This is a genomic window from Plantibacter sp. RU18, assembly GCF_050613355.1.
Taxonomy (GTDB): domain Bacteria; phylum Actinomycetota; class Actinomycetes; order Actinomycetales; family Microbacteriaceae; genus Plantibacter.
Window position 1 is genome coordinate 287,883 of sequence record NZ_CP159618.1, and the last position, 902,124, is coordinate 1,190,006.

876 protein-coding genes, 7 tRNA genes, 27 pseudogenes, 1 riboswitch and 9 other annotated features (2 of these 920 running past the window's edge) are annotated in these 902,124 nt (G+C 67.5%); of the genes and pseudogenes, 500 read left to right on the forward strand and 410 right to left on the reverse strand.

The features are described 5' to 3' along the window. Both ABMA10_RS01320 and ABMA10_RS01325 read right to left on the reverse strand, forming a co-directional pair. Positions 1-647 carry the 5' portion of a FadR/GntR family transcriptional regulator gene (locus ABMA10_RS01320; RefSeq protein ID WP_347869982.1) on the reverse strand. 46 nt of this gene lie to the left of the window's left edge, so the window shows 647 of its 693 coding nt (coding positions 1-647); its start codon is at positions 645-647; its stop codon lies off the left edge, out of view. Further along, complete coding sequence (locus ABMA10_RS01325; RefSeq protein WP_347869983.1) at positions 644-1,384, reverse strand: SDR family oxidoreductase; 741 nt, start codon at positions 1,382-1,384, stop codon at positions 644-646. The genes ABMA10_RS01320 and ABMA10_RS01325 overlap by 4 nt, the downstream gene beginning before the upstream one ends. Before the next feature lie 106 nt (positions 1,385-1,490). Here ABMA10_RS01325 and ABMA10_RS01330 point away from each other — a divergent pair, with 106 nt between their 5' ends. Next, on the forward strand, positions 1,491-2,261 hold the full coding sequence (locus ABMA10_RS01330) for an SDR family NAD(P)-dependent oxidoreductase (protein ID WP_347869984.1): 771 nt from the start codon (positions 1,491-1,493) through the stop codon (positions 2,259-2,261). 101 nt (positions 2,262-2,362) lie between these two features. On the opposite strand, the gene ABMA10_RS01335 is transcribed toward ABMA10_RS01330, so the two are convergent. Further along, the gene (locus ABMA10_RS01335; protein WP_347869985.1) at positions 2,363-3,604 is read right to left on the reverse strand and encodes an ice-binding family protein; all 1,242 of its coding nucleotides are present in this window, start codon (positions 3,602-3,604) and stop codon (positions 2,363-2,365) included. Positions 3,605-3,985: 381 nt separating this feature from the next. Here ABMA10_RS01335 and ABMA10_RS01340 point away from each other — a divergent pair, with 381 nt between their 5' ends. Next, positions 3,986-4,891 (forward strand): serine hydrolase, encoded by a 906-nt coding sequence (locus ABMA10_RS01340; RefSeq protein WP_347869986.1) that lies wholly within the window; start codon positions 3,986-3,988, stop codon positions 4,889-4,891. Positions 4,892-5,118: 227 nt separating this feature from the next. On the opposite strand, the gene ABMA10_RS01345 is transcribed toward ABMA10_RS01340, so the two are convergent. Together ABMA10_RS01345 and ABMA10_RS01350 are read right to left on the reverse strand one after the other, a co-directional pair. After that, a complete protein-coding gene (locus tag ABMA10_RS01345; RefSeq protein WP_347869987.1) occupies positions 5,119-5,529 on the reverse strand; it encodes an NUDIX hydrolase in 411 nt (136 codons plus the stop codon). Then, positions 5,526-6,359, reverse strand: coding sequence for an esterase/lipase family protein (locus tag ABMA10_RS01350; protein ID WP_347869988.1), 834 nt, complete (start codon positions 6,357-6,359; stop codon positions 5,526-5,528). The genes ABMA10_RS01345 and ABMA10_RS01350 overlap by 4 nt, the downstream gene beginning before the upstream one ends. Before the next feature lie 122 nt (positions 6,360-6,481). On the opposite strand from ABMA10_RS01350, the gene ABMA10_RS01355 reads away from it, so the two are divergent. Further along, the gene (locus ABMA10_RS01355; protein WP_347869989.1) at positions 6,482-7,087 is read left to right on the forward strand and encodes a DUF4190 domain-containing protein; all 606 of its coding nucleotides are present in this window, start codon (positions 6,482-6,484) and stop codon (positions 7,085-7,087) included. Positions 7,088-7,279: 192 nt separating this feature from the next. Here the strand turns inward: ABMA10_RS01355 and ABMA10_RS01360 are convergent, their stop codons facing one another. Further along, positions 7,280-8,713: a glutamyl-tRNA reductase gene (locus tag ABMA10_RS01360; protein WP_414693711.1), complete on the reverse strand. Its 1,434-nt coding sequence runs from the start codon at positions 8,711-8,713 to the stop codon at positions 7,280-7,282. 59 nt (positions 8,714-8,772) lie between these two features. Between ABMA10_RS01360 and hemE the strand changes: the two genes are divergently transcribed. The 6 genes from hemE to ABMA10_RS01390 all read left to right on the forward strand — a co-directional run bounded on the left by hemE (position 8,773) and on the right by ABMA10_RS01390 (position 14,890). Then, entirely contained in the window at positions 8,773-9,903 is a 1,131-nt protein-coding gene (gene hemE / locus ABMA10_RS01365; RefSeq protein ID WP_414693708.1) for a uroporphyrinogen decarboxylase, read from the forward strand. Beyond that, the gene (locus tag ABMA10_RS01370; RefSeq protein ID WP_431031112.1) at positions 9,900-11,465 is read left to right on the forward strand and encodes a protoporphyrinogen/coproporphyrinogen oxidase; all 1,566 of its coding nucleotides are present in this window, start codon (positions 9,900-9,902) and stop codon (positions 11,463-11,465) included. The genes hemE and ABMA10_RS01370 overlap by 4 nt, the downstream gene beginning before the upstream one ends. 139 nt (positions 11,466-11,604) lie before the next feature. Next, complete coding sequence (locus tag ABMA10_RS01375) at positions 11,605-12,018, forward strand: hypothetical protein (RefSeq protein ID WP_347869993.1); 414 nt, start codon at positions 11,605-11,607, stop codon at positions 12,016-12,018. A 17-nt stretch (positions 12,019-12,035) separates the two neighbouring features. Further along, positions 12,036-12,458, forward strand: a complete 423-nt coding sequence (locus ABMA10_RS01380; protein WP_347869994.1) for a phage holin family protein — start codon at positions 12,036-12,038, stop codon at positions 12,456-12,458. After that, positions 12,448-12,699, forward strand: a complete 252-nt coding sequence (locus tag ABMA10_RS01385) for a DUF3618 domain-containing protein (protein ID WP_347869995.1) — start codon at positions 12,448-12,450, stop codon at positions 12,697-12,699. Before ABMA10_RS01380 ends, ABMA10_RS01385 begins: the two co-directional genes overlap by 11 nt. Positions 12,700-12,808: 109 nt before the next feature. Next, positions 12,809-14,890, forward strand: a complete 2,082-nt coding sequence (locus ABMA10_RS01390) for a bifunctional lysylphosphatidylglycerol flippase/synthetase MprF (RefSeq protein ID WP_431031113.1) — start codon at positions 12,809-12,811, stop codon at positions 14,888-14,890. A gap of 9 nt (positions 14,891-14,899) precedes the next feature. Here the strand turns inward: ABMA10_RS01390 and ABMA10_RS01395 are convergent, their stop codons facing one another. Further along, on the reverse strand, positions 14,900-16,576 hold the full coding sequence (locus ABMA10_RS01395; protein WP_347869997.1) for a bifunctional aspartate transaminase/aspartate 4-decarboxylase: 1,677 nt from the start codon (positions 16,574-16,576) through the stop codon (positions 14,900-14,902). 62 nt (positions 16,577-16,638) lie between these two features. Further along, positions 16,639-18,429 (reverse strand): alkaline phosphatase family protein, encoded by a 1,791-nt coding sequence (locus tag ABMA10_RS01400; protein ID WP_347869998.1) that lies wholly within the window; start codon positions 18,427-18,429, stop codon positions 16,639-16,641. A 98-nt stretch (positions 18,430-18,527) separates the two neighbouring features. On the opposite strand from ABMA10_RS01400, the gene ABMA10_RS01405 reads away from it, so the two are divergent. Continuing rightward, on the forward strand, positions 18,528-19,166 hold the full coding sequence (locus ABMA10_RS01405) for a hypothetical protein (RefSeq protein WP_347869999.1): 639 nt from the start codon (positions 18,528-18,530) through the stop codon (positions 19,164-19,166). On the opposite strand, the gene ABMA10_RS01410 is transcribed toward ABMA10_RS01405, so the two are convergent. The 4 genes from ABMA10_RS01410 to ABMA10_RS01425 all read right to left on the reverse strand — a co-directional run bounded on the left by ABMA10_RS01410 (position 19,096) and on the right by ABMA10_RS01425 (position 22,620). Further along, positions 19,096-19,464 carry a hypothetical protein gene (locus ABMA10_RS01410; protein WP_347870000.1) on the reverse strand — a complete coding sequence of 123 codons (369 nt, stop codon included), beginning with the start codon at positions 19,462-19,464 and terminating at the stop codon, positions 19,096-19,098. The genes ABMA10_RS01405 and ABMA10_RS01410 overlap by 71 nt on opposite strands. A 32-nt stretch (positions 19,465-19,496) precedes the next feature. After that, entirely contained in the window at positions 19,497-20,924 is a 1,428-nt protein-coding gene (locus ABMA10_RS01415; protein ID WP_347870001.1) for an alanine--tRNA ligase-related protein, read from the reverse strand. A gap of 44 nt (positions 20,925-20,968) precedes the next feature. Next, positions 20,969-22,273, reverse strand: a complete 1,305-nt coding sequence (locus tag ABMA10_RS01420) for an alpha/beta hydrolase-fold protein (RefSeq protein WP_347870002.1) — start codon at positions 22,271-22,273, stop codon at positions 20,969-20,971. Between the two features lie 221 nt (positions 22,274-22,494). Then, positions 22,495-22,620, reverse strand: coding sequence for a hypothetical protein (locus tag ABMA10_RS01425; protein ID WP_347870003.1), 126 nt, complete (start codon positions 22,618-22,620; stop codon positions 22,495-22,497). An 81-nt stretch (positions 22,621-22,701) separates the two neighbouring features. On the opposite strand from ABMA10_RS01425, the gene hemQ reads away from it, so the two are divergent. The 9 genes from hemQ to ABMA10_RS01470 all read left to right on the forward strand — a co-directional run bounded on the left by hemQ (position 22,702) and on the right by ABMA10_RS01470 (position 30,371). Next, positions 22,702-23,424 (forward strand): hydrogen peroxide-dependent heme synthase, encoded by a 723-nt coding sequence (gene hemQ, locus ABMA10_RS01430; protein ID WP_347870004.1) that lies wholly within the window; start codon positions 22,702-22,704, stop codon positions 23,422-23,424. Further along, positions 23,424-24,692, forward strand: coding sequence for a ferrochelatase (locus ABMA10_RS01435; RefSeq protein ID WP_347870005.1), 1,269 nt, complete (start codon positions 23,424-23,426; stop codon positions 24,690-24,692). Before hemQ ends, ABMA10_RS01435 begins: the two co-directional genes overlap by 1 nt. Then, positions 24,689-25,636, forward strand: coding sequence for a hydroxymethylbilane synthase (hemC, locus tag ABMA10_RS01440; protein ID WP_347870006.1), 948 nt, complete (start codon positions 24,689-24,691; stop codon positions 25,634-25,636). The genes ABMA10_RS01435 and hemC overlap by 4 nt, the downstream gene beginning before the upstream one ends. After that, positions 25,633-26,430, forward strand: a complete 798-nt coding sequence (locus tag ABMA10_RS01445; protein ID WP_347870007.1) for a uroporphyrinogen-III synthase — start codon at positions 25,633-25,635, stop codon at positions 26,428-26,430. The genes hemC and ABMA10_RS01445 overlap by 4 nt, the downstream gene beginning before the upstream one ends. 91 nt (positions 26,431-26,521) lie before the next feature. Beyond that, positions 26,522-27,529, forward strand: coding sequence for a porphobilinogen synthase (hemB, locus tag ABMA10_RS01450; RefSeq protein ID WP_347870008.1), 1,008 nt, complete (start codon positions 26,522-26,524; stop codon positions 27,527-27,529). Next, positions 27,526-28,941 (forward strand): glutamate-1-semialdehyde 2,1-aminomutase, encoded by a 1,416-nt coding sequence (gene hemL / locus ABMA10_RS01455; RefSeq protein WP_347870009.1) that lies wholly within the window; start codon positions 27,526-27,528, stop codon positions 28,939-28,941. The genes hemB and hemL overlap by 4 nt, the downstream gene beginning before the upstream one ends. Before the next feature lie 131 nt (positions 28,942-29,072). After that, a complete protein-coding gene (locus ABMA10_RS01460) occupies positions 29,073-29,420 on the forward strand; it encodes a hypothetical protein (RefSeq protein ID WP_347870010.1) in 348 nt (115 codons plus the stop codon). A 151-nt stretch (positions 29,421-29,571) separates the two neighbouring features. Next, positions 29,572-29,973: a DUF4190 domain-containing protein gene (locus ABMA10_RS01465; RefSeq protein ID WP_347870011.1), complete on the forward strand. Its 402-nt coding sequence runs from the start codon at positions 29,572-29,574 to the stop codon at positions 29,971-29,973. Between the two features lie 110 nt (positions 29,974-30,083). Further along, entirely contained in the window at positions 30,084-30,371 is a 288-nt protein-coding gene (locus ABMA10_RS01470) for a hypothetical protein (RefSeq protein WP_347870012.1), read from the forward strand. A 186-nt stretch (positions 30,372-30,557) separates the two neighbouring features. Here the strand turns inward: ABMA10_RS01470 and ABMA10_RS01475 are convergent, their stop codons facing one another. The 6 genes from ABMA10_RS01475 to ABMA10_RS01500 all read right to left on the reverse strand — a co-directional run bounded on the left by ABMA10_RS01475 (position 30,558) and on the right by ABMA10_RS01500 (position 36,124). After that, the gene (locus tag ABMA10_RS01475; RefSeq protein ID WP_347870013.1) at positions 30,558-31,574 is read right to left on the reverse strand and encodes an MDR family oxidoreductase; all 1,017 of its coding nucleotides are present in this window, start codon (positions 31,572-31,574) and stop codon (positions 30,558-30,560) included. A gap of 198 nt (positions 31,575-31,772) precedes the next feature. After that, entirely contained in the window at positions 31,773-32,600 is an 828-nt protein-coding gene (locus tag ABMA10_RS01480) for an ABC transporter permease (RefSeq protein WP_347870014.1), read from the reverse strand. After that, positions 32,597-33,502: an ABC transporter ATP-binding protein gene (locus ABMA10_RS01485; protein WP_347870015.1), complete on the reverse strand. Its 906-nt coding sequence runs from the start codon at positions 33,500-33,502 to the stop codon at positions 32,597-32,599. Before ABMA10_RS01485 ends, ABMA10_RS01480 begins: the two co-directional genes overlap by 4 nt. Before the next feature lie 104 nt (positions 33,503-33,606). Next, the gene (locus tag ABMA10_RS01490; RefSeq protein WP_347870016.1) at positions 33,607-34,560 is read right to left on the reverse strand and encodes an L-lactate dehydrogenase; all 954 of its coding nucleotides are present in this window, start codon (positions 34,558-34,560) and stop codon (positions 33,607-33,609) included. 134 nt (positions 34,561-34,694) lie between these two features. Further along, positions 34,695-35,168: an SRPBCC family protein gene (locus ABMA10_RS01495; protein WP_347870017.1), complete on the reverse strand. Its 474-nt coding sequence runs from the start codon at positions 35,166-35,168 to the stop codon at positions 34,695-34,697. Beyond that, positions 35,165-36,124 carry a rhodanese-related sulfurtransferase gene (locus ABMA10_RS01500; protein ID WP_347870018.1) on the reverse strand — a complete coding sequence of 320 codons (960 nt, stop codon included), beginning with the start codon at positions 36,122-36,124 and terminating at the stop codon, positions 35,165-35,167. Before ABMA10_RS01500 ends, ABMA10_RS01495 begins: the two co-directional genes overlap by 4 nt. Positions 36,125-36,413: 289 nt before the next feature. Between ABMA10_RS01500 and ABMA10_RS01505 the strand changes: the two genes are divergently transcribed. From ABMA10_RS01505 to ABMA10_RS01570, 14 genes are all read left to right on the forward strand, one after another. Next, positions 36,414-37,595, forward strand: a complete 1,182-nt coding sequence (locus ABMA10_RS01505; RefSeq protein ID WP_347870019.1) for a thiolase family protein — start codon at positions 36,414-36,416, stop codon at positions 37,593-37,595. 46 nt (positions 37,596-37,641) lie between these two features. Beyond that, positions 37,642-38,478, forward strand: a complete 837-nt coding sequence (locus ABMA10_RS01510) for an SDR family NAD(P)-dependent oxidoreductase (protein WP_347870020.1) — start codon at positions 37,642-37,644, stop codon at positions 38,476-38,478. Between the two features lie 139 nt (positions 38,479-38,617). Next, positions 38,618-39,448 (forward strand): enoyl-CoA hydratase/isomerase family protein, encoded by an 831-nt coding sequence (locus ABMA10_RS01515; protein ID WP_347870021.1) that lies wholly within the window; start codon positions 38,618-38,620, stop codon positions 39,446-39,448. Beyond that, positions 39,445-40,269, forward strand: coding sequence for an SDR family oxidoreductase (locus tag ABMA10_RS01520; RefSeq protein ID WP_347870022.1), 825 nt, complete (start codon positions 39,445-39,447; stop codon positions 40,267-40,269). The genes ABMA10_RS01515 and ABMA10_RS01520 overlap by 4 nt, the downstream gene beginning before the upstream one ends. A gap of 53 nt (positions 40,270-40,322) precedes the next feature. Then, complete coding sequence (locus ABMA10_RS01525) at positions 40,323-40,874, forward strand: NUDIX hydrolase (RefSeq protein ID WP_347870023.1); 552 nt, start codon at positions 40,323-40,325, stop codon at positions 40,872-40,874. Between the two features lie 109 nt (positions 40,875-40,983). Next, positions 40,984-41,310, forward strand: a complete 327-nt coding sequence (locus ABMA10_RS01530; protein WP_347870024.1) for a helix-turn-helix domain-containing protein — start codon at positions 40,984-40,986, stop codon at positions 41,308-41,310. A 165-nt stretch (positions 41,311-41,475) separates the two neighbouring features. Beyond that, complete coding sequence (locus ABMA10_RS01535) at positions 41,476-43,056, forward strand: MmgE/PrpD family protein (protein ID WP_347870025.1); 1,581 nt, start codon at positions 41,476-41,478, stop codon at positions 43,054-43,056. 268 nt (positions 43,057-43,324) lie between these two features. Then, entirely contained in the window at positions 43,325-44,224 is a 900-nt protein-coding gene (prpB, locus tag ABMA10_RS01540; RefSeq protein WP_347870026.1) for a methylisocitrate lyase, read from the forward strand. Positions 44,225-44,361: 137 nt separating this feature from the next. Further along, complete coding sequence (locus tag ABMA10_RS01545) at positions 44,362-45,486, forward strand: bifunctional 2-methylcitrate synthase/citrate synthase (RefSeq protein WP_347870027.1); 1,125 nt, start codon at positions 44,362-44,364, stop codon at positions 45,484-45,486. A 250-nt stretch (positions 45,487-45,736) separates the two neighbouring features. Beyond that, the gene (locus ABMA10_RS01550; protein ID WP_347870028.1) at positions 45,737-47,983 is read left to right on the forward strand and encodes an Ig-like domain-containing protein; all 2,247 of its coding nucleotides are present in this window, start codon (positions 45,737-45,739) and stop codon (positions 47,981-47,983) included. 216 nt (positions 47,984-48,199) lie between these two features. After that, the gene (locus ABMA10_RS01555; protein ID WP_431031114.1) at positions 48,200-50,425 is read left to right on the forward strand and encodes an Ig-like domain-containing protein; all 2,226 of its coding nucleotides are present in this window, start codon (positions 48,200-48,202) and stop codon (positions 50,423-50,425) included. 179 nt (positions 50,426-50,604) lie between these two features. Next, a complete protein-coding gene (locus ABMA10_RS01560; protein ID WP_347870030.1) occupies positions 50,605-51,033 on the forward strand; it encodes a hypothetical protein in 429 nt (142 codons plus the stop codon). A 178-nt stretch (positions 51,034-51,211) separates the two neighbouring features. Beyond that, positions 51,212-51,772 (forward strand): thioesterase family protein, encoded by a 561-nt coding sequence (locus ABMA10_RS01565; RefSeq protein WP_347870031.1) that lies wholly within the window; start codon positions 51,212-51,214, stop codon positions 51,770-51,772. A gap of 84 nt (positions 51,773-51,856) precedes the next feature. Continuing rightward, the gene (locus ABMA10_RS01570; RefSeq protein ID WP_347870032.1) at positions 51,857-52,885 is read left to right on the forward strand and encodes a DNA-3-methyladenine glycosylase family protein; all 1,029 of its coding nucleotides are present in this window, start codon (positions 51,857-51,859) and stop codon (positions 52,883-52,885) included. 173 nt (positions 52,886-53,058) lie between these two features. Here the strand turns inward: ABMA10_RS01570 and ABMA10_RS01575 are convergent, their stop codons facing one another. Then, complete coding sequence (locus ABMA10_RS01575) at positions 53,059-54,753, reverse strand: phytoene desaturase family protein (protein ID WP_347870033.1); 1,695 nt, start codon at positions 54,751-54,753, stop codon at positions 53,059-53,061. 151 nt (positions 54,754-54,904) lie between these two features. Here ABMA10_RS01575 and ABMA10_RS01580 point away from each other — a divergent pair, with 151 nt between their 5' ends. Next, on the forward strand, positions 54,905-58,711 hold the full coding sequence (locus ABMA10_RS01580) for a bifunctional proline dehydrogenase/L-glutamate gamma-semialdehyde dehydrogenase (protein ID WP_431031115.1): 3,807 nt from the start codon (positions 54,905-54,907) through the stop codon (positions 58,709-58,711). A gap of 93 nt (positions 58,712-58,804) precedes the next feature. On the opposite strand, the gene ABMA10_RS01585 is transcribed toward ABMA10_RS01580, so the two are convergent. Next, positions 58,805-59,155, reverse strand: coding sequence for a GntR family transcriptional regulator (locus tag ABMA10_RS01585; protein ID WP_347870035.1), 351 nt, complete (start codon positions 59,153-59,155; stop codon positions 58,805-58,807). 68 nt (positions 59,156-59,223) lie between these two features. Further along, positions 59,224-59,661: an Lrp/AsnC family transcriptional regulator gene (locus ABMA10_RS01590; protein ID WP_347870036.1), complete on the reverse strand. Its 438-nt coding sequence runs from the start codon at positions 59,659-59,661 to the stop codon at positions 59,224-59,226. 162 nt (positions 59,662-59,823) lie between these two features. On the opposite strand from ABMA10_RS01590, the gene ddaH reads away from it, so the two are divergent. The 3 genes from ddaH to ABMA10_RS01605 all read left to right on the forward strand — a co-directional run bounded on the left by ddaH (position 59,824) and on the right by ABMA10_RS01605 (position 61,966). Beyond that, entirely contained in the window at positions 59,824-60,693 is an 870-nt protein-coding gene (gene ddaH / locus ABMA10_RS01595; RefSeq protein ID WP_347870037.1) for a dimethylargininase, read from the forward strand. Between the two features lie 162 nt (positions 60,694-60,855). Next, positions 60,856-61,089, forward strand: coding sequence for a hypothetical protein (locus ABMA10_RS01600; protein WP_347870038.1), 234 nt, complete (start codon positions 60,856-60,858; stop codon positions 61,087-61,089). A 115-nt stretch (positions 61,090-61,204) separates the two neighbouring features. After that, positions 61,205-61,966, forward strand: coding sequence for a polyprenol monophosphomannose synthase (locus ABMA10_RS01605; RefSeq protein ID WP_347870039.1), 762 nt, complete (start codon positions 61,205-61,207; stop codon positions 61,964-61,966). A gap of 113 nt (positions 61,967-62,079) precedes the next feature. On the opposite strand, the gene ABMA10_RS01610 is transcribed toward ABMA10_RS01605, so the two are convergent. The 8 genes from ABMA10_RS01610 to ABMA10_RS01645 form a co-directional block, all read right to left on the reverse strand. Next, positions 62,080-62,748, reverse strand: a complete 669-nt coding sequence (locus tag ABMA10_RS01610; protein WP_347870040.1) for an NAD(P)-dependent oxidoreductase — start codon at positions 62,746-62,748, stop codon at positions 62,080-62,082. Positions 62,749-63,022: 274 nt separating this feature from the next. Beyond that, positions 63,023-64,357: an alpha-hydroxy acid oxidase gene (locus ABMA10_RS01615; RefSeq protein WP_347870041.1), complete on the reverse strand. Its 1,335-nt coding sequence runs from the start codon at positions 64,355-64,357 to the stop codon at positions 63,023-63,025. Positions 64,358-64,371: 14 nt separating this feature from the next. Further along, the gene (locus ABMA10_RS01620) at positions 64,372-65,145 is read right to left on the reverse strand and encodes a FadR/GntR family transcriptional regulator (protein ID WP_347870042.1); all 774 of its coding nucleotides are present in this window, start codon (positions 65,143-65,145) and stop codon (positions 64,372-64,374) included. Positions 65,146-65,255: 110 nt separating this feature from the next. Further along, positions 65,256-66,188, reverse strand: a complete 933-nt coding sequence (locus tag ABMA10_RS01625) for a 2-hydroxyacid dehydrogenase (RefSeq protein ID WP_347870043.1) — start codon at positions 66,186-66,188, stop codon at positions 65,256-65,258. Positions 66,189-66,197: 9 nt separating this feature from the next. After that, positions 66,198-67,661: a rhamnulokinase gene (locus ABMA10_RS01630; RefSeq protein ID WP_347870044.1), complete on the reverse strand. Its 1,464-nt coding sequence runs from the start codon at positions 67,659-67,661 to the stop codon at positions 66,198-66,200. Positions 67,662-67,672: 11 nt separating this feature from the next. Then, the gene (locus ABMA10_RS01635; protein WP_347870045.1) at positions 67,673-69,730 is read right to left on the reverse strand and encodes a bifunctional aldolase/short-chain dehydrogenase; all 2,058 of its coding nucleotides are present in this window, start codon (positions 69,728-69,730) and stop codon (positions 67,673-67,675) included. Between the two features lie 242 nt (positions 69,731-69,972). After that, positions 69,973-70,731, reverse strand: a complete 759-nt coding sequence (locus tag ABMA10_RS01640; protein WP_347870046.1) for a DeoR/GlpR family DNA-binding transcription regulator — start codon at positions 70,729-70,731, stop codon at positions 69,973-69,975. A 370-nt stretch (positions 70,732-71,101) separates the two neighbouring features. Further along, the gene (locus tag ABMA10_RS01645) at positions 71,102-71,713 is read right to left on the reverse strand and encodes a TetR/AcrR family transcriptional regulator (protein WP_347870047.1); all 612 of its coding nucleotides are present in this window, start codon (positions 71,711-71,713) and stop codon (positions 71,102-71,104) included. Positions 71,714-71,842: 129 nt separating this feature from the next. Between ABMA10_RS01645 and ABMA10_RS01650 the strand changes: the two genes are divergently transcribed. Next, complete coding sequence (locus ABMA10_RS01650; protein WP_347870048.1) at positions 71,843-72,676, forward strand: alpha/beta fold hydrolase; 834 nt, start codon at positions 71,843-71,845, stop codon at positions 72,674-72,676. A gap of 124 nt (positions 72,677-72,800) precedes the next feature. Here the strand turns inward: ABMA10_RS01650 and rhaI are convergent, their stop codons facing one another. Both rhaI and ABMA10_RS01660 read right to left on the reverse strand, forming a co-directional pair. Then, positions 72,801-73,967, reverse strand: coding sequence for an L-rhamnose isomerase (gene rhaI, locus ABMA10_RS01655; RefSeq protein WP_347870049.1), 1,167 nt, complete (start codon positions 73,965-73,967; stop codon positions 72,801-72,803). Positions 73,968-74,178: 211 nt separating this feature from the next. Continuing rightward, on the reverse strand, positions 74,179-74,553 hold the full coding sequence (locus tag ABMA10_RS01660) for an L-rhamnose mutarotase (protein ID WP_347870050.1): 375 nt from the start codon (positions 74,551-74,553) through the stop codon (positions 74,179-74,181). Positions 74,554-74,914: 361 nt separating this feature from the next. On the opposite strand from ABMA10_RS01660, the gene ABMA10_RS01665 reads away from it, so the two are divergent. Both ABMA10_RS01665 and ABMA10_RS01670 read left to right on the forward strand, forming a co-directional pair. After that, positions 74,915-75,706: an alpha/beta fold hydrolase gene (locus tag ABMA10_RS01665; RefSeq protein ID WP_347870154.1), complete on the forward strand. Its 792-nt coding sequence runs from the start codon at positions 74,915-74,917 to the stop codon at positions 75,704-75,706. A 91-nt stretch (positions 75,707-75,797) separates the two neighbouring features. Beyond that, positions 75,798-77,087, forward strand: coding sequence for an MFS transporter (locus ABMA10_RS01670; protein ID WP_347870051.1), 1,290 nt, complete (start codon positions 75,798-75,800; stop codon positions 77,085-77,087). A gap of 99 nt (positions 77,088-77,186) precedes the next feature. On the opposite strand, the gene ABMA10_RS01675 is transcribed toward ABMA10_RS01670, so the two are convergent. Next, a complete protein-coding gene (locus ABMA10_RS01675; protein WP_347870052.1) occupies positions 77,187-78,158 on the reverse strand; it encodes an NAD-dependent epimerase/dehydratase family protein in 972 nt (323 codons plus the stop codon). Between the two features lie 41 nt (positions 78,159-78,199). Here ABMA10_RS01675 and ABMA10_RS01680 point away from each other — a divergent pair, with 41 nt between their 5' ends. The 12 genes from ABMA10_RS01680 (at position 78,200) to ABMA10_RS01735 (ending at position 87,792) form a co-directional block, all read left to right on the forward strand. Continuing rightward, entirely contained in the window at positions 78,200-78,865 is a 666-nt protein-coding gene (locus tag ABMA10_RS01680) for a GntR family transcriptional regulator (RefSeq protein WP_347870053.1), read from the forward strand. Between the two features lie 119 nt (positions 78,866-78,984). Continuing rightward, a complete protein-coding gene (locus ABMA10_RS01685) occupies positions 78,985-79,380 on the forward strand; it encodes an MBL fold metallo-hydrolase (RefSeq protein WP_347870054.1) in 396 nt (131 codons plus the stop codon). Positions 79,381-79,444: 64 nt separating this feature from the next. Then, positions 79,445-79,729 carry a hypothetical protein gene (locus tag ABMA10_RS01690; protein ID WP_347870155.1) on the forward strand — a complete coding sequence of 95 codons (285 nt, stop codon included), beginning with the start codon at positions 79,445-79,447 and terminating at the stop codon, positions 79,727-79,729. Positions 79,730-79,754: 25 nt separating this feature from the next. Further along, complete coding sequence (locus ABMA10_RS01695; RefSeq protein ID WP_347870055.1) at positions 79,755-80,540, forward strand: NAD-dependent epimerase/dehydratase family protein; 786 nt, start codon at positions 79,755-79,757, stop codon at positions 80,538-80,540. Next, the gene (locus ABMA10_RS01700; protein ID WP_347870056.1) at positions 80,537-81,529 is read left to right on the forward strand and encodes a phosphoglycerate dehydrogenase; all 993 of its coding nucleotides are present in this window, start codon (positions 80,537-80,539) and stop codon (positions 81,527-81,529) included. Before ABMA10_RS01695 ends, ABMA10_RS01700 begins: the two co-directional genes overlap by 4 nt. Beyond that, complete coding sequence (locus ABMA10_RS01705; protein WP_431031116.1) at positions 81,526-82,332, forward strand: hydroxypyruvate isomerase family protein; 807 nt, start codon at positions 81,526-81,528, stop codon at positions 82,330-82,332. The genes ABMA10_RS01700 and ABMA10_RS01705 overlap by 4 nt, the downstream gene beginning before the upstream one ends. Beyond that, positions 82,329-82,991, forward strand: a complete 663-nt coding sequence (locus ABMA10_RS01710) for a hypothetical protein (RefSeq protein ID WP_347870058.1) — start codon at positions 82,329-82,331, stop codon at positions 82,989-82,991. Before ABMA10_RS01705 ends, ABMA10_RS01710 begins: the two co-directional genes overlap by 4 nt. Then, a complete protein-coding gene (gene otnK, locus ABMA10_RS01715) occupies positions 82,988-84,214 on the forward strand; it encodes a 3-oxo-tetronate kinase (RefSeq protein ID WP_347870059.1) in 1,227 nt (408 codons plus the stop codon). The genes ABMA10_RS01710 and otnK overlap by 4 nt, the downstream gene beginning before the upstream one ends. Then, positions 84,211-84,864 (forward strand): class II aldolase/adducin family protein, encoded by a 654-nt coding sequence (locus ABMA10_RS01720; protein ID WP_414693709.1) that lies wholly within the window; start codon positions 84,211-84,213, stop codon positions 84,862-84,864. The genes otnK and ABMA10_RS01720 overlap by 4 nt, the downstream gene beginning before the upstream one ends. Next, a complete protein-coding gene (locus ABMA10_RS01725) occupies positions 84,861-85,538 on the forward strand; it encodes a substrate-binding domain-containing protein (RefSeq protein WP_347870061.1) in 678 nt (225 codons plus the stop codon). The genes ABMA10_RS01720 and ABMA10_RS01725 overlap by 4 nt, the downstream gene beginning before the upstream one ends. Before the next feature lie 73 nt (positions 85,539-85,611). Next, entirely contained in the window at positions 85,612-86,538 is a 927-nt protein-coding gene (locus ABMA10_RS01730) for a nucleoside hydrolase (RefSeq protein WP_431031117.1), read from the forward strand. A gap of 34 nt (positions 86,539-86,572) precedes the next feature. Next, positions 86,573-87,792, forward strand: a protein-coding gene (locus tag ABMA10_RS01735; RefSeq protein WP_431031001.1) for an IS3 family transposase whose coding sequence is annotated in 2 segments (ribosomal slippage) — positions 86,573-86,852 and positions 86,852-87,792 — 1,221 coding nt in all. Because the reading frame shifts where the segments join, the coding sequence is not laid out codon by codon here. After that, positions 86,851-86,964, forward strand: a sequence feature (AL1L pseudoknot). (Overlaps the previous gene by 114 nt.) A gap of 265 nt (positions 87,793-88,057) precedes the next feature. Here the strand turns inward: ABMA10_RS01735 and ABMA10_RS01740 are convergent. Further along, positions 88,058-88,468 carry a cytidine deaminase family protein gene (locus ABMA10_RS01740; RefSeq protein WP_347870063.1) on the reverse strand — a complete coding sequence of 137 codons (411 nt, stop codon included), beginning with the start codon at positions 88,466-88,468 and terminating at the stop codon, positions 88,058-88,060. Positions 88,469-88,604: 136 nt separating this feature from the next. On the opposite strand from ABMA10_RS01740, the gene ABMA10_RS01745 reads away from it, so the two are divergent. Continuing rightward, positions 88,605-89,942, forward strand: coding sequence for an MFS transporter (locus ABMA10_RS01745; RefSeq protein WP_347870064.1), 1,338 nt, complete (start codon positions 88,605-88,607; stop codon positions 89,940-89,942). Here the strand turns inward: ABMA10_RS01745 and ABMA10_RS01750 are convergent. Continuing rightward, positions 89,897-91,105, reverse strand: a complete 1,209-nt coding sequence (locus tag ABMA10_RS01750; protein ID WP_431031118.1) for a nucleoside hydrolase — start codon at positions 91,103-91,105, stop codon at positions 89,897-89,899. The genes ABMA10_RS01745 and ABMA10_RS01750 overlap by 46 nt on opposite strands. Before the next feature lie 175 nt (positions 91,106-91,280). On the opposite strand from ABMA10_RS01750, the gene ABMA10_RS01755 reads away from it, so the two are divergent. Then, on the forward strand, positions 91,281-91,574 hold the full coding sequence (locus ABMA10_RS01755; RefSeq protein WP_347870066.1) for a Dabb family protein: 294 nt from the start codon (positions 91,281-91,283) through the stop codon (positions 91,572-91,574). Positions 91,575-91,601: 27 nt separating this feature from the next. Further along, on the forward strand, positions 91,602-92,210 hold the full coding sequence (locus tag ABMA10_RS01760; protein WP_347870067.1) for a DNA alkylation repair protein: 609 nt from the start codon (positions 91,602-91,604) through the stop codon (positions 92,208-92,210). A 108-nt stretch (positions 92,211-92,318) separates the two neighbouring features. On the opposite strand, the gene ABMA10_RS01765 is transcribed toward ABMA10_RS01760, so the two are convergent. The 3 genes from ABMA10_RS01765 to ABMA10_RS01775 all read right to left on the reverse strand — a co-directional run bounded on the left by ABMA10_RS01765 (position 92,319) and on the right by ABMA10_RS01775 (position 95,920). After that, positions 92,319-93,707 carry an arabinose isomerase gene (locus tag ABMA10_RS01765; protein ID WP_431031119.1) on the reverse strand — a complete coding sequence of 463 codons (1,389 nt, stop codon included), beginning with the start codon at positions 93,705-93,707 and terminating at the stop codon, positions 92,319-92,321. Positions 93,708-93,832: 125 nt separating this feature from the next. After that, on the reverse strand, positions 93,833-94,876 hold the full coding sequence (locus tag ABMA10_RS01770; RefSeq protein WP_347870069.1) for a LacI family DNA-binding transcriptional regulator: 1,044 nt from the start codon (positions 94,874-94,876) through the stop codon (positions 93,833-93,835). A 114-nt stretch (positions 94,877-94,990) separates the two neighbouring features. Continuing rightward, on the reverse strand, positions 94,991-95,920 hold the full coding sequence (locus tag ABMA10_RS01775) for an aldo/keto reductase (protein WP_347870070.1): 930 nt from the start codon (positions 95,918-95,920) through the stop codon (positions 94,991-94,993). Between the two features lie 62 nt (positions 95,921-95,982). Here ABMA10_RS01775 and ABMA10_RS01780 point away from each other — a divergent pair, with 62 nt between their 5' ends. Beyond that, positions 95,983-96,381 carry a PLDc N-terminal domain-containing protein gene (locus ABMA10_RS01780; RefSeq protein WP_347870071.1) on the forward strand — a complete coding sequence of 133 codons (399 nt, stop codon included), beginning with the start codon at positions 95,983-95,985 and terminating at the stop codon, positions 96,379-96,381. Between the two features lie 239 nt (positions 96,382-96,620). Here ABMA10_RS01780 and rhaS read toward each other — a convergent pair whose 3' ends face one another. From rhaS to ABMA10_RS01800, 4 genes are all read right to left on the reverse strand, one after another. Continuing rightward, positions 96,621-97,685 carry a rhamnose ABC transporter substrate-binding protein gene (rhaS, locus tag ABMA10_RS01785; protein WP_347870072.1) on the reverse strand — a complete coding sequence of 355 codons (1,065 nt, stop codon included), beginning with the start codon at positions 97,683-97,685 and terminating at the stop codon, positions 96,621-96,623. Between the two features lie 66 nt (positions 97,686-97,751). Next, positions 97,752-98,849 carry an ABC transporter permease gene (locus ABMA10_RS01790; protein WP_347870073.1) on the reverse strand — a complete coding sequence of 366 codons (1,098 nt, stop codon included), beginning with the start codon at positions 98,847-98,849 and terminating at the stop codon, positions 97,752-97,754. After that, entirely contained in the window at positions 98,842-99,909 is a 1,068-nt protein-coding gene (locus tag ABMA10_RS01795; RefSeq protein WP_431031120.1) for an ABC transporter permease, read from the reverse strand. Before ABMA10_RS01795 ends, ABMA10_RS01790 begins: the two co-directional genes overlap by 8 nt. Next, positions 99,906-101,495: a sugar ABC transporter ATP-binding protein gene (locus tag ABMA10_RS01800; RefSeq protein ID WP_431031121.1), complete on the reverse strand. Its 1,590-nt coding sequence runs from the start codon at positions 101,493-101,495 to the stop codon at positions 99,906-99,908. Before ABMA10_RS01800 ends, ABMA10_RS01795 begins: the two co-directional genes overlap by 4 nt. Before the next feature lie 206 nt (positions 101,496-101,701). Between ABMA10_RS01800 and ABMA10_RS01805 the strand changes: the two genes are divergently transcribed. The 7 genes from ABMA10_RS01805 to ABMA10_RS01835 all read left to right on the forward strand — a co-directional run bounded on the left by ABMA10_RS01805 (position 101,702) and on the right by ABMA10_RS01835 (position 108,576). Continuing rightward, positions 101,702-102,421: a response regulator transcription factor gene (locus ABMA10_RS01805; protein WP_347870076.1), complete on the forward strand. Its 720-nt coding sequence runs from the start codon at positions 101,702-101,704 to the stop codon at positions 102,419-102,421. Positions 102,422-102,429: 8 nt separating this feature from the next. After that, the gene (locus ABMA10_RS01810; RefSeq protein ID WP_347870077.1) at positions 102,430-103,920 is read left to right on the forward strand and encodes a sensor histidine kinase; all 1,491 of its coding nucleotides are present in this window, start codon (positions 102,430-102,432) and stop codon (positions 103,918-103,920) included. A gap of 247 nt (positions 103,921-104,167) precedes the next feature. Continuing rightward, positions 104,168-105,199 (forward strand): LacI family DNA-binding transcriptional regulator, encoded by a 1,032-nt coding sequence (locus tag ABMA10_RS01815; protein ID WP_431031122.1) that lies wholly within the window; start codon positions 104,168-104,170, stop codon positions 105,197-105,199. Positions 105,200-105,729: 530 nt separating this feature from the next. Then, complete coding sequence (locus tag ABMA10_RS01820) at positions 105,730-106,386, forward strand: C40 family peptidase (protein WP_431031123.1); 657 nt, start codon at positions 105,730-105,732, stop codon at positions 106,384-106,386. Positions 106,387-106,575: 189 nt separating this feature from the next. Further along, complete coding sequence (locus ABMA10_RS01825; RefSeq protein ID WP_347870080.1) at positions 106,576-107,985, forward strand: carboxylesterase family protein; 1,410 nt, start codon at positions 106,576-106,578, stop codon at positions 107,983-107,985. 88 nt (positions 107,986-108,073) lie between these two features. After that, on the forward strand, positions 108,074-108,316 hold the full coding sequence (locus ABMA10_RS01830) for a type II toxin-antitoxin system prevent-host-death family antitoxin (protein WP_347870081.1): 243 nt from the start codon (positions 108,074-108,076) through the stop codon (positions 108,314-108,316). After that, positions 108,313-108,576 (forward strand): type II toxin-antitoxin system RelE family toxin, encoded by a 264-nt coding sequence (locus ABMA10_RS01835; RefSeq protein WP_347870082.1) that lies wholly within the window; start codon positions 108,313-108,315, stop codon positions 108,574-108,576. The genes ABMA10_RS01830 and ABMA10_RS01835 overlap by 4 nt, the downstream gene beginning before the upstream one ends. A gap of 13 nt (positions 108,577-108,589) precedes the next feature. Here the strand turns inward: ABMA10_RS01835 and ABMA10_RS01840 are convergent, their stop codons facing one another. After that, complete coding sequence (locus ABMA10_RS01840; protein ID WP_347870083.1) at positions 108,590-109,156, reverse strand: TetR/AcrR family transcriptional regulator; 567 nt, start codon at positions 109,154-109,156, stop codon at positions 108,590-108,592. A 50-nt stretch (positions 109,157-109,206) separates the two neighbouring features. Between ABMA10_RS01840 and ABMA10_RS01845 the strand changes: the two genes are divergently transcribed. After that, complete coding sequence (locus ABMA10_RS01845) at positions 109,207-109,572, forward strand: hypothetical protein (RefSeq protein WP_347870084.1); 366 nt, start codon at positions 109,207-109,209, stop codon at positions 109,570-109,572. Here the strand turns inward: ABMA10_RS01845 and ABMA10_RS01850 are convergent, their stop codons facing one another. From ABMA10_RS01850 to ABMA10_RS01860, 3 genes are read right to left on the reverse strand one after another with little or no spacing between them, the layout of a single operon-like run. Next, on the reverse strand, positions 109,573-109,908 hold the full coding sequence (locus ABMA10_RS01850) for a hypothetical protein (RefSeq protein ID WP_347870085.1): 336 nt from the start codon (positions 109,906-109,908) through the stop codon (positions 109,573-109,575). It abuts the gene before it with no gap. A gap of 28 nt (positions 109,909-109,936) precedes the next feature. Then, positions 109,937-110,992: an LLM class flavin-dependent oxidoreductase gene (locus ABMA10_RS01855; RefSeq protein ID WP_347870086.1), complete on the reverse strand. Its 1,056-nt coding sequence runs from the start codon at positions 110,990-110,992 to the stop codon at positions 109,937-109,939. Beyond that, a complete protein-coding gene (locus ABMA10_RS01860) occupies positions 110,947-113,613 on the reverse strand; it encodes a glycoside hydrolase family 78 protein (RefSeq protein ID WP_347870087.1) in 2,667 nt (888 codons plus the stop codon). The genes ABMA10_RS01855 and ABMA10_RS01860 overlap by 46 nt, the downstream gene beginning before the upstream one ends. Positions 113,614-113,861: 248 nt before the next feature. Between ABMA10_RS01860 and ABMA10_RS01865 the strand changes: the two genes are divergently transcribed. From ABMA10_RS01865 to ABMA10_RS01895, 7 genes and pseudogenes are all read left to right on the forward strand, one after another. Then, positions 113,862-115,220, forward strand: a complete 1,359-nt coding sequence (locus tag ABMA10_RS01865; RefSeq protein WP_347870088.1) for a Tm-1-like ATP-binding domain-containing protein — start codon at positions 113,862-113,864, stop codon at positions 115,218-115,220. A gap of 2 nt (positions 115,221-115,222) precedes the next feature. Further along, the gene (locus ABMA10_RS01870) at positions 115,223-116,047 is read left to right on the forward strand and encodes a phosphoenolpyruvate hydrolase family protein (protein ID WP_347870089.1); all 825 of its coding nucleotides are present in this window, start codon (positions 115,223-115,225) and stop codon (positions 116,045-116,047) included. A gap of 71 nt (positions 116,048-116,118) precedes the next feature. After that, the gene (locus tag ABMA10_RS01875) at positions 116,119-116,559 is read left to right on the forward strand and encodes a cupin domain-containing protein (protein WP_347870090.1); all 441 of its coding nucleotides are present in this window, start codon (positions 116,119-116,121) and stop codon (positions 116,557-116,559) included. Beyond that, the gene (locus ABMA10_RS01880) at positions 116,559-116,954 is read left to right on the forward strand and encodes an AraC family ligand binding domain-containing protein (RefSeq protein WP_347870091.1); all 396 of its coding nucleotides are present in this window, start codon (positions 116,559-116,561) and stop codon (positions 116,952-116,954) included. Before ABMA10_RS01875 ends, ABMA10_RS01880 begins: the two co-directional genes overlap by 1 nt. Before the next feature lie 10 nt (positions 116,955-116,964). Then, on the forward strand, positions 116,965-117,819 hold the full coding sequence (locus ABMA10_RS01885) for an NAD-dependent epimerase/dehydratase family protein (protein WP_431031124.1): 855 nt from the start codon (positions 116,965-116,967) through the stop codon (positions 117,817-117,819). Positions 117,820-117,977: 158 nt separating this feature from the next. Next, positions 117,978-118,208, forward strand: a complete 231-nt coding sequence (locus ABMA10_RS01890; protein WP_347870156.1) for a DUF3072 domain-containing protein — start codon at positions 117,978-117,980, stop codon at positions 118,206-118,208. Further along, a pseudogene (locus ABMA10_RS01895) lies at positions 118,205-119,481 on the forward strand (NAD(P)/FAD-dependent oxidoreductase). The gene ABMA10_RS01890 and the pseudogene ABMA10_RS01895 overlap by 4 nt, the downstream one beginning before the upstream one ends. Before the next feature lie 53 nt (positions 119,482-119,534). On the opposite strand, the gene ABMA10_RS01900 reads toward ABMA10_RS01895, so the two are convergent. Next, on the reverse strand, positions 119,535-120,908 hold the full coding sequence (locus ABMA10_RS01900; RefSeq protein ID WP_347870093.1) for an HNH endonuclease signature motif containing protein: 1,374 nt from the start codon (positions 120,906-120,908) through the stop codon (positions 119,535-119,537). A gap of 348 nt (positions 120,909-121,256) precedes the next feature. On the opposite strand from ABMA10_RS01900, the gene ABMA10_RS01905 reads away from it, so the two are divergent. After that, the gene (locus tag ABMA10_RS01905) at positions 121,257-122,255 is read left to right on the forward strand and encodes a hypothetical protein (protein WP_347870094.1); all 999 of its coding nucleotides are present in this window, start codon (positions 121,257-121,259) and stop codon (positions 122,253-122,255) included. Positions 122,256-122,282: 27 nt separating this feature from the next. After that, complete coding sequence (locus ABMA10_RS01910) at positions 122,283-122,882, forward strand: hypothetical protein (protein ID WP_347870095.1); 600 nt, start codon at positions 122,283-122,285, stop codon at positions 122,880-122,882. Positions 122,883-122,894: 12 nt separating this feature from the next. Here ABMA10_RS01910 and ABMA10_RS01915 read toward each other — a convergent pair whose 3' ends face one another. The 7 genes from ABMA10_RS01915 to ABMA10_RS01945 all read right to left on the reverse strand — a co-directional run bounded on the left by ABMA10_RS01915 (position 122,895) and on the right by ABMA10_RS01945 (position 134,327). Next, entirely contained in the window at positions 122,895-126,059 is a 3,165-nt protein-coding gene (locus tag ABMA10_RS01915; protein ID WP_431031125.1) for a glycoside hydrolase family 2 TIM barrel-domain containing protein, read from the reverse strand. A gap of 175 nt (positions 126,060-126,234) precedes the next feature. Further along, complete coding sequence (locus ABMA10_RS01920) at positions 126,235-127,209, reverse strand: aldo/keto reductase (RefSeq protein ID WP_347870097.1); 975 nt, start codon at positions 127,207-127,209, stop codon at positions 126,235-126,237. 8 nt (positions 127,210-127,217) lie between these two features. Next, a complete protein-coding gene (locus ABMA10_RS01925) occupies positions 127,218-128,756 on the reverse strand; it encodes an alpha-L-fucosidase (RefSeq protein ID WP_347870098.1) in 1,539 nt (512 codons plus the stop codon). A 79-nt stretch (positions 128,757-128,835) separates the two neighbouring features. Further along, on the reverse strand, positions 128,836-131,019 hold the full coding sequence (locus ABMA10_RS01930; protein WP_347870099.1) for a beta-galactosidase: 2,184 nt from the start codon (positions 131,017-131,019) through the stop codon (positions 128,836-128,838). Positions 131,020-131,037: 18 nt separating this feature from the next. Further along, positions 131,038-131,982: a carbohydrate ABC transporter permease gene (locus ABMA10_RS01935; protein WP_347870100.1), complete on the reverse strand. Its 945-nt coding sequence runs from the start codon at positions 131,980-131,982 to the stop codon at positions 131,038-131,040. A 4-nt stretch (positions 131,983-131,986) separates the two neighbouring features. After that, entirely contained in the window at positions 131,987-132,868 is an 882-nt protein-coding gene (locus ABMA10_RS01940) for a carbohydrate ABC transporter permease (protein ID WP_064295739.1), read from the reverse strand. A gap of 145 nt (positions 132,869-133,013) precedes the next feature. After that, positions 133,014-134,327, reverse strand: coding sequence for an ABC transporter substrate-binding protein (locus ABMA10_RS01945; RefSeq protein WP_347870101.1), 1,314 nt, complete (start codon positions 134,325-134,327; stop codon positions 133,014-133,016). 310 nt (positions 134,328-134,637) lie between these two features. On the opposite strand from ABMA10_RS01945, the gene ABMA10_RS01950 reads away from it, so the two are divergent. From ABMA10_RS01950 to ABMA10_RS01960, 3 genes are all read left to right on the forward strand, one after another. Continuing rightward, the gene (locus ABMA10_RS01950; protein WP_431031507.1) at positions 134,638-135,360 is read left to right on the forward strand and encodes an SDR family NAD(P)-dependent oxidoreductase; all 723 of its coding nucleotides are present in this window, start codon (positions 134,638-134,640) and stop codon (positions 135,358-135,360) included. Positions 135,361-135,405: 45 nt separating this feature from the next. Beyond that, positions 135,406-135,855, forward strand: coding sequence for a carboxymuconolactone decarboxylase family protein (locus tag ABMA10_RS01955; RefSeq protein ID WP_347870103.1), 450 nt, complete (start codon positions 135,406-135,408; stop codon positions 135,853-135,855). 78 nt (positions 135,856-135,933) lie between these two features. Beyond that, positions 135,934-136,986 (forward strand): LacI family DNA-binding transcriptional regulator, encoded by a 1,053-nt coding sequence (locus tag ABMA10_RS01960; RefSeq protein WP_347870104.1) that lies wholly within the window; start codon positions 135,934-135,936, stop codon positions 136,984-136,986. A 64-nt stretch (positions 136,987-137,050) separates the two neighbouring features. On the opposite strand, the gene ABMA10_RS01965 is transcribed toward ABMA10_RS01960, so the two are convergent. From ABMA10_RS01965 to ABMA10_RS01975, 3 genes are all read right to left on the reverse strand, one after another. Then, positions 137,051-137,977, reverse strand: coding sequence for an SMP-30/gluconolactonase/LRE family protein (locus ABMA10_RS01965; protein WP_431031126.1), 927 nt, complete (start codon positions 137,975-137,977; stop codon positions 137,051-137,053). A 49-nt stretch (positions 137,978-138,026) separates the two neighbouring features. Further along, the gene (locus ABMA10_RS01970; protein ID WP_347870106.1) at positions 138,027-138,458 is read right to left on the reverse strand and encodes a hypothetical protein; all 432 of its coding nucleotides are present in this window, start codon (positions 138,456-138,458) and stop codon (positions 138,027-138,029) included. Positions 138,459-138,532: 74 nt separating this feature from the next. Further along, a complete protein-coding gene (locus ABMA10_RS01975; RefSeq protein ID WP_347870107.1) occupies positions 138,533-138,976 on the reverse strand; it encodes a GNAT family N-acetyltransferase in 444 nt (147 codons plus the stop codon). A 193-nt stretch (positions 138,977-139,169) separates the two neighbouring features. Between ABMA10_RS01975 and ABMA10_RS01980 the strand changes: the two genes are divergently transcribed. From ABMA10_RS01980 to ABMA10_RS02000, 5 genes are read left to right on the forward strand one after another with little or no spacing between them, the layout of a single operon-like run. Further along, positions 139,170-140,108, forward strand: a complete 939-nt coding sequence (locus ABMA10_RS01980; RefSeq protein ID WP_431031127.1) for an aldo/keto reductase — start codon at positions 139,170-139,172, stop codon at positions 140,106-140,108. 9 nt (positions 140,109-140,117) lie between these two features. Then, positions 140,118-141,872, forward strand: a complete 1,755-nt coding sequence (locus ABMA10_RS01985) for a circularly permuted type 2 ATP-grasp protein (RefSeq protein ID WP_431031128.1) — start codon at positions 140,118-140,120, stop codon at positions 141,870-141,872. Beyond that, positions 141,866-142,795, forward strand: coding sequence for an alpha-E domain-containing protein (locus ABMA10_RS01990; RefSeq protein ID WP_064295753.1), 930 nt, complete (start codon positions 141,866-141,868; stop codon positions 142,793-142,795). The genes ABMA10_RS01985 and ABMA10_RS01990 overlap by 7 nt, the downstream gene beginning before the upstream one ends. Then, positions 142,792-143,637, forward strand: coding sequence for a transglutaminase family protein (locus ABMA10_RS01995; protein ID WP_347870110.1), 846 nt, complete (start codon positions 142,792-142,794; stop codon positions 143,635-143,637). Before ABMA10_RS01990 ends, ABMA10_RS01995 begins: the two co-directional genes overlap by 4 nt. A gap of 46 nt (positions 143,638-143,683) precedes the next feature. Further along, entirely contained in the window at positions 143,684-144,496 is an 813-nt protein-coding gene (locus ABMA10_RS02000; RefSeq protein ID WP_347870111.1) for a CPBP family intramembrane glutamic endopeptidase, read from the forward strand. Between the two features lie 97 nt (positions 144,497-144,593). On the opposite strand, the gene ABMA10_RS02005 is transcribed toward ABMA10_RS02000, so the two are convergent. Next, a complete protein-coding gene (locus ABMA10_RS02005) occupies positions 144,594-144,890 on the reverse strand; it encodes a DUF4287 domain-containing protein (protein WP_347870112.1) in 297 nt (98 codons plus the stop codon). A gap of 142 nt (positions 144,891-145,032) precedes the next feature. Here ABMA10_RS02005 and ABMA10_RS02010 point away from each other — a divergent pair, with 142 nt between their 5' ends. Beyond that, positions 145,033-145,425, forward strand: a complete 393-nt coding sequence (locus tag ABMA10_RS02010; protein WP_347870113.1) for a DUF3054 domain-containing protein — start codon at positions 145,033-145,035, stop codon at positions 145,423-145,425. A 348-nt stretch (positions 145,426-145,773) separates the two neighbouring features. After that, positions 145,774-146,694 carry a methyltransferase family protein gene (locus ABMA10_RS02015; protein WP_347870114.1) on the forward strand — a complete coding sequence of 307 codons (921 nt, stop codon included), beginning with the start codon at positions 145,774-145,776 and terminating at the stop codon, positions 146,692-146,694. On the opposite strand, the gene ABMA10_RS02020 is transcribed toward ABMA10_RS02015, so the two are convergent. From ABMA10_RS02020 to ABMA10_RS02030, 3 genes are all read right to left on the reverse strand, one after another. Then, the gene (locus tag ABMA10_RS02020; RefSeq protein ID WP_347870115.1) at positions 146,691-148,088 is read right to left on the reverse strand and encodes an MFS transporter; all 1,398 of its coding nucleotides are present in this window, start codon (positions 148,086-148,088) and stop codon (positions 146,691-146,693) included. The two genes, ABMA10_RS02015 and ABMA10_RS02020, sit on opposite strands and share 4 nt — an antisense overlap. A gap of 5 nt (positions 148,089-148,093) precedes the next feature. Then, on the reverse strand, positions 148,094-148,540 hold the full coding sequence (locus tag ABMA10_RS02025) for a MarR family winged helix-turn-helix transcriptional regulator (protein ID WP_347870116.1): 447 nt from the start codon (positions 148,538-148,540) through the stop codon (positions 148,094-148,096). A gap of 117 nt (positions 148,541-148,657) precedes the next feature. Then, the gene (locus tag ABMA10_RS02030) at positions 148,658-149,716 is read right to left on the reverse strand and encodes a magnesium and cobalt transport protein CorA (protein WP_347870117.1); all 1,059 of its coding nucleotides are present in this window, start codon (positions 149,714-149,716) and stop codon (positions 148,658-148,660) included. Between the two features lie 367 nt (positions 149,717-150,083). Here ABMA10_RS02030 and ABMA10_RS02035 point away from each other — a divergent pair, with 367 nt between their 5' ends. After that, the gene (locus ABMA10_RS02035; RefSeq protein ID WP_347870118.1) at positions 150,084-150,971 is read left to right on the forward strand and encodes an alpha/beta hydrolase; all 888 of its coding nucleotides are present in this window, start codon (positions 150,084-150,086) and stop codon (positions 150,969-150,971) included. A 69-nt stretch (positions 150,972-151,040) separates the two neighbouring features. On the opposite strand, the gene ABMA10_RS02040 is transcribed toward ABMA10_RS02035, so the two are convergent. Next, positions 151,041-152,705 (reverse strand): PucR family transcriptional regulator, encoded by a 1,665-nt coding sequence (locus tag ABMA10_RS02040; RefSeq protein ID WP_347870119.1) that lies wholly within the window; start codon positions 152,703-152,705, stop codon positions 151,041-151,043. A 119-nt stretch (positions 152,706-152,824) separates the two neighbouring features. On the opposite strand from ABMA10_RS02040, the gene ABMA10_RS02045 reads away from it, so the two are divergent. From ABMA10_RS02045 to ABMA10_RS02060, 4 genes are all read left to right on the forward strand, one after another. Beyond that, entirely contained in the window at positions 152,825-154,309 is a 1,485-nt protein-coding gene (locus tag ABMA10_RS02045; protein WP_347870120.1) for a CoA-acylating methylmalonate-semialdehyde dehydrogenase, read from the forward strand. A gap of 16 nt (positions 154,310-154,325) precedes the next feature. Beyond that, complete coding sequence (locus ABMA10_RS02050; RefSeq protein ID WP_347870121.1) at positions 154,326-155,780, forward strand: aspartate aminotransferase family protein; 1,455 nt, start codon at positions 154,326-154,328, stop codon at positions 155,778-155,780. Beyond that, complete coding sequence (locus tag ABMA10_RS02055; RefSeq protein ID WP_431031129.1) at positions 155,777-156,151, forward strand: cupin domain-containing protein; 375 nt, start codon at positions 155,777-155,779, stop codon at positions 156,149-156,151. The genes ABMA10_RS02050 and ABMA10_RS02055 overlap by 4 nt, the downstream gene beginning before the upstream one ends. A 68-nt stretch (positions 156,152-156,219) precedes the next feature. Next, positions 156,220-157,638 carry an NAD(P)/FAD-dependent oxidoreductase gene (locus tag ABMA10_RS02060; protein WP_431031130.1) on the forward strand — a complete coding sequence of 473 codons (1,419 nt, stop codon included), beginning with the start codon at positions 156,220-156,222 and terminating at the stop codon, positions 157,636-157,638. Positions 157,639-157,836: 198 nt separating this feature from the next. Here ABMA10_RS02060 and ABMA10_RS02065 read toward each other — a convergent pair whose 3' ends face one another. Further along, positions 157,837-159,264, reverse strand: a complete 1,428-nt coding sequence (locus tag ABMA10_RS02065; protein WP_347870124.1) for a gamma-aminobutyraldehyde dehydrogenase — start codon at positions 159,262-159,264, stop codon at positions 157,837-157,839. A gap of 228 nt (positions 159,265-159,492) precedes the next feature. On the opposite strand from ABMA10_RS02065, the gene ABMA10_RS02070 reads away from it, so the two are divergent. Continuing rightward, on the forward strand, positions 159,493-160,542 hold the full coding sequence (locus tag ABMA10_RS02070; RefSeq protein ID WP_347870125.1) for a lipoate--protein ligase family protein: 1,050 nt from the start codon (positions 159,493-159,495) through the stop codon (positions 160,540-160,542). 100 nt (positions 160,543-160,642) lie between these two features. Then, positions 160,643-161,173: a HEAT repeat domain-containing protein gene (locus tag ABMA10_RS02075; protein WP_347870126.1), complete on the forward strand. Its 531-nt coding sequence runs from the start codon at positions 160,643-160,645 to the stop codon at positions 161,171-161,173. Positions 161,174-161,235: 62 nt separating this feature from the next. Here ABMA10_RS02075 and ABMA10_RS02080 read toward each other — a convergent pair whose 3' ends face one another. From ABMA10_RS02080 to ABMA10_RS02095, 4 genes are all read right to left on the reverse strand, one after another. Then, a complete protein-coding gene (locus tag ABMA10_RS02080; protein WP_347870127.1) occupies positions 161,236-161,736 on the reverse strand; it encodes a hypothetical protein in 501 nt (166 codons plus the stop codon). 77 nt (positions 161,737-161,813) lie between these two features. Further along, positions 161,814-162,734 carry a polyphosphate kinase 2 gene (gene ppk2, locus ABMA10_RS02085; RefSeq protein WP_347870128.1) on the reverse strand — a complete coding sequence of 307 codons (921 nt, stop codon included), beginning with the start codon at positions 162,732-162,734 and terminating at the stop codon, positions 161,814-161,816. 78 nt (positions 162,735-162,812) lie between these two features. After that, positions 162,813-164,032 (reverse strand): IS3 family transposase gene (locus tag ABMA10_RS02090; protein WP_431030710.1). Its coding sequence is split into 2 segments (ribosomal slippage): positions 162,813-163,753 and positions 163,753-164,032, totalling 1,221 coding nucleotides; the frame shifts between segments, so codons are not numbered across the junction. Next, positions 163,641-163,754 (reverse strand) — a sequence feature (AL1L pseudoknot). It overlaps the preceding gene by 114 nt. A gap of 194 nt (positions 164,033-164,226) precedes the next feature. Next, positions 164,227-164,538, reverse strand: a complete 312-nt coding sequence (locus ABMA10_RS02095; protein WP_347870129.1) for a GNAT family N-acetyltransferase — start codon at positions 164,536-164,538, stop codon at positions 164,227-164,229. 137 nt (positions 164,539-164,675) lie between these two features. Between ABMA10_RS02095 and ABMA10_RS02100 the strand changes: the two genes are divergently transcribed. Further along, positions 164,676-165,554 carry a DNA-methyltransferase gene (locus ABMA10_RS02100; protein WP_347870130.1) on the forward strand — a complete coding sequence of 293 codons (879 nt, stop codon included), beginning with the start codon at positions 164,676-164,678 and terminating at the stop codon, positions 165,552-165,554. 74 nt (positions 165,555-165,628) lie between these two features. Here ABMA10_RS02100 and ABMA10_RS02105 read toward each other — a convergent pair whose 3' ends face one another. From ABMA10_RS02105 to ABMA10_RS02115, 3 genes are all read right to left on the reverse strand, one after another. Beyond that, positions 165,629-166,642 carry a LacI family DNA-binding transcriptional regulator gene (locus tag ABMA10_RS02105; RefSeq protein ID WP_347870131.1) on the reverse strand — a complete coding sequence of 338 codons (1,014 nt, stop codon included), beginning with the start codon at positions 166,640-166,642 and terminating at the stop codon, positions 165,629-165,631. A gap of 100 nt (positions 166,643-166,742) precedes the next feature. Continuing rightward, entirely contained in the window at positions 166,743-168,188 is a 1,446-nt protein-coding gene (locus ABMA10_RS02110; RefSeq protein WP_347870132.1) for a GH1 family beta-glucosidase, read from the reverse strand. Positions 168,189-168,441: 253 nt separating this feature from the next. After that, positions 168,442-170,046, reverse strand: coding sequence for an ABC1 kinase family protein (locus ABMA10_RS02115; protein ID WP_431031131.1), 1,605 nt, complete (start codon positions 170,044-170,046; stop codon positions 168,442-168,444). A 431-nt stretch (positions 170,047-170,477) separates the two neighbouring features. On the opposite strand from ABMA10_RS02115, the gene ABMA10_RS02120 reads away from it, so the two are divergent. Beyond that, a complete protein-coding gene (locus ABMA10_RS02120) occupies positions 170,478-171,497 on the forward strand; it encodes a TerC family protein (RefSeq protein ID WP_347870134.1) in 1,020 nt (339 codons plus the stop codon). 221 nt (positions 171,498-171,718) lie between these two features. On the opposite strand, the gene ABMA10_RS02125 is transcribed toward ABMA10_RS02120, so the two are convergent. Then, positions 171,719-173,509, reverse strand: a complete 1,791-nt coding sequence (locus ABMA10_RS02125; protein WP_347870135.1) for an MDR family MFS transporter — start codon at positions 173,507-173,509, stop codon at positions 171,719-171,721. A gap of 168 nt (positions 173,510-173,677) precedes the next feature. Beyond that, positions 173,678-174,757, reverse strand: a complete 1,080-nt coding sequence (locus tag ABMA10_RS02130) for an alpha/beta hydrolase (protein ID WP_347870136.1) — start codon at positions 174,755-174,757, stop codon at positions 173,678-173,680. 82 nt (positions 174,758-174,839) lie between these two features. Here ABMA10_RS02130 and ABMA10_RS02135 point away from each other — a divergent pair, with 82 nt between their 5' ends. Next, entirely contained in the window at positions 174,840-175,691 is an 852-nt protein-coding gene (locus ABMA10_RS02135) for a M15 family metallopeptidase (protein ID WP_347870137.1), read from the forward strand. Between the two features lie 19 nt (positions 175,692-175,710). Here the strand turns inward: ABMA10_RS02135 and pgm are convergent, their stop codons facing one another. Then, positions 175,711-177,330, reverse strand: coding sequence for a phosphoglucomutase (alpha-D-glucose-1,6-bisphosphate-dependent) (pgm, locus tag ABMA10_RS02140; RefSeq protein WP_347870138.1), 1,620 nt, complete (start codon positions 177,328-177,330; stop codon positions 175,711-175,713). A gap of 113 nt (positions 177,331-177,443) precedes the next feature. Then, on the reverse strand, positions 177,444-178,976 hold the full coding sequence (locus ABMA10_RS02145) for an alpha/beta hydrolase (protein WP_347870139.1): 1,533 nt from the start codon (positions 178,974-178,976) through the stop codon (positions 177,444-177,446). Between the two features lie 291 nt (positions 178,977-179,267). Between ABMA10_RS02145 and pheA the strand changes: the two genes are divergently transcribed. Beyond that, positions 179,268-180,230: a prephenate dehydratase gene (gene pheA, locus ABMA10_RS02150; protein WP_347870140.1), complete on the forward strand. Its 963-nt coding sequence runs from the start codon at positions 179,268-179,270 to the stop codon at positions 180,228-180,230. 157 nt (positions 180,231-180,387) lie between these two features. Here the strand turns inward: pheA and ABMA10_RS02155 are convergent, their stop codons facing one another. Then, positions 180,388-181,056, reverse strand: coding sequence for a GntR family transcriptional regulator (locus ABMA10_RS02155; protein ID WP_347870141.1), 669 nt, complete (start codon positions 181,054-181,056; stop codon positions 180,388-180,390). A gap of 89 nt (positions 181,057-181,145) precedes the next feature. On the opposite strand from ABMA10_RS02155, the gene ABMA10_RS02160 reads away from it, so the two are divergent. The 5 genes from ABMA10_RS02160 (at position 181,146) to ABMA10_RS02180 (ending at position 188,319) form a co-directional block, all read left to right on the forward strand. After that, positions 181,146-182,444: an MFS transporter gene (locus ABMA10_RS02160; protein ID WP_347870142.1), complete on the forward strand. Its 1,299-nt coding sequence runs from the start codon at positions 181,146-181,148 to the stop codon at positions 182,442-182,444. Positions 182,445-182,657: 213 nt separating this feature from the next. After that, positions 182,658-183,983, forward strand: a complete 1,326-nt coding sequence (gdhA, locus tag ABMA10_RS02165) for an NADP-specific glutamate dehydrogenase (RefSeq protein ID WP_414693712.1) — start codon at positions 182,658-182,660, stop codon at positions 183,981-183,983. 217 nt (positions 183,984-184,200) lie between these two features. Continuing rightward, a complete protein-coding gene (locus ABMA10_RS02170) occupies positions 184,201-185,475 on the forward strand; it encodes an NAD(P)/FAD-dependent oxidoreductase (protein ID WP_347870144.1) in 1,275 nt (424 codons plus the stop codon). Beyond that, a complete protein-coding gene (locus ABMA10_RS02175) occupies positions 185,472-186,665 on the forward strand; it encodes an FAD-dependent oxidoreductase (protein WP_347870145.1) in 1,194 nt (397 codons plus the stop codon). The genes ABMA10_RS02170 and ABMA10_RS02175 overlap by 4 nt, the downstream gene beginning before the upstream one ends. A gap of 76 nt (positions 186,666-186,741) precedes the next feature. Further along, the gene (locus ABMA10_RS02180; protein ID WP_347870146.1) at positions 186,742-188,319 is read left to right on the forward strand and encodes an ABC transporter substrate-binding protein; all 1,578 of its coding nucleotides are present in this window, start codon (positions 186,742-186,744) and stop codon (positions 188,317-188,319) included. Between the two features lie 89 nt (positions 188,320-188,408). Here the strand turns inward: ABMA10_RS02180 and hutI are convergent, their stop codons facing one another. The 4 genes from hutI to hutU are packed head-to-tail and all read right to left on the reverse strand — an operon-like array spanning position 188,409 to position 193,934. Then, a complete protein-coding gene (gene hutI / locus ABMA10_RS02185) occupies positions 188,409-189,602 on the reverse strand; it encodes an imidazolonepropionase (RefSeq protein ID WP_347870147.1) in 1,194 nt (397 codons plus the stop codon). Further along, positions 189,599-191,050 (reverse strand): formimidoylglutamate deiminase, encoded by a 1,452-nt coding sequence (locus tag ABMA10_RS02190; protein ID WP_347870148.1) that lies wholly within the window; start codon positions 191,048-191,050, stop codon positions 189,599-189,601. The genes hutI and ABMA10_RS02190 overlap by 4 nt, the downstream gene beginning before the upstream one ends. After that, positions 191,047-192,267, reverse strand: a complete 1,221-nt coding sequence (locus ABMA10_RS02195; RefSeq protein ID WP_347870149.1) for an allantoate amidohydrolase — start codon at positions 192,265-192,267, stop codon at positions 191,047-191,049. The genes ABMA10_RS02190 and ABMA10_RS02195 overlap by 4 nt, the downstream gene beginning before the upstream one ends. Next, positions 192,264-193,934 (reverse strand): urocanate hydratase, encoded by a 1,671-nt coding sequence (hutU, locus tag ABMA10_RS02200; RefSeq protein ID WP_347870150.1) that lies wholly within the window; start codon positions 193,932-193,934, stop codon positions 192,264-192,266. The genes ABMA10_RS02195 and hutU overlap by 4 nt, the downstream gene beginning before the upstream one ends. A gap of 327 nt (positions 193,935-194,261) precedes the next feature. On the opposite strand from hutU, the gene ABMA10_RS02205 reads away from it, so the two are divergent. Beyond that, positions 194,262-195,512: a DDE-type integrase/transposase/recombinase gene (locus tag ABMA10_RS02205; RefSeq protein WP_431030692.1), complete on the forward strand. Its 1,251-nt coding sequence runs from the start codon at positions 194,262-194,264 to the stop codon at positions 195,510-195,512. Between the two features lie 150 nt (positions 195,513-195,662). Here ABMA10_RS02205 and ABMA10_RS02210 read toward each other — a convergent pair whose 3' ends face one another. Continuing rightward, positions 195,663-196,631, reverse strand: a complete 969-nt coding sequence (locus tag ABMA10_RS02210) for a diacylglycerol/lipid kinase family protein (protein ID WP_347868060.1) — start codon at positions 196,629-196,631, stop codon at positions 195,663-195,665. Positions 196,632-196,688: 57 nt separating this feature from the next. On the opposite strand from ABMA10_RS02210, the gene serS reads away from it, so the two are divergent. The 6 genes from serS (at position 196,689) to ABMA10_RS02240 (ending at position 202,062) form a co-directional block, all read left to right on the forward strand. Continuing rightward, the gene (gene serS / locus ABMA10_RS02215; protein WP_347868061.1) at positions 196,689-197,954 is read left to right on the forward strand and encodes a serine--tRNA ligase; all 1,266 of its coding nucleotides are present in this window, start codon (positions 196,689-196,691) and stop codon (positions 197,952-197,954) included. Then, on the forward strand, positions 197,951-198,790 hold the full coding sequence (locus ABMA10_RS02220; protein ID WP_347868062.1) for an HAD family hydrolase: 840 nt from the start codon (positions 197,951-197,953) through the stop codon (positions 198,788-198,790). Before serS ends, ABMA10_RS02220 begins: the two co-directional genes overlap by 4 nt. Before the next feature lie 145 nt (positions 198,791-198,935). Next, positions 198,936-200,165, forward strand: coding sequence for an LCP family protein (locus ABMA10_RS02225; protein WP_347868063.1), 1,230 nt, complete (start codon positions 198,936-198,938; stop codon positions 200,163-200,165). Between the two features lie 96 nt (positions 200,166-200,261). Then, positions 200,262-200,346: transfer RNA gene (locus ABMA10_RS02230), tRNA-Ser, on the forward strand. Positions 200,347-200,453: 107 nt separating this feature from the next. After that, the gene (locus ABMA10_RS02235; protein ID WP_347868064.1) at positions 200,454-201,794 is read left to right on the forward strand and encodes an LCP family protein; all 1,341 of its coding nucleotides are present in this window, start codon (positions 200,454-200,456) and stop codon (positions 201,792-201,794) included. A gap of 179 nt (positions 201,795-201,973) precedes the next feature. After that, positions 201,974-202,062 (forward strand) — tRNA-Ser (locus ABMA10_RS02240). A 134-nt stretch (positions 202,063-202,196) separates the two neighbouring features. On the opposite strand, the gene ABMA10_RS02245 is transcribed toward ABMA10_RS02240, so the two are convergent. Together ABMA10_RS02245 and ABMA10_RS02250 are read right to left on the reverse strand one after the other, a co-directional pair. Continuing rightward, the gene (locus tag ABMA10_RS02245; protein WP_347868065.1) at positions 202,197-202,697 is read right to left on the reverse strand and encodes a hypothetical protein; all 501 of its coding nucleotides are present in this window, start codon (positions 202,695-202,697) and stop codon (positions 202,197-202,199) included. A 57-nt stretch (positions 202,698-202,754) separates the two neighbouring features. Then, complete coding sequence (locus ABMA10_RS02250) at positions 202,755-203,003, reverse strand: DUF2795 domain-containing protein (protein WP_347868066.1); 249 nt, start codon at positions 203,001-203,003, stop codon at positions 202,755-202,757. Between the two features lie 99 nt (positions 203,004-203,102). Here ABMA10_RS02250 and ABMA10_RS02255 point away from each other — a divergent pair, with 99 nt between their 5' ends. Then, complete coding sequence (locus ABMA10_RS02255) at positions 203,103-203,999, forward strand: hypothetical protein (RefSeq protein ID WP_347868067.1); 897 nt, start codon at positions 203,103-203,105, stop codon at positions 203,997-203,999. Positions 204,000-204,144: 145 nt separating this feature from the next. Here ABMA10_RS02255 and ABMA10_RS02260 read toward each other — a convergent pair whose 3' ends face one another. Continuing rightward, positions 204,145-204,711 carry a GNAT family N-acetyltransferase gene (locus tag ABMA10_RS02260; RefSeq protein WP_431031132.1) on the reverse strand — a complete coding sequence of 189 codons (567 nt, stop codon included), beginning with the start codon at positions 204,709-204,711 and terminating at the stop codon, positions 204,145-204,147. A gap of 81 nt (positions 204,712-204,792) precedes the next feature. Between ABMA10_RS02260 and ABMA10_RS02265 the strand changes: the two genes are divergently transcribed. Beyond that, complete coding sequence (locus tag ABMA10_RS02265; protein WP_347868069.1) at positions 204,793-205,776, forward strand: putative RNA methyltransferase; 984 nt, start codon at positions 204,793-204,795, stop codon at positions 205,774-205,776. Between the two features lie 132 nt (positions 205,777-205,908). Beyond that, positions 205,909-206,640 (forward strand): RNase H family protein, encoded by a 732-nt coding sequence (locus ABMA10_RS02270; RefSeq protein ID WP_347868070.1) that lies wholly within the window; start codon positions 205,909-205,911, stop codon positions 206,638-206,640. A gap of 82 nt (positions 206,641-206,722) precedes the next feature. Here ABMA10_RS02270 and ABMA10_RS02275 read toward each other — a convergent pair whose 3' ends face one another. Both ABMA10_RS02275 and ABMA10_RS02280 read right to left on the reverse strand, forming a co-directional pair. Next, on the reverse strand, positions 206,723-207,433 hold the full coding sequence (locus tag ABMA10_RS02275; protein WP_347868071.1) for an endonuclease/exonuclease/phosphatase family protein: 711 nt from the start codon (positions 207,431-207,433) through the stop codon (positions 206,723-206,725). Positions 207,434-207,534: 101 nt separating this feature from the next. Continuing rightward, positions 207,535-209,754 carry a HelD family protein gene (locus ABMA10_RS02280; RefSeq protein WP_347868072.1) on the reverse strand — a complete coding sequence of 740 codons (2,220 nt, stop codon included), beginning with the start codon at positions 209,752-209,754 and terminating at the stop codon, positions 207,535-207,537. A 168-nt stretch (positions 209,755-209,922) separates the two neighbouring features. On the opposite strand from ABMA10_RS02280, the gene ABMA10_RS02285 reads away from it, so the two are divergent. After that, positions 209,923-210,537, forward strand: a complete 615-nt coding sequence (locus tag ABMA10_RS02285; RefSeq protein WP_347868073.1) for a DUF4190 domain-containing protein — start codon at positions 209,923-209,925, stop codon at positions 210,535-210,537. 20 nt (positions 210,538-210,557) lie between these two features. On the opposite strand, the gene ABMA10_RS02290 is transcribed toward ABMA10_RS02285, so the two are convergent. Then, the gene (locus ABMA10_RS02290) at positions 210,558-211,451 is read right to left on the reverse strand and encodes a metal-dependent hydrolase (protein WP_347868074.1); all 894 of its coding nucleotides are present in this window, start codon (positions 211,449-211,451) and stop codon (positions 210,558-210,560) included. Between the two features lie 126 nt (positions 211,452-211,577). Between ABMA10_RS02290 and ABMA10_RS02295 the strand changes: the two genes are divergently transcribed. Then, the gene (locus tag ABMA10_RS02295) at positions 211,578-211,967 is read left to right on the forward strand and encodes a hypothetical protein (RefSeq protein WP_431031133.1); all 390 of its coding nucleotides are present in this window, start codon (positions 211,578-211,580) and stop codon (positions 211,965-211,967) included. 126 nt (positions 211,968-212,093) lie between these two features. Here ABMA10_RS02295 and ABMA10_RS02300 read toward each other — a convergent pair whose 3' ends face one another. The 6 genes from ABMA10_RS02300 to ABMA10_RS02325 form a co-directional block, all read right to left on the reverse strand. Then, positions 212,094-213,674, reverse strand: a complete 1,581-nt coding sequence (locus ABMA10_RS02300) for a cation:proton antiporter (protein WP_347868076.1) — start codon at positions 213,672-213,674, stop codon at positions 212,094-212,096. 228 nt (positions 213,675-213,902) lie between these two features. Then, on the reverse strand, positions 213,903-214,073 hold the full coding sequence (locus ABMA10_RS02305) for a hypothetical protein (protein ID WP_347868077.1): 171 nt from the start codon (positions 214,071-214,073) through the stop codon (positions 213,903-213,905). A 611-nt stretch (positions 214,074-214,684) separates the two neighbouring features. After that, positions 214,685-215,524 (reverse strand): class II fructose-bisphosphate aldolase, encoded by an 840-nt coding sequence (locus ABMA10_RS02310; RefSeq protein WP_347868078.1) that lies wholly within the window; start codon positions 215,522-215,524, stop codon positions 214,685-214,687. Then, positions 215,521-216,510 carry a 1-phosphofructokinase family hexose kinase gene (locus tag ABMA10_RS02315; protein WP_347868079.1) on the reverse strand — a complete coding sequence of 330 codons (990 nt, stop codon included), beginning with the start codon at positions 216,508-216,510 and terminating at the stop codon, positions 215,521-215,523. The genes ABMA10_RS02310 and ABMA10_RS02315 overlap by 4 nt, the downstream gene beginning before the upstream one ends. After that, positions 216,507-217,382: an ROK family protein gene (locus tag ABMA10_RS02320; RefSeq protein ID WP_347868080.1), complete on the reverse strand. Its 876-nt coding sequence runs from the start codon at positions 217,380-217,382 to the stop codon at positions 216,507-216,509. Before ABMA10_RS02320 ends, ABMA10_RS02315 begins: the two co-directional genes overlap by 4 nt. Beyond that, positions 217,379-218,263, reverse strand: coding sequence for an SIS domain-containing protein (locus tag ABMA10_RS02325; protein WP_347868081.1), 885 nt, complete (start codon positions 218,261-218,263; stop codon positions 217,379-217,381). Before ABMA10_RS02325 ends, ABMA10_RS02320 begins: the two co-directional genes overlap by 4 nt. Before the next feature lie 177 nt (positions 218,264-218,440). On the opposite strand from ABMA10_RS02325, the gene ABMA10_RS02330 reads away from it, so the two are divergent. The 5 genes from ABMA10_RS02330 (at position 218,441) to ABMA10_RS02350 (ending at position 223,943) form a co-directional block, all read left to right on the forward strand. Then, entirely contained in the window at positions 218,441-219,229 is a 789-nt protein-coding gene (locus ABMA10_RS02330; RefSeq protein ID WP_347868082.1) for a DeoR/GlpR family DNA-binding transcription regulator, read from the forward strand. Between the two features lie 260 nt (positions 219,230-219,489). Further along, positions 219,490-220,722: a Gfo/Idh/MocA family protein gene (locus ABMA10_RS02335; RefSeq protein WP_347868083.1), complete on the forward strand. Its 1,233-nt coding sequence runs from the start codon at positions 219,490-219,492 to the stop codon at positions 220,720-220,722. A 23-nt stretch (positions 220,723-220,745) separates the two neighbouring features. Further along, a complete protein-coding gene (locus ABMA10_RS02340; protein ID WP_431031134.1) occupies positions 220,746-222,080 on the forward strand; it encodes an ABC transporter substrate-binding protein in 1,335 nt (444 codons plus the stop codon). Next, on the forward strand, positions 222,077-223,021 hold the full coding sequence (locus tag ABMA10_RS02345) for a carbohydrate ABC transporter permease (RefSeq protein ID WP_347868085.1): 945 nt from the start codon (positions 222,077-222,079) through the stop codon (positions 223,019-223,021). Before ABMA10_RS02340 ends, ABMA10_RS02345 begins: the two co-directional genes overlap by 4 nt. Further along, a complete protein-coding gene (locus tag ABMA10_RS02350) occupies positions 223,014-223,943 on the forward strand; it encodes a carbohydrate ABC transporter permease (protein ID WP_431031135.1) in 930 nt (309 codons plus the stop codon). Before ABMA10_RS02345 ends, ABMA10_RS02350 begins: the two co-directional genes overlap by 8 nt. A 496-nt stretch (positions 223,944-224,439) precedes the next feature. Here the strand turns inward: ABMA10_RS02350 and ABMA10_RS02355 are convergent, their stop codons facing one another. Then, positions 224,440-225,711: a hypothetical protein gene (locus ABMA10_RS02355; protein WP_347868087.1), complete on the reverse strand. Its 1,272-nt coding sequence runs from the start codon at positions 225,709-225,711 to the stop codon at positions 224,440-224,442. Positions 225,712-225,854: 143 nt separating this feature from the next. Here ABMA10_RS02355 and ABMA10_RS02360 point away from each other — a divergent pair, with 143 nt between their 5' ends. Further along, positions 225,855-227,219 (forward strand): MFS transporter, encoded by a 1,365-nt coding sequence (locus tag ABMA10_RS02360; protein WP_347868088.1) that lies wholly within the window; start codon positions 225,855-225,857, stop codon positions 227,217-227,219. A gap of 39 nt (positions 227,220-227,258) precedes the next feature. Here the strand turns inward: ABMA10_RS02360 and ABMA10_RS02365 are convergent, their stop codons facing one another. Continuing rightward, entirely contained in the window at positions 227,259-227,744 is a 486-nt protein-coding gene (locus tag ABMA10_RS02365; RefSeq protein WP_347868089.1) for a MarR family winged helix-turn-helix transcriptional regulator, read from the reverse strand. Between the two features lie 38 nt (positions 227,745-227,782). On the opposite strand from ABMA10_RS02365, the gene ABMA10_RS02370 reads away from it, so the two are divergent. The 5 genes from ABMA10_RS02370 (at position 227,783) to ABMA10_RS02390 (ending at position 231,979) form a co-directional block, all read left to right on the forward strand. Beyond that, a complete protein-coding gene (locus ABMA10_RS02370) occupies positions 227,783-228,031 on the forward strand; it encodes a hypothetical protein (protein ID WP_347868090.1) in 249 nt (82 codons plus the stop codon). An 80-nt stretch (positions 228,032-228,111) separates the two neighbouring features. Then, positions 228,112-229,503: a hypothetical protein gene (locus ABMA10_RS02375; RefSeq protein ID WP_431031136.1), complete on the forward strand. Its 1,392-nt coding sequence runs from the start codon at positions 228,112-228,114 to the stop codon at positions 229,501-229,503. 98 nt (positions 229,504-229,601) lie between these two features. Further along, the gene (locus tag ABMA10_RS02380; RefSeq protein WP_431031137.1) at positions 229,602-229,982 is read left to right on the forward strand and encodes an MmcQ/YjbR family DNA-binding protein; all 381 of its coding nucleotides are present in this window, start codon (positions 229,602-229,604) and stop codon (positions 229,980-229,982) included. 74 nt (positions 229,983-230,056) lie between these two features. Further along, a complete protein-coding gene (locus ABMA10_RS02385) occupies positions 230,057-231,439 on the forward strand; it encodes an LLM class flavin-dependent oxidoreductase (RefSeq protein ID WP_347868093.1) in 1,383 nt (460 codons plus the stop codon). A 96-nt stretch (positions 231,440-231,535) separates the two neighbouring features. Beyond that, positions 231,536-231,979, forward strand: a complete 444-nt coding sequence (locus tag ABMA10_RS02390) for a hypothetical protein (protein ID WP_347868094.1) — start codon at positions 231,536-231,538, stop codon at positions 231,977-231,979. 108 nt (positions 231,980-232,087) lie between these two features. Here ABMA10_RS02390 and ABMA10_RS02395 read toward each other — a convergent pair whose 3' ends face one another. From ABMA10_RS02395 to ABMA10_RS02430, 8 genes are all read right to left on the reverse strand, one after another. Then, positions 232,088-233,335, reverse strand: a complete 1,248-nt coding sequence (locus ABMA10_RS02395; protein ID WP_347868095.1) for an acyl-CoA dehydrogenase family protein — start codon at positions 233,333-233,335, stop codon at positions 232,088-232,090. A gap of 165 nt (positions 233,336-233,500) precedes the next feature. After that, a complete protein-coding gene (locus ABMA10_RS02400; protein ID WP_431031138.1) occupies positions 233,501-234,820 on the reverse strand; it encodes an acyl-CoA dehydrogenase family protein in 1,320 nt (439 codons plus the stop codon). Continuing rightward, complete coding sequence (locus ABMA10_RS02405; protein WP_347868097.1) at positions 234,817-236,271, reverse strand: LLM class flavin-dependent oxidoreductase; 1,455 nt, start codon at positions 236,269-236,271, stop codon at positions 234,817-234,819. The genes ABMA10_RS02400 and ABMA10_RS02405 overlap by 4 nt, the downstream gene beginning before the upstream one ends. 197 nt (positions 236,272-236,468) lie before the next feature. Continuing rightward, positions 236,469-237,257: an ABC transporter permease gene (locus ABMA10_RS02410; protein ID WP_347868098.1), complete on the reverse strand. Its 789-nt coding sequence runs from the start codon at positions 237,255-237,257 to the stop codon at positions 236,469-236,471. A 9-nt stretch (positions 237,258-237,266) separates the two neighbouring features. Continuing rightward, the gene (locus ABMA10_RS02415) at positions 237,267-238,112 is read right to left on the reverse strand and encodes an ABC transporter ATP-binding protein (RefSeq protein WP_431031139.1); all 846 of its coding nucleotides are present in this window, start codon (positions 238,110-238,112) and stop codon (positions 237,267-237,269) included. A 220-nt stretch (positions 238,113-238,332) separates the two neighbouring features. After that, on the reverse strand, positions 238,333-238,695 hold the full coding sequence (locus tag ABMA10_RS02420; RefSeq protein WP_347868100.1) for a DUF1048 domain-containing protein: 363 nt from the start codon (positions 238,693-238,695) through the stop codon (positions 238,333-238,335). 2 nt (positions 238,696-238,697) lie between these two features. Continuing rightward, on the reverse strand, positions 238,698-239,027 hold the full coding sequence (locus tag ABMA10_RS02425; protein WP_347868101.1) for a PadR family transcriptional regulator: 330 nt from the start codon (positions 239,025-239,027) through the stop codon (positions 238,698-238,700). Positions 239,028-239,137: 110 nt separating this feature from the next. Then, positions 239,138-240,883 carry a hypothetical protein gene (locus tag ABMA10_RS02430; RefSeq protein ID WP_431031140.1) on the reverse strand — a complete coding sequence of 582 codons (1,746 nt, stop codon included), beginning with the start codon at positions 240,881-240,883 and terminating at the stop codon, positions 239,138-239,140. A 163-nt stretch (positions 240,884-241,046) separates the two neighbouring features. Here ABMA10_RS02430 and ABMA10_RS02435 point away from each other — a divergent pair. After that, positions 241,047-241,119, forward strand: a tRNA-Arg gene (locus tag ABMA10_RS02435). Between the two features lie 110 nt (positions 241,120-241,229). On the opposite strand, the gene ABMA10_RS02440 is transcribed toward ABMA10_RS02435, so the two are convergent. Together ABMA10_RS02440 and ABMA10_RS02445 are read right to left on the reverse strand one after the other, a co-directional pair. After that, a complete protein-coding gene (locus ABMA10_RS02440) occupies positions 241,230-242,453 on the reverse strand; it encodes an IS30 family transposase (RefSeq protein WP_431030660.1) in 1,224 nt (407 codons plus the stop codon). Positions 242,454-242,552: 99 nt separating this feature from the next. Next, the gene (locus tag ABMA10_RS02445; RefSeq protein ID WP_347869714.1) at positions 242,553-243,332 is read right to left on the reverse strand and encodes an HNH endonuclease family protein; all 780 of its coding nucleotides are present in this window, start codon (positions 243,330-243,332) and stop codon (positions 242,553-242,555) included. Positions 243,333-243,570: 238 nt separating this feature from the next. On the opposite strand from ABMA10_RS02445, the gene ABMA10_RS02450 reads away from it, so the two are divergent. Together ABMA10_RS02450 and ABMA10_RS02455 are read left to right on the forward strand one after the other, a co-directional pair. Next, positions 243,571-244,278, forward strand: coding sequence for a CPBP family intramembrane glutamic endopeptidase (locus ABMA10_RS02450; protein WP_347869713.1), 708 nt, complete (start codon positions 243,571-243,573; stop codon positions 244,276-244,278). 38 nt (positions 244,279-244,316) lie between these two features. Next, on the forward strand, positions 244,317-245,450 hold the full coding sequence (locus ABMA10_RS02455) for an SGNH/GDSL hydrolase family protein (protein ID WP_347869712.1): 1,134 nt from the start codon (positions 244,317-244,319) through the stop codon (positions 245,448-245,450). A 148-nt stretch (positions 245,451-245,598) separates the two neighbouring features. Here ABMA10_RS02455 and ABMA10_RS02460 read toward each other — a convergent pair whose 3' ends face one another. Together ABMA10_RS02460 and ABMA10_RS02465 are read right to left on the reverse strand one after the other, a co-directional pair. Then, complete coding sequence (locus ABMA10_RS02460; protein ID WP_431031141.1) at positions 245,599-246,186, reverse strand: hypothetical protein; 588 nt, start codon at positions 246,184-246,186, stop codon at positions 245,599-245,601. Positions 246,187-246,413: 227 nt separating this feature from the next. After that, entirely contained in the window at positions 246,414-247,520 is a 1,107-nt protein-coding gene (locus ABMA10_RS02465; RefSeq protein WP_347869710.1) for a DNA alkylation repair protein, read from the reverse strand. Positions 247,521-247,609: 89 nt separating this feature from the next. Between ABMA10_RS02465 and ABMA10_RS02470 the strand changes: the two genes are divergently transcribed. The 3 genes from ABMA10_RS02470 (at position 247,610) to ABMA10_RS02480 (ending at position 250,611) form a co-directional block, all read left to right on the forward strand. Next, positions 247,610-248,869: a GNAT family N-acetyltransferase gene (locus ABMA10_RS02470; RefSeq protein WP_347869709.1), complete on the forward strand. Its 1,260-nt coding sequence runs from the start codon at positions 247,610-247,612 to the stop codon at positions 248,867-248,869. A gap of 126 nt (positions 248,870-248,995) precedes the next feature. Then, the gene (locus tag ABMA10_RS02475) at positions 248,996-249,637 is read left to right on the forward strand and encodes a bifunctional 4-hydroxy-2-oxoglutarate aldolase/2-dehydro-3-deoxy-phosphogluconate aldolase (RefSeq protein WP_431031142.1); all 642 of its coding nucleotides are present in this window, start codon (positions 248,996-248,998) and stop codon (positions 249,635-249,637) included. Next, a complete protein-coding gene (locus tag ABMA10_RS02480; RefSeq protein WP_431031143.1) occupies positions 249,634-250,611 on the forward strand; it encodes a sugar kinase in 978 nt (325 codons plus the stop codon). Before ABMA10_RS02475 ends, ABMA10_RS02480 begins: the two co-directional genes overlap by 4 nt. A 35-nt stretch (positions 250,612-250,646) precedes the next feature. Here ABMA10_RS02480 and ABMA10_RS02485 read toward each other — a convergent pair whose 3' ends face one another. From ABMA10_RS02485 to ABMA10_RS02500, 4 genes are all read right to left on the reverse strand, one after another. After that, the gene (locus tag ABMA10_RS02485; RefSeq protein ID WP_431031144.1) at positions 250,647-251,747 is read right to left on the reverse strand and encodes a sialidase family protein; all 1,101 of its coding nucleotides are present in this window, start codon (positions 251,745-251,747) and stop codon (positions 250,647-250,649) included. Between the two features lie 148 nt (positions 251,748-251,895). Continuing rightward, positions 251,896-253,341, reverse strand: coding sequence for an ABC transporter substrate-binding protein (locus tag ABMA10_RS02490; protein ID WP_347869705.1), 1,446 nt, complete (start codon positions 253,339-253,341; stop codon positions 251,896-251,898). 77 nt (positions 253,342-253,418) lie between these two features. Then, complete coding sequence (locus tag ABMA10_RS02495; RefSeq protein WP_431031145.1) at positions 253,419-254,330, reverse strand: carbohydrate ABC transporter permease; 912 nt, start codon at positions 254,328-254,330, stop codon at positions 253,419-253,421. Continuing rightward, positions 254,327-255,265 (reverse strand): carbohydrate ABC transporter permease, encoded by a 939-nt coding sequence (locus tag ABMA10_RS02500; protein WP_347869703.1) that lies wholly within the window; start codon positions 255,263-255,265, stop codon positions 254,327-254,329. The genes ABMA10_RS02495 and ABMA10_RS02500 overlap by 4 nt, the downstream gene beginning before the upstream one ends. 292 nt (positions 255,266-255,557) lie before the next feature. On the opposite strand from ABMA10_RS02500, the gene ABMA10_RS02505 reads away from it, so the two are divergent. Then, complete coding sequence (locus tag ABMA10_RS02505) at positions 255,558-258,362, forward strand: FixG Ig-like domain-containing protein (RefSeq protein WP_431031146.1); 2,805 nt, start codon at positions 255,558-255,560, stop codon at positions 258,360-258,362. A gap of 94 nt (positions 258,363-258,456) precedes the next feature. On the opposite strand, the gene ABMA10_RS02510 is transcribed toward ABMA10_RS02505, so the two are convergent. Both ABMA10_RS02510 and ABMA10_RS02515 read right to left on the reverse strand, forming a co-directional pair. Continuing rightward, entirely contained in the window at positions 258,457-259,551 is a 1,095-nt protein-coding gene (locus ABMA10_RS02510) for a GntR family transcriptional regulator (RefSeq protein ID WP_347869701.1), read from the reverse strand. Between the two features lie 44 nt (positions 259,552-259,595). After that, complete coding sequence (locus tag ABMA10_RS02515; RefSeq protein WP_431031147.1) at positions 259,596-262,703, reverse strand: alpha-mannosidase; 3,108 nt, start codon at positions 262,701-262,703, stop codon at positions 259,596-259,598. Positions 262,704-262,820: 117 nt separating this feature from the next. On the opposite strand from ABMA10_RS02515, the gene ABMA10_RS02520 reads away from it, so the two are divergent. The 3 genes from ABMA10_RS02520 (at position 262,821) to ABMA10_RS02530 (ending at position 266,084) form a co-directional block, all read left to right on the forward strand. Continuing rightward, the gene (locus ABMA10_RS02520) at positions 262,821-264,011 is read left to right on the forward strand and encodes a sensor histidine kinase (RefSeq protein ID WP_431031148.1); all 1,191 of its coding nucleotides are present in this window, start codon (positions 262,821-262,823) and stop codon (positions 264,009-264,011) included. Continuing rightward, the gene (locus tag ABMA10_RS02525) at positions 264,004-264,666 is read left to right on the forward strand and encodes a response regulator transcription factor (RefSeq protein WP_347869697.1); all 663 of its coding nucleotides are present in this window, start codon (positions 264,004-264,006) and stop codon (positions 264,664-264,666) included. Before ABMA10_RS02520 ends, ABMA10_RS02525 begins: the two co-directional genes overlap by 8 nt. Before the next feature lie 230 nt (positions 264,667-264,896). After that, positions 264,897-266,084 carry a serine hydrolase domain-containing protein gene (locus ABMA10_RS02530; protein WP_347869696.1) on the forward strand — a complete coding sequence of 396 codons (1,188 nt, stop codon included), beginning with the start codon at positions 264,897-264,899 and terminating at the stop codon, positions 266,082-266,084. A gap of 73 nt (positions 266,085-266,157) precedes the next feature. Here ABMA10_RS02530 and ABMA10_RS02535 read toward each other — a convergent pair whose 3' ends face one another. From ABMA10_RS02535 to map, 4 genes are all read right to left on the reverse strand, one after another. After that, positions 266,158-266,448 (reverse strand): DUF1905 domain-containing protein, encoded by a 291-nt coding sequence (locus ABMA10_RS02535; protein ID WP_347869695.1) that lies wholly within the window; start codon positions 266,446-266,448, stop codon positions 266,158-266,160. Positions 266,449-266,638: 190 nt separating this feature from the next. Then, on the reverse strand, positions 266,639-267,160 hold the full coding sequence (locus tag ABMA10_RS02540; RefSeq protein WP_347869694.1) for a helix-turn-helix domain-containing protein: 522 nt from the start codon (positions 267,158-267,160) through the stop codon (positions 266,639-266,641). A gap of 104 nt (positions 267,161-267,264) precedes the next feature. Beyond that, positions 267,265-267,759, reverse strand: a complete 495-nt coding sequence (locus tag ABMA10_RS02545) for a hypothetical protein (protein WP_347869693.1) — start codon at positions 267,757-267,759, stop codon at positions 267,265-267,267. Between the two features lie 56 nt (positions 267,760-267,815). Beyond that, a complete protein-coding gene (gene map, locus ABMA10_RS02550) occupies positions 267,816-268,586 on the reverse strand; it encodes a type I methionyl aminopeptidase (protein ID WP_347869692.1) in 771 nt (256 codons plus the stop codon). A 98-nt stretch (positions 268,587-268,684) separates the two neighbouring features. On the opposite strand from map, the gene ABMA10_RS02555 reads away from it, so the two are divergent. Then, positions 268,685-268,993 carry a helix-turn-helix transcriptional regulator gene (locus tag ABMA10_RS02555; protein ID WP_347869691.1) on the forward strand — a complete coding sequence of 103 codons (309 nt, stop codon included), beginning with the start codon at positions 268,685-268,687 and terminating at the stop codon, positions 268,991-268,993. A 6-nt stretch (positions 268,994-268,999) separates the two neighbouring features. Here the strand turns inward: ABMA10_RS02555 and ABMA10_RS02560 are convergent, their stop codons facing one another. Further along, positions 269,000-269,461: a hypothetical protein gene (locus ABMA10_RS02560; protein WP_347869690.1), complete on the reverse strand. Its 462-nt coding sequence runs from the start codon at positions 269,459-269,461 to the stop codon at positions 269,000-269,002. A gap of 88 nt (positions 269,462-269,549) precedes the next feature. Here ABMA10_RS02560 and ABMA10_RS02565 point away from each other — a divergent pair, with 88 nt between their 5' ends. Beyond that, positions 269,550-270,026 (forward strand): GNAT family N-acetyltransferase, encoded by a 477-nt coding sequence (locus tag ABMA10_RS02565; RefSeq protein ID WP_347869689.1) that lies wholly within the window; start codon positions 269,550-269,552, stop codon positions 270,024-270,026. An 81-nt stretch (positions 270,027-270,107) separates the two neighbouring features. Here the strand turns inward: ABMA10_RS02565 and ABMA10_RS02570 are convergent, their stop codons facing one another. Both ABMA10_RS02570 and ABMA10_RS02575 read right to left on the reverse strand, forming a co-directional pair. Beyond that, the gene (locus ABMA10_RS02570; RefSeq protein ID WP_347869688.1) at positions 270,108-270,926 is read right to left on the reverse strand and encodes an MmpS family transport accessory protein; all 819 of its coding nucleotides are present in this window, start codon (positions 270,924-270,926) and stop codon (positions 270,108-270,110) included. Between the two features lie 123 nt (positions 270,927-271,049). Then, a complete protein-coding gene (locus tag ABMA10_RS02575) occupies positions 271,050-271,637 on the reverse strand; it encodes a TM2 domain-containing protein (RefSeq protein WP_347869687.1) in 588 nt (195 codons plus the stop codon). 417 nt (positions 271,638-272,054) lie between these two features. Here ABMA10_RS02575 and ABMA10_RS02580 point away from each other — a divergent pair, with 417 nt between their 5' ends. Then, positions 272,055-272,672 carry a hypothetical protein gene (locus ABMA10_RS02580; protein ID WP_431031149.1) on the forward strand — a complete coding sequence of 206 codons (618 nt, stop codon included), beginning with the start codon at positions 272,055-272,057 and terminating at the stop codon, positions 272,670-272,672. Between the two features lie 3 nt (positions 272,673-272,675). Here the strand turns inward: ABMA10_RS02580 and ABMA10_RS02585 are convergent, their stop codons facing one another. The 3 genes and pseudogenes from ABMA10_RS02585 to ABMA10_RS02595 form a co-directional block, all read right to left on the reverse strand. Continuing rightward, a complete protein-coding gene (locus ABMA10_RS02585) occupies positions 272,676-272,897 on the reverse strand; it encodes a hypothetical protein (RefSeq protein ID WP_347869685.1) in 222 nt (73 codons plus the stop codon). Positions 272,898-272,927: 30 nt separating this feature from the next. Beyond that, on the reverse strand, positions 272,928-273,209 hold the full coding sequence (locus tag ABMA10_RS02590; protein ID WP_347869684.1) for a hypothetical protein: 282 nt from the start codon (positions 273,207-273,209) through the stop codon (positions 272,928-272,930). 67 nt (positions 273,210-273,276) lie between these two features. Continuing rightward, positions 273,277-274,044, reverse strand: a pseudogene (locus ABMA10_RS02595) (NADPH-dependent F420 reductase); the annotation flags it as partial. On the opposite strand from ABMA10_RS02595, the gene ABMA10_RS02600 reads away from it, so the two are divergent. The 9 genes from ABMA10_RS02600 to ABMA10_RS02640 all read left to right on the forward strand — a co-directional run bounded on the left by ABMA10_RS02600 (position 274,029) and on the right by ABMA10_RS02640 (position 283,274). Further along, positions 274,029-274,550: a cytochrome C5 gene (locus tag ABMA10_RS02600; RefSeq protein WP_347869683.1), complete on the forward strand. Its 522-nt coding sequence runs from the start codon at positions 274,029-274,031 to the stop codon at positions 274,548-274,550. The pseudogene ABMA10_RS02595 and the gene ABMA10_RS02600 overlap by 16 nt on opposite strands. A 192-nt stretch (positions 274,551-274,742) precedes the next feature. Further along, the gene (locus tag ABMA10_RS02605; protein WP_431031150.1) at positions 274,743-275,735 is read left to right on the forward strand and encodes a MetQ/NlpA family ABC transporter substrate-binding protein; all 993 of its coding nucleotides are present in this window, start codon (positions 274,743-274,745) and stop codon (positions 275,733-275,735) included. 155 nt (positions 275,736-275,890) lie between these two features. After that, positions 275,891-277,063 carry a methionine ABC transporter ATP-binding protein gene (locus tag ABMA10_RS02610; protein WP_347869681.1) on the forward strand — a complete coding sequence of 391 codons (1,173 nt, stop codon included), beginning with the start codon at positions 275,891-275,893 and terminating at the stop codon, positions 277,061-277,063. Next, positions 277,056-277,721 (forward strand): methionine ABC transporter permease, encoded by a 666-nt coding sequence (locus tag ABMA10_RS02615; RefSeq protein WP_347869680.1) that lies wholly within the window; start codon positions 277,056-277,058, stop codon positions 277,719-277,721. The genes ABMA10_RS02610 and ABMA10_RS02615 overlap by 8 nt, the downstream gene beginning before the upstream one ends. After that, on the forward strand, positions 277,718-279,037 hold the full coding sequence (locus tag ABMA10_RS02620; RefSeq protein WP_347869679.1) for an acyl-CoA dehydrogenase family protein: 1,320 nt from the start codon (positions 277,718-277,720) through the stop codon (positions 279,035-279,037). The genes ABMA10_RS02615 and ABMA10_RS02620 overlap by 4 nt, the downstream gene beginning before the upstream one ends. Before the next feature lie 65 nt (positions 279,038-279,102). Then, entirely contained in the window at positions 279,103-280,311 is a 1,209-nt protein-coding gene (locus ABMA10_RS02625; protein ID WP_347869678.1) for a hypothetical protein, read from the forward strand. A gap of 286 nt (positions 280,312-280,597) precedes the next feature. Next, the gene (locus ABMA10_RS02630; RefSeq protein WP_347869677.1) at positions 280,598-281,758 is read left to right on the forward strand and encodes an AAA family ATPase; all 1,161 of its coding nucleotides are present in this window, start codon (positions 280,598-280,600) and stop codon (positions 281,756-281,758) included. Continuing rightward, on the forward strand, positions 281,755-282,339 hold the full coding sequence (locus ABMA10_RS02635) for a hypothetical protein (protein ID WP_347869676.1): 585 nt from the start codon (positions 281,755-281,757) through the stop codon (positions 282,337-282,339). Before ABMA10_RS02630 ends, ABMA10_RS02635 begins: the two co-directional genes overlap by 4 nt. Positions 282,340-282,422: 83 nt before the next feature. Beyond that, positions 282,423-283,274 (forward strand): SDR family oxidoreductase, encoded by an 852-nt coding sequence (locus ABMA10_RS02640; protein ID WP_347869675.1) that lies wholly within the window; start codon positions 282,423-282,425, stop codon positions 283,272-283,274. Positions 283,275-283,601: 327 nt separating this feature from the next. Here ABMA10_RS02640 and ABMA10_RS02645 read toward each other — a convergent pair whose 3' ends face one another. Continuing rightward, a complete protein-coding gene (locus ABMA10_RS02645) occupies positions 283,602-284,513 on the reverse strand; it encodes a nucleotidyl transferase AbiEii/AbiGii toxin family protein (RefSeq protein ID WP_347869674.1) in 912 nt (303 codons plus the stop codon). Beyond that, positions 284,510-285,460 (reverse strand): type IV toxin-antitoxin system AbiEi family antitoxin domain-containing protein, encoded by a 951-nt coding sequence (locus tag ABMA10_RS02650; RefSeq protein WP_431031151.1) that lies wholly within the window; start codon positions 285,458-285,460, stop codon positions 284,510-284,512. Before ABMA10_RS02650 ends, ABMA10_RS02645 begins: the two co-directional genes overlap by 4 nt. Positions 285,461-285,560: 100 nt before the next feature. On the opposite strand from ABMA10_RS02650, the gene pip reads away from it, so the two are divergent. Both pip and ABMA10_RS02660 read left to right on the forward strand, forming a co-directional pair. Further along, positions 285,561-286,508, forward strand: a complete 948-nt coding sequence (gene pip / locus ABMA10_RS02655) for a prolyl aminopeptidase (RefSeq protein WP_347869672.1) — start codon at positions 285,561-285,563, stop codon at positions 286,506-286,508. 193 nt (positions 286,509-286,701) lie between these two features. After that, positions 286,702-287,259: an OsmC family protein gene (locus ABMA10_RS02660; RefSeq protein ID WP_347869671.1), complete on the forward strand. Its 558-nt coding sequence runs from the start codon at positions 286,702-286,704 to the stop codon at positions 287,257-287,259. Here ABMA10_RS02660 and ABMA10_RS02665 read toward each other — a convergent pair. From ABMA10_RS02665 to ABMA10_RS02675, 3 genes are all read right to left on the reverse strand, one after another. Further along, complete coding sequence (locus ABMA10_RS02665; RefSeq protein WP_347869670.1) at positions 287,246-287,875, reverse strand: TetR/AcrR family transcriptional regulator; 630 nt, start codon at positions 287,873-287,875, stop codon at positions 287,246-287,248. The two genes, ABMA10_RS02660 and ABMA10_RS02665, sit on opposite strands and share 14 nt — an antisense overlap. Positions 287,876-287,879: 4 nt before the next feature. Further along, positions 287,880-288,590, reverse strand: coding sequence for a lysostaphin resistance A-like protein (locus tag ABMA10_RS02670; protein WP_431031152.1), 711 nt, complete (start codon positions 288,588-288,590; stop codon positions 287,880-287,882). Positions 288,591-288,806: 216 nt separating this feature from the next. Continuing rightward, complete coding sequence (locus ABMA10_RS02675) at positions 288,807-289,430, reverse strand: hypothetical protein (protein ID WP_347869668.1); 624 nt, start codon at positions 289,428-289,430, stop codon at positions 288,807-288,809. Between the two features lie 35 nt (positions 289,431-289,465). On the opposite strand from ABMA10_RS02675, the gene ABMA10_RS02680 reads away from it, so the two are divergent. The 6 genes from ABMA10_RS02680 to ABMA10_RS02705 all read left to right on the forward strand — a co-directional run bounded on the left by ABMA10_RS02680 (position 289,466) and on the right by ABMA10_RS02705 (position 294,592). Beyond that, the gene (locus ABMA10_RS02680) at positions 289,466-289,897 is read left to right on the forward strand and encodes a MepB family protein (protein WP_347869667.1); all 432 of its coding nucleotides are present in this window, start codon (positions 289,466-289,468) and stop codon (positions 289,895-289,897) included. Between the two features lie 174 nt (positions 289,898-290,071). Beyond that, a complete protein-coding gene (locus ABMA10_RS02685; protein WP_347869666.1) occupies positions 290,072-290,629 on the forward strand; it encodes a suppressor of fused domain protein in 558 nt (185 codons plus the stop codon). Positions 290,630-290,952: 323 nt separating this feature from the next. After that, positions 290,953-292,362: a hypothetical protein gene (locus ABMA10_RS02690; protein ID WP_347869665.1), complete on the forward strand. Its 1,410-nt coding sequence runs from the start codon at positions 290,953-290,955 to the stop codon at positions 292,360-292,362. 137 nt (positions 292,363-292,499) lie between these two features. Continuing rightward, positions 292,500-292,820: a nucleotide pyrophosphohydrolase gene (locus ABMA10_RS02695; protein ID WP_347869664.1), complete on the forward strand. Its 321-nt coding sequence runs from the start codon at positions 292,500-292,502 to the stop codon at positions 292,818-292,820. Then, entirely contained in the window at positions 292,807-293,694 is an 888-nt protein-coding gene (locus tag ABMA10_RS02700) for a hypothetical protein (protein WP_431031153.1), read from the forward strand. Before ABMA10_RS02695 ends, ABMA10_RS02700 begins: the two co-directional genes overlap by 14 nt. Then, positions 293,657-294,592 carry a DNA/RNA helicase domain-containing protein gene (locus tag ABMA10_RS02705; RefSeq protein ID WP_431031154.1) on the forward strand — a complete coding sequence of 312 codons (936 nt, stop codon included), beginning with the start codon at positions 293,657-293,659 and terminating at the stop codon, positions 294,590-294,592. The genes ABMA10_RS02700 and ABMA10_RS02705 overlap by 38 nt, the downstream gene beginning before the upstream one ends. On the opposite strand, the gene ABMA10_RS02710 is transcribed toward ABMA10_RS02705, so the two are convergent. Further along, positions 294,589-295,734, reverse strand: a complete 1,146-nt coding sequence (locus ABMA10_RS02710) for a hypothetical protein (protein ID WP_431031155.1) — start codon at positions 295,732-295,734, stop codon at positions 294,589-294,591. The genes ABMA10_RS02705 and ABMA10_RS02710 overlap by 4 nt on opposite strands. Positions 295,735-295,993: 259 nt before the next feature. On the opposite strand from ABMA10_RS02710, the pseudogene ABMA10_RS02715 reads away from it, so the two are divergent. After that, positions 295,994-296,374 (forward strand): annotated as a pseudogene (locus tag ABMA10_RS02715) (Swt1 family HEPN domain-containing protein); the annotation flags it as partial. Positions 296,375-296,677: 303 nt separating this feature from the next. Continuing rightward, positions 296,678-302,599 (forward strand): DUF4011 domain-containing protein, encoded by a 5,922-nt coding sequence (locus ABMA10_RS02720; protein ID WP_431031508.1) that lies wholly within the window; start codon positions 296,678-296,680, stop codon positions 302,597-302,599. A 147-nt stretch (positions 302,600-302,746) separates the two neighbouring features. Here ABMA10_RS02720 and ABMA10_RS02725 read toward each other — a convergent pair whose 3' ends face one another. The 3 genes and pseudogenes from ABMA10_RS02725 to ABMA10_RS02735 all read right to left on the reverse strand — a co-directional run. Beyond that, entirely contained in the window at positions 302,747-303,742 is a 996-nt protein-coding gene (locus ABMA10_RS02725; protein WP_347869660.1) for an Abi family protein, read from the reverse strand. A gap of 77 nt (positions 303,743-303,819) precedes the next feature. Then, positions 303,820-304,296, reverse strand: a complete 477-nt coding sequence (locus tag ABMA10_RS02730; protein WP_347869717.1) for a VOC family protein — start codon at positions 304,294-304,296, stop codon at positions 303,820-303,822. A 21-nt stretch (positions 304,297-304,317) separates the two neighbouring features. Continuing rightward, positions 304,318-305,205: pseudogene (locus tag ABMA10_RS02735) on the reverse strand (LysR family transcriptional regulator); the annotation flags it as partial. Between the two features lie 136 nt (positions 305,206-305,341). Between ABMA10_RS02735 and tdh the strand changes: the two are divergent. Together tdh and ABMA10_RS02745 are read left to right on the forward strand one after the other, a co-directional pair. Then, the gene (gene tdh / locus ABMA10_RS02740; protein ID WP_347869716.1) at positions 305,342-306,451 is read left to right on the forward strand and encodes an L-threonine 3-dehydrogenase; all 1,110 of its coding nucleotides are present in this window, start codon (positions 305,342-305,344) and stop codon (positions 306,449-306,451) included. Between the two features lie 55 nt (positions 306,452-306,506). Next, positions 306,507-307,676: a glycine C-acetyltransferase gene (locus ABMA10_RS02745; protein ID WP_347869659.1), complete on the forward strand. Its 1,170-nt coding sequence runs from the start codon at positions 306,507-306,509 to the stop codon at positions 307,674-307,676. 1 nt (position 307,677) lies between these two features. Here ABMA10_RS02745 and ABMA10_RS02750 read toward each other — a convergent pair whose 3' ends face one another. Both ABMA10_RS02750 and ABMA10_RS02755 read right to left on the reverse strand, forming a co-directional pair. Continuing rightward, positions 307,678-308,058 (reverse strand): bleomycin resistance protein, encoded by a 381-nt coding sequence (locus tag ABMA10_RS02750; protein WP_347869658.1) that lies wholly within the window; start codon positions 308,056-308,058, stop codon positions 307,678-307,680. Positions 308,059-308,116: 58 nt separating this feature from the next. Then, the gene (locus tag ABMA10_RS02755; RefSeq protein WP_347869657.1) at positions 308,117-309,397 is read right to left on the reverse strand and encodes a CynX/NimT family MFS transporter; all 1,281 of its coding nucleotides are present in this window, start codon (positions 309,395-309,397) and stop codon (positions 308,117-308,119) included. A gap of 53 nt (positions 309,398-309,450) precedes the next feature. Between ABMA10_RS02755 and ABMA10_RS02760 the strand changes: the two genes are divergently transcribed. Further along, the gene (locus ABMA10_RS02760; protein ID WP_431031156.1) at positions 309,451-310,251 is read left to right on the forward strand and encodes a helix-turn-helix domain-containing protein; all 801 of its coding nucleotides are present in this window, start codon (positions 309,451-309,453) and stop codon (positions 310,249-310,251) included. Positions 310,252-310,291: 40 nt separating this feature from the next. On the opposite strand, the gene ABMA10_RS02765 is transcribed toward ABMA10_RS02760, so the two are convergent. Then, positions 310,292-310,798, reverse strand: coding sequence for a GNAT family N-acetyltransferase (locus ABMA10_RS02765; protein ID WP_347869655.1), 507 nt, complete (start codon positions 310,796-310,798; stop codon positions 310,292-310,294). A gap of 153 nt (positions 310,799-310,951) precedes the next feature. Here ABMA10_RS02765 and ABMA10_RS02770 point away from each other — a divergent pair, with 153 nt between their 5' ends. The 5 genes from ABMA10_RS02770 (at position 310,952) to ABMA10_RS02790 (ending at position 314,403) form a co-directional block, all read left to right on the forward strand. After that, positions 310,952-311,707, forward strand: coding sequence for an SDR family oxidoreductase (locus tag ABMA10_RS02770; RefSeq protein WP_431031157.1), 756 nt, complete (start codon positions 310,952-310,954; stop codon positions 311,705-311,707). Between the two features lie 116 nt (positions 311,708-311,823). Then, positions 311,824-313,140, forward strand: a complete 1,317-nt coding sequence (locus ABMA10_RS02775; protein ID WP_347869653.1) for a GNAT family N-acetyltransferase — start codon at positions 311,824-311,826, stop codon at positions 313,138-313,140. A 50-nt stretch (positions 313,141-313,190) separates the two neighbouring features. Next, positions 313,191-313,604: a hypothetical protein gene (locus ABMA10_RS02780; protein WP_347869652.1), complete on the forward strand. Its 414-nt coding sequence runs from the start codon at positions 313,191-313,193 to the stop codon at positions 313,602-313,604. Next, positions 313,601-313,819, forward strand: coding sequence for a helix-turn-helix transcriptional regulator (locus tag ABMA10_RS02785; RefSeq protein WP_347869651.1), 219 nt, complete (start codon positions 313,601-313,603; stop codon positions 313,817-313,819). The genes ABMA10_RS02780 and ABMA10_RS02785 overlap by 4 nt, the downstream gene beginning before the upstream one ends. Positions 313,820-313,950: 131 nt before the next feature. Beyond that, complete coding sequence (locus ABMA10_RS02790) at positions 313,951-314,403, forward strand: hypothetical protein (RefSeq protein WP_347869650.1); 453 nt, start codon at positions 313,951-313,953, stop codon at positions 314,401-314,403. Between the two features lie 42 nt (positions 314,404-314,445). On the opposite strand, the gene ABMA10_RS02795 is transcribed toward ABMA10_RS02790, so the two are convergent. From ABMA10_RS02795 to ABMA10_RS02805, 3 genes are all read right to left on the reverse strand, one after another. Next, the gene (locus ABMA10_RS02795) at positions 314,446-315,273 is read right to left on the reverse strand and encodes a dienelactone hydrolase family protein (protein WP_347869649.1); all 828 of its coding nucleotides are present in this window, start codon (positions 315,271-315,273) and stop codon (positions 314,446-314,448) included. Between the two features lie 82 nt (positions 315,274-315,355). Next, positions 315,356-317,011 carry a hypothetical protein gene (locus ABMA10_RS02800; protein WP_431031158.1) on the reverse strand — a complete coding sequence of 552 codons (1,656 nt, stop codon included), beginning with the start codon at positions 317,009-317,011 and terminating at the stop codon, positions 315,356-315,358. A 396-nt stretch (positions 317,012-317,407) separates the two neighbouring features. Then, on the reverse strand, positions 317,408-318,355 hold the full coding sequence (locus ABMA10_RS02805) for a patatin-like phospholipase family protein (RefSeq protein WP_347869647.1): 948 nt from the start codon (positions 318,353-318,355) through the stop codon (positions 317,408-317,410). A 344-nt stretch (positions 318,356-318,699) separates the two neighbouring features. Here ABMA10_RS02805 and ABMA10_RS02810 point away from each other — a divergent pair, with 344 nt between their 5' ends. Continuing rightward, positions 318,700-321,801, forward strand: a complete 3,102-nt coding sequence (locus ABMA10_RS02810) for a lamin tail domain-containing protein (RefSeq protein ID WP_347869646.1) — start codon at positions 318,700-318,702, stop codon at positions 321,799-321,801. A gap of 289 nt (positions 321,802-322,090) precedes the next feature. Here ABMA10_RS02810 and ABMA10_RS02815 read toward each other — a convergent pair whose 3' ends face one another. Next, entirely contained in the window at positions 322,091-322,297 is a 207-nt protein-coding gene (locus ABMA10_RS02815) for a hypothetical protein (RefSeq protein WP_347869645.1), read from the reverse strand. Between the two features lie 72 nt (positions 322,298-322,369). On the opposite strand from ABMA10_RS02815, the gene ABMA10_RS02820 reads away from it, so the two are divergent. The 3 genes from ABMA10_RS02820 (at position 322,370) to ABMA10_RS02830 (ending at position 324,900) form a co-directional block, all read left to right on the forward strand. Further along, positions 322,370-322,732, forward strand: coding sequence for a GntR family transcriptional regulator (locus ABMA10_RS02820; protein WP_347869644.1), 363 nt, complete (start codon positions 322,370-322,372; stop codon positions 322,730-322,732). A 56-nt stretch (positions 322,733-322,788) separates the two neighbouring features. Then, positions 322,789-323,772, forward strand: a complete 984-nt coding sequence (locus ABMA10_RS02825) for a hypothetical protein (RefSeq protein WP_347869643.1) — start codon at positions 322,789-322,791, stop codon at positions 323,770-323,772. A gap of 93 nt (positions 323,773-323,865) precedes the next feature. Further along, a complete protein-coding gene (locus tag ABMA10_RS02830) occupies positions 323,866-324,900 on the forward strand; it encodes an aldo/keto reductase (protein WP_347869642.1) in 1,035 nt (344 codons plus the stop codon). 107 nt (positions 324,901-325,007) lie between these two features. Here the strand turns inward: ABMA10_RS02830 and ABMA10_RS02835 are convergent, their stop codons facing one another. Further along, entirely contained in the window at positions 325,008-325,493 is a 486-nt protein-coding gene (locus ABMA10_RS02835) for a GNAT family N-acetyltransferase (protein ID WP_347869641.1), read from the reverse strand. A gap of 130 nt (positions 325,494-325,623) precedes the next feature. Here ABMA10_RS02835 and ABMA10_RS02840 point away from each other — a divergent pair, with 130 nt between their 5' ends. Next, positions 325,624-326,208 (forward strand): dihydrofolate reductase family protein, encoded by a 585-nt coding sequence (locus ABMA10_RS02840; protein ID WP_347869640.1) that lies wholly within the window; start codon positions 325,624-325,626, stop codon positions 326,206-326,208. A gap of 132 nt (positions 326,209-326,340) precedes the next feature. On the opposite strand, the gene ABMA10_RS02845 is transcribed toward ABMA10_RS02840, so the two are convergent. The 3 genes from ABMA10_RS02845 to ABMA10_RS02855 all read right to left on the reverse strand — a co-directional run bounded on the left by ABMA10_RS02845 (position 326,341) and on the right by ABMA10_RS02855 (position 328,576). Further along, the gene (locus ABMA10_RS02845; RefSeq protein WP_431031159.1) at positions 326,341-326,832 is read right to left on the reverse strand and encodes a PKD domain-containing protein; all 492 of its coding nucleotides are present in this window, start codon (positions 326,830-326,832) and stop codon (positions 326,341-326,343) included. Positions 326,833-327,200: 368 nt separating this feature from the next. After that, positions 327,201-327,758: a hypothetical protein gene (locus tag ABMA10_RS02850; RefSeq protein WP_347869638.1), complete on the reverse strand. Its 558-nt coding sequence runs from the start codon at positions 327,756-327,758 to the stop codon at positions 327,201-327,203. 224 nt (positions 327,759-327,982) lie between these two features. Beyond that, entirely contained in the window at positions 327,983-328,576 is a 594-nt protein-coding gene (locus ABMA10_RS02855; protein WP_347869637.1) for a TetR/AcrR family transcriptional regulator, read from the reverse strand. Positions 328,577-328,656: 80 nt separating this feature from the next. On the opposite strand from ABMA10_RS02855, the gene ABMA10_RS02860 reads away from it, so the two are divergent. Together ABMA10_RS02860 and ABMA10_RS02865 are read left to right on the forward strand one after the other, a co-directional pair. Beyond that, a complete protein-coding gene (locus ABMA10_RS02860) occupies positions 328,657-329,358 on the forward strand; it encodes a TetR/AcrR family transcriptional regulator (RefSeq protein ID WP_347869636.1) in 702 nt (233 codons plus the stop codon). Positions 329,359-329,390: 32 nt separating this feature from the next. Further along, a complete protein-coding gene (locus tag ABMA10_RS02865; RefSeq protein ID WP_347869715.1) occupies positions 329,391-331,055 on the forward strand; it encodes an MDR family MFS transporter in 1,665 nt (554 codons plus the stop codon). 114 nt (positions 331,056-331,169) lie between these two features. Here the strand turns inward: ABMA10_RS02865 and ABMA10_RS02870 are convergent, their stop codons facing one another. Continuing rightward, positions 331,170-331,757 carry a hypothetical protein gene (locus tag ABMA10_RS02870; protein ID WP_347869635.1) on the reverse strand — a complete coding sequence of 196 codons (588 nt, stop codon included), beginning with the start codon at positions 331,755-331,757 and terminating at the stop codon, positions 331,170-331,172. Positions 331,758-331,825: 68 nt separating this feature from the next. Here ABMA10_RS02870 and ABMA10_RS02875 point away from each other — a divergent pair, with 68 nt between their 5' ends. Continuing rightward, positions 331,826-332,824, forward strand: coding sequence for a diacylglycerol/lipid kinase family protein (locus ABMA10_RS02875; protein ID WP_431031160.1), 999 nt, complete (start codon positions 331,826-331,828; stop codon positions 332,822-332,824). A gap of 33 nt (positions 332,825-332,857) precedes the next feature. Here ABMA10_RS02875 and ABMA10_RS02880 read toward each other — a convergent pair whose 3' ends face one another. Then, a complete protein-coding gene (locus ABMA10_RS02880) occupies positions 332,858-333,856 on the reverse strand; it encodes a LacI family DNA-binding transcriptional regulator (protein ID WP_347869633.1) in 999 nt (332 codons plus the stop codon). 209 nt (positions 333,857-334,065) lie between these two features. On the opposite strand from ABMA10_RS02880, the gene ABMA10_RS02885 reads away from it, so the two are divergent. From ABMA10_RS02885 to ABMA10_RS02910, 6 genes are all read left to right on the forward strand, one after another. Next, the gene (locus ABMA10_RS02885) at positions 334,066-334,884 is read left to right on the forward strand and encodes an ABC transporter permease (RefSeq protein ID WP_347869632.1); all 819 of its coding nucleotides are present in this window, start codon (positions 334,066-334,068) and stop codon (positions 334,882-334,884) included. Further along, entirely contained in the window at positions 334,881-335,675 is a 795-nt protein-coding gene (locus ABMA10_RS02890) for an ABC transporter permease (protein WP_347869631.1), read from the forward strand. The genes ABMA10_RS02885 and ABMA10_RS02890 overlap by 4 nt, the downstream gene beginning before the upstream one ends. A gap of 13 nt (positions 335,676-335,688) precedes the next feature. Continuing rightward, positions 335,689-336,729 (forward strand): ABC transporter ATP-binding protein, encoded by a 1,041-nt coding sequence (locus ABMA10_RS02895; protein WP_347869630.1) that lies wholly within the window; start codon positions 335,689-335,691, stop codon positions 336,727-336,729. Positions 336,730-336,829: 100 nt separating this feature from the next. Further along, the gene (locus ABMA10_RS02900) at positions 336,830-337,918 is read left to right on the forward strand and encodes an ABC transporter substrate-binding protein (RefSeq protein ID WP_347869629.1); all 1,089 of its coding nucleotides are present in this window, start codon (positions 336,830-336,832) and stop codon (positions 337,916-337,918) included. 104 nt (positions 337,919-338,022) lie between these two features. After that, positions 338,023-339,159 (forward strand): adenosine deaminase family protein, encoded by a 1,137-nt coding sequence (locus ABMA10_RS02905; protein ID WP_347869628.1) that lies wholly within the window; start codon positions 338,023-338,025, stop codon positions 339,157-339,159. 196 nt (positions 339,160-339,355) lie between these two features. Further along, on the forward strand, positions 339,356-340,606 hold the full coding sequence (locus tag ABMA10_RS02910; protein WP_431030692.1) for a DDE-type integrase/transposase/recombinase: 1,251 nt from the start codon (positions 339,356-339,358) through the stop codon (positions 340,604-340,606). A gap of 141 nt (positions 340,607-340,747) precedes the next feature. On the opposite strand, the gene ABMA10_RS02915 is transcribed toward ABMA10_RS02910, so the two are convergent. After that, positions 340,748-342,100 (reverse strand): alpha-L-fucosidase, encoded by a 1,353-nt coding sequence (locus ABMA10_RS02915; RefSeq protein ID WP_431031161.1) that lies wholly within the window; start codon positions 342,098-342,100, stop codon positions 340,748-340,750. A 235-nt stretch (positions 342,101-342,335) separates the two neighbouring features. Between ABMA10_RS02915 and ABMA10_RS02920 the strand changes: the two genes are divergently transcribed. The 3 genes from ABMA10_RS02920 (at position 342,336) to ABMA10_RS02930 (ending at position 345,499) form a co-directional block, all read left to right on the forward strand. Continuing rightward, positions 342,336-343,556, forward strand: coding sequence for an ABC transporter substrate-binding protein (locus ABMA10_RS02920; RefSeq protein ID WP_347866774.1), 1,221 nt, complete (start codon positions 342,336-342,338; stop codon positions 343,554-343,556). A 76-nt stretch (positions 343,557-343,632) separates the two neighbouring features. Further along, the gene (locus tag ABMA10_RS02925) at positions 343,633-344,577 is read left to right on the forward strand and encodes a carbohydrate ABC transporter permease (protein ID WP_347866775.1); all 945 of its coding nucleotides are present in this window, start codon (positions 343,633-343,635) and stop codon (positions 344,575-344,577) included. Continuing rightward, positions 344,570-345,499 carry a carbohydrate ABC transporter permease gene (locus ABMA10_RS02930; protein WP_347866776.1) on the forward strand — a complete coding sequence of 310 codons (930 nt, stop codon included), beginning with the start codon at positions 344,570-344,572 and terminating at the stop codon, positions 345,497-345,499. Before ABMA10_RS02925 ends, ABMA10_RS02930 begins: the two co-directional genes overlap by 8 nt. Before the next feature lie 22 nt (positions 345,500-345,521). Here the strand turns inward: ABMA10_RS02930 and ABMA10_RS02935 are convergent, their stop codons facing one another. After that, a complete protein-coding gene (locus ABMA10_RS02935) occupies positions 345,522-346,193 on the reverse strand; it encodes a FadR/GntR family transcriptional regulator (RefSeq protein ID WP_347866777.1) in 672 nt (223 codons plus the stop codon). Positions 346,194-346,466: 273 nt separating this feature from the next. On the opposite strand from ABMA10_RS02935, the gene ABMA10_RS02940 reads away from it, so the two are divergent. The 4 genes from ABMA10_RS02940 to ABMA10_RS02955 are packed head-to-tail and all read left to right on the forward strand — an operon-like array spanning position 346,467 to position 351,305. Beyond that, a complete protein-coding gene (locus tag ABMA10_RS02940; protein WP_347866778.1) occupies positions 346,467-347,504 on the forward strand; it encodes a sugar ABC transporter substrate-binding protein in 1,038 nt (345 codons plus the stop codon). Further along, complete coding sequence (locus ABMA10_RS02945) at positions 347,501-349,180, forward strand: sugar ABC transporter ATP-binding protein (RefSeq protein ID WP_431031162.1); 1,680 nt, start codon at positions 347,501-347,503, stop codon at positions 349,178-349,180. The genes ABMA10_RS02940 and ABMA10_RS02945 overlap by 4 nt, the downstream gene beginning before the upstream one ends. After that, the gene (locus tag ABMA10_RS02950) at positions 349,177-350,205 is read left to right on the forward strand and encodes an ABC transporter permease (protein ID WP_347866780.1); all 1,029 of its coding nucleotides are present in this window, start codon (positions 349,177-349,179) and stop codon (positions 350,203-350,205) included. Before ABMA10_RS02945 ends, ABMA10_RS02950 begins: the two co-directional genes overlap by 4 nt. Next, positions 350,202-351,305, forward strand: a complete 1,104-nt coding sequence (locus ABMA10_RS02955) for an ABC transporter permease (RefSeq protein ID WP_431031163.1) — start codon at positions 350,202-350,204, stop codon at positions 351,303-351,305. Before ABMA10_RS02950 ends, ABMA10_RS02955 begins: the two co-directional genes overlap by 4 nt. A 55-nt stretch (positions 351,306-351,360) precedes the next feature. Here ABMA10_RS02955 and ABMA10_RS02960 read toward each other — a convergent pair whose 3' ends face one another. Beyond that, the gene (locus ABMA10_RS02960) at positions 351,361-353,352 is read right to left on the reverse strand and encodes an aldo/keto reductase (protein ID WP_347866782.1); all 1,992 of its coding nucleotides are present in this window, start codon (positions 353,350-353,352) and stop codon (positions 351,361-351,363) included. A gap of 107 nt (positions 353,353-353,459) precedes the next feature. On the opposite strand from ABMA10_RS02960, the gene ABMA10_RS02965 reads away from it, so the two are divergent. From ABMA10_RS02965 to msrA, 3 genes are all read left to right on the forward strand, one after another. After that, positions 353,460-354,572, forward strand: a complete 1,113-nt coding sequence (locus ABMA10_RS02965; RefSeq protein WP_347866783.1) for a LacI family DNA-binding transcriptional regulator — start codon at positions 353,460-353,462, stop codon at positions 354,570-354,572. A 100-nt stretch (positions 354,573-354,672) separates the two neighbouring features. Then, on the forward strand, positions 354,673-355,320 hold the full coding sequence (locus ABMA10_RS02970; RefSeq protein ID WP_347866784.1) for an MOSC domain-containing protein: 648 nt from the start codon (positions 354,673-354,675) through the stop codon (positions 355,318-355,320). A 162-nt stretch (positions 355,321-355,482) separates the two neighbouring features. Continuing rightward, positions 355,483-356,031 carry a peptide-methionine (S)-S-oxide reductase MsrA gene (msrA, locus tag ABMA10_RS02975; protein WP_347866785.1) on the forward strand — a complete coding sequence of 183 codons (549 nt, stop codon included), beginning with the start codon at positions 355,483-355,485 and terminating at the stop codon, positions 356,029-356,031. Positions 356,032-356,047: 16 nt separating this feature from the next. Here msrA and ABMA10_RS02980 read toward each other — a convergent pair whose 3' ends face one another. After that, a complete protein-coding gene (locus ABMA10_RS02980) occupies positions 356,048-356,266 on the reverse strand; it encodes a hypothetical protein (protein ID WP_431031164.1) in 219 nt (72 codons plus the stop codon). Positions 356,267-356,391: 125 nt separating this feature from the next. Here ABMA10_RS02980 and ABMA10_RS02985 point away from each other — a divergent pair, with 125 nt between their 5' ends. The 8 genes from ABMA10_RS02985 (at position 356,392) to ABMA10_RS03020 (ending at position 363,500) form a co-directional block, all read left to right on the forward strand. Next, on the forward strand, positions 356,392-356,928 hold the full coding sequence (locus tag ABMA10_RS02985) for a cysteine hydrolase family protein (protein WP_347866787.1): 537 nt from the start codon (positions 356,392-356,394) through the stop codon (positions 356,926-356,928). Positions 356,929-357,190: 262 nt separating this feature from the next. After that, positions 357,191-357,382 (forward strand): hypothetical protein, encoded by a 192-nt coding sequence (locus ABMA10_RS02990; protein WP_347866788.1) that lies wholly within the window; start codon positions 357,191-357,193, stop codon positions 357,380-357,382. A 58-nt stretch (positions 357,383-357,440) separates the two neighbouring features. Next, positions 357,441-358,043, forward strand: coding sequence for a MarR family winged helix-turn-helix transcriptional regulator (locus ABMA10_RS02995; protein ID WP_431031165.1), 603 nt, complete (start codon positions 357,441-357,443; stop codon positions 358,041-358,043). Position 358,044: 1 nt separating this feature from the next. Continuing rightward, on the forward strand, positions 358,045-358,740 hold the full coding sequence (locus ABMA10_RS03000; protein WP_347866790.1) for an LON peptidase substrate-binding domain-containing protein: 696 nt from the start codon (positions 358,045-358,047) through the stop codon (positions 358,738-358,740). Positions 358,741-358,931: 191 nt separating this feature from the next. Beyond that, complete coding sequence (locus ABMA10_RS03005; protein ID WP_347866791.1) at positions 358,932-359,894, forward strand: sugar phosphate isomerase/epimerase family protein; 963 nt, start codon at positions 358,932-358,934, stop codon at positions 359,892-359,894. A gap of 90 nt (positions 359,895-359,984) precedes the next feature. After that, entirely contained in the window at positions 359,985-360,938 is a 954-nt protein-coding gene (locus ABMA10_RS03010; protein WP_347866792.1) for a 3-hydroxyacyl-CoA dehydrogenase family protein, read from the forward strand. A gap of 65 nt (positions 360,939-361,003) precedes the next feature. After that, positions 361,004-361,774: an SDR family NAD(P)-dependent oxidoreductase gene (locus ABMA10_RS03015; RefSeq protein ID WP_347866793.1), complete on the forward strand. Its 771-nt coding sequence runs from the start codon at positions 361,004-361,006 to the stop codon at positions 361,772-361,774. A gap of 352 nt (positions 361,775-362,126) precedes the next feature. After that, entirely contained in the window at positions 362,127-363,500 is a 1,374-nt protein-coding gene (locus ABMA10_RS03020; protein ID WP_347866794.1) for an MFS transporter, read from the forward strand. A 196-nt stretch (positions 363,501-363,696) separates the two neighbouring features. On the opposite strand, the gene ABMA10_RS03025 is transcribed toward ABMA10_RS03020, so the two are convergent. The 5 genes from ABMA10_RS03025 to ABMA10_RS03045 all read right to left on the reverse strand — a co-directional run bounded on the left by ABMA10_RS03025 (position 363,697) and on the right by ABMA10_RS03045 (position 368,669). Then, positions 363,697-364,413, reverse strand: a complete 717-nt coding sequence (locus ABMA10_RS03025) for a GntR family transcriptional regulator (RefSeq protein ID WP_347866795.1) — start codon at positions 364,411-364,413, stop codon at positions 363,697-363,699. Positions 364,414-364,518: 105 nt separating this feature from the next. Next, a complete protein-coding gene (locus ABMA10_RS03030; RefSeq protein WP_347866796.1) occupies positions 364,519-365,325 on the reverse strand; it encodes a triose-phosphate isomerase family protein in 807 nt (268 codons plus the stop codon). After that, complete coding sequence (locus ABMA10_RS03035) at positions 365,325-365,786, reverse strand: ribose-5-phosphate isomerase (RefSeq protein WP_347866797.1); 462 nt, start codon at positions 365,784-365,786, stop codon at positions 365,325-365,327. Before ABMA10_RS03035 ends, ABMA10_RS03030 begins: the two co-directional genes overlap by 1 nt. A 100-nt stretch (positions 365,787-365,886) precedes the next feature. Further along, entirely contained in the window at positions 365,887-367,617 is a 1,731-nt protein-coding gene (locus ABMA10_RS03040; RefSeq protein ID WP_347866798.1) for a dihydroxyacetone kinase family protein, read from the reverse strand. A gap of 314 nt (positions 367,618-367,931) precedes the next feature. Next, positions 367,932-368,669 (reverse strand): GNAT family N-acetyltransferase, encoded by a 738-nt coding sequence (locus ABMA10_RS03045; RefSeq protein ID WP_347866799.1) that lies wholly within the window; start codon positions 368,667-368,669, stop codon positions 367,932-367,934. Between the two features lie 183 nt (positions 368,670-368,852). On the opposite strand from ABMA10_RS03045, the gene ABMA10_RS03050 reads away from it, so the two are divergent. The 3 genes from ABMA10_RS03050 to ABMA10_RS03060 all read left to right on the forward strand — a co-directional run bounded on the left by ABMA10_RS03050 (position 368,853) and on the right by ABMA10_RS03060 (position 371,713). Beyond that, positions 368,853-369,572, forward strand: a complete 720-nt coding sequence (locus ABMA10_RS03050) for a response regulator transcription factor (RefSeq protein WP_347866898.1) — start codon at positions 368,853-368,855, stop codon at positions 369,570-369,572. A 65-nt stretch (positions 369,573-369,637) separates the two neighbouring features. Next, complete coding sequence (locus ABMA10_RS03055) at positions 369,638-371,185, forward strand: sensor histidine kinase (protein WP_431031166.1); 1,548 nt, start codon at positions 369,638-369,640, stop codon at positions 371,183-371,185. A gap of 72 nt (positions 371,186-371,257) precedes the next feature. Continuing rightward, the gene (locus ABMA10_RS03060; RefSeq protein WP_347866801.1) at positions 371,258-371,713 is read left to right on the forward strand and encodes an SRPBCC family protein; all 456 of its coding nucleotides are present in this window, start codon (positions 371,258-371,260) and stop codon (positions 371,711-371,713) included. A gap of 46 nt (positions 371,714-371,759) precedes the next feature. On the opposite strand, the gene ABMA10_RS03065 is transcribed toward ABMA10_RS03060, so the two are convergent. Then, on the reverse strand, positions 371,760-372,011 hold the full coding sequence (locus ABMA10_RS03065; protein WP_414693596.1) for a hypothetical protein: 252 nt from the start codon (positions 372,009-372,011) through the stop codon (positions 371,760-371,762). Positions 372,012-372,020: 9 nt separating this feature from the next. Between ABMA10_RS03065 and ABMA10_RS03070 the strand changes: the two genes are divergently transcribed. Further along, positions 372,021-372,209, forward strand: a complete 189-nt coding sequence (locus ABMA10_RS03070; protein WP_414693597.1) for a hypothetical protein — start codon at positions 372,021-372,023, stop codon at positions 372,207-372,209. 41 nt (positions 372,210-372,250) lie between these two features. On the opposite strand, the pseudogene ABMA10_RS03075 reads toward ABMA10_RS03070, so the two are convergent. The 3 genes and pseudogenes from ABMA10_RS03075 to ABMA10_RS03085 all read right to left on the reverse strand — a co-directional run. After that, positions 372,251-372,385: pseudogene (locus ABMA10_RS03075) on the reverse strand (GntR family transcriptional regulator); the annotation flags it as partial. After that, positions 372,382-373,365, reverse strand: coding sequence for a DMT family transporter (locus ABMA10_RS03080; RefSeq protein ID WP_347866803.1), 984 nt, complete (start codon positions 373,363-373,365; stop codon positions 372,382-372,384). The pseudogene ABMA10_RS03075 and the gene ABMA10_RS03080, both read right to left, overlap by 4 nt. Before the next feature lie 222 nt (positions 373,366-373,587). Beyond that, positions 373,588-374,058, reverse strand: coding sequence for a hypothetical protein (locus ABMA10_RS03085; RefSeq protein WP_347866804.1), 471 nt, complete (start codon positions 374,056-374,058; stop codon positions 373,588-373,590). Between the two features lie 162 nt (positions 374,059-374,220). On the opposite strand from ABMA10_RS03085, the gene ABMA10_RS03090 reads away from it, so the two are divergent. The 5 genes from ABMA10_RS03090 to ABMA10_RS03110 all read left to right on the forward strand — a co-directional run bounded on the left by ABMA10_RS03090 (position 374,221) and on the right by ABMA10_RS03110 (position 379,941). Next, on the forward strand, positions 374,221-375,435 hold the full coding sequence (locus ABMA10_RS03090; protein ID WP_347866805.1) for an alpha/beta fold hydrolase: 1,215 nt from the start codon (positions 374,221-374,223) through the stop codon (positions 375,433-375,435). A 93-nt stretch (positions 375,436-375,528) separates the two neighbouring features. Then, positions 375,529-377,799: a carboxypeptidase regulatory-like domain-containing protein gene (locus ABMA10_RS03095; RefSeq protein ID WP_347866806.1), complete on the forward strand. Its 2,271-nt coding sequence runs from the start codon at positions 375,529-375,531 to the stop codon at positions 377,797-377,799. 102 nt (positions 377,800-377,901) lie between these two features. After that, positions 377,902-378,534, forward strand: coding sequence for a DedA family protein (locus tag ABMA10_RS03100; protein ID WP_431031167.1), 633 nt, complete (start codon positions 377,902-377,904; stop codon positions 378,532-378,534). Further along, on the forward strand, positions 378,425-379,189 hold the full coding sequence (locus ABMA10_RS03105; RefSeq protein ID WP_347866808.1) for a CDP-alcohol phosphatidyltransferase family protein: 765 nt from the start codon (positions 378,425-378,427) through the stop codon (positions 379,187-379,189). The genes ABMA10_RS03100 and ABMA10_RS03105 overlap by 110 nt, the downstream gene beginning before the upstream one ends. A 68-nt stretch (positions 379,190-379,257) precedes the next feature. Next, positions 379,258-379,941, forward strand: coding sequence for an HAD family hydrolase (locus tag ABMA10_RS03110; RefSeq protein WP_347866809.1), 684 nt, complete (start codon positions 379,258-379,260; stop codon positions 379,939-379,941). Positions 379,942-380,400: 459 nt separating this feature from the next. Here ABMA10_RS03110 and ABMA10_RS03115 read toward each other — a convergent pair whose 3' ends face one another. The 5 genes and pseudogenes from ABMA10_RS03115 to ABMA10_RS03135 form a co-directional block, all read right to left on the reverse strand. Continuing rightward, positions 380,401-381,366 (reverse strand): DUF2599 domain-containing protein, encoded by a 966-nt coding sequence (locus ABMA10_RS03115; protein ID WP_347866810.1) that lies wholly within the window; start codon positions 381,364-381,366, stop codon positions 380,401-380,403. A 527-nt stretch (positions 381,367-381,893) separates the two neighbouring features. Beyond that, positions 381,894-382,841: an ABC transporter permease gene (locus ABMA10_RS03120; RefSeq protein ID WP_347866811.1), complete on the reverse strand. Its 948-nt coding sequence runs from the start codon at positions 382,839-382,841 to the stop codon at positions 381,894-381,896. Then, complete coding sequence (locus tag ABMA10_RS03125; RefSeq protein ID WP_347866812.1) at positions 382,778-383,206, reverse strand: ABC transporter permease; 429 nt, start codon at positions 383,204-383,206, stop codon at positions 382,778-382,780. The genes ABMA10_RS03120 and ABMA10_RS03125 overlap by 64 nt, the downstream gene beginning before the upstream one ends. After that, positions 383,203-383,613 (reverse strand): annotated as a pseudogene (locus tag ABMA10_RS03130) (ABC transporter ATP-binding protein); the annotation flags it as partial. The pseudogene ABMA10_RS03130 and the gene ABMA10_RS03125, both read right to left, overlap by 4 nt. A gap of 15 nt (positions 383,614-383,628) precedes the next feature. After that, complete coding sequence (locus ABMA10_RS03135; protein WP_431031544.1) at positions 383,629-383,889, reverse strand: hypothetical protein; 261 nt, start codon at positions 383,887-383,889, stop codon at positions 383,629-383,631. Between the two features lie 251 nt (positions 383,890-384,140). Here ABMA10_RS03135 and ABMA10_RS03140 point away from each other — a divergent pair, with 251 nt between their 5' ends. After that, entirely contained in the window at positions 384,141-384,809 is a 669-nt protein-coding gene (locus tag ABMA10_RS03140; protein WP_347866899.1) for a response regulator transcription factor, read from the forward strand. A gap of 103 nt (positions 384,810-384,912) precedes the next feature. Here ABMA10_RS03140 and ABMA10_RS03145 read toward each other — a convergent pair whose 3' ends face one another. After that, positions 384,913-385,512: a DUF1622 domain-containing protein gene (locus tag ABMA10_RS03145; protein ID WP_347866813.1), complete on the reverse strand. Its 600-nt coding sequence runs from the start codon at positions 385,510-385,512 to the stop codon at positions 384,913-384,915. A 60-nt stretch (positions 385,513-385,572) separates the two neighbouring features. Then, positions 385,573-385,675: riboswitch (TPP riboswitch) on the forward strand. Here ABMA10_RS03145 and thiM point away from each other — a divergent pair. The 4 genes from thiM to ABMA10_RS03165 all read left to right on the forward strand — a co-directional run bounded on the left by thiM (position 385,667) and on the right by ABMA10_RS03165 (position 389,169). Further along, a complete protein-coding gene (thiM, locus tag ABMA10_RS03150; RefSeq protein WP_347866814.1) occupies positions 385,667-386,515 on the forward strand; it encodes a hydroxyethylthiazole kinase in 849 nt (282 codons plus the stop codon). Its footprint overlaps the riboswitch before it by 9 nt. Next, the gene (gene thiE / locus ABMA10_RS03155) at positions 386,512-387,219 is read left to right on the forward strand and encodes a thiamine phosphate synthase (RefSeq protein ID WP_347866815.1); all 708 of its coding nucleotides are present in this window, start codon (positions 386,512-386,514) and stop codon (positions 387,217-387,219) included. Before thiM ends, thiE begins: the two co-directional genes overlap by 4 nt. Further along, positions 387,216-388,826, forward strand: a complete 1,611-nt coding sequence (locus tag ABMA10_RS03160; RefSeq protein ID WP_347866816.1) for a bifunctional hydroxymethylpyrimidine kinase/phosphomethylpyrimidine kinase — start codon at positions 387,216-387,218, stop codon at positions 388,824-388,826. The genes thiE and ABMA10_RS03160 overlap by 4 nt, the downstream gene beginning before the upstream one ends. A gap of 46 nt (positions 388,827-388,872) precedes the next feature. Next, complete coding sequence (locus ABMA10_RS03165) at positions 388,873-389,169, forward strand: pyrimidine/purine nucleoside phosphorylase (RefSeq protein ID WP_347866817.1); 297 nt, start codon at positions 388,873-388,875, stop codon at positions 389,167-389,169. An 11-nt stretch (positions 389,170-389,180) separates the two neighbouring features. On the opposite strand, the gene ABMA10_RS03170 is transcribed toward ABMA10_RS03165, so the two are convergent. The 3 genes from ABMA10_RS03170 to ABMA10_RS03180 form a co-directional block, all read right to left on the reverse strand. Continuing rightward, on the reverse strand, positions 389,181-389,570 hold the full coding sequence (locus ABMA10_RS03170; RefSeq protein WP_431031168.1) for a hypothetical protein: 390 nt from the start codon (positions 389,568-389,570) through the stop codon (positions 389,181-389,183). A gap of 50 nt (positions 389,571-389,620) precedes the next feature. Beyond that, complete coding sequence (locus ABMA10_RS03175) at positions 389,621-390,340, reverse strand: ABC transporter ATP-binding protein (RefSeq protein ID WP_347866820.1); 720 nt, start codon at positions 390,338-390,340, stop codon at positions 389,621-389,623. 70 nt (positions 390,341-390,410) lie between these two features. Beyond that, complete coding sequence (locus ABMA10_RS03180) at positions 390,411-391,505, reverse strand: FtsX-like permease family protein (RefSeq protein WP_431031169.1); 1,095 nt, start codon at positions 391,503-391,505, stop codon at positions 390,411-390,413. A 176-nt stretch (positions 391,506-391,681) separates the two neighbouring features. On the opposite strand from ABMA10_RS03180, the gene ABMA10_RS03185 reads away from it, so the two are divergent. Together ABMA10_RS03185 and ABMA10_RS03190 are read left to right on the forward strand one after the other, a co-directional pair. Beyond that, positions 391,682-392,938 (forward strand): sensor histidine kinase, encoded by a 1,257-nt coding sequence (locus ABMA10_RS03185; RefSeq protein ID WP_347866822.1) that lies wholly within the window; start codon positions 391,682-391,684, stop codon positions 392,936-392,938. A gap of 34 nt (positions 392,939-392,972) precedes the next feature. Beyond that, complete coding sequence (locus tag ABMA10_RS03190) at positions 392,973-393,629, forward strand: response regulator transcription factor (RefSeq protein ID WP_347866823.1); 657 nt, start codon at positions 392,973-392,975, stop codon at positions 393,627-393,629. Between the two features lie 107 nt (positions 393,630-393,736). Here the strand turns inward: ABMA10_RS03190 and ABMA10_RS03195 are convergent, their stop codons facing one another. The 6 genes from ABMA10_RS03195 to ABMA10_RS03220 form a co-directional block, all read right to left on the reverse strand. Continuing rightward, on the reverse strand, positions 393,737-395,104 hold the full coding sequence (locus ABMA10_RS03195; RefSeq protein ID WP_347866824.1) for a cryptochrome/photolyase family protein: 1,368 nt from the start codon (positions 395,102-395,104) through the stop codon (positions 393,737-393,739). A 122-nt stretch (positions 395,105-395,226) separates the two neighbouring features. After that, the gene (locus ABMA10_RS03200; RefSeq protein ID WP_347866825.1) at positions 395,227-395,775 is read right to left on the reverse strand and encodes a methylated-DNA--[protein]-cysteine S-methyltransferase; all 549 of its coding nucleotides are present in this window, start codon (positions 395,773-395,775) and stop codon (positions 395,227-395,229) included. Continuing rightward, positions 395,772-397,274, reverse strand: a complete 1,503-nt coding sequence (locus tag ABMA10_RS03205) for an AlkA N-terminal domain-containing protein (protein WP_347866826.1) — start codon at positions 397,272-397,274, stop codon at positions 395,772-395,774. Before ABMA10_RS03205 ends, ABMA10_RS03200 begins: the two co-directional genes overlap by 4 nt. A 76-nt stretch (positions 397,275-397,350) precedes the next feature. After that, the gene (locus ABMA10_RS03210; protein WP_347866827.1) at positions 397,351-397,782 is read right to left on the reverse strand and encodes a MarR family winged helix-turn-helix transcriptional regulator; all 432 of its coding nucleotides are present in this window, start codon (positions 397,780-397,782) and stop codon (positions 397,351-397,353) included. A gap of 316 nt (positions 397,783-398,098) precedes the next feature. Beyond that, the gene (locus ABMA10_RS03215) at positions 398,099-398,470 is read right to left on the reverse strand and encodes a hypothetical protein (RefSeq protein ID WP_347866828.1); all 372 of its coding nucleotides are present in this window, start codon (positions 398,468-398,470) and stop codon (positions 398,099-398,101) included. Continuing rightward, the gene (locus ABMA10_RS03220; protein ID WP_431031170.1) at positions 398,463-399,665 is read right to left on the reverse strand and encodes an RNA polymerase sigma factor; all 1,203 of its coding nucleotides are present in this window, start codon (positions 399,663-399,665) and stop codon (positions 398,463-398,465) included. Before ABMA10_RS03220 ends, ABMA10_RS03215 begins: the two co-directional genes overlap by 8 nt. A 145-nt stretch (positions 399,666-399,810) precedes the next feature. Between ABMA10_RS03220 and ABMA10_RS03225 the strand changes: the two genes are divergently transcribed. The 3 genes from ABMA10_RS03225 to ABMA10_RS03235 are packed head-to-tail and all read left to right on the forward strand — an operon-like array spanning position 399,811 to position 402,565. Beyond that, positions 399,811-400,278 carry an Asp23/Gls24 family envelope stress response protein gene (locus ABMA10_RS03225; RefSeq protein WP_347866831.1) on the forward strand — a complete coding sequence of 156 codons (468 nt, stop codon included), beginning with the start codon at positions 399,811-399,813 and terminating at the stop codon, positions 400,276-400,278. Further along, on the forward strand, positions 400,275-401,555 hold the full coding sequence (locus ABMA10_RS03230) for an AI-2E family transporter (RefSeq protein ID WP_347866832.1): 1,281 nt from the start codon (positions 400,275-400,277) through the stop codon (positions 401,553-401,555). The genes ABMA10_RS03225 and ABMA10_RS03230 overlap by 4 nt, the downstream gene beginning before the upstream one ends. Continuing rightward, positions 401,555-402,565, forward strand: coding sequence for a DMT family transporter (locus tag ABMA10_RS03235; RefSeq protein WP_347866833.1), 1,011 nt, complete (start codon positions 401,555-401,557; stop codon positions 402,563-402,565). The genes ABMA10_RS03230 and ABMA10_RS03235 overlap by 1 nt, the downstream gene beginning before the upstream one ends. An 83-nt stretch (positions 402,566-402,648) precedes the next feature. Here ABMA10_RS03235 and ABMA10_RS03240 read toward each other — a convergent pair whose 3' ends face one another. Together ABMA10_RS03240 and upp are read right to left on the reverse strand one after the other, a co-directional pair. Then, entirely contained in the window at positions 402,649-403,356 is a 708-nt protein-coding gene (locus ABMA10_RS03240; protein WP_347866834.1) for a winged helix-turn-helix domain-containing protein, read from the reverse strand. Positions 403,357-403,880: 524 nt separating this feature from the next. Next, complete coding sequence (gene upp / locus ABMA10_RS03245; RefSeq protein ID WP_347866835.1) at positions 403,881-404,513, reverse strand: uracil phosphoribosyltransferase; 633 nt, start codon at positions 404,511-404,513, stop codon at positions 403,881-403,883. A 51-nt stretch (positions 404,514-404,564) separates the two neighbouring features. Between upp and tadA the strand changes: the two genes are divergently transcribed. Genes tadA through proC form a run of 3 tightly spaced genes read left to right on the forward strand, consistent with a single transcriptional unit; the run spans position 404,565 to position 407,167 of the window. Further along, the gene (tadA, locus tag ABMA10_RS03250) at positions 404,565-405,050 is read left to right on the forward strand and encodes a tRNA adenosine(34) deaminase TadA (RefSeq protein WP_347866836.1); all 486 of its coding nucleotides are present in this window, start codon (positions 404,565-404,567) and stop codon (positions 405,048-405,050) included. Between the two features lie 34 nt (positions 405,051-405,084). Further along, positions 405,085-406,272 carry a MarP family serine protease gene (locus ABMA10_RS03255; RefSeq protein WP_347866837.1) on the forward strand — a complete coding sequence of 396 codons (1,188 nt, stop codon included), beginning with the start codon at positions 405,085-405,087 and terminating at the stop codon, positions 406,270-406,272. 52 nt (positions 406,273-406,324) lie between these two features. Then, entirely contained in the window at positions 406,325-407,167 is an 843-nt protein-coding gene (gene proC, locus ABMA10_RS03260; RefSeq protein ID WP_347866838.1) for a pyrroline-5-carboxylate reductase, read from the forward strand. A gap of 11 nt (positions 407,168-407,178) precedes the next feature. Here the strand turns inward: proC and ABMA10_RS03265 are convergent, their stop codons facing one another. Together ABMA10_RS03265 and ABMA10_RS03270 are read right to left on the reverse strand one after the other, a co-directional pair. Then, entirely contained in the window at positions 407,179-407,682 is a 504-nt protein-coding gene (locus ABMA10_RS03265) for a GNAT family N-acetyltransferase (protein ID WP_347866839.1), read from the reverse strand. After that, positions 407,679-408,278, reverse strand: coding sequence for a TetR/AcrR family transcriptional regulator (locus ABMA10_RS03270; protein ID WP_347866840.1), 600 nt, complete (start codon positions 408,276-408,278; stop codon positions 407,679-407,681). Before ABMA10_RS03270 ends, ABMA10_RS03265 begins: the two co-directional genes overlap by 4 nt. Before the next feature lie 65 nt (positions 408,279-408,343). On the opposite strand from ABMA10_RS03270, the gene ABMA10_RS03275 reads away from it, so the two are divergent. Next, positions 408,344-408,802 carry a GNAT family N-acetyltransferase gene (locus ABMA10_RS03275; protein ID WP_347866841.1) on the forward strand — a complete coding sequence of 153 codons (459 nt, stop codon included), beginning with the start codon at positions 408,344-408,346 and terminating at the stop codon, positions 408,800-408,802. Between the two features lie 160 nt (positions 408,803-408,962). On the opposite strand, the gene ABMA10_RS03280 is transcribed toward ABMA10_RS03275, so the two are convergent. Both ABMA10_RS03280 and ABMA10_RS03285 read right to left on the reverse strand, forming a co-directional pair. After that, positions 408,963-409,634 carry a potassium channel family protein gene (locus ABMA10_RS03280; RefSeq protein WP_347866842.1) on the reverse strand — a complete coding sequence of 224 codons (672 nt, stop codon included), beginning with the start codon at positions 409,632-409,634 and terminating at the stop codon, positions 408,963-408,965. Then, positions 409,627-411,069 (reverse strand): TrkH family potassium uptake protein, encoded by a 1,443-nt coding sequence (locus ABMA10_RS03285; protein ID WP_347866843.1) that lies wholly within the window; start codon positions 411,067-411,069, stop codon positions 409,627-409,629. The genes ABMA10_RS03280 and ABMA10_RS03285 overlap by 8 nt, the downstream gene beginning before the upstream one ends. A gap of 71 nt (positions 411,070-411,140) precedes the next feature. Here ABMA10_RS03285 and ABMA10_RS03290 point away from each other — a divergent pair, with 71 nt between their 5' ends. The 4 genes from ABMA10_RS03290 (at position 411,141) to ABMA10_RS03305 (ending at position 412,647) form a co-directional block, all read left to right on the forward strand. Further along, on the forward strand, positions 411,141-411,545 hold the full coding sequence (locus ABMA10_RS03290; RefSeq protein WP_347866844.1) for an ArsR/SmtB family transcription factor: 405 nt from the start codon (positions 411,141-411,143) through the stop codon (positions 411,543-411,545). A gap of 129 nt (positions 411,546-411,674) precedes the next feature. After that, positions 411,675-411,869, forward strand: a complete 195-nt coding sequence (locus ABMA10_RS03295) for a helix-turn-helix domain-containing protein (RefSeq protein ID WP_347866845.1) — start codon at positions 411,675-411,677, stop codon at positions 411,867-411,869. A gap of 138 nt (positions 411,870-412,007) precedes the next feature. Further along, on the forward strand, positions 412,008-412,106 hold the full coding sequence (locus tag ABMA10_RS03300) for a 30S ribosomal protein bS22 (protein WP_003792170.1): 99 nt from the start codon (positions 412,008-412,010) through the stop codon (positions 412,104-412,106). A gap of 232 nt (positions 412,107-412,338) precedes the next feature. Beyond that, a complete protein-coding gene (locus tag ABMA10_RS03305; protein WP_347866846.1) occupies positions 412,339-412,647 on the forward strand; it encodes a hypothetical protein in 309 nt (102 codons plus the stop codon). 22 nt (positions 412,648-412,669) lie between these two features. Here ABMA10_RS03305 and ABMA10_RS03310 read toward each other — a convergent pair whose 3' ends face one another. Continuing rightward, positions 412,670-412,969 (reverse strand): helix-turn-helix domain-containing protein, encoded by a 300-nt coding sequence (locus tag ABMA10_RS03310; RefSeq protein ID WP_347866847.1) that lies wholly within the window; start codon positions 412,967-412,969, stop codon positions 412,670-412,672. Between the two features lie 190 nt (positions 412,970-413,159). Here ABMA10_RS03310 and ABMA10_RS03315 point away from each other — a divergent pair, with 190 nt between their 5' ends. Continuing rightward, complete coding sequence (locus ABMA10_RS03315) at positions 413,160-413,420, forward strand: glutaredoxin family protein (RefSeq protein WP_347866848.1); 261 nt, start codon at positions 413,160-413,162, stop codon at positions 413,418-413,420. Between the two features lie 49 nt (positions 413,421-413,469). Next, positions 413,470-413,778, forward strand: coding sequence for a Dabb family protein (locus tag ABMA10_RS03320; protein ID WP_347866849.1), 309 nt, complete (start codon positions 413,470-413,472; stop codon positions 413,776-413,778). A 17-nt stretch (positions 413,779-413,795) separates the two neighbouring features. Here ABMA10_RS03320 and ABMA10_RS03325 read toward each other — a convergent pair whose 3' ends face one another. The 4 genes from ABMA10_RS03325 to aspS form a co-directional block, all read right to left on the reverse strand. Continuing rightward, positions 413,796-414,539 (reverse strand): putative protein N(5)-glutamine methyltransferase, encoded by a 744-nt coding sequence (locus tag ABMA10_RS03325; RefSeq protein WP_347866850.1) that lies wholly within the window; start codon positions 414,537-414,539, stop codon positions 413,796-413,798. Positions 414,540-414,586: 47 nt separating this feature from the next. Next, positions 414,587-414,769: a YegP family protein gene (locus ABMA10_RS03330; RefSeq protein WP_347866851.1), complete on the reverse strand. Its 183-nt coding sequence runs from the start codon at positions 414,767-414,769 to the stop codon at positions 414,587-414,589. A gap of 91 nt (positions 414,770-414,860) precedes the next feature. Continuing rightward, positions 414,861-415,313: a flavodoxin domain-containing protein gene (locus ABMA10_RS03335; protein WP_347866852.1), complete on the reverse strand. Its 453-nt coding sequence runs from the start codon at positions 415,311-415,313 to the stop codon at positions 414,861-414,863. A gap of 47 nt (positions 415,314-415,360) precedes the next feature. Beyond that, the gene (aspS, locus tag ABMA10_RS03340; protein ID WP_347866853.1) at positions 415,361-416,701 is read right to left on the reverse strand and encodes an aspartate--tRNA(Asn) ligase; all 1,341 of its coding nucleotides are present in this window, start codon (positions 416,699-416,701) and stop codon (positions 415,361-415,363) included. Between the two features lie 86 nt (positions 416,702-416,787). On the opposite strand from aspS, the gene ABMA10_RS03345 reads away from it, so the two are divergent. The 5 genes from ABMA10_RS03345 to ccsB are packed head-to-tail and all read left to right on the forward strand — an operon-like array spanning position 416,788 to position 421,498. Beyond that, positions 416,788-417,423: a histidine phosphatase family protein gene (locus ABMA10_RS03345; protein WP_431031171.1), complete on the forward strand. Its 636-nt coding sequence runs from the start codon at positions 416,788-416,790 to the stop codon at positions 417,421-417,423. Beyond that, positions 417,423-418,055 (forward strand): TlpA family protein disulfide reductase, encoded by a 633-nt coding sequence (locus ABMA10_RS03350; RefSeq protein ID WP_347866855.1) that lies wholly within the window; start codon positions 417,423-417,425, stop codon positions 418,053-418,055. Before ABMA10_RS03345 ends, ABMA10_RS03350 begins: the two co-directional genes overlap by 1 nt. After that, entirely contained in the window at positions 418,052-418,798 is a 747-nt protein-coding gene (locus tag ABMA10_RS03355; RefSeq protein ID WP_347866856.1) for a cytochrome c biogenesis CcdA family protein, read from the forward strand. The genes ABMA10_RS03350 and ABMA10_RS03355 overlap by 4 nt, the downstream gene beginning before the upstream one ends. After that, the gene (gene resB, locus ABMA10_RS03360; RefSeq protein WP_347866857.1) at positions 418,782-420,446 is read left to right on the forward strand and encodes a cytochrome c biogenesis protein ResB; all 1,665 of its coding nucleotides are present in this window, start codon (positions 418,782-418,784) and stop codon (positions 420,444-420,446) included. Before ABMA10_RS03355 ends, resB begins: the two co-directional genes overlap by 17 nt. Next, positions 420,443-421,498 (forward strand): c-type cytochrome biogenesis protein CcsB, encoded by a 1,056-nt coding sequence (gene ccsB / locus ABMA10_RS03365; protein ID WP_347866858.1) that lies wholly within the window; start codon positions 420,443-420,445, stop codon positions 421,496-421,498. The genes resB and ccsB overlap by 4 nt, the downstream gene beginning before the upstream one ends. A gap of 131 nt (positions 421,499-421,629) precedes the next feature. Here ccsB and ABMA10_RS03370 read toward each other — a convergent pair whose 3' ends face one another. After that, the gene (locus tag ABMA10_RS03370; protein ID WP_347866859.1) at positions 421,630-422,607 is read right to left on the reverse strand and encodes an o-succinylbenzoate synthase; all 978 of its coding nucleotides are present in this window, start codon (positions 422,605-422,607) and stop codon (positions 421,630-421,632) included. A 157-nt stretch (positions 422,608-422,764) separates the two neighbouring features. Here ABMA10_RS03370 and ABMA10_RS03375 point away from each other — a divergent pair, with 157 nt between their 5' ends. The 5 genes from ABMA10_RS03375 (at position 422,765) to ABMA10_RS03395 (ending at position 429,642) form a co-directional block, all read left to right on the forward strand. After that, entirely contained in the window at positions 422,765-424,231 is a 1,467-nt protein-coding gene (locus ABMA10_RS03375; protein WP_347866860.1) for a hypothetical protein, read from the forward strand. A gap of 16 nt (positions 424,232-424,247) precedes the next feature. Beyond that, entirely contained in the window at positions 424,248-425,174 is a 927-nt protein-coding gene (locus ABMA10_RS03380; RefSeq protein ID WP_347866861.1) for a 1,4-dihydroxy-2-naphthoyl-CoA synthase, read from the forward strand. After that, positions 425,174-426,325: an AMP-binding protein gene (locus ABMA10_RS03385; RefSeq protein WP_347866862.1), complete on the forward strand. Its 1,152-nt coding sequence runs from the start codon at positions 425,174-425,176 to the stop codon at positions 426,323-426,325. Before ABMA10_RS03380 ends, ABMA10_RS03385 begins: the two co-directional genes overlap by 1 nt. Positions 426,326-426,427: 102 nt before the next feature. Continuing rightward, the gene (locus tag ABMA10_RS03390) at positions 426,428-428,569 is read left to right on the forward strand and encodes an acyltransferase family protein (protein ID WP_431031172.1); all 2,142 of its coding nucleotides are present in this window, start codon (positions 426,428-426,430) and stop codon (positions 428,567-428,569) included. A 38-nt stretch (positions 428,570-428,607) separates the two neighbouring features. Continuing rightward, a complete protein-coding gene (locus ABMA10_RS03395) occupies positions 428,608-429,642 on the forward strand; it encodes a 1,4-dihydroxy-2-naphthoate polyprenyltransferase (RefSeq protein ID WP_347866864.1) in 1,035 nt (344 codons plus the stop codon). On the opposite strand, the gene ABMA10_RS03400 is transcribed toward ABMA10_RS03395, so the two are convergent. Further along, positions 429,583-429,951 (reverse strand): DUF4229 domain-containing protein, encoded by a 369-nt coding sequence (locus ABMA10_RS03400; protein ID WP_347866865.1) that lies wholly within the window; start codon positions 429,949-429,951, stop codon positions 429,583-429,585. The two genes, ABMA10_RS03395 and ABMA10_RS03400, sit on opposite strands and share 60 nt — an antisense overlap. Before the next feature lie 71 nt (positions 429,952-430,022). On the opposite strand from ABMA10_RS03400, the gene ABMA10_RS03405 reads away from it, so the two are divergent. From ABMA10_RS03405 to ABMA10_RS03415, 3 genes are read left to right on the forward strand one after another with little or no spacing between them, the layout of a single operon-like run. Beyond that, positions 430,023-430,445: a PLD nuclease N-terminal domain-containing protein gene (locus ABMA10_RS03405; RefSeq protein WP_347866866.1), complete on the forward strand. Its 423-nt coding sequence runs from the start codon at positions 430,023-430,025 to the stop codon at positions 430,443-430,445. Further along, on the forward strand, positions 430,442-432,187 hold the full coding sequence (menD, locus tag ABMA10_RS03410; protein ID WP_347866867.1) for a 2-succinyl-5-enolpyruvyl-6-hydroxy-3-cyclohexene-1-carboxylic-acid synthase: 1,746 nt from the start codon (positions 430,442-430,444) through the stop codon (positions 432,185-432,187). Before ABMA10_RS03405 ends, menD begins: the two co-directional genes overlap by 4 nt. 58 nt (positions 432,188-432,245) lie before the next feature. Continuing rightward, complete coding sequence (locus ABMA10_RS03415; RefSeq protein ID WP_431031173.1) at positions 432,246-433,109, forward strand: polyphosphate kinase 2 family protein; 864 nt, start codon at positions 432,246-432,248, stop codon at positions 433,107-433,109. 157 nt (positions 433,110-433,266) lie between these two features. Here ABMA10_RS03415 and ABMA10_RS03420 read toward each other — a convergent pair whose 3' ends face one another. After that, positions 433,267-434,505: an isochorismate synthase gene (locus ABMA10_RS03420; RefSeq protein WP_347866869.1), complete on the reverse strand. Its 1,239-nt coding sequence runs from the start codon at positions 434,503-434,505 to the stop codon at positions 433,267-433,269. Positions 434,506-434,590: 85 nt separating this feature from the next. On the opposite strand from ABMA10_RS03420, the gene ABMA10_RS03425 reads away from it, so the two are divergent. From ABMA10_RS03425 to ABMA10_RS03455, 7 genes are all read left to right on the forward strand, one after another. Further along, complete coding sequence (locus ABMA10_RS03425) at positions 434,591-435,295, forward strand: demethylmenaquinone methyltransferase (protein ID WP_431031174.1); 705 nt, start codon at positions 434,591-434,593, stop codon at positions 435,293-435,295. A gap of 150 nt (positions 435,296-435,445) precedes the next feature. Further along, positions 435,446-437,005, forward strand: coding sequence for an APC family permease (locus ABMA10_RS03430; protein WP_347866871.1), 1,560 nt, complete (start codon positions 435,446-435,448; stop codon positions 437,003-437,005). Between the two features lie 48 nt (positions 437,006-437,053). Further along, positions 437,054-437,491, forward strand: coding sequence for a hypothetical protein (locus tag ABMA10_RS03435; protein WP_347866872.1), 438 nt, complete (start codon positions 437,054-437,056; stop codon positions 437,489-437,491). 103 nt (positions 437,492-437,594) lie between these two features. After that, positions 437,595-438,656 (forward strand): polyprenyl synthetase family protein, encoded by a 1,062-nt coding sequence (locus tag ABMA10_RS03440; RefSeq protein WP_347866873.1) that lies wholly within the window; start codon positions 437,595-437,597, stop codon positions 438,654-438,656. A 119-nt stretch (positions 438,657-438,775) separates the two neighbouring features. Next, on the forward strand, positions 438,776-440,161 hold the full coding sequence (locus ABMA10_RS03445; RefSeq protein ID WP_431031175.1) for an FAD-dependent oxidoreductase: 1,386 nt from the start codon (positions 438,776-438,778) through the stop codon (positions 440,159-440,161). A 96-nt stretch (positions 440,162-440,257) separates the two neighbouring features. Further along, positions 440,258-441,277, forward strand: coding sequence for a hypothetical protein (locus ABMA10_RS03450; protein ID WP_347866875.1), 1,020 nt, complete (start codon positions 440,258-440,260; stop codon positions 441,275-441,277). Positions 441,278-441,357: 80 nt separating this feature from the next. Then, on the forward strand, positions 441,358-442,389 hold the full coding sequence (locus ABMA10_RS03455; protein ID WP_347866876.1) for an alpha/beta hydrolase: 1,032 nt from the start codon (positions 441,358-441,360) through the stop codon (positions 442,387-442,389). Positions 442,390-442,757: 368 nt separating this feature from the next. On the opposite strand, the gene ABMA10_RS03460 is transcribed toward ABMA10_RS03455, so the two are convergent. Continuing rightward, positions 442,758-443,246 carry a YajQ family cyclic di-GMP-binding protein gene (locus ABMA10_RS03460; protein WP_347866877.1) on the reverse strand — a complete coding sequence of 163 codons (489 nt, stop codon included), beginning with the start codon at positions 443,244-443,246 and terminating at the stop codon, positions 442,758-442,760. A 51-nt stretch (positions 443,247-443,297) separates the two neighbouring features. Here ABMA10_RS03460 and ABMA10_RS03465 point away from each other — a divergent pair, with 51 nt between their 5' ends. The 5 genes from ABMA10_RS03465 to ABMA10_RS03485 all read left to right on the forward strand — a co-directional run bounded on the left by ABMA10_RS03465 (position 443,298) and on the right by ABMA10_RS03485 (position 447,783). Next, positions 443,298-444,059, forward strand: a complete 762-nt coding sequence (locus ABMA10_RS03465; RefSeq protein ID WP_347866878.1) for a lytic transglycosylase domain-containing protein — start codon at positions 443,298-443,300, stop codon at positions 444,057-444,059. An 82-nt stretch (positions 444,060-444,141) separates the two neighbouring features. Further along, positions 444,142-445,041 (forward strand): carbohydrate kinase family protein, encoded by a 900-nt coding sequence (locus tag ABMA10_RS03470; protein ID WP_347866879.1) that lies wholly within the window; start codon positions 444,142-444,144, stop codon positions 445,039-445,041. A gap of 77 nt (positions 445,042-445,118) precedes the next feature. Then, positions 445,119-445,200: transfer RNA gene (locus ABMA10_RS03475), tRNA-Tyr, on the forward strand. 231 nt (positions 445,201-445,431) lie between these two features. After that, positions 445,432-446,259, forward strand: coding sequence for an inositol monophosphatase family protein (locus ABMA10_RS03480; protein WP_347866880.1), 828 nt, complete (start codon positions 445,432-445,434; stop codon positions 446,257-446,259). A gap of 261 nt (positions 446,260-446,520) precedes the next feature. Beyond that, entirely contained in the window at positions 446,521-447,783 is a 1,263-nt protein-coding gene (locus ABMA10_RS03485; RefSeq protein ID WP_347866881.1) for a M23 family metallopeptidase, read from the forward strand. Positions 447,784-448,125: 342 nt separating this feature from the next. On the opposite strand, the gene rfbB is transcribed toward ABMA10_RS03485, so the two are convergent. Together rfbB and poxB are read right to left on the reverse strand one after the other, a co-directional pair. Next, on the reverse strand, positions 448,126-449,124 hold the full coding sequence (gene rfbB / locus ABMA10_RS03490; protein WP_347866882.1) for a dTDP-glucose 4,6-dehydratase: 999 nt from the start codon (positions 449,122-449,124) through the stop codon (positions 448,126-448,128). Between the two features lie 89 nt (positions 449,125-449,213). Then, the gene (poxB, locus tag ABMA10_RS03495) at positions 449,214-450,950 is read right to left on the reverse strand and encodes a ubiquinone-dependent pyruvate dehydrogenase (RefSeq protein ID WP_347866883.1); all 1,737 of its coding nucleotides are present in this window, start codon (positions 450,948-450,950) and stop codon (positions 449,214-449,216) included. Between the two features lie 241 nt (positions 450,951-451,191). Here poxB and ABMA10_RS03500 point away from each other — a divergent pair, with 241 nt between their 5' ends. From ABMA10_RS03500 to treZ, 4 genes are all read left to right on the forward strand, one after another. Continuing rightward, on the forward strand, positions 451,192-452,253 hold the full coding sequence (locus ABMA10_RS03500; RefSeq protein ID WP_347866884.1) for a serine/threonine-protein kinase: 1,062 nt from the start codon (positions 451,192-451,194) through the stop codon (positions 452,251-452,253). Positions 452,254-452,356: 103 nt separating this feature from the next. After that, positions 452,357-454,405, forward strand: a complete 2,049-nt coding sequence (glgX, locus tag ABMA10_RS03505) for a glycogen debranching protein GlgX (protein WP_347866885.1) — start codon at positions 452,357-452,359, stop codon at positions 454,403-454,405. Further along, a complete protein-coding gene (gene treY / locus ABMA10_RS03510) occupies positions 454,402-456,771 on the forward strand; it encodes a malto-oligosyltrehalose synthase (RefSeq protein WP_431031176.1) in 2,370 nt (789 codons plus the stop codon). Before glgX ends, treY begins: the two co-directional genes overlap by 4 nt. Then, entirely contained in the window at positions 456,768-458,543 is a 1,776-nt protein-coding gene (treZ, locus tag ABMA10_RS03515; RefSeq protein ID WP_347866887.1) for a malto-oligosyltrehalose trehalohydrolase, read from the forward strand. The genes treY and treZ overlap by 4 nt, the downstream gene beginning before the upstream one ends. Positions 458,544-458,800: 257 nt before the next feature. On the opposite strand, the gene ABMA10_RS03520 is transcribed toward treZ, so the two are convergent. Next, positions 458,801-460,567: a glycoside hydrolase family 13 protein gene (locus ABMA10_RS03520; protein ID WP_347866888.1), complete on the reverse strand. Its 1,767-nt coding sequence runs from the start codon at positions 460,565-460,567 to the stop codon at positions 458,801-458,803. Positions 460,568-460,797: 230 nt separating this feature from the next. Between ABMA10_RS03520 and ABMA10_RS03525 the strand changes: the two genes are divergently transcribed. The 5 genes from ABMA10_RS03525 to ABMA10_RS03545 all read left to right on the forward strand — a co-directional run bounded on the left by ABMA10_RS03525 (position 460,798) and on the right by ABMA10_RS03545 (position 462,920). After that, the gene (locus tag ABMA10_RS03525) at positions 460,798-461,106 is read left to right on the forward strand and encodes a PGPGW domain-containing protein (protein ID WP_431031177.1); all 309 of its coding nucleotides are present in this window, start codon (positions 460,798-460,800) and stop codon (positions 461,104-461,106) included. A gap of 229 nt (positions 461,107-461,335) precedes the next feature. Then, positions 461,336-462,271 carry a lytic transglycosylase domain-containing protein gene (locus ABMA10_RS03530; protein WP_347866890.1) on the forward strand — a complete coding sequence of 312 codons (936 nt, stop codon included), beginning with the start codon at positions 461,336-461,338 and terminating at the stop codon, positions 462,269-462,271. A 79-nt stretch (positions 462,272-462,350) separates the two neighbouring features. Next, positions 462,351-462,422: transfer RNA gene (locus tag ABMA10_RS03535), tRNA-Thr, on the forward strand. A gap of 42 nt (positions 462,423-462,464) precedes the next feature. Next, a tRNA-Met gene (locus ABMA10_RS03540) sits at positions 462,465-462,541 on the forward strand. 133 nt (positions 462,542-462,674) lie between these two features. After that, complete coding sequence (locus ABMA10_RS03545) at positions 462,675-462,920, forward strand: hypothetical protein (protein ID WP_347866891.1); 246 nt, start codon at positions 462,675-462,677, stop codon at positions 462,918-462,920. A gap of 207 nt (positions 462,921-463,127) precedes the next feature. Here ABMA10_RS03545 and ABMA10_RS03550 read toward each other — a convergent pair. Continuing rightward, positions 463,128-464,174: pseudogene (locus ABMA10_RS03550) on the reverse strand (recombinase family protein); the annotation flags it as partial. Between ABMA10_RS03550 and ABMA10_RS03555 the strand changes: the two are divergent. Beyond that, positions 464,151-464,612 (forward strand): GNAT family N-acetyltransferase, encoded by a 462-nt coding sequence (locus ABMA10_RS03555; RefSeq protein WP_414693601.1) that lies wholly within the window; start codon positions 464,151-464,153, stop codon positions 464,610-464,612. The pseudogene ABMA10_RS03550 and the gene ABMA10_RS03555 sit on opposite strands and share 24 nt — an antisense overlap. A gap of 52 nt (positions 464,613-464,664) precedes the next feature. On the opposite strand, the gene ABMA10_RS03560 is transcribed toward ABMA10_RS03555, so the two are convergent. Both ABMA10_RS03560 and ABMA10_RS03565 read right to left on the reverse strand, forming a co-directional pair. After that, on the reverse strand, positions 464,665-465,153 hold the full coding sequence (locus ABMA10_RS03560; RefSeq protein WP_347866893.1) for a GIY-YIG nuclease family protein: 489 nt from the start codon (positions 465,151-465,153) through the stop codon (positions 464,665-464,667). Positions 465,154-465,494: 341 nt separating this feature from the next. After that, entirely contained in the window at positions 465,495-465,836 is a 342-nt protein-coding gene (locus tag ABMA10_RS03565; RefSeq protein WP_347866894.1) for a histone-like nucleoid-structuring protein Lsr2, read from the reverse strand. 282 nt (positions 465,837-466,118) lie between these two features. On the opposite strand from ABMA10_RS03565, the gene ABMA10_RS03570 reads away from it, so the two are divergent. After that, the gene (locus tag ABMA10_RS03570; protein ID WP_431031178.1) at positions 466,119-467,858 is read left to right on the forward strand and encodes an ABC-F family ATP-binding cassette domain-containing protein; all 1,740 of its coding nucleotides are present in this window, start codon (positions 466,119-466,121) and stop codon (positions 467,856-467,858) included. Between the two features lie 210 nt (positions 467,859-468,068). After that, on the forward strand, positions 468,069-468,800 hold the full coding sequence (locus tag ABMA10_RS03575; protein WP_414693602.1) for a condensation domain-containing protein: 732 nt from the start codon (positions 468,069-468,071) through the stop codon (positions 468,798-468,800). A gap of 425 nt (positions 468,801-469,225) precedes the next feature. Here ABMA10_RS03575 and ABMA10_RS03580 read toward each other — a convergent pair whose 3' ends face one another. Together ABMA10_RS03580 and ABMA10_RS03585 are read right to left on the reverse strand one after the other, a co-directional pair. Beyond that, positions 469,226-470,203 (reverse strand): NAD-dependent epimerase/dehydratase family protein, encoded by a 978-nt coding sequence (locus ABMA10_RS03580; RefSeq protein ID WP_347866896.1) that lies wholly within the window; start codon positions 470,201-470,203, stop codon positions 469,226-469,228. Further along, on the reverse strand, positions 470,200-470,766 hold the full coding sequence (locus ABMA10_RS03585; RefSeq protein ID WP_347866897.1) for a hypothetical protein: 567 nt from the start codon (positions 470,764-470,766) through the stop codon (positions 470,200-470,202). The genes ABMA10_RS03580 and ABMA10_RS03585 overlap by 4 nt, the downstream gene beginning before the upstream one ends. 119 nt (positions 470,767-470,885) lie before the next feature. Between ABMA10_RS03585 and istA (ABMA10_RS03590) the strand changes: the two genes are divergently transcribed. From istA (ABMA10_RS03590) to ABMA10_RS03600, 3 genes and pseudogenes are all read left to right on the forward strand, one after another. Further along, entirely contained in the window at positions 470,886-472,142 is a 1,257-nt protein-coding gene (gene istA, locus ABMA10_RS03590; RefSeq protein ID WP_347868913.1) for an IS21 family transposase, read from the forward strand. Further along, a complete protein-coding gene (gene istB, locus ABMA10_RS03595) occupies positions 472,139-472,948 on the forward strand; it encodes an IS21-like element helper ATPase IstB (protein ID WP_347868871.1) in 810 nt (269 codons plus the stop codon). The genes istA (ABMA10_RS03590) and istB (ABMA10_RS03595) overlap by 4 nt, the downstream gene beginning before the upstream one ends. Before the next feature lie 71 nt (positions 472,949-473,019). Continuing rightward, positions 473,020-473,154: pseudogene (locus ABMA10_RS03600) on the forward strand (IS5/IS1182 family transposase); the annotation flags it as partial. A gap of 392 nt (positions 473,155-473,546) precedes the next feature. Here the strand turns inward: ABMA10_RS03600 and ABMA10_RS03605 are convergent. The 5 genes from ABMA10_RS03605 to ABMA10_RS03625 all read right to left on the reverse strand — a co-directional run bounded on the left by ABMA10_RS03605 (position 473,547) and on the right by ABMA10_RS03625 (position 475,918). Next, a complete protein-coding gene (locus ABMA10_RS03605; protein WP_431031179.1) occupies positions 473,547-473,927 on the reverse strand; it encodes a hypothetical protein in 381 nt (126 codons plus the stop codon). After that, positions 473,924-474,181, reverse strand: coding sequence for a hypothetical protein (locus tag ABMA10_RS03610; protein WP_431031180.1), 258 nt, complete (start codon positions 474,179-474,181; stop codon positions 473,924-473,926). The genes ABMA10_RS03605 and ABMA10_RS03610 overlap by 4 nt, the downstream gene beginning before the upstream one ends. Positions 474,182-474,206: 25 nt before the next feature. Then, on the reverse strand, positions 474,207-474,446 hold the full coding sequence (locus ABMA10_RS03615; RefSeq protein WP_431031181.1) for a hypothetical protein: 240 nt from the start codon (positions 474,444-474,446) through the stop codon (positions 474,207-474,209). A 26-nt stretch (positions 474,447-474,472) separates the two neighbouring features. Beyond that, positions 474,473-474,697 (reverse strand): glutaredoxin-like protein NrdH, encoded by a 225-nt coding sequence (gene nrdH / locus ABMA10_RS03620; protein ID WP_431031182.1) that lies wholly within the window; start codon positions 474,695-474,697, stop codon positions 474,473-474,475. A 363-nt stretch (positions 474,698-475,060) separates the two neighbouring features. Beyond that, the gene (locus ABMA10_RS03625) at positions 475,061-475,918 is read right to left on the reverse strand and encodes a hypothetical protein (RefSeq protein ID WP_431031183.1); all 858 of its coding nucleotides are present in this window, start codon (positions 475,916-475,918) and stop codon (positions 475,061-475,063) included. An 838-nt stretch (positions 475,919-476,756) separates the two neighbouring features. On the opposite strand from ABMA10_RS03625, the gene ABMA10_RS03630 reads away from it, so the two are divergent. From ABMA10_RS03630 to ABMA10_RS03640, 3 genes are all read left to right on the forward strand, one after another. Further along, a complete protein-coding gene (locus ABMA10_RS03630) occupies positions 476,757-477,818 on the forward strand; it encodes an ETX/MTX2 family pore-forming toxin (RefSeq protein ID WP_431031184.1) in 1,062 nt (353 codons plus the stop codon). 341 nt (positions 477,819-478,159) lie between these two features. Continuing rightward, a complete protein-coding gene (locus tag ABMA10_RS03635; RefSeq protein ID WP_431031185.1) occupies positions 478,160-478,855 on the forward strand; it encodes a DUF6314 family protein in 696 nt (231 codons plus the stop codon). Next, positions 478,827-480,140, forward strand: a complete 1,314-nt coding sequence (locus tag ABMA10_RS03640) for a lysine N(6)-hydroxylase/L-ornithine N(5)-oxygenase family protein (protein ID WP_431031186.1) — start codon at positions 478,827-478,829, stop codon at positions 480,138-480,140. The genes ABMA10_RS03635 and ABMA10_RS03640 overlap by 29 nt, the downstream gene beginning before the upstream one ends. A 138-nt stretch (positions 480,141-480,278) precedes the next feature. Here ABMA10_RS03640 and ABMA10_RS03645 read toward each other — a convergent pair whose 3' ends face one another. Next, positions 480,279-481,520, reverse strand: coding sequence for an IS256 family transposase (locus ABMA10_RS03645; protein ID WP_431030684.1), 1,242 nt, complete (start codon positions 481,518-481,520; stop codon positions 480,279-480,281). A gap of 178 nt (positions 481,521-481,698) precedes the next feature. Between ABMA10_RS03645 and ABMA10_RS03650 the strand changes: the two are divergent. After that, positions 481,699-482,010: pseudogene (locus ABMA10_RS03650) on the forward strand (GNAT family N-acetyltransferase); the annotation flags it as partial. On the opposite strand, the gene ABMA10_RS03655 reads toward ABMA10_RS03650, so the two are convergent. After that, positions 481,945-482,217 (reverse strand): hypothetical protein, encoded by a 273-nt coding sequence (locus ABMA10_RS03655; RefSeq protein ID WP_431031545.1) that lies wholly within the window; start codon positions 482,215-482,217, stop codon positions 481,945-481,947. The pseudogene ABMA10_RS03650 and the gene ABMA10_RS03655 sit on opposite strands and share 66 nt — an antisense overlap. Positions 482,218-482,235: 18 nt before the next feature. Here ABMA10_RS03655 and ABMA10_RS03660 point away from each other — a divergent pair, with 18 nt between their 5' ends. Both ABMA10_RS03660 and ABMA10_RS03665 read left to right on the forward strand, forming a co-directional pair. Further along, a complete protein-coding gene (locus ABMA10_RS03660; protein ID WP_431031509.1) occupies positions 482,236-483,951 on the forward strand; it encodes an IucA/IucC family protein in 1,716 nt (571 codons plus the stop codon). A gap of 100 nt (positions 483,952-484,051) precedes the next feature. Beyond that, complete coding sequence (locus ABMA10_RS03665; protein ID WP_431031187.1) at positions 484,052-484,906, forward strand: M57 family metalloprotease; 855 nt, start codon at positions 484,052-484,054, stop codon at positions 484,904-484,906. Between the two features lie 886 nt (positions 484,907-485,792). Here the strand turns inward: ABMA10_RS03665 and ABMA10_RS03670 are convergent. Beyond that, positions 485,793-486,356 (reverse strand): sortase, encoded by a 564-nt coding sequence (locus ABMA10_RS03670; RefSeq protein WP_431031188.1) that lies wholly within the window; start codon positions 486,354-486,356, stop codon positions 485,793-485,795. Between the two features lie 431 nt (positions 486,357-486,787). On the opposite strand from ABMA10_RS03670, the gene ABMA10_RS03675 reads away from it, so the two are divergent. After that, the gene (locus ABMA10_RS03675; protein WP_431031189.1) at positions 486,788-487,426 is read left to right on the forward strand and encodes a GntR family transcriptional regulator; all 639 of its coding nucleotides are present in this window, start codon (positions 486,788-486,790) and stop codon (positions 487,424-487,426) included. A 418-nt stretch (positions 487,427-487,844) separates the two neighbouring features. Here the strand turns inward: ABMA10_RS03675 and ABMA10_RS03680 are convergent. Beyond that, positions 487,845-488,742 (reverse strand): IS5 family transposase gene (locus ABMA10_RS03680; protein WP_431031190.1). Its coding sequence is split into 2 segments (ribosomal slippage): positions 487,845-488,390 and positions 488,392-488,742, totalling 897 coding nucleotides; the frame shifts between segments, so codons are not numbered across the junction. Between the two features lie 258 nt (positions 488,743-489,000). Here ABMA10_RS03680 and ABMA10_RS03685 point away from each other — a divergent pair. Continuing rightward, positions 489,001-490,152, forward strand: coding sequence for an ice-binding family protein (locus tag ABMA10_RS03685; protein ID WP_431031191.1), 1,152 nt, complete (start codon positions 489,001-489,003; stop codon positions 490,150-490,152). A 224-nt stretch (positions 490,153-490,376) separates the two neighbouring features. Here the strand turns inward: ABMA10_RS03685 and ABMA10_RS03690 are convergent. Next, a pseudogene (locus tag ABMA10_RS03690) lies at positions 490,377-491,368 on the reverse strand (IS481 family transposase). Positions 491,369-492,073: 705 nt separating this feature from the next. On the opposite strand from ABMA10_RS03690, the gene ABMA10_RS03695 reads away from it, so the two are divergent. Together ABMA10_RS03695 and ABMA10_RS03700 are read left to right on the forward strand one after the other, a co-directional pair. Continuing rightward, positions 492,074-492,274: an LPXTG cell wall anchor domain-containing protein gene (locus ABMA10_RS03695; RefSeq protein ID WP_431031192.1), complete on the forward strand. Its 201-nt coding sequence runs from the start codon at positions 492,074-492,076 to the stop codon at positions 492,272-492,274. A gap of 164 nt (positions 492,275-492,438) precedes the next feature. Continuing rightward, positions 492,439-492,870, forward strand: coding sequence for a MepB family protein (locus ABMA10_RS03700; protein WP_431031193.1), 432 nt, complete (start codon positions 492,439-492,441; stop codon positions 492,868-492,870). Here the strand turns inward: ABMA10_RS03700 and ABMA10_RS03705 are convergent. After that, positions 492,858-493,752 (reverse strand): annotated as a pseudogene (locus ABMA10_RS03705) (IS5 family transposase). The gene ABMA10_RS03700 and the pseudogene ABMA10_RS03705 overlap by 13 nt on opposite strands. A 137-nt stretch (positions 493,753-493,889) precedes the next feature. Here ABMA10_RS03705 and ABMA10_RS03710 point away from each other — a divergent pair. Continuing rightward, the gene (locus tag ABMA10_RS03710; protein ID WP_431031194.1) at positions 493,890-494,483 is read left to right on the forward strand and encodes a DUF937 domain-containing protein; all 594 of its coding nucleotides are present in this window, start codon (positions 493,890-493,892) and stop codon (positions 494,481-494,483) included. A 547-nt stretch (positions 494,484-495,030) separates the two neighbouring features. Here the strand turns inward: ABMA10_RS03710 and ABMA10_RS03715 are convergent. After that, a pseudogene (locus tag ABMA10_RS03715) lies at positions 495,031-495,615 on the reverse strand (recombinase family protein); the annotation flags it as partial. A gap of 236 nt (positions 495,616-495,851) precedes the next feature. Here ABMA10_RS03715 and ABMA10_RS03720 point away from each other — a divergent pair. After that, entirely contained in the window at positions 495,852-496,130 is a 279-nt protein-coding gene (locus ABMA10_RS03720; RefSeq protein WP_431031195.1) for a hypothetical protein, read from the forward strand. Further along, positions 496,127-496,483: a hypothetical protein gene (locus ABMA10_RS03725; protein ID WP_431031196.1), complete on the forward strand. Its 357-nt coding sequence runs from the start codon at positions 496,127-496,129 to the stop codon at positions 496,481-496,483. Before ABMA10_RS03720 ends, ABMA10_RS03725 begins: the two co-directional genes overlap by 4 nt. A 249-nt stretch (positions 496,484-496,732) precedes the next feature. On the opposite strand, the gene ABMA10_RS03730 is transcribed toward ABMA10_RS03725, so the two are convergent. Continuing rightward, positions 496,733-496,861 carry a hypothetical protein gene (locus ABMA10_RS03730; RefSeq protein ID WP_431031197.1) on the reverse strand — a complete coding sequence of 43 codons (129 nt, stop codon included), beginning with the start codon at positions 496,859-496,861 and terminating at the stop codon, positions 496,733-496,735. Positions 496,862-497,665: 804 nt separating this feature from the next. On the opposite strand from ABMA10_RS03730, the gene ABMA10_RS03735 reads away from it, so the two are divergent. From ABMA10_RS03735 to ABMA10_RS03745, 3 genes are all read left to right on the forward strand, one after another. After that, positions 497,666-498,049, forward strand: a complete 384-nt coding sequence (locus ABMA10_RS03735; RefSeq protein ID WP_431031198.1) for a DUF3846 domain-containing protein — start codon at positions 497,666-497,668, stop codon at positions 498,047-498,049. 103 nt (positions 498,050-498,152) lie between these two features. Next, a complete protein-coding gene (locus tag ABMA10_RS03740) occupies positions 498,153-498,416 on the forward strand; it encodes a hypothetical protein (protein WP_431031199.1) in 264 nt (87 codons plus the stop codon). A 5-nt stretch (positions 498,417-498,421) separates the two neighbouring features. Then, positions 498,422-499,641 (forward strand): IS3 family transposase gene (locus ABMA10_RS03745; protein ID WP_431030710.1). Its coding sequence is split into 2 segments (ribosomal slippage): positions 498,422-498,701 and positions 498,701-499,641, totalling 1,221 coding nucleotides; the frame shifts between segments, so codons are not numbered across the junction. After that, positions 498,700-498,813 (forward strand) — a sequence feature (AL1L pseudoknot). Its footprint overlaps the gene before it by 114 nt. Here the strand turns inward: ABMA10_RS03745 and ABMA10_RS03750 are convergent. Beyond that, positions 499,619-499,999, reverse strand: coding sequence for a hypothetical protein (locus tag ABMA10_RS03750; RefSeq protein ID WP_431031200.1), 381 nt, complete (start codon positions 499,997-499,999; stop codon positions 499,619-499,621). The genes ABMA10_RS03745 and ABMA10_RS03750 overlap by 23 nt on opposite strands. Before the next feature lie 11 nt (positions 500,000-500,010). Next, complete coding sequence (locus ABMA10_RS03755; RefSeq protein ID WP_431031201.1) at positions 500,011-500,385, reverse strand: hypothetical protein; 375 nt, start codon at positions 500,383-500,385, stop codon at positions 500,011-500,013. 482 nt (positions 500,386-500,867) lie between these two features. On the opposite strand from ABMA10_RS03755, the gene mobF reads away from it, so the two are divergent. Next, complete coding sequence (mobF, locus tag ABMA10_RS03760; protein ID WP_431031202.1) at positions 500,868-504,851, forward strand: MobF family relaxase; 3,984 nt, start codon at positions 500,868-500,870, stop codon at positions 504,849-504,851. Between the two features lie 33 nt (positions 504,852-504,884). After that, positions 504,885-505,199 carry a hypothetical protein gene (locus ABMA10_RS03765; protein ID WP_431031203.1) on the forward strand — a complete coding sequence of 105 codons (315 nt, stop codon included), beginning with the start codon at positions 504,885-504,887 and terminating at the stop codon, positions 505,197-505,199. A 91-nt stretch (positions 505,200-505,290) separates the two neighbouring features. Here the strand turns inward: ABMA10_RS03765 and ABMA10_RS03770 are convergent, their stop codons facing one another. Both ABMA10_RS03770 and ABMA10_RS03775 read right to left on the reverse strand, forming a co-directional pair. Beyond that, the gene (locus tag ABMA10_RS03770) at positions 505,291-506,022 is read right to left on the reverse strand and encodes a hypothetical protein (RefSeq protein WP_431031204.1); all 732 of its coding nucleotides are present in this window, start codon (positions 506,020-506,022) and stop codon (positions 505,291-505,293) included. Continuing rightward, positions 506,019-507,707 carry a type IV secretory system conjugative DNA transfer family protein gene (locus ABMA10_RS03775; RefSeq protein ID WP_431031205.1) on the reverse strand — a complete coding sequence of 563 codons (1,689 nt, stop codon included), beginning with the start codon at positions 507,705-507,707 and terminating at the stop codon, positions 506,019-506,021. Before ABMA10_RS03775 ends, ABMA10_RS03770 begins: the two co-directional genes overlap by 4 nt. A gap of 716 nt (positions 507,708-508,423) precedes the next feature. Here ABMA10_RS03775 and ABMA10_RS03780 point away from each other — a divergent pair. Then, a protein-coding gene (locus tag ABMA10_RS03780) for an IS3 family transposase (RefSeq protein WP_431030839.1) occupies positions 508,424-509,691 on the forward strand; the annotation gives its coding sequence in 2 pieces (ribosomal slippage) (positions 508,424-508,730 and positions 508,730-509,691; 1,269 coding nt in all). Positions 509,692-509,719: 28 nt separating this feature from the next. Here ABMA10_RS03780 and ABMA10_RS03785 read toward each other — a convergent pair. The 4 genes and pseudogenes from ABMA10_RS03785 to ABMA10_RS03800 form a co-directional block, all read right to left on the reverse strand. Continuing rightward, the gene (locus ABMA10_RS03785) at positions 509,720-511,036 is read right to left on the reverse strand and encodes a Tn3 family transposase (RefSeq protein WP_431031510.1); all 1,317 of its coding nucleotides are present in this window, start codon (positions 511,034-511,036) and stop codon (positions 509,720-509,722) included. A 183-nt stretch (positions 511,037-511,219) separates the two neighbouring features. Beyond that, positions 511,220-511,717 (reverse strand): annotated as a pseudogene (locus ABMA10_RS03790) (DUF4158 domain-containing protein); the annotation flags it as partial. A 224-nt stretch (positions 511,718-511,941) separates the two neighbouring features. Further along, positions 511,942-513,123 carry an ATP-binding protein gene (locus ABMA10_RS03795; RefSeq protein WP_431030947.1) on the reverse strand — a complete coding sequence of 394 codons (1,182 nt, stop codon included), beginning with the start codon at positions 513,121-513,123 and terminating at the stop codon, positions 511,942-511,944. A 191-nt stretch (positions 513,124-513,314) separates the two neighbouring features. Beyond that, on the reverse strand, positions 513,315-513,578 hold the full coding sequence (locus ABMA10_RS03800; protein WP_431030946.1) for a hypothetical protein: 264 nt from the start codon (positions 513,576-513,578) through the stop codon (positions 513,315-513,317). A 78-nt stretch (positions 513,579-513,656) separates the two neighbouring features. Between ABMA10_RS03800 and ABMA10_RS03805 the strand changes: the two genes are divergently transcribed. Together ABMA10_RS03805 and ABMA10_RS03810 are read left to right on the forward strand one after the other, a co-directional pair. Further along, positions 513,657-514,067 carry a hypothetical protein gene (locus ABMA10_RS03805; RefSeq protein ID WP_431030945.1) on the forward strand — a complete coding sequence of 137 codons (411 nt, stop codon included), beginning with the start codon at positions 513,657-513,659 and terminating at the stop codon, positions 514,065-514,067. Between the two features lie 337 nt (positions 514,068-514,404). Continuing rightward, a complete protein-coding gene (locus ABMA10_RS03810; protein ID WP_431030944.1) occupies positions 514,405-515,169 on the forward strand; it encodes a hypothetical protein in 765 nt (254 codons plus the stop codon). A gap of 7 nt (positions 515,170-515,176) precedes the next feature. Here the strand turns inward: ABMA10_RS03810 and ABMA10_RS03815 are convergent, their stop codons facing one another. Beyond that, entirely contained in the window at positions 515,177-515,731 is a 555-nt protein-coding gene (locus tag ABMA10_RS03815) for a recombinase family protein (protein ID WP_431030943.1), read from the reverse strand. Positions 515,732-516,125: 394 nt separating this feature from the next. Here ABMA10_RS03815 and ABMA10_RS03820 point away from each other — a divergent pair, with 394 nt between their 5' ends. Continuing rightward, on the forward strand, positions 516,126-517,934 hold the full coding sequence (locus ABMA10_RS03820; protein WP_431030942.1) for a putative Ig domain-containing protein: 1,809 nt from the start codon (positions 516,126-516,128) through the stop codon (positions 517,932-517,934). A gap of 356 nt (positions 517,935-518,290) precedes the next feature. On the opposite strand, the pseudogene ABMA10_RS03825 reads toward ABMA10_RS03820, so the two are convergent. Beyond that, positions 518,291-518,560 (reverse strand): annotated as a pseudogene (locus ABMA10_RS03825) (Tn3 family transposase); the annotation flags it as partial. A 52-nt stretch (positions 518,561-518,612) separates the two neighbouring features. Here ABMA10_RS03825 and ABMA10_RS03830 point away from each other — a divergent pair. Beyond that, positions 518,613-519,832 (forward strand): IS3 family transposase gene (locus ABMA10_RS03830; RefSeq protein WP_431030710.1). Its coding sequence is split into 2 segments (ribosomal slippage): positions 518,613-518,892 and positions 518,892-519,832, totalling 1,221 coding nucleotides; the frame shifts between segments, so codons are not numbered across the junction. Next, positions 518,891-519,004: a sequence feature (AL1L pseudoknot), on the forward strand. Its footprint overlaps the gene before it by 114 nt. A gap of 8 nt (positions 519,833-519,840) precedes the next feature. On the opposite strand, the gene ABMA10_RS03835 is transcribed toward ABMA10_RS03830, so the two are convergent. Then, positions 519,841-520,881 carry a DUF4158 domain-containing protein gene (locus ABMA10_RS03835; RefSeq protein ID WP_431031511.1) on the reverse strand — a complete coding sequence of 347 codons (1,041 nt, stop codon included), beginning with the start codon at positions 520,879-520,881 and terminating at the stop codon, positions 519,841-519,843. Positions 520,882-521,057: 176 nt separating this feature from the next. Between ABMA10_RS03835 and ABMA10_RS03840 the strand changes: the two genes are divergently transcribed. The 7 genes from ABMA10_RS03840 to ABMA10_RS03870 all read left to right on the forward strand — a co-directional run bounded on the left by ABMA10_RS03840 (position 521,058) and on the right by ABMA10_RS03870 (position 525,445). Next, positions 521,058-521,498, forward strand: coding sequence for a recombinase family protein (locus ABMA10_RS03840; RefSeq protein WP_431030916.1), 441 nt, complete (start codon positions 521,058-521,060; stop codon positions 521,496-521,498). A 154-nt stretch (positions 521,499-521,652) separates the two neighbouring features. Continuing rightward, positions 521,653-523,206 (forward strand): hypothetical protein, encoded by a 1,554-nt coding sequence (locus tag ABMA10_RS03845; RefSeq protein WP_431030915.1) that lies wholly within the window; start codon positions 521,653-521,655, stop codon positions 523,204-523,206. A 164-nt stretch (positions 523,207-523,370) separates the two neighbouring features. Beyond that, positions 523,371-523,829, forward strand: coding sequence for a ParA family protein (locus tag ABMA10_RS03850; protein ID WP_431031206.1), 459 nt, complete (start codon positions 523,371-523,373; stop codon positions 523,827-523,829). Beyond that, on the forward strand, positions 523,804-523,989 hold the full coding sequence (locus tag ABMA10_RS03855; RefSeq protein ID WP_431031207.1) for a hypothetical protein: 186 nt from the start codon (positions 523,804-523,806) through the stop codon (positions 523,987-523,989). The genes ABMA10_RS03850 and ABMA10_RS03855 overlap by 26 nt, the downstream gene beginning before the upstream one ends. A 226-nt stretch (positions 523,990-524,215) precedes the next feature. Continuing rightward, entirely contained in the window at positions 524,216-524,446 is a 231-nt protein-coding gene (locus tag ABMA10_RS03860; RefSeq protein WP_431031208.1) for a hypothetical protein, read from the forward strand. A 409-nt stretch (positions 524,447-524,855) separates the two neighbouring features. Next, positions 524,856-525,161 carry a hypothetical protein gene (locus tag ABMA10_RS03865; protein WP_431031209.1) on the forward strand — a complete coding sequence of 102 codons (306 nt, stop codon included), beginning with the start codon at positions 524,856-524,858 and terminating at the stop codon, positions 525,159-525,161. Then, positions 525,158-525,445 (forward strand): hypothetical protein, encoded by a 288-nt coding sequence (locus ABMA10_RS03870; RefSeq protein WP_431031210.1) that lies wholly within the window; start codon positions 525,158-525,160, stop codon positions 525,443-525,445. Before ABMA10_RS03865 ends, ABMA10_RS03870 begins: the two co-directional genes overlap by 4 nt. A 277-nt stretch (positions 525,446-525,722) precedes the next feature. On the opposite strand, the gene ABMA10_RS03875 is transcribed toward ABMA10_RS03870, so the two are convergent. Further along, the gene (locus ABMA10_RS03875) at positions 525,723-526,322 is read right to left on the reverse strand and encodes a hypothetical protein (protein WP_431031211.1); all 600 of its coding nucleotides are present in this window, start codon (positions 526,320-526,322) and stop codon (positions 525,723-525,725) included. 498 nt (positions 526,323-526,820) lie between these two features. On the opposite strand from ABMA10_RS03875, the gene ABMA10_RS03880 reads away from it, so the two are divergent. Genes ABMA10_RS03880 through ABMA10_RS03895 form a run of 4 tightly spaced genes read left to right on the forward strand, consistent with a single transcriptional unit; the run spans position 526,821 to position 530,556 of the window. After that, entirely contained in the window at positions 526,821-527,204 is a 384-nt protein-coding gene (locus ABMA10_RS03880) for a plasmid mobilization protein (protein ID WP_431030909.1), read from the forward strand. A 35-nt stretch (positions 527,205-527,239) separates the two neighbouring features. Next, positions 527,240-528,892 carry a relaxase/mobilization nuclease domain-containing protein gene (locus ABMA10_RS03885; protein ID WP_431031212.1) on the forward strand — a complete coding sequence of 551 codons (1,653 nt, stop codon included), beginning with the start codon at positions 527,240-527,242 and terminating at the stop codon, positions 528,890-528,892. A gap of 48 nt (positions 528,893-528,940) precedes the next feature. Further along, complete coding sequence (locus ABMA10_RS03890) at positions 528,941-529,405, forward strand: hypothetical protein (protein WP_431030907.1); 465 nt, start codon at positions 528,941-528,943, stop codon at positions 529,403-529,405. Further along, positions 529,405-530,556: a zeta toxin family protein gene (locus tag ABMA10_RS03895; RefSeq protein ID WP_431030906.1), complete on the forward strand. Its 1,152-nt coding sequence runs from the start codon at positions 529,405-529,407 to the stop codon at positions 530,554-530,556. Before ABMA10_RS03890 ends, ABMA10_RS03895 begins: the two co-directional genes overlap by 1 nt. Here the strand turns inward: ABMA10_RS03895 and ABMA10_RS03900 are convergent. From ABMA10_RS03900 to ABMA10_RS03910, 3 genes are read right to left on the reverse strand one after another with little or no spacing between them, the layout of a single operon-like run. Further along, positions 530,553-531,683: a hypothetical protein gene (locus ABMA10_RS03900; RefSeq protein ID WP_431030905.1), complete on the reverse strand. Its 1,131-nt coding sequence runs from the start codon at positions 531,681-531,683 to the stop codon at positions 530,553-530,555. The genes ABMA10_RS03895 and ABMA10_RS03900 overlap by 4 nt on opposite strands. Beyond that, on the reverse strand, positions 531,676-532,356 hold the full coding sequence (locus tag ABMA10_RS03905) for a DUF4913 domain-containing protein (protein WP_431030904.1): 681 nt from the start codon (positions 532,354-532,356) through the stop codon (positions 531,676-531,678). The genes ABMA10_RS03900 and ABMA10_RS03905 overlap by 8 nt, the downstream gene beginning before the upstream one ends. Then, positions 532,353-534,437: a type IV secretory system conjugative DNA transfer family protein gene (locus tag ABMA10_RS03910; RefSeq protein WP_431031213.1), complete on the reverse strand. Its 2,085-nt coding sequence runs from the start codon at positions 534,435-534,437 to the stop codon at positions 532,353-532,355. The genes ABMA10_RS03905 and ABMA10_RS03910 overlap by 4 nt, the downstream gene beginning before the upstream one ends. On the opposite strand from ABMA10_RS03910, the pseudogene ABMA10_RS03915 reads away from it, so the two are divergent. Next, positions 534,428-535,195, forward strand: a pseudogene (locus tag ABMA10_RS03915) (IS256 family transposase); the annotation flags it as partial. The gene ABMA10_RS03910 and the pseudogene ABMA10_RS03915 overlap by 10 nt on opposite strands. Positions 535,196-535,223: 28 nt before the next feature. Here the strand turns inward: ABMA10_RS03915 and ABMA10_RS03920 are convergent. Continuing rightward, a protein-coding gene (locus ABMA10_RS03920; protein ID WP_431031001.1) for an IS3 family transposase occupies positions 535,224-536,443 on the reverse strand; the annotation gives its coding sequence in 2 pieces (ribosomal slippage) (positions 535,224-536,164 and positions 536,164-536,443; 1,221 coding nt in all). Next, positions 536,052-536,165: a sequence feature (AL1L pseudoknot), on the reverse strand. It overlaps the preceding gene by 114 nt. Before the next feature lie 58 nt (positions 536,444-536,501). Here ABMA10_RS03920 and ABMA10_RS03925 point away from each other — a divergent pair. The 3 genes from ABMA10_RS03925 to ABMA10_RS03935 all read left to right on the forward strand — a co-directional run bounded on the left by ABMA10_RS03925 (position 536,502) and on the right by ABMA10_RS03935 (position 538,187). Continuing rightward, positions 536,502-536,951: a transposase gene (locus ABMA10_RS03925; protein WP_431031214.1), complete on the forward strand. Its 450-nt coding sequence runs from the start codon at positions 536,502-536,504 to the stop codon at positions 536,949-536,951. 160 nt (positions 536,952-537,111) lie between these two features. Then, positions 537,112-537,321: an antitoxin gene (locus ABMA10_RS03930; RefSeq protein ID WP_431030901.1), complete on the forward strand. Its 210-nt coding sequence runs from the start codon at positions 537,112-537,114 to the stop codon at positions 537,319-537,321. A 584-nt stretch (positions 537,322-537,905) separates the two neighbouring features. Next, complete coding sequence (locus ABMA10_RS03935) at positions 537,906-538,187, forward strand: hypothetical protein (RefSeq protein ID WP_431030900.1); 282 nt, start codon at positions 537,906-537,908, stop codon at positions 538,185-538,187. Positions 538,188-538,268: 81 nt separating this feature from the next. Here the strand turns inward: ABMA10_RS03935 and ABMA10_RS03940 are convergent, their stop codons facing one another. Next, positions 538,269-540,200 carry an ABC transporter ATP-binding protein gene (locus tag ABMA10_RS03940; protein ID WP_431030899.1) on the reverse strand — a complete coding sequence of 644 codons (1,932 nt, stop codon included), beginning with the start codon at positions 540,198-540,200 and terminating at the stop codon, positions 538,269-538,271. Between the two features lie 352 nt (positions 540,201-540,552). On the opposite strand from ABMA10_RS03940, the gene ABMA10_RS03945 reads away from it, so the two are divergent. From ABMA10_RS03945 to ABMA10_RS03955, 3 genes and pseudogenes are all read left to right on the forward strand, one after another. Beyond that, positions 540,553-541,146 (forward strand): DUF937 domain-containing protein, encoded by a 594-nt coding sequence (locus tag ABMA10_RS03945; RefSeq protein WP_431031215.1) that lies wholly within the window; start codon positions 540,553-540,555, stop codon positions 541,144-541,146. A gap of 427 nt (positions 541,147-541,573) precedes the next feature. Continuing rightward, positions 541,574-541,795 carry a type II toxin-antitoxin system RelB family antitoxin gene (relB, locus tag ABMA10_RS03950; protein ID WP_431031216.1) on the forward strand — a complete coding sequence of 74 codons (222 nt, stop codon included), beginning with the start codon at positions 541,574-541,576 and terminating at the stop codon, positions 541,793-541,795. A gap of 49 nt (positions 541,796-541,844) precedes the next feature. Beyond that, positions 541,845-542,051, forward strand: a pseudogene (locus tag ABMA10_RS03955) (type II toxin-antitoxin system RelE family toxin); the annotation flags it as partial. A 21-nt stretch (positions 542,052-542,072) separates the two neighbouring features. Here the strand turns inward: ABMA10_RS03955 and ABMA10_RS03960 are convergent. Together ABMA10_RS03960 and ABMA10_RS03965 are read right to left on the reverse strand one after the other, a co-directional pair. Beyond that, complete coding sequence (locus ABMA10_RS03960) at positions 542,073-542,702, reverse strand: recombinase family protein (RefSeq protein WP_431031512.1); 630 nt, start codon at positions 542,700-542,702, stop codon at positions 542,073-542,075. Between the two features lie 141 nt (positions 542,703-542,843). Beyond that, positions 542,844-543,206: an ArsR/SmtB family transcription factor gene (locus ABMA10_RS03965; protein WP_431031023.1), complete on the reverse strand. Its 363-nt coding sequence runs from the start codon at positions 543,204-543,206 to the stop codon at positions 542,844-542,846. Positions 543,207-543,363: 157 nt separating this feature from the next. On the opposite strand from ABMA10_RS03965, the gene ABMA10_RS03970 reads away from it, so the two are divergent. Next, positions 543,364-544,590: an MFS transporter gene (locus tag ABMA10_RS03970; protein ID WP_431031513.1), complete on the forward strand. Its 1,227-nt coding sequence runs from the start codon at positions 543,364-543,366 to the stop codon at positions 544,588-544,590. Between the two features lie 281 nt (positions 544,591-544,871). Further along, the gene (locus ABMA10_RS03975) at positions 544,872-545,795 is read left to right on the forward strand and encodes a lysostaphin resistance A-like protein (protein ID WP_431031217.1); all 924 of its coding nucleotides are present in this window, start codon (positions 544,872-544,874) and stop codon (positions 545,793-545,795) included. A gap of 362 nt (positions 545,796-546,157) precedes the next feature. Here ABMA10_RS03975 and ABMA10_RS03980 read toward each other — a convergent pair. After that, a pseudogene (locus ABMA10_RS03980) lies at positions 546,158-546,586 on the reverse strand (IS21 family transposase); the annotation flags it as partial. Between the two features lie 266 nt (positions 546,587-546,852). Here ABMA10_RS03980 and ABMA10_RS03985 point away from each other — a divergent pair. From ABMA10_RS03985 to ABMA10_RS04000, 4 genes and pseudogenes are all read left to right on the forward strand, one after another. Further along, positions 546,853-547,416: an NAD(P)H-dependent oxidoreductase gene (locus ABMA10_RS03985; protein ID WP_431031218.1), complete on the forward strand. Its 564-nt coding sequence runs from the start codon at positions 546,853-546,855 to the stop codon at positions 547,414-547,416. Between the two features lie 288 nt (positions 547,417-547,704). After that, positions 547,705-549,393, forward strand: coding sequence for a putative Ig domain-containing protein (locus ABMA10_RS03990; protein WP_431031219.1), 1,689 nt, complete (start codon positions 547,705-547,707; stop codon positions 549,391-549,393). A 624-nt stretch (positions 549,394-550,017) separates the two neighbouring features. Beyond that, positions 550,018-550,155, forward strand: a complete 138-nt coding sequence (locus ABMA10_RS03995; RefSeq protein WP_431031220.1) for a hypothetical protein — start codon at positions 550,018-550,020, stop codon at positions 550,153-550,155. 452 nt (positions 550,156-550,607) lie between these two features. Further along, positions 550,608-550,655 (forward strand): annotated as a pseudogene (locus ABMA10_RS04000) (hypothetical protein); the annotation flags it as partial. A gap of 329 nt (positions 550,656-550,984) precedes the next feature. Here the strand turns inward: ABMA10_RS04000 and ABMA10_RS04005 are convergent. The 5 genes from ABMA10_RS04005 to ABMA10_RS04025 all read right to left on the reverse strand — a co-directional run bounded on the left by ABMA10_RS04005 (position 550,985) and on the right by ABMA10_RS04025 (position 554,932). Next, positions 550,985-551,416, reverse strand: a complete 432-nt coding sequence (locus tag ABMA10_RS04005; protein ID WP_431031221.1) for a MepB family protein — start codon at positions 551,414-551,416, stop codon at positions 550,985-550,987. Positions 551,417-551,605: 189 nt separating this feature from the next. Further along, the gene (locus tag ABMA10_RS04010; RefSeq protein ID WP_431031222.1) at positions 551,606-552,850 is read right to left on the reverse strand and encodes an IS256 family transposase; all 1,245 of its coding nucleotides are present in this window, start codon (positions 552,848-552,850) and stop codon (positions 551,606-551,608) included. Between the two features lie 512 nt (positions 552,851-553,362). Beyond that, positions 553,363-553,941 (reverse strand): recombinase family protein, encoded by a 579-nt coding sequence (locus ABMA10_RS04015; protein WP_431031223.1) that lies wholly within the window; start codon positions 553,939-553,941, stop codon positions 553,363-553,365. Further along, positions 553,938-554,723, reverse strand: coding sequence for a Fic/DOC family protein (locus ABMA10_RS04020; RefSeq protein ID WP_431031224.1), 786 nt, complete (start codon positions 554,721-554,723; stop codon positions 553,938-553,940). Before ABMA10_RS04020 ends, ABMA10_RS04015 begins: the two co-directional genes overlap by 4 nt. Before the next feature lie 2 nt (positions 554,724-554,725). Next, complete coding sequence (locus tag ABMA10_RS04025) at positions 554,726-554,932, reverse strand: hypothetical protein (protein ID WP_431031225.1); 207 nt, start codon at positions 554,930-554,932, stop codon at positions 554,726-554,728. A gap of 374 nt (positions 554,933-555,306) precedes the next feature. Here ABMA10_RS04025 and ABMA10_RS04030 point away from each other — a divergent pair, with 374 nt between their 5' ends. The 4 genes from ABMA10_RS04030 to ABMA10_RS04045 all read left to right on the forward strand — a co-directional run bounded on the left by ABMA10_RS04030 (position 555,307) and on the right by ABMA10_RS04045 (position 556,857). Continuing rightward, positions 555,307-556,035, forward strand: coding sequence for a hypothetical protein (locus tag ABMA10_RS04030; RefSeq protein ID WP_431031226.1), 729 nt, complete (start codon positions 555,307-555,309; stop codon positions 556,033-556,035). 86 nt (positions 556,036-556,121) lie between these two features. Then, complete coding sequence (locus ABMA10_RS04035) at positions 556,122-556,271, forward strand: hypothetical protein (protein WP_431031227.1); 150 nt, start codon at positions 556,122-556,124, stop codon at positions 556,269-556,271. A gap of 85 nt (positions 556,272-556,356) precedes the next feature. Further along, complete coding sequence (locus tag ABMA10_RS04040; protein WP_431031228.1) at positions 556,357-556,587, forward strand: hypothetical protein; 231 nt, start codon at positions 556,357-556,359, stop codon at positions 556,585-556,587. Positions 556,588-556,626: 39 nt separating this feature from the next. After that, positions 556,627-556,857 carry a hypothetical protein gene (locus tag ABMA10_RS04045; protein WP_431031229.1) on the forward strand — a complete coding sequence of 77 codons (231 nt, stop codon included), beginning with the start codon at positions 556,627-556,629 and terminating at the stop codon, positions 556,855-556,857. A gap of 103 nt (positions 556,858-556,960) precedes the next feature. Here the strand turns inward: ABMA10_RS04045 and ABMA10_RS04050 are convergent. Further along, positions 556,961-557,209: pseudogene (locus tag ABMA10_RS04050) on the reverse strand (integrase core domain-containing protein); the annotation flags it as partial. Positions 557,210-557,380: 171 nt separating this feature from the next. Here ABMA10_RS04050 and ABMA10_RS04055 point away from each other — a divergent pair. Beyond that, the gene (locus tag ABMA10_RS04055) at positions 557,381-558,625 is read left to right on the forward strand and encodes an IS256 family transposase (protein ID WP_431030682.1); all 1,245 of its coding nucleotides are present in this window, start codon (positions 557,381-557,383) and stop codon (positions 558,623-558,625) included. Positions 558,626-558,649: 24 nt separating this feature from the next. Here the strand turns inward: ABMA10_RS04055 and ABMA10_RS04060 are convergent. After that, positions 558,650-558,997: pseudogene (locus tag ABMA10_RS04060) on the reverse strand (IS30 family transposase); the annotation flags it as partial. 140 nt (positions 558,998-559,137) lie between these two features. On the opposite strand from ABMA10_RS04060, the gene ABMA10_RS04065 reads away from it, so the two are divergent. After that, a complete protein-coding gene (locus tag ABMA10_RS04065; protein ID WP_431031230.1) occupies positions 559,138-559,641 on the forward strand; it encodes a GNAT family N-acetyltransferase in 504 nt (167 codons plus the stop codon). Between the two features lie 71 nt (positions 559,642-559,712). On the opposite strand, the gene istB (ABMA10_RS04070) is transcribed toward ABMA10_RS04065, so the two are convergent. Both istB (ABMA10_RS04070) and istA (ABMA10_RS04075) read right to left on the reverse strand, forming a co-directional pair. Then, complete coding sequence (istB, locus tag ABMA10_RS04070; protein WP_431031231.1) at positions 559,713-560,543, reverse strand: IS21-like element helper ATPase IstB; 831 nt, start codon at positions 560,541-560,543, stop codon at positions 559,713-559,715. Further along, the gene (istA, locus tag ABMA10_RS04075; protein WP_431031232.1) at positions 560,540-562,213 is read right to left on the reverse strand and encodes an IS21 family transposase; all 1,674 of its coding nucleotides are present in this window, start codon (positions 562,211-562,213) and stop codon (positions 560,540-560,542) included. The genes istB (ABMA10_RS04070) and istA (ABMA10_RS04075) overlap by 4 nt, the downstream gene beginning before the upstream one ends. Before the next feature lie 388 nt (positions 562,214-562,601). Between istA (ABMA10_RS04075) and ABMA10_RS04080 the strand changes: the two genes are divergently transcribed. Both ABMA10_RS04080 and ABMA10_RS04085 read left to right on the forward strand, forming a co-directional pair. Then, positions 562,602-563,099, forward strand: a complete 498-nt coding sequence (locus ABMA10_RS04080) for a hypothetical protein (protein WP_431031233.1) — start codon at positions 562,602-562,604, stop codon at positions 563,097-563,099. Next, positions 563,092-563,607 (forward strand): hypothetical protein, encoded by a 516-nt coding sequence (locus tag ABMA10_RS04085; RefSeq protein WP_431031234.1) that lies wholly within the window; start codon positions 563,092-563,094, stop codon positions 563,605-563,607. The genes ABMA10_RS04080 and ABMA10_RS04085 overlap by 8 nt, the downstream gene beginning before the upstream one ends. A 222-nt stretch (positions 563,608-563,829) precedes the next feature. Here ABMA10_RS04085 and ABMA10_RS04090 read toward each other — a convergent pair. Then, positions 563,830-565,049, reverse strand: a protein-coding gene (locus ABMA10_RS04090; RefSeq protein WP_431030710.1) for an IS3 family transposase whose coding sequence is annotated in 2 segments (ribosomal slippage) — positions 563,830-564,770 and positions 564,770-565,049 — 1,221 coding nt in all. Because the reading frame shifts where the segments join, the coding sequence is not laid out codon by codon here. After that, positions 564,658-564,771 (reverse strand) — a sequence feature (AL1L pseudoknot). It overlaps the preceding gene by 114 nt. A gap of 303 nt (positions 565,050-565,352) precedes the next feature. On the opposite strand from ABMA10_RS04090, the gene ABMA10_RS04095 reads away from it, so the two are divergent. Both ABMA10_RS04095 and ABMA10_RS04100 read left to right on the forward strand, forming a co-directional pair. Beyond that, positions 565,353-566,261: a DUF2599 domain-containing protein gene (locus ABMA10_RS04095; protein WP_431031235.1), complete on the forward strand. Its 909-nt coding sequence runs from the start codon at positions 565,353-565,355 to the stop codon at positions 566,259-566,261. 32 nt (positions 566,262-566,293) lie between these two features. Further along, positions 566,294-566,554, forward strand: coding sequence for a hypothetical protein (locus ABMA10_RS04100; protein WP_431031236.1), 261 nt, complete (start codon positions 566,294-566,296; stop codon positions 566,552-566,554). Positions 566,555-566,695: 141 nt separating this feature from the next. Here the strand turns inward: ABMA10_RS04100 and ABMA10_RS04105 are convergent, their stop codons facing one another. Together ABMA10_RS04105 and ABMA10_RS04110 are read right to left on the reverse strand one after the other, a co-directional pair. Next, the gene (locus tag ABMA10_RS04105; protein ID WP_431031237.1) at positions 566,696-566,920 is read right to left on the reverse strand and encodes an integrase core domain-containing protein; all 225 of its coding nucleotides are present in this window, start codon (positions 566,918-566,920) and stop codon (positions 566,696-566,698) included. Next, on the reverse strand, positions 566,880-567,530 hold the full coding sequence (locus tag ABMA10_RS04110) for an IS3 family transposase (protein ID WP_431031238.1): 651 nt from the start codon (positions 567,528-567,530) through the stop codon (positions 566,880-566,882). The genes ABMA10_RS04105 and ABMA10_RS04110 overlap by 41 nt, the downstream gene beginning before the upstream one ends. 63 nt (positions 567,531-567,593) lie before the next feature. Between ABMA10_RS04110 and ABMA10_RS04115 the strand changes: the two genes are divergently transcribed. Continuing rightward, positions 567,594-568,813, forward strand: a protein-coding gene (locus ABMA10_RS04115; RefSeq protein ID WP_431031001.1) for an IS3 family transposase whose coding sequence is annotated in 2 segments (ribosomal slippage) — positions 567,594-567,873 and positions 567,873-568,813 — 1,221 coding nt in all. Because the reading frame shifts where the segments join, the coding sequence is not laid out codon by codon here. Beyond that, positions 567,872-567,985: a sequence feature (AL1L pseudoknot), on the forward strand. It overlaps the preceding gene by 114 nt. 238 nt (positions 568,814-569,051) lie before the next feature. On the opposite strand, the gene ABMA10_RS04120 is transcribed toward ABMA10_RS04115, so the two are convergent. From ABMA10_RS04120 to ABMA10_RS04130, 3 genes are all read right to left on the reverse strand, one after another. Then, positions 569,052-569,408 (reverse strand): ribbon-helix-helix protein, CopG family, encoded by a 357-nt coding sequence (locus ABMA10_RS04120; RefSeq protein WP_431031239.1) that lies wholly within the window; start codon positions 569,406-569,408, stop codon positions 569,052-569,054. A gap of 420 nt (positions 569,409-569,828) precedes the next feature. Next, a complete protein-coding gene (locus ABMA10_RS04125) occupies positions 569,829-570,446 on the reverse strand; it encodes an IS5 family transposase (RefSeq protein ID WP_431031514.1) in 618 nt (205 codons plus the stop codon). Then, positions 570,331-570,765 (reverse strand): IS5 family transposase, encoded by a 435-nt coding sequence (locus tag ABMA10_RS04130; protein ID WP_431031240.1) that lies wholly within the window; start codon positions 570,763-570,765, stop codon positions 570,331-570,333. The genes ABMA10_RS04125 and ABMA10_RS04130 overlap by 116 nt, the downstream gene beginning before the upstream one ends. Positions 570,766-570,872: 107 nt before the next feature. On the opposite strand from ABMA10_RS04130, the gene ABMA10_RS04135 reads away from it, so the two are divergent. Beyond that, complete coding sequence (locus tag ABMA10_RS04135) at positions 570,873-571,535, forward strand: hypothetical protein (RefSeq protein WP_431031026.1); 663 nt, start codon at positions 570,873-570,875, stop codon at positions 571,533-571,535. A 318-nt stretch (positions 571,536-571,853) separates the two neighbouring features. Here the strand turns inward: ABMA10_RS04135 and ABMA10_RS04140 are convergent, their stop codons facing one another. The 8 genes and pseudogenes from ABMA10_RS04140 to ABMA10_RS04175 all read right to left on the reverse strand — a co-directional run bounded on the left by ABMA10_RS04140 (position 571,854) and on the right by ABMA10_RS04175 (position 579,265). Beyond that, on the reverse strand, positions 571,854-572,432 hold the full coding sequence (locus ABMA10_RS04140; protein WP_431031515.1) for an IS5 family transposase: 579 nt from the start codon (positions 572,430-572,432) through the stop codon (positions 571,854-571,856). Continuing rightward, a complete protein-coding gene (locus tag ABMA10_RS04145; RefSeq protein WP_431031241.1) occupies positions 572,356-572,733 on the reverse strand; it encodes an IS5 family transposase in 378 nt (125 codons plus the stop codon). The genes ABMA10_RS04140 and ABMA10_RS04145 overlap by 77 nt, the downstream gene beginning before the upstream one ends. Positions 572,734-572,791: 58 nt before the next feature. Continuing rightward, a pseudogene (locus ABMA10_RS04150) lies at positions 572,792-573,847 on the reverse strand (IS30 family transposase); the annotation flags it as partial. Next, on the reverse strand, positions 573,777-574,337 hold the full coding sequence (locus ABMA10_RS04155; protein WP_431031242.1) for an IS3 family transposase: 561 nt from the start codon (positions 574,335-574,337) through the stop codon (positions 573,777-573,779). The pseudogene ABMA10_RS04150 and the gene ABMA10_RS04155, both read right to left, overlap by 71 nt. After that, positions 574,263-574,376: a sequence feature (AL1L pseudoknot), on the reverse strand. It overlaps the preceding gene by 75 nt. Beyond that, complete coding sequence (locus tag ABMA10_RS04160) at positions 574,334-574,663, reverse strand: transposase (RefSeq protein ID WP_431031243.1); 330 nt, start codon at positions 574,661-574,663, stop codon at positions 574,334-574,336. (Overlaps the previous feature by 43 nt.) Before ABMA10_RS04160 ends, ABMA10_RS04155 begins: the two co-directional genes overlap by 4 nt. A gap of 886 nt (positions 574,664-575,549) precedes the next feature. Then, the gene (locus ABMA10_RS04165) at positions 575,550-576,026 is read right to left on the reverse strand and encodes a lysostaphin resistance A-like protein (RefSeq protein WP_431030711.1); all 477 of its coding nucleotides are present in this window, start codon (positions 576,024-576,026) and stop codon (positions 575,550-575,552) included. 1,245 nt (positions 576,027-577,271) lie between these two features. Next, entirely contained in the window at positions 577,272-578,672 is a 1,401-nt protein-coding gene (locus ABMA10_RS04170) for a glycosyltransferase (RefSeq protein ID WP_431030712.1), read from the reverse strand. Between the two features lie 266 nt (positions 578,673-578,938). Beyond that, positions 578,939-579,265: a PASTA domain-containing protein gene (locus tag ABMA10_RS04175; protein ID WP_431030713.1), complete on the reverse strand. Its 327-nt coding sequence runs from the start codon at positions 579,263-579,265 to the stop codon at positions 578,939-578,941. Positions 579,266-579,889: 624 nt separating this feature from the next. On the opposite strand from ABMA10_RS04175, the gene ABMA10_RS04180 reads away from it, so the two are divergent. Then, complete coding sequence (locus ABMA10_RS04180; protein WP_431030714.1) at positions 579,890-580,501, forward strand: DUF3885 domain-containing protein; 612 nt, start codon at positions 579,890-579,892, stop codon at positions 580,499-580,501. Between the two features lie 508 nt (positions 580,502-581,009). On the opposite strand, the gene ABMA10_RS04185 is transcribed toward ABMA10_RS04180, so the two are convergent. Next, the gene (locus ABMA10_RS04185) at positions 581,010-588,098 is read right to left on the reverse strand and encodes a DUF5979 domain-containing protein (RefSeq protein ID WP_431030715.1); all 7,089 of its coding nucleotides are present in this window, start codon (positions 588,096-588,098) and stop codon (positions 581,010-581,012) included. Between the two features lie 1,006 nt (positions 588,099-589,104). Between ABMA10_RS04185 and ABMA10_RS04190 the strand changes: the two genes are divergently transcribed. After that, a complete protein-coding gene (locus ABMA10_RS04190; protein WP_431030716.1) occupies positions 589,105-589,578 on the forward strand; it encodes a hypothetical protein in 474 nt (157 codons plus the stop codon). Positions 589,579-590,083: 505 nt separating this feature from the next. Here the strand turns inward: ABMA10_RS04190 and ABMA10_RS04195 are convergent. Further along, the gene (locus ABMA10_RS04195; RefSeq protein WP_431030682.1) at positions 590,084-591,328 is read right to left on the reverse strand and encodes an IS256 family transposase; all 1,245 of its coding nucleotides are present in this window, start codon (positions 591,326-591,328) and stop codon (positions 590,084-590,086) included. Between the two features lie 792 nt (positions 591,329-592,120). Here ABMA10_RS04195 and ABMA10_RS04200 point away from each other — a divergent pair. From ABMA10_RS04200 to ABMA10_RS04220, 5 genes and pseudogenes are all read left to right on the forward strand, one after another. Then, entirely contained in the window at positions 592,121-593,272 is a 1,152-nt protein-coding gene (locus tag ABMA10_RS04200) for an ice-binding family protein (RefSeq protein WP_431031244.1), read from the forward strand. 1,183 nt (positions 593,273-594,455) lie between these two features. Next, positions 594,456-595,820, forward strand: a complete 1,365-nt coding sequence (locus tag ABMA10_RS04205; protein WP_431030718.1) for a serine hydrolase — start codon at positions 594,456-594,458, stop codon at positions 595,818-595,820. A 267-nt stretch (positions 595,821-596,087) separates the two neighbouring features. Next, positions 596,088-596,156, forward strand: a pseudogene (locus ABMA10_RS04210) (hypothetical protein); the annotation flags it as partial. A 39-nt stretch (positions 596,157-596,195) separates the two neighbouring features. Next, positions 596,196-597,230, forward strand: coding sequence for a putative Ig domain-containing protein (locus ABMA10_RS04215; protein WP_431031245.1), 1,035 nt, complete (start codon positions 596,196-596,198; stop codon positions 597,228-597,230). Positions 597,231-597,396: 166 nt separating this feature from the next. Next, positions 597,397-598,232, forward strand: a pseudogene (locus tag ABMA10_RS04220) (IS3 family transposase); the annotation flags it as partial. A gap of 68 nt (positions 598,233-598,300) precedes the next feature. On the opposite strand, the gene istB (ABMA10_RS04225) reads toward ABMA10_RS04220, so the two are convergent. The 8 genes and pseudogenes from istB (ABMA10_RS04225) to ABMA10_RS04260 all read right to left on the reverse strand — a co-directional run bounded on the left by istB (ABMA10_RS04225) (position 598,301) and on the right by ABMA10_RS04260 (position 605,163). After that, positions 598,301-599,110 carry an IS21-like element helper ATPase IstB gene (gene istB, locus ABMA10_RS04225; RefSeq protein ID WP_347868871.1) on the reverse strand — a complete coding sequence of 270 codons (810 nt, stop codon included), beginning with the start codon at positions 599,108-599,110 and terminating at the stop codon, positions 598,301-598,303. Further along, positions 599,107-600,363 (reverse strand): IS21 family transposase, encoded by a 1,257-nt coding sequence (istA, locus tag ABMA10_RS04230; protein WP_347868913.1) that lies wholly within the window; start codon positions 600,361-600,363, stop codon positions 599,107-599,109. The genes istB (ABMA10_RS04225) and istA (ABMA10_RS04230) overlap by 4 nt, the downstream gene beginning before the upstream one ends. Positions 600,364-600,551: 188 nt before the next feature. Next, positions 600,552-601,771, reverse strand: a protein-coding gene (locus ABMA10_RS04235; RefSeq protein WP_431030710.1) for an IS3 family transposase whose coding sequence is annotated in 2 segments (ribosomal slippage) — positions 600,552-601,492 and positions 601,492-601,771 — 1,221 coding nt in all. Because the reading frame shifts where the segments join, the coding sequence is not laid out codon by codon here. Continuing rightward, positions 601,380-601,493, reverse strand: a sequence feature (AL1L pseudoknot). Its footprint overlaps the gene before it by 114 nt. Before the next feature lie 78 nt (positions 601,772-601,849). Next, positions 601,850-602,149, reverse strand: a pseudogene (locus ABMA10_RS04240) (ATP-binding cassette domain-containing protein); the annotation flags it as partial. Between the two features lie 15 nt (positions 602,150-602,164). Beyond that, a complete protein-coding gene (locus tag ABMA10_RS04245) occupies positions 602,165-602,302 on the reverse strand; it encodes a hypothetical protein (RefSeq protein ID WP_347867326.1) in 138 nt (45 codons plus the stop codon). 21 nt (positions 602,303-602,323) lie between these two features. Then, positions 602,324-602,443, reverse strand: coding sequence for a SapB/AmfS family lanthipeptide (locus ABMA10_RS04250; protein ID WP_414693624.1), 120 nt, complete (start codon positions 602,441-602,443; stop codon positions 602,324-602,326). Positions 602,444-602,917: 474 nt separating this feature from the next. Further along, the gene (locus ABMA10_RS04255) at positions 602,918-604,807 is read right to left on the reverse strand and encodes a protein kinase domain-containing protein (protein WP_431031516.1); all 1,890 of its coding nucleotides are present in this window, start codon (positions 604,805-604,807) and stop codon (positions 602,918-602,920) included. Then, a complete protein-coding gene (locus ABMA10_RS04260) occupies positions 604,693-605,163 on the reverse strand; it encodes a hypothetical protein (protein WP_347867325.1) in 471 nt (156 codons plus the stop codon). The genes ABMA10_RS04255 and ABMA10_RS04260 overlap by 115 nt, the downstream gene beginning before the upstream one ends. Positions 605,164-605,739: 576 nt before the next feature. On the opposite strand from ABMA10_RS04260, the gene ABMA10_RS04265 reads away from it, so the two are divergent. Beyond that, positions 605,740-606,000 (forward strand): hypothetical protein, encoded by a 261-nt coding sequence (locus tag ABMA10_RS04265; RefSeq protein ID WP_347867324.1) that lies wholly within the window; start codon positions 605,740-605,742, stop codon positions 605,998-606,000. 18 nt (positions 606,001-606,018) lie between these two features. Here the strand turns inward: ABMA10_RS04265 and ABMA10_RS04270 are convergent, their stop codons facing one another. Together ABMA10_RS04270 and fdhD are read right to left on the reverse strand one after the other, a co-directional pair. Next, positions 606,019-608,328 carry an FdhF/YdeP family oxidoreductase gene (locus ABMA10_RS04270; RefSeq protein WP_347867323.1) on the reverse strand — a complete coding sequence of 770 codons (2,310 nt, stop codon included), beginning with the start codon at positions 608,326-608,328 and terminating at the stop codon, positions 606,019-606,021. Then, positions 608,325-609,227: a formate dehydrogenase accessory sulfurtransferase FdhD gene (gene fdhD, locus ABMA10_RS04275; RefSeq protein WP_347867322.1), complete on the reverse strand. Its 903-nt coding sequence runs from the start codon at positions 609,225-609,227 to the stop codon at positions 608,325-608,327. Before fdhD ends, ABMA10_RS04270 begins: the two co-directional genes overlap by 4 nt. A 90-nt stretch (positions 609,228-609,317) precedes the next feature. Between fdhD and mobA the strand changes: the two genes are divergently transcribed. From mobA to ABMA10_RS04290, 3 genes are read left to right on the forward strand one after another with little or no spacing between them, the layout of a single operon-like run. Then, positions 609,318-610,031 (forward strand): molybdenum cofactor guanylyltransferase, encoded by a 714-nt coding sequence (gene mobA / locus ABMA10_RS04280; protein WP_347867321.1) that lies wholly within the window; start codon positions 609,318-609,320, stop codon positions 610,029-610,031. Further along, the gene (locus ABMA10_RS04285; RefSeq protein ID WP_347867320.1) at positions 610,028-610,309 is read left to right on the forward strand and encodes a DUF6457 domain-containing protein; all 282 of its coding nucleotides are present in this window, start codon (positions 610,028-610,030) and stop codon (positions 610,307-610,309) included. The genes mobA and ABMA10_RS04285 overlap by 4 nt, the downstream gene beginning before the upstream one ends. Beyond that, the gene (locus ABMA10_RS04290; RefSeq protein WP_347867319.1) at positions 610,306-611,541 is read left to right on the forward strand and encodes a molybdopterin molybdotransferase MoeA; all 1,236 of its coding nucleotides are present in this window, start codon (positions 610,306-610,308) and stop codon (positions 611,539-611,541) included. Before ABMA10_RS04285 ends, ABMA10_RS04290 begins: the two co-directional genes overlap by 4 nt. A gap of 59 nt (positions 611,542-611,600) precedes the next feature. On the opposite strand, the gene ABMA10_RS04295 is transcribed toward ABMA10_RS04290, so the two are convergent. After that, entirely contained in the window at positions 611,601-612,713 is a 1,113-nt protein-coding gene (locus ABMA10_RS04295) for a hypothetical protein (protein ID WP_347867318.1), read from the reverse strand. A gap of 174 nt (positions 612,714-612,887) precedes the next feature. Here ABMA10_RS04295 and ABMA10_RS04300 point away from each other — a divergent pair, with 174 nt between their 5' ends. The 3 genes from ABMA10_RS04300 (at position 612,888) to ABMA10_RS04310 (ending at position 615,002) form a co-directional block, all read left to right on the forward strand. Then, positions 612,888-613,313 carry a YciI family protein gene (locus tag ABMA10_RS04300; protein ID WP_347867317.1) on the forward strand — a complete coding sequence of 142 codons (426 nt, stop codon included), beginning with the start codon at positions 612,888-612,890 and terminating at the stop codon, positions 613,311-613,313. A gap of 28 nt (positions 613,314-613,341) precedes the next feature. Then, positions 613,342-614,586, forward strand: coding sequence for an RNA polymerase sigma factor (locus ABMA10_RS04305; RefSeq protein ID WP_347867316.1), 1,245 nt, complete (start codon positions 613,342-613,344; stop codon positions 614,584-614,586). Between the two features lie 71 nt (positions 614,587-614,657). Continuing rightward, entirely contained in the window at positions 614,658-615,002 is a 345-nt protein-coding gene (locus ABMA10_RS04310) for a cupin domain-containing protein (protein WP_347867315.1), read from the forward strand. Positions 615,003-615,035: 33 nt separating this feature from the next. On the opposite strand, the gene ABMA10_RS04315 is transcribed toward ABMA10_RS04310, so the two are convergent. Genes ABMA10_RS04315 through ABMA10_RS04340 form a run of 6 tightly spaced genes read right to left on the reverse strand, consistent with a single transcriptional unit; the run spans position 615,036 to position 619,609 of the window. Beyond that, positions 615,036-615,365, reverse strand: coding sequence for a CHY zinc finger protein (locus tag ABMA10_RS04315; protein WP_347867314.1), 330 nt, complete (start codon positions 615,363-615,365; stop codon positions 615,036-615,038). Then, a complete protein-coding gene (locus ABMA10_RS04320; RefSeq protein WP_347867313.1) occupies positions 615,362-615,958 on the reverse strand; it encodes an energy-coupling factor transporter transmembrane component T family protein in 597 nt (198 codons plus the stop codon). Before ABMA10_RS04320 ends, ABMA10_RS04315 begins: the two co-directional genes overlap by 4 nt. 10 nt (positions 615,959-615,968) lie before the next feature. Continuing rightward, positions 615,969-616,694 (reverse strand): energy-coupling factor ABC transporter ATP-binding protein, encoded by a 726-nt coding sequence (locus ABMA10_RS04325; RefSeq protein WP_347867312.1) that lies wholly within the window; start codon positions 616,692-616,694, stop codon positions 615,969-615,971. After that, positions 616,691-617,845, reverse strand: coding sequence for a thiolase family protein (locus ABMA10_RS04330; RefSeq protein WP_347867311.1), 1,155 nt, complete (start codon positions 617,843-617,845; stop codon positions 616,691-616,693). Before ABMA10_RS04330 ends, ABMA10_RS04325 begins: the two co-directional genes overlap by 4 nt. Further along, entirely contained in the window at positions 617,835-619,001 is a 1,167-nt protein-coding gene (locus ABMA10_RS04335) for a class I adenylate-forming enzyme family protein (RefSeq protein WP_347867310.1), read from the reverse strand. Before ABMA10_RS04335 ends, ABMA10_RS04330 begins: the two co-directional genes overlap by 11 nt. Next, a complete protein-coding gene (locus ABMA10_RS04340) occupies positions 618,998-619,609 on the reverse strand; it encodes a biotin transporter BioY (protein WP_347867309.1) in 612 nt (203 codons plus the stop codon). The genes ABMA10_RS04335 and ABMA10_RS04340 overlap by 4 nt, the downstream gene beginning before the upstream one ends. A 69-nt stretch (positions 619,610-619,678) precedes the next feature. Between ABMA10_RS04340 and ABMA10_RS04345 the strand changes: the two genes are divergently transcribed. Together ABMA10_RS04345 and ABMA10_RS04350 are read left to right on the forward strand one after the other, a co-directional pair. After that, a complete protein-coding gene (locus ABMA10_RS04345; RefSeq protein WP_347867308.1) occupies positions 619,679-620,296 on the forward strand; it encodes a TetR family transcriptional regulator in 618 nt (205 codons plus the stop codon). 64 nt (positions 620,297-620,360) lie between these two features. Then, entirely contained in the window at positions 620,361-620,882 is a 522-nt protein-coding gene (locus ABMA10_RS04350; RefSeq protein WP_347867307.1) for a MarR family winged helix-turn-helix transcriptional regulator, read from the forward strand. Positions 620,883-620,982: 100 nt separating this feature from the next. On the opposite strand, the gene ABMA10_RS04355 is transcribed toward ABMA10_RS04350, so the two are convergent. Then, the gene (locus tag ABMA10_RS04355; protein WP_431031246.1) at positions 620,983-622,686 is read right to left on the reverse strand and encodes an FAD-binding protein; all 1,704 of its coding nucleotides are present in this window, start codon (positions 622,684-622,686) and stop codon (positions 620,983-620,985) included. Between the two features lie 231 nt (positions 622,687-622,917). Here ABMA10_RS04355 and ABMA10_RS04360 point away from each other — a divergent pair, with 231 nt between their 5' ends. The 3 genes from ABMA10_RS04360 to ABMA10_RS04370 all read left to right on the forward strand — a co-directional run bounded on the left by ABMA10_RS04360 (position 622,918) and on the right by ABMA10_RS04370 (position 625,895). Beyond that, positions 622,918-623,994 (forward strand): D-2-hydroxyacid dehydrogenase, encoded by a 1,077-nt coding sequence (locus ABMA10_RS04360; protein WP_347867305.1) that lies wholly within the window; start codon positions 622,918-622,920, stop codon positions 623,992-623,994. A 67-nt stretch (positions 623,995-624,061) separates the two neighbouring features. Continuing rightward, positions 624,062-624,832: an SDR family oxidoreductase gene (locus ABMA10_RS04365; RefSeq protein ID WP_431031247.1), complete on the forward strand. Its 771-nt coding sequence runs from the start codon at positions 624,062-624,064 to the stop codon at positions 624,830-624,832. Then, positions 624,822-625,895: an L-idonate 5-dehydrogenase gene (locus ABMA10_RS04370; protein ID WP_347867303.1), complete on the forward strand. Its 1,074-nt coding sequence runs from the start codon at positions 624,822-624,824 to the stop codon at positions 625,893-625,895. The genes ABMA10_RS04365 and ABMA10_RS04370 overlap by 11 nt, the downstream gene beginning before the upstream one ends. A 24-nt stretch (positions 625,896-625,919) precedes the next feature. Here the strand turns inward: ABMA10_RS04370 and ABMA10_RS04375 are convergent, their stop codons facing one another. Continuing rightward, entirely contained in the window at positions 625,920-626,756 is an 837-nt protein-coding gene (locus ABMA10_RS04375) for a DNA/RNA non-specific endonuclease (RefSeq protein WP_347867302.1), read from the reverse strand. 94 nt (positions 626,757-626,850) lie between these two features. Beyond that, on the reverse strand, positions 626,851-627,330 hold the full coding sequence (locus ABMA10_RS04380) for a MarR family winged helix-turn-helix transcriptional regulator (protein ID WP_347867301.1): 480 nt from the start codon (positions 627,328-627,330) through the stop codon (positions 626,851-626,853). 73 nt (positions 627,331-627,403) lie between these two features. Between ABMA10_RS04380 and ABMA10_RS04385 the strand changes: the two are divergent. Continuing rightward, positions 627,404-628,254 (forward strand): annotated as a pseudogene (locus ABMA10_RS04385) (LLM class flavin-dependent oxidoreductase). Positions 628,255-628,284: 30 nt separating this feature from the next. Next, positions 628,285-628,953 carry an NADPH-dependent F420 reductase gene (locus tag ABMA10_RS04390; RefSeq protein WP_347867300.1) on the forward strand — a complete coding sequence of 223 codons (669 nt, stop codon included), beginning with the start codon at positions 628,285-628,287 and terminating at the stop codon, positions 628,951-628,953. 32 nt (positions 628,954-628,985) lie between these two features. Here ABMA10_RS04390 and ABMA10_RS04395 read toward each other — a convergent pair whose 3' ends face one another. Continuing rightward, positions 628,986-629,513 (reverse strand): hypothetical protein, encoded by a 528-nt coding sequence (locus tag ABMA10_RS04395; protein WP_347867299.1) that lies wholly within the window; start codon positions 629,511-629,513, stop codon positions 628,986-628,988. Positions 629,514-629,638: 125 nt separating this feature from the next. Here ABMA10_RS04395 and ABMA10_RS04400 point away from each other — a divergent pair, with 125 nt between their 5' ends. Next, positions 629,639-630,019 carry a DUF6804 family protein gene (locus ABMA10_RS04400; RefSeq protein ID WP_347867298.1) on the forward strand — a complete coding sequence of 127 codons (381 nt, stop codon included), beginning with the start codon at positions 629,639-629,641 and terminating at the stop codon, positions 630,017-630,019. A 138-nt stretch (positions 630,020-630,157) separates the two neighbouring features. Beyond that, a complete protein-coding gene (gene fdhA, locus ABMA10_RS04405; RefSeq protein ID WP_431031248.1) occupies positions 630,158-631,378 on the forward strand; it encodes a formaldehyde dehydrogenase, glutathione-independent in 1,221 nt (406 codons plus the stop codon). Between the two features lie 80 nt (positions 631,379-631,458). On the opposite strand, the gene ABMA10_RS04410 is transcribed toward fdhA, so the two are convergent. Together ABMA10_RS04410 and ABMA10_RS04415 are read right to left on the reverse strand one after the other, a co-directional pair. Continuing rightward, positions 631,459-632,304: a hypothetical protein gene (locus ABMA10_RS04410; RefSeq protein WP_347867296.1), complete on the reverse strand. Its 846-nt coding sequence runs from the start codon at positions 632,302-632,304 to the stop codon at positions 631,459-631,461. Positions 632,305-632,390: 86 nt separating this feature from the next. Continuing rightward, positions 632,391-633,182, reverse strand: a complete 792-nt coding sequence (locus tag ABMA10_RS04415; protein ID WP_347867295.1) for an NAD(P)H-dependent oxidoreductase — start codon at positions 633,180-633,182, stop codon at positions 632,391-632,393. Between the two features lie 101 nt (positions 633,183-633,283). On the opposite strand from ABMA10_RS04415, the gene ABMA10_RS04420 reads away from it, so the two are divergent. Both ABMA10_RS04420 and ABMA10_RS04425 read left to right on the forward strand, forming a co-directional pair. After that, positions 633,284-633,535 (forward strand): TetR family transcriptional regulator, encoded by a 252-nt coding sequence (locus ABMA10_RS04420; protein WP_414693623.1) that lies wholly within the window; start codon positions 633,284-633,286, stop codon positions 633,533-633,535. Next, positions 633,439-633,870, forward strand: coding sequence for a hypothetical protein (locus ABMA10_RS04425; protein WP_347867294.1), 432 nt, complete (start codon positions 633,439-633,441; stop codon positions 633,868-633,870). The genes ABMA10_RS04420 and ABMA10_RS04425 overlap by 97 nt, the downstream gene beginning before the upstream one ends. Before the next feature lie 92 nt (positions 633,871-633,962). Here ABMA10_RS04425 and ABMA10_RS04430 read toward each other — a convergent pair whose 3' ends face one another. After that, positions 633,963-634,973: a hypothetical protein gene (locus ABMA10_RS04430; RefSeq protein ID WP_347867293.1), complete on the reverse strand. Its 1,011-nt coding sequence runs from the start codon at positions 634,971-634,973 to the stop codon at positions 633,963-633,965. Positions 634,974-635,124: 151 nt separating this feature from the next. Here ABMA10_RS04430 and ABMA10_RS04435 point away from each other — a divergent pair, with 151 nt between their 5' ends. Continuing rightward, complete coding sequence (locus ABMA10_RS04435; protein WP_347867292.1) at positions 635,125-635,565, forward strand: hypothetical protein; 441 nt, start codon at positions 635,125-635,127, stop codon at positions 635,563-635,565. Positions 635,566-635,620: 55 nt separating this feature from the next. Here the strand turns inward: ABMA10_RS04435 and ABMA10_RS04440 are convergent, their stop codons facing one another. Next, the gene (locus ABMA10_RS04440; protein ID WP_347867291.1) at positions 635,621-636,772 is read right to left on the reverse strand and encodes a sensor histidine kinase; all 1,152 of its coding nucleotides are present in this window, start codon (positions 636,770-636,772) and stop codon (positions 635,621-635,623) included. Continuing rightward, complete coding sequence (locus tag ABMA10_RS04445) at positions 636,769-637,455, reverse strand: response regulator transcription factor (RefSeq protein WP_347867290.1); 687 nt, start codon at positions 637,453-637,455, stop codon at positions 636,769-636,771. Before ABMA10_RS04445 ends, ABMA10_RS04440 begins: the two co-directional genes overlap by 4 nt. 198 nt (positions 637,456-637,653) lie before the next feature. Here ABMA10_RS04445 and ABMA10_RS04450 point away from each other — a divergent pair, with 198 nt between their 5' ends. Then, positions 637,654-638,286 carry a M15 family metallopeptidase gene (locus tag ABMA10_RS04450; protein ID WP_347867289.1) on the forward strand — a complete coding sequence of 211 codons (633 nt, stop codon included), beginning with the start codon at positions 637,654-637,656 and terminating at the stop codon, positions 638,284-638,286. A gap of 117 nt (positions 638,287-638,403) precedes the next feature. Here the strand turns inward: ABMA10_RS04450 and ABMA10_RS04455 are convergent, their stop codons facing one another. Beyond that, positions 638,404-639,282 carry a hypothetical protein gene (locus tag ABMA10_RS04455; protein ID WP_347867288.1) on the reverse strand — a complete coding sequence of 293 codons (879 nt, stop codon included), beginning with the start codon at positions 639,280-639,282 and terminating at the stop codon, positions 638,404-638,406. Positions 639,283-639,463: 181 nt separating this feature from the next. Then, positions 639,464-640,732: an ammonium transporter gene (locus ABMA10_RS04460; protein ID WP_347867287.1), complete on the reverse strand. Its 1,269-nt coding sequence runs from the start codon at positions 640,730-640,732 to the stop codon at positions 639,464-639,466. A 194-nt stretch (positions 640,733-640,926) separates the two neighbouring features. Here ABMA10_RS04460 and ABMA10_RS04465 point away from each other — a divergent pair, with 194 nt between their 5' ends. After that, the gene (locus tag ABMA10_RS04465) at positions 640,927-642,138 is read left to right on the forward strand and encodes an MFS transporter (RefSeq protein WP_347867286.1); all 1,212 of its coding nucleotides are present in this window, start codon (positions 640,927-640,929) and stop codon (positions 642,136-642,138) included. A gap of 16 nt (positions 642,139-642,154) precedes the next feature. After that, positions 642,155-642,601: a 6,7-dimethyl-8-ribityllumazine synthase gene (locus ABMA10_RS04470; protein ID WP_347867285.1), complete on the forward strand. Its 447-nt coding sequence runs from the start codon at positions 642,155-642,157 to the stop codon at positions 642,599-642,601. On the opposite strand, the gene ABMA10_RS04475 is transcribed toward ABMA10_RS04470, so the two are convergent. The 4 genes from ABMA10_RS04475 to ABMA10_RS04490 are packed head-to-tail and all read right to left on the reverse strand — an operon-like array spanning position 642,598 to position 645,061. Further along, positions 642,598-642,972, reverse strand: a complete 375-nt coding sequence (locus ABMA10_RS04475) for a DUF202 domain-containing protein (RefSeq protein ID WP_347867284.1) — start codon at positions 642,970-642,972, stop codon at positions 642,598-642,600. The genes ABMA10_RS04470 and ABMA10_RS04475 overlap by 4 nt on opposite strands. A gap of 13 nt (positions 642,973-642,985) precedes the next feature. After that, a complete protein-coding gene (locus ABMA10_RS04480) occupies positions 642,986-643,354 on the reverse strand; it encodes a YidH family protein (protein WP_347867283.1) in 369 nt (122 codons plus the stop codon). Beyond that, positions 643,351-644,472, reverse strand: coding sequence for a formylglycine-generating enzyme family protein (locus tag ABMA10_RS04485; RefSeq protein ID WP_414693621.1), 1,122 nt, complete (start codon positions 644,470-644,472; stop codon positions 643,351-643,353). Before ABMA10_RS04485 ends, ABMA10_RS04480 begins: the two co-directional genes overlap by 4 nt. Then, positions 644,465-645,061, reverse strand: coding sequence for a PadR family transcriptional regulator (locus ABMA10_RS04490; RefSeq protein WP_347867282.1), 597 nt, complete (start codon positions 645,059-645,061; stop codon positions 644,465-644,467). The genes ABMA10_RS04485 and ABMA10_RS04490 overlap by 8 nt, the downstream gene beginning before the upstream one ends. Before the next feature lie 200 nt (positions 645,062-645,261). Between ABMA10_RS04490 and ABMA10_RS04495 the strand changes: the two genes are divergently transcribed. The 10 genes from ABMA10_RS04495 (at position 645,262) to ABMA10_RS04540 (ending at position 657,326) form a co-directional block, all read left to right on the forward strand. Next, positions 645,262-646,815, forward strand: a complete 1,554-nt coding sequence (locus tag ABMA10_RS04495) for an ABC transporter substrate-binding protein (protein WP_431031249.1) — start codon at positions 645,262-645,264, stop codon at positions 646,813-646,815. 63 nt (positions 646,816-646,878) lie between these two features. After that, positions 646,879-647,820, forward strand: a complete 942-nt coding sequence (locus tag ABMA10_RS04500; RefSeq protein ID WP_431031250.1) for an ABC transporter permease — start codon at positions 646,879-646,881, stop codon at positions 647,818-647,820. Beyond that, positions 647,817-649,646 carry a dipeptide/oligopeptide/nickel ABC transporter permease/ATP-binding protein gene (locus ABMA10_RS04505; RefSeq protein ID WP_347867279.1) on the forward strand — a complete coding sequence of 610 codons (1,830 nt, stop codon included), beginning with the start codon at positions 647,817-647,819 and terminating at the stop codon, positions 649,644-649,646. Before ABMA10_RS04500 ends, ABMA10_RS04505 begins: the two co-directional genes overlap by 4 nt. Next, a complete protein-coding gene (locus ABMA10_RS04510; RefSeq protein WP_347867278.1) occupies positions 649,643-650,509 on the forward strand; it encodes an ATP-binding cassette domain-containing protein in 867 nt (288 codons plus the stop codon). Before ABMA10_RS04505 ends, ABMA10_RS04510 begins: the two co-directional genes overlap by 4 nt. Before the next feature lie 25 nt (positions 650,510-650,534). Beyond that, a complete protein-coding gene (locus tag ABMA10_RS04515) occupies positions 650,535-652,295 on the forward strand; it encodes a sulfatase (protein ID WP_347867277.1) in 1,761 nt (586 codons plus the stop codon). Then, positions 652,292-653,944 (forward strand): sulfatase family protein, encoded by a 1,653-nt coding sequence (locus ABMA10_RS04520; protein WP_347867276.1) that lies wholly within the window; start codon positions 652,292-652,294, stop codon positions 653,942-653,944. The genes ABMA10_RS04515 and ABMA10_RS04520 overlap by 4 nt, the downstream gene beginning before the upstream one ends. A gap of 68 nt (positions 653,945-654,012) precedes the next feature. Next, a complete protein-coding gene (locus ABMA10_RS04525) occupies positions 654,013-654,729 on the forward strand; it encodes a sulfatase-like hydrolase/transferase (RefSeq protein ID WP_431031251.1) in 717 nt (238 codons plus the stop codon). Next, positions 654,659-655,525 carry a sulfatase/phosphatase domain-containing protein gene (locus ABMA10_RS04530; RefSeq protein ID WP_431031252.1) on the forward strand — a complete coding sequence of 289 codons (867 nt, stop codon included), beginning with the start codon at positions 654,659-654,661 and terminating at the stop codon, positions 655,523-655,525. Before ABMA10_RS04525 ends, ABMA10_RS04530 begins: the two co-directional genes overlap by 71 nt. Before the next feature lie 81 nt (positions 655,526-655,606). Next, entirely contained in the window at positions 655,607-655,945 is a 339-nt protein-coding gene (locus tag ABMA10_RS04535) for a hypothetical protein (RefSeq protein ID WP_347867274.1), read from the forward strand. A 52-nt stretch (positions 655,946-655,997) separates the two neighbouring features. Beyond that, positions 655,998-657,326, forward strand: coding sequence for an APC family permease (locus ABMA10_RS04540; RefSeq protein WP_347867273.1), 1,329 nt, complete (start codon positions 655,998-656,000; stop codon positions 657,324-657,326). 15 nt (positions 657,327-657,341) lie between these two features. Here ABMA10_RS04540 and ABMA10_RS04545 read toward each other — a convergent pair whose 3' ends face one another. Then, positions 657,342-658,292 (reverse strand): manganese catalase family protein, encoded by a 951-nt coding sequence (locus tag ABMA10_RS04545; RefSeq protein WP_347867272.1) that lies wholly within the window; start codon positions 658,290-658,292, stop codon positions 657,342-657,344. A 145-nt stretch (positions 658,293-658,437) separates the two neighbouring features. Then, on the reverse strand, positions 658,438-658,761 hold the full coding sequence (locus ABMA10_RS04550; RefSeq protein WP_347867271.1) for a hypothetical protein: 324 nt from the start codon (positions 658,759-658,761) through the stop codon (positions 658,438-658,440). A gap of 186 nt (positions 658,762-658,947) precedes the next feature. On the opposite strand from ABMA10_RS04550, the gene ABMA10_RS04555 reads away from it, so the two are divergent. Both ABMA10_RS04555 and ABMA10_RS04560 read left to right on the forward strand, forming a co-directional pair. Next, the gene (locus ABMA10_RS04555; protein WP_347867270.1) at positions 658,948-659,262 is read left to right on the forward strand and encodes a hypothetical protein; all 315 of its coding nucleotides are present in this window, start codon (positions 658,948-658,950) and stop codon (positions 659,260-659,262) included. Between the two features lie 375 nt (positions 659,263-659,637). Further along, a complete protein-coding gene (locus ABMA10_RS04560; RefSeq protein ID WP_347867269.1) occupies positions 659,638-659,811 on the forward strand; it encodes a CsbD family protein in 174 nt (57 codons plus the stop codon). Positions 659,812-659,927: 116 nt separating this feature from the next. Here ABMA10_RS04560 and ABMA10_RS04565 read toward each other — a convergent pair whose 3' ends face one another. Genes ABMA10_RS04565 through ABMA10_RS04575 form a run of 3 tightly spaced genes read right to left on the reverse strand, consistent with a single transcriptional unit; the run spans position 659,928 to position 663,114 of the window. Continuing rightward, complete coding sequence (locus ABMA10_RS04565) at positions 659,928-660,632, reverse strand: hypothetical protein (RefSeq protein ID WP_347867268.1); 705 nt, start codon at positions 660,630-660,632, stop codon at positions 659,928-659,930. Further along, positions 660,629-661,954 (reverse strand): tetratricopeptide repeat protein, encoded by a 1,326-nt coding sequence (locus ABMA10_RS04570; RefSeq protein ID WP_431031253.1) that lies wholly within the window; start codon positions 661,952-661,954, stop codon positions 660,629-660,631. Before ABMA10_RS04570 ends, ABMA10_RS04565 begins: the two co-directional genes overlap by 4 nt. Then, positions 661,951-663,114: an ATP-binding protein gene (locus ABMA10_RS04575; protein WP_347867266.1), complete on the reverse strand. Its 1,164-nt coding sequence runs from the start codon at positions 663,112-663,114 to the stop codon at positions 661,951-661,953. Before ABMA10_RS04575 ends, ABMA10_RS04570 begins: the two co-directional genes overlap by 4 nt. 156 nt (positions 663,115-663,270) lie before the next feature. Here ABMA10_RS04575 and ABMA10_RS04580 point away from each other — a divergent pair, with 156 nt between their 5' ends. The 3 genes from ABMA10_RS04580 (at position 663,271) to ABMA10_RS04590 (ending at position 666,145) form a co-directional block, all read left to right on the forward strand. Beyond that, positions 663,271-663,840 (forward strand): hypothetical protein, encoded by a 570-nt coding sequence (locus ABMA10_RS04580; RefSeq protein ID WP_347867265.1) that lies wholly within the window; start codon positions 663,271-663,273, stop codon positions 663,838-663,840. Between the two features lie 198 nt (positions 663,841-664,038). Continuing rightward, entirely contained in the window at positions 664,039-665,547 is a 1,509-nt protein-coding gene (locus ABMA10_RS04585; RefSeq protein ID WP_347867264.1) for a phytoene desaturase family protein, read from the forward strand. A gap of 13 nt (positions 665,548-665,560) precedes the next feature. Beyond that, a complete protein-coding gene (locus tag ABMA10_RS04590; RefSeq protein ID WP_347867263.1) occupies positions 665,561-666,145 on the forward strand; it encodes an SRPBCC family protein in 585 nt (194 codons plus the stop codon). Positions 666,146-666,168: 23 nt separating this feature from the next. Here ABMA10_RS04590 and ABMA10_RS04595 read toward each other — a convergent pair whose 3' ends face one another. The 6 genes from ABMA10_RS04595 to ABMA10_RS04620 all read right to left on the reverse strand — a co-directional run bounded on the left by ABMA10_RS04595 (position 666,169) and on the right by ABMA10_RS04620 (position 672,431). Next, positions 666,169-668,646, reverse strand: a complete 2,478-nt coding sequence (locus tag ABMA10_RS04595; protein ID WP_431031254.1) for a phosphoketolase family protein — start codon at positions 668,644-668,646, stop codon at positions 666,169-666,171. Next, positions 668,643-669,833 (reverse strand): alcohol dehydrogenase catalytic domain-containing protein, encoded by a 1,191-nt coding sequence (locus ABMA10_RS04600; protein WP_347867261.1) that lies wholly within the window; start codon positions 669,831-669,833, stop codon positions 668,643-668,645. Before ABMA10_RS04600 ends, ABMA10_RS04595 begins: the two co-directional genes overlap by 4 nt. A 130-nt stretch (positions 669,834-669,963) precedes the next feature. Then, positions 669,964-670,308 (reverse strand): PRC-barrel domain containing protein, encoded by a 345-nt coding sequence (locus ABMA10_RS04605; protein ID WP_347867260.1) that lies wholly within the window; start codon positions 670,306-670,308, stop codon positions 669,964-669,966. Continuing rightward, positions 670,295-670,726 carry a hypothetical protein gene (locus ABMA10_RS04610; protein ID WP_347867259.1) on the reverse strand — a complete coding sequence of 144 codons (432 nt, stop codon included), beginning with the start codon at positions 670,724-670,726 and terminating at the stop codon, positions 670,295-670,297. The genes ABMA10_RS04605 and ABMA10_RS04610 overlap by 14 nt, the downstream gene beginning before the upstream one ends. Then, positions 670,723-671,952, reverse strand: a complete 1,230-nt coding sequence (locus ABMA10_RS04615) for an Nramp family divalent metal transporter (protein WP_347867329.1) — start codon at positions 671,950-671,952, stop codon at positions 670,723-670,725. Before ABMA10_RS04615 ends, ABMA10_RS04610 begins: the two co-directional genes overlap by 4 nt. 8 nt (positions 671,953-671,960) lie before the next feature. Continuing rightward, entirely contained in the window at positions 671,961-672,431 is a 471-nt protein-coding gene (locus ABMA10_RS04620) for a hypothetical protein (protein WP_431031255.1), read from the reverse strand. Positions 672,432-672,537: 106 nt separating this feature from the next. On the opposite strand from ABMA10_RS04620, the gene ABMA10_RS04625 reads away from it, so the two are divergent. Beyond that, a complete protein-coding gene (locus ABMA10_RS04625) occupies positions 672,538-673,032 on the forward strand; it encodes a hypothetical protein (protein WP_347867257.1) in 495 nt (164 codons plus the stop codon). Positions 673,033-673,059: 27 nt separating this feature from the next. On the opposite strand, the gene ABMA10_RS04630 is transcribed toward ABMA10_RS04625, so the two are convergent. The 6 genes from ABMA10_RS04630 to ABMA10_RS04655 form a co-directional block, all read right to left on the reverse strand. After that, the gene (locus ABMA10_RS04630) at positions 673,060-674,076 is read right to left on the reverse strand and encodes an N-acetylglucosamine kinase (protein ID WP_347867256.1); all 1,017 of its coding nucleotides are present in this window, start codon (positions 674,074-674,076) and stop codon (positions 673,060-673,062) included. A gap of 5 nt (positions 674,077-674,081) precedes the next feature. Beyond that, the gene (locus ABMA10_RS04635; protein ID WP_347867255.1) at positions 674,082-675,347 is read right to left on the reverse strand and encodes a 6-phospho-beta-glucosidase; all 1,266 of its coding nucleotides are present in this window, start codon (positions 675,345-675,347) and stop codon (positions 674,082-674,084) included. An 87-nt stretch (positions 675,348-675,434) separates the two neighbouring features. Continuing rightward, positions 675,435-676,268 (reverse strand): carbohydrate ABC transporter permease, encoded by an 834-nt coding sequence (locus tag ABMA10_RS04640; protein WP_347867254.1) that lies wholly within the window; start codon positions 676,266-676,268, stop codon positions 675,435-675,437. Further along, positions 676,265-677,251 carry a carbohydrate ABC transporter permease gene (locus ABMA10_RS04645; protein WP_431031256.1) on the reverse strand — a complete coding sequence of 329 codons (987 nt, stop codon included), beginning with the start codon at positions 677,249-677,251 and terminating at the stop codon, positions 676,265-676,267. Before ABMA10_RS04645 ends, ABMA10_RS04640 begins: the two co-directional genes overlap by 4 nt. 5 nt (positions 677,252-677,256) lie before the next feature. Beyond that, positions 677,257-678,597 (reverse strand): extracellular solute-binding protein, encoded by a 1,341-nt coding sequence (locus tag ABMA10_RS04650; protein WP_347867252.1) that lies wholly within the window; start codon positions 678,595-678,597, stop codon positions 677,257-677,259. A 176-nt stretch (positions 678,598-678,773) separates the two neighbouring features. Next, positions 678,774-679,985 carry an ROK family transcriptional regulator gene (locus ABMA10_RS04655; RefSeq protein ID WP_347867251.1) on the reverse strand — a complete coding sequence of 404 codons (1,212 nt, stop codon included), beginning with the start codon at positions 679,983-679,985 and terminating at the stop codon, positions 678,774-678,776. A gap of 316 nt (positions 679,986-680,301) precedes the next feature. On the opposite strand from ABMA10_RS04655, the gene ABMA10_RS04660 reads away from it, so the two are divergent. The 6 genes from ABMA10_RS04660 to ABMA10_RS04685 all read left to right on the forward strand — a co-directional run bounded on the left by ABMA10_RS04660 (position 680,302) and on the right by ABMA10_RS04685 (position 684,551). Next, on the forward strand, positions 680,302-681,279 hold the full coding sequence (locus ABMA10_RS04660; protein ID WP_347867250.1) for a 3,4-dioxygenase subunit beta: 978 nt from the start codon (positions 680,302-680,304) through the stop codon (positions 681,277-681,279). Between the two features lie 59 nt (positions 681,280-681,338). Continuing rightward, positions 681,339-681,590 carry a twin-arginine translocase TatA/TatE family subunit gene (locus tag ABMA10_RS04665; protein ID WP_347867328.1) on the forward strand — a complete coding sequence of 84 codons (252 nt, stop codon included), beginning with the start codon at positions 681,339-681,341 and terminating at the stop codon, positions 681,588-681,590. A 12-nt stretch (positions 681,591-681,602) separates the two neighbouring features. Beyond that, complete coding sequence (locus ABMA10_RS04670; RefSeq protein ID WP_347867249.1) at positions 681,603-681,911, forward strand: Sec-independent protein translocase TatB; 309 nt, start codon at positions 681,603-681,605, stop codon at positions 681,909-681,911. A gap of 177 nt (positions 681,912-682,088) precedes the next feature. Next, positions 682,089-682,652: a manganese efflux pump MntP gene (locus ABMA10_RS04675; protein ID WP_347867248.1), complete on the forward strand. Its 564-nt coding sequence runs from the start codon at positions 682,089-682,091 to the stop codon at positions 682,650-682,652. Between the two features lie 152 nt (positions 682,653-682,804). After that, on the forward strand, positions 682,805-684,073 hold the full coding sequence (locus ABMA10_RS04680; protein ID WP_431031257.1) for a DUF222 domain-containing protein: 1,269 nt from the start codon (positions 682,805-682,807) through the stop codon (positions 684,071-684,073). A gap of 43 nt (positions 684,074-684,116) precedes the next feature. Beyond that, complete coding sequence (locus tag ABMA10_RS04685) at positions 684,117-684,551, forward strand: BLUF domain-containing protein (protein WP_347867665.1); 435 nt, start codon at positions 684,117-684,119, stop codon at positions 684,549-684,551. A gap of 52 nt (positions 684,552-684,603) precedes the next feature. Here the strand turns inward: ABMA10_RS04685 and ABMA10_RS04690 are convergent, their stop codons facing one another. The 9 genes from ABMA10_RS04690 to ABMA10_RS04730 all read right to left on the reverse strand — a co-directional run bounded on the left by ABMA10_RS04690 (position 684,604) and on the right by ABMA10_RS04730 (position 694,504). Next, on the reverse strand, positions 684,604-686,325 hold the full coding sequence (locus ABMA10_RS04690; RefSeq protein ID WP_347867664.1) for an ABC transporter ATP-binding protein: 1,722 nt from the start codon (positions 686,323-686,325) through the stop codon (positions 684,604-684,606). Next, on the reverse strand, positions 686,318-687,988 hold the full coding sequence (locus tag ABMA10_RS04695) for an ABC transporter transmembrane domain-containing protein (RefSeq protein WP_431031258.1): 1,671 nt from the start codon (positions 687,986-687,988) through the stop codon (positions 686,318-686,320). Before ABMA10_RS04695 ends, ABMA10_RS04690 begins: the two co-directional genes overlap by 8 nt. Continuing rightward, positions 687,985-688,773, reverse strand: a complete 789-nt coding sequence (locus ABMA10_RS04700; RefSeq protein WP_347867662.1) for an ABC transporter ATP-binding protein — start codon at positions 688,771-688,773, stop codon at positions 687,985-687,987. The genes ABMA10_RS04695 and ABMA10_RS04700 overlap by 4 nt, the downstream gene beginning before the upstream one ends. A gap of 43 nt (positions 688,774-688,816) precedes the next feature. Then, positions 688,817-689,923, reverse strand: coding sequence for a FecCD family ABC transporter permease (locus tag ABMA10_RS04705; RefSeq protein ID WP_347867661.1), 1,107 nt, complete (start codon positions 689,921-689,923; stop codon positions 688,817-688,819). Next, a complete protein-coding gene (locus ABMA10_RS04710) occupies positions 689,920-691,050 on the reverse strand; it encodes a FecCD family ABC transporter permease (RefSeq protein WP_347867660.1) in 1,131 nt (376 codons plus the stop codon). The genes ABMA10_RS04705 and ABMA10_RS04710 overlap by 4 nt, the downstream gene beginning before the upstream one ends. Further along, a complete protein-coding gene (locus ABMA10_RS04715; RefSeq protein WP_347867659.1) occupies positions 691,047-692,108 on the reverse strand; it encodes an ABC transporter substrate-binding protein in 1,062 nt (353 codons plus the stop codon). The genes ABMA10_RS04710 and ABMA10_RS04715 overlap by 4 nt, the downstream gene beginning before the upstream one ends. Before the next feature lie 186 nt (positions 692,109-692,294). Further along, a complete protein-coding gene (locus ABMA10_RS04720) occupies positions 692,295-693,137 on the reverse strand; it encodes a helix-turn-helix transcriptional regulator (protein WP_347867658.1) in 843 nt (280 codons plus the stop codon). 97 nt (positions 693,138-693,234) lie between these two features. Then, the gene (locus ABMA10_RS04725; protein ID WP_347867657.1) at positions 693,235-693,561 is read right to left on the reverse strand and encodes a hypothetical protein; all 327 of its coding nucleotides are present in this window, start codon (positions 693,559-693,561) and stop codon (positions 693,235-693,237) included. Beyond that, a complete protein-coding gene (locus ABMA10_RS04730) occupies positions 693,548-694,504 on the reverse strand; it encodes a LysR family transcriptional regulator (RefSeq protein WP_431031259.1) in 957 nt (318 codons plus the stop codon). The genes ABMA10_RS04725 and ABMA10_RS04730 overlap by 14 nt, the downstream gene beginning before the upstream one ends. 50 nt (positions 694,505-694,554) lie before the next feature. Here ABMA10_RS04730 and ABMA10_RS04735 point away from each other — a divergent pair, with 50 nt between their 5' ends. Further along, complete coding sequence (locus tag ABMA10_RS04735) at positions 694,555-695,535, forward strand: DMT family transporter (RefSeq protein ID WP_431031260.1); 981 nt, start codon at positions 694,555-694,557, stop codon at positions 695,533-695,535. Here the strand turns inward: ABMA10_RS04735 and ABMA10_RS04740 are convergent. Next, a complete protein-coding gene (locus ABMA10_RS04740) occupies positions 695,423-696,367 on the reverse strand; it encodes a hypothetical protein (RefSeq protein WP_347867654.1) in 945 nt (314 codons plus the stop codon). The genes ABMA10_RS04735 and ABMA10_RS04740 overlap by 113 nt on opposite strands. 257 nt (positions 696,368-696,624) lie before the next feature. Between ABMA10_RS04740 and ABMA10_RS04745 the strand changes: the two genes are divergently transcribed. Together ABMA10_RS04745 and dacB are read left to right on the forward strand one after the other, a co-directional pair. Then, positions 696,625-697,824, forward strand: coding sequence for a serine hydrolase domain-containing protein (locus ABMA10_RS04745; protein ID WP_347867653.1), 1,200 nt, complete (start codon positions 696,625-696,627; stop codon positions 697,822-697,824). After that, complete coding sequence (dacB, locus tag ABMA10_RS04750) at positions 697,821-699,401, forward strand: D-alanyl-D-alanine carboxypeptidase/D-alanyl-D-alanine endopeptidase (protein ID WP_347867652.1); 1,581 nt, start codon at positions 697,821-697,823, stop codon at positions 699,399-699,401. Before ABMA10_RS04745 ends, dacB begins: the two co-directional genes overlap by 4 nt. Before the next feature lie 36 nt (positions 699,402-699,437). On the opposite strand, the gene ABMA10_RS04755 is transcribed toward dacB, so the two are convergent. The 6 genes from ABMA10_RS04755 to ABMA10_RS04780 form a co-directional block, all read right to left on the reverse strand. Beyond that, positions 699,438-700,151, reverse strand: a complete 714-nt coding sequence (locus tag ABMA10_RS04755; RefSeq protein WP_347867651.1) for an HAD family hydrolase — start codon at positions 700,149-700,151, stop codon at positions 699,438-699,440. A gap of 107 nt (positions 700,152-700,258) precedes the next feature. Next, positions 700,259-700,951, reverse strand: a complete 693-nt coding sequence (locus tag ABMA10_RS04760; RefSeq protein ID WP_347867650.1) for a HEAT repeat domain-containing protein — start codon at positions 700,949-700,951, stop codon at positions 700,259-700,261. A gap of 166 nt (positions 700,952-701,117) precedes the next feature. Beyond that, entirely contained in the window at positions 701,118-701,648 is a 531-nt protein-coding gene (locus ABMA10_RS04765; protein WP_431031261.1) for an SRPBCC family protein, read from the reverse strand. Beyond that, the gene (locus ABMA10_RS04770; RefSeq protein WP_347867648.1) at positions 701,645-702,106 is read right to left on the reverse strand and encodes a hypothetical protein; all 462 of its coding nucleotides are present in this window, start codon (positions 702,104-702,106) and stop codon (positions 701,645-701,647) included. The genes ABMA10_RS04765 and ABMA10_RS04770 overlap by 4 nt, the downstream gene beginning before the upstream one ends. After that, positions 702,103-703,260, reverse strand: a complete 1,158-nt coding sequence (locus ABMA10_RS04775) for a serine/threonine-protein kinase (protein WP_431031262.1) — start codon at positions 703,258-703,260, stop codon at positions 702,103-702,105. The genes ABMA10_RS04770 and ABMA10_RS04775 overlap by 4 nt, the downstream gene beginning before the upstream one ends. Positions 703,261-703,295: 35 nt before the next feature. Then, entirely contained in the window at positions 703,296-703,556 is a 261-nt protein-coding gene (locus ABMA10_RS04780; RefSeq protein WP_347867646.1) for a DUF6458 family protein, read from the reverse strand. A 92-nt stretch (positions 703,557-703,648) separates the two neighbouring features. On the opposite strand from ABMA10_RS04780, the gene ABMA10_RS04785 reads away from it, so the two are divergent. Beyond that, a complete protein-coding gene (locus ABMA10_RS04785; protein ID WP_431031263.1) occupies positions 703,649-704,347 on the forward strand; it encodes a metalloregulator ArsR/SmtB family transcription factor in 699 nt (232 codons plus the stop codon). A gap of 55 nt (positions 704,348-704,402) precedes the next feature. On the opposite strand, the gene ABMA10_RS04790 is transcribed toward ABMA10_RS04785, so the two are convergent. Further along, positions 704,403-705,152, reverse strand: a complete 750-nt coding sequence (locus ABMA10_RS04790) for an SDR family NAD(P)-dependent oxidoreductase (RefSeq protein ID WP_347867644.1) — start codon at positions 705,150-705,152, stop codon at positions 704,403-704,405. Between the two features lie 135 nt (positions 705,153-705,287). Here ABMA10_RS04790 and ABMA10_RS04795 point away from each other — a divergent pair, with 135 nt between their 5' ends. From ABMA10_RS04795 to ABMA10_RS04805, 3 genes are all read left to right on the forward strand, one after another. Then, a complete protein-coding gene (locus ABMA10_RS04795) occupies positions 705,288-705,866 on the forward strand; it encodes a hypothetical protein (RefSeq protein WP_347867643.1) in 579 nt (192 codons plus the stop codon). Between the two features lie 122 nt (positions 705,867-705,988). Then, positions 705,989-706,135 carry a hypothetical protein gene (locus tag ABMA10_RS04800; protein WP_347867642.1) on the forward strand — a complete coding sequence of 49 codons (147 nt, stop codon included), beginning with the start codon at positions 705,989-705,991 and terminating at the stop codon, positions 706,133-706,135. Between the two features lie 305 nt (positions 706,136-706,440). Continuing rightward, positions 706,441-706,827 (forward strand): hypothetical protein, encoded by a 387-nt coding sequence (locus ABMA10_RS04805; protein ID WP_431031264.1) that lies wholly within the window; start codon positions 706,441-706,443, stop codon positions 706,825-706,827. 112 nt (positions 706,828-706,939) lie between these two features. Here the strand turns inward: ABMA10_RS04805 and ABMA10_RS04810 are convergent, their stop codons facing one another. Together ABMA10_RS04810 and ABMA10_RS04815 are read right to left on the reverse strand one after the other, a co-directional pair. Further along, positions 706,940-708,802 (reverse strand): siderophore-interacting protein, encoded by a 1,863-nt coding sequence (locus ABMA10_RS04810; protein ID WP_347867640.1) that lies wholly within the window; start codon positions 708,800-708,802, stop codon positions 706,940-706,942. 10 nt (positions 708,803-708,812) lie between these two features. Further along, the gene (locus ABMA10_RS04815) at positions 708,813-709,748 is read right to left on the reverse strand and encodes an ABC transporter substrate-binding protein (protein WP_347867639.1); all 936 of its coding nucleotides are present in this window, start codon (positions 709,746-709,748) and stop codon (positions 708,813-708,815) included. Positions 709,749-709,925: 177 nt separating this feature from the next. On the opposite strand from ABMA10_RS04815, the gene ABMA10_RS04820 reads away from it, so the two are divergent. The 4 genes from ABMA10_RS04820 to ABMA10_RS04835 all read left to right on the forward strand — a co-directional run bounded on the left by ABMA10_RS04820 (position 709,926) and on the right by ABMA10_RS04835 (position 713,963). Beyond that, a complete protein-coding gene (locus tag ABMA10_RS04820) occupies positions 709,926-710,657 on the forward strand; it encodes a helix-turn-helix domain-containing protein (protein ID WP_347867638.1) in 732 nt (243 codons plus the stop codon). Positions 710,658-710,739: 82 nt separating this feature from the next. Beyond that, the gene (locus ABMA10_RS04825; protein ID WP_347867637.1) at positions 710,740-711,792 is read left to right on the forward strand and encodes an iron chelate uptake ABC transporter family permease subunit; all 1,053 of its coding nucleotides are present in this window, start codon (positions 710,740-710,742) and stop codon (positions 711,790-711,792) included. Next, on the forward strand, positions 711,789-712,898 hold the full coding sequence (locus ABMA10_RS04830) for a FecCD family ABC transporter permease (protein WP_431031265.1): 1,110 nt from the start codon (positions 711,789-711,791) through the stop codon (positions 712,896-712,898). Before ABMA10_RS04825 ends, ABMA10_RS04830 begins: the two co-directional genes overlap by 4 nt. Positions 712,899-713,063: 165 nt before the next feature. After that, complete coding sequence (locus ABMA10_RS04835) at positions 713,064-713,963, forward strand: TolB family protein (protein ID WP_347867635.1); 900 nt, start codon at positions 713,064-713,066, stop codon at positions 713,961-713,963. Between the two features lie 89 nt (positions 713,964-714,052). On the opposite strand, the gene ABMA10_RS04840 is transcribed toward ABMA10_RS04835, so the two are convergent. Continuing rightward, entirely contained in the window at positions 714,053-714,787 is a 735-nt protein-coding gene (locus ABMA10_RS04840) for a VIT1/CCC1 transporter family protein (protein ID WP_347867634.1), read from the reverse strand. Between the two features lie 105 nt (positions 714,788-714,892). Here ABMA10_RS04840 and ABMA10_RS04845 point away from each other — a divergent pair, with 105 nt between their 5' ends. Both ABMA10_RS04845 and ABMA10_RS04850 read left to right on the forward strand, forming a co-directional pair. After that, positions 714,893-716,425, forward strand: coding sequence for a glycoside hydrolase family 31 protein (locus tag ABMA10_RS04845; RefSeq protein ID WP_347867633.1), 1,533 nt, complete (start codon positions 714,893-714,895; stop codon positions 716,423-716,425). Positions 716,426-716,550: 125 nt separating this feature from the next. Continuing rightward, positions 716,551-717,219, forward strand: coding sequence for an HAD family hydrolase (locus tag ABMA10_RS04850; RefSeq protein ID WP_347867632.1), 669 nt, complete (start codon positions 716,551-716,553; stop codon positions 717,217-717,219). Positions 717,220-717,237: 18 nt separating this feature from the next. Here ABMA10_RS04850 and ABMA10_RS04855 read toward each other — a convergent pair whose 3' ends face one another. Further along, positions 717,238-718,434 carry an ROK family protein gene (locus ABMA10_RS04855; RefSeq protein WP_347867631.1) on the reverse strand — a complete coding sequence of 399 codons (1,197 nt, stop codon included), beginning with the start codon at positions 718,432-718,434 and terminating at the stop codon, positions 717,238-717,240. 135 nt (positions 718,435-718,569) lie between these two features. On the opposite strand from ABMA10_RS04855, the gene ABMA10_RS04860 reads away from it, so the two are divergent. The 9 genes from ABMA10_RS04860 to ABMA10_RS04900 all read left to right on the forward strand — a co-directional run bounded on the left by ABMA10_RS04860 (position 718,570) and on the right by ABMA10_RS04900 (position 729,099). Then, entirely contained in the window at positions 718,570-719,868 is a 1,299-nt protein-coding gene (locus tag ABMA10_RS04860) for an extracellular solute-binding protein (protein WP_347867630.1), read from the forward strand. Beyond that, the gene (locus ABMA10_RS04865; protein ID WP_347867629.1) at positions 719,865-720,776 is read left to right on the forward strand and encodes a carbohydrate ABC transporter permease; all 912 of its coding nucleotides are present in this window, start codon (positions 719,865-719,867) and stop codon (positions 720,774-720,776) included. Before ABMA10_RS04860 ends, ABMA10_RS04865 begins: the two co-directional genes overlap by 4 nt. Next, complete coding sequence (locus ABMA10_RS04870; protein WP_347867628.1) at positions 720,776-721,669, forward strand: carbohydrate ABC transporter permease; 894 nt, start codon at positions 720,776-720,778, stop codon at positions 721,667-721,669. The genes ABMA10_RS04865 and ABMA10_RS04870 overlap by 1 nt, the downstream gene beginning before the upstream one ends. A gap of 69 nt (positions 721,670-721,738) precedes the next feature. Continuing rightward, a complete protein-coding gene (locus ABMA10_RS04875) occupies positions 721,739-723,430 on the forward strand; it encodes a glycoside hydrolase family 13 protein (RefSeq protein ID WP_347867627.1) in 1,692 nt (563 codons plus the stop codon). A gap of 101 nt (positions 723,431-723,531) precedes the next feature. Beyond that, on the forward strand, positions 723,532-724,185 hold the full coding sequence (locus ABMA10_RS04880) for a hypothetical protein (protein ID WP_347867626.1): 654 nt from the start codon (positions 723,532-723,534) through the stop codon (positions 724,183-724,185). Between the two features lie 65 nt (positions 724,186-724,250). Continuing rightward, positions 724,251-724,766, forward strand: coding sequence for an HAD family hydrolase (locus ABMA10_RS04885; protein ID WP_347867625.1), 516 nt, complete (start codon positions 724,251-724,253; stop codon positions 724,764-724,766). Between the two features lie 179 nt (positions 724,767-724,945). Continuing rightward, complete coding sequence (locus ABMA10_RS04890; RefSeq protein WP_347867624.1) at positions 724,946-726,871, forward strand: glycoside hydrolase; 1,926 nt, start codon at positions 724,946-724,948, stop codon at positions 726,869-726,871. A gap of 108 nt (positions 726,872-726,979) precedes the next feature. Further along, on the forward strand, positions 726,980-727,657 hold the full coding sequence (locus tag ABMA10_RS04895) for a response regulator transcription factor (RefSeq protein ID WP_347867623.1): 678 nt from the start codon (positions 726,980-726,982) through the stop codon (positions 727,655-727,657). Then, entirely contained in the window at positions 727,654-729,099 is a 1,446-nt protein-coding gene (locus ABMA10_RS04900) for a sensor histidine kinase (protein WP_347867622.1), read from the forward strand. The genes ABMA10_RS04895 and ABMA10_RS04900 overlap by 4 nt, the downstream gene beginning before the upstream one ends. A gap of 29 nt (positions 729,100-729,128) precedes the next feature. Here the strand turns inward: ABMA10_RS04900 and ABMA10_RS04905 are convergent, their stop codons facing one another. Continuing rightward, entirely contained in the window at positions 729,129-729,341 is a 213-nt protein-coding gene (locus ABMA10_RS04905; protein ID WP_347867621.1) for a hypothetical protein, read from the reverse strand. Positions 729,342-729,501: 160 nt separating this feature from the next. Here ABMA10_RS04905 and ABMA10_RS04910 point away from each other — a divergent pair, with 160 nt between their 5' ends. Next, on the forward strand, positions 729,502-729,717 hold the full coding sequence (locus ABMA10_RS04910) for a histone-like nucleoid-structuring protein Lsr2 (protein WP_347867620.1): 216 nt from the start codon (positions 729,502-729,504) through the stop codon (positions 729,715-729,717). A 109-nt stretch (positions 729,718-729,826) separates the two neighbouring features. Here the strand turns inward: ABMA10_RS04910 and ABMA10_RS04915 are convergent, their stop codons facing one another. From ABMA10_RS04915 to ABMA10_RS04945, 7 genes are all read right to left on the reverse strand, one after another. Beyond that, a complete protein-coding gene (locus tag ABMA10_RS04915) occupies positions 729,827-730,516 on the reverse strand; it encodes an SOS response-associated peptidase (protein ID WP_347867619.1) in 690 nt (229 codons plus the stop codon). 161 nt (positions 730,517-730,677) lie between these two features. After that, positions 730,678-730,935 (reverse strand): hypothetical protein, encoded by a 258-nt coding sequence (locus tag ABMA10_RS04920; RefSeq protein WP_347867618.1) that lies wholly within the window; start codon positions 730,933-730,935, stop codon positions 730,678-730,680. Positions 730,936-731,009: 74 nt separating this feature from the next. After that, positions 731,010-731,258: a hypothetical protein gene (locus tag ABMA10_RS04925; protein WP_347867617.1), complete on the reverse strand. Its 249-nt coding sequence runs from the start codon at positions 731,256-731,258 to the stop codon at positions 731,010-731,012. Positions 731,259-731,364: 106 nt separating this feature from the next. After that, positions 731,365-731,862, reverse strand: coding sequence for a hypothetical protein (locus ABMA10_RS04930; RefSeq protein ID WP_347867616.1), 498 nt, complete (start codon positions 731,860-731,862; stop codon positions 731,365-731,367). 14 nt (positions 731,863-731,876) lie between these two features. Next, complete coding sequence (locus tag ABMA10_RS04935) at positions 731,877-732,203, reverse strand: TraR/DksA family transcriptional regulator (RefSeq protein ID WP_347867615.1); 327 nt, start codon at positions 732,201-732,203, stop codon at positions 731,877-731,879. A gap of 844 nt (positions 732,204-733,047) precedes the next feature. Further along, positions 733,048-733,665, reverse strand: coding sequence for a hypothetical protein (locus ABMA10_RS04940; protein WP_347867614.1), 618 nt, complete (start codon positions 733,663-733,665; stop codon positions 733,048-733,050). Positions 733,666-734,053: 388 nt separating this feature from the next. Then, the gene (locus ABMA10_RS04945) at positions 734,054-734,674 is read right to left on the reverse strand and encodes a TetR/AcrR family transcriptional regulator C-terminal domain-containing protein (protein WP_347867613.1); all 621 of its coding nucleotides are present in this window, start codon (positions 734,672-734,674) and stop codon (positions 734,054-734,056) included. Positions 734,675-734,863: 189 nt separating this feature from the next. On the opposite strand from ABMA10_RS04945, the gene ABMA10_RS04950 reads away from it, so the two are divergent. Beyond that, entirely contained in the window at positions 734,864-736,108 is a 1,245-nt protein-coding gene (locus tag ABMA10_RS04950) for an MFS transporter (RefSeq protein ID WP_347867612.1), read from the forward strand. Beyond that, on the forward strand, positions 736,105-737,694 hold the full coding sequence (locus ABMA10_RS04955) for an amidohydrolase (RefSeq protein WP_431031266.1): 1,590 nt from the start codon (positions 736,105-736,107) through the stop codon (positions 737,692-737,694). Before ABMA10_RS04950 ends, ABMA10_RS04955 begins: the two co-directional genes overlap by 4 nt. Positions 737,695-737,957: 263 nt before the next feature. On the opposite strand, the pseudogene ABMA10_RS04960 reads toward ABMA10_RS04955, so the two are convergent. Together ABMA10_RS04960 and ABMA10_RS04965 are read right to left on the reverse strand one after the other, a co-directional pair. Continuing rightward, positions 737,958-738,137 (reverse strand): annotated as a pseudogene (locus ABMA10_RS04960) (hypothetical protein); the annotation flags it as partial. A 324-nt stretch (positions 738,138-738,461) separates the two neighbouring features. Further along, positions 738,462-739,247 carry an SDR family NAD(P)-dependent oxidoreductase gene (locus ABMA10_RS04965; RefSeq protein WP_347867610.1) on the reverse strand — a complete coding sequence of 262 codons (786 nt, stop codon included), beginning with the start codon at positions 739,245-739,247 and terminating at the stop codon, positions 738,462-738,464. 86 nt (positions 739,248-739,333) lie between these two features. On the opposite strand from ABMA10_RS04965, the gene ABMA10_RS04970 reads away from it, so the two are divergent. Further along, the gene (locus tag ABMA10_RS04970) at positions 739,334-740,218 is read left to right on the forward strand and encodes a helix-turn-helix transcriptional regulator (protein ID WP_347867609.1); all 885 of its coding nucleotides are present in this window, start codon (positions 739,334-739,336) and stop codon (positions 740,216-740,218) included. Between the two features lie 752 nt (positions 740,219-740,970). Here the strand turns inward: ABMA10_RS04970 and ABMA10_RS04975 are convergent. The 5 genes from ABMA10_RS04975 to ABMA10_RS04995 form a co-directional block, all read right to left on the reverse strand. Then, positions 740,971-741,162 carry a hypothetical protein gene (locus ABMA10_RS04975; RefSeq protein ID WP_431031267.1) on the reverse strand — a complete coding sequence of 64 codons (192 nt, stop codon included), beginning with the start codon at positions 741,160-741,162 and terminating at the stop codon, positions 740,971-740,973. A gap of 41 nt (positions 741,163-741,203) precedes the next feature. Next, complete coding sequence (locus ABMA10_RS04980; protein WP_431031268.1) at positions 741,204-741,935, reverse strand: hypothetical protein; 732 nt, start codon at positions 741,933-741,935, stop codon at positions 741,204-741,206. A 144-nt stretch (positions 741,936-742,079) separates the two neighbouring features. Then, positions 742,080-742,403: a hypothetical protein gene (locus ABMA10_RS04985; protein ID WP_347867607.1), complete on the reverse strand. Its 324-nt coding sequence runs from the start codon at positions 742,401-742,403 to the stop codon at positions 742,080-742,082. 5 nt (positions 742,404-742,408) lie between these two features. After that, the gene (locus ABMA10_RS04990; protein WP_347867606.1) at positions 742,409-742,531 is read right to left on the reverse strand and encodes a hypothetical protein; all 123 of its coding nucleotides are present in this window, start codon (positions 742,529-742,531) and stop codon (positions 742,409-742,411) included. A gap of 51 nt (positions 742,532-742,582) precedes the next feature. Beyond that, positions 742,583-742,813, reverse strand: a complete 231-nt coding sequence (locus ABMA10_RS04995; RefSeq protein WP_347867605.1) for a hypothetical protein — start codon at positions 742,811-742,813, stop codon at positions 742,583-742,585. Positions 742,814-743,822: 1,009 nt separating this feature from the next. Here ABMA10_RS04995 and ABMA10_RS05000 point away from each other — a divergent pair. Together ABMA10_RS05000 and ABMA10_RS05005 are read left to right on the forward strand one after the other, a co-directional pair. Further along, positions 743,823-744,422 (forward strand): hypothetical protein, encoded by a 600-nt coding sequence (locus ABMA10_RS05000; RefSeq protein WP_347867604.1) that lies wholly within the window; start codon positions 743,823-743,825, stop codon positions 744,420-744,422. A gap of 447 nt (positions 744,423-744,869) precedes the next feature. After that, the gene (locus ABMA10_RS05005) at positions 744,870-745,400 is read left to right on the forward strand and encodes a hypothetical protein (RefSeq protein WP_347867603.1); all 531 of its coding nucleotides are present in this window, start codon (positions 744,870-744,872) and stop codon (positions 745,398-745,400) included. Between the two features lie 245 nt (positions 745,401-745,645). Here ABMA10_RS05005 and ABMA10_RS05010 read toward each other — a convergent pair whose 3' ends face one another. Next, positions 745,646-745,963, reverse strand: coding sequence for a hypothetical protein (locus tag ABMA10_RS05010; protein ID WP_347867602.1), 318 nt, complete (start codon positions 745,961-745,963; stop codon positions 745,646-745,648). A gap of 154 nt (positions 745,964-746,117) precedes the next feature. On the opposite strand from ABMA10_RS05010, the gene ABMA10_RS05015 reads away from it, so the two are divergent. The 4 genes from ABMA10_RS05015 (at position 746,118) to ABMA10_RS05030 (ending at position 748,299) form a co-directional block, all read left to right on the forward strand. Continuing rightward, complete coding sequence (locus ABMA10_RS05015) at positions 746,118-746,687, forward strand: site-specific integrase (RefSeq protein ID WP_431031269.1); 570 nt, start codon at positions 746,118-746,120, stop codon at positions 746,685-746,687. 220 nt (positions 746,688-746,907) lie between these two features. Beyond that, positions 746,908-747,249, forward strand: a complete 342-nt coding sequence (locus ABMA10_RS05020) for a histone-like nucleoid-structuring protein Lsr2 (protein WP_431031270.1) — start codon at positions 746,908-746,910, stop codon at positions 747,247-747,249. Between the two features lie 183 nt (positions 747,250-747,432). Beyond that, positions 747,433-748,008 carry a deaminase gene (locus ABMA10_RS05025; RefSeq protein WP_347867599.1) on the forward strand — a complete coding sequence of 192 codons (576 nt, stop codon included), beginning with the start codon at positions 747,433-747,435 and terminating at the stop codon, positions 748,006-748,008. 18 nt (positions 748,009-748,026) lie between these two features. Further along, complete coding sequence (locus ABMA10_RS05030; protein WP_347867598.1) at positions 748,027-748,299, forward strand: hypothetical protein; 273 nt, start codon at positions 748,027-748,029, stop codon at positions 748,297-748,299. A 181-nt stretch (positions 748,300-748,480) separates the two neighbouring features. Here ABMA10_RS05030 and ABMA10_RS05035 read toward each other — a convergent pair. After that, positions 748,481-748,554 (reverse strand) — tRNA-Gly (locus tag ABMA10_RS05035). Between the two features lie 291 nt (positions 748,555-748,845). Between ABMA10_RS05035 and ABMA10_RS05040 the strand changes: the two genes are divergently transcribed. Beyond that, positions 748,846-749,250, forward strand: a complete 405-nt coding sequence (locus tag ABMA10_RS05040; protein WP_347867597.1) for a cupin domain-containing protein — start codon at positions 748,846-748,848, stop codon at positions 749,248-749,250. Between the two features lie 106 nt (positions 749,251-749,356). Here the strand turns inward: ABMA10_RS05040 and ABMA10_RS05045 are convergent, their stop codons facing one another. The 4 genes from ABMA10_RS05045 to ABMA10_RS05060 form a co-directional block, all read right to left on the reverse strand. Continuing rightward, a complete protein-coding gene (locus ABMA10_RS05045; RefSeq protein WP_347867596.1) occupies positions 749,357-750,730 on the reverse strand; it encodes an LLM class flavin-dependent oxidoreductase in 1,374 nt (457 codons plus the stop codon). Between the two features lie 131 nt (positions 750,731-750,861). Further along, on the reverse strand, positions 750,862-752,100 hold the full coding sequence (locus tag ABMA10_RS05050; RefSeq protein WP_347867595.1) for an MFS transporter: 1,239 nt from the start codon (positions 752,098-752,100) through the stop codon (positions 750,862-750,864). 34 nt (positions 752,101-752,134) lie between these two features. Then, positions 752,135-753,325 carry a zinc-dependent alcohol dehydrogenase gene (locus tag ABMA10_RS05055; protein WP_347867594.1) on the reverse strand — a complete coding sequence of 397 codons (1,191 nt, stop codon included), beginning with the start codon at positions 753,323-753,325 and terminating at the stop codon, positions 752,135-752,137. A gap of 35 nt (positions 753,326-753,360) precedes the next feature. After that, positions 753,361-754,722 carry an HNH endonuclease signature motif containing protein gene (locus ABMA10_RS05060; protein WP_347867593.1) on the reverse strand — a complete coding sequence of 454 codons (1,362 nt, stop codon included), beginning with the start codon at positions 754,720-754,722 and terminating at the stop codon, positions 753,361-753,363. Positions 754,723-754,880: 158 nt separating this feature from the next. Here ABMA10_RS05060 and ABMA10_RS05065 point away from each other — a divergent pair, with 158 nt between their 5' ends. Further along, positions 754,881-756,362 carry a threonine/serine ThrE exporter family protein gene (locus tag ABMA10_RS05065; RefSeq protein WP_431031271.1) on the forward strand — a complete coding sequence of 494 codons (1,482 nt, stop codon included), beginning with the start codon at positions 754,881-754,883 and terminating at the stop codon, positions 756,360-756,362. 44 nt (positions 756,363-756,406) lie between these two features. On the opposite strand, the gene ABMA10_RS05070 is transcribed toward ABMA10_RS05065, so the two are convergent. The 5 genes from ABMA10_RS05070 to ABMA10_RS05090 all read right to left on the reverse strand — a co-directional run bounded on the left by ABMA10_RS05070 (position 756,407) and on the right by ABMA10_RS05090 (position 761,113). Beyond that, positions 756,407-756,553 (reverse strand): hypothetical protein, encoded by a 147-nt coding sequence (locus tag ABMA10_RS05070; RefSeq protein WP_431031272.1) that lies wholly within the window; start codon positions 756,551-756,553, stop codon positions 756,407-756,409. Next, positions 756,543-756,995, reverse strand: coding sequence for an SRPBCC family protein (locus tag ABMA10_RS05075; RefSeq protein ID WP_347867591.1), 453 nt, complete (start codon positions 756,993-756,995; stop codon positions 756,543-756,545). Before ABMA10_RS05075 ends, ABMA10_RS05070 begins: the two co-directional genes overlap by 11 nt. A 153-nt stretch (positions 756,996-757,148) precedes the next feature. Then, positions 757,149-757,841, reverse strand: a complete 693-nt coding sequence (locus tag ABMA10_RS05080; protein WP_347867590.1) for a response regulator transcription factor — start codon at positions 757,839-757,841, stop codon at positions 757,149-757,151. Further along, a complete protein-coding gene (locus ABMA10_RS05085) occupies positions 757,838-760,342 on the reverse strand; it encodes a DUF4118 domain-containing protein (protein ID WP_431031273.1) in 2,505 nt (834 codons plus the stop codon). Before ABMA10_RS05085 ends, ABMA10_RS05080 begins: the two co-directional genes overlap by 4 nt. A 348-nt stretch (positions 760,343-760,690) precedes the next feature. Further along, a complete protein-coding gene (locus ABMA10_RS05090; RefSeq protein ID WP_347867588.1) occupies positions 760,691-761,113 on the reverse strand; it encodes an Hsp20/alpha crystallin family protein in 423 nt (140 codons plus the stop codon). A gap of 158 nt (positions 761,114-761,271) precedes the next feature. Between ABMA10_RS05090 and ABMA10_RS05095 the strand changes: the two genes are divergently transcribed. Continuing rightward, positions 761,272-761,571 carry a MerR family transcriptional regulator gene (locus ABMA10_RS05095; protein ID WP_347867587.1) on the forward strand — a complete coding sequence of 100 codons (300 nt, stop codon included), beginning with the start codon at positions 761,272-761,274 and terminating at the stop codon, positions 761,569-761,571. 76 nt (positions 761,572-761,647) lie between these two features. Continuing rightward, positions 761,648-762,526, forward strand: a complete 879-nt coding sequence (locus ABMA10_RS05100) for a helix-turn-helix transcriptional regulator (protein ID WP_347867586.1) — start codon at positions 761,648-761,650, stop codon at positions 762,524-762,526. A gap of 21 nt (positions 762,527-762,547) precedes the next feature. On the opposite strand, the gene ABMA10_RS05105 is transcribed toward ABMA10_RS05100, so the two are convergent. Continuing rightward, positions 762,548-763,774 carry an MFS transporter gene (locus tag ABMA10_RS05105; RefSeq protein WP_347867585.1) on the reverse strand — a complete coding sequence of 409 codons (1,227 nt, stop codon included), beginning with the start codon at positions 763,772-763,774 and terminating at the stop codon, positions 762,548-762,550. 223 nt (positions 763,775-763,997) lie between these two features. Here ABMA10_RS05105 and ABMA10_RS05110 point away from each other — a divergent pair, with 223 nt between their 5' ends. Both ABMA10_RS05110 and ABMA10_RS05115 read left to right on the forward strand, forming a co-directional pair. Further along, on the forward strand, positions 763,998-764,645 hold the full coding sequence (locus ABMA10_RS05110) for a TetR/AcrR family transcriptional regulator (RefSeq protein ID WP_431031274.1): 648 nt from the start codon (positions 763,998-764,000) through the stop codon (positions 764,643-764,645). 55 nt (positions 764,646-764,700) lie between these two features. Further along, on the forward strand, positions 764,701-767,607 hold the full coding sequence (locus tag ABMA10_RS05115) for an MMPL family transporter (protein ID WP_347867583.1): 2,907 nt from the start codon (positions 764,701-764,703) through the stop codon (positions 767,605-767,607). 59 nt (positions 767,608-767,666) lie between these two features. On the opposite strand, the gene ABMA10_RS05120 is transcribed toward ABMA10_RS05115, so the two are convergent. Further along, the gene (locus ABMA10_RS05120) at positions 767,667-768,314 is read right to left on the reverse strand and encodes a pyridoxal 5'-phosphate synthase (RefSeq protein WP_347867582.1); all 648 of its coding nucleotides are present in this window, start codon (positions 768,312-768,314) and stop codon (positions 767,667-767,669) included. A gap of 146 nt (positions 768,315-768,460) precedes the next feature. On the opposite strand from ABMA10_RS05120, the gene ABMA10_RS05125 reads away from it, so the two are divergent. Continuing rightward, positions 768,461-769,309 carry an alpha/beta fold hydrolase gene (locus tag ABMA10_RS05125; RefSeq protein WP_347867581.1) on the forward strand — a complete coding sequence of 283 codons (849 nt, stop codon included), beginning with the start codon at positions 768,461-768,463 and terminating at the stop codon, positions 769,307-769,309. Between the two features lie 41 nt (positions 769,310-769,350). On the opposite strand, the gene ABMA10_RS05130 is transcribed toward ABMA10_RS05125, so the two are convergent. Beyond that, positions 769,351-770,847 carry a PucR family transcriptional regulator gene (locus ABMA10_RS05130; protein ID WP_347867580.1) on the reverse strand — a complete coding sequence of 499 codons (1,497 nt, stop codon included), beginning with the start codon at positions 770,845-770,847 and terminating at the stop codon, positions 769,351-769,353. Between the two features lie 178 nt (positions 770,848-771,025). Here ABMA10_RS05130 and ABMA10_RS05135 point away from each other — a divergent pair, with 178 nt between their 5' ends. The 8 genes from ABMA10_RS05135 (at position 771,026) to ABMA10_RS05170 (ending at position 781,347) form a co-directional block, all read left to right on the forward strand. Next, on the forward strand, positions 771,026-772,183 hold the full coding sequence (locus ABMA10_RS05135) for a DUF917 domain-containing protein (protein WP_347867579.1): 1,158 nt from the start codon (positions 771,026-771,028) through the stop codon (positions 772,181-772,183). Beyond that, the gene (locus ABMA10_RS05140; protein ID WP_347867578.1) at positions 772,180-773,796 is read left to right on the forward strand and encodes a hydantoinase/oxoprolinase family protein; all 1,617 of its coding nucleotides are present in this window, start codon (positions 772,180-772,182) and stop codon (positions 773,794-773,796) included. The genes ABMA10_RS05135 and ABMA10_RS05140 overlap by 4 nt, the downstream gene beginning before the upstream one ends. Before the next feature lie 70 nt (positions 773,797-773,866). Continuing rightward, entirely contained in the window at positions 773,867-775,456 is a 1,590-nt protein-coding gene (locus ABMA10_RS05145; protein WP_347867577.1) for an ABC transporter substrate-binding protein, read from the forward strand. Positions 775,457-775,458: 2 nt separating this feature from the next. Beyond that, positions 775,459-776,499 (forward strand): ABC transporter permease, encoded by a 1,041-nt coding sequence (locus tag ABMA10_RS05150; RefSeq protein WP_347867576.1) that lies wholly within the window; start codon positions 775,459-775,461, stop codon positions 776,497-776,499. A gap of 3 nt (positions 776,500-776,502) precedes the next feature. Continuing rightward, positions 776,503-778,317: a dipeptide/oligopeptide/nickel ABC transporter permease/ATP-binding protein gene (locus ABMA10_RS05155; RefSeq protein WP_347867575.1), complete on the forward strand. Its 1,815-nt coding sequence runs from the start codon at positions 776,503-776,505 to the stop codon at positions 778,315-778,317. Beyond that, positions 778,314-779,114 (forward strand): ABC transporter ATP-binding protein, encoded by an 801-nt coding sequence (locus tag ABMA10_RS05160; protein WP_347867574.1) that lies wholly within the window; start codon positions 778,314-778,316, stop codon positions 779,112-779,114. The genes ABMA10_RS05155 and ABMA10_RS05160 overlap by 4 nt, the downstream gene beginning before the upstream one ends. A gap of 109 nt (positions 779,115-779,223) precedes the next feature. Further along, positions 779,224-780,507 carry a CaiB/BaiF CoA transferase family protein gene (locus tag ABMA10_RS05165; RefSeq protein WP_347867573.1) on the forward strand — a complete coding sequence of 428 codons (1,284 nt, stop codon included), beginning with the start codon at positions 779,224-779,226 and terminating at the stop codon, positions 780,505-780,507. Then, positions 780,508-781,347: an FAS1-like dehydratase domain-containing protein gene (locus ABMA10_RS05170; RefSeq protein ID WP_347867572.1), complete on the forward strand. Its 840-nt coding sequence runs from the start codon at positions 780,508-780,510 to the stop codon at positions 781,345-781,347. 41 nt (positions 781,348-781,388) lie between these two features. On the opposite strand, the gene ABMA10_RS05175 is transcribed toward ABMA10_RS05170, so the two are convergent. Continuing rightward, positions 781,389-782,333 (reverse strand): PDR/VanB family oxidoreductase, encoded by a 945-nt coding sequence (locus ABMA10_RS05175; protein ID WP_347867571.1) that lies wholly within the window; start codon positions 782,331-782,333, stop codon positions 781,389-781,391. Further along, positions 782,333-782,959, reverse strand: coding sequence for an MSMEG_1061 family FMN-dependent PPOX-type flavoprotein (locus ABMA10_RS05180; protein WP_347867570.1), 627 nt, complete (start codon positions 782,957-782,959; stop codon positions 782,333-782,335). The genes ABMA10_RS05175 and ABMA10_RS05180 overlap by 1 nt, the downstream gene beginning before the upstream one ends. Positions 782,960-783,193: 234 nt before the next feature. On the opposite strand from ABMA10_RS05180, the gene ABMA10_RS05185 reads away from it, so the two are divergent. Continuing rightward, positions 783,194-784,462 (forward strand): DUF222 domain-containing protein, encoded by a 1,269-nt coding sequence (locus ABMA10_RS05185; RefSeq protein WP_431031275.1) that lies wholly within the window; start codon positions 783,194-783,196, stop codon positions 784,460-784,462. 80 nt (positions 784,463-784,542) lie between these two features. Here ABMA10_RS05185 and ABMA10_RS05190 read toward each other — a convergent pair whose 3' ends face one another. Together ABMA10_RS05190 and ABMA10_RS05195 are read right to left on the reverse strand one after the other, a co-directional pair. Beyond that, the gene (locus ABMA10_RS05190; protein ID WP_347867384.1) at positions 784,543-786,012 is read right to left on the reverse strand and encodes a serine hydrolase domain-containing protein; all 1,470 of its coding nucleotides are present in this window, start codon (positions 786,010-786,012) and stop codon (positions 784,543-784,545) included. An 88-nt stretch (positions 786,013-786,100) separates the two neighbouring features. Then, a complete protein-coding gene (locus ABMA10_RS05195; RefSeq protein WP_347867385.1) occupies positions 786,101-786,658 on the reverse strand; it encodes a helix-turn-helix domain-containing protein in 558 nt (185 codons plus the stop codon). A gap of 160 nt (positions 786,659-786,818) precedes the next feature. On the opposite strand from ABMA10_RS05195, the gene ABMA10_RS05200 reads away from it, so the two are divergent. Both ABMA10_RS05200 and ABMA10_RS05205 read left to right on the forward strand, forming a co-directional pair. After that, entirely contained in the window at positions 786,819-787,823 is a 1,005-nt protein-coding gene (locus ABMA10_RS05200; RefSeq protein WP_347867386.1) for an SDR family NAD(P)-dependent oxidoreductase, read from the forward strand. Between the two features lie 230 nt (positions 787,824-788,053). Continuing rightward, positions 788,054-789,547 carry a glyceraldehyde-3-phosphate dehydrogenase gene (locus tag ABMA10_RS05205; protein WP_347867387.1) on the forward strand — a complete coding sequence of 498 codons (1,494 nt, stop codon included), beginning with the start codon at positions 788,054-788,056 and terminating at the stop codon, positions 789,545-789,547. Between the two features lie 212 nt (positions 789,548-789,759). On the opposite strand, the gene ABMA10_RS05210 is transcribed toward ABMA10_RS05205, so the two are convergent. Next, positions 789,760-790,971: an ROK family protein gene (locus ABMA10_RS05210; protein WP_431031276.1), complete on the reverse strand. Its 1,212-nt coding sequence runs from the start codon at positions 790,969-790,971 to the stop codon at positions 789,760-789,762. 121 nt (positions 790,972-791,092) lie between these two features. Between ABMA10_RS05210 and ABMA10_RS05215 the strand changes: the two genes are divergently transcribed. The 5 genes from ABMA10_RS05215 (at position 791,093) to ABMA10_RS05235 (ending at position 796,190) form a co-directional block, all read left to right on the forward strand. Continuing rightward, the gene (locus ABMA10_RS05215; RefSeq protein WP_347867389.1) at positions 791,093-792,238 is read left to right on the forward strand and encodes a Gfo/Idh/MocA family protein; all 1,146 of its coding nucleotides are present in this window, start codon (positions 791,093-791,095) and stop codon (positions 792,236-792,238) included. Next, positions 792,235-793,014 (forward strand): ThuA domain-containing protein, encoded by a 780-nt coding sequence (locus tag ABMA10_RS05220; protein WP_347867390.1) that lies wholly within the window; start codon positions 792,235-792,237, stop codon positions 793,012-793,014. The genes ABMA10_RS05215 and ABMA10_RS05220 overlap by 4 nt, the downstream gene beginning before the upstream one ends. 168 nt (positions 793,015-793,182) lie before the next feature. Beyond that, the gene (gene glsA, locus ABMA10_RS05225; RefSeq protein WP_431031277.1) at positions 793,183-794,202 is read left to right on the forward strand and encodes a glutaminase A; all 1,020 of its coding nucleotides are present in this window, start codon (positions 793,183-793,185) and stop codon (positions 794,200-794,202) included. Continuing rightward, positions 794,199-795,848 (forward strand): MFS transporter, encoded by a 1,650-nt coding sequence (locus ABMA10_RS05230; RefSeq protein ID WP_347867392.1) that lies wholly within the window; start codon positions 794,199-794,201, stop codon positions 795,846-795,848. Before glsA ends, ABMA10_RS05230 begins: the two co-directional genes overlap by 4 nt. Before the next feature lie 75 nt (positions 795,849-795,923). Continuing rightward, positions 795,924-796,190: a DUF7218 family protein gene (locus ABMA10_RS05235; RefSeq protein ID WP_347867393.1), complete on the forward strand. Its 267-nt coding sequence runs from the start codon at positions 795,924-795,926 to the stop codon at positions 796,188-796,190. Between the two features lie 35 nt (positions 796,191-796,225). On the opposite strand, the gene ABMA10_RS05240 is transcribed toward ABMA10_RS05235, so the two are convergent. Both ABMA10_RS05240 and ABMA10_RS05245 read right to left on the reverse strand, forming a co-directional pair. Further along, entirely contained in the window at positions 796,226-796,663 is a 438-nt protein-coding gene (locus ABMA10_RS05240) for a hypothetical protein (protein WP_431031278.1), read from the reverse strand. 52 nt (positions 796,664-796,715) lie between these two features. Then, positions 796,716-797,027: an ATP-dependent DNA ligase gene (locus ABMA10_RS05245; protein WP_347867395.1), complete on the reverse strand. Its 312-nt coding sequence runs from the start codon at positions 797,025-797,027 to the stop codon at positions 796,716-796,718. Between the two features lie 219 nt (positions 797,028-797,246). Here ABMA10_RS05245 and ABMA10_RS05250 point away from each other — a divergent pair, with 219 nt between their 5' ends. The 3 genes from ABMA10_RS05250 to ABMA10_RS05260 all read left to right on the forward strand — a co-directional run bounded on the left by ABMA10_RS05250 (position 797,247) and on the right by ABMA10_RS05260 (position 798,339). Further along, positions 797,247-797,528 (forward strand): hypothetical protein, encoded by a 282-nt coding sequence (locus tag ABMA10_RS05250; protein ID WP_347867396.1) that lies wholly within the window; start codon positions 797,247-797,249, stop codon positions 797,526-797,528. Positions 797,529-797,605: 77 nt separating this feature from the next. Then, entirely contained in the window at positions 797,606-797,764 is a 159-nt protein-coding gene (locus tag ABMA10_RS05255) for a hypothetical protein (protein WP_347867397.1), read from the forward strand. A gap of 23 nt (positions 797,765-797,787) precedes the next feature. Beyond that, a complete protein-coding gene (locus ABMA10_RS05260) occupies positions 797,788-798,339 on the forward strand; it encodes a DUF6328 family protein (RefSeq protein ID WP_347867398.1) in 552 nt (183 codons plus the stop codon). Positions 798,340-798,350: 11 nt separating this feature from the next. On the opposite strand, the gene ABMA10_RS05265 is transcribed toward ABMA10_RS05260, so the two are convergent. Beyond that, a complete protein-coding gene (locus ABMA10_RS05265) occupies positions 798,351-798,689 on the reverse strand; it encodes a hypothetical protein (RefSeq protein WP_347867399.1) in 339 nt (112 codons plus the stop codon). A 109-nt stretch (positions 798,690-798,798) separates the two neighbouring features. On the opposite strand from ABMA10_RS05265, the gene ABMA10_RS05270 reads away from it, so the two are divergent. Both ABMA10_RS05270 and ABMA10_RS05275 read left to right on the forward strand, forming a co-directional pair. After that, a complete protein-coding gene (locus ABMA10_RS05270; RefSeq protein ID WP_347867400.1) occupies positions 798,799-799,221 on the forward strand; it encodes an HIT family protein in 423 nt (140 codons plus the stop codon). Positions 799,222-799,288: 67 nt separating this feature from the next. Continuing rightward, the gene (locus ABMA10_RS05275; protein ID WP_347867401.1) at positions 799,289-799,825 is read left to right on the forward strand and encodes a flavin reductase family protein; all 537 of its coding nucleotides are present in this window, start codon (positions 799,289-799,291) and stop codon (positions 799,823-799,825) included. A 33-nt stretch (positions 799,826-799,858) separates the two neighbouring features. Here ABMA10_RS05275 and ABMA10_RS05280 read toward each other — a convergent pair whose 3' ends face one another. Beyond that, positions 799,859-800,173 carry an ArsR/SmtB family transcription factor gene (locus tag ABMA10_RS05280; protein WP_347867402.1) on the reverse strand — a complete coding sequence of 105 codons (315 nt, stop codon included), beginning with the start codon at positions 800,171-800,173 and terminating at the stop codon, positions 799,859-799,861. An 81-nt stretch (positions 800,174-800,254) separates the two neighbouring features. Here ABMA10_RS05280 and ABMA10_RS05285 point away from each other — a divergent pair, with 81 nt between their 5' ends. Next, on the forward strand, positions 800,255-801,514 hold the full coding sequence (locus tag ABMA10_RS05285) for an MFS transporter (protein ID WP_347867403.1): 1,260 nt from the start codon (positions 800,255-800,257) through the stop codon (positions 801,512-801,514). On the opposite strand, the gene ABMA10_RS05290 is transcribed toward ABMA10_RS05285, so the two are convergent. After that, positions 801,495-801,839, reverse strand: a complete 345-nt coding sequence (locus ABMA10_RS05290; protein ID WP_347867404.1) for a hypothetical protein — start codon at positions 801,837-801,839, stop codon at positions 801,495-801,497. The genes ABMA10_RS05285 and ABMA10_RS05290 overlap by 20 nt on opposite strands. Between ABMA10_RS05290 and ABMA10_RS05295 the strand changes: the two genes are divergently transcribed. Beyond that, positions 801,820-802,392: a YdeI/OmpD-associated family protein gene (locus tag ABMA10_RS05295; protein ID WP_347867405.1), complete on the forward strand. Its 573-nt coding sequence runs from the start codon at positions 801,820-801,822 to the stop codon at positions 802,390-802,392. The two genes, ABMA10_RS05290 and ABMA10_RS05295, sit on opposite strands and share 20 nt — an antisense overlap. Before the next feature lie 3 nt (positions 802,393-802,395). After that, positions 802,396-803,883, forward strand: coding sequence for an amino acid permease (locus ABMA10_RS05300; RefSeq protein ID WP_347867406.1), 1,488 nt, complete (start codon positions 802,396-802,398; stop codon positions 803,881-803,883). A 15-nt stretch (positions 803,884-803,898) separates the two neighbouring features. Here ABMA10_RS05300 and ABMA10_RS05305 read toward each other — a convergent pair whose 3' ends face one another. Together ABMA10_RS05305 and ABMA10_RS05310 are read right to left on the reverse strand one after the other, a co-directional pair. Further along, entirely contained in the window at positions 803,899-804,333 is a 435-nt protein-coding gene (locus tag ABMA10_RS05305) for a hypothetical protein (protein ID WP_347867407.1), read from the reverse strand. A 141-nt stretch (positions 804,334-804,474) separates the two neighbouring features. Further along, the gene (locus ABMA10_RS05310) at positions 804,475-805,101 is read right to left on the reverse strand and encodes a TetR/AcrR family transcriptional regulator (protein WP_347867408.1); all 627 of its coding nucleotides are present in this window, start codon (positions 805,099-805,101) and stop codon (positions 804,475-804,477) included. 196 nt (positions 805,102-805,297) lie between these two features. On the opposite strand from ABMA10_RS05310, the gene ABMA10_RS05315 reads away from it, so the two are divergent. The 9 genes from ABMA10_RS05315 (at position 805,298) to ABMA10_RS05355 (ending at position 816,496) form a co-directional block, all read left to right on the forward strand. Continuing rightward, on the forward strand, positions 805,298-806,956 hold the full coding sequence (locus tag ABMA10_RS05315) for an ABC transporter substrate-binding protein (protein ID WP_347867409.1): 1,659 nt from the start codon (positions 805,298-805,300) through the stop codon (positions 806,954-806,956). A 98-nt stretch (positions 806,957-807,054) separates the two neighbouring features. Next, entirely contained in the window at positions 807,055-807,924 is an 870-nt protein-coding gene (locus ABMA10_RS05320; RefSeq protein ID WP_347867410.1) for an ABC transporter ATP-binding protein, read from the forward strand. Continuing rightward, the gene (locus ABMA10_RS05325) at positions 807,921-808,751 is read left to right on the forward strand and encodes an ABC transporter ATP-binding protein (protein ID WP_347867411.1); all 831 of its coding nucleotides are present in this window, start codon (positions 807,921-807,923) and stop codon (positions 808,749-808,751) included. Before ABMA10_RS05320 ends, ABMA10_RS05325 begins: the two co-directional genes overlap by 4 nt. After that, positions 808,748-809,731 carry an ABC transporter permease gene (locus tag ABMA10_RS05330; protein WP_347867412.1) on the forward strand — a complete coding sequence of 328 codons (984 nt, stop codon included), beginning with the start codon at positions 808,748-808,750 and terminating at the stop codon, positions 809,729-809,731. Before ABMA10_RS05325 ends, ABMA10_RS05330 begins: the two co-directional genes overlap by 4 nt. Position 809,732: 1 nt before the next feature. Next, a complete protein-coding gene (locus tag ABMA10_RS05335; protein WP_414693632.1) occupies positions 809,733-810,749 on the forward strand; it encodes an ABC transporter permease in 1,017 nt (338 codons plus the stop codon). Beyond that, positions 810,746-813,076 carry a glycoside hydrolase family 3 N-terminal domain-containing protein gene (locus ABMA10_RS05340; protein ID WP_347867413.1) on the forward strand — a complete coding sequence of 777 codons (2,331 nt, stop codon included), beginning with the start codon at positions 810,746-810,748 and terminating at the stop codon, positions 813,074-813,076. Before ABMA10_RS05335 ends, ABMA10_RS05340 begins: the two co-directional genes overlap by 4 nt. A 620-nt stretch (positions 813,077-813,696) precedes the next feature. Then, positions 813,697-814,734: a peptidoglycan-binding domain-containing protein gene (locus ABMA10_RS05345; protein ID WP_347867414.1), complete on the forward strand. Its 1,038-nt coding sequence runs from the start codon at positions 813,697-813,699 to the stop codon at positions 814,732-814,734. Positions 814,735-814,817: 83 nt separating this feature from the next. Beyond that, positions 814,818-815,402 (forward strand): ABC transporter ATP-binding protein, encoded by a 585-nt coding sequence (locus ABMA10_RS05350; protein ID WP_347867415.1) that lies wholly within the window; start codon positions 814,818-814,820, stop codon positions 815,400-815,402. Further along, on the forward strand, positions 815,402-816,496 hold the full coding sequence (locus ABMA10_RS05355) for an ABC transporter permease (RefSeq protein WP_431031279.1): 1,095 nt from the start codon (positions 815,402-815,404) through the stop codon (positions 816,494-816,496). Before ABMA10_RS05350 ends, ABMA10_RS05355 begins: the two co-directional genes overlap by 1 nt. Before the next feature lie 10 nt (positions 816,497-816,506). Here ABMA10_RS05355 and ABMA10_RS05360 read toward each other — a convergent pair whose 3' ends face one another. Beyond that, positions 816,507-817,064, reverse strand: coding sequence for a hypothetical protein (locus ABMA10_RS05360; protein ID WP_347867418.1), 558 nt, complete (start codon positions 817,062-817,064; stop codon positions 816,507-816,509). Positions 817,065-817,278: 214 nt separating this feature from the next. On the opposite strand from ABMA10_RS05360, the gene ABMA10_RS05365 reads away from it, so the two are divergent. After that, positions 817,279-817,584: a hypothetical protein gene (locus ABMA10_RS05365; RefSeq protein WP_347867419.1), complete on the forward strand. Its 306-nt coding sequence runs from the start codon at positions 817,279-817,281 to the stop codon at positions 817,582-817,584. A 216-nt stretch (positions 817,585-817,800) separates the two neighbouring features. Further along, the gene (locus tag ABMA10_RS05370; RefSeq protein WP_431031280.1) at positions 817,801-818,604 is read left to right on the forward strand and encodes a hypothetical protein; all 804 of its coding nucleotides are present in this window, start codon (positions 817,801-817,803) and stop codon (positions 818,602-818,604) included. A gap of 273 nt (positions 818,605-818,877) precedes the next feature. Here the strand turns inward: ABMA10_RS05370 and ABMA10_RS05375 are convergent, their stop codons facing one another. The 3 genes from ABMA10_RS05375 to ABMA10_RS05385 form a co-directional block, all read right to left on the reverse strand. After that, positions 818,878-819,159, reverse strand: coding sequence for a hypothetical protein (locus tag ABMA10_RS05375; protein WP_347867421.1), 282 nt, complete (start codon positions 819,157-819,159; stop codon positions 818,878-818,880). Between the two features lie 196 nt (positions 819,160-819,355). Further along, entirely contained in the window at positions 819,356-819,652 is a 297-nt protein-coding gene (locus tag ABMA10_RS05380; RefSeq protein ID WP_347867422.1) for a hypothetical protein, read from the reverse strand. Continuing rightward, positions 819,649-819,984, reverse strand: a complete 336-nt coding sequence (locus tag ABMA10_RS05385; protein ID WP_347867423.1) for an ATP-dependent DNA ligase — start codon at positions 819,982-819,984, stop codon at positions 819,649-819,651. The genes ABMA10_RS05380 and ABMA10_RS05385 overlap by 4 nt, the downstream gene beginning before the upstream one ends. 180 nt (positions 819,985-820,164) lie before the next feature. Between ABMA10_RS05385 and ABMA10_RS05390 the strand changes: the two genes are divergently transcribed. Then, positions 820,165-820,731, forward strand: coding sequence for a Dps family protein (locus tag ABMA10_RS05390; protein ID WP_347867424.1), 567 nt, complete (start codon positions 820,165-820,167; stop codon positions 820,729-820,731). A 54-nt stretch (positions 820,732-820,785) separates the two neighbouring features. On the opposite strand, the gene ABMA10_RS05395 is transcribed toward ABMA10_RS05390, so the two are convergent. Then, positions 820,786-820,914 (reverse strand): hypothetical protein, encoded by a 129-nt coding sequence (locus tag ABMA10_RS05395; RefSeq protein WP_347867425.1) that lies wholly within the window; start codon positions 820,912-820,914, stop codon positions 820,786-820,788. A 117-nt stretch (positions 820,915-821,031) separates the two neighbouring features. Here ABMA10_RS05395 and ABMA10_RS05400 point away from each other — a divergent pair, with 117 nt between their 5' ends. After that, complete coding sequence (locus tag ABMA10_RS05400) at positions 821,032-822,162, forward strand: FUSC family protein (protein ID WP_347867426.1); 1,131 nt, start codon at positions 821,032-821,034, stop codon at positions 822,160-822,162. 75 nt (positions 822,163-822,237) lie between these two features. Here the strand turns inward: ABMA10_RS05400 and ABMA10_RS05405 are convergent, their stop codons facing one another. Continuing rightward, positions 822,238-823,077, reverse strand: a complete 840-nt coding sequence (locus ABMA10_RS05405; protein WP_347867427.1) for an SDR family oxidoreductase — start codon at positions 823,075-823,077, stop codon at positions 822,238-822,240. A 179-nt stretch (positions 823,078-823,256) separates the two neighbouring features. Here ABMA10_RS05405 and ABMA10_RS05410 point away from each other — a divergent pair, with 179 nt between their 5' ends. From ABMA10_RS05410 to ABMA10_RS05425, 4 genes are all read left to right on the forward strand, one after another. Continuing rightward, the gene (locus tag ABMA10_RS05410) at positions 823,257-825,038 is read left to right on the forward strand and encodes a glycoside hydrolase family 15 protein (RefSeq protein WP_347867428.1); all 1,782 of its coding nucleotides are present in this window, start codon (positions 823,257-823,259) and stop codon (positions 825,036-825,038) included. Between the two features lie 86 nt (positions 825,039-825,124). After that, positions 825,125-826,012 (forward strand): SMP-30/gluconolactonase/LRE family protein, encoded by an 888-nt coding sequence (locus ABMA10_RS05415; RefSeq protein ID WP_347867429.1) that lies wholly within the window; start codon positions 825,125-825,127, stop codon positions 826,010-826,012. A 1-nt stretch (position 826,013) separates the two neighbouring features. After that, on the forward strand, positions 826,014-826,814 hold the full coding sequence (locus ABMA10_RS05420) for an SDR family NAD(P)-dependent oxidoreductase (protein WP_347867430.1): 801 nt from the start codon (positions 826,014-826,016) through the stop codon (positions 826,812-826,814). A gap of 61 nt (positions 826,815-826,875) precedes the next feature. Then, positions 826,876-827,772 carry an SDR family oxidoreductase gene (locus tag ABMA10_RS05425; protein ID WP_347867431.1) on the forward strand — a complete coding sequence of 299 codons (897 nt, stop codon included), beginning with the start codon at positions 826,876-826,878 and terminating at the stop codon, positions 827,770-827,772. A gap of 85 nt (positions 827,773-827,857) precedes the next feature. On the opposite strand, the gene ABMA10_RS05430 is transcribed toward ABMA10_RS05425, so the two are convergent. From ABMA10_RS05430 to ABMA10_RS05440, 3 genes are read right to left on the reverse strand one after another with little or no spacing between them, the layout of a single operon-like run. Then, the gene (locus ABMA10_RS05430; RefSeq protein ID WP_347867432.1) at positions 827,858-828,922 is read right to left on the reverse strand and encodes a YihY/virulence factor BrkB family protein; all 1,065 of its coding nucleotides are present in this window, start codon (positions 828,920-828,922) and stop codon (positions 827,858-827,860) included. Beyond that, positions 828,915-829,157 (reverse strand): hypothetical protein, encoded by a 243-nt coding sequence (locus ABMA10_RS05435; protein WP_347867433.1) that lies wholly within the window; start codon positions 829,155-829,157, stop codon positions 828,915-828,917. The genes ABMA10_RS05430 and ABMA10_RS05435 overlap by 8 nt, the downstream gene beginning before the upstream one ends. Continuing rightward, entirely contained in the window at positions 829,154-829,621 is a 468-nt protein-coding gene (locus tag ABMA10_RS05440) for a phage holin family protein (RefSeq protein WP_347867434.1), read from the reverse strand. The genes ABMA10_RS05435 and ABMA10_RS05440 overlap by 4 nt, the downstream gene beginning before the upstream one ends. Positions 829,622-829,791: 170 nt before the next feature. Here ABMA10_RS05440 and ABMA10_RS05445 point away from each other — a divergent pair, with 170 nt between their 5' ends. From ABMA10_RS05445 to ABMA10_RS05460, 4 genes and pseudogenes are all read left to right on the forward strand, one after another. Then, positions 829,792-830,706, forward strand: coding sequence for a VOC family protein (locus tag ABMA10_RS05445; RefSeq protein WP_347867435.1), 915 nt, complete (start codon positions 829,792-829,794; stop codon positions 830,704-830,706). Further along, positions 830,703-831,101, forward strand: a pseudogene (locus tag ABMA10_RS05450) (alpha/beta hydrolase); the annotation flags it as partial. The gene ABMA10_RS05445 and the pseudogene ABMA10_RS05450, both read left to right, overlap by 4 nt. A gap of 53 nt (positions 831,102-831,154) precedes the next feature. Then, positions 831,155-831,337, forward strand: a complete 183-nt coding sequence (locus ABMA10_RS05455; protein ID WP_431031546.1) for a hypothetical protein — start codon at positions 831,155-831,157, stop codon at positions 831,335-831,337. Between the two features lie 45 nt (positions 831,338-831,382). Further along, complete coding sequence (locus ABMA10_RS05460) at positions 831,383-832,051, forward strand: Pr6Pr family membrane protein (RefSeq protein WP_347867437.1); 669 nt, start codon at positions 831,383-831,385, stop codon at positions 832,049-832,051. An 82-nt stretch (positions 832,052-832,133) separates the two neighbouring features. Here ABMA10_RS05460 and ABMA10_RS05465 read toward each other — a convergent pair whose 3' ends face one another. The 5 genes from ABMA10_RS05465 to ABMA10_RS05485 all read right to left on the reverse strand — a co-directional run bounded on the left by ABMA10_RS05465 (position 832,134) and on the right by ABMA10_RS05485 (position 835,415). Continuing rightward, the gene (locus tag ABMA10_RS05465) at positions 832,134-832,475 is read right to left on the reverse strand and encodes a cupin domain-containing protein (protein ID WP_347867438.1); all 342 of its coding nucleotides are present in this window, start codon (positions 832,473-832,475) and stop codon (positions 832,134-832,136) included. Between the two features lie 124 nt (positions 832,476-832,599). After that, positions 832,600-833,217 (reverse strand): GyrI-like domain-containing protein, encoded by a 618-nt coding sequence (locus ABMA10_RS05470; protein WP_347867439.1) that lies wholly within the window; start codon positions 833,215-833,217, stop codon positions 832,600-832,602. Continuing rightward, on the reverse strand, positions 833,214-833,588 hold the full coding sequence (locus ABMA10_RS05475; RefSeq protein ID WP_347867440.1) for a VOC family protein: 375 nt from the start codon (positions 833,586-833,588) through the stop codon (positions 833,214-833,216). Before ABMA10_RS05475 ends, ABMA10_RS05470 begins: the two co-directional genes overlap by 4 nt. Before the next feature lie 151 nt (positions 833,589-833,739). Then, positions 833,740-834,792, reverse strand: a complete 1,053-nt coding sequence (locus ABMA10_RS05480) for a medium chain dehydrogenase/reductase family protein (protein WP_347867441.1) — start codon at positions 834,790-834,792, stop codon at positions 833,740-833,742. Between the two features lie 80 nt (positions 834,793-834,872). Next, a complete protein-coding gene (locus tag ABMA10_RS05485) occupies positions 834,873-835,415 on the reverse strand; it encodes a TetR/AcrR family transcriptional regulator (protein WP_347867442.1) in 543 nt (180 codons plus the stop codon). Between the two features lie 120 nt (positions 835,416-835,535). On the opposite strand from ABMA10_RS05485, the gene ABMA10_RS05490 reads away from it, so the two are divergent. Beyond that, complete coding sequence (locus ABMA10_RS05490; RefSeq protein ID WP_347867443.1) at positions 835,536-836,024, forward strand: SRPBCC family protein; 489 nt, start codon at positions 835,536-835,538, stop codon at positions 836,022-836,024. Positions 836,025-836,067: 43 nt separating this feature from the next. Here the strand turns inward: ABMA10_RS05490 and ABMA10_RS05495 are convergent, their stop codons facing one another. Both ABMA10_RS05495 and ABMA10_RS05500 read right to left on the reverse strand, forming a co-directional pair. Next, positions 836,068-836,835 (reverse strand): YqjF family protein, encoded by a 768-nt coding sequence (locus ABMA10_RS05495; protein ID WP_347867444.1) that lies wholly within the window; start codon positions 836,833-836,835, stop codon positions 836,068-836,070. Next, complete coding sequence (locus ABMA10_RS05500) at positions 836,832-838,079, reverse strand: FAD-dependent monooxygenase (RefSeq protein WP_347867445.1); 1,248 nt, start codon at positions 838,077-838,079, stop codon at positions 836,832-836,834. The genes ABMA10_RS05495 and ABMA10_RS05500 overlap by 4 nt, the downstream gene beginning before the upstream one ends. Before the next feature lie 128 nt (positions 838,080-838,207). On the opposite strand from ABMA10_RS05500, the gene ABMA10_RS05505 reads away from it, so the two are divergent. Then, complete coding sequence (locus tag ABMA10_RS05505; protein WP_347867446.1) at positions 838,208-839,212, forward strand: alpha/beta fold hydrolase; 1,005 nt, start codon at positions 838,208-838,210, stop codon at positions 839,210-839,212. Between the two features lie 60 nt (positions 839,213-839,272). Here the strand turns inward: ABMA10_RS05505 and ABMA10_RS05510 are convergent, their stop codons facing one another. From ABMA10_RS05510 to ABMA10_RS05525, 4 genes are all read right to left on the reverse strand, one after another. Next, positions 839,273-840,754, reverse strand: a complete 1,482-nt coding sequence (locus tag ABMA10_RS05510; RefSeq protein WP_347867557.1) for an FAD-dependent monooxygenase — start codon at positions 840,752-840,754, stop codon at positions 839,273-839,275. A gap of 141 nt (positions 840,755-840,895) precedes the next feature. Beyond that, positions 840,896-841,552: a class I SAM-dependent methyltransferase gene (locus ABMA10_RS05515; RefSeq protein WP_347867447.1), complete on the reverse strand. Its 657-nt coding sequence runs from the start codon at positions 841,550-841,552 to the stop codon at positions 840,896-840,898. Between the two features lie 125 nt (positions 841,553-841,677). Then, entirely contained in the window at positions 841,678-841,971 is a 294-nt protein-coding gene (locus ABMA10_RS05520) for a hypothetical protein (protein ID WP_347867448.1), read from the reverse strand. 130 nt (positions 841,972-842,101) lie between these two features. Next, positions 842,102-843,196: a type I restriction endonuclease gene (locus ABMA10_RS05525; protein WP_347867449.1), complete on the reverse strand. Its 1,095-nt coding sequence runs from the start codon at positions 843,194-843,196 to the stop codon at positions 842,102-842,104. A 212-nt stretch (positions 843,197-843,408) separates the two neighbouring features. Between ABMA10_RS05525 and ABMA10_RS05530 the strand changes: the two genes are divergently transcribed. Beyond that, entirely contained in the window at positions 843,409-843,630 is a 222-nt protein-coding gene (locus ABMA10_RS05530) for a hypothetical protein (protein WP_347867450.1), read from the forward strand. Continuing rightward, the gene (locus tag ABMA10_RS05535; RefSeq protein WP_347867451.1) at positions 843,627-843,959 is read left to right on the forward strand and encodes a hypothetical protein; all 333 of its coding nucleotides are present in this window, start codon (positions 843,627-843,629) and stop codon (positions 843,957-843,959) included. Before ABMA10_RS05530 ends, ABMA10_RS05535 begins: the two co-directional genes overlap by 4 nt. Positions 843,960-844,267: 308 nt before the next feature. Here the strand turns inward: ABMA10_RS05535 and ABMA10_RS05540 are convergent, their stop codons facing one another. From ABMA10_RS05540 to ABMA10_RS05585, 10 genes are all read right to left on the reverse strand, one after another. After that, positions 844,268-844,705, reverse strand: a complete 438-nt coding sequence (locus tag ABMA10_RS05540) for a VOC family protein (protein WP_431031281.1) — start codon at positions 844,703-844,705, stop codon at positions 844,268-844,270. A 21-nt stretch (positions 844,706-844,726) separates the two neighbouring features. After that, entirely contained in the window at positions 844,727-845,017 is a 291-nt protein-coding gene (locus tag ABMA10_RS05545; protein ID WP_347867453.1) for a putative quinol monooxygenase, read from the reverse strand. A 100-nt stretch (positions 845,018-845,117) separates the two neighbouring features. Continuing rightward, a complete protein-coding gene (locus ABMA10_RS05550; RefSeq protein ID WP_347867454.1) occupies positions 845,118-846,239 on the reverse strand; it encodes an epoxide hydrolase family protein in 1,122 nt (373 codons plus the stop codon). A 148-nt stretch (positions 846,240-846,387) separates the two neighbouring features. Then, entirely contained in the window at positions 846,388-846,996 is a 609-nt protein-coding gene (locus ABMA10_RS05555; protein WP_347867455.1) for a GNAT family N-acetyltransferase, read from the reverse strand. Positions 846,997-847,048: 52 nt separating this feature from the next. After that, on the reverse strand, positions 847,049-848,206 hold the full coding sequence (hpaD, locus tag ABMA10_RS05560) for a 3,4-dihydroxyphenylacetate 2,3-dioxygenase (RefSeq protein ID WP_431031282.1): 1,158 nt from the start codon (positions 848,204-848,206) through the stop codon (positions 847,049-847,051). Positions 848,207-848,253: 47 nt separating this feature from the next. Continuing rightward, a complete protein-coding gene (hpaE, locus tag ABMA10_RS05565) occupies positions 848,254-849,768 on the reverse strand; it encodes a 5-carboxymethyl-2-hydroxymuconate semialdehyde dehydrogenase (protein WP_347867457.1) in 1,515 nt (504 codons plus the stop codon). Continuing rightward, on the reverse strand, positions 849,765-850,487 hold the full coding sequence (locus tag ABMA10_RS05570; RefSeq protein ID WP_347867458.1) for a GntR family transcriptional regulator: 723 nt from the start codon (positions 850,485-850,487) through the stop codon (positions 849,765-849,767). Before ABMA10_RS05570 ends, hpaE begins: the two co-directional genes overlap by 4 nt. Beyond that, positions 850,484-852,010, reverse strand: coding sequence for a fumarylacetoacetate hydrolase family protein (locus ABMA10_RS05575; protein ID WP_347867459.1), 1,527 nt, complete (start codon positions 852,008-852,010; stop codon positions 850,484-850,486). Before ABMA10_RS05575 ends, ABMA10_RS05570 begins: the two co-directional genes overlap by 4 nt. Positions 852,011-852,069: 59 nt before the next feature. Then, positions 852,070-852,882 carry an HpcH/HpaI aldolase family protein gene (locus ABMA10_RS05580; RefSeq protein WP_347867460.1) on the reverse strand — a complete coding sequence of 271 codons (813 nt, stop codon included), beginning with the start codon at positions 852,880-852,882 and terminating at the stop codon, positions 852,070-852,072. Then, complete coding sequence (locus ABMA10_RS05585; RefSeq protein ID WP_414693633.1) at positions 852,867-853,670, reverse strand: 2-keto-4-pentenoate hydratase; 804 nt, start codon at positions 853,668-853,670, stop codon at positions 852,867-852,869. The genes ABMA10_RS05580 and ABMA10_RS05585 overlap by 16 nt, the downstream gene beginning before the upstream one ends. A gap of 96 nt (positions 853,671-853,766) precedes the next feature. Here ABMA10_RS05585 and ABMA10_RS05590 point away from each other — a divergent pair, with 96 nt between their 5' ends. After that, positions 853,767-855,140: an MFS transporter gene (locus ABMA10_RS05590; RefSeq protein ID WP_347867461.1), complete on the forward strand. Its 1,374-nt coding sequence runs from the start codon at positions 853,767-853,769 to the stop codon at positions 855,138-855,140. Positions 855,141-855,174: 34 nt separating this feature from the next. Here the strand turns inward: ABMA10_RS05590 and ABMA10_RS05595 are convergent, their stop codons facing one another. After that, positions 855,175-855,873 (reverse strand): IclR family transcriptional regulator, encoded by a 699-nt coding sequence (locus ABMA10_RS05595; RefSeq protein ID WP_347867462.1) that lies wholly within the window; start codon positions 855,871-855,873, stop codon positions 855,175-855,177. Between the two features lie 142 nt (positions 855,874-856,015). Continuing rightward, complete coding sequence (locus tag ABMA10_RS05600) at positions 856,016-856,588, reverse strand: NADPH-dependent F420 reductase (RefSeq protein WP_347867463.1); 573 nt, start codon at positions 856,586-856,588, stop codon at positions 856,016-856,018. Positions 856,589-856,693: 105 nt separating this feature from the next. Here ABMA10_RS05600 and ABMA10_RS05605 point away from each other — a divergent pair, with 105 nt between their 5' ends. Next, a complete protein-coding gene (locus tag ABMA10_RS05605) occupies positions 856,694-857,176 on the forward strand; it encodes a MarR family winged helix-turn-helix transcriptional regulator (RefSeq protein WP_347867464.1) in 483 nt (160 codons plus the stop codon). 11 nt (positions 857,177-857,187) lie between these two features. Here the strand turns inward: ABMA10_RS05605 and ABMA10_RS05610 are convergent, their stop codons facing one another. Both ABMA10_RS05610 and ABMA10_RS05615 read right to left on the reverse strand, forming a co-directional pair. After that, positions 857,188-858,396, reverse strand: coding sequence for a cysteine desulfurase-like protein (locus tag ABMA10_RS05610; RefSeq protein ID WP_431031283.1), 1,209 nt, complete (start codon positions 858,394-858,396; stop codon positions 857,188-857,190). 504 nt (positions 858,397-858,900) lie between these two features. After that, positions 858,901-859,761, reverse strand: a complete 861-nt coding sequence (locus ABMA10_RS05615) for a helix-turn-helix transcriptional regulator (protein WP_347867466.1) — start codon at positions 859,759-859,761, stop codon at positions 858,901-858,903. A 125-nt stretch (positions 859,762-859,886) separates the two neighbouring features. On the opposite strand from ABMA10_RS05615, the gene ABMA10_RS05620 reads away from it, so the two are divergent. From ABMA10_RS05620 to ABMA10_RS05645, 6 genes are all read left to right on the forward strand, one after another. Then, entirely contained in the window at positions 859,887-860,996 is a 1,110-nt protein-coding gene (locus ABMA10_RS05620; RefSeq protein ID WP_347867467.1) for a DNA alkylation repair protein, read from the forward strand. 111 nt (positions 860,997-861,107) lie between these two features. Beyond that, the gene (locus tag ABMA10_RS05625; protein WP_347867468.1) at positions 861,108-861,416 is read left to right on the forward strand and encodes a hypothetical protein; all 309 of its coding nucleotides are present in this window, start codon (positions 861,108-861,110) and stop codon (positions 861,414-861,416) included. Further along, positions 861,406-862,443: a low temperature requirement protein A gene (locus ABMA10_RS05630; protein WP_431031284.1), complete on the forward strand. Its 1,038-nt coding sequence runs from the start codon at positions 861,406-861,408 to the stop codon at positions 862,441-862,443. The genes ABMA10_RS05625 and ABMA10_RS05630 overlap by 11 nt, the downstream gene beginning before the upstream one ends. Then, the gene (locus tag ABMA10_RS05635; protein WP_347867470.1) at positions 862,440-863,183 is read left to right on the forward strand and encodes an SDR family oxidoreductase; all 744 of its coding nucleotides are present in this window, start codon (positions 862,440-862,442) and stop codon (positions 863,181-863,183) included. The genes ABMA10_RS05630 and ABMA10_RS05635 overlap by 4 nt, the downstream gene beginning before the upstream one ends. 134 nt (positions 863,184-863,317) lie before the next feature. Further along, positions 863,318-863,659 (forward strand): nuclear transport factor 2 family protein, encoded by a 342-nt coding sequence (locus ABMA10_RS05640; protein ID WP_347867471.1) that lies wholly within the window; start codon positions 863,318-863,320, stop codon positions 863,657-863,659. A gap of 112 nt (positions 863,660-863,771) precedes the next feature. Then, positions 863,772-864,113, forward strand: a complete 342-nt coding sequence (locus ABMA10_RS05645) for a hypothetical protein (protein WP_347867472.1) — start codon at positions 863,772-863,774, stop codon at positions 864,111-864,113. Between the two features lie 344 nt (positions 864,114-864,457). On the opposite strand, the gene ABMA10_RS05650 is transcribed toward ABMA10_RS05645, so the two are convergent. Both ABMA10_RS05650 and ABMA10_RS05655 read right to left on the reverse strand, forming a co-directional pair. Continuing rightward, positions 864,458-864,850, reverse strand: a complete 393-nt coding sequence (locus tag ABMA10_RS05650; protein WP_347867473.1) for a hypothetical protein — start codon at positions 864,848-864,850, stop codon at positions 864,458-864,460. A 59-nt stretch (positions 864,851-864,909) separates the two neighbouring features. Beyond that, positions 864,910-865,311, reverse strand: a complete 402-nt coding sequence (locus ABMA10_RS05655; RefSeq protein ID WP_347867474.1) for a hypothetical protein — start codon at positions 865,309-865,311, stop codon at positions 864,910-864,912. Between the two features lie 505 nt (positions 865,312-865,816). Here ABMA10_RS05655 and ABMA10_RS05660 point away from each other — a divergent pair. Beyond that, positions 865,817-866,296 (forward strand): GNAT family N-acetyltransferase, encoded by a 480-nt coding sequence (locus ABMA10_RS05660; protein WP_347867475.1) that lies wholly within the window; start codon positions 865,817-865,819, stop codon positions 866,294-866,296. Between the two features lie 463 nt (positions 866,297-866,759). Continuing rightward, positions 866,760-867,254, forward strand: a complete 495-nt coding sequence (locus ABMA10_RS05665; RefSeq protein WP_347867476.1) for an FBP domain-containing protein — start codon at positions 866,760-866,762, stop codon at positions 867,252-867,254. Between the two features lie 87 nt (positions 867,255-867,341). Here ABMA10_RS05665 and ABMA10_RS05670 read toward each other — a convergent pair whose 3' ends face one another. Continuing rightward, positions 867,342-867,941 carry a TetR/AcrR family transcriptional regulator gene (locus ABMA10_RS05670; RefSeq protein ID WP_347867477.1) on the reverse strand — a complete coding sequence of 200 codons (600 nt, stop codon included), beginning with the start codon at positions 867,939-867,941 and terminating at the stop codon, positions 867,342-867,344. Between the two features lie 97 nt (positions 867,942-868,038). On the opposite strand from ABMA10_RS05670, the gene ABMA10_RS05675 reads away from it, so the two are divergent. Beyond that, the gene (locus ABMA10_RS05675; protein WP_431031285.1) at positions 868,039-868,839 is read left to right on the forward strand and encodes an SDR family NAD(P)-dependent oxidoreductase; all 801 of its coding nucleotides are present in this window, start codon (positions 868,039-868,041) and stop codon (positions 868,837-868,839) included. Positions 868,840-868,841: 2 nt separating this feature from the next. Here the strand turns inward: ABMA10_RS05675 and ABMA10_RS05680 are convergent, their stop codons facing one another. Together ABMA10_RS05680 and ABMA10_RS05685 are read right to left on the reverse strand one after the other, a co-directional pair. After that, a complete protein-coding gene (locus tag ABMA10_RS05680) occupies positions 868,842-869,945 on the reverse strand; it encodes a substrate-binding domain-containing protein (RefSeq protein ID WP_347867479.1) in 1,104 nt (367 codons plus the stop codon). Beyond that, the gene (locus ABMA10_RS05685) at positions 869,942-871,852 is read right to left on the reverse strand and encodes a heparinase II/III family protein (RefSeq protein WP_347867480.1); all 1,911 of its coding nucleotides are present in this window, start codon (positions 871,850-871,852) and stop codon (positions 869,942-869,944) included. The genes ABMA10_RS05680 and ABMA10_RS05685 overlap by 4 nt, the downstream gene beginning before the upstream one ends. 128 nt (positions 871,853-871,980) lie before the next feature. On the opposite strand from ABMA10_RS05685, the gene ABMA10_RS05690 reads away from it, so the two are divergent. The 6 genes from ABMA10_RS05690 (at position 871,981) to ABMA10_RS05715 (ending at position 879,098) form a co-directional block, all read left to right on the forward strand. After that, the gene (locus ABMA10_RS05690; protein WP_347867481.1) at positions 871,981-873,000 is read left to right on the forward strand and encodes a hydroxyacid dehydrogenase; all 1,020 of its coding nucleotides are present in this window, start codon (positions 871,981-871,983) and stop codon (positions 872,998-873,000) included. Next, on the forward strand, positions 873,000-875,012 hold the full coding sequence (locus ABMA10_RS05695; RefSeq protein WP_347867482.1) for a DUF2264 domain-containing protein: 2,013 nt from the start codon (positions 873,000-873,002) through the stop codon (positions 875,010-875,012). Before ABMA10_RS05690 ends, ABMA10_RS05695 begins: the two co-directional genes overlap by 1 nt. 131 nt (positions 875,013-875,143) lie before the next feature. Next, positions 875,144-876,412 carry an ABC transporter substrate-binding protein gene (locus ABMA10_RS05700; RefSeq protein ID WP_347867483.1) on the forward strand — a complete coding sequence of 423 codons (1,269 nt, stop codon included), beginning with the start codon at positions 875,144-875,146 and terminating at the stop codon, positions 876,410-876,412. A gap of 129 nt (positions 876,413-876,541) precedes the next feature. Next, positions 876,542-877,450: a carbohydrate ABC transporter permease gene (locus tag ABMA10_RS05705; RefSeq protein ID WP_347867484.1), complete on the forward strand. Its 909-nt coding sequence runs from the start codon at positions 876,542-876,544 to the stop codon at positions 877,448-877,450. Beyond that, a complete protein-coding gene (locus ABMA10_RS05710) occupies positions 877,450-878,409 on the forward strand; it encodes a carbohydrate ABC transporter permease (protein ID WP_431031286.1) in 960 nt (319 codons plus the stop codon). Before ABMA10_RS05705 ends, ABMA10_RS05710 begins: the two co-directional genes overlap by 1 nt. A gap of 5 nt (positions 878,410-878,414) precedes the next feature. Further along, positions 878,415-879,098, forward strand: a complete 684-nt coding sequence (locus ABMA10_RS05715; protein ID WP_347867485.1) for a hypothetical protein — start codon at positions 878,415-878,417, stop codon at positions 879,096-879,098. Between the two features lie 116 nt (positions 879,099-879,214). On the opposite strand, the gene ABMA10_RS05720 is transcribed toward ABMA10_RS05715, so the two are convergent. From ABMA10_RS05720 to putP, 3 genes are all read right to left on the reverse strand, one after another. After that, on the reverse strand, positions 879,215-879,703 hold the full coding sequence (locus ABMA10_RS05720) for an SRPBCC family protein (protein ID WP_431031287.1): 489 nt from the start codon (positions 879,701-879,703) through the stop codon (positions 879,215-879,217). Next, the gene (locus ABMA10_RS05725; RefSeq protein WP_431031288.1) at positions 879,700-880,086 is read right to left on the reverse strand and encodes an ArsR/SmtB family transcription factor; all 387 of its coding nucleotides are present in this window, start codon (positions 880,084-880,086) and stop codon (positions 879,700-879,702) included. The genes ABMA10_RS05720 and ABMA10_RS05725 overlap by 4 nt, the downstream gene beginning before the upstream one ends. A 159-nt stretch (positions 880,087-880,245) precedes the next feature. Beyond that, positions 880,246-881,763 (reverse strand): sodium/proline symporter PutP, encoded by a 1,518-nt coding sequence (gene putP, locus ABMA10_RS05730; RefSeq protein ID WP_347867488.1) that lies wholly within the window; start codon positions 881,761-881,763, stop codon positions 880,246-880,248. A 228-nt stretch (positions 881,764-881,991) separates the two neighbouring features. On the opposite strand from putP, the gene ABMA10_RS05735 reads away from it, so the two are divergent. Further along, complete coding sequence (locus ABMA10_RS05735) at positions 881,992-882,849, forward strand: CPBP family intramembrane glutamic endopeptidase (RefSeq protein ID WP_347867489.1); 858 nt, start codon at positions 881,992-881,994, stop codon at positions 882,847-882,849. Between the two features lie 9 nt (positions 882,850-882,858). Here ABMA10_RS05735 and ABMA10_RS05740 read toward each other — a convergent pair whose 3' ends face one another. After that, entirely contained in the window at positions 882,859-884,091 is a 1,233-nt protein-coding gene (locus ABMA10_RS05740) for an exonuclease domain-containing protein (protein WP_431031289.1), read from the reverse strand. A gap of 162 nt (positions 884,092-884,253) precedes the next feature. On the opposite strand from ABMA10_RS05740, the gene ABMA10_RS05745 reads away from it, so the two are divergent. From ABMA10_RS05745 to ABMA10_RS05775, 7 genes are all read left to right on the forward strand, one after another. After that, positions 884,254-884,910 carry an IMPACT family protein gene (locus ABMA10_RS05745; protein WP_347867491.1) on the forward strand — a complete coding sequence of 219 codons (657 nt, stop codon included), beginning with the start codon at positions 884,254-884,256 and terminating at the stop codon, positions 884,908-884,910. A gap of 66 nt (positions 884,911-884,976) precedes the next feature. Then, positions 884,977-885,588, forward strand: a complete 612-nt coding sequence (locus ABMA10_RS05750; protein WP_347867492.1) for a DUF1349 domain-containing protein — start codon at positions 884,977-884,979, stop codon at positions 885,586-885,588. 125 nt (positions 885,589-885,713) lie between these two features. After that, a complete protein-coding gene (locus tag ABMA10_RS05755) occupies positions 885,714-886,130 on the forward strand; it encodes a PadR family transcriptional regulator (protein WP_347867493.1) in 417 nt (138 codons plus the stop codon). Next, complete coding sequence (locus ABMA10_RS05760) at positions 886,127-886,891, forward strand: hypothetical protein (protein ID WP_347867494.1); 765 nt, start codon at positions 886,127-886,129, stop codon at positions 886,889-886,891. Before ABMA10_RS05755 ends, ABMA10_RS05760 begins: the two co-directional genes overlap by 4 nt. Before the next feature lie 95 nt (positions 886,892-886,986). After that, entirely contained in the window at positions 886,987-887,541 is a 555-nt protein-coding gene (locus ABMA10_RS05765) for a hypothetical protein (protein ID WP_347867495.1), read from the forward strand. Between the two features lie 67 nt (positions 887,542-887,608). Further along, a complete protein-coding gene (locus ABMA10_RS05770) occupies positions 887,609-888,202 on the forward strand; it encodes a short chain dehydrogenase (RefSeq protein ID WP_347867496.1) in 594 nt (197 codons plus the stop codon). Between the two features lie 154 nt (positions 888,203-888,356). After that, positions 888,357-888,746 (forward strand): phage holin family protein, encoded by a 390-nt coding sequence (locus ABMA10_RS05775; protein WP_347867497.1) that lies wholly within the window; start codon positions 888,357-888,359, stop codon positions 888,744-888,746. Positions 888,747-888,853: 107 nt separating this feature from the next. Here the strand turns inward: ABMA10_RS05775 and ABMA10_RS05780 are convergent, their stop codons facing one another. Beyond that, complete coding sequence (locus ABMA10_RS05780; RefSeq protein ID WP_431031290.1) at positions 888,854-890,143, reverse strand: helix-turn-helix transcriptional regulator; 1,290 nt, start codon at positions 890,141-890,143, stop codon at positions 888,854-888,856. 101 nt (positions 890,144-890,244) lie between these two features. Here ABMA10_RS05780 and hxlB point away from each other — a divergent pair, with 101 nt between their 5' ends. From hxlB to ABMA10_RS05800, 4 genes are all read left to right on the forward strand, one after another. Then, positions 890,245-890,865 carry a 6-phospho-3-hexuloisomerase gene (gene hxlB, locus ABMA10_RS05785; protein WP_347867499.1) on the forward strand — a complete coding sequence of 207 codons (621 nt, stop codon included), beginning with the start codon at positions 890,245-890,247 and terminating at the stop codon, positions 890,863-890,865. Between the two features lie 69 nt (positions 890,866-890,934). After that, positions 890,935-891,561: a 3-hexulose-6-phosphate synthase gene (gene hxlA, locus ABMA10_RS05790; RefSeq protein ID WP_347867500.1), complete on the forward strand. Its 627-nt coding sequence runs from the start codon at positions 890,935-890,937 to the stop codon at positions 891,559-891,561. 300 nt (positions 891,562-891,861) lie between these two features. Beyond that, complete coding sequence (locus tag ABMA10_RS05795) at positions 891,862-892,038, forward strand: hypothetical protein (protein ID WP_347867501.1); 177 nt, start codon at positions 891,862-891,864, stop codon at positions 892,036-892,038. A 304-nt stretch (positions 892,039-892,342) separates the two neighbouring features. Next, on the forward strand, positions 892,343-892,507 hold the full coding sequence (locus tag ABMA10_RS05800) for a hypothetical protein (protein ID WP_347867502.1): 165 nt from the start codon (positions 892,343-892,345) through the stop codon (positions 892,505-892,507). A 78-nt stretch (positions 892,508-892,585) separates the two neighbouring features. Here ABMA10_RS05800 and ABMA10_RS05805 read toward each other — a convergent pair whose 3' ends face one another. Then, the gene (locus ABMA10_RS05805) at positions 892,586-893,335 is read right to left on the reverse strand and encodes a type 1 glutamine amidotransferase (protein ID WP_347867503.1); all 750 of its coding nucleotides are present in this window, start codon (positions 893,333-893,335) and stop codon (positions 892,586-892,588) included. Between the two features lie 146 nt (positions 893,336-893,481). Here ABMA10_RS05805 and dcd point away from each other — a divergent pair, with 146 nt between their 5' ends. Together dcd and ABMA10_RS05815 are read left to right on the forward strand one after the other, a co-directional pair. Further along, on the forward strand, positions 893,482-894,072 hold the full coding sequence (gene dcd / locus ABMA10_RS05810; protein ID WP_347867504.1) for a dCTP deaminase: 591 nt from the start codon (positions 893,482-893,484) through the stop codon (positions 894,070-894,072). Positions 894,073-894,135: 63 nt separating this feature from the next. Next, complete coding sequence (locus tag ABMA10_RS05815; protein ID WP_347867505.1) at positions 894,136-894,663, forward strand: hypothetical protein; 528 nt, start codon at positions 894,136-894,138, stop codon at positions 894,661-894,663. Positions 894,664-894,740: 77 nt separating this feature from the next. Here the strand turns inward: ABMA10_RS05815 and ABMA10_RS05820 are convergent, their stop codons facing one another. Continuing rightward, a complete protein-coding gene (locus ABMA10_RS05820; RefSeq protein ID WP_347867506.1) occupies positions 894,741-895,223 on the reverse strand; it encodes a MarR family winged helix-turn-helix transcriptional regulator in 483 nt (160 codons plus the stop codon). 45 nt (positions 895,224-895,268) lie between these two features. On the opposite strand from ABMA10_RS05820, the gene ABMA10_RS05825 reads away from it, so the two are divergent. Both ABMA10_RS05825 and ABMA10_RS05830 read left to right on the forward strand, forming a co-directional pair. After that, a complete protein-coding gene (locus ABMA10_RS05825; RefSeq protein ID WP_347867507.1) occupies positions 895,269-896,246 on the forward strand; it encodes an EamA family transporter in 978 nt (325 codons plus the stop codon). Positions 896,247-896,360: 114 nt separating this feature from the next. Next, a complete protein-coding gene (locus tag ABMA10_RS05830) occupies positions 896,361-896,798 on the forward strand; it encodes a YdeI/OmpD-associated family protein (protein WP_347867508.1) in 438 nt (145 codons plus the stop codon). Between the two features lie 102 nt (positions 896,799-896,900). Here the strand turns inward: ABMA10_RS05830 and idi are convergent, their stop codons facing one another. Beyond that, positions 896,901-897,440: an isopentenyl-diphosphate Delta-isomerase gene (gene idi / locus ABMA10_RS05835; RefSeq protein ID WP_347867509.1), complete on the reverse strand. Its 540-nt coding sequence runs from the start codon at positions 897,438-897,440 to the stop codon at positions 896,901-896,903. Between the two features lie 86 nt (positions 897,441-897,526). On the opposite strand from idi, the gene ABMA10_RS05840 reads away from it, so the two are divergent. The 6 genes in view from ABMA10_RS05840 to ABMA10_RS05865 are tightly spaced (at most 13 nt apart) and all read left to right on the forward strand, a layout consistent with a single transcriptional unit that may run on beyond the window. Then, positions 897,527-898,600: a polyprenyl synthetase family protein gene (locus ABMA10_RS05840; protein ID WP_347867510.1), complete on the forward strand. Its 1,074-nt coding sequence runs from the start codon at positions 897,527-897,529 to the stop codon at positions 898,598-898,600. Continuing rightward, positions 898,597-899,550, forward strand: a complete 954-nt coding sequence (locus tag ABMA10_RS05845; RefSeq protein WP_431031291.1) for a phytoene/squalene synthase family protein — start codon at positions 898,597-898,599, stop codon at positions 899,548-899,550. The genes ABMA10_RS05840 and ABMA10_RS05845 overlap by 4 nt, the downstream gene beginning before the upstream one ends. 13 nt (positions 899,551-899,563) lie before the next feature. Then, on the forward strand, positions 899,564-901,165 hold the full coding sequence (crtI, locus tag ABMA10_RS05850; RefSeq protein ID WP_347867512.1) for a phytoene desaturase family protein: 1,602 nt from the start codon (positions 899,564-899,566) through the stop codon (positions 901,163-901,165). Continuing rightward, positions 901,165-901,512, forward strand: a complete 348-nt coding sequence (locus ABMA10_RS05855) for a lycopene cyclase domain-containing protein (RefSeq protein ID WP_347867513.1) — start codon at positions 901,165-901,167, stop codon at positions 901,510-901,512. Before crtI ends, ABMA10_RS05855 begins: the two co-directional genes overlap by 1 nt. Continuing rightward, positions 901,509-901,883 carry a lycopene cyclase gene (locus ABMA10_RS05860; protein ID WP_347867514.1) on the forward strand — a complete coding sequence of 125 codons (375 nt, stop codon included), beginning with the start codon at positions 901,509-901,511 and terminating at the stop codon, positions 901,881-901,883. Before ABMA10_RS05855 ends, ABMA10_RS05860 begins: the two co-directional genes overlap by 4 nt. After that, positions 901,880-902,124: the 5' portion of a prenyltransferase gene (locus ABMA10_RS05865; protein ID WP_347867515.1), read on the forward strand. Its footprint extends 622 nt past the window's final position; 245 of the gene's 867 nt are visible here — the first part of the coding sequence; it begins with the start codon at positions 901,880-901,882; its stop codon lies off the right edge, out of view. Before ABMA10_RS05860 ends, ABMA10_RS05865 begins: the two co-directional genes overlap by 4 nt.

The window sequence follows — 902,124 nt, forward strand, 5'->3', positions numbered from 1 at the left end:
TCGCCATCGCGGGCGATGATCGCCCGGACGAGGTCGTGGTGCAGGCGGGCGTCACGTGCATCGATCGCGCCCGTCGGAAGTCGGTCTGCGCGGTCGCGGAGGGCTTCATCGATCGCTCCGCCGACGCGGTCGAGGACCGGGTTCCCCGCCGCCCGGCGGATGAGCCGATGCAGACGCAGGTCCGCTTCGAGGAAGGCCGAGGCGTCCTGTGCCCCTGCCGACGCCTGCAGGGCGTCGCTCGCGGCGAGCAGTTCCGCCGTCTGCTCCGCCGTGCGGCGGTGGGCGGCCAGTCTGGCGGATTCGGGTTCGGTCGCGACACGGAGCTCGCGGATCGCGATCATGGTCGCCGCCCGGCGCTGTCCGACGAGCGCCCAGCGGAGGACCGTGGGCTGCAGCCAGTCCCAGTCCTCCTCCGGTCGCACCGTGTGGCCGACGTGCGCCCTGCTGGCGAGCAGCCCGAGGCCAGCGAGCACGCGCGTGGCCTCACGCACGACGGAGCGGGAGTGCCCGGCGAGCCTCATGAGATCGTCCACGGTGTGGACGGAGCCTGCGGGGAGCCGGCCGTCGACGATGTCCGTGCCGATGCGGTCGAGCGACCGGTCGAATGCGGATCGGCGGGCGAGGGGCGGCGTCGACTCCACGCTCACGCAGGCGTCGTGACGGCCGGGGAGGGGCGGGTCGGGGAGATCACCAGTTCATCGATTCGGACGTGGGGCGGCCCGTCGAGGACGAACTGCACCGAGCGGGCGATGTCCGCCGGCGTCAGCATCGTCCGTCGGGCATCGGCATCGGGGACCTGCGGACGCATCGCCAGGAAGGGGGTGTCGACGTCGCCCGGGCAGAGGTGGGTGGCGCCGACGCCGTTCACGCCCTCCTCGTCGTTCACCGTCGCGCAGATCGATGCGAGCGCCGTCTTGCTGGCGCTGTAGGCCACGCCGCCCTTGGTCGAGAAGCGCCAGCCGGCAAAGGAGGAGATGACGACGATGCGGCCCTGCGCGGCCCTGATGCCGGGCAGCGCCAGATGGATGGCGTGCGCGACCGAGGTGAGGTTCGTGTCGACGATCGCGGCGAACTCGGTCATCGACTGGTCGCCCCACCGCCGATTCGGGGCGTTGAGGCCTGCCGCGGCCACGAGGTCGTGAACCTGCCCGAATTCGGCGGCGATGCGTTCGTGTGCGGCGGCGAGCGACTCGGGTCGCGTCGCGTCGGCCTCGGCGGCGAAGGCGTCCCCGCCCGCCGAGCCGATCAGATCGACGGTCTCGAGCAGTGCGTCGCGTCGACGACCGGTGACGGCGACCCGCCAGCCTGCTCGGGCTGCGCGCTGCGCGATGGCGCGTCCCATGCCGCTGCCGCCGCCGGTCACCCAGAGCACTCGATTCGTCATGATGGGAGTCTATCGCCGTCGTCCTATAAGTATGTTTTAATCGCCGGGCGTGCGTTTCACCGTCGGCACACGGTCGGTCACGACGCATCGAGGACTGGAGAGAACGATGCTGCTCGACCTGACGGACCGACGGGTGATCGTGACCGGGGGAGCGCGCGGGATCGGCCGGGCGCTGGTGGAGTCGTTCCTCGCGGAGGGTGCGACGGTCGCCGTACTCGACCTCGATGTCACGGCGCTCGAACAGGCGCGAAGCGAGAACGCCGCTCGGCTCTTCCCCGTCGTGTGCAACGTCCGCTCCGAGGAGTCCGTCGTCGCAGCAGTCACGGAGGCCGCTGAGCGGATGAACGGGATCGACGTGCTCGTCAACAACGCGGGGATCAACGTCGAGGGACTCCTCGAGGACACGAGCGACGCCGCATGGACGGCCTGTTTCGATGTCAACGTCGGCGGGGTCTACCGGATGTCGAAGGCCGTCATCCCCTACCTGAAGGCGCAGGGCTCCGGCCGGATCATCAATGCGGCGAGCTTCGCCGCGATCATCCCGAGCGTGGGCAGCGCCGCCTACGCCGCGTCCAAGTCAGCGGTCGTCCAGCTCACCAAGGTGCTCGCCAGCGAGCTGGGGCCGTGGGACATCACCGTGAACGCGTACGCGCCAGGCATGGTCCCCACGGCCATGAACGGTTTCGCCGACCTGCCGGCGGATCGCCAGGACGAGCTGCTCGACACCCTGTCGCTTCGTCGCTGGGAGACACCGGCCGATGTCGCGAACGTGGTGCGCTTCCTCGCGAGCGACGAGGCAGGCTACGTGACCGGGGCCCTCATCGACGTGAGCGGCGGCAAGTTCGCGACCCAGTTCCCGGCCCGCGCCCGCCCCTGACCGTGACGAGCGCGGATCGTGGCGAGCGCGGATCGTGGCGAGCGCGGATCGTGGCGAGCGCGGATCGGGTCGGGCGCCAATCGGGTCAGGCGCGGGTGGGGTCAGCTGGTGCGCGTGCGGCGTCGCGCGGTGACCAGCAGGAGCGCCAGGCCTGCGAGCAGACCTGCTCCGCCGAAGGCCGCGAGCGGCACGGCGTCCGAGCCGGTGCTCGCGAGCTCGGACGGGGCGTTCGGCGTGCCGGACAGGTTCGGCGTCGCGGGACCGTTCGGGACGGCCGGTGCTCCGGGCACCTCAGGCAGGACCGGACCGGGGACGACCGCTGCCGGCGACGTCGTCACCGTGTAGGTGCCGGTGGCAGCCGGGGTGTCTCCGTTGCTCGCCGTGATGGTGAACGTGCTCGTGCCTGGAGTGGTCGGTGTCCCGGAGATGAAGCCCGTGTCCGTGTCGAGGGTCAGGCCGGCCGGGAGGGCACCGTCGGTGACGGTGTAGCTCGGTGCTGGAGTGCCCTCCGCGGTCACGGTGAACTCGTACGGTGTTCCGACCGTCGCGTCATCCGGGGTTCCGGAGGTGATCGTGGGTGACACGGTCTCGGACGGGGTGCCGACCGTCGGGCAGGCGGCAGGCACGGTGATCAGGTTCGTGTCGAGGGTCACCGCACCCGTCCTGGCGAGCAGGCGTCCGGTGATGGTGGCGCTCGTCGTCGCCGTGATGGACTCCTCGGCCAGGACGGTCCCGAAGAACTGCGCCGAGCTGCCGATCGTGGCGGAACTGCCGACCTGCCAGAAGACGTTGCAGGCGCTCGCGCCGCCGGAGAAGGTCATGACCGTCCCGGAGCCGATGGTCAACGAGCTCGCGGCCTGGATCACCCAGACGGACGCTGCGGAACCGGCGAACGCGATCGCTCCCGTGTCCGCGAGGTCGACGGCGTCGCCGGAGTAGACGCCCGGGGTGAGCGACCGACCGTTCAGCTGTTCGATGCCGCTCTCGATGGGGGTGAGTGACGCCGCGACGTTGTACGCGGTCGTGAGATCGGCCTGCGCGAGCGCGGCCGGTTCGTCGTTCGTGTGGAGGACGCCGCCCACGATCACGCCTGGCCCCTCGGTGAAGCCGGTGACCGAGGTGCCTGGGCTCAGCCCGACATCCCCGTTCACGACGGTCGGACCGGTGTTGGTCACCGTCGAGGCGCCGAGCACGCCGTAGCTGGATGCAGACCGGAGGTTGACCGGGCCGTCGATGACGGTGTCGGCATTCGCTGCCCACGACGAGGTGAGGGCGATGGCGATGCCGGCGCCGAGCGCTGCCGCTGCGCGGAGGAGGGAGGATGAACGGGTCGAGCGGGCCATGTCGGCACCTGACTACGAAGAGGAAGCACCAGATGTGGACGAATAGAAGCGTCTGCGTGATCCCCGTTGAGCGACGTTGGCACGAATACAGCCCCGAATGGGTGACATATCCGTTAAACGTCGTTTCGGTCCCGGAGTCGCATCTGGAAGCCGCTTCAGCGGTGCGAAAGACGTCAGATGTCGGACCGACGCGCCCGGAATGACATCGGGCGGGCGCCGGATTCGCAGCTCGCGCAAAGGGCGCTTACGATACCTTGGACGACACATCCTCCGACCTGCTGAGCGGGTCTCTGGAAGACCGTCGAGTGGGCTGACCGGGGCAGGTCCACACCCCGTACCACCGTCGGAATCACCATCGGGAGCAGAGGAGTTCGGTCAGCCGTGGCTTCACGAGTGCAAGAGTCCGAGCGTCGCAGATCGCGCGACGCCCGCCGAGGCCGCCATCGCGCGTCCGGACAGGTCGAACCGTTCACCCGCGGGTTCAGCGCCCTGGGCGAACTGGCCGCATCCGGTGCGCAGGTCACCCTGCGCATCAACGACATCACCACGGGCGAGACCCTAATGTCGGTCGACGACCACGTCGTCGTCCCCACGGCGTCCATCGGCAAGGTGCTGTTGCTCATCGAGGTCGCTGCTCGCCTGGGCGATGCCGACTTCAGTGGCCTCACCATCCTCGACCGTGAACCGCTCGACGCCGTGGCGGGCTCCGGCATCTGGCAGCACCTGCAGGCACCGTCGTTGCCCGTCGCCGATCTCGCGGCACTCGTCGGAGCGACGAGCGACAACCTCGCGACGAACGTCCTGCTGCGCCACATCGGCCTCGCTGCTGTTCGGCACCGGACCGAGGAGATCGGCCTGAAGCGCACCGCCCTCCTCGACATCGTCCGCGATCACCGTGGCCCTGACAACGCACCGCAGCTGTCCGTCGGGTCGGCCCGCGAACTCGCGTGGCTGTTCCAGGCGCTCGCGACCGGAGAGATCGTCGACGCCACCACCAGCCGGCGCGTGCTCGGTTGGCTGTCGCTCAACACCGACCTCTCGCTCGTCGCATCCGGCTTCGGGCTCGACCCGCTCGCCCATCGCGAACCCGATCACGGCATCCAGCTCTTCAACAAGACCGGTTCCGATGTCGGCGTCCGATCCGAGGCAGGCATCCTCCGCGGTCCGAACGGTGCTGTCAGCTATGCAGTGTGCACGAGCTACGACGATGCCGAGCTCGGCATCCGTCTCGGTGTGGTCGACGCCGTGCGTATCCTCGGCCAGGACCTCCTCGAGTACGTGCACTGATCCCGTCCCGTTCCCGTCGTCGTCTTCTTCTTCTTATACTTCTTCTTCTTCCCTAACTCAGGAAGTCCCCGGCGTGTCGGAACCCGTCATCGTGGCTCAGCCGCGCCACGCCGAGCCGCTCCTGAGTTAGGGAGGTTCTCGCGTTGGGGAAGCTCCTGAGTTAGGGAGGTTCTCGCGTTGGGGAAGCTCTCGCGTTGGGGAGGTTCCTGGGTGAGGGACGGGAGAGGTCAGTCGATGAGGTCTGCTGCGGCGAGGCGCTCGAGCACCTCACGGCCGGCGGGCGGACAACGCTCGAGTGATTCCGTGCCCACCCAGTGCACGGCGCTGACCTCCGCTGACGGCCGCGGCTCCTGGTCGGTCTCCGCCGCGAACACGTGCATGCGCACGAGTCTGCCGTCCGGTTCCCCGTGGGCCTGCGTGACGACGGTGAAGAGGAGTTCGACCTCCGCGACGTCGATCTCGACGGCGGTCTCCTCGCGCGCCTCGCGGACGGCGGCTTCCGACGGCGTCTCGTCCGCATCGATCTTCCCGCCCGGCATGTAGAGGACGTCGCGACCGCGAGCCGTCACCATGAGCACGCGGCGTTCGCGGATGATCGCGACGGCCGACACGAGGATGTCGGCGAGTGCAGTGCTCATGCGTGTGCCCGCTCGGCCATGTCGTCGACCGCGAGTTCCACTGCGTCGGCGAGTTCCGCCGTGCCGAGGATCACGAAGTGACCGGGCACCGGCAGGAGCACGTTGGTCGCGCCAGGCAGCACGCTGCCGTCGGGGACGTGTGGATCGAACGCACTGTAGATCGACACCACGTCGGCGTTCACGCTCCGCTCGTCGCCGAGGGCCACGATCGTCTCGTCGGTGGGGAGGAACTCGCGGATGCTCGGGGCCGCGATGTACCTGGCCATCTTCGATCCGGAGAACGGTGTGCAGACCGCGACGACGCCGAGCAGCCCGAGTCGCTCTCGGTGGGTGATGAGGAGGTCCTTGCCGATGAGACCACCCTTGCTGTGTGCGACGATCACGCACCCGGCGTCGGGCTTCGGCAGTCGCCCGAGTGCGCGCGCGAACCGCGCGGACGTGTCGCGGATGGGCCGACGGTTGTAGCCGAGGCCTCGGGCGATACGGATCCGGTAGCCGTCTGCGTTGAGGCGGTCGGCGACCGGCTTGAGGAACGCCCACGTCTCGTAGACGCCGGGGATCAGGACGACGACGGGGCGGCCGGCGTCTCCGCGCCAGTACTCGCGAGGGATGCGCCCGCTGAAGAACGCCCGGAGATGCCAGAGGCTCGCGTACACGTAGTCGGCGGCGATGATCGCGGCGACTTTGAGGGGTCCTGGGCGTTCGGCGACCGGCGGGGTCGCGGCGATCGTGACGTCCTCGGCTTCCGCCAGCGTCTCTTCGTCCATGCCCACCCCCACTTCCATCTTGCCACCGGCGGCGATCACCCACGGCGTTCCAAGCGCATTCACGGCACTCCACGAACTGCCAGACGCCGCGCCGAATCGGGGGGTTACGCTGTGTTGACAAGGTGACTGCACGCTGCAAGCATGAGTCCCGTTCATCGAACCCCTATGCGCGAGGTGCAACTTCCATGACTGATCCGACTTCCGGCCAGCAGAACGACCAGTACGGTCAGGCTCAGCCTCCCCAGCAGCCGCCCTACGGCGAGTCCCAGGTGCCGCCGGCTCCGCAGTACGGCGAGCAGGCTCCGCAGTTCGGTGAGCAGCCGCAGCAGTACGGTCAGCCGCAGGCACCGCAGTTCGGTGAGCAGCCCCAGCAGTACGGTCAGCCGCAGGCGCCGTACGGTGAGCAGCCCCAGCAGTACGGCCAGCCGCAGGCGCCCTACGGCGAACAGCCGCAGAACCCCTACGGTCAGCCTGCAGCGCCGTACGGTCAGCCCCAGCCCTACGGTCAGCAGCCCTACGGCTACGCCCAGCCGACCGGCCCGAAGACGAACGTCATGGCGATCATCTCGCTTATCGCGCCGTTCGTCGGCTTCTCCCTCGTCGGCCTGGTGCTCGGCATCATCGCCATGAACCAGATCAAGAAGACGGGTGAGCAGGGCCGAGGCCTGGCGCTTGCCGGAACGATCGTGAGCGGCGCGTTCGTCGTCCTCTCCGTCGTCTTCCTCATCCTGTACGTGCTGTTCTTCGCGAGCATGATGGGCGCGGCGTCGTCGTACAACTACGACTACTGATCCGCGGGCCTGCTCGGCAGGCGAGGTACGAAGGGCATCGGCATCGCGCCGGTGCCCTTCGTCGTTCGTGGGAGCTCGCTCACTGAGCTTGTCGAAGTGACTACGGGCGCATCTCGACAGGCTCGATGAACGGAGGACGAGTTCCTTCGTCTGTCGCGGGGACGCCGCTCGACGAGCGGCCGGCGATAGCGCCTAGGAGGCGGAGGCGGCGGAACCGGCGTCGCGCGTGACGGTCGAGGCCGCCTGGACGTCGAGGCCGAAGAGCGTCTGAAGCGCTGCGGTGTAGGCGAGCTGCTCGCCGTTCCGCGCGAACTCCCGTGCGCGGACGGTCGGCTCGTGCAGGAGGACGCCCGCGAGGTGACGGAGCGCCTGGGCGGTGCTGCCGTCGTCGCCTCGGGCCGCGGCGCGGGTCACCTCGGCTTCGACGAGGGCGTGCACGTGGCTGCGGAGGGCGACGACCGCGGGCTCGAGGCTGCGCTCCTCGCCGACCGCGGCGAACTTCTGGGCGGCGCGGCTCACGATGGAGCGTGCGACCTCGGTGGCCTGCAGCTCTTCGAGTGGCGCGTGGATGCGGATGGTCTCGAGGTCGAGCAGTTCGACGCCCGAGAAGGTCGCGACGTCGGGGTCGACGTTGCGAGGGAGTCCGAGGTCGATGACGAGCTGCGCCGCGGTGTGCTGCACCGGGCACTCTGTGGCTGCGTCGGTGATGACGTCATGGGCGAGTGCTGCGACGCCGGTGTTCTCCGTCGTGGCCTCTGGCATCGAGGAGACGAGTGAGAGCGTGGGTGTCCCAGCCGCAGCGCGCTCGCGGTGCAGTGCTCCGAGCCGGGCGCGGCCGTCGTGGAGGAGGGCTGCGTCGACGACGTGGCCCTCTGCCGTGGTGCAGGTGACGATGAGGCCGACTTCTGCGGTCGTCGTCGCGAGCTCGTCGTCGGTGATCCAGCCGATCTCGTGGGAGCGCGCGAACTTCTCGGCACGGCCGGACGGTGAGTAGACGAGGACATCGGTGACGCCGCGGTCGCGGAGCGCTGCGAGGCTGGCCCCGGCGTAGGCGCCGGTGCCGACGAGGAGGACCCGCTGGGCGGCCCAGTCGTCGATACGGCTCTCGGCGAGGTCGAGCGAGAGACGGACGATCGAGCGTCCTGCACGGCCGAGCGGTGTGCGGTTCTTGATGCCGCGGGAGGTCTGCGATGCGCGCTGGAACAGGCGCTCGAGTTCGGAACTCGTGGTGCCGCCGGCGCGGGCCGACTCGAGCGAGCGGCGCACCTGACCGGCGATCTCGCCTTCGCCGACGACGACGGACTCGAGACCGGCTGAGACGGCGAAGAGGTGCTCGGCTGCTGCGGTACCGACACTGAGGTCGAACACCTCTCGCAGCTGTTCGGCGGGGATGCCCGTGGTGTCGCTGACCGCCTCGGCGGCGGCTTCGAAGGCGACCGAGGCCGCTGCGGTGACCGGCTCGTCGAGGTCGATGTACGCCTCGAAGCGGTTGCAGGTCGCGACGACGACGGCGCCGGACACGCACTCGTTGTGGGCGATCAGGCGCGCGGCAACGCCCTCCGCGCCGACAGAGAGTCGTTCGAGGAGGTCGAAACTGGCGTTCTTATGGCTCGCCGTCACACACATGAGCACCTGTCGAGTGTACCCGAGGAGCACGGACGGCTTCCCGCGGAAGCAACCCAGGCATGCCTCACCTGCTCCGGAGGAGGTGGGAGGATGGAGGGGTGAGTCTTCCTCCCGAACATCCGCTCGTCACCGGCGCGACCCAGGCCTCGCCGCTCATCACCGCGTATCGAGGCGTGCGCCCCGAGCGCACGCCCGTCTGGTTCATGCGGCAGGCCGGTCGTTCGCTGCCCGAGTACCGCGAGTTGCGCATCGGCACCGCGATGCTCGACGCGTGCCTGGATCCCGCGATGGCGAGCGAGATCACGCTGCAGCCGATCCGACGCCACGGGACGGACGCCGCCATCTTCTTCAGCGACATCGTGGTGCCGCTCAAGCAGGCGGGCGTCGCGGTCGAGATCGTTCCGGGTCGCGGCCCGGTGATGGGTTCAGCGGTGCGCACGGCCGCCGAGGTCGACGCGCTCGTCTCCCTGGATCCGGCGGTCCTTGACGACACCCTCGCCCCGATCCGCGAGGGCGTGTCGCTCACGGTCGCGGGCCTCTCCGGCATCGGCGACGGCAGCACCCCGCTCATCGGTTTCGCCGGGGCGCCGTTCACGCTCGCGGCCTACCTGGTCGAGGGCGGACCCTCGAAGGACCACCTCGCCGCTCGAACGCTCATGCACGCGGATCCTGCATCGTGGGCGAAGCTCATGACCTGGTGCGCCGACGTCACGGGCCGCTTCCTCCGCGCCCAGGTGCTCGCAGGAGCCTCAGCAGCGCAGCTGTTCGACTCCTGGGCGGGTGCGCTCTCCCTGGACGACTACGAGCGTCACGTCGCGCCGGCCTCTGCGGCAGCGCTCTCGCACGTCGCCGACCTCCCCGTGCAGAAGGTGCACTTCGGTGTCGGCACCGGTGAGCTGCTCGGGGCGATGCACCGGGTGGGGGCCGACGTCGTCGGCATCGACTACCGCCTCGCGCTCGACGAGGGCATCCGTCGGCTCGGCGGGGACGTCCCGGTGCAGGGCAACATCGATCCTGCGCTGCTGGCCGCTCCATGGCCCGTCCTCGAGGCGCATGTCCTCGACGTCCTCCGCCGCGGCACGGCGGCTCCGGCTCACGTCCTCAACCTCGGACACGGTGTGCCGCCCGAGACCGACCCGGACGTGCTGACCCGCATCGTCACCCTCGCCCACGATTGGCAGCCGGCATGAGTCTCACCCCCAAGCGCGTCGTCGTCATCGGCGGCGGCATCGCCGGACTGGTCGGTGCGATCGACTGCGCCAAGGTCGGCATCGACGTGACCGTCGTCGAGTCCGCGCAGTCCTTCGGCGGCGCGGTCGCTGCTGCTGAGGTCGCAGGCCTCCTGGTCGATGTCGGCGCCGAGAGCTTCGCGACCCGCGGCGGATCGGTCGCGGAGCTCATCGAACAGCTGGGGATCACCGACTGCGTCGTCCGACCGAACCGCGCCGGCGCCTGGTTGCACATCGCGAAACCGGGTCAGGCGGCCCGCACCGTACCGCTGCCGAAGGCCGGGCTGCTCGGGATCCCGACGAACCCCCTGGCAGACGACGTCCGTCGGGTCATCGGGTGGACCGGCTCGCTCCGTGCGTACCTCGACCGCATCCGACCTCCGCTCACGATCGGGGCCGAGCACAACCTCGGCACGCTCGTCCGGAAGCGCATGGGCTCGGCCGTCCACGACCTCCTCGTCGCTCCGGTCACCTCGGGTGTGTACTCGGCGATGCCCGAGGACCTCGACGTCGACCGGGCCGCCCCCGGTCTGAACGCCGCCCTCACTCGCACCGGCGCGTTGTCGCTCGCCGTCTCGGCCCTGCGCGAGTCCGCTCCTGCCGGGGCGGCTGTCGGCGGCCTCGACGGTGGCATGACGGTCCTGGTCGACGCCCTCGTCGCGGAACTCGAGCACCGGGCCTCGACGCTCATCACCGGTGTCGCCGTCAGTGCCATCTCCCGCGAGCCGTTCGACATCGACATCGACACGGACGCGGAGGGTGTCGGCCTCGGCGATGCCGGCCTGCCGCGCATGAGCGAGCGACGCGCAGACCCGGACTCCCGACGTGCCACCGGGCCGCAGCCTGCGTGGTACATCGCCCTGACCGACGGCCGCGTGCTCGAAGCCGACCTGGTGCTCGTGGCGACGCCCGAACGACAGGCACGCAACCTCCTCGCCGATGTCGGCCCGGCGCTCCGGGACCTCCCGGCGGCCGGAGACGACGCCGGAGACCCCGTGCTCCCGGCGCCCATCGAACTCGCCACCATCGTGCTCGACGAGCCCGCTCTGGACGCTGCGCCCCGCGGCTCCGGTCTCCTCGTCGCGCCAGGCTCCACACTGCATGCGAAGGCCCTCACCCACGCGACCGCGAAGTGGGGCTGGCTCGCCGCACGCGCGAAGGAGCAGGGTGAGCACCGTCACGTCATCCGACTGTCCTTCGGGCGTCAGGGCGAGGCGGATGCCACGAGTGGGCTGTCCGACGAGGAGCTGTTGGCCGTCGCGCTCACTGACGCCTCCGTCATGCTGGGTGTCGAGCTCGACCCCGCGAGCGTGCGCGGGTTCCACCGTGTGTCGTGGACGGGCACGCAGCCGACCGCGGCGCGCGGGCACCGTGAACGGTCCGCGATCATCCGCGAGGCCGTCGCAGAGGTCCCTGACCTCGCCGTCACCGGGGCGTGGTTGTCCGGCACCGGCCTCGCCTCGGTCGTCCCGGACGCGCACGAAGCCGCCGCTCGCCTCCGGCACCAGGCGCTGCAGCTGTAGTCGCAGACCACACGACATATGCCCGACCGGGCATCTTTTCCTGTCAACCCCCGACATGATGGTGGCGCCCGGACGCGTCGCGACTACGCTGGAACAGTTGGATGCAGCACCCAGTACGACTCGAACAGACGGAGGCGCCATGAAGGGCAAGGTCATGTTCGTCGTCGGTGGGCTCACGGGCTACGTGCTCGGAACCCGCGCCGGACGCGAACGATACGAGCAGATCAAGACGCAGTGGTTGAAGCTGTGGAACGCGAAGCCCGTGCGCGCGCAGCGCACGAAGGTCGAAGACTTCGCGAAGGCTCGCGTGAGCGAGGTTCCGGCGGCTCTGTGGAGCGGTGTCACGAGCGTCGCGAAGGTCGTCACCCAGCAGGGCTCGACACCCGGTCAGAAGCTCGACAAGTCGATCGCCAAGGCTGAGACCGCCGTCGAAGACGTCCAGGACGCCATCGACGATGCCCTGGAGGCCAAGAGCACGAAGCCTGCGGCCAAGACGCCCGCGAAGCCTGCGGCACGGAAGCCTGCGGCTGCCAAGCCGAAGACGGCCGAGTAGCGCAAGCGATGCCGTTCATGAGTGACCGCAACCGATCCGAGCCGCGCTTCGACAAGCGCGACGAATCCCTCCTGACCCTCGTCGGTCAGCTACCGGGTATCGTCTCGAACCTCGTCAAGGCCGAGATCGCGAACGCGAAGACGCAGCTCGCCCACAAGGGCAAGTACGCGGGGATCGGCGCGGCGTTCGTCGCCGGCGCCGCCGTGTTCCTGTTCTTCGCGGTGGGCGTCCTCGTCGCCGTCCTCATCCTCGCGCTCGCGCTCGTCATGCCGTCCTGGCTGGCCGCGCTCTGCGTGTTCGTGCTCTTCGTCCTCGTCGCAGCGGTCCTCGTGCTCATCGCCCTCAGGTACTTCAAGAAGATCAACGAGGACCCGAGCCCGATCGACAACGTGAAGGAAGACATCAAAGCAGTGAAGGGGCTCGGCGAATATGACCGTTGACCAGTACCCGGGAGCAACGCCCACGCCCGAGCAGGCTCGTGCGGAGCTCGTCGCCACGCTGAACGCGATCGAGGACAAGCTCAACGTCCCGAAGCAGGTGCACCGTGCCAAGCGGCGCGCCGTCGTCCGCATCGCCACGGTCAAGGTCGAGCGTCCTGCGGTCTTCTACGCGGGTGTCGCGGGAGTTGCCGCTGCCGCTGGACTGGCCGTGTGGGGTATCGTCAGGGCCATCGCCCGCTAGCAGGCTGTTCACTCGGCAGCACTGCCCGTCGAGTTCGGAGACCCACATGGTCCTGTATCCCGCTGGAAGCAGTTCGCTGCGTCACCTGAGGCACGGGTCGTAGCGCGCCATGACGGATCCTGGGGTCGTGGTCCGTGACCGACGCGGTCAGGTGTCGGGCGTCGCGCGCCGCATTCCTGCGACGCTCGTCTTCATCGGTGTGCTGCTGGTGCTCGGCCTCGTCTCGGAGGCGTTGTGGCGACCGCTCGCCGACGGACCGTGGCGCGAATGGGTCGCCTATGGGGTCCCGGCGTTTGAGCAGGGGCGGTTCTGGACACCGATCACGGGCACGTTCTTCTTCTCGCAGCCCTGGTTCTATGCGTTGATCCCCGTCGGTTTCGCCGGCTTCGCGTACCTGGAGTTCCGGCGAGGCACGCGGGTCGTGCTGACCTATTTCTGGATCGGGCAGCTCGTCGCGATCGTCGTCGCCGCCCTGTTCTTCTGGCTGTTCGCGATGACGGGTTGGCCGTGGGCGCAGATGCAGGCCGGTGCGCTCGACGCCGGCCCCGGCAGCGGACTCATGGCGTGCATGGTCGCGGCCATCGCCCTGGTCCCGACGCCCTGGCGTGTGCGCGGCCTCTTCATCCTGCTCGCCGGCCTGCTCGTCGCCACGCTCTTCGGTGGTCGCCTGGCCGATGCGGAGCATCTGCTCGCAGCGGTGGCCGTGCTCGTCGTCGACCGCCCGCTGCGACTGCGGAAGGCGACCATCCGGGAGAAACGGCTGATCGCGTTCGTCGGCATACTCGCGCTCGGGGCGATCACGGTGCTCGTCGCGCTCGTGCCGACGAACGGACCGTTCGGGAAGACACAGCCGCTGTCGGGGTCGATCGGGGACGTGCTCTTCGACGTCGTGGTGATCCTCCTCATCGCGAACGGGCTGCGTCGGGCGCGGCGGCTCGCCTGGCTGGTGGCGATCCTGCTCGGCCTCGTCAACCTGCTCGCCGCCGCCATCGTCCTGCTCCTGGTCGGTGCGGGGGAGCAGGACGACGTGACCCTCGTCCTCGGAGGAGACCCGTCGACGGAGATCGCGACGGCGATCCTCTGGTTGCTGATGATCGCGTACCTCATCGTCTACCGAGGCGCCTTCCGGTGGCGCAGGACTGCCAAGCTCGGCGCCTCGCCCCGACCGGACGCCGACGAGGTGCGGCAGCAGCTGCAGGCCCACGGCGGCGGGACCCTGTCATGGATGACCACGTGGGACGGCATGCGCTACGCCCGCACACCGACCGGCATCGTCGCCTATCAGGTGCACGCAGGTGTGGCGGTGGCGCTCGCCGATCCGATCGGCCCGGAGGACGGACGAGCGCAGGCGGCCGCGGACTTCGCGACGATGGCTGAGGAAGCGGGCCTCGTGCCGTGCTTCTTCAGCTCTCAGGAGAGCACTCGAGCCGCGGTACCGGACAGTTGGCGGAACCTCATCGTGGCCGACGACACGATCGTCGACCTGCCGGGACTCGAATTCGTCGGCAAACGCTGGAATTCTGCGCGAACGGCCATGAACCGGGCGACGCGCGAGGAGATGACCTTCCGGATGTCGCGGCTGGTCGACGAGTCCTGGGGCATCAAAGCGCAGCTGCGCGGCATCTCCGAGATGTGGGTGGGTGACAAGAGCCTGCCGGAGATGGGGTTCACGCTCGGCACCCTCGACCAGGCGCTCGACCCGGAGGTGCGCGTCGCGTTGGCGATCTCCCCGAACGGAGACGTCGACGGCTTCCTCTCGTGGCTGCCGGTCTATGGCGCCGACGGCGTCGTCCGCGGCTGGACGCTCGACCTCATGCGTCGTCGTGATGGCGGCTTCCCGCCCGTGATGGAGTATCTGCTCGGCTCATCCGCACTGCACTTCCGTGATGAGGGCGCACAGTTCATGTCGCTCTCCGGCGCGCCGCTCGCTCACGAGTACCCGCCGGATGCCGGACCGATCGCGGTGCTCAGCGACAAGCTCGCCGAAGGCCTCGAACCGGTGTATGGCTTCCAGTCGTTGCACCGGTTCAAGGAGAAGTTCCACCCGCGCTACGAGACGCTCTACCTGCTGTTCCGCGACGAGTCGGACCTCACGAGGATCGCCGCGGCGTTGACCCGCGCGTTCCTGCCAGGGGCCACCGTCCGCCAGTTCGCCGGTGCCGGCCTGGAGCTCGTCCGCGGCAAGAGCTGAGCGAGGCGGTCAGAGTCCGTGGACTGCTCCGCTGTCGTGCGTCCGTGCTGGAGCGTCGTCGGATTCACCCTCCCACTCGGCGAGGTACTGCAGTGAGACAGCCCGGAGACTCCTGCCGATCTGCGCGTAGTCCTCGTCGCGCAGGTTCGCGAGGGAGACACGGATCGACCACGCCGGCCCCTGGAAGCCGCCGCCGTTCAGGAGGATGATGCCCGTCTGCTCGGCCAGTCGGAAGAGGATGTCCGTCGGTTCGTAGTTCGCCTCGAGGTAGCTCGCGAACCCCGGAGCCCAGTGGCGGCGGGCATAGGCGAGGAGGTCGAGTTCGACGTAGTAGCCGACGCGGTTCGGGTCGTCCGGGAAGGTGACTCCCATCCCCTCGGCCAGCATCCCCAGTCGGCGTGCGATGAGCCGCTGGACGGTCTGCCGGTAGTGCTGCCCGGTGTCGAGCAGGGCGTAGGTCGAGAAGAGCAGCAGCATGCACTGCTGGGGGAGCGATAGGCCCGCAGTGTGGTTGAGCGCGACGGACCGGCTGTCCGCGACGAGACGGTCGATGAACCGGATCTCCCGCGGGTGCAGCGTGAGCGTGCCGTAGCGTCGATCGAGCCGCACCTGATCCGCCTCGTCGAGGGCGCTGATCGCCTCGTCGAAGATGTTGTCCCGGTTCACGGCGATGAGCCCGAGCCGCCAGCCGGTGGCGCCGAAGTACTTCGAGTAGGAGTACACGCCGATCGTGTTCCGGGGCAGCTCTGCCATGAGGGAGCGGAAGCCGTCGATGAAGGTCGCATAGACGTCGTCGGTGATGATCGCGAGGCGCGGGTTGTGCTCGCGGACGACCTCGGAGAGCAGCTGCATGGTGTCCTCGGCCATCCGCACCGACGGCGGGTTCGACGGGTTCACGACGAAGAGTGCCTTGATCGAGGTGTCGCGGAGCCGCTCGATCTGCTCCGGCGGGTACTGCCAGGTGTTGACGCCGCGCTCGTCGACGGTGCTCGCCGTGATGTGCACGACGTCGAAGTCGTAGTCGGGGAGCTCAGGGATCTCGAGGTAGGGGCTGAAGATGGGCGTCATGATCGCGATGCGGTCGCCGGGGCTGAGGATCCGGTTGGTGACGAGCGAGTCGAACAGGTAGCACATCGCGGCCGTGCCGCCCTCGACGGCGAAGAGGTCGAACGGTGTCTCCGGGGCGACGCCGGCGCACAGCTCCTGCACCAGGTACTCGCGGGCGACCACCTCGGTGTGCCGGAGTATGCGGTCGGGGGAGGGGTAGTGGTCGCCGATGACGGAGTCCGCGAGTTCCCAGACGAACGAGTCCGGCGAGAACCCGAGCTGCTCCACACCATGGTCGAGGGTACCGCGCAGCAGGGCGATGCCGGGCTCGCCCACATGCTCGTCCAGCCAGCGTTCGAACCGCGAGGCGATGCCGTCCTTCTCCGGCACACCGATGAGCTCGGGGTCCCACTCGGCGTTCTCCCGCGACACGGCGAGCGCGAACTGGCCGAGCGCGAAGAACGCCTCGCGGGGCGTCGACGCGATGAAGTTCGGGTTGCCCCGACCGGCGTTGAGCATCTGGAACGCCGTGCGTGACTCGTGCTCGCCCGCCATCCGTTGCAGTTCGGCCTTCAGCTCGAACGGCGACAGGGTCTGCAGCCTGACGATCTGCTCGCGGGTCACGCTGGCGATGGGCATGGAGCGTCCTTCCGGTGGATGGTCGGGCGCTGCCGAGGATCCGGCGCGGCCGTCGGTCGTGACTACGTGTCGAAACTCCCGAAGAGGCCGTTGCCGTAGGTGTAGATCGCGTCGTAGGCCTCGCCGTAGGTCGTCGGAGCCTTACTGCCCGGGTTGAATCGCGCGAGCAGGAGACCGGTGAGACCCTCGCCGGGAGCCGAGAGCCGCCGCGAGTGGTGCTGCTTCGCGGCCTTCTGCGCGCCCCCGGCCTCGGGGTTCTTCGGGAGGTAGAGCGGTTGCGGCGTCGGCCAGGTGTACGGCTGGCGGGGCTCGGTGAGGTTCACTGCGTTGAAGATCGGGTTCGCTTCGTCGTCACGCCGGGTGAGCGGCTTGAGCCCGTGCAGCCGGCCCAGCGTGTTGATGATCGATCCGTGGTGCATCTCGTCGTGGATGACGGTGTTCCTCGCCGTGTACGCGCTCACGACGATCGTCGGGACCCGGAGGCCGAGGCGGTCGAAGAGGAACCCCATCTCCCCTGGTCCCGAATCGTCGGGCGGGACGGCCGCCGGCGGCGCGACGTGGTCGAAGGTGCCGCCGTGCTCGTCGAAGGTGAACACGAGCGCCGTGTTCATCGCATTCGAGCCCTTCGGTGCGTTCGACGTGCGGATCGCCTCGTACACGCGGTGGACGAACGCATCGCCCGCTCGGACGTCGGACAGGGCGCTGTTGTAGATGTGCACCTTCTCGCCGTCGCTCAGGCGCAGGGTCGCCTCATCGACGGTCGATCCCCACGGCGGATGCATGTCGTTGTGGTTGAACACCATGCGCGGTTCCACGAAGGAGTACGCCGGGAGATCGCCGTTCGCAGCATCGGCCTCGAACTGCTCGATGTCGCGGAAGTTGCTCTTCCAGTACGGCTGCAGCGACGGCGCGTGGAGCATACCCGTCAGTGAGACGAGCTGGGAGCCGTCGTAGTAGACGCGCCAGGACACGCCGGCCGCCTCCAGACGGTTGAAGACGGTCGCCGCCGCCGGGCCGTTGATCCACTTGTAGTAACTGTCGCCGCCGTGGTTCGTGACGAAGCCGTGCGAGGTGGAGGCATGGAAGAACAGGCGGTTGCAGAAGGTCTGCGACGGGACGGCCGCGTGCCAGTGGTCGTAGACGCCGAACTCCCGGGCGAGTGTCGACAGCACGGGCATCATCTCCGGGCTGAAGCCGCCCATCGCCACCCGGTAGTCGTCGGCCTTCGGTTCCGTGCCCCGCGCGTGCCGGAAGTTGATGATGAAGTCGTTGACGAAACCCTGGTTGTTCGGCTTCGTGCCCGCCGCCGGTGCGTTGTACGGCGGGAGCTGGCCGTTCCTCCGGATGTCGGCGTTGCCGGGCGGGTCGACCGTGTCGAACAACTGCGTGTTCACGTGGACGAAGTGCTCACCCGGGTCGGGTTGCGGTTGCTGCATGATGACGTCGGTGGTGCCCTCGTACACGTGCGCGGGGATCGGCGTACCGTCCGGCGCGGGGTTCGAATAGTCCCCCTGCGCGAGACCGTCGAAGTCGGCCGAGGTCGGCTTCTCGTCCTTGGTGTACAGCCAGCCGAGCATGTTGTCGAAGCTGCGGTTCTCGAACATCACGACGACGACGTGGTCGAAGCCCGGCGCGCTGCGCTTCGGGAGCGGGGCGAACTCCGGCGGGTGGATGGTCAGGGCGGCGGTCGCCGCGGCACCGGCCGAACCGCCGATCGCGAGGCCGGCAGCGCCGAGGCCGGCGCGGCGGAGGAAATCGCGTCGTGAGGCACCCGTCGACATCTCGACGGCTTCGGGATCGTCGGCACGCTCGAGACCGGCACCGGCCGCTGTGCCGTCGTGTCGTTCGCCCATGCAGACCCCCGGATGTGCAAGAAATTGCTTCAGTGTATCCCCGGTCCGAAGGCCTGCGCGGGGCTGACTTCGTGCGCCGGGTGCGTTAGGTTCTGCTCATGGCAGACCGGATCCGGTTCGACCGGGGCGCCCGCTACGGCGCCGCCCTCGTCGGTGTGCTCTTCGCCGCGTACCTCAACATCGCGACGGACTTCTCCGCCTTCATCCAGGCGTCCAACTACGCCGGATCGCTTGGAACCGACGTGCCGCTCGTGAACGTCGTGCAGTTCCTCACGATCATGGGGCTCTATGTCGCCGCCTTCGTGATCATGCCGGTCGACGGCGCTCGCCGGGTCGCGGCCGTGACCCTGGCCTGCACGGTGCTCTTCACCTGGGCGACGCTCGGCATCGAGCGCGGGACAGGCAGTATCGTGCACCCGATCGCCTTCTGGCAGTTCGTCCTGAACCAGGGCTTCATCACGCTCGTCGTGGCACTCGGCGGCTGGTTCATCGTCAGAGGGCGCCGGTTCGGATGGATCGCGTTCCTCGTGGTGCTGCTGCCGCCGATCGCGGGGAGCGCGCTCGACATCGGGGCGGTCACCTCAGGCACGTACACGCTCCTGATCGAGGGCACGGTGATCGCCTCCGGTGTGGGTGCCGCGTGGCTCGGGGGCCTCATCGACCGTGTCACCGACCGTCTGCTGGCTCAGGCCTCCGGAAGTGCCTCCTCGCCGGCCCCGCCCACAGCAGCACGATGACGACAGCGCAGAGCGCAGTCGGTACCCAACCGAGCGGCAGCCCGAGCAGCGCCGCGATCACGGTGTGCGCGATCATGATCCCGGAGACGACGGTGACGACGATCCGCGCCGCGCGATGCCGGCCGGGCAGCCCGGACGCCGCGAGCACGAGCGTCAGACCGAGGCCGATCTCGAACACGCCGAGCCCCAGGATGTCGTCCCGCAGCAGTTCATCGGTGGGCAGTGCCGCCACCCAGAGCACGAAGAGCCCGCCGAGGATGCTCAGCATGCCGCCGATCCACGCGGTGATCGTCACCACGCGGACGCTCCTGGGTGCCTGACGCATCGGACTCAGACGTGCAGCGTCGTCGTCGCCTGCGACCTCGCCCGCTGCGCCGCCATGTGCTCGTCGAACTCCGCCCGCCATGCCTCGCTCAGCTCGATGCCCTGACGGTTCGCCTCCTCGACGGACAACTCGATCGGGAAGCCGAAGGTGTCGTACAGCAGGAACAGTTCCGCACCGGTGACGCCGGAGTCCCGGAAGCCTTCGAGTTCGGCGATGCCCTTGCGGAGCGTCCGCCGGAACGACTTCTCCTCCTTCGCGAGGACGGCCTCCACGTACTCGGCGTGATCGGCGACCTCGGGGAAGTGCGCTTCGTAGATGCCCGCGATCGTCGGCACCACGTCCGGCAGGAAGTTCTCCTGCAGCCCGAGGTCGAACGCGAAGCGGACCGCGCGACGGATGAGGCGTCGCATCACGTACCCCTGCGCCTTGTTGCTCGGCTGCACGCCGTCGACGGCCAGGAACACCGCTCCGCGGAGGTGATCGGCGATGACGCGCATGGCTCGCGTCTCTTCCTCGTAGGAGTGGCCGGAGAGTTCCTCCAGCCGCTCGATGATCGGCCACAGCAGCCCCGTGCGGAACACGTCGGAGGTACCCATCGCGGCCGCAGCGATGCGCGACAGACCGCCGCCGTAGTCGACGTTGCGTCGGGGCAGCGGGCTGAAGCCGGAATCCGTGCGCTGATACTCCATGAACACCGAGTTGCCGAGCTCGATGAAGCGGCCGCAGTCGCAGTTCTGGTGGCAGTGTGCTCCGTACGCCGGATCGTGCTCCACGTCGGGGAAGAGGTAGAAGATCTCGGTGTCCGGGCCGCCCGGCTCGCCGACCGGCATGTCTGCCGCGCTGCCGCCGCGACACCACCAGTTCTTCTTGCTGTAGAACACGATGCGCGCGCCGTCGGTGCCGACCTCGGCCGCACGCTCCTCCGTGCCGGCGTCGAAATGGTCGGCTTCGGCTCCGGCGGCGGTGAAGAGTCGGCTCCAGATCGTCGCGGACTCCTCGTCCTTCGGGATCCCGTGCTCCTCGTCGCCGCTGAAGCAGGACACGTAGATGCGGTGCGGATCGAGTCCCACGCGCTCCGTCAGGAACGTCCATACCTGGGGGATCTGCTCCTCCTTGAAGTAGTCGCCGAGGCTCCAGTTGCCGAGCATCTCGAAGAACGTCGTGTGACGGTTGTCGCCGACCTCCTCGATGTCCTGCGCCCGCAGACACGTCTGGCTGTCGGTCAGTCGGGTGCCAGCCGGGTGCTCCTCGCCGAGGAGGTACGGGAGCAGCGGCTGCATGCCGCTGCCCGTGAAGAGGGTGGTCGGGTCGTCGCGGGGGATGAGCGGCGAACGCACGATCCGGACGTGCCCGTTCTCCACCATGAGGTCGAGGAACGCCTGGCGGATCTGATCGGTGGTCAGGGCATGCGTGTGCACTGGTTCGGTGGTCATGGGCTCTGCAATCTGCTCGATGGGCGGCGTGGATCGGTGTTCGGTCATGGTGCTTGGAGTCCGAGCCTCGGATAGAGGGCGCGCAGGGTCTGATCGAGTCCGCCGGTCAGCGAGCTCACGCCGTGGTCGCCACCCTGCACCTCGAAGGTGCGCGTCACCATCCCGGCGGCCTCGGTCGCCTTGGCGTTGCGCTGCATGGCGTCGAGGTAGACCGGATCCGCGGTACCCGCGGAGAAGAATGCACAGGTGTCGGCGTAGCGTTGCGACGCCATGATCGTCGTCGGCTTGACGGCGTCGTAGGCGGCCTGGTCGCCGTCGAACATCGAGGCGAGGTTCGCGGCGGCGACGTCGGACCCCTGGTACTCCTCGCCCGAGACACTGATGATGTTGCCGAAGGTCTGCGGGTACTTCGCGCCGTAGTAGAGTGCACAACCTCCGCCCGAGGAGTACCCGGCGACCGTCCAGAAGTCACGCCCCTGGAGCACGTGCAGGTTCTTCGTCACCCACGGCACGACGTCCTGCGTGATGTAGGTCTCCACCTTGCCGAGCTTGCCGTCGATGCAGAGCGGGTCCTTCGTGGGGTCGGCGAGCTGGTCCACGACGAGGACGATGGGCGCGAGTCCGTCGTGCTCGGCGGCGATGGCGTCGAGGGCTCCGCCGATCCACTTCGCCTCGGGGTCACCGGGCTGGCCCATCATCATCAGGACGAAGGGCAGCGGCGGCGGGTCCTGCACGAGCGCTGCAGGCGGATAGTAGATCTGCGCGGGGCGGGCAGGGAAGCCGGAGGCGGTGTTCGGGACCTGCTGGTCTGCGGGGAGCGGCCCGCTCCGGCCCGTCTTCGGCATGTCGGCCGGTGGTTTCCAGGTCTCGTACAGAGGCCGGCTCGGATCCGGCGTCGGAGTGCTGGGCGGGTGCACGAGGTCGACGGGCTTGCCGGTACCGACGTGGAACATCGCACCGAGCGTCGTCTGCAGTCCGAACGCCCCGTTGACACCGATCGCGCCCGTCGCAGCGAAGACCAGGATGCACACGATGGCGAGCACGCGGCGCTTCCACGTGACCCGCCAGCAGATCGTCAGGATCGCGAGGGCGATCGCGGCGAACGTCCCGAGGAGCCACGGCATCGCGGCGACCAGCAACGGGCCGCCGAAGAGGTCGAGGACGTCGAACAGCAACCACACGGTCGCCACCGCGATCAGTGCGCCGAGGAGGATCGCGATGACCGCGCTCAGATACCAGAGCGGGCCCCGGCGACGGATGAACAGGTACAGGACACCGGCGGCACTCAGGGCGTACAGCACCCACACCAATGGACCGTCGATGACGTCCAGATCCCACAACCAGTCCATGCACCCAGCCCCGTACTGCAGTCGCCCCTGAGGAGTCCTCGGACTGTACCGGCGGCGGGTGTCCTCGCACCAGTGCCTTGTCGTTATGCATCCGCGACCGGCGTATCGTCGTCGAGCTTGCCGAGGACGACCCGCTGCGCCCGACGTCCTGAGCCCTCCGCCCACCCGTCGCCGAGCGGCACCCGGTCACCGAGCTTGTCGAGGTGCGCCCGTCGGCAGGCTCAGGGACCGGGACGCGTGCCAGCCCGGCGCGTCACGGGCATCTTGAGCGCCTGGGAGAGGATCACCGGGTCCATGTCGGCCGCCCGCGCGACGTGGTATTCGACGGGTGGCTGTGCGGTGCTCATGCTTCGACTGTAGCGACGGGTCGGTGTCAATCGTGACCTGCCCCTTTTGCCCAATCGGGAGAACTGGGTGAGGATAGGACTATGACTCACCCGGCCTCTGCCGAGGCATCGCACCACCCGACCGACTCAGCCACCCCGACTGGCCCCTCAGGATTCACCCTCTGGGCTGTCCTGCGCCGCGAGCCGGCGACTGCGCTGCCGCTCGGCGAAGAGCATGTCTCCGAACTCGAAGCATCCATCGCCATCATCGAGGCGCAAGGTGTGACCCTGCGCGGCATCTACGACGTCTCGGGCCTCCGCGCCGACGCCGATCTGATGCTGTGGCTGCACGGCGACACCGCCGAGGGGCTGCAGGCAGCGCTCCGCGAGCTCCGCCGCACCGCGATCCTGGGTTCGCTCGCGCCGACGTGGAACGCCATGGGCGTCCACCGCGACGCCGAGTTCAACCGTCAGCACGTCCCCGGCTTCCTCCGTGGCATCGAGCCGAAGGGTTGGCTCTGCCTGTACCCGTTCGTGCGCAGCTACGAGTGGTACCTGCTGCCGGAAGAGGAGCGTCGCAAGATGCTCGCCGAGCATGGCCGGCAGGGCGCGGCATTCACCGGCGTGCTGGCGAACACCGTCGCTTCGTTCGCCCTCGGCGACTACGAGTGGCTCCTGCCCCTCGAAGCCGATGACGTCGTCGACCTCGTCGACCTCATGCGCGATCTCCGGAACACCGAGGCGCGCCGTCACGTGCGCGAAGAGGTCCCGTTCTTCACTGGCCGTCGCATCACGCCCGTCGAGGCGCTCGAGGTGGTCCGCTGATGGCCGCGATGAACCTCGGCAGCAGCGGCTCGGACAGTGCTGAACGCATCGTCCCCGGCGCGACCGACGCAGCAGCCTCAGGACCGGAGCACGTCACCGAGCCGACCGCGTACGACGCGATCCTCCTCGCAGGTTTCGGCGGTCCAGAGGGCCAGGACGACGTCATCCCCTTCCTCCGCAACGTCACGCGTGGTCGCGGCATCCCCGAGGAACGCCTCGAGGAGGTGGCCCACCACTACCGTCACTTCGGCGGTGTGAGCCCCATCAACGACCAGAACCGTGCACTCAAGGCGGCCTTGGAGCTCGAACTCGCGTCGCGCGGCATCGACCTCCCGGTGCTCTGGGGCAACCGCAACTGGGATCCCTACCTGCGGGATGCACTCACCGAGGCGCACGAGCGCGGCTTCACGAAGCTCATCGCGGTCGCCACGAGCGCATACTCCTCGTACTCGAGCTGTCGTCAGTACCGCGAGGACTTCGCGATCGCCGTCGACGAGACGAACCTCGAGGGCGAGATCCAGATCGACAAGGTGCGTCAGTTCTTCGATCACCCAGGATTCGTGAACCCCTTCATCGACGGCGTCCGCGACGCGATCTCGGAGTACCTGCGCGAGCAGCCCGAGCTCGACCCGACGACGCAGATCGAGGTGCTGTTCGCGACGCACTCGATCCCCACCGGCGACGCCGCAAGGTCGGGGCCGGACTTCCGCAACTTCGGCGACCACGGCGCGTACGAGGCCCAGCACCTCGCGGTGGCCGAGGTCGTCATGGCGAACGCCATCGACCAGCTGCGCGAGGCGGGTGTCCTCGGCGGCGCCGCCGACGACGGCACGGTCGATGACGTGAAGATCAGCGTGCCGTGGCAGCTCGTCTACCAGTCCCGTTCCGGACCGCCGAGCATGCCGTGGCTGGAGCCCGACATCAACGACGCCATCGCAGAGCTGCCCGCAGCGGGCCGCAAGGCGGTCATCATCGTGCCGCTCGGCTTCGTGAGCGACCACATGGAGGTCATGTGGGACCTCGACAACGAGGCCATCGAGACGGCGGGTGAGCACGGTCTGTCCGCGGTCCGCGTCCCGACGCCCGGAACCTCGGCTGCCTACGTCAGGGGCCTCATCGACCTCGTCCTGGAGCGACGCGACGGTATCCCGGTGGAGGATCGTCCCGCGATGACCGAACTCGGTCCCTGGTACGACGTCTGCCGACCCGGGTGCTGCGAGAACGCCCGGCTGGGATTCAAACCGGCGTTCTCCGGGATCGCCCCATGACCCTGCGCATCGGAACCCGCGGCAGTGCCCTCGCGCTGGCGCAGACCGGCCACATGGCCGACGCCCTCACGGCCGCGACGGGCGAGGACATCGAGATCGTGACCGTCACCACCCAGGGCGACACGAGTCGTGAGTCGTTGTCGACGATCGGCGGCACCGGTGTGTTCGTCAACGCGCTCCGCGACGCCCTCCTCGACGGCGCCTGCGACCTGGTCGTGCACTCGCTGAAAGACCTCCCGACCGCTCGGACCGACGGCTTCACGATCGCCGCGATCCCCATGCGCGAAGACCCGCGAGACGCCCTGTGCGCCTCCGACGGCCGTTCGCTCGACGAGCTTCCGGCCGGTGCCCGCATCGGCACCGGTTCGCCACGCCGCATCGCGCAGCTGAAGCGCGTCCGCCCCGACCTCGAGGTCGTCGACATCCGTGGCAACATCGACACCCGTCTTCGCCGCATCGACGACGACCTCGACGCCGTCGTCCTCGCCGCGGCGGGCCTCACCCGCCTCGGCCGACTCGACGCCGTGACCGGCCTGTTCGATCTCGACACCTGGCCCACGGCTCCCGGTCAGGGTGCACTCGCCGTCGAATGCCTGGACGACGACGACTCCTCCGTCGCCGGTTCGATCGCGCTGCTCGACCACGCGCAGAGCCGCTGGCAGGCCACCGCGGAGCGGGCGGTGCTGCGCCGCCTCGAGGCAGGCTGCTCGGCGCCCGTCGGTGCCGCTGCCTGGCTCGACGACGAGGTGCTCGTGCTGCAGGCTGCCGTGTACTCGCTCGACGGCACCAAGACCATCCACCTGGAGAGCCACGCAGAGGGCTTCTCCGGCGACGGACACGGGCGCGAGCTGCTGCAGGCGGCCGACGCCCTCGGTGTCGCGCTCGCCGACGAGCTCATCGAGGCCGGCGCCGCCGACTTCGCACCGCTGGGAGGCGCTGCGTGAACGACTGGACCACCCCCATCACCGTGCCGACCGCGACGAAACCCCTCGGCGGTTGGCGTGTGCTCGTGCCACGTGGCGGCCCGTGGGGCGACTCCGTGGCCGGCACCGTCCGCGGCAAGGGTGGAGCGCCCGTCGTCGCCCCGATGATCAACTTCGCGAGCACCGACGATCCAGACACCCTCGCAGCAGCGCTCGCCGCGCTCGAAGCCGGTGAGTTCGACTGGTTGACGGTCACGAGCGCCACCACCGTCGACGTCCTGTCCTCGCAGCGCATCCGCATCCCCGACACCACCAGGGTCGCCGCCGTCGGCGAGACGACCGCTGCAGCCCTCACCGCCGTCGGCTATGGCGTCGACCTCGTGCCGGCGAAGGACAACTCGGCCAAAGGCATGGTGCAGGAGCTCACCGCCCTCGAACCGCACCCGAAGCGCATCCTCACGCTGCGCTCGGCGATCGCGAAGCCGCTGCTCACCGAGGGCCTGATCGCCGCCGGGCACGACGTCCAGTCGGTCGTCGCGTACCGCACGGTCGGCGTGCCGGTGACGGAGAAGATCGTCGGCGACGTCGCCAGTGGCAAGGTCCGCGCGATCCTCATCACCTCGGGCAGCGTCGCGGAGCAGGTGCGCACACAGTTCCGGGAGATCCCGGAGACGACGGTCATCGCCGCGATCGGTCCACGGACCGCGCGCGACGCCCGCGGGTACGGTCTCCGCGTCGACATCGTCGCCGAGCAGCAGACGGTCGACTCGCTCATCGAGGCGATCGTCGCCGTCGCGCTCGCGCAGGGCGAGTAGTCCCGAACCATCGGGTTGCACAGGATCCCCTGACGACCCACCTGTTCCGGGCAGGTCAGCACGGGGCGCGGTGCCCGCGTAGGGTTGAGGGGTGAGCATTCCCGAGACCCGCCCCCGTCGTCTCCGGCAGCAGCCGGCCATCCGTCGTCTCGTCAGCGAGACGCGACTCGAGCCGGCGGAGCTCGTGCTCCCGATGTTCGTCCGCGAGGGTATCTCCGAGCCCGTCGAGATCACCTCGATGCCGGGGGTCATGCAGCACACACTGGACAGCGCTCGCCGGGCGGCGGCCGACGCGGCTGCAGCTGGTATCGGCGGTGTCATGCTGTTCGGCGTGCCCGAGGAGCGCGACGCCGTGGGCTCCGGCGCGACCGACCCCGATGGCATCCTGAACGTCGCGACCCGCGAGCTGGTCGCGGAGGTCGGTGACGCCCTCGTCGTCCAGACCGACCTGTGCCTCGACGAGTTCACCGACCACGGCCACTGCGGCGTCCTGGACGCCCGCGGTCGCGTCGACAACGACCGCACGCTCGAGCGCTACCGCGACATGGCTGTCGCGCAGGCGGAGGCGGGGTCGGCGCTCCTCGGCCTCTCCGGCATGATGGACGGCCAGGTCGCCGCGGTCCGCGAGACGCTCGACCTCGCCGGCTTCGAGGACACCATCGTCCTCGCCTACTCGGCGAAGTTCGCCTCGGCGCTGTACGGCCCCTTCCGCGAGGCTGTGGATTCGCAGCTGCAGGGCGACCGCCGCACCTATCAGCTCGACCCGGCCAACCGGCGCGAAGGCCTGCGCGAAGCACTCATCGACGAGGCGGAGGGGGCCGACATCGTCATGGTGAAGCCCGCCGGCAGCTTCCTCGACGTCTTGGCCGACGTTGCCGCCACCGTGTCGATCCCGGTCTGGGCGTACCAGGTGTCGGGGGAGTACGCGATGATCGAAGCGGCTGCGCAACAGGGATGGATCGACCGTCGTCGGGCCATCGAGGAGTCGGTGCTGTCGATCAAACGGGCAGGCGCCGAGGCCGTACTGAGCTACTGGGCCGTGGAGCTCGCTGCCTGGCTGGATGAGTCACGCGGTCTGCGTGCAGGAGGAAGACGATGAACGACGCACAGTTCGCGAGAGCACAGCGCTCCATCCCGGGTGGCGTGAACTCGCCCGTCCGAGCCTTCCGATCCGTCGGCGGCACACCCCGCTTCATGGTGTCGGCGAAGGGCGCGTACATCACCGACTCCGAGGGCTTCGAGTACGTCGACCTCGTGAGCGCGTGGGGGCCCGCGCTCCTCGGCCACGCCCACCCGCAGGTCGTCGAGGCCGTGCAGGCGGCCGCCGCCCGCGGTCTGTCGTTCGGTGCGTCCACGCCGGCCGAGACGGAATTGGCGGAGCTCGTCAAGGAACGCGTGCAGGCGTCCGGTGTCGCCCCCATCGAGAAGCTGCGCATGGTGTCCACAGGGACCGAAGCCACGATGACGGCCATCCGTCTGGCTCGCGGTGCCACCGGTCGCAGCCTGATCGTGAAGTTCGCCGGGCATTACCACGGGCACTCCGACGGTCTCCTCGCCGAGGCCGGTTCCGGCGTCGCGACGCTCGCGCTGCCGGGTTCGGCCGGTGTCACGCCCGAGACCGCCGCCCAGACGATCGTCGTCCCGTACAACGACCGGCAAGCGCTCCGAGAGGTCTTCGCCGAGCGCGGCGCGGACATCGCCGCGATCATCATGGAGGCGGCCTCCGCCAACATGGGTGTCGTCCCGCCGGCACCCGGCTTCAACGCGGCCGTCATCCGGCTCGCGCACGAGCACGGCGCGCTCGTCATCATGGACGAGGTCCTCACCGGGTTCCGTGTGTCCTCCGCCGGTTGGTGGGGGCTCGAGAACCGCGGCCTCGCGGCGGTCGCGCCCGGGACGGTGCCCGAGCCGGGCGCAGAGGACTGGGAGGCCGGCAACCACGCCGTCGCGAACCCGACGGGCGCGATCAGCATCCCGATCGGCGTGTATCAGCCCGACCTCTTCACCTTCGGCAAGGTCATCGGTGGCGGCATGCCACTCGCAGCGCTCGGCGGTCGGGCCGAACTCATGGACCTCCTGGCGCCGCTCGGCCCGGTATACCAGGCAGGAACGCTGTCGGGGAACCCCGTCGCGCTCGCCGCCGGCATCGAGACCCTCCGCCTCGCCGACCAGGACGTCTATCGGAAGGTCGACGCCGCAGCCGCCATCGTCTCGGAGGCGACGTCCGGTGCGCTCACGGAGGCGGGTGTCGCGCACACCGTGCAGCGCGCAGGCAACCTGTTCTCCTTCGCGTTCACCGAGACCGCACCGACCGACTACGCGAGCGTGCTCCGTCAGGACGCCTTCCGGTACCCGGCGTTCTTCCACCGCATGCTCGACGCCGGGGTGTCCTTGCCGCCGAGCGTGTACGAGGCGTGGTTCGTCTCGGCAGCACACGACGACGAGGCGATCTCCCGCATCGTCGACGCGTTGCCGGGTGCAGCGCGTGCCGCTGCTGCGGCTGTCCGCTAGGAGTTCGCCAGACGTTCCAGCAATCGTCAGCGCGCGAGCACGGCTCGCATCAGCCTGTGAACAATCGATGCGTTACCGCTTTGTGAACTTCCGGCAACGCGAACGTCGGTGCACCTTGGCAGACTAGAGACATGGCCTCCTTGCGTCTGCACCCCGACCGACTGGAGATCGAGCTGTCCGCCTCCGAGAAGGCGCTGTCTCTCCGGAAGAGCAACGTCGTCGTCCCGCGGTCGAGCATCCGTTCTGCCACCATCACCGACGACCCGTGGATCTGGGTCCGGGGCATCCGCGCCCCTGGCACGGCGATCCCGTTGACGCTGGCGATCGGCCAGTGGAAGTTCCACGGCGGCAAGGACTTCCTCGTCGTGAAGGGCACGAAGCCGTCCGTCGTGATCGACCTCGAAGACACGGACTACTCGCGGCTCATCATCACGACCCGCCGCGGCCCGGAACTCATCGAAGCGCTCAAGCTGTCCTGAGCTGCGGTGGTTGTCGGGGGCGAGCGCGAAGTCGTAGCTGGTCAAGGCGATTTGCATTTGTTTGACTCGAATAGGGTACAAAACGGCATGTGACGGGTATTCTGGGGCCGCTCGACTGGAGCGCTTCCGTCTGCTCGAAAGGACCACCGTCATGACGACTCCTCCTCCCGGTGACTACCCCGGCCAGCCGCCGCAGGCACCACAGCCGCCGCAGCAGCCGTACAGCGCGGCTCCGGCGTACTCGGGTGGTGCTGCTGCGTCCGGCGACGCGACCGTCGGCAAGACCCTCGGGATCGTCGGCCTGATCCTCGCATTCGTCGCGACGCCGATCGGTCTCATCCTGAGCATCGTCGCGCTCGTGCAGTCGAAGGGCGCGGGCGTGAAGAACACCCCCGCGAAGGTCGGTCTCATCCTGTCGATCATCTTCATCGTGCTCGCGATCATCATCACGATCGTTGCGATCTCGATCGGTGCGGCCGCCTTCAACGAGGCTTGCGCATCGCTCGGCAGCGGTGTGCACACCGACGGCGCGACCACCATCACCTGCCCGTAGTCTCCTGGCCCGGCTGGGATTGGGGAGTTCTCCCCATCCCATTTCAGTCGGATAACCCACTACTGTTGGCTCGCGTCCCTGACGCAACCACCATCCCGAGAGGAACCATCATGACCAACGCTCCCCAGTACCAGTCCGGCCAGCAGCCTGCCGCCCTTCCCGCCGACTACCCGGGCAAGACGCTCGGCCTCGTCGGCCTCATCCTCGCGATCGTCGTGCCGCTCGTCGGCCTGATCCTGAGCATCGTCGCCCAGAACCAGTCGAAGGCTGCCGGTTACCCGAACCAGCTCGCGAAGATCGGTGTCATCATCGGCGCGATCCTCCTCGTGCTGGGCATCATCGGCTCGATCCTGTACTTCGTCACCGTCGGCTCGATGATGTCGACCGCCGGTTACTAGGACTCAGGAGTCCGCTCGACAGCGGCCGGTCGCCTTCGGGCACCGGCCGCTGTCGCGTTCCCGCCTGTCCGAGACCTCTCTTTCCCTTCCCTAACTCAGGAGTCTTGCGGCGTGTCGGGCCGGCTGCTCGTGGGGCAGCGGCGACGCGCCGGGGCGTTCCTGAGAAAGGTCGGCGGGTGATCGGGATCAGGCGCGGACGTCGACGACGATCCGACCGTGGACGGAGCCCGCGATGACGCGCTCGGCTGCCGATGCAGCGTCGGCGAGCGACACGATCTCGGTCAGCGAGTCGAGTACGTCGAGGTCCAGCGCGGTCGTGACGCGCTCCCATGCCGACTGACGCAGCAGCAGCGGCGCGTCGACGGAGTTGACGCCGGCGAGGGTGATGCCGCGCAGGATGAACGGCATGACCGTCGCCGGGAGGTCAGGGCCACCGGCGAGGCCGCACGCAGCGACCGTTCCGCCGTATTCGACCTGCGACAGTACCGTCGCGAGCGTCTGTCCGCCGACGGAGTCGACTGCTCCCGCCCAGCGCTGCGAGGCGAGCGGGCGCCCGGCCTCGGACAACTCGGCGCGGTCGACGATGGACGTCGCGCCGAGGCGACGGAGGGCGTCACCGAGCTCATCGACTCTGCCGGTGGACGCTGCGACATCGAAGCCGGCCGCGGCGAGCAGCGCGATGGCGACACTCCCGACCCCGCCGCCTGCACCGGTCACGAGCACCGGCAGACCCCCTGGTTTCACACCGCCGGTCGCGAGACCGCCGTGCTCGAGCGCCAGGACGCAGAGCGCCGCCGTGTAACCGGCGGTGCCGATCGCTGCCGCCTGTGCACTCGACACGTGGTCGGGCACGCGCACGAGGGCGTCGGGCCGGACCTTCGCGCGTTCGGACAGTCCGCCGAAGCGGGTCTCGCTCAGTCCGTCGCCGAAGAGTGCGACCCGGTCGCCGGGACTCCAGGACGGATCGCTCGATGCGGCGACGACACCGACGAGGTCGATGCCGGCGACCATCGGGAACTCCCGGACCACGCCGGCCCTACTGGTGAGCACGAGGGCGTCCTTGTAGTTGATGCTGGAGAACTCGACGTCGACTGTGACGGCTGCGTCCGGCAGGGCGGTGTCTGCGAGTTCCCGCAGCTCCACGGACCTGGTGGGCTTCGCGCCCTCGTGCTCGATCTGCTCGACGACGTACGCGCGGCCCATGGTGCTCCCGTCTCCGACGTGACCGCCGGCTGTTGGCTCTCCGACGAGCCTACGCCCGGGCGTTCCCCTCTCGGAGGTGTACCCGTCCCGGCCTGCGCAGTCGTCCGGTCGCCGAGCGTGTCGAAGCGCGGGGGTGAGGCCGGGCCCCTCGGCAGACCCGGGGAGCGGGGCAGCCGGGAGGCTCCGCCGCACGGAGCGTCAGGTGACGTCGCGGCGCCAGGTGGTCGCGTAGCCGATGAGCGAGATCACGGCCGCGATCCCGACCAGGACGAGGCCGCCCTGCCACCAGGTGAGTGGATCCTGCTGCGCGGACATCATCGTGTAGAAGCTCGGCCCGACCAGCGCATCCGTCGCGGCACCCGGGAGGAAGCGGCCGATGGAAGCCGTCACCTCGGAGAACGACGCGGCCAATCGCAGCAGTGGCTCGACGAACTGCGTGAACGCCAGTACGACGATGATGGCACCCACCTGGCTCGGCAACACGGCCCCCAGCCCCACACCGATCGCGCCCCACAACGCCATCGCGAGCACGGCCCGGCCGATGAGCGCCCACGTGTCGGAGTCGGTGAGCAGCGGGTCGACACCGCTGATCGCGAGCGCCCCGCCGCCGAGGCCCACGGACGCGACGAGTGCGATGACACCGTAGAGCGCTCCGACGCCGGTCAGGGCGAGGATCTTCCCGACGAGCACGTGGCCGCGATTGGGATTGGCGAGGAACGTCGGCGTGAGGCTCTGGTGTCGGAACTCACCCGTCGTCGCGAGGGCGCCGAGCAGCACCGGGAACACGTAACCGATACTCGTTGCAAAGCCGTAGATGAGACCGGGTTGGGTGAGCATCTCGCTGGTGGCCTGAGCACCACCGGCCCCGCTCGAGCCCGCTGCGCCCGGGATGTTCGCGAACAGGAGTGCCGCACCTGCTGCGACGAGCCCGACGTAGGCGAAGAGGATGATCGCGAGCCCCCACCACACGCGGGTGGTGAACACCTTGAGGAATTCGGAGCGGATGGCCGCCATGAGTGAGTTCATGCGTGGTCCTCCCCGCCGCTGACGAGCGCAAGGAACGAGTCTTCGAGCCCCGATCGATGTCTGGACAGTGCGCTGAGCGGGATCCCGGCAGCCAGAGCCGTGCGTCCGATGTCGATCGCCTCGACGTCGTGGACGATCAGGCCGGAGCGCGCCTCGTCGTAGAGGTAGCCGGCGGCGTCGAGGGCCGCGGCGAGGCGTTCATGCTCGGGCGAGTTCACGACGACCCGCAGGGTGTCTGCGGCGTCGAGGCTCGCGAGGGTGCCGACGTGCGCGAGGCGGCCCTTCGCGATGATGACGACCTCGTCGACCGACTGCTGCACCTCACTGAGCAGGTGCGAGCTGATGAGGACGGTGCGTCCCTCGTTCGCGAGGGCGGTGAGGAATCCGCGAATCCACTTGATGCCTTCTGGATCGAGCCCGTTGATCGGTTCGTCGAGGACGAGGACACCGGGGTCGCCGAGGAGTGCCGTGGCGAGCCCGAGGCGCTGACGCATACCCAGCGAGTAGCCGCCGACGCGCCGATCGGCGGCCTCGAGGAGTCCGACCTGGGCGAGCACGATGTCGACGCGGCTGGCCGGGAGCCGGGCGGCCGATGCGTGCACACGCAGGTGGTTGCGGGCCGTGCGACCGGGGATGAAGCTCGCTGCTTCGAGGGCGGCCCCGACGGTCGCCGCTGGGACCGGCAGTCTCTCGTACGGCACGCCGCCGAAGGTCGCGGTGCCCGAGGTCGGCTTGACGAGGCCCAGCAGCATCCGCAGCGTCGTGGTCTTGCCGGCGCCGTTCGGGCCGAGGAAACCGGTGACCTTGCCCGGTTCCACGTGGAACGTCAGCTGGTCGACGGCTTGCACCGCACCAAAGGTCTTCGAGAGTCCGTCGAACTCGATCGTCACGCCTGCAGTCATCCGGTGCCTCCCCACGGGCGTGGCCGGATCCGCGCCTCGTATCCCCACGCTAGTGGGCGGTGCCCGTCCTGCGCCTCACCCGCGCGGGGGAGATCCGGGGAAGCCTACAGGCCGAGCGAGGCCAGGGAGTCGCGCACTGCGGTGGCGGAGTCGGCGAACTGCTGCTCTTCGCGAGGCGACATCGCGACGTCGAGCACGCTCCGGATGCCTGTGCGGTCGACGATGCTCGGGACCGACAGTGCGACACCGCTCACGCCGTGGTACCCGTCGAGGACCGTACTGACGGGGAGGATCGCGTGCTCGTCACCGAGGATGGCCTCGACGATGCGGGCGCCCGAGAGGCCGATCGCGTAGTTGGTCGCGCCCTTGCCCTCGATGACGCGATACGCGGCGGTGCGCACGTCCTGCGCGATCTCGTCCAGCTGCAGCTCGGTGAAGTGCGAACCGTCGGGCAGTTCCCAATCGAGGATCGGTACCGGGCCGATGGTCGCCTGGGACCACAGCGGGAGTTCACTGTCGCCGTGCTCGCCGACGATGAGCGCGTGCACCGCCGAGGTCGCGACACCGGCACGTTCGGCCAGCAACCACCGCAGACGCGAGGTGTCGAGGACGGTGCCCGAGGAGAACACGCGCTCACTCGGCAGGCCGGTGATGCGCTGCGCGGCGACGGTGAGGACGTCGCAGGGGTTCGTGACGAGCATGTAGACGGCGTCGGGTGCCTGCTCGACGAGCTTCGGGAGGAGTTTCTCGAGGATGGCGATGTTCGTGCCCGCGAGCTCGAGTCGGGTCTGCCCGGGTTCCTGCTTCGCGCCAGCAGTGATGACGACGACGTCCGCGTCGGCGACCACGGAGATGTCGTCTCCGCCCGTGATGCTGCTGGAACCGGTGAACTGCGTGCCGTGCGCAAGGTCGAGCACCTCGGCCGATGCCCGCTTGCCGTCGATGTCGTAGAGCGCCACCCGGCGGGCGCTACCGCGGATGAGGGAGGCGTAGGCGAGGGACGAACCGACGCTTCCCGCCCCGATGATGGCCAGTTTCGACTTCGTGCGAGCACCCATGCGTCCATCTTGGCAGGGGCGGCTGCGCGTCAGCGGATGGATCGAAGGACCGCGAGGGGTTGTCTCGACATCGAGCTACTTCGGTGCCCCGCGACAAGCTCGGGGAAAGGTGAGGGGACGGCGTTCCGTCCCGCTCACTGAGCGTGTCGAAGTGTGCTCGCCAACCACGCGTTCCGCGACTCGATCAGCCGCCGCAGGTGCCTGGTGAGCGCGACGCGTTCGACGATGAGACCGAGCGGGCCGAGGGGTGCCGCGAACGCGATGTGGTCGAGCATCAGCGTCCCGTCCCGGCCTCCGGGACCCTCGAGCGGCTCGAACACGTGCACGTGCCGGAAGTCCGCGAACGGCCCCCGCACCTGCTCATCGGTGAAGGTCCGCGGTGCGTCGAGCGCGGTGATGCGGCTCGTCATCGTCCACACGACGCCGAAGTGGCGTGCCCGCCACGTGACCGTCTCGCCGAGCCCGATCAGGCCGCTCGTCACGCCGTCGACCGCTCGCTCGTCGGTGTTCGCCATCGAACCGAGGTGGGCGTCGATGGAGCGCGACAGTTCGAACGCGCGCTCCGGTGCTGCGTCCAGCTCGGTGCGGCAGGTGAAGGCCGCCGTCATGCGGTCGTGGCCGCCAGGTCGTGGGCGGCGCAGCGCGGACCGCCGTCAGGACCGTCTACGTGCGCCTCGCAGACGACGAGCTGCGTCTTGCACGACGGGTCGGCACAGTTCTGCAGCTGCTTCGTCGACGCATCACAGACGACGCAGTGACCGATGACGGCGGCGTGATCGCTGAACTCGAGCGAACCGCGCTTGTCGAACACGTACAACGAACCCTCCCAGAGGCCGTCGTCGCCGAACTGCTCGCCGTAGCGGACGATGCCGCCGTCGAGCTGGTACACCTCACCGAAGCCGCGCGAACGCATCAGACCCGACAGGACCTCGCAGCGGATCCCACCCGTGCAGTACGTGACGACGGGCTTGTCCTTGAGATGGTCGTACTTGCCGCTGTCGAGTTCGGCCACGAAGTCGCGGGTTGTCGCGACGTCGGGGACGACGGCGCCGGCGAAACGACCGATCTCCGCCTCGAACGCGTTGCGGCCGTCGAAGAAGACGACGTCGTCGCCGCGCTCCGCGACGAGGTCGTGCAGCTCGGTCGGTTGCAGGTGCACTCCGCCGCCGGTGACACCGTGTTCGTCCACGGTGAGTTCGCCTGGCGCACCGAACGAGACGATCTCGTTGCGCACCTTCACGCTGAGCTTCGGGAAGTCCGAGCTGCGGCGCCACGGTGCCGGACGGTGCCTCGCGGTGCGGACGGTGTCGTCCTCGTCGAAACCGGAGCCGTCGCTCCACTTCACGTCCAGGTCGCGGAACGCGGGGTGCTCCTTCGTCTTGCGGACATAGAGCTTGCAGGCGTCCAGTTCGCCGCCGACCGTGCCGTTGATGCCGTCCTTCGAGATGAGGATGCGACCGCGGAGCCCGAGCGACTCGCAGAGGTCGCGTTGCCAGAGCCGGATCGCCTCGGGGTCCGCCAGGGGCGCGAACGCGTAGTACAGGAGGATCTTCGGGTCGGCCACCGTCCAATGGTACGTGGGCTGCAGCGGTGGCACCTCGACAGGCTCGGTGAGCGGGAGGTTGCTCGGTGAGTGCGAGAGCTCGCCCCCTGAGCTTGTCGAGGGGCCGGCGCGCGGGGTGGTTCGCCCCCTGATCTTGTCGAGGGGTCGGTGTGGGTGTGGGTTCGCCCCCTGAGCTTGTCGAAGGGCCGGTGCGCAGATCGCGGGGCGAAGTTGTCCGGTGTCCACAACCGCGGCCGCGCCCGACCGACCACGGGCATAGTGTGGGGCGCAGACCTCGAGGGAGATGGCCATGCGTACTGCGGTGATCGTCGACGCGATCCGGACCCCGTCCGGGCGCGGCAAGCCGGGCGGCGCGCTGAGCGCCGTGCACCCCGTCGACCTGCTCGCCGGCACGATCCGAGCGCTCGTCGAACGCACCGGCGTCGACCCGACCGTCGTCGAGGACGTCTACGCAGGCTGCGTCACCCAGGCCGGTCAGCAGGGCCAGAACATCGCGCGGAACGCGGCGCTCGCCGCAGGGTTGCCCCAGCAGGTGCCCGGCACGACGATCGACCGGCAGTGCGGCTCCAGCCAGCAGGCGACGACCTTCGCCGCGCAGAGCATCATGGCCGCCGGGAACGACGTCGTCATCGCGTGCGGCGTCGAGTCGATGAGCCGCGCGCCGATGGGCTCCAATGTCGTCGGGGCCGACCCGTTCGGCGCCGAGCTCCGCGCCCGTTTTCCGGAGGGACTCGTCGGGCAGGGCATCTCGGCCGAGCTCATCGCGGCGCGCTGGAACCTCGGTCGGGACGAGCTCGACGCCTTCGCAGCCCGATCGCACGAGCGAGCCGCGGCCACCTGGGCGTCGGGTGGATTCGACCGCGAGGTGGTCGCCGTGACCCTGCCGGACGGCTCGGTGGTCACTACTGACGAGACCGTGCGGGCCGGGACGACCCCCGAAGGACTCGCGAGCCTGCCCGCCGTCTTCCACGACGAGCGTCTCGCCGCCCGTTTCCCGGAGATCGCATGGCGCATCACACCCGGCAATGCGTCACCGCTCACGGATGGTGCGTCGGCCGCGCTCATCATGAGCGAGGTCCGCGCGCTCGAACTCGGTCTCACGCCCCGCGCCCGGTTCGTGTCGTTCGCCGCAGTCGGGAGTGATCCGATCGAGATGCTCACCGGCATCCTTCCTGCGACGCGCCGCATCCTCGACCGCAGCGGACTGGCCATCGACGACATCGACGCGTTCGAGGTGAACGAGGCGTTCGCGTCCGTGCCGCTCGCGTGGCAGCGGGAGTTCGGCGTGGACGACGCTCGTCTCAACCCGCGAGGCGGTGCCATCGCGCTCGGTCACCCGCTCGGTGCATCCGGCACGAAGCTCCTGGCAACGCTGCTCGGACAACTCGAGGCGAGCGGCGGCCGGTACGGGCTGCAGACCATGTGCGAGGGCGGCGGCATGGCCAACGCGACGATCATCGAGCGCTGGTGAGCAGGAACGTGCCCGCGAGAGCGAACGCCCAGGGAGGGGCCACGACATGGATGTGACAGGAAGCTCCGCGATCGTCACCGGCGGCGCATCGGGTCTGGGCTTTGCGACGGCGACCCGGTTGGCAGGCGCAGGCGCACGGGTCGTGCTCGTCGACCTGCCGGGGTCGGCGGGCGAGCAGCGGGCCGAAGAGCTGGGTGGATTCGCGACGTTCGTCGCGGCAGATGTGAGCGACGGTGAACAGGTGCAGGCGGCGGTCGAGGCGGCCGTGTCTCGCGGGCCGTTGCGCGTGGTCGTGAACTGTGCGGGCATCGCGCCGCCGGCGAAGGTGCTCGGTCGCGACGGCCCGGCCGACCTCGCCGCCTTCGAGCGCGTGCTCCGCGTCAACGTCCTCGGAACGTTCAACGTCATCCGATTGACGGCCGACGCGATGCAGCACAACGATCCCGACGGCGCTGCCCACGACGGTGCGGCGCACGACGGGACGACCGATGGGACGACCGATAGCGTCGACCGACTCAGCGCTGACGGCGACCGGGGCGTCATCATCAACACCGCTTCTGTCGCAGCGTTCGACGGCCAGATCGGTCAGCCGGCGTATGCGGCGTCGAAGGGCGCGGTGCATTCGATGACGCTGCCGATCGCGCGTGAACTCGCCAGGTACGGGATCCGCGTCGTCACGATCGCGCCCGGCATCATGGAGACGCCCATGCTCGCCGGCTTGCCGGAGGCCGCGCAGGCGTCGCTGGGGGAGCAGGTACCGTACCCGGCGAGGCTCGGGCGTCCGGAGGAGTACGCGGCGCTCGCGCTGCACATCATCGAGAACGGGTACCTCAACGGCGAGACGATCCGCCTCGACGGCGCGATCCGGATGGCCCCGAAGTGACCCCGGCCCCCTCGCAGCACGTGCTGTCCCGCGGGCGACGACCGCCTGCACGTGCAGGCCTGCACCGAGCAGCCCGGGCTCCGATCCCCGTCCGGACCGGAAGCGCACCCCAGACCCCGAACCGACCAGGAGCCACACGATGAGCGACGACGACACCATCCTCTTCGAGGTGAGCGACGGCCTCGCGCACCTCACGTTGAACCGTCCGGCGAGCCTCAACGCGATCGACCCCGCAGCGGCCCGCCGGTGGCGCGACCTCGCGCGGGAGGTCGCCGATCGTGACGACATCCAGGCGGTCCTCTTCGACGCGAACGGCCCGGCATTCTGCGCCGGCGGTGACGTCCTCAGGATGGCGAGCATGGGCGACGGCACAGCCGGATCGACCGGCGCCTTCGTCACCGAGCTGGCCGACATCATCCACGAGGGGCACCGTGCGCTGCAGACGGCAACGAAGCCGATCGTCGCCGCCGTGCAGGGCGCGGTCGCGGGTGGGGGACTCGGGTTCATGCTCGTCGCCGACGTCATCATCGCGTCCGACCGGGCGAAGTTCGTGAGCAAGTACGCCGACATCGGGCTCACCCCCGATTGCGGCGTGAGCACCCTCCTGCCCGAGGCTGTCGGTATGCGCCGCGCACTGGAACTCACGCTGAGCCCTCGGATGCTGAGCGCGGCCGAGGCGCTGGACTGGGGACTCGTCACCGAGGTCGTCGTGCCCGAGCAGCTCGACGCCAGGGCTCGCGAGGTCGCCGCGTTCTGGCTCGCCGGCGCAACCGGAGCCTTCGGGCAGGCGCGACGACTGCTCCGCGAAAGCGTCGGCCGGAGCTACCAGGACGCCCTCGACGACGAGGCGCGCACGATCGGCGCCGCCATCGAGACACCGGACTCCGTCGCCCGCGTGGCCGCCTTCGCCGCGGCCTCGTCGAAGCGGGCCGCGTCCGCACCCACCACCACGAAGGAGCAGCACGCATGACCGGACTCGCCGGCAAGACCGTCCTCATGTCGGGCGGAAGTCGTGGCATCGGCCTCGCGATCGCCCTCCGCGCCGCGAGGGACGGAGCGAACGTCGCCATCCTCGCGAAGACCGACACCCCGGACCCGCGGCTGGAGGGGACGATCCACACCGCGGCCGAGGCGATCCGCGCGGCCGGTGGGCAGGCCCTCGCGATCGTGGGCGACGTGCGCAGCGACGACGACATCGCCCGCGCCTTGTTCGAGACGGCCGGTGAGTTCGGCGGGATCGACATCGTCGTGAACAACGCGAGCGTCATCAGCCTCGCGCGCACGCTCGATCTCGACGCCAAGCGCTACGACCTCATGCAGGACGTCAACGTGCGCGGTACCTTCATGCTGTCGCGCGCGGCGATCCCGATGCTGCAGGACGCCGAGAACCCGCACATCCTGTCGCTGTCGCCGCCGCTCAACCTCGACCCGAAGTGGCTCGGCGCCCACACCGGCTACACGCTCGCGAAGTACGGCATGTCGATGGTGACGCTCGGATTGGCTGCGGAGTTCGGCCGTGACGGCATCGCGGCGAACACGCTGTGGCCGAAGACGACGATCAAGACGGCAGCGGTCGGCAACATCCTCGGCGGCGAGGCGTTGCTGGCGAAGAGCCGGACGCCCGAGATCTACGCCGATGCAGCGTACGAGGTGCTGACGGCACCGTCGCGTGCACTCACTGGTCGATCGCTCATCGTGGAGGACGTCCTCGCCGAGGCGGGTGTCACCGATCTCGCGAAGTACTCGCCCGGTGTCGACGAGTCGGAGCTCTTCCCGGACATCTTCCTCTGATCGGCCAGCACGTCCCCGTCAGGCACTGCGGCGGGGTGTGGGAGGGTGGCCCGATGGAGACGCACTGGACCACGCTCGGCAGGCAGCCCGTGTACCGCGGACGCACGACGATCGTCGACCACACGGTCGAGCTCCCGGACGGCAGCCGGAGCACGTACGAGGTGGACGAGAGTGTGCCCTTCGCCGTCGCCGTCCTGGTGATCGATGACGACCGGGTGTTGCTCACCCGCCAGTACCGGTATCCGCTCGACGCCTGGATCCTCGATCTGCCGGCAGGTGGCGGCGAGCCGGGCGAGGAGCCGGAGCAGGCTGCACGTCGAGAGCTCGAGGAGGAGCTCGGACTCGTCGCGGTCGATCTCGTGCCGCTGCACACCTTCTTCGTGAACCCTGGCCGGTCGGCGTGGCCGGTGCACGTGTTCTCCTGCCTCGCGACGACGACGGGCACCGCCTCGCTCGACGACGCGTCGGAGCAGGTCCGACTCGTCACCTTGCGCGTCGTCGAGCTGGACGCTGCGATCCGTGCGGGCGACATCGTCGACCCGACGCTCCTCGTCGCCCGCACGATGGCGGCCGCCACCGGTCTGCTCCCTCCCCTCGGCCGGTGACCGGCCGCCACGGTCAGCGGGAGGGCTGTCCGCTGACGGCAGAACCAGCCTCCGCAGACGAGGCGCGCCACGGACGTACAGTGAGACCACGCAGCCGGAAGGAGACGCCATGTTGTACCGCGAAGCCCTCGGAGCCGTGCTGCGCAAGCGTCGCCTCGAGCAGGGGCGGACGCTGCAGGAGGTCGCCGGCGTCGCAGCCGTCTCGACCCCGTACCTGTCCGAGATCGAGCGTGGACGCAAGGACGCTTCGTCCGAGGTCGTCGCGACGATCGCCGACGCCCTCCGCACCCGCATCGACCTCCTCATGTTCGACATCGCCGACCGGTTCGAGCGCGCTGCCGAAACACAACCGGAGGTGTCGTCGGCCTCGGCGACGATCACCGAACTGCACCCCGACCCGACGCCTGTCGCCCAGCCCCGCCTGCTCGCCGCCTGACCGCGTCCACCCACCGAGCCTGCTCGCTGCTCTGGTGCCTGTCGCTGCGCGTCGGCGGCAGCTGCGTCACGCAACGAGTGCGGGCGTAGGCTGGACGGACAGCGCCGTCGCAGGCCGCGCCCCGCACGGGCGGCATCCGAGCGGGCAGCATCCGAAGGGAACCCCGTGATCCAGCACCACCTCCGCGTCCACCGCAGCGACGAGAACCTCGCTCGTGACGGACAGCTCGCCTGGCAGCTCGCCCGAGTGGCGACCGATCCGGTGGAGGTGGCCCCCGAGGTCGTCGACATGATCATCAACCGGGTCATCGACAACGCCGCCGTCGCGGCCGCCTCCCTCACGCGGCGCCCCGTCTCCTCGGCTCGTGCGCAGGCCCTCAGCCACCCGGTCAGCACCGGGGGCGAGGGCGCCACGGTGTTCGGCCCGGACCTCGCCCGCCGCGTCTCACCCGAGTGGGCCGCCTGGGCCAACGGGGTCGCCGTGCGCGAGCTGGACTACCACGACACCTTCCTCGCCGCGGAGTATTCGCACCCGGGCGACAACATCCCGCCGATCGTCGCCGTCGCCCAGCACGCCGGCTGCACCGGCGCCGCCCTCGTGCGTGGTATCGCAACCGGCTACGAGATCCAGATCGACCTGGTGAAGGCGATCAGCCTGCACAAGCACAAGATCGACCACGTCGCGCACCTCGGCCCGTCCGCTGCCGCCGGGATCGGCACGATGCTCGGACTCGACCAGGCCACGATCTACCAGGCCATCGGTCAGGCGCTGCACACCACGACGGCGACCCGTCAGTCGCGCAAGGGCGAGATCTCCACGTGGAAGGCGCACGCCCCGGCCTTCGCGGGCAAAATGGCGGTTGAGGCCGTCGATCGGGCGATGCGCGGCGAGACCAGCCCGTCACCGATCTACGAGGGTGAGGACGGTGTCGTCGCCTGGCTGCTCGACGGCCCGGATGCGTCCTACGACGTCCCGCTGCCCGGCGCGGGAGAGCCGAAGCTCGCGATCCTCGACAGCTACACGAAGGAGCACTCGGCCGAGTACCAGGCGCAGGCGTGGATCGACCTCGCTCGGAAGCTGCACCACGAGCACCCTGGGCTGTTCGGACCGACGAGCGCCTCGACATCCTCGGTGACCGGCGATCCGCTCCCTGATCGAATCGACGCGCCGACCGTGGAGCGGATCGTCCTGCACACCTCGCACCACACGCACTACGTGATCGGCTCTGGCGCGAACGACCCCCAGAAGTACGACCCGACGGCGTCCCGTGAGACGCTCGACCACTCCATTCCGTACATCGTCGCGGTCTCCCTGCAGGACGGCAGCTGGCACCACGTCGACTCCTATACTCCCGAGCGCGCCGGCCGCGCCGACACCGTCGACCTGTGGCAGCGGATCACGACGGCGGAGGACGCCGAGTGGACGCGCCGCTACCACTCGGTCGACCCGGCCGAGAAGGCGTTCGGCGGCCGCATCGAGATCACGCTCAGCAACGGCGAGTCGATCGTGGACGAGATCGCCGTCGCCGACGCCCACCCGCTCGGTGCCAGGCCGTTCGCCCGTGCGGACTACGTCGCCAAGTTCCGGGCCCTCGCGGCCGACGTGCTCGAAGCTGCGGAGATCGACCGCTTCCTCGCGCTCGCGGAGCGACTGCCCGAGCTGAGCGTCGACGAGGTCCGCGAGCTCACGCTGCAGGCCGCTCCCGGCGTCCTCGCCTCCGCCCCGCACCCGACCGGCCTCTTCTGATGCGCCGTCGTCCGCTCGTCGTGACCCCGCGCCGTCCGCAACTCCTGCAGCTCGGGCCGCCGACGGCCCGATTCGGGCTGGTTGTGCCGGTCCTGAGCCCGATTGCAGGAGTTGTGCGCAAGCGAGGCGCTGCAGGACGGTGGAGCACTCGGCGGGCTCCCCGGTCCGCAACTCCTGCAGCTCCTGCCTGTTCGGGGACCTGGAACAGGATTCGGTCCGGATTGCCGGCCGATAGCAGGAGTTGTGGACGAGAGAAAGGACCCCGTTGATGCTGTACAGCGAGACGACACCGGCCGAGAAGCGCCGCCTGTTCCGCGAGCGACTCGCCACCGGTGAGCTGCTCCGCTTCCCGGGCGCGTTCAACCCACTGTCAGCGCGCCTCATCGAACAGAAGGGCTTCGACGGCGTCTACATCTCCGGCGCGGTGCTCTCCGCCGACCTCGGCCTGCCGGACATCGGCCTGACGACACTCACCGAGGTCGCCGGCCGTGCCAAGCAGATCGCCCGGATGACGGAGCTGCCGGCCATCGTCGACGCCGACACCGGTTTCGGCGAGCCGATGAACGTGGCGCGCACGGTGCAGGAGATCGAGGACGCCGGGCTCGCCGGCCTCCACATCGAGGACCAGGTCAACCCGAAGCGGTGCGGGCACCTCGACGGCAAGCAGGTGGTCGACACCTCCACCGCCCTCGGTCGCATCCGTGCTGCGGTCGACGCCCGTCGCGACCCCAACCTGCTCATCATGGCGCGCACCGACATCGCCGCGGTCGACGGCCTCCATGCCGCGATCGATCGGGCGAAGCAGCTCGTGGACGCCGGCGCGGATGCGATCTTCCCGGAGGCTATGCGCTCGCTCGAGGAGTTCGCTGCCGTTCGCGAGGCCGTGGACGTCCCGATCCTCGCGAACATGACGGAGTTCGGGAAGAGCGAGCTGTTCACCACGCAGCAGCTCGCCGATGTCGGCATCAACATCGTCATCTGGCCGGTGTCCTTGCTGCGCATCGCCATGGGGGCGGCGGGCCGCGCACTCGACACCCTGAACGAGGAGGGTGCGCTCACGTCGAAGCTCGGCGAGATGCAGCACCGCGCCGACCTCTACGAACTCATCGACTACGAGGGCTACAACCGGTTCGACACCTCGGTGTTCAATTTCACCGTGGACCGGTAGACACCTCGGCGACCTGCTCCCCGAGCTTGTCGAGGGGCTGCAGGGGTGACAGGCTCGACCCGAGCACTCCGACCCGTTCCCCGACCTCGTCGAGGGGCGCACGCACGACCGCCGCACCACCCGCAAAGGAGCAACGTATGACCGAAGCGACCAGCGACATCAAGAAGGGTCTCGCCGGCGTCGTCGTCGACGTGACGAGCGTCTCGAAGGTGAACCCGGAGACCAACTCCCTGCTCTATCGCGGTTACCCGGTGCAAGAGCTCGCTGAGCACTGCACCTTCGAGCAGGTCGCATACCTGCTGTGGAACGGTGAGCTGCCGAGCGACGCCGAGCTGCGGGCGTTCGAGCAACTGGAGCGCGGCCAGCGGGTGCTCGATGACAACGTGAAGGCGGCGATCGATCTCCTGCCGACGACCTCGCACCCGATGGACGCCCTGCGCACCGCCGTGAGCGTCATCGGTGCGAACGATCCGACCGCCGAGGACAACACACCTGAGGTCAACGCGGTGAAGGCGGCGAGCCTCTACGCGAAGCTGCCGGCGATCGTCGCCTACGACCAGCGGCGTCGGCACGGCCTCGAGCTCGTCCCGCCGCGCGACGACCTCGGCTACAGTGCGAACTTCCTGTACATGACCTTCGCCGAGGAGGCCGATCCGGTCGTCGTCGACGCCTTCGACGTGTCGATGATCCTGTACGCGGAGCACTCGTTCAACGCCTCGACCTTCACGGCTCGGGTCATCACCTCGACGCTGAGCGATCTGTATTCGGCCGTTGTCGGCGGCATCGGCGCGCTCAAGGGTGCGCTGCACGGCGGGGCGAACGAGGCGGTCATGCACGTCTTCGATGAGATCGGCACGGCGGACAAGGCGAACGCATGGCTCGATGCTGCGCTCGCCGAGAAGCGAAAGATCATGGGCTTCGGCCACCGGGTGTACAAGAACGGCGACTCCCGCGTGCCGACGATGTTCGCGTCGCTCGAGAAGCTTGCGGAGCACTACGACAAGCCGGAGATCCTCGAGTTGTACACCACGCTCGAGGCCGACATGGTGGCGCGGAAGAACATCAAACCGAACCTCGACTACCCGTCGGGCCCCGCGTACAACCTGATCGGTTTCGACACGGCGACCTTCACGCCGTTGTTCGTTGCGTCCAGGGTCGTCGGCTGGACGGCGCACATCGCTGAGCAGCTCGCGTCCAACGCGCTCATCCGTCCGCTGTCCGAGTACGTCGGTCCTGATGAGCGGCACGTGCCCATCAGCTGACCGACGCGCCTCCACGCTACCCTCTCGGCGGCCGTCCACCACGCGGTGGGCGGCCGCCGTGGTGTTTTCCGGGGCCACAGCCGTGCGCCGAGATGTCAACTGGTATTTATGATGATGATTTGATATGTTAGATTCCGGCGCGATCACGACGTCGGCTCGAGCAGTTCCGGCCGATCGGCCAACTCCCCTCCCTATGGCGACTCACCCGACACCCGAGTGCGCCCTCCCACTGAGAAAGGCAGCTTCCCCTATGAAGCTCAGAAAAACCCTGTCGGCGTTCGGCTTGATCGCCGTCGCCGCGTCCACCCTCGCGACCGGCCCGTCCGCGTTCGCCTCGGTCGACGATTCCGCGGCGCAGTCCGCGGCTCAGGCCACCGCAGCGAACGCCCCCGGATCCGCGGTGTTCACCGTTGCCGGCAAATTCTGGTCGTTGGACAACTCCAACGCCGGCTCCCCGCAAGCGTCGGCATATGACACGCCCGAGCAGGCCGAAGCTGCATCGGCTCAGCTGACGTTGCCGCCCATCGGACAGCCCGGCCCGATCGTCAGCGGGAGCAATACGGGGGTCTGCCTCACGCCGAGCCCTGTCGGTGACAAGAACCGTCGCTGGTTCTCCTTCGCCGCTTGCTCGGGTGCTGGATCCCAGGACTTCGAGCTCGTTGAGCACGGCGGCGGGGTCGTTGTGAAAAACGTCGGTGCGTACCTCACTGTCCTGAAGTCAAACTGGTCAATCAACTACCTTGCAGGCGGAAACCTGGCTGAGGCCGCACAGGTCTCGGGCACGGCTGTCACTCCGGCGTTCGGCCTGACGACGCCCGCTGTGGGGGCGGTCATTCGTGATGCTCAGCCGACCTTCTCCGGTGTGGGTGCGCCCGGGGCCACGATCGAGATCGAGGATGCTGACGGGCGCCTCGTCGCTACGACCACGGTCGGCGACGACAAGGCATGGTCTGTCCAGGCTGACGAGGCGTTCGCTGAGGGCACGCACACGGGCACGATCCGTCAGATCACCGCCGCTAATGTGGTGTCCACCACGCCGTACGAGTTCGAGTACGCGATGGTGAAGGACGTCGCTGTGACATCGCCGGAGATCGGCGGGTCGGTCGACGTACCTCGTCCGGTGGTTTCCGGTACCGGTCAGGCTGGAGGCGAGATCGAGCTGGTGTTCGCTGAGCCGAACGAACGCACCTACAAGACGACGGTCGGCGAGGACGGCACGTGGTCGATCGCGCCGACGGTGTCGCTGAAGAAGGGGCCGGTCGAAGGCCAGGTCACCCAGACCTTCGAGGGCGGTGTGAAGCAGTCCGCATTCAACTTCACCTATGGGACCGTCAAGCCCGTCACGAACGTGTCGCTCGAGACCCCGGCCGCTGGCGCAACACTGAAGGATGCCCGCCCGGTGTTCTCCGGTGCTGGTGAGAACGGTGCGACGATCGAGGTCGTCGAGGGTGGCAACATCATCGCGACGGCTACGGTCTCCGGCGGAACCTGGACCACGACGGCTGCCGCCGACGTGGCTCTGGGCGCGCACGCTGGTTCGGTGAACCAGAAGATCAACGGTGCGCAGCAGTCATCCGTGCCGTTCTCCTTCACTCGTGAGGCTGACGTCGAGCAGCAGCCGCTCGTCGTCGCGAGCCCTGCCGTTGGTGGGTCGATTGTGACTGACGCGTCCGGCACGGTTGCTCCCGTGTTCTCCGGAACCGCGACGCCTGGTGCCGATGTCAAAGTCGTCACTGCTTGGGGCCACACGGTCGGCACGGTGAAGGCCGATGATGCCGGCGCATGGACGCTGACCTGGAACAAGACGCTGCTGCCGAACACCTACGCCGGCGGCGCGACCATCCAGTCGATCGACGGCAAGGTCATCGACCGCGTCGGCTACAACTTCACCGTGACGAACTCGCTCTCGCAGGAGCCGCTCGTGGTGACTTCGCCTGCTGTCGGCGGCACGATCGTGACCGACGCGTCCGGCACGGTTGCGCCGGTGTTCTCCGGAACAGCGACGCCTGGTGCCGACGTCAAGGTCGTCACCGCTTGGGGCGACACGGTCGGCACGGTCAAGGCTGACGCCACGACCGGCGCCTGGTCCCTCACCTGGAACAAGTCGCTGAAGCCTGCCACCTACGCCGGCGGAAACACCATCCAGAGCGTGAACAACGTCGAGATCGACCGCACAGGCTACCGCTTCACCGTTCAGGCTGCAGCCTCCAAGGTGGTGCTCACGAGCCCCGCGATCGGCGGAGTCATCTCCACCGGCGGCGCGACCAGCATCTCCCCGGTCTTCACCGGCACCGGTGACGAGGGTGCTCGGATCGAGATCGTCGGCGCTTGGGGCACGGACCTCGGCAAGGGCGTCGTCAAGAACGGTGTCTGGGAGATCACCTGGGCGAACCAGTACTCGCCCGGGACCTACTCCGGTGGCCTCGTGAAGCAGTACCTGGCCGATGGGACCGCGCTCCACTCCACGGTCCCGTACAACTTCACCATCACGAAGTAGTCACCACCGCAGTCGACAACTGAACATGCATCGGCCCGGCCTCCCCTCGGAGGCCGGGCCGATCGTCATGACCAGCACGCTCACACACACGTGATATTTTTGTCGGTCGTACGATCCATTTCAGATTGACATGTCGGGCCATGGGTCAGGCATTCTCCGGTGGTGTCTCGGGGGATCGATGAGGCACCGTCACCCCAGGAAAGGAAGCTTCGAACGATGAAGCTCACACACCCTCTGGCGATGCTCGGTGTCATCGTCATCGCCGCGGCTTCACTCGTGACGTCGGCTGAGGCGTCGGCGTTACCGGATGCTCAACGCGCACCTGGATCGCTGGTCTTCCAGCTCGATGGCAAGTTCTACTCCACCGCGAACATCATGCCCACCAACACCGACTACGCCGAGTACCGCGAGTACGCGACGCTGGCAGAAGCGTCCACCAACTCCGTCGACTGGGTGCTTCCGGCGCTCGGAGCAACGGAAAGCATCCCCTCGCCGTTCGACGCCACGAAGTGCCTCACGGTCACGAACGGCGTGTCCCTGAGCTTCCAGCGTTGCGGAGGCGGCCGAAGCCAACAGTTCACGCTCGAGCCGACCGATGCCGGTGTCGTCCTCATCGGACCAGACGACGTCGCGTTCGGACCGACGCACTGGATCCGCGACAGCTTCCAGCTCCGTGCCGCAGTCGATCAGGCGGCGGCGGGGACCGTCACCGGAACGGCCCTCGAGTCGCCGTTCGAGCTCGGGAGCCCGGCGATCGGCGCGACGGTTCGCGAGGGGCGGCCCGTGTTCTCGGGCGTCGGCCTGCCGGGCTCGGTCGTCGAGGTGGAGGACGAGGCCGGGCACCTGGTCGCTTCGACTGTCGTCGTCGCCGACGCCACCTGGGCGGTCCGAGCCGAACGAGCCTTCGTCGAGGGCTCCCATGCCGGCGCGGTCCGGCAGGTCTCGTCCGACGACACGGTCACCACCGTGCCGTACGCCTTCACCTACGCGTTGGTGCGGGGCGTCGACGTGACATCGCCGGCAGCCGGGAGCTCCGTCAACATCCCGCGCCCGGTGATCTCGGGCACCGGAGAGCCGGGGGCATCGATCGAGCTCCTCTTCGCCGGTGTGAACGAGCGGAGCTATACGACCACGGTCACACCCGCCGGCGCCTGGCGGGTCTCCCCGACCGTCTCGTTGCAGCGAGGGCTCGTCGAGGGGCAGGTCACGCAGTCGTTCGAAGGCGAGATCGCCCAGGTCGGCTTCTCCTTCACCTATGGCGTGGTCGCGCCCGTCGCACCGGTCACGCTCGTCGCCCCTGGCATCGGTTCGACCGTCACCGATGCCCGTCCGTCATTCTCCGGGACGGGCGAGGATGGCGCGACGATCGAGGTCGTCGAAGACGGGTCGCTCATCGCTCGCGGAACCGTCGCCGACGGGCGGTGGACCGCGAAGCCGAGTGCCGACCTCGCGGCCGGCAAGCACGAGGGTCGCGTCGTGCAGCTGATCGCGGGCGTCGAGCAATCCTCGACGCCGTTCTCCTTCACAAGGCGGCTCCCCGACGAGACCAGGCAGCTCGTCGTCGAGCGGCCTGCCCAGGGTGGCGAGTATGTGGTCGACGGCAAGGGAACGGCCACGCCGCTCTTCTCCGGAACGGCCACTCCGGGAGCGGACATCCAGGTTCGGACGGCCTGGGGAGTCAACGCCGGGTCGGCGCGGGCCGATGTGGACGGGCGCTGGAGCATCACGTGGAACAAGGTGCTCGCGCCCGGTCGGTATGTGGGCGGATCGACGATCCAGTCCATCGGCGGGCGGCGCATCGACCAGGTGAGCTACAGCTTCTCGGTCGTGCACGGGACGCAGATCCGCCGGCTCTCCGTGACCGCTCCGGCGATCGGTGGTGAGATCGGCGCCGACGACTCCGGTCTCGCACGACCGGTCTTCACCGGCATGGGCACTCCGAACGCCGACATCAGGATCGTCACGGCTTGGGGCAACCTGGTCGGCTCGACGCAGGCTGATGCGACGGGTGCCTGGTCCATCACGTGGAGCAAGGCGCTGCAGCCGGGCGCCTATCGCGGCGGGAACACGATCCAGACGGTCAACAGCGTCGAGATCGATCGTGTCGGCTATTCGTTCGCCGTCCGCGCCGAATTGCTCGGTGTCCGGCTGGTCAGCCCGGCGCTCGGGGGTGTCGTGTACACGGGGGCTGCTGAAACGATCTCTCCGACGTTCACCGGCACGGGCACCGAGGGTGCCCGCATCGAGATCGTCGGAGCATGGGGCACTCAACTCGGTCGCGGCGTCGTTCGCAACGGCGCCTGGCAGATCACCTGGGCCAACAGGTACCGCCCGGGAACGTATTCCGGGGGTCTCGTGAAGCAGTACCTCGAGGGCGAGACGGTGCTCGATTCCACCGCGCCTTACCGGTTCACCATCCTCGCCGGCCTGCCCGCCGAGTAGGTGGACCTCGGTAGCGGGTGGTGCCGTCGGGGACGGGTCCGCCCGGATCCCTGGGAGTCGACTGACAACCGTCGGCCACAACAACAGCCCATACTAGATCTGATATGCTAGATGTATTGAGTCACTCTGACCATATCGGCTCACTCCCGACCCACTCCGACCCGAGAAACGGAACCATCATGAAGAAGCTCTCTGTCATCGCAGCTGGCGGCATCCTGCTGCTCACCCTCGCTGGTTGCTCCGCCCCGGTGTCCAACAGCACCTCCACCCCAGACCCCGAAGCGACGTCGTCGCAGGGCGCCACCGACCCCGACTACACCTTCCCCGAAGTCGACGGTGAGTGCGTCGACGGCACCGCTCTCGTCTCGGCAGACGCGTCGAGCTCGATCATCACCATCGGCGACTGCGAGAACGTCGTCATCGAGGCGTCCAACAGCAAGGTCATCGTGGGCGCCGTCACCAACCTCACGGTCAACTCGTCGATCTCCCTCGTCGTGGCCGCGTCCGTCGAGCACATCACGTTCGGTGGCGAGGGCAACCGGGTCGTCACTTCGGGTGAACCCGTCGTCGAGGGTGACCTCGAGAGCAACACCGTCAACGCCGAGTAGCCGCAGGCGCACCGCAAGCCTGCTCGTCCCCACAACACCGGGTCGGTCGTCCCCACGACCGGCCCGGTGTCGCACTGTCGGTGCATGTCGACAAGCATCGAGGAGTAGGTGTTCCCAGGGGTTGTCGCGGTCGGACAACGTGTGAGCTCGGGTGGCGCCGCAGCGCTAGCATCCGAGGATGCACCTGATCTTCCGCACGTTCCTCGTCATGATCCGTGCGCGGCGTCGACGCCGTCGTGGTGACACGCTCGGCTTCTGGGACGTCGGCCGGATCCGTCTGCGCGTGCTCCCCACCGATCTCGATGTCCTCCGCCACATGAACAACGGCGTGTACCTGTCGATCTTCGACCTCGGTCGCTTCGACCTGCTCGTGCGGAACGGGCTCTGGGCTGAGTTCGGCAGACGCGGCTGGTACCCGGTGGTGTCGAGCGAGACGATCACCTTCCGAAAGTCGCTCAACCCGTGGCAACGGTTCTCCGTCGAGACCCGGGTGATCGGCTACGACGAGAAGGGGGTGTTCATCGAGCACCGAGCCGTCGTCGGAGGCGAGATCTACACCCAGGCCATCGTGCGGGGTCGCTTCCTGAAGCGCGCCGGCGGGACTGTCTCGATGACCGAACTGCTCGAGGTCACGGGGCTCCCGCCCCAGGGTGTGAGCCTCGCCGACTGGCATGTCCAGTGGGCTCGCGACGTGGCTCTTCCGCCCACGAAAGCCCCCGCGCCGAGTGAGTGGAACTGAGGCGAAAAGCTACCCTGATCAGACACGCTGCATGACCGGGGATTTCCCCGTCAGTGTCGGTGGTGCTCACGTATGGTGACTGTCATGTCAGCGATCGAGAGCCTCCCCGTGCGCCGCCGAACACCGGCGCTCGCGCCGTCCGGCACTCGCCCGACCGCGGCCGGGCCGGTCGCCGTGCGTGAACCGGTCGCCGAGCTTGTCGAGGCGCCCACCCACACCGTCTACCGCCCGGCCGGTCCGCTCGACGTGCACGCCACGCTCGCTCTCCTGTCCCGTGGTGGGGACGGTCCGTGCTTCCGCCGCACGCCCGGTGGTGTGTGGCTCACCATGCGGACCCCGCAGGGCGGCGCGTCGCTCTTCGTCTCCACGATGCGGGGCGGTGAGGTCGAGGCCACTGCCTGGGGCAGCGGCGCGGAGTGGGCGATCAGCGGCATCCCCGAACTGCTGGGCGCGGGCGACGACTGGTCGCAGCTCGAGGTGTCAGGCAGTCCGCTACTCACGGAGGTGCTCCGTCGCAACCCCGGCGTGAGGCTCAGTCGCAACCGACTCGTCTTCGAGATGCTCGTGCCCTCGGTTCTCGAGCAGAAGGTCACGGCGCTCGAAGCCTGGCGGGCATGGCGCCTGCTGGTGCGTCACCACGGCGATCCAGCGCCCGGCCTCGCGCCGGAGGGCATGGTCGTTGCACCTGCACCCGATACGTGGCGCATGGTGCCGAGTTGGGAATGGCACGAAGCCGGCGTGGGGCCGCAGCGTTCCGAGACGGTCGTGCGGTCGTCACGGCTCGCGAGCGCGATCGAACGCACGATCGACGACGCCCCGGACGATGCATCGCGGCGCCTCCAGAGCCTTCCGGGAATCGGCGTCTGGACGGCCGCCGAGATCACGCTTCGTGCGCACGGCGATGCCGACGCGGTGAGCGTGGGCGACTACCATCTCGCGGCCACAGTCGGGCAGGCGCTCACCGGTTCACCCGTCGACGACGACGGCATGCTCGAACTCCTCTCCCCGTGGGCCGGCCAGCGGCAGCGGGTGCTGCGCTTGATCGGGCTGAGCGGCATCCGCAAACCGCGGCGCGGTCCGAAGATCACCATCCAGGATCACCGCCGTCACTGAGGGCGGGGCGGTCCCTGAGCTTGTCGAACGGCGGTTCTGGGGTGTGTCGGGAGACAGTCCCTGAGCTTGTCGAAGGGTGGTTCTGGGGTGTGGTGGCGGGCTGGATGGTGCACTTCGACAAGCTCAGTGACCGGGGTGCGCTCAGTGACCGGTGCTCGGTGTGCGGGACGGCCTCAGAGGGTTTCGAGGACGGCCTTGGCGGCGTTGTGGCCGCCGAGCCCACTGACGGCGCCACCGCGGCGGGCTCCGGCACCACAGAGCAGGACGCGCGGATGCGTCGTCGCCACGCCCCAGCGTTCCGCCGGGGTGACGCGCGTGGCGTCGTCTTCGAGGAACGGCCACGACAGTGCTCCGTGGAAGATGTTGCCGCCGGGCATGGCCAGGGAGTGCTCGAGGTCGAGGGTCGTCCGCGTCTCGATGCAGGCGCGCCCATCGGTATCGAGCAGCAAGAGGTCCTCGATGGGTTCGGCGAGCACGGCGTCCAGCGATCGCAGGACGGCCGCGGTGAGCTCCTCGCGGAACGCGTCGTGCCCGCCGGGAGTCGCATCAGCCGCCACCGCGAGGCGATGCGGCACATGCAGTCCGAACACCGTCAGCGTCTGCGCCCCGGCCGCCTGCAGCTCAGGCGAAAGGATGGTCGGGTCACTGAGGGTGTGGCAGTAGATCTCGAGCGGGAGCGGGTCGGGGATGCGGCCGGCCTCGGCTTCGAGGTACGCGGCGTCGAGGCGCGCCCAGCCCTCGTTCACGTGGAAGGTGCCGCCGAACGCCGCCGCCGGGTCGACCGACGGATCGAGCAGGCGGGGCAGCCGTCGGACGAGGAGGTTGACCTTCACCTGGGCGCCCTCCGGGGCAGGCGGGGAGGTGGCGATGGGCCCCTCGACAGACTTGGGGAGCGAGTCGAGCAAGCGGTCGAGCACCGCGGGTGCCGCGCCCGAGAGGATCCAATCGCCCTGGACCACGACGGACGGCTGCGGGACGTACGGCGAATCGACGTCGACGACACGGTCGGTCTCGGCGGCACGATCCACGTAGGCGACCAGGCCGTGCTCCGGGGTGATGGAGGTGACCTCGGCCATCGTCCTGATCTCCGCACCGGCTTCGACCGCCGCACGAGCGAGTTCATCGGTCACGGCGCCCATCCCGCCGATCGGGACGTCCCAGTCACCCGTCCCGCCGCCGATCAGGTGATAGAGGAAGCAGATGTTCTGCTGGAGACGCTCGTCGGAAGCACGGGCGAAGGTGCCGATGAGTGCGTCCGTGAGCACGACGCCTCGGACGAGGTCGGAGGTGGCCTCGTGTTCGATCATCGCGCTGATCGGCTGCTCGAACATCGCGGTCCAGATGTACTCGGCATCCGCATCGCTCATGCCGATGCCCACAGCGGCGGCACGCACGGCGGCCTGGGCCTCGGAGCGGGTGAGGAGCGGTTCGGTGACGGTCGGCCAGAGGGTGCGCGCGACGAGGTCCACCAGGCGGTGCAGCTCGGTAAGCCCACCTGAATCCGCCTCGGCGCCGATGCTGCGGAGCGACGCGGTCGTCGCCGCGTCGTCACCGTTGTCGACGAGGAGGCCCGTGCCCGGTCGCGCGGGATCGGGCGTGTAGGAGGAGTAGCGGCGCCGCACGAGCCGGACGTCGAGGCCGAGATCGTCGATGATCTGCTGGGGGAGGAGGCTCACGAGGTAGGAGTAGCGCGACAGCCGGGCGTCGACCCCGGCGAACGGACGCTCGGAGACGGCCGCGCCTCCCGTGTGGTCCAGGCGTTCGAGGACGAGCACGCGCTTGCCGGCCCGAGCGAGATAGGCGGCCGCAGTGAGTCCGTTGTGGCCGCCGCCCACGATGACGGCGTCGAAACGTTCGGCGAGGTGCATGCGGTGAGCCTATCGTCGGGCGTGGGCACCTCGACAGGCTCGGTGGGCGGGAGGGGCAGCACCTCGACAGGCTCGGTGGGTCCAAAGTCTGGGGCGAGCGAGCAGGGTGCGCCTCAGCGGCACTCGCAGGGTGAGCGAATAGTCTGAGGGTATGGCGAACCCTCTGGACGAGACGTCCACCGCGTCGGCCGCTCTCGCCGACCGTGCGATCGCGCTCGCCGCTGCCTGGGTGGAGGCCGGAGCGAAGGCCCCTGCCGACCCTGCCGCGGAGCGCCTCGCCAGTATCCTCCGGGACCCGAACGGCCTGAGTTTCGCGCTGGGGTTCGTGGACGGTGTCATGCGCCCGGGCGACCGACTCGTCGCGGGCAACACACTTCACGGCATCGCGCAGCTCGCCCCCGCCCAGTTGCCCTGGTACCAGCGCGCTGCCATCCACGCGGGCGGAGCCATCGGGCCGGTCATGCCCTGGGTGGTCATCCCCATCGCCCGCCGTGTGCTCCACGACATGGTCGGCCACCTCGTCGTGGACGGTCGCCCGAAGCAGCTCACCGAGCGCATCGCGGCACTCCACGAAGACGGTGCCGCCCTCAACCTCAACCTCCTCGGTGAGGCCGTGCTCGGTGAGGCGGAGGCGGCGAAGCGCCTCGAGGCCATCCGTGAGCTCCTGGAACGCCCCGACGTCAACCACCTGTCGATCAAGGTGTCGTCGATCGTCAGCCAGGTGTCGCTCTGGTCGTTCGAGCAGACCGTCGCCCGAGTGGTCCGCCGCCTGACCCCGCTGTTCGAGGCGGGGCTGGCGAACGGCACCTTCATCAATCTCGACCTCGAGGAGTACCGCGACCTCGACCTCACGATCGCCGTGTTCACGAGCCTCCTCGACCAGCCGCAGCTCCAGCGGTCCTCCGGGGGCATCGCCATCCAGGCCTACCTGCCCGATGCGCTCACCGCGGTCATGCAGCTCACCGCCTGGTCGAAGCAGCGGGTGTCCGCAGGCGGCGCGCCAGTCGCGATCCGTCTGGTCAAGGGCGCAAACCTGGCCATGGAACGGGTCGACGCAGCGATCCACGGCTGGCCGCTCGCCCCGTACGCGAGCAAACGCGACACCGACGCGAACCTCAAACGGATCCTCGGCTGGTCGCTCACTCCGGAGCACACGGCGTTCGTGCGGGTCGGCATCGCCAGCCACAACCTCTTCGACATCGCCTACGCCTGGCTGCTCGCCGGAGATCGCGGCGTGCAGGATGCGATCACCGTCGAGATGCTGTTCGGCATGGCGACCGGGCAGGCGGCCGCCATCCGGCAGGACGTCGGTCAGGTACTGCTGTACGCGCCGGTCGTGCACCCGAAGGAGTTCGACGTCGCGATCTCATACCTCGCGAGGCGACTCGAGGAGAATGCGAGCCAGGAGAACTTCCTCTCCGCCGCGTACGAGCTCGACGCGAAACCGACGCTCTTCGCCCGTGAACGCCGCCGCTTCGTCGCATCCGTCCAGGCGCTCGAGGAATCCGCCGGCCTGGTCCCCGAACCGAACCGCATGCAGGATCGTCTCGCCGAGGCGCAGGAACCGGTGCGCCTCGAACCGGACACCCGCTTCCGCGACCCCGCCGACACGGAGACGGAGGGACTGACGCACCAGGTGCTCGGCCTCGACCGCGGCTCCAGTGGCGACGGGTTCATCGCCCAGAGCTCCTCCGGATACGTCGAGACGGCCGTGTTCGCCCGCTCGGAACGCGGCGGCGTCATCGACGGTGCTCCCGGCTTCGCGAACACCCCGGACACCGACCCGTCACTCGCCGCGAACCGCCTCTGGACCCGGCAGATCCTCGAGCGGATCCCCGGCTCCACCGTGGGGCACGCCGGGGTCGCCGCTGCCGCGATCGGTGACGTGCGCGTCCTCGAACGCGCGATCGCGATGGTCGTCGCCTCGGGATCCCGCTGGGGCGCGAGGTCCGTCGCCGAACGCGCCGCGGTGCTGCACGCCGCCGGGCGGGTGCTCTCCTCCCGTCGCGGCAAGCTCATCGAGGTGCTCGCATCGGAGGTCGGCACGACGATCGCCGACGCCGACACCGAGGTCAGCGAGGCCGTCGACCTCGCCCACTACGCCGCGGTGAGTGCTCACGAACTCGACCGCGTGCAGGGTGCCAGGTTCGTCCCGTCCAGGCTCGTGGTCGTCACGCCGCCGGCGCAATCCCCACTCTCGACCGCTGCCGCCGGTGTGTTGAACGCCCTGGCGACAGGCAGCGGCGTCATCCTCGCACCGAGCAGTCTCGGACGACGTTCAGCGGCCGTGCTCGCCGAGGCGCTGTGGGATGCCGGTGTCCCGCGCGACCTGCTCGTGCTCGCCGACCTGGCCGATGTCGAGCTCATGAAGCACCTCGTCTCGCACCCCGATGTCGACCGCGTCGTGCTGACCGGTTCGTTCGAGACCGCCGGGCTGTACCGCGAGTGGCGTGCGGATGTGCCGCTGCTCGCCGCGACGGCCGGGACGAACTCGATCATCGTCATGCCGAGTGCCGACATCGACCTCGCCGTCGCCGACATCGTGCGCAGTGCGTTCGGGAACGCCGGGCAACAGCGTTCCGGTGCCTCCCTCGTCATCCTCGTCGGCTCGATGGGGCGGTCCGAGCGTTTCCGCCGGCAGCTCGCGGACGCCGTGCGGTCGCTCCGCGTCGGATGGCCGGCCGATGCGCGCACACAGCTCGGCCCGCTGCTCGAACCGGCCGCAGCCGGTCTGCTCGCCGGGCTCACCGAACTGCGCCTCGGGGAACACTGGCTCGTCGAGCCGAAGCTCCTCGACGACTCCTCGGTGAACTTCGGAGAACCCAGCAGACGGCTGTGGTCGCCGGGTGTCCGTGCCGGTGTGCAGCCGGGCTCCCCGTTCCACCTCGCGGAGATCGCCGGCCCCGTCCTCGGCGTGATGCACGCGCAGACGCTCGGGGAGGCGATCGGCTTCCAGAACGCTCCGGCGGGCATCGTCACGGCGGGCATCCACAGCCTCGATGCGGTGGACGTCGGCGAGTGGCTCGATGTCGTCCAGGCCGGCAACCTGTACGTGAACCGCTCGATCACCGGGGAGATCGTCCAGCGACAGCCGTTCGGCGGTTGGAAGCGCGCTGCGCTCGGCGGGGTGACGAAGACCGGCGGTCCGAACGCACTCGCCGTGCTCGGCGACTGGCTGCCCGAGGAGGGATCGGCCAGCCGCACACTCCACCTGCGCGGCCTCGACACCCGCATCGTGAAGCTCATCGAAGCGGCCCAGCCGTCGCTCACCTACGAGGCGTTCGACGTCCTGCGGCGCGCCGCTCTCAGTGACGCGGTCGCGTGGGGCAACGAGTTCGGTGAGGTGAAGGACGTCTCGCAGCTCGGTGTCGAGCGGAACCTGCAGCGCTACCGGCCTGTCGGCGTCGCCGTGCGTATCGCCGCCGGCGCGGACCTCGGAGACGCGCTGCGCGTGCTCATCGCGGCCGTGCGATCGCGCTCCCGGTTCACGGTGAGTCTCGGGGGTCGTCTGCCCCGCGAGGTGCGCGACTGGCTGACGTCGCTGCAGGTGGCCGTCTCGCTCGAGACCGACGACCAATGGCTCGCACGGATGGCTGCGCGCGGAGCGATCGACGGCGCAGAGGGGTTCAGCGCCGGTGCCGCTTCCCTGACGCTCGAGGACATCGGTGCGTCACGCGGCGGAGCCGACGTCGTGTCCCGGGTGCGCATCGTCGGCCCGCGTCGTGAGCCGGAACTCGTCACTGTGCCCGGCGGCGTCGAGGCGCTGCGTCCGGTCCGCGAGCCCCTTGCCGCGCGTCTGGCGGAGGCCCTCGACGGTGACCCGGAGGTCGCGATCTTCGCGGGCCCGGTGACGCAGGCTGGTCGCGTGGAACTCCTCCCGTTCCTCCGCGAGCAGTCGATCTCGATCACCGCCCACCGGTTCGGCCAACCCGACACCTGGTCGCAGTCGATCATCTAGCTGCAGGCGTCCGGCGCCTCGACAGGCTCGGTGAGCGGGTCGGGGCCGGTTCGCGTGCGGGAAGGCCCGGTCCCCGAGCCTGTCGAGGGGGAGCTACACGCTGAGGGCGGCGGCAGCCAGAGCGAGCGCGTCCTCTGCGGGGATGCCGAGCTCGCGGATACGGGCGGCATAGGCGCTGGCGGCGAGCTGTGCCTGCCGAGTCGTCGGATCGCCGTGGGCCGCGATGAAGGTGCCGGCCCGACCCCGGGTCTCGATGACCTCGTCGGCCTCGAGTAGCTTGTACGCCTTCGCGACGGTGTTCGGGGCGATCCCGAGTTCGTCGGCCAGCCCGCGGACCGTCGGCAGCTTGGCGCCCGGCGAGAGGCGCCCGTCGCGCACCTGCTCCATGACCTGCGTCCGGAGCTGTTCGAACACGGGTGCGGTGCCGCCGATGCTGATGTCCATGGGTCAATCCTGCCTTGTCGGCCCCTCGACAGGCTCGGGGAGCGGGCAGTCACGTCGGGGCAGGAGCCTCAGTCGACGTGGCGGTGGATGAGACGGGTGAGGACGATCGCGCTTCTCGTGTGGTCGACGTTGGGGGCGATGCGGACCTTCTCGAGGGCATCCTCCAGCGCGGGGATGTTGCGGGCGCGCATGTGCACGATGGCGTCGGCGCTGCCGGTGACGGTGCCGGCGTCGACGACCTCCGGGACGCCCGACAGGATGCGCAGCAGCTCATTCGGCGACACGGTCCCGCGGCAGAAGAGTTCGACGTAGGCTTCAGTCTGCATGCCGTCGACAGTGGGGTCGACCTGGATGGTGAACGACTGGATGACCCCGTCGGCCACGAGGCGGTCGACACGACGTTTCACGGCCGACGCGGACAGCCCGACAACCGCTCCGATATCGCCGTACCCGGCCCGGGAGTTCTGCCGGAGCAGGTCGATGATGCCGCGATCAAGGTTGTCCATAGCGACCAGTGTAAGCGCAATCATTGCGCGAAAAGCTGCCAATTCGCAGATATCATGCGCCAGATTTCGAGAAAACGCCGTGAATCGCATGCGATGATGATCGTGGCGTGCCGTCAGGCCCCTGGACATCGTCCGCCGTACCTCGCTCGTTTGGAGGCCGACGTGTCGTCGACGCTCAACCACCCCACCCCCACCGCCCAGCCGGGTCCTCAGGCCACCCGCCGCCGGTACCTCATGTGCCGCCCGGACCGCTTCACGGTCAGCTACCGCATCAACCCATGGATGAACCCGGACGACCCCACAGACACGTCGCTCGCGGTGTCGCAGTGGGAGGTCCTGCACCAGCGCTACCTCGACCTCGGTCACACCGTGGACCTCATCGACCCGATCGACGGCCTGCCCGACATGGTGTTCGCGGCCAACGGCGGATTCACGCTCGACGGCGTCGCCTACGGCGCCAAGTTCACCTATGACGAGCGGATTCCTGAAGGCCCGGCGTACATGGACTGGTTCGAGGCGAACGGCTTCCGGGTCGTGCGCCCCGAGTTCGTCAACGAGGGCGAGGGCGACATCATGCTCGTCGGCGACTCGATCCTCGCCGGCACGGGCTTCCGGACCGACCCGAGGAGCCACGACGAGGTGCGCCGCATCTTCGACCGCGAGGTCGTGACGCTCAACCTCGTGAATCCGAGCTTCTACCACCTCGACACGGCCATCGCCGTCATCGACCCCATCGTGCCCGGTGACGGCTCGTCGGCGAACATCGCCTACCTGCCGGACGCGTTCGACGAGGCGAGCAACCGCATCCTCGCGGAGCGGTACCCCGACGCCATCCACGTGAGCACCGAGGATGCGGCGGTGCTCGGACTCAACTCGATCTCCGACGGCCGCAATGTCGTCATCGCCGCTCGTGCCACCGGTTTCGAGGCGCAGCTGCGCGAGCGCGGCTACACGCCGATCGGTGTCGACCTGTCGGAGCTGCTGCTCGGCGGCGGCGGCGTGAAGTGCTGCACGCTGGAGTTGCGCGGCTGAGGGCTGGGCGCGCCTCGACAGACTCGGCGACCGAGGCGGCTCGGTGACCGGGGTGGTTCGAGGAGCTCGACGCGCTGATCGCCGACGGCAAGGGCTTGCGGCTCGCTCGGGGCGCGGCGTATACCTGCACCAGGCGCTCGTGCGCCGACGGAAGGCAGGGACATGGACGCCGCAGAACGACGTGACCGCGAACGGGACAACTCAGGGCGCACCAGCACGATGGGCGATGCAACCGGATTCTGGGTGGTCATCGCCCTGGCACTGTTCGCGGGAGGTATCTGGGCGTTCGGCGAAGCGTTCCGGACGGACCTCCTGCAAGCGTTCTGGTTCCTCGGAGGCATCCTGATGATCGCGCTCGCGCTCTTCATCCCCGCACACCTCGCCAGTCGGAACTGATCCATCGCTGCAGGTTCGCCGGGCGTTCACTGAACGTCGAGACAACCGGTGGTGACCGCCGATACCGTCCTGTTCAGCGCGCTACGCTGGCTGAGCAGACACGAGGACGGCAACGATGGATTCCACGGTGGTCATCATTCCCACCTACAACGAACGCGAGAACCTGGAACGGATCGTCGCGCGCGTCCGCGTGGCCACCCCCGAGGTGCAGGTACTCGTCGTCGACGACAACTCACCGGACGGGACAGGCGAGATCGCCACGGCGCTCGCCGCGGCAGACGTGTCCGTCCACGTGCTCCACCGTGCCGGCAAGGAAGGCCTCGGCGTCGCCTACAAGGCTGGCTTCGCCTGGGCGCTCGAGCACGGGTTCTCGCGCATTGTCGAGATGGACGCGGACGGTTCTCACTCGCCAGAGCAGCTGTCGGCACTCCTGGCGGCGTCCGCTGGAGCCGACGTCGTGCTCGGATCGCGCTGGGTGCCAGGGGGGTCCGTCGTGAACTGGCCGAAGCATCGCGAGCTCATCTCCCGCGGTGGCAGTGCCTACGCGCGCGCCGTGCTCCGACTTCCGGCGCGGGACGTCACGGGTGGCTACCGGGTGTTCACCAGTGACGCCCTCAAACGCCTCCAGCTCGATGAGGTCCACAGCCACGGGTACGGGTTCCAGGTCGACATGCTGTGGCACGCGCACCGCGCGGGGCTGCGCATCGTCGAGGTTCCCATCACCTTCACCGAACGCACCGAGGGCGCGTCGAAGATGACCAGCGGGATCGTCGTCGAGGCGATGCTGCGCGTCACCTGGTGGGGTGTCTGCGAGCTCACCGACCGGATCACGGGCCGACGACCGGTTCCTGCCGGTACCGTGGCCGGCCGCTCGTAGCCCTTCGGTCCACAACTCTTGCTCGCTGTCTGCCCGGGCCGGTGGGTCTCGCGGCTTCCGGGACCAGCGCGGAGCGCAGCCGACGGACCGCAGGAGTTGTGCGCAGGGCGGCGTCAGTCGATGACGGAGCCGGAGGAGATGACGGGGGCCGCGCCGATGAGCTGTTCGTTGTCGATCGCGTCGACGAGGTAGCCGGCGACGTCGGCGCGGCTGATGCGCACCGAGTTCGGCCAGCTGCCGGGGCCGGCGATCACGACCGGTCGACGGTGCGCACTGCCGGACAGGACCGTCGGGCGGACGATCGTCCAGTCGAGTCCCGAGCGCCGGAGCTCGTCGTCGGCGTGCTCATGATCCGCGTAGACGGTGCCGAGGCGGAGGAAACCGGTGGTCCAGCGCAACAGCCGTGGAACACTCGAGACCGAGTCACCTGAGCCGAGGGCAGAGAGCAGGACGATCCTCCTGAGGCCGCGCGAGCGCATGGCGTCGGTGACCGTGCGCACCGCTTCCGAGACGAGGTCCGGCGGGCTGACCTGTCGAGCCCACGGCCAGTCCGAGGAGCCGACGTTGCTCAGCGCGACGACCACAGCCTGTGTACCGCGCATGGCGAGGTCGACGTCGTCCGGCGAGAGTGGTGAGCCCTCCACAACGGTGAGCCGTTCGCCCGGAACCACGGCCGAGGGGTCGCGGACGAGCGCCGTGACCGAATGACCACGGCGCAGGGCTTCTTCGATGACGAGGCGGCCGGTGCGGCCACTGCCACCGAGCACGAGGAGATGTGCCACAGCGCTCCTTCCGCGGATGTGTGAGCACAGGCACATGTGGTGCTGGGACGACTCGGAAACTGATGCCCTCCCATGCTCGCCGAGGACGTCCAGATCGGCATCGGGGACAACCCGAGGAACCGGCTCGGGGATGCCCGTGATACGCCTTGACGGGCTCGGCGGGGAGCGTGTGTGCGCGGAGAGCCCGGCCCCCGAGCGCGTCGAACGGCCGGTGGACAACGCCGGAGGGGCCACGGACGTCGGTCCGTGGCCCCTCCGGGTGCAGTGGCGCCGGCTACGCCTTCGCTGCTTCGGGCTTGCGCGCCGGTGCCTTGCGCGGTGCGGCAGGCTTCGATGCCGTGCGGCTCGGAGCTGCTGATGCAGGCGTCTCGGGCATCGGCTGCAGCGTCGTGAAGCGCGAGAGCTGCGTGACGTGGTGCGGCTGCAGCTCCTCGAGCGACGCGACACCCAGGAGCTTCATCGTGCGGGTGATCTCGCTCGAGAGGATCTGGATCGTGCGGTCCACGCCTTCGCGCCCACCGGCCATGAGGCCGTACAGGTATGCGCGGCCGATGAACGTGAAGCGGGCGCCGAGCGCGACGGACGCGACGATGTCCGCACCGTTCATGATGCCCGTGTCGAGGTGCACCTCAGCGTCCTTGCCGACCTCGCGGACGACGCTCGGCAACAGGTGGAACGGGATCGGTGCGCGGTCGAGCTGGCGGCCGCCGTGGTTCGACAGTTGCACGGCGTCAGCGCCGAGGTCGACGGCCAGCTTCGCGTCGGCGACGGACTGGACGCCCTTGACGATGAGCTTCCCCTTCCACTGCTCGCGGATGTACTTGACCTCGTCGGGGCCGACGGTCGGGTCGAACATCGTGTCGATGAGGGCGGCGACGGTGCCCGACCAGCGGTCGAGGCTGGCGAATGCCAGCGGCTCGGTCGTCAGGAAGTTGATCCACCAGGCCGGACGCGGGAGGGCGTCGACGATGGTCTTCGGGGTGAGCGACGGCGGGATCGTCATGCCGTTACGGACATCGCGGAGGCGAGCGCCACCGACCGGCGTGTCGACGGTCACGACGAGCGTGTCGTAGCCGGCCGCAGCTGCGCGGTCGACGAGCGCCATCGAGCGCTCCCGCTCGCTCCACATGTAGAGCTGGAACCAGTTCCGGCCGCCGGGCGCAGCCGCCTTGACGTCCTCGATGGACGTCGTGCCCATCGTCGACAGCGTGAAGGGGATGCCGGCCGCGGCAGCAGCTGCAGCACCGGCGCGTTCGCCCTCCGTCTGCATCATCCGCGTGAAGCCGGTCGGTGCGATGCCGAACGGGAACGCGACGCGCTCGCCGAGGACGTCCCAGCCGGTGTCGACGTTCGCGACGTTCTTCAACACGCTCGGGTGGAACTCGATGTCCTCGAACGCCTGACGGGCGCGTGCCAGCGAGATCTCGCCCTCTGCCGCACCGTCGGTGTAGTCGAACGGTGCGGTCGGCGTGACCTTCTTCGCGATCGTCCGCAGATCGGCGATGGTCGTGGCGGCGGCGAGACGACGCTTGCGCGCATTGAACTCGGGTTTCTTGAACTGCATCAGGGGGAGCAGATCGTGGGGCTTCGGGATACGGCGTTCGACCATGGCGTGTCTTCCTTCTAACTGGCCCGCGAGGGGTCCGACGTGGCGGGTGTACGGGGGCTCGGTGAGAGTGCGTCGTAGTAACCGGTGATGTGGGAACGGATGGAGTCCCGGGCGAGGGCGGGATCGGCGTCGCGGATGGCCGCGACAACTCCGCGGTGCTCGGCTCGGAGGCGCTCGGCGGTGGCGGACCACGAGGGCAACTGCGGGACACCGGCGAGGACGTAGCGCTCGATGGAGTCGCGAAGGCCTGCCATCGTCGCGACGAGGACCTGGTTGCCGGCGGCTTCGGCGAGCGACAGGTGGAACTGGGCATCGAGCGCGAGGAACTCCGCCTCGGTGAGCGTCGGTTGGTCCATCGCATCGAGGAGCGAGACGGGGTGCGCGAGGTCGGGGGCCTCGTCTTGTGCTCCGGTCGCCAGGCTGTGGACGACGGCTGTCTCGATGACGAGTCGGGTGTCGACGACGTCCTGCACGGCGAAGCCCTGGGCGGCGACCTGGAGACGCATGAGCGTCGCCATGCCGCCGGACGGGGTCGCGACGATGATCGCGCCCGCGGTCGGTCCTGAACCTGTGTGCGTCCGGATGAGCCCGAGGACTTCGAGCACACGGATCGCCTCACGGACACTCGAGCGGCCGACGCCGAGGTCGATCGCGAGCTGACGCTCTCCTGGGAGCCTGTCGCCCGGTTTCAGGACGCCGCTCAGGAGGTCTGCTTCGATGCGTGCCAGGACGACCTCCCACGCGCGCGGCTCGGGGAGCGTCGGCGCGGCCTGCGCTTGGGTGCTCATCGATCCTCCTTCGACACTCCGGTGTGGTCAGACCACAAACTGTACCCCTTGAACCGATTCAATGCGAGCCGTTCCTGAATTTCTTCTCATCGCGAGCCTGCTGAGACGGTTCAGCCGCCCAGGACGACGTTCTCCGGAGCATCACCGGCGAGGAGATGGTCGATCTGCCGCCGCAGCAGGCGCGCCATCCTCGGCAGCATCGCGGTCGTCGCGCCACCGATGTGCGGCGAGACGAGCACGTTCGGGAGCGACCACAGTGGATGGTCTGCAGGCAACGGTTCAGGATCCGTGACGTCCAAGGCGAGGCGGATCCGCCCGGTCGACGCATGCCGCACCAGGGCATCCGTGTCGGCGACCGGGCCTCGAGCGACGTTCACCACGAGTGCACCGTCCGGCAGCGCCGTCAGGAACGCGTCATCGATCAATCCTCGGGTGTCGGGCGTGAGGGGCACGACGACGATGACGATCTCGGCGTGCGGCAGGAGCCCCGGCAGTTCGTCGATGCCGTGGATGTGACCGCTCCGATCATCTCTGGCGCGCGATGCGACCCGCGTGACGTCGACCTCGAACGGCGCGAGCCGCGCCTCGATCGCCGCACCGACGCCGCCGTAGCCGATCAGCAGCACCCGGCGGTCGGCAAGACTCGGCCGGGACGACTGCAACCATTCCCCTGACGTCTCCGCGCGGATGAAGTCGGGGATGCCGCGTTGGGACGCGAGGATGAGCCCGACCGTCAGCTCCGCCGTCGACGCCTCGTGCACCGTCGCCGCGTTGGCGACCGGGATGCCGGCCGGCACGATGTCCGCGAGGCCGTCGTAGCCGATCGACTGCACCTGGATGAGCTTCGGCGTGACGCTGCCGACCTCGGAGAGGCGCTTGGTGGAGCGGAGGTACGACGGCACGACGATGTCGATGTGCTCAGCGGGCGGATCGCTCTTCAGATCCCAGAGCAGGAGCTCCACGCCATCCGGGAGCGGTCCCTGCGCGAGCACCTCCTCGCGGAGCTCGGACTGCAGACTGACGACGAGACGGGAGGCGTTCATGCTGCGACGCTACCGGTTCGCAGCGCTGGAGCCGTGCGACGTGCGCGGCTCGTAGCGGGTCGGCTCGAAGCTGGCCGCGACGAGCGCGCGCATGGTGTCGAGGTCGCCGTCGATGAGCCCGACCGCCCTCGCCTGGACGAGGATGTTGCCGAGCGCCGTGGCCTCGACGGGTCCCGCGATGACCGGGATGCCGGCGCGATCGGCCGTCAGCCGGCACAGCAGCGCGTTCTGCGAGCCGCCGCCGACGAGGTGGATCGCGCGGACATCGACGCCGGACAGCGCGGACGCGGTGTGCACCGCGTCCGCGAACGCCTGCGCGAGACTCTCCATGATGCTGCGCACGAACTCCGCGCGCGACTGCGGAGCCGGGCGACCGTGCTCGACGAGGTACTCGGCGATACGCGCCGGCATGTCGCCAGGGGAGAGGAAGCGCGGATCGTTCGCGTCGAACACCGAGACGGGCGCATCGACCGCTGCCGCCTGCGCGATGAGGTCGGGCAAGTCGATCGTCTCCCCGCCCCGCTCCCACCTGCGGACGGACTCGCTCAGCAACCAGAGGCCCATCACGTTGTGCAGGAAACGGGTGCGACCGTCGACCCCGCCCTCGTTCGTGAAGTTGGCCGCGCGGCTCGCCTCGGTCAGGACCGGATGCTCCAGTTCCACACCGACGAGGCCCCACGTCCCGCAGGAGATGTATGCGGCATCGGGCGAGGTCATCGGGACGGCGACGACCGCCGACGCGGTGTCGTGCGAACCGATCGCGGTGACGGGCGTCGCCGTGGGCAGGCCGACCTCGGCGGCGACGCTCTCGAGGAGCGTGCCGATCCGGTCGCCGGGCTGCACGATGGGAGGCAGGATCGCAGCGGGAATGCCGAGTCGGGCGAGCAGTTCTGCGTCCCACGTCGTCGGCTCGCCCGCCCGGACCAGACCGGTCGTCGACGCGTTCGTAGCCTCGGCGACGCGTGCGCCGGTCAGCCAGTGCGCAATGAGGTCCGGCACGAGCAGCACTGTGTCGGCGATGTCGAGCATGCCGACATCACGTTCGCTCGCCAATTGGTACACCGTGTTGAACGGCAGGAACTGCAGGCCGTTCACCCGATGCAGCTCGGCGAAGGGGACCGCACCGTGGACCGCTTCGACGCCCGCAGCCGTGCGCTCGTCGCGGTAGTGGAACGGCGCCCCGAGGAGCCGCCCCTGGCGCAGGAGGCCGTAGTCGACCGCCCAGGAGTCGATGCCGATGCTCGCCAGGGTCGGCGCCTGCTTCGCAGCCCCGGAGAGTCCGGCCAGGATGGATCGGTGCAGTTCCAGGATGTTCCAGTGCAGCCCGTCCGGCGTGCGGACGGGCGTGTTCGGGAAACGGGCCACCGGCACGAGACGGAGCTCCCCTGGGCCGACGTGACCGAGCATGACCCGGCCGCTCGTCGCCCCGAGATCGACGGCCGCGACGATGCCGCTCGACCCGGCGGTGCTCATCGGAGGCGCATTCATCGCAAGAATGCCGCGGCGACGCCCGCGTCGACGGGGATGTGGAGTCCGGTGGTGTGGCTGAAGTCGCTCGTGCAGATCGCGAACACGGCGCTCGCGACGTTCTCGGGGACGACCTCGCGCTTGAGGATGGTGCGCTGCGCGTAGAACTTGCCGAGGTCCTGCTCGTCGATGCCGTACGTCTTCGCGCGGTTCGCACCCCAACCGGAGGCGAAGATGCCGGAGCCGCGGACGACGCCGTCTGGGTTGATGCCGTTCACCCTCACACCGTACTCGCCGAGCTCCGCTGCCAGCAGGCGTACCTGGTGGGCCTGGTCGGCCTTCGTCGCCGAATAGGCGATGTTGTTCGGCCCCGCGAAGACGGAGTTCTTCGACGAGATGTACACGATGTCGCCACCGAGCTTCTGATCGATGAGGACACGGGCCGCTGCCTTCGAGACGAGGAACGAACCTTTCGCCATGACGTTGTGCTGGAGATCCCAATCCGCCTCCGTGGTCTCGAGGAGCGACTTCGACAGCGACAGACCCGCGTTGTTGACGACGAGGTCGAGGCCGCCGAACGCCAGGACGGTCGCGTCGATCGCCGCCTGGACCGCCGCCTCATCCGAGACGTCGGCCGCGATGCCGATCGCGACGTCCGTGCTGCCGAGCTCTGCTGCCGCAGCCTGCGCCTTCTCGAGCGAGAGGTCGGCGATCGCGACGACCGCGCCCTCCGCGACGAGACGGGTCGCGATGGCCTTGCCGATACCGGAGGCGGCGCCGGTGACGAGGGCGATGCGCGTCGCGAGGGGTTTCGGTTTCGGCATCCGCTGCAGCTTCGCCTCCTCCAGGGCCCAGTACTCGATCGCGAACTTCTCGGCCTCGTCGATGGGCGCGTACGTGGAGAGACCCTCGGCGCCGCGCATGACGTTGATGGCGTTCACGTAGAACTCGCCGGCGACGCGGGCGGTCTGCTTGTCCTTGCCGAAGCTGAACATGCCGACGCCGGGGACGAGGACGATGAGCGGGTCGGCGCCGCGGATGGCCGGGGTGTCGGCCGTCGCGTACCGGTCGTAGTAGGCCTGGTAGTCCGCGCGGTACGCCTCATGCAGGGTGTCGAGACGCTCGACGATCTCCTCGACGCTCGCCGTGGCAGGCAGGTCGACGGTGAGCGGCTTCACCTTGGTGCGGAGGAAGTGGTCGGGGCAGCTCGTTCCGAGGGCGGTGAGGCGCGGGTGCTCGCTGCTCGCCAGGAAGTCGAGGACCTCCGCGCTGTCGGTGAAGTGACCGACGACGGGGCGGTCGGCGGAGGCGATGCCACGGATGGTCGGTGCGAGGGCGGCTGCCTTCGCGCGTCGCTCGTCCTCGGGCAGCGCCCCGTAGCCGTCGAGTGCAGGACCGAAGGGCTCGGGGCGGGAGTTCGCCTCGATGTACGCGCTCGCGGTCTCGATGATCCACAGCGAATTGGCCTCGGCCTCGTCGGAGGTGTCGCCCCACGCGGTGATGCCGTGGCCGCCCAGGATCGTGCCGATCGCCTGCGGGTGCTCCGCCTTGACGGCAGCGATGTCGAGACCCAGCTGGAAGCCGGGGCGACGCCACGGGACCCAGACGACCTTGTCGCCGAAGATCTTCGTCGTGAGGTCCGGGCCGTCGGCGGCTGTCGCGATGGCGATGCCGGAGTCGGGGTGCAGGTGGTCGACGTGGGCTGCGTCGACGAGGCCGTGCATCGCGGTGTCGATCGACGGTGCCGCGCCGCCCTTGCCGTGGAGCGTGTAGTCGAAGGCCGCGACCATCTCATCCTCGCGGTCGAGGCCGGGGTAGACCTGCTGGAGCGCGAGGAGGCGGTCGAGGCGGAGGACCGCGAGGCCCTCGGGTGCCAGGGTGCCGAGGTCGCCGCCGGAGCCCTTGACCCAGAGGAGCTCCACCGGCTCGCCCGTGACCGGGTCGATCTCGGAGCCCTTGGCGGAGGTGTTGCCGCCAGCGTAGTTGGTGTTCTTCGGGTCGCTGCCGAGGCGGTTGCTGCGGGCGATGAGCTCGGCAGCCGTGGGGTTGATCGGCGCGGTGGGGTTCACGGACATTCGTACTCCTTCGTCGGGGCACGTCCGTGCCCGGTGTTCGATCGTGTTAAGTATGACAAGAAGTCACAACCCGCGCAAGCCGCAATCGTGCTGTGTTGAACCTCCCCAACTCAGGAGCCGAATTGCCCTCACGCAGGAATCTCTCGGCGCGTCGGGCCGCAGCGGTGGCGGCACGGGGTCGACATGCCGCGACGTTCCTGAGTGAGGTCGAGGGATGCCCGCCGGGCACGTGTCGCGGGCGGTCAGAGGAGGTCGACGGCGCCGCGGTAGGCGTCGAGTGCGGGGTCGGCGGGGTCGAGTTCCGTCACGAGGAGGTCGATGTCGGCGAGGGCGAAGCCGACCGCCATGGCCCGCTGCCCGAGCTTCGACGAAGCAGCGACGAGGATCGTCTCGTCGGAGGCGCGCGCGAACGCCTGCTTCACCTGCGCCTCTTCGAGTGTCACCTCGGAGCTGCCGATCACCGGGTCGACCGCGGCGGCCGAGAGGAAGAAGCGACGGTAGAGCAGGGATCCGGCGGCCTGACAGGCGATCGGACCGATGAAGCTGTCGGTGCGCGACTCCGCCTGCCCGCCGACGAGGATCGCGGAGATCTCGCGGTTCGCGCCCGCGAGGAGGAAGTTCGGGTACGAGTTCGTCGCGACCGTGAGCGCGGAGCCGCCGAGGAGCCGACTGATGCCGCCGGCGGTGCTCGACGCGTCGATCGCGATGGCGCCGTCGTTCGGGATGAGTGAGCGCAGCTTCTCGACGATGACGCCCTTCTCGCGGATACCTGTCGCTGAGCGCTCGGTGAAGGTGCGCGGGCGCAGGGTCGGGATCGCGCCACCGCGCACGCGCCGCACGACGCCGGCCTGCTCGAGGTCGGCGAGGTCGCGGCGGACCGTCATCGAGGAGACGTCGAGCTCGGCGGCTGCGTCCTCGAGGCGGATGCTGCCGTCGCGCTCGAGGATCGCGGTGAGGCGGGCGCGTCGCTCCTCGGCGCCGAGTGTCCCCGTCGTCGCCATGCTGCCTCCCGTTCGGCCGGTTCGGACCTGTCCGTTCGTGTCCGTCTCAACAGGATGTCACAGGCGTGCGCGACTCGGCCCTGGTCTGTCCGAACCGGCCGGCCCACAGGACGTGTCGAGGCCAGTGCCCCGGGGTGTGCGCAACTCCTGCTAATGACCGCCTCGCTTTGCCTGAGGTCCGCGTGTCGGGCCGGATGTGGCTCGGGTTGCAGGAGTTGTGGAGGTTGCAGGAGTTGTGGATTCAGGAGCGGCACGTGTGCGCAACTCCTGCTGGATGTGACTGACGGACCTGTCTGGTGGCACGCCAGGCGGTGCGGGCCTCAAATCGCAGGAGTTGTGGACGAGGGCGGGTGGCGCTGGTTCCGAGAGCTCAGCGCGCGGCGTCGATGAGTGTCCCTGCGGCGGCGCGGGCGTCGAGGGCGGCGGCAGAGGAGCCGGTGATGGCGGCAGTGGTCTGCGCGCCTTCCGCGAGGATCGCGAGTTGGGGGGCGAGGGACGCGGGCGCTCCGGCGTCGGCGACGAGGTCGGCGACATAGTCCTGGAACGACGCCTTGTGCTCGCGTGTGATCGCCGCGATCGCGGGGGAGACGCCACCGAGTTCGCCGAACGCGTTGATGAAGCCGCACCCGCGGAACGAGTCCTCGCTGAACCAGCCGGCGAGGTAGTCGTAGACGGCGAGCAGCCGATCGCGCGGCGTCTCGGCATCGTCCACGAGTGCGCTGACGCCGGTGGTCCACAGCTCGTGACGGTGCTGCATCACGGCGAGGACGATGTCCTCCTTGCTTGGGAACTCGGAGTACAGGCGCTTGAGTGAGACCCCGGCCGCGCTGCGCAATTCGTCCATACCGACGGACTGGATCCCCTTCGCGTAGTACAGCCGATCCGCTGCGTCCACGATGATGTCGCGGAGGTTCGACGTGGCGGCACGCGCCGGTGATTCGTTCGTCCCGAGGACGGTCGTCACTGGATGTTCGCTGGTCATTCCTCCAGTGTACTTGCATTGAGAACGATCGTTCCCTAGAGTGGACGAAGCAACTGAGAACGAGCGTTCTCGGAGTGCGGCGCTGGATCGGGCCATCGGCTCGAGCGCCCGGATGAAAGGAAACGGACCATGTCGTTCATCACCGCCGGAACCGAGAACAGCGCCGCTGTGGAGCTCTACGTCGAAGACCACGGCAGCGGCCAGCCCGTCGTCCTCATCCACGGCTATCCGCTCGACGGCTCCTCGTGGGAGAAGCAGACCGCCGCGCTCCTCGACGCCGGCTACCGCGTCATCACCTACGACCGCCGTGGATTCGGCAAGTCGTCGAAGCCCACCGTCGGCTACGACTACGACACCTTCGCCGCAGACCTCAAGGCCGTCGTCGACGGCCTCGACCTCCACGACGCCGTGCTCGTCGGCTTCTCGATGGGGACTGGCGAGGTCGGTCGATACCTCGGCACCTACGGCTCGGATCGCATCGCGAAGGCCGTCTTCCTCGGGTCACTCGAACCGTACCTCCTGCAGACGGACGACAACCCCACCGGCGTCCCCCAGGACGTGTTCGACGGACTCCTCGAGGCCGTCACCGAGGACCGCTACGCGTTCTTCACCGAGTTCTTCAAGAACTTCTTCAACACCGATGAGAACCTCGGATCGCGCCTGAGTGATGAGGCGCTACGGGCCAACACACAGCTCGCCTACAACGCGTCGCCGTACGCGTCTGTCGCCGCTCAGCCCACGTGGCTCGAGGACTTCCGTGCCGACGTCGCGAAGATCGACGTCCCCTCGCTCATCGTGCACGGCACGGGCGACCGCGTGCTGCCGATCGACTCGACCGGACGGGTGTTCGCGAAGGCGCTGCCGTCCGCCGAGTACGTCGAGATCGAGGGCGCCCCGCACGGCATGCTCTGGACCCACCACCACGAGGTGAACGAGCAGTTGCTCGCGTTCCTCGCCAAGTAAGTCACATTCATTCGCCCATCTTCGGGCGAGTGAGCGGTGATTCGCCCATGAGTGGGCGAGCGAACGCGTCGACGACGAAGCCCCGCGACCGGAATGGTCGCGGGGCTTCGTCATGCGCTGACGACTACGCGCCCCAGCTGGCCTGCGTCCCGCCGACGCGCTCCTCGGCGATCTGCTGCTGGTAACCGGACGCCAGGTAGGCGGCGAACGGGTCTGCCGGGAGGCCGCGACTCTCGCGCCACTCGGCGAGCGGCGTGCGGACGTCGGTGTAGAACGCGTCCATCATGATGCCGTTCGCGCCGAGGACGTCGCCCGCCTCCTGCGCGAGGGTGAGTGCGTCGCGGTCGACGAGCAGCGCACGTGCGGTCATCTCCTGCACGTTCAGTACCGAACGGATCTGGCCGGGGATCTTGTCCTCCACGTTGTGGCACTGGTCGAGCATGAACGCGACCGGTGAATCGTCGTCGAGGCCGCCACCGCGGACGACCTCGTAGAGGATCCTGAAGAGTTGGAACGGGTCGGCCGCACCGACGATGAGGTCGTCGTCCGCGTAGAAGCGCGAGTTGAAGTCGAACGAGCCGAGCTTCCCGAGGCGCAGGAGCTGCGCGACGATGAACTCGATGTTCGTACCGGGTGCGTGGTGGCCGGTGTCGAGGCAGACGAGCGCCTGGTCGCCGAGCTGCGCCACCTGGGCGTAGGACGTCCCCCAGTCCGGAACATCGGTGTGGTAGAAAGCGGGCTCGAAGAACTTGTACTCGAGCACGAGGCGCTGCTCATCGCCGAGGCGCGCGTAGATCTGCTGGAGCGAGTCGGCCAGGCGGTCCTGGCGACCGCGGATGTCCTGCTGGCCCGGGTAGTTGCTGCCGTCGGCGAGCCAGATCTTGAGGTCCTGCGAGCCGGTCGCGTGCATCACGTCGATGCAGGCGAAGTGGTGGTCGATCGCCTTCTGGCGGATGACCGGGTTGCTGTGCGTCAGGCTGCCGAACTTGTAGTCGTCGTCCTGGAAGGTGTTCGAGTTGATCGTGCCGAGCGCGACGCCGTGATCCTCGGCGAACGTGCGGAGGGCGCTGAAGTCGTCGACGAGGTCCCACGGGATGTGTAGCGCGACCTTCGGCGCGAGCGAGGTGAACTCGTGCACCTTGGCGGCATCGGCGATCTTCTCCTCCGGTGTGCGCGGGGTGCCCGGCGTGGAGAACACCTTGAAGCGGGTGCCGGAGTTGCCGAACGCCCAGGAGGGGAGCTCGATGGCCTGCTTCTCGAGCAGCGGGGTGATGGTGTCGAAACTGGTCATGATCACTTCTCTGTGCGTCGCGGATGGTCTGGGGTGAGTCTACGTGAATCGTTTCAACGGCGCCACTCCCGCTGATTGCTCTCGCCCTGACTCAGGAGTGCTCCGGCGTGTCGTGGTGGCCCATCGGCGCTGAGCCGAGACCCGCCGACCGCTTCCTGAGTTAGGGAGGGAAAAAAAAAGAAAAAAGAAAAAAGGAGGGGGTGGGGCTGGGTTAGGGGGCGGGTGTCGGGGCGGGGAGGGCGGCGAGTTGGGTCTCGAGGTGGAAGACCTCGGTGAGTCGGAGGAAGCCCTGGTCGGGCGGGAGATCCAGGTCGACGAAGAACTCGCCCATCTCGGCCTGCCAGCGCGCGTTGACCTCGGTCTCGGCCATGCCGGCCTGTGCAGCCTCGAGCGACTCGGTCTCGAAGTACCCGATCAGGAGGCCGTCGTCGCGCACGAACAGCGAGTAGTTCCGCCACCCCGTCGCGGCAAGGGCCTCAAGCATGTCGGGCCAGACGGCGGCGTGGCGCTCGCGGTATTCCGCCAGGCGCTCCGGTCTGACCTGCAGTTGGAAGCACACACGGTGCAGTGGTGTGGCACTCGTCATCGAGGCTGACCTTTCGATTCGGTGCGATCACGGCCATGAATCGATTCAGGTGCCGCTGGGCCAGCGTAACTTCGCGACGCACGGAGCGTCAATGCGAGGAGGTCGGCCCGGCCTGAAGATCCCGTCAGGATCGCTCGCCGCCTGACCGTTCGGCCCTCGGGGCTGCACCGTGGCTGTGGTGGCCATCGTGCGGGGGCGTTTGCGAAGCCTGGACACGACGGACTGAGATGTCTACGGTATGGGCATGCCTGCGCAGGAGACATCCCCGTCTCAGCCTGAGTCGTCAGCGGTGTCGATCGTCGAACTGAACGGCGCGGCGTTGGCGTACCAGTAGTTCGGAGACCGCTCAGCTCCGGCGATCCTGCTCGTCGCCGGGGCGTCGAGTTCGATGGACTGGTGGGACGAGGAGTTCTGCCGAGCGCTGGCCGCGGGCGATGCGACGAGCGGACCGCGGCGTGTGCTCCGGTACGACCTCCGGGACACGGGTCAGTCGGAGACGGTCCCGCCGGGGGCCGCCGAATACACCGGCAACGAGCTCCTGGGTGACCTCGCCGCACTGATCGAGCACGCAGACGCTGCACCGGCGCACGTCGTCGGCCTCTCACTCGGTGGCGGGCTCGTGCAGCAGCTCGCGCTGAGACGCCCTGAACTGCTCGCCACCATCACCCTCATGTCCACGACGCCTGGCGGACCGGGGAGCGCGCTCGCCGCCTCGCTCCCGCCGCCGACCCCTGAGCTCATGCAGAGCTTCGCGTCGGAGCCGAAGCCTGTCGACGAGACGGACCCGGATGCCGTCGGCGATTCCTTCGTGGAGATGGAACGGCTCTTCTCCGGCAGTATCCCCGTCGACGAGGTGCGCATTCGGCGCATCGCGGCCGCCGCGGCGGCCAGAACGCGTTCTCTCCGCTCGGCGGAGAGCCACTGGTCGCTCGCCGACGGCCCTGGTGCCCGGAGCGACCTCGACTCGATCACCCTCCCGACGCTCGTGATCCACGGTGCCCAGGATCCACTGTTCCCGCTCGCTCACGGCGAGCGGCTGGCCGGAGTGATCCCGGGCGCACGCCTCGTCGTCGTCCCGGGGATGGGGCACCAGAACCCACCCCCGCCGAGCTGGCCGCAGATCGTCGGCGAACTCCTCCGCCACACCGCGTAGCGGCTCGGTCCGTTCGTGTGGAGGCGTTCGGCCACCTCGCTTCTCGACGATCAGGCTGGACAGTTCAGAGCGATATGTGTACGGTGTCCACATGGCTGTCGAGGACGTGCACCCTGACACACCGCCGATCGAGGGCGCCACGTCGGACGGCCCACTCGACGTGCCGACGGACCCGCGCTGGCGGCGGAACGTCGGCATCTTCCTCTCCGGCCAGACGGTGTCGCTGTTCGGCTCGATGCTCGTGCAGTACGCGATCATGTGGCACCTCACCCTCGAGACGAAATCGGGAGTCGTGCTCGCCTTCGCTGCGGTGGCCGGGTTCCTGCCGCAGGCGGTCGTCTCGATCTTCGGGGGCGTCTGGGCGGACCGGCTGAACCGGAAGCTGCTCATCATCCTCGCCGACGGATCGATCGCCATCACGACGCTCGCGCTTGCGATCTTCCTGCTGAACGGCGTGACCGAGCTCTGGCTCATCTTCCTGACGCTCGCGATCCGCTCGGTGGGTGCCGGGATCCAGATGCCGGCGGTGTCCGCGCTCATCCCGCAGATCACCCCGACCGACAAGCTCATGCGGGTGAACGGCATCAACGGGTCGATCCAGTCGGCGATGATGCTCCTCGCGCCAGCCGCCGCCGGCGCCCTGTACGCGAGCGCCTCGCTCATCGCGATCTTCTTCGTCGACGTCGTGACCGCCGTGATCGGTATCGGCCTGCTGCTGCTCGTGCCGGTGCGCACCCTCGTGCGTGCTGGAGCGCGACCGGGCTACTTCGCCGACCTCACCGACGGCGTCCGGTATGTCTGGCACCACGGCTTCGTCCGATGGTTGCTCCTCCTGTTCGCCATCGTGTTCCTGCTGATCGTCGCACCGTCGTACCTGACGCCGCTCATGATCGCGCGTACCTTCGGCGACGAGGTCTGGATGCTCACCGTCAACGAGCTCGCGTTCAGCATCGGGATGGTCGGGGGTGGCGCGATCATCGCCATCTGGGGTGGGACGAAGAACCGGGTGCTGCTCATCGTGGGCTCGTCGGTGGTCTTCGGTGCGCTGTCGATCGGGCTCGGGTTGTCGACGAACCTGTGGGTGTTCTTCGGCTTCATGTTCCTGCTCGGTCTCGCTGTGCCGTTCTTCTCGACGACGTCGATGACGCTGCTGCAGGAGCGGGTCGAGCCCGAACGGCAGGGGCGCGTGTTCGGCTTCGTCGGCATCGTGATGGCGGTGTCGATGCCACTCGGCATGATCGTGTTCGGTCCGCTCGCCGACGTGGTGTCCGTCGAGCTGCTGCTCGTCGTCGCCGGGGTGCTGACCTTCGTGGTGGTCGCCGTGGCCGTGCTCGTCCCCTCCGGGCGGCGCGCGATGGCGGCCGTGCGCGAGCAGCCCTAGCGCTTGACTCCGGCTGGCAGCAGGAGATTCGCGCGGGGGCAGGATGGAATCGCGCCCTGGGGCCTGCTGCCGGCTGTTGTCCTGCTCTCGGACCGCGGCCTACGCGTGGAACATGGCGCCGTAGCCCTCGCGGTAGGTGGGGTAGCGGTAGATGAAGCCGGAGCTGCGGAGGAAGGTCGCTGCGATGCGCTTGCCGCGACGGCGTTCCTCGGGAGTGCGGCCGACCTCGTCGAGCTTTGGGGGAGCGACGCCGAGCTGCTCGGCGAGGTGGTCGACGACCTCGGACAGCAGCGCAGGCTCCTCGTCGATGCCGGCGACGACCGGGGGCAGTGACCCGGCCGGGAGGTCGAGCAGACGCAAGACGACCGCCGCCGCGTCGTCGCGGTGGATGCGATTGGTCCAACCCGACGGGCGCGTGACGTGGCCAGCACGCACCTGGTCGAGGAGCATCGTCGACGACGGACCGTACAGCCCGCCGAAGCGGACGCAGCAGGCCTCGTCGACGGCGGCGTGGACGGAGTCCTCGGCGGCCAGGAGCGCCCGGGCGGTGCCGGTGGCCGGCCGCGCGGGACTGGTGTCGTCGAGCTGCTCGCCCGAATCCTCGCTCCACACGCCGGTCGACGAGACGAACACGATACGCGGAGCTGGACCGGCCAGGGCGGCGACCGCGGCGAGGACGTTCGCGATGCCATTGCGGTAGAGCGCGTCGTACGCCTCGACGGAGCGTGCCCGTGGGGCGAGGCTGATGATGACGGCCGTCGTGTCGGCCGGGAGGGACGGGATGTCCGTGACGATGTCGAGGAGGTGCAGGGCGACGTGCCCCTCGACGGGCTCGGGGAGCGGGGTGGGTTCGGTGAGCGAGGCGGGCTCGGGGACCGCAGCGGGCGCTGGGAGGGGAGCGGTTTCGGGCGGCGGTGTCCGCCGGATGCCCACGACGTCCTCGCCGCGCGCCAGGAGGCGAGCGGCGACATCTGAGCCGAGTTGTCCGAGTCCCACGATCACGACGGTCACGGCCTCACCGTAGTCGCTCACGGTCCCACGGTGCCCGCCTTCCGGGCCGATCGGCGTCACCACGATAGTCTTCGACGGATGCGGAGCAAGAGGAGTCAGACATGATCGAACCATCGACGGCCAAGCAACCGATCGCCGATCAGATGTACGGGATCCTGCTGCAGCAGTTCATGTCGGGCGAGCGCACGCCCGGGCAGAGCCTGAACATCGGCGCCCTGACGCGGGAGCTGAACGTCAGTCAGACGCCACTGCGCGAGGCGCTCGCGAGGCTCGAGCACACCGGTCTCGTCCAGCGCGAGGCCCTGCGCGGGTATCGGGTCGCGCCGATGATGACCCGCGACGAGGTCGAGCAGCTCATGGAGGCGCGTCTCCTCCTCGAACCGCGTCTGGCGGAAGCTGCGGCCGGACGCCTCACCGACGAGTTCGTCTCCGCGCTCCGTTCGTCGGTCGAGGAGTTCGAGGCGTCCGCCGCCGCGGCGGACATCGAGACCGAGGGGTTCAACTCCTACTGGAGCTCGGACGACCGGTTCCACATGCTCATCGCCGCGCAATCGGGCAATCGGTTCCTCGAGATGGCGTATGTCGCGCTGGGCGGGCAGATCCAGCGGTTCCGGCTGTTCTCGAAGTTCGGGCAGACCGGTGCGAAGGGCGCGGCCCCCGAACACCGCCAGATCTTCGAGGCGATCGTCGCGGGCGACGGAGCGCGAGCCGCGGACATGATGCGGACGCACATCACTGGCGCGACGGAGCGGCTCCGCCAAGGCTGATCGACCGGTCTGCCGGCTCGCGACTGCATCAGCGATATCTGCTATAGTATAGTGATCCGAGTGAGATTGAGGAGAGCAATGATGCTTCGCACAGCACGGTCCGCGGTGGTGTCGACGCGATGAGCGGCTACACCGCTCATCCGCTCGTCGACGGCTTTCCCGGAAAGTCGAGCTCGCACGGTGCCTTCGGCTGGAGCAGTCTGTGGCTGCTCGACGACGGGGAGCGCAAGGTCCTGATCGATGCGGGTCAGCCCGCCTACATCCCGCTCATCCGTGCCGGTCTGGAGCACTTGGGGCTCACCACCGACGATGTGACCGACGTCCTGATCACGCACCTGCACTGGGACCACGTCTCGAACTTCACGATGTTCCAGAAGGCGACGACATGGGTGGGGGAGCGGGAGCTCGCCTGGGCTGCGCAGCTCCCCTCAGGTACCCCGTTCATCCCCGACCTGCACGTGCAGGAGCTGCTGCACGTGCACCGACGGCGTCGAACGCACCGCACCCGGCCGTGAGATCCTCCCCGGCATCCACACGATCGCCAGCCCCGGTCATACACCCCACCACCTCGCCTTCCATATCGAGCACTCCGATGAGCACCTGCTCTTCGCAGGCGACGCTGTCAAGAACGTCCACGAACTGACCACCATGCAGGCCGATTCCAGCCTGGACGACGACGCGAGCACCGCCACGATCGACCGGTTGCGCTCCCTGCTCACCGACACCGGCGGCATGCTCGTGCCGGGGCACGACGTCGCCCTGCGGCTCGTGGACGGCAGGGCGGAACGCGTCCGACTGCAGGAGGCGCAGATCGCCTTCTTCGCGGACTCGTCCGGTCGAGCGCAAGACCGGAGCATCCGATGAACATCCGAACGACGAGGGCACCACGATGACGACAGTGCTGTACACCGGCGGCACCGGGCGGATGGGGCGGGTGATCCGCGAGGGTCTGGCGGGCCGGTACGACCGCGTCATCCTGTTCGCTCGAACCGCCCCGCAGGAGCCGCTGTATCCGGGCGAGGAGATCGTGCTCGGTGACCTCGGGGATCTGGACGGTCTCGTCGCGGCATCGGCCGGCGTCGACGTCATCGTGCATCTCGGAGGTGTCGCCGACGAGGCGCCGTTCGACGAGATCCGCCGCGCGAACATCGACGGCACCTACAACGTCTACGAGGCCGCGCGTCGGGCCGGCGTGCGACGCGTCGTCTACGCGAGCTCGAACCACGTCGTCGGCTTCCACCCGGCCACGGAGGTCCTGGACGAGCGGGCGACGCTGCGTCCCGACACCTTCTACGGCGTCTCCAAAGCGTTCGGCGAGGGGCTCGCGAGCCTCTATCAGGACAAGTGGGGCATCGAGTCCGTGCTGCTGCGCATCGGGACCTTCCGCCCGGAGCCCGAGGACCGCCGTCAGCTCGCGTTGTGGCTGAGCTGGCCGGACGGCATCGAACTCACCCGATGCGCGATCGAGTCGGGGCCGGTGGGCTGCCAGGTCGTCTACGGCTGCTCCGCCAACCGCGAGTCGTGGTGGAACGGAGCGGCCGGCTGGGCGGCGATCGGGTACGTCCCGAGAGACGACGCGGCCGACTTCGAAGACCGCATCGACCCGGCCGGCGCCCAGCCGGCGTTCCACGGCGGGGCGTTCACCGCCCCCGACTACGAAGGAGGGATCTGGTGATCCGCTCAGCAGCATCCATCGACGTCCTCATCACCACCGCCTTCCTCCACCCGGGCGACGAGGTGGACCAGGCCCTGCGCGCCGCCGGCCTCAGGACGCACCACGTGGACGATCTGCGCGACCTTGCGGAGGCGGAACGCATCGGACTGCTGTCCGAAGTGCGCGCGATCATCGCGGGCACCCGGCCGATCGGAGCCGAGGACCTCGCCCTGGCCGAGCACCTGCAGGTGGTCGTCCGCACCGGTGTCGGCTACGACGGCGTCGACGTCGTCGCAGCCAGTGAGCTCGGGGTCCCGGTCTGCATCACCGCCGGCGCGAACCGGCGCGCGGTCGCCGAGCACGTCTTCGCGCTGATGCTCGCCTCCGCTCGGCGGGTGCCCGAGAACATCCGGAACCTCGCAGACGGTTCATGGCAGCAGCTGACCGGGCGCGAGCTCGGCGGAGCGACCCTCGGCATCCTCGGGTTCGGAGCCATCGGCAAGGCCGTCGCCGGTCTGGCGAGGGGGTTCGGCATGGAGGTCATCGCCTATGACCCGTACTTCGACGACGCGTACGCGAGCGCGAACGGGGTCCGGCGGGCTGAGCTCGACGAGGTGCTCTCGCAGTCGGACTTCATCACCCTGCACCTGTTCCTCGACGATTCGACGCGCAATCTCATCGACGCAACGCGCCTGGCGACGATGAAGCACGACGCCCACCTCATCAACACGGCCCGCGGTGGGATCGTCGACGAGGATGCGTTGATCGACGCGGTCAGAGACGGCGTCATCGGTGGTGCCGCCCTCGACGTCTTCGAGGTCGAGCCGTTGCCCCAGGACAGCCCGATGCTGCACACCCCGGGGATCCTGGCCACGACGCACGTCGCCGGGGCGACCCGCGAGGCGCGTGGTGAATCGGGCAGGATGGCTGCCGCCAACGTCATCGAGGTGCTCGGCGGTGGTGCTCCGCAGTTCGTCGTGAACCCGGACTACCAGGCGGTGCGGGCGTGATCGTCGAGACGTCGGGCGGTCAGATCCGTCTCGCGGCCAACCTGAAGTGGCTCTTCACCGAGCTCCCGTTCGAGCAGCGCTTCAATGCCGCTGCTGAGAGTGGATTCACGGGAGTCGAATTCGCTTCGCCCTACGCGCTGCCGGCGAACCGGGTCCGGGAGCTGCTGGACGCCGCGGGCCTGGAACAGGTGATCATCAACACCCCGGCTGGGCTGCCCGGCTCGCCCACCATCATGGGGGCCGCGTCCGTCCCCGGTGCGCAGGAGGAGTTCCGCGCCGGTGTGCTCATCGCGTTGGAGTACGCCTCGATCCTCGGGGCGCCGGTCGTGCACACCATGGCAGGCCTCCGTCCCGACGACGTCGACCCTGATGTGGCGTTCGCGACCTATGTCGCCAACATCGGCTGGGCTGCGGAGCAGGCGCGCAGTGCCGGCGTGCGCCTCGCGCTCGAGGCGATCAACAAGCGGGACCAGCCACGATTCGCCCTGGCCTCGATGGAAACGGCAGCGGCGGTCGCCGAGGCGGTCGACCCGACGACGGTCGGCGTGCTCTTCGACTTCTATCACGCGCAGGTGGACCGAGGGAACGTCCTTGAACGGTACGAGCGCCTCCTTCCGAACATCGTGCACGTGCAGGTCGCGGACAACCCGGGACGAGGCGAGCCGGGGACGGGTGAGATCGCATACGACCGGGTGCTCGCCCGGATCGCCGTCAGCGACTACGACGGCTGGATCGGCTGCGAGTACGGACCCGTCACCGACACTCGCGCAGGACTGTCGTGGGTCGAGAGGATCACCAGGTGACCGTCAAGATCGCGCTCATCAGCGCCACCGCTCTGGCGATCCCGCCGGCCGCAGCGGCCGTCGCGGAGGCGCTCCCGGGAAGCGTCGTCTGGAACCTCCTGGACGACCGCCTCCTCCAGGACGCGAAACCGGACGGCATCACGGCTCCGCTCGCCGCCCGAATGGACCAGCTCATCGAACTCGCGATCGCGGGCGGCGCCGAAGGCGTCCTCCTCACCTGCTCGCAGTACGGCATCCGTGCCGAGGCACGAGCCGGATCGCCGGGTGAACCCGTGGTCCTCTCGGCCGACGGCGCGCTCTTCGCCGACACCGTGGCCCGGCGGCCCGGACGGGTCCTGCTGGTCGCGTCCCTCGAATCTGCTGCCGCCGACAGTTCGACGCGTCTCGCAGCGGCGTTCTCCGCGGCGGGCGCGCAGACCCACATCGTGCCGCTCGTGGTCGCCGCCGCAGCCGGGCCGACGACCGAGCCGGAACTCGTCGACATGCTCGCAGACGCGATCGGCGCAGTCACCGAGGCCGACGACGTGATCGTGCTGGCGCAGTACTCCTTGGCTCCCGCGAGCGCAGGCCTCGCGGAGCGGTTCGACGCGCCCGTGCTCGACGGCCCCGGCTCGGCCGCGCGACGCCTCTCCCAGGCGATCGCGGAGCGTCCGCAGTGATCGGCGTGATCGCCGACGACGTGACCGGTGCCACCGACGTCGCCGCGGCGCTGAGCCGCGCCGGTCTGCGGACGATGCTCGTGCTGACGACGGACATCGACGACACACCGGTCGACGCGGACGCCATCGTGATCGGGTTGAAGACCCGCTCGATGCCGATCGCGGCCGCCGTCGAGCTCAGCACCACCGCGCTGTCCCTCCTGCAACGCCTGGGCGCTGACCGCTTCTACGTGAAGTACTGCTCGACGTTCGATTCGACCGATGAGGGCAACATCGGCCCGATCACCGAGGCGCTCGCCGCGCGGCTCGGCGTCACCACCGTCGTGACCACGCCGGCCGCGCCACTGCACGGCCGGACGGTCTATCAGGGGCATCTGTTCGTCGGTGACGCCCTCCTCCACGAGACGCACATGCGCGATCATCCCGTCACACCGATGCGCGACTCGTCCGTCCTGCGGCTGCTCGTGCCGCAGACGACCGGATCGGTCGGTCTGCTGCCGCTCGACGCGGTGCGCGCGGGCGCCGATCGTGTGCGCGATCGGATCACGGCAGCCGAGGCGGAGGGTCATCGGCACCTCGTGGTGGACGCGGTCGAGGAAGACGACCTCGCGACCGTCGCCGCGGCCGTCGACGGCGCAGTGCTGCTCGCGGGATCGGCCGGCCTGATCGGCGCGATCGCGCGCCGATCGCCGCGCACGGCCGGGCGGATCCCGCGGACTCCGGCCGGACGGACGGCGATCATCGCCGGAAGCTGCTCCCGACGCACGCTCGAGCAGATCGCACGGTTCCGTGACGCGGGAGGACCCTCCTACCGGTTGCTCGCCGCGGCGGGAGAATCTGCCGACGACCTCGCCGCCCGTGCTCTGTCGTGGTGGGACCAGCAGCGCGACGGTGATTCGGCCCTGATCTACTCCTCCAGCGCCGCGGAGGAGCGGGCCGCGCTCGACGCCGGGTACGGCGAGCTGTACGAGGCCGCCGCGGGCTTGATCGCGCAGCAGCTCGTCGCGCGTGGCATCAGCCGGATGGTGATCGCGGGCGGCGAGACGTCCGGTGAGGTCATCAGGTCGCTCGGCACCCGCATCGCGGTCGTCGGAGAGGAAGCCGCATTGGGAGCCCCGTGGGTGCACGACCTGACCCGTGACCTCCAGCTGGTCCTGAAGTCCGGCAATTTCGGCAGCCCAGAATTCTTCGTCGACATCGCGCTGCGCGGGGTCCTCGCATGATCGCGGCGGCGGCGGCCGGTCGATCGATCGAGCGGGTGGCCCATTCGGTCCATCGCCGCGGACTCACCCACGGGCGAACGGGCAATCTGGCCGTGCGGGACGGAGACCGCATCCTCGTGACACCGACCGGGGTGAGCCTCGCAGACGTCGATGCCAGGGAGCTGTCCGTCCTCGACGCGACCGGCCGCCACGTGGACGGGCCGAAGCCCACGAAGGAGGCGTTCCTCCACGTCGCGATGCTGCGTGTCCGCCCGGAGACGAACGCCATCGTCCACACGCACTCGGTCCACTCCGCCGCGCTCTCCGTGCTCGACGGCCTCGATCCGGATCAGCCGATCCCTCCGCTCACCGCCTACTTCGGCATGCGCGTCGGTGCTCTGCAGCTGCTGCCGTACTTCGCTCCGGGAGATCCGGCGGCGACCGAGGCGATCGAGGCGGCGGCACTCCGCGGGCACACGCTCCTGCTCCGCAACCACGGCCCGGTCGTCGCCGGCGTCGACCTCGACGCGGCGCTCGATGCACTCGAGGAACTGGAGCACACGGCGCAATTGTTCTTCCTCACCTCAGGTCATCGCACCTCCGCGCTGACCGATGACCAGCTCTCGGCGCTCGCCGTACGGGACGACGCCGGAAAGGCGGGCAACGCATGATCACCCTCTTCAGCGGACTCGTGGTGCAACAGCCACTCGTGGAGTCCCTCATCCCGGAGTTCGAGACGGCGACCGGCGTCCAGGTCCGGACGACGTTCGAACCGACCACGGTGCTCCTGCAGCGGATCGCGGGCGGAGAACGCCCCGACCTCCTGCTGGGCGTCGCATCCCCGCTCCACGCCGTGGCCGCCGACGGGATCCTCGATCCAGCCTCGATCGCGGAGATCGCGGTCTCATCGATCGGATTCGGTCGGCGCCCCGGCACCCCGACGCCGTCGGACGACTCTACGCAGACGTTCCTCGACTACCTCCTCGACGCACGTGCGGTCGCCTACTCGCTCTCCGGGGCGAGTGGCGTGCACTTCGCCGGTCTGCTGGAGCAGCGCGGGCTGCGAGAGCCATTGGACGAACGCGCGGTCCGCTTCGAGGCCGGGCTGACCGCGACGGCACTGCACGACGGGAGGGCGGACGTCGCGATCCAGCAGGTCAGTGAGCTGCGCTCGGTCGACGGCGACCATGTCGTCGAGGCGATCCCGCACGAGCTCCAGTCGTATGCCCGCTTCGCCATCGGCGCACGCCCCGATGCTCCGGCAGCAGCGGCCGATCTCATCGCGTGGCTCACGGGCGAACGGGCGCGACGGGCGTTCGGCGCGGTCGGTCTGAGCGCGCCATGATCGGCTCGACGCAGGACCAGCGCGATCGAGGACACCACCAGGGATGGCACCACCAGGGACAAGGAATGCAACGATGAGAAAAGTCGTGGTCGACACGGACACCGGCGTGGACGACGCGCTGGCACTGATGCTGCTCGCGGCGGATCCCGAAGTCGAGATCCTCGCCGTGCTGAGCGTATTCGGCAACTGCCAGAGCGACCGCGCGGCCGACAACGCCCGGTACGTGCTGGACACCTGCGGGCGCGAGGACGTGCCCGTCTACCGCGGAAGCGAGGCGCCGCTGCGTCAGGAGCTCCGACTGAACCCCGGCATCCACGGGGAGGACGGATTCGGCAACACCGGGTTGCGGCCTGCCGTCCCGGTCCCGGCAGGGCCGAACGCCATCTCCGTCCTGTTGGACCTCGTCGATCAGCACGACGGCGAGATCGACTTCCTCGCAATCGGACCGCAGACGAATCTGGCGAGGGCTCTGCAGACCGAGCCGAACCTGTTGGAGCGCCTGGCGAGCACCACCATCGTCGGCACGCTCGGCCCGGCGCTGTATCACGACACCGAGCCCTGGGCGGATCGTCGTTTCAGGGTCTCGCGCGACCCGAACGTCTCCTTCGACATCGACGCCGCACAGGAGGTCGCGAGCCATGTGGGCGATGTGACCTGGTGCGGGCCATACGTGACCAGGCAGGCGATGGTGCCGGAGGACTTCTTCCTGTCGATCGTCTCCGACACCGGCTACGCGCCGGCAGAACTGATCACGAGGATCAGCGCCGACTACGCAGGCTTCTACACCCGCTCCTATCCGCAGCTGGACGGCGGGCGGGTGATGGGGATCAACGACAGTCTTGCGGTCGCCAGCCTGCTCCGCCCGGAGCTCGTGACCGGTTCCGTCCAGCGTCCCCTGCAGACCTTCGAGGACCCGGCCACCGGCGAGCGGTATCTCGCGGGCGTCCATCCGGTCGCGGGGGAGACCCGTCCGCTGCACCGTGTCTTGCCCTTGGTTTGATGGAGACTCTGATCGTCCTGAAAGGATGAGGAGTATGCCAGCTTTGAGGAAGTACCCGGCGGAATTGAGAGAGCGTGCAGTGCGCCTTGTGTTCGAGGCGCGTGATGCGGATGGGGGCCGCCGTGGTGTGTGTACCAGGATCGGCCGGCAGCTTGGTGTCCCGTCGGACACGTTGCGTGGCTGGGTCCAGCGCGCCGAGGTCGATGGGGGTCTGCGTTCGGGGACGTCCACTGATACTGCGGTTCGCCTGGTCGAGGTGGAGCGTGAGGTGAGGGAGTTGCGGCGGGCGAACGCGATTTTGCGGAGCGCGTCGGCTTTCTTCGCGGCGGAGCTCGACCGCCCACACAGCAGATGATCGCCTACATCGATGAACACAAGGAAGAGTTCGGGGTCGAGCCGATCTGCAGGGAACTGCCGATTGCCCCGCAGACGTACTATGCCGCGCGGTCTCGGCCGCCCTCGCAGCGGTCCGTCAGTGACGAGGACACCGTGGTGAAGGTCCGTGCCGTGCACCAAGCGAACTATGGCGTCTATGGCGTCCGGAAGGTCCATGCGCAGCTGCGTCGCGACGGCCACCGGGTGGCCAGGTGCACGATCGAGCGGCTCATGCGTCGGGAGGGTCTCCGCGGGATCTCGCGGGCCAAGGGGCCACGCACGACGATCCCTGGGCCATTCACGGATCGTCCGGGGGACCTCGTTGACCGACGGTTCACCGCACCGGCACCGGACTGCCTCTGGGTTGCGGACATCACCTACATTCGGACGTTCTCCGGCTGGGTGTATGCCGCGTTCGTATTGGACGTGTTCTCCCGCCGGATCGTGGGCTGGCAGCTCTCCACAACCATGCACACCGAGCTTGCCCTCGATGCTCTCGAGATGGGCGTCTGGACGCGGCAGCGTGCCGGCCGGGACCTGTCACAACTTGTCCACCACTCGGATCGCGGAGTCCAATATCGTGCCGTGCGCTACACCGACCGCCTCGCTGAGGCAGAAGCAGTCGCCTCGGTTGGGTCCAAGGGCGACAGCTACGACAACGCGATGGCCGAGGCGCTGAACTCTCTATTCAAGGCCGAACTGATCCGCAACCTCGGCCCGTGGAAGGGGATCGACGAGCTCGAGATCGCGGTCGCGGAATACATCGACTGGTACAACCACCGCCGGCTCCACGGCGAGATCGGACACATCCCACCCGTCGAAGCCGAGAACAACTTCTACACGCAACTACCCACCATCACCGTGATGGAACGGGTCTAACCGAGCCTCTACCAAACCCGGGGCTTGACACCGTGTGGTGTTCGACATGGACTTCGACGGCGTGTTGGCGCTGATCGGTGAGACGCTGCGCCGCCCCCTGCCATGGCGCTGACCGACTCCGTGAGGGTGGCCGGCTGCTGCCCCGCCGGTGACTGACCGCGCTGGTGGCTGACAGCGCAGACGGTTCATGACCGTGGCCCCCGCACCGATCTCGGTGTGGGGGCCTGTCGTCGTCTGGAGGCGTCCGTCGCGTCGGTTGTCGCCCTCAGTCGTACGAGCGTGCGCGGACCCAGGGCATCGGGAGTAGCTCCTCGGGGGAGGCGGCGATGATGTGGCCGCCGGCGTCGACGAGGACGCGGAGGTCGCGGCCGAAGCGGGGGACGACTTCACGGCACACCCCGCACGGGTTGATGACGCGCGGAACGCCTGCCGGGTCGAGGCCGACGGAGACGATGGTGCCGACCGCCTCCTCGCCGGCCATCTTGGCATTCGCCACTGCACTGCTCTCCGCGCAGATGCTCACCCGTGGTGTCGCGAGGCTGAGGCCGAGGAAGACCTCCCCGGACAATCCTCTGGCAGCTGCTGCGACCCGGTGCTGTGTGTCGTCGTACGCTCGGAGCAGCAGAGCCGATGCGGCCTCGATGAGGTCGTCGTCGGCCAGGGTCGTCGTGCTCATCATGGCTCCTTCTGTCGGTTGTCGATCTGTTTCCCGGAGGCGCTGTACGTGAGTGCAATTACTATACTATAGTGATTGCACCCCCACTCGTCAGCCGAGCGATGCGCTCGATGGCCCCTGAGCAAAGGAGCTCCCAGTGAACCCAGAGTCAGACACGGTGACCGCGTCACGCGTGACCACCACCCGGCCCGATGCGGTTCAACGCCGCCACCTCCTCGCCCTCAGCTGGGGTCACGCGCTCGAGTGGTACGACTGGGCGCTGTTCGGGCTCCTCTCGGTCTACATCGGTGCGGCGTTCTTCCCAGCCGACGACCCGCTGGCCTCGACGCTGAGTGCACTGGCGGTCTTCGCGGTCGGCTTCGCGGTCGGCTTCGCGGCCCGGCCCATCGGGGGAGTGATCCTCGGGGCGGTGGCCGACAAGCACGGCCGGAAGACAATCATGATGTTCGCGGTGGGCGCGGTGGCGTTCGGAAGCTTCGTCATCGGGGTCCTGCCGGGTTATGCCACGATCGGTGTCGCGGCTCCGATCATCGTCGTCCTCATGCGCCTGTTGCAGGGTGTGTCCACTGGAATCGAAGCGCCACTGGGCACGGCCTATGCCGTGGAACTCGTCCCCGATCGCCCGGGATACGTCGCGGGCTTCTTCGCCTTCTTCAACAACCTCGGGAACCTGCTCGCACCCCTGTCGGGGTTCGTCATCAGCCTGCTCATCGGGCCGACCGCTCTGGGTGAATACGGTTGGCGGATCCCCTTCATCATCGGCGGCGTCCTCGGCCTGATCGTCCTCTGGCTGCGCCGCACCCTCCCGGAGACGCTCGACACGCGAGCGATCCGCACCATCGGAGGGATCCCTGCTGCGACTGGTGGTGAGCCGTCGGCGTGGAGCGGTGTGCGGAAGTACTGGCTGAGCGTGCTCGCGATCATCTTCGTCGTCGGTGCGATCCAGGCCTACAACTACGCGTGGATCGCGGGGCTTCCGAACCTCGCGAACGGAACCTTCAAGGAGGACCCCACCGGTGTCTTCGCGATCACGACCGGCATGGGCGTGTTCCTCACGCTCGGTGCCATCGTCCTCAGTCGCATCCTGGACCGGTTCGCCATCTCCCGGTGGTTCATCGTCGCCCGAATCGTCGCAATTCCCGTGATCTTCCTGATCATGCTCTACTCCCAGCCCGGCTTGGGTGGACTCGCGGGAGTGATGTTCGGTGGCGCACTGGTCCTGCTGGTCAACATGACCATCTACAACGTCGTCGCGAACTCCCTGTTGCCGCAGTTCTGCCGGGGGACCGGCGTGGGTCTGGGGTACGGGATCGGCGTCGCGCTTTTCGGTGGCACGGCCTCCTACCTGCTGGTCTGGCTCCAGAGCCAGGGGATGTTCTGGGTCTTCCCCGTCTACATCGCCGTCCTCTGCACGATCAGCGTGGTGCTCTACGTCCTCGCCAAGCGACGCAACGGACTCTTCGTCGGCAACTGACCCGGCCTTGCAGGACGACGCGTCCGGCTGCGTGAGGAGACTCGCGCAGCCGGACGCGTCGTCGCCCGTCCGCTGTGGTGGCCCGTGAAGACGGGCTGGATCGTGAAACACGTCCGGCCACGCACCGACTCCCGCCTGGTGCTGCGGCGGGCTGGTGCGTGGCCGGAGGGCCCACTCATGAGTGGGTGCGGGCGAACTGGGTTATCGCGTGGTGCGAACTGAACTGAACTGACCGCGGCCGTCAGGGCGTCGGCGACAGCCTGTCCGTCGATGTCCAGCAGGACGTCGACGTTCGGCTCCTGCTGCCAGCGATCGGTCATGTGCACGACGGTCTGGCCACGGGTGTGCTCGCCGTGCAGCTCCACGTCGACGTGCAGGCGACGGACCGTGAACCACTCGGGGTTGAGGGCATACGCGACGCAGGGGACGTCGTTGAGGTGCATACCCTCGCTCTTCCATTCCGGCATCTCGTCGCGAGAGTCCTGGCGATCCGGGTAGCCGATCATCTCGCAGAGCGCGCGGGCCGTCGGCGACGGTGACTCCCACAGCTCCGCGAGGTGATCCAGGGACAGCGCGAAGTTCCGCGACACGTCGAGACCGACCTGGGTGACCGGGGCACCCGAATCGATGACGATCTGAGCGGCTTCGGGATCGTTGTAGATGTTCGCGCTCGCGACCGGGGTGACATTGCCCCAGGTGAGTGCAGCGCCGCCCATGTAGATGATGCGTCTGACCGATCGGGCGAAGGCTGGCTCGAGCTTGATGGCGAGGGCGACGTTCGTCAGGGGCGCGAGGGCGAGGATGCTCACCTCACCCGGAGCCGACATGACGGTGTCGATCATCCGACGGACCGCGACCGACTCCTCGTCGCTTTGAGGGTCCGGGTCGGGGTGCTCCCAATAGCCCAGGCCACCAGGTCGGTGGATGTGCTCGGCGTAGTGGGGCCGCCCGACCAACGGACGAGCAGAACCCCGCCAGACGGGCACGTCGGTGCGGCCCGTAACGGCCACGATCCGTCGTGCGTTCGCAGTGGCCGTTTCTACGTCGACATTGCCGAACACCGTGGTCAGTGCTGCAACCTGCAGTGCGTCCGAGGCGAGCGCCCAGAACAGTGCGCCGGCGTCGTCGATTCCGGGGTCGGTGTCGATGATGATTCGTTCCATGGGTCGATTGCTTTCTCTGCGTACGTGGCCGCGTTGCACACGTCTTCCTATACTATAGCGGCGAATTCGGACGTGATCTGGGCATCGGGGCACCGAGGGTCCCGCCTCCCTTGCCCCGGTCGACGGACGTGTGCTGAGCGTCCTGGCGTGCCGCGACGCTCATAGGATTGAGCGCATGATCAGCCACACCGTGACCTTCTCGCTCGTGCACGACGCCGACTCCGACGCCGAGAGCGACTTCCTCGACACCGCTGCGCGGGTGCTCGCGTCGATCCCCGGCGTCACCGATTTCACGATCTCGCGACAGGTCAGCGCGAAGAGCCCGCTACGCTTCCACTTCGCCATGGGTTTCGCCGATCAGGCCGCGTACGACGCCTACAACATCCACCCGACGCACATCGGCTTCGTCGAGGGCCGGTGGGTGCCCGAGGTGTCGGACTTCCAGGAACTCGACTTCCTCCCGCGCTGACCCTGCACGAGCACGAGAATGGATGGCGTGAGTGACGCGGGCGGGTTCATCGATGCCGCGCTCCAGTATGAGGGCGATGGATACCGGGCGGCGGATCTCGCCGAGCGGCTGGGTCCCGGTCTCGCCTCCTACGGTTCGTCCGTCGGCGCGGTGCGCGGTACGGTCCGCGATGCGCTCCGCAAGTTCCGCGGTCTCGGGCATGACGACCTGACCGCGCTCGCCTCCGAGCTCTGGCAGGTGCCCGTCTTCGAGCGGCGGCTCGCGGCGATCGTGCTCCTCCAATCAAGCGTGCCCGTCCTGCTCCACACCGACCTCACGCGCATCGAAGGCTTCGTGCGCAGCGGTCGGATCACCGAGCTCGCCGATCCGCTCGCGACCGACGTGATCGGCCCGCTGCTCGAGCGCCTCGACGGCACCGCCCGCGCGAAGGCCGAGACCGTGCTCGACCGGTGGATGCAGGACGAACCCTGGCTGCGGCGCACGGCACTGCTCGCACCCATCCGCGAGCTCGGCGCAGGCGGGGGAGACGTCGACCGCATCGCCCGCCGTCTCACGACCGCGCTCGAAGGATTGCAGCGTGCAGCGCCGATCGCGATCGTCGAGCCGGCAGTCGACCGACTTCGCGCCGCCCTCTGACCTCTGCCTGCACCTGCAGCTCCGTCACCGCACCTCGGACAGGTGGCGCCCCGGTCTGCACGCGTGCGGTGCGCCCGTTCGAGGGCGTCGAGCGACTCCGTGTCCCGCTCAGACCTGGCGGAAGTCGATCCCGAGGAGACTCGCCGCCGCACGGTAGTCGGCCGCGCGGTGCCCGAGCGACAACGACCAGTGGTGTCCGATACCCGTCGCACTCCACTCGTCGACCCAGACGCCCGGGTCACGTCCGAAGTCGACCCGGCTCGTCGTATTGCCGATCGCGAGCAGTGGTCCCGGAACGACCGTGCCCTCGGATGCGACGAACGCGAGGGAGCCGTCGCGGTCCTGTCCGAGCCCGAGCAGTGTGACCGGGCCCTGCCGGACGTCGAACTCGACGCTCACACCCCACCCGCGCTTGCCGTGGTAGACGCCGAGACCTCGGAGCAGTGGGTCGCGTGAGCTCACCGCGAGATGCGCCGGGCCGTCGTGACCCATCTCGACGACGTCGTCCTCGAAGTTCAGGGCCTGGATCTCGCAGAACGACCCGCCGGCCCCCACGACCTGTGTCGCGAGCTGCGCGACCGTCGTCCGCAACTCGTACTCGCCCGTCGTCGGGATGCCCCGTGCGGTGAGCAGCGATGCACCGAGGATCATCCCCGCGCCGAGTCGCTCGTGCTGCTCGCCGTCGCGACCGCGGTGGTAGTAGGCGAGGCTGTCGAGCGCGAACTCGTCGACCAGGCGGTCGAGCCCGACCGACACCTTCGCACCCCACGCGAAGTCGTCGTCGACCTCGGCGTCGGTCACCTCGTCGACGAGGACGCGCAGGTCGTCGAACTCCAGCACCTCGACGTGGGACCCGAAGGTGGTCGGCAGGAGCGTGAGGTCTGTCGACACGTCGAGCATCCCCGGGTAGACGTGGCCCATGAGGCCGTGGCGGGCGTGCCGCAGTGCCGCACGGACGTGGGCTGCGCGGATCCACTGGGAGATGCGCTCCCATGCCGATTCCTGACGGAGCCAGCCCGACACCGAGCGGAACGGGATGCCCGCGCGCCGGAACACGTTGCCGACCTCGGGAACGGGGCACTGCCCGCAGTAGGCGAGCCAGGCGCCGGTGTCGAAGCTCGTATGGTCCATCTTCTCGGTGGGCTGCAGGTCGATCACGAGCACCGGCGTGTTCGCCCGCTGCGCGATCGGCAGCACCATCGACGAGGTGAGGTAGGTGGTGAGGAACAGGACGATGAGGTCGCAGTCGCCCTGGCGGAGGCGTTCCGCTGCGGCGTCGCCCTCCTGGGCGTCGGAGATGAAGCCGACGTCGACGACCTCCGCGTCCATCTGCTGGAAGCGCTCGGAGACGTAGCGCGCGGACTCCTGCAGCTGGGGCAGGAGCTCGGGGAACTGGGGCCAGTAGGTGCCGAGTCCTCCGGCGACGAGGCCGATCCGCGGCTTGCGGCGCTCGTGCGGGGTGAGGAGCGGGTGCACGGCTGGGCTGGTGTGGGTCATCGTCGATCCTGTTCAGTGCGGGTACGGGTGATTTAATCGATTAAATTCTGGGTCGAAAGTACCCCAACGGGCCTCCGATGTCGAGTCGACCCCGGGTGCTCGTGTGCTCCTGCCGGGAATCGGCGTTACGGCGCCGACTCGCGGACGACGAGATGCGGCTGGAGGGTCCGCGAGACGTGCTTGTGCGACGAGCGGTCGGCGCCCAGCTCGGCGAGCAGGATCTCGACGGCGACCCGACCGAGTTCGTCCTTGGGCTGCTCGACCGTCGTGAGCGGCACCCGACCGTCGGCCGCGAGCGCGAGGTCGCCGTAGCCGACGACGGACACATCGTCAGGAACCGCGAGCCCACCGTCGTTCAACCCGCGGATCACGCCGAGCGCGAGCTGATCGTTGGTGCAGAAGACCCCGGCCGGGCGTGTTGTCTGCGCCGCGATCGCGCGGCCCGCGGTGCGGCCGGCGTCCACGGTCATCTCGTCCACGGTGTATTCGCGGAGGTCGTCGGGGTCGAGTCCTGCCGTCGTGAACGCGTCCCGGGCACCCGCGCGCCGATCGGCGCACTGCGGGATGGCGAGGTCGCCGTTCACCAGCGCGATGGTGCTGGAGGCATCGTGCACGGCGGCTCGTGCCGCATCACCGCGCCCGAGCAGGTGTGCGACGGCGAGCGCTCCACCGTGCACGTCGTCGATGGAGACCGAGCAGCCGGTTCCGGCCGGTGCAGTGCGGTCCATGAGGACGAGTCGGCTGCCCACTCGACGGAGCTGCGCGAGCCGGGAGGCGTCAGCGCTGAGCGGAGCGACGAGCGCTCCGGCCGCACGGTGCTCCGCGAGCATCTCGAAGTGCCGCAGCTCCAGATCGGGGTCGTCGTGGCTGACGCACAGGGCGACGGTGTAGCCGCGTTCGGCGGCAGCCTCGGTCACGCCACGGGTGATCGCCGAGTAGAAGGGGTTCGCGATGTCCGGGATGACGAGTCCGATGAGCCGGTTCGTCCCTTGGCGGAGCGTCGCCGCAGCGCGGTTCGGGACGAAGTCGAGCTCCTCGATCGCCGCCAGGACGCGTTCACGGGTTGCGGGGGCGACGATCTCGGGGCGGTTCAGCGTGTTCGACACGGTCGCGTTCGACACGCCGGCGAGTCTGGCGACGGCGGCGAATCCGATGTCGTGTTTCGCCATGCTGCCTCCCGTGTCGACTTCGAGCGTACCGGCTGCCTCATCTCCCACCGCACTGCAGGTGCACGGTCGCAAGCTGCCCGCGCAGCGCAGTGGGAGACCGACGCGATGACCGCCTTACGGCAGCGTGTGCCCCGCAGCGGTGAACAGGCGATACCACTCCTGCCGCGACAGTGCGATGTCGGACCCCGCGGCGGCGTCCTGGACGCGCGACGGCGTCGTCGTGCCGAGCACGACCTGGATGTTCGCGGGGTGACGCGTGATCCACGCCGTCGCGATGCCCGTCGGCGTCACACCGTGGGTGTCCGCCAGCTCGTCAAGTACGTCGTTCAGCTCGGCGTAGTGCTCGCGGTCGCCGAGGAACACGCCGTCGAAGAAGCCCTTCTGGAACGGCGACCAGGCCTGCAGCGTCATGCCGGTGAGTCGGCTGTAGTCGAGGATGCCGTTGTCGCGGTCGATCGACTGGTCGAGGCCGACCATGTTGGCCGCGATCCCCGAGGCGATGATCGGGGCGTGCGTGATGCTCAGCTGCACCTGGTTCACGACGAGCGGCTGCTCGACCGAACCCCGGAGGAGCTCGACCTGCGCCGGTGTGTGGTTCGAGACGCCGAAGTTCCGGACCTTGCCCGAAGCTTGCAGGGTGTCGAACGCCGAAGCGACCTCCTCGGGTTCCACGAGGGTGTCCGGGCGGTGCAGCAGGAGGAAGTCGAGATAGTCGGTCTTGAGGGCCGCGAGCGACTCGTCGACCGTGCGGAGGATGTGCTCCTCCGAGAAGTCGAAGAAGCCCGGGCGGATCCCGACCTTCGACTGGATGAGCACCTGCTCGCGTTCGGCGGCGGTGAGGGTGATCGCGTCGCCGAAGCGGCGTTCGCAGCCGTGGCGTTCGTCGCCGTAGATGTCGGCGTGGTCGAACACCGTCACGCCGGCGTCGCGTGCCGTGTGGAAGAGCGTGCGGATGGCCTCGTCGTCGAGGGGTTCGATGCGCATGAGTCCGAGGATGATGCTCGAGGCGGTGAGCTCGGTCTGTGGCAGGGGGATGGTCTTCATCGCTCCATCCTGTCGGTCACCGCCGACAGGCGCCACCGCAGCCTCTGCCTAGGATTGACGGCATGTTCGTGTTGTCGTTGCTGCTCATCGTCGCCACCATCGTGGCGCTCATCGACGTCGTGGGGCAGCCGGACCCGGTGGTGCGGAACCTGCCGAAGATCGTGTGGGTGCTGCTCATCGTGTTCATCCCGCTCATCGGCGTGGTGCTGTGGTTCACCCTCGGCAAGGACTGGTCGAACAGCCGGATCAAACTGCCCGAGTGGCGCGGACGCAGGCAGCCGCGCAAGCCGTCCCGCAGCGCCGGCTCGTGGGCGCCGCCGAGTCCGTCGCAGCCGGACCGCGCCGTGAACGACACGGAGCAGCAGCTCGCCGCCCTCGAACGCGAGATCCAGGCGGCGGAGGACGCCGAGCGCATCCGTCGGTTGGAGGCCGATTTCAAGCGTCGCGACGAAGAGGACTGACCCTCTCGCAACACACACCCATTCGCATCAACCTTTCTCAGGACGGCCTCGGCGTGTCGGGCCCCAGGTTCCTGCATTGGGGAGGACAGGCCGCGAGGGTCCTGAGAAAGGTCGGGGCCCCTCGACAAGCTCGGGGAGCGGATTTGGCTCGGGGAACGACCGTCGGCGCCACGAACGGGCCGGGTGCATGTGCACCCGGCCCGTCGTCACTGCTGTGTCACTCGTGACGCTCGCGACTCCTAGAAGTCGTAGTCGTCGATGTTGTCCGCGTTGAAGGTGGTCGGCGGGCCGACGATGACGGTGCCGTCCGCGCCCACCTCACGGTCGCCGAGGTCGCCGGCCTTGAAGGTGTCGCCCTCCTTGCCCGTGATCGTGCCCTCAGCGAGTGCCTTGCCGGCGAACGCGGCGACGTAGCCGAGCTGAGCCGGGTCCCACAGCGCGAACGCGGTGACGGTGCCGTCCTTCACGAACGGACGCATCTCGTTCGGAAGGCCGAGTCCGGTCAGTGCGACCTTCCCCTTGTACTCCGAGGTGGAGAGGTAGCGAGCCGTCGCAGCGATGCCGACCGTGGTGGGCGAGATGATGCCCTTCAGGTTCGGGTGCGCCTGCAGCAGCCCCTGCGCCTCCTGGAAGGACTTGGTGTCGTCGTCGTCGCCGTAGACCTTGGCGACGAGCGTGATGTCCTTGTAGTCGGGGTTCGACTTCAGCTCCTCCTCCATGTACTTGATCCACTCGTTCTGGTTCGTCGCGTTGGCCGTGGCCGAGAGGATCGCGATCTCGCCGGATCCGCCGATCTGCTCCGCGATGAGCTTCGTCTGGATCAGGGCGACGTCCTTGGCGACCACCTGGGAGATGAAGACGTCGCGGCAGTCCTTGCTGGTGTCGGAGTCGAACGCGACGATCTTCGCGCCGCCGTCGCGGGCTTCCTTGAGGGCAGGACAGACGGCGTCGGGGTCGTTCGCCGCGATGACGATGACGTTGGTGCCGGCCTGGGTCTCCGCGTTGATGAAGGACACCTGGCTGGACGCGCTCGCCTCGAGCGGGCCGACGACCTCGGTCGCGGTGAAGCCGGCAGCCTTGGCGCCGTCCTTGCCGCCGCCGAGGACGACGTCCGTGTACGGGTTGTTGAGCTGCTTGGGGATGAAGGTGATGCTCTCAGCAGCACCGGCGCCGCCCGAAGCGGAATCACCGGACCCTCCGGTTGAGCAACCCGTCGCGATGAGCGCGAGGGAGGCTGCTGCGGCGATGAGGGCCGCTGCGCGACGGGCTGAACGGCCCTGTGCGCGGTTTCGAATCGACTGCATTGTCTGTTCCTTTCTGGATACGCCTGGTGCTGTGGCGTGGGTTCGCCCCTGGTGCTGATCGGGAGATCAGTGCTGGGGCAGGCTGCGTCGGATCCGTCGGTGGTGGTTCCACTGCTTGATGGATTCGAAGATACTGGGGCCGACCACCGAGGCGATCAGCAGGGTGCCGGTCACGATGATGAGCACGACGTCGGACACACGCCCGAGGCGGAGGCCGTAATTGATGGTGCCGATGAGGAGGACGCCCGCGACCACGCCCGGGATGGACCCCTTGCCGCCGAAGATCGAGACACCGCCGAGGAGCACGGCCGCGATGACCGCGAGTTCGAGGCCGGAGGCGTTGTCGCTGCGGGCGCTGGAGTACCGGAGTGTCCAGAAGATGCCGGCGAGGGCGGAGACCCCGCCGGTCGCGACGTAGAGCCAGAACTTCGAGCGGGCGACCTTGATGCCGACGAAGCTCGCCGCCTCGGTGCTGAAGCCGAGCGCGTACAGGCCCCGACCGAACGGAGTCACGTGCAGGATGACGCCGAACGCGAGCACGACGACGAGGACGCCGACCATGATGACGGGGATGCCCGTCGAGCCGATCTTCGAGGTGAAGAAGGCGGTGAGGTCGGGCGGGAAGTTCGCGACGGCGTTGTCGCCGATGACGACGAGCGCGAGGCCGCGGAACAGTGCGAGCGTGCCGATCGTCACGGCGAGCGACGGCAGCCCGACCACCGCGATGAGGAAACCGTTGAAGGCCCCGGCGACGACACCGACGAGCAGACCGATGAACAGGACGAGCCAGATGTCCATCCCGCCGCCGGCCCACAGCACGCCGATGACCGCGCTCGTGAGACCCGCGGTGCTCGCGACGGACAGATCGATCTCTCCCGTGATGATCACGAGCGTCATCGGCATGGCGATGAGGAGGATCGGGATGACATCGAGGAGCAGGAAGCCCACTGTGACGGGTGAGGCGAAACGTGGGATGAGCAGGCAGGCGCCGATGACCACGACGAGCAGCGCGTAGATCATGATCGCGTCGCGGCCGAGCATGATCCGCGAGAGGCCGGTGCGGCCCTTCGGCTCGGACACGAGGACACCCGTGGTGTCGGTGCCGAGCGGGCCGGAGCCCTTCGTGAAGGGCGCCTTGGGCGCCGGGGTCAACAGGTCAGACATCGCGTGCCTCGCTCATTCGCAGTTTCTTGGCCGTACGGAGGCTGGCGACACGATCGATGATGATCGCGGCCAGGATGAGGATGCCCACGATCGCCTGCTGCCAGAACTTATCGACGCGCAGAGCGGTGAGGGCGCTGATGATGGTGGTGAGGAGGATGGCGCCGACCGCAGCACCGGCCACCGAGCCGCTGCCGCCGAAGATCGCGACGCCACCGACGACGGCCGCTGCGACCACGTCGAGCTCCATGCCCGTACCGGTCGTGGCGCCGACGGAGTTGAAGCGCGAGGCGTAGAGGACACCGGCGAGCCCTGCGAGCAGTCCGTTCGCGAGGAAGGCGAGGAACACGCGGCGGCCGACCGGGATGCCGAAGAGCTTCGCGGCGTCGGGGTCGGAACCGATCGCGTAGAGGTCACGGCCGGAGCGGGCGCCGGCCATGTAGACGGCGACGATCACGACGACCACGATCGCGATCAGCGTGATGACAGGGAAGCCGAGGACGGTGTCGACGGACAGGTTGCCGAACGCGTCGGGCCGGTCGTCGGCGAAGTACTGCGTGCCACCGGCCCACGCGTTGTTGAGCCCGCGGTAGATGTACAGCGTGCCGAGCGTGATGACGAGGGCTGGGACCTTCGCGATGGTGACGAGGGCGCCGTTGATCGCGCCGAGCACCGCACCGAGCAGCATCGCGATGAGGAACACGGCGATGATCGGCAGGTCGGTCGTCGCGAACATGGTGCCGGTGGCGAAGGCGACGAGTCCGAGGATCGAGCCCACGGACAGGTCGACGTTGCGGGTGATGATCACGAGCGCCTGGCCGACGGCGAGGATGATCATGATCGTCGCGTTGAGCAGGAGGTCCTTGAGCCCCTGCGCCGACAGGAACAGTGGGTTCGCGAGGTAGGTGACGAGCACGAGCACGACGAGCGCGATCGTCACGGGCAGTTCGCGCGGTCGGAGGATGGAAGCAATCGGGCCTGTCGTCCGCTCGGTCGACACGGTGACGGGACCGCCGCCGGGCGTGCCTCCACCCGTGGGCTTCGTTGCAGTGGTGTTCGTCATCGTGCGCCTTCCAGGGAGCCGGTCGCCGCGTGCATCACGGTCTCCGGTGTCGCTTCTTCGCGGGTGAGCTCTGCGGTGATGCGGCCCTCGTGCATGACGAGGACACGGTCGGCCATGCCGAGGACCTCGGGCAGCTCGGAGGAGATCATGAGGATCGCGATGCCACGACCGGCGAGCTCGGAGATGAGTCGATGGACCTCACTCTTCGTGCCGACGTCGATGCCGCGGGTGGGCTCGTCGACGATGAGGAACTTCGGCTCGGTGGCGAGCCACTTCGCGAGCACGACCTTCTGCTGGTTGCCACCGGAGAGCGTCGAGACCGCGTACTCCTGGGATCCGGTCTTCACCTGCAGGCGGGACGTCCACCCCTCCGCGGCCTCTCGCTCGCGCTTCCCGGAGATGATCCCGAAGCGGGCGAGCTGATGGCGGAGGGTGAGGGTGGCGTTCCGGGCGACGGACAGGTCCATGACGAGGCCCTGCTTGCGGCGGTCCTCGGGGACGAACCCCATGCCGGCGGTGATCGCCGCCTGCGGATCGCCCGCCTTGACCGGCTTCCCGCCGAGGCTCACCCGACCGGTGTCGTAGGGGTCGATGCCGAAGACGGCGCGGGCCACCTCGGTGCGGCCGGCGCCCACGAGCCCGGCAAGGGCGACGATCTCGCCGGCGCGCACCATGAAGGAGATATCGGTGAAGACGCCGGCGCGGGACAGTGCGTCGACCTGGAGGACGGCGTCGCCGACCTCCGTCTCCTGCTTCGGGAACAGCGCGGCGATGTCGCGGCCGACCATCTGACGGACGATCGCGTCCACCGTGGTCTCGGCTGTGGCGTGCGTGGCGATGTAGCGGCCGTCGCGCATGACCGTGATCCGGTCGCACAGCGCGAAGACCTCTTCGAAGCGGTGCGAGATGAACAGGATCCCGGCACCCTGTTCGCGAAGGCCGCGCGCGACCTGGAACAGGCGATCGACTTCGACACCCGACAGGGCGGCGGTCGGCTCGTCCATGATGAGGACCTTGGCGTCGAGGGAGATGGCCTTCGCGATCTCGATGATCTGCTGATCGGCGATCGACAGGCCTTCTGCGACGCGGTCGGGGTCGATCTGCACGCCGAGGCGGTCGAACAGTGCGCGGGCCGCCTTGCGCATCGCACCGGTGCTGATGAGGCCGAGTGCGTTCTTCGGCTGGCGTCCGATGAAGATGTTCTCGGCGACCGTGAGGTCGGGGAACAGTGTCGGCTCCTGGTAGATGACGGAGATGCCGGCGGCCTTGCTGTCGGCGACGTTGCGGAAGGCGACCGTCTTCCCGGCGAGCGAGAAGTCACCGGCGTCCGGCGTGTAGAGCCCGGCGAGGATCTTCACGAGCGTCGACTTGCCTGCGCCGTTCTCGCCGACGAGGGCGTGGATCTCGCCCGCCTCGATCTGGATGGTGCCGTCGGCGAGCGCGACGACGGGGCCGAAGGTCTTGGCCGCTCCGACGAGGGAGAGGGCTGGTGGTGCTGAGCGCGCCGGTTGCGCCGGTTGCGCTGACTGCGCTGGTTGCGCTGACTGCGCTGGTTGCGCTGACTGCGCTGGTTGGTCGATCGTCATTGAGGGTCCGTTCCTCCACGGTGAGGTGCTGCTCCCGGCGGTGGCGGTGATGCGGTCCAGGCGGCACGGGTCGTGCTGCGCTGAATCGATTCAGGGTCAGGAGCAACTGCACTGTATGGCGGTGCGGGAGCCGACGGCAAGGCGCATCGGCCCTTCCTGACAGGACCTTCAGAATCGCCGCCGGTGCCGTTTCGCCTAGGCTGTGGATGCTCGATGGCGACAGGAGGACGACCGTGCGGATCCTCGTCGTCGATGACGAACGCGAGATGGCCGGCCTCCTCTCCAGGGGCCTCGGCTCCGACGGGCACGACGTCACCACCACGTTCGACGGCGCGAGCGCGATCGATGCCGCGACGCAGGCGGCAGCAGGCGACGCCGGGTTCCAGGTCGCCGTCGTCGACGTGATGCTGCCGGGACTGTCGGGTTTCGACGTCTGCCGACAGCTGAAGGCCCTCGATCCGACGCTCGCCGTCATCCTCCTGACCGCGCGGGACGCCGTCGACGACCGAGTGCGTGGACTCGACGCGGGCGCCGACGACTACATGATCAAGCCGTTCGCATTCGCAGAGCTCGCCGCCCGCATCCGCGCCGTCCGCCGTCGCGACGCGCTCACCGTCCAACCGCGGTTCGACGTCGGTGGGCTGAGTCTCGACCTGCACCGGCACCGCGCGCGCGTCGGCGACCGGGACGTCCCCCTGAGCGGCACCGAGTTCGACGTGCTGCGGGTCCTCGCAGCGGAGCCCGGCGTCGTCGTCGCGCGAACGGCGATGTTGCAGGAGGTCTGGGAGACCTTCGACAACATCGACCCGAACGTCGTCGACCAGTACATCAGCCGGCTGCGACGCAAGCTCGACCTCGCCGGGGCAGGCGTGCGCATCATCACGAGCCGCGGCGTCGGGTTCTCGCTCGTCGCGGCGGAGAGCTGAGCGGGTCCGTGCTGAGCGGGTCCGAGGGGGATGATCGCGGGCAGCGCCGGGGTGGTCGCCGCTCCCGTGGCGGGCAACGGCACCACGGCATCCGCACCCGGATCGCCGGTGGCAGTCTGCTCATCGCCGTCGTCGTGTCGCTGTTCGCAGGACTCGCGATCAACGCGCAGCTCGAACGCATCGTCCGCGACGGCACCGTGCAGGCGCTCCGCAGCGACGGCGCCCAGTACGTGTTCGCACTGCAGGCGAGGCCCGACGACCCGCTGCAGGGCCCGGGTCTCGGCACGCGCATCGCCGTCGTCGCACCGGACGGATCGATCCCCGTGTTCAGCCTGCCGACCACCCTCGCGGCGCGACTGCCGGCGCTCGCCGCGACCAAGGAGGTCACGACCGTCGACGCAGGACGCGGTGCGAGCTACGTCCTGCTGTCGCAGGCGGTCACCGTCGGCGGCGACACCTGGTACGTCATCGCCGGTCGCGACGAGGCGGAGGAGACCACCGTGCTCGTGCAGATGCGGCTGCTGCTCGTCGGTTCGTTCGCGCTGCTCATCCTCGGCATCGCCGCCGGCGGTTGGGTACTGACGACCGTGTCGCTCCGGCCGGTGACGCGTCTGCGGGTGAGCGCGCAGCAGCTCAGCGAGCGATCGACGGCCGAGCTGCTGCCCGTCGGGCGCGCCGACGACGAGATCGCCCAGCTCGCGATCACCCTGAACGACCTCATCGAACGGTTGCGTGCGTCCGCCGATCGAGAGCGGCAGCTGGTGTCCGACGCCAGCCACGAGCTGCGCACACCGCTCGCGATCCTGCGCACCCAGCTGGAACTCGCGCGCCTCGAGGACGCATCGCGTGAGCAGTTGCTGGCCGACATCGAAGGGGCTGAACGGAGCGCGACGAGGCTGTCGGCCCTCGTGACCTCGCTCCTGGAGCTGTCGCGCATCGAGGCCGCGACGCCACCCGAGCGGACGACGGCCGCGGCGCTCGAGGCCGAGGCGCTGGAAGCGGTCGAGCGGGCGAGGTTCCGGATCGCGTCGGACCCGTCCCTGCGGGCTGTCGAGATCGAGTATCTCGGAGTGTTGGCGCCGGGCGGGGAGCGTTCGGGTTTCGCCGTCCGGGCGGACGACTTCGGGAGGCTCGTGGACAACCTCACGGGCAACGCGCTCCAAGCGCTGGGCGCTCGGGCTGTCGAGGAGGATTCGGTGCGGCAGGTGTCGGTGATGCTCGACGACTCCGGCGGTGTCCTCGTGTTGCGCGTCGCCGACACCGCCGGCGGGCTCGATCCCGCGTTCGAACCGCGCGCCTTCGAACGGTTCAGCAGACCGGACACGACACGTGCGGCGGGCCACGCGGTGGGGCACGGCTCGGGCCTCGGGCTCGCGATCGTCGCAGCGATCGTGCGGAACGCCGACGGCACGATCGAGCTCCGCAACCGCCCGGGCCACGGACTGGAGGTTGTCGTCTCCGTTCCCGCGGCTCCGTCTTCCACGGTCACCCCGTCCTGACCCCTCGCGTTTTCCCCCTTTCTTCCATTTCTCTTTTTCTCTTTCCCTAACTCAGGATCCCACCGGCGTGTCGGGAGGTGCCGCTCGCGGCTACGGGGCGACACGCCCTGCGCTTCCTGAGTTGGGGAAGGTGGATGGGTGATGGGTGATGGGCGGGGAGGGGTGACGGGTGAAACGACTCAGTGCGTGCGAGAATGAGCCAGCCCGCGCGCCGTCAGGTCTCGGGCCGGCTGGACGAAGGGGATCCGTGAGTGCGAGCGTGAAGGACGTCGCGGCGAAAGCCGGCGTCTCCGTCGGCACCGTCTCGAACGTGCTCAATCGTCCGGAGAAGGTCTCACCCGACACCGTCGAACGGGTGCACGCAGCGATCGACGAACTCGGCTTCGTGCGGAACGACGCCGCGCGCCAGCTCCGCGCGGGTCGCAGTCGCAGCATCGGGCTCATCGTGCTCGACGTCGGCAACCCGTTCTTCACCGATGTGGCCCGTGGCGCCGAGGATCGCGCGGACGGCGAGGGCCTGTCGGTCCTGCTCGGCAACAGCGACGAGAGCATCGATCGCGAGCGCGCCTACCTCGACCTCTTCGAGGAGCAGCGCGTGGGCGGCGTCCTCATCACCCCGCTCGGCGACGACCTCTCCCGGCTCGCACGACTCCGAGACCGCGGCACCCCGACAGTACTCGTCGACCGCCAGACCGACGACGCCAGTTTCTCGTCCGTCGCCGTGGACGACGTGGCAGGAGGGCGTCTGGCGGTCGAGCACCTGCTCGCGCTCGGACGTCGCCGGATCGCCTTCGTCGGAGGGCCGTCCTCGCTCCGTCAGGTCGTCGACCGCTTGGCCGGCGCGACCGAAGCGGTCGAAGCCGCGGTTGCGAACGGAACCGAGGCGACCATCGAGGTCGTCGCCACCGATTCGCTCACCGTGCTCCAGGGGCGGTCAGCCGGAGAAGCGCTGCGGGGGCGCTCTCGGGGCGACTGGCCGGACGCAGTGTTCGCGGCGAACGACCTCCTCGCGATGGGACTCCTGCAGGCGTTCAGCATGCTCGGCACCGTACGGGTCCCGGAGGACATCGCGCTCATCGGCTACGACGACATCGATTTCGCGTCGGCGGCCGTCGTGCCGCTGTCCTCGATCCGTCAGCCGAGCGCCCTCATCGGGCACACCGCTGTCGAGCTGCTGCTCCGCGAGGCCGCCGGAGACTCGGGCAGCGGGCCGCAGCAGGTCGTGTTCCAGCCAGAGTTGGTGGTCCGTCAGTCGACCGTTGGGCTCGATCTGTCCTGATCGGATCCACGCCGCCACCCGCGACGGGTGCGATGGCCGCTCTTCGGCGAGCAGCATTCAGCGCGTCCACAGGAGGCGCCAAGCGGAGGTTCCTCTCAGCATCGGCGACATAGGGTAGCCGTTTCGCCTTCCTCGGACCGGACAACCGGTCGACCATGGTCATCGAGGACCGGCCAGTGCCGGGGCGGATCTGCAGCCCCCACCGAGCATGAACCGAGCGCGCACCCCGACGCGACCGAGACCCAGGACGGTACCCCACCATGACCAGCCACACCCCTGCGCGCGCCCTCGAGCGCTTGCACCCGACCGCGGCGTCGCCCGCTCCCGCCCGATCCTCAGCCGGCGGCCGCCACGTCGCCCTCAGCCCGCGCGCCGCCCGTCGCGCCGCCTGAGCCGAGGACGCCCGATGGACCGACTCGGCAGCCGACGAACGTCGTCACGTCGACCTCGTCCCCGTCGTCAGTCCCTCTGCGACGCGTGCAAGACGCTCGTTCGCGAGGCGCGCCAAACCGTTCGCGACCCTCGGCGTCATGACCCTCGCGACCGGGCTCTTCGTCTCGGTCTCGATGCCGGCTGCAGCGGCCGGACTCGACGTCGATGCGGCGACCGGCGGAGCGATCCCCTCGGCCGCCACCATGCAGTCGGTCTCCTACGAGGCGCCGTCCACAGCAGCCGCAGTCCCGTTCGTCCGCGACGGCTATGGCGCGACCAGCCAGGAGGAGGTCGACGCCTCGTCTGCCGCAGCAGCTGCCGCTGCCGCTGAAGCGGAGGCTGCAGCGACGGCTTCGTCCGGTTCCTCAGGATCCACGGCGTCGGCGCAGACCTTCGCCGCCCCGGCGGTCGCCCGCTCAGGCGAGGCGATCCTCGCCTATGCCGCACAATTCGTCGGCGTCGTGCCCTACGGCAACGGCAACGACCCGTCCGACAGCTTCGCCTGCGACGGATACGTGCAGTACGTGTTCGCGGCGTTCGGTGTCTCCCTTCCTCGCGGTGCGGGCGCGCAGGCTGCGTCCGGTGTGCAGATCTCGGCATCCGAGGCCGTCGCAGGTGACCTCCTCTACTGGGGCGAAGGCCACATCGCGATCTATGACGGTGCCGGAGGCATGTACGACTCGCCCGACTGGGGGCGCTACGTCCAGCACCGCCTGAGCATCTGGGGCGACCCGGTCTACATCCGTATCCCGTAGGCCCCCTCCGGGCCGGGCCGTTCGGACGGTCAGCCGGTCAGCCGGTCAGCCGGTCAGCCGGTCAGCCGGTTCACAACTCCTGCTCCCTCGCCGCCGGGGGGAGAGCCCTGCCGCCGTTCCGGCCCGTGGCTTCGCTGTGAGTGCGATCAGCAGGAGTTGTGAACAGGTCGCGGGGGATAGCGTGGTGCGATGGACCAGCGTGTCGACGAAACGCCCGCGCCCGACGACAGCCGTGGGTTCGACAGCCGTGGTTTCGATACTCGCGGCTTCGAGACTGACCTCGGCGCGATCGTCGGCCGGGTCGACGGCGACGTGGTGCGGGTGCTCGGCATCCCCTACGCGCGGGCCGGTCGGTTCGAGGTGCCCGTGTCGACGGGGTTGCCACTGGCCGCGGGCGGTTCCGCCGCGCCGTACCTCGCGTTCGAGCGCTCGCCCGCCTCACCGCAGCGCACGTCGAAGGTTCTCGCCGCAGTCCTCGAGGGCGCCGGCGACGGCATGGTCGACTCCGAGGACTGCCAGGCACTGTCGATCACGCTCCCGGCCGACGTCCGGCCGGATGAACGCCTCCCGGTCATGGTGTGGATCCACGGCGGCGCGTACGTCACAGGTGCTGGTGACCTCGACCTCTACGACCCGCGCAGTCTCGTGGTGGAACAGCGGGTCATCGTCGTCTCGGTGACGTACCGACTCGGCATCCTGGGCTTCCTCGGCGACGGCGAGACGCTCCCCGCGAACCTCGGCCTGCTCGATCTCCTGCTCGCATTGCACTGGGTCCATGAGCACATCGTGTCGTTCGGCGGCGACCCGGCATCGGTCACGCTCTTCGGGCAGTCGGCCGGTGGCGATGCCATCGCGCACCTCATGATCAGCGACGGCGCAGCAGGGCTGTTCCAGCGTGCCATCCTGCAGAGCGCTCCGCTCGGCATCAGCAGCGGTCGTGCGCGCATGGCCCGCGCGATGATGCGGGCAGCCGGGACGCCGACCAGGGACACCCCGATCATCGAGCTGCTCGCCCTCCAGGAGGACGTCGAGCGGGCGGCGCGCAGGTTCGGTCTGCGGGGCGGTATGGCGTTCGGCACGCAGTACGGCCACGCGCCTCTTCCCGCTGAGGCGGACCGCGACCTGGCGTGGCGCGGTGCGGCATCACGCGTCGACGTCCTCATCGGCTCCACCACCGAGGAGACCCGCCTGTACGTGCCACTCATCCCGGCCTTCGCGAGGCTCACGGCTGCTCCACTCGTGGGTGGGGCGATCCGGCACACGCTCGTCGGTGCGACGACCCATCTGACCTACACGCGTGAGGCCCGGTCATTCGTCAAACGACATCGCGCTTCTGGTGGCCGGGCGACCCGATACGAGCTGCGCTGGGCGCCGACCGGCAGCCTGTTCGGCGCGGCCCACGTCACCGACCTCCCGTTGCTCCTCGGCTCGGAACAGTCCTGGGGTCGCACTGCACTCATCGGCTCCGCGACCTGGGCGGAGGTCGACCGTCGCGGCCGTCTCCTGCGCCAGATGTGGGCGGATTTCGCACGCGACGGAACGCTTGCGGCCGACGCGACCGCGGGCCTCGACGACACGATCACCCTCGATCGCGGCTGACTGAGTGCACATAAGCAACACATGGGGTCTTATGTAATTTGTGTACACAAGTGAGATCATCCGATTTGTGAATACCTTGAGCCGAAACGTGACGACACGAGACCTTCGCGAGGGATTGTCGGAGGTGTTCGGTCGTGTCGGGTACGGGCACGAGCGGGTCGGCGTAACCCGTCACGGCAAGCTGGCGGCGGTCGTCATCAGCGTCGAAGACCTTGAACTCCTGGAATCGTTGGAGGCTGCCCGCGACGCTCGGGAGTTGCGAGCTGCGAAGCGGGCAGATGACGGAGGGCGGGTGTCGCTCGAGCAGCTGCGGGGCGAGCTCGACGCGTGACGCCGTACGTCGTCGAGTTCACGACGGCTGCTGCTCGCGAGATCAGGAAGTTGGACCCGCAGCTGCGACGCCGCATCCTCGCCGGTATCGAGGACCTGGGTGTCGACCCGCGGCCGAATGGCGTCCGCAAACTGGCCGGGTTGGACAATGCCTGGCGAATCCGGATCGGTGACTACCGGGTGCTCTCTGAGATCGTCGACGAAGTCGTTCTCGTGACGGTGTTCCGCATCGCGTATCGGCGCGAGGTCTCTGACCGCTGAAGGCTCACTTCGTTCAGTGCCCGCCGGCGCCGACGAGTTCGAGGCACGCGCGGGCGTGGGCTCGCGCCGCTTCCGGCGTCGGGGCCGGCGTGAGCCCGAGGAGCCGTCGGCGGTGGGGTTCGCCGAGGAGGAGGGTGTACAGCTGCTCGGCCGGTGCGCCGACGTGGCGCGCGAGGAACCCGATCGAGCGGGCGGGTCCCGCGTCGTAGAACGCGGCAGCGACCTCGGGGAAGCGGGGTGACTCCGCGATCACGAGACGGTGGAGCGACACGGACACGTCGGAGTGGAGCGCGAGGACGAGCCGGGTCGCGGCGTCCTCGATCGGTACTCCTTCGGCGTCGATGTCGTCGTCCGCCAGGAGGTACCCGTGCTGTCGTGCCACGGTCGCGGTCAGGACGCCGGCGAGGTCACCGAACCAGGTGTAGATCGTCCGCTTGGTCGCGCCGGCGTCCGCGGCGATCGCTTCGATGGTCGTCCCGCCGAAGCCGAGGCGGGTGAACCGGTCTCTGGCTGCGTCGAGGATGGCGTCGCGACGACGGTCCCGTTCCGCCGCCGTCGGTCGACCACGCTTACTGTCCATGCTCTAATGATACGGTGTCGTTTCATTGTGTTCCGACTGGAGGAGTGAAGATGACGAGGATCCTGCACGTGGCGATCGTCGACGACTGGGAGGCAAGTCGCCCGTTCGGTGAATACGAGGTGTCGACGCGCGCGGTGCCGTTCGTCGACGCCGGCTTCGTCCGGGCGACGACGGACGACGGTCTGCCGTCCGTCCTGGCAGACGTGTACGGCACCCTGCATCTTCCGTTGCTGCTCATCGTGCTCGATGTCGACGAGTTGCGGGCTGCCGGTGCCGACGTCGTGCTCGAGCCGACTCCGCGAGTCCTCGCGCCGCTCCCGACCGACGGCCCAGCTGTCCTCGCGGTCCTCCCGCTCGAGCGGGACGCCTCCGGTGCATGGAAGGTTCCCGCGGAGTTGTCCGAGCAGCCGGCCTGATCAGCCGAGGAGGGTCTTCGGTTCGGTGAGGGTGGCGTCGAGGAGGGCGCCGAAGGAGCGGCTCTCGTCCTCGGTGATCCAGGCGGTGAAGGCGATGTGGAACGCGGCGGATTCGGGAGCACGCCATGCGTGTATCCGTTCATCACGCTGCTGCTCGTCGTGCTCGGTCCGCTCATCCTCGTTGAACTGCTGGATCAGCCGGACAGGTTCTTCCGCGCGTCGGACGCAGTGGTCGTGGGCATGACGCGCCCTCCTGAAGTGATGTGAGAATGCGTACCGCTCCGAGTCGCCGCCGCTGAGGTTGGTCGTTGCGACCGGGAGTTCACGGCCGAGCACGGGCTCGCGACATGATGTCCGGAACCCGCTATCCGAGCGCCGGCTTGATGTCGCGGACGATCGCCTCGAGGATCCGGGCGTTGAAATCCACGCCGAGCTGGTTCGGTACGGTCACGAGCACGGTGTCGGCGGCCTGGACGGCCGCATCAGCGGCCAGTTCCGAAGCGATCTGGTCGGGTTCGCCGATGAAGCTGCGACCGAAGCGTGCCAGCCCGCCGTCGAGGTGTCCGACCTGGTCCTTCGAGTCTGCCTGCGCGCGCAGCCCGAAGTAGTGGCGGGTCTCGTCGTCGATGAGCGGCAGCACGCTGCGACTCACGGAGACACGCGGCTCCCAGTCGTGACCGACTTCCGCCCAGGCGGCGCGGAACATCGCGATCTGCTCGGCCTGCAGCTGATCGAACGGCACGCCGGTGTCCTCGGTGAGGAGGGTCGACGACATCAGGTTCATGCCCTGCTCCGCCGTCCACACAGCGGTCTGTCGGCTGCCCGCACCCCACCAGATGCGCTGGCCGAGTCCGGGGGACTGCGGCTGGATCGCGAGCGCGCCACGGGAACCGGTCATCTGCGGGTTGGCCTGCGCGCCGCCGGCTCCGGCGAGAGCTGCCCGGAACACCTCGGTGTGAGCGCGTGCGACATCGGCATCGGTCTCGCCGTCTGCAGGCACGTAGCCGAACGACTCCGAGCCCCGAAGCGCCGTCTCGGGTGATCCCCGGCTGACGCCCAGCTGCAGTCGGCCGTCGCTGATGAGGTCGGTGGCGGCAGCCTCCTCGGCCATGTAGAGCGGGTTCTCGTAGCGCATGTCGATGACGCCGGTGCCCAGTTCGATCCGCGACGTCTTCGCGGCCATCGCCGCGAGCAGCGGGAACGGCGACGCGAGCTGCCGGGCGAAATGGTGCACGCGGACGTACGCGCCGTCCACGCCGACCTCTTCCGCCGCAACCGCGAGGTCGATGCTCTGCACCAGGGCGTCGCGCCCCGTGCGTACCTGCGACCCCGGTACGTCTTGCCAATGCCCGAAGGACAGGAACCCGATCTTCTTCACATGAGGTGCAGCGCTGATGTCGCCGGTTCTATTCCTCTGCATGGATACCCGACGGTGAACGAGTGCGACCCGCTCCGGACCGAGACGGGCTCGGCGCCCGGCAGGTCGACGACCGCGGACGTCCCGGTCGGGACCTCGATGTCGACGATGAGGTCGCCCTCCACCGTCCGCCAGGCGATCGACGCTCGACCGTAGGGCGTCAGGTGCGTCGCGGACGCAGACGTCAGGCCACCGCCGGGCCGCGGGCGGAACAGGATCGAGCGGTAGCCGGGGGCGGCCGGTGCGATACCGGCGACGACGCGATGGAGCCAGTCGGCGACGGCCCCGAGCGCGTAGTGGTTGAACGACGTCATCTGCCCGGGGTTCACGGTGCCGTCCGGCAGCAGGCTGTCCCAGCGCTCCCAGATCGTCGTGGCCCCCTGCTCCACCGCGTAGAGCCAGGACGGGCACTCGTCCTCGAGCAGCAGGTCGTACGCGCGATCGAGGTGGCCGGAGGTCGTCAACGCGTCGCTCACGATCGGCGTTCCGACGAAGCCCGTCGCGATGCGGTTGCCCGCGCCCGCGACGAGCGCGCTCAAGCGCTCGCCTGCCCGGTCGACCGCGGCTGGATCAGGCAGCAGTTCGAAGGCGATCGCGAGCGAGTAGGCGGTCTGCGCATCGCTCGACATCCGGCCGTCCTCGCCGACGTACTCGGCGAGGAACGCGGTGCGCGTCGCCTCGGCCAGTTCCGCGTAGTGCTGCGCCTCCTCGACCCGACCGAGTACGGCTGCGGTCTTCGCCAGGTGCGCCGTCGACCAGGCGGAGTACGCCGTCGCGACGAGGTACCGGTCGGTCAGCGAGTCGGCCGGGTTGCTCGGTGGTGCGGCCGGGTCGAGCCAATCGCCGAGCTGGAACCCGTCGTTCCACAGGTGGTCCGGGCCGGAGAGTCGGTGGACGAGATCGACCCACCGCCTCGCGCTGTCGTATTGGGCGGCGAGGATGCCGATGTCGCCGAAGCGCTCGTAGAGCACCCACGGGGTGAGTACGGCGACGTCGCCCCAGACTGCGCCGGGTCGGTTCGGCGTCCACTGGCCGTCGTCGGGGATGAAGGGCACGTACCAGGGCACGGTGCCGTCCTCGTGCTGTTCGACCGCGACGTCCTGCAGCCACGAACCGAGCATGCCCGACACGTCGTAGAGGAACGAGGCCGTGCGGGCGAACACCTGCAGGTCGCCCGTCCAACCGACGCGCTCGTCGCGCTGCGGGCAGTCGGTCGGGAGGTCGACGAAGTTGCCACGCATGCTCCACAGCACGTTCTCGTGGAGTCGGTCGACGCGTGAGTCGGAGCTCTCGAACCAGCCGGTGCGCTCGAGATCGGAGTGGTAGACGCGTGCGACGACGTCGCCGTTCGCGACCGCCGCATCGAGATCGCCGGGCCAACCGGTGATCTCGGCGTAGCGGAAACCGTGGATCGTGAAGCGGGGCTCCCATTCCTCGGCGGGTTCGCCGTTCGGGCCAGGTGCCCGCCCGGCGAGGGTGTAACTGTCGGTGGCCTTCGCCTCGCGGAGGGGGCGCGTGTAGATCTCGCCCTCCTGCATGACCTCGGCCGTGCGGATGGTGACGACGTCGCCGGCTGCGCCGGTGACGCGGATGCGCAACCGGCCGACGAGGTTCTGGCCGAGGTCGAGGATACGTGAGCCGGTCGGGCCGGTGAGCACGGCGATCGGTGCGAGCTCCTGCGTCGCGCGCACCGGCGCCTGGGGTGCGACGAAGGTGGCCGGGTCGCGGGTGCCGATCCGGACGCCCGACCATGCACTGTCGTCGAAGCCGGGGCTCGACCAGCCGTCCGGTTCCGCGCGGGCGTCGTAGTGTTCGCCGTCGTAGTTTCCGGAGCTGATGACGGGGCCGAACGCCGCGCGCCAGTGCTCGTCCGTGGCGATCGTTTCGGTGCGACCGTCGGCATAGTGGAGCTCCAACTGGGCGATGAGCGAGAGGTCGGAGCCGAACAGGTTCCGGAAGCCGCCGCGCCAGCCGAGCCGGCCCCGGTACCAGCCGTCGCCCAGCCATGAGCCGATGGCGTTCTCACCCGGCTGGAGCAGGGCCGTCACGTCGTGGGTGGCGGTGCGGAGTCGGTGCGCGTAGCTCGTCCAGCCGGGCGCGAGTGCTTCGTCGCCGACACGGCGGCCGTTGATCTCCGCTTCATAGACGCCGTGCGCCGTGATGTACAGGCGGGCGGATTCGAGTCCGTCGCCGACGGTGAAGTCGCGTCGCAGCAGCGGCGGCCGACGGGTGTCGCTCTCGAGTTCCTCGTCCCAGTCGGCCGCGACCGGCACTGCGACCCAGTCGGCGGGAGTGAGGAGGCCTGCCTCGACGGTCGCCGTCGGGCTCCAGTCGCCGGGTTGTCCGATATCGCCCGGCGACTGCACGGCTCCCCAGACGCGCACCCGGACGGCTGCGCGCTCCCGCGATCCGAGCGGCTCGCCCGGCCACGCGACGAGCACGGATTCGCCCGTCGCAACGCGGCCGGTGGTCGTCACGCGACCGCCGCGGGTGATCTCGACCTCGACGGCGTGCTGCTCCCAGCCGGCCGGACCGTCGTTGATCCAGCTGAGTCGTGGGCAGGCCTCGCCGATGCCGCGGGCGTCGCGGAGGTGCTCGAATCTGGGGGCGCTCGTGGTCACCATCGTGGCTGCTGGTCCTTTCGTCAGGCAGGGCGCGTCGCAACTCGCAAGGCGATCAGCTCTGACACGTTTCAAAATGTGATGCTACAGGCAAGACAAGCTCAAAGGCGAGAGTGCGCAACGCATTCTTGACACGTTTCAAAACCTACAGCAGGATGGAGTAGCCGAGGACGTCGCCGACGTTCCGCCGGACGGGGCGCGCTGCATGAGCGGGTGGCCCGAGCTCACGACGACGACGATGGAGAGCGACCATGACAACAACCCAGGCAGCCGAGCCCCGCCCGACGCCCGGAACGCCGACCTCGCGCACCGGCCGGCCCGTCGTCGTCCTCGTCGGCACGCTCGACACGAAAGGCGTCGAATACCAGTGGGTCGCGGATCGGCTCGACGCCTCGGGCGCCGAGGTCATCGTCGTCGATGCCGGCACGAGGCCGCCCGAGGGCTTCACCAGCCGAATCGATCACCCGTCCGCGGAACTGGCAGCGGCTGCAGGCACAGACCTGCAGACGCTCCTGGCGGCGTCGGACCGCGGTGCTGCGGTGACTGCGATGGCAGAGGGCGCGGCCGTGGTCGTCGGTCGCCTCCACGCCGCGGGGCGGCTCGACGCCGTCCTCGCCCTCGGTGGCAGCGGCGGTTCCGCGATCGCCGCTCGAGCCGTGCGCGACCTCCCCGTCGGAACGCCCAAGCTCATCGTGTCGACGATGGCCTCGGGCGACGTCTCGCCCTACGTCGGCGCGAGCGACGTGACGCTCATGTACAGCGTCGTGGACATCGCCGGCGTCAATCAGGTGTCGCGCGCGGTGCTCGGGAATGCGGCGGCGGCCGTCGTCGGAATGGCTGCTGCGGCCAAGGCGCGAGCCGACGAGACCGCGCACGACGACCGACCGCTCATCGGCGCTTCGATGTTCGGCGTCACGACCCCGGCGGTCGATGCCGCGCGCGGACGCCTCGACGAGCTGGGCTACGAAGTGCTCGTGTTCCATGCCACCGGCTCGGGCGGTCAGGCGCTCGAGTCACTCGCCCGGAGCGGGATGCTCGCTGGTGTGCTCGATCTCACGACGACGGAACTCGCCGACGACCTCGTCGGGGGTGTGCTCACTGCAGGACCCGACCGGCTCACTGCCGCAGGCGCCTCCGGGGTGCCGCAACTCGTGAGTCTCGGGGCGCTCGACATGGTGAACTTCGGCCCGCGCGACACCGTGCCGGACCGCTTCACCGATCGGGAGTTCTTCGTCCACAACGCGACCGTCACGCTCATGCGCACCACCGAGGACGAGAACCGCGAGCTTGGCACTCGGATCGGTTCGAAGCTCGCCGCCGCGACCGCCCCGACGATCCTGCTCGTCCCGCGCGGCGGCGTCTCAGCGCTCGACGCCGACGGACTCCCGTTCCACGATCCCATCGCCGACTCTGCGCTCATCGATGCCGTCCTCGCGGAGGTCGAGGGCAGTGCTGTCACCGTCATCGACCGGCCGGAGCACATCAACGACCCGGCGTTCGCGATCCTCGCGGCCGACACCCTCCACGCCCTCGTCGGTGCGAACACGGGAACCATCGGCACCGGCACCACGGGCCACAGCACCACCGACCTCGGAACGGACAAGGACTGATCATGGACAGGACCATCGCACTCCAACGACTGCGCGCCACCGTCGCTCGCGGCGAGGCCGTCATCGGAGCCGGAGCCGGAACGGGCATCTCGGCGAAGTCGGCAGAAGCCGGGGGCGTCGACCTCATCATCATCTACAACTCCGGTCGCTACCGGATGGCCGGACGTGGATCGCTGTCGGGCCTGCTCGCATACGGCGATGCGAACCAGGTCGTCGTCGAGATGAGCCGGGAAGTGCTGCCGATCGTCCGCGACACCCCGGTGCTCGCCGGCGTGAACGGCACCGATCCCTTCCGGATCATGGAGCGCTTCCTCGACGAGCTGAAGACGATGGGGTTCACCGGCGTCCAGAACTTCCCGACCGTCGGGTTGTTCGACGGCGTCTTCCGGCAGAACCTCGAGGAGACGGGCATGGGTTACGACCTCGAGGTCGACATGATCCGGCTCGCCGCCGAGCGCGAGCTCCTCACCGCACCGTACGTCTTCGACGTGGAGTCGACGATCGCGATGACCGAAGCCGGCGCCGACGTGATCGTCCCGCACATGGGCCTCACGACGGCAGGCACCATCGGGGCGACGACGGCACTGAGCCTCGCGGAGTCCGCGCGCCGCGTCCAGGAGATGCACGATGCGGCCGTCGCGATCAACCCCGACGTCATCGTGCTCTGCCACGGCGGCCCGATCGCGGAGCCCGAGGATGCGGCGTACATCCTCGCCAATACGACGGGTGTCGCCGGCTTCTTCGGCGCGTCATCGGTGGAGCGGCTGCCGACGGAACGCGCGATCAAGCGCCAGATCGAGGACTTCAAAGCCATCCAGACCACGTGAACCACCCGGACAGCACCCGGTAGCCACACTCCACAGCCATACCCCACAGCCACCACTCGATGAGGAGCATCATGACTGAAACCACCATCACCTCCGCCACGGCAGGACGCCGTCCCGACGAGGTCCCCACCCGCGTCTTCGACTGGGGCACCATCAAGTGGCTCGTGACCCCGCACCTCGACGAGGGCGCAGGCCTCACGGTCGGTGAGGTCATCGTCTACCCGGGCCAGGGGCACGCACCGCACCAGCATCCGGGCGAGGAGAAGGTCATCTCGGTGATCTCCGGTGAGGGAGTGCAGACGGTCGGCGACGGACCTGCGTTCCCGATCCGCGAGGGCGACGCCGTGTACATCCCGAAGGACACCGTGCACTCGACGTACAACACGACGTGGCGTCCGCTCCGCCTCTCCGTCGTCTACACGCCGGGCGGCGCCGAGACGGGACTCGACGGACTGCCCGATGCACGCATCCTCGACGCCGGTGCGGCTCCGAGCTGGAAGCAGGACCGCTGATGCCGGTGATCGAACCAGGTTCCTGGGTCCACCCCGGGTCGAAGCCGGACTGGAGTGAGATCGGCACGATCGGTCGCTTCGCGGTGTCGGTGGACGGTGGCCGGTTCGATCGCCACCACCATGACGACCACGAGATCTGGTTCATCACCGAGGGCAAGGGCAAAGTGCTGGTCGACGGTGCTGAACACTACGTGCAGTCGGGAGACATCGTGCTCACGCAGGCGGGCGACACCCACGACATCGTGGAGGTCTACGAGACGATCCGCGGCTTCTTCACCGAGACGGGTCTGCCGGTCGGCGGTCGGGTGGGCCACCTCCACGCCGACGAAGCGGACGCTGCCGGGCACGTCGTGGCGGCGCTCCCGCTCCCCGTCGACTTCCCGGCCCGACCCTAGGATCGTCAGCATGCGCATCGCCGTCACCGGGAGCTCGGGCAAGCTCGGCTCCGCCACCGTCGCCCGCCTGCTCGCCGATGGGCACGAGGTGCACGGCCTCGATGTCGCCGGGGCCGCCGGACCGGGGTTCACCCGGGTGGACCTGACCGACTACGGCCAGACGATCGACAGCCTCCTCGGTGTCACCGCCCGGTTCTCCGGCCTCGACGCGGTCGTGCATCTCGCGGCGATCCCGGTGAACGGCCTCGTCCCGGACGCGGCGACGTTCCACAACAATTCGACGGTGTCGTTCAACGTGCTGCATGCGGCGATCCGGGCGGGCATCCGGACGATCGTCACGGCGTCGAGCATCACGGCGATGGGCTTCCCGTTCGAGGAGGCTCCGGAGTTCCTACCGATCGACGAGACGGTGAGTCGCGCGAACAACACCTACGCTCTCGGCAAGATCGCGGAGGAGGCGATGGCCGCGCAACTCGTGCGGTGGGCGGAGAGTCTGTCGATCACGGCTCTGCGGTTCACGAACGTGGTCGCGCCGGGGGAGTACGGCACGTTCGCGCGTGCCGCCGAGCCCGGCTATCGACGCGATCTGCTGTTCAGCTACGTCGACTCGCGTGATGGCGCACAAGCCGTGGCGCTCGCGCTCCAGCACGCTGAGCCGGGTTTCGAGGTCTACGACGTCGCGGCCGCGGACAACGGTACGGCCCACAGCTCTGCCGAACTCGCCGCGACCCATTTCCCGGGCGTGCCGATCCGTGAGGGCTTGAGCGAGTACGAGACCCTGATGTCAATCGATAAGGCGCGCGACCGCCTCGGCTACACGCCTGCGCACGGCTGGCGCACGGAGTTCGCCCGGGAGTCGGTGTAGTCGGCGCTGCCGATCCGGTCGCGACCGCGGCGCTTGGAACCGCTTCAGGGTTCCGGGCAGGGCGCAACCCCTCGGGGCCTCGATCCTGGGCGACGTACCGTTGCCGCATGAGCACTGATGCAGAGCACACGAACGCAGACGACACCACCACCGGGGACATGCTCGGCGCCCGAGGCGACGACTCGTCGACGAGCGCGAGCAAAGACCCTGAGGACTGGGTCACCGGCGACGAGCCCATGACGGGACCGCAGCGCAGCTACCTCGACACCCTCGCACGCGAGGCCGGGGAGGAGATCCCGGCAGACCTGTCCAAGGCCCAGGCCTCCGAGCACATCGACCGTCTCCAGAACGCCACGGGCCGCGGTCAGTCGGATCCCAGCAGCGAATGAACGAGCACGCCGGCGGTGACGACCACCACGAGGTCGTCGTCATCGGGGGCGGCAATGCGGGCCTGTCGGTCGCCGGACGACTCCGCCGGTACGGTGTGCGGGACATCGCGGTCATCGAACCGCGTGAGCACCACCTGTATCAGCCGATGTTCTCCCACGTCGCCGGGGGCACTGCGTCTGCCGCTGTCGCCACCCGGCCGCAGCGGTCGGTGACGCCGAAGGGCGTCCGTTGGATCCAGGACCGCGTCCAGTCGATCGACCCGGTCGCGAAGACGGTCACCCTCGCCTCCGGGCGGAGTGTCGGGTACGGCCAGCTCATCGTGTGTCCGGGGATCCAGAAGGACTGGAACGCCGTTCCCGGGCTGGTCGATGCGATGGACTCGCCGGTGGGCGTCTCCAACTACGAGTTGGAGTACGCCCGGAAGGCGTCGAGGGTGCTCCGAGGAATCCGCTCCGGCACCGTCGTCTTCACGCAACCCGCAGGCCCCGCCAGCTGTGCGGGAGCTGCTCAGAAGCCGATGTACCTCGCCTGCGACTACTGGCGGGAGACCGGCGTTCTGCGCGACATCCGGGTGGTCCTGATCGTGCCGACCCCGACCATGTTCGGCATTCCCATGATCGATGCGGAACTCGAGCGCGTGGTCGCCGAGTACGGCATCGAGGTTCGTTTCGATCGTGAACTGGTCGGCGTCGACGCGGAGCACCGGACCATCAGCATCGCGGCGACCGCCCGGCAGGATGGTCCCGACCGCGGCCCGGCCGGAGCGGGACGTGCGCAGGGCGGTTCGGCGGTGGCCGATCGTGAGGAGCTCTCCTACGACGTCCTGCATGTGAGTCCGCCGCAGTCCGCGCCGGACTGGTTGGCGGCGACGGATCTCGCCGACCCCCGGAGTCCCGGCGGCTTCGTCGAGGTCGACTCGCTGACGCTTCGACACCCGCGGTACCCGGACGTGTGGACGCTCGGAGATGCCGCCGCGACGACGAACTCGAAGTCCGGCGGCGCGCTCCGCCAGCAGACGTTCACTCTGGCGAAGAACCTGTCGGCAGCCCTCAGGGGAAACCGCTGACGCACGTGTACAACGGGTACTCCGTGTGTCCGTTCACCGTGTCCCGGTCGACGGTGGTGTTCTCCGAGTTCGACGACCGGTACCGCCCGATGCCGACGATCCCGTTCTGGGCGGGCCTCGCGAAGGAGCGGCGCTTCACCTTCATCGCCGATCGCTACGTGCTCCCCTGGGTCTACTGGAACCTGATCCTTCAAGGCCGCGATTAGCTCCGCGAGTCGCGCCTAGCTCCGCGAGTATGGGCGGGTCGGCATGCCGGAGTTCATCCGGTCTCGGCGAATTCGGGTCTCGTCCGGTAGGAGCGGCCGTCGGGCACGCGCCAGTCGAGCACCCCACCGGGGGTGTGGGTGAGGTTCCAACCGGGAAGATGCTTGAGCCGGTGATGATGTCGACACAGGCACGCCAGGTTGTCGACGGCCGTCGTGCCGCCGTCGGTCCATGCCGTGCTGTGATCGAGATCACAGCCTCGCGCCGACCGTCCGCACCCCGGCGCCCGGCAGATGGTGTCTCTCAGGCGGACTGCTCGTTGGAGATCGGCTGGAACGCGGTAGTGGTCCCGCCCGACGGAGAGGATTGCGCCGGTCTCGGGGTGGGTGAGGACGCGTACCATCGAGGGTGCCGTGATGGTGAGGCGAGCTGCGGTGGCGGGATCGATGGGGCCGTAGCCGTCGAGCGTGCCGGGTTCATCGGTGACGCCGAGGAGGGAGAGCACGGGGACGGTGACGTGGACCGTGGCGCGGATGTGCGCCTGGACGTCGACCGGCTGCTCGATGAGCGTCGGCGTCGTGTCCGTCGGCGCGGACCAGCGGTCGGGCGCCGCTGAGCCGGGAAGCCAGCGGACCTCGGTGATGCGCTCCGGGTCGCCGGGGATCGGTGCGCCGTCAGTGCTGACAGCGCCGGCGATCGCGAGTGACGCGAGTGCGTCGGCGCGCAACTGTGCGAGTGTGCGGGCATCTCCCGACGTCTTCGCGGGAATCGCGAGAGCATCGAGCCGCTCCGTGATCGCCTGGGCAAGGGGCGCTGTCGTGAACAGGTGGACCCAGGCCATGCCGTCCGCGGCGGGCTCGACCTCCACTCTGCGGTCGGCGGTGGATCGCACCGCACGAGTGGTGATCGATTCCGGATGCAGTCGCTCACGCAGGATGCGGGCGCGCTGTCTGAATCGGGCCGGCGTGGACCGTTCGGCGACCGGCAGCACCTCCGCCAGGAACCGCCGGCGCCCCTCTGCAGGGATGTCGCGGAGCTGATCGATGAGGATCCGGGTGTGTCCGGAGCTGATCGCGCCGTGCGCGAGAGCCTCCAACGCCTCCGGTGCGTCGTGGACCAGGACTTCGGCGTCGCCGATGCGACGCTGCAGGGTCTGTTCGGAGGTGCGGGTCGCCATGGCGAGGGACGCGCACATCGATCGTCGGGCGAGCCCTTGTGCTTCCGCCGTCGGGGTTCCGGCCGACACGAGCGCGCTGGCGGTGGCATGGGCGTACGCTGCCGCCTCGGCGAGCAACTGCGCCTCGGCGGCGTCGAGTGCGGCGCGTTCCCGGGCGAGCGCCATGAACCGGTCGGTGAACGACGCGCTCCGCGCCGCGAACGCCTCGCTCGGGTGCTCGCGGTGTTCGCGGATCGCGGTGCTCTCGGACATGACTCCAGTCCACCATGGACCACTGACATTCGAGATGACCAGTGAGGATCGGCGGCGTCCTTGCCGAAGAAGCTGCGCAGTGGGGGCACTGGGTGCGTTCACTCTAGGCGATGACGCTGCACGAGCCGTCTGATTTAGAGCTCATCAAGAGCGCTCCCATCGCCAATGTCATTGCTGGGCACGAGTGTGCCTGCATACCAGCGCTACTCATATGAAATGTCATAACCGAACGCGCGGCGATACGTGCTCGTGGGCATGGAGTGGATCGATTTGTAGATAATCTAAGTTTATCGACCGACTAATGCACTGAGTCGCACCCCACTACACATCCCGACGAAGGAACTGAACATGGCGACCATCGAAAAGACTGTGCGATTTTACGACACGATTCTCATCGACGAGCACGACAACCGGTTGAGCGTTGAGGCCGATTTCTGGACCAAACTCCTCTCATCCTTCGCTTCGTGGGATCTCGCGTCCCGCAGCGGGAAAATCTCGGATGTGGACTACCTTGGGCTGGCGGTCTCTCCAAAGCGTCCGGCGCTGCCGCACATGCAGGTTGAACGAATTCGAGACCTGACCGAGCAGCTGAATCGCTCAAATGTGTCCAATGGAGACGTCGAACCACTCGACTTCGATGATCCAAACGACCGGGTGTCGGAACCGACGTTCATAGTGCCATTTGGAGCGTATGGCCGCGTCGCTGTCATGAGTCCAGCGGTTCAAGGCACCAGGCCCGAGACGCTGGCGCGTTGGCTCACCAGTGTGCTGGACCTTGTACCGAAGGGGTATTCTCTCGAGCTGGTCCCTGTCGTGGACCCAGAGATTCTTGAAAAGATTCAGAATGCTGACGGCGCTGTGATGCTGGAGGTACATGTCGATGCCGGTGCGCAAGTCCCGGCATCGGGAGGAGGCGCGGTAGGTGATGCGTTCCGAAACGCTCAGCATCAGGCTCTGCAGGACGCACGTCTCGTCTTCCGCTGGTCGCTCGACCGTTCTGGCGGCAACAGATCCGTCCGTGAGACCCTGCGCACGGGCGCAGAGTGGGTTGTCACGAACGCGTTCAGTTCAAACGCGAAAGTCAAGCTGGCGGACGAAGTTGCAGGCGGCCAGCTCAAGCGTGACGATGAGCGGAATCTCTTCGAAGATCGAATCACGAAGAATGTGACCTTCCATACGACTGCAGGCGAGCGAACCTCAGACGAGGTTATTCTCAACGCGGTTGGGGAGGCTATCAGGGAGTTTATGAAGGGCGGAACGGCCATCGGGCTTCAGATCGCAGGAACCAGCGGATCGGCCACCATCGCGTTCGACGGCGATGTGACCGGTGTCACTGGCGGGGCGTAGCGTAGGTCTTCCGGGAAGGATCAGAACATGAAGGCAATGAAGAAGGTCGGGGGAGCCTTCGCGAACTATCCGTTTTTCGTTAGTGTCTTCGTTGTCGCGCTCGTACTCGGTCATTTTCTGCTTTCACAGAAGTACCCGATTCTGAACGTTGCGTTTGCGCTTACAAAGACAACTGCTAGCGATGCGCAGGGCACACTCACTTCGCTCTCGCTCGGCGTCGCTGGCGTGAGCGCGATGGTGGGCGGCTTCGCCGGTGTGGTCGTCGTCTTCGGTCTCGGTAGCGAGAACGATCGATTCCGCTTGCTACGCCGGAGGGGAAACCGTCGGCTGCGGGCTAACTGGATTTCGGTCGTCTTGAGTTCATTCTCCGGTGCTTTCGGGGCGCTAGTTGCTGCTGTCATGGTCGTGGGCTTCGGCATCGAGCCCGGCATGTGGGTGCTGGAGGCTTGTTTGTTATTCACCGCGCACGCCGCAATCCGGTTGACGGCACTGTTGGCAGGACTTGCGAGCATCGTTGACAGTCAGGATGAAGATACTGAACGTGCCGAACGCGTGGTTCCAACTCACGAGATCTTCCCGGATCCGCCGACGACCGAGGGGGCTCCGCGACCGGTCGCCGGCGAATGATCCTCGCTCTCATCACAGCACGCGGAGCCGGATGCCGAAGGTGGTGGTCGTGACGGGAACACGATAGCGGTCCGGGAGCGCCGGCCCGCAGGATGAGCTGCCGAGGCCCTGCTGGCCGTGGTCGAGGTTGAGCCAGACCCGGCCGGTGTCGCGGAGGTCCTGCGGGTGCCGCGCCTCCTCCAAGGCCTCGCTCGTCCAGCGGCGTGCGGTGAAGTCGAAGCCGGCGGGTGACACCTGCTCGGCGCGCAGCATCGGGACGCCTGTGCCGTGGAGTTCCAACCAACGGGTGCCGACATGGTTGCCGTTCTCCTCCGGCACTGGATAGTTCGTCTGCAGGGCGTCGATATCGCTGGAGAACCGCCCGATGCGCGCGGCGGCCAGGCTGTCGACGTACGACTCGCCGGGGCCGCGACCGAACCAGTCCGCCTCCCGGTAGGCACCGGGCAGCCCGAGTCGCAGGCCGAGCCGCGGCAGGGTGAGGACGTGGTCACCGATCGGTGTGTGCTCCCAGACGCCCTCGGGTACGACGGTCACCGAGAGTTCGAGCGTGCCGCCCAGGTCGGTCCAATCGAATCTCCAGCGCAGCCCGAGCCCGTGCGCAGCAGGAGCGCTCCGCCCGCTGACGCGCAGACGATCGTCGAACCGTTCCACGCGGTCGGTGCGGTGCAGGAACCTGTCCAGCCCGGTGAGCTTCCAGCTCGCCGCCGCCGTGTTGCGGGGGCCCTGCCCGCGGTCGTTCTCGGTGGGGGCACGCATGATGTCGAGGATCGGGCCATCGAGGGAGATGCCCCCGAGCGCGATGAGTCGCCCGGTGCGCGCATCGAAGGAGGCATCGCCGAACGAAACCGACGACCCCGTGTGCTCTGCGTCGGCGATGGTCTGCCGGATCGGTGAGACCGACGGTTCCGTCGTCGGCGTGCGGGGCTCCGGATCGCTCGGGACGCGCACTTGGCCGAGCGCGATCTCGTGTCCCGTCGCCGCCCACGGCTCGTCCGCGGCGAGCACCGCCCGGACGCTCAGCCAGCGCTCGAGCGGCACTCCGGAGACGGGGTCGACACCGGTGGGCGGTACGAGCGCTTCCGCCGGGAGCGCGATCGTCACCTCGCTGCGCGCGGCGACCGCGGGCATCGGCAAGTCACCCGACGCGACCATTCGGCCGTCGTCCTCCGTCTGCCATCGCAGCGTCAGGTGCGCGAGCGACCGCATGTCGTGCTTGTTACGGATCGTCAGGGTGCCGTCCCATGGTTCACAACTCCTGCTCCCGGCGCCGGGCCCGGCCGCGGGTGCAGCCGGATCCGGAGCTTCAGCTGCCTTCGAGCCCGGATCGCAGGAGTTCTGGACGTCGACCAGCAGCTCGACCGGACTGATCGCGGCGCGCAGCTCGGCGAGGCCTGGCGACGGTGTGCGGTCGGCGAACATCAGGCCGTCCAGGCAGTATCGTCCGCCGTTCGGTCGGAAGGCGACGTCGCCGCCGTGCATGACGTACTCGGTTCCGGCGGCATCGGTGCTCCGGAACCCGTGATCGATCCACTCCCACACAAAGCCCCCGCAGAAGCGGTCGGAGCCCTCCAGGATGCGCTGGTAGTCGACGAGCGATCCCGGGCCGTTCCCCATCGCATGCGCGTACTCGCAGAGCAGGAACGGCAACCGACGTCGGCGAACGTCGTCGGGTGAGCCGGAGACGACCCCTGCGGGTGTCGGCTCTTCGCGACGCCCGATGGCCGCGAGCAACTCCTCATCCGGGTACATGAGACTGAAGAAGTCCGAGTTCCGGTACGACGGATCGCGCTCGTACATGACGGGCCGCGAGGCGTCGCGGTCGCGGATCCACTGCTCGAGGACGTCGAAGTTCTCGCCCACCCAGCTCTCGTTCGCCATCGACCATACGACGACCGACGGGTGGTTCTTGTCGCGCTCCACCATCCGTTCGACGCGATCGAGCATGGCGTCACGCCACAGGGGCTCAGCCGACGGGTTGCCCGCCCAGTCGGTGTAGATGAACCCGTGGGTCTCGAGGTCGCACTCCTCGACCACCCACAGCCCGAGCTCGTCGCAGAGGCGGAGGAACTCGGGATGCGGCGGGTAGTGGCTCGTGCGCACGGCGTTGATGTTGTGCTGCTTCATGAGCAGGATGTCCTGGCGCATGGTCGCGACGTCGAGCGAGCGGCCGCGGTCCTGGTCGTGCTCATGGCGGTTGACCCCGCGGAACAACACCGGCACGCCGTTCACGAGGAAGCGGCCGTCCTCGATCGACACAGTACGGAAGCCGATCCGCAGCTCGATCGTCTCTCCGGGATCAGGCGACTCGTCGGATGGTCGTCGCCGCAGTCGTGCGCTGTAGAGACGCGGTTCCTCCGCACTCCACGGCTCGACCGGTAGCGCCGTCGCCGTGCCGGTGGGCAGCCCGTGGATCCCGAGTTCCGGCACGTCGACGAGTCCAGGCGTGTCGGTGTCGATGCGCAGCACGCCGATGCCGTCCCGGTGGTCGTACCGGGCGTGGACGAAGACGTCGTCGATCGCGCCGATCGGTCGCTCCAGCAGCTCGACGTTGCGGAAGATGCCCGGGAGCCACCACATGTCCTGGTCTTCGAGGTAGGTGCCGCTCGACCACCGGTGCACCCGCACGGCGAGGAGGTTCTCGCCGGGGAGCAGGTGTGCACCGACCTCGTACTCGACCGGGAGTCGGCTGCCCTTGCTGTGCCCGAGGAGCACACCGTTCAGCCACACCGTGCCGCACGAGTCGACACCCTGGAAGCGGAGGACAGTGTCGGTTTGGCGCCAACCTTCGGGCAGCGTGAAGGAGCGGCGGTAGTCGCCCGTCGGATTCTCCTCGGGCACGCGCGGCGGGTCGATCGGGATCGGCAACGCCGTGTTCGTGTAGAGCGGCGTGCCGTGGCCTTCCAGCACCCAGTGCGCCGGGACGCGGATGCGGTCCCAGGCCGTATCGTCGAGCGCCGGGTCGCTGAACGACGGCCCCGTCCCGTCGGCCGTCGGCGACAGGGTGAACGCCCATTCGCCGTTGAGTGACAGCTTCGCCGCGTCGCTCCGTTCGTCCGCTCGCGGTCTCCGCCGTCCACTGCCCGGCATCGGGTCCTCGACCCATGACGCCGCACGCTGGTGGTCGCCGCGCACCTCCGCTGTCAGCTCCAAGCCGCTGTGAAGGGAAGAGTCGCTCATAGTTCAGATGCCTTATCTGTTCTGCCCACATCCAACTTCCAACCTCCCTAACTCAGGAGTTCGTCGGCGCGTCGCGGGTGCTCGTCGTGGGTGGGAGGCGGCGCGCCGACGCGTTCCTGAGTTAGGGAAAGAAAAAAGGAGGAGGAGGAGGAGGAGAGGGGGAGGAAGAGGGATGTCAGTCGGTGACGGTGGAGGGCGGAGAGCCGAGGGCTTCGAGGTCGGTCCAGAAGGACTCGGGGATCGGTGTCGTACGGAGGGCCTCCACCTGGGTCAGGCGCTCTGCACGACCCATACCGACGACGGTGGAGTCGACCAGTGGAGAACGCGTCGAGAACGCCAGCGCCGCGGCCGCGAGGGGGATGCCGTGCGCGTCGGCGAGATCACCGGCGCTCGCCACCCAGGCCAGCAGCTCCGGCGTACCCTCCTGATACGCGTACGTCGCGGGCTTCCCGTCACGACCCCCGCGCGCCGCGAGCACCCCTCCACCGAACGGCGCAGCGTTGAACACGCCCATGCCGCGCGAGCGTGCCTCCTCGAACAGCGCCGTCGCACTGCGGTCCACGAGCGTGAACCGGTTGTGGTTCAGCAGGACGTCGAAGACGCCGGTCCCGACGTAGTCCCGCATCACACTCAATCGGCCGGCGGCGACACCGATCGCATCCACGAGACCCTGCTCGCGGAGTTCGAGCATGCCCTCGATCGCGCCATCCGGAGCCGCAGCCTCGGCGAACGGCACCGAGTACGGGTCATGCAGATGGAAGATCGGGATGCGCTCGACACCCAGCCGGGAGATGCTCTCCTCGAAGGAACGCAGCACGCGGTCGCGATCGAGCACACCGGTCGACGGGTCGCGGTCCGCCTTGGAGACCACACCATGTCCGCCGGGTAGACCGCCCAGCCGGATGGCCTCGCCCAACGCCGTCTCACTGCGACCCCCTGCATACGCGTTGGAGGTGTCCACGAGGGCGTACGGACCGTCGAGCATGGCACGGGCGAGCCCTCCGGCGCCCGGGGCGGGGGAGCCGTCGGCGCTCGCCGGATCCCCGAGGAACGAGGTGCCGACCGTGACGGGACTCGTGAGCAGGCCGGTGTTACCGAGCGGGCGGAGGTCGACGGGCTCGGGGGCCTGCGACGGTTCGATGGGGGACATACGACTCCTCAGACGATGCGGATCATGTGGGCGTGCCGAGTGGGGGACTGCTCGGGCAACTCGACGACGAGGGCTGCTGCTGTGCGCGTCCAGGGCACTGGACCATGACCGAGCAGTTCTACCGTGCCGGGTTCGTGCTCGAGCAGGCCAGAGGCGCGCCCGGCCGATCCGATCGTCGCGATCCCGTCCGCAGGCCACCCGAGCAGCGTCGCATAGAGCGCACCGTCACGTCGGGTGAACCGGATGTCGGCGGCAGTGAAGTCGCGCTCGCCTTCGTCGTAGCTTGCGGCGAGGTCGCCCAGCGCCAGTTCACCGTGGGCCGAGGCGACAGGCCCCTCGCCGTACCGTACCCATGGGGTGGTCTCGTAGATCCCCTCCCCGCAGATGCGCAACCAGTCCCCGATCTCGCTGAGCAGTGCGCGGGCACGATCATCGACAGTGCCGTCTGCACGCTGGGGGATGTTGAGGAGCAGTGTGCCGTTCTTGCTCACCACGTCGATGAGCAGGTGGAGCACCTGGCGCGGCGTCTTGCGCTGGTGGAACATGGGATCGTCGCTGGCACAGTCGAACCATTCGCCGTCGCTCGTGTCGAACTGCCACGGCTCGCTCTGCAGCGTGTCCAGTTGACGGCGTTCGGAGTCGAGCAGCACGGCGGTCCGGTCCTCGTCCGGTACGTCCTTGATCGAGACGATGCCGGTCGGCGAACCGGGCGTCCAGTCGTCGGCCGCGCGGTAGTAGTCGGCGAGGTAGCGCATTCCGGCGTCGCTCGGCGGAGACGCCGGAAGCTCTCCACCGGCATCGAAGGGCATGCGGCGGTCGTCGAAGTACACGGAGTCCGGTTGGTACCGCATGGTCGCCTCGGTCGCCATCCGGTAGAACCGGTCGACCCAGGCGGCCGGTGGCGCGGCTCCCGGTCGATGGGGTTCCAGGTAGAGCTCGCGAGGGTCGAGGCCGTCCCACCAGAGGTCGGCACCGTCGGCTGCGGTGAGGCGGCCGTCGTGCGGTCGCCCGGTGATCGGATCGGTTCCGTGGGCGGCGTCGAGCCACCGCCAGGTCCAGTTGTTGTGGAAGCTCAGCCCGAACGGCAAGCCTGCTGCGCGGGTCGCGCGCTCCCATTCGGCGACGATGTCGCGCTTGGGACCGTACGCTGCGGTGTTCCAGGGCTGTTCCGTCGACTCCCAGAGTGCGATGTTGTCGCAGTGGACCGCCATCGACACGATGAAGCGCGCACCGGCTTCGACGAACAGGGCGACGAGCGCCTCCGCATCGAACCGCTCGGCCGTCCAGCGAGGGAGTAGGTCCTTCGCGCCCTCTGTGTCCGGGGAGCCGAACCGCTCGAGGTGGTCGGCGTGCTGCCGATCCGCGCGCTTGCGTTCCCAATCGGCGCTGCCGGGCTGCATGCCGTAGAGGTGCCGTGCGTACCAGTCGCCGGATTCAGCAACCGACTGCGCTCCCCAGTGCGCCCAGATCCCGAACTTCGCGTTGGAGAACCATGCTGGGACGCCGTGCGTCCGCAGTGATGCCCAGGTGGGTTCGTAGTCGGTCATGCTGTCGGGCCTTCCGGGAGGACTGGGGCGTCGTGGCTGCTGTGCGTCGGGAACGATGCCGGGGTGGGTTCGTCGTCGGTCATGCTGCGGGTCCTTCCGAGAGGACTCGGACGTCCCAGCTGCCGAGCGTCAGTGTCGTTCCGGTGCGCAGCGGGAGCGCACGGGCGTCGAGGACGTCGAAGAGGGTGCGATCGACCGCGAGCTCGACGGCATCCCACGACCAGTTGTGCAGGAACCAGATCACCTCACCGGCAGCGTTCACGGCCGAGTGCGCGGTCACCTGCAGGGGCAGTGCGCCGGAACCGTCGAGACTGCACGGGGACGGCGTGGGTGCGGTCGCGGCGACGTGGGCGAGGAGGGCGGCTGCGAGGGGACGATCCGGGAGCGTTCCGATCCAGGTGACGGAGCCGTCACCGACGCGGTGCTCGGTCACCGCGGGCCCGGCACCGTGGTGCGGGTGCACGTAGTCGAGCAGCGGCGTCGCGCCTTCCGACTCGATGCGGTCCGCCCAGCCCTCTGCCTGCGCGTCGCCAGGTGGAACGAACGCGCTCTCGCCTCCGAGCTCACTGGCGGTGACCCCGATCGGCTGCGGCAGGTTGGACACCTCGGTGATCCGGATGCCGGCGGCGGCGCGCAACGGCCCTGGGGCGACTTCGGCTCGCGCCCGCCCCAGCTCGTCGCCGTGGCCGCTGCGGAACGTGAGGACGAGCCGACCGCCGGCGCCCGCATAGGCGGTCAGGCGTCCCGCCGTGCGATCGTCGAGGGCGTACAGTGCGGGCGCGACGAGGACGGGGAAGCGTCGGACGAGCGCTGCGGCGTCGTCGTCGAGCTGGTTGGCGTGGATGAAGCCCACCTGGAGGTGCTCGTCGATCGCTGCCTGGTAGAACCTCGCCAGGACGCGGTCGTAGCTGGACGGATCGGGCGCCTCGGTACCAGGGCGGCTGAGTGGCGGGTGGAACTGGAGCGCCCAGCGGCTGTCCGCCGCGAAGAGGAAGCCGATCGTCGTCGTCGGGTCGAGATCGCGGAGTCGTTCGCCGGCCGCGGTGATCGCCCTGCCGATACCGGCGATCTCCTCATACACCCGGCCCGGCTCGAGGTCGTGGCCGAGGACGCCACCCCAGTGCGTCTCGGCTCCGGAGTGCAGGGTGTGCCAGTGCCAGTAACTCACCAGTGTCGCGCCGCGGGCGATGAGGGCGAACGCGGCCTGGGTGAGCTGTCCGCGATACCCGGGCAGATTGAGGTTCGATCCGGCGATGGAGGTCGCGTCGGTCTCGGTGACGAGGAACGGCGCCTGACGGGAGGCTCGCATTCGGTCCGCCTGTTGGAACAACCCCGCGGGTGACGTCGAGACCCACCGACCCGGTTCGGCTCGGCTGTCGGCCTCGGCGGAGAGCCCGTCCTGCTGGAGGTAGTACGCGTTCCCGCTCGTGATCGAGAGTCCACGGCTCAGCGCGACGTCCTCGACACCGGGGCGGTTGTACGCGATGCAGGTGGTGAGGAAGCGATCGTCGGGGACGAGCTCGCGGGCGATGTCGGCTTGCCAGCCGATGAACTCCGCGACCAGCTCCGCCTGGTACCGGCGCCATGCGAGGTCGTAGGCGGGTGTCGAGTTGCCGGGCGGCGTCCAGAGCTCGTCCCAGTCGGAGAGTCGATGGGACCAGTAGCTCAAGCCCCAGGCCTCGTTGAGTGCCTCGACGTCGCCGTACTCGCCACGCAATCGATCGACGAACCCGGCGAAGACACCCGCGTTGTGGAGGAGGTGCAGCCCCGGCTCGTTGTCGAGTTGGACACCGATGACCGCCGGATGAGCGCCGTGGCGCGCGAGGATCTTCCGGATGGCCCGCTCGGCATGGAATCGGAACGCTGGCGCGGTGAGGTCGATCTCCTGTCGGCCGCCCCAGGGGACGACCCGCTCGCCGCCAGGCGGAGCCGCGATGCGTGCCGCGATCTCCGGATGCTTGCGTTGCAGCCACGGCGGCACCGCGTAGGTGGGCGTGCCGAGGATGACGCCGATACCGCGAGACTGCGCACCCTCGAGGATGGGCGTCATCCATTCCAGCTCGAACTCCCCGTCCCGCGGCTCCCAGGTGGACCACACCGATTCCCCGACCCGGATGGCGGTGAAACCGGCTGCCGCCATCAGGTCGAGGTCGCGATCGAGTCGTTCCTGACTCCGCTCCGGCTGGTACTCGCGGTAGTACGCCGCGCCGAATCGGACCGCCGGGGCCGGGCGGGCGTGTGGTGAGTGGTGTGCGTCGTCCATGGTGTCGCGGGCGGGGCGTCAGCCCTTCAAAGCGCCCGAGGCCAGTCCCTTCATGATCCGCTGGTTGAGGAAGACGAACACCACGAGCAGCGAGAACACGTTGATGCAGATACCGGCGAAGAGCGGTCCGTAGTCCACCTGTCCGTACTCGCCGCTGAAGTTGAGGAGGCCGGCCTGGATCGTTCGGAGGTCGGCGTTCGTCGTGAAGGTCAGCGAGATGAGCAGGTCGTTCCAGATCGACAGGAACTGCACGAGGCCGATCGTGAAGAGCGCGTTGCGCACCATCGGGAGGCCGATGGACCAGAACGAGCGGATGATGCTCGCCCCGTCGATCGTCGATGCCTCGAACACCTCGCGGGGCACCGCTCGGAAGTAGGCCGTCATCATGAACACGGTGAGCGGCATGCCGAGCGCCGTGTAGGTGATGATCATCGGCCAGTACGTGTTCGTCAGGCCGAGGTTGAAGTACGCGATGAACAGCGGCACGAGGATCATCTGGCCGGGGATCATGATGCCGGAGATGAACAGGAGCAGGGTCAGGTTTCGACGCTTCCACACCATCACTTCGAGCGCGAAGGCCGCGGCGACGCCGAAGATCAGGATGAGGACGAGCGACGGAACCGTCACGATGACGCTGTTGAGGAGGTTCTGCGAGATGTTGCCGGTGGTCCACGCGGTGACGTAGTTGTCGAAGCTCCACGTCCCGGGCAGCGAGAACGTCGATTCCTGCAGGAACTCGCGCTGGTTCTTGAACGACGACAGGAACAGCCAGATGATCGGGTAGATCTCGATCACGAGCAGGATGCCGATGAGGATGACCGACGGCAGTTTGCGGAGGTAGTAGGCGCGAGAGCGTGGAGCGCGGCGCATCTTCGGGCGACGGATCGCGGTGCCTGCGCCGTCTCCGCTGCCGGAGGAGGACGGGGTGGCGGCGCCGCGCGCTGGGGTGGTGACGGTCGTCATGGCGTCAGTCCTTCGTCAGGTCTTTGCGGGAGGTCTTGAAGATCAGGAGCGTCACCAGGAAGCACATGATCGTGAGCACGAACGCGAGGGTCGAGCCGTAGCCGTAGTTCTGATAGGTGAACGTCGTGTTGTACATGTAGAGCGTCAGCGGGGTCGTGGCCGTTCCCGGCCCACCGCCCGTCAAGGCGAGCACCGAGTCGAAGACCTTGAGCGTGGCGTTGAAACTGAAGATCACCGCCGACAGCAGGACCGGCAGGGACAGCGGGACGATGATGTAGCGGACGAGCTTCAAGCCGCGGGCTCCGTCGATGCGGGCGGACTCGATGACCTCCTCCGGGATGTCGAGGAGGCCCGCGTAGAGCAGGACGGCGTAGAAGCCCATCGACCGCCAGAGGTCCATGATGATGATCACGACGAAGGCGCTGTCCGGCGAGCTGAACCAGTCGACCGAGTCGATGCCGAAGCCGTTGAGGATCGCGTTGACGGGGCCGGTCTGTGGAGCGACCTCGAAGAGGCGCTTGAACAGCAGGCCGACGGCGACGGTCGGGAGCACGACGGGGAAGAACACGAGCGTGCGTACGAGGGTCGACGCCTTCTTCAGGACGAAGACGTAGAACAGGGAGAGTGCGTAGCCGAGGGCGATCTGTGCGACCGTCGCGATCAGCGAGTACTTGATGCTGAAGAAGATCGCTTCAGGGGCGGTCGGGTCGGCGAACAGTTGCGCGAAGTTGTCGAGACCGACGAACTCGAAGCCGCGGAGGTCGCCCTGGAAGAAGGTGAGGCCGAAGGACCACATCACCGGGACGAGCTTGACGAGGGTGAAGATGAGCAGGGCTGGGCCCAGCAGGATGGCGATGGCCTTCCTGTCTCCGAGGACGTCTTTCATACTGTTCTCCTGGGTCGGTCGAGGACCGCGGGCGGGCGCTGGGCGCAGTGGCTCTGCGGCGTCTCGCCGATGGCTGGGTGGGAGTCCGCGGACGGCGGACGGACTGCTCCGGTCGCTCGACGGCTGCCGAGCGACCGGAGGTCGGTTACTTCTTGAGCGATTCGTCGATACCGGCCTGGACGAGCGCCGCGTAGTCCCCGGGAGAGATGCCGCCGGTCAGCAGCGGTGCGGCGTTGCTGCCCGCATCGACGCCGGCCTTCTCCGGGAAGAAGGTCTCGAACCAGGTGACGGTCTCATCGGTGTCGGCCATGATGCCCTGCACCTCGGCGGTGAGGGCGGGGACGTCCGTGACCTCTTCGTTGAGCTTGAATCCGGAGATGACGCCCTGGTTCTTCAGCACGCTGGAACCGTAGTTCTCCGAGATGCAGCTCAGCCAGCCGCCGACCTTGTCGTCGTAGCCCTTGGCCGAGAACGAGGTCGCTGCACCGGTGTTCGCCGGATGCTGGTCGATCGAGCCCTTGCCGCCTTCGACGGTCGGGAACGGCATGAACCCGACGGCGTCCTCGCCGATCTGGTTCAGCTCGTCGTTGTACACGTCGGCGAGCATCCAGGTGCCGTTGTACATCATCGCCGCGTTGCCGGTGAAGAACTCGCTCGTCGCGGTCTGCATGTCCATCGTGGTGATGCCCGGCCCGAAGTACTTGCCGAGGTCGGCGATGGCGGTGATGCCCTCGAGGTACTCGGGGTCGGTGAGCTTCGCGTCGCCGTCGGTGATCTTCTTCATGGCGTCCGGGCCGAGGAGGCGGAACAGGTAGGTGCCGATGTAGCGCGTGATCGTCCACCCCTGTGCACCAGAGACGGTGAAGGCCGACTTGCCCGAGGCCTGTACGGTGTCAGCGGCGTCGAGCAGCTCGTCCCAGGTCTGCGGGATGTCGATGCCCAGCTCGGCGAACATGGCCTTGTTGTAGAAGAAGCCCTCGACGTTGTACTGGTACGGCATCGAGACGAAGCGGTCGCCGTAGATGTTCTTCACGGTGGCGACGGCCGACGGGAGGATGTCGTCCATGACGCCCAGCTCGGTGAGGGTGTCCTCGAGGTCGAGCACGGTGTCGTCGTCGCCGAGCACGCCGCCGGGACGCAGCGGAGCGGTGGGTGCGGTGAACGTGGTGGGCAGGGCGTTCTGGCTGGCGAGCAGGGTGACGCGCTGGAGCACGTCGGCCTGCGGGAGCGTCTCGACCTTGAGGGGCAGCGCCTTCTCGTCGGCGGCGCAGGCGCCTTCGCCGAGAGTGGTGAGCTCGTCGCGGACGATCGAGTTCTCGACGGCCGCGAGGTAGTCGAACGACGTGGCGCTCGATGCGCCGCCGTTGCCTGCGCAGGCGGTCAGGGCGAGTGCGGTGACGCCGAGGGCGGCGATGGCGGTGGCCGACCGGCGTTTCGGGGCCCGGTGCGCTGTGGACACATTTCCTCCTTGAAGATGTGGCAGTACGTATGGAGTGGTGCAAAGTTGAAGCGTTTCAATGGCCGAGGCTAACCGCGCTCGGCGCGCATGTCAAGCATCGGACGGATTCCGCTCGAAGCGCGGGTTCTGGGGATGTTGCTCGCATGGCGGACGAGTATTGACACGTTTCAAGACCGAGAGGAGAATGGGGGATCGTCGTCCCATGATCGTATTCATGAGCGCACGACCACAGTCAACGACGATGCACGGCGGCCACGCGCGCCGGAGGAAGAACGGAACACACATGAGGTTGCAGGGCAAATGAGCCGTCATCACCGGAGCCGCAGGAGCGCTCGGCCGGGTGATCGCCCAGAAGCTCGCGGCTGAGGGAGCCGACGTCGCCGGCCTCGACCTCAACGCGGCAGGACTCGAGGAGACCGCCGCGCTCGTCCGCGCGCACGGCGTGCGCGCAGCTTCCGCCACCGCGGACCTCACCGACTTCGACGCCGTGCAGGCTGCCGTGGCGGGGATCGTCGACGAGTGGGGTGGCGTCGACATCCTCCTCAACGGGGCCGGCGGCGGAGCGGTCAGCTTCTTCCACGAGATGACCCACGAGACGTGGATGACGCAGATGGACCGGAACCTCAACTCGGTCTTCAACGTCACCCGCGCCGTCCTGCCCGCCATGCTCGAACAGCGCTCAGGTCGCATCATCAGCATCGCGTCGATCGCCGCCGTCAGCGGAGGCCGCCTCGTCCGGGGCGCGACGGCCTACGCCGCCGCGAAGGCCGGCGTCGTCGGGCTGACCAAGGCACTCGCGATCGAGGTCGCGGAGCAGGGCGTCACCGTCAACGCGCTGGCGCCAGGGGCCCAAGCGACTCCGGGCCGGGACAACGACACCCCGGAGCGTCGAGAAGCACTGCTCGACCAGATCCCCACCCGCCTCCTCGGCGACCCCGAGCATCTCGCGGAGACGGTCGTCTTCCTCGCCTCGCCCGCCGCGGTGAACATCACCGGCCTCATCCTGCCGCTCGACGGCGGACACTCGATCTGAATGGACGACCAGGCGACAGTGACCGAGCACGGAGTAGGAGACGGTATGACGAGACTCGACCGCGGTAAGGCGAAGTTCGACGAGGTGTACGGAGCAGGTAAGTCGGAGGGGCTCATCGCGATGCAGACGGGCCTCGCCCAGGATCTCGCCCGTTTCGGCATCGAGTTCAACTTCGGCGACATCTATTCGCGACCGGGGCTCACGCTCGCGCAGCGCGAGCTCATCACCCTCGCGGCGCTCGTCGCGCTCGGCGGTCTCGAACCGCAGCTGCGCGGTCACACGCGCGGCGCGATCAACGTCAGCTGCACCGCGACCGAGATCCTCGAGACCGTCATCCACACCGTCCAGTACGCGGGGTTCCCTCGGGCACTCAACGCGATCCGTGTCGTGACCGACGCGCTCATCGAGTACGGAGTCGCCATTCCGGATGCGCTCGGTCCTGATGCGCTCGGTCCTGATGCCACCGAACCCGATGCGCTGGCGCCTCAGGGCTGAATTCGAACCGGCGATCTAGACTGAGCCGGGCCGCCTGGTGTGCACCTGGCGGCTCTGCACGAGCGCAGAGGGGGAATCGTGGCACGAGTCGGAATCCGTGAGGTCGCGACGCTCGCCGACGTCTCCATGGGCACGGTGTCCCACTACATCAACCACCCCGATCGGGTCTCGCCGGAGAAGCAGGAGCGCATCCAGCGGGCGATCGACCAGCTGGGCTTCGTGCGCAACAACGCCGCCTGGCAGCTCCGCCTCGGGCGCAGCGGCACCATCGCGTACATCGCACCGGACGTCAGCAACCCGTTCTTCGCGACCATCGCAGAGGGGGTCGAGCAGCGCGCGGCCGAGGGCGGGCTGTCGGTGTTCATCGCGAACTCGAACCGCAGTCGCGAGCGCGAGGACGCCTATCTCGCGATGTTCGAGCAGCAGCGGGTGCAGGGCATGCTCGTCGCCTCCCACGAGTCCGTCGAGGAGCGACTGACGAGCATCCGCCAGCGCGGTATCCCGTCGGTACTCGTCGGTCAGCTGGCGTCGTCACCGGACCAGCCGTCGGTGTCGGTGGACGACGTGCGCGGGGGGTTCCTGGCCGCCGAGCACCTCCTGCAGACCGGACGCCGCCGCGTCGCCTTCGTCGGTGGTCCGCTCGGGATCCGCCAGGTGGCCGACCGGTTCGAGGGGGCGAGCGCCGCCGTCACAGCCGTGCCGGGGGCCACGCTCGAGGTCATCGCGGGGACGGAGCGCACGATCGCGGAGGGTCGTGAGCTCGGCCGAGCGATCGCAGCCCGCCCGGTGGACGCCCGGCCGGAGGCCGTCTTCGCCGTGAACGACCTGCTCGCGCTCGGCATCATGCAGGCGCTCGTCGTGGAGCACGGTGTGCGCGTGCCGGAGGACATCGCGATCGTCGGGTACGACGACATCGAGTTCGCCGAGTCGTCGATCATCCCGCTCACCTCGGTGCGCGCGCCGCACGAGGGCTTCGGCGTGACCGCCGTCGAGCTGTTGCTCGCGGAGTTCGGTGTCGCGGAAGGGGCCACCGCTCCGTCGGCCGATGCGCGCCACATCGTCTTCGCCCCCGACCTCGTCATCCGGGCCAGCTCAAGAGCAGTCAGGAACGACTCGTCTCCGCCCCACTGATCGTGCGGAGGCGTGATCCTCAGGACGCGTGATCCTCAGGACGCGTGATTCGCAGGTCGCGTGATCATGCGGACGCGACGGGTCGCGGCGCTTCCCGGGTAGCGGTGCGGATGCGGTAGAGGGAACTGCTCGCGGTGATGTACAGGGTTCCGCCGTCGACGCCGCCGAAGCAGACGTTCGCCGTGCGCTCCGGGACGGTGATGCGGAGCAGCGACGCGCCGTCGGCGTCGAAGACCTCGACGCCGTCGCCCGCGGAGGACCAGACCCGGCCGAGTACGTCGACACGGAAGCCGTCGGAGGCGGGCACCGCTGGGCGGGCGAAGGTGCGGCCGAGCGTGTCGCCGCCGCGCACCGCGTCGCCGTCGACGTCGTACACGGCGATGCGCAAGGCGTCCTCGCCGGCTTCGCCGCCGGTGTCGGACACGTAGAGGAGCGACTCGTCGGGCGAGAACGCCAGGCCGTTGGGATGCACGAGGCCGTTGATGACCGGGCTGATGTCGCCCGTCGCCGGATCGAACCGGAACACGAAACACCCGTCGTACTCGGGCTCGCCGGGATGCCCTTCGCGGCCGCTGGCATCGATGCCGTAGGGCGGATCGGTGAACCAGATGCTGCCGTCGGAGCGGACGACGACATCGTTGGGCGAGTTGAATCGGCCGCCGGCCCAGCGGTCGACGAGCGTGACCGGGCCGTCGGCGCCTTCGATCTCGACCGCTCGGCGCCCGTGGCTGCACTGCACGACACGTCCCTCGCGGTCGATCGTGCGGCCGTTCGTGTACTCGGCGCCGTCGCGGAACGCGGTCGTCTCACCGCTGGCCTCGTCGAACTCCAGGATGCGGTCGTTCGGGATGTCGCTCCAGCGCACCCGACCGGTCTCGGCGATCCACGCGGGCCCCTCGGCCCAGGCGGTACCGGTGAAGAGATGCTCGAGCACGGCACCCTCGGCGAGCAGCGGCGATCGTTCGGTCCGGGTGACAGCGGCGTCGGTCATGCGCCAAGTCTGCCAGGCGGAGCTACCGCTGCAGCTCGGGTTCCCTCAGCTACTCCGGGCTGATGGGGGACGAGCCGAGGTTGCGGGCACTCGGGCGGGTGACCGGTGGCTCGACGACGGCCTCGAGGAAGGCCCAGGCGTCGAGTCGCCAGCGGTCGCCGACGACGTCGATCGCCTCGATGCGGAACGGCGGGCTCAGGATGGCGTCCCAGTCGACGGAGTCGAGGACCCGGCGGGGGATCATCTCGTCGACGTACGGCGCCTCGCGCTCGGGATCGGGTGCCACTTCCGGCGAGTCCTCGTCGACGAGGACCTCGATGCGGTCGATCATCGCGTCGTCGTACTCCTGCATCCGCGTGACGAGGGTGTGCAGCTCGTCCGGTTCGAGAGCGGTGACGAGTTCGAGGAGGTACGCGCGCCCTGGATAGGCGTCCGCGGGCACGTCAACGATGTTGTACCGGCCGTCATCGGAGATCCACATGGGTCAACGGTAGCCCGTCACGCCTGGAGGTCGGGCGAGAGTGCGTCGGGTGAGCGCGAGGCGTCGGTCGTGCGTCAGCGCGCCGTCGGCTGCTGCGACGGGTGGACGGGCAGTGCTGCTGCGGGTCGGACGAGCGCGGTCCGGTCGGGCTCGGCGAAGCCGAACTGCTCGTACAGGCCGTGCGCATCGCTCGTGAACAGCGTCCATCGGAAGTGCGCGCCGGGACCGTCCTCGATCATCGCCTGCACGATCCGTTTGCCGAGGCCGTGGCCGCGGTGCGCCTCGACCACGATGACGTCCGCGAGGTACGCGAAGCCGAGGCCGTCCGACACTGCACGCGCGAAACCGACCTGCTCCCCGGTCTCCTCGTCATAGACGCCGATCACCCGCCAGGCGCCGCGGATCTGGGTCTCGACGTCCTCGCGGCTCCGCCACTTCGCCCAATAGGCGCCTCGGAGGGCGCCCCAGACGGCGTCTGCGTCGATGCGGTCGCGGGAGTCGTCAACGGTGTAGCTCACACGATCACCCTACGGTCGTGTGCACATGTCCGTCATCCGCGGACACGATGGAATAGCCGGGCGGCGTGCCGCCTTAGCCTGAACGAGGGCTGCGCCCGAACGAGGCCTGCACCTGAACGACCGCTGCACCTGAACGACGGCTGCACCGGAACGACGCACAATTCGACGCACCGAACCACTGGAGGATCATCAGATGACTCACGCACACACCACCCTCGGCACATCCGAGCTGTCCGTCTTCCCGCTGAACCTCGGCGGCAACGTCTTCGGCTGGACCGCAGACCGGCAGACCTCCTTCGACCTCCTCGACGCCTTCACGGCGGGCGGCGGCAACTTCATCGACACGGCGGACGGCTACTCCGCCTGGGTCCCCGGCAACACCGGTGGGGATTCGGAGCGTCTCATCGGCGAATGGCAGGAGCTGCGCGGCAACCGCGACGAACTCGTCATCGCCACGAAGGTCAGCCAGCACCCGGAGTTCCAGGGTCTCGCCGGCGACAACATCCTGAAGGCCGCCGACGCCTCGCTCGAGCGCCTGCGCACCGACCACATCGACCTCTACTACGCACACTTCGACGACGAGACCGTGCCGCTCGAGGAGACCGTGACGGCGCTGTCGTCGCTCGTCGACGCCGGCAAGGTCCGCTACATCGGCATCTCCAACTACTCGGCCGCCCGCATCGCGGAGTGGTTCGAGATCGTCGACGCGAAGGGCCTGCACCGCCCCGTCGCCCTCCAGCCGCACTACAACCTCGTCGAGCGCGAGTTCGAGGGCGCGCTCCGCACGATCGCCGAGCGCGAGCAGCTCGCCGTCCTGCCCTACTTCTCCCTCGCGAAGGGCTTCCTGACCGGCAAGTACCGCGAGGGCCTCGAGGTCGACAGCGTCCGGGCCGAGGGCGCGCAGGCGTACCTCGCCGAGCATGCTGCGCTGCTCCCCGTCCTCGATGAGGTCGCGGCCGCACACGGTGTCTCGGTCGCGACGGTGTCGCTCGCCTGGCTGCGCTCGCAGCCGACGGTCGTCGCCCCCATCGCGAGCGCCCGCACGGTCGAGCAGCTGCCCGACCTCCTCGCCGCAGCGACACTCGAGCTCGCTGCTGACGAGCTGACCGCCCTCACTGACGCCTCTGTGTAGAGTCAGGCCATGGGCGATCTGTTCAACGGCTACGGCGGCACGCTGGCCCCGCGCAAGACTGCAGGCGGCGTTCCCGCCTTCGACGAGATGTTCGGCGAGGCGGCGGAACACGCCGGCGGTTCGAACGCCAGACGTGCGTACCAGGAGATCTACTCCTCCCTCGCGCGCATGACGCAGGAGGAGCTCCGCGGGCGCACCGACGCCCTCGCCAGCTCGTACCTCGCGCAGGGCGTCACCTTCGACTTCGCGGGCGAGGAGCGGCCCTTCCCGCTCGATGCGGTCCCGCGCGTCATCGAGCAACAGGAGTGGACGCAGGTCGAGGCTGGCATCAAGCAGCGGGTGAAGGCGCTCGAAGCCTTCCTCGCGGACGTCTACGGCCCGCAGCTCGCGGTGCGCGACGGCGTGATCCCCGCGAAGCTCATCTCCTCGTCCTCGCACTTCCATCGCCAGGCCTACGGCATCCAGAGCTCCAACGGGGTGCGAATCCAGGTGTCCGGCATCGACCTCATCCGCGATGAGTATGGTCAGATGCGCGTGCTCGAGGACAACGTGCGGGTCCCGTCCGGCGTCTCGTACGTCATCTCCAACCGTCGGGTGATGGCGCAGACGCTCCCGGAACTCTTCGTGTCGATGCGTGTGCGGCCCGTCGGCGACTACCCGAACAAACTCCTGCAGGCGCTCCGCGCGTCGGCCCCGCCCGGCGTCGAGGACCCGAACGTCGTGGTGCTGACCCCAGGGGTCTACAACTCCGCGTACTTCGAGCACACCCTGCTCGCCCGGCTCATGGGCGTCGAACTCGTCGAAGGCCGCGACCTCTTCTGCTCCGGCGGCAAGGTCTTCATGCGAACGACGGCAGGCCCGACGCGCGTCGACGTCATCTACCGTCGTGTCGATGACGAGTTCCTCGACCCGCTGGCCTTCCGAGCCGACTCCATGCTGGGGTCGCCCGGCCTCATGCTCGCAGCGCGCCTCGGCAACGTGACGATCGCGAACGCGGTCGGCAACGGGGTCGCCGACGACAAGCTCGTCTACACCTACCTGCCCGACCTCATCAAGTACTACCTCGCCGAGGACGCGATCCTCCCGAACGTCGACACCTGGCGCCTCGAGGACCCGCTGGCTCTGGAGGAAGTGCTCGACCGCCTCGACGAACTCGTCGTGAAGCCCGTCGACGGCTCTGGCGGCAAGGGGCTCGTGGTCGGTCCGGACGCCTCCAAGGAGGAGCTCGCGGCGCTGAAGACGAAGCTGCAGGAGGACCCGCGCGGCTGGATCGCACAGCCTGTCGTGATGCTGTCCACCATCCCCACCCTCGTCGAAGACGGCATGCGCCCCCGCCATGCCGACCTGCGGCCGTTCGCGGTCAACGACGGCAACGACGTCTGGGTGCTGCCCGGCGGCCTCACCCGTGTCGCTCTCCCCGAGGGACAGCTCGTCGTGAACTCCAGCCAGGGTGGCGGATCGAAGGACACGTGGGTCGTCGGCCGTCCCTTCGACCCGAATGCCGCTCCCGAGGCGTCGTCGCACGACATCCAGGGCCTCGTCGCGGAACAGGCGACGACCGAGACCACGTCGATCCCGATCATCTACGACCACGGGACGACACCCGAGCACTCGCCGCAGGACCGCCCAGCCGGCAACCAGGACCAGCAGGAGCAGCAGCAGCAGCAGCTGCAGCAGCTGCTCGCGCCGCCCCTCGACACGCTCGGGGACCGGGGCACGCCCATCCGTGTCGACGAGCCGCACGAAGAGGACGCATCATGCTGAGTCGCATCGCCGAGAGCCTGTTCTGGATCGGCCGGTACATCGAGCGCAGCGACGGCACGGCGCGCATCCTCGACGTCCACCTGCAGCTGCTGCTCGAAGACCCGTGGATCGACGAGGACACCGCCTGCCGATCCCTGCTGTCCGTGATGGGCAGCGATGCGCCGGCTGACCAGGAGCTCACCCGCCAGGACGTGCTCGCGCAGCTGGCCGTCGATCGCACCCACCCGGCGTCCATCGCCTACTCGCTCGGGGCCGCCCGCGAGAACGCCCGCCGTGCCCGCGAGATCGTGTCGACGGAGCTGTGGGAGTGCCTCAACACGACGCGCGCCCGCATGCCGAGACGTGTCGCGAGCGACAAGGTGCACGAGTTCTTCGGCTGGGTGCGCGAGCGCTCGGCCCTCGCTGTCGGCATCGTCGACTCCGCGACGAGTCGAGACGACGCCTGGCGCTTCTTCACCCTCGGGCGCAGCCTGGAACGCGCCGACATGACGGCACGCCTCCTCGCGACCCGCTCGCTCACCGAGGCGAGCGGCCCGTCGTGGACGACGATCCTCCGCTCGTGCGGCGCCTACGAGGCGTACCTGCGGACGTACCGCGGCATGCCGAGTGCGAAGAACGCCGCCGAGTTCCTGCTGCTCGACCAGCTCTTCCCACGCTCGGTCATGTTCTCCATCAGCCGCGCCGAGGAGTGCATGCGCGACCTCGAGCCGCGTCGTGGCCGGGTCGGCACGGTCGATTCCGCACAGCGTCTGCTCGGGCAGATCCGCAGCGACCTCGAATACCGACCCATCCAGGACACGCTCGTCGATCTCCCCGGCAGGATGGACGCCGTGCAGAACGTCACGAGCCAGGTGTCCGAGGCCATCCGCGAACGCTACTTCCCCACCCATGCCGTACCCGCGTGGATCGGAGAGAACTCATGACCCGTCTCCACATCAAGCACAGCACCGGTTTCTCCTACGGCGGCAAGGTGAACGCCTCCTACAACGAGGCCCGCATGCTTCCCGTGACGACCGAGGACCAGTACGTCCTGTACTCGCACATCGACATCCACCCGGGTGCGTCGCAGTCCACCTACACCGACTACTGGGGCATGAAGGTGTCGGCGTTCGAGGTGTTGACACCCCACGACGAGCTGTCGCTCACGGCGACGAGCCTCGTCGAGGTGCGGCCGCGCCAGCACGAGCCGCACCCCACCGGCTGGGAACAACTCGACATCGCGACCCAGGCCGCGGTGACGCGCGTGGAGCACCTGGGGCAGACGCGTCGTACGACGCCGCCGGAGGACCTCGTGGAACTCGCGCGGTCGATCGCCGACCAGCATGAGAGCCCGTGTGAGGCCGCGATGGCGATCAGCCGTGAGATCGGCGAGCAGATGGATTACGTGCAGGGCGTCACGAGCGTGTATTCCACGGCTGCCGAAGCGTGGGCGAACCGCAAGGGCGTCTGCCAGGACATCACCCACATCGTGCTCGGTGCGCTGCGATCGGTCGGGATCCCTGCGCGCTACGTGTCCGGCTATCTGCACCCGAAGCCGCATGCCGCGATCGGTGAGACGGTGACCGGTGAGTCGCACGCGTGGGTGGAGTGGTTCTGCGGCGACTGGCGCGGTTTCGACCCCACCAACATGGTCGACATCGGCGAGCGGCACGTGCTCATCGGCCGAGGCCGTGACTACGGAGACGTCTCGCCGCTGCGTGGCGTGTACGCGGGTCCGTACCGTTCAAAGCTCTTCGTCACCGTGGAGATCACCCGAGAAGCCTGATCCCTTGCCTCGGCCAGCGCACCGCGCTGACCGTAGGATCGACGGCATGCAGACTGAGCTGATCGCCCCGGCCCGCAAGCCGATGAAGCTGATTCCGGCGGTGCTGCTCGTCGCGTCCGCGTTCTGCCTGTTCGGGCTGATGCAGTCACTCGCGGGGTATCCGCTGCTCATCGCGAGCCTCGTCACCGCGGTCCTCATCGACCGCGAGCTGGCGAAGGACCTGCTCCTCATCGGGATCGGCATCGGGATCGTGTCGACGACCTCCGTGGAGGCGGACGTCTCCTGGCCGAGCTTCGTCCGAATCGGCACCGTCCTCCTGCTCGCCGTCGGAGTGCCGTTCCTCATCGACCGGTTCGTCTACCGGCGGAAGGCCATCACCTTCCCGTGGCGCAGTCGGCAGAAGAAGACGAAGGGCGAGATCGCATACCTGTTCGCGGTACCGCTGCTCGGCTGGGCGATCCTCCCGTTCTACTTCATCCGCTCTGGCGCCTACCAGAACTGGCCGACGATCTCGGATGCCGGGGAGCTCGGTCGCTTCTTCGTGGGAGTGAACGCCGTCGGCACCTGGGACGAGCTGTTCTTCATCTGCACCTGCTTCGCCGTGCTGCGCCGCCACTTCCCGGTGTGGCAGGCGAACCTGCTGCAGGCGGTCATCTTCGTCTCGTTCCTCTGGGAGCTCGGCTACCGCTCCTGGGGGCCTCTCCTGACCTTCCCGTTCGCGCTGCTCCAGGGCTACCTGTTCTCGAAGACCCGCTCGCTCGGCTACATCCTCGCCGTGCACCTGCTCTTCGACGCGATCGTGTTCCTCGCGATCGTGCACGCGCACCATCGCGATTGGATCCCGATCTTCTGGTACTGACTTCACGACGCGCGCCTGGGTTCGTCGTCCTCGCACCTGTCGGAGTGCGTGCGAGCATCGGTCGGGCGTGCGGTGGGCCCTGCGATGCGAGCCAGCGTCAGCCCGCGGTGCCCGGCTTCGTCGCCGCGCCGTCGAGCCACAGCTCGGTCGATTCGTCGCGGTGGACGCCGTCGGTACCGACGTGCTTCTCGCTGATCGTCGGGCCGTTCTTGATGACGTGCACGAGCGCCATGCCGTGGCCGCGGCCGAGCTCGTAGTCCGCCTGCAACCACTCGAGGATCTCGCCGGCCTTCGTCGATGCGTCGAACCCTCGAGCGTGCGCGAGGTCGACGAGGGCTCGGGGCGTCTGCCCGGTCTTCTGCTCGATCGTGTCGAGGTAGGCCTGGAATGACATCGGTGCTCCTGTCCTGGGCGGTCGACCGCGAGCGGTCATCGGCTCCATCGTAGTCACGCGTCCGCCCGCCCGGAACGGTCGTCCGCCGCGCAGTCCGGCGACCGTTCAGGGCGAACGAGAGCCAGCGCCCTAGGCTGGTGCGATGGATCGCCCCGTCAGGACCCCGGCCGCCTTCACGCTCTCCGTGGTGGGCGACCTCGTCGCCGTCATCGTGTTCGTGATCATCGGCAGAGCGAGCCACGGCGAGGGGATCCTCGGCCTCCTCATCACGCTGTGGCCGTTCGCCGTCGGGCTCCTCGTCGGACACCTGCTCGCGCTCGTCCTCGGGCAGCGCGACACGAGCTCGAACCGCTGGGCGGGTGTCGTCGTCTGGGTGTCGACCGTGGTCGTCGGCATGCTGCTGCGCATCGTCTCCGGTCAGGGGGTCCAACTGAGCTTCGTCATCGTGACGGTGCTGGTGCTCGGTGCGTTCCTCCTCGGATGGCGGTTCGTCGTCTGGCTCGTCGCCCGATCCCAGGCGCGCACCCGCGGCTGAAGCCGACGCCACCCGACCAGCGGAGGACCGTTCCGTCGTCGAGCGTCGCGGTCCACTCGCCCCGCGCGTCATCGAACCGAGCCGCGTCGCGGGCGAGGGGAGGACGGTACGCGACGATCCATTCCCTCACGCTCGTCGCCCCTCGTTCGTCCAGAACTCCTGCGCCGCGGACCGCGTGCGCCCGAGGCGCCGCCCCAGGGCCGAGTGGATTCCTCCGGGAACGCATGCCGCAGGAGTTGTGCGCGGGCCGCGGGGAACGGGATCGAGTCACAGTGCCGGAATCGTCGTCGCAAGGCAACTCAGCGAGCAGGTTCGGCACGCTCGCGCGGACGCTGGTACATTGCGTCAATGGTCTGGGGTCGGTGGTACTTCGCCGTGCAGAGCCTCGCCGGCGCAGCATGGTGGGTGTCGGTGTTCCTGATACCGCCCGTGCGCCAGGCCACACTCGGGACGATCGACCCGACGATCGCCGCGTTGCTGGACGTGCCGCTGTTCGTCGTCGCCTCGGCCATCGCAGCGTTCGGGCTGCGATGCGCGGCGTTCCTCGCGACGGGGTGGACGATCCTCGTCACGATCGCCCTCGGGGCCTTCGCTGCAGTGACCGGTCAGGCCGGCGCCGGCGCGGTCCTCATGATCGTCGCGGCGGTCGGTTCGGTCGTCGCGCTCGCCCTGGTGTCGACCGGTGGCATCCCGCGCGGCTGGGTGGCTGTCGGTCCGTTCGCCTTCCGCTCGGCAGACGCCGGCGCGTCGGTAGCCGCGCAGCTCGGCCGTACCGGCGCGGAGATCGTCGTGTTCTGGGGCGTTTTCCTCGGTGTCATCCCGGCGATCCTGGTGTTCCTGGAGCGCCGCTGGCAGGTGGCGATCGACGTGCCCGCAGCCTGGAGTCCACCGCTCGTCGGTGTCGGTGTCGGCATCCTGCTCCTCGGGAGCGCGCTCGGGTTGTGGTCGGCCGCGACCATGGCGACGCGAGGCAACGGGACCCCACTCCCGTCAGCGATGCCGAACCGCCTCGTCGTCGCGGGGCCGTATCGCTTCGTGCGGAATCCCATGGCACTCGGGAGCATCGCCCAGGGTGTGGGGCTCGGCCTCGCGCTGTCGTCGTGGATGGTCGTCGTCTACGCGCTCTGCGGGGCAGTGCTGTGGAACGTCGTCGTACGTCCCGTGGAGGAGCGTGACCTCGAGACGCGCTTCGGCCAGTCGTATGGGCGGTACCGCGATGAACTCCGCTGCTGGCTGCCTACCTTGCGGCCGCTCCCTGCGACGCGCTAGCGAGCGAGCGTGCGCGAATCGTCCTCGCGGGACGGCTCGGGGAGCGTTTCGGGCACCCTCGTCCGGTCGGGTACGCGCCTCGGCAGTGGGATCGGCGAGGTGAGCGCGATCTGCTCGGAGAAGTCCTCCGGGGTCACTGGGGAGACGACGCCGTCGTGCGTGAACTGCAGACGCCACCGGGAGTCGGGCGCCACCTGCAGGCGCAAGTGGTGCCGCACGATCCCGTACGCGAGCCCGATGCCGCACGCGGCGAACCCGGCCAACGCACCGAGCCCGAGGGCCCAACGCGCACCGAAGGTGTTCGCGACCCACCCCACGATGGGAGCGCCGATCGGGGTGCCGCCCATGAGGATCGCCATGTACAGCGCCATCACACGACCGCGCACCGCGGCATGGGTGGTCGTCTGCACGAGTCCGTTCGCCGTGGTCAGCAGCGTGACCGTCGAGAAGCCCACGAGGATCAGTACCGCCGCGAACGACCAGTAGCTCGGCATGAAGGCGGCCGTGAGCGCGGCGACGCCGAACAGCCCTGCAGCCCCGACGATCATCCGCATCCGCGCCTGCGCTCGCTGCGCCGCCAGCAGTGCACCCGTCAGCGAACCGATCGCGAGCACCGAGGACAGGATGCCGTACTCGCCGGCGCCCTTGCCGAACTCCACGGCCATCGTCGACGCGAAGATCGGGAAGTTCATGCCGAACGCACCCATGATGAACACGATCACGAAGATGACGAGCAGGTCAGGGCGTCCGCGCACGTAGCGGAAACCCTCGACGAACTGCCCTCGTGACCGGGGAGGCTTCGGCGCTCGCCGGAGCTTGCCGGTCCGGAGCGCGAGGAGGGCGCCGATGACGGCGAGGAAGGTGAAGCCGTTGACGACGAAGACCCAACCGGAGCCGATCGCGACGATGAGGAGGCCGGCGATCGCAGGCCCGATCATGCGTGCGGCGTTGAACGACGCCGAGTTGAGCGCCACCGCATTGGACATGTTGTGCTCGTCGACGAGCTCGGAGACGAAGGTCTGGCGGGCTGGGCCGTCGATGGCGTTGATGATGCCGAGGGCGAGCGCGAAGAGGTACATGTGCCACAGTTCGGCATGCCCGAAGATGAGGAGCGCGCCGAGGGCGAGGGCCAGGAGCATGAGGCTCGACTGGGTGAAGAGTAGGATCTTGCGCTTGTCGAAGCGGTCGGCGATGAGGCCGGTGATGGGGACGAGCACGAGCTGCGGACCGAACTGCAGCGCCATCGTCGCACCCACGGCGACCGCGTCGTTGTCGGTCAGGTCGGTGAGCACGACCCAGTTCTGCGTGGTCGCCTGCATCCACGCGCCCACGTTGGAGACGAGGGCGCCGATGAACCAGATGCGGTAGTTGGTGCTGGACAGGGAACGGAACATGGCACTCACTGGGTGGCGAGCCTCCTCATGATGTCGGCTGCGCGGGCGAGGGTCTCTCGTTCGTCCGGGGTGAGCGCGCGCAGCTGCTGGGTGATCCACGCGTCGCGTTTCCGGACGGTCTCGGTGACGGTGGTGTGGCCCGCTTCGGTGAGGGCGATGGTGACCTTCCGGCGGTCGGCCGCGTCGGTCTCGCGGGTGACGTACCCGGCCTCTTCGAGGCAGTTGACGGTTCGGTTCATGGATGGGGAGGACACGCGGTCGCGTTCGGCGAGCGCGCTGAGGGTGGCGGACCCCTCTTTGTAGAGGCCACCGAGGACGGAGAACTGGGGGTCGCTCAGGTCGTCGACCGACTTCTCACCACGGAGGCGCCGGGCGAGCCGGAACGTTCCCATGCGGAGTTCGGAGGCCTGCTCCGAGATGGTCCGTGCTGATGCTGCTGCGCGTTCTGCCACGAATCCTTAGCCTAGCAAATTAGCGCCGCTAAGTAAATGGTGTGGCCCTCCTCCAAGCTCAGGGGCAGAACCTGCTTCGCTCCCTGAGCTTGTCGAAGGGCTCTCGCGTGCGACCCCTCAGAGCCAGCGCCGGTGGCGGAAGACGGCGAACAGGGTGGTGGAGAGAGCCAGCATCCCGCCGATCGCCAACGGGTAGCCGAACTGCCAGGACAGCTCCGGCATGTCCTCGAAGTTCATGCCGTAGACGGTGCCGATGAGCGTCGGCGCGAACAGGATCGCAGCCCACGAGGAGATCCGCTTGATCTCCTCGTTCTGCGAGAGCGCCATCTCGCTCATCCGCCGCGATTCCTCGTTCTGCGCGAGGCTCGCCTCCGACAGTCGTCGCATCTCCTCGTTCTGCTGTTGCGTCATGAGGGTCGCGTGCACGGTCAGCGCGTTCCGGAGCAGCAGGCGGAAGGAGTCCACGCGCTCGGCGATCCGGAGCACGTGGTCGAGGACGTCACGGAAACCGTTCCGCAGCTCCTCGTCGAGGCCGTACTTGTCGGCGCCCTGGAGGAAGTTCTGCAGCATCGAGCGCAGTGGAGTCGTCGCGCGCTGGAACGCGATCACCTGACGCAGCAGTTCGTAGATGCGCCGGGACACGTCCGCAGCCTCGCCGAACAGCTCGTCCTCGATCTCGTCGATGTCGTTCTCGAGCCCGGCGACCACGGGGCCGTAGCCGTCGACGACCTGGTCCAGCACGGCGTGCAGCACGGCGTCAGGTCCGAGGGACAGGATGTCGGGGCGGGACTCGAGTCGTCGCCGGACCGCGCCGAGGTCCGGCTTCTCCGCGTGACGGACGGTGACGACGAAGCCGGGACCGACGAACAGGTGCACCTCGCCGAACTCGACCTCCTCCTCCGTCTCCAGGTAGCGCGCCGGGCGGAGTACGACGAAGAGGGTGTCTCCGTAGCGTTCGAGCTTCGCGCGCTGATGGCCCTTCAGTGCGTCCTCGACGGCGAGTGGGTGCAGGTCGAACTCCTGCGCGACCGACCGGATCTCTTCAGGCGACGGGCGGTAGAGCCCGATCCATGCCATACCGCGCTGTTCGTTCAGGAGTTCGTACGTCGCGTCGAGCGTGCGCGGGCTCGCCGAGCGTCGTCCGGTCACATAGATGCCGTTGTCGATGAGTGCCATGAGGTCTCCGTCCATCGATCGACGCAGAACGTGTGGCGGCCGCACGGGACCGGGCGACCGCGGACGATCGCACCCCGAGGGAGGTGTGAGCAAGGGCGCCAGGCGCCGAGCTGCAGGAGCGCCTACCGGGAGCGGGAGGCGAGGCGGCTGATCGGTGCGATGGCGCGGGTACTGTCACCAGCCATGGCCGCTCACCTCGCTTTCCGTCGAAACCTGTGGGCCCGCCGTTCGGGCCTCGTTCACCGTACGCCTGCTCCCTGGGAACCGCAAACACGCATCCCCGGACCGTGATCCGAGAGTTGATCGGGGTTGATGTCTCCCGGATGGGGCCGGGCGGCTCAGGGACCCGAGGCCCTACGCTAGCGAGATGAGCGAGCAGACCCCGCCACCCGTCGACGACGACACCTCACACCCCACCGAGCCACGGCCATACACGACCGAGACGATCGTCGATGACGACGGCGTCACGGTCTACATCTACGTCTGGGAGGTGCCGAACGCTCGCGCGGTCGTGCACATCGCCCACGGTGCGGGGGAGCACGCGCTCCGCTACCAGCGTCTGGCCGCCGCCCTGAACGACGCCGGATACTCGGTCGCAGCGGACGACCACCGCGGTCACGGTCGGACCGGGAAGGAACACCTCGGGCTCAGCAAGCTCGGCCCACGCACCACCTGGGGTGCGATCGCCTCGGTCGCAGCCGTCGGACGGTACCTCCGCACCCGCTTCCCAGAACCACCGCTCGCCCTCCTCGGCCACAGCTGGGGGTCGCTCATGGCGCAGAAGGTCGTCGCCCAGCACGACCTCTACGACCTCCTCATCCTCTCCGGCACCTCGCTCGCGGTCCCCGGCGTCATCAACTCCGGCGACCTCAACAAGCGCTGGCGCAAGACCGGGAAGACCGGCCTCGAATGGCTGAACCGCGACCCCGCAGCATGGGAGGCGTTCGCCGCCGACGAACTCAACTTCGACATCGGCGTGCAACCCGTCTGGAATCCGATCCAGGCGTTCGCGTTCCTCGGACGACCACCTCGTCACCTCCCGCGACAGCTGCCCGTCCTCATCCTCGGTGGCTCCGACGACTCGCTCGGCGGTGAACGAGGGCTCACCCTCCTGCGCGACGCGTACGTGAAGCGCTCGAAGCTGCCCGATGTGACCCTGATCGTCTACCCGGAGGCCAGGCACGAGATCTTCAATGAACTCAATCGCGACGAGGTCGAGCGCGACGTCATCGAGTGGTTGAACGCGCGGACCTGATCCGGAGCGGGGCACCTGGACAGGCTCGGTGAGCGGAGCGGCTCGATGAGTGTGTCGAGGGACCTCGGATCAGCGGCGGGGCTGGCGCGCGAGGTGGGCCGAGACCGCCGCATGCAGGCCGGCGACCGTGCCGCCGTCCGACAGGTCAACGGTGAGCAGCTCCTCGATCTGCGCGATGCGCTGGTAGAAGACCGACCGCGACATCGATGCCGCATGCGCCGCCCGGCTGCGGTTCCCCGGATGGCTGAGGTATGCCCACAGCACGTCGAGGAGGTCGCCGTCGGTGCGCTGGTCGTGCTCGATCACGGGGCCGATCGTCTCCTGCACGAACGACTGCACCCGCGGGTCGGCCTGCAATCGGTCCCACAGATGCTCGAAGGGTCTGCGCGTCGGCTGCGACACCTGCACCCTCCCGGCGCGTCTGCCCGGAAGGGAGGGCGTGCTCGACCGGACCCCTGAGAGGGACTCCAGGAGCCCGTCGACCGTCGTCGCCGGTTGCCCGATCACGAGGTGGACACCACGGTGCTCGGCACGCAGCTCCGCGTCGAGGGCGCTCGCGAGCCGCTCGATCCACTCGTCCGTGACGCCCGGGTGCCGCGTGACCGAGACGAGCGCGGTCACGGCCGCGACCGATGCGCCACGGCCGGAGTCCGCCACGGTGTCGTCGGCCGCGAGCACCGCGCCGCCGGTCCGACGAACCGCGTCGACGACGGCGGACACGACGTCGTGCAGGCCGTCGTGCTCGTCGACCCGCACGACGATGCCGAACAGTGTGCGATCGCGCACCGGGAAGCCTGATGCCTCGAGCTGCTGAGCGAAGGTCCAGGTGGAGCGGAACCGCCCGGTGAGGAACGCGTCGAGGATCCGGCGATGACTCTGCAGCGTCCACCGTTCGTCGTCCGACCCCGAGAGTCGGTGCAGGGCGAGCGCCACGGCGGCCTGCTCGACCACCGTGGACCGTCCTGCCGGATGCGCAGGGCCCGGGAGCGCGATCAGCCGGCCGAAGCGGCGTCCGCGCGCTTCGACCGGCGTGATCAACCACTGCCCGCCCTCGTCCTGCACGACACCGGTGGGGCCGCCTCGCCAGTCGGCATCGCGCTCGAGGAGGAGCGAACGAGCCTGCCAGTCGGCGAGGACCGACCCGTCGTCGCCCGCGAACTCGATCACCCGGTGTTCGCGGTCCTCCAGGACGACGACCGTCCTCAGCTCCCTCGCGATCTCCTCCACGATGTACTGCAGGGGGCTGCCTCGGAGGCTGAGACCCGTGAACAGCGAGTGGACCTCCGCCCTGGCTCGCAGTGCGTCGTGCTGGTCGGCGATGATCCGCTGGTGCACGATGGCCGTCACACGGACGAACGGGGTCTGTCGACGCAGCGCGATGAGCGGCACCCCGGCCACCTCGAACAGCGTGGTGACGGATTCCGGCACGCGCGGGAGCCGGTCGCCGAGTTCGACGATCATGCCGACGATGCCGGCGTCCAGCAGTTGTGCAAGGTATCCGAGGAGCGCCTCGTCCTCGTCCGGCCAGGCGGTGCCGGTCGTCAGGAGCAGCTCCCCACCGTCGAGTCCGGTCCGCACGCTGAGGCTGTCCGCGACATGTACCCAGCGCAGTTCGCGGTCGAGGAAGGATGCTCCCGCCACGACGACCGGATCACCCTGGACGACGATGGGCAAGCCCAGGACGTCCCTGACGGTCGGGAGGACCGGCTGGCCGGTCGACGGGCTCTCGGACACTCTGTCTCCTGATGCCGAAGTTCGGGACGATCTGCTGTCGAATCCGAAGGGATCCCACTGATTCACTGGCGGGACGAGCCTACTGCAGTCGGACAGAATGACCTTCAAGGAGACATCACGTGTCAGTCATCCCCCACATCATCGGCGGCGCCGAGGTCGTCGACTCGCCTCGCACCCTCCCGGTCTTCGATCCGGCGAGCGGCGTCCAGCTGCGTGAGGTGGGGCTCGCATCGGCCGAGCTGACCGAGTGTGCGATCGATGCTGCCGCTGCAGCCGCCCCCCTCTGGCGAGCGACGAGCCTCACCAAGCGGGCCGACGTCTTCTTCCGACTGAGGCACCTCCTCACCGAGCGTCGCGACGAGCTCGCGGCCATCGTGACGAGCGAGCATGGCAAGGCGCTCTCCGACGCCGCGGGTGAGATCGCTCGGGGCATGGAGAACGTCGAGTTCGCGGCAGGGCTCCTCCACCTGCTGAAGGGCGAGTTCAGCGAACAGGTCTCCACCGGTGTCGACGTGCACAGCGTGAAGCAGCCGGTCGGTGTGGTGGCCGCCATCACCCCGTTCAACTTCCCGGTCATGGTGCCGCTCTGGATGGTCGCGAGTGCGATCGCCTGCGGCAACACGGTGGTGCTGAAGCCGAGCGAGAAGGACCCCTCGGCCGCTGTGTTCATCGCGAGACTGTTCGCCGAAGCCGGACTGCCGGACGGTGTCCTGAACGTCGTGCACGGCGACCGCGAGGCTGTCGACACCCTGCTCGCGAGCAAGCGGGTCAAGGCAGTCAGTTTCGTCGGTTCCACGCCCATCGCCAAGCACATCTATTCGACCGCGAGCGCAGCGGGCAAGCGTGTGCAGGCCCTCGGCGGCGCGAAGAACCACATGGTGGTGCTGCCGGACGCCGACCTGGAGAGCGCGGCGGATGCAGCCGTCTCCGCTGCGTACGGTTCCGCGGGCGAGCGCTGCATGGCCGTGAGCGTCCTCGTCGCGGTCGGTGGTGTCGCCGATGACCTGATCGCCGCGATCGCCTCGCGGATCGCCTCGCTCCGCATCGGCGCCGGGACCGACCCCTCCTCCGAGATGGGCCCGCTCATCACCGGTGAGCAGCGCGAGCGCGTGGCCGGGTACATCGCCGGAGCCGCCGACGAGGGCGCGACGGTGGTGGTCGACGGACGCGAGCGGCAGTTCAGCGGTGGCGGCTACTTCATCGGCGTCTCGCTCATCGACCATGTGCGTCCCGGCATGCGCGTGTACGACGACGAGATCTTCGGCCCGGTGTTGAGCGTCGTGCGGGTGGACACCTACGAGGAGGCCGTGCAGCTGGCGAACGACAACGCCTACGGCAACGGCACGGCGATCTTCACGCGTGACGGCGGCGCCGCGAGGCAGTTCGAGTTCGACGTCGAGGCCGGCATGGTCGGCGTGAACGTGCCGATCCCCGTGCCGGTCGGGGCGTTCTCCTTCGGCGGCTGGAAGGACTCGCTGTTCGGCGACAGCCACATCTACGGACCGGAGAGCTTCCACTTCTACACGCGCAGCAAGGTCGTCACCACCCGTTGGCCGGATCCGTCGAGCTCCGTCGTCGACCTCGGCTTCCCGAGCAATGCCTGACCAGGAGGATTCGATCATGACCGACACCCTGCAGCGCCCGCCGAGCGGCCAGGCCGCGCAGACCAGCGCGTCCGCGCCGTCGGGCGCGCCCGGCTTCACCGACCGTTTCGGCGAACAGGTCGACTTCGGCAGGACGTCGGCGCAGTCGACCGTCCGCGCCGACGATCGCGCTCACGTCTTCCACTCCTGGTCGGTGCAGGGCGCGATCGACCCGCTGCCCATCGCCACCGCAGCGGGCTCCACGTTCACCGACTACGACGGCAACCGGTACCTCGACTTCAGCTCGCAACTCGTCAACCTCAACCTCGGGCATCAGCACCCCGACCTCGTCGCTGCGATCCAGCAGCAGGCGGGACGGCTCTCCACCATCCAGCCGGCGTTCGCGAACGACGTCCGCGGCGAGTTGGCGCGGTTGATCGTCGAACGGGCGCCGGCCGACGCGGCCAAGGTGTTCTTCACGAACGGCGGAGCGGAAGCGAACGAGAACGCCGTCCGTCTGGCCCGGCTGTTCACCGGTCGTCGGAAGATCCTCTCCCAGTACCGCTCGTACCATGGTGCGACCGCGACGGCCATGGCGCTGACCGGCGACCCACGGCGCTGGCCCAACGAGCCGAGCGAGCAGGGTGTCGTGCACTTCTTCGGCCCCTACGAGTACCGGTCGCCGTTCCACTCGGAGAGCCCGGAGCAGGAGACGCAGCGTGCGCTGCAGCACCTCGAGGAACTCATCGTCCTGGAGGGCGCAGCGACGATCGCCGGCATCATCATCGAGACGATCGTGGGCACGAACGGAGTGCTCGTCCCGCCGCCCGGCTACCTGCAGGGTGTCCGGGAGCTCGCCGACCGCTACGGCATCGTGTACATCGCCGACGAGGTGATGGTGGGCTTCGGACGCACCGGCGAATGGTTCGCGATCGACGCCTTCGATGTGTCCCCTGACCTCATCACCTTCGCGAAGGGCGTCAACTCGGGGTACGTGCCGATGGGCGGCGTGGTCATCTCCGAGCGGATCGCCGCGCACTTCGACGACCGCTACTTCCCCGGTGGACTCACCTACTCCGGCCATCCGCTCGCTGCGGCTGCCGGGGTGGCGAGCATCGAGGTGTTCGAACGGGACGGCATCCTCGAGCGGGTCCGCGACCTCGGCAGCCGGATCGTGGAACCCACGCTCCGCAGCTGGTTCGACACCCATCCCTCGCTCGGAGACGTCCGTGGTGCCGGCCTGTTCTGGGCACTGGAACTCGTGCGCGACCGTGAGACGCGCGAACCGCTCGTGCCGTACAACGCGAACGGTGCCGAGGCTGCACCGATGACGGCGTTCGCGGTTGCCGCGAAGCAGGCCGGCCTGTGGCCGTTCACGCACTTCAACCGGGTGCACGTCGCGCCGCCGCTGATCATCACCGAGGACGAGCTGGTTCGCGGGCTCGGCATCATCGACGACGCGTTGTCGGTCGCTGACGGGTACCTCCGATGAACGACACGACCGTGGACGAACTGCCACTCGGACCGGAGTCGGCGCTGATCGCGACGCGCACCATGATCCCGCTGGAGCCTGTCGCCCCCGCGGACGTGGTGAGTGGGGCGCCGCAGGCCGGCGCACAGTCCATCACCGAACTGGGCGGCACCGAGATCGGCATCTGGGAGATCACGCCGGGCGTCGTCACCGACACCGAGGTGGAGGAGGTCTTCGTCGTGCTGAGCGGGACTGCGACGGTCGAATTCCTCGACACCGGGGCAGTGCTCGCTCTCGTGCCGGGCTCACTCGCCCGACTCCCCGAGGGCGCGAGGACGCGATGGACCGTCACCAGCACGCTCCGCAAGGTCTACCTCAGTCGGAGCGAGTAGGGTCGCCGCACGGAGACCTGCACACCACGAACCCCGCACGACGCAGCGCACGACCGACAGGAGACACCGTGACCTCGTCCGGCCCCACGTACAGCCATCGCAGACGCAACTCCGCCGAGCGCATCACGCGCTCGCTGGAGGGCGCGAGCAGCACGCCGTTCTGGCTCGACACGCCCGATCGACCGGGTGCAGAGCCGGCCCTCGTCGGGAAGACGACAGCGGATCTGCTCGTCGTCGGCGGAGGCTACTCCGGGCTCTGGACGGCGCTCATCGCGAAGGAGGCCGACCACTCGCGCGACGTCGTGCTGATCGAGGGTCAGGAAGTCGGCTGGGCGGCCAGCGGACGCAACGGCGGGTTCTTCGAGGCGAGCCTGACCCATGGTGAGGACAACGGCGAGCGACACTTCGCCGACGAGCTCCCGGAGCTGCGCCGGCTGGCCGATGAGAACTTCGACGAGTTCGTGGCGACGCTCGATCGGCTGGGCATCGACGCCGAGTTCGAGTACACGGGGTCGCTCACGGTCGCCACCGAACTGCATCAGGTCGACGCGCTGCGTGAGGTGTCCGGCGATGCCGTGTTCCTCGATCGCGAAGCCGTCCAAGCGCTCGTGCACTCGCCGGTCTTCCTGGCGGGGCAGCGGGAGACCCATGGCACGGCACTCGTGCATCCGGCGAAGCTCGCCTGGGGGCTGAAGCGGGCGTGCATCGAGCTCGGTGTCCGTGTCTTCGAGCACACGCCGGCGACCTCCGTGAAGCGCAGCGCGGACGGTGTCGCGGTGACCACGAGGGCCGGCCGCATCGAGGCCGGCGCGGTCGCGCTCGCGACGAACGGGTTCCCGTCACTCCTCAAGCGCACCGAGTTGCTGACCATTCCCGTGTACGACTACGTGCTCATGACCGAACCGCTGAGTGCGGAGCAGCTGGAGAGCATCGGCTGGGCCGACCGCTTCGGCATCGCCGACTCCAGCCGCGAGTTCCACTACTCAAGGCGCACCGCCGACGATCGCATCCTGTACGGCGGCTTCGACGCCGTCTACCACCGGGGCGGGAGGATCCGACGCGAGTACGACCAGCGCCGAGAGACGTTCGAGACGCTCGCGGACCACTTCTTCACGACCTACCCGCAGCTCGACGTCCGGTTCACGCACGCGTGGGGCGGCATGATCGACATGTGTTCACGCCTGTCCGCGTTCCAGGGCACGGCCCTCGGCGGACGCGTCGCCTACAGCGCCGGATTCACCGGCCTCGGCGTCGGCGCGACCCGGTTCGGTGCGAAGGTCATGCTCGACCTCCTCAGCGGTCGGTCCACCGAGCTGACCCGTCTGAAGATGGTGCGGTCGAAGCCGATCCCCATCCCTCCGGAGCCCATCGCGAACCCGGCCATCCAGATCGTCCGGAAGGCCGTGGCGAAGTCGGATGCGAACGAGGGTCGGGACGGCCTCCTGCTCAAGGTCATGGACAGGTTCGGCGTCGGCTTCGACTCGTAGGGCGCGGGAGACCGGAGTAGCTACCAGTCGGATCGCCGACGCGCTCGGGCGCCGAAGTCGTCGAGAGCCTGCAGCACCTCGGGCGCCTGCCAGTGGTGGTTCCGTCGACCGGCGCTCGGCTGTGTGAGGAGTCCATATTGTGGGCTCAGGGCCCAGCCCACAATCAGGACGCCATGAATGGCGGCAGGCGGCAGGCGGCTAGCCGAGGTAGGACATCACGTGCTTGATGCGCGTGTAGTCCTCGAAGCCGTACGCCGAGAGGTCCTTGCCGTAGCCGGAGTGCTTGAAGCCGCCGTGCGGCATCTCGGCGGTGATCGGCAGATGCGTGTTGATCCAGACGACGCCGAAGTCGAGGCGAGACGCCAGGCGCATCGCCCGCGAGTGGTCGGCCGTCCACACGGACGATGCGAGGCCGTACTGGACGTCGTTCGACCAGCGCAGCGCCTCCGCCTCGTCGGTGAACCGCTGCACGGTGACGACGGGGCCGAAGACCTCGTTCTGCACGATCTCGTCGTCCTGCAGCAGCCCGGCGACGATCGTCGCTTCGTGGAAGTACCCGGCATCGCCCTGGCGCTTGCCGCCGAGCACGATCTCCGCGTGATCGGGCAGACGCTCCAGGAACCCCTGCACCTGCGCGAGCTGGTTCGCGTTGTTCACGGGACCGAAGAGGATGCCGTCCTCGTGCGGTGAGCCGGTCTTCGCATTGGTCCTCGCGTACTCGACGAGGGCGGCGACGAACTCGTCGTGAACGCCCTCCTGCACGAGCACCCGGGTCGCGGCGGTGCAGTCCTGGCCGGCGTTGAAGAAGGCGGCGTTCGTGATCGTCTCGACGGCGTGCGGGATGTCGACATCGTCGAAGACCACGACGGGAGCCTTGCCGCCGAGCTCCAGGTGCACACGCTTCAGGTCCTTCGCAGCATCACCGGCGACCTGCATTCCGGCGCGGACGGAGCCGGTGATGGAGATCATCTGCGGCGTCGGGTGCTCGACCATCGCGCGCCCGGTGGTGCGGTCGCCGAGGATGACGTTGACGACCCCGTCGGGAAGGAACTCCGCACAGATCTCGGCGAGCAGCAGCGTGGACAACGGGGTCGTGTCGCTCGGCTTCAACACGGTCGTATTGCCGGCGGCGACAGCGGGCGCGAACTTCCAGACCGCCATGTTGAGCGGGTAGTTCCACGGCGTGACCTGGCCGATGACACCGATCGGCTCCCGCCGGACGAACGAGGTGTGCCCGGCGAGGTACTCGCCGCCCGAGCGCCCCTCCAGGTTCCTGGCGGCTCCCGCGAAGAAGCGGATCTGGTCGACCGAGGCGACGATCTCGTCGGCGACGAGCGTCCGTCGGGGCTTCCCCGTGTCCTGCGCCTCGGCGTCGGCGAACTCCTCGGCGCGCAGCTCCATCTCGTCGGCGATGCGGAACAGCGCGAGCTGCCGTTCCGAGGGTGTGCTGCGGCCCCACTGCTCGAACGCCCGGTCGGCCGCAGCGAACGCGAGGTCGACATCGTGGGCGGTGGAGACCGGTGAGGTGCCGTAGACCTCCTCCGTCGCGGGATCGATCAGGTCGAACCGCTCGGTCGCGTCACTCTGCACCGAGCGGCCGTCGATGAAGTTCTTGAGGTGGAGCATCGCAGGGGATCCCTTCGGACGGACGTGGACTGGCTCAGGTACACCCTCGCAGCTCGGGCGCTCGCCGGGAAGACGCAGGACGTCCGATCAGTCGAGTCGCGCGGACAGGGTGTCCACCTGATCGACCGTCCCGGCCGCTGAGGTCCGGCGGCGGCGGCGAGCACTGTTCGATGCAGGAACACCGGCCCTTCGGGGAATCCGGACGCCGTCCAGGAATAGGCTGGGGGCATGCATGGTGAGTACAAGGTCCCGGGTGGCAAGCTCGTCGTCGTCGATCTCGACGTCGTCGAGGATCGCATCACCGATTTCCGCCTGGCCGGCGACTTCTTCCTCGAGCCCGACGACGCACTCGGACTGATCGACCAGGCGGTGAACGGCCTCCCCGCGACGACCGACGCCGCAGGTCTCGCGGCCGCCATCCGAGGCGCGCTGCCTGAAGGTGCCGTGCTGCTCGGGTTCACCCCCGAAGCGGTCGCCACCGCGATCCGCCGCTCGCTCGCGAAGGCGACGGGCTGGGGCGACTACGACTGGCAGCTCATCCACGACGGTTCGGTCTCGCCGCAGCTCCACCTCGCGCTCGACGAGGTGCTCACGAACGAGGTCGGTGAGGGGCGCCGCGGCCCGACGCTCCGCATCTGGGAGTGGGACCAGTCGGCCGTCGTCATCGGCAGCTTCCAGTCGCTCAAGAACGAGGTCGACCTCGACAACGCCAAGGCCAACGGCTTCGAGGTCGTGCGGCGGGTGTCGGGTGGCGGCGCGATGATGATGCAGCGAGGCGGCATCATCACGTACTCGCTCTACGTCCCTGCAGAGCTCGTGAACGGTTTGACCTTCGCAGACTCCTACGCCTACCTCGACGACTGGGTGCTCGTCGCCCTCCGATCGCTCGGGATCGAGGCCACGTACCAGCCGCTCAACGACATCACGAGCCCGTCGGGCAAGATCGGCGGCGCAGCACAGAAGCGTCTCGGCAACGGTGCGGTCCTGCACCACGTCACGATGAGCTACGACATGGACGGCGAGCTCATGACGCAGGTGCTGCGCATCGGCCGCGAGAAGCTGAGCGACAAGGGCACGACGTCCGCCGCGAAGCGCGTCGACCCGCTCCGCAGCCAGACCGGCCTGTCACGCGCCGAGATCATCGAGCGGATGAAGGACACCTTCGTCGAGATCACCGGCGCCACCCCCGGGCACGTCACCGCCGAGGAGCTGGCCGCCGCCGAGCAGCTGGTCACGTCGAAATTCGCCACCGACGCCTGGCTCACCAGAGTCCCCTGAACCGACACCACTCCACAGCCTGCGAACGCGCGTGGGTTGTGGATCGGCCCCAGCTTCCGTTGACCACACGTGACAGCTCGCGGGCTAGGGTGGTGGGACGATGACAGCGCAGAACGAGACACCCGGCACGCAGGCTTCCCTCGAACAACGACTCGCCGACGCGGTGAGCAGCTCGAGCGAGCAGCGCGTCGTGGAACGCTGCCTGTCCCTCCTCTCGGGTGGCTATGAGGGCGAGGACTTCCTCCGTGTCGTCGGTGGCCACCATGCGGAGGGGATCCTCGGCGGAGCGCCGGCGCTGTACTGGCCGGAACTCTGGGGAACCCGCGCACTCCTGCACGTCTGGGACGACTCGGCGACCCCCGCCGTCGTCGCAGCCCTCGGCAACCAGGCCTGGCGCGTCCGGGAGATGGCCGAGCGCGTGTGCGCCGAACGTGGCGTCGGTGACACCGCATCCCTCGCCCCGCTGCTCAACGACGATCACGCCCGTGTGCGCGCCGGTGCCGCCCGGGCGCTCGCCGCCGTCGGCGACGACACGACCAAGCCGCTCCTCGAACGCCTCCTGCAGGATCCCGACCGCGAGGTCCGCCGCGCCGCCCAGCAATCCGCGAAGGCGCTCGCCGCCCGCCTCTGAACGCGCCGGTCCGTTCGCGACTGTCGGCCGGTCCGCCCGGGTCGGCTCGTTCGCGAGCCCCGTCAGTGGGTGCCGGCCTCCAGGAGGACGATCACGACGCCGAAGAGCGCGGTCGCCAGGCCTCCGAGGAGACACCACCACCAGCGCGACCCGCGGACGACGAAGGCAGCACAGCCGAGGACGAACAGCATCAGCGTCGACACCTGGAGCGCCAGGATCACCGCCTGCTCGTGGCTGAGCACGCCGGCGATGCCGAAGATGAGCGGAACGGTCGGCAGCACAGCGGACAGGAGCATGCCGGACGACTCCTGGAACCCGTGCCTGATGGAGGCGCCGAGCGTGATGATGCTCTCGTGTCGGTCGTCACCGTGGTGGGCGAGCGCGGCCGAGTAGGCGTGCGCGAGCCAGAAGACGATCAGCGTGAGTGCGCTCGTGAGCAGCACCTGCTCGACATCGTCGTCTTCGTAGACGCTCGACGCGCCGATGAGGCCGGCGTACACGACGGTGCCGTAGATGGCGCTCGACGAGGTGAGGCGCCGCAACGGCGAGGAGTTCGACTGCATGATGCAGAGGATAGCGGGCAGGAGCCGGTCGTGATCGGCAGCACGCGACGACCGTGACCGTGAGGGGTCGACCCGCCTCAGGCCTGCTCGCTGCGTTCGCCGCGCTCGTAGACCGAGGCCGCGGGTCCGACGATGTTCGTGTCCGGTCTCCCCACCACCTCATGGTCCTTGTTGTCGTAGTCGAAGCGGTGCAACACGTGCCGCATCGCCTCGACCCGCGCACGCTTCTTGTCATTGCTCTTCACGATGGTCCACGGGGCGTCCGGCGTGTCGGTGGCTTCGAGCATCGTCTCCTTCGCACGCGTGTAGTCGCCCCACTTGTCGAGCGAGGCGAGGTCCATCGGCGACAGCTTCCACTGCCGGACGGGGTCGACCTGCCGGATCGCGAAACGGGTGCGCTGCTCGTCGGCCGAGACGGAGAACCAGAACTTCACGAGGTCGATGCCGTCGCCCACGAGCATCTGCTCGAAGGCCGGCGCCTGCCGCATGAACTCGTCGTACTGTGCGGGTGTGCAGAATCCCATGACCCGCTCGACGCCGGCGCGGTTGTACCAGGAGCGGTCGAACAGGACGATCTCGCCTGCTGCCGGCAGATGCTGGACGTAGCGCTGGAAGTACCACTGCGTCGATTCGCGGGCGGTGGGCTTCTCGAGCGCGACGACGCGGGCGCCGCGCGGGTTCAGGTGCTCGGTGAAGCGTTTGATGGTGCCGCCCTTGCCGGCGGCGTCGCGTCCCTCGAAGACGACGACCAGGCGGCGGTCGTTCGCCTTGAACCAGTTCTGCAGCTTCAGCAGCTCGATCTGGAGCAGCCGCTTGTCGCTCTCATACTGTTCGCGCGTCATGCGCTCGGCGTACGGGTAACCCTCTCGCCAGGTGTCGACGTGCGCGCCTGCGGCATTGAGCAGGATGGGGTCGTCGTCATCGACGTCGACCACCTGGTAGCCGTCGACCCGGTCGAGTGCGGGCGGCGGGGCGTAGTGCGACACGAGCTGCTGCATGCACGCGACGCTAGCCCGCACGTGTAACCACCACCTGAACGACAGATGTGTCAAGCCCCGGGTTTGGTAGAGGCTCGGTTAGACCCGTTCCATCACGGTGATGGTGGGCAGTTGCGTGTAGAAGTTGTTCTCGGCTTCGACGGGTGGGATGTGTCCGATCTCGCCGTGGAGTCGGCGGTGGTTGTACCAGTCGATGTATTCCGCGACCGCGATCTCGAGCTCGTCGATCCCCTTCCACGGGCCGAGGTTGCGGATCAGTTCGGCCTTGAATAGAGAGTTCAGCGCCTCGGCCATCGCGTTGTCGTAGCTGTCGCCCTTGGACCCAACCGAGGCGACTGCTTCTGCCTCAGCGAGGCGGTCGGTGTAGCGCACGGCACGATATTGGACTCCGCGATCCGAGTGGTGGACAAGTTGTGACAGGTCCCGGCCGGCACGCTGCCGCGTCCAGATGCCCATCTCGAGAGCATCGAGGGCAAGCTCGGTGTGCATGGTTGTGGAGAGCTGCCAGCCCACGATCCGGCGGGAGAACACGTCCAATACGAACGCGGCATACACCCAGCCGGAGAACGTCCGAATGTAGGTGATGTCCGCAACCCAGAGGCAGTCCGGTGCCGGTGCGGTGAACCGTCGGTCAACGAGGTCCCCCGGACGATCCGTGAATGGCCCAGGGATCGTCGTGCGTGGCCCCTTGGCCCGCGAGATCCCGCGGAGACCCTCCCGACGCATGAGCCGCTCGATCGTGCACCTGGCCACCCGGTGGCCGTCGCGACGCAGCTGCGCATGGACCTTCCGGACGCCATAGACGCCATAGTTCGCTTGGTGCACGGCACGGACCTTCACCACGGTGTCCTCGTCACTGACGGACCGCTGCGAGGGCGGCCGAGACCGCGCGGCATAGTACGTCTGCGGGGCAATCGGCAGTTCCCTGCAGATCGGCTCGACCCCGAACTCTTCCTTGTGTTCATCGATGTAGGCGATCATCTGCTGTGTGGGCGGTCGAGCTCCGCCGCGAAGAAAGCCGACGCGCTCCGCAAAATCGCGTTCGCCCGCCGCAACTCCCTCACCTCACGCTCCACCTCGACCAGGCGAACCGCAGTATCAGTGGACGTCCCCGAACGCAGACCCCCATCGACCTCGGCGCGCTGGACCCAGCCACGCAACGTGTCCGACGGGACACCAAGCTGCCGGCCGATCCTGGTACACACACCACGGCGGCCCCCATCCGCATCACGCGCCTCGAACACAAGGCGCACTGCACGCTCTCTCAATTCCGCCGGGTACTTCCTCAAAGCTGGCATACTCCTCATCCTTTCAGGACGATCAGAGTCTCCATCAAACCAAGGGCAAGACAGATGACCGCACGGTGCGGCTCCGCACGTCCCTTCGACTTCCCCCCCACCACCCGATTGAAATCTCCCTAACTCAGGAAGGTTCCGGCGTGTCGGGGTTCTCCACCGATGGGGGCGCCCCGACACGCCGCCGACTTCCTGAGTTAGGGAAGAGGGGTTTGCTCCTTCGGAGCCCGGGTGAGGAGGTCCTGGCGGTCGGGGTGGGTGTCGAACCACTCTCCGACGTACCAGCACATCGGTACGATGCGACGGTCGCTGTGCCGCTCGACGTCGTCGACCGCGAACTCGACGAGCTCACCCGCGTAGCCCTTGCCTCGGAACGGCGGCGTCGTGAAGGTCCGCGGGAACGAGATCGAGTCGCCTGAGATGCGGTAGTCGACGACGCTCACCAGCTGGCCGTCGACGTGCATGGTGTAGCGCTGGGCGTCGGTCTCGTTCGCGAACTCGGTGGTCATGTGAGGTGCAACGCATCCCGGCTGATGTTCCTTCCCGGCCTTCGTTCGCCCCGAATGGTCGCAGGAACCGGCAGCGAACGGCGTTTCGGGGCGATTCGGCACCTGCCTCGCAGCGGTCACCCTGTCACAATGAGGGAATGCCCCCCTCATCCGCCGCTGCGGCCGAAGACGTGCCGCTGCTCTGGACGCCGGACGGTCCCGACCTCGTGCTCGAAGACGACAATCTCAACGTCCTGGCGCAGCTGCCGGACGAAGCGTTCACGCTTATCTACCTCGACCCGCCGTTCAACACCGGCCGTGTCCAGCGGCGTCATTCGACCACCTCGGTGCGGGCCGACGAGACGGGTTCCGGTCGCTTCGCCGGATTCAAGGGGCAGGCCTACGAGCGCATCCGCGGCGACCTCCGACGCTTCGACGACGCGTTCGACGACTACTGGGGCTTCCTGGAGCCTCGACTCGTCGAAGCCTGGCGTGTGCTCGCCGCCGACGGCACGCTCTACCTGCACCTCGACTACCGAGAGGCGCACTACGCGAAGGTGCTGCTCGATGCACTCTTCGGTCGCGAGTCCTTCTTGAACGAGATCATCTGGGCCTACGACTACGGCGCGAAGGCCCAGAGCCGCTGGCCGACGAAACACGACACGATCCTCGTCTACGTGAAGGACCCCAAGGGGTATCACTTCGACAATGCGACGGTCGACCGCGAGCCCTACATGGCGCCCGGTCTCGTCACGGCGGAGAAGGCGGCGCGCGGCAAGCTCCCGACGGACGTCTGGTGGCACACGATCGTCTCACCGACCGGCCGTGAGAAGACCGGCTACCCGACCCAGAAGCCCGAGGGGATCCTGCGTCGCATCGTCCAGGCGTCCACGCGGGAGGGCGACTGGGTGCTCGACTTCTTCGCCGGAAGCGGCACGACCGGTGCGGTGGCGCGGGCGCTCGGCCGTCGGTACGTGCTCGTGGATGAGAATCCGCAGGCGATCGCCGTCATGCGCGACCGGCTCGCGCTGCCATAGCGCCGTCCCAGGCCCCTCGGTGTGCATCGAGCCGGCTTGCGCCGGTCACCGAGCCTGTCGAGGCGTAGCCATGCTCAGACGGAGGCGCGCGGCACGAGGCGCGTGGGCATGATCGTCACACGCTCGGACGGCAGGCCGGACAGCCGACGGACGAGGACCCGGGCCATCTCAGCGCCGAGGTCGACGGGCGACTGTGCGACGGTCGTCAACGGGGGAGCCGCGGTCTCGCCGTAGAGGTCGTCGTCGTAGCCGACCACCGCGATGTCGCCGGGGATCGACAGGCCGGCCTCGCGGATGACGGTGTATGCGCCGGCGGCCATCTGATCGTTCGCAGCGAACAGGCCGTCGATCGGCACACCGCGTGCGAGGAGTCGACGCATTGCGGCCGCGCCGTCGGCGGGCGAGAAGTCGCCGACCTCGACCAGGTCGGCGGACAAGCCGGCCTCGGTGAGTTCGGCGCGCCAGCCGGCGAGGCGGTCGACGCCGCCCGGCATGTCCTGTCGGCCGGCGATCGTCGCGATGCGCGTGCGTCCGGCGTCGATGAGGCAGCGGGTGGCGGTCCTCGCGCCATCGACGTTGTCGACATCCACGTAGGTGCTGTCGACGATGTCCGCGCCCATCGGTCGACCGCCGAACACGATCGGCAGCTCCTGGCCGAGCCGCGTGTACGAGTGGTCGCCGCTGTGATGCGAGACCACGAGCGCGCCGTCGACGTTGCCGCCGAGGAGATACCGCCGGGTCTTCTCCGGGTTCGTCTCCGATGCGATGAGGAGGTTCAGCGTGTAGTCGGTCTGCGCGAGTTCGAGGGCGACGCCCTGGACGACGGCGGCGAAGAACGGGTCGGAGAACACCCGCGCCGTCGACTCGGGGACGACGAGCGCGATCACCTGGGTGCGGCGTGACGCGAGCGAGCGGGCTGCGCGGTTGGGCACGTAGTCGAGCGCTGCGATTGCGGCGTTGACGGCCGCGACCACCTCCGCAGTCACCTTGGGCGAACCGTTGACCACCCGTGAGACCGTGGCTCGTGAGACGCCGGCACGTGCTGCGACCATCTCGAGGGTGGGGGCTCCCTGGCCGGACTGCATCATGACTGGAGTGTATCGCCGCACTTCGACAAGCCCAGTGACCGGGCTGGGCGCTCGGGGCCGCTCCGGTCGCCGATCCGCCCCGTCACCGATCCGCTCCCGGTCACCGAGCCTGTCGAGGTGCCAGCCCCTTGGACGCGGCGATCCGACGGGCGTACGCGAGCCCGCTGTCCTTGATCGTGCGTTCCTGGGTCTCGTAGTCCACGCGGACGATGCCGAAACGTTTGTCGTAGCCGTACGCCCACTCGAAGTTGTCGAGCAGTGACCAGACGAAGTATCCGCGCACATCGGCGCCGTCCGCGATGGCGAGCTCGACCTGGTCGATGTGGTCCTGGATGAAGGCGTCGCGGTCGACGTCGTGGATGCGGCCGTCCTCGGCGACGACGTCGTCGTAGGCCGCACCGTTCTCCGTCACGTACAGGGGCGGCAGCGTCGGGTACTCGCGTCCGAGCCGGACCAGCAGGGCGCGGAGTCCGGCGGGGTGCACCTCCCAGTCCATCGCGGTGCGCGGCAGTCCACGGCTCGGGAATGAGATGTCGGGCGAGCCGAGCCAGGGTGAGCCGGCTTCGCGCTCGGTCGCGCCCGAGTGACCGCCGTCGGCGCCGCTCTCGTCGGGATGACCTGACACGAGGTCGTCGTGGTAGTGGTTCACACCGAGGAAGTCGATCGGTGCGGAGATGATCTGCAGGTCGCCGTCGTGCACGAGGGAGTCGAGGCCGAGGCCGGCGAGATCCTCCGAGACGTCCTCCGGGTAGGTGCCGAGGACGATGGGCTCGAGGAACAGGCGGTTCATGATGCCGTCGACGCGGCGGGCTGCGTCACGGTCGGCAGGGTCGTCTGGATCCGCGGCGATGGCGTTCGTCAGGTTGAGCGTGATGCCGATCTGTCCTGCGCCGAGCTCTCGGAGCCTCGTGGTGGCGAGTCCGTGCGCGAGGTGCTGGTGGTGGACGGCGGCAAGCGCGGCGGCCTCATCGCGGCGCCCCGGTGCGTGGACGCCGACCGCATAGCCGAGGAGGGCGGAGCAGAACGGTTCGTTGAAGGTGGTCCAGTGCTGGACGCGGTCGCCGAGGGCTTCGTAGGTCGCATCCGCGTAATCGACGAACCGGAGTGCGGTGTCGCGGTTGGCCCATCCGCCCGTCTCCTCGAGTGCCTGCGGGAGATCCCAGTGGTAGAGGGTCAGCCACGGGAGGATGCCCGCTTCCAGGAGCTCGTCGACGAGGCGGCTGTAGAAGTCGAGGCCGGCGGGGTTCGCTTCGCGGTCGCCAGGCTTGATGCGTGCCCAACTCGTGGAGAAGCGGTAGGCGTCGAGGCCGAGTTCGTTCATGATCGCGATGTCGCTCGCGGTGCGGTGGTAGTGGTCGACGGCGATCTCGGGGTCGTCGCCGTTCGCGATGGCGCCTGGCACCCGGGCGAAGGCGTCCCAGATGGAGTCCTCCTTGCCATCCTCGTGTGCGGCACCCTCGACTTGTGCGGCAGCTGTCGCCGATCCCCAAAGGAATGGCGGCAGGACGAGGCCTGGGCGAGTGGTGGGTTGGGGCGCAAACGTCATCGGAGCTCCTCGTGGCTGGCTACCGCTCATGCTACCCGTTCATGAGAGCGCTCTCACGTGACACTCCTGCTGTGGCCAGCGCGGTGCGGCCGACGGAGCGCGCCCCTGTGGCGCGAGCGCGCCCCTCCGGAGGCCCGCGCTCGCGCCACAGGGTCGGGGCCGCGGCCGGCCGGCGTCGCTCGGTCGGGCGCACCGCGCTGGCGGGCAGGAGGGCGCGCTCGGTCCAGCGCACCGCGCTGGCAGGGGTATCGGGTCAGCGGCGGCGACCGAGGAGGATGTCGATCGCGACGCCGGCGAGGGACACGAGGGAGACCCCGCCGAGCACGATGCCGGCCGTGGCGGGTTCGATCGCCCCGGCCACCTCGGGCGGCGACGCCGTGAGGAACACGAGCGCCGAGACACCCGTCACGAGCCCGGCCAACGACAGCAGCACCTGGCGCACGAGCCCCGAGAGCATTCGCCGGTCGCGCCGATCGGCGAGCACCCGGATGTTGATGCTCAGCTCGCCGTTCTCCAGCGCCGACCCGATGCGATCCACCCGACGGGGGAGGCGACGCATCCCCGGCAGCATCGCCAGCAACTCGGTCGTCAGATTCGACATCATGGCCTTCGGCGCCATCTGATCTCGGATCTGCTCCGAGGCCAACGCCCGCGACTCGGCGAGCAGGTCGAAGGACGGGACGGTCGAACGGAGGGCGCCGTCGAGGATCGCGAAACCGCGGAACGCTGCCACGAACTCAGCAGGCACGAGCAGACCGTACCGGGTGAGGACCGCGACGAGGGCATCGACCGTCGCGACGTCCACCCGAGCTCCCGGGCCCAGCTCGTAGGCGATGAACGTGCTGATGTCGCGTCGGAACGCCGGCTCGTCGTCCGGGTCGCGCAGCGCGCCGAGGGACAGGAGTCCATCACCGATGAGCTCCGTGTCCGATTGCAGGTAGGCGATGAGGAGCTCCTGCGTCGTCTCGCGGAGCCGAAGGTCGAGCCGTCCGACCGATCCGAAATCGACGAGGGCGGGACGACCATCGGGGAGCAGCATGATGTTGCCTGGGTGGAGGTCGGAGTGATAGACCCCGTCGAACACGATCTGACGGATGAAGGCATGGAGCACCGTGCGCATCGCGGGTTCCAGCTCGGCCGGCACCGGATCGCGACGGCTGTTGATGGCCGTGATCGTATCGCCCTCGAGATATTCCGTGACGAGAATATCTTGCGTGGAGAGCGCTTCGACGAGCTCAGGCAGATGCAGCTCCGAGGCGCGGGCGCTCCGCTCCTGCATTGCGCGGAGGGCGAGCAGGTTGCGGGCTTCGAGACGGAAGTCGAGCTGGCGCAGCAGGTCGTCGGCGTACTGCTCTGCGACTGCCCGCGAGCCCATCATGCGGGCCTTCGGTGAGGTTCGGTCGACGAAGCGCATGAACCGCAGGGCGATGTCGACGTCGCGGTGAACCTCTGCGACGATGCCGGGTCGGAGCACCTTGACGGCGACCGCGCGACCGCCCGGGAGGATCGCCCGATGCACCTGACCGATCGAGGCGGCAGCGACCGGTGTCTCGTGGAAGACGGTGAACACGCGCTCCAACGGCCCGTCGAAGGCGTCTTCGAGCATCGTCCGGACTTCGCCCCAGGGTGCTGGCTCGACGTCGCGCTGCAGTTTGGAGAGGGCCTCGACCCACTCGACGGGAAGGAGGTCCGATCGGGTCGAGAGGAGCTGGCCGAGCTTCACGAACGCGCCGCCCGCCTCTTCGAGTGCCCGCCGGAGTCCCTCCGCCTGCGTGGTGCGGAGCGCCGACCGCTCGGGGTCGGTCGTGAAATCGAGACGACGCCAGGGGAGCACGCCGTTGCGGCGGGCGATGCGCATCAGCTGGGTGAACCGGCGACCGTGGCTCAATACCGAGTGCGTCTGGCGGGCCCGTGTGCCGCCCCCGAGGGTGCGCTGGTCGCGTTCCCCTCCGAGTGTGGTCCGGCCGCCCGTCATACCGACCCGTCACTCATGCACTCGTCCCACCCATGCCGCCGTCCGTCCGTCGCCCTGGTGGCCGACGATCCCGCGGCGCACCCCGTCCAGCATGCCCGTTCCGTGTGGGCAGCGCGTGCAAAAACGGTGGATGCAGAGGAACGCCAGGATTCTGCCCTATGCTGATCCGAGCAAGGGGAGTACTCCCACGCGACATGCTCGTCAATACGGACCCACCGTCGGGTCCCGGGGTGTCGGCTCTCATCGAGAGTGGAGGAGACTTTGGTCCGATCATCGAATCGGTACCTCGTGTTCGCCGACCCCTTGGAGCCATCATGGCCGTAACCCCCCTCGTCTGGATCATCACCATCGGTGTGACGATCCTCTTCTTCGTCTACGAGTTCTTCGCGCACGTCCGGAAGCCGCACGAGCCGACGATCGCGGAGTCCGCGCGTTGGTCGATCTTCTACATCAGCCTCGCACTGCTGTTCGGCGTCGGTATCGGCCTCGTCTCCGGCTGGACATACGGCGGTGAGTACTTCGCCGGCTATCTCACGGAGAAGGCGTTGTCGATCGACAACCTGTTCGTCTTCCTCATCGTGATGACGGGCTTCGCCGTTCCGAAGGCATACCAGCAGAAGGTGCTGATGATCGGCATCGTCATCGCGCTCATCATGCGTGGTGCGTTCATCGCCGCCGGTGCCGCCCTCATCGAGAACTACTCGTGGATCTTCTACCTGATGGGCGCGCTCCTGCTGTTCCTCGCGTACCGACAGGCGTTCAGCAACCACGAGAGCGACCCCGCGAACGGGAAGGTCGTGAAGTTCGCGCGGCGCATCCTTCCGATCACCGACGACTACCACGGCGACCGCATCTCGGTGAAGATCGACGGCAAGCGCTGGTTCACGCCGATGCTGCTCACGATCGTCGCCATCGGGTTCATCGACCTCGTGTTCGCGGTCGACTCGATCCCCGCGATCTTCGGTCTCACCGAACAGGCGTACATCGTGTTCACGGCGAACGCGTTCGCGCTCATGGGCCTGCGCCAGCTGTTCTTCCTGATCGGCGGGCTGCTCGAGCGTCTGGTGTACCTGGCGCAGGGCCTCGCGGTCATCCTCGCGTTCATCGGCGTGAAGCTCGTGTTCCACGCGCTGCACGTCAACGAGCTGCCGTTCATCAACGGTGGCCAGCACATCGATTGGATCCCCGAGATCCCGATCTGGTTCTCGCTGCTCTTCATCGGTGCGACCATCGCGGTGGCGACGATCGCGAGCCTCGCGAAGACGCGCGGCGACGAGGCCAAGGCCCGACGTGACGAGATCAACGGCGAGCAGACCCCGATCTCGAAGCCGTAGCGCCTCCACCCTCGGGTGCCAGCGCGGTGCGACCGACCGAGCGCGGGTCTCCCGGTGCCGGCGCGGTGCGCTGGACCCGGCGCGGGTCTGTAGCCGACGGCGCCCCCGATTGGCGCGAGCGCGGGTCTCCGGAGACCCGCGCTCGCGCCAATCGGGGGCGCCCGGTCGAGCGCACCGCGCTGGCCCAGGCACCAGGTGTCAGGTGTGTGGGCTCGCGCAGCTCAGGGGCGTTGAGGCGGGATGACGCGGTTGGACGCCGTGTCCGGGGACACCTGCGAGCCGGCCATCTCGGCGGCACGCTGCGCGGCGATCGACAGTTCGTCCGCCGCGTCCTCCTCGGCCTGGGCGTCGGAGCGCTCCTGCAGAGCCGACTTCGCCCGCAACGGCGGCGCCTTGAGGAACCAGCTGAGCGCGAAGGCCACGGCGACGACCGCGAAGCTCACCCAGAAGACGGTCACCGTCGCGTCGGCGAAGCCCGTGAGGAACGGCGCCGCGAGATCGTGGTTCGCACCGACGAGGAACGAGGTGTCGCCGTCGAGCGCGCCACCCGCGGAACCGCCTGACTGCACCTTCGAGAGGACGTCGAGGATTCCCTTGTTGGCGGGATCGGCGAGGACGGCTGGATCCTGGGCCGCCGCCTGTGCGTTGGCGAGCAGCGTCGGGTTCGTGAAAGCCGCGCCGATCGTGTCGGGAAGACGCGAGTAGAGCACCGAGAAGATGACGGCCGTGCCCAGCGTTCCACCGATCTGACGGAAGAACGTCGAAGAGCTCGTGGCCACACCGATGTCGCGCGCCTCGACCGCGTTCTGGCTCGCGATCGTGAGCGTCTGCATCAGCTGGCCGAGTCCGAGGCCGACGAGCAGCATGCCGCCCATCATCCACCACACGGGTTTGTCGGCGGTGGCGAAACTGAAGTAGAAGAATCCGCTCAGTAGCAGGAAGGTGCCGACGATCGGGAACGCCTTGTACTTGCCGGTGCGCGCGATGATCTGGCCGCTCGCGATCGACGAGATCATGAGGCCGAGGATCATCGGGAGCATCAGCAGGCCGGACTCGGTCGGTGTCGCACCCTCGACGAGCTGCAGGAACAACGGCACCGTCATCATGGCGCCGAACATTCCGAAACCGACGAGCACGCCGAGGATGGTGGCGACCCGGAAGGTGGAGTTCTTGAACAGCTTGAGCGGGATGAGTGCGTCGTCGCCCATGGCGCGCTCGACGAGGATGAAGCCGACGATGCCGGCGACACCGATCACGTAGCAGGCGATGGAACCGGCGGATGCCCAGCCCCAGATACGACCCTGCTCGGCGACGAGCAGCAATGGTACGACGGCGAGCACCACGGTCGCGGCGCCCCACCAGTCGATGCGGACGCTGTGACGCGTGTGCGGGATGTGCAGGAAACGCAGCACGATCGCGAGCGCGATGACACCGATCGGCAGGTTGATGAGGAACACCCAGCGCCATCCGGTGATGAACAGGAGCTCCGGAGCGCCGGCGAACAGACCGCCGATCAGCGGGCCGATGACGCTCGAGACGCCGAAGACCGCGAGGAAGTACCCCTGGTACTTTGCGCGCTCGCGGGGTGCGAGCATGTCGCCCATGATCGTGAGCGGGAGCGCCATGAGACCACCGGCGCCGAGGCCCTGGATCGCGCGGAAGATCGCCAGCTCGTACATCGAGCCGGACATGCCTGCCAGAAGCGAACCGATGAGGAAGATCGTGATCGCGATGATGAAGAGCGGGCGTCGGCCGAAGATGTCGGACAGTTTGCCGTAGATGGGCGTGGAGACCGTCGAGGTGATCAGGTAGGCGGTGGTGACCCACGCCTGGAGTGACATGCCGTCGAGGTCGTCGGCGATGGTGCGCATCGACGTGCCCACGATCGTCTGGTCGAGGGCCGACAGGAACATGCCTGCCATGAGGCCGAAGATGATGAAGAGGATCTGCCGGTGGCTGAGGATGGGCGCGGGTCCCTCGGGTTTCGCCGAGGAGGGGGTGCTGGATGACATACGGTCTCGTTCGACTCGGGGTGCGCCGGTGACATGGCGCGGCAGCGATGGGGATTTTGCGTAGTGTGCAAACTTACACCCGACGCAAGATCACCGGCAACCACGCGCGACCCGGACCGCAGAAGTTCACCGAGTGTTGGACAACGTCGGTGAACGCGGGAATGGTCCTCAACCCGCGTCGAGCTGCGCGTCCAGAGCCGACAGGTAGTCGAGCGTGTCGGCGAGCGCGACGTGCGCGTCCTCGAGGTCGAGGTGGAACTGGTACTCGTGCGGCAGCGACGGCTCGTGGTTCGCCGACCAGAACAGCTTCGTCACGGGGACGTCGGCGGCCTCCAACGCCTGGCTCATCGGGATGGACTGCAACCAGGTGAGCGCGTCTCCGTTGCCGCCGCTGATGAAGGTCGGCGGGAAGTCCGCGGTGACGAAGTCGATCGTCGACATCGTCGCGCCGGTCGAGGTCGACGACCAGTCCTTCGTCCCGGCGTAGGCCCAGAGCGCGATCTTCAGTCCCCACGCCTCGATACCGTTCAGCTCGGCCATCGCGGGGAGGTCGTAGACGCCGCAGTTGAGGATCGCTCCGACGAGCTGGTCGGCGTCGATGCCCGGCGTGATGCCCAGGAGATGGGCGTAGTCGGGGTTCGTCGTGAGCACCGCCATCTGGCTCGCGAGCTGGGCGCCGGCGGAGTCGCCGGCGAGGACCAGCCGGTCCGCATCGCCGTTCCACTCCGACGCGTGTTCGGAGATGTAGGCGAGGGCGTCGTTCAGTTGGTTCACCGCGGTCGGATAGACGGCTTCCGGAGCGATCGAGTAGGCGACGGCGATCGTGGTGTACCCCTCGGCCGCGAGGATGCGCAGATAGGGCTCGACGTTCTCCTTCTCGCCGGAGATCCACGCGCCGCCGTGGATCCACACGATCGTCGTGAGCGGGGTCGTGCCGTCGGCCGGAGTGAAGACGTCGAGGGTCGTGTCCGACTGTGGCCGCCCGTCCGCGGGCGGTGCGTACGCGATGTCCCGGAACTCGGTGAGCTTCGTGTCCGTGACGTAGGGCTCCATCTCGGCGACTGTCGCGGCGCCGCCCTTCTCGAACACGGAGCGGATGAGCATCGCAGACGGCCACGGCGTGAGGGCGCCGATGATCGCGACGATGAGACCGATGGCGAGGAGGATCCCGGCGACGATCACGAACCGCCTGACCCGAGGCCGACGGTGACGATTCCCCGCGTGGTCCGCTGTCGGTGCTGTCGTCATGAGTCGGGCCCCTCGTCCGGTGTGCATGCCTGCCGTCAGTGTGGCAGAAGTGGACCGGCCGTGTCGCGGTTAGGCTCTTCGTGTGACCGAAGCCCACCAGCCCTCCCATCGCCGCCCGGTGTCGCCGCGCGTGCGACGGAACCGCACCATCGCGCTCAGCGTCCTCGCCGGTGCGCTCGCGATCCTGCTCGTGGTGCTCGTCGTGAACATCTCGCGAGGTGCAACCCCGACGCCGGTCGCCGCGACGAAGACGCCGACCGATTCGGTCACCCCGACGAAGACGCCGACCCCGACGCCGACCCCCACCGAGACGACGCCACCCGCGCCCCCGGCGCCTCCCGTGTTCGACAAGGCCGCTTTCTCGATCGACGATCCGCTGAGCCCCTGGGTGGTCGTCAACAAGACGCGGCCGCTGAACCCCGTCGACTACACGCCGCCGGATCTCGTCTCTGTGCCCGTCGCGCACACCTGGGATCCGCTGCTCCGTGCGGAGGCCGCCGCCGCGATCGCGCAGATGTTCGACACCGCGTCCGCGGAAGCCGGGCTCTCACTCGCCTCGAACAGCGCCTACCGCAGCTATTCGAGCCAGGTCTCGGTGTACGACAGCGAGCCCGACGACGCGACGACCGCGCGTCCCGGTTACAGCGAGCACCAGACCGGCTGGACGATGGACATCGGCGCGGAGAGCGGCAACTGTTCGCTCGACACCTGCTTCGGCGACACCACGGAGGGCCAGTGGCTCGCCGCCAACGCGTACCGCTTCGGCTTCCTGCTCCGATACCCGGCCGACAAGGTCGAGGTCACCGGCTTCTCCTTCGAGCCGTGGCACTACCGCTACATCGGCGTGCCGCTTGCGACCGAGATGCACAACACGGGCGTCACGACGCTCGAGGAGTTCTTCGGACTTCCCGCAGCGCCCGGGTATCTGAGCTAGGCGGCGTGACGAGGGGACGCTACGCGCCGAGGGCGGCGTCGACGATCTGCTTCGCCTCGGACTGCACGAGCTTCAAGTGCTCTGCCCCCTTGAACGACTCGGCGTAGATCTTGTAGACGTCCTCGGTGCCGGACGGGCGCGCCGCGAACCACGCGTGCTCCGTGACGACCTTGACGCCGCCGATGGCCGCATCGTTGCCAGGGGCATGGCTGAGCTTCGCGATGATCGGGTCGCCGGCGAGTTCGGTCGCGGTGATCGCGTCGCCATCGAGCTTGCCGAGGCGGGCCTTCTGCTCCTTCGACGCAGCAGCGTCGACGCGCTCGTACACCGGATCGCCGAAGCGCTCGGTGAGTTCGCGGTAGAGCACCGAGGGCGTCTTCCCGGTGACGGCGAGGATCTCGGCCGCGAGCAGGCAGAGGAGGATGCCGTCCTTGTCGGTCGTCCAGACGGTGCCGTCGAAGCGGAGGAAGCTCGCGCCGGCGCTCTCTTCTCCGCCGAATCCGACGGAGCCGTCCACGAGACCGGGGACGAACCACTTGAAGCCGACCGGGACCTCCCAGAGGCGACGTCCGAGCGACTCCGCGACGCGGTCGATGACCGTGGACGACACCAGCGTCTTGCCGATCGCGGCGTCCTCGCGCCAGCCCGGACGGTTCGCGTACAGGTAGTCGATGGCGACGGCGAGGTAGTGGTTCGGGTTCATGAGGCCGGCGTCCGGTGTGACGATGCCGTGGCGGTCGGCGTCGGCGTCGTTCCCGGTGAGGAGGTCGAACTCGGAGCGACGCGCCACGAGCGCTGCCATGGCCGACGGTGACGACGGGTCCATGCGGATCTTGCCGTCCCAGTCGAGCGTCATGAAGCCCCACGCGGGGTCGACGTGCGGGTTCACGACGGTGAGGTCGATCTCGTAGCGGTCGGCGATGGCTTGCCAGTAGTGGACACTCGCACCACCCAGCGGGTCGGCGCCGATGCGGATCCCGCTGCGCTTGATCGCGTCCAGGTTGATGATGTGCTTGAGGTCCTCGACGTAGTTGCCGCGGAAGTCGTACGTCTCGACAGCGGAGGGCTCTGCCATCTTGACGTCGTTGAGACCGCCCTCGATGAGCTCGTTGGCGCGGTTCGCGATCCACGACGTGGCATCGGAGTCGGCGGGGCCACCGTGCGGCGGGTTGTACTTGAAGCCGCCGTCGGCAGGCGGGTTGTGGCTCGGGGTGACGACGATGCCGTCGGCCTGGTCGCCGTTGCCCTCGGCGTTGTACTTCAGGATGGCGTGGCTGAGGGCCGGCGTCGGGACGAAGTCGTCGAACTCGTCGACGAGGACGCGGACACCGTTCGCAACGAGCGCCTCGAGGGCGGTGGTCTGCGCCGGGCCGCTGAGCGCGTGGGTGTCGGAACCGATGAACAGCGGCCCGGTGATGCCCTGGCCGGCGCGATACTCGACGATCGCCTGCGTCGTGGCGGCGATGTGGTCCTGGTTGAAGGCGGTGTTCAGGGAGGAACCTCGGTGACCGGATGTGCCGAACACCACCCGCTGCTCGGGGACCGAGACGTCCGGCTTCAGCGTGTAGTACGCGTCGATGAGCGACGGGACGTCGATCAGATCTGCTTCGGTGGCGGGGGTACCTGCGCGATCGTTCATCGTCCCAGTCTGGCAGCAACCGCCGATGTCAGGAAGGAGCTTGACCCGCACCGATCGGCGATTCCACCGGTGCCGGGATCCGGCGGGCGTCGATGTCGAGGGTGGTGAAGACGCTAGCGGGAGGCGAGCAGCGCCACGGCCGTCGCAGAGGGGGAGGAGGCTGTGGTGGTGGAGACGCCCGAGGCGTTCGGCTTGGTGGACGTCGGCGAGGTCACGTCGGGCAGGGCGTAGGCCTTGCCCGTCACGATGCGCTGGATCGCGTACAGGCTCTCGGTGGCCGGACCGAGGTACTTGCCCTTGTCGTCGGCGTTGCTCGCTCCGACGGCGTTGTGACCGCCGACCGCGCCGAGGTGGTCGCCATCGCTCAGCGTGAGGCCGTCGGAGCCGAAGACGGTTGCGCCCCACGAGCTGACGGTCGGGCTCGCGCGCCCGGAGAGCACCTGGCCGATGCCCGCGAGCATGTCGGCGCCCGCCTGCGATGCGAAGACCCGGCTCGCGGGGACATGGAGGTCGCCGATCGAGACCGTCGTCGGGATACCGGCCGAACCCAGCATCACGAAGTTGTCGACGTGGTAGTCGCCCGAAGCGAGTGCGAGCGAGGCGGTAGCGGTGCCGTAGGAGTGGGCGACGACGCTGAGCTGCGATGCGAGCCCGTGCGCTTCGCGGAACGCGTCGTAGCCGGCGAGCACGGCGGCGAGCAGTGGAGCGCCCTCGATCGCGCGGTCGTTCGACGGCACTTCGAGGGCGCTTGGACTGTGCGCACCGATCCAGAGGATCACGGCGCTGTCCGGGGACGCGGTCTGGATGCGTTTCGCGCCGCGCAGGTAGTCGTCGAGCTCGAGGGCGCTGCTGTTCATGCCGGGTACGAGCACCGTGACGTATGTCGCGACGTCGACGTCGCCGACCGCGACGGCCACGCGCGGCGGACCGGAACCGGCCGCTTGCAAGGTTACGAGGTACTCGGGCTGGAGCCGTGCGGCGATGGCCTGCGGGGAGTAGCGGGCCACGAGGAGCTTGATCGCGTCCAGGCGGGAGACCGTCGTCGCGAGCGCAGCCGAACCGGATTCGCTGTCGACCTGGTCGGCGCCCGTGGTCATCGACCGGTAACTCGCCTCGGTCTCCGTGAGCAGCCCCGCGAGCCGTGACACGTTCGCGGTGGCGCGGTCGGTGTACGCGACGCCTTCGAGGTTGCCGATGACCTGCGGGTAACCGGTGACGAGCAGCCCGCGGTAGCCTTCGGCGAGTCCGGTCCAGAGCGTCGCGACCTGGGTGGAGGACATCGCGGTGAGCGCCGTCGCGGCGGCGGCGAGGTTGCCGGCGTACTCGGTCGTGAACTGGGCTGCCGTGAGCGTCGGGACGGTGGACGCCGCGGGTGCGTATGCCGCGGCGCTGGAGGCCGTCGTCGCCGCACTCGGCACCTGCACGACGGTCACCACACCGGCCAGGATCGCGGTGATCGTGACGGCCATGACGACGGACTTCAGGAGGGTCACGCGCGCAGCGGACAGCGGTCGCTTCGTCCACGCCGGAGCCGTCCAGGACGGGAGGCTCCAGGACGAGCCGATGGTGAACGACGCCTCGCCGGTACCAGCGAGGTTCATGCGCGACGCGGACCGCGGGGCGGCGTCTGTGAAGACACTCGTCACGTCGCTCCTGTTCCTGTCGCAGCTCGTCGGTGGAGCTTCGCGCGACACGGGATCACGCTTCGGGTTCGGGTTCCAAGGACGCTTCTCGCCCGTGTCCCCCGAACGAGCGGCAGCGCCCAATACACCCTTGTATCCATTGTGCCGGGTATTGGCGTGTTTTGAATAGCTCACAACGGGGGGTATCCGGCCCAAAAACACCCGTTTTTCCTGTGGATCGGCCGAATGTGACCTGCATGGGAGCCAAACGGCGACCGAGGGGCGTGTCGCGATGTACACGGTACGCTCGGAGGCATGCCAGCGACACCATCGACCGACGCCCTCCGGAGCTACAGTTTCCTGGGTCCGAGCGGGACATTCACCGAGATCGCACTCGGTCAGGTCGAGGAGGCGAAGGGCCAGATCTGGAAGGCCGTCAGCAACGTCGGCGAGGCTCTGAACGACGTCCTCGACGGGCGAAGCACCGCGGCCGTGATCGCCATCGAGAACTCGGTCGACGGCGGCGTGTCGGTGGCGCAGGATGCACTGGCCACGATGCCGGGCCTGCGCATCGTGGGCGAGGTGCTCGTGCCGGTGAACTTCTTCCTCGTCGCCCGCCCGGGCACCCGCATGGAGGACGTCCAGGTCATCAACGCACACCCCGTGGCGTACGGCCAGTGCCACCTCTGGCTCGATGCGAAGCTGCCCTCGCACGGGCACATCCCCGCGTCCAGCAATGTGGCCGCCGCAGCGACACTGCTCGATGGCACGTCGTCCGCTGATGCGGCCGTGGCGCCGCCAGGAATCGTCAACCACTACGAGCTGGACGTGCTCGCGGAGAACATCGGCGACAACCCGAACGCCGTCACCCGCTTCGTCGTCGTCAGCCGTTCGCGCGAGATCCCCGCTCGCACGGGAGCCGACAAGACGAGCCTCATCGTCGAACTCCCGAACGACGAGTCGGGTTCACTGCTCGACATGCTCGAGCAGTTCTCGACCCGCGGCGTGAACCTGAGCCTCATCGAGTCGCGGCCCATCGGAGACGCCCTCGGGCGCTACCGGTTCGTCATCGACGCCCTCGGGCACATCGAGGACGAGCGCATGGCGGACGCCCTGCTCGGCCTGCGTCGCTTCAGCCCGAACGTGATCTTCCTCGGCTCGTACCCGAGTGCCGATCGCACCGCCGTCGACTACCACTCGCGCTACAACGACGAGGTCTTCACCGAGGCTCGTGACTGGTTGCGAGGCCTGCTCTCCGCGGAGCCACAGGAGGACTGAACCGACCGCTCGCAGACCTCCGCTGCGCTGCCTGCGCACAACTCCTGCTGGCACTTCGCCCCCCGGAGGCATCGGAGGCTGCTCGCGTTCCTCGGCAGGGCGCAGCAGGAGTTGTGCGCAGTCGGACGTCGACCCGGACCCGCTGCGAGCCGCGCCCTCAGTCGAGGATGTCGACACCGTGGCCGCGGAGTCGGAGCCGTTCCGCGGTCAGCGACTCCAGGAGACGTGCATTGGTGCCGCGGATGTGTGTCGCGACAAGCGACGCCGCGCGGTCGGCATCCCGCGTCCTGACGGCCTCGAGGATGGCGCGATGCTCGGCGGCAGCCTGTTCGCGTGCGGCCCGGGAGCGCACCTCCAGCCAGCGTGTGCGGGCGAGTCGGACCATCGCGCCCTGCACGGCGTCGGCGAGGAGCCGGTTCCCCGACAGCGCGGCGAGCTCCTCGTGGAAGTCGCCGCCGACCCGCAGCATCGACTGCTGGTCGTCTGCCGTCTCTCCCTCGAGCAGGGCGTGGACCGATTCGAGCTGCTCGGTCGAAGCGCGCTCGACGGCGAGACGCACCGCGGCCGTCTCGATCGCCTCACGGTACTCGGCGAGGAGTCCGATCTCCGCCAGGTCGATCGGGGCCACGATCCAGCCACGCCCCTCGCGTCGTGCCAAGCCCTCGGCTTCGAGGCGGTTGAGTGCCGCGCGCACGGGTGTCCGAGACGCTGCGAAGCGCTGCTCGAGTCCGCGTTCCGTCAGTGATCGACCGGGCGCGAGGTCCAGTGTGAGGATCGCGGATCGCAGCTGTTCGTAGAGGTGTGCGGTCTGGGACGGGGTGCTCATGCCGCGCTCCGATCTGGAATCATTGGTATACCAAGATGGTGTACCGTCATCGTAGCAGCCGTGACCGCCGAGCTGCGGGAAGCAGCATGATGACTGATCCGACATTGTCGAGAGCCGACTCGAGCAGCCCGACGAGCGCGTACCCGGGCCGCCGACCCATGCCGAACGCGGGCCGCGCGTGGACCGTGCTCGGGCTCGGCGTCGCCGCGCAGACCGCCGGAACGCTCTTCGTCAGCACCCCCGCATTCCTCATCCCGCTGTTACATGCCGAGCGCGGCATGTCCCTGGCGGAGGCTGGAGTCCTCGCCGCGGCTCCGACGCTCGGCATGGTGCTCACCCTCATCGCCTGGGGGTGGCTCGCCGACAGGATCGGCGAGCGGATCGTCATCGCCGGGGGCCTCGCACTCACCGCTCTCGCCGCCGGCGGCGCGATCGCAGCCGACGCACTGATCCCCACGCTGGGCTATGGGCCTCTCGGCCTGTTCCTGCTGCTCGGCGGTGCAGCATCGGCGAGCACGAACTCCGCGAGCGGGCGCATCGTGGTCGGTTGGTTCCCGAAGGACCGCCGCGGCCTCGCGATGGGGATCCGCCAGATGTCGCAACCGCTCGGCGTGACCGTCGCGGCGATCACCGTACCGACGGTCGCCGCGTCGGCTGGCATCTCGGCAGCCCTGCTCATCTCGTTCATCGCGACCGTGGTGCTCGCGATCGCCTGTGCGGTCGGCCTGCGCAACCCGCCGCGCGTCGTCGCGCCGAAGCCGACGCCGACGGAGACGACGCCGAACCCGACGGTCGCGGCACCGCGGAACCCCTATCGCGGGGACGGCTTCCTGTGGCGCATCCACGCCGTGTCGATCCTGCTCGTCGTGCCGCAGTTCACACTGACCACCTTCGCCCTCGTGTGGCTCGTCAGCGATCTGCGCTGGGAGGCGCTCGCGGCAGGCGTCCTCGTGGGTGTCTCACAGTTCGTCGGCGCGGTCGGCAGGATCGGGGTCGGCGTGCTGAGTGACCGCGTCGGCAGTCGAGTGAAGCCGTTGCGCTGGGTGGCGGTGTCCGCTGTCGTGGTCATGGTGCTGCTCGCGGGCGTCGGCTTCGTGCAGTGGCCGTTCGCGGTCGCCATCGCACTCGTGGTCGCGAGCTCGGTGACCGTGGCGGACAACGGACTTGCATTCACCTCGGTCGCCGAGATGGCAGGCCCCACATGGGCGGGCCGCGCGCTCGGCGCCCAGAACACCGGGCAGTTCATCGCCGCGTCGATCGTCCCTCCGGCCGTCGGTGCGCTCATCGGCCTTGTCGGCTATCCGTTCGCGTTCCTGGCGGTGGCCGTCCTGCCTGCCCTCGCGATTCCGATCATCCCGAGTGAAGCGACGGAGCACGACCACCTCTGACGCCGATTGTCGGCAATCGGCCAGATCCTCCCCGTCGTTTGACGGACATCGTGCGTGGGTGCCAGGCTTGCCCAGGCCCCACGACGGCTGCGTACCTCCCCGCCGGTGCGACGCGATCCCTGCTCCCGACCACCGTCGAGCGGCACCAGGACGCGCCCACCCGGCCGACCAGAAAGCACCACTGTGACCGGCACCACCACGCTCCAAGACCCGATCCACGCCGTCGCCGAAGCCGCCATGCGGCGGAACGCGGGCGAACCGGAGTTCCACCAGGCTCTGCTCGAAGTCCTCGACTCCATCCGTCCGGCCCTCGACGAGCACCCCGAGTATGTGGAAGCGGGCATCCTCGAACGCCTGGTCGAACCCGAACGCCAGGTCATCTTCCGGGTGCCGTGGACCGATGATCACAACCGTGTGCAGGTGAACCGCGGGTTCCGCGTCCAGTTCAACTCCGCGCTCGGTCCGTACAAGGGAGGCCTGCGCTTCCACCCGAGCGTCAACCTCTCCATCGTGAAGTTCCTCGGTTTCGAGCAGATCTTCAAGAACGCCCTCACCGCGCAGGGCATCGGTGGCGCGAAGGGCGGCAGCGACTTCGATCCGCACGGCCGATCCGACGCTGAGATCATGCGCTTCTGCCAGAGCTTCATGAACGAGCTGTACCGGCACCTGGGTGAGCACACGGACGTCCCGGCCGGCGACATCGGAGTCGGCGCGCGTGAGATCGGCTTCCTGTTCGGGCAGTACCGCAAGGTCACCAACCGCCACGAGTCGGGCATGTTCACGGGCAAGGGTGTCGGTTGGGGCGGGGCCGAAGTGCGGACCGAAGCGACCGGCTACGGCACGGTGTTCTTCGCCGACGAGATGCTCGCCGTGGACGGTCGCGGGATCGACGGCAAGCGTGTCGTCGTCTCGGGTTCCGGCAACGTCGCGACTTACGCGATCGAGAAGGTGCACCAGCTCGGCGGCACGGCTGTCACGGCATCCGACTCCTCCGGGTACGTCGTCGACGACGCCGGCATCGACCTCGACCTGCTCAAGCAGATCAAGGAGGTGGAGCGCGGCCGGATCTCCGAGTACGCGTCTCGCCGTCCTGGTGCGCACTTCGTCGCCGGCGGCAGCGTGTGGGACGTCCCCGGGGAGATCGCGCTGCCGAGTGCGACGCAGAACGAGTTGCACGAACGGGATGCCATCGCACTCGTCAAGAACGGTGTCATCGCCGTTGCGGAGGGTGCCAACATGCCTTCGACGCCCGAGGCTGTCCGCGTGTTCCAGGAGGCCGGTGTGCTGTTCGGTCCCGGTAAGGCGGCGAATGCCGGCGGTGTGGCGACGTCCGCGCTCGAGATGAGCCAGAACGCGGCACGCCAGCGGTGGTCGTTCGACGACAGTGAGGCCAAGCTGCGGAGCATCATGCACGGGGTGCACCAGGCCGCGTTCGAGGCCGCTGAACGGTACGGCCGTCCCGGCGACTACGTCGTCGGCGCGAACACGGCCGCCTTCGTGAAGGTCGCCGACGCGATGCTCGCTCAGGGCGTCATCTAGCCCTCCTCGTCTTCCCGTCCTCCTCTTTCTTTTCTCCCTAACTCAGGAACGCCTCGGCGTGTCGCCGCTGCCCGCCAGTGGGCCCACTCCGACACGCCGGGAGATTCCTGAGTTAGGGAGAAGAGGAATGTGAAAGGGGTGGCCGGCAGGGATCCGACATGAGTCCGATTACGACGGAGTGGTCGGCGGGTTCTGCGGCAGTGAGTAGCCTCGAAGGGTGACTGCTCCCGCCTCGGAATCCACCTCGACCGTCATCGTCGGTGCAGGACTGTTCGGTCTGGCGACCGCGGTGCACCTCGCTCAGGCGGGCCGGCGCGTGACCGTCGTCGAGTCGGGTACAGCGGCCGGTGCGACGACCGCTGCCGGCGCCGGCTTCGTCGGGCTGTGGGCCGCGGGATACGCGTGGTACTGGAACGAGTCCGAGCTCGCACTCGAGCAGGCGGGCCTCGACTTCTACCGAGGACTCGACGCAGCAGGATACGACATCGGTCTCCGCGACACGGGCAACATCTGGCTCGCACTCACCGAGCAGGCCGTGCTCGACCACCTCCTGCCGTTCGCCGAGCACCCGCTGCGACCCGAGGACTCCCGTCTCCTCACCGCCGTCGAGACCGCCGAACTCGTTCCGGGCCTCGACCCCGAGGCCATCGTCGGGGCGTTCATCCACCCCGACGGCATTCAGATCAGTGCACCCGACGCCGGTCTCGCCCTCGCCGCCGTCGCCCGCGCCGAGGACGTCGAGATCATCGAGCAGACACCGGTGACCGAGATCCTCGCCGAGGGCGGGCGCGCGATCGGAGTGCTGACCGCGGCAGGGGAGCGGATCCTCGCCGACGAGGTCGTCCTCGCGGCCGGCTCCTGGACGAACGAGCTCCTCGCAGCGACCGGCCGGGAGTTGCCGTTCGCGCGGGTGATCGCGAGTCGCCTGACGACAGCGCCGTTCGGCCTCGGCGAGATCCCGACGCTCATGATCCCAGAGCTCGACGGCCTCTGGGTGCGCGAGCACCTCGGAGGACTCACCTACGGCAACGGGGTCGGTTACGAGGCGCTCTCGGCGCGAGGCGGTCAAGCGGATCGCCGCCCCGAGCGTCCGGACCTCGTCGAGGCCATGCGCGAGCACCTCGCACCGATCATCACCGGGCTCATCCCGGCCGCAGCTCCCGTGGTCGAGGCCGCCGAGGCAGTGCAGGGCATCGTGTCGTACACCGCCGACCGCCGCTTCCTCGCCGGTGCGGTCCCCGAGCTCGCCGGCCTCTACGTCGTCGCCGGCGACAACGAGTCGGGCGTCACGCACGGCCCCGGGCTCGGCCGGATGCTCGCCGACCTCATCGTGACCGGGCAGACCGACATCGCAGACGCCTCGCTCTACGCGCCGGAGCGGTTCCTGCAGCGACCGTTCGCGGACGAGGCAGCCGTCGCGGCGGCGATGCCGGCCCGTCGGGCGGTCGACGCACGACGCCACGCAGACACCGCTGAGGAGACGAACCGGTGACGGTCATCACGAAGGCACCGCTTCCGGAGCGCGTCGACGTCGTCGTGATCGGCGCAGGCATCGTCGGTGCGGCCGCCGCGCGCAGCCTGGCCGAGAGCGGGGCGTCGGTGCTCGTCCTGGAACGTTTCGAACGCGCCCACGACCGCGGCTCCTCGCACGGCGCGACCCGGATCTTCCGGCAGGGCTACGACGCAGACGACTACGTCACGCTCACATCCGAGGCGCTGCTCGGCTGGCGGCAGCTCGAAGCGCAGACGGGTCGTACGCTCCTCGAGACCACCGGAGCGATCGACCACGGCGACCCCGCGATGCTCGCGCGCATCGAAGCCGCGATGGCCCGTGGCGGGGTCGCCTCCGAACGCCTGACCGCGGCTGCGGCCGCCGAGCGGTGGCCGGGCCTCCGTTTCGAGGGCGAGGTCCTGCACCACCCGAGCGGCGGTCGCATCCTGTCTGCCGCGGCGATCGAGGCGCTGCTCGACGTCGCCGAGGCTGCTGGCGCGACCCTGCGGTTCGGCGTGCGCGTGACCGGTGTGGAGCCCGTCCCTGCGACTGGCGGCGACGCCGCGACCGACGACAGTGCGGTACTCGAAGCCGCGGCACTGGCCGGCGTCGTCGTCCGCACCGAGTTGGGTGAGGTGGTCGCGAGGCACGTCGTCGTCGCGGCCGGGTCCTGGACACCGGACCTCGTCGGTGCCCTCGCCGAGCGCGTGGGCCGCCCGCTACCTGCGATCGCGGTCACCCAAGTGCAACCGGTGCACTTCCCGACCGAGCTGCCCGACGACGCCTGGCCGAGTTTCGTGCACTACCCGGCCGAAGGGACGAGCGTCTACGGGTTGCTCACGGCCGGAGAGGGCGTGAAGGTCGGCCTGCACGGCGGCCCCGTCCGTGTGCACCCCGACGAACGCGATGGTCTCGCCGACCCTGAGGAACTGGCCCGTCTCACCGCCTACGTCGCATCGTGGGTCCCTGGCGTCGACGCGACGGCACCGCACACCATCAGCTGCCTCTACGACCTGAGCCCCAGCGAGGATTTCGTGATCGACCGCATCGACCGCATCATCGTCACGACGGGATTCTCCGGACACGGCTTCAAGTTCGGCCCCGTCCTCGGACGCCTCGTCTCCGACCTCGTCGACGGAGACGCACCGCATCCGCGCTTCGCGCTCGCCGCTCACGCCGCGATCTCCTAGCAGCACCTCACCCGCGCCACAGCACCCGGCGTCACCCGAACCCGGCACCATGTCACAGCAGAAGGAACCAGCACCCATGACCCGATCCAAGAGACTCGTGGTGGCCGCCGTCGGCCTCGGCGTCGTCGCAGCGCTGAGCGGATGCACCGCGCAGGGCGGCACCACCACGACGACCGCCCTCGTCATCGGCACCACCGACAAGATCGTCTCGCTCGACCCGGCCGGCGCCTGGGACCGCGGGAGCTTCACCCCGCAGAACCAGATCTACCAGCACCTGCTGAGCTACGACGAGGGTGACGTCGTGCCGGTCCCGGATGCCGCCGAATCGTGCGACTTCACCGATGAGACCACCTACGTGTGCACCGTCAAGGACGGACTCACCTTCTCCAACGGGCACGCGCTCACGGCAGAGGACGTCGTGTTCTCGTTCACGCGCATCTCCACGATCGCGGCCGACAACGGTCCGGCACCGCTGCTCGCGAACCTCGACAGCGTCGAGGAGGGCGAGGACAACCAGGTGATCTTCCACCTCGCCGTCGCGAACGACCAGACCTGGCCCTACGTGCTCACGAGCATGGCCGGGCCGATCGTCGACAACGAGACGTTCCCAGCGGACGCGCTGCTCGACGACGCCGACGTGATCGGTTCCGGCCCGTACAAGATCGACAGCTACCAGCCGGGCGGGCTCCTCTCCCTGGAGGTGAACTCGAGCTACTCGGGCGCCGCCGCGAAGTCCTCGCACGTCGTCCTCAAGCCGTACACGACGGCATCGAACCTGCGTCTCGATGTGGAGAAGGGCGATGTCGACATCGCGTACCGGTCGCTGACGGCAACGGACGTCGCCGACCTCAGTGACGACTCGGATCTCCAGGTCGTGCAGGGGCCGGGCGGCTCGGTGCGTTTCCTGACCTTCAACCTGAACACGCAGCCTGGCGCGAACGATGCGCAGAAGCTCGCGATCCGGCAGGCGGTCGCGACGCTCGTCGATCGTCAGGAGATCGCAGACCAGGTCTACAAGGGCACCTACACGCCGGCGTACTCCGTCGTCCTGGACGGTCAGACGGGTGCGATTCCCGCGTTCCAGACCGCCTACGGGGATGCTCCCGATGCGACGAAGGCCGCTGCGATCCTCGCCGCAACCGGTGTCAGCACGCCGGTCGCGTTGCCGATCCAGTACACGAGTGACCACTACGGGCCGGACTCCGACCAGGAGTACGCGCTCATCAAGTCGCAGCTGGAGGCCGACGGTCTCTTCGCCGTCGATCTGCAGTCGACCGAGTGGACGAGCTACGTGAAGGAGCTGAACCCGGACTCCGGTTATCCCGCGTACCAGCTGGGGTTCTTCCCCGATTACCCGGACCCGGACAACTTCATCCGCTCGGCGTACTCGACCACGGGAGCCTCGGTCGCGAACGGTTACTCGGATCCGGCCGTCGACGCGTTGATCGACACCGAGGCGACGGCGACGGATCCTGCTGCACGCATCGCGGCGATCGAGCAGATCCAGACGGTCACCGCTGCGGCGGCCCCGATCATCCCGCTGCTGCAGGGAACTGAGACGGTCATCGCGCAGAAGAACGTGACCGGTCTCGCACGGACGCTCGATGCCACCTACAAGTTCCGCTTCGACATCCTCGACCGAACCAACAAGTAACCGCCGCCTGTTGCCCGCCTGTTGCCTGCGGCCAGCGCGGTGCGGTCGACCGCGCTCAGGCCACCGCACCGCGCTGGCGCGACCCCAGGTCAGAGGGGCGGGGTGGGAGCGACGCGTCGACCGCGCTGCCAGACCGCGGTGGTCAGCGGGACGCCCGGCCGATAGGCGAGATGCGAGACGGACGGGGCGTCGAGGACCTGGAAGTCCGCGAGACCACCGACCCGGAGCGATCCGACCGCATCCGTGCCGTGCTCCCGGCCGACCGCGACCGCCGCTCCGCGCGTCGCTGCCCATACCGCTTCGGCGACCGTGAGCCGCATCTGCAGCACCGCGGTCGCGACGCAGAATCCCATGGATGTCGTATACGAGGTTCCGGGGTTGCAGTTGGTGGCCAGAGCGATGGCCGCACCGGCGTCGATGAGCGCCCGCGCCGGCGGGAACGGCTCTCGCGTCGACAGATCGCACGCGGGCAGCAGGGTGGCGACGGTCGACGATCCGGCGAGCAGTTCGATGTCGACGGTCGACAGGTGGTTGCAGTGGTCGACACTCGCGGCATCGAGTTCGACCGCGAGTCGGACGCCGCCGCTCTCGCCCAGTTGGTTGCCGTGCACGCGCACGCCGAGCCCCGCGGCGCGTCCGGCGAGCAGCACCTCCCGCGACTCCTCGACGTCGAACGCGCCGATCTCGCAGAAGGCGTCGACGTAGGAGGCGAACGGTGCGACGGCGTCGAGCATCGGGCCGGTCACGAGGTCGAGGTAGTCCCGTCGGTCGATGCCCTGCGGGACGAGGTGCGCACCCAGGAAGGTGACGACGTCGGCGACCGAAGCCGCCGCGCGTGCCGATCGAGTCTCTCCGTCGACGTCGAGTGCGTAGCCCGTCTTTGCTTCGAGGAACGTCGTGCCCTGGGCGAGCGCTTCAGCACGGAGCCGCTGCGCTCCTGCGACGAGCTCCTCCTCGGTCGCCGCGCGCGTCGCTGCGACGGTCGTCGCGATGCCGCCGGCCGCATACCGCCCGCCGGCCATCCGCATCTCGAACTCCGCCGAGCGGTCGCCGGCGAACACGAGGTGCGTGTGCGTGTCGACCCAGCCCGGCAGCACCGCCCGGCCGCCGACGTCGGTGCGGGTGTCGGCTGCTGGAGCGTCGGTGGCCGCGCCCGACCAGACGATCCGGCCATCCTCGATGATCAGAGCCGCGTCAGCGAGCCGGTTGCCCTCGGTGTCGTCCGGCCCGGTGCCGGCGTTCGTGGTCAGTTCGGCGATACCGGTGATGAGCTCGGTGGTCATGCGGTCGCTCCTGTCGGGTGCGCGGTGTCGGGTGCCGGCACAGGTGACGGCGACCCGGACGCCTCCAGCTCGGCGATCGCCTCGGCGAGCAGTCGTGCCGGGGTGTTGGAGCCACGGACCGTCGTCAGCCGCCCTCGTTCGGCGACGAGTCTGCCGCCGACGATCACCCGGCGCACGTCTGATGCGGTGGCGGTGAGTGCGAGCTGCTCCGGGTTGCCACCGGTGGTGCGGACGCTCGTGGTGTCGACCTCGACGAGATCGAGCGGGTCGCCGACCGCGAGCGCGTGCCGACCGAGACCGATCGACGCGTAGCCCCCGAAGCTGCCCGCGGCGAGGAGCTCGGCGGGGGTGAACCGCCCGCGCCTTCCCGAGGCGAGTCGTTCACCGGCCTCGAGCCCACGCAGTTCGAGGAACGGGTCGATCACGGCGTTCTGGTCGGAACCCACGGCGATCCGTGCACCGGCGTCGGCCAGGCGGCGCGCGGGTCCGATGCCGTCGCCGAGGTCGGCTTCCGTCGTCGGACACATGACGACCGTGGCACCCGACGCGCCGATGAGTGCGATGTCGGCATCACTCAGGTGGGTTGCGTGGACGAGACTGATGCGGTCGGTGAGCGCGCCGAGTTCCGCGAGCACACCGGTCGGGGTGAGGCCGGTCGCGGCGATGGTGTCGGTGTTCTCCTGCGGCTGTTCGGACACGTGCACGTGCAGCGGCACGTCGGTCGGCAACCCGGCGAGGATCGTCCGGATGGCGTCGACGGGGACGGCGCGCACCGAGTGCAGCGCGGCGCCGAGCGTCACGAGGCCGGACGAGGACGAGGAGCCGGCCAAAGCCTCGCGAAGCGCGGACCAGCGTGCGATCCAGCCCTCGGCATGCCCGTCACCGAAGGCGAGCTGCTCCGGACGCAGCGGTGCACCTGGTGCCCCGGAGGGCCCCAGTCCGCTCGTGAGGTACACCGTGTCGAGCAGGGTGAGCCGGATGCCGACGTCCTGCGCTGCGGCGGCGACCGCGAGTTCCATCGCGTGGGCGGTCGGGTAGGGGGTGCCGTCCGTCTGGTGGTGGACGTAGTGGAACTCGCCGACGGCGGTCCAACCGCAGACGAGCATCTCGCCGAAGACGGCACGCGCGACGCGTCGATAGTGTCCGGGATCGAGGCTGGTAGCCGCCGCGTACATGGCCTCGCGCCACACCCAGAAGTCGCCGCCGTCTGCATGGGTCCGTCCTCGCAGCAGACGATGGAAGGCGTGCGAGTGCGCGTTCCCCATGCCGGGGACGACGGTGCCGAACTGACGGTCGCCGTCCTGGGGCTCGACGCCGTGTGCTGCCGACACGATTCGTCCGCCATCATCGGCGATGAAGCGCACGCCGTCGACGACGGCGCCGTCGATGATCGCGGTCGCCGCCCAGACCGGCGCGAGGTCTGCGGACATCGCGCCCGCGCCCGTCACAGCACACTCCGCAGCAACGATTCGAGCGCTTCGACCCCGGCGATACAGTCCGCCGCCTCGGCGAACTCCTCGGGGGAGTGCGAGATACCGGTCGGGTTCCGCACGAAGACCATGGCCGTCGGGACACTCCCGGACAGGACCCCGGCGTCGTGTCCGGCTCCGGTCGGCAGCAGCGGGATGCCGCCGAGGGTGCGGGCCGATCGTGCCGCGAGTTCGGCGTCGAACTCCACGAGCCCTGACCACGACTCCTCGATCAACACGACTGAGCACCCGGACTCCGCGACGGACTCCCGGACGCGCGCTTCGATGTCGGCGACGAGTGCGCGTGTGGCGTGGTCGCTCGCGGCCCTGGCGTCCACCCAGGCGTCGACCGCCGAGGCGATCACGTTCGTCCCGCCGGGTGTGAGGCGGAGCCGGCCGACCGTTGCCCGCGCGTCGGAGGTCGCGAGGGCGGCGCTCTCGACGGCGAGGACGGCGCGCGCGGCGGCGACGACCGGGTCGCGGCGCTCCCGCATCCCGGTCGCACCGGCGTGATTCCCCTGTCCTTCGATGCGCAGTCGCCATCGGCCGTGAGCCAGGATCGACGACGCGACCGCGACGGGCGAGTGCAGGTCGATCAAGCCGCGCCCCTGTTCCACGTGCAACTCGATGAACAACCCGATGCGCCCGAGCGCCTCATCGTCGCGCCCGAGGTGCGCCGGATCGAGCCCGGCCGCTGCTGCGGCCTCCGCGAAGGTGACACCGTCGGCGTCGGTGAGGGAACGGGCGGTGTCGGGGTCGGTGACACCGGAGAGCAGCCGCGAGCCGAGGCAGGCGACACCGAAGCGTGAGCCTTCCTCCTCGGCGAAGACCACGACCGCGACTGGGCGCGACGGCCGGAACCCGCTCGCCTGCAGCCGAGCGACGGCGTCGAGCGCCGACACGACGCCGAGCGGCCCGTCGTAGGCGCCGCCGCCTGGCACTGAGTCGAGATGGCTGCCGGTGACGACGGCGTCAGGTCCGGGTGCGCCCCACCAGCCCCACAGGTTGCCGTTTCGGTCCGTCTCGAGGTCGAGTCCGAGCCCGGTGGCTCGCGCGACGAACCACTCGCGCAGTTCGAACTCCGCCGGCGTCCAGACATGACGCGAGTAGCCGCCGCGCGCAGCGTCGACACCGACCGTCGCGATCTCGTCGAGCCCCGCGAGTCGGCCATGGGCGAGCAGCGGAGGGACGCTCACTCGCCCTCCCACATCGGGACGCGCAGACCACGCTCGCGGGCGACCTCGGCCGCGCGCTCGTAGCCGGCGTCGACATGGCGCATGACGCCGGAGCCCGGGTCGTTGACGAGGACACGGGCGATCTTCTCGGCGGCGAGCGGGGTCCCGTCGGCGACGATCACCTGTCCGGCGTGGATGGAGCGGCCGATGCCGACACCGCCACCGTGGTGGATCGACACCCAGGTCGCGCCTGAGGCGGTGTTGAGCAGGGCGTTGAGCAGCGGCCAGTCGGCGATCGCGTCCGAACCGTCGGCCATCGCCTCGGTCTCGCGGTAGGGCGATGCGACAGAGCCGGAGTCGAGGTGGTCGCGGCCGATGACGACGGGGGCGCTGAGCTCCCCGGACGCGACCATCTCGTTGAACTTCAGGCCGGCGAGATGACGTTCCTGGTAGCCGAGCCAGCAGATGCGGGCCGGCAGCCCTTCGAAGGCGATCTTCTCGCCGGCCGAGGTGATCCAGCGGCGCAGCTTCTCATCGTCCGGGAACAGTTCGAGGATCGCGCGGTCGGTCGCGGAGATGTCGGCCGGGTCGCCGGAGAGCGCGGCCCAGCGGAACGGCCCCTTGCCCTCTGCGAACAGCGGCCGGATGTAGGCGGGGACGAACCCGGGGAAGTCGAATGCGCGCTCGTAGCCGCCGAGCTTCGCCTCCGCGCGGATCGAGTTGCCGTAGTCGAACACCTCGGAGCCGGCGTCCTGGAAGCCGACCATCGCCTCGACCTGGGCGGCCATCGCGAGACGGGAGCGACGAGTGAAGTCCACCGGGTCCGCTTCGGCTTCGGCCTGCCAATCGGCGAGCACGGTGTCCACCGGCAGGTAGGCGAGAGGGTCGTGGGCGCTCGTCTGGTCGGTGACGATGTCGATCGCGATGCCGCGACGCAGCAGCTCCGGGAACACGGTCGCGGCGTTGCCGACGAGGCCGACGGACAGCGGGCGACGCTCCGCCTTCGCCGCGAGCACCCGGGCGACGGCGTCGTCGATGTCGTCGGTCATCTCATCGAGATAGCGGTGGTCGACCCGGCGCTGCAGTCGGGTGGGGTCGACGTCGACGATGAGGACGACGCCCTCGTTGAGTGTCACGGCGAGCGGCTGCGCACCGCCCATACCGCCAGCACCGCCGGTGAGCGTGAGGGTACCGGCGAGGGTCCCACCGAACCGCTTGTCGGCGATGGCGGCGAACGTCTCATAGGTGCCCTGGAGGATGCCCTGCGTACCGATGTAGATCCACGAGCCGGCCGTCATCTGGCCGTACATCGTGAGTCCCTCGGCTTCGAGTCTCCGGAACTCGGGCCAGGTCGCCCAGTCGCCGACGAGGTTCGAGTTCGCGATGAGGACCCGAGGAGCCCATTCGTGCGTGCGGAACACCCCGACGGGCTTGCCGGACTGCACGAGCAGGGTCTCGTCGCTCTCAAGGCCTTCGAGGGTCCGGACGATCGCGTCGTAGGCCTCCCAGTTGCGGGCCGCCTTCCCGGTGCCGCCGTAGACGACGAGGTCCTCCGGGTGCTCGGCGACCTCGGGATCGAGGTTGTTCATGAGCATCCGGAGCGGCCCCTCCGTCTGCCAGCTCTTCGCGGTGAGGGTCGTCCCGCGGGCGGCGCGGGTGGTCCTGGGTGCAGGTGCCGAGTCGGTCATGCGCTCAGTCCACTCCGATGCGGCTTCCGGGGCGAGGGCGACCGCATCCTTCGTGTCTGGCCCCCCAGACATGCGGGCCGACAGCAACACGTCATCGGCGTTTGGGGATCTGGCCAGCGCGGTGCGCCAGCCCCAGCGCTGGCCTGCGGCGCGAGCGCGGGACACTGGCCGTGAACGTGGGTCTGTGACCGCCGCCGCGCCCCTGTGGCGCGAGCGCTACCCTCCGGAGGCCTGTGAAGTCTCAGGACATCGTGGACACTTCTGTCTCAGGACTTCGTGGACAGTGTGTCTCAGGAGTTCGTGGACACTTCCGCGGTTCGGTGGAGCATGTCGATACCGAAGCGTCCATCTCCGAAGGTTCGTTTGCTCGTGGCATCGTGGCCTGATGATGCGGGCCGGGGTGCGGTCTCGGCGTTCTGCGAGGAGCATGGTGTTTCGCGGTCTTGGTTCTACAAGATCCGCGCCCGGGCTGCGGCAGATGGTGTGTTCGAGGTCGTCGCTCCGACATCCACGAGGCCTCGGTCGAGTCCGGCTCGGACGAGCGACGAGATCGTCGATCTCGCCATCAGTGTTCGGGCGCGATTGCGTGCAGAGGGGTGGGATTTCGGCCCGTTGAGTGTGATCGCGAGGTTGCGGCGGATGGGCTTCCAGGAGTTGCCCTCACGGGCCACCTTGGCGCGGATCTTCGTTCGTGCGGGCGTGGTCGAGGCGGAGCCTCGGAAGCGGCCCCGGAGCGCGTTTCGTCGGTTCGTCTATCCAGCCCCGAACTGTTTGTGGCAAATCGATGCAACCGAGTGGACGCTTACTGACGGTTCGCTCTGCACGATCTTCCAGATCATCGACGATCATTCCCGTCTCGCGCTCGCGTCGTTGGTCGCCCGGGCAGAGACCGGAGAGGCTGCATTGCGTGTCGTGACCCAGGCGATCAACCATCACGGAGCACCACAGAAGTTCCTGTCAGACAATGGTGTCGCGTTCAATCCCACGCGTCGGGGGCATTCCAACCAGCTCATCGATTACCTCGCCTCGCTCGGCGTCGAGACGATCACGGGGAAGCCCTACAAACCCACCACGCAAGGCAAGAACGAACGCTTCCACCGCACACTGCACCGCTTCCTCAACGCCAAACCGCCAGCCGCGACGATCGAGGAACTGCAAACCCTCGTGAACGTCTTCGACGTGTCCTACAACACGCTCCGCGAACACCAATCGCTCACCGACCGGCAAACCCCGAAAGAGGCCTGGGATCGCACCCCGGCTGCCCCGTCACCGACCCCGCAACCCACCGCGATCGAGATCCACGCCGCCCGCAACGCCCTCACAGCCCTACCACCCGGCGAAGCTGAATGTGTTGTCACGTCAGGCGGCAGAACCTACCTCCTCGGTCGCACGTTCCGCCCCGGGACAGCATTCATCGGTCACACCGTCCACGCGATCTGGGACGCTCAGCAGATCACGTTCTACGACCACCACGGCACCATGATCCGCACCCAACCCATGCCATCACGCAACGAAGGCCGCCCCGCCCACGGCCGAACACGAACGACCAAGAACAGCGTTGTGTCCACGAAGTCCTGAGACAGAGAAGTGTCCACGAAGTCCTGAGACAGAAGTGTCCACGAAGTCCTGAGACATCACAGGCCTCCGGACGGTAGCGCTCGCGCCAATGAGCCGCGCCCGGTCCAGCGCACCACGCCGGCAGCAACCCCGAGAGGCAGCGGGTGTCGGCTAGGGGAGCTTCACGAGGAGGCCACCGCGGTGGGCGTCGAACGCGACCATGGTCGCCGTGCCGAACTCGTCGCCGTCCAGCTCCAGGTCCTGGGCGGAGTCCACCCGGACGGTGAGCGCCTGGGAGCGGAGGTTCGTGATCGTGTTCGCGCCACGGCCCTCGGTGAAGGTGATCATGCGGCGCCCGACCGCCGTGCGACGCAGCACCCGGTTCTCCCAGGTGACCTTCCGCCAGACCATCAACCAGCCCCAGGCGCCCTTCGGCTGCAGCACGGCGACGTCGAGGTAGCCGTCGTCCACCTCGGCATCCGGCATGAGTTCGATGCCGCCCTGGAGGGTGCCGCAGTTGCCGACCAACACCGAGCTGACCTTCACCGAATGCTCCCGGTGCCCGCGCAGCTGATAGTGGATGCGGAAGGGTTCCGCGGTGATGATCGAGCGGAGGCCGGATTCGACGTAGGCCAGCCAGCCGACCGACTTCTTGAGGTCGGCGTTCGTGTTCGAGATCATCATCGCGTCGATGCCCATGCCGGCCATGACGGCGAAGGCGTGCTCCTCCTCCGTGCCGTCCGCGCGGGTGATCATCGCGACGCCGATGTCGATGGGGCGGGTCTCGCCGGAGAATGCGAGGTCGATGGCCGATGCCTGATCGTTCAGCGGCAGTTTGAGGTTCCTGGCGAGGAGGTTGCCGGTGCCGGAGGGGATGAGCGCCAGCGCCACCCCGCTGCCGCGGAGCCCTTGCGCGACGGCTCGGACCGTTCCGTCGCCGCCTGCTGCGAGGACGACCGCCGCTCCGTCGATGACGGCTCGGCGAGCCTGCCCGATCCCCGGGTCCTCGACACTCGTCTCGTAGAAGTGCGGTGCGGCCCAGCCAGCCTCCTGCGACCGTGCCTCCAACGCGCTGCGCAGCCTCGTCGCATCGACCTTCACGGGGTTGTACACGAGCGCAGCGTGCAGGGATGTCGGCATGGCCTAACGGTACTGGCACGGGGCCCGCCTGCGGAGCCTCATCGGTAGACTGGCGGGGTGATCGATCCAGTGCTCCTCCGCGAACAGCCCGAAGTCCTCCGAGCCTCGCAGGAGAAGCGAGGATCCTCCGTCGACCTCGTCGACCAGGCCATCGACGCCGACACCGCCCGTCGTGCCGCCATCACGGGTTTCGAAGAGCTCCGGGCCGAGCAGAACGCGTTCGGCAAGCAGGTCGCGAAGGCCCCGAAGGACGAGAAGCAGGCGCTCGTCGCCCAGGCCCAGCAGCTCGCCGCTCGAGTGAAGGAGGCGCAGCAGGTCGCCACCGAGGCCGAAGCGTACTTCGCCGATGTCGCCGGGCGCATCCAGAACCCCGTCATCGAGGGCGTCCCCGCCGGTGGGGAGAAGGACTTCGTCACCCTGCGCGAGGTCGGCGAGCGCCCGACGTTCGACTTCACGCCACGCGACCACCTCGAGATCGGCGAGATCCTCGGCGCCATCGACATGCAGCGCGGCACGAAGGTCAGCGGCTCGCGCTTCTACTTCCTCCGCGGTATCGGCGCCCGACTCGAGATCGCCCTCATGAACCTCGCCCTGGACCGCGCGCTCGAGGCCGGGTTCGTCCCGCTCATCACGCCGACACTCGTGCGCCCGGAGATCATGAAGGGCACCGGCTTCCTCGGCGAGCACGCCGACGAGGTGTACCAGATCGTCGGCGAAGACCTCTTCCTCACGGGCACGAGTGAGGTGGCGCTCGCCGGGTACCACTCCGACGAGATCCTCGACCTCGAACCCGGCGCTCTGCGGTACGCCGGCTGGTCCACCTGTTACCGCAAGGAGGCCGGCTCCTACGGCCGTGACACCCGCGGCATCATCCGTGTGCACCAGTTCAACAAGCTGGAGATGTTCGTCTACACGAAGCCGGAGGACGCCGCAGCGGAGCACGAGCGCCTGCTGTCCTACCAGGAGGCGATGCTGCAGTCGCTCGGCCTCAGCTACCGCGTCATCGACACGGCGGCCGGCGACCTCGGTTCGAGTGCCGCGCGCAAGTTCGACGTCGAGGCCTGGGTTCCCACGCAGGACGCGTTCCGCGAGCTGACGAGCACCTCGAACTGCACCACCTACCAGGCTCGTCGCCTCGACACCCGCTACCGCACGGAGACCGGCAAGACCGCGCCCGTCGCGACGCTCAACGGCACCCTCGCGACCACGCGCTGGATCGTCGCGATCCTCGAGACCCACCAGCAGGAGGACGGCAGCGTCGTCATCCCCGAGGTCCTCCGCCCGTACCTCGGCGGCCTCGACGTGGCACGGCCGATCCGATGACCGAGGCGCCGACGACGGACACGACGAAGACCGGTACGACCCAGTTCCTCGTCGCCCTCGACATCGACGGGACGGTGCTGCACGAGGACGGTTCGCTGAGCCTGTCCGTGTCGGACGAGGTCCGTCGTGTGGTCTCGCTCGGCCACATCGTCACGCTCGCGACGGGACGCAGCTGGGAGAGCACGAGGCCCGTCCTCGAAGACCTCGAACTCACGCCGCAGTACGTCGTGTGCGCGAACGGCGCACTCATCATGAAGCGGGACGAGTCCGCCGACGGCGGCTACGAGCGCTACTTCATGGAGACCTTCGACCCGAGTGAGGTGCTGAACCTCATCCAGCCGCACCTCTCGGAGGGCAGCTACATGGTCGAGTACCCGGACGGCTTCCGCAAGTACACGGTGGGCATGCAGGACTGGAACCTCGAGAACGCTGTCGAGGTGCCGTTCGAGGAACTCGTGACGAGCCCCGTCACGCGGGTCGTCGTCGTGTCGCCGAGCCACGACGAGGAGGAGTTCCTCCGCATCGTCGACCGCATCGGCCTGAACCAGGTCAGTTACGCGATCGGCTGGACTGCTTGGCTCGACATCGCGCCGAAGGGTGTCAACAAGGCGACTGCGCTCGAGCGGGTCCGCGACTGGCTCGGCCTCGAGCGGTCGCAGATGATCGCCGTCGGCGACGGTCGGAACGACGTCGACATGCTTGGCTGGGCCGCCGTCGAAGGACGCGGCGTCGCCATGGGTCAGGCACCTGAGGAGTTGCTGGCCGTGGCCTCCGAGGTCACCGGGACGGTCACCGAGGACGGACTCTCCCAGCTCCTGAGGAGCATTTCGGGTTAGCATCGTCCAAAGCTCTGCGTTCGCACGCCGTTTCCGGTGCACGCAGGGCCTCGGGTCGTGCCTGCGTCAGCTGATGCCACCCGAACCGCATCGACCGTCTCATGAGGGTCCGTGCCGCCCTGTTCCTGACCTGAGAGTGAGACCGATGACCCGCAACGCCGACGCGCCGAAGCCTCGCGCCGCCGTCCGTCACGGCCGACTCCGGAAGTCGAACCCGTTCGCCACGGTCGCCAAGGTGCTCGCTGCAACGGCTGCCGTCATCGGCGTCAGCGGGATCGCGGTCGCCGGAGTGGCGGCACTCGACCTCGCGAACAGTGTGAAGCCTGTCGCGCACCTCGACAACGAGACGCCGGGTGCCCCGCCGCCCAACATCGGAGCGATCGAGGGTGGCGTCAACCTGCTCCTCGTCGGCAGCGACTCCGGCGATGGCAACGAGGCCTATGGCGAACGCGATGAGAACCTCAACGACGTCACGATCCTCATGCACATCTCCGCCGACCACTCGAGCGCCACGGTCGTCAGCTTCCCCCGCGACATGTACGTCCAGATCGGCGACTGCGCCGACGGCGGCAACGGTCGCGACAAGATGAACACGGCCCTCATGTACGGCGGCGCCGACAGCGGCCTCGCGTGCGCCGTGTCCACGGTCGAGGGCATCACCGGGCTCTCCATCCCCTTCGCGGCGCAGATCGGCTTCGACGGCGTCATCTCGATGTCGAACGCTGTCGGCGGCGTGCCCGTGTGCATCACGGAGCCCCTGAACGACGCCTGGAGCGGCATCGACCTCGATGTGGGAACCCATGACCTCTCCGGCGCTTCGGCGCTCGCGTTCCTGCGTTCACGTCATGGCGTCGGCGACGGTAGTGACCTGTCGCGCATCTCGAACCAGCAGATCTTCCTGTCCTCGCTCGTGCGCACGATGAAGAGCAGTGAGACGCTCGCCGACCCGATCAAGCTGTACTCGATCGCCCGGGCTGCGCTGAAGAACGTCACGCTGTCCAGCAGCCTGAACAACATCGACACGATGGTGTCGATCGCCTCAGCGCTGAAGGACATCCCGCTGGACCGCGTCGCGTTCGTGCAGACGCCGACGGCCACGGTCGACGGCGGTGTCGAGGCCACGTCCGATGCCGATCTGCTGTGGTCCGCCCTGCAGAGCGACCAAGCGGTCAACCTCACCGCGACGGGCAAGTACGTCGTCACGGATCCGAACGCGCCCGTCACCGACCCGGCGACGGATCCCGCGGCGCCGGCCGATCCTGCTGTGCCGGCGGATCCGACCGCTGGTGGAGCCGTGGACCTCCCCGACACCATCACCGGTCAGAACGCTGCGCAGAACACCTGCACGGCGGGCCGCCCGGAGGGGGACCAGTAGTCGCCGGGTGATCAGGTGGGGCGGTCTCCGGGAGCGCCTCATCCGATACACTCGATGCTGGTCGGATGCCGCGCTCACGCGGAGGTACACGACCATGGAGGGCTGTCCGAGCGGCCGATGGAGCCAGTCTTGAAAACTGGTGGGCAGAAATGTCTCGTGGGTTCGAATCCCACGCCCTCCGCACAACGCGTCTGAGGATGCCGGTGGCGCATCGTCTCCGAGGCCCCGATCGGTCGCCCGACGCCCTGGAAATGCGCCATTCACAGCGACCCGTGGTTGAATCGTCGGATGCCCCCGCATACGCCCGACACCGACGAGCCCGCAGGCGACTCAGCAGCCCGCAGCGCGGCAGCGAGTCGGCCACGTGCGAAGAAGCTCGCGACCATCGCCAGACACGGTCGTCTGAAGCGCTCGAACCCGGTCTTGACCGGCTTGAAGATCGTCGCGTCGACGGTCTCGGTCGCCCTCGTCAGCGGCGGTATCGTCGCGGGGATCGCCCTTTGGGATGTCGCAGCGAGCGTGAAGCCCGGCGTCGCCCTCGTCGACTCGCAGGGTGAGACCGTCACCGACCTTCCCGCTATCGGTGCGTACCCGGGCGGCGTGAACCTCCTCGTCGTCGGCAGCGACTCGCGTGCAGGCCAGGACCCCGTCTTCGGTGACGAGGAGGAGGAGACCGGCAACCTCAACGACGTCACGATGCTCCTCCACATCTCCGAGGACCACTCGAACGCCACGGTCGTGAGCTTCCCGCGCGACATGTTCGTCTCCATCCCGTCCTGCCCCGATCCTGCGGGTGGTTCGTTCTCGTCGATGACGCGTCAGAAGATCAACACGTCGCTCGGCTACGGCGGTCTCGCGTGCACGGCGCTCACGGTTTCGCAGCTGACTGGTCTTGAGATCCCCTTCGCCGCCGAGGTGCAGTTCAGCGGTGTCATGGCCATGTCGACCGCGCTCGGTGGCGTGACGGTGTGCGTCGCCGATCCCATCGAGGACGAGTACACGAACACCTTCCTGTCGGCCGGTGAACACACGCTGGAGGGCTACGAGGCGCTGCAGTTCCTCCGCACGAGGCATGGTGTGGGCGACGGCAGCGACCTCAGCCGCATCAGCAACCAGCAGGTGTTCCTCTCGGCGATGATGCAGCAGGTGAAGAGTGCGGAGACCCTCACGAACCCCGCCATCCTGTATTCGCTCGCGAAGGCGGCGGCGCAGAACATGCAGCTGTCGGACAGCCTGACGAGCCTCGACACGATGACGGCGATCGCGATGACGCTGCGCGACGTGGACCTCGGGAACATCGCGTTCGTGCAGTACCCGAACGTGGCCGTCGAGGACGGTGTCGAGCCGATCGAGGATGCGGCGACCGCGCTGTTCGACGCGCTGCGAGCCGATCAGCCGATCCAGCTCACGGGTGCGACCGGGAGTGGCTCTGTGGCGAACCCTGCCGACCCGGTGCCGACGGACCCGGTCGAGGGCGCCGACCCGGCGACGGACCCGGCAGCGGCCGATCCTGCGGCGACCGCGCCCCCTGCCGACGCGACTGCCCCGGTCGCGCTGCCCTCCACCGTGCAGGGCCAGACTGCCGACCAGCGCACCTGCTCCCGCGGTCGCACCCTCGACGACCAGTAGCGGCGCTTCGGCCTTCCGGCAGCTGCCGCGGGCCCGCGCACGTGCGCGTCCTCCGGCTCTCGCACTGCGCGTCCTCCGCTCACCGAGCTTGTCGAGGTGCCCGCCGTTGCTGCCGCGATTCGTGCCTTCGGCGATCTCCGGTTATGCTTGTCGTCGTGCGTCCGTTCGCGAGCGCACTTGGAGACGTCGCATAGTTCGGCCTAGTGCACCACCCTGCTAAGGTGGAGTCCCCGTAAGGGGACCGCGGGTTCAAATCCCGCCGTCTCCGCACTGGATCTCCTCACGAAGCCCCCTGTTCTGCAGGGGGTTTCGTCGTTACGGAACATCCATCGAACTCCCCGGTAACGCGAGCCCCCGGTTCAGGCATGAGTGGGCTATGGATCACTCACACGACGAAGACCGTCAACGTGACGAGCCCCGAATGTCCAACTCCTTTCGAGCGTCTTTGATCACGATTTCCCGCAAGCTCTTCACACGCAGAAGGTTCGTCATGAAGTCAGCTGAGTCCGCTTCAGCGACACTGGTGAGATCGGAATCTTCGAGAAACAGGTCGGGCGACGGAAAAGCATCAGCGTGCTGGTGGTAGACGAGCGCGCCGACCGCGTCGCGCAGCATCCGGGTGTGACCGGCTAGCGTGTCCGGCCCGAGGAGCTCGACAGTCGCCGTCGCTCGGTAGAGGTCTGTGACCTCTTCGTTCAGGCCTTCCCGTACCGGTGAAGACTCCAGGGAGATTCGCTGCACCAGATCCAGCACCGCGGTGTATGCGTGCATCTTCTGTTCACGCAGCCAGCGCCGGTGCTCGCGGCGTGATTGCACCCACGCTCCGATCGCACCGCCGACCAGTCCGAGGGTGGCGGCTCCCAGAGCGCCAACGAGAAGGGAGACGAGCGGGTCGATCGACACGGGCAGACACTAGCGGCTCACGCGGCTACTTCGGAGAAATGATCGCAGCTCATCGCCTCAGGCGGAGCGACGGAGGTCGCCGTGGTGCCGGAGTTCGCGGAGGACCTGGAACGAACCCGTGTATTCAGGCTCGTCGAGCGTCGCAAGTGCCGCGACCGTGGACCGGTCGAGTCCGTTCCGCACCGCGAGTCGATACAGCTCGGCGCGCGAAACGGGGAACGGCACGGTTCGCAGCAGGGTCTTGAGGTCGGATCGGTCCTCTCCAGCGAGGGGAGGAGCCGTCTCCGGTTTCGGTCTGGCTTCCATGTCCACATTGTCAGCGGTACCCCCTGAAAAGGCGACAGACGGGCCCGATTCTGGCGCGAGAGCGCGCTACCCTGACGGGAAATGGACCGGAGGACGTGCATGAGCGGAGAACGCAGCGAGGACGATGAGCGTCCGCTCGACCTCGATGAGAGCACCCGCCTGCTCCTGCGCACCTCGCCCGCAGGGTTCGTCGCCGAGCGGAAGCGACTCGCGGCGGCGGCAGTCGAGCGCGGTGGGCACGACGTCGCTGCGACCATCCTGGCCCTCCGCAAACCGTCGATGGCGGCCTGGGCGCTCAATGTGCTCTCCGCTCGTCACCCGGAGCTCCTCGACGAACTCATGCGGCTCGGCTCGACACTCGGCGAGGCACAGCACGCGGGTGATGCCGCGTTGCTCCGGACGCTGGGGACCGAGCGGCGTTCGCTCGTCGCGCGGGCAGTCACAGCGACGATCGACGCGGCGGCCGAACAGGAGGCCACCCTCTCCAGCGGCGTCGTCGAGGCCGTTCGCCAGAGCATCCAGGCGGCGAGTGCCGACGCCGATGTCGCGGCCAGGCTCGCCTCCGGACGCCTCGCTGAGGCCCTCACCTCGAGCGGCGCGGCGTGGGGCGGTGCGGCCGCAGAGTCCGCGGATCGACAGGCTGCTGACACATCGACCCCAGCCGGCGTCGGCGACGATGCAGCAACAGGCGCCGAACCGGACGACGACCGGCGGCGCCGTCTCCGCGCCCGGCTGGATGCCGCCGAACACGAGGCCGAGGTCACTTCAGCCGCGAAGGAGGCCGCGGACGGGCTGCTGGCCGAGACGATATCGCGGGAGGCTGAACTCCTGCGCGATCGCGAGGACCTCGCTCGTCGGCTCGACGAACTCGATGCCGACCTCGCCGATACCGCTCGAGAACGTGCACGCAGACAGCGCGATTCCGACCGCACCGGACGAGAGTTCGACGCGGCTGAAGACGCGGTCGAGCGGCTTCGTGTCGCCCTCGACGGCTGAGCATCGGCCTCCGCCAGCGCGGTGCGCTGGACCGAGCGCGGGGGAGTAGCCGCGGGCGCCGGTTACTGGCGCGAGCGCGAGTCTCTGGAGGGGCGCGCTCGCGCTGATGGGGTGCGATCGGTCCAGCGCACCGCGCTGGCAGCACTCAGCCGCGGGCGCCGAGGTCGTAGCGCCAGGCGTTGGACACGATGGGGTTGCCCTTCGGATATTCGAACGCCTCCTCGCCCAGAAGCTCGAAGCCGCACGACCGGCACAGGGCGTTCGAGCCGACGTTGTCGGTGCGGGGGAAGGCGAGGAGCCATCGGTGGGATCCGTTCACCCGGGCGTCCTCGAGCACCAGCTGGAGTGCTGCGCGCGCGATTCCGTGGCCCTGGTACCCCGATTCCACCGACCACCCCGTCTCGTGGACGGCCTCGCCGCCGTGCGTCGTGGACCAGAACCCGATCAGTCCGACGCCGACACCGCTAGCGGCTCCGATGGTCTCGTCGAGTACGATCCGGAACATCCGTGCCTCGCCCGTCCGCCAGTAACGCTGATACCGCTCATGGCGGTCCAGAAGCTTCGCGCGGCTCTCCGGGCCGCCGAGGAACCGGGTCATCTCGGGGGTGTTCTGGCGTTCAAGTGTCGGCAGGTCCGCTGGTCCGTAAGGCTCCAGCCTGATCGTCGGGCCGGTGGATCGCGTGGCATCCGCGTCTGTCGTCCGATCGTCCATCCGTCAAGCTCCCCTCGTGCGGACTGCGGCGCTTCGGCGGCAGTCAAGCACGGACCCCCGACTCGCGCCTAGAATCACCGTGTGGGTGAAGTGCGACAACCGGATGCAGTCCAGCAACGGCAGGAAATACAGCAGGTCGAGCCAGAGCAGGTCGAACCGCGGTTCGGCGCGGAGCCGGTGCTCTCTGATGTCGCCCAGCACGACCGCCTCACGCTCGTCGCCCGGGATCTCGCCTGCACCATCTGCTCGGCGGCGCTCACGCTCGGTGATCGTGTGCTGCGCTGCCCCGCCGGCCACAGCTTCGACATCGCACGTCAGGGGTACGCCTCTCTCGTCGTCGGTGGGCGCACGCCGAAGACGGGAGACACGCAGGAGATGGTCGCCGCTCGCGCCGCGTTCCTCGAGGCCGAGCACTACGAACGCATCGCCGACCACGTCGCACTGACGATGCCCGATGCCCGTCGACTGCAGGACGGCTCGACGGACGGCGTCCGTGCTCCGCTCGTCGTCGACATCGCGGGCGGGACCGGCTACTACCTCGGCCGCATCCTCGATGCCCGCCCCGGTTGGCGGGGCTTCGGCTTCGACCTGTCGCCGCTCGCAGCGCGTCGCGCCGCGCGGGCGCACGGGCGGGCCGCCGCAGCGACAGCTGACGCCTGGGCGCCGTTCCCGCTGCAGGCGGCGTCCGTCGACCACCTGCTGAGCATCTTCGGTCCCCGCAACGGGCCCGAGATGCACCGGGTGCTGCGGCCGGACGGTCTCCTCACCGTGGTGACGCCGCAGCCCGGCCATCTCGCCGAGCTCCGCGACCGCCTCGGCATGATCGGCATCGCCGAGCGCAAGGACGCGCGTCTCGACGCGCAACTGGAGGGCTTCGAGCTGCGCTCTCGCGACACCCTCGACTACGCGGTCGAGTTGATGCCCGAGGAGGTGCGCGACGAGGTGCGCATGGGTCCGAGCGCACACCACCTCGACGAGGACGTCTTCGAGCAGGCGATCGCCGATCTCCCCGGGTACACGACGGTCACCGTCGCTGTCACGCTGAGCGTGTTCTCCCCGGTCTGACCAGGTGTCCAGTTCAGAATTCAGGGAATCTGCGCCGGCATGAGCCCGATCACGCGGATTCCTCGCGGAAATCGGACATCACCCGGACAGCGGGCGATCATTCCCTGAATTCTGAACCGGGATAATGGAGGGATGACGATCACCGCTGCCGCAGACGGCTCCGCCCTCGGCAACCCGGGACCCGCAGGCTGGGCCTGGTACGTCGACGACGACTGCTGGGCGGCCGGCGGTTGGCCACACGGCACGAACAACATGGGCGAGCTGCGTGCCGTCCTCGAACTGTTCCGTGCCACCGAGCACGTCGACGACGACCTGCACATCCTCTGCGACAGCAAGTACGTCATCGACTCGATCACGAAGTGGATGCCCGGCTGGAAGAAGAAGGGTTGGAAGAAGGGCGACGGCAAGCCCGTCATGAACCTCGACCTCATGCAGGAGATCGACGAAGCCATCGCCGGACGGAAGTACCGCTTCGAGTGGGTGAAGGGGCACGTCGGGCACCGCCTCAACGAGGCCGCCGACATCCGTGCGCGCACCGCCGCAGAGGCGTACCAGCGGAAGTCGCCCGTGCCCGAGGGCCCGGGTTGGACCGGCGCCGGAGCAACCGCTGTCACGCAAGCCGTGGAGGCGGCAGGCTCCCATGAGGCGACGGAACCAGAACTCTTCGCCGACCTCGAAGCCGAAGAGACGCGCTCCGCCCCGGTCTTCGACGCCGAAGACGACGGCGCGCTGTTCTCGCTGGAGCCGGAGCCGGTGTGGCACTCGCTCTCGTTGGAGATCACCGCTGACGAGCAGGAGCGACTCGCACGCCGAGCCCGCGAGCAGGGCACGAGCGTCCAGGAGTTCCTGCGCGGCCTCATCTGAGGCCGCCAGCGCGCACTCCGTTCGCCCATGCTTGGGCGAACGGACGCTTGTTCGCCCGAAGATGGGCGAACGGACGGGCGGCTCAGCGCGTGGCGGACTCCGGTGCGCCATCGTCGATGGGGACTGCGGCACCGTAACTCGCGTCCACCAGGATCGGCAGGTGGTCGGAGATGCCGCGGCGCAGCGTCTGCACGCGGTCGATCTTGAGGCCGACGGATGTCGCGAAGTCGAAGTGCCCTCGGAACATCTTGTAGCGGGTGTACGTGCTGAGGTCACTCAGGCTGAGGTCGTAGCCGCTCTCGAGCATCTTCGTACCGAGGCCCTTCTGGAAGAGCGGGTAGTTGTAGTCGCCGACCATGAGCGTCGGGACGTCGCCCATCGCATGCAGCTGCTCGTGCGCAGCCTTGATCTGGTGGCGGCGCAGCGAGTTGAGCGCGGTGAGCGGAGCAGCGTGGAACGACGCGACGATGAGCTCACGGTCGGCCTCGAGATCGGTCAGTCGGGTACCGATGAGCCGCTCGTGCGCGGGTGCGAGCACCATGTCGTGCAGCGACTTCTTCAGCGCGAACGTCTGCGTCGACTCGGCGGAGAACCGGTCGCGACGGTAGTAGAGGGCCAAGCCGAGCCGGTTGCGGTGGGTGCTGTCCGCGAGGTGGAGCGCGCCGAGTTCGGCGGGGAGCTGCAGGGTGTCGGCCTCCTGGAGCGCGAGGACGTCGGGCTCGAACTCTTCGGTGAGTGCGACGAGTTCGCCGCTGGCCTTGTTCTTGCGGAGGTTGTAGCTGATGACCTTCATCCCAGCCTCACATTCTGTTGGCAGAGCCCAAGCCTACGGTCGTTCGGTTCGCGAGGTGCTCTGTTCGTCCCGAACGGCGGTGCGTCGTCGGGTGGTGCACTTCAGTCGTTCGGAGCGATGACGGTGAGTCGTTGGGTCGCCCGGGTGAGCGCGACATAGCGGAGCGAGAGTGCCGAACGACCTGATCCACCGAGTTCGTCGGGCTGCACGAGCACCACACTGTCGAACTCCAGGCCCTTGCTCTCGCGGGCGGTGCCGCTCCACACCCTGGCGCGATCCGCTCCCAGCGAAGCCAGCCGCGCATCGATCCCGGCGAGGAGTGCGCGTGGAGCGATGACGCCCGCGATGCCCGGGTGGGCTGCGGTCGCCGACATGGCGGATTCGGCTGCGGTCGTCGCGAGTTCGGACCGTGCCACGGCGAGCTGCACCGGCTCCTCGTCGCCGCGTCGGATGGACACGGGCGCCGGGGACTCGGGGTCGAGCGCGAGGCGGACCGGGTCGGCGAGCTGCATGATCTGCTCGGGCGTGCGGTAGTTGACGGTGAGGAGTTCCTCGGTCCAGCGCGGCATCTGCGGCCCGAGGAGCTCCTGCCAGCTCGACCGGGTCGCGGAGGTGCTCTGCTGGTTGATGTCGCCGACGAGGGTCATCGACCGGTTCGGTCCACGGCGGAGGATCGCGCGGAGCAGCATGGGGGTGAGCTCCTGCGCCTCGTCGATGATGACGTGCCCGTACACCCAGGTGCGATCGCTGGCGGCGCGTTCCGCGGGGCTGCGGTCGTCCTCCACGGTCTGGCGATCGGCGAGGTCCTGAGCGGACCGCAGGTAGTCGTCGTCCTGCACCTCGTCGTCGATGCTGATGTCACCGATCATCTCGAGCACACTGCGGGCGTACTCGACGTCGTGGCGGCGCTCGTAGGCCGCGCGGCGTTGGCGTTCCAGCTCGGGTCGCTGGTCCTCGCCGATGAGTTCGGCGGCTTCGTCGACGAGTGCGATGTCGCCGGGCGTCAGACGCTCGGCAATGGGTGTCTCCGGGTCGGCCGTGCGGAGGAGTAGTTCCTGCTCGGCGTCGGTGTGCTCCGTCGCGAGACGAGCGAGCAGCTCCGAGTCGGTGAAGAGTCGGTCGATGATCTCGGCGGGGTCGAGGATCGGCCACAGGGCGTCGAGCAGCTCCTCGATCTCCGGCTCCTCGCTGAGCTCCTGCCGGCGTTCGTCGGCATCCTCGCCCGTCCGAGGCTCGAAGCCGTCGCGCTTGGCCTCGAGACCGATGAGGTGCGTGAGGACGGCGCGGTCGAAGCGGAGCTTGGCCTCGTTGTGCGGCGTGCCGGAGCGTTCGATGCCGGACTTGATGCGGCGGAGCACACCTGGGGTGACGCGGAGCGGCCCGTCGCCCGCGATGCGCAGGGTCACGGGCTCGTCGAGCGGCACCTGGCGTTCGCGGATGGCGCGCGCGACCACGTCGGCCATGCGCAGCTGCCCCTTCAGTTCGGCGGTCTCCAGAGAGTCCTCCCCGTGGGCGTCGAGGCCCGGCACGAGGGTGCCCGGGGTCACGAGGACGACAGCCGTCTCACCGAGCGACGGGAGTACCCGGCTGATGTAGTCGAGGAAGGTGGAGTTCGGCCCCACGATGAGCACGACGCTGCGCATGAGGCGTTCGCGGTGCTCGTACAGCAGATAGGCGGCGCGGTGCAGGGCGACCGCCGTCTTACCCGTGCCCGGGCCGCCTTGGACGAGGAGCGTCCCCGGCAGCGGTGCGCGGATGATGGCGTCCTGCTCGGCTTGGATGGTGTCGACGATGTCGGCCATGTGCTTCGTGCGCGCCCGACCGAGGGCGGCGAGCAGTGCTCCGGACTCACCGATGCCTGTCGGCTCGTCGTCGCTCAGGAGCGTCGTGTCGAGGACCTCGTCGTGCACCTCGGTGACCCGACGACCCGCGGTGCCGATGCGACGCCGCAGCCGCAGGCCCTCGGGGCGGAGCGGGGTAGCCGTGTAGAACGGGCGGGACGCGGGCGCACGCCAGTCGAGGAGCAGCTGGTCCCCGGTCTCCGGATCGCGCAGGCCGATGCGACCGATGTGGTGACGCTCATCCGAGTCGCGCTCCAGGAGGCCGAAGAGCAGACCGTAGCTGGACGAGCGCAGCTCCACCATCCGTTGGCGATGGTGCGCGACGAGGGCGTCGCGTTCCGAGAAACTGGAGTCGTCGTCGCCGTCGAATGCACGCAGCGCGAGTTCCGATCGGCGCTCCTCGAGGTCCGACTGCGTCCGGATCACTTCATGCAGTCGGTCGAGGTGGTCCTGCTCCTCGGCGATCGCGTCGTTCTGCACGGTGCTCCTTCTGTGGTTCAGCGCGATCCAGTCGGGTTCACTGCGAGGACCGCACGAATACGGTAGTCGCTTTCCGAGACCGTCACAGACCCCGGTGCCAGGTTCTCAGAGAGCTGTAGGCTGAATTCCCTCTCGGGGCCGAGCCTTCGCCTCGCTAGGGTTGAGAGCATGACGACAGCCGACGAATCGACGCCGCGACACCCGGATCCGTTGGTCGTGCAGGAGACCCAGCCGCCGGCGCCCGCGGTCCCGCAGCCGCCGGCTCCGTCCGTCCAGCCGGGCCAGTCCGGGCAGGCACCACAGGGCGCGCCGCATCCGGCGCAGGGTCCGCAGTACGGGCAGTACCCGCAGCAGCCCTACGGCCACCCCGCGCAGTACCCCGTCCAGCCGTACGGCCAACCCGCGCAGTACCCCGTGCAGCAGTACGGCCAGCTCCAGCCGGGTCAGCCGCAGTACGTGCAGCCCGGGTACGGACAGCCGGTCTACGTCGCGCCGTACGTCTACACGCCGTCGCCGCCGCGCGGTCTGAGCATCTCCAGCATGGTCATCGGGCTGGTGTCCCTGTTCTTCGGCTTCACCTTCGTGCTGCCCATCATCGGTTTCGTCCTCGGCATCATGGGAGCCCGCAAGGAGCCCGCGGGCCGCGCCATGGCCATCACCGGCATCGTGCTGAACGGGTTCTTCCTCCTGGCGTGGGTGGCGCTCGTCCTGCTCTGGGTGTTCATCATCGGCGGCCTCTTCGTCGGCATCGGGGGCGCCGCCTCGACGGGCATCAGCGCCTGAGCCTCCGCAGCGCTCGGGTCTCAGCCGGCGGGCACCACCGTCGTGACCATCGAGACCACCAGCGCGCCCTCGACCTCTTCGCGCTCCAGCCAGACGGCGATCGTCGAGAACTCGGTGAGTGACCGGGCGTGCGTCCCGCCGCAGGGGAGGACGGCAGGTCCGCCCGGGAGTGCGCAGTGCCAGCTGCGGCGGTCGGTGAGGAAGTCGCCTTCGCGGTCGATGCGCACGTCGGCACCCGAGTCGACCCAGCCGGTGAGGATCTCATCGATGCGCGCTGTGAGGCCGTCGAGATCGTCGAACACCGCCGGGTCGAAACCCTTCTTCCGAAGTGACTTGCCGATGCGGTAGCGGTCGGTCGAGGCGTGCGGCGCGATCCGGGACGACTCGCACGCGAGCCCGTCGAAGTTCGGCGCTCCCAGGGCATCCGGTGCGACCTCCTTGCGCCACGCGCTCGTGAGGGCCGCATTGAGCGCCAGTGACGCGAGGTGGCATCCGGTGTGTCCGGCCGAGAGGGCGTGGCGCGTCGGAGCGTCGATGTCGACCTGCGCGGTCGCGCCGGGGACGGCCGCTGATCCGACCGCGGCCGCGTCGACGAGGTGGACGGCGAGGAACGCCCAGCCCTCCGAGCCCTTCTTGACCGGAACCGCATCGCCGATGAACAGCGCTGAGCCGTCCGTCGCGCCGACGATGCAGTCGGCGATGTCGACCACGACGGCCCGCTCGCCGTCCCCGAAACGGATGGTCCCGCGGTCCGCCGGTTGGTCGGGCCACACGGCATCGACCGGGTGGCACGCGGTCTCGTCGAGGACCACGGCGAGGTGCTGGCCGAACGGCTCGGAGTTCACGACCGTCCCGGTCGAGCGAAGCGCTCCGGTCGGGTAGGTGACGCGCGTGTGCGTGGTGGGAAGACTCATCCCACCACGCTAGCGCGGCTGGATCACGCAGGGGTCGTTCGCTGTCAACCCCCGGGACCCGCTCGCCGTGCCAACGTAGAGTCTCCGGACACGGAGCGCGACGTGCTCCGCGGAGAGGAGTGCATCATGACGGATCAGAACGGACAGAACACCTCCAGCGACCTCGCGAGTGGTGAGGCCGGTGCCGACCAGGAAGCCTGGGAGGGCGCCGACAACGACACCTCGAAGCTCGTGAGTTCCGACCAGACGAGCTCCGGTACCCAGTCGCAGACCGTTGACGGCTCGGGCACCGAGGACGCGGACGACGACGAGGTCGAAGCGACCGAGGAGGCCGTCGAGGAGCCCGCACCCTCCACCGAGCTGGACGAGCCGTTGACCGGTGACGCCTCCGAAGGCGACGCGTCGGCGGCGTCCGGCGATGATGCCGACGGTTCCTCGGACCACCAGCCCGAATCGGGCCCTGCGTCCGAGGCGACCGACGACGCCCGCACGATCTACGACACCGCGCCGGACTGAATTCGGCCCCACGCACCGTCCACAACTCCTGCCGGCTTCGGAGGATCCGTCCCGGATCGGCTCGCTGTCCGGGTCCGGGGGCTGCGCCGACGCGGGCAGCAGGAGTTGTGGACCGTGCGGGGACGCCTAGGTGCGTGGCGGCTTCGGGGTCATCGCCTTCAGTGTGGCCTCCTCCGCGTCGATCGCCGCCAGAACGGCCGCGACCGCGGGCTCCTGGTAGCGGCCCTCCGCACGCGCGGCCAGCAGCGCTTCGCGTTCGGCGGCGATCATCTGCCGACGAAGTCGTGCGAACGCGACCGTTCGGAGCTCGGACTCGCCGCCGGTGTACTGCTCGAGGGCGTTGCTGACGAAACTCGCGTTCGTGCGGAGCCGCGTGAGCACCTGCTCCTCATCGGTCTCCGTCGCCAACTCGTCGAGTCGGGAGAGCCCGGCCGTCTGCACCTCCGCCATGAGCATGAGCTGCTCGACCCGTTCCTGATCGTGGTTCGGAGCCGGCAGTTTCAGGGCGCGGATGATCGTCGGCAGCAGCAGACCCGAGAGCAGCGTGCCCACGACGACGACGAATGCGAGGAACTGCAGGAACTCCCGCGCGGGCGTCTCCTCCGGGAGCAGGAAGACCGCCGCCAACGTCACCACGCCACGCACACCCGCCGCTGAGACCGCGATGCCGTTGCCCCACGACCAGCCGCGCTCCCTGAGGCGTTTCGGGCCGATGCGGTAGATCGCGGTGACGGTCATCTCCCAGACGAAGCGCGATGCGATGAGCGCTGCCAGGACGCCGATGCTGATGAACACCGTCGGCCACAGCCCCGGACCGGTGCGGATCGCTCCCTCGAGGATGCCCGACAGGTTGAGACCGATGAAGAGGAACACGGCGTTCTCGAGCAGGAACTGGATGGTGCGCCAGTTGAGTGACTCGGCGATCCGGGCCTCTGCCGATTGCACGATGGGGGAACGGTAGCCGAGGAGGAGCCCCGCGGTCACGACGGCCAGGACGCCGGAACCGTGCAGCGCCTGCGCGATGAGGAACGCCATGAACGGCGTGATGAGCGACAGACAGGTGTCGAGCACTGGGGCGCGAAGGCGGCGACGCACTTCGGACAGCACCCATCCGACGACGAGCCCCACGCCGACACCTGCGACCACTTCGATGACGAACTCCCCAGCGATCACGACAGGGTTCACGACACTCGTGATCGCGATGATCGAGGCGTTGAGCGCGACGAGGGCCGTCGCGTCGTTCAGCAGACTTTCGCCCTCGAGGATCGTCACCACCCGCCGTGGGAGCCTCAGCCTGCCCGCGATGGCGCTGACTGCGACGGCGTCGGTGGGGGCGATCACCGCGGCGAATGCGAACGCCGCCGCGAGCGTGATCGAGGGGATCAGCAACCAGCTCGCGAATCCGACGGTGACGACGGTGAACGCGACAGCACCCACGGACAGCAGGATGATGCCGTCGTTACGGGCGCGGATGTCGATGAGCGAGATCCGGATGGCTGAAGCGAAGAGCAGCGGCGGTAGGAGCCCGTAGAGGATGAGGTCGGGTTCGATCTCCACGGTCGGGACGGCGGGGATGAACGACGCGATGCCGCCGACGATCACGAGGACCACGGGTGCCGACCAGCCTGCGCGGCCGGAGAGACCCGTCACCGTGACGGTCACGACGACGAACACGACGATCCACGAGATGAGCGCGACGGGATCCATGGGGCGATTCTCGCACCTCACAGGCGCCTCGACGCGGTTCTGCAGCCGGAACTCCGCTCAGGGCCGCGACGGATGTCGATCTGAACATCGTGATCGAGGTCCCTACCTGTTTGCCACCGCGTCTGGCGGTCTCCGGTCGTCGTGCGTCCCGGTGAGACCTTCTGGCGGACGACGACGCCCCCGCGCAGTCGGACTGTGCGGGGGCGTCGGTGAAGCGGTGTTGCGGGATCAGCCGCGGCGGTTGCCCGTCGTGGTGGAGCTGCGCTGCTCGGCGCCGGTCTCGCGGGTGCGAAGGCCGAAGCGGTAGGTGAGCTTGTCGGTGGAGTGACCGCGGCCGTGGACGGCAGTGCCCGTGGCGCGGTTCTTGGACGCTGGGGTCCGAGTCTGAATGGTGGACATGGTGTATCTCGTTTCTGATGATGCGAATGATGGATGAGCCGGTCCAGACGGGGAATGCGACGACGGTCAGGTCCTGGTCGCATGGATGAAGCGACGAGGCCCTCCGGTACGCAGCTGGACTGGGATGCAGTGCAGCGGCTCGGCTGGGGCCGTCCGGATGGAACGTTGTTCGCCGGTCTGGGAGGCGGCTGGTGGTGTGATGTCGGGAGCATCGGCGTATCCGTGGAGGTGTGGACTCTGCACACGGAAGCCGGTTGTGACATCGGCACTCAAGGAATGAAGATACCTGGCCAAGCTGGGATACCGCTGTGAACCGAGAATCGCAGCAGTCGTGCAGCGTCGATGCCCGAGCCTGCGCCCGGGCATCGACGGCGACCGACATGGTCGCGTAGCTTCGGGCCACCGAATCTAGGGGATGGGGTGGCCGTATCTCCCGCGCGCTCGAAGGGGTATCGAGCTCGGGAGGCCGGAGGGCGGTCGCGGGGGACGACCTGTTACCGGTGGGGGCGTCGGAAGAACTCCGACAATATATATATTAACATTTCAGCATAATGAGTTGCTGTGAACGGCCTGGCAGTTGCCTCCACGGTTGGCATCGGCGTGAAGCCTGACTACCGATCCGCCAGCAGACGCAGGATCCGAGCCGTTTCGGCAGCGATCGCCGTTCGACCAGCACGGACGTACCGGCGCGGATCGACGAGGGCGGGATCAGCAGCGAGCACCGCGCGGACCTCGCCGGTGAACAGGCCGTTCAGGTGCGTGGACAGGTTGATCTTCGTCATGCCCGATCGGACCGCCGCACGGAGCTCGTCGTCGGGGAGGCCGGAAGAGCCGTGCAGGACCAGCGGGACTGAGACCGCCTCCCTGAGCTGCGCGATGAGCGAGTGGTCGACGGCTGCTTCGCGGCTGGTCATCGCGTGGGACGTGCCGACGGCGACGGCGAGCGCGTCGACGCCCGTCGCCGCGACGAACGCGGCGGCCTCGCTCGGGACCGTCCGGGCTCCCGGTGCGTGGACCCCGTCCTTGCCGCCGACCTCGCCGAGCTCCGCCTCGACTGCCACGCCGTTGGCGTGGCAGAACTCGACGATCTCCTTCGTTGCCCTCACGTTCTCGTCGTACGGCAGGGTCGAAGCGTCGAACATGACACTGTCGACACCGAGCTCGACGCCCTCCCTCACGAGCTGAGCAGACTCGACGTGGTCGAGGTGCACGAGGACCGGCACGCTCGCGGCACGGGCGATGGTGAGCGACGCGAGGGTGATCGGTGCGAGCGAGCCGTGGTAGCGCACGCAGTTCTCGCTGATCTGCAGGATGACCGGCAGCCCCGCCTCCTCGGCACCTGCGACGATCGCCTCGGCGTGCTCGAGCAGGACCACGTTGCAGGCGGCGACGCCGGCACCGTTCGCGGAGACGTCGGCAAGGAGGGTGGGGAGGTCGAGCTTCGTCGTCATGCTGGGGCTCCGGTGGTGTCGAGGGCTGGATCGGGCCGAGGGGCCGCGACCGGCGTCGGGCTCTGGTCGAGGAAACGAGTGAAGGCGGCCAGATCGATCGCGCCGGCGACCGGTTCGAGGACGGCGGCAGCGCCTGCGGCTGCCGCAGTGGTGAGTGCTTCGGGAAGCGGTAGGCCCGCTCGGAGGGCTGCGACGAGCCCGGCGGTCGTGGCGTCACCCGCTCCCGTCGGGTTACCGCTGATCCCCGGTACGGCAGGGACCTCGTGGTGCCTGATGCCGTCGCCGGCCGTGAGGCCTTGGGCACCCCGGGAGATGATGACCGTGCGGGCGCCGAGTGCGAGCAGGGCGGTTCGGGCAGCGTCGAGGTCTGGCATGCCGGTGGCTTCCAGCGCCTCGTCGAGGTTGGGCTTCAGGAACGTCGCTCCGGCGCGAGCTGCAGCGAGGAGGGCCGGGCCGCTGACATCGACGATGACGGGGACGCCTGCATCGATGCCCGCGCGCACGAGGGTCTCGATCACGGCATCAGGTGTGCCTGGCGGCAACGAACCGGAGATGACGAGGTGACCGGCACCCCGTAAGGCGTCGCGCAGCTCTGCCGTCAGCACAGCCCACTCGCGGGCGGAGACGGCCGGGCCTGCTTCCGCGAACAGCGTCGGGTGGTGGATCTCGTCCACGACGGCGATGGTCGAGCGGGTGTCGTCGGCGAGCGACGCCACGCGGACGTCGAGTCCCGCAGCGTTGAGCGCCTCGCGCATCCAGGAGCCCGACGCGCCGCCGAGTGGCAACACCTGCACGGTCGGGACGCCGAGTGCGTCGAGGACGCGGGCGACGTTGACGCCCTTGCCGCCGGCTCGTCGCACGATCGACTGGACGCGCTGGGTGGTGCCGAGCTGCTGCTCGGCGACGGAGTAGGTGATGTCGACTGCCGGATTCGGCGTGACGACGACCACCGGACGGGATGTTCGAGACGAGGCCGCGTCGTTCATGCGCTCACCAGTCGTTCGGCGAGGATGCAGGCTCCGACGGTCGCTGCTCCGTCGCCGTGCTGTGCGGCCAGGAGTCGCGGCACGCGGACGACGTCGAGCCGCTCGCGCAGCCCACGCTCGAGTGGCGTGAAGAGGAGCGGCCCGGCCAGCGCCAGTCCGCCGCCGATGACGATGGCTGTCGGCGCTGCGACGACGGTGATCCCGGCGAGTGCCTCGGCGAGGACGTCGACCGCCTCGTTCCAGACCAGGGTCGCTGCCTCGTCGCCGCGCGCCACAGCGTCGGCGACCGTCCGTGCGTCCGGCGCGCCCGCGCGCTTCGCGATCCCGCCGGCCGAGGCGAGCTGCTCCACGCGAAGCCCGCTGTGGGGCCCGTCGCGCAGGACGCGCTGGCCGATCTCGCCTGCCCAACCGCCTCCGGCGAACGGTACGCCGTCGATGACCAGCGCTGACGCGAGGCCGGTACCGACCGGCACGAACGCGATCGTTCCGTCGATGCCGGCAGCAGCACCCGAGACGGCCTCTGCGAGCGCACCTGCCCGGACGTCCTGTCCGAAGGCGAGCGGGACGTCGAGTGAGGGCCGAAGGAGGTCCGGGAACGCCAAGTCGCGCCAGCCGAGGTTGACCGCGTGCACGCAGACTCCGAGATCCTCGTCGACCACGCCGGGCACGACGACGCCGACCGACTGAGGGCGTGCCACTGCGTTCGCTGCCGCGACGAGCCCGAGCACGATGTCGCGGGTGCGCTCACCAGTGGTGTCGGCGCTCGGGGTCGCCTCGCGCCACCTGCCGAGGATCGTGCCGTCGGCGTCCATCAGAGCGGCTTTGATGCCAGTGCCGCCGACGTCGATGCCGAGGACCGCAGCGACGGTCACGGCGTCAGGATGACGGAGCGCGTGAGGGAGCGCGGGTGATCGGCGTCGAGTCCGCGCGCCTCGGCGAGGGCGATCGCGAAGCGCTGGGCGACGACCAGACCTGCGAGGGGGTCGAGGTCGTGCTGGACGAAGGACGCTCCGGTAGCCGCGACGTCGTCAGGCAGGCCGTCGGGGGTCGCGCCGAGCGACCAGACGAGGCGCCCGGGCTGCGCGATCGCGATCGGACCGTGACGGTAGTCCATCGCGGGGTACGACTCCGCCCAGAACTGCGCAGCCTCCCGGGTCTTCAGTGCTGCCTCGAAGGTGAGGCCGACCGCATGTCCGAGGCCGATGAAGGACACCTGGTCTGCACCGAGGTACTCGTCGATGGGGATGAGCAGCGCCTGCTCGGCCTCGACGGCCAGTGCCTCGATGTCATGGCCGAGCGAACCTCGCAGCAAGGCGAGCGTCGTCGTGGCGAAGCGGGTCTGGACGACCGACTGCTCGTCGGCGAAGGGGAGCCCGATCACGTGGGCGGCAGGGACCGCTGCGGGGGAGTCCTCGACGGCGGTGATGAGGACGGTCGTGACGCTCTCGCCGACGGCCTCCAGCAGGTGGACGATCTCGGTCGTCGTGCCGGACCGGGAGATGGCGACGATGCGGTCGTAGTCGCGGACGCCGGGGAACTCCGAACCAGCGAAGGCGTCGGTGATGCCGAGGCCTGCCTGCTCGCGGATGACGGCGTAGCTCATGGCGATGAACCAGCTCGTACCGCAGCCGACGACGGCGACGCGCTCGCCCGGCTGGGGCAGGACTGCAGACGCCTCAGCCACGAGCGTGGCGGCGGTGCGCCAGGATGCGGGCTGCGACACCAGTTCGGCGGCGACGAAGGTCTCGGGCATAACGTGCCTTTCGCGTGAGGAGGAGCGCGATCGTGACGTGACGACGCGTTGGAGCCACCATAGCGGATTGAAACTGATCGATACCAGTACATATCGTCATTTTCAATCACACAAGCGTCGGCTGAGCGCCCATATGATGGTCACAGTACGCCAGCCATGACCGGAATTGCAGGAGAAATGACGCAGCAACAGCGACTCAACGCCCTGCTCGAACTCGTGAGCGAACGCGGCAACGTGACGATCGCCGAGATCGGAGAGGCGCTCGGGATCTCCGCAGCCACCGCTCGACGCGACCTCACGGCTCTGGCCGAGCAGCGACTCGTCACCCGCACGCACGGTGGCGCAGCGGCCCTCGGGACCGGCTACGAGCTGCCGCTGCAGTACAAGATCGCCCGCCAGGCGGAGGCCAAGGTGGCCATTGCCAAGGCCGCCGCGGCGCTCATCAGCGTCGGCGACGCCGTCGGATTGAACGGCGGAACCACGACGAGCGAGGTCGCGCGCGTGCTCGGTCGGAGCGAGCATCTGCTCCGGGCGGACGGCGAGGCCTCAGTCACGATCGTCACCAACGCCCTGAACATCGCCTACGAGCTGTCCGTCCGCTCGCACGTGAAGATCGTCGTCACGGGGGGTGTAGCCCGCCGGCAGTCCTACGAACTCGTCGGATCCCTGGTCGCCGGAGCCCTCGCCGAGATCGCCCTCGACGTCGCGATCCTCGGCGTCGACGGATTGAGCGCGCAGTTCGGTGCCACGACCCTGCACGAAGGCGAGGCCGCCGTGAGTCAGGAGTTCGTCAAGGTCGCGAAGCGCGTCATCGTCGTCGCGGACAGCACCAAGATGACGAAGGCGACCTTCGCGCGCATCTGCCCGCTGGACCGGATCGACGTGCTCGTCACCGATGCGGCGGTCGACGGGGCGCTCGCCGAGGCGCTCGCGGTCGCGGGTGTCGAGGTCGTCATCGCGGCATAGGCGCTCCGGCGCCTCGACGGACTCGGAGACCGGCGCACCTGGCCGCCGTTCGGTCGCACCCGGTCGCCGTTCGGCCGTACCCGGTCACCGAGCCTGTCGAGGCGTGCCCGCCGACCCTCCTCCACATGTTTCGGCCCAGTAAACACTTTCGACGTCTCCGGAATCCGGACTTGAGTGATCGCGTTGATCGCCTATTGTCATTTCATGATCGTTTTGGCATCATATAAATCAACTTCACGCAAGGAAGCGGATGTGATCGAGTGAGCAACCCACCAGCACCCACCCAATCAGGGCTCCGGGTCGCCGTCATCGGCACCGGCCAGCGCGCGCAGATCGCCGAGCACGTCGCGACGAGCCCCACCGAGGCGGTGGTGGTGGCAGCGGTCGACACCACCGAGGTCGGCCGAGGCCGGGCACGAGAGATGTTCGGTGAGGGCGTCGACGTCTTCGACTCTCACCAGGAGCTCATCGCCCGCGGTGGCATCGATGCGGCGATCGTCACGACCCCCGACTGGACGCACGCCGAGATCGCGGTCGACCTGCTCCGGGCGGGCGTCGCGGTGTACCTCGAGAAGCCGCTCGCGATCACCGTCGAGGATGCGGACGCCGTCCTCCACGCCGCCTACGAGACCAAGACCCCGCTGTACGTCGGCCACAACTTCCGGCACGCCCCCGTCGTCCGCCTGATGCACGAGATCATCGAGCGCGGCGAGATCGGCGAGGTCAAGACGGTCTGGGTGCGGCACTTCGTCGGCAATGGTGGCGACTACTACTTCAAGGACTGGCACGCCGACCGCTCGCGGGTGAACACGCTCCTGCTCCAGAAGGCCAGCCACGACATCGACGTCATCCACCTGCTCGCAGGTGCCTACACCCGTCGGGTCGTCGCCATGGGCGAGCTCGCGGTCTACGGCGACATCGACGACCGCGAGGATCGGAGCGGCCAGACGATGGCCGACTGGTTCTCCTACGACAACTGGCCGCCGGAGGAACAGCGGGGCCTCAACCCCGTCGTCGACGTCGAAGACGTCTCGATGATGCTCATGACGCTCGAGCGCGGCATCACAGCGAGCTACGAGCAGTGCCACTTCACGCCCGACTACTGGCGCAATTACACCGTCATCGGTACTCGCGGCCGGCTCGAAAACGTCGGTGACACCGCCGGCGGAACCGTCAAGGTCTGGAACCGTCGTCGCACCTGGAGCACCGAGGGCGATGTCGAGTACCCGATCTCGGGCGTCGAGGAGGGCCACGCAGACGCCGACCTCGACACCATGAGCGAGTTCCTCGCACACGTCGCCGACGGCGCCCCGACGACCCTCTCGCCCGTCGCCGCCCGAGAGGCTGTCGCAGCGGGGGCACTCGCCGCCCGCTCGCTCCGCAACGGCTCGATCCCGATCGACATCCCGCCACTCGACCCGGCACTCGTCGCCTACTTCTCCTCCCTCACCACCAGCACCGCATCGAACTCCCTCGACGCTGCCGCCCGGTAGCGCACCTCGAAAGGACTCCAGCCATGCCAACGCCGTTCACGAACCGCAGCTCATCACCCGGCCAACGTGCCGTCCGCCGTGCCGTCTTCAGCGGTATCGGCCTCCTCGCCGCCGCAGCCCTCACGGCCGGATGCAGTACCGGAGGCGGAGGTTCCACCGGTGGCGAGTACGCCGCAGCACCGAAGGATCTGAAGGCCGAGATCACCTACGGCGTCTGGGACCAGGCCCAGGTCGAAGCCATCGATGCCAACATCGAGGCGTTCAATGAGATCTACCCCGACATCACCGTCAACGTGAACGTCACCCCCTGGGCCTCGTACTGGTCGAAGCTGCAGACGCAGGCCTCGAGCGACACCCTCCCCGACCTCTTCTGGCTCAATGGGCCGAACTTCCAGGTGTACGCGGCCAACGGCAAGATCGAGCCGATCACGGGCGAGGTCGACGCCGGCGACATCGATCCCGCGAACTACCCCGAGGCCCTCAACGAGCTGTACTCGCTCGACGACACCCAATACGGCGTTCCGAAGGACTTCGACACGGTCGGTGTCTGGGTGAACACGGCGCTGTTCGAGCAGGCCGGCGTCGCACTCCCCGCCGAGGACTGGACCTGGGACGACTTCGACACCGCGGCGCAGGCCATCTCCACGAACCTCAAGGACCAGGGTGTCTACGGCGCCGCGGGCGGTATGGACGGCCAGACGACGTACTACAACACGATCCTCCAGGCGGGCGGCGAGGCCATCAACGCCGACCAGTCGAAGTCCGGCTACGACAGCCCGGAAGCCCAGGCGGGTCTGCAGTTCTGGACCGACCTCATCGCCGACGGCTCCTCGCCGAGCATGCAACAGCTGACCGACACCCCCGCGGACCAGTGGTTCACCTCCGGCAAGCTCGCCATGTACTGGGGCGGCAGCTGGGTGCGCCCGCTGGTCGGCGAGTCGGACGTCGCCGCGACCACGACGGCGTTCCCGCTCCCGATCGGCAAGGAACAGGCGACGGTCATCCACGGTGTCTCGAACGTCGTCGCCGCTGCCGGGAAGAACAAGCAGGCGGCGCAGGCGCTCCAGGTGTTCCTCGCGAGCAAGGACGCCCAGCAGCAGCAGGGCGACCTCGGCGCGGTCATCCCCGCCTTCACCGGCACCCAGCAGTCCTTCGTCGACTCCTACCCGACGATGAACCTGCAGATCTTCCTCGACGCACTCGACTACGCCAAGCCACTGCCGGTGTCGGAGAACACTGCGGCTTGGAACGCCCTCGAGACCGAGCTCCTGCCCGACGCCTTCAGCGGTGACAAGCCCGTTGCCGACGTCGCGAAGGACCTCGCCGAGCAGATGAACGCCGCTCTGGCCAAGAAATGACCAGTCAGACCCTGAGCAGCACCCCGACCGGCTCGGCTTCCTCGCGGAAGCCGGCCCGGCGGGGTGCCGCCCGCGGCGACGGCGCATGGCCGTGGCTGTTCGTCCTCCCCCTCCTCACGGGTATCGGCGTCTTCTTCATCTGGCCCATGATCCAGACCGCCTACTACTCCTTCACGGAGTGGGGCGTCTTCGGCGGGACCACGTTCATCGGCATCGAGAACTACGTGCGTCTGTTCGCCGACCCGCGCCTGTACGCCTCGCTCGGCAACACGCTCATCTACACCGCGGTCGTCCTGCTGGGCATCCCGATCGCCGTCTATCTCGCGAGCCTCCTCAACCTGCCCGGGCTCCGCTTCGCGAGCTTCTACCGCGTCCTGTTCTTCCTCCCGTACGTCGCGATGCCCACCGCCGTCGCCATCGTCTGGCGCATCATCTTCAACGGTGACTTCGGCATCCTCAACTACACGCTCTCGCTCGTCGGCATCGACGGTCCGTATTGGATCAGCACGCCGGGCACTGCGATGTTCGCCGTCGCGCTCGTCGGGTTGTGGTCGTCGCTCGGGTTCTCGATGATCATCCTGGCCTCAGGTCTCAAGAACATCCCGCCGGAGCTGTACGAAGCCGCCGAACTCGACGGCGCGACGCGGTGGCGGCAGTTCCGCTCCATCACCGTTCCGCTGCTCACCCCCAGCATCTTCTTCGTGACGATCATCACCGTCATCTCGAGCTTCCAGCTCTTCGACCTGTTGTACGCGATCCTCGGCAGCACCAATCCGGTGCTCCCGAAGAGCATGTCGCTCGTCTACTTCTTCTACAACCAGGGCTTCGTCCAGAACGACAAGGGCTACGCCGCGGCCATCGCGATCGTCATCTTCGTGATCATCGGCCTCGTCACGCTCATGCAGTTCCGGCTCCAGAAACGATGGGTGAACAATGACTGAGCAGCTCACCGCGACGCGCCCGCTCACGACGCGTGCCGTCACCGTGCCGGGCTCGGGACGGCCCACTGCGGCTGCCGCCCGTCGGCGGGACGCCGGACGACCAGGCAAGCGCGGCGGCTCCCACGTCGTCGCCCACATCGTGCTCGGCGTCGGAGGCTTCATCATGGCCTTCCCGTTCATCTGGCAGATCATCATGTCGCTGTCGACGAACGCCGAGGTGCAGAGCGTGGTCCCGACCTTCTGGCCGGCCGAACTCCAATGGCAGAACTATGCGGCCGTCTTCGAGCGGCTGCCGTTCCTCGACCAGTTGCGCACCTCGATCGTCATCACGGTCATCCGGGCCGTCGCGCAGATCATCCTCTGCACGCTGGCGGGCTATGCGTTCGCGCGGATGCGCTTCCGTGGCCGCGCCGTGCTCCTGGCCGTGACGCTCTCGATCCTCATGGTGCCGTCACAGGCGTACCTGATCTCGCAGTACCAGATCGTGCAGGGGTTCGGGTGGCTGAACACGACGCTCGGTATCGTCGCCCCAGGGCTCTTCAGCGCCTTCGGTACCTTCCTCATGCGGACGGCGTTCCTCAACCTGCCCACGGAGCTCGAGGAGGCTGCGCGCATCGACGGTGCGAGTCCCTTCCAGATCTTCTGGAAGATCATGCTCCCGCTCGCCAAGCCGAGCATCAGCGTGCTCGCGATCACGACCGTGCTCTGGTCGTGGAACGAGTTGCTGTGGCCGTTGGTCGTCTCGACCTACGCGAACTCGATGCCGCTCGCAGCAGGCCTCGCGACGCTGTCGAGTGACAAGACGACCGACTACCCGGTCATGATGGCGGCGTCGATCCTGGCCATGGCGCCGGTGCTCATCATGTTCATCGTGCTGCAGCGCCGCGTCATCGACGGCCTGGCCTTCTCCGGCCTGAAGTAAGGGCGCCCCTCGACAAGCTCGGGGATCCGGGCTGGCTCGGGGACCGGGTGTGCTCGGGAGGGGGAAGGCGGCCGCGGGCCCGGCGGGTCGCCGTCCGGCGCGGGAAGCCTGGTCCCGGAGCTTGTCGAAGGGTGGCTCAGTCGCAGGGCTCAGTCGAACCTGCGGGTGGCCAGTAGGTCGAAGATGGGTGAACTCGAGCGAGTATCACCTGATGTCGTGCGACGTCGTGAAAGAGAAGCGACCGTGTCTCGCAGCCGCTCCTCGGTCACCCGGACGGACGCGAGGTTCGCATAGATCGGTGGGCCGACGATCGCCGATGCATTACTGCCGGGAGGTGTGTTCGTCGTGTGCGGCACGGAAGTCCTATCGGTATCGGATGAGTGGTGTGGGAGGGACCCGGCCGTGCTGACTCAGTTGCAGGCCTCTCATATTTTAGAATGTGAGCGAGGAATAGATCCTGACAAACTGCCCCGAGTGCGGACAGGCGACAGTGGGCCTAGCCGGCGTCGTATCGGGCGAGCGCGTCGGCATCCTGCGCGATACGGGACGCGCGCCTGGCGGAGTCGAGGGCCTCGACCGGATCGTCCCCGGCTGCCGCCTCAGCGAGCGAGAACTGCCGGATCGCCTCGGCGAGCCGCGTCCGCGCATCGGCACCGACTCGACCGCGGTGGGCGGAGATGAAGTCGACGGCGAGCTGGATGTTGCTGTCCGCGGTGAACAGCGCGCCGCGCATCGCCTCTCGTGCGTTGTCGATGCGCTGCTGTGCGCTGCGCGCTGTGGCGAGGGCTGCATCGAGTTCGATGTCTGCGGCCCGCACGATCGCCAATCGGCGCGCGGGGTCGGGGAGCGCACGCTCGGCACCGACGGAGCGCGGGCCGTCGAGCTGGAGGAGGGCACGGTTCGCATGGTCGATCGCAGCGGAGATGACCTCGGCGGTCTCCGGGCGTTCCACTCGCGAGCGCAGGGCATCGGCTTCGGCCAGCACGGTTCGGAGTTCGCTCGACGCCGACGCGAGCTCGGTCTCGGCGGCACCGATGCCGGTCAACGATCGTTCGACCGCATCGAGCCGATCTTCCGCCTGCTGCAGATCGCGCGCCAGGGTGTGCAGCGGGCCGGCCGTCGTGAGTCCTGCGGTGATGCGCTCCTCGGCCTGCCGAGCGTCGGCGACGGCCTGGTCGACTGCCTCCTGAGCCGCTCGGCGGAGGGCCCGGGCATCGTCGAGGGCGCTCGCCGCGTATCGCTCGGCGGCTGACGCAGCAGTGAGGCCGGTCGTCGTCAGTCGTTCCCTGGCGGCGTCGATCCGGATCTGGAGCTGCGCGAGGAGGTCCGGGGCGGACCGCTCCTCGACCCGGCGCTCGGAGAACCCGCGGAGCTGGGCCGCGAGCGTCCGTTCGACGTCCTCGCAGATCCGCACGATCCGCTCGTTCCACGACCGACGCTGTGCCTCCGTGTCCGGGATCTCGTCCTCGAGTGCTTGACGCAGTCGGAACGCCTCACCGAGCGCCGACCTGGCCGAAGCGACGTCTGCCGCGTAGCCACGCGCTGCTTCGCGGCCGAACTCGGCTTCGGCGAACCCGACCTCGTCCTCGGCCTCGCGCACGGCGTCATCGGTGCGGACGAGTGCGATGCCCGCTCGTCGATGCAGGTCGTCGATGGATGCGATCGGTGTCCTCGGGTTGCGGCGCCGCAGCAGCGAGACGAGCAGCCAGACGACGATGCCCACGCCGGCGAACACGATCAGTGAGGGCAGCCACCACAGGTCATCCATGCCGATCAGTCTACGAACGCAGGCTGGTGGATCGGCTGGGAACCGGCCCGCCTCCGCGCCCGATCGCGACCCGTCTCCCGCGTCCGTCGAGCAGCTTCGGCTCCAGCTCCCGAGCGTCGGCAGCCGGGTCTACGCTGAATCCCATGACGCGCCAGCAGCGACTCGTTCTCACGATCGCGATCCTCTCGTCCTTCGTGGCGTTCCTCGACGGCTCGGTCGTGAACGTGGCGCTTCCGGCGATGACCCGCGAGCTCGGTGGTGGTCTGGTCGTGCAGCAGTGGGTGGTGGACGCCTACCTCATCACGCTCGGCTCGTTGATCCTGCTCGCCGGTTCGCTGTCGGACGCGTTCGGGCGCATCCGCATCCTGCGCATCGGGCTCATCTGGTTCGGCATCACGTCCATCCTGTGCGCGGTGGCGCCGAGCGCGGAGTTCCTGATCATCGCCCGCCTCCTGCAGGGAGGCGCGGCCGCGTTGCTCGTGCCGAGTTCGCTGGCGATCATCATCTCCACCTTCAGTGGCGTCGCGCAGGGCAAAGCGATCGGCACATGGACGGCCTGGACGGGGGCGGCCGGGATCACAGGCCCGCTGCTCGGCGGCGTGCTGGTCGACACCTTGTCGTGGCGGCTCATCTTCGCGATCAACATCATCCCGATCCTCGTCACGCTCTGGCTGATGATGCGGACGGACAGGGTGCCCGAGCCTGAACGGCGCCCACGTATCGACGTGGTCGGTGCCATCCTCGGCGCGATCGGGCTCGGGGGCCCTGTCTTCGCACTCATCGAGCAGGGGCGCTACGAGTGGAACAGTCCCATGCTGCTCGTGCCGCTCATCGGTGGCGTCATCTCGTTCGTCGCGTTCATCTGGTGGGAGCGACGCCACCCGGACCCGATGCTGCCGCTCTCACTGTTCCGGGTGCGCAACTTCGGATACGGCAACATCGCGACGGTCTTCATCTACGGAGCACTGTCGCTCGGGTTCTTCTCCATCGCGGTCTTCATCCAGCAGACGGCGGGCTTCAGCGCGACGCTCGCCGGCATCGCGACGCTGCCGCCGACGCTCGTCATGCTCGCGCTGTCGTCGTGGTTCGGCAAGCTCGCGGGTGTGCACGGGCCCCGGCTCTTCATGACGATCGGCCCGATCGTGGCTGGGGTCGGGTTCCTCCTCATGATGACGGCGCAGCAGGACCTGAACTACTGGCTGCAGCTGTTCCCGGGCATCCTGCTCGTCGGGCTCGGTCTCGCGATCACCGTGGCACCGCTCACGGCGGGCATCCTCGGCTCGATCGATCCGGCCCACGCCGGCATCGGTTCGGCGGTGAACAACGCCGTGTCCCGCGTGGCCGGTCTCGTGACGATCGCGCTCGTCGGCATCATCGCCGGCGGGGCGCTCGGCGTCGGAGGGTTCTCACGGGTGGTGTTCGCCACGGCGATGTTCATGTTCATCGGTGGCGTCGTGTCGTTCGTCGGCATCCGGAACCCGGCCAAGGCTCCCGCGCCGATCGGCTGAGTCCACACCCGATCCGCCCCGTCGGCGTGACACATGTGGTCAGGCTGCGCCGGTGACGGCCGGGGCCGTGGTCGCCGCCCCGATCACGGCGTGCAGCATGTCGCGCATGCGGGTGAGCTCCTCGACGTCCATGCGGAGCTCGCTCATGACACGGGGCGGGATCTCCTCGGCCTGGGCGCGGAGATCCCGACCGGCACCGGTGAGGGTGACGTCGAGCACACGCTCGTCGAGCGGGCTGCGGTCGCGACGGATCAGACCAGCCACATCGAGCCGTTTCAGGAGCGGAGAGAGTGTCGCCGGCTCGAGCTGGAGCGCCGCGCCGAGGTCCTTCACTGACCGGGGGCTGTGCTGCCAGAGTGCGAGCATGACGAGGTACTGCGGATGGGTGAGCCCGAGCGGTTCGAGAATCGGTCGATAGAGCGAGATGACGCTGCGCGAGGCGACGGCGAGCGCGAAGCAGACCTGGTTCTCGAGCTTGAGGAGGTCGTCGGGGGTGGCTGCGGCGAGGGGAACGGTGCTGGTCACGGAACCATCGTACCCAAATGATTAGTACACTCATCATTATGAGTGAGAAGCGATCGTTCCGAGAGTCGGTCCGCGAGGCCGGTGGCCTGTACGGCTGGGTCAACGGGCGCATGTGGAAGGTGCTCGGTCCGCCGCCCCTGGGTCCGTACAACGAAGAGCCGCTGCCGCCCGCCGCTCAGTCGGGCTGCCCGCTCTGCGGCCACGCGATGAGCGAGCACATCATCGACCGCACGAGCGGGCCTCGCACGCAGCTGCACTGCCCGGACTCCGAGGTCCCGGCGGCCTGATCGCCGCTGCGCCCGCTCCTGCGCCGACGGACGACCTTCGATGTCGCGACAGCGCGTGGCAGACTGGCGGCGGGGGACACATGGGCGACGACGGACGGCGCGGGGTGCGAGGGTACCTCGTGCGCACGCTCTCGCTCGCAGCGGCGACAGTCCTCCTCCTGGGCGTCTGCGGCGTAGTGGCAGCGCTGTTCGAGGTCGTCGGAACCGGGATCCGTGTGGACCGCGACACCGGCGTGTACGGATCGACCGCTCCGCTCGCCGCTGGCACGCCGTCGGAAGCGGAGATCTGGTATCAGATGCTCGGCTCACTGGGTGGGTGGCTGCCCCTCGCGCTCGCGGTGATGCTGCTCCTCGTCCAACCGCTCATGGAACTCGTGCGTCGCTGGACGCCGTCGCGTGGTCTGGCATACCTCGCGGGGCTCGGGGCCGTCGCGATCGCAGGCATCTGTTTCGGCCTGTACCTCGTGTTCAGCGCACCGCTCGCGACGTGGATCGGCGGGGGCACCGGCTCCGCACCGGTCGCGGAGATCGGCAGCGCACTCTCCCTCCTCGTGTTCGGTCTCGTCGCGTACGGTACCCCGGTCCTCATCATCGCGGCGCTCATCATCGGCCTGTCGCTGGCGATCGATCGGCGTCGCGTGCGTTCGATCACCGCCGGGCTCGCCGGGCTCCTCGTCGTCGCAGTGGTCGTAGCGGGTACCGGGGCATTCCGACCACCGCCAGCGCAGGACGTCGCAGCTGCCCAACGGTCAGAGACGGTCGACGGTTTCACCCGGGCGCTCGAGGGCATCGGCGGCATCGCGGACATCGAGGTCGTCGGTGCCGGGGCGACCGTCACCATGGCGCTCGATGCCGGAGTCGGTCAGGTGCTCGCCGCTGCCGACGCAGCCAGGCAGACCGGTGAGCAGCTGCAGGGAATCGCGATCGTGGTCATCCAGCGCGAGCCCGATCCGGAGTCTCCGGCGCAGCGCCAGGACCCGCCCCGCGGACCCTGGCGGGTGCAACTCGTTCCGAGCGATCGCAGTGTCGAGGAGACCACCGACCAGCTGCAACGGCTGATGTTGACGGAGCGCCTCCAGGTGGAGATCGCGCTGACCGACGGATTCCCCTTGGTGACCGTGTACTCGATGGAGGCGCTTCCTGCTGCAGTGCGTGAACTCCGCGAGATCTATCCAGACGGAGCGCACTACCGCGTCGAGGACCGATTCTCGATGACGGACGATCCGAGCGGACTGAGCACACCCATGATCGAGGCGATCCTCGACATCGCCGCCGCCTATCCGGCGGTCGAGATCGAGGTCGTCGCGCAGCCCAAACTGTTCATCGCCGACGTGACGCCCGAGCAGGCCGCCGCCATCGTCGCAATACTCGCGGACCCGGCGCTCGCCGGGACGAGCCCCTCCGGGTACCCGGCCGACTACTCGATCGACACGTCGGGTCCGGACGAGGACCTGGAGGGCACCTTCGGTTGAGCCGGTCGCCTGCGTCCGAGAGCTCCTGGGTGGGTGCGCAGTCCCGGCGCGGAGAACGGACCCTCTCGGTTCGTCCCGCGGAGGGGTACGGTCGGGACATGGAGCATCCTGTCGTCCACGCACCCGACGACCCGTTCGTCGAACGTGTCCGTCGTCTGTGCCTCGCGTACCCGGAGACCGTCGAGTCGTTCGGGCACGGTCGCCCGAGCTTCAAGGCGGGCAAGCGGGTGTTCGTGACGGTCGGCTCGGAGATGCGTGTCCCGCACAGCATCACGTTCACCCCGGCCGAGGAGGAGCGCGGCGCCTGGATGGAGGACGAACGCTTCTGGTCACCGAAGTACGACGGTCCGGCAGGCAAGCTCGCCTTCGACGCGAGTCATGACCCGGATTGGCAGCTCATTGCAGAACTCATCGACATGTCATACCGGCAGGTCGCGTTGCAGCGCCAGCTCCGAGCGCTCGATACCGCCGGCCGCTGAGCCGCTGAAGCGGGCACGTCCCCGCGGGGACGTCGTCGAGGCTGCCCGCCGGTGAGCTGGACTACCTTGGAAGGGTGACCAACCAGCAGCCCTCTCGCCTCCAGTTCGGTGCCTTCGTGATGGACACGGGCTCCCACATGCAGCACGGATTGTGGCGGCATCCGGATGCGAAGCAGCACACCTTCGACGATGTGAAGCTCTGGGTTGACCTCGCGAAGACGCTTGAGCGAGGACGCTTCGACACGATCTTCTTCGCCGATGTCGTCGGGGTCTACGGCGGTGCGGGTGCCTCGTTCGACGTGAACGCTCGCGAGGGCATGCAGCTGCCCAGCAACGATCCGTCGATGCTCCTGTCGGCGCTCGCGATCAGCACCGAACACCTGGGTCTCGCGTTCACCTCCTCCATCCTGCAGGAGCACCCGTTCACTTTCGCGCGCAAGATCTCGACGATCGATCACGCGTCCGGCGGCCGGGTCGGCTGGAACCTCGTCACGAGCTTCCTCGAGAACGCGGCGCGCAACTACGGACTGGACCGCCTGGTCGAACATGACGAGCGGTATGCGTGGGCCGAGGAGTACGTGGAGGTCGTCGGCAAGCTGTGGGAGGGCTCGTGGGACGACGGAGCGCTCCTCGCTGACAAGTCCACCGGGGTGTTCGCCGACCCGACGAAGGTGCACCGGATCGACCACGTGGGCGAGCGGTATCGCGTCGAGGGGCCACACCTATCCTCTCCGTCACCACAACGTTCGCCGCTGCTGTTCCAGGCAGGGTCCTCGGGGGCCGGGAAGGCGTTCGCCGCTCGGAACGCCGAAGTGCAGTTCATGATGGCTCCGAGCATCGAGGCGGCGCGCGCCTCCGCGGAATCCACCCGCGCGCTCGTCGCCGAGACCGGTCGAGACCCGCGCGACGTGAAGTTCTGGCAGGCGATGTCCTTCATCATCGGGAGTACCGAGGAGGAGGCGAAGCGCATCGAGGCCGAGTACGACGACTACTTGTCGGCCGACGCATTCCTCGCGCACTCGAACCTCGGCACCGACCAGGCGACCGGCAAGCCGATCGACCCCGAGACGCCGTTGAAGGACGTCGAGACGCAGGGTGGCCACAGCATGCTCGAGGCCCTCCAAGCGCTGTCGCCCGATCGCGAGCCGACCGTGCGCGACCTCGCGAAGCTGACCGCGAAACTCCGTGGCCGGGTCGTCGGTACACCGGAGCAGATCGCCGACCACCTCGCCGAGTGGCGGGCCGCGGGGATCGACGGGATCAACGTCGCCAACTGGATGATCCCGTCGAGCTACGAACTGTTCGTCGACGAGGTCATGCCGGTGCTGCAGGACCGCGGCCTCGCCCAGCGCGAGTATGCGCCGGGCACACTCCGCGAGAAGCTGTTCGGCGCTGAGCCGACCCTCCCGGAGACGCACCCGCTGCGTGCCTACCGCGGAGCGTTCGCGGGGCGCTGAGTCGGGCGCCCGCTGCGCGTGACCGGCGTGCGCGCCCGGGTCGCGCCCTGGCGGCTCGGCGGGTATCGTCGCTCGGACGCGATCGAGGGGATGCGGATGAGTTCGAGCACGATGACCGGTGACACGACGAGCCACGGCAGGGGACCGCTGCCGCAGGGGGACGCCGCGAGATTGCTGGCGGCCGGTGCGATACCGGTCTTCGCCTCGCTGCCGTCTCTCGTGACAGCGTTCGACGAGTTGAACGCCGCGCCGCTGTTCCTGATCGGGCCCGCCGGGATCCTCATCGCCGCAGCGGTGATCTGGGTGAGTGCGCGCAACGCCCGCGTGCCGGCGGAGTGGCTGGATAGCGGCAACACGACCCTGCGGGTGCTCGGAGCGATCCTGACGGTGCTCGGGCTCCTCGTCTTCCTCGTCAGTCTGTGGACGGTCCCGCAGTGGTCCATCATGCTCTGGCTGCTCGTACCGGCGACCTCCGCGATCGGCACGTGGCTGTCGTTCCTCGGCGCGAAGCGGATCCGTCCCGACGCCCTCGCGAGCTGAGCGGCAGCTCTCGCAGAGGCACCTCGACAAGCTCGGTGACCGGGCAGACGTTCCGGGTCCCCGAGCGCGCACACCGCCTCGCTCCCCGAGCTTGTCGAGGGGCAGACGTCAGGCGGTCGGCGGCGTGACAGCGGTGCCGATGGACCAGACGAATGGGGGCGGTGTGCCGTTGATCGACCAATCGCCGACGATGCGGGTCTTGTAGATCACCGGGTTGTGCGAGGCGACTGTGCGGGCGTTGCGCCAGTGGCGGTCGAGCGCGTTCTTGCGGCTGACCGCCGAAGCACCGAGGGTGTTGAAGAGCAGGGTCGCCGACCGCGGGACGAGTTCCGACAGCACGACCTGGGCCTGCGCTGAGCGGATCTCCGCTTCGATGTTCGCGTCGACGTCGTCGGCCGAGTCGCGATCGGCCGCCGTGACGGACGCGCGCTCGATCGCCTCGGCCACACCGAGCACCGTCTGGCGCGCGACGAACGAGATGGAGGAGATCTCACCCACGACCGCTTGGATCTGCCCATCGTCCTTCACGAGCGGAGCGAGACCGTGGCTGTAGACGCGTGTGCGTGCGCGGATCTGCTCGCCCGCATCACGCTCGACGGCCGCCGCGATGCCGGCGTGAACCGCGATGAGCACGTGCTGGTACAGGGCCGTCTGGTAGCGGAAGCGGTCGGTGAACGCGTGCAGCTGGTCGGCGTCGACCTGGGCGTCCTCGAACACGATCGTGCCCGTGCCGGTGAGCTGCTGACCGAAGCCGTCCCAATCGTCGGCGATCGTCACGCCGAGCTGGTTCGTGCGGACGAGGACCGTGACCTCGGTGTCGGGCTGGCCCTCGACGACGAGGCGCGCGGTCGCGTCGGTCCAGTCGGCGTAGATGCTGCCCGTCGTGTAGAACTTGCGGCCGTTGACGACATACCCGCCATCGCGTTCGGTGACGACGGTGCCGGAGACGCCCAACGCACCCGAACCGACCTCGCTCCAGGCGTTGCCGACGAGCTCGCCGGCGACGAAGCGCTCCAGCCAGGCGGTGCGCCGCTCGCTCGGCGCCGCGACGAGTTGGTCCTCCACGAGGGCGATGTGCCCGCGGAAGATCTGCGGGAGGTTGGAATCGGCGGCGGCCAGCTCGATGAGCAGTTCCGTGAACTCGGGGAAGGTGAGACCCGAGCCGCCGAACTCGGTGGGGACCCGGAGCGCTCCGAACCCGGCCTCGGCGAGCTGACGCACCTCTTCGCGAGGCAGGCGGTGCTGCAGCTCGCGCTCGACGGCACCCTCCTGGATCTCGGCGAAGAGGGGCAGGAGCTGCTCGCGAGCGGCCCGGAGCCCCGCGGGGCGGGCGGTCGTGCTGGGTGCGGTGGTCATGGGTCCTCCGATGCGTGGGCCCCGGGCAAGCTCGGGGAGCGGTTGAAGCGCGGAACGCGGTTGCCGAGCCGGGGTCTCGGTCACCGAGCCTGGGACCCGGTCACCGAGCCTGGGACCCGGTCGCCGAGGCTGGGACCCGGTCACCGAGCCTGTCGAGGTGCGTGCCTATGTGTAGAGCGAGATCGGCTGCAGCTCACCGTTCAGGTGGTTCGCGCCGACCTCGAGCTTCTTGTAGTCGACCGGGTCGTGGAGTGAGTGCGTGCGCACGTTCCGCCAGAACAGATCGAGGCCGACCGACGCCTTCGCCGAGCTGGAACCGGTGACCTCGAAGATGCGGTTCGAGACCTCGATGCCCAACTCGGTCGAGACCACTTTCAGCTTGGCGATCTCGATCGCGATGGCGCCGCGGTCGGCCGCCGTGACATCCGCGCCGCGCTCGATGACGCGGTCGAAGCGTGCGTTCGTGCGGTCGGCGAGCGCTTCGACGGCGGCGATCGAGGACACGAACTCGCCGATGACGCGCTGGACGAACGGGTCGTCGCGGTAGCTCTCGGCGTGGCTCAGGAACCAGGCGTTCTTGCGGGCACGGACCAGCTCGGTGCCCTGCGCCAGCGCGCCCTCGGCGATGCCGAGGTACAGGTTGCCGAAGGCGAGCTGGATGCCCGGCGTGACGAGCGATGAGAACGGTTCGTCGCCGACGGTACCGAGGATGTCCGCCTGCTCCACGAGCACACCGCCGAACTTCACCGACCCGGAAGCCGAGAGTCGCTGACCGAGAGCGTCCCAGTCGCCGAGGTACTCGATGCCGTCGCGGTCGTGATCGAGGACGAACTGGTAGATGGTGCCGTCGTGGTCGCCCCCGCGGACGACCGCGTTCACGAGGATGACGTCGCCCGCCGATGCTCCGGTGGAGAACCGCTTCAGGCCGTTCAGACGGAAGGCGTCGCCCTCGGGAGTGAGCGCGAGGTCGGGGTCCGTGGGGTTGACGGAGTCACCCCAGATCCAGCGGCCCTCGACGGTCTTGCGGTGCCATTCGGCCTGCGCGGACGGCTCGGCCGTGAAGCCGATGTTGCCGGCGTTGATGTAGTGGTAGGTGAGCAGCTGACCGATCGACGCGTCGACGCGCGAGAGGATGCGGATGACCCGGAAGGCGCTCTCCCAGTGGCCTCCGCCGCCGCCGAACTCCGCCGGGTCGAGGAGGTTCACGAGGCCGGAGTCGCGCAGGAGGTCGAGCTCCGTGGTGGGGTCGAGGTTCGCGCGGTCACGGTCGAGGACGTCGACGGCGAGCTTGGTTGCGACCTCGGCGGCGACGGCGTCCCAGTGGGCGAGTTCGGCGTCGTCCGCCTGCCCGGCCCAGTGGGTGCGCCCCTCGACAGGCTCGGGGACCGGGGCGCGCTCGGGGACCGCGGTCCTGCTCGCCGAGCTGGTCGAGGCGCGGTCCTGTTCGCCGAGCCTGGTCGAGGTGCTGGTCGTGTCGATGCTCATGCTGGGCTTCCTTCGGTGGCGTACACGTTCTCAGGGTCGAACAGCGATGGTGCGGTGTCGTCGGCAGCGCTCGGCTGTCCGACGTACGCGCCGCGGTACTGGTGGGCCGGGTGCCATTCGGGGACGACGGGCGAGCCGGTGCCGTTGAGGCGCCCGCGGAGCGTGCCCTCCGGGTACTCGTCCCACACGCGTCCGCGTCGGCGCAGCTCCGGGACGAGCAGGTCAACGACCGCCTCGAAGGTGCCTGGCGTGATGACGTAGGCGAGGTTGAAGCCGTCGGTGCCAGCGACGTCGATCCAGCGCTCGATCTCGTCCGCCACCGTCGCAGCGCTGCCGACGAACACGGGACCGATGCCGCCGATGCCGATGTAGTGCGCGATGTCGCGGGGTGTCCATTCGCGCTCGGGATCGGCGAGCGTGAAGATCGACAGGGCGGAGCGGGCAGCATCGGTGTCGACGTACTTCAGCGGCTTGTCCGGGTCGAAGGACGACAGGTCGAGGCCGGACCAGCCGCCGTAGAGCGTGAGGGCGCCGTCCAGCGAGATGTACTGCTGGTACTCCTCGTACTTCGCCTGCGCTGCTTCGTCGGTCTCGGCGACGATCGCCGTGGCCAGGGTGAGGATCTTGACGCTGTCGCGCGGGCGACCGAGGGCTTCCGCACGGTCGCGGATGTCGTCGGTCGTCTTCCTGGTCAGCTCGGGGACGAGGCCGTTGATGAAGATCGCCTCGCCATGGGCTGCCGCGAACTGGCGACCGCGCGGGGACGCGCCCGCCTGGAAGATCACCGGCGTGCGCTGCGGCGACGGCTCCGAGAGGTGGATGCCGGGCACCTGGAAGTGCTCACCCTGATGATTGATCGGGTGCACCTTCGTCGGGTCGGTGTAGACACCGTTCTCTCGGTCGATGACGACCGCATCGTCCTCCCAGGACCCCTCCCACAGCTTGTAGGTGACGTCGAGGAACTCCTCGCCGATCCCGTACCGGTCGTCGTGCTTGATCTGCTTCGTGAGGCCGAGGTTGCGGGCTGCGGAGTCGAGGTAGGAGGTGACGACGTTCCAGCCGACACGACCGTTCGTGAAGTGGTCGAGCGTCGAGAAGCGTCGAGCGAGCGCGTACGGCAGCTCGTAGGTGGACGCGACGGTGACGCCGAAACCGATGTGGTCTGTCGCCTTCGCCATGGCCGACACCTGGATGATCGGGTCGCCGACCGGCAGCTGCGCGGAGTCGATGAGCGCCGGCGCCGACGAGTGGCGGTAGACGTCGTAGATGCCGACGACGTCGGCGATGAAGAGGGCGTCGAAGGTGCCACGCTCGAGCAGTTTCGCGAGATCGATCCAGTAGTCGATGTCGTTGTAGCGGTGCGCCTCGTTGTCCGGGTGCTTCCACAGACCCGGTGCCTGATGGGTCACACAGCTCATGTCGAAGGCGTTCAGGATGATGCGCTTGCTCACAGGGATACCACCGGGTCGTCTCGTCGAAGCTGGGCTGGGCGACGGTTCGGGGCCGTCCTGGTCGACGGTACTCGCGGGCGTTGGTGGCCGCGAGCGGCGCGAAACAGAGCGTCACATGCATGACGTTCCATGACGCCGCACGCATGGGCCGGCCGGCTCGGTGACCGGGCGTCTTCGCGCCCGAGCCTGTCGAGGGGCTAGGCGACCCGTCGTCGGTACACGACCATCGCGACACCGTAGGCGACCACGAGGATCCCGACGCACCAGGCGAGCGCGACCCAGATGTCGGCGCCGCCGGGCTGCGCAGCAAGCAGGTTCCGGATGGTGTCGACGATCGACGTCACGGGTTGGTGCTCGGCGAACCACCGCACCGGACCCGGCATTGTGGCGGTCGGGACGAACGCCGAACTGATGAACGGGAGGAAGATCAGCGGGTAGGCGAACGCTCCGGCACCGTCCGGGCTCTTCGCCGCGAGACCCGCGATCACCGCGACCCAGGTCAACGCGAGCGTGAACAGCGCGAGGATGCCGATGACGGCGAGCCAGGCGAGCGGCCCCGCGGGCGAGCGGAACCCCATCACGAGCGCGACACCCACGATGATCACGAGTGACAGGAAGTTGGACACGAGCGAGGTCAGCACGTGCGCCCAGAGCACCGACGAGCGTGAGATCGGCATCGAGTGGAACCGCTGGAAGATGCCGCTCTGCAGGTCGGTGTAGAGCCGCATCGACGTGTAGGCGATGCCCGACGCGATCGTGATGAGCAGGATGCCCGGCAGGAGGTAGGCGACGTAGGTGTCGGTCCGGCTTGCGAGGGCACCGCCGAAGACGTAGGTGAACAGCAGCATCAGCGCGATCGGCGTGATCGTCACGGTGATGATGGTGTCGAGGCTGCGCGTGATGTGGCGCATCGAACGCCCCGTGAGGATACGCGTGTCGGTGAGGAAATGCGTGCGGCGGGTTGCCGGAGCGGTGATGGTGGTCATGATGGCTCCTTACTTCGTGTCGAGAACGGTTGGGGCTGTGGGGGCGGCGGTGGCGGTGGGGCTCGGGGTGCGGTTGTGCGCGGTGCCCGTGTCGCTCCCGATGATCGCGAGGAAGACCTCCTCGAGGCTCGGCTGCTTCTCGACGTATTCGACCGCGGCCGGCGGGAACAGCTGCTTGAGTTCGGCGAGTGTGCCGTTCGCGATGATGCGGCCCTCGTGGAGAATCGCGATGCGGTCGGCGAGGTGTTCGGCCTCGTCGAGGTACTGGGTGGTGAGGAGCACGGTCGTCCCCTGACCGGCGAGCTCGGTGACGACCTTCCAGACCTCGATCCGCGCCTCGGGGTCGAGTCCCGTCGTCGGCTCGTCGAGGAAGATGACCGACGGATTCCCGACGAGGCTCATCGCGATGTCGAGACGCCTGCGGAGCCCGCCAGAGTAGGTGGCGGCTCGGCGCCCGGCGACCTCGGTGAGTGAGAAGCGGGTGAGGAGGTCGTCGGCCACCTGAGTGGGTTTCAGCAGGTGTCTGAGCCGCGCGACGAGCACGAGGTTCTCGCGCCCGGTGAGTGTGTCGTCGACGGCGGCGAACTGGCCGGTGAGACTGATCGCCTCGCGGACCTGTCCAGCCTGCGAGCCGACGTCGAAGCCGCCGACGCTCGCCGTGCCTGCGTCCTGCCGGAGCAGCGTCGAGAGGATGTTGACGACGGTGGTCTTGCCGGCGCCGTTCGAGCCGAGGAGGGCGAAGATGCTGCCGCGTTCGACGTCGAAGTCGACACCGCGCAGCACGTGGACGTCCTTGTAGGACTTCTCGAGTCCGAGCACGTGGATCGCCGGTGCAGGAGCGGAGGTGGTGGTCATGATGGGCCTTTCGGGGTCGCTGATGGACGCCCTCGGTGGGGCGGTTGCGAATGTGTGTGCGAGGTGCAGGTGCTGCCGGACGTCCGTCCCGCCGCATCGATGCTTCGCGGGCACGACGGACAGCGCCGCTCGGGCGTGAGGAGTCAGCCGGTGATCGTCGCGGCGCCGATCGTGCGCCGCGAGCGATGTGACGTGTTCCGGGTCGGAACGGGGGTGGTGGTCAGCGGTGGTCGCTGCCGGGGCCGGTGCCGTCGGTTGCGGCGTCGATCGCCCGGGTGAGGCGCGTGCGTTCCTTCATGATCCACTCGCCTGGCGCATAGTTGCGGATGAGTTCCTCGATGAAGTCCACCGGGTCGTCACCGACGATGCTGCGGATGGGCATGTCGTCCGCAGCTGCCTCCTCGAAGAGTTCGACGAGGTTGTCGAGCAATGGCAGGAGGTTCGTGCTGCGGGCGGAGGCGAAGTAGTAGAGGTAGTGCTCGAGGGCCTCGACCGTCGTCCGGTAGTTGGAGGGCAGCGCCTGTGCTCTCGCGCGGAATCGCTTGTACTGGCGCTTCTCGTCGATCATGCGGGTGATGAACATCGTCAGGCCTTTCCGTCTCGGAGCTGTTCGAGTCGTTCGGACAGGAAGCTCCAGGTGGTCCAGAATTCGGCGAGGTAGGCCTCGCCTGCGGTGTTGAGGGCGTACACCTTGCGCGGCGGACCCTTCTCGGATGGGCGTTTTTCGATACTCACGAGGCCCTTCTGCTCGATCCGGACGAGGATCGCGTAGATGGTGCCCTCGGCGATGTCGGCGAAGCCGGTGTCGCGCAGGCGGGCGGTGATCTCGTAGCCGTAGGCGGGTGAGCCGTTGAGCACCGCGAGCACGATGCCCTCGAGGGTGCCCTTGAGCATCTCGGTCATCTGTTTCGCCATGGCACTCCCCGTCGACTAATCAGTGTTACTAGGTACTGGTAGATAGTAACACTGAGTACCGGTTGCGCAAGAGGTGTTTTCCGTCCCGCCCACCGAGCCCGTCGAGGTGCCTACAGATTGCCGAGGAACGCCAGGCGTTCGCCGCCGAGTTCGACGGCCAGTTCCCGTTGGCGTCGTGTGGTCCGCCACCGCAGCAGGAAGAGCGCCACGCCGGCGGCGGTGAGCACCACGCCGATCCCGAGCACGACCAGCCCGGTCGCTGCGCCGAGGTCCTCGGGGTCGACGGTCAGCACGATGCCGCCGATGAGCCCGATGCCGCCGGCGACGCTGCAGCTGTAGGCGCCGACGGTGAGGAGGCGTCCGCCGGGAATCGGACCCAGGAAGTGCTGCAGGAGGACGGGCGGGAGGCCGCGTCGGCGCTGCTCGGGCCCGCGCGCATCGAGCCAGTCGAGCGACACCTGTTGTGCGATCCGGATCTCGGCCGCTCGGGCGACGCCACCCACGATCCAGGTGATGCAGGCGAGGAGTGCGGTGCCGACGACCGCCAGCGCGACCAGTCCGTTCGCGTCGGAGGGCAGCAGGCTGTCGATCACCTTCTCGGCGACGGCGGCGACGATGATGGCCAGGAACCCGAGCCCGATGAGTCCGGCGAGGATCCAGTCGCACGCTCTGCGGAGTGAGCGTGCGCCCGAGGTCTCGGGGATCGGCTGCAGGTGGACGACGTCCTCGTCGTCGGCGAGCCAGGCCAGCATCCGCGGGCGGTCCTGAGGTTGCACCCAGGAGGGCAGCTCTGGTTCGGTGTGCGCTGCGTCCCGCCCGCCGAGCTCTCCACCCCGTTCGCCGATCTCCGCATTCCGTTCGCCGACGTGCCCACTCCGCTCACCGACCTCCCCATTCCGGTCACCGAGCTTGTCGAGGTGCCCACGCTCGACCATCCCATCCGCAGCCGCCCTGGCCGGGTCGTCCGGTCGCCGGAACCGATCGTCATCGCGGCCGGAGGCGTCTTGCCCGCCCACCCCGTGAGCAGCATCCACCACGGCCCCGAACTGTGGCGCCGGGGGCAGGATCGGTTCGACGATCGCGCCTCCCGACGCAGCCGTCTCCGTAGTGGCTGGTTGTGCCGCCGGCTCCTGCCGACCCTGCGCCTGCGCCTGTCCGATGCGTGCGGCCTCGTCGACGATGCTCTGCCCGATCGGTCCGGCGGCGGCGATCACTGCGCTGAGGAGTTCGGGATCCCCGCTCTGTTCGGTGGCGGCGATGCAGTCGATGAGGAAGGCGCGTCGGGTGATCTCGCGGTCGGTGCTCTTGCCTGCGAGTGCGCGCGAGATCCGCTCTCGTCCGACAGTGATCGGGTCGTCGCCGGTCTCGTCCGGGATGCTGCTGCCGGCGATGAGGGCCGCGAGCGGGATGAAGTCGTGAGGCCGCATCGGTCGGAGCCATCCGCCGTTGACGATGATGCGGACGTTCGTCCCTGTGTCGGTCGTGAGTCGGAGGCTCAGGGTGGGGACGGTCGCTGCGGGGGTGTGGGTGAGGAGGACGCCGCCGGCGATCGCCCTCAGGGGCACGATCTCCCCGTCGATACGCGCCGTGCCGCGGGTGGTATCGACACCGATGCGGCGATACGCGACCCCGAGGTAGATGAGGCAGGCACCGGCGATGGCGAGGAACCAGATCGGGATGGTGATCGCCGGGCCGAAGTCGATGTCGAGGATGCCGCCGAGCAGCGCTCCGGTGAGCGTCCCGAACATGGCGGCAGCGATGCCCGACAGCACGGCGATGAGGGGCGCGTTCGCGAGGACGGGGTGGCGTCCGATGAGGGGGAAGCCGTCGATCGGCTGCGATGGAGCTGTCGTCACGTGATCCCCTTGATGATGGTCTGATCGACTTTTCCACGTCACCTGTCGTCGTGTCGAGGGGGAGCGCTGCCCGGAGTGAGGGCTCGATTGGCGCATCCGTGATCCGTGCGATAAGCTCTACCTCGGCCTGCGGAGGCGAAGTTCTCTTCTCTCAGCAAGCAATGCGCCCGTAGCTCAACGGATAGAGCATCTGACTACGGATCAGAAGGTTGGGGGTTCGAATCCCTTCGGGCGCACAGCACGGAAAGCGGTCCACTTCGGTGGGCCGCTTTTGTTTTGCCTCGCGGTGAGCCACCGCGCCCGAGCCGGAGATCCGCCTGAGAGCAGGACGAAGCGGGCGGCGGATTCAGGCGGTCAGTGCAACACCATTGGCTGGTGGGTTCGAGAGTAGTTGGTCGAGGGCTTCTTTTGGAGTTGCCCAGTGCAGGGTTTTCCGCGGCCGTTCGTTGAGTTCGTTGGCGACGAAGTCGAGGTAGTCGCGGTGGTAGCCGGAGAGGTCGGTGCCTTTCGGGAAGTACTGCCGCAGGAGCCCGTTCGTGTTCTCGTTGCTCCCTCGCTGCCAAGGCGAGTGTGGGTCGCAGAAATAGACGCCCATCTCTAGCGCTGCGGTGATGTTCCGGTGGCCGGCGAGCTCGGATCCTTGGTCCCAGGTGAGGGTTTTGCGGAGGAAATGCGGGAGTTTGCGCATCTGCTCGATCATCGCTCCCTGAACCTCGATCGCGCCGTGTCGATCTGGCAGATGCAGCAGCATCACGAACCGTGTGCTCCGCTCGACAAGGGTCCCGATCGCGGAACCGTTGTCCTTACCGACGATCAGATCACCCTCCCAATGACCCGGGACTGCCCGGTCCTCGACCTCCGCGGGGCGCTCGCTGATCATGACCATGTCCGGGATGCGTTTGCCACGGCTCGTCGCGCGTCGGGCTGGTTTGCGCAGCGCCCGACCGGTTCGCAAGCAGTCCGTGAGCTCGCGTCTGAGCGCTCCGCGGCCCTGGACATACAACGATTGGTAGATCGTCTCGTGGGACACGCGCATCTCCGCCTCGTCAGGGAAGTCCAACGGCAATCGTCGCATGATCTGTTCCGGGCTGAGCTTGCGCAACAGTCCCGCCTGGACCGCATCACGCAGCCGATCGTTCAGAGCGAGTTTCGAGGGCTTCGGACGAGCCAACCGCTGATCAGCTCGACGCTGGGCAAGCGATGGCGAATACCGCCACGGGACGGTCACCGGGCGTCCGAGCTTGGACCGGGACCGGTACTGCTGACGATCAAGATTGCGACGGAGCTCTCGCAACACGGTCGACGGGCTGCGCCCGATCGACGCCGCGATCGCGCGGATCGATCGCCCTTGACTGATCCCGGCATGGATCTGCTCACGCTCGCTGATACTCAAGAAACGACCTGACGGCGGAAACAACGACAATGGCACCATCCCGCCAGCATTCCGGAACCACACGTCACCCTGCTGAGACGAAATCCCAGCAGCCTTCGCCGCATCCACAGACGTCGCTCCGTCACGAATCCTCGACCAGAACACTCGCTGCACCACACGGGCCATCAGAACCGTCATCAACACTCCAAAACATCAGGATGTTGCACTGATCCCTAGAACCCAAGCCGCGAATGCTCCTGCTGTCGAGCGGATCTCCTGCTGCGGCGCCGCGCCAGACTAGGCCCCGCAGCCGCCCAGCGTGTCCGTGAGTTCCCGGCGGTCCACGTCGTCGAGCGTCAGGTCGTACGCCACGAGCACCAGCACGTAGCGGGCGGCGTACTCGCAGTGGGAACCCTCCGCGGGCGGCATCCAGTCGCCGGGGCCGGAGTCCGACTTCGACGAGTTGGTGCCGCCGTCGACCGCCTGCAGATTGATCGGATCGTTGGCGAACTGCTCGCGCTGCTGCTCGGTCCAGGTGTTCCCGCCGTGTCGCCAGCCCCAGGCCAACGGCACGACATGATCGATCTGTACGAGCCGGCTCGACTGCTCGCCGCGCACGAACGTGATGGTCGTCGACGTGTAGAGGTCGTGCAGAGTGCCAGTGAGCACCACGCAGTCCCGAGTACCGGGCTTGAACGTCACATCGACGAGGTCGCGGGCCAGCACGTCGTTCCGGGTATCGCAGCCGTTCCGGTCGATGTCGGCCCAGCGCTGTCCGAACCGGTCACGGTCGTAACCGGTGGCGACCCGGGTGGCAGTGTCGAGACCGTCGAGAGCCGCAACGACGGCCGACCCGGAGACGACGAACCGGCCGGTCTCATCAGTGACCGCGAAGCCGGCCGCCTCGAGTGATGCACGTGCGCTCAGACTGACCTCGGCGGCGATCGGCGGAGCGGAGGGGGCTGGCGACGGTGAGCTGATTCCGTCAGGCCACGTTCCGCTCCCGAGCTGTGTCGCGACGATGACTCCGACGGCCAGGACCAGCGCGATGAGCAGCGCCACGGGAGACTTCTTCATGCTGATGCTCTCCTCGGTCGCGCCTCACCAGCCTAGCCGCGCGACAGCAGGAGCGTGTCTGCCTCGATGCACCCCGATCCCACCCCGATCCCTCCATTCGCTTGACCATGTTCCAAGAACACGGTGTGGACTGACGTCCGTCCATGCGCGGCAACGAACGGGGAACGAGACGATGCGTCGGACAAGCGATGCTGGCTGAAATCCCCACGGCACATCTGATGAGGACGAGGATGACATCATGACCACGAACACGGACGACACGCTTGTCGCACAACGCCCGACCACCCCAGGATGGCCCGAACTCCTCGTCGGTGCGGCGGCGTTCGCGGCGTCCTACGCACTCGTCGCGGTGTTCCTGCCCCGCATCGAGGACCAAGCGGTCAACGGAGTCGTGGGGCTGGTCGTGTCGGGGCTGATGGGACTGGTCGCTCTCGCAGCCGCGTCGGTCATCCGCATCAGAGGCTTGGCCGCGTTCGGCTTCCGCCGGGCGAGGAGACGCCAACTGGCCGTCGGCGCGGCGCTGGGTCTCGCCGCCCACGTCGTCGGGTCAGTCGCCGCGGTCATCTACACACTGCTCAGCGGCGACGCCGAGAACGTGCAGACGAGCTATCAGGCCGGCGCGGCAGGCGGGGTGCTCTCGCTTCTGCTCACCTTCATCGCCGGATCGATCATCACGCCGATCGGTGAAGAGGCGTTCTTCCGTGGTGTCGTCGCCAACGTGCTGCTCGCCCGATACGGTGCATGGGTCGGCGTCATCGTCAGTGCGGCGATCTTCGCGGTCGCACACGGCATCAATCCGATCATGGTCGTCGCGTTCATCGTCGGCATCCTCACTGCTCTCCTGTTCCGTTGGTCCGGGTCGATCTGGCCAGGTGTGCTGCTGCACGGAGTCAACAACGCGACCGCGCTCCTGCTCCCCGTCGTCGTCGCCGCGGTGGCCGGCTGACCGCTCGCGCTACGTCACCCGAAAGAAGGATCACCCGCATGTCACTGACGACCAGTCCCATCACCGAGGCCCTGGTCTCCGGCGCCGCATGGCTCGAGCCGACCGCGCGGGGCCTCCTGCCCCACCGCCTCCCGGCGTGGGTCACGCGCCAGTTCCCGGACCCGCAGCTCACGGCCATGGAGGTGCAACCATCGGGCGTGATCATCGGGTTCCGCTCGAGCGCGACGAGGATCGAACTCGTCTCCCTCCCGCGCCGAGTCACCTACGCGGGAGCAGACCGCCCGCGAGGCCGGATCGACCTCGTCGTCGATGGCGTGCCCGTCGGCACGGACCTGCTCACCGGCGGCGACAGCATCCACACGGACCTGCAGGCCGGCACCAGCGAGCTCATCCCGGGCCCGCCGCACGTGACCCGGTTCGCGGATCTCGGCGGCGACGACAAACTCATCGAGATCTGGCTCCCGCACAACGAAGCTCTGGAGCTGATCTCGCTCGCCACGGACATGCCGGTGACCGCACTGGAGCAGACGACGCCGGTCTGGGTGCACCATGGGAGCTCGATCAGTCATGGCTCGAACGCCGCCGGACCGTCTGACATCTGGCCTGCGGTCGCGGCTCGTGGTGCGTGCATGCGGCTCCGCAATCTGGGTTTCGGGGGCAGCGCTCTCCTCGACCCGTTCATGGCCCGGGTGATCCGGGACGCGCCGGCCGACATCATCAGCCTCAAGATCGGCATCAACATTGTGAACCTCGACTCGATGCGACTGCGGACGTTCGTCCCCGCCGTGCACGGGTTCCTCGACACGATCAGGGACGGGCATCCGAGTACACCGATCATGCTCATCACCCCGATCTTCTGCGGCATCCACGAGGACACCCCGGGGCCTGGTTCCATCGATCTCGCGAGTCTCGGAACGGACCAGGTGCGCTTCATCGCGACCGGAGAACACGGTGACACCGCTCAGGGGCGATTGACGCTCCGAGTGATCCGAGAGGCCCTCGCGGGCATCGTCGCCACCCGCCAGGACGCGCAGCTCCAGCTCGTCGACGGACTCGAGCTCTACGGCCCCGACGACGCCACCGCACTGCCGCTCCCCGACGCGCTCCACCCCGACACCGAGACGCACAAGCTCATCGGTGGACGGTTCATCCGGCACCTCGCGCGGGCGTAGGCCTCGTCGCGCGACAGCAGGAGAACCGCGCGGCAGCAGGGTCGAGTGTGCCGGAATCTCCTGCGGTCGCGCGGATGTCCTGCTGGCCGGGAGGCGCCGGTGAGCGGTGTGGCATTCATGAGTGCGTCAGCGCCGGATGGAGCCGCGACTACTGCTGCGCCATCATCGACAGCACGGTGTAGAGCGAGAAGGCCTCCCAGATCGCGCCGACGATCAACAAGGCGAGAGCAGGCAGCGCGAGCAGGCCGAGCTGCTGCAGTCCTCGCACGTAGCCCTGGCGACGGTTCACTGCACCGATGGTCCGCGGACGGACCCAGGACCGACCGAGGATGAACGCTCCGAGCAGCAGGAGGATGTACGCCTGGAACTCGATGACGAGGGTCAAGGAGTGCGGGATCAACGGGATCCAGCTCGCCGATCCCGCCGGCGCCAGGACGATGCCCGTGGTCAGGGCCCAGTACGCGGTGATCGGGATCCCCGCGAACGGGACGATCAGTGACGGGAGCACGATGTGCAGCAGGCTCAGCTTGACGATGTTGACGCCGAGGATGGTCGCCGCGAACAGCCAGGGCTTCGTGAGGAGGCCGGTCACGAGTTCCGCGGTGCCGTCATCCTGGAGGGACTCGACCTGAGTGGCGTTCAGATTGGGGAACAGCAGTCCCAACCCGAACCCGAGCAGCGCCAAACCGTACATGATCGCGTTGAGGGCCAGATAGATGCGGAGGTTCGCACGCACGATCTGGAGGGGACGACGGAGGAGACGCACGGTGTGTTGCTCACGATCTACGAGTGGGTGAACCGCATCTGATGTGCGGATGCGCCTACTCCACTCTGTGTTCCCGCCACACGGTCAAGTCGTGTGTGCAACACGGGTGCGGCGAGTTCTCCGGAGGTCTGAGTCGATGCCGAGCCTGTCGCCCTGGCTCTCGTTCTGGAAGCGACGTGACAACACGCGCGCGGAGGTCACTCGGGCGGAAGGAGCTCGAAGTCCAGCGGCTCGGACAGGATGCCGTTCACCTGCAGGGCCACCGCGTGGGCACCCGGGTAGTACCGACGGGTGGTGATCGCGCGGAACGAGTGCTCGCGTGCAACGTCGAGGTGTTCTCCTGGGGCTAGCGCCTGCGTCGTGAGCTTGAAGGTCTTCGAAGTCTGGGTGCCGTTCGCCTTCTGGTGGCTGACCACGTAGTCGATCGCCAGGCGTGCCGGCACGATGTCGGTGTTGCGGACCGTCGCCGAGAACCGGACGGAACCGCCGAAGGGGACGCTCGTCGTGTCGACGGTGAACGCCTCGACCTCGGTCGACGTCGGAGTGAATCCCAGCACCGCGAGCGCGCCCGGATGCCCGCGCTTCACGAGTGTGCGGAGCGCGTGTCGGACGAGCGCCGGCGTCTCGGGTGCGGGGTCGACGAGCCACCGGGTCGCCGTCTCGACGACGAGGTCGGCGTGGTCGCGGCTCAGGTCGTTCAGGTGGTTGGCGACCGAGCGACGCACATACTCGCTCGGGTCGCGGTGCAATGCCTCGAGGATCGGCACGGTGACGCCCGGATTCGCGGTGATGCTGCGGACGCGGATCGCCCACGGGAGGTACGGCCTGGTGCCCTCGGAGGCCAGGCGTCGGACATGTTCGTCGTCGGACGCGGTCCATTCGAGCACGATCGGCAGCGCACGGTCGAGGTCGTGCTGCAGCAGGGTGCGGATCGAGAACTCCGCGGTGAGACGCCCCGTGAGCTCCGCCTGAAGCTGCATCGCGTCATCGAACGACTCCGCGGTGTCCTCTGCGACGGCGCGAGCGGCGACCGCACTCGCGACCGGCCAGATCAACCACCCGCTGAACGACCCGTCGGCGGCAGCGGCTGCTCGGACGATCGTCGCGAGCGAGGCGAAGTCGCCGGGGAGGTCGACGAGGATCGCGTCCCGCAGGAGGTCCGCTCGTTCGCGGAGCGCGAGTTCGCCGAGGTTGTCCGCTGCTCCCGCGACTGCGACGAACGGGTTGCCGGGCGCCGCCTGCTGCAGGCCGCGAGTGAGGGTCTGTGCGGCGGGCGCGCCGAGGAGTTCGTCTGCGAAGGGCATGCGTCGATCTTGCCCCGACCCGCCGACAGTGCGGTCCGGCGGGGCGACGCCGTCCGCCTGAGGCGCAGGCCCGCCCATAGGCTTGGGGGATGAACCTGCGCACTGTCGAGCTCGACCACACGGACACCGCCGCTCTCGACCGCTGGTGGGCTGCCGCCTCGCGCGGCTTCCTGACGAAGCACGACCCCGACGAGACCGAACGGCTCGAGCGACGCGAGGTACTCACGGGCACCTCCGTCCTCGGCGTCTACGACGACACCGCCGCCGAACCGCTCATGCCGGTCGCGACGCTCGGGTCGTTCCCGACGTCCCTCGACGTCCCCGGAGGAACCGTGCGGGCGATCGGCATCACCGAGGTGACGGTGTCGACAGCGCACGAGCGTCGGGGCATCGCCCGGTCACTGCTCGAGGGGCGGCTGCACCACGCGGTGGAGACCGGCGCGTCGATCGTCGCGCTGACCGCGAGCGAGGCGACGATCTACGGTCGTTTCGGCTTCGCGCCTGCGAGCTGGGAGTACACGCACGAGGTGAAGGCGAAGCGCGTTTCCTGGCGGAGCGACAAGCCGGCAGGCCGTGTGCACACGCTCGACCCGCGCTCGCTGACGGAGGTGGCACCCGACCTGTTCGAACGGACGCGTTCCGCCGGTGACATCGATCGCGGCACCGCCTGGTGGAAGCAGGCGCTGCGCGTCTCGACGATCCGCCACTTCAGCCATGGCGAGGGTCAGACGCTCGCCCTCCGCTACGACGACGCCGACGGCGTTCCGCAGGGGTACGCCCTCTACCGGGTCGCGCCCGGCGACGAGTACGGCAAGCTCATCGTCGACGACGTCGTGAGCGCCACGCCCGAGGCCCGCTACGCGTTGTGGCGTCACCTGACGGGCATCAGCCTCACGACGAAGGTGACGTTCCACCAGGCCTCCGCCGAGGAGGCGATCCTGTGGCGCCTCGTCGACCGTCGTGCCGTCTCGACCAGTTCGCACGGTGACGCGCTGTGGTTGCGCATCGTCGATGTGCCGGCGGTGCTCGGTACGCGCCGCTACGCTGCGCCGGGTGAGCACGTCCTCGACATCGTCGACGCGCTGGGCATCACCGGTGGGCGTTTCGTGCTGCGCATCGCGGAGGACGGTTCTGCGGTCGTCGAGCGGCTCGGCGATGCGCACGAGCCCGAAGCCGACGGTGCCGCGGTCCGGCTGACGATCAACGAGCTGTCGGCGATCCTCCTCGGGGGTTCCCGGGTATGGGCGCTCGCCGACGCGGGGCTCATCGCCGGTGCGCCGGCTGCGGTCCGTGCCCTCGACCTCGCGTTCGCGACCGAGCGCGCGCCGTTCCTGAGGACGCACTTCTAGGGGCACCCTGCAGCGGACCGCGGTGAGCCACACGAGTGACCGAACCACGGGGGGCAGACTTCTGCGGGCACGACGATCCTTATAGTATGTTAACTAGGTAAGACTCATTGCCGAGGAGACGCCACTATGAACGACATCGAACGCCCGAGCATCGGTTCCGCCCTCTTGGAAGACGGACTGCTCGCGATCATCCGTGCGACGAGCGTCGCCGAGGCCGTTCGGAGAGGCATCGCACTGGCAACGGGCGGGGTCCGCGTGCTGGAGGTCTCATACACGCTCGCCGATGCAGACGAGGCGATCCGCGCGCTGACACGTGAGCTGCCGCCGTCCGTACAGATCGGCGCAGGCACGGTGACGACGGCGGCGAGGGTCGAGTCGGCCACCGGTGCCGGCGCCGAGTTCTTCGTCTCACCGAACCGCGCGAGGCGGGCGATCCGGTCGACGCGCGGTTCCGGCCGCCCGTTCTATCCCGGCGCGGTCACGCCCACGGAGATCGTGCGTTCCTGGGAGGACGGGGCGAGCGCCGTGAAGGTGTTCCCCGCCGGGCCAGCCGGACCCGACTACCTCTCGCTCGTCCGGGACCCGTTGCCGCACATCCCACTCATCGCCGTCGGCGGCGTCACCGTCGACACCGCAGAGCGGTATCTCCAGGCCGGCGCGATCGCGGTCGGTATCGGTGGCGGCCTCGCGATCGAGGCGAACCGACTCGAAGACCTCGTGGCCCAGCTGCGGGCGATCCGTGCTGAACGCATCGGCTCAGCAGCATGACGGGCGGCGCCACCACGGGCGACGTCGCATCCGTGCCCGTGGTCGTGACGGCAGGGGAGACGATGGGGGCGTTCGCGGCAGTGGCTCCCGGCGCGGTGATGCGCGGTCAGCAGTTCAGGGTCGGTGTCGCCGGGTCCGAATCGAATGTCGCGATCGTGCTCGCCCGCCTCGGCGTCGCGACCAGATGGGTCGGGTGCGTGGGTGACGACGGCGTCGGCGCGATGATCCTCCGCGAACTCCGTACCGAGCGCGTCGACGTCCGAGCGCGCACCCTGTCATCGCACCAGACGGGCGTGATGGTGAAGAGTCGCCCGTCCTCGTCGCACTGGAGCGTCTCATACCACCGCCGTGAGTCCGCGGGCGCACAGTTGTCCGCCGCGGATCTGTCCAGCGACGCGCTGGCGGGCGCGACCGTCCTGCACCTCACGGGGATCACGCTCGCGCTCGGCCCCATCGCACGGAGCGCCGTCTTCGATGCGGTCCGGCGCGCGAAGGCTGCCGGCATCCTCGTCTCGTTCGACGTCAACCATCGGCGCGCCCTGTGGTCGGACGAGGAGGCGTCGCGGGTCCTGGCGGACCTCGTCCCGTCCGTCGACGTGCTGTTCGCCGGGCTCGACGAGGCGCGGCTCCTCGCTTCGTCGGGAGGACCTCGGGAAATCGCGCAGGCGATCGGAGAGCTCGGTCCGCGGGAGGTCGTCTTGAAGATGGGTGCGGCGGGCTCGGGCACGTGGACGGCCTCCGGCGGGTACATCGAGCAGGGTGCTCATCCGGTGTCGGTCGTCGACCCGGTCGGTGCCGGCGACGCGTTCGTCGCGGGATACCTCGCCGAGCTCGTCGCCGGCGGCTCGGTCGTCGAGCGGCTCGCGCTCGGCGCGCGTCTCGGCGAACGGGCGGTGTCGACCATCGGCGACTGGGAGGGAGCGCCCACTCGGGCGGAACTCCAGGTGAAGCGCGTCGATGAGGTCGCCCGCTGACGGCTGCAGCAGGAGCAGCCGTCAGCGGGTGTGGCTCAGCGGCTGGGCAGAGCGCTCACGACCAGGGCGGGGCCGTCGACGACCGTCTCGCGGCCGTCGAGGTGCACACGCTGCAGGAGGATCTCGCCGAGCGCTCCGCGTTCGCGGTCGTAGACGATGGCGAGCGATCCGTCGGCGAGCTCCATCGCGTCGGGATAGGTGAGCGTCTCGCGCGAGTCGATGACCCCGATCACCGACCAGGTCTCTCCCGCATCGTCCGAGGCCTCGACGCGGATACCGTGCCGCAGGCTGGGGTGGTCGTTTCGGACGAGCACGATGCGGCCGTCGCCGAGTCGGGCGAAGAACACGCGGCTCGAGGTGTGCGGGTTGAATCCGCTCGGTCGCACGAGGGTCCAGTGCGTCCCGCCGTCCTGTGAGAACGACTCGGCAAGGCCGTCGAGGGTGCGGATGAGCATCCAGAGCTCTCCGGGGCGCCGTTCGACGATCATGTGCTCGTCGAAGGTCCGAATCCCGACCGGCACATGGGCGCCGCCGCGGAACGACCAGGTCGACCCCGCGTCGGTCGACACGTACACGTTCGCGTCGGACGGCTCGTCGAGCCCGCGATCCGGTCCCTGCCCCCACACCGACGCTGGGAGCAACCACTCGCCCTCGGTCGTGACGATCGGCTTGTTCATCGACACACCGTTCGACAGCCGTGACGGGGTCGACCAGTGCGGGGCGCCGGCCGCATCGACGACCGCCTGCCGCGCCCAGACTCCGCCCGCTCCGTCGAAGAGCTCGTTGATCGACTCGTCGGTCTGGTTCCACAGATGCCAGAGGCGGCCGGAGGGATCGACCCAGAGGTTCGGGTCGAACACGCGGACGCCGTCGGGGGCGGCGATCCGGCAGACATGCGACCACGTCGTACCGTCGTCATCGCTTCGAGCGAGCATCGCGACGTTCTCCGCCGATGGTTCCTTCGGCCCGCCGGTGTACCAGGTGACCCACAGTGTGCCGTTGCGCGTCTGCGCGACACCGGGGACGCCCTGCCACACCTGTTCAGTCGGCGATCCGTCTTCCGAGATGACCGGCGCGGGAAATGACAGCTGCGGAGTCGGAGTCGGCGTGGTGCCGGTGGAGAGGGTGTTGGTCATGGTCGGCCTTTCGAAGCGAGGGATGTGAGGATCGAGGATGCGATCAGGAGGCCGGCGCGGGTGGTGTCGCCCGCGACAGCGGGTGCACGGCCGGCCCGTCGATCGTTGAGGATCGACGGGCCGACGGTGCCGAGGTGATGGTGCGGGATCAGCCCTTCGCCCAGTCCTCGGTCCATCCACCGTCGGCGGCGAGTTCCTTGGCGGTGTCGATCCACTGCTGGTTCATCTCGGCGAGCTGCTCATCGAGCGACTTCGTCCCCGTGAGGTATCCCGTGTAGACACCCTGGCCGGACTGCGCCTTCGGGATGAACTGCGGGTCGGGGACTGTGGGGTTGAGGGCCCAGTCTCCGGACGTCAGGGCCTCGAGGCCCGGTGCCGGCGAGGCGTCGGCGAGCGACGGGATTCCGCCGGTCTCGTCGAGCCACGGCTGTGCGCCCTCGGGCGAGCTCACGAACTGGAGGAATTTGATGGTCGCCTCGAGCTGGGCGCCCTTGATGTACGAAGGGATCATGTAGCTCGTGCCACCGATGGTCGTGCCCAGGCGCGCCTTCTCCCCGGTCGACAGCGGGCTGTCGTCCTTCGTGATGGTCGGGAACGGCATCGTGCTCCACTTCCAGTCGACGTCCGCGAGGTTCGTCGCCGAGAAGTTCGCCCCGAACGACATCGCTGCGTCCCCGGCGAGGAACTCCTGTCCGCCCGTGAAGGAGGCGCCGGTCGACGAGACACCCGACCAGTTCTCAGTCGCGCAGGAGTCGACGACCTGCTTCGCCAGCTCCAGGCCGGCTCCGATCTCCGGGGTGTTCTCCGTGGTGAACTCGCCGGTGAGGATGGCCCTCGAGAAGTCCTTCTTCGAGACCTGCGTTGATGATCCGGGTGTTCCGTCGGCCGCGAACTGATTGAGCTCGTCGAAGTACTTCGTCAGCAGCATCGACATGATCGGCTTCACCGTGCTGTTCTGGGAGATCCAGCTGTTGTCGAACGCGAGGGGCGTGAACCCGGCCTTCTTGAGCTTGCCGCACGCGTCGAGGAGGTCGCCGAGTGTTTCCGGGGCGGCGTCCACGCCCGCCTTCGCGAACGCATCCTGGTTGTAGTAGATGCCGAAGGTGTACAGGTTGAACGGGATGAACTCGTAGTTGTTCGCCGCGTTCCGCGCTGCGGTGGCATCCGGCCCGAAGTAGTCCTGGTTGAAGACGTCGATCCATTTCGTGTTGCCTTCGACGTAGGGGTTCGGCTGTTGGAGGTCCTCGTCGAGCGCGTGGACCTGTTCCGGCTTGTGCGACGTCTGGGCGAAGATGAGCTCCGGGGCGGTCCCAGCCGCGAGCTGCGTGGCGAGTGTCTGCTTGAACTCCGCGAGTGGCAGGACGGTCGTCTTCACCGTGATGTCCGGCTCCCGCTCCTCGAACCTGGCGACGAGGTCCTCCCACGCCGGGCCGAACGACGCAGGGTCGTTGTTCCACTGGTTCGGGCCGGAGAGGGTGATGGTCACATCGTCGCCGGATGCGGAGGATTGGCCGGTGCAGCCGGCGGCGGTGACGGCGAGCGTCGCTGCCATGGCTCCGGCGGCGGTCAGGCGGAGGAAACGTCGATGTCTCATGGTGTGCCTTTCTGGGCTGGTGCTGTGTGGTGTGCGGGTGACGGGTTGATCGGATGCGTGGACCGGAGTCGAGGGGATCAGTGCGAGCCGGGGGGGCCGCCCTGCACCCCCGCGAGGAAGTACTTGGAGAGGAAGGTGAAGAGCAGCAGGAGCGGCAGGCTCGCGAGGAGGTAGCCGGCGAACATCGGCCCGAAGTCGGTGCCCGATTGCCCCTGGAAGAAGATCAGCCCGACGCTCACCGTCTTCAACTCGTTCTGCGTCACCGTGAGGAGCGGCCAGAAGAAGTCGTTCCAGACGCCGATGATCGTGATGAGTGAGACGGTGCCGATCACGGGCAGCGAGAGCGGCAGCATGATCGAGCGGAAGAGGCGAGCCGGTCCTGCGCCGTCGATCCGCGCTGCGTCGAAGATCTCCTGGGGGATGCCCTCGATGAAGGTCTTCATGAGGATCGTGCCGAGCACCGACCCTGCGGCGATGTGGGGGATGATGAGCACCCAGATCGTGTTGAGCAGCCCCATGTCCCGCATCATCACGAACAACGGGATGAGGCTCGCGATGCCGGGGACCATCATGAGCGCGATGACGAGCGTGAAGAAGAAGGCGCGGCCGGGGAAGTCGAAGCGGGCGAGCACGAACCCGGCGAGCAGGCTCAACGCGATGATGCCGACGATCGCCGCAGCTGCGACGAGCAGCGATGTGACCATGTACGGCTGGATCTGCCCCCAGGCCTTCGCGTAGTTCTCGAGGTGCAGCGGCCACGACGGCAACCAGTAGTCGGTGGCGAACTGTTGGGTCGACTTGAGCGAGGTGCTGAAGACGAAGAGGTAGGGCAGCAGTCCGAGGGTTGCGAGCACCGTGAGTGCTGTGTAGATCCAGAACTGCCCGGAGTGCCGGCGACGGGCGCGCGGCACGCGGGTGGCGCCGGCGGTCTGGGGTGGGACCGGCGCGGAGCCGGTGCGTTCGATGGTGGTCGAGGTCACGATGCTCACAGTCCCTTGATGTTGGTCGTGGAATCCTTGCGGCGGAAGATCGCGACGACGGCGCTCAGGACCACGGTCAGGACGAAGAGGGTGGTGGAGAGCGCTGCGGCGTAGCCCCACGCCTGACCGTCGTAGGCCTCGTTGATCATGCGGAGGACCGGCACCATGGTCGCGTTGTCCGGCCCGCCGTGGGTCAGGATGTACGCGACGAAGCCGTACTGCAGGGTTTCGATGATCACGAGGATGACGAGGAGCTGGACCTGTCGTGCCATGAGCGGGACGTCGATGGTGAAGAAGCGGCGGATCCGTCCGACCCCGTCGAGCGAGCAGGCCTCGAAGATCTCCTTCGGGATGTTCTGCAGCGTCGAGTAGAAGATGAGGAACGGGAGCCCTGCGACGAATGGGAAGCCGATGAACAGGAGGGCGAGGAGGGCGGTCCGGGGGTCGCCGAGCCAGTTCTGTGCGAGGTCTCCGAGGCCGAGGCCGCGGAGGATCTCGTTGAAGACACCCGAGTTCGGTTGGTAGAGGAACGACCAGACGAGCGCGGTGACGACGCCGGGAAAGGCCATCGGCACGATGAGCAGTGTGCGGAATACGAACTGCGCGCGCTGGCTCTTGAGCGAGACGAGGAGCTCCGCGGCCATGAGCGGGAAGATCCACGACACGATGCTGAAGATGAAGATGATGCCGAGGTTGGCGAACGACTGCCACCAGAGGGAGTCGCCGAACATCCGGATGTAGTTGTCGAAGCCGGTGAACGTGGAGGTGAACCCCGGGTTCCAGTCCCAGAAGGAATGCCAGATGCCGCTGAGGGCTGGGAAGTACTGGAACGCGATGAGTGTCAGTGCGAGTGGCGCGAGGGCGATGTACACGCCCCATGGGACTCGACGCTTGCGCGCGGCGGCTGGTGGGGCGCTGTCCTCTCCGGACGTGATGCGTTCCATGACGGAGGCGACTTCCTCCGTGGGCGGCAGAACAACCACTGTTTCTCCTCTTCGAGTGCAGCGCGTACCGGGTTCCGACGAGCGGAAGCGGGTCCCGCCCGCGTCGGGCGGTCCTGCGATTCGGTGGATCGCTTGCTTGTCGATCACCACTATAAGGTTTAGCATCTTAACTTGTCAAAGCCTCTGGTGAAGTCGGAGGCGGCTCGCACCGACGCGGGCACGGCCTCTCGACGACGAGCGGCCGTGGACTGGCGGGCATGCTGCCGCCACAACACGACACGGAGACCAGACGATGACGTTGTTCCGAAGATTCCCCTCGCTCGCCCCGCCCCTCGCGATCGGACTGATCGCAGTCCTGGCGGTCACGACGGCCACCACGAGTGCTGCAGTCGCAGCGTCGACGGGCCTGCAACCCGCCGCAGGCATCGCTCCCGCAGCGGCCCACCCGGGAGCCGTCGATGACAACTACTTCATCGGCGCCAACTACTTCAGCGGCTGGCGCAGTGGTGACAACTTCCACTTCGACTACCTCGACGGCACCGACTGGCGCCCGGACCACCCGGAGCTCGAGCCGAAGTACGGCTGGTACGACGACACCCAGGCCGTCATCGATCAGCAGATCGTCGACGCGAGCGCCAACGGCCTCGACTACTTCGTCTTCGACTGGTACCCCGAGCGGCCGACGATCGGTGACGGCGGCGACCTCGGCGGGCTGCACACCGGCATGGACCTCTTCCGGACCTCGGCCCAGAAGCAACGGATGCAGTTCATGGTCAACTACATCGACGGCGGCCCGTTCAACATCGGGGCGCTGCGCACCCAGGGCATGACGCAGGCGCAGTACGAGACCGTTCGGGCGGCCGAGTGGGACACGATCACGACGAAGTGGGTGGAGCTGTTCTCCGACCCCTCGTACGTGACGATCGACGGCAAACCGGTGATCGAGATCTACGACGTCCAACGCTTCACGACCGACTTCAGCACCGGAACCCGTCCGGACCTCGACCCCCACCAGCTCGCACAGGTGCCGGAGGAGCGCGCGGTGATGACCGCCGCCATCGACCTGCTGAAGTCGAAGGCGGCGACCGCAGGCTTCCCGGACGTCCTCATCGGCGGCGGGCTCCAGCAGCCCGGCTTCTCCGGTGAGTACGTGAGCGCTCACGACTACGACGGGTTGTACGACTTCTTCACCGCGTACGCGTGGCACGACATGAAGCGTGTCCCCGACGCCGACAACAGTTACGACAACCTCATCCGCGACAACCACGACTACGTGTGGGACTACTACGCGAAGTACAAGGACGCAGCCGTCGACTACGTACCGATGATCACCCACGGCTGGGACAACATCGTGCACCTCGACTACCAGAAGTGGTCGATCGACAAGACCCCAGAGGCGTTCGGCAACTCTCTGCGGGAGGCGAAGGCGTATCTCGATGAGCATCCGCAGACGAACCTGTCCTCCGGGAGCAACCTCAAGATGTCGATCATCGGCAGCTGGAACGAACTGTTCGAAGGGCACTACTTCCTCCCGACGAAGGCGGACGGCGATGCATACACGAGCCAGGTCGGTCGGGTCTTCGGTACCAACGACGCAGCTTCGACGACCGCTGCCCGAGCTGCGAACCTCGTCGCCGAGGCGCATGCCGTGATCGAGGCGATCACCGCCGCGCTTGCCGACCCTGCCGTGTCATCGTCCGACCAGGTGGCGCTCACAGCCGTGGAGGGGGATCTCGAGGAGGTCATCGGCCTCGTGGAGTCGGCCGAATCGTCGGCGAGCGACAGCGACGCCGTCGTGCAGGACGCGACACCGGACGTCGCATCGCTCGTCGCCGGTCTTCCAGCCCTTCTGGCGGCGACGCCGGCGAGCGGCGTCGACCTGTCGGGTGTGCAGCGGGCGTGGGCGAGCCTCGTCCAAGCCGCGTTCGGCCTGGCCGTGACCGCTGGATCGTCCGACTACTCGCTGACCGCCGGAGAAGCCGCCGAGCTCTCCTTCGATGTCGAGGGCAGCACCGCCGTCACCGACGTGGCCTGGACCGTGCAATATCCGGACACCTGGGATGCGGCCGACGTGACACTCACCGGGAGCCACCCGGAGACGTCGATCGTCGTCCCTCAAGCCGTCGGTGATGGCCGCCTCTACAACGTCTCGGACATGTTCCCCGGCCCGAGCGACATGATCGGCAACCGACAGGAGCTGACCGCCGCGTACTCGTTCGAGGTTGCAGGCGTGAGCGTGTCGGGCACGGTGCCGCTGCCGCTGACGGTCATCCGTGACCTGTCGTCGCGGGTGCTCCGCAACGGGTTCGACGGCATCGTCAACCACCACTCGGTGTGGATCCACAACCAGACGGACCATGCCGTCTCGGGGTCGCTCGCCATCGCGACGCTGCCAGGCGTCGAGGTGTCGGCCTATACGGCGACTGTGGCACTCGCACCCGATGAGCGGCGCGAGATCCCGGTGACGATCGCGAATGACACCGGGTACGACGTCGAGCTTCCGGTGACGTTCACCGTCGGTGGCACGATCCTGTCGCTCGGCACGGCGTTCGTGAGCCCTGATCAGATCGCGATCCCGAGCGTGCCGGCACAGGACGCGACGACGCGGTCCGACGGCCCCGCCGAGGTGAACAACACCAACGGTCGGCTGCAGGTGGGCAACACGGCGCGGGCCGGTGGAACCAACACCGAGTATCGACCGGTCGTCTCCTTCGACCTGACGGCGGCGCGAGCCGGAGACGTGACGCGCGTGGTGCTCGACCTCACCGAATTCGAGTCGGGCAACGCCGCACCGATCGTGCTCGAGCACCTCGGTCCGGTCACGGCTCCGAGCGCCGCCGATTTCGGGAGCCCGCCGGCTGCAACGCTCGCCTTCCCCATCGCCGGGACGCCGTCATCCACCGGAACGCACCGGCAGATCGACGTCACTGCATGGGTGCAGGCCGACCTCGCAGCAGGGAGGGACGTCAGTTCCTTCCGGCTGAGGCTGGAGACACTCGTCCCGACCTCGACGACGTACCGTGCGTTCCGTCCTGCGGAGTTCACGCCGACCGTCGCGACGGATGCGCCGCAGCTGCTCGTGGTCTTCGCACCCTAGCCCTGCAGTGACGGACGGCCGCATCGCCGAGCGGTGGTGCGGCCGTCCGTCGCGATGGTCGGCTGCAGCGCGGGCGCGTTCAGAGGGCGTCCGGTCAGGAGCCGGTGGCAGCGACCGCGGCGGCGTGCAGGTGGATCTCGACCGGGAGCACGATGTGCTCGGTCTCGCCGTCGGGATCGGCACCCGTGATGCGCTCGAGGAGGATCTCGGCGGCGCGACGGCCCATCTCGTAGGACGGGAGCGCCGCGGAGGCCACGGTGAGCGGCAGTGTGTCGTAGGGGCCCGCCTCATCCATTCCGGCCAGCTCGATGTCCTCCGGCACGCGGAGGCCCGACTCGTTCAGCTCGTTCATCGCGGTCGCCAGGACGAAGCCGTTCGCGCAGAGGAGGGCGGTGGGTTTCGCCTTCATCATCTGTTTGAGCACGGACGAACCGCCGCGTGCGTCCGTCGGATAGTACGAGCGCAGTGCCGTGAGTTCGCCGATGACGGGCAGCCCGTGTTCACGCAGCGCCTGCAAGTGTCCGGAGAGGCGGTCACGGACCGAGGACGCGACGATCTCGCCCCAGAGGGTGCCGATCCGGGTGTGACCGCGCGCGATCAGCGCTCGGGTCAGTTCGTAGCCGATCGCGAAGTCGTCGAGGAGCACGGCGTCGAGTGAGATCTCCGGCCAGTAGCGGTCGGCGAAGACGATCGGCACCCCGTTGCGCCGCAGTTGCGAGACGGCTTCGTGGTCGGCCTGGCCTTCGACAGGGTAGATGATCACGCCGTCGACCCCGCCGGTGCTCGCACGGACCAGGGCGCGCGACTGCCGTTCCTCGAGCCCGTGGGAGTCGGAGAGCATGAGGTGATAGCCGCGATCGGTGCAGAGCGATTCCACGCCGCGGACGAAGTTCGAGACGTGGCCGCTGGTGAGGCTGGGGACGACGCACTGGATCGTGTGCCCCGTGGGCGTCCGCGACTGCGTCTTTGCCTCGGCCACGAAGGTGCCCTTGCCTCGGAGTCGGGTGACGAGACCCTCGACCTCGAGCTCGTTGAGCGCGCGGGCGGCGGTCAGCATGCTCACCGAGTAGGAGTCGCAGATCTGCTGCTGGGTGACGAACGGCTGGCCGGGCGTGTAGTCGCCGCGGATGATCTGGAGACGGAGATCGGCTTTGATCTGCTCGTACTTCGGAGGCGAACTGGGCGACATTGGAGGATCCCTCGGTTACGGTCGGCTTCGTCGGGTAATTAACATCATAAATTACCGTACTCGGCCGGTCGGACTGGGAACCGCAGCGTGATCAGCTGGAACGGGCGGAGCGTGAGCCTGGTCCGTGGCCCCTCGTCCGTGCTCGTCGTGCGGTGCTCCAAGAGCCCCGCGGCGGCGTCCACCGGTCCCTCGAGCACGTCCACGAGGGCCGGCCTGCCAAGCCGCCCGTCGGTGATGACGTCGCCGCTTCCGCGCTCGCCGAGGGCTTCATAGAGTCGCACGACGACGTCACCGGAACCGTCCTCTGCGAGCTTGACCGACTCGATCACGAGCCCGGGACCGGAAGTGCTCACGAGCGGTTCGACGACGTCCGCGCCGGTCACGCTTCGGAGTGGCACGTTGAGCGCGTAGCCGTCCGACACGGCGTCGGCGATCGTCGCGTCCGGTCGGATGGTGAAGGCGAACGAGTGGACGCCCTGGTCGGATTCCGGATCGGGATAGAGCGGGGCGCGAAGGAGCGAGGCCCGCACGACGGTGCTGGAGACGGCCGACGGCAGTGTCTCCCGGTGGATGTCGTAGCCGTAGGTCGCGTCGTTCGCGAGGGCCACCCCGAAGCTCGGTTCCCCGACGTGCACCCAACGATGGGCGGGGGTCTCGAACTGGGCGAACTGCCACGAGGTGTTCTGGTGCGTCGGGCGGAACACATGCCCGAACTGGACTTCCGATGCCGCACGATCCGCCTTCACCGCGAACGGGAAGGTGAGCTTCAGGAGCTTCTGCCGTTCGTGCCAGTCGACCTCGGCTGTCACGTCCACGACGGCCGACCCGCGGCGGAGACCGATCGCCTGGACCGCCGTCGAGGTCCCGAACGATCGGGTGACGACGATTCGACAAACATCAGCGGTCTCCTCGACGTTGATCGCGTCGACAGCGATGATCTCCTCGCAGCTCGCGAGGTAGTGCCGGTCGATGTCCCAGGCGTCCCACTCGTTGGGCGTGTCGACGTGGAGCTGGAGGAGTCCACCTGCTGCCCCGTCTGCGATCGTCTCGCGTCCGGCGTCGGAGTGAGCGCCGCCCGTGGCCCGGAGCGAGCGGATGAGCCCGTTCTCGTCGACCGCGACGCGGAGGAGACCGTTGTCGAGGATCGTCATCGGACCGTCGACGCGCACGGCGACGGGTGCAGCCGCTGAACCCACGTCGTCGACCGGCCCCACGGCCGATGCCATCTGCGCACCGACCGCTCTCGGACCGGCGTTCGCCAGCATCGGCACGTCGCCATCGCCGACGAGGATCCGGAGCGACCGCTCGATGATGACCGTCAGCCGTTCGGTGATCGAGGCGTAACTGCGTTCGGCGTCGCGATGCACCCAGGCGATGGAGCTGCCGGGGAGGATGTCGTGGAACTGCAGCAGGAGCACCGTCTTCCAGAGCTCCGACAGCTCCGCAGCCGGATAGGGCACGCCGCGTCGCACGGTCGCGACAGTCGCCCACAGCTCCGCCTCGCGCAACAGGTGCTCGCTGCGGCGGTTGCCGCGCTTCGTGGGGGCTTGGCTCGTGTAGGTGCCGCGATGGGACTCCAGATACATCTCGCCCACCCAGATGGGCGGCGTCGGGTACTCGGCCTCCGCACGACGGAAGAACTCAGCCGGGGAGGCGATCTCCACCGTCGACGAGCCCTCCAAGGAGCGCAAGCGGTTCGCGGTCTGCACCATCTCCCGAGTCGGCCCGCCGCCCCCGTCGCCGTACCCGAACGGGACGAGCGACATCGTGGCGCGGCCCTTCTCGCGGAAGTTCGCCTCGGCGTGCGCGAGCTCGGCGGCCGTCAGCTCGGCCACATAGGTGTCGACCGGTGGCAGATGCGTGAAGATCTGCGAGCCGTCGATACCCTCCCAGGTGAACGTGTGGTGCGGGAGGTCGTTGGTGCGGCTCCACGACATCTTCTGCGTGAGCATCCACCGAGCGCCGGCGGAGGTCGCGATCTGCGGGAGCGACCCGGAGTAGCCGAAGGAGTCAGGCAGCCACACCTCCTCACACGGCCGACCGAACTCGTCGGTGAAGAACCGCTGACCGAAGAGGAACTGGCGGACGAGTGCCTCGCCGCCTGGGAGGTTCGTGTCCGACTCCACCCACATGCCGCCGACCGGGATGAACTGCCCGTTCGCCACCTTCGCACGGATGCGTTCGTAGACGTGCGGATGGAACTGCTTCATCCATTCGAACTGCTGGGCGGAGGATGCCGCGAACCGGAACTCGGGGGAGCGGTCCATCAGGTCGAGCACGTTCGAGAAGGTGCGCGCGCACTTGCGGATGGTCTCGCGGATGGGCCACAACCAGGCCGAGTCGATATGCGCGTGGCCGATCGCGATGATCGAGTGGGCACTCTCGTTGGCGCGCTTCGCGAGGACCGGCGCCAGGCGGGCTCGGCCGGCGCTCGCCGTGTTGTGGAGTGCCAACGGATCGACGGTGTTGAGCATGTCCTCGAGCGCGCGGAGGATCGACGCGCGGCGACTGGAACTCGCCGGCAGTTCTCCCAGCAGCCCCGTGAGCACACGGATGTCGGCCTGCAGTTCCCAGACCTCGCGGTCGAGCAGGCCGATCGCGGCCGATCGGAACCGGTACAGCAGGGTGTCGCCCGCCGTCGACGGGTCGCCCATCGGCGTGGGCTGGAAGAGGAACTCCTCCACGTCGAAGTCCGGGTTCGACGCGGCTTCCAGGTAGAGGTCGATCCGGCCGTCGCTCAGATGATCGACGCCGTAGTGATGGTTGAGCGGGTTGATGGCCTTCACCGGGATGCCGTCGACGGTGTAGAGGAGGCCCTCGGCCTGGTAGCCGGCGCGGTGCCAGTTGAAGCCGAGGTCGATGACGAGCTCGCTGCTGGTAGCGCTGTCGGTGTCGCCCTCCGCTGAACGCCAGGTCGCGGGGATCATTCCGGTGATGTGGAACCACGTGGTGCCCCACGGCTTGCCCCAGTCGCTCCCGACCGTGAACGGCGCGAAGTCGGCGGCGATCGCAGTGTCGAACGGAACGGGCTCTCCTGGTGCCTCCCACGACAGGATCTCGACGGGCGCCGTCTCGCGATACAGTGCGGCTCCGAGCCGGTCTCTGACGAATCGGGTCAGACGGCCTTCGACTTCGGAATCGTCGTTATGCATCAGCGCACACCTTGCTGTTCGTTCATCGTGTGACGGAGATCCGTCGGTCTAAATAACATGTTAACTATATAAGGCGGTGACGCGCGCGCAAGTCGGGTCGATGACAGGATGATGCCGATGAGAACGGTCGAGGGCAGCGACGACACGGATGCGCTTCTGGCGCAGAGCGGTGTCCGCCGTGTCGCGGTCGCCGTCGGCTTCGTGCTCTTCGGCGTCGCCTGGGTCCTCGTCGACCGTTTCGAGGCGGCCCAGCGAGCGGAGCCGCTGTCCGTCCTCGAGCTGCTGGTGGCCCTCGCCGCCTGTGTCCTGCTGCTCTGGCGTCGGCGTGCTCCCGTCCGGATCGCTGTGGTGGTGATCCTCGTCGCCGCGTTCATCCCCGGTGCGGCCGGTGCTGCGCTCCTCGCCCTGTTCTCGCTCGCCGTGCGTCGATCGCCGCGCTGGACGGTGCCGCTCGGAGCCGCCTACGTCGTGGCGGTCATCGTGGGTATGCCGGGACCGATCGTCTGGAACACGGACGCCCTCGGCCAGGTGGGCGTCGCAGTCGTGCTGGCTGCGTTGGCGATCGTCGGCGGCACGACGGTTCGCAACCGGCGTCGGCTCATCGCTTCGCTGGTGGCGTTGGCGAGCAGTGCGGAATCCGTCGAACGGGAGCGCGTCGAACGGGTGCGAGCCGAGGAGCGCTCGCTGCTCGCCGGTGAGATGCACGACGTCCTCGCGCATCGGATGAGCCTCGTCGCGATCCACGCCGGCGCCCTCGAATACGCCGCCGGCCTTCCCGCGGCCGAGACGCAGCGCGCGGCCGGCGTGATCCGTGCAGGCGTGCACCAGATGCTCGTCGACCTCCGCGACGTCATCGGCATGCTGCGTGACGAGTCGACGGAGCGGGACGCCCTCGGGCCGACGCCGACGCTGTCCGACGTCGACGTCCTCTTCCGCGACAGTGCGAGCGCGGGGTACCCCGTCGACGCCGTCATCGACATCGACGAGGTACGGGATGCGTTGCCGGTGCAGGTCGATCGCGCGGCCTACCGGGTCGTCCAGGAAGGCCTGACCAACGCACGGAAACACGGTGGTGGACCGTCGGTCTCCGTGCTGATCAGCGGGTCGTTCGACACCGGTCTCGCGGTACGGATCAGTCAGCCGATGCCACCGGGAGCCCTGCGTGCCGTGGCCTCCGTGCCCGGGTCGGGGACCGGTCTGATCGGGCTCGTCGAGCGCGCGACCCTCGTCGGAGGCACGGTCGAGTTCGGCCGGCACGACGCAGCCTTCATCCTGTCCGCCTGCTTCCCCCTGGAGACGCATGCCTGAGCTGGACGACGAGATCCGGCTGCTGCTGATCGATGACGAATGGCTGGTGCGCTCCGGACTGCGGACCATGCTCACGGGCCAGCCGGGGATCACGATCGTGGGCGAGGCGGGCGACGGGTCGAACGCCGTCGAGTTGGTGCGGTCGAGCGGCGCCACCGTGGTGCTGATGGACATCCGCATGCCGAGGGTGAACGGAGTCGAGGCGACCGAAGCGCTCCGCGTGTTGCCCGATCCACCGCACGTCATCGTGCTGACGACCTTCGATCAGGACAACCTCATCCTCCGGGCGCTGCGGGCTGGCGCGAGCGGGTTCCTCCTGAAGGACACGCCGCCACCCGAACTGGTCGCGGCGATCCGCCGGGTCGCGGCCGGCGAGCAGATCCTCTCGCCGACGGTGCTGCGCAAGCTGATCCTCCGATTCACCGAGCCGGGCCCGGCGCCAGCCCGCACACAGCACCTCGCCCGGCTGACACCGGCCGAGCAGCGCGTCGCCCTCGGCGTCGCGCGAGGGCGTTCGAATGCCGAGATCGGCGCTGAACTCTCCGTGTCGTTGGCGACCGTGAAGAGTCACGTGTCGAGCATCCTGGGCAAGCTCGGCGTCGACAACCGAGTCCAGATCGCGCTGCTGCTGCACCAGGAGGCTGTGGGCGGATAAGCGTCTCCGGGTCGTCGAGTGGACGCCCGTCGCTCAGGATCGCCTCATCCCAAAGGAGGGCGCCTTCGGGAGGAATCTCGTGGGTCTCGGCCCGCGGTTCGTTGATTTCCCGCGGTGGTCGACGACGAGGCCGAAGTCGAAATGGGGTCGCCCCAGGGAGCGCCGAGGACGCGGCTGTTCAACTGTGTGGACGCCGCTGCGAACCTGCAGCCCAACGAAAGGCTCGCCTCATGATCCACAACCGGACGCTCCGACGCGTCGTCGTCACCACCGTCTGCGCCGCCTTCCTGGCGGTCGGCGCGACCGCATGCGCGAGTGCCGGTCCCGCCGGTGAGAGCCCCGTCCCCGCGTCCAGTGAGGCGACGTCGAACGGCCCGATGGACCCGGCGACGGCGGCCAAGCTCGACGCCATCATCGATGAGGCTCTCACGACCACCGGCGTACCTGGCGTGATCATCGGCGTCTGGGGCCCGGCGGGCGACTACACGCGGGCGGCCGGGGTGGCGGACACGGCGACGAAGGCTCCGATGACGACCGACGTCGCCATGCGGATCGGCAGCGCAACGAAGCCCTTCACCGTGACCGCCCTGCTGCAACTCGTCGACGACGGGAAAGTGGCTCTCGACGATCCGATCTCGAAGTATGTCGACGGCGTCACGGACGGCGGCTCGATCACCCTCCGCCAGCTGGCCGGGATGCGGAGCGGGATCCCCGACTACAGCTCGACCGAAGCGTTCGTGACCGACTACCTCGCCGATCCTGAAGCCGGGTTCACGCCGCAGCGACTCCTCGGGTACGTCGCAGACCAGCCGCTCGGCTTCACGCCCGGATCGCAGTTCGAATACTCCAACACCAACACCATCCTGCTGGGGCTCGTTGTCGAGCACGTCACCGGGTCGTCGTTGTCCGACGTGATCACCGAGCGCATCCTCGATCCGCTGAAGCTCGATCACACACGGTTCCCGGAGGGCAACGAGTTGCCGAAGCCGCACGCGCAGGGGTACACGAACCAGACGGCGGACGGCGCCGTCGCGGATGCCACCGACTACAACCCGTCCTGGGGTTGGGCGGCGGGGGCGATGAACTCCACACTCGACGACCTGCGCCGCTGGGTGCCTGCGCTCGTGAACGGCGAACTGCTGTCGGACGAGACGCAGCGCGAGCGACTGCACGCCGAGCCGCTTGCGGAGGGCGACGACAGCGTCGGGTACGGCCTCGGGCTGTTCAACGTGAACGGCTGGATCGGTCACAACGGCAGCCTCCCGGGCTACAAGACCGTCACCGTGTACCTGCCGGAGGAGGACACGACCCTCGTCATGCTTGTCAACACCGACATCGAGGGCGAGACGGATCTCGCCTCCGCCCTGATGCAGCCGATCACGGAGCTCATCTCCCCAGAACACGTGTACGCGGGCTGAACCAGCGCAGGCGGGGCGGAGCGCCCGGTGTGGGGCATGCTGATCGGCGGATCGGTATGCTCCGCTCCGCGCTTCAGCTCAGGCGGCGTGACAGATGCACGTCGACGCTGTCGCCGATGTCCTTGCCGAGGCGCTTGCGGAGCTTGGCGCTGATCGACAGCATGTGCCCGCCGACGCCGGTGGGCATGAGGCCCATGTTGAGCACTTCGACGCCGTCGACCGTCGCATCGACCCGGACGGACTTCCCCGTGCCGAAGAGCTCGACTGATCCTGGCACCTCGACGTACGACCAGATGTCGCCCTTCACCTCGACCCCGATGGGCGCGCTGAAGCGGTGGTCGAGTGCGATCGGTTCGATGGCCATCGTTGGACTCCTCGTCAGTGGCGGTCCGCGATGTCACCGCGGCTGGACTCATTGTCCGCTGGACGCACCGGACCCGGCAATGGTGTCGGCTGCGACGCGGCGCCCGACAGCAGGTGATCCGCCCCAGGGGAGGAGATACTGCGCGATTCCGTCCTGCTATCGCGCGGGTGTCCTGCTCTGGCGCGGAGGCTCAGCTCCGTTCGGTGCCCGGCTGGCCCCAGTTGATCGGTGATCGGACCGACAGCGGATACTTCGCGTCCAGGCGGGGATCGACGACTGCACTGAAGACGCCGTTGACGAGAGCGCCACCCGCGCCCCAGTACGCGGGGATGATCAGCCATCCGAGCCATCCGAGTGCGCTGAGCGCGCCGGTCGGAACCAACACGACCGTGCCGAGCGTGACGAGGATGCCGATGCCACCGAAGGCGTACCCGATGCCTTGTGCGATGCCGTCGCGCTTGGCCTGCTGTGCTCGCTTCCGTGCATCGAGTCCGTCCACCGAGTCTTCGAACGTCTTCGTCTCGACGTGGATGAAGAGCTCGCCGACGGGGACACCGAGCGCATCCGCGATGAGACCGATCGTCTCCAGGCTCGCGTCACTGCCTGCCTCGAGCCGCTGAATGGTGCGGGTGGTGATGCCGCTCTCTGCGGCGAGGCGCTCCTGCGTCCAGCCCTTGGCCCTGCGCAGTTCGCCGATTCGTGTCTCGTTCATGATGCAACCCTAGGAACAGACCGGGCGACATGGCCACGACATCGACCCGACGATCACCCGACACCGACCCGACTCATGCCGGTCGTCCGTCCGCGCGGGGGGATTCACGCTGCGGAACGGACATCCTGCATGAGGCGCGGTGTCCGCCACTGACCGATCAACCGCGCCCACTGTGACACCGGGTAGGCGAGCCGGACAGTGAAGTAGTTGACGTACTCGATCATCCCGAAAAGCCACACCAGCACCACCAGGATCGCCAGGCCGGGCTGCGCCGGAAGCCACAGGAGCACGCCGACGAGCCCTGCAACGAGGAGGGCGGCGTCGAGGACGCGGAGCACTCGGAACAGGCGCGCCACCCGAAGCGGCATCGGCCGCAGCTCGACCCAGCTCCGCGCGAGCAACCAGTAGGCGCCGGCCTGCAGCAGGATGGCGAGCAAGGGGACGAGGGCCGCCCAGAGCGCGAGCGCTCCCTGCTCGTCGTTGAACATCGGAACCACGGTGACCAGGGCGACCGCGGCGAAGACGGCGGCAGCGGTCAGCTCACCCAGTCCGAGGCTCAGGTAGCGGCGTTGCCGTGTCGTTCGTCGCTCGTCTGACATCAGGCCACCCTAGCCGTCGGCCCTCGTGCGTCCGTCAGAGGCGAGTCCTGCCGTGGTCAGAGCGTCGGCAGTGTCATGATCTCCGCGCCATCGGCGGTGATCGCGATGGTGTGCTCGCTGTGAGCGGTGCGGCTGCCCGTGACGCTCCGGAGTGTCCATCCGTCGGCATCGGTGACGAGTTCGTTGGTGTCGGCCATGATCCACGGCTCGATCGCGAGGAGGAGCCCCGGACGGAGCTTGTAGCCACGGCCGGCGCGGCCGTCGTTCGAGACGTGCGGGTCCTGGTGCATGGTCGTGCCGATGCCGTGACCACCGAACTCCATGTTGATCGGGTAGCCGGCGGCGCTCAGGACGTTGCCGATCGCGAACGAGATGTCGCCGATCTTCGCGCCGGGGCGGGCAGCGGCGATGCCGGCGGCGAGCGCCCGTTCGGTGGTCTCGATCATCGCGAGGTCTTCGGGGCTCGCGGTGCCGACGACGAAGCTGATGGCGGAGTCGGCTGCGATGCCGTCGAGGAGGACCGCGAGGTCGAGGGTGAGGAGGTCGCCGTCCGCGAGCGCGTAGTCGCGGGGGAGACCGTGCAGCACGGCGTCGTTCACGGCGGTGCAGATGTAGTGGCCGAAGGGGCCGCGGCCGAAGGAGGGCGCGTAGTCGACGTAGCAGGAGACGGCGCCGGCCTCGAGGATCATGGCCTTCGCCCAGCGGTCGATCTCGAGGAGGTTCGTGCCGACCGTTGCGCGCGCCTTGAGCGTGTGGAGGATGTTCGCGACGAGGGCGCCGGTGCGTCGGGCCTTGTCGACCTCGGCGGGGGTGAAGATCTCGATCATGCGGGTGCCCTTCGTCTGTCGGGTGTGCGGCGGTGCCGCGCGAACTCGTCCAGCCAATAACTATACCGGTCAAAGTATCCCGTACTACACTCGGAGCCATGGTCAGGCTCCCGCTCACTCCCGCCGACGTCGAACGCGGTCAACGCCTCGGCGCACTGCTGCGGCAGGCGAGGGGTGCGCGCCCGATGCTCGACACCGCCCTCGACGCGGGGCTCTCGCCGGAGACGCTGCGGAAGATCGAGTCGGGCCGTGTCGCGACGCCGTCGTTCTCGACCATCGCCGCCATCGCCGATGTCCTCGGGTTGTCGCTCGACGAGGTCTGGGTGACGATCAACCCCGCGTCGCTCTCGACGGATGCCGATGCTGGTGGTCCGGGTGGGCGACTGCACGAGCGGTTGGTGTCGTAGCGCGGGTTACTGCGTATCGCGAGTGTCCTCGGCGACGGGGCGCGTGAACACGTTGTCGCTGAGGCGGGTCCAACCCTCGTCCGGGTCGAGTTCGGTGCCGGCGACCGCGTCGGGCAGCACTCGGTACTCGTTGACACTGTCGCTCATCGCGAAGCTCTCGCCACCGCATGACCGGAGCGGGCCGTCTGCAGCGAAGACGAACAGGCAGACCCGGTCGTGCCCCTGTTCGGTCGCCGATGCGAGGAAGACCTCCGTGTCACCCTGGACGGCGACGAGTCGGGCGGTGTCGGCGTCGATGGTGAACCCGTCGCTGCCGTCGCCGATGCTGCTGGCGGGCAGCTGATCTTGCGCGGTCGGCTCGCGGTCGAGGTCGGCGTACGTGGGCGGCGTCTGGCCGATGCCGGTGCAGCCGCCGAGCCCGATCATGAGCGAGATCGCCCCGAGTGTGCTGATGATGCGTCGTTGCATGTGACGTCCCCCGATGCCAGTTCCCGACAGCATACGGGCCGCGCGCAAGGGGCTGACCGGCGCGGAGGGCGGATGCGACACTCGTCCCATGGAACCCGACGTCGCGATCCGCGCGGCAACCGCCGAGGATGCCGCCCAGCTGGCCGAGCTGAAGCTGCTGTGGTCGCCGCCGGACGTGGAACCGAAGGACTGCGAGCGGGCGATGTTCGCGCACGACCTCAGGTCGTGGATCGAGGCCGCCCCGGACGCGCGCATCTGCATGGTCGCGGCGATCGGCGAGCAGCTCGTCGGCATGGCCTGGCTGGTGGTCTTCGAGCGGGCGCCGGATTACGACGCGCGGCGACGCCTGACCGGTGACGTCCAGAGCGTGTTCGTCCGTCCCGAGCACCGCGGGCGCGGCATCGCAGGAGAGCTTGTCCGTGCACTGCTGGGTGCCGCGGATGATCGGGGGGTGCTGCGAGTCACGGTCAGTGCGAATGTCGAGGCCGCCCCGGTGTACCTGCGAGCGGGTTTCCGGGACGCGCCGATGTTGTTGGAGCGCCGGCGCGAACGTCCGATCGGCTGAGCTGGCCCGCCGCACGAAGCCCCACCAGTCGGTGCGGACTGATGGGGCTTCGGTGAGGCGTGTGGAGCTGGGGGAGTCGAACTACTCGGAGTCGTCGAGGTCCAAGCTCGACGCCGAGCAGGATGCGGATGCGTACTCGCCGGTCGACGTCTGCTCGGCGACGACCTCGCCGTCGACGGTGATCTTGCAGCTGATGTCGCCGGTGTCGTCCATGCCGTTCATCGCCATCAGGTAGAACGAGGTGTAGTCGAACGTACCGCCGGCCTTGATCGTGAACTCCTTGGTGAAGGGGAGCGCCTGATCGTTGGCCTGCTCGGTGCCGCTGTTGCCGTCGGTGAAGGTCGCGTAGGTGATCGACGAGGCAGCCGAGGTGCCCGTGACCTCGTACACGACGGTGACATCGCGGTCGGCCTCGGCCGACGATTCGGCGACCGCCGTCTTGATGCCCTCGCTGACGACGCCGGCGAAGCCAGCGGTGTACGTGATGGCGAGGACGATGCTGAGGATCATCGCGACGAGTGACACGGCAGTGCCGGCGATCGCGAGTCCCTTCTTCTTGTTCTTGAGGAAGAGGGCGATGATGCCGAGCACGAGGCCGACGAACGCGACGAAGCCGGTCACGAAGTTGACGAACGGGATGAACGCGCCGATGAACGCGACGCCACCGATGATGAGGGCGGCGAGGCCGAGGCCGTTGCCCGTCGTGCCGGTCGGCTGCTGCGGTCCGCCGAACTGCTGGCCATAGGGCTGCTGAGCGTACGGCGGCTGGCCGGGCTGCTGCGGAGGCTGCTGTCCGTAGGGCTGCTGCTGCGGCTGCTGTCCGTATGGCTGCGGAGGCTGCTGCCCATAGGGCTGGCCGTTCGGCTGCGGCGGGACGGGAGGCTGGTTCTGGTCGGACATGCGGTGGTGCCTTTCTGCTGTGTGCTCGACGCCGTTGTGGCGGCTTGAGGGATGATGCTCGATGTGCGGAGGTGTGGCGAGTCCCGGTCGCGGTGTGCTGCGCGTCGGGTGACTGGCTCTGAGTCAGTACGGGTAGGAGACCATGCGGCGGTTGGCGGTGTCCACCTGTGACTGCATGGTGCAGAGGTCGACGATCCACCAGACGAACGCCGCGAGGATCGCGATCAAGCCGATGCCGATGAAGCTCAGCGCCCAGCCGCCCCACCACAGGGCGATGAAGCCGATCCCGGCACCCACGTTGCCGAGGTAGAACTGGTGCGCGCCGAAGCCGCTGAGCAGGATCGCGAACAGGTAGGCGGTGCCTGTCTGTTTCAGCGGCCGCACGTACGCGACCGGGTATGGCTGGCCTGGGTACGGCTGGGCGGCGTAGGCAGGCTGCTGACCGTATGCCGCCTGTTGGCCGTAGGGCTGGGTCGGCTGCACCTGGTTCGGGTACTGGGTCGGCTGCGTGTAGAGCACGGGCGGCTGCGCGGGGGCGTACGGTGCAGGCCCCGTCGGCTGCGGCAGCGCGGGCGCATGCGGGAGTGGCGCGGCGGGTGCTACTGCGGACGTCCAGGCGGAACCGTCCCAGTACTGCTGCTGCGCAGGGTTCTGCGGGTGCGGGTACCAGCCGGCGGGGATGTGCGCAGGCGGCTGCGGGACAAGCGTCATCGGAGTTCTTTCAGAGAGGAGCGTGCGCCGGCAGAGCGCTGCGGCAATGCGATGCGGCGGAACGTTGCGACGGAGTTGACGATCACGGCGCGGGGCCCGCGGGTTCAGTCTGCTGTCCGCGCTGTGGGGGACAACAGTCCCAATATAGGTCACGCGCCCGACTTATGGAGGGGTGCTGTCCCTGAGGTTCAGGCGAGCACGGGGGGTATGCGCGACGCTGCTCCCCAGGTAGCACGCGCCGCCCGGGTTTCGATGCTGGCGCGTCGACGGTTCATGTGGCTGTCGTCGGCCGAATACCGTGTCGACGTCGACGTTATTCCCCGACCCGACAAGGTCTTTGTGCCTCATGGCTCAAGCCTTTGGTGATCGCCAAGCGATCGGCGAGGATGAACAGCCCCATGACCAAGAGGAGACACCATGTCCCAACTGACCCGATCGAACATCCAGCGGAAGGCGCCCGGTAAGAAAACGCGTTTGGGGGTCCGCGCCGTCAGCGCGATCGTGCTTGCCTCGGTCGTGCAACTGGCTTCCATCGGCGCAGGCCTCTCGATGCTGCTGGCGACGGCGCTCGGCGCCGCGACCGTGCCCTCCAGTCGGACATCAGCTCAGAGTCACGAGGGATCGTCGTCGCGGAGTGAAGCCGTCGCTGCGTCGACGGCGACGCTTCTGAGGGTCATCGACTCCCTTGCGGACGACGGTGGGCGCTTGGTCGACAGCTCGACGTCGGACCGACCCTGCACGCTGCTGTCGGAGCACGGCGAGTCGATGCTGCTCGCCCGCGTGGAGGGGACCGTCGAGGTGGCACCCGGACATGGCGCCGCGGCGACCGAGCGCATCGTCGAGATGGCGTCGCGAGGGAATTCAGCAGTCTGGTCGGCTGACGGGTCGTCGGTGCGTGTGAGCTTCGATCGATCGGTGAGCCAGGAGGAGGGCGATCCGCAGACGTTCGACGACGCGCTCACCGTCGCGTGGACGGCCGGTGCAGATGCCGACACCTTGTTGGTCACAGCAGACGAAGGGTGTTTCCCACGCTGACAGCTACCCGAGGTGACGGCGTCCGGCACGCTCGGCGAACCGGTCCAGTGCACCCAGGATGTCGTCGGCGCGCCAGACCTGCCCGATGCGATGCTCGGAATGCTGTCGGAGGACGCCATGATCGACCGGCCGGCGCAGATGCGGGTAGATGTTCGTGACGCCGATGCCGAGTTGTTCGGCAGCCGAGGTCGCGGTGAACACGGGCTGCCGAGACGTCAGCTCCATGATCCGAGCCAGCTCGACCGGGTGTCGACGTCAGCTGCGCTGCGGACGTTCTGCCGCCGCGAGTAACCGGTCGACGGCGCTCGGTGCGCCATCGAGCCCGCCAGGGTTCTCGGCGAGAGCGACGACGCCCTCGGAGACCGTGAACAACTGCGGGTACCGACGGGCGCGGGCGCCGATCTGCGTGGCCGGGACGAGATGTCCGTCGCCTCGCGAATAGAGTTCAGCCTCGTTGATCGCGTCCGCGAGGTCGGTGGCGCGCATCGGCGCATCGCGCTCGGTGAGTACGGCGTTCATTGCTTCGTGGAGTGTCATCAGCACCAGTCTGTCGGGTGCGCGCCGTCGGCGGGCGGCTCGCGTGGTCTCGCCGCCCGCCCGATCGCTACGAGGCGTCCCGGTAGCGCTTCGCGGAGCCGACCGCCTCGCGCAGCTGGTCGGCGTCGAAGTCGGGGCCGTATCCGGGGGTGTCGCGCTGGATGCGCCATCCTTCGGCCAGCGGGCCGATGTCGACGGGCTCGAAACCGAAGGAGTCGATGAGTGCTGCGACGGTGGCCTTCGCGTCTGCGTCGTCTCCGGCGACGATGAGCGCACGACGGTTCGGGGTGCCGGAGGGCTTCCCCTTCGTGGTGAGGTCTGCGGCGTAGATGTGGTTGAACGCCTTCACCACGTGCGACTCGGGCAGGCGTGCCTGGAGCAGCTCGGAGACGGTGGTCGTCTCCTCGTCGAGGGCGGCGATGTGCCCGTCGCGCTGGGGGTAGTAGTTGTTCGTGTCGATGACGACCTTGCCCGCGAGCGGCTCGACGGGAACCGTGTCGATCGCGTGGAGCGGGATGGTGACGACGACGAGCTCGCCGCGCTCGGCTGCGTCGAGGGCGGTGCCGGCTGTGGCGTGCTCGCCCAGCTCGGCGACGAGGTCCCCGAGCGTTTCAGGGCCGCGGGAGTTGGAGACGATGACGTCGTGTCCCTGGGCGACCGCGAGGCGCGCGAGCTGTGAGCCGATGTGTCCTGAACCGATGATTCCGATGGTTGTCATGGTGACGGTAACGGGCGCCCAAGCACAGCCATTCCCATCTTCAGCGCTCTCCCTGCGAGTGGTCCGGCGTCGCTCAGCGCACCCGCGATACCCTGGCGCACATGACTGCTTCGCTGAACGCCCTTGCCCAGGAACTCACTCGCCGGGGTGTCGTAGCCTCGCCGGAGGTCGAGGACACCTTCGTCTACGGGCTTGCGCGCTTCAACGCGATCGACGCCGAGGTGATGCTCAACGTCGACCCCGAGCCCGAGGAGCAGGAGGAGCCGGAGCCCGCTGCGCTCGCCGATCAGGCAGAGCGCGTCCTGGCGATCTCGGCGCCCGAGTGGGCGGTGCTGCTCGATCGCGTCGCCTCCGAGATCGAGGAGTCCGTCGAGGCCGACGAGGTGTTCGAGCAGGCCGACCTGCGCGCCGACCTCATCCTCCGGTCGATCATCGTCTTCATCGACGTGGTGCTGCTCTCCTTCGATGCACCGAAGCAGTTCCCCGACAGCTCCGTCCTCGTCCAGCTCGATGCCGATCTGGCGTTCGAAGCCGTCGAGGTGGAGCCCGACGAGGACGACGAGGACGGCGAGACGATCACCTTCGGCACCGTCGAGGAGCTTGTGCGCCACCTCTCGATCTGATGCGGTCGCCGTTCCCGAGCGCGGCCGCAGTGTAGACACCTGCGCGTCCTCGCCGCGGGACTTTACGAGATGTCTCGTTCTGTGACCGCCCTCCGGTAACACGATGTGGCCTTCGCCGACGCCGTGCCCAAACTGTCATCCAGGCGCGGATCGGCGCCGCACCACATCACAGTGACCCAGAGGATGACGACCATGAGCGACAGCACCGGACCAGGACCGAACCCCGAGCAGAGCGAGCTGCGCAACGCGCTCGCCTCGGGCAAGAAGAAGCGCAGGAACATCCTGATCGGTGCGATCGCGGTCGTCGCCGTCGTCGCGATCGCCGTGGTCGTGTCGGTGGTCGTCGGCAACCAGGGCAGCTCCGCCGAGGCAGCCGGCGGATCCGCTTCACCTGCGGAGCGCCTCAGCGTGAAGATCGCCGTCTCCGAGGACACGCAGCTCCAGGACGCCGTGAAGGAGGTCGCGGCCGAGAAGGGCCTCGACGTCGAGTGGGTCAACGTGAAGGACTGGGTCCTCCCCAACACGGAGCTCGTCGCAGGCACCGTCGATGCCAACGCGTTCCAGCACATCCTCTATCTGTCGGCCTTCAACGCTGAGAACGACGCTGACCTCACCCCGGTGTTCTCGACCGTCATCACGCAGTGGGGCATCTTCTCGAAGACGCTCACCGACGTGAAGGACCTCGCCGACGGCGCCCGCATCGCGATCCCGGACGACCCGTCCAACGGTGGTCGTGCCCTGAACATCCTCGCTGCCGCCGGTCTCATCGAGATCGCTGACGACGCCGGCAACTTCCCGACCGTCGAAGACGTCACGTCCAACGACAAGAACATCCAGTTCGTCCCGCTGCCTGCCACGAGCATCGTGCAGCAGTTCGACGACCCGTCGCTCGCGGCCGTCGTTGTCGGTACCTCCTACTTCGACCCGAGCCAGGGCATCACGAAGGACGACGCACTCTTCCTCGACGACTCGCTCGACGCGAAGAACCTCCCGTATGTGAACGTCATCGCCACCCGCGAGGACAACAAGGACAACCCGGCCTGGAAGATCCTCGAAGAGGCCTACGCCGACAAGCGCGTCAAGGCAGCCCTCGACGACGAGTACGCGGGCAACTCGATCTTCGTGAACGTCCCGGTGAAGGACCTCCGCGACAAGCTCGCGGAGCTGCAGGACGAAGCGAAGTAGCTCCGTCGCAGGGAAGGGTGTCTGCGGTGTGGGGCCGCCGACCCGAGGGGCGTCACGGATGATCTCCGGGCGCCCCTGTCCCACGACAGCAGGCACCACCCACGAACCACCCGGCACCGTCCGGATGACTCCGACTCAGTGATGAGGACAGATCGATGACCACAGCAATCGCCTTCGAGCACGTCAGCAAGACGTTCACGGTGAAGGGCCGCAGTTTCGAAGCGCTGCACGACGTGAACCTCACCGTGGAGCGCGGGGAGATCTTCGGCATCGTCGGGTTCTCCGGGGCAGGCAAGTCGACGCTCTTGCGCACGGTCAACGCGCTCGAGCGGCCGACGACCGGCCGGGTCGTCGTGGAGGGGCGCGAGATCTCGGCACTCGCCGGCAAGGAGCTGTACTCCGCCCGCCAGCGCATCGGGATGATCTTCCAGCAGTTCAACCTGCTGGAGTCCCGCAATGTCTACAAGAACATCGCCTACCCGTTGAAGCTCGCGAAGCTGCCGGACGCCGAGGTCGTCGATCGGGTGGAGGAACTGCTCGCGTTCGTCGGGTTGAGCGACAAGGCGCTGTCGTATCCGTCGCAGTTGTCGGGCGGGCAGAAGCAGCGGGTGGGGATCGCGCGGGCGCTCGCGACCAGGCCCGAGATCCTCATCTCCGACGAGGCGACGAGCGCACTCGACCCGCAGACGACCGGCGAGGTGCTGGAGCTGCTGAAGCGGGTGAACGAGGAGTACGGGATCACGATCCTGCTCGTCACCCACGAGATCGACGTGATCCGGGAGATCGCCGACCGGGTGGCGGTGATGGAGAACGGCGAGGTCGTGGAGTCCGGGAGCGTGTACGAGGTGTTCTCCGCCCCGCGCACCGCTGTCGCGCGTCGGTTCGTGTCGAGTGTGCTGCATCACATCCCGTCGGCGGACGCTCTCGCGAAGATCCGTTCCATCCATCACGGTCGTCTCGTGCAGCTGCATGTGGAGGACCGCGACACGAACCACCCGTTCCTCTCGCGGGTGGCACGGGAGCATGACATCGACTTCAACGTCGTCTTCGGTGGTGTGGACGAGCTGCAGGGACGCCTGTTCGGCAGCCTCACCGTCGAGCTCCTTGGCGCCGACGACCGAGTCGACGGCGCCATCGACGCCCTCCGCACCACAGCCACCGTCACCGCGATCGATCCCGCCCCGTCGTCGCTCCCTGAGCTTGTCGAGGGGTTATCCGCAGAAACACCTCGACAGGCTCGGCGACCGGAGGAATCCTCGCTCCCCGAGCTTGTCGAGGGGCCCACCCCACCCACCGCAACCTCCCTGAAGGAGACCTCCCGTGCGTGACTTCGATCCCGAAGCGTTCTTCCCGCGCCTGCTGAAGGCGATCGCGGAGACGGGCCTCATGGTGTCGGTGTCGTTCGCGGTCGCCACCGTGATCGGCATCCTGCTGGGACTCCTCCTCTATGCGAGCCGTCGGGGCAATCTCCTCGAGAACCGCTACATCTTCGGTGTCCTGAACTTCATCATCAACGTGATCCGTCCAGTGCCGTTCCTCATCGTCGCGATCGCCCTGATCCCGTTGACACGTCTCGTGTTCGGTACCGGCCTCGGCCCGCTGCCGGCGACGATCCCGTTGATCCTCGTGGCGAGTGTCGCGATCGGGCGGGTCTCCGAGTCGAACCTCGTGGCAGTCTCTCCCGGGGCGATCGAGGCCGGTGCCGCCATGGGCGCGAGCCCGGCGCGGGTCCTCTTCACGATCGTCGTCCCCGAGGCGCTCGGCCCGCTCATCCTCGGGCTGACCTACATCCTCGTGGCGCTTGTCGATGCGACTGCGGTGGCTGGCGTGATCGGCGGCGGTGGCCTCGGTGACCTCGCCATGACCTACGGCTACCAGCGGTTCGACTGGATCGTCGTCGGGCTCGTCGTCGTGACGCTGATCCTGCTCGTGCAGATGGCGCAGTGGTTCGGCAACCTCCTCGCGAAGTCGGTGCTCCACCGATGAGTGCAGAACAGAACGGAGTGACCGTGGACGAGTCGGCACGGAGCCAGGCGGCAGCGGACGACGCCGTGTCGCCGTCGAGCCCATTCGACGAGCAGGCCTTCGTCGACTTCCTCCAGCGTGTGCGCGGCGGGGCGATCGAGCGGGAGACCGACCGGCGACTCCTGTTCGACGAGCTCGCCGAGTTGCGTGCCCTCGGCTTCGGGGCGCTGCGCATCCCGGTGTCGGCCGGCGGCGCGGGACTGACGGTGGAGCACCTGTTCGAACACCTCATCGACCTGTCGGCGGCGGATTCGAGCCTCGGGCATGTGTGGCGTGGGCACATCCTGTTCGTCGAGTCGCTGTTGGCGGAGCCGGAGGAGGCGTATCGGCAGCTGTGGTTCGGACGGTTGCTGACGGGGGACTTCGTCGGGAACGCGCAGTCGGAGCGGAATGCGACGGCGCACCTGGAGACGGAGCTCGAGCGGTCGGACGACGGCCTGTTCGTCACCGGCACCAAGTACTACACGACGGGTTCGATCTATGCCGACTGGATCCACCTGTCGGCGCTCGACGGTGAGGCGCGCATCGGGTTGACGGTGTCGGCGCACGATGCCGGGACGCGGTCGACCGACGATTGGGACGGCTTCGGTCAGCTGCTCACAGGCAGCGGGACGACGACGTTCGATCGGGTGGCGGTGGATCCGCGCGACATCGTGGAGCTGCGTGGCGGGGCGGCCGGGTGGCATCGGACCGGGGCGTTGCAGCAGTTGATCCTGGTCGGGGTCGTCGCGGGGATCGCGCAGCGGGCGGTGGAGGACACGGTCGCGTATGTGCGGGCGCGTCGGCGCACAGTCGGGTTCGCGGGGGAGCATCTGCCGCGGGAGGATCCGCTGGTGCAGTCGGTGGTCGGTCAGCTGAGCAGTGCGGCGCACGTGGCGCGGGCGTTGGTGTTGTCGAGTGCGCGGACGCTGGAGGCGTCGGTGCACGGCGGTGAGGAGGGCGCGAGGGACGTGCTGCTGGAGGTGTTCAAGCTGCAGCAGACGGTGTTCCCGCTGGTGCTCGATGCGTTGAGCCGGCTGTTCGAGGTGGGTGGGGCGTCGGCAGTGAGTCGCACGCATGCGCTCGACCGCCACTGGCGGAACGTGCGGACGATCGCCTCCCACAACCCCGCCGCCCAGCGTGCTGCGGCCCTCGGCCAGTGGGAGCTCAACGGCACCCTCCCCGAGTGGCAGGCCCCGGGCCGCGTGGCGGACCCCGCGGTCGCCGCCGAGACGGAACCTCCGGTCGCCCAGGGTCCGTCACCCGATCTCGAAGGCCCGGCCATCTCCGTTCCCTGAGCTTGTCGAAGGGCCCACGAGCCCCTCCCTCGCCGAACGACCCCAACCCCGAGGATCCCTCCCGTATGACCTCTCTCCCCACCTCACCGCGCGACCTCGTCGCCCGCTTCACCGCGGTCTTCACCGAGGTCGGCCGCACCACGATCGCCCGTGAGCAGTCCCGCACCCTTCCGTTCGCGGAGGTCGAGCTTCTTCGCGAGGCAGGCTTCACCCGCGTGACCCTCCCGCCCCGCCACGGCGGCGACGGTGCCACGCACGCGGAGTTCTTCGAGCTCCTCGCAGAGCTCGCGCGACGGGACCCGAACATCGCCCAGCTCTTCCGCTCCCACTTCTCCTACATCGACCGCGCGCTGCACTCGCCGGACTCCCCGCAGCGCGAGGCGCGTCTGGCCCGTTTGGCGGATGGTGCGATCGTCGGCAACGCGAGCCACGAGCGTTCCTCGGCGAAGGTCGGCTCGCTGGAGACCCAGCTCACGTCATCGGAGGCGGACGCTACCCTCCGCCTCAACGGCACCAAGTTCTACAGCACGGGCACGCTCTTCGCGGACCTCGTGGGCGTCGCGGCGGAGCAGGACGGCGAGTTCGTGTCGGTGTTGGTGCCGACGGATGCGGCCGGGGTCGAGCGGATCGACGACTGGAAGGGTTTCGGCCAGCGGCTCACCGGCAGCGGGACGACGGTGTTCACTGAGGTCGAGGTGGATCCGGACGCAGTGACGCGTCGCGAGCTTGACCGTCCGTCGCACGCCGGCGCCTTCGTCCAGTTGGTCCTGCTGGCGGCGGTGACGGGGATCGGGCGGGCGATCGTGGACGATGCGGGGGAGTTCGTGCGCTCCCGCACCCGTGCGTACAGTCACGGTTCGGCGCCGACGGCGGCTGCTGACCCGATCGTGCAGGAGGTCGTGGGTGATCTCTCGGCGAAGTCCTTCGCGGCGGACGCGGCGCTCGCCGCAGCTGTGGCGGGCCTGGGCCGTTCGAGTGCGGCGGTGCTCCGTGACGCATTGTCCGACGAGGTCGAGCAGCGGGTCGCCGAGGTCGAGCTCGCGACGACGCGGGCCCAGCTGGTCATCCTGCCGTCGGTCCTCGATGCGGCGACCGCCCTCTTCGAGGTCGGTGGTGCCAGCGCGGTCGAGACGGCTCGCGGCCTCGACCGTCACTGGCGCAACGCCCGCACCCTCGCCTCCCACAACCCGGCCCGCTTCAAAGCCCGGGCCGTCGGAGACCACGTGATCAACGGGACGAAGATCGCCTCCTGGTGGAGTACGGGAGAGGCGTAGGCCTCTCGCTCATGTCGTATTTCAGATTTACAAGTATCATATGATCTTGCTGTGGCCGGTGCCGCGTCGCGTCGAGGCGAGCGAACCATGCGTCACGTCAGGAGAGCTCAATGAATCGTCGTGACTGCTTGCGTGGTCGACCGGTGGACGCAGATCTCGAACGGCGGTTGGTTCGGGGATGACCACCGCGGTCGTCCGGGGGAAGCGCACTCGCGCAGTCGTGCCAGAAGCTCAGTCCGTAGGATGGGGCTACTCGGTGCGAGGGCGATCATTGGATGGAGGCGGCATGCGGATTACGCATCTGACCGCGAGCAACTGGCGAAACTTCAAAACACTCGACGTTCCGATCGAGAGCCGCCTCTTCGTTGTCGGGCCGAATGCGTCGGGTAAGTCCAATCTGCTCGATCTGTTCCGATTCCTCGGTGATATCGCTTCTTCCGGCGGCGGTCTCGCTTCAGCCATCGAGAATCGCGGGGGCCTGAGCAAGGTGCGGAGTCTCTTTGCGCGAAACCATCAGAAGGGTCGGCTGATCATCGATCTGCAGCTCGCCGACGGCAGCGATACCTGGCGGTACCGCATCGCCATTCGCGGCGAAAAGGGCGGCCTGAACCGGCCGATCGTCGACGAAGAGCGTGTTGAGCACAATGGCGTCGTCATTCTCAACCGTCCGGACGAGACCGACGAGGGTGACTCGGTCAGACTGACGCAGACTCACCTTGAACAGATCGCGGCGAATCAAGAGTTCCGCGCTTTGGCCGACTACTTCGCGAAGGTCCAATACTTCCACCTCGTCCCACAGATCATTCGAGATCCATCGCGAGTGGGTTCTGGCGTGAACGATCCGTTCGGTTCCAACTTCATTGCACAGATGAACGCCGTGCAGGCGCGAACGCGAGATGCATGGTTCCGTCGGATGGAGACCGCTCTTCGATCGGCTGTCCCGGAATTCCAGTCTCTCCGTCTGGAGGTCGACAAGTCCGGAATGCCGCACTTGATCGCCGGGTATCAAAACTGGCGGGAAACCCCCGCTCGTCAGAGTGAGGTGGACTTCTCCGACGGGACGCTGCGGCTGGTCGGGCTACTGTGGACGCTTGTAAGCGCGCCTGCCAACGGGGGCGTGCTCTTGTTGGAAGAGCCGGAGCTATCACTGAACTCGGCGATTGTGCGCACGCTGCCGACCGTGCTAGCCACAGCACAACGAGACCGCACATTGCAAGTGATCTTGTCCACGCATGCTCCAGAACTGCTCAACGACGAAGGTGTGCGTCCCGCTGAAGTGCTCGTATTGAGAGTGACCGATGATGGGACTGTCGCGCACATCCTGTCCGATATCGAGGAAGTGGCGGGCGAGCTGGCGGCCGAGCTACCTGCGTCGGATATCGTCGATGGTCTGATCGCGCCTCGAGATTTGTCGGGACTGATCGCTGTCGGACGCAAACGCAAGTGATCAACGTCGTCGTCGAGGGGGACTCAGACCGCGAAATGGCGCGCGCTATCGTGCTGGTGGCCGGGCGGCAAGTCAACAGGATCATCGTGGCGGGTGGCAAGAGCAAACTCGATCCGAAGATCCATAAGTACAACCAGGCGTCAGTCCAATTTCCATGGGTGGTATTCCGAGACTCGGACGCGGCCTGTCCGGTCGCGCTCCGGTCGAAGCTGTCAGCCGACATCACGGTGTGGCAGCCGGGTTTCAGCCTCCGAATCGCTCACTCGATGTCGGAGGCCTGGCTGCTCGCGGATCGCGAGGCATTTTCGAATTTCTTCAGCGTGCCCATGAACCGGCTGCCGCCGCAACCCGAATCACTGCCGCACGCGAAACGAGCGCTCCTCGCACTGTGTGCTCAATCGCGGTCGCGGGGCGTCCAGCGGGATATGACCGCAGGAACTGGCGAAGCGGGTGCGCTGTATGTCTCACAGCTGAACGAGTTCGCCTCGACCGTTTGGCGCCCGCTTGTGGCTGCAGAGAACAGTCCGAGCCTCATTCGTGCGATCAGGCGGATCCAGGAGCTCCCGGAAACCTCTGCGTGAGACGTGACGCCGCCCTGGCGGTAGCCTGCATGAACCGCAGCAGCACTGCTGCATAGTCCTCGCCGCCTCGAAAGGATGCCGACATGGCCGCCTCCTCCACCCTCGCTGTCACGGGAGCGACCGGTGTCGTCGGTGGCCTCGTCGCCCGGGATCTCGCCGCGCGAGGTCTCAAGCAACGCCTCCTCGTCCGGACGCCGGTGAAGGCGCCGCAGCTCGACGGGTCGGCCGTCCACCAGCTCGCCTACGGCGACCGTGCCGCAGCGCTCGCCGCCCTTGAAGGTGTGGAGACGCTGTTCATGGTGTCCGCGGCGGAGAGCGCGGATCGCCTGGACCAACACCGCACGTTCATCGACGCCGCAGCGGAGGCCGGTGTGCAGCACGTCGTGTACACCTCGTTCGTCGCTGCTGCGCCCGACGCCGTCTTCACGCTCGCCCGCGACCACTTCGCGACGGAGGAGCACATCCGCGCTTCCGGCATGCGGTGGACGTTCCTGCGTGACAGCTTCTACATCGACTTCATGGAGGCGCTCGTGGGGGACGACGGTGTGATCCGTGGTCCTGCCGGCGAGGGGAGAGTCGCGGTTGTTGCGCGCGCCGATGTCGCCAGGACAGCCGCGACCATCCTCGCCGCACCGGCCGAGCACGACGGTCGCACCTACGAGCTCACCGGCCCGGAGGAGCTCAGCCTCACGGAGGTCGCGGCGATCATCTCCTCCGTCCGCGGCACAGATGTGACCTACCTTGACGAGACCCTCGACGAGGCGTACGCCTCACGGGCCGGCTACGGCGCACCCGACTGGCAGGTCGACGCCTGGGTGAGTACCTACACGGCGATCGCGAGCGGCGACATGGCCACCGTCAGTCGCGACATCGAAACGATCACGGCTGTGGCACCCCGCTCCCTCGGGACCTACCTCCGAGACACTCCGCGCTGACGGGCAGCGCCCGGCCCTCGCCACCCACCGCTCGCCGCCACCCACCGCTCGCCGCTCACCGACTCAGCCCCGCTCACCGAGCCTGTCGAGGTGCCCATGCCGCGAACGTCTGGTTCGTCTTCCACACTTCCTCCGCTCACCTTCGAACCCCCCCCCTCCACTCACCGAACGAAGCTCGTGCAGCGACGCGGAGCTGGCGTTCAAGGCCGTCGAGGTCGAGTCCGACGAGGATGACGAAGAGGGCGTCGAGTCGATCAAGTTCTCGACCGTCGAAGCGCTGGTGCAGCGGCTGTCCTGCTAGCCGGGTCGCACGCGCGATGAGTAGGCTCAGACCCAATCGAGCGCGGTGTGATCCCAGGTTCGTCCTGCGGCTCGGCCGTCAAGTACCGCGTCGATGAGCGATCCTGTCAGCCGGGCCGCTTCGCTGATGGTTTGGAAGCGTCCACACGCGGGCACATTCATCGCGAGCTTCGCATAGATGGAACCCCATTGTCGCGGGAGCTCGAAGACCGCGGGCAGGTTCAGCGATCGCACTCGGGCCTCGACCTGCAGAGCACCGATGAGCTTCAACCCGTCGATGTCCTGCGTGACCGCAAGCACGACGAGGTCGACCAGATCCTTCTGTCTGCTCGACGGTCGGCCGTTGTAGAGCGCGATCGTGGCGCACACTTTGTCTGCGATCTGGTCGACGACCGGATACAGGCGGTACGGGTTGCTCCGGAGCTTCGGTAAATCGAGCGCGTTCACCGGCGCTGTCATTTCCGGCTCGTCTGTCGTTACGACATTCACAGCGAGATCGACGTGAAGAGTGCCCTTCTTCTTCGCCCCGATCGAGATGTCGAAGGTCACCCGGTACCCCTCGACGTATGCCTGCTGATTCCCGTCGATCACTGTCGAGTGCGTCGTGTAGTCGAAGCGAAAGAAGTCGCCCAGATCGATGGCCGCGAGGCGGCGGAGCTCGTCGAGAGCGACATCCAGGGAAGCGCCACCTCGAGTGAGGTCGACGTCAGTGGTGGATCGCGCCGATGCGACGCGCGCCAGCACTCCGGTGCCGCCCTTGAGGATCCATACCGACTCGCCCTCGTCGGAAAAGATCCGACTGAGAAAGCGATTGAAGTGCTCGATGCGGATGCGTTCATGCGTCGACAGTGATGGGTCTGCGTCGAACGCGTTCCGTGCTGCTGCGGCGATCGCCGACTCGACGGCGGCCGGGCTCGCGTATCGCTCCTCCCCGTTCATTTCTCGGAAGTCCTCTTCTGCAGCGACGTGGCTTCGGCGATGGCGGCCCAGTCGTATCCCGCGAGGGCGGCTTGGCGGCTCGCGCGAATGTTGGCCACCGCTGGTTCCGTGGCTGCCGCCGCAAGGTCGCTGATGCGTGAAACGTTCGGCTGCATCGATTCGCTGAACATTGCGTTGATTCCGCTCGTGTCCGAGAGCAGCTTGGCGAGGTCGACGGTCGCCAGGTGCCGCAGGTAGTTCGCCGTGATGAGCGCGCCGAGGTCAGGGATCGCGGCCATGTGCCTCGCGATCGAAGCGAGATCGATTCCCGCGATCTGCAGCAGCTCCTCGAGGACCGCGTCGCCGTCGCCTTTGCGGTGGCCGTTACGTTCTGCGAGCGGGCTGAGAAGCTCGCTGAGGCGGTCGAGGTCGAGATACGACTCGCGTGCTGCGTCGCGGAGCGCGCCGCCGACCAGGCTGAGATCCTGGCGGTCCTCGACCAGATCGGCAATGGTGCGTTCGCGCGTGGTCACCGGAAGGCCGTCTCGCACAGTGACGTCTTGCTCAGGAAGAGAGCGGGTCCGATATCGCACGTCCGTTCGCTGGGTCTGTTTGCGGGTGGCGGTGGTGAACTCGCTCGTCATGCCTCGCAGGTCGCCGATAGCGTGCAGTCTGCTTGCCGACTCGCCAGAGACGACCGCAGCTCTCGGCTGTCCGTTGAGACGCTCGTAGGCGAGCTTCTTCGGCTCGATCGCCAGCCAGGCTGCGCGCAGATCCTCGTGATCACTGCTCGGAGCCCCGCTATCCCGGTAGACACCCTGGGCTAGGCGCGTCAGCGATCCGGATTCTGTCAGGCGGGTGAGGTTCATGTGACTGATCCCGCGCGCGCCGGCCTGCGCGGAGGTGACCATTCCCCACTGGGACTGGGTCACTTCCGCGAGGGCTCGCAGCGACTCTCGGGACTTCATGCTTGAATTCTAACGCCAGAACAGTTAGTTTCCAAGCGTCACACTATGCACAGCAGTGCCGATGAGTCATCCATACCGACCTCCTCTGTACCGTGGACAGATGTCCTCTTCTCTTCCAGCCCCGCACGCCACCGGTCACATTGAGGTCTCCGGCGGCGCATCGATCTTCTGGGAGGAGTCCGGGACGCCCGATGGCGTGCCCGCGCTCTGGCTCCACGGTGGGCCGGGGAGCTCGCTTGGTAGCGGTTGGTACCGGTCGCACTTCGACCTTGACCGTTACCGGCTGATCGGCATCGACCAGCGCGGGAGCGGGCACAGCACTCCCAACGTGTTGGATGCGCTCGACCAACTCGATGGACACACGACCCAGCAGCTCATCGCCGACATCGAGGCGGTGCGTATCGCGCTTGGCGTCGAGCGATGGGTTGTCGCCGGGGTCTCGTGGGGCACGACGCTCGCCCTCGCCTACGCGCAGGAGCACCCTGAGCGAGTGCAGGCGCTCGCGCTCATGGCAGTGACGACGACGAGTCGAGAGGAGGTCGACTGGATTACCGAGGGTGTCGGGCGGGTCTTCCCTGAGGAGTGGGATGCGTTCGAGCGGGCGAGTGGCCGACGTGAGGGGGAGCGGGTCGTGGAAGCCTATGCGCGGCGGCTGCGGGCGGCGGATGCATCCGAGCGCACGGCGGCCGCTGCTGACTGGGACCGGTGGGAGAGCGTGCATGTGTCTCTCGACCGCCCGGACCTGCGCGGGCACGGCCATGCTGATCCGGTTGTCCGCGAGACCTTCGCGACGCTCGTCACCCACTACTGGAGCAACGACGGCTTCCTCGCAGGCGATCGTGCGGTGTTCGCGCGCATGGATCGCATCGCGCGCATCCCTGCCGTGCTCGTGCACGGTCGGCGCGACATCAGTGGTCCGGCGTCGACCGCCTGGCGTCTGCATCAACTGTGGCCGGCGAGCACCCTGTCGATCGTCGAGGACGAGGGTCACGGAGGCGAGCAGGAGAGCCGTCTCCTCCGCGAGGCTCTGGACCGCTTCGCGGGCTGAGATTCTGACCCGCTCGGCACGTCGTCCTCGGTGGCCGTCTCGTAGGTCGGTCACCGAGCTTGTCGAGGTGCCCGCCCGGTCGCCGAGTCGCCCGCCCGCGAAGTGCCCTCGTCCTTCCAGTCCTCCATCCCTCTATGACGTGTTGTGACGCACCCCGCTGGCGCCGTCCGCCCGGCCGGTCTTAGCTGTCGGCATGACTCTCCTCACCAACGATGTCCCCGCCGTCCCCACCACCTCGGCCGCCGAGCGAGCCGACCGACTGAACGCCGCCGGCGCATCCTGGTCCGAGCGCATCGCGTCCGCGCCGTCGAGTGCCGCGCTCACCTATCGGGTGTCCGGATCCGGTGAGGGCTCGGTCGCCAGTGCGATCACCGCAGGAAAGCACCGCTTCATCGTGGACGAGCCGGCGGCGCTCGCCGGAGACGACGTCGCTGCGAGTCCGGTGGAGTTCGCGCTCGGTGCTCTCATCTCCTGCCAGATCGTGGTGTACCGGTTGTATGCGAACGCGCTCGGCATCCAGCTCGACGACATCAGCATCGACGCCGAGGGCGACCTCGACGTCCGGAACCTCTTCGGCATCACCGACGAGGTCCGTCCGGGCTTCTCGACGATCCGCCTGAACACCAGCCTGACCGGCCCCGAGACCGACGAGCGTTACCAGGAACTGCGTGCCGCGGTCGACGCCCACTGCCCGGTCCTCGACCTCTTCCAGAACCCGACGCCAGTGGAGGTCGTCGTCAGGAAGGCGTGATTGTTGTCGAGGTGCCCCGCCGCGGGGTCCAGGCGGTGTCCACCGCGCCGAGCAGGGCGCCGACCGCCGTTTCGAGCTTCCCGCGGATCTCGTCTTCCGTCTTGGGGTCGTATGTGAGTTGGGCCGCAACGCCTCCGGCCAACGCCAGGATCGCCCACGATGCGGTGTCGGGTTCCACCCACGCAGGGATCTCGCCCTCTTGTCGGCCGCGCGCAACGAGCGATGCCATCAGGCCGCGTAATCGTCTGTCGCTCTCGGTGATGGCGGAGGCGATCTCTGGGTCGACGAGCGCCTGTTGGGCGAAGACGTCGCCCTGACGCTGTGCAGCACGCCTGGCGTCGTCGAGGGGGAGCACGCCGATGAGGAGGTCGACGAACCATCCGCGCACGGTCGGGCGGCCGGGCTCGCCGGGCGGCAGCGGGGCTGCGGTGTCGCGGAGTCGGGCGAACGCGGCTGAGAGCATGCGCTGCTTGCTGGGGAAGGCCTTCTGGACGGAGCCGAGCGAGCAGCCGTCCTCGGTCGCGACGGCGCGGAACGAGAGTGCACCCATACCGGAGCTGGCGATGATCCGAAGGGCCGCGTCGGCGAGTTCGGTCTGTCGCTCGGTCAGTTCCACGACATCAGCGTACGGCTACGTGCTCGTCCGACGTTTCGACGCGCGTCAGTGCGAGTAGGTGGCGCCGGAGGAGCAGGGCGTAGGCGAGCATGGCGGCGATGGCGATCCCAATGCCGACCGTCGCTCCCGGGCCGGTGGTGTTCCCGCCGGCGAAGCTCACGAAGTTCCAGGCGGCGTGCCAGACGATCACCGGCCAGAGGCTACCGGTGAGCACCACGAGTTGTGCCGCGACGAGGCCGAACAGCGCGGCGAACACCACCTGCAGGATGGCGGCGCCCGCGTCTTCGCCACCCGCGAGGTTCGCGAGATGCAGCACGCCGAAGAGCACCGAGCTGCCGACGACCGCGCTCCGGACGCTGCGCGCGCGGAGCACGGCGAGGACGATGCCGCGGAACCAGGTCTCTTCATTGAGCGCGACGGCGACCACGAGGACCCCGTAGGCGGCGAGCGTCGGGCCGCCCACGTGGATGCCCTGGCTGACGAGCATGATCAGGACGGTGAGGGCTGCGGGCGCTAACCAGAGTGCGGCGCGGAGTCGTGCGGGTTGGCGGAGCCCGTAGCTGCTGAGCGTGGCCGGCGAGCGGCGCATGACGGCCAGGCCGAGCGCAGCGGAAGCTGCGGCGCCGCCGGCGAGTATAAGAGCCCCGCCGGCCTCGGTCGCGCCGGAGAGCTGTGCTGCTGCAGAAGTTCCGGCAGTGAAGACCGACGGGCGCAAGGGCGAGTGCGATCGCGGCGAGCCAGGGGTGACGCAGGGGCCAGGTGGCACCGTGGGACCCGCCGGGGGTGACCGTCGGGGTCGCGGCGGTCATCGTCGTTCGATCTGAGGAAGCGATGTGATTCACACATCAAAGAATACAGGCGTATTCCATCTCGTCAACCGTGCGGCGCGCCTGTGACGTTGCGGCTTCCGCAGTTGTGTTTCCAGCTCTGGCTACGTCGTCGCCGCTGCACGCGCAGCGGTTGCCCGGCTCGCGAGGGCGATGGCGACGATCCCGAGGAGCACCGGCCCGGCGACGCGGACGAGCGAGTCGATGATGACGAGGAACGGAAGGAACAGGGTGACGTTCGAGCCTGCGGCGACGGTGACGACCTGCTGGATGATCCACGAGGTAGTGGTCGCAGCCACCACCCAGAGCGGCACGAGGTTTGCGGGCCGGTGAACGGTGCCCGCGCGGGCGATCTGCGTGGCCGCGATGAGGGCCAGGACGAACTGCACGATGAGGTCGATGTAGCCGAAGGTCAGGAATGTCTCGATCGCTGGCGGGACGGTGGCAGCGCCGCGCACGAGCGTGGCAATGAACGTCCAGACCCCGAGGGTGATGAGGGCGATCGTGCCGAGTGGGCGGCGTGCGGTGACGCTGGTCGAACGGTCCGTGCCGACAGCGAAGAGGATGAGCGCTCCCGTGAACATCAGCGCAGGGAGGATGCCGGCGTTCAGACCGATCAGCGATTCGAACCGCACGGAGGAGCCGAGTAGCACCGAGGCGACGAGGAGCCCGCCCGCGACGTACCAGACGTGCATCGGCTCGGTCCGCGGTGTGCTTCGTTGCTCCATGCTGATCAAGTCTACGGAGGGGATAGCGTTGCTTCGTGCAGTTCAGTGCGTTTGAGTCGTATGCGGCCGAGGTGGGCATGGCCGTTCTGGTGACTCCCGAGATGGAGAGCAGCGACTACGAGTCGGGCGTTGCGCAGATCAGCGGCGACGCATGGCATATCCGGACGGCGCGGAACACCCCGACGAAACCTGGCGCCTTCGTCGCGTTCTGGCAGCGAGATGCGGACGGGACGACGACACCGTTCAGCGACGATGATCCTGCAGCAGGGCTGCTGGTCTTCGTCGAGCAGGAGGGCCGGCGGGGCGTGTTCCGGTTCACCCGCGCTCATCTCGCCGAACTCGGCATCACCGCAGGTAGGCGGCCGGGCAAGCGGGGGTTCCGGGTGTATCCGAGCTGGTGTGTGAGCCTGAACGCTCAGGCAGCGGCTACGCAACGCGCACAGGCGTCTGCGTTTCAGGAGTATTGAGTGCAGTCGGTGATCGCGGCGAACCGGACGCACATCGATGCAGTCGGCGGCCCACGTTGTGTCGAGCTCGGGCACTGAGCCGACGGCTGCGGCGATCTCACGTTTTCAGTTGTGCGCTCTCATGGGGAGAACGACCCATGGCCTGACGCGAGACCGCGTCGTTATGCTCTCGGCATGACTGACGACATTCGCCTCGCCCGTGCCGACGACGTTTTCCCAGGTCACATCTTCGATGCGCTCGGTGTTCCGCCGCTGCCGTTCGATCGGATCGGCGGCTCGGTGATGGTGGTCGAGAAGCGTCCGCTGGATGGTCCGATCACGATCATAACCTCAGGGGTGTCGCGCATCGCGACCGATTCCGGTGAGCGGGTGGAGCTGGCGGTCGAGGTCGTCGACGGTCAGCAGGGTGCGGCGTTCGTCGCCTTGCGCTTCGTCTGCGACGAGATCGCCAAGAATCGCCGGGTGCCGCCCGTGCTCGCCCCGTGGCGCAACGGGACGCCCTTCCTCAAGGGGACGGCGATCTCGGCGCTGGTGGTGACGCCGTCGCGGTGGGGAGCGTCGTTCGACGAGATCCGCGATGAGAGCGGGCAGGTCGTCGGGCATGTGCGGACCTTGCGGATGCTGACCGATGGCGAGGCTGCGGTAGTGAGCGAGCGCGGGTGGGATGCGCTGGTTGCGGCGGTGGGGACGGTTGACGAATTGCTCGACGTTGAGCGGCCCGAAATTGCCTAAGTCGAGTGCGAGGTTGCTCGGCGCCGTCGATCGTGTGCGGCAAGAGGTGGCTTCGAACGGTTAGCAAGACGGGGACGCAGATCGGTGACATTGCCGTGCGCGGGGCGAGCGGTCGTCGCCAAAGGTCGGCTCTTTGGAGATCCAGCTCACATCGATCGACGGGGATGCCGAGCTTGGGACGACGAGGCCGAGGCGGGGACCCTTCAGAGGGTGACCGCACTCTGCTACGTCAGAGGCGAGCGCACCGCGTCAACACCCCCTCGCATGGCGCTTCCGCCAAATCGGGTGTCAGGCCACAGCGGGAGTGAACTCGCTCTCGTAGAGTGTTCGACGATGTGCTGCTGTATGGCGGCGCCGAATCGGCCGGGGGGCTGGGCATGGGGTGGAAAGCGTGGATTCTGCGACATCGAGCGGGAAACTCTTTGGTTTCCCGTGGAGCGGATCCGGTCGATTTCGAGCTTCGCCGTCAGCTCGCTGCGGTGGATTCAGCCTATGACGATTACACGACGCGCATGCAGGGGATGCTCGGCGGCGGCACAATAGCGTCTGTTGGTTTCCTCGCTCTCGTGGGTTTCATGCTGTGGGTAGTCGGTTCATCTCCCAATGCTCCGACGCTCTCGCTAAGCCGGGTTGACGACGGGACCGGCGCGGGCGTCTTCGCGATTCTCGCCACGGTGGTCGTCGCGATTCAATTGTCGGCGCGCGCACCCGTGCCATTGCTTTCGGAGTCTGCTGATGCTGCGCGTCGGCGCTTCCTCAGCGCTGTCGCCGCAATGTTGGTCCCCGTCGCGATCGGAATGGGTATCTACATGGCGTTGCCAGCGCTCGCCGGAGCACCCGAGACCATGGATCTGGTACGTGTTGTCGTGTGCCCCGCCGGCGGATTCTTAGTGGCATTGTTCGCCGCGGACGCGGCTATGGCTCACGACGACCGCGATGAGGCCGTCAAGTCCCTGCGGAGCGAACGTTGGAGGGCCGAGTTGCGAGCACGAGTGCTCAATTTGTCGAGAGGCACCAGGAGGGCTCGACCCGCAGCGTCGGTAGTCTCATGGGCCGTCGTTTGTATGGTGCCGCTAGCGACAGGCATCGCGTTTGGCGCTGCTCTCGGCAGGACCGTTCCAGCTGTTCTAGCCGGGATTGCGCTGGCGGTCGTTTGCGGACTGGGTGCTTACTCTGTGGTGTACGACGTATACGTCAATGCTGCCCGAAACACCTGGTCGTACCTGTCGCCGACCACGATGCTTACGGTCCCTGTCGTTGTGCTCGTTTGCGCTACTGCGGTCCTGGCTGGCCTTGAGGCCGAGGGGGCAACGCTGCGGTCGGTAGCGGCGCTGGGCTTGGCGAGCATCTTGATGCTCGCGGCGCCTGCAGCTCTTGCGGTGTTCTTCCTTGGACCCGCATGCGGCCCAAGGCGAATCTTTCGCCACATAGCGTTGCGAAGCAGCGTACGTGCACTGCTGCGAGCAATCAGAGTCGAAGAGCGACGGCCAGCGCGTGCACGAATGAACAAGCTCGCGCGCGCAGCCCTTTGGTTGTCTCTGATCTTCCCATTTGGGATCGTGCTGGGAGGCCGGGCGAAGGCACAAATCGCCGCAGCGGGTGCGGATAACCTTGGACGTCCCCTTGCGCGAGGGCGTGGCCTGGCTACCACCGCGCAGGTCGTGTCGTGGAGCGCGCTCGGCGTACCCCTCGCTCTGCTCGTCGCGGTCATTGTCTCTGACCCCGGCGTATGAGCTGGAGCGAGCCTATCCGGTGTACTCTCACGCAGAGCCCGCCGGGCCATTGGCAAAGTTGGACGCGCCACCATCGAGCGTGAGTCGCCCCGTCGCTGACCTCTGCTGAGCTGCAGGTCGCCTGCTAGATTTGCGAAATGGGGACGTCTTCGATTCACGATGAACTGCAGCGGTTCGTGGCCGAGCGAGACTGGGGGCAGTTCCACACTCCTGAAAACCTTGCGAAAAGCATCTCGATCGAAGCGGCGGAGCTCCTCGAGTGCTTCCAGTGGGGCCCGGATGCTGACGGTGATCGCATACGCGATGAGGTGGCCGACGTGCTCACCTATTGCTTTCTCCTGACGGATCGGCTCGGGCTCGACGCTGAAACGATCGTTCGAGAGAAGCTTGCGCGAACGCGCGAGAAGTATCCGGTCGACAAGGCGCGCGGGCGATCTGTGAAGTATGACGAGCTCTGAGATCACCCGCCTCAGCTTCACTCCGAACGAGGTGAAACGGTGGGGCGAGAGCGACAAGCGGTACAGCGATTGGCCTGTCGTCTATCTGCTCGATGGCGGCATCGCAGAGCATACGTCGGCCGGACGACTGCGGGTAGGCACGGCACGAGTCGAACGCGACGTCTACGTTGGAGAGTCCCTCAACGTCGCGGCACGAATGCGACAGCACTTCGACTCCATCGAGAAGAAACATCTCACGGGCTTGCGCGTCATCGTGGACCAGACGTTCAACAAGTCAGTCTGCCTTGATCTCGAATCTTTTCTGATCCGATTGCTCGCCGGAGACGGCTCCTACCAGGTACTCAATCGCAACGACGGCATCGTCGACGCGAACTACTATGAGCGAGATCGCTACCGAGAGTCCTTCCTTGAGGTCTTCGAGCGGCTGCGCGCAGACGGAGTTTTCACCCGCTCCATCCCGGAGATCGAGAACAGTGATCTGTTCAAGTTGTCGCCGTTTAAGGCGCTCACTCAGGACCAGGCGATCGCCGTTGACGGCGTCCTCGCGGGGCTTTTCGAAGACATCGAGCGTGGGGTACGGAGCACGACGGTGTTGCAAGGCGATCCTGGTACCGGCAAAACCGTTGTCGCGATCTACCTGCTGAAGCTGATCGCCGATATCCGAGGCTCGGCGGTCATAGATGAACCCGACAGCGACACGTTGTTCTCCTCGTTCTTCACCGAGGAGCATCGTGCGATGCTCCAGACTTTCCGGGGTCGGTCTCGTCGTCCCGCAGCAGTCGCTGCGCAGTTCGATCAAGAAGGTCTTTCGGAAGACTCCGGGGCTGCATCCGGACATGGTGCTGACTGCTTTCGACGTTGGAGGGTCCGATGAAGACTTCGACCTGCTCGTCGTTGATGAAGCCCACCGGTTGAACCAACGAGCGAACCAGCCTTCGGGTCCGCTCAACAAGAAGTTCCGTGACATCACCGTCAAGCTGTTCGGCGAGGACGACACGTCGAAGACACAGCTCGACTGGATCGCGGCGAAGAGCAATCATCAGATCTTCCTGCTCGACGCGGGGCAGAGCGTGCGCCCGGCGGACGTGCCGGCCGAACACCTGCATCAACTCGTGGCGACCGCGAAGTCCACCGATCGCTACTCTGGGCTCGCGTCGCAGATGCGGGTGCGTGCGGGCGCTGACTACGTCGACTACATCCGGAACATGCTCGGTGGCCCGGTAGAGATCGAACTCGCACCGGACTTTGGAGAGTACGACCTCAGGATGTTCGATGACATCGCGGAGATGCGAGAGGAGATCCGCAAACGCGACGCCGAGGTGGGTCTTGCCCGCCTGGTGGCCGGCTTCGCGTGGGAGTGGAAGACCAAGTACGACAAGGATGCCTACGACATCGTCATCGACGATGTGCACCTCCGCTGGAATGGCACACAGACGGACTGGATCGCATCGCCGCTGTCGCTCGAAGAGGTCGGCTCCATCCACACAGTTCAGGGGTACGACCTGAACTACGCGGGAGTGATCATCGGGCCGGACCTGCGGTTCGACGTCGACACGAACCGAATCGTCTTCCACCGAAGCTCCTACTTTGACAAGAAGGGTAAGGAGAATAACCCGGCGCGAGGGTTGACCTACTCTGATGATGACCTGCTGCGTTACGTCACGAACATCTACACGGTATTGCTGACGCGTGGCATTCGGGGGACCTACGTCTACGTAAGCGACCCTGCCCTGCGGACGCACCTGAGCGGTCTAATGCTGGCATCAAGCTAAGCGACAGGCTCGTTTAATGGGAGCTTGCGCTCCTGCCGAAGCGGGGGATCAGTGAGTATGTGGTAGAACCTCAAACTCGTCGTCAGCCCGCACGATGACGGTGATTCCGAGTTTCCCATGAGCTCGAGAAGATCTCGTTCCGGGCGACCCGGCAGAAGCACGACAGGCGCAACCTCGATGCCGCCGCGCCGCGCCGTATGGGCGTAGTCGAGCACCTGCCCGATGGCGGTTCTTACGTAGGCGCGCCCGGATGACTTCTTCGCCTCGACGATCCAGCCCTTTGACTCAACGTAGAGATCAGGCTCGATCGTGGAGGAATCCGTGGGGAGGGTGAGCCGCCTGGTCACATGACCTTGTTTCCTGAGCCAATTGCCGAAGGCTGCCTGCAGTTCGAACTCGACTCTCGAAACCACTCGTTCACCCGTGGTGATCAGCTCATCCTGCGCGACGACGATGTCGGAGTACTTGGGGGCCGTCCACTCAGTGATCGTGGCACTCGTTGGGCGCTCACCGCCGTACGCCGGGAGGAGCGTGGTGTCTGCATCAATGGGCACCAGGTTGAAGATGATCCCGGAACGAAGGGCGCCGCTTGCATCAGGGATGGTCTCCATTCGATACGCGGGGTCACCCGTTGTGAACGCGCCGACATAGCTTGCCAGCGTTCCGCTGGTTCGGAACAGACGGATGGTCTTGCCATCAGCAGCTGCATCACGCAGGGCCTTGTTACCACGAAGGAACCCGTGATGCCCCTCCTGCCCCTCACCGGTATAAGAATAGGAGCCGTCTTCGCGCAGTCCTTCGAACCGGTCGTAACCGAATTTCGCGCCTTCCTTGGGATCGGTGAAAATCAGGATGTCGGGGATGCTCTTCGGCGTGGAGATCCCGCCCTGTTGCTGACCGCGAAAGGCGGCGTGGATCTCGCGACGGCGGACAGTGTCGCCGACTTCGAGTGTCCAGTGCCGTTCTGTGGTGGCACCGGTCGAGGGGAACCGAGTTCGCACAGCGCCCGCTTGCTCATCGGTGAGCTCCCAACGCGTGATCCCGGTCGGCAGAATGCCGTAGAGCTCCTGGAGGACTTCTCGAATCTGCTTTTGTCCCACCTGAAGCTCGAGCGAAAGGCTTGCAGATGTCTGGAGCGGCATGAGCCGACACTATCGGCCACCTGTCGCTTATCAGGTGAATGGCCAACTGCTGTTGGGAATCCGGACCTTTGTGTTCGTCGCGCCGGGACGCTCTCGAACGTGGGTGTCGCCAGCCTTCGTTAGGGTTCGTACGGGCGTGCCGGGCACACTGCTTAGGGGACTGCGGCACCGAGTCCTCAGAGTCGACGGGGTCGATAGCCGCGTACCGTTGTGACCTCCCGACGGAGGAATCGACGCCCGAATCGCTCGCACCACCCCAATGAAAGGCCACACCGTGGAAGCTTCTGAACTCAACTCCGCTATTGGCCAAGGCCTCGAGCAGCTTGGGTTGGGGCTGCTGCCCGTCGTCGAACGGGCGTTCGCGGAGGCGCTGCCGGGCGTTGAGTGGACGCAGATCATCGAGGAAAATGATCGCGCGGCGGGGATTGGGCACGGGCGGTACTCGGCGACCGACGTGTCGCTCATGCTTCGGGCGATGACCGAGCGGATCGGGGAGCTGGGGTACCCGTTCGACCGCGTGTTGTCGCGGAGTGCTCGAGGGTACGCGAGTGAGTTGCGGGATGTTCGGAATGCCTGGGCTCACGGCGAGGGGTTCACGGAGCAGGCGGCGTATCGAGGTTTGGATTCGATGCAGTTGCTGCTGGGGATTGTTGGGGCCGACGGGGAAGCGAGCGCTGTGGGGGAGTTGAAGGGACGGGTGCTGTCTGTGGGTGGGCCTTCGACAAGCTCAGGGAGCGGGGCGGTTACCTCGGTTGGGAACGCTGGCGACGTGGGCCCTTCGACAGGCTCAGGGAACGAAGCGGGCGCGTCGAGCGGAACGGCTAACAACGGCGAAGCGAGCAATCAGCAGAGCGTCGCAGGCTCCCTTTCTGCCGAAGGCTCCGCATCCAGCGCAGACTCAATCTCCATCCGCGTCAGCGCGACGCCGACGCTCAGCTACGCGATGGCACATTGCAGCATCGCGGTGATCGACGAGATCGTCGTCGAGAACCACGGGGCGGAACGCCGCGCGGCGTCTGTCGAGATCGACGTCGTCACTGCCGACGGGCCCGTCGCGGACACCAAGATCCTCCTCGTCGACCTCGGCGAGGATCGCACTACCCTCCTCCGCAGCCCGGAGGTGCTCCTCGATCCGCGGCGCATGCTGCTCGTCGACGAACAGCGGCCCGGCGTCATCCGCATCACCGTCCGCGATGCCGCAGGCAAGGCGCTCGGCGCCGCCGACAGCCCGGTCACCGTGCTCGCGTCGACGCAGTGGATCGCCGCACCCGTCCAGCTCGGCCTCGAGCTCCTCGCGGCCCACGTTCAGCCGAACGCCCTCGTCGTCAGCGAGCTCATGCTCGAGGTGTCCGACATCCTCCAGGCCAAGACCGGCAACAGCTCCCTCGCCACCTACCAACTCGACGACCCCACCCGCATCGACGCCATCGTCGAAGCCGTCTGGGACGCCGCCAAGGCCCGCGACATCCGCTACGCTGAGCCGCCGGCCAGCTGGGGCAGCAGCGGCCAGAAGGTCCGCACACCCGAGGAGGTCCTCGTTGGCCGCCTCGGCACCTGCCTCGACCTCACGATTATGCTCGCGTCGGTCCTCGAAGCCATCGGCATCCACCCGCTCCTCTGGCTCCTCGACGACCACATCTTCCTCGGCTACTGGAAGGTCCAGACCACCCTCGACGTCGTTGCCAGCACCGACGTCTCCGAAGCCGTGAACTCCCTCGAACTCGGCCGTGTCGGCGTCGTCGAGACCACCCTGCTCACCAACCCGACCAGCACCTTTGCGGACGCCGCCCGCCGGCCCCACACCGAGCACCTCGCCGGTTCGCTCGAGAAGTTCATCGGCATCACCGACGTCGTCCAGGCCCGCCTCCGCAAGATTTACCCACTGCCCAGCCGCCGTCTGAACAGCGAGGGTGAATCCGTCGTCACCCTCTACCAAGCGCCCGAAGCACGCGCCTTCACGCAGGACGCCCCGGCCACTGCCGAGTCGACCGCCGCCGGCCACGGCCCCGACGTCCCGAAGCGCGTCTCCACCTGGAAGAACGCCCTCCTCGACCTCAGCCTCCGCAACAAGCTCATCAACTACACCGAGCGCTCAGGCCACGAGCTCGCCGTCCCCGGCCCTGCGCTCGGCCGCCTCGAGGACAGCATCAACCACGGCACCCCGCTCACCCTCGTCGCCTCCGACAGCGTCGCGACGATCGACCAGCAGCGCGGCATCCGCTTCGGCCGCGACCTCGCCGAGAGCGACCGCATCACCTTCCTCGACGACAAGAAGAGCGCCTTTATCGACGTCACCGAGGCCGCCTATCCGGCGAAGCTCCGCGCCCTCGCCTACAAGGCCAAGACGATCGTCGAGGAGACCGGCGCCAACAACCTCTACCTCGCGTTCGGCATGCTCAGCTGGCGGTTCGGCGACCGCGACCTCCGCTCACCCCTCGTGCTCGTGCCCGTCACGCTCACGACGACGAGCCGCGGCTCCACCTACCGCCTCTCCCTCGACGAAGCCGGCTCCTCCACGCCCAACTACTGCCTGCTTGAGAAGCTGCGTCTGAGCTTCGGCCTCGAGATCCCGGGGCTCGCGAACCCTGGCGACGACGGCGCGGGCATCGACCTTCCCGCCGCGTTCAACGCCGTCCGCCAGGCGGCGCTCGACGCCGGCCTGCCGTTCCGCGTGGAGGAGACGGCGTCGCTGTCGATCCTCCAGTTCGCGAAGTACCGTCTGTGGAAGGACCTCGACGAGAACTGGGAGACCCTCGCGGGTAACAGCCTCGTCTCCCACCTCATCAACACGCCCCTCGACGCCTACGCGGACCCCGAGCCCGCAGAGACCAACACAGACCTCGACCGCCTCGGACTCGATTGCCCCGTCGCCGCCGACTCCTCACAGCTCGACGCCGTGGCGGAAGCCGTCGCTGGCCGCACCTTCGTGCTCGAAGGCCCTCCCGGCACGGGCAAGTCCCAGACCATCACCAACCTCCTCGCCCGCTCACTGGCCGAGGGTAAGAAGGTCCTGTTCGTCGCCGAGAAGCGCGCGGCGCTCAACGTCGTGAAGCAGCGACTCAAAGACGTCGGACTCGGCGCGTTCTCGCTCGACCTCCATGACAAGGGTGCGCGTCCCAACCTCGTCCGTGCGCAGGTCAAGGCCGGACTCGACCTCCGCACCAGGGCCGACGTCGACGCCCTGAGTACCAACCGCGAGATCTCCGAGTCGGGCCTCCGCACCCTCACCCGCTACGCCGATCGTCTCCATGAGGTCAACGCGGCAGGCTTCTCCCTCTACTCCGCGCGCAGCCGCCTGCTCGCGATGGATCACGACCTCGTCGCGATGACCATCCCCGAGCAGCTCGTCGCGGCCGGCACGCCCGAGGCCTTCGAGCAGCTGCGTACGGCGTTCCGCGCCCTGCCCGAGCGCGCCGACCTCGCCCGCCCGTCCACGACGCACCCGTGGGCGTTCCTCGACGGACCGTCCGCGCCCGGGCTCGACGCCGGCACGGTTCAGGGCGCTGCGCGGACGCTCGACGCAGCCCTCGCCACGGCGCTTGATGCGGGCCTCCCGATGGACACACTCCGCCTCGCCGCCCGACCCGAGCTCCTCGGCCTCTGGTCGACCGCGGTCGCCGCACCACGCCTCCCGATCGGCGCGCTCATGGCCGGCACGCGATCCGAGGACTTCAGCCGCCTCGACGACGCCCTCGGCGCCGCAGAGCAGCTCCGCGACGCACCCGCCGAGTGGCGCTCGACCTTCACACCCGCCATCCTCGATCGCGACATCGCCGGACCCCTCCACGCCGCCGAGCAGGCTGCGGCGTCGAGCTTCTTCGGCCGCAAGAAGCGACTGCGGGCGGTGCTCGCCCAGCTGAGCGACGTGCTGGCAGTGGACGCGGCGTCGTTCAAGGTGAAGCAGCTCGTGCCGCAGCTCACGGAGGCGAAGGCAGCCCAGGACCGCCTCGTGCAGGTGCGTGGCACGCTGCGGTCGACGGCGCTGCCGCTCGTCGGTGAGCGCTGGAACCCGCTCGTCGAACCGACGCAGCCCGTCCGCGAACTGCTCGGTTGGTATCGCTGGCTGTCCGACGGCTTCCGCCTCCCGGGCACACCCGACGACGCGTTCATCACCGCCGTCCGCGACCACTACGCCACCACGCAGCCCTCGCAGGCTGCTGCTCAGGCGCTCATGGCCCTCGCGAGCGGGTGGACCGAGTTCCTGCGGGTCGCGTCGGTCGACACCGCGAGGCTCGCGTCGTGGTCGGGTGGCGAGGGCTTCCTGCAGGCCTGGTGGGCGACGCGCGAGCCACGCCGACTCGACGCTGCGGAGCCCGTCGTCCTCGAACGCTGGCTCGACCTCGTGCGCGTCGTCGAACCGCTCCGCACCCACGGGCTCGACGATGTCCGCACGTCGATCCTCGCCGGCCGCATCGACACCGAGGATGCGACGCTCGCGTTCGAGAAGGGACTCGCGCAGGCGTCGATCGATGAGCGCGAGCGCACCACCACGCTCGATGCCTTCGACGCCACCGCCCACAACCGCAGCGTCATGCGGTTCACCGCGAGCGTGAAGGCCGTGCGTGAGGAGCTGCCGCGGGCGATCCCGGCGTCAGTGTTGGGTCTTCGGACCTTCAGTTCGCAGTCGGAGAGCGGTCAGGTGGGTGGCTTGCGTCGGCAGATCGATCGCCAGCGCGGTGGCATGAGTGTTCGCGCGTTGCTCGAGAACTTCGGCGAACTCGTCACGCAGATCATGCCGTGCACGCTCGCGAGCCCCGAGTCCGTCGCTCGGTTCTTCCCGGCCGCTGCGGAACTGTTCGACATCGTCGTGTTCGACGAGGCGTCGCAGATCCGGGTCGCGGATGCGATCGGTGCGATGGGGCGTTCGCGGTCGGTCGTCGTGGTGGGCGACAGCAAGCAGATGCCGCCGACGACGTTCGCCGAGGCCGGTGCGTCGATCGACGACGACGCCGACTACACGAGCGAGGTCCTGCAGGACGAGGAGTCGATCCTCTCCGAGTGCGTGCAGGCGCGAGTGCCGAGCAAATGGCTGTCGTGGCACTACCGCAGCCAGGACGAGTCGCTCATCGCGTTCTCGAACCACCACTACTACGACAGCCAGTTGTCGTCCTTCCCGGCACCGTTCGGGGGCGCGGGCGATGCCAGTGTCGAGGGTCACGGGTTGGCGTTCGTGCGGTTGGACGGGCAGTTCGAGCGTGGCGGCAAGGGCAAGTCGTTGCGGACGAACTCGGTGGAGGCGCGGGCGATCGTCGAGGAGATCTCGCGTCGCTTCGATGCTTCGCCGGAGGAGACGCCGTCGCTGGGCGTCATCACGTTCAACGCGCAGCAGCGGACGCTCATCGAGGACCTCTTGCGCGACAGCGCCGACCCGCGGATCGCGCTGGCGCTCGACGAGCAGGACGGGCTGTTCGTGAAGAACCTCGAGAACGTACAGGGTGATGAGCGCGACACGATCCTGTTCTCGATCGCGTTCAGTGCGAACGACAAGGGCGTGATCCCGTTGAACTTCGGTCCGCTGACGCGGGCCGGGGGCGAACGGCGTCTCAACGTCGCCGTGACCCGCGCTCGGCGTCAGGTGGTGCTGTTCGCGAGCTTCGACCCGTCAGAGCTGCGGGCCGAACAGACGTCGTCGACCGGCATCAAGCATCTGAAGGCATACCTGGAACTCGCACAGCGGGGGAGCGAGGCGGCTGGGGAGGACGGTCGTCGTCAGGCGATCATCGACCGTCACCGTGATGAGATCGCCGACGAGCTGCGGTTCGCCGGGCACGCCGTGAAGACGGATGTGGGGCTGTCGGACTTCCGAGTGGACATCAGCATCGCGACGGAAGCGGAGCCGGAAAAGCCGCTGGTCGCCGTGCTGCTCGACGGTGCGTCGTGGCGCGAGCGTCGGACGGTCGCTGATCGCGACGGGCTGCCGGTGGAGGTGCTCAGCGGCCTCATGCGTTGGCCGGGTGTCGAGCGCGTGTGGTTGCCGGAGTGGTTGCACCACCGCGAGGAGGTGCTGGAGCGGTTGGTGACGGCTGTGGAGGCTGCGGCGGAGCGCTCTCTGGCCGGGCCTACCCGTGAGGCGGAGCTGGCTGAAGCGGACGCGGTCGCGATCGAAGAGGACTCGGCGGAGAAAGCAGCCCCGCCGCGCATCTTGCGTGTGCGCGAGTGGTCGGAACGGCTGTCGTCGCCAGATCCGCTGTCGGAGTTCCGCGAGCGGAAGGTTGGCTCGGCACCGGCACCGGCACCGGCGTCGGTGCCGGCGTCCGCCGAATCCGAGGTGGCGGCCGTGGTGGAGACATCATCGCGGCATCCCGAGCTGTCGGAGTATCAGCCGTGGGTTGCGCCGGCGCTGGGCTCGATCGAGGTTCTGGACCGTCTGCCGAAGCGCGATTCCGTCGTCGCCGTCCAGGGTGCGATCCGCGCTGCTGTGGAGGCCGAGGGCCCGATCCATGTCATGCGTCTCGCGAAGCTCGTCGCGAGCTCCTTCGGCCTTGACCGGGTGGCGGGCTCACGGGCGAAGTCGATCCTCGACAAAGTCCCGGCGGAGTACCTCGGTCGCTCGGAGGAGCCGTTCGCCTGGCCTGCAGATGTCGACCCGGCGACTTGGCGTGGCGCACGCCAGTCTTCGGCGGACGCAGCTCGTGCCATCGAGCACATCTCCCTGGTCGAGATCGCCAATGCGATGGCGATCGCGGCCGAGGAGTCCGCCGGCCTCTCGCCCGACGAACTCCGCCGCGAGACCCTTGCGATTTTCGGCGGCAAGCGTGTCACCGCGGCGATCGGTGCCCGCCTTGACGAGGCGTTGGAGTTGGGGCTGATGTCTGGGCGGGTGGTGCGAAGCGGGGAGGACCGCTTCATCGCCCTCAAACCCTGAGCAGCCCGGCCGACGTCAGCTGTATCCGCAGCATTCTCGGCTTGGTCACTTCGATCTCGCGGCAATCACTCCGGCGCCTGCCGCTGGAGCGATATGTCCGCGACCGTGTTCGGCAGGAAGTTCCGAGTGTGACTCTGAGGGGAGCCCTCAGGCGAGATGGCGTCGCCAAAATTCATCATCCGCCCAACCCACTGGAACTCCCATCCCCGCAAGATTCATCCGCGGGCGTGATTCGAGGAGCGCGTGAAGTCGACGTGGCCACGTGCTGTGAGGAGAGATCGTATTCAGCACGGACTGCAGTGAAACGAGAACAGGGTAGAGACGTTTCTCTGAGCGCTGAGGCAGGCCGCTTGGCTCTGCAAGCCACGAGACGGAAGGCGAGTTCGGGATAGCCGGGTACACACCGAGACCGAGGTTCCACAAGCGCCCGTGGTGCGCGCACACGTTTCGAACGCGAACGTAAGTCCGCATCCACGACGACAGCACCGGCTCTGTGAGACCGATGCTCGCTGCCACGGCGGTGCGGTCCGCACGTCGCTTCAGATTGCTGACGACGCTTGTCAGCTGCCCGATGGTGAGCGCCTCCACCATCAACCACGACGGTGGCAGGACGGGCTCCCCGTAAGTCGTCAGATAGTGCTCCAATGCCGATCGGTGGACCAGCGCGTCCTGGCCGGCGTCCGGCGAACCCCGCAACCGTTCCTCGCAAGTGTTCTGAACCATCTGCAACAGTCCGGCGTGCTTTCCGGCGTCCCGGAAATGAGCCCGGTCGGTGTACCAGTGTGGGTCTGCATATGTCGTCGACATGTGATCTGTGACTGCCGCACGGACCGCCACCTCGATGCGCTCCAGAGCGTCGATGACCAACGAGCGGAGCGCGCGATCGAAGACGTAAAGGTTGAGAACGTCGTCGAATGCGGTTCCTTCACGGAAGAGATGGTCAGAATCGGTGTGCTGGTACGGAATTGCGTAGGGGGACAAGCGGAAATAACCGATGTGCTTGAGATACCGGCAGGTCCGCTCGCGATCGGTGATGTTGAGACCTCGTTTGGCGAGCCGTTCGATCAACTCCGGGAGGTCGAGCGCAGGCTTGCCATAGTCAAGTGCGCCCCGGGGCCGGGGCGCACGAGGTGGATGAGGCATCAACACTCCTGTCGGTCGACAAAAAAATCCCCCAAGTGCGCTTCGACGAGAGGCGTGGGGGATGTGGTGAGTTAAGCCTAGCATTCCGGCGCTGGCGGTGGGGCGGCTCCGTAGACGCTTCGCGCAGCGCCGACCACGGGATCCGCGACCACCTCCACCTTGAAGCCGGCCGCATTCTCGAGCCAGCCCGCGTAGTGCTCTTCGCCACCAGCGTGCGGGTAGCGCTCCTGGTACAGCGGCCGCCAGCCGTTCTCGGGAGCCGCCGACATGATCGCGTCGACCTCCTCTCGCGAGCCACCTCGGAACGCGAGGTGGTTCACTCCGGGGCGGCGCCGATCGTGCGTCACCGCGCTCAGATTCGGCGACGCCGTCAGCGTGAGATAGATGTCGCCGGCTCCCCACGACTCGCCTCCGGACCACTCGCTCGACAGTGCGAAACCGACGAGGGGAAGCAACCAGGCCCAGCTCGCACGCTCGGCCTCCACATCCGCGAGCCACACCTCGACGTGATGCACCCCGGGAGCAACCGATGACTGTGGACGTGACCGCTGCAACGCGTCCGCAGCACCTCGCAACCGCTCCAACGTCTCAGCGACCGCAGCCCGCGCGAGCGCGTGCGGCCGGGCGAGCGCATCGATGTTGCGGGCGATGCGCACGTCTTCCAGGGGGACGAGGACGAGCCGCGGGTCCGCTCGTGGCGCCGTGTAGCGCGGGAAGAGCGCCAGCAGCTCACCACCGAGGATGAGCGACGCGGCCAGATGGTAGTCGTTCACACGATGCGCGCGGTGGAACTTCACGCCGGCCGTCGCCTCGACCACCCCGAGGGCCACGTCCGGCGCGAAGCCCGCATGCGCCGCGATCCACGACTCGTCCGCGAGCTCTGCCGCCGACACCGACGCCCGCCCCGCGAGCGGGTGGTCGGCCGACATCGCCACGTCGAACGGCTCACTCAGCAGTGTCGTCACCGACAGCTGCTCCGACGGCCATGGCTCGTCGTGGTCCATTCGGTGCGCGATGACGAGGTCGTACTGGTCGACGAGTGCCGCGAACTCCGGCTGGGCGACGTCGTGCTCGCCGAAGACCAAGGACGGCGACGGAGACGGAGACCGAGACGGAGAAGAATCAGAACCACCCAGCAGCGCCGGCAGCAACGCCTGCCCCGCACTCTGGAACGCCGCGACCCGCACGCGCGCACCGGCGTCGTCGCCGTACTCGCGCACCGTCTCCGCCGCGCGATCGATCAGCGTGTGCACCGTTCCCGCCATCTCGGCCAACGCCATGCCGGCCTCGGTCAGCCGGATCTCCCGCCCCACCCGATACGTCAGTGGCACGCCCAGCTCACGGTGCAGCGCGGCGAGCTGCTGCGAGATCGCCGGGGCCGTCACGTGCAGGTGCCTCGCGACCGCCGCGATCGTCCCGCGCTCGGCAAGCTCGCGCATGATCCGCATCTGAGAGAGATTCATCAGCTCAAGCTAACTGGTCGCGTGGAAACCCTCAATATACGTGACTGATCATGACCGTTACCGTGAGTTCCAAGACGACGCGACGACGCCCGTCCGCTTGGGTCCGCCCTCGCCGCCGCACCTGGAAGGAACGCCGATGCTCGCCCTCTGGAAACGCCCCGACACCGCCAGTTTCGAACTCGTCGAGCGTGCGATGCCGGCCATGGGCCCAGACGACGTCCTCATCCGTGTGCACCGCACCGGCATCTGCGGCACCGACCTCCACATCGAGTCCTGGGATCCCTGGGCGGCCGGCGCAGTCGACGCGCCACTCGTCCCCGGCCACGAGTTCTACGGGGAGGTCGTCGAGGTCGGCAGCCGGGTCGAGGGCATCGCGATCGGCGCACCGGTCTCCGGTGAGGGCCACCTCGTTTGCGGCACGTGCCGCAACTGCCGCTCCGGTCGTCGCCACCTCTGCCGCCACACCCGCAGCCTCGGCGTGAACCTCGACGGAGCCTTCGCCGAATACGTCGCGCTTCCCGCCAGCAACGTCTGGGTGCACGGCGAGCAGGTCACCCCCGACGTCGGCGCCCTCTTCGACCCCCTCGGCAATGCCGTCCACACCGCCCTCAGCTTCCCGATCCTCGGCGAAGACGTCCTCATCACCGGCTGCGGCCCCATCGGCCTCATGGCGATCGCCGTCTGTCGGGTCGCCGGCGCGCGCAACATCGTCGCCACCGACGTCCTCGCCGACCGCCTGGAGAAGGCCCTCGCCGTGGGCGCTGACCGTGTCGTCGACGTCTCCAAGGAACGCGTCGCGGACGCCCAAGCCGCCCTCGGTATGCTCGAAGGCTTCGACATCGGCCTCGAGATGTCCGGACAGGCGGCAGCCGCCAGCGAACTCATCGACAACCTCAACACCGGCGGCAAGGTCGCCCTGCTCGGACTGCCGTCGACGAACATCGAGATCGACTGGACCAAGGTCATCACCCGCATGATCACCATCAAGGGCATCTACGGCCGCGAGATGTTCGACACCTGGCACCATGCCAGCGCCATGGTCGACCACAGCCCCGAGCTCCGGCAGGCACTCGAATCGCTCGTCACCGCCCGCTTCCCGCTGGCGCGCTGGCAGGACGCGTTCGACACCGCGCGCGCGGGAGCAGCCGGCAAGGTGCTCATCGACTGGACGGACATCCGCGACGCCGTCGTCACCGGCGTCATCGACGAGGACGCCGACCCGACCCTCAGCGCCACCGCTGCATAACGACCGACGGGTCACCACGACCCACCATCCGCCCACTCGACCCCGAGGAGACGACATGTACGGCACCATCAAGAACCAGCTCCGCGAGCAGCTCGACCGCATCGAGGCCGACGACCTCACGAAGCGCGAGTTCGCGATCACGTCCCGCCAGGGCAGTCACGTCACGATCGACGGCCGCGAGGTCCGGAACTTCTGCGCCAACAACTACCTCGGCCTCGCCAACGAGCCCTCCATCGTCGACGCCGCGAAGCAGGCCCTCGACGACTGGGGCTACGGCCTCGCGAGCGTGCGGTTCATCTGCGGCACCCAGCAGATCCACCGCGATCTCGAACAGGAGCTCAGCACCTTCCTCGGCACGGAGGACACCATCCTGTTCTCCTCCTGTTTCGACGCGAACGGCGCGGTGTTCGGAGCACTGTTCGACGAGCCGGACGCGATCATCTCCGACGCGCTCAACCACGCATCGCTCATCGACGGCATCCGCCTGAGCAAGGCCCGCCGCCTGCGCTACCGCAACCGCAACATGGCGGACCTCGAGCAGCAGTTGCTGAACACGGCCGACGCTCGTCGCCGCATCATCGTCACCGACGGCGTCTTCTCGATGGACGGCTTCTATGCGCCGCTCGACGAGATCTGCGACCTGGCAGACAAGTACCGGGCGTTGGTCCTCGTCGACGACTCGCACGCTGTCGGTTTCGTCGGCCCCGGAGGTCGCGGAACGCCTGAGCTGTTCGGCGTGCAGGACCGCGTCGACATCCTCACCGGCACCCTCGGCAAGGCACTCGGCGGTGCGTCGGGCGGATATGTGAGTGCGAAGCAGGAGATCGTCGACGTGCTGCGGCAGTCGGGTCGGCCGTACCTGTTCTCGAACAGTCTCGCGCCGTCGTTGGTCGCCGGGGCGCGTCGAGCGGTGGAGCTCGCAGCCGATGGGGACGAGCTGCGCGCCGGGCTGTTCCGCAAGGCGGACCTGTTCCGCGAGCGCATGACCGCTGCGGGTTTCCGACTGCTGGAGGGCTCGCACCCGATCATCCCGGTGATGTTCGACGACGAGCAACAGGCCGTTCAGGTCGCTGCGCGGATGCTGGAGCAGGGCATCTACGTGATCCCGTTCAGCTTCCCCGTCGTGCCGCGAGGCGAGGCCCGCATCCGCGTGCAGATCAGTGCTGCCCACAGCGAGCAGGACATCCTCGACTGTGTCGCGGCCTTCGAGGCGGCGCGGGCGTAGGTCACTCGCGCTGTTCGATCAGTGTGAGTTGCGTCCCGTCGAGGTCGATGAGAAAGCCTGCTCGCAGGCCCCAATCCTGCATGCGCACCGGGTGGAGCCGCGGCGCTCCGGTGTCGGCGACGGGGATGCCGGATCGACTGGCGGCGTCGTAGAGCTCGTCGACGTCGGCGACCCGGAGGCAGCACATGAAGTTGCTCGTGCGCGGGTCGAGATCGGGCGTGGGGAAGAACTCCAGCTGCACGGAGCCGCGCATGAGGATCAGCCAGCCGTCGTCGCGGAAGACACGGGAGAACCCGAACGCTCCATAGAACGCCTCGGTGGCGTCGAAGCTGCGCGACGGAAGGTTCGGGACAGCACGGTCGGTCGCAGGGGTCGGGGTCATGCCCGTCATGATCGCACGAAGGTGTGCTCGTCGAGAAGCGAGTTCCGACGCATCCCACTCACCCCACGCGACGCAACACATGACGCTCGCGGCTCGCGGCCGAACCCGCCAGGAACTGCCCGACGAGCAGCGCCACGAGCACGACGATCGGCACCACCCAGCCGTTGGTGACCGAGTGCAGGAGACCGATGCCGAGCGGACCGAAGCCGGCGAGGAGGTACCCGGTGCCCTGCGCCATCGTCGACACGTGCGCTGTGTGCCGGGCGTCGGGCGAACGCAGCACGATGTAGCTCAACGACAGCGCGATCGAGGCACCCTGACCCAGGCCGAGCATCGTCATCCAGAGCCACGGTGCCGCACCCGTCGGCGCGACCAGGAGCCCGACGAGACCGACGGCGCTGAGCGCGGCGGAGACCCCGACGAGCAACCAGCCTGCGCGAACCCGCTGCATCAGGACTGGCACGACCAGTGCCGCGACGATGCCAGGCGCGCTCGAGTAGGACAGCAGCAGGCCGGCATCGTGAGCGGAGACCCCGGCGTCCTGCAGCAGTGTCGGCACCCAGGTCAGCGCCGCGTAGTAGCTGAGGCTCTGCAGGCCCATGAACGCAGTCACGGCCCAGGCGACCGGGTCGCGGAACAAGCGGCCGAGGCTCGGCTCGTCGCGCTGCTCCACCGGTGCGTCGAGGACACGGTGTGTTCCAGGGACGTGGCCCGGATTCTTCAGCGCTCGCGGGAGCCAGACGACGAGTGCGACCACTGCCGGGATCGCCCAGAAGCCGAGAGCGCCTCGCCACGAACCGTCGAATGCGGAGAGGAGGGGCACGGTGAAGGCAGCCGCGACGGCCGCGCCGATGAACAGCGCGGTCGAGTACAGGCCCATCATCAGGCCCACCCGGTGCCCGAAGTCCTGCTTGATCGCCGCGGGCATGCACACGTTCGCGACGGCGATCGCGGCGCCCACCAGGACGGTCCCACCGAACAGGGCGATCGGCGAGTCGATGAGCCGCACCCCGATACCGATCGCGACCGCGGCCATCGTGATCCCGAGGAGCCGGTGCAGACCGATCCGACGGGTCAGCATCGGCGTCAGGAAGGCGAACGCACCGAACGCGAACACAGGGATCGTCGTGAGCAGGCTCGCGGTCGAGGCCGACACCTTGAGGTCGTCCTCGATCGCCGCAAGCACCGGGCCGACCGACGCGACACCGATGCGGAGGTTGAACGCGATCAGCAGCAGACCGGCACCGACGTACACACCGAAGAGCGCAGCTCCGCGACGTGGATTCGTGCGGGGTGTCGGGGTCGAAGCGGTGTGCGGCGGTTGGTGGAACGTTGTCATACCCCTAGTAGATCGAATCCGCCGCACCGGGGAAACACGTACAATACCGTACTGTGTTGAAAACTCGCCAAGCGTCGTCAAGCCGGGCCGACGTGGAATGGGCGGTCGGGCTGGCTTCGACCACCGACGAGTCCACGACCGAAGGCGCATACCGATTCGATCACGCTGAGACCTCCCCGCGGCACTCGCACGCGCAGGGGCACCTCGTCCACGCGGCGTCCGGCGTGCTGTCGCTCGTCACCGACCAGGGCGCGTGGATCGCCCCGGCGAACCGTTTCGCATGGGTGCCCGCCGGATTCGAGCACCACCATCGTGCGCACGGCCGCACCGGCATGCGGATCATCTACGTCGACCACGCGCTCGCCGAGGGCCTACCGCACGAGCCAGCCGTGCTCGTCGCCACCATGCTCGCGCGTGAGGGGGTGCTCTCGCTTACCTCCGGCGAGCCGCGATCAGCAGCGGCTCGCGAGCGTCTGCGGCACGTGATCGTGGACGAGGTCACGACGTCGCCGGAGCAGCCGCTGCACCTGCCGGAGCCGGGCGATCCGCGCCTGCGCGCCGCGATCCGGCACGTCGATCGGGATCTCGCCACACCGCTGTCGCTGGAGGTGCTCGCCCGTCGATCAGGCACCGGCGCGCGCACCCTCAGCAGACTCTTCAGCGAGGAGACCGGCATGGGTTACCGGCAATGGCGTCTCCAGCTTCGTGTGCACCGGGCGCTCGTGCTCCTCGCGAACGGGATGAGCGTCACCGAGACGGCGTCAGCCTGCGGATGGGCGACGACCAGTCAGTTCATCCAGCAGTTCACGCCGCTCGTCGGTATGACCCCTGGCCGATACCAGCACGGGCGGTAGTCGCCGCCTTCACCGTCCTGCGGTGGGTGGATCGATGTCGTCACGCGTGCAGCTGCATCGCCAACACGTGCCGCGTGTCCCCGTCCGCACCATGGTCGTCCTCGACGCGGTGCATCCCGATCTTCTCCGCAACCCGCTTCGACGCCTCATTGTCAGGGTGGACGATCGCGACGAGCTCGGCCGAGGCGGTGCGCGCGCGCGCGAACTCGACGCAGGCCGCGGCGGCCTCCGTCGCGTAGCCCCGACCCTGCTGCGCGACGCTCACGTGATAGCCGACCTCGAGCATCCTCACCCCGTTCACGTCCTGCCAGGTCAGGCCGCAGTCTCCGACGAAGTCGCCCGCGTGCGTCTCGATGATCCAGAGGCCGAATCCGTGCGTCGCGTAGTTGTCCTTGTTCCAGGTGATCCAGGCCGCAGCCTGCTCGCGGGGCTTCGGTGCCGGATAGAACTGCATGACGGCCGGGTCACCGAGGAGTGCGGCCATGCCGTCGAGGTCGGTCTGGCCCATCTGCCGGAAGCGGAGTCGTTCGGTGTCGTGCGGAGGCATCCACCCACGCTACTCGCGGAGACGACATCGCGCCGGTCGGCTGTGAATCGCTCCACCCGCTATGTTCGACACGAGGCCAGGCCGGTCGTTCCCGCGCCCGTGCGAGCTGCTTCCAGGCCCGCGGGTCGGTATGCGCAGGAGAGGAGCCACCCGATGAAGATCGCCGTCGCAGGAGGAACCGGGGCCGTCGGGCGCCTGGTCGTCGAGGTCGCGCAGAGCCGCGGACATGCGACGGTCGTGCTGGCACGATCTGCCGGCCTCGACCTCGTTGTCGGACACGAGCTCGCCACGGTGCTCGACGGGGTGGACGCCGTCGTCGACGTCACCTCGACCTCGACGCAGTCGGGGAAGGCGTCCGAGGCGTTCTTCGGCGGCGTGACCAGGAACCTCCTCGGCGCCGAACGCGCGGCGGGCGTCGGACACCACCTCGCGCTGTCGATCGTCGGCAGCGACCGCGCGCCGTTCGGCTACTACGCGGGCAAGGCGCTGCAGGAGCAGCTCGTGTCCAGCGGCCCGGTCCCATGGACGATCCTGCGGGCGACGCAGTTCCACGAGTTCGCGCAGCGGATGTTCGCCCAGTTCACGGTCGGTCCGCTCAGCCTCGTGCCGACGATGCGGTCGCAGCCCGTCGCGGCACGCGAGGTCGCGGAACGGTTGGTCGCCCTCGCGGAAGGCGCACCGGCCGGCCGACCCGCTGACCTCGCCGGACCCGAGGTGTTGCAGATGGCCGACATGGTGCGCGCCTACGCGACCGCCGTCGGTCGGAAGTCTCGGATCCTGCAGCTTCCGCTGCCGGGTGGCTTCGGCAAGGCCATGCGCGACGGCACGATCCTCGCCGGCCCCGACGCCGACCACGGGACGCAGACCTTCCACGAGTGGGTCGCGGAGGTCGCGCGCGCCTCGGCCTGAGTCAGTAGCGGGGCGGCTGAGTCGCACCCGTCCTCCACAGCCTCGACATCGCTGCCGCCTGCTCGCCCGTGGTGCGGGAGCCCCCGCGTCGCAGATGACTCACCTAGGGTGGAGATGTGGCTACAGACAACGACTTCGACACCCGGTATGAGCTCCGCGAGTTCCCCGTCGGCATCGCCGCCGACGGTGAACCGACTCCGGAGACCCGCGCAGCACTCGACCAGATCGGCTTCGGCTTCCACGAGCCGAACCCGAAGCCCGGTGCCCACAAGCGCAAGGCGGAGGGCCTCGTCGCCGACGGCGTGACCATGCTCGGTGTCTACCGCCGCCAGCCTGTCGCGGGGTCCGTGGACGAGACGTGGCCCGCCGGCACCTTCTCCTGGTTCCCGAAGGCACTCAGCTGGGGCGACGGCACCACCATCAACACGCAGGCCATCTCCGACGTCACCGTCCGGCCGACCGAGCGCCGCCGCGGAATCCTCCGCCGCATGATGACCCACGCGCTCGAACGAGGCGTTGCCGAGGGCTTCCCGGTCGCAGCCCTCACCGCGAGCGAGGGCACGATCTACCGCCGCTTCGGCTTCGGCACCGCCATCCGCGAGCGCGATGTCACCGTGAAGCGTGCGCGGGCTCTGCCGTTCCTGACGCCGACCAGCGGTGTCGTGTCGGTCGTCACCCCCGAGTTCCTCAACGAGAGCGGCGTCGGCCGTCGCGTGTTCGACCGCTTCACCGAACGCTCGATGGGTTCCATGGTGCGCAACACCGCCACCTGGCCGTTCGTGCTCGGGCTGCGGGGCAGTGATGGTGAACTGGTGCAGAACGTCCGTGCCGCCGTACACCGATCGTCGGACGCTGACGAGGTCGACGGCTACGTCACCTGGCGGGTCGCTGAGCGCCCGGGCGGCCAGACGGCGATCGAGGTCATCGACCTCGTCTACGCGACCGATGCCGCCTACCTGTCGCTGTGGGAGTTCCTGCTCTCCATCGACCTCAACGACCTCGTCAAGTACCGCGGCGCACGACTCGACGACCCGATCGTCACCGTCCTCGCCGACTCCCGTGCGTTCGACATCGACCACGAGGAGGACCACGTCTGGCTGCGCATCCTCGACGTGGTGGCCACGCTCCAATCACGCCCCTACGCCGCCGATGGATCGATCACGATCGCTGTGACGGACACCCTCGGGTTTGCCAGCGGCACCTACCGTCTTGATGTGAGCAACGGTCGCGGCACGGTGGAACGGATCGCCGAGGGCTCGGACGCGGACATCGCCCTCGACGTCGCCGACCTCGGCGCCCTGCTGCTCGGTTCGGTCTCGCCCGTGACGCTCGCCGCATCGGGCCTGCTGCGGTCGGACGACCCGGCGTCGGCGATCCTGTTCCGGTCGATGCTGACGCCCGCTCGCGCCCCGCACGGGATCACGTACTTCTGAGGCTGACAAGGTCGCTTGACAGATGCGCGCCTGTCAAGCATCATTGACACATGACAAGCACACTTGACACATCACCTGGTCCGAGCGAACGCGCGCGGGTGCGGCGCTTCGCCCTCACCTTCGTCCTCACGATCGTCGCGTTCGGTCTCGTGTTGGCCGCATCGCTCATCTGGGGCGACCTCGACGGCGACAGTCCCTGGCGTCTCGCCTGGGCCGTCGCGCCCGCCGTGCCGATCGCCGTGACCGCCGGCGTCCTCATCCGCTACGTCGCGAGCTCGGACGAGTTCGAGATCCTGCAGCTCTGCAAGAGCCTCGCCGTCGGCTTCGTCGCCGCGATGATGGCCTCGATCGTCGCCGGACTCCTCGGCGCCGCCGGCCTGGAGATGCCCGGACTCGGATTCATCATCTACGGCGTCGGTATGTTCACCTGGCTCGTCGCCTCGATCGTCCTCCGCATCCGATGAACAACATGCTGCGCGACCGGCGCCAGGAGCGCGGCTGGTCGCAAGGGGCGCTCGCCGAAGCGCTCGGTGTCTCGCGCCAGACCGTCAATGCCCTGGAGACCGGTCGGTACGACCCGTCGCTGCCGCTTGCATTCCGGCTCGCCGCGCTGTTCGCCTGCCGGATCGAGGAACTGTTCGAGCCGTCGGCCGAAGATCTCGGGGGTGCCAGGGGCTAGGGGCGTCTGACCACCTTTCGCGTCTGCAGTTGCGCGGGTGCCCGGCCCACGGGAACCGCCGGCGTCATACACTCGCGGTGAGGGCGAAGTGCCAGGCCGGGACGCCGGCACCGGGCGATGGAGGGAACACGATGTTCGGTTCGAAGAAGACGAAGCTCAGCCTCAGCGACCTGATGGCGGAGCTCAGACCCGACCTGAGCCGGGAATCGCTAGGGGTCGGTCCGGACTTCCCGGGCGTCGCCCCGAACCCGATCCTCAGCAGTGACGCACGGAGACGCAACGCGGAACTGCGTGCGGGCGTGCTTGCGCTCGGCGTTCTCGTCGACTGGCGCGAGGTCAGCAGCGACGGCGGAGTGCGCGTCGTCCTGATGCTCGATGTGGAGACCGCCCAGGGCGTCTCGTTCCGCGGCATCGCGGACGAAGACCTGACCGTCACCCAGCTCACCCGACTCGCCCCCGGACAGACCCTGCCCGTGCGCTACCGGCCGGCCGTCATGGACCACTACGTCGCCGTCGCTCGAGACGCGGACCCCGCCGATGTGCAGCGGCTCTCTGACGAGATCGCGCGCCGCAAGCGCAGCTGACCCTTGGCCGACGGCCGGTGCGGATGATGGGGCTTCGAGCCGCTATGCGGTCGGCGCTGGTCCCGCAGCCACGAGCCGGTCGCGCAGGAAAGCGACCATCCGGCGCCTGGCCTCGAACGCCGGGTGACCGTCGCGTTCGCGCACTTCGCCCGTGAGGACCGAGTGAGCCGTCTTCGAGAACCCACCCGCGTTGCCTGGTGAGGAATCGAGCTCGATCACCTTGAAGGCGTCGCCGAGTCGTGCCGCGATCGTCGCGAACCGTTCGCGGGGGACGGCCCGGTCCTCGCTGAACCGGAGACCGAGCGCACACACTGAGCCCGCTGCAGCTCGGGTGGCGACCGCGTCGAACTCGTCCGGGGACATGCCCGGGTCGATGCGCCTGGCGCGACTGATCGGGAACGGCGTCGCCGGCTGGCTCATCACCGACGCGAGCACGCTGTCGTCCACCGCAGCAGCCAGGGCGAAGCCGCCCGAGAAGCACATGCCGATGACGCCGACCCCAGCGCCCGGGGTTCGAGCGTTGAGGTCGGCGGCGAGCGCGCGCACGTGGTCGGCGATGGGCCGGTGGGCTCCGGTCGCGAACGCCTTGAACTCCGCCGACACGCACACCTTCGACGCACTGCCGATCGTGTAGCCGACGCTCATCTCGCGGCCAGGGGTGCCGAACGGGGACGGGATCGAGACGGTGAACCCCTCATCGACCAGGTGTTCGGCGAGCCCGAGCACCTCGGGCGTGAGCCCCGGAAGCTCGGGGATGAGCACCACGCCCGGCCCGGCCCCCTGCTCGAAACGGTCGTGTGTCACACCGCCACCGGTGAACGGCGTCCGGATCCAGCCGGTGAGATCTGCGCGCGGCGCGATGTCGGTCATGTGGGGAGCGTAGTCCTGCGGCGGTCGATCTGTGGTAGCCACAGACGGCATGGCATTGCGCGCGGAACTCGAACGCCCCGCATCACTCCCGATTCAGGGTGAGGATCCCGCTGGGCACGTCCTGGGCGTCGCTCACGAGCACTCCTGCCTCAAGATCGTTCTCACGCAGATATTTGAGCGCGCGCTCGACGGATTCGATCTTCCGCTTCAGTTCCTTGAGTGACGGTGACCCAGGGTCGGAGAATTCGTCGAGTCGCTCGTGCTCACGCCGAACCTCGATCTCGATGTCCGTCAGCACCTGCCACACCGTCGGGTCCGAATCCAAGTGTTGGTATTGCCGAATGATCTCCGCCGCCAGTTTGCGTTCGACGATTGCTTCGAGGGTTTCGGCCGACGTACCGGAACCGGCGAGACCGTAGGCAATCCCACCGCCTCCTGCTGTGACGAGCGCCCCTGCGGTGAGGAGTCCGCCGATCATCCCACCGGGACCGAACGCGGCGAGAGCGCTCGTGATGGCGGCGGCTCCAGCAAGGCCTGCGCCAGCCGCTAGCGCCAGGCCGCCGGTCGCGACGACGATCGCCGCAGCCCCGGCGCCGAGCGCGCCCCACTTCACCCAGCTCATGTTGAGGCCACTTTTCAGGGCGTCCTCCGCGCGTCTTGTCGCAGCGAAGACGTCTGTGCCGTACTTCGTCCCCAAGCCCATCTCGGCGGTCAGCTCTTCCATCGCAGCCTGCCAGGTGTCTCGTGGGATGGAAATCTCGAACGGGCGGATCACGTTCTCCGCGACGAGGATTGAGAGCAGGAGGACGGCGTCGTCCTTCGTGATGTGGCGACTCGGAGCCGGTTCCGGGAGCGGCGCTTCGGCATCAGACAGGTCGAATGCGAGTCGTGCCACAGTTGTCGGGACAGCGCGCCCATCGTTGCGGTTGCGCATGGTGATGTCGTCCACGGCCGTTGCCTGCACGTGGCGCAGTGCACCGAGGAATCTGTCTCGTTGGTCCCCAGCGAGCCTCGATTTCACGAGATGCGCGTATCGAAGAGCGAGGAGTGCCAGATGCTCGGAGAAGTCCAACGGGATGTCGTCCGTCGCGTCGATGATCGCGAGCTCCTTCGAGCGCGAACCGTACAGGGCGTATCCCACCGCCTCAGCAACGGCTTTGTCGCTGAGGTACTCGGCAGCGGCATGCGCAGGCAGCGGCAGCGCTCGGGTGTCGATGCGGAAATCGACCATCCAGGGGAAGGCCGAGGAGACTCCGCGGTGGGCGGAGACCGGGTCGGGGGCATTCCAGAAGTTCACCCACCATGAGAGGTTTGTCGGTGGCTCTTTCATCGCATCGCGAAGCTTGACGACCTCAAAGCTTCCGTTCGCAAGCGGACTGCCGATCGTCACCATGCCGGCGATGTCGAGGCCGACCGGAAGGCGACGGACGACGTCGGCTGCAATGACCGAGCCGAGACTGTGTCCTACGATGACGATGCGTCCGCTGTCGGGGAGTTGCCCGAGGATCTGCCGCAGTACCTGGGCGCGCACCTGAGGATCGCTGAGATAGTTGCGCACCTGGATGAACAGCGGCAGGCCGAGGGCCGCGTCGACAACGACATTGAGGATCGCGTTCCCCAGGGCGGGGTTGTCGCCACCATGGTGGCGCCCGAGTCGATACTCGACTGCGCCCATTCTGCGTTCGAAGTTCCGGCGGTTCTGCTTTGCTGCGTCGCGGGCAGGGGATGGGATCGTCACCGGAGGAAGCTTTGCCGGCTCGTCCCACCCTTTCAGAGCATGGGCGTACCGCGGTGCGATGACTCGAACCCCCTCCAGGCTCGGGTAGCCCACCTCCGTGAGAGCCGTTGTCAGGCTGACACGCCACGCTTCGTCCTGATCGCCGTCGCCCATGCCGTGAAGGAACAGAAGGACGGGCTGGTCGGTCTCGGCAGGCTTCATCACGCTGGGTCTCTCAGATCTCGACCATCAGGTCGGTTGCGGCGAATATCGGCGGAAGCGCGGCGGATTGGCACAGGTTGTGAGCGGACTGCCACGAGCGCCCAGGACAGTATCTCGGGGGCCAGCCAGGGGTCATCAGTCCCAAAATAGGTCACGTGTCCGGTTTCTTGAGCGATCCGGCAGACGTGGGGTGCCTCACCCCCAGAACACGGCGAGCGGTTCCGCGAGTGCGCGACCCTGCGCGAACCCGGCTCGCGCGGCGGGCGGGCGGGTCGACGGGCGCATCATGTTGTCACCGAAGGCTTCCAGTGAGGCCGCATCAGGAAGGACGGACTCGACGCGACTCCCACCCGCGCGCAGCTCCTCGACCTGCACGGCGAGCTGCATACCCCAGCCCAGTGGAGCGCGCGTTCGTCCACCGAGTGGTGACAGGACGACGACACGATCGGAGCCTGCGGCGAGGTCGGCGTTCTCGCTCGAACGCCGGTAGCCGCCGTCGATGTAGAGGGCGTCCCCGATCAGGTACGGTGCACCACCCGAGGTGCTGGCCGCGACGGCGTCCACGAGTTCGACCCCGCTGTGGCGGTCGAACTCGACCGGTTCGGCAGTACGGGCATCGACCGCGGTGAGGAGCAGGCGCTGCTCTGCCGGCCAGTCCCGGTTCGGGAAGCGGGCCGCGACGATCTCGCGCCACCGAGCACTGGCCTCCGGCGTCGTGCCGAGAGCGAGCGCCGACGCTGCCAGGCGGCGTCGCATGTCGTCGGGGCCGGTCGATGAAGCGATGACGTCGTTCGTGCGCTGCAGATGGTCGACCATCGGGCTGGCAGCACTCCCGCCGGGGCGGGCGCCTGGTGATCGAGGCCCGCCGGTCGGGTGCGCCGTGACCGAAGGGGGCGTCGCGTCGAGGATGTCGGCCAGGAGTCGGTCGGGGCGTGAGCCGGCGAATTGCGCGGCAGCCGTCGCACCGGCCGAGGTACCGATGACGAGATCGGCGTCGGTGACGTCGAGCCCGCCGTCGAGGAGCCCGGCGACGACGCCGATCAACCACGCGTTGCCGGCCGAACCGCCACCACCGAGGACGAGCGCGCGGCCGTGCGGAACAGCCGGTGTACCGGAGGAGAGTGGGGAGGGAGAAGTGTTCATGGGAGTCGCCTTTCGCGATGAGCTGGCGAGCGCTCCCGACTACGACGAGATGCGTCGCGCGATCGTGTGCTGCGGGGGAGCGCCCAGTGCGGGTACTGCGTTCATGGGGCTCACCTCCAACGGTCGGATCACGATCGGCACGACGGTAGCACGACGGGCTGTCGAGCGCACCACTCTCGGCGTGCCTTCGAGGCCCGCAACGGGGCGGGTCCACATGCCACTCACACGATTCGTGCGTCCGCTCACCTGCCGTTCACCTGCGCGTCACGTGCGATCCTCCGTCCGGCAACCCGGCGCCGATGGAATCGAGGGGACCCCCTGCACCCCTTTTCCTCAGGAGATCCATGCCCACGCTCAGACGCGTGTTGACGATGACGGCAGCGTGCGCCATCGGCGCCACGGCCCTCATCGCCACACCAGCCACCGCCTTCGCCGAACCGGCCGGCACCGCCGCACCAGGCATCCACATCAACGAGGTCGAGTCGTCCGGGGGAGTCCCCGGCGACTGGGTCGAGTTCACCAACACCGCATCCACCGCCGTCACCCTCGACGGTTGGATCGTCCGCGACAACAAGGACGACAGCGCATACACCTTCCCCGTCGGCACGACGGTGGAGCCCGGCGCATTCCTCGTCGTCGAGGAGGACGCGCTCGGCTTCGGTCTCGGCAAAGAGGACTCCGTCCGCCTGTTCGACCAGGCACTGAACCTCACCGACGAGTACTCGTGGACGGCGCATGCCGACATCACGTACGGCGTCCTCGCCGACCGGTCGGGCTGGGGGCAGACGACCGAGTCCACCAAGGGTGCCGCGAACGCATTCAGTACTCCCGAGGTCCCGGACGCGCCCGGCGAGATCCGCATCAACGAGATCGACTCGCAGCCCTTCGACTGGGTCGAGTTCTTCAACCCGGGTACCGCGGCTCTCGACATCTCGGGGTACGAGATCCGAGACAACTCAGACGACCACCGGTGGCAGTTCCTACCCGGCACGTCGATCGCTCCCGGTGAGTTCCTCGTCGTCGAGGAGTCGACCATCGGACTGTCCGGCGGTTCAGAGGTCGCCTTCCGCGACCCGATCGGCATCGGCAGCGCCGACGAGATCCGTCTCTTCGACGCGAGCGGCACGCTCCTCGACCGCTCCGGCACCTGGTCGGGCCACGCGGCGATCGACGGCGACTTCATCTCGGCGACCCTCGCCCGCTGCCCCGACGGTGAGGGCGCGTTCACCCTGGCCCGCATCACGAAGGGCGCGGCGAATGACTGCGTGCTCCCGAACGTCGCGATCAACGAGGTCGAATCGGACGGCGACGCGACCGACTGGGTCGAGATTGTGAACCTCGAGCCGACGGCTGTCGACCTCTCCGGCTGGACGCTCATGGACAACGACCCCGTGGGCCACGCCGACCAGACGACGCCTCTCCCCGCCGGAACGATCCTCGAGCCCGGCGCCTACTTCGTGTTCGACCAGAACGTGAACTTCGTCTTCGGTCTCGGCAACGGCGACACCACCACGGTTCGGAACGCCTCCGGCGCGACCGTCGCCGAGTACACCTACGCCGCCCACGCGGAGGGTGTCCTCGCCCGGTGCCCCGACGGCACGGGCGAGTTCGTCGACACCGCCGTCTCCACCAAGGGTCTGCGCAACGCGTGCGGCAACCCGGTGCGCATCAACGAGGTCGAGTCGGACGGCGGCTCGCCCGACGACTGGGTGGAGCTCGTGAACCCGACGGCGTCCACGCTCGACGTCTCCGGCATCGTCGTGAAGGACGACGACGACACCCACGCCTACACGATCCCCGCCGGCACGACCATCCCGTCCGCCGGCTACCTCGTCATCGAGCGCGACCAGCTCGGCTTCGGTCTCGGCGGCGGCGACACCGTCCGTCTCTTCGAGGGTGACTCGCTCCTCGACTCGACCACCTGGGGCGAGGGTCACGCGGCCACCACCTGGGGTCGCTGCCCGGACATCACCGGCACCTTCGCAGTGACCGCCGAGTCGACCAAGGGTGCTGCGAACCTCTGTGCCGGCGAGATCCCCGTGGGTGCCTGGCCCGGCTCACCCGACGTGACCGTCATCGACGATGCCCCGATGTTCCTCGAGGACAGCTCCGGCCTCGACACGCAGGTCACCGACGAGGGCGCGTTCCTCTGGGCGGTCGACAACGGCACCGGTTCGTTCTGGAAGCTCGCCATCGCTGCCGACGGTTCGATCTCCTTCGCCGACGGCTGGGAGGACGGCAAGCGTGCACGCTTCCAGAAGGACGCGTCCAACCCGTCCGCTGCGGGCCCCGACACCGAGGGCATCACGGTCGACGGTGACGGCGCCGTGTACCTGGGCGTCGAGCGCGACAACAGCGTCAAGGGCGAGACGTTCAATGCGGTGCTGAAGATGGACCCGAACGCCGCGGGTCCCGACGTCGTCGCCTCGCAGGAGTGGGACCTCACGGCCCTGCTGCCGACGGTCGGTGCGAACCTGGGCGTCGAAGCGGTCGAGTGGGTGGCCGACGGTGACCTCGCCGGGAAGCTGTTCGACGACAGCACGAAGACGACGTACGACCCTGCCGACTACGCCGGCCACGGTGACGGCCTGTTCTTCGTGGGCGTCGAGGACACCGGCGGTGTGTACGCGTTCGCGCTGAACGCCGACGGTTCCGCTCAGCTCGTCTCCACGATCGACCCGGGTCTCCCGGCGGTCATGGCGCTCGACTACGACACCACCCTCGGTGTCCTGTGGGCGATGTGCGACGACGGGTGCGCCGGGACGGGTGCGCAGATCACGTTGAACGGGACCTCGCAGCCGGGCGCCGCGCACGTCGCGCGCCCCGCTGGTCTGCCCGACATCAACAACGAGGGCTTCGCGACCCTCCCCGCCTCGCAGTCGATCGACGGCCAGCGTGCCGCGTTCTGGTTCGCCGACGGGTTCGCCTCGCAGGCGCTGCGTCAGGGGTCGCTGCCGGGTGCGTCGGTCACGCCGCCGACGGGTGGGGTCACGCCGCTGCCTGAATCGGCACTGAACGACGAGAACCGCGGCACGATCACCGTTCCGAAGTCGGCGAAGCCGGGTGAGACGATCACGGTCGGGCTCGGCGTCTCGGGCGCCGGAGCCGATGTCGAGGTGTGGTTGTACTCAACGCCGGTTCGGATCGCTGCGGGAACGACCGACGCGTCGGGGAACACTGCGGCGACGATCCCCGCCGATGCGACGCTCGGTGCGCACCGCATCGTGGTCTACGCAGCTGACGGGACGCTCCTCGGGTGGGCCGAGCTGGACATCGTCGCGGCCGCGGGCGCGGGCGACGGCGGTGCGGGCGCTGGTTCGTCAGCCGGTGGTGCGCTGGCGACGACGGGTACTGAGTCGCCGACCGGCACGATCGCTGCCGGCGTGCTGCTGCTCATGCTCGGAGCGGCGCTGCTCGTGGCGCGTGCGCGCCGACGCGCGGTCTGATGAGCTGACCGTCTGAACGACCCGACGGCCCCGGTTGCGCTTCGTGCGCGGCCGGGGCCGTCGGCGTGCGTGGCTCCGGGCGCTGGGTGTGTGTGGTGTGCTGCCGCCAGCGCGGTGCGCTCGACCGGGCGCGGGGTATTGGCGCGGGCGCGGGTCTCTGGCGGGGTGCGCTCGCGCCAATGGGGTGCGGCTGCGGCGATCGGCGCGGTCCATCGCACAGCGACTCGCGCTCGGTCCAGCGCATCGCGCTGACCACGAGTCCCGGATGACGGGTTCTGCGGGTCGTGCGCTACTGCAGCGGCGTCGCGCTGGTGTTCGTGGTCATGCTCGCACGAGTGGCACGACGGCCTGCCTCGGTGACCTCGGCGTGGTGCTTCCGCAGCGCGGAAAGGACTGCGGTGCGGATGATGAAGATCCACAGCAGCACGAACAGGACGAAGCCGAGTGCGTAGGCGGCGATGAGGGCGATGAGCGTGGCGGCGGGGTCAGTGTTCACCCGCGCAGCATATCGATCACAGCCCGACACCCGCTTTCATACAATGCGCAGTGTTCTAGTAGCATTGTAAACATGTTGTTCCGCATCGATCCCGACTCGGGCGCCTCCCTCGCCGATCAGCTGGCCGTGCAGGTCCGTGCGGGAATCGCCGGTGGCGCCCTCGCGCCAGGGGAGCGGCTGCCGCCCGCTCGCGACCTCGCCACTGCGCTGCAGGTCAACATGCACACCATCCTCCGGGCCTATGGGCAGCTGCGCGATGACGGACTGGTCGGCATGCGCCAGGGTCGCGGCGCCTGGGTGCGTGAGGATGCGGTCCCCGGGCTCGTCCGAGTGAACGAACTCGTCGAGCAACTGGTCGGCGAAGCGCGCAAGGTCGGACTCTCTCCACAGGAGCTCGGCCGCATCCTCGAGCGCGCGCTCGACGTGAAACAATGAAATACCAGACATCCAGACCATCCGAAGCGCCGAATCGCCACGCTCAGGGGGAGCACATGCACGACACCATCGCACCGAAGCCGAGCCGCCTGCGGCAGGTGATCGCAGCGCTCACAATGCTCGTCCCGCCGCTCGCGATCGGCGTGAGCTACCTCGCATGGGCGTCCGATCTCCCGGCCGATGTCGCGTCGCACTGGTCGGGCACCGGCGTTCCTGACGACAGTCTGCCGACGATTCCCGTGTTCATCGCGACGTTCGCCGTCTCCGTCGTCGCGGCGGTCGGTGCCATTGTGCTCCTCGCCCTGCCGAAACCGCACATGCGCACCAAGCGCATGATCATGCTGTTCATCGGCTTGGTCGCAGGCATGGCCGCAGGCGTCTGGATCATCCCGACTTGGCTCACCGTGCAGGCAGGGTCCGTCGAGGGGGCAGTCCTTGGGCTCTGGGTCATCCCGATGGCGGTGAGTTCGCTCTGGGGCATCATCCCCGCGGCGATCCTGCCGCCGCAGCCGATGCACTTCCCGGGCGCGACGCCGGTGGCGATGGAGCTCGGCGAGACAGAGATCGGCGCGTGGAGCCGCACCATCACGGCCAAGATGTTCCTCTGGGTGACGCTCGGCGTTGTCGCTCTGACGGCGGTGATCTACGTCCCGCTCCTGATCGAGGGGGGTTTCGAGGTTGCGGCCTTCGGGCTCATCACCATGTTGGTCGCGGCCCTCGTGTGTGCCTCGTTCATCCGTCTGCGGGTGAGTGTCGACTGGAGGGGCCTTCGCGTCGTCTCGCTCTTCGGGATCCCGCTGAAGCGCATCGCGCTCGACCAGGTGGCGGTCGTCGAGGCGACCGAGGTCCGTCCAATGGACTGGGGTGGCTGGGGATATCGCGTGATGCCGGGCCGGTCGGCAGTCGTGCTGCGTTCGGGCCCCGGCCTCGTCGTGACCACTGCGGCCGACAAGCAGTTCGCGATCACGATCGACGACCCCGAGCAGCCTGCCGCACTGCTGCAGGCGCTTGCGGGACGCGCAAGGGTGGGCGACACCTGACCGTTCGTCGGTCGGCGCGCCGCGCCGGCACCATCGTTGCGGCGGATGACGACCGAGCTGTCCAGGACGCCCCGCACCGCATACGGTGAAGGCATGAGTGAAGTGCGCACCCCGACTGCCCTCCCCACGACGACCATCGGTACCGCCGACGACAGAGCAGAGGTCGGCGCCATCGGGTACGGCGCCATGTCCATCGCAGGCACCTACGGAGCGATCGACGACGCGGACGTCACCGCCGTCCTCAACGCGACGCTGGCGGGCGGAGCGAACCTCATCGACACGGCGAACGTCTACGGCAACGGTCGGAGCGAGGAACTCCTCGGCCGATACCTCACCGGACGTCGTGACGAGGTGTTCCTCGCCTCGAAGGTCGGCATCGTGAACGGCGGCGGCATCGGCAAGCGTGGCATCCGCGGTGACCGCGACTACATCCACGAACAGATCGACCTGTCACTCGGTCGCCTCGGCACCGACCACCTCGACCTCTACTACCAGCACCGCGTCGACCCGAACGTCCCCATCGAGGACACCGTCGGGGCGCTCGCCGAACTCGTCACCGCCGGCAAGATCCGCCGCATCGGCCTGTCGGAAGCGACCGGAGACGAGCTCCGTCGCGCGCATGCCGTGCACCCGATCGCCGCCATCCAGTCCGAGTGGAGCATCGTCAGCCGGGACATCGAGACCTACGTCGTCCCGACCGCTGCCGAACTCGGGGTCACTGTCGTCGCGTTCTCGCCACTTTCCCGCGGGCTGTTCACCGACTCCTTCGGCGCAGACGACGTCGACCTCGGCGGCACCAGAGCCAACTTCCCGCGCTTCCAGCCCGAGCATCTGCAGGCCAACCTCGCCCTCGCAGACGACTTCCGGACGCTCGCGCGCAGTCTCGACGTCACGGCAGAGGCGCTTGCGATCGCCTGGGTCCACGACCGGGCGTCCCAGCTCGGCGCGAACGTCGTCTCCATCCCAGGAACGCGGAGCGTCGCGCACCTGCAGGCGAACTTCGCCGCTCTGGACATCGAGCTCTCTGACGAGACCCGCGCTGCGATCGACACCTTCGCGGTGCGCGTCAGCGGCCCGCGCGCGTCGGACCCGAATTGGGTGTCCGGAGGTCGCGAGGGACTCATCTGAGCCTCGGGCATTCCGAGACGCACCGGACGCATCACGACGGGTGAGACCGGTGAACGGGCGCGCGCTGAGCCCGCGCGACCACGTGGTCGCTGGCCCGCGAACAGCCGTCAGTCGTTCGGAGCGCTGGTTGCGAGGTCCTTCACGAAGAACACCCGCCGATAGCCGTGTTCCTCAGCGCGCCGAACCTCGGAGAAGCCGCGACGCCGGTAGAACTCGACGTTCTCGACCATTGCTTCGTTCGTATACAGACGGAGTTGCGGTCGGCCAGCGTCGCGTGCGATCTGCTCAGCGTGAGCCAGCAATCGTGACCCGAGCCCGGTGCCCTGCGTCTGTGGTGCCACGGCGACGTTCTGGATGAGCACACCACCGGGTTCCACCACGACCGTGATCATCCCGACGACCTCGGCGTCGCGCCAGGCCAGGATGGTGTCGCCGTCGGCGACGACCTGGCTGTAGTCGAGCAGCATGGGTGCCGGTGGCCGAGGCATGCGTTCGACGTACACGTCGTAGGCGGCGAGCGCGAGTGCGGCCATCGCGGGTGCGTCCTGCTCGCGCGCTGCAGCGAACTTGAACGGTCCGGTCTCAGTGGGCATCCGACAATGCTGGCATGAGGACGGTCGGGTGCGGGGTGCGTTGGCGGAGGGGCCCCTGGACGTCGAAGGCACTCCGCAGGAGACTGGACGCGCGACGCCGCAGCGTGCGGCCGGTGCGAGGAGGAACAGCATGGGACGCATCACCGCGACGGAGAGCATCACGCTCGACGGGGTCATGCAAGGACTGGGCCGATTGGACGAGGACACTCGCGACGGCTTCACCGAGGGTGGCTGGGCCGACGGCTATCAGGATGACGTCTCGATGCGGTTCATGGGCGAGGGGATGAGTGCGAGCGGGGCGATGCTGTTCGGGCGCCGAACCTATGAGGACGTCGTCGGGCATTGGGCAGGCGTGTCCGAGCCGAATCCGTTCACCGAGCATCTCCTCGGCGCGCGGAAGTTCGTCGTGTCGCGTTCCGCTGCGACTGCCCTGGCGTACCCGAACTCCAGTCTGCTGGCCGGCGAGGCGACCGAGACCGTGGAGCGGCTCCGTGATGAGACCGACGGCGTGCTGTCGATCATCGGTAGTGGTGAGCTGGTGCGCTCGCTCCATGCAGCGGGACTCATCGACGGGTACGTGCTGCAGATCCACCCGATCGTGCTCGGGTCCGGAACAAAGCTCTTCGCCGACGGTGACCGCAGCGACCTGACGCTCGAGCGCAGCGTTGCGACGACCACCGGGGTGATCATCGCGCAGTATCTCGTCAAACGGTGAACGGGCCCGTTGCGCGGCGCTTTGGCGTGCTCTGCCGGCGCGGGGCTGCGGTCTGAGCGCGGCCTTGTGGCGCGAGCGCGGCTCTCTGGAGCGGGGCGCTCGTGCCACAGGGGCGCGCTCGAACGGGTCGGGCTAGCAGCCGACGGCGGTGCGACCCGGGGTGCACGGCTTGTCGACGCCGACCGTCGAGTTCCGGACGATCTGGATCGTGTGCGGGGTGTCGGTCGGGATGCTCAGCGTCCCGACGACGGGAAGCCAGGCGCCGCCTCCGACGCGGTACTCGGCGGCGTAGGTGACCTCTGCGGTGATCGTCTTCGTGCCGGGCTTCGTGTACCGGTGACTCGTTGCCGTCTTCGAGAACTCCGCCAGACCGAGGGCTGCCCAGGTGTCGCCGCCGGTTGCGGTCGTCGTCGCCTGGCCATCGCCGTAGTCGATGGTGAAACCGATGGGAATGAAGTTGACCTCAGCTGGCCCGCCCAGGAGTGTTCCGGAGCGGACGTGCTGGGCTGCGTTCGCGACGACGTTGGTGTGGAGTTTGAGGATGCCCCACGCGCCTGGTTCCGTCGTGACGGTTGGGGCGTCGGGCGCGAAACTCGCGATGTCACGAATTGTGACGGGTTGCACGGCAGCGTCCAGAGCATCGGCCGCTTCAGCGGGTGGTGGGAGGAAGGTCCAACATTCGTCGGGCCGCATGGTGCTGCACACGACCGTCTCGCCCCCGGGACCGATGTTCGAACCGGGTGTCCCATCGCCGCCCGTCTGCCAATCTGGGTGCGGCGTCCAGCCTGCGCCGCCCGGCTCACTCCCTGAACCGCCGGAGCCGGGGCGCTCGATGCTGCCCCCAATGTCAACGGAGCCGTTGCCGACGCAGGCGCCGATCGAATGCTCGAAACCTGAACAGTCCGCAGCGAACGCTGGGTATGCGCCCACCGTGGAGAAAACCATGGCGAATGCGACGATGCCCGCCGCGACAATTGAGCGCGTGATCCCGTTCATCGGCATTCCCCGTCCAGAAGGTCCTTTGCGCTGACTATCAGTGCCTCGTCGTTGCCTTCTGAAAAGTCCACCGACCATCGTGACAAGTTCCGTCGCTCGACATTGACCGCTGAAGCGCCAGTGCTGTCAGTAACTTGGACATCCGTGATGTCGATGCAGATCTCCGCACGGGCAAGTACTGAAAGCGGGTCGGGGTTCGCTAGCCAAAATACAAGGGTGATCGAGGCAATTGAAGGAGTTCCGGTGAAGCTGTAACCGCCTTCAGCGGCCATTCGGTAGCCCGCGTACTCGACCTCCGTGACGTCCGGCGTGGCGATCGCAGCAAGCCGCTCTGGGTTCGAGCCGCCCTCCGCCAGGATCGTGTATGAGAGGGCCTGGTACGTCTCGAACGTCGCCGTCACCGCCGCCAACGCTTCCTCTTCGCTCGCGAAGATGACCTCGGGTGTGGAGCTGGGGATCGGCGTCGGCTGGGGGCTCGTGCAGGCGGTCAAGGCGAACAGCGACAGCGTGAGCGAAGTGGCTGGTCTCATCCATCGGTGGGGAGTGATCGGCATGCCTTCGACGCTAGATGTCACCGGGCTTCTGAAATGAGTTATCCACAGAGCAGATATACCTACTCCATCGCCCGTCGGTTACCCCAGCGCGGTGCGCTGGCCCGAACGCAACCTCATGACCGCAGCCGCGCCCTATTGGCGCGAGCGCGGGGCTCCGGAGGGTGGCGCTCGCGCCAATGGGGCGCGCTCGGTCCAGCGCACCGCGCTGGCAGCACCAGCCAGGGCTAGGGGCGGCGGCCTAGCCACCAGGCGGGGGAGGCGGCGATGATCGTGCGGGCGGCCGCGTCGATGTCGTCGAGGTCTCCGGTGGCCAGCCACTCCTCGATCGCACCGACGGTCCCGGTGCCGGCGTAGCCGACGAGCATGCGCACATGGCGCTCGGGTGGGATGCCGTCCTCGCGCGCTGGAGCGATGTGCGGATGGCGAGAGAGGTGGTGGGTGAGCGCCGCCTCGATGCGGTTGATGAGGGCATCCCGCAGTGGCCCGACAAGACGAGGGCTCATCGCATTGCGGTAGATCGTCGCATGCCCTGCCACGTGGCGAAGCAGCTGACGCTCCGACTCGTCGAACACGCTGAGCGGCGAACCGCTCTGGTCCGGCAGGTCGGCGTGCGCCTCGAGGAACCCGCCGAGCTCCTCGCCGAGGAAGTCGGCCAGCAGATGGACGGGCGTCGCAGCATGTCGGTAGAACGTGTCGCGCGTGATCGATGCGGCTCGAGCCACCTCCGCGACGGTCACCTGCTCGATGGGTTTCTCGGCCGCCAGGGTGTAGATGGCATCGCGCAGCGCACGCCGCGTGCGTGCCTGACGAGGGTCCATTCGCTCACTCTACTGACCCGAGTACACCGCTGACGGTCAGGGATTTGCACCATCATGCAGAGAGTGCAATACTGCACTTCATGCCTCAAAGTGCAACTGCGAGTACTCGCCTGTCCGACCGGATGGCGGCGACCGCAACACGTCTCACGACGGTCTCCCGCCGCATGACGGCCGCGCACGGGCTCAACGGTTTCACCATCGAGGAGGTCTGCGACGAGGTCGGCGTCTCCCGCCGCACCTTCTTCAACTACTTCCCGAGTAAAGAGGACGCTGTCCTCGGCGTCGACGAGACGGAAGAGGCCGAACGTGTCGTCGCCGAGTTCCTCGCCCTCGGCTCTCGAGGCTGGCGTGCGGTGCTCGACGACCTCATCGACATCGTCGCCACCCATGCCGAGCAGTCCGGTCTCGGCCTCGCCGAGCACGTCGACTTCCACGCGGCACTCGAACGCGAACCCAAGCTCCTCGTCCGCTTCATGGGCGTCACCCGCGAACGCGAACAGCAGTTCGTCGCACTGATCGCTCAGCGCGAGGGGGTCGCGGCCGACGATCAGCGTGCCAGGGCCTGCGCCGAGCTGTTCGGCGTGGCCATCAAGACCACGATGGGGCGCCTGCTCGCACGCGGCGGCGACCTGGAGCACGGCTCGGACTTCGACATCGTCGGCTCGATCAACGAGTCGCTCACGGCGTTCCGCACGGTCCTCGGGCCGATCGACCATGCACCTGCACCATCCCCCATGGATTCCCCCACGACTTCCCCCACTCACCGAAAGGACCTCCCGTGACCGCCGCCACCGCCGCCCCCACCGAGGGGCCGATGCTGCTCACCAAGCGCCGCATCTGGATCATCTTCGCCGCGCTCATCGCCGGCATGCTGCTCTCGAGCCTCGACCAGACCATCGTCTCCACCGCGATGCCCACCATCGTCGGGCAACTCGGCGGTGTCGACCACCAGGTCTGGCTGACCACGGCCTACCTGCTGGCCACCACGATCGTCATGCCCGTCTACGGCAAGTTCGGCGACGTCCTCGGGCGCCGTCGACTCTTCCTCGTCGCGATCGCGCTGTTCACGATCGCCTCGATCGGCTGTGCGATCGCCGGCGACTTCACCCAGCTCATCGTCTGGCGCGCTGTCCAGGGCCTCGGTGGTGGTGGCCTCATGATCCTCTCGCAGGCGATCATCGCCGACATCGTCCCCGCCTCCGAGCGTGGCAAGTACCTCGGCCCGCTCGGTGCGGTCTTCGGCCTCTCGGCCGTCGGCGGCCCGCTCCTCGGTGGCTTCTTCGTCGACCACCTCACCTGGCAGTGGGCGTTCTACATCAACATCCCCGTCGGGATCGCGGCCTTCGCCGTCGCCTGGTTCACGCTGAAGCTGCCGAACAAGAAGGCCACGGCGCCCATCGACATCCTCGGTGTCGTGTTCCTGTCGGCGTTCACCACGTGCCTCATCTTCTTCACCGACTTCGGCGGCGACGCCTCACACGGCTGGGCTGCCATCGAGACGTGGATGTTCGGTATCGGCATGCTCCTCGCGGCACTGCTGTTCGTGATCACCGAGGCGCGCGCCAAGGACCCGATCATCCCGCTGTCGCTCTTCAAGAACCCGACGTTCATCAACGCGACCGCGATCGGACTGACCCTCGGCCTCGGCATGTTCTCGGCGATCGGCTTCGTTCCGACGTTCCTGCAGATGTCGTCCGGCACCTCGGCTGCGGCATCGGGTCTGCTCATGATCCCGATGATGGTCGGCCTCATCGGGGCGTCGATCCTCTCCGGAAACCTCATCACGAAGACGGGGCGCTACCGCATCTTCCCGGTGCTCGGAACGCTCATCACGGCCGCGGCGATGGTGGCGTTCACGACGCTCACCGCCGACACCCCGATCTGGCTCATCTGCGTGTTCCTGTTCGTCTTCGGCGTCGGGCTCGGCCTCATCATGCAGGTCGTCGTCCTCGTCGCCCAGAACTCCGTCGACGCGTCGATGGTCGGAACCGCGACCAGCACGAACAACTACTTCCGCGAGGTCGGTGCGTCGCTCGGTGTGGCCGTGTTCGGCACCATCTTCACCACTCGACTCACGTCGAACCTCACCGAGGTGTTCGCGAGCTCCGGCGCCAGTGCCGGAGACGCGTCCAGTGCTGCGGCGACGATCGATCCGCAGACGCTCAACCAGCTGCCCGACAGCATCCGCGACGGTGTCGTGGCCGCGTACGCCGACGCGCTGGCTCCCGTGTTCTGGTACCTGCTGCCGTTCATCGGCGCCGCGTTCCTGCTGTCGCTCTTCCTCAAGCAGATCCCACTGTCGGACGTCGCCGGGCTCGTCGCCCGTGGTGAGGCCCTCGGCGGCGAGGAGGCGGAGACCCTCGAGGCCGCCGCTCGCGGCAAGGTGCTGACGTCTGCGAACGGGGCGGCAGACGCCGACGGTGCCCCGGTCGATGCGGAAGCGACGGTCGAGACGACGACGGAGCGCAACGAGCGCTAGCCCGACCCGAGCGCGGACGACGCCGGCCCGAGACGCACTGTCTCCGGGTCGGCGTCGTCCATGTCACCGGCGCTGTCTGGTCGAGCGAGCGCGAGAGGGGCGGACGACCGCGCGTCAGCGGACGACGAGTCGACCGCCCGAGAAGGCGCGAGTGGCGTCGAGGATCGTCTCCGGCGGGGTCGAGACGCCGGCGGAACCGATCTGGAAGCCGCGCTTGACGAGGACGCCGAAGACCTGGGGCGAGAGCGACGTCTGCACACCTGGGCTCGTCGGGGTGAGGCCGGCGGGCAGGTGGAACGTGATGACGCGGTGGCGGCCGCGCGACCTGATCGACACCGCTTCGACGGCGGCCCACGGGAGGTCGAGCTCGCCCTGCGGGATCGACGTGTGCAGGCCGAAGCCGTCGACCAGGAGTGCCGTGCGGGCGATCGACTGCACGCCACGCATGGTCGCCAACCGGAGCGAGAGGGACAGCGCGAACGCGAAGGCGATGCCGAACGGCAGCACTGAGAGGATGCCGGGTCCGATGCCGAAGACGGACCCGCCCAGCGCGGCGAGGACGATCGCGAGGGCGACGCAGCCGATCGTCAATCCGACGGCCAGTCCGTACGCCCGCCGGGTGGCGCGATTGCTCGCCACCGGATCGGTCGACACCACGAGAGGCGGGAAGGACGGCTGCTGCTGCGGTTGCACAGTGGTCATCGCACCAGTATCGCGGGTCGCGGAGGAAGCGCGAGCCGACGTCGCGGGGCTCGCCTATCCTTGATGGAGTGAACGGGGATCCTGTGGCGGCAGCACCAGCGCAACGTGCCGCGGTGGTGTTCAACCCCGCGAAGGTGTCGGTGCAGGCGCTGCGCTCGGCCGTCGCGGCTGAAGAGCGTGCCGCGGGCTGGGCTTCGTCGGCCTGGTTCGAGACCAGCAGGTCCGACGACGGGCTCGCAGCCGCGGTGGACGCCGCCCGCTCCGCACCGGACCTCATCCTCGTGGCCGGTGGTGACGGAACCCTCCGGGCGGTCGCGCAGGCGCTTGCCGGCAGCGGGATCTCGCTGGGTCTGATTCCCACCGGGACCGGCAACCTCTTCGCGCGCGAGCTGCACCTGCCGCTGAACGATCTCGCCGCCTCGGTCACGAGTGCCTTCGACGGCTCAGACCGTCCGGTCGACGTGGGGCTTGCGGTACTGGAGCGCGAAGACGGGACGACGAGCGATCACGCGTTCCTCGTCATGGCGGGCATCGGACTCGACGCACACATGGCCGGGCACACGAACGAACGCCTGAAGCGGCGCATCGGATGGCTCGCGTACTCAGACCCGATCGCGCGCAGCGTCGTCGGGAACAAGCAGTTCGACCTCTCCTACCGACTCGACGATCGTCCCGAGGTGACGTCTCGGGCGCACACCGTCATCGTCGGCAATTCGGGCACGCTCACCGGTGGGATGCTCCTGCTCCCGGACGCGGTCATCGACGACGGCCGACTCGACGCGGTCGTCTTCCGCCCGGGCCGCGGATCAGGCTGGACGAACATCGGCTACCGTCTCGCATTCAACCGGATGCTGCACCGCACCCGGTTCGGCCGGTTGCTTGCGAGCGTGACGCCGAAGTCTCGCGCGATCCGTTGGGCGCAGGGGACCCGGATGAGCGTGCGGTTCCCCGAGCCGCAGGAGATCCAGCTCGATGGTGATACGCAGGGCCCCGTGACGGCCGCGTCGCTGAGCGTGCACCACCACGGCCTGACGATCAGGGTCCCACGCGCCGCGCTCGAAGCCTGAGTCGGCAGGTGCGCCCGATGCCGCGCGAGCGCGTCAGGACCAGTGCAGCGGGACCGCGATGCGCGTCTGCACCAGTGGCGCGTGCGATGCTGCGGAGGCGTCGCGTCGGCCACGGGCGGCGAGCGCTCCGAGCAGGAGGGTCATCGCGGTACGACCGAGTTCTGCGCCGTCGACGTCGATCGACGGGATGCCGGGCGTCCCGATGCTCTTCGCCATCCGCGCGTCTCCGGAGACGACCATGTCCTGCGGAGTCCGAACGCCGCGGGCCTCGAGTGCCAGCATGAGGCCGAGTGAGACGGCCGAGGCGTAGACGATCGTCGCCGTCGCACCGCAGGCGATGACCTCAGGCGCCGCTGTGAAACCGGACTCGGCGACGGGGGGATAGGGGCCGACCACTGTGAGGGTGGCACGGTCGCCGATCGCCGCGCGGATCGCCTCGGTGCGGCGCCGATCGGGCCAGGAGCCGTCCGGTCCGCCCACGTAGGCGATGTTGCGGTGCCCGGCGTCGACGAGTTCCGTAGCGAGTCGGCCGAACGTGGTCGCTGCATCGGCGATCACCGACGGGATGCCGTCGATCTCGCGCTCCACGAGGACCGTCGGGGCGAGCGCGCTCACCGAGCGCAGCACGGGCTCCTCGGCGTGCGGCGCGGTCATGAGGAAACCGTCGACCTGGTGCGACAGGCGTTCGATCGCGGCAGCGTCGGCGTCGGCGTCGAGTGTGCGCACCGCGATGGTGAGCTGGTAGCCGGCCTGCTCGGCTGCCTCCTGCGCACCCTCGATGATGGGCGCGAAGAAGGAGTTCGTGAGGTTCGGGACGACGATCGCGATGAGCCCGGTCTTGCCGTTCGCGAGTGCCTGGGCGACTCGGCTGGGCGCGAAGTCGAGGGTCGCCGCGGCCTGTACGACACGCTCGCGGGTATCGACTGCGACGAGCTCAGGCCGCGACAGCGCACGAGAGGCGGTGGCCTTCGAGACGCCGGCGAGGTCCGCGACATCGCTGAGCGTCGACATGCCGTTCCCCGTGCGGTCCATCGCTCTCCCCAAGGCTGTGGGCCGTCGGATGCGGCACCGGTAACGCGTTCGAAACACGTGACCCCTAGACTAGCTGCAACCGGTTCCGCAACCGGTTACATTCAACCGGATCCACACCGTCACGAGCAGTGCCGGATCCGCCCCCACAGCCCACCGTCGTCGGACGCATCGCGCCCGCGTCAGCAGAATCGGGACCGAAGGCCGCCCAGATGATCCGTAGACCGCAGCTCCTGCTCGTGCCGGGCGCCATCGTGCTCGGCCTGGGCTTCCTCGTGCCGTCGCTCCTGATGCTGTTCAGCCCGCCCGGCACCTCGCCCGTCGAGGTGTTCGAACGGCTCGGCGCGATGCTCACCGATCCGTACGACCTCTCGATCATCGGGCGGACGCTCCTCTACAGTGTCATCGTCACCCTCGCGTGCATCGTCCTCGGCTTCCCGATCGCGTTCCTCCTCGCCCGCAGTCGCTCGCGCTTCACCGGGCTGTGGCTGGCACTCGCGATCTTCCCGCTGCTGCTCTCCACCGTGGTGCGCACCTTCGGCTGGCTCGTGATCCTCGGCAGCAACGGCGCGATCGGGCAGCTGATCGTCGCGCTCGGGTTCGCCGACCGCGGCCCGCAGCTCCTCTACACACCGCTCGCCGTCGTGCTCGGCATGACGCAGCTGTTCCTCCCGCTCGCGATCATCACCTGCTACTCGGCCATCGCCCAGGTCGATCAGAACCTCGACGATGCGGCGCGCGGACTCGGCGCGAGCCGCACCCGCACGCTCTGGACCGTCGTCATCCCGCTCTCCCTCCCCGGCATCGTCGTCGCAGCGACGCTCGTCTTCGCCGGGGCGACCACCGCGTACACGACCCCATACCTCCTCGGAGGGACCGGCCAGCGTGTGCTCGCCACACAGCTCTTCACCTATGCGAGCGTCACCGTCAACTGGGCCGCGGCCTCGGCCACGGCACTCATCATGACCGTCCTCGTGTTCATCGTCTCGGGACTCTCGAGTCTCGTCGCCCGGAAGGGCGCCGTCGAATGAGGTCGCGCCCCGTCCTGCTGGGTCTCGCGGTCGTCGGCTACGCCGTCATGATCGTGCCGATCCTCTTCGTCGTCGTCAGCTCCTTCACGGCGGGCAAGACGCTGTCCTTCCCGCCGCAGGGCTTCTCGCTGCAGTGGTTCGAGAAGGCGCTGTCCTACACGCCGTTCATCGACGCGCTCGGCAGCTCGGTGCTGCTCGCGATCGTGAGCACGATCCTGGCGCTCGGCTTCGGCGTCCCAGTGGCGCTCGGCATTGCGCGCGGCCGGATGCGCAGCGCCCCGATCATCCAGTCCTTCTTCGTCTCACCGCTCATCGTCCCGGAACTGGTCATCGGCCTCGCGCTCTACCAGCAGGTGATGATCACGTTGCGGCTCGACTCCTTCGTCGCCCTGCTCATCGGCCACATCGTCATCCTGCTGCCGTACACGGTGCGCGTGACGGGGGCGACCCTCGCACTGAGCGACACGAGCATCGAGGACGCCGCGCGCGGCCTCGGCGCCGGCCCGTGGCACACCTTCCGCACGGTGACCCTGCCGCTCATGCGCCCTGGCCTCATCTCGGCCGCGCTCCTCAGCTTCATCACCTCGTTCAACAACGTTCCGCTGTCGCTGCTGCTCCAGAGCCGCGAGTTCCGGACCTTCCCCGTCACGATGCTCGACTACGTGCAGCAGTCGTACGACCCGATGATCGCCGCCATGTCGACGCTCATCATGGCCGGCACCGTCGTCATCGCCATCATCGCGGAGCGCACCGTCGGCTTCGCCAGGATCTTCGGAGGCATCAACCAGTGAGAGGCACCTTCCAGTGAGTACGGTCAGCACGCTCGCCGCGGCGGAGTTCCGCGGTATCAGCCAGGTCTACGGCAGCTCGGTCGCCGTCGACGACATCGACCTCCAGATCCAGCGCGGCGCGCTCACGACGCTGCTCGGCCCGAGTGGCTGCGGGAAGACGACGAGCCTCCGCATGCTCGCGGGGTACCTCAAGCCCACCGCAGGCTCGATCCTCATCGACGGCGTCGACGCGACGAGACTGCCCCCGGAGAAGCGCGACCTCGGCATGGTATTCCAGTCCTACGCCCTGTTCCCGCACCTGACCATCGCCGAGAACGTCGCCTACGGCCTGCGCATCCGCAAGCTTCCGGCACAGGACCGGGCCGCTCGCGTCGCCGAGTGCCTCGAACTCGTCGGCCTCGGCCACCTCGCAGACCGCAAGCCGAAGGCGCTGTCCGGAGGCCAGCAGCAGCGCGTCGCCCTCGCCCGCGCGATCGCCATCCGCCCGAAGCTCCTGCTGCTCGACGAACCGCTGTCGAACCTCGACGCCCGCCTGCGCATCCAGATGCGCGCGGAGATCCGCCGTATCCAGGCGGAGACCGGCCTCACGGTCGTCCTCGTGACACACGACCAGGACGAGGCCCTCGAGATGTCCGACGCCATGGTCGTCATGCGCGCAGGTCGCATCATGCAGACCGGGTCGCCGAGCGAGGTCTTCACGAGGCCCGCGAACCGCTTCGTCGCCGACTTCCTCGGCTACGAGAACTTCCTCAGCGGCCCGGACGGTGGCCTCATCACCGTGCGTCCCGAACATCTGCAGGTGCGAGCACTCGACGGCGCCGGGGCGATCGACTCGAGCGTCGGCGCCGACGGGCTGCTCGTGCCGGGCACCGTCACGAGTGTCGCCTACCGCGGCACCGACGAGGTCGTCACCGTCTCGGCCGCAGCAGACGTGACCCTGACCGTCGCCCTGCACCGCGGCTCACAGAGCGCCCACCTCCCGCCGCTCGGCCCGGGCGACCGCGTCGAAGTCTCAGCGCACGCCGGCGACGTCATCCCGCTCACCGAGGCCTGAGCGGCCGCGCGCAGCTCGGCCCGTTCGACCCCAGCAGCAGCTCACCGCATCACCCGCCCACGCATCCAGCCCCTGCACCGCCGTTCCGAAAGGCATCTCCATGTCAGCAGCACGTCCCGGCCGCCTCGGCCTCCGCCGCACCCTCGCGATCGTCACCGCGACCGGCGCCGTCCTCGCCCTCGCCTCCTGCTCCGCCGGTGGTTCGGGCAGCGACGCCGACAGCGACACCCTCGTCGTCAGCGGGTTCCCGTTCGGTGTCGAGCAGTTCCAGGAAGCGGTCATCGACCCGTTCGAGAAGAAGACCGGCATCACGGTCGAGGTCGAGACCGGCAGTAACGCCGACCGACTCTCGAGCCTCGAGCTCGCCGGGGACGGCTCGGGCATCGACGTGATGCTCATCTCCGACTTCTACGCCGCGATGGGCGAGGAGAAGGAGCTGTTCCAGCAGGTCGACGCCTCGAAGATCCCGAACCTCGAGCAGATCGCCGACTTCGCCGTCTCCGACGAGTTCTCCGGCCCGTCCTACAGCTACCAGCTGAACGGCGTCATGTACGACACTGACGAGCTGACTGCCGAGCAGGCCGCGAGCTGGGACCTCTACGGCGACAAGACCTACGCCGGCCGTCTCGCCTTCCCCGACATCTCGACCACGGGTGGACAGCTCTCCGTCACCGCCGTCGGCGCGACCTACGGCTCCGGCCCGTACGACATCGACAGCTCGCTCAAGACGATCGGCGGGTGGGCTCCGAACATCCTCCAGCTCGTGTCCTCGTCCACCGAGATCACCAACCTGCTCACCCAGGGCGAGATCGTCGCGTCGCCGACGCTCAACGGTTTCGCGACGTCACTCATCGCCTCTGGTGAGCCCGTGGCGTGGACCGCGACCGACACCGGTCGTTTCATGGCGACGAACCGCGCGATGATCCCCGTCGGCGCCCCGAACGCGGACGGCGCACACCAGTTCATCGACTACCTGCTGTCCACCGAGGCGCAGACGGCGTCCGCCCAGATCGTCGGCGACCTGCCCGTGAACCCCTCGGCGACCATCCCGGACAGCCTTACCGCCGTCGTCGGCGACATCGCACTCGACCCGATCGCGGCAGGGTTCGAGACGCTCGACTTCGCCACCATCGTCAAGAACTCCGACGCATGGGTGGAACGCTTCGCCCGCGAGGTCACCAGCAAGTAGTCGGGCGCCGGCTCGATCAGCTGCATCCGTTCCATCCGTTCCATCCGTTCCATCGCCGGGCGGGCGCGACACGCGCCCGCCCGGCAGCACAGTCAGGACCACGCGTGACCTCCAGCATCACCAGCCCCAGCACGTTCATCACCCCGCTCCATGAGTACGCGGCGCGCATCCCGAAGACGGATCTGCACTGCCACCTCATCGGCACCGTCCGCCCCGACACCTTCGCGGAGTTGGCGCGGCGCGAGGGGCTCGACCTGCCGGAGGCCCCCGAGGCGGTGTTCCCGAACATCAACTCCGTGATGCGCGACTTCACCCCCTACGAGAACGCACGCATCCCGATCGTCGAAGATCACAGCCTCGACACCACCGGCACGCGCTACTCGCTGTTCCAGGCGTCCGACTGGGTCATGCAGGTGCTCACGAGCGCAGACGACCTCACCCGCATCACCTACGAGGCGTTCGAGGCGGCGTTCCGCACGAGCAACACGCGTCACCTCGAGCTGTTCATCGACGACGTGCCGCCGGCGCTGACCTCGCTCGGATACGCGGGCGCGGTCGACGCGTATGTGGAGGGCATCAAGCTCGCGGAGCGCGACTTCGGGATGACCGGTCGGCTCGCCGTCGGCATCGACCGCAGCAAGGACGGCGACTACGCGGTCGGTCGCGTGCGTCAGATCCTCGACAACCCGAACGAGTACGTGGTCGGGATCGGCCTCGACAACCTCGAGACGGCCGGACCGCCCGAGCGGTTCGCCGAGGCGTACCAACTGGCCGGCGCCAACGGGCTGAAGCGCACAGCGCACTCCTCGGAGCACGCGCCCGTCGCGGTGAACACCATCACCTGCCTCGACGTCCTCGGTTGCGATCGCATCGACCACGGCTACTTCGTGATGGAGGACGACGCCGTCATCGAGCGCTGCCGTGAGGAGCAGGTCGCGTTCACGACCATCTTCACGACCTCACGTCGCTCGTGGCGCCCGTGGCGTCGCGATTCGATCGCCGCGATGGCCGACGCCGGACTCAACGTCATCCTCGCCTCGGACGACCCAGGGATGTTCCCGACCGACCTCGCGAACGAGTACACGATCGCCCTCGAACAGCTCGGGTGGGATCGCGCGGGTCTCCGTCGTTCTGCGCTCGCGGGTGTCGATGCGAGCTGGCTGCCCGACGCCGAGCGCGTCGCACTGCACGCGTCGATGACCGCTGAGATCGACGCGCTCGAGGCCGAACTCGCTCTCTGAGCCGAGCTGTCCGATCAGGTCGAGCGCGGTGCGGCGGTGGTCAGCGCGGTGCGCTGACCACCGCCGCGGGTCACTGGCGCAAGCGCGCACCTCCGGAGGCCTGTGAAGTCTCAGGACATCGTGGACACTTCTGTCTCAGGACTTCGTGGACAGTGTGTCTCAGGAGTTCGTGGACACTTCCGCGGTTCGGTGGAGCATGTCGATACCGAAGCGTCCATCTCCGAAGGTTCGTTTGCTCGTGGCATCGTGGCCTGATGATGCGGGCCGGGGTGCGGTCTCGGCGTTCTGCGAGGAGCATGGTGTTTCGCGGTCTTGGTTCTACAAGATCCGCGCCCGGGCTGCGGCAGATGGTGTGTTCGAGGTCGTCGCTCCGACATCCACGAGGCCTCGGTCGAGTCCGGCTCGGACGAGCGACGAGATCGTCGATCTCGCCATCAGTGTTCGGGCGCGATTGCGTGCAGAGGGGTGGGATTTCGGCCCGTTGAGTGTGATCGCGAGGTTGCGGCGGATGGGCTTCCAGGAGTTGCCCTCACGGGCCACCTTGGCGCGGATCTTCGTTCGTGCGGGCGTGGTCGAGGCGGAGCCTCGGAAGCGGCCCCGGAGCGCGTTTCGTCGGTTCGTCTATCCAGCCCCGAACTGTTTGTGGCAAATCGATGCAACCGAGTGGACGCTTACTGACGGTTCGCTCTGCACGATCTTCCAGATCATCGACGATCATTCCCGTCTCGCGCTCGCGTCGTTGGTCGCCCGGGCAGAGACCGGAGAGGCTGCATTGCGTGTCGTGACCCAGGCGATCAACCATCACGGAGCACCACAGAAGTTCCTGTCAGACAATGGTGTCGCGTTCAATCCCACGCGTCGGGGGCATTCCAACCAGCTCATCGATTACCTCGCCTCGCTCGGCGTCGAGACGATCACGGGGAAGCCCTACAAACCCACCACGCAAGGCAAGAACGAACGCTTCCACCGCACACTGCACCGCTTCCTCAACGCCAAACCGCCAGCCGCGACGATCGAGGAACTGCAAACCCTCGTGAACGTCTTCGACGTGTCCTACAACACGCTCCGCGAACACCAATCGCTCACCGACCGGCAAACCCCGAAAGAGGCCTGGGATCGCACCCCGGCTGCCCCGTCACCGACCCCGCAACCCACCGCGATCGAGATCCACGCCGCCCGCAACGCCCTCACAGCCCTACCACCCGGCGAAGCTGAATGTGTTGTCACGTCAGGCGGCAGAACCTACCTCCTCGGTCGCACGTTCCGCCCCGGGACAGCATTCATCGGTCACACCGTCCACGCGATCTGGGACGCTCAGCAGATCACGTTCTACGACCACCACGGCACCATGATCCGCACCCAACCCATGCCATCACGCAACGAAGGCCGCCCCGCCCACGGCCGAACACGAACGACCAAGAACAGCGTTGTGTCCACGAAGTCCTGAGACAGAGAAGTGTCCACGAAGTCCTGAGACAGAAGTGTCCACGAAGTCCTGAGACATCACAGGCCTCCGGACGGTAGCGCTCGCGCCAATGGGGCGCGGCCGGTCCAGCGCACCGCGCTGGCAGCAGCGGCAGGGACGCAGCTACACGAGGTCGAAGACGACCACCTGCGGGCCGGGTGCGCTGCGCTTCGGCAGCTCGACCGTGACGCCGCCGTCACCCACGGTCGCCGTGACGGGCGTCCCGTCGAGGAGCCGTGCCGAGTCGGTCGCGACGGCGTCGATCGAGACGGAGAGCGTCACCGGACCGTCGGCGTCGATGATCGCGTTGGCCGTGTCGCCAGTGCGCGTCCACCGCGTCCACGGCGACTCCGAACCGCTCGCGATGGAGGCGTCCAGCTGTCGTGAACCGAAGATCGCAGCACCGTTCACAGCATTCCAATCACCGAGGGTCTCGAGGGTCGCGCGCTGGTCGACCGGCACGGTGCCGTCGGCCTGCAGTCCGATGTTCAACAACAGGTTGCCGCCGCGAGCGACGATGTCCGCGAAGTAGCGGATCGCCGCCTCGCCGCTCAACAGGTGCGTCTCGTCCTCGAGCGTGTTGTGGCCGAAGGAGTAACCGATCCCACGGCAGTTCTCCCACGGCTCGTCGTTGATGTCCTCGCCCATCTGGTATTCGGTCGTGCGGTAGTCCCAGTGGGTGTCGCCCCAACGGTCGTTGATGAGCCCGTCGGGCGCCACCGTGTAGAACCGGTCGAAGAGTGACACGAGGCCGTGCTCGCCCCCGTCCTTGCCGGGGTCGGGCCATTCGATGTCGTTCCACAGCACCTCGGGACGGTACCGCTCGATGAGGTCGGCGACGTGCTTGTGCGCGTACTCGGCGTACGGTTCGTCGTTCGCGCGGTTCGTCCAGCCGTCGGGGCCGTCTGTCTCGACGACGGGTGCCGAGGGGGAGTGGTGCCAGTCGAGCCCACCGGAGTAGTACACGCCGAACTTCAGGCCGGCCCGCTCGGTGGCCTCTGCGAACTCGCCGATGAGGTCGCGCTTCGGTCCGCGCGCGACGGTGTTGCGGCCGTCGGTCTCCGGGGCGTCCCAGAGGGTGATCCCGTCATGGTGCTTGGTCGTGGGCACGAAGTAGCGCGCTCCCGTGTGCTTCACGAGGGCGAGGACCTCGTCGGCGTCGAAGTTCTCCGCGCGCCACAGGTCGAGCAGGTGGTCGTAGTCCACATCGCCGAAGGTCTCCTGGTGGTGCTGCTGCGCCGGGCTGCCCTCGATGCGGATGGTGTTGAAGTACCACTCGGCGTAGGGGTTCCGCGCGAAGTCGTGGGCGTGGTCGTCTGCGCCGAGCTCCCCGATCGGTTCCGCCCACGCCGCAACGGAGTAGGCACCCCAGTGGACGAAGATTCCGAGCTTCGCGTCGGAGAACCAGCTCGGCGTCTCGTGGACGAACCGCTCGAACTCGGGGAGGCGGACGGAGTCGTCCTTGAACATGGCCATGAGTGATCCTTCGTCGTTGATGGTCAGGCGGTGAGCGGCCCCGAGGTCCCGAGGTGGGTAATCATCGGTACTCTGCGGGGTGAATGACTCCAAACTGTCGCATTTTGGCCATGAATTCAAGAGTTGACAGAAAAGACATCGGATGTTTAGATCGCTTCACGTCCAGCCCCCACTGATCTCGTGCGGTCCCGGACACCCTGAGCACTGCACACACGACGAAGTGGAGAAGCAACCGATGAAACGACAGCTCATGGCCGGCGCGGCGATGGCCGGAGTCCTCGCACTCACCGCCTGTTCCGGAGGCAGCGCCACCGGATCCCAGAGCGAGGAATCGCTCGTCTGGTCCATGTGGATCGCCGGCAAGGAGGATCAGGCGGCCTGGCAGACTGTGGCCGACGAGGTGAAGTCGGCGGACAAGATCGACGTCACCATCCAGGGCGCCCCGTTCACCGACTACTGGACGAAGCTCCGCACGCAGCTGAGCGCCGGTACTGCACCGTGCATCGTCACGGTCCAGAGCCTCCGCGCAGCCAACTTCACCGACGTGCTCCTGCCCCTCGACGACCTCGCGAAGAGCAGCGGGACGGCCCTCGACGAGTTCGACTCGACCGCGCTCGACGCGATGAAGGTCGACGGCGACCTCTACGCGCTGCCCTACGACACGGGCCCGCTGATCATGTACTACAACAAGGATCTGTTCAAGGAAGCGGGCGTCCCCGAGCCCAAGGCCGGCTGGTCGGTCGACGACTTCGAGGCCGCTGGTGCCGCGCTCAAGGCGGCGGGCAAGCAGCTCTACGCGACGAGTGTCGAGGACCTCTACCTCGAGTCGATGATCCTGTCGTACAACGGGGGCCGCGTCATCTCCGAGGACGGCTCGCTCGACGTCGCCAATGCGAAGTTCGCAGATGGCCTCGACTGGCTCGCTGGCCTCGTCGAGGAGGGCTACGCCACGCAGGCGAGCGCCGACGGTTCGGCAGACGACAACGCCTTCGTGAACGGTCAGGCCGCGACCTTCATCGACGGCCCATGGTCGCTCCTCAGCACGAAGAGCAAGGCGACCTTCGATCTCGGCGTCGTGACCATCCCGGCAGGCAGCACGCCGACGACGTTCTCCGCCGGCTCCGGGTTCGGCATCTCGAAGGAGTGCAAGTACCCCGAGCAGGCGTACCAGGCCATCACGACGATGACGACCGAGGAGGTCCTGTCCAAGCTCGGCACCGAGGGGCGCGCGTTCCCGGCACGCACCGCAGCGCAGTCAGCCTGGTTCGACAACGCCGGCATCGAGGGCGTCGAGGACACGTTCGCGGCCGCCCAGGACGGTTCGGTCCCGCTCCCCGGGAACAAGAGCAGCGACCAGCTCGCTCAGCTGTTCTCGCAGTACGCCATCCAGGCGATCAACGGTCAGCAGACCGGCGCAGAGGTGCTCGACCAGATCTCGAGCCAGCTGCCCAAGTAGCACTGGGCGGGTGGACGGCATCCGTCGTCCACCCGCCGCCCGGTCCGAACGGCGTCGAAGCGAAGGAAGAACACGCATGGTCACCCTCCCCGCGGCACAGGCGCGTGCCGCCAGGCCCTCCAAGCGCAGCGCGCGCGTCGACCCGAACGCGGTCCACGCCAGGCGATCATGGTGGGGGCTCGGCTTCGCCAGTCCGCACGCGATCGGTCTCGCGCTGTTCACGATCGTCCCGATCGTCGCTTCGCTCGTCATCAGTCTGAACAACTGGCCCATGCTCGGCAGCCCGACCTTCGTCGGGTTCGACAACTATTCGCAGCTGCTCGCGGACCCGATCTTCCGCACCGTCATCCTCAACACGACGCTCTTCGTCATCCTCTACGTGCCCCTGAACCTCATCGTGTCGATGGGGCTCGCAGCGTGGCTCAGCCCGAAGATCAAACACCGCCAGATCTTCCGCGTGCTGTTCTTCATCCCCACCGTCACCCCGATCGTCGCGAACGCCGTCATCTGGCGGATGATCTACCAGCCGGACGGTCTGATCGACGCCACCATGCAGTCGACGATCGGCGTCTCTGCACCGAACTTCCTCGCCGACGAGAACTGGGCGATGCTCGCGATCGTCGCGATGAGCGTCTGGCAGGGCTTCGGCTACAACATGCTCATCTTCTCCGCCGCGCTCGACTCGGTCCCGGAGAGCCAACTCGAAGCAGCGGAGCTCGACGGTGCAGGGGCGTGGACGTCGTTCTGGAAGATCAAGTTCCCGATGATCTCGCCGTCGATCTTCTTCGCCGCGATGATGACGCTCATCACCGCTTTCCAGGTCTTCGCCCAACCGTTCATCCTCACCAAGGGCGGCCCGGGTTCCTCGACGACCACCCTCGTCCAGTTCATCTACAACCAGGGCTTCGTCTTCCAGCAGCTCGGCGTCGCGTCCGCGGCCGCCTGGGTGCTGTTCATCATCATCCTGGCCATCACCGCCGTGCAGTTCCTCGGCCAGAAGAAGTGGGTCCACTATGAGTAGCCAGACCATCAACAGCCGGGCTGCTCGTCAGCACCCGCCGACGTCCTCTCTCGTGACGGTGAACCCGCGGGGTCTCAAGCGCCGGCCGTCGAAGTCGGGCAGCCGCGTGCGTTCGGTCATCTCCTACGTCGTGCTCTGTCTCGTGGCGCTCGCGTTCATCTCGCCCCTCGTCTACATGGTGGCGACCTCGCTCAAGCCGGCCGCGGAGACCTTCACGACGCCGCCGACGCTCGTCGGGTCGGCGATCCGGTGGGAGAACTACTCGGAGGCCTTCAGCTATCTGCCGTTCGGCCGCTTCCTGCTGAACGGGCTGTTCGTCGCCGTGATCGGCACGATGATCAACATGGCCGTCTCGGTCCTCAGCGGGTACGCGTTCTCGCGACTGCGCTGGAAGGGACGCAACGTCGTCTTCGTGCTCTTCCTCGCGACGATGATGATCCCGCAGGACGTGCTCCTCATCCCGCTCTACGTGATGATGCAGGGTTTCGGCTGGGTCGACTCGTTCCAGGCGCTCATCATCCCGTTCGCGTTCACCGCCCTCGGTGCGTTCCTCTGCCGGCAGTTCTTCCTGACGGTGCCGCAGGAGCTGGACGACGCGGCGCGCGTCGACGGCGCCGGTGTCGTCAAGACGTTCTTCCACGTGATGCTGCCGCTCGCCCGGCCGACGCTCGCGGTGCTCGCGGTGTTCTCGTTCATCGCCTACTGGAACTCGTTCCTGTGGCCGCTCATCATCATCAACGACGTGAACACCTACGGCACGATCCCGCTCGGTCTGCAACAGTTCTTCGGGCAGCAGGGGAGCCAGTGGAACCTCGTGATGGCTGCGTCGGTGATCTCGATGCTGCCGACCGTGCTCATGCTCATCCTGTTGCAGAAGCACCTCATCCGCGGCATCGTGACGAGCGGTCTCGGCGGCCGCTGATCGGGCGGAGGCCGGGCGGCGCTCAGAGGGAGCGGCGCAACCAGCTCTCGACGCCACTCACGTGCACCGTCACGAGCGCGCGGGTGAGTTCGGTGTCGCGCTTCTCGAGGGCGTCGACGATGGCGTGGTGCTCCTGCAGCGTCCGGTCGACGGCCTTGTCCTCGGTGAGTCCGCGCCAGATGCGCGCGCGGACGGTCTTGCTGCCGAGTGCTGCAAGCAGACTCGCGAGGTAGGCGTTGCCGCTCAGCTCGATGATGCGCGCATGGAATTGGAGGTCATGGGCGACGAGGTCCTCGACGGTCGTCGACTCGTCCACCTGATCGACCATCGTGCGCAGCTCCGCGATCGTCTCGGGGTCGAGGTGCTGGATCGCCATGACCGACGCGGACGGTTCGAGGATGCGGCGCACCTCGAACATCTCGATGAGCGAGCCGTCGGCGTGCATGTCGATGACGAACGACATCGCCTCGTGGAGGAGGCTCGGTTCGAGCGTCGTCACGTACGTGCCGTCGCCGCGGCGGACGTCGAGCACCTTGATGAGTTCGAGAGCCTTGACGGCTTCGCGCAACGAGCTGCGGGAGAGCCCGAGCGACTCGCTCAGTTCCTTCTCCGGCGGGAGACGTTGTCCGGGCTTCAGGTCGCCGGCGACGATCATCGCCTGGATCTTCGCGATCGCTTCGTCCGTGACGGCCATGGGAACCCCTCTTCGCATGCGGCAGGCCCGCAGTCGAGGCCGTTGGCGCCATGATACATCCGATGTTTCGTCGGCCCGTCACGACGGCTCCGAAGCGCGCACGGCACCTTGTGTTACGTCCTGTTGAGCGTCCCCTCGCCTCGCGCACGATCCGTCCCTACTGTTGCTGCAACCCGACGTCGCGGTGGCGCCCCGATCGCCCCGACAGCCGACACCCGGGTCCGCACCACATCCCCTGCACCGTCCCGCACGCCCCACATCTCTGGAGTCCCCATGCGTCGTCGATCGCGCCTCGCGCTGTCCATCCTCTCGTTGGCGGTCGTCGCTGGCCTCGCCACCGGCTGTTCCGGCCTCAAGCAGTCGTCCTCGAGCGAGGAGACGAGCGGCGCCGCTGCCAGCTCTGCCGCCTCCGACGTCGACGTCCCCTCCCTCGAGGGCAAGACGGTCGGCGTCGCCGCGAAGGACGTCGTCCGTGACTTCGGTCGGCTCACCTACCAGGGCGTCCAGGACCGTCTGGAGGAGCTCGGCGCCAAGGTCGTCGCCACGCAGGCCGACGCTCAGGACGACAAGCACCTCGCGAACGTCGAGAACCTCGTCTCGCAGAAGGTCGACGCCATCGTCGTCATCCTCGGCGACGCCACGACGCTCGCCCCGGCGCTGCAGCAGGCGAAGGACGCCGACATCCCGGTCTTCACGATCGACCACGCGAGCGAGAACTCGGTCAACAACATCGGCTCCGACAACTGGCAGATCGGTTCGACCCTCGCCCGCACGCTCGCCGAGGACATCGGCGGGAAGGGCAAGGTGCTGGTCTTCAACGGCTTCTACGACGTCACCCCGTGCCAGATCCGCTACGACGAGTTCAAGCTCGTGCTGAAGAACTACCCGGGCATCGAGATCATCGAGCCCGAACTGCAGGACGTCTACGAGGGCACCATCGAGGACGCCAAGCAGAAGACGAACGACGCGCTCACCCGATACCCGAAGGGCGAGATCTCGGCCGTGTGGTCCTGCTGGGACCTTCCGGCCATCGGCGCCTCGCAGGCCATCGATGCAGCGGGCCGCGACGAGATCAAGGTCTACGGCGTGGACGCAGAGCCCGGAGCACTCGACCTCATCGCCGACCCCGACTCGGTCTACCAGTTCACGGTGGCGCAGCAGCCGACCCTGTTCGGCACGACCAGCGCGAACAACGTCGCCCTGTACCTCGGCGGCAAGCAGGACGAGGTTCCGCTGAGCACCTACCTCGACGCCGTGTTCATCGACAAGGCGAACGTCGCCGACGAGCGCAAGCGCCTCGGCCTGGAATGACGGACCGCACTTCGATCGTCGGGTCGGCCGCCCAGCAGCTGGGCGGCCGGCTCGACGGCGGCGACGCTCCGACCGGACGACTCCTCGCTGGGCCGGTGGTCTCCATGCGCGGTGTCGCCAAGGACTTCGGCGGCGTCCGGGTCCTGAACGACGTCGACCTCGAGGTGCACCCGGGTGAGGTCGTCGCCCTCGTCGGCGAGAACGGTGCAGGCAAGTCCACGCTCATCAAGATCCTCACCGGCCTCTACACGGCGAGCGAGGGCACGATCGACATCGACGGCCAGCCGGTCGTCATCCGGAACCCTGCGGACGCCGAGCGTCTCGGGATCCGCGTCATCCACCAGGACCGCCACCTCGCCGGGCGGCTCACGGTGGCCGAACAACTGTTCCTCGGATCGCGCAGCGCGTTCGTCACCGGGCGGCAGCTGGATCGGCGTACCGAGCGCGAACTGCTCGACCTCGTCGGACTCGACGTCCCGGGCAGCACGCTCGTGGATGAACTGAGTGTCGCGGAGCAGCAGCTCCTGCAGCTGGCGATCGCGACCATCACCCGCCCGCGGATCCTCGTGCTCGACGAGCCGACAGCGCCCCTCGCCGCCGGCGACGTCGACCGGCTGTTCCGCACGGTGCGCGCGCTGCAGTCGCAGGGCGTCGCCGTCATCTACATCTCGCACTACCTGCAGGAGGTCCGTGACATCGCCTCCCGCGTCATCGTGCTCCGGAACGGTGAACGTGTCGGCGCGCTCGACCTCGCAGACCCCGATTCGACCCTCGACGCGATCGTGCAACTCATGGTCGGTCGCAGCGTGGAGGAGTTCGGCGACCGCGACCGTGTCGCGGCCGATGCAGCGGCGGAAGCCGTGCTCGGGATCGACGGTCTCACGGTCGCCGACCGGCTGCACGGTGTCTCGATCGCCGTCCGCCCCGGTGAGATCGTCGGCGTGACGGGCCTCGTCGGCTCCGGCATCGAAGAGCTCGCCGACGCCGTGACCGGTCTGCGCGCGCACGGCGGGACGGTGCGTCTTCGAGGGACGACGATCCGCTCACCGCGGGCGTTCGTCCGATCAGGTGGTGCATACGTGCCCGCGAACCGACACCGCGACGGCATCCTGAACCGGCAGTCGGTCCGCGAGAACCTCACGATCGCGGCGCTCGACCGCATCACCGGACTCGGCGGCATGCTGCGCGGACGACGAGAACGGTCGATCGCCGCCGACCTCGTGCAACGGCTCGACGTCCGCCCCGCGAACGACTCCGCTGTCGCAGGCAGCCTCTCGGGCGGCAACCAGCAGAAAGTCGTGCTCGGCCGATGGCTGGCTGCCGGTTCCACCGTCTTCGTGCTCGACCAGCCGACCTCGGGCGTCGACATCGGGTCCCGGCAGCAGATCTACGCCGAGATCGACGCGCTCGTCGCGCAGGGTGCCGGTGTGCTGCTCGTGAGCGTCGACCTCGAGGAGCTCATCGGGCTCTCCGACCGCGTCCTCGTGCTCTACCGGGGCACGATCCGCGCCGAACTCCCGCGCTCGCGAGCCACCGCGGACAGCATCCTCGCCTGGTCCACCGGCGCTGCGGAGGCGGGCCCCCCGACAAGCTCGGGGAGCGGGGACGTCCCACGGGCCGCGTCGAGCCTGCTCGCCGAGCCTGTGCAGGCGCCCACCAGAGGAGACTCAGCATGACCGCCCTCTCCGCCCCGCCTGCACCCGCCGGCCAGGCACCGTCGGCCGCAACCGAGTCCGCGACCAAGCGACGCCGACCGGTCTCCCGCCTCGGCCTCATCGGCTACGCGATCGTCGTCATCGAGATCGTCGTGTTCGCCGTGGCCTCGCCCGGCTTCCTCGATCCCGCGAACCTCGCGACCATCCTCACGCAGTCGGCCGTCTATGCGATCGCGGCCTTCGGGCTCTCCATCGTCGTCGTGGCCGGCGGCGAGGATGTCGTGCGCGGCGGCATCGACCTCTCGATCGGCGCGGTCCTGGGGTTCTCCGGCGCGCTCGTCGCCGTCCTGTTGCAGTCCGAGCTCGGCCTGCCGCTTGCGCTGCTCATCGGCCTCGGAGCCACAGCGCTGATCGGTCTCGTCAACGGCCTCGTCGTCGTCGCAGGCATCCGTCCCCTCCTCGTGACGCTCGCGATGATGAGCATCGTGACGAGCCTCACGATCGTCATCACGAACAACGTCAAGGTGCCCGTCTCCGACGGCGGGCTCGTCTGGCTGCGGAGCGGAGACGTCGCGGGGATCCCGGCAGCAGTCGTCGTGCTGCTGCTCGTCTTCGCAGTCGTCGCGTTCGCCACCGGCCGGACGAGCTGGGGTGTGAAGAACGCGGCCGTCGGACAGAACCCGACCGCCGCTCGAGTCGCCGGTGTGAACGTCAACCGTCACATCATCGGCAGTTACGTCCTCGCAGCGGTCCTCGCCGGTATCGCAGGCGTCCTCATGACGAGCCGGTTGTCGGCGGCGCTCCCGGGCATCGGCGATGAGTCGCTCATCGACATCCTGCTCGCGACGTTCCTCTCCATCGCGTTCTCCCGTCGCCTCGTCGTCACGATCACCGGCACGTTGTTCAGCGCCGTGTTCGTCGCGATCCTGACGAGCGGGTTCAGTCAGCTCGGCGTGCCGAGCCAGTGGATCGGCATCACCAAGGGTGTCCTGATCCTGCTGGTCCTCGCGGTCGCCGCGATCCGAGAGCGGAGCGTCCGACGATGAGCCTCGACACCACGGCGGGCGCGAAGCCTGCCTCCTCACCCGCTGCAGGAGCGTCCGGTGCGAGGTCCGGTGGCACGGGTACCGGTGGCGGCCAGGGAACGGGTCCTGGCGGCCCGCTGTCCACGTTGACCGTCCGCGGGCTCGGGGCGGCCGTGCCCCAGGCGCTTGCCCCGGCCGTGCTGGCCGTGCTGCTCATCGTCTTCGCCGTGCTCTCCCCGTCGTTCCTGACGGCGGGCAACCTGCTCGGTGTGCTCAACCAGAACGCGCTGCTGCTCCTCGCGGCGGTCGCGATGACAGTCGTGGTGCGGGCAGGCGGGATCGATCTGTCGATCGGTGTCGCCATCGACCTCGCGGCGCTCACCGCCTCGGCTCTGCTCGCGGACGACTACGTGGCGTGGGTCGCGATCGTCGGAGCGCTGCTCGTCGGCCTGCTGGTCGGTGCCGTGAACGCGTTCCTCATCGTCGTGCTACGGATCCGACCGTTCCTCGCGACGTTGAGCGTGTGGTTCATCGGTGGGGGTGTGCAGCAGGTGGCGACGGACGGCGGCTCGCCCATCTACCTGTCACGGGGCAGCGTGCCTGACGAGTTCGCATGGCTCGGTGCCGGCTCGGTGCTCGGGGTCGCTACGCCGATCGTCATCGCGGTGCTCGTGCTGCTCATCGTGTGGGCGGCTCTGGAGCGCAGCCGGTGGGGGCGGGTGCTGACGGCGGCGGGGGAGCAGCCGACGGCGACGCGGATCGCGGGCCGGATGGCGGGGACGTCGATGGCGACGGCGTTCGTGTTCGCCGCAGGGATCGCGGCCATCGCGGGCATCATCCTCGCGGCGCGGAGCAACGGCTTCGTCGCGAACAGTGGTCAGCTCTACGTGCTCGATTCGATCGGCGCGGTGTTCATCGGGACGACGCTGAGTCGGACCGGTCGACCGAACCTGTTCGGGACGCTCGTCGGTGTGCTCATCTTCGCGCTGCTCACGAACGGTATGAACCTCGTCGGCCTGTCGTTCTACTGGCAGGGCCTCGCGCGAGGAGTCGTCCTGATCCTGATCCTGCTCCTCGGTGTCATCCTCGCCCGAGACCGTTCCCGCAAACCCCTCACCTGACCCCTCCGCCCCTGCTGCCAGCGCGGTGCGCTGGCAGCAGGGCAGGCAGGGAGGGTCAGGAGCGGAGGTCGAGCCAGGCGACCTGCTCTGGCGTGAGATGCAGGGAGAGTGCATCGGTCGAGGAACGGGTCTCCTCGATGGAGCGCGGGCCGATGAGCGCGAACGTCGGGAAGTCCTGCGCCAGCACGTAGGCGAGCGCGATCGCCGTCGGTGCGACCCCCAGCTCGGCGCCGAGCGAACGGGCACGGGCCAACCGCTCGAAGTTGTCGTCGCTGTAGTAGCAGCGCACGAGCTCCGGGTCGGACAGGTCATCGGGTTCGGCACGACCGGTGAAGAAACCACGCGCCTGCGACGACCACGGCAACAACGGCGTCTTCGTCTCCTCGAGCCACGCGCGGCTCTCGGGCGCCGTCACCTGTACGCAACCCTCCCACGGCACATCGAGCGCGCGGGCCAGACCGAAGTGGTTGCTCAGAGCGGCGAAGCCTTGCTTGCCGTTCGCGGCCGCGTAGGCGTTCGCCTCCTCGAAGCGCTCGATCGACCAGTTCGACCCACCGAAGGCGCGGATGCGACCGGCGTCCGCGTGCTCGTTCAGCACGTCGACGAACTCCCCGACGGGGATCTCGGCGTTGTCGCGGTGCATGAGGTAGAGATCGAGGTGATCGGTGCCGAGGCGGTCCAGGCTCTCGAACAACTGACGCGTGATCGACTCCGGGTCGCAGTACGGCGTGTGTGCGCCCTTGCCGATGACGACGACGTCTTCCCGCACGCCACGGTTCGCGATCCACCGGCCGAGCAGCCGCTCCTGGAGCCCGCCCCCGTACAGCCAGGCCGTGTCGAAGGCATTGCCGCCGCGCTCGAAGAAGTCGTCGAACATCGCCGAAGCGTGGGGGAGCGTCTGCTGGTTGTCGACGCCGAGCACGAGACGGGAGATGTCGTGGTCGATGCCGGCGATGCGACCCGTCGGCATCGCGAACTCGGCGCGGACGCCGAGCGGGCGGCCGGTACTGGTCGGCACGTTCGCCTCGATGGCCTCGAACGGGTACTCGAGGCCGATGGCTGCACGCCAGCGGTCCAGTGTCGCCGCGTTGCCGAGGGAATCAGCCCAACGCATCTGGGGCGCTTGGCCCGCTGCGGCGAACTCAGCCACCGCGTCGGCCTGGATCGCGTATTGCGAGGCGCCGGGGATGTGGATCGACTCGGTGCCCGCAACCGTCTGCACCTCGATCGTCGAGCCGTCCTCCACGGACGGCAACCAGGGCTCGTTGACGACGATGCGGCCTGTCGAGCCCGAGACGACGACGCGGTTGTCGTCTTCGATGCGGACACCGCTCGTCACGTGCGCGGTGATACCGGAGGGGAAGACGAGCGATGCGGTCGCCCATTCGTCGACGCCCGTGGTGCCGATGGAGCCGGCAGCGGCGAGCTCGATCGGATCGGCGAACGGTGCGCCGACAGCCGCACCCGCGATGAGGCGAGCGATGGACACGGGGTATCCGCCGACGTCGAGGATGCCGCCACCCGCGAGATCCGCGTTCATCAGGCGGTGCTCGGCCGGGAGGTCTGCAGCGAAGGCGAAGGTCGCCTCGATGTGCTGGACGTCGCCGATGGCGCCGGACGAGACCAGCTCGACGAGCTTCGCGGTCTGCGGGTGGAAGCGGTACATGTAGGCCTCGGCGAGGTAGACGCCGGCACGACGGGCGGCCTCGATCGCGAGCATGGCGCCGGCGCGGTTGACCGAGAGCGGCTTCTCGCTGATGACGTGCTTGCCGGCCTCGGCGGCCTCGATGACGAGGCGGACGTGCTCCGTGTGCGGGGTCGCGATGTAGACGGCGTCGATCTCCGGGTCGGCGAGCAGTTCGGCGACCGAGCCGTAGCCGCGGACCGGTGCGGTGCCGTCGCCGAAGCGCTCACCGAACTCGGTGGCGCGGGCGGCGTCGCGGCTGGCGACGGCGGCGAGACGGCCGGTGCTGCTCGCGTGCAGCTGGGTCGCGAAGCGTTCCGCGATCGATCCGGGCCCGATGATTCCCCAGGCGACGTGTTCCATATGGTGTTGCTCCTCAACGTTGATCGGCGGTGCCGTGGTCTGTGGTGGTGAGCGTCACGGCGGTACCGTGAACGTTCACGGTGTGATGCTATCAGTACGATGTGACCATGACCAGGCCACGCGATGAACAGGTTCCCTCTCGGGCGACCATCATCGACGTCGCCCGGGAAGCCGGTGTCTCGCGTCAGACGGTGACCCGTTCGCTGAACGGCATGCGCGACGTCAGCGAGGCCACGAGGCAGCGGGTCATCCAGGTTGCCGCGTCTCTCAACTACCGTCCGAACCGGGCGGCCCAGAACCTCGTGAGCGGCCGGACGACGACACTCGGACTCGTCGTCGACGACCTCCGGAACCCCTACTACCCCGAGCTCGCGGCAGCCCTCGTGCAGCAGGCGGCCGAGCGCGGCTGGACCGTGCTCGTCGCCGAGGTCGGCGGGACGACCGCAGCTGCAGACGACACGACGGCGGCCATCGACCGGGGCTCTGCGCTTCCGGACGTCGAACGTGCGCAGCTCGCGGATCTCGCACGTCAGGTCGATGCCGTGGTGGGTCGGAACGGCGCCGACCGCGGGGCGTTGCAGGGGGCGTTCGCCGCGATCCCGTTCGTCTCGCTCGGCGATCACCGGAACGACGAGCGTCCGGGATCGCCCGACCGCGCCTCGACGCACGACATCGATGCGGCCGCGATCGCGGGCGTCGACATCGACTTCGACGACGGCATCAGACAGGCGCTCGCGCACCTCGTCGCGACGGGCCGTCGGAACATCGCGATGATCGACGCCTCGGTCGAGCCGTCGAGTCGTCGCCTCGCCTACCGCGCGTTCCTGCAGGAGCACGGACTCCCGTGGTCCGACGCATCGGAGACCTGGGCCGAGGACACGCATCAGGGCGGGGTCGCGGCCGCCGTCCGGTGTCGCGCCGCCCTCCCGCAGGTCGACGCTGTGCTCGCCTTCAACGACGTCATGGCGGTCGGCGTCCTGAAGGGGTTCGCGCGCGCCGGCGTCCGGGTGCCCGCGGACGTCGCCGTGGTGGGTATCGACGGCCTCGACCTCGGCCGCTTCGTCACGCCTGAGTTGACGAGCGTTTCCGTCGACAAGGGGGACATCGCCCGCCTCAGCCTCGAGCTCCTCGACGGCATGATCTCCGGGGCGCTCCCGCTGACGGGCCCCTCGGTGCGACGCTCGGTCGGCGTCTCCCTCGTCCTGCGCGAATCCGCCTGACCCTCCCGTCGCGCCGACCTCTGGTTCGGGTCCGCCGGCACGTCCGCCCGTCCCACTGTGGCATCTCGCGTCGGACGGTCATGCACGCGAGACTGGTTGCATGGCTGAACTTCTCGCAGTGTGCCGTGTCGACACACTCCTGACCGACGACGGCTCGATCGGCGTCACCGCCATCGACAAGCGCCCTGTCCACGAACCGTTGCATGTACGACCACTCGGGCTCTATGGCGATGTGCAGGCGGACCGCAAGCACCACGGCGGGCTCACGAAAGCGCTCTACGCCTATGCGGAAGAGGACGCCGCGTTCTGGGCCGGTGAGCTGGGACGCGAGGTGACGCCCGGTCTCTTCGGCGAGAACCTCCGCACCTCGGGTATCGACGTCAACGGAGCCGAGATCGGGGAGCGGTGGCGCATCGGCGACGAGCTGGTGGTCGAAGTGACCTGCCCGCGCACGCCCTGCGGCACGTTCCAGCGACGGCTCCGTGAACCCCGGTGGGTGAAGCGGTTCACCGACGCGGCGCGTCCCGGCGCGTATCTCAGGGTGGTGAAGAGCGGTACGGTGCAGGCCGGCGACGCCATCGAGCTCGTGCGGAAGCCCGGGCACGGTGTGACCGTCACGTCCTGGTTCGCAGCCGCAGACGCCGCGCAGGCGGATGCGCTCGAGCAGGCGGAGCGCGATGGCGCCGTCACGCTCGCGGCCGAGATCCATGAGTCGATCGCTCGCGTCCGCAAGCGCCGTCCCGCCTGAGTCGACGCCGCCTCGTCCTGCGCGATGCCACAAGCTGAGCGCAAGCTGGGCGCGCGTCGACCGGCGGAACACCCCGGAAGACCAGGCTGTTGCATAGCATGGAGCCGAAGACCGGAGCACGCGGGGAACCCGCACGGTGCTCGGCACGAAGGAGGAGTCACGATGAGTGCAGCAGATCAGCAGAGCACGACGACCGAACGCGCGGTCCTGGCCGGCGGTTGTTTCTGGGGCATGGAAGACCTCGTCCGCAAGATGCCCGGCGTGAAGTCGACACGGGTCGGCTACAGCGGTGGCGACATCGCCAACGCCACCTACCGGAACCACGGCACGCACGCCGAGGCCCTCGAGGTCGTCTTCGACCCGAGCAGGCTCTCGTTCCGTGAGCTGCTGGAGTTCTTCTTCCAGATCCATGACCCGTCGACCAAGAACCGTCAGGGCAACGACGTCGGGTTGAGCTACCGCTCGGCGATCTTCTTCACCTCGCCCGAACAGGAGCGCGTCGCCCGCGACACCATCGCCGACGTCGACGCCTCAGGTCTCTGGCCGGCGAAGGTCGTCACCGAGGTCGAGCCCGTGTCGGAGTTCTGGGAGGCGGAGCCCGAGCACCAGGACTACCTCGAGCGCATGCCGTGGGGCTACACCTGCCACTTCGTGCGCCCGGGCTGGAAGCTCCCGCGTCGCGCCGAGTCGGCGGAGCAGGCCACCGCGTAACGAGGGGATCCGTGCGTCAGACGCCGTCGGCTCGTGAGGAGTTGACGGCGTCGGATGCGAGTCGTGGCGCGTATCGCGGGTCGATCTGCAGCGGAGGATCGTCGGGTGAGGCCAGTGACGGCCTGCCGTTGGCGACCCATTCCAGATACTGGAGGTAGGGGTCGGACCCGGCATCGACCGGCGCATGCTCGATGCGCTTGCGTCCCCACGGCCACTTCCACCCCACGATCAGCATCCTACGTTTGCTTCCTGAAGATCGTCGGATTGTTGCGGCACGATCTCACAACGATGTCGGCTCAGGGTGCGAAACTGGGGCTGACCCGGTGGTGCTCGGCCGTCGTGGCGGTGAGGGAGAATCCGATGGCCCGTGGCACGCTCGTGATCGACATCCAGAACGACTACTTCCCCGGCGGCGCGTATCCGCTCGTGGGCCCGGAGGCTGCGGCCGAGGTGGCGCTCGGGGTCGTCGGAGACACCCGTGCGGCAGGAGAGTGGGTCGGTTTCGTCCAGCATCTCGCCGAGCCGGGTGAGGGGGCGTTCCTCGTCGCCGGGACGACCGGTGCCGACCTGTACCCGTCGTTGACGCCTGTCGGTGAGGAGCCGATCATCCAGAAGACGCGCCCGAACAGCTTCATCGCGACGGGCCTCGAGGAGATCCTCGCCGAGCACGACATCGACGAGTTGACCGTCGTCGGCATGATGAGCAGCATGTGCGTGGATGCGACCGTGCGCGCGGCCCTCGATCTCGGGCTGGCGGTGACGGTCGTCGAAGACGGGTGTGCTGCTCCGGATCTGGTGTTCGGAGGCGTCGACGTGCCCGGTGCCGTCGTACACGCGGCCTTCATGGCGGCCCTGCGTGATGCGGGAGCGACGGTCCGCTCGCGCCGCGGCGTCTGAGTCGGCGCTCGGCCGCGTGCCTCGGAGTTGTCGAAGCCGCACCGGACTGGCATGATGAAGCTCGGTGAAGATAGCTAGTCTGTCGAGATACTTTCTCGGCGCTCCGGCGTCTCGCAACGTGCACGCCGTCGAGAGAGGTCGTCTCATGGGCTCCAGTGACGGTGTGATGCGCGATCTGTCCAGGCCTCACGATCACGCGAGGTCGGGGCGGGGGTCGGAACCCGGACTCGAACCGGTTTCGGATTCAGGGGCCCGCGTCGGCATGAGCCGCGCCTGGGTGGAGCAGCTCGCAGCGAATCGGTACGGGGTGTTCATCGGTGCGCGACGGGTCGGGTTCATCGACGTCGACGGTCCGCTGCACGTCGCGCTTCGCGGTGACGACTACGAGACCGCGGTCGAGGTCGACCGGGCGATCCGATTCGATCAGGCACTGCGTGCGTTGCTTGCTGCCTGAAGATCCCCCGGGATCCGGCGACTATGATCGCAGCACGAAACGATCGACGGAGGCCCCCATGCCGGAGTCGCAGGAGCGTGCCGGGTACTGGTACGGCGCTGACGCCGCCACGACGTCGACCGGCGTGCTCGAGGCACTGCGTCGCTATCGTGAGGCCGAGCAGGCCATGCGCCGGCGCACCCGTGCGTCGATGGGCATGGGGGAGACGGACATGATCGTCGTGCGCCATCTGCTCCTCGCCAGGCGCCAGCACCGCGACCTCACGGCCGGAGACCTCGCCGGATTGCTGCAGATCTCGACTGCCTCGACCACCGCCCTGATCGACCGCCTCGAGCGGAGCGGGCATGTCCGGCGCGAACGCCACCCGCAGGATCGCCGCTCGACCCGCGTCGTCGCGACGATCGCCACCGACGACGAGGTGCGTGCCACGCTCGGGGCGATGCATCGCAACATGATGGCCGTCGCCGAGGCGCTCAGCCCCGCTGAGGCCGAGGTCGTCGCGCGATTCCTCACCGGGATGGTCGATGCTGTCGCGGCGGTCGATGTCGGGCCGATCGCCGACTCCAGCGACTCCGCCGACTCCAGCGGCCCTCCGGCTTCCGTGGACCCCGACCACTCGCAGGTCACGACCGTCACCCATCCTGCATCGGCGACCGCCTGAGATGACGGACTCCTTCGGTATCGACCCCGAGCGGCCAGGGCTGCCGGTGCTGGAGATGCCGATGTTCCCGCTCGGGACCGTCCTGTTCCCGCACATGCCGCTCGCGCTGCGGTTGTTCGAGGAGCGGTACCTGACGATGCTCGCGCGCCTGCTCGAGGCAGAGGAGCCGGAGTTCGGTGTCGTCCTCATCGAGCGAGGACAGGAGATGGGCGGGGGTGAGCATCGGTTCCGAACGGGCACGATCGCCGAGATCGTCGAGGTCGACGGAGGCGAGGGCTTCGTCGCGGTCATCGCCGAGGGCGGACGTCGGTTCGAGGTCACCGACTGGTTGCCGGACGACCCTTACCCCCGCGCAGAGATCCGGACGCTCGAGGAGCTCGAGTGGAGCGACGACGTCGAGCCGCTGCGCGCAGAGACGGAGGCGGCTGTCCGGCGTTCGCTCGCTGTCGCCAGCGAGTTCACCGAGCAGCAGTGGGCGTCCGTGGTGGAGTTGTCCGACGATCCGCTCGAATCGTCGTGGCAGCTCGCGGGCATCGCCCCGGTGAGCGACCTCGACCAGATGCGATTCCTCACAGCCGGTTCCCTGGAGGAGTTGCTCGTCGACGTACGGGATCGTGCAGTCGATGCCGGCGAGGCCTTCATCGCAGGCGGTATCGCCGATGCCGACGACGAGGACTGGGGCCTGCTCGACGGCTGACGCCTGCGGCGATGCACCTCGACAAGCTCGATGGGCCCGCGCAGCCTCGGTGACCGGTGCGCCAGGGGCCCGTTCGCCGAGCCCGGCGAGGTGCCCCTTGCGAAATCTCGACAACCCTTTACTATTTCCTATAGGATCTTTTTCACCGGAGGCGACAGCCCCGAGCATCACCTTGAGCGCAATGGAGCATCATGACGGATACGACCGTGACCGCACCGCAGCAGGCCTCATCGGCCTGGACGGCGGAGACCTGGCCAATCGCCACCTGCCTCCACGGCATCCCGCCGGTGGACCGCAACGGCGTCTCGCTTCACGACGCCGAGCCCGAGGCCTGGGACGACCTCTTCGCCCAGGTCGCCGGTGTCGGCTTCACCCTCGCCGAGCTGCCCGACAGCCATGTGCGTCCGGCCGACCTCGAACCCTCCCGTCGTGACGAGTTCCTCGCCATCGCGAAATCGCACGGCGTCGGCGTCCCGTCCGTTCACCTCCAGCGTCAGAGCGTGATCATGCCGGGCCACGAGGAACGCAACCTCGAGTACGCGCACCGGACGATCGACGCAGCCGCCGAGTGGGGCATGCAGGTCTTCTCCACCGGCCTGCACCAGCCGTTCAGCGAGGCCCAGCGACAGGCGCTCTGGTTCTGGACCGCGCAGGGCCCGAAGGATCCGGACGACCCGGAGATCTGGAACGCCGCCGTCAGCCGCATCCGGGAGCTCGGCAAGCACGCCGCGGACGTCGGGCTGCCGCTCGCGCTCGAACTCTACGAGGACACCTACCTCGGGACAGCGGACAGCGCGGTGCGGTTCGTCGAGGAGGTCGGACTCGACAACGTCGGCCTGAACCCCGATGTCGCCAACCTGATCCGCCTGCACCGTCCGGTGGAGGACTGGCGCGAGCTCTTCGCGAAGACCCTTCCGTACGCGAACTACATGCACGTGAAGAACTACACGCGCGACGAGTCGGCCGATGGCAGCTGGGCGACGTCCGTCCCCTCCACCATGGAGGCCGGGCTGATCAACTACCGCCAGGTCTTCCGCGACGCCGTCGAACTCGGCTTCAACGGCATCATCCTCGCGGAGCACTACGGCGGCGACAGCCTCGGCATGTGCTCCACCAATCAGAAGTACATCCGGACCCTGCTTCCGCAGGCCTGACTCCAACGACCACAGGAACACCTCGACGTGCCCGACGACCGGGAACCGTCGCCGCGCACGTCGAGGAACATCGACGCAAGGAGCATCACCATGACATCCCACACCATCGCCGTCGTCGGCTCGGGCTACATGGGCGGCGGCATCGCCCAGGTCCTGGCCCTCGCCGGGCACTCCGTGCGGATCGCCGACATCTCCGAAGAGATCGCACGGAACAACTTCGACCGTCTCATCGCCGAGGCCGAGCAGTTCGTCGTCGACGGGCTGTTCCCCGCCGACGCCGTCGAGCGCATCCGCACCAATCTGTCGCCGGCAGCCTCGATCGAGGCGGCGGTGGCCGGGGCCGACTTCATCGAGGAGGCCGTCCCGGAGAAGATCGAGATCAAGCATGAGACGCTGCGTCGCATCAGCGCTGCAGCGTCGCCTGAGGCGATCATCGGCTCCAACACGTCAACCATCCTCATCGGCTCGCTCGCCGAGGCCGTCACGAACCCAGAGCGTTTCCTCGGCGTGCACTTCTCGAATCCAGCACCGTTCATCCCCGGCGTCGAACTCATCCCGCACGAGACCACCGATGACGCGGCCATCGCAGCTGTCGAGGCGATCGTCGCCGAGACCGGCAAGGAGACGGCGCGCGTCAAGGACTCCACCGGCTTCGTCTTGAACCGCCTGCAGTACGCGTTGTTCCATGAAGCGACGCAGCTTGTGGAGGAGGGTGTGGCGACTCCGGAGGACATCGACACGATCGTCCGCACCACGTTCGGCTTCCGCCTGCCCGTCTTCGGACCCTTCGCGATCGCCGACATGGCAGGGCTCGACGTCTACTCCTTCTGCTACGCCTCGTTGCAGACCCGCTGGCCCGAGCGCTTCGCGACGCCGGACTCGCTCAAGGAACTCGTGGACGCTGGCAAGTTCGGTACGAAGTCCGGCGCCGGCTACCTCGACGTCCCCGCCGATCGCACGGCCGAACTGGTCGCGTATCGCAACAAGGCGTACGTCGCGATCAAGCAGCTCATGGATGAGCTGGGCCCGGCACCCATCAACTGATCCAGCGCGCCCGAACCAGGGCCACGCGTCGCACCCTCCGACCACCTCATGCAGAAAGGCCTGCCATGACCACCTCCTTCCCTGAATCCAAGACCGTCGTCCTCACCGGCGCCGCCTCCCCGCGCGGCATCGGCCGCGCCTCGGCCCACTATCTCGCCGAGCACGGCTGGAACATCGGCATCATCGACCTCGATGAGGCCGCGGCGAAGGCCGTCGCCGCCGAGATCGCCGAGCAGCACGGTGTTCAGGCTGCGGGCGCAGGCGCGAACGTCGCCGACGAGGCTCAGGTGCGTGCGGCGTTCGACTCGCTCGAGGCGGCCCTCCCGCAGCTCGTGGCGCTGGTGAACCTCGCCGGCGTGGCATCACCGGTCCCGTACCTGGACGTCACCGCGGACGAGTGGAAGCGCGTCATCGACATCAACCTCAACGGCGTCCACTACACGACGCGTCGCGCGGTGGAGTCGATGGTGGCAAGCGGCGTCGGCCGTGTCGTCAGCCTTTCCTCCGTCTCCGCGCAGCGCGGCGGCGGCACGTTCAGCAAGACCGCGTACTCGGCGGCGAAGGCCGGCGTCATCGGCTTCACCCGCAGCGTGGCGCGTGAGCTCGGCCACGACGGCATCACCGTCAACGCGATCTCCCCTGGCCCGATCGACACCGACATCATGGGTGGCACCCTCACCGAGGAGCGCAAGACGGCCATGGCCGCCGACGGCGTGCTTCCCCGCATCGGTACTCCGCGCGACATCGCCGCGGCGATCGGCTACCTCATCAGCGAGGACGCCGGTTTCGTCACCGGCCAGACACTGAACGTCGACGGCGGTCTGTACATGCATTGATCGGGTTCGCCTGCACACACGGGCGCCCCGACCGCGACACCAACCCATCAGCACCACGAGTGAACGGAGCAGCACATGCAGCACCTCACCGGTCAGTGGACGAAGTCCCGACTCATCTTCCTCGGGCTCGGCATCGTCTTCGTCGGCATCGGCCTGTGGATGATCATCCCCTCGATGGTCTCCTAGCGCCGACCCGCCAGCTCCGGTCACCGAGCACAGCTCCGGTCACTGAGTACAGTTCCGGTCACTGAGTACAGCTCCGGTCACTGAGCTTGTCGAAGTGCGACAGGGTCGGCGATCGGAGCGCCCAGAACGCACCACCCCACCAGCAGTCATCTCAAAGGAGAGTGTCTTGTCCACACCCAACCCGGCAGCGATCGGCTCCACGCACGATCCAGCCCTGAAGTCGGCGATCCGCAAGGCGTCCAAGCACCTGATGCCCATGCTCGTCATCCTCTACTTCGTCGCATTCCTCGACCGCACGAACGTCGGTTTCGCCGAGGAGGCGCTCAGCGTCGACCGCGGCATCTCCAACGGCGCCTTCGCCCTCGGCGCGGGCATCTTCTTCATCGGCTACGCGATCTTCGAGATCCCGAGCAACCTGCTGCTGAAGAAGTTCGGAGCCCGCTTCTGGCTCGCCCGCATCGCCGTCACCTGGGGCATCGTCGCGGCGGCATTCGCGTTCACCACCGGCGACACGATGTTCATCGTCCTGCGTTTCCTGCTGGGTGTGACCGAGGCGGGACTCTTCCCCGGTGTTATCATGTTCCTGTCGGAGTGGTTCCCGAACAAGGTCCGTGTCCAGATGTTCTCGATCTTCTACCTGGCGCAGCCGTTCTCGCAGATGCTCGGCGCCCCGCTCAGCGGCGGCCTGATCAGCTTCGGTGACGCCCTGACCCCGTGGCACGGTTGGCAGGTGATGTTCTTCGGGGAGGGTGTCCTCGCGATCATCGCCGGATTCGCTGCCCTGTACTTCCTCACGAATTCGCCACAACAGGCGAAATGGCTGAACCAACAGGAGAAGGACTCATTGACGGCCGCGATGGAGCGGGAGGACACCGTCCGGCAGTCTGACGGCCCAACCGGCATCGGAAAGGCGATGACGAGCTGGAAGGTGTGGTACTTCACTATCATCTACTTCTGCCTCCAGATCGCGGTGTACGGCACCACGTTCTACCTCCCGCAGCAGGTCGCGAACCTCATCGGCCAGGAGGTCGGCTGGCAGGTCGGTCTCGTCGCAGCCATTCCGTGGCTCGTGGGTCTGTTCGCCTGCTTCTACGTCGGTCGGAACGCGAACACGGTGCTCCGCCGACGCAACTGGGGCACGATGTTCTACATCTCGACGGGTGTGTTCATCCTGGCCTCAGCCTGGGCGGGCGCGAACAACCAGCCGATCCTCGGCATCCTGTTCATCACCATCGCGGTGGCGAGCTTCCTGTCGGTCGGCCCGATCACGTGGGCGTACCCGACGGCGTTCCTCACGGGAACGGCTGCAGCTGCCGGCATCGGTCTCATCAACTCGCTCGGCAACCTGGGTGGTTTCGTCGCCCCGATCATGCGGACGGGCATCAACGAGAGCGTCCCGACGGACAGCGGCGTGTGGGGCGTGGTGTCGCTCGGCGTGTTCGCGTTCCTCGCGGCGGCGATGCTCTACGGCACGAAGTTCTTCCGCGGAGCGAAGGCGGACGAGCTGCTCGAGACGACGGCGAACCGCACGGCGCACTAGTCGCACCTCCAACACCCGGACGGGGTCGGTCACGCATGTGGCCGGCCCCGTCCCTGCCTCCAGTCGCTGGTTCAGAATTCAGGGAATCTGCGTACCGAACTGCCCGGATGTCCGATACCCGCCAGGATTCGGCTCCACTGTGAATCCGGCCGCTGCGATTCCCTGAATTCTGAGCAGCGATCGCGGGAGGAGCAGATCAGTGTTCGGCGTCGCTCCGGGCGCGAGTGCGGACGAGTTCGATGTGCGATCGCATCGCGGCTGCTGCAGCCTCGGGCCCGTCGGCGAAGGCGTCGAGGATGGCGCGGTGCTCCACGACGGCCTGGTCTGCGTCGGTGACGCCCGTCTCGACTGTCTGGCGCATGCGGTGCACCCGGGTGGAGATGCCCTCCGACATGTCGAGCAGGAACGGGTTGTGTGTCCCCTCGAAGATGAGGTGGTGGAAGGCCCAGTCGACGGCGAAGTACTCGCGGAGCAACCCCACGGGGATCACGCCCGACCCGGCGGCTGCCCGGACACGTGCCGTCATCGCCACGTGCTGCGCGAGGGCGGCCTCGAGTGCAGGGATCAGATCGTCGTCGGCGTTGGCCGCGGCAAGGGCGGTCGCGCCGCTCTCGAGCACGATGCGGGCGTCGAACAGCGCCTCCAGCTGGTCGTCGGCGAGCGGCGGTGCCACCCGGTAGCCCTTGTGCGTGACGCGGGTGACCAGACCGGTGCGCTCGAGCTGCACGAGTGCTTCGCGAACGGGGGTAGGGGAGACGTCGAGGTCGCGAGCGATCGCGTCGATCGACAGACGCGCGCCCGGCTCGATGCCCGAGCTCAGCAGCATGTCGAGCACCAGGTCGTACACGCGATCGCGGAGCCCACGGCGTTCCAGTGACGATGAGGCGCCGAGCGGGAAGACGGCATCAGCCACGGGAGCCTCCGGAGTCTGTGCTCGTGGCGTCGCCTCGGAAGGGAACTTCCGGTCGATCGGCCGCGATGGTCGTCGTCGACCAGTTTACGGGGCACCCGACCGACATCACGGCAGACGGGCCCCCGGCGACCCGAGGGCGAGCGCTTCGTCGAGGACCAGCGCCAGCGCGGCGGGATCGTGGGCGAAGCGGCCCAGGAAGACGCCGTCGGCCGCATCACCGATGGTGGTGAGGAGACCGGGGCCGGCACTCCCGCCGTAGATCACGGCAGACGACGACGAGACGGTTCCGAGCGCGACGAGTCCGTCCAGGTGCGACCGCAGCGCGGCGCACACCGTCGTGATGTGGGCAGCGCTCGCGGGCTCGGGAGCGCCGATGGCCCAGTGCGGTTCGTAGGCGACGATGACTCGGCCGACGAGTCCGCTCGCCCGAGCGTCCGCGATGGCGTCGTCGAGCTGAGCGATGCACTCGGCGGCGGCATCGCGGGCGTCGCCGCGTTCAGCCTCGCCGATGCACAGGACCGGGGCGAGGTGATTTCGCAGGGCCGCCGTCGTCTTCGCGCGGACGATCTCGGGCGTCTCACCGAACAGGCGTCGGCGTTCCGCGTGGCCGACCTCGACGACGTCACAGCCGACCTCGCGCAGTTCGGTGCCGCTCACCTCGCCGGTGAACGCACCGACGTCCTCCGCCGCGAGATCCTGCCCGCCGACCGCCGCCACACCGCGGAGTCGCTCGACGGCTCCGGTCACTGACAGATAGCCGGGGATGACGAACAGCTCGGCAGCGCCCGTTCGGACGGCATCGTGTCCGGACGCCATGGCAGCGACGGCTGTGCACCAGTCGAGCGTCTGCGCATGCCCGAAGTACATCTTCAGGCTCACACCGACGAGCACCGGACCACTGCGGTCGGGCATCAGACGCCTTCGTACGCGCAGATCTCCTGCACCTTGTCGTTCGACGCGCTCGTGGCGTCGAACTCATAGGTGAGCCACTCGCGGACGTTCCGGCGGGCGAGTTCGATGCCGACCACTCGCTGCCCCATACAGAGCACCTGTGCGTCGTTCGACAGCACGCTGCGCTCGACCGAGAAACCGTCGTGCGCGGTGACGGCGCGGATGCCCTGCACCTTGTTGGCGGCGATCGCGACGCCGAGGCCCGTTCCGCAGATGAGCACTGCGCGGTCGGCCTCACCGCGTGCGACGATCTCGGCGGCGGTCACGGCGACCTTCGGGTAGTTGGTGTGTCCGTCGGCGTCGACACCGACGTCGACCACGGAGACGACGAGGTCGCTCGCCTCCAGATCGCGCTTGATGATCTCCTTGTAGTCGAAACCGGCGTCATCCGAGCCGATGACGACGCGCCAGGTGCGAGTCATGATCTGTCCTTTCGTTGGTGCCCCTCGACAGGCTCGGGGAGCGATGGGTGCTGTTCGGGAGCGTTCGGTGTCGCTCGGTGAGCGTGGAGCGGCGGGTGTGTCAGCGCTCCGCGAGCAGCACGCCGACGCGTTCGACGATGAGCGCGAGGGAGATCGCGCCAGGGTCCTCGACGCCGAGCGCCTTCGAACCGTGCGAGCGTGCTCGCCCCATGCCCGGCACCAGTGCCGCCGTCGCGGCTGCGGCGGTCGTGGCTGCGGCTGCGGCCGTCGTCCACGCCGCTCGGAGATCGTCGCCGCCGCTGACACGTTCAGCGAGGGTCTCCGCGAACGGCACGAGTGCGTCGACGAGCGTCTTGTCGCCGACCGAGGCCTTGCCGTAGGACATGACCGCGTCCTTTGCGGCAGTGACGCCGGTGCTCACGGTTGACGCGGTCGGCTCGTCGGTGTCGCCGAGAGCTTCGGCGAGGGTCCGGAGCATGACGCCCCAGAGCGCGCCGGATGTACCACCAGCGCGGTCCGACCAGGCGTCGCCCGCACGGTCGAGGACGGTGCCGGTACCAGCGCCGGCATCGCGCATCCGGACGGCCTCCTGTGCGGCGGCGGTCGCACCTCGGTCCATGCCGATGCCGTGGTCGCCGTCGCCGACGATCGCGTCGAGTCGTCCGAGTTCGTCAGCGTGCGCCGCGATGAGCTCCTGGATTGCGGTGAGCGCCGCGGCTGCGACGACCGCCGACTCCTGTGACCGGCTCGATGCCTCGGGGACGACGAACGTTTCGTCGGAGACGGCCTCCGCCGTGACTGTCTCCAGCGAGCCGGTGTCGAACGCCCCGGTCCGGAAGGCCGGAGTGTCTGCGGCCGCTGCCCACAGGCGCTCCAGCTCCTCGTCCACCCAGAGCAGGGTGAGCGAGACGCCTGCCATGTCGAAGCTCGTGCAGAACTCGCCTACCTGCGGGTCGACAAGCGTGACGCCGGCCTCCTCGAGCAGGGTGGCGATGCGGTCGTAGACGACGAACAGCTCCTCGGACTTCACCGAACCGAGTCCGTTGAGGATGGGGACCACGCGCGCGCCGTCGGGTGCGACGTCCTCGGGGATCTCGACATCGGCGAGCAGGTGCTCGACGAACAGTTCGGCGAGACCGTCGGCTGTGGGGATGTCGGTCTCGTCGATCCCGGGCTCGCCGTGGATGCCGAGTCCGACCGCCATCCGGCCCTCGGGTACGGAGAACAGCGGCTCGTCTGCGCCCGGCAGCGTGCAGCCGGTGAAGGCGACGCCCATCGAGCGGGTGCGGGCATTGGCGAGGACGGCGACCCGTTCGACGTCGTCGATGGTGTAGCCGCCGGACGCTGCACCGCCGGCGATCTTGAAGACCGTGAGGTCTCCCGCGATGCCGCGGCGCTTGGCGGCCTCGGTCGGTGGCGCGCTGAAGATGTCGTCCGTGACGGTCACCGTCCGGCAGTCGATGCCGTCCGCTCGCACGGCTTCCTGGGCGGCGGTGAAGTGGAGCACGTCGCCCGCGTAGTTGCCGTAACTGAGGAGGACGCCCTCGCCCTGCTCGCTCGCCCGGATCACGCCCTCCACCTGATGGGCGGAGGGCGAGGCGAAGAGGTTCCCCATCGCGGCGCCGTGAGCGAGGCCCGGCCCGACGAGGCCGGCGAACGCGGGGTAGTGGCCCGAGCCTCCGCCGATAACGAGGGCGACCTCCGGCTGCGCCGACCTCGTGGAGCGGGAGACGCCGCCGGCCACCTTGCGCACCCAGCGACCGTTGGCCCGGACGAAACCGTCGACCATTTCATCTGCGAAGTCGGCCGGTCGGTTCCAGAGCCTGGTCATCTGCTTCTCCTCGTCGTCGAGTCATCGATCCGGCATCCGCCGGCACATCGCGATAATCCTATAGGATATTGGAACCGAGCGGTACCCGTCACTCGACCGTTTGTCTCTCTTCCCTAACTCAGGAAGACGGCGGCGTGTCGGGAAGCCCCCACTGGGCTGGAGCCGCGGCGCGCCGAGACGTTCCTGAGTTAGGGAGGTTGGAAGAAGGGTTGGAGGGGGGTAGGCGGAGAACCGTCCCGCTTGCCGAGCCTGTCGAGGTACGCGCGGGGGAGACGCGACCCCGGCAGACCCGGCGAACGGGACGGGTCTCCTCCTCAGCGTTCGAGTTCGGCGCGTTCGGCGCGGCGGGCGGAGCGGAGCGGCGGCGTGATCGCGAAGGTGATGCTCGACGACCGGCGGGGTGCGCTCGTGCGCAGGAAGCCGAGTCGCTCGGCCAGCGCGATCGAGCGGAGGTTGCCGGGCTCGATCACGGCGGTGACCGTGGTGGCGCCGACCTCGTCGAACGCGAGGTCGAGTATCGCCTCCGCCGCCTCAGTGGCGTAGCCGTGCCCACCCGCCGCCGGGTCGAGCACCCAACCGATCTCCACCGTCCGGTCGGGAGCGCGCACCTGACGCAGGTGCAGCGAGACGTCGCCGATGAGCCGACCGTCGTGCTCGATGGCCAGCGCGAGGAAGTCGCCGGACTGCCAGAGGCGGCTGTGTCCGGTGCGGTGTCGCAGGTGCTCTCGCGAGGCGGCCCGATCACGGACCGGCCATGGCAGATGCTCGATGACCTCGGGCGTCGACTGGATGCGGAACCAGGCGTCGGCGTCGGAGAGCCGGTGTCGACGCAGGACGAGTCGCTTCGTGAGCACCGGATGCGCGTCGATCGGCGTCTCGATGCGCGGTCCGCGGACGAGTCGCGGGCGGGAGACGCCTTCCGGGAGCAGTGCGCGCAGGGCGGTCGCGGCGAGGGAAACCACGTCGTCCGGCCGTGAGCGCGCACCCGTCGTCCCGACCGTTCGCTGACGGCGGCTGGGGAACAAGGTCCCCACGGGTTCTGCTCGACTCATGCCCGTAACGGTAGACACGTCGCCCATGGCCACGGCCTGAAAAGATATGAGGCCGCTATGAATAGCCCGTCGCACCGCGTCTCCCGGGTCACCGCAACGGATACTGGGTGCATGCCTTCCGATCAGCCGGCGCCGATCGTCGAGTCCGGGCGCCGCCGGGCGGTCCTCGCCAAGCTTCCGCGGATGTACCGGGCCGACGGTTCGCCCATCCGTGTGCTCCTCGTCGACGACGAAGCGGTGCTCACCGACCTCGTGAGCCTTGCGCTCGGGTACGAGGGCTGGATCGTCGACGTCGCGACCAACGGTCGGGAGGCCGTGCAGCAGTACCGCGCAGAACGTCCCGACGTCGTCGTCCTCGACATCATGCTCCCCGACATCGACGGTCTGAGTGTCCTCCGGCAGCTGCGCGGATTCTCGCAGGGTGAGCTCGAACCCGGGACGCCGACGCTCTTCCTCACCGCGCGCGACTCGGTCGACGACCGCATCATGGGTCTCACCGCCGGCGGCGACGACTACATGACGAAGCCCTTCTCCCTGGAAGAACTCGTCGCGCGCCTCCGTGGCCTCCTGCGCCGCACCGCACACGTCGTGTCCGACGACGACTCGCGCATCACCATCGGCGGCCTCTTCCTCGACGAGCGCAGCTACGAGGTGAGCCGCGACGGCGAGTCGGTGGCCCTCACCACGACCGAGTTCGAACTGCTCCGGTACTTCATGCGCAATCCCAAGCGGGTGCTGAGCCGCGCGCAGATCCTCGACCGCGTCTGGAACTACGACTTCGCGGGCAAAGCGAGCATCGTCGACCTGTACGTCTCCTACCTCCGCAAGAAGATCGACGCCGATCGTGTGCCGATGATCCACACCGTCCGCGGCGTCGGCTACGTGTTGCGGCCCGTCGAATGAGCACCGGTTCGGTGGCGACGCCGCGCACGACCAGACGGCACCCATGGTCACTGCAGAGGCGCCTCGTGACCGGCATCGCAGCCGTCATCGCAGCCGTGCTCGCCGTGTCCGGCATCCTCACGGTCGTGACGGTGAGCGCATCGGTGACGACGGTCGTGGACACCCAGCTCACCGGCTCCATGGAGGCGTTCGAGCACTCGGTCGTGAAGTTCCACGACCAGCAGGCCGCCGCGGCCGGAACCGTGAACCCGGATGCCACACGAGGCGAGGCCGGGTACATCAAGCCCTTCGTCGACTACGTCGGCCACGGACCCGGAACGCTCATCGCCCTCGTCTCGGGCGGGGAGGTCGTGGATTCCGCCCGCTTCACGAAGTCCGACGCCACCGCCCTCAACGTGCGCACGCAGGCCTTGGTCGAGGAGGCCGTCGCGACCGGCGGCACCGCACGCGAGAACGTCGAGCTCGGCGCCCTCGGCGGCTACCGCCTCGAGTTCCTCACGCACGACAACGGTGACGTCCTCGTGGCCGGTGTCTCCCTGGCGACCGCGCGCTCCGCCGTCCTGCAGGAGACGATCGTGATCGCCGGCCTCGCGGTGCTCGCGCTCGCCGTCACCATCATCGGCACGATCATCGTCGTCCGCCTCACACTGCGGCCGTTGTCCCGGGTCGCTGCAGCGGCCGAAGAGGTCTCGACCCTGCAGCTCGAGCACGGCGACACCGGCATCGCGGTCCGGGTCGACGACGCGGACACCGATCCGCGCACCGAGATCGGCAAGGTCGGCGAGGCGCTGAACGGGCTCATCGACCACGTCGACCGGGCGCTCGCTGTCCGGGCCGCGACGGACAAGCGCATGCGTCGGTTCGTCACCGATGCCAGCCACGAACTCCGCACACCACTCGCGGCGATCCAGGGGTACGCCGAGCTCACACGGCAGGACAGCGAGGACCTGCCGCCGATGACCGAGCACGCGCTCGCGCGCATCGAGTCCGAGGCCACCCGCATGAGCTCCCTCGTCAGCGAGCTCCTGCTGCTCGCGCGCCTCGACGAGGGCCAGGACCTCCACCTCGACGACGTCGACCTGAGCGACCTCGTCGTCGCCGCCGTGAGCGATGCGGCGGTCTCCGCGCCCGGCCATCAGTGGTCGGTCGACGTTCCCGAGCGCGCGATCGTCGTGCGCGGCGACCGGGAGCGCTTGCACCAGCTCGTCGTGAACCTGTTGTCGAACGCCGCAGTGCACACGCCTGCCGGCACCTGCGTCGTGACCCGGATCGCCGCGCCGAAGAGCGACGACGAACCGCAGCGCGCCTCGCTCACGATCGCCGACGACGGCCCGGGCATCGCCGAGTCGTTCGTGCCGGAGCTGTTCAACCGCTTCGCGCGCGCAGACTCCTCCCGCTCGAGGGCTGCCGGGAGCACGGGACTCGGCCTCGCGATCGCACTGTCGATCGCCGAGGGGCACGAGGGGGCGATCGAAGTCGACTCATCACCCGCCGGGACGACCTTCACCGTGACGCTTCCCTGGTCCGGCCCGTCGGACGAACATCCCGCTGTCCGCCGCCGCACGGACTTCCCCGACACGCAGCCGCAACCGGTCTCCTCCGCCCGCGACTGAACGGCGCCGACGCCTGCTGGGCGGCGGTTTTGCCACTGGTCCCCGGCCGGGAGCAGAGGTACCATCACGCGCATGGAGAAACTGCAGTTCGTCGTCGACATCGCAGCGCCGGTACACACGGTGTGGTCCACCATGCTCGACCTCGAGACCTATGAGATCTGGACCGGCACGTTCCACGAGGGCTCCACCTACCGGGGTGGTTGGGCGCAGGGCGCCGAGATCTCGTTCATCGGGCCGAACGACGATGGCACTGAAGGCGGGATGTTCGGGACGATCAGCGCGAGCCGGCCCGACGAGTTCGTCGAGATCGAGTACTCGGGGGAGATCGTGCGGGGTGAGGTCGTCACGACGAGCGAGTTCGCGAAGCAGATCGCCGGCCTGCACGAGGCGTACACCTTCACGCCGACGGAGACCGGCACACGATTGACCGTCGATGTGGAGAGCGTGGACGAGTTCGCCGACATGTTCGCCGCGCAGTGGCCGAGGTCGCTCGACATCTTGCAGCAGCTTGCGGAGGAGCGCGCCTGACGACCTCGTGTGGTGCCCCTCGACGAGCTCGGGGACCGGAGACCGCTCACTGAGCGTGTCGATGCGCCCCATGATCCGGCGCGGCGCGCAGGGCGATGAGCTGCTCGGCGGAGTGTGCGAGGTGGGTGCGCAGCTCGGTCTCGACATCCTCGCCGTCGAGTGCGGCGACCAGTCTGTCGTGCTGCGCCACCATCTCGTCCGCGGGCAGCACATTGCGCAGCTGCACCATGAACAGGCCGAGTTCGGCGAGCAGGCCAGCATGGGCTTCGAGCAGCCTCGGACTCTCGGCCGCCGCCACGATCGCATGATGCAGGTCCGCGTGCGCCTCCTCGATCGCGCGTCGATCGCTGCGGCGACCCTCGCCGGGACGCCGGTACCCGCCCGCCGCATCCGATCGCGGAGCAGGCGCGCTGCCTCCACCTCGATCGCGGTGCGGTACTCCATGAGTGCCCGGACGTCGGCGTCGCTGAACGCCCGCACCCGCGCGCCGCGGTAGGGCTCGAAGGACACGAGTCGTTCCGCGGCCAGCGCCTGCAGGGCTGCACGGATCGTGTGCCGGTTGACGCCGAAGCGTTCGGCGAGGCTCATCTCCCGCAACGGTGCGTCAGCGGTGAGCGCACCGTCGAGGATGTCGTCGCGGAGCGTCGCCGCAACCGACTCGACCGCGGTCATGCGGTGACCGGAGCGAGGGGTCGGCGTGCCGGGATCACGAGGATCGCGAGCCCCACGATGAGGAGGGCGGCGCCGACGACCGTCGCCTGGCCGAACGACTCGCCGAGCAGCAGGATCCCGAGCAGTGTGGCGGTCAGCGGCTCGAACAGGGTCAGTGTGGCGACCCGTGAGGCCGGGAGACCACCGAGTGCGTGCCCGAACAGGAGGTACCCGGCGGCGGTGTTCACGAGCGCCAACCAGGCGACGGCGAGCGCGCCGGGAACGGTCGCGATCCACGCGGTCTCGGTCGCCAGCAGGATGGGCAGCGATGCGACGGCCGCGGCGCCGAACAGCACAGCCATGGTGGCGAGGGGCGACCATCCGTGCTCGATGAGCGCCTTGCTGCAGAGCGTGTAGACGGCGTACGACGCACCGGCCCCGATGGAGGCGAGCAGCCCGTCGACGGACACCGTTCCGAGCGCGCCACCGGCGAGTCCGGACAGCACGGCGACGCCGGTTGCGGCGATCAGGGTTGCGAGGAACCAACGTCCGCTCGGGCGTCGCCTGCGCACTGCCCACTCGAGCAGGCCGGTGATCGCCGGGGCCGAACCGAGGGCGACGAGTGTGCCGACCGCCACGCCGTTGCGTTCCGTCCCGATGAAGAAGCACGGCTGGTAGGCCGTGACGCCGACGGTTCCGAGGGTGACGATGGCGGCGAGTGACCAACGACCGAGCGGGACGGCCCCCGGGACGGTGGCGGGGGGAGCAGCCAGGCGGGCGACCCGGCGGCGCTGGACGATCGCCCAGATGATGGCGAGCGTCGCGCCGCCGAACACGATGCGCGCCGCGCCGAACGCGACCGATCCGACCTCGATCGGCAGCAGGGCGTGCGCGGTGCCCGTCGTACCGAAGCACACGGCAGCGAGGATCGCCGCTGCGGCCGACAGTCGTGCACCACGGGCGGTCGGTGCGGTGATGGTCGCTCCCTCGGGGATCGTCATCCCGGAAGCATGCCGCAGGATTGTGTAACAATCAAGCGCGAAACCCGCTCGGTGGCGTCGCCGTGCGATCCCTGCGGGGGTGTGCACCTCGACAGGCTCGGTGAGCGGCGGTGCTCGGTGAGCGGCGGTGCTCGGTGGGCTGTGGTGCTGGGTGGGCGGCGGCCGGTGTCACGCATGACGCCCACCTGCTCGATGAGCAGATAGGCGCCGTCGCTGCTGCGATCAGCCCGCGTAGGAACCGAGGATCGACAGACCGAAGAGCAGGCCTGCACCGACGGCGACGAGCAGCGCGAACGCAAGCATGGTGCCCGAGATGATGACGGACGTCAGTGCGAAGCCCTTCGCGCGGGGCTTGCGTGCCAGGGCGATGATGCCGAGCACCAGGGAGGCGATCGGGAGGAGTACGAATGACGGTGACACGACGGCGGCGATCGACAGCGCGAACGCGATGATCGACAGCGTCTGAGTGGAGGTGTCGCGGTCGGTGCTCGCTGAGACCGCTGCAGGAACGGTCTGCGCGGGAGCGGTGTAGACCGGCTGCGCTGGTTCGATCACGGCGGTCTGCCCGGTCTGCGGGGCCTGCGCGGTGTCAACGAGTGGCCCGGAACCGAGCTGCTCGGTGGGGGCGTTTGCTGCCGTCGCGTCCTCGGCGGGCGAGGTCGTGACTGACTCGGTGGTGGCTGAGGCGGACATGATGTGGTTTCCTTCCTCCGCAGTGTGCGGAGCTTCGTGGTCGATGTCTCCAGCCTCGCCGTCCGTCGCGGATTCCGGATCGCCCGCGAGCCTGATCCGCCCTCGTCCTGAAGGAGGATGTTCCCCCGCGCATCGATGAGTCGCTGGTGCTACTGTCCAGCCATGCGTGTGAGATTCGCCGTGCTGAACGTCGCGTTGGTCGCGGTCGCGGTCCTCGCATGCACGTCGTCGTTGGACCGACGCGTCGCGGAGGACATCGCGGAGCAGTCGACCGATCAGTCCTTCTACGTGCTCGACGAACCGCGAGCGGCCGGCGCTCCGGGAGACGTCGTCCGGGTCGAGCCGGTCGACAGCATCGGCGACGGACAACGTGCGTGGCGCATGCTGTACCACTCCACTGATCTGAACGGTGAGGACATCGTGGTCTCGGGCGTCGTCGTGGCCCCCGATGCGCCGACGCTCGTCGACCGGCCGGTCGTCGCATGGGCGCACCCCACCACCGGAGCGGCGGCGAACTGTGCACCTTCGCTGAGCGTCGATCCGTTCATCCTCATCGAAGGGCTCGACGACCTCGTGTCGGCAGGCTACGTCGTCGCAGCGACCGACTATCCGGGGATGGGTCTGCCCGGCACCTCGTCGTATCTCATCGGTCGGTCCGAGGGCAACAGCGTGCTCGACGCCGCGCGCGCGGCCAGGAACATCGCTGGTACCAGTGCGGGGGACCGCCTGCTGCTCTGGGGCCATTCGCAGGGTGGCCAAGCCGCACTGTTCGCGGCACAGGACGCGGCCGAGTACGCCCCGGAGCTGCAGTTGGAGGCGGTCGCCGTCGCTGCGCCCGCGGCGGACCTCGGCGCGCTCCTCGAGGACAACCTCATGGCCACCGCCGGGGTCACGATCGGTTCCTTCGCGTTCGAGGCGTACCAGCGGGTGTACGCGGATCGTTTCCCCGGCCTGTCGCTCGACTCGATCCTGACGCCTGCCGGTGTCGCTGCGACGCCCCGGCTCGCGAAGCTCTGCCTGTTGAGCGGGCGACAGGAACTGCAGCGCGTCGCCCACGAACTCGCGGGTCGCTACGTCAGTTCGGATCCCGCGACGACCGAGCCGTGGGCGACACTGCTGCGGGAGAACACCCCTGGCAGCACGCGGATCCCGGTGCCGCTGCTCGTCGCGCAGGGCGACATCGACACGCTCGTCCATCCCGAAGCAACCGCGGGGTTCGTCGCAACCGAGTGCGCGCTCGGCACCGAGACGCAGTACCGGACGATCCCGAAGACCGGCCACGGCGAGGTGGCGCTCCGTGCGTTGCCGGCGGTGCTCGAGGTGTTCGCGGCGGCGCTGGCCGGGCAGCCGATGCCGGACGTCGGCACGCCCTGCTGATCCCGGCGACGGCCGATACCAGGTGCCCGGTGGCCCCCGAAATCGGGGTGAAGGGCTATCGCGCGCGCCGCGTGTCCAACTATCCTGACGCGCATGACTCGTCGAACCGGAGCATCCCTCCTGGCCCTGCTGGGAGCCGCTGCCCTCGTGCTGACGGGCGCCGTCCCTGCCGCGTCCGCTGCCACGACCACGAGTTGGGCGAGCTGGCCCACGTTCTCCGGCGGCACCGGCTCCTATCAGGGGACGATGACCCTCGCCGGGCAGCCCGCTCTGACGGCGACGCTCACGAGTGATTCGTCGGGCGGTGCGACGCTCGTCTCCGGGGCGACCACCTGGCTTGCCGCGAGCACCGCTGTCGGCGCGAAGTACGGTAGCAGCCGCGACCAGCAGTACCTGAACCTGCGTCCGAAGGCGAACAATGCGACGTCGCCCTCCACGACCACATACTCGTTCGCCGCGCCGACGCCGCCGTCGGGCTGGACGTTCGTCCTCGGCGACATCGACGCCGACCAGGTGAAGGTGACCGCTCTCGGGCCGGACGGCGTCGCGCTGACGGCCGACGAGCTCGGCTTCAACGGCGGTTTCAATTACTGCGCGCCGGAGCTGGCGGGCAAGCCGAGTTGCTCAGGAGCTGTCGATGACGTGCCGAGCTGGGATCCTGCGACACAGATTTTGCGTGGCAATGCTGCCGCCGCCGACACCTTTGGGTCGGCGGGTTGGTTCGAGCCGTCCGTACCGATCGCCGCGCTGACGATCTCGTTCCAACAGCGTTTGGGTGCTCCCATTTACCAGACCTGGTTCGCATCGATCGCGCGGGACGTCACCGGGACGGTCACCGACCAGGCCGCGGGCCCGCTCGACGGTGTCGGCGTGCGTCTCATCGACTGGAACGGCCGTGTCGTCGCGAGCACGACGACGGCGGGCGGCGGCGCCTACGCCTTCCCCGGCTACTTCGCCACAGCGGGGTACACGGTGCAGGTCGTGCCGCCCGCTGGCAAGATCGCGGTCGGTCCGCAGCGCGAGGCAGCCGACTTGACGGACGCCGACGCGACCGCGGACTTCGTTGTCCGGGACATCGTCCCGGTCGCGGTCTCCGGAACGGCCCTCGACGATGGCGGACTGCCCATCGCCGGCGCGACCGTCACGATCGACGGCGTCGGGACCGTCGTCACCGACATCGATGGTTTCTACCTGTTCGACACCGTGCCGGTCGGCGCACACACCGCGGTCATCACCCCACCGGCCGGGTACACCGTGCAGACGACGCCGGCTGAGTTCACCGTGCCGGTCGACAGCGAGGATCCCATCACCGATCAGGACTTCGTCCTCGTCGCCGATCCGAGCCTCGGCGGCATCGTCACGGCAGGCGGTACGGGTGTCGCCGGTGTCACGGTGACGCTCGACGGACCGGACGGCCCGCTGTCCGCGGTCACCGGCGCGGACGGCCGCTACACGTTCCCGCTGTTGCCAGCCGGTCCGTACGTCGTGAGCATCACGGCGCCTGACGGCTACGTGGTCAGCGGAGCGGCGAGCCGTGACGAGACGCTGCCCGCCACCGGGCTCGACGCCGTCGACTTCGCCCTCGCGCCCCTCGGCGCGCTCGTCGGCGATGTGCTCACCGACACCGGCGCTCCGGTTCCCGGTGCGACGATCACGGTCCAGACGCCGGACGGCCCCGTCGTCTTGACCACCGAGGCCGACGGTTCCTACGGCCTCGGCGACCTCCCGCCGGGCGAGTACCCGGTGACGTTGACGGTCCCCGACGGCTACTCGGTTCCTGACAGCGGCGTGACGACAGGTACCGCGACCATCGGAGACTCCGGAGCAGTGGAGACCGTGCCCAGCTTCGTGCTCGTCGCCGACGCTGTGCTCGGCAGCCTCGACGGCGCCGTGACCACGGACTCTGGCGACCCGGTCCCCGGTGTCACCGTCACCGTCGACACCCCGGATGGACCGGTCGGACTCGTCACGGACGCCGACGGCGGATACACCCTCGAGGACCTGCCGCCCGGCGAGTACGACGTGACCGTGACCGTCCCGGGCGGCTACACCCTTCCCGGTGGAACCGACGGCGGCGATCCGACGGTGACCGTCGAGATCGGCGAGGATGGGGCTCCGGTCACCGTGCCGACGTTCATCCTCATCCCCGACGCGGCCGTGCCGAGCCCGAGCCCGTCGGTGACGCCGACCGGTGACCCTGCGGTCCCCGGGAGCTCGGGTCGCCTGCCGTCCACCGGCGCGAACACGATGCCCTGGCTGATCGTCGCCGGTGCACTCTTCGTCATCGGAGCCGGATCGGTGACCACAGCGGCGATCCTGCGTCGCCGCCGCCGGAACAGTGAAGCCGACAGCTCGGTGGAATAGTCGATCCGATCCACGCAGGGGAGGAGGAGCGCGCGTCGTCCGTAGACTTGGGCGGAGCGCGCTCCGGCCAGGGGCGCGCGTTGCACTGTTGAACGGGGATCCGTGGACATCATCGGCTGGGTGAACGACGCTGCCGCAGCGCTGCCCGACCCGCTCGTGTGGCTGCTCGGGTTCCTCTTCGCCTTCGTGGAGTCCGGACTCGGACTCGGGTTCTTCGTGCCGGGCGAGACGATCGTGCTGCTGCTGTCCGCGATGCTCGACACCGTCCCGGCGGCGATCGTCATGCTCCTCGTCGTCGCGATCGGTGGGTCGATGGGCGATCATGTCGGCTACCTCATCGGTCGTCGGTACGGCGCGCGGCTTCGCGACACGACGCTCATCAAGCGGCTCGGCGTCGACAACTGGGACCGCGCGGTCCAGGCCCTCGAGCGCCGCGGCGCCATGGCCGTCTTCCTGACCCGCCTCGTGCCCGTCATCCGCACGCTCACCCCGGCGTCGGCCGGCGTCGGCCGGCGTCGCCCGGGTGCCGTACCGTTCCTTGCTCGCGGCGTCGCTGCTCGGCGCCCTCACCTGGTCGGCGGTCTACGTCGGTGTCGGCCTCCTCGTCCGCTCCTCCCTCGACGCCGTGCAGCAGTACCTGGGCGCAGCCGGCTGGTTCCTGCTGTTCGCCCTCGCCGTCGTGGTCGTGATCGTCGCCGTCGTGCGCGCTCGTCGAGGGAAGGCGATCCCGGGTGATGAGGCGATCATCCCGGTGACCCTGCACGACAAGACCCCGCTCGCCCGTCTGCGGACCCAGCTGTTCGCCGACGACGACTGGAAGAACCTCCCGAACGCGATCACCGCCGCGCGCATCGTGCTGCTGCCCGTCTTCGCGGTCCTGGTCATCACCCGGTCGTACTGGGCGGCACTCATCGTCGGGGCCGTCGTGTTCCTCAGCGACGTGGCGGACGGCGCGATCGCGCGTCGGATGGGCACGGTCTCGGCGCTCGGTACCTGGCTCGACGGTGTCGCCGACCGCCTCACGGTCGTCGTGGTCGCGGCATCCTTCGCCGTCGGCCAGATCATCCCGTGGCAGATCTTCGTCGTCATGATCGTGCCCGACCTGCTCCTCGCGTTCATCGCGATCGTCGCCTTCAAGGGCACTCCCGAGGTGCCGGTGAGCATCGCCGGCAAGATCCGTACCGTGCTGCTGTTCGGCGGCTTCTTCCTCCTCCTGGCGGGCCTCGCGGTCGGCGGTGGCGACTCGACCTCCGCCCTGTACAAGGTGTTCGGAGGCATCGGCTTCGCCGCGATCCTGCTCGGGCTCGTGGGCCACTACGTCGCGGCGACGCAGTATGCGCGACGCATGCTCGTCACCTGGCAGCGACAGGGCGTGGCCGTCGAGCGCTGAGTGCGCTGGAGCGCGCCGGCGCCGATGCGCACGGTGACGCCCCAGCCGGAGTCGTTTAGGCTCGGACCATGCCTGCCGACTATCCCGATCTCGTCATCTTCGACTGCGACGGAACGCTCGTCGACACGGAACGCATCTCCGTCCGGGTGAACCTGCAACTCCTCAACGAGGTCGGCGGCGACTACACCGAGGCCGAGGTGCGCGAGCTGTTCGTCGGTGCGTCGCTCGAGACCTACGCGACGCTCGTCGAGGCACGGCTCGGGAAGCCGCTCGAGGCCGACTGGATCGAACGGTGGAGCACGATGTTCCGCAACATCTGCGAGCGCGAGCTGGAACCGGTGGACGGCGTCTTCGACGCGCTCGACGGCATCGGTGCCACGGGCGTGCCCCTGTGCGTCGCCTCGAACGGCATGCGACACGACGTCGTGCGCAACCTCGGGCAGATCGGGATCCACGACCGCTTCGACGGGCGGATCTTCAGCGCGACGGATGTCGCCGTCGGCAAGCCCGCTCCGGACCTCTTCCTCCATGCGGCCGCCGACTTCGGCATCGCACCCGACCGCTGCGCCGTGGTCGAGGACAGCGTGACCGGGGTGTTGGCCGCTCGCGCCGCAGGCATGGTCGTCTACGCCTACGCGGGGGGAATGACACCGGCGGAACGGCTCGTGGGGACGGACACCCACGTCTTCCACGACATGCGCGATCTGCCTGCGCTCATCAGCGACACCTGGGCGGCTGCTGCCGTCCGCTAGGGCGTGTTACTCAAGCGGATCTGGGTGCCTGTGCGCGACCCTTCCGCGGGTCACGGGGGCTCAGCAGAATCACAAGAAGTTCGGGGCGGAGCCGCCTGATCATGCGATCGGCCAGCACCCGGCAGCAGCGCTCTGGCAGGGCGAAGCGCCGATCGAGAAGCCCGCGCACAGAAGTGCCGCCTCCCCGCGGGGAAGGCGGCACTCGTGGGCGGTTCGTTCGGTCAGGGCCTCGAGCCGCGGATCGCGGATCGCAACAGTACGGCAGCGCTCACGGCCGAAACGAGTAGAGCAGCAATCAGAAAAAGCCAGGGTGCTTGGGATTGCTGCGCACCCGGATTGGCGTCTGCCTGCACGCCGCTGAGGTACAGCCACACGCAGGATGCCACCACACCCACGGCGCCAACACAGAGAGTAACTATCAGTACGAGTGTGCTGCGATTCACGCCGATCTTCTCACTTTCAGTTGCATCCATTCGCGACGCTGTCCGCGTAGCTGTTCCGTGTCACCCAGGTGTCGAGGTTGTAGGTCTCTTTGAGGAACGCGAACTGGTGGTGGCAAATGTACTGCCACTCCATCTGCACACTCTGATTGCCCACGCGACCTTCGACTTCGGGCCAACCTCCGACGCCGGCGAGGTAGGCCCCGCCGAACGCCCGTCCGCCGGCGGTCGGGATGACGGAGAGCGTCAACCCGCGGGGGTCTCGCTTCTCCCAGTAGACGCCCTGAACCATCTGAACGCCGAGGTAGGGATCGGCAATCACGGGGTAGGGGGTGGAGGCGTCATGCTCCACGACCTGGATGAGGCTGCTTCCTTCGACCTCAAAGTGCGTGGCAACCTCGCCGCCGTTCGCATCCTTGGCCCAGGCCGGTGCAACGCCGCCAAGGAATGCGTCATTGGCATCTAGCAAGATCGCTGCACCATTTTCAAGCGGCTCAATCCGCCCACCTTCGGGCAGGACGAAATCATAGTTGTATGCGACGGGCGCGGACTTGTTCTCGATGACTGCGGTGATCTGAACGGCACCATCCGATTTGACGATAGGTACGGTGTGCGATCCGTTCCCGTTGTCGTATGCGGAGAGCCCGTCACCGATTTCCGTTGCTGCGCTGGCTTCGTCGGGGAATGGCAACTGCACGGAGATCTCGCCCCCGATGGATGCGTCCAGACGAAGCAGATCGGCCGATCTGGCGGGCACCTCGATCTCAACCCCATTCACAACCGAGCTGTCAGCGACCTTGTTCTGGGGCGCTCTGTCGGCGAGAGGTTTCTCGAGTGAAGCCGTCGAATCTGAAGTCGCGTCACTGATGGCCTGAAGGATGTTGGTGGTCTCTTGGGGCTCCGCGGCGCTTGCGGCTGCAGGGGCGGAGCAGGCGATCAACGCAAGGATTCCCCCGGTGGCGACCGATCGTGTCATCAGATTCATTTTGACCTCATTCAGCTAATGATGACATAATGTTTTAGTGCAACATATACAGTATCTTTATTGTGAGAGGATGCGATAGTCGTCACAATGGGGGACATGCCATGTGCTCGAAGGCTTGGTCTGAGGACGCGATGGACTGCTTTAAGTAGGCGTCGGCTGGGTCTATGTCTCGGCAACTCTCCGCTGCGCTCGGGTCCTGCTCATGCGCTGGCGGTTCATCTGCAGGTTTCAGCTCGGCGCGTACGAACGTGGCGAAGCGGTTGTCGTCGCGTCGGGTGGGTCGTGGTTCGGGGCCGTCCCAGTTCGCTGCCGCGATCCCATTCGAGCAGCCGGGGATGCTGAGGCACGGAACCTAAGCAGCTCCACTCCAACGCGGGAGGTCCTCTTCACGTCTCAACGACTACAGCGAGTCGTCACAACTCAACCAACGTCCCTGGGCAGTACAGCTAGCGGTCCCTCAGGGACGAACGGTGGGCCCGGTGTCCGAGGACGCCGGGCCCGCTGCCACGCTCCAGCCGTGGCCCGTGCTACTCGTAACGCAGTGACTCCACCGGGTCGGCCTTCGCGGCACGTGCCGCGGGGAGGGTTCCGGCCAGGAAAGCGATCACCATCACCACCAGGATGATCACGGCGATCGACGCCGGGTCGAAGGCGATGAGGTTCAGCCCGGGCAGGTCGGCCAGGAGCGAACCGGACAGCGCGGCGCTGATCGCCGTCCCTGCGAGGATCGCGATGCCCGCACCGATCGCGCTCCCGAGGAAGCCGATGAACGTGGCCTCGAAGCTGAACAGGGTGAACACCCGGCCGCTGCTCATGCCGATGGCCTTCATGAGCCCGATCTCCCGGGTGCGTTCCTGGACGCTCATGAGCAGGGTGTTGACGATCCCGAGGCCCGCCGCGAGCAGGGCGATGATGGCGAAGGCGTTCAGCACGAGCACGATGCCGTCGATCACGGTCGTGAAGGTGCCGAGCGTGTCGGCGACGGTGGTGCCGGTGTAGCCAGCGGCAGTGAGATGGTCCTTCAGGGCGGTGATGTCCGCGTCGGTCGCGTCCGGACTGAACCAGACCGTGGCCTGGGCGTAGCGGTCCGCCTGATCGGTCGGTACCCCGATGTTCTGCGTCGTGAACAGCTCGTCGGTCAGCGCGCTGTTCGGCAGCACGCTCGCGCTGGCGCCGCCCACGAGCGTCTCCTCGGCGACCCCCGTCACCGTCGCCTCGATGGTGTGCTGGGTGCGGGTGGCGTCGGTGATGGCGAGGTCGACGGTCGAACCGACTGCGTCGTCGTCACTGAACCCGAGCGGCTCCACGAGCGATTGCGGGAGGACGAGCTGCAGGGCGTCCGAACCGTCGTCGGTCTCAGTGCCAGCCGTGAGCTTCACGGTCTGGTCAGCGATGAGGCTGCCGACGCTCGTTACGTACTTCGTGCCTGAGCCGGCCTCGATGTAGTCGGCTGAGATCGTCTTCGCGGCCTGCACGTCGAGGACGCCGTCGACCCCGCGGAGCGTGCCGAGGTCGTTCGGGGAGAGCGCGACGACCGTCGATCCGGGAGGGGCCCCGGGCTGAGACCGGCGGAGATGCTGTCGGGGTTGTACTCGGCGGGGCCGGAACCCGGAGTGCCGAACGCCGTCTGGCCACCATCGGCCTTCGTCACCGTCATCGTGTCGGAGCCGCCGACCGCGCCGACGGTGTCGTCGATGTACGCGTTGATGCCGGTGCCGAGACCGTTCGTCAGGGTGAGGGTGAATGCACCGACGAAGATCGCGAGGATGGTGAGGACCGTCCGCGTCTTGGATCGGAAGGTGTTGGAGAGCGCCGTTGTGACGAGGTCCATGGTCTTCATGCGGCTGCCCTCGTGGTGTCCTCGACCAGCAGGCCGTCTCGGATGATGATGCGTCGGTCGCAGCGGGCTGCGAGTTCCTCGTCGTGGGTGACGACGATCAGTGTGATGCCGTTCTCGCGGTTCAAGGCGAAGAGGATGTCCTCGACGACCGCCCCGGTTGCGGTGTCGAGGTTGCCGGTGGGCTCGTCGGCGAAGATCACCCGGGGGTTGTTCACGAGCGCGCGGGCGATCACCGAGCGCTGCTTCTGGCCGCCCGACAGGTTCACAGCCTTGTTCCTGGCCTTGTCTGCCAGTTCGAGCTGTTCGAGCACGGCCATGCCGCGGCGCTTACGCTCGGACCGCCCGACACCCGCGATCTTCAGCGGAAGGATCACGTTGTCGAGCACCGAGGTGTTCGCGGTGAGGAAGAGAGGCGCTCAGCGTCATCCGGAGCGCGGCCCGTTCGGTGTTGGGGGGAGATCGGCTCGCTCCTCGAGGTCCTGCGGACCGCGGAGCAGGGCGAGGGCGCCGTCCGTGCCCCGCAGTCGGGACTCGACGGATTGGACGCGCTGATCGAGCAGTTCTCGACGACCGGCCTCAGTGTGCAGCTCCGCACCGAGGGCGAGCTGGCGTCGCTGCCGGGCGCGGTCGACCTTGTCGCCTACCGCGTGATCCAGGAGGCTTTCACCAACGCGCACAAGCACGGGGTCGAGGGCCGAGCCCACGTCCTCATCACGGCCGACGACGCCCGGTTGTCGATCATCGTGTCCAATCCGGTCGCGGAGCCCCTGCGCGGGTCGTCCACTGCTCCGAGCGGCGGGTACGGACTGCTCGGGCTACGGGAGCGCGTCGCCTCCGTCCGCGGGAGCGTGACGGCCGGTCGCACCCCCGGCGGCTACCGCCTCGCCGCGGACATCCCACTCGGACCGGAGACCTCCTCAAGACCTCAGTACTCATCGTCGATGACCAACGACTCATCCGACAGGCCGTCGGTGGGATCCTCTCCGGCGCCCCGGACGTCGAGGTCGTCGGCGAGGCGGTGGACGGCCGCGAGGCGGTCGCACTGGCGGCCCGGCTCCGCCCGGATGTCGTCGTCATGGACACCCGCATGCCCGAGCTCGACGGCATTGCGGCAACGGCGGAGATCTGCCAGGACCCGGCACTCGCCGAGACGCGGGTGCTCATCCTCACCGCCTTCGAGGAGGACGAGTACCTGGTCGGGGCGCTGCGGGCGGGCGCGAGCGGCTTCATCGTCAAGGGTGCAGAGCCCGAGGAGATCGTCGCGGCCGTGCGGGCCGTGCACGCAGGCGATGCCCTGCTCTCGCCCGCCGCCATCCGCCGCCTCATCGTGAAGTACGTGCTGCCGCCGACGGCTCCGGCCACGGCCACGGTGTGGTCGGCCGAGGAGTTCGCGCAGCTGACCGAACGCGAACGCCAGGTGCTGCTGCTCATCGTCCGTGGGCGTTCCACTGGCGAGATCGCGAGCGACCTGACGATCTCCCCGCACACCGCGAAGACCCACGTGAATCGGGTCATGACGAAGCTGCATGCGCACGACCGCGTCCAACTCGTCATCCGCGCCTACGAAAGCGGCCTCCTCACGCCGGGGGTGCACGAGGCGTAGGGCGGGCCCGGTCTTCGGTGTCCGGGCTCAGTCGCCGAAGTCGTCCGTGTAGCCGAGGCGGGGCGCCGGCCGGCAGCGGCGGCCGTCGTCGCCTGACTGCCGATCAGCTTCGGCTGCGGAGCTCGGGGAAGCCGGCCTCGTCGTCGGGGATCGGCGGGGCGATCGCCGGCCCGGCATTGGCGCCCGCAGCGGGTTGCGGCGTCTGACCGGCATACGTGCCGTCCGCCTGCTGAGCCGGTGCCTGTTGCGTGGGGAACTGCGTGCCGGACGCTGGTGTGGACGGTGGGGCCGCATCCTGCTCCTCGGCGAGGCGCTGCGTGCGCTCGCCGCCGCGCTTGACCGCGCGGCCGAACTGCTGCGGACCGGTCGTCGCGAGGCGCCTCCACGGGAGCGTGCCCTCGATCTCGATCTGCAGCGAGAAGCTCAGCAGGGTGCGGATGACCACGATGATCGCGAGCACGGCCGCGTCGGTCAGTGACGGGGTGGACGTCACCGTCTTGACGAGGTCGGCGGCGACGAGGATCTCCAGGCCGAGCAGGATCACCGAACCGATCGTCTCGCGCAGCATGCGGAACGCGCGCTCTCCGTCGCGCGTGCGCCACAGCAGCTGGGCCGACAGCACGATGGCGATGATGAAGCCGACGACCATCGCGCCGACGCCGGCGACCTCGAAGACGGTGGTGACGAGCTCGAAGAAATCCATCCCTCCATCATCCTCGCCTGCGCGCTGGACGGGAAGCCGGGCCGAACCGCTATGGTGGTGGCGAGTGACACGGGGTGCCTGATCGCGAGACGATCCGGCTGAGAACACACCCGTCGAACCTGATCTAGTTCGTACTAGCGAAGGGATGTCGCGAATGAGCATTCGCACACCGCAGCAGTCTGCCCACCCGTCCACCGGCGCCTGTGTCGACGACCTCGTCGAGCTGTCGGCCGAGCTCCTCGACCAGCTCCGTGCACGCACGCCGCTCGTGCAGTCGATCACCAACGCGGTGGTGACGAACTTCACCGCGAACGTCCTGCTCGCGGTCGGCGGTGCCCCGGCGATGACCGACATCCCGACCGAGGCTGGGCCGTTCGCGCGCATCGCCTCCGGGCTCCTGGTGAACCTCGGGACGCCGCAGACCGAACAACGGATCGCCATGCTGGAAGCGGCAGCGGCTGCGAACGAGGCCGGGACACCGTGGGTACTCGACCCCGTCGCGGTGGGCTTCCTGCCGGTCCGCACCGCGCTCGCAGCCGAGCTCCTCGCCCTGCGACCGACGATCGTGCGTGGGAACGCGAGCGAGATCATCGCGCTGGCGGGCCTCGGAGCAGGGGGCCGCGGCGTCGACAGCACTGACTCGGTGGACAGCGCGATCGATGCCGCCACCACCATCGCCCGGTCCTCCGGCGCGATCGTGGCGGTGTCGGGCCCGACCGACGTCATCACCGACGGAGAGCGCACCGTCCGATGCTCCAACGGGCACGCGTGGCTCACGCTCGTCACCGGTGGCGGATGCGCACTCGGCGCAGTGTTCGCCGCGTTCGCCTCGCTCGACGAGGATCGGCTGCTGACGACCGTCGCTGCGACGACCGTCTACACGATCGCCGCGCAGCAGGCCGCCGCGGCGACGCAGGGCCCCGGTACGTTCGCTCCGGCGTTCCTCGACCGCCTCCACCTCATCGCGGCGAGCGACGTACGCGAGCTGGCGGTGATCGCGTGAGCGCCACCGTCGACTCGCCCGTCGACGCAGCGCGCTCGCATGCCGCCCTCGTCCGACGCGGGCTCGCGACGTACCTCGTCACCGACGCGGCGCTGAGCGGCGACCGCGGGGTCCTCGACGTCGTGCGTCGTGCGGTCGACGGCGGTGTCACCGCGGTGCAACTCCGCGAGAAGACCGCGACCGCTCGTGAGCTGTTCGAGCTGACCATGCGCGTGGCGGACGTCGTCGCCGGCCGGGCGCTGCTGCTCGTCGACGACCGCGTCGACGTGTTCCTCGCAGCGCGCACCGCTGGCGCGGTCGTCCATGGTGTCCACGTCGGTCAGAGCGATCTCCCGGTCGACGCCGTCCGTCGGATCGTCGGGTCGGCGGCCGTCATCGGTTTGACCGCGAACACCCGCGCGCACCTCGGGGCCGTCGCGCAGCTTCCGGTCGGGACGGTCGACTACCTCGGTGTCGGCGTCATCCGGCCGACGAGCACGAAGCCCGATCACCCGGAGCCACTCGGCTTCGACGGGTTCGCGGACATCGTCGCGGCCACCCCGCTGCCGTGCGTCGCGATCGGCGGTGTGTCCCTCGCCGACACCGCCGCGCTTCGAACTGCCGGTGCAGCGGGACTCGCCGTCGTCTCGGCCATCTGCTCGGCGGACGATCCGGCTGCGGCTTCGAGGGCGTTCAGAGCCGCGTGGACGGAGGCATCGGCATGAGCACGACGACACCGATCCTGGCACCGATCACCGCTGCCGACACGCAGCGTCCGATCACGCCGCGCACGGTTCCTCGCGTGCTCAGCATCGCCGGAACGGACCCGACGGGCGGTGCCGGGATCCAGGCCGACCTCAAGAGCATCGCGGCCAACGGCGGGTACGGCATGGCCGTGGTGACCGCGCTCGTCGCGCAGAACACCCATGGCGTCCGCAGCGTGCACGTCCCACCGATCGCCTTCCTCCGCGAGCAGCTCGACGCGGTGTCCGATGACGTCGTGATCGACGCGGTCAAGATCGGCATGCTGGGCGATGCGACGATCATCGAGGCCGTGCGCTCGTGGCTGGAGGAGACGCCCACCGGGCCGGTCGTCCTCGACCCGGTGATGGTCGCGACGAGTGGCGACCGGCTGCTGCAGAGCGACGCGGAGGCCGCCATGCGCGCCCTGCTCCCGTTCGTGGACCTCGTCACCCCGAACCTCCCCGAACTCGCCGTCCTCGCCGGTGAACCGGTCGCCGCCTCCTGGGCCCAAGCCCTCGTCCAGGCGCAGGCGGTGTCGGCGAGGTGCGGCACGACCGTGCTCGTGAAGGGTGGTCACCTCACCGATTCGACGTTCCGGAACGAGCACGAACCCCGGTCCGTGAGCCCGTCGAAGGGTGTCCCGGATGCGCTCGTCGACGCCGCGGGGCGGCTCGGCGACGGCAGGACCGTCGTCGAGTTCACCGGCCCTCGCATCGCCACACTGAACACGCACGGCACCGGGTGCTCCCTCTCGAGCGCGATGGCGACACTCGTCGCACAGTCGGGTTCCTGGGCCGAAGCGCTGGAGACGGCGAAGGCGTGGCTGACGTCGAGCCTTGAACACGCCGATGCGCTCGAGGTCGGCTCCGGGAACGGGCCGATCAACCACTTCGCAGCGCTGTGGACGGCGGCGGGGATCGGCACATCGGAGTCGACCGTCGCTGCGCGGGGGAGCGCGATCACCGCATCGTGGTGGGACGACATCGTCGAGGTCCGTGAGCGGATCGATCGCCTGCCGTTCGTGCAGTCGCTTGCTGACGAGTCACTGGACCCCGCGCGGTTCGCCTGGTACCTGCGGCAGGACGCGATCTATCTGCGCGCCTACGCGAGGGTGCTCGCGCGTGCCAGCGCCCTCGCGCCCGAACCCGAGGAGCAGGTGTTCTGGGCGAAGGGCGCCGTCGGCTCGATCGAGGCGGAGATGGAGCTGCACCGCAGCTGGTCGAGTGCGTATGCCGTCGACGGAATGGACGATGACGCCTCGTCCACCACCACGGCGTACCTCGACCACCTGCACGCGTCGACCGTCGACGGCGACTACGGCACCGTCGTCGCTGCTCTGCTCCCGTGCTACTGGATCTACCAGGATCTCGGCGAGCGTCTGGTCGGCTCGTCGCACGAGGGCCATCCGTACGCGGCGTGGCTCGACACCTATGCCGACCCGTCCTTCGCGGTCGCGTGCGACCGGGCCGTCGAGATCGTCGGCCGTGCGGCTGCGCGGGCGGACGCGGGCGGGGTACAGCGCATGCGGCGGGCCTTCCTCGCCTCCGCGGCGCACGAGGAGGCCTTCTTCGCCGAGCCGCTACGATGATGGCTGGTTCGGCCACAGCGGTCGAGCATCACGACGAGAGGCCCCCATGCTGACGAGCAACGAGTACTTCGACGGCAACGTGAAGTCGATCGGCTTCGCCACGAACGAGCCGGGTGCCGAGTCCGCGAGCGTCGGCGTGATGGCACCGGGGGAGTACACGTTCGGCACGGGCAAGGCCGAGGAGATGACGGTCGTATCGGGCAAGCTGCGCGTCCTGCTCCCGGGCACGACTGCGTGGCAGGACTTCGGCCCGGGCGCGCAGTTCAGCGTCCCCGGCAGCAGCAGTTTCCAGCTCGAGGTCGAAGTCGCCACCGCGTACCTCTGCCGCTACCTCGACGCGTAGGCCGCTTGCGCCTACTCCGTCACCTCGAGGGTGAACACGACCGTCGTGTCGTCGGAGTCGTTCGTCAGCGTCACCTCGGTGGTGCCGACCGCGAGCGGCTGCACGCCTGGGTTGAACGTCGCGCCACCGCGGGTGCCTCCGGCGACGAACTCCGCGATCGACGGATCGGTGATCTTCGCCGTCCAGGCCTTCGGGTCGACGGCGACGAGGTCGACGACGTTCCCGAGGCCGACGCTCACCGTCCGTCCGTCCTGGTCGGCGAGTTGCACGATCACGGGAGCGATCACGCCTGCGTCGCTCGCTGAGCTCCGCCCGGAGGGAGTGCCGCTGGTGCAGGCGCTTGTGCCGAGGACCGCTCCGAGGATCGCGATGACGGTCAGTGCTCGGGTGACGGTGCGCATGGCGGTCCTCTCTCGACGTGGCATCACCCTATCGCCGAGGGCTCCCGTCGTCAGGCCTGGCGCGCCAGCGCTGGGGTACTGGCGACCTGAGCGTCGACGGACAGCCTGCCGTCCTGCATGACGAGCACCTGGTCCATGCGGTCGAGGTGGGCGCGGTCGTGGGTGACGAGCAGGGTCGCCGCGCCGGACGTCTCCGTCAGCTCGAGGATGAGGTCGATGATCGCGGAGCCGCGTTCGTGGTCGAGCGCGCTCGTCGGTTCGTCCACGACAAGTGCCTGCGGCTCGTTCATGAGCGCGCGGGCGATGTTGACGCGCTGCCGTTGACCTCCGGACAGCTGGTGCGGTCGCTTGTCGCCCTGGTCTGCGAGCCCGACCGCTGCCAGCAGCATCCGCGCCCGGTCCTTCGTCGTAGCGCGACTCCCGCGCGAGACACGTCCGCCGAGCTCGTGCAGCGCGCACAGCTGCTCGACGGCCGTCAGCGAGGGGAGGAGGTTCGCCTGCTGGAAGACGATGCCGAGCCTCGTGCGCCGGAAGTCCGTCGACGCTCGGCGATCGAGCAAGGCCACGTCGACGCCGGCCACCTCCACCCAGCCGCTGTCGGGCCGGATGAGCCCGGCGGCCACCGCGAGGACGCTGGACTTGCCGGAACCCGATGGACCGGTGAGAGCGGCGACCGTGCCCGCCGGAACCGCGAGACTCGCATGGTCGACTGCGGTGACGCGGCTGTCGCCGTCGGGGAAGGTGAGGGTGACGTCGGTGAGGGTGATCATGCGGTGCCTCCGGTGGTGTGGGCGGGTTGTGCGACGGTGGTGCGGTGGGGTCCGGCAGAGCATGCGGCGCTCACCGGTTGCCACCGAGCGCAGTGAGCGGGTCGGCCGACAGGATGGAACGGAGTGCGAACGCCGCCCCGACGAGTCCGAGCAGGATCATGACGATGCCAGGCAGGACCGTCGTCAGCGGACTCAATACGAATGGAAGAGCGGTCCCGGCCGCAGCGCCGAGTGCGGCAGTGAGCCCGATACCGAGCCCGACGCCGAGGACGAGCAGTACGAGGGCCTGGCCCAACGCATCGAGGGTGAGCCGGCCCGTCGTCGCGCCGAGGGCCTTGAGGATCGCGACGTCGCCCGCGCGCTGGATGGTCCAGACGGTGAAGAATGCGCCGATGACGAGGGCGGAGATACCGAACAGCATCGCGACCATGAGCAGCAGCGAGCCGATCTCCGAGCGGAACGAACCGATCGCGAGCAGCGACGACAGCACGTCCTTCGACACGGTGCCCGTGCTGCCTTCGGCCGCCGCGACGTCGCTCGCATCGGGGCTGCCGGTGATCGCGAGGGCGGTCGAACCGCTGCTCGGTGCACCCATCGAGGTCTGCATCGACCGCCAGTCGGCGAGCGACGTCCAGACCACGGGGGTGTGGCTGTACCACTGGTCGTCCACGACGCCGGCGACGTCGAGGTCCGTGCCGGCGATCGTCACCGTGTCGCCGTCGACGACGGACAGCGCATCAGCGGCGGTCCGGCTGAGGCGGACGGTGCCGGGACGAGGGGTCTCCATTGTCGATGCAGTGGAGACATCGGTGCCCAGTTGCTCGACTCCGAACACGGACACCGAGGTCCGAGCATCGTCGGCGGTCACCCGCGTCTGACTGATGCCGAGTTCCTGCACCCGCTCGACGCCCGGAAGCGCAGCCCAGTCGGCGGCCGCGTCCGCGTCGAGCGTCGAATCGGCGAAGCTCACCTGTTCACCGTCGGCCGGCTCGGCGAGGACGACGCTCGACGCTCCCAGCCCGGTGATCGCGGAGATGTTCTGGTTCGCGAGTCCGGCGGTGAGGCCGCTCAGGAAACCGACGAGCAGGGTGATGAGGGTGACGACCGCCCCGATCAGCACGAAGCGACCGGTGGCGAAGCGCATGTCGCGCCAGGCGACGAACATGGGATCTCCTTGCGTGCCGCCCGTCGGAGTCTCCGCGGTGCAGCACCCTTCCATGCTCGCGAGCGGAAGCCGGAAGGGCATCGTCGGCCGGGACGGTCCTGCGCGGCCGTCGGGTGGACGCCGCCCTCCACCTTTCTGATGATTCGCCGACTGGACCGTCCGCGTACGCTGGGCGGATGACGCACTCGGCCCTCAGCCCCGTGTTCACCGCTCTCAAACTCGGTCTGCACGCGCTCGTCGCCGCGCTCATCGCACTCGTGATCGTGCGCTCGCTCACCGTCGGCGGCGCGACGGCCATACCCGCCATCGTGCTGGCGGTCGTCATGGTCGTGAGCTACGCCGCGGGGGCTGCGCTCGGGACTCGTGCGCGTCGCACCGCCGCGGACGCAGCGTCGTCGCGAGCCTCCGCGGATGTCGCTCCGCGCCACGGGCCGATCGTCGTCGCCTGGCTGGTCCTGCTCACGCTGGAATGGCTCGTCCTCGTCCTGCTCAGCCCGGACGCCGCATACCTCGTGTTCCCGCTGTTCTTCCTCTACCTGCACCTCCTGCCGCGGGCGGTCGCGGTGCCGGCCGTCGTGGTGGCGACCCTCGCCGCCATCGTCGCGATCGGTGTGCACTCGGGTTTCAGCGTCGGCGGAGTCGTGGGCCCGCTCGTCGGCGCCGCCGTCGCCGTCGCGATCGGCCTCGGGTACGAGGCGCTCGCCCGTGAGGCGGCCGAACGCGAGCAGCTGATCGCCGAACTCGTCGCGGCACGCGAGGAGCTCGCCGCGCGAGGACGAGAGACCGGCAAGCTCGCCGAGCGGGAACGCCTCGCCGCCGGGCTCCACGACACCGTCGCCCAGGCGCTCTCGAGCATCCAGCTCCTCCTGCACGCAGCCGAGCGGGCGGCCGGCGATTCGGCAGGAGCCGCGACGATCGACACGGAGCAGCTCCGATCGCACATCGGCCTGGCGAGGGAGGCCGCGGCCACGGCGCTCGCGGAGACGCGCAGCCTCATCGACGAACTCAGCCCGCCGGCACTCGTCGGTTCGACCATCGCCGACGCCCTCGAACGTCTCGCCGCCACGACGAGCGCGCAGAGCGGCCTTCCGATCTCGATGACGGTCACCGGGGAGCCGATCCTCGTGAGCACTCCCGTGACGACGGCGCTCCTGCGGGTTGCGCAGAGCAGCCTCGCAAACGTCGTGCAGCACGCCGGCGCGGGCCGTGCCGACGTGACGCTCAGCTACCTCGACGAAGAGGTCATCCTCGACATCGACGACGACGGGATCGGGTTCGATCCCGAGCGGTTCGTCGACCGCGCCGCCGGCGGGTCGTTCGGGCTCGTGTCGATGCGGCGCAGGATCGCCCAGCTCGGTGGTGACGTCGAGGTGCGGAGCTCGTCAGGGGCCGGGACGACGGTCACCGTGCGGTTCGCGGAGCCTGGACGATGAGTCGACCGACAGGGCCGATGGGATGGGAGCGCTGATGACCGAGCCCACCGAGGAGACCACGGACGCCTCTGCCATCCGAGTGGTGATCGCGGACGACCACCCGATCGTGCGTGCCGGCCTCGTCGCCGTGTTGGCACCGGTCGCCGACGTCGTCGTCGTGGGCACGGCTGCGACCGCGGCCGAGGCGGTCGCCGCGGCACCATCCGCCGACCTCGTCCTCATGGACCTCAGCTTCGGTGACGGTCCGACCGGTATCGACGCGACGCGGGAGATCACCGCGCTGCCCGGGGGACCGTCGGTCCTCGTCCTCACGAACTACGACTCGGATGCCGACATCCTCGGAGCGATCGAGGCGGGGGCTGCCGGGTACCTGCTGAAGGACGCCGCGCCCGAGGACCTCATCGCCGGGATCCGATCCGCGGCTGCCGGGAATTCTGTGCTCGGGCCGGCCGTCGCGACCCGACTCGTCGCACGGGTGAGCGCGCCGCAGCAGGCGCTGAGCGCCCGGGAGATCGAGGTGCTCGCGAATGCGGCTGAAGGACTCACGAACCTCGAGATCGCCGGGCGCCTGCACGTCGGCGAGACGACGGTGAAGTCGCACCTTGCGCACATCTACACGAAGCTCGACGTCTCCAACCGTTCCGCAGCGATCGCCGCCGCCCAGCGCGCAGGCCTCTTCCGCCCGCGCTGAGCGCGACCGCGCCGCGGACGCTCTGTGTCTCCCGAGCTTGCTTCGTTCCCCCGAGCTCCTCGTGGGGCTGTCCGTCCCGGCACTTCGACAGGCTCAGTGGGCGGGGCTCAGGCGCCCTTGGTCTGCTCGTAGGCGGCGAGCGCGGCGTGCCGTGTCTCGCCGAGGTCGACGATGGGCTGCGGGTACTCGTCCGTCCCGTACTCGGGCACCCAGCGCCGGATGTACGTGTCGTCGGCGTCGAACCGTTCGCGTTGGCGCTCCGGGTTGAAGATCCGGAAGTAGGGCGCGGCGTCGAAGCCGCTACCGGCGACCCATTGCCAGTTGAACGGGTTGGACGCTGGGTCGGCGTCGACGAGCGTGTCCCAGAACCATTCCTCTCCCAGCCGCCAGTGGATGAGCAGGTTCTTCGTCAGGAACGACGCCACGACCATGCGGACGCGGTTGTGCATCGTGCCCGTCGCCCAGAGCTCGCGCATCCCGGCATCGACGAGCGGCACCCCGGTGTGGCCGGTCGTCCACGCGGTGAACGCGTCCTGGTCGACCTCCGGCCAGGGGAAGCGGTCGAACGACTCGCGCCAGTTGCGCGTCGCGAGTTCGGGGAAGGCGAAGAGGCAGTGGTACGCGAACTCACGCCAGCCGACCTCCTTGAGGAATGTCGCGCCGTCGTCGCCGAGGTGTCGGCGACCGTCGCGGGTGGCGTACCAGATCTGCTGCGGGCTGATCTCGCCGAAGCGCAGGTGCGGGGAGAGGCCGGACGTCGAGGGGCGCGCGGGGAAGTCGCGCTCTTCGGCGTACCCGTCGACACCGCCGTCGAGGAAGTCGGCGAGACGCTCGTCGGCGCCGGCTTCGCCGGGCGTCCAGTGCTCGCGGAGACCCCCGGCCCAATCGGGACGGGTGGGCAGCAGTTCCCACTCGGTGAGCTCGTCGCCGTGCGGGGGAGAGGACAGGGCGGTGAGCCCGGTCGGAGGAGCCAACGGGTGTCTCGGCGGGCTCGCCGCGTGCCGCTGCAGGCTCGCTTTCCAGAACGGGGTGAACACCGAGTACGGGCTGCCCTGCCCCGTCACGATCTCCCATGGTTCGACGAGCAGGTTCGCCCCGAAGCTGCGCGCATCGAGGCCCGACTCCTTGAGCTGCGACTTGATCCCGGCGTCGATGTCGCGCTCAGCGGCACCGTAGCGGCGGTTCCAGAGGACGGCGCCGGCGCCGATCGACGCAGCGAGTTCCGGCACGATCGTCGCGGCGCTGCCCGATCGCAGGAGGAGCGTCCCGCCGAGGCTCTCGATGTCGTGACCGAGGGCCTCGAGGCTGTGGTGCAGCCACCAGCGGGAGGCTCCACCGAGCGGGCGCAGCTGGGTGCTGTCGTCGAGGATGTACAGGCAGAGGATGGGCGAGTCGAGCTCGACCGCAGCGCTCAACGCCGGGTTGTCCGCCAGGCGGAGGTCGTCGCGGAACCAGACGATCGTCGGAGCAGCCATCCCGTCAGCCTACGTCGTCACACGGACCATCTCCGGGGGTTGATGTTCCGGCGGCGGCACCTCGACAGGCTCGGTGGGCGGGTTCGGTTCGTTCCGGTCCCCGAGCTCGTCGAGGGCAGACCTCAGCTCAGAGCGGCCTCGCGGTCGAGCAGGGAACGCTTCACGTCGAGACCCCAGGCGAAGCCGCCGAGCGAGCCGTCGGTGCGGAGCACCCGGTGACACGGCACGAACAGCGCGGGGGCGTTCGTCGCGCAGGCGCTCGCCGCAGCCCGCACCGCGGAGGGGCGTCCGCTGGCCGCGGCGAACTCCGTGTACGTCACCGGGTGCCCCGCCGTGACCGTCCGGAGGACAGTCCACGCGTGCGTGCGGAACGGGCCGCCGAACTGGGCCACAGGAACCTCGTCGATGGCGGTGAGGTCACCGTCGTAGTAGGCACGCACGGCGTCCATGGCGACGACCGTGCCTGCACTGGTCCCGGCCGGACGATCGGCCGGGCGGATGCGTCCGAGCATCGTCTCGAGGTCGTCCGACCAGCCGGAGGCGAGCACGGCACCGTCCTCACGGGCGAGCACCGTGAACGGCCCGTCGATCGTGTCGATGGTCTGGCTGATGGCGGTGAGCCGTGACACCTGGGGTGTGGCGGCTCGGGTTGCTGCGCTGATGACGGTCATGCTGCTGGACCTTTCTCGAGGGCTGATGGGGTGGAGGTCGAGGCCTGGGTCGACGACGCCTTCCAGAGATGCAGACAGAGGTAGGAGCGCCACGGGGCGAACGCCTCGGCCGCGGCGGTGAGCGACTTCGGGTCGCTCGGCAGGCCGAGGCGTCCGGCGCCGCTGCGGACGGCGACGTCGCCCGGGAGGAAGGCGTCCGGATTGCCGAGGACGCGCATGCTGACGTAGTCCGCGGTCCACGGGCCGATGCCCTTCATCGCGAGCAGGCGGGTGCGGAGTTCGTCGCGGTCGTCACCGAAGCCGATCGCCAGCTCGCCGCTCGTGAGAGCCTCGGCAACGCCGAGCACGCTCTCGATCCGCGCTCTGGGGCCGACGAGCGCCGCGCGCCCGCCTGCGACGATCTGCGCTGCTGTCGGGAACAGACGGTGCAGGCCGTGACGTTCCGGCACCGTCGTGCTGACCTCATCGGCCAGGCGTCGCAGCTGGGTCCTGGCGGCGGCGACGGTGATCTGCTGGCCGACCATCGCGCGGAACAGCATCTCCTCCGGGTCGACGGCGCCTGGGAGCCGGATGCCCGGCGTGGCCGCGACGGATGCCGCGAGGTGCGGGTCGGTTGCGAGGAGGGCATCGGCCGCAGACGGGTCGGCGTCGAGGTCGAAGAGGCGACGGACGCGCGAGACGAGCACCGGCAGGTCGGCGAGGTCGGTGACCTCCGCCGTGAGCAGCAGTTCGTCGCCCACCTGCCGCACGTCGAACCAGGCGGTCCCGCCCGGCAGTGCGAGCAGTCGCGAGTAGTGGTCGGGTCCGGCGAGCTCGACACCATCGACGGCTCGCGGCGCGAGCCAGGCGAAGATCCCGCTCGCGTCGAACGGTCGCCGGAACGGCAGCGAGAGGGTGATGGAGCCTGCGGCCTGCTCGCCCACGGACCGGTGCTTCGCGCGGAGTTGGCAGGGCGTCAGCTCGAACACCTCCTGGATGGTGTCGTTGAACTGTCGGATGCTTGAGAACCCTGCTGCGAAGGCGATGTCGCTGAAGGACAGCTCCGTGCCGGTGAGGAGCTGTCTCGCGCCCTGGGCGCGGTGCGCGCGAGCGAGTGCCAGCGGGCCCGCACCGAGCTCTGCGGAGAGGATGCGGGTGAGGTGGCGGCCGGAGTAGCCGAGGCGTGTCGCGAGCCCCGGCACCCCCTCGCGCTCGACGACGCCGTCGGCGATGAGACGCATGCTGCGGGCGGCGACGTCGTTCCGGAGGTTCCACGCAGGCGTGCCTGGCACCGCTTCCGGGAGGCAGCGCTTACACGCTCGGAAGCCGGCCTCATGAGCCGCGGCACTCGTGGCGTAGAAGGTGACGTTCTCGGGCTTCGGGGTGCGCGCCGGGCAGGAGGGGCGGCAGTAGATGCCGGTGGAGCTCACGGCCGTGATGAACTGGCCGTCGAAGCGCTGATCGCGAGCTTGGATGGCGCGGTACCGTTCGGCGAAGTTTATGCCCGGCGTGCTGTTCATGCGTCGAGTCTGACACGCGGTGGACGGTGGGACTAGCGGAAATCGGACACGACAGTGACGGGGTGCGAGCGGGGTCTCAGCTGCCGCGCAACTTGTCGCTGAGGGCGGTGAGTGTCGCCATCTCCTCGGCGCTGAGCGAGGTGGTCACCCGCTCGGCGATCGTGGTGCCGTGTTTGACGGCGACCTTCCTGAACACCTCGTAGCCCTCGTCGGTCATCCGGACGTAGGTGCCGCGACCATCGTCGGGGTCTGGGCACTTGCCCACCAGGCCACGTGCGGCGAGACGGTCGATGAGGCGGCTGATGCTCGGTTGGGAGAGGAGCACGCGCGAGTTCAGCTCGCGCAGCCGGATGCGCCGGTCCGGTTCGCGGGACATCGTGTGCAGGACGTCGTACTCGTTGAGCGAGATGCCGTGACTCGGGAAGTCGTGGGAGAGGTGGCGCATGACGTCGACCTGGGCGCGGAAGAGGGCCTCCCACGCGGTGACCGCGAGTCGTCTCTCGTCCATGCTGCCTCCTGGTGTTGGGCACTCCTCCACCTGAATCTATCCTGGACGGCGCTTCACCGGTGCGTCAGTGCGCGGGCAGGCGGGTCCGGACATGACGAGAGCCGGTCGCAGAGGCTACGACCGGCTCTCTTTCCCTTGCACCAAGAGTGTCCTGCAATCACATTCCGTCAGTTGCCACAGCAAAACAACTAACGTTCCAAAACCATATAACAGATCGGTAACGAGCGGTAGTTATCGAACTGTTATTTTTGCTGGGAGTTGTCCGATGACGCTCCGAGCGCGAAGCGCGAAGCGGGAACTGAGCGCGGCTCGGTTGTCAGTGGGCTGCGCTCGGGACGACGTCGACGACGCGCACCGTGATGGCGCGCCCCTCGGCGTCCTCGGCGTCGGGGCGGGGGAGCGCGTCGACGATGGCGCGGTGGACCGCCTGAGCGACTGCCGGCGCCGCCTGATCAGAATCGACAGCGATGTTCGCCTCGACGACGACGGAGCCTCGAGGGCGCCTGACGCTCACGCGGGCGCTCTGGACGGGAGTTCCGAGCAGGACGCCGACGGTCTCCTTCGCAGCGCGCAGGACGGTCGGCTGTGCTGCAATGAGCCCGACCACGCCGGGCACGCCCAGGACGACGCCGTCGAGTGTGGCCGCGAGCTGCTGGAGGTCCTCACCCGTGTCGGTCGTGTCACTCATGATCGCTGGCCTCCCTGGACCCCTCGGTCTCCGCAACCTCGAAGTGCAGATCGTCGACGATGATGTCGAGCGCGGCGATGACCAGGTCGGTGTGCTGGCGCAGGCCGGTAGCCACCTCGTCGCGGAACTGTGCGATCGCCTCGGTGACCGGGCGCCCCCACCCGATGCTCACTCGGACGTGCAGCGTCACGGGTTCGCCGACGACGCTGACATCGCCGTCCAGGATGCACCGGCCGACGAGGATGCCGGGAGTGCGATCGCCGGCCCCGCGAATGAGCCCACGGACAGTGCCCTCGGTGATGACCAGCGTGGCGGCCTCGTCGGCCATGGCGAACGGGATGTCGCGTCCGGCCTTCGCCTCGCGCTCGATGTTCTCCATGATCCCGCGGATCCAGCCCTGGTCGAGCGTCGTGACCGCGGCCTCGTCGGCCTCGATCAACGGTGTGGCCAGTGCACGCACGCGGCGGAGCGAGCGCAGTACCCGTTGGCATTCCGGCGATTCGTCGATCGTCGGATCGGCGGGGAGCATGTCACGATCCAGGTAGTCGCTCAGGGCGTCGATGCCGTGTGCGCAACCACCCGCCGCGAGCTGCTCGGAGCTTCGGTCGTCGTCGTTCATCGCCACCCCCTCCATCTCTCGTACCAGTGTCGCCCGTGCACGTGCGAGGCTTCCTCGGACGCTCGCGACGCTCTGCCCCAGCTGTTCGGCGATCTCCTCGTACGAGTATCCGCCGATCTCCCTGAGGACCCAAGCCTGCTGTTGTCCGGCAGGCAACCGATCGAGTGCCTCGGACAGTGCGCCGAGCTGTGACGAGGCCTCCGCCTTGCGCTCAGGGCCGTCCTGCTCGGGCGCTTCGATGATCGCGTCGTCCGTCGACTCGGTGTCCTTGCGCTGTCGCATCAGGTCGATGGCCCGACGGCTCACGATCCGCATGAGCCAGCTCTTCACCATCGCGCCGTCCTCGAGCGTGTCGATGCGTTTCCAGGCCGAGATCAGCGCCTCCTGCACGACGTCGTCGCCGTCGGCGGACGAGCGCGTGAGCCTGACCGCGTAGGCTTTCATCATCCGGCCGTAGCGCGTGATGATGACCTCGAACGCCCGCATGTCGCCGTCGACGCAGCGTTCGACCAGTGTCCGGTCCGTCGCTTGATCGAGGAGGCGACCAGAGGTCCGCGACGGATCAGTCACCACCATGCAGCCCCCATCGTCGTCGTCAGGTGCGAAAAAAGTTCTCGGCGGTTGTCCGGATCGGACCGTGACATCTCCGAGCTTCGCTCCGTCTCACTACTGTAGGCACAGAGCGACGGTCCACGCGACCGCCGTACGAAGGAGACGCAGGATGTACAGATTCCAACCCGACCCCGAGGCGACGGCGGGTGATTCGCACATTCCAGGGACGACCACCGTCCAAGACGCCGTGGTGGGCAAGGTCATCGGGGTGGCGGCTTCGCGCGTGCCGGGCGTCCACGCTCTCGGCGACGGGACCGCCCGCGCGATCGGTGTCCTGCGCGACGTCCTCGGCCAGACCGACCTCTCGCAGGGGATCTCGGTGACGAGCGAGGACGGCGTCGTCTCGGTGAAGGCCGTCATCGTCGTCGAATTCCCGCACCCGGTCCAGGACGTCGCGGCCGGTGTCCGCGCTGAGATCGCCAACGCCATCGGCGTCACGCTCGGGATGACCGTCGGCGAGATCGACGTGGCCGTCAACGACGTGCACGTCGCCGAGCTCGATTCCGTCGTCGGAGACGACGCCTCCGAACCAACCACCGAACGCACCACCACAACCACCGAGGAGATGTCACGATGAAGAAGCTGAACCTGCGGCTGCCGGGATTCTCCTCCAGCCCGGAGGAGCGCCAGGCGAAGCGCGAGAGGCATGAGCAGGCCAAGCGCGAGAAGGCCGCGAAGGCCATCGCGGCAGGCTCACCGCCGTCTGCCGCAGTGGTCGCGGCGCTCCAGCCGTCCTCGCCGAGCGTGCGAATCAACGCGTTCCGCATCGGCCTCGTCGGCGGAATCGGCGTGCTCGTCGCACTGGTCCTCGGCAGCATCGTCACGCAGCTGAGCACGACCCTGATCTACGTCGGGGTGGCCCTCTTCATCGCACTCGGGCTCGACCCCCTGGTGTCATGGCTCGAGCAGAAGCTGCCGCGTGGACTCGCGATCGCCGTCGTGTTCCTCGTGGTGATCGGCGCCTTCGTCGGCATCATCTTCGCGATCGTGCCGCTGCTCGTGACGCAGATCTCGAACCTGGTGAACGACTACCCGAAGATCTCGCAGCAGTTCCTGAACAGCGATTTCGTCGCCTGGGTGCAGAACACCGTCGGCAACACCTTCGACATCGATTCCGCTCTCGGCGACGTGTTCTCCTTCTTCAAGGACCCGAACAACCTGCTGAACATCGGCGGCGGAATCGTGGCCGTGGGCGCCGGTGTCGCCTCCGGCATCACCGGTTCCATCATTGTGCTGATCCTGACGCTCTACTTCCTCGCATCGCTCCGCTCCATGAAGGCGGTCACGTACCGCTTCCTCCCGGCCTACCGCCGCGAGGGCTTCGCCCAGGTGCTCGAGGAGATCACGCAGGCGGTCGGTCGCTACGTCGTCGGCCAGGTGGGGCTCGCGCTCGTCAACGGCGTGTTGAGCTTCATCTTCCTGAGCATCATCGGCGCTCCGTTCCCGCCGCTGCTCGCGCTGATCGCGTTCATCGGCTCGATGATCCCGCTCGTCGGAACCCTGAGCGCCTCGATCATCAACAGTGCGCTCTGCCTCTTCGTCTCGCCGGTGACCGCGCTCATCGCGATCATCTACTACCTGATCTACATGCAGGTCGAGGCGTACATCCTCAGCCCGCGCATCATGAACAAGGCTGTCGCCGTGCCGGGTGCCCTCGTCGTCATCGCGGCGTTCGGCGGCGGTGCGCTCGGCGGAATCCTCGGTGCGCTCGTCGCGATCCCGGTCGCGGCGTCGATCATCATCATCGTGCAGAAGGTCGTGTTCCCGAGCCAGGACGCGAAGGTGGTGCCCGAGAACAAACTCGGTGACGCGGAGACCAAGGCGGCGGTCGGCACGAGCGCGGCGGCCAAGTGATGGCGGACGCGACGTTCCCCGTCCTCGCGGCCGGCGCCCTGCTCGTCTCGAGCACGGCCGGCGTCGCGGCGCAGGCGGTCGGGCTCATCGGCGAGGTCGACATCCCGACCATCTCGGTGACGCCCTACCAGGCGATCGGCATCCCCATCGCGCTCGTCGGCGCGTTCTTCCTCGCGGTCGGGACGCAGCTGCAGTCCCGAGGCGTCGGGAAGGTCGAGGCGGCGTCGACCTCGGGCTTCGGGGTCAAACAGCTTCCGAAGCTGCTGGGCCGACCATCGTGGCTGATCGGCACGCTGCTCCTCGGGCTGGCGATCGCATTCCAGTTGGTCGCGCTCGCCTTCGCGCCCCTCATCGTGGTGCAGCCGCTCGGAGCCATCGCGCTCGTCATCACGGCCCTGCTGAACGCGAGGGTCACGAAGATGCGCATCACGAAGGAGCAGACGCGAGCCATGGTGCTCTGCGTCGCCGGCATCGGCCTGTTCGTGATCGTCGCTGCGCTGTACGCGGTCGAGGAACCGATCCGCCAGCCGCAGCTCATCATCATCCTGGTGATGCTCGGCGTCGTGACCGTCGCCCTCGGCGCCGCGTACGCGTTATGGCGGCAGAAACTGCACACCGTCTTCTACGTCGTCGCTGCGGGAGTGCTCTACGGGTTCGTCGTGACACTGGCGAAGGTCGTCATCAACCGTGTGATCACGCAGAACTTCGAAGGCCTCACGGTCGTCGGCATCATTGCGCTGCTCGTCGCAGCCGGTCTCGGCGGATTCTTCGTCCAGAAGGCCCATCAGAGCGGCCAGCCGGACCTCGTGGTCGCCGGCCTCACGGTTGTCGACCCGCTCGTCGCGGTCGGCATCGGCATCATCGTGCTCGGTGAGGCGTCGAACGCGCCGTGGTACGCATTGGTGCTCTTCGTGGTCGCCGGAGCGATCGCCGTCTTCGGCGTCTGGAAGCTGGCGATGCGTCCCGTCGTGGCTTCTGGCGACAAGCCGAAGGCCCCGCGCGTTCGATAGGTCAATCCTCGATCACACCTCGACGGGCTCGGGGAACGGACATCCGTTCCCCGAGCCCGTCGAGGTGTGGACAGCGGGACGGCCTAGAAGAGGTCGGGCGACGGGGTGCTCGCGTAGCGGATCGAGACGTCGGCGTGACGGTCGAACCGGTAACCGACGCCGCGCACGGTGCGCACGATGTCCTCGTAGCGGCCGAGCTTCGCGCGGAGGCGACGGACGTGGACGTCGATCGTGCGCTCGTTCGGAACCTCTTCCTCGTCTCCGGCCTTCCACAGTGAGGAGATGAGCTCAGCCCGCTCGATGGTGCGGCCCTCGCGCAGCACGAGGTACTGCAGCAGCTCGAACTCCTTGTAGGTGAGCGGTGCGGCCTCGTTGTCGAGCACGAGGCGCTTGCGGGAGATGTCGACGACGACGCCGGCGAGAGCGCGGTCCTGCTCCTCTTCCTCCACCTCGTCGCGGTGTGCTGCGAGGGCGGACGGGTCCTGGAGGGCGAGGCGGACGACGTCGAGGTCGCGACCACCGGCCCCACGGGGAGCGAGGGCGACGGCTGCATGGGTCTCGGCGTCCGGAGCGAATTGAGCGGTCAGTGCCTTGATGGCCTCGACGATCTCACCGAGGCTCGTACCGGCGGCCTGCGCCTTGGCCTCGTCGAGTCCGACGTAGAGGACGAAGCCACGGGCCTCGGGGCCCGCAGGAACGGCGCGGACATGTGGGGTGGCGGTGCGCGGTGCGTCCTCGACGGCGGCGAGCTGGCGGACGGGGCGAGGGGTCTGAACGGCTGCAAGAGACATGAGCGGAAATCCTTGGGGATGATGATGCTGGGCGAATCGTGCGCGAAGCGCTTCGGTGATCCCGCCTGCCTGTGGGCAGTTGCGGTCCCGCGATTCGGGAGGTGGCGCGTGGCCTGAGAACGGACGGGGTGCGTCCGGGAGTCGGCTCACCGGGTGGGAGAGCGGCGGACTCGGCGCTGCTATCGAGCGGTGGCAGCTGATCCGCTGGGATCAGGACCGGTGCTCCTGGAGTCGGGTCAGCGACACATTCGACAGCACATGACAGCGCGGCCGGGCATCATCATGCCGGCATACCCTGGGGCCTCGAAGGAGGTCGGGGTGGGCGCGTTGGTCGTCATAGTTCGCAATACAACAGGATTTCCGGTGATCCTGTCAAGCGGATGCGCGAGATGACGTTTTATTGCGTGGTACTTGCCAGGTGGGAGCGCAGCTGACCTGGACGCGATTCGCCCCGAACGGTCGCGGCATCGCCGTTCAGGCGACCATTCTGGGCGAACCGGCCGGGGCGGAGGAAGCGGGGAGGGTCAGACGACGCCGTAGAGGCGGTCGCCTGCGTCGCCGAGGCCGGGCACGATGTAGCCGTTCTCGTCGAGCTTCTCGTCCAGGGCGCCGAGGACGATGGTGACGTCCTTGCCGGCGGTGTCCGCTTCGAGACGTTCGAGGCCTTCGGGGGCTGCGAGCAGGCAGATGGCCGTGACGTGCATCGCGCCGCGCTCGAAGAGGAAGTCGATCGCCGCGGCGAGCGAGCCACCGGTCGCGAGCATCGGATCGAGGACGAAGCACTGGCGGTCCGACAGGTCGTCCGGCAGACGCTCGGCGTACGTCGTGGGTTCGAGGGTCTCCTCGTTCCGCACCATGCCGAGGAAGCCGACCTCGGCCGTCGGCAGCAGCTTCACCATGCCCTCGAGCATGCCGAGGCCCGCGCGGAGGATGGGGACGACGAGCGGACGTGGTTCGCTGATGCGGACGCCGATGGTCTCGGTGACGGGCGTCTGGATCTTGACCTCTTCGACCGTGACACCGCGGGTGGCCTCGTACGCGAGGAGTGTGACGAGCTCCTCGGTGAGGGCGCGGAACACCGGCGACGGGGTGGTCTTGTCACGCAGCACCGTGAGCTTGTGGGTGATGAGGGGGTGGTCGGCAACGTGCACTCGCATACGATCAATCTAGTCGCTCGCGCGGCGACGAGGATTTCGGGGAGATGACGGATGCACGCACCTGCGGAGTTCGCCGCCTGGATGGAACTCGCGCTCGCCGAGGCGGAGGCCGCTCTGGCGACCGACGACGTCCCGGTGGGTGCCGTGCTCCTCGGCCCCGACGGCTCGGTCGTCTCCGTCGGACGCAACGAACGGGAGCTGCACACCGACCCGACGGCGCATGCCGAGGTCGTCGCGATCCGAGCTGCAGCTGCCGCGCTCGAGGATTGGCACCTCACCGAACTGACGCTCGTGGTCACGCTCGAACCGTGTGTCATGTGCGCTGGAGCGATCCTCGCGGCCCGCATCCCCCGCGTGGTCTTCGGAGCCTGGGATGAGAAGGCCGGTGCCGTCGGTTCCGTCTACGACGTCCTCCGCGACCGACGCCTGCAGCATCGCGTCGAGGTGTACGCGGGAGTCGAGGCGGAGCGCTGCTCGCGACTCCTCACTGACTTCTTCCGCGGTCCGGGCGGCGAGGCCGCTCCCAGCGTTCCCTGAGCCCGCTGTCGGCGGGTGATGGCAGGATCGCAGGATGCAACCCGGCGTGATCCTCGACATCGTCCTCGTCGTCATCCTCCTCGTCTTCACGATCCGCGGATGGCGTGCGGGGCTGCTCGGCAGCCTCGGCGGGATCATCGGGCTCGCGGTCGGCGGCGTCGGTGCATTCTTCGCGATCCCACTCGTCGCCTCCTGGGTGCCCGACGCCCAGTGGCGCGGTTGGGCGGCGGTCGGAGCAGCGATCGTCATCCTCGCGATCGGGTACTCGCTCGGATCGCTGGTCGGCGGAGCCGTCGGTTCGGTGGTCCGACAGACGCCGCTCCGGGGGCTCGAACGCCTGCTCGGCGCGGCGCTCAACCTCGTGGTGACGGCGCTCGTGCTCGTCACCGCGGCACTCGGCGTGGGTTCGCTCGGTATCCCACTGCTCGCCCAGGCGGTCGGGTCGTCCGCCGTGATCGGCACCATCGACCGCGTCACGCCCGTGCCGATGAAGAGCGCCCTGGCACAGCTGCGATCGACAGTGGTCGACGGCGGGGCTCAGCGGGTCATCGAGGCCTTCGGCGGCACGACCGACGTCCCGGCCGCACCGCAGCTCGACACCTCGACCGCAGCACTCCAGCGTGCTGCGCAGTCGGTCGTGCGCATCAGCGGAACGGCGGAGTCCTGCTCGCGCAGCCTCACGGGAAGCGGCTTCGTCGTCGCTGACGACCTCGTCATGACGAACGCCCACGTGGTCGCCGGCGTCACGAACCCCGTCGTCGAGGTCCCTGGCGAGATGCCGCGGGCCGGCCGCATCGTTTACTTCGATCCGGTCGACGACCTCGCCGTCATCCGCGTCGACGACCTGGGGGCCCGCACCCTGCCGCTCGTCGCCAATCCGGCGCCCGGGTCCAATGCCGTCGTCGCCGGCTATCCCTACGGTGGGCCGTACACCGCCGGAGGGGCGCAGGTCATCGTCGTCGGCCCAAGCCTGGTGGCCGACATCACCGGCGCGAACCCCACCAGCCGTCAGGTCATCACACTCTCAGGTACGGTCCAACCGGGCAACTCCGGCGGCCCGCTCCTCACCGAGGCCGGCGAGGTGACGGGCGTCATCTTCGCCCGCGATGCGAACTCTGCCCCCATCGGCTACGCGCTCGCCATGGACGAGATCCTGCCGGTCGTCGCGCTGGCCGACACGCTGCAGGCGGCCATACCGTCGGGAGCCTGCGTCGCCGAGTGACCCGTCCGTTCGGGGAGGTGCCGTGGCGCGCGCTCGTGCCTAGACTCGCAGGGTGAGTGAAACGATCAGCCTGCCCAGCATCGCCATCCTCGGAGCCGGTTCGATGGGAGGGGCCGTCTTGCGCGGTCTCGTCCAGCCAGGTGTCGAGGTCGACGGTGGCATCAGCGTCACCAACCGCACGATCGCGAAGGCCGAACCCCTCGCCGAGCTGCCGGGTGTCACGTCCATCGCCCTCGAGCAGGACCCAGACGGCAACCGTCGTGCGGCTGCCGCAGCGAGGATCGTCCTCATCGGTGTGAAACCGTACATGGTCGCAGACCTCCTGGCGGAGATCGCGGACGAGCTGCAGCCAGGCACGATCGTCGTCAGTCTCGCCGCAGGTATCCGTGCGGCGGCGTTCGAAGCCGCCCTGCCGGAGACGGTCTCGGTCCTCCGCTCGATGCCGAACACGCCGTCGTACGTCGGTCTCGGGGTCACAGGACTCGCGCCTGGCTGCCGCTCGAGCGAAGCCGAGCTCGCAGTCGTCACGTCCCTCTTCGAGACGGTCGGCCAGGTGGTCGTGATCCCTGAGTCCAAGATCGACGCGCTGAGTGCCATCTCGGGTTCCGGACCCGCATACGTGTACTACCTCGTCGAAGAGCTGACGCGTACGGCGATCGGCCTCGGTTTCACGCCAGAGCAGGCGACGTTGATGGTGAACGGCACCTTCCGTGGCGCGACCGAGCTCCTGGCGACGACGGGGGAGAGTGCCGAGCAGCTCCGCATCAACGTCACGAGCCCGAAGGGCACCACGGAGCGTGCACTCGCGGTGTTGGCTGAGGCCGGCTTCAGCGAGACGTTCGACCGTGCAGCAGCAGCCGCGATCGCGCGTGCGGAGGAGATGTCCGCCTCCTGAGCCGCGGCCGGTCAGCCGAGGGGGTGGGCGAAGCAGCTGAGCCCCGGGCGTTCGTCCCATGAGGGCACGGAAACGAAGCCGGCGCGCTCGTAGAGTGCGATCGCTGCGGCGCGCCAGTACCAGACGGAGAGGCGGAGTTCACGATCTCCGCGCGCGGCGGCGGCGGAGGCCGCGGCATCGAGCAGCTGGGTGGCCACACCGCGCCGCCTGGCCGCGAGCGTGACCCAGAGACGCTTCACCTCGGGAGACGGGCCGGCTGTCAGCACGACGCAGCCGAGGGCTGAGGAGTCATCGACGGCGATGAGGACGGTCGCTCCGGCGAATGCCTCGTCCGGATGATCGATCTCCTTCCGATGGCGGGCAGGGAGATCGACAGCGTCGGACTGCTCCTCCGGCTCCGGTTGGCGACCGAGTGATTTCTCCAGTTCCGTGCGGCGGTGGTAGTCGAGCAGCATCGCCGACAGTTGGGCGCGAACCGGCTCCGTCGTCTCCGACAAGCGTTCGATCGTGATCACGCGACCATCGTCCCGTCGAGTCCGAGTACACCGAGCAGTCGGTCGAGCGCTGCTCGCTGAGCAGACGCGTCGTAGCGTTCGGCGTCTGCAGTGCTCAGGGTGTTCAATCCTTCGACGAGGCTGACGACGATCGTGCTGGTCGCGACGACCTCGTCAGGGCCGAGTTCCGGCCGGATGGTGCCGACCAACCGCCGAGTACGCTCGACGAAGACCCGGTGGCCCGTGCGATGTCGCTCGGCGAGGACGTCGTCGTCGAGGGCTGCGGCGAGGTAGCCGAGCCAGACGCGGGATTCCTGACGCGCGATGGCCGACATCGAGAGTGCCTGTTCGAGGACAGCACGCAGCGCGGAGGTTGGAGTCGCTGCCGCAGCCTCGAGCTCGTTCGTGCGTTCGGCGGTCCTGCCGTGGAGCAGGTCGCGGGCGTGAAGGAGCAGCGCGCGCTTGTCGGGGAAGCGATGCAGCACCAGGCCGGTCGTGCACCCGGCCCGGTCTGCGACTGCGCGCAGGGTCAGGCCCTGCGGCCCGTGCTCGCCGAGCACCTCCCACACCGCCTGGGAGATCCGGTCCTGGGCCCCGGGGTCCTTCGTCCTCGCCATGTCACCCTCACTTCATGACAGATGTTACCGTAATCAACGTTACGCAATGTACGGGAGGAAGACGGATGGCGATCACCATCACACGGGTGGACTGGCACCACGCCACCGGAGCATCGCTGCGTGCCGCCCAGCGGGCCGAGCTCGACGCCCGCTACGGCAGTGATGATCACGAGCCGGGGACGGCACCGTCGGCTGGTGACATCGCGCTGTTCCTGGTCGCGTCGGATGCCTCAGGCGCGGCGCTCGGCTGCGGTGGACTTCGACTCCTCGCCGAGAACCGTGCGGAGATCAAGCGCATGTACGTGGTTCCGGATGCACGGGGGACCGGTGTGTCGACAGCGGTGCTGCGGGCGCTCGAGGCCGAAGCCGCGACGCTCGGCCTCACCGAGCTGCTGCTCGAGACCGGTACGGCCCAGCCCGACGCCATGCGGTTCTACGAACGCGAGGGGTACCGACCCATCCCGGCCTTCGGCCCGTACGTCGACGAGCCGCTCTCCCGCTGCTACGCCCGCAACCTCCCCTGATCTCCGCTGTTCGGAATTCAGGGAATCGTGCCCGGTCCTGGAGCGGATGTCCGATTCCCGCTGGAAATCCGGGCGACTCAGGGATCCCGCGGCAGGATGCCCTGAATTCTGAGTATGTTCGGGGGCGATGGGGGGATGGGGGAGTGGGCAGGTGGGAGGGTCAGCCTTCGAGTGAGGCGAAGCGCTCGATGTCGGAGGACGTGCCCGAGACGATGATGAGGTCGTGGTTCGAGACCACGGTGTCAGCCGTCGCGTAGGTGAAAGGCTTGCCGGGCGACTTCACGCCCACGACGGTGATGCGGTACTTCGTACGCACCCCGGACTCGGTGAGGTTCAGCCCACGGATCGGCTTCGGCGGGTACATCTTCACGAGCGCGAAGTCGTCGTCGAACTGGATGAAGTCGAGCATGCGGCCCGACACCAGGTGCGCGACGCGCTCGCCGGCCTCGCGCTCCGGGTAGATGACGTGGCTGGCGCCGACTCGGGCGAGGATCTTGCCGTGCGACTGCGAGACCGCCTTCGCCCAGATCTGGGGGATCTTGAGGTCGACGAGGTTCGCGGTGATGAGCACGCTCGCCTCGATCGACGACCCGACCGCGACGACGGCGACCGAGAAGTCCTGCGCGCCGATCTGACGGAGGGCCTCGATGTTCTTCGCATCGGCCTGCACGGTGTGGGTGACGCGGTCCGACCATTTCTGGACGAGCTCGGAGTTGTCGTCGATCGCCAGGACCTCGCGGTCGAGACGGTCCAGCTCTCCCGCGCAGGCGGCGCCGAAGCGGCCGAGGCCGATCACGAGGACCGGTGCGTCGTGTTTGATGCGATCAACCAACGATCGGCCTTTCCTCGGGTCTCTTGAACAATTGGCCGCTCTGGCTGGCGGCCACCGCTGCTGCGAGTGTCACTGTACCAACGCGACCGAGGAACATCGTGACCGCGAGGACGTACACACCAGGGTCCGGGAGGTCGGCGACGAGTCCGGTGCTCAGGCCGACGGTCGCGAACGCCGAGATCACGTCGAAGAGCACGTGGTCGAGTGGGGCCTTCGTCATCTGCAGGATGATGATCGTCGACAGGGCGACGATCGTCGATCCCCACAGCACGACGCTGACCGCGACACGGAGGACGTCCTGCGGGATACGGCGACGGAAGACCTCGACACCCTCGCGACCACGAGCCTCGGCGAAGGCTGCGAGGAACAGGACGGCGAGGGTCGTGACCTTGATGCCGCCCGCGGTGGACGCCGAACCGCCACCGATGAACATCAGCATGTCGGCGACGAGCAGTGTGGAGCCGTTGAGGTCACCGATGTCGACCGTCGAGAAACCGCCCGACCTCGTCATCGCGGAGAGGAAGAAGCCCTGGAAGATCGTGTCCCAGAGGTTCCACTTGTTCCACGTCTCCGGGTTGTTGAACTCGAGCAGGATGAACGCGAGTGCCCCGGCGAAGAACAGGATGATCGTGGTGACGAGCGTGAGCTTGACGTGCAGCGACCACCGGCTCGGGCGTCGGAAGTTGCGGCTCAGTGCGTAGATGACGGGGAAGCCGATGCTGCCGAGGAAGACGCCGAGCATGAGGATGCTGAGGAACCAGTAGTCGTTCTCGAAGGTGGCGAGCCCCGCGGCGTTCGGGGTGAACCCGGTGTTCGTGAATGCCATCGCAGCGTAGTAGACGCTGTTCCAGGCGGCATCCCAGGGGTTGATGCCGTCGAGCAGCATCCGTGGGAAGAGGAGGAGCGCGAGCACGGCCTCGATGACGAGCGCGCTGACCGCGACGGTGACGAGCAGGTTGCCGATCTCACCGAGCCGGACGGCCTGCCCTTCTGCAACAGGACCGTGGTGCGACCGCAGCGGGTTCGTGTCGCTGGCGGCCATGAGCTTCTGTCGGAGACCGAGGCGCCTGGCGATGACGAACCCGAGGATCGAGGCCAGCGTGAGGACCCCGAGTGCGCCGATCTGCACACCGATGAACACGAGGACGTGGCCGAACAGCGACCAGTGGGTCGCCATGTCGACGGTGGAGAGACCGGTGACGCAGATGACGGAGACGGCGGTGAACAGTGCGTCGGCAAGGGGAGTGACCTTGCCGTCGGCTGCGGCGAGCGGCGTCGAGAACAGCATCGTGAAGATGAAGATCAGGAAGCTGAAGACGAGGATCGCGAAACGCGAGGTCGACTTCGCTGCGAAGTCGCTGATCGCCTCGCGGACCCTCGCGAGCCCGTGGCGCACGATGATCTCGGGACGACGCCCCATGGCATTGCCGCTCATCTGACCCCTCAACACTCCATGACTGCGCCGTGGCAATGGTACTCCGTGCGCTCGATCACTATCGTTGGACCATGGCCGACATTTTCGACGTGATCGCTGACACGACCAGGCGAGACATCCTCGCACTGCTGCTCGAACGACACGGCGGAGCGGGGACGAGCGTCTCCGAGATCGTCGCGCAGCTCGGGCTCAGCCAGCCGACCGTGTCCAAGCACCTCAAGGTCCTGCGCGAAGCGGACCTCGTCGAGGTGCGCGAAGAGGGGCAGCATCGCTACTACAGCCTCGATTACGCACCGCTCGAGGACGTCGAGGACTGGTTGATCCCCTTCCTCAGCGTCGACTACGCGGACGACGGCGTCGACTTCGGGGCGCTGTCGCTGCCCGATCAGGCGAAGGCTGTCGCGGGCACCGTCGGCAAGGTCGCAGCGGACATGTCGCACGCCGTCCAAGCCGTTACGAAGAAGCTGCGCCCGTAGCTCCGGAGCCTTCCATACCGTTCACACAGGGTATGTACAGGCGGGCGTCGGCCCTCTAGAGTTGCCATGCGGTGCTCCGGTCTTCGGGGTACCGTTCGAGAGTCACGCCACAGGTGAAGGAGGGGTTCGATGACGCAGGATGCTGCTGAGGTCCGCTTTCTCACGGTGGCAGAAGTCGCCGAGATGATGCGCGTGTCCAAGATGACCGTGTACCGCCTCGTGCACTCGGGGGAGCTCCCGGCAATCCGGTTCGGCAAGTCGTTCCGGGTGCCGGAGACGGCCGTCGACGCGGTCAGGCAGCGCCCGGTCGCCGACGTCGGCTGAGGCTCGCGCTCCTCTTACCAGCCGTTCGGCGAACGTCGTGTGAACGACGCGCGTTCGAATCGGCTAGACTGTCGACAAGACTTGTTCTCTTCGGTCGCGATCCCTGCGGCCAAGCCCCCCAATTCTGTGAGGTAATCCGTGGGTTCTGTTATCAAGAAGCGCCGCAAGCGTATGGCGAAGAAGAAGCACCGCAAGCTGCTTCGCAAGACTCGTCACCAGCGTCGCAACAAGAAGTAGTCTGCCGCTCCGACAGGAGCGATAGGCAGCTTCGCCATCGAAAGCGCCGGCCCACTCGGGCACGGCGCTTTCTGGCGTTGGGCTGGGTTCGACGGCGTCGGAGCTGATCGGGTGCCGAGTAGGCAGTCGACGCTCCTACACAGGCGCTGGGGTCGAGCGGTTCTCCACAGGCGGAGTCGGCACGCGTCTCGACGGATGAAGGTCGTCGGCGGTCCTCCGTACCGTCGAAGCCATGACCCGCGATCTCCCGCACCCTGTCCACCGCAATCGGCGCGAGCTCGCGTACCGGGTGCCGTTCATCGTCGAACGTGATGGGGCTCCGCGCTATCGGCTCCGCAACGCCGGGGACGAGCCCGTGCACTGGGTCACGGTCCGATTGCTCGGTCCCGGGTTGCTCATGCCGGTCCGGCCCTGTCGATTGCCGGTGGGTGCGGCACTCGAACTCGAGGTCCTCGGTGGGGAGCTGTCGCGTGCGAGCAGTCTGCAGGTGTCCTGGTTCCGCCCCGGAGGGCCGCAGTACCTCTGGCGCGTCACGTTCTGATGCGCCGCCTCGGAGCAGCGGGTCAGCTCTCCTGTTCGCGTCGAGCGGCGAGCAGGTCCCGCGCCGTCAGCTTGTGCGTCCGACCCGGATACATGTCCGCGTGCAGACCCGCGACGAAGGGCCCCGGGTCCAGATCGAGTGCCGTGCTCAGGCGGACGAGGGTTTCGACGCTCGGGTGCACTTGGCCCCGCTCGATCTTCCCGATGTTCGTCCAATGCATCTCGGCGAGCACGCCGAGGTCTTCGAGCGTGAGTTGGCGTTCGTTCCTGGCGGCGCGGAGGCGTTCACCGAGGATGGTCGCGGCTTCAGAATGTGCAGACATCACTCAATGACAACGCGCCTCACCTCACGCGAGCCAGAGGGTCTGCGCCTTGTGCATCTCTGCACAAGGTGACAGAACACTGGGTGTGTAGGTTGCATGATCTCTGCATGATGGCACGGACTCGACGAAAGGCGACAATCGTCGGCTGATCCGGAGAGGAGAGCCAGTGCGCAACCCGTACAGTTGAACCGTGTCCACTGTGCAGCTCACCCTGATCGGCAAGCCCGGCTGTCACCTCTGCGACGACGCACGAACGGTCATCGACGAGGTCGTCGCCGAACTCCCCGACGGCGCCCCGGGTATCACGCGCGAGGAGCTCTCGATCCTCGACGATCAAGAACTCCACGACCGGCACTGGGAGGAGATCCCCGTCCTGCTGATCGATGGACGGGTGCACAACTACTGGCGCATCGATCGCGATCGTCTTCGTGCAGCCCTGCTCGCTCGCTGACCAGTCCGCGCACGACCACTCCCACCCTCTCCCGACCCCTGGAGCAACCGTGACCATCCGTCACATCGTCAGCTGGAAGCTGGCCGCCACCGACGCCGCCGAGCGCGACGCCGCCTTCACCACGATGCAGACCGAGCTCGAAGCGCTCGCCGGCTTCATGCCGGAGGACGTCCTCGCGCTGCAGGTCGGTCGCAACATCGCCTATCCGGAGAGCAACTGGGACGTCGTGCTCGTCGGCGACTACCCGAGCCTCGAGGCGCTCGACCGCTATCAGGTGCACCCCGAGCACCAGCGGGTGGTGCAGATCGTGCGCCAGCTCGTGTCCGCGCGTTCCGCGGTCGACTTCCAGCTCGACTGACGTTCGCCGGGCGGCCGCTAGCCGGCGATGCCGAGCACAGCCGTCCCGTCGAGTTCCTCGTCGCGGAGCAACGTCGGCGAGAGCCCGCCCGCTCGCATGAGATCCATGGTCGCCGTCGCTTGACGCTCGCTGGTCTCGATCACCAGGGCGCCCTGCGGCGCGAGCCACCGTCCGGCGGCGGAGACGATCCGGCGTTGGACGTCGAGTCCGTCCGTGCCGCCGTCGAGCGCGACGGCCGGCTCGTGGGCACGGGCTTCAAACGGCATCAGCTCGATGGACGCGGTGGGCACGTAGGGCGCGTTCGCGACGACGATGTCGACGCCGTGCTGAAGGGAGTCGGGGAGGCCGTCGAACAGGTCGCCGAGCACGACGCGCCCACCGAGCGGTTCCAGGTTGCGGCGCGCGCTGACGATGGCCGCGGGGTCGATGTCAGACGCCCAGAGCTCGATGGCCTCCGGTGACTCCGTGAGCAGTGCTGTGCCGACCGCCGCAGCACCGCAACACAGCTCGACCACCGCTCCGCCACTGCGGACGCGCGCAAGAGCTGCGTCCACCAGCAGGCCGGTCCGACGCCGGGGGACGAACACTCCGTCGTCGACGGAGATGCGCAGGTGGCGGAACTCCGCCCAGCCGAGGACATGCTCCAGCGGGCGACCAGAGATCCGGTCGCGGAGCATCAGCTGGACGTGGTCGGCGTCATGCGCTTCAGCCAGGAGGAGCGCCGCTTCCTCCTCAGCGAAGACGCAGCCGGCTGCGCGCAACCGGGCGACGAGACGGCCAGGGTCCGCGTGATCGGGATGAGCCGGGATCAGGAGTCCCGCTCGACGATCTCTGCGTCCGCCGCGTTCGCCCGGACCGAGGCGATGCCCTTGTGCGCCGCCGCCTTGGTCGTGTAACTCTCGGAACTGGCGATGACCTCGCCGTTCCCAGCCTTCAGGTTGAAGCGGAAACCGCCACTCTTGTCTTGGAACACCTCGAACGTGCCAGCCATCCTGAACTCCTCGATTGCACCGCGCGGGCACACGACAGGTGTCCGTCAGGAGTCAATATAGGGGCGGCGTGGGTGGAGCGCCAGGGGGAGGCTAGAGCTGTTCCGCGTCGGCGAGCACGCCGGGAAGCCAAGCGAGCGCGATGTCCTTCTTGCGCTCGAACCCGCTGTCGTCATGCAGCCCGAACTCGCCGAAGCGCGTCGCGCCATGCTCGCTGAGCAAGGCGTCGAGCAGGGAGCTGCCCTGGTTGTAGGTGTCCTCGTAGCTGCTGTCGCCGAGCCCGAAGATGGCGTACTTCAGGCCGTCGAGCTCGGTGCCGGCCTCCTCCAACGCCTCGTAGAAGATCTGGCCCGTCTCACCGAGCAACCCGTCGCCGTAGGTGGAGGTGATGAAGATGTGGATCTCGTCGACCGACAACTCGTCGGGCGAGATGTCGCCGAGGTCGACGACGCGCCACTCGTGCTTGGTTCCGATGGCCTTGCCGAGGTCTCCAGCGAGACGCTCGGCGTTGCCGGACTCGGTGCCGTAGAGGATGACGATCTTCATGGGGTCCTTCCAGGTTCCGTCAGGCTGCTGCGGTCGCCTGCGCGTGCTTACGGGGCGAGGCGGGTCGGGCCGCGGAACAGGTAGGTGACCTCGCGGATGGACGTCTCGTGCAGCATGAGCATCAGGACGCGGGCGAGGCCCATGCCGAAGCCGCCGTGTGCCGGGACGCCGTAGCGGAAGAAGTCGAGGTAGAACTCGAGCTCCTCGGGGTCGAGGCCCTTCTCCTTGGCCTGCTCGACGAGGACGTCGACGCGGTGTTCGCGCTGGGCGCCCGTCGAGATCTCGACGCCGTTGTAGATGAGGTCGTAGCTGTTCGTGAGCGAGCCGTCCTCGGCGTTGCGCATGTGGTAGAACGGCCGGATGCTCGATGCGTAGTCGGTGAGGAACACGAATTCGTGGCCGAACGTCTCCTTGACGTAGGCCGCGATCTGTCGCTCGCCCTCAGGGTCCATGTCGTCGTCGGCGCGAGGCACCTCATAGCCGCGCTCCGCGACGATGCGCTTGGCCTCGGCGAGCGGGATACGCGGGAACGGACGCGACGGGACCTCGAGCTCGATGCCGAACAGTTCGGAGATCTGCTCGCCGTACTTCTCCTTGACGGCGGTGAAGCCCGCGACGAGGAGCTCTTCGTGGAGCGTCATGACGTCTTCGTGGGAGTCGATCCAGCTGATCTCGGCGTCGATGCTCGTGAACTCGGTCGCGTGGCGGCTCGTGAACGACGGGTCGGCGCGGAATGCGGGTCCGACCTCGAAGACCTTGCCGAAGCCGGCGGGCTGAGCCATCTGCTTGAAGAACTGCGGTGACTGCGCGAGGTACGCCTTGCCCTCGAAGTAGTCGACCTCGAAGAGCTCGGCACGTGACTCACTCGCACTCGCCATGAGCTTCGGGGTGTGCAGCTCGATGAAGTCGTTGTCGATCCAGTACTGGCGGAGTGCGTGCTCGAAGGTGGTCTGGATGCGGAAGATCAGGGCCTGCTTCGGCTGGCGCAGGTCGAGGAAGCGCCAGTCGAGACGCTTGTCGAGCGAGGAGTCAGCGGCGATCGGCGTCTCGGGCAGTGCCGCCGAGACGATCTCGAGGGAGGCGAGCTTGACCTCGATGCCACCCAGTTTGACGCGCTCGTCGTGCTTCAGCTCACCGGTGATGGTGATGAACGAGCCGTGGGCGAGCGCGGAGATGGATTCGGTGATCGCGAGACGATCGGCCGAACCCTCGACCTCTGGATCGAGCTCCCGGACCGCCGGGTTCACCAACTGGACGGCGCCGGTCTCGTCGCGGAGGACGACGAACTGCACCTTCTTCTGATCGCGGACGGTCTCGACCCATCCGGAGACGGTGACGGGACCGTCGGACAGGGCGGCCAGGTTCTTCACAACGACGCGTTCACTCACCCCGACAGCTTAGCCGCCGGATGCCGGGCGTACCCGGCATCGTCGTCACGGCAAATGCGCAGCCAGGGAAAACGTACACTTGGAGGGTGGTAGCCGACCAGATCCATCTCGTGCGTCACGGCGAGGTGCACAATCCTTCTCGTGTGCTCTACGGGCGACTCCCCGCTTTCCGGCTGTCGAGCCTGGGTGAGCGCATGGCGCAGGCCGCCGCCGACGAGCTCGTGAGCCGCGGGCGTGGTGTCGGTGCCCTCTTCGCATCGCCGCTGCAGCGCACCCAGGAGTCAGCCGCCCCCGTTGCTGCCGCCTTCGGACTGGACATCGTGGGTGAGCCCCGCGTCATCGAGCCGTTCAACGAGTTCGAGGGCAAGCGCATGAGTCGCGCGCTGAAGAACCCACTGAACTGGCCGAAGCTCCGCAACCCGTCGCGGCCGAGCTGGGGCGAGCCGTACGCATCGATCGTCAATCGCATGACCGCAGCCGTCGAGGACGCCTGGCGCGCAACGCCGTCGGGCGACGTCGTGATCGTCAGTCACCAGCTGCCGATCTGGATGATGCACAGTTTCGTCGTGGGTGCCCCCTACCGTCACGATCCCCGCAAGCGCCGCTGCGCCCTGTCGAGCATCACCACGCTCGAGCGCACCGAGCACGGTTTCCGCGAGGTCGGCTATGTCGACCCGGCAGCTGGTCTGTCCTCCGGCGCGACCGATGCGGGAGCCGTCTGATGCTGTCGATCAGCTCCATGCCCGTCGCTCGCCGTTCGAGGGCGTGGGCTGTCGCAGCGGTCCTCGTCGTCGGTGCACTCGTCCTGACCGCGTGCGGCAGCGACCCGCTGGCCGACCAGTACCGCGCGGGTAGCAGCAAAGGGTACGTGGCCGGGGACGGCAGTGTCACCGAGATCGCGCTCGACGAGCGGGGCGAGTCGATCAGCTTCTCCGGTGTCGGCGAGGAGGGCGAGCAGATCTCCTCGGACGACTACGCGGGCCAGGTCCTCGTCGTGAACTTCTGGTACGCCGCGTGCGCCCCCTGCCGTGCCGAAGCTGAAGACCTCCAGGCGCTCAACGCCGATTACACGGACAAGGGAGCGACCTTCATCGGCGTGAACGTCCGCGACACCGCCGACACCGCGAAGGCGTTCAACGGCACGTTCGGGATCACCTACCCGTCCATCCTCGACGTGGACAGCGGGGAGGCGAAGCTCGCCTTCACCGGCAGCGTCCCGCCGAACGCCGTGCCGACGACGATCGTGCTCGACGCAGAGGGCCGTGTCGCAGCTCGCATCCTCGGTCAGCTGCAGGACCGCACGATCCTCGACACCCTCATCCGCGACACGATCGCCGAGAGCTCGACAGAGTGAGCCCGGGCGAGCTCGTCTACGGCGGCCAGCTCCTCGTGGCGATCCCGATCGCCATCGCGGCCGGTCTGTTGTCGTTCCTCTCGCCCTGCGTCCTGCCCCTGGTGCCCGGCTACCTCGGTTATGTGGGCGGTATGACGACGGTCGAGGAGGGCAGGACCCGCGCCGGACGCCGTCGCGTCCTGCTCGGCGTCAGCCTCTTCATCCTCGGTTTCACGGTCGTCTTCGTCGCGATCGCGGCGTTCGTCGGCACGGTCGGAGCGTGGCTGGTCGAGTGGGAGCACGTCCTCACACGTGTCCTCGGCGCTGTCGTCATCCTCATGGGGCTCATCTTCATCGGTCAGTTCTCGCGGTTGCAGCGGACGGTCCGCGTGAATTGGGCGCCCGCGACGGGTCTGGCGGGCGCGCCGCTGCTCGGCTTCGTGTTCGCGATCGGCTGGACGCCGTGCCTCGGCCCGACGCTCACCGCGATCAGCGCCCTCTCGCTCTCGGGCGGATCAGCGTGGCGCGGTGCGCTGCTCGGTCTCTTCTACTGCGTCGGGCTCGGCATCCCCTTCCTGCTCGTGGCCCTCGGACTCGGTTGGGTCACGGGGTCCCTTGCATTCCTCAAACGGCATATCCGCGCGATCAACATCGTCGGCGGCGTGCTCCTCATCGTGATCGGCGTGTTGATGGTCTCTGGTCTCTGGTCCGCTTGGATGTACTCACTGCAGGGGGTGATGAGCGGCCTTGTCACGCCCCTCTGATCACATCGATTCCGCCGCACCGGCCCCGGCCGACGGCATCAACCAGCCGAAGCTCGGCTTCGTCGGCTGGCTGCGCTTCCTCTGGCGACAGCTCACGAGTATGCGCACGGCGCTGTTCCTGCTGCTCATGCTGGCGATCGCCGCCGTGCCGGGTTCCCTCGTGCCACAGCGGTCCAGCGACCCCAACGGCGTCACGCAGTACTTCACGGACAACCCCGACCTGGCGCCGATCCTCGACAAGGTGCAGATGTTCGACGTCTACAGCTCGGCGTGGTTCTCCGCGATCTACATCCTGCTGTTCGTCTCGCTCATCGGCTGCGTGATCCCGCGCACGAAGCACCATTGGCTGGCACTGCGGTCGAAGCCGCCGCGCACCCCCGCCCGCCTCTCCCGACTGTCGGCCTTCGAACGTCGCAGCGACGACAGCGGCGCGACGGCCGAAGCGCTCATCGACGACGCCACGAGGCAGCTGAAGCGCCAGGGCTACCGTGTCGAGCGCTTCGACGCGGCGGGCTCGGCCTCGGTGTCCGCGGAACGCGGCTTCCTGCGCGAGACGGGCAACCTCGTCTTCCACTCAGCACTCGTGGGCATCCTCGTGACGGTCGGCTTCGGCGGCGGCTTCGGGTTCAGTGGTCAGCGTGTGCTCGTGGAGGGGCAGACCTTCGTCAACACACTGCTCGACTACGACTCCTTCAACCCTGGCCGCTTCTTCAACGAGTCGGAGCTTGCGCCCTACAAGCTCACGCTCGACGAGTTCGGCGTCACCTACGAGACGCAGAACCTCGATGCCTACGGTCAGGCGATCGACTACCGCGCGAACGTCACCGCCACCTCGCCCGACGGCGACTCGACCGAGGCGACCATCAAGGTCAACGATCCGCTGCGGTTCGCCGGCACGGACGTCTACCTCCTCGGAAACGGTTACGCCCCGACGATCACGGTCCGGAATCCGGCCGGCGACGTCGTCTTCAGTGACTCCATCCCGTTCCTCCCGCAGGATGCTCAGCTCACCTCGCTCGGTATCGTGAAGGTACCGGACGGCCTGGCCGAGCAGCTCGGCATGATCGGTTTCTTCTACCCGACGCAGGCGGCGAACGAACCGCCGTTCTTCTCCTCGTACCCTGATCTCGCCTACCCGGTACTGATCCTCAACGTGTACTCGGGCGACCTCGGCATCAACGCCGGTGTGCCGAAGTCGGTCTACGCACTCGACGTCGACGACATGAAGCAGCTCACCGGTGGCGACACCGGGGTCGACTCGATCGAGCTGACGCCTGGACAGATCACCGACCTTCCGAACGGGCTCGGCACGGTGTCGTTCGACAATGTCGCCGCGAACCCGTCGACCGAGAACTACGCCGGCTCGGTGAAGCGGTTCGCGTCATTCGACGTGCACCACGACCCGACCCAGCTGTGGGTGCTCACATTCGCCATCCTGGCGCTCTCCGGCCTGATCACCTCGCTCTTCGTCGCACGGCGTCGTGTCTGGGTGAAGGCGACCACGGGCGCCGACGGCACCGTCGCCCTCGAGTACGCGGGCCTCGCCCGCGGCGAGGATCCCGGCCTCGAAGCCGCGGTCGCCGCCATCGCGGAAGCCCACATCCCGACGCCCGTGCCGACCGAACCCGAAGGTAGAATCACCCCGTGACCCTCGTCGAAATCTCGAACCTCTGCCTCTGGTCGGCCGTCGCCGTCTACGCGCTGGCGTTCATCGCCTTCACGTTCGACCTCGCGCGCCGCAGCGCCGAGGTCACCGCAGCGCTCGATGCAGCCGAGCGCGCGCAGCTCGAGACGGCCGAGGAACGCGTCGGCGTCCTCGCGAACGCGTCATCCACGACCGTCTCACCGATCATCACGAACGACGGGGTCGCGCGCGGGAAGACGCGTCGTCCGGCGGACGACGACGGTGTGGAGCAGCCCGCGGCGCGGAGGTCGCCGAGCCTCCGCATCGGTGTCGCGCTCACGGTCATCGCCTTCCTGTTGCACCTCGTCGCCGACGTCACGCGCGGCATCGCCGCCGGGCGCGTCCCGTGGGCGAACATGTATGAGTTCGCCATGACGGGCACGCTGCTCATCGTCGCGGTGTTCCTCGTGGTCATCACCCGCGTGGACCTCCGCTTCCTCGGGACGTTCGTCATCGGTCTCGTCACCGTGCTGCTGGGGCTCGCCACCGCGAACTTCTACGTCGAGGTCGTCCCGTTGCCGCCGGCACTGCAGTCGGCTTGGCTCGTCGTGCACGTGTTCGTCGCGAGTCTCGGAACGGCGTTCTTCGCGATCGGCTTCGCCTTGAGCGTCGTCCAGCTCATGCAGGGACGCCGGGAACGCAAGCTCGGGGTGGTGCGATCCGCGCAGCCCGCCGGTCGCTTCCGTTTCCTCCTGACCCTGCCGAACGCAGAGCGTCTCGAGAACCTCGCCTACCGCGTGAACATCATCGGCTTCATCTTCTGGACGTTCACCCTCATGGCCGGTGCCATCTGGGCCGAGCGCGCCTGGGGCCGGTACTGGGGCTGGGACACCAAGGAAGTCTGGACCTTCATCATCTGGGTGATCTTCGCCGGATACATCCACGCGCGCGCCACCCGCGGTTGGCGCGGTTCCCGCGCCGCGACGCTCGCGATCGTCGGCTTCAGCGCCGTGATGTTCAACTTCGTCGTCGTCAACGTGTTCTTCAAGGGGCTGCACGCGTACAGCGGCCTGTAAGCGGTCGTGGCACCTCGACAGGCCCGATGAGCGGGCCGAGCGCCCTTGAGCGTGTCGACGGGCAGGTGCTCGGGACCATGGCTGCCCGGTGGGCGGGTCTCCGCTCCGTGAGGATGCCGAAGGGCTGGCGCTCAGCCGAGCAGGGCGTGCGTGCGGCGCAGCCGGTCGAGCCACCAGGCGGTGCGCTCGGGAGACGCAGCGAAGTGCTCGAGCAGCTCGGGCGCGACCTCGACCCGGCGCACCGCGATACCCCCGTCGAACGGGTCGAGCGGCTCATTGGTGACGTCGCCGTCGAGGAGCGCCGTGGTGCCGAGCCCGCAGTCGTAGTCGAGTTCGGGGAGTGCCGCCGCGAGGTGTGCGCCCATCGAGATGCCGACCGAGGTGTCGAGGGCGCTCGAGACGACGATGGGGAGCCCCGCCTCGCGCGCGATGCGCACGGCCGCGTGCACACCCCCGAGTGGTTGCGCCTTCACGATGAGGAGGTCAGCGGCCCCGGCTCTCGCCACGGCGAGTGGGTCCTCCGCCTTCCGCACGCTCTCATCGGCCGCGATGGCGACATCCATGTATCCGACGCGCTGGCGGACCTGGGCGAGCTCTTCGACGCTGGGACACGGCTGCTCGACGTACTCGAGGTCGAACGGGGCGAGTGCGTGGATGGCGTGCTCCGCCTCGTCGACGTTCCAGTTCGTGTTGGCGTCGATGCGAAGCCGTCCTTCCGCGCCGATCGCGCGTCGGACGGCCGCGACCCGTGCGATGTCGTCCGCGAGGAGCTGGCCTCGTTCCGCCACCTTCACCTTGGCGGTGCGACAGCCGGGGAAGCGGGAGAGTACGGCGGCGACGTCGTCGGCGTCGACCGCCGGGACCGTCGCGTTCACGCGGATGCGATCGCGTTGCAACGGGGGCAGCTCGGACCAACCGAAGTCGATGGCCGCTCGCAACCATGCCGCGGACTCTGCATCGTCATACTCGATGAACGGGGAGAACTCCGTCCAGCCGGCAGGGCCGCGGAACAGCACGGCCTCCCGCGTGTCGATGCCGCGGAAGCGGACCCGGAGGGGGATGGACACCACTCGGGCCGTGGCGAGCACTTCATCGATGGTCGCTTGCATGTCCCTATCCTGCACCCTGCGCACTGCGCCTCCGTCTCGGGGCGGGTGGGGGACTGCTCTGCGGGGCACCTCGACAAGCTCGGTGAGCGGTGGGCGTTGGGCGGCAAGAGGTGCTCGTTCCCTGAGCATGTCGAAGGGCCGTGACACAATCGATCCCGTGCCGCTGTTCTCCCGACGCAAGCCGACGCCAGGCGACGACTCCGGCGCGCCCGCCCGGGCGACGGACGAGCCCGAAGCGTTCTCGGTACCGGCCCCCATCTTCGCGCCGGTGCCAGAACCCGAGTCGTCCTCCGGAGCGGACGTTCCACCGAGCGATGGCCCGCCTGACGGGCCGCGAGACCCCAACGCTCCGCCAGTGCCCGGTGCTCCGCCGAGAGCTCGCGCCGATGCACTCGCAGAGCCGGCACGGGAACCGACCGAGGAGGAGATCGAGGCTCGCACCGCCCGCTTCGGTCGCCCGGGCTCACGGCGCCGAGGGACGACGCGTCGGCCCTCGGCGCGCCAGGCGCGCAAGCGGGCCGCTCGAGAGGCGAAGGCTGCAGTCGCTGCGCCTCCGGTCGTCAACGCGACGCCGCACAGCGAGCAGAGCGAGCCGACGGCGGAACCTCCGGCATCGACGAGCACCCGCGCACGCGGTGCGGCCTTCCTGTCGCCACGAGCGTTGCTTCTGGCAACCATCGTCCTCGGGCTCCTCGCGATCCTCCTCGTCGTCCTGTTCGAGCCGGGCGCGACCGCCTGGGCCGTCGTCGGCGCGCTCATCCTCATCGGCGTCGTCCAACTGACCCTGTTCTACGCCAGCATCGTCGTCATCACCCGCAAGGCGAGTCGCCGCCTGGGTGTCCTCGCCCTCGTGCTGCTGATCGCGATCAACCCCCTGACGGCGACGATGGTGCGGGGCATCGTGTCAGGAGCGTCCGGCGACGGCTACTCCGCCGGTGGGAGCCGCGACGGCGACGACGACCACGACCCGATCTGGGACACCTATCCCGGCTCGGCCTACGTCGACGCGAAGGACACCCTGGACGGTCCCAGCTACGAGGAGTTCGGCGACGAGTCGGACACGATGCTCGAGGAGATCCGCACAGCGTTGACCGCCGAGTTCGGCTTCGAATGGGTCGAGCGGCAACCGTCCGAGAGCGAGATCGACCACAACGGATACGGTGGCGATTCGATGCTCTACGAGTACACCGCACCGATCTGGCAGACCACGACGACGGTGCGTACGTTCGAGGAGAAGAGTCGGGTCGTGGAGATCATCCGCCAGGTGCTGCTTCGTCACGGCATCGCGAACCTCGACATGCAGAACGCTCCGGCGTCATGGCGAGAGCCCGGCGAGCTGACGGAACAGTACGGCGGCGAGACCATCGACACCCAGGCGCTGTGGGAGCTGCACACCTACGACACGATCTCCCGGGCCGGCAGCTTCCAGGCGAGCATCGTCGACCTCACCCTCGACTCGGCGGGCACGGTGACGAAGGACCGCCAGTTCGACATCGACTACTACGACATGGCGGCCGAGGGCATCGAGCTGCACCTCGACGCCTACGCCCTGCTCAAGGAGGCCGATCGGGCCGACTATCTCGAGGCGCTGAAACCGTACGCGGACCTCGACAAGCCGGAGTAGTGCCTAGGCTGGTGGCATGAGCGATCGTGTGTCCGAACTGTTCGATCCCGAGATCTGGGACGTCGTACCGGGGTTCGAGGACCTCACCGATCTGACGTACCACGTCGCCCACGAGGGCGGTTTCGTGCGCATCGCGTTCGATCGACCGGAGGTTCGCAACGCGTTCCGCCCGCACACGGTGGACGAGCTGTTCCGGGCACTCGATCACGCCCGTCAGAGCCCGACGGTCGGCGTGGTGCTCCTCACCGGGAACGGCCCGAGCGACAAGGACGGCGGTTGGGCGTTCTGCTCGGGCGGCGACCAGCGCATCCGTGGCCGGGACGGTTATCGCTACGCCAGCGACGACGCGTCCGGTGATGAGACGTCGACGGGGATCGACGCCGCCCGCAATGGGCGGCTGCACATCCTCGAGGTGCAGCGGCTCATCCGCTTCATGCCGAAGGTGGTCATCAACCTCGTCCCCGGGTGGTCGGCTGGCGGCGGGCACTCCCTCGGCGTCGTGTGCGACCTGTCGATCGCGAGCCGCGAGCACGCCAGGTTCAAGCAGACCGACGCCGATGTCGGATCGTTCGACGGCGGGTACGGCAGCGCCTACTTCGCCCGGCAGGTCGGCCAGAAGTTCGCTCGCGAGGTCTTCTTCCTCGCGCAGGAGTACGACGCAGAGCGAGCGCTGCAGGCCGGCGCGATCAACGCGGCGGTGCCGCACACCGAGCTCGAGCAGACGGGTGTCGAGTGGGCACGCACGATCATGGGGAAGTCGCCCACAGCGATCCGCATGTTGAAGTTCGCGTTCAACGCCGTCGACGACGGGATCGTCGGCCAGCAGGTGTTCGCCGGCGAGGCGACCCGTCTCGCCTACGGCACCGATGAGGCCGTCGAGGGACGGGACTCGTTCCTCGAGAAGCGCAAGCCGGACTGGTCTCCCTTCCCCTGGCAGTTCTGATGCCGCGCGCACTGCTGCCCGTCGCCGCCGACGCGTCCGTGATGCTCACGGCGTTGCGGTCGGCACTCGACGGGAGCGGCCCGGCCGTCCTCCCGCTGCAGGCCGGCACTCAGGCTGCGGCGATGACGGTCGATGAGCGCGTGGCGCTCGTGATCGAGACCTCGGGGTCGACGGGCGTCCCGAAGCGGGTCGCGCTGTCGGCCGAGGCGCTGCTCGCAAGCGCCGAGGGCTCGGCGGTCGCGCTCGGCGGTGCGCAGGCCGGCGTGCACTCGTCGCAATGGGTCCTCGCGCTGCCGACGCACTACATCGCCGGTGTGAACGTCCTCCTGCGCTCGATCGTCGCGGGAACGGAGCCGGTCGTCATGCCCGCGGGGTCGTTCGATGCCGAGACGTTCTGCCGACGAGTCGATTCGATCACCGCGGATACCGGGTTCGCCGCGCTCGTGCCGGCACAGTTGCAGCAGCTGGTCAACGCGGCGGAGGCCCGAGGCGCGGTCCGCGATGCGCTGACGAGCCTTGGCGGCCTCCTCGTCGGGGGGCAGGCGACGCCGACGGCGCTCCTCGACCGCTCGGCCGCACTCGGCATCCGTGTCGTCCGCAGCTACGGGTCCAGCGAGACCGCCGGCGGGTGCCTCTACGACGGCGTGCCCTTCTCCGACGTCGGGACGCGACTGGTCGACGGTGAACTGGAGCTCAGCGGCCCCGTGCTGGCGGAGGGGTACCTCGGCGAGTCCGACCGCACCGCGGCCTCGTTCCCGGTGCGAGACGGCGCCCGCTGGTACCGCACGGGTGACACCGCAGAGATCGTGGACGGCGTGGTGCGCGTGACCGGGCGTGCCGACAACGTCATCATCAGCGGTGGGATCAACATCTCGCTCGATCGGGTCCAGGCGGTCGTCCGCTCGGTGCGGGGTCTCGACGACGCGCTGCTCGTCTCCGTGCCGGACGAGCGTTTCGGTCAGGCCTCGGTGATCGTCGTCACCGGGTCTCCAACGAACGGCGACGATGCGCTGCTGCAGGACGCGCGGTCTGCGGTCGAGTCGGCGCTCGGGCGAGCGGCCAGACCCGCTCGGTTGTTCCGTGTCGGCGCCGTACCGCTGCTCGCCAGTGGGAAACCGGACATCGCGACGATCCGCACCCGGCTCGTCTGAGGAGTACCGGCACCGCGCACGGCACCGGTTTGCGGCATCACCGTCCGATACGGCAAGCTCTCCCATGCGTGTCGCCTGACGGCCGCAGCCGGGGGACGACAGGTGGCATCGACGACTGAGACGCAGGTCGCGCGCGCGTACCCCCGGGCCGGGTTCCGGGCGGACATCCAGGGCATGCGGGCGCTCGCCGTGATCGCCGTGATCCTCGCCCACACCACCGGTCTGCCGCTCGGCGGCTTCATCGGCGTCGATGTGTTCTTCGTCATCTCCGGATTCCTGATCACCGGGCTGCTGCTCCGAGAGCACGAACGCAGCGGCCGGATCTCGCTCGCCGGGTTCTTCGGTCGACGGATCAGACGGATCCTGCCGGCGGCGCTCGTCGTCCTCGTCGCGACGACCGCGCTCGCGTCCTGGCTGTTCAACACCCCGCGCGCGCTCGCCACGTGGTGGGATGCCGTCTCCGCCGCCCTCCTCGTCTCCAACTGGCGGTTCATGGCCGAGGGCACCGACTACTTCCACGCCGACGACGCGGTCTCACCGCTGCAGCATTTCTGGTCGCTCTCCATCGAGGAGCAGTTCTACCTCGTGTGGCCGGTGCTCCTCCTGGTGGTACTCGGCCTCGTATCCCGCGGAACACGCCCCGTCGTCCGCTCACGGATGGTCATCGGCGCGATCCTGCTCGTCGTCGTCGGCGTCTCGTTCGTGTTCGGCCTCCACCAGTCACAGTCGACGCCGCAGGCCGCGTACTTCTCGACCGGAGCGCGCGTGTGGGAGCTCGGCGCCGGCGCGCTGCTCGCGGTCGGTGCGCCGCTCCTGCGATCGCTGCCGACGGCCGTGCGGGTCGTGCTCGGCTGGGTCGGGCTCGGCGGCGTCGTGGCCTCCGCCCTGCTCGTGTCAGGGGCGTCGGGTTTCCCCGTGCCCTGGGCGCTCGCACCGGTCGGTTCGGCGATGCTGCTGATCGCGGCCGGGACCGGTGCAGGTGCCGCGTACGACCGGTGGCTCTTCCCGATCACGAACCGGTTGAGCGCGGGCATCGGAGCGATGTCCTACTCGCTCTACCTCTGGCACCTCCCCATCCTCGTCTTCATCCCGATGCTGGTGCCCGACACCGTCCTGAGCAGCATCCCCGGCCTCCTGGCGGCTACGTTCTGCGTGTCCCTGCTCTCCTACCTGCTCATCGAGCAGCCGCTGCACCGTGCGCCGTTGCCCGGTTCGTTCCGCGGCGACGCAGCCGGTCGGCGAGCAGCGTGGAGCAATTGGCGCGAGCGGTTCGCCGCCCAGTACCTGTACTCGGCGGTGGGGGTCGTGATCGTCGCCGGGCTCGCCGTGATCGTGCTCGGCCCGGCACTCCGGATGCCCGTGGCCGCGGGAGGTCCGGCCGCCGTCGCGACCTCGACAGGAGACCCGCTGGCGGGGATCGCCGAGGAGCTGCACCTCGCGACCGAGGCGAGCAGCTGGCCGGGTGACCTCTCGCCGAGCCTCGACGACGCGATCACGGCGACGTCGAGCACCAATCCGGCTCGGGCATGCTTCGACATCGGTCCGACCCCCGACGTCGCTTCGTGCACCTGGGGCGACACAGCGGCGCCGAAACACCTGTACCTCGTCGGTGACTCGACAGCGCTCGCGTACGCTCCCGCCTTCCGCGCCATCGCCGACCAGAGCGGAGGCGCCGTCCGGGTCACCACCATCGGTCTCTACGGCTGCCGGTTCACGGCTGACCTCATCCAGAACAGCGGGTCGGGTGTGATGGACGATTGCCCCACACGCAAACACGACATCGCCGAACGCATCGCCGCTGAGCAGCCGGACCTCGTCATCGTCTCGAACGCGTTCGCTGCGGGACGGACCGCCGACGGCCGTACCTTCGACGCCGCGGCCATGATGGCTTCGACACTCGCTGAGACGGCCGACTTCGATGTCGCGGGCCGGGTCGTGTTCCTGGCCCCGCCACCGCTCGGAGCCGATCTCGGCACCTGTTACTCGAGGGTGTCGAGTCCGCAGGACTGCACCGTCGGCATCGACGAGGCTTGGACGGCGTTCGCCACCGCCAACGAGGCCGCCGCGGCTGCGGCCGGTGAACGCTTCGTCTCGTCGCTGCCCTTCAGCTGCGTCGACGCCCGCTGCCCGGCGTTCGCCGGGACCACGCCGACGAAGTACGACAGCGTGCACATCACTCCGGCGTTCGCGGAACACATCGCTCCGGCCATCCGACAGACGTTGGCGGCCGTCGGCGCCCTGTGATCGGCCCCGGTCGAGCGTCCGCGAGTAGACTCGCCGTCGTGGCAAGTGGAGCACGGCCGACAGCGCCGAAACAACAGACGAAGACCCAGCAGCGCACCCTCGCGGGGCGTGGAGCGCACGGTGGACGATCCGGCAACCCCGCTCGGAGCGGGGGTCGCAATGCGCCGCCCGTCCGCACGGCGACGTTCGGCGATTGGGTCGGTGCAGCGCGCATCCGGACACTGCCGATGGCGATCGCTCCCGTCCTCATCGGAACCGGTGCGGCCTCCATCATCGCGGGTCCGGGCGTCTACCACCCCATCCGCGCGTTGCTCTGCCTGATCGTCGCGCTCGCGCTGCAGATCGCGGTCAACTACGCGAACGACTACTCCGACGGCATTCGCGGCACGGACGACCTCCGCGTCGGTCCCAGCCGACTGACCGGTTCCGGCGCGGCGAAGCCGAAGGCGGTTCTCACCGTCGCGCTCGTCTTCTTCGGTATCGCAGCGGTCGCCGGCGTCATCCTGACGATCCTCACCCAGTTCTGGTGGCTGCTCGCGGTGGGTGCGGTCGCGATCATCGCCGCATGGTTCTACACGGGCGGCAAACGTCCGTACGGGTACTTCGCACTCGGCGAGGTGTTCGTCTTCGTCTTCTTCGGGCTCGTCGCGACGCTCGGGACGACCTTCGTCCAGGTCGGCCGACTCAACCAGGAGGCCTGGTTCGGTGCCGTCGGCGCCGGCCTCATCGCATGTGCAGCCCTGGTCGTCAACAACCTGCGCGACCTCGCGCAGGACAAGGCCGTCGGCAAGCGGACGCTGTCGACCATCGTCGGGCGCATCGCGTCGAAGGTGCTCTACTGCGTCCTGCTGCTCGTACCGTTCGTCATCGCCGGGTTCCTGGCGTTGTTCTACCCGGTGGCGTGGCTGACCATGTTCGCCCTGCTGGCGGCGATCCCGGCGTGCGTCATCGTGCTCTACTCGACAACGCCGAAGGAGCAGATCCTCGCGCTGAAGCTGACGGGCCTCGTGCAGCTAGCGTTCGGTGTGATCCTCGGACTGGCGTTCTGGTACACGCCCGGCATCGGCAGCTGACGCGGTTTCGCCGACCGGGACGTCCGACGCGGCTGTCCCAGCGGTCGTCGCGTCGAGAGCCGCATCCTCGGAGTCCTCGTCGTCGTGAGGGACGGGCTTGTCGCCGTGGCGGCGCTCGAAGAGCTCCTGTGCGACGGTCTCGCGCGGCGTCCGCAGGAAGATGTACGAGACGCACAAACCGATGATCGCGGCGATGATCGCGGCGATCCAGGGCTGCAACCCCGTGAGGAAGACGAGGAGCAGGAGCGGCACCACGAACGCCAGCAGGCGGAGCACGGTGTAGCGGATGGCAGCGGGAATGCGATTCACCAGTCAAGTGTAGGCGCCGAGCCTGAGGGCAACCCCAGCCAATCGCGTCACCTGGCGTTTACGATGGGTACATGGTTCGTCTCTGGATCGGCCTCGCCGTCGCGGCAGTCGTCTTCATCGTGTATTCGGTGGTGGACTGCGCAACGATGCCGCGCGACCGCGTCCGGGGCATCTCCAAGACCTCCTGGATCTTCGCGATCCTCCTCCTGCCGGTCATCGGCGGACTCCTCTGGTGGATCATCGGCCGCGTCCGCGCCCCGAAGGCGGCCCCGCGCGGCTCCGCTCCCGACGACGATCCGGACTTCCTGAAGAAGCTGGACGCCGAGCGAGCGCAGTCCAAGCGGATCCGCGACCTCGAGGACGAACTGAAGCGCTTCGACGACGAACCGGGTGGCGGCACCGACGCCGAACCGCACGGTGACACCTCTCCCGGCTCCGACACCCCGGACGACGGCCCCGGCCGGAAGCCACCTGGCGCCCCGAGCGCCTCGTGAGCACGCCCGACCGCCCCGGACCTGATCGTCCGGTGGTCTCGCCGAGCCACGCGAGCACGTTCGCGGCCACCTTGCTCGACGCCCTCGTCGCCGCCGGCGTCTCCGACGTCATCGTCTGCCCCGGTTCCCGGTCGCAGGCGCTCGCGCTCGCAGCCGCCGAACTCGCGGCGACGGACGCCCTCACCCTCCACGTGCGGATCGACGAACGGGTCGCCGGCTTCCTCGCGCTCGGACTCGGCGTCGAGACCAGCCGTCCCGCCGTCGTGATCACGACCTCGGGCACCGCGACCGCGAACCTGCACCCGGCGGTGCTCGAGGCGCACCACTCCGGGGTACCGCTCATCGTCCTCACCGCTGACCGGCCGGCGGAGGCCCACGGCATCCGCGCGAACCAGACCACGAGGCAGGACGACCTCTACGGCTCGGCATCACGACTGTCCGTCGACCTCGACGCTCCGAACGGTGCCGACGGTGAGCAGCTCGCCGCCGTCGAACTCGCCGAGCGCGCCTACCGCGCTGCCACCGGGGCCGTCGATCCCGGGCCGGTCCATCTGAACCTCGCGTTCCGGGAGCCGCTCTCCGGACCGCTCGCGCCCCGCTCCATCGAGGTCACCGATCGGATCGCCGCACTGGCGGTCGCGCCTTCGACCGCCCCGTCCACCCTCCGTTTCCCTGAGCGTCATCACCTCGTGCTCGAACGCGGCCCTCGGACGCTCGTCGTCGCGGGGCACGGCGCAGGTCCCGCGGCCGAGCAGCTCGCAGCCGACGGCGGCTGGCCGCTCATCGCGGAGGTCTCGAGCGGCTCGCGCTTCGGGCGGAACGTCGTCATCGCGTACCGTGAGCTGCTGCGCGAGGACGACTACCGTGCAGCGGTCGAGCGTGTCGTCGTCTTCGGTCACCCCACCTTGAGTCGCGAGGTGCCTGCGCTCCTGCAGCAGCCGGGCGTCGAGACGGTCATCGTCGCCCCCACCGGTGCGGAGGTCTACAACCCCGGCCGTCTCGCCGATCGCATCGTGTCCTCGATCGAGGTCGCCGCGGGGCCGGCCGATCGTGCTTGGCTCGGTGCCTGGGTGGTCGGCTCCCGCGAACGCGTGATCGATCCCTCTCCGGCAGCTCCCGATCTCGACGGGCTCCACTCGAACACCCCTGCCGAGCGGCTCGCCTCGGTCCGCGCCGAGCTCGACGCCGTCCGCCTCCCGGTGACCCGCGAGCTCCTCGTCGACGCCGTGTGGCGTGCGACCTGGCCGCACGACCGCTTGATCGTGGGCGCATCCCGCCTCATCCGGGTGGCCGACGGACTCGTACCCGGTCGCAAGATCAGCGTCCATGCGAACCGCGGGCTCGCAGGCATCGACGGAACCATCGCCACGGCGACAGGCATCGCGCTCGCGAGTCAGGCGGCGGGCGGTCCGGGCGTCACGCGGGTGCTCCTCGGCGATCTCGCCTTCCTCCACGACGTCGGCGCGCTGCTCCTCGACGACGATGTGCAACCCCGCCTGCAGGTCATCGTCGGCAACGACGGTGGCGGGACGATCTTCGATGCGCTCGAGGTCGCCCAGTCGGCCCAGCCTTCACTGTTCGACCGCGTGCAGTACACGCCGCAGCATGTCGGCCTCGAAGCGCTTGCGACGGCCTACGGCTGGCAGTACCGCAGGGCGACCACGAGGGTCGAGCTCGACCAGGCGTTCACGGCGCCGGTCACGGGCCCCGTGCTCATCGAGGTCCCTCTGCCGCGCGGCTGAACGGCGCGGCACGTCCAAGCCCTCGACTTCTGCACCGCGCAGCGACCAGAATGGGCGGATGACGGCATCGAAGCACGAATCGTCCTGGTCGACACCTCCCCGCGACACCCTCCGGGTCGGTGAGGGGTTCCGGCTCTCCGACGTCGATCCGGAGTCGACACCCGGGTTCGATGGCGGGAAGAAGCATGGTGAGCGCGAACTCGCCGCGGGCGTCCCGGCGTTGTCTGCCCTCCAGGAGCGGCTCTTCGCAGCCAGCACCCAGGGCGCGCCGGACGCCGTGCTGCTCGTGCTGCAGGCCATGGACACGGCGGGAAAGGGAGGCATCGTCCGGCATGTGGTCGGTGCCGTCGACCCGCAGGGCGTCCACCACTACGCCTTCAAGAAGCCGACACCGGAGGAGCTCGCACACGACTTCCTCTGGCGGGTCGAGTCGCACGCCCCGACGCCCGGACAGATCGGCGTGTTCGACCGCTCGCACTACGAGGACGTGCTGATCGGTCGCGTCCGCCAACTCGCTCCGGCGGAGGAGATCGAACGCAGGTATGGCGCGATCAACGACTTCGAAGCGCGCCTGCTCGGCCGTGGTACCCGCCTCGTCAAGGTGATGCTGCAGATCAGCGCCGACGAGCAGAAGGCCAGACTCGCCGAGCGCCTCGAACGCCCGGACAAGCACTGGAAGTACAACCCGGGTGATGTGGACGAGCGGGAGTTGTGGCCCGCGTACCAGGATGCCTACCAGCTCGTCTTCGACCGGACGAGCACCGCTGCTGCTCCGTGGCACGTCATCCCGGCGAACCACAAGTGGTACGCGCGCGCCGCCGTGCAACGACTGCTCCTCGACGCGCTCGAAAGCATCGATCCGCAGTGGCCGCCGGCCGACTACGACATCGCCGTCGAACAGGCCCGCCTAGCCGCCACCTGACGCCCACTGCACTCTTCAGAATTCAGGGAATCCGACTGGATTCGGCGCCGGATGTCCTATTTCCGCGAGAAACTGCGGCGAGTTGCTCACCCGCGCGACAGATTCCCTGAATTCTGAAGATGGGGTCAGGTGAAGATGGGGTCAGGTGAAGATGGGGTCAGGCGAATGCTTCGACGATGGGGCGGAACTTCATCTTCGTCTCGATCAGTTCGGATGCAGGGTCGGAGTCCGCGACGATGCCGCAGCCGGCATACGCGGTGATGTCGCCGTCGGGTGCGATCTGGGCGCAGCGCAGGGCGACCGCCCATTCCCCGTCGCCTGAGGCGTCGACCCACCCGACCGGACCGGCGTAGCGACCGCGGTCGAAGGGTTCCAGCTCACGGATGAGTGACAGCGCGTCCAGGGTCGGCGTTCCGGCGACGGCAGCCGTGGGGTGCAGTCCGTCGATGAGGTCGAGCGAGGACGAGCCGTCGGAGAGTCTGCCCGAGATGTCGGTCGCGAGGTGCCAGAGGTTCGGCAGCTTGAGCGTGAACGGCATCTCGCTGCGGCTGAGCTGCGGGGTGTGCGCCTGCAGGGCGTTCACCACGGACTGCACGGCGAACTGGTGTTCGTCCTGGTCCTTCGCGCTCGTCGCGAGCGCGACCGCCTGATCGTGGTCGCTGTCCGCGTCGGACCCGCGCGAGATCGTTCCGGCGAGGACGCGGGCGGACACGGAGCCGCGGTCCACTCGGACGAGCGTCTCCGGGCTCGAACCGATGAACCCGTCGACCGCGTAGGTCCAGCAGTCGGGGTAGCCGAGCGCCAGATCGAAGAGGACCCGGCGGAGATCCGCCCCGGCCGGGAGGTGTCCGGTGAGGTCGCGGGCCAGCACGACCTTGCTGAGGGCGCCGGACTGGATGCGCGCGACGGCCCGAGCAGCGGCATCCACGTATCCGTCCCGTGTCTGATCGCCGGGGACGAGCTGGATGCGGTACTCGGGCCCGTATCCGGTGCTGGACGGTTCGATCGGCGTCGGGCCGCCATCGAGTGATATCCGGGTGATGAAGCTGGTGTCCTCGTAGCGGCCGATGATGGTGCGCGGGACGATGAGCACGCTCGTCGCGGACGACTCGTCGTCGAAGGCGAAGGTGCCGAAGGCCACCAGGCCGGTGCCGGGGCGTCGGACGTGGTCGGTGACGCTCGCGGCCGCTGCCACCTCGCGCCAGGCGGCTGCGGCGCGGGTGAAGCGGTCGGGCCCCGTGAACTCGAGACGGAGCGCCTCGCCGAGACCCACCATGCCCTGTCCCTTCCGTACCCAGAGGAGCGGCGCCGTCTGATCGGCGAAGGGGAGGAGCTGGCGCGGGTCGTCGATCGCGACGGTCTGGGCGACCAGTGACGAGGTCAGGGGAATGGTCACCTCCCAACCCTACGCCTGTGCGACGGCGCACCCTCCCCAGCCCGCTCACGGGCTCCGACCGGTGGCGCCGACGTAGGATGGAGGGGTGAACCACGCCGACCTCTCCAAGCAGCCCGAGCAGGTCTCGGCCATGTTCGACGACGTCTCGACGAAGTACGACCGCATGAACGCGGTCCTCTCCGTCGGCAACGACGCCCTGTGGCGGATCGCGACCACGCGTGCCGTCGGCCCGGCCTCCGGCGAACGCATCCTCGACCTCGCAGCGGGCACCGGCACGTCGTCTGCGTCGCTCGCGAAGAACGGCGCCCAGGTGGTCGCCGCCGACTTCTCGCCCGGCATGATCGCCGTGGGCCGCGAGAAGTACGCGGACCGTTCGGACATCCAGTTCGTCGAGGCGGACGCCACGAAGCTCCCGTTCGCCGACGAGGAGTTCGACGCGACGACCATCTCCTTCGGCCTGCGCAACGTCGTCCGTCCGAAGGACGCACTCGCCGAGATGCTCCGCGTCACGAAGCCCGGTGGACGCATCGTCATCTGCGAGTTCTCGACGCCGACGCTCGCCCCGATGCGCGCGGCCTACAACCTCTACCTCGACAGGGTGATGCCGCTCGTCGCGGGCATCGCGTCCTCGAACGCCGAGGCGTACACCTACCTCAACGACTCGATCCGCGCCTGGCCGACTCAGCCGGAGCTCGCGTCCTGGCTCCGTGAAGCCGGGTACGAGCAGGTCGCCTATCGCAACCTCACGGGCGGCATCGTCGCGCTGCACCGCGGACTCCGGCCCGCCTGAATCAGATCGCGCGTCGCGTCTCATCTCGATACTCGCCTTCAGGATCAGCTGCTGATCTCGTTGTCCGGATCCCACCTGAGCGACTGATTCCGTAGTCCCTCCCGGATGGGAGCATTGACACACAGGGTCGCGTGGCCCTACCGTTCCGTCATGACAGCACATGAAACGGACCGTGCAGCGCAGCCCGGCCCCTCGACCGGTGGCAAGGGTCTCGCCACGGGCACGCTCGGCCTGTTCGGCTCGGTCGTCATCGGACTCGCCTCGACGGCCCCGGTGTACTCGCTGGTGGCGACCCTCGGTTTCGTGGTGCTCGCGGTCGGTGCGCAGGCGCCGATCGCGTTCATCGTGGCGTTCATCCCCATGCTGTTCATCGCCTTCGCCTACCGGGAACTGAACCGTGACGTCCCCGACTGCGGGACCACGTTCACCTGGGCGACGAAGGCGTTCGGCCCGGTCACGGGCTGGATCGGAGGCTGGGGTGTCGCCCTCGCAGGCATCGTCGTGCTCGCGAACCTCGCCCAGATCGCCGGACAGTACCTCTGGCTGCTCATCGGCGACGGTTCGCTCGCCTCGAACGTGCCCCTCGTCACCGCGACCGGGGTGGTGTTCATCGCACTCATGACCTGGGTGTCCTACCGCGGGATCGAGCTGGGGGAGAAGATCCAGAACATCCTCCTCGCGGTCCAGTATCTGGCGCTCGTGCTCTTCGCCGTCTTCGCCTTCATCGGGGCCGCCAACGGTTCTGCGCCGAACGCGACGGCGGTCTCGCTCGACTGGTTCAACCCGTTCGCGTTCACGGACTTCCACGCCTTCACCGAAGCGGTCCTCCTCGCGCTGTTCATCTACTGGGGCTGGGACACCTGCCTCGCCCTGAACGAGGAGACGAAGGACCCGCAGAAGATCCCTGGCCGTGCAGCCCTCATCTCCACGGTGATCCTGCTCGTCACCTACGTCACGGTCACGGTCGCAGCGATGGTCTACGCGGGTCTCGGTGAGACCGGCGCCGGTCTCGGCAACGAGGACAACGCGAACGACATCTTCCTGGCGCTGAAGGACCTCATCCTCGGGCCGTGGGCGTGGATCCTCGTCGTCGCCGTGCTGATCTCCGCCGTGTCGTCGACGCAGACGACGATCCTGCCGACGGCGCGAGGAACGCTCGCGATGGCGGCGTACAAAGCGCTGCCGAAGCAGTTCTCGACCGTGCATCCGACCTTCAAGACGCCGTCGTTCTCGACGCTCGTCATGGGCATCGTCGCGATCGTCTACTACGTGGGAATGACCTTCGTCAGTGAGAACATCCTCGCCGACTCGATCCTGTCGCTCGGCCTCGCCATCGCGTTCTACTACGGCATCACCGGTTACGCGTGCGTCTGGTATTTCCGGAAGGTCCTCTTCCGCTCGGCGCGGGACTTCGTCTTCAAGGGGCTGTTCCCGCTGCTGGGTGCCCTCATGCTCACCTTCGCGTTCGTGCAGAGCTGCATCGACATGTTCGACGTGGATTACGGGTACACCGTGCTCTTCGGGGTCGGCGGGACCTTCGTGATCGGGGTGGGCTCGTTGGCGTTCGGTTTCGTGCTCATGCTGCTCTGGTACACCCGCAAGGCGTCGAAGCCGTTCTTCCGCGGAGAGAGCCTCAACCGCGACACCGAGGTGCTCGTGCCCGAGGACCCGGCCGAATACGGTCGGTCCGTCGATGGCGGGCTCACCTGAGGGTTCCGCTCACCTGACGCGCCCAGGCGGGGCGGGCATACTTGAGGCATGTTGGACAACCTGCCTGGCGGCCCGTGGCTCTGGGGCATCGCGATCGTGGGCCTCGTACTCGTCGTCATCCTCATGAACGCCCGGCGGGCGAAGTCGGCCTTCGCGAAACCCTACGAGCGCTACGACACCACGGAGATCCCACCGGACACCCCGGGAACCCGTGACTTCATCGTCCGCGACGATGCGACGGGTGCGCGTCTGCAGTTCGTCGTCTCGGGTCCCTCGGCCCGCATCGAGATGCTCGTCGTGCCGCCGAAGCACCTCGGTACGGGCGTCGAGGCCGGGCTGTTCCGGGCCGCACTCCCCGCCGCCCAGGGCGTCGACGCCTGGACCTGGCCGCCGTTGAACGGTGACGGGTACACGATGCTCTTGGAGCTCGCCCACGAGTTCCCGCACCTCGCGTTCTACGACTCGGACGGCATCCAGCTGAGATGACGACCGCATTGTGGTCCGACCACAGCTGCGAATCGGCCGGTACGAGTCCATGGATTCCCCGGCTCGCGCGCAGGGGAGCGGCCGCCACGGCTAGGCTAGACCTGTGAATCCCAGCGCGACCCGCCGTGTCAGCAGCCTGACCAGTCAGGCCGGGCTGGCCGAACGCATGTTCGCGACCGGTGCGGACCGGAAGCTCGCGAAGACCATCGACGACGGCGTGGCACGCCTCGAGGTCGGTCTCGAGGAGCAGCTCGGCTTCACGGACGACCTTGTCGACGTCACCGCGCGGTACCTCCTCGAGGCCGGCGGGAAACGCGTCCGTCCGTTGCTCACCATGCTCATCGCCCAGCTGGGAGACGGCATCACCGAGCAGGTGCTGCAGGCGGCCGAGGCCATCGAGATCACGCACCTCGGCTCGCTGTACCACGACGACGTCATGGACGACGCGGACAAGCGTCGAGGTGTGCCGAGCGCCCACCAGGTGTTCGGCAACAACACCGCGATCCTCACGGGCGACCTGCTGTTCGCCCGGGCGAGTCAGATCATGGCCGACCTCGGTGAGCGCGCGATCCGGATCCAGGCCGCCACGTTCGAACGCCTCGTGCTCGGGCAACTGCACGAGACCACCGGCCCGCGCCAGGGCCAGGACGAGGTCGAGCACTACATCCAGGTCCTCGCTGACAAGACCGGGTCGCTCATCGCGGCGGCCGCCCGCAGCGGCGTCATCTTCTCCAACGCGCCTGCCGAGTACGAGGGTGCCGTCGTCGAATTCGGCGAGAAGGTGGGCATCGCCTTCCAACTCATCGACGACGTCATCGACCTCTCCCCACAGCCCGAGGAGACCGGAAAGGTCCCCGGCACCGACCTGCGCGCCGGCGTCGTGACGCTCCCCATGCTGTACCTGCGTCGCGAGGCTGCGACCGACGCCGAGGCGGCCGCGCTCGTCACACGCCTCGACGAAGCGGCGGCCGAGACGGACCACGATCCGATCCGCTTCGCAGCACTCGTCGCCACCCTGCGCGACCACGCCGTCACCGCTCGCACCTTCGCCCAGGCGCAGCAGTGGTCGCAGGAGGCGATCGACGCACTCGCGCCGTTGCCGGACGGCTCGGTCAAGAAGGCACTCGTGCACTTCGCGAAAGCGATCGTCGACCGACGCAGCTGATCCGGCGTCGCGCCGGGCCGCGAGGATTCCGGAAAGCGCGGGCCCGGCGAACGCAGCACGGTCGGAGTGCTCCTCCACCTACACCCGGAACCCCTCGCGGGGACACGAAAGGAACCACCGTGACCAAGCTCAGGCTGGCCATCGTCGGAGCAGGACCGGCCGGCATCTACGCGGCAGACATCCTCCTCAAAGCGGAACGGAAGTTCGACGTCTCGATCGACCTCTTCGAGCAGCTTCCCGCGCCCTACGGCCTCGTCCGCTACGGCGTCGCCCCCGACCATCCGCGCATCAAGGGCATCATCAACGCACTCCGCGACGTGCTCGACCGCGGCGACATCCGCATCTTCGGCAACGTCCGGTTCGGCACCGACATCACCCTCGACGACCTCAAGCAGCACTACAACGCGGTCATCTTCTCGACCGGCGCCGTCCAGGACGCCCCGCTGGCCATCCCGGGGATCGAGCTCGACGGCTCCTACGGGGCGGCAGACTTCGTGAGCTGGTTCGACGGCCACCCCGACGTCCCGCGCACCTGGCCGCTCGAGGCCGAGTCGATCGCCGTCATCGGCAACGGCAACGTCGCCCTGGATGTCGCGCGCATGCTCGCCAAGCACCCGGAGGACCTCCTCCCGACGGAGATCCCGGCGAACGTCCATGAGGGGCTTGTGCAGTCGCCCGTCACCGACGTCCACGTGTTCGGTCGCCGAGGGCCGGCGCAGGTCAAGTTCACCCCGCTGGAGCTCCGCGAACTCGGTGAGCTGAACGACGTCGACATGATCCTCCACGACGAGGACTTCGACTACGACGAGGCGTCGAAGGCGGCGGTCGCGAGCAACAAGCAGGTCATGGTCATCGACCGTGTGCTGCAGCAGTGGCGTACGCGCGAGGTCGGTCAGGCCTCCCGCCGGCTGCACCTCCACTTCTACGCGAAGCCGCTCGAGGTCGTCGACGGCGGCGACGGCCGGGTGTCCGCGTTCCGGTACGAGCGCACGCGTCCCGACGGAGAGGGAGGCGTCGAGGGGACGGGCGAGATCCGTGAGCTCCCGATCCAGGCGATCTACCGCGCCGTCGGATACTTCGGCAGCCCGCTGGACGGTGTCCCGTTCGACAAGAAGCACGGCGTCATCCCGAACCATGAGGGCAAGGTGCTCCACAAGCGCAGCAACGAACGCGTGCCAGGCGTGTACGCCACGGGATGGATCAAGCGTGGCCCGGTCGGCCTCATCGGCCACACGAAGTCCGACGCGATGGAGACGATCAGCCACGTCATCAACGACCAGGCGGACTGGTGGGCGCCTGCTGATCCGAGCGAGGAGTCGGTCGTCGCCCTGCTGGAGGCTCGCGGTGTCGAGTACACCGATCTCGCTGGATGGCATCATCTCGATCAGCACGAGATCGCGCTGGGCGAACCGCACGGTCGCGCGCGCATCAAGGTCGTCCCGCGCGAGGAGATGGTGTCGATCTCGCGGGCGACGGACCCCGCCACAGACGCGCCGTCCGCCTGAGTCGTCGGCTCGGATGCCGCAGGGTCTCGTACCGGCTCTGCGGCATCTGAGGTTCCGACCCCCTGTTCGAGGTGGACGCGTCACTATGCTGGACGGATGACCGACCCAAACGCGCCTCAGAACGTCCCGTCGGAGCAGCCGACGCCCGTACCGCCGTCGCAGCCGCCGGTGGTGGCAGACGCCCAGCAGCCGCCGCAGCCCCGCTACGGTGAGCTCCACCCCGACGCCGCCCAGCAGCCACAGCAGTGGAACCAGACCGGCCAGCAGCCGCAGGCGCAGCAGTACGGGCAGCAGCCCTACGGCGAGCAGCCTGCCCAGTACGGTCAGCCGCAGCAGTACGGCCAGCAGCCGCAGCAGACCGGCCAGTACAGCCAGCAGACGGGGCAGTTCGGTCAGCCGACCGGGCAGTACGGCCAGGAGGCGGGGCAGTACAGCCAGCAGACGGGGCAGTACAGCCAGCCGCAGTACGGGCAGCAGCCGCAGGGTCAGTACGGCCAGCAGCCGCAGCAGTATGCGCCCGCCCCACAGAAGGCGCCGAATCCGCGCGCTCGCGAGACGCGCCTGGCGCTCGTCTCCGTCGGCATCGCGGCAGGCATCGCAGCAGTGGTCGCCTTCGTGAGCCTCATCGGCTCCTTCTTCAGCCTCTCCGACTATTACACGGTCGGTGACGTGTTGCTGAGCTTCGGCGCGAACCTCCTCAACATCGCCCTCTGGGGCGCGGGAGCGGCGCTCATCCTCATCTCCGTCCGCCCGCTGACCCGCGTGCGCACGGCACGCGACCTCCTGCGGGCGATCGGTCTCGCCGCGGCCGTGGGTACCGGTGTGATGCTCGTGATCGTCCTGCTCGTCACCATCGTGCGCGGCGTCGTCGAGCAGTACGGTTCGGTGGCGTTCTTCGTGAACCAGGGCTTCCTGTCGCCGATCCTCTACGGAGTGACTCTCGCCGGGTTCCTGGCCATCGGAGCACTGCTGACGACGCGCTTCGTCGCACCGGAGGGGCTCGCGGACCCGCAGCAGCCTGCGCAGTCGCAGCCTGCCCCGTCGCCGCAGCCGCAGGAGCAGCAGTACCACCAGGGCCAGCAGGCTCCACAGCAGCACAACCCGTACCAGCAGTAGACCGCAGCAGGAGAGTGCACAGGACGGTCCGGCCGGGAGCCGGACCGTCCTGTGCACTCTCAGCGCGGTAGCGTTGGGTCATGGCCGATTCCCGGGGGTGGGTCGCCGACATCCTCGGCGACGGCTTCCAGCAGCGCACACTGCAGCTCGAACCCGACGACGAGGGCGAGGTGGTCGCCACCCTCGTCCGGTATCGGATGCCGCCGATGGAGCAGCTGGGTGAGTTCCTCGTGCCCGACGTCGCCGACGGCATCGACGTCCTGTACGTGCACGGCTGGTCCGACTACTTCTTCCAACGGCATCTCGCGCGCTTCTGGGGGAAGCTCGGCGCCCGGTTCTACGCGCTCGACCTCCGGAAGTACGGTCGGAGTCTCCGTGCCCACCAGACGCCCGGGTACATCGACGACCTGCGCGGCTACGACGAGGACATCGAAGCGGCCCTCGCCGTCATCGGTCACGGCGCCGACGATCATGCGAACGGCCGGGCGTCGCGGCGGCGGCTCGTGCTCCTCGGGCACTCGACCGGCGGACTCACGCTCAGCCTGTGGGCGTCACGCCATCAGGATCGGGTAGCGGGGCTCGTCCTCAACAGCCCGTGGCTCGAGTTCCAGGCGAGGCAGCTCGGTCGTCTCGCGATCGCCCCGCTCATCCAGGCCGGCTCGAGGATCGATCCACGAGCACAGCTCCCGGTCGTCGATCTCGGGTTCTACACGCGTTCCGTCTCCAGCACGATGGGCGGTGCCTGGGAGTACGACTTCGCCTGGCGACCCGTGCACGGCTTCCCGCTGCACCCCGGGTGGTTGAACGCCATCCTCACCGGCCACCGGCAGGTCGATGCAGGACTGTCGTTGCGTCTGCCGGTGCTGACGCTGCTCTCCGCTCGCAGTGTGCTCCTGCCACGTTGGAACGAGAGCATGATGCACAGCGACACTGCGCTCGACGTCGACGCCGTGGCCGAGCGCGCGCTCGACCTGGGCGACACCGTCACGATCGTGCGCCTGGATGGCGCCCTGCACGACGTGTTCCTCTCGGAGGAGGCGGTCAGGCAGCGCGCGTTCGAGCAGATCGTCGCGTGGGGCCGGGGCTATCTGACGACACCGCGCCTGAGCTGATCCGGCCGACTACTGCCCGGGCGTCGGACGGCGACGCAGATGGGATGCGAGGGGCGGACGCGGATCGGGGCGACCGGAGTCCTGCCATTCCTCGTAGCTGTGGTTCCGTGCGAGTGCGCACCAGCACGGGACGCCGACCTCCTGCCCGGCGCGAGAGGTCGTGAACAGTTCAAGGTGCGAACCGTTCGCTGGTTCCTGGTGGTCCACTGGTGCTCCAACGGTCGGCCCGGGGTGCGGGCGGAGATCATCCGGTCGGGTACCGGACGGGAGCGTGTTCGGAAACACGCTCCGTTGGAGAGAGTGCTGCTCGCCGCGTTCATGACGCGATGCCGGGGAGATCCAGCGGGCGTTCGGGCGGACGACTGTGCTCAGCGGTAGTTGACGAACTGCAGGTCGATGTCGAGGTCGGCGCCCTTGAGCAGCGCCATGGTGGCCTGCAGGTCGTCGCGGCTCTTCGAGGAGACGCGCAGCTCGTCGCCCTGGATCTGCGACTTGACGGACTTCGGGCCCTCGTCGCGGATGAGCTTGTTGGCCTTCTTCGCGATCTCCTGGCTGATGCCCTCCTTGAGGGTCGCCTCGATGCGGTACTCCTTGCCGCTCGGGAAGGGGTCGCCCACCTCGAGGCTCTTCAGGGAGATGCCGCGCTTGATGAGCTTCGACTCGAAGACGTCGAGGATGGCCTTCACGCGCTCCTCGGTGTTCGCCTTCATGAGGATCTTCTCGCCGCTCCACGCGATCGATGCGCCCACGTTCTTGAAGTCGTAGCGCTGCTCGACCTCCTTGTGCGCCTGGTTGAGGGCGTTGTCCGCCTCCATCTTGTCCACTTTGCTCACGACGTCGAACGATGAATCAGCCATGACGCCCATGTTACCGGCACCCGGTCAGGCGGGTGTGGTTGGATGGTCGGGATGCGCACTCCGGGGAAGAACCTCCAACCGACCACCCTCCGCCGACGAGGGTTCGGCGGGGCGACGCTGTTGCTCGGTGCCGTGTTGCTCGCAGGCTGCGCTCCCGAACCTGATCCCGTCCCGTACGCCGTGCCCGTCGAGCTGCCGCCGACGAGCGATGCCCCGGACGGCGGCGTCGCGAACGTCGATCTCGCCGACCCCGATTGGATCACGACCGTCTCGGCGTCGAGCGGGATACCCGAACGCGCGCTGCGGTCGTATGCGGGAGCGGCCATCCGGAAGGCGGAGCTCACCCCGGAGTGCGGGATCGGTTGGACGACCCTCGCCGCCGTCGGCTTCGCGGAGAGCGACCACGGGCGCCACGACGGCTCGAAGCTCGGCGAGGACGGTGTCGTGACACCGCCCATCTTCGGCGTGCCGCTGAGCGGCGGGGACACCGAGGAGATCACCGACACCGACGACGGGGTGCTCGACGGCGACGCGGTGCACGATCGCGCTGTCGGACCGTTCCAGTTCATCCCGGAGTCCTGGGCGAACTGGGGCACCGACGCGAGCGGCGACGGCGTCCTCGACCCGCAGAACCTCGACGACGCTGCGATGGCTGCGGCGAACTACCTGTGCCGTGCCAGCGACTACGACATGCAGACCGAGGAAGGGTGGCTGACCGGGATCCGGGCCTACAACTCCTCACCCGAGTACCTCCGGAGGGTCGCGACGGCCGCGAACGAGTACGCCGATGCGGTTCCGTCAGACGAGGACTGAAGCGCAGAGGTGTCCCAACCGGCTCCGGTCGGTACGCTGATCCAGGCGTCGCGGCCGCCCGGTCGCGCCAGGAGAGGTCGTCATGGTGGCAGACAACACCCGAGTGGTCGTGATCGGCGACGCGCTCATCGATGAGTTCCGCGACGAGACGGGATCCCGCGACTTCGTCGGCGGCGCCGCGCTGAACGTCGCAGTGGGACTGAGCGTGCTCGGCGTGCCCACCACACTCATCGCCATGATCGGCGACGATGTCGACGGCGCGCGGATCCGCGCGTTCCTCGACCAGCACGGTGTCGAGCTCGTCGCGACGGTCGGGCCGAACGGATCGTCGCGAGCCATCTCCGACCGGACCGACGGCGAACCCCGGTACGAGTTCAACGAGGCTGCCTGGAACCGAGCCGTCGATTTCGGTGACGCCGAGCACGCCGCCATCGACGCGGCGTCACTCGTCGTCGTCAGCTGCTTCCCCTTCGACGACGTCGCGCAGACCGCGGCACTCGAGGCGGCCGTCGCCGACGCCCCCTCCCGACTCGTGATCGACCCGAACCCACGCGCCGGCATGCTGCACTCCGCAGAGCGCTTCCTCGACGGCTTCAGACGGCTCGCCGCATCGTCGCTCATCGTGAAGGTCGGCGACGACGACGCGGACCTCCTCGCCGGTGAGGCGCTCGCCGCCTTCGTCGAGCGCCTCATCGCGTCCGGCGCGAGCGCCGTCCTCGGCACCGCGGGTCGTGATGGCGCGTTCGTCCGGACGGCATCGATCGAGGTGGCCCGTCCGATCGCCGATCTGCCCGGTCCCGTCGTCGACACGATGGGCGGCGGCGACGCCACCCTCGCATCGAGCGTCGCGTCCGTGCGCGAAGACGGCCTTCCCGCGGACGCAGCCGCCTGGGGTGTGCTGCTCGAGGACGCCATGATCATCGCCGCCGCCACCTGTCGCAGCGAGGGTGCGCTCCTGCGCACACCCGCACTCCCGGCCTGATTTCGCGTCCGGGCTTCTGGCAGCTATATTTATCAAGCGCTTTCGGTTGGCTGTTCGAAAGTCGGTCGGGCGCGCTTGGCGAGTTACCCTAGCGGCCAAAGGGATCTGACTGTAAATCAGACGGCTCAGCCTTCGGGGGTTCGAATCCCTCACTCGCCACACGAGAAAAGTGCCTCACCCCCGCGGGTGAGGCACTTTTTCGTTGTGCTTGCTGGCAAGCGGCTCCGCCGCGCGATGTGTGGGCCACCCCTGCGGGTGAGGCACTTTTTCGTTGTGGTTGCTGGCAAGCGGCTCCGCCGCGCGATGTGTGGGCCACCCCTGCGGGTGAGGCACTTTTTCGTTGTGGTTGCTGGCAAGCGGCTCCGCCGCGCTGCCCCGTAGGGTGGTGGAGTGACCGGACCAGCAGAACTCCTCCAGATCGCCACCGACATCGCCGCGGACGCCGGTGAGCTGATCCTGCGACGCCGCCGCGAAGGGGTCGAAGTCGCCGCGAGCAAGTCGTCCGCCGAGGACGTCGTGACGCGAGCAGATCGCGAGTCCGAGCAGTTCATCCGCGAGCGCCTGCTGGCGGCGCGACCGAACGACGGCTTCCTCGGTGAGGAGACCGGCACGGAGGGTGGTGCCGTCGGTACCTCCGGGCTCACCTGGGTGGTCGACCCGATCGACGGGACGGTCAACTACCTCTACGACATCCCCGCCTACGCGGTCAGCATCGGCGTCGTCGAGGGCGAACCGGACCCCGCGACGTGGACCACGCTGGCCGGTGCGGTGGTGAACCCGGTGCTCGGCGAGATGTACACGGCGTCGCTCGGCGGCGGTGCGCACCTGAACGGCCGTGCGCTCGAGGTCAACCGGGGCGTCGCCCCGAACGTCGCCCTGCTCGGAACGGGATTCTCCTACACCGCATCACGTCGGATGGAGCAGGCGGCGGTGCTCGGCGCGCTGCTCGGGACGTTCCGCGACGTCCGTCGCATCGGATCCGCCGCGCTCGACCTCTGCAGTGTCGCGAGCGGTCGGCTCGACGCCTACTACGAGAGCGGACTGAAGCCCTGGGACCAGGCCGCCGGAGCGCTCGTCGCTGCGGAGGCAGGTGCGACGGTGGCCGGGTTCGGCGGCGCTTCCGCGACGACGCAGCTCATCATGGCCGCCGATGCGCCCGTCCTCGCGGTACTCGAACGGCTCCTCGTCGAGCAGGGTTTCGCGACGCCGATCGGTTGATGTCCGGCACCTGGCGGTGAGCGCTCCTCGAAACGCTCCGCGGGCGACTCGAAGATAAGAGAACTCTCATATGGCCTCTGACCAGGGATTTTCTCGCAGAAACCGAGTGCTGCCATGGCTTTTTCAGCCTCCCGTTGCTAGCATTTATGCATTCGTTACTTTTGCGTTCCCCCACGCAAGAGTGAGTTCGGCCCAACCTGTCTGCACCATTGAAAGGCTTTCGCCCCCTTGTCACGCCATGCCAGCCCTGAGGACACCCCTGTGCTTCCCGACCCTCAGGACCCGCTGAACACGACGCCCGAACGCGAGTCCGCTCCCGCGCAGACGCCGCCGCTCAGTCGCCGTGAGCTGCGCGAGCGTGAGCGTCAAGCCGCGGCCGAATCCATCGTGCAGCCGGTCCTCACGAGCTGGACGTCGCAGGTTCAGGACGCCCTGGCGCCGAACGCCCTGGGCACGAAGCCCCTCCTCGAAGCTCCTGTCGCATCGGTGGCCGCCGAGGCCCCCGCCGCGACGGCATCGGTCATCGACCCCGTCGACCAGATCATCGCCGACGCAATCGACGCGGTCGCCGTCGAGGCCGTCGAAGAGACGGCCCCCGTCGAGTCCGAGCCACTCATCGCTGACCCGGCCGTCGCGCCCGTGGCCACGCCGTCCACTGCTTCCGTGCCGGTCGACACCGACGTCCCCGTCGTCGAGGCACCGCGCGTCCGCCGCTCCGCTCCGGTCAGGCCCGCCACCAAGCCGCGCGCGTCCACGGCTGCCGCCTCCGGTCCCGCACGGCCCACGCGCACCGCTCGCAAGCGCCGTATCACCACGAAGATCTTCGCCGGTGCCGCGATGGGCTTCGTCGCCCTCATGGCCGTGGCGACCTCGGTGCCGGCGAATGCGCTGCTCACCGCTGAAGACGTCGCCTCATCCGTCGCAGCAGCATCGCAGGCCGAGCTGGGCGACGGCAACGGCCTCAGCAACCAGGCGTCGCAGTCACTCGACAGCGAAGGATCGGCAGAGCTCACCTTCACCCGCGACGACTACACCACGAGCACCATCGAGGAAGCCGCCGCCGCGATGGGCATCCGCCCCGCCAACACGTTCACCAACGACCCGAACGGCACCATCCAGTGGCCGTTCGCCGTCGGCGTCACCATCGGCGACCGCTTCGGTGCCCGCGACTGCGCCGGCTGCTCGAGCGACCACCACGGTCAGGACTTCAACCCCGGCGACGGCGCGCCCATCCAGGTCATCGCCGACGGCGTCGTCCGTCACGTCGAAGACGGCGAAGGTTCCCTCGGCGTCAACATCATCGTCGACCACACGATCAACGGCCAGCTCGTGTCGAGCGTCTATGCACACATGCAGCACGGCTCCACGAAGGTGGTCGAGGGCCAGGTCATCAAGGTCGGGACCATCATCGGCCTCACCGGCAGCACGGGCATGTCCACCGGCCCACACCTCCACTTCGAGATCCGCCTCGACGGCGTGACATGGGTCGACCCCCTCGAGTGGCTCTACGCGAACGTCAACTGATACGCCGCTGACCGCGTTGGACGCTGACCGCGCTGCGCTCCGTTCGTAACTCCTGCTCCCCAGGGTGTCTGCACGGAGTCGAACAGCGTCCAACCGCGTCGAACCGCTCTCCGGTCAGTCGCCGCAGGAGTTGTGGACACCGGACGCCGATTCGCCGCCGCGGGCCGGTCCGGTGGTGTGGCGGGGCGCAACTCCTGCATCTTGTCCGGTCGAACGCGCCCTGGCTCGGTGGCGCCTGACCGTCACGGTGTGAGCCGACTGGGAGCAGGAGTTTGTGAACAGGGCGACGAACGAAAGGCCCGCCCAGCGGATGCTGGACGGGCCCTGCGGCGGAGTCGAGGGTTACTGCCCCTGCTCCTGGTACTTCGCCTCGGTAGCGGCCTTCTGCGGCTTCCACCAGGACTCGTTGTCGCGGTACCAGGCGATCGTGTCGGCGAGGCCGGCCTCGAAGTCGCTGAAGGCGGGCGTCCATCCGAGATCGGTGCGCAGCTTCGAGGAGTCGATCGCGTAGCGGAGGTCGTGGCCGGGGCGATCGTTCACGTGGTCGTACGCGTCTGCGGCCTGGCCGAGCTGGGTGAGGATGAGCTCGACGACGTCCTTGTTGTTCTTCTCGCCGTCGGCTCCGATGAGGTACGTCTCGCCGATGACACCCTTGTCGAGGATGGTCAGGACGGCGGAGGAGTGGTCGTTCGCGTGGATCCAGTCGCGGACGTTCTCGCCGGTGCCGTAGAGCTTCGGACGTTCGTCACCGAGGACGTTGGTGATCTGGCGAGGGATGAACTTCTCGACGTGCTGGTACGGGCCGTAGTTGTTCGAGCAGTTCGAGATGGTCGCCTTGACGCCGAAGGAACGGACCCACGCACGGACGAGGAGGTCGCTGCCGGCCTTCGTCGAGGAGTACGGGCTCGAGGGGTTGTAGGGGGTGTTCTCGGTGAAGCGCTCCGGGTCGTCGAGTTCGAGGTCGCCGTAGACCTCGTCCGTCGAGATGTGATGGAAGCGGGTGCCGTGCTTGCGTGCCGCCTCGAGCAGCGTGTACGTGCCGATGATGTTGGTGTCGAGGAACGGACGGGGGTCGTGCAGGGAGTTGTCGTTGTGCGACTCCGCCGCGTAGTGCACGACGGCGTCATGACGAGCGAACAGCTCGTCGACGAGCGCCGCGTCCTGGATGTCGCCGACGACCAGCTCGAAGCGATCGGCGGGGAGGCCGTCGAGCGAGGCACGGTTGCCCGCGTAGGTCAGCTTGTCGAGGACGGTCACCGAGTGTTCGGTGTTGTTCAGGACGTAGTGGACGAAGTTCGAGCCGATGAATCCGGCGCCGCCGGTAACGAGAAGTCTGGACACGGTAGACGAGTCTACCCGGCCGTCTCTGGAAGCCACGGGAGAATCGTCACCCCAGGCCGGGTGGCACGACCGGCCCGGGGTGATCCGGCTCAGTGGCCAGGCAGGATGCGGCGCAACACGTTCGTGTTCGCGAGGTCGACGAGCTCGTCACCGCGGCCGGACATCACGGTGCGCAGAGCGTAGAGCGTGAAGCCCTTCACCTGCTCTGCGGTGATGGCCGGCGGGATCGACAGCTCCTGCCTCGCGGTCACGACGTCGACGAGCGCCGGCCCATCGTGCTCGAATGCTCGACGTATGGCGCTCTGCAGTTCACTTGCGCGTTCGACGCGCTCACCATGGATGCCCATGCCCTCCGCCATACGGGCGAAGTCTGGATTCTCGAGGTCGGTCCCGTAATTGACGATGCCCGCCGCCTTCATCTCCAGCTCGACGAAGTTCAGGGAGGAGTTGTTGATCACGATGATCTTCACCGGCAGCGCGTTCTGCGTGAGCGAGATGAGTTCACCGAGCATCATCGTGAGTCCGCCGTCGCCTGCGAGCGCGACCACCTGGCGACCCGGGTGGGAGGCTTGGGCGCCGAGCCCGTGCGAGACGGCGTTCGCCATGCTGCCGTGGCTGAACGAACCGATGAGTCGGCGCTTGCCGTTCATCGTGAGGTAGCGCGACGCCCAGACGACCGGAGAGCCGACGTCCGGGATGAAGACGGCATCGTCGGAGGCGAGTTCGTCGACGACCTTCGCGAGATACTGCGGGTGGATCGCTTGTCCGTCGTGATCAGCGGTCGCCAGGTCGTCGAGACCCTTGCGCGAGCTGCGGTAGTGCTTCACCGAGTCATCGAGGTGCTTGCGGTGCGTCTTGCGTTCGAGCTTCGGCAGGAGGGCGTCGAGGGTGTCGCGCACCGTCCCGACGAGCGGGAGGTCGATCGGGTGCCTGCGCCCGATCTGCTCACCGCGGATGTCCACCTGGATGACCGTCGCACCGTCCGGATAGAACTGCTGGTACGGGAAGTCGGTGCCGAGCATGAGGAGCACGTCGCAGGACAGCATCGCGCGATAGCCGCTCGAGTATCCGAGGAGGCCCGTCATGCCGACGTCGAACGGGTTGTCGTACTCGACGTGCTCCTTCCCCCGGAGCGCATGCACGATGGGTGCGGCGAGAGCGTCCGCGGTGTCGATGAGCTGTGCGTGGGCTCCCGCGGTTCCGGCACCGGCGAGGATGGTGATGCGCTTCGCGCCGTTGAGGATGCGGGCGGCTTCGTCCAGTTCATGCTCGGACGGCAGCACCCGCGGCTGGGTGGCTCGGATCGCGGAGACGTGTTCGGTCACCGCTTGCTGCAGCATGACGTCGCCGGGAACGACGACGACCGCGACCCCGCGGCGCTCCACAGCAGTGCGCATCGCGATCTCGAGCACCCGCGGCAACTGCTCCGGCACCGAGACGAGTTCGACGTACACGCTGCACTCGCGGAACAGCTCCTGCGGGTGGGTCTCCTGGAAGTACGTGGTCCCGATCTCAGCGCTCGGGATGTGCGCGGCGATCGCGAGGACGGGCACGCGGGATCGGTTCGCGTCGAAGAGTCCGTTGATGAGGTGCAGGTTGCCGGGACCGCAGCTCGCGGCGACGACCGCGAGCTCTCCCGTCAGCTCCGCCTCCGCGGCGGCGGCGAACGCCGCGGCCTCCTCATGCCGCACGTGCACCCAGTCGATCCGTCCGTCCGTCCGCAGCGCGTCCGTGAAACCGTTGAGCGAGTCGCCCGGCAAGCCGTAGACCCGCTTCACCCCACTGGCCTGCAGGGTTGCGACGACGGTGTGAGCGACGGTGGACATGAAGACTCCTCGCGGATAGTGACTGGGCCGGTCTCGGCCCGCTCCCCATGCTGCTCGCGTCGCTGAGACGCTCGCAAGGGACCGCTTCGCTCTCGCAGCGGCCTATCAGGTGTGCTATCGGATCACAACACTCCGGCCTCAATGCGTCTGAACGACGAACGCCTTGTAGCGTTGATCTTGGAACAGCCTGCCGACTCGCGGTGGCGCGGCCAACACCGACTGCACCGCGAAAGGGGCGGCCGTGAGCGAGTCCATCCACCGGCCGCCGGCACACGCCGGTCTGACGACCGATCCAGCCGCGATGTTCACGGACCACTCCGAGACCATCGTGAGTGGTGTGAGTCTCTCCAACGGCCGGTACAGCATCGGCGAGCAGCTGGGATCCGGCGGCTCGGCCAACGTCTACCACGCTCGCGACGAGCTCCTGTCCCGCCCCGTGGCCGTGAAGCTCTTCCGCGATGAGGCGGCGACCGCGAACGACCGCCTGCGTCAGGAGCGCGAGATCCGTCTCCTCGGCGAGCTGCGCCACCCGGGTCTCGTCGAGCTCTACGATTCCGGCTCCGTCGTGCACAACGGCGTCGAGCACCGCTTCCTCGTGATGGAGTACATCCCGGGTGCCACCCTCACGGACAAGCTGCAGGACGGCCCGATGCTGCCGCGCGACGCCGCCGCCCTGGGCGCGCAGGTCGCCGACGCGCTGTCGTTCATCCACGCGCGCTCGATCGTGCACCGCGACATCAAGCCAGACAACATGCTGTTCAGCGATATCGCCGCCTTCGGACATGCGAACCTCGTGAAGCTCTCCGACTTCGGTATCGCGCACTTCGTCGGCGGCTCGCGCCTCACGAACACCGAGGCGATCTCCGGCACGGCCTCGTACCTCTCGCCCGAGCAGGCCCTGGGCGAGACGGTCGGCACGGAGACCGACATCTACTCCCTGGGGCTCGTGCTCCTCGAGGCCATCACCGGACGTCGTGAGTTCGACGGAGGCATCGTCGAGGCCGCCGTCGCCCGTCTCCACCGAGACCCCGTGATCCCGCCCGAACTGCCGGCTGCCTGGCACCCGCTGCTGCGGTCGATGACGTCCCGTCGTCTCGAGGAACGCCCGACCGCGCACGAGGTCGCCTCGAGCCTGCGCGAGATCTGGGCGGATTCCCGGACCCGTCGGGTCCGCCGTGTGCGCGCCCGCCTCGGGGCCGTCAGCGACCGTGGTGTCGATCCGCGCATCGCACTGCTCCTCGCTGCGGCCACCGCTGCAGCGGGCCTCGCGATCGGCCTCGCCGTCGGCATCCTCGCCTTCTGACCCAGAACCTGCAGTAGCCCCTGTCGTCTCCCGTGCCGCGGAACGTCTCCCCACCGGTGTACCGTGCTCTCCAAGTACCGGAACCCATGAGTGAAAGGGCGCCATGACGCTCTCGACCCCCTACCCGCTCGGCGTCACCCTGCGTGAGGACGGCGCGAACATCGCCATCTACTCGGAGACGGCCGATTCCATCACGGTGTGCGTCTTCCCCGAGGACGGCGGCGAGCAGCAGACGAGACTCGTGCAGCGGACGGGGCATGTGTTCCACGGGCTCGTCAGCGGCCTCGTCCCCGGAGCGCGATACGGCATCCGTGTCGACGGCCCATGGGACCCCGCGAACGGTCTGCGTCACAACCCCGCCAAGGTGCTGCTCGACCCGCATGCAACCGCGATCACCGGGACCTACGACCGAGGCCAGGCTCAGTTCGGGCACCGCCTCGACTCGCCGGAGGACATCGACGACACCGATTCCGCCGGCCATGTCGCGCTGGGGGTCGTCACCGACCCCACCTCGTTCGACTGGGACGCAGACGGCGGGGATGTCGCACCGCGTATCCCGCTCGCCGAGACGATCGTCTACGAGATGCATGTGAAGGGGTTCACGAAGCAGCTGACGGAGGTGCCGGAAGAGATCCGTGGCACGTATGCGGGCCTCGCCCACCCGGCCGCCATCCGCTACCTCACCGAGCTGGGGATCACGGCCGTCGAGTTGCTCCCCGTGCACCAGTTCGTGCAGGACAGCCACCTGGAAGAGCAGGGCCTCCGCAACTACTGGGGCTACAACTCCATCGGATTCTTCGCCCCGCACGGCGACTACGCGGCCGCGGGCGACGGTGGCGCCCAGGTCGACGAGTTCAAGGCCATGGTCAAGGCACTGCACGCCGCCGGCCTCGAGGTCATCCTCGACGTCGTCTACAACCACACGGCCGAGGGCAACCACATGGGCCCGACGCTGTCGTTCAAGGGCATCGACAACGCCGCCTACTACCGACTCGTCGAAGACGATCGCGAGCACTACTTCGACACCACCGGCACCGGCAACAGCGTGAACGTCGGCCACCCGGCCGCGCTCGGCCTCATCATGGACTCGTTGCGGTACTGGGTCACCGAGATGCACATCGACGGCTTCCGATTCGACCTCGCGACGACGCTCACCCGCCAGGACGGTGCCGCGGAGATCCACAGCGCGTTCCTGTCGCTCATCGAGCAGGACCCGGTGCTCGCGCCGATCAAGATGATCGCCGAGCCGTGGGACACCGCCGGCTACCAGGTGGGCGGTTTCCCCGCGAGCTGGTCGGAGTGGAACGGGAAGTTCCGCGACGACGTCCGCGACTTCTGGAACGGCGCGGACAGCGTGCTCGGGACGCTCTCCCAGCGGGTGCTCGGCAGCCCCGACGTCTACGAGGCGTCCAGGCGCTCGCCGCTGTCGAGCGTCAACTTCGTCACGGCGCACGACGGCTTCACCCTCGCCGACCTCACGTCCTATTCGCGGAAGCACAATGCGGCCAATGGCGAGGACGGCAAGGATGGCGAGAGCGACAACCGCTCCAGCAACAACGGTGCCGAGGGGCCGACGGACGATCCGGCGGTGAACGCCCGGCGGGACCGCCAGCGTCGCAACTTCCTCGCGACCGTGCTGCTGTCCGCGGGCGTCCCGATGCTCCTCGGCGGCGACGAGATCGCGCGTACCCAGGGCGGCAACAACAACGCCTACTGCCAGGACAACGAGGTCTCCTGGTTCGACTGGGAAGCCGCCGACGAGGAGCTGCTCGCGTTCACGAAGCGGATGATCGCCCTCCGACACGCTGAGCCCGCGCTCCGCCCCGATTGGTTCCGACAGGGGCCGGAGTCGACGTCCGACGACCGCGTGTACATCACCCGCTCGGACGGCGCACCCTTCTCCGACGAGGACTGGGCCAATCCGGACGCGCGGTCGATCGCCTTCGTGTTCCGGCACGCGGGTTCCGCGTCCTTCGCCCTGCTGCTGAACGCCGCGGAGAACGGCGTCGAGTTCGCCGTCCCGACGGTGCCAGGACAGCCGTGGACGCTCGTCGAGTCGAGCGACCCCGAACAGTCGCTCGCCGAGGGATCGGAGACGGTCATCGTGCAGGGTACGTCCTTCACCCTGCTGCGGTCGGCGGTCCGGTCGTGAGCCCCCGCGACGGGCGCGGTGTGAGCGCCGTACCGGCGTCGACCTACCGGATCCAGCTCACCGCCGACTTCCGCCTGCAGGACGCCGCCGCGATCGTCGACTACGTCCGAGACCTCGGCGCGGACTGGCTGTACCTCTCACCGATCCTGCGCGCCGAACCAGGCTCGACCCACGGCTACGACGTGGTCGACCACCGCTCGATCGATCCGGAGCGCGGCGGTGCCGACGGGCTCGCGGCGTTGGCAGAGGCCGCGCACGCCGCCGGTCTCGGTGTCCTCATCGACACCGTGCCGAACCACATGGGCGTCGCGACGCCTGCGGAGAACGCGTGGTGGTGGGACCTGCTGCAACACGGCCAGGAGGCCGAGCACGCCAAGGCCTTCGACGTCGACTGGGAGTCCGGAGACGGTCGCATCAGGCTGCCGATCCTCGGCGACGACGAGGACGACCGGGGTGCGCTCGACGAGCTGCGCCTCGAGGGCGGCGAGCTGCGGTACTTCGACCATCGCCTTCCGATCGCGCCCGGCACCGACGGCGACGGTGCGTCGGCGCGCGAGGTCCACGACCGGCAGCACTACGAGCTCGTGAACTGGCGCCGTGCCGACGCCGAGCTGAACTATCGACGCTTCTTCGCCGTGAACACGCTCGCAGCCATCCGGGTGGAGGACCCGGCGGTGTTCGACGGCTCGCACATCGAGATCGGGCGCTGGTTCGACGACGGTCTTGCAGACGGCCTGCGTGTCGACCACCCGGACGGCCTGCTCGATCCCGGCGCCTACCTCGACCACCTCGCCGGACGCATCGGGGGAGCGCCCGTCTGGGTCGAGAAGATCCTCGAGGGTGCCGAAGACCTGCCTGCCGAATGGAAGACTCTCGGCACGACCGGATACGACGCGCTCGGCGATGTGGACCGGGTGCTCATCGACCCCGACGGCCTGCCGACGCTCGCGCGGCTTGCAGACGTCGAGCTGACACGCGACGCCTGGGACGAACTGGTGCACACGACGAAGCGCGGCATCGCCGACGGCATCCTGGGTTCAGAGGTGCGGCGGCTCGCCCGCCTCGCACCGGAGGTCGACGACGCCGTCGATGCGCTCGCCGAGGTCCTCACGGCGTTCCCCGTCTACCGCTCGTACCTCCCGCTCGGCGACGAGTACCTCGACGTTGCGCTCGAGGTCGCGGAGACCCGCCGTCCGGAGCTCGAGGAGACGTTCGCCATCCTGGCCCCGCGCCTGCGCGACGCCACCGACCCGCTCGCGATCCGATTCCAGCAGACGTCGGGCATGGTCATGGCGAAAGGCGTCGAAGACACGGCCTTCTACCGGTACACGGCCCTCACATCGCTGACCGAGGTCGGCGGCGACCCGGCGGAGACCGACATCAGTGTCGCGGAGTTCCACCACCGTCAGGCACGTCGTCAGACGGAGTGGCCGTCGTCGATGACCACGCTGAGCACGCACGACACGAAGCGCAGCGAAGACGTCCGCGCGCGGATCGACGCCCTGAGCGAAGTCGCCGACCGCTGGTCCGAGCACGCCGTCGCACTGCACACGACGAACGGTTTCCCCGACCGCGCCCTGGAGCAGCTCGTGTGGCAGGCCGCTGTCGGAGCGTGGCCCATCGAGCGCGAGCGTCTGCACGCCTATGTCGAGAAGGCCGCTCGCGAAGCCGGTGACTCGACCACCTGGACCGCGCCGGACGACACGTTCGAAGCTGCGCTCCACGCTGCCGTCGACGGGCTCTACGACAGCCGCCGGGCGAATGCCGCGCTGGTGGACGCGGTCACCGACGTCGAAGCCGCGGGGTGGTCGAACAGCCTCGTCGCGAAGGCGCTCCAGCTCACCATGCCCGGCGTTCCGGACGTCTACCAGGGCAGCGAGCTGTGGGACCGATCCCTCGTCGACCCCGACAACCGGCGACCCGTCCACTACGCCGAGCGTCGGGCCGTGCTGGCACGCATCGACGAGGGATGGTTGCCGACGGTGGCAGCCGACGGTGCAGCGAAGCTCCTGGTCACCACTCGCCTGCTGCGCCTGCGACGGAACCACCCGGAGCGCTTCACCGAGTACACCTCGATCACCGCCGCGGGCCCGGCCGCCGACCATGTCGTCGCGTTCTCGCGCGGGGGCGCCTTGACGGTCGCGACACGGCTGTCGCTGCGTCTGGCGTCGCAGGGCGGATGGAGGAGCACGACGGTGACGCTGCCGGAGGGGCACTACGTCGACGTCCTGAGTGGCCGGGAGGTCGATGGCGGAGAAGTCCGGGTCGACACACTCCTCGCTCAGTACCCGGTCGCCGTGCTGACCGTCCGCGACGGCGATAGCGTGAGTCTCGACGACGCGAGCCAGGAGGACGACGCACGATGACGAGGACGACGACGAGCCCGGCGGACGGTTTCCGTGTCTGGGCGCCCACTGCCGATCAGCTTGAACTCGTGCTCGACGGCGAGCGGTTCCCGATGGTTCGCGATCTCGCCGACGGCTGGTGGATCGCACTTGACGGTCCTGCTGCGCGGGCGGCGGTCGTCGACTCGGACTACCAGTACCTGATCGACGGTGAGGGGCCGTACGCAGACCCGCGCTCGCGCCGCCAGCCGGAGGGTGTGCACGGGCCGTCCCGGGTCGTCGTGTCGAGTCCGCAGCCCTGCAACGGCACCGGGTGGCGAGGCAGGTCGCTCATCGGTGCGGTGCTGTACGAGCTGCACATCGGCACCTTCACCGAGGCCGCGACGTTCGACGGTGCGATCGAGCGGCTCGACGAGCTCGTCGAGCTCGGGATCGACGCCGTCGAGGTCCTCCCGGTCAACGCCTTCAACGGTGTCTGGAACTGGGGCTACGACGGCGTGTTCTGGTCGGCCGTCCACGAGGCGTACGGAGGGCCGGACGGCTACCGCCGCTTCGTGCAGGCATGCCACGAGCGCGGGCTCGCGGTCATCCAGGACGTCGTCCACAACCACCTCGGGCCATCCGGCAACGTCTTGCCTCGCTTCGGTCCGTACCTCGCCGACGGTGCGGGCAACACCTGGGGCAGCAGTCTCAACCTCGACGGACCCGATTCAGACGAGGTGCGCCGGTACATCATCGACAGTGCGCTCATGTGGTTCGACGAGTACGGGGTGGACGGCCTGCGGCTCGATGCCGTGCACGCTCTCCGCGACACGCGAGCCGTGCACCTGCTCGAGGAGCTCGACGCGGACGTCGATGCGCTCGCTGCCGACCTCGATCGACAGCTGACGCTGATCGCCGAATCCGATCTCAACGACCCGAAGCTCATCACGCCTCGCGGGCCCGGCGGGGCTGGCGGATACGGCCTCGATGCGCAGTGGAGCGACGATTTCCACCATGCGCTCCACGTCGCGCTGACCGGTGAGGTCACCGGGTACTACGCGGACTTCGCGTCGCTCGGTGCACTGGCGAAGGTCGTCGAGGAGGGTTTCTTCCACAACGGCACGTGGTCGAGTTTCCGGAAGCGGCACCACGGTCGTCGCATCGATCTCGAGCGCACACCGAGCTGGCGGCTCGTCGTCTCGGATCAGAACCATGACCAGATCGGCAACCGGGCGACGGGTGATCGACTCTCCGCGACGCTCGACGACGGTCAGCTCGCCATCGCTGCGGCCATCACACTGCTCGGACCGTTCACGCCGATGCTGTTCATGGGCGAGGAGTGGGCGGCGTCGACACCATGGCAGTTCTTCACCTCGCACCCTGAGCCAGAGCTCGGTGACGCGACGGCGAAAGGTCGCATCGCCGAGTTCGCCCGTATGGGCTGGAACGAGGCCGACGTTCCCGATCCGCAGGATCCTGAGACGTACCGCCGGTCCATCCTCGACTGGTCGGAGCGGTCCGAGGGGCGCCATGCGACACTGCTCACCTGGTATCGCCGGGTCATCGAGCTGCGTCGCACGGTGCCGGCGTTCACCGATCCGGCCTTCGGCGACACCTCGGCGGTGGTCGACGAGGCGACCGGGTCCTTCGTGCTCCGTCGTGGTTCGGCGTCGGTCGCTGTGAACTTCGGGACGGATCCCATCACGCTCGCCCTCCGGGTCGGGGACCTCTTGGACAGCTTCGGTGACGTCGTCACCACGTCCACCTCGCTTCGTCTCGGCGCCCACGCGGTAGCCATCCTCCACCACTGACCCCTGCGGCCTGCGGCCAGCGCGGTGCGGTGGTCCGAGCGCGCCCCATTGGCGCGAGCGCTACCTCCGGAGGCCCGCGCTCGCGCCAATGACCCGCGGCGGGGGCGGTTGCGGCGTGCTCCCGGCGGTCGCACCGCGCCCGCGGAGGTTCGGGCGCGCTCGGTCGGGCGCACCGCGCTGGCCGACGGGTGAGCGGGTGGTCTATCGCGCGACGATGCCCCGTCCGCACCAGGCCGGACGGGGCATTGCGCTGATCGCTATGGCGTCGTGAACCAGACGGTGGTGTCAGCGTGGATGGTCGTGCCGTCGAACGGGCCGCTCGCGACGAGGACGGCCGACTCGCTGAGCGCTGCAGGCACCGCGACATCGGTTGCGCCGGTGTTCGCGACGACCGTCACCGAGCCGTTGCTCAGGGCGAGGATGTCGTCTGGCGCGCCCTCGATCCAGGCGACCGAACCGAGCCCGAGACCATGCTCGCGGCGGAGCTGGAGCAGCGTCCGGTACAGCTCGAGGGTCGAACCCGGGATGCCGGACTGGGCGTCGCGCGAGTAGTCGTTCCAATCGTCGGGCTGCGGCAGCCAGGAGGCACCGGTCGTGTTGAAGCCGTAGGCGGGGTGGCCGGCCTCCCACGGAATGGGCACGCGGCAGCCGTCGCGCCCGTAGCGTTCGTGGTTCGTGCGGAACCAGGTCGGGTCCTGGCGGGCGTCGTCCGGGAGCTCGATGACCTCGGGGAGTCCGAGTTCCTCGCCCTGGTAGAGGTACGCGCCGCCGGGGAGGCTCAGCATGAGGGTCGTCGCCGCACGGGCACGCTGCAGGCCGAGCGCACGGTCGGGCTTTCCCTCGCTGTTCGGGCCGACACCGAAGCCCTGGGGGTTGTCGGCCGTCAGTGCGAGACGTGAAGCGTGCCGGACGACGTCGTGGTTCGACAGCACCCAGGTGCTCGGCGCGCCCACCTGCGCGAAGGCTCGGAGTGAGTCGGCGATGACGGCCTGCAGATGGCTCGCCTTCCACGGGGTCTCCAAGTAGGGGAAGTTGAACGCCTGCTGCATCTCGTCGGGGCGCACCCAGAGAGCCATCTTGTCGAGCGGGTCGACCCAGGCCTCCGCACACAGCACGCGGTCGCCGTCGTACGCGGCGAGGACCTCGTGCCAGTCGCGGTAGATCTCGTGCACGCCGTCCTGGCCCCAGTACGGAGCCGTCTCCGGCCAGGACGCAGGCCCGGTGCTGATGCCCGGTTCGAGCGAGACGCCTGCTGCCGCGCCGCCCATGCTGCCGCCTTCGGCGGGCGGGGTGTAGTCGGGAAGGCCCTCGGCCTTGATCATGCCGTGCGCGACGTCGACGCGGAAGCCGTCGACCCCGCGGTCGAGCCAGAAGCGCAGGATGTCGCGGAACTGCTCGCGCACCCATGGGTTCGTCCAGTCGAAGTCGGGCTGCGAGGAGTCGAAGATGTGCAGGTACCACTGGCCGGGGGTGCCGCCGGCTTCGGTGATGCGGGTCCAAGCCGGGCCTCCGAAGACGGACTCCCAGTTGTTCGGGGCGACCTCGCCGTGCTCGCCCTTCCCGTCGCGGAACATGTACCGGGCGCGCTCAGCCGAGCCGGGGCCTGCCGCGAGCGCTTCCTGGAACCAGCGATGCGCGGTGGAGGAGTGGTTCGGGACGAGGTCGACGATGACCCGGATGTCGGCGGCGTGCGCGGCGGACGTCATCGCGTCGAAGTCGGCGAGCGTGCCGAAGATCGGGTCGACGTCGCAGTAGTCGGCGACGTCGTAGCCGGCATCCTTCTGCGGGCTCGTCATGAACGGTGACAGCCAGATGGCATCGATGCCGAGCTCTTGCAGCGCGCCGAGACGAGAGGTGATTCCGGGGAGGTCGCCGAGGCCGTCTCCGTCGGCGTCCGCGAAGGAGCGCGGATAGATCTGATAGATGACGGCGGAACGCCACCACTCCGATCCGGGGGTGGAGACTCCTGCGGGAGAAGCCTGCTGAGCTGCGGTCGCCGACGTGGTCGGGAGGGCGGAGTCCATGTCGCTACCCTAAGCCATTCCTGACCCCCGCCGTTGTGGGTCGCTGGGCAGCGCGGTGCGCTGGACCGGGCGCGGGTTTGTGGCGCGAGCGCACCCCTCCGGAAGGGCGCGCTCGCGCCATCCCCGTGCGGCCCAGGTCGCTGCGGCGCGTCCGGTCCAGCGTGCCGTGCCGGCGTGATTCGCACCTGATTCCCGGCGACCTCGGGCGTCAGGCTGCCTAGAGTGGTGGGATGACCACGGAATCGGACAACACGGGCCGCACCACCGCGAAGCGCGTCGGCCGAGCGATGGGACGCGCAGCAGGTTCGGCCGCTCGCAGCACCCGCGAGACGATCCGACGGAACCCGACCGCGAACCGCGTCTACCGCACGGGTGTCGGCGTCGTCGGTGGTGGAACGGTCGCGCTCGGCGTCGTGCTGATCCCGTTGCTCGGCCCCGGCTCGCTCATCGCCGTCGGCGGGCTCGCGGTCCTCGCAACGGAGTTCGACGGCGCGAAGAAGGTCAGCACGAAGGCGAACGCCGCCGCGAAGAGCGAGTGATCCGCTTCGTCGTACCCGTCCTCTGAGGGTTACCGCCGCCGGCGCGGTGCGCTGGACCGAGCGCGGGGCTCTGCCACGGGCGCGCCGTGTCCGCCGCCAGCGCACCGCACTGGCCAACCCCGCGACCCATTGACGCGAGCGCGGGCCTCCGGAGGGTAGCGCTCGCGCCAGTGGGGTGCGCTCGGTCCAGCGCACCGCGCTGGCAGCGGCCGACGGGTACGGTTGAGGGGTGGGGAAGACGGTGGGCGGGAGTGGTGCTCGACGCCCAGCGAACCGGAAAGCACGGAAGCCCACCACCACACGACGCACGGTCGGTGGGTGGCGTCGTGCGCCGAAGCCCCGGAACAAGCGACTCACGCACCGGCCGGAGCCTCGACGACGGGAGCGGACGCCGCGGACCCGCACCCTCCGCATCGGCTGGCTGATCACCGGGGGTGCGATCGCGATCGTCGGCCTCGCCGTCGTCGTCGCGGCGATCGTCTGGGGCCCGGAACTCGTCGACCGGGCCCAGGCGCGCGATTCCGTCCTCGGGACGGTGCCGCATGCGGCCGTCGAGGGCCCCGGCATCCCGGCCGCGCGAGCGGATCCCGCAACGCCCGCCGGCATCGCCGATCGGGTCGACGGCGCCTGGGCCGCAGCAACAGCGACCCGACTCGGCATCCCCGAACGGGCTATGCGCGCCTACGCCGGTGCGGCACTCGCCACGGCTGAGGCGAAACCCGACTGCGGGATCGCCTGGAACACCCTCGCGGCGATCGGCAGTGTCGAATCCGGTCACGGGACGATCTTCGGCGGCGCACTCGATGCACACGGTCGCGCGACCCCGCCCATCATCGGCCCAGCCCTCACCGGCACCGAGTTCGATGCCATCACCGACACGGACCGCGGTGCGCTCGACGGCGACACCCGCTGGGACCGCGCGGTCGGCCCGCTGCAGTTCATCCCGTCGACCTGGTCCCGCTGGGGTGCGGACGGGAACGGCGACGGCGTGGCCGACCCGCAGCAGATCGACGACGCGGCGCTCGCGGCGGCGAACTACCTCTGTCACGGCGACCGGAACCTCCGCCTCGAAGCCGACTGGATCGCCGCGATCGGCTCCTACAACGGCGCCGCGTCGTATCTGGAGAAGATCGTGCACGCTGCCGACACCTTCGCCGCGAACTGATCCGGACGCGTGTACGAAGCACCCCTTCGGGGATGCTAGTCTCTACTGGTGCCATTTCCGCGTGAGCGGTGTGGTTCGCGCTCCGATAGCTCAGTGGTAGAGCACTTCCTTGGTAAGGAAGAGGTCGCGGGTTCAAGTCCCGCTCGGGGCTCGTTCTCTCCGTCACTGCTCTCGCCGGCATACGGAGAGACGTGGCAGGGTAGCTCAGTTGGTGAGAGCGCACGACTCATAATCGTGAGGTCGAGAGTTCGAATCTCTCTCCTGCTACCAAATTAGCGTTACTCGAACAAATGACCCGAAGATAAAGGTTCAGCTGTTCAACAGGATGAGCACCGGAGATTTCTCCGGTGCTTTTCTGTTGCGCCGAGGCGATTGCTGAATCACGCACGACCTCGAGGAGCGGTTGGAGCTCGACGGCAACCGCTGCTTGGTGACCATCGTCGTCAACCCATATTCGCCTGAAGAATGCGGTGAGCAGTTGTCGCTTGATGGAGTCCGAGGCGCCTACGTACAGCGCCTCGGGGCGCTCAAGGACATCGAGGTAGGCCAGTACCGTGTCGGTGCGCGTCCGCAGTTCCTCGTCGGTAGAGCAGAGCTGGTCGCGGATCCGGTTCTTTCGGATCTGAACCTCCTTCAGCCGCTCACGTAGCTTGCCTGTGGCGAGCGAACCATCAGCCGCAAGATCGACCAGGCGATCTTCCTGGCCTTCAACTTGTTTCAGTTCTTTGCGCAGGCGTTTGAGCTGTTCCGTCTTGGACGAGAGCACCTGCTCTAGCGCCGTGAGGACCTCGGTCCTCGCGATGGACAGCGTCTCGGGGGAGAGCGTCAGCGCCGCAAACTGCCTGCCGACCGCTCGCTCCACCTCGCGGGTAGGCAAGTACGGCAGGTCACAGTCGTTCTCTTGCCGCCCCCGACAGAAGTAGTACTCGTAGATCTGGTTGACCGGTCCGGTCCGTTTGACCGCCTCCGTGTAGATGAGTCGGTGTGATCTGCCGGCGTCGTGGCAGTGGCCACAGTGCATGAGCCCACGAAGGAAGTGGTTGTGCGTAATATCTCGCTGAGCCGGGTGCATTCGGTTGTCGATGATGCGTTGGACACGTTCAAAGAGCTCCGTGTCGACGATCGGGTGGTGTCGGCCCGGGTAGAGCTGCCCCTTGAACGTCACCATTCCCAGGTAGTACGGATCCCTCAGGATCAGGCTCAGCTGGCTCCGCGAGATGGGGCGCTCAGGCCGCTTCATCGATCGGCGGCTGGTGAGCCCCTGTTCTGTCAGGAACTCCAGAAGCTGCACGACGCTGTAGTCGCCCGTCGCGTACTGCTCGAAGGCGAGCTTGATGAGCGGAGCGCGAACGGGGTCGACGTCGATGGCGTTGACGAGCTGACCTTCGAAGTCCCGTCGCACGTTCAGGTATCCGAGCTTCGCTCGGCCAACGGTGCCACCGTTCTTGGCCTTGTGCAGCAGCTTGTTCCTGATGTCCTCCCCGCTCTGGCGGACCTGGACCTCGTTCATGATGTCGGTGATGGCCTCCATGGCGTCGGCCATGTATCCCTCGCCGAACTCTTCCTTCGCAGAGATGAGCTTGACACCCATGTTGGACAGGATGCGCTTCGTGATGGCAGCGTCGGTCTGGTTCCGGAAGATACGTGAGCGCATGTAGATGACCACGTAGCGCACCTCGGGGTGCTCCTCCACGTACGACAACAACTCTCTGAAGACTGACCGCTTGGCGATCGACTGCGCAGAGCTACCAGGTTCGACGAACTCCTTGAGGATTGGTGCCTTCAACCGGGCGCAGCGTTTGACGCAGACGTCACGTTGGGTGGCGATGGAGTTGCCGTCGGCGTCGATGTCGCGGGCGGTGTACATCTGGCGCTGGCCGTGAGTGCCATCCGGGTCGAGCATCTAGGTGACGCTCAGCGAGCCGACCTGACCGGACTTCTAGACGAAGTTCCCAGATACTTACGCGGACTCATTGAACGCCCACGCCGCAATGATCTGATTCTCGTGGCCGTCCTTGACCACGAAGTCGTGGGTGTCTTGAGCGGCTCGCTAAGGGACGATCTCTCCCAGAGCGGCGAGTTTGTCGCCTTCTCCATTCCGGGGCCTCCTCATGCCTATTTGAACAGAGTGTACGTTTTGGATCATGCACGCTGTGCTGATGTCGGTCGTTCGCTAGTGCGCAGTTTCCTGGCTGAATCAGAGGCGGCGGGTTGCAGTTTCGTCGGTGGGCTGATAGATCAGACGGATGGTGGAAGTCAATGGCGAAAGACGGTGTTCGAAAAGTGGGGATTCGTGGTTGACGGCCGTGATCACTTCGGTAGCGTACTCACAAGCTCTTAGGCCAGCGTAGAGCCGGGACGAGGTGTTGGTGATCTCGCGGCGCAGGCGGGGGTTAGTTGCGGTTGAACCCGTGTATGCGACTATCAAGCGCCACCTTGAAGTGTCCCTCGGCTGCGTCGATGACCGGCATCGGCGTCGACGGATCGAACACTCGCAAGAGCGAGAATCGAAAGCTCGATGGATCGAGCCCACGCAGGCCCGCGTTGCCGCCATGCCCACTGGACGCGTAGGAGCTCCAGCGCTGTCGTATGCTCTCCGCTCCGTCAGCCTTCCCGACGTAGTGACGGCCATCCCGAGTGTCAGTGATCAGGTAGACGCCAATGACTGAGGCCAAGGCAGTTCGCCAGGGCGCATACCGAGGCTCGCGAACCACAGCCTGCAGCTGGTCGTAGTTCAACACGAGCCGATCGAAACCAGGAAAGGGCATCGGCTCGGCATCTGCGATCTCAACCACGGGATAGCTCGCCGCCGTGGTTGCGTTCATGCGCCAGGTACGCGGAGACCGCCAGCCGACAACGAGCCGGTCGCGGAGATCTTCCATGCGCGGAGACTGAACGAGATCGAATATTCGAAGGTGCTCCGTGCGATCTACTTCGCCGCGGTTCTCGACGACGGACCACAGCCTGGCTCGGTCCCCTCCTTCGCGGATGAACACGACCCAGAGCGGTGCCGGAGCGACAGGGAACCGTCTGGGATCGGGAGATTGGTTCCGCGTGTACTCAAGGATCTCCGTGTCCGTTGAGTCGGCGTGGATGCCGCGTAGCCCACTCTCCTCGTGTTCACGAACGTAGGTGTGGCGAATTACCAGCGCGTCAGCTGGGTAGATGCCGGCATCGAGCAAGAGCTCGCCGTCGGCGTGGCGCCCAGCGCTGGAGCCTCTTGCTACTTCGCGGCCGCGCGGAACTTATCGAGGAGCGTGGCGGGGATACGTCCGCGGTCGGAAACGTCGTGGCCGTTTGCGCGGAGCCAGCTGCGGGCAGCTGAGAGCTCTTCCTTGTTGCTGCGAGTCGAGCTAGCCGAGCTGGTCGACTTCGACTTCGACGAGCTACGAGCGGCCATGAGGTAGGGCTCGAGTGCGGCGCGCAGCGCCTTCTCGTTCTTCTCGGACAGGTCGATCTCGTAGGTGGAGCCTTCCAGGCCGAAGGTAATTGTCTTACCTTCGCCCTGCTTCAGCTCGGATCCGTCGAGGTCGTCGACCAGGGTGGTAACAATCTTTTGTGCCACGGGGGCTCCTTCTTCTTTGTAGTACGAGCGCCGTCGGGTCATGGATCGCACGGATAGGCCAGTTGGGGGACGCGGCGCCCGGAATAGTGATAAGGGTAGCGGTGCTGCGAAGATGTTACAAAGACGCGCGGGATGTCTTCGAGAATTTAGTGCCAGGCGAGGCTGGGAAAATGCTAGTAGCCCGATTGAACGCCTGCGGATGGACAGCCTAAGCGAGGACGTCATCGTACGAACGGGTAGCGCGATGTCGCACATTGGCGCCGCCTAAGGGAAGATAGAACGATGGGCGCTTCTCTCGTGGCAAAAGGTCTGGCCGGCGGACATGGGCACCGGACCCTGTTTGAAGAGCTCGATCTCTCTGTTGCCCCTGGAGATGTCATCGGCGTCGTAGGAGTGAATGGAGCAGGAAAATCGACGCTCCTGCGCCTCCTGTCGGGTATCGACCAGGCGTGGGCCGGCAAGATCACGCTGAACCCGGGCGACGCGTTTGTTGGATGGATGCCACAGGAGCACGAGCGTTTGCCTGGCGAGACTGTTGCAGAATTCATTGCTCGTCGCACTGGCTGCGCTCAGGCAACCGTGGACGTGAATGCCGCCGCTGAAGCCCTCGCCTCCTCGGACTTGTCCTCGCGCGTCGACGGTCAGGACCCCTCTGACGTGTACTCGTCTGCTCTCGATCGCTGGCTCGCTTCTGGTGCCGCGGATCTCGACGAGCGCCTGCCCGTGGTGCTTGCGGATCTGGGCCTAGGGGCTGGTGCTGCTGCCCGCGGACCCCATACACGCACACCGTCCTCTGTTACCCCCGGTACCCTGATGACGTCACTTAGCGGAGGGGAGGCTGCCCGTGTTGGTCTGGCCGCTCTCCTGCTTAGTCGCTTCGACATCGCGCTCCTCGACGAGCCGACGAATGATCTCGACCTCGATGGCCTCGACAAGTTGGAAAACTTCGTGCGTGCGCAGCGCGGGGGAATTGTCTTAGTTAGTCATGATCGTGAGTTCCTCGCTCGCTGCGTGACCAAGGTTCTCGAGCTCGACCTTGCTCAATCGACAAACCGTGTCTTCAGTGGCGGGTACGACGCGTATCTAGATGAGCGTGAGACTGCGCGCCGTCACGCTCGAGAATCATATGAGGAGTTCGCAGACAAGAAAGCAGACCTCATTGGACGCGCTCGAGTTCAACGTGACTGGATGTCTCAAGGTGTTCGGAAGGCCAACAAGAAATCTTCCGACAACGACAAGGGTCGTCGACGCGCGGCTATTGAGTCGAGTGAAAAGCAGGCACAGAAGGTGCGGCAAATAGAGAACCGGGTCGCTCGGCTCGATGAGGTAGACGAGCCGAGGAAGGAGTGGCAGCTAGAGTTCAGGATCGGGGCCGCGCCGCGGTCTAGCGCCATTGTGTCGACACTAAACGATGCGACCTTCCGTCGAGGCGAATCCGATGCCGAAGATTTCGTGCTCGGCCCAGTGTCGTTGCAAGTCAGCAGCGGTGACCGTATTGGCATAACGGGTCCGAATGGAGCAGGTAAGTCGACCCTGTTGGCAGGTTTGCTAGGTCGTCTGGAGCCCGTTACCGGTAGCGTAAGCCCTGGAGCTAGCATGGCGATCGGCGAGATCGACCAGGCCAGGTCCATCTTTGTGGGCAAGGCGCGATTGGACAAAGCGTTTGAGGCTATGGTCGCCGATTGGCAAGAGGCCGAGGTTCGCACCCTGCTCGCGAAATTCGGCTTGCGGGCCGAACACATCGGTCGCCCTGTTGAGGAACTCTCTCCGGGCGAGCGCACTCGCGCTGGACTAGCCTTACTCCAAGCGCGAGGCACAAATGTGCTCGTGCTCGACGAGCCTACGAACCATCTCGATCTGCCGGCGATCGAACAACTTGAGCAGGCGCTCGACTCTTATGACGGCACTCTCCTACTCGTGACGCACGACCGACGTATGCTTGAGCGTGTGCGACTCAACCGATACTGGCACGTTGATCAAGGGGCGGTTGTCGAGACCGCGGGTGCAAGATCTCTACAATGAGAGAGTGTTTATATCACTCACTGCCGCGCCATTGCTTGTCCGAGTCTTGACTGAGACCAATGGCCTCGTCTGCTCCGGGGCTGAGCAGCAATCTCTTGCCTCTCGTGGGAAGTCAGCGTCATGTTGAGCGCCAGCCAGACCAAGCCCCGCACCGGTCCCGCGACCTGGGGACAGTCTTTCATGTGGGACACTTACGAACTGCATCGACCCATGCATTCGAGGCACAACATGCGCCTCTGCGTGGAGGTTCCAGACACAGGCTGGGGCCGAACCGAGCTTGTAGAGAACCTCCGTGGCTACTTGTCCAGTCATGACTCCTTCAGGACGAGGTTTGACCTGAAAGGCTCGACATTGATGCAAACGGTGGAGCCTGCTCTGGATCTTCACATCGGCCACCTGGACGTCGACGAAGATCTGGATCTGATGTCGTTCGAAGATTTGTGGGCCGTTGCGGACTCCGAACCCTTTGAACCGAGAGACGGTACCCTTCTGCGTCTTTCGCTTGGAGTATCGGCCAGCCGGGTGCGGTTCGTTGCCCTGTCCGCGTCACATATGGCGATGGACGGAGCATCGATCAACGTTCTGATAGAAGACCTCGAGAACTTGTTTTACCGTCGTCCGGTCAAAGCGAGCGGCGTGCAGCCGCTGGACTGGGCTCAATGGGAACAGGGCGACAAGGGACAACGAACACATCAGATGTCGCTTGCCCATTGGAGGCGGGTGCTAGAGATGAGTTCTGACGAACAGGGCGGGAGCAGTCGCAGGGGAGCTCGCCAAGGTACCAGCGATTCAACCTATATACGCCGAGGGCCTTCCGGTCCGCGGAACGGGATGCGCATTCTCGAAGCTCCTCCGCGGCAACTGTTCTCACGGCCGCCACTCTACGTGCCTGGTCGGCGGACCTTGCCGCACGCTCGGCGATGCCGTTTACCTGCCGAGTAGGCAATCGCCATCACCGCGAAATTTCCCGGTCCATCGGGACGTTCGCGCAGGTCGCGGCAGCTATCGACCCACATCACGGACAGGACTTACGGTCTCTCCAGTCCGAACTTTTCCGAACCTACCGCTCAGGGCACTATGACCCCCGTGGGGTAGATGATCTGCTTCACGGCTTTGGTCTGGTCGGCTACTCCAACATGGGACCTAGTGCCCCGCCCTTCCGTCTCACGATCAACTACATCGTGGGGACACCTAGTGGCAGCGATGCTCCCAGCGAATACGGACACGGAGACGGCACGGACCATGAGTTTGTTGGTCTGTATCTTGATGCGTACGTTGAATTTGACTACCTGTCTTTACTCGTAGACACTTGCCTGGTCCCCGAGGAGAGAGCATCACTATTGCTGAGAGCTTTGGAGGCTGAAGTTCTAAACGAGTGAGATATCTGCTTGTTCGTCGAGGGAAGCGAAGTAGTCGATGGTGCTGGAGATTCCAGTGGGCAGACTAGTGAGGGCTTCCCACCCGAGGCTTCGGCGAGCTAAGGAGACATCCGGACGTCGGCGAACTGGGTCGTCGGCTCTTGCCGGCAGTAGCTCGGTGCGCAGCGGTACGTTGAGAATCGTGGCCGCCACCCCCGCGATCTCCAAGATCGTGTTCTCATCGTCCCGCCCGATGTTCATGGGACCAGAAACATCGCTTGCGGCGAGGGCGAGGATGCCCGAGACGGTGTCATCAATGAAGCACAGACTTCTCGTCTGTAGCCCGTTTCCGAAAATAGGGATCGGTTTGCCGGAGCGCAGTGACCCGATAATAGCGGGTACGATCCGGCCGTCGTTCGCCCTCATCCCCGGCCCGTAAGTATTGAAAAGACGAGCGATGCGGTATTTGAGCCCCAGCTGCCTGCCCATCGCGGTGATGAGAGCCTCGGCGTACCGCTTACCCTCATCGTAGGCAGCCCGAGGTCCGGTCGGATTGACGTTGCCCCAATAGTCCTCGCTTTGTGGTGATTCCAGTGGATCCCCGTAGACCTCGCTCGTACTCGTGAAGACGAGAACAGCATGTGTATCTAGAGCTGCCAACGCCGCGGTTTGTGTGCCGGTCGAGCACACCTCGAGCGTTTCGATAGGTCGGGAGAAGTAATCGATCGGCGATGCCGGGCACGCTAGATGAAACACGGTTTCGACAGAGTGCTCCTTCGCTGCATTTCGAACGATGTCTCGCACGTTAAAGGAGGCAAGGTCAACGTCCAGCAGCATGAAGCCCGGCTCCTGCAAAAGAGCACCTGCTAAAGGGCTCGCGCTCGACCAGTCATCTACACCGATCACTGCGACTCCTTCCGCGAGCATTCGCCTCGACAGCGCCGATCCGACGAACCCAAGCGCGCCGGTAACCATCACAGTTTTCATTGGTTCGCTCCAACGAGCCCGAACCCAAACGACACGAGCACATCATCTGCTCTCCTGTCGGCGTCAGCAGTCACGGCGTTCGCAGTCTCGCGGTCGAGGCCAATCTGTCTCATTCGACGGTTTGCGGCCTCCAAGAGTTGCCTCCTTGTGTGGAGCGCTGTCCGCCAGTCCCTGGCAGGCATGTCGGGATCTTGATAGTCGACGGTGACTGCATAAGGCAAGATGAGTTCGAGCGTGTGGAGGATCTCATCCTGGCGGCCCTCTTTAAGGGCCACACGCAACATTTCCAAACCGAAAGATACGTGCCGCGCCTCGTCCCGGCCCATCGCGAGGAATCCTCTGGTGATTCCGGGCAGTCTGCCACTTTTCTGCAGCGTGTTCGTGAGCATGCGCTGTCCGTGATAAGCAAGGACGCCCTCTGTCACCAGGTGGAACATCGTCACCTGCTTTATCCATGCGTCGTAGTCAGCTGGTCCGCTCAGGGTTGCCTTGGCGAGGGTGCTCTCGATGTTATTCAACTCTCTATAGCTCGGGCTGAGAGAGCTCCATGCGTTCGACAGCATCGCGGTTTCAGAATCGGAGGAGGACCAGAGCGCTCTTGTGAGTCGGAACTGTTGACGCCGAAGTAGAACGGACCCTGTAGCGCCAGGTTGGATTGGACCCCCTAGCTCAAGCTAGGAGGATGATTTCAGTGGATACGTGGGCAGAGATTCGGCGGTTGCATCGTTCTGAGAAGGTTCCGATCAAGCAGATCGCGAGGGATCTTGGGATCGGGCGGAACACGGTCCGTCGGGCGTTGCGGGGTGAGGATCCGCCGGATCGGTCGCGGGGTCCGCGGGGTTCGAAGATCGATGTCTTCGTGCCGCAGATCCGTGCGCTGTTGATGGAGTATCCGAAGATGCCGGCGACGGTGATCGCGGAGCGTGTCGGTTGGACGTTCTCGCCGTCGTTGTTTCGGGAGCGGGTGTCTGAGCTGCGGCCGGAGTATCAAGGCATCGATCCCGCGGATCGGCTCTCGTATCAGGCGGGTGAGGTGATCCAGTGTGATCTGTGGTTCCCTGAGGCGCGAGTTCCCGTCGGCGGGGGCCAGGATCGTGTCTTGCCGGTGTTGGTGATGGTGTCCGGCTTCTCCAGGCGGATCGAGGCGATTATGCTGCCGTCTCGGCAGGGCGGTGATCTCACTGCGGGTATGTGGTCGCTGCTGCAGAGGTTCGGCGGGGTGCCGAAATCGTTGCTCTGGGATCGAGAGGCTGCGATCGGCGGGTTGGGCAAGCCCACCGTCCTCGCGGCGACGTTCGTGGGGACGCTGGCGACCAGGCTGCGTTTGGCCCCGCCACGAGACCCGGAGACGAAGGGCATCGTCGAGCGCGCGAACCGCTTTCTGGAGACCTCGTTCCTGCCCGGCCGGATTTTCCAAGACCGAGATGACTTCAACGCCCAGATGACGACCTGGTTGGAGACCAGAGCGAATCAGCGGAAGGTCCGTGCGATCGCTGCCCGTCCCGTCGAGCTCGCTGTCCCTGACCGGGCGGCGATGCTCCCACTTCCGGCGAAGCCCCCTGTCACTGGTCTCACGCATCGGATCAGACTGGCCCGGGATTATTACGTCCGTCTCGATGGGAACGACTATTCCGTCGATCCTCGGTTCATCGGCCGATTCGTCGATGTTCGCGCGACGCTTGATGACGTCACGATCTCCTGCGCCGGACAGGCCGCGGGACGGCATGCCCGGTCGTTGCGCAACGGGATGACGATCACCGATCCCGGGCACGTCACCGCGGCGGCGAAGCTACGCGCCCACTACCAACGGCCCAAGCCCTCCGGGGTTCGTGAGCACCCGGACGGGCATCGGGTCCAACTTCGGGCGCTGTCCGACTACGACGCCTTATTCGGCGTCGATTTCACCACCAAAACCGAATACGAGAAAGAAGCACGATGACCTCCAAGAGCAGCACGATCGACGCTCCTATTCCGAAGACCACCGAGCAGGTTGCATCCAAGATCGCCTATCTCGCCAGAGCTCTCAAGACCCCGACGATCGGGCGGGTCTGGGAAGACCTCGCGGACCGCGCCAGGGTCGAGAACTGGGCGCATGAGGAATATCTCGCAGCCGTCCTTGAACGCCAGCTCGCGGACCGTGAATCCGCCGGGACGACGATGCGGATCCGGACCGCGCACTTCCCCGCAGTCAAGACCCTCGAGGACTTCAATCTCGATCACCTCCCGTCTCTGCGTAAAGACGTCCTCGCGCACCTCGCGACGTCGACGTTCGTCGCGAAAGCAGAGAACGTGATCCTGCTCGGCCCGCCCGGGATCGGGAAGACGCACCTCGCGATCGGGCTCGGCGTCAAAGCCACCCACGCCGGATACTCCGTCCTCTTCGACACCGCGAACAACTGGATCGCGAGACTCGCGGCCGCCCACCACCAGGGGCAGCTCGAGGCCGAGCTGAAGAAGATCCGCCGCTACAAACTCATCATCATCGACGAAATTGGCTACATCCCCTTCGACCAGGACGCCGCGAACCTGTTCTTCCAACTCGTCGCATCTCGCTACGAGCAAGGCTCGATCATGGTCACCTCGAACCTCCCGTTCAGCCGCTGGGGTGAGACGTTCGGCGACGACGTCGTCGCGGCAGCGATGATCGACCGCCTCGTCCACCACTCCGAAGTCCTTACCCTCTCCGGCGACTCCTACCGCACCCACGGCCGCCGCGACCTCATCAAGCAGACAGAGAAGAACTAAGCTCAACCAACGAAGAGGGGTCCACCCCAGACCGGCGCAAAGGGGTCCGTTCTAGCTCGGCGCTAACAGTTGAGCGCGGGTTCGCCATCATGAAGCAGTGGCGAGGCCTCGCGACCCGCTACGACAAACTCGCGATCTGTTACCGCGCAGCCGTCGTCCTCAACGCCATCATCCACTGGACAACAGCATTATCAGACACGACCTAGCGGCGCCTGAGAAACGACCCACCCTGTCCCAGATCTGCTCCGCGGTCGCCGCCGTCGGCGCGGCAACTGCCCCGGTGTCTTGGTCGGCGCGTCGGGGGAGCCCTGACGATCCCATGCGGACAGTCGCTGCTCGCGGTCCCGGCCTCAGCCGAGGCGTTCAACAACCCCGCGCATCTCGAACGGCTTCTCCCGCAGCTCATCAACGTTCTCGCCTGCATCCGGGACACCACAAATCAGCGCGCACCCAAGTAACGAGCTGGACAGTTGGCCTCGAACCGGGGTCAAGGCCACCCACCATCAGGGCACCCTGCCCCACTCATCGTCCTTGACGACGGTAGACCCCAACCAGCCCTAGTGTCACCGCTGCTGAGCAGCGGCTTTAGCAACACGTCCTAGGACGCGAGCTGGGAGACGCGCTGGTGCGATAGGTGGAGCAGCACGGCTGCGTCGCGGACTGAGACGCCTTGTCCGCGTACACCGTTCACAGCTTCGAGCTGGATGCGCTCGTACTGTGCGCGTGCATCGTCGAGCGACTTCCGGGCCTCTTGCAGCTGACCGAGCGCCTGGGCGACTTCGGGTTCGAACGCGGCATCGTAGTTCCACTCCAGCTCGATGTCGTCCTCGTCGACGTCGGTCAGTCCGGCGATGAGGTCGCGGACTTCAGCGTCGAGAGCTGCCAGCGCGCGCGTCTCGGTTGCGCCTCCTGGAAGCCCGCCGATCTGGGCGGCCCAGTAGGGATCTTCACGGGTCACGGTCACCTGGTAGGTGTTCACTTGTCCAACCATCCTTTGCCAAAGAGTCCTTCGAGCGCCTGCTCATTTGAACGGGTGACGGTGTGCGACATGTCTCCCGTGTGGCCGGTGAGGCCGATGCGACCCAGCTCCTTGCCGCTCGGGTCGAGCACGACCCAGATGCTGTGCGAGCCCTTTCCCCTTCCGGGTATCGACTCGACGCTGTATCCGAGCCGCCGTGCGTGCTTCCGCATCGACTTCAAGACGTCCTTCGCTGACTTCATTCCTTCGACCACATCATAAGTCTACCGCACTAGCCGATCAAGTGTCTACTGAATTAGACGCCGATTCTTCGGTGGTGGTGAGGGGGTGGCCGGGGATGTTGCCGTCGCTGATGTGGGCGATGAGTTCGAACATCTCACCCATGAGGGTGTGCTCGTCGAACGGGTCGATGCCGTTGTCCCATCCTTCGCCCCATTCGCGGTCGGCGAGCTGCGCGGCAAGCATGACGTCGGTCGAGGCAGTGATGACGGTGGAGTCCGGGAAAGTGATCGTGAGCATGATGAGCGGCTTTCTGTGTCAGGGGATCAGGCGGCGAGGGTGGCGATTTTGTCGGGGCGGAACCCTGACCAGTGGTCGACGTCGGTGACGATGACGGGGGCTTGCAGGTAGCCGAGGTCTTTCACCAGGTCGACGGCAGCGTGATCGACGCTGAGGTCCACGACCGCGTAGTCGACCCCGGCGCTGTCCAGGGCGCGGTAGCTCGCGGTGCACTGGACGCATGAGGGCTTGGTGTAGATGGTGATCGACATCGTTCGTTCCGTTCTTCAGATTTCGCCAGGAGGGGATTCTTTCGATACGCAGAGCAGATGGTGGAGTCGGGGGAGGGACCATAAGCGGGTACCCCTGTGGGACGGAAAGTTCTGAGCCGAAATAAGGGAGCTTGCGACCGCGGCTCAGAAGTTTCCGGCGCGCAGGGGCCGGCGCGGCCGGCCGCGTTGGTCACGGAGGAGCGCAGCCATATGATCGGAGTCTCGAAAGAATCCCCGCCCGTTACCGGGGAGGGTGAGGGGCTCGCCCCTCGCATCGTGCGCTGCGCGTACGATGCCGCACCGTGAGAACTGGTGAGCGGGCGATGCGGCCCCCGCCGAGGGATTCGGTGGGGGCCGCATCGGTTACTCGACAGGTGCGGCGGCGATGCGTTCGACGGGGGAGAGGGTGTAGCCCCAGCGTTCGAGCTGGATCAGGTAGTCGATGTCGGCGGTGTTGGTGCTGCGCCATGAGTCGCGGCTGGTGTGGTGTTCGCGGGCGGAGATCGCGACGGCGAGGGTGACGTGGGCGGCTTTGGTTGGGGTGGCCTCGACGAGCTGCTGCAGGCCGTGGGGGTAGCTGACGCCGGTGATGTCCTCCGCGATGGAGCGGTTGTCGCTACTCACGAGGAACGCGTGCTGGGTTAAGGTGAGCGCTGCGAACAGCTCAGCGTCCTTCGGGAGGGTCTTGCGGCTGAGGAACGACGCAAGCCATGCACGCCGGGTGGTCTGGCCGGAGTCCCAAGCCTTGTTGTTGGCGATGAGGGTGCGGCGCTCGGCGCGACGGGCTTCGGCTTCCTCATCGGACCGCTCGGAGAGCTTGACCTTCGCCTGGGTGCTGCCACCCCACCGGTCGTGGTGGTGCTGCGGTTCGGTGCACACACCGTAGATCTGCACGTCGTCGTCTTGGAGGCCGTGCACGGCGATCGCGAGCGCGGAGCCGGGGCAGTCGGTGTGGTCCTCGATGCGGATCTCCGGGCGGCGCTCCGCGTCGGCCGTGGCGTTGGTGAGGCGGGTGAGGTTCGTGTACTGGTCGTAGTCGCTGGAGGAGAAGGTGCGGATGCCCTGGGTGGCATATTCGGCGGCGATGCGCTCTCGGATGGCGTCGATGGCGATGTCGTCTCGGATGCGCTGCACCACGTGGTCGAGGTCGTGCCCGTGCTTCACCGCCACAAGGATGCGTTCGGTGGCGGAGGCCTGCCCGTCGAACTCGGCCAGGTGCATGGCGACTTCGAGGGTGATCGGGTAGCTGTCCAGCGCTTCACGGGCTGATTATGATCGACACACCCAAGACCGCCTCCGCCTCGCTCCAGGCACTGGAGGCTCTCACTGGCCGACACGCGGAGAACATCGGCAAGCTCCCCCGCTCAGCCTTCCTCGAACCGGCACAACTCGAGGCCCTCGGCAGAAAGTGCCACGAAGGGCTAGAAGACCTCCTCAGCCAGCTCGACAACCGACGCCGGCGAAGCGCCGATGGCCCGGACTCCTGCGCCAACGATGAGTCCGCCACCGCGGAGATCAAACCAACACGACCCTCGCATCCTGCGCTGCGCGGGCGATGCCGCATCGCGAGAACTGGTGAGCGGGCTGCGACGGTTACTCGGCTGATGCGGTGTCGGTGAATCAGCGGCGATGCGTTCGACGGGGGCAGGGTGTGGCCCCAGCGTTCGAGCTGGATCACGTAGTCGATGCTGGCGGTGTTGCTCCGCTCGCAACATCCGCGCCATCCGGACCGCCCCGGCATTCTCCTCCGGTGAATACCGACGTGCGGTCGGCTTCCCAGGCCCCTGATCCGACACCATGGCTCCATCCTCATTTCCAAGGGCTGGAGTCTCCAATACACTCAGGGCGCTTCACTCATCATTAACTACAGACCACGTCTACTCTTGTCATTTCTAAACTACGAGGCTACATTTAACAGGACACCTAGGACCAGAACTTGACAAGTAATTCCGTTTTGCAGGACCCTGGTGACCCGTTCTCGCCCACGGAGCGCGGGCAATATTGCTGATCACCGTGGGGTCACAAGTAAGGATTGAAATTGACAAAACACACTAAGCCCATGGCCCTCAGGACGCTCCGGGCTGGAATTGGGCTGGGTCTGGCTGCAGTACTTGCAACAGGCTCGACCGCATACGCAGCCAGCCCGACCATGGATGCTGCAAACCCCACCGCGTATCAAGACGGGGGCGCGCTCTTCAGCGACGAAGAAGCACTGAAAGTCACCTTGAACGGCGCCCTGACGAATTACATGCATCTTCACGTTAAGAATGGTAATCCGACGGCGAAAATGAGAAAGGATTTCAAGTGGCTGCAAAACGGCTGGCTGAAAGCTCAGACGCGCCTGAATATCAGTAACTACTCGCTCGCCGATGTGACTGGTCCGGTTCAGCAGACTGATGTTCAGCCAGTAAACTTTTTGGTTTCCACCCTGCGGAATGATGGTCCCCAAGAGCAGACGCTGACGTCTGCTGAATTCGCCAAACAGGTGACCGACACAGTCACTACTACTACCACCCACGGTTGGAAAGTGGGAACTGCCACTGAAGTGAGCGCAGAGTTTAAGGTCGAGTTTGTGGCCAAGTTGGGCGGAAAGATTTCACTGAGCGCCGAGTATAATGGCAGCAGAGCAGTGGCGAATACCAAAACAACGACGCAAACGATCACCGCATCGCGCCAGGCAATTAAGGTGCCTGCTGGTCAGACAGCCGTTGTTGAAGGGGTCTTGTCGCAGACACAGGTAACCGGCCAGGTAGCGGGCAAGAGGAACTTCACTTCAGAGACGACCTTGATGTATCCGAAGGACGCCGATGCAGGTCGGTGGGTTCCGCAGGCACAGGAATGGGGAGTGTTCAACACACTCATGTCATTGGCTTACGTCCCAGCGTACATGTCCAATTACCCCTCGGACGTCCAGCAGATGGAACTCGGATTTCGCGTTCCGGATAACGTCACCTACGACGGATCTAGCGACCAGGCAACGATGAATAGCAAGGGAACTTTTCAGGCGATTGCGGGAACCGGCTTTGACCTCCGCGTGACCTTCAAGGATAACAACACGGGACAGCCGGTGAGTGACTTCGTGATTCCGAATGACGGAGAAACAGTCAAGGTCACCAGGTAGCATGAGCCACATCTGGACTGCGTCCAACTTCGCGAGAAGCCCCACACTGCCTCGGCGTCGTCGCAGGAGTGAGTATAGAAAAAGCTTCTGACTTGACTCCGGCAAAGGCGGACACGCTCCACCCTGCTTCATATCGAAGCTAGTCGCTGCGAACAGGTCATCGAGAGCTGCAGATCATATCGCTGGCACTTTCGTTCGGGCGGGCGCGTTGACATCGACGCGCCCGCCCGGCAAGCGTATAGAACGAAAGCGCTTGGCCGCGGCTGCACCTAGCCTGGTCTCAGCCCAGGTCTTCTCCCTCGTCGGCGCCAATCTGATCAAGCGACAGGAGCATTTCTCTGATGTGTTCCTCATCGATCGACGACGCGCTAGGCCTCGTGGGGAGATGGACCTTCTTCCGCACCATATCCGACATGATGAGCAACACAACCTCCCACGCCAATGGGCTGCTCACGATTCGAGCAGAGTCACCGACAAGGCTTACCTGGGAGGAGCGGGGCGCCTGGTGGCTGGACAGCATCGCGACCCCCGTGCGGCGCACCCTCCGACTCATCGCCGACCATGACAGGTGGCGGGTTACGTTTGAGGATGGCAGACACTTCCACGACTGGGCTGTCGACGACGGCATCGTGTATTTGTGCGCACCCGACCACTACGCCGGCCGCGTGACGCATTGGCCCGGCGGCTGGCGCATCGTGTGGACTGTCGACGGCCCGCACAAGCGACACATCATCACCACGGACCATAGACGACACGACGCAACCACAGACTCTACCGGCTCACAGTACTTCATCACGAACAAGACACAGGCGCCCTGGTTGACTCGCTCGCCTTCGCCCCAGAGAGAGGCACTCCCGACCGCAGGCAAAGCGGTAGCCATGGGCGAACCGTCCCGGTCCTGTTTTGGGCTTTACCCGGACCGACAAGTAGGAGCAGGCACAACTGAATCTCGAGTCACGAATGCAATGAATCAGCGCGATGAGTCGGGGATTTGCCAGATAACGAAGGATGACAGAAGCGTTGGACCAACCGTATGACATCATCGGTGTCGGAATTGGACCCTTTAACCTGGGCCTCGCATGCCTGACAGAACCAATCGCAGGCCTCCGATCGATCTATCTCGATCAAGCGGATGAGTTCGCTTGGCACCCAGGCATGATGCTCGATAATGCCACACTACAGGTCCCATTCTTGGCCGATTTAGTGACGCTCGCCGACCCTACATCCCGTTTTTCATATCTCGCATGGCTGAAAGAAGTCGGACGACTCTACCCGTTCTATATACGGGAAGATTTTCACCCGTTTCGAAAAGAGTACGACGCCTATTGTAAGTGGGCTACCCGTCGGCTGGCTTCGTTGAAATGGCAGGCTCGTGTGCGCGCCGTCGAGTTCGACGCTAAGACAGATCTATTCAGTGTTCAGGTAGACACGAAAGACGGTTCCGTCATGTACCACACGCGCCATCTGGTGATAGGCATCGGAACGAAGCCGACTGTGCCACCGGCGCTACGCGACCTCGAGGGACCGGTAATTCACTCAGCGCAATATGTCAGCAATCGATCGAGCCTTCGAGCGAGCGGATCGATAGCTGTCATTGGCAGTGGACAGTCAGCTGCAGAGATCTACCGAGATCTACTGGACAGTATCCGAGACGGCCATTATCGCTTGGACTGGCTGACCAGGTCCCCGCGGTTCTTCCCCATGGACGACACCAAGCTCACGCTCGAAATGACCTCTCCCGAATATACGAGCTTCTTCTACCGCCTGACCGCCGAAGTCAAAGACCGTCTAGCACGCGAGCAACGGCATCTATACAAGGGAATCAGCAATGACCTCATCAGTTCGATCTACGAGTCGTTATACAGAATCAGCGTCGACGGACCCATCCCTACATTCCTGCAGAGCGGAGTTTCCGTCACTTCGGCACGGTGGGACCCTGCTCGGGGTGTATACGTACTGATGCTCCAACAGGAAGGGAGCAGTAGAACACATGTGCGCGAAGTCGAACGGGTGATTCTGGCGACTGGGTATACACCACGACCACCCGAGTTCCTCGAGCCGATTGAACATCTGCTCGCGAGGGACGCTCGAGGGCAGCTGGCAGTTGCAGAGGATCGCCATATCGACACGCTCGGCGGACGAATCTGGGTCCAGAACGCAGAGGAACACACGCATGGACTAACTGCTCCCGACCTCGGCATGGGCGCATGGCGAAATGCATCCCTCATCCGGTCCATCACCGGTCGAGAGCACTACTCAGTGGAGACGCGAATCGCGTTCCAGCACTTCGATCCTTCCGCATTTCTGGAGGAGGCCCAGTGACTGAAACCAGTCGGCCAATGTCTGACTCCAGCTTGACCCGCCTCATGGACCAAGTGTCAATTGAACAGCTCAGCCCAGCTCGACACGGTCAAGTCCAAACGCGTGGTGTAACGGGATTGCCGCGTGATTCTTGGATTTCTAGGCGCTGAGGGCGCCGAGTTCGGTTGTTTGTTCCTCCTTGTCGGTCGGGACGAGGGTGAGGCGTGAGCGGCTGAGGACGTCGAGGCCGAGATAGCGGCGGCCTTCGATCCACTCGTCGTGTTGTTCGGCCAGGACCGCTCCGACGAGGCGGATCAGGGAGCCGCGGTCGGGGAAGATACCCACGACGTCGGTGCGGCGGCGGATCTCGCGATTGAGGCGCTCCTGCGGGTTGTTGGACCAGAGCTGGCGCCAGATCTCCTTCGGGAAGCCGGTGAACGCGAGCACGTCCGCCCGGGCGGTCTCGAGGTGGGTGGCGACTGCGGGGAGCTTCTCTTCCAGGGCGTTCAGGACCCGGTCGAACTGTGCGTGGACGGCGTCCTTGTCGGGCTGGTCATAGACCGAGTGGAGCAGGGTCTTCACCCACGGCCAGCTGGACTTCGGGGTCGCGGACATCAGATTCGCGGCGTAGTGGGTGCGACAGCGCTGCCAGGTCGCGCCGGGCAGCGTCGCCCCGATCGCCGCGACGAGGCCGGCGTGAGCGTCGCTGGTGACGAGCTTCACCCCGGTGAGGCCGCGGGCAGTCAGGTCGCGGAAAAAGCCCAGCCAGCCGGCGCCGTCTTCGGCGCTGGTGACCTGCAAGCCCAGGATCTCACGGTGCCCGTCCTTGTTCACGCCCGTCGCGAGGAGCGCGTGGACGTTAGCGACACGGCCGCCCTCGCGCACCTTCAGCACCAGGGCGTCGGCGGCGACGAACGTGTAGGGGCCAGCGTCGAGGGGCCGGGTGCGGAACTGCTCGACCTGCTCGTCGAGGTCGGTGGCCATGATCGACACCTGCGACTTGGACAGACGAGTGATGCCGAGGGACTCGACGAGTTTCTCCATCCGCCTGGTCGAGACCCCGAGCAGGTAGCAGGTCGCCACGACGCTGGTCAGGGCGGCCTCGGCACGGCGGCGCCGCTCGAGGAGCCAGTCCGGGAAGTACGTTCCGGTGCGCAGCTTCGGGATCGCGACGTCGAGAGTGCCGGTGCGGGTGTCGAAATCCCGGTGCCGGTAGCCGTTGCGGGAGTTGGTCCGGTCGGCGGAGATCTGGCCGTATTCGGCCCCGCAGACGGCTTCGGCCTCGGCGCTCATCAGCGCGTTGATGAACGTGGTCAGCATCTGCCGCATCAGGTCCGGCGAGGCTTGCTCGAGTTGTTCGGACAGGAAACGGGCAGGGTCAATAAAATGGGGTGCGGTCATCGCGTGTACTCCTTCGGAAAAGACTTGATCGGTCTTTCCAAGAATCACGCGGTGGCCGCCTCACATCGGTGCAACACGCCCATCAGGGCCGGGGTTACACCACGCTATTGGACGCAACCCTCGACACGCGAAGCTCGTTCAGTCCTGGCTCGCGCACCCCGCTTCGTCATGGTGGGGGATGGGGCATCTCGACACTTCAGAAGTGCGCGCCTACTTGCACCAAACCCAGTCAGATCCCTTCCAGACCGTCTGGCTCGGCCGCTTTCGCGGATCTGCCTGCTTTCTGCTCGAAACATACGATCCTGACAAAGTTCTTCTCACCGACGTGTGGGCGTCAGAAGTCGGCGATGTCGGGATGCACCTCCTCGTCTCGCCACCGCCCTCTCAGCCGGTGTCCGGCCTGACATCAGCTATCATGCGGTCATCAGTCGAACACTGCAGAGACCAACTCGGGGCACGGCGCATTGTCGTAGAGCCGGATGTTAACAATCAGGCGATACACCTCAAAAACACCGAAGTGGGTTTCCGCGCGCTCCGGGAAGTCGACCTTGACGGAAAGCGAGCTCTTCTCTCCGTACTCGACGTCCGCGATATCGGCGAGCCCGCAGACAACACGGACGGGAGCCACCTCGTCCCGGAACATATGTCCGTCGCTCAGCGGCACCTCACAGCCAAAATTCTGGCCGAGCTCGCGCACGAACGTCTACTACGTCCGGTGCCCAGTTCAGGAGAACCTGACCGGTGGTCCCTCGAAGTCGGCGGCTCGGTCTATCACTACAGCGCTCAACTCTATGATCTCGAGCACTGGGTTATCGACGAACCCTCCATTCTCCGCATGGTTGCGGGACGACCAGCCCCTCTCGACGCGCAGAACCTGATTCTAGAACTCCATCAGGAACTGGCTATTCCCGCGCCCCTCGTTGGGACCTACCTGGAGGAACTCGCGTCGACGCTTGGAAGCGCTGCTGCAAAGCACCGCCGACAGGGCCCTTCGTCCGACCAAATCGCGAAGGGCCGGTCCAATCTGGACATCGTGGCGGGATTTCAAGACGCTGAAGCCACAATGACCGAGGGCCACCCGGCATTCATCGCATCAAACGGAAGGATGGGCTTCGGACTCCGAGAGTACCGAGAGTACGCACCCGAATTTGGTCGCGCCTTCCGATACCGTTGGCTCGCAGCTCGCCGAGAAGAGGCCCACCTGGCGCTTTCATCTGGCCGCTCGGATGATGAACACTGGGCGGACGAGCTGGGCCCGGAAGCCTTAGGACGATTCCACGATTGCCTCCGCCGTCTCCGCCTGGACCCTGCCGATTTCATCTGGATACCTGTCCACCCCTGGCAGTGGCAGCATCGCATCGCAATATCGTTTGCGCCGGACCTCGGTCGACGGTCCCTTGTAGATCTCGGCGAGATGTCCGACCAGTATCAACCTCAGCAGTCCATTCGCACTGGGTTCAATCGCAGTTCTCCTAGGCGATCCTATGTGAAGACGGCTCTGTCTATCCAGAACATGGGATTTCTACGAGGCTTATCGCCGGCGTACATGAAGGATACGCCTCGAATAAACGACTGGGTGCAGGATCTTGTCGACGGCGACACTACACTCCAGGAATGCAGATTCAGTATCCTTATTGAGCATGCATCAATTGGATACACCGGTGACGCATATCATCAAGCATCTGCGCCTTCATCCCAGCAGAAGATGCTTGCTGCGCTCTGGCGCCAGAGCCCGATTGGTCGACTCGACGATGGGGAGCGCCCGATGACCATGGCTGTTCTGCTGCACCGCGATTCCGCGGGTGTATCGGTGGTTTCGGCCCTTGTGCGTCGCTCTGGGTTAGAGCCGTCGGAGTGGGTCCGAAGGTATCTACACGCGTACTTACGACCGCTTGTTTACTGCCTTGTTGTACACAACTTGGCGTTTATGCCGCACAGCGAGAATGTAATACTAGTCCTGCGGGACTGCGCAGTGCGTCGAGTCTTCATGAAGGACATCGGCGAGGAGATCGCAGTGCTGGCCTCACATCCTGGGTTGCGGGTGCCAGTAGATATCGAAAGAATCGTCATTCCGGTGGACGATGATGAAGCCTCTCTGGCCATCTTCACCGACATTTTCGATGGCGTATTCCGATTCCTTGCCGGCATCCTTGACCAGGACGGAACGCTGGCAGCGCGACGTTTCTGGCAGCTGGTAGGTGAGTGCGTCGACCGCGTGACAGCCGAGAATCCAAATCGCGCGCGCTCTCTTGACCTCCGCCAGCCTGATTTTGATCACTCCTGCCTCAATCGCCTACAGCTTCGCAATACTCGCGAAATGGTGGACCTCGCCGACCCATCCTCATCCTTGATCAGGACCGGCAAGATGAAGAATCCTATCGCGCGGCAGGACGCCCACCCCACCCCTCCCAACCGCGGCCACTCTGGCTAGAAGAGCGGCCGCAGTCAGCGAGTCCCGAAGCACTAATTAACACAGAGTGTCCTACTATGGGCTTCACCGATTCACACCTGACTGGCAGAGAGGCCTGATCATGAAAAAATCTGGAACACTGAAGAGGTCCAACCGCGGCGGCCGGCACCCGCGCACGCTAGCAGCCTGCGGGATAGCCCTGCTCATGGTGGGAGGCGGTGCCGCGATACCGATGTCAGCATCGGCGCGCACCTCAGTGCCCTCCTGGGAGGAGTTCCGCGACGCCACCTACCAGGACGAAGATGGGCAGTTCATCGTCAATGGCGACGAAACAATTAGTGACGAATTTGCGTTGCGTGAGTTCTATGATCGGCTGGCGCAGGGGGTCATGCCGAGCACTAGCCCCGGAGATCTCATCGCGAACAAGGGGGCAGACGGCTTCCTGAGTCTATGGAGCATGCACGAAGTCGGCAGCCTGAGCTACTGCGTCAGCGACGCGTTCGGGAGCGCGAAGGCTGCCGTCGTCCAAGCCATGGAGGAAGGCGCCGCAACATGGGAGGGCGCGTCGAGTGCCGTGAACTTCGACTACCTACCGGAGCATGACGCGAGGTGCAATACAAGAAATTCGAGCGTGACATTTTCAGTGGAACCCACCCGCACAACGGCGTACATCGCTCGCGCGTTCTTCCCGGACACGCCAAAGACTAGGAGGAATATTCTCGTGTCGAACACACTGACCACCTCGGGATGGTCTGCCGGCAACATCATGGCGCACGAATTGGGACATGTGCTCGGATTCCGACACGAGCACACGCGCCCCGAGGCGGGCACATGTTTTGAAGACAACAACTGGGAGCCACTGACCCCGTATGATTCGATCTCAATTATGCACTATCCGCAGTGCAACGGGGATTCATCGAGTCTAGAATTCAGCCACCTAGACTACGACGGTATTCAGGTCGTATACGGCCAGTAGGCGGCAAGAGCGGGAGACAGTGCACTGTCAAGTTTCCCGCTCTTGGCCCGCAGGCAGCCGCACTCTGCGAACAGCAGCAACGTGCCACAAGACGCCTCTGTCCCAAGCAGTGTCGTTTCGAGTCGTCCCAGCTGGCCGACAAGTCTTGAGCGGCGAGCTGGGACGACTTCTATTACTCATCATCCCCGCCATCGCCCCATCGACAGCAACTTCAATTCTCTTGCGTTTGAGAGCGGGCAGCAATAGACCGTTGAGCCGCAACGAGGTGCCCTCCGGCGTCAGCGATGCCGTCGTCGTCGCAGCCATGACAAGCGAGCGCCGGCATGCGGACTGCAGCAATGACGCTCAGGTCCACCAGCAACACAGTGCCGGGCCAACGAGTTCAGGAGTCCGCGGCGCTCACGCGTCCACCATCCGAGACCGACGCGGGCGGGCGGAGATGGTGAGGGCGGCTACCCCTGTCAGCTCTGCAGCCTCCATCGGTGCAGCCGCACGTCCGTTGAGAAGCGTTGAGTCCACGGCGCGGGGCGGCAGCAGATGGACTCTCGATAGCGGACGACGAGCAGGAGCAGCCAGCCGAATGCAATGCCCCTCGTCGCGAGCGGCAGGGGGATCGTCAAGAACGCACCGGGCAACCTCTCTGGAAAGCCCCTTGCCATGCGTCACGGTACGCGCGGCTCGCCTCGAGATATTGGACGAAAGCGGGGCCCTTGCGCGCGACGCCGCTGCGACTGCGGGGACGGGGATATCACCACGGTCGGCACCTACGAGTGCAACCGGGCGCAATCCGCTAGCACGGACAATTTCCTGCATCGCCGTAGGCCTTCGTCTCGAGCAGGCGACGTCCGCGTCATAGTCGACCCTTCGGTGCGTTGCAGCCCGGTAGTCAATGGGGCGCAACGGCATCGCGGGTCGCTGCGTTTTGACGACGCTGCAAGTTCAGGACGAAGACGAGTGCCGCGCCGAGCGCAACGATCCCAGTTGCTCCCCAAATGATGACAGCGGGTGACGCGAAGCCAGTGTCGGGGAGCCCGCCAGCGTCGGCGCCCGGGTCGGCGCGTCCGCCCGCCTGACTGGTCGTAATCGTCGCCGCGTAAGTACGCTGCGTTGTGAGACCTGTTGCTGCTACCGCATAGGAGCCGTTTGCGTCAGCAGGAAGGGTCACGCTGACAGACGCCGCACCTGCTACCGATGCGTTCTTCGCCAGGTTGATGATTGCGGTGCGAAAGGCGGCGAGGGTCGTCGTCCCCGACCCGGAAACAGAGAACGTCACGCCTTCGCCAGGCAAGAAGCTCCCGTCGGAGAAGCTGACATCGACGACCCCGCCTGGGGCAAGATTGCCGGTCACCGTTACCTCTCCTCGCGGGACGTAGCTAGCACCCGCTCCAGCTGGGGCCAGAAAGATGGCACTGATCAAGAGCGCTGCGCTGACGAGAATCTTCTTGAACATGGCGGCCCCGAGCGGTGCAGTGGCCCTCGAAATAGGGTCAACCGAGTTTCAGGGTATGCGCCACCAACGCCAGACTCAATCCTCCATTCGGGGGACCAACAGACGGACTCCTCCAGTGCTCGTTAGATCTCTCACCACGTCGGAGTGCGACCATGTTTACGACTGGATGCCTCAGAGATGTGTTGGAGGGCGAACCCGCGTGAACACAGAACTGCCGACACTTTCGCCGAGCTTGAAGCCACGCTCGTTGGACCTATGACATCGTCAACTCCATGCATCTTCTGAAAGATAAGGCGCCTACGTCCCGAATGCCGTCGACACCAGCATCATTTCCTTGCGAATCAAGAAGTCTGTGCGGCGTGTGCACTGTTGTGGTGACGTCTTGGTTACGATTGTGGTCACGGGCTACGCATGTGTAAGGGAGTGGTTTGATGCCGATACCAGTTGAGGTGGCTGACGCGAGTCGTAAGTCGCTGCGAGTCGTCGCGGGGGAGCGCATTCGTGCTGCGATCTTTGATGGGACGTTGGAGCCAGGGGAGCATCTGAATGACGCCGAGCTGCAGGGGTGGTTGGGGATATCCCGGACGCCGATTCGTGAGGCGTTGAACGATCTTGCTCGGGTGGGACTGGTCGAAATGGCAGCGCAGAAATACACGCGGGTCGTAGCGGCTACGCCAGAGTTGCGGACCGAAATCCTGCAGACGGTGGGTGCGCTGGTTGGGGGAGTGGTGCGGGTAACGGTGCCGACGCTCAGCGAGGAGCGTCGGCGTGTATTGGAGGTGAGCCTCGAGGAACTGCTGGTTGCGACTGCTGCCCGCGACGCGGCCTCGGCTAGGACGAGAGGTTGGGCGGTCGTGGATAGTTTTGTCGATGAGTGCCCGAACCAGACGCTCGTGCAAGCTACTCGCGACATGATCGGCGCGCTGGCGTATAAGCTGTCGATCACGCACGCGGATGAGTCCGCCGACTGGGATGTCCTCGACGACGGATACCCGCGACTGTTGATGGGCGTGCGCAACGGGGATGCGATCGCGGCCGAACTCGCTGTCGAGACCATCTTCCACCTTTAGACCGCGACCACCTAGCGAGCGGCAAGAGAACTGCTAGACGGGCCCCGCTTGGTGCGCGAAGAAGCTGTTCTTCGTTGGTGTCGGGGGAAGCTGCTGCTCGGGACTTCGGGTCTTTTGAGCGCACCACGATTCATTCCCCGGGGCTGGGGCTGACCATTCGGGCGCAAGTCCCAGCCCGTGCACGGGCGTGTTGGCTTCGAAGTGGTGCTGCGCGACTACCGCTCGAAGGAGTAGCTTGGACTCGCCCAGGAATGGACGAGCGCCGGAGGCTTCGCCCCACGACGTGGTGACGGAGGTGGCGGCGAAGCCACCTCCGAAGCCGAAAGGTTTTCACTCCGCGGAGAGCGCTCCCATAACCTCGCAGCGGCGGGAGCGTGACTGGTGTTCGTGGTGCACCAGGGACCCGGAGACGGCTGACCTAGGTCGTGTCTGATAATGCTGTTGTCCAGTGGATGATGGCGTTGAGGACGACGGCTGCGCGGTAACAGATCGCGAGTTTGTCGTAGCGGGTCGCGAGGCCTCGCCACTGCTTCATGATGGCGAACCCGCGCTCAACGACATTCCGATTGCGGTAGTCGACAGCGTCGAAGCCGGGTGGGCGTCCGCCACGTGATCCGCGTCGTTGCCGGTGACCGGCCTGGTCGGCGGGCTCGGAGATCACGGCGCGGATCCTCCGACCACGCAAGTGTGCCCGGATCGCACGCGATGAATACGCCTTATCACCACGGACGGCGTCTGGGCGGGTCCTAGGCCGGCCTCGCCCGATCCGTTCCACCCGCAACTGCCCCAAAAGCGGGAGCAGCATCGGCGAATCACCCGCCTGCCCGGCCGTCAGCGCGATGACCAACGGACGCCCACCACCATCGACGAGATGATGAACTTTCGTCGTCAGGCCACCCCTGGAACGGCCGACCGCATGATCAAGCGGCTCGACGGCCGGATTCGTGTAATTCGACGAAGCCCCCCGTGAGGCGCGTGATGTTCGTCGCGTGCTGATGTGCGCGAGCGATCGTGGAATCCACCGACACCGACCAATCAACGCGCCCCACTGCGTCGGCCTGACTCAGCAACACGCCCAGAACACGATCCAAGGTGCCATCCCCGGCAAGCCGGCGATGCCACGTCCACACCGTCTGCCACGGCCCGAATACCGGCGGCAGGTCACGCCACGCGATCCCGCACCGATACCGGTAGATGATGCCCTCGACCATGATCCGCGCGTCCGAGAACGGACGCCCCTGCTTCCCCGTCCGGGCAGGCAGCAGCCCCTCGCTCAACGACCACTGGGCATCTGACAACAACTCAAACCTCGACACTCATCAAGCCTCCCAGGTTCCACCGCAAACCATTGTCAGACATGACCTAGGCGCGAAGGCCAGCCAGCTGGGTTGGATTCTCTCGGAAATTCGCTGCCATCGCCATTACTGCGGCTTCGCGCAGCGTCGTGACAATCGGGCTTGACCAGCCTTTTCCTGTAGACGCATACCCCCGTTCGTGTTACACATGACTCATCTGAGGCAGATGTGGACGGCACCGTGTTGATCCAACGCCCCTCCGTGTGAGGAGGCGACGTCATGTCACAGCTCCGCTCCCAATCCAACCGTCTGCTGCTCGTCGGTCTGGCGCTCGGCTCCGTCTCAGTCGTGCTGCTCGGTGGCTCCGCGCAGGGGGCAACCACGATCGACGGCCCCATCGGGCTGGGGACCGCGGCGCCCTTCGGCGTGCTCGCCGGTAGCACGGTGACCAACACGAACCTCACCACGATCACAGGTGATGTGGGCCTCAGCCCGGGTTCGTCAGTGACCGGTTTCCCGCCGGGCATTATCGTCGGCACCACCTCCGTGAGCGACGGCGTCGCAGTGCAGGCAAAAAACGACCTCACCACCGCGTACACCACCGCAGCGAGCCTGACTCCCGGCACCACAGGACTCACCGAGCTCGCGGGACTCACCCTCACACCCGGCGTCTACTCAGGCGGTGCGCTGCTGCTCAGCGGCGACCTCACACTCGCAGGCACTGCGGAATCCGTGTGGGTGTTCCAAGCCGCCAGCACGCTAACCCTCGCTCCCGGCGCTCGGGTGTTGCTGGAAGACGGCGCCAGCGCCTGCAATATCTTCTGGCAGATCGGCACCTCAGCAACCCTTGACGCCGGTGCCGCTTTCTCCGGCACCATCATGGCCGACCAGTCGATCACCGCCGTCACCGGCGCGACCGTCGAAGGTCGCCTCCTCGCCAAGAATGCCGCGGTCACACTCGATAACAACACCATTACCACCCCAACTGGTTGCGACGCGGAAGGCGGAACTGTCACCACGAGCCCGACCATCACCTCCGAGGCGCCACCAGCCGCGACCGTCGGCGCCGCCTACAGCCACACCGTCACCGCGACCGGAACCCCGACCATCGGCTACATGGTCACCGCCGGCAGCTTGCCTCCGGGCCTTGTCCTCGACGAGACCACGGGCGCAATCTCCGGAACACCGACGATCGCGGGCACCTACACCTTCACCGTCACGGCCGATAACGGCACCGCGCCCACCGCTTCCGCTGACTACAGCCTCATCGTGAGTGTCCCCGTCTCGACCACCGCTGGCGGAGCCTCTGAAGCAACCGGGGCGCCCACGCTACCCGCGACGGGATTCGACCCGCCCGAGCTCGTCGGCTCAGCATTCTTGCTGCTACTCGCTGGCACCGCCCTTGTCGTCCGACGGAAGCACTCCGCCTAGTCATCACAGTGGGCGCTCAGTCCAGAGCTTCGAACAGACGGGGCGCGCATCCCCCGCAAAGCAGCTACACGTAGTCGTCTACGCACAACGGTCTGCTCGTGCGTCCTCGACGGGTGCAGAGCCTGTTCGGGTCGTTGGGGAAGGGAAACGCCATGACGCATGTAGAGGTAGGACGCAGGAAGCGAGTGCTCTTTACCGTGGGAATTCTTGCTGCCACCGCGGGGCTAGATGTACTGCCCAGACAGGTTGGTTAATCGGGTGATGGGTGGGAGTTTGCCTGTGGCGGTGTGGGGCCTGTGGTGATTGTAGTGATGGAGCCAGGCTGGGAGGGCGTTGCGGCGGGCTGATTCGGTGTTGTAGTGCTGGGAGAATGCCCAGCCGTCGGCGAGGGTGCGGTGGAAACGTTCGATCTTGCCGTTGATCTGTGGCCGGTAGGGGCGGGTCTTCTTCGGGGTGATACCGAGTTCCGCGCAGGCGTCTCGCCAAGCATGCGATTTGTAGGCAGAACCGTTGTCCGAGAGCACTCGTTCGACTCGAATGCCGCGGGCGGCGAACCAGGATGTTGCGCGGCGGAGGACCCCGATCGCGGTGACGGCTTTCTCGTCGTCGTGGATCTCCGCATAGGCGACGCGGGAGTGGTCATCGATGACGGTGTGCACGAACGCGGTGCCGATCTTTGGGCCGCGGTGGACGTTGCGTGGTTTCCTGGGGTCGCTGCTCGGTTCTTGTCGCCCTGTGGTCGGTCGACGAATCGCCAACCGCCGCCGTCAGGGACGTTGCCGAGTTTCTTCACGTCAACATGGATCATCGACCCGGGATACTCGTGCTCGTAACGACGCACGATCTCACCGGTCCGGACGTCGATGTGGTGCAGCCTGTTGACGCGGCAGCGCACCAGAACCGCGTGAACGGTCGACGCGGGCATGCCCAGTTGCCCGCCGATCCCGACCGGACCAAGGCGTTTGCGCCACCGCAACGCCACGATCTTCTTCACCACCGCCTGGCTGGTGCGGTTCGGGGAGCGATGCGGGCGCGAGGACCGATCCTGCATGCCCTCGACCCCCATCGCCGCGTATCGGTCGGCCCACCGCTTCGCGGTCGGCCACGCAACATGGAAGTACACGGCCGCGTGACGCACCGGCCAACCCTCATCAACGCTCAGACGCGCGATGCGCAATCGTTGGCGTGGCGTCAGAGCAGCATTAACGTGGGACATCGAGGACCTCCTCGTTCGGAACGGAACCTAAGCAGCTCCACTCCAACGCAGGAGGTCCTCTTCATCTCTCAACGACTACAGCGAGTCGTCACAACTCAACCAACGTCCCCGAGCAGTACAGCTAGAGGAGCTCTCGCTTCGGGTCGAGTAACTCCCAGGAGAGACTCAGAATCCCTAAATGGTGCATCGGACAGGGGCAAGATCAGCGATGGTGAGACCATTGCGGTTGCAAGGCACCCGGCGCCGAGGGTAGACCAGATGGACAGAATGCGGAGGCGCCAGCAGTTGCTTTCGCTGATCGGATCTCAACTTGGGGTCCGTGCAACATGATCGGAATGTCTCAATGAAGAAACGGATCATCCTCGGCTCGCTCCTTCTTTCCGCTGGGCTCGTCGCCGGTGTAACCACCCCAGCTAGCGCACAGTGGGGGGAATCAACCGCCACCAACTGCACATCATCGACCGGGTGCTACGTGCAGGACGGGAAGCCGGTGAAGACGATGGTCGGGCCAACGTTGACTGGACAAGAGCGAGCCTGGCAGACGGAGTGCAATCTGCGAATGGCAGGCACCGCCCTCGCAGGAGCGGGGGGTATCATGTCAGCCAACTGGCTCGCGGTGCTTGGTGCCGGCGCAAACGGAGGGGCCGCTCTGGTCGGACCGTGTAAGTCGCTGTGGAACTCGACCGAACGCTACAGGAGCTGAACATGAACGGAAAGACTCTCATCCAGGTCCTCATCGGCCTCATTGGTCTCGTCCTCACAATCTGGTCTTTGACACAACTACATGTCGACGTCACGCTCAGTGTGATCGGTGCGATCGGTGGCCTGCTCATCGTCATCGGAGCCGTGTGGACCGTTATTCGAGACAGAACACGAGCTCGCGCCTCGGGAACAACGGCAAGCTGAGAGCTTTGTAACAGATGTAAGTGTGGATGATCGCCTTCGCGTTCACGCTTACGAGGCTCGCAGGCACTCCTCCGCGCACTTCCCGAAGTATCCCTAGGCCGCGTTGCTAAAGGTGGTTGGCGCCTTCGCCCTGAGCTGATAGCTCGGCAAGATAGCGTGGCTGCATGCAGTTCAACGCGTTCGCGGTCTACTCGGCGGGGGTTGGCGTGACCGCTGAAGTCATCCCCGAGACCCAGAACAGCGACTACGAGTCCGGGATTGTCCAGATAGGCGAAGAAGCTTGGCATATCCGGACTGCGCGGAACACTCCGACCAAGCCGGGGGCCCTCGTTGCGTTCTGGCAACGGGATGCGAAGGGGAACACAGCGCCGTTCAGTGATGACGATCCCGCTGCGGGGCTGCTTGTTTTTATGGAGCAGCATGATCGGCGCGGGGTGTTTCGGTTCACCAGCGCGCACCTCACAGCGCTCGGCATCACGTCAGGAAGGCGGCCAGGCAAACGTGGGTTCCGGGTATATCCGAGCTGGTGCGGGGGCTTGAATGCCCAGGCCACGACCACGCAACGCGCTCAAACGTCCGCGTTTCAAGAGTTCTGAGCTCGGGTCGTGCTGGTGAGCCAGTGGAGGGTCGCGGCGAGGCAGAGTCCGGCGTGGTAGTTGCGGGCGGTCTTGTCGGAGCGCATCGCGATCCCGCGCCATTGCTTGAGCTTGTTGAAGCACCGCTCGACGACGTTGCGGCCGCGGTAGCGGGCCTGCTGCTGGCCACCGAAGTCGATCGGGCGTCCGCGGCGCTTGCGTCGGTGGGCTATCTGATCGTCGCGTTCTGGGATCGTCGCGGCGATCCCGCGCTCGCGCAGCCAAGCACGGTTCGCCTTGGACGGGTAGCCCTTGTCCGCCAGCAGCCGGTCTGGCCTCGACCTCGGTCTGCCTCGCGCGCCCGGGACGCGGATCTCGTTCAGCGTCGCGGTCAGCATGCTGGTGTCCGCTGCTTGACCGGGGGTGAGGATGAACGCGAGGGCCCTGCCCTTCCCGTCGCAGACCAGGTGGTTCTTCGTCGTCAAACCGCCGCGGGAGCGGCCGATCGCATGATCGGGCGGCTCGTCACCGAACTTCTTGTAGTTCGATGAAGCCCCCTGTGGTGCGCGGAAATATCGCGCCGTGCTGGTGCACGCGAACGATTGTGGAGTCGATCGACGCAACCCAATCCAGGTCCCCGGACTGCTGCGCAAGCGACTGCGTCTTCTCCAGCACCCGCACCCACACGCCCTGCTCGGACCATCGGTTGAAGTTCTTGTAGATCGTGTTCCAGTTCCCGAACCGCTCCGGCACGTCCCGCCACGGCGCCCCGGTCCGGAACCGCCACGCCGTCGCCTCGACCACCGTGCGCCGATCCACCGGAGGCCGCCCCGTCGACTTCGCAGCCGGGAACAGCGGGCCGATCACCGCCCACGCTTCATCAGAGATCACATCACGCGACACGAGGACAAGATTCGCCCACGCGGCACCCGAAGGTGTTCAGCAACACGGCCTAGTCGAACCGAGCCTGAGAGGACTGCGTGGGGTACCCTGACGATGTTTGGTGGCGTGTCGATGCGTCGTCAGGAAATGAGGGTGTTGTGAGCAGTCTGGAAGATCTCATCGCGCAGTTGCCGATCGGCGACATCGCCAAGCAGCTCGGCGTGGACTCGGGGACGGCGGAGGCCGCGGTCAAGCAAGCCCTGCCCGCGCTCATTGGCGGTCTGGAGGCGAACGCCAAGGAGGGCGGCGCCGATTCGATCGCGAAAGCGGTCGAGCAGCACGGGACCGCGCTGGTCGACGGCGGCGTCTCGCTCGCCGATGTCGATACGGCCGACGGCGAGAAGATCGTCAATCATGTGTTCGGCGATAAGAAGCAGGACGTCGTCGCTGCACTCGGCAACGCACAGCCGGCGGCGGCAGCGAGTCCCATCAGCGGCGATCTCATCGGCAAGCTCCTCCCGATGCTCGCCCCGGTGGTCATGAGCTTCCTCGCGAAGCAGTTCCAGGGGAAGCAGGAACCGGTGACCTCCAACGCGGCAGCGCAGCCTGCTTCCGGTGGCGGCATCGGTGATGTCCTAGGCGGCCTGATTGGGGGTCTCGCTGGTGGGGGCAATACGTCCAACTCATCAGGCGGCATGGGTGACATCTTGGGATCCCTCGGTGGGCTCTTCGGAGGCGGCACCAAGAAGTAGCCGGTCAGGCCCCGCGTGCGAGGCATCGCTTTGACGCGTTGCGCTAATAAGGTTGCAGGGGCATCAAGTTCAGCTGGGATGGCGCGGGCCTCGATTGATGCCCGTGCTCTCCCAACCCCGCAACGCGCGCTAACGCGCCGCGGCGATACGGGGTCTGAATAACAGCGGGCTACTGTCGATTCGGTTGGCTCGTTGACATGCCCATGGTGGGGTTACCCATGTGAGGATCGGGATTGTTCGGAGAGGCTCGGCCCCTGCCAGGAGCCTTCCCAGCGAGTTCCGGAAACGAGCCGTCGTGCTCGTCCGAGCCGGCAATCCTGTCACCACCGCTGCGGTCGAGCTTGATATTCAGTGCGGCTGCGATCCGTAATCGGTTCAAGCAGGGATCGCGGCAGCAGTAGCGCGACATCTTGCGTTAGGCGTCAGGTCGCGACGGAGTGTTCGCCTTGTTGAGAAGCACGTCGTACTGCTGCAAGTTGGGCAGCGGGCGACTGTCAGTGGGTAGGGCGGCGAGAAGCGCGTCTCGGTGTGTGAGGGCAGTTATGCGGGCCTGTTGGTGTCGGTAAAGCGTTGCACGGCTCCAGCCGACGAGCGCAGCGGCTTCTGCAGCGGTGCGTCCGCGGTTGCGGGCGTCAGCGACGAGGGCAAGCTTCTCGGCGATGATGTCGGGATTCACGGGTGGGCGCCCGAACCGAGTGCCAGACTCGCGCGCTGCAGCGATGCCGGCGCCCACGCGTTCGGCGATGAGCTCGCGTTCGTACTCGGCAAGAGTGGCGAGCATGTGGAGCATCAGCCGGCCCGTTGATGTCGCGGGGTCGATGCCGTCGGAGAGCGATCGCACGTGGATTCCGCGGCCGCGTAGGAGCTCGACGGTGTTCAGGACGTCGATGAGGGAGCGGCCGAGTCGGTCGATGCGCCACACGATCACAGTGTCGCCGGCCTCCGCGTACTCGAGCAGCTTCGTCATGCCGGGGCGGGAGGTCGCGGCCCTGCTACCCGAGGTCACGTCTGCGAACGCGTCGCGCTTCTGCACGCCGGCGGCGAGGAGGGCGTCGAGCCGCAGTTGTGCGTCTTGGCTGGCGGTGCTGACTCTGGTGTACCCGATCTGCCTCTTTGCCTCAGCATGTCTCAGAAACCCATCTGAGTGCTGCTGAGACACGCGCGACTGTGAGACGACTTTCTAAGACGTTCACTCGTTGGGGAGATCCGCAAATTTCCGCGGCGCCGGTTGTCGGCCAGGACCGCCGACGTGGTGCCTTGTAAACCTATCCCTTTTCGAGACGTGCCGTTTGTGGCTACGGCGGAGCAATTGCGCGGCCGTAGTTATTTGGCTTACTTTTATGGCTCATTTTATGGTATGCTGAGTACATGGCGCCGGCGTGGACAAACTCAGCAAGTAAACACGGTGTCGATCGCCGAGACGCGATGTATGCGCTCGTGTACCCGAACTATGTGCGCGACATCGAGGACAACGGTGATGGCACGGTGAACCGTTTGTACATTGGTCCGGAGCATGCGCAGACGACGCGGGAGCTTGAGGTGATCGTTCGCGTTGCAGTTGACGGGTCGGGGCGAGAAGCGGTCATCTTTCACGTGATGCAGTTGGGGCCGGCTATCCGGCGTTTCAGGGAGGAGAACCCAGAATGAGCGAGAAGAACATCGACTATGACGCGCTGAGTGATCGCTATGCGGATCCCGCGACGGTGATTATCCCGGTCGGGCCTGCGCGAACGGGTGAGGCCGCGGCGGCGGCGGGTCGGGAGTTCGCGATCGCCGAGTATGGTTCGGTCGAGGCGATGGAGCGGGAGATTCGCCGCGGTCGCCCTCGGATCGGTGCTGAGCCCGAGCGTGCGGCGACGGCGCGTACGGTGCGGGCGACGTTGTCGGACCGTGATTGGGAAGCGTTCGAGCAGCTGCGCGCCCAGAAGGGTGCCCGACAGGCGGAGCTTGTTCGCGAGGCCGTGCACCGGTATCTCGTTGAGCATCGTGCGGCGAGCTGAGTAGCTGCCGCAGAGGCGACAACGCTGTAGTGCTGGCTCGCACACCGACGCCGGGCGTCGGCTTGTCCCGCTCGGCATGCGCCGGCGTCGCCAGTAGAGCGCGAGGACGGAGTGGTCCGCGTTGTGAAGCTCAGCCAGTTACAGACCGAAGCTAGAAACCGCCAGGGCGACGGTTTCCGCAGCGAACCCGTGAATGAGCAGCGCCACGGCGGCGACGACGGTCCCAGCGGCCAGCAGGGCGCTCGAGGCCTACCGCGTCCGGGCTGGGGTGTCTACCGCGACGAAGCGCGGGTTCATCCGGAGCCCGCCAGTGATCAAGCCCGCGCCGACCAGGAGGAACACGACGACCGGCAGGTATGCGGACATGGATTCGATCATTGGTGGCTCCAATTCCTCGTGAAGGTCATGCTGCCAGGTACCCGTTTCGAATGCCAGGCGCCCGATGCCCCTGAGCGGCCACAGACGGAGCTCCAACACTCGAAGCGCGGCCGGCTCGTCTACGAACCGCCGGGGTGGACGTCCCGCTGAGCTACTCCGGCTGGTCGACCACGCGTACCGAAAGCACGCGGTGATCCGCCGGCACCAGCGCTCCGAGCGCAGCGCGCGTGCTCGGCCGGTGCTTGTTCGAGCACCGCGGTGCGGAGCTCGTCGACGCCGATCCCGGCGCCCTCAACGGTCACGGTGGCGGACGGGCGGACGATCGCTTGGAGTTTCTACCCAGTCAGCCTGGGAGCTGCCACCGGCGCCACCTGCAGGGGCGTTCGGGGATCCCGCGGGACGTTGTCCTGCTCGAGGTACTCGATCGTGTCGGTTGAGTGGTGCCGGCGGGCCGGCGCTGTCTGACCAATGAGGAGCCGGCGTTGCCGGCGCTGCGCTTGACACTCCCGTCCCTTCGGGCCGGGAGTGTTCCCTGTCTGACGTGGTGCGCCGTTCTGTCTCTGCGATCGTAGCTGCGCTCGTGCGCTGCGCACCTTCCGGTCGCTTTTTGCAGACTCCGCCCTCCGCAAGCTCCGGGCTGCGCTTAGCAACCGCTCCCTGCAGGTGCTCCGCTTTCTCCCTTCGCTATCTCTCTACGTGCCAGAACGGCTCCCCACCTCAGAAAGGGAAAACAACGAGGGGGTGGGGGTTCAGAGACGGGTCGGCTCATCGAGCCCGGCCCACGAAACGAGATTGGAAACACCCATGCTCACAGGTATCAAGATCACCCTCGACGGTCTGATGGAGGCCGTGGAAATCGAGGACGGTAACCACGTCTCCGGTATCCAGAACGCGATCGACGCCCGCTTCTATGACGTGGTGTCGATCCGTGACGGCCTCGACCTGTTCGTCGACGATGAAGGCGTGTACACGTCGCGGTTGAACCCGGTGCTGACCGGGATTGCGCAGTCGTTCGGGTACGCCGGGGTGCTGTTCGGTGAAGGCGTGTTCTTCGCCGTGAATCCGGCCGAGGGCAGCACGCACAGCCTGAACACGGTGCAGATCGCGACCCTCGCATCCCGGTGGGTGGACGCAGCGAGTAGCAGGCACACGCCGGTCGCTGCTGGCCTGGCGTTCCTCGCCCACTAGCAGCGCCCGCAACACCCCGCAGTAACGACAAAGGCCGGGGTCGGTGACACTCGTAATGTCACCGTTCCCGGCCTGGTCACCACTTTACAAGGAAGGCAACACCATGACCAAGACCACCACCAAGACCACGCCGCAGGCCACAGGACAGGCCGTGCCCGCGTCTGCGACGGTCGAGCTCATCGACCCGGCGACCGCTGTGATCGATGACAACATTCGCACGATCGTTCACCTCGACCCGGCGTTCGTCGCGCAGATCACGTCCGAAGGGGTCCGCGTGCCGGTCCTCGCCAGGCGTGACGACGACGGGATCGTTCGGGTGTGTCTTGCCCTTGGTTTGATGGAGACTCTGATCGTCCTGAAAGGATGAGGAGTATGCCAGCTTTGAGGAAGTACCCGGCGGAATTGAGAGAGCGTGCAGTGCGCCTTGTGTTCGAGGCGCGTGATGCGGATGGGGGCCGCCGTGGTGTGTGTACCAGGATCGGCCGGCAGCTTGGTGTCCCGTCGGACACATTGCGTGGCTGGGTCCAGCGCGCCGAGGTCGATGGGGGTCTGCGTTCGGGGACGTCCACTGATACTGCGGTTCGCCTGGTCGAGGTGGAGCGTGAGGTGAGGGAGTTGCGGCGGGCGAACGCGATTTTGCGGAGCGCGTCGGCTTTCTTCGCGGCGGAGCTCGACCGCCCACACAGCAGATGATCGCCTACATCGATGAACACAAGGAAGAGTTCGGGGTCGAGCCGATCTGCAGGGAACTGCCGATTGCCCCGCAGACGTACTATGCCGCGCGGTCTCGGCCGCCCTCGCAGCGGTCCGTCAGTGACGAGGACACCGTGGTGAAGGTCCGTGCCGTGCACCAAGCGAACTATGGCGTCTATGGCGTCCGGAAGGTCCATGCGCAGCTGCGTCGCGACGGCCACCGGGTGGCCAGGTGCACGATCGAGCGGCTCATGCGTCGGGAGGGTCTCCGCGGGATCTCGCGGGCCAAGGGGCCACGCACGACGATCCCTGGGCCATTCACGGATCGTCCGGGGGACCTCGTTGACCGACGGTTCACCGCACCGGCACCGGACTGCCTCTGGGTTGCGGACATCACCTACATTCGGACGTTCTCCGGCTGGGTGTATGCCGCGTTCGTATTGGACGTGTTCTCCCGCCGGATCGTGGGCTGGCAGCTCTCCACAACCATGCACACCGAGCTTGCCCTCGATGCTCTCGAGATGGGCATCTGGACGCGGCAGCGTGCCGGCCGGGACCTGTCACAACTTGTCCACCACTCGGATCGCGGAGTCCAATATCGTGCCGTGCGCTACACCGACCGCCTCGCTGAGGCAGAAGCAGTCGCCTCGGTTGGGTCCAAGGGCGACAGCTACGACAACGCGATGGCCGAGGCGCTGAACTCTCTATTCAAGGCCGAACTGATCCGCAACCTCGGCCCGTGGAAGGGGATCGACGAGCTCGAGATCGCGGTCGCGGAATACATCGACTGGTACAACCACCGCCGACTCCACGGCGAGATCGGACACATCCCACCCGTCGAAGCCGAGAACAACTTCTACACGCAACTGCCCACCATCACCGTGATGGAACGGGTCTAACCGAGCCTCTACCAAACCCGGGGCTTGACAGGCCGATGGAATCCGCGATCGACCCATCCGGGTTCACCGCACCATCACCATGGTCGATGTTCCTCAGCGACGACTCCCCCATCGCCGTCATCACTGCGATCTGCTGCGCCCGCACGGGCAGCTCCATCTTCGTTGCCGCGTTCATCACGTGGCCCGCGTTGCGCAACTGCTCCATCCCGTACCCCGCGACACTCGCGTCCGGCGGAATCGACGCCACATTCAACAGCCCCACCCCCGCGCACGCACCACCGCCACCGATCGACGCCACAAGCATGATCGACAACACCAACGGCAACAGCCCAGCCAACACACCCGCGAGCACCTTCATCAGCTACCCCGTCACTCCGAAACATCCTCAACGGCCGCAGACGGTGCGCCGTCCGTGACTGTGCCACTGGCGACCGCCCGGCGCAGCTCCGCTGCCGAACACCCCAGCCTCGCGCGAACCTCCGCCGGGGGGACCCCTAGCGCCAGCATCTGACGAACCAGAGCATCACCGGCCTCCACGGAGACCGCTGCCGCTTGCTCCGCCTTCCGCTCCGCCGCCGCGACCTCACGGTCGCGCACCTCGAACACCCTCGCGATGTGATCGGCGGCTGTGAAGAACTCGACCGCCACCGCCACCGCCTCCAAGGACCGCTCCCGCTCCCGGAACGCGGCCGCGGCCGCACGTGCCCGCTCTCTCGCCGAAACCATCCGCGTCGTGCTCCCCATAACCCGCTCCTTCCAACCAACAACACCCAGCAGCATGCCCGGAAACAGCAACACCGAACCGCATTTTTCGGACACACTTCGCGACCTCGCCCGCCGCCTGCACCCCACCATCGCCCTACCGGCCACCCGGGACCGGCCGTCGCGAAATTGGACCCTGGGGGTGCTCGACGGCGAGCACCCCGTGCGGGGCTGACCCCGGCGGGTGGTCGGCATCGACTCGCGAGCGAGTCTCAACCACCCACCCGCTCCATCGAGCCTTCGTCGATGCAGGTCAGTGTTCTCAGCTGCTTTGCTCCGTTCACTCGCTTCGCTCCCTCTTCCCGCATTTTCTCGTTGCCCTCGAAAACCACCACCTGAGAACGACACACATAGGGCATTAGTAATGAACGAGGTAGTGTCAGTGACATGCAACCGAACCGCAAGCCGTCGTCAGACGTGTTTGCGCTGCGCGAATGTGCCGCCGATGCTGCTGGACGCCACGCATGATGACCGCTGCGGTGTTGTCCGCTGGCGACGGGTACAAGTACTACACCGAGTCCATCGCGACCGGTGATGTGCAGCGTGCTCCCGGTACCGAACTCACCGACTATTACACTGTCGACGGCAACCCGCCCGGCGTGTGGATCGGTGGCGGCATCGACCTGCTCGGGGTGTCTGGGCAGGTGTCCGAGGCGCAAATGCGGGCCTTGTTCGGCGAAGGGCTGCACCCCGACGCGGACGCGATCACCGCGCGCATGGTCGAGGACGGTGCGACCGAGCCGGAGATCGCGGAGGCCATCAAGCTCGGCCGGGCGTACTACCAGTACGGTGCGAAGGACTCCACCCTGGCAACCCGGGTGGCGCATGAACGGGCGGAGTTCGAGCGGATCAACGCACGCACCCCGGACCGTGACGAACTCCGGCAGATTCGCATGCGCGAGGGTGCGATCGTGTTCCGCGACGTCCACAACCGTGCCCCGGTCGATCAGGCGGAGCTTGGGAAGTATGTGGTCAACGCGATGAAGCCCGCGCAGCATGCGGTCGCCGGTGTTGACCTCACCTTCTCGGCCCCGAAGTCGTTCTCGTTGCTCTGGGCGCTCAGCGACCCAAGTGACGCGCGAAAGCTTGAACAGATCCACGAGGGTGCGATCGAAGACACGATTCGGTACCTGCAGGAGGAGGCTCTCGCGACTCGTGCTGGCGTGAACGGGGCGCGGCAAATCGACGTGCAGGGCGGCATCGTCGCGACCCGGTTCCGGCACCACGAGTCCCGCACCGGCGACGTCCACCTACACGATCACGTCGTCGTCGCCAACAAGGTCCAAGGCGATGACGGGAAGTGGCGGAGCCTGGACTCCAAGCTGCTGCTCCGGATGAAAGTGTCCGCCTCCGAGTACTACACGATGCGGCTCTTCGACCGGGCAGACGAGGCCGGATACGGTGCACGGGAGAGGGTCATGGTCGCCGGGAAGCTCCCCCAACTGGAACTCGCCGGCATCAGCGACGACCTCATCAGCCTGCACTCCACCCGCAGCCAGAGCATCAAGCACGCCACCGAAACGCTGATCGCGCAGTACCACTCCGAGCACGGCCGCTCCCCCGGCCAAGCAGCCCGCATCAAGCTCTCCGCCCAAGCCTGGCAAGAGACCAGACCCGCCAAAGCGAAGCCCAGATCTATCAGCGCACTGCGTGCCGCTGTGCGCACGAAAACCCTCACCAAGCACATCGCCGCCGACCTCGACTCGATCGTGAAGTGGGCCAAAGCTCTCTCCCCGATCCGTCAAGCCACGGACCGGGCGAAAGCGCCGATCGATGCGCACGATGCTGCCCGGCAGATCATGGGCAACGTGGAAACGGTCCGTTCCACCTGGGGTGAACACCATGTGCGCGCCGAGGTCACCCGGTGGACCTCCGCTCACCGATACCGCCGCTTCACCCTCACCGACGCAGGCACGGCCCGCCCGGTGACCAGGCAGAAACTGCAACGCTTCCTCCTGCGCACCACCCTGCAACTGGACTCCATCCGCGTCACCCCAGAGCACATCCACGGGAAATTCCAACCCCTCACCCGTCAGAGCGACGGGGAATCGTTCTACGTCTCCAAAGGCCGCACCCTCTACACCTCCACCCGCGTCCTCGAAGCCGAGAACCGTCTCCTACAGGCGGCGAAAACCACCGTGTCAGGCCCGGCCGCGGTCACCCCCGCACAGTTCGCCGCAGCGCTTGCCAAACACCCCAACACCGATGCGGCGCAGGTGCGACTTGCCCGCGAGTTCGTCACCAACCGCACCCAACTGCTCCTCGGTGTCGGCCCCGCCGGCGCCGGGAAAACCCGGTCCATGCGCCTCGCCGCGGCCGCCATGCAGGAGGCCGGCGGGCGCATGATCGGCCTGGCACCCTCGAAGCAGGCCGCCGGAGTATTCGCGAAGGACGTCGGCGTCGAAGCATTCACCATCGACGCGTTCCTCACCGCCCACCACCACGCCCAGCAGGACGGCACCGAGCCACCCGTCAAGTACCGCATCAGTGCCGGAGACCTGGTGGTCATCGACGAAGGAGCGATGGCGGGAACCCCTCAGCTGGACCCGGTGAACACCATCCTCGACGCCGTCGACGCCTACACCCGCCCCCTCGGCGACCACGCCCAACTCGCCGCCACGGGTGCCGGCGGGGCGTTCCGCCTCATCGTCAACGAGGTCGGCGCGGTGGAGCTGGAAACCATCTACCGCTTCACCAACCCCCACGAAGCAGCAGCATCAAAATTCCTCCGCGAATCCACTCCGTCAGCGGACCCGTTCGCCTGGTACAAGGACAACGGGCGCATCATCGCAGCACCCGCCGACCAGATCGTCGACGTCATCTACCGCGACTACCTCGCCGACCTCGCTGCCGGCCGTGAAACCATCATGGGGGCCCCGACCCGCGAGTACGTCGACGCTCTGAACTCCCGCGCCCAAGTCGACCGCATCGCCGCCGGCGCCGTCACCGGGCGCCGCAGCGTGCACCTCAACGACGGACAAGACGCCCACGTCGGCGACCGGGTGATGACACGTCTGAACCAACCCCGCCTCACGATGAACCAGGGCCGCGACAGCGTCGCCAACGGCGACCTCTACACCGTCACCGACGTCCACCGGGACGGGGCGTTGACCGTCACCCACGACCGTCACCACGGCACCATCCGGCTCCCCGCGGCCTACGTTCGCGACCACACGCACCTCGGCTACGCGTTCACCGCGCACCAAGAACAAGGCGACACCATCGGCGGGAAAAACACCGCCGGCATCCACGTGGAAGGCGTCTCCCGCGGCATTGTCACTGCGTCGACCGCGCGAGCGAACGCGTACGTGCTCGCCACCCGAGGCACCGACCTGAACGTCCTCTACGTCGAAGTGGAACCAGGCCAGCACCCGAACGACGTCCTGAAGACCATTGCCGGGAACGTCGACACGAACCTCGCCGCCCACGAGATGATCGACGTTGAGAGCACCCGTATGCTCGAGCTGAAACGCCTCGTCGAGGAACATGCCGACGTCGTCGTGCAAGCGAACGCGAAACGGTTCGAAGGCCTTGCCACCCGTGTCCTGGGCCCCGACCAAGCCGCCACTCTCACCCGCTCGGTTGGCTGGGAAGCCACCGCTGCAGGGCTCGCTCGAGCAGAACGGCAAGGCCTGTCCCCGGACACCATCCTTGAAACCGTTTGGAACGCCCGCGAGTACGGCACCGCCGATGACATCGGCATGGTCACCTCGTACCGCATCGAGAACAAACTCGAGGAGCTCGAGAGCAACGGTGCGATCGAACCGGTGAATCCCGGCGCCGACACGGGCCTGTTCGAATGGGCGGTCGACCGCCACACAGCAGCATCAGAAGACCTCCCCGAAGCGTGGCGCGACCACCTCACCGACCGCGCAACAGACATCGACGACCGCATGACGCTGCGCGGGGCGGCCCTCGTCATCGAACGCCCCGAGTGGACGCAACAGCTCGGCGACGTCCCCGCTGATCCCGGAAGGCATCAAGAATGGATGCGGCTCGCCGCCGAAGTCGAACTCTTCCGCGACACCTTCGGCATCCCACCCGAGGAACCCACTGCAATCCCTGAACGCTTCCGCGACACACCGCTCGGGAACACCCTCGCCGAACGGGTTACCGCGCTGCACAAATCCACCGCGCTGCGTGCCGCGCACGGGAACACAGCCACCGCCGACCCGCAACGTCAGCTGCAGAAGGTCACCGAGCTCGCCGGGAAGATCGAGCAACGCCGCCCACAAGCCGACGCCGAACACGCCGCCCGCACCCTCAACCCCGACCGGCGCACCGCCATGGCAAAGCAGATCGCCGCGATGCAAGCACGCGTCGACGCCACCGCCGCGAGAACGGCAGCGTCTGCCGAACGCCAACGCAAGGATCTCGCCCCTGATGAACCCAGCTACGACCCCACCGTGCAGGTGCCAGGCCGCACCATCCGCGGCCCCCGCCTGTAAAACACACGCACCCGCCAACACGATCGGAGCAGCATGAGCCCCACCCACGGCATCAGACCGGCCTCGCCCAAGCCTGCCGCGGACAGCACGCCAGATCGCACCGCCCAGGTGAGCGCAGCAGCGTCTGCGGCGCAGCAAACGCAGCACGCCCGCGCGGCGGCCGCCGTCCGTGATGCCGCACGCAAACGCGCCCTCGACGATCTCACCGAACGCGCTGAGCGTGCCCGCGAACGGACCATGCAGAGCCTGGAAATCACGCGAGCACAAACCGCCCCAAACCCCAGCGCCGACCTCGGCGGCCGCGATGCCCAGACGATCCAACCTTCCGGTCCTACTTTGCGGGCGTAGCGCCACCCCGCATGGCGCAATCAGGTGCCCGAACATGCCAGTGCCGTCTCCCCGTCTCCGGGAAGAGGGCACTGGCATGTTCGAGTCGGGCTCAGCGGCTCTCCGCCACCACCACATCTTGCGGCGCCCGCTCGACCGGTTCCTGCTGGTCGACGCGTACGGCGGATGTTGGCGTCAGGTCGGTGCGGAGGAACGCCGCGAAGCGGTCGTCGTCGCGGCGGGTGGGGCGTTGTTCGGGCCCGTCCCAGTTCGCGGCTGCTATCTCGGACGTGATCCCGAGCATGCTCAACCGTTGCAACGTCGGCCACAGGCAACGTTCATGCCATTCAACGAGCACGAACGAGGGTGCTGATGTTTTCCGCCGGTACGCGCTGGTGTGGGCGACCATCAGCGCCGTGAGGAGCTCGACCGCTACCGGGTGTCGGTACCAGTCGGCGGCGAATACGACGACGCGGGAGGACAGGTAGCGCAGGTAGCGGTCCTCCAACCATGCCACCCAGTCGTAGAGCTTCTTCCACAGCTTCTCCCGTTCCTGCCGGTTCAGCATGTGCCACGCCCACGGGCCGTCAGGGATCGCGGTGAGCATGTCGTTCAGCTCATCGATCTGCTGTTGCTGCCCGTCGATGGCTTCTTGCATGCCGGCCAGGAGGCCCATGATCGGTGCCAGCGGATCATCCGAGTCCGCCCACGGATCCGCACCTGCAACGCCATCGTCGACGGCACCCGTGGCGGGACCCACCCGCGCATGCTCGCCGTCCTGGTCTCCCTCTGGCGGGGCGCTGCCGTAGGGGTCTTCGGGGGCGTCGTCGGCGTCGTAGCTCATACGGTCGTCTTCTCTCTGAGGCTGTCGGTGTAGGCGTGTTGTTCGCCCTGAGCCCAACGCAACGCCGCTTCGTAATCGGCTTTGTGGGTGCTGCGCCACCAGGCGGGCAGGGTGATGATCGTTGCGCGGAGGTTGCGGTAAAACAGCAACGCTTTCCCGTCGCGCAGGGTGCGGATCTTGTCTGGTGACATGACCTGCGCGGCCCGGCCGCCACCGGTCTCGAGAATGCCGACGAGCTCGGAGAGGTCTCTCAGGTGCTCCGTGTTGCGCAGGCCCCCGAGGACCATCAACTCAGCCGCGTTATCGGCGATCGTCGAGGCGACGGACTTCCCGTACCGGTCGACGAACTGGGTCAGGCCCTGCAGCACGATTGACGCGATGATGCCCTCACCGCGCCCGGTGGACATGACGGCCGGCAGCGACGGGATCGGGCACACGTTCGCGGCCTCATCGAGCACGAGCTCGAGCGGCGGATTGATCGACCCGTTCACTGTGGCGTCGTTCGACGCGGTCGCATACAACGACTCCACCAACGCGGTGAACACGGTTGCTGCCAGGGACGTCTCGCCCTTGCAGATCAGATACAGGGTGTCGGTGCTGCGTGCAAAGGTGCGCACATCGACCACCCGGTCACCGGGGGTAGGGCAGACGGCATCGAGGATGCTCTCAAGCGAGAACGCCTTGAGGATATTGGACGCCGACATATCCATCGACGACACCGTCTCGTCTGCTTTGCCGTGGCAGTACTTCCGCAGCAACGGCTCCCAATGATGGATGGCACCAGGGGTGTCGAGGAGGATGTCATACGGGGTGCTGTCCTCGAAGTTGTTCACCCACCGCATCACATCCCGCATGTTCAACCCCTTCACCGCAGCCGCGTGCAGCATGCACTGCAACACGTTCGTCACGGCGTCTCGGAAGAAGTCGGAGTTCGTGGACGTGGCCCCGCCGGCGGGGCGGGCGGCGACGAGCGCTGCGGCACGTTTCATCGCCATCTCCCCGTCCTCACACCCGGCAACGATGTCCCACTTCACCCGGGCCATACCGAGCCGCCGCCCGAACCACGGCACCAGGTTTTCCGGGTCGAAGGCCGCGACCAATGAGTTCGGGAACCGCAGGTGCCGGATCCACGCGGTCAGCTGCAGCACGTCGAGCTTGGTTGATGACGTCACCAGCGCACCCCTCGCACGGAAGATCAGTTGCACGACCAGGCGCATCGTCTTCCCCGACCCGGACGGGGCGATGACGACCCGGCTGTCCTCGAGCAGGTCGGTGAACCAGCGCATCCCGAAGAACCCGAACCACCCCACCCGGCCGAGCGGTTCCGCGTGTAGTGCCGTCAACGGTTGTCGTTCCGGCTGCGACTTCCGCCAGATCGTGTATCGCAGCTGCAGGATCGACGCGCGCCCGGTTTGTCGGATACTCAACCCGCCGGCATCCAGCAGTACCAGCAGCAGGATCAGTGCGATGACGATTACGAACATGCACGTCACCGTCGACGACGGCCACGGTTCCCCGCGGATCAGCATCGTGACGAGCTCGGGCGTCGACCACGGGTAGGAGGCAACCGTCGTCGGGGTGAACACCGCACCCAGGTGCACGGCGGTGGGGATCCCGAACACGAGCAGCAACGCGATCGCCACCCAGGCGATGAGGACCCCGCTGAGCTGTCGTACCGCCGTCATGCGATTCTCCTATCTGACCGGCCGAAGCCGGGCGGGTATTGTCTGCGATGGTGCGGCATTTGAGCCGTACTCGTGGTGCGGTGAAAAAGGCGCTGTCCGACCCATCGGCTATCGTCGGGTGAAACGGCGATGTGGGGGAATGATGCGCATGGCTGGGCACCGCTTCGCGATTCGCATGGCGACAGGCGATCTTTGGGACGCCAACGATGTCGGTCCTCAGGAGAGGGACGGTCCGTGGAAGTGCCCGACATGCCCGTTGAGATTCAAAACGCATCGCATCATGTCCACGCGAGTTGATACGCATGGTGGTCCTCCGATTCCTGTGAGTGCCGCGTTCGTCCTCAAACGTGGGGACATGCACAAAAGCCAGAGCTGTTCCGGGTCGCGTAAGCCTCGTGAACTGGGCCAGACAGACGACGGCAGCCGTGCGCACATTCGCAAAGCCCTGGGGCTTCCGGGCCCTAACCCGATCAGCCATGCTCCGACGACCCAGAACGATGGCAGACCCAGAACCGAGTATGAATACGGGCCGGATGTGCATGGGCTGGCTGGGTTGCTGGATTTTGCGCGAGAGTGCGAACGAGTTCCGGCGTTGGCGGTATCCGAGAAGGTTCGGATCGTCGGAGGCAACGACTACTGGTGGCATGAGCTTTGGTACGGCCTGAAGCGCCCTGAGTTTGTTGGAGACTCCTGACCTTGGAAACGAGGATGGAGTCATGGTGTCGAATCAGGGATCTGGGAAGCCGACGGCGCGTCGGTATTCACCGGAAGAAAAGGCCGCCGCGGTCCGGATGGTGCGGACGCTGCGGGCAGAGCTGGGGACCGAGCACGGGACGGTGCAGCGCGTCGCGACGCAGCTCGGTTACGGGATCGAGTCGGTGCGGACCTGGGTGAAGCAGGCCGACGTCGACGACGGGCACGTCGCGGGTGTGAGCACGGCGGAGGCGCGTCGGGTGCTGCGGGAGCTTGAGCAGGAGAACCGCGAGTTGCGGCGGGCGAACGAGATTCTGAAGCGGGCAGCGTCTTTCTTCGGGGCGGAGCTCGACCGCCAACACCGGAAGTAGTCGCGTTCATCGACGCGAACAAGAACGACGTCGTCGAAGGTCGCCCGCTCGGAGTCGAGCCCATCTGCGCACTCTTGCAGGTGGCTCCGAGCACGTATTACGCCGCGAAAGACCGCGCTCCGTCGGCGCGATCACTCAGCGATGCTGCCCTCACGCCCGAGCTTGTCACGCTCTGGGAAGACAACTATCGCGTTTATGGTGTCCGCAAGCTCTGGAAGAGCGCCCTCCGCGCGGGGCTCAGTATCGGGCGAGATCAGACGGGCCGGCTGATGCGTGCTGCGGGCATCGAGGGAGCGACGAGGTCGAAGCGAGTGAAGACGACCAGGACCGACCCGGCCTCGGCGAGGTATCCGGATTTGGTGAAACGAGAGTTCACCGCAACAGCCCCGAACCGGCTCTGGGTGACGGATCTGACGTTCGTGCCGACGTGGGCGGGCGTTGCCTACGTCTGTTTCATCATCGACGCGTTCAGCCGGATGGTCGTGGGGTGGCGGTGCGCGTCGCACATGCGTACGGAGATGGTCCTCGATGCGATCGAGATGGCGAGGTGGGGGCGCGGCGCTCACCACGCCGATCTCCGCTGCCACAGCGACGCAGGGTCTCAATTTACGTCGATTCGCTACGGGGAACGTCTCGCCGAGATCGGTGCAACACCATCGATCGGAACCGTCGGCGACAGCTACGACAATGCCCTGGCCGAGACGGTGAACGGCTACTACAAGACGGAACTCGTCCGCGGGCCCGCACGCCCCGGACCCTGGCGAACAGTCGAGGACCTCGAGCTCGCGACGCTCGGATGGGTGCACTGGCACAACACGCAGCGCCTGCACGGCTACCTCGGCGACGTCCCACCCACCGAGTTCGAGCAGGCCTTCTATGCTGGCCAAACCGCCGTCGACCAGCTGGCGGGAATCAAATAGCGCGAGTCTCCATCAGACCCAGGGCGCTTCACAACGCTTCCACCGCAGGGTTCGTCACGGGGGTGAGCCCGACATTGCAGCCGTCTGCGATCAGCAGTGCCGCGACCGTGACCGCCAGATCACTCAGCCGCGTATCAGCCCCGGAGACGTGCACGTACGCATCCAGGAACCCGGTCCACGCGTGGACTTCCAGGAGCAGCTCCGGCAGATCGATCGCGGGCAGCATGCTCGCAGTCGTTGCCTTCAGCCAAGTCAGGCTGTCGGGTATTTCCAACGCTTCCAGTCGCTCCACTGACAGCCGGGCCCGCCCATCAGCTGCCGGGACGATCTTCACCCGGGCATCCTCACCGGCCTCCTCAAGCCGCGCCGCGGCCTGCAGCCAGGTCGCGTCCAGCAGTGACACCATTCCGCTCAGATGAGCGTCCACTGGTACATCCAGTCCGAGCCCGTTCAGGATCTCTGGGCGGACGCTCTCCCACGCTGGGCCGACGAGGAGCCGTGCCCGCGGATCAGCCCACCGGTGTGAGCAGGTCGCAAACACGTCCCGGACCCGAAGCGCCTTGTGCAGCTGTTCGAGCACGCAGACCACGTACGCATCCCGATCCACGTCACCTGTGTCCGGGTCGAACACCGCGCGGCGCCAGACAGACGGAACGATGCCCTCGTGGATCTCCGCCGCGGCCAACGGCTTCATGCCCACCCGCCGGGCCAACAGTGCCGGCACCGCACGCACTGCCGCCAGCACCGGCCCGCCCGCTGGCGACGCGGCCAGCGACGACGACTCGCACAGCAGCTGCACGAACGGCCGTACCGTCCGGTACCGTTCCGACAGCGCCACCCGGAACGCCGCATTCTGGTTGTCGTCGTCGGGGACGAGCTCTACCACCGTGGCCACCGCGCCCGCGATCAGCTCACGCGACGCGATCGACTCGATCCGCGCCCACACCGCCGCAACATCCAGGCCGCCACCTTCCTCTGCGGCAGCGCCGAGAAAGGTCAGGAGCTCGCTATTGACCGACGCCAGCACCCGGGATGCCTTCTCCAACCTCGGTAGCCACGACAGCCGATCCGCGCTGGTCGCCTTCTGGGCCGGGCTCAGCAACTTCGTCGTCATCAGCACCGCGAACAGATCCAGCACATCGTCCACCGCTACCGCGTCCAAGTACCTTGCCAACGCCACCAACGTCGCCGTCCGCCGCGGCTCGGCGAGCTCATTCAAGGTCGGCGCTTTAGAAGCCATCCCGTACCGCGCCAGCGCCGCCAATCGGTTCGCGGGCACCGCCGTACAGTCCACCTCCCGCACCCGTAACGCCTCCAGATCCGCCGCGCGATCCAGTGCCGCCACTAACGCCGGCCCCGACACCCGAGTCGGAGACCTCTGCCACTCCTGCAACTGTGAAAATCGAAATCCAGCCGGCACCCGCAACGAATCCCGCAACCGCGCCGGGAGTATAGGATCCACCGCCGTCGCCGCTTCCGCGAGAACCGCGCACAAGCGCTCCGATGCACGCTCCCTCGCCGCGCCAACCAAACGAGTCAACAACCCCAACCCTGGGAGCAGTACTCGGTGGCGGCGCAACCACCCGATCGCCTGATCGCGCGACGCCGCGGGCCGTTCCGCATGCGTCCATGCCCGACCGTCCAGGAACCGCCGAAATTCCTCACCGACCGCCGGGCTCTCGAACACACGGAACCCGTACGCGTCCCTGATCTCCCACGAATGCTCATACGCAGTCTTCGGTCGCATCACGTATTGGTCAAGATCTACAGCCGCGCTCAATCCCAGCTGCTCACGGAGGTGCTCCACCACCACGGTGGGTACATTCTGCGGTTCCACCAAGAACACGCCGAGATACCGCACGGTCGTCAATTGGACCGCAAACCCGAGCCGATTGTGGTCACCCCGCCGCACCCGAATATGTGACGGATCGGTCTCGTCTAGGAAGAAGAACCTCTCCAAATCCGACCGCGAAGGCGACCCATCAAACCGACCGTACGAACCGTCCGTAGCAGAACCCGAATCCATGAAGTCCGACAGTACCCAGCAACACTCGAAAAACCCTTAGCGCCAACTACGACACCAATCCTCCTCGACCCCGGCCCTCCCAGCGGCGTTCGTCCGCTTCGCGCCGGGCAACAGCATCTGCCTCATAGACATCGTGCGAAAGGGCCGCTGCTGCCTGCGCGCTCATGCAGCCAGCGCGCTCCGACATGCCTGTCGCGTAGACCAGTGCACAGGCCCCGCCATCGTCAGCGCCTCTGTCGGCGAATGAAGCTGGCCATACCCGGCACGGTAAAGGCGACGTAGCCTCGGTCGGGAGCGTAGATGTGTCCGCTGCGAATGAGGAGATCTCGGGTCACCGAAATGCCGCTTCGCTTCTTTCCGACGCGCGTTGCGATGGCGGTGAGGGCTGAGGGGGAGTCGTTGTCGGCACTCATGGCTTCCATGAATGCTCGCTGTTGCGGCGTGGCTCGCTCCCATCGTGACTGATAGAGGCCTTGGTCGACTTCGTTCTGGGCCAGTGCGCTGCCAAGTGCGACGTCGTCGGCGTTGATCTGGTCACTGGTACGCGCCAACCAGACATGACTGCCGAGCGCTTGGATGAAATACGGGTACCCACCGGTAGCTCGCACTGCGGCGGCCAGGGCATCCTCGTCCCACATGACACCGTGCACCCGGGTCGGGACCTCGAGAGCAGACGCAGTCGCCGTCTCATCAAGGAGACCGAGTTGGCGGTAGTCATAGAGCCGTTCGGCATAGCTGGTGGCGTCCGCGAGTACAGCAGGCAGCGACGGGAGACCTGCTCCTATGAACATCACGGGAACGGGATTCGGCGCCTGGCCGAGGGCGTGGAGCGCAACGTTCAGACCGGTGAGGTCATTAATGGGCGCCTCTTGAAGCTCGTCCACGGCGATGACGAGGACCGTGTTGGTATCGCGTGCCGCTTCGCCAATCTGCTCGAACAGCTCTTGCACGTCAACAGCCAGGTCTCCGCTGTCCGCGACTCCGCGGGCTGCCTCGACAGTGAGGCCGAGCGCGTAGGTGCCGTCCGGGTCGAACCGAAGCTGAAAGGACTTCAAAGCGCCGGCCGCGCGCGTCCAGAGCTCTCGCGCACGATCAGATGCAGACATGAGCCGACGTAGCGCCAGGTGGAGCTCTTTCGACAAGCTCACCGAGAGAGACGTCGTTCGCGTCGCCTCGACCTTGATGAAGACCAATTTCAGCTGGACTGCCTCCCGCCCGAGCTGGTTCAGGAGCGCAGTCTTTCCCACTCCGCGGAGCCCAGACAGGATCCAGGGCCGCTGTCCCTCACCGGTCTCTCGAGCTTGGTAGAGGAGTTGGGAGAACTCTGAGATAAGGCCGGAGCGACCCGCGAGCTCGGGAGGAACGCGTCCCGCACCTGGGCGGAAGGGGTTCACGTCGAAGTCCATGATCAGAACCTATCACGGACTATCTTTCACTGTTGATAGATGAGGATATTGCGTGATAGGTAGCGCATCGGTCTCGACGGTCGTAACCCACGGCAACGGTCTGCAGATGGATGTGGCTAGATTCGAGTATGGATATTGCGAAGCATCGCCCAACCGGTAGGACGTTTCGGGCGGCAGCGTTCGCACAGCTCTCACCCGGGACGCTCGCCGAGTACCGATCGGATCTTGAGTGCGAGGGGTGCGGCAAATCGGCGTACTTCGCGAAGAAGCGCCGCAGCGGTACGTCTTACTATTTCGGTGCTCGTCATGTGCCCGGCTGTGGCTTCGCAACATCGGGTGGTGATGACCCTGAAACGGCGAAACTCCTTGAGGCCGCTCGTCGTGAAGCTGAGGACGGTGTCGTTCGACTCGTTGCCGACAGAGCGCGCGCTCGCACGGGAGAACAGGTCGAGCATGACCCTGATGGTGCAGAGCACGCGGGGCGGGCGCGACAGTATGTAGGTGTGGACGGCGCGCGCCGCACGACTGGAACCATGCAGATGAAGAGTCTGTTGCGGGCGCTGGATCGTGACCCGGAATTCGCGCGGAGTGAGTATCGTCTTCGGTTGGAGAATGGCACGGAGACGACCGTCCGCGACTACTGCGTCGAATTGGCCGATGTCGCGCAGAAGCACAGAAAACGGCGCCACCTGTACTGGGGCAGCATCATGTTCGCTCGCCCAGACACCGGCGAACGGGGCGGTGCGTGGCTCTTCACGGCCAAGGGCGAGCCGAACCTGCTCGTCACGCAGGAACTCGTAGAACACATCGGCGATCTCGACGAACTCGCTGGTGCGTTGTTCATGGTCTGGGGGTGGCTGAACGTACCCAAGAACCGCCCTGACGGTCACCCGTATCTGATCGTCTCCGACCCTCATCGCCTCACAATTTCTTTAGCGGACTAAGGCCACTCTCAAGCGGCCGGGCCGTCACAGGAGGTTGACGCGGCCGCATGCTGATACTCATCTCTGCCCAGGGCACCGGGCATTGATCCTCAACGGTCGGCCAACGTCAATTCGGGGGTCGAGGAGGGTTGGTGTCGTAGTTGGCGCTAAGGGTTTTCGAGTGTTGCTGGTTACTGTCGGGGTTCATGGATTCGGGTTCTGCTGCAGATAGTTCGTACGGTCGGTTTGATGGGTCGCCTTCGCGGGCGGACTTGGAGGGGGCGCTTGAGAAAACGGAGCTCAGCGTACGGTAAGTGGTTTCGGGGCGAGTGTCGGTGGTCCTTTCTAGCGTGAGGGTATGGAAGATCGTGCTGGTGTCGAGGCTGCGTTCTCGCGAGTCCTCGACTGGTTCCGAGATCACAACGTTGCTGTCGTAGATGCGCAGGTGTCTGATGGTGAGGCTTGCCCAGTTCTATGGCTCGACGTTGCATCCTCCAACGGGCTACTGGACGCGGTCGTACGCATTGTCCAGACCTGTGCTGTCCGTTTCGTCGCTGTGGCGGAAGCGCCAGCCGGGGACGAAACGGAGCGTTCAGTCTTGCTGGTTGGCGATCCGCTGATCGGCCTTCGGTTCGGTATCGATTTGGATGACGATCTAGAAGATAGTGATGACTACGGGGACCTTGACGAAGTCGAGGTAGAGGAAACCGTTGCCAGTTTGTCGGCCGCTGTCCTCGCGCAAGTCGCGTCGACTACGGGGGTTGAGCCCTCCAACGTTGCGAAGATCGAGAAGTTGCTCGCGGGCGCGATTGCGGATGCCGACGTGGACGACGAGCGTGTCAGGCGGCTGGTCAGCTCGCAGATCTTCTCCATGCGGTGGCAGATTGGGGCGGAGATCAAACGTCGGCACCAAAAGAAGTTTGCAGATCAAGCCAGCCAGATCGCCGAGGCCATCGTTGCGGGTGATTCTGAGGTCTTGTCGAAGCCGGTGAGCACGCTTCGACTGTTGGTGCATGATCATCTACTCGAGGTGGATCACGAGTGTGCGACTAAGGCAGCTGGTGACCCGATCGTCCAAGCCCTCAAGGCAATGGCGAAGGCCCCCAGGCCAGGGTTGTTCTGATCCCCGCTCAGCGCGAGGCGGCGGGGATCCATCTGTAGAGGGTGGCAACGGATACTCCGAGGTCGCGAGCGACGCTAACGGCGGGGGTTCCTTGCGCGAGGAGTTGTTTCGCCGAGGCGATCTTGCTGTCCGTCATGACCCGTTTCCGGCCGGGCCTCTTCCCTGCGGCACGTGCGGCGGCGAGGCCGGCGCGGGTGCGTTCGGCGGTGAGTTCGCGTTCCATTTGGGCGAGGGATGCCATGACGTGGAAGAAGAACCGCCCGGCGGAGGTGGCGGTGTCGATTTGGTCGGTGAGGGATTGGAACCCGATCCCGTCGTGTTCGAGCTGGTCGGTGAGGGCGATGAGGTCCTTCACGCTGCGGCCGAGGCGGTCCAGTTTCCAGACGACGAGGGTGTCCCCGTCGCGAAGGTGGTCGAGCGCGCGGTCCAGGCCGGGGCGGGTGGCTTTGGCGCCGCTGATGGTGTCGTCGTAGATCTTCGCGCACCCCACGGCTGTGAGCGCGTCGTGCTGCAACGCGAGGCTCTGGTCGCTGGTGGAGACGCGGGCGTAACCGATCAACATGACAAGCCCTCCAAGCCTCTCAGAATCCATTCCCGAGGGCCGATGCAAGAATACTGTTTCGAGAAGCAATTTCGAGAAGCATGGGTTTCGCGTCTTTCCGCGGGTCTGCGCCATGGCAACGGTGTCTTCTTGTTTTTCACCGTTTTTGGGTCGCGGCCAGAGTGCGGAACTGCGAGCCACCAGCGGGATTAGCAACACGTCCTAGTGGACTTGAATCAGGTTGACATACTCACGAGGCAAAAGTTTCGTGTTATAATCTTGATTTGTGCTCGTGCAACAAATTCAACCGCTTAGCGACGGACCGTCTCAAAAACCTGCTGTCCGTGTGGACTGCTCCACTGGGGCCACTCTTGTTTCGTTGCGCGCCCCAGACGGCTACCTCCCAAGGAGAAACATGCTTGATTCTCGCTTTTCACGACGATCGATATTAGCTCTCCTTCTTGGCGGGGCACTCGTAATCGCTCCGATCACGGGCGCCAGCGTCGCAGTAGCGGAAGTCGCGGTGATCGCTCCGATATCCGTCCCGAAAAACGTATGGTCCACAGTTACGAATAGCTCGACCGGCACCATCTACGTGGGGTCCGGCGGATTCGGGACAGCAGGGACCGTGTCCGCCATTGATTCGACTTCTGGAAGGATCACCGCAACAATCTCGGTAGGCCAGCGACCCGCCGATCTCACGGTAGACGAAGCGAACAACAAGGTCTACGTTGCGAATTACGCCGATGCCTCTGTGTCGGTCATCGATGGTGCGTTGAACGCTGTGGAGGCTACCATCTCAGCCCCTCTGAGCCCAAGCGGCTACCTCGCCGCTGTCGCAGTCAACGAGGGTCGCGGCGAGATCTACGCGTTCTACCAGTCTAATCGAACGCAACCCTCCTACATCGCGGTGATCGATGTCATTTCAAACGAAGTCACTCGTACCGTCCCCCTGGGCTTCTGGTACTCCCCGTCTGTGAAAGTCGCTATCAACCCCTTCACGAATAAGGCGTACATCCCGACAGCCGCCCAGACGATCGCGGTCGTTGACCTTCTGTCAGGAGCCGTGTCGACGACAGTGCCCGTCGCGGGTGGAGACCCGAGGCAAGTCGCCATCGACACCCAAACGAACACCGTCTACGTCACCGTTGATGGAGGCTTCCTGCAAAACCATGGGTCTGTTCTGGTGCTGGACGGAGCGACGGACACGTTGAGCCGGACGATTGACTTCCCGAATGAGCGTGCCTGGACCATCGGCTTCAATGCCAGCACAAGCACCGTGGCTGTGGCCGTAGTTGCCGACGCCATCGGGCCGGAACCGCAGCACGCGCGAGTCGTGCTTTTCCAAGCCACGTCCGACCTCCAGCTGTCTTCGACCCCCTTCCCCGAGTCGTGGGCATTCCCGCTGTCACTTTCTTTCAGCGTGAACCCGGCCCGAACGTGGTTCCCCGCCAACCGCGCGTCGACCACTACCGACCCCACGGCCGTTCCGGCCGCGCTCATACCATTCAATGCGGCCGAGATTTCGACTACCGCGCTCCCGCAACCGACGATTGGCGCCCCCTACCAGGCTGCAATCGCAACGACTGGCTCGGCACCCTACACGTTCACTGTCTCCGCTGGCTCGCTGCCGGCGGGGCTCGTACTGAATTCCGAGACGGGAGTTGTCGAAGGTGTCCCGGCTGATGATATTCCGTCGTTCTTCTCAATTACCGCAGCTGGAATCGGTGGGGCGAGCACCCGAGCTTTCAGCCTCGCTGCGATGCTCCCCATCATCGCCCCGACAATCCAGACAACCGCCATTCCCGACCTCACTGTTGGCGAGCCTCAGACGATACCCGTAGAGGCCGAGGGATCCCAACCGATTACCTTCAATGTCGTTGCCGGAAGCCTTCCTCAGGGCATCGCTCTCGACCCAGCCACTGGCATCCTCTCCGGAACCCCGCAAGAGGCAGGCGTCTACACGTTCACACTTGCAGCGACGAACATGGCCGGCAGTGACCAACAAACCTTCAGCGTTAGCGTCCTGAACGCGGCCGTCGCGCCCGAGCCGATTGTCCCTACGCCAGGTCCTTCCGTGACTCAGGGGTCGAGTATTACGGCTGATCTCGCAAAGACTGGAGTGGATCCCTCGATCGCCTGGGCGGGTGGGCTACTCGCCGCTCTCCTCGGCGCGGCATTCATCGGCGTGAGTCGTCTGAACCGTGCCCGCATGCGCGGGTAGAGCATCACGCAGCCGCTCATCAGTACCGAACGGAAAACGTTCCCGGACCCGGCCACCGCCTACCCGGCCGTGTTCCGGCGGGTGGCTCGCTACAACACACGCCGACGCCACTCCACGATCGGCAGCATCACCCCGAACACCCACGAAGCCACCCTCGCGGAAGCGGCATAACCGAAATGCCACCGTGTCCATAGTTTGGGGTCAAGGCCCGTCGAGGAAGATTGGTGCAGTAATTAGCGCTAAGGGTTCGACGGTGTCGGTTCGACGCGATTGGGCTCGGTGGTGATGTGCCGGTAGATGGTCATTGGGATGACGCCGCAGGTGGCGGCGATCTCGGCCATGGTGAAGGTGCGGCTGTCGTACATGCGTTGGGCTTTGCGGGTGAGCTCAGTGACGGCGGCGTCGAGGTAGCGGGTATTCCAGAGGGTGATCGCGTTGACGATGAGCCCGAGGGCGCCGAGTTGGTCTTCTTGCCCGTCACGGTACTTCTGGTGCAGCTGGCCGCGTTTGCCGTGGAACACCTTCCGGCCGAGGCGGTGCCGGGACTCTTGAACGGTGGTTTGCCGGTTCACGGCGCGGAGGTGGTTGTCGTCGATCGGGTCGATCATGGCCAGCATGTGCAGGGTGTCTTGCCCTTGGTTTGATGGAGACTCTGATCGTCCTGAAAGGATGAGGAGTATGCCAGCTTTGAGGAAGTACCCGGCGGAATTGAGAGAGCGTGCAGTGCGCCTTGTGTTCGAGGCGCGTGATGCGGATGGGGGCCGCCGTGGTGTGTGTACCAGGATCGGCCGGCAGCTTGGTGTCCCGTCGGACACGTTGCGTGGCTGGGTCCAGCGCGCCGAGGTCGATGGGGGTCTGCGTTCGGGGACGTCCACTGATACTGCGGTTCGCCTGGTCGAGGTGGAGCGTGAGGTGAGGGAGTTGCGGCGGGCGAACGCGATTTTGCGGAGCGCGTCGGCTTTCTTCGCGGCGGAGCTCGACCGCCCACACAGCAGATGATCGCCTACATCGATGAACACAAGGAAGAGTTCGGGGTCGAGCCGATCTGCAGGGAACTGCCGATTGCCCCGCAGACGTACTATGCCGCGCGGTCTCGGCCGCCCTCGCAGCGGTCCGTCAGTGACGAGGACACCGTGGTGAAGGTCCGTGCCGTGCACCAAGCGAACTATGGCGTCTATGGCGTCCGGAAGGTCCATGCGCAGCTGCGTCGCGACGGCCACCGGGTGGCCAGGTGCACGATCGAGCGGCTCATGCGTCGGGAGGGTCTCCGCGGGATCTCGCGGGCCAAGGGGCCACGCACGACGATCCCTGGGCCATTCACGGATCGTCCGGGGGACCTCGTTGACCGACGGTTCACCGCACCGGCACCGGACTGCCTCTGGGTTGCGGACATCACCTACATTCGGACGTTCTCCGGCTGGGTGTATGCCGCGTTCGTATTGGACGTGTTCTCCCGCCGGATCGTGGGCTGGCAGCTCTCCACAACCATGCACACCGAGCTTGCCCTCGATGCTCTCGAGATGGGCATCTGGACGCGGCAGCGTGCCGGCCGGGACCTGTCACAACTTGTCCACCACTCGGATCGCGGAGTCCAATATCGTGCCGTGCGCTACACCGACCGCCTCGCTGAGGCAGAAGCAGTCGCCTCGGTTGGGTCCAAGGGCGACAGCTACGACAACGCGATGGCCGAGGCGCTGAACTCTCTATTCAAGGCCGAACTGATCCGCAACCTCGGCCCGTGGAAGGGGATCGACGAGCTCGAGATCGCGGTCGCGGAATACATCGACTGGTACAACCACCGCCGACTCCACGGCGAGATCGGACACATCCCACCCGTCGAAGCCGAGAACAACTTCTACACGCAACTGCCCACCATCACCGTGATGGAACGGGTCTAACCGAGCCTCTACCAAACCCGGGGCTTGACAGCTCCAGCGATCAGCTCCCGCGACGCGATCGGCTCGATCCGCGCCCGCACCCCCGCGACATCCAGGCTGCCACCATCCCGCGCGGCAGCACTGAGCAGGGTCAACAACTCGTCGTTGACTGACGCCAAAACCCGCGACGCTTTCTCCAACCGTGGCAACCACGCTAACCGATCCGCGCTCGTCGCCCTCCGCGCCGGATTCAACAACTTCGTCGTCATCAGCAGCACGAACAGATCCAACACGTCGTCCACAGCAACCGCATCCAGATGCCGAACCAACGCCACCAACGTCGCCGTGCGCCGCGGCTCAGCCAGCGCATGCAGCGTCGGTGCTTTCAACGCCATCCCGTAGCGGGCCAACGCCGCCAACCGGTTCGCAGGAACCGCCGAGCAATCCACCTCCCGCACCCGCAGCCCTTCCAGATCCGCCGCGCGGTCCAACGCCGAAACCAACGCCGGCCCGGAGACCCGGGTCGGTGACCGCTGCCACTCCTGCAGCCGCGAGAACCGCGACCCCTCCGGCACACTCAACGCCCCACACAACCGTCCCGGCAGCGCTGGGTCCACTGCCGCGGCCGCCTCAGCGAGGACCTCGTGCAACCGATCCGCCGTGCGCTCCCGGGTCGATGCCACTAAACGAGTCAACACGCTCACGCCCGGCAACAGCACCCGATGGCGGCGCAACCATCCGACCGCCTGATCCACCAACGCCGCCGGGCCCTCCGCGTGCGTCCACGCCCGGCCCGTGAGAAATCGGTCGAACTCCACCCTCACGGCGGAATCCTCGAAGGCGCGGAAACCGTACGCCTCACGAATCTCCCACGTGTGCTCGTACGCAGTCATCGGCCGCTCGACATACCGGCCCAGACCCGTGAAGTCCGACATACCCAACTGGCGACCGAGATACTCGACAACAGCCGGCGGCACCGCAAGCGGGTCCGCCAGGAACGCGCCCAAATATCGGACCGTCGCCAGCTGCACAGCGAATCCCAGACGATTGTGGCCACCGCGCCGTTCAATACATACGACAGATCCGTCTCATCCAGAACGAAGAAACGCTCCAAATCAGACCGCGACGGCACCTCATCAAACCGACCGTGCGCACCCGAGAAAACGTCAGCAGACGCAGTTGAACCCATAAGTCCCGACGGTATCGCCCAAGCCTCCGAGAACCGTTAGCGCTAATTACTGCACCAATGCTCCTCGACCCCGGACTTGCAGACGCGATCGACCACACCCGCCCCGGCGACACCCTCGTCGTATGGAAATTGGATCGCCTCGGCCGCTCCGTGAAAGAAGTCCTGACAATCGCCGACAGCCTCCACGACGAGCAGATCGGGCTCCAGATCCTGACGGGCACCCTCTCCGGCACCTACCAGCCGACAGGAGAGGGGAAGTTCTTCTTCACGATGATGGCCGCGTTCGCCGAACTCGAGCGCGACATGATCCGGGAACGGACCCTCGCCGGACTCGCGACCGCGAGAGCTGACGGCCGGGTCGGAGGCCGCCCCACGGTCATGAACCCCGACACCCTCACCGCAGCGCAAGCACGACGAGAACGAGGCGAAACACCCACCCAAATCGCCAAAGCGCTCGGCATCTCACGAGCAACCATCTACCGGCACCTCACCCCTTAGCGCCAACCACCGTTCCAGTACTGGTCAAACCCCAACCCCAGATACAGGCATAAGCACATCACTAGAGCGTGTCGGCGTGTCCTCCTTTATGAGGACGCCGAACGCGAGTGGTCCCGGCCGGTCAAAGCCGTCGGCGTGGTTGGCAGTGCCGACTGTGGCCGAGCTGACCGCCTGGACGCCAGCCCACGCGCAGGGTGCGCCAGCCGCGGGCTCCGGTTCAGCGCGGGCGCCTGAGCGGGAGGTGCCGGAGGACGGCCCGAAGAGCTGGTCGCTGCCCGTGCCGGAAGGCATCTACGACACCATCGGGATCTGGCGGGGCTCGTCGCACTGGTTCGACACCGTGATGGACCTGGTGGCCTCCCCCGCCCGCGAGGCGCTGCGAGACCAGTATTCAATGGCTGACGCCACGCTGCTGAGAATCGCGGACGAGTACCGGAACTATGCCGACTGGGCCACCGGTCACAACGTGCACGTCGCCCACGGCACCATCGCCAAGACCCTCGGCATCTGCGCAAGGACCGTACAGCGTGCCACACGCATCCTGGAGGCGCTGGGCCTCGCAACGACACTCACGTTCGGCCGGTCGATCCTGAGCGCTGACGAGAAGGCAGAGGCCTTCCAGACGCACGGACACCGCCAGACCCGGGCCGCGAGCGTCGTCGCGCTGACCCTGCCGCCTGTGGAGGACATTCCCTCACGTGACACAAATGTCCACCTACCCACTTACCCCCCCGCTGACGAAACCTCTCACGACTCCTTAGAACAACAAAGGCGCGCAAGCGCGCACACGGAAGCTGCTGCGCAGCTCGGGCGACGACAGAGGCAGCGACCTCCGGCAGCTGCTCAGCCGTCTGCCCCTGAGGTGCGACCGCTTGCGATCCATCGTTACCTTGCTGAGCTTGATTTTCACTTCGGGCACCGACTTGGCCAGGACCAGCACATTGGTCATCTGGAACGAGTGCTCCGCCGTGCCGGTGTTGACCTGCAGCTGTGGACCGTGCAGGATCTCGCAACAGCGGTCGAGAACAAGTTCCCAAGCGCCCACGATCGCTTACACAGCGCGAAAGAGCCTTTGCGCTATTTCGCCTGGATGCTCGGGCGCACGGTCGCCCCTGGCGATCGGCCGGTGCGCGTCGAACTGGGCGCGCAGGCTCGCAGACGGGCTGTCGAGCGCGAACAGTTCCAGCGGGAGAACGAGCGCGTGCGCGCACGGCTCGCGGCCGACGATCCCACCGAGTTCGAGCGCATCACCGAAGCCATGCGCGCCGAACAAGCCGAGGAGTACCAGCACCAGACGCTGAGCCGGTGGAAGGATGACCGCATGCAGACCGATTCAGCGGCGATCACTCAGAACCTTCTTGGTCCCGGTAAACGCCCCAAAGACTTCGACGCCGACGTGCGAGAGCTGCACGATCGTGTGCTCTCAATCCACCGCTACCTCACTGACCGCGGCTGGAGCCTCAACCGAGATGAGATCCGCGATTGCGTCGAATGGAACTGGAACCCGTCACGACTCTCAACGGTTCCCGAAGAGGCCTGGGAAGCTACGTCGATCTCGTTCGAGTCGCCGCAGACACTCGACGTCGAACGAATCCTCACGGTCGGGCTCGCGGGCACACCCTGGAACGATACTGAAGGCCCCATCAATGACGCCGAAATCCACGAACGCATCGAAACTATCGAGAGCTACCGCGGCGATCCTCGCTAGCAATTTTCCTCCTCAAAACTCTTGCGAATCCGCCAGCAGAACAACACACAGTTTCCCTAGGTAGGCAGCAAGCGCTATTGCTAGCAGATTGCATGTATGTCTGCATTACACATCACTTGCTTGATTGCTAGCACTCTTGATAGCAGCTGTGCTAGGTTTAGAGCATGCAAACTCTCATGGTGTATTCCGAGAGCGGGGGAGTGACCAAGACCGTCACTGCCGTCTCGGTCGCCTACTGCGCCGCCTTCATGGGCAAACGTGTGGTGCTCGTGGATCTCGATCCCCGAGCTGCCACGACTCAGTGGCTCGGCGTCGAGCCCAAGGAGGCCGGCCTCGACGTCAGTGCGATCCTTGGTAACGCAGATCCGCGCGGTTGGGCTGAGTCTCTGGCTGTGCCGAGCGGGTTCCATGAGCTGCTGCGCGTCATCCCGAGCGGCCGCGGTGTCAGCTCGCAGGAAGCCGACCGCGCTGACCACTCTGAGCTGCGCCTCCGTGCCTCCCTCGACGGCCTCGACGCCGACGTGGTTGTCATCGATTGCCCCAACCGGCAGGGCGGACCGCCTCACCCTGAATGCCCTCACGGCCTCCGATTCGGTCGTGTACGCGGCTGCAGCGTCCTCTGACGGCGTTTCGGGGTTCCTCGGGGCACAGCAGAGCGTCCAGCGGTTCAAGGACGCCAGGCGGGCGATCGGCGCGCCTGACGCCTACCCGGAGGAGCTTGGCATCGTCGTGGGCGCGGTCAAGGAAACCGTGATGAGCCGCGCAGCGACGCACCTCGATTGATCAGTTCCGCGCGACGGGCCTGTTGCTCGAGCCCTTGGTGCCCAATCGCAGCATCGTCGACGAGGTGCGCTACAGCCACGAGTGGTACGGCGACTACCGCAAGGGAGCGCCTGTCATGTCCGCATACGCAGAGATCGCAGGAAAGGTGATCCGATGAACGACGAGCGCCCCGAGCGGCCGGCCATACTGCCACCGCGCACTGCGCCGCAGCCGGCACCGAACCTGCGTGACCCCATCGACCTCGCGCCGGCCTACCCCGGCACCCGCACCGACCCCGGCCGCGCCGGATGCCACGCTGGTTGTCGCCGTCACCCCGCAGGCGAAGGAGGCCACGGAGCCCCTGAACACGCGCGTCGCGGCCAGTGTCGCAGCGCTCGCCCGAGCTGCAGCGAAAGAGCATGACATTACGTTGCGCCAGGTGATCGAAGCCGCCGTGCTCACCCGTTGGGGGAGCTGACCTTCCCCAGATCAACCGCCTGGCACCCAGTTACAATGCATTCTTGACTGCAATCCAAGTTAAGATGTTTGAGGGGTTCGGTGGTTGGTCGGGCTCGGGGTGAGGGGCTGAACGTGGAACAAAAATCAGGACTGTTGGTGGTCCTTGCGATCCTGCTGGTGCCGGCGCTGGCAATCGGCGGGCTGCTGATGGGTGCCGCTGCTGCTAGCGAAGCCGGCGGCAGCGTCAATGTCTGCCGGGTGCCGGCGCGTGGTCGACGTCTCCGCAGCTGCCGGCGGTCGAGGGGTACACGCCCGCGCAGGGTCGGGAACGCGGGCCGCGATCATGAATGCCGCAGCGTCGCTCGGCATGAGCGCCCAGGCGCAAACCGTTGGCGTGATGACCGCGGCTCGGTGAGTCGGGTCTGCGCGTGCTCGACTACGGCGACGAGGCCGGCCCCGATTCCCGCGGCCTGTTCCAGCAGCGCACGTCATGGGGGACCCTCGCGCAGCGCATGGACCCGACAGCCAGCGCGATCCTGTTCTTCACCCGCTTGCAGGCCGGCGCCGGTGGTTGGGAGCAGATGACGCCGAGCGCGGCCGCGCACGCCGTGCAGAACAATACAGACCCAGATCACTACACGGAGTATTTTGACGCGGCTACGGCGATCGTCGCAGCGCTCAGTGGGGGAGCGGCACCTGCGGTGGCGGATGCAGCGTCAGTGCCGATGCGATGACGCTCGCGCAGCAGGCGATCATGACCGCGCACGCCGAGGGCCGGTTCACCACCTTGGTCGGCAGCGACCAGCCGGACCACCTGCCGGAGATCCAGGCCATTGCAAACGGGCAGAGCTTGCCGGACTGCGGCATTGACGTGGGCATTCTGCAGGTGATGGTGGTGGCGCTGAACAACTTCTCATCGGTCGGCGTCTCGGACATCAACCGGCTGTGCACGGGGCAGTCGCTCGGGGCCGGTGCCACGTCCTCGCACAACGTGGATGGGGGAGGGCACGCAGGTTGATTTCTACTCCCTCAACGGTGCCGCGATCAGCGGGGCGGATTCCGACTCGCTCCGGCTCATTGGGCTGATCGACCCGATGATGCCGAAGGGCTCTCGGGTTGGTCAGTCAGACTGCCGAACCAACGCCGGCACGTCGGTGACGCTCGCCAATCTGTCGCAGTTCCCGGACAGCTGGCAACCACCTTCACGTCGATAACGCGTTCGCGAAGTAGCAACCGCAACACAGAGGGGGCGCTCGGCTCGGTGAGCGCGGCCCTCTTGCGTGTTGGTTCGCGTGCTACGCGGTCGAGGCTGCAGGCCGGAGTCTGCGTTGCAGTTTCGCGGCGGACGCCATTGCTGCGTAGATCCCGAATGCTCCGGCGATCATGACCGGAAGGAGCCACCAGCCGCGCGCGAGTAGTGCGCCGCCGATCTCCGACTGACTCGCGCCCATGGACAGCATGAAGAGCACCGTTGGACCCGCCAGGATGATCAACGCGAGGAGCGCGGCCGGGAGGCTCAGCGCGGTCGAGCGAAGCGCCGCGCGCAGCACCGGCCGATCCGCGTGCTGCAGCACGGACGGGATCTGGGAGCCGACAACGCCGATAGCCAGCAGCAGCACGACGAGCTGCGCCCACCATGCGGACCAGCTAGCTGCTTCCAGCAGCGGCGTCATGAGTTTTTCCTTCATCTCTGCCGAGGGCTGGGCCTTGCGCGGCCGTCCGCCAGATCGACGGCTTGGCACCTCGATGTTCAGCTTCCGCACGGTCTTTTCGTCCCATCCGGCACGCTCCGCGGCCTGGAACGATTTCGCGTGCTCGCGCTCTGCTTCGCTCACCGCGGCGCGAGCGTCAGCGACCGCCTGAGCGGCGGACGCGAGGTCGCGGATCGTCTGCACCTTTGCGTCACGTGCCCGGTCAGTACGTCCGGGTCCGCTGCCGGGCCTGTGCAATCTGTTCGATATCCATTCTGCAATGCTAACCGCTCAGGTCTCGATTTCGGAGCCCTCGCGGCGCACGAGGTGACTCGCCGGGGCGATGCAAAACGCCGGATGCTGGGTGCCCCTCTGGCCTGACCCAGCCACCTGATGAGACGAGATCCACGCGCGAACCGGGGGCGCTACGGGGCGAGGAACGTCACCCGAGCATCCAGGATCGTTCCGAGGTCGCAAACGCGCCGCCTCTCGGCAAACCCTCCCTGTCCTCAGCCGCATTGCTGCACGGAAGGGCTCAGACTGCGAAAAACCACGTTCAGAGCATCTTGCAGAGCCAGTTATTCAGTTAGGTGCCCTAACTGCTTGAAATCCTCGACTTGTCCGCCGGGATTTGGCACACTGGACGTGTGGCTCCGAGGTGTCGGAGGCGCGGCGCTGGCAGAAGAGAAGGGCGGTGATCCCGTGTCGAACGTTGAGACGTCCGGTCGGCTCGGCAAGCAGCGCCGTGACAATGTTCGGGGTGGCCGTCAGCACTCGCACCGGGTGAAGGTGTCGCCCGAGGAAGAGGGCATGTTGGTTGCCCGAGCCGCTGCGGCGCACGTGACCGTGCCGCGGCTGTTGGTCGAGGCGGCGTTGTCGGACGGGCGCGAGACTCCCGCCGATCGTCGCAACCTCGCGGCTGAGTTGTTGGCGATTCGCGGGCTGTTGCGGGCTGTCTCCAACAACGTGAATCAGATCGCGAAGCACGCGAACACTACGGGGGAGTTGCCGGGAACGACTGCGGCCACGCTGCGTGCGGTGGACGACTTGTCCGGCCGTATCGACGAGATCGCCCGGCGGGTGTAGCGGCGATGATTCCAAAGCTGTCGCGCGGTGACCGCATGGCCGGTTTGATGAACTACCTCGCTGGTCCGGGCAAGAAGAACGAGCACGAGGACATTCACATTGTGGCGTCGTCGCCGTTGGTGTTCGCGCACCCTGCCGGCGTCGCGCTCAGCCAGGAGGATGCCGTCAGGGTTGCCCGTGAGATGGACGTCCCGCACGACGTGTTCAACGTCACCGTGCCCAAGGGGCACGTGTTCCATTGCTCCCTGAGTCTCAGCGCTGAGGAGGGCATTCAGACTGACGAACGGTGGGCCGAGATCGCGGCCGAGTTCGCGGACAAGATGGGTTTCACTGAGACCTCCGGGAAGGCGCCGCTTCGGTGGGTTGCGGTCCGGCACGGGCTCTCGTCGGCCGGCAACGATCACGTGCACATCGTGGCGTCGATCGTGCGCGAGGACGGTACGAAGTGGTCGGACTACAACGACCGTCCGCGGGTGCAGAAGGCTGCGCGCGAGATCGAGGAGAAGTTCGGCTATCGGCAGCTCGGCACGCTCAACGCTGAGCGCGGGTACCACCAGGCCGAGAAGCAGATTGCGGAGAAGCGGGGGCTTGTTGAGCTGCCCCGGGAGACGCTGCAGCGCCGTGTCCGCGCAGCTGCTTCGGCCTCCGTCGACGAGGCCGAGTTCGTGCGCCGGCTCCGCGGAACGGGCGTGCTCGTGCGGCCGCGATTCGCAGCCGGAACGACCGACGTCATCGAGGGTTTCAGCGTCGCCGTGCGGCCAACGAACCGGGGCGAGCGGCCCGTGTGGTTCGGCGGTGGCAGGCTCGCCCGCGATCTCACGTTGCCGAAGCTCCGCGCCGACTGGCCGGACAACGCCGAGAGCGCACTTGCCGCGTCTGCGGAGTGGAGCGCTGCGGCGAAGAACAAGCGGATCAGCGCTCCCGGCCGCGAGACCGTCACGCCGGGGATCGATCAGTGGGCTGCGGTGACGGCCGACGTCGTGAGCATCAATGAGCGTCTGCGGACGCTCCCGATCACGGACAAGGCTGCATGGGCTCAGGTCGCCCGCGAGACATCGGGTGCGTTGTCGGCGTGGTCGATCCGCACCGAGGCAATACCTGGCCCGTTGGCGGATGCTGCGCGGGCGCTGCGCCGTTCGGCGCAGGTGTCCGAGCACATTCCCGTTGGCAAGTACGCACCGATGCCGTCGCCCAAGGGGGCCGGCATGCTGCTGATGCAAGCAGCCGTTGGACCGTCCACCGCGGCCGGCCAAGCACTGTTGCTCCGGCAGATGATGAACACTGTCTCCGCGGTGTCCGGGATGCAGCAGGAGTCCGGGTTGCTGCACCAGGCCGAACGGTTGCGCCGCACCCACGAAGGCGCGCTGCAGAGCGTTCACGCACACCTCGCGGCCGTCGCCCCGACCGCGCCCGCGGGCCGTTGGGCTCAGGCAGGGGGAGCGGTCGCAACCGCCCCCGCGACGAAGATCGCGACGACGCCAGCACCCGCGCCGCCGAGCACTCCCGCGCCGGTCGTTCCGCTCACGGCCGAGCAGTTGGAGCTGCGCGAGCTGCAGCGGCTCCGAGCAGCGGCGAACGGTGCTGCAGCGGGCGTGAACAAGAACAAGCCGGTACGCACGCCGAAGCCCCCCGTCGCAACAGGGGCTAAGGCTAGGGAAGAGAAGAAGGACCGCCGCCGCGGCCTATAGGTACACCTATCGCATCAATGATAGGGTGTCCTATAGGAGGTGATTCACATGACCACGATCGATTACACGATGGAAGCGGGCCGAGCCCGGACGCTGCGGCGACGAGTGAATCTGGACCAGCTCGACTACCGACGCGAGCTGACCCGACTGGCCTCACTGGGCATCCCTCAACGGCAGCTCTCGAAGGAACTGGGGATTAGTCAACCGAGCCTGTCCACAGCGCTCAAGACAGCGGAGAAGGTGTCGCCGGCCCGGCCTGGCTTCTCCGGGGCCGACCCGTATGAGATCTGCCTCCGCTACTCGGTGGGCGAGCTGACCCGGGATCAGCTCATCGACGAGCTAACCCGCTGGGACTACGTCATTCCCGAAGCCCGCGAGCATGACTTCTTCGATGACCTCCGTTTCTCGACGCCGGGTTCATTCTCCGATGTCGGACAAGCGCGGAACGAGGGCTTGATCGACGGTGATGCCTACGATCTCGTCCTCGAAGCCACCGCATACGAGCCGCGGTAGTGGCAGATCAGGACCTGACCGAACAACATCGTCGCTCAGTCATTGCCCTGTCGAAGCCGGGTGAAGCACTGGCGGCTGGTGCGCCGCACGCCACGGTACGAAATCGTGCATGGTTTGTACAGCGTGGACCCGACCGGTTCGAACCGAAGAATGCTCGGGCACAGCTACACGATCGACTCATCGCGGAACAGCGAGACTCCGCGTCAGATGTCCGGAACGACCGCCGGGCGATCGTGCTTGCGGGTCCGCCGGGCGCGGGTAAAAGCACCGTTCTCGCCGACATCTTGGGCGACAGCCGAAATCAATACCTCGTGATCGATGCCGATGAGTTCAAGCAGTCGCTACTGCGCGAGGCGCAGCGTGACGGCAGCTACGAATCGATGATCAAGCCGCCCGAGATCCGCGCACGCGAAGTGGTCGGGGAACGTTTCTTCCCGCTCGAACTCGCCTCACTGGTCCACGAGGAGTCGTCGATACTGGCAGGCCGGCTCCGCACCGAAGCGGTCAGCGAAGGCAGCAACGTCGTGATTGACACCGTGCTGTCGTCCAGCGCCGCAGCGCAGGCGCTCGGTCGACAGCTGGATGCCGCCGGGTACCGCATCGAGGTCATCGACGTCGAGGTGCCGTTCGAGATCTCCGCCGCCAGAATCACCCAACGGTGGCAGCAGTCCTATGAAGCTGCTCTCAACGGCAGCGACCAGCTTGGTGGACGTTGGGTACCCAGCGAATATGCACACGACGTCTATGACGGTCCAGGAGGGATGTCGAGGCCCGAAGCGGCTGCGAGGGAGCTTGCCGCCGACTGTCCGGCAGTCGCGCGCTACCGGGTGTATCGAACAATTGACGAAGCGAGTGCAACAAGGAGAGCACCCGGTTCCTGGGAGAAGGATCTCGTTCGAGAGCAGCACGGTGGGCCATTACGCAGCACCCGTGCGTCAGCGACAACGGGGTCAACCAATGAAGCATCGAAGCAGCCCGCCGGCAACAGGTCCACACCGATGGACCCCGAGTTGGTGGAGCTACAGCGACTCCGGGCAGCGGCAAACGGTGCTGCGGCCGGCGTGAACAAGAACAAGCCGGCACCCACGACGAAGCCCCCGACCGCAACAGGGTCGAGGGCTCCGGAGGAGAAGAATGGCCGGCAGCGTTAGCGGCTTCCCTTCCGCATCTGGCGGTTCGGCGCGGCCGTGTTCTTCCGCGCCTTCGGAGCGTTCGGACGGGGACCGTTCACCGCGGCGACGGCCGGCGTCCCCTGGCTGATATCGGCCAGCATCCGCGCTCGCTTGTCGCTCTGATTCGCGGTCCCGTCGAGCCGATCAGCGAAGGCAGTACGACGGCCTGCGCTGTCGTATTCGACCCCGGCGTCGACGAACCGCACCCGTGCCTTGCGTTCCTCGCGCGCGTCCAGGTTGGGGAATTTCTCTTTGATCGCAGCATCCACGTCTGGGTCGATACCCAGCCACCCAGGAAGGTCGCTGACGCCGCCACGCGCTCCGGGCGCTGGTGCCGCATCCGGGTCGAGGTTCGCGAGCCGCGCGAGGGCGCGTTCTTTGCTGATCTCGATCGTGACGTCAGCTTCGTTCTGAAACTCCCATACTGGAAACTTCGCATCGGCCTGGTGCTGCTCGGCGGTGGCTTCCAACGCTGCACCGGTCCGAGTGTTCCCGTCGCCAGCCGCCCGCTGCCGGTCGGCCTCGCGTCGGTCGCCCCGAGCTGCAGCGCGCTCGTCGTCGGCCGCGGAGGCGTACTGCGATTCGGGCCGGGCGAGGTAGGACGCCACGAGGACGTTGTTCATCCGCTCGCGATCGTCCGGGGTTGTGTGCTTGATCATGTCGCGGCTGTAGGCGTCGCTGAGCTGTGGCTCAAACTGCGCCGCCCACTCCCTGGCCCGGATCAGCTCGGTGATCGTCTCCGGCTGACCGGACGTGTCGATCCCGCGACTGCTCAACCGCTCATCGAGATACGAACGCACAGCCGCGATCTGCGGATCATGCTCACCCCAGGCCGTGGCCGTTTGGTAGGCGGCACCGATCTGCTCCGGTGAGGCCACCTTCCACCAGTCGCGTTCGGTCACCTCAGAGAGCCCCGCACGGGCGCTGAGTCGTTCAGCGTCGAAACGGGCTTGCGCCTGTCGGCCGGCCTGCTCGCTGATCAGCCTCGCCTGACGCAGCTGCTCCTGACGGTGCCGCGCGGCCTGCTCACCGAGCCGAGCCGCGATCATCACCGCCTGACGCAACGTGTCGTCGAAGAGTTCGTTCATGCCGTCTGAATCACTCATCGCCACTCACCTGTCCGTCCGTGTCGTCGTCGCTCGTCGTGTCCTCAGTTGCAGGCCGTTCATCGGGGAAGAAGCCCTCGGGGGCTTCCACCAGCGGGAACGCCGGCAGCAGCTCCGTGTGCTCGGTGGTCGTGCAGCCCCTGAACGGCCCCTCCTCGGAGAGCATCACGGCCAGATGGTAATCGGCGTGGTCCTTCCACCACACCGACATGCCCGTCTGCCCGTCCAAACGCAGGTGCTCCCACGCCCGCCACAGTGCTTCCAACCGCATCACGGCTTCGGCGTGCTTCCACCAGGACGCGCACCAGGTCGTTTGCGAGCCGTTCGGGGTCAGGTAGCGCCGATACGCCGGCACCAGCCATTCGCTTAACCACTGCTCGGTAGACCCATAAACAAGTACCGCCTCGGGCTCGTCGTCATCGTCCTCCTCGGCCGGTCCGGCCTCGAACGCTTCGCGGACGGCATCGGCGGTTCGTTCGCGGAGATCCCCGAGCCGTTCCGGCGTCATGGCCGTGGTGACGGTCTCTTTGGCGATCGCCGCGACCTGCTTCTTGACCACGGCACGCGTTGCCGCTCCGACGATCTGGCTCAGGTCGAGTCCGTCGAGCTCGAACGCTACAGCTCGCTCGAGTACCGCATCGATGCTGTCTGGTCCTGCTGTCTCGTCGCTCATGCGTCGTCCCTCCTGTTGGTGGTCGTATCGAGATCCAGCCACCGGCTCCGGGGCCGCTCAGCAGCCACCAGCGGCGCTGTGAGCGCCGTAGCGGCAACGCTGGGTGCGCTGCCGTCTGGCTCGTGCAACGCCAGCGACGCGAGGATCTCGTCCTTGTGTGGGCCGTTCTGCCACGGGACTGTGCGCGCGAGCGTTGAGCGAGCGCCGGCACGGAACACGACGACGCGGCCGATCGGCAGTTCCTGCAGGTCTGAGATCGTCATGATGTTCTCTTTCCCGCCCTCCTTGTTGAACGATCGCGTCGTGCCGCCCTTGCTGCGCGACTCCGAAACGGTGTCGAAGGTGTACTCACCGATGAGGTTCGCGACCTTCCGCAAGAATCCCTCCTCGCTGATACCGGACCCCACGACCTTGACTGTCGCGGCCGACCAGATCATGTCCATGCCTTCCGTTCCCCACAGGCCAACGCCCTGTGACCACGACTGCAGGAACGCCACCGGGATGATGCCCTTGGAGCCGTAGTGCGAGTACTTCTTCGGCAGATCCGGCCACGGGCACACGTTCGCGACCTCATCGAGCAGCATCAGCAGCGGCACCGGCAGACGCCGGCCCTTGCACTGCATCGCGTACTCTTCCGCCGCTGCGGCCACCGCTACCGTGAGCGCTGTGGTCAGCGCGGCCGCGGACCCCTCACCCTCCTTGGAGAGCACATAGAGCGTGTCGCTGCTACGCACGAAAGCGTGCACGTCGAAGTGTGGCCGGCGCTCGCCAGGGGCGGGGTTCACCCACTGGCGGATGCTCTGCAGCTTCAACGACTGCATCATGTTGGTGGCCGTACCGAACACGCCGGATTTCTGCCCCGCCTCCATGTTGAACTTCTCCTCCAACGAACCGGCATTCAGCGAGAAGATCCCGCCGTGGTGTGCGCGCAGGATCTCAAGCGGTTCGCTCGGCTTGCCGTGCTGCAGCCAGGCGTAGACGTCCACGATCTCTTTGCCGCCGATCGCGGCCGCGAGAATGAGATCCGCGATCAGATCCTCACCAGCTGGATCGAAATACGGGTCGCGCTTCGCGGACGGATCACGGCCGGCCGCAGAGAACAGGCTCGCGAGCGTGCGCGCTTTGGCGTCGTCCGTGACGTAGCTGAGCGGGTTCCACCACCAGGTGGGTGCGTCGCCGGAGATCTGCTGCGGGTCGAAGGACCACACCGTGCCGAGCTTGCTCCGGCTCTCGCGTGTCGCGTCGATCACGTCGGGTTTGTTCGAGGTGGTGAGCACCGCACCAGGTGCGTCGAGCACCGCCGGGATGACCTGAGTGGACGACTTGCCCTGTCGTGGTCCCCAGATCTGCAGCACGACGGATTCGAAGTCAGCGATCAACCGTCGCCCGCCGGCCACACTGACGCCCAGGAACACGCCGATGCTGCCCGTGATGCCGAAACGAGCAGCCGCCTTGCCGGCGGCTTGCTCGCTGAGCTGCTGAATGTCCGCCCCGCGCCCCATCAGCGCGGCCTTGTGGTCCACCCGCGACTTGGAGCCGCGCCCGCGGGAGCGCAGCAGCACCACGGCCACCACACCGCCCACCAGCAGCAGTACGAACGCCACGGCAGCGACCGTGGACGTCACCGACCAGGTGACCCGGTTCCCGATCAGCAGGAACGGGGCCGAGAGCGGATTCGCCGGGAGCTGCTGGCCGTCACGGCTGAGCAGCGAACCGCCGTAGATCCCGACGATGGGCACCGCCAGGGCGAGCACGATAGCCGCGAGCAGCGCGATCGGGCCGGCGGCACTGCCCGTCGCTTGCCGCTGCCTGCCCATCAGCTCGCCACTCGCTGCTCGGCCATGTCCCACCGAAGGTTCGTGTTCCCGAGGCGCTTTTCGATCGCGGTCATGCGCGTCCTGATCGGGATCCCCGGAGCGTTCCCGAGCTTCACCGGGTCTGTACGTTAAACGGTGTAACTCCGATGAAGGAGGAACCCTATGGAACCGCAGGTCGAAGAAGTGATGGTGCCCGCCCCTGAGTATGTCGAGGCGCTGGCTGCGCAGGGCCCGCTGGAGCCGCCCCTGGTGGTGTGGTGGCACGGCTGGTCGGTGACGCCCAGCGAGAGGGCGTCGCGATCGATGGTGAGGGCGGGCTGCTCGCGCAGCTGACCCGGCTGGTTGTCGAGTCAGCTCTTGAGGGTGAGCTGACGGCGCATCTCGGTTACGAAAAACATGAGCGCGTCGGCGACGACGGGCCCGGGAACGCCCGCAACGGCACACGAGCGAAGACGGTGCTGACAAAGGCTGGCCCGGTGGAGATCGACGTTCCCCGAGATCGGGCAGGGACGTTCGAGCCCGTGGTCGTGAAGAAGCGGCAGCGGCGCCTGGGCTCGATCGAGGACATCGTTTTGTCGCTCTCGGCGCGGGGGCTGACGCATGGGGACATTGCCGCGCACCTCGCCGACGTGTATGGGACCGAGGTGTCCAAGACGACGATTTCCACCATCACGGACAAGGTCCTCGACGGGATGGCGGAGTGGCAGGGGCGCCCGCTGGATACGGTATATCCGGTGGTGTTCATCGACGCGATTCACGTCAAGATCCGTGACGGGCAAGTCGCTAACCGTCCCATCTATGTGGTCCTCGCGGTCACGGCAGAGGGGAATCGGGACATTCTCGGTCTCTGGGCCGGCGATGGTGGGGAGGGGGCGAAGTACTGGCAGCATGTGCTGACCGAGATCAAGAACCGCGGTGTCCTTGACGTGTTGATGCTTGTCTGCGACGGTCTCACCGGTCTGCCCGACGCCGTCAACGCCGTCTGGCCCGAGACGTTGGTGCAGGCCTGCATCGTGCATTTGTCAAGCCCCGGGTTTGGTAGAGGCTCGGTTAGACCCGTTCCATCACGGTGATGGTGGGTAGTTGCGTGTAGAAGTTGTTCTCGGCTTCGACGGGTGGGATGTGTCCGATCTCGCCGTGGAGCCGGCGGTGGTTGTACCAGTCGATGTATTCCGCGACCGCGATCTCGAGCTCGTCGATCCCCTTCCACGGGCCGAGGTTGCGGATCAGTTCGGCCTTGAATAGAGAGTTCAGCGCCTCGGCCATCGCGTTGTCGTAGCTGTCGCCCTTGGACCCAACCGAGGCGACTGCTTCTGCCTCAGCGAGGCGGTCGGTGTAGCGCACGGCACGATATTGGACTCCACGATCCGAGTGGTGGACAAGTTGTGACAGGTCCCGGCCGGCACGCTGCCGCGTCCAGACGCCCATCTCGAGAGCATCGAGGGCAAGCTCGGTGTGCATGGTTGTGGAGAGCTGCCAGCCCACGATCCGGCGGGAGAACACGTCCAATACGAACGCGGCATACACCCAGCCGGAGAACGTCCGAATGTAGGTGATGTCCGCAACCCAGAGGCAGTCCGGTGCAGGTGCGGTGAACCGTCGGTCAACGAGGTCCCCCGGACGATCCGTGAATGGCCCAGGGATCGTCGTGCGTGGCCCCTTGGCCCGCGAGATCCCGCGGAGACCCTCCCGACGCATGAGCCGCTCGATCGTGCACCTGGCCACCCGGTGGCCATCGCGACGCAGCTGCGCATGGACCTTCCGGACGCCATAGACGCCATAGTTCGCTTGGTGCACGGCACGGACCTTCACCACGGTGTCCTCGTCACTGACGGACCGCTGCGAGGGCGGCCGAGACCGCGCGGCATAGTACGTCTGCGGGGCAATCGGCAGTTCCCTGCAGATCGGCTCGACCCCGAACTCTTCCTTGTGTTCATCGATGTAGGCGATCATCTGCTGTGTGGGCGGTCGAGCTCCGCCGCGAAGAAAACCGACGCGCTCCGCAAAATCGCGTTCGCCCGCCGCAACTCCCTCACCTCACGCTCCACCTCGACCAGGCGAACCGCAGTATCAGTGGACGTCCCCGAACGCAGACCCCCATCGACCTCGGCGCGCTGGACCCAGCCACGCAACGTGTCCGACGGGACACCAAGCTGCCGGCCGATCCTGGTACACACACCACGGCGGCCCCCATCCGCATCACGCGCCTCGAACACAAGGCGCACTGCACGCTCTCTCAATTCCGCCGGGTACTTCCTCAAAGCTGGCATACTCCTCATCCTTTCAGGACGATCAGAGTCTCCATCAAACCAAGGGCAAGACAATTTGATGCAGAACAGTTTCAAGTACTCCGCCCGGCAGGACTGGGACAAGATCGCGAAAGCTTTGAAGCCCGTCTACCAGGCGTCGACCGTCGCGGAGGCGGAAGAGCGCTTCCTCGAGTTCGGGGAGGCTTGGGGGAAGAAATACCCCGCGATCATCCGGTTGTGGGAGAACGCGTGGGCGGAGTTCGTGCCCTTCCTTGGATTCGATCGAGAGATTCGCCGGATCGTCTGTACGACGAACGCGATCGAGTCCGTCAATGCCAGGATCCGAAAAGCGGTCAGGGCCAGGGGCCACTTCCCGAACGAGCAGTCGGCGTTGAAATGTGTCTACCTCGCGGTCATGGCCCTCGACCCAACGGGCAAAGGACGAGCCCGCTGGACCCAACGATGGAAGCAAGCATTGAACGCGTTCGACATCCGATTCAACGGCCGCCTCAGCGGCGCCAACCAGTAAAACAACAACCGAGATACACCGTTAATTTGACAGTCCCCGTGTCCACGATCCGGGGTCAAGGCCCAGCATCGTTGATGCGCTCATTGACATGCCCCCCTTCGGGGGTCATGCTGAGGCGTATCGCGTCATTTCTGGCGTGTGTGAGAGGTTGGAGTTGGTTATGGGTATCGAAGACGTCACCGCGAAAGCCAAGGAGTTTCTCGGCGACAACCGCGTCAAGGACGCGTTGAATAGCGAGCAAGCTGAACACACCGGCGACAAAGTGCTCGATGGTGTCGCGGATGTCGCGAACAAGGTCACCGGAGACAAAGCCGAGGAGCAAATCGGTTCTGCGCGTGATGCCGCGGACAAAGCGGTCGGCACTGAATAGCGAGCATCACCAGCAGGATGCCCGATCGATCCGTAGCTTCGGGCGCGGAGAATCGGCGCCGGCGTTGTGGGGCGTGCGGACATGCTCAAGGAGCGTCTTCGCACGCGCCACAACGGCGTAACTGCGTGCGATGCGGCAGCTGCTTTCTCGCATCGACGGGAATGGAGAGCGGGCAGGGTCCGGGTACTGACAGATGCGGAAATCGCGGCGATGCTGCGCCCGTTGCTGCACCTCACGGAGCAGCGGCGGTTCGCTGCGGAGATCACCGAAAAGTTCCAAACCACGTCAGACCTTGACGCGATTGTCGAACGAGATCAGGCAGAGATCCGGGTGGCAGAGCTGGATCTCGAGATCTGTGAGCGATCAGTGCATTGGACGAGATCGGTGCGTGGCACGCGGCGGGCATTATTCAACAGTCACTCGACCAAGCAGGGAGGTTTAACCGGTCGGTGCACCGGTGAGTTCTGCAAGTCTCTCATTCGGGGTGGCGCAGCGGCAGCGTTTCCGTGGCCGCGACGATCTCCAGGTGACGGTGGAGCTTGACACCCTGATCCCAGCTGATCACGGACAACGATCCAGCGTGGTTGATCGTCTGCAACGCGGAACAGGAAGCACTTCCCAGTGGCACGGTCAACGAGCGCCCCGATCGCACCGCGGTTGTTCTTGCCGATGATCAGATCGCCCTCAAGGTGACCGAGAACCATCCGGCCGTCCGCTTCGCCTGGGCTTTCACGGAACGACACCATGTTCTGAATTCTCCCCACGCGGCCGTTCTTCGGCCGGCGAGGTTGCGGATAGTCCGTCTTGTCCTGGTCACCGGCCAGTCGGGGCACAACACGGGACTCACCGGTGCATTGATCGGTTGAATCTTCCGTGCTCCGTGTCAAACACCTCAAGACGAAATCAATATTCGCTGATTCTCTGGGACAAGTTTCGTTATCCGGTGATCAGGGCTGAGTGAACGTGGTCTCTGGTGGGGGTTTCTCCGCGGCTTCGTATGCTGAAGCTTGCAGGCTATAGAGGTCATGGTAGAGGCCTCTAGCGGCGAAGAGCTCGCGGTGGGTTCCGTGTTCGGCGATACGACCGTTGTCGAGTACGTAGATTCGGTCGGCGAACTGGACACTCGCCATCCGGTGGGTGATGAGCACAACGGTGCGATTTTCGGCGTAATGACGAATCGCTTCAAAGACGGCATGTTCGGCTCTCGCGTCGAGAGCGGCTGTTGGTTCGTCGCAGATCAGGATGCGGGCGTCACGATAGAGCCCGCGCGCGATCGCGATCCGCTGCCACTGGCCGCCGGAGAGGTCGACGCCGCCGAGGAAGGAGGCGTCGAGCAGAGTCTCCGCCCCATCGGGGAGTTGATTGAGTACGCTGTCAGCCGATGACGCCTGCACAGCAGCCTCGAATCGTTCGGCTGCTGATGGTTCCCTGTCGTTGCCGAGAGTGATGTTTCGTCGCGCGCTGAACGGCCAGTGTGAGTAGTCCTGACTAATAACCGAGATGGTGTGACGCAGCTCTTCCAGGTCGATGCTCGTTGACGGAACCCCGCCGAAGGAGACTTCGCCGGTCGCTGGCTGGTAGAGGCCGGCCAGGAGTTTCGACAGTGTTGTCTTCCCTGAACCGTTCTCGCCGACAAGGGCAATCGCTTCTCCTTGACGAATTGTCACGCTGACATCGTGTAGAGCTAGCTTCTCTGAGCCAGGATAGCTGAACGATACATCCTTCACTTCAATGTGGTCGGCGTCTGCGGACGGCGGGACTCCTCCGGTGCGTTCCAGGCGACTACGAGCATCCTCCAGCAGTGCGATGTAGTCGTCATAGAACAGCGACTGTTCGTAGAACATGTTGGTTTGCCAGCCGATACCGCGGAGAGAGCCCAGAGCGGTACGGATGGCAAAGAACGCTGTTCCGGCGACTGCGAAGCTCATCACCCCTGTCATCAGCAGCACGGTGAGTACGACATAGACAACGGCAGCGCCAGCTCCTCCGACCGCTTCGCCAATACTGTTTGTCTTGGCCTGGTCGTTCGCCAGACGCAGCTGGGCGTCGCGAACCCATGTGGCGCTGACCCGAAATTGTCCCATCAGGAACGGACGCATTGTGTTTGCTCGCACTTCGGGCGCTGCCTGACGCGAGGTGAGGAGGTCGATGATCTTCTCCTTGCGACGCCCTGGCCCACCGGTGTGGAAATAGGTTCCATATGCCAAGCGAGACGCGCGCACTGAGGCGAGCCAGGTGGGGATCACGGCCAGCAGAAGCAGCGGAGCCAGGAGTGGATTCAGCACGAGAAGGACACCAGCGATCGTGACGAACTGGATCACGCTGCCCACAATGTCGAGAAGAGCAGACAGAAGACTCTCCGGAAGGCGAGGCGCACTTTCCTTGACCCGGTGTACAGCATCGTTAAACGCAGAATCGTCGAACGCGATGACCTCGACCCGACTCACCAGTTCGAGAATGCGCTCCTCAACCTGCTGATTCAGTCGCGCTCCGAGGCGTTGTCGTGCGAGTGACGCGCCCTGACGCATCGCCTCGCGAGCCACCAGAGCGACAACGATGATCGCGAGGGACGGCAGGGCTTGAGTCACTCGCTCCGGAGTCGGACCACTAGCGAACAGGTTCGCGAGGACATCGGTCGTCGCGAACAGCCCAACAGCGACCGCCAGCTCAGTGCCGAGCGTGAGCACGATCATGACGGCTGTCGCCCAGCGGGAGACTGACCAGCAATCGCGGAGGACGGCAGAGAAGATACGCGGGATCCGCAGCACCATCGTTCCGAAATTTGTTGTCGCTACCGTGTCATCGTGAGCGAACCAAGTGCCCTTAACCGCTGCGAGTTCGTCGAGATCATCTTCTGATTCATCATCGTGCGCAACCATGCCCGGATCATACTCTCGGGTCAGCGGTAACATTCAGAACTGAGCCGATACTGTACTTATGTATGCCCTCCGCACGGGCAACTCAGTCGCTTCGTGTCGCTAGCGGTAGATGATGAGGGTGCTCGTCGTGTTTCACGAGAGCCAGTGCTCCTGACGTGCGTTCGATCATCGTGAACACAGCCGCAGGTGGCGCGGGGTTGGTGTGTAGGATCCTCGCCGCGGCATTCCATGAGCGATGGGCGGCGCTCTCTTTAGTGTTTCTTCACTAATCGAACCGTGCCTGAGAGGCCTGCGCGGGGTACCCTGACGATGTTTGGTGGCGCGTCGATGCGCCGTCAGGAATGAGGGTGTTGTGAGCAGTCTGGAAGATCTCATCGCGCAGTTGCCGATCGGCGACATCGCCAAGCAGCTCGGCGTGGACTCGGGGACGGCGGAGGCCGCGGTCAAGCAGGCCCTGCCCGCGCTCGTCGGTGGTCTGGAGGCGAACGCCAAGGAGGGCGGCGCCGATTCGATCGCAAAAGCGGTCGAGCAGCACGGGACGGCGCTCGTCGACGGAGGCGTCTCGCTCGCCGATGTCGACACGGCCGACGGCGAGAAGATCGTCAATCATGTGTTCGGCGAGAAGAAGAAGGACGTCGTGGCGGCGCTGAGCAGTGCACAGCCCGCAGCAGCAGCGAGTCCCATCAGTGGTGATGTGATCGGCAAGCTTCTCCCGATGCTCGCCCCGGTGCTCATGAGCTTCGTAGCGAAGCAGTTGCAGGGGAAGCAGGAATCGGCGACGTCCAACGCGGCAGCGCAGCCTGCTTCCGGTGGCGGCATCGGTGATGTCCTGGGCGGCCTGATTGGCGGTCTCGCTGGTGGTGGCAATACGTCCAACTCATCAGGCGGCATGGGCGACATCTTGGGATCCCTTGGTGGGCTCTTCGGAGGCGGCACCAAGAAGTAGCCGGTCAGAGCCCGCGTGCGAGGCATCGCTTTGTGACGTGTTGCGCTACCAAGGTTGCAGGGGCGCGGGCACGAGCTCGGGCCCCTGCGCTGGGAATGCGCCTTGCCTTCGCTGCGAGAAGGCAGAGCGGCGGGAGGCAGCCACATGAGTACGCAGATCCCGTGTCGCAATACCCCACGGCGGTCTCATGGCGTCTCGACGACCGGTCGCGTTCGTCGACGCCAACCGCGCGGGAAGCACCGAACCATGCATGTTCACGGATGCGCCGAAAGTCTTGAAACCGTGTCCCGAGACCTGACTCGCGCACCGAAACACAGGCCAGCGTTTCGAGACGCCACCCGTGGCGCCCGACCTCAGAGAGCTCGCTGGTGGACTATGCCCGCTCAACGTAGTGTTTACATGTAAACGCTGATAGTTGGAGCGTGTCATGACTGTTGCCGTACGTCTGAGTCCCGAGCTGGAGAGCCGCCTGGGCGCGCTTGCGGAATGTACCGGCCGCACGCGTTCGTTCTACGTCAAGGAAGCAATCACCCTCCACCTTGAGGAACTCGAAGAGCACTACTGGGCGGACGCGGCGATTACGCCCTGGGAAGCATCCCCGCAGGAGACTCGCCCATGGGCTGAGGCCAAAGAGGGACTTGGTCTCTGAGTGGCGCCTCGAGATCAGTCGCGACTTCGAGCACTAGCTCCGCAAACTCGACAAACCAATCCGGCAACGCGTCGCGCGTTACTTCGATGAGCTCCTCGCCCTCGAGGATCCACGCCAACGCGGCAAAGGACTCACCGCGAACCGTTCCGGGTACTGGCGGTACCGCGTTGGCGATTACCGTCTCCTCGCCGAGATCCGAGACCACGAGCTTGTCCTCATCGCAGTGGACCTCGGGCACCGGTCCGAGATCTACTGACGACGCAGCGACAGGAGCTCGTCATGCCCGGCCCTGTCTGGCAGGGGACGCTCGTCCGCGGGTAGCGTTGCGATCGACGCATCCAGCTCCTGGCGCGCGGGCGCATCCTCTGCGGCGCAGAAGATACGCGTACACGGTCTCGCGGCTGATCCCGAACTCCCGGGCCAGCGCCGCCGTCGAAACCCCCGCAGCAGCCTTCTCCCGCAGCTCCCTGGCGCGTTCAATATTCTGCGCCGGCGCCCGCCCCCGATACACCTTCCCCTGCTTCGCCAGAGTGATGCCCTCACGTTGCCGTTCAAGAATCAGAGAGCGTTCGAATTCCGCGAACGCACCCATCACACTCAGAAGCAGGTTCGACATCGCACTGTCATCGCCCGTGAACGAGAGTTGTTCCTTCACGAACTCGACCCGCACCTGCTTGTCCGTGATCCGCCGCACCAACTGCCGGAGATCGTCGAGGTTCCGGGCGAGACGGTCCATCGAATGCACCAGGACGGTGTCGCCGTCGCGGACGAAGCCGATCATGTCCTCGAGCTGAGGGCGATCGCGATCCTTCCCCGATGCCTTGTCGGTGTAGACCTTGTCCAACGGAATGCCGTCGAGCTGCCGGATCGTGTTTTGATCCAACGTGCTCACCCGGACATAGCCAATGCGCTTACCCGCCGTGCCCCCGCCGTCCTGTCAGGTTGAACTCCAAGACCCACGGGCGGTGCTGTCAATCAATGCAGGAATGGACCCTAAGTAGACAGAATTTTCAGCGATGGCCGGACGTCCAGTTGGGGTACACCCCAACTACACGCCGGGAGCCGCTGGAGCTTGTGTGTTCTTCGGAGAATCGGTTGGGGTGTCGCGTAGGAGAAGCGCGAGAAGGCCCGGGAATCGGGTTTCGAGGTCCTGGCGACGTAGACGCACTTTTCGGCTGTTGCCGTAATTGGTGTGCCAGACCAGACCAGACTCTCGGAGCACTCTGAAGTGGTGCGTGAGGGTGGATTTGGCTACACCGAGGCCGAATGAAGCGCACGTGCGTTCCGAGTCTTCTGGTGCGGCGATGAGTTCGGTGACGACGTAACGGCGCAGCGGATCGGCCAACGCGGTCAGGATGACACCCAACTGCATCTCTTCAACACCGGGGTGTCCTTCTTCATCTGGCATCATCAACCTCCCCTAGGTTCGGTTTGCATCGAACCTGCGTTTCTGTTCTACTGCTGAAGTACAACCTTGATCGTACCTTCGGTCGGCTCGGGTTGCTCACGAGGCTCATGTCTCGTGTCCAAAATGGCGGCGATCTTCAGGAGAGCAGGGACGGAACGTGATGACAGATACTCCAGCACGAAGCGGCGGCGTCTTGATCGGGGTGCTCCTGATCGCAATGAACATGCGTGCACCATTCAATGCCGTGGGCCCATTGCTACCGCAAGTCACCACAGATCAGGGCTTGAGTGGCGGTGCAGCGGGTGCGTTAGGTGCGATTCCCTTGCTCGCCTTCGCGCTCTTCTCGCCTCTTGCCGCATCGATCGGCCGTCGGCTCGGCAGCGAGCGCACGATCCTAATGGCATTAGGGATTCTCGCAGCCGGCATCCTCTTGCGCTCTCTGGTGCCAGCATTTGGAGGCATTTGGATCGGGACAGTACTCATCGGCATGGGCATCGCCCTGGTCAACGTTCTCCTGCCGGGGATCGTGAAGAAGAACTTCCCCACAAGAGTCTCGAGCGTCACGGGGCTCTACGCGGCCGTGCAGAGCGTGTTCGCCGCCGCATTCGCCGGAGTTGTTGTCCCAATCGCAGGCGCTGATCCTTCCGGATGGCGATTTGCGCTCGGGATCAGCGCAGGCTTTGTCATCATCGGTATGGTAGTCGGAGTCCCGCTCCTGCGTTCCCCTCGAACGATCACCGCTGAGACCGTCTCTGCGCCTCAGCATGCGTCAGTCGTGTCGCCCTGGAACCGTGCCCTGGGATGGCAGGTGGCTCTGTTCTTCGGCACCCAGTCCATGGCGTTCTACGCACTCGTCACCTGGCTCCCCACCATCGAGCAGGCAAACGGCCTCACCCCAGCTGCAGCGGGCACCCACCTCACCCTCCTCATGCTCGTGGGGGTTGCGGCGAACCTGCTCACCCCGATCGCCATGAAGCGAGCGGGACCCTCGCAATCCTCGCTCGCCGTCCTCAGCGCGACCATGATGCTTGTCACTTGGGCTGGGTATCTTTTCCTGCCCAGCTGGGGTATTGCTTGGGCCATTTTCGGCGGGCTCGCCGGAGGCAGCGGCCTCGTCATACTCCTATCCCTGTTCAGCCTCCGAACCCAAGGACCCGCAACAGCCACAGCTCTCTCAGGCATGGGCCAATCCATCGGCTACCTTCTCGCCGCACTCGGCCCACTGCTGGCCGGCCTCATCCATGATCTAACCGATGGGTGGCACGCCCCCATCCTCTTCATCCTTGCCACAACCATCCTGCAAGCTATTTTCGGCTACCTCGCAGGACGCCCCTGCTACCTCGAAAACACCACACCCAACCGCAAATCGAAGAACCCAATCCCATAGATCCCTGAGCGTAGGATCGCGCGCCACTTCCGCCGCCACCCAGGTAGTCCGTTTGGGCAACGTGAGGCGCTAGGCGTCAGTACCGTCGGGTCGGCAGCTCATCGACAGTGCACTGCCGAGACGAACTACTTTTCCGCATCCGACGTACTGCGGGAAAAGTGTCATCTTTAGCCGAACTCGTTACACAAGTTCAACGAAAATCGAAGTGTGCGCGGCATGATTCTGAACAACCGCTCTCTGCTCACCTGCACCACAGCACAGCACTTCAAGGAGTTACTCTTATGGACCGATTCGGAATCGATAGCAGCTCGCGGAGACACGTCGGTCGACAACCGGAACGCCGCCGCATACTGCAGCTGGTGCTTGGGATTGGTCTCTACATCGTCTGTCAGCTGGCGATGACGGCGGCCGCCATCGGTGTTTTCACCGCGACCTCCACCGCGACCAGCGCGAACGTCGGGGAGATCCTCACCGGTGACGGCCCCGCTGCGCCGGTCGGGTTCCTGGTAGGCGCCGTTGTGGCGATCATCGGCTTCATCGTGATTGTGCGCCGGGTGTCGCGCCGGCCCGCAGTCGAGCTGAGGCGGGATGGCGCACTGTCGGGGATCTTGTGGGGCTTGCTGATCGGCGGCGGCATCGTCGCAGGTGCGATGACCATCTTGGGGATTCTGGGCGTGTACCGCGTCGAGAGTGTTCAGCTTGGCGCAGGAATCCTCACCGGACTGATGCTGGGCGTGGGGCCTGCCGTGATGGAAGAGGTCTTCTTTCGAGGGTTCCTGCTCAGACTCATCGACGGATGGCTCGGTTCCTGGGCGGCCCTCGCTATCGTCAGTGTCGTGTTCGCGCTGGTACATTCCTTCAGCTCTCCGGCTGGCCCGCTTGCTGCGGTGTTCATCTTCTGCTCGGCCAGTCTGCTGCTGAACATGGCGTATTTTCTCACCCGCACCCTGTGGTTTCCGATCGCCTTGCACTTCGCCTTCAACGCCACGCAGAGCGCGATTTTCGGATTGAATGTGTCCGGCAACGAGACCGGCGGGTCGCTCATCGAAGGTCAGTTGCAGGGATCTGACCTCCTTACTGGCGCAGCCATGGGTGGTGAGGGATCCCTTATCGTGATCGCTTTCGCTCTCGCCGCGGGCGTCGTCCTGACCATCGCCGCCATACGACGCGGCAACATGCTGCCCCGTCAGCACGCTCAATCCTGATCTGGAGTCGTTGAATGACCTCGCCCGTCGGCCGGAACGCCCCGGTAACTCTGGGCGCCATTTTGGCGTGCTCGCTGGCCGACTGCTCGGCCCGTGGGCCATGAGCTACGACTGTCCGTAACCGAAACCTGGATCCGGTTCCACCGGCTACCAAAGTCGATGCGGTACCCTGCGTCCGAGACGGAGCGCGTCCCCGCCGCGTCCTAGGCTGGGACACTCTCGAGGCCGTTCTCGATACGATTCTGAGCACGCCCATTCACCGTGAGTGTTGCAACGCGTGTTAGAAGCCACCCCAACCTAGTGGCCCTGAATCAAGCTGTCATAGTCACGAGATGCCCCTCGAGAAACGCTTACTGCCCTTATGTCGAGTACATCCGATGGACGGCCTTGCCGGAGTGTGAGAGCCGAAACGCGAACATGTGACACTTCGCCCTCACCCCGGCCAGCATCACCCAGACCTCTCCATAATCAACCTCGGCCTCCACGCCAGGAGCATGCTTTTGCGGGACGCAACATCTCCCGATGCCTGCCGTCTCCGCGTCGATCTTGGGCCGGCGCCGGTGGACGTAGTCCCGCACCGTCGAGTAGGACAGAACGACAGCAGCATGCTCATCAGCCAGATGGGCAAAGATCCTGACCGCGGCGCGGCGCGGTCACATCCGACAGCAACGTCGCGTCGATCGCGGGCTTGAACACATCCAACCGCGGCGCCGCGTGCACCCGGCCTTCCGCGGCGGGGGCTCCGCTGACGCCAACGCAGCCCGGATCGTGCGCCGATGAACAGCATGCCGCGTGCGTCATCTTGACGGCGCAGTCGGCCAGCTCATCTGTTGCATGATCACGAACCCAGTACTTCAGGCGGCATGTCGATCAGAGCTCGCTGGTGATTATGAGGGGGCACTGCGGGAGTTGGAGCGTCCGTTCGTCATGATGCTGGTGCGTTGTGTCTACTTTCGTGTGCAGTTGTGGCAGATGGGAAATAGTCACCTCTGGATCTCGTTCTTTTTGAGGTGCGCGGCAGACGCCGCGTCATCACCGTCGTACAGGAGTAGCCATCATGGACACGCCCGCCGTAACCGTTCTCGTTCTTGTTGGGAGCCTTCATCAGGGGTCAGCTAATGGGAAGCTCGCGCAGCTCGCGATCTCGCATGCGCCGGCAGGAATGACGCTGCACCAGTACGCGGGTCTTGCCCAGCTCCCGTTCTACAACGAAGACATCGAACGCAACCTGCCTGCGAATGTGGGCGCGCTGCGCGAAGCTGCGGAAGCGGCTGACGCGATCCTGTTCGTGTCACCGGAGCATAACGGGACGATTCCAGCGGTGCTGAAGAACGCCATCGACTGGTTGTCACGGCCGGTCTATGGCAGCGGAGCTCTGACGGGTAAGCCTGTGGCTGTGATTGGCGCGGCGCTCGGTGGTGGTGGCGGGATCAACGCCCACAACGACACGCGTCGGTCGGTAACCGTTGCGCTCGCGCACGTCGTTGCTGACTCCACGCTCGCGATCCCGGCCTCAGCCGCAGCATTCAACAACCCCGCGCACCTCGACCGACTTCTCCCGCAACTCACTGACGTTCTCACCCGCGTCCAGGACACCATCAATCAGCGCGCACCCAAGTAACGAACTGGACACTTCGCCGCAGCAGCGATGACACTAGGGCTGGTGAGGGCTCACCTCTCTTCATCGCCGCATCCACCTGGTACGCCCCGCCCACGTCCGCCAGGTCGAAGTCGCTACGTGGAGACACCACCGCGCCTGCTGGGTCACGAGGCTTGCCGAGTAGGCATGAGACGCCTAGTCTCAAAGAGCGCACTTGTAGAATAGCCGAGTTCTCTGTCCGCTCCACCGTGAGCGTGACCCGGTGAGGGTCAGGCCACTCCTTGCCTCGACGCTCACAAAGGAACCCTCATGCCCCGCACTCCCAGCCGGAAACGGTCGCTCGGCCGCCTGCTCGCAGGCGTTGGCCTCGCCGTTGCCCTCACCGGCACAATGGCGTTCCCGGCTTCCGCAGCAACCCCAGGAGAAGTGCTCGCCTGGGGTCTGAACTGGAACGGGCGGCTCGATGTTCCAGCGGCGGCGATGAGTGACGTTACTGCGATCTCGGCCGGCGGTTCGCATGGTTTGGCGTTGAAGGCCGACGGGTCTGTGGTCGCCTGGGGCGGAAATGGGAACGGAGAGTCGACTGTTCCGGCGGCTGCGATGAGTGACGTGACCGCAATCTCGGCCGGCGTTTTTTTCAGTTTGGCGTTGAAGGCGGACGGGTCCGTGATCGCCTGGGGTAGAAACGCAGATGGGCAGCTCGATGTTCCGGCAGCCGCAATGAGTGACGTGACCGCAATCTGGGCTGGCAGTTTATACAGTTTGGCGTTGAAGGCCGATGGGTCTGTGGTTGCCTGGGGTTACAACGGGAGCGGCGGGGTCACCGTTCCCGTGGCTGCGATGAGTGACGTGACCGCGATCTCGGCCGGCGAAGCTCATAGTTTGGCGCTGAAGACTGATGGGTCTGTGGTCGCCTGGGGCCAGAACACATACGGGCAGATCACTGTTCCGACGGCTGCGATGAGTGACGTGACCGCAATCGCGGCCGGCAATTTTCATAGTTTGGCGTTGAAGACGGATGGGTCCGTAGTTGCCTGGGGCCAGAACACATACGGGGAGTCGACTGTTCCGGCAGCAGTGATGAGCGGTGTGACCGCAATCTCAGCCGGCAATTCGCACAGTTTGGCGTTGAAGACGGATGGGTCCGTGATCGTCTGGGGCAGAAACGCAAACGCACAGTCCGCTGTCCCAGCGACCGCGATGAGCGGTGTGACTGCGATCTCGGCCGGCAATGGTTACAGTCTGGCGTTGAAGAACCCGCCTGCATTTGGTGAGGCGTCTCCGCCGGCGTTGGCAACGGTCGGTGATTCGTATTCGTACACGTTCACCGCATCGGAAAACCCCACGTTCACGATCGGTTCCGGAACCCTCCCAGACGGTCTGACACTCTTGCCCGACGGCGCGCTCTCCGGAACCCCCACGGAGGAGGGCGACTTCACGTTCACGGTTGTCGCGACCGGCTCCACCCGTGCAACGACAGAGACAGCACCGATCACGATCAAGGCTGATGAAGTGCCCGTGTTCGTGGAAGACAGCCCGCCCGCGACTGCTTCCCAGGGCGTCGCCTATAACTACACGTTCCGAGCCGTGGGTAACTCGGTGTCGTACTCGGTCACCGCTGGTGACCTTCCTGCGGGGCTGACACTCAGCCCTACAGGTGTACTCAGCGGGACGCCGACCGAGACCGGATCATTCTCGTTCACGGTCCTCGCTACGAGCGATGGGGGGCTGACCGCCGAGAGCTCCGAGCACACGTTGCGAGTGGTCGCTGACCCGGGTCCGGGTGGCGGCACGGGCGGCAACGGTAGCGGTGGCACAACCGGCGGCGCAACCACGAACCCCACCACGGGGGACGCGGGCAACCTCCCGGCCACCGGTGTCGGCGGGCTTCCGTGGATCACCGGCAGCATCCTGCTGCTCCTCGCTGCAGGATCCGCACTCACCATCCTCAGCCGCAAACGCCGCGACCGTCTGACGCGGGAACCACACGACGCATAGGCCCGTTTGCGCTTGTTGCAGGGGCTTTGAGGAACCGTTCTGGTGTCCTCAAGCCCCTGTGGCTTTTCCACAAGGTCGAGGAGAGCAGACGCGGTGCTGCCTGGTTCCTGCTGCAGGTTTCGGCTCTGGAGGCGGCGTTGCCGCCGCCTCCATCACCACGTCGTGGGGCGAAGCCTCCGGCGTCCACCCATCCCTGGGTGTGTCCAAGCTCAGTCAGCTGCATAATTCCGCGCAGCATCCTGTCGGTGACACGCGCGTCCGCGCAGGGGCTGGGACGTCGCACCCGAATGCTCCGCCCCAGCCCCAGGGGGTGAACCATGGTGTGCCCGACGGACCCGAAGTCCCGAGCGGCAGCTTCCCCACAGCTGCGTGCCGCCAGAGTAACCCTGGTGTGTGAGGTGTGACAGAGGCTGGTGCTGCACGCGCTCGAGGAGGAGGATGGGCGAGCGAAAATACCGGGGGCCGACCAGAAACCCCTTCGGCCGACCCCCGACAGTCACCGGCAAGCATCCGGTTCCCGCGGTAACAACGCGCGACCCACACGCACCACGAACACGACGGTGCCCGAACGTCCGCCATACCGGCTCGACAGGAATTCCCAGTGCAGGCCCGTATGGTGGGGGCGTGAATGATCAGCTTCGAGTGCGTGCGCCCCAGGGCTTGCCAACGTTGCTCGCCGGAGTCGTGGTGCTGGGTGGCGCGCTGCTTGCCGCCGGAACCTACTGCGTGTTCTGCATCACCCCAGGGATCGTCACCGGTTGAAACGGCCGGTCATGGGGTGCAGAGGCTCCAATCGTCGCGGGACAGGGCCGGAAAGGCAGGTGGGTGAACTGGCTCACTCCATTCACCGCCGAAGTAGGTCGTCCACTGCTGACGTGGCTAATGCGCTGATGCTAATCTTGCTCGATAATGCACCCTTTCGGGTACAGGTCGAGACTGCTCCACGGAGCAAATTGTCTTCGCTCGCATCGCGTTGGCCCACTCGCCCCATTCACCAGCGCTCCAACGGGACAGATACTCGTCATCACCGCTGCCACTCGCTTCAACCAGGCGAGGACGTCATCGGCGTTTCGCAGAGACCCCACACATGATCGACATTCGGAGCGATCGATGCGGCGCAAAGGTCCCGTGCCCGGCCGGCAGGACGACGAAGGTGCGACCGGGGCGTGAACATCAACAGCCTCACCGAGCCGGATATCGACACGACGACCCCGATGGGGAGAGCGCTGTTCGGCATCGTCGCCGTGTTCGCTCAACTTCGCGTCGACACGATCCGCGACAACACCAAGCGCGGTCTCGCGCACGCACGAGCCGAAGGTCGGGTAGGTGGCCTGCCCTCCATCGTGACTCCCGAGCGCGTCGAGCAGGCGCCGCGGATGCGCGCCGACAATCAGATTCGCGTGCCGGTCGCCCGATCGACTTCGGTGACCGCTAGCGACAGCACTATCGCGGTCGCAACGTCGTCGCGTGGTGCTTCACAAGCTCAAGCAGTGGCGCGGCATCGCGATGAGATCAGACAAACTTGCCCGCAGTTACCACGGGGCATTTGCCTCGCCGCAACCCTCCACTGGCTCACGAGCACGACCTGGGCTCAGAACTCCTGGAACGCGGGCGCTTGGGCGTATTGCGTGGTCGTGGCCTGGACGTTCAAGCCCACACACCAGCTCGGATATACCCGAAACCCACGCTTGCCCGGCCGCTTCCCGGACGTGATTCCGAGCTCGACGAGGTGCGCGCCGGTGAAGCGAAACACGCCGAGCCTACCCTGGTGTTCCACGAAGACGAGCAGGCCAACCACGGGGTCGTCATCACTGAACGGCGTCGTCGTTCCATCCATCGCTCGCCGCCAGAAAGCTACGAACGCGCCCGACTTGGCCGGGGTGTTTCGCGCAGTCCGGATATGCCATGCTTCGCCGCCGATCTGGGCGATGCCTGACTCATAGTCACCGTTCTGAGTCTCGGGGGTCACTGTAAACGGCAGCCCAACGGCAGCCGCATAGGTCTCAAACGCACTGAACTGCATTCAGCCACGCTACCCCGCCGCCAACAATGCTCACAGGCAGTCACGATGTTGAGCGATACGTCGTGGAGCGATGGCCTTGTCCAGGGGCTCGACCTCAGTGATCACACCACAGCGCTGAGCGACGCGCTGCGCTCCTACACGGTCAAGCCCCGTGGAGTGGTGTAGCCGTGTGTCCTTCGATTCGTTGGGTTAGGCGCTGAGGGCGAGTTCTGGTTCGGGCACCTCGGTTCCGGTGTCGGGGACGATGGTGAGGCGGCTCTTGGCGAGGATGTCGAGTCCGAGGTAGCGGCGTCCCTCGGCCCATTCATCGGTCTGTTCGGCAAGGACGGCGCCGACGAGCCGGGTGATCGCGTCGCGATTGGGGAAGATGCCGACGGAGTCGGTGCGGCGACGGATTTCACGATTCAGGCGCTCGTTCGGGTTGTTCGACCAGATCTGCTGCCAGAGCCCCTCGGGGAACCCGGTGAACGCGAGGATGTCGGCGCGGGCAGCGTCGAGGTGTTCGTGAGCTGCGGGCAGTTTCCCGTCGACGTAGTCCAACAGCCGGTCGAACTGGGCGTGGACGGCGTCGGCGTCGGGCTGGTCGTAAACGGAGTGCAGCATAGCCTTGACCGCGGGCCAGAGACTCTTCGGGGTCACCGACATCAGGTTCGCGGCGTAGTGGGTGCGGCAGCGTTGCCAGGCCGCGCCGAGGAAGTTCGCGGCGATCGCCTCGACCAGACCGCGGTGCGCGTCGGAAGTGACCAGACGAACCCCGGTCAGACCGCGGGCGACGAGGTCGGCGAAGAACGTGTTCCACGCCGCCCCGGTCTCCGACGTGGCCACCCGCAGGCCCAGGACCTCGCGGCGCCCATCGGCGTTGACCCCGGTCGCGACGAGAACAACGGCGTTGATGACGCGTCCGCCTTCGCGGACTTTCATGGTGAGAGCGTCGGCGGCGACGAACGTGAATGGGCCGGCATCACCGAGCGGGCGGTGTCGGAATTGGTCAACGTGCTCGTCGAGGTCCGCAGCCATCCGGGACACTTGCGACTTCGACAACGAGTGAATCCCGAGGGTCTTCACGAGTTTGTCCATGCGGCGTGTGGAGACGCCGGCGAGGTAGCAGTCCGCGACGACGGTGATCAGGGCGGTCTCGGCGCGTTTGCGGCGCTCGAGGAGCCACTCCGGGAAGTAGGTGCCAGAGCGCAGCTTCGGGATCGCGACATCGATGGTCCCGGCGCGGGTATCGAGGTCGCGGTGCCGGTAGCCGTTGCGTTGGACGGTGCGACCCGGGGTGGGTTGGCCCCACTCGGCGCCGATCACCGCGTCAGCGTCGGCAGAGAGGAGCGCGTTGATCATGGTTTGCAGCAGCGACCGCATCAGATCGGGAGACGCGTCGGTCAGGGCTTCGCCAAGAAGGTGTGCAGGGTCGACAATATGTGGAGCGGTCATCGTGATGATGCCTTTCGAGTGGAGGTTAGAGACTTCTCGAAGGAGTCACACGGTGACCGCGCTCACGTCCAAGACCGAGCCGGCCACCGCAGGCTACACCACCTTATGGGGCACTACTCGAAGTGTCTCGTCGAGCACCCAAATGGCGTGCGGCAAGACGCCTACTTTTGGGGCTTCAATCCAAAGCCGAGACACATTTTCATGGTTCGCAGCAACACAGGGTACGGACCACACAACAGCAACGCCCATGTCATGTACGTCGGCACGAGAACCACCGGTTCCGGCGTGGTCGGCGGAATATCCAAAGCTGCATGGCAGGCAGGCCGGCGGCATGTGAGAACCATGACGACGCTCCGGTGATACCAACCGCCTGAATACGCTGCCGCGACGATGCGCGGGAGCTCCTTCCCCGGCGACAGCCGAAGGCCAAACCCAGCACGCCATAGGCCTCTCAATCACTTGGGCCTGTTCTGACCCGACAAGCAACCGCCCGCGCCGTCAAAAGGACGGCGCTACGGGTTCGGTGTCACCGCTCGTGCGGCGGCGAGGGCGCGCTTCACTGTCGCTTCGCCGACGCCCAACGTGCGGGCGATCTGCGGGAACGTCGCTTTCTCGGCACGCATCTGCTGCGCCACCGCAACACGTTCAGGAGTCATGACGGTGGGGCGACCGCCGACACGTCCCTGCGAGCGGGCGTGCGCCAGACCGTCGAGGGTGTTCTGCCGGATCGTGTCCACGCGCAGCTGCGCGAACACGGCCATGATGCCGTACAGCGCACGACCCATCGGGCTGGTCGTATCGATCGCGGGTTCCGTGATTGAGCGCAGATCCACCCCGCGCTGCCCGAGCTCGTTGATCAGCGTGATGAGGTGTGCGTCGGAGCTCGAGAGCCGGTCCAGCCGGTAGACCATGAGGACGTCACCCTCGCGCAGGTAATCCAAGCAGGCATCCCACTGCGGCCTCGAGATCTTCCGGCTCGATTCGCCACGGTCAGTGAATACCCGTTCGGCGCCGGCCGCGGTCAGCGCGGCCTCCTGCTGGGCCGGGTTCTGTTCCCGGGTACTCACGCGCGCGTAACCAACGATTGTCATCGCCCGTACCCCTTCAGTCTGCGAGTCCTGCCCGGATCGTGAGCGGGGTCGACCTTGCGAGGCACGTCACGACGCACGGCATCCTCGATGCGTTGCTCCAGCGATGGTCGAACTAACGGCGCAATCGCCCGCCCGAGCACGCTCACGAGGCGTCCGTTGCTGCCGGTCGCCTGGCTGTAAAAGCGGGCGTTGACGAACTCATCGCGCAGCGGCTGCCCAACAGCGAACTGTGCCGCATCGATCCGGTAGCCGGCCTGTTCCGCGAGTTGGGAAAAGAACACGAACTGGGCACGCGTGTTGCCCTCACGGAACGAGTGGACAACATTCAACTCCCCCCAGATCTCGGCGAACTCGACCAGGAACTCCTCCTGCGGCAAGCCCCGGAGCAGACCCTTAGCGGCCAGTCGCCGATACTGCTCTTCAGCAGCGTCCGCGACCAGCGCGCCCGGGTAGTAGCTATACGCGATCATCGGCGCAGCAGGATCTCCAGGAGCGAAATGCACGACGTCAGGACCACCCTTCGTCATGTGCGAATCAGGGCCTACCCGCTCCTGGCCGGCCCACTCGTAAACGTCCTGGAAGATGCGCCCGTGGATCGCCTTCATGTGTGCGTAGTCGAAGTCACCAGCCACAGGGTTCGCGGCGAGCTCGATCAGACGCAAGCGCGCGGCCTGCTCTTCTTTCAACTGGAGCGTCGTTGCATCCCGTTCGTTGAACTTGTTCCTTAAGACAGTGGTGCCTGGGATGAAGTAGTCATCCCAGGCACGGAACCTCGCAAGCACGCCTAGCGGGCGTCGATGTGTTCGAGGCTCGCCGCCAGGGCGTCCTCCACCGTCATCTCACCGCGCGCGACGCGCGCACCTAAGTCACGGAGCGTCGGATCAGTGACGGCGTGGCCGGCGGCTCCAAGGGCGCCGTCCGCGAACTGCAGGCGTCGTGAAGCTTCGACCTGCGTCACTGAAGGACGGATTCGGTGCTGTGCGATGGTCATGTCTGCCCCTTACGTCTGCATCCAGCTTACCACCCCGGTTCGAAAACGTACAGGGTAAGGTTTTGATCCGATCTGGTTTTGATCCAGCGTTTTGATCCGATCGAGATCCACGGAACGACGGCGACTCAACACGCGTCCGTGGTCCGGATCAGAAACGATCGTTTTCGGCGGCCTTGTAAGCGTCCAGCTCTGCTTGGAAAGACCCTCCGACCCCCCCCCGCCAGGCAATGCTGCGTAGGCACTTTTCATGCGGTTATCAATGGACAATGACGGCACTCTTCGATGACGTCAATTGACACACACTGCGTCAATACGGGATGCTGTGTCTCAGCTGGGCTTGTTGTTCCGCTACAACTGAAATCAAGGGAGATCTCATGACGCCCATGCAACATCGACTCCGGTTCACCAGCTTGACCGCTCTCGGAGTGGCCACGTTGATTCTCGCAGGCGTTGTTCCCGCCAACGCGTCGACCTCATCAACACCATCGTTCTTCGGAGCGTCCGCGGCCAGCGCCGACGCCGTCACGTTGACCGATGAGCAGCGCATCGCCGTGCAAGCCACCATGTCCGAGGGCGGCATTGATGCCGCCACACAAGACACCCTTCTCGCGAAGCTGGCGAGCGGGGGCACTCTCGATGCCTCGAGCGGCGCAAGCCCGGTGAGCGAGGAGAGGGAAGACACTGGCGGGTCAGAGCGCACGACGAAGATCTACGCCGATGGCTCCCGCCAGTGGATTGATCTCCAGAAACCTACCGAAGCTACTGCGGCCGGGGCTGAGCGATCGGGACTCTCCGGCTGCTCTGCCTCTGCTGGATGGAACGTGAACTGCAAGCTGGAGATCCGAGACATCGTCAGCTTCGCTTCGTTCGTGATCGACTACCAGACGAGTTCTGCTGGCGCAGCGAAGGTGCGCGACATGCGCGAAAAGCGCTGCGGTAACACCGTCGGCAGTTGCACCGTAACCGGCGAGATCAAGCGCGCCACGCAGTCCGGTTCGGCACCCGCATGGGCCGAGCTCGCGTACTCGGCAAACGGAGGACCCGTCGTTGCGAACGGGTCAATCGGGATTCGAGTCACAGGAACCACCGTGGACGCTTACTGAGCTTCACGGCACGCGGGGCCGATCCTATTTATGCGCATCGGCTCCGTGCGCTGTCCCAATCACCACACGAAAGGTAGCCTCGAACTATGTTTGGCAACGACGTCGCGATCGGCATCCTCATCATGTACGTGGTGATCGCAGCAGCGGTCATCGTCGGTATCACGCTCCTGGTGCAGTACATCCAGCGCAGACGCACTCGACACAACCCAGACATGAAGTCCCAGGACCGCCTCTAACACCCATCACAGGCACCAAAAGAGGCAGCCCCGGCGCATCGCGACTGTCCAGGCGGACGAGATCATCGAGCTGCACGACCGGTACATGGGGCGACTCTTCAGCAAGGCCAAACGTACCCACTCGGAACACTTCGAGAGCTCCAGCAGCGCGATCAACGATGCGGTGAAGCTGTTCTCTCAGCTGGGGCGGGCGCTCTTGGACGCGAAAGAGACCGGCACGGACGTACTTGATGCTGTCGCGACAGTGATCACCTGGGACCAGATCGGACCCGGCGTAGTTCTCACCCAGGAGTGCCGTGACAAGCGCTGTTACTGACGAGCACCAACCCGCACCCCAATCAGTAAGACTGGACTCATGTTTCCCCGCGACGCGCGAATCTCGCTCTGGGCCACCCCGGCGCGCCGCACAATGACAATCGCGCTCAGCGCACTGATCGCCGTCGGATTCATCGCGCTCTGGGGACTCTGGACACCCGTAACAGCCTTGATTCTCGCGGTGCTTGCTGCCGTACTATTCGGGCTACTCGGTAAGCACTGGGCCACCCTCGACGCAATGGACGCCGAAGAGCAAGAACCGAAAGCGTAATAGCCACATCGATTGCGTGGTCGAACCCTTCGGGTCGACCACGCTCAGTTATACCGCACTGGGCTGCTGCGGTGATCTCGGACAGCGGAGTTGATGGTTTCTCTTACGCTGCCGTTGCCGGCTGGGTGTAACCGTAGTGCACGTCGTTGGGACGCTTGTAGCCGAGCGAGGAATGCCTCCTTCGCGAGTTGTAGAAGCCCTCGATGTAGCTGATGACGTCCCGCCGGGCCTGGGCCTTGGTGGCGTAGACGGTCCGGTAGACGCGCTCGTTCTTGACTGCGGAGAAGAACGACTCGGCCATCGCGTTGTCCCAGCAGACACCGGTTCCCGAGCTCCTTGAGGAGCTTGCGGTAGTCGGCCGAGGTGTAGACGGCGAGTTCAAGTGGTCGTTGCAACACCGGGTTGAGTAGTGCCCCATAAGGTGGTGTAGCCTGCGGTGGCCGGCTCGGTCTTGGACGTGAGCGCGGTCACCGTGTGACTCCTTCGAGAAGTCTCTAACCTCCACTCGAAAGGCATCATCACGATGACCGCTCCACATATTGTCGACCCTGCACACCTTCTTGGCGAAGCCCTGACCGACGCGTCTCCCGATCTGATGCGGTCGCTGCTGCAAACCATGATCAACGCGCTCCTCTCTGCCGACGCTGACGCGGTGATCGGCGCCGAGTGGGGCCAACCCACCCCGGGTCGCACCGTCCAACGCAACGGCTACCGGCACCGCGACCTCGATACCCGCGCCGGGACCATCGATGTCGCGATCCCGAAGCTGCGCTCTGGCACCTACTTCCCGGAGTGGCTCCTCGAGCGCCGCAAACGCGCCGAGACCGCCCTGATCACCGTCGTCGCGGACTGCTACCTCGCCGGCGTCTCCACACGCCGCATGGACAAACTCGTGAAGACCCTCGGGATTCACTCGTTGTCGAAGTCGCAAGTGTCCCGGATGGCTGCGGACCTCGACGAGCACGTTGACCAATTCCGACACCGCCCGCTCGGTGATGCCGGCCCATTCACGTTCGTCGCCGCCGACGCTCTCACCATGAAAGTCCGCGAAGGCGGACGCGTCATCAACGCCGTTGTTCTCGTCGCGACCGGGGTCAACGCCGATGGGCGCCGCGAGGTCCTGGGCCTGCGGGTGGCCACGTCGGAGACCGGGGCGGCGTGGAACACGTTCTTCGCCGACCTCGTCGCCCGCGGTCTGACCGGGGTTCGTCTGGTCACTTCCGACGCGCACCGCGGTCTGGTCGAGGCGATCGCCGCGAACTTCCCCGGCGCGGCCTGGCAACGCTGCCGCACCCACTACGCCGCGAACCTGATGTCGGTGACCCCGAAGAGTCTCTGGCCCGCGGTCAAGGCTATGCTGCACTCCGTTTACGACCAGCCCGACGCCGACGCCGTCCACGCCCAGTTCGACCGGCTGTTGGACTACGTCGACGGGAAACTGCCCGCAGCTCACGAACACCTCGACGCTGCCCGCGCCGACATCCTCGCGTTCACCGGGTTCCCCGAGGGGCTCTGGCAGCAGATCTGGTCGAACAACCCGAACGAGCGCCTGAATCGTGAAATCCGTCGCCGCACCGACTCCGTCGGCATCTTCCCCAATCGCGACGCGATCACCCGGCTCGTCGGCGCCGTCCTTGCCGAACAGACCGATGAATGGGCCGAGGGACGCCGCTACCTCGGACTCGACATCCTCGCCAAGAGCCGCCTCACCATCGTCCCCGACACCGGAACCGAGGTGCCCGAACCAGAACTCGCCCTCAGCGCCTAACCCAACGAATCGAAGGACACACGGCTACACCACTCCACGGGGCTTGACCCCGGGTTGTTGAAGCGAGCGTAGCTGCTCGTCGAATACCTCCGCGGGAGTGCGCCAGCCGAGGCTTTTGCGGGGCCGGTTGTTGAGGGCGAGAGCGACTGCTTCGAGGTCCTCGGCGGACCAGCGGGAGAGGTCGGTGCCTTTCGGGAAGTACTGACGCAGTAGCCCGTTGGTGTTCTCGTTCGTCGGCCGCTGCCAAGGCGAATGTGGGTCCGCGAAGAACACCTTCGTGCCAGTCTCCAGCGCGAATTGGGCGTGTCCGGAGAGCTCCTTGCCGCGGTCCCAGGTGAGCGTCTTGCGCAGTTGCTCGGGTGAGTATGTCAACCTGCCGGACTACCAGGAGGGCGGCTTCATTCACTACCACTGTCAAGGGTTCCTACGTGGTGTGAGAGAGAAAAATGCGGCTGGAAACGGGTGCGGATTTGTTTTGCGCGCATGTCTCACGGATGTATTGTTGAGACAACATGTCGCAGAAAATAGTTGCTCAGCGCTTCGTTCTGATTCGCCTTGCTCCGGAGCATCATGACGCGGTGCGAAGGATCCGGGAGATGGATGAGGTGCGTCCGTGGTGGCCTGTACCTGCGGAGTTCCCGAACGGTGCGGATGACTGGGACCAGTGGGTCATCGTCATTGACGGCGACGTTGTGGGGTATGCGCAGACGGGCGAGGAGGCTTGGCCGGACATTCGTCATGGTTCGATCGATTTGTTCCTTGATCCGAAGATTCATGGACAGGGAATCGGTTCGGCAGTGGTTTCCGCGCTGTCTGCTCATCTGTTTGAGTCTGAAGGGCATCACCGGATCGTGATTGAGCCTGCCAGGGAGAACCCAGCGGCGGTTGCCGCTTATGCCAAAGTTGGCTATCGCACGGTAGGTGTTCAGCACGAAGCCTGGCGTGATGAGACCGGAACCTGGCGAGACAACGTGCTGATGGAGCTCCTGTCTCGCGACCTCATCACGCTTGACTAAAGACTGATGTCGGCCCTTTCGGGCGCCATTTGCCACACAAGCGCGTGTGACGATCGACGTCCCGTCCGGATTTACCTTTCATGGTGTGGCGTTTGGGTATCGCGTTGATGTTTGGCATGGGCGAGGCGGTAGGAGTCGGTGCCGGTCTCGATGATGGTGCCGTTGAACGTGAGCCGGTCGACGATCGCGGCGCAGAGGCGCGGGTCGGTGAATGTCTTCGTCCAGCCGGAGAACGACTCGTTTGATGCGATCGCGACGGAGTTCTTCTCTTCGCGTTCGGTGAGGACTTGGAACAGGAGCTCGGCGCCGCGGCGGTCGAGTTCCATGTAGCCGAGTTCGTCGATCATGAGGAGGTCGACGCGGCCGTAGCGGGCGATGGTGCGGGCGAGTTGCTTCTCATCGGCGGCTTCGACGAGTTCGTTCACGAGCCGTGTGGCGAGGGTGTATTTCACTCGGAAGCCTTTCTCCGCGGCCGCCGTGCCGAGCCCGATCAGGAGGTGGGACTTGCCGGTGCCGGAGTCACCGATCAGGCAGAGGGGTTGGCCTTTGCGGATCCATTCGCCGGTCGCGAGCTGATTGATGGTCGCAGCATTGATGTTGGGGTTTGAGTCGTAGTCGAAGTCACCCAACCATTTGTCGCGCGGGAACCCCGCAGCGGAGACGCGGCGGACGGAGGAGCGCCGGTCGCGGTCATCGCATTCAGCCAGGAGCAGTTCGGCGAGGAAGCTTTGGTAGGAGAGCTGCTCCTTCTCGGCGACCTTCGTGGCCTCGTCAACGACGGCGCGGATCGTGGGCAGGCGTAACCGCCGGCAGGCTTGATCAACGGCCGCGTTCGCGGCTTGCTCGGTCAGTCCTCGGCGTCGCCGGAGGGTGGTGGTGATGCTGGTTGTGACGGGGCTCATGTGCCGGTCTCTTCCTTCTCAGGTGCTGCTGGTTGGAACGTGGGGACTCGTCGGGTGAGGAGTTCGTCATAGCCCGCGACCGACGGCAGCGGTCGCCGATCCGGCGGCAGGCCGCCGATCACCGCAGCGGGATCGGCGAGACGACGCTGTGTGAGGCTGACAACTCGCCGCTCGGCCTCTGGCGCATGTGCGACGAGATGACGGCTTGAATCAGGACCACTAGTTGCTGCGTGGCGACGCGCCTCAACAGCAACGACGTCCGCAGTGACTGCGCCGACGGTGAGGGCAGCGGTGATGTCTGCGATCACGTCTGCGGCCGTCATCGTGCGGTGCAGCAGTAGCACGTCGATCAGCTCCCGTGTCGCGGTCGCGTCGCCGTCGGTCTTGCGTGCTGCAGCCCAGAACGCTTCATGCTCGGCCGTGAACGTGCCGGCAGCTCGCGCTTGTGCCAGAGCTGTGGAGCCGGGCAGGGCGCCGGGTTTGCCGCGGAGGATCTCGAGGTAGTGGTCGAGGTTCACGCTCTGTCCGTGCATGGTCGCGACTCTGGGGTGGCGGGCGATCTCGGTGCGCCCGTCGAAGATGATCACCCCCGATGCCAGCAACGACACCCGGACCGGGCGGCCGATCATTCGCGCGGGAACGGAGTACTTCGCCATCCGGACCGTGATCAACGATGACCGGTCAACACGCGGCGTGAGCGAGAGCCCCGGATCGAACCGTTCAAACGGCAACGGGTTCAGGAGGGCCTGTTCGCCGGCGAAGTCTTGGCCGACGGTGCGGATTCGGTCAGCGATGCGTCGGGCGTCGTCCGCTTCGTCCCATTGCCGGATCCGATCGTTGAGTTCCGCCAACGAATCCGTGACTGGCATCGGCGAGAGCCGGTTGCGACGAAACCTCCCCACTTCGCCCTCGATGCCGCCCTTTTCATGGGCGCCCTCGATCCCCGGCTGGCAATAGAACGCGTCGAACCCGTAGTGAGAGCGGAATAACACCCACCGGTCGTTCTCTGTCCGTCTCCGTCCCTTGCCATAGATCACCGTCGTGACCGCAGCTGTCAGGTTGTCGTAGCGAATGTGGCGCGACGGGATCCCGCCGATCGTTTCGAACGCTTCGATGTGGCCCTCGAGGAACGCTTCCTGCCCTTGCGTGGAGTAGATCCGGTGGACGGCCTTGCCCGAGTGTGAGAGCCGGAACGCGAACATGTGACACTTCGTCTTCACCCCAGCCAGCACCACCCAGACCTCCCCGAAGTCGACCTCGGCCTCAGCGCCGGGCGCGTGCTCCTGCGGCACGAACACCTCCAGATGACGCCCGACCTGCGCATCAATCTCCGGCCGACGTCGACGCACGTAGTCTCGCACCGTCGAATACGACAACTCGACCGCCCCATGCTCATCCGCGAGCCGCGCCAGCACCCGCCGGGCAGTGTGGCGCTGCTTCCTCGGCGCCGTCGTGTCCTGCAACAACATCGCATCAATCGCAGGCTTGAACATCTCGAGCTTCGCCGCAACCCGGACCGGGACCTTCCGCGGCGACGGTTCAGCCTGCGCCAACGCCGTCCGAACCGTCTCCCGGGCAACACCATGCCGCCGCGACAGCTCTCTGATCGAGAGCTCCTCGACCCGCGCGTCACGCCTGATCCGTGCAAACAGTTCCATCCGCGACCCCATAGCTGCCCTTCACCGCCGGCATCAAACTCGCCAGATGATCCAACGGTGAGGTGGGCGCCGATCAAACCGTCACGATCACTCGGCAAGTCGCAAGATGGAAGTGAATCAAGCCGCCCTAGTGGTCTTGAATCAAGCTGCCATAGTCAAAGGCCATCGTTCAGATTGCGCAGGACGGAAAGGCAATCACGAAGGCTCAGAGTAAGGCGCTGCGGACCCCGTTGGAATTGACTCTTGGTGAAAAAGAAGGGGGGGGGGTGGCACCTAATCGGTGGGCCGTCTGCCGAGCTGATCCGCTCGAATCAGAAGCTCTCGCGTGGTCTCGGTTGCAACCACCTCCACGTTGACGTTGCATTCACCAAGAAATAACAATCAGGAAGGGGGTCCCATCATGGCTGTGAAGACCGTTTGGAATATCACTCACTCGTGCGGACACGAGTCGGAAAAGGATCTGTCAGCGAAGGCGGCAGGAGAGCGCGCCGGTTTCGCGGAGTGGCTTGGGGGTAAGCCATGTTTTGACTGCTTCCGCGCAACTAGCGCAGGAACAGATAACTCCGAGCTGCAGGCGGCTCGGGAACAGCTTGAGCAAGAGGCGAAAGCGGACGCTGAGCGTCTTGAGTTGCCCGAGCTGGCGGGGAGCGAGAAGCAGACCGCCTGGGGGTTCACGGTGCGCCACAAGCTCGTGAAGGCGGCGTATGAGGTGTGCGTGGAAGCCGGGGAGATGAGCGATGAAACCTTCGAGACGATGATCCTTTCCCCAGCGCGGCTTCTCGATAAGGCCGGTTGGTGGATCGACAACCGCGAGAGCGAACCCGCAGACCTCGCAGAGCTCGTGGCAGACGCCGGCGGTGACGAAGACGCCACGACAACCGAAAACCCCTATGCGTAGTACTGCAGAAATTGCTTCCGGAACAAGCTACGACACCGGATGGAACGAATGGGCATGGGCGGCAATGATTCTGCTCAGCGCGGCACTGCTGGTGTACCACTGGTACGCCGTGCGCCTCGTGGCAATGGGAGATATGTGGTACCACACTGCTGCACGAACCAGTTGGTTTATCGGGTTCGGGACCCTCGCGGGCGCGTCGTTGATCACCACGTACCTGCTTCCGGGTCTTATCATGCGTCATCTGCCGGTGCACGATCAAGTGTGGATCGTGATGCTGCTCGGGGTGCTCGCTGCGGCTGTGTTCGGGTTCTCCGGCAAAGCCCGATACGGCGCGGAGCGGTACTACCGATGGACGGTGTGCGGAAGCATCACACTGGGCCTAGTCGTTGGCGCGATCTCGGACGCGGCACAGCGTTACGAATCCGCCCCGGTCGGCGCAATCTCGTTCGGAGGCGTGGTGCTCATCGTCGCGTTGATTGCAGTGGGAGCGGCCAGCAAAAACCGATAGGACGGACACGACGCGGGCCCGAGCATCATGCTCGAGGCCTGACTATGTCAGCGTTAGACGGCCCCGCTGTGACGGCCGTATCTGGCCCCACTTCGGACTCGCCGGGGGTGTTGTGACGGTTTAGCGTGACCCCACCTCAGCGTGGTTCTCGTCTGGTTTGCTCCGTGACGGGAATAGCAACACGTCCTAGGTTGTCAAGCCCCGGGTTTGGTAGAGGCTCGGTTAGACCCGTTCCATCACGGTGATGGTGGGCAGTTGCGTGTAGAAGTTGTTCTCGGCTTCGACGGGTGGGATGTGTCCGATCTCGCCGTGGAGTCGGCGGTGGTTGTACCAGTCGATGTATTCCGCGACCGCGATCTCGAGCTCGTCGATCCCCTTCCACGGGCCGAGGTTGCGGATCAGTTCGGCCTTGAATAGAGAGTTCAGCGCCTCGGCCATCGCGTTGTCGTAGCTGTCGCCCTTGGACCCAACCGAGGCGACTGCTTCTGCCTCAGCGAGGCGGTCGGTGTAGCGCACGGCACGATATTGGACTCCGCGATCCGAGTGGTGGACAAGTTGTGACAGGTCCCGGCCGGCACGCTGCCGCGTCCAGATGCCCATCTCGAGAGCATCGAGGGCAAGCTCGGTGTGCATGGTTGTGGAGAGCTGCCAGCCCACGATCCGGCGGGAGAACACGTCCAATACGAACGCGGCATACACCCAGCCGGAGAACGTCCGAATGTAGGTGATGTCCGCAACCCAGAGGCAGTCCGGTGCCGGTGCGGTGAACCGTCGGTCAACGAGGTCCCCCGGACGATCCGTGAATGGCCCAGGGATCGTCGTGCGTGGCCCCTTGGCCCGCGAGATCCCGCGGAGACCCTCCCGACGCATGAGCCGCTCGATCGTGCACCTGGCCACCCGGTGGCCGTCGCGACGCAGCTGCGCATGGACCTTCCGGACGCCATAGACGCCATAGTTCGCTTGGTGCACGGCACGGACCTTCACCACGGTGTCCTCGTCACTGACGGACCGCTGCGAGGGCGGCCGAGACCGCGCGGCATAGTACGTCTGCGGGGCAATCGGCAGTTCCCTGCAGATCGGCTCGACCCCGAACTCTTCCTTGTGTTCATCGATGTAGGCGATCATCTGCTGTGTGGGCGGTCGAGCTCCGCCGCGAAGAAAGCCGACGCGCTCCGCAAAATCGCGTTCGCCCGCCGCAACTCCCTCACCTCACGCTCCACCTCGACCAGGCGAACCGCAGTATCAGTGGACGTCCCCGAACGCAGACCCCCATCGACCTCGGCGCGCTGGACCCAGCCACGCAACGTGTCCGACGGGACACCAAGCTGCCGGCCGATCCTGGTACACACACCACGGCGGCCCCCATCCGCATCACGCGCCTCGAACACAAGGCGCACTGCACGCTCTCTCAATTCCGCCGGGTACTTCCTCAAAGCTGGCATACTCCTCATCCTTTCAGGACGATCAGAGTCTCCATCAAACCAAGGGCAAGACAGGTGTCAAGTGATCGGTCTTGCACGACACGCCGTGGTCCCCCGAAGCGCGGACAGACGCTCGAGCGGTTGACTGGTTGACTGAAACCCTGAAAATGCGCCAACGGGGAAAGGTTGGCCTAACTAATAGGAGGAATTTTGACTAACCGCAACAAGCGTCCACTACTTCGACCGGTGCGATCTGCACTCAGAACCCCGCTCATCGGGCTGAGCTGTATCGCACTGGCGGGGACTCTCATGGGAGCGTCTGCAGTGCCGGTCGACACCGGTACGGACGCGATCGATCAGGTAGCTCCAGAGGTTTATGATGACGTCGCGCGAACGGTCGACTCCTCCTCACCGGACGCCATCGCCGAATCACTCGCGAACAATGTCTCTCTCGTCGTACCGACAAGCGGGAGCGAGCCAGTGGAACTTTCAGATGCACGATCGGGATTGAATCTCAACGTCACGCTTCCGACAGACATCCACGGAGCTGTGGCACAAGACGGCGAGAACGGCACCATCGAGTACGTCGGCGAGACAACTACCGCCACGGTCGTGCCCAAGAACGATGGTTCAGTGCAATTCGTGACCACGATTGCTGATGCATCTGCACCGATCGAGTACAAGTACACGTTCGACCTCCCGGAGGGTGCTCAGATCGTGCTCCCAGACGGGGACACTGCCCCGGTCATTCTGGACGCATCAGGTGGTTTCCTCGCCGGAATTGCCCCTGCTTGGGCTCGAGACGCCAACGGCGTGGACGTCCCGACGCGTTATGTGCTCGACGGGAGTGCAGTCACCCAGGTCGTCGAGCACGATGCGCCAGGAGTTGCCTATCCAGTTGTGGCAGACCCGTGGCTGGGCATCCCCCTCATCCAGGCATGGGGTTGGACCTCCGAGGGTGGCGGATGGCGGATGAATTCCACGCCCACCCCGTGGTCGAGGTCGCAGAACGCCGTCACCGCGTCCACCTACTGGATGGCAATCGGGTACGCAGGCTGGGATGAACTGGCCAATATGCAGAATACAACTCAACGCGCTCGAATGAACGTCTCCATGCAGCAGCAGCACGTGTGCCACCAGGGGTTTGCTTCCGCTGATCCGGAGTGGAACGTGGAGGGGTACAAGGCTGCCAGAGGTGACATCGGAGGGTGGATTTCCACACATTGCAACTGACTGAGAACGAGACCGGAGGTACGACTGTGAACATGAGAGCACTACTGATTGTCGCGATCATTCTCGGGGCCGTAGCCGGAGTCCTGCTCGCACTCGGCGCCGTCCAGAGCTTCTGGGCAGGCCAAGTCGCAGACGATCTGCCGTACAGCACAACGCCCACTGGTATTGCGGAACTTGCGGCGATCCAGGGTCGCGCCGCAGTCTTCATCGTGCTCGGCGGGATCATCGGCCTTGGTTCAGGGGCTGGATTCGTGTGGCGTTATGAGGCGAAGAGAACGCGTCCGCTGAAATAGATCCACGTGTCGCCATGGCTACCCGTCGAAGTTTGCATTCTGCGGGGAGTCTTCGCGTTATGAACCAAGCGGAACCCTCCTCGAGAACTACCGCGACTGGAAGTGAGGTTGACCCCGTTTCCCGGACAGGTGGTTGTTTGGTCAGGCTGCCAGTGTGAGCTGGCGGCGTTCGTACTCTAACGGGCTGAGGTAGCCGATGCCGGAATGGCGCCTTCGGGCGTTGTACCAGCCGTCGATCCAGGTGTAAGCGGCGCGGCGGGCGTCGTTGATCGTGGCGAACACGTGCCGGTGGTAGTACTCGTTCTTGAACACTGACCAGAACGATTCAGCTGCCGCGTTGTCCCAACACACCCCGGTGCGGCCCATCGATCTGAGCACCCCGAGCTCGGCTGCAGCAGCCGCCAAGTTGAGCGCTGGTGTATTGCGTGCCTCTGTCAGCGTGGAACACGACTTCGCGGGGCAGGTGGCCGCGGAGAGCGACCGCTTGACGGAGCGCGTCCTCGACGAGATCGGCATGCAGGCTATCGCCGACGGTGCGCCCCAGGACCCGGCGGGTGTGACCGTCTCTAACGACGCAGAGGTAGGCCCATCCCTCACCGGTGTGCAGGTAGGTGATGTCGGAGAACCATGCGAGGTCCCGGTCGCCCTGGTCGAACTGCCGCTCGATGAGGTCGGGGACGGGGAATGGGTCCGCGCCGCGGATCGTGGTCGACGGATGCCAGGTGCGTGGGCTGATCCCCGTGATCCCGCCAGCACGCATGAGCTTCGCGACCGTCTTCCGTGACACCATCACCCCAGCCTCCTGCAGGTCGACGTGGATTCGCGGGGCCCCGTACGTCCCGCCGGACGCGGCATGGAACCCACGGATCTGCCCGGTCAGCTTGACTGTCCGCTGCTGCCGCGGCGAGGGGCCGGCGGCCTGCCGGGCACGCCACTCGTAGAATCGGCGCCGGTCCACCCCGAGTAGCTGACACATCCGGGTGATCTGTCTTGCCCTTGGTTTGATGGAGACTCTGATCGTCCTGAAAGGATGAGGAGTATGCCAGCTTTGAGGAAGTACCCGGCGGAATTGAGAGAGCGTGCAGTGCGCCTTGTGTTCGAGGCGCGTGATGCGGATGGGGGCCGCCGTGGTGTGTGTACCAGGATCGGCCGGCAGCTTGGTGTCCCGTCGGACACGTTGCGTGGCTGGGTCCAGCGCGCCGAGGTCGATGGGGGTCTGCGTTCGGGGACGTCCACTGATACTGCGGTTCGCCTGGTCGAGGTGGAGCGTGAGGTGAGGGAGTTGCGGCGGGCGAACGCGATTTTGCGGAGCGCGTCGGTTTTCTTCGCGGCGGAGCTCGACCGCCCACACAGCAGATGATCGCCTACATCGATGAACACAAGGAAGAGTTCGGGGTCGAGCCGATCTGCAGGGAACTGCCGATTGCCCCGCAGACGTACTATGCCGCGCGGTCTCGGCCGCCCTCGCAGCGGTCCGTCAGTGACGAGGACACCGTGGTGAAGGTCCGTGCCGTGCACCAAGCGAACTATGGCGTCTATGGCGTCCGGAAGGTCCATGCGCAGCTGCGTCGCGATGGCCACCGGGTGGCCAGGTGCACGATCGAGCGGCTCATGCGTCGGGAGGGTCTCCGCGGGATCTCGCGGGCCAAGGGGCCACGCACGACGATCCCTGGGCCATTCACGGATCGTCCGGGGGACCTCGTTGACCGACGGTTCACCGCACCTGCACCGGACTGCCTCTGGGTTGCGGACATCACCTACATTCGGACGTTCTCCGGCTGGGTGTATGCCGCGTTCGTATTGGACGTGTTCTCCCGCCGGATCGTGGGCTGGCAGCTCTCCACAACCATGCACACCGAGCTTGCCCTCGATGCTCTCGAGATGGGCGTCTGGACGCGGCAGCGTGCCGGCCGGGACCTGTCACAACTTGTCCACCACTCGGATCGTGGAGTCCAATATCGTGCCGTGCGCTACACCGACCGCCTCGCTGAGGCAGAAGCAGTCGCCTCGGTTGGGTCCAAGGGCGACAGCTACGACAACGCGATGGCCGAGGCGCTGAACTCTCTATTCAAGGCCGAACTGATCCGCAACCTCGGCCCGTGGAAGGGGATCGACGAGCTCGAGATCGCGGTCGCGGAATACATCGACTGGTACAACCACCGCCGGCTCCACGGCGAGATCGGACACATCCCACCCGTCGAAGCCGAGAACAACTTCTACACGCAACTACCCACCATCACCGTGATGGAACGGGTCTAACCGAGCCTCTACCAAACCCGGGGCTTGACACAACGGTCCGTCCCGTATCGATCACCAACCGCGCCGCCTCACGGCGATACTCCGGCGTATACGTCTTCCTCTTGCTCGTGCCCATCACGGACATCCTCCCCGACAGGCCCACGAACACGCGAAACCCGCCTGGTCAGTGTCCGGAAATCGGGGTCAACCTCACTCTGCAGACCGCCTTGACAAAGGGGTTGCAGCACTCAAGTGGGAATCAGCTGACGAGCTTGCGGCCGACCAGGTACTCGTGGACAGCTTCGCGCACAATCGCACTCTGCTTCTTGCCGCTTCGCTTCACGAATGCATCCAGCGCCTCGTAGTCAGCCGCGGGAATCGCGCCGCGCACGACCGGCGAGGCACCGTTCTGTTCCGCACCCACGCGCGGGCGGCCAGGCCGACGCATCGCAGACGCGAGAGCCTCCTCTGATCCATACTCACGGAGCATGAAGTCGCGACCAAACTGCGCCGCAGCAGCGCCCGTGCGAACCTCTAGCGGCGCTTCTAGCGGCACGGCCGGATCAGTCAGCCTCGCCTCGAGGGCGTCATAATCGATCTTTTCTCGATCAGTCATTGGGGTGCTCCTCTCGATACCGTCGATACTTCGGTCCCAGTTCCATTGCGTGGAAGATCACAGCCTGCTCGCCCGTCTCCGGGAACTCGTGCACCAGAATCTCCACCTCACGCACCGTCTGGGGGTGCGCGTAACCAATGAACAAAACGATTCGACCACGCGCGGGAGCCTCGTCGCTCAAGACAGCGATGTAGTTGGGGTGGAGCAAAACGTGGATCTGGTCCGCTCGCAGCACACCGTGCTTATCCGTAGAGTCTCGCCAAACCGGTGCCATAAATCAAGGCTAACATAAACCGCCATAATAACCTAGCCGATTCCGTGTGTCGAAAACCTATGTCTTTACAAGACACCACGCCGGCGGCCATGGCCGACAACCGGCGCTGTGAGTCGCCAAGATAAGTGGCCGACTTCTCACGCTGGTTAGGGCGTGTTGCTAATCCCGCTGGTGAGCCAGTGGAGGGTTGCGGCGAGGCAGAGGGCGGCGTGGTAGTTGCGGGCGAGTTTGTCTGAGCGCATCGCGATCCCGCGCCATTGCTTGAGCTTGCCGAAGCAACGCTCGACGACGTTGCGGCCGCGATAGCGCGCCTTCTGATCGTCGCCGAAATCGATCGGGCGGCCACGCTTCTTCCGGCGATGCGCAATCTGATCGTCGCGTTCCGGGATGGTCGCAGCGATCCCGCGTTCACGCAGCCAGGCCCGGTTCGATCTGGACGGGTAGCCCTTGTCGGCCATCACCCGATCCGGTCGGGTCCGCGGGCGCCCGGCGGCACCACGGACGCGGATCTCGGCGAGAGTTGCCTGCATCCAGCTGGTGTCAGCGGACTGGCCGGGCGTGAGGAGGAACGCCAACGCGCGGCCCTTCCCGTCGCAGACCAGGTGGTTCTTCGTCGTCAACCCGCCGCGGGACCGGCCGATCGCGTGATCACGCGGCTCCGCCCCGAATCTCTTGTAATTCTGTTGAGCCCCCTGTGACCCTGGGCAATGTCGCGCCGTGCTGGTGGACCCGGACGATCGTGGAGTCGATCGACGCCACCCAATCGAGATCACCGGCCTGCTGCGCGAGGGACTGCACCTGCTCCAGCACACGCGCCCAGACCCCGGCATCGGACCACCGGTTGAAGTTCTTATAGATCGTGTTCCAGTTCCCGAACCGCTCTGGCACGTCCCGCCACGGAGCGCCGGTGCGGAACCGCCACGCCGTCGCCTCGACCACGACACGTCTATCCACCGGCGGCCGACCAGTGCCCTTCACCGTCGGGAACAACGGGCCGATCACGGCCCACACCTCATCAGAAATCACATCACGCGACACAACCCAAGACTCGACTATCAGCCACCAGAATGCATTTAACAACACGCCCTAATTGAGGCAAGCTGACGCAAAAATGTATAGTGTGACCCAATTCCGTTAGGCTGCACACCACGCAGCCCAGGAAGATCCTGCAACTCATTGAGGAGTTATACATGGAACCCACATCACAGATCGAAGCTCGACCCATCACCTGGTCGCCCCGCAGTGCCGCTCGTGTACTTGCGTCACTCGCCGTCGCTGCGGCTCTGGTGCTTGTCAGCTCTACCCCCGCATCAGCAACGGGGGCCGGCACCACGAGCGGTCTCCCTGCGGAGCAGCGGCAGGAAGTCGCCGAAACCGAGATCGCCTTCGCCTCCCTCGACCGGTCGAGCAACACATTCGACTTTCAGGCGGCGGTCAACGCCGGCGTGAGCACCGGTGCTGCGGAACGCTTCGCCTATGGCGTACTCCTGGCAGGCGGCGACATCGTCAACAGCGCAGTTCCCATCACCCTTCCAGATGACCTCGCAGAAATTGCTCCACAACTCAAAGCCTGCGCCGGCACCAACACAGTATCCACCGAGTGGTATGGACACCGCGTGCAGATGGACTCGTGTATCACGACGCGTGTCATCACGATCATTGGCGGCAGCGGTGGCATTGCAGGCGCTGCAGCCTACCTCTCCGCCGCGTTCCCCCCGGTCGCAGCCGTTGCCGGCATCGTTGCGGCAGCAATGGCAATCGTCGGAGGCGGACTGGCCATCTGTGGCTCCAACGGACACGGCCTGGTCATGTACCAGGTGTGGACCGGTCAGCCCTGGTGCACAGGCCCATGAAGTCTCTCATCCAGCGGCGGGGCCATTTGAGCGTCGGGCTCTTCATCCTCGGACTGACTGCACTGGCCGTTTGCCTGACGCTGCTCGCCCTCGGCCTAACCGGACAAGCAGAATGGTGGATGGGATCCCCCTTCACGCCCTATCTCAGCTTGCTCCCTCTGATCATCATCGCACTCGCGGTTGTGACCGATCGCGCCCGCCGACAACGATAAAGAAGCAAACTGGATCGTTAAACTACTCGCCAGGAGCCAGATACTGTACCCCGCTGTCCACGCGGAAAACCCCGCACGGACAGCGGGGTTCGGGACTACTGCACGGCTAGGACGTGTTGCTAATCCCGCTGGTGAGCCAGTGGAGGGTCGCGGCGAGGCAGAGGGCGGCGTGGTAGTTGCGGGCGAGTTTGTCTGAGCGCATCGCGATGCCACGCCATTGCTTCAACTTGCCGAAGCAGCGCTCGACGACGTTGCGGCCGCGATAGCGAGCTTTCTGATCGTCGCCGAAGTCGATCGGGCGGCCACGCTTCTTCCGGCGATGCGCGATCTGGTCATCACGTTCAGGGATCGTTGCAGCGATCCCGCGTTCACGTAGCCAGGTCCGGTTTGCCTTCGATGGGTAGCCCTTGTCTGCCATCACCCGGTCCGGTCGGGTGCGCGGCCGACCTGCCGATCCCGGAACGCGGATCTCTGCGAGTGTCGCCTGCATCAACGAGGTATCGGCGAATTGCCCGGGGGTGAGCAGGAACGCCAACGCGCGGTCTTTCCCATCGCAGACCAGGTGGTTCTTGGTCGTCAGACCACCACGAGAGCGGCCGATCGCGTGGTCAGGCGGCTCCGCGCCGAACTTCTTGAAATTCTGCAGAGCCCCCCGTGACCCGCGGGAGGGTCGCGCCGTGCTGATGGACGCGGACGATCGTGGAGTCGATCGAGGTCACCCAGTCGAGGTCTCCGGACTGCTGTGCGAGGGACTGGACCTTCTCGAGCACGCGCGCCCAGACGCCAGCGTCGGACCAGCGGTTGAAGTTCTTGTAGATCGTGTTCCAGTTCCCGAACCGCTCCGGCATGTCCCGCCACGGCGCGCCCGTCCGGAACCGCCACGCTGTCGCTTCCACGACCAGACGCCGATCAACGGGCGGCCGACCGGTCAGCTTCGCCGCTGGGAACAACGGACCGATCACGGCCCAGGCCTCATCAGAAATCACATCACGTGTCACAACTCAAGACTCGCCCACCGACCCCCGAACCGTCTTTAGCAACACGCCCTAGTGACGGGCCGTTCTTCACCGGAGTAATCTCCCCATAGCCCTGGAGCCGGGGTAGGTGCACCAGCAGGGTGGATCGGCTGGATCGCTCGATGATCGTGCCGATCGCTGACCGGCCGGTGCCGATGATCAGATCACCTTCCCAGTGCCCCGGAAAGGCACGGTCCTCGGCCTCGGCGGGGCGCTCGGAAAGCACGACGTCGGCAGTGACATGACCTTGCGGTCGGTTCTGCGCTCGACTTCTTGGTTGCCGGAGTGCGCGGCCAGTTCGCAGGCAAGTGACGAGCTCCCGCTTCAGCGCGCCACGACCCTGGATGAATAGCGACTGGTAGATCGCTTCGTGGCTGATGCGCATGGATTCATCATCAGGGAACTCGACGCGAAGCCGGTGCGAGATCTGTTCCGGACTCCACGCTGTCGCCCACCTCCGGTCCTGCCGGTGCGGCTTGTTCAACCCTTTCCATGCTGGTGGCTTCGGCCCGACGACGACAGTGCTATCCGGTCGGCGGATAGTTCCGGCGAGGCGGTCCTGCACGTACTCACGCAACCTGTCGTCGGTTGCGAGTTTCGCGACCTTGGGGCGCTTCGCCGCTTGCTGGGCCTTCCACTGCGCCACCAGCGGTCGGTATTCCTGCTTCCCGGTGCGCGTGGCAGCGTTGCGGCGCAGCTCCCGAGAGATAGTTCCCGGGTCGCGCCCGATCCTGCGGGCGATCTCACGCACGCCGACCTGCTTAGCGCGCAACAGCGCGATCTCCTCGCGTTCCTCGAAAGACAGATAGCGGCCCGTGGGTTCGGCCAGCGAAATCGGCGGCATACCGCCAGCGTGACGAAACCAGCGAGCCCCGACGGGCACCGAAACACCTACCTTCAGCGCCGCCTCGGCTGAGGTGATGCCCGTCGCGACCAGACGCCAAAACTGCCGCTGCACCGCTCGGGACGGTTCAGGCCGTCCCGGTGAGCGCATCGGGGGCCGCAGTGCCCGGTCAGCACGCCACTGCCGACGCGCACCCGCCGGGACATCGCTCGTCTTCTTGCCCCAGTCCGCAGTCGCCATTCTCGAACACCTCCGTAATCGAGGTGTTGCGACGACCGATTGAATCCGCCAACGCGGCATACACCCAGCCGGAGAACGTCCGAATGTAGGTGATGTCCGCAACCCAGAGGCAGTCCGGTGCAGGTGCGGTGAACCGTCGGTCAACGAGGTCCCCCGGACGATCCGTGAATGGCCCAGGGATCGTCGTGCGTGGCCCCTTGGCCCGCGAGATCCCGCGGAGACCCTCCCGACGCATGAGCCGCTCGATCGTGCACCTGGCCACCCGGTGGCCATCGCGACGCAGCTGCGCATGGACCTTCCGGACGCCATAGACGCCATAGTTCGCTTGGTGCACGGCACGGACCTTCACCACGGTGTCCTCGTCACTGACGGACCGCTGCGAGGGCGGCCGAGACCGCGCGGCATAGTACGTCTGCGGGGCAATCGGCAGTTCCCTGCAGATCGGCTCGACCCCGAACTCTTCCTTGTGTTCATCGATGTAGGCGATCATCTGCTGTGTGGGCGGTCGAGCTCCGCCGCGAAGAAAACCGACGCGCTCCGCAAAATCGCGTTCGCCCGCCGCAACTCCCTCACCTCACGCTCCACCTCGACCAGGCGAACCGCAGTATCAGTGGACGTCCCCGAACGCAGACCCCCATCGACCTCGGCGCGCTGGACCCAGCCACGCAACGTGTCCGACGGGACACCAAGCTGCCGGCCGATCCTGGTACACACACCACGGCGGCCCCCATCCGCATCACGCGCCTCGAACACAAGGCGCACTGCACGCTCTCTCAATTCCGCCGGGTACTTCCTCAAAGCTGGCATACTCCTCATCCTTTCAGGACGATCAGAGTCTCCATCAAACCAAGGGCAAGACAGCTCGGCGCTAACACCCCACGTCCATTCTGCGGGTTGACATCCACGGTTTGGTAACGGAGTTCTCACGCTCGGACAGAAGATTTCGTTCACTCATAACCGCTCATTTCATCAACCTCACCAAACACCGTGCGGGCGTCTGTGTCCAGGACGAAGCACCGGAGCGGTTCGACCCCAAGCCAGCCGATGGCGGACCTCGTGATGCTCAGCATGGGTCTGATGGCCGACGTTCAATGGACAACCGCAGGTGTCGGCGTTTCTCCCTCACGGATGTGCGGGCTTGGACGACCTTACGCAGCACCCCATCCGCCAGGTTCCGCGCTGACAGGTTCGCTTCCCTTCGATGACGACGCCCCTCCGATCAGTGCGGATCGATCGAGCTAGATCGTCGCCACAGAGCGAGGTGTGACGCTGCGCTCGGTGAAGGCTGGCCCAGTCGAAGCCCTCGAAGATGACAACACGTCAAGCTCATGTCCCTGCCCTGGGCGAGCCCAGCGTGCCGCTGCATATCGGTCAACGCCCGTACGCGAGATCTGCTGCGAACACGCGCGTGGAGTCCTGACTGCAGGGTCGACAATCTGCTGCAGTATGTGCGGGGCTCCTCCGGACAGCAGCCAGGCCGTGGGTGTCGCGGGGGAGGCTCCACCGAGGCGGGCATGGTGTTGCGGGGTGGTCATGTGCCTGAGAAGTGTTGCAGGGCGAATCTGTCCCGAACAATCCTGGTCTGGATATCGGCGAGCCCCTCTGCGGTGAACCCTCCCGACTCGATGAGAAGAATCGCGGTGCGGTCGCTTTCATGGCGGTGATGCCGCAGGGCTGGCCGATATTTGTCTCGACGTCGACGTTAGAGGGCGGGACGGAGAACAAACGCGAGAATCGTACCGCCGAGAGTGAGGATGGCGTTGTTCAGCGTGTGCATGAGGAGCACGTGCCACAGGTTCCGGGTCCACAGGTAGATGAGGTTGAAACAGAGTCCGGCCGCCATGTACGGAACGGTCCCGAGGAAGCTCCCAAAGTTGTGGAAGTGGATCGCCCCGAAGACGATGGCGTTCACTACCACCACGAGACAGGCCCGCGCGGGGTGGGACCAGACGGGAAGCTTCAGCAGCAAGGTGTGGCGAAAGACGGTGTCCTCGATGAACGCTGTCGCAATGGGGCCGAGGGTGAGGAACACGATCAACACCATCTGGGACGTGTTCGCGGTGAACGGGTCGATACCCGTCGATTCTGGAACGGCTTCTGCTGAGCTCCCGGGGATGAGCCGGCCGACGATGGAGATAACCGCTTGAGTACAGATCATGCCCACGATCACCAGGATCACCCCGCGAACTGGGGCCCTCCGAAACGCCGCCCAATGCCGTGACAGCAACGACCTGTAGGCGACTACGAGAACCAGCAGCAGTATGACGCGGACGCACGTGTCGGTGATCGCGGCCCGTCATCGGGTCAGCTCTGAGCAGAGTTACTCCCCACCCCGCGAGGAATATCACGGGGATGGTGGCGAACGCGAACGCATCTCGCTTGTTCCATTGCAGCGATGTGGGCAAGCTCTCCGCGCGCACCGAGGCCGTGAACGATGCCTTCGGTGGGTGTCCAGATGGCGCTCGCCTACTCATGCTGACAACGTACTCGCCGCCACCGTCTGGGCGGGCACCTCGATGATCACGTCTCCGAAGGTGCACTCCCGGATGCAGGCTTGTCACCGCGGTGGGACAGGGAGCGTCAACCCCCTGCCGCAGCCGCCACTTCCGGCCGGGCCGTTGTGAGGTCGAGGAACACATCCTACTCACCGTCCTGCGGAATCAGCCCGGCCGAAAGTGGCGGTCAGAGTGGGTGAACCTGTCACACCGCCGTGGCCGCCGAATGCGGGACCGGTCATTCACAAGCCGCCTGGGCAGCTAGGCGAGGTTCGGTTTTTGACGGTGGGGCAAATCTTTTCAGAGTGCGCCGCCTGTGGTCTCGTACCGTTGCAAGAGAGGGTGGCGGCCGCGACAGCGATCTCCTGGTTTCGTTCTGCTTCGACGTTCGTGATCCCTGTGCGAGCGTCGATCTCACCGATGCTCTTGGTGGCGCAGACGGTGTGCAGTCAGCCGTCTGCGGTCGCGGTGTTACTCCGGGCGCTCCGAGGGCGCCGTAGCGGACGGCGACCTCTCGTGTGTACGTGGTGCTGATCTCCCCAGAGGTGCTGCGGGAGATCCGTGTTGGTTCCGCGGGCGGCGAACCATCATTGAAGGGGCCCGTCTGCCTCGTCGCTTGGCGATGCACGGCTGTCACTTCGGAAACGGACTCGTCCATGTTCCCGGGCGATGGCCACCCTTGCGCACGTTCCAGGTCCGCGCCGGCGTTGCACCGCTGCCGAATCCGAGGCTCTTGTGTGCTGTTGCGAGAACAGAACAGGGTCCGCATGAGCGTCGACGACCCTGGCCACCCGCCCGAGTCCGGCATTCACCTGCGCGAGGAGAATCTGGTCGGTTCGTTTGAAGCGTTCGTAGCCGTGGTGGCATCGGTAGTGCCGAGTAGTCGAAATGCCAGGGGGCTGCAGCTTTGGTTGCATACAGGTGCCGCGCTAACGGTGCGAACGCAGCCGGCGCAGGCACCGAGAAAGCGCCGCGCGCAGGCGGCGACTGAACGTGAATCGCGCGTGAGTAAGGGCTTGAGCTGCGTTCATCTCCGTCGCCCACCGGGCGGTGAGCTTCACCGGGTCATGGTGGAGTGCGACAGATATGGCCGCACCCCGCAACTTCTCAATGCGGTCATCTTGATCACGTCTGTGATCGATGATCTGAGCGGCGAGGCCCGCGATGTCACCGCTATCGAGGAGATACCCGTTGCTGCCGTCGCGGATGAGGTCTGCTGGGCCGTAGAGGATGTCGTAGCTGATGGGGACGCACCCTGCGCCCATCGACTCCAGGAGCACGAGCGGGAGGCCCTCGCTCTGGGAGGTGAGTAGCGAGAAGTCAGCGGTGCGAAATGCCTCTGCTGCGTCTGGTTGCGCACCGCGTAGACACACTCGATCTGCGACGTCCAACTCGCTGATGAGCGCCTTGAGCCGTGGTCGTTCTGGGCCCTCTCCGTAGATGTCCAAGGTGACATCGTCGGTGCGCGAGGCGATGGCGATGGCGCGGATTGCGTGATCGACACGCTTGCGGGGTGTGAGTGATGCCAGCATTACCCCCTGCCCTCGCTGTCGTGGTTGATCGGATGAGGGGACCGGTTGAACGGCGTTCGGAATGACGGCGAGGTGCGACTGTTGTGCGGAGGGCAGCTCGCTGGCTTGTGCGCGTTGGCGTTCGGAGAGGAACACGATCCGATCGAATGCGTCGAGTTGTTGGAAGGTTTGCCTCCGGTCGGGGGTGAGCGCGCCCGTGGCGTCGAGGTGTGCGCCGTGGACGAGATGCAGAGTGGTGGCCCACGGCCGTCGGTACGCGGCGATGAAGCGAGCACTGGTCTTGGAGTCCACGACGTAGAAGGATGGCGCCTGCCGGCTCAACCGGTCCAACCAGTACCGATACAGTTCACCGCCGGTTCGGAACCAGAGATGCGGGGCTCCGTGGATGTCGTAGAGCAGGATCCCCTTGCGGTTTTCCGTGGCGGACTCCGGCGTGCGCCGCCGATCCGATGCCAGGAGGGTGCCGTTGCTGCGATAGCGGTCAGTCGCAACGATCCGGCCATCTTCTGCGAGGAGTTCTCGGATCATGAGCCGACCAGCATGATCGGTGTCGCGGATGCGGGGGCCTGTCTGCAACGGCACGTGTTGTTCTACTGTGTCGAGGCTGGACAGAACGGAATTCTCCCGGAACCAGTGCCACATATTCACCAGGCGGGCACCAGGGGCGAGCACGCCGGCCTGGATGAGACTCTCCTGTAATTGTGGGTAGTGCAGGTAGTCGTCGAAGGTGAGGATATCGACTGGTGTCCCCCAGCGTCTGACGAACATGCTCGAGCGGGCGAGGAGCGCAGCAGTCATACCTCCGTGAGTCTCTCGGACGGCCCAGGTCACCGCGTACTGCCGCCCTTTCGGTATCGGAGGATTCACGCTGCCCGCATCACCCGAAGCGTGATGCGCTCCGCTGCGCATCACATCCACCGGTGGACGCCGGCTGGTAATGGCGCGTCGCTGCGGTTCATATCGGTGCTCGCTCGTACAACGATTGGCTGGTCCGCCGACTGGGCTGCTCGCTCGTCGATGGCTAAGCCGATGGTTTGCGCTGCGATCCCGAGCACGGTCTGGACCTAGTCTTGGGGCGCCTTGTCTGCGGTCAGGGTGATGGTGGATCCGGGAGCCAGCAATTCACCTTCGCTGACTGACTGTTCTGTGACCATCAGGTCGGCATCTGCGATGGCTTCCTCGAAGACAGGATCGTTCACTTCGACGTCGAAGCCGAGGGCTTCGAGCTGGTCCTCGGCGAGGTCGACTTGCATCCCGACGACGTCAGGAACTGCGATCTGGGAACTCTCGGACACCAACGCGTCCTCGTCAGAGGTCAATGCTCCAGAACAACCAGCGAGAGCGAACATAGCGATGACGCCGGTGGCGATGAGGGTGATCTTGTGTGACATAGATCCGACGATAGAAGGCGCCGAGGCGGCCCCGACTTCCAATTAGGAGAACATCCCACAACGCATGACAAACCGCGGTGCGCAGTCTCGGCTTAGGAGGGGTCGGTGAACCCGCGGGCACTATGTGACATTCGCCCTCACCGTTCGACGGCTTCGCGAACCATGTATGCGGAAGCCGCGCGTCACTGCGCCAAGGAATATTCGAGACCACGCCGAGGCCGGAACATTGCGAGAGCAGTCGTCACGGCTGCGACGACTGCTCTCGGAGGTGTTGATGCAGGTGGCGGCTCCGGGTTCCCGTAGACCGCACCGAGGATGAGTACTGCACAGGCACGTGCCCCACCCCGATGAACCAGTTCGGGGTAGAACACGCGAACGTTGACGGAAATCCAGTTCCGTGATGCATCACGTTGTTCAATTTCACTGACCGCCAGCCTGTTCGCCAGTCCTGCGAGCAACGGTGTGTGGACGAATGCGTGAGCGCAGACGCCTCTGCTGCCCGCTCCCGGTTTGAGGTCTGCACACGATCGCCCTGGGACGCCCCTGGTGCTTGACGCTCCCCGGGTGAGGAGGGCCCGGAGCACACGCACTGGTCTGTTGTGCCAGTTGTGTAACGTCGACCGCATGAGTAGACCGCACGTTGATCCAGAGGTGCTTGCAGCGCTCGAGGGTGCATGGCTGAGCCGGTGGCCGTCGGCTCGCCCGATAGGTAGCGAATTGCGGACGGCGATTCCAGAGGCATGGGTGAGATTCCATAGTCTGCCGGACTCGAAGCGGTACCCCGAAACGGACGCTGAGCGGGCGGAAGTGCTCTCGCGTCATATGACCATATTGACGGAGTTGGGCGCAGCCGCTGATGCCGGGGTGGTGCTCGTGACGACGCTCGCGTGGTCGGATTCGCAGGAGCCCGTCGAGCGTGATGCGGCGCTCCAGTCCGCGTTCCCTGCAGCCCAATATTGGCAATCCGTGCTCTTTGACGCGAGCGAGGCTGACCAGCCGGTGTGGGCTCATCTGTACCTCGGATCCACCTATGTGGGCGCACCCGAACTGCGGGCGTTATTGCTCCTCGTGTCGGACGATCGGGCTCACGACTGTGTCATCTTCCCACCAAGCGTCGAGTGGCTGTACCACCCCTACGACGGCGGCGGGGATCTCATCGCTCCTGATCAGGTCACCCGCGAGAGCCTTCGACGGCGGCACCACACATGGCTGTCCGGCCACCCGGCAGGACTCTAGCGCGAGGAAGGCCGCGAACAGCCCCGGCGACAACAGTTGCCATGGCTCCCCGTATCTGCGTGCTGCGCTGGACCACGCCCGTGCGGCGCATCCCGGCGCGCCCTCCCCGACGTTTCCCGCGTGGTACGGGTCCCCGGCCGAAGCCGGTACACCCTCAAGACAGAACCATGACCCGCCCAGATGCAGGCTAGGGAGCGCGTCTGCCGCCCGTCTACACATTGGGGGGTCAAATATCTTCGGGCGCACGCCGCCCGTGACCCTTTCAGCAGGGTCATGTCGTCAGCGTAAAGCCGCCTGTCCTTTCTCGACGGCCCAGGCTGAGAACCCCTTGAAGGTTTGTTCGCCGGCCCCGTCGTGTTTCGCACGCCAGTGTTTGGTCGGTGAATCAGATGGTGAGTTCTTCGAACAAGTTCCCACGGGCCGAGGTGATGCTGTCGTGCCGCGCCTGTCGCCCTTGGGGTGCCCGGTGTCGGCCATGATTCGGCTAGAGGTCCGTCGACCGGGCGGGTTACCCGCGTCGGTGACGACGAATCGTCGACACGACAAGGAGCAACAGGCCGAAGAGACCGAGCACTCCGGCGACGATCCATAGCCAGGTCCCGTTGAACCCGGTCGATGTCAGCGCGCTGTCCTGCGACCCTGGACCGGGCGGAACGACGGGAACCGGGTCGAAGGTATTCACGACAGTGATCGTCGCCGTCTCACCCGACGCGACGGACACCACACCGATTGAGGCGTTGCCGTTGTTGGGCGTGATCGCCGTGGATGTTGCACCGCCGGCGTGGGTCTCGACGAGCTGACATTCGGCACGGACCGGTAGCTCGGCGTACTCCGCGGTGAGGCCGGTCGCGCGCCTCAGTGTGCGCTCGGCGCCGTCCGGCACGTCGACCTCGACGGATTCGCCGTCAACGTTGATCAGGCAGCTCAGCGCGACGGTGAAGGCCTTGTCGGCGTTCGCCTCCGCTTCTGCGCCCGCGAGCTGCTTCGTAACCGTGATCGCGCCGACCTCGAACACGTTCGTGACAGTGGCTCTGATCGCCGTGGCCGACTGAATAGTCATCTCGACGCCCTCGGTGCCACTTCCGGTCTCGGCGTCCGCACCGGAGCCGATCGTGATGGTGGACTGCGTCGCACCACCGACTGCCGACTCCACAAGTCGACAGTCTGCGCCGATGGGCAACTCGTTGTACGCCGCCGTGAGTCCGCCGCCGATGGAGACGTCGCGGGTTGCGCCTCCGGGGATCTCCACCGGCACGTTCTCTCCATCGACGTCATGGACGCAGCTGAGTTTCACTGTGAAGACGCCCTGGCCGTAGCGGTCGGCACCGGCACCCTCGAGCGTCTTCGTGACCTGCAGCGAGCCGATGAGGAACGTGTTCGTCACGGAGAACGGGACGGTCCCGTCAGCGACGATGGGGTCGGTCGCTGCGTTCAGCTCGACGAGGTCCGCTCCGCCGGTCTCCGTCTCCTCCATCGCGCACACGGCACCGGCGGCGAGGTGCCCGATCGTAGCGACGAGCGGCAGGTCGCCGCCCAGGACGATGTCGTCGTCCCACACCACGCGGATGCCAGACGGGTCGGTGAGCGTGCAGATCGCGCGGACTGTGAACGGCCCGGCTCCGTAGAGCGCCGCACCCGGCCCGGTGACGGTCTTCGTGACCTCGAGCGACCCGTCGGCGAACGCGTTGACGATGGCCGCGGAGTTCGTCGGCTCGTCGCCGTCGTCCGCGGTCAGCGTGACGGGCGCGGTCGTCGCGGCGACCGGGTCGGCCGAGCCGTCGGCCGTGACCACGGCGATGGTCGTACCGACCGCCCCCTTGGCGTCCGTCTCGGTCACGGTGCAGTCCGCACGTGCTGGCAGGCCGGTGAACGACGCGGAACCGTCCGCATCGAGGGTCGCGACCATCGGCGACGCCGCGGAGGAACCCTCGGCGTACACGTCCTTGCCGAGGTATGTGCAGGTGACGGCCACGTCGAACGGCCCGTACGACACCGCCGCACCGTCGTGGTCGACGGCGGCGGAGTCCACCGACTTCGTGACGACGAGGCCGGCAAGCTCGTACGTGTTTGTCGCGATGATCACGGGCACGGTCTGCCCGACCCGCATGATCGTCACCGTGTTGATTTCCTCGGAGGTTTGACCGTTGTCATCCTCAGCGATTGTGCAGTCAGCGCCCCACGGCAGGTCGGCGACGGAGACGGGTGTGCCGTCGGCTGCGAGTGTGATCGGCCGCGGCGGGACCGTCTCGCCTGCGGAGACACAGCTCACCGAACCGGTGAAGGTCGCTGGTGCGTACTCGGGGGCGCCGTCGCCGGCGAGCTTCTTGATCGCCGTGAGTGGTCCTGTCGCGAGCGCAACACCGACTTTGTTGCCCTCGGTTGCTGGTGTCGTGTCGATCGTCGGACCGCTGACGGTCCGTCCGGAGACCGCGATGGTGTTCCAGGCGATGGTGTCGGTTCCGGCAGTGGGTGAGTAACCGGGTGTCCGCGTCTGCACGTCGATCGAGACCGTGCCGGCCGGTGCGAGCGGCGTCGCGAAGTCCACGACGAATTTCAATGACGTGATCGTCGCCGGATCCACGCTCGCTGCTGCCACACTGTCCCAGATCGTCCATGAACCGGCCGCACAGCCGGGGCCGGTGGTGTTGAGGTCGGCGACGCACGGGTCCGCGGCGGTCGTGTAGTAGGTCGTCATTGACGCCGTGGGGCCAGCGAGTGCGAGCGAGGAGACGCCCGTCCACGTTGGACGCCATTGCGACCCGCGCGGGAGCGAACTGTTCGCCCCGGTGTCGCCGATCTCCGGGAGCCGGTCGATGGCTACCATGCGGTTCATCGGGAGGGTTCCGGTGTTGGTGAGGACGTTGCGCCACACCTCGGTGCCGCCGGGCTTGGTGACGGGCACGCAACCACCGCGGTAGAAGCCTGCCACATCCGGCTGGCAGGTCGTGGCACCGTTCACGGCGTTCACGCCGAGCTCGGTGTCCTCCGCGCGGACTGTTTTCACACCGCGGATGGCGCCCGCTAGTTGGACGGATACGCTCGTGTTCGTGCGACATTCGCCGGTGACCGGGTCGATCCCGCCGGAGGTGCCGCCGTTGCAGACATCCCATGAGCGGTCGCCCGCGACGCCCATCGTGTTTGTCACCACGGTGTCTGCGGTCAGGCCCGGTCGAAAGACGAGCTGGACCGTGATCCGGTACGTCTGCCCAACCTCAAGGACGCTGTCCTCGGGGAAGGTGAAGGTGATGACATCGGCGCCGGAGTTCACAGCAGTGGTGATGGCTGTGGGGTCGGTCGGGAGCGCTGGCCCGTTCGGGTCGGCGGGGGCGGCACCGGTGAGGGTGTAGCTGTAGGGCGAGGTGGTCGGATCTGCGGCGGGGTCGAAGATGAGCTGCACCCCGCCGGCGTCGCTCGGGAGGCGGTCGGTGATCACCGGGTTGACGATGGGCGTGTTGCCGGAGTTGGTGACCGTGAGGCCGTAGTTGATGACCCGTCCCGGGATGTGCACGCCGGTCGGTGTCTTGTGGACGGTCACGGCATTGTTCGAGCGCACGTAGGCGACGGTCGCGGCTGCGTCGTCGGTCGCAGTGAGCGCCGGGGACCCTGCGCCTCCGGTCAGCGCACCGGTGATGTCGGCGACAAGGATGTTGCTGAACACACCTGCAGCGGTTTCGCCGGGAGCGGGCTGGTTGCCGGCGAGGTCGGACGGGACCTCGCCACCTGAACGCAGTTCGACTCGGCGCTGGACCGCGACGGGCACCTGCTGGAGTGGTGTCGCCGGGTTCTCCCAGAAGCCGCCGTCGGCGCGGGTGAAGGTGTACCGGACACCCTCGACCTCGCCGGCGGCCACACCGGCGGGCAGGGGTGAGGCGTTGAACTGGGCTGCCGTCTGGGCGACACCGTCCACCCAGGTGCCGCCGGAGGCCTCGCAGTCGAGCGACACGTCGGCGAAGTCACGGTCGACGCAGACGTCAAGCTGCACACGGTTGATCGGCGCCGTGAGGGTGATCTGAGGTGCGAGTCCGACGTAGTCGAACGCGTTCCAGAAGGTGCCTGCGTCATCGGTAAGCACGAGCTCCACGGCGCGAACGCTGCCTCCTGGGCGCCCGGAGAGCGTCATGGTGATGGGTGCACGATCAGGTTCCTGTTGGGAGGTGATGTTGAAGGTCTTACCGGCCGTGACGGAGATGTTTGTGGCCTGCAACTCGATCGAGGCGTCGTCGGTCGCGGTGGGGTTGCTTCCTGGGCTGCCGCCGAGGTCGGTGACCTGCGCGATCGTGTCGTTGACGACACCCGAGTCGGCGGCCGTGACAGGAGCGTCCGTGCTGCGATGGGTGGCCCGGAGACGGGTCTCGAGGGAGAGCGTGGCTGTGGCGCCTGAGTTGATGCGCCCGGTGTGCAGCACCCGGACGGAGACGATGTCGGCGAGTTGGGCCTCGGTAAGGCCGAGCGCGGCGGTCCGCGTGATGGTCTGCACGTCGCCGTTCGCTGAGGTCAGCTCGACAATCGTCGCCGTTGTTCCAGCCGGTTGACTGATGCCGACGAATCCCTTCAGGTTGAACACGTCGAACGGGTCGGTCGGTGAGGCCGGGTCTGGCTCGGTGAGTGACAGGCTGTCGACTTTCGCGGCGGTGACGTTCGTCGCGGTGATGCTCGCCCGGCCGGAAGGGAAGGACGCCTGATCGGTGCCAACCGGCGGAATGCCCAATGGTCCACCGGTCCAGGTCTTGGTGACCTGGACGTTGAGCGGGACGTCGATGAGGGTCACGGTGTCGTCATCGGCGTCGGTGACGATGAGCTCACCGGCCGCGTCGAAACCCGAGGCGCGTGCGGTGTTGATGACCTCTCCGGGCCGTCCCGGTCCGGCGTTGTACTGACGTGAGCCGAGAGCCGGATCCGGGGAGGTGACCGGCACGCGCACAAGGTCGCGCACCCGGAAATTCAGGACGAACGAGCGGTCGTTGCCGCTCGAGCGGGAGACGCCGCTGCCGGGCTGCGGCGCGGTCGGGTCGTCGCCGATCGTCGCGGCGCGCGTCGGGCTCTCCGCGAAGACCAGTCGAACACCGGTCATGGACGCCTGTTCGGCGGTGGTGAGGTTGACGCCGGGGAAGGTGCCGTTACAGGCGCCGGGGCACGGGTCGTTCGATGCGGCGACCCAGCCGGTGCCGTTGAAAAGTTCGACGCGCAGGACTTGGTCGTATTGCAGCCATGGGTCCTGCTGTGTGGTGATCGCGGCGACGCCGGTCACGTCGAAAGCGTTGAAGACGGTGTTCTCGACAGGGGTTGTTGCGGCGTCTGCAGTGTCTGCGACGACGACGGTGTCGAGGTCCGCGTGGCCACCGGTTGACCAGTCGATGCGGGCCGGGATGCTATTGCTGGAGCGCGCGATCACGGTTTTGCCCGCACCCGGGGCGCTCTCGAGGAAGGTCTTCTCGATGAGGTCGCCCTCGCCGGGCAGGGTCGGGACGAGGGTGATCGTCGGGCATGGTGCCGGGGTGACGCCGGCGGCCGGGGTGATGCCCGCCGTCGAGGCGCCGGAGGATGCGCAGTTCTCGATGACGTCGTCACCGCCTGTAGCCGGGCCGGACGTGTCGCGCTTCTGGTCGCGCAGGGCGACGCCGAAGTTCGGTTGCAGCCGTGTCCCCGGGGCGAAGCCAATCTCGGAGTCGAACTGGAACCGAAGCCCCTGGATCTGATCGCGCAGGCTTGCCGGGATCGGTTGGGAGAGGATGCGCGGGCCGGCGACACCCACAGCGCCCGGGAGGTCGATGAACTGTGTGCCGTCCCAGTACTGGACGGTCAGGGTCGCGTTCGCCGGAATCGCCGTCTGTGTGATCGCGGTGGCGTCGAAGGAGTTCCACCATGGGTTCGGTGACGGGTCCGCGGGCAGCACCTGCGGATCCTGGACAACGATCTGCTCGGCGTCGATTGTGGACGCCGGGAACGGGAGGAGCTGGGCGGGTAGCAGCACGGTCGCGGGAGAGCCCGGCACCGAGAGGATGCTTGCGGGTGCGATGCGCTTCGCGACGTCGACCGCGAGGCGCTCGTCGTACACGGTGAGTTGGTCGGTGGCGGTCGTCGTGCCGACGGTGCCGTCGATCGCCGTCGCAGCGCCTTCGACCACGTTGTCCCAGACCAGCGGCGTCGGTTCGAGCGCCGGGTCCGTGGTCACCACGAATGGGACGGTGGCGGCGGCTCCCGCGACGATGGTGCCGGTGAACGAGACCGTGAAGCTCGCGACGTGCTCGCTTGCGTTGGGGGCGGGGAGGGTCCCTGGGCTGGTAGCGGTGATCATCTCGACTGTTCCGCTGCGGTAGGTCCAGGTGATCGACGCACCGGTCGCACCTGTGGGCCAGGCGATGCCGTCGGTGAAGGCGTCGAACTCGATGCCGTCCGGGATATCCGCGGCGCTCGGTTCAGTGATGGTCAGCGATGACACCGCTTCGGTGCTGTCGTTGGTGAGCGTTGTCGTGACGGTACTGGAGGCGCCGCGCACGATCGCGTCAGGGGCGAACGACTTGGTCGCCGCCACGTCAACGACGGTCGGGACGATGGCATAGACGCCCATCGCGTCGGCCGATACCGAGTCGGCGGCGAGTTCGACCGTCGCGGTAACCACGTTCTCGACAGAGGTCGGACCACCGATGCCTGCGACGTTCGCACGCTGCGCGAGGTTCAGGTCAATGACAGCGGTCGCGCCGAGTGGCAGCTGCATGCCCGCGCTGTTGTCGAAGGTGAAGCGCACCCCGCCGATGTTGGTTGTGTCGACACCTGCAGGCAGTACCGCGGTGGTGTCCGGCGTTCCGAGGACCCAGTCTGTGCCGTCCCAGACGTCGACCTGGACACGGTCCGCGCCCTCTGGCAGTGTGACCTGGCCAAGCCCGGTCACGCCAAGGTAGGTGAACGGGTTCGGCGCAGCCGTCGGGTCGATCGGGTCGGTGACGATGAGCCGGTCGATAGGACCGTTCGACGCGTTCCGCCCGGTCAACGTCGCGGTCGTCGCGGTGCCGGGGACGTTCGTGGCGGTGTCGGGCGAGAAGCTCTTTTCGGCGTCGGCGAGGAGCGTGTGCTCGACAGTCGGTGTGACGGTCGCGGTCGACAGCGCAGGCGCGATCGCGTTGCTCGCGTTGAGCGTGCCCGTGTTCGGAATCGGGATGCCGGACAGCTCGAACGGGAAGTCGCCAGGGACCCGCACCGTGACCGTGACAACACCGGTCGAGGAGGCTTCGAGGCCAACGGCACCGGCCGGGTCCTGCAGCGGGTCAGTGAATGTGACGGTGATGTTGTTACCGACGATCACTGGCGGTGCCGCCGACAGGCCGTTGCCCACATCGACCGAGATGATCTCGAGGCCTGCAGGGACCTGATCGGTGAGGACCGCGTTCGTGCAACCCGTACCCACCTCGATCGCCGAGCAACCGACAGTGAGGTCATAGGAGAAGGTCTCGCCAGGGGTGACGTCCGGCGTCGAAGCCTCCTTGAGCAGCGTCACCTCGCTCTGCCCCTCGGCAAACGCAGCGGTCGCGGGCAGGGACAGGAGCCCGGCCGCGACGACCATCGAGGTGAGCAGGGCGAGGGGGCGGGAACGACGTCGCATCGAGAACTCTCTAGCTGGGTCCGTCCGGGGATCGAGGCGACCCGTCAGGATTCTGGTGAATCAGGTGTGCGGGGTCATGCGCCCGGGCCGCGCCCGGGGGCCCGTTCCGGGTACGCCAGTGCGCTCCCCACCTGCATCCTAAGAGGATTCCCCGATTCACCACAGGTTCTACCCGACACCCGTTCGCTATCTCTGTCCGATCGGGCCGGCATCGAGCAGCCTCGCGCCACCAAGAACCAGATGACGGCACTGGCGGAGGCCATAGACGCCATCCGAGATCTCATCGGGGGTGCTACAGGGCTTGAAACCATTGTCATCCCCGCGCTGCTCGCGGCCCAGCGCAGCCTTCCGCAGCACCTACTCCCTCGCGATATGGATGCCATATTGGTGATGGCGGGACAGCAACTATTGGCTGGAGCCACGCCACTCGTTTCGCACCAGCCCGGAAAGCGCCTCTCGGGCGAGACCACATCTCGGGTCTGATCTCCGTCAGATGAATCGCGGACGGGCCGATCAATTCGAGTCTCACACCCATTTCAGTGGGCCGTTCTTCACGTCAGGGCGCCCCACGGTCAGGTGCGCCGGACACCAGTCACAACATCGCATCCACTCCGAGAGTGACAAGCGTGTCCCAGCTGCCCGCTGGGCTAGCCAGCTGTGGCCCGGGTTATGCCCCAACGCCCCCTCATCGCGGTCGCGCTGTCGGCGCTGAACGTACGCGCTCGGCGTCGATCATGGCTTGAGGGCCAACGATGTGACGGCGGAGCGCGGGCGCGACTGCAATCGCCGCGGCCGAGCGCTACTCCTCTGAGGCATTGGTGCACCGAGTAGGTTGCGGCGCACTGTCATCGCGTGATTGGCACGCACTGCCTGCCAAGGGCCACGCCGACGTTCGTTTAGGGCTGCCAGCGCGGGCTGCGTGGAGCGTCACGGAGAGCCAACCGGGCCATCGCAGATCCACTTATCGATTTGAAACAGTTTGTGCCAGATTGCTACAGTGTGTTCCATGATTGATGCACTGTCTGACTTCACCTCTTCGTTTGCGCCCGCGTGGCAGTGGCTTGCAGTGATGATCGTCGGAGCGATCCCTTTCGTGGAGTCCTATGGTGGATCAGCATTGGGCGTCATCGCTGGCGTTCAGCCGGTGATCGCAATCGCTGCGGCCATCGTCGGCAACATCATTTCTATGCTGGTGGTCGTGCTCGGCGCACACACGGCACGAGCGAAGATCGTCGGTGAGAAAGCTTCCGCCGAGCTGTCGCCTCGGCGGATGAGGCTGCGCGCTCGATTCGATAAGTATGGGGTTGCAGGGGTCAGCTTGTTGGGGCAAACGCTGCTCCCGAGCCAGATCACGTCTGCCGCAATGGTGTCATTCGGTGCTCCTAAGAACACCGTCATCGTGTGGCAAATCATCTCCATCATCCTGTGGGGCATTGCGTTCGGCGTGCTTGCAACCCTTGGGGTCTACCTGGTCAAGTGACAGCCCTTGGGGTCTACCTGGTCAAGTGACAGCCCTTGGGGTCTACCTGGTCAAGTGACAGCTCTGACGCGGCGACTACGCGCAACACCGGAAGTCTGCAGCGACTGCTTGACGCCAATCACCACGGCCCGCCTTCACGCTCAGGGGGCGTGGCCCCGCGCGCTCAACGCCGGGTCGACAGGCCACGCCGGGTTACCGGGCACCCCTGTAGTCAAGCACCGCAACGCGTTCCGGGGAGATAGGGGCGTTGCTTGCCGTTGCGCTCGTGTTGCGACACCGGTGGTCGATTCCCTAACCTTCAGGATCCAATCCGATCTCGCGATTCCGAATACGAGGTCGAACGTCAGGCACTGATGCCGCCTGCGGCAGGAAGCCTCGGTCTGATGGCGAGGCACCCCTGTGCATGCTCATCTCGACGCTTGCCCTTCAGCGTCAAGGCACGAGTGAGGCACTCCGGGTCAAGCCCCGTGGAGTGGTGTAGCCGTGTGTCCTTCGATTCGTTGGGTTAGGCGCTGAGGGCGAGTTCTGGTTCGGGCACCTCGGTTCCGGTGTCGGGGACGATGGTGAGGCGGCTCTTGGCGAGGATGTCGAGTCCGAGGTAGCGGCGTCCCTCGGCCCATTCATCGGTCTGTTCGGCAAGGACGGCGCCGACGAGCCGGGTGATCGCGTCGCGATTGGGGAAGATGCCGACGGAGTCGGTGCGGCGACGGATTTCACGATTCAGGCGCTCGTTCGGGTTGTTCGACCAGATCTGCTGCCAGAGCCCCTCGGGGAACCCGGTGAACGCGAGGATGTCGGCGCGGGCAGCGTCGAGGTGTTCGTGAGCTGCGGGCAGTTTCCCGTCGACGTAGTCCAACAGCCGGTCGAACTGGGCGTGGACGGCGTCGGCGTCGGGCTGGTCGTAAACGGAGTGCAGCATAGCCTTGACCGCGGGCCAGAGACTCTTCGGGGTCACCGACATCAGGTTCGCGGCGTAGTGGGTGCGGCAGCGTTGCCAGGCCGCGCCGGGGAAGTTCGCGGCGATCGCCTCGACCAGACCGCGGTGCGCGTCGGAAGTGACCAGACGAACCCCGGTCAGACCGCGGGCGACGAGGTCGGCGAAGAACGTGTTCCACGCCGCCCCGGTCTCCGACGTGGCCACCCGCAGGCCCAGGACCTCGCGGCGCCCATCGGCGTTGACCCCGGTCGCGACGAGAACAACGGCGTTGATGACGCGTCCGCCTTCGCGGACTTTCATGGTGAGAGCGTCGGCGGCGACGAACGTGAATGGGCCGGCATCACCGAGCGGGCGGTGTCGGAATTGGTCAACGTGCTCGTCGAGGTCCGCAGCCATCCGGGACACTTGCGACTTCGACAACGAGTGAATCCCGAGGGTCTTCACGAGTTTGTCCATGCGGCGTGTGGAGACGCCGGCGAGGTAGCAGTCCGCGACGACGGTGATCAGGGCGGTCTCGGCGCGTTTGCGGCGCTCGAGGAGCCACTCCGGGAAGTAGGTGCCAGAGCGCAGCTTCGGGATCGCGACATCGATGGTCCCGGCGCGGGTATCGAGGTCGCGGTGCCGGTAGCCGTTGCGTTGGACGGTGCGACCCGGGGTGGGTTGGCCCCACTCGGCGCCGATCACCGCGTCAGCGTCGGCAGAGAGGAGCGCGTTGATCATGGTTTGCAGCAGCGACCGCATCAGATCGGGAGACGCGTCGGTCAGGGCTTCGCCAAGAAGGTGTGCAGGGTCGACAATATGTGGAGCGGTCATCGTGATGATGCCTTTCGAGTGGAGGTTAGAGACTTCTCGAAGGAGTCACACGGTGACCGCGCTCACGTCCAAGACCGAGCCGGCCACCGCAGGCTACACCACCTTATGGGGCACTACTGCACTCCGCCCCGATGCGGGCTCCGTGGGAGTGTTGCGAGGTGGTAATCCGCGCCTTGGCAGCGTCTCACGGTGCCGGCTTCCTCTGGCAACGATCACGCCCAGTTATCGCAAACGATTGCCTGCGGATGGACCCACAAGTTCTCCATCGTCTGTGAGGAGTTCGGTGGAGAGAAAGCGACCTGCAAGAACTGCGATAGCTCCTGCGTCGCGAAGCCGCCAGCATGCGCGTGCGCACACGCACCCTCGAGGACGATGCAGTCTGGGTCCTAGGACCCGACTGGGGTCCCGCTCCTCAACAACGAGAATTGGATCTTCCAGGAACGGCGAACGAGCGCGAACGAATAGCACCTCGCACCGCCCGCCGCCCCGGCCGGCACCTCCGAGCGCTGAACTCGACGAACGCGGCCTCCCGGCAACGCTCATCAACGCACCATCTCGCACGCTCGCTTCATGCGCGAAGTCCGCCGAGCACCGGGCCGCCATCTGGGTTGGATTCTCGCGGAAATTCGCTGCCGTCGCGCCTCCTGCGGCGTCGCGGCGTCTGGACAATCGGGTGTGACCAGCCTTTTCCTGTAGACGCATACCCCCGTTCGTGTTACACATGACTCATCTGAGGCAGATGTGGACGGCACCGTGTTGATCCAACGCCCCTCCGTGTGAGGAGGCGACGTCATGTCACAGCTCCGCTCCCAATCCAACCGTCTGCTGCTCGCCGGTCTGGCGCTCGGCGCCGTCTCCGTCGTGCTGCTCGGCGGCTCCGCGCAGGGGGCAACCACGATCGACGGCCCCATCGGGCTGGGGACCGCGGCGCCCTTCGGCGTGCTCGCCGGTAGCACGGTGACCAACACGAACCTCACCACGATCACAGGTGATGTGGGCCTCAGCCCGGGTTCGTCAGTGACCGGTTTCCCGCCGGGCATTATCGTCGGCACCACCTCCGTGAGCGACGGCGTCGCAGTGCAGGCAAAAAACGACCTCACCACCGCGTACACCACCGCAGCGAGCCTGACTCCCGGCACCACAGGACTCACCGAGCTCGCGGGACTCACCCTCACACCCGGCGTCTACTCAGGCGGTGCGCTGCTGCTCAGCGGCGACCTCACACTCGCAGGCACTGCGGAATCCGTGTGGGTGTTCCAAGCCGCCAGCACGCTAACCCTCGCTCCCGGCGCTCGGGTGTTGCTGGAAGACGGCGCCAGCGCCTGCAATATCTTCTGGCAGATCGGCACCTCAGCAACCCTTGACGCCGGTGCCGCTTTCTCCGGCACCATCATGGCCGACCAGTCGATCACCGCCGTCACCGGCGCGACCGTCGAAGGTCGCCTCCTCGCCAAGAATGCCGCGGTCACACTCGATAACAACACCATTACCACCCCAACTGGTTGCGACGCGGAAGGCGGAACTGTCACCACGAGCCCGACCATCACCTCCGAGGCGCCACCAGCCGCGACCGTCGGCGCCGCCTACAGCCACACCGTCACCGCGACCGGAACCCCGACCATCGGCTACATGGTCACCGCCGGCAGCTTGCCTCCGGGCCTTGTCCTCGACGAGACCACGGGCGCAATCTCCGGAACACCGACGATCGCGGGCACCTACACCTTCACCGTCACGGCCGATAACGGCACCGCGCCCACCGCTTCCGCTGACTACAGCCTCATCGTGAGTGTCCCCGTCTCGACCACCGCTGGCGGAGCCTCTGAAGCAACCGGGGCGCCCACGCTACCCGCGACGGGATTCGACCCGCCCGAGCTCGTCGGCTCAGCATTCTTGCTGCTACTCGCTGGCACCGCCCTTGTCGTCCGACGGAAGCACTCCGCCTAGTCATCACAGCGGAGGCTCAACCAGAGCTCAGACCGACGGGGTGCGCTTGCGTCGCCCCGTCCCGACGCAGCTACATCAGTTTTTACGAACATCGATCAGCTGGAATCCCGCCGACTGCATGGCGAAACCGTGCTGGACGACCGGCGATCATTGTCGGTGTATGGGGGTGGCATGCTCATCGATGTTCTCGAATACGGCGTGAACACGGGCGACCAGGTGAAGGGTTGCTAGGAAGCCGTCACCGCTCAGATGGCGCATCTGAAACACGGGCAGATCTAGCCTGGCATCGGAGGAAAGGTATCCGTGTCACGCGAGTGAGGTCGCATCAGTGACGATCATGGCTCGAGGTTCATCCTTCGACACCTGACAGGGGCAGCTATCGCCTCGGTCGTAACAGCGGGCGGGGTGCGCGTGCCGGGTAACTGCCGGGGAGCGCGAGCCTTATGGCCACTCAGCGGCTCGGAATGGACTCTAGCGATCAGGCCGCCACAAGCCTTGATTCAGGGGGCATCGGACAAACTGCCTACGATCACGTAAAGCCACCGAAGTCCCGGGCTGCCACAGGGTGCCGCGGCCAGCTTCGCGCACGAGTATAACGGACCGTAGGCAGCAGAGCTCGCAATGCGCGGGCGGTCGCGCCGCCCTGCGCGACAGTCGGACAGCTGCCCATCTGCGCGGCCGTGACAACGTATACAGGCACGATCCGGCGGCATAACAACCAGCAGCAGGATCGTGAATGCAGATCCAAGGGCGAGGAGGAGGGCGCTGCCCGCGACCCCGGGGAGAACATCGACACCGATGGTTGCCAAAGCGCCAGAATTGCTCCTGTCGGAACCCGTGGATGCAGCGTGGGTGGCCCCATCGGTGATGCGCAGCTCGTAGGCGGGACTTTCCGCAGTCAACCCTCCATCGCTTGTGGCGAGGACTGTGTAGGTGAAACTCACTTCTCGAGGGGATGACCCAGACCTCGTCCCTAGGGAAGGTCGACAACGATCCGTTCACCCCGGCGGCTTGAGACCGCAGACGGAAGAGCCGAAGGATATTGGTAGTCGGCTGATCCGTGCTGACGGAAGGATTACTCTTTCGGATCCCAGCTTGGGGTCACGCCTCCTCCTGTGGGCGGAGGTCGCGGTCCGTCTGCCGGGGGATGCGTGACAAGCCCGGAAGAGGCTGGGATAGTTGCATGATCAAGCGCCTCTCATCAATCGTCGCTGTAGCGGTCGCTGTCGCGCTCGGAGCGACCAGCTGCACGGCACCCCGTTCTGTTCCGAGCGCGTCAGCGAACCAGTTGGCCTCCGTCGTCGAGATCCCTGACTCGCCGTTGGGCGAGGTCACGACCTGGGCGCTGGCCATCATCCAGGGCGAGACTGACGTGACCGTCACCGACATCGAGGAGCGCTTCGCGCCCGAGGCGATCGCGCAGATCGGCACGCCGGCCGATCTCGTGGCGGCGTTCGAGTCACTGCAGACCCTGGCACCCTACAAGGTGCTCGAGTACCAGAAGAGGGGCGCCACCGCAGGCACGCGTGTCGAGGCAGGAGGCAACGCGTACATGCTCAGCGTGAGTCTCGACGATGCTGGCTTGCTCACGAGCTTCGCCGTGCAGGCGGCACCGGAAATCCCCGAGCCTGCCGCAAATTGGGATGAGCTCACGGAGCGCATCGAGGAGATCGGGGCACCCGTGGCAGTGTCGGTGTTCGACGTCACTAGCGGCGACGTCACTGACCCAACTTTCTCGGGTGGTGACCTCAAGGGAGCGCAACCGTCGGGCTCGATGTTCAAGCTCTTCGTGCTGCTCGCGGTCGTCGACGCCGTCGAGCAGGGCACGCTCACCTGGGACCACACGCTCATCCTGTCCGATGCCACGCGCAGCCTGCCAAGCGGGGTGCTGCAGAAGGAGCCAGATGGCACCGAGGTGACCGTCGAGGAGGCCGCGCTCGGCATGATCTCGATCAGTGACAACACCGCCGCCGATCTGCTGATCGAGGCGGTGGGCGCGGCTGCCGTCGACGCCCAGATCACCGAGCACGCGCCCGATGGCGCCGACCGCACGACGCCGCTGCTCTCGACGCGGGCCCTCTTCCAGATCGGATGGGGTGACGAGACCCTACGGGGGCAGTGGGCCGCCGCCGATGATGCGGGCCGCGAAGCACTACTGAAGCGGGTGGCGGCCGCGCCACTCACGACGTCGGTGACCGATGTGACCGTGCCTGTGTGGGAGGACGATCTCGACTGGTTCTTCTCGGCCGCCGATCTTGCCCGCGCGCATCTCGCGCTCGATCAGGCAGGAGACACTGAAGCCGGTGCTCCGCTCGCGAGAATCCTCACAGCGAACCCTGCACTCGAGACGGCCGACGACTGGGACTCCGTGGCGTTCAAGGGCGGTTCATCGATCGGTGTCATGGGTGGCAGCTGGCTGCTGAAGGATGCCGACGCAACGTACGTCGTGGTTGCACAGTCGGCAACCCACTCCGACGACGAATACCTCGCACAGTACAGCGTGCTGTACTTGGGCATGAATGCCGCGGTGCTGCTCGCGGACCACTGATACCGGACATTCCTGCCGGAACGGTGTCGTTCGCAGCACTCGCAGACGCTCATCATCACGTCGGTTCAGCCGACGCTCAAGGCCGAGCAGCCAGCCGAAGAGGAGCGGGCGTCGTTCGTCTACGGCCTAAAGCGCGAGGTTTACGACTACATGAAATTCTACCCTCTCGGCGCCGAACGCGGACACCCACAGGCGGGCTTACTTAGGCAGGATCGTGGGTGCGGCGCTGCCGCCGCTCGAACTCCCAAACGGTCGTAACTAAACGTTATCCGCGCATCGGCTGGCAATGGGCACAATCTGGTGTTGAAGGCTGATGGGTCCGTGATCGCTTGGGGTCAGAACGAGGGCAGGTGGGCCACTGTTCCGGCGGCTGCGATGAGTGATGTGACCGCGATCTCGGCCGGCACCTTTCATAATTTGGCCTTGAAGGCTGACGGGCCCGTAATCGCCTGGGGCTACGACGCGGTCGAGCTGACTGCTGTGCCGGCGGCCGCGATGAGTGATGTCACCGCCGTTGCTGCTGGCCTGCACAGTTTGGCGTTGAAGGCGGATGGGTCTGTGATCGCCTGGGGTGACAACTCGTACGGGCAAGCTACTGTTCCGGCGGCTGCGATGAGTGATGTGACCGCGATCTCAGCCGGCGGTGGACACAGTCTGGCCATAAGAAGCCAGCCTGCCCCCGCGCCGGTGTTCGGGGCGACTTCTCCACCAGCGTTGGCCACGGTCAGTGAGCCGTACTCGTACACGTTCACCGCATCCGAGAACCCCACGTTCACGGTTGGTTCCGGGACCCTCCCGGACGGTCTGACGCTGTCGCCTGAAGGCGTGCTCTCCGGGACTCCGACCCGCGAGGATGATTTCACGTTCACTGCTGTCGCGACTGGTTCCACGCGCACTACGGCAGAGACGGCACCGATCACGATCAAGGCCGATGAGGTGCCCGTGTTCGTGGAGGACAGCCCACCGGCGAGTACTTCCAAGGGTGTCGCCTACGCCTACACGTTCCAAGCCGTGGGCAACTCGGTGTCGTACTCGGTCACCGCTGGCACCCTTCCTGCAGGACTGACACTCAGCCCTACAGGGGTGCTTACTGGGACGCCTACTGAAACCGGATCATTCTCGTTCACGGTCCTCGCCACAAGCGATGGAGGGCTGACCTCCGAGAGCTCCGCGCACACGCTGCGAGTTGTCGCTGACCCGCCCCCGGGCGGCAACGGTAATGGCGGCACAGGCGGCGGTGCAACCACGAACCCCACCACCGGGAACGCGGGTGCTCTCGCGGCCACCGGTGTTGACGGGCTTCCGTGGATCGCCGGCAGTGTCCTGCTGCTCCTTGCTGCTGGGTCCGCACTCACGATCCTCAGCCGCAAACGCCGCGCACGACTGGCGCAGGAACTACACGACGCCTAGGCCCGTTTGTGTTTGTTGCGGGGGCTTGAGGAACCGTTCTGGTTTCCGCAAGCCTCTGTGACTTCACAGATTCGCGCAGCATCATTTCGGAAACAACCGCGCCGCGGCCGAGTGAAGCGCCCTGAGTTTGTTGGAGACTCCTGACCTTGGAAACGAGGATGGAGTCATGGTGTCGAATCAGGGATCTGGGAAGCCGACGGCGCGTCGGTATTCACCGGAAGAAAAGGCCGCCGCGGTCCGGATGGTGCGGACGCTGCGGGCAGAGCTGGGGACCGAGCACGGGACGGTGCAGCGCGTCGCGACGCAGCTCGGTTACGGGATCGAGTCGGTGCGGACCTGGGTGAAGCAGGCCGACGTCGACGACGGGCACGTCGCGGGTGTGAGCACGGCGGAGGCGCGTCGGGTGCTGCGGGAGCTTGAGCAGGAGAACCGCGAGTTGCGGCGGGCGAACGAGATTCTGAAGCGGGCAGCGTCTTTCTTCGGGGCGGAGCTCGACCGCCAACACCGGAAGTAGTCGCGTTCATCGACGCGAACAAGAACGACGTCGTCGAAGGTCGCCCGCTCGGAGTCGAGCCCATCTGCGCACTCTTGCAGGTGGCTCCGAGCACGTATTACGCCGCGAAAGACCGCGCTCCGTCGGCGCGATCACTCAGCGATGCTGCCCTCACGCCCGAGCTTGTCACGCTCTGGGAAGACAACTATCGCGTTTATGGTGTCCGCAAGCTCTGGAAGAGCGCCCTCCGCGCGGGGCTCAGTATCGGGCGAGATCAGACGGGCCGGCTGATGCGTGCTGCGGGCATCGAGGGAGCGACGAGGTCGAAGCGAGTGAAGACGACCAGGACCGACCCGGCCTCGGCGAGGTATCCGGATTTGGTGAAACGAGAGTTCACCGCAACAGCCCCGAACCGGCTCTGGGTGACGGATCTGACGTTCGTGCCGACGTGGGCGGGCGTTGCCTACGTCTGTTTCATCATCGACGCGTTCAGCCGGATGGTCGTGGGGTGTTAGCGCCGAGCTAGAACGGACCCCTTTGCGCCGGTCTGGGGTGGACCCCTCTTCGTTGGTTGAGCTTAGTTCTTCTCTGTCTGCTTGATGAGGTCGCGGCGGCCGTGGGTGCGGTAGGAGTCGCCGGAGAGGGTAAGGACTTCGGAGTGGTGGACGAGGCGGTCGATCATCGCTGCCGCGACGACGTCGTCGCCGAACGTCTCACCCCAGCGGCTGAACGGGAGGTTCGAGGTGACCATGATCGAGCCTTGCTCGTAGCGAGATGCGACGAGTTGGAAGAACAGGTTCGCGGCGTCCTGGTCGAAGGGGATGTAGCCAATTTCGTCGATGATGATGAGTTTGTAGCGGCGGATCTTCTTCAGCTCGGCCTCGAGCTGCCCCTGGTGGTGGGCGGCCGCGAGTCTCGCGATCCAGTTGTTCGCGGTGTCGAAGAGGACGGAGTATCCGGCGTGGGTGGCTTTGACGCCGAGCCCGATCGCGAGGTGCGTCTTCCCGATCCCGGGCGGGCCGAGCAGGATCACGTTCTCTGCTTTCGCGACGAACGTCGACGTCGCGAGGTGCGCGAGGACGTCTTTACGCAGAGACGGGAGGTGATCGAGATTGAAGTCCTCGAGGGTCTTGACTGCGGGGAAGTGCGCGGTCCGGATCCGCATCGTCGTCCCGGCGGATTCACGGTCCGCGAGCTGGCGTTCAAGGACGGCTGCGAGATATTCCTCATGCGCCCAGTTCTCGACCCTGGCGCGGTCCGCGAGGTCTTCCCAGACCCGCCCGATCGTCGGGGTCTTGAGAGCTCTGGCGAGATAGGCGATCTTGGATGCAACCTGCTCGGTGGTCTTCGGAATAGGAGCGTCGATCGTGCTGCTCTTGGAGGTCATCGTGCTTCTTTCTCGTATTCGGTTTTGGTGGTGAAATCGACGCCGAATAAGGCGTCGTAGTCGGACAGCGCCCGAAGTTGGACCCGATGCCCGTCCGGGTGCTCACGAACCCCGGAGGGCTTGGGCCGTTGGTAGTGGGCGCGTAGCTTCGCCGCCGCGGTGACGTGCCCGGGATCGGTGATCGTCATCCCGTTGCGCAACGACCGGGCATGCCGTCCCGCGGCCTGTCCGGCGCAGGAGATCGTGACGTCATCAAGCGTCGCGCGAACATCGACGAATCGGCCGATGAACCGAGGATCGACGGAATAGTCGTTCCCATCGAGACGGACGTAATAATCCCGGGCCAGTCTGATCCGATGCGTGAGACCAGTGACAGGGGGCTTCGCCGGAAGTGGGAGCATCGCCGCCCGGTCAGGGACAGCGAGCTCGACGGGACGGGCAGCGATCGCACGGACCTTCCGCTGATTCGCTCTGGTCTCCAACCAGGTCGTCATCTGGGCGTTGAAGTCATCTCGGTCTTGGAAAATCCGGCCGGGCAGGAACGAGGTCTCCAGAAAGCGGTTCGCGCGCTCGACGATGCCCTTCGTCTCCGGGTCTCGTGGCGGGGCCAAACGCAGCCTGGTCGCCAGCGTCCCCACGAACGTCGCCGCGAGGACGGTGGGCTTGCCCAACCCGCCGATCGCAGCCTCTCGATCCCAGAGCAACGATTTCGGCACCCCGCCGAACCTCTGCAGCAGCGACCACATACCCGCAGTGAGATCACCGCCCTGCCGAGACGGCAGCATAATCGCCTCGATCCGCCTGGAGAAGCCGGACACCATCACCAACACCGGCAAGACACGATCCTGGCCCCCGCCGACGGGAACTCGCGCCTCAGGGAACCACAGATCACACTGGATCACCTCACCCGCCTGATACGAGAGCCGATCCGCGGGATCGATGCCTTGATACTCCGGCCGCAGCTCAGACACCCGCTCCCGAAACAACGACGGCGAGAACGTCCAACCGACACGCTCCGCGATCACCGTCGCCGGCATCTTCGGATACTCCATCAACAGCGCACGGATCTGCGGCACGAAGACATCGATCTTCGAACCCCGCGGACCCCGCGACCGATCCGGCGGATCCTCACCCCGCAACGCCCGACGGACCGTGTTCCGCCCGATCCCAAGATCCCTCGCGATCTGCTTGATCGGAACCTTCTCAGAACGATGCAACCGCCGAATCTCTGCCCACGTATCCACTGAAATCATCCTCCTAGCTTGAGCTAGGGGGTCCAATCCAACCTGGCGCTACAGGGTCCGTTCTACTTCGGCGTCAACACGTTGCTTCATTCCGAGGGAATACCGGCGGATGCGTGTCTGCTTCTGTGCATTCAATCCGACTGTGGCAAGCACCTGATCGATGCGTTTGTCAAGCCCCGGGTTTGGTAGAGGCTCGGTTAGACCCGTTCCATCACGGTGATGGTGGGCAGTTGCGTGTAGAAGTTGTTCTCGGCTTCGACGGGTGGGATGTGTCCGATCTCGCCGTGGAGTCGGCGGTGGTTGTACCAGTCGATGTATTCCGCGACCGCGATCTCGAGCTCGTCGATCCCCTTCCACGGGCCGAGGTTGCGGATCAGTTCGGCCTTGAATAGAGAGTTCAGCGCCTCGGCCATCGCGTTGTCGTAGCTGTCGCCCTTGGACCCAACCGAGGCGACTGCTTCTGCCTCAGCGAGGCGGTCGGTGTAGCGCACGGCACGATATTGGACTCCGCGATCCGAGTGGTGGACAAGTTGTGACAGGTCCCGGCCGGCACGCTGCCGCGTCCAGATGCCCATCTCGAGAGCATCGAGGGCAAGCTCGGTGTGCATGGTTGTGGAGAGCTGCCAGCCCACGATCCGGCGGGAGAACACGTCCAATACGAACGCGGCATACACCCAGCCGGAGAACGTCCGAATGTAGGTGATGTCCGCAACCCAGAGGCAGTCCGGTGCCGGTGCGGTGAACCGTCGGTCAACGAGGTCCCCCGGACGATCCGTGAATGGCCCAGGGATCGTCGTGCGTGGCCCCTTGGCCCGCGAGATCCCGCGGAGACCCTCCCGACGCATGAGCCGCTCGATCGTGCACCTGGCCACCCGGTGGCCGTCGCGACGCAGCTGCGCATGGACCTTCCGGACGCCATAGACGCCATAGTTCGCTTGGTGCACGGCACGGACCTTCACCACGGTGTCCTCGTCACTGACGGACCGCTGCGAGGGCGGCCGAGACCGCGCGGCATAGTACGTCTGCGGGGCAATCGGCAGTTCCCTGCAGATCGGCTCGACCCCGAACTCTTCCTTGTGTTCATCGATGTAGGCGATCATCTGCTGTGTGGGCGGTCGAGCTCCGCCGCGAAGAAAGCCGACGCGCTCCGCAAAATCGCGTTCGCCCGCCGCAACTCCCTCACCTCACGCTCCACCTCGACCAGGCGAACCGCAGTATCAGTGGACGTCCCCGAACGCAGACCCCCATCGACCTCGGCGCGCTGGACCCAGCCACGCAACGTGTCCGACGGGACACCAAGCTGCCGGCCGATCCTGGTACACACACCACGGCGGCCCCCATCCGCATCACGCGCCTCGAACACAAGGCGCACTGCACGCTCTCTCAATTCCGCCGGGTACTTCCTCAAAGCTGGCATACTCCTCATCCTTTCAGGACGATCAGAGTCTCCATCAAACCAAGGGCAAGACAGTTCGAGGGGCGCGCGTGCTGCGCGCGCCGCAATATGGAGGTGTTGTTGCGCAGTCATCCCGGGGTGAAGGCCACTGGATTCGAGGAGCACCCCGACAGACGCGCTAGGGCGCGGGAGCTGCGCATATGTGAGATCGTCAAAGCGTGCAGAGCCCGCGTTGGCGCGCGTCAGGCCAAGCAGGACTTTGATTGTGGTGGTTTTTCCCGAGCCGTTCGGACCGAGCAGCGCGGTAACCCGGCCCGGTTTGGCGCTCAAGGTCACGTCCTGAAGCACCTGGTGGCGGCCGTAATGTTTCGTGATTGCGGTAAGGCGGATTGTCGTCATGGCAGCGGCTTACCGCTAGCCGAGGCAGAGGACGATGCTGGCGAGACTGACGGAGCACACCCAGCAGCTAACCAAGCTGGCGACGTTGCATGAGCGACCGCCACCGGAGTTCTGCGTGACGGTGGACTCCTGGAGGGAGAGGACGTAGTTCATCGCGGTTCCTTTCAAATGTGATCAGCAGAAAACGAAGCTGATGCTGCTTCCGCAGAGGGCGAGGCTGGCGGTGCTGGTCACGGTGCGGGCCTCCGATTTCTCGGCAAACTTCAGTGTCTGGAGATTGAGAAGATGGGACATTGTTGTTCCGTTCTGTAGCTGGTGAGGCAGGTTCAGGGGGGATGTTCGAAGGGTTAGCACACGACGGAACTCGTGGTGCTCCAGCAGAAGGCCCAGCTCCAGGTGCTTGGTCCACGGCTGCCGGCTCCGTGCGAGCTGTCGAACGTTTGTAGCTGCAGGACGAACATTGTGTAGCTCCTTGTCTGGGTGATGAGAACTAGCAGATTCCGATGCTGAACGTGCTGGCGCAGCCGATGAGGCTCATGAGGCTGATCCTCTGATCGTGCTCGGCACGGTGGGTGGTGCTGCGTTGCAGGGTGAGGACGAATCCCATTGATGGCTCCTGATGATGAGGTGATCGGTTCGAGGTCTGAAAAAGTGGGTCGGGTCAGCAGAATGCCCAGCTCCAGTTGCTGATACACGCGACCTCGGACGCGGTGCTCGGACTGATCGCTCGGCGGTCTGGCGATGCTGATTGGAGCGCCAGGACGAATTTCATTTCTTCTCCTCTTCTCGGGCCGTCAACAGCTGGCGGTCGAGTCCGATAAATGGCAGGGCAGCTGGGGATGTTTCGGGATGTGGGAACGCGACGTCGCGGTATCGCTTGAGGGCGGCGTAGACACCTGCAGAACCTGTCGCCCAGTCGGTTGACAGTCGAATGATCTGCTCTCCGGGAAAATGAATTCCTGTCCCTCGCAGCACAGCAAAGGTTCCCAGTTCTTGTGCGTGCCGGCGTGCTTCGCCCACGTCAACGAGGTGGGCGAACGGCGATTGCAGGATCGTTGTGACGAAGTAGAGAAATCCTGCACGTCCGTTGAGGAGGTTCGACTGAATCGCGAACGCAGGAGTGGCGCAGCGGAGGATGGAGCGGAGAGTGTCGGCGTCGTGAGGCTCGGGCGCGTAGCCGGTGAGTCGGAGCAACACCAGTCCGACGCCCATCGAGCCGGTGCCGATGTAGGGGAGGGTTCGCCATCCCTCGTTGAGCTGCAGGGAGCCATCGTTGACAAGCGTGCATGCCGACAGATCGATGTTAAGCGCGGTTCTGGCGCGCACAAGATCTGTCGGGTCATGATCGCGCTCGAAACTGCAAATCCAAAAGAGGGCGTGTCCAGTAGCGCCGTGCATGAGTCCGGCTTTGCCCGTCGCCGCCGAGCGTACCCCATCCACCTCAGTCAGATAGGTGACTCCTTGGTCGAGCCGAGTAGATAGCAACGCCCTGATGGTTTCGATCGCGGCGTCAAGTCCGCTGGTGGGTCGTCGCGTGGCTTCGTCCATGAAGAAGATCCCGATGCCCGCGAGCCCTCCATAGAGCTCCGAGGGCAGCAGACTGAAGTCGATCCCGGTCAGCCGGGTAACGAGGGCGTCGGCGGCATCGTGCCGCCCGAAGTGTCGAAGCGTGTGTGCGATGCCGGCAATGCCGTCGTAGAAACCGAAAGCCGGTTGCGTGAGCGCGGCAACGCTGTCCTCGATCCAATCAAGAGTTTTCCGGAGAGAGCGTTCATCGAGGGATGTCGTTAGGAGATTCCCGCAGGCGCCGTGTGCGATGCCGACTGCGTTCTCGGTGAACTGGCGAGGGTCGCCGGGGAAAGCGCGGTCCTTGCGCCACAAAGTGGAACTCTCCCGGATGCCATCCTCTATCAGCTCAAGAATCTCGTCGATACCTGAGAAGGAATCGATGCTCCACTTCTCGATGACGGATCGAGTGGTCGCTGCGACGATGCTGCCGGGACTGTCCCGCGTGCTGCCGACGAATTGAAGGATCGCGCGGCAGTAATCTTCCGGTAGATCGAACATGTCGCGAGCGCGATGGACCAGGTGCTGAAGCTTCAGAGAGTCAAGGGGGATCAGCACGGTCAATGGGAGGAACACGCTCAACATGGTGCAGCCGAGGGCGTAGAGGTCTGCCGCGACACCGATGCGCCCGTCGTTCGCGACGAATCCGGGAGCGCCGGCCGGGGTGATGTTCTGGTCGTCGACGCCGTAGGACATTTCGAAATCGATGAAGACTGGTCGACCGGCGGGGGTGATGAGAATGTTGTTTGGGTGGAGATCGCCGAACACGATCCCGGCTGCATGGAAACTCCGCAGTGCACCTTCGATCTCGACCATGAGCGAGAGCGCCCAATCCCGGTACTCCATGCGGTCCGTCGGCGTTTCATCGGCCCGAATCAGGCGATTTCGTTGCACAAGCTCCGCGTTGAGGGTGCGTCCATCCACGTACTCCTCGACGAGGAAGAGATGACCCGATTGCTCGAATGTGGAATGCAGTGTCACGACGTTGGGGTGATCGCGGAACTGTTCCAGGACGCTTGCTTCCTGCCTGAGGCGAGTGATCGCATCTCTACCTTCCGCAGGTCGGGCTCGAGCGTGCCGTCTGGCCGGCAGATCGCAGGCACGAGATCATCAAGATCGTCACGCACGAAGTCGGACCTGAATGCTCCGTACCGGATGTATAGCGGCCCTTCGTTATAGCGCAGATCGCTCAGAATGTACGGGCCGACTTCGCCGCCGATGGTCATGTCGAGTTCGCGGAGGAGGGCTTCTGTTTGACCATCCGTTGTCGGATATATGGTGACGAATTTTCCGCTGGAACCGCGAGGAGCGTATTTCATGTTCGACCGAATGAGATGCCTCAATGAGGGCAGGAACTTGAATGCCACGTTGTGGAACTCGCAGCAAGCGACGACGGCATCGAGAATCCGTTGGGCATTCTCGACCTGGCCGAGCAGTGGATCTTCCACCCCTGGTGCGGCATCTCCTGGCTCGCAGTGGGAGACATGTAACGCCATCCTCCTGCGTCGATCGAAGACCAGGAGGCCCAGTCGATCGCGCTCGGCAACCGAAGATTCTGCGCCACTGGTCCGCGTCGTCCGTGTTCGACGTCGATCAGGTCATAGAAGTGCGGGTCTGCGTAGCAGTACTCGAGGTAGGCCGTGTCCATCAGGCAAGCGCCATGACAGCGGCTGCCGCTGTAGCCGAGACGGGTTTCTTCATCTTTGACGATTCCTTCCACTGGCCCATGAGCACGTCGGCCCTGGGCGCCACGCTACAACGTTAAGCATCTGGAGTACAAGAGTAAGTTTTGTTGGATGTACAGATGGTTAGCACGCCTCGATGGTGATACGCGCTTCGGCAAGACGCCGTTTCGCTCGCTCAATGAACAATCGCGCGCCGACACCCTTGCGAGCGTGCAGTCCCAAGACGTGCTCGTTCACGCGCATTCTCCGGGAAGCCCCGGGTTGGCGCTGGCGTGTCGTCGGAAGTCGGGTTAGGCTCACTGTTTATCGAACATGTGTTCGAATGATGGGAGGCCACGGATGTTGATCACGAGTACGGAGATCGCCGTCTGGACGACACCAGGGGGCGTGCCCGAGCGGCTGTTCTGGGAGGGTGCCCGGTACACGGTGACGGACACACCGACGCCGCTCGAGCCGAACGTCGCATTCCTCACCCACCCGCCGGCACCGGCACCCGCCTGGCGCTTCCAAGCGACGTCCGCAGACGGTCGCACCTTCGTCTTCGATGTCCGCCTCGACATCGGGCGCGGGCGCTGGCAGCTGCTGCGCGCCTACGACTGACCCCACCGTGCAGGCGGTTCAGGGAGCGACGACAGGCACAGCCGCTGGTTCCAGACGTACCACGATGGCCTTCGACACCGGGGTGTTGCTGCGGTCGGCGGTCGAGTCGAGCGAGACGAGGACGTTCGCCTCGGGGAAGTACGCCGCGGCGCACCCACGGGCCGTCGGGTAGGCGACGACACGGAAACCGCGGAGCTCACGGTCGGGCTGCCCGGGCCACTCGCTGAAGACGTCGACCGACTGCGCGTCGGAGAGGCCGAGCTCGGCGAGGTCGTCGGGGTTCACGAAGATGACGTTCCGACCCTGTTTGATGCCGCGGTACCGGTCGTTCAGGCTGTAGATCGTCGTGTTGAACTGGTCGTGCGAGCGCAGCGTCTGCAGCAACAGTCGGCCGGGCGGGCAGCGCAGCGGTTCGAGCCGGTTCACCGTGAGGAGCGCCCTGCCCTGCACGTTCGTGAACGTCCGGGAGTCGCGCGGCCCGTTCGGCAGGACGAAGCCGTCCTCGCGACGGATCTTCTCGTTGTAGCCCTCACAGCCGGGGACGACACGGCCGATGTGCTCGCGGATGGTGTCGTAGTCGTCCTCGAACTCCTTCCACGCGATCCCCGAGTCCTCGCCCAGCGTCGCACGTGCGAGCCTCGTGACGATCGCAACCTCCGACAGCAGGCCGGGAGCTGCCGGCGGGATGCGTCCGTGCGAGGCGTGGACGGCGCAGACGGAGTCCTCGACACTGACCATCTGCGGGCCGCTCGCCTGCAGGTCGATCTCAGTGCGACCGAGGGTCGGGAGGATGATCGCCGCGTCCCCGGTCACGGCGTGCGAACGGTTGAGCTTCGTCGAGATCTGCACGGACAGGGCGGTGCCGCGCATCGCCGCCTCAGCGGCAGCCGTGTCGGAGATCGCCGCGACGAAGTTCCCGCCGAGGGACACCCAGGTGCGGATCTCGCCGCGCTGCATCGCCCTGATCGCGTTCACCGCGTCGACACCGTGCTCGCGCGGCATCGACACGTGGAACTCGCGTTCCATCGCGTCGAGGAAGACCTCCGGCATCTGCTCCCAGATGCCCATCGTGCGGTCGCCCTGCACGTTGCTGTGCCCGCGGATCGGTGAGGCGCCGGCGCCGGGCTTCCCGATGTTGCCGCGCAGGAGCAGGAGGTTGATGATCTCCTTGATGCCGTTCACGGCGGCCTTGTGCTGGGTCAACCCCATCGCCCACGTGACGATCGTGGCGTTCGAGGCGATGTACCGATCCGCGAGTTCGTCGATCTCGCCGCTCGTCAGGCCGGTGGCTTCGAGGACCTCGGCTTCGTCGAGCGTCGCGAGGTGCGCCGTGAGCTCCTCGAGCCCCAGGCAGTGTTCGGCCAAGAAGTCAGCGTCGAGCACGGTGCCGGGGGCCGCTGCCTCGGCGTCGAGTACTCGTTTAGACACGGCCTGCAGGAGCGCCATGTCGCCGCCGAGCCGGATCTGCAGGAACTGGTCCGAGATGACCGTGCCGCGCCCGACCATCCCGCGTACCGTCTGCGGGTTCTTGTAGCGTTCGAGCGCAGCTTCGGGGAGCGGGTTCACCGACACGATCGTCGCGCCGGCCCGCTTCGCGTCCTCGAGTGCCGTGAGCATCCGCGGGTGGTTCGTGCCGGGGTTCTGGCCCATCACGATGATGAGGTCCGCCTGCTCGAAATCGTCGTAGCGAACCGTCGACTTGCCGATGCCGATCACCTCGCCGAGCGCGGTCCCGGTCGACTCGTGGCACATGTTCGAGCAGTCGGGAAGGTTGTTCGTGCCGAACGCGCGCACGAACAGCTGGTAGGCGAACGCGGCCTCGTTCGACGCACGACCGCTCGTGTAGAACGCGGCCTGGTCGGGGGAGTCCTGGCCGCGCAACTGCTCACCGACGATCGCGAACGCCTCGTCCCAGGTCACCGGCCGATAGTGGTCGGAGCCCGCCGGCTTGTAGACGGGTTCCGCGAGACGCCCCTGCATGCCGAGCCAGTACTCCGACTTCTCGGCGAGGTCGGTGAGCGAGTGCTCCGCCCAGAAGGTGCTCGGAACGACGATCGGGGTGGCCTCCCAGATGACCGCCTTCGCGCCGTTCTCGCAGAACTCGAGTTTCTTGCGGTGATCGGGATCAGGCCAGGCGCAGCTCATGCAGTCGAACCCGCCGCGCTGGTTGATCGAGGTGAGCAGCTGGGCCGTCCGCTTCGGGCCCAGCTGCCGGAGCGCCGGTTCCATCGAGTGGAAGATGCCCGGGAGACCGACGGCGACGTGCTCGGGGTGAGAGATGCGGATGCCGTCGTCGGTGACGTCGTCGACGGGCGGTTCGGTACTCATGCGTTGGCTCCGGTCTGCAATGAGGTGGGTGATCCCCGGTCGTCGTCCTCGACGTCGGACGACGAGACCGGATCGCCCAGCCGGTGCGCGCCGCTGTAGACGACCATCGAGTCGCCACGCAGGAAGCCGACGAGGGTGATCCCGAGTTCCGTGGCGAGTTCGGCGGCGAGCGACGATGGTGCCGACACCGCCGCCAGCATCGGGATGCCGGCCATCGAGGCCTTCTGCATGAGTTCGAAGCTCGCCCGCCCGGACACCATGAGGACCATGCCCCGCAGAGGGAGCAACCCTTCCTTGGCGGCCCAGCCGACGACCTTGTCGACGGCGTTGTGGCGGCCGACGTCCTCGCGGAGGACGAGCATCTCACCCGTCCGCGCATCGAAGAGGGCTGCAGCGTGCAGCCCGCCTGTCCGTTCGAAAGCGGCTTGCTGTGCGCGGAGACGATCCGGGAAGGTGATCAGGAGCGCGGGATCGATGACGAAGTGATCGTCTTGCACCTCGTAGCGCGATGTCGTGCGGACGGCGTCGATGCTCGCCTTGCCGCAGAGGCCGCACGAGCTGGTGGTGAAGAAGTTGCGTGCGAGGCTCGGATCGGGGGCCGGGACGCCGGGCGCGAGGGCGATGTCGAGGACGTTGTAGGTGTTCTCGCCGTCATCGGTCGCTCCGGCGCAGTAGCGGGCTGTGCGGACCTCGTCGCCGCGGGCGATCACGGCCTCCGACACGAGGAATCCGATCGCCAGATCGACGTCGTGGCCGGGGGTGCGCATCGTGATGGCGAGCGAGTGCCCGCCGACGCGGATCTCCAGGGGCTCCTCGACGGCGAGGACGTCCTCGCGGCTGCGCGCCGGTTGCCCGACGGTGATGCGGGTGACGCGTCTGCGCGCGATGATGCGGCTCATGGTCCATGGCTATCACCACCCGGGTGCAAGGGCAAGGTCGCGCCGGAGAGAGCCGGTTGTGCCTGGTGGCAGGCGGCCTAGGCTGGACGCATGTTCGCCGACGTGATCGTGCTCGCCGGGGGGCGATCCTCCCGTCTCGGCGGTGTCGCGAAGGCATCGCTGGTGCGGGACGAGCGCACCCTCCTGGAGCACGCGATCGCAGCGGCCCGGCCCGCCGGAGGGCGGATCGTCGTGGTGGGGCCGGAGGATCGGGATTCGGAGTCGACCGACTCGATGACCGCGGACGTCCGATTCACGCGCGAGCGACCCGCGTTCGGTGGACCGGCCGCAGCGATCGCCGCCGGACTGGATGCACTGCGCGAGGCCGACGGAGTACCCGCCGAATTCGTCGTCGTGCTCGCGTGCGACATGCCGTTCGCGTCGGCAGCGCTCGCAGCCGTGCTCGATGCCGCCGCTCACGCCGCAGCGACGACGGCCGATGAGCGCCGGGTCGACGGCTGGGTCGCGCTCGACGAGACCGGTCGCACGCAGCAGCTCCTCGCCGTCTACCGTGTCGCGAGCCTCGAGGGCCAGATCACGAGGCTTCGTGCTGCCCGTCAGTGGCACGACCTCGCTGGGCTCCCCGTGCGTCACCTCATCGCAGGGCTCGAGCTGCAGCCGGTTACAGTGCCACCCGGCGGCGCGGCCGACGTCGACACGTGGGAGGACGCCGAGCGGCTCGGCGTGATCGTCGCCGAGGAATCGGGAGCAGCGCCCACTCCTGGAGCCACCCTGCCCGGAACCTCGAACGAAGGATCAGCATGACCGATGACCTGCACGCCGTCCTGACGGAGTGGGCCGAGCTCGTGTCCGTCGAACTCGACCTCGGCGAGATCGGCGTCGACATCGACGCGGTCCTCGGTCTCGCGGGAACGGCTGCCCACGCCGTCCGGCGCCCCGCAGCGCCGCTCACCACCTATCTCGTCGGCGTCGCTGTCGGGCGGGCGCTCGCGACCGGGGCCGACCCGGCTGTGGCCGCGCGGGAGGCGACGGCCGCAGTGGCGCGACTCGCAAGCGACCGAGCGGACCCGGCACGCACATGAGGGCGTCGTGGTCATCCGCGCGCCGACTCGCCCATACGGTCGGCGTCGACAACCGCTCTCCGGACACCGAGCGTGTCGCGCTCGTCGGAGCACTCGACCGGGTCCTGGCGGCGGACCTCCTGACGCCGATCCCCATCCCGCACTACGCGTCGTCCGCGATGGACGGCTGGGCCGTGGCCGGGCCGGGACCGTGGCGGCTCCTCGCCCGGGACAGCGCAGACCGCGCCCGGTCGGATCGGATCGGCTCCGGTGAGGCGGTCGAGGTGCTCACCGGCGGCCTGATCCCGACGGGAGCATCGGCCGTCCTGCAGAGCGAGCACGGCGTCGTCACGTCGGTGGACGGCGCTTCCCTCCTCCGGACGGCCGCCCGGGCGCCATTGGACGAGACCCGCCCCGGTCGACACATCCGCGAGGCCGGGACGGAATCCGCGGCCGGATCGACCCTTGTCGCGGCGGGCACGAGGCTGGGGCCCGTGCACCTCGCGGTGGCGGCCGGAGGCGGCTTCGACACGGTCGAGGTGCTGCCGAGGCCGCGCATCGGGCTCGTGCTCACCGGTGACGAGGTCGTCACGGACGGGGTGCCCGAGCCCGGACGCGTGCGCGACAGCTTCGGTCCCTCGCTCCCCGGGGTGATCACCGCGCTCGGCGGCGTCATCTCCGGGACCGTGCGGGTGGGCGACGCACGCGACGCGACCGCCGCGGCCTTGGGAATCGGCTTCGGCCAGGCATCCCCAGAGTCCCGTGCCACCGACGTCATCGTGACGACCGGCGGGACGGGAGCCTCCCGAGCGGACCATGTCCGCGCCCTGCTGCGCGGCGCCGGCGCCGAGTTCCTGGTCGACGGGATCGACGTCCGCCCGGGCGGTCCTGCACTCCTCGCCCGACTCCCGGACTGTCGCCTGTTCGTGTGCCTCCCCGGCAATCCGCTCGCCGCGCTCCTCACCGTCCTGACACTCGTCCACCCCCTGCTCGCCGGTCTCCAGGCTCAACCGCTTCCGGCCCTGCGCCGTGTCGCGCTGGCATCCGCGGTCGACCCGGTGCGCTCAGCGACGACGCTCCGCCCGTATCGCGCCATCCGGGAGGAGGGCGCGCTCGAGGTCACAGCGGAGCCGACGCGCTGGCATGGTGCGGCCATGCTTCGCGGCCTCGCCGACGCCGACGGCGTGCTCGTGTGCCCCGCCGGTGGAGCAGCGATGGGCGACGCGATCCCGAGCCTCGATCTGCCCTGGTGAGCGGCGACCTGCCCTGGTAGGCCTCGATCTGGCCTGGAGGCGTCAGCCCTTGCCCAGCTTCAGCCGGACCCCATGATGGCGTCCCGGATGCTGAGGAACAGGCCGTAGCCGAGGACGGGCACCATCAGCAGCCACCACCAGTCTGCGCGGAACCGGAGCCGCCGTCCGCCGCTCGCGACGCCGCGGGGGACGGCCGTCAGTGTCGGTGCGCCGCGGGCGCTCAACGCCACTGAGCGCTCGGTGCGGAGGCGCTCGTCACGCCATCGCTCCCACTGCGAGACCCGCCTGGTGACCACGTCGACGGCGTCCAGGACGCGGGTCCAGCGCTCGGGGTCGAGCGTCGACAGCTGGCCGGGAGCGTAGAGGAACAGGTGGTCGTCGACGATCTCCACGTCGAACAACGCGGCGGTGTCGATGAACCGGGCCATGATGTCCGGCGTGAACAGGTACAGGGCGTCGGCCTCGTAGCCGTCGGGGCAGTACAGTGCGAAGTGGCGGTCGAAGTCGCCCTCGAGCGAGAGCCGCTGGCTCCGAGCGAACGCCACGGGCAGACGAGGGCGCCGGATCGAGTTGTTCGCCCGGGCATCCAGCACGATGTGGGGGAGCACGGCGTCCAGGCGGATGTCGACGTAGCCCCAGGTGTGCACCTTCGCCTGTCGCCCGGTGCCGATCGTCGCCGTGTGGTTCCCGATCGTCAGTCGCGGTGTCGTGCGGCGGACGAGGACGTCGGTGGCTCGAGAGGTGGTCTCACCCGGGCGGTTGAAGATCATTCCCGGCAGGACGGGTGACGGCGCCTCCGGCCGGTACTCGAGTCCGTTCGCCCGAGCGAAGCCGTCGAGCCGGAACTGCCGGACCCCGCTGCGGCGACGGATCACGCGGAGGCCGAGCAGCACCATGGCCACTGCCAGCACGACGTACGGCACGAGCAGAAGGAGCAGGCTCCAGTCGACGCGCCAGGTGTCGGTGTCGAACAACCGATCGCCGAGGAGGGTCGCCCAGAGGACGAGCAACAGCACCGGGGCGACGAACAGGGCGACCGACTGCCACAGCGCCTGCACGAGTCCGGGACGCACCGAGGACGACAGGGTCGCACGGAAGGCCCGGAGCCGGGAACGATCGATGGGCGCGACGAGCGGTCGGGTGTCGACGACCTGGGGCGTCTGAGTCGTCATACAACCCATTCTGGAGACACACGCCGGAATCCGCACGGACCTGGTCGGATGTCGCGCGTGCGCGGCCGAGAGGTGTTCACAAAAAAGTTCCAGTCGATGTCGATATCCGCGATCGCCAGGAGACGTCATAGTAAGAGGACGCATTCGGCGGCCTCAGGATTGAAGGAGACTCCCATGAAGTACATGCTCATCATGCGCGCAACGGCCGAGGCGAAGGCTGCCTACGAGAACGTGCCGTTCCAGGAGATCATCGAGAAGATGGGCGCCTACAACGAGGCGCTCGCGTCCGCGGGTGTCCTGCTGGCCGGCGAAGGCCTGGCCGACGACCTGACGGACAGCTTCGTCGTCGACTTCGCGGGGGAGACGCCCGCGGTGACGGACGGTCCCTACGGTGAGATCCACGAACTCTTCAACGGGTTCTGGATCATCCAGGTGTCGTCCAAAGAGGAGGCGGCGCAGTGGGCGAGCCGCGCCCCGCTCGGTGCCGGGTCGAAGCTCGAGGTCCGTCGGGTGACGGAGATGAGCGACTTCGCGGATTTCGCAGACACCGATGCCATCAAGAACGAAGCCGTCTGGCGGGCCGAGCACGGGCAGGAGTGACGGGCTCCTCCGAGCAGATGGACCGATGATGCCCGACGCCGTCCGCACCGTCGACGCCGTTTGGCGCATCGAGAGCGCGAAGATCATCGGCACCATCGCCCGCATGACCGGAGACCTCTCCCTCGCGGAGGACGTCGCGCAGGAGGCAGTGGCCGATGCGCTGACCCAGTGGCCGACCGCCGGGGTTCCCACGAACCCCGGCGCCTGGCTCACCACGGTCGCGAAGCGGAAGGCGATCGACACCTGGGACCGCCGTCGCAGACTCGATGACCGCTACCGTTCCCTGGCGCACGATCTCGACGAGTCCATCGCCGGTGCCGACGAGTGGCAGCCGATCGAGGACGACATCCTCCGCCTGGTGTTCACCGCATGCCATCCGGTGCTCGGTCGGGAGGCGCAGATCGCGCTCACGCTGCGCATCGTCGGTGGTCTGTCGACTGCCGAGATCGCCCGGATGTTCTTCGTACCGGTCGCGACCGTCCAGCAGCGGATCGTCCGTGCGAAGGCGACGCTCGGCGCAGCGAACGTGGCGTTCGAAGTCCCCGAGGCGAGCGAGTGGCGTGAGCGCATCGGTGCGGTGCTCGGCGTCGCGTACCTGATCTTCACCGAGGGGTACGCGGCGACGACCGGCGACCAGTGGATCAGGCGCGACCTCGCCGACGAGGGGCTCCGCCTTGCACGGGTGCTGGCTGGACTGCTGCCGCGCGAGCCGGAGGCGCAGGCGCTCGTCGCACTCATGGAGTTCCAGGCGTCGCGGTTCGGCGCCCGGATGACGCCCGACGGGACGCCGATCCTGCTGGCCGACCAGGACCGTGGACGCTGGGACCATTCGCAGATCGAACGAGGACGTGTCGCTCTCGCACGGGCGGACGCTGTCGCGCGGGGTCGGGGTCGGGGGCCGTATGCGCTCCAGGCGGCGATCGCCGAATGCCATGCGACCGCGCCGAGGTTCGCCGACACGGACTGGGATCGCATCGTGCTGCTCTACGAGGCGCTGGCGAGCATCGCACCGAACCCGATCGTCGATCTCAGTCGAGCGGTCGCCGTGTCGATGGCGACTGGACCGGCGAACGCGCTGCGCATCGTCGACCGCATCGGGACCGACGGTGCGCTCCGCGGTTCCCATCTGCTGCCGAGTATCCGAGGCGAGCTCCTGTCGAAGCTCGGGCGGGCGGAGGAGGCCCGGTCGGAACTGCTCGCTGCGGCGCGATTGGCGACGAACACCCGCGAACGCGACGTCCTCCTCGCGAAGGCGGCCGCGTTGGAATCCTGAGCTTCCCGGGCGACGCCGCGAGGAGACGAGAATTGTCTGCGGTCGGATCTGGGGCGGCGTAGGGTCGCGACATGATCTCCGACGATCCGACCCTGACGAACCCCGATCACTATCGGACCCTGTGGGAGAACGACGTCGTCCGGGTGCTCGAGTACACCGATGAGCCGGGCGATCGGACGACTCCCCACGACCATCCCAACTCGGTGCTCGTGGCGCTCACCGACTTCTCCCGCCGGCTGTCGCTCGGTGAACGGACCTTCGACACCGAGTTGCAGGCGGGCACCGCGGTCTGGCTCCCGGCACAACGGCATGCGGGTGAGAACATCGGGCACACCCCGACCAGGACGATCCTCATCGAGTTGAAGGGGGACGCCGCGGGCGAGCCGACCGACTCGAGCCTCGGTCCGGTCCGGTGATGGCCTGACGCCCGCGCCGAAGCGGCGAGACCGTCACCCCGCGAAGTAGTACTCCCGGTGGAGCTTGCAGCCGGGATTGAACGGGGCGGTGCAGCTCGGGCAGGCGTCCACGTCGAGGTAGACCGCGATCGTGAGCTCGGTGGAACAGACGCCGCAGAGGATCGCCTTCTGGTCGTATCGGGCGCGAGGCCACTGCTCGGCCGGATGGTCGGCGCACTCCGCGTGGCACAGGTGGCACGGGTAGTACTCACCGCAGCAGGCGAAGCGGATGGCGATGACGTCGAGGGCGGTTGCGTAGTGCTCGCAGCGGGTCTCGTCATCGACCGTCTTGCCGAGGACCCTGATCGGCGCGACCCCCTTCATCGGACACCCCGGGCGGTCAGTGCGTCGCCCAGTTCGTCGGCGTGCTTCAGCGCCACCACCAGGAACGGCACGACGAAGGTGAACAGGCTCGACCTGGTGCCACGCGCACGCTGCGCCTCCCGCACGCTCAGCGCGAGACGCGCCAGCACCGGAACCGTGTTGATCGCGACCGCCAGCATGAGTGCGATGCGCGCCGGATCGATACCGAGCCGACCGAGCGGCCGCAGCCCGCGCTCGAAGGCGTCGAGCAGGTCGCCGACCCGCGTGCTCAACACGAGCAGCGCGGCGAACAGGATCGCCGCCATCATCCGCGAGGTGTTCGAGAGCGCAGACTCCACGTCCAGGAAGATCAGCTGCCCGACGACGGTGATCGTGATGATCCAGCGGATGAGGAGCACCTGTCGTCCGAGTTCGCGGAGGCCGAGCCCCGACGCGAGGTAGCCGAGCACGGTGACGGAGACCGCGATCATCACGGTCCACCAACTGGTGGGCAGCAGCGAGATGACGAGCACGACGACGAGGATGCCGAACGCCTTCGGGCCGGCGGGGAGGCGATGCAACCAGCCGTTGCCCGGGCGGTAGAGGGTGATCATGGCGTGACCGTCACCATCGGAGGCTCGCGCGGTACGCATCGATGACCTCGGTCGGCTCACCCTGCGCGACGACCCGACCGCCGTCGAACAGCACCGCCGTGTCGCAGCGCGCCGCCAATTCGAGGTCGTGGGTGACGAGCACGAGTTGATGGCCACCCTGCGGACGCAGCAGGTGTTCGGCGACCGCGCGGCTGTTGCGGGCGTCGAGGTATGCGGTCGGTTCGTCGGCGATGAGCAGCGCCGGCCGGCGGATGAGCGCACCGCACAGCGCCAGGAGCTGCTTCTGGCCGCCCGACAACTCATGCGCTGAACGGTCTGCGAGCTCGGTGAGGCGGAAGTCGTCGAGGGCCGTAGCGACCTGCGCGGCGATCTCGGGTTTCGACAGCTTCGTGCCACGCAGCGAGAACGCGACGTCCTCGGCCACAGTCGGCATGACGATCTGCGCGTCGGGATTGCTGAAGACGATGCTGACGAGGCGTCGCAGGGCCGTCGCATCCTTCGCGGCATCGACACCGTGGACGCGGACGCCGCCGGTCGACGGCCTCGTCAACCCGCCGATGAGGCGCGCGAACGTCGACTTGCCGGAGCCGTTCGACCCGATGACGGCGATGCGGGCTGTGTCCAGGCGCAGGCTCACGTCGTCGAGGGCGAGGGTGTCGCCGAGCTGCGAGGTGACGTGGTCGAGCTGGATGACTGGCTGTCCTGGCTGCATTGGCTGTCCGATGTCGTCGATCATCGCACGACCTCGAACACCGCGGCGACTCCGAGGCCGCCGCCGACCGACGCTGCGGCCACGCCGATCGTCCCGGCAGGCGCTCCGCTGCGGACGAGTCGGGAGAAGAGGCGGACGACGGCGACCGCACCACTCGCGCCCCACGGATGCCCGAGGGCGAGGGCGCCACCGTCGGCGCAGACACGCTCGTCGTCGTCGGCGATCCCGAGGCGGTCGAGCACAGCGAGGGTCTGCGCGGCGAAGGCCTCGACGATCTCGAACGCGCCGATGTCCGCGACGCCGAGGCCTGCCCGATCGAGTGCCTCGATGATTGCCGGTGCCGCGCCGATTCCCGGGAGGGCCGGATCGCAGCCGATGACGGCATGCGCGCGGATCGCGAGGCCGGGCGCTTCGCCACGGTGCCCGGCACCTGGCACGAGCAGCACCCCGGCGGCGCCGTCGCTCACCCGACAGGTGTTGCCAGCTGTGAGGGAACCACCGGCGAACAACGGGGTGAAACGATGGAGGAGACGATCGAACCCGGGTCGCGACGGCTCATCCCGATCCGCCGCGTCGACCAGGCGGACGAGCTCGGTGTCGAGTCTGCCGGCCGCTACTGCGCTCGCCGCACGATGGGCGCTGCGCGCGGCGTAGGCATCCTGACGATCGCGTGGGATGCCATCGTGGGTGGCGAGGTCCTGCGCCGCCTGCGTCATGCCGGGGTCGTGCCAGCCCGCGGGGGTGAAGGGTGCGCGGGCGTAGGGGGTGCCGTCGATGGAACGGGTCGGCGCAGTCGACGCGCTCTCGACGCCCCCGGCGATCCGTGGTCGTTCGTCGCCGGCGCTGATTGCCGTCGCCGCCTCGATGATCGCCGCGAGACCGCTGCCGCACTGACGGTCGATCGTGAGCCCGGGCACCTCGAAACCGAGTCCGGCACCGAGGGCTGCGACACGCGCCGGATTACCGCCGGGACCCATGCAGTTGCCGAGGACCACGTCCGCCACGGCCGGTGCATGGCCGAGCGCGGCTGTCGCGTCGTCGTGGAGGGCTCGTGCGACCGGGATCGCGAGCTGCTCGACGGTCAGCGCGGCGAGGGCGCGGCCTCGGGTCGCGATCGGCGTGCGCCGGGCGGCGATGATCACGGGAGCATCGCCGATCTCGTGTTCAGTGCGCAAGGCGTGCCACCTCTCCCGCCTGCACGCGGCGGATGAGCTCGGCGCGCGCGGGTTTCCCGGTGACGGTCCGCGGGAGCTCGCCGGTCACGAACCACCGGCGCGGAAGATGCGTCGGCGGAAGCAGGGCGGTCGAACCCGCCCGCAATCCGGCGCGACGTGGGTTCGTGCCGGGCGCCCGTTCGATGACCGCCGTCACGAGCTCGCCGACACCGCCGTTCGGCAGCCCGAACACGACCGCGTCAGCCACCCCGTCGAGTTGTCGAAGCGCCTGCTCGACGTCTGCCGGGATGACGGTCGCGGCAGCGGTCAGGATCGCGTCGTCAGCCCGACCGAGGAGCGTCAGCCGACCGTCGTCGAGCCGAGCCCGATCGCCGACCGTCGCCCAGTCGCCATCGCGACGGAGCGGGCCGACGCCCTCCAGATACCCAGATGCGAGATACGGCGAGCGGACCCACAGCACGTCGTCGTCACGGATCTCGAGCCGGACGCCGGGGAAGGCGTGGAGGCCCGGGTGCTCGGAGTCGTCATCGTCGACGGCGACGAAGGACAGCTCGGCGGCGCCGTAGTAGGACGTGACGCGGATGCCCGCGGCCACCGCTTTCGCACGGAGGGAGGGGTCGAGGGATGCGCCGCCGATCAGTGCCGCGCGCAGGCGTGGCGGTGGGCCGGCGTCGAGGAGGGTCCGCAGGCCGCCCGGTGTGCCGTGGAAGAGCGTCGCGTCGCGGGCGTCGCCGACGGTGAGCGTGTGCGCACTGGGGAAGGCGAGCGTGAAGCCCGCGTCGGCGGCGTGCGCGACGGAGAAGAGCGAGAGGGAGGACGCGGGCGGCGAGGACAGTGCGATGACGTCGCTCGGGCCGGCGCCGAGGAGATCGGCGACGGCCGCGAAGGAGTCGGACCAGGACGCGGCCGTCCGAAGCACGATCCGCGGTTCCCCGGTGCTGCCCGAGGTGAGCGTCGCCCACGCCTGATCCGGCTGGGGGCCGGCGGCGTCGACCCGGGCGCGGATCGACGCCCAGTGCTGCTCGCTCCAGCGGTCGTCGCCCAGGAGGGGGATGTTCCCGCTCGCGCGCTCGTCGACGGCCGTGCGCGCCAGTGCGGCCGGGTCGCCTCCGCGAAGGGGGACGATCCGGCCGGTGCCCGGCGAGGCCTCCGTCACGCGACGCGCGTGGGCTCGATGGTTCGCGCGGACCTGTCGCCGGACCAGGCCGCATTGCGGAACGCTCGCGGGTAGGCACGAGCCAGCGTCATCGTGATGATTGTCGCGAGGACCACCTTGATGAGGTCGCCCGGCACGAAGACGAGGCTCTGCAGGACGGTCTCGCCGAGCGACAGGCGCGTGACGAGCGACTGGACAGGGATGCCGAACGCGTAGATGACGCCGATGCCACCGACGAGGACTCCGAGCGCCGTGCGCCACCACCGCAGCTTGCGACCGCCGGCGTGCACGATGAGGCCGATGACGAAGGCGCCGACGATCCAGCCGAACAGGTAGCCGGCGCTCGGGCCGACGAACACGCCGATCCCGCCGCGTCCGCCTGAGAGCAGCGGCAGGCCGATCGCGACGAGGGCGAGGAGGACGAGCATCGACAGCATGCCCCGCCATGCACCGAGCACCGCACCGGCGAGCATGACGCCGAGAGTCTGCGCGGTGATCGGCACCGCGCCGAGCACCGAGAACGCGCCTGGAAGGCCGAGGGCCGCGACGATCGCCGCGAACACTGCGATGCGGGCGATGTCGGTCGCGTCGATACGGAGTCTGCTCATGCTGTGTGCCTCTCGGTGGAACGCTCCTGAACGGTGTTCACTTGAACAGCGTTCACTATAGTTGGTGTCATGGTCGGTTCCGAAACAGTGCGTCGTCATCGTCGCGACGATGTGGCAGCGGTCGCACTGCGTATCCTGGACGACCACGGCCTCGCCGATCTCACCATGCGCCGCCTCGCCGCCTCGCTCGACGTCCAGCCGAGCGCGCTCTACTGGCACTTCGAGAACAAGCAGACGCTCATCGCCGAACTCGCCGACCGCATCATCGACGGACATCCGGCATCGGCCGCCGCCGTGTCAGGGGCGGGTGCCGATTGGCGCGCGCGGACGCGAGTCGAGGCCGCTGCCCTGCGCGACGCGCTCCTCGCGTACCGCGATGGCGCCGAAGTCGTCTCGAGCACCCTCGCCCTCGGACTGGGTTCAGGGCGGGCGCTCGGCCGTCTCACCGAGGCAGTCGCGCTCGGTAGGTTCGACGAGGCGACGAGCCGTCGCGCCGGGACCGCGCTCCTGCACTTCGTACTCGGCCATGTCTCCCACGAACAGCAGCGGCTCCAGTACGACAGCGTCGGCGTGCTCGCCGTCGGGGCCGAGACGGATCCACTCGGCGACGATGATCAGGCGCAGGCGTTCGCCTTCGGCGTCGGGCTCCTCGTCGACGGCCTGAGTCTCGTCCCGACCGTGCGCTGAGTCTCGTCCCGACCGCGCGTTCAGGCTCCGGCCCCGGTAGCGTTGAGGGAGTTGGGAGACGACCATGCCGAAGCGGGACGATGATGACGTCGATATCGTCATCGACGCCTGGGCGACGGCGCTCCCGGACGTGGACTTCGCGCCGCTCGACATCGTCTCGCGCCTCCGCCGCCTGCTGCCGCACATGCAGGAGGTGCGCCGCGCGTCGTTCGCCATGAACAACCTGCGCACCTGGGAGTTCGAGTTCCTCTCGATGCTGCGCCAGCACGGCTCGGAAGGCATGACCCCCTCCACGCTCGCGGCCCGGTTGCACGTCACGAGCGGCAACCTCGCCAGCCAGCTCGACAGACTCGCCGCCCGATCGCTCGTCGCCCGGCAGAAGAACGAGGCGGACGCGCGGAGCAAGATCGTCGTGCTCACGCCGCTCGGGCGGCAACGCGTCGATCAGGCGATGCGCCGACTCGTCGACGACGAGAACGCCATCCTCGCCGACCTCAGTCGTGAGCAGGTGAACGTCCTCATCGAGAGCCTGCGGGTGATCGGGAACGCCCTCGACCGTGCGGATCGGCCCGGCACCGATTCCTGACGTGTGTGCGTGGCGCCCCTCGGCAAGCTCGGGGACCGGGGATGGTGTCTCGGGGAGTATCACCCCCCCCGGTCGCCGAGCTTGTCGAGGTGCCGCCCGCCTACTCGACGAGCTTGCCGGCGACCGAGACCTCTTCCATGAGCGCTGCGATCTCGGCCGGGATCGCAGGGATCTCCTCGCGCGCGATGCGACCGGGGCCCGACCACACGAGGTTCACCTGCATGCTCTCGTCGAGCTCGGGGTAGTCCGACCGGTTGTGGCAGCCGCGGGTCTCCCGGCGTTCGAGCGCGGCTTCGAGGGTCGCGCGTGCGGAGAGTGCAGCGGACTTCAGGTCGAAGGCGTGCGCGAGGTCCTGGAACCCGGCGATGTCCGGGTGTACGCCCATATCGGCCATGCGCGCCTCGATGGCGTCGAGTTCGGCGAGGCCTGCGAGCAGTCCGGCCTCGTCGCGGACGACACCCGCGTGCTCGGTCATCGTGTTCCTGATCGCGCGCTGGAGGGAGCGGACGTTCTCCGGCCCGTCGGAGGCGAGCAGCCGGTCGATCTCGGCGCGAGCCTCGTCGACCGCCTCGGCCGAACGGAGTTGCGCATCGAGTCCTGCGGAATACGCCGCAGCGGCCTCGCCGACGATGCGGCCGAACACGAGCAACTCGATGAGGGAGTTGCCGCCCAGGCGGTTCGCGCCGTGCAGACCCGACGAGGCCTCGCCGATCGCGTACAACCCGTCGACGCCGGTGCCGTGGTCCTCTGGCCGGACCCACACGCCGCCCATCGAGTAGTGCGCGGTCGGCGCGATCTCGAGCATCTGCAGTTCGAGCAGGGTCTGGTAGACGCGGGGGAGGCGCTTCATGATGGTCTCGCGTGGCAGGTGCGAGACGTCGAGGAGGACGCCGCCGTTCGGCGTGCCGCGTCCCTCCTTGATCTCCGTGTACGCGGCGAGGGCGACGCGGTCGCGGGTCGAGAGCTCCATGCGTTCCGGGTCGTACCGCGACATGAAGCGCTCGCCGAGACCGTTGCGCAGGATGCCACCCTCGCCACGGGCGGCCTCGGACACGAGGGTGCCGGCCGCGTTCTCGGGCTCGATGAGGCCTGAGGGGTGGAACTGCACGAGCTCGGGGTCGCGGATGCGGCCACCGGCTTCGACGGCGAGACGGAACGAGTCGCCCGTGTTCTCGTCGCGGCGCGAAGACGTTCGTCGCCAGATGCGGTTGTGACCGCCGGCGGCGAGGATGACGGAGTCGGCGTGGATGAGGTAGCGGGTGCCGTTCTCGAGGTCGAAGCCGTACGCCCCGAAGATGACGTTGTCGCGGACGAGGAGCTTCGTGATGTAGACGGTGTCGAGGATCGGGATCTCGAGCTGCGCTGCGCGGTTCACGAGCGTGCGCTGGATCTCGAGGCCGGTGTAGTCGCCCGCGAAGGCCGTGCGACGGAACTTGTGGGCGCCGAAGAACCGCTGCGAGATGCGGCCGTCGTCCTCGCGGGCGAACGGCATGCCGTACCGTTCCAGGTCCTCGATGCCACGGGCGGCGCCTTCGGTCACGATCTGGACGGTGTGGGGGTTTGCGAGCAGGTAGCTCTCCTTGAGGGTGTCCGCCGCGTGCTGCTGCCAGGAGTCCTCGGGATCGATCGTCGCAAGAGCCGCGTTGATGCCGCCGGCGGCGAGCGAGGTGTGTGCGTCCGCCTTCTGTCGCTTGCCGACGGCGATGACGTCGACGCCGCGTTCGGCCAGTTCGATCGCTGCACGGAGGCCCGAGCCGCCGGTTCCGATGACGAGGACGGAGGTGGACAGACGCTGTTCGTGCACGGTGCACTCCTTCGGGACGGGTGCGGTATTCGGATGGCCGCTCTCGGCAGCATAGGTACCGTCGAGCCTCGAACCAAGGCTGCCCTTACTAAGGACGGCCTTAGCGGTATGTCCCACCGTGCGCGCTCACCCAGCGCAACGAACATCGTTCACCTGGTTGAACCATGTTCGTTATGCTGGAAGGATGACCGAGAAGCGTGTCGATGATCCGGCACGGGATGGAGTCCAGACATGACCAGCACGCCGGACACGACCAAGAGCACAGGGCGACTCCGAGTCGTCGTGGCCACGCCGCTCGCCGAAGCGCTGTGCGAACTGATCGAGGCGAAGGAGCCGCGTCTCGAGGTCGTACGCGACCAGAGCCTGCTCCCGCCGATGCGCCACGCTGCCGACTTCTCCGGCGATCCGTCGTTCCAGCGCACGCCGGAGCAGCAGGCGGCCTTCGAAGCGCTCGTCGACTCGGCGGACGTCCTCTACGGCATCCCCGACGTCGACCCCGCCGCGCTGGCCCGGACTGCTGCCGCGAACCCTGGCCTCCGCTGGGTGCAGACTATGGCGGCCGGCGGCGGCGGTCAGGTGAAGGCTGCGGGACTCGACGCCCAGCAGCTCGAACGGATCGCGTTCTCGACGTCGGCCGGTGTGCACGGTGGGCCACTCGCCGAGTTCGCCGTCTTCGGTGTCCTGGCCGGGGCCAAGACGCTCCCGCGCCTGCTCGCGCAGCAGGCGCGCCGCGAGTGGACCGGCCGTTGGGGTATGGGTCAGGTCAGCGAGCAGACCGTGCTCGTGCTCGGGCTCGGTGGGATCGGTCGCGAGGTCGCTGCGAAGCTGTCCGCGCTCGGTGCCACGATCATCGGCACGAGCCGTCACGACGTCGACGTCCCCGGTGTCTCGCGGGTCGTCCACCCGGACGACCTGGCATCGGTCATCGGCGAAGCCGACGCGATCGTCACGACGCTGCCCGGAACCGAAGCGACCACCGGGCTCCTCGGGGAAGCGTTGCTGCGTGCCGTGAAGCCGGGGGTGACGGTGGTGAACGTCGGTCGAGGCACCGTCATCGATGAGCCCGCCCTCATCGCCGCACTGCAGGACGGGCGCGTCGGTTTCGCTGCCCTCGACGTGTTCGCCGTCGAGCCGCTCGATGAGGGCAGCGAGCTCTGGGGTCTGTCGAACGTGCTCGTCAGTCCGCACACCGCAGCGCTCAACGACGCGGAGGACCGCCTGATCGCCGAGCTGTTCGCCGACAACGCGACACGCTTCCTCGACGGCAAGGCGCTGCGCAATCGCGTCGACACCGTCGAGTTCTACTGAGTCACGAGCACGAGCGGTCGTCGTTCAGCGTATTGAACGTCGTTCAGCATGGTGATACATTCGCCCCATGACTTCGCTCTTCGATCTGACCGGGCGTATCGCCCTCGTCACCGGATCCAGCCGCGGCATCGGTCGGTCGATCGCCGCCGCCCTCGCTGATGCGGGCGCGACCGTGGTGCTCAACGGGCTCGATGAGACGCGCCTCGAGGCCACTCGAGCCGCCTTCGCCGAGCGGTCCGGCACAGATCGCGTCTTCGCGCGTGCCTTCGACGTCACCGATGACGCCGCGGCCGCCGAGGGAGTCGCGTGGGTCGAGGAGCACGTCGGTCCGCTCCGTATCCTCGTGAACAACGCCGGCGTCCAGCACCGCGTCCCGATGCTCGAGCTGGCATTGGAGGACTGGGACCGGGTCCTGCGTACCAACCTCACGAGCGCCTTCCTCGTCGGACGTGCCGCCGCCTCCGTCATGATCCCGCGCGGCGAGGGCAAGATCATCAACGTCGCGTCCGTCCAGGCCGACCTCGCGCGCCCGACCATCTCCGCGTACACCGCATCGAAGGGCGGCATCCGCAACCTCACTCGCGCGATGACGGCGGAGTGGGCGGGATCCGGCCTGCAGATCAACGCGATCGCCCCGGGCTACATCCACACGGAGATGACACAGCAGCTCGTCGACGACGAGGCCTTCAACTCCTGGATCCTCGGCCGCACCCCCGCCAACCGGTGGGGGACGTCGGACGACCTCGCCGGCCCCGCCGTGTGGCTGGCCTCCGGCGGCTCGGACTACGTCAACGGGCAGATCATCTTCATCGACGGGGGGATGACCGTTGTCGTCTGAGGCCAGCACCGTCGGCAGCGACCCTGCAGACGCGACCCGCGCACTCGCCGTCGTCGCGCACGCCGCGAACGATCTCCGCATCGAACCCGTGGAACCGCGTCTGCCCGGCGCAGACGAGGCCGTCGTCGAGATCGCCTATGGCGGCATCTGCGGCTCCGACCTCCACTACTGGAAGCACGGTGCGGCAGGCGAGTCCATCCTCCGCGCGCCAATGGTCCTGGGTCACGAGGTCGTCGGTACAGTGCTGCGCCCGGCCGCCGACGGCAGCGGGCCGGCTGCAGGCACGCGCGTCGCAGTCCACCCGGCGACGCCGGGCCCCGGCAACGGCGCGCGGTACCCGCAGGACAGCCCGAACCTCTCGCCCGGGTGCACCTACCTCGGCAGTGCTGCCCGGTTCCCGCACACCGACGGCGCCTTCTCGCGTGAAGCGGTCCTGCGCGCCGACATGCTCCGTCCGCTGCCCGACGGTCTGCCGCTTCGTCGCGCGGCGCTCGCCGAGCCTGCTGCCGTCGCCTGGCACGCCGCGAGTCGCGCGGGTGACCTCGCAGGGAAGCGCGTGCTCGTCATCGGTGCCGGCCCGATCGGAGCGCTCATCGTCGCCGTCGCCAAGCGTGCCGGTGCCGCGGAGATCGTCGTCACCGACCTCGCCGAGGGGCCACTCGCGACTGCGACCGCGGTGGGTGCCACGATCACGATCGACGCTCGGGATGCCGACGCCATCGCGGCCGTCGACGCCGATGTCGCGTTCGAATCCTCCGGGAGTTTCCGGGGACTCGCTTCGGCGATGCTCGGTGCGACCCGCGGCGGTACCGTCGTCATGGTCGGCCTGCTGCCGGCGGGAGAGCAGCCGGCGCTGATCTCCATCGCGATCACCCGCGAGCTCACGCTGCGCGGCTCGTTCCGCTTCAACGACGAGATCGACGCGGTGATCGAAGCGCTCGCCGACGGTTCTCTCGACGTGGACGCCGTCGTCACCCATGAGTTCCCCATCGACGACGCTCTCGAGGCCTTCGAGGTCGCTGCGGACTCGGCGCGGTCGGGCAAGGTGCTGCTCGCGTTCTGAGCTGGCGCGCGGCGCTGCAGGCGGTCAGAAGTGCAGGTCTGCGGGGCCGGCGAGCTCGATCCAGGCCGTGACATCGGGGCGGACCGCGGGCACAGGCTCGAGGACGTCGGCCGCGGGGAGCGCACCGAAGTCGAGCGCGGTGAGTGCCGCGATGTCGACGATCGGGAGCTGGAAGGCCCGGAACGGGCCGAGTGGCGGCAGGTCCTCCGTCTCGGTCGTCGCCCTCGCCGCCTCCAGATCGATGTCGTCGAGCTGCGCGGTCTGGTCGAGGAGGTACCCGCTCGCAGTGAGCCGGCCGTCCGACGACCAGGCGGCCACCTTCCAGAACTGCTGCGGTATCCGAACCCCGCGGTACAGGCGATCGGCATCCGAGAACACGGGTCCGGTGAAGACAGAGAGACGTGCGCGGTTGACGGTGGCGTACTCGAGCACGAGGTCTTCGAGACCGTTCCACAGCTCCAGCGACTGGTTGAAGACCGCAGCCTGCGGCGCGGCGTTGGTGTAGCAGAAGCTGTCGACGTTGGCCCGCTGCGCGACGGTGGCGTCACCCCAGACGGGATCGCGGCGGCGCACCAGGTGGCCGCGGTCGAGGTCGTTGCGCGCATACAGTTCGGGCCCGGCCTGCTCGCTCGACGGGATGCGCTCGTCGAGGTGCCAGTCGTCGCCGCGTCCGAGCTCGCGCAGGGCGGAACCATCGATGTTGACCGCGGTCGCGACCGCCAGTCGACGTCGCGGATCGAGCAGCACCGTGAAGTGCGTGTAGTCGAGGTCGCGGAGTGGGGCGCGTCCGGCCGCCTCGGTCGGTTGGGGGACGGTCAGCGTCTGCGGGAGCTCGAGGAATCCTGAATCAAACCCAGTCATGAAAATGAGTCGATCATGAATTTAGGTGGTGCGGTGCTCCAACGCGCATGATTTCATCAGAAGTTCTGCGCAGCTCCCGGCGGGTCCGCGCAGCTCAGCGGGCGGGGAGGTGCGCGGCGAGCGCTGTCATCGCGTCGTCGAGGGCCGCGAGCTGCTGCGCGGAGAGCGCACGCACGAAGGTCTCGTGGATGACACGGAGGTGGGGCGCCGAGGCGGCCCGGAACAGCTGTGCCCCGTCCGTGGTCAGCGCGACCACCGCTCCGCGGCTGTCGCCGGCGACGGGTTCGCGCTGGACCAGTCCGCGCCGTTCCATCCGACCGAGGTGATGCGACAGCCGGCTGCGCTCCCATCCGATGTGCTGGGCGAGCTGCGACGACCGCATCCGCTTCTCGGGCTGCTCGGAGAGCGCCAGGAGGACGCCGTAGTCGCCGGAGGAGAGCCCGGACTCGTCCTGCAGGCGCCCGGTGACGACGTTCCGCAGCTGCTCGGACGTCTCGAGGAAACGGCGCCAGACGCGCAGCTCGTCGCGGGTCATCGTCCGTCGGCGGCCCGTACCCGGCTCGGGAATAGTCATGGTGGCCGCTCCGTTTCACCTGTCGAGTGGATGATTGACATGTCAACTGTAGCCTTCACGAAAGAGACCCTCCATGCCTGACCTCGAATTCGGACTCGACACGTTCGGGGACATCCCAGAGACCGACTCCGGCGCACTCGCCACACACCCGGAGGCGATCCGTCAGGTGGTCGCGGAGGCCGTCCTCGCGGACCGACTCGGCGTCGACGTCTTCGCCGTGGGTGAGCACCACCGACCTGAGTACGCGATCTCGACGCCGGAGACCGTGCTCGCCGGCATCGCCAGCGTCACGGAACGCATCCGACTCGCGTCCGGTGTCACGGTGCTCAGCTCGGACGATCCGGTGCGCGTGTTCCAACGCTTCGCCACCGTCGATGCGCTCTCGAACGGCCGGGCCGAGGTCATCCTGGGGCGAGGCTCCTTCACCGAGTCCTTCCCGCTCTTCGGCTATGACCTCAGCGACTACGACACGCTCTTCGAGGAGAAGATCGACCTGTTCTCGCGCCTGCTGACGGAGGAGCCGGTCACCTGGAACGGCACGACGAGGGCAGCGCTGCAGGACGCCGACGTCTTCCCGAAGACCGCCTCAGGTCATCTCTCGACCTGGGTGGGCGTCGGCGGTTCTCCGCAGTCCGTCATCCGTGCAGCGCAGTACGGGTTCCCACTCATGCTCGCGATCATCGGGCGCGGGCGGAGTTCGACGACGAGGTGGAGCGTGGCTCGATGTACGTGGGTTCGCCGACGACCGTCGCGCGGAGGATCGCCGCTGCCGTCGCCGTGCTCGACGTCGGTCGCTTCGACCTCATCTACTCCGCGGGTTCCCTGCCGATGAGCGCCAGACTCCGCGCCGTCGAACTCTACGGATCCCAGGTCATCCCGCTGGTCCGCGAACTCCTCGTCGACCCCGCCGAGTCGACCGCCTGACCCCGCCCGAACATCTGAGAGGACACTGACATGCACACCACGGACGATGCCCACCAGACCACGATCGGCATCCTCGGAGCCGGCAAGGTCGGCACCGTGCTCGCCCGACTCGCAGTAGCCGCCGGCTACCGCGTGCTCATCAGCAGCTCACGTGCACCGGAGGCCATCGCGCTGACGGTCGACGTCCTCGCCCACGGTGCGATCGCGACGACGTCGGCCGATGCCGCGGCGCGGAGCGATGTCGTGATCCTCGCGCTCCCGCTCGGGAAGTACCGCTCGCTGCCGGTCGACGAGCTGCGCGGCAAGCTCGTGATCGACACCATGAACTACTGGTGGGAAGTCGACGGGCCACGGCCTGACCTGACCGACGCAGGCGTGACGACGAGTGAGATCGTGCGTGACTTCCTGCCGGAGTCCCGCGTCGTCAAGGCGCTCAACCACATGGGGTATCACGACCTCGACGGCGAGCCGCGCGTGCCCGGTGCAGCCGGGCGAAAGGGCATCGCGGTGGCCGGCGACGATGCCGACGATCGTGAGACCGTCGCCGCGATCGTGGACGCCCTCGGATTCGACGCCGTCGACATCGGCGCGCTCGACAACGGTGTGATCCTCCAGCCCGGTGGGGCGCTCTTCGGGGCGAACATCGGCGGGGCCGAGATCGATGCCGTCGTCGCGAGGGAGTTGCTCGCCGTCCGCTGAGAGGTCCATCCGGAGCGGACTCCGCCGCGGACTCAGCGGGCTCCGGTCACCGCCAGCACGATCAGGACGATGCCGGCGACGAGTGCGCTGAGTCCGACCGACCCGATGGCCGTCCACAGGCCGATCAACGTGTTGCGGCTGAGACCGACCTTCAGGCCGAGTTCCTCGCCGATCTCCCTGATCCTGGCTCGCTCGTTCTCAGGGCTGAAGGCCGCCTCGAAGCCGCCGGGGGTGGTCCCCAGCATGATGACCCGCCCGTACCGGACGCGGCCCGACTGGATGGAGAACGACCAGGACAGCCTCGGGACGAACCCGTTCGCGCCGGCGCTCCAGGACATCGACCGGAGGGTGTCGTTGATGCTGAACCGACGACGACGCTCGTCCACCCGGACGGTGTACGTGATGCTGTCCGAGACCTCGTTGTGCTGCAGGATCTCCCACCAGCGTGCGTTCGCCAGGTCGAAGCCCACCCGGAAACCGCCGGGGACCGATTCGACGGCGAACGGGGTGTTCTGCAGTTCCGCCTCGACGAGCCAGCGGTACTCCTCGAGGACACTCATCGCCGCACCATCCCGGTGCCGGTGATCGGAGGCGGCGCCAGCGCACACGATAGCGCGCGGGACCCTGGAGCACGCGCACCATCACGTGGAGCGACGACCGGCGCGTCGGCGTTACGGTTGTGGACATGACCTCAGCGCGCTCGAACGAGTCGACCACCACGGCGCTGCACCGCCCGGCGTTCATCCCCGGCGTCCTCGGCGCGATCATCCTGCTCGCCGGGCTGGCGCTCGTGGACTCGGCGTGGTTCACCTATGTCCTCTACGTGGTGAGCATCCTCGCACTGATCATGGTCGTGATGGCCGTTCAGGGCAGGCGGCCGCTGTGGGTGATCCCGCTCGTGCTGGTCGCAGTGGTCTGGAACCCGATCCTGCCGATCGAGTTCCCCGAGACGGTCCTCCGGATGCTGCACATCGTCGGGGCCGCGGTCTTCATCGCCGTCGCCGTCTTCATGCGCGTGCCGGAAGCGCAGCCGTACGTCAGCGAGCCGAGCCCGGAGGACGACTGAACCGCGCATCGCTCATTCGCTGGTAGTCCGGCGGGGACCAGACGGGCGGTGGGGGCTTACCCCGGAAGGCGGGCGGAAGTAGGGTCGAGTGGACACGAGGCTCCCCGGATCGGGGAGCCCAGGATCAAGGAGGATCACGTGTCAGGAAACCGGGCTGTCGCCTACAAATCCGCTGGTGTCGTCGAAGTCATCGACATCGACTACCCCTCGTTCGAGCTGAAGGACGGGCCGGGGGTGAACCCGGCCAACGTCGGCCGGAAAGTCCCCCACGGAGCCATCCTCAAGACCGTCGCGACGAACATCTGCGGCTCCGACCAGCACATGGTCCGAGGACGCACCACGGCTCCGGCCGACCTCGTGCTCGGCCACGAGATCACCGGCGAGGTGGTCGAGGTCGGGCCCGATGTCGAGTTCATCAAGGTCGGCGACATCGTCTCGGTGCCGTTCAACATCGCCTGCGGTCGCTGTCGCAACTGCAAGGAGCGCAAGACGGGCATCTGCCTGAACGTGAACCCGGACCGTCCGGGCAGCGCGTACGGGTACGTCGACATGGGCGGCTGGGTCGGGGGCCAGGCCGAGTTCGTCCTCGTCCCGTACGCCGACTGGAACCTGCTGAAGTTCCCCGACCGCGATCAGGCGCTCGAGAAGATCATGGACCTGACGATGCTGTCGGACATCTTCCCGACGGGATTCCACGGCGCGGTGACCGCGGGCGTCGGTGTCGGATCGACCGTCTACGTCGCGGGTGCCGGCCCGGTGGGGCTCGCGGCTGCGACGAGTGCGCTGCTGCTGGGTGCCGCTGCGGTCATCGTCGGCGACATGAACGACGATCGGCTCGCGCCGGCCAGGAGCTTCGGCTGCGAGACCGTCGACCTCACCAAGGGTGATCCGGCCGAGCAGATCGAGCAGATCCTCGGTGTGCCGGAGGTGGACTGCGCGGTCGATGCCGTCGGTTTCGAAGCACGTGGCCACGGTGGAGACTCCGGCCACGAGGCTCCGGCGACGGTGCTGAACTCCCTCATGGACATCACGGCTGCCGGTGGAGCGCTCGGCATTCCGGGGCTGTACGTGACGGGTGACCCGGGCGGCATCGACGAGGCCGCGAAGAAGGGCGCTCTGTCCCTGAGCCTCGGCACCGGCTGGGCGAAGTCGCTCTCGTTCACCACCGGTCAGTGCCCCGTGATGAAGTACAACCGCGGGCTCATGATGGCGATCCTGCACGACAAGGTGCACATCGCCGCCAACGTCAACGCATCGGCGATCAGCCTCGAGGACGCCCCGCGTGGGTACGCGGAGTTCGATGCGGGAGCCGCCCAGAAGTTCGTCCTGAACCCGAACGGCTACCTCGACGGGAAGTAGGCGCCCTCCCGCTGAGCCGCCCGGAAATGCGTCGTCTCGGCCGGATTCCGCGCATCGTCGGGCGACTCAGTGGGGATGGTTCAGCCTTCGGGGGCGGTGAAGCGCTCCGGCGGTTCGAACTGGAGCTCTGCGGAGTCGTCGAGTTCGAGGTGGACGTTGCCGAGGTCGTCGGACAGCACCAGCACCGGCGACCCGGCGACGGGCACCCGATCCGCACTCGTGCGCATCCTCGCGCACACGCTCCTCGTGACGCCGTCGATCACGAAGCTCGTCTCCGTCGTGAATCTGGGTTCGTCGTGCACCCAGTGGTGGGAGAAGGTCACGGCGGTGAGCGTCCCGGTGCACCGCTTGCCCTCGACGCGGAGCCGTTCGATGGTGCGCTGGCGACGACGGGCATGAGCGACGGCTCGAAACAGGCGCATGATGGAGAAGACGCACCACAGGCCGGATGCTGCGCCGATCACGATGCCGAGCTCCATCGGGATCTCCGAGGAGTTCACCAGCGCGTCGAACTCGATGGTGCGGCCCGGGTCGCTGGCGAGCGTCCAGACGAGGAGGAATCCGGCACCGAGCGCGATCCCGCCGGTGACCGCCGCCGAGGCGAGCAGGCCGGCCACTCGGGGTTGGCCGAACGAGTCCATCGCCCGTTCGTAGAGCCGCATCGTCTGGGCGAGCGCGCCGAACAACGTCAAGGCGATGGCCGCGACGACGGTGATCGGATGGCCGAGGAACATGCTGACGGTCGGGTTGGGGGCAAGACTCGTGATGGCGCCGAACGGCACCGTGCTCGGCACCGCCCAGAGCACGGCGGCGAAGAGTGCCCGGGGGAGGAGCGGCGCCATCCGGCCGATGGGCTGACCCTGCTGGAGCGCTGTCATGCGACCGCCGCGATCCGTGGTCGAGAACTGGGGCAGGACGTCGATCATGGCCGAATCGTACACCCGACTGAGTTGCCCGGAAATGCGATGTCCTGGCGGAAGATCGTGCAGATCCGGGCGACTCGGCGGGTGACTCAGTGGGTGTGGATGCCGAGGTCGGTCCGGCCGGGGAGGATGTCCTCTCGGAGGGCGCGGGTGCCCCGGTACTCGCCGTCGCTGAGGCGGCGGAAGGCCTGCGGGGACTCGGCGTCGAGGTGACGGAGGCGAGACGTGAGTCGCTCGGTCTCCTGCGCCATCCCGTCGATGTCGAGACCATCGGCGTCGTGCACCACGTGCAGTTCGAGCGCCTCGATGCCGGTGTACCACAGCGTACCGTGCGTGATGGGGAACAGGAGTGAGTCGATGTCGCCGCTGATGCCGCGGCTCCCGATCGACCGATCGTCCTCGCCGGCCGTGACGATGACGAGCGCGCGGCGCCCGGCGAGCGGCGCGTCACCGTAGCGGCGGGGGATGCCGGTGGTCGGATCGTCGTCGCCGTACGCGAAGCCGTTGGTCAGCACACGGTCGAACCAGCCCTTGAGCATCGCAGGGGGCCCGTACCACCAGAGTGGGAACTGCAGGATCACGAGGCTCGCCGCAGCGAGCTTCGCCTGTTCCTGGCGCACATCCTCCGGCACGAGACCTGCGGCCGAGGCGTCGCCCATGCGGTCGACGACGCCGCGGTAGCCCTCCGGCACGGCGCCGAGGTCGCGCTCCGACAGCCTGGGGTCGAAGCCCTGGGCGTAGAGGTCGGAGGTGGTGACCGTGTACTCCCGCGAGAGCTCGTCGATGCCGGCCTGCATGAGACGGCCGGTGAACGAGTCGCGTGTCGGGTGGGCTGACACCCAGAGTGCGGTCGCGGGGTCGGGCTGGTGGGTGATGGTCATCGAGGCCCTCTGGGTCGGTCTGGCGGTTTCCGTGGTTAAGTTACTACTGGTAACTTTGATGGAATGCAAGTACGGACGACACAACCGGGGAGGATGGTCAGATGTCACCGGAGTCGATCCCGCCGCGCCGCCGCCTTCCCGGCAGCGAACGGCGCGCGCTGCTGCTCGACGTCGCGAGGGTGCTCATCCGCGAGGAGGGCACCGATGCATTGACGCTGGGGCGGGTGGCCGAGCGCGCCGGCGTCGCCAAACGCTCGTGTACCGGCACTTCGGCGATCGTGCCGGACTGCTCGCAGAGTTGTACCGCGAGTTCGACGAGCGGCAGCACGCCGTGCTCGATGCCGCCCTCCTGAACGCGCCGGCGCAGCTCGACGCGGTCGCCGAGATCGTCGCCGGAAGCTACCTCGACTGCTCCGCCGCCGAGGGGGCCGAGATGGCCGGGGTCGTCGACGCGCTGAGCGGATCGCCGGTCCTCGACGAGCTGCGACGCGACTCCGTGCGGGCCTACGCCGGCAAGTGCGGTGCCGCGCTCGCACCGTTCGCCCCCGCCGGGTCGGTGCCGGAGGCGGACCTCCATGCCGTCGTGGGTGCCGGAGACGCGCTCGCTCGCGCAGTCGCCTCCGACCTGACGACCGCGACCGCGGCGCGCGCGACCCTGACTCGCGTGATCCTGTCGCTCACCCACTGAGTTGCCCGGAAACGCACGAAATTCGCGACACCCCACAGGGCCAACCGAACCGGCACGGGAGCTTCTCGCCGATCTCCGGTTCGTCCGTCGACTCAGCGGCGGCGGGACGCCACGAGTTCGCCGTAGAGCTGCTCGAGGACGGGCGCCTGCGGCGGCGACACCGACACCGACAGCCAGTCGTCGGCGACGGTGCCGAACGCGGTGAGCCCGTCGGCCGTGAGTGCGAATGACCCGGCGTCAGTCCGATCGCCTGCGGCGCCACGGACGTCGTCGAACGGGGTGCCCTGCCCGATCATCCACGCGCCGCCGGGGATGATCGAAAAACGCAGGACCTCAGCCGTCGACGACCGCAGACGGCACTCCAGGGCGCCGACCCGCTCGCCCGCGATCTCGGCGAGGCGGTAGCGCTGCGTCGTGGCGCTGACGTAGCCGAGGGAGCCCGGCTCGACACCGAGGATGCGCTCCACCTGGGGAGCGGAGAGGGCGGCGTCGCACGAGCGCGATCCGGGCGGCCTCGTCGGTTCAGGACGCTGGCCAGGCGAAGGGATGACCGACAGCGCTGCACGGGCGATGGCCTCGGCCGCGTCCTGCGTGACCCCGGCGGTGTCGTCGACATCGACCTCGATGAACAGTTCGCGCTCCAGCGCATGGACCGAGCACACGCCCTCGACCGGCGAGCAGGTCGTCCCGTTGATCTCGCCCACATCGCTCGCCCAGTCGGTGTGCTCGTACCAGGAGTTGAAGGCCGACCAGTACTCGGCGCCGTCCGGAGCGATCCGGATGGCGAGCCGTGCGGTCGAACTCTGCGAGTTCCACGCGCAGACGACACCGCCGACCTGGAGGAGCGGTGCGTCGCCGAGGCTCGGGTCCTCCGTGCTGACGGTTCCGCGCAGCGCGGTCTCGACCGACGCCGCGGCAGCCAACGCGTCACACGTGAGTCCCGGGAAGGCGGAGGCCGGCATCGGTGCAGACGTCGGCTGTCGCGCCTGGCCGGAGGGCGACGAGGCAGGCTTCTCGGAGGGTGCACTGACGCAACCGACGAGGCCGGCCACGAGGAGGAGCGCCACCGCGGGCACGGTGCTCCACCGTCCGTACTTCCCCATGCCGCCGACCCTAACGCACCCCGCTGAGTCGCTCGGCGCGGAGCTGGTGTTGCGAAAGCGTGTGCTGATGAGCAGACGTCCAGCACGCGCCTCGATCGATGGGATGGAGGAGCGATCACGACCGATCGCTCGCTCTGAAAGGAACTACGCCATGCGTCGATCTGCCCTCCCCACCCTCGTGCTCTCCGCCCTCGCTGTGACGATCGCGCTCGCCGGCTGCTCCGCCGGTGGGACGGCGTCATCCTCCGCAAGCCCTCCGGACTACGCGGCGGAGTTCGACGCGTACACGCTCGAACTGGCCTCCTGCATGCGTGACCAGGGCGTCGACGTCGAAGACCCGACGCCCGGCAACACCATCAGCCTGGACGGCAGCGACGCGACGAATGCCGCGTACGACACCTGCGAGGGCATCGTCGGCCTGCCGCCGGTGAACCCGGACCAGCCGAGCAAGGAGGAGATCTCGGACGAGCTGCGGCTTCGGGCTCAGTGCCTCCGCGACAAGGGCTTCGACGTACCCGACCCCGCTGCCGACGGCTCCTGGGACCTCCCGGAAGACCTGTTCGATGAAGCCAGGGCGTGCGCGGTGCAGTAGCGCGGCATCACGGGATACGGAAGGCCCGGACCAGTCGGTCCGGGCCTTCCGCGGGTCACACGTGTGCGGCGGGGAGAAGCACGGTGACCGTGAGGCCGCCTTCCGGTCGCGGGGTCAGCGTGATGGTCCCTCCGTGCAGGGCGACGATGCGGGCGCAGAGGGTGAGTCCGAGCCCGTTGCCCCGTTCCCGTCCGGCGGCCCGCGCGAGGCGTGCGTCCTGGCGGTCGAACGGTTCGAGGAACCGCGCCACGTCGACACCCGTCAGCTGCTCACCCGAGTTGGAGACGACGAGGGCGAGCTGCCCCGGTGTCGGCTCACCCTGCTCCGCCCGCACCGCGTGACCGACGCGAACCTCGACCCGGCCGCCCGGGCCGCTGTTGTACCGGAGTCCGTTCGCCACGAGGTTCGTGAGCAGCTGTTGGAGCAGGATCCGGTTGCCGCGGACGTGGACGGGATTCGTCTCGAGCGAGAGCGTGATCCGCGCCTCCTCGGCGGCCGAGGCGCTGAAACGCTCGACCGCGGTCGCGACGTCGGCGACATCGACGGTCTCGGTCACCAACGCGTCGCGTTCGAGACGGTTGAGTTGCAGGAGCGCCTCGACGATCGCGATGCCGCGCTCGTTGGTCTCGTGCAGTCGGGCGAGCGTTCGATCGATGTCACGCCCGCCCGGGTCGGCCTGCGCGACCTCGATGAGCATCTTCGTCGTCGCGAGCGGCGTCCGCAGCTCGTGTGAGGCGTTGGATGCGAATCGCTTCTGGGTGAGGAAGGACTGCTCGAGCCGTTCCAGCATCTGATCGAACAGGTCGGCGAGGTCGCGGAACTCGTCGCGTGTGCCCGTCATCCCGATCCGGTGCTCCAGTGCGCCGGTCGAGGCAGCGCGCATCGCCTCGTTCAACGCCTGCAGCGGCCGGAGGACCCGGCCCGCGACGAACCAGCCTCCGATGATGCCGAGCGCGGCCATCGCGAGCAGGGCGAGCACCGAGTAGTTGATGAGCGAGTCCCGGATCTCGCCGCGGGAGACGGCATAGCCGACGGGGCGGTCATCCGGGGCGGTCAGCGGGTAGGCGGGGAACCGCCAGACGATCACGTTGATGACGACGAGGGCGATGAGCCCGGTACCGACCGTGAAGGCCGCGTACGTCGCCGTCAGCTTCACCCGTGCGGTGATGCGCGGTGTCCGGAGTCCGGCGGGGACGACGCCGCTCACGAGCGCTCTTCCGTCTCAGCACCGGGCGGCAGTACCCGGTACCCGACCGCCGGCACCGTGTGGATGATCCAGGGTTCCCCGAGTTCCTTGCGCAGGGTCGACATCGTGACCCGGACGGCCGTCGTGAACGGGTCCGCGTGCTCGTCCCACACGCGTTCGAGGAGTTCCTCCGCGCTGACGACGCCTCCGTGCGCTGCGAGCAGGACTTCGAGGACTGCGAACTGCTTCTTCGCCAATCGGACGTACCGGCCGTTGCGGTACACCTCGCGGCGGAACGGGTCGAGGCGGACGCCCGCATAGTCGAGCACCGGTGGAGTCGAGGCACCCGGCCGGCGAGCGAGGGAACGGAGACGCAACACGAGTTCGCGGAGCTCGAACGGCTTCGTCAGGTAGTCGTCAGCCCCGATCTCGAACCCGCTCTCCTTGTCGTCGAGGTCTGCGGCAGCCGTCAGCATGAGCACTCGGCACGGCAGCCGCCCGGCCACGATCCACCGGCAGACGTCATCGCCGTGCGTGCCTGGCAGGTCCCGATCGAGCACGACCACGTCGTAGTCGTTCACCGACAAGCGCTCGATCGCGGCATCGCCGTCGAACACGAGGTCGGCGGCGAGTCCCTCGTGTTGGAGTCCTTCGAGGATGCTCTCGGCGAGGTACTGCTCATCTTCGGCGATCAGGACGCGCATGGGGGCTCCGGTCGGGCTCGGCGACGAGGTTCCGATGTCGCTGCGCCGAGTGGCTTCGTGGGGTGGTCGGGACGTCAACCGATCGTACGGCCCGGACTGTTGGAGAAGTGTGTGGTCATCACCGAACCCCCACGCAACGACCGGACCGATGGACTGGACCGAGGTCGTCGAAAGCCGACGGCCCATCCAGGAGGCACCGTGAGGACATCCATCAGCACCAGACCGGCAGCGCACCGACGCGCGAGGCGACGGGCGCTCATCGTCGCCGCATTGGCAGCCGCGGCGCTCGCCGGAGTGCTGTGTCTCGTCGCCTGCAGCCCAGCGGGCGACACGATCGGCCGGGGGATCAGCGCCGGCATCTCCGGAACCGACCGCGGTGGCTCCGGAGACGACGGCTTCGGCGCATCCGACGGCGTGCTGCCGACGAACGAGCTGACCGCGTTCGACACCGATCACGCCGGCATCGCGAACCTTGAACCGGCACTCCTGCAGGCCGTCCAGGACGCGACCCGCGCTGCCGAACAGGACGACATCACCGTGTACGTGAGTTCCGGGTGGCGCAGCATGGAGTACCAGCAGCACCTCCGCGACGCGGCCATCGCCGAGTACGGCAGTGAGGAGGCGGCGAGGCAGTATGTGGCGACCCCCGACGGTTCGGCGCACACCCGCGGCGCGGCGGTCGACATCGGCGCGACCGACGCCGACTACTGGTTCATCGAGAACGGTGCCGAGTTCGGCCTCTGCCAGACGTTCGCGAACGAGATCTGGCACTTCGAACTCGCGACGACCCCTGGCGGCGAGTGCCCCGCGCAACTCCCGAACGCCGGCTGACGTCGCCGACACGGCGGAGTCGCCCAGCCGCAGGGATCCCGGAGGCTCGGGTGCGCGTCACGCTGTTGCCTGCATCTGGCAGGTGCCGCTGGCGTGTTACCGAGCCAAAGCACGGGTTCAGATTATCGCCTCTCTAGGCGGCGGGGTTTTCAGGTCGGTCGTTCTGATCAGAGTGATCTTGGGGTCGCGGGCGACATCGTCCAGAGCTGTTTGCGCCAGCGGACTGAGGAACAGGGCGTACGTGTCCGACCAGTTTCCTAACCAGTCGCTGAGCGACGGGTTCACGAGTCCTGCGAGATCTTGGATGTCTTCGAAGATCACGGCAGGCGATCGTCGGATCTGCGTGTTCGGCCCGCCGAGCCCGGGCATCGGTAGACCGAACACGACTGGTTCGCAGTGACTGATTCGGTTCCTGGCCCAGTTCACTCGCATGGCCAAGGCATGCAGTGTCGATCGATCGACATCGAATTGACTGGAGAGCGAAGCTGCCCAGAGATCCCGCTTGTAGTTGGCGCGTGTCCCGTCGGGCTTCTTGTCGCCTTTGCCGAGGAGAGAGACCCATGTGCCGAACATGATCTGAGCGATGACCTTCCCGGGTGCCGCGCGCGCGCCGAGCTTCTCGATGACTTCGTTGAAGCTGTCGAGCGTCCGTTCGTCGAACAGACCCGAATGAGTTTGGAACCAGCGATCCCCGTAGGTGGCGGCCAGAGCCCTGTGGATGTGCTCGCGGAGCGCGACTTCGGCGATACGGGCGGCAGCGTGGAGTTCGGATGCGATTTCAGCGTCCACCAGATAGAGGCGCACGGCTTCTCTGTCGCTGCCTCGAGCGACGGCGCGAAACCTCCGGAAGCGCGGCTTCGCCAGACTGGTCACCAGCGCTTGCTGCTCGGACAAGCGGGGTTGAGGGATCATGATTTGGAGCGTACTATCAATGACATAGTCCCCCGGCGTTGAGCCGATCTGGGGTTTCGGAAGCCGTCGTAGATCATCGATCACGACGGCTTCATCCTTTAAGTGGTCGGTCAGCTGAGTGGGGGTTATCGGGGGTGGTCGGTCAGCATCGCCGACACAGCAGAGTCGCCCAGCCGCAGGGATCCCGGAGGATGTCATGCGGTCTGGGCGACTCTGGGGTGGGCGATGCAGGGCTGGGCGATGCACCGCCCCCGGATGCTGTCGGTCAGGCCTTCGAGTCGAGGAGCACGTAGCCTTCCTCGCCGTGCACGGCCGTGTCGATGCCGGCGACCTCGTCCTCGTTCTTGATGCGGAAGCCGATCGTCTTCTCGATCGCGAAGCCGATGATGAAGGCGAGCACGAAGGAGTAGATCAGGACGGAGAACGCGGCGATCGCCTGGACGAGCAGCTGCGAACCGTCGCCGCCCATGAAGAGGCCGGTGCCGTTCGCGAAGAACCCGAGGTAGAGGGTTCCGATCATGCCGCCGACGAGGTGGATGCCGACGACGTCGAGCGAGTCGTCGAAGCCCAGCTTGAACTTCAGCTCGATCGCGAGGGCGCAGACGACACCGGCGACGAGGCCGAGGACGATGGCCCAGATCGGGTGCAGGGACCCACAGGCCGGCGTGATCGCCACGAGACCCGCGACCGCACCGGAGGCTGCGCCGACGGAGGTCGGCTTGCCGTCCTTGATCTTCTCGACGACGAGCCACGCGAGGAGCGCTGCGGCGGGTGCTGCGATCGTGTTGACGAACGCCAGTGCCGCCGTGCCGTCGGCCGCGAGTTCGGAGCCGGCGTTGAAGCCGAACCAGCCGAACCACAGCAGCCCGGCACCGAGGAGGACGAACGGCGGGTTGTGGGGGACGTGCGCGCCCTTCTTGAACCCGACGCGTCGACCCAGCACGAGGGCGAGGGCGAGGGCCGCCGCTCCGGCGTTGATGTGGACTGCGGTACCACCGGCGAAGTCGATGACGCCGACGCCGAAGACGTCCTGCAGGCCGTGGGTGATCCAGCCGCCGTAGGCGAAGCTGCCGTCATCGTCGAGTCCGAAGTTGAAGACCCAGCTGGCGACGGGGAAGTAGACGACCGTCGCCCAGATGCCGGCGAAGATGAGCCAGGAGCCGAACTTCGCACGGTCGGCGATTGCTCCGGAGACGAGCGCGACGGTGATGATCGCGAACGTGGCCTGGAACGCGACGAACGCGAGCGGCGGGTACGCGGCACCCTCCGGGGTCTCGAGAGCGGCGGTCAGACCGATGTTGGAGACGTCGATCGCCCAGGGGGCCACGGTGCCCTCAGCGGCGGGGAACGCGATCGCGTACCCGTAGAGCACCCAGAGGACTCCGATGAGGCCGAGGGCGCCGAAACTCATCATCATCATGCTGATGACGCTCTTCGCCTTGACCAGACCACCGTAGAAGAAGGCGAGTCCCGGTGTCATGAGGAGGACGAGTGCTGCGCACAACAGGATGAACGCGGTGTTTCCTTGATCCATTCGAGGGTGCCTCTCTGCAGTGGACGCAGCGGTGAGCGTCGGGTGCGCCTAGCGTGCCAGCGGTGTGTTTCGTCTGCCCTGTCGCCGTGTTTCGGGCGTGTGAACACTCGACCGACACCGTCACGGGCTGCCTGGCGCAGGCCGGGAGCAGGCCGGGAGCAGGCCGGGACAGCGACGAGACCTAGGCTGAGGGCATGGTCCGTGGCGCGCTCGACATCCCCGAGGCGCTGATCCATCCGTCGGAACGCGCCTATCGTCGGCTGCTCGTCGCCATGTTCCTCGCGGGCGTCGCGACGTTCGCGCAGTTGTACTCGACGCAGGGCGTGCTGACGGAGATCGCCGTCGATGCGCAGGTGTCGGCGTCCGTGGCCGCACTGACGGTCTCGGCGACCACCCTCGGCGTCGCGATCGGGGTCATCCCGTGGTCGTTCCTCGCGGACCGGCTCGGGAGCCGTCGTTCGCTCGTCATCGCGCTGGCCGCCGCCGTCGCGCCGGGGTTCGCCGGCCCGCTGATCCCCGACGTCCACGCGTTCATCGCCCTGCGTTTCGTGGAGGGACTGTGCCTCGCGGGCGTCCCGGCGATCGCGGTCACCTTCATCCTCGGCTCGGTCGAGCGACCGCATCATCTCGGTGCTGCCGCGGTCTACATCTCCGGGACGACGATCGGCGGCCTGAGCGGACGCCTCATCGCCGGGCCCATCGGTGAGTTCGCCGGCTGGCGGGTGGGTGTCCTCGCGGTGATGTCGATGTGCGCGCTCGCAACGCTCGGGTTCGTGCTGCTCCTTCCACGATCCCGTCGAGCATTCGGCACGCCACCGGGGCAGGGCTGGTCGGCGATCCGGATGCATCTCGCGACCCCTGGCCAGCGGGCGATCTACGCCATCGCCTTCCTGTCGATGGGATGCTTCGTGTCGATCTACAACTACCTCGGGTTCCGACTCGCTGCCCCGCCGTACCTGCTGGCACCCGGCATCATCAGTCTCCTGTTCATCGCGTACCTCGCGGGCACATGGTCCTCGTCACGAGCCGGTGGACTGACGAACCGCTTCGGACGGGTCCGGACCGTGCTGTTCGGCGCCGCCCTGATGATCGTCGGCGTCGCGGTGACGATGATCGACGCGCTGCCGGTGATCCTGCTCGGCCTGGTGATCGCGACGGCCGGGTTTTTCGTCATCCACGCTGTCGCCTCAGCCTGGGCGCCCGACCTCGCCGTGAGCGGCCGCAACCAGGCGTCGGCGCTCTACAACCTCTCCTACTACGCCGGTTCCTCGTTGCTCGGCTGGGCGACGGGCTTCGCCTTCACCGCTTGGGGCTGGAACGGGTTGAGCTGCATCGTCATGGTGGCCGTCGTGCTCGCAGCGACGATGCTCGTCCCGCTCCGGACGTCCCGCACCCAGGACGTCTGAGTCTAAGATGTCAGTCATGCAGACAACTCGGATCGCGTTCCTCAAAGCGCAGTGGCACGCAGACATCGTCGATCGGGCCCTCGACGGCTTCCGTGCCGAGGTCGAGCGTTCAGGCAGCGGGTGGGAGATCACCGTCTTCGACGTCCCGGGTGCCTACGAGCTGCCGTTGCTCGCGCAGACCCTCGGATCGACCGGCCGCTTCGACGCGATCGTCGCCGCGGCGCTCGTCGTCGACGGAGGCATCTACCGACACGATTTCGTGGCCGACGCGGTCGTCAGCGGGCTGATGCAGGCGCAGCTCACGACAGGCGTCCCGACCTTCTCCGTGAGCCTCACACCTCACCAGTTCCAGCCGACGGACGAGCACATCGGCTTCTTCCGCGAGCACTTCGTCCGCAAGGGTGCTGAATCCGCCCGCGCCGTCGCCCAGACCCTGGTCCACTACCCGGTCACGAAGGACTAACCCCTCACTGAGAGGGGGAGGGCGATGCCGAGCGCCGCGATGCCGCCGAGGAGCGTGAGGCCGGCGACGACGGCAGGCAGCCGTCCGTCGGGAAGGGCGATGCGGTCGGTGTCGGCTGTGGTGAGCCTCCGGTGCTGCGCCAGATAGCGACGATGGGCGGCGATGACGACGCCGATCGAGACGATCGTGCCGAGCCCCGCCGGGATGAGCACCCAGACGCCGAGGATCTCGGGCAGGATGCGCATCGCGATGAGCGAGCCGGCAACGATCGCGAGCCCGGTGCGACGCCAGGCGAGGGCGGTGCGTTCGGGTTGCAGTCCGGCGTCGAACGGCCTCGCGCCGCGGTCGGGGTCGCGGTGTGCGTCGCTCACGATGGCGGCCGCCTCAGGCGAGGATGACGGCGAGGAACACGAGGACACCGACTGCGACGACGACAGCGCCGACCGGGAGCGCGAGGACCGCGGAGGGGAGCGGGGTGTCGAGGCGGAGGGCGCGTTCGGTGCGCATCCAACCGATCCACGCCTGGATGGGCGTTGCGATGCCGGCGAGGATCAGCATCAGTGAGGCTGCCAGCCGGAGGCCAGGGTGCAGGCCGAGGCCGAGCGCTTCGAGGGCGACGCCGCCGGCGAGGAGCGCGAGCGATGTGCGCACCCAGGCGAGGTAGGTGCGCTCGTTGGCGAGGCTGAAGCGCGCGTCCGGTTCGGAGCCGTGCCGGTAGACGGAGTCCGGGAACCGGCGTCGCCCGCCGCTCATACGTCGCTGTCCGCTCGGCGAGCGTCGGCTCGGCGCGAGACGGTCCGGAAGCCGGCGTTGCCCATCGAGGAGTCAGGGGTGTTGGAGGAGCGTGCGGCGTTCCGGTAGCGGTTGCAGTAGGAGTCGTGGCAGAGGTAGGAGCCGCCGCGGAGCACTCGACCGGCACCGGCTGCCGCGCCCTGCGGCTCGTGTGTTGGAGCCCCGTCGACGGCCGCGGTGAAGTCGGCGGTGTACGAGCGCGGGTCGTACCAGTCGGCGCACCACTCCCACACGTTGCCGACGGTCTGCCAGAGGCCGTAGGCGTTCGGCGTGAAGCTGCGCACGGGAGCCGTGGTGAGCCACCCGTCGTCGAGGGTGTTGACCGTGGGGAAGGTGCCCTGCCAGATGTTCATCCGCCAGTCGTCGGAGCGGTCGCCGTCGCCGTCGCGTTCGTCGCCCCACGGGAAGCGGGCGCCGTCGAGTCCGCCTCGGGACGCCGCCTCCCACTGCGCCTCCGTCGGCAGGGTGCGGCCTGCCCAGGCGCAGTACGCTTGGGCGTCGTTCCAGCTGATGTGCACCGCGGGGTGGTCGCCAAGGCCGTCGAGCGAGGAGTCGCGACCGTTCGGGTGCTGCCAGTCGGCTCCTGTCACGCCGAGCCACCACGGTGTGCCGGGCGGCTGCCCGACGATGTCTGCCTCTGGCGCCTGCAGCGCGAGGTGGAAGACGGCCGAGTAGCCGAACGTCTCCGCTTCCGTGCGATACCCGGAGGCTGCGACGAAGACCGCGAAGTCGTCGTTGGTGACGCTGGTCGTGTCGATCGAGAACGCGTCGACGCTCACGGCATGTACGGGTGCTTCCCCGTCGGTGGGCTGTCCGTCGCCGGTCGCATCGCCCATCCGGAACGTCTGCGCGGGCACCTGCGCCTGCTCGATGGTGTGGCCGGGGACGATCTGGGGAGCCTGGTCAGTCTCTCCGAGCGCGACGATCGGGACCAGGTCACGTGCGCCACCGCCCGCGCCGATGCCGCCGATGAACGCAGACCGACCACTCGGCGCGCAGCAGGAGCCGTCGGTCGGGGTCGATACGTCCTCGCCGTGCTGCAGGGCAGCTGCGCCCGTTCGAGCGTGGGGGTCAGGCACGCGTGGCGATCGCATCGCTCAGCTCCTGTCGTGTCATCCGGGAGCGGACGAGTTCGCGGAGCTCGAGCAACCTGGCGACCAGGAGGTCCATCGTCGCTGCGCCGGTCTCATGCTGGAAGTCCTCGACGGCGGAGATGAGATCGAGGTCGAATGCGCCGTCCGGGTCGACCTCGATCGTGCGGTCTCGGTAGCGGTACTTGGCGATCTGTCGCTGCCGGGCATCGATCTCGACGGTTATGAGGTCGAGGAGTGCCTCCTCGCCCAGGAACCCGGAGAAGAAGAGACGAGCCCGGAACTCGTAGTTGACCTGCTCGACGGTGGGTTCGTACGTGGTCGCGAGCCACGTCATGAAAGCGGTGCTGCCGGCGGGCGTCACCTGGTAGATCTTCGCATCCTGGGCGCCAGGTCGGACGCTCACAGTGAAGTCGACGAGGCCGCGAGCTGCGAGCTGCGAGAGCGAGCGGTACACCTGGCTCATCTGAGTGCGCGGCCGCATGAAGACCCCGTCCATCTCCATGTAGCGGGACAGATCGTAGCCGGTGCGTGGTTTCACAAGCAGGATCCCGAGCAGCAGATGCTCCAGCTTCATGGGTGGCTCCTTTGCTCATGTCGAGGTGTGTCAAGCCTAGATCGCCGCATCCGTCAATGGCGTGTCCGTGGCTGCATCGATCGTAGCAACCATTCCACAAGTCGATAACTTTCTACTCAACTTGTAGAATCCTGGTTCAAATCCTGTTACGTTCTCCGCAAGGTCGGTCCATGGTGGACCGCACATCACCGGAAGAGACAATGATGTTCAACTTCAGGAAGCGCATCGTCGTTGCTGCTGCAGCAGCGACGATCGTCGCACTCGCACTCTCAGGATGCTCCGGCTCGGGCTCCTCCTCCACCGGTCCCGCCGCTTCGGGCGACGGCACCCTCACCATCGGCACCATCGTCGCGTCGACCACCTTCGCCGCAGACAAGGCGCCGTGGGCCAACGAGTCGCCTTACATGCAGGCCGTCTACGACACCCTCCTGCACGCCGAACCGGATGGCACCGTCGTGCCTTGGCTCGCGACCGAGTGGTCGTACAACGACGACAACACGGTCCTCACCATGAAGCTCCGTGACGATGTGCAGTTCAGTGACGGGACGATGTTCGACGCTGACGCGGCGGCGCAGAACCTCGTGCGCTTCCGCGACGGCACCTCGCCCCAGAAGGCCTACCTGGCCACGCTTGCCGACGCGAAGGCCGTCGACGCTACCACCCTCGAGATCACGCTGAGCGCCCCCAACCCCTCGCTCCTCGCCTTCCTCACGCAGAACCCGGGCCTCCAACAGGCGCCGTCGAGCTTCGGATCCGAGACCGAGCAGACGAATCCGGTCGGGTCCGGACCCTACCTGTTCGACCCGAAGACGACCGTCGTCGGTTCCACCTACGTGTTCACGAAGAACCCCGACTACTGGGCACCTGAGCAGCAGCACTACGCCAAGGTCGTCATGAACGTGTACACGACCCCCACTGCGGTTATCAACGCGATCAAGGGTGGCCAGATCAACGGCGCACCCCTCTCCGACAACTCCACCATCACCCAGGCGGAGGCATCCGGCTTCACCGCCAACGGCCAGCAGCTGAACTTCTTCGGCCTCTTGCTGTTCGACCGCGCAGGCACCAACACTGCGGCGCTCGGCGACGTGCGTGTCCGTCAGGCCATCAACTACGCCTTCGACCGCGAGGCGATGCTCAAGGCCGTCGGCCAGGGCTACGGCGATGTGACCTCCTCGATCTTCTCGCCCGACTCGACCGGCTACGTGAAGGATCTGGACGAGCACTACGCCTACGACCCGGAGAAGGCGAAGGACCTCCTGTCGGAGGCCGGTTATGGCGCAGGAGACATCACCTTGACGATGCCGCAGTCCTCGGGATTCACCCCGGCCACCTACGCCCTGGTTCAGCAGTACCTGGGGGACGTCGGCATCACGGTCGAGAATGTCAACGTGGCACCGACCAGCTTCCTCGGAGACCTCCTCGCCGCGAAGTACGCGAGCAGCGTCATGCAGTTGAAGGCCGCGCCGACCAGCTGGGAGACGATGACCCTCGACCTCCTCCCGACGGCAGGCTGGAACCCGTTCCGAACCGATGACCCGAAGGTCGCCGAACTCGGCACGGTCATCCAGTCGGGCTCCGAGGAGGATGCCGCGAAGGCCGCGCAGGAGCTCAACGAGTACATCGTCGACCAGGCCTGGTTCGCCCCGTGGTATCGCCCGCAGCAGACCTACGCGACCGACGCCACGACCACGGTCGAGACGCAGACGGGCAACGCATACCCGTACCTCTGGAACTTCACTCCCAAGCAGTGACCCCGGTTCCGGGAGGGCCGAGCTCATCCTCGGCCCTCCCGGACATCCCTTAAGGACGTCCCCATGCTCTCCTTCATCCTGCGACGCCTGCTCTCCGGCGTCGTACTCGTGGTCACCATCAGTGTGATCGCGTTCCTCCTCCTGTATGCGGGTGGCGGCGACATTGCCCGTCGTCTGCTCGGTGAGGACGCCTCGCCTGCGACGGTCGCCCAGAAGGCCAGTGAACTCGGACTCGACCAGCCCCTCGCCGTGCAGTTCGGCACCTGGGCGTCCGGCGTCTTCCAAGGGGACTTCGGCACTTCGTGGTTCACGAGCCAGCCGGTGTCCGATGCCATCCTCAGCCGCCTCGCCGTCACCCTCTCCCTCGTGCTCGGCGCGACGGTCCTCATCGCGGTCGTCTCCGTCGCCCTCGGTGTCCTGGCCGCCACCCGCCGCGGCTGGATCGACGGTCTGGTCCAGGTGGTCTCCCTCCTCGGCACGGCAATCCCCGCCTTCCTCATCGCGCTCGGACTCGTCATCGTCTTTGCGATCAACCTCGGCTGGTTCAAGCCGACGGGCTTCGTGCAGTTGACCGATTCGTTCAGCGGGTGGCTGAGCTCCATCACCCTTCCCGTCATCGCCCTCTCTCTCGGCGGTATCGCGGGCGTCAGCCAACAGATCCGTGGTTCGATGCTCGACGCACTGCGCCAGGACTATGTGAGGACGCTGCAGAGCCGTGGCCTCAACCGCCGCACGGTCGTCATGCAGCACGTCCTCCGCAACGCTGCGGGCCCAGGTCTCGCAGTCCTCGGCGTGCACTTCGTCGGCCTCCTGGGCGGCGCAGTGATCATCGAGCAGATCTTCGCGATCCCCGGAATGGGTCAGGTCGCGGTGACCGCCACCTCGCAGGGCGACATCCCGCTTGTGATGGGCCTCGTGATCGCCACCGCGATCCTCGTCGTCATCCTCAACCTCTTCGTCGACCTCGCGCAAGGCTGGCTCAACCCGAAGGTGCGTCTCTCATGATCGATCAGTTCGCCGCCGATCTCACGCCTGAGATCGAGGCCGCCAAGCGGCGTTCGTCCCGCTCGCTGCTTCGCCGCCTGTTGCAGAAGCCGATCGCGATCGCGTCGCTATCCTTCCTCGCGCTCGTCGCCCTTGTCGCGATCTTCGGACCGATGCTCGCGCCGTACAGCCCGACGACCGCTTCGGCCGCGGACGTGTTGGGCCCGATCACCCCGGAACACCTACTCGGCACCGACAGCGCCGGCCGCGACGTGCTGTCCCGCCTGCTGTACGCGACGCGCTTCAGTATCGCGGGAGCCGCGCTCGCCCTCGTGGTCGCCGCCGCCGTCGGTGTGACCGGGGGCCTCATCGCCGGGTACTACGGCAAGTGGTTCGAGGGCACCTCGGCCTGGGTCGTCGGACTCGTCCAGGCCCTGCCGGGCATCGTCGTGCTGCTCGCAGCGCGCGCCGTCCTCGGCCCGTCCATGTGGACGTCGATGGCCATCTTCGGCATCCTGTTGTCGCCGGCGTTCTACCGGCTCGTCTACTCGACGGTGTCGGCCGTCCGCGACGAGCTCTATGTGGACGCCGCCCGGGTCGCCGGTCTCAGCGACGCCCGGATCATCGCCCGTCACATCCTCACCGTCGTGCGCGGTCCGGCCCTCGTGCAGGCCTCGTTCATCACGGGCGTCGCGATCGCGATCCAGTCCGGCCTCGAGTTCCTCGGGCTCGGCGACCTGTCGCTGGCCAGCTGGGGCAGCATGCTCAACGAGGGCTTCTCGAACATCTACACGAGCCCTGTCCTCATGCTCTGGCCGAGCCTCATGATCGGCTTCACGTGCATCTCGCTCGTGTTGCTGGCCAACGCGCTTCGCGACACGCTCGAGCGCAGCGGTTCAGGTCGCAAGGCTCGTCGTCGCACCACGCTGATGATGCCGACGATCGCCTCAGAGCCGGTCGTCGACCACGGCACCGATCTGCGCTTCGCAGACGCCGAGGTGCTCCTCGACGTGAAGCACCTCGCGGTCGGCTACGGCCAGGACGACGGCACGGTCAAGACGGTCGTCGAAGACGTGTCGCTCACGGTCCACCGCGGCGAGGTCCACGGCCTCATCGGCGAGTCGGGCTCCGGCAAGACGCAGACCGCCTGGTCGGTCTTGCGACTCCTCCCAGACGGCGGTCGCATCGTCGCCGGCGCCATCGAGTTCGAGGGCAACGACCTCGCGGCGCTGTCGCCCACCGAGATGAACGGCCTCCGCGGTCTGAAGATCGCGTACATCCCGCAGGAGCCCATGTCGAACCTCGACGCATCCTTCACGATCGGCTTCCAGCTCGTCCAGCCGATGCGTCAGAAGCTCGGCATCGGCAAGGCTGAGGCTAAGGCGCGGGCGGTCGAACTGCTGCGTCGGGTCGGCATCCCGAACCCGGAGCGCACCTTCGCGGCCTACCCGCACGAGGTGTCCGGCGGCATGGCCCAGCGCGTCCTCATCGCCGGCGCCGTCTCCTGCCAGCCGGACCTCCTCATCGCGGACGAGCCGACCACCGCTCTCGACGTCACCGTCCAGGCCGATGTCCTCGACCTGCTCCGCAGCCTCCAGAACGAGCTGAACATGGGCATGATCCTCGTGACCCACAACTTCGGCGTCGTCGCCGATATCTGCGACACCGTGTCGGTCATGCGCGCCGGCCGCATCGTGGAGACGGGCGCCGTCGAGGAGATCTTCGAACACCCTGAGCACCCGTACACACAGTCACTCTTCGACGCGGTGCTGGAGGACCTGGACCCGGTGGAATCGGTCGTCCCGGACTCTGAGCAGCGTCCGGCCCCGGAAGGAGCACTCCAATGAGCGAATCGTTCGTCGAAATCAAGGACCTCGTCGTCGAATACCCGGTGAAGGGGTTCCGCAAGCAGCCGTTCCGTGCGCTGAAGGGCGTCTCTCTCGACATCAAGGCCGGTGAGACCGTCGGGCTCGTCGGCGAGTCGGGCTCCGGCAAGACCACGCTCGGCCGGGCGCTGCTGGGCCTCGCGCCCGTCACCGGTGGGTCGATCTCCTACGACGGCCGCAACATCGCGAGCCTCACGCCGAAGGCCCGCCGGGCGCTCGGCAACGAGATCCAGGTCGTGTTCCAGGACCCGTACACCTCGCTCAACCCGTCGATGACGATCGAGCAGATCCTTATGGAGCCGCTCACCGTGCGTGACGTGTCCGTCAGGGACGCCCGTGCCCGCGTGCGGCACCTGCTCGACGAGGTGCGGCTGCCGAGCAACGCGGGGGAGCGCCTGCCTCGCGAGTTCAGTGGTGGCCAGCGTCAGCGCGTCGCGATCGCTCGTGCCCTCGCGCTCGAGCCGAGGCTCATCGTGTGCGACGAACCCGTCTCAGCGCTCGACCTGTCGACGCAGGCCCGGGTGTTGGAACTCTTCACCGAGATCCAAAAGCGCACGGGTGTCGCGTACTTGTTCGTGTCGCACGACCTCGCCGTCGTGCGCCACCTGAGCAGCCGGGTCGCGGTCATGTACCACGGCGAGATCGTCGAGTGGGGTGAGGCCGAGCAGGTGACCACGATGCCGGAGCACCCGTACACGCAGCGGCTCTTCCTCGCGGCACCCGTCCCGAACCCAAGGCTTCAGGCCCAGCGTCGGCGCGATCGTCATGCGCTGCTCGCCGCGCAGCATCGCGACACCACGGCCACCGTCTCCGTCGCCGTCTGACCACCAGCACCCGTTAGGAACCACCATGCGCGCCATCATCCTGATGTTCGACAGCCTCAACCGCCACATGCTGCCGCCGTACGGCGACACGATCGTGAACGCGCCGAACTTCGCCCGCCTCGCTCAGAAGACGGCGACCTTCGACAACTTCTATGCAGGGTCGATGCCGTGCATGCCGGCCCGCCGCGAGATGCACACTGGACGCCACAACTTCCTGCACCGCAGCTGGGGTCCGCTCGAGCCTTTCGACGACTCGATGCCCGAGCTCCTGAAAGAGGCCGGCGTCCACACGCACCTCGTCTCAGATCACCAGCACTACTGGGAGGACGGTGGCGGGACGTACCACACGCGCTACAACACCTGGGAGTTCTTCCGTGGGCAGGAGGGTGACAACTGGAAGGGTGACGCCGACGCGCTCCGCGGCGCGCGGTTCCCCGCGAACATGAAGACGCAGGACGCCGTGAACCGCCGGTACATGGCGACAGAGGCCGAACACTCGCAGACGCGGACGGTCGACGCCGGCATCGAGTTCCTCGAGACGAACGTCGGTGCCGACCGCTGGATGCTGCAGATCGAGCTGTTCGACCCGCACGAGCCGTTCTTCGTCCACAAGAAGTACCAGGACCTCTATCCGGAGGACTACTCGGGGCCGGAGTTCGACTGGCCGAGCTACGGCAAGGTCGCGGAGCCCGAGGACCAGGTCGCGCACGCCCGCCGGGAGTACACCGCACTCGTGTCGATGTGTGACTTCACCGTCGGGCGCGTGCTCGACTTCATGGATGCCAACGACATGTGGAAGGACACCATGCTGCTGGTGAACACCGACCACGGTTTCCTGCTCGGGGAGCACGGCTGGTGGGCGAAGGCGGTGCAGCCGTGGTTCAACGAGCTCGTGCACCTGCCGATGTTCCTCTGGGACCCGCGGTCCGGCGCCTCTGATACCCGCCGTGGCGAGCTCGCGCAGACCATTGACATCGCGCCGACCATGCTGCGGTTCTTCGGTGAGGAGCCGACGCCCGACATGCTCGGCCGTGACCTCGCGCTCGCTCCAGGCAAGGACGGCGCGCTGTTCGGCATCCACGGCGGACACGTCAACGTGACCGACGGTCGGTACGTGTACATGCGCGCGAGCATCGACCAGGCGAACGGCCCGATCGAGGACTTCACGCTTATGCCGACGCACATGCGCAGTCGCTTCGCCGTCTCGGAACTCGCCGAGTGGGAGCCGGCGCCACCCTTCTCCTTCACGAAGGGGCTCCGCACGATCCGTGTCGACGCTCTTGGTGGGCACCGGATCAACTCGTGGTCGCACGGCACCCTGCTGTGGGACCTCGAGACCGACCCCTGCCAGATGACTTCGATCGTCGATGACGAGGTGGAGCTGCGGATGCTCGGCCTGCTCGTCGAGCTCCTGCGGGAGAACGACGCCCCGGCCAGCGTCTTCGAGCGCCTCGGCCTTCCGTTCGATGGTGCGCCGGGGGTCGGACATCTGCGCGCCGCCGCCGACGAGGAGCGCGCTGCGGCCATCGCCGTGCCGCTGCCGCCGATCGAGACGATCCCAGCCCGGGAGCTGATCGACACCCCGCTGCATGCCCTGCTCGCCGATGCGGTCACCTCCGCGGTGCTCGAACGGCACCTCCCGTGGCTCGTCAACACGGAACTCGTCGCCTCGACACCGTGGGCGAGTGTGCTGGGGCTCGCCCGGAGCGGAGCAGTCGATGCGGTGACCCTCCTGGCCGTGGCCACCGACCTCGCCGAGGTCGCGAGCGTTCCGGCCAGCGCATGACCGCGGCAGTCGGGGAGTCGCTCCCGAACATCGTCTGGATCTCCACGCACGACATCAACCCGGACCTCGGGACGTACTCCGGGGTCTGGCCCGGCGCGGAGTACGCGCACACGCCCAATCTCGACGCGCTCGCGGCCCGCGGCGTGCGCTTCGACAACGCGTTCGCGGCGGCGCCGATCTGTGCTCCGGCCCGCTCGGCCATCATCACTGGCAACTTTCCGACGTCGATCGGCACCATGCACATGCGCTCGAAGGCGGTGCCGCCGCCTGAAGTACGGCTCCTCCCGGAGATCCTGCGGCACGCCGGCTACTACTGCACCAACACCTGGTTCACCGACTTCCAGATGGACCTGCCGGACATCGTGTTCGACGAGTGCAGCCCGAGTGCGCACTGGCGGAACAGACCGGACGAGGACACCCCGTTCTTCGCGATGTTCCACGGCATGGTGACGCACGAGTCGCAGCTGTATCTGGACGACGACGCATTCGCCGCAGCGACCTCGAACGTCTCCGAGGCGGACCGGCATGACCCAGCCCTCGCGCCGATCCCGCCGTACTACCCGGATGACGAGACGTTCCGCACAGCCTGGGCGCGCTACTCGGACCTTATCACCGAGATGGACGTGTGGGCGGGCAGGCTCATCTCCGAGCTGGAGGAGGACGGCCTGCTGGACGACACGATCGTGGTGTTCTGGAGTGACCATGGGAAGGGTATGCCGCGCGCGAAGCGCTGGCCAAATGAGGCCGGACTCCGCGAGCCGCTCATCGTGAGCTGGCCGTCACGGCTGCCCGGCGGTGTCGCCGCCCCGGGACTGGTGCACACGATGGACCTCGCTCCGACGATGCTCGCACTCGCCGGCCTCGAGGTATCCGAGACGATGCACGGGGTACCGCTGTTCGAGGCCGACGGCTCACCCGTCGCGTCCCCCAACGAGTACACCTACGGCGGTCGCGATCGGCAGGGCGAGGCTGAAGACCGCAGCCGCACCGTGCGTGATGTCCGTTTCCGCTACATCCGTCACGACTTCCCGGACAAACCGGCGATGATCCACACGGAGTACGCGGACAGATTCTCCACCTGGGCGAGGTTCCGGAGCCTGGCATCGGATGAGTGCCAGCAGCGTGCGCGGGGTGAGGTGCCCTCTGCGATGACTGAGGTGCAGCGCGCGGTCGTCGCGCAGTCCAAGCCGACGGAGGAACTGTACGACGTCCGAGCGGACCCGCACGAGACCATGAACCTCGCGACCGATGCACGATTCGCGACCGATCGCGAGCGTCTCCGCGACGCGCTGACAGCCTGGGCCGAGCGTTACGGCGACCTCGGCACGGTGCCGGAGTCCGAACTCGAGGAGCGGTGGCGTCGGGGCGGTGTGCGCTGCAGTGTGTCCACACCCGAGGTCTCGGTCGTGGACGGCATGGTGTCGATCTCCTGCAGCACGCCGGGATCCCTGCTCGGCTGGACGAGCGTGGCCCCGAGAGCGGAAGAGGCCCCAAGGGGCTTCCAACGCGAGATCGGGACGCCGACGGACGACGGGCGCGCCTGGCAGCTCATGCGTGGACCCCTCACCGTCGGCACCGCCATCTGGGTGAAGGCCTGGCGCCTGGGCTACGCACCGAGTGACGAGGTCGCCGTCGCGGCTTATTCGTGACCAGGTCGCCGCCTCACGACCGCAGTCACCATCCTTTCCTTTCTGCTCGACGAACATTCGGAGACACCATGACCACCAGGCCGAACATCATCTTCATCATGGCGGACGACCATGCTGCCCAAGCGATCTCCGCGTACGGCAGCCGCGTCAACCGGACGCCTCAGCTGGACCGCATCGCGGACGAAGGCGTGCGCCTCGACGCGGTGTTCTGCACCAACTCGATCTGCTCGCCATCACGCGCATCGATCCTCACCGGCACCTATAGTCACATCAACGGGGTCTCGTCGATCTGGACCGAGCTCGACTACCGGGTGCCGACCTTCATCGACGTCTTGCAGGCCGGTGGATATCGCACCGCGATGTTCGGGAAGTGGCACCTGGGCGAACACGGTGACTCGTTGCCTCGTGGCTTCGACGCGTGGAAGATCTTCCCTGGCCAGGGCGACTACGTCGACCCCGAGATGATCGACCAGCATGGCGCCTCCCACGTCAGCGGCTACGCGACGGACATCGTCACCGATCTGTCCATCGATTGGATCGACGGACTCGGCGAGGACGAACCGTTCTGCGTGATGGTGCACCACAAGGCTCCGCACCGCCCGTGGATCCCCGACGAGAAGCACAAGCACCCTCTATGCCGACGGCAGCATCCCCGAGCCCGAGACGTTCTTCGACGACTACGAGACGCGCAGCATGGCGGTGCGCGGGGTGCACATGACGATCGCCGACGACATGGGTTCAGAGGACCTCAAGTCAGAGGTCCCCGCGCATCTCAAGGGCCCTGAGAACCGGGCGGCGCGGATGAGCTGGAAATATCAGATCTACATGCGCGACTACCTGCAGTGCATCCAGTCGATCGACGACAATGTCGGTCGCCTTCTCGACCACCTTGAGGAACAGGGGCTCGCCGAGAACACGCTCGTCGTCTACACCTCGGATCAGGGTTTCTTCCTGGGTGACCAAGGGTGGTTCGACAAGCGGCTCATGTTCGACCAATCGCTGCAGATGCCGATGCTCATGCGTTGGCCGTCGCAGATCGAGGCCGGTTCACGCTGTGAAGCGATCATCACGAACGTCGACTTCGCGGCGACGTTCCTCGACGTCGCAGGGATCGACGCCGAAGCGGCCCTGCCGACCTCGCAGGGCCGCAGTTTCCTGCCGCTGCTGGGCGGCCAGTCGCTGGAGGGCTGGCCCGATGCCGCCTACTACCGCTACTGGGAGCACGACGACCCGATCCACGCGGCGCCCGCGCACTATGGCATCCGAACCGCGACGCACAAGCTCATCCACTACTACGGCGCCGGCATGGGCGTCCCGGGCGCCTCGGACACGATCTTCGCGCCGGAGTGGGAGCTGTACGACCTCTGTGCTGATCCGACAGAGGTTCGAAACGTGGCGGACGACCCCGACTACGCCGGAGTGCGCGCGGACATGGAAGTGAAGCTCGCCGAGTATCAACAGCGATACGCCGACCTGCCTTACACCGGACCGGACACCCGGGCGCCGATCTGGGGTCCCCACGATGCCGGACTCCTCGAACGCGTGCAGAGCTACGTGGCGGGCGTCCGGGCGTCGAGCTGAGACCGGAGGCCAGGTCTACGTCACCCGTCGCCGAAGTGCAAGCGCTAGCGAGCTCGTTTCTGCGGTCACCAAGATGGACCCATGCAGAAAGTTCACTACGCTGGCGGGTTCCTGCTGATGGCCGACCCGACGTGCAAGGCGCTCTTACGATATGCGCGCGCGCTGGCTCAGGCGGGTGACGCGGACGTCGTCGTCGTGCCGACCATCTCGGAGGGCGGCAGTGTCGCGACGGCGCACCTCCTGCTCGGGCCGTCGAGCCAGCTGTTCTCCACCCCCGTGGAGAACGCCACCGATGAGCCGATCGACCTCGAGGCGATCGCGTCGATGGAGCAGCTCACACGGCAGCTCCAGCCGGCGGTCCCGTCCTGGGATGACGAGCTCACCGACATCTCCGACCTCGGCCTGGAGTACGAGATCTAACGCCGGATTGCAAGCCTTCGAGGATGTTCCTCCCGCGCCCTAACGTCGGGGGATGGACACGTCGACCGATTCCGCCCGCAGTGACGAGCAGGCCGGTGGCCTCCGTCGGAACATCTCGGGCAAGATGCTCTACCTCTTCATCCTCGGCGACGTCCTGGGAGCCGGCATCTACGCGCTCGTCGGACAGATCTCGGGTGAGGTCGGCGGCGCGACCTGGGTGCCGATGCTCGTCGCGCTCGCGCTCGCGCTCCTGACCGCAGCGTCGTACGCGGAGCTCGTGACGAAGTATCCGAAGGCGGGCGGCTCGGCCGTGTTCGCGGAGCGCGCCTACCGATCCTCGCTCGTGTCCTTCCTCGTCGGCTACTGCATGTTGGCCGCCGGAGTCGTGAGCGCAGCGGGCCTTGCGCTGGCCTTCTCCGGCGACTACCTGGCGACGTTCGTCGACGTCCCGCCGGTGCTCGGCGCCGTCGTGTTCCTGGCTGCCGTCGGAGCGTTGAACGCCCGCGGTATCAAGGAGTCGGTCCGTGCGAACCTCGTCATGACGATGATCGAGACGAGCGGCCTGGTCCTGGTGGTGGTCGCCGTCGGCATGCTGCTCTCGGGCGGCGGGGGAGACCTCGGCCGCGCGGTGCGGTTCGACGGTGTCGATGCGCCGGTGGTCGCCGTCTTCGGTGCGGCGCTGCTGGCCTACTACTCCTTCGTCGGGTTCGAGACGAGCGCGAACGTCATCGAGGAGGTGCGCGAGCCGTCGCGGGTCTACCCGAAGGCTCTGTTCGGCGCACTGGCGACTGCCGGTGTGCTCTACATGCTCGTCGGTACGGCGGCATCCGTGGCGGTCCCGGCGGCGGACCTCGCCGAGTCGACCGGGCCCCTGCTGACCGTCATCCAGGCGACTGGCGTCGGGATCCCGGCGTGGCTGTTCAGCGCGATCGCGCTGGTGGCCGTCGCGAACGGCGCCCTGCTCACGATGATCATGTCGAGCCGCCTCGCCTACGGCATGGGCGCCCAGAAGCTGCTGCCGTCGATCTTCGTGCGGGTGCTCCCCGGCCGCGGCACGCCGTGGGTCGCGATCGTCGTCACGACGGCCGTCGCGATGCTGCTGACGATGACCGGTGGTGTGGCGACGCTCGCCGAGACGGTCGTGCTGCTCCTGCTGTTCGTGTTCCTGAGCACGAACATCGCCGTGCTCGTGCTCCGTCGGGACCGGGTGGAGCACGAGCACTTCCGCGCATGGTCAGTCCTCCCGATCCTCGGAGCGCTCTCGTGCATCGTGCTGCTCACCCAGCAGAGTGGCGAGGTGTGGCTGCGCGGCGGGATCATCGTCGCCGTCGGTGTCGCTCTCTACCTCGCCACCCGGCTGGTGCGTCGTCGCCGGTCCTGAGGGTCGGGAGTCGTCCTACTTCATCGGCCCGAACGTGGCGTCGATGTCGGCCATCTCCATCTCCGCCGTGGCCTGGATGAGTGCGAGGAGGTCCTTGTCGAGCCCCGGTGAGAACTCCTCGAAGCGCTCCTCGGCGATCGTCGAGGGCACGCCTTCCGGTGCCTGTTCACTGGCGTCGAGCGTGGTTCCGTCGTTCGATGGTGACATCCCCTGGAAGATGCGTCCTGCCTCGGACTGTCCGGCGAGGTCGAAGGTGTACTGCTTGCTCTGCAGTCCCTGGTCCACCAGGAGCTTGACCTCGGGGAACTGTTCGGCGTTCGTCTTCGGGATCGGCAGTGCCGTCTTCCAGCTCACACCGAGCGTCTCCAGCGCCTTCGCGTAAGCGTTCTCGTGCGCCTGATCGCGGACGATCAGGTAGGAGATCGTCGAGCGTGCCGTCTTGTTGTCGGTCATCTCGTACAGTCGGCACTTCTGCAGCCGACCGGTCGACTCGAGCATGAGGTTGTAGAGCAGGTCGAGGACGAGGTTGCCGGAGTTGTACACCCAGCTCCCGTTCCACGGGTTGCCGGCCGCGTCAACCGGCATGGCGCCCTGGGCTGCGACGAGGTAGTGGTGCGTGTTGACCTCGGACAGTGCGATGGAGAGCGGCACCGCACCGCCGGCTCCCGGCTGGTCGACAGGGTCCGTCGGTTTGCCCTGATAGCGAGGGGACCCGTCGAGCAGTCGCGAGATCGTGGTGCCGATGAGTTCCACGTGACTGATCTCCTCGGTCCCGATGCCCTGGATGAGGTCACGGTACGGCTTCCCCGCTGCGCCCCGGAAGTTCATGGCTTGGAACAGGTACTGCATCATCGTGCGCATCTCGCCGAACTGGCCGCCGAGACCCTCCTGCAGCGCTGCCGCGGCTGCGGGGTCCGGCTCGTCCTCGACGATCTCGTTGATGAACTGTTGCAGGTGGAAATACATCGTCGTCCCTTCACCGGCTCCCGCGGATCGGGGGTCGTGCGACAAGGTTGCGCTTCTCGGACGGGCTGCCCTCAGCTGTTCCCCTTTGCCGTCGAGAGGCGTAGAGTCGCGCGCCGGGCGCGAAGCTCGCGCCGCGCGCTCACGCTCAGTAGTCGGAGAGGCCGTGCGGGATGGGGGTCCGGGATCCTGCGTGATCGGCGCGCAGACGCGCGGTGCGCTGTCGCAGTTCGGCGATGAGACTGTCGTTGTCGGGTTCGCCGGTGGAGAGCGAAGCGGGCTCGATCATGAGCGGGAGGCCGCCGCTCAGCAGGAGCGTGACGTCGTCCTCCTCGCCGTCGAGCCCCACCGTCCGCACCGTGACGTGATCGGCGCGACCTGCGCTCGCGAGCGCCGTCGCGTATCCGAGCACGGCGTGCGCTGCATCGTCGCCGAGCATGACCGATCTCTGACCGTAGGTGACGTATTTCATGCGGTCCACCGTATGTCCGCGGATTCGGCAGGGCATGGGCTTGCCAAATCCGGGTTGGAGCGCGTACAGGACCGCCCTACCGCATCGACGCGCGGCGACCTAACAGAAACCATGTGTCGCCGGAAGCTGCGACAATCACTCAGATGGCGACGATGATCGTCACTTGACGTCGAACTGGATGGGGACATGGGAACACTGCGGTACGGAACCGAATCGATGGAGCTCGAGGATCGGACGCTCGCCCACGTGCAGCTCGTCGTGGTGTCGAAGCTGCGGAAGGGCGAGGGCTTCCTGTTGTCCTGGACGATCGACCCGTCGCAGGGATCCGGGCGATTCTCGCTCTGGGTCGAATCCGGCATCCCGATCGTGTTCCGGTTCACCGGCTCTCGTCCGATCGCCATCAACCGCACCTGGCTCGAAGCGATGCTGGACCGCTCGTACACCGTGGCGGGCCTCGAACTCATGCCGGAGAGCGACTACCCCGAAGTCTCGTCCGACTAGCCGAGATGGTCGGCATCTGAGTAGCACGGCTGCCGGCCCGACTCAACACTTCGGACGACATCTGGCGGGCAGCGTACTCTGGGAACATCGAAGGCTGCAGGCTTCTGAGAGTCGGCTCGAGCGTCGTCTCGAGGACACGCAGCGCGTAGTCGAAATCGTCTGCTGCCTCCGGAGACGGGCTGCCCGGATCAGACCGGGCGCCCGTCTCACCCTCCCGCTCCGACGGCGTCGGTCCGCGGTGCCCGGTATCTCGACGAGACGGTGCGGCTCCGCGTCAACCCTCCGAGGACTTTCAGTTCGGCTGGCTACAGTGGCGTGCATTCACCGGCTCCGGTGGACCACCGAACGCGGTGGACCGTCAAGAAGGGAATCATCATGAGCGCAGGAGACAAGATCAACAACGCCGCACAGGACCTCGGTGGCAAGGCGAAGGAAGCTGCCGGCAAGGTCACCAACGACGACTCGAAGGTCGCCGAGGGCAAGGCCGACCAGGCCGCAGCAGACGCGAAGAAGGCCGGCGAGAACGTCAAGGACGCGTTCAAGCACTGACGCTTCCTCAGCACCGGCGCGACACGCGCTGACCAGCCAGGAGCGCACCCCGCACATCGCGAGGGTGCGCTCCGGTGCGTCCGGGCCACCCCGCGGTCGAGTCTTCTGCCCGACGATCAGGCGGTTTCGCGAGACCGGGCCTGAGCCGCTGCCAGTACCACGGCTGCCGCACCCGCCAGGGCCAGCACCGGAGGGAACCAGAAGAACAGGTCCTCGATCTCGCCGGCCCGGATGACCATGCAGACGAGGGCGATCGTCGCGAACAGGGCGGTGCCCGCCGCTGTTCCGAGCGCCCGTCTGGAGCTGACGGCGCCGCGCCGTACCTGCGACCACTGCACCACCATGGTGATGGCAGCGAGGCTGTAGCAGACGGCCACGACCGGGAGGCCCGTCTCAGCCGGGAAGATGAAGCTCCCCAGACGGTCCGAGTCCGCGGTCCACTTCCTCATGTCGTCTGCGGTGTAGGTGAACGGTGAGATCCAGAGCCAGCCCACCGCCGTCGCGATCCACACGAGCGCCGAAGCCACCCCGCGGACGCCGATCCGACGGTAGCTCGCGATGAGGCCCGGTCCGCGCCGGGTGTCCGCCCGCTCCTTCAGACACTCGTACATGTAGTCGAAGGCCGCGGCGTCTGTGCCGAACGATCGCCGGGTCCGCTCGATCGGCGTCGCCGTGCGATCCGTCGCGTAGACGGTGAAGACGTCGGCGCGCGGGGCGAACACCACGGCGTCGGGCCCGGCTTCGTGGTGCTCGTCGAGGAAGAGCGCGTTCCCGCGTCCCGCTGCGGCGACGCCCAACGACTTCAACTGCTCGCGGTTCATCGGCCCAGGCTCGCTATGCCCGATCCCCCTGGACGTGGATCGTCCCCACCGAAGGCGACGACGCGGTCCCACAGCCAGTCGGCGACGCTCGGTGCGACTTCGCGGTCGACATCCCCGACGCCTCGCTGGAACAGCCGGCCTCCGCTGCCCTCGTTGAGGTAGGCGCCGGCGTCGTCGGTGAAGATCTGCGTGTAGTACTCACGCTCGTCGTTCCACAGGGGCCATGCCTCTGGGCGTTCTTCGATCTCGGCGTCCATGGCCGCGATCTCCTCAGCCGACATGAGCCGGAAGGGGCTGTCCTGGCCTGCCGACATGAGCCGGAACGGATCGTCCCGACCCCACGCGGCACCGGAACCCGGCAGCTGCCCGTCATGCCAGGCGAGGATCTTGTGCTCGCCACCACTCGCGCGAGCAGCTTCGTCATCGAGGGGCGGGCGCAACGATCGGGCGAGGTCTTCGGGCATGACGGCGTCCAGGGCGGCGAGCGCCTCCGTGACGCCGGTCTCGAAGAGCTGGTCCCGCAGCATGCGCCACGCGATCCTGCCCATGCCGGCGTTGCGGAGATCGTCCATGGTGCCCACGCCGCGCTCGATGGGGTCGAGGAACGCTTTGGCCACGTACAGACCACCCTGGGCGACTTCGTCCAGGGGGTCGGCGCGGAGCACTCGGCGGAAGGCGTCGGCCGCTTCCTCCGCGCGATAGTCGTACAGGTAGGCGTAGGCGAGCGCGGTCTCGATGAGCGACTCGCTCGGATCCGCTTCGATCGCCTGCTGCGCGGCGGGGATGAAGCGCTCCGGCGGAGCCCCGGAGGCGAGGAACCGCAGTGCGCGCTGGCCGAGCGCCTGGTGGAATCGAGCGGGATCGGTGCGGGCGCTGCGATCGACGGCCTCGTCGATCATCTGCCAGCCGCCTTCGGGGTCGGTGGAGCACGCCATCGCACTGCCGAGGTCCATCCGGTCGAGCCAGTCGGCCTCGGGGTCCTCCCGCAGCACCATCTCGGCGAGCCGCAGCGACTCGTCGAAACGGCGCTCGTGGTGCTTCAGATCGCGCAGCTTCCGGAGGGCACCGAGGAACTGCCGGTCACGCCTCCCCATCAGTTCCTGCAGCAGGCGTCGGGCCTCATCGAACTCTCCGCACGCCTCGCGATGCATCGCCGACAGGATGATCATCCCGGTGAACTGCGGTGCCCGGGCGAGCACGCTCTGCGTGAGTCGAGGGATCTGCGGATGCGTGGGCTGGGCGTCGTAGAGTTCCCAGGCGAGATCGCGATCCCGCTCGATCGCGACACGTTCGAGGTCGACGGGTTCCTGCATCCCGCTCATCGCAGGCCCCGTTTCACCCGGTACGCGCGGAGTTGTTCGAACGTGCCGTCGTCGACGCCATATTCGAGCACCGGCGCGATCTGGTCGAACCAGGAGGTCGTCGACGGGGTGAGCCCGGCAGCCGCCTGCTCGAGCGCATCGGTTGTGACGGGGACGATCGCCCCAGCGCTCATCGATGCGGTGAGCGACTGCTGCAACGCGATCGTCGCCACCTGGGCCATGTCGGCGCCGGAGAACCCCTCCGTCGCTGCGGCGACGGCGATCACGTCCACATCCTTGGTCGGCTTGCCCTCGAGCTCCCCCTGCAGGATGGCAGCTCGCGCGACCGCATCGGGTGGCAGCACGAGCACCGTCTTGTCGATGCGCCCAGGACGGCGCAACGCGGTGTCGATGTCCCATGGGCGGTTGGTGGCGGCCAGGAAGTAGACGCCGTCGTTGAGGCTCGCGACGCCGTCGAGTTCCTCCAGCAGCTGGGTCACGATCATGCGCATCGACTGCGATCCGCTGCTGGAGGTGCGCCGTCCGCCGAGCGCGTCGAACTCGTCGAAGAAGATCACGCACGGTGCGGAGGCTCTGGCATCCCGGAAGACGCTCTGGATGGCCTTCTCGCTGTCGCCGATCCACTTGCTCAGCAGATCCGCGAGCGTGACGTGGATGAAGGATGCACCCAGGTCGCCGGCGATCGCCTTCGCGATGAAGGTCTTCCCGCACCCGGGAGGGCCGTACATGAGCAGCGATCCGCCCGGCTTCTGCCCGAACGCGGCAGCGAGTTCCGGATTGCGCAGCGGCGCGAGGAACGTCGAGTCGAGATGAGCCTTGACGTCGGCGAGCCCGGCGACGTCGGCCAGGGTCACGGCGGGGCGCTCGGCGTCCCACAACCCTGGCTGCTCGATCACGTCGTCAGCCTCCTGGTCCGCTGGGAGCGGCGTCGGGCTCGGCGCTGTCCCGTCGCGCAGCCGAGCGGCCATCACCCGAGCCCGCAGTACCCGAGCACGCGCCGGATCACCACCGCGTGCCTCGAAGATCGCCACCTCGTGCGCTGCTCGAGGGACGTCGTGCTGCAGGAGCAGCGTGATGAAGTCCTCCCGCAATGCGAGATTGTGTGGCTCGTTGGCGAGCTCCGCCTCGATCACCTCGAGGAAGTCGGCATCGTTCGTCATCGGTTCCCCCCAAGTGACGCTCACGGACAGGACCAGCATGCCATCAACCGGACGACGACGGCCATCCGGAGGATGGGGAGCGGTCCCCATTGAACAGGACGGCATTCTCGGTGATGCTCGATACGTACGAACACATCTGGACCCTGGGGGGACACCATGAACATCACATCCACGCGCCGCGGCCTTCGACTCTCGGCGGCAGCAGCCATCGCCACCGTCGGGCTCTTCGGGCTCGTCGCCTGCAGCAGTGGGGACGCCGATCCGGCCGAGAAGCCGACCACGAGCGCCACCACCGAGGCCGAGACCGAGACGACGGAGGAGGCGCCCGCGAGCGGCAGCACCAAGTGCTCCGAGGAGCAGGTCGCCACACTGAGTTCCGCCAGCGGCGTGTCCGTCCCTGCTGCAGCGCTCGCCGCCGCAACCGCCGACTTCGCGCCGGCCGCGGTCATCGGTGATCTGCCGACCGTCTGCGTGCTGAACTTCGACAGTGCTGCCGGGACCGGTGGATACGCGGTGCTGTCCGGCGGAGCCGCGACACTCGCGGCAGCAGCCGCCAACGCGACCGCGGCCGGTGCCCAGATCACGGAGGCCGGCGGCACGTTCACCGGTTCCCTCGACGACCTGACCATCGTCGGTGTCAACTTCACCGATCTCACGCAGGGGACGGCCGGGTTCGAGAACGTGGAGGACCTCGTCGTCATCGCCTCGACCGGACTGCTCGGCTGACGCTGACGCTGACGCTGACGCCGACGCGGACCGGCCCGCGTCGGCGGACTGACGGACCTGAGGCCCTGCCGCAAGGGGCGGACTGAGAACCGGTTGTCTGGCTAGCGTGGATGCATGAAGCCACGTTGGAACCGGATTCCCACGCTCCGCCCTGAGCCGTCGGTCGTCGTCGGCCGAGACCTCGAGCAGGGCTGAGCCGTGGCAGGCAAGCCGGAGCTGGATGCGATCGTCGTCGGTGCTGGACCGAACGGACTGGCTGCCGCTGTCACCCTCGCCCGCGCGGGGCTGCAGGTGCGAGTCTACGAACGGAACGCCACGATCGGCGGCGGTGCACGGACGGCCGAGCTCACACTGCCGGGGTTCCACCATGACGTCTGCTCCGCCGTGCATCCGATGGCGCTCGCCTCCGGCTTCTTCCGGCAGTTCGCCCTCGAGCGGCGCATCGAGCTCGTCGTGCCGGAGATCTCCTACGCCCACCCGCTCGACGGCGGTGGGGGAGGGATCGCCTATCGCGACCTGGAGCGCACCGCCGACGGGCTCGGCCGCGACGGCGACGCATGGCGCTCGCTGATGGGTCCACTCGCCCGGCACGCGGACCGGGTGTCGCAGTTCACCGGCTCGACGCTGCTGCAGGTCCCTCGCCACCCGGTGACCGTCGCGGCGTTCGGTCTGCGCGCGCTGGAGCAGGGGAGTCCGTTGTGGAACGTGCGCTTCCGCGAGGAGGTGGCCCCGGCCATGCTGAGCGGCGTCGCAGCGCACTCGATCCGACCGATGCCGAGCCTCGCGACCGCCGCGGCAGCGCTGTCGCTCGGAGCCTACGCGCACGCCAGGGGCTGGCCGATCCCCGTGGGCGGCAGCCAGGCGATCGTCGACGCGCTCGCCGACGACCTCGTGGCTCACGGCGGCGAGATCGTGACGGGCGTGGAGATCACGTCGATCCACGAACTCCCACCTGCTCGTGCGGTGCTTTTCGACACGACGCCGAGGGCGCTCACGGACATCGCAGGCTCACGTCTCCCGGATGCCTTCCTGCGGAGGCTCGCCCGGTTCCGGTACGGCGACGGCGTCGCGAAGGTCGACTTCGCACTCTCCGGTCCGGTCCCGTGGACGAACCCCGAGATGGCCCACGCCGGCACACTCCACGTGGGTGGCAGCCGTGCCGAGATCGCCGCGGCCGAGCGCGACGTCGCCCGCGGCCGACACAGCGACGACCCGTACGTCCTCGTCTCGCAGCCCGCCGTCGGCGATGCGAGCCGTGCACCAGCGGGCAAGCAGGTGCTGTGGGCGTACACGCACGTCCCGAGCGGGTCGACCATCGACCAGACGGAGGCCATCACCCGCCAGCTGGAGCGCTTCGCCCCTGGCTTCCGCGACGTCGTGATCGTATCGTCGTCGAAGACGGCGGTCGACATGGCCGAGTACAACCCGAACTACGTCCTGGGCGACATCGCCGCCGGGGCCGCGAGTTTCTTGCAGCTCGTCGCGCGGCCGGTGCTGTCGGCGGACCCGTGGCGGACGCCGACAGAGGGCTTGTTCCTGTGCTCGTCATCGACGCCGCCCGGCCCCGGCGTGCACGGTCTCGCGGGCTGGCATGCGGCCAGGAGCGCGCTCCGCTCGGTGTTCGGCCGGACCCGCATGCCTTCACTGGCACCCGACCAGAGCAGCTCCGGCGGCCGTTCCGCACCCTCGTCTCCCGCAACCCGCTGAAAGCAGGCAACCCATGTCGCACACCGTCCGCGTCCTGAACTGTTCACCCGACCGTGTGTTCGCGGTCCTCGCAGACGGGTGGCTGTTCCCCAGCTGGGTCGTCGGGGCGTCCCGCATGCGCGACGTCGACGACCGGTGGCCGCACGTCGGCGCCCAGCTGCATCATTCGTTCGGTGTCTGGCCCGCGCTCATCGACGATGCGACGACGTCCTTGCGCTGGGACCCGCCGCGCTCCTTCGTCATCCAACCGAAGGGCTGGCCGATCGGGGAAGCCCGGGTGGCGATCGACGTCGAGCCGCGTGCCGGCGGCTGCGAGGTCCACATCCGCGAGCAGGCCGTGAAAGGCCCGGGGACACTGGTTCCGGTCTGGCTCCTCGACCTCGGGCTGCACATCCGCAACATCGAGACGCTGCGTCGTCTCGCCTACCTCGCCGAGGGCGGGGCAGGGGGTGAGCACATCGTGGCCGCTGCGGAGCCCACTCAGGAGGACATCACGTCGGCGGAAGCCCCCGAGCGGTCTGCGGGGGCCAAGGCGCTGTCCGCGGCGGTCGTCCTCGCGCCGATCGCCCTGCTGGTGGCGTTCGTCCGTCGTCGCTGAGACACCGCGCTCAGGGACACGGCCTAGCGCCGGACGGGCCAGCGCCAGCCGGTGACCTCCGGGGCGTCCTCGCCGTGCTCGCGGGTGTATGCCCTGGCACGGTGCCTGGCGTCCTGCATCTCCTGGCGGAGATCCGCATGACGCTCGCCGAGTCCGGGCGTCCGGTCGATGGCGTCGCAGACGAGCGAGTAGCGGTCGATGAGGTTCAGCATCACCATGTCGAACGGAGTCGTCGTCGTACCGTTCTCCAGGTAGCCGCGCACGTGCAGCTGGTCGTGGCCGGCGCGCTTGTAGGTGAGCCGGTGGATGAGCCACGGGTAGCCGTGATACGCGAAGACGACCGGCTTGTCCGTCGTGAACAGGCTGTCGTATTCGGCGTCTGACAGACCGTGCGGATGCTGGTCCTCCGACATGAGCCGCATGAGGTCCACGACGTTGACGACGCGGATCGACAGCTCCGGGATGCGATTTCGCAGGATGTCGACAGCCGCCAGGGTCTCCAGCGTCGGGATGTCACCCGCGCAGGCCATGACGAGGTCCGGCGCCTCGCCCGCCCGCTCCGACCCTGCGAACGGCAGGATGCCGAGACCGCGAGCGCAGTGGTCGGCCGCGTCCTCGATGCCGAGACCGCGAGCGCAGTGGTCGGCCGCGTCCTCGATGCCGAGCCACGACGGCTCCTCGTTCTTGCCCGCGACGACGACGTTGATCTCGTCGCGGCTGCGGAGGCAGTGGTCGTAGACGCTGAGGAGGGTGTTCGCGTCGAACGGGAGGTAGACGCGGATGACATCGGGCTTCTTGTTCACGACGTGGTCGATGAAGCCGGGATCCTGGTGACTGAAGCCGTTGTGGTCCTGCCGCCAGACGTGGCTCGTGAGCAGGTAGTTGAGGCTCGCGATCGGCCGCCGCCACGGCAGGGCCCGGGAACCGTTCAGCCACTTCGCGTGCTGATTGAACATCGAGTCGATGATGTGGATGAACGCCTCGTAGCAGGTGAAGACGCCGTGGCGGCCGGTGAGCAGGTATCCCTCCAACCAGCCCTGGCACTGATGCTCGCTCAACACCTCCATCACCCGTCCAGCACGGGCGAGATGCTCGTCGAGCGCGGTCGTCTCAGCGTCCCACTGCCGGTCGGTCGCGTCGAAGACGGCCTGCAGGCGGTTGCTCGCGAGTTCATCGGGCGCGAAGATGCGGAACGTCTCGGGGTTGCGCCGGATCACCTCCGTGAGCCACTCGCCGAGCACCCCCGTGGCGCTCGCGTCGGCGCCGCCGGGGGAGTCGACGACGACGGCAGCGTCACGGATGGACGGCAGGTCGAGGTCGGTCCGCAGGAGACCGCCGTTCGCATGCGGTGTGGCGCTCATACGCAGCTCGCCCGTCGGCGCGAACGAGCGGATGTCGTCGTGGACCGCCCCGCTCTCTCCGAACAGCTCCTCCGGGCGGTACCGACGCATCCACGATTCGAGGATGCGGGTGTGCTCCTCGGTGTCGCGCGCGTTCGCCAGCGGCACCTGATGCGAGTGGAAGGTGCCCTCGACCCTCGTGCCGTCGATGGTCTCCGGGCACGTCCAACCCTTCGGTGTGCGGAGGACGATCATCGGCCAGGTCGGTCTGGAGGTGTCGCCAGCCGCCGCGCGCGCCTTGATGTCAGCGATGCGGTCGAGCACGATGTCGAGCGTGTCGGCGAGACGACGGTGGACGAGCATCGGATCCTCACCGTCGAAGCCGCCCTCGACGAAGAACGGCTCATGTCCGTACCCGCGCATGAGGTCGGCGAGCTCCGCCTCCGGGATGCGGGCGAGCACCGTCGGGTTGGCGATCTTGAATCCGTTGAGGTGCAGGATCGGCAGCACCACGCCGTCCTGCAGAGGGTTGACGAACTTGTTGGAGTGCCAGCTCGTCGCGAGAGGGCCGGTCTCCGCCTCGCCGTCGCCGACGATCGCTGCGACGAGCAGGTCGGGATTGTCGAACGCAGCTCCGTACGCGTGGCTCAGGACATAACCGAGTTCGCCGCCCTCGTGGATGCTGCCGGGTGTCTCGGGTGCAGCGTGGCTCGGTACGCCCCCGGGGAAACTGAACTGCCGGAAGAGGCGTTGCAGCCCTCGGTCGGTCTGGTCGATGTCGGGGTAGATCTCGCTGTAGGTGCCGTCGAGGTAGGCGTTCGCGAGCATCGCCGGTCCGCCGTGGCCGGGACCGGCGATGAACAGCGTGGGCTGCTCGCGCTCGGCGATCACCCGGTTGAGGTGTGCGTAGCTGAGGTTGAGCCCGGGCGCGGTGCCCCAGTGCCCGAGGAGTCGCGGCTTGATGTCGTCACGTTCCAGCGGGCGGCGGAGCAGCGGGTTGTCGAGCAGGTAGATCTGCCCGACGGACAGGTAGTTCGCGGCACGCCACCATGCGTCGACCCGGTCGAGGAGGGCGTCGGTGACAGGAGCATCGTCGGGCCGCTTCGACCAGGCGGACCCGAGCGGCCGGGTCGTCGCCGCGGGCGCGTCGGTGTGCGTCACGCGTCGACCCCGGACGGCTTGAGGACGACCTTGATGCAGCCGTCCTCCTTCTTCTGGAACGTCTCGTACATGGCCGGTGCGTCGTCCAGAGGCACACGGTGGGTCGCGAGGTCGAGGACACCGAGCGGGTCGTCGCCCTGCTCCACCAGCGGGAGGAGCGCGGGGATCCAGCGGGCGACGTTGCACTGGCCCATCCGCAGCGTCACCTGCTTGTCGAACATCGACTTCATCGGCAGGATGTCCGCCTCGCCCGCATAGACACCGCTCAGCGAGACGACGCCGCCGCGACGGACGAGGTCGAGGGCGGTGTGCATCGCAGCGAGCCGGTCGATGCCGGCGTGCTCCATGGCAGGACGGGCCAGAGCGTCCGGGAGGAACCCGACCGCCGTCTGCGCTGCTGCCGCGAGGGGCGAGCCGTGCGCTTCCATGCCGACGGCGTCGACGACCGCGTCGGGGCCTCGGCCGGAGGTGGCGTCGCGCAGCTCGTCGACGATGTCGTCGGTGAGGTCGAAGGCGCGGATGCCGTGGCGTTCGGCGAGGGCCCGTCGCTCCGGCACCGGATCGACGGCGAAGACCTCGAGTCCCTGATGGCGAGCGATGCGAGCGGCGAACTGCCCGACGGGGCCGAGTCCGAGCACGGTGACCGATCCGCCGTCGGGCACCTGCGCGTACTGCACGCCCTGCCACGCCGTCGGGAGGATGTCGCTCAGGTACAGGTAGGACTCGTCCGGCAGCTCCTGGCCGACGACGATGCAGTTCGCGTCGGCGCGGTGCACGCGCAGGAACTCGGCCTGCCCGCCCGGGACCTGGCCGTAGAGTTTCGTGTACCCGTAGAGCGAGGCGCCGCTGCCGTATTCGGTGACCTGCGTGGTCTCGCACTGCGACTGCAGGCCACGGCTGCACATGAAGCACTCGCCGCATGCGATGGTGAACGGGATGACCACGCGGTCTCCTACAGCGACGCGCGTGACACCGGCGCCGACGGCCTCGACGACGCCCATGGTCTCGTGGCCGAGGACGTCGCCGCGGTCGATGAACGGGCCGAACAGTTCGTAGAGGTGGAGGTCGGAGCCGCAGATGGCTGCCGAGGTCACGCGGATGATCGCGTCGGTCGGCTCGATGATCGTCGGGTCCGGCACGGTCTCGACCGAGACCGAACGGCGACCCTGGTAGGTGAGCGCGCGCATGTGTTCTCCTTCGTCTTCGTCGTGGTGCGTCCACCCTGCGCGCGTTCGCTGAGACGGTGCAGGGGCTGGACCTCCGGGTGTCCGGCTGGTACGGGGAGCCGCCCTCCTCGCACAGTCGCGGACCAGCTGCTCAGCCCGCCGGGTCGAGGAGTGTCGGCGAGATGCGGCGATAGCCCGGGCGGAGCACGATGCGGTGCTCGTCGAGGCGGGCGACGTCCTCCCAGTGCACGAGGAAGCTGCCGCGGTGGCGCCAGCGCAGGAACGTCGCGAGGACGGCGGGACGTTCGTCGTCGTGGCGCTCGTAGCCGAGGAACGAGCTGCCGGTGCGCGGGCTGACGACGAAGCCGACCAGGCGCGCGTCGGCGAGCGGGCCACGTGGGACGCCGTCGAGCACGAACCGGGCATCGATGACGGTACCGAGCGATCGGCCCTCGTCGTCGTGCACCTGGGAACGCAGGACATCACTCAGGATCATGGCGGCCTCCGGGGATACGGGAGATGATGCGGTCGCGCACCCAACGCTCGACCCATGTCACGTCGAGTGTCGAACCGGCGACGCCGAGACGCACGGCGATGCCAATCTCGGCGATCCGGTCCCACGAGACGCGATGGAAGCGGCTGGAGGGCGGACGTCCGCCGAACATCCGCGTGCTGAGGACCGGGCCGCTGAGGATCGACGCGATCACCGGAGCCGGTGTCCCTGCAGGGATCGTCTCGCCGAAGGGGACGTCGCTCAGTTCGAGGTCGTCGACGACCTGCACCGGGACGTCGTCGCGGTCGAGCACCTGGCGGTCGAGGAGGTGCAGCCGGGCGTCGAGCACCTGTCCGGCGTAGCGTTCGGCCGGTTCGAGCTCCGGAAGCGATGCGTCGAAGTGCTTGCGTCGTGGGGTCATGCTCCGGCTCCCGTCAGGATCATCAGGGGAATGGCTGCGATCGATGCCACGAGGATGATCACGAGATAGACGAGGGCGAACGCGTTCGTCACCCGTCCGTTGCGTGCATCGCCCATGTACTGTTTGTCGTTCGCCACGATGAGGATCGGTAAGTAGGTGAGTGGCAGTGCGATCGCGGAGAACACCACGGAGTACTCCGTCACGAGGATCGGGTCGACACCGGTCGCCAGGACGCCGAGCCCGACGAGCAGACAGATGATCATCGCGATGTGGAAACGTGCCGCCTCCGCCGGCTTCCGGAACTTGCCCCACGACCAGCCGAAGAACTGCGCGAGCGTGTAGCCGCTCGACAGTGTTGTCTCGAGGGCCGCCCCGAACGTCGCGGCGACGATGCCGACGATCACGAACGCCACCGCGAGCTTGCCGCCGGCCTCCGCGACCGGGAGGACGATCTGCGAGAGCGAGGACACCTCGATACCGCGGGGCAGGAGCACGATCGTGGCGCAGGCGGCGATCGCCACGGACAGCACACCGCCGAGCGGGAAACCGACGAGCACGTTGATGCGCGACTGCGAGATGTCCTTCTTCTTCCACTTCTCCTCGACGGCGCCAGAGGAGAAGAAGAAGACCTCGTACGGCGTCATCGCTGCCCCGAACAGGGCGACGGCGTAGTACCAGTAGGCGCCGACCGACTCCGAACCGGGGACGGAGGGCGCGAACGCCTGTTCCGCGAGCTTCGACCAGTCGGGGCCGAGGAGGAACAGCGCGACGGCGAACACGATCAGGCAGAGCCCCACGAGCCCGGTGACGTTCTCCATGATCGAGAACTTCACCCGCCAGATCACCAGCCAGACGGCGAACGCTGCGACCGGGATCCAGAGGTCGGGGGCGACGCTCGACGCGAGCTGCAGGGCGAGGGCGATACCGCCGATCTCGGCCGTGAGCGTGAGGAGGTTGATGAGGAAGGACGCGCTCAGGTTGGCGAGGCCCGCTTTCGGTCCGAGACGTTCGCGGATGATCTCGAACGTCGCCCGGCCGCTGACCGCAGCGACACGTCCCGACATCTGCGCGAACAGGCAGATGCCGACGACGCCCACGAGCACCACCCAGGCGAGCGACAAACCGAAGCGCGAACCGACGACCGCGTTGGTGACGAGATCTCCGATGTCGAGGAACCCACCGATCGCGGTGAGGACACCGAGCGCGACGCCGAGGACGCGCTTCATCACGCCGCTCACGAGGACGGCTCCCACCGCTCGCGGAGTTCGGCCGTCCGCTTCGCCGTCTCCTGCAGCTGCTGCACGGTGTCGTGGAGGTCCTCGCCGGCCCTGAGCGTCGTGCGAGCGTCGTCGAGGGCTGCGGCGGCGTCCTGGAGCGCGGTCGTGGCCTCTCGCTTCGCGTCCGCTTCACGGCCCGCCTGGACCGGCGTCTCGCTCAGCTGGGTGGAGACGTCGTCGACCTCGGTGATCGCGTTCTCGAGTGTCGTCTCCGCGACGGGCATGAACGTGATGTCGGCGTCCGCCTGCTGGAGGGCGAGGGACGCCGTCTGCACGGCAGCGTCGAGCTGCACCGTCGCTGCGGCGATGGTCGGGATCGCGCCACCGGAGCAGCCGCTCAGGCACGCGACGACGGCGATGACGACGGCGACGGCACCGAGCCGGGCGCGGGCTGACGGGCGGCCCCGGGCGCTCGTTCGACCTCTCACATCCTGGATCACGGGCGTGACATTACTCCCGGAACGATTCCGCGTCAGAGGCTTGACTCCCGCACAAGCCCTGGGGTTCGAGCGGTGAGGCCAGCAGACTGGTCGGATGAGCGATTCCCATGACGACTCCCAGCGGGACGACCAGGACGGCCCCGACGACCAAAGCGGCCCCGACGAGCAGCACCGCGTGCCGGAGGGCGTCGACGAGGCGACCGTCGACGCGGTCGGGCGATTGACCGAGGCGCTCGAGATCGTCGAGCAGGCGCGCGGACTCCTCTACACGTTCCACCGGTTGACGGGGAAGGCGGACTTCGTGCTCAGCGATGCCTCGGCGAAGCTCCGGGACGCGGGCCATGAGGCGATCGCGGACCGGATCGACGCCGACCTCGTCGGCCGGAACGTCCTCGACGGCCGCTGGACGTTCCAGATCGTCGAAGATTACGACGACGGCTACTGGGAGCCGTTCCGGACACTCGAACGCGAGACCCGCGATGAGCTCGTCGCCGGCCGTCGCCATCTCGCGGAGGCCGCGATGAAGGAGGACCGACGCACCCACGGTGCCGCCCACCATGAGGCGGTGCCGCCGACCACAGGACCCTGAGCACGCCCATCCTCCCGACTCAGCGCATCAGCTCCGGATACCGGCAAGGGCGGACGCCAGCGCGAGCGCTGCTGCACCGGCGACGGGCTGCTCCTCGGTCACCACCGGCACCGCTCGCGGCACCTCCCGGGCGAGGCCCGCGGTCACCCCGACGAGCAGACGCTCGTCGCGTGCGGCGAGGACACCGCCACCCAGCACGACGGGCACGGCCGTGTCCTGCAGGCCCAGCCGATGGATCGCCGCGGTGGCGAGCAGGACGATCTCCTCGGCCTGGCGATCGATCACCCCTGCCGCGACCGCGTCGCCTGCTTCCGCCGCCGTGAAGAGCACGGGGGAGAGCCGGATCAGCTCGGAGTGGGGCAACCGCTCGAAGTGGAGCGTCTCGATGACCTCCTGCACGCTGCCGAGGCCGAGAGCCGTCGGGACGAGGTCGGCGAGCGCCGTCGCCGGCCCGCGTCCGTCGACGGCGCGAGCGGCGTGCCACAGAGCCTGCTCGCCGAGGAACCAGCCGCCGCCCCAGTCGCCGGAGATGCCTCCGAGCGCGGCGAAGCGGGCCGTCTCCCCGTCTGCACGGACGCCGAGCGCGTTGATGCCCGTTCCGCACACGACGGCGACGGCGTCGGGCGCGTCGGTCCCTGCCCGGAGCAGGGCGAAGAGGTCGTTGTCGACGACGCTTCCCGCCGGGAACCAGTCGGAGCCTTCGAGCGCATCGCGGTAGGCGTCCATCTCGACGGGGAGGTCGAGCCCCGAGAGGTAGACGCCGGCGTGGGTGACCGCGACGTCGTCTCCCGCGCCCATCGCCTCGACCGCCGGGCCGATCGCCTCACGGACGAGGGCGTCGATGATCGCGGCGGACCGCTCCAAGCCTTCGAAATGCGGTGAGGACCCGGCCCCGCGCGCCCGTCCGACGACGGTGCCGTCCAGACGCATCACCACGACCTCGGTCTTGGAACCGCCGCCGTCGACGGCCACGACGAGTCGGGTCGTCGCGGGACGAGCGGCTCCTGCCGGCCCCGCACCTGCAGGCGCGGTCCCGGTGCCCACCGCGGTCACCTCGCCCACGGCAGGTACTCCCGGTTCCCCGCGATGAGCAGGTCGGTGAGCTGTTCGGCACGGTCCCACTGGCCGACGAGCGGGTGGGCGAGCATCGCCCGGACGACACGGTCGCGTCCGCCGTGGATCGCGGCGTCGAGAGCGAGGCGCTCGTACCCGGCGACGTGCGAGATGAGCCCGGTGACGTCATCGGGTAGCGGTGCGACGGGCAGCGCGACGGGACCGTCGGCCGTGATCGCGGCGGAGACTTCGATGACGTGGTCGTCGGGCAGGAACGGGAGCGTCCCGTTGTTCCGCAGGTTCACGGCCTGGACGGCTCCGGACCCCGTGCGGAGCGCCGCCATGAGGTCCACGGCGGACTCCGAGTAGAACGCGCCGCCACGACCCGCGAGTTCCTCGGGTTTCGTGACGATCGACTCGTCGGCGTAGAGCGCGAGCAGCTTCCGTTCGATCTCCTGGACGGCGTGTGCGCGGGTCTCGCCACCCCGCTGCTCCCCGAGCACCACGTCATGGGCGTAGAAGTAGCGCAGGTAGTACGACGGAACCATGTGCAGGTTCGCGAGCAGCGCCTCCGGCAGTTCGACGTGCTCCGCCAGTTCGCCGAGGTGTTCGGCGAGGAGGGCGGGCATGAGGTCCTCCGACGAGCCGACACGTTGCAGCGAGCGCTCCCAGGTGAGGTGGTTCAGGCCGACGTGGCCGAGCACGAGCTCGTCGGGCGCTGCGCCGACGAGTGCTGCGAAATGCCGCTGGAAGCCGATCGCCACGTTGCAGAGGCCGACCGCGCGGTGCCCCTCGGTGAGGAGCGCGCGCGTCACGATGCCGACGGGGTTGGTGAAGTCGATGATCCATGCGTCGGGCTTCGCGTGCTTCCGCACCTGCTCGGCGACCGAGAGGACGACGGGCACGGTGCGGAGGGCTTTCGCGAACCCACCCGGCCCGGTGGTCTCCTGACCGATGCAGCAGGCCTCGTGCGGGAACGTCTCGTCGCCGTGACGGGCGTCCTGCCCGCCGATCCGCAGCTGGATGAGGACGACGTCGGCATCCGAGACCCCTGCGACCACATCGCTCGTGCGGTGCACGACCGCCGGGTGTCCGTACTCGGCGAAGATGCGCTGCGAGATCCCACCGACGAGCGACAATCGCTCCTCACTGGGGTCGACGAGCCAGACCTCGTCGATGGGCAACTGCTCGCGCAACCGTGCGAAGCCGTCGATGAGTTCTGGGGTGTAGGTGGAGCCGCCACCGATCACGGTCAATTTCATTCGAGGATCATCCTTTGACGCCGGAGAGGGCGATGCCCTCGACGAACACTTTCTGAGCGAAGAAGAACACGACCACCACGGGGACGGTCACGAGCATCGTGATCGCCATCGTGAGTCCCCAGTCCGTGCCGTGCACGCTGCGGAAGGTCGCGAGGCGTAGGCCACTGGCCAGGAGGCCGGGTTCTCTGAGGTGTAGAGGAGTGGTCCGTAGTAGTCGTTCCAGGAGTGGAAGAACATGAACAGACCCGCAGCTGCGATGCCGGGACGCGCCATCGGGATGACGACCCGCCACAGGACGCCCCACTCCCCGCAGCCGTCCATACGGGCCGCGTCCGCGTACTCGTTCGGGATGGTGAGGAAGAACTGGCGCAGCAGGAAGATGGAGAACGCGTCGCCGAAGAGGTTCGGCAGGATCACCGGCCAGAGCGTCCCCGTGAGGCCGAGCTGCGACCAGAACACGTAGATCGGCACGGCCGTGACCTGCGGCGGCAGCAACATGGCGACGATGATCGCGAGGAAGATGAGGTTCGCGCCTCGGAACCTGATCTTCGCCAGCACGTAGGCAGCCGGCACGCTCGAGACGAGCATGAAGACCGTCGCGAGCACGGCGTACATCGCGGAGTTCCCGAACCAGAGCGCGAGCGGAGCGCGTGTGAACGCCTCCACGTAGTTCTCCCAGTGGAACGGGTTCGGCCAGAGCGATGCCGTGAGCGTCTGGTCGCTCGACATGAGCGACGTCAGGGCGACGAACACGATCGGGAACAGGAACAGCAGGCCCAGGACGATGAGGACGATGAGGACGGCGTGCTCGGCGATCCAGGCGAGCCGTGCCCTCGTCGAACGACGCTTCGGCTGGGGGACGAGACGCCCCGGGATCAGCCGGACCGGTGTCTGCGGTGCGGATGCGGTCGTGGCGCTCATCGGTCTCCCTCCGGGGTGAATGCCTTGAATCGGCGCAGCATGAAGACGAGGATGATCGCCGCGACGATGAACAGCACGACCGCCAGAGCGCTCGCGTAGCCGAGCTGGTAGTTGCTGAATCCTCTGACGTACAACCACTGCGTGTAGGTGAGGAGCGAGCCGTTCGGATACCCGAGGCCGGCTCCCGAGCCTTCGCCGACGGTCGCCTTCCCGCTCGCGACACTCGACGTGACGGCTGCTTCCGTGAAGTACTGGATCGCAGCGATCACCCCGGTCACCGCGGCGAACACGAGTACCGGCGAGATCGACGGGAGCGTGACGTAGCGGAACTTCTGCGGGCCGGTCGCGCCGTCGAGCGACGACGCCTCGTAGAGCTCGCGCGGGACGTCCAGCAGGCCGGCGAGGAAGATGATCATGATGTCGCCCATCACCCACACACCGAGCAGCACGAGCGATGGCTTCGCAAGCGCAGGATCGTTGAACCACAGCGGCTTGCCGAGCCCGAGCGCTCCGAGGATCTGATTGACCGGCCCGGTCCCCGGGTTGAAGAGGAACACGAAGGCGACGACGCTCGCCACCGGCGGCACGAGGGCCGGCAGGTAGAAGAGCGTGCGCCAGAATCCGCTCGCCCGCTTGGCCCGGGCGAGGAGACCGGCGACCGCGAGGGCGAAGACGATCTTCGCCGGCACGAGGACCACGACGAACCAGAGTGTGTTGAAGACGGCCTCGACGACGCGCGGGTCCTTCGTGAACAGGTACTCGTAGTTGCGGAGCCCGATCCACTCCGGCGGTGACACGAGGTCGAACCGGGTGAACGAGTAGTAGACGCTTGCGAGGAGCGGGTAGACGAAGAAGATGACGAGTCCGGCGATCGCCGGCGCGAGCATGAACCAGATGGCCCAGCGGCGTTGCGGTCGACGAGGCTTCCGCTGTCTGCGTCCCGCGCCGAGGTCTGACTCAGCGGTCGGAGCCGTGGTGGTCATGAGCGTTACGGACCTGTCGTCAGTGCGATGGCGTCGTCGACCTGTTGGTCGACGTCCGCGAGTCCCTTGGCGAGGTCCTGCGAGGGGTCTGCCTGGTAGGCGCGCCAGAAGTCCTCGAAGGTCTGCTGGTAGCCGGCACCGACGGGGCTCGGCGGCGTCGTGCCCGACGCCGGGTTCTGGGCGATGTCGAGGAAGGTGCGGAACTGGTCGCTCACCTCGAGGTCGGGCGAGTCGAGCGCGGCCTGCGTCGTCGGCACGTTCTTCAGTCCGTTCGAGAGCTTGACCACGGCGTCGGTGTCGGTCGTCAGGTACTTGAGGAGCGCCCACGCGAGTTCGGGGTTCTTCGACCCCTTCGCGATGCCGGCGATGTTGCCGGTGATGTAGCCGGAGCCGTACTGGTCGTCATGACCGTCGGCGACCGGGAATGGTGCCGTGGCGTACGCGAGGTCCGGTGCCTGGTCGTGGATGAACGCCGTCCGGTACTCGCCGTCCATGTTCATCGCGACCTGCCCCGTCTGGAACGCGTTGTCGGCTGAGAACTCCTGGCCGAGGCCCGCGGTGAACGCCTGCAGCTTGTCGTAGCCGATCTTCTGCACGTACTTCGTCTGCCACTCGATGAGGTCCGTCCAGCCCGTCGACCCGCCGATCGCGCTCGTGCCGTCGTCGTTCAGCCACTGGGCGTCCGCCATGGGACCGAAGTGGGAGGCGGCGTTCTCGTAGAAGCCCATCAGGGGGTTGAACCCGAGGGTCTTGATCGAGCCGTCGTCGTTGTACGTGGTCAGCTTGTCAGCGACCGTCTCGAGCTCGCTGAGCGTCTTCGGCGGGGTGGTGACGCCGACCGATGCCAGGAGGTCGGTGTTGTAGTACAGCCCGTACACGTCCGAGAGCACGGGCATCGAGCACTGCTTGCCGTCGAACTCCGTGTAGCTGCGGACGGTGTCCGAGAACCGCCCGAGGTCGACCTTGTCCCGCGTGATATACGGGTTGAGGTCACGGAACGCGCCACTCGAGCAGAAGTTGCCCACGACGTCCGTGGAATACGACAGGCCGACGTCGACCGACTTGCCCGCGGCGATCGCCTTCCGCAGCTTCTCGTCGTCTTGGCCCGCGTGGACCTCGACGGTCACCTTCGGGTTGGCCTTCTCGAAGTCGTCGACGACGGACTGGATGACATCGCCCTCGCGATCGGAGAAGAAGTGCCAGAAGGACACCGTCCCCTCGAGGGTTGACGGCGCCTTGTCGGCGACGGACTGTGATGCCCCGTCGGTCGCCGAACAGCCGGCGAGCAACGTGACGACGGTCGCGACGAGCGCGGTCGCCGTGAACAGCTTGGAGCGGTTTCGCACGGTGGATCCTCTCTGAGTGCTTCGTGGGTGTGGTGCTGTGCTGCGGAAACGTGGATTCCGGGCGCGACGGATACCGCCACCCGGTCGGTGACGTTACGGCCGCCCGGTCACTGAGCCTGTCGAAGTGCGTTCTTCGACGAGCTCAGGGGCCTGTCACTGGGCTGCGATCCCCTCGGCTAGCCGATCGCGATCCGATCGACTTCGTCGAAGAGCCGTGCGCGCAGCTCGCCGATGAGGACGTCCCGGGCTCCGTGGAGCACGGGGAGGTGTTCCACGGTCGAGGCACTCACGGTGGGGCGCCATCTCGTGGAGCGGACGATGTGCTCTCCCACAGCGCGGGCGAGCGGCTCGCCCCCGGCTCCACCGGTGGGGCCGCCGAGCACGATCCGTTCGGGGTCGAGCAGCGCGAGGACGGGCACGATACCCATCGCGATGCGCGGGGCGAGTTCGGCGATGATCGCGTCCCGCTGCGGGGTCGGGTCACCGGAGGCGAGGAGGGTGAGCGCGGCGGCGTAGGCGGCGGAGTCACCCTTCGCCGGTGCTGCTGTTCCGACGATGCGGCCGGCGATCGTCGCGACGGCGTCGGGGCCGATGAGGTCCTGCAGGTCGTCGGCGCTCGGATCGAACGCGCTCGCCTCGCGCGTGACGGGCAGGTACCCGATCTCGCCGGCGCCGCCTGATGCCCCACGGTGGACCACCCCCGCGATGTCGACGGCGAGGCCGAGGCCGTCGCCCATCCAGAGCAGGGCGAAGCTGGCCGCCTCGGCGAGCGTACCGACGGAACGCTCCGCGATCGCGGCGAGGTTCACATCGTTGTCGATGAAGACGTCGCGGCCCGTCGCCTGTTCGAGGACGTCGCGGATGCCCGTGCTCTGCCAGCCGGGCATGCTCTCCGCGAAGGCGAGCTCATCGGTCTCGGTGTCGTAGGAGCCCTGGACGGCGATGCTCACGAGTTGCACGGCGGAGGGGTTCACGCCGGCTGCTTCGGTGGCGGCGGCGATGGCGGCAGTGATGTCGGTGACCGCTGAGCGTTCGCCGGTGGTGGTCGAGATGGTCTCGATCGGGTGCTCTGCCCCGGAGGCGTCGACGATGGTCGCGCGGATGAGCGTCGGGTTCACGTCGATCGCGACGCCGAGACGGCGGTCGATGCGGACGGAGTAGCTCGCGGCGCTCGGTCCGCGGCTCCCGGAGACGGTGCCGACGGGGTGGATGAGGCCGTTGTGCTCGAGGCGCTGCACCATCTGCGAGGCGGTCGGCTTCGAGAGGCCGGACAGTTCGCCGAGGCGGAGACGCGTGAGGGAGCCGTGCTCGAGGAGCAGCTCCAGTGCCGTGCGGTCGTTCGTCGAACGAAGCCACGCCGGGGTGCCGCGCAGTGTGCGATCGCTCATGGTCCTGATCCCTCCGTTGGAATCCAATTCTGCTCTGCGAATATAACAGGAAAGTTTCCTAACAGTAAAGATGTTGTTTCGATCAGGCACATCGAACCCGCCCTTCGACAGACTCAGGGAGCGAGGTGACCCCGCTCACCGAGCGTGTCGAGGTGCCGCACGGACGTCGACCCAGCGCCGCTCAGCTGGACAGCGCTCACCGGCTCCGGTCACTCATCGGAAGACCGTAGGTGCCTCCGAGGTGGTTCATGGAAGCTTCATAGCGTTCGAGTGGAGGGTGGGCATCCAGTCCAGATCACCGAGCGAGCGAGGCATCATGAGCAGGATCCCCGAACCAGACCAGACTCCCGACGGGCCGGCGTACGAAGGCCGTCTCCTCGACCGAGCTGACGAGGAGGTGGTCGACCAGGGCGTCGCGTTCGACGTGCAGACCCTCGTCAGTCGCCGAGTCGTGCTGAGCCTCGTCGGCGCGGGTGTCGGAGCGCTCGCGCTCGCGGCGTGCTCCACCGGAGCGAGCGGCGGCACGACCTCCGGATCGACCTCGACCAGTGGCACCTCCACCGGCGAGATCCCGGACGAGACCGCGGGGCCGTACCCGGGCGATGGATCGAACGGGACGAACGCGCTCGCGGAATCCGGGATCATCCGGAGTGACATCCGTTCCAGTATCGGCGGAGGCACCACGGCCGACGGTGTGCCGATCGCCCTCACTCTCACCGTGCTGGACATGGCCGATGACGATGCGCCGTTCGCCGACGTCGCCGTCTACGTCTGGCATTGCGATGCCGCCGGTCGATACTCCATGTACTCGGAGGGCGTCGAGGACGAGACGTACCTGCGCGGTGTGCAGGTAGCGGACAGCAGCGGGACCGTCTCGTGCACCTCGATCTATCCGGCCTGCTACACGGGGCGGTGGCCGCACATCCACTTCGAGGTGTACCCGACGGTGAACGACATCTCCGACTCTGCCAACGCCATCTCGACGTCGCAGATCGCGATGCCGAAGGAGGTGAGCGAAGCGGTCTACCAGCTGTCCGGCTACGAGAAATCCGCCGCCAACCTCTCGCAGGTGAGTCTCGACTCCGACAACGTGTTCGGTGACGACGGTGGTGCGCTCCAGCTCGCGACCGTCACCGGCGACGCGACCTCCGGGTATCAGGTGTCGCTCACGGTCCGTGTCGACACGACGACGACCCCCACCGCAGGCGCTGCGCCTGACGGTGGTGGCGGTGGCGGAACGTCTCCCGATGGCGGCCAGGGTGGCACGCCCCCGAGTGGCGCTCCGGGGAACTAGCCCTCGTCCGCACCGCGACCGACCGACAGCACCGCCACGGAAAGGATCGCCCCATGGCACTGCTCCAGAACCTCACCGGCTGGCACGCGCTCATCGTGCTCGCCGTCATCGTCCTGTTCTTCGGAGCCGCCAGACTGCCGGCGCTCGCCAGGAGCGTCGGTCGGTCGGCGAGGATCCTGAAGTCCGAGGCCGCCGCGGAGCCTGCGTCGACGGTCCGGTCGGCGGAATCGGCCGCGGAACGGTCGGCCGGACCGTCGGCTGGCACCGGCACGAGTCCCGTCGCCGATGTCGGCCCTGCCGCTCAGGTGTGAAGGAGCGAATGCGTGTTCGGCCTGACCCTCGACAAGCTGCTCATCATCTGCGTGATCGCGGTGTTCATCGTCGGTCCGACGCGACTTCCGCTCTATGCGGAGAAGCTGGCGACTGCGGTTCGCGCTCTCCGCTCGTTCGTCACCGCTGCGCAGGCGAGGGTGTCGGATGAACTCGGCCCCGAGTTCGATGTCGCCGAGTGGAGACGTCTCGATCCGCGCCAGTACGACCCGCGGCAGATCATCCGCGACGCGCTCCGTGAGGAGCCGACCGCTCGTGCTGCGCCTCGGGAGCGTGAGAGCGGCCGTTCGAACAGTGCGTGACGGATGGCCGAACGCGAGCGTTAGGCGAGCCGAAACCCTGGCAATACGGCCGCCCGGTGTGAGGTCCGACTGCGTGTGCTGGCACAGTTGACGAGTCCTCGGGCCCTTCGCCCGAACGCAGCTGTGCGCCTGTGGCCGCGCGCGTCCTGGACGTCCCTCACAGAAAGACCCGGAGTCATGACGTTCTGGCCCCTCCTCCTCATCGCGCTCGGTGTGTCCGCAGACGCGTTCGCCGTCGCCCTCACCAAAGGGCTGCACATGCGGCGCTTCAACGTGCGTCACGCGCTCATCATCGCGGGCACCTTCGGTCTGTTCCAGGCCGTCATGCCGCTCATCGGGTGGGTGCTGGGCACGCAGTTCGCCCCTTACATCACTGGTATCGACCACTGGGTGGCCTTCGGTCTGCTCGCGCTCGTCGGCGGCAAGATGCTGTGGGAGGCGTTCTCCAGCCACGACGACACGGAGCAGGACTTCGACCGCATCAACACCCGTCAACTGCTGGTGCTTGCGCTCGCGACGAGCATCGATGCGCTCGCCATCGGGATCACCCTGGCGTTCCTACCGGGGTCGATCATCGAAGCGGTCATCCTGATCGGGATCACCACGTTCGCGCTCGCGTTCCTCGGCGTCGTCATCGGCCGTCGGGTCGGGCAGCGGTTCGGTAAGCCTGCGGAGATCGCCGGTGGTGTCATCCTCATCCTCATCGGCACGAAGATCCTCATCGACCACCTCACGGCGTAGGCGACGCGACGTGCCCTGCGGCCGCTCGAACCCCGCCCGGGATCCCGCTCGCCGAGCGTGTCGAACCTCGCCCGGGAGTCCGTTCGTCGAGCTTGTCGAGGTGCCCACGGGTGAGCATCTTGAATGTCAGTGGTCCATGATGGACTGGTGTCATGACCGAGCAGCTCTTCCTCCCGCATCCGAGCGAGGTGTTCGCTGCGGAGTTGGCGGGGTTCTCGGACGAGTTCGTCGTGATCGCGCGGGAGCGGGCGGCATTGGATGCTCGGGAGGCCCGGTTGTTGGCGCGGTCGGCGGCGTTCGCGGACGCGATGGCCGACACGATCGCGGTGCATGAGCGCACGGTGTCGGAGCGGCAGGCGTTGGTGCGGCGTTCGACGTGCGCGACGCTCGCGATGGCTGTCCGGATGTCGGAGCAGACGGTGCAGCGTGCCACGGGTGATGCGGAACGGCTCGTGAACGACGCACCCGTGGTGTTGGCGGCGCTTGAGCTGGGGCGGATCTCGGTCCGGCATGCGCACGCGATCACCGATCAGCTGCGTGAGGTCCCGGCGCCCGGCCGGGCCGCGTTCCTGAGCGCGGTGTTGCCCGTCGCGGAACGGAGCACCGCGGCGCGGGTGAAGCAACACGCCCGGGTGTTGCGTGAACGGCTGCACCCGGAATCCATCACCGTGCGTGCTCTGAGGTCGGAGCAGGATCGTCGGGTGGAGATCGAAGCGGCGCCGGACGGCATGGCGTGGGTGCACCTGTTCACCACCGCACCGGTTGCGCATGGCATCGCGGAACGACTCGACGCACTCGTGGCCGAGGCACGTTCGGGCGGCGATACCCGCACGTGTGCGCAGTTGCGGGCGGATGCGCTCGCGTCACTGGCCATCAGCGGTGTCACCCCCGCGGAGCAGGCTCCGAGCGAGACGTTGCCGCACCCGGTGGAGGTCTCCGAGCACATCCGGGCGACAGTGCAGATCACCGTGCCAGCGCTATCGATCCTCGGCGTCACCGACACCCCAGCAACCCTCGACGGGTACGGGCCGATCGACCCAGACACCGCAGCACGCCTTGCTGTCAGCGCACCGTCGATGACCCGGGTCCTCACCCACCCCGAAACCGGTGCCGTGTTGTCCGTCGGGCGGGAGCAGTACCGGGTGCCGGCGGATCTGCAACGCGCAGTGCGCCTGCGAGACGCCACCTGTCGGGCACCCGGCTGCGGACGCCGAGCCCGAGCATGCGACCTCGACCACTCGATCGCGTGGGAACACGGTGGGACAACGTCTGTGGGGAACCTTGCGTGTCTGTGTCGACATCATCACCGGATGAAACACCTCCCTGGGTGGAGGCTCGACCACCACGGGGCGGGTGTCCTCGACTGGACCACACCCGACGGCAAACACCACCGCACCACACCAGAACCCGCCCCCTTCTGACTCACCCCACCCCAACTGCCCTTCGACAAGCTCAGGGAACGGAGTGCCTGCGCGAGCGGACCGCCTGCGCCCACTCAGCGACCGGCACCCGCCCGCCCACCGAACCCCGCTCGCCGCGCTGCTCGCGGTCTGTCGCGAGAACAACGCGCGAACCCACCTCTCAGGCATGCTCGCCTACCGTGACGGACGATTCCTCCAGGTGATCGAAGGGCCGACGAGCGCGATCCGGGAGCTCATGACGACCCTCACGACAGACCCGCGCCATACAGGCATCCGCATCATGTTCGAGGAGCCCATCACAGAACGTCAGTTCGCCGAATGGACCATGGCCTTCGAACGGGCCGACACCGGATCGAGCGCAGACCTACCCGGCTATCGCACCGCGTTCGACGACCTCGAACGCGAGGACCCGACAGCCACCGTCCGCGCCCTCCAAGAGCTCGTCCGCTGGTTCCGGAGTCGTGCCCTGCGCTCTTGACGCGATAGCCCCGGCTTGCCGCAACCCGCCCCAACCCGCCCCGCCACCGTCCTCAGCTGGACGACTGGGCGCGCCAGAAGGTGCGGTACGGGCCGTCGGCGTCGAGAAGCTCCTTGTGGGTACCCTGCTGCGTCGCCCTGCCTTCCGCGAAGACCACGATCTGCTCGGCCGTGGAAGCCTGCTCCAGCCGATGGGCGATGAGCACGGTGGTGCGATCGTGACGAAGACGCGCGATCGCGGCCTCCACGACCCCGCGATGCTCCAGCCCGACGTCCGCCGTGGCTTCATCGAGGATCACCACGGCCGGATCGGCCAGGAGCGCCCGCGCCACTGCGAGCTGCTGGATGCGGCCCTCGTCGAGCGGCGTATCGAGCTCCTGCACGACCCCATCATCCGCTGACACCGCCCAATCGGCACCGACAGCCCGCAGCGCGGCATCGATCTGATCGCTGCCCGCCTTGGGCGCCACGAGGCGCAGATTGTCGGCCACCGTGCCACGGAAGTGGTGGAGCTCCTGCGAGATGTAATAGGGGACCGCCTCCGGATCGTCGAGCCGCACACGCCCCGTCGTGGGTGGATGATGGCCGGCGATGACCCGCGCGAGCGTGCTCTTACCCGAGCCGGAGGTGCCGACGAGAGCTGCCGTCGTCCCCGGATGCACCCGGAGCGACACACCACTGACTCCGCGCCCCGTCGTCGGGTAGTGGAAGGCGACGTCGTCCAGCCAGATGCCGGTCCGCGACCCTGCGTGCGCGGGCGGAACCGATGGAGCGGCAGTGTCCGGCGCCAGCCGGATGACTCCCACCAGACGGGCGAGTCCGATCATGGCCCGCTGGATGTCGTCGAGTCCGAAGATGAGTTGACCGATCGGATCGAACAGGCGGTGGAAGACGAGTGCCGCCGTGGTGACCATGCCGATCGTGATCGCGCCGCTCGCGTGCAGGACGAAGCCGGTCGCGAGGAGTGCGGCGAGACCGACCAGTTCTCCGCCGTTGATCCACCGGAACAGGCGATTGCGCAGCCGGACGCCCTCGATCTGGACGCGGATCGAGTCCTCGGCCCGACTCTGCACCAGCTCGAGCGCGTGCGTCTGCTCGTTCAATGCCGTGAGCGTCTCCATCCCCTCGACGGCGTCGAGCACGGCCTGGCTGCGCGCGGCCTCCCGCATGCGCACCTCGCGGAACACGACTCGCGATCGTCGCAGGAACGCGCGTGTGCCGAGGACGTAGAACGGGACGCAGGCGATGCCGGCCAGTGCCAACCACGGATCGAGCGCGGTCAGTGCCACGAGTGAGACGGCGATGGCGAAGGTCGCGGAGAGGAGGGTCGGCACGACGTTCCCGCCGGCCTCGGCGGCCGCGTCGACGTCTCCCGTCACACGCGACAGCAGGTCGGCGCTCTCGCCGTCGTCGACGGTGCTCACGGGGAGACGCATCGCTGAGGCGAAGACGTCCTCCCGCAAGCTCGCGAGGGTGTCCTGGACCAGTGCGGTGAGCACACGCATCCCCCAGAGGGTGACGGCGGCGGCGCTGATCGCTCCGAGGGCGGCTCCGCCCACCCAGCCGGCGATGGTCGGGAAGCCAGCGTCCGCCGCGACAGCGTCGACGATCCGCCCGAGGCAGGCCGGGAGCACGAGACCGAGCGCCGAGGCGAGGAGGAAGAGCGCGGCGACCGCTGCTGTCCGGCCCGGGTGACGGCGCAGCAACGCACGGAGCACGGAGCGCACCTGGGCGCCCGTTGCGATCGGCAGCGTCGTGTCGGTCTGTTCAGCCACGTTCGTCCCCTGCTTCCTGCGTCTGCAGCTCGACGACTCGGTCGCACGCGGCGAGCAGCACGGGCGAGGTCGTGATGACGATCGTGGTCCCCGCACGGGTGGCGAGCGCGCCGGCGATGTGCGCTTCGGTGACGGCGTCGACCGCGGAGGTCGGCTCGTCGAGCACGAGGACGTCCGCATCGCTGTGCAGCCCGCGGGCGAGACCGATTCGCTGCCGTTGGCCGCCGGAGAGCCGTCTGCCTGCTTCGCCCACCTGTGCGGTCCAACCGCCGACCTGGCCGACCGTGTCGGCGAGCGCCGCGATGTCGACGAGTTCCGGTCGCGGAGGGGCGTCCGAGCCCCGTCCGCGGACTGCCTGGCTCAGCGTGCCGCTCACGATTCGCAGCCGATGGGGCATCGACACCACGCGTCGTCGGTAGTCCACCGGGTCCAGATCGCGGGCGTCGCGATGGGCGCCGTCGACGAGGACGCTGACGGTGCCGCGGGATGCGTTCGCGCGCAGACCCAACAGGCGGGACAGCTCTCGTGCGGCATCACTGTCCGAGGGGCGGACGCCCAGCAGTTCGCCGTGCCGCACGTCCACACGTTGCGCGTCGCCATCCGCATCGGACCCCGCGCGAAACGAGAGGACCACTCCCTGCGGCCGTCCGACGGCGTCACCCTCTCCTGGCTCGTCCAGCAGATCCTCCGTGTTGATCACCTCGGTGAGTCGCTTGGCGGACGCGAACTTGTGGATCCAGTTCGACGGGAACGATCCCGCGTAGGCGAGCGAACCGCTGACGAACTGCGCCAGTCCCAGCACGGTCACGAGTTCGCCGATGCTGATCTGACCGTCCGCCGCCAACCAGGCGGACAGGCCGGTGAGCGCTGTCGTCGTGACGGCGGCGAGGGTTGCGCTGGCCGCTTCGTAGTCGGCGAGGGAACGCCCGGCCGCGGTGGCGGCGACCCGGGAGGTGTCGCTCGCGGCGAGGTACCGACGGACGGCCTCGCCGCGTGCGCCCATCCCCACGAGCACCCGGAAGCCGCTCATGAAGTCGGCGGCGACCGCTCCGGCTTCGGTCGCTGCCTCTTGTTCAGTGTGCCCACGGCGCTCGAGCGGTCGCGAGACGGCGCGCATCACGAGCATCATCGTCGCGGTGGCGGCGAAGACGACGACGGTCGCGACGGGCGAGATGACGAGCATCGCGAGCGCGGCCCCGGCGATCGCCGCGAGGGTTGCACACTGTTGCGCGACGGACCACGCGACGCCCGCGGCCCGGTACGTGTCGGAGGTGACGTAGGTGAGCGCCTCACCCGCCGTGAGGGTCCGCCTGGAGAGACGCGGCCGGAGGATACGTGACAGGGCGAGTTGTCGCAGCGCCTGTTCGCCGTACCCGTAGATGGTCACCATCAGTCGGGAGGCGGCCTGGTAGCTGATGGTCAACACGAGGAAGACGCCGACGAGCACTCCGAGCCAGAGGGCGAGTGCTGCCGGATCGGCAGGCAGCACGGCGCGGTCGATCGTGACGCCGATGAGCACCGGGATCGCGGCCTCGGTGAGGGAGTGGAGCATGAGCAGGGCCGTCGCAGCCGCCAGCGCCCTGCCGCGACCCTGGGCGGTGAGTGCGATCCCGAACAGTCGTCGAGGGGTCGCAGGAGTCGTGGCCGGTCGGTTCGTCGTCATCGTGCACGCCGGCCGAGGGGGAGTACCAGCGGGGCTCCGGCGACGGGGTCGGTGATGACCTTGCATGGGAGGTCGTAGACGGCTTCGACGAGTTCTGCCGTGATGATCTCGCGGGGGTCGCCCTGTGCCACGATCGCGCCGTCACGCATGGCGACGAGGTGGGTCGCGTACCGGGCAGCGTGGTTCAAGTCGTGCAACACGGCGACGAGTGTCGTGCCGTCGCGGTGCAGATCTGCGAACAGCTCCATCAAGTCGATCTGGTGCGCGATGTCGAGGAAGGTCGTCGGCTCGTCGAGCAGCAGGTGACCGGTCTGCTGGGCGAGCGCCATCGCCACCCACACGCGCTGTCGTTGCCCACCCGAGAGCTCGTCGACGAGACGGCGTGAGAGCTCGGTCGTCCCGGTTGCCGCCATCGCGGCGGACACCGCGCGCTCGTCCTCGCGGCTCCAGGTCCGCATGGCGTTCTGGTGGGGGAAGCGTCCACGGCCGACGAGGTCTGCGACGGTGATGCCGTCCGGCGCGATCGACGACTGGGGAAGGAGTCCGAGCTTCCGCGCGGCCTCCTTCGGCTTGAGTGTCCGTAGTTCCGCGCCGTCCAGCAGCACGGTCCCGGTCGTCGGCTTCAGCAGCCGGGCGAAGCCGCGCAGCAGCGTCGACTTCCCGCATGCGTTCGGGCCGATGATGATCGTGAACGACTTGTCCGGCACCTCCAACGACAGCTCGGAGATGATGCGGGTGTCGCCGTAGCCGAGCGTGATGTCGCGGGCGAGCAGTGATGCGGTCATGGTGTCGTTCCTCTGGTGCGGCAGGGTCTGGTCCGTCAGCTGGTCAGGTGCGTCGCGCGTACTGTGCGGCCAGGAGCCACGCGAGGTAGAGTCCACCGACCGAGACGGTCACGACGCCGACAGGCACGGCCACGATCTGCGCGACCATGTCGGAGACGACCACGAGCGCCGCGCCGGTCAGCATGACGGGGAGCGTGCCCATCGCGGTGTTCGAACGCGTGAGTCGCTGGGAGATCTGCGGTGCGGCGAGCGCGATGAACGAGATCGGGCCGGCCGCAGCGGTGACGAGGGCCACGAGGGCCACGCCGAACACCATGGCTGCGAGCCGGGTCCGCCGCGGGCTGATGCCGAGTGCCGTCGCGGCGTCGTCGCCCATCTCCAGCACGGGGAGGGTGCGGTTCAGCGGCAGCGATGCGAGCACGACCACGATGAACACGATCGCCGCCGGCACGAGCTGGTCGAAGCCGAGGGACGCGATCGAACCGGCACCCCAGGTGGCCGCCATCATCGCCTGCTCCACACTCACCGAGATGAGGATCCACGAGGTGAGCGACCCGAGACCGGCGGAGACACCGATGCCGACGATGATGAGGCGGAACGACGACATCGTGTGCTTGTTCGCCAGGACGTAGACGAGCAGGGCGGTTGCCAGACCGCCGACGAGTGCACCGGCCGCCTTGAGCAGGTACGTGTTCAGCCCGAGCACGATCATCATGAGCGTCACACCGAACTGTGCACCGATGCCGAAGCCGATGATGTCCGGTGAGCCGAGCGGGTTGCGGGTGAGCGACTGGAAGATGCCGCCGGCGAGTGCGAGGGCGGCGCCGCAGAGGATGGCGAACAGCACGCGCGGGAGGCGCCACTCCAGGACGACCTGACGCACATCCGGGTCGGAGGCCGGGTCGAAGACGGCCCGGAGCACGGCGGGGAGGTCGATCTCGTAGGCGCCGATCGTCATCGATGTGAGGCCGGCGACGATGATCACGACGGCGAGGCTCGCGCAGACGACGACCGTTCGGACGGGGACGAGGGTGGCGATGCGCGCCGTCTCGATACGGAGGTGTCGGCGGCCGAAGTCGACCGTCGGCTCGTCCGCGGACGGCGGGGTTGCCTGGGCGTCTTGGGCTGTCAGACGTTCGCCGATGCTCACAGTCCGCTCACCTGCTTCCGGCGCACGAGGGCGACGAGGACGGGGGCGCCGAGCAGGCCCGTGATGATGCCGACCCGGAGCTCACCGTTCGGGAGGACGACGCGTCCCAGGATGTCGGCGAGCAGCAGGAAGACCGGCCCGACGATCATCGAGTACGTGAGGACCCACCGTTGATCCGGTCCGGTGAACCAGCGGACGACGTGCGGGATCATGATGCCGACGAAGGCGATGGGGCCGGCGGCGGCGACGCTCGTGCCGGCGAGGAGGGTCACGGCGACGATGACCATGATGCGGGTGATCCCGACGCGCGCGCCGAGGGAGTGGGCGAGGTCGTCGCCGAGCGCCATGGCGTTCAAGGAACGGGCGCACAGGAGGCCGATGAGGAGCCCGGCGGCGATGAGCGGCAGTGCCCAGGCGAGCTGGTCGAGGGTGCGTCCGCCGACTGAGCCGACGCCCCAGAACCGCATGACGTCCAGGGTGGTGCGGTTCTGCAGGACGATCGCCGTGGTGAAACCGGTGAACATCGCGCCGAGGGCGACGCCGGCGAGTGTGAGCTTCATGGGCGTCGCGCCGGAGGAACCGAAGGAGCCGAGGAAGTAGACGAGGAGGGTCAGCACGAAGGCGCCGAGGAGGGCGAACGGGACGTAGCCGCCGGGCGTCGTCAGTCCGAGCACGGCGACGGCGAAGGTCACCGCGAAGGAGGCTCCTGCGTTCACCCCGAGGATGCCGGGGTCGGCGAGCGGGTTGCGGGTGAAGGCCTGGATGAGGGCACCGCAGACCGCCAAGGCAGCTCCCACGCCGATGCCGAGAACGGTCCGTGGGACGCGGAGCTCCTGGACCATCAGGTGGAGCGGGTCTGCGTCGTCGTACGCCGTGAGGGCGCGCAGCACCGTCACGGGGTCGATCGCGCGGTTCCCGATCGCGAGCGACGCGATGACGGTCAGCACGAGGATCGCCGTGACGACGACCAACCCGATGATGCGCACCCCGGTGCGGTGCGGGGAGTCGCCGTGATCGCGACGACCCTCCGCACCGATGCCCGAGCTGTCGGTGCGTGAGGCGTCGCTGGCGTCACCCGTCACCGGCTGGGCCGGCGACGGGGTCGGCCTGGACGCCTCGGTGGTCACTTGCCGGTGATCGTCGGCTCGCCCTGCATGGCGGCCGCGAGGTCGTCGACGTACGTCGGCAGGATGTACTTGAGCGAGAGCACGGTCGGTGCGCTGATGGCGGAGGCGCTCTCGGCGTCACCGTAGATCACGTAGGAGTTCGCTTCGATCGGCTCCCAGCGCGACACGACCTTGTTCTCGACGGTGTACGTCCCTTCGTCGGCGCTGGCGCCCCAGGCGACGAAGAGGTCGGCTTGCACGTCGTAGAGCTTCTCGAGGCTGACGCCGGTGTACCAGTTGTCGCCCTCGGCGGTGCTGAGGAAGCTGTCCATGGCCGAGGTCGAGGTGAAGCCGAGTGCCTCGGTGATGCGGACCCGCGGGTCGTACTCGAGGTAGACGCCGAGGTCGGTGCCGCCCTCGTTGAGCGTGAGGCCCCAGACGAAGGTCTTGCCCTCGAACTCCGGGTGCTCGCCCGCGAGGGTCGAGATCTGGTCCTCGGTCTCGGTGATGAGCTCCTCGGCCTTGTCGTCCTCCCACATCGCCTTGCCGACGGTGCGCGTCATCTCTTCCCAGGTGCCGGGGTTCCACGGTCCTTCGATGTACGGGACGGTCGGCGCGATGTCGGTCAGGCGCTCGTACTCGACGTCGGAGACGCCCGAGTACAGACTCAGGATGAGGTCGGGCTTCAGCGCTTTGATGGCCTCATAGTTCGGGCCCTCCTTGGCGAACGGGATGATCTCGGGCGTCTCGCCGTACTCCTCGGTGACGAAGTCCTCGAACCAGGGCTGGTAGCCGCTCTCGCCGGCACCCCAGACCTCTTCGATGCCGACGGGGTTCTCGCCGAGGGCGGCCACGATGTCGGGCGTCATCCAGCCGAGGGCGACGATGCGCTTGGGCTTCTCGGCGATCGTGGTTGAGCCGTGGGCATGCTCGATGACGACGCCGTCGGTGGATCCGGCGGACGACGAGGTGTCGGCTCCGGCGGACGCGCAGCCGGTCATGACGAGGACAGCGGCGGCGGCGACAGCGACGAATGACGAGATCCGACGGGTCTTCGGGCGCGCAAAAGCGAGCGGCATGGTTCTCCTTCAGAGAAGTGGGGGAGGGCGCCGCGACCACGCGGCAGATTTAGGTAATGCTCACCTAATAACTCGATGCTAAATCGGATATGCGCGCGCAAGTGTCGCAGAAACGACGACTTGTGTCGACGAACAGACTCGCGCTCGGCTTCAGGACCCCACGGCGCAGTGTCAGCACGGCACGGCTCAGCGCCAATACAGCTGGTGGGCGGGATCCGCCTGCACGCGCGTCACATGTTGCCGCGGCGTCGTGCCGAACCGGTCTTTGAACGCGGCGGAGAACGCGCTCGTCGTGGCGTACCCGCACCGGTGGGCGGCGGCCCCGATGGGTGTGCCGTCGACGATCAGTCTGGCGGCGAGCGTCATCCGGATGCCCGTGCGCCATCGTCCGAAACTCATACCGATGTCGCTGGTGAACACTCGGAGCACGGTGCGCTCATGGAGGCCGTGGGCGACGAACAGCTGCTGTGCCGTCCGTGGGTCGCCCGGGTCGGCGAGCACCGCCTGCACGAGTGCGCGTACCCGCTCATCGCCGGGGACCGGCACCTCGCTCCAGTCGTCTGGAGCCTCCGACGTCGGCTGCTGCAGCATCTCGATGAGCACCGATTGGATCCGGATGCGCAGGTCGTCCGGCATGTCGTTGATCCCGAGGTGCAGGAGCATCTCCTGGACCGCGCGCGGTACCAGCACCCGGACGATGTCGGGCACCGGTGCGATGAGCGACGGGTGCGGAATGTAGGTGTAGCAGCCGGTCGAATCCTTCTCGTGGCGCGTGGTGTGCGGGGTGTTCGCGGGGATCCACACGCCCTGCCCCGGGGCCAATCGCCACATGGCGTCCGGCAGGTACACCCACACCGTGCCGCGGTAGCACCAGGCGAGCATCGCATCCGGGTGGGTGTGTGGGGGCGAGATCGGCCGTGAGTGCCCGTCGTCCCCCGTGATGACCCCGGTACCCATCAGATACTGTGCGCCCACCGATGACGGGTGCGCGACGCTGGCGTCCCAGTCGGACTGGCGGTACGAGTTCATGTGGGCATCCTCGGAGACAGACTATCCGGCTCGAACCGGCCGACGCCGTGTCGCTGAGCGGTGCAAAGGACCGGAAACTCCGCACTGCGGCACCTCTCTACGCCGTGACGACCGTGATCACGAGCAGGACGATGATCGCTGCGAACACTGCAAGGCTCACGCCTGCCGTGCGGGTCCGTCGTCTCGGTGAGACCGCGAGCGGGAGTGCGACGGTGGTGACGAGTCCGGCGACGACGGCGAACACGGTCCCGAAGATCAGGCCGTACCCGTGGACGTCGCGATCGTCCAAGCCGGTGCGGCTCGAGACCACCATCCAGACGGCGAACAGGAACACGATCGCCGAGATGCCCGCGACGACACCGGCCAGCACACGCAACACGAGCATGACCCGGCTGGTCGACGAGGTCGGTTCAGGAAGCGCCATGCGGCAACCCTTCGGGAGCAAGCGTGTTCGCCGCGCTGGCCGAGATGGCCGACATGACTCGATTCAGCCCGGCGTCTGCAGCCGAGGCGCGCCGAGCCACGAGCACGACGTGTCGGTGGATCGGCGCGTCGAGCGGGATCATGGTGACGTTCTCGGGGATGTCCTGTGCGCCGAGCCGCGGGATCAGGGCGACTCCGACTCCTGCGGCGACGAGGGCGAGCTGCACGGAGTAGTCTGTGGCCTCGGCGACCCCTCTCGGCTCGAACCCCGCGAGGTCGGTCGCTCGGTGGACCATGTCGAAGCAACTCCATTCCCGACTCGGCAGGATCCAGTCATGGTCGGCGAACCGGTCCAGGCCGTAGCGCTCGCTCGCCTCCGAGGGAAGGTCATCAGCACGCACCGCGAGATCGACCTGCTCTGAGCCGATCGGCGTGACGATCAGGCCGGTCGCGGTGAGCGGCGGCATGTTCGAGTAGTGGTGGGCGACGGCGAGTTCGACCTCTCCCGCCGCGAGGGCAGGCAGCGCATCGCTGGGTTCCAGTTCGATGAGGCGGAGCTGCAGGCCGGGATCTCCCACGGCGAGAGTCTTCCAGGCATCCGGGAGGATCGCGCGGGCCGCGGTCGGGAATGCTGCCACCCGGTACGTCCCGGTGGAGCCTCGCCTGATCGAAGCCACCTCCATCTCGGCGATGGTGAGCATGTCGACGATGCCGCTGCCATGCCGGGCGAGCAGGCGTCCAGCCGGCGTGAGGACGATCCGTCGTCCCTGCTTCTCGGTGAGCTTCACGCCGATCTCACGCTCGAGGCTCGCGAGCTGCATCGAGATGCCCGGCGCGGTCAGCCGCAGCGTCTCGGCGACCGCGGCGATCGTGCCGAGGCGATCCAGCTCGGCCAGCATGTTCAGCTTTCTGACATCTAACACAAAGTCATGTTTAGTCTTCACGCAACAAAAAGTAAATGGACGTGAATGAATCGACCGACCATGCTGCGAAGATGACGTCGAAGAGAGCACTCGCCGCCGGCTTGGTGGTCGTCCTCCTGTGGGCGAGCGCGTTCCCCGCCATCCGCGTGGCCGCGCCCGAGCTCGGTCCCGTCGGGCTTTCCGCGGTGCGCCTGATCGTTGCCGCGGTCGCGCTCCTCGCGCTGGCGCCGACCACGCGCATACGGTTGCCCGAACGCCGGGACCTGGCCCTGATCGTCGGGGCCGCGTTCTTCGGTATGACCGCCTATCAGCTGCTGCTCAACACCGGCGAACTCTTCGTGCCGGCCGGCACGGCGAGCATCATCGTCGCCGCCGCCCCACTCGTGTCGGTCGGCATCGCTGCCCTTGCATTCTCCGAGCGGGTCTCCCGCATCCGCCTCATCGGCAGCGCAGTCGCCATCGGAGGAGTATGCGCGGTGTGCCTGGCTCGAGCCGGCCTCAGCCTGACCTCGGCCGTCTGGATCATCGTCGCGGCGATGATCGTACAGGGCATCTACCATCCACTGTCACGGGTCCTGCTGCGCCGATACTCCGCGACGGAAGTGGCGACCTACGCGATGATCGCCGGCACCGTCATGACGATCCCGTTCGTGCCGATCGACTGGCCGCAGCTCGTCTCCGCGAGCAGTGGCGCCTGGCTCGCGGCCGCATACCTCGGTCTGCTTCCGTCTGCGCTCGGTTTCGTCCTCTGGGGGTACGCCGTCGCCCGCATGCCGGTGGTCGCGTCGACATCGCTGCTGTATCTGGTGCCCGCCGTCGCCGTGATGATCTCCTTCGTGTGGCTCGGTGAGATCCCGCTTCCGAGTGAGCTCATCGGGGGCGTGGTCGTCATCATGGGCGTCGCCGCGGTCAGCCAGGGCGACAGGATCATGACCCGGATCAGTCGGCCTGGTCGGCGTCTGCCGCCCACGCCACACCGAGGGCGAACAGCGTCGAGACGCCGTAGTGTTCCATCGCTGCCGCGACACGGCGGCGACCGGTCCGGGGGTTGATGCCGAGCGTGCGGGATGCCGAATCGAGGGTGATGCCCTTCCGCATGAGCTGCATCAGGGGTGTCCATGCGCGACCGGCGAACCCGATCGACCGCGATCGGCTCCACAGCTGTTCGAACAGCGTCCTGCCCAGCGCGGCGAGAGATGCGTTGCGCACACCGAGCACACTCGTGGGCCAGTCCTCTCCCCATTCGAACGGCAATGCGAGCAGGTCGCCGTCGATCCAGAACCAGCTCGGCAGCTCGTCGAGGACGCGGAACTCGACCCCGGATGCGGCGTACCGCTCCGACAGCGCCACGAGTCGTTCGTCGCTCAGCACCGATGCCGGCAGCAGTGCGCGCACGGACTGCTTGCCGGCGAAGGCCTCGCTGAAGCGTGCCGCCCGGTCCGGGTCGCTGGTCAGGAACCGCTCGACGGTCGGGAGCACCGCCCACGCGCTCGCCGTGGCGTCCTGCGCGGTGTCGTACCAGAGGTCTTCGGCCGCGCGCGGGCCGTGTCTGGCGAAGACCGGGGCAAGATCATCCGGAGCCTCGCCGACCGACCAGTGGCGCAGGAGCGACGGGAGGTCTGCGACGAGCGCTTCGATCTGCGTCGTCGTGGTGGCGGAGGACTCGCGAAGTTCGCGGGTCCTGGTCGCAACGATGTTCGCCGTCCAGGAGGCGGGGTGCGGGTAGGTGACGGCGCCGTCGCGCACCGAGAGGGCACCCTGCGCCTCCAATCGTGAGACGTGGGCGAGGACCTCGGACTCATCGAGGTGCGCGACGGAGGCCAGCTCGGCGACCGTCCTGGGCCGGCTCCGATAGATCAGTTCGAGCAATCCGCGGTCGTCCACGTTCCTCCTCCCCGGCGAGTGTCCCACCATCATGACGCATATGACCGCATCCGGACGGCCGGAAGAGGACATGGCCGCAAGCGGAGCTTGTGATGTCCTCTTGTGTCCTCCCAAACTGTGGGTGGGACCCGCGAAGGGTGCTCTGCCTCCTTGAGTTCCGGCGGGGGCCGGGACAGCACCCGTCAGCGAGGCAGAGCGGCCTCCCGGTCTCGAACGGTCCGACCGCAGCAGCCCGACCACAGCAGAGGGGATCACCCATGATCACGCACGCACGCGGCACTCGGCGCATCCGCCGATCCGCGCTCGGACTCGCATCCGCCGCGGTCGCGATGGTGATGCTCGCGGCCTGCGCCACACCTCAGCCTGCTGCGTCGACGACGACGGCTCGAGCGGTCTCACGACCAGCCGCCCCCGAGGGCGATCTGCCCGCCGACCTGGCCGCCGAGTTGCAGAAGACCCTCGACGACACGATGGCGGAGTACGACGTCCCAGGGGCCGCCGTCGGCGTGTGGATCCCTGGCGAGGGATCGTGGACGGCGGTCGCCGGGCTCGCCGATGTGGAGAACGACGAACCGGTGACAGCCGACATGCAGTGGCCCATCCGCAGCATCACGAAGTCGTACACCGTCACGCTCATCCTGCAACTCGTCGACGAGGGCGTGATCAGTCTCGACGACACCATCGACGAGTACATCGACGGGATCACCGACGGCGACACGATCACCCTCCGCGAGCTGGCGAACATGTCCAGCGGCAACGCCGACTACTTCACCGACGAGTTCGTCCAGGACTTCTTCGTCGACGAGCCGGACCGGATCTTCACCATCGACGAGCTCAACGGCTACGTCGTCGGGCAACCCGCGCAGTTCGCTCCGGGCACCGAGCACGTCTACACGAACGCGAACACCAACCTCCTCGGCAAGGTCGTCGAGGTGGCGACAGGGGAGACGTTCGAGGACGTGATCTCCGAACGCATCCTCGAGCCGCTCGGACAGACCCGGACCCGCTACATCACCGACGTCTCGACCTGGACCGAGCCGCATGCGCTCGGCTACGTCCCCTCGGACACCGGTGGGCGCTGGGACGGGCAGAACCCGAACCTGTCCGCACTCGGACCTGCCGGCTCGATGATCACCTCGCTTGACGATGCACGGGTGTGGGGCGAGATCCTTGCGACCGGCGCGCTCCTCGATGCGGCGACGCAGACCGAACGAGAGCAGGGCGCACCGCTGGACGCCGGGCCGCCCTACGACGAATACGCGCTGGGGATGGGCCGGACCGACGGATGGTGGGGTCACAACGGTGAGGGCCTCGGCTTCACCGCAGCCCTCTTCCACGACACCACGAGCGGAGCGACGATCGCCGTGTTCTTCAACCTGTCCAACTACGTGCCCAAGGAACATCCCGCCGATCAACTCTTCCGTCGCCTCGCCGAGGTCGTCGGGAGGACCCGATGAATCGCGCGGGTGCGACTCGCGGTGCCGCTGTGCTGGTGCTCGCCGTCGTCGCAGCGTCCTTGACCGCGTGCACCGCTGATGCCGCTGATGTCGACGGCGCCGCTCAGATCCCCGAGGCCGCCCTCGCGGTGATGGACAAGCCGGTCTACGCGAACGCCAACTGGCAGATCCACGTGGAGGACCTGGAGACCGGCGACGTCATCGTGGACCACAACGGCGACAAGATGGCTGAGCCCGGCTCGTTCGTGAAGACCTACAGTGCGGGTGCGGTCTGGCTCGAGTTGGGCCCGGACAGCACCGTGACGACGCCAGTGAAGCAGTCGGGGGAGGTCGTCTCCGGAACCCTCGCCGGTGACCTGATCCTGGTCGGCCAGGGTGATCTCACGATGGGCGGCCGCACGAAGGACGACGGCACCGTGGACTTCGCGAACCTCGATCACAACGACGCCAACCCGATCCCAGGGGCGACGCTCACTCCGGAGGATCCGCTCACTGGTCTCGACGAACTCGCGGCGCAGGTGAAGGCCGCCGGTATCGACGCCGTGAGTGGCGACGTCATCATCGACGACCGGTTGTTCGCCGGCACCCTCGCCAAGCAACCGATCACACCGACCATCATCAACCAGAACATCCTCGACATCCTGATCACACCAGGTGAGGAGGGCGCTCCTGCAACCGGCGAGCTGACCCCGGCGGTCTCGCCGTGGAAGCTGAGCGTCGACGTCGAAACGGTCGAGGCAGGTGGCAAGACGAGTCTCGCGGACCCGGTGCTCACCGGAGACGGCCGGTTGAGTATCACCGGGACGATCGCCGCGGATGCCGGCCCGACGCTGAAGATCTACGTCCTGACGGACACCGCCGCCTTCGCGCGCACGGCGTTCATCGAGGCGCTCGGCCGCGCAGGCGTCGCGGTCTCGGCGGACCCGACCGCCGCCAACCCCGACGGCGCGCTGCCGGCCGAGGCGGACGTCGAGGCGCTGCCGGTCGTCGCCGAACTGGAGTCGTTGCCGCTCGCGGAGGAGGCAACCTACGTCATGAAGATCAGCTACAACCGTGGGGCCCAGACCTTCATCTGCAGACTTGCCGTGGCGAACGGCTCCAAGGACTGCGAGGACGGCATGGGTGCCGCCGGCCAGATCTGGCGCGATGCCGGGCTCGACACCCTCGGGGCGTCACTCATCGACGGATCCGGTCTCGAGGGCAACCTCATCACGGCGAAGAACGCGGCCGAGGTCCAGCGGATCATGGCGGAGGGACCCGACGCCGAGCGGTGGCGCGACACCCTGCCCATCCTGGGCGTCGACGGGTCGCTGGCGACCGTGCAGACCGACAGCGAGTCGGCCGGCAAGGTCTTCGCGAAGACCGGCACGCTCGTCGGCATCGACACCTTCAATCGCCGTGCGCGCCTCAGCACGAAGACGCTCGGCGGGGTCATCGAGGCCGAGAGCGGGCGCACGCTCCTCTTCACGATCATCGTGAACAACCGGTTCACAAATTTCGACGACATCATCCCCGAGGTCTTCGACTCGAACGACGACGTGGGCGCGGTGGCGGCGGCGATCCAACAGGCGTACTGAGGCCCCGCGAGCGGTGCAGTGCGGCGTGGCTCGGTGTCAGCCGGCGAGGTGACCGATCGGGCTGTCGTCGAGCTGGGCGAGGAGGTCCGCGACGTCGTCGTACACGGCGACGGCACCGGCATCGCGGAGTTCCTGGTCGCCGAAGCCGCCACTGCGGACGCCGATGCACTCGACCCCGGCGCGTGCGGCCGCCTCGATGTCCCAGACCGCGTCGCCGACCATGACCGCGCGTGACGCGGGCACCCCGGCGCGCTCGAGGGCGACCTCGACGATGTCGGGCTCGGGCTTCGCCGTGGTGACGTCGCCGGCGGAGGTCGCCGCGAAGATCGCCTCATCGACGTCGAGGAGGTCGCGGAGGATCTCGAGTTCGTTCTCCGGGGCGGACGTCGCGAGCACGACGGCGATGCCGCGCTCAGCGAGTGCGCCGAGGAGGTCGCGGGCTCCGGCGATGACGCGGAGGCGTGACGTGCTCGCGAGGTAGTACTCGCTGTGGAGCTCGCTGGCGCGCTCACCGTAGCGGTCGACCTCCTCCTGCCCGTCCAGCAGGCCGGCGAGCAGCTCACCCGAGTCCTTGCCGATCGATCGGTGCAACCGCCACGCGTCGACGGGCCGTCCTGCATCGGCGAAGGCGCGGTCCCAGGCGTCGACATGCAGGTAGTTGGAGTCGACGAGCGTCCCGTCGATGTCGAAGAGGACCGCGATGCGATCATCGGCGTGTGCGGGGACGGGGTTCACAGCTGTGTCGGACATGGCCCCAGTCAACCGCGTCGAACGGATCGTGTGAAGTGCTGGCTGTTCCGCGCAGACCGTGCAAGCATCCCGACCGATGCGCGTCGCTGCCGGCAGTGCGATCGAGGTCAGCTGAGCGCGTCCGGCGTACCGGGAGCGTCGAGCGAGCGTCGAGCCTCGGCCATGGCCTGGCCGAACTCCAGCTCAGGGTCGTGCATGATGCGGACGGTCGCGAGCGCGTGGGCTCGCGCGATGCTCGCGTGCGGCACGGTGCCCTGCGTGGTGGGTGCCGCGGCCTGTTCGGCGGCCGGGAGCGCAGACTCGCCGATGGTGGCGAACGCCCGGGTGAGGCTGTGCCGCATGTCATGGTCGCCGCGGCCGAACTGTTTCGCGAGGCGATCGGCCAGTGCGCGCGCCTCGTCCGCGGGGACGCAACCCGCGGCCGTCCGCCACGCCGCTCGCGCGACCTGATCCTCGTCGTCCTCGAGCAGGGCCGGCGTGACCGCGGACCACGTGCGCGGGTCGCGGATCTTGGAGAGGGTGTGCAACGCCTGGCTGCGCGCCTGCGGGAACACCGAGCCGAGTTCGTCGATGAGTCGTTCCACGGTGGTCTCCGGATCGTGCCGCATCAGTGCCCAGGTGAGCGTGTCGCGCACGAAGAAGTCGGGCTCGACGACGCACCGGTCGATGAGCACGTCGACATACGTGGTCTTGGGATTCGTGCCGGCAGCGAGGGCCGCCTGCAGCCGCTCCGACGGCGCGGGCGCACGGAGCGCCAGCGCCAGACCGCTCGCTGCTGCGGCGTCGTGCTCCTCGCTCATCGTGCCCACCTTCCCTGTCGTAGCGACTCCCTTCCAGGGTAGGCGGCTCCGCCGAGCTGGCTTCCCGCAGTGAGACGCCGGTTCGGGGACCTGCCGGCGTCGTGAGGAGACCAGCTTGATCCGTGAGCGTGCCGACGGCCGGACGGTGCTCTCGATGAAGCTGGAGCTACCCGTCTGAGGAGACCAGCTTGATCCGTGAGCGTCCCGACGGCCCGCCGGTGCTCTCGATGAAATCCTTGAAGGCGCGGAGGGCGGCACGGACGGTCCGGTCGGCCATGCCCAACGTGTCGGCTGCGCGTTCCACCGCGGTCGTCGGCTGCCAATCCACCGTCAGCGAGACGCGCGTGTGCTCCTTGTCCACCGCCTCGAAGACGGCGGCGCCGGAGAACCAGACGTCGCCTTCGATGGTGCGCCACGCCAGCCGTTCCTCGGGGAGCTGCTCGACGATCTCCGCGACGAAGTGTCTGCTGAGTCGGCCGAGCGAGAGGGTCCAACGGCTGTAGACGTCACTGGTCCGGGTGACCTCCCGGACGGCAGGCAGGAACGTCGGGAACGACTCGAAGTCGACCCACTGCTTGTACACGGCTGCGATCGGGAGGTCGACGACGGTCGACTGCTGCGCGAGGGCGGTCGACACGTCCGTGCTGTCGTTCCGGGTCGCCGCCTCGTCATCGTCTGCTGCGTTCAGGCGTCTCACTTGTCCTTCTTCCCGTTCCCGTTGCCGTTGTTGCCTTTGTTGCCTTTGTTTCCCTTGTTCCCATCGCCACCGTCGTCGCCCTCGTCGACCGGATCCGCGGGTGTGCCGGACTCGGTCGCGACAGGTTCAGGTGCAGGAGCAGGTGTCTCGACGACCGGGGTGAGGTCGATGCGGACGAGATCGATGGCGGCTCGGATGTCGGCCGCTCGCGCTTCGGACACGGTGCCCTCGTTCTCCGCCGCACTGACCTGAGCGGCGAGTGCATCGAGAGCCGCGAGCGCGCCGGTGGGGTCTCCGTCGACGGCGGCGTTCGCGACCAGGACCACGCTGTTCTGCAACTCACGTCCGGTGTCGGTGTCGAGCCCAGCGGTGCTCGATGAGCAGCCGCTGAGGACCGCGACGACGATGAGCGGCGCGACGAGGCGCCAGCGGGCGCAGGAGCGTCGCGACCTGGTCATGGTGTCACCTCCCGCAAGAGTTCCTTGAGATGGGTCGAGAGTGGATCGGGCAGCGCGGGCAACTCGGGCGGAGGCGGTTGAACGGATGTCGTGAACGCGAGGACGAGGACCACGACGATGACGAGCAACGCTGCTCCTGCCGCCGCCCAGAGCCAGATCGTGCGTCTCTGGCTGGCGACGTCACGAGGACGTGCACGATCCGCGGCGTCCGGTGAGGACTCCTCGCCGATCGAGCGCAGCGTCTCGGGGGAGAGGACGACGGTCGCCGTGGGCTCGGCGGTCAGTGGTTCCGTCGCGTCCTGCGCGCTCGGCGATGCATCCATCCGCCGCACGACGGTCGCGACCTCGAACGCGGTCGGCCGCTGGCGGGGGTCTGACGCGGTCATCGAGCTGAGGAGCGACTTCCACGCATACCCGAGTTCTGCGGGGATCGTCGGCGGCGCGTTCAACCTCGCCATGAGCGATTCAGGGGTACTCGTCTGCGGGTACGCGCGTCTGCCGGTCAGCGCTTCGAGGAGGACGAGGCCGAGTGCATACACGTCAGCCGGGGTCGCCGGATCCGCTCCGCGGACGAGTTCGGGACTCAGATACGCGACCGTGCCCATCAGGGCGCCCGGGGCCGTCATCCTGGTGCTGTCGATGAGGTGGGCGATGCCGAAGTCTGCGAGCTTGGCCCGGTACGCGGGGCCAGGGGTGATCGTCGGACGCAGCAGGACGTTCGACGGTTTGATGTCACGGTGGACGACACGAGCCGCGTGCACGGTGTGCAGGGCGTCGGCCAGATCGGCGGCCATGACGACCACCTCGTCCGACGGAAGGGGCGACCGCGCGATCCGCTGTGCGAGAGTCGGGCCGCCGATGTGCTCCATCACGAGGTACGAGCCGTTGCCGGTCGTGACGTGCGCGTCGAACAGCGTGACGAGTGCGTGGTGGTTCAGGGAGGCGAGGAGACGTGTCTCCGAAGCGGTCCGAGCCGCGTCCGTCGCCTCCGTCGTGCCCGCTCGGAACAGTTTCACGGCGACCTGGCGTCCGAGGACCTCGTCGGTCGAGAGGTAGACGGCCGCCATCCCGCCGACGCCGATGCGTCGCTCGAGGCGATAACGGTCGTCGAGTAGCTGTCCGACCCGAGGGTCGGCGATCATTCGTTCGGACATCGTCGATGCGAGGGGTGTGCCGGGTGCTCCAGTACTCAGAGGGCCGGTCCGTCCGTGTCGGTGGTGTTTCGGCGGGTGATGCGCTCTCCGCTGCTCGGGTCGACAGCCGAACGCGTCGTGGAGGAGACGTGGCGACTCCGCATCATGAGGATGAGCGAGATCAGGAAGACGACGAAACCGGCACCCATCAGGATGTATCCGATCATCGTGAGGTCGATGGCCGCGATCTCGACGTCGACTGCGAACGCGAGGATGGCGCCGATGACGAACAGGGCGATTCCGGTTCCGATACCCATGGTGTTCCTCCTTCAGGGCGACCACGAGTTCGAGCGGCGTGCTCGACGTGTGAGTAGGTTTTCCATGATCACCGCTGTCTATTATTGAGTCAATGATCGTTGAGTCAACGGGGGTTGTACCGATGGAAGCATTGGGAGTAAGGGCGGCGAAGTTCGCTGCCCTGGCGGAGCCGGCCCGGTTGCGGATCGTCGATCTGCTCGCCCTCGGTGACCTCTCGCCCACCGAGGTCCAGTCCAGTCTCGGCATGAGGTCGAACCTCGTCGCGCACCACCTGCGCGTGCTGGAGCAGGCCGGGATCCTCTCGCGGTCGCGATCCGAGGCCGACGGTCGACGCAGCTACGTCCGGCTGGTCCCCAGCGCATTCGACGGCCTCACGCCCGATCCCGTCCGGTTCTCCAAGCGCATCGTGTTCGTGTGCACCGCGAACTCTGCCCGGTCACAGATGGCGGAAGCGCTCTGGCGTCGCCTCAGCCCGCTGCCGGTGGCATCGGCTGGCAGTCGGCCCGCGACCGAGGTCAATGCCGCGGCGGTACGCTCGGCCGCGCGCCATGGAGTGCGGATCCCGGGGAAGCGTCCCCTGTCGACGGCGGAGGTGCTCCAGGATGACGATTTCGTCATCGCCGTCTGCGACCGCGCCCATGAGGAACTCAGCGGCCGCGACGACCTCCACTGGTCCATCCCCGACCCCGCCCGAACCGCCACCGACTCGGCCTTCGACCACGCATTCCGCGACCTCAGGCTGCGTATCGAAGGTTTCGTCGCGAGACTCGCAGCGCAGCCTGCTTCGTGATCACGCATCGGCGACGTGTCGTCCAGGGGGACGGCCGCGGCTCGCTCGGCGGCGGTCAGTGGTTCGTCATCAGCCCGCCGTCGACGGGGAGCGTGTGGCCCGTGATCCAGGACGCGTCGCCCGACGCCAGGAACGCGACGGCCGCGGCGATGTCCTCCGGCTCGCCCACCCGACCGAGCGGGTAGAGGTCGAGCATCCGATCGGCGCCGCCCTCGTGATCGTCCCAGACCCGGGTGCGGACGGTTCCGGGCGCGACGGCGTTCACGCGGATCCCGTCCGGGCCGAGGCTGACGGCGAGGTTCGCCGTCAGCGACGGGATCCCGGCCTTCGCGGCCGAGTACGGTTCCTGTCCGAGCGCGGTGAGGCCGTTGACGGAGGTGATCGAGATGATCGACGGGGTGGACGTGCTGTGCCGGAGCAGCGGGACCGCAGCGCGGCAGCAGCGCACCACGCCGAGCAGGTTGAGGTCGACCATGTGCTGCCACACCTCGTCGCCGGTCTCCTCGAAGGTGCCGTGCGGCATGTTGCCTCCGGCGACGTTGACGAGGGTGTCCAGTCCGCCGAAGGCCGTCTCGAGGTCCGCGAAGGCCGCCTCGACGGAATCGGCCCGGGTCACGTCGAGCGTGATGGCGAGATGTCCGCCGACGACCTCGGGCAGCTCACCGACGACGCGCTCCGCGGCCTCGCCGTCGAGATCGGCGACGGCCACCCGTGCGCCCTCCTCGGCGAGCCGCAGGGCGCAGGCCCGACCGATGCCGTGACCGGCCCCGGTGATGAGGACGGTGGTCCCTGTGCGACGTCGCATGAGTGGTTCCATCGGCCCAGCATGGCACTGGCACCCCTTCGGCGCGAGGACGGCCGCCCGACAGGAGCGCCGTCGTAGGATCGGAGCGCCGGAGCGACGCGCGCTCGCCGGTCGTCATCACCGCAGGGGGTCGCCATGAACGATGCATCAGGTGCCACGAGTCACACGGACGCCACGAGACCGTCAGCCGAGGTGACGGCGCTCGAAGCGGCTCGTCGCCGAATGGAGCAGCGCGTCGACGCGATCGAGTCGATCCTCATCTCGATCCCGATGATCGTGATCGAGGTACTCCTCGTCCTGTCCCTGTTGGTCCCGTTCGTGACCAGCGAGGTGGATGAGGAAGCGCAGACCGTCAACCTGCTGGGCCTGCTCGGCGGCCTGTTCAGCTCGGGCGACGACGGCGAGATCGACGAGGGGGCGATCCTCTTCGGCGTGGCGTTCGTCGTCCTGGTGGTCGTGATCGTCGGATCGATCTTCACGGTGCCGTTGCTCGCACGTCGACGGGTCACCCCGAGGGCTGGCGCGACGGCGATCACGTTCATCGTCCTGCTGATCCTCGGGTCGATCGGAGCATGGACGGTCATGGCGATGGGTCTCAACTCCGAGGACTCGCCGTGGATCATGGAGCCGGCGCTCCCGCTGCTCACGGCAGCGACGGTGCTCGCCGCGATGATCGCCTTCCTCCCCGCCTATCGGAGCATCTGGGAGCACTGACGCGGCACCTGTATCGGCGCCGACATCTACGCCGACATCTCCGCGTCAGGAGGAGACGTCCGCGGGAACTCCCTGTACCCTCAGCGGTACAGGGTCACCGTGGCTCGCAAAGGAGCATCATCATGGGCGAGAAGTCCGCACGTAAAGAGGGCGGCAAGACCGCGCCGGCGAAGACGCTGAAAGAGAAGCGCACCGCGAAGGCCGACAAGAAGGCCGGCAACGCGCGAGCTGAGAACACCGACGCCGTCACCCGGGTGAAGAACCGCTAGTCGTCCACCCCGACAGCGCACGAAACGCTCCCGAGCCCTGCGTTCGGGAGCGTTTTGCGCGCTTCGGGCGGGGTACATGTTGGTCGACGAGCATTCGGGCGTGACGACCCGAATGAGATCGACGACGTCCCGATCGACGCCGAGGCAGACGGTTCGGGGTCGGCGACATCGTCGGGTTCCAGGGGTCGACAGGCCCGAGGCTGCTCGTGACTGCCTATACACCCAAACAAGGGTTGACTTCAAGTGCGGGGTGCTGGGTACGGTAACGATTCGGAAACGACGAAAGAGACAAAGGAGTATCTCCGATGCGTACGAAGCTTTCACGAATCCTGATCACAGCAGTTGCGGCACTCGGCTTGACCGTCGGCGCCGCGGGCGCCGCGAACGCCGAACCCGCCGGGCAGTATGAGTACGTCTGCGTCGGTATCGACGGGTCGTCCTACAGCATGGCCCTGAGCAGTTGCAAGGGCTCTTACCTGCAGAAGTACATCAACGGTCAGCAGATCGAGACGATCGCACTCACCGGACACGGGACCGTCGCCGACCCGAACGCGATCACCATGGATTGCGTCGTCGCCATCGTCGGAACTGGTGCGTCGGCCTACGGAATCGTCCAGACCGCCGGCACCGGCGTGATCGCATACGTCGGACTCGCCGCGTCGGTCTACGGACTGAAGTCCTGCGTGGCGTGACCAGAACACACGCTTGACGATGGCCCCGGGAACACTCTCGGGGCCATCACCATGCGGCGATCAGTCTGCCTGTTCCTACTCGAACCAGCGCGCCAGAGCCGCAGTCGCCTCGCTACAGCGACGCTGCGGTGAGCGTGATCGCCTCGACGCCCCAGCCGAGCGGGGTGACGGCCGTGGTACGCCAGCCGGCTGCCGCGGCGAGCGCCCCGATGGCGTCGGCGTCGCGCATGGGGGAGCCGGTCTGCGCGAAGTGGTCGAGTTGGGCTTCCGCGTCCTCGTCGCCGAGGCCGTCCGGGCGAGACGACTCGATGACGACGGCCGTGCGGGCGTGCCGGTGGAACGCGGTGAGGAGCGAGACGGCTTCGGCGTCGGTGCGGTGCGCGAGTCCGAGCGCGGAGACCACGAGCTGTGCCGGTGACGTGGCGGGTGGCTGTGCGACGGTGGCGGCGGTCCGTGTGTCGGGTTCGACCGTCCAGGTGACGGCCGCATGCTCACCGAGTTCCCTCTGTAACGCATCGAGGCCCGCGGGCTGTTCGGCGATCCCGATCGCGGTCACGCGACCGTGGTCGAGCAGCGCACCTGCGAGAGCGGCCGAGCCCGGGCCGGTGAGCACGCAGCGTTCCACACCCGTCCACACCTCGTCGGCGACGAACGAGTCCAGCAGATACACGAGGTGTCCGGCGCCGTCGATGAGCTCGGTGTACACCGACACGTCGGCCGCTGCACGAGCGGCGAGGGTCGCGCCGCTGCGCTCCTGACGCGTCGAGCGGCCGCTGCGCAACGCTTCGGCGAGGAGCTCGAGGGACACGAGCGTGTCGGCTTCGAAGCCGTCGTACTCCTCACGGACGTGTTCGTCGTCGACGAGCTCATCGCCGAACGCACCGAGGCGGAGCGCGTCGTCCTCGCCCGCCACGACCCCGTGGGTGCGCAGCACGGGCAGGAGCAGGCCGAGTCGCCCGGCGGTGACGCCGACGCGCTCAGCGAGGGCCGTCGCGGAGATCCCGGATGTCGCGGCGAGCACGTCGGTCACACCGAGGCGGATCGCGGCTCGGACGACGAACCAGGGCAGCGGTGAGGCGACGGGGGCGACCGTCTGCCGTGCTCCGTCGTCGGCGCCGTGACCGTGAGGCATCTCGGAGGCGCCGGCCCGAGCTTCGACGGGAGGCACGGTTGTCGTGGCATCCTCGCGATTCCAGTAGCCCGTGATGTTCAGGTGCGACTTCGGCATGCCCAGTTCCCTGGCGAGGTAGCGACGGACCGGCAACAGCACCGTGCTCTCCGCGGCGGCCCAGGCGTAGCCGGCGGGTTCGGCCTCCGCTGAGCCCCAGAGACGCCGAACCGCGTCCTCGAGGGCGGCAGCGTCCGTCGGATCCGCCTCGACCCATTCGATCGTGTCCTCGGGGCGGAGCCGCAGTTCCTGCCGAGCTGACGGGTCCGAGACGGTGACGATCACGACCACGGGCGTGTCCACCGGTCGCTCGTCGAGATACCGGCCGATCGCAGGCAGCGCCGTCTCGTCCCCGGCGAGGAGCACCTGTCCGACCTCGTCCGGCAGTCGTGTGGAGGACTTCGGGCCGACGAACCACAGCTCGTCTCCGACCGCAGCGGACATCGCCCATGTGGCGGCCGGGCCATCACCGTGCAGCACGAAGTCGAGGTCGAACTCGTCCGCCGCCACGCGACGCGGCGTGTAGTCGCGTCCCAGTCGGGTGTCGGAGGCTGGCCACTCGATGCCGTGCGCGAGTTGCACCGGAAGCGCGGACGCGACATCGCCGTCCGACGCGAAGATCACTTTCACGTGATCGTCGAACCCTGGTGCCGCGAAGGCCGGGTGCTGCACACCGTCGACCTCGATCGCGCCGAGCCGATCGCCGCCGAGGGTGACGCGCCGCATCCGGGGGGTCACGTCCTGGAGGGCGCGCACCGTGACGCTCCGGACGACGAGTGGGTGGGTGGTGAAAGACCGCTGTGTCATGTTCCGCCGATCAGGAGAACTGCTGCTCGATGACGTCGAGGAGGGCCATGGCCTCGTCGTAGTCGCCGCGCAGCGCCCAGTAGGGGAGGTCGTAGGCGTTGCCCGTCTGGAAGGCGGGGAGCGCCGCGTAGACCGGGTTCGCCTGCAGTTGAGCGACGTCGAGTGTCTCGCCGTTGAAGCCCATCACGAAGACGGAGGGCTGGGTGATGGTCTGGCCGACCTGCTCCGTCGACAGCTCGAACATGTCGCCGCCGCCGCCGTAGACCTCGAAGTCGCCTTCGGCGAAGATCGGTGCCGGCTCGATGCCGACCGCTGCGAACTCGGTGGGAAGGCCGACGCTCTCGACCAGCGCGTACGCGGTGGCGTCCGCGGTGAAGGCCAGGAACGAGACCGGCCCAGCAGGCGGCGTGATGGCTTCCTTCACCTCCGCGACGCGCTCGTCGTAGGCGTCGAGCGCGTCGCGGTACTCGTCGGTACGGGCGAAGACGTCCTCGGCGAGGAAGGAGAACTGCTGCTGCCACGTGCCGAGGCCCTTGCCGACCAGGACCGTCGGGGCGATGTCGCTGAGGTCGTCATAGGCTTCCTCGGCCTGGAAGAGCGGGAAACCGATGCCGCCGCCGATGATGAGGTCCGGCTCGAGGGCGAGGATGGCTTCGAGGTCGAAGCCGTCGACGCTCCACGGGAGGAACTCGGTGCCGTCCTCCTGAGCGTCGTCGGCCCAGAACTCGGAGTACTCGCCCTCGGTGGCGTCGGCGTCCTCGGGGATGGTCGCGAGCACCGGGACGTCGAGGTTGTAGAGGTACCCCGCGAGCGCGTAGTTGAGGACGACGATGCGCTCCGCGTCGGCGGTGCTCGTGGAGCCGGTGGAGCCGGCCGAAGAGGAGCAGCCGGTGAGGGCGAGCCCTGCGACGAGCATCGAGGCGATGAGGGGACGGGTGAGACGCATGGTTCCTCGCAGAGGACAGGGCGGCGCGATGGCACGCAGGCGAAGGGGGAAGTAAGGTAAGGCTATACTTCCTGTGAATGTCGGGGCGTCCGGAGACGACATCCCTCGTTCCGGACGCGACACGTTCCCCGACCGAGCCGAAGGGTGGAGATGGTCGTCCGAACACTGGCTACGGTCGTGCCCGAGAATTCGATTCGCTTCCTCGGACACGACGTGCACGAGCACGATGCGCCGCATCTCGTCTACGCGGCGGCAGGCACTGTCGAACTCGCCGTCGACGAGGAGGTGCTGACCCTGCGACGCGGCGAGGCGGTCTGGCTCGCCCCCTTCGTGCCCCATGCGGTCCGCTTGAGCGACGGCGGCATGGCGCTCGGCCCGATGCTGCATGCGGACGTCGTCCCCGGTCAGCGGATGCGCGTGCTGGGTGTCGTCCCGGCGCTCGTCGACGTCATGACCACCGTGCTCGGCGCGGCGCCGTCCGGCGACCAGATCGAGCCGTTCCGCTCCGCGATCGGCGAGATCCTGCGGCGCCTGCAACGCCAGTACTTCGCCATGATCGTGCCAACGCACCCCGTCGGCCGCCGACTCGCCAGGGAGGCGGTCCGGAGCCCGTACACGCTCGTCCAACTGTCGGAACGGCACCACCTCAGCCCCCGCCAGGTGCAGCGCATCTTCCTCGACGAGACCGGGCTGCCGTTCGCCCGGTGGCGGTCCCGCGCCCGGATGAACGCTGCGGTGGCGCACCTCGAAGGCGGCGGCTCACCGTCGTCGGCAGCGCGCCTGGCCGGATACAGCACGAGGGCCGGCCTCCTCCGTGCGCTCAGTAGAGAGACCGGCATTCCCCTCGCCGCGCTCGCCGCATCACCCGTCGAGGCGCTCTTCGCGAGCGAGACCGCCGCGGATCGTTGACCCGTTTGCGCTCCTCGTCGGGCGCCTGGCCGGAGGACTCGACTGTTAGCGTGTGGCGAATCGTCGTGAGGTGAGGAGAACGATGCTCGAGCAGCGATCCGGGCGGCGGGCCCCGGACGTCGCGACCCGCACCCGGAGTCGGACCGTCGGCCTGCTCCTCGCCTTCCACCTCGCGCTCGGGCTCCTCGCCGTCGCGACGCTGCTCAGTGTCGGCATCGGTTCGGCCATGCTGCCCCTCGATGTCGTCTGGCGTGCGTTCACCGAGCCCGACGGGTCCGTCAGTCAGATCACTGTCACCTCCGCCCGCGTCGACCGCACCCTGCTCGCCATCGTCACCGGGCTCGCGCTCGGCGTCGCAGGCGCACTCATCCAGGCGCTGACACGAAACCCCCTCGCCGACCCCGGCATCCTCGGGGTCAACGCCGGCGCCGGCTTCGCCGTCGTCCTCGCCGTCGCCCTGCTCGGCGTCACGTCGATCGAGCAATACCTCCCGTTCGCGTTCCTCGGCGCATTTGCCGCCTCGGTCATCGTCTACCTCGTCGCGAGCGGTGGACGAGGGGTCCCGACGCCGCTCCGACTGACCCTCGTCGGCGTCGCGCTCGGAGCCGTCCTGACGGGGGTGACGCAGACCCTCGCGCTCATCGACGTGAACACCTTCGACCGCATGCGGTTCTGGGGTGCGGGGACCGTCGCAGACCGGCCGGCGGGCACCCTCGCCGCGATCCTGCCGTTCATCGTGATCGGTCTCCTGCTGGCGGTCGTCAGCGCGCGCCGACTCAACGTCCTCGCGCTCGGTGAGGACCTCGCGACGTCGCTCGGCGCGAAGGCGGCCCTCACCCGCCCGGTGGTCGTCGTCGCCGTGACCCTGCTCTGCGGTGCGGCGACCGCGGCCGTCGGCCCCATCGTGTTCGTCGGGCTCATGGTGCCGCACGCCGTCCGGTGGCTCACCGGCCCCGACTGGCGTTGGATCCTGGCGTTCAGCGCCGTGCTCGCTCCGGTGCTCATGCTCGTGTCCGACGTCGTCGGACGGCTCATCGTGCTGCCGGCGGAACTGCAGGTGGGCATCGTCACCGCGCTCATCGGCGCGCCCATCCTCATCCTGCTCGTGCGACGCCAGGAGGTGAGCGGCCTGTGACCCGGGAGTCCGCCGCCACGTCGTCGACGCATCGCCCGCTCGATGGATCGACGACGCCGCCCGGCGCGCTCATCCTCCGGATCGGCTGCTGGAGTCTGCGCACCACCCGCCGCCGGACCCTGACCGGAGTGGTCCTCGCCCTCGCCATCGCGACGCTCGCCGTGTGGGCCATGATGCTCGGCAGCTTCGACCTCTCGCCCGGCGACGTCCTCGCCGCGGTGCTCGGCACGGCGGATCGACCGACCACCACCGTCGTCCTGCAGTGGAGGGCGCCCCGAGTCGTCGCCGCCGTCCTGTTCGGCGCATCGCTCGCCATCGGTGGAGCGGTGTTCCAGTCGCTGACCCGCAACCCCCTTGGCAGCCCCGACGTCATCGGCTTCTCGGTCGGTTCGTACACCGGCGTCGTCGCGACACTCCTGCTCGGTCTGAGCGGCACTCTCGTCATCGCCACGGGTGCGCTCGTCGGCGGCTTGCTGACGGCAGCTGCCGTCTACCTGTTGGCCTACCGGCGGGGCGTGCAGAGCTTCCGCCTCATCGTCATGGGAATCGCGGTGGCGGCCTTCCTCACCGCCGTGAACACGTGGTTCTCCACGAAGGTGGACGTGGACGTCGCGCTTCGTGCGGCCGTGTGGGGCGCGGGGACGTTGAGTGTCGTCGACTGGGCGTCGGTGGGAGTCAGCGCGGCGGTGCTCGCCGCCATCGTCCTGTTGTCTCCGGCAGCGGGACGTCGCCTGCGCGCACTCGAGCTCGGCGACGACAGTGCTGCGGCACTCGGTGTCCGCGTCGAACTGGCGAAGGTCTGGCTCATCGTCCTCGGAGTTACTGCGACCGCGCTCGTGACCGCGGCAGCTGGGCCTATCGCGTTCATCGCTCTGGCCGCACCCCAGATCGCGCGCCGCATCACCGGGTCGGGCGCCTCGGTCGACCTTCTGGGGTCCGCTCTCGTCGGTGCGCTGCTCCTGCTCGGCGCGGACGTCGTCGCCCAGCACGCGATCCCCGGGGTGGTCCTCCCCACTGGTGCGGTGACCGTGTGCCTGGGTGGTGCCTACCTCGTGTGGCTGCTCGCCTCGGAGGGACGACGGGGACTCCTGAGTCAGCGGTCCTGAAGCCGGGAGGATGGTCCCGTCATCAGCAGGCTCCGGGTGTGGCGCTGCGTCGGATGTTACGCTTCGACGTCTACGAGACGTGGGTCCGCAGCGAGATCGTGCCGCTCGAAGTGAACGTGAGCGCTGCGGAGGCGTAGCCCGTCACCCGCTGAGAGGAACACCCACATGCCTCAGAGGTCCGCTCGATTCCGGACGCTGCAGCCCGGGCAACGCTCCCAGGTGTTCATCGGCGGTGTCGCCCACACCGAACCGATGCTGCTGTTCGAGACCGATGAGATCCTCGTCGAGGCGCCCAACTGGTCCGTCGACGGCTCGACGCTGTATCTGAACGGTGACGGGAAGCTGTGGGCGCTCGACATCGAGCACCCTCACGACGGTCTGCAGGAGATCGAGCACATCGGTCTGCCGGACGCGAACAACGATCACGTGCTCGACCCGGACGGTGGACATGTCTTCCTGTCGGCGATGGATGGGCACATCTACCGCGGGGCCCTGAGCGGCGGAGCGTTGACGCGGGTCACACCCGACGACGGCTTCTGGCACTTCCTGCATGGTGTCTCGCCCGACGGTGCGCGGCTCGCCTACGTGCAGCTGTCCACCTTCGACGTCCCGGGGGTCCTCGCGGTCGCACCGGTCGCGGGCGGCGAGGTGCGGATCGTCGAGACGGGAGGTGGCCACATCGACGGGCCGGAGTGGTCGCCCGACGGCGAGTGGATCTACTTCAACACGGAGGCCTTCACGACGGTGCCCGGGCATGCCCAGCTCGCTCGCATCGCCGATGACGGCGGTGTGCCAGAACGTCTGCACACGAGCGACACCGTCGACTGGTTCCCGCATCTGTCCGCCGACGGCTCGCACGCGGCGTACATCGCCTTCCCCGCCGGGACGCTCGGTCACCCCGCCGATCTCGACGTCGAGGTCCGTGTCGTTTCGACAGCAGACTGGTCCACTCCGCTGCAGCGGTATGCGCTCTTCGGTGGGCAGGGCACGATCAACGTCAACAGTTGGTCTCCGGACAACGCCCGGATCGCCTTCGTCGCCTATCCGATCGCCGCGTCCGACTGAACCGGGAACCCGATCATCGCGGGATGCGCGTCCTGGATGTCGTCGAGACGGGAGACGCACGCCGTCATCGATGACCAGCACGCTCGCCCTCAGACGACGCCGCTCGTCCCGAGCAGGGTGCCGATCAGGAAGGTGATCGCGAGGGCGAGCGCGCCGCCGACCACCACCCGGACCGTGGGCCGCAGGACGTCGTTGCCGCCGATCCTCGCACTCGTGAAGCCGGTGAGCGCCAGGGCGAGCAGCACGACGGTGAACGTCACGGGGACCCGCGCCTCCTGCGGGGGCAGCAGGATCGCCAGGAGTGGCAGGATCGCACCGATCGTGAACGCGAATGCCGAGGCTCCGGCTGCTGCCCACGGGCTCACGACGTCGTTCTCGGTGATGCCGAGTTCAGCCTCGAGGTGCGCGGTGAGCGGGTCGTGCGCCGTCAGCTCCTCGGCCACGCGTCGTGCCGTCGCAGGCTGGAGTCCCTTCGCCTCATAGATGCCGGTGAGCTCCGTGAGCTCGGCGACAGGGTCGTCGGTGAGTTCCTGCCGCTCCTTCGCGATGAGGGCCCGTTGGCTGTCCCGCTGGCTGCTCACCGACACGTACTCACCGAGAGCCATCGAGATCGCGCCCCCGACGAGACCCGCGATGCCAGCTGCGAGCACCGGCGCCGAATCGGCCGTCGCCCCGGCGACACCGACGACGAGCGACGCCACCGAGACGATGCCGTCGTTGGCGCCGAGGACCCCGGCGCGGAGCCAGTTCAGCCGCCCAGCAAGATCTCCGCGATGCGGCTCGTTCGGGTGGGCTCCCGGAGGTGTTGCGGACGAAGATGTCATGGATGCATCAAAGCACGCGCAGGCGCGCGCGGACGGTGCAGAGGTCCCGTTTCCCGCCCGTTAGGATGGAGCCATTCTTTTCATCTCGGAACGAAAGGCTCTCTCGTGACCGCACGTGTCTCTGTCCCCCTGCTGCCCGGAGAACACTGGTGGGGAGGGGCCGTTGCTGACGGCGTCCGCATGCCGTTCGGCGATGTGGCGCTCGCTCGGGATCTCGGGGAGAACACAGGCCTCCTCCACGATCCGACAGACGGCGCGAACCAGGCGGCTCCTCTGCTCGTGTCCGACCAAGGCCGCTTCATCGGTTCAGAGCGGCCGTTCGCCTTCGCGTTCGAGGAGGGCCGGCTGACGCTCACTGGCGACGCCCGACTGCAGCAGGCCGACAAGCCCTCCCTCCGCGAAGCGTTCCGGGCGGCTTCGGCGACGTACTTCCCGCCCTCGGGGAAGACCCCTGCTCGGGAGCTGTTCGACGGCCCGCAGTACAACACCTGGATCGAAGCGCCGTACACGCCGACGCAGGAGGGCGTGCTCGGCTATGTGCGCCGTCTCGTCGAGGCGGGCTTCCCGCCCGGTGTGCTGATGATCGACGATTCCTGGTCGCCCGGGTACGGCGTTTGGACCTTCGATCCGGTACGGTTCCCGGATCCGCGAGCGATGCTGGACGAGCTCCGAGCCCTCGGGTTCCCGGTGATGCTGTGGATCGTCCCATTCGTCAGCCCTGACACCGCGACGTTCCGAGAGCTCCGTCAGCAGGGGCTGCTCCTCAGAGACGAGACGGGCGAGGTCGCGATCCGACAATGGTGGAACGGGTACAGCGCGGTGCTCGATCTCACCCACCCGGCTGCGACGGCCTGGCTCGACGGCCAGCTGGAACGACTGATGGAGCTCGGTGTCGCAGGGTTCAAGTTCGACGGGGGCGACGTGCGCGACTACCGTCACGGGGATCGTGCGCATGTCGCAGCGGAGCCGGTCGACCAGACCGAGGCCTGGGGTCGGTACGGCCTGGACTATCCGTTCAACGAGTTCCGTGCGGGATGGCGGCTCGGCGGCCAGCCGTTGGCGCAGCGTCTCCACGACAAGCCGGCGACCTGGGACGACCGAGGGCTTCGTTCCCTGATCCCGGAGGGCATCGCGCAGGGACTGATCGGTCACCCGTTCACCTGCGCCGACATGGTCGGGGGTGGCGACATCGCATCGTTCGCGCCTGGAGTCGTCGTCGATCAGGAGCTGTTCGTGCGCTACGCGCAGTGCGCGGCACTGTTCCCCATGATGCAGTTCTCCATCTCGCCGGCGAGGGTCCTCGACGCGGCGCATCTGCGGGCGGTCCACCTCGCGCTCGGCATCCGCGACGCGTTCCTGCCGAGGATCCTCGAACTCGCCGACCATGCAGCGCAGACGGGCGAGCCGATCATCCGAGCGCTCGCCTACCACTTCGACGGCTTCGCGGACGTGGCTGATGAGTTCCTGCTCGGTGACTCGATCCTCGTCGCTCCGGTCCTCGAACCAGGCGCGACGAAGCGCCGCGTGATCCTGCCACCGGGACTCTGGCGTGCATCCGACTCCGCCGCACCTGTCTCGGGAGTCGTGGAGCTGGATGTCGACCTCTCCTCGCTCCCCGTCTTCACCCGGGTGTCGTAGGGCGGTGTGATCGAGTCTGCCGCTCCTGCTCAGCAGCGGCAGGAGGGCGTCGGGGAGGGACGCGTTCGATTGGCCATGCACTCCACGTCTCGCCAGTGTCTGTCGGTCCTGTGAGACTCGGTGTCGTGAAGCACATCGGACTCGGCATGATCGACGCAGTGATCTGGGACTGGAACGGGACGCTCCTGGACGACGTCGAGGTGGCGCGAGCAGCGATGAACACGGTTCTTCGCACGCGCGACCTGGCCGAGATACCGGACAACGGGTCGTACCGGCGCGTGTTCGGGTTCCCGATCCGAGCGTTCTACGCGCAGCTCGGAGTCGACGAGGCGGAGTTCGTGGCGGCGGCCGACGAGTACCTCGCGCGGTTCGCCGGCAGCGTGGGCGCCGCGTCGCTGCATTCCGATGCGCGCACGACGCTGGCGGCGGTGGACGCGCTCGACGTCGAGCAGGTCCTCATCTCCGCCACTCCTGAAGACACCCTCGAGCGTCAATTGGCGCCCCACGCCGTGAGTCATCACTTCGCCCAGATCCGCGGCATCACCGACGTGTACGCGGCGTCGAAGGAGGACGTCGTCGCCACGTGGTTGGCGGCATCAGGCCATGCACCAGGGCGCGTCGTCATGGTCGGCGACACCAACCACGACGAGGAGATCGCGGACGCCCTGTGCGTGCGGTTCATCCGATTCCGGAACGGGCACCAGGACCCGCCGTCGCATGGACGTCATGCGATCATCGGCGACCTGGGCGACGTCCTCGGTCATCTCAGACCGAGCGCAGCCGAACGGGTGTGACTCGGCTCGGCCGTCCTCTCAACGCGAGGGTTGGATCCGCAGTGCGTTGCGGTGGACATGCTCGATCGCTGTGGCGATCGCCCCCTGCGCCACCATGTCGGCGCCGAGAGTCGACGCCACGAGCAGGGGCGGTTCCGCGCTCATGTAGGCGGGGATGAGCTCTGATGCGATGTCGAGCATCAGGGAGATCGACGGGGCTATGCCGCCCGCGAAGACGATGCGTTCCACGTCCAGCAACCCGCCGAGCACGGCGCTCATCCGAGCGACGCGGTCCGCCATCCGCCGCACCATGTCGAGCGCCACTGCATCACCCTGGTCGGCGGCGGCAAGGACTGCCGGCGCGTCCACCTGTTCGACCGGCAGACGGCTGAGCGGGCTGCTCTCCGGAAGTCCGCCGCTCTCCCGGTGCTCACGGCCCCAGTCGCGCAGGACCGCGGCGATGCCTCGTGTCGAACCGACCCCGTCGACGAGGTCGAGGAGGTGGAGCTCTCCTGCTCGGCCCCGGCCGCGGACGAGGCGTCGATTTACCACGTAGCCGGCGCCGAGCCGCTCGCCGGTGACCACCGTGATGTACGAGTCCGCCCCGACCCCCGCGCCGTGTGCGCCCTCGGCCACAGCGGCGAGGTTCGCGTCGTTGTCGGTGATCACCACGCACCCGTGGTCGCGGATACGCTCGCCGAGCCGCGGGTTCATGCGGTCCCAGAACACGTTGCCCGCAGGTGACCGGCCCAGCGCGTCGATCGGGGCGGGCACACCGATCACGATGCAGAGCGGTCTCGCCGTGTCGGATCGATCCAGGGCCTCCGTGATCGCCGCGTCGACGGCGGCGACGCGTTCCTCGGCGTCGGCTGCGGGGTCCACGGTGCGGTGCGACCTCGCGAGCTCGTGTCCGCGCAGGTCGGCGACGATCGTCGTGATCGAGTGGGCTCCAGCGTCGACGCCGACGACGATGCCGGCCTCGAGGCGAAGCGCATACCGCCGGGCCGGGCGGCCCTTTCGGTATTCGGCGCCCGCCTGCCGTGCGTCGTCGAGCTCGGCGAGCCAGCCGAGCTCGATGAGCTCATCGCAGAGTGCGATCGCGGTCGCGCGGGACAGGCCTGTCGCCGCCATGACGTCGGCGGCGGTGAATGCGGATGTCGCCCAGGCGTGGTCCAGGACGGCAGCGATGTTCGTCGAGCGCGGCTCCACCGGTCCCGCCGCAATCGAGTGATCCATGACCGACAAGGATAACGGCCATCCGGAAGCGTCGCTTGACCCCGCTGCGCTCTGATGGCAGAGTGTCCGCATGCGTTGATTTACCGGCTAAATTTAATCAGCGGATCCGATCGGGCTCCGCGCGGAAGGACAATGATGTCGAACCCCCTGAAACGCGCGTTACGCGTCACCGCTGGAGTGCTGAGCGCCGTCCTGGTCGCGAGCGCACTCGCGGCCTGCTCGAGCGATGGGAGGGAGACCGTCCACTTCACGTTCAGCAAGCGTGAGGCGTTCACCTTCATGAACCAGGCGGTCGCCGACTACAACGCCTCGCAGCAGCAGTACGAGGTCGTGATGGACACCTCGGGCCCCGAACCACTCGCGGCGAGCTTCGTGCGTGGGAATCCGCCGGACCTCATGCTCTCGAACTACAACCACGAGGTGTCGCGCTTTGTGGAACGGTGTGCGCTCTCCGACCTGTCCGACACCACGGCAGCGAAGTCCATCCGCGACGACCTCCAGCCGCTGCTCGACCAGTACGGCGTCTGCGCCGGACGCACGAGCGCGCTGCCGTACTCGGTGATGGCGGCCTCCGTCATCTACAACAAGACGATCTTCGCCCAGTACGGCCTCGAGGTGCCGACGACGTGGAGCGAACTCATCGCCGTCTCCGACACGCTGAAAGCAGCGGGAGTCGCGCCGTTCTACGCGACGTTCGCCGACGCCTGGACAGCCAACCAGGGCTGGTTCGACTACTCGGTCGGCGGCGCCGTCGACATCCCGGAGTTCTACGACGCGCTGGCAGAGGAGGGAACCGAGGTGGGGCCGGATGCTCCGGTCTCCTTCGAGAAGGACTTCCTCGAACCCGTCGAGAAGATGCAGCTGCTGGCGAAGGAGTACACCCAGGCCGATGCGCCGAGTCGCACCTACGACGCCGGCAACGTCGGATTCGCCGAGGGCAAGGGCGCCATGTACCTGCAGGGGCCGTGGGCGTTCAGCCAGATCGAGCTCACCGCACCCGATCTCGACCTCGGTACGTTCCCGCTGCGGATGACCGAGGACCCGAAGGACCTCAAGGTCCGCGTGAACCTCGACCTCGTCACCATCATCCCCGAGGACGCGAAGAACAAGAAGGGAGCGCGTGACTTCCTCGAGTACCTGTTCCAGCCGGAGATCATCCAGGCCTACAACGAGTCGCAGCTCGGATTCGTCCCGACGGACGACGGCAAGGCCCCGGACGACCCGCGCGTCGCAGGCATGATCGACTACTACGACTCCGGTGCGTTCTACCAGGGCCCCGGCGTGCTGAATCCGCGCGCCATCCCGACCGAGAACTACGCGCAATCGCTGGTCCTCGGCACCAATGCAGCGTCGATGCTCAGCACCATGGACGCGGACTGGGCAAGACTCGCGTTCCGCCAGCCGCCCGTGTCGAAGAAGGAGGGTTCCGAATGAGCGCCACCACATCGATCGTGACCGGAGGGAACCCGAAGGTCCGGCGCAGCCGGAAGCGGGTCGAACCGATCTACTACCTCTTCCTCCTCCCCGCCGTCATCCTCTTCACACTCGCGATCACGGTGCCCGGAGTCGTCGGCATCGTCTTCAGCTTCACCGACTCGATCGGGATCAGCGACTACACGTTCATCGGCTTCACGAACTACATCGCCGCGTTCAGCGATCCATCCATCCTCTCCAGCTTCCTCTTCACCTTCGGGTTCTCGCTCGTGACGGTGATCGCCGTGAACGTCATCGCGTTCCTGCTCGCGGTCGGCCTGACCGCGAGGATCCGCTTCAAGATGGGCCTCCGCGGGATCTTCGTCATCCCGATGGTCATCTCGGGCATCATCATCGCCTACGTGTTCCAGTTCCTCTTCATGAACTCGGTGCCCTCTGCCGGTGCGGCGCTCGGGATCCCGTTCCTCGAGACGAGCATCCTCTCGAACCCTGACCTCGCCTGGCTCGGCATCGTGATCGTGACGGCTTGGCAGTCGATCCCCGGCACGCTGCTCATCTACATCGCGGGTCTGCTCGCGGTGCCCGGCGACGTGTACGAGGCGGCTTCCCTCGACGGCGCGAACAAGCGGCAACAGTTGCTGCGCATCACCTTGCCGCTGGTGATGGGATACGTCGTGATCAACGTGATCCTCGGCTTCAAGAACTACCTGAACGCCTACGACATCATCATCGGCCTGACCAACGGCGGCCCGGGCACGTCCACGCGGAGCATCTCGATGACGATCATCCGCGGGTTCCAGACCGGCGACTACGCCTACCAGATGGCCACGGCGACCCTGTTCTTCATCATCACGATCATCATCGCCCTCCTGCAACTCTCGGCGACGCGCGGAAGGAACGCACTCTGATGGCTACGCCAACCGTACTCAGCACCCAGTCCATCACCACGGCGAACGCCAGCACGAAGGAGCGCACCCGCGGGGAGCGGGTGAGCTGGTCGACGACGATCATCCTGTTGCTCTGCGCAGTGACCGTCCTGCTGCCGCTCTACGTGACCATCTCGATGGCGTTCAAGACCGACACGCAGTCGGTCGACGGCAACGCCTTCTCGCTGCCGGCTCCCTTCAGCATCGACGGATTCGTCCAGGCCTGGACGCTCACCAAGTTCCCCGTGGGCTTCGCGATGTCGCTGCTCGTCACGGCCGGAACGGTCGTCGCGACGATCGTGCTGGCGTCCTTCGCCGCCTACGCGATCGTGCGTAACTGGGATCGCCGTCTGTTCCGCTTCTCGTTCTTCTACCTGCTCGCAGCCATGTTCATCCCGTTCCCGGTGGTGGCGCTGCCGCAGATCCAGCTGACCGGCCGCGTCGGACTCGACAACCCGTTCGGGGTGATCATCCTCGCCACCATGTTCCAACTGAGCTTCAGCGTGCTGTTGTTCACGGCGTTCCTGAGGTCGATCCCGATCGAACTCGAGGAGAGCGCACGCATCGACGGCGCGAGCACCTGGCAGACGTTCTGGACGATCATTTTCCCGCTCCTGGCCCCGATGAGCGCGACGGTCGGCATCTTCGCGTTCCTCTACGCCTGGAACGACTTCATGATGCCGTCGCTGATCATCTCGGACGCGAGCCTGCAGACGCTCCCGGTGCGGCAGAACCTGTTCCAGACGCAGTTCAGCAGCAACTACAACGTCGCCTTCGCGTCGTACCTGATGGCGATGGCGCCCGCGATCATCGCTTACCTGTTCGCGCAGCGTTGGGTGATGTCGGGCGTCACCCAGGGCGCGGTCAAGGGATGATCCCGGCACCCGCGGCGGCCCATCACCGCAGACCCACGACCGCCTGAGAGACCGAGGAACCACCACGTCATGACCGATGCACTTCTCCTGCACGCCCAGCAGACGGCCGCCGCCAGCTGGTGGCGCCAGGCGGCCGTCTACCAGATCTACCCGCGGAGCTTCGCCGATGCCGACAGCGATGGACTCGGGGACCTGCCGGGCATCCTGTCCCGCGTCGACTACCTCGCGTCCCTCAGCATCGACGCGATCTGGCTCAGCCCGTTCTACCCGTCAGCGCTCGCCGACGGCGGGTACGACGTCGCGGACTACCGGGATGTCGATTCTCGGCTCGGCACCCTGGACGATTTCGACGAGCTGATCGCCGCCCTGCACGAGCGGGGCATCCGAGTCATCGTCGACATCGTCCCGAACCACACGTCGGATCTGCACGAGTGGTTCCAGGAGGCGCTGGCGGCCGGCCGCGGTTCCGCGGCGCGGGAGCGGTACATCTTCCGCGACGGCACGGGTGAGGCGGGGGAGGAGCCGCCGAGCGACTGGGTGTCGGTCTTCGGCGGGCCTGCCTGGGAACGAGTCGAGGACGGCCAGTGGTACTTCCACAACTTCGCGACCGAGCAGCCGGACCTCAACTGGGATCATCGAGAGGTGCGCGAGGACTTCCTCCGGACCCTGCGGTTCTGGTCCGATCGAGGTGTGGACGGCTTCCGGATCGACGTCGCGCACATGCTGACGAAAGACCTCACCGAGCCGTTGCCGAGCCGTGCGGAGCTCGACCTGATCCCGCAGGACGGCAACCACCCGCTGATCGACCGCGACGACGTGCACGAGGTCTACGTCGAGTGGCGGCGGGTGTTCGACGAGTACGACCCGCCGCGCACCGCCGTCGCCGAGGCGTGGGTGAGCACGCCGGAACGCCGGGCGAAGTACGCCTCGGCGGAGGGGCTCGGTCAGGCGTTCAACTTCGACCTGCTCGAGGCCGACTTCGACGCCCAGGCGTTCCGTGTGATCATCGCGGACAATCTCGGCCAGGCGCAGGCCACAGGATCGTCCACGACGTGGGTGCTGTCGAACCACGACGTGACGCGTCATGCCACGCGGTACGGGTTGCCGGCTCTGGCCGGACGTGCAGTGAAGCAGGGCACCGAGTGGGTGGCCGCGGGTGGGCCGGACGCCGGAATCGACCGCGAGCGAGGCCTGCGGCGGGCGAAGGCCGCGACGCTCCTCCTCCTCGCCCTCCCGGGCAGCACCTACCTCTATCAGGGGGAGGAGCTCGGCCTGCAAGAGGTCGCCCGGATCACCCCGGAGCAGCGCCAGGATCCGGCATTCTTCCGCGGTGCCGAGTTCGACGGCCTGGGGCGCGACGGGTGTCGCGTTCCGCTGCCATGGGCGGCGAGCGGCGCATCGTTCGGCTTCGGCGATGCGGTCGCGCATCTGCCGCAGCCGGCCTGGTTCGCCGAGTACGCAGTCGATGTCGAGGGCGTGGATGCCGGGTCGACGCTGTCGTTGTACCGTGAGGCGCTTGGGCTGCGGCGTCTCCTGCAGACCGAGGAACGCCTCGACTGGATCGAGACGGGACGGGACGACGTGCTTCGGTTCGAGCGGCCGAATGGTTGGCAGGTCGTGGCGAACTTCGGCACCGAACCCGTCCCGCTGGATGCTGAGGTCGATCGCGTGGTGCTCGGCACCGTGGAGGACGGTGCGGTTCCGGGGGAGTCGACGGTGTGGATCGCGCCGAACGGTCTGATCGGCGGCGGGTTGAGTTGACCGCGGCGTGCTCGACAAGTGTTGGGTAGTTGTCCCCATCGCGGAGAACGGGCCGCCCATCCACACTGGTCGGGCCGCCGTTCGCCACCGAGAGGAACCCCATGAAGCTGTCCCGAGTCGCCACCCTGACCACCCTGCCGGTCGTCGCCATCCTGGCCCTGGCCGGGTGTATGACGCCTGCAGCGCCCGAACCCGAGGCGACGAAGAAGCCGTCGGCGACCGCGACCTCGGAGCCGACGAAGTCCGCGTCGGCGAGCGGCGAGGGCACGGAGCCGGGCACCAGGGTCGGTCTCGGGGAGGCCATCGTTTACGAATCGCAGGGCACCGACGACGTCACGGCCCTGGTCAGCGCCAAGCTCACCGAAGTGACCCCGGCGACCGCGGACCAGGTCGCGTTCCTGAACAGCCAGTTCGACGACGGCGAGCTCGCCGGTTTCGACGTGACCCTCATCCGCCTCGAGATGACGAAGGTCTCCGGTGACCCGATCGCCTTCAACTCCGACTCCACGTCGTTCGCTCCGGTGGACGCCAAGGGCACCAAGGTGCAGGAGGTGACGCTGATCGGCTGGGACGAGTGCGGTTCGGAGTCGTTCTCGAAGGAGTTCGACGATGGCGCCCCGATCACGCAGTGCTATGTCGCCGCCGCTCCAGCCGGTGGCAACGCTCCTGCCGGCCTGATGTACGACGGTGGATTCACCGACCCGAACCCGTTCAGCGACTACGACGGTGACCCGATCCTCCTCATCAAGGACTAGCGACCGCGCGACGTGAGCCGGGGTGCTGGTTGAGCGAGGACTGCTCAGTGCGAGACGATAGTCGGATGATCCGCGTGGTGCTCTTCGACCTGGACGGTGTCGTCCGACACTTCGACCCGCGCCACGTCGCCGATGTCGAGCAGCGCCACGGTCTTGCAGCGGGAACGATCGAAGGCATCGCTTTCGCAGAACCGCTGATCGGTGACGTCACCACCGGTCGGATCAGCCGGGCTGAATGGGTACGCCAGGTCGGCGAGACGGCTGGCAGTGCATCGGCCGCGGAGGAATGGGGCGTTCAGCCGGCGATCGTCGATGATGCTCTACTGGAGCTGTCCGACGAGGTTCGCAGCTTGGGGCTGAGGACGGCCGTCCTCACCAATGGGACAGACACCATCCGTGCTGAGATCGCCGCGATGGGTATCGGCGGCAGGTTCGATGCGGTCTTCAACTCGGCCGATATCGGATTCGTGAAGCCCGATGTCCGCGCATTCCAGCACGTGCTTCGTGCCCTCGCGGTGGCCGCGGAGGAGGTGTTCTTCACAGATGACTCTGCGTCGAAGCTGGTGGAGAGCACGGCGTGACCGCACTGCTGACCACCGATCTCTCGCCCTCGAACGAGTGGCGAGCAGAAGTGCACATGCCAACCAGACTGCCGTAGGCCCGGCCGCCGGTCGCAGAGCGGGTGCTTCATGTTCGCTTCATCATCGGCGGGCAGGGTGTTGGCATGATCAGAACACATCGATTGAGAAACCGTCGGCGCATGTTCGTGGGTGGAGCGGTCGCCTTCGCGATCGTCGCGAGCGGTTGCGCCTCACCGGCCATGGCCGCGTCGATCCCCGGCTTCGCCGACGGACGCGTCCTCATCCCCGTCCAAGGCGGTACCGCAAGTATCGACCCGGCCACGCTGCTCGTCGAGTACCACGGCGGCCAGGGTGTCGACACGTGGTCCGAGCCGAGCCTCACAGCGCTGGGTGCCCCCAGCGAACCCACGGTGACGCTGTCATCGGTCACCTGGGGCTTCGAATCGTCTGACCTCACCGTCGTGGCGTCGGAGGAGCAGGGGCGCCTGACCGTGGAGCTCGTCTCCGGCTCGGACCGGGAAGTCTCATGGCCGGTCACCGCCGCACCGGATGTCCGGTCGGTCGAGTTCCCGAACGGCGAAGGGCTCTCCGTTCCGGTCACCGACGACTTCTGGCTGTCGGAGGAAGCCGGTCTCGATGGCGCGAGTTGGGACTTCGCCGGCGGGCTGACGATGCCGTTCTGGGGGGCGACGTTCGAGGACCGCGGGGTCAGCTACATCGTCCGCGACGACATCGGGACGACGCTCGACTTCCGAGCCGAGGATGCGCGACTGCAGGCGTACGCCGAGCACACGTTCTCGGAAGACCGCGCGACCGGGACCTTCGGGGTCTCCTTTGCCCCAACCAACGGGAACCCGGTCGCCGCAGCCCAGGACTACCGCAGGTATCTGCAGTCGAGCGGTGGCTTCGTCTCGCTTGATGACAAGATCGCTGCGAATCCGAACACGAAGCAACTGATCGGTGCCTTCCACGGCTACACCTGGGGCGATGGACGCGACCCGGCAATCGTCACCCGATTGCAGGAGCTCGGCATCGAACACGCCTGGTTGGGCTACGACGCGAACGGAGACCCGATGAGCGCTGCGGCCGTCGAAGCGGCCGCGCAGGCCGGATATCTGGTCGGCCCATACGACACGTGGGACAACGCGCAGGACCCCGCAGACGCCGACACCGAGGCATCGATCTGGCCGGGCGACGTCTGGCCGAACGGATGCGTGATCGACAAGGACGGTAATCCGGTGACCGGCTTCGGGGGTCGCGGGTGCTATGTCAGCACCGCGGCACTCGACGCGGCCGAGGAGGAACTCGGTGCGGTGACGAAGCGCGTCCAGGACTTCGTGAAGAACGGTGCCACGAGCTACTTCCTCGATGTCGATGCCGTCGGACAACTGTTCCGCGACTACTCGCCGCTCCACCCGCAGACTGAAGCCGAGGACCGGGCTCGACGGCTCGCCCGCATGCAGGCGCTGGCGTCGGGCGTGTTCTCGGACGGGAAGCCGCTCGTGCTCGGGTCCGAGACGGTCGCCGCGTGGGCGAACCCGGCCGTCAGCTACTCGCATGGTTCCAGCACGCCCATCGCCGATGGCATCTGGGCGTTCCAGAAGGAGAAGGAATGGGGTGGGTGGTGGCCGGAAGAGCGTCCCGCGTTCTTCTTCAAGGACACCAAGCTGCCGGCCGAGCTCGCGAAAGCGATGTTCGACCCCGCCTACCGCATCCCGCTCTACGAGACGGTGCTGCATGACTCGGTGATCTCCACCGACCGGTGGGAGATGGGACTGTACAAGTTCCCGGAGCAGACGCGCGACCGCACGCTGACGAACATGCTCTACAACACGCCCGCCGTCATCGCGCTCGACGATCGGGTCCTCGACGAGCACGGTGCGGACCTCGCCAAGATGCAACAGTTCTTCGAGATCCTGCAGCAGGCGGCCGGCACCTCGCCGATGACGTCGTTCGAGCGGGTCGAGGACGACGTCCAACGCACCGTGTTCGGTGACGACCAGCTCATCGTGACCGTGAACTTCGGCGACGCTGAACGGGCCGGCGTCCCCGCCGGGTGCGCTGTTGCGACGATCGGTGGCGCGGACACGAGCTACTGCCCGTGATCCGACGAGTGCGGGGCGAGGGATCGCCCCGCACTCCCGACCACGCGACGACGGACGGTTCAGACCGTTGTGCGATCATGCCCAGGACGGAATGCGGAGAGGAGGACCATGCCCTCGGAACGAATACTCGTGGTGGATGACGACGTGAACGTCGCCACAGGGCTCCGAGCAGCGCTGGAGTACGAGGGGTATGACGTGACCGTCGCGGCCGACGGCATCGGGGCGCTCACGGCGATCACCGAGGTGGATCCAGCGGTCGTGCTGCTCGACATCGGCCTCCCCGGTCTTGATGGCCTTGCCGTGACCCGCGCATTGCGAACCGCAGGCGACCTCGTCCCGATCCTTGTCGTCACCGCCCGCTCGACCTCCAGGGACCTCGTGCATGGCCTCGACGTCGGCGCCGACGACTACCTCGTGAAACCCTTCGACCTCGACGAGCTCCTCGCGCGCGTCCGCGCCCTCGCCCGACGCGCGCGGTCGGAGAGCCCCTCCACCATCATGGGTGGCGAGTTCGTCCTGCGCGTCTCCGATCGCTGGGTGGCGAGACAGGACGACGGCGTCCAGCTGACCCGCCAGGAGACCCTCGTGGCCTCATCGCTGATGGGTGAACCGGACCGGGTCTACTCCCGGAACGAGCTGACGCGCGCCGTCTGGGGCGAGGAACAGCCGAACTCGAACTCCCTCGACGTCTGCGTCAGCAGCCTCCGAAGGAAACTGGCGTCGATCTCCGCCGGCACCCGACACATCGAAACGGTCCGCGGACTCGGCTATCGGTTCCGACCGTGACGGGCGCCGGACGCAGGCTGTCGCTCACACGGGCGTCGTTCCGGTCGATTCGGTTCCGCATCACCGCGATCGTCGCGGGCTCGGTCGCGCTGGCGGCGATCCTCATCTCGACGGTCGTGCTTGGCGTCGTCGGCTACCAGCTCGCGACCGGACAGGACACCGCGCTCGAACGTGAGGCAGTGCAGTTGCAACGGTCGCTCGCGTCCGGTGTCGATCCGGCGGAGTTCACCGGTGGAGAGTGCCAGTGGGTGGTCGAACCCGCCTGCTCTCGGGTCATCGATTCGGGGGACGCGGTCGAGAGCGCTTCCGGCGGGCCGCTCGCCATCACTCCGGAAGCGCTCGCCGTGGCCGAGGGGCGTCGTTCCGAAGCGATCTACACCTCGACCGCGGTGTCACCGCAGGTGCGTGTCGTCGCACTCCCCGTGGACGACCACCGGGCCCTGCTCGTGGGCGTGCCAGTCACGGCGATGGCCGTCACGTTCGAACGCACCGTGCATGCTCTCGCGATCGCGAGCGTGGTGAGTTGCCTCGCTGCCGCGGGCATCGGGTACCTCGCGGGGCGCGCGGGAGTGCGCCCGATCCGCGAGCTGATCACCACGATGGAGGATGTGGCGCAGACGGCGGACCCGCACGTCGAGGTCGATGCGCATCGGACCGATGAGCTCGGCGGCCTGGCGCGCTCGTTCAACGGCATGCTCGGCAGGCTTGCCCATGCGCTCGACTCGCAGCGCTCGTTCGTAGCCGACGCGTCGCACGAGCTCCGTACCCCGCTCACGACGCTGCGTACGAACACCTCCCTGCTGTTCAGCGACCGGACGTTCGACGATGAGACGACGGCCGTCCTGCAGTCTGCCATCAGCTCGGAACTCGACAGCATGCAAGCGACGATCGAGGATCTCATCGACCTCGCCTTCCTCGATGCCGACGCCGATGCTGCGCTGGCACGGGCCGAGCTGGTGGGCATCGCAGAGCAAGCGGCTGCGGACGCGCAACGTCACTGGCCACACGTCGAGTACACGGTCACCGGCGGGACTCCGGGCATGCTGATTCCGCTCGAGGCGAGTCGTGCGGCGCGACTGCTGGGCGTCGTCCTCGACAACGCTGGCAAGTACACACCCCCGCACGTCGATCATCGCCCCGAGGTCGTCTTGCGGCTCCAGGCGGACGGACCGCTCATCCGTATCACGGTCGCAGACAGCGGCTCAGGGGTCGCGGTGTCTGACGTCCACCGGGTGTTCGATCGGTTCTACCGGGCGGCCGAGGTCAGGAGCACAACCGGTTCGGGGCTGGGCTTGGCGATCGCAGAGCAGATCACCGCTCAGGCCGGCGGGACGATCGGGCTGGAGCCGAGGGCGTCCGGCGGGACGATCGTGACGATCGTTCTCCCCCGGGCCGTGGTCGACAGCACGTCAGTCGTCGAAGGCCACGTCTCGGGAACCTAGGAGGCTCATCTGGCCCAGGACGACGGCGGCTACGCGTCGTTCTGGTCGGTGCGCGCGCCGGTGGTGATCGTCAACGGTGCAAGCGCCGGTCGTCCGGCGGCCTGCCACAGCACGAACTCCAGATACGGGTCATCGAGTGCAGCGTGCGCAGAGGTCGGCGTGCGACGCACGAAACGCTCGCGAGCGGGCGTGGTGCTGCGGCGGGTGCCTGTGCGGGCATGGCGGGGTTTGCTGGTGCGCATGATCCGGTCCGTTCTCGTTGTCCATCGGAGTACATCCAGCGTGCGCTTCTGAGTGTTACGAGAGCGTCTGCGATTCCCAGAGGAATGCGACCGAGCGCCGTCGGCAGGTGTCAGGAGCGGCGGGTGCGGCCGTCCGCAACACAGCTGGCAACATGTACCTATGGCAAAACGCAGTGTGGTGACCCTCGTCGACGATCTCGATGGAACGCCCATCGACCTGACCTCCGGCGACACCGTCCGCTTCGGCATCGACGGCCACAACTACGAGATCGATCTGACGGACGAACACGCCGAAACGCTCCGAGCGGCGCTTCGGCCGTTCGTCGAGGCCGGGCGCAAGGTTGTCCCGCTCGGCACACGCAGCCGCCGCGGCTGAGCCCGTCAGCTCAGCTCTCGACGTCCCCGTGCGGCGGGCGGTCGCGCGACGTGTTTCGCGGCCCCGCACGCGGAGTAGCGCGAGCGCGAGCAGGCGGCAACCGGACCGCTCATGCGCGCAGCGGCTCTATCAGGTGTGGGCCGGTGTTGCGGACGTTGTTGACGTCGCGGGTGACTTCGTAGTGTGTGAGGTCGTGTGCGACGGCGAACGATTCGCGATCGAGGAGCTCGAGGAGTTGGTCCGTATCCAGGTGCCCGCCGAGCCAGTCGTCGTAGCCGTCGGGCGTGAGGCAGGCGGGCATACGGTCGTGGACCTCGCCGGGGGAGACGTGCGCGTCGCGGGTGATGATCGCCATGGAGAGGTGCCATTTGTCGGGGTCGTCCTCAGGCTTGGTGGGGTCGGGCCAGGCGCTGATGATGCCGGCCATGGCGAGCTCTGACTCGGGATCGTGGATGAAGTGCGGTTGTTTCCCTGTCTCGGTGACGACCCATTCGTAATACCCGCTCGCAGGCACGATGCAGCGCGCGGTCGCGAATGACTTCCGGAACATGGACGACGTGGCTACAGTCTCGATCCGCGCGTTGATGGGCTGCGGGCGTTGTTTGACGAAGTCCTTTGCCCAAGCGGGAACGAAACCCCAGCGGGCGTGTGTCGCGGCGCGTTCGTCGTGCCTGGTGCGCACGACGGTCACGTCGGTCGTCGGGGCGACGTTGTAGTCGGGCAGCGGCGGCTCAAACTCGGACACCAGGTCCGCGAGGAGGGTGGAGGTGGAATCGGTGACGACGTAGCGACCGCACATGCGCTCAGCGCAAGACGCAGCACTGATGTACGTGATCTCCGCGCGACGGTTTTCGGTCGTTGGATGACACCGGCTCTGCATCGCTCCGGCGGGGTAGCGCGAATCGTGCGCACGCGCCACGAAGTGCATGCGGCCAGACGATTGCAGCGAAGAGCCCCTGGTTACATTCGCGGCAGCTTGGCGAGGGCCGCGTCCGCAGTCTCCTCAGCGACGCCGAGCTGCTCGATGAGCAGCGCTCGCGCCGGCCCGTTGTCGCCACGACGGAGCGCTTGGTAGGCCGCGTCCGCGGTTCTGCCGAGTTCTACGGTGGGCTGCTGCGCGACGCCGAGCCGATCGGCGAGTTCTTGTGCGGTCGTCACGTCGTAGGTGTCCTGGATGATTGCGGGGAGGCGGTATGTCCCCAGCGGGCCGATGTCCATGGCGATCCCTTTCGTGGGTGTTGGCGGGTGGCAGCGGTATGCACGCACCGGGTTGGTCGACGGGTACAGCGTTGTCAGTGGGCGGAGTCGGGGTCGCTCGGGAGATGCAACTCGCCGGGGTCGACGTCGACGTCGCCCGAGTCGTCGGGGCCGCCCGTCCCCGGTGCGACGCTGATCGCACCGGACCTGATGTCCGGGTCGCGCACGGTGGGTTGGGAGTCGGCTTGTTTGGCCTCGGTCTCGCGTTCGCTCGCCGGGCTGTAGCTCCGGTCTTTGCGAGCCTGTTCATCGTCACTCACGGCGTCCTCATCGTGTGCACTCATATCAGGCACGGTAGTTCACCGTTTCTCTCGACGAACGATGTTGATTTGCTCGAGCGGATGTGCTCAGCGACGGTCGGCTGTATAGCTCACGTCTCAGCACGATCGCTCAGATGTATCCGTCGGTGCTGGCCGCGTTGATGGTGTGGTTCCCGATCTCGTTCCAAAACAACACGGTTGCGGGATTGACGACCTGGGAGTGTCGGACACGGTTCAGGATCTGTTGCGCGAGGAGCTGTGCACGGTTGCATGTTCCGACGAGGAGAACGGTGACGACGAGGTAGCTTCCCAGCGTTTGCTCGAAGTAGGCCTGAATGTTCTGCGCGGCCGTATCGCTGTGTCGCCAGAGGGTATCTGCGGGGGTGTGCGGGCGCTCGTCGATGACGATGACCAGATGGCGCAGGTTGTTGAAGTCGTGGCTGAGTGCCGCGCACATCGACTCCAGCATCTCCAGGCCGGGGTGCGCAGCGTCGTGGTTCATCCCGATGACGATCGCTCGACAGTCCGAGCGGTTGTCCGTAGCTCGCATCACTGCGGGGTGTTCGCGGAGCGTGTCCAGGGAGTCGATTTCGTCACCGAGCAGTGTGATGAACGGTTGCTGCGACACGAACGACCTTCTCGCTAGGAGGAGCGTGTGGTGCGTTCTTGACAGCTCACGCAGGCGGATGCGTACGGCACGACTTCGAGTCGCGCGGGCGGAATCTGCTGCCCGCAGTGGGCGCAGACGCCGTACGTTCCATTGTCAAGGCGCTCCAGCGCCGCGCGAATCTCGGTGATCACGATCCGGTTGGATTCGAACGTCGCCCACGCAATGGGGTCGATATGCGGTGCCGCGCGCGGGGCGAGGTCTTCGACGATTTCTTTTCGTACCTGCAGTTGTTCATGCAGAGATTGAGCGAAATGCGACAACTCAGGGTGCGCGGGTGCGAGATTGGCGTGAATACTCATAATGGCTCCTAGGGCGAAGTGAAAAGACGCACCGCATGAATTGCGACGCGCCCTTATCTGCTCTGATGAAGCGGATTCAGCCAGGCGGAGCGTCTGTGGGCGCATGGATCCCACGCGCGTGTGCGGCACTATAGCGCCGAGGTGGAAGCACCCCGCGGACGCGGTTCGCGTGAGCGTTCGCGTCCAGCTCGCATGATACGAGGGGTGCTCTCAAGGTGGTCATAGCCATCACCATAGCGGGGTATCTGAGAAAGGCAAGTCGAGTCGAGGCCTGGGGCTTTGACCGTGGACAGCTCGCGTTTTTTCCTGGTCAGCAGCAAAGTGCATTCCTGTCCGCGATCGGCTATGGTCATCGGAACCACGCCAGCTGACGAAGGGAAGCGTGAAACATGTCTGGAAAGACGCCTCGTGGCGGAAACACGAAAAAAGAACCGAAGCGGACGTTGATGGAGAAACGCGAAGCGAAGCGGGAGAACGCCGCCTCGTCGTTGATCAAACCTCGTAAATCCCGATGATTCCTGCGGTATAGACGGAGGGCATTCGGGCTAACGCTCTAGGCCGGCATTCAGTTCCGCGCAGCCGCAAAGTAAAGATGTTCGTCGGTGATGGATGTCGGGCTCAACGAGGCTCGGCATCCGTCACGACACGATGTGTCCGCGGCCGGAAGTTCGTGCCGTCCAGATCGCGTACCGGCTCGTGCCTCGCCGGAAGAAGAATCTTGGATAAGTGACACTGAGTGTCTGTAGACCGTGGGAGTGAGGCGGGGCCTCGAGCATCCAGCTCGGAGCCCCGCCGTGCTCAGACGAGGCCTTCCCTGGCGAGGCGTGTCACCCGACGACCACGCTCACTCGACAGGGTTTCCGAGGGTGGGTATCAGTTGCAGGGCGAAGTCGCTGGTGGAGGAAGTCAGACCGTCCCGTCTTGCTCGCTCGCTCAGGAGTCTGGTGTCTCCGGTGAGGAGATTGTCGGCAGTGTAGGCAAGCACATGAGGAATCTCATCCAAGACGACACCGTCCGGAAGCAGGTATGCCTCAGCGTGCTCCGGGTTGGCTTCGTCAGGGCGATCGACGCTCAGTCCGAGCCCCGTGTTGGCGAACTGGTGCGCGTTCGTGCAGGCCGAGCTCCACACGCCGCTCATGTTGAGTTCCGCGATCACGCACACGTGCCCTGCCGTGTCGATGCCTGTCCAGTACTGAGCGCTCTCATCTTCCCCGAGGAAGCGTGTCGAGTCAGTTGCCAGCCCGCCGTCCCCGATTCCCTTGCTCTGTGTGTGGATGGAGCGCGGCAGCGAGTCCTGCGCGTTGCGTGGAGCGTTGAGCAGCGAGAGCTGCTCACGCGCAGACGAACCTGCCGAAGCTGACGACACCACTCCACCGATGGTGGTTGCTGCCCCCACGATGAGAAGTACGCCTCCGACGGCTACCGCGGAGGCGGCGACCTTGTGGGTCTTCACTGACCACATGATGTTCTCCTCGGCGATCGATTCAGGCTCGACGCTTCCACTGGCTCGACTGGCCTCGAAGGACTGATTTGTCGGTAGAGCTTCATTGCTCACCTGTCACCTTGTCGCGCGCTCATCCCTCAAGAATACGATCATGTGCGTCACTAAGCTTGTTAAATTTCAGCACCTTCCGCCCAAGCGTCAAGTGTTGGGCGCGAACCACGCGAGACCGTGTTGCCGCGCGCTGCGGCGGCGCGAATCGGTGCCCATATCCGACATGGCCGAAATTACGGATCTCGCGTCCTTCCGGCTGTGTGGCCTGCGGCCCATTGCGGATATGCGCCCGAATCGGTCCTTCCTGCTGTCCCAGCTCGAGTCCAGGTCTCGGCGAACAGCGAGCCGTCACGGCTCAACCAACGTCCCCCGGCGGTGCAGCTAAGCGCGCCCTGAGTGAGTCGATGAGTACACTCACGCCGAGCTCGAACGTGCGATCCGCCCGCTCCCTGCCCCGCTCGCTCGACTCGATGAGGCGTCCGATGGTGCGCGTCTCCTCCTGCGGCTGCCAGATGTCGTCGGGCGCGGCGAGGTCGAGCCCGAAGCCGATCGCGAACGCATCGAGGACGGCGATGATCGAGAGGACCTCCTCCTCGAGGAAACCGCCGTCGACGAGCACGGTCGCCAGGTCATCGTATGCCGCGATGACGGCCGGGCTGCTGGTGGTCGTGCCGACGAGCAGCGGTACCAGTCTCGGATGATCCGCGTACATCTGACGCTGGGCTCGCAGCATTGTGAGGACATATTCGTCCCAGTGGTCCCTCGGCAAGTCGACATCGTAGGCGACGAGGAGGCGCGCCCGCATGAGCTCGATGATCCCGTCCATGCCTCCCACATGGTTGTACAGCGAGGAGGGCCGGACGCCGAGGCGTCGAGCGATGGCGTTGACGCCGAACGGCTCGCCGGCGCGTGACAAGGCGAGGCCTGCATCTCCGATGATCTCTGTCGACAGCAGTGGGGTAGACGGCCTGGGCATGGAACACCTCCCTTTCAGCGGGACGCGATCGCATCGCGAAGGTGGGTCTTCCCTGCGACTTCGTCTCCGTGCATACTAGTGAACACCATTCGTTAACGAACACCATTCGTTTTCGGATCAACGCTTCACGAACCCATCTCGACCTACCCGATCCGCGCACACCGTTGTGCCCTGCCCTCTGGAGTACCCGTGACAGCAATCGACCTCGGCACGCGAGTGCCACTCCGCCTCCCCACAGCCACCGCGACCTTCGCAGTGGGGATCGCCGGCTACCTCGGCGTCAACCTGTCGCCGTACATGATCACGGCCGTACAAGCGGCCCTGGACATGGATGTTCTGGCGGCGAGCTGGCTCGTCACTGGAAGCCTCTTCCTCACCGCGTTGGCCGGACTGGCGATCGCTCCACTGTGCGCGGGCACCCATCGGCGCACAGTCGCACGGGCTGGGCTCGCCGTCGCCACGCTCGGCTTCGGGGCGTCCGCCTTCGTCCCCGTCCTCTTGGTCCCGGGTCTCCTCGTCGGCGGCATCGGGGCGGGCGGGGCGATCGCTGCCGCAGGCGCGGCGATGGCCGCGTTCCGCAATCCCGAACGCGTTGCAGGCCTCAGCGGTCTCGTGAAAGGCGCCCTCATCACGATCGTGATCGCCGTCATCCCTCTCATCGGGCTCGCTCCGTTCGCCGTCTTCGGCGCGCTCACCCTGTTCAGCCTGGTCGGACTGCTGTTCTCAGCGTGGTTGCCCGGGGCCCCAGTTCTCGACCCGCAGGCCGGCGCCGCTGTGGCAGAGGCCATGCCGATCGACGTCCCGCAGACGGGCGCGCTTCGCGTCCCACCGCCACGCTCGCGCACAGTGGCGATCGCCGGTTCCGGGCTGCTTGTCGTCTTCGCGCTCTGGGCGGTGAGTGAGGACTCGCTGTGGGCGATGGGAGGGGTGATGGGTGCCGACCAGGCGGACCTCACAGCCGAGGGACTGGGTATCGCTCTCAGTGGGGCTACTGCAGGAGCGCTCGTTGCGGCGGTGCTGCTGATGATCGTCGGCGACAAGCTCGGACGTGCGGTACCGCTGGTGATCCTGCTGCTGTTGGGCGGCGCCCTCAAGATCGTGGAAGGCTTCACGACCGACGCCACCGCATTCATCGTCGTGTTCATCGCGTGGAACACCGTCTATGCGGTCGCCTTCATGTATTTCTTCGCTACATCTGCCGCGCTCGACAGCGGCGGGCGCTGGTCGGCACCCCTGCTGTCGGTCTACCTCGTCGGGTCGGCGCTGACGCCCGTGATCGGCGCCGCGCTGATCAGCGTCCTGGGCTACCAGAGCTTCGCCATCACCCTCGGTGTCGCGAGCTTCGTACTCGCCGTCCCGGCCGGGGCAATCGCTCTGCTGACCACGCGGCTTGAACGCGCCAACACCACCCACACGAAAGAGATGACCGTATGACCCGCACGCTGTACCGCAACGCCCGTTTGTTCACTGCCGACGACCCCCAGTGGGCGGATGCCGTCGTCGTCGACGACGGCTCATTCGTCTTCGTCGGCGCAGAGACCGATGCTCCTGCATGTGATCGGACCGTGGATCTCGGGGGACGGTTCGTGCTCCCCGGCTTCACTGACGCCCACACCCATGTGCTCTTGATGGGCAGCGCGCTCGGCCAGATCGGTCTCACGGATGCCCGCACGCTCGGCGAGATCCAAGAGCGGCTGCGCGCGGCACGTCCGCATGCCACCGACGAGCTGTACGGCGGTGGCTGGCTCTTCGACGCCATCGAGGGCGGTGCTCCCACGGCTGCGATGATCGACGCCGCGGTGTTCGACATCCCGGTCTACCTCTTCGCGAACGATTACCACTCATGCTGGGTGAACAGCGTGGCGCTTGTGAGACTCGGCATCACACGTGACACCCCCGACCCGATCGGAGGACGGATCGAAAGGGATGCCGACGGCGAGGCCACCGGGATGCTGTACGAGACTGCATTGCAGTTTGCATGGGCGCATCGGGATGCGTTGACCACTGACGCCCAGCGCGACGCCGACGTCGACCGGGTCGTGGCCGCGTACCTCGCGTCCGGCGTCACTGCGGCCGTCGACATGGCTCTCGAGGAGCACGGGCTCGCCGCGCTCGAACGCGCGGCCGAACGTGGTGCACTGCCGTTGCGGGTCGACGCGCACTGGTTCATCCTGAACACCGGACAGGATGCCGAGAACCTCGCACAGATCGCCCGCGCTGCCGAACTCGCGGCGCAGGACCTCCCAGGCGTGCGTGTGCTCGGCATCAAGTTGCTGGTGGACGGCACTATCGACGCATGCACCGCCGCGATGAGGCACCCGTACGCCGACGGTTCGAACGCTGAAACGATCTGGCCCGCCGAGCGTCTGTTGCCGGTGATCGCTGCGGCGGATGCTGCTGGTCTCCAGATCGCAATGCATGCGATCGGTGACACAGCCAGCACTCTCGCGCTGGATGCGATCGAGCATGCCATCGCGACCAACGGTGATCGTGAGCGCCGCCATCGCATCGAGCATCTGGAATACGCGGCGCCCGGCACGGCAGAGCGCATGTCCCGGCTGGGTGTGACCGCGTCGATGCAACCCGTGCACGCTGATCTCGCGATCTTCGCGAACTGGAGTGCGCAGCTTGGAGACGAACGGGTCGATCGTGCGTTCGCGTGGTCCGAGTACGAGGATGCCGGGGCGCTGCTCGCCTTCTCGACGGACGCGCCGACCGCTCCGTTCGCGGCCCTCACCAACGTGTATGTGGCCGCGACCCGATCTTCCGCGCTCGATCCGTCGCTCCCGACCGTGCAACCGCAGTACGCCATGCCCCTGGACCGCGCTCTCGCACACGCGACCAGAGATGCTGCCGCGTCCGTCGGCGACGGTGCGTGGCGCGGCCGCATCGCCGTCGGGCAAGCCGCCGATTTCGCTGTGCTTGACACCGACCCATTCGTTGAGGGTGAGTCGTCGCTGCTCACCGCCCGCGTGGTACGCACGTTCATCGCAGGGCGCGAGGAGTACGCGGCCGAGTGACGCGGCGCAGGGGGTCGCACCTCTCCTGCGTACAGCGATCCCCTGGCGAGGTGCCACTGACCGGTTGCGCTTGGGGATCTCGTTCGCCTGACGCAACTCGCGTTGGCAGTGTCGAGCGCGTTGATTCGCGCAATCGGATCAGGCTCTGCCCGTCTGCGGGCTGACGCCGGCCGCGTGCGCAGTCGACGTCGCCAGTCCCATGCCACCGGCGCCTCCGGTGATGACTGCAGCGTCTATCGATGCTCCTGCGTTCGTCTTGCTGATCAGGGGTGCGGGTGAGGATGCGTGCGCGCGAGGGAGGCTCCCTCGACGTCGACGTCGATGTCGGAAAGGATGCGGTCGAGCCCACTGGGCAGCCAGGCGGCGATTCCGAGGAGATGCATCATCGCGGGCATGAGCAGCATCCGAACGACGAATGCGTCGAGGAGCACACCGAACGCGAGGACTCGGGCTTGCGATCGTTGACAGCATCCTGACACCGCACGGCGCCCCACTCGAGCTCCCCGCCCGACCCGGAGGCGGGCTACATACAATCGTCCGCTTTGCGTCACGTATCGAGCAACCAGCAGAATTGCCCGCCAATGGAAAGCGAGGAGAAACAGGCACGCCGTGGCCGCCGTCGCGGATAGTGACGTGACTCGCCGCACCGGAGCCAACGCGGACGACGGTCGCCAAGAGTTATCCTTTGGAGAGCGTCGAGTCAGTCGGTGCGTTTGATCGCGACGTTGGGTCTGTGGAGTTCCCCTGGTGGTGAAGTAAATCTGCCTTCAGGCGCCGGCGCCGCCGTCTACGGGCACAATCGCCCCGGTGACGAACGAGGCACGGTCGCTGAGCAGCCACGCGGCTGCCTCGGCGACCTCGGATGGCGCTGCGAGGCGGCCGAGCGGGATCGAGGCGACCAGGCGATCGACGGTGCCGGGCGTGGCTGCTTCCCATTTCGCAATCATGTCCGTCGCAGTAGCCCCGGGAGTGATGCCATTCACTCTGATGCCGTCGACTCCCCAGCTCACAGCTGCCGTTTCAGTGATGCTGTTCAGCGCACGCTTCATCGCGCCGTAGGCGGGTAGTGCCGGGTTTGAGCGGCGGCTTCCGATGCTGGAAGTGTTCACGATCGATCCGCCGCCATTCATTCGCATGAGCGCTGCCTCGGCCTTCATCGCGATCCAGTGCGATCTGAAGTTGATCGCGAATTGTTCATCGATGTCTGCGTCGGTGGTGCTGTCAAGCGGTCCGGGCTGTCGTTGGGGCGCCGCGCCGTTGTTGAAAGCACCGTCGAGTCGACCGTGAAGTTCGTCGACGGCGTTGACGGCGGAGCGGACGCTCTCGGGATCTGCGAGATCGACGGTGACGGCATCTGCGATTCCGCCTTCCGCACGGATCTCGGAGACGATGCTGTTCAAGGTATCGAAGCTGCGGGCAGCGAGCACGACGGAGGCGCCTTCTCGCGCGAACAGTCGGGCGGATGCTTCGCCGATGCCACGGCTGGCACCTGTGATGAAAACGACCTTTCCTTCAAGGAGGCGGGCGTGAGCGGTTTGAGCGGGCTTCGTCATACCGGCAACATTGCTCGGCTCCGCGAATCGGTTCCAGGTACAGACGGTACTAGCTTCCAAGGCATGAAGGGCCGGAGACTGCTCTTATGGATAAAGGTGAACTCGGCGTCTTCTTGCGCAGCCGGCGCGAACGACTGAGCCCAGAGGATGTTGGACTTCCTTCCGGCCCGCGACGTCGGACACCGGGACTGCGGCGAGAAGAGGTGGCCGTCTTGGCGCACATCTCGACCGAGTACTACGTTCGACTCGAGCAGGGCAGGGCGCCCCGTCCGTCGGGTGAGGTGCTCGGGGGGATCGCCGGCGCGTTGCTCCTCACAGAGGCCGAGTCTGAGCACCTGCATCTCCTCGCGGGCACCGCCCCCGCCTTATCGGGCTTACATCGTCGCGATGTCCGGCCGAGCATCCTCACCGTTCTCGAGCGACTTCCCGACACCGCTGCATTCGTGATATCGGCTGCATTCGAGGTTCTGGCATGGACAGACCTTGCCGCCGCCCTGATGGAAGACTTCACCGAGCTCACGTCGGACGAGCGCAATCTTGCTCGGAAAGCGTTCCTCGGACATCTGCGGCCTGGCGCTCAGACGTATGGAATCTCGGACGCGGTCGAGTTTCAACACCATGTGGTTGTGAAGCTCCGATCTGCGCTCACCAGGTATGCCTCGGATCCCGAAGTCGTCGCCCTCATCGATGAACTCCGCGCTGGGAGTCCTGAGTTCGCTCGGCTGTGGGAGCGACACGACGTGCAGCCAGCACCCATGTTGACGAAGACGTTCCGTCATCCGATCGTTGGCGAGATCACCGTGGACTGCGACTCCCTGATGCTGACCGACCGGGATCAGGAGCTCGTTCTCTACACCGCGCCGCGAGGATCTCGTGACGCTGAGGCCCTCGCGCTCCTGAATGTGGTCGGAACAGAGCACTCCAGCGCGCGCCAGGCACGCGGACTGATCCCGAGAGTTGGGCTCGATTGAGAGCGAACGAGACGATGCCTGATTTTCCGAACGTAGCCCCGTTGGGGGCGTTCGGAAGCGAACGTTCGTGATCGGAGGCTGCGGCGCTCGGTGCTGGCCTCGTGCTCGACGCGCGGGAGCTGGCAGCACGCGTCTCCCTGCCTGTCGATGGGCAATCCGGTCGCTAGGGACGAACGGCTCAGCCGTGCTGACGGCCAGAGAGAGGTAGGTTTTCGTGGGGCGGCCCTGGAGAAAACGCCACTCACCCTTCCCCGCCATGATCTGATGCGCGTGCAGCTCGACGTTGCCAGGAACCCCGAAGGCAGGCGAGCGGGCGCGGCGCGCTCGAGGCCCACGTCGTACGCCCTCGCTCGCTGTTCGGCCAGACGACGCTCAGCGGCAGACGGCTCGCGGATACGAGGGGACGGCATCACGGCCCGGGTCGGGAGTGGGACGTAATTCCAATTCGCGACGTCTCGATACAGTCCCAGGATTGAAATCGTCCGCTGTCGTGCAGCGGACTTCTCGCGGTTGTAGCCGAGGCCGCGTGCCTCGCGGATCCGCTCGCGCGCGATCCAGTCTTGCGACTCCCACACCACGAAGCTCAACTTGGCGTCGTACTCGCCCTTAGCAGCCATTGCGGACGCTCCGGAGTTGCGCGCTTCAGGCCTGAGAAGAATGCTCGGGCTTTGGCGGCATAGTTCAGCTGCCTCGGTGCAGAGACGAGCATCAGGGCCCCGCCTGACCGGTGTCACTCTGCACGAAGCGGCGGGTCAATTCGGGCGGTTCGGGCGATGCCCCCCGTGGTGAAGCTTCCAGGTGGCCGTTTGTACACCCTTCGGGCTTGTAGTGACGGACACGAGATCGGAAGTAGTCGAACCGTACCAAGCGACGACCGCGAGTGCCGCGAGTGCCGCGAGTGCCGCGATGACGACGAGCAGCGCGCCCGCGAACACAGCGCACATCCGAACTGTGTCGGCCGACACGACGCAGCGTGCACGCAGATTCAGCTCGTACAGAAAACTTCCGCGGTTCGTGCTCTATCGGTAGATGAGGCGAAGGAACTTCGAGCTGCACTCGCCGCACACGACCGGCGAAACGCGCGGCACGGAGAACATGGCGTCGAACGGCAGGAACGGCCGAAGAGCCACAGCTCCAACAGGAAACTCCATGCCCAGACAGCGAACTTCGGTTGACCGATCATCATGAGGCCGATCGGCGCCGTCGCGGCGAGGGCGACGAGCGAGAAGGAGCGAATCGACATCGAGACGTAGAGGAAGAGTGCGGCCAGCACCATGATGGCGAGGATGAGGAAGACCACCGTGTACTGGCCGATGACCGCGTTCGGAGCGAGCTTGGCCGTGGTCATGGCTCGGGCGATCGCGCCATCGTCGGTCGGGACGGCCACGTCAGCGACCACGCGGTACCCGAACATGCGCAGCAGCGCGTTGCCGAGGCTCTGGTCCTGGATGGTTGCCACGAGCGCGTCTGTCGTCTCGCCGCCGTACGTCACGAACGGCCTCATCACGTAGACAGCGGCGACGCTGGACGGCACCGCGACAACGAGGCCGACTGCGACCTGCGCGATCCGCCGGCCGTCTCGCATGATCGCCGCTGGTGCGAGCTGGAAGCAGGCGACGATGGAAATGACAAGTCCCATCGTCGCGACCCAGAACCAGAACTGCCCGTCGGCGATGGTCCAGCTGGACTCGCCTGGGGCGGCTGCCGATGAAGGCATTTGCGAGCATGTCGGTCATGAAGTCGCCGAGGCCGATGATGCCGCCACCGACGAACCGGGCAGCCGACTCCTGAGCCATGCAGGGGATGTCGGCTGGCCCGCAGCCGAACTGAGGCACTCCGAAGTCGTCGGTGCGGAAGCCGGTCATACGAGCTGCAACCCGATGCCGAAGTTGATGAGTGCGGTGGTTCCGGCCGCAATTGCGGCGGCCGAGACCGAGCAGAGAACGCCGGCGATCCCAACCGACTTCAGCGTTCCGTTCTTGATGAGCCAACCGAGCGCGATGCAGGCGGCAGCGAGGAGCACGCCGATGCCGCAGAGGATGAGGACGACGAAGAGCATGTTGCCCGCGAGGTCCTGGATCGCCTTTGATCCGATGCCAGCCTTTGGCGTGATGTCGGGGATCGTCTTCAGGAGAAACCCGCCGAGATCCGCAGCCCGCATGGACATGATGATCTGATCGGTCATGATGCTCACTCTGCGCGGACCGGGACGGAGAGGGTCAGCGGGTCACGCTGGGAGGGAACATCGACGACGAGATCCAGCGTGGATACACCGAACGGCACGTAATAGGCGAGCGCGAAGCTCGTGCTCAAGTGATTCGGCAGGGACCAGTTGCGACCTCGCCCTTGCGCGCCAACCGGTCCCTATGGGACGCCTGCATCGGCCGCGAAGTCCGGTCCCTCGTTGGTGTCCAGTTCGGCCGTATCGCCGAGGCCGGCCCAGCTCGTCTCTCGGACGGTGAGGCCGCTGGGGTCGAGTTCGCCGAAGGGGATGAACCCGTCGAGCGCCACCTGGATGACGACCACGAAGCTGCCGGCCGGAAAGCGATCCGTTCCGCCGGGCTGGCGCAGGCGGCCAGAGTCTTGGGTCGTCACGTAACTGCCGAGTTCGTAGACGGCGACGCCAAGATCTGAGGTGGCCGCGCGGGCGACTGGCTCTTGATCCGGAGCGGCGTGGGAGAGGTCTGTTCGGTCTGTGGATGAGGCTGTGGCCTGGGGTGCAGTGTCGGCATCGACGCACCCGGTCAGAGTAATGGTCCCGACGGCAAGCAGTCCTACAAGCAGCGGTCGCCGCATCGATCCTCCCGGGAGTTCGCGAGGACGCTGTCGCCCTCGTTGGTTCTTGCGGACGAGGCGCGCGATCGGCGGACTCGGGAGGGCCGACGAAGCTCGCAGCCGCGTGCCCTTCCGGCAGCTGCTGATGGCGAAGCGCGAACCGTTCAGAAGCCCCTCGGACGACGAGATTTGCTCATCAGCTGACGACACTCGACGCGCGCACGCGTGAGTATCGCCGACGATGATCGCTTTCGCTCAGATTGTTACCGAACGCTCACGAACGTTGCACTAAACACTCACTGTGTGTTTCGGTATATGTGACAACTAAGACATGGGGGGATGTCAAATGAAGTTGAAACCAATCCATCGGATTCGCGACTATGGCAACGTGGAAGTAAAGCGGTCTCGCTTGCGAAGGGCTGCGATAGGGTCTCTAATCGGTGTCGCCATGGCGGTATCCGCGGCATCGGTGGCAAACGCTGCGCAGTACACGTACGCAAATAATGTTTCGTCATCCGAACAGCAGGTATTCGATTCCGGAAACCAGGCGAGCATCGTTGGCGGAACCGCCGTGGTGGAGGCTTTCTCTGCAGATGGTGGAGGTGTGGTCGTCTACTTGGAGACATATCGGCCGGCTCCGGGATATCAGACAATCGGCTTCAGCTCGGGGGGGGGGGGGGGGCGGTGAGACGAGTCTCAGTCATCAGGCTGCCGCAAATGCTCACCAGCAGTGCTACTGGGACTACCCGTACGGTTCCGGCAACATCGGAACGCTCAAGATGACCTGCAGCTCGTTCTAGCCGATACTGCAAGATAGGAACAATTCACAATGCGCAAGTTCTTCACTACTGCCACCATTGGAGCGACCGCAGTACTCGCTCTTACCGCTGCCACGCCAGCTTGGTCGGCGAACACCACAGCGATCTCAGATGTCGCACCCATACTCGCGACCGCGCAGACGGCGTCAGACCTGCCACCGGCCGTGGTGGATCTCGGTGCGATTGGCGGCATCGATGCCGATACGGTCCGGTCTCTAGGAAGTGACGAGATCGCCAGCTACTGGATCGGGCAAACCTCGAACTCCGATATCTGCCTCATCACGCACATTCGCGGCGGAAATGAGGTCGCGAGTTCGTCATGCCGCACGATCCCTGAGTTCAATCTCATGGGCCTGGGCTTGATCACGGGCGAGGGCTCAGATGACCCGTCACGGTCGGCAGAGGCCTACTACCTCCCTTCAGACATTTCCTTGTCTGAGATCGGAGCGCCGGTGCAGGCCGACGTCAATGGTAGAGCTTCGACAGACGGGGCGTTCACCTCCGGCCGGCCAGGTTCGCTTGACCTGGACGAAGCTGATGTAAAGCGGGCTGACGGATCGACATTCCGGTTCCAGCCACTCTCTCTGCCAGGCGAGAAGGCTGCTTCGTGACCGACCGTCACACAGGCTCTCGCTCTGTTTCGTCTCGGCGTCTCGCGATCGGCTCAGTCCTCGCAGGTGCGGTCGGCATTGCGGCCCTGTGCTTGAGCGCACCTGCGGCGCATGCGGCATCGACGCTCTACGCGAACGACGCGCGCATCAATTCCGGGGATGTCTTGGATTCTGGGACACGTCCCTCAGTCTCCGGCGGGAGCGTCAATGTCTCGGTCTCGGTGGGACAGCAGTCGATCACGAACTACTACGATCGCCCCGGATACACGGTGCTAAGTGAGAACGTCACCGCCGCTGGCACCCAGGCATTCACCTCCCGCTCTCCGGCATCCCCAAACGCGAAGAGTAAATGCTCCTGGTGGGTGAGCGTCGGAGGTTACGCAGACATAACGTGTTCAGTGAGTGACTAGTTGGAATTCGAGACGCGAGAGAAGATTGAAGGTCACTATGAATAAGGTTCTGTGGTTGCTCGGCGGATTTGTCGTCAGCGTCCTATGTGTTCTTCTTGTCGGCGTGCTGTCGATTCAGATCATCGGGTTGTCTGGAGGCGCAGTCTTCGGACTGGATAATAGTCTTGTGGGCGTGACGGCGCCTAGTCCGGGCTTGCTTCAGCTGCTTGCGATAGCGGCCGTGAGTGCTGCGGTCCTGTGTCTCTTGACGCTGGCCATCACGAAACAACAGTTGGCTTCACAAGTTGCATTCAGACTTGGGTTCGTAGTCGGTGCATCGATCCAGATCGTAGCAAGCGTTGTTCTCCTGATGCAGCGATTCGAGATCGTAGACCTGAATGAAGGGCCGGCACCCTGGGTGGAAGGCTGGCTGGCGAGGGGCGGTTCGGAATCCGCCGTGCACGTCGTGTTCCTTATCGCGATGTACGTGCTAATCACGTCAGGCATTTTGCTCAGACGGGGGTACGTCAATCGCTCGAACAAAGAGATGGGCCAGCCCAGGTCGAATGTGACGTCTCCCGCACGCTGACCGGATCTCGAGTCGTCAACGCATTGCGGCGTGAACCGTTCGCACTCGATGATCTGCTCAGACATTGAGCTTCGAACGGTCGCCGCTCCAGTGTCCTGCTAAAGCCTCCAGAGGAATGCAAGTCCTTACTGCATTCCTCTGGGGGTTTTGGTTTGTTGTATCGGTCTGAACCGGTCACAGAGGGTCGGGAGGCTGGCTTTGGTAGGGCGAATGGATTCTTGATCGCCAACGAACCATGAATCTCGCTAACGGACCTTGTTCCTCCGACGGTAGGGAGTTATGTCGAAGGTCGGACCGGCTAGGGTCTGCACCGAACGTTGGCGCCGAGCGACGTGCCGGACGTAGAACGTTGCGTTGATCGCGACGGCGGCCCATATGGCGGCGAGAGTCAGTGCCAGTCTCGAGGCGTCTTGGTATGAATCGTTCATCAGAATCGCGGTTCGGAACGTCGAGACGATGACCTGGGCGATGACCAAGCCGCCCCAGCGGCTGAGGATCACCACCACGAGCACAATCGCCAGGAACGGTAGCGGGAGCATGAACATCCAGCCGCGTACCTTCATCGGTCAGCCCAGGTCATGCAGTCGACGCTAGGCGGGGGAGAGGGTCCACTTCTCGCTCGGAGTCAGATACGGCGCCATCCCGACCAATCTTGTCGCGTCGGTCAAGGCGCCGGCTGCGGCCAAAGCGACCGTGCGAGCGCCGACTCCGTTGGAGGTGCAGGAACTCCGAGCAGCACTAGCGAGGCATGACCAACGGGAAGCGCGGAGCGACTCAGTTCGCGACCTCGCTGACGTCGGCGACATGCTCCTCGGAACCGGCGCCCGGATCGGCGAGGTGCTGGCGCTGCGGTGGGACGACATCGACTTCACCGAGCGTGCGGTGTCGATCACGGCCACCGTCGTGCGCGGTGACGACGGGCTGATGAGACAAGAGACGCCCAAGTCTGCGAGCTCCAATCGACGGTTGAAGCTCCCGGACTTCACGCTGCACATGCTGGAGCGCCGACACCAGACTGCTGAACACGAGTGGGTCTTCCCCTCACCCGAAGGCGCGCCACAGTGGCCCGAGAACATTCGTCGCCGATGGTCGGAGGCTGTCGCGGGGACAAGTTTTGAGTGGACGACGACGAAGTCTTGCCGCAAGGCAGTTGGAACGCTTCTTGGCGCCGCTGGTGGGAAGGACCAGTTGGGACATCACGACGAATCGGTGACGCGAAAGCACTATGTGCAGCAGTCGATTGACAGACCGGATCAGTCTGACACCATTCAACAGCTCGGGCGCTAAGAGTAGGGTCTCCTCATTGACCCGGGAAGCTGCTCCTAACGTAAATGCGCACGAGTGTCTTACGCCGATGCTCCCTCCTTCTCTGCACAGTCGTGTGGGAGGTCGCATTGCTATTGTTGATCTACGTTGAGCGCTACTTCCCCCGCCTGACTCATCGCAGCCGGATTCGGTATCGATGGGTTTGTATGCGCTCAGAACACAATGGAAGATTGGATCCCCCATGGCACAGAAGGTTGTTACCACGCTCGTCGATGATCTCGACGGTTCCGAGCTGAAGCAAGGTGAAGGCAAGACGGTTGCCTTCGCGCTGGACGGCTCGACCTACGAGATTGACCTGTCTGAGAAGAAGGAGAAGGCGATGCGCGAGGCGCTGGAGCCTTACTTGAAGGCGGCCCGCAGCACGTCGCGAGCGAAGGCTTCAGGTTCCGCGAGCTCCACTCGGAGCAACAAAGAGGAGCTTGCCGCGGCACGCAGCTGGCTTCGCGCCAACGGTCACGACGTTTCTGACCGCGGTCGGATTCCGGGTGCGCTTCTCGAGAAGTTCCGCGCAGCTGCGAAGTAGTCTCCTGCAGCGCTGGGCGCCTCGCCGTCGCGGGGTGCCCGGCGTCAATGCGAGGCGGACCAGAAGCTGACGCGCACCGTGTCGTAACTGGTTTTCGCTCGGGACAGTATGGTTGGGCTGAATTATGTCTCCCCGCATGGCGGGTCGGCGAGACCCAGCCAACTAGCAATGGAGGGGCATCCGATGGCTGAGCGCTCCGCAGCCGACATCGATAGAGCTCACGCTGAGCGAGCCATCCAAGAGGCGTTGAAGTCCACCACAAACGCTCGGGTTGGTACTGTCCTTGCACGTGGTGGCATTGTTCTGGCGACGGGCCACAAAGGCGAGCGCGACGGCCTCCACGCCGAGCAGGTTGCGCTAATCAAGGCGGCGGAACAAGGCCAGGACGTTCGCGGCGCGACGCTCTATACAACCTTGGAACCATGCGCTAACTCGCGTACGAAGCGAGTCCCGTGTGCCGAGCTGATAGCTTCCGCCGGCATCTCGGAGGTCCACATTGGAACCTACGATCCGAATCCGCAGGTCTACCGACTCGGATGGAAGCATCTTCGAGATCGCAGCGTGAAGCTGAGAGATTTCCCGGGAGACCTTCGAGAGCGAGCAATCAAAGCAGGCGAGAACTTCACCAAGGTTTTCACCGAGGGCTCCGGTATGAGCGCGGGCGCCAAGTTTGATTTCACGCAGAACGGCGGACGCTTCACGATCTCCGTGGACGACTCGCAAGCGTCGCCTGCCTGGGAGACACGCTGGAGCAATTGAGGCGCACAAGCCATCTACATGTACGGCGTACATCCCGGTGTCGTCGCTCACGCGCGCTACGCGAATCGGTTCGACGAGGTCGATGATCCAGATGCACTCGACTACGGGGGCCACTCTCCGAAGATCGAGATTGGGTCTATCGGGGTCATGCGGAACGATTCCGGACACGTGCTCTGTAAAGTCACCGCGATCGAGCCGACCGCCGACTACGGCGGAACGGGACACGTGTCGGTCACCATCGAGTGGGAGATTCGATTGCGCGAGCTTGAGGATTCGACGGCAGGATCCTGAGTGAGTCGGCCGGGCCCAGAGCTGCACGAGCGTGCGGACGGTGCCGCCATCGGCGACATGCGACGACCGCTGCGGAACCGAGTTCTGTCGAAATAACGACGAATAAACTGCAAGGCGTCAGAAACAAGCAGCTGCGCGCTCGCGTCGTCCAATCCGCAATTCAGGGGCCTGACCAGGTATTTGGAGCGGATGACGGGAATCGAACCCGCGCTATCAGCTTGGGAAGCTGAAGTTCTACCATTGAACTACATCCGCGTGGCGCCGGAGCGTCCTGAGTAATCGTACATGAACGAGCGGGCGCCTCGACAAGCTCGGCGAGTGTGCGACGTGCTTCCCCCTCGGGCGGCTCAGGGAGCGGCGGCGGACGCGGGGCTCGTTCCCTGAGCTTGTCGGAGGCGGGTCAGGTGGACGAGCCTCACCGTGAGCAAGGTGGCTCGCCAGCTGCGTGATCGCCTGCGTGATCGCAGCGAAGAGTGGGTGAACGCCACATGGTCGGCGTCGTGAACGCGCGGTTAGTCTCGGCGCACGACAGACGGGACGGACACCATGAGACTCCAGCGACGCGGCGACGCGAACCACGAGTGGGCACTGTACGGCGGGAAGGGCGTGCTGGACGTCGAGTGGTACTTCCGTGACACGACGGCACTGCCGAGTTCGGTGATGCTGTACCACCTGGAGCCCGGGACGGAGGAAGGTGAGCACCTCCACCTCGAAGGCGACGACGACAGCTGCTCGACGCACAGTTCCGACGAACTCTATGTGGTGGTGCGCGGCGAGGTCATCGTGACCGTCGACGGCGAGCGCGAGGTACTGCGATCCGGCGACGCCGTCTACGCCCCGCACGGCAGCCGGCACGGCGTCGCGAACGAATCGGATGCGCCCGCCGAGCTCATCCTCGTCTTCGGACCGCCGAAGCCGGATGCGCGAACGGTCGTCGCCGGCCCGCACTGAGAACCTGTACTGATTGCCGGAGCCTGTGTGGGCACCTCGACAGGCTCGGTGGGCGGGGTGGCTCGGTGGGCGGGGATGGCTGGGTGGGCGGGGCGAACGCCCCTGACTACTGCGCCGCGTAGCGGTACTGCGCGCCGGTGTGCTCGTCGGGGAGGCGGTCGCCACGTCCGTGGAGCTTGTGGCGGAGGCTGCCCTCGACGTACTCCTCCGGGTACGCGCCCCGGCGGCGGAGCTCGGGGATGACGTACTCGACGATGTCCTCGAAGGTGCCGGGCGTGATCGCGTAGGCGAGGTTGAAGCCGTCGACGTCGGTCTCCTCCACCCACTCCTGCAGGGTGTCGGCGATCTCCGACGGGCTTCCGACGATACGCGGACCGAGTCCACCGATCGCGCTCATGCGGGCGATGTCGCCGACCTTGAACTCGCCGCCGTCCTCGTTCGCCGCCTGGTAGTTCGCGACGGCCGACTGGATGGCGTTGCTCTTCACGTTGCCGATCGGCTCATCCGGGTCGTACTCCGACAGGTCGATGCCCATCCACCCGGACATGAACACGAGCGCCCCCTCGCGCGAGGCGTACTGCAGGTAGTCGGCCTCCTTGGCGTGGGCCTTCTCGCTCGTCTCGTCGGTCACGATCGTGAGGAGTGTGTAGATCTTCGCGGAGTACCGGTCGCGACCGGCGGCCTCGAGCGCATCGCGGATGCGACCGACGGTGGCCTTCAGACCCGCCTTGGTCGACGCGCCGACGAAGATCGCCTCGGCGTTGCCCGCGGCGAACTGGATACCCCGCGGAGAGGCACCCGCCTGGTAGATGACCGGGGTGCGCTGCGTGGACGGTTCGGACAGGTGGATGCCCGGCACCGTGAAGTGCTTGCCGGCATGACCGATCTCGTGCACCTTCGTCGGGTCGGTGAAGACCCCGGTCTCACGGTTGCGCACGACGGCGTCGTCCTCCCAGGAGCCTTCCCAGAGCTTGTAGAGGACCTCGAGGTACTCGTCGGCGACGTCGTAGCGCTCATCGTGTTCGAGCTGGTCGTCGTGGCCCATGTTGCGTGCCGCGCTCGGCAGGTAGCCGGTGACGACGTTCCAGCCGACCCGGCCTTTCGTCAGGTGGTCGAGCGTCGACATGCGGCGGGCGAACGGATACGGGTGTTCGTACGCCGTGCCCGCCGTGATGCCGAAGCCGAGGTGCTTCGTCACGGCGGCCATCGCGGAGACGAGGAGGATCGGGTCGTTCACGGGCACCTGTGCGCCGTTGCGGATGGCTGCCTCGTTGCTGTTGCCGTAGACGTCGTAGGTGCCCAGCACGTCGGCGATGAAGATGCCGTCGAACGCACCCTTCTCCAGCAGCTGCGCGAGGTCGGTCCAGTAGGACAGATCCTTGTAGCTGGCCGAGCGGTCGTCGGGATGACGCCACATCCCCGAAGCCTGGTGGGCGACGCAGTTCATGTCGAAAGCGTTGAAACGGATCTGTCGGGTCATAGCGTCGATCCTGCATGAGGAGCCCTGAATTCGTGCTGGGGATCGGACCTCGCCGTAACAGAACGACATGTTCGACGCCGTGACCCGTCCTGTGACCGCCTGCGCTGCGCGTGCGCGGCCGATGAGACGGTTCAGGCGACCCGGTCCACGACCTTCGGTGGCCGTGCAGCAGACGTCAGGAACGACGCGAGCACGACGACGGCGAGCACGACGATCATCGCGCCACGGAGACCGAAGTGTTCGCCGAGGAAGCCGAGGAGCGGCGGGCCGACGAGGAACGCGACGTAGCCGGCGGATGCGACGGCACCGACGGTCGTCGTCGGGTCGTCGCTCTCACCGGCAGCGGAGATCGTGACGGGGAACCCGAGGGCGGCGCCGAGTCCCCAGAGGAGGACTGCCAGCCCGGCCACCACGACGTTGTCGGAGAACACGACGAGCGCGATGCCGAGCGCCGAGACGAGGGCGCTGACCCGGAGGACGTTCGCTTTGCCGAAGCGGGCGATCAACGGCTCACCCGAGAATCGTCCGATCGTCATCGCGAGGGCGAACCCGGCGAACACGATCGACCCGACCGCTGCGGTCGTCCCGTGTCCGTCCACCATGATGAGCGGCAGCCAGTCGCCGGCCGCCCCCTCCGCGAGCGCGAGCGCGAGGACGATCAGCCCGAGGAAGATCACCCGCTGCTGCTTCCAGACCGAGAGTTGCGCGCGGAGTCCTGGAGTGCCGTCGACCCCTGCCTGCTGCCGACCGGTCGTGGCCGGGATCTTGGGGATCGCCCAGATCAGGGCGAGGAGCGCGATGGCGGCGACCACGAGCAGGTGGATCCACACCGGGAACGCGAGCGCCGTGAGCGCGATGCCGGCGACGGCACCGATGACGGAGCCGAGGCTGTAACACCCGTGCAGCACCGGCAGGATGGAGCGGCCGGAGATGTGTTCGATGGCCGCGCCCTCGATGTTGATCGCGATCTCCGCAAGTCCGAACCCGAGGCCGATGCCGATGAGGCCGAGGAACACGCCGACGCCCTGTCCGGCGCCCGCCATGAGGGCGAGCAGCGCGAGTCCCGTGACGAACGCGGTGCCGCCGATGATGATCGGCCTGCGGGCGCCGAAGCGACGCACGAGGGCGGCCGAACTCAGGATGCCGGTCATCGACCCGACGGAGATGCCGAAGAGGATGAGGCCCATCTCGGCGGTGCTCGCATGGACGAGGTCGCGGACGGCCGGTGTGCGGACGATGAACGAGGACAGCCCGATGCCGACGGTGAGCATGAACACGAAGATCGCCGCTCGGCGACGGCGCAGTGGTGCGCTCAGTTCTGGTCGGGGTGTCGCTGGTCGGGGTGTCGCCTGTCGGGCGCGGGCACTCATGCGTCGAGCCTAGGGTGCTTCGCGGCCGCCCCCGTCAAGCAAGGCGTACCTGCGTCTTGGGGCCGCCGCCTGCTGGGCGGGGGAGTCCGGCGGCGAGCGCAGACGGAACGTCGTCGAGCGCGATGACCGTCCCGATGAGACGGCGAGCCTGCTCGTCCAGTTCCAGCAGGAGCGATGCGGCCTCATCGATGTGGGCGGAGCCTCCGAGCACGGCGTGCACGGTCGCATCGAGCGGGATGAGCCGGTTGGTGGGCAGACCGACATCCTCCCCCGGTACGCCGAGCAGGGCGATCCGTACGCCGGGGGCGGCGTCGTCGAGCAGTCGGCGTGTGACCTCGGGTGAGCCGGTCGCTTCGATGATGACGTCGTAGCGTGACGATGAGGCCGGTTGCTGCGCCGCTTGCGGCAGGTGAGCGTGCCCGAGCTCTGCGGGATCGATCGCTCGCAGGCCGAACGACTCGACGAAACGTCGATCCGATTCGCGCCGGGCGACGACTCCGACCGTGGCGCCGGTGCGGGCAGCGAACAGCGCGGCGAGCATACCGAGCGTTCCGGCACCCCAGACGAGCACCCGATCGTCGGCGGAGACGCCGGTGACGCGCACCCCGCGCAGTGAACACGAGGCCGGTTCGATCAGGGCGCCGAGATCGACGCCGAGACCGTCGGGGAGACGATGCACGGCGCGTGCCGGCACGACGAGGTACTCGCCGAGAGCGCCCTCGGACTTTCCGAGCACCCCCAGCTCGACGTGGGTCTCGCACAGGTGATGGCGGCCGGCGCGGCAGAACGTGCACGCGTCGCAGCCGATGAACGTGTCGCCCGTGACGAGGTCTCCCGGCTGCAGCGCGGCGGTGTCGGGCGCATTGGTGTCGGGTGTGGTGGTGTCTGGCCGGCCGGGTCCCGTGCTCGCAGCTCCGAGGGTCACCACTTCGCCGGCCCACTCGTGTCCGGGTTGCACCGGATACCGCGTGCGGCCGTCGACGAGGTACGGCATCGTGCCTCGGAACAGACCCACATCGGTACCGCACAGACCTGCCCGCACGATCCGGATGAGCACCTCCCCGACCTCCGGCACGGGAGTCGGGCGCTCGACGACGTCGGCAGTGTCCGGGGCGGTGAGTCGGATGGCTCTCATGAGGTCCTCTGCGTCGGCGTTGACGGTGATGGTGGCTGCTGAGTAGGGCGTGCGTGGGCGCACGCCCGTGGCCGATCGTTCGTGGTCCATTGTCCGTGATCCGGAGTGCGTGATGGGGTGGGCGGTCAGCCGGTTTCGACGAGTTCGGGCCGCGTCTCGTAGTGCCGACCATCGGGTGCTTTCCAGCTCAGGGTTCCGGCGCGCCCGTGTTCGAGATGCCAGCCGGGTTGGTGCTTGAGTCGGTGGTGGTGTCGGCAGAGGCAGGCGAGGTTGTCGGCCGCGGTCGTTCCGCCGTGTTGCCAGGCGACGGTGTGATCGAGGTCGCAGCCCCGCGCCCGTCGGCCACAGCCTGGTGCTCGGCAGGTGGTGTCTCTCAGCCGGACGGCTCGTTGCAGGTCTGCCGGTACGCGGTATTGCTCTCGACCGACGGAGAGGACGGCACCGGTTTCCGGGTGGGTGAGGATTCGTGTCATCGATGGTGCGGTGATGGCGAGGCGTGCGGCGGTGTCGGGATCGATGGGGCCGTAACTGTCGAGGCTGCTGGGCTCGTCCGAGACGCCGAGCAGTGACAGGACGGGAACGGTGAGCTGCACGGTGGCGCGGATGTGGGCCTGGACCTCGGTGGGGCGCTCGATGAGTGTCGTCCCGAGCGATGCGTTGCTCGTGCCGCGAGGCCGTGCGGAGCCGGGCAGCCAGGCGACCTCGCCGGAGGTGGCCGGGTCGGTGGGGATCGGGCCGCCATCGGTGCTGACGGTGCCCGCGATGGCGAGCGACGCGAGCGCGTCGGCGCGCAGTTGCGCGATCGTGCGGGTGTCGCCCTCCGAGCGTGCGGGGATTGCGAGGGTGTCGAGGCGGGACAGGATCGCCTGCGCGACAGGTGCGGTGGTGAACAGGTGTACCCAGGCCATCCCGTCTGCTGCGGGTTCGAGTTCCACTCGGCGGTCTCTGGTGGAGCGCACCGTGCGGGCGGTGATCGATTCGGGATGCAACCGCTCGCGCAGGACACGGGCGCGGTGCTTCAGACGGGCCGGCGTGGAACGGGCGGCGATGGGCAGGACGTGTTCGAGGAATGTGGGGCGGCCCTCGGCCGGGACGTCGCGGAGTTGATCGGTGATGACGCGGGTGTGCGCGGCGCTGATCGTGCCGTGTCCGAGGGCGTCGAGCACGGTGGGTGCGTCGTGGACGAGGGCTTCGGCGTCGGCGATGCGGCGCTGCAGCGTGGGTTCCGAGGTGTGGGTCGCCATCGCGAGTGATGCGCACATCGAGCGCCTGGCCAGCGCTTCCGCCTCCGCCGGAGCGACGGCGGACGAGGTCAGGAGCGACGCCGTTGCCTCGGCGTAGGCTGCGGCCTCGGCGAGGAGTCGGGACTCAGCGGCGTCCAGGGCGGCGCGCTGCCGCGTGAGTTCCACGAACCGGCCGGTGTACGAGGCGACCCGCGCAGCGTGTGCGTCGTGCGGGTGCTCGCGGATCGGTTCGGTCGTGGTCATGGATCCAGTCCACCATGGACCACTGACATTCGAGATGGTCAGTGTGTGGGTGGGCGGCACCTCGTCAGGCTCAGCGGGCGGGGGAGCGGGCCCAACAGCGGGAGTGCGCTCGTCGACACGACCATGCACCGTACGATTGCCGGGTGGGGTTGCGTTCGATGTTGGGTCAGCTTGCCGGCGGTGTCAGCGGCTCGGTGCCCGAGGGGGCTGTGGAGGCGCGTTCCGCACGCATGTACGCGGAGCGGCCCGTCCGCGAAGTGCTCGAGCTCGCCGGCCGGATCGGGGAGTCGATGCTCTCGCTCGGTGCCGCCGCCGCCGAGGTCACCGACGCCATTCGACGGGTCTGTCGTGCCTTCGACCTCGAATGCCAGGTCGACCTCACATTCACTTCGATCCTCATCGCCCACGACGGTTCGGAGCAGTCCCCAGGAGTGACCGTGCTGCGTGTCGTCGCAGCCCCGGCCGCCGACTACGACCGCCTGGCGAACGTCGTCCTCCTCGCCGACGCCATGACCGCGCGCTCGGCACCGATCATGACGGTCACGGAGGCCGCCCCGGAGGACGAGACGCAGATCCGCGACGAACTGCACCGCCGCCTCGGCGACGCCCATCGGGAGCTCGACCGCATCATGACCACGCGGCGGACCTACCGCCGAGGCATCATCACGGCGCTGTTGTCCATCATGGCCGCGGCTGTCGCCGTACTGCTGGGTGGCGGAGTGGTCTCGATGCTGCTCGCGGCGGCGACGACGGCGATCATCGACAGTGCCTCCAGGGCCCTCAGTGCTCTGAAACTGCCGGTGTTCTTCCTCCAACTCGCGGGTGCCGCCATCGCGACGACGGTCGCCGTGCTCATCTCGATCCTCAGCCCCTACGTGCCCGCCGACCTGTCGGCGCTCCCGCCCGCGCTCGTCGTCGCGTCCGGAATCGTGGTCCTGCTCGCCGGGGCGTCCTTGGTTGGGGCTGCGGACGACGCGCTCAACGGGTTCCCGGTCACGGCGAGTGGACGCCTGGTCGAAGTCCTGCTCCTCACGATCGGCATCGTCGTCGGCATCGGTGGTGTCCTCGATCTCGCGCGTCGACTCGGTGTGTCGCTCATTCTCATCGACCTACCGGTCAGCCCATGGCCGGTCGCGGCGCAGATCGTCGGGGCGGCGGTCGCGTCGGCGGCCTGGGCGATGGCGTCCTACGCGTCGTTCCGGACCGCCTGCTTCGCCGGCGCCACCGGTGCACTCGCGTTCACCGTTTTCGCGCTCGCCACGGGCGGCGGCGCAGCACCCGCAGCGGCCAGCGCGCTCGCCGCGCTCATCATCGGGTTCGTGGCGGAGGCACTCGCCCCGCGATTGCGGATCCCTGCCATCATCCTGACGATCTGCGGCATCGTCCCGCTGCTGCCCGGTCTCGCCATCTACCGCGGCATGCTCGCTCTGGTGAACGGCGACGACGGAGCGGCCGGATTCGAGCTGCTGCTGCAGGCGAGCCTGACCGGCCTCGCGCTGGCGGCCGGCGTCACGCTCGGCGAGATCCTCGCCCGTCGATCCGGTGTCTCCCACCGGGTGCTCCTTCCCGGGTACATCCGGCGCTCACGGAGGACCCTGACGACGAAAGCCGCCCGGCCCCGCACGACGACCTCTGAATGACGAGGTCCCGCGCGAGCCGGACGGCTCGGTCGATCTGGGTCGTGCTAGCCCGACGGGTTCTCGACGGGGTCGCCCTCGGAGTCGGTGCCCGTCTCCGGGTCGACCTCCTCGGGCGAGGGAACGGACTCCGTCACGGCGTCCGAGTCCTTGTGTGCGGGCGGGGGTCCTGGGCGGGGTCCGTCACTTGACATCTTCACGCCATCCTTCCCCGGTCTGTCCCTGCGTCTCGACGAGGGTCTTGTAGTTCTTCAGGTCCTTCTTGATGGCGTGGTTGTCGACGCCGAGCGCCGATCCGAGGTGTTCGAGGAGACCCTTCGGCTCCCAGTCCAACTGCACGGTGACGCGGGTCTGTGCTTCGGAGAGCCGGTGGAACGTCACGACGCCGGCGTGGTCGACCTCGCCGCCGGTGCTCGTCCAGGCGACGCGCTCGTCCGGGTGCTGTTCGGTGATCTCGGCCTCGAAGGTGCGGGACTGGCCGGCGACCTTCACGGTCCACTCGGTGAGGACGTCGGTGACCTGTGTGATCGACTCGACCTCGTCGAGGAACTTCGGGAAGTCCTCGAATCGGGTCCACTGGTTGTACGCGACGGAGACGGGAACGTCGACGTCGATGGTTTCGATGACCTGGGTCATGTCGGAGCCATCCTCTCTGGTTCTACGGTGTCTGCGTGGGTCTCGTCCGGACACCCCGGACGTGTCTGCGACGGTACGCGCGCAAGCTGCGTTTCGAGAGGCCTCGTCAGGCGTCCCGCAACCTGTTACCCTGCCAGTGCTCGACCGCCGGCGTCAGATGACGAAGCGGTAGCCCATGCCGGCCTCGGTCAGCAGGTGGCGCGGATTGGCGGGCTCCGGTTCGAGCTTCTTGCGGAGCTGCGCGATGTAGAGACGCAGATAGCCCGTGTCCGTCACGTGCGTCGGACCCCAGATCTCCGTGAGCAGCATCTGCCGCGTCACGAGCTTGCCGCTGTGCCGGAGGAGGAGTTCGAGCACCTGCCATTCCGTCGGCGTGAGGCGGACCGCCACGGGTGCAGAGCCGTTCGTCTGCCGGACGACCTGTTTCGCGGCGAGGTCGATCACGACGTCACCGAGCCGCACCGTCGGATCCACTGCCGTCTCCGCCCCGGGGACCCGCCGGGTGAGTGCACGGATGCGCGCGAGCAGCTCGTCGATCGCGAACGGCTTCGTCACGTAGTCGTCGGCACCGGCGTCGAGCGCCTCCACTTTGTCGGTCGACCCGGCACGACCGGAGACGACGAGGATCGGGGCGTCCGTCCAGCCGCGGAGACCCGCGATCACCTCGCGGCCGTCGAGTCCAGGCATGCCGAGGTCGAGGAGGTAGAGGTCCGGGCGGTGCTCGATGGCGGCGTTCAACGCGGCAGTACCGTCCTCTGCGGTGAGGATGTCGTAGCCGCGTGCCGTCAGCGTGATCCGCAGCGCCCGGAGGATCTGCGGATCGTCGTCGGCGATCAAGATCTTCACCCTGCTGCTCCGTCCTCGGTCGGCAGCGAGACCACCATCGTGAGGCCGCCGCCCGGAGTGTCCTCCGGTTCGAGTGTGCCACCCATGCCCTCGATGAACCCCTTCGACAGGGCCAGCCCGAGGCCGAGGCCGGTGAGGTTGTCGGTGTCGCCGAGTCGCTGGAAAGGCACGAAGACGTCCTCGCGGCGCTCGGGGGCGATCCCCGGACCATGATCGACGATGCGGATCTCCACCGTTCCCCGGAAGGTACTCGTCGAGATGCGCACCGGCGTGCCCTCGGGGGTGAAGCGCTGCGCGTTCGTCAGGAGGTTCACGATCACGCGTTGCAGCAGCCCGGCGTCCGCGAGCACGGCGGGGAGCTGTGGATCGAGGTCGAGTTCGACGTCGTCCGGCCCGATGCCGAGCTCGTCGAAGGCGGGCAGGATCGCGTCCTCGACGTCGATACCGGCCACGGTCACCGCAAGGACACCGGCCTGCAGGCGGCTCACGTCGAGCAGGTTGGTGACGAGCGACGCGAGGGTGCTCAGGCTGTCGTCGGCGGTCTCGAGGAGGTCGTCGCGATCGGTCGGCGTCAGCTCGACGTCGGTCGCGCGCAGGCCGGTGACGGCGGCGGTGGCTGCGGCAAGCGGTCGGCGCAGGTCGTGGCTCACCGCGGAGAGCAGCGCGCTGCGCACCCGATCGGTCGCGGCAAGCGGGCCGACCTCCTCGGCGGTGGCGCGCAGATCGGTGTGTTCGAGTGAGGCGTCGAGCTGGGTCGCGATCACCGCGAGCAGCCTGCGGTCGGCCGCCGCGAGCACCCCGCCATGGAGTTCGAGGACTGCGCGCGAGCCGATCGCCACCGACGTGAAGTCGCCGCCGCGCACCGGTTCGCCGTCGACCGCCAGCACCCGGTCGCCCGCCACCAGCCGCACGCCGGCGAGCGAGAACGCTTCGCGGGTCCGGCTCACGAGCGCCTGCAGGGCCCCCTCGCCACGGAGGACGCTGCCAGCGATCGTCGCGAGCAGCTCCGACTCCGCAGCCGCTCGCCTCGCAGTCCGAGCACGCCGTGCGGAGAGGTCCACCACCGCACTCACGATCACGGCGATCACCACGTAGAGCACGAGGGCGACGAGGTGTGCCGGATCATCGATCGTCACCGTGTACAGCGGCTGGACGAACACGAAGTCGAGCGTGAGGCCCGACAGGACCGCCGCGAACACGGCAGGCCAGAACCCGCCGATGAGTGCGACGACCACCACCAGGAGTTGGTAGGCGAGGACCTCGCTCGTGATCGACTGATCCGTGCGGGTCAGCAGCAACAGCCAGGTGACGAGCGGCCCGCCGAGCAGTGCGGCGACGAAGCCCGTGATGCGTCGTCGGACGCTCAACGCGCCGCCGAGCCTCGGCAGCCGGAACCGGCCACCGGCCGCCGCATGGTTGACGATGTGGACGTCGATGTTGCCCGATTCCCGGACGACTGTCGAGCCGATCCCCGGCCCTGTGACGGCGGCAGCGAGACGGCTCCGGCGACTGACACCGATGACGAGCTGCGTCGCGTTCGCCGCCTTCGCGAAGTCGACGAGCGCGCGCGGGACGTCGTCGCCGACGACCTGGTGGAACGTCCCGCCGAGGGTGTCGACGAGCGCGCGCTGCTCGGCCAGTGCGCCGGGGTTCGAGGCGCGCAGGCCGTCGTGCGTCGTGACGTGTACCGCGAGCAGTTCTCCGCCGGACGACCTCGCGGCGATGCGCGCGCCACGGCGCAACAGCGTCTCGCCTTCCGGCCCGCCGGTCAGGGCGACGACGACGCGCTCGCGGGCTTCCCAGGTGCTGTCGATGCCGTGCTCCGCGCGGTAGTCCCGGAGCGCCGAGTCGACCTCGTCCGCCAGCCACAGGAGCGCGAGTTCGCGGAGTGCGGTGAGGTTGCCGAGCTGGAAGTAGTTCGACAGTGCGGCGTCGATGCGCTCGGCCGGGTACACACGGCCGTCGGCGAGGCGATCGCGGAGCGCCTGAGGAGCGAGATCGATGAGCTCGATCTGGTCGGCGGCGCGCAGCACGGCGTCGGGGATCGTCTCCCGTTGCGGCACGCCCGTGATCTGCCGTACGACATCGTTGAGCGATTCGATGTGCTGGATGTTGACGGTCGACAGCACGGAGATCCCCGCTGACAGCAGGGTCTCGACGTCCTGCCACCGCTTCTCGTGCGCGGGTCCCGCGTCAGACGCGGCCCCTGGCGCGTTCGTGTGGGCGAGCTCGTCGACGAGTGCGAGCGCCGGCCGGCGAGCGAGGACGGCCTCGAGGTCCATCTCGTCGAGGACGACACCGCGGTGCTCCACTGCCCGGCGCGGAACCGTCTCGAGACCGTCGGTCAGTGACGCCGTCGCAGCCCGGCCGTGGGTCTCGACGATCGCCACGACGACGTCGACACCCTCCGCCCGGAGGCGGTGGCCCTCTTCGAGCATCGCGAAGGTCTTCCCGACGCCGGGAGCCGCGCCGAGCAGCACGCGAAGGCGTCCCCGTCGCATGTCAGCGGTCCTCGTGGTGGCATGCAGGCGCAGTCGTCATGTGCAGTCCACCGTGCATGTCAGTGATCCTCTCGGCGGGACGCAGGCAGAGGCGTCATGTGCAGGCGCAGCGTGCACGTGCATGTGCATGTGCATGTGCAGTCCATTGTGCCGGTGCGCGTGCCGGACGCGCATCCTCACCTCATCCCGACAGCGCTGCCCGACCCTGGGACGTCGAGGCCCGGAGCAGAGGATCGCGGGGCGGAGGATCGCGGGGCGGCGGTAGACGCGCCGCAGCGCCCGACTCCGGGAGGTGGAGTGGGCGCTGCAGCGGTCGTGTCGTGTCAGGGTGTGACGTGTCCGATCAGCTCAGGCATTGATCACCTGCGGGCTGTCGGAGGACTCCACGGTGATCTTCCGTGGCTTCGCGCGTTCGCTGACGGGGATGATGACGGAGAGCACGCCGCTGTCGTACGAGGCGCTGATCCCGTCGATGTCGACGCCGTCCCCGAGGGTGAACTGCCGCAGGAAGTGTCCACCGCCACGCTCACGCGCGAGCCATCGGACGCCCTCGCGGGTGTCTGCGGTGCGCTGGGCACGGATGGTCAGCTGGCCACCGTCGACGTCCACGTCGATCGAGCCAGGGTCGATGCCGGGCAGGTCGGCGAGCATCAGGTAGCGGTCGCCGTCCCGGAACAGGTCGACCGGCATCGGCCGGGGAGTGCGAACGGAGTCCAGCACGGTCGCTGCGAAGCGGTCCAGCTGACTGATCGGGTCGAGGGTCATTGCCATGAGGGTTCTCCTTCCGTGTTGCCCGATGTCTCGGGCTCTGCGATCGAATCGTCCTCGAAGTGCGGTGATCCGTCTGCAGTAGATCTGCACTTCGTGGTGTAGATTTTTATACAACAGGAGCAGGATCGAGTGCAAGTCGTTCGAAGGGTTTTCTACGCATGATCGAACGGGACTCAGCGACACCGGTGTACGGCATCGCGGTGGCCGCCCGACTCGCCGGGGTTCCCGAAGCCACCCTGCGACTGTTCGAGAGCAAGGGGCTCCTGACGCCGTCGCGAACGGATGGCGGAACGCGTCGCTACAGCGACGACGACCTCAGTCGGCTGAAACGTGTGACGGACCTCAGGGACGGCGGAGTGAACATCGCCGGCATCGCGCTCGTACTCGACCTCGAAGACACCAACCGCGGACTCCGGGCCCGTCTCGACGGCGACGACGACGGCACGCCGCGGAGGTAGGCCCGACCGGCAGCGCGGTGCCCGGTCCGCCTCGCCGAATGGGAACAACCCGCACCGGGGGTGCGTTCGTACCGGTGTGACCCTCACCCTGACACCGACCGCGCTCCCGGCGGCGCCGGCGACCGACACGCTCGACCGCGCGCTCGCCACTCTCGAGTGGACGATCCACGGCACCGACCGCGACCGTCTCGTCGCCGGTTCACCTCTGCGCCGTGCGCATGCCGCGTCGGGCTTCGTCTACGTCTCCACCGGACGCGTGCGTCTCACGGCCGCCGACGGCACGCGCGCGCTCGGCGCCGGTGACCTCGTCTTCTTCCCCCGCGCCCACACCACGACGGTGCTCGCCCTCGACGACGCGGAGCTCCTCGACGTCGCCTTCACTCCGCCCGGCCAGCGTCAGCAGGTCGCCGACACCCTGCCGGAACACCTGTACGTCCGCGACTTCGCCGGGCAGGAACGCTCGATGGTCGCGCTCATCGAAGGGATGGGCTGCCCGCAGGCGAGCGGTCGCCCGCGACCCGGCGACAACGTCATCTGCAGCCGCATCGCCACGACCATCGTCTCGGCGGCGCTGCGCTCCTGGAACGAGGCCGGCTGCGCACCCGAGCGTTGGCTGCAACGGATCGGCGACCCGCACATCGCCGCCGTGCTGGACGCCCTGCACGCCGAACCGGGACGCCCGTGGACCTTCGACACGCTGGCGCGCATCGCCACGATGTCACGGTCCGCCTTCGCCGAACGCTTCCGCGTCGTCGTCGGCCACACCCCGCGCGCCTACCTCACGACCGTGCGCATGGAGACGGCGAAGGGTCTGCTCCTCGCTGGAGGAGTCAGCGTCGCCGAGCTGGCAGGCACGCTCGGCTACACCTCGGAAGACGGCTTCAGTCGCGCCTTCCAGCGCTACGCGGGTGTGACCCCGGCGCGCTGGCGCGAGCAGACGGCGCTCGCCGCGTAGGCGTCCGCCGCCAGCACCGGATCAGCGGGCGGTGCGCGCCGAGCCGAAGATGACGCCACCGGTGATCGCCGAGATGGACGCGACGACGAGTGCCGGGACGATGCCCACCGCGTCGACCAGCAGACCACCGAAACCGGCGCCGACGGTGATCGCGAGCTGGAACCCGGCGACGACGAGGCCACCGCCCGACTCCATGCGGTCCGGGACGATGCGACCCATCCAGGTGCTCAGCGTCGTGAGCCAGGCGCCGAAGCCCATGCCCCAGGTCGTGATCGCGATCGTGATGACCCACGGCTGGTCCGGGAACGCCGTGACGAGTGCGATCGAGACACCGATGAGCGCCGGCACGATGTAGCGCAGGGTCGCGAGGTGCTTGTCGACGAGCAGGCCGATGATGAAGTTGCCGACTACACCACCGAGGCCGAATGCGGCGAGGAGCACGGCGACGCCGGCGGCATCGAGGTCGGGCACGCGTTCGATCGCGAGGCGGATGTAGGTGAACGCGATGAAGTGGCCGAGGACGGTCAGGATGTGGCCGGTGAGCCCCATCCGGATGCCGGGCACGCGCAGGGTGTCGACGAGGGAACGCAGACCACCGCTCGACGGGGCCGGCGCGACCGGAGGCAGCACGAGTCGCAGTGCGATGGCGACGACGGCGGTGATGATCGCGACGCCCGCGAAGATCAGGCGCCAGTCCATGATCGAACCGAGGTAGGTCCCGACCGGGACTCCGGCGACGGTCGCGACGGTCGTGCCGGTGTTCACGAGCATGATCGCGCGGCCGAGGTGCTTGGGCGCTGAGAGACGGGCGGCGATCGCGATCGACATCGCCCAGAACGCACCGAGGGCGGCACCGAGCAGGAGCCGGGCGATGAGCAGCATGACGAAGTCGGCGGAGATCGCGACGAGTGCGCTGGAGACGGCGGCACCTGCGGCGAGGAGCACGAGCAGCAGGCGACGGTCGAGCCGCGGGACGAGGATGCCGATGGTCGGCGCCGTGAGGAAGCCGATGAACGCCGTGGCGGTCACCGCCTGGCCCGCCCGCCCCTCGGTGATGCCGAGCGAGGCGGCCATCGACGGGAGCAGGCTCGGTGGGAGGAACTCGGCCAGCACGAGCACGAAGCTCGTCGCCATCATGACGGCGACCGATGCCCAGGCGGTGCGGTCGCGCGGTGCTGTGGTGCTCGGTGTCCCGGCGGTGGGCACTGAGCCCGTGCGTGCGTCGTCGAGCATCTCGTCTGTCGTCATGGTCTCAGCCTGTCGTACGTGCAGCCCGCCCGCCCACCCGACGCCGAGTCCGGGCCATCCGATCATTCGTCCAGTCGCGCCGCCCGGCTCACATGCGCGTGCCGCGTGTGAAGATCGAGCACTCGCTGCCGTCCACGCCCCGCGTTCGCGGAGACGCTCGGAACTCGCTGGGAGCACCGTCAAGAAGTTGCACTCCGTGCATCGGTGCACGTAATGTACCCACGTGTCCACAACCGCCCCCGCCGAGGATCGTCGCGCCGCACTGCGCGCGCGGCACCACCGCGCCATCCTCGACGCCGCCCGCGGGATCATCGCGGAGCAGGGTATCGCCGGCTTCAACGTGGACCTCCTCGCCGAACGCGCAGACGTCTCACGACGCACGGTCTTCAACCATTTCTCCTCGATCGACGACCTCGTCACGACCTCGTGCGCCGAAGAACTCGCGGTCGTGATCGAGAGCTTCCGCACCGCCGTCAACGCCCGCCCGGAAGGCCCCGGTTCGCGCGCGTCGATGTTCGAGGACGTCGTGGCGGCCGTACACGCCACCGACATCCCCGGCATCATCTCCTTCCTCTGGAACGCTCTCGGCGGGTTCGCGCCCGACGACTCGCGTCCGCAACAGCTCTTCCAGGCGACGTTCTCCCGCACCACCCAGGAACTCGCGCACGAGCTCGCCGAGCGCAACAGCGACGTCGACGAACTCGAGGCGGGCTTCCTCGTCTCCTCCCTCATGCACGGCGTGGAGGTGCTCGCTCATCACTGGATCGCGGCCACCGGCGCCACCACGGACGATGATGCCCGTGCCCTCTGGAACTCCCTGTTGGAACGACTCATCGTGAGCGTCCGCACGGGATACCCCTCCGAGCACTGATCCGCACCGTCCCCCGCACGACACCAGCTGCACCTTTCGAAGAATCGAGACCCCCTTGGCTGAACTGCTGTACCGCCTCGGACGCTTCTCCGCGCGACGCGCGTGGGCCGTCCTCATCTCCTGGATCGTGATCCTCGGGATCGCCGTCGGCGCCTTCCTCGCCTTCGGCGGCACGCTGTCGAGCGCGGTCACCATCCCGGGCACGCCCACCTCGAAGGTCACCGACCAGCTCGCCGAGTCGTTCCCGAGCGCGAGCGGCGGCACCGGTGCGATGGTCTTCCACACGGAGGACGGCGACGCCTTCACCGACAGCCAGAAGACGGCGATCGGCACGCTGCTCGACGATACGGCCGAGCTGAAGGGCGTGGACTCCACGGTCAACCCCTTCGAGACGCAGACCACGATCGCCGACCAGGCGCAGCAGGTCTCCGACGGCCAGGCCCAGATCGAGACCGGCCGCACGCAGCTGAACGACGGCCAGGCGCAGCTCGATGCCGGCAAGCAGCAGCTCACCGACGGCCAGACCCAGCTCGACGCGGCACTCGCCGGCGCCCAGGCGCAAGCGGGCGGAACGCTCCCGGCCGCAGTCCAGGCGCAGTTCGACGCGCAGCAGGCGACGATCGACGCGCAGAAGTCCGCGCTCGACGCCCAGCAGACGACGCTCACCGAGAACCTGACGAAGCTCAACGAACAGAGCACCAAGCTCGATCTGTCCTCGCAGCTGCTCGACCTGTCATCCGGCATCCGCACCGTCTCCACCGACGACTCCACCGCGGTCGCGAACGTCGTGTTCGACGACGCACAGCAGGAGGTCACGCCCGAGACCAAGCAGTCCGTCATCGACCAGGTGACGGAGGACGTTCCGGACGGCGTCGAGGTCGAGTTCTCGAACGAGCTCGCGCAGAGCCTCCCGCAGCTGTTCGGTGTCGGCGAGGCGATCGGCCTCATCATCGCCGCCATCACGCTGCTCGTGATGCTCGGGACGGTCATCGCCGCATCGCTCCCGCTCGTCTCGGCCATCGTCGGCGTCGGCGTCGGTGTGACGGCTGCGCTCTCCCTGTCGGGCATCGTCGACATGCTCTCCATCACGCCCGTGCTGGGTGTGATGCTGGGGCTCGCTGTCGGCATCGACTACTCGCTGTTCATCCTGAACCGCCACCGGAAACAGCTGCTCGACGGGGTCGAACTGCACGACTCCATCGGCCTCGCCAACGGCACCTCGGGCAACGCCGTCGTCTTCGCGGGCTCCACGGTCCTCGTCGCGCTCCTGGCGCTCAACGTCACCGGCATCGGCTTCCTCGGCATGATGGGCACGGTCGGCGCGATCTGCGTCGCCGTCGCGATCCTGCTCGCCGTCACCCTGACGCCCGCCATGCTGTCGCTGCTCGGCCTGCGCATCCTCAGCAGGAAGGCGCGCACGACCATCGGTGAGCCGCGTCCGGACCGCGCTCCGACGAAGGCGATGGGCACGGGCCGCGCGATCGGCACGCTCGTCGCGGGCCTCGTGGTCCTCGGCGTCGTCGCCCTGCCAGCGCTCGACATGCGTCTCGGCCTGCCCGACGGCAGCTCGGAAGCGGTCGACTCCACCCAGTACAAGTCCTACACGCTCATCGAGGACAAGTTCGGCGCCGGCGTGAACGGCCCGCTGCTCGTCGTCGCGACGCTGCCCGATGCTGCGACCGACGACGAAGTGCTCGAGGAACAGGTGCGGATCGGGCAGAAGATCGCCGATCAGACCGATGTCAGCGCCGTCGCGCCTATCGGAGCCTCCGACGACAACACGGTGCTCGCGTTCCAGGTGATCCCGGAGGAGGGGCCGAACAGCGTCTCCACCGAGCAGCTCGTCCGCGATCTCCGCGACCTGTCACCGCTGTCGGGCGACGTCGACCTCGGTGTCGCGGGCAGCGCGAGCGGCAACATCGACGTCTCGCAACAGCTGTCGGACGCGCTCCCGCTGTACCTGGCGCTCGTGGTCGGGCTCTCGCTCATCATCATGATCCTCGTGTTCCGCTCGATCCTCGTGCCGATCACGGCGACGCTCGGCTTCATGCTGTCGCTCGCCGCGACCTTCGGCGGCATCACGGCGATCTTCCAGTGGGGCTGGCTCGGCCCGGTGTTCGGCGTTCACGATCCGGGCCCCATCCTGAGCTTCCTGCCGACGATCCTCATCGGCATCCTCTTCGGACTCGCGATGGACTACCAGCTGTTCCTCGTGTCGGGCATGCGTGAGGCGTTCGCCCACGGAGCCCCGGCCCGGTTGGCCGTCCAGAAGGGCCTCCACGCCGGCCGCACGGTCGTCATCGCAGCCGCGATCATCATGATCTCCGTGTTCGGCGGGTTCATCTTCTCCCACTCGGCGATGATCCGGTCGATCGGCTTCGGCCTCGCGTTCGGTGTGCTCGTCGACGCGTTCGTCGTGCGCATGCTGCTCATCCCTGCGGTCATGCACCTGCTCGGCAAGAGCGCCTGGTGGATCCCGAAGTGGCTCGATCGCATCCTGCCGAACGTCGACGTGGAGGGCGCCGCGCTCGAGCGCAGCCACCCGGCGCACCACACCGGGTCGGTCGCCACGGCGCCGCAGAGCGGTGAGGCACGGAACGCGGTCGACGGGCCCTCGGCCGCGACGCTCGGCCTCATGGAGGGTGCGTCGGCCAGCGTGTCCACTGCGTCACTCGTAGCGGGGACCGCAGCCCATGTGGCTCCGCCGTCGACCGAGCTCACGCGTCGTGAGGCCGCCGCCGAGCGGACCCACCCCGCGCACGTCCTCACGACCGATCCCGTCGACGACGAGCAGCACCTCTCGCGAGTCGAGCCCGGCCTCGACGTCATCGTGCACCCGGCCACGGCCGGCGTGCAGCGGGTCGCCGTCGGCGCGTACGTCATCGCGGTCGACGCCGACAACGGCACCGCAGTCGTCGAGCCGCCCGCCGGTGGCGTCGTGATCGTCCGCGCCCCGAGGTAACCGCACATCGCCGCCGTTCCCCGAGCCTGTCGAGGAGCGGGGTGTGAGCGGAGTGCGCCCTATGGCTGGAGGCGATCGACCAGCCAGCCGCCGTCGGCCGCGAGGTAACGGAGTCGACGGTGCATGCGGTCACGGCTCGCGTGCCAGAACTCGACGTGGTCGGGCACCAGCCGGAAGGCGACCCAGGTGGCCGGGCGCGTGACGTCGTCACCCTCACGCTCGAGCAGTGCGTTCGCCTCATCGATGAGCGCGTCGAGTGTCGCCTGCGGCCCGTCGCCGAACGGCATCGACTGGTGCGCGACGGCGGTGGCCGCACGGGACTTGGGGGAGCGGTCGGCGAACAGCGCGTCCGACTCCGTCTCGCTCAACCGCTCGACTCGACCCTCGAACCGCAGCTGCTGCATCGTCTCACGCCAGTAGACCTGCAGCGCAGCACTCGGGTTCTCCGCCAGCTGACCACCCTTGCGACTCTCCGTGGAGGTGCCGAAGACGAGCCCGCGGTCGTCCAACGTCTTGACGTCCACCGTGCGTGCACTCACGACGCCGAGGCTCGTCGCGGTCGCGAGGGTCATGGACCGTGGTTCGCTCACTCCGCGTTCCACAGCGTCTGCCAGCCACGCTTGCGCGAGCGGCATCGGCTCGGCGGGCGGTGTGTCGAACTCGGGCAGCCGGAGGGTCGCGTCGCCGGACAACGGTTCGTGTGTCATGTCGCGAGCCTACAAGCCGCCCGGTCGGCATCCGGGTGTCTGGGCGGGCGGCACAGTCCGCCGGGGATCGCTGGGTCGGCGGCACATGGTGCACCGATATCCGCGCCGCTAGCCTCGAAACGGATCACGAGGAGAGTGAGTGCTGCATGCCCTACACCGACACCGACGACGTCTCCATCTACTACGAGGCCAAGGGGACGCCCGGAGATCCCGTGATCGTGCTCATCGCGGGCGGCGGCGCACAGCTCCTCGCCTGGCGGCCGGAGCTCCGCGCCATGCTCACGGCAGAAGGATTCCGTGTTGTCGTGTTCGACAACCGCGACGTCGGGCTGTCCCAACGCTTCGGCGGCGAGCATGACATCGACGGCGGGTACGAGCTCGGCGACATGGGCGACGACGTCCTGCGGGTGCTCGACCAGCTCGGGGTCGATGCCGCCCACCTCGTCGGACACTCGATGGGCGGGATGATGGCGCAGATGGTCGCCATCGAGCATCCCGAGCGGGTGCTCAGCCTCGGACTCCTGTCCACGATCCCCGGCCAGGCTCCGCGCTACATCCTGCACGGCGAGCGACCGGAGCGCCTGCTCGAACCCGTCCGGTACAGCCGGGAGGAGTCCGTGAGCGCGATGACCGCGCTCGCGGCACCGATCCCGGGTGCGCGGTACCAGCCGGACACCGAGTGGGAGGTCTGGGCGACGGGCGAAGCATATGATCGCGGTTACTCGCCGGAGGGCTACGCGCGTCAGTGGGCCGCGCTCCGCCGAGCCCCCGAACGTCTCGAGCAGCTGCGGTCGGTCACCGTCCCGACGCTCGTCCTCCACGGTCGCGCCGACGACGTCCTGCACTGGTGCTCAGCCGTCGAGATCGCAGCGGCCATGCCGGCGGCGGAACTCCACGTGCTGCCCGACATGGGGCATCTGATCCCCGCGGAACTGTGGCCGACGCTCGTCGACGGCATCGTCCGTACCGCCAACCACGCGGAGTCTCTGCGCTGAGTTGTCGTGGCCGACCGGAGACCCTGATCACCGCGCTGGGCTCACGGTGCGCCGATGAGCCGCACCCGGCAGGCGAGTTCCGCCGCGAAACGCACGTCCGGGTCGGCGAGGTCGAGCCCGAGCGTCTGTTCGATGCGCCGGATCCGGTAGTTCACGGCGTTCGGGTGCAGGTTCAGTTCGGCACCGGCACGCACGAGCGAGTTCCGGTGGCTGAGGTACGCGAGCAGCGTCCGCATCGAGATGGCGGCGCGTTCCGGACCCTGGGCATCGAGCGGCGACAGGATGTCGTCGAGCAGGGTGCGGCTGAGCGGTGACGCGTAGAAGTCGAGGAGCACCCGTCGGAGCCCGGTGACGTCGGTCGCCTCCATGTTGCCGAAGCGACCCCCGGCGATGGCGGCCTCGGCGGCCACCCGCGCCTCCGTCGCCGACTGCCTGAGCCCGGCCGCTCCACTCTGCGGGGTGCCGAGCCCCACGGTGAAGGTCCACTCGGGGCCGGCGACCGACGACGCGTGCGCGACGATGCGCTCCAACACGTCGCGCAGTCGCCGTTGGTGGTCCGGTGCTCCGAGCTCCTCCGAGGCGATGACGACGATCTCGTCGCGCCGCATCGCGAGGTGCCACTGCTCATCGCGCTGGTCGACGAGCTGCAGGGAGAAGAGCTCCACGGACGGCGCGAGCACGGTCGGCGCCCGGCGGTCCGGGTCGCTCACATGCTTCGGTGTCAACCAGGCGACCGCGTGCGACAGCTGTAGCGGCAGGCCCGCGCGTACGGCGTCCATCGCGTACCCGTCGATGCGTGACGTCTCCGCGAAGATCAGCTCGATGATGAGCTCGGCCCGGGACCGCACGGAACCGAAGCGCCCATGCAGTTCGCGTTGCAGTGCCCGCGACAGGACCGAGGCGATGACAGGGACGGCGATGGCCGCCGCAGGGTCGTCGCCCTCGGCGTGCACGCGCCCGATCGGGATCTCGCCGATGCACACGGCGTCGGGTTCGAGCCAGCTCGCGCCGGCATCCTCCACGAGCGTGATCGCCACACCGAGCGTGGTAGTCGCGACCCCGAGGATTACCTCCCGCACCCCCAGCCCCGAAGCCTGTTCCGTCTCCGCCGCTGAAGCGCTGATGACCCGTTGGATCGCGAACTCCGCTCGTGACATCGCCTCCTCGGCGCCACCGCGGATCGTCCGGTCCATGAGGACGGCGAGGTCCGACGCGATGCCGTCGGTCATGATGACGGGTAGTCCGCCTCGCTCGGCGAGCGCCCGGGAGGTTGCAGCGACCGGGAAGGAGCCGACGAAGACGAGGGCGGCGCAGCCTGCGGCGATGGCTCGTCGGATCGCGATGTCGACCTGGTATGGCCGGGGGATCGCGCCGTCCGGCGTCGTGACGATCGCGATGGAGTGCTCGGTGGCGTCGTTCAGTTCGTCGAGTGCCAGGATCTCGACGCCCATGACGGGCACGCCGGCCGGGGAGCCGGCGACGCAGCGGGCTCCGAGGTGCTCGGCCTGCAGGATCACATCGGCGACGGTGACGGTCACGAGGCAGGTCCATCGGTGGGTGTGCGGTGTCGGGCCATGAGTTCGTGCTTTCTCTGAGGCGGGTCAGCGTTCCGGTCGGCAGGTGCGATTCGATACCTGGGCTCTGAGCACATTGTGCCCCGATTGTCTGGTCTCCGGGAACATTGTCGTGATCCGCACCCCTGCCTACGCTCGGTACATGTCAACGAACCACCTGGCCGGAGCGTCCCACGCCGGCATCGCACGGGCCGCAGCGGCGGCCGCCCCGATCCGCACCATCACGCTCGCCGACGTCCCCGCGCTCGCCGCCGGCTGTGCGGTGTTCGGCACGGGCGGCGGCGGTGCGGTGCAGACCCCGCAGCTGGCCGTGGAGCTGGCGATCGAGGAGTTCGGGCCGGTGCAGGCGGTGCAGGTCGCCGACCTCGACGAGCATGACGTCGTCGTCGCGATGTCGGGCATCGGGGCTCCTTCGGTGGGCTTCGAGATGCTCGGAGCGAGCGGTCAGGCGGAGATCATCGTCGAGGAGATCCAGCGGCTGACCGGCAGACGGATCACGACGATCATGGCCACGGAGATCGGTGGCAGCAACGGCCTCGGCCCGGTCGGCTGGGCAGCGGGCCTCGGCCTGAAGATCCTCGACGCCGACGGCATGGGCCGTGCGTTCCCCGAGGCTCCCATGACGGCGATGAACGTCGCGAACCTCCCACCCGGGTACGCGGTCCTCAGCGATGTGATCGGCAACGTCTCGATCCTCCGACCCGTGAGTCTCGCCTGGCTCGAGCGCCACGCCCGCGCCCTCACCGTGGCGAGCGGTGCGATCTCGATCGGTGCGAACTACGTCATGGACCGCGACACGATCCGCGGCGCCGTCATCGAGGGCAGCGTCAGCCGCGCGATCCAGGTCGGACGCCGACTGCTGGAGTCCACCGAGCCTGTCGCCGCGCTCACCGACGAACTCGGTGCGGCCCTCATCACGGGTGGCAAGGTCGTCGACATCGAACGACGCACGGAGGGCGGGTTCACCCGCGGGTCCGTCACGGTCGAAGGTATCGGCGAGTACCGAGGTCGTCTCACCCGCGTCGAGATCCAGAACGAGAACCTCGTGGTGATGGAGGACGGCGCGGTCATCGTGAGCGTCCCCGACCTCGTCACGATCGTCGACTCCGAGACCGGCGACGCGATCTCCACCGAGATGTTGCGCTTCGGCCAGCGCGTGAGCGTCCTGGCATGGGCGTGCGATCCGCTGTGGCGCACCGAGCGCGGCCTCGAACTGGCCGGCCCGCGTGCGTTCGGCTACGACCTCGACTACGAACCGTTCGGCGAGACCGCGGACGAGACCTTTGGAGCGACGCGATGAGCGCCATCACCATCACCGACACCGGCGCCGTCACCGACATCGCGGGCGAGCTCGCCATCGGCATCGACGTCGGCGGCACCAACACCGACGCGGTCGCCCTCTCAGGCACCGGTGAGGTCGTCTCGTGGACGAAGCAGCCGACCACCCGCGATGTCACGGGCGGCATCCGCGCGGCACTCACCGAGATCCTCGAGCAGCTGGGAGACGACCGCCGTCTCGTCAGTCGGGTCATGCTCGGCACGACCCACGCGACCAACGCGATCGTGAACCGTCGCGACCTCGGCCGGGTCGTCGTCATCCGTCTCGGCTCGCCCGCCGCGACATCGCTTCCGCCGCTCGCCGGGTGGCCGCGCGAACTCCGCGAGGTCATCCTCGCGGGCAGCATCCTCGCAGGCGGCGGTCACCTCGTCGACGGCTATCCGATCGCCCCGCTCGACACCGACCTCATCCGTCGTGAACTCGACGCCCTCGCCGGGAACTTCGACGCTGTCGCGGTGTGCGGCATCTTCAGCCCGTCCTTCCCCGAGCAGGAGCTCGAGGTGGAGGCGCTCGTCCAGGACCACGTCGGCGTCGACATCCCCGTCTCGCTCAGCCACGAGATCGGCGCGCTCGGCCTGCTGGAGCGTGAGAACGCGACCGTCCTGAACGCCGCCCTCTACGCCGTCGCACGTGACGTGACGAACGCGCTCACGACGGTCGTCGAGGAGGAGCGGCTCGACGCCACCACCTACTTCGCGCAGAACGACGGCACGCTCATGGCCGTCGAGTACGCCGCGCGCTACCCGGTCCTCACGATCGGCTCGGGACCTGCGAACTCCATCCGTGGTGCTGCCTTCCTCTCCGGAGCCGACAACGCGATCATCATCGACGTCGGTGGCACCACGAGCGACCTCGGCGTGCTCGTCGACCGCTTCCCGCGCGAGTCCACACTCCCGCGCGAGGTCGGTGGCGTGCGGACGAACTTCCGGATGCCCGACATCCTGAGCGTCGGCCTCGGCGGTGGCACGATCGTCGACGTCGCGTCCGGTGTCCCGCGCCACGACTCCGTCGGCTACCGGCTCACCGAGGAGGCGCTCCTGTTCGGCGGTACCACTCCGACCCTCACCGACGCGGCCTCCCTCGAGTTCGGCATCGCGGACCGCCAGCTGCCACCGCTCGACCGGGCCACGCGCCAGGCGCTCGAGCAGGCACTCCGCGTCGCCCACGACCGCATCGAAGCCGCGGTGGAACGCATGTCCCTCGGCCGCACGAGCCTCCCGCTCGTCGTGGTGGGCGGCGGCGGCTTCCTCGTGCCGGACTCCGTGCTCGGAGCGAGCGAGGTGCTGCGGCCCGCGCGAGGCAACGTCGCGAACGCTGTCGGCGCTGCCATCGCGCTCGCCGGCGGACGCTCCGATCAGCTCTGCGACTTCGCCGACCGCGCAGCCGCCATCGAGGAGACAGGACGCTCCGCGATCGAGAAGGCGATCCAGGCCGGCGCAGACCCGCGCACGGTCGAGATCGTCGACGTCCTCGAGACCCCCGTCTCGTACGCCACCCGTCCCACCCTGAAGGTCTCCGTGAAGGCGGCCGGCCCGCTCGCCCGCATCGGCGCCTCGTCGAGACAAGCGATGTAGTTCACCACGCTCCACCCCATCCGATCCGGCCACCCGTGCACCACGGCCACCCGAGTACGAAGGATCCAGCATGAACAGCAAGCAGAACAGAGCAGCCGCTGCGCTCGCAGCAGTGGCGCTCAGCGCGGTCGCCCTCACCGCGTGCACCTCCTCGCAACCGTCCGAGAACTCCGGCGAGTACGTGTCCGGCGGGACGTTCGTCACGGCGATGAGCGGCGACCCCGGCAGCCTCGTCCCGATGACCGGCATCAGTCTCGAAGCCCGCGAGATCATCAGCTTCACCTACGAATCACTCGTGTACGTCACTGCCGACGGCGAGCTCGTGCCCTGGTTGGCCGAGAGTTGGGAAGAGGACGGCACGTCGATCACGTACACGCTGAAGGACGGCATCACCTGCGCCGACGGCTCCGAGTTCACCGCCGAGACCGCTGCAGCGAACATCACCTACAACGCCGACCCGGCCAACGCGACCTTCTACTACGGTGCGCAGGTGAGTGAGCGTATGACGGCGACCGCCGAGGGCAACACGCTCACGGTCACGAGCACGACGAACGACCCCTTCCTCCTCGCCAACACCGGCACGGTTGAAATGGTCTGCCAGGCGGGCCTCGACGACCCGGACTCGCTCGTCGAGACGACGAACAGCACCGGCCTCTTCACGCTCGATGCGGCGACGCCCGGTTCCAGCTACACCTTCGTCAAGCGCGACGACTACACGTGGGGTCCCGACGACGTCACGAGCGACACCAAGGGTCTGCCGGACACGCTCGAGGTCCGCGTCGTCACCGATCCCGGCACTGCGGCGAACCTGCTGCTCTCCGGCGACGTGAACGCGGCGAGCATCGGCGGTGCCGACCAGGACCGTGTCGAAGCGGCCGGCCTGGCGAGCGAGGGCGTGCGCAACCCGATCGGCGAGATGCTGTTCAACGAGCGCCCGGAGCGCCCGACCTCGGACCCGCTCGTCCGTGAGGCACTCGTCACCGCGATCGACCGCGACCAGGTCGGTGAGGTCGTCACCGACGGCACCGCCGAGGAGTCCAAGTCGCTCGTCGTGAAGAGCCCGTACCTCTGCGTCGCCGACGGCCCGCAGTGGACGCTCCCCGACACCGACATCGAGCGCTCAGGCGAGCTCCTCGACGACGCCGGGTGGGAGCTCGGCTCCGACGGCAAGCGGTCCAAGGGCGGCGAGCCGCTGACGATCAAGTTCATCTACGACGCAGCGACCCCGAGCCACGCGGCCGCCGCCGAACTCGTCCAGCAGACCTGGGACGAGCTGGGCGTCACGACGGAGCTCTCCGGCAATGACGCGAACGCCTGGTCGGAGCAGCTGTTCTCGACGTTCGACTGGGACACCGGCTTCGTGCAGATCGCCCCGGGTGGACCGGTCATCGTGAACACCTTCTTCGGCGGAGAGACCCCGGACAAGGGCGGCAACAACTTCATGTTCGTCGACAACCCGGAGTACGACGCCCTCGCGGCCCAGGCGGGGACGGCCTCGCCTGAGGAGGCGTGCGAGCTGTGGCAGCAGGCCGAGGCGAAGCTGATCGAGCGCACCGACGTGTTCCCGATCGCGGACGCGCAGGACTACCTGTACCTGAACGGTGCAGAGGTCGAGCGCCCGAACTTCATCCGCCCGACGAGCATCCGGATGGTCGGCTGATCATGGCGATCCCCTCGATCGCGAGCACCGACCCGGCTGCAGGCCCCGGCGGCCCGGCGGTCGCGCGTCGAGGGGATCGCGGGCTGCTCGGCGGTCTGTCCCCGCGGTCCTCGTTCATCCTGCGACGACTCGGACGGCTCCTCGTCTCCCTCGTCATCGTGGTCATCGCGACGTTCCTGATCGTGCAGCTCGTGCCGGGTGACCCGGTGCGGGCGGCGCTCGGCAACAGCGCGACCCCGGAACTCGTGGAGCGGACGAGGGCCGACCTCGGCCTCGACGTCCCTGTCCCGGAACAGTTCGTCAACTACGTGAGCGGCTTGTTGCGCGGCGACATGGGAACCGCGATCGGCTCGCAGCGGTCGGTCTCGGACACCATCGCGCAGCGCTTCCCGATCACCCTCACCCTCGCGGTGGCGGCGTTCCTGGTCGCAGCCCTCGGAGCCTTCCCCATCGGCGTGGCCACGGCGGTCTCCTCCCGTACCGGACGACACCGTCTCGCCGACCTCGGCATCTCGGGCCTGCTGGGCGTGCTGATCGCCATCCCGAGCCTGCTGTTCGCGGTGGGGTTGATCGCCGTGTTCAGCATCGGACTCGGAGTGCTGCCGGCGGCCGGCTGGGGATCGTTCCAACAGGCGGTCCTGCCGGTGATCGCGCTCGCCGTCGGACCCATGGCCTACCTCGCGCGACTCGTGCATGTCGAGATGCTGTCGGTCCTCGAGATGCCGTACATGACCACGGCGCGCAGCAAACGTCTGCCGACGCACCTCGTCTACCTGCGGCACGCCCTCCCGAACATGGTGACGTCGACACTCACGATCGGCGGCATCATGCTCACGGGCATGGTCGCCGGAACCGTCCTGATCGAGACCGTGTTCGCGATCCCCGGCCTCGGGACGAGCATCGTGTCGTCGATCACCTCCAAGGACTACCCGATGATCCAGGGCGTCGTGCTCGTCTACGCGATGCTCGTCCTCGGGCTGAACCTCCTCATCGACGTCGCACTCGCGACGATCGACCCCCGCTCGTCGATCACGGAGGGCTGAGCGGTGTCCCCTCGACCCACAGCATCACCACTCCTCGACCGTCTCCGCACCCCTCGCGGTGTCACGGGCGCGGTCGGGGCACTCGCCATCATCGTCGTCGCGGTCATCGCACCGACGGTGTGGGGTTCGGCCGCCGACACGACCTCCGTCGCCGACCGCCTCACCGGCGCCTCACTCGCGCATCCGTTCGGCACCGACGAACTCGGCCGCGACGTGTTCGCCCGGGTCATGGTCGCGACCCGTGTCTCGGTGCTGCTGACCCTCGGCGCGACAGCGATCTCCGTCATCGGTGGTGTGCTCCTCGGAGCGGTCGCGACCGTTCTGCCGAGGCCGATCCGTCGTCTCGTCACGGCGCTCATCGACATCCTGCTGTCCTTCCCGTGGCTGCTCATGGCACTGTTCTTCTCCGTCATCTGGGGTGCCAGTGCGACCGGCGCGATGCTCGCCGTCGGCTTCGCCGGTGTCCCGACGTTCGCGCGCCTCACCTACACGCTCGCCTCGTCGCTCGTCGGACGCGACTACGTGAAGGCCGCCCGTATCGCCGGCGTCGGCCAGGTCGAGGTGCTCGTCAAACACGTCCTGCCGAACATGCTGCCGCCGATGCTCGTGAACGCAGCGGTGTCCGCATCAGGCACCCTGCTCGCCTTCGCCGGTCTCTCGTTCCTCGGCCTCGGCGTCCAGGCGCCGGAGTACGACTGGGGCCGTCTGCTCGGGCTCGGCATCGCCCGTATCTACGGGAACCCGATGGCGGCGATCGGTCCGGGCATCGCCCTCGTGGTCTGCGGCGTCATCTTCACGCAGCTCGGTGAGCTGTGGAACGAGTCCTCGAAGCGACTGCTCGGGCTTCCCGCGCCGGTGCGCCGCGGCCCGGGTGTCTCGGTGCAGCCGCTCGCCGAACCGACGGCGCCCGAGGAGCCCGTGGTGCAGGTGCGCGACCTCCGGGTGGCCTTCCCGGACCGCAACGGCGACCTCGTCGAACGCGTCCACGGGATCAGCCTCACGATCATGCCCGGCGAGGTCGTCGGCGTGGTCGGCGAGTCCGGCTCCGGTAAGTCGGTGAGCGCGATGGCGATCGCCGCGCTGCTCGGCCCCGACTCCGCGGTCACGGCCTCTGAGCTGAGCTTCCGCGGGATCGACATGACCGCGCCGCTCACGAACGCAGAGCGCAGCCGTCTCGGGCTCGAACTCGCGATGGTGTTCCAGGATCCGCTGACCTCCCTGAACCCGTCGCTGTCGATCGGCAAGCAGCTCCGCGAGACCGTCGAGGTGCACGAGGGCCTGTCGAAGGCCGCGTCGACGAAGCGCGCTGAGGAGGCGCTCGAATCGGTGCGGATCCCGCTCGCCGCCAAGCGGCTGCGGCAGTACCCGCACGAGCTGTCCGGCGGTATGCGGCAGCGCGCGATGATCGGCATGGGGCTGATGGGTCGCCCGAAACTGCTCATCGCCGACGAGCCGACCACCGCGCTCGACGTCACGGTGCAGCGCCAGGTCCTGCGGGTCCTGCATGAGGCGCAGCTGCGGACGGGCGCCGCCATCCTCCTCATCTCGCACGACATCGCGCTCGTCAGCGGATTCTGCGACCGCATCCTCGTCATGAAGGACGGCCGGATCGTCGAGTCCCTCGACGCCGACCGCCTCCACGAGGCCAGGCACCCGTACACGCAGGGCCTCATCGCCTGCGTTCCCGACATGACCTCCGACCGCACCATGCCGCTCCCGGTGATCGGTGCGCTCGGCGCCCTTCGACAAGGTCAGGAACCGCTTGTCGAGGGCCCTGACGGCGAGCGTCTCACCACCACGGAAGGGCAGCGCGCATGAGCGGTCTCGAGTTCTCGGACCTCACCGTCCGATACGGCCACGGCGCGTCCGCCCATACCGCCGTCGACGGGTTCCAGCTGACCGTCCGACCGGGCACCTCCCACGGGCTCGTGGGGGAGTCGGGCTCCGGCAAGTCGACGGTGGCGGCCGCAGCCGTCGGGCTCGTCCTGCCGAGCGCCGGGAGCATCACGCTCGACGGCGCGGACATCGTCGGCCGCTCGGCTGCCGCGCGTCGTGCCCGGCGTCGTGTACAGCTCGTCTTCCAGGACCCGTACTCGGCGCTCGACCCGCGCATGCCGATCGGCTCGTCGATCGCCGAAGGGACCCGCGCGACCCAGCGGAAGTGGAGCAGGCCGGAACAGCGCGACCGCGTGGCCGAACTCCTCGAACGCGTCCACATCGATCCGGAGCGCGCCGGCGAACTGCCCTCCGCGTTCTCCGGTGGTCAGCGGCAGCGCATCACGATCGCGCGGGCACTCGCCGCAGAACCGTCGGTGCTCATCGCCGACGAGATCACCTCGGCACTCGACGTGTCGGTCCAGGGTGTCGTGCTCAACCTGCTGCGCGAGCTGCAGCGGGAGCTCGAACTCACTGTGCTCTTCATCTCGCACAACCTCGCGGTCGTCAACTACATGTGCGACAGCGTGAGCGTCATGCAGGGCGGCAAGGTCGTGGAGGCCGGCCCCACCTCGACCGTGCTCGCCGCTCCCGAGGACGCCTACACGCGCGAACTCCTCGCCTCGGTCCCGGTCATGGGGCGCCGCATGACCTGGGATGACGAGCAACCGGGCGCATGAGCAGACGGCGTGGGGTGGACACAGCCTGGGCGCACCCCAATGGACGGTTCGCCCACGTCGCGCGGCGGCGAGCCCCAGCACAATTGCAGGACGACGCAGGAGGAGACCCATGACCATGGAGCAGCAGACGATTCCGACAGGGAGCGCGAGTCCCGAGATGCAGGCCGCGATCGCCTCGGCGACCGAACATCTCGCCGTGCCGCCTGGGTCTCTGGAGGGCATCGTCGTCCTCGACCTCTCACGCGTGCTCGCCGGCCCCTACGCCGCATCCATACTCGCCGACCTCGGCGCCACGGTCATCAAGATCGAGAACCCGAACGACCCCGACGTCTCGCGCGGCTTCCCGCCGTACCTGCGTGACGGCGACGACGAGTTCAGCGCCTACTACGGCCAGTACAACCGCGGGAAGTTCGGCCTCGCGCTCGACCTCGCGTCGGAGGCAGGCAAAGAGGTGCTGCGCGATCTCGTCGCAAGTGCCGACATCCTCGTCGAGAACTTCCGTCCGGGCACCATGGCGAAGCTCGGTGTCTCCTCCGAGCAGCTCGCCGCCATCAACCCGAAGCTCGTCTACCTCGCGATCTCCGGGTACGGGCAGACCGGCACGCGGAGTCGGCGCCCGGCCTTCGACAACACCGCCCAGGCCGCGGGCGGGATGTGGTCGATGAACGGTTACGCAGACCAGCCTCCCGTCCGCGTCGGCGTCACGATCGGCGACCTCTCGGCATCGATGTTCGGCGTCATCGGTGCGCTCGCCGCCCTCCGCCACGCGGAGCGCACGGGCGTCGGCCAGCTCGTCGACGTCGCCCAGGTCGACAGCATCATCGCGATGACGGAGACCGCCGTCGTCGACTACACGGTCGCCTCGCCGTCCGGTAACGAGCACGCCTGGGTGCGCCCGTACGAGCTCTTCCCATGCGCCGACGGCCAGGTGTTCTTCGGTGCCTACACCGACAAACTCTGGCGGGCGAGCTGCGAACTCTTCGGCACTCCCGAGGCGATCGTGGACCCCGAGATCGACACGATGCGCAAGCGCTTCGACGAGGACGTCTACGCCCGCCGCGTGAAACCGCTCGTCATCTCGTGGTTCGCCGACCGCACCCGGGCAGAGCTGGAGGAACTGGCCGGCGACGTCGTGCCGCTCACCGCGGTGAAGACCACCGGCGAGGTCGTCGACGACCCCGGCACTGCCGAGCGCGACATGGTCGTCGAGGCCGACTACGGCCCGTTCGGCACACTCCGATCGTTCGGCCAGCCGATCAAGCTGAGCGCGACCCCCGCCAGCACGGACCGACCCGCCAACCGCATCGGGGAGCACGCGGACGACATCCTCACGGCGCTCGCCGGTTACGACCACGAGCACATCGCCGGTCTCCGGGCCGACGGGGTGGTCTGAATGGAGCGCGAGGCGCGGCTCACGCTGCAACAGGCCGCCTGGTATCGCAGCACCTTCGCACCCGACGCCGCTGAGCCGCGCGACGGAGGGGAGCTCCCGGCAGGGTGGGAGGGCGTCTACTTCCCGTTCGACACACCTTTCGCGCAGCTACGGGAGGACGGATCGCCGGCGGAGGACGGCGTGCTGCCCGTGATCGACCTGCCTCGCCGCATGTACGCGGGCGAGGACACCGAGTTCCTGCGCCCGTTGCGTCTCGGCGAACACGTCGTGCAACGCACCCGCCTCGGGTCCCTCGTCGAGAAACAGGGTCGCGGTGGTCGGCTCGTGTTCGCCGATCTGGTGCGGGAGTTCACCGTCGATGACGAGGTCGTGCTCCGCAGTACCTGGCACGACGTCTTCCTCGAGGCGCAGCCCGCGGTACCGAAGCCGCGCGATCCCGCGTCGGCGACCGCCGTGTCCGATGACGTCGACACCGACGCGTCCTGGAGCGAGGAGCGCAGGCTCGACTCGCGGCAGCTGTTCCGGTTCTCGGCGGTCACCGGCAACACGCATCGCATCCACTACGACCGCCGGTGGGCGCGCGATGTCGAGGGACTCGACGACCTCCTCGTGCACGGGCCGCTGACGCGCATCCTCGTGCTCGACGCCCTCACCGCGCATGCGACTGGACGGCGCATCACCTCGTTGGACTTCCGTGCGAAGGCCCCGGTCCTCGTCGACACCTCGTTCCGCATCGTCGGCACCGAGCAGTCGGACGGTTCGACCGTGGTGGTCGTCCGCTCCCGGGACGGCGGTGTCCTCGCCTCGGCGGAGGCGCGCTGGCAGTCACCCGCTCCCTGAGCAGTCACCCGGTCCCTGAGCCTGTCGAAGGGCGCCGCGACTCAGGCGTCGATGACGAGGGTCGGCGATGACGACCGTGAGACGCACGGGTACATGATCCGTGAGGCATCGTCCACCGTCAGTGAGTCACGGTGTTCGGGGACGCCGTCGAGCACCTGCACCGCGCAGGAACCGCAGGTTCCGCGCAGACATGAGCCCGGGATCCCGACGCGCGCACTCTGGAGCGCTTGCAGCATCGTCTGTCGGGCCGACACATCGACGGTCCGGTCCGAGCGCGCGCACAGCACGGTGAAGTCCGTGTTCGGGGCGAAGGCGCGCGGCTTCGGTTGGAAGCGTTCCATGTGGAGTCGGCAGTCGGCCGGAAGGGTCTCGACGCGCGCGGCGAGGGCGTCGGTGAACCCCATCGGACCGCAGGCGGAGACGTCCGTGCCGGGGGCCAGGCCGGCGAGGAGACCCGCGAGATCGAGCCGACCCGCTTCAGCGCTGACGTGGACCTGTACCTGGTCACCGAGCGCGGCGAGCTCGTCGGCGAAGGCGATGTCGCTCCGGTTCCGCACCGTGTAGACGAGACGCCAGTCTGCGTCCGTGGTGGCAAGACGACGCGCCATCGAGAGGATCGGGGTGATGCCGATGCCGGCGGCGAGCAACAGATGCCGCTTCGCGTCGGAGAGCGGGAAGAGATTGCGCGGCGGGCGCACGAACACCTCGCGTCCGACCTTCAGGAATCGGTGGATGTAGTGCGATGCACCACGCGAATGCTCCTCGCGCAGCACCGCGATCCGGTAGCTGAACTCGTCGGCCGGGTCCCCGCAGAGGGAGTACTGGCGTTCGTGCCGTGTGATGAGCTGGAGGTCGACGTGCGCACCCGGGTCCCAGGCGGGCAGACGTCTCCCCTCCGGATCGACGAGGATCAGGCTGACGATCGTCGGTGTCTCCTGCACGATCTCCTGCACGATGAGCGGCATCATGCCCGCACGGTTGCGCATCAGTAGAGCGTCCGGTTTCCCTCGGCGACGGCCTCGTCGATGGCATCGCCGACCTCGGTGCTCAGGCCCGACATGCTCGCCCAGATCCGTCCGGCGCTCGGCACCTCGGCGGCGAGTTCCTGCATCTCGGCGTCCCAGAGCCCGCCACGGAGGAGCGCCCGTCCGCAGTGCAGGTAGACCTCCTCGGTGTGGACGACGATCGCGAGGTCCGGGGTGACGTGGTCCTGCTCCAGCATCGCCATGAGCTCGACGTCATCGGTGACGGTGGCCGTGCCGTTGATCCGGAGTGTCTCGCTCATGCCGGGGACGAAGCAGAGGAGGCCGACGTGGCCGCTCTCGACGATGTTCTGGAGGGAGTCGGCGAGCTTGTTGCCCATCCGCTCCGGGATGACGAGGGTGCGGGAGTCGAGCGCGCGGACGAAGCCCGGGTAGTCGCCGCGAGGTGAGCTGTCGCAGTTCCCATCGGTGTCAGCGGTCGCGATCGTGCAGAACGAGGAATGCGCGAGGAACGCGAGGCAGTTGTCGTCCAGTTCGTCCATGATCTTGGCCTTCGCGGCGGGATCGGGTTCGCCGAGCGATCGGCGGATCGCCTGGAGATCGATCGCTGCGAATTGCTTGGACGCCATGGCAGAGCCCTTCCGTGTCCCTCCGAGCCTACGGGCGCTGCGAGGCCGGGCTCAATGGGCCGCGGACACACGGTTCGCTGGTCGACTGTGCCATCGCCCCAGCGTCGAGGGGCCGCGGACCAGCTCCCGACGCCGGCACGGTCCCGTTCTCCGAGCAGTCCCGTTCGCCGGGCTTGTCGAGGTGCCCACGGCGTGAGCATCTTGAATGTCAGTGGTCGATGGTGGACTGGTGTCATGACCGAGCAGCTCTTCCTTCCACATCCGAGTGAGGTGTTCACGGCGGGGTTGGCGGGGTTCTCGGACGAGTTCGTCGCGATCGCGGCTGAGCGGGCAGCGTTGGATGCTCGGGAGGCCCGGTTGTTGGCGCGGTCGGCGGCGTTCGCGGACGCGATGGCCGACACGATCGCGGTGCATGAGCGCACGGTGTCGGAGCGGCAGGCGTTGGTGCGGCGTTCGACGTGCGCGACGCTCGCGATGGCTGTCCGGATGTCGGAGCAGACGGTGCAGCGTGCGACAGGGGATGCGGAACGCCTCGTGAATGAGGCCCCGGCAGTGTTGGTGGCGCTTGAGCTGGGGCGGATCTCGGTGCGGCATGCGCACGCGATCACGGATCAGTTGCGTGAGGTCCCGGCGCCCGGCCGGGCCGTGTTCCTGAGCGCGGTGTTGCCCGTCGCGGAACGCTCGACCGCGGCGCGGGTGAAGCAGCATGCCCGGGTGTTGCGTGAACGGCTGCACCCGGAATCCATCACCGTGCGTGCTCTGAGGTCGGAGCAGGATCGTCGGGTGGAGATCGAAGCGGCGCCGGACGGCATGGCGTGGGTGCACCTGTTCACCACCGCACCGGTTGCGCATGGCATCGCGGAACGACTCGACGCACTCGTGGCCGAGGCACGTTCGGGCGGCGATACCCGCACGTGTGCGCAGTTGCGGGCGGATGCGCTCGCGTCACTGGCCATCAGCGGTGTCACCCCCGCGGAGCAGGCTCCGAGCGAGACGTTGCCGCACCCGGTGGAGGTCTCCGAGCACATCCGGGCGACAGTGCAGATCACCGTGCCGGCGCTATCGATCCTCGGCGTCACCGACACCCCAGCAACCCTCGACGGGTACGGGCCGATCGACCCGGACACCGCAGCACGCCTTGCTGTCAGCGCACCGTCGATGACCCGGGTCCTCACCCACCCCGAAACCGGTGCCGTGTTGTCCGTCGGGCGGGAGCAGTACCGGGTGCCGGCGGATCTGCAACGCGCAGTGCGCCTGCGAGACGCCACCTGTCGGGCACCCGGCTGCGGACGCCGAGCCCGAGCATGCGACCTCGACCACTCGATCGCGTGGGAACACGGTGGGACAACGTCTGTGGGGAACCTTGCGTGTCTGTGTCGACATCATCACCGGATGAAACACCTCCCTGGGTGGAGGCTCGACCACCACGGGGCGGGTGTCCTCGACTGGACCACACCCGACGGCAAACACCACCGCACCACACCAGAACCCGCCCCCTTCTGAACCACCCCAACCGACCCTCGCGCACCGACCCAACCCCGTTCACCGAGCTTGTCGAGGTGCCGGGTCCGGGAAGCCCGATGTCACCACACCGAGGAGAGTGCACCGCCTGGAGCGACTGAGCTCGGACGACGCACTTCCGCGAGCCGCGAGGTCCGGAGCGGGATGGTCTCCCAGCAGGCCGTGAAGGTGCCGTCGTCGAGGTCGAGCACGAGATGGAGCCGGTGCGGCGTCTCCACGAAGATCGCGTCCACTCGCAGGGTGGTGTTCGCGGCGTCGACGCCCGCATCCAGTGCGGCGCTGGCCGCGATCGGCCCGTGGGTGCGCCAAGCGCCGAAACCGGCGGACAGCTCCACCTGATCCTCGCCCTCATGCAGCACGAGACGCAGCTCGTCGTCGACCGAGACGACGTCAAGCGTGCCCATCTGCCCGAGCTCGCTCGTCGGTGCGGCAGTGAAGCTGCGGCCGGCAGCCTCCGTCCCGAGCATGTCCCGCCCCGCAGAACCATCGCCCGACGTCAGCGGCGGCAGCGCAAGGCCCGCGAGACGTCGTACCAGCGCGTCATCCGCTGCACTCGGCTCGTTCGGCTCACTCGCCCCGGTCGCCCCGATCGCCGGCAACAGGTGCTCCCACGCCGCGTTCAGCACCGCCTGCATGTCGAGGCTCTGGCCGGTCAATGCGAGGACGACGTCGTGGTCCGGCAACACCACGCAGAACTGACCGTAGGCGCCGTCGCCGCGGAACCCGTGCCTGGCGATCCAGAACTGGAACCCGTAGCCCTGCGCCCAGTCGGACGAGGGGTCGTCGCCGTTCGCGACCTGCGCACGTGTCGCCTCGGCCACCCATTCCGGAGACAGCAGCTGTCGACCCTCCCAAGCGCCACCCTGCAGGTACAGCTGGCCGAGTGCTGCGACCGCCTCGGTGCGTGCGTGCAGGCCGCTGTACCCGAGTTCATGCCCCTGGTCGTCGCGCTGCCAGTCGAAGTCACCGATACCGAGCGGATCGAGCAGTCGAGGGCGGAGATAGTCGGTGAGGGACCCTCCCGTGATGCGCTGCACGATCGCGGCCGCCGTGTAGGTGCATGGCTGGTTGTAGGCGAACAGCGTGCCCGGATCCTCATCGGGAGGCAGGAGGAGGAAGCCACGGACGAGGTTCGTCGGGTCGATCGCGTGGGCTCGCTCGATCGTCTCCTCGCGGTGCCCGCTCGCCATTGCGAGAACATGGCGCACGAGCATCGCCCGGCTGCGTGGGTCCGTGATCTCGGCATCCAGTTCGGGGAAGTGGCTGATGACGGTGTCGTCGAGGCTCAGGAGCCCTTCGCCAACCGCCATGCCGACCGCGGTGGAGGTGAAGCTCTTGCTGAGCGAGTACAGCAGGTGCACCCGTTCCGCCGAGTAGGGCGCCCACCAGCCCTCGGCGACCACCTGCCCGGCCCGCAACACCATGAGGCTGTGGGGCTCGACGTCTGGTGTCGCCTCGAGGGCGGAGATGAACGCGTCGATCCCGCTCGCGTCGATGTGCTGGGCGGACGGTGTGCTTCGTTGCAGGCTCATCGTTCCATCGTTCCATCGTGGCACGTGCCTCGGACCGAGTTGCCCGATGCCGCACGGAGATCCGTCGATTCCGTCATCTCCCACTGTCTCAGTGGGAGAACGACCGATGGAACATCGCCTTCGCGCGCGCAGCCGTGGCCGCTCGATACGGCTCCGGGATGCGGGTGAGCGTCGCCCCGACCATCGAGATCGCCATGATGATGTCGTCGGGCTCGACATGCGCCGCGATGCGGTCGGCTGCCCGCTCCTGCGTGTACACGCGGCGCGCAAGGGCGTCGAGACGGGTGCCGAGGGCGAGGACGCGTGGGTCGTCGCCCTCACCGAGGATCGCTTCGACGAAGGGCGACGTGACGAGTGCTTGATCGATGACGACGTCGAGGAGCGAGTCGAGCGTGGCATCGGGGCGTCCAGCGTGCGACTCCAGCTCACCGACGTTCTCGTCGAGGACCGCCAGCGCGAGCGCAAGGCGGTCCGGGAAGTGCCGGTACAGGCTGCCCTGGCCGACGCCGGCGCGCTTCGCGACCGCGCTCAGTGGGGCGGCGAACCCGTCAGCGGCGAAGACCTCACGGGCGGCGGTGATGAGCGCGCGACGGTTCTCCGGCCCGGCACTCGGGCCGCGATTCGCTTTCGGGGATGCGGACGGCATCCCCGTAGCGTATCGCCGCGGAACCGCGCCGATGCCTCCGGCTGGGAGCTCGCCGCGAACGATCCCATTCAAGCGGTCGGGGGAGTAGCGTATACCGGACAATGATGTCCGGTAACCGTCGCCGACCCGGCGTCGCCTGCTCCGAGAACGAAGGAACCCCATGAGTGCCCTGACCGCCAACACCCCGATCTCCGCTTGGCTCGCCGACCCGACCGGCGGACCACTCATCCGCGGCCTCCTGCAGCAGCTCGGTACCGACGAATCGCAGCTCGCACCGATCACCGGCCTGCCGCTGCAGCAGCTCGTCGTGATGAGCCAGGGGAAGATGCCGCAGTCACTCGTCGATGACCTCGTGCTCGCGGCGAACGACGGCGTCGTTCCGAGCGAGGACGCCACTCAGGGATGGCAGGAGCGCGTCACCGCCGGTCGGTTCGCCGGCAAGACCGTCATCGTCACAGGTGCCGCGTCCGGCATCGGCCGTGCGACCGCCTCGCGCATCGCCCGCGAGGGCGGCCGCGTCATCGCCGTCGACCTCTTCGAGGACAAGCTCGCGGATCTCACCGCCTCGCTCGCCGACGCGGAGATCGTCGCTGTCGCCGGAGACATCACGAAGCAGGACGACATCGACCGCATCGTCGCAGCGGCGGGGGAGCGGATCGACGCGCTCGCGAACGTCGCCGGCATCAACGACGACTTCTCGCCACTGCACGAGACCTCCGACGCGACCTGGGAGCGGGTCATGGGCGTCAACGTCACCGGCGCGTTCAAGCTGACGCGTGCCGTGCTGCCGGCCATGGTCGAAGCGGGCACCGGATCGGTCGTCAACATCGCCTCCGAAGCGGGCCTGCGCGGCAACGCATCCGGAAACGCCTACACGACCTCGAAGCACGCAGTCGTCGGCATGACGAAGAGCGCCGCGTTCATGTACGGTCCCCGGGGCATCCGGGTGAACGCGGTCGCTCCCGGCGGAGTCGCCACCGGCATCCCGTTCCCGGCGAACGTCTCCGAGGCTGGATCGGCGCGGTTGCGGCCGTTCCAAGCGGCCATCCCCACGATCGCGACGGCCGAGCAGCTCGCGGCGTCGATCACCTTCCTCCTCAGCGACGACGGCGTCAACGTCAACGGCGTCATCCTCCCGTCCGATGGCGGCTGGTCCGTCCAGTAGGGCGAGCGTCCAGTAGGGCGAGTCAGCACCACGCGCGGGCGTCGGCGTCAGGTTCATCCTGGCCGACGCCCGCGTGCTTAACGAAACAGGAAGAATCGCGATTCTTGTCGGCTGGGAACGGCCCTGAAGATCCGTTGTTGCTGCAACGCTCGAATGACACGCCACGTCGACGGTGCGATCCACCCCGGCGAGGACGATGGCCATCCACCGATGGCGAGCGAGAGGCTGCAGTGACGATCACCGACCACCATCTGGAGGCTGCCAGCTGGGCGGACCGCCAGGCCCGGGCCGAAGCGATGATCCCGATCATCGGATCGCTGTACCGGGAACGCAGCATCGTCACCTCGCTGCACGGCCGGAGCCTCATCAACCGTTCGGCCGTCGAACTCCTCAAGGCCCACCGCTTCGCACGTCACATCGACGAGACCGAGCTGCCGCTGTCGGAGACGCTGCCGATCATCGCCACGCTCGCGGGACTCGACCTCGGCGCGGCCTCGATCGACGTCGCGCAGCTGGCCTACCGCTTCCGGACCGACGGCGCGGGTCGTTCGCTCGAGGACTTCCTCCGCACCGAGCTCGCGGACATCGTCGGCGGCGACCCGAGCGGACCGCATGCTCCGCGCGATGTCGTCCTCTACGGCTTCGGACGCATCGGCCGGCTGGTCGCACGCATCCTCATCGAGCACGGGAGCGCGGCATCCGGCGTCCGTCTGCGGGCCATCGTCGTGCGCCGAGGGTCCGACCACGACCTCCGGAAGCGTGCCAGCCTCCTGCGCCGTGATTCCGTCCACGGGCCCTTCGAAGGCACGATCACCGTCGACGAGCAGCGCGACACGATCCTCGCGAACGGCACCCTCATCCAGGTCATCTACTCCGACGACCCGTCGACCGTCGACTACCGGGCGTACGGGATCAGCGACGCGATCGTCGTCGACAACACCGGCCGGTGGCGTGACGCCGCCGGGCTCGAACAGCATCTGGAGGCGCCCGGCGTCTCGCGGGTGCTGCTCACCGCGCCGGGCAAGGGTGCGCTGAAGAACGTCGTCTACGGCATCAACCACGACACCATCTCGGACGAGGACCGCATCGTCTCTGCGGCGTCCTGCACCACGAACGCGATCACCCCCGTGCTGCACGCGGTCGACGAGCTGCTCGGGGTGATCTCCGGCCATGTCGAGACCGTGCACTCGTTCACCAACGACCAGAACCTCATCGACAACTTCCACGCCGGCGACCGCCGTGGCCGTTCCGCAGCACTCAACATGGTCATCACGGAGACGGGCGCCGCACGTGCCGTGGCGAAGGCGTTGCCGTCGATGGCCGGCAAGCTCACGGGCAGCGCGATCCGCGTCCCGACGCCGGACGTGTCGCTCGCGATCCTCAACCTCCGCACCGAGCGCCACGTGAGCAGGGAGGAGATCAACGCGCACCTCCGCCGTATCTCGCTCGACTCCCCGCTCCGCCGGCAGATCGACTACCTCGAGTCGCCGGAGATCGTGTCGAGCGACATCCTCGGCTCGCGCCACGCGGGCGTCGTCGACGGCCTCGCGACGATCGCGACTCCGGACGGCGTGATCCTCTACGTCTGGTACGACAACGAGTTCGGCTACAGCTGCCAGGTCGTGCGCGTGCTCGAAGCCCTCGCGGGTGAGCACCTGCCGCACTTCCCGGCCGCCGCTGCCGGACCAGGCGTGCGCGAGGCAGCGGAGGCGCTGACCGTCTGAACCCCGAATCCTGGCGAGCGCGCGTCGCTCGTCCACCCCTGTGAGCAGTCCGAACGAGTACGGCCGGGACGACTGCTGACACCGCGGCCCAGGGCCGCACAAGGGCCCCACCGATCTTGGCGGAAGGTGGGGCCCTTCATTGTGCAGGCGAGGCGCGGCAGGCCCACCCGGGTGATCCCCGCTCAGTCAGTCCAGTCGGTCGGCCCAGTCGGTCAGCGCCGCCCGGGGGCGACGATCGCCTCTGCGAAGCGAGCGTGCTGCCGACGGATCGTCGCGATGGCGCGCGTGATCGCACCGAGGGCGACGACGTCGACACCGAGCTGTGATGCGCGCACGATGGGCGTCGGCGCGTAACTGCCCTCCTGCAACCAGCTCTGCGCGCGAGCGACGACGGGCGTCGCAGCGGCCGCGGTGCCACCGGCGACGACGATCTCCTCGACGTCGAGGAGGCTGCTGAGCACTGCGCACACGCGGCCGAGTCGTTCGCCCAGCCGGTCGACGAGCGACCAGGCGTAGGCGTCGCCGGCGGAGGCCGCGCTCACCACCGCGTCGAGATCGAGCGTCGCGGTCGGGATGTCGGCGAGAGTGGAGTCCGGCGGGATCATGCCTGTCTGGCGCTCCTCGTGCACCCATCGACGCAACGCGCCCTCGAGGCCGATCGAGGAGCCGACGCCCTCGACCATCCCGAGCACGCGCAGCTCGCCGGCGCCACCCGTCGCCCCGTGCAGGAGCACGCCGTCGACGATGAGTCCTGCGCCGAAGTGCTCACCGGCGAGGAGCACGCCGATCGACTCCCGTGCGACCGTCCCGTGCGCGCGCTCGGCCGCCGCGGCGAGGTTCGCATCGTTCTCCAGCTCGATGTGACCCCACTCGTCCAGCGCTCCCGCGAAGCCCGGGTTCATCCGGCTCCAGTAGTCGTGATCGCCGCGAGGCGAACGCCCGCGCGCGTCGACCGGCGCAGGCACGCCCACGGCCGTCACCAGTACCTGCCCGGCGGCGACACCGGCCGCGGCGGTCGCCCGTTCGACGACGGCGTGGGCTGTGGCGAGGCGCAGCTCAGGGTCTGTGTCGCCACCGATGATGGGCAGCTCGGCTCGGGCGACGACGATGCCGCGGAGGTCAGCGACGAGCGCGGCGACCCGATGCTGGCCGACATCGAGGCCGACGACGAACGCCGCGTCCTCGGCGAGTTCGTAGCGCCGCGCAGGCCGGCCCATCCGGTAGTCGCCGGCGGCCCGTGCATCGTCGAGCTCGCGGATCCAGCCAGTGGTCGCGAGGTCTTCGCAGGTCTTCAGGACGGTCGCGCGGGTGAGGCCGGTCGCCCCCATCGCCTCCGTCGCGGTGAACGGGCCGTGGTCGAAGGCGTAGGCGGCGACGAGCTCGATGCTCCCTCTGCCGCTGTCCGTCGTGTCCTGTCCGACCATGGGGTGACTGTAGCAGGGTTGCACTACTAGATATAGTCGCTATATTTAGTTGCGAAGGTCGCCCAACGCCGGGCACGACACGCGTGTCCGGCACTCGCATCCCGAAAGGAATCGCCGAAGCATGGTCACGAGCAACACATCGACAACCCCCGAACAGCAGGGCGCCCAGGAGCTCCGAGTCGGCGTGATCGGCCTCGGCTTCGCCGGTTCCACGCACCTCGACGCATTCACCGCCCTGCCCGGCGCGACCGTCGTCGCCCTGTCCGGCCAGGAACCGGCCCGCCTCGCCGAACTGTCGGGAAGCCGTGGCGTGCCCGACACCTACGCCGACTGGGAGGACCTCGTCGCACGTGACGACCTCGACATCGTCTCCATCGGGGTGCCGAACGCACTGCACCACCCCATCGCCGTCGCAGCCCTCCGCAGTGGCAAGCACGTCTTCTGCGAGAAGCCGCTCGCGACGACCGCTGAGCTCGCGGCCGAGATGGTCGAAGCAGCCACCGCCGCCGACCGCGTGCTCGAGGTCGCCTACAACCACCGTCGTCGCGCAGACGTCGCCTACCTGGCCCGCTACCTCGCGGAGGAACCCATCGGTCGCGTGTACCACTCGCGTGCCTCGTGGTTGCGTCGGCAGGGTGTGCCCGGCATCGACTCCTGGTTCACCAACAAGACCGCTGCCGGCGGCGGACCGCTCATCGACCTCGGCTCGCATGTGCTCGACATCGCACTGTCGCTCCTCGGCGAACCGCGGGTCACGCACGTCTCCGCTGTCGCATACAACGAGCTCGGCCGCGCCGGTCGCGGCGGCTCATCCGGAGGCGGCCCCGTCTCGAACCGCTCGTCGCACGCCTTCGACGTCGAGGACTTCGCCTCGGCGCTCCTCCGCTTCGAGGACGGCGGCAGCCTGCACCTCGAAGCCTCCTGGGCGTCCTACTCGAAGGCGCACGAGGACATCTCGGTCGAGCTCCTCGGCTCGGAAGGCGGAGTGCGCCTGCATGTCGACAACTACAACACCGACGGCACGGTGACCATCTATCGCGACGTCGCCGGTGCCCCGACCGTGGAGCGTCCGACCGTGCACGTGCCGGCCGGCCACCACCAGTCGGTCATCGCCGAGTTCCTCGACACGATCCGCGCGGGCGAGAGGGCGGGCGGCGAACTCCGGTTCGCCGGTCATCACGGCGAGTACGCGCTGCACCGCAGCCGCGTCATCGACGCCGCATACGCCTCGGCAGCCGCCGGGCACGAAGTGGAGGTCTCCGCATGAGCACGACGCCGAACGGGACCGCAGGACAGACGCGTACCGCAGCACCCATCCGGATCCGCGTGTGGAACGAGTTCGAGCACGAGACGCGCGGCGACGAGGTCGTCCTCGGGCACTACCCCGACGGCATCCACCGCGTGATCGCCGACGGGCTCGAAGCCTCGTTGGGAGCGGGCGCGACGGTCACGACGGCCACGCTCCATGAGCCCGAGCACGGCCTCACCGAGGAGGTGCTCGCCGCGACCGACGTGCTGTTCTGGTGGGGGCACATCGCCCACGACCAGGTTTCCGACGAGGTCGTCGAGCGCGTCGTCCGCCACGTGCACGCCGGCATGGGCATCGTCGTGCTGCACTCCGGGCACTACTCCAAGGTGTTCCAGCGCCTCATGGGGACGAGCTGCGCGCTCAAGTGGCGCAACGACGGCGAGCGCGAGCTCGTGTGGACGGTCCTCCCCGACCACCCCATCGCGCAGGGCGTCCCGCACCCGATCGTGATCGACAAGCAGGAGATGTACGGCGAGCAGTTCGACATCCCGCGCCCCGACGAGGAGGTGTTCCTCTCGACCTTCGCCGGCGGAGAGGTCTTCCGCTCCGGCGTCGCGTACCACCGTGGCCGTGGGCGCGTGTTCTACTTCTCGCCCGGCGACCAGGAGTACCCCGTCTACCACCACCCCGACATCCGTCGGGTGCTGGCGAACGCAGCGGAATGGGCTCGGCCGACGATCGAACGCACACCGCCGACCGCGGACCACCATGCGCGCGACTGGTTCCTGCAGTAGCTGGAGCACCCTCCGCAGTACGCGAGTCGCCCGGAGATGCACGACAGCAGCGGCTGGAATCGTGCGGATCCGGGCGACTCGATGCGTGAAGCACTCGCGCGACACGCCATCGGAGCGCCATGATTGGTCCAACGGGCGGACGCTGGTCCGCCTGAGGGGCGGATGCGCATGGAACTGGACTCCCACGGCGTCGAACAGCAGGTGTCGACCGGCGCGCTCCCCGGCTGGGACGCGGTCGAGCACCACGTCCTCGTGGCGCACGAACGCAGCCGTGAGCATGCGGACGGCGTCGTAGCCGACTACATCCCCATCCTCGCGACGGTGGACCCCGAGTTGTTCGGCGTGTGCGTCGCCGAGGTCGACGGCGAGGTCCACGCTGCGGGTGACGCCGACGTCTCCTTCTCGATCCAGTCGATCTCGAAGGCCTTCGTCTACGCGCTCGTCTGTGGGCGACTCGGACACGAGGTCGTGCGAGAGCGCATCGGCGTGAACAACACGGGACTCGCCTTCAACTCGGTCGTCGCCATCGAACTGAACGACGGCCACCCGATGAACCCGATGGTCAACGCCGGAGCGATCGCCACGACGGCACTCATGCCCGGCGACACCGCCGAGGAACAGTGGCAGGCGGTGCGTGACGGGCTGTCGCGCTTCGCCGGTCGGCCGCTCGCCCTCGACACCGTCGTGTACGAGTCCGAGGCGGCGACGAACCAGCGCAACCGTGCGATCGCGAGGCTCCTGGAGAGCTACGGGCGGATCGAGCTCGACCCGCTCGCGGTCGTCGACGTCTACACGAAGCAGTGCGCACTCCTCGTCACCGCTCGCGACCTCGCGATCATGGGAGCGACGCTCGCCGACGGCGGCATCAACCCGGTCACCGGCGAGCAGGTCGTTTCGCCGGAAGTGTGCCGTGACACCCTCGCCGTCATGGCGTCGACCGGCCTCTATGAACGGTCCGGTGAGTGGTTGTTCGAGATCGGCCTTCCCGGCAAGAGCGGGGTGGCCGGCGGGATCGTCACCATCGCGCCCGGCAAGGGTGGCATCGGCGTCTTCTCGCCACGGCTCGACCCTGCAGGCAACAGCGTCCGGGGGCAGCGGGCCACCGCATACCTGTCGCGTGCACTGGGCCTGAACACCTTCGCGTCGGCGATGCATCAACCACGGGCCACCGAGAAGGAGTCGTCATGATCACTGATGAGAAGAATCCTGCGCCTGAGGTGCGGTCGTCATGGGTGCCGATGGTGGGGCTCTTCCTCGCCCAGATCCTGATGTCGTTCAACGTGTCGGCCCTCCCGGTGTCGCTCGGCGGGATGGTCGCCGACTTCGGGGTTCCGCCGACGAGCGTGAGCACCGCGATCGTCACCTACGGTCTCGTGGTCGCAGCACTGGTGATGGTCGGTGCGAAGCTCGGGCAGCGGGTCGGCTGGATCATCATGTTCCGTATCGTCGTCGCACTGTTCGCGGTGTCCGCACTCCTCATGATCCTGGCCCCAACCGTTGCCTGGGTCATCACCGCGCAGGCCTTCGCCGGCGCCTCGGCGGCGATCATCGTGCCCTCCCTCGTCGCGCTCATCGCCGAGAACTACCGCGGCTCGCAGCAGGCGACCGCGATCGGCTCGCTCGGGTCCGCGCGTGCGCTCGCCGGAGTCAGCGCATTCCTCGTCGGTGGCACACTCGCGACCTTCGTCGGTTGGCGTCCGGTCTTCGGCATCGTGCTGGCGCTCGCGATCGCGGTGTTCCTCTTCAGCTTCCGGCTGCGCTCCGACGCGGGGAACCCTGCGGTGAAGATCGACCTCGTCGCCGCCGTCCTGATCGGAGGTGGCATCGTGGCGCTGACGCTCGGATTCAACAACCTCAACGGCTGGGGTGTGCTGGAAGCGACGGCCGCAGCACCGTTCGACGTGGTCGGGCTGTCACCTGCTCCGCTGCTCATCGTGATCGGCGTCGTCCTCGGGCAGGCGTTCTTCCTCTGGACCAAGCGCCGCACGGCGGCCGGCAAGGTTCCGCTCGTGAGTCTCGCGGTCCTCGGTTCATCCCCTGAACGAGCCGCCGTGTATGCGATGTTCGTCGTCGTCTCCCTGGAGGCGGCGCTCAACTTCACCGTGCCGCTCTACATCCAGATCGTGCAGGGGCGGACACCCTTCGACACCTCGCTCGCGATGATGCCGTTCAACCTCACCGTGTTCGTCACCGCGACCCTCGTCGTCCGGCTGTACAAACGTTTCCCGCCGCGGACGATCGCCATGGTCGGCTTCGGCCTGACGACCGTCGCGCTGCTGTGGCTGTCGCTCGTGGTCACGAACGACTGGGAGACGTTGCCGACGATCCTCGGTCTGTTCGTCTTCGGTGTCGGTCAGGGCGCGCTCGTCACGCTCGTGTTCAACGTGCTCGTGACGGCTGCGCCGAAGGAGCTCGCGGGTGACGTGGGTTCGGTGCGCGGTACGACGCAGAACCTCGCGTCGGCCGTCGGCACCGCGGTGTCGGGGGCGCTGCTCGTCACGATCCTGGCGTTCAACGTCGGGACCGCGGTCATGAACGACGTCGACCTCCCGCCCGAACTCGTGTCGCAGGTCGACCTCGACAGCGTGAACTTCGTCAGCAACGACCAGCTCCGGACGACGCTCCAGGAGGTCACCGATGCGACGCCCACACAGGTCGAGGCCGCCGTCGCCGTGAACACGCAGGCGAGGCTGTCGGCGCTGAAGCTCGGCCTGCTCATCATGGCCGCTGTGAGTGCGCTCGCCATCCTGCCGGCCAGTCGTCTGCCAGCGTACCGGCCGCACGAGATCCCAGACCCGACGCCCGTCTCGGACGAGGCGAGGCGGGTGGCATGAGCAAGGGGTCGCGCACGCTCACGAAGACTGGGACCGTGGAACGGACGACCCGGCGTTCGACATGAGGAGGGCATCATGCCAGGGAAGCAGAATCCATCGCTGAAGGATCCCGAGCTGTACGAGAAGCTCCGCGACGACGGTGCGTCGAAGGGCAAGGCGGCGCGGATCTCGAACGCCGCGGCAAAGGAGGGGCGCTCGAAGATCGGCGAGAAGGGCGGTGAGGCGGGCTCCTATGACGACTGGACGGTCGCCGAGCTGCGCGGCCGCGCGAAGGAGATCGGGCTCAGCGGATACTCCGGCAAGCGCAAGGGCGAACTCATCTCGATGTTGCGCAACAGCTGAGGCTGGGGCGCGTGCTCCGCGCGCGCCCCAGTCCATCAGCCCGCCGGTGACGGCTTCGCGTCGCCGACAGCAGCGGTGTGCACGACGATCTCGCCGGTGTTCGCCTCGTGCATCAGCTCCTCGAGCAGCGTGCGGTCCATCTCGGTGAGGGCGTCCGTGTCGAAGCTGAACTGCAGTGCGATCGCCGGGTGCAACCACAACGTCGTCCGCCCCTCCTGCGATGCGTCCTGACGCACTGTCAGCGCGAACGACTCATTGCGCCGCAGTTTCATCAGCGCGATCGTCTTCACGTGGGCAAGCGTCTGATCGTCGATCTGCAACCGCGCTTCGCCGGTGCCGTAGACCAGTACTCCCATGAGTGACCTCGAACCCTCCGACCCCTGCTTGTTCGTCGACGCTCGTCCTCCGTCGATCGGCGCGCCGCCGACGGGGTCTGGGTCGAAGCGCGCAGGACCAGGATACGAAAGGATCACGCATCCCGCAGGAATCTTCCGGACGGATTCGCGACGGATCGACGTCCGCCGCTCAGGCGCGGCGGCGAGGATCGGGTTCGCCGACCATCGACAGCCCCTTCGAGGAGTCAGCGGTCGTCGCCAGCGCATCGATCCAGGCGCGGTTGAGCTCGATCGGCGCGCTCGTCGTGTACGAGAAACGCAGTGTCATCGCGGGGTGCAGCCAGATCGTGCTCCGGCCGTCGCCGGCGCGCGGGTCGTCCTTCCACGTCAGGTAGAAGCCCTCCCCGCGGCGGAGCTTCGCACCGATGACGACCTGCAGGTGGCTGAGGAGTCGATCGTCGAAGGTGATCGACACACCGTCGTCGTAGATCAGTCTGCCCACGGACCGCGCTCCTTCCTCGTCGTCATCCTTCGACGCTACGCCGCGGCGGCCGTGCTTGTCACGGTCTCGTTCCAGGGCGGCCGGGCTGTTACCCTGCCGCGATGCAGCGCTTGCGCAGGCGTGCGTCGCGTATTGTCCGCCGCCGACGCCATCCGCGCAATGCCCGCTTCAGCCGGAGGTGCGCACGCTACCGTGGCTGCACGCAGGAGGGAGCAGACCATGGGATTTCTTCGCCTGGGTGCGCTCCGATCGCAGATGGACGATCAGACGCTCGCCCAATTGGAACGGGTGATCCTCACTCGGATGCTCGATGAGCAGTCGTTCCTCCTGCAGTTGCACCGCGGTCTGGCCAGCCCGTCCGAATCGGTGCGGGTGAGCCCCGAGCAGCCGATCGTGTTCGCGTTCGACGCAGAGCTGGAGCCGCTGATCGACGAACGTGTCGCGGCGGAGATGCTCGAGGAGATCGAGATCACCGGTGGACTGCACGTCGTGCTGGCCTGAGCCGACGGGCCAAGCCCGAAGTGCCCACCAGCCGGGAGCCAGGAACCGACCAACCATGAGACAGGAAGCAGGCAGACATGAGTGACATCACAGGCGCTGACGCGCAGGGAACCGACCCGGACCTCGTCGCGGGCACCCCACCAACCGAGATCCCGGCGGAGCCGAACGGTGCGGACACGGAAGACGAGCCGGACGTACTGGAGCAGCCGGACACGGCCGTACCCGGCACGGAGTAGGGGAGTCCTCGAGGAGGCACCCGATGACGCACGACCCCGTTTCGCCGAGTCCGACCGACGCATTGCGCGGTGACGGACGTGACGAGACGGCGAACGAACGCTCCGATCGCAACTGGTCCGACCTCATGCAGGAGTTCCGCGTCCTCCAGACCGGCACGCAGATCCTCGCTGGTTTCCTGCTGACGCTGCCGTTCCAGCCGCGGTTCACCGAGCTGAACGCCTTCGATCATGTGCTGTACCTGATCCTCGTCATCCTCGCGGTGACGGTGACGCTCTTGGCGCTTGCGCCCGTGACGATCCACCGGCTCGTGTTCGGGCAGCGAGCAAAGCCGCAGCTCGTGCAGGCCGCGAGTCGCATCCTGATGGTGTGCCTGGCGGCCGCGTCGCTGTTGTTCGCCGGAATCGTGCTGTTCGTGTTCGACTTCGTGACGACGCCGACCGCGGGTCTCTGGGCCGGCGGAGCCGTGGTCGTGCTCATCCTGCTGGTGTGGGTCCTCGGGCCGCGCCTCGTACGGGCCGCCCGCGACCGGGCCGCCGGGTCACGGGCCGCCGGGTCCGACGCCGCCGCCCGCTGAACCGCGGCGGTTCAGGACGGGTCGGCACCCGGGCGTACCTCGGCGTCATCGCGGATGTCGATGCGGGTGATGCCGTCACCGCGTTGGGTGACGTCGATGCGCGGAGCGGCATCCTCCTCCGTCGCATCGGGGGCGGTGGTGAGCTGGTCGTGCCGGTCGGCATCGTGCTGGGCGCGGGCGTCGTCGTCGAGCTCGGCGTCGTGATTCGGGGTCTGGTCGCTGTCGGTCATGCCGAGACGATAACCCCGGGCGGGTGTCTGCCCGATCGGCTTGATCCCCACCCGGAGGTGCGCTACGTGGTGACCGGCGGGCGCAGTGATCCGGTCGGTCGGGTGTCCGTTCGTGGTCATCGTGTCGATCGTAGGCGGCTCCACCGCTGGGCGTCGCCTCCGTCGAGTTCTGCCTCGATGCGACCGCGTCCGTGCGACTCGGTGCGTGGCGGGCGTCCAGAATGGGACGATGTCCGAGCCCTGTGTCTTCTGCCGCATCATCACCGACGAGCCCGACGACGTCGTGTGGGTGGAACGCGAGACCGAAGCCGTCGCGTTCCGTCCGCTGCCGGCGTCGGAGCTTGCGCCTGGGCACACGCTCGTCGTGCCGCGGGCGCACAGCGTCGGTCTGCTGGACGCGGATCCGCGCGCGCTCCAGGCGACGACGGCGCTCGCCCAGCGCGTCGGCCGGGCGATGCGCGCCGCGCTCGGAGCGACGGGCGTCGTGGTGCTGAGCGCATCCGGCGTCGACGCGGGCCAGAGCGTCCCGCACCTGCACCTGCACGTCGTGCCCTGCTGGGACGACGACGGTGTCACCTTCTGGCCTGGCGGCCTGTCGTCGCACCGCGTCGAAGGCGACCCGCACGCACTGCTCGCGGAGATGTTCGAATAGCCGGGCCGCCGGAAACCCCATGTCGCCGACTTGACCTCAACGCTGCTTGAGGTTCTACGGTTGGAACATGACGATTCCCACCACGCCGTCCGCCGACCCCGATGCGATCGCGATCGCTGCGACGGTCGACGGGTTCAAGGCGGCGTTCCGCGACCACCCGGCGGGCGTCGCCCTGATCAGCGCGGCGACCGATCGAGGCGATGTCGGCCTCACGGCATCGTCGGTCGCGTCCGTCGCCGTCGATCCGCCGATGCTCTCGTTCTCGGTCACGCGCGCGACCGGTTCGGCCGGTGGGCTGCTCGGCGCGGACACCGTCGTCGTCCACCTGCTCGCCGACCACCACGTCGATGTCGCGAAGGCGTTCGCGAAGACGGGGGAGCCGCGTTTCACCCCTGAGCAGCAGTGGGCGCGCCTGGAGACCGGTGAGCCGTACCTTCCGACGGCTCGTGCCGTGCTGCGGTGCCGGATCGTCCAGGCGATCCCCGCAGGAAGCTCGATGCTCGTCATCGCCGAGGTCCTGGACGTCCTGCCGGCGGGCTCCGATGCCCCGGCGCTGCTCTACCAGAATCGCAACTTCCTCCGACTGGAGCCGACGCCCCTCTGAGTCGGCCCGAGCCTGCGGGTTCCCACGGTCGCCTCAGCGCGCGTCGAGCACGGAGTCGAGCAGGCCGGGGAACCGCTGGTCGAGATCGCTCCGCCGGAGCGTGAGCGTCCGGTTGCGACCGTTCGGTTCGTTGCGGATGACGCCGGCCTCGCGCAGGACCTTCATGAGGTGCGACTTCGTCGACTTCGGGATCGACGGGTCGAGTGCCGTGCAGTTCGCGGCATCCATCGGCCCGTCACGGAGCTGACGGACCATCTCGAGTCGGTCGGGATCGCTCAGCGCGAAGAGCACGGCACTCAGGACGATCGCGTCGCGCTCCGGGTGCGTGAGGTCGGTCGCTGCGGTCATGGTTCGATAATAGTTGAACAATCGGCGCGAAGCGAGTAGCGTCCTATCGTTCGAAGATTTTGGAACCGAAGGATGATGCGCGTGACCACGGAAACGATCCAGACCAGCCCGGCCCCGACGGCCGCGCCAGGCGTCGACGCTGCCGCTGCCGGCGTCGCACTGCCTCGGAGGCGCTTCGGCTTCGCGCTCGCGGGCATCGCCAGCACCCTCATGCTCACCGGGGCGAGTGCGCCGTCGCCGTTCTACCCGGCACTGGAGGAGCGGCTCGGTATCGGTGCCCTCGGGGTCACGATCGCCTTCGCGGTCTACGCTCTGGCGCTGCTCATCGCGCTGCTCACGATCGGTTCCATCTCCGACCACCTCGGGCGACGACCCGTGATCACCGTCGGCTTCGTCCTGCTCGCAGTGAGCGTCCTCCTGCTGTGGCAGGTCGACTCCGGTGGTGCACTGTATCTCGCCCGTGTCGTGCAGGGGCTTGCCAGCGGTGCGCTCATCTCCACCATGTCGGCGACCATCGCGGACTTCGCCCCGCCGAGAGCGCCTCGCCTCGCGACGCTCGTCAACACCCTCGCCCCGATGACCGGTCTCGCCCTCGGGACCATCCTCGCCGGTGTGCTCCTGCAGACCGTCGCCGATGCCGCCACCTGGACGTTCCTGCCGCTCGCGGCGGCCTACCTCGCCATCGCCGGGCTCGTGTGGCTGCTCCCGGAGACCTCTCCCCGCGCCGAGGGCTGGGCGAAGGCGTTGCGTCCGCGAGCTGCCGTACCGGTCGCAGCGCGGCGGCTCTTCGGCATCAGTGTTCCCATCGTCCTCGCCGGCTGGGCCACCGGTGGCCTGTTCCTCTCACTCGGCCCGACCATCGTCCGCACGGAACTCGGCGTCGACGGCCAGCTCGCCGGAGCGCTCCTGATCGGCCTCCTGCCTGCAGCCGGGGCGCTCGCCGCGTTCGTGCTCTATCGACGGCGACCCGTGGTGGCCGCGGTGTACGGTGCCTCGGCGCTGGCACTCGGTACCCTGTTGCTCCTCCTCGCCCTCGTGACCGCGTCCCTCCCGATCGCGGTCGCGGCCATCGTCATCGCCGGGACGGGCTTCGGCACGGCGTTCATGGGCACGATCGCCTCCCTGTTGCCGTTCGCGGCCGTGCATGAGCGGGCCGAGCTGTTCTCGTCGCTGTACATCGTCGCGTACCTGTCGTTCGGTGTGCCGGCCGTGATCGCCGGGGTGCTCACCTCGATCGCCGGCCTGCACGCGACCGTGCTCGTCTATGGCGCGGTCGTGGCCGTCGCCGCGGGAGGGGCTGCGCTGCTCCGAGCCCGCACGGCTAGCGCGGGCAGCGTCTGATCGGTCGGCGCGACGAGCCTGCAGCCCTCGCGCTCCGGGTCGCGAGCCGCGCGGACGCCTCGGCGAGCTCGGGTGGTGCGACGACCTGGATCTCTGCGTCGAAACGGCCCAGCGAGGCCGCGAGCGCCATCCAGGACCACGAACCGGAGGTGAAGCGGCAGCGGTTCGGACCCAGCTCCTCGACCGTGCCGTCGGCCGCGAACGGCGTCACCGCTGCGGCGGGCAGATGCAGGATGACCGAGCCGACGGCCAGGCGTCGTCGCCGGACTCGCGGTGCCTCGTCACCAGCGAGTACCCTCGCTGACGTGGCGAGCTTCGAGGACAAACCGATCCTGGACCTCACGCTGGAAGCGTGGGAGGCGTACCTCGCCGACGATCCGAGCGACGACGGCGTCCGGCTGAAGCTGCGGAAGAAGACGTCGAAGGCACCGGGCATCACCTGGTCGGAGGCGCTCGACGTGGCACTCTGCCACGGTTGGATCGACGGCCAGGGCAAGCGCCTCGACGACGACTACTCGCTGCAGGCCTTCACCCCCCGCCGGAAGAACAGCCCGTGGTCGCAGATCAACCGCGCGCACGTCGCGCGTCTCATCGACGAGGGCCGCATGCAGCCCGGAGGACTGGCCGAGATCGAACGCGCGAAGGCCGACGGCCGGTGGGACGCCGCGTATCGACAGAAGGACGCCGTCGCACCCGAGGACCTGCAGGCGGCGCTCGATGCGAACCCGGCGGCGGCGGCCTTCTTCGCGGGACTCCGGAAGACCGAGCGCTTCCGCGTCTTCTTCCGGTTGAACGCGATCAAGACACCGGCCACGCGTGCGGCCCGCATCGCCGACGTCGTCGCCAAGGCCGCGAGAGGTGAACAGCACTACCGCTGACCCATGAGCACACCATCACGGACACCGGGCCGGCCAGCCCTGCTCGCCCAGCTGCGTCGGCGCATGCCGCTCGACGACCTCCGCGGCGAGACGGACCTCGGCGCCGAGGAGCGCGCGTCCGGCGGACTCCGTCGTTCGCTCGGCGTCTGGCAGCTGACGATGATCAGCGTCGGCGCCACGCTCGGCACGGGGATCTTCGTGGTGCTCGGCACAGCCGTCCCGCTCGCCGGTCCCGCAGTGTGGATCGCGTTCGCGGTCGCCGGGCTCGCAGCGCTCCTGTCCGCGCTGTCGTATGCGGAGATGGCAGCCTCGGTGCCGGTCTCGGGCTCCAGCTACTCCTACGCCTACGTGACGATGGGGGAGGGCGTCGCCTGGATCTGCGGCTGGTGCCTCGTGCTCGAGTACGGAGTGTCCGTCGCGGCGGTCGCCGTGGGGGCCAGCCAGTACGTGAACGAGGCGCTCGCCGTGTTCGGCATGGGTCTTCCGGACGCCCTGGCGAACCCCATCGGTGTCGACGGAGGACTCGTCAACCTGCCGGCCGCTCTCCTCGTGCTGCTCGCGATGCTGCTGCTCGTACGCGGCGCGAAGGAGAGCGCGTGGGTGAACACGGTCATGGTGATCGTGAAGCTCGCGGTGCTCCTCGTGTTCGTCGTCATCGCCTTCACGGCGTTCACCCTGCAGCACTTCGAACCGCTCGCGCCCATGGGTGCGGCCGGTGTCGCGGCGGCGTCGAGCCGACTGTTCTTCTCCTACATCGGCTTCGATGCAGCCTCCACAGCCGGCGACGAGGCGACGAACCCCAGGCGTGATCTCCCGCGGGCGATCATCCTCTCGATGGTCATCGTCACGACGGTCTACATCCTCGTCGCAATCGCGGCGATCGGTGCGCGACCGTGGACCGGCTTCACCGACGACGAAGCCGCATTCGTCGGCATCCTCACGGCGATCACCGGGCAGCCGATCATCGGGCTGTTCTTCTCGATCGGTGCGGTCGTGGCCATTGCGAGCGTCGTGCTCACCGTGTTCTACGGGCAGACGCGCATCCTGTACCGCATGGCGCAGGACGGCATGGTGCCGGGGATCTTCGCCCGGGTTGCGCCGCGCACCGGTACGCCGGTGGCCGGCACCCTCATCGTCGGTGTGATCGTCGCGGTCGTTGCGGCGCTCATCCCGCTCGGCGAACTCGCCGACGCCACGAGCATCGGGACGCTGTTCGCCTTCGCGCTCGTGAACCTGTCGGTCATCATCCTGCGGCGATCACGACCGGACCTGGAGCGCACCTACTCGGTGCCCCTGTTCCCCGTCGTGCCGGCGCTCGGCATCCTCATGTGCCTCGGCCTCATGCTGTCGCTCGGCGGCACGACCTCGCTCGTGTTCCTCGTCTGGATGCTCGCCGGAGTCGCGCTCTACCTGGCCTACGGTCGCCGCCACTCGCGCGTCGGTGCGCTGAGTGACGACGGCTACCGCCGCGCGATCGCGCCGCCGCGATGATCGTGCCGAAAACGGTTAGACGGCGCGGTCGAGCAGTTCAGTGACGCGCTTCGCGACGGAGTCGTTCCAGGCGACGACGCCGAACGCGGTCGGCCAGAGGTCGCCGTCGTCCAGCTTCGCGCTGTCGTTGAAGCCGATCGTCGCGTACCGCGCCTTGAACTTCGCGGCGGCCTGGAAGAACACCACGGCTTTGCCGTCGGCGCCGACGTACGCGGGCATGCCGTACCAGGTCTTCGCGGCGAGACCGTAGTCGCCGCCCATGACGAGCTCGTGCAGCGGCTCGGCGATGGAGCGGTCGGGGCCCTCCATCTCGGCGATGGCGTCGACGACGCCCTGGAGTGCCTCCTCGCGGCTGGCGTTGGCCTTCATCTCCTTGGCGCGCGCCTTCATCGCGGCGCGTTCGTCCGCGGTGAACCCGCTCTTCGTGCTCGACTGCTTCGTCTCGGTCATGTCGTCGTCCTTCCGTTCGGTGCGTGGGAACGGACTTCACGATAGTCGCGGGCTCGAAACGCCGCTTCTCGAATCCTGCTCAGTGCTGCACGAGCGAGAGTCCGCCATGGCGGGCTTGACCCGGACACGATCGGCGCCTGCTCAGTCGAGCGCCCCCTCACCGAGCACCGACTCGACGATCACGGTGATGGCGAACGCGCTCGTCTCGGCGAGGTCGACGACCGTCGGGTCGATGAGCCACTGCACCTGCAGGCCGTCCATGACGGCGAGGATGGAGGCCGCAGCGCGGTGGACGGTGTCCGGGGCGGTGATGCCGCGCTCAGCGCACACCACCTCGAACGCCTCCGCGATCTCGCTGCGGAGCGTCCGGTAGCGGTCGTCGAAGTAGTGTCGCGCCGGGTGGTCCTCGGTGACGGACTCCGCTGACAGCACGACGAACGCCTGCACGATGCCGGCCCGCTGCGCGTTCGCCGTCGCCGTGCGGATGAGGTGCTTGAAGAGTTCGATCCCGCCCGGGATGTGCTGGTCGTCGAGGTTCTCGACATCGGTCGCGTCACGGTAGCTGAGCACCTCGAGGAGCAGCTGGTCCTTCGAGCCGAAGTGGTGGAGGATGCCGGCCGGCGTCATGTCGACGAGTTCGGCGATGTCGATGAGTGTGCCGTTCGCGTACCCCTTCGCGCCGAAGACGTCGAGGGCCGAGCGCACGACCTCGGCCCGCCTGGCCACGGTGGCAGGACGGGGCTGCGGCTGTCGTTTCAAAGTGCTCATGTCGTCCGTTCGGCGGGTCTGGCCTGGTGCGACGACAGGCTCGTCCATCGCTCCCCGTTCTGGATTGTAGGCCAGCGCGCTCGGCGCTGCGGCGTTCACGACCGCTCACTTGCCAACTTACTGAATGGTCAGTAAGTTATCACCGAATCACATTCTGCGACGCACTGCGGCGACGCATCACACAAGGAGAGAAGCGATGAAGCTGAGAACCTCGCTGCTGGCAGCCACTGCTGCTGCGGCACTACTGCTCACCGGATGCACCGGTGCCGGCGGGTCGAGCGACGGCCCCGAGAGCGGCGCCGCACTGACCATCGCGAAGCCGGACGGCTCGATCGCCACCGAGTCGAACAACCCGTACGTCGGCGACTCGTCCGCCATGAAGCTCGGCTACATCAACGCGATCCTCGAGCCGCTCGCCATCGTGAACCTCGTCGACCCGAGCGCCGACGTGAAGCCGTGGCTCGCGTCCGAGATCGCCTGGACCGACGACTACACCTCCGTCACCCTCACCGCCCGCGACGGCGTGAAGTGGAACGACGGCGAAGCGTTCACCGCAGACGACATCGCCTTCACCTTCCAGCAGTTCATCGACCACCCGGAGCTCGACAGCTCCGCGCTCGGCCTGACGACGGTCGCGACCGAGGGAGACACCGTCACCCTGTCGTTCGCGAACCCCATGTTCGTCAAGCAGGACAAGGTGCTGCTCAAGCAGATCGTCCCGAAGCACGTCTGGGAGTCCGTCGACGACCCGGCCACCTTCGAGAACCCCGAGCCCGTCGGCACCGGCCCGTACACGCTGACGAGCTTCAGCACGGAGAGCGTCGAGCTCAGCGCGCGTGACGACTACTGGGGCGAACAGCCCGCGGTCCCGACGCTGTACTACGTGTCCTACAACGACAACACGGCACTCACCACGGCACTCGCGAACGGCGACGCCGACTGGGCGCAGGCCTTCATCCCCAACGTGCAGTCCGCGTACCTCGACAAGGACAAGGAGCACAACGTCTACTGGGCGGCTGCGGGTCTGGCCGTCGACACGATGTTCGTGAACACCGAGACGAAACCGTTCAACGACCCGGCGTTCCGTCAGGCCGTGAACCTCGTGATCGACCGTGAGAAGCACCAGCAGATCGCTCGTGAGGGCGGCGTGCCGGAGCTCACCTCCATCACCGGCCTGCCGACTCCGGCGGGCGACGCGTTCATCTCTTCGGAGTACAAGGATGAGGACTACGCCGTCGATGCGAAGGCCGCCAAGCAGATCCTCACCGACGCCGGTTACACGTGGAACGACGACGTCCTCACCGACCCGTCGGGCGAAGCGGTCACCTTCACGCTGAGCGTCCCGCAGGGCTGGAACGACTACGTGACCGGCATCAGCCTCATCGCCGACTCCGTCAAGGAGCTGGGCGTCACGGCCGGTGTCGACACCCCCGACCAGGACACCTGGTGGGCTGCGAAGACCGAGGGCGACTTCCAGGCGATCCTGCACTGGACCGACACCGGCGCGACGCCGTACGACCTGTACTCCGACATCATGGACGGTCGTTGGCTGATGCCTGCGGGCGAAGCAGCCGACTTCAACTTCGGTCGCTACGACAGCCCGGAGGCGACCGCAGCGCTGGCCGCCTACGCGAACGCCACCGACGACGCCACCCGTGCAGCGGCGCTGGACGTGGTCGAGAAGATCTTCGTCTCGGACGTCCCGGCGATGCCGATCGGCACCCGTCCGTTCATCGGGTCGTACAACACGCGCAACTACGTCGGATGGCCGAGCGAGAAGGACCCGTACGCGCCGGCCGACCCCACGCAGCCGACCGCCGTGTACATCCTCACGCAGCTGAAGGCCGCGAAGTAGCACCGCACCAGCCGACGGGCGGGGCGCTCATCCGCCCCGCCCGTCTCCCCGCCTGCCCACTCATCCCAGAACGGAACAGTGCAGTGCCTCACAGCGCAGTGACCAGCGAAGACCTGCTGACGGTCTCCTCCTTCAGCGTGACCTACGACGTCGAACCTCCCGTCGAAGCCGTCCGGGACGTCTCCCTGACGCTCCGTCGCGGCGAGATCCTCGGCCTGGCCGGCGAGTCCGGCTGCGGCAAGACGACGCTCGCCTACGGGCTGCAACGCCTGCTCAAGGCTCCGGCCGTCATCACCGGCGGCAGCGCGATCTTCCATGACGAGTCAGGCGAGGACATCGACCTCAACGCGCTTGACGAGGAGGAGATGCGCGCGTTCCGCTGGGACAAGGCCTCGATGGTCTTCCAAGGCGCCATGAACGCCTTGAACCCGGTCATCTCGATCGGCAAGCAGCTGGACGACGTCTTCACGACGCACCGCAAGGGGCTCTCCAAGGCGGAACGCCGTGACGAGTGCGCGAAGCTGCTCGACATCGTCGGCGTCGGGCGCGACCGCCTCAAGTCGTTCCCGCATGAGCTCTCCGGCGGTATGCGCCAGCGCGTCATGATCGCCATGGCGCTCGCGCTCAAGCCGCAGCTGATGATCATGGACGAGCCGACCACGGCACTCGACGTGCTCGTCCAGCGCGAGATCCTCCAGCAGATCTCGGACCTCCGCACCGAGTTCGGCTTCTCCGTCATCTTCATCACCCACGACCTCCCGCTGCTCCTGGAGATCTCCGACCGGATCGCCGTCATGCGCGCGGGACGACTCGTCGAGATCGACACCGCGGAGCAGATCTACCACCACGCCAAGGACCCGTACACGCGGAAGCTGCTCGCGTCGTTCCCGAGCCTCACCGGCGACCGCGGCGACTTCGTGCGCGGCACCAGTGCCGCGTCGGCCTCGCAGGCAGGAGCCATCGCATGACCACCCTCGAGTTCTCCCATGTGTCCAAGCGCTACCGGGTCCGCGGGTCCGGTCACATGCTCGCGCTCGACGACGTCAGCTTCACGCTGGAGTCCGGCCAGACCCTTGCCCTCGTGGGGCAGTCCGGGAGTGGGAAGTCGACGATCGCGAAGATCCTCACGCAGCTGGAGCGTGCGACGAGCGGCGACATCCTGCTCGACGGCAAACCCATCCCGCGCCGCGGCAAGGCGCTCCGCCGGTACCGTCAGCAGGTCCGGATGGTCTTCCAGGACCCGTTCGCCTCCCTGAACCCATACCACACGATCCGGCACCACATCGAGCGCCCGCTGCGCCTCGACCACGTGGTGCCGGAGGCCGAGGTCGAGACCGAGGTCAACCGACTGCTCGAACGGGTGCAGCTCGATCCGGCCGGCACGATCGACCGCCGCCCGCACGAGCTCTCCGGCGGTCAGCGCCAACGTGTCGCCATCGCCCGTGCGCTCGCGTCGCGTCCCTCGCTGCTGATCGCCGACGAGCCCGTCTCCATGCTCGACGTCTCCATCCGTCTCGGCGTGCTCAACCTGCTCGCCGACCTGCAGCGCGAGTCCCAGCTCGGCGTGCTCTACATCACGCATGACCTCGCGACCGCCCGCCACTTCAGCGACGAGATCATGGTGCTCCACCATGGCGAGGTCGTCGAACGCGGGCCCGCCGACGACGTGATCCTGCGTCCACAGCACCCCTACACGCTCGCCCTCCGGAACGCGTCCCCCGACCCGGACCGCCACTTCGCAGGCAGCGCTCCTTCAGGCGGCGGTCCATCAACATCTGCGAGGACCCCCTCATGACCTTCTTCCTCCGTCGCGCCGCCTTCTACGCCTTCACCGCGTGGGCAGCGGTCACCATCAACTTCTTCCTCCCGCGGATGCTCAAGGGTGACCCGGTGTCCGCCTACATCCAGAAGAACCAGGGGCGTATCAGCCCTGAGGCAGCCGACTCGCTCCGCACGCTGTTCGGTCTCGACACCGACCGCTCGGTCCTCGAGCAGTACATCGACTACTGGAAGCTGCTGTTCTCGGGCGACCTCGGCCGCTCGTTCTCCAAGGGCCTCGCGCCGGTCACCGACGTCATCGCCGCAGCACTCCCGTGGACGGTCGGCCTCGTCGGCATCGCGACCATCCTGTCGTTCGTGCTCGGTACCTCCATCGGTGCCCTGATCGGCTGGAAGCGCGGCAGCAAGGCCGACTTCATCGTGCCGGTGTCCACGTTCTTCTCCACCGTCCCGTACTTCTGGATGGGCCTCATCGCCATCGCCGTGTTCTCCACCCTGCTCGGCTGGTTCCCGGCCTCGCACGCCTACGGGAAGGGGTCGAGACCGGAGTTCTCGCTCGACTTCATCGGGCAGGTGATCGCGCACGGCTTCCTGCCGGCGGCGACCATCGTGCTGGCGTCGCTCGGTGGCTGGATCCTCGGCATGCGCAACATGATGGTCACCGTCCTCGACGAGGACTACGTCACCGTCGCGCAGGCGAAGGGTCTGCCGACGCGTCGAGTGCTCGTCAACTACGCCGCCCGGAACGCCATGCTCCCGCAGCTGTCGAGCTTCGCACTGTCGCTGGGCTTCATCGTCGGCGGCACGATCGTCATGGAGATGGTGTTCTCCTATCCGGGCGTCGGCAAGCTGCTGCTCGACGCGACGACGGCGAAGGACTACCCGCTCATGCAGGGGTTGTTCCTCGTCATCACGCTCACCGTGCTCGTCGCGAACATCCTCGCCGACGTCGCCTACGCCGTGCTCGATCCTCGCACCCGCCAGCTGGAGTCCTGACATGACCATCCCCACCACCATGGCAAACGCCACCGCGCAGGCGTTGAAGCCTGCACCGCGCAGTCGTTCGTTCAGCGCACGGTTCGGTCAGTCGTTCGCGATGTTCCGCAACGGCAAGTCGATCACTGGCCTCTGCATCCTCGGCTTCTTCGTACTCGTCGCCGTCTTCGGCGATCTCATCGCGCCGTACGGACCGCTGGAGAAGGACTTCACCGCACTGCGTCAGGCGCCCTCCCTCGCGCACCTGCTCGGCACGACGCACATGGGCGAGGACGTCCTCAGCCAGCTGATCTACGGAACCCGCGGTGTGCTCATCGTCGGTTTCCTCGCCGGCATCTTCGCGACGATCATCGCCGTCGCGATCGGTGTCACCGCCGGTTACGTGTCCGGGTTCAAGAGCGAGTCGCTCTCCGCGCTGACGAACGTCTTCCTCGTCATCCCTGGTCTGCCGCTCATGATCATCGTGGCATCGCAGTACGACAACCCGAGTCTGTTCCTGATCGCCGGTGTGCTGGCGCTGACCGGATGGGCGTGGGGCGGCCGTGTGCTGCGGGCGCAGACGATGTCGCTCCGAAACCGCGACTTCGTCCAGGCGGCTCGCGCGAACGGTGAGTCGCTGTTCCGCATCATCACCGTGGAGATGCTGCCGAACCTGACGGCGATCATCGCGTCGAGCTTCGTCGGGACCGTCACCGCAGCCGTCCTCGGCCTCACGACGCTGGCGTTCATCGGCGTCATCCCCATCACCAACCTCAACTGGGGCACCATCCTGTTCTGGGCACAGCAGAACGGCGCGTTCCCCGACTTCTGGTGGTGGTACGTACCCGCCGGTGTCTGCATCGCGCTCCTCGGCGTCGCGCTGTCGCTCATCAACTTCGGGATCGACGAATACGTGAACCCTCGGCTCCGATCGGCCGGTGAGCGCGCGCGGGCGCTGCGGAAGCGGGGCATCAAGCCCGGGAGCAGCATCACGGCTGTGCGCGTATCGACAGAGAAGACTGAAAGGCTCACCGAATGAGTATCGACATCACAGAGACCACCCGTCCCGGCAGCGGCAGCGCTTTCCGACCGGATTACCTCGACGCCACCCTGCCGATCTCGGAGCGGGTCGACGACCTCGTCGGCCGCATGACGACCGTCGAGAAGGTCGGGCAGATGATGCAGCTCGACGCCCGCGACGACATCGAGGCGCACGTCCTCGAGACGCACGTCGGCTCGATCCTGCACTCTTCGCCGGAGCGGCTCGCGCTCGCCCATGAGCTCACTTCGCGGACGCGCCTGCGTATCCCGTTGATCGTGGGGGAGGACTGCATCCACGGTCACTCGTTCCACCTCGGTGCGACGATCTTCCCGACGCAGCTCGGCATGGCCGCGAGCTGGGACGCCGGCCTCCTGGAGCGCGTCGCCCGGGCCACGGCGATCGAGGTCGCGGCCACGGGCGTCCACTGGACCTTCTCACCGGTGCTCTGCATCGCCCGCGACCTCCGCTGGGGTCGTGTGGGGGAGACCTTCGGCGAGGATCCGTTCCTCATCGGCGAACTCGCCTCTGCGATGGTGCGCGGCTACCAGGGCGACGGCCTGACCGACCCCACCGCGATCCTCGCGACCGCGAAGCACTTCGCCGGGTACTCCGAGACCCAGGGCGGCCGCGATGCGAGCGAAGCGGACATCTCGCCGCGCAAGCTGCGCTCCTGGTTCCTGCCTCCGTTCGAGCGCGTCGCCCGAGAGGGCTGCGCGAGCTTCATGCTCGGGTACCAGTCGATCGACGGCGTCCCGATCACGGTCAACGAGTGGCTGTTGAACGACGTGCTCCGTGACGAGTGGGGGTACGAGGGCACGCTCATCACCGACTGGGACAACGTCGGTCGCATGGTCTGGGAGCAGCACGTGAGCCCGGACTACGTGCACGCCTCGGCTGCTGCGATCCGTGCCGGCAACGACATGGTGATGAACACCCCCGGCTTCTTCGACGGCGCGCTTGCAGCGATCGAGCAGGGACTGCTGGCCGAGGCCGACCTCGACCGGGCGGTCCGTCGCATCCTGACCCTCAAGTTCGCGCTCGGGCTGTTCGAGGACCCACGTCACCCGGATGCCGCTGCGCAGCAGGCGATGGTGGGTTCCTCGGCGCACACCGAGCTCAACCTCGAGGTCGCGAGGCGTTCTCTCGTGCTGCTGCGCAATGAGGGCGTCCTCCCGCTCGCAGGCGGGTATGAGGCGGACGACGCCGGTCGCGCTGTCGCGACCGCCGAGTCCGGGCCGTTGCGTATCGCCGTCGTCGGACCGCTCGCCGAGGACGCGCAGATGCAACTCGGCGACTGGGCCGGCAACTCCGGCCAGGCCGGTTGGCTGCCCGACGGCCAGCCGCGCGAGATGATCACGACCGTGGTCGACGGACTGCGGGCTGTGGCGCCGGAGGGGTCCACGGTGTCGGCGGCGTTCGGCGCCGACATCCTGACGCTCTCACCGAACCCTGCCGGAGCGACGTTCCCTGACGGGCAGCCCCGTCCGCCGGTGGTCACGCCGGCGGACGCGGACGCTGCGCTCATCGCGGAGGCTGTCACGAATGCCGAGCAGGCCGACGTGGTCGTCGCGGTCGTCGGCGACCGCATCGAGCTCGTCGGCGAGGGCCGGTCGACCGCCACGCTGGAACTCATCGGTGGGCAGGTCGCGCTGCTGGACGCACTGGCCGCGACGGGCAAGCCGCTCGTCGTCGTCCTGCTCGCGTCGAAGCCGCTCGTGCTGCCGCCGTCCGCGCTGGGTGCCGACGCGATCGTGTGGGCCGCGAGCCCTGGCATGGAGGGCGGCCGAGCTATCGCGGAACTGCTGCTCGGACTCATCGAGCCGACGGGGCGTCTGCCGATCTCGTTCGCCCGGCACGCCGGCCAGCAGCCGACGTACTACAACCAGATCCGCGGCCAGCACGGCGACCGGTATGCCGACCTCACCCAGGATCCGGCGTTCGCGTTCGGCGACGGTCTGTCCTACTCGAGTGTCGAGTACGGCGAGGTCCGTCTCGCGGCCGATCAGCTCGGCGTCGACGACACCGTCCGCGCCGAGGTCGAGGTGCGCAACACCGGCGCGCGACCCGTGCTGGAGACGGTCCAGCTCTACGTGAGCGACCTCGTCACCTCGGTGAGCTGGGCCGACCAGGAGCTGAAGACGTACCGCCAGGTCGAGGTCGGCACCGGCGAGACGGCGACCGTCGTCATCGAGCTGCCGGTCGCCGACTGCACGATCGTCGACGCCCGCGGCCGACGCGTCGTCGAGGCGGGCGAGTTCGAACTCCGCATCGGTGGTTCGTCTCGCGCCGAGGCGCTCAGGACGGCGCGCTTCACCGTGCGATAGCGGACGGGACCCGACGCGGTCGCCGCAATCGTCGACCGCATGATGCAAGTAGTCGTAGCCCCGCCCCGATTCATCTTGGCCTGAACGCAAGCAGCTCTTGACGTTGGTGAACGACGTTGCTGACGCGTCCCGTCGGTTCAGAAACTGTGCTCCAGGGCCGTGATGTGCGTCAGGGGGCACAGAGGGCCCGCTCGGTGCGGGCGATGGACCAACGGTCGCAACTACATCGCCAACGGTGTTGGAAGATTGGCGCCGACATCCACTTCGAGGGGGCCGATGTGCCGCTCGAGATGCCGCGAGTGACGTCACCCAAGCCGCACGTCGACTCTGCGCTGCCCAGGACCGAGGACTGACGGTCATCGCCGAACTCGCATGCGCCAACACCCAGTCGCCGCTTACGTCTGGTCGAGCATGTGCCGAATCGATCGGAGCGCCATTGCCACGCGTCGCTTTCTTCCCTACAGTATTGTTTAATATTTCTAACTCGTGAGGATGATATGTGGCACGAGAAGGTACGTTTTCTCGGCACACACGGGGCCTCTCGGATCCCGTGAGGACGGTGCGCATCTGTGGCTGAACGATTCAGCATTTCTCGGTGGGCCACGATAGTTGGGACTGCGTTGGCCATCGTCGCGGTGGCTGTGGCGGGCGGTTGGGCGATGGCCACCGTAACGAGGCCGGTTCAGGATCCCTCGGCGGTTGAGATGCATACATTCGTGTCGGTGCGTCTGGGCGAGGTCGGGGCGAGCATGTCGTTGACTGCGGTGACTTCATGGGAACCTACGATCGGTGGTATCAATCAAGCTGCAGGGACTGTCACTGACGTGTCAACGGGCGCGGGTGGCGAAGTCTCCGCGGGCGATGAGTTGTATTCGGTGAATCTGCGTCCGGCGATCGTCGCGCAAGGTTCGGTGCCGGCCTTTCGGGCACTCGCTCGGGACATGGAGGGAGCCGACGTCGCTCAACTTCAAGGACTCTTGGCCACCCTGGGGCACTACGACGGTGACGTGGATGGCATTGCGCGCCGGGAGACAGATAGAGCGATCAGAGCGTGGCAGAAGGATACTGGGGTCCCGGTCTCAGGCACCGTGGAGCTCGGGGATCTCGTCTTCGTGCCTGCGCTGCCCGCGAGGGTCTCTCTGGACGAGGACGTCGTCGGCCCAGGCAAGGTCGTTGTCGGGGGCGAGCCGGTCGTCATGGTTCTGCCTGACGCTCCGGAGACGGTGATTCCCGTGACCGTCACGCAGTCGGGCATGATCGCCGCCGGGGCAGACGTGTCCGTGACCGGACCGAACGGAGAGATCTGGGCGGGCGAGGTGGCGGATCGTCATCGCGACCCGGAGAACAATACCGTCATCGTCGAAGTCACTGGAACGGCCGGGGCATCCCTCTGCGGAGCGGAGTGTGCTTCGATCCCTGTCGTCGGTGAGACGTCGCTCGAGAGCGTGATTACCACCGCCGAGACCGTCAGCGGTCTGATCCTGCCTGCGGCAGCGCTTGTGACCGATGCCGAAGGTGTCGTTTCGGTCATCACCGAGGATGGCCGTCGTGTCGCTGTTGCAATAGTCGCCTCCGCAAACGGTGTGGCGGTTGTCGAAGGCGTCGCGTCGGGATTGCGCGTTCGTGTGCCGCCGACGAACGAGACAGGTGCTCCGTGACGCAACGCGTGGATGCAGGCCACTCCCATGGGCCCCTGATTGAGGCTCGCGATGTTTCGTTCGGCTATGCGCGAGGAAGCGCTGTGGTCGAGAACTGGACAGCGACTTTCGCAGCAGGAACGATGACGGCGCTGACTGGGCCGTCTGGTCGCGGGAAATCAACCATGCTCTATCTCCTGGGCTTGATGCTTCGTCCTCAGTCGGGGGAGATCAGTATCGATGGTCGCCCGACGTCTCAGCTGCCCGATTCACAGCGGGCGAGGCATCGGGCGCGTACATTCGGTTTCGTGTTTCAAGACGCGGCTCTCGACCCCACTCGCACGTTGATGGACAACGTCACGGAGCCGTCGTTCTATCGGGGTGACAGCCGGCGCGCAGCGACCCACCTGGGCAGGAGCCTGCTCGACCGCTTCGGGGTCGATCTCCCGTCCGGGAGGAAGCCTGGTCAGGTATCGGGCGGTCAGGCTCAGAGAATCGCGTTGTGTCGCGCCCTCCTGACGAATCCGCGGATTCTCCTGGCCGATGAACCAACAGGCAACCTCGACCCGGTCACCAGCGGGGTCGTTGTTGATGCGCTGCGAGATCATGCACGATCAGGCGCAGCTGTCGTGGTCGTGACGCATTCACCATCCCTCGCGGACCTGTGCGACGAAGAAGTACGACTCTGATGCGAATCCGCTCCGTCGTCCATGAGGCGCTGGCGTCCGCACGTTCGGCTCCAGTGCCCAGCGCTCTGACCGTTCTCGTCGTGTCAGCTATGGTGCTGACTGTCCTGTTGACGACCGGTCGTACGGTGGGCGCTGAACAACGCGTGCTGTCGTCGATCGATTCTGTCGGTTCGCGAGCGATCGTCGTGCGTGCGGATCCCGACGCGGGTGTCACGACGGCGGTCCTCGAACGACTGCAGGGCGTTGACGGCATCCAATGGGCTGGCGCGTTCTCCGGGGCTGTCGATGCGAAAAATCAGCAGATATCTGAAGGGACCCGTGTGCCAACACGGAGTGTGTACTCTCTCCAGCTCGACCAGCTGGGAATTCCAGAGAGGAAGGGCGCAGGCGAACTTGCATTCGCATCGGTGGCAGCCCTTGAACAACTCGGATTGGTGGACGGCGCTGGGGCGATTTCCGTATCCGACGGTCGCTCCGTTGGAGTTGGAGGGCAGCTCGTCACACCGGAGTACCTCGAGGAGTTCGAACCCCTGGTGCTGATCCCGCAAGCCATCACTGAGAACTCGGAACCTATAGCCGTACTGGTGCTCGTTGCCGCCACCCCGGAGCTCGTACCGACGATCGCCGACTTCGCTCTGTCCATCCTCGCGCCGCACGATGCCTCGAAGGTGACGCTGCAAACGAGCGACAGCCTCGCTCAGGTGAAAGCACTCGTGCAGGATCAGCTGAGCTCCTTCTCGCGGAGCCTCATGCTGGTTCTTCTGGGTGTCACGGCGCTGTTGGTGACGGTCATTCTGTTCGGTCTCGTGATGATGCGTCGCAAAGACTTCGGCCGACGCCGCGCGCTCGGCGCGAGCCGCCGCCTCATTGTCGAGCTCCTGCTGGTTCAGACCGCCATTCTGGCGGGAATCGGATCGCTGACGGGCGTGATTGCCGCCACCGTCACGCTGATCGTCACGGGCGATCCCGTGTCCGACGTTGGATTCGCGGCCGCCCTCTGCCTGCTGGCATCTGTGACCACCGTCTTCGCCGCGCTCGCTCCCGCCGTCATCGCTAGCCGCAGGGAACCAATTCGAGAACTTCGCGTGCCATAGCTTCGGTCGTTCACAACCCCAACGACCACGCCGGCTGAGGACACGTCTCATTCAGCGCTCGCCAAGTGTCCTCATCATTCCTCGGAGACATGGCATCAGACTCTCCGTAGGCAGTCCACCGAGTCGTGAAGAACGTGTCCACATATTGCTGTCGCGACGGTGGCGAATCCACCGAGTATCCCTGAGCGATCAAGCATTCACGAGTGGCGATCTCGTCCAGGTACACGGCCTCGATTTCATCCGGTTGCATGGCGGCCACTCGATCGTCGATCATCGCCCAGCATGCTGCGGCGTCGCTGTCGTATTGATCAACCTGAGCTGCCGGAATCGTGTCGCTGGAAGCCCCGATGCCCCCGTCCCAGCTGATCGTCACATCCCAACCTTTCTCAGTTATGCATGCGTAGACCGCATCGGACGCCGGTGACAACGACAGCGCCTCCCCCGTCGCTCCAGTACCCGCAGGCGCTTCCGGATGCGTGCACCCAGCCAATAGGAACGAACTCATCATAATAGTGATTGCTTTACCAATAAGTGACACGCGCATGGAAATCCTTTCATTGATACTCAAGACGATATTGCGTTGATGCCTCCAGAACCAGATCTCCGCCGATTTTCAACGACTGTCGGGTATATCTCTTCAGTAAAGCCGCGGTATCCCTATTGACTCGCGCGAGATTCGTGGTATGTGAATAATTGTGGACTTAAATCGAAGCCGTGTATATGTTTTCAACACCGGGCAACGTGCACGGCCGATATCCATCAATTGACGCAAAGGAAGACGTATGAAGAGAATCAACTTGATCGCCGCGGCTGCCGCCCTGTCGGTTGGCATCGTCTTGGCTGGAGTGGTTCCAGCGCAGGCTGCCGACCACAAAGGCGCGAACCGGTCGTGCGTTGGAGTGTGGACCTGGTCGGGGGTCACCTCGACAGCGAGCACCGTTCACCAACACGAGGCCAATGGCTGGTGGAACAAGAACACCTACGGTTCAGGATCATCGGCGCACCGAGGTCTGTTCAATCCCGGCGCGGCGCTGCTCGAGGCAAACACCAGCGGCCACTTCTCCTCGTGGGCTTTCGGCTGCCAGTAGGCGGGGAGCATTCCGCAGCATGTAGCAGGATTGGCGGGTGCTGTTGCTGGCACCCGCCAGTCTTCCTTATGCCCCGACCACAATTTCCGTGGAAATGACATGTGTCAATTCAGCACTGAGAGCCTTGGAGACCGCGCCTCGTGCCGAAAGGACTTGGCTAGAGATCGCCAAAGGGCTGAAGGTCAGCCGACAGGTGGTCCGCCGAAAATAGTACTGGTGGCCCTCGTCCGATGGGACAGCCCCGTCTCGCAAGCGCTACGGGCCGCCGGACTCTCTGAGGATCGCGTGCGCTCTGCGGTAACGGCAGCTCGCGAGGAAGACCCTCACCTGCTCGGGTTCAGCAGGGCCGGAGCCCCGCCGGGAGTCGGCGCATCCACCCGTGCGAAGGCTGATTGGGACCCATTTGATCTGGAAGCGATCTCTCGCGCAGCGCGCAGGAGAGACGGCTACGCTGCACTCGAAGTCCTCGCGTCGAGCAACGATGAGCATCTCCGGGAACTTACAGATCGATTGAGTGTAGATCTCAACCAATTGGCTGGCCGTCCGTTTGAGGGCACGCAGGGGCACGCGTGGGATGGCGACCTGTCCTCGACAACGAGCGTTTACGTCACCGCTCACGCGCCCGAAGTGATGAAGGCGGTCGTGGATCCGTCGACTCGAATGACCTGGGATTCGGAGTTCGGCGAAGCCACGCAATGCGTTGACGGCTCATGGTCCGTGATGAGCGCAGACCGCAAGCACGCTGGAACGCTCATGGTCTCGGTTCCCGAGTCTTCCACGGTGATGTGGGCCACGGACTGGGATCGCGGGGTCCACCAAGAAGAACGGTTCATGTTGACCGCTGAGCCAGATGGAACGACGATCCGCATCACGTCGAGCTGGACCCGCGCCACAGGACCGCAGGCTGGTCGCAAGACACGTAACCCAGCTCAGAAAGCCGTCCATCAGGTCATGGCCGAGCAACGGAACCGACGAACCGGTGTGAGCCTGCGGGCTGCTCTCTCCAACGCCGCCACCTAAGATCACCCAACCATTGGGCACAGCCAGCCTCAACGACGCGCGGGACGTGCAAGAGAACCTGACCGTCAGGGCTCACCCCGCCGCTATGACGAGAAGTGAGGGATGAAGAGGTCCCACGAGTGCGGGATCCTCGAACGATATCGCCGACCCGGAGGAGGCAGGAGGCGAGTCCGCACGAAGGTCCCTGACGATGCCTTGCATGAGCAGGGTCGTCCGCTGTTACTCGTGCGTCCCTGGGCGGGGTGAGTGCTGCAGGACCGGCGACTCAGCGGGTCACTTGACGGTGAGTTCTCCGCCGTTCGCACCGTGCATGAGCTCCTCGAGCAGCGGACGGTCCATGTCGAACGTCTCGTCGGTGGCGAACGTGAAGAGCAGCGGGATCGACGGGTGCAACCACAGCGTCACGCGGCCTTGTTCGGCAGCGGCATCGCGCAGGGTGATCGAGAACGACTCGTTCCGACGCAGCTTCATGAGCGTGATGGTCTTCAGGTGGGCGAGCGTCCGGTCATCGACGTTGAAACGTTGCTCCCCGGTTCCGTACACGATCGCGCCCATATTGCATGCCCTTCTTCGGGTCTCCGTCGATCGCATCAGACGGTTCGCGCCTGATCCGAGCGGCCAGCATGGAGACCCACCGCAGTGTCCGCCGGATAAGTCTAGACAGGCTAGCTTTCTCGCTCGAAACTGTTGATTTCGCGGGTGCCGGTGCGCTATGGATACACGCGTCACCACTGCCGGGGTGCGCGACCGATTATGAGATCTGACCGTCATCCGGCAGCGGGTCGAGCGCACGCTCGGCCTCATCGACGCCGGCGGGAGAAACGCTGTGCACATCCTGTGACGGACCGTCCGGAGTACCCATGGCGATACCGATGCCGGGTCCGATGAGGAGGCTGATGGGCTCGAGCAGGCCCTCGCCGCGGTCGACCTCCAACCACCGGAAGGTACCGGCGGAGATCCACTCGAGCACCTCGGCGCGGAATGCATCGGGATCCGGGACGGACACCGAGTACGGGTGACCCTGGTAGACGATCTCCATCCGGCTCATGCTGGCTGCCCTGTTCTGCTCGGAGCGGGTCTGCTCGGTGCGGGCTCCGCGACGACTGAGAGGCCGTGCGCCGAGTTCGCGGTGATGTTCAATGCCTCGATCCATTGGCGATTGAGATCGATGGGGATGCTGCCGGAGTACTTGAACCGCAGGGGAACGGAGGGGTGGATCCAGATGACACTCCGACCGTCGCCCGCGCGCGGGTCGTCCTTCCAACCGAAGTAGAACGCCTCATTGCGGCGCAGTTTCGCACCGATCACGAACTGCAAGTGCGCGAGGAGTCGATCCTCGAACGTGATCGAAACCTCTGAGCCGTAGATCAGTTTTCCCATCGGGGGCCTTGCTCTCCTCGTTGTACTGCAGGTGCTGTGTCGCTTCACCATAGGACTCCCAGCCGGGAAAGCCCAGCTCGTCCATGACTGCGCGCGCTCGTGCGATGATTCCTGGCCGATGTCAAGGGCTCCGGCATCGTCAGCCGGGCGTCGTAACCTGCGAGCTGGAGGTGCCACACCATGGCCACAACTGAGAAGAACACCGGCAAGACGACCAGCACGAATCGATCGGCTCCCGGAGGCAGCGGCGCGAAGCCGACCCGTCGCCAGAACGCCGAGAAGGGCTTCGTCGCGTCGAAGCAGCTGGACGAGAACATGCAGGCCGTCCTGGTCGACCTCATCGAGCTGTCGATCCAGGGCAAGCAGGCCCACTGGAACGTCGTCGGCCGCAATTTCCGCGACACCCACCTGCAGCTCGACGAGATCATCGAGGCGGCACGTGAGTTCAGCGACACCGTCGCAGAGCGCATGCGCGCCCTGCACGCTGTCCCGGACGGCCGAAGCGACATCGTCGCCGAGACCACGACCCTGCCGGAGTATCCGCAGGGCGAGATCGACACGTCCGAGACGATCGACCTGATCACCGTGCGCCTCGAGGCGACGGTCGGAACGATGCGCCGGGTCCACGACGAAATCGACGACGAGGACCCGACGAGCGCCGACATCCTGCACGCCGTGATCGAGAAGCTCGAGCAGTTCGCGTGGATGATCAGCGCGGAGAACCGCACCGTGTCACGCAGCCGGTAATCAGCCGCCAGCGCAGATCACCGGCTGGCGGTGACGGGGGGCGGCGCCAGCCGGCTATTCGTCGTCGGCGCCGCCACCCGACGCCGTGTCCTCGCCTTCGGAGGACTCGGTACCATCGGAACTCGAGCCGTCCGGGATCTCCTCGGCGTCGGGACGGGATGAGGATGCTGATGCGTCGGTCATGTGCGTTTCCTTCCTGGTTCTCGCCATCGAAGATGACGAGCACAACGGTAGGCGCGTCGGCTGGTGAGTCGCGAGGGGTTGACGGCGTCTCGGCGTCCGGTCAGCATAGCGGCCGTGATGAGCGCTGACGCTGCGCCCGGGCTCGGGCGACGACTGCTCGCCTGGCTTGCGCCGGCGCTCCGGCCGTGGCGCCTGATGCTCGCGCTCAAGACGGCGATCGCGGCCACGGCGGCCTGGTTCCTCGGAAGCCTGCTGCCGGGCGAGCTCGGCGACTTCTCCTACTATGCGCCGCTCGGTGCGCTGGTGAGCCTCACGCCGACGCTCATGGACTCCGCCCGATCCAGCATGCAGACGCTCATCGGACTCGCGCTCGGCATCGGCCTCGCCTGGGGCCTGATCGCATCGCCACTGCCCGGTTGGGTGTCCGTGGCGCTCGCGATCGGTCTCGGCACCCTGCTCGCGGGGCTGCCCGGCCTCGGTCATGGACGCGACTATGTTCCGATCGCGGCGCTGTTCGTGATCATCATCGGTGGGGCGAACGCTGACGACTTCTCGTTCGGGTACCTCGTGCAGATGGCCCTCGGAGTCGGAGTCGGCCTCCTCGTGAACCTGCTGATCATGCCGCCGCTCTTCGTCCGCGAATCGGCGGCCGGCATCACCGCTGCGCGATCGCGGATGGTCGGCGCACTGCGCAGCATGTCCGACACCCTGCGCTCGGACGTCATACCGGCCGCCGACGACCCGCCGATCTGGGACAGCACCCTCGTCGAGATCCGGCACGACATCGATGCCGCGCGGACGCTGATGAAGGACGCGCGGGAGAGCCGTCGGGCCAACCCACGGACGCGTTGGAACCGTCACGACCTCAGCGGCGACGAGGGCGCGCTGGCGGCGCTCGAACGCGTCGCGCCGGCCGTGGTGGAGATCGGGGACGCACTGCGCGCCGCCCTCTGGGGCATTCCGGTGCCCGTGGACCTCGCACCCGATGTCCGGACGTCACTCGCCGATGCCGTCGACGCCGCAGCCGACCTCGTCGACGCGGCCATCGACGAGCAGCGCCTGGGCGAAGCGCTCAGCGCGTCCGACCGGGCGCTCGCGTCGCTGCGCCGGGCGGTGCGCGCCGCCCACCTCGACGCCGCAGAGTCGACGCAGGACGCTGATCCTGCCGACGACGCGGGCGGCGAGAACCTCCTCTTCGCCCTCCGCCGCATCCACGCCGAGGTCGAACGCTCCGGCACGACCTCGTGACGTGAGTCGCCCGGGACCATGGGTTCCGGCAGTCGGCGACCCGTGTCCCCGGGCGACTCGACGAGGCGGCGACGTTTACAGGATCGGCTTGCCGCCGGTCACGGCGATGACCGCGCCCGAGATGTACGAGCCCTCGTCCGACGCGAGCAGGACGTACGGCGGTGCGACTTCGGCGGGCTGGCCCGGACGGCCCAGCGGGGTGTCGGTCCCGAATGATTCGACCGTCTCGGGAGGCATCGTCGCCGGGATGAGCGGCGTCCAGATCGGGCCGGGCGCCACGGCGTTGACACGGATGCCGTCGCCACCGAGCATCTGACCGAGCGAGGCCGTCATACTCGCCAGGCCCGCCTTCGTCATCGCATACGGCATGAGCGTCGGCGACGGAGCGTCAGCCTGGATCGAACTCGTCGTGATGATGGACGAGCCCGGCGACATGTGCGGCACGGCCGCCTTGCTCAGGTGGAAGAACGCGCTGAGGTTCGTCGCGAGCGTGTGATCCCACTCCTCGTCGGGGATCTCAGCGAGGCTGTCGCGGGTCATCTGGAACGCCGCGTTGCTCACCAGGATGTCGACGCGGCCGAAGCGCTCGACCGTCGCCCGGACGATCTCGCGGCAGTGCTCCGGATCCGTCAGATCGCCTGCGATGCTCACAGCGGTGCGGCCAGCCTGCTCCACCCAGGACACGGTGTCGGCAGCATCCTCGTCCTCGCTGAGGTAGCTGATGACGACGTCGGCGCCCTCACGTGCGTAGGCGATCGCGACGGCCTTGCCGATGCCGCTGTCGCCGCCCGTGATGATCGCGACCTTCCCCTCGAGCTTGCCGGAGCCCTGATAGCTCGTCTCTCCGTGATCGGCCTGCGGGTCGAGTGCGGCTTCGGTGCCGGGTGGGCGCTGCTGCTGGGCGGGCTGGTTCATGGTGTTCCTCCCTGTCGGTGCTGCGTGGTGGTGCTGCATGGCGGTCCCTCCAGCCTCCCCGACCGGGGCGCTCCGTCTACAGGGGTTGACCTGGAGCCGATCGGCAGTGGCGCTACCAGGCCCACGCCCGACCCGCCAGCCCGGGTCGCAGGAGCGAGAGCGTCCCTAGGCTGAAACGCATGACCACACCCGGCGAAGACCTCCGCTCGTACGCGCCGATCGGTGACGGCCGTACCGTCGCGCTCATCGGACTGCGCGGCCAGGTCGACTGGTTGCCGATCCCGAACCTCGGCTCGATGCCCGTGTTCGCCCGACTGCTCGACGACGAGACCGGCGGCTGCATCGAACTCGAACCCGTCGACGAGTACACGGTCACCCGCCGCTACGTGGCCCGGACCAACGTCCTGCGCACCACGTTCACGACCGAGCACGGCAGTGCGACGATCACAGACGCCCTCGTCACCGGCATCGCCGGCCGGCTGCCGTGGGCCGAGCTCGCACGTCGGATCGAGGGCCGCTCCGGCAGCGTCCGGTTCGCGTGGCGCGTGCGCCCTGGGACGGCGCTCGGAACGGCTTCACCCTGGATCGAGGACAGCACGCGTGGACCGATCATCCGCGCCGGGGAGACGACCATCGCGGTCGTCGGCAGCGAGCACGGCCAGGACACGGTCGTCGGGGACGGGCCTGCAGCCCCGGAGATCGCCGGACGCTTCACGACCAGCGAGGGTTCCCGTCACCTCCTCATCGTCGTCGCGACGCATGCCGAACCGATCCATCTGCCGAACCCGCAGATCGTCGACCAGGGCATCGACCGCACGATCGAGAATTGGCGCACCTGGTCGCGCGCATTCTCCTACGACGGGCCGTGGGCCGACCAGGTGCAGCGCAGCGCGCTCGCCCTCAAACTGCTGATCTTCAGCCCGACGGGTGCGATCGCGGCGGCGGCGACGACCTCGCTCCCTGAGAACCCTCGCGGCGGCAAGAACTGGGACTACCGCTTCGCGTGGGTGCGCGACCTCGCTTACACCGCTCACGCGCTCGTGCGCTTCGGGCTCCGGGAGGAGACCCACGCGGCGATCTCGTGGCTGCTGCGCACCATCCGCGAGAACGGCCCCGAGCTGCACATCTTCTACGGCCTCGAGGGCGGGGTGCCGGAGGAGGTCACCGAGCATGACGTCTCCGGGTGGCGAGGTCTCGGCCCCGTCGCCACCGGCAACCCGGCTCAGGGACAGCTGCAGCTCGGTGTCTACGGCGACCTGTTCGCGATCTGTCGCACCTACGTCGATGCAGGCAACGTGCTCGACGTCCCGACCGGACGCCTGCTCGCCGAGGTCGCCGACCGCACCTGCGACCAGTGGCGCAACCGCGACGCTGGCATGTGGGAGCTGCCGGACGACGAGCACTACATCTCGTCGAAGATGGGCTGCTGGCAGGCTCTCGGGGACGCCGTACACCTGGCGGAGCTGGGGCAGGTCGCGGGCAGCGCCGATCGATGGAGTGCCGAGCAGGGTCGGATCCGCGAGTGGATCGACGAGTACGGCTGGTCCGAGGAGCGCGGTGCGTACGTCATGCGTCCGGGCAGCGACGACCTCGACGCCTCGGTCCTGCTGCACGCGATGAGCGGGTTCGACCGCGGGGAGCGGATGTCGTCGACGATCGACGCGCTGACGGCAGAACTCGGCGACGGTGCGCTGATGTACCGGTACTCGGGCGTGCAACAGGAGGAGTACACCTTCGTCGCGTGCGCGTTCTGGCGGGCATCAGCGCTCGCCTGCGTCGGGCGCCATGAGGAGGCCGTCGCCGCGATGGACGAACTCGTCGGCATGACCAACGACGTCGGCATCCTCGCAGAGATGATCGACCCGTCGGACGGCTCGCACTGGGGCAACCTGCCCCAGGCGCTCAGCCACCTCGGCCTCATCAACGCGGCGCTCACGATCAAAGAGCTCACCGAGGACTGAGGCGAGGCGGACCAGCGGGCTAGCCACTGGTTCCTGGGAAAACAAGCCCTGCGGCAGCTTCCGACATGGTCCCTACCGTGGAAGCAATGGATGTACAGCCGCAGGTCTTCCGAGACACCCCAGCGATCCTCGTCGAGAGCATCTGGTGGGATGCCCGCACAGCCGAACTCGTCTGGGTCGACATCAGCGCGGGCACGCTGCACCGCGGTCCGCTCGACGGCGCGGTCGACGGCAGCGACGATCGTGTCACCGAGCTCCCACCGCCCCTGAGCGCCGTGCAGCCGCGAGCTTCCAGTGGGTACATCGCGGCGCTCGGCGACCGCATCGTCACCCTCGACGAGGACGGCCTCATCGTCGAGACGATCGCGAAGCTCGAGCACGCGCATGCCGGGCTCCGGAGCAACGAGGCGAAGGTCGACCCGCGCGGCCGTTTCGTCATCGGCTCGATGAGCGTGACCACCGGCCAGCCCGACGCCGCGCTCTACGTCGTCGACCGGTCCGGGCTACGCACCCTGCGCGGAGGCTTCGGGGTCGCGAACGGCTTCGAGTGGTCGGCGGACGGCAGCACGATGTACCTCACCGACACCGCCGTGAAGACCGTCTACCGGGCCGACTACGCCGCCGACGGCACCCTCGGCCCCCTGGAACCCTGGCTCGTCGGACACAACTCCGACGGCCTTGCCCTCGACACCGAAGGCAGATTCTGGAACGGCGTCTACGGCAACGGCACGGTGCTCCGGTGGGGCGTCGACGGAACCGTCGAGGAGGAGCTGACCGTCCCAGCACCGAACGTGACCTCGGTCGCCTTCGGCGGGTCCGACCTCACCTCACTGTTCGTGGGGACGGCCAGGGAGAACCTCACCGAGGACGACCTCGTACGGGCTCCGCTCAGCGGCGCCATCTTCCGGTTCGACGGCCTCGCTACCGGCAGGCCTGTGAACACCTATGACGACCAGACCGACAAGAAGGAGTGACATGGATCTCGGAATCACCGAACGCACCGCACTGATCACGGGAGCGGACTCAGGTATCGGCTGGGAGACGGCCCGCATCCTGCTGGAGGAGGGCGCGACCGTCGTCATCTCCGACCAGGATCAGGACTCCCTGGACAAAGCCGCGAAGAAGCTCGACGCCCCGAGCGGCAAACTCTTCGCGTTCGCCGCCGACATCACGAGCGTCGATGCGCTCGCCGCACTCCACGAGCAGGTACAGGAGGCCGTCGGCGACATCGACATCCTCGTGCAGTCTGCCGGTGTCACCGGCGCGCAGGGCCTCTTCCACGAGATCACCGACGAGGGCTGGACGAAGACCATCGAGATCGACCTCATCGGTCCCACTCGCCTCGTCCGCCAGTTCCTCCCCTCGCTCCGGAAGGGCAGCTGGGGTCGCCTCGTCTTCCTCGCCTCGGAGGACGCCGTCCAGCCGTATGACGACGAACTGCCGTACTGCGCCGCGAAGGCCGGCATCCTGGCGCTCGCGAAAGGCCTCTCGCGTTCCTACGCATCGGAGGGCCTACTCGTGAACGCCGTCTCGCCGGCGTTCATCCACACACCCATGACCGACGCGATGATGCGCAAGCGAGCCGACGAGCTCGGCACCACTCCGGCGAAGGCCATCGAGTCGTTCCTCGAGGAGGAGCGCCCGTACATGGAGCTCGGCCGTCGCGGCGAGCCGGCAGAGGTCGCGTCCGTCATCGCATTCCTCTGCTCCGACCTCGCCTCTTTCGTGAACGGCTCCAACTACCGCGTCGATTCGGGCTCCGTCGCGACCATCTGAGGTGCCCCGCCTCGCGCGTTCGGCGCCGCCACACCTGCACCACCGACCGAAAGGACCCACCATGGGAAACGATCAGTACACCTTCACCGATCCGTCGAAGCTCTACGCCGACATCACGGCTGAGAAGCAGCACCAGCCCGAGCCGGGCCTCGACGCCGAGCTCGACCCGAAGGCCGACCTCGGCGAGGAGAGCTACCGCGGCACCGGCCGACTGACCGGCCGCAAGGCACTCATCACCGGCGGAGACTCCGGCATCGGTGCAGCCACGGCCATCGCCTTCGCCCGCGAGGGCGCGTCCGTCGCGCTGTCCTACCTGCCGGAAGAGGAGGAGGACGCCCAGCGCATCGCCGGGATCGTCCGCGATGCCGGCGTCACCGTGCTCACCCTGCCCGGCGACCTGCGCGACGCGTCCTACTGCCGCGAGCTCGTCGACCAAGCCGTCGCAGGTCTCGGTGGCCTGGACATCCTCGTCAACAACGGTGGCAAGCAGGTCTTCAACGAGGACCTCACCACCCTGACCGACGAGGCGTTCGACGACACCTTCAAGACGAACGTCTACGCGATGTTCTGGATCACGAAGGCAGCGCTACCGCACCTGCCAGCCGGTTCGGCGATCATCAACACGACCTCCATCCAGGCCTATTCGCCATCGGACATCCTCGTCGACTACGCCTCGACGAAGGCGACGATCAACGCCTTCACCAAGGCGTTGGCGCAGCAGGTCGCGCCCAAGGGCATCCGCGTGAACGCCGTCGCCCCGGGCCCCATCTGGACGCCGCTGCAGGTGTCGGACGGGCAGCCGCAGGAGAAGATCGCCGAGTTCGGCGAGGACACGCCGCTCGGTCGCATGGGCCAGCCCGCGGAACTCGCGCCGGCGTACGTGTTCCTGGCCTCGCCGGAGTCGAGCTACGTGCTGGGTGAGACGCTCAACGTGAACGGCGGCATGCCGACGCCGTAAGGCACCGCGCATGCGAAACGGCACGGAGTCCAGTGGACTCCGTGCCGTTTCGCTCGTTCAGGAGCGTCTCTTCGGTACGGGGCGCTCAGCGGGTGTGTTCGGCTTTCCGACGCACGCGACGACCCTCGAGGGCGTCCTTCGCATCGCGGTCGGCGATGGCCTTGATCGCAGCGTCCGAGCGGAGGGGCAACTCCAACTCCTCCTCCGCGGCGACACCGGAGGCCAGCTGGCGACCACGCTGGATCTCGATGTCGAGCTGCGCGCCGAACAGGAGCGCGAGGTTCGCGATCCAGATCCACAGCAGGAAGATCACGATGCCGGCGAGTGAACCGTAGGTCGCGTCGTAGTTGCCGAAGTTGGCGATGTAGAACCCGAACCCGACCGAGGCGACGAGCAGGATCACGAGGGCGACGAGCGCACCGATGCTGATCCAGCGGAACTTCTCGGGCTTCACGTTCGGTGTCGCCGAGTACAGCACGGCGATGACGAACACGAGCGCGATCGCCATGACCGGCCACTTCGCGATCGACCACACGGTGAGACCCGTCTGGCCGAGACCCAGCGCCTGACCGATGGCTTCGGCCACGGGGCCGGAGACGATCAGCGCCAACGCGATCAGCGTGATGACGATGAGCACGACGAGCGTGACGCCGAGCTGGGTGGGACGCAACGACCAGATCTTGCGACCCTCCTCGACGCCGTACATGCGGTTCAACGCGCGACCGAAACCGCCGACGTAGCCCGACGCGGACCAGACGGCTCCGGCGATCCCGGCGAACAGTGCGAAGCCGATCGCGGGGGACTCGACGAACTGGTTCACCGCGTCGGTCAGGAAGCCGAGGCTGTCACCGGGGGCGAGGTTGCCGACGATCTCGAGCAGTGCGTCCGTGCCGCTGCGGCTCTGGCCGAACAGCCCGAGGATCGAGACGAGGGCGAGCACCGCCGGGAACATCGACAGGATGGTGAAGTAGGTGAGGCCCGCTGCGAGGTCGGTGCACTGGTTCGAGCCGAAGGAGTGCAGGGTGCGCTTCAGCACGTAGCCCCACGGGACGGCGACGCGCTGGGGCGTCATCGTCTCCTCGGCCGTGTCGGCGTCGTCGGCATCCTTCGCGTCGGCCTGCTTGTCGCGGTGCGCGGTCCGTTCAGACACGGTGCCCCCGGTTCGCGCGCCAGATCAGGACGCCGGCGCCGACGACCGCCACCGAGGCGACGACGACCGCCGTCGTGCGCAGGTGGTACGCCACAGCGGTGCGGATGTCGAACTTCCGGAACAACAGGTCGAGCGTCTGGGCGAGGTGCTCGCGCGTCTGCTCCACCTCGAGCTGCAGGCTGTTGAGGCCGGCGCCCTCCGGGGGTGTGGGTCGGACGAGGTCGTGGTCGCTCATGCTGCGGCCTCCTTGGTGCGTGGCTTCGGTTCGAGGGCGTCGTCGCGATCCGCGCCGTCCGCCAGGTGGTCTCCCGTGAGTGCTTCGACGCTGCGCTCGGGCACCGGCTTGGCGCCGGCCTTGAGCTTCTTGACGCCGATCAGCGCGAGGATCCCGGCGACGAGGATGAGGAACACGCCGACGATCAAGGCTGCGAGCCATGCGGGCAGGAACGTCGCGAGGCCGAGGACGGCGGCAGCGATGAGCGTGCCGAAGCCGAACAGCACCAGCACCAGGGCGGCGACGAGCATGCCTGCGCCGATCCCGAGGTCCTTGGCCTTCTTCGTCATCTCGGCTTTGAACAGCGCGATCTCCCCGGTGACGAGGCGGACGACGTCCTCGCGGAGGTCGCTGAGCAGGGTCTTCATCGGCGGAAGTCCACGGCGGCTGCGGCGGCCGGCGGACGCGCTTCGGGCATCGGTCATGTCAGCACTCTTCTCCTTGTGAACGTCAAGCCAACACCGGCTGATGTCTTCGCGCACGGGGCTTGACAGGGTGTGTCGCGGATCCGACGGAATACCCACGCACCAATTTAGTTACATCTACAAGTAATGCGATACGATTCCCCTGAACGAACCACCCGAACGGAGAAACCATGACCGCCGTGCTCGACGAGCGCCTGCTCGCACCCGACACCTCGATGGGCGCCGTGACCCTGCGCGTCGGCGACCTCGACCTCATGGCCGGGTACTACGCGAACGCCTTCGCCATGGAGCCGCTCGAGGAGCGCAGCCGCTCCCGTGAGGTGCACCGTGTGCTCGGCCGCGGCACCACGCCCCTCGTCCGCCTCGTCCACTCGCCGGACCTCCCCGCCGTCGACCGCCGTCAGGCCGGCCTCTTCCACACCGCCTTCCTCTTCGAGGACGAGGCAAGCCTCTCCGCGACGGTGTACCGCGCAGCCCAGGACCCGCGCGGACAGTTCGTCGGCTCCAGTGACCACTTCGTCAGTGAGGCCTTCTACTTCACCGACCCCGAAGGCAACGGCGTCGAGCTGTACACCGACCGCCCACGCAGCAGCTGGGTGCGCACGGGCGACCAGATCGCGATGACGACCACCTACCTGGACCCGAACGCCTACCTGCAGACGCACCTCACCGAGGATGCGCTCGGAGCCGGCCCCTCGCTCGCCGGGGCCGTCGGCCACGTGCACCTGCAGGTCGGCGACCTCGCGACCGCTCGCGCCTTCTACGTCGACGCGCTCGGCTTCGAGGCGACGCAGACCGACTATCCTGGCGCGGTCTTCGCCTCGGCCGGCGGCTATCACCACCACATCGCGATGAACGTGTGGAACAGTCAGGGAGCCGGCCCTCGTGCCGCGATGCTCGGTCTCGGCGACGTGTCGATCACCGTCCCCGACGTCGCGAACCTCGATACGCTGGCCGCACGACTGCGCACACGCACGATCCCTTTCGACTCCGACGGTCGCTCCGTGACCGTCTCCGACCCGTGGGGTACGCGCGTCACCGTCGCCCTGCCCGACCTGTCCACCGAGGAGCTGCTGTCCCGATGAGTGCCGCATTGCGCGATGTCCGTTCGTCCGACTGGGCGTCAGCGTCCGGTTCCGCTCCCGTCGTCGCCGTCCTCCTGCACGGCTACGGCTCGAACGAGCACGACCTGACCGGACTCGTGGAGCCACTCGGCCTCGAGATGCCGTGGGTATCGTTGCGCGCTCCGCTCGAGATGGGTCACGGCGGTGCGGCATGGTTCGAGATCACGACGCCGGGCAACCCGGACCCCGAGCCGATCGCTGAGACGACCGACGCCGTCTGGGGCTGGATCGACGAGCACGTGTCGTCCGTCGCACGCATCCTGCCGATCGGCTTCTCGCAGGGTGGATTCATGGCCTCTCAGCTGTTGCGCACCCGACCCGAGCGGGTGCTCGCGCCGATCATCCTCGCCGGGTTCGTGCTGAGCGCACCGCAGCCGGGGATGAGGCGGTCGCCGCCTCGCGTCCCGCAGTGTTCTGGGGGCGGGGGACCGAGGACCGTGTCATCGCCGAACCGGCCGTCGCGCGCACCGCGTCGTGGCTGCCGTTGCACACGACGCTCACCGAGCGCACCTACCCCGGCCTCGCCCACGGCATCAACCAGGCCGAGCTCGACGACGTCAGGACGTTCCTCGCCGCGCACCTGCCGAGCTGAGCCCGTCGAGGCTGCCCGACCGCTTCGAGTGGTTAGGGTGGGCGGGTGCCATCTCCCGTGACCCTCACCGCGAGTCGTGTCGTGCATGCGCTCATCGCCGTCATCGTGACGATCTCGTTCGTCATCCAGATCGTCCTCGTGATCACCGGCGGCAACGATGCGCGCTCCGGCGGAGTCGACATGTCGGTGGGGCTCGACGAGCGGTTCGTACGGTTGTTCAGCGCGTTCACGATCCTCAGCAACCTCATCGTGTTGAGCGTCGCGATTCTGCTCGTCATCGACCCGATGCGCGACGGCCGCTTCTGGCGCGTGTTACGACTCGACGCCTTGCTTAGCATCGTCATCACCGGGATCGTCTACGCAGTGGTCCTCGCTCCCGGCGTGAACCTCACCGGGTGGGCGAACGTGATCACCATCGGTTTCCACTACCTGTCACCCTGGCTGACGCTCGGGGCGTGGCTCGTGTTCGGCCCTCGACCGCGGTTCACGTGGGGCACGGTCGCGTGGGCGTTCGTCTGGCCAACGGCGTGGGTGCTCTACACCTTCGTCCACGGCGCGATCAGCGGTTGGTATCCGTACCCGTTCCTCGATGTCACCAAGCTCGGATTCGCGGGTGCTGCGCTGAACTCGCTCGGGGTGCTCGTCGTCGCGATCGTCTTCGCCGTCCTCCTGAAGCTCGTCGACCGGTTCCTCCCCGCGTTTCTTCGCGGTTGAGAGCTGCGCCGCTGATGGTCGTCGCATCTGCCAGATTCGCGGGGGTTTCACACGATGAAGCAATCGATCTATCCGCAGAAGGTCAGATCTGAGGCGGGCCAGGTGTGAGGACTGGGGTCTCATCGGGGCCGGAGAGGAAGTACCCGAGGAACGTGACGCCCTCCTCGGTCGCGTCGAATCGGTCGATCAGGACGCCTGCCGGTTCGTAGAACACGTCCCCTGTTCGCAGGATCGTCTCGGGTCCACCGTCGACTTGGAAGTGGACCGAGCCCAGTTCGATGGATCCGAAGACAGGGCCGTTGTGATGGTGCGGGCCTCCGATGGCGTTCGCCTGCATCGTGATTCGGCGCACGTGCATCGCAGCGGTGAGCTTCTCGGGGAGCGGTTGCTCGAGGAGCGTGGTTCGGGTCACTGCTTCAGTCATGGCTCGAGTATTCCGCTTTCCAGCCGGTCTCGGCGACAGGGGAGACCGCTCGCTGCCGGCCGACGACGCGGCGCGGGCGTCTTTCCAGTCGCAGGTGACGGCCCGCAGGCTCGCTGATGCTGCCTCAGGTCGCGCGCTCGACCGGTTGGCGGAGGATCGTGCGGAGCTTGTCGGGCGCTGTCCGGCGAGGGTCACTGAGGTAGACCTCATGGTGGTGACCGGTCATTCGGAGATCGTTCTTCGGAATGAACTCGTCGTGCAGCCGAGCGAGGGTCGGAGCCTCGTCGTCGTACGAGCCGACATGCAACGTCTGCACGCAGAGCCCTTCATCGAGACGCACCAATCGGAGCGCTGCGAGCGACGGGCCGCCACCCGCCGCCTCGACGCGGGACTGCGCGACCTCGACGTGCTCGGCCGTGAGCCAGTCCGGGACGAGGTTGAGAAGCGTCCAGCTCCACTGCGTCTTGTCGCGTGCGTCCGTGAACGAGGACATGTCGTCCGACCACCACAGGGCCTCGAGCGGCATGACGGTGTAGTCGCGATCGAGCTCGGTCTTGCTGAGGAACTTGAGCTTGTACGCGACCGGGTACACCGTGGCTATGGCGTCGGCATACGCCTGTGCCGTGTTGGGATCGCCATGGCCGTCGATCGCCAGATAGTGGAGCGACGGCACGTCGACCAGCGAGAGCTCACCGCGACGAGCGGAATAGCTCGCGATCTCGCGCTTGTGGTCGGTCTTCACTGTGCGACGGGTGCGAACAGGTTCACGAGGTTGCCGTCCGGGTCGCGGAACAGCGCGGAGCGGTTGCCCCAGGGCATGGTCGTGGGAGCGAGGGCGACGTCCGTCAGGTGCGGCTCGAGGCGGGCGAACTCCACATCGACGTCGTCCACGAGGAACTCGATGATGACGCTCGAGTTCGCCCCGGGAACCGGTGCCGCGGTTCCCAGCATCGCGACGGTGGCCGTGCTCGCGATCGCCAAGACGCCGTGCTCGGTCGTGAACTGGGCGAACGCCGGTGCCGGGCGGACCGCTGTGGCGCCGATCACGGTCTCGTAGAAGGCGACGAGGCGGTCGACGTCGGCCGTGATGATGCGGATGGAGGCGAAGTGCATGAGGTTCCTTCCGAGGGTGGACGACAGGTGCCACAAGCATCCCTCCAGCCGCCGACATCGTCGAGAAGGGTGTCGCGAGAGTCCGCCGCTTCGCCCTGAATGGTCGTCGCGTCTGCCGTCCAACGACCATTCGGGGCGAACGGGTGACCCCTCACGGGTGGAGGATCACCTTGCCGTTGAGGGTGCGCGACTCGGCGAGTTCCATCGCGGCCACGATGTCCGTGAGCGGGAACCGGGCTGCGATGTTCGCGGTGACGTCACCACGCTCGAGCAGACGGAAGACCTCGCCGAGGTCGGCCTCCAGGTGGCGGCGGAAGCGCGCGGGGCGGAAGCGGTGCCCTGCCCAGAGGTCGTAGAAGGTGGCGCTTCGACCGTTCGGCAGTGCCGTCCAGAGCATCGCCTGACCGATGGCCTTCATGAACGGTGCGACGAGTGGGTCGTCGCCGCTCACCGCCGTGATGATGGAGTAGGTGACGAGCTTCCCGCCGCGCGCGAGCAGTGTGAACGCCGTACGCGTCATCTCGCCACCGACGTTGTCGAAGACGGCGTCCACGCCGTCCGGTGCGAGTTCGCGTACGCGGGCGGCGAGCTCGGGGTCCGCGTAGTCGACGGGGATGACGCCGGCCGCTCGCAGCGCTTCGTGATGCCGGGGCGAGGCGGCCCCGATGACGCGGACGCCGTGCAGCCTCGCCAGCTGGATGAGGATGCCGCCGACACCACCGTTCGCGCCGAACAGCAGGACGGTCTGTCCGTGCTGGACCCGGGCCGAGCGGTGCAGCATCTGCCAGGCGGTGACGCCGTTCACGACGACGGTCTCCGCGTCTTCCGAGCTGACGGCGCGTGGGACGACGACGCTGTCGCGCGCCTCGACGACCGCGTGTCCCGTCCAGCCGCCGGTCTTCGTGATCGTCGCGACGCGCTGGCCGATGAGTGACTCGTCGCCGCCCGCACCGACCGCGAGCACGACGCCGACGAGGTCGTAGCCGGGAGTGAAGGGGAACGCGGGCTGGCCGAAGTACCGGCCCTTGCGCATCGACTGTTCGGCGAAGGAGACGCCGGTCGCCTCCATCTGCACGAGGAGCTGGCCCGTGCCCGGCGTGGCGACCGGCGCCGTGGTGACCCGGAGTCCGGATGGTTCGACGAGGCCGGGCAGCACGATGCGCGTGGTCTGTGCGGGGACGTTCGGTGCGGATGTGGTGCTCATGTCGTATTCCATTCTGGTTGTGTGTGACTGAACAGTCACATCTGTGGGTGAAAGAAGGCCCGCTGTCGTCGGGCCGAGGGTCAATCGTGCCTGATGCCGTGGTCGACGATGCGGGCCCAAGCCGCGTCGACATCGCCGAGGCCCGCCTGCACGACGAGGTGGCAGAGCTGTCCGTAAGCGAGGCTCCGCTGAACGGACGCGTCGTCTGCGCCGGAATCACGCGACATCACGCGGACCACGAGTGCGATGCCGTCGCGCACGGCGGTCTGGATCTCCGGGACGTCGCAGGCGCTCTGGGCGTGGACCTGCAGTGCGATGAGACTCCGGTCGCGGATGAGCTCGATGTAGGCCTGGGTTATCGCGTCGAGCTTGTCGGTGGGGGACCACTCGGGGTGATCGTCCACCGCCCCCGACATGGCGGAGGCGACCTGCTGGTAGCAGTCCTCGACTGCGGCGGTGAAGAGCCCGAGTTTGCCGTCGAAGAGACGGAAGACATAGGCGGGGGAGATCTTCGCAGCCTTCGCGACATCGGTGACCGGTGTCGCGCGGTAGCCCGCGATCGCGAACACCTCGACAGCGCTCGAGACGATGCGCACGCGCTGTTCCTCTGCCGTCGACCTCATGTGACTGATTGAACACTAACAAGCGCGAATCGTCAACCACCACGTCGGCTGGCGCCTCGGATATGGTCGACAACCGCCGGGAATGGCACCCGTGCGGCGCGCCGGACGCCATCATGGAGCATGCCCGTCGTCGAATCCCGCTGTGTCGTACCAGTCGCCCCCGAGACCGCGTTCGCGGTGTCGCAGACCACCGGCGACATCCGGATGCGCTGGGACCCGTTCATCCGGCGGCAGTACTTCCTGGACGGTGCGCAGGTCGCTGCCAAGGGCGTGCGCACCTACACCGTGCAGCGCTTCGGGTTCCGGATGGAGAGTGAGTACGTCTCCTACAACCCACCCTCGAACGTCGGGATGAAGATGACGAAGGGCTCGTGGTTCTTCGAACGACTGGCCGGGGGGTGGCGGTTCAGCGCGGTCGACGGAGACGAGGGCAGCACGCTCGCCGTCTGGCGGTACAACTTCACCTGCAAACCGAAGTGGCTCGCACCGATCGCGGAACGCATCGGGGCGATCGTCCTGCAGCGCGACATCGATCGGCGGATCCGGGGCTTCGCTCGAGGGTGCGAGGACGCTGTCGTGCTCGCCTCGGTCGGCCCGGCCCACCTGTAGTCACCGCGGAGCGGCAGCTCGTGCTCGGCCGGACCGGGCGGACTCAGCGTGCGATGAACGAACCCCGACCGAACTTCGCGGTGACCCCGGGGCTGAACAGGACCGAGTCCGGCGGGCGATCGACGATGCGGGGCAAACCTGCGGCGGTGCACAGCCCGTCACGCAGCGACACGACGCTGGCTGGATGCAGCACCCACGGCTCGTGCTCGTTCGGCAGCCACTGCGTGCGGCCGAAACGGCTTTGGAAGAGTCCCCATCTGGCGGTGAGGAACCGCGACAGCTCGTCGTCGACGACCCGCATCTCGTCGACGGCGACGCGGAGCCGGAACCCTGGTCCGTGCGTGGTCGGCGACGCAGTGATGCGACGGGAGGCGTACTCCCACCCGTCCGCGGTCGGTCGCTGCGCGGTCTGCGCCCACATGTAGGGGAGGCTGAACATGCCACGAGCGGCGAGGACGGCCGGGAGACTCGACGCCTCCAGCGACCGGAACACGACGCCGCGCCTGCCCTGCTCGTCGACGCCGTACAGGCGGACGTTCACCTCGGTGAAGGACCCGCCGATCGGAGACGGCGGGAAGGGCCCGACTCGCGCATCGCCCAACTGGAACGCGATGAGGCCCACCCAGGTGGAGCCGTCGAACACATCGGGGACGACACCCGGCGGCAGGAGCGGCGCGACGACGCTCGATGGGACACGCCAGTGGAGGAAGGCCAGCTGCCGCCACTCCTGCGCGGCGACGACCATGCCGCGCAGCGCCGGCGCCGTCCGGGAGATGTCGGCGAGACGCGGCGGATCCGTGAAGGCGGTCATCGTCGAGCAGCGCCGGAATGGGGAGCCAGGTGCTCGTACTCGGGCAGTCGGATCCTGTCGGCTGGCGGAGAGAACAGCTGCGCCCCCAGCTTCTTGGCGGGCTTCGACGCCGCTGCACGCAAGACGGTCCGGAAGACACCGACACCTGCCCGCGAGGTCGGGTTGGCGAGCTGCGGGGTTCCGGGTGGCAACGACTGCGCCTGCTCGACATACGGACGCATGATGCGCTCGTAGCCGAGGAAGGCGTCGCGGTGGTGGACGTGCGAGGCCAACTCGCCGGCGAGCACGTAGGCGCCGACGATCGACAGGCTCGTCCCCATGCCGCTCACGGGTGACGCGCACCACGCCGCGTCGCCGAGAAGCGCAACCCGGCCGGACGCCCAACGCGGCGACCGCACCTGCCCGATGGACTCGTAGTAGATGTCGTCGACGTTGTCCATCGCGTCGAGGATGCGCGTCGCCTGCCACGGGAGGTCGGCGAAGCGCGCGTGCAGATGCCGTCGCTGCGCCTCCGCGTCGCGCCGCTCCGAAACGACGCCGTCGCCGCGGTCCTTCGTGACCTCGGTGAGGACGGCGCGTGTGGTCCCGTGGCGGTCGGGTCGCAGGGTGATGCTCCGGCCGCCGACGCCCGAGTACCACAGCCACCACGGCACGTCCGAGTCATCGCGCGGAATGGTCAGGTACGTCATCTCGAGGCCGAGCGATCGGACGACCGCCTCGTGCCCGAACGCGAGGTCGCGGGTCGTGGACCGGATGCCGTCTGCCGCGATGACGAGGTCGAAGTCCTCCTCGTCGGCGTGCTCGAACGACACCCGCACCCGCGCGCCGTCGTCTTCGAGCACCGTGATGCGGTCGCCGTAGCGGTAGTCGGTCGAGCTCTCCGTGCGGTCGACGAAGATGCGAGCGAGGTCACCCCGGAGGATCTCGACCTCGGCCGTCGCGCCGTCCGTGTCGGAGTCGGTGACGGGGAACTCCGCGATCGTCTCACCGGCGTCGCCGACGAAGCGGGTGCCGAGCTCGCCGGTCGTCGCCTCCCGCGCCGCGTCCTCGAGGCCCGCGCGGCGCAGCACCTCGCGAGCGGCACCACGGATGTCGATGTTCTGCCCGCCGTCGCGGAGCGCGGCGGCCCGTTCGACCACGGTCGTGTCCCAGCCGTAGCGGTTCAGCCAGAAGGCGAGAGCGGGGCCGGCGATACTGGCGCCGGAGATCAGAACGCGGGGAGGGGAGCCCTGAGGAGTGGTCATACGGGTGCGACCTTTCGCTGCGAGCCGGACGGCGGTCCGGTTCCTCCCATCCTCGCAACTCCTCACCGGGACGGCGCACGCTTGACATCGTCCCGCCTGCCACCGCGCACCGCTTGTACGCTGGGGTCATGACGAGGATCGAACGGAAACGCCGCCGTCGCAGGGTGCGGGTCGATCGCGTCTCCGACGGAGACATGTACGTCCGTGTCAACTCCGTCGGTACCGAGGGCGAACGTCCGTTCATCCTCGTACCGGGGATCGGTGTGTCGTCCACCTACTTCGAGCGACTCGCGCCGCACCTGAACGAGTTCGGGCCGGTCCACGCGCTCGACCTCCCGGGCTTCGGTGGCGTTCCCCACCCGAACTCCACCCTGTCCATCCGCCAGTACGCCGACCTCGTCGGCAAGGTCATCGACGAGATGGACCTGACGGACCCCATCATCGTCGGCCACTCCATGGGCAGCCAGGTCGTCAGCGACCTCGTGTCCCGACGCCCGGAACTCACGACGATGGTGCTCATCGGCCCCGTCGTCGTGCCTGGTCAACGTCGGATTCCCACGCAGGCGGTCCGGTTCCTGCAGTCGAGTTGGCATGAGCCGCTCACCGTCAAGATCCTGGCCATCAGCTCATACGTCTTCTGCGGCTTCAAGTGGTTCTCGCGCATCCTCCCGGAGATGCTGAGGTACCCGATCGAGGAGGCGCTGCCGAAGATCCAAGCACACACGCTCGTGATCCGCGGAGAGTATGACGCCGTCGCCCCGCGCGAGTGGGTCGAGCGCGTCGGAGAGCTGCTTCCGTCGTCGCGCCTCTGGGAGATCCCGGGTGCCGCGCACTCCGTGATGTACGCCCACGCGGAAGAGGTCGCGAAGCTCTGCGTCGACCACGCCCGGCGCACGATCGCAGACGGCGACGACGACACCCTGCGCGTGCTGGAAGACCACCCGGCAGCGAGCGACGACCAGGAGCCCGACAGACCTCAGCCGGAAGCGATCGCCGAGGCCGTGAAGGGCCGGATCGAAGAGACTATCGGCATCATCACCGACGACGACGACCGTGTGGAGGCCGGCAAGTCTCAGGCGGCCGAGGCGATCGCCTCGATCGATCACGATGGAGCGGGCGGCGCTCACCGCTGAGCGCAGCCGAGGCGCGCCGTCGCGCAGCAGCTCAGTGGACGAGGATCCGCTCGGCTCGTGTCAGGGGTTCCCGTCGGTGACGGCCGATCCGAACCAGCTCCCCAGGTGCGCGCGCAGCTCGTCCTCGTCGTCGCCGGTCCAGACGACGTGCCCGTCGGGACGCAGCAGGACTGCTGACGTCTCCAGGCCGGTGGCCTGTTCGACGAGGTGATCGACGCGGTCAGTCCAGCCGTTGACCGAAAGCGTGCCGCGCTGGTCGAGGAGGAGTCCCCGGCCAGCGTGCAGGTGCTCGTACAGCCGACCGTGCGACAGCTGGAGGTCGGGTAGGCGTCGGCCGAGGAGCTCCGGCCGGGTGCTGTCGGTGTCACCGCTGTCGGTGTCGGCGACGTCGTAGCGGATGCCGGTCGACGTCACCCGCTCGGCGAGGAACCGGCTCACGTCCGGGAACCGCATCAGCTCGGTGAGGAGTCGGCGGACGGCCTGCGCGCCCGGCTCGGGGGAGATGAGGACGCTCTGCGCACGGGTGCTCGTCAGCACGTCGTCGGCGACCGGGTGCCGCTCGGTGACGTAGGTGTCGAGGAGCCCGTCGGGCGCCCACCCGCTGATCTGTGCGGCGAGTTTCCAACCGAGGTTGAACGCGTCCTGCATCCCCAGGTTCAACCCTTGTCCACCGAGCGGTGGATGCACGTGGGCGGCGTCGCCCACGAGGAACACCCGACCGACGCGATACTGCTCGGCGAGCCGGGTCGCGTCGCTGAAGCGGGAGAGCGACCGCGGTGAGTGGACGCCGAAGTCCGTGCCGGCGACGTCGCGCAGTCGGGTGCGGAACTCATCGAGCGTGGGTGCGACGGTGCGATCCTCGGCCACGGCAGCTGCGGGGACGACGGCGCGGAACAGGCCGTCGGCTGCCGGACCGATGCCGAATCCGCGGTGCGTCTGCCGGACCCGGTCGGAGATCGAGGCGATCTCCGCGGCGTCCATCGCCGCCTGCACCTCGCCGAGGATCCATTCGGTGGTGGCCGGCTCGCCCGGGAAGGCGATTCCCGCCAGCTTGCGCACGAGGCTGCGGCCGCCGTCGCAGCCGATCAGCCAGCGTGCGCGGAGTCGTGAGCCGTCAGCGAGGTCGACCATGACGCCGTCCTCGTCCTGCCCGAATGCGACCAGTTCGCTCCCTCGGCGCAGCTCGGTGCCGACTTCCAACGCGTGTTCGGTCAGCAGTCGGTCGGTGATTGGCTGGGGGATGCCGAGGAGGTAGTCGTGTGCGGTGTCGAGGTGCACCGGAGCGGGCGCGACCAGGCCGGCGAAGTGTCCCGAGGCGCCCGGGTACTGTGTCCCGTGTTCGAGGAAGCGTTCGAGGAGTCCGCGTTGGTCGAGGATCTCGATGCTGCGCGGATGCAGGCCGAGCGACCTGACCGCCTGGCTCGGTTCGGAGTCCCGCTCCAACACGAGCACGCTCACCCGGTGCAGACGCAGTTCGGCGGCCAGCATCATCCCGGTCGGGCCACCGCCACTGATGATCACGTCGTAGTCGTCCACATGCACCCCTGTCCTGGCGGCCGAGAGCGCCGCGGCTGACCAGTCTGGACGCTGCACGGGGTCTTGCGGCAAGCCCCCACCCCGGGCATACTCTGGAAGTGGCAGGGAGACGATGTTCTCCTTGCCGTTCGTGTGTCCGGTGTCTGATCAGGCTTGACGCCCCAGCGCCGAGGTGGGGAGCGCCGAACGGGCGGGCGTGAGGCGCGCGACAATCGCCCCGTGTGGCCGCTGGTTCCGAGTGGTCCTGGTGTGTGTCTCGATGACGGTGAACCCCGCGTGCTCCACCGCCGCCTCCAGTTCTTCGACGGGCCACCGGTATGCGGTCACCACCGCGTGATCGAACGGGTCGACGACCGATCCCACGAAGAACCCGAGGAGGATGTCACCGCCGGGAGCCAGGACTCGGGCGAACTCCGCAAGCGTGGTCGCGATGGTCGTGGGGTGGTGGTGGATGAGCGAATACCAGGCGAGGACGCCTCCCACGCTGTCGGCCTCAGCGTCAAGACTGTCGAGGTTCCCAGCGTCGAAGGCGAGCCCCGGGTGGTTCTTCCGGGCATGCGCGATGAATTCAGGCACGAGATCGACGCCGCGCACCTGGTGGCCACGACTCGCCAGATACTCGGTCCAGTGGCCGGGGCCGCACCCAGCGTCGATGATCGGGCCGTCGACGTGATCCGCCCAGGCGGACACGAGCTGCACGTCGGACGGGTGGACCGAATCCATGGTGCCGAGCAGCTCAGCGTACTCAGCGGCGCGATGTGCGTAGGCGGAGCGGGCAGCCGCAGCAGCGTCGTGCTCGATCATCGCGCTCCGGCATCAGGGGCAGGTGAAAGGCACATCGCAACAGTGTCCCAGAACCTCACCAGAAGAGTGGTCCGACAGTCATCGCGCATCTCCCTCGCTCGGGGGAGGCGCTGCGTCCGGAGCGGTCAGCCCACCGGTGGATCGTCGGACGGGAGCGGAAGCGATCGCCGGCCGACAGACCACCCGGTGAGGAACGCCAATCCGATCACGCCGACGATAAGGATCGTGAGGCCGGTCACAGTGGCCGTCGAGACGATGTGTACGTCTCCGGAGGTGAAGGTCGTTCCCGACAGTGGCGAGCTGGCGAACCAGCCGAACGAGAGCGGTTGCGACGCGGCGACGGCGAGCACGATGACTCCCGTGATGACGACCGCGACCGATCCACCGAGGAGCAATCGCCTGAGCACTCGACTGTTCATAGCTCCACCCTACGGAAGGTGCCGCCGGGCTACTCGGCCATGAGGACGAACGTAGCGTCGACGATCAACCGCACCCGTAGGTGCGGCGCGGAGGTGCGCATGCCTCCCCGATGAAACACGCGGGAGCGGGTCAGCCGGCGTGAGTCTTCACGGACGAGCGGATCGCCTCGGCGTGCGCATAGATACCGTCGAGCGAGTCGATCGGATGCTTCGTCTCGTTCTTCTCTGCATCGAAGATACCGAGGTATTTTTGCTTCTTGCCGTTGAAGTGAAGGCGTGCAATCGGCTTTCGGTTGTTGTCGTCGAGTAAGACCGCGAAGTACGATTTCGCATCACGATGCACGACTCGCTCTGGCTTCACTTCGCTGCAAGCAATCGCCTTGACGATCTGGTAGCCCTCGAGTTCTTCCAGCGTCGTTTCTGTTTCCGTATCCCGGTCGAGATCGGCCTCAACGACCGGCTCGCTGTTGACGGCATCTGCCGATGCGGCCGGAACGGAAAGGTAACTAGAGGACCCAAGGGCCTTCTTGAGACGGTCGTTTACCTGCTCGTTGAGGAACTGTTTTGTAGCTTTCGCTACAAGGGGAGTGAACTGCTCGCGTACCTTCTGCGTGTACGAACCTTCGTACACGCGGGTGGTGACGAATCGGATCCAGTCGTCTGAAGGCTCCCGAAATTGGGTAGCAATAGCGCGCTTGAGCTGACCAACGTATTTCAGCTCCTCCGCGGCATTGATCACAGAATCGAGGTCGAAAACATCCTTCGTGAGCTTTCGCAGTTCCGGCAGGAGGGTCTCGTCGATGTCTGAGAGGTCCAGCACGAGGAACGGCTTCTCATCCATGCGGTTGGGAGCGTCAAGGTCGGTGTAGAAGTGGTAGCTCTCGCCATTCGTCAAAACCGCAATGCGAGCGTTCGTAACCGCGAAGTAGCGGAAGAGCTGCGACGCATGCTCGATGCGAAGCGGCTCCGTTGACTTCTTGCACTCGATGAGAATCTGCACCTCCCCGTCGCGCATGATCGCGTAGTCGATCTTCTCGCCCTTCTTCACACCGACGTCCGCCGTGAATTCCGGAACGACCTCGAGGGGGTTGAACACGTCGCACCCAAGGATTGTCGAGATGAACGGCATGATGAATGCGTTCTTCGTTGCTTCCTCGGTTTGGATCGCGTCGCGCTGATTCTTGACCTTCAGCGCAAGTGACGCGAGACGTTCTTCGAACTCCATTGTTTCCCCCTGTTTGACGACTACCTCTGACTCTAGAGGATGCGCGAATGCCATCTGTGAGTACGGCCTCCGGCGGACAACTGAGAAGGGACCATCGCGGTGATCGGCCCAGGAGGTGAACTGAGGTCGACGACGTATGCGCTGGACGCATGGACTGTCGGCGAAAGAGCAAGGCCCTGTGTGCAGAGAGAGCGTCGACTAGCATTCCGGAGATGAGTGATCTGGGGTCGAAGTTGCGTGCCGCGTCTCTTCGGCTCGCGTTCGTCGTCGCGATTGCTGCGATATCGATCGCGGTGCCGTTCGACAAGTCTCCAGCATTCTGGATCATATTGGGCCTCGCGGTGTTGACCTCAGCCCTGCCAGTAGGGATGCTGTGGCGTGAGCGGCGGGCACAGCGAGAGGTCGACCTTGCGGCCGAAACGGACCCGCCGTGAACATCGGCGTTGGGGCGACCGTGGCGCTTGTCGTCGGTGCAGGCCTTGTACGCATTCGGGCTGTGGTCTTCTCGATGATCCGTGCTGGACAACCGCGTTGGGTCGCTGACACGCAGCTATCACTCGTAGCTCAGCCGCGGGTCAACCTCGCCTTGGCTCTCGTTATGGGCCTGTGCTCCCTCGGCAATATCATCCTCGGCATCGGGCTTCTCTGGGCCGGAGTTGTTGTTGGTTCGGCGGCTGTCCTCGCCGGGATCGGGCTGCTCGTGCTGCTCGGTTTCTTCGTGTGGATATACCAACGACCGTTCCCCGCGGAACGTGACGCCTGAGCGTAGGCTGCCAACATGACTCTGCGGCGCAGGACCGTCCTCCTCGTCTTGTGGGCGGTTGTGCTGCTCCTCGCTGTTGCGCAACTGGTTCTAGCAGTGGTCTGGCTCGTCCGGCATGGTGGCCTGGCCGAGATCGTCGATGTGCTGCGGCTCGCTCTGGCACTCGCTGCATGTGTGCTCGCGGTGCTGATGCTCCGCATAGCCGTTCGCGACAGGTCGAGAGCACTCGCGGAAGAGTGCACGGAGTCCGCCGAGTTACCGGATAGCCGAGCGCGCTAACGATGATCCGGCCGGTCCGTCCCGCCGGGCTACTTCTTCGTCAGGTCTTGGGCGAGCATCACGATGATGCCGCTCGGGCCGCTGACATAGGTGAGCTTGTAGACGTCCTGGTAGTTCGCGACTCCGCGGAGGGGCGCGTATCCGTGCTTCGCGACGACCTCGAGGGCCGCATCGATGTCGTCGACGGAGAAGGCGACGCGGTGCATGCCGATCTCGTTGGGTCGGGTCTGCTCGGTCTCGATCGCGGCGGGGTGGATGTACTCGAAGAGCTCCAGGCGACCGTTGCCGTCGGGCGTCTGCAGCATCGCGATCTTCGCGTGGTTGCCGTCGAGACCGACAGCCGTGTCGGCCCAGTCGCCGCTCACCTTGTCGCGGCCGACGACGGTCAGGCCGAGATCGGTGAAGAAGGCGATCGTCGCCTCGATGTCACGAACCGCGATGCCGACGTTCTCAAGTTTGATGTCCATGCCTGCATGCTACTCAGCAGGTCACTGTCGGTAGGTGCCGGCTTCGACCGAGTAGCTTCTTTCGATGCCGGCCGTCGCCCGACCCCACTCACTCGCCGCGACACGTGCCTGGTGCGCCGCGAACGTCGTCTCGTCGGTGAACCACTCCTCGACATCCCACACGAGCGGGTCGGTCGTCGCCGTGACGGCGAACGAGAGACATCCCGATTCCGCGAGCGTCAGCTCCACATGCGGCGGCAGGTGTCTCCCGACGATCGCGGCCTGTGTGGTGTCTCGGCAGATGAGTCGTCCGGTGAGGTGCACGTTGGTCATCAGCCCAGCGTAGGAGGCGGTGGCGAGGACGCGAGTGAACTACCTGGTGAGGGAGTGCCCTGCCGCCGTGCGCGAGTACACGCCAGGTCTGCGAGCGGTGTCACAGTGTCTGCAGGAACTCGCGGATGTCGTCTGCGAGCAGCTCGGGTTCCTCGTGCGGAGCGAAGTGGCCGCCGCGCGGCATGGTTGTGAACCGGCGCACGTCGTAGCTGCGCTCGGCCCAGCTGCGTGGTGGGCTCGCGAGGTCGTGCGGGAAGAGCGCGACCGCCGTCGGCACAGTGACGCGATCGACACGCGTCGTGAACCCGGCCGCGTACTCGTAGTAGGGCCGGAAGGACGTCCCGATGGTGTTCGTGAACCAGTACACGGAAGCAAGCGTGGCGAGGTACTCGTCGCTGAAGCGCGAGGAGACGACCCCGTCGCAGTCACTCCAGGCCCGGTGTTTCTCGAGGATCCACGACAGGAGCCCGGCTGGAGAATCGGACAGAGCCGGGGCGAGTGTGAGCGGGCGGGTCTGCTGCTGATGTTGGTAGGCGCCCTCGGAAGCCACCCATGCCTCCACCCGGACGAGGTGTGCCCGTTCCTCATCGGTGAGCGTCGTCTCGTCGAACTCACGTGGAGCCGCCACGGCCAGCAGATGGATGCCCGCGACGGCCTCAGGATGGGCTTGTGCGAGCCGTGACGTGATGCCGGCGCCGAGGTCGCCGCCGTGCGCGGCATAGCGGGTGAAGCCCAGACGCTCGGTCATGAGGGTGTGCCACAGCTCGTGCGTCTGCTCCTCGAACGTCGGCCGTTGGGGCGAGAACGGCAGCCCGGGCAGCGCAGGCACGATGACGGTCACGGCGCTCGCCGCATCGCCTCCGAAGCGGGACGGGTTCGACAAGCGCCGAGCGACGTCGATCAGCTCGAGTGCGCTGCTCGGCCAGCCGTTCGTGAGGACGATGGGGATTCCGCCTCGCGCTTCTGCGTCGAATCGGAGGTACCGGAGGGCCGTGCCACCGATGTCGGCAGTGTGCCAGGGCAGTGCGCTGATGACCCGCTGCTGAGCCGACCAGTCGAACTCGTCTGCCCAGTAGGTGACGAGGCGCCGCAGCTCCTGCTGATCGGTGCCCGCCTCCCAACTCGTCAACGGCCACGGCTCGGGCCAGCGCGTGTCGTGGAGCCGGCGCCGAAGGTCGTTGCGTTCGTCATCGCTGACCTCGATGACGGAGCGGTCGTCCATGGGTTCGTTTCCGATCGGTGTAATTCGGGGGCTCTCGCAGGCTACTGCTCAGGTGTGACATCGGGGCTCGGGATGCACCTCGACAAGCTCGGTGAGCGGGGTGAGCGGGGTGAGCGGGCGGGGCGGGGTGGGCGGGAGGGGCGGGGAGCTAGGCAGGTTCGCGACGCAAGACTGAGGCTGAGCGTGCAAGGTGCGATGCCAGTCGGGCGGTCGGCGCCGTCAGGACATGGAGGGCGACCGCATCACCTGGCATCGGGACCTGGCCGATCTCCGTCAGCTGCCAGTGGCGGTACATTGCTGCGGCCGCCGTCGCCCGCTCGTAGACGCCGATGAAGGTTCGAGGTTCCGGCCTGTCCTGCAGCAGTGCTGCAAGGCATGAACCAGCGATGCCGCGGCCGCGTTCTGACTCCCGAACAGCAAGCTCGTGCACGACGAGGGCGTTCTCGGGTCGGTCGAGAGCCGATGAGGCGTCGGTGCTGTCCGTCAGCTGGGACAGGATGCCCTGCCAAGCGGCGTCGCCGACCAGGCCGTGTGCGAGCGCAAAACCGACGAGGCGCTCGTCGCGCCGTGCGGCGACGAGGCGCCCCGCGCCCTGACGGAGGTGCTCCGGACCCCACTGCGCGATCGTCCCGAGCTCCGCCGCGTCCTCGAAGTACGGGGCTGCAGTGAACGACTCGACGAACAGTTCCGCGACGTCTCGCCACACCGGCTCCGGCGCACCACCATCGAAGGTGGTGTGCACCACAGGACTCGTCATGCGGCCAGCAGAGGTGCGGGTCGTCGCCGATCCGCCTCGTGCCAGCGGCGCGCTACAGGGTGTTGCCGAGTTTGAAGCCCTGTGCCTCGTCGCCCTTGCGGGTGTAGGAGAAGCCGTCAGCCCCGATGGTGACCTCGAGTTCGGAGTCGTCGGTGCGGGAGACGACCGGCTTCGGATTGCCGTCGAGGTCGAGGACGAGCGATGCGTCGGTGTACCAGCTGGGGACGACGGCGTTGCCCCACCAATCACGGCGCTGGTTGTCGTGGACGTCCCACGTGACCACCGGGTTGTCGGGGTCGCCCGTGTAGTAGTCCTGCGTGTAGACCTCGATGCGGTGACCGTCGGGGTCACGGATGTAGAGGTAGAACGCGTTGGACACCCCATGGCGGCCGGGTCCGCGCTCGATGACGTCCGACATCCGCAGCGCGCCCAGCTTGTCGCAGATGGCGATGATGTTGTGCTTCTCATGCGTCGCGAACGCGACGTGGTGCATGCGCGGCCCGTCGCCACCCGTCATCGCCGTGTCGTGCACGGTCGGCTTGCGCCGCATCCACGCGGCATACGTGGTGCCCGCCTCGTCCTGGATGTCCTCGGTCACGCGGAACCCCAGATCCTCCATGTAAGCGACGGCACGGGGCACATCGGGGGTCACCTGGTTGAAGTGGTCGAGCCGCACGAGAGCACCGGGCGTGTACAGGTTGTAGCGCCACGCCAGACGCTCGACGTGCTCGACGTCGTAGAAGAACTCGTAGGGGAAGCCCAGCGGGTCCTCGACGCGCACGGAGTCGCCGATGCCCTTCACATACCCTTCGGCACGACGCTCGACCCGGCAGCCGAGCTCGGTGTAGAACGCGACCGCACGATCGAGGTCCTCGGGGCTCCGCACGCGGTAGCTGAACGCTGCGACGGCAGCCACCGGCCCCTGACGCAGCACCAGGTTGTGGTGGATGAACTCCTCGAAGCTCCGCAGGTAGACGGTGTTCTCGTCCTCCTCGGTGACGACGAGGTCGAGCACGTCCACGTAGAACTTCCGGCTCGCAGCGAGGTCGGTGACGACGATCTCCATGTACGCGCAGCGGAGGATGTCAGGCGGCGCCGCGGCGGGGGTCGGGATCCGGTTCCCGGGTGCCGGGATCGGGTCGGTCGTGGTCACGACGGGCTCGGCCGAAGCCGCGGACAGGATGGGCGAAGAGGTGTTGGGGTTCGACATGGTCTGCGTCCTTGCGTGATGTCGGGTGGGTAGGGGGAGTGCGTGTTTCAGTGCGCGGCCGACAGCTGTCCGCCGGTGCCGAATCGCGGCGAATGCGCCTGGTTCAGCGTGATGTGGACGGCCTGCTGGTCGGTGTAGAAGTCGATCGAGCGGTAGCCGCCCTCATGGCCGAGGCCGGACGCCTTGACGCCACCGAACGGGGTCCGCAGATCGCGGACGTTGTTCGAGTTCAGCCACACCATGCCCGCCTGCACGTTCTGCGAGAACGTGTGCGCACGCTTCAGGTTGTTCGTCCAGATATATGCCGCGAGCCCGTACTTCGTGTTGTTCGCCAACGCGAGCGCCTCCTCGTCGGAGTCGAACGGGGTGATGGCGACGACGGGCCCGAAGATCTCCTCCTGGAAGATCCGGGCGTCGGGAGACACATCTGCGAAGACCGTCGGTGCGACGTAGTTGCCGGTCGGGAAGCCCTCCGGCCGACCGCCGCCTGCGACGAGTCGCCCCTCGCCCTTGCCGATCTCGACATAGCCCATGACCTTCTCGTAGTGCTCCGGATGCACCAGCGCGCCAACCTCGGTCGCCGGGTCGTTCGGGTGGCCGACGACGATGTTGCGCGCACGCTCCGCATAGCGCTCGACGAAATCGTCGTAGATGCTGCGCTCGACGAGGATGCGGCTCCCGGCGGTGCAGCGTTCGCCGTTCAGCGAGAAGACACCGAACACGGTCGCGTCGATGGCGTCCTCGAGGTCCGCATCGGCGAAGACGACGGCGGGCGATTTGCCGCCGAGCTCCATCGACAGACCCTTGAGGAAGGGGGCGGCGTTCGCGAAGATCAGCTGGCCGGTGCTGCTCTCGCCGGTGAAGGAGATGAGGGGCACGTCGGGGTGCTTGACGAGTGCGTCGCCCGCCTCCTCGCCGAGGCCGTTCACGAGGTTGAAGACGCCGTCCGGCACGCCGGCGGTGCGGAAGATCTCCGCCCACAGGCTCGCGGACAACGGCGTGAACTCGGCCGGTTTCAGCACGACGGTGTTGCCGGTCGCGAGCGCGGGCGCAAGCTTCCAGCTCTCGAGCATGAACGGCGTGTTCCAGGGTGTGATGAGCCCGGCGACGCCGATCGGCTTGCGGTTCACGTAGTTCACCTGACGACCGGGCACCTTGTAGGTGTCGTCGCGCTGCGCCACGATCAGGTCTGCGAAGAAGCGGAAGTTCTCGGCCGCGCGCTTCGCCTGACCGAGCGCCTGCGTGATCGGCAGTCCCGTGTCGAAGCTCTCCAGTTCGGCGAGGCGTGCATCCTGCGCCTCGACGGCGTCGGCGATGCGGTGCAGCACCCGGCTGCGCTTGCGGGGGAGGAGCCTCGGCCAAGGACCGTCGTCGAACGCACGCTTCGCTGCCGCGACCGCAAGGTCGATGTCGGCCTGTTTGCCGGCCGCGGCCTGCACATAGGTCTCGTTCGACACCGGGTCGAGGACGTCGAAGGTGTCGCCGTCCACCGAGTCGACGAAGGCTCCGTCGATGAAGTGGCGGATGCGGTCTGGCAACGCTGCCGGAACGTGCTGGGTCATGAGTGGTTCCTCCGCTGGGTGGTGGATGATGCTGTCGAAGTCGACGAGAAGGGTGGTGCGGTGGGCGGCTTGTGGGCGGCCTGGTAGGCGAGCATCGCGTCGAGGGTCGTGGTCCGGTGCTCGCGCGCCGCGATCTCGACCTCGAACGGCGACGCCCCGGCCTCGATGAGTTCGAGGAGCTGAGAGTGTTCGGCGACGGACTCACGGGCGCGACCCGGCACGAAGCTGAACGTCGAGTCGCGGAGCACGTTCAGACGGGACCAGCCGCGGTGCACGAGGTCGAGGATGTGCGGGTTCGGGCACTCCTCGAACAGCACCGCATGGAACTTGAGGTTCAGTGCCGTGAAGGTGTGCGGGTCGAAGTCGTCGAGGGTGCGACGCATCCGCTCGTTGATCTCGCGGGCCCGATCGAGGTGTTCACTGGTGAGGTAGGCGGCGCTCATCGACGTCGCGGCGCCCTCGACGAGCGCGAGCGTCTGCATCGTGAAGAGGTATTCGGTCTCCTGCAGCAGTGCGACCTGCGCGCCGACGTTGCGCTCGAAGGTGACGAGACCTTCGGCCTCCAGACGACGGATGGCCTCGCGGACAGGGACGACGCTGATGTCGAGTTCGCCGGCGATCTGTCCGAGGACGAGCCGGAACCCGGGGACGAACCGACCCTCGTCGATGCCTTCGCGGATGAAGCGGTAGGCGCGTTCGGATTTGGACTCTGAACTCATCGCTGGGCCTCGCTGCCGATGCCGGTTGCTCGTGCTGCTTCGTACCTCGCCCGCCAGGCTGCGTTCATCGGGAAGAGGCCGTCGACGGCTGCTCCCTGCACGACCTGCTCCGCGATCCAGGCGTCCTCCGCTTCCTGGACGACCGCCTCGGCCGCGACCTCGGCGACGAGCGCGCGAGGGATCGCGATGACGCCGTCGCCGTCGCCGACGATCACATCGCCCGGCAGCACGGTCGCGCCGCCGCAGGTGATGGCGACGTCGATCTCCCACGGGACGTGACGACGGCCGAGGACCGAGGGGTGCGCCCCCTGCGAGAACGTCGGGAGCGTGAACGACGCGACCTGTTCTGCGTCGCGGATGCCGCCGTCTGTGACGACGCCGGCTGCGCCGCGCTGCTGGGCGCGGAGCGCGAGCACGTCGCCGACGGTTCCGGTACCGCGCTCGCCGCGTGCCTCGATCACGATGACCTCGCCCTGCTCGACGGTGTCGAAGAGCCGCTTCTGGGCGTTGAAGCCGTTGCCGCGCTCTGCGAAGAGGTCCGGGCGGTAGGCGACGAAGCGGAGCGTCCTGGCGACGCCGACCATGCGGGTGCCGGGGCGCGAGGCGTGCACGCCCTCGACGAACACCTCGGTGTACCCGCGTGCGCGGAGCTTGGCGCTGAGCGTCGCGGTAGCGACCTGCGCGAGCTGCGCTGCGACGGCCGGATCGAGCGGCGGCGCGCTCCGGTCACTGAGGCGGTCGAGGCGCACCCCCGCTCGTTCGGCGTCACCCCACGCCTCGACCCGTTGGTGGTCGTCGACCGATGGCTTCGATCCGACGTCGCTGAAGGGCACCTCTCCTTGCACGACGGTGGTCACGAGGCGGCCGGTGCTCGGTGCGCCAGGGGCGGTCGGGGCATCCACCTCGACCTCGACGATGTCGCCGGGGCCGACGACCGAGGAGCCTGCAGGCGTGCCGGTGAGGATGATGTCGCCGGTCTCGAGTGTGGAGAGCTGCGACAGGTCGGCGATCAGCCGAGCGAAGGGGAAGAGGAGGGTGTCGGTCGTGTCGTCCTGGACGAGATCGCCGTTCACCCAGGTCCGGACCCGGAGTGCCGTCGGGTCGATGTCGGCCGCCGGGATGATCGCGGGGCCCAGCGGGGTGTAGCCGTCGCCGCCCTTGGAGCGCAGGTTCGAGCCCTTGTCGGCGCTGCGCAGGTCGTAGAGACCGAAGTCGTTCGCGGCGGTGACGCCGGAGACGTGTTGCCAGGCGTCCTCGACCGAGACCCGGCGGGCGGGTTCGCCGATGATGATGGCGATCTCGCCTTCGAAGGCGAGGAGTTCGGCGCCGGCCGGTCGCTCGATCGTCTCGCCGCTCAGCGCGACCGAGGACCACGGCTTCAGGAAGTAGGACGGCTGGTCCGGTGTGCGGCCGCGCTGCGCTGCACGCGAGGGATAGTTGAGGTGGACGGCGATGACCTTGCCGTCACCGGTCGGCAGCTCCTCGGAACCGTCCAGCTCTGCTGCGCTGTCGTTGCTGCTCATCACACGTCCTTGCTGTCGGTATACGAAATCATATACGATCTATCGGTGTTGCGGAAGGGTCAGTATCCGTCCGAGCGTCCGGGGCTCCGCCTGCGCTCGATGAAACGCTCGGCGAGGCCCTCGGACGCCCGCGCGAGCAGGGCGACGTCGGCACCGACGAGCACGAACGACGCGCCGTGCTCGAGGTAGTGCTCCGCGACGACCGGATCGAACGCGTTCACGCCGGCGGGCTTTCCAGCCGTCGTCGCCGCCGCGAGCACGCGCTCCACGGCTGCGAGGACCTCGGGGTGCCCCTGCTGTCCGAGGAGACCGAGGGATGCCGAGAGGTCTGCCGGACCGACGAACACCGCATCGACACCGTCGACGGCGAGGATCTCCTCCGCATGCTCCACGGCGTTCGCCGACTCGATCTGCACCGTCAATGACACCGAGTCGTCCGCATCCGCGAGATACCCGTCCACCCGGTTCCAGCGGGACGAGCGCGCGAGCGCGCTGCCGACGCCGCGCACCCCCTGTGGTGGGTACCGCATTGCACGGACGAGGGCCTCAGCCTGTTGCGCCGACTCGACCATCGGCACGATCAGGTTCTGTGCACCGAGGTCCAGCACCTGCTTGATGATCACGGCATCGCCGAACGGCACGCGCACGAGGGGGCAGACCGGGAACGCCGCGACAACCTGCAGCTGCAGCTGGATGCTCTCGAGCGTGTTGGCCGAGTGCTCACCGTCGATGAGGATGAGGTCCAGTCCGCTGCCGGCCGCGATCTCGGCGGCGACCGGACTCCCGGAGACGACCCACATGCCGACGAGCGGACGGTCGGCGGTGCGCAGGCGCTCGCCGAACGTGGGCGGAAGGGTCATTCGAATCGGCATGTCACGGCTCCCAGTCCCTGGTATTCGGCGTGCACGGTGTCGCCTCGCTCGACCCACATCGGCCTGGTGAACGAGCCGGACAGGATGATCTCCCCGGCGGCCAGGCTGCCGCCGTGCTGGGCGAGCTTGCCGGCGAGCCAGGCGACCCCGAGCGCAGGGTGTCCGAGGACGGCACCGGCGACGCCCGACTCCTCGATCGTCTGATTGCGGTACAGCAGCGCCGACACCCAGCGCGGGTCGATCGTGTCAGGGCGGACGGGGTTGCCGCCGAGGACCATGGCACCGAGCGCCGCGTTGTCGGAGATCGTGTCGACGATGGTCCGGCCGGTGAGCTCGATGTGGGAATTGAGGACCTCGAGCGCGGGGATGACGTAGTCGGTGGCGTCGAGGACGTCGAAGATCGTGCAGTGCCGGCCGTCGAGTGGCTTGCCGAGGACGAATGCGAGTTCCACCTCGACGCGCACGTTCGAGAAGGCGTCGAAGTCGAGGGTCGCGCCGGACTCGAAGACCTGGTCGTCGAAGATGACGCCGTAGTCGGGTTCGGTGATGCCGGTGGCCTGCTGCATCGCCTTCGAGGTGAGGCCGATCTTGTGACCGACGATGCGGTGCCCGGCGGCGCTCCGGCGCTGGGCCCACAGTGCCTGGACGGCGTAGGAGTCGTCGATCGTCATCTCAGGGTGGCGGGCGGTGAGCAACGGGATGATGCTCCGTTGCTCGTGGGCCTCGGCCAGCTCGTCGGCGATCGCCTGTCGTTCGTGGTCCTGCATCGCATCACGTCCCGTCTTCATCGACTGCCTCTTGCGCTGTGGACTTGATTGTATACGATGTGATGTACATTGTGGCGGTCCAATGACGGACCGCGACGGACAAAGGGGTCTCGAGACATGACAACGGCATCACTGGCGCGGGCCACGACCCCCGCCGAACTCAGACGAGTGGCCTTCGCCACCGTCATCGGCACCACGGTCGAATGGTACGACTTCTTCCTCTACGCGAGCGCCGCCGGCCTCGTGTTCTCCCAGCTCTTCTTCCAGCCCGCCGGGCCCCAAGCCGCGCTCCTGCTGTCGTTCGCGACGGTCGGCGTGAGCTTCCTGTTCCGCCCGCTCGGCGCATTCGTCGCCGGCCACTTCGGTGACCGGATCGGTCGGAAGAAGATGCTCGTCATCACGCTGTTCCTCATGGGCGCGGCGACGACACTCATCGGGCTCCTGCCCACCTACGACCAGATCGGCATCCTCGCACCGGCACTGCTCGTGTTCCTCCGCATCCTGCAGGGGCTCTCGACCGGCGGCGAGTGGGGTGGGGCGGTGCTCATGGCCGTCGAGCACGCACCCACGGGTCGCCGCGGCCGCTTCGGCGCATTCCCGCAGATCGGCGTCCCCATCGGGCTGCTGCTCGCCTCCGGAATGCTCGCGCTCATGACCGGCGTGATCTCGCCTGGCGACGCATTCCTCGAATGGGGCTGGCGGGTGCCGTTCCTGCTGAGCTTCGTGCTCATCATCGTCGGCTACGTCGTGCGTCGGAAGGTCGACGAGAGCCCGGTGTTCGTCGCGCTCGCCCGGAACAAGGAGCGCCGTCGGGTCCCGATCGTCGTGCTCTTCCGCCGCCACTGGCTCCTCGTGCTGCTCGCCGCCCTGACGTTCGCGGGGAACAACGCCGCCGGCTACATGACCACTGGTGGCTACATCCAGAACTACGCGACGACACCGATCGCCGACGGCGGGCTCGTCGGAATGGAGCGCACGCCCGTGCTGCTCGCCGTCACCGGGTCCGCGGTCGTCTGGCTCATCGTGACCTGGTTCGCCGGGTCGCTGTCGGACCGCATCGGGCGCCGGAACACCTACATCATCGGTTGGATCGCGTTCCTCGCGACCGTGTTCACGCTCTTCCCCCTCGTGAACACCGGGAACCCGTGGCTCGTGTTCGTCGGCCTCGGTCTGTTCGCGATCGGCAACGGTTTCACCTACGGACCGCAAGCTGCATACTTCGCCGAGCTGTTCCCGGCGTCGATCCGCTACACGGGCGTCTCGGTCACCTACGCCATCGGTGCGATCCTCGGCGGCGCTTTCGCCCCGACGATCGCCACGTGGCTCGTGCAGGTGACGGGTTCTGCGACGTCCGTCGCGTTCTACATCGCTGGCATGATCGTGATCGGCTTCGCGGCGACCCTGTTGCTGCGTGACCGCACGGGCATCCCGCTGGGCGGTGACGCCGAGGAGGAGCAGAGCCGCGGGCAGATCTACGGCACGCGCGTCTGACCCGGTACTTCGATCGGTTCGATGGGTCGACGGATCACACCGTCGACGCGATGGTCGCGGCCCCCTCGGTGAGGCGGGCCGCGATCTCGTGTTCGGGGCGTGCGCTCGACACGTAGACGACCGCGAGTGCGGCGGCCGGGGCAGCCTGGGTGGGCAGTGGGACGGCGACGGCGCGGAGCCCGGTGATGACCTCGTCGTGGCTTGCTGCCCAACCGTCGCCGCGGACCGCGGCGAGCTCTGCGCGGTGGTCGTCGTCGAGGGTGCCCGGCCACTGCGCTTCGGGCAGGCGCGAGGCGATCGCCTTGCCGGGTGCGCCGATGCCGATCGGGTGCCGGGTGCCTGGTCGCTGCGCGATCGAGCCGATGGTGTGGCGAGGCTCGACGCTCACGAGCGTCACGATCTCGTCGCCGTCGAGGACCGCGAGGAAGCAGGTCATGCCGAGCTCGTTCGCGATGGCCGTGAGCTCGGGGAGTGCCGCCGCCTGCAGGTCGTGCGAGACGCCGGCGGCGAGGGCGGCTAACCGGGAGCCGAGTGCGATGCGTCCGGCGCTGTTGCGGACGACGAGGCGGTGGTCCTCCAAGGTGCGGAGCAGCCGGTAGGCCACGCTGCGGTGCAGGCCGAGGGCCGCGCTCAGTTCGTCGATCGTGAGCGGTGCGCGTGAGTCGGCGAGGATCTCGAGGATGCGGATGCCGCGCGAGAGCGTCTGTGAGTGGGCGCCCCTGGCATCGGTCATCCCTCGACAGTACCGAGTGGCTGGCTGTCGCGGGCCGATTCGCCGCGAACTGCGCGCGGCCCGGAGTGGTACTCGGAACGACGGCATCGGTGCGATCTCGTGATGGGATCGCACCGATCCGGGTGCGTCGGCGTGGGCGCGGTTACTTCACGAGTGCGAAGCCGGCCGTCCAGGAGATCTGCTCGCCGGCCGCGAGGGTCAGCTGGAGGAAGCCGAGCGCCTCGAGTTCGTGGGCGCGCTTGAGCGAACCGGCGTCGACGGCCTGCAGGCCACCGGCGGTCACGAGCTCTGAGAGGGCGCCCTTGGCCGCGGCGTCGTCTCCAGCGATGAGGACCGTGGTGGTCAGTTCGCCGACGTGCTTCGATGCGAGCGTGGCCGCGAAGGTCGTGTTGAAGGCCTTGAGTACGTGCGAGGACGGCAGCAGGGCCTGGAGCTCGGCCGCTGCAGAGCTGCCCACGGGGACGGTGAGGGAGTCGAAGGTCGAGAAGTCGAGTGGGTTCGTGATGTCGACGACGACCTTGCCTGCGAGCTGGTCGGCGTACTGCTCGACGATCGATGCAAGGGCGGGGTAAGGCACGGCGAGGACGACGACGTCGCCCGTGATCGTGCCGGTCTCACCCGAGCCGAGGTGGTCGACGGATGCGCCGCCTGCCGCGAGGAGGCCGGCGATGGCGCTGCCCATGTTGCCGGTTCCGAAGATGGTGACGTTCGTCATGACGATGCTCCTTCTCGTGGCCGCTCGGTCACGTGGTGATTGGTTGTTGATACAACTAAGGTAGCACGGGTTAGTTGTAGGAGCAAGTATTGCTAGGGTGGAGGTATGACGGAGACGCGTTGGCTGAGTGATGACCAGCAGAGGGCCTGGGTGCGGTTCGCCGCGGTCCTCGAACTGCTTCCCGCGGCGCTCGATCTGCAGCTCACACGAGATGAGCACCTGACCCACTTCGACTACTTCACGCTCGCGATGCTGTCCGAGGCCCCGGGCCGGCTCCTCCGCACCTCGGCGCTCGCCGCGCGGACCAACGCGACGCTCCCGAGGCTGTCGCGAGTGCTCACGCGGCTGGAGGGCGAGGGATTCGTCGCACGGACGCCATGCGAGGCGGACCGACGAGCGACGAACGTCACGCTCACCGATGCAGGCTGGGAGAAGGTCGTCGCGGCGGCGCCCGGGCACGTCGAGAACGTGCGCTCGCTCGTGCTGGACGCGCTGACCCCGGAACAGATCACGCAGCTCGGAGCGATCTCCGCGGCCCTGCTCACGACCCTCGACCCCCAGGGGAAGATGTTCGCCAGCGAGGCGTGAGAGCCTGGCGCTCAGCTCGCGAGGAACTCGCGGAGACCGTCGAGCAGGCGGTCGACGTCGTCGTCCGAGGTGTACGGTGCGACGCCCACGCGGAGGCCTGCATCGTCGGCGAGTGCCAGCGCGATGAACGGTTCGATCGCGTAGAAGGATCCTGCGGGCGCGAGCACATCCCGCTGGGCGAGGAAGGCGGCTGCATCCACCGAACTCCTGCCCGAAAAGGTCATGAACAGGGTCGCCGTCCGGTCCGACGCACGTGAGTGCAGCTCGACCAGGGGGCCGAGTTCCGCCAGTGCCTGCTCGATCCGCGACCGCAGGGTGATCTCCCGGTCGTGGACGGAGGCGGCGGATGCGATCAACTGTTCACGTCTCGTGGTCGCCGAGCCGGGGTCGATCGCCGCGAGGGCGTTGATGGCGGCGGTTGCGCCGGCCATGATCTCGTAGGGGAGTGTCCCGAACTCGAAGCGTTCGGGGACGACGTTCGTCGACGGGAGCAGTTTGTCAGGGCGGATCGATTCCAGCAGTTCCGGCGAGGCAGCGAGGATGCCGCAGTGCGGTCCGAGGAACTTGTAGGGGGAGCACGCGAAGAAGTCTGCGCCGAGTGCCGCGACGTCGACGGTGCGGTGCGCCGTGTAGTGCACGCCGTCGACGTAGACGAGCGCACCGACGGCGTGTGCCCGATCGGCGACTGTGCGGACCGGCGGCACGGTGCCGAGGAGGTTCGATGCGGCGGTGACGGCGACGAGCCTGGTGCGCTCGGTAACGACGTCGTCGAGGGTGCTGAGGTCGAGCTCCGCCGTCGCCGGGTCGATCTCGATCCACCGCACGGTCGCGCCGGTGCGCTCCGCGGCCTGCACCCACGGTCGCACGTTCGAGTCGTGGTCGAGGCGGGTGACCACCACCTCGTCACCGGGACCCCAGTCGCGTGAGAGGTGCTTCGAGAAGTCGTAGCTGAGCTGTGTGGCGCTGCGGCCGAACACGATGCCGCGCGGGTCGGCGCCGAGCAGGTCCGCGGCGGCCGAACGGAACGCCGCGACTGCGTCCTCCGCGCGCTGTTCGGACGCCACTGAGGTGCCGCGGTTCGACAGCGGGCCGGTGAGGGTGTCGGCGATCGCCTGCCCCACGACCGACGGCGTCTGCGTGCCGCCAGGGCCGTCGAAGTGGGCGATGCCCGAGGCGAGCGAGGGGAATCCGGCACGGAGGCGGGCGACGTCGAGGCTCATGCGACCATCCTGGCCTGCCGCTCGCCGACTCGCTAGGACGGGGCCCGCGCTCACACCGGGTCTACTTGGTGGGGGCGCGCTCTGCGCGGCGCTGGTGCTCGGGGGATCATCCGGCATTACGGCATCTGAGAACATTCCGCGGCAACCGGATACGACTTCGGTGGCGCCCGGACCGGCGGCTTTCAATGTGCTTCCCGGGACAATCATCACCGCGCCGGATGGCACGCTCGAGGCCGCGGAAAACCAGCCCATCTCGCCGTGATGCACGATCGCGCTCGACGCGGGATCCACCATCAAGAGTGGTTCACGGGTCAAGGCTCAGGTATAGCGGTCGCGCTCGTTTGCCCACCTCCCGGACGGTCCTCGCGACGTATCTCCGCGAGTGGGGGCAGTACAGCCTCCAGCACACGACGCGCGGACGTCTCGTTTACGAACCGCCCGGGTGGACGCGTCGCTGAGCTACGCCGGCTGGTCGACCACCGCAGGATTGGTGGTTGAGCCCAACTACGGGTGGATGTCGCTGCCCGCGGTCGCGCGCAGTGTGCCGAGCAGCGCCAAAGCGTCGGCGCTGGCGCTGCCGATCGCGGGTGTGCCGACGAGCAGTTGCTGCCCCGGTGCATCCCGCACTTCGAAGGTCTGGTAGGTGAGTTCGATGCGGCCGACCGAGGGATGCACGAACACCTTGTAGGCGCGGGCGAGGCCGGCGACGGTCTGGTCTTCCCACAGCGCCCGAAACACGTCCACCGGCAGCATTTCGTCGAGCAGCGCCAAGATGGCGGGATTGTTCGGGTCGTATCCGGCGTTCAGGCGCAGGGCGTGCACGGTCGCCCGGGTGACAGTGTTCCACTCCGTGAACACCGTCGGGGCCTCCGGGTGGGTGAAGAGCACGCGCACCATGTTGAGCGGCCTGTTTGCACCGGCCGCGGCGAACGGGGACAACAGGGCGGAGGCCGCCGCATTGGTGGCCAGGATGTCGAACGACGGCCCGAGCACGTATGCCGCGGCACCGGGGAACGAGTCGAGCAAGGTCAGCAGCGCCGGGTCGACGAGGTCGCGCGAGCTCCCGGCCCGCAGGTTCGGGTTCATGCCGGCGAGGCGGTAGAGGTGCCCACGAGAGTCGGAGTCGAGCCGCAGCGCCCGTCCGACGGCGTCGAGCACCTGGGAGGAGGGGCTGCGTTCGCGCCCCTGTTCGAGCCGCGCGTAATAGTCGGCGCTGACCCCGGCGAGCACCGCGACCTCTTCGCGGCGGAGGCCGGCAACCCGACGGGTGCCGCGCCCGCCCACGAGGCCGGCTTCTTCCGGGTCGAGGTTGCCGCGGCTCGCCCGGAGGAAGTCGCCTAACGCGTTGCCGGTGAGTATCTGCACGCTCCCAACCTAGTCGCGCGGTCGCGGATGCTCCCTGGGTGCGGTGCACCTAGGGAGCCGTGGCCTTCTTCCTCCAGAGCATCCGCGGAAGCCTGTGAACGACAACCCGGACAGGAAACCCAGCCATGCCCTTCGCCGACGAACTCATCGGAACCCACACCGCGAACGCCCTCATACGCGCCATCCACGTCGCCGCTCCCGAGAAAGCGCTGACCCATCTGCAGGAAGCATCGAGCGCCCTGACGCCGCTCTCGTTGCGCGAGCGCAGCGACCTGCTCAGGGATGCCCTGCTGGCGGACCTGCCTGGCAGCTATGAATCCTTCGTCCACACGATCCGGCGTGCACAGGCTGGCGTCCCCCTGTTCAGCGGCTGGCTCATCTGGCCCGTCACCTCGGCCGTCGCAGCCAAGGCCATCGCGGAGAACACGGACGAGGCGTTCGACGACGGACTCGCGCTGCTCGGCGAACTGACCTCCCGCCTCACCTCCGAGTTCGCCATCCGCGCCCTGCTCGACCACGATCTGGAACGCGCACTCGGGATCATCCAGAACTGGACGGTCTCCGATGACGTCGACCTCCGACGCCTCGCGTCCGAGGGCACCCGCGCGTTTCTGCCGTGGTCGACACGGGTGCAGGGGCTCCTCGCACACCCGAAGACGACGTTGCCGATCATCACCGCCCTCTATCGCGACCCGAGCGAATACGTTCGGCGCTCGGTCGCCAACCACCTCAACGACCTCAGCCGCCAACAGCCGGCGATCGTCGTCGAGACCGCACGGGCCTGGCTGGCCCAGCCGGACGAGAACACCGCACGGCTGGTTGCCCACGGGCTGCGGACGCTGGTCAAGCGCGGTGACCCCGACGCCCTGTCATTGCTCGGCTTCACTCCCGCGGAGTCGATCGCCGTCGACGGGCCGATCCTCGACCGGGCGAGGGTGCCGTTCGGCGGCACCGAGCGGTTCACGATCGGGGTCACGAATACCGGCAGCATGCCGGCGCGCCTGGCCGTCGACTACATCGTGCACCACAGGAAAGCCAACGGCACCCAGACCGGCAAAACCTTCAAGCTGACCACCGCGACGCTCGCGCCCGGGGAGCACCTCGAGCGCACCCGCGAGCACTCGTTCCGCGCCATCACGACCCGCCGCTACTACCCCGGGCCGCATGCCATCGAACTGCAAGTGAACGGCATCGTGATGGGCCGCGCAGAGTTCGAGCTGCTCCCTGAGGCGTAACCCCGGGCGGGGTGCGGTGCACCTAGGTTCATTCGGCCTTCTTCCCCGTTGGCACCGCACCGAGACTCGAAGTACGGAACATCCTGCACGACCGACAGAGAGTTGCCCATCATGACCGAGATCCTCGAAGTGACCACCCTCCGCCCCGCCGCCGGCCTCACGACAGCCGACTTCGTCACGGCTAACGCCGACATCGACGAGTACCTGGCCCGCCAGCCCGGCTTCGAATGGCGCCGCATCCTCGAGACCGGCGACGGCACCATCATCGACATCGTCGCGTACGACAACATCGACCACGCCCGCGCAGGCGCCGCCGGCATCAGCGGCGAAATGGCCGGCTCTCCTGTGCACGCCACCATCGACCACTCCAGTGTCGACTGGAACCTCACGACCGTGCTGCACCGCGTCGATGGCAACTGAGACCGCTACCGCTGAGCGCACCCGCGCCACACCGCTGGAACTGTTCTTCGACCTCGTGTACGTCTTCGCCTTCACCCAGGTGACGCACCTCATGGCCGACGGAGAGAGCATCCGGAGCATCCTCGGCGGACTCGCGGTACTCGGCGTCCTGTGGTGGTCGTGGGCGTCGCACGCCTGGCTCGCAAACCAACAGGTCGCCGACCGAGGGCCGGTGCGGATAGGAATCCTCGCCGCCATCGCAATCGTTTTAGTGCTCTCGATCGCGATCCCCGAGGTATACCCCGTCGCCGGGGAAAGCCTGTTCGGAGCCTTGCTGTTCTCGATCGGCTTCGTCGCGCTCTCCGTCGTCTACACAGCGGTGAACATCGTGGCAGCGCGCGGCGACCGGGCGCTGCGCCGCCAGGTGCTCCGCACCATGGGAGTCACGATCGTGCCCGTCTCCATCGCCCTGATCAGTGGCGCGCTGCTCGGCGGCACCGCGCAACTCGCCCTCTGGCTCGCGGCGGTGGCCATCGAAGGGATCACGATCTATCTCACCTCGCAGGGCGGGGCATGGCTGCTGCCCTCCGCCGCGCACTACGCCGAACGGCACGGCCTCGTCGTCATCCTCGCACTCGGCGAATCGATCATCTCCATAGGCCTCGGGGCATCGCACTCGCCGCTCACCCCGGCCATCGTGCTCGCATCGCTCACCGCCGTCTCCGTAGCCCTAGCGATGTGGTGGGTCTACTTCGGGCGCGTTTCAGAACGAGCCGAACACAACATCGACGCCATGACAGGCAACCGCAGGACCGCCACCGCCACCATCGGCACCTACCTGCACTTCGGGATTGTCGCAGGCATCCTGCTCGCCTCGCTCGGGCTCGGCGGAGCGATCGAGAACATCGGCGCCGGACACCCCCCGACGCCCTTCAACTGGATCGCTCTCGCCACGGGCCTCACCCTATTCCTCGCCACAACGACCGCCTACTCGGGTGTCGCGGGCAACCGAATCGCAACACCATCACACTCAGGAGCAGCATCATGACCACCACCATCACACGCGACGTCGGAGCCGTACTCATCACGGGAGCCAGCAGTGGCATCGGCGAAGCCACAGCACGGTACCTCGCCTCGCTCGGATACCCGGTCGTCCTCGGCGCCCGCCGCATCGACCGCCTCTCCTCCATCGTCGACGAGATCCGCGCCGCAGGCGGGAGGGCAGACGCACAGCAGCTTGACGTCACCGACTTCGCCAGCATGCAGTCCTTCGCCGAAACCGGTCGAGCACACCACGGCCGCATCGGCGTACTCGTCAACAACGCCGGCGTCATGCCCCTGTCGACGTTGAACTCACTGCGCATCGACGAGTGGAACCAGATGATCGACGTCAACTTCCGAGGCACCCTGCACGGCATCGCCGCAGTCCTTCCGCTGATGGAAGCCCAGGGATACGGCCACATCATCAACGTTGCATCCGTCTCGGGACACCGCGTCGACCCAACAGCCGCGGTATACAGCGCCACCAAGTTCGCCGTCCGCGCCCTCTCCGAGGGGCTGCGCCAGGAGAGCACCGTCGTGCGCGTCACGATCATCAGCCCCGGCCTCACCATGAGCGAACTCACCGAGCGCGGAGGCGACACCGCCAGCCAGGCCGCCGCACGCAACGCGACCGCGCAGCTCGGGTTGCCGGCATCCGCCGTCGCCGATGCCATCGGCTACGCGGTCACCCAGCCCCCGTCGGTGGACGTCAACGAGATCATCGTCCGGCCGACACTCCAAGGCTGATCACCCGCCATTCGCCCTGCCAGACGGGGAGAACCGCACCCTGCCTCATTTCCGTACACACGAAGAAACTGGATGACATGACAAACACCCCAGCAGTGCCTCCGACCAACACCGGACTCCTCACCGCCGCAACCGTGACCAGCTGGATCAACGAATACGTACGGGCGGGGGAGACCAACGATCGCGACGACATCGCCGCGCTCTTCACCGAAGACGCCGAATATCACGAAAGCCCCTTTGACACCGAATGGATCGGCCGCGAAGGAATCATCGAAGGGTGGCGCAGCCGTTGGGACTGGCAGCAGGGCGGCTGGACCTTCGAATCGACCATCACGAGCATCCACGGCCTCACCGCAGTCGTCACCGGGGTCGGAAGGTATACCGAGCTCGGCGACTTCGACAACGTATGGACCGTGACCTTCGACGAGTTCGGACGGTGCACGAGATTCGACATGGTGAATACCGAGCGATCCTGATCGCCGTATCCCGGCCCGGCAAAGGCATTCCTGCGGCGCTATTGACGCCACCAGCTCGACACTGCCGTGGCCGGGTACAGTCGCGAGCCACCGCCATGAAAGGAACAACACGATGAGCAACGACCACGAAGTCAGCCTCGAAACAGCACGCGCACGCGCAATGGAGATCAGGGTCCTCTATGAGACCCTCGAAGTGCAGATCAACGGCAAGGTATGGAGCCTGCACGAGCTAATGCTCGGCTTCAGCAACGACGTCGGCACCGTGGGCCGCCTCATCCTCGCGCACGACGGCACCTGGGACATCGACGGGGACGTCGACGCGCTACTGAGACACAAACTGTCCGAGTCGCTGTGGTGGGTGATCGTGATCGCGGAACGACTGGGGATCGACATCACCGACGCATACGCAGAGACCATGGACAAGATCGAAGCTCAGATCGCACCACATCGTTAAGGCTTCCACTGCGGACGACGAGGCGCACAGACGAATTATCGTTGGGGTTCTGCTCGAGGTGCTGGTCTGGTGTCGGTGGAGCGTTGCACGGCTCCAGCCGACGAGCGCAGCCGCCTCCGCGGCCGTGCGTCCGCGATTGCGGGCCTCGGCGACGATGGCCAGCTTCTCGGCGACGGTGTCGGGGTTCACAGGTGGGCGCCCGAACCGGGTGCCTGATTCGCGCGCTGCGGCGATGCATCAGCGAGTGAACGTTTCGCTCGTGGAGCGGGTCTGGTGTCGGTAAGGCGTGTGCCCGGCAGAAGGGGCGCCCGATCTCACGATCGGACGCCCCTTTACCCTGTCAATCAGTTGAGCCTCGGTGTCTCGATGGGGGCGACATCTCCGGAGAACTCGATGTCGGCGTCGATGTTCGAGCATTGCAGTGCGATGTAGTCGCGTTCGTTCTGCAACGAGCGTTCGTAAGGTCCCCGCTCGGCGGAGGACCGCGCATTCCACGCGGAGCGGAAGGTGCTCTCCGAGATGCCCAGCATGCCGGTCACGTCGTCCGGGGCGTCAGAGGTGGTGCGAAGTTCGTCCCAGCGATCGCGGAGGTCCTGCCCTGCCTGGTGCAGTTCCTGTGGTGTGGCAGTGCCGCTGTCTCGCACGCCGGTGAAGTCGTCCCATGACTGCTGGTAGTCGGTACAGAACGACGATTGCAGCTGTTTCGTGCAGGCCGTCGTGAGGAGCAATGGACTCATGACCAGGATGAGAAGGCTCGCTCGCGCCGCGAGTGAGCTGCTGCGCGAGCGGGCTCCCATCATGGCCAGACCGTCACGATGCCCTGTGTGATGAACACCGCGCAGGCGGCGTGCTTTCGAGTCTCGTTGGTGATCTGGAAGATGTTCTTGCAGCTGTAGTAGTCGGTCACCCAGGTGACGCATCGCGAGCCGTGCATGTAATTACACGGCTTCCTGAGCCCTGGCGTCGGGTCGGCTTCGCCGCCTTGGGCGGTTACCTGACCGGCGATGAACTCGGCCTGCCCTGCCAGCGCGCCCATGCTGGCAGGTGTCCCCGCTTCAGGGGAGGCGTTCTCGGCCGGAGATGCAATCGCTGGTGATGCACAGAGCACCACCGAGAGAGCTATCGCGGCGCAGGCGCTGGTCGCAAGGGATGTGAATCTCATGTTTCTCCATTCGTACACTTCTTCGTGCTGGTACATCAAGTACTGATATACACAAACGAATCTACCGATGGCCAGCCGCATTGTCTAGGGCGTCGGGTCGGCGAGTATTGAGTTGTAGCAGGACGTGCCGGAGCGGTTCGGGAACGGGAACACGATCTACAAGAACCTCAAGCGATGGGCTGAGCAGGGCCTGTGGCGCGGCTGCTGGAGCAGGTGCAATCCCTCGCGCAGCAGGCCGGGCGGGGGACTTGGACTAGGTCGCGTCGATCGACTCGACGATCGTGCGTCTGCACCAGCGCGGCGCCACTCTTCCGCGTACCGCGGGCGCGACTGATCACTCGGGCCGCTGCGGTTCGTCGACGCCCGTGTTTGAGCTGTTTGACGGCCCGATAGCATCATGTGCATGGGGAAAACGCGCGTGGACACTGGGAGTGAGTTTGTTCATGGGCGTCGGGTTGCCAGCTCGATGGTGGCCCGCAGTGGAGGGCGAGATCTTGTGCAGTTGAGATTCCGCCGTGCCCTCCCGGAGGATGCGGCTGCAGTGCTGGGTCTCTTCGATGAGGCGATTGCCTGGTTCGCGCGGATCGGCAACATACAGCAGTGGGGCGCCGAGCCCGCATCCGGGCAGGAACGCTGGATCACGCGTGTCGAGCAGTGGTGTGCCTCATCCGACGCCTGGGTCGCTGAGCATCCCGCGGTCGGCGTTTGCGGTGCGCTCGTGCTGGGCGAAGCGCTCGACTACGTGCCGGCCGCCGTCGAGCCGGAGGTCTACGTACGCGCATTGATCGGCTCGCGCGATCCACGGGTGAAGGGAACCGGTCGCCGCTTGTTGGCATTCGCCGAGGAGCGCGCGCAGGGCGCCGGGGTCGGCCGCATCAGGGTCGACTGCTACGCGGGCGGCTCGGGGGACCTCGTACGTTTCTACGAGGCCTGTGGCTATGAGCGTGACGCGACGTTCACGGTCGGCGACGGGACCGACGCGTGGCCGGGCCAGGTGCTGTCACGGCGAGTCGATGTGTAGAGAGACCTGGCGCGGGATGAGGTCGTGAGGGTCTCGACGGGTTCTGGGACTCTAGCGTCTGAGGGCCGTTGTCGGGCCACCTCCCGGGGGAGCGTCGTGGGTTGACGGCTTCGCCGTTTCGTGTGGCGCAACGGCGCATCATCGCACTGTCGTGTTCTCTTGACGCTCGGGCGTGAGCGAGGGGTGACGCGCCCGGCGACGCTTGGTGAGTGACGTCCGTGTTCATGATCATCGCCCTGCCCGCTGGGCGTCTGGGGGTCGTCGGCGTCTCCATCGCCGGCCCGAGAGTGCGGTTCTGACCGTCGATCACCTCGCCTGACCGGCGAGGACGTCGGCTTTGTCGTCGTGCGCCGTGACCGGTGCGATGACGCGAAGTCGCGCATCTTCCGTGCGTTGCGGAACGCCCTGCGTCCGCGCACTCTCCCGCCGTCGACGAGACGGCCCTGCCGAAACCGGTGAACCCATGATCCCCCTGAACGAATCCCAGATCCGCGCCTCCTTCGTGAACGCCTCCCGCAAGGAGGTGAGCGACCTGAACCTGCCGGTCGACTTCGACGCGATCGACTGGTCCGCGCGCGACTTCCTCGGCTGGCGCGATAGGAAGATGCCCCGCCGTGCCTACGTCGTCGCGGTCGTCGACGGTGAGCCCGTCGGCATCCTGCTGCGCCAGGCCGACGCGTCGCCGCGCACGAGGCCGCAGTGCGCGTGGTGCCAGGATGTCACCCTCAGCAACGACGTCGTGTTCTACAGTGCCAAGCGGGCGGGGCAGGCCGGGAAGAACGGCGACACCGTCGGCACACTCGTGTGCGCGGAGTTCGGCTGCTCGGCCAACGTCCGCAAGCTCCCACCGCTGGCGTATGTCGGCTTCGACGCCGAAGCGGCGGGTCAGGAGCGGATCGCGACGCTCCGAGAGCGTGCGGCTGCCTTCTCGTCGTCGGTCCTCAACGGCGTCGGCTGACCTCGAGGCGCCATCTCGCCTTCCCACGGTGTCGCCCGGAACCTGCCGTCGATCTCGGCGCAGTTCCGGGCGACTCTGCGAGGGTGATCAGGGTTGCAGGCCGCGCCAGAAGACGTCGACGGCCTTCGTGACGAGGTCGTCGGCGGGGACGCCGTCGAGGAGCCCACCCGACGCGAGTGTCGCAATGCCGTGGAACGTCGCGAAGGCGACGAGCGCGATGTGCTGGGGATCGCCCGGGACGATCGCGTCGATCGTCTGCGCCGCGACGACGACCCGAAGGGTGATCTCCATGGACGCGTGGCCCGCGGCGAGCAGTTCCTCCCTGGCATCCGGCGCGTGTTTCAACCCGAACATGAGCGTCAGCAGCGTCGGCTGTGCGACGGCGAACCCCACGTAGGCGCGGGCGAGGGCATCGAACTCGGCTCGAACCGCGGCGGGCGATGTCGCCTCGATGTCGACCGCGTCCTCGAGGGTGCGGGACATCCGTCGGAAGCCATCCTCGGCGAGGGCGTCGAGCAGCGCCTGCTTGTCGCGGAAGTGGCGGCTCGGGGCGGCGTGGCTGACGCCAGCGTCCCGAGCGAGTTGACGCAGTGAGAGTGCGTCGACGCCGTCGGTCTCGATGCTCGCGGCGGCCGCTTCGAGGAGCGTTCGTCGGAGATCGCCGTGATGGTATGGCTGCTCGGACACGGGACGATCCTACCCCGATGTTGGCATTGACAACAATGACTCGACCGGCAATGATGACACTGACAACATTTGCTCTCGATCATCTGAAGGACGCCCCATGACGCTCGACCTCCGCGGCGGTACCGCACTCATCACTGGCGCGAGCTCCGGCCTCGGCGTCGAATTCGCGAAGCGTTTCGCGAGTCGAGGCCCGAACCTGGTGCTCGTCGCCCGACGCGCCGACCGCCTCGAAGCCCTCGCCGCCGAACTGCGGGTGTCAGCCGGCGTCGAGGTCACCGTGGTCCCGGCCGACCTCGGCATCTCGGGCGCGGCCGCATCGCTCCACGACGAGCTCGAGCGCCGCGGGATCCGCATCACCTCACTCGTGAACAACGCCGGTTTCGGCAGTCACGGTGCGTTCGACGCCGCCGACCCCGCTCGCATGACGGGCGAGATCCAGCTCAACGTCGGCACGCTGGTCGAGCTGAGCCGGGCATTCATGCCGCAGCTGCTCGACGGGTCCGGTGCGCTGGTCACAGTCGCGAGCACGGCCGCCTATCAGCCGACGCCGGGCATGGCGGTCTACGGCGCGACGAAGGCGTTCGTCCTGAGCTTCACGGAGGCGCTCTGGGCCGAAGCCCGAGGGACCGCCCTCCGGGTGCTCGCCGTGAGCCCTGGCGCGACGAAGACGGAGTTCTTCGACGTCGTCGGGACCGAGGATGCCGCGGTCGGTCGCAAGCAGACGAGTACCCAGGTGATCGACACGGCCTTCCGTGCACTCGATCGTGCCGATGGCGGCCCGAGTGTCGTCTCCGGCCGGATCAACCACGTCACAGCGCTCGGCACGCGGCTGCTGTCGCGGCGGGCCCTGGCTCGCACGAGCGCTCGCGTCCTCGGCGAGGTCCGACTTCGCGCCTGACGTCAGTGCAGCGACGAGGCGCGCACCTGCAGCTCCGGGAGCACCTGCATACGCTGGGTCGGGCGGCGGCGTCCCTCGGACAGTCGGGCGACCATCGTCTCCACGGCCATGCGTCCGATGTGCTGCTTCGGCGGACGCAGTGCGGTGATGGGCGGCTCGCCGTTCTCGGCGACCTCATCGTCGTACGCGACGATCGCGAGGTCCTCGGGAATCCTGATGCCGCGGTCGAGGCAGTGGTGCTCGAGGAGGATGGCCTGCGGGTCCGCGTGCACGAACAGCGCCGTCGTGCCGGTGGCGAGGCATTCATCGACGAGAGCGCTGAGCCGGGCGTCGCGGGCGCCGTTCTCGATGTCGTCGAGTTCCGCATTGACCGTCAGCCCGGCGTCGAGGCCGAGGTCGGCACACGCCCGCGCCCAACCGCGCCGCAGGTGGTCGGAGGTCGGGGAGTGCCGGGCTGCGGCGATTCCGATACGGCGGTGCCCCTGGTCGTACAGATGACGGACGGCGAGGACCGCGCCGAACTCGTGGTCCGTCGTGACCCATTCGACCGATCGCAGGGCCAGAGCCGACGGTGCCCGCCGCTCGGCCAGCACGACGGGGATCGGCAGGGAATCGAGCCAGGCGAGCAGGGCGTATCCGTCCTGTCCGGCAGTCTCCGGCGCTGCGATCAGCCCGTGGATCCCACCGGATTCGACGAGCGCGGCCATCTGCCGCCGTTGGTCGGCCGGGTCGTAGGAGGAGCCGCGGAGGATGAGCTGCGAACGGCTGAGGGCGGCCGTCGCACGTGCCCCGTTGACGATCTGTGGCCAGTAGTAGCTCAGCGACGGCACGACCATTCCGATGCGATACCGCGCCGGGCCGGACGGGTCCACCGAACGCGCAACCGTCTGGTCGAGTGAGCTGCGCACGGTTGCGCCGCCGTGCACCCGTGTGACGAGGCCCAGATCGGCGAGCGCCGTGATGTCCCGTCTGATCGTGAGTTCGGTGACGCCGAGCAGGATGGCGAGTTCGCGGACCACGACCGATCCGGTCCGGCGGACCTCGTCCATGATGCGCTCGCGGCGTTCGATCCCGAACACCTGCGACGGCCGGCCGGAGTCGCTCATCGCGCAGCCTCTGCGGTGACCGACAGGCTGGCGGCATCGAACCGCGGTGTGAGTCTGACCCGCGTGATCGCGTCACCCCACGATCGCTGCAACATCGGATCCGAGAGGGGCACACGTTCGACCTCGACGCGTTCGGCATCGTGCCCGAGGTGCAGGTCACGCGTTCCGGCGGGCGGTCGATGCACGCTCAGCGAGGTTCCGTCGTGCACCGTGACCTCGCCCCAGAGCATGAGCGTGACGACCGTGCCTGCCGTCTCGTCGAGCGTCCATTCGTCCTCGACGGTCACCCGCGACAGCGATCGGTCGAGTGTCACCGTCCGACGCCAGCGCTCGTGCTCGGCCAATCCATAGGCGTCAGCGAGCTCGAGCGACCAGGTCGCGACGTCACCGCGGTCGCCCCCCTGTCGCTCCCGCGTCGTGAACCCTCTCCCGTGTCGCTGCAGCAGCCCTCGCGGCGCGGGAGCGCTGTGCCAGTCGCTGCGCATGCACCAGATGTCATAACGACCGGGTCCGAAGGTCTTCGCGTCGTAACTCGGCCGACCCGGGTCGATGATCGCGGGGACGCCGTCGAGCGCGACGATGATGCTGCCGAGGTCGTTGTGGTTGTGGTTCTCGTCGTTGTGCCCGCCTTTGCAGCTGACCGCGAGCCCGTCAGGCCGGCCGTCGTGTTCACGGGCGATGGACAGGCCGACGGACGGCAGATCCACCGACACCGGGAGCGGGAGTGCCGCATCGGTCGCGGACGCGAGAGCCCACTCGTCGTCGAGGCAGACGCGCACGAGCCGGCCGAGACCCGCCCGTTCTCCGGCGATCGGCAGGTCCGGATCACGATGTGCCGCCGCGTAGCCGACGACGTCCGACAGTCCCAGTCGTCGCCCCCACCGGTGGAGGAGGTCCCACGGCAGGTCTCTGGTGGCGCGCGCCTGCGCGTCCGCCACGTTCACGTACCAGTCAGCGGACAGCTGCATCCGTTGCGGGAACCGCACGAGTTCGTGTAGCGATCCGAGCCCGCCGAGGTCCAGTGCTCCGTCGGTGAGTCGGTCGAGCGTCTCGATCGCTTCGAGGGCTCGCGCCGCGCCGTTCCACCAGTACTCCCAGCCTTCGTCGATGGCCCCGTCGGCGGGAAGGCCGGCGATGTAGCGGTCGATGCCGTCGACCGCGCGGTCGATCACCAGGTCTCGCCGAGCAGGTTCGCAGAGCACTGCGGCCGCTGCGATCGTGTTGCCGAGGATCCAGGGGTTCCAGTTGTGCAGCCCACCGCCCTCTCCGTCGAGGCCCAGCCAGTGCCAGTCGTCGCGGTCGAGGAACGGTGCGAACACCCGCTGCTCCGCTTCGGCTCGCAGTCGATCGGTGAGGCCCGGATACCGCTCGTCGAGTGCGCCGCCGAGCACTGCGACAGTCCACGCGACAGCCGCGACGGCCTCCCCGGCACCGAGGTCGAGGTAGGGGGCGTCGAGCGCTGGTGTGACGGTGCCGGATCTGCGGAACGCGTCGTCGTGCGCAGCCCACGACCAGGTCGTCTGCTCGGCGAGGAGCCAGAGACCGTCGGCCACCTCCGCGAGCGGGTCGAGCGGGGCGGCCACGGCGGTACCGGCGGCTGCCGCTGCAGCGAGGATCACCGAGCGCGACATTCTGGCGAGTCGGTCGCCCACCGCGGTCTCGTAGGAGATCCGTTCGCCGTGCAGTGGGTAGGCGCTGTACTGGGAGAACAGCGGCTGCGGCCAGGGCGTCGCTGCACGATCCTCGGTCGCTGCCTCGGCTCGTGCTCGGTCCTCGAACGCGTCGAGCAGCGCCCGGTCGATCGACAACCAGCGGCCGTCCGGCACGATGGAGTGCAGTGGCCCACCCGCCCGTCGACGCCAGGCGCCGCTGAGTGATGCGGGCGTGGTCTGCAGGGGCAGTTGCACGAGTCCTCCATGATCATCTTCGATCGAGCATGTTCGTTTGTGATCGTATGTTTTGACTCCGATCGGATTGGAGTATTCACTACCTGACAACCGCATGCAACCGCGGCCCACTCGAAGGAGAGCATCAGATGTCGAACGCCATGCGGCCCGCAGCCCACGTCGCCATGTGGCCCGATGTGTTCTCGACCCTGTTCGACGACGCTCGTCTCGCGCGCCTCCACCGACTCTGCGACGTGCGTGACGACGACACCACGGGAGATCTCGACGACCCGGCACTCGCCGATCGTCTCGCACAGATCGAGGTGCTCATCACCTCGTGGGGCACGCCGCCGCTGACCGCTGAGCGCCTCGACCGGATGCCCAGGCTGCGCGCCGTCTTCCACTGCGCGGGCACGGTGCGCTCCCTCGCCACTGAGGCCTTCTGGGCGCGCGACATCCTCGTGACCTCGGCCGCCGAGGCGAACTCGATCCCCGTCGCGGAGTTCACGTTCGCGTCGATCGTGCTCGCCGGCAAGCGCGCGCATATGTTCGCCAGAGATCCGCGCGTGCACCGTCGGGAATGGCGGACACTCCTGGAGAGCACACACCTGTCGAACTTCGGTCGCCGCGTGGGCATCGTGGGGTTCTCGCGGATCGGTCGGCGCGTGGTCGCGCTCCTGCAACAGCTCGACGGCGTCGACGTCCTCGTCGCCGACCCCTACGCGGATCCTGCTGCGGTCGAGGCGGCCGGAGCGCGTCTCGTGCCGCTCGACGAGCTGCTGCCGAACGTGGACGTGCTGTCCCTCCACGCGCCGGAACTGCCCGAGACGAATCGCATGATCGGTGCGCGCCAGCTGGCCGCCCTGCCTGACGGCGCCACCGTCGTCAACACGGCCCGAGGCAGCCTCATCGACACGGACGCGCTGGCGATGGAGTGCGCGAGCGGACGATTGGACGCGATCCTCGACGTCACCGACCCGGAGCCGCTGCCTGTCGATTCGATCCTGCTCGACCTGCCGAACGTGTCGATCACACCGCACGTAGCCGGGTCACTCGGCAGTGAGACGCTCCGGATGACCGACGCGGCACTCGACGACCTCGAGCGGTTCCTCGCAGGCGAGCGTCCGCAGGAGGCCGTGCGCGTCACCGATCTGGGGGTGAGCGCCTGATGGGCACGACGCTGAGTCCGGTCGCCACGCTCGCTGAGGATCGCACCCTGTCACCGTCGACCGGCTGGACGCGCAGGCACTGGGAGGACCTCGCGGACCGGCTGCTCGACGGTGCCGAGCACGTCGTCTCGCCGGGCCGCGCTCGGTACGTGTTCCCCGGGGCCCCGGGCGGCTACGGCACCGACGTCGACGCTCTGGAGGGGTTCGCCCGCACCTTCATGCTGGCTGCGTTCCGCATCGCGGGCGACCCGGACGCGACGTCCCACCTCGTCGACCGGTACGCCGCGGGGCTCGCCACCGGCACCGACCCGGACTCCCCGGAGCGATGGCCGCGCCCCGACGAGATCGACCAGGCGAAGGTCGAAGCCGCCGCAATCGCGATCGGTCTGCACCTCACTCGCGCCGAACTCTGGGACCGACTCGACGACCGCACCCGGCGCACGACGATCGACTGGCTGGCCACCGTCATCCGTCAGCCGTACCCGCCGATCAACTGGGTGTGGTTCCGGATCGTGGTGGAGGAGTTCCTGCGGAGCGTCGGCGGCCCGTACTCGTCGGCGGACATCGAAGAGGACCTCGCGATCGCCGACGGCTTCTTCCGCGAGGACGGGTGGTTCGCGGACGGCGGCACGCGCGCGTTCGACCATTACACGGGCTGGGCGCTGCACCTCTATCCGGCACTGTGGCGCACCATGCTGGCGCCCGGCCACGCACACCAGGCGCGGCTCGACCGCTACGACGCCCACCTCGACCGCTACCTGGCGGACGCCGTCTCCCTCATCGGTGCCGACGGTTCCCCGCTCGTGCAGGGCAGGAGTCTCATCTACCGCTTCGCCGCTGCAGCCCCGTTCTGGGCGGGAGCGATGAACGGGACGAGCACGCTGTCGCCGGGACTCATCCGTCGCGCCGCGAGCGGCATCGTGTCGCACTTCACGGCCAACGGTGCACCGGACGACCGCGGACTCCTGACGCTCGGCTGGCACCACGAATGGCGTCAGCTCGCGCAGTCGTACTCAGGACCCGGGTCGCCGTACTGGGCGTCGAAGGGGCTGCTCGGGCTCGCGCTCCCGGCCGATCACGCCGTCTGGACCGCGGTCGAGGAACCGCTGCCGGTCGAGCAGGGTGACGTCCTGCGCACGATCGTCGCCCCGGGCTGGATCGTCAGCGGGACGGTCGCCGACGGTGTGGTCCGGGTCGTCAACCATGGCACCGACCACGCGAACGAAAACCACCCGCAGGCCGATGCCCCGCTCTACGCGCGGCACGGGTACTCGACGGCGAACCCGCCACTGCTGGCTGCAGGGGACGCCGACCCGTTCGACGGCTCGGTCGTCCTGCTCGACGCTGCAGGAGTGGCGAGCCACCGTTCGGGCTTCGCACGCGGCGAACTCACCACGCTTGAGTGTTCCGACGGATCGGTGGCCGGCTGGGCGACCTCGTCGGGCATCGCGAGATGGATCGACATCGACCACGAGGCACCCGACCACGGCCACGGACGCACTCCGGACCATGTGCGCTCGGGTGCGCGGATCGACGTGTGCTCCGCTGTCCGTGGCGCGTGGGAGGTGCGGTTCGTCCGCGTCGTCCCGCGCGAGGACGACGTCGTCCCCCTCGATGCACTCCGCGTCGGCGGTTGGACCGTCGGCGGTCTGGCAACTGAATCCGCTGTGACCGATGACGCCGCGGTCGCCATCGTCGACGGGGTGCGTTCGGCGGTCATCGCCCTCTCCGACGCCGCCGACCACTGTGGGAGCCGGCTGCGACCGGGCGTGCGCACCGACACCGACGCGACCCCGTTCGGCCCGCGCTCAGCCACCCCGTGGCTCGCGACGTCGTCCACCGTGGCCGCGGAGCACTGGTACGCGGTCGCGCTCCTGCTCGATCGTGGGCCCGATCGCCGACTCGACATCATCCCTCCGACAGTCGGCCCCGAACACGTCGACGCGCTCTCCCGCACCATCCACTGGCCGGACGGCGCGACGACCTCGCTCGTCCTCCCGCAGCCGCACTGACCGAGACCCGGCAGACAGCGACCGACCCCACACGACCGACCACCACTCGACCTGTCATCGCGCACCACCCGGACCAGCACAACAGCATCCGCATCACCACCCGTCACATCACTCACTGAGGAGCATCCGCAATGAAGCGACCCATCCTGACCCTTACGGCGATCGCCGCCACCGCCGGCCTCGCGCTCACCGGTTGTTCCGGTGGCGGCGCCACGCAGCAAGACGAGGACGGCCCCGTCACGCTCAGCGTCTCCGTCTGGAACTACGACCAGACGCCGGAGTTCAAAGCCCTGTTCGACGCGTTCGAGGCGGAGCACCCCGACATCACGATCGAACCCGTCGACATCCTCGCCGACGACTACTCGGACAAGGTCACGACGATGCTCGCCGGCGGCGACAAGACCGACGTCCTCACGATGAAGAACGTCACCGACTATGCGCGCTATGCGAACCGTGGCCAGCTCGTCGACGTCGGCGACGTGGTCGAGGACCTCGGTGCCGACAACCTCGCAGGCATCGAGCCGTTCGCGCTCGACGACACCTACTATGCGGCCCCGTACCGCCAGGACTTCTGGCTGCTCTACTACAACAAGGCCATCTTCGACGCTGCAGGTGTCGAGCATCCCGACAACCTCACCTGGGACGAGTACGCGGACATCGCTGCACAGCTCACCTCCGGAGAGGGCGACTCCAAGGTGTACGGAACCTACAACCACTACTGGCGTTCGGTCGTGCAGTCGATCGCGGCGGCCCAGACCGGCGGCGACCTGATCGGCGGCGACTACGGCTTCATGGAGGATCAGTACGACCTCACCCTCGACCTGCAGGACAACGGCTACGCACTCGACTACGGCACCGCGAAGACGCAGCAGATCAGCTACCGCACCATGTTCGAGACGGGCAAGGCGGCGATGATGCCGATGGGCACCTGGTACATCGCCGGGATCGCGCAGTCGATCGCGAGTGGCGCGACCGATGTCGACTGGGGTGTCGCGCAGATGCCGCAGCTGACGGCCGGTGAGGAGACCGTGACCTTCGGTTCACCGACGGCGTTCGCCGTGAACAAGAACTCGGCGCACCAGGCAGCGGCCAAGACGTTCCTCGAATTCGCCGCCAGCGAGGCCGGAGCGAAGGCCATTGCAGCGATCGGCGTCGTCCCGGCCTACCAGTCCGACGAGGTGACCGCGGCGTTCACCGCCCTGCCGACGGACGACCTCTCGGTGAAGACCTTCCAGGAGCCGAAGGACGTCGTCCTCGAGATGCCGGTGAGCGAGTACTCATCCGACATCAGCTCGATCCTCGACGAGGAGCATGATCTCGTCATGGTCGGCGAAGCGAAGGTGTCCGACGGCATCACGAAGATGCAGGACCGCGTGAAGAACGACGTGCTCGTCGACTAGTCCACCCGCTACGCGGGGTCGTCCAGCGGCCCCGCGCACCGAGTGGTCCATCCGAACCGCGGTCCGCACGGACCCTCGTCCTCGGGCCGCCCGCTGCACCAGTCACCCTCACCCCACGAAAGGCTCGTCATGGCGATCGCAGCCCCACCGCAACGCACCCGCTCGCGCAGCCGCGCCCGGAGGAACGCCCTCGTCGGGTGGAGCTTCATCCTGCCGAACTTCATCGGCTTCGCGCTCCTGACCCTGATCCCCATGGGGGCGGCGTTCGTCATCGCCTTCATGAAGTGGGACTCGTACTCACCGCCTGAATGGGTGGGCTTCGCGAACTTCGCGAGGCTCCTCCGCGACGAGTCGTTCTGGATCGCGCTCGGCAACACCGCCTACTATGCGGCCGGACACATCCCGTTGACGATCCTCGCCTCGCTCGGTCTCGCGCTGCTCCTGAACCGGAAGCTGCGCGGCCTCGGGTTCTTCCGGACGGCGATGTTCTTCCCTTACATCACCTCGCTCGTGGCCGTCGCAGTCGTGTGGAACATGCTGTTCAACCCGACAGCCGGCCCCATCAACCAGTTCCTGGAACTCATCGGTGTCGCCGACCCGCCCGGGTGGACGACGAGCTCCGCGTGGGCGATGCCCGCCGTGATCATCACGAGCGTCTGGCGCGACATGGGCTACTACATGGTGCTGTACCTCGCCGGGCTGCAGGCGATCCCGCAGGAATACTACGAGGCGGCGGAGGTCGACGGTGCGAACGCGTGGCAGCGCTTCTGGAACATCACGCTCCCGTCGCTGCGCCCCACGACCTTCTTCGTGCTCATCATGGTCACCATCGCGAGCTTCAAGGTGTTCGACCTCATCGTCGTCATGACAGGCGGTGGGCCCGGTCGATCGACCCTCGTGCTGTCGCAGCTCATCTACCGCGAGGGCATCACCGAGAACCGCTTCGGCTATTCCTCGGCGATCTCGCTGGTGCTGTTCATCATCGTGCTCACGTTCACCGTCGTCCAGTTCAAGCTGCAGCAGAGGAAGGAACGCTGATGTCGACCGGAACCACCACGCAGACTTCGGCCGCCGGACCGTCGGCGTCGACTGCGATCGACGGCGTCACGGAGGCGATCGTCCCGCCCGTCGTCCCCGGCGCTCCCGGGCCGCTGAACCGCACGAAGCGCCACGGTCCGATCTCGCCGCTGCGACGCGTCGGCATCTACGCGCTGCTCGTCGTGCTCACCGCGGTGATCTTCGTGCCGTTCTTCTGGATGGTGTCCTCGTCGCTCAAGCAGAACAACGAGGTCTTCTCGATCCCCGTGCAGTGGATCCCAACCGAGTTCGTCTGGTCGAACTACGTCGACATCTGGACGCGCATCCCGATGCTGACCTACCTGAAGAACTCGTTGTTCCTGTCGGTCACGATCACGATCCTGCAGGTGCTCACGGGGAGTTTCGCCGCGTACGGCTTCTCGAAGATGCACTTCAAGGCACGCGACGTCCTGTTCGTCATGTACATCGCGACGATCGCGGTTCCGTGGCAGGCCTACATGATCCCGCAGTACATCATGATGCAGAACGCCGGCCTGGTGAACTCGCACCTCGCGATCATCCTGCTGCAGGCGTTCGGCGCCTTCGGGGTGTTCCTGATGCGCCAGTACTACCTGACGATCCCTGACGAACTGAGCGAGGCCGCGCGCATCGACGGGCTCAACGAGTATGCGATCTGGTGGCGGATCATCCTCCCGCTCACGAAGCCCGCGCTCGCGAGCCTCGCCCTGCTGACCTTCGTGTCGACGTGGAACGACTACATGGGGCCGTTCATCTACCTGACGAGCAACGACCTGTGGACCGTGCAGCTCGGCCTCCGCTCCTTCGTCGGGCAGTACGACGCGGAGTACGCGCTGATCATGGCCGGTTCGGTCGTGTCCGTGATCCCGATCGTGTTGATCTTCCTGCTCGGCCAGCGGTACTTCATCCAGGGCATCGCGACGAGTGGGATGAAGGGTTGAGCGCCGTGACCGATCGACGCGAGGCGACGCGACCGGCTGGTGTGCGCGGTCTGCTGCAACCGCGCCGCGAGACGTTCGAGAGCGTCTTCGGCGTCGTCTACCGCGCGCTCATGGTGGGCGTCGGGATCGGGATCGGCGCGCTGCCGCTCGCTGCCTCCGTCGTGTTCGTCGCGGACCCGCTTGCGAGCTGGCCCTTCCTGCTGCTCTGCGCGTTGCCGCTCGGACCGGCCTTCGCCGCCGGGTGCTGGTCGTTCCAGTGCTCGCGGGACACCGCCGACGCGCGTCCGTTCCGTGACTTCTGGGTCGGCTTCGCACGCCTGTGGAGGCCGGCGCTCGCGGTCTGGGCGATGGTCTCGGCGCTCGCATTCGTCGTGATCATCGACGTCGTCGTGGTCTGGGGGACACCGTTCGCGATGCTCCTCGGTCCGGTCCTCGTCGTCGTGCTGCTGTTGGCACTCGTCGGCACGTTCGGTGTGTTCGCGGGGTTCGCCGCGGCGCCTGCACTGCCGTTCCGCGCACAGCTCCTCGGGGCACTCGTCCGGACGGTCCGGCGCCCGGGCACCTCACTGCTGTCGCTGGTCCTGCTCGTGGCCTGGGCGGTCATCGTGCTCGCGCAGCCGGTCCTCGGGCTGCTGGCACTCGGGGGCTTCGTCGTCTACGCCGTCTGGAGCAACGCCGCACCGCGCTGAGAGACGCATGAGCGCGCGGTCGCATCCGCGCTCACTGCCAGGTCGAGCGCGAGGCCGGTCGAGCGCGAGCCGACCGGCGGTGCCGCTCTCGGGCCGTGCGGGAGGCGTGCGGGACGCTAGTCGGCGAGGATCGTGTCGATCTGGGACAGGGCTCCACTCATGCCCTCCACCATGCCCATGCCGACCATCTGTTCGAGGTCCTCGACCGTGTCGGAGCGACTGATGATCGTCATGCGGGTCCGACCGTCGAGGTCGTCGAGCGTGACGGACAGGTGGCTGACGGGACCACCCGCCGTGCGTGCGCCGTGCTCGTCGGCGAAACCGTCGTCGAACGTGAGGCTGCGCGGGGCGTCGACAGACGTGATCTCCCACCAGCCGGGCGCCCGTTCGCCATCCGGGCCCGTCATGAAGTACGAGGATTCCGAACCGACGACGAGCTCGTGCTTCGGGAACGTCGCGGGCCAGGTCGGTGGGCCCCACCAACGTTCGAGCTGGCGCGGGTCCTCCCAGAGCTGCCAGGCACGTGTCGGTGAAGCTGCGAACTCGGTCACGAACGTGAGGGTCAGCTGCTCGAGGTCCTTCTCGGTGGTGAGCGTACTCATCATGGGTTCCTGCTTCCGGTCGGTGTTCCAGACGTGCCGTCATCCTCGGCGAGGATGACGTCCATGCGCAGGACTCGTTGCTGCCAGATCTCCGCGTAGGCGTCGAGTAGGCGGGCCGAGCGCTGCACCGCGGTGACCTCGCCGTGCACCATCTGCTCGCGGCCGCGCCGTTCCTTCGTCACGAGCGCAGCCCGTTCGAGGACCACGACATGCTTCTGTACTGCGGCGAACGACATCTCGTACTGCTCTGCGAGGGCGGACACCGACTGCTCCCGGGCGAGCACCCTCGTGAGGATGTCTCGTCGGGTGGCGTCGGCAAGCGCATGGAAGAGACGATCCACCTCGTCGGTGGACAGCTCGGGCACTGATGCATTTCGTACAACCATTTGGTTGTACATTACGCGAATGGAGCGCGAGTCGCAAGGGACAGTTGTCGGCCGATTTGAGAAGGACACTGCACGACACAAGGTGCTCGTGAGGAACATCGCCAAGGTCGATGGCGTCGAGCGAGATGTGCTGGACGGGATCTTCGTCCGGTGAATGTGTTACACGCGTGTCCGGGTTGGGAATTGAACAGTTCCGATTCGGGCGCTCTCGCGCGACGCGGCGAACTCCTCGTCGACCATGGCGTCGTCGCGCGGGGCGAGCCGACTCACGACGACGGCCGCCAGGACGCTCACTCCGAAGCCGGGAACGATTTCATACAGCACGCTCGACAGCGCTCCGACGTTTCCCCAAACCACGACCGTCGTGGCGCCAGCGATCATGCCAGCGATCGCGCCGGCTCTCGAGAGCCTTCTCCAGAAGAGAGCGAGCAGCACGACCGGGCCGAATGCGGCGCCGAATCCTGCCCAGGCGTAGGCCACGAGGTCCAAGATGGACGAGTTCGGGTCCCACGCCAATGCTGCGGCAATGATCGCGACGACGAGCACGCCGCCTCGCCCCAACAGCACTTGGTGTCGCTCCGCCGGCGCCCTCCTCACCACGATCTTGTAGAGATCCTCGACAAGCGCTGAGGACGACACGATGAGTTGTGACGAAACGGTGCTCATGATTGCCGCGAGAACGGCGGCAAGGACGAAGCCAGCGATCAGCGGATGGAAGAGCACCTGCGAGAGCTCGAGGAACACCCGTTCGGGGTTGCTCAGCGTGAGCTCGGGGTGCTGCTGGAAGTACGCAATGCCCACCAGTGCGGACGCCATGGCTCCGAGCACTGAGAGGATCATCCAAGCGATACCGATTCTGCGGCCAGCCGTCGCATCCGCTGGCGAGCGCAATGCCATGAAGCGAACAAGGATGTGTGGCTGCCCGAAGTAGCCAAGTCCCCAAGCACCGGCCGATATGGCGGCAAGAATCGTGCCGCCTGTCACGAGACTGAACATGTCGACGGTCGAATTCGCGGCCCGGATCGACTCGATCGTGTTCTCGATTCCGCCCGTTTGAGTGAGTCCCACGATCGGAACCGCAATGAGCGCAGCGACGATCATCGTTCCCTGCACCACGTCAGTGTAGGTCGCGCCGACGAAGCCTCCGAAGAGTGTGTACAGCACCGTCACGCCCGCGACGATGAGCAGGCCTACATGGTATTCGGATCCGAAAGCGCTTTGGAAGAACACGCCACCGGCGACGATCCCCGCCGAGACGTAGAACGTGAAGAACACGAGGATGACGAGGCCAGCGACAATCCGCAGCGTGTGTGAGGTGTCGCGCAGGCGGTTCTCGAAGAAACGGGGGAGCGTGATCGCGTTTCCCGAGATCTCCGTGTAGGCGCGCAGGCGCGGCGCGACGAACTTCCAGTTCAGCCAGGCGCCGACGGTGAGTCCGATGGCGATCCATGCCTGGAACAGACCCCCGACGTACAACGCGCCGGGAAGCCCGAGCAGGAGCCAGCCCGACATGTCCGATGCGCCCGCGCTCAGCGCCGCGACACCGGGGCGGAGCTTGCGCCCCGCGAGCATGTAGTCGTCGAGGTTGTGGGTGCGGCGGTAGGCCCACCATCCGATACACAGCATGACGGCCATGTACACCGCCATGGCGATTGCTTCAAACGTTCTTTCCGGCACGCGATCTCCCAATCTGACCATTCCAGTTCTTGTCGGCCAGTATGTCAGAAACTGGTCGCCCAGTGACGCTTGTTCGATCTGGGGGTCGCCGTGCTGACCTGCGAGCGCGGTCACAATCGATCTGGTCCGGATCGGGGCGATTTCGAGCAGATCCCGGCAGCTCGTCCACCTGCGCGGTAGCGTTCGAAGAAGAGCGCACGATGCGCCGTCCAGGCGGGAGACGATCGAATGGCAGAGCACGGGAGCCAACGGACCCTGACGACGCGCGGTTGGCACGATTTCTGGGCGAAGGGCGGCTGGTGGCGGGCGTTCCTGTTCGCGCTCGTCTACCTCGTGCTGTACCTCGGCGCAGGCTGGATCGTGGGGCAGCTCTTCGGCTCCGAGGAGAACGCCGACGACCTGTTCGCGACACCGCAGAGTGTGTTCTTCGCCCTGATGCTCCCGCTCATCGTCGGCTCGATCCTCCTCGCCGCGTTCGTGCTGTCGGTCGGCTGGTTCCGTGAGCTGTTCGGTCGGCAACCCATCCGCGGTCGCTGGTGGATGTGGGTGGCGCCGGTGCTGGTGGTCGCTGCGATCGTCCTCCGACTGTTCGGTATCGACTACTCGAGCTATCAGGCGTCGGTGGTGGCCGTGACGATGCTGACGGGTGTGTTCATCGGCTTCGCAGAGGAGATCCTCACGCGCGGCATCGTCGTGAAGATGCTGCGTGACGCCGGGCGCTCCGAGTGGGTGGTCATGGTGCTGTCATCGCTGGTGTTCTCTCTGCTCCACGCGACGAACATCCTCTCCGGACAGCCCATCCTGACCGTGTTGGCGACGATGGGCTTCACGTTCGCCTTCGGCATCTGCATGTACCTGACGTTGCGCGCGACGGGCAACCTCATCTGGCCGATGCTCATCCACGGCCTCTACGACCCCACGCTCTTCCTCGCCACCGGTGGCATCGACCACGCAGCGACCGTTGGACAGAGCCCGTTGCTCGCACTCGCCGGCCCGGCGAACCTCGTCTACATCCTCATTGCGATTGTGGCGTTGATCGTCGTGCGCGGCCACGTCCAGCCCCGCGCGGCCGAACTCCCTCGTTGAGCTGGTGTGTCAGACCCCGGCGAGCAGTCGGGCCAGACCGGCTTCGTCGACGACGGTGATCCCGTAGTTCCGTGCCTTTCGCGCCTTGCCTGAGAGCGAATCTGGGTCTGCCGCGACCACCAGCTTCACCTGCTTCGTGACCGCCTCCTTCGGAACGAGGCCGTGACTCGTGAGCGCGTCATGCCACTCGGAGCGTGGGCGCGACATCTCTCCGGTCAGCGTGACGAGATCGCCCGGTTCGAGCCGGAACCCTGCGAGCGTCGTGCCGGCCGTTCCCGGGTCCGACGGACGTTCATCAGGTTCCGCGACGACACGGTCGAACTGATCCGATGGGATCTGCAGTAGGGCTGCGACCGTAGCGAGATCGTCCCGCTCGTCGGCAGTGAGGACACCGTCGGACCACGCAGCCGCACCGAGTGACCAGAAGTATTCGAGGTGGAGCTTTTCGCAGGCGTCACGGCTGATGCCGAGCTCCGTCGCCATCGCGACCAAGCCGTCAGACTCGTGCTGTGAGATGACTCGATCCAGCAGGCAACGGTCCAGGAGTGCCAAGTACTCGTTCTGCGCGTCCGATCCGCCAAATGGAGGCAGCGTCTCGACGATGCGCTCGAGGAAGTGTCGGCCGGTTGGCTGCGCGTGCTCCCGGGGCACCCATGGCGTCGGCGCGCCGATGAGCGGGATGAGCCGTCCCCGGTCTGCCTGCTCGAGGGCCTGGTCCCACGAGCTGCGATCCCGGGCGTGGGCCATGTAACCGGCGAGAAGGCGGGCCGTGGCTTCTGCGTCAACGGATGCGCGGTGGGCGCCGTCGAGCACGATGTCGAACGCGGCGCAGCAGTCTGCGAGAGATCGGCCGGCGTCCGGGAGGAAGACCCGCGCAAGCTGCATCGTGCACAGTGCGACAAGTTCGACGTCAGGCACATAATCGATCCTCTCCAGTTCGGCGATCAGGAAGCGAGTGTCGAAAGCTGCGTTGTGAGCGACCAGGACTCGACCGTCGAGCCGGGCGATCAGCTCCGGAGCAATCTGCGCGAAGGTTGGAGCTCGGAGGATTTCGGCGGCTGAGATGCGATGGATGTCCTGGCGACCCAGGTCGCGACCCGGATTGATCAGCGTGTCCCACCGAGCGGTGATCGAGCCGTCCGGATCGGAATGGACGACGGCGACTTCGATGACACGGTCGTTCCCTCCGGGGAACAGGCCGGTGGTCTCGAAGTCGATGGTGGCGAAGCCGGTGTGCGGCATGTTGCTCCTGGTGTCTGGATGGTCGTTCACCCAAGGTACTGGGGTGCCCCACTCACTCCGGCAATCGATGCTCGCTGAGTCGCGTGAACGTGCAGGAACTCTCGGAACGCGGGGCCCCGATGAGCGCGGGGCTGAACAAGGAGCGTTGGTACGCTCGTGGGGATGAGTGTCCCTCGGCGGTACCCGGCGACCGTCGCCGCACCGGTCCGGCATGAGCTCGTGGTCAAGAAGTCACGGTTCCTCGGACTCGTGCACCCGGTGACATCGCAGGAAGACGCCGAAGCGGTCATCGCCCGCGTCACGAAGGAGACGTGGGACGCACGACATCACTGCGTCGCGATGGTGACCGGGCTGCTGGGTGACCAGGCGCGATCGTCGGACGACGGCGAACCGTCGGGGACGGCAGGGATGCCGATCCTCGAGGTGATCCGGCGGCGCGAACTGACCGACGTCGTCGTGATCGTCACCCGCTACTTCGGTGGCGTGAAACTCGGCGCGGGCGGCCTCGTGCGGGCGTACTCGTCGGCAGCCTCCGAGACCCTCGACCGCGCGTCACTCGTGCGCCGCGAGACGCTCACGCAGGCGACGCTCGTTGTTCCCCACGCCGACGCCGGCCGCTTCGACAACCTGCTGCGGGACTGGGCGGCGACGCACGGTGCGACGCTCGGCGAGACGGTCTACGCGTCCGACGCATCACTCGAGCTCTGGGTGCCTCCGAGCGAGGTCGAGCGGCTCCGGGCCGATCTCGCGTCGGCGTCGGCCGGCACGCTCGCCCCGGTGATCGGCGTCGAGCGTGTCGTCGACGTGTCCGAGTCCTGACAGGCGGCCGGCCCTGCTCGGGACCGGCCCCTCGTCGTTGCCGATGGGTGCCGTTAGGGTCGGATCATGCACACCGACGTGACTCAGATCCCCGGCCTTCCCGAACTCGCCTGGACTTCGGTCCCCGGCATCGCCACCTACGACGCCGACGCGGCAGCCCTCCTGCTCACCTCGGAGGCCGAGGTCGACTGGAGCAACAGCTCGCTCGGCGGGCCGCAGGAACTCGGGGCGACCGCCCTCGCCTTCGAGGCACCGGAACGCTTCACGCTCAGTGCCCGCATCGCCGTCGTGAGCGAACGCAGCACTTTCGACGCCGGGGCCATCGCCCTCTGGGTCGACGGCGACCACTGGGCGAAGCTGTGCTTCGAGCAGTCGCCCCAGGGACAGGCGATGGTCGTCAGCGTCGTGACGAACACCTGGTCCGACGATGTGAACTCCACGCCGGCCGCGGCGGACAGCGTGTGGATGCGGGTCAGCCGTCTCGGTGAGGCATGGGCGTTCCACAGCTCAAGCGACGGAGTGACCTGGGAGTTCGTCCGCGTCTTCCGGCTGCACACCGACGCTCCCGTCCGCGTCGGCTTCCTCTCGCAGGCCCCGATCGGGCCGGCGTGCGAGGCGCGGTTCGACCACATCGTCCTCGGGACCGAGCCACCGACGGACCTGCGCGACGGGAGCTGACCCGCCCGGCGTAGCTCCGCGGGGCGGAGTCCGCTCGCCGAGTCGTCCAGGTCACCGAGTGGAGCCCGGTCACCGAGCCTGTCGAGGTGTTGACTTCTGAGAACCTATCTTCCCATAGTGTTCGCATGGCACGCAGACGACCCGGAACACTCTTCCCGCTCGAGCTCGACATCCTCGATGTGGGGACGGTCTTGCAGTCGACCGAGGACAGCTTCTACGGGTTTGCGCTGGCGAAGCAGCTCGCGGGTCGTGACGGGTCGCTCACTGCGCACGGCACCCTCTACAAGGCCCTGTCGCGCATGACGACCGCCGGGCTCATCGAGGCCAGCTGGGAGGATCCGGCCATCGCCGAAGGGGAGGGGCGACCCCGCCGACGGCTCTACCGGGTAACCGGTGAGGGTGAGGTGGTGCGCGGCCGCGAGCACGCGCGACTCCGCGAGGAGGAGCGCGCCGCAGGACGAGCGACCGGAGCGGCCTGGTCCAGGCTCGCCGCAGGAGGCCCCGCCCCTGCCGCGGCTCGAGCATGGGAGGCAATCGCATGAGTGTCATCCGCACAGCCCAGTACCGATCGGCCTCGCGCCGCGTCCTCGACTGGTGCGCCTGGTACACCCGCGATCTCGTACCCGAAGTCGCAGGCGAGCGCCGGGACGAGATCGCCTCCGATCTCCACGACCACGCCGTCTGGGCCGAGGAAGCCGGCATCGCTCCGACGCGGTTGCGACGAGACATCGTCCTCCGTGCCATCCGGGGCATCCCGCATGACCTGTCGTGGCGAGCGGGCCAGCTACGGGCGGGTTTCGCAGCCGACCCGATGCCGCTCGGGACGCGACGGGTCGGTACGACGCTCGCCGCACTCGTGATCTTCGGTGGAGTGCTCGTCGTCGCGTTCGGAATCTTCCTCCTGGTCCGTATCGCCCGGGCGCTGGTCATCGCAGATGTGGAGGCGGTCCCGGACGAGACGGTGATGATCGGTGTGCTGACGGTCATCTCGCTCGCTGCACTCATCCTTGCGTCGCGGCGTCGCACCCGCTGGATCGGCGCACTCCTGCTCGCCCCGCCCTCGGCGATGATCGGGGTGCTCGGGGTGCAGGTGCTCTACCAGGTGAGCGCGACCGGCACGTTCCTGGTGTCGACGTTGTCGAACTACGGACCGGGACCTGAGCCGTGGTGGATCGCCGCTGCGAGCGCCGGCGGAGGCGCGGCTGTCGGGTTCGTCGGAGCCGCCATCTGGTGGTGGCCGTCCAGCCGGCGGTCGGTTCTGGGAGCAGGCGACACCGGCGCCAGGTCATCGGCGACGACATGACGGGGGAGAGTATGGCCGGGGGAGACAGCATGGATGAGCCGATGAGTGGTGGGGTACCGCGATCCACATCGATCAGGCGGAGAATCGGCCTGGGGATGGCGATGAGCAGTGTGCTCGTCGTCATCGGGGGCGTGGTGTTCGCAGGGATGTCAGTGGCGAGCGCCGCAGCGGACGACGCACGGTCGGAGGCTGCGGTGGTGGAGGCCAGAGCGTCGCTCGGCGAGCTGTCGCCCATCGAGCCAGTGGTGCCTTTGGGCGCCGATGACGTGCCCGTCACCGGAGGTGATGCCGGCATCGCGGCGACGGTCGACTACTCGCGGACGCCCGAGGGCTGGTACGACGCGACGACGGATCCGGCCGACGTCGTCATCCCAGAGATCAACGAGTGGGGTGAACCGAACGACGGCATCTGGGAGGCGCAGCAGCAGATCATCGCTCGATGCATGTCTGATCAGGGGTTCTGGTATGCGTGGACGAACAATCGAGGGTTGGCCGATCCTGACTGGGGATCGTTGATCCTGTCAGAGCAGGGCGAGGCGGCCGAGCTGGCCGAGTACGGCGACACGCCCCTGGGCGACGCCTACGACTGGTCGCGCGCCGGTTGCCACGGCTACGCCGTCCACGTCACCGGAATGGACGACGCCCACTAGTGACGGCACCTCGACGACTTCAGCGACCGGGGGTCGGCGGGTCGGGGCCGGTGCTAGCGTCGCAGGCATGAGAATCCTGTTGATCGGCGCGAGTGGACACATCGGCCAGGCGGCACACGCTGCACTGGGGGAGCGGCACGAGGTGGTCGCGGTGTCGCGATCGACGTCACCGTCCGTCGACACGACGGACGAAGCCTCCGTCGAAGCGCTCTTCGCGGACGTGGGTGAGGTCGACGCGGTGATCGTCGCCGTCGGCTCGGTGCCGTTCAAACCGCTCGATGCCCTCACCCGCGACGACTACCGTGCTGCATTCCTCGGCAAGGTGCTCAGCCAGCTCGACGTCGTGCGCATCGGCACGCCGTTCCTCCGCGACGGGGGCTCGTTCACCCTGACCACCGGCATCCTCGCCCGTGAGGCGATCGCGACGGGTGCCGCCGCATCGATGGCCAACGGCGCCCTCGAGTCGTTCGTGATCGGTGCAGCGGCCGAACTGCCGCGTGGCATCCGGATCAACGCGGTCAGCCCGACCGTGCTCGAAGACGCGCCCGGCTACCACGACTCGTTCCCGGGCTTCGCGCCGGTGGCATCCGACGTCGTCGGCCTCGCATTCGTGAAGGCCGTCGAGGGTGTCGCGACGGGGCGGGTGCTTGCCCTCGACTGACCGTGCGTGGTGAGCCGGACGACGCGGACTCACCGGCCATCCATCTCGACCTCGCAATGACCTGAGGATCGGTCGACCTGAGCTCCGGGCCGACTTCACACGTGGTGTGACCTCAGACTCGGCGTCACGCCGACCGCGCGCTACAGTCATCGTCATGATCAGGTTCCTGTGGAGCATCGTCGTCAGTCTCGTCAGCTCCGTCCTGGGGCTGCTCATCGCGACCTGGCTGATCCCGGGCGTCACCTTGTCTGTGAGCGGCTTCATCGTCGCCGTTGTCGTGTTCACGATCGCGCAGGGCATCCTCGGGCCGTTCGTGTTCAACGTCGCGCGTCGGTACGCTTCGGCAATCCTCGGCGGCATCGGGCTTGTCACGACGCTGGTCTCGCTGTTCATCGCGTCGATCTTCCCCGGTGGCCTGCACATCGACGGTGTGCTCGCCTGGGTACTCGCGCCGCTCGTGGTCTGGATCGTCACCGCGCTCGGCGGTTGGATCCTCGGCTACTTCCTGATCAAGCGTCGTTTCGGCGACAAACGCACGAAGTAGCCGGTTCAGAATTCAGGGAATCCTCGGTCGGCTCGCGAACTTTATGGCGTGTTCTGGCGGGAATCGGACATCTCGTCCCTGCGCGGATCGGATTCCCTGAATTCTGATCAGCGACCGGTGGCGAGCGCTGACGCGAGTTCGACGCGACTCGCGACGCCGAGCTTCCGCAACACGTTCGCGATGTGGAACTTCACGGTGTTCTCGCTGATGGACAGCGACTCGGCGATCATCCGGTTCCGAGCCCCACTGGCGGCGAGTTCGGCGACGCTCCATTCGCGGTCCGTGAGCGGCGACAGCGCACCAACCCGTGCCGGCGACGAGGGTGGCGCATCGAGCGGGAGCTCCACGTGCAGCTCGGAGCCCCAACCGGGCGTCGCCTGCACCGTGAGGCTGCCGCGCAGGGCAGCGACCCGAGCGCCGAGCTGCTGCACGCTCGGGGTGTCCGTGGTCAATTCGCCCGGGCCGTCGTCGCGGATGCCGATGAGTAGGTTGCTGCCGTCGCAGTCCGACTGCACGCGAACGCGCCCAACCGCAGACTGCTCGACCAGAGCGAGGACCGTGCCTCGCACGATCGCGCGGTCGGCGTGCGCGACCTCGCCGGGCAGCGCGCGACCATCCACCGGTGGCTCGATGAACTGCACCTCCGGCCCGCCGAAGCGTGAGAGCGGGCGCAGGTCCTCTTTCAACCGTGCGAAGGCCCGCGCGACGGGCTCCTCCGCGAGCTGCCTGTCGCGGTCGGACACCGCGCGCAGTTCGACCATCGCTGCGGATGCGAGTTCTGTGACCGCCTGCCTGGCATCGTCCGCCGTCGTCCGGCGCGAACGCGTGATCGCCAGGATCGACTCGAGCGTCGTCGCGTGGGCGTCGGTGAGTTCGGCGATCGCCCCGGCCCGCTCACTCGACGCCGCGCGTGAGTCGCGCAGGTAGTCGGGGGCGGCGGTCGCGACCTGCTGACGGATGTCGGCCGCGACGATCTCCCACAGTGCGCCGATCAGACGGTCGTCCACCGGGCCCTGCGGATCGGTGAGGACGAGCAACGCGCCGGTGTCGGCCAGCCATGCGACGATCGGTCGATCCGCCCCGGCGATCACCGCGTTGGTCGGGAGGAGCGTCCGTGACGCGAGCGCCTGACGGGCCGGCGAGTGCGGGCGTCGAGGCGTGAGCCGGCGGATGGCGTCGAGCTCGGCGATCGTGACGCCGTCGATGATCGCCGCATCACCGGCCTTCTTCTTCGGTCGACCGGTGCAGTCCTCGGTGAAGATGACCAACGCCGAGTGGGGCACGATCGGGGCGAGCACCGACGAGAACGCGCCGGCGATCCGCAGCAGCGAACTGGAGGCGATCGTGGCGAGACCGTGCAGCAGTTCGATCGGGTAGGTGTCGAGGTGCTGGGACATGCCGGAACCCTACCCCATGCGCTCCCAGCTACCCGTTCGGGTAGGTGAGACCGCTCACCCGAACGGCAGCGGACCCACCCGTCGCAGCGCAGGATTGAAGCATGTCGAGCACCTCCGCAACGCCCTCCGCTCCTGCTCGAGTGGGGTCCGACGCCACCACGACCGTGCAGGGCGCACTCGCCGCCATCGACACCGAGGTGCAGCGGACGATGTCCGTCATCCTCGCAGCCGATCCCGTCCCGTTCGCCGCCGCGCTCGACCGGGTGCGGGCCGCGGAGCGCGTGTTCGTCCTCGGTGCGGGTCGCTCCGGCCTCGCGTTGCGGATGACCGCGATGCGACTCATGCACCTCGGCCTGACCGTGCACGTGGTCGGCGAGACGACGGCCCCGGCCATCACCCGGGGCGACGTGCTCCTCGTCGCCAGCGGTTCCGGAACGACCACCGGCATCGTGCGCGCGGCGACTACGGCGGTGTCCGTCGGCGCGGGTGTCGTCGCGATCACGACCGATGGCGATTCGCCCCTTGCGCAGCTCGCCACCGCGACGATCGTCATCCCGGCGGCGCAGAAGACCGACCACGGCGGGACGGTGTCCCAGCAGTACTCCGGCAGCCTCTTCGAACAGGCCCTCATGTTGTTCGGCGACGCCCTGTTCCATGCGCTCTGGCAGTCGACGGGTGTCAGCGCCGAGGAGCTGTGGCCGCGCCACGCGAACCTCGAGTAGACCGCCCTCGATCCTTGTCCCGCCAGGCAGACGCCTGGCGTTCCCCATCACGACAGAAAGCAGCACCACATGAAGCTTCAGGTAGCCATGGACGTCCTCACCACTGAGGCAGCGCTCGAACTCGCCGGGAAGGTCGCACCCTACGTCGACATCCTCGAGCTCGGCACGCCGCTCATCAAGCGCGAGGGGCTCCGTGCGATCACGGCTGTGAAGAACGCCCACCCGGACAAGATCGTCTTCGCCGACCTGAAGACCATGGACGCCGGCGAGCTCGAGGCCGACATCGCGTTCTCGGCTGGTGCCGACATCGTGACCGTCCTCGGCACCGCCGGCGACAGCACCATCATCGGCGCCGTCAAGGCCGCGACTGCGCACGGGAAGTCCGTCGTCGTCGACCTCATCGGCGTCGCCGACAAGGTGAAGCGCGCGCAGGAGGTCACCGGCCTCGGTGCCGCGTTCGTGGAGATGCACGCCGGTCTCGACGAGCAGGCGGAGCCGGGCTTCACCTTCCAGACGCTCCTCACCGACGGTGAGACGGCGGCGGTGCCGTTCTCGGTCGCCGGTGGTGTGAACGTGTCGACGATCGCGTCCGTCCAGCAGGCCGGTGCACAGGTCGCCGTCGCCGGTGGTGCGATCTACTCGGCCGCCGACCCGGCAGCCTCCGCCGCCGCTCTCCGAGCAGCAATCACCGAATAGCCCACACCGGTTGCTCCGGCCAGCGCGGTGCGCTGGACCGGGCGCTGATCATACCGTCGAGCGCGGGCCTCTGGAGGCCCGCGCTCGCGCTGTTTCCGTGCACCCGGAGCGATTTCGGCGCGCTCGGTCCAGCGCACCGCGCTGGCGGCTGGCAGCTGACATCGTGACGATGCTCTGGGCGCGCTCGTCGGCTCGGGCGGGCGCGGCTCCTAGGGCGATCCGGGTGATCCCGCCAGGGCCTCCCGCGCGGGCTGTCGCAGGGTTAGCGTCGAGACACGAGCCATCACGAAAGGACGCATCATGAGCGACCCACGAGACGAGACCCCCGACCCGATCGGCGACGCGCAGGAGGCCATCTCCCGCGCACTACCGGACAATGCCTCCGAACGCGACGATCCGACGGCGGCGCCGAGCGACGACAATCCCGACTGGGAACCCGGCGACGGTGATCCGGCAGACCAGCCCGGTCTCCTCTAGCGCTGGACCGTGGGCCAGCGCGGTGCGCTGGACCGAAACGACACCAACCGGCGCCAGCGCGGTGCGCTGGGCCGAGAGGTCCCGAATGGCCTGTGCCGCGGCCTACTGGCGCGAGCGCTACCCTCCGGAGCCCCGCGCTCGCGCCAATGGGGTGCGCTCGGTCCAGCGCACCGCGCTGGCCGCAGCCGCGGTCGACGGGGGCGCTGCGCGCGCGTAGCGGAACGGGGGCTGGCGATGTCAACCCCCGCGACGGAATCTCTTGACGCTAATACGGTAGTTGAAGTTCTGCGAAAGGAGCTGCACCATGAACATTCTTCTTATCATCGTTATCGTCGTTGCAATCGTTCTCGCCATCACCGGTGGTTTCGTCCAGTCCCTCAACTTCCTGCTGTGGGTCGGACTCGTCCTCCTCGCGATCGCGGTCATCGCGTTCTTGATCAGGACCATCAGCGGACGCAAGAGCGTCTAGTACCAAGCTTCCAAGCACAACAGAGCGGCCGGCGCCTCAGGGTTCCGGCCGCTCTGCTGTGTCCGGAGCCAACTGTGCTCAGCGCAGGGTCGGGTCGACGCTCATTCGGCGCAGTACCGCATCGGCGAACGCACCGAAGAGGCGATCACCCGCCGCCCGCATCGGCCCGGCAATCCCGGCGACGTCAGCCCGAAGGCGGGCCGCAGCGTCCTCGGCAGTGCCCTCCGTGACCGGCAGGTCGCGGAGCATCGCGGGTTCCTTGAGCCAGCGGTCGAGCATCGCGGCATCCACCTCGAGATGGAACTGCGTCCCGAACACCCGGTCCTCGATGCGGAACGCCTGGTTCGGCGTCGACGGCGACGATGCCAGGACGGTGGCCCCGATCGGCGCCTCCACGACGTCGCCGTGCCAGTGCAGGACGGAAACCCGCTCGCCCGCGACTCCGAGCTCACTGTCGACGAGGAGTTCGACGTCGCCGACACCCACCTCGTGCGCGGCGGCCGAGTGCAGGGTGGCCCCGAGCGCGGTGGCGATGAGTTGATGGCCGAGGCACACCCCGAACGCCGGGATCCCGAGCACCGCCGCATCGCGCACGAGCTGCGCCTCCAGCCCGAGCCCCGGGTGTCGGTCCACGTCCAGTGCACCCATGGGGCCGCCGAGCAGCACGAGACCGTCGAAGCCGGTGATCTCGCGGGACGTCGGCAGTTCCTGGCGGTCGACGATCGTGTCGAGCGTCCAGTCGACTCCTGACGCTGTGAGCACCTCGCCGATCACCGCGGGCCGCTCCCACGGGACGTGCTGGAGGATGAGGACGTGCGGTCTGGTCATCTGGCCCCTGTCGCTGCAGCTTCGTGTGTCCGCCGGGCATGGCAGCGGGTGCCACGGCCGTGCCAGCAGCGTAGCGAATGCCGACGCCGTACCGCCCGCGACGCCCGCCCTCCGACCGACTGTCCGTCGGCCGATACACTGGCAGCGTGCTGCTCTCGGACCGTGACATCAAAGCCGAACTCGACGCCTCCCGCATCGCGCTCGACCCCTACTCGCCGGACATGATCCAGCCCTCGTCAATCGACGTGCGGCTCGATCGGTTCTTCCGTCTCTTCGACAACCACAAGTACCCCTTCATCGATCCTGCGGAGGACCAGCCGGAGCTGACCCGTCTCATCGAGACCCTCCCGGACGAACCGTTCATCCTGCACCCGGGGGAGTTCGTGCTTGGGTCGACGTACGAGCAGGTGTCGCTGCCCGACGACGTGGCGGCTCGCCTCGAGGGCAAGAGCTCCCTCGGTCGTCTCGGGCTCCTCACGCACTCGACGGCAGGCTTCATCGACCCCGGGTTCACCGGGCACGTCACGCTCGAACTCAGCAACGTCGCGACACTCCCCATCAAGCTGTGGCCCGGCATGAAGATCGGCCAGATGTGTTTCTTCCGCCTGACGTCTCCGGCAGAGCGCCCGTACGGGTCGAGCGAGTACAGTTCGAGGTATCAGGGACAGCGTGGACCCACCGCCTCCCGTTCCTTCCAGAACTTCCACCGGACCGACGTCGGCGAGACGCACCGCTGAGGAACGACTGACGCGACGCGTTTCAACGGCGGCTCGCTGGTGGATCAGTAGAAAGGCTCCGCTATGAGCACGTCTGAGCGTCCCGATTTCGCCCGTGCGGTCACCGCCGACGGCCCGACTCCGCTCTATCCGCGCCGCATGGTGCGCTTCGGACAGTTCGTCGGTTCGTGGGAGGTGCGTTCGAGGCGGCTCGACGACGACAGTGGCGAATGGGTCGAGTCCGATTTCCTCTGGGTCGTGTCGTACATCCTCGACGGTCGAGCCGTGCAGGACGTCCAACTCGTCGCGAACGATGCCGAGTCGTCCGGCTGGGAGACGGTGAGCACCGCGGTGCGCGTCTACGACCGTCTGATGGGGGCGTGGCGCGTCAGCTACTTCGAGCCACGCCGTGGTGAGTTCTGTCAGCTCGTCGCCACGCCGCACCGCTCCGACGGGATCCGTCAGGACGGCACCCGGAACGACGACAAGCTCATCCGGTGGAACTTCAGCGAGATCACCGACGACACGTACACATGGGAGAGCTGGGTGTCCGATGACGAGGGCACGACCTGGTGGATGCAGGAGCACAACGAGGGTCGCCGCGTCGCCTGACCCGATCGCTGCGGCGTGAGCGGTGCTCCTGCGCGTGCACGTGCGGTGTGGGAATGGCCCGGGCTGCTGGGCTGAGGTCAGTCGGAGGTCGCGAGACGTTCGAGGAATGATGCGAGCTGGGCGCGTTCGGCCGCGGAGAAGCCCGCCAGGATCTGCTCCTCGGTGGCCAGGTGATGGGGGAGTGTGCGTTCGACGAGGTCCCGGCCGGCTGCGGTGAGGGCGACGACCGTGCCTCGACCGTCCTGTTCGCTCGGACGTCGCGTGACGAGCCCGCGGTCCGCGAGCTTGTTGAGCCGTTGCGCGATGGCGCTCGTCGTCACCATCGACCAGTGCGCGAGGTCCTTCGGCGACAGTTCGTGCGGGGCGCCGGACCGCAGCAGCGTCGCGAGGACGTCGAACGATGCGGCGTCGAGCCCATGCGTGGCGAACATCGCGGCGAGGCGGGCGTCCACAGCCCCCGCTGCACGCGACAGGCGCCCGATGACCGCCATGGGCGAGACGTCGAGGTCTGGGCGCTCGTCGTGCCACTGGGCGAGGATGTCGTCGACGCGCGTGCTCATGGATCCATCGTAGCAATTCGCTTAGCGCTGAGCTATTATTGCTCAGTGCTTAGCAACCAGCTTCGAATCGCCGCCGTCACCGCTCTCGCCCCCATCACCTGGGGTACGACCTATCTCGTCACGAGCGAGCTCCTTCCGCCCGGTCGGCCGCTGTTGGCCGCTGTCCTCAGGGCCCTGCCCGCAGGTCTGCTGCTGCTCGCCATCACCCGGAGGCTGCCCATGGGCCGATGGTGGATGCGGTCCATCGTGCTCGGAACCCTCAACATCGGGGCGTTCTTCGCGTTCCTCTTCCTTGCGGCCTACCGGCTGCCGGGTGGTGTCGCGGCGACCATGGGCGCGATCGGTCCGCTCATCGTGGCCGTGCTCGCGAGTCTGCTCGTCGGTGAGGCGCTGACGCTGCGGAGGGTGCTGGCTGGGATCGCCGGGTTCGCGGGCGTCGCCCTCATCGTGCTGCAGGCGAACGCGCGGCTCGACGCCATCGGTGTGGTCGCAGCGCTCGCAGGAGCCGTGTCGATGGCGCTGGGCTCGGTGTTGAGCAAGCGGTGGGGGAGACCGGACGTCGCCAGGCGGATCGGCGGGCGCGGTGCGCGACAAGCCGAGCCGGACGAGGCGACCCCGATGTCGGGGCTCACCGTCACCGCCTGGCAGCTCGTGGCCGGCGGGCTCGTCTTGATCCCCGTGCTGCTCGCCGTCGAAGGACTGCCGACCGAGGTGCCAGACGCCGCCGCGCTCGGCGGGTACGTCTACCTCACGCTCGTCGGCACCGCGCTCGCGTACGCGCTGTGGTTCCGGGGGATCGGACTGCTCCCCGTGGGATCGGTGTCCTTCCTCGGGTTGCTCAGCCCCGTCGTCGCGGTGGTCGCGGGTTGGCTGGTGCTCGGCGAGGCGTTGAGCATCGGGCAGCTGCTCGGTATCGGCGTGGTCGCGGCATCGCTCGTCGTCGTGTTCACCGCGCCTCCGGTGAACCGTCCCGGCGGGGAGGCTCCTGCCGCGGCACGTGCGGGCTCTCGTCGCTCGGGCTAGACCACGGACGGCGAGCGCTCACGAGTGTGGCGTGGTCCGTGCACGTGCCGGCGCGGAGCATGCACGTGTGGGGAACGGGTGCGGGACGGGGCGCTCACCTGCATACTGGGCATCATGAAGTTCCAGACGGTCATCGAACTGCAGGGCAACAACACCGGCATCCTCGTCCCCGACGCCGTGGTCGAGAGCCTCGACCGCGGCAAGCGGATCCCCGTCGTGGTGACGGTCGGCGCCACGAGCTACCGGAGCACCATCACCCCGATGGGCGGCAAGTACCTGATCGCGCTGAGCGCCGCCAACCGGGCTGCGGCAGGCGTCGCCGGTGGCGACCACGTCGAGGTGGAGCTCGAGGTCGACGACGCACCCCGGGTGTTCCCGCTCCCACCCCAACTCGAAGCGCTCCTCGCGGAGGATGCCGCGGCGCTCGTCGCGTACGGCGCGCTGTCGTTCAGCCGCCAGCGCGCGCTCGCCGAACCCGTCACCCTCGCGAAGACCGAAGTGACCCGCGACAAGCGGATCGCCGCGGCGCTCGAGGCACTTCGCGGCGCCTGATCCTGCTCGGGTGCGCTGCACGGCAACAGCGCGCACATCCGTGACGACTCGGCTCGCTCTGTGCCTGGAGGCTCAGCGCCCGGTTGATCGGCGCGCGGCGGCTCAGCGTCCGGCGGCGAGGAGCGGCACGACGAGCGGCAGCTGCAGCGTGAGCCAGGGGCTGAACGCGAATGGAGCGCGCTCGACCGACTCGAGCAGCGCCACGGGCTCGGCCCAGGCCCATTCCATGACCTCGGCAGGGTTCGGCTCCGGCGTCGCCTCGGTGCGAGCGATGTAGACGGGGCAGATCTCGTATTCGACCACGCCCGACGCGTCGACCGCGCGGTACCGGAAGTCGGGGAGGACGACCTCGGGCGCCGAGATCGGCAGGCCCAGCTCAGCGCTCGCACGACGGAGCACGGCGTCGACACTGTCTTCGTCGGGCCCGGGATGACCGCAGAACGAGTTCGTCCAGACGCCTGGCCAGGTGAGCTTCGACAGTGCGCGGCGGGTCACGAGGATCCTGCCGTCCGGACCGATGACATGGCAGGAGAACGCGAGGTGGAGTGGCGTCTCCTCGGTGTGGACGGTGGCCTTCGGCGTGGTGCCGATCCGGGTGCCGTCCTCGGCGAGCAGGACGACGAGTTCTTCGGGTACCGACATGGCTCCTATTCTCCCCGACGATCGCGGCGAATGCGAATGGACAGCTAGCGTACTAATTTTTCCGTTCCGTGAAGTAGCCTCGTGACATGGACACTCACCACGTCGTCGACGTGCCCTATCGACAACAGCATCATGTCGAGGATGCCCTCGAGCGGTTCCTCGAACTCGCGAAGACGCAGGCCGTCTCATTCGGAGGCGCGGGGTACCTGCGGCTCTGGGAGACGATCGAGCGCAGCATGGCCGGGGGCAAGCGGTTCCGCCCGCGGATGGTCATGACGGCCTACGAAGCGCTCGGCGGTGAGGACATCGTCGCCGCCGCGCACGTCGCCGCCGCGTATGAACTGCTCCATACCGCCCTGATCGTGCACGACGACGTCATCGACCGAGACTTCGTCCGTCGGGGCAGCCCGAACGTGTCCGGCAGCTACCGCGACATCGCCCGGACGGCAGGCATCCCGTTGCCGCTCGCCGAGCACCGAGGCATGTCCGTCGCCGTCATCGCCGGTGACCTCGCGTTGTCCGCCGCCTACCGACTCATCGATCGTGCCGGCAGTGAGGACGCCGTGCGCACGCGCCTCCGCGAGATCCTCGACGACGCGATCTCCGCCTCCGCCGCCGGTGAACTGGCCGACGTCGACTTCACCGTCGGCGGGGTCGTCCCCACGGTCGACGACATCATCCGGATGGAGCGCCTGAAGACGGCCTACTACTCCTTCGAGGCTCCGCTCCAGTCCGGCGGGGCGCTCGCCGGAGCACCGGAGGCGACGATCGACGCCCTCGGGACGTTCGGGGAGCAGATCGGCATCGCGTATCAGATCATCGACGACGTGCTCGGGGTGTTCGGTGATTCGAAGACGACTGGGAAGACGACGATCGGCGATCTGCGGGAGGGCAAACTGACCGTCATGGTCGCCTTCGCTGCGGAACAGCCGGCTTGGCACGCGGTCGAGCACCTGTTCGGCGACCCCGAGCTCGACGAGGCCGGTGCCGCCGTGCTGCGCGACGTGCTCACGTCGACGGGTGCGCGCCGGCACGCGACCCTGCTCGCGGGCGACTACGCGAACCGCGCCTGGGAGCAGCTCGCCTCTCCGAGCATCCCCGCGCAGCTGCGGGAGGAGCTCCGTCCCATCGTCGCGACCGTGCTCGAGCGCTCACGATGACCGGTGCAGGCGCCGGCGCCGGTCCTGCAGACGGCGCGGCCTCATCGGCCGTCGTCGGCGCCCGCCAGCTCTACGACCGGGTCGCGCAGGAGACCGCGAGCATCGTGATCCGCCGCTACTCCACATCGTTCGGTCTGGCAGCCAGGCTGCTCGGCGCCGAGATCCGCCAGGACGTCGAGAACGTCTATGCGCTCGTGCGCATCGCCGATGAGATCGTCGACGGGGTCGCGGCAGCCGCGGGGCTCTCGGCGGAGCGCGTCCTCACGATGCTCGACGCCCTCGAACGCGACACCGAGGAGGCAGTGGAGTCCGGCTACAGCAGCAACCTCGTCGTCCACGCCTTCGCGATCTCGGCGCGCTCGGCGGGCATCGGGTCCGACCTCACCCGGCCGTTCTTCGCCTCGATGCGCGCCGACCTCTCCCGCACCGTGCACACACCGGAGACCTTCCAGGAGTACGTGTACGGCTCGGCCGAAGTCGTCGGTCTCATGTGTCTGCGGATCTTCCTGCGCGGACACGACGTCGACGACGCCCAGCGCGCCGCGTTCGTCGTCGGCGCGCGGAGCCTCGGCGCCGCGTTCCAGAAGGTGAACTTCCTCCGTGACCTCTCCGCCGACCACGACGAGCTCGGGCGCAGCTACTTCCCGGGCGTCTCCGTCGACGAACTGACCGAAGCGCAGAAGCGCAGCCTCCTCGACGACATCGACGCGGACCTCGACCGCTCTGCCGCCGTGCTGAGTCAGCTGCCGAAGACGAGTCGCCGAGCCGTCGCCCTCGCGCAGGAGCTCTTCGCCGAGCTCGCGAAGCGCATCCGCACCACGCCGGCCTCGGAGCTCGTGCGCACCCGCGTCCGCGTCCCTGATCCGGTGAAGCTGCGCATCGCTGCCGGAGCGCTCGCGGGGCGCACACCGACGTCCTCCATCCCAACGATCGACGAGAGCCACAGATGATGAGCGCCACACGATGAACCCCGCCTCCGCCCGCAGCGTCGCCGCCCGCACCATCGTCATCGGTGGCGGTATCAGCGGCCTCGCCACCGCGGCGTTGCTCGCGCGCGACGGCCAGCAGGTCACGCTGCTCGAGCGTCGCGACGTCCTCGGTGGACGCGCCGGCACCTGGGAACAGGACGGATTCACCTTCGACACCGGCCCGAGCTGGTACCTCATGCCGGAGGTCTTCGACCACTTCTATCGACTGTTGGGCACCTCGGCCGCGGAGCAGCTCGACCTCGGTCGGCTCGATCCGGCGTACCGCGTGTACTCCGAGGGGCGCGAAGGACACCTCGACCTCGCCGCCGACCGGGCAGGCAACGTCGCGCTGTTCGAATCCGTCGAGCCCGGGGCCGGTGCGAAGATGGACGACTACCTCCGCAGCGCCAAGGAGACCTACGAGATCGCGATCCGCAGCTTCCTGTACACGACCTTCGAGTCGTACCGGACGCTCGCGAGCCGTGAGGTCCTCGCTCGAATGCCGAAGCTCGCGAAGCTCCTGACGGAGGATCTCGACACGCTGGCCGCCCGCACCGTCGCAGACACCCGGCTGCAGCAGATCCTCGGCTACCCGGCCGTCTTCCTCGGGTCCTCGCCCTTCGAAGCACCGAGCATGTACCACCTCATGAGCTACCTCGACCTCGAGGACGGGGTGCTCTACCCACAGGGTGGCTTCTCGCGCATCATCGACACGATCGCCGAACTCGCGCGCGCCGAGGGCGTGGAGATCGTCACGGGTGCCGAGGTGACGGGCATCACCACACTGCCCGCGGGCCGGCGTTCCCGCGTCGCAGGGGTCAACTACCTCGACGCCGACGGCCGGCGACAGCTGCTGCACGCGGACCAGGTCGTCTCCGCCGCCGATCTGCACCATACCGAGACGAGACTCCTCCCACCGGAGCTGCAGAGCTACCCGGAGGCTTACTGGGAGAAGCGCACCGCAGGCCCCGGCGCCGTCCTCGTGATGCTCGGTGTGCGCGGCGAGCTGCCAGAGCTCCTGCACCACAGCCTGTTCTTCACGAGCGACTGGCGCGACAACTTCGGACGCATCTTCGGTGAGCACCCGAGCGTCCCCGACCCCGCATCGCTCTACGTCTGCCGCCCGAGCGCGACCGACGCCGGTGTGGCGCCAGCAGGACGCGAGAACCTCTTCATCCTCGTGCCGGTGCCGGCCGACCCGTCGATCGGCGCCGGGGGAGATGCGCGCGTCGCGGAGATCGGCGATGCGGCGATCGCGCAGATCGCCGAGTGGGCCGGCGTGCCCGACCTCGCCGATCGCATCGTCGTGCGCCGCGATGTGGGCCCGGCCGACTTCGTCACCGAGCTGAACGTCTGGAAGGGCACTGCGCTCGGACCGGCGCACATCCTCTCGCAGAGCGCGATGTTCCGCACCGGCAACATCAGCAAGAAGGTCGACGGGCTGTTCTACACGGGCGGTTCGACGATCCCGGGAATCGGTCTGCCGATGTGCCTGATCAGCGCGGAGCTCGTCGTGAAGCGGATGCGCGGCGACATCACGACCGGACCGATGGCGGAGCCGCTGCACGCGCGTCTCCGGTCAGAGGCCGCCGGCTGATGGGTCTGCTGTACCTGCTCGCGCTGCTCGTCTCGATCACGGGAATGGTCGTGCTCGATCGCCGTTTCCGTCTGTTCTTCTGGGCGGACCGTCGACGCGCAGTCATCATCCTGCCGGTCGGGGTCGTGTTCTTCCTCGTCTGGGACCTGTTCGGCATCGGGCTGGGGATCTTCTTCCGCGGAGAGACCTCGTTCATGACGGGGCTGCAGATCGCACCAGAGCTGCCGATCGAGGAAGTGCTGTTCCTGACCCTGCTCTGCTACCTGACGATGAACCTGTTCGGGGCCGCCCGCCATGCGCTCGGTCGGCGGACGGCGGCGCGTTCGACGGGGGCTGGCCTGCGATGAGTTACTGGGCGCTGAACGCGTGCTTCCTGGCTGTCGTGGTGCTCACGGCAGCGCTGGCGATCCTCCGTCTCCGGTCGCGCCGCGCCGCAGGGTCCGGTGCGGTCGGACTGACCGTCGGCACCTGGTCGCTCGCAATGGGCGGTGGCCTCGTCGTGCTGCTGCTCATGACCGCACTCTTCGACAACATCATGATCGGCATCGGCCTCGTCGGGTACGAGCCGTCGCTCATCTCCGGGGCCTTCGTCGGCATCGCGCCACTCGAGGACTTCGCCTACGCGCTTGCGGCGGCCGTCCTGTTGCCGTCACTCTGGGCGCTGCTCGAACGCCGCACCCCCGTTGCACCAGCCCCGTTCCAGGAGGACCAGGCATGAACCGACTCGGCCAACTCGTGCTGTCCTCGAGACCGCTGTCGTGGGTCAACACGGCGTATCCGTTCGCGGCCGCGTACCTGTTGACGACGCGCGAACTCGACCTCACCTTCTGGCTCGGGACGCTGTACTTCCTCATCCCGTACAACCTCGCGATGTACGGGATCAATGACGTCTTCGACTACGAGTCCGACCTCCGGAACCCCCGAAAGGGCGGCGTCGAGGGTGCGGTGCTCGACCGAGG

Bases quoted from the DNA above. Each gene is read 5' to 3' on its own strand.
- ABMA10_RS01325 (WP_347869983.1), bottom strand. From the start codon at position 1,384: ATGACGAATCGAGTGCTCTGGGTGACCGGCGGCGGCAGCGGCATGGGA.
- ABMA10_RS01330 (WP_347869984.1), top strand. From the start codon at position 1,491: ATGCTGCTCGACCTGACGGACCGACGGGTGATCGTGACCGGGGGAGCG.
- ABMA10_RS01335 (WP_347869985.1), bottom strand. From the start codon at position 3,604: ATGGCCCGCTCGACCCGTTCATCCTCCCTCCTCCGCGCAGCGGCAGCG.
- ABMA10_RS01345 (WP_347869987.1), bottom strand. From the start codon at position 5,529: ATGAGCACTGCACTCGCCGACATCCTCGTGTCGGCCGTCGCGATCATC.
- ABMA10_RS01355 (WP_347869989.1), top strand. From the start codon at position 6,482: ATGACTGATCCGACTTCCGGCCAGCAGAACGACCAGTACGGTCAGGCT.
- ABMA10_RS01360 (WP_414693711.1), bottom strand. From the start codon at position 8,713: ATGTGTGTGACGGCGAGCCATAAGAACGCCAGTTTCGACCTCCTCGAA.
- hemE (WP_414693708.1), top strand. From the start codon at position 8,773: ATGCCTCACCTGCTCCGGAGGAGGTGGGAGGATGGAGGGGTGAGTCTT.
- ABMA10_RS01370 (WP_431031112.1), top strand. From the start codon at position 9,900: ATGAGTCTCACCCCCAAGCGCGTCGTCGTCATCGGCGGCGGCATCGCC.
- ABMA10_RS01375 (WP_347869993.1), top strand. From the start codon at position 11,605: ATGAAGGGCAAGGTCATGTTCGTCGTCGGTGGGCTCACGGGCTACGTG.
- ABMA10_RS01380 (WP_347869994.1), top strand. From the start codon at position 12,036: ATGAGTGACCGCAACCGATCCGAGCCGCGCTTCGACAAGCGCGACGAA.
- ABMA10_RS01385 (WP_347869995.1), top strand. From the start codon at position 12,448: ATGACCGTTGACCAGTACCCGGGAGCAACGCCCACGCCCGAGCAGGCT.
- ABMA10_RS01390 (WP_431031113.1), top strand. From the start codon at position 12,809: ATGACGGATCCTGGGGTCGTGGTCCGTGACCGACGCGGTCAGGTGTCG.
- ABMA10_RS01395 (WP_347869997.1), bottom strand. From the start codon at position 16,576: ATGCCCATCGCCAGCGTGACCCGCGAGCAGATCGTCAGGCTGCAGACC.
- ABMA10_RS01400 (WP_347869998.1), bottom strand. From the start codon at position 18,429: ATGGGCGAACGACACGACGGCACAGCGGCCGGTGCCGGTCTCGAGCGT.
- ABMA10_RS01405 (WP_347869999.1), top strand. From the start codon at position 18,528: ATGGCAGACCGGATCCGGTTCGACCGGGGCGCCCGCTACGGCGCCGCC.
- ABMA10_RS01415 (WP_347870001.1), bottom strand. From the start codon at position 20,924: ATGACCACCGAACCAGTGCACACGCATGCCCTGACCACCGATCAGATC.
- ABMA10_RS01420 (WP_347870002.1), bottom strand. From the start codon at position 22,273: ATGGACTGGTTGTGGGATCTGGACGTCATCGACGGTCCATTGGTGTGG.
- ABMA10_RS01425 (WP_347870003.1), bottom strand. From the start codon at position 22,620: ATGAGCACCGCACAGCCACCCGTCGAATACCACGTCGCGCGGGCGGCC.
- hemQ (WP_347870004.1), top strand. From the start codon at position 22,702: ATGACTCACCCGGCCTCTGCCGAGGCATCGCACCACCCGACCGACTCA.
- ABMA10_RS01435 (WP_347870005.1), top strand. From the start codon at position 23,424: ATGGCCGCGATGAACCTCGGCAGCAGCGGCTCGGACAGTGCTGAACGC.
- hemC (WP_347870006.1), top strand. From the start codon at position 24,689: ATGACCCTGCGCATCGGAACCCGCGGCAGTGCCCTCGCGCTGGCGCAG.
- hemL (WP_347870009.1), top strand. From the start codon at position 27,526: ATGAACGACGCACAGTTCGCGAGAGCACAGCGCTCCATCCCGGGTGGC.
- ABMA10_RS01460 (WP_347870010.1), top strand. From the start codon at position 29,073: ATGGCCTCCTTGCGTCTGCACCCCGACCGACTGGAGATCGAGCTGTCC.
- ABMA10_RS01465 (WP_347870011.1), top strand. From the start codon at position 29,572: ATGACGACTCCTCCTCCCGGTGACTACCCCGGCCAGCCGCCGCAGGCA.
- ABMA10_RS01470 (WP_347870012.1), top strand. From the start codon at position 30,084: ATGACCAACGCTCCCCAGTACCAGTCCGGCCAGCAGCCTGCCGCCCTT.
- ABMA10_RS01475 (WP_347870013.1), bottom strand. From the start codon at position 31,574: ATGGGCCGCGCGTACGTCGTCGAGCAGATCGAGCACGAGGGCGCGAAG.
- ABMA10_RS01480 (WP_347870014.1), bottom strand. From the start codon at position 32,600: ATGAACTCACTCATGGCGGCCATCCGCTCCGAATTCCTCAAGGTGTTC.
- ABMA10_RS01485 (WP_347870015.1), bottom strand. From the start codon at position 33,502: ATGACTGCAGGCGTGACGATCGAGTTCGACGGACTCTCGAAGACCTTT.
- ABMA10_RS01490 (WP_347870016.1), bottom strand. From the start codon at position 34,560: ATGGGTGCTCGCACGAAGTCGAAACTGGCCATCATCGGGGCGGGAAGC.
- ABMA10_RS01495 (WP_347870017.1), bottom strand. From the start codon at position 35,168: ATGACGGCGGCCTTCACCTGCCGCACCGAGCTGGACGCAGCACCGGAG.
- ABMA10_RS01505 (WP_347870019.1), top strand. From the start codon at position 36,414: ATGCGTACTGCGGTGATCGTCGACGCGATCCGGACCCCGTCCGGGCGC.
- ABMA10_RS01510 (WP_347870020.1), top strand. From the start codon at position 37,642: ATGGATGTGACAGGAAGCTCCGCGATCGTCACCGGCGGCGCATCGGGT.
- ABMA10_RS01515 (WP_347870021.1), top strand. From the start codon at position 38,618: ATGAGCGACGACGACACCATCCTCTTCGAGGTGAGCGACGGCCTCGCG.
- ABMA10_RS01520 (WP_347870022.1), top strand. From the start codon at position 39,445: ATGACCGGACTCGCCGGCAAGACCGTCCTCATGTCGGGCGGAAGTCGT.
- ABMA10_RS01525 (WP_347870023.1), top strand. From the start codon at position 40,323: ATGGAGACGCACTGGACCACGCTCGGCAGGCAGCCCGTGTACCGCGGA.
- ABMA10_RS01530 (WP_347870024.1), top strand. From the start codon at position 40,984: ATGTTGTACCGCGAAGCCCTCGGAGCCGTGCTGCGCAAGCGTCGCCTC.
- prpB (WP_347870026.1), top strand. From the start codon at position 43,325: ATGCTGTACAGCGAGACGACACCGGCCGAGAAGCGCCGCCTGTTCCGC.
- ABMA10_RS01545 (WP_347870027.1), top strand. From the start codon at position 44,362: ATGACCGAAGCGACCAGCGACATCAAGAAGGGTCTCGCCGGCGTCGTC.
- ABMA10_RS01550 (WP_347870028.1), top strand. From the start codon at position 45,737: ATGAAGCTCAGAAAAACCCTGTCGGCGTTCGGCTTGATCGCCGTCGCC.
- ABMA10_RS01555 (WP_431031114.1), top strand. From the start codon at position 48,200: ATGAAGCTCACACACCCTCTGGCGATGCTCGGTGTCATCGTCATCGCC.
- ABMA10_RS01560 (WP_347870030.1), top strand. From the start codon at position 50,605: ATGAAGAAGCTCTCTGTCATCGCAGCTGGCGGCATCCTGCTGCTCACC.
- ABMA10_RS01565 (WP_347870031.1), top strand. From the start codon at position 51,212: ATGCACCTGATCTTCCGCACGTTCCTCGTCATGATCCGTGCGCGGCGT.
- ABMA10_RS01570 (WP_347870032.1), top strand. From the start codon at position 51,857: ATGTCAGCGATCGAGAGCCTCCCCGTGCGCCGCCGAACACCGGCGCTC.
- ABMA10_RS01575 (WP_347870033.1), bottom strand. From the start codon at position 54,753: ATGCACCTCGCCGAACGTTTCGACGCCGTCATCGTGGGCGGCGGCCAC.
- ABMA10_RS01580 (WP_431031115.1), top strand. From the start codon at position 54,905: ATGGCGAACCCTCTGGACGAGACGTCCACCGCGTCGGCCGCTCTCGCC.
- ABMA10_RS01585 (WP_347870035.1), bottom strand. From the start codon at position 59,155: ATGGACATCAGCATCGGCGGCACCGCACCCGTGTTCGAACAGCTCCGG.
- ABMA10_RS01590 (WP_347870036.1), bottom strand. From the start codon at position 59,661: ATGGACAACCTTGATCGCGGCATCATCGACCTGCTCCGGCAGAACTCC.
- ABMA10_RS01600 (WP_347870038.1), top strand. From the start codon at position 60,856: ATGGACGCCGCAGAACGACGTGACCGCGAACGGGACAACTCAGGGCGC.
- ABMA10_RS01605 (WP_347870039.1), top strand. From the start codon at position 61,205: ATGGATTCCACGGTGGTCATCATTCCCACCTACAACGAACGCGAGAAC.
- ABMA10_RS01615 (WP_347870041.1), bottom strand. From the start codon at position 64,357: ATGGTCGAACGCCGTATCCCGAAGCCCCACGATCTGCTCCCCCTGATG.
- ABMA10_RS01620 (WP_347870042.1), bottom strand. From the start codon at position 65,145: ATGAGCACCCAAGCGCAGGCCGCGCCGACGCTCCCCGAGCCGCGCGCG.
- ABMA10_RS01625 (WP_347870043.1), bottom strand. From the start codon at position 66,188: ATGAACGCCTCCCGTCTCGTCGTCAGTCTGCAGTCCGAGCTCCGCGAG.
- ABMA10_RS01630 (WP_347870044.1), bottom strand. From the start codon at position 67,661: ATGAGCACCGCCGGGTCGAGCGGCATCGTCGCGGCCGTCGATCTCGGG.
- ABMA10_RS01635 (WP_347870045.1), bottom strand. From the start codon at position 69,730: ATGTCCGTGAACCCCACCGCGCCGATCAACCCCACGGCTGCCGAGCTC.
- ABMA10_RS01640 (WP_347870046.1), bottom strand. From the start codon at position 70,731: ATGGCGACGACGGGGACACTCGGCGCCGAGGAGCGACGCGCCCGCCTC.
- ABMA10_RS01645 (WP_347870047.1), bottom strand. From the start codon at position 71,713: ATGACCAGCGAACATCCAGTGACGACCGTCCTCGGGACGAACGAATCA.
- ABMA10_RS01650 (WP_347870048.1), top strand. From the start codon at position 71,843: ATGTCGTTCATCACCGCCGGAACCGAGAACAGCGCCGCTGTGGAGCTC.
- rhaI (WP_347870049.1), bottom strand. From the start codon at position 73,967: ATGACCAGTTTCGACACCATCACCCCGCTGCTCGAGAAGCAGGCCATC.
- ABMA10_RS01660 (WP_347870050.1), bottom strand. From the start codon at position 74,553: ATGACGAGTGCCACACCACTGCACCGTGTGTGCTTCCAACTGCAGGTC.
- ABMA10_RS01670 (WP_347870051.1), top strand. From the start codon at position 75,798: ATGGCTGTCGAGGACGTGCACCCTGACACACCGCCGATCGAGGGCGCC.
- ABMA10_RS01680 (WP_347870053.1), top strand. From the start codon at position 78,200: ATGATCGAACCATCGACGGCCAAGCAACCGATCGCCGATCAGATGTAC.
- ABMA10_RS01685 (WP_347870054.1), top strand. From the start codon at position 78,985: ATGAGCGGCTACACCGCTCATCCGCTCGTCGACGGCTTTCCCGGAAAG.
- ABMA10_RS01695 (WP_347870055.1), top strand. From the start codon at position 79,755: ATGACGACAGTGCTGTACACCGGCGGCACCGGGCGGATGGGGCGGGTG.
- ABMA10_RS01720 (WP_414693709.1), top strand. From the start codon at position 84,211: ATGATCGCGGCGGCGGCGGCCGGTCGATCGATCGAGCGGGTGGCCCAT.
- ABMA10_RS01725 (WP_347870061.1), top strand. From the start codon at position 84,861: ATGATCACCCTCTTCAGCGGACTCGTGGTGCAACAGCCACTCGTGGAG.
- ABMA10_RS01730 (WP_431031117.1), top strand. From the start codon at position 85,612: ATGAGAAAAGTCGTGGTCGACACGGACACCGGCGTGGACGACGCGCTG.
- ABMA10_RS01740 (WP_347870063.1), bottom strand. From the start codon at position 88,468: ATGAGCACGACGACCCTGGCCGACGACGACCTCATCGAGGCCGCATCG.
- ABMA10_RS01750 (WP_431031118.1), bottom strand. From the start codon at position 91,105: ATGGAACGAATCATCATCGACACCGACCCCGGAATCGACGACGCCGGC.
- ABMA10_RS01755 (WP_347870066.1), top strand. From the start codon at position 91,281: ATGATCAGCCACACCGTGACCTTCTCGCTCGTGCACGACGCCGACTCC.
- ABMA10_RS01765 (WP_431031119.1), bottom strand. From the start codon at position 93,707: ATGACCCACACCAGCCCAGCCGTGCACCCGCTCCTCACCCCGCACGAG.
- ABMA10_RS01770 (WP_347870069.1), bottom strand. From the start codon at position 94,876: ATGGCGAAACACGACATCGGATTCGCCGCCGTCGCCAGACTCGCCGGC.
- ABMA10_RS01775 (WP_347870070.1), bottom strand. From the start codon at position 95,920: ATGAAGACCATCCCCCTGCCACAGACCGAGCTCACCGCCTCGAGCATC.
- ABMA10_RS01780 (WP_347870071.1), top strand. From the start codon at position 95,983: ATGTTCGTGTTGTCGTTGCTGCTCATCGTCGCCACCATCGTGGCGCTC.
- rhaS (WP_347870072.1), bottom strand. From the start codon at position 97,685: ATGCAGTCGATTCGAAACCGCGCACAGGGCCGTTCAGCCCGTCGCGCA.
- ABMA10_RS01790 (WP_347870073.1), bottom strand. From the start codon at position 98,849: ATGTCTGACCTGTTGACCCCGGCGCCCAAGGCGCCCTTCACGAAGGGC.
- ABMA10_RS01795 (WP_431031120.1), bottom strand. From the start codon at position 99,909: ATGACGAACACCACTGCAACGAAGCCCACGGGTGGAGGCACGCCCGGC.
- ABMA10_RS01800 (WP_431031121.1), bottom strand. From the start codon at position 101,495: ATGACGATCGACCAACCAGCGCAGTCAGCGCAACCAGCGCAGTCAGCG.
- ABMA10_RS01805 (WP_347870076.1), top strand. From the start codon at position 101,702: ATGCTCGATGGCGACAGGAGGACGACCGTGCGGATCCTCGTCGTCGAT.
- ABMA10_RS01820 (WP_431031123.1), top strand. From the start codon at position 105,730: ATGACCCTCGCGACCGGGCTCTTCGTCTCGGTCTCGATGCCGGCTGCA.
- ABMA10_RS01825 (WP_347870080.1), top strand. From the start codon at position 106,576: ATGGACCAGCGTGTCGACGAAACGCCCGCGCCCGACGACAGCCGTGGG.
- ABMA10_RS01840 (WP_347870083.1), bottom strand. From the start codon at position 109,156: ATGGACAGTAAGCGTGGTCGACCGACGGCGGCGGAACGGGACCGTCGT.
- ABMA10_RS01845 (WP_347870084.1), top strand. From the start codon at position 109,207: ATGACGAGGATCCTGCACGTGGCGATCGTCGACGACTGGGAGGCAAGT.
- ABMA10_RS01855 (WP_347870086.1), bottom strand. From the start codon at position 110,992: ATGCAGAGGAATAGAACCGGCGACATCAGCGCTGCACCTCATGTGAAG.
- ABMA10_RS01860 (WP_347870087.1), bottom strand. From the start codon at position 113,613: ATGGTGACCACGAGCGCCCCCAGATTCGAGCACCTCCGCGACGCCCGC.
- ABMA10_RS01865 (WP_347870088.1), top strand. From the start codon at position 113,862: ATGACAACAACCCAGGCAGCCGAGCCCCGCCCGACGCCCGGAACGCCG.
- ABMA10_RS01870 (WP_347870089.1), top strand. From the start codon at position 115,223: ATGGACAGGACCATCGCACTCCAACGACTGCGCGCCACCGTCGCTCGC.
- ABMA10_RS01875 (WP_347870090.1), top strand. From the start codon at position 116,119: ATGACTGAAACCACCATCACCTCCGCCACGGCAGGACGCCGTCCCGAC.
- ABMA10_RS01880 (WP_347870091.1), top strand. From the start codon at position 116,559: ATGCCGGTGATCGAACCAGGTTCCTGGGTCCACCCCGGGTCGAAGCCG.
- ABMA10_RS01885 (WP_431031124.1), top strand. From the start codon at position 116,965: ATGCGCATCGCCGTCACCGGGAGCTCGGGCAAGCTCGGCTCCGCCACC.
- ABMA10_RS01890 (WP_347870156.1), top strand. From the start codon at position 117,978: ATGCTCGGCGCCCGAGGCGACGACTCGTCGACGAGCGCGAGCAAAGAC.
- ABMA10_RS01900 (WP_347870093.1), bottom strand. From the start codon at position 120,908: ATGTCCGAGAGCACCGCGATCCGCGAACACCGCGAGCACCCGAGCGAG.
- ABMA10_RS01905 (WP_347870094.1), top strand. From the start codon at position 121,257: ATGGCGACCATCGAAAAGACTGTGCGATTTTACGACACGATTCTCATC.
- ABMA10_RS01910 (WP_347870095.1), top strand. From the start codon at position 122,283: ATGAAGGCAATGAAGAAGGTCGGGGGAGCCTTCGCGAACTATCCGTTT.
- ABMA10_RS01915 (WP_431031125.1), bottom strand. From the start codon at position 126,059: ATGAGCGACTCTTCCCTTCACAGCGGCTTGGAGCTGACAGCGGAGGTG.
- ABMA10_RS01920 (WP_347870097.1), bottom strand. From the start codon at position 127,209: ATGTCCCCCATCGAACCGTCGCAGGCCCCCGAGCCCGTCGACCTCCGC.
- ABMA10_RS01925 (WP_347870098.1), bottom strand. From the start codon at position 128,756: ATGACCGACTACGAACCCACCTGGGCATCACTGCGGACGCACGGCGTC.
- ABMA10_RS01930 (WP_347870099.1), bottom strand. From the start codon at position 131,019: ATGGACGACGCACACCACTCACCACACGCCCGCCCGGCCCCGGCGGTC.
- ABMA10_RS01935 (WP_347870100.1), bottom strand. From the start codon at position 131,982: ATGACGACCGTCACCACCCCAGCGCGCGGCGCCGCCACCCCGTCCTCC.
- ABMA10_RS01940 (WP_064295739.1), bottom strand. From the start codon at position 132,868: ATGAAAGACGTCCTCGGAGACAGGAAGGCCATCGCCATCCTGCTGGGC.
- ABMA10_RS01955 (WP_347870103.1), top strand. From the start codon at position 135,406: ATGACGAGACTCGACCGCGGTAAGGCGAAGTTCGACGAGGTGTACGGA.
- ABMA10_RS01965 (WP_431031126.1), bottom strand. From the start codon at position 137,977: ATGACCGACGCCGCTGTCACCCGGACCGAACGATCGCCGCTGCTCGCC.
- ABMA10_RS01970 (WP_347870106.1), bottom strand. From the start codon at position 138,458: ATGTGGATCTCCGATGACGGCCGGTACAACATCGTTGACGTGCCCGCG.
- ABMA10_RS01980 (WP_431031127.1), top strand. From the start codon at position 139,170: ATGACTCACGCACACACCACCCTCGGCACATCCGAGCTGTCCGTCTTC.
- ABMA10_RS01985 (WP_431031128.1), top strand. From the start codon at position 140,118: ATGGGCGATCTGTTCAACGGCTACGGCGGCACGCTGGCCCCGCGCAAG.
- ABMA10_RS01990 (WP_064295753.1), top strand. From the start codon at position 141,866: ATGCTGAGTCGCATCGCCGAGAGCCTGTTCTGGATCGGCCGGTACATC.
- ABMA10_RS01995 (WP_347870110.1), top strand. From the start codon at position 142,792: ATGACCCGTCTCCACATCAAGCACAGCACCGGTTTCTCCTACGGCGGC.
- ABMA10_RS02000 (WP_347870111.1), top strand. From the start codon at position 143,684: ATGCAGACTGAGCTGATCGCCCCGGCCCGCAAGCCGATGAAGCTGATT.
- ABMA10_RS02005 (WP_347870112.1), bottom strand. From the start codon at position 144,890: ATGTCATTCCAGGCCTACCTCGACACGATCGAGCAGAAGACCGGGCAG.
- ABMA10_RS02010 (WP_347870113.1), top strand. From the start codon at position 145,033: ATGGATCGCCCCGTCAGGACCCCGGCCGCCTTCACGCTCTCCGTGGTG.
- ABMA10_RS02015 (WP_347870114.1), top strand. From the start codon at position 145,774: ATGGTCTGGGGTCGGTGGTACTTCGCCGTGCAGAGCCTCGCCGGCGCA.
- ABMA10_RS02020 (WP_347870115.1), bottom strand. From the start codon at position 148,088: ATGTTCCGTTCCCTGTCCAGCACCAACTACCGCATCTGGTTCATCGGC.
- ABMA10_RS02030 (WP_347870117.1), bottom strand. From the start codon at position 149,716: ATGGCACTCATCGACAACGGCATCTATGTGACCGGACGACGCTCGGCG.
- ABMA10_RS02035 (WP_347870118.1), top strand. From the start codon at position 150,084: ATGAGCGAGCAGACCCCGCCACCCGTCGACGACGACACCTCACACCCC.
- ABMA10_RS02050 (WP_347870121.1), top strand. From the start codon at position 154,326: ATGACCGACACCCTGCAGCGCCCGCCGAGCGGCCAGGCCGCGCAGACC.
- ABMA10_RS02055 (WP_431031129.1), top strand. From the start codon at position 155,777: ATGAACGACACGACCGTGGACGAACTGCCACTCGGACCGGAGTCGGCG.
- ABMA10_RS02065 (WP_347870124.1), bottom strand. From the start codon at position 159,264: ATGCTCCACCTCAAGAACTTCATCGACGGCCGCTCGGTGCAGAGTGAC.
- ABMA10_RS02070 (WP_347870125.1), top strand. From the start codon at position 159,493: ATGCATGGTGAGTACAAGGTCCCGGGTGGCAAGCTCGTCGTCGTCGAT.
- ABMA10_RS02075 (WP_347870126.1), top strand. From the start codon at position 160,643: ATGACAGCGCAGAACGAGACACCCGGCACGCAGGCTTCCCTCGAACAA.
- ABMA10_RS02080 (WP_347870127.1), bottom strand. From the start codon at position 161,736: ATGCAGTCGAACTCCTCGCCGTTGCGGCGCCTCACCTCGTCGAGCGCC.
- ppk2 (WP_347870128.1), bottom strand. From the start codon at position 162,734: ATGCAGCAGCTCGTGTCGCACTACGCCCCGCCGCCCGCACTCGACCGG.
- ABMA10_RS02095 (WP_347870129.1), bottom strand. From the start codon at position 164,538: ATGACCACCGAGTTCGCGAACGAGACCGACGCCCAGCGCTACACCATG.
- ABMA10_RS02100 (WP_347870130.1), top strand. From the start codon at position 164,676: ATGCCCCCCTCATCCGCCGCTGCGGCCGAAGACGTGCCGCTGCTCTGG.
- ABMA10_RS02105 (WP_347870131.1), bottom strand. From the start codon at position 166,642: ATGATGCAGTCCGGCCAGGGAGCCCCCACCCTCGAGATGGTCGCAGCA.
- ABMA10_RS02110 (WP_347870132.1), bottom strand. From the start codon at position 168,188: ATGACGTTTGCGCCCCAACCCACCACTCGCCCAGGCCTCGTCCTGCCG.
- ABMA10_RS02115 (WP_431031131.1), bottom strand. From the start codon at position 170,046: ATGCGCATCGCCCGCCGCAACGGCGTGCTCCCCTGGCGTCGTCTCGAT.
- ABMA10_RS02120 (WP_347870134.1), top strand. From the start codon at position 170,478: ATGGCCGTAACCCCCCTCGTCTGGATCATCACCATCGGTGTGACGATC.
- ABMA10_RS02125 (WP_347870135.1), bottom strand. From the start codon at position 173,509: ATGTCATCCAGCACCCCCTCCTCGGCGAAACCCGAGGGACCCGCGCCC.
- ABMA10_RS02130 (WP_347870136.1), bottom strand. From the start codon at position 174,757: ATGACGACAGCACCGACAGCGGACCACGCGGGGAATCGTCACCGTCGG.
- pgm (WP_347870138.1), bottom strand. From the start codon at position 177,330: ATGAACGATCGCGCAGGTACCCCCGCCACCGAAGCAGATCTGATCGAC.
- pheA (WP_347870140.1), top strand. From the start codon at position 179,268: ATGCCAGCGACACCATCGACCGACGCCCTCCGGAGCTACAGTTTCCTG.
- ABMA10_RS02155 (WP_347870141.1), bottom strand. From the start codon at position 181,056: ATGAGCACCCCGTCCCAGACCGCACACCTCTACGAACAGCTGCGATCC.
- ABMA10_RS02160 (WP_347870142.1), top strand. From the start codon at position 181,146: ATGACTGATCCGACATTGTCGAGAGCCGACTCGAGCAGCCCGACGAGC.
- ABMA10_RS02180 (WP_347870146.1), top strand. From the start codon at position 186,742: ATGACCCGATCCAAGAGACTCGTGGTGGCCGCCGTCGGCCTCGGCGTC.
- hutI (WP_347870147.1), bottom strand. From the start codon at position 189,602: ATGACCACCGAGCTCATCACCGGTATCGCCGAACTGACCACGAACGCC.
- hutU (WP_347870150.1), bottom strand. From the start codon at position 193,934: ATGACCGACTCGGCACCTGCACCCAGGACCACCCGCGCCGCCCGCGGG.
- ABMA10_RS02205 (WP_431030692.1), top strand. From the start codon at position 194,262: ATGTCGATACCGAAGCGTCCATCTCCGAAGGTTCGTTTGCTCGTGGCA.
- ABMA10_RS02210 (WP_347868060.1), bottom strand. From the start codon at position 196,631: ATGCCGACATCCCTGCACGCTGCGCTCGTGTACAACCCCGTGAAGGTC.
- ABMA10_RS02220 (WP_347868062.1), top strand. From the start codon at position 197,951: ATGACCGAGGCGCCGACGACGGACACGACGAAGACCGGTACGACCCAG.
- ABMA10_RS02225 (WP_347868063.1), top strand. From the start codon at position 198,936: ATGACCCGCAACGCCGACGCGCCGAAGCCTCGCGCCGCCGTCCGTCAC.
- ABMA10_RS02235 (WP_347868064.1), top strand. From the start codon at position 200,454: ATGCCCCCGCATACGCCCGACACCGACGAGCCCGCAGGCGACTCAGCA.
- ABMA10_RS02250 (WP_347868066.1), bottom strand. From the start codon at position 203,003: ATGGAAGCCAGACCGAAACCGGAGACGGCTCCTCCCCTCGCTGGAGAG.
- ABMA10_RS02255 (WP_347868067.1), top strand. From the start codon at position 203,103: ATGAGCGGAGAACGCAGCGAGGACGATGAGCGTCCGCTCGACCTCGAT.
- ABMA10_RS02260 (WP_431031132.1), bottom strand. From the start codon at position 204,711: ATGGACGATCGGACGACAGACGCGGATGCCACGCGATCCACCGGCCCG.
- ABMA10_RS02270 (WP_347868070.1), top strand. From the start codon at position 205,909: ATGACGATCACCGCTGCCGCAGACGGCTCCGCCCTCGGCAACCCGGGA.
- ABMA10_RS02275 (WP_347868071.1), bottom strand. From the start codon at position 207,433: ATGAAGGTCATCAGCTACAACCTCCGCAAGAACAAGGCCAGCGGCGAA.
- ABMA10_RS02285 (WP_347868073.1), top strand. From the start codon at position 209,923: ATGACGACAGCCGACGAATCGACGCCGCGACACCCGGATCCGTTGGTC.
- ABMA10_RS02290 (WP_347868074.1), bottom strand. From the start codon at position 211,451: ATGAGTCTTCCCACCACGCACACGCGCGTCACCTACCCGACCGGAGCG.
- ABMA10_RS02295 (WP_431031133.1), top strand. From the start codon at position 211,578: ATGACGGATCAGAACGGACAGAACACCTCCAGCGACCTCGCGAGTGGT.
- ABMA10_RS02300 (WP_347868076.1), bottom strand. From the start codon at position 213,674: ATGGATCCCGTCGCGCTCATCTCGTGGATCGTCGTGTTCGTCGTCGTG.
- ABMA10_RS02305 (WP_347868077.1), bottom strand. From the start codon at position 214,073: ATGTCCACCATTCAGACTCGGACCCCAGCGTCCAAGAACCGCGCCACG.
- ABMA10_RS02310 (WP_347868078.1), bottom strand. From the start codon at position 215,524: ATGACGACGAAGCTCGACCTCCCCACCCTCCTTGCCGACGTCTCCGCG.
- ABMA10_RS02315 (WP_347868079.1), bottom strand. From the start codon at position 216,510: ATGAACGACGCGGCCTCGTCTCGAACATCCCGTCCGGTGGTCGTCGTC.
- ABMA10_RS02325 (WP_347868081.1), bottom strand. From the start codon at position 218,263: ATGCCCGAGACCTTCGTCGCCGCCGAACTGGTGTCGCAGCCCGCATCC.
- ABMA10_RS02330 (WP_347868082.1), top strand. From the start codon at position 218,441: ATGACGCAGCAACAGCGACTCAACGCCCTGCTCGAACTCGTGAGCGAA.
- ABMA10_RS02340 (WP_431031134.1), top strand. From the start codon at position 220,746: ATGCCAACGCCGTTCACGAACCGCAGCTCATCACCCGGCCAACGTGCC.
- ABMA10_RS02345 (WP_347868085.1), top strand. From the start codon at position 222,077: ATGACCAGTCAGACCCTGAGCAGCACCCCGACCGGCTCGGCTTCCTCG.
- ABMA10_RS02350 (WP_431031135.1), top strand. From the start codon at position 223,014: ATGACTGAGCAGCTCACCGCGACGCGCCCGCTCACGACGCGTGCCGTC.
- ABMA10_RS02355 (WP_347868087.1), bottom strand. From the start codon at position 225,711: ATGGATGACCTGTGGTGGCTGCCCTCACTGATCGTGTTCGCCGGCGTG.
- ABMA10_RS02360 (WP_347868088.1), top strand. From the start codon at position 225,855: ATGACGCGCCAGCAGCGACTCGTTCTCACGATCGCGATCCTCTCGTCC.
- ABMA10_RS02370 (WP_347868090.1), top strand. From the start codon at position 227,783: ATGAGTGAGAAGCGATCGTTCCGAGAGTCGGTCCGCGAGGCCGGTGGC.
- ABMA10_RS02375 (WP_431031136.1), top strand. From the start codon at position 228,112: ATGGGCGACGACGGACGGCGCGGGGTGCGAGGGTACCTCGTGCGCACG.
- ABMA10_RS02380 (WP_431031137.1), top strand. From the start codon at position 229,602: ATGGAGCATCCTGTCGTCCACGCACCCGACGACCCGTTCGTCGAACGT.
- ABMA10_RS02390 (WP_347868094.1), top strand. From the start codon at position 231,536: ATGAGTTCGAGCACGATGACCGGTGACACGACGAGCCACGGCAGGGGA.
- ABMA10_RS02395 (WP_347868095.1), bottom strand. From the start codon at position 233,335: ATGACCACCGCACCCAGCACGACCGCCCGCCCCGCGGGGCTCCGGGCC.
- ABMA10_RS02400 (WP_431031138.1), bottom strand. From the start codon at position 234,820: ATGAGCATCGACACGACCAGCACCTCGACCAGGCTCGGCGAACAGGAC.
- ABMA10_RS02410 (WP_347868098.1), bottom strand. From the start codon at position 237,257: ATGACCACCATCACCGCTCCGGCAACCCGCCGCACGCATTTCCTCACC.
- ABMA10_RS02415 (WP_431031139.1), bottom strand. From the start codon at position 238,112: ATGACCACCACCTCCGCTCCTGCACCGGCGATCCACGTGCTCGGACTC.
- ABMA10_RS02420 (WP_347868100.1), bottom strand. From the start codon at position 238,695: ATGTTCATCACCCGCATGATCGACGAGAAGCGCCAGTACAAGCGATTC.
- ABMA10_RS02425 (WP_347868101.1), bottom strand. From the start codon at position 239,027: ATGGCGAAACAGATGACCGAGATGCTCAAGGGCACCCTCGAGGGCATC.
- ABMA10_RS02440 (WP_431030660.1), bottom strand. From the start codon at position 242,453: ATGACGGTTCTGATGGCCCGTGTGGTGCAGCGAGTGTTCTGGTCGAGG.
- ABMA10_RS02445 (WP_347869714.1), bottom strand. From the start codon at position 243,332: ATGAAGAAGTCTCCCGTGGCGCTGCTCATCGCGCTGGTCCTGGCCGTC.
- ABMA10_RS02450 (WP_347869713.1), top strand. From the start codon at position 243,571: ATGACCACGAACACGGACGACACGCTTGTCGCACAACGCCCGACCACC.
- ABMA10_RS02455 (WP_347869712.1), top strand. From the start codon at position 244,317: ATGTCACTGACGACCAGTCCCATCACCGAGGCCCTGGTCTCCGGCGCC.
- ABMA10_RS02465 (WP_347869710.1), bottom strand. From the start codon at position 247,520: ATGCCCTTCGCAGACGAACTCCTCGGCGCGCCCGCCGCACAGACCCTC.
- ABMA10_RS02470 (WP_347869709.1), top strand. From the start codon at position 247,610: ATGAACCTGCGCACTGTCGAGCTCGACCACACGGACACCGCCGCTCTC.
- ABMA10_RS02475 (WP_431031142.1), top strand. From the start codon at position 248,996: ATGAACGACATCGAACGCCCGAGCATCGGTTCCGCCCTCTTGGAAGAC.
- ABMA10_RS02480 (WP_431031143.1), top strand. From the start codon at position 249,634: ATGACGGGCGGCGCCACCACGGGCGACGTCGCATCCGTGCCCGTGGTC.
- ABMA10_RS02485 (WP_431031144.1), bottom strand. From the start codon at position 251,747: ATGACCAACACCCTCTCCACCGGCACCACGCCGACTCCGACTCCGCAG.
- ABMA10_RS02490 (WP_347869705.1), bottom strand. From the start codon at position 253,341: ATGAGACATCGACGTTTCCTCCGCCTGACCGCCGCCGGAGCCATGGCA.
- ABMA10_RS02500 (WP_347869703.1), bottom strand. From the start codon at position 255,265: ATGGAACGCATCACGTCCGGAGAGGACAGCGCCCCACCAGCCGCCGCG.
- ABMA10_RS02505 (WP_431031146.1), top strand. From the start codon at position 255,558: ATGACGTTGTTCCGAAGATTCCCCTCGCTCGCCCCGCCCCTCGCGATC.
- ABMA10_RS02510 (WP_347869701.1), bottom strand. From the start codon at position 259,551: ATGTCGCCCAGTTCGCCTCCGAAGTACGAGCAGATCAAAGCCGATCTC.
- ABMA10_RS02515 (WP_431031147.1), bottom strand. From the start codon at position 262,703: ATGCATAACGACGATTCCGAAGTCGAAGGCCGTCTGACCCGATTCGTC.
- ABMA10_RS02520 (WP_431031148.1), top strand. From the start codon at position 262,821: ATGAGAACGGTCGAGGGCAGCGACGACACGGATGCGCTTCTGGCGCAG.
- ABMA10_RS02525 (WP_347869697.1), top strand. From the start codon at position 264,004: ATGCCTGAGCTGGACGACGAGATCCGGCTGCTGCTGATCGATGACGAA.
- ABMA10_RS02530 (WP_347869696.1), top strand. From the start codon at position 264,897: ATGATCCACAACCGGACGCTCCGACGCGTCGTCGTCACCACCGTCTGC.
- ABMA10_RS02535 (WP_347869695.1), bottom strand. From the start codon at position 266,448: ATGGCCATCGAACCGATCGCACTCGACCACCGCTTCAGCGCGCCCATC.
- ABMA10_RS02540 (WP_347869694.1), bottom strand. From the start codon at position 267,160: ATGAACGAGACACGAATCGGCGAACTGCGCAGGGCCAAGGGCTGGACG.
- ABMA10_RS02545 (WP_347869693.1), bottom strand. From the start codon at position 267,759: ATGTCAGACGAGCGACGAACGACACGGCAACGCCGCTACCTGAGCCTC.
- map (WP_347869692.1), bottom strand. From the start codon at position 268,586: ATGATCGAGATCTTCACCCCCGCCGAGGTCGACAAGGCCCGACGCACC.
- ABMA10_RS02555 (WP_347869691.1), top strand. From the start codon at position 268,685: ATGGTCAGGCTCCCGCTCACTCCCGCCGACGTCGAACGCGGTCAACGC.
- ABMA10_RS02560 (WP_347869690.1), bottom strand. From the start codon at position 269,461: ATGCAACGACGCATCATCAGCACACTCGGGGCGATCTCGCTCATGATC.
- ABMA10_RS02565 (WP_347869689.1), top strand. From the start codon at position 269,550: ATGGAACCCGACGTCGCGATCCGCGCGGCAACCGCCGAGGATGCCGCC.
- ABMA10_RS02570 (WP_347869688.1), bottom strand. From the start codon at position 270,926: ATGTCCGACCAGAACCAGCCTCCCGTCCCGCCGCAGCCGAACGGCCAG.
- ABMA10_RS02575 (WP_347869687.1), bottom strand. From the start codon at position 271,637: ATGACGCTTGTCCCGCAGCCGCCTGCGCACATCCCCGCCGGCTGGTAC.
- ABMA10_RS02580 (WP_431031149.1), top strand. From the start codon at position 272,055: ATGTCCCAACTGACCCGATCGAACATCCAGCGGAAGGCGCCCGGTAAG.
- ABMA10_RS02585 (WP_347869685.1), bottom strand. From the start codon at position 272,897: ATGGAGCTGACGTCTCGGCAGCCCGTGTTCACCGCGACCTCGGCTGCC.
- ABMA10_RS02590 (WP_347869684.1), bottom strand. From the start codon at position 273,209: ATGACACTCCACGAAGCAATGAACGCCGTACTCACCGAGCGCGATGCG.
- ABMA10_RS02600 (WP_347869683.1), top strand. From the start codon at position 274,029: ATGACTGCTTCGCTGAACGCCCTTGCCCAGGAACTCACTCGCCGGGGT.
- ABMA10_RS02605 (WP_431031150.1), top strand. From the start codon at position 274,743: ATGAGCGACAGCACCGGACCAGGACCGAACCCCGAGCAGAGCGAGCTG.
- ABMA10_RS02610 (WP_347869681.1), top strand. From the start codon at position 275,891: ATGACCACAGCAATCGCCTTCGAGCACGTCAGCAAGACGTTCACGGTG.
- ABMA10_RS02620 (WP_347869679.1), top strand. From the start codon at position 277,718: ATGAGTGCAGAACAGAACGGAGTGACCGTGGACGAGTCGGCACGGAGC.
- ABMA10_RS02625 (WP_347869678.1), top strand. From the start codon at position 279,103: ATGACCTCTCTCCCCACCTCACCGCGCGACCTCGTCGCCCGCTTCACC.
- ABMA10_RS02630 (WP_347869677.1), top strand. From the start codon at position 280,598: ATGCGGATTACGCATCTGACCGCGAGCAACTGGCGAAACTTCAAAACA.
- ABMA10_RS02640 (WP_347869675.1), top strand. From the start codon at position 282,423: ATGGCCGCCTCCTCCACCCTCGCTGTCACGGGAGCGACCGGTGTCGTC.
- ABMA10_RS02645 (WP_347869674.1), bottom strand. From the start codon at position 284,513: ATGAACGGGGAGGAGCGATACGCGAGCCCGGCCGCCGTCGAGTCGGCG.
- ABMA10_RS02650 (WP_431031151.1), bottom strand. From the start codon at position 285,460: ATGAAGTCCCGAGAGTCGCTGCGAGCCCTCGCGGAAGTGACCCAGTCC.
- pip (WP_347869672.1), top strand. From the start codon at position 285,561: ATGTCCTCTTCTCTTCCAGCCCCGCACGCCACCGGTCACATTGAGGTC.
- ABMA10_RS02660 (WP_347869671.1), top strand. From the start codon at position 286,702: ATGACTCTCCTCACCAACGATGTCCCCGCCGTCCCCACCACCTCGGCC.
- ABMA10_RS02675 (WP_347869668.1), bottom strand. From the start codon at position 289,430: ATGGAGCAACGAAGCACACCGCGGACCGAGCCGATGCACGTCTGGTAC.
- ABMA10_RS02685 (WP_347869666.1), top strand. From the start codon at position 290,072: ATGACTGACGACATTCGCCTCGCCCGTGCCGACGACGTTTTCCCAGGT.
- ABMA10_RS02695 (WP_347869664.1), top strand. From the start codon at position 292,500: ATGGGGACGTCTTCGATTCACGATGAACTGCAGCGGTTCGTGGCCGAG.
- ABMA10_RS02700 (WP_431031153.1), top strand. From the start codon at position 292,807: ATGACGAGCTCTGAGATCACCCGCCTCAGCTTCACTCCGAACGAGGTG.
- ABMA10_RS02705 (WP_431031154.1), top strand. From the start codon at position 293,657: ATGGTGCTGACTGCTTTCGACGTTGGAGGGTCCGATGAAGACTTCGAC.
- ABMA10_RS02710 (WP_431031155.1), bottom strand. From the start codon at position 295,734: ATGCCGCTCCAGACATCTGCAAGCCTTTCGCTCGAGCTTCAGGTGGGA.
- ABMA10_RS02720 (WP_431031508.1), top strand. From the start codon at position 296,678: ATGGCACATTGCAGCATCGCGGTGATCGACGAGATCGTCGTCGAGAAC.
- ABMA10_RS02725 (WP_347869660.1), bottom strand. From the start codon at position 303,742: ATGCCTCATCCACCTCGTGCGCCCCGGCCCCGGGGCGCACTTGACTAT.
- tdh (WP_347869716.1), top strand. From the start codon at position 305,342: ATGCTCGCCCTCTGGAAACGCCCCGACACCGCCAGTTTCGAACTCGTC.
- ABMA10_RS02745 (WP_347869659.1), top strand. From the start codon at position 306,507: ATGTACGGCACCATCAAGAACCAGCTCCGCGAGCAGCTCGACCGCATC.
- ABMA10_RS02750 (WP_347869658.1), bottom strand. From the start codon at position 308,058: ATGACCCCGACCCCTGCGACCGACCGTGCTGTCCCGAACCTTCCGTCG.
- ABMA10_RS02755 (WP_347869657.1), bottom strand. From the start codon at position 309,397: ATGACAACGTTCCACCAACCGCCGCACACCGCTTCGACCCCGACACCC.
- ABMA10_RS02765 (WP_347869655.1), bottom strand. From the start codon at position 310,798: ATGCCTCCGCACGACACCGAACGACTCCGCTTCCGGCAGATGGGCCAG.
- ABMA10_RS02770 (WP_431031157.1), top strand. From the start codon at position 310,952: ATGAAGATCGCCGTCGCAGGAGGAACCGGGGCCGTCGGGCGCCTGGTC.
- ABMA10_RS02780 (WP_347869652.1), top strand. From the start codon at position 313,191: ATGACAAGCACACTTGACACATCACCTGGTCCGAGCGAACGCGCGCGG.
- ABMA10_RS02785 (WP_347869651.1), top strand. From the start codon at position 313,601: ATGAACAACATGCTGCGCGACCGGCGCCAGGAGCGCGGCTGGTCGCAA.
- ABMA10_RS02790 (WP_347869650.1), top strand. From the start codon at position 313,951: ATGTTCGGTTCGAAGAAGACGAAGCTCAGCCTCAGCGACCTGATGGCG.
- ABMA10_RS02795 (WP_347869649.1), bottom strand. From the start codon at position 315,273: ATGACCGACATCGCGCCGCGCGCAGATCTCACCGGCTGGATCCGGACG.
- ABMA10_RS02805 (WP_347869647.1), bottom strand. From the start codon at position 318,355: ATGAACACTTCTCCCTCCCCACTCTCCTCCGGTACACCGGCTGTTCCG.
- ABMA10_RS02810 (WP_347869646.1), top strand. From the start codon at position 318,700: ATGCCCACGCTCAGACGCGTGTTGACGATGACGGCAGCGTGCGCCATC.
- ABMA10_RS02820 (WP_347869644.1), top strand. From the start codon at position 322,370: ATGTTGTTCCGCATCGATCCCGACTCGGGCGCCTCCCTCGCCGATCAG.
- ABMA10_RS02825 (WP_347869643.1), top strand. From the start codon at position 322,789: ATGCACGACACCATCGCACCGAAGCCGAGCCGCCTGCGGCAGGTGATC.
- ABMA10_RS02830 (WP_347869642.1), top strand. From the start codon at position 323,866: ATGAGTGAAGTGCGCACCCCGACTGCCCTCCCCACGACGACCATCGGT.
- ABMA10_RS02835 (WP_347869641.1), bottom strand. From the start codon at position 325,493: ATGCCCACTGAGACCGGACCGTTCAAGTTCGCTGCAGCGCGCGAGCAG.
- ABMA10_RS02840 (WP_347869640.1), top strand. From the start codon at position 325,624: ATGGGACGCATCACCGCGACGGAGAGCATCACGCTCGACGGGGTCATG.
- ABMA10_RS02850 (WP_347869638.1), bottom strand. From the start codon at position 327,758: ATGCCGATCACTCCCCACCGATGGATGAGACCAGCCACTTCGCTCACG.
- ABMA10_RS02855 (WP_347869637.1), bottom strand. From the start codon at position 328,576: ATGGACCCTCGTCAGGCACGCACGCGGCGTGCGCTGCGCGATGCCATC.
- ABMA10_RS02860 (WP_347869636.1), top strand. From the start codon at position 328,657: ATGCCTCAAAGTGCAACTGCGAGTACTCGCCTGTCCGACCGGATGGCG.
- ABMA10_RS02865 (WP_347869715.1), top strand. From the start codon at position 329,391: ATGCTGCTCACCAAGCGCCGCATCTGGATCATCTTCGCCGCGCTCATC.
- ABMA10_RS02870 (WP_347869635.1), bottom strand. From the start codon at position 331,757: ATGACCACTGTGCAACCGCAGCAGCAGCCGTCCTTCCCGCCTCTCGTG.
- ABMA10_RS02880 (WP_347869633.1), bottom strand. From the start codon at position 333,856: ATGGACCGCACGGGGAACGGCATGTCGACGCTCAGCGATGTCGCGGAC.
- ABMA10_RS02885 (WP_347869632.1), top strand. From the start codon at position 334,066: ATGATCCGTAGACCGCAGCTCCTGCTCGTGCCGGGCGCCATCGTGCTC.
- ABMA10_RS02890 (WP_347869631.1), top strand. From the start codon at position 334,881: ATGAGGTCGCGCCCCGTCCTGCTGGGTCTCGCGGTCGTCGGCTACGCC.
- ABMA10_RS02900 (WP_347869629.1), top strand. From the start codon at position 336,830: ATGTCAGCAGCACGTCCCGGCCGCCTCGGCCTCCGCCGCACCCTCGCG.
- ABMA10_RS02910 (WP_431030692.1), top strand. From the start codon at position 339,356: ATGTCGATACCGAAGCGTCCATCTCCGAAGGTTCGTTTGCTCGTGGCA.
- ABMA10_RS02915 (WP_431031161.1), bottom strand. From the start codon at position 342,100: ATGGCCATGTTCAAGGACGACTCCGTCCGCCTCCCCGAGTTCGAGCGG.
- ABMA10_RS02920 (WP_347866774.1), top strand. From the start codon at position 342,336: ATGAAACGACAGCTCATGGCCGGCGCGGCGATGGCCGGAGTCCTCGCA.
- ABMA10_RS02925 (WP_347866775.1), top strand. From the start codon at position 343,633: ATGGTCACCCTCCCCGCGGCACAGGCGCGTGCCGCCAGGCCCTCCAAG.
- ABMA10_RS02930 (WP_347866776.1), top strand. From the start codon at position 344,570: ATGAGTAGCCAGACCATCAACAGCCGGGCTGCTCGTCAGCACCCGCCG.
- ABMA10_RS02935 (WP_347866777.1), bottom strand. From the start codon at position 346,193: ATGGCCGTCACGGACGAAGCGATCGCGAAGATCCAGGCGATGATCGTC.
- ABMA10_RS02940 (WP_347866778.1), top strand. From the start codon at position 346,467: ATGCGTCGTCGATCGCGCCTCGCGCTGTCCATCCTCTCGTTGGCGGTC.
- ABMA10_RS02945 (WP_431031162.1), top strand. From the start codon at position 347,501: ATGACGGACCGCACTTCGATCGTCGGGTCGGCCGCCCAGCAGCTGGGC.
- ABMA10_RS02950 (WP_347866780.1), top strand. From the start codon at position 349,177: ATGACCGCCCTCTCCGCCCCGCCTGCACCCGCCGGCCAGGCACCGTCG.
- ABMA10_RS02955 (WP_431031163.1), top strand. From the start codon at position 350,202: ATGAGCCTCGACACCACGGCGGGCGCGAAGCCTGCCTCCTCACCCGCT.
- ABMA10_RS02960 (WP_347866782.1), bottom strand. From the start codon at position 353,352: ATGGAACACGTCGCCTGGGGAATCATCGGGCCCGGATCGATCGCGGAA.
- ABMA10_RS02965 (WP_347866783.1), top strand. From the start codon at position 353,460: ATGACCAGGCCACGCGATGAACAGGTTCCCTCTCGGGCGACCATCATC.
- ABMA10_RS02970 (WP_347866784.1), top strand. From the start codon at position 354,673: ATGGCTGAACTTCTCGCAGTGTGCCGTGTCGACACACTCCTGACCGAC.
- msrA (WP_347866785.1), top strand. From the start codon at position 355,483: ATGAGTGCAGCAGATCAGCAGAGCACGACGACCGAACGCGCGGTCCTG.
- ABMA10_RS02980 (WP_431031164.1), bottom strand. From the start codon at position 356,266: ATGCTGATCGTGGGGTGGAAGTGGCCGTGGGGACGCAAGCGCATCGAG.
- ABMA10_RS02985 (WP_347866787.1), top strand. From the start codon at position 356,392: ATGGCCCGTGGCACGCTCGTGATCGACATCCAGAACGACTACTTCCCC.
- ABMA10_RS02990 (WP_347866788.1), top strand. From the start codon at position 357,191: ATGAGCCGCGCCTGGGTGGAGCAGCTCGCAGCGAATCGGTACGGGGTG.
- ABMA10_RS02995 (WP_431031165.1), top strand. From the start codon at position 357,441: ATGCCGGAGTCGCAGGAGCGTGCCGGGTACTGGTACGGCGCTGACGCC.
- ABMA10_RS03000 (WP_347866790.1), top strand. From the start codon at position 358,045: ATGACGGACTCCTTCGGTATCGACCCCGAGCGGCCAGGGCTGCCGGTG.
- ABMA10_RS03005 (WP_347866791.1), top strand. From the start codon at position 358,932: ATGACGGATACGACCGTGACCGCACCGCAGCAGGCCTCATCGGCCTGG.
- ABMA10_RS03010 (WP_347866792.1), top strand. From the start codon at position 359,985: ATGACATCCCACACCATCGCCGTCGTCGGCTCGGGCTACATGGGCGGC.
- ABMA10_RS03015 (WP_347866793.1), top strand. From the start codon at position 361,004: ATGACCACCTCCTTCCCTGAATCCAAGACCGTCGTCCTCACCGGCGCC.
- ABMA10_RS03030 (WP_347866796.1), bottom strand. From the start codon at position 365,325: ATGCCCGACCGCAGTGGTCCGGTGCTCGTCGGTGTGAGCCTGAAGATG.
- ABMA10_RS03035 (WP_347866797.1), bottom strand. From the start codon at position 365,786: ATGACTCGCACCTGGCGCGTCGTCATCGGCTCGGATGACGCCGGTTTC.
- ABMA10_RS03040 (WP_347866798.1), bottom strand. From the start codon at position 367,617: ATGACCAGGCTCTGGAACCGACCGGCCGACTTCGCAGATGAAATGGTC.
- ABMA10_RS03045 (WP_347866799.1), bottom strand. From the start codon at position 368,669: ATGAGTCGAGCAGAACCCGTGGGGACCTTGTTCCCCAGCCGCCGTCAG.
- ABMA10_RS03050 (WP_347866898.1), top strand. From the start codon at position 368,853: ATGTACCGGGCCGACGGTTCGCCCATCCGTGTGCTCCTCGTCGACGAC.
- ABMA10_RS03060 (WP_347866801.1), top strand. From the start codon at position 371,258: ATGGAGAAACTGCAGTTCGTCGTCGACATCGCAGCGCCGGTACACACG.
- ABMA10_RS03070 (WP_414693597.1), top strand. From the start codon at position 372,021: ATGCAGGTCCGCGTGCGCCTCCTCGATCGCGCGTCGATCGCTGCGGCG.
- ABMA10_RS03080 (WP_347866803.1), bottom strand. From the start codon at position 373,365: ATGACGATCCCCGAGGGAGCGACCATCACCGCACCGACCGCCCGTGGT.
- ABMA10_RS03085 (WP_347866804.1), bottom strand. From the start codon at position 374,058: ATGTCCGCCTCAGCCACCACCGAGTCAGTCACGACCTCGCCCGCCGAG.
- ABMA10_RS03090 (WP_347866805.1), top strand. From the start codon at position 374,221: ATGCGTGTGAGATTCGCCGTGCTGAACGTCGCGTTGGTCGCGGTCGCG.
- ABMA10_RS03095 (WP_347866806.1), top strand. From the start codon at position 375,529: ATGACTCGTCGAACCGGAGCATCCCTCCTGGCCCTGCTGGGAGCCGCT.
- ABMA10_RS03110 (WP_347866809.1), top strand. From the start codon at position 379,258: ATGCCTGCCGACTATCCCGATCTCGTCATCTTCGACTGCGACGGAACG.
- ABMA10_RS03115 (WP_347866810.1), bottom strand. From the start codon at position 381,366: ATGAATCTGATGACACGATCGGTCGCCACCGGGGGAATCCTTGCGTTG.
- ABMA10_RS03125 (WP_347866812.1), bottom strand. From the start codon at position 383,206: ATGAAGACCATGGACCTCGTCACAACGGCGCTCTCCAACACCTTCCGA.
- ABMA10_RS03145 (WP_347866813.1), bottom strand. From the start codon at position 385,512: ATGGATTTCTTCGAGCTCGTCACCACCGTCTTCGAGGTCGCCGGCGTC.
- thiM (WP_347866814.1), top strand. From the start codon at position 385,667: ATGAGCATTCGCACACCGCAGCAGTCTGCCCACCCGTCCACCGGCGCC.
- ABMA10_RS03160 (WP_347866816.1), top strand. From the start codon at position 387,216: ATGAGCACGACGACACCGATCCTGGCACCGATCACCGCTGCCGACACG.
- ABMA10_RS03165 (WP_347866817.1), top strand. From the start codon at position 388,873: ATGCTGACGAGCAACGAGTACTTCGACGGCAACGTGAAGTCGATCGGC.
- ABMA10_RS03170 (WP_431031168.1), bottom strand. From the start codon at position 389,570: ATGCGCACCGTCACCCGAGCACTGACCGTCATCGCGATCCTCGGAGCG.
- ABMA10_RS03175 (WP_347866820.1), bottom strand. From the start codon at position 390,340: ATGATCACCCTCACCGACGTCACCCTCACCTTCCCCGACGGCGACAGC.
- ABMA10_RS03180 (WP_431031169.1), bottom strand. From the start codon at position 391,505: ATGTTCGTCGCCTGGCGCGACATGCGCTTCGCCACCGGTCGCTTCGTG.
- ABMA10_RS03185 (WP_347866822.1), top strand. From the start codon at position 391,682: ATGACGCACTCGGCCCTCAGCCCCGTGTTCACCGCTCTCAAACTCGGT.
- ABMA10_RS03190 (WP_347866823.1), top strand. From the start codon at position 392,973: ATGACCGAGCCCACCGAGGAGACCACGGACGCCTCTGCCATCCGAGTG.
- ABMA10_RS03195 (WP_347866824.1), bottom strand. From the start codon at position 395,104: ATGGCTGCTCCGACGATCGTCTGGTTCCGCGACGACCTCCGCCTGGCG.
- ABMA10_RS03200 (WP_347866825.1), bottom strand. From the start codon at position 395,775: ATGACCGTCATCAGCGCAGCAACCCGAGCCGCCACACCCCAGGTGTCA.
- ABMA10_RS03205 (WP_347866826.1), bottom strand. From the start codon at position 397,274: ATGAACAGCACGCCGGGCATAAACTTCGCCGAACGGTACCGCGCCATC.
- ABMA10_RS03210 (WP_347866827.1), bottom strand. From the start codon at position 397,782: ATGGACGAGAGACGACTCGCGGTCACCGCGTGGGAGGCCCTCTTCCGC.
- ABMA10_RS03215 (WP_347866828.1), bottom strand. From the start codon at position 398,470: ATGAGTGACACGACCGACACGGGTGAGGACCTCCAGCAGCTCGCGGCC.
- ABMA10_RS03220 (WP_431031170.1), bottom strand. From the start codon at position 399,665: ATGGTGGTGACTGATCCGTCGCGGACCTCTGGTCGCCTCCTCGATCAA.
- ABMA10_RS03225 (WP_347866831.1), top strand. From the start codon at position 399,811: ATGTACAGATTCCAACCCGACCCCGAGGCGACGGCGGGTGATTCGCAC.
- ABMA10_RS03230 (WP_347866832.1), top strand. From the start codon at position 400,275: ATGAAGAAGCTGAACCTGCGGCTGCCGGGATTCTCCTCCAGCCCGGAG.
- ABMA10_RS03235 (WP_347866833.1), top strand. From the start codon at position 401,555: ATGGCGGACGCGACGTTCCCCGTCCTCGCGGCCGGCGCCCTGCTCGTC.
- ABMA10_RS03240 (WP_347866834.1), bottom strand. From the start codon at position 403,356: ATGTCTCTTGCAGCCGTTCAGACCCCTCGCCCCGTCCGCCAGCTCGCC.
- upp (WP_347866835.1), bottom strand. From the start codon at position 404,513: ATGCGAGTGCACGTTGCCGACCACCCCCTCATCACCCACAAGCTCACG.
- tadA (WP_347866836.1), top strand. From the start codon at position 404,565: ATGCACGCACCTGCGGAGTTCGCCGCCTGGATGGAACTCGCGCTCGCC.
- ABMA10_RS03255 (WP_347866837.1), top strand. From the start codon at position 405,085: ATGCAACCCGGCGTGATCCTCGACATCGTCCTCGTCGTCATCCTCCTC.
- ABMA10_RS03270 (WP_347866840.1), bottom strand. From the start codon at position 408,278: ATGGCGAGGACGAAGGACCCCGGGGCCCAGGACCGGATCTCCCAGGCG.
- ABMA10_RS03275 (WP_347866841.1), top strand. From the start codon at position 408,344: ATGGCGATCACCATCACACGGGTGGACTGGCACCACGCCACCGGAGCA.
- ABMA10_RS03285 (WP_347866843.1), bottom strand. From the start codon at position 411,069: ATGAGCGGCAATGCCATGGGGCGTCGTCCCGAGATCATCGTGCGCCAC.
- ABMA10_RS03290 (WP_347866844.1), top strand. From the start codon at position 411,141: ATGGCCGACATTTTCGACGTGATCGCTGACACGACCAGGCGAGACATC.
- ABMA10_RS03295 (WP_347866845.1), top strand. From the start codon at position 411,675: ATGACGCAGGATGCTGCTGAGGTCCGCTTTCTCACGGTGGCAGAAGTC.
- ABMA10_RS03305 (WP_347866846.1), top strand. From the start codon at position 412,339: ATGACCCGCGATCTCCCGCACCCTGTCCACCGCAATCGGCGCGAGCTC.
- ABMA10_RS03310 (WP_347866847.1), bottom strand. From the start codon at position 412,969: ATGTCTGCACATTCTGAAGCCGCGACCATCCTCGGTGAACGCCTCCGC.
- ABMA10_RS03330 (WP_347866851.1), bottom strand. From the start codon at position 414,769: ATGGCTGGCACGTTCGAGGTGTTCCAAGACAAGAGTGGCGGTTTCCGC.
- ABMA10_RS03335 (WP_347866852.1), bottom strand. From the start codon at position 415,313: ATGAAGATCGTCATCCTCTACGGCACCGAGTCCGGCAACGCCGAGCGT.
- ABMA10_RS03350 (WP_347866855.1), top strand. From the start codon at position 417,423: ATGCTGTCGATCAGCTCCATGCCCGTCGCTCGCCGTTCGAGGGCGTGG.
- ABMA10_RS03370 (WP_347866859.1), bottom strand. From the start codon at position 422,607: ATGCAAGCGACCATCGATGAAGTGCTCGCCACGGCCCGAGTGGTGTCC.
- ABMA10_RS03380 (WP_347866861.1), top strand. From the start codon at position 424,248: ATGAGCGATCGTGTGTCCGAACTGTTCGATCCCGAGATCTGGGACGTC.
- ABMA10_RS03385 (WP_347866862.1), top strand. From the start codon at position 425,174: ATGCCGCGCGCACTGCTGCCCGTCGCCGCCGACGCGTCCGTGATGCTC.
- ABMA10_RS03405 (WP_347866866.1), top strand. From the start codon at position 430,023: ATGGTTCGTCTCTGGATCGGCCTCGCCGTCGCGGCAGTCGTCTTCATC.
- ABMA10_RS03415 (WP_431031173.1), top strand. From the start codon at position 432,246: ATGACGGCATCGAAGCACGAATCGTCCTGGTCGACACCTCCCCGCGAC.
- ABMA10_RS03430 (WP_347866871.1), top strand. From the start codon at position 435,446: ATGACAGCACATGAAACGGACCGTGCAGCGCAGCCCGGCCCCTCGACC.
- ABMA10_RS03435 (WP_347866872.1), top strand. From the start codon at position 437,054: ATGTTGGACAACCTGCCTGGCGGCCCGTGGCTCTGGGGCATCGCGATC.
- ABMA10_RS03450 (WP_347866875.1), top strand. From the start codon at position 440,258: ATGACCGACCCAAACGCGCCTCAGAACGTCCCGTCGGAGCAGCCGACG.
- ABMA10_RS03455 (WP_347866876.1), top strand. From the start codon at position 441,358: ATGGCCGATTCCCGGGGGTGGGTCGCCGACATCCTCGGCGACGGCTTC.
- ABMA10_RS03460 (WP_347866877.1), bottom strand. From the start codon at position 443,246: ATGGCTGATTCATCGTTCGACGTCGTGAGCAAAGTGGACAAGATGGAG.
- ABMA10_RS03465 (WP_347866878.1), top strand. From the start codon at position 443,298: ATGCGCACTCCGGGGAAGAACCTCCAACCGACCACCCTCCGCCGACGA.
- ABMA10_RS03470 (WP_347866879.1), top strand. From the start codon at position 444,142: ATGGTGGCAGACAACACCCGAGTGGTCGTGATCGGCGACGCGCTCATC.
- poxB (WP_347866883.1), bottom strand. From the start codon at position 450,950: ATGTCCACCGTCGCTCACACCGTCGTCGCAACCCTGCAGGCCAGTGGG.
- glgX (WP_347866885.1), top strand. From the start codon at position 452,357: ATGACGCTCTCGACCCCCTACCCGCTCGGCGTCACCCTGCGTGAGGAC.
- treZ (WP_347866887.1), top strand. From the start codon at position 456,768: ATGACGAGGACGACGACGAGCCCGGCGGACGGTTTCCGTGTCTGGGCG.
- ABMA10_RS03520 (WP_347866888.1), bottom strand. From the start codon at position 460,567: ATGGACTCCGCCCTCCCGACCACGTCGGCGACCGCAGCTCAGCAGGCT.
- ABMA10_RS03525 (WP_431031177.1), top strand. From the start codon at position 460,798: ATGACCACGGAATCGGACAACACGGGCCGCACCACCGCGAAGCGCGTC.
- ABMA10_RS03560 (WP_347866893.1), bottom strand. From the start codon at position 465,153: ATGGAAGATCTCCGCGACCGGCTCGTTGTCGGCTGGCGGTCTCCGCGT.
- ABMA10_RS03570 (WP_431031178.1), top strand. From the start codon at position 466,119: ATGGGCGCTTCTCTCGTGGCAAAAGGTCTGGCCGGCGGACATGGGCAC.
- ABMA10_RS03575 (WP_414693602.1), top strand. From the start codon at position 468,069: ATGCATTCGAGGCACAACATGCGCCTCTGCGTGGAGGTTCCAGACACA.
- ABMA10_RS03580 (WP_347866896.1), bottom strand. From the start codon at position 470,203: ATGAAAACTGTGATGGTTACCGGCGCGCTTGGGTTCGTCGGATCGGCG.
- ABMA10_RS03585 (WP_347866897.1), bottom strand. From the start codon at position 470,766: ATGCTGTCGAACGCATGGAGCTCTCTCAGCCCGAGCTATAGAGAGTTG.
- istA (WP_347868913.1), top strand. From the start codon at position 470,886: ATGATTTCAGTGGATACGTGGGCAGAGATTCGGCGGTTGCATCGTTCT.
- istB (WP_347868871.1), top strand. From the start codon at position 472,139: ATGACCTCCAAGAGCAGCACGATCGACGCTCCTATTCCGAAGACCACC.
- ABMA10_RS03615 (WP_431031181.1), bottom strand. From the start codon at position 474,446: ATGCTCACGATCACTTTCCCGGACTCCACCGTCATCACTGCCTCGACC.
- nrdH (WP_431031182.1), bottom strand. From the start codon at position 474,697: ATGTCGATCACCATCTACACCAAGCCCTCATGCGTCCAGTGCACCGCG.
- ABMA10_RS03625 (WP_431031183.1), bottom strand. From the start codon at position 475,918: ATGCACCTGGCCGAGTTCGACGGGCAGGCCTCCGCCACCGAACGCATC.
- ABMA10_RS03630 (WP_431031184.1), top strand. From the start codon at position 476,757: ATGGCCCTCAGGACGCTCCGGGCTGGAATTGGGCTGGGTCTGGCTGCA.
- ABMA10_RS03635 (WP_431031185.1), top strand. From the start codon at position 478,160: ATGTGTTCCTCATCGATCGACGACGCGCTAGGCCTCGTGGGGAGATGG.
- ABMA10_RS03640 (WP_431031186.1), top strand. From the start codon at position 478,827: ATGACAGAAGCGTTGGACCAACCGTATGACATCATCGGTGTCGGAATT.
- ABMA10_RS03645 (WP_431030684.1), bottom strand. From the start codon at position 481,520: ATGACCGCACCCCATTTTATTGACCCTGCCCGTTTCCTGTCCGAACAA.
- ABMA10_RS03665 (WP_431031187.1), top strand. From the start codon at position 484,052: ATGAAAAAATCTGGAACACTGAAGAGGTCCAACCGCGGCGGCCGGCAC.
- ABMA10_RS03670 (WP_431031188.1), bottom strand. From the start codon at position 486,356: ATGTTCAAGAAGATTCTCGTCAGCGCAGCGCTCTTGATCAGTGCCATC.
- ABMA10_RS03675 (WP_431031189.1), top strand. From the start codon at position 486,788: ATGCCGATACCAGTTGAGGTGGCTGACGCGAGTCGTAAGTCGCTGCGA.
- ABMA10_RS03685 (WP_431031191.1), top strand. From the start codon at position 489,001: ATGTCACAGCTCCGCTCCCAATCCAACCGTCTGCTGCTCGTCGGTCTG.
- ABMA10_RS03695 (WP_431031192.1), top strand. From the start codon at position 492,074: ATGAACGGAAAGACTCTCATCCAGGTCCTCATCGGCCTCATTGGTCTC.
- ABMA10_RS03700 (WP_431031193.1), top strand. From the start codon at position 492,439: ATGCAGTTCAACGCGTTCGCGGTCTACTCGGCGGGGGTTGGCGTGACC.
- ABMA10_RS03720 (WP_431031195.1), top strand. From the start codon at position 495,852: ATGGCGCCGGCGTGGACAAACTCAGCAAGTAAACACGGTGTCGATCGC.
- ABMA10_RS03725 (WP_431031196.1), top strand. From the start codon at position 496,127: ATGAGCGAGAAGAACATCGACTATGACGCGCTGAGTGATCGCTATGCG.
- ABMA10_RS03730 (WP_431031197.1), bottom strand. From the start codon at position 496,861: ATGATCGAATCCATGTCCGCATACCTGCCGGTCGTCGTGTTCCTCCTG.
- ABMA10_RS03735 (WP_431031198.1), top strand. From the start codon at position 497,666: ATGCTCACAGGTATCAAGATCACCCTCGACGGTCTGATGGAGGCCGTG.
- ABMA10_RS03740 (WP_431031199.1), top strand. From the start codon at position 498,153: ATGACCAAGACCACCACCAAGACCACGCCGCAGGCCACAGGACAGGCC.
- ABMA10_RS03750 (WP_431031200.1), bottom strand. From the start codon at position 499,999: ATGAAGGTGCTCGCGGGTGTGTTGGCTGGGCTGTTGCCGTTGGTGTTG.
- ABMA10_RS03755 (WP_431031201.1), bottom strand. From the start codon at position 500,385: ATGGGGAGCACGACGCGGATGGTTTCGGCGAGAGAGCGGGCACGTGCG.
- mobF (WP_431031202.1), top strand. From the start codon at position 500,868: ATGATGACCGCTGCGGTGTTGTCCGCTGGCGACGGGTACAAGTACTAC.
- ABMA10_RS03765 (WP_431031203.1), top strand. From the start codon at position 504,885: ATGAGCCCCACCCACGGCATCAGACCGGCCTCGCCCAAGCCTGCCGCG.
- ABMA10_RS03770 (WP_431031204.1), bottom strand. From the start codon at position 506,022: ATGAGCTACGACGCCGACGACGCCCCCGAAGACCCCTACGGCAGCGCC.
- ABMA10_RS03775 (WP_431031205.1), bottom strand. From the start codon at position 507,707: ATGACGGCGGTACGACAGCTCAGCGGGGTCCTCATCGCCTGGGTGGCG.
- ABMA10_RS03795 (WP_431030947.1), bottom strand. From the start codon at position 513,123: ATGGACTTCGACGTGAACCCCTTCCGCCCAGGTGCGGGACGCGTTCCT.
- ABMA10_RS03800 (WP_431030946.1), bottom strand. From the start codon at position 513,578: ATGCTCGACCTGTTCTCCCGTGCGAGCGCGCGCTCTGTCGGCAACGAG.
- ABMA10_RS03805 (WP_431030945.1), top strand. From the start codon at position 513,657: ATGCAGATGAAGAGTCTGTTGCGGGCGCTGGATCGTGACCCGGAATTC.
- ABMA10_RS03810 (WP_431030944.1), top strand. From the start codon at position 514,405: ATGGAAGATCGTGCTGGTGTCGAGGCTGCGTTCTCGCGAGTCCTCGAC.
- ABMA10_RS03815 (WP_431030943.1), bottom strand. From the start codon at position 515,731: ATGTTGATCGGTTACGCCCGCGTCTCCACCAGCGACCAGAGCCTCGCG.
- ABMA10_RS03820 (WP_431030942.1), top strand. From the start codon at position 516,126: ATGCTTGATTCTCGCTTTTCACGACGATCGATATTAGCTCTCCTTCTT.
- ABMA10_RS03840 (WP_431030916.1), top strand. From the start codon at position 521,058: ATGCTCCTCGACCCCGGACTTGCAGACGCGATCGACCACACCCGCCCC.
- ABMA10_RS03850 (WP_431031206.1), top strand. From the start codon at position 523,371: ATGCAAACTCTCATGGTGTATTCCGAGAGCGGGGGAGTGACCAAGACC.
- ABMA10_RS03870 (WP_431031210.1), top strand. From the start codon at position 525,158: ATGACGCTCGCGCAGCAGGCGATCATGACCGCGCACGCCGAGGGCCGG.
- ABMA10_RS03885 (WP_431031212.1), top strand. From the start codon at position 527,240: ATGGCCGGTTTGATGAACTACCTCGCTGGTCCGGGCAAGAAGAACGAG.
- ABMA10_RS03890 (WP_431030907.1), top strand. From the start codon at position 528,941: ATGACCACGATCGATTACACGATGGAAGCGGGCCGAGCCCGGACGCTG.
- ABMA10_RS03900 (WP_431030905.1), bottom strand. From the start codon at position 531,683: ATGAGTGATTCAGACGGCATGAACGAACTCTTCGACGACACGTTGCGT.
- ABMA10_RS03905 (WP_431030904.1), bottom strand. From the start codon at position 532,356: ATGAGCGACGAGACAGCAGGACCAGACAGCATCGATGCGGTACTCGAG.
- ABMA10_RS03925 (WP_431031214.1), top strand. From the start codon at position 536,502: ATGCAGAACAGTTTCAAGTACTCCGCCCGGCAGGACTGGGACAAGATC.
- ABMA10_RS03930 (WP_431030901.1), top strand. From the start codon at position 537,112: ATGGGTATCGAAGACGTCACCGCGAAAGCCAAGGAGTTTCTCGGCGAC.
- ABMA10_RS03940 (WP_431030899.1), bottom strand. From the start codon at position 540,200: ATGGTTGCGCACGATGATGAATCAGAAGATGATCTCGACGAACTCGCA.
- relB (WP_431031216.1), top strand. From the start codon at position 541,574: ATGACTGTTGCCGTACGTCTGAGTCCCGAGCTGGAGAGCCGCCTGGGC.
- ABMA10_RS03965 (WP_431031023.1), bottom strand. From the start codon at position 543,206: ATGATGCCAGATGAAGAAGGACACCCCGGTGTTGAAGAGATGCAGTTG.
- ABMA10_RS03970 (WP_431031513.1), top strand. From the start codon at position 543,364: ATGACAGATACTCCAGCACGAAGCGGCGGCGTCTTGATCGGGGTGCTC.
- ABMA10_RS03975 (WP_431031217.1), top strand. From the start codon at position 544,872: ATGGACCGATTCGGAATCGATAGCAGCTCGCGGAGACACGTCGGTCGA.
- ABMA10_RS03985 (WP_431031218.1), top strand. From the start codon at position 546,853: ATGGACACGCCCGCCGTAACCGTTCTCGTTCTTGTTGGGAGCCTTCAT.
- ABMA10_RS03990 (WP_431031219.1), top strand. From the start codon at position 547,705: ATGCCCCGCACTCCCAGCCGGAAACGGTCGCTCGGCCGCCTGCTCGCA.
- ABMA10_RS04005 (WP_431031221.1), bottom strand. From the start codon at position 551,416: ATGCAGTTCAGTGCGTTTGAGACCTATGCGGCTGCCGTTGGGCTGCCG.
- ABMA10_RS04010 (WP_431031222.1), bottom strand. From the start codon at position 552,850: ATGACCGCTCCACATATTGTCGACCCTGCACACCTTCTTGGCGAAGCC.
- ABMA10_RS04015 (WP_431031223.1), bottom strand. From the start codon at position 553,941: ATGACAATCGTTGGTTACGCGCGCGTGAGTACCCGGGAACAGAACCCG.
- ABMA10_RS04025 (WP_431031225.1), bottom strand. From the start codon at position 554,932: ATGACCATCGCACAGCACCGAATCCGTCCTTCAGTGACGCAGGTCGAA.
- ABMA10_RS04030 (WP_431031226.1), top strand. From the start codon at position 555,307: ATGACGCCCATGCAACATCGACTCCGGTTCACCAGCTTGACCGCTCTC.
- ABMA10_RS04035 (WP_431031227.1), top strand. From the start codon at position 556,122: ATGTTTGGCAACGACGTCGCGATCGGCATCCTCATCATGTACGTGGTG.
- ABMA10_RS04040 (WP_431031228.1), top strand. From the start codon at position 556,357: ATGGGGCGACTCTTCAGCAAGGCCAAACGTACCCACTCGGAACACTTC.
- ABMA10_RS04045 (WP_431031229.1), top strand. From the start codon at position 556,627: ATGTTTCCCCGCGACGCGCGAATCTCGCTCTGGGCCACCCCGGCGCGC.
- ABMA10_RS04055 (WP_431030682.1), top strand. From the start codon at position 557,381: ATGACCGCTCCACATATTGTCGACCCTGCACACCTTCTTGGCGAAGCC.
- ABMA10_RS04065 (WP_431031230.1), top strand. From the start codon at position 559,138: ATGTCGCAGAAAATAGTTGCTCAGCGCTTCGTTCTGATTCGCCTTGCT.
- istB (WP_431031231.1), bottom strand. From the start codon at position 560,543: ATGAGCCCCGTCACAACCAGCATCACCACCACCCTCCGGCGACGCCGA.
- istA (WP_431031232.1), bottom strand. From the start codon at position 562,213: ATGGGGTCGCGGATGGAACTGTTTGCACGGATCAGGCGTGACGCGCGG.
- ABMA10_RS04080 (WP_431031233.1), top strand. From the start codon at position 562,602: ATGGCTGTGAAGACCGTTTGGAATATCACTCACTCGTGCGGACACGAG.
- ABMA10_RS04085 (WP_431031234.1), top strand. From the start codon at position 563,092: ATGCGTAGTACTGCAGAAATTGCTTCCGGAACAAGCTACGACACCGGA.
- ABMA10_RS04100 (WP_431031236.1), top strand. From the start codon at position 566,294: ATGAGAGCACTACTGATTGTCGCGATCATTCTCGGGGCCGTAGCCGGA.
- ABMA10_RS04105 (WP_431031237.1), bottom strand. From the start codon at position 566,920: ATGGGCCGCACCGGGGTGTGTTGGGACAACGCGGCAGCTGAATCGTTC.
- ABMA10_RS04110 (WP_431031238.1), bottom strand. From the start codon at position 567,530: ATGTGTCAGCTACTCGGGGTGGACCGGCGCCGATTCTACGAGTGGCGT.
- ABMA10_RS04120 (WP_431031239.1), bottom strand. From the start codon at position 569,408: ATGACTGATCGAGAAAAGATCGATTATGACGCCCTCGAGGCGAGGCTG.
- ABMA10_RS04135 (WP_431031026.1), top strand. From the start codon at position 570,873: ATGGAACCCACATCACAGATCGAAGCTCGACCCATCACCTGGTCGCCC.
- ABMA10_RS04155 (WP_431031242.1), bottom strand. From the start codon at position 574,337: ATGATCGCCTACATCGATGAACACAAGGAAGAGTTCGGGGTCGAGCCG.
- ABMA10_RS04160 (WP_431031243.1), bottom strand. From the start codon at position 574,663: ATGAGGAGTATGCCAGCTTTGAGGAAGTACCCGGCGGAATTGAGAGAG.
- ABMA10_RS04170 (WP_431030712.1), bottom strand. From the start codon at position 578,672: ATGACTGCTGCGCTCCTCGCCCGCTCGAGCATGTTCGTCAGACGCTGG.
- ABMA10_RS04175 (WP_431030713.1), bottom strand. From the start codon at position 579,265: ATGTCACACAAGATCACCCTCATCGCCACCGGCGTCATCGCTATGTTC.
- ABMA10_RS04180 (WP_431030714.1), top strand. From the start codon at position 579,890: ATGAGTAGACCGCACGTTGATCCAGAGGTGCTTGCAGCGCTCGAGGGT.
- ABMA10_RS04185 (WP_431030715.1), bottom strand. From the start codon at position 588,098: ATGCGACGTCGTTCCCGCCCCCTCGCCCTGCTCACCTCGATGGTCGTC.
- ABMA10_RS04190 (WP_431030716.1), top strand. From the start codon at position 589,105: ATGATTGATGCACTGTCTGACTTCACCTCTTCGTTTGCGCCCGCGTGG.
- ABMA10_RS04195 (WP_431030682.1), bottom strand. From the start codon at position 591,328: ATGACCGCTCCACATATTGTCGACCCTGCACACCTTCTTGGCGAAGCC.
- ABMA10_RS04200 (WP_431031244.1), top strand. From the start codon at position 592,121: ATGTCACAGCTCCGCTCCCAATCCAACCGTCTGCTGCTCGCCGGTCTG.
- ABMA10_RS04205 (WP_431030718.1), top strand. From the start codon at position 594,456: ATGATCAAGCGCCTCTCATCAATCGTCGCTGTAGCGGTCGCTGTCGCG.
- ABMA10_RS04215 (WP_431031245.1), top strand. From the start codon at position 596,196: ATGAGTGATGTGACCGCGATCTCGGCCGGCACCTTTCATAATTTGGCC.
- istB (WP_347868871.1), bottom strand. From the start codon at position 599,110: ATGACCTCCAAGAGCAGCACGATCGACGCTCCTATTCCGAAGACCACC.
- istA (WP_347868913.1), bottom strand. From the start codon at position 600,363: ATGATTTCAGTGGATACGTGGGCAGAGATTCGGCGGTTGCATCGTTCT.
- ABMA10_RS04245 (WP_347867326.1), bottom strand. From the start codon at position 602,302: ATGAACTACGTCCTCTCCCTCCAGGAGTCCACCGTCACGCAGAACTCC.
- ABMA10_RS04250 (WP_414693624.1), bottom strand. From the start codon at position 602,443: ATGTCCCATCTTCTCAATCTCCAGACACTGAAGTTTGCCGAGAAATCG.
- ABMA10_RS04265 (WP_347867324.1), top strand. From the start codon at position 605,740: ATGTTGATCACGAGTACGGAGATCGCCGTCTGGACGACACCAGGGGGC.
- ABMA10_RS04270 (WP_347867323.1), bottom strand. From the start codon at position 608,328: ATGAGTACCGAACCGCCCGTCGACGACGTCACCGACGACGGCATCCGC.
- fdhD (WP_347867322.1), bottom strand. From the start codon at position 609,227: ATGAGCCGCATCATCGCGCGCAGACGCGTCACCCGCATCACCGTCGGG.
- mobA (WP_347867321.1), top strand. From the start codon at position 609,318: ATGTTCGCCGACGTGATCGTGCTCGCCGGGGGGCGATCCTCCCGTCTC.
- ABMA10_RS04285 (WP_347867320.1), top strand. From the start codon at position 610,028: ATGACCGATGACCTGCACGCCGTCCTGACGGAGTGGGCCGAGCTCGTG.
- ABMA10_RS04290 (WP_347867319.1), top strand. From the start codon at position 610,306: ATGAGGGCGTCGTGGTCATCCGCGCGCCGACTCGCCCATACGGTCGGC.
- ABMA10_RS04295 (WP_347867318.1), bottom strand. From the start codon at position 612,713: ATGACGACTCAGACGCCCCAGGTCGTCGACACCCGACCGCTCGTCGCG.
- ABMA10_RS04300 (WP_347867317.1), top strand. From the start codon at position 612,888: ATGAAGTACATGCTCATCATGCGCGCAACGGCCGAGGCGAAGGCTGCC.
- ABMA10_RS04305 (WP_347867316.1), top strand. From the start codon at position 613,342: ATGCCCGACGCCGTCCGCACCGTCGACGCCGTTTGGCGCATCGAGAGC.
- ABMA10_RS04310 (WP_347867315.1), top strand. From the start codon at position 614,658: ATGATCTCCGACGATCCGACCCTGACGAACCCCGATCACTATCGGACC.
- ABMA10_RS04315 (WP_347867314.1), bottom strand. From the start codon at position 615,365: ATGAAGGGGGTCGCGCCGATCAGGGTCCTCGGCAAGACGGTCGATGAC.
- ABMA10_RS04320 (WP_347867313.1), bottom strand. From the start codon at position 615,958: ATGATCACCCTCTACCGCCCGGGCAACGGCTGGTTGCATCGCCTCCCC.
- ABMA10_RS04325 (WP_347867312.1), bottom strand. From the start codon at position 616,694: ATGATCGACGACATCGGACAGCCAATGCAGCCAGGACAGCCAGTCATC.
- ABMA10_RS04340 (WP_347867309.1), bottom strand. From the start codon at position 619,609: ATGAGCAGACTCCGTATCGACGCGACCGACATCGCCCGCATCGCAGTG.
- ABMA10_RS04345 (WP_347867308.1), top strand. From the start codon at position 619,679: ATGGTCGGTTCCGAAACAGTGCGTCGTCATCGTCGCGACGATGTGGCA.
- ABMA10_RS04350 (WP_347867307.1), top strand. From the start codon at position 620,361: ATGCCGAAGCGGGACGATGATGACGTCGATATCGTCATCGACGCCTGG.
- ABMA10_RS04360 (WP_347867305.1), top strand. From the start codon at position 622,918: ATGACCAGCACGCCGGACACGACCAAGAGCACAGGGCGACTCCGAGTC.
- ABMA10_RS04365 (WP_431031247.1), top strand. From the start codon at position 624,062: ATGACTTCGCTCTTCGATCTGACCGGGCGTATCGCCCTCGTCACCGGA.
- ABMA10_RS04375 (WP_347867302.1), bottom strand. From the start codon at position 626,756: ATGACTGGGTTTGATTCAGGATTCCTCGAGCTCCCGCAGACGCTGACC.
- ABMA10_RS04380 (WP_347867301.1), bottom strand. From the start codon at position 627,330: ATGACTATTCCCGAGCCGGGTACGGGCCGCCGACGGACGATGACCCGC.
- ABMA10_RS04390 (WP_347867300.1), top strand. From the start codon at position 628,285: ATGCACACCACGGACGATGCCCACCAGACCACGATCGGCATCCTCGGA.
- ABMA10_RS04395 (WP_347867299.1), bottom strand. From the start codon at position 629,513: ATGAGTGTCCTCGAGGAGTACCGCTGGCTCGTCGAGGCGGAACTGCAG.
- ABMA10_RS04400 (WP_347867298.1), top strand. From the start codon at position 629,639: ATGACCTCAGCGCGCTCGAACGAGTCGACCACCACGGCGCTGCACCGC.
- ABMA10_RS04410 (WP_347867296.1), bottom strand. From the start codon at position 632,304: ATGATCGACGTCCTGCCCCAGTTCTCGACCACGGATCGCGGCGGTCGC.
- ABMA10_RS04415 (WP_347867295.1), bottom strand. From the start codon at position 633,182: ATGACCATCACCCACCAGCCCGACCCCGCGACCGCACTCTGGGTGTCA.
- ABMA10_RS04420 (WP_414693623.1), top strand. From the start codon at position 633,284: ATGTCACCGGAGTCGATCCCGCCGCGCCGCCGCCTTCCCGGCAGCGAA.
- ABMA10_RS04430 (WP_347867293.1), bottom strand. From the start codon at position 634,973: ATGGGGAAGTACGGACGGTGGAGCACCGTGCCCGCGGTGGCGCTCCTC.
- ABMA10_RS04435 (WP_347867292.1), top strand. From the start codon at position 635,125: ATGCGTCGATCTGCCCTCCCCACCCTCGTGCTCTCCGCCCTCGCTGTG.
- ABMA10_RS04445 (WP_347867290.1), bottom strand. From the start codon at position 637,455: ATGCGCGTCCTGATCGCCGAAGATGAGCAGTACCTCGCCGAGAGCATC.
- ABMA10_RS04460 (WP_347867287.1), bottom strand. From the start codon at position 640,732: ATGGATCAAGGAAACACCGCGTTCATCCTGTTGTGCGCAGCACTCGTC.
- ABMA10_RS04465 (WP_347867286.1), top strand. From the start codon at position 640,927: ATGGTCCGTGGCGCGCTCGACATCCCCGAGGCGCTGATCCATCCGTCG.
- ABMA10_RS04470 (WP_347867285.1), top strand. From the start codon at position 642,155: ATGCAGACAACTCGGATCGCGTTCCTCAAAGCGCAGTGGCACGCAGAC.
- ABMA10_RS04480 (WP_347867283.1), bottom strand. From the start codon at position 643,354: ATGAGCGGCGGGCGACGCCGGTTCCCGGACTCCGTCTACCGGCACGGC.
- ABMA10_RS04490 (WP_347867282.1), bottom strand. From the start codon at position 645,061: ATGAAGCTGGAGCATCTGCTGCTCGGGATCCTGCTTGTGAAACCACGC.
- ABMA10_RS04495 (WP_431031249.1), top strand. From the start codon at position 645,262: ATGATGTTCAACTTCAGGAAGCGCATCGTCGTTGCTGCTGCAGCAGCG.
- ABMA10_RS04500 (WP_431031250.1), top strand. From the start codon at position 646,879: ATGCTCTCCTTCATCCTGCGACGCCTGCTCTCCGGCGTCGTACTCGTG.
- ABMA10_RS04505 (WP_347867279.1), top strand. From the start codon at position 647,817: ATGATCGATCAGTTCGCCGCCGATCTCACGCCTGAGATCGAGGCCGCC.
- ABMA10_RS04510 (WP_347867278.1), top strand. From the start codon at position 649,643: ATGAGCGAATCGTTCGTCGAAATCAAGGACCTCGTCGTCGAATACCCG.
- ABMA10_RS04515 (WP_347867277.1), top strand. From the start codon at position 650,535: ATGCGCGCCATCATCCTGATGTTCGACAGCCTCAACCGCCACATGCTG.
- ABMA10_RS04520 (WP_347867276.1), top strand. From the start codon at position 652,292: ATGACCGCGGCAGTCGGGGAGTCGCTCCCGAACATCGTCTGGATCTCC.
- ABMA10_RS04525 (WP_431031251.1), top strand. From the start codon at position 654,013: ATGACCACCAGGCCGAACATCATCTTCATCATGGCGGACGACCATGCT.
- ABMA10_RS04530 (WP_431031252.1), top strand. From the start codon at position 654,659: ATGACGATCGCCGACGACATGGGTTCAGAGGACCTCAAGTCAGAGGTC.
- ABMA10_RS04535 (WP_347867274.1), top strand. From the start codon at position 655,607: ATGCAGAAAGTTCACTACGCTGGCGGGTTCCTGCTGATGGCCGACCCG.
- ABMA10_RS04540 (WP_347867273.1), top strand. From the start codon at position 655,998: ATGGACACGTCGACCGATTCCGCCCGCAGTGACGAGCAGGCCGGTGGC.
- ABMA10_RS04545 (WP_347867272.1), bottom strand. From the start codon at position 658,292: ATGTATTTCCACCTGCAACAGTTCATCAACGAGATCGTCGAGGACGAG.
- ABMA10_RS04550 (WP_347867271.1), bottom strand. From the start codon at position 658,761: ATGAAATACGTCACCTACGGTCAGAGATCGGTCATGCTCGGCGACGAT.
- ABMA10_RS04555 (WP_347867270.1), top strand. From the start codon at position 658,948: ATGGGAACACTGCGGTACGGAACCGAATCGATGGAGCTCGAGGATCGG.
- ABMA10_RS04560 (WP_347867269.1), top strand. From the start codon at position 659,638: ATGAGCGCAGGAGACAAGATCAACAACGCCGCACAGGACCTCGGTGGC.
- ABMA10_RS04565 (WP_347867268.1), bottom strand. From the start codon at position 660,632: ATGAACCGCGAGCAGTTGAAGTCGTTGGGCGTCGCCGCAGCGGGACGC.
- ABMA10_RS04570 (WP_431031253.1), bottom strand. From the start codon at position 661,954: ATGAGCGGGATGCAGGAACCCGTCGACCTCGAACGTGTCGCGATCGAG.
- ABMA10_RS04575 (WP_347867266.1), bottom strand. From the start codon at position 663,114: ATGACGAACGATGCCGACTTCCTCGAGGTGATCGAGGCGGAGCTCGCC.
- ABMA10_RS04580 (WP_347867265.1), top strand. From the start codon at position 663,271: ATGAACATCACATCCACGCGCCGCGGCCTTCGACTCTCGGCGGCAGCA.
- ABMA10_RS04590 (WP_347867263.1), top strand. From the start codon at position 665,561: ATGTCGCACACCGTCCGCGTCCTGAACTGTTCACCCGACCGTGTGTTC.
- ABMA10_RS04600 (WP_347867261.1), bottom strand. From the start codon at position 669,833: ATGCGCGCGCTCACCTACCAGGGTCGCCGTTCGGTCTCGGTCGAGACC.
- ABMA10_RS04605 (WP_347867260.1), bottom strand. From the start codon at position 670,308: ATGATCCTGAGTGATGTCCTGCGTTCCCAGGTGCACGACGACGAGGGC.
- ABMA10_RS04610 (WP_347867259.1), bottom strand. From the start codon at position 670,726: ATGACCCCACGACGCAAGCACTTCGACGCATCGCTTCCGGAGCTCGAA.
- ABMA10_RS04615 (WP_347867329.1), bottom strand. From the start codon at position 671,952: ATGAAGCGCGTCCTCGGCGTCGCGCTCGGTGTCCTCACCGCGATCGGT.
- ABMA10_RS04625 (WP_347867257.1), top strand. From the start codon at position 672,538: ATGAGCGATTCCCATGACGACTCCCAGCGGGACGACCAGGACGGCCCC.
- ABMA10_RS04635 (WP_347867255.1), bottom strand. From the start codon at position 675,347: ATGAAATTGACCGTGATCGGTGGCGGCTCCACCTACACCCCAGAACTC.
- ABMA10_RS04640 (WP_347867254.1), bottom strand. From the start codon at position 676,268: ATGAGCGCCACGACCGCATCCGCACCGCAGACACCGGTCCGGCTGATC.
- ABMA10_RS04645 (WP_431031256.1), bottom strand. From the start codon at position 677,251: ATGACCACCACGGCTCCGACCGCTGAGTCAGACCTCGGCGCGGGACGC.
- ABMA10_RS04655 (WP_347867251.1), bottom strand. From the start codon at position 679,985: ATGAGCGATCGCACACTGCGCGGCACCCCGGCGTGGCTTCGTTCGACG.
- ABMA10_RS04660 (WP_347867250.1), top strand. From the start codon at position 680,302: ATGAGCAGGATCCCCGAACCAGACCAGACTCCCGACGGGCCGGCGTAC.
- ABMA10_RS04675 (WP_347867248.1), top strand. From the start codon at position 682,089: ATGACGTTCTGGCCCCTCCTCCTCATCGCGCTCGGTGTGTCCGCAGAC.
- ABMA10_RS04680 (WP_431031257.1), top strand. From the start codon at position 682,805: ATGACCGAGCAGCTCTTCCTCCCGCATCCGAGCGAGGTGTTCGCTGCG.
- ABMA10_RS04695 (WP_431031258.1), bottom strand. From the start codon at position 687,988: ATGACGACGAACCGACCGGCCACGACTCCTGCGACCCCTCGACGACTG.
- ABMA10_RS04700 (WP_347867662.1), bottom strand. From the start codon at position 688,773: ATGACCGCATCACTGCTCGCCCGCGACATCACGCTCGGCTACGGCGAC.
- ABMA10_RS04715 (WP_347867659.1), bottom strand. From the start codon at position 692,108: ATGCCGCTCGCTTTTGCGCGCCCGAAGACCCGTCGGATCTCGTCATTC.
- ABMA10_RS04720 (WP_347867658.1), bottom strand. From the start codon at position 693,137: ATGAACTCGTACCGCCAGTCCGACTGGGACGCCAGCGTCGCGCACCCG.
- ABMA10_RS04725 (WP_347867657.1), bottom strand. From the start codon at position 693,561: ATGGCGCTTCCTGAACCGACCTCGTCGACCAGCCGGGTCATGCTCGTG.
- ABMA10_RS04735 (WP_431031260.1), top strand. From the start codon at position 694,555: ATGACGTCGAAGAGAGCACTCGCCGCCGGCTTGGTGGTCGTCCTCCTG.
- ABMA10_RS04745 (WP_347867653.1), top strand. From the start codon at position 696,625: ATGATCACGCACGCACGCGGCACTCGGCGCATCCGCCGATCCGCGCTC.
- dacB (WP_347867652.1), top strand. From the start codon at position 697,821: ATGAATCGCGCGGGTGCGACTCGCGGTGCCGCTGTGCTGGTGCTCGCC.
- ABMA10_RS04755 (WP_347867651.1), bottom strand. From the start codon at position 700,151: ATGTCCGACACAGCTGTGAACCCCGTCCCCGCACACGCCGATGATCGC.
- ABMA10_RS04760 (WP_347867650.1), bottom strand. From the start codon at position 700,951: ATGAGCGAGGAGCACGACGCCGCAGCAGCGAGCGGTCTGGCGCTGGCG.
- ABMA10_RS04770 (WP_347867648.1), bottom strand. From the start codon at position 702,106: ATGACCAGGTCGCGACGCTCCTGCGCCCGCTGGCGCCTCGTCGCGCCG.
- ABMA10_RS04775 (WP_431031262.1), bottom strand. From the start codon at position 703,260: ATGTCCGAACGAATGATCGCCGACCCTCGGGTCGGACAGCTACTCGAC.
- ABMA10_RS04780 (WP_347867646.1), bottom strand. From the start codon at position 703,556: ATGGGTATCGGAACCGGAATCGCCCTGTTCGTCATCGGCGCCATCCTC.
- ABMA10_RS04785 (WP_431031263.1), top strand. From the start codon at position 703,649: ATGATCGTTGAGTCAACGGGGGTTGTACCGATGGAAGCATTGGGAGTA.
- ABMA10_RS04790 (WP_347867644.1), bottom strand. From the start codon at position 705,152: ATGCGACGTCGCACAGGGACCACCGTCCTCATCACCGGGGCCGGTCAC.
- ABMA10_RS04795 (WP_347867643.1), top strand. From the start codon at position 705,288: ATGAACGATGCATCAGGTGCCACGAGTCACACGGACGCCACGAGACCG.
- ABMA10_RS04800 (WP_347867642.1), top strand. From the start codon at position 705,989: ATGGGCGAGAAGTCCGCACGTAAAGAGGGCGGCAAGACCGCGCCGGCG.
- ABMA10_RS04805 (WP_431031264.1), top strand. From the start codon at position 706,441: ATGCGTACGAAGCTTTCACGAATCCTGATCACAGCAGTTGCGGCACTC.
- ABMA10_RS04810 (WP_347867640.1), bottom strand. From the start codon at position 708,802: ATGACACAGCGGTCTTTCACCACCCACCCACTCGTCGTCCGGAGCGTC.
- ABMA10_RS04815 (WP_347867639.1), bottom strand. From the start codon at position 709,748: ATGCGTCTCACCCGTCCCCTCATCGCCTCGATGCTCGTCGCAGGGCTC.
- ABMA10_RS04825 (WP_347867637.1), top strand. From the start codon at position 710,740: ATGCTCGAGCAGCGATCCGGGCGGCGGGCCCCGGACGTCGCGACCCGC.
- ABMA10_RS04835 (WP_347867635.1), top strand. From the start codon at position 713,064: ATGCCTCAGAGGTCCGCTCGATTCCGGACGCTGCAGCCCGGGCAACGC.
- ABMA10_RS04840 (WP_347867634.1), bottom strand. From the start codon at position 714,787: ATGACATCTTCGTCCGCAACACCTCCGGGAGCCCACCCGAACGAGCCG.
- ABMA10_RS04855 (WP_347867631.1), bottom strand. From the start codon at position 718,434: ATGGATCACTCGATTGCGGCGGGACCGGTGGAGCCGCGCTCGACGAAC.
- ABMA10_RS04860 (WP_347867630.1), top strand. From the start codon at position 718,570: ATGTCGAACCCCCTGAAACGCGCGTTACGCGTCACCGCTGGAGTGCTG.
- ABMA10_RS04865 (WP_347867629.1), top strand. From the start codon at position 719,865: ATGAGCGCCACCACATCGATCGTGACCGGAGGGAACCCGAAGGTCCGG.
- ABMA10_RS04870 (WP_347867628.1), top strand. From the start codon at position 720,776: ATGGCTACGCCAACCGTACTCAGCACCCAGTCCATCACCACGGCGAAC.
- ABMA10_RS04875 (WP_347867627.1), top strand. From the start codon at position 721,739: ATGACCGATGCACTTCTCCTGCACGCCCAGCAGACGGCCGCCGCCAGC.
- ABMA10_RS04880 (WP_347867626.1), top strand. From the start codon at position 723,532: ATGAAGCTGTCCCGAGTCGCCACCCTGACCACCCTGCCGGTCGTCGCC.
- ABMA10_RS04885 (WP_347867625.1), top strand. From the start codon at position 724,251: ATGATCCGCGTGGTGCTCTTCGACCTGGACGGTGTCGTCCGACACTTC.
- ABMA10_RS04890 (WP_347867624.1), top strand. From the start codon at position 724,946: ATGTTCGTGGGTGGAGCGGTCGCCTTCGCGATCGTCGCGAGCGGTTGC.
- ABMA10_RS04895 (WP_347867623.1), top strand. From the start codon at position 726,980: ATGCCCTCGGAACGAATACTCGTGGTGGATGACGACGTGAACGTCGCC.
- ABMA10_RS04905 (WP_347867621.1), bottom strand. From the start codon at position 729,341: ATGCGCACCAGCAAACCCCGCCATGCCCGCACAGGCACCCGCCGCAGC.
- ABMA10_RS04910 (WP_347867620.1), top strand. From the start codon at position 729,502: ATGGCAAAACGCAGTGTGGTGACCCTCGTCGACGATCTCGATGGAACG.
- ABMA10_RS04915 (WP_347867619.1), bottom strand. From the start codon at position 730,516: ATGTGCGGTCGCTACGTCGTCACCGATTCCACCTCCACCCTCCTCGCG.
- ABMA10_RS04920 (WP_347867618.1), bottom strand. From the start codon at position 730,935: ATGGACATCGGCCCGCTGGGGACATACCGCCTCCCCGCAATCATCCAG.
- ABMA10_RS04925 (WP_347867617.1), bottom strand. From the start codon at position 731,258: ATGAGTGCACACGATGAGGACGCCGTGAGTGACGATGAACAGGCTCGC.
- ABMA10_RS04935 (WP_347867615.1), bottom strand. From the start codon at position 732,203: ATGAGTATTCACGCCAATCTCGCACCCGCGCACCCTGAGTTGTCGCAT.
- ABMA10_RS04940 (WP_347867614.1), bottom strand. From the start codon at position 733,665: ATGTGGTCAGTGAAGACCCACAAGGTCGCCGCCTCCGCGGTAGCCGTC.
- ABMA10_RS04945 (WP_347867613.1), bottom strand. From the start codon at position 734,674: ATGCCCAGGCCGTCTACCCCACTGCTGTCGACAGAGATCATCGGAGAT.
- ABMA10_RS04955 (WP_431031266.1), top strand. From the start codon at position 736,105: ATGACCCGCACGCTGTACCGCAACGCCCGTTTGTTCACTGCCGACGAC.
- ABMA10_RS04965 (WP_347867610.1), bottom strand. From the start codon at position 739,247: ATGACGAAGCCCGCTCAAACCGCTCACGCCCGCCTCCTTGAAGGAAAG.
- ABMA10_RS04970 (WP_347867609.1), top strand. From the start codon at position 739,334: ATGGATAAAGGTGAACTCGGCGTCTTCTTGCGCAGCCGGCGCGAACGA.
- ABMA10_RS04975 (WP_431031267.1), bottom strand. From the start codon at position 741,162: ATGTGCGCTGTGTTCGCGGGCGCGCTGCTCGTCGTCATCGCGGCACTC.
- ABMA10_RS04980 (WP_431031268.1), bottom strand. From the start codon at position 741,935: ATGCCTTCATCGGCAGCCGCCCCAGGCGAGTCCAGCTGGACCATCGCC.
- ABMA10_RS04985 (WP_347867607.1), bottom strand. From the start codon at position 742,403: ATGACCGATCAGATCATCATGTCCATGCGGGCTGCGGATCTCGGCGGG.
- ABMA10_RS05000 (WP_347867604.1), top strand. From the start codon at position 743,823: ATGCGCAAGTTCTTCACTACTGCCACCATTGGAGCGACCGCAGTACTC.
- ABMA10_RS05005 (WP_347867603.1), top strand. From the start codon at position 744,870: ATGAATAAGGTTCTGTGGTTGCTCGGCGGATTTGTCGTCAGCGTCCTA.
- ABMA10_RS05010 (WP_347867602.1), bottom strand. From the start codon at position 745,963: ATGAAGGTACGCGGCTGGATGTTCATGCTCCCGCTACCGTTCCTGGCG.
- ABMA10_RS05020 (WP_431031270.1), top strand. From the start codon at position 746,908: ATGGCACAGAAGGTTGTTACCACGCTCGTCGATGATCTCGACGGTTCC.
- ABMA10_RS05025 (WP_347867599.1), top strand. From the start codon at position 747,433: ATGGCTGAGCGCTCCGCAGCCGACATCGATAGAGCTCACGCTGAGCGA.
- ABMA10_RS05030 (WP_347867598.1), top strand. From the start codon at position 748,027: ATGTACGGCGTACATCCCGGTGTCGTCGCTCACGCGCGCTACGCGAAT.
- ABMA10_RS05040 (WP_347867597.1), top strand. From the start codon at position 748,846: ATGAGACTCCAGCGACGCGGCGACGCGAACCACGAGTGGGCACTGTAC.
- ABMA10_RS05045 (WP_347867596.1), bottom strand. From the start codon at position 750,730: ATGACCCGACAGATCCGTTTCAACGCTTTCGACATGAACTGCGTCGCC.
- ABMA10_RS05050 (WP_347867595.1), bottom strand. From the start codon at position 752,100: ATGAGTGCCCGCGCCCGACAGGCGACACCCCGACCAGCGACACCCCGA.
- ABMA10_RS05055 (WP_347867594.1), bottom strand. From the start codon at position 753,325: ATGGACCACGAACGATCGGCCACGGGCGTGCGCCCACGCACGCCCTAC.
- ABMA10_RS05060 (WP_347867593.1), bottom strand. From the start codon at position 754,722: ATGACCACGACCGAACCGATCCGCGAGCACCCGCACGACGCACACGCT.
- ABMA10_RS05065 (WP_431031271.1), top strand. From the start codon at position 754,881: ATGTTGGGTCAGCTTGCCGGCGGTGTCAGCGGCTCGGTGCCCGAGGGG.
- ABMA10_RS05070 (WP_431031272.1), bottom strand. From the start codon at position 756,553: ATGTCAAGTGACGGACCCCGCCCAGGACCCCCGCCCGCACACAAGGAC.
- ABMA10_RS05075 (WP_347867591.1), bottom strand. From the start codon at position 756,995: ATGACCCAGGTCATCGAAACCATCGACGTCGACGTTCCCGTCTCCGTC.
- ABMA10_RS05085 (WP_431031273.1), bottom strand. From the start codon at position 760,342: ATGCGACGGGGACGCCTTCGCGTGCTGCTCGGCGCGGCTCCCGGCGTC.
- ABMA10_RS05090 (WP_347867588.1), bottom strand. From the start codon at position 761,113: ATGGCAATGACCCTCGACCCGATCAGTCAGCTGGACCGCTTCGCAGCG.
- ABMA10_RS05095 (WP_347867587.1), top strand. From the start codon at position 761,272: ATGATCGAACGGGACTCAGCGACACCGGTGTACGGCATCGCGGTGGCC.
- ABMA10_RS05105 (WP_347867585.1), bottom strand. From the start codon at position 763,774: ATGACGACAGACGAGATGCTCGACGACGCACGCACGGGCTCAGTGCCC.
- ABMA10_RS05120 (WP_347867582.1), bottom strand. From the start codon at position 768,314: ATGACACACGAACCGTTGTCCGGCGACGCGACCCTCCGGCTGCCCGAG.
- ABMA10_RS05125 (WP_347867581.1), top strand. From the start codon at position 768,461: ATGCCCTACACCGACACCGACGACGTCTCCATCTACTACGAGGCCAAG.
- ABMA10_RS05135 (WP_347867579.1), top strand. From the start codon at position 771,026: ATGTCAACGAACCACCTGGCCGGAGCGTCCCACGCCGGCATCGCACGG.
- ABMA10_RS05140 (WP_347867578.1), top strand. From the start codon at position 772,180: ATGAGCGCCATCACCATCACCGACACCGGCGCCGTCACCGACATCGCG.
- ABMA10_RS05145 (WP_347867577.1), top strand. From the start codon at position 773,867: ATGAACAGCAAGCAGAACAGAGCAGCCGCTGCGCTCGCAGCAGTGGCG.
- ABMA10_RS05150 (WP_347867576.1), top strand. From the start codon at position 775,459: ATGGCGATCCCCTCGATCGCGAGCACCGACCCGGCTGCAGGCCCCGGC.
- ABMA10_RS05160 (WP_347867574.1), top strand. From the start codon at position 778,314: ATGAGCGGTCTCGAGTTCTCGGACCTCACCGTCCGATACGGCCACGGC.
- ABMA10_RS05165 (WP_347867573.1), top strand. From the start codon at position 779,224: ATGACCATGGAGCAGCAGACGATTCCGACAGGGAGCGCGAGTCCCGAG.
- ABMA10_RS05170 (WP_347867572.1), top strand. From the start codon at position 780,508: ATGGAGCGCGAGGCGCGGCTCACGCTGCAACAGGCCGCCTGGTATCGC.
- ABMA10_RS05175 (WP_347867571.1), bottom strand. From the start codon at position 782,333: ATGCGCAACCGTGCGGGCATGATGCCGCTCATCGTGCAGGAGATCGTG.
- ABMA10_RS05180 (WP_347867570.1), bottom strand. From the start codon at position 782,959: ATGGCGTCCAAGCAATTCGCAGCGATCGATCTCCAGGCGATCCGCCGA.
- ABMA10_RS05185 (WP_431031275.1), top strand. From the start codon at position 783,194: ATGACCGAGCAGCTCTTCCTTCCACATCCGAGTGAGGTGTTCACGGCG.
- ABMA10_RS05190 (WP_347867384.1), bottom strand. From the start codon at position 786,012: ATGAGCCTGCAACGAAGCACACCGTCCGCCCAGCACATCGACGCGAGC.
- ABMA10_RS05195 (WP_347867385.1), bottom strand. From the start codon at position 786,658: ATGCCGTCCGCATCCCCGAAAGCGAATCGCGGCCCGAGTGCCGGGCCG.
- ABMA10_RS05200 (WP_347867386.1), top strand. From the start codon at position 786,819: ATGAGTGCCCTGACCGCCAACACCCCGATCTCCGCTTGGCTCGCCGAC.
- ABMA10_RS05210 (WP_431031276.1), bottom strand. From the start codon at position 790,971: ATGGTCGGACAGGACACGACGGACAGCGGCAGAGGGAGCATCGAGCTC.
- ABMA10_RS05215 (WP_347867389.1), top strand. From the start codon at position 791,093: ATGGTCACGAGCAACACATCGACAACCCCCGAACAGCAGGGCGCCCAG.
- ABMA10_RS05220 (WP_347867390.1), top strand. From the start codon at position 792,235: ATGAGCACGACGCCGAACGGGACCGCAGGACAGACGCGTACCGCAGCA.
- glsA (WP_431031277.1), top strand. From the start codon at position 793,183: ATGGAACTGGACTCCCACGGCGTCGAACAGCAGGTGTCGACCGGCGCG.
- ABMA10_RS05230 (WP_347867392.1), top strand. From the start codon at position 794,199: ATGATCACTGATGAGAAGAATCCTGCGCCTGAGGTGCGGTCGTCATGG.
- ABMA10_RS05235 (WP_347867393.1), top strand. From the start codon at position 795,924: ATGCCAGGGAAGCAGAATCCATCGCTGAAGGATCCCGAGCTGTACGAG.
- ABMA10_RS05250 (WP_347867396.1), top strand. From the start codon at position 797,247: ATGGGATTTCTTCGCCTGGGTGCGCTCCGATCGCAGATGGACGATCAG.
- ABMA10_RS05255 (WP_347867397.1), top strand. From the start codon at position 797,606: ATGAGTGACATCACAGGCGCTGACGCGCAGGGAACCGACCCGGACCTC.
- ABMA10_RS05260 (WP_347867398.1), top strand. From the start codon at position 797,788: ATGACGCACGACCCCGTTTCGCCGAGTCCGACCGACGCATTGCGCGGT.
- ABMA10_RS05265 (WP_347867399.1), bottom strand. From the start codon at position 798,689: ATGACCACGAACGGACACCCGACCGACCGGATCACTGCGCCCGCCGGT.
- ABMA10_RS05270 (WP_347867400.1), top strand. From the start codon at position 798,799: ATGTCCGAGCCCTGTGTCTTCTGCCGCATCATCACCGACGAGCCCGAC.
- ABMA10_RS05275 (WP_347867401.1), top strand. From the start codon at position 799,289: ATGACGATTCCCACCACGCCGTCCGCCGACCCCGATGCGATCGCGATC.
- ABMA10_RS05280 (WP_347867402.1), bottom strand. From the start codon at position 800,173: ATGACCGCAGCGACCGACCTCACGCACCCGGAGCGCGACGCGATCGTC.
- ABMA10_RS05300 (WP_347867406.1), top strand. From the start codon at position 802,396: ATGAGCACACCATCACGGACACCGGGCCGGCCAGCCCTGCTCGCCCAG.
- ABMA10_RS05305 (WP_347867407.1), bottom strand. From the start codon at position 804,333: ATGACCGAGACGAAGCAGTCGAGCACGAAGAGCGGGTTCACCGCGGAC.
- ABMA10_RS05310 (WP_347867408.1), bottom strand. From the start codon at position 805,101: ATGAGCACTTTGAAACGACAGCCGCAGCCCCGTCCTGCCACCGTGGCC.
- ABMA10_RS05315 (WP_347867409.1), top strand. From the start codon at position 805,298: ATGAAGCTGAGAACCTCGCTGCTGGCAGCCACTGCTGCTGCGGCACTA.
- ABMA10_RS05325 (WP_347867411.1), top strand. From the start codon at position 807,921: ATGACCACCCTCGAGTTCTCCCATGTGTCCAAGCGCTACCGGGTCCGC.
- ABMA10_RS05330 (WP_347867412.1), top strand. From the start codon at position 808,748: ATGACCTTCTTCCTCCGTCGCGCCGCCTTCTACGCCTTCACCGCGTGG.
- ABMA10_RS05335 (WP_414693632.1), top strand. From the start codon at position 809,733: ATGACCATCCCCACCACCATGGCAAACGCCACCGCGCAGGCGTTGAAG.
- ABMA10_RS05340 (WP_347867413.1), top strand. From the start codon at position 810,746: ATGAGTATCGACATCACAGAGACCACCCGTCCCGGCAGCGGCAGCGCT.
- ABMA10_RS05355 (WP_431031279.1), top strand. From the start codon at position 815,402: ATGCGAATCCGCTCCGTCGTCCATGAGGCGCTGGCGTCCGCACGTTCG.
- ABMA10_RS05365 (WP_347867419.1), top strand. From the start codon at position 817,279: ATGAAGAGAATCAACTTGATCGCCGCGGCTGCCGCCCTGTCGGTTGGC.
- ABMA10_RS05375 (WP_347867421.1), bottom strand. From the start codon at position 819,159: ATGGGCGCGATCGTGTACGGAACCGGGGAGCAACGTTTCAACGTCGAT.
- ABMA10_RS05380 (WP_347867422.1), bottom strand. From the start codon at position 819,652: ATGAGCCGGATGGAGATCGTCTACCAGGGTCACCCGTACTCGGTGTCC.
- ABMA10_RS05385 (WP_347867423.1), bottom strand. From the start codon at position 819,984: ATGGGAAAACTGATCTACGGCTCAGAGGTTTCGATCACGTTCGAGGAT.
- ABMA10_RS05390 (WP_347867424.1), top strand. From the start codon at position 820,165: ATGGCCACAACTGAGAAGAACACCGGCAAGACGACCAGCACGAATCGA.
- ABMA10_RS05395 (WP_347867425.1), bottom strand. From the start codon at position 820,914: ATGACCGACGCATCAGCATCCTCATCCCGTCCCGACGCCGAGGAGATC.
- ABMA10_RS05400 (WP_347867426.1), top strand. From the start codon at position 821,032: ATGAGCGCTGACGCTGCGCCCGGGCTCGGGCGACGACTGCTCGCCTGG.
- ABMA10_RS05405 (WP_347867427.1), bottom strand. From the start codon at position 823,077: ATGAACCAGCCCGCCCAGCAGCAGCGCCCACCCGGCACCGAAGCCGCA.
- ABMA10_RS05410 (WP_347867428.1), top strand. From the start codon at position 823,257: ATGACCACACCCGGCGAAGACCTCCGCTCGTACGCGCCGATCGGTGAC.
- ABMA10_RS05415 (WP_347867429.1), top strand. From the start codon at position 825,125: ATGGATGTACAGCCGCAGGTCTTCCGAGACACCCCAGCGATCCTCGTC.
- ABMA10_RS05420 (WP_347867430.1), top strand. From the start codon at position 826,014: ATGGATCTCGGAATCACCGAACGCACCGCACTGATCACGGGAGCGGAC.
- ABMA10_RS05425 (WP_347867431.1), top strand. From the start codon at position 826,876: ATGGGAAACGATCAGTACACCTTCACCGATCCGTCGAAGCTCTACGCC.
- ABMA10_RS05435 (WP_347867433.1), bottom strand. From the start codon at position 829,157: ATGAGCGACCACGACCTCGTCCGACCCACACCCCCGGAGGGCGCCGGC.
- ABMA10_RS05440 (WP_347867434.1), bottom strand. From the start codon at position 829,621: ATGACCGATGCCCGAAGCGCGTCCGCCGGCCGCCGCAGCCGCCGTGGA.
- ABMA10_RS05445 (WP_347867435.1), top strand. From the start codon at position 829,792: ATGACCGCCGTGCTCGACGAGCGCCTGCTCGCACCCGACACCTCGATG.
- ABMA10_RS05465 (WP_347867438.1), bottom strand. From the start codon at position 832,475: ATGACTGAAGCAGTGACCCGAACCACGCTCCTCGAGCAACCGCTCCCC.
- ABMA10_RS05475 (WP_347867440.1), bottom strand. From the start codon at position 833,588: ATGCACTTCGCCTCCATCCGCATCATCACGGCCGACGTCGACCGCCTC.
- ABMA10_RS05480 (WP_347867441.1), bottom strand. From the start codon at position 834,792: ATGAGCACCACATCCGCACCGAACGTCCCCGCACAGACCACGCGCATC.
- ABMA10_RS05485 (WP_347867442.1), bottom strand. From the start codon at position 835,415: ATGAGGTCGACGGCAGAGGAACAGCGCGTGCGCATCGTCTCGAGCGCT.
- ABMA10_RS05490 (WP_347867443.1), top strand. From the start codon at position 835,536: ATGCCCGTCGTCGAATCCCGCTGTGTCGTACCAGTCGCCCCCGAGACC.
- ABMA10_RS05495 (WP_347867444.1), bottom strand. From the start codon at position 836,835: ATGACCGCCTTCACGGATCCGCCGCGTCTCGCCGACATCTCCCGGACG.
- ABMA10_RS05500 (WP_347867445.1), bottom strand. From the start codon at position 838,079: ATGACCACTCCTCAGGGCTCCCCTCCCCGCGTTCTGATCTCCGGCGCC.
- ABMA10_RS05505 (WP_347867446.1), top strand. From the start codon at position 838,208: ATGACGAGGATCGAACGGAAACGCCGCCGTCGCAGGGTGCGGGTCGAT.
- ABMA10_RS05515 (WP_347867447.1), bottom strand. From the start codon at position 841,552: ATGATCGAGCACGACGCTGCTGCGGCTGCCCGCTCCGCCTACGCACAT.
- ABMA10_RS05520 (WP_347867448.1), bottom strand. From the start codon at position 841,971: ATGAACAGTCGAGTGCTCAGGCGATTGCTCCTCGGTGGATCGGTCGCG.
- ABMA10_RS05525 (WP_347867449.1), bottom strand. From the start codon at position 843,196: ATGGAGTTCGAAGAACGTCTCGCGTCACTTGCGCTGAAGGTCAAGAAT.
- ABMA10_RS05530 (WP_347867450.1), top strand. From the start codon at position 843,409: ATGAGTGATCTGGGGTCGAAGTTGCGTGCCGCGTCTCTTCGGCTCGCG.
- ABMA10_RS05540 (WP_431031281.1), bottom strand. From the start codon at position 844,705: ATGGACATCAAACTTGAGAACGTCGGCATCGCGGTTCGTGACATCGAG.
- ABMA10_RS05545 (WP_347867453.1), bottom strand. From the start codon at position 845,017: ATGACCAACGTGCACCTCACCGGACGACTCATCTGCCGAGACACCACA.
- ABMA10_RS05550 (WP_347867454.1), bottom strand. From the start codon at position 846,239: ATGGACGACCGCTCCGTCATCGAGGTCAGCGATGACGAACGCAACGAC.
- ABMA10_RS05555 (WP_347867455.1), bottom strand. From the start codon at position 846,996: ATGACGAGTCCTGTGGTGCACACCACCTTCGATGGTGGTGCGCCGGAG.
- hpaD (WP_431031282.1), bottom strand. From the start codon at position 848,206: ATGTCGAACCCCAACACCTCTTCGCCCATCCTGTCCGCGGCTTCGGCC.
- hpaE (WP_347867457.1), bottom strand. From the start codon at position 849,768: ATGACCCAGCACGTTCCGGCAGCGTTGCCAGACCGCATCCGCCACTTC.
- ABMA10_RS05570 (WP_347867458.1), bottom strand. From the start codon at position 850,487: ATGAGTTCAGAGTCCAAATCCGAACGCGCCTACCGCTTCATCCGCGAA.
- ABMA10_RS05575 (WP_347867459.1), bottom strand. From the start codon at position 852,010: ATGAGCAGCAACGACAGCGCAGCAGAGCTGGACGGTTCCGAGGAGCTG.
- ABMA10_RS05580 (WP_347867460.1), bottom strand. From the start codon at position 852,882: ATGCCGATTCGAATGACCCTTCCGCCCACGTTCGGCGAGCGCCTGCGC.
- ABMA10_RS05585 (WP_414693633.1), bottom strand. From the start codon at position 853,670: ATGAAGACGGGACGTGATGCGATGCAGGACCACGAACGACAGGCGATC.
- ABMA10_RS05590 (WP_347867461.1), top strand. From the start codon at position 853,767: ATGACAACGGCATCACTGGCGCGGGCCACGACCCCCGCCGAACTCAGA.
- ABMA10_RS05595 (WP_347867462.1), bottom strand. From the start codon at position 855,873: ATGACCGATGCCAGGGGCGCCCACTCACAGACGCTCTCGCGCGGCATC.
- ABMA10_RS05600 (WP_347867463.1), bottom strand. From the start codon at position 856,588: ATGACGAACGTCACCATCTTCGGAACCGGCAACATGGGCAGCGCCATC.
- ABMA10_RS05605 (WP_347867464.1), top strand. From the start codon at position 856,694: ATGACGGAGACGCGTTGGCTGAGTGATGACCAGCAGAGGGCCTGGGTG.
- ABMA10_RS05610 (WP_431031283.1), bottom strand. From the start codon at position 858,396: ATGAGCCTCGACGTCGCCCGCCTCCGTGCCGGATTCCCCTCGCTCGCC.
- ABMA10_RS05620 (WP_347867467.1), top strand. From the start codon at position 859,887: ATGCCCTTCGCCGACGAACTCATCGGAACCCACACCGCGAACGCCCTC.
- ABMA10_RS05625 (WP_347867468.1), top strand. From the start codon at position 861,108: ATGACCGAGATCCTCGAAGTGACCACCCTCCGCCCCGCCGCCGGCCTC.
- ABMA10_RS05630 (WP_431031284.1), top strand. From the start codon at position 861,406: ATGGCAACTGAGACCGCTACCGCTGAGCGCACCCGCGCCACACCGCTG.
- ABMA10_RS05635 (WP_347867470.1), top strand. From the start codon at position 862,440: ATGACCACCACCATCACACGCGACGTCGGAGCCGTACTCATCACGGGA.
- ABMA10_RS05645 (WP_347867472.1), top strand. From the start codon at position 863,772: ATGAGCAACGACCACGAAGTCAGCCTCGAAACAGCACGCGCACGCGCA.
- ABMA10_RS05650 (WP_347867473.1), bottom strand. From the start codon at position 864,850: ATGAGTCCATTGCTCCTCACGACGGCCTGCACGAAACAGCTGCAATCG.
- ABMA10_RS05655 (WP_347867474.1), bottom strand. From the start codon at position 865,311: ATGTACCAGCACGAAGAAGTGTACGAATGGAGAAACATGAGATTCACA.
- ABMA10_RS05665 (WP_347867476.1), top strand. From the start codon at position 866,760: ATGATCCCCCTGAACGAATCCCAGATCCGCGCCTCCTTCGTGAACGCC.
- ABMA10_RS05675 (WP_431031285.1), top strand. From the start codon at position 868,039: ATGACGCTCGACCTCCGCGGCGGTACCGCACTCATCACTGGCGCGAGC.
- ABMA10_RS05680 (WP_347867479.1), bottom strand. From the start codon at position 869,945: ATGAGCGACTCCGGCCGGCCGTCGCAGGTGTTCGGGATCGAACGCCGC.
- ABMA10_RS05690 (WP_347867481.1), top strand. From the start codon at position 871,981: ATGTCGAACGCCATGCGGCCCGCAGCCCACGTCGCCATGTGGCCCGAT.
- ABMA10_RS05695 (WP_347867482.1), top strand. From the start codon at position 873,000: ATGGGCACGACGCTGAGTCCGGTCGCCACGCTCGCTGAGGATCGCACC.
- ABMA10_RS05700 (WP_347867483.1), top strand. From the start codon at position 875,144: ATGAAGCGACCCATCCTGACCCTTACGGCGATCGCCGCCACCGCCGGC.
- ABMA10_RS05705 (WP_347867484.1), top strand. From the start codon at position 876,542: ATGGCGATCGCAGCCCCACCGCAACGCACCCGCTCGCGCAGCCGCGCC.
- ABMA10_RS05710 (WP_431031286.1), top strand. From the start codon at position 877,450: ATGTCGACCGGAACCACCACGCAGACTTCGGCCGCCGGACCGTCGGCG.
- ABMA10_RS05720 (WP_431031287.1), bottom strand. From the start codon at position 879,703: ATGATGAGTACGCTCACCACCGAGAAGGACCTCGAGCAGCTGACCCTC.
- ABMA10_RS05725 (WP_431031288.1), bottom strand. From the start codon at position 880,086: ATGGTTGTACGAAATGCATCAGTGCCCGAGCTGTCCACCGACGAGGTG.
- ABMA10_RS05735 (WP_347867489.1), top strand. From the start codon at position 881,992: ATGGCAGAGCACGGGAGCCAACGGACCCTGACGACGCGCGGTTGGCAC.
- ABMA10_RS05740 (WP_431031289.1), bottom strand. From the start codon at position 884,091: ATGCCGCACACCGGCTTCGCCACCATCGACTTCGAGACCACCGGCCTG.
- ABMA10_RS05745 (WP_347867491.1), top strand. From the start codon at position 884,254: ATGAGTGTCCCTCGGCGGTACCCGGCGACCGTCGCCGCACCGGTCCGG.
- ABMA10_RS05750 (WP_347867492.1), top strand. From the start codon at position 884,977: ATGCACACCGACGTGACTCAGATCCCCGGCCTTCCCGAACTCGCCTGG.
- ABMA10_RS05755 (WP_347867493.1), top strand. From the start codon at position 885,714: ATGGCACGCAGACGACCCGGAACACTCTTCCCGCTCGAGCTCGACATC.
- ABMA10_RS05760 (WP_347867494.1), top strand. From the start codon at position 886,127: ATGAGTGTCATCCGCACAGCCCAGTACCGATCGGCCTCGCGCCGCGTC.
- ABMA10_RS05765 (WP_347867495.1), top strand. From the start codon at position 886,987: ATGGCGATGAGCAGTGTGCTCGTCGTCATCGGGGGCGTGGTGTTCGCA.
- ABMA10_RS05770 (WP_347867496.1), top strand. From the start codon at position 887,609: ATGAGAATCCTGTTGATCGGCGCGAGTGGACACATCGGCCAGGCGGCA.
- ABMA10_RS05775 (WP_347867497.1), top strand. From the start codon at position 888,357: ATGATCAGGTTCCTGTGGAGCATCGTCGTCAGTCTCGTCAGCTCCGTC.
- ABMA10_RS05780 (WP_431031290.1), bottom strand. From the start codon at position 890,143: ATGTCCCAGCACCTCGACACCTACCCGATCGAACTGCTGCACGGTCTC.
- hxlB (WP_347867499.1), top strand. From the start codon at position 890,245: ATGTCGAGCACCTCCGCAACGCCCTCCGCTCCTGCTCGAGTGGGGTCC.
- hxlA (WP_347867500.1), top strand. From the start codon at position 890,935: ATGAAGCTTCAGGTAGCCATGGACGTCCTCACCACTGAGGCAGCGCTC.
- ABMA10_RS05795 (WP_347867501.1), top strand. From the start codon at position 891,862: ATGAGCGACCCACGAGACGAGACCCCCGACCCGATCGGCGACGCGCAG.
- ABMA10_RS05800 (WP_347867502.1), top strand. From the start codon at position 892,343: ATGAACATTCTTCTTATCATCGTTATCGTCGTTGCAATCGTTCTCGCC.
- ABMA10_RS05805 (WP_347867503.1), bottom strand. From the start codon at position 893,335: ATGACCAGACCGCACGTCCTCATCCTCCAGCACGTCCCGTGGGAGCGG.
- ABMA10_RS05815 (WP_347867505.1), top strand. From the start codon at position 894,136: ATGAGCACGTCTGAGCGTCCCGATTTCGCCCGTGCGGTCACCGCCGAC.
- ABMA10_RS05820 (WP_347867506.1), bottom strand. From the start codon at position 895,223: ATGAGCACGCGCGTCGACGACATCCTCGCCCAGTGGCACGACGAGCGC.
- ABMA10_RS05830 (WP_347867508.1), top strand. From the start codon at position 896,361: ATGAAGTTCCAGACGGTCATCGAACTGCAGGGCAACAACACCGGCATC.
- idi (WP_347867509.1), bottom strand. From the start codon at position 897,440: ATGTCGGTACCCGAAGAACTCGTCGTCCTGCTCGCCGAGGACGGCACC.
- ABMA10_RS05840 (WP_347867510.1), top strand. From the start codon at position 897,527: ATGGACACTCACCACGTCGTCGACGTGCCCTATCGACAACAGCATCAT.
- ABMA10_RS05845 (WP_431031291.1), top strand. From the start codon at position 898,597: ATGACCGGTGCAGGCGCCGGCGCCGGTCCTGCAGACGGCGCGGCCTCA.
- crtI (WP_347867512.1), top strand. From the start codon at position 899,564: ATGAACCCCGCCTCCGCCCGCAGCGTCGCCGCCCGCACCATCGTCATC.
- ABMA10_RS05855 (WP_347867513.1), top strand. From the start codon at position 901,165: ATGGGTCTGCTGTACCTGCTCGCGCTGCTCGTCTCGATCACGGGAATG.
- ABMA10_RS05860 (WP_347867514.1), top strand. From the start codon at position 901,509: ATGAGTTACTGGGCGCTGAACGCGTGCTTCCTGGCTGTCGTGGTGCTC.